Source organism: Escherichia sp. E.sYA108 (genome assembly GCF_011754335.1).
Classification (GTDB): Bacteria; Pseudomonadota; Gammaproteobacteria; order Enterobacterales; family Enterobacteriaceae; genus Escherichia; species Escherichia coli.
On sequence record NZ_JAAQVZ010000001.1, the window covers coordinates 807,403 to 1,730,148 of the forward strand.

The 922,746-nt window shown below is 50.8% G+C and carries 815 protein-coding genes, 20 tRNA genes, 3 rRNA genes, 2 other RNA genes, 32 pseudogenes and 2 other annotated features (2 of these 874 cut by a window edge); of the genes and pseudogenes, 486 read left to right on the forward strand and 386 right to left on the reverse strand.

What is annotated here, in order from left to right; genetic code table 11:
* The 7 genes from HBM92_RS03890 to HBM92_RS03920 form a co-directional block, all read left to right on the forward strand.
* Positions 1 to 432, forward strand: the 3' portion of a protein-coding gene (locus HBM92_RS03890; protein WP_000124284.1) for an ABC transporter permease. The gene continues 345 nt to the left of window position 1, outside the view; 432 of the gene's 777 nt are visible here — the last part of the coding sequence; the start codon falls outside the window, past its left edge; it ends in the stop codon at positions 430 to 432.
* Entirely contained in the window at positions 429 to 1,100 is a 672-nt protein-coding gene (locus HBM92_RS03895; RefSeq protein WP_000590253.1) for an ABC transporter ATP-binding protein, read from the forward strand. The genes HBM92_RS03890 and HBM92_RS03895 overlap by 4 nt, the downstream gene beginning before the upstream one ends.
* Positions 1,101 to 1,111: 11 nt before the next feature.
* A complete protein-coding gene (locus HBM92_RS03900; RefSeq protein WP_001233350.1) occupies positions 1,112 to 1,507 on the forward strand; it encodes a pantoate--beta-alanine ligase in 396 nt (131 codons plus the stop codon).
* A 15-nt stretch (positions 1,508 to 1,522) separates the two neighbouring features.
* Positions 1,523 to 2,758 (forward strand): tetratricopeptide repeat protein, encoded by a 1,236-nt coding sequence (locus HBM92_RS03905; RefSeq protein WP_000668515.1) that lies wholly within the window; start codon positions 1,523 to 1,525, stop codon positions 2,756 to 2,758.
* Between the two features lie 53 nt (positions 2,759 to 2,811).
* Positions 2,812 to 6,612 (forward strand): CDP-glycerol glycerophosphotransferase family protein, encoded by a 3,801-nt coding sequence (locus tag HBM92_RS03910; RefSeq protein WP_000927647.1) that lies wholly within the window; start codon positions 2,812 to 2,814, stop codon positions 6,610 to 6,612.
* Positions 6,613 to 6,714: 102 nt separating this feature from the next.
* Complete coding sequence (locus tag HBM92_RS03915) at positions 6,715 to 7,743, forward strand: XcbB/CpsF family capsular polysaccharide biosynthesis protein (protein WP_001044673.1); 1,029 nt, start codon at positions 6,715 to 6,717, stop codon at positions 7,741 to 7,743.
* A gap of 5 nt (positions 7,744 to 7,748) precedes the next feature.
* On the forward strand, positions 7,749 to 8,744 hold the full coding sequence (locus HBM92_RS03920) for a hypothetical protein (RefSeq protein ID WP_001208051.1): 996 nt from the start codon (positions 7,749 to 7,751) through the stop codon (positions 8,742 to 8,744).
* A 161-nt stretch (positions 8,745 to 8,905) separates the two neighbouring features.
* Here the strand turns inward: HBM92_RS03920 and HBM92_RS03925 are convergent, their stop codons facing one another.
* From HBM92_RS03925 to HBM92_RS04075, 31 genes and pseudogenes are all read right to left on the reverse strand, one after another.
* The gene (locus tag HBM92_RS03925) at positions 8,906 to 10,144 is read right to left on the reverse strand and encodes a capsule biosynthesis protein (protein WP_001161824.1); all 1,239 of its coding nucleotides are present in this window, start codon (positions 10,142 to 10,144) and stop codon (positions 8,906 to 8,908) included.
* A 34-nt stretch (positions 10,145 to 10,178) separates the two neighbouring features.
* Positions 10,179 to 12,206 carry a capsular polysaccharide biosynthesis protein gene (locus HBM92_RS03930; protein WP_000579529.1) on the reverse strand — a complete coding sequence of 676 codons (2,028 nt, stop codon included), beginning with the start codon at positions 12,204 to 12,206 and terminating at the stop codon, positions 10,179 to 10,181.
* Positions 12,203 to 12,943 carry a 3-deoxy-manno-octulosonate cytidylyltransferase gene (gene kdsB, locus HBM92_RS03935; RefSeq protein WP_001327873.1) on the reverse strand — a complete coding sequence of 247 codons (741 nt, stop codon included), beginning with the start codon at positions 12,941 to 12,943 and terminating at the stop codon, positions 12,203 to 12,205. The genes HBM92_RS03930 and kdsB overlap by 4 nt, the downstream gene beginning before the upstream one ends.
* Positions 12,944 to 12,952: 9 nt before the next feature.
* On the reverse strand, positions 12,953 to 14,629 hold the full coding sequence (locus tag HBM92_RS03940; RefSeq protein ID WP_001327874.1) for a polysaccharide biosynthesis/export family protein: 1,677 nt from the start codon (positions 14,627 to 14,629) through the stop codon (positions 12,953 to 12,955).
* Positions 14,630 to 14,652: 23 nt separating this feature from the next.
* Positions 14,653 to 15,801: a capsule polysaccharide export inner-membrane protein KpsE gene (locus tag HBM92_RS03945; RefSeq protein ID WP_000905920.1), complete on the reverse strand. Its 1,149-nt coding sequence runs from the start codon at positions 15,799 to 15,801 to the stop codon at positions 14,653 to 14,655.
* 71 nt (positions 15,802 to 15,872) lie between these two features.
* Positions 15,873 to 16,856 (reverse strand): SIS domain-containing protein, encoded by a 984-nt coding sequence (locus tag HBM92_RS03950; protein ID WP_001327875.1) that lies wholly within the window; start codon positions 16,854 to 16,856, stop codon positions 15,873 to 15,875.
* An 810-nt stretch (positions 16,857 to 17,666) separates the two neighbouring features.
* Positions 17,667 to 17,849, reverse strand: a pseudogene (locus HBM92_RS03955) (IS110 family transposase); the annotation flags it as partial.
* 404 nt (positions 17,850 to 18,253) lie between these two features.
* A pseudogene (locus tag HBM92_RS03960) lies at positions 18,254 to 19,188 on the reverse strand (nucleotidyl transferase AbiEii/AbiGii toxin family protein).
* Positions 19,181 to 19,576, reverse strand: a complete 396-nt coding sequence (locus HBM92_RS03965; RefSeq protein WP_000208383.1) for a DUF6088 family protein — start codon at positions 19,574 to 19,576, stop codon at positions 19,181 to 19,183. Before HBM92_RS03965 ends, HBM92_RS03960 begins: the two are co-directional and overlap by 8 nt.
* A gap of 68 nt (positions 19,577 to 19,644) precedes the next feature.
* Positions 19,645 to 20,490, reverse strand: coding sequence for a DUF4942 domain-containing protein (locus tag HBM92_RS03970; protein ID WP_001280441.1), 846 nt, complete (start codon positions 20,488 to 20,490; stop codon positions 19,645 to 19,647).
* 283 nt (positions 20,491 to 20,773) lie between these two features.
* Complete coding sequence (locus HBM92_RS03975; RefSeq protein ID WP_000875213.1) at positions 20,774 to 21,793, reverse strand: IS110 family transposase; 1,020 nt, start codon at positions 21,791 to 21,793, stop codon at positions 20,774 to 20,776.
* A 213-nt stretch (positions 21,794 to 22,006) separates the two neighbouring features.
* Positions 22,007 to 22,204, reverse strand: a complete 198-nt coding sequence (locus tag HBM92_RS03980) for a DUF957 domain-containing protein (protein WP_000839260.1) — start codon at positions 22,202 to 22,204, stop codon at positions 22,007 to 22,009.
* A gap of 16 nt (positions 22,205 to 22,220) precedes the next feature.
* The gene (locus HBM92_RS03985; protein WP_000761701.1) at positions 22,221 to 22,709 is read right to left on the reverse strand and encodes a DUF5983 family protein; all 489 of its coding nucleotides are present in this window, start codon (positions 22,707 to 22,709) and stop codon (positions 22,221 to 22,223) included.
* Positions 22,706 to 23,083: a TA system toxin CbtA family protein gene (locus HBM92_RS03990; RefSeq protein ID WP_000854688.1), complete on the reverse strand. Its 378-nt coding sequence runs from the start codon at positions 23,081 to 23,083 to the stop codon at positions 22,706 to 22,708. The genes HBM92_RS03985 and HBM92_RS03990 overlap by 4 nt, the downstream gene beginning before the upstream one ends.
* Before the next feature lie 76 nt (positions 23,084 to 23,159).
* The gene (locus HBM92_RS03995; protein WP_001285596.1) at positions 23,160 to 23,540 is read right to left on the reverse strand and encodes a type IV toxin-antitoxin system YeeU family antitoxin; all 381 of its coding nucleotides are present in this window, start codon (positions 23,538 to 23,540) and stop codon (positions 23,160 to 23,162) included.
* A gap of 49 nt (positions 23,541 to 23,589) precedes the next feature.
* A complete protein-coding gene (locus HBM92_RS04000) occupies positions 23,590 to 24,234 on the reverse strand; it encodes a hypothetical protein (protein ID WP_000094917.1) in 645 nt (214 codons plus the stop codon).
* 18 nt (positions 24,235 to 24,252) lie between these two features.
* Positions 24,253 to 24,474: a DUF987 domain-containing protein gene (locus tag HBM92_RS04005; RefSeq protein ID WP_000692329.1), complete on the reverse strand. Its 222-nt coding sequence runs from the start codon at positions 24,472 to 24,474 to the stop codon at positions 24,253 to 24,255.
* A 62-nt stretch (positions 24,475 to 24,536) separates the two neighbouring features.
* On the reverse strand, positions 24,537 to 25,013 hold the full coding sequence (locus HBM92_RS04010) for a RadC family protein (RefSeq protein WP_001186726.1): 477 nt from the start codon (positions 25,011 to 25,013) through the stop codon (positions 24,537 to 24,539).
* 15 nt (positions 25,014 to 25,028) lie between these two features.
* Entirely contained in the window at positions 25,029 to 25,514 is a 486-nt protein-coding gene (locus HBM92_RS04015) for an antirestriction protein (RefSeq protein ID WP_000849564.1), read from the reverse strand.
* Between the two features lie 54 nt (positions 25,515 to 25,568).
* Entirely contained in the window at positions 25,569 to 26,390 is an 822-nt protein-coding gene (locus HBM92_RS04020; RefSeq protein ID WP_166726888.1) for a DUF932 domain-containing protein, read from the reverse strand.
* A 100-nt stretch (positions 26,391 to 26,490) separates the two neighbouring features.
* The gene (locus tag HBM92_RS04025) at positions 26,491 to 26,724 is read right to left on the reverse strand and encodes a DUF905 family protein (protein ID WP_001119727.1); all 234 of its coding nucleotides are present in this window, start codon (positions 26,722 to 26,724) and stop codon (positions 26,491 to 26,493) included.
* 78 nt (positions 26,725 to 26,802) lie between these two features.
* Positions 26,803 to 27,258 carry an IrmA family protein gene (locus HBM92_RS04030; RefSeq protein ID WP_000581502.1) on the reverse strand — a complete coding sequence of 152 codons (456 nt, stop codon included), beginning with the start codon at positions 27,256 to 27,258 and terminating at the stop codon, positions 26,803 to 26,805.
* A gap of 75 nt (positions 27,259 to 27,333) precedes the next feature.
* Entirely contained in the window at positions 27,334 to 29,850 is a 2,517-nt protein-coding gene (locus HBM92_RS04035; RefSeq protein ID WP_001328678.1) for a hypothetical protein, read from the reverse strand.
* A 128-nt stretch (positions 29,851 to 29,978) separates the two neighbouring features.
* Positions 29,979 to 31,545 (reverse strand): annotated as a pseudogene (tnpC, locus tag HBM92_RS04040) (IS66 family transposase).
* Between the two features lie 19 nt (positions 31,546 to 31,564).
* On the reverse strand, positions 31,565 to 31,912 hold the full coding sequence (tnpB, locus tag HBM92_RS04045) for an IS66 family insertion sequence element accessory protein TnpB (protein ID WP_000624622.1): 348 nt from the start codon (positions 31,910 to 31,912) through the stop codon (positions 31,565 to 31,567).
* Entirely contained in the window at positions 31,912 to 32,589 is a 678-nt protein-coding gene (tnpA, locus tag HBM92_RS04050) for an IS66-like element accessory protein TnpA (protein ID WP_001339397.1), read from the reverse strand. The genes tnpB (HBM92_RS04045) and tnpA (HBM92_RS04050) overlap by 1 nt, the downstream gene beginning before the upstream one ends.
* 362 nt (positions 32,590 to 32,951) lie before the next feature.
* Positions 32,952 to 34,553 carry an IS66-like element ISEc49 family transposase gene (locus tag HBM92_RS04055; RefSeq protein WP_001546148.1) on the reverse strand — a complete coding sequence of 534 codons (1,602 nt, stop codon included), beginning with the start codon at positions 34,551 to 34,553 and terminating at the stop codon, positions 32,952 to 32,954.
* A gap of 6 nt (positions 34,554 to 34,559) precedes the next feature.
* Positions 34,560 to 34,952: an IS66 family insertion sequence element accessory protein TnpB gene (gene tnpB, locus HBM92_RS04060; RefSeq protein WP_000950648.1), complete on the reverse strand. Its 393-nt coding sequence runs from the start codon at positions 34,950 to 34,952 to the stop codon at positions 34,560 to 34,562.
* On the reverse strand, positions 34,939 to 35,268 hold the full coding sequence (tnpA, locus tag HBM92_RS04065; protein WP_000042910.1) for an IS66 family insertion sequence element accessory protein TnpA: 330 nt from the start codon (positions 35,266 to 35,268) through the stop codon (positions 34,939 to 34,941). Before tnpA (HBM92_RS04065) ends, tnpB (HBM92_RS04060) begins: the two co-directional genes overlap by 14 nt.
* A gap of 178 nt (positions 35,269 to 35,446) precedes the next feature.
* Positions 35,447 to 38,569 carry an autotransporter adhesin Ag43 gene (gene agn43 / locus HBM92_RS04070; RefSeq protein ID WP_000820369.1) on the reverse strand — a complete coding sequence of 1,041 codons (3,123 nt, stop codon included), beginning with the start codon at positions 38,567 to 38,569 and terminating at the stop codon, positions 35,447 to 35,449.
* Between the two features lie 333 nt (positions 38,570 to 38,902).
* Positions 38,903 to 39,775, reverse strand: a complete 873-nt coding sequence (locus HBM92_RS04075) for a GTPase family protein (RefSeq protein ID WP_001069668.1) — start codon at positions 39,773 to 39,775, stop codon at positions 38,903 to 38,905.
* A 1,331-nt stretch (positions 39,776 to 41,106) separates the two neighbouring features.
* Here HBM92_RS04075 and HBM92_RS04080 point away from each other — a divergent pair.
* Positions 41,107 to 42,597 (forward strand): YfjI family protein, encoded by a 1,491-nt coding sequence (locus tag HBM92_RS04080; RefSeq protein WP_001296390.1) that lies wholly within the window; start codon positions 41,107 to 41,109, stop codon positions 42,595 to 42,597.
* 120 nt (positions 42,598 to 42,717) lie between these two features.
* Here HBM92_RS04080 and HBM92_RS04085 read toward each other — a convergent pair whose 3' ends face one another.
* Both HBM92_RS04085 and HBM92_RS04090 read right to left on the reverse strand, forming a co-directional pair.
* The gene (locus tag HBM92_RS04085) at positions 42,718 to 43,290 is read right to left on the reverse strand and encodes a hypothetical protein (protein WP_001296389.1); all 573 of its coding nucleotides are present in this window, start codon (positions 43,288 to 43,290) and stop codon (positions 42,718 to 42,720) included.
* A gap of 85 nt (positions 43,291 to 43,375) precedes the next feature.
* The gene (locus tag HBM92_RS04090; RefSeq protein ID WP_000211312.1) at positions 43,376 to 43,582 is read right to left on the reverse strand and encodes a helix-turn-helix transcriptional regulator; all 207 of its coding nucleotides are present in this window, start codon (positions 43,580 to 43,582) and stop codon (positions 43,376 to 43,378) included.
* 867 nt (positions 43,583 to 44,449) lie between these two features.
* On the opposite strand from HBM92_RS04090, the gene hha reads away from it, so the two are divergent.
* Positions 44,450 to 44,674, forward strand: coding sequence for a hemolysin expression modulator Hha (gene hha, locus HBM92_RS04095; protein WP_001164058.1), 225 nt, complete (start codon positions 44,450 to 44,452; stop codon positions 44,672 to 44,674).
* Positions 44,675 to 45,005: 331 nt separating this feature from the next.
* On the opposite strand, the gene HBM92_RS25225 is transcribed toward hha, so the two are convergent.
* A complete protein-coding gene (locus tag HBM92_RS25225) occupies positions 45,006 to 45,203 on the reverse strand; it encodes a hypothetical protein (protein WP_001547002.1) in 198 nt (65 codons plus the stop codon).
* Positions 45,204 to 45,402: 199 nt separating this feature from the next.
* On the opposite strand from HBM92_RS25225, the gene HBM92_RS04100 reads away from it, so the two are divergent.
* The 3 genes and pseudogenes from HBM92_RS04100 to HBM92_RS04110 form a co-directional block, all read left to right on the forward strand.
* Positions 45,403 to 45,972 (forward strand): inovirus Gp2 family protein, encoded by a 570-nt coding sequence (locus tag HBM92_RS04100; protein WP_000221523.1) that lies wholly within the window; start codon positions 45,403 to 45,405, stop codon positions 45,970 to 45,972.
* Between the two features lie 165 nt (positions 45,973 to 46,137).
* Positions 46,138 to 46,557, forward strand: a complete 420-nt coding sequence (locus tag HBM92_RS04105) for a putative zinc ribbon protein (RefSeq protein ID WP_001423036.1) — start codon at positions 46,138 to 46,140, stop codon at positions 46,555 to 46,557.
* A pseudogene (locus HBM92_RS04110) lies at positions 46,517 to 46,702 on the forward strand (putative zinc ribbon protein); the annotation flags it as partial. The gene HBM92_RS04105 and the pseudogene HBM92_RS04110, both read left to right, overlap by 41 nt.
* A gap of 38 nt (positions 46,703 to 46,740) precedes the next feature.
* Here the strand turns inward: HBM92_RS04110 and tnpC (HBM92_RS04115) are convergent.
* From tnpC (HBM92_RS04115) to HBM92_RS04135, 5 genes and pseudogenes are all read right to left on the reverse strand, one after another.
* On the reverse strand, positions 46,741 to 48,279 hold the full coding sequence (gene tnpC / locus HBM92_RS04115) for an IS66 family transposase (RefSeq protein WP_000998080.1): 1,539 nt from the start codon (positions 48,277 to 48,279) through the stop codon (positions 46,741 to 46,743).
* Positions 48,279 to 49,376 (reverse strand): annotated as a pseudogene (gene tnpC, locus HBM92_RS04120) (IS66 family transposase); the annotation flags it as partial. The gene tnpC (HBM92_RS04115) and the pseudogene tnpC (HBM92_RS04120), both read right to left, overlap by 1 nt.
* A 30-nt stretch (positions 49,377 to 49,406) precedes the next feature.
* Positions 49,407 to 49,757 carry an IS66 family insertion sequence element accessory protein TnpB gene (tnpB, locus tag HBM92_RS04125; protein ID WP_000624646.1) on the reverse strand — a complete coding sequence of 117 codons (351 nt, stop codon included), beginning with the start codon at positions 49,755 to 49,757 and terminating at the stop codon, positions 49,407 to 49,409.
* Entirely contained in the window at positions 49,754 to 50,179 is a 426-nt protein-coding gene (gene tnpA, locus HBM92_RS04130; RefSeq protein WP_000435655.1) for an IS66-like element accessory protein TnpA, read from the reverse strand. Before tnpA (HBM92_RS04130) ends, tnpB (HBM92_RS04125) begins: the two co-directional genes overlap by 4 nt.
* Positions 50,180 to 50,324: 145 nt before the next feature.
* Positions 50,325 to 50,723, reverse strand: a pseudogene (locus HBM92_RS04135) (transposase domain-containing protein); the annotation flags it as partial.
* Between the two features lie 117 nt (positions 50,724 to 50,840).
* Between HBM92_RS04135 and HBM92_RS04140 the strand changes: the two are divergent.
* The 7 genes from HBM92_RS04140 to HBM92_RS04170 are packed head-to-tail and all read left to right on the forward strand — an operon-like array spanning position 50,841 to position 57,885.
* Positions 50,841 to 51,758, forward strand: coding sequence for an N-acetylneuraminate lyase (locus HBM92_RS04140; RefSeq protein ID WP_001149834.1), 918 nt, complete (start codon positions 50,841 to 50,843; stop codon positions 51,756 to 51,758).
* A gap of 33 nt (positions 51,759 to 51,791) precedes the next feature.
* Positions 51,792 to 52,667: an N-acetylmannosamine kinase gene (locus tag HBM92_RS04145; protein WP_000629094.1), complete on the forward strand. Its 876-nt coding sequence runs from the start codon at positions 51,792 to 51,794 to the stop codon at positions 52,665 to 52,667.
* A gap of 48 nt (positions 52,668 to 52,715) precedes the next feature.
* A complete protein-coding gene (locus HBM92_RS04150; protein ID WP_000376547.1) occupies positions 52,716 to 54,188 on the forward strand; it encodes an MFS transporter in 1,473 nt (490 codons plus the stop codon).
* 24 nt (positions 54,189 to 54,212) lie between these two features.
* Positions 54,213 to 55,022 carry an alpha/beta hydrolase gene (locus HBM92_RS04155; RefSeq protein ID WP_000582244.1) on the forward strand — a complete coding sequence of 270 codons (810 nt, stop codon included), beginning with the start codon at positions 54,213 to 54,215 and terminating at the stop codon, positions 55,020 to 55,022.
* A 45-nt stretch (positions 55,023 to 55,067) separates the two neighbouring features.
* Entirely contained in the window at positions 55,068 to 55,778 is a 711-nt protein-coding gene (locus HBM92_RS04160) for an oligogalacturonate-specific porin KdgM family protein (protein WP_001296386.1), read from the forward strand.
* 12 nt (positions 55,779 to 55,790) lie between these two features.
* Entirely contained in the window at positions 55,791 to 56,900 is a 1,110-nt protein-coding gene (locus HBM92_RS04165; RefSeq protein WP_000865296.1) for an N-acetylneuraminate epimerase, read from the forward strand.
* Between the two features lie 49 nt (positions 56,901 to 56,949).
* Positions 56,950 to 57,885: an alpha/beta hydrolase gene (locus HBM92_RS04170; protein WP_001328061.1), complete on the forward strand. Its 936-nt coding sequence runs from the start codon at positions 56,950 to 56,952 to the stop codon at positions 57,883 to 57,885.
* Between the two features lie 35 nt (positions 57,886 to 57,920).
* Here the strand turns inward: HBM92_RS04170 and nanR are convergent, their stop codons facing one another.
* A complete protein-coding gene (gene nanR, locus HBM92_RS04175; protein WP_001282578.1) occupies positions 57,921 to 58,655 on the reverse strand; it encodes a transcriptional regulator NanR in 735 nt (244 codons plus the stop codon).
* Between the two features lie 99 nt (positions 58,656 to 58,754).
* Here nanR and HBM92_RS04180 point away from each other — a divergent pair, with 99 nt between their 5' ends.
* Positions 58,755 to 59,741, forward strand: a complete 987-nt coding sequence (locus tag HBM92_RS04180; RefSeq protein WP_000274668.1) for a sialate O-acetylesterase — start codon at positions 58,755 to 58,757, stop codon at positions 59,739 to 59,741.
* Between the two features lie 158 nt (positions 59,742 to 59,899).
* Here the strand turns inward: HBM92_RS04180 and HBM92_RS04185 are convergent, their stop codons facing one another.
* Positions 59,900 to 61,093 carry an MFS transporter gene (locus HBM92_RS04185; protein WP_000074482.1) on the reverse strand — a complete coding sequence of 398 codons (1,194 nt, stop codon included), beginning with the start codon at positions 61,091 to 61,093 and terminating at the stop codon, positions 59,900 to 59,902.
* Between the two features lie 135 nt (positions 61,094 to 61,228).
* Between HBM92_RS04185 and iucA the strand changes: the two genes are divergently transcribed.
* The 5 genes from iucA to iutA are packed head-to-tail and all read left to right on the forward strand — an operon-like array spanning position 61,229 to position 69,178.
* Positions 61,229 to 62,953, forward strand: coding sequence for an aerobactin synthase IucA (iucA, locus tag HBM92_RS04190; RefSeq protein ID WP_001299620.1), 1,725 nt, complete (start codon positions 61,229 to 61,231; stop codon positions 62,951 to 62,953).
* A complete protein-coding gene (gene iucB / locus HBM92_RS04195) occupies positions 62,954 to 63,901 on the forward strand; it encodes a N(6)-hydroxylysine O-acetyltransferase IucB (protein WP_001287497.1) in 948 nt (315 codons plus the stop codon). It abuts the gene before it with no gap.
* Positions 63,901 to 65,643, forward strand: coding sequence for an NIS family aerobactin synthetase IucC (iucC, locus tag HBM92_RS04200; protein ID WP_001015709.1), 1,743 nt, complete (start codon positions 63,901 to 63,903; stop codon positions 65,641 to 65,643). Before iucB ends, iucC begins: the two co-directional genes overlap by 1 nt.
* On the forward strand, positions 65,640 to 66,977 hold the full coding sequence (gene iucD / locus HBM92_RS04205; protein WP_000750139.1) for an NADPH-dependent L-lysine N(6)-monooxygenase IucD: 1,338 nt from the start codon (positions 65,640 to 65,642) through the stop codon (positions 66,975 to 66,977). Before iucC ends, iucD begins: the two co-directional genes overlap by 4 nt.
* 5 nt (positions 66,978 to 66,982) lie before the next feature.
* Entirely contained in the window at positions 66,983 to 69,178 is a 2,196-nt protein-coding gene (gene iutA / locus HBM92_RS04210; RefSeq protein WP_016265865.1) for a ferric aerobactin receptor IutA, read from the forward strand.
* A gap of 550 nt (positions 69,179 to 69,728) precedes the next feature.
* On the opposite strand, the gene HBM92_RS04215 is transcribed toward iutA, so the two are convergent.
* The gene (locus HBM92_RS04215; RefSeq protein ID WP_011076574.1) at positions 69,729 to 69,872 is read right to left on the reverse strand and encodes a hypothetical protein; all 144 of its coding nucleotides are present in this window, start codon (positions 69,870 to 69,872) and stop codon (positions 69,729 to 69,731) included.
* Positions 69,873 to 70,121: 249 nt separating this feature from the next.
* On the opposite strand from HBM92_RS04215, the gene sat reads away from it, so the two are divergent.
* The 5 genes and pseudogenes from sat (at position 70,122) to HBM92_RS04240 (ending at position 77,399) form a co-directional block, all read left to right on the forward strand.
* Positions 70,122 to 74,009 carry a serine protease autotransporter toxin Sat gene (gene sat / locus HBM92_RS04220; RefSeq protein ID WP_001034089.1) on the forward strand — a complete coding sequence of 1,296 codons (3,888 nt, stop codon included), beginning with the start codon at positions 70,122 to 70,124 and terminating at the stop codon, positions 74,007 to 74,009.
* Positions 74,010 to 74,055: 46 nt separating this feature from the next.
* A complete protein-coding gene (locus HBM92_RS04225; protein WP_000291745.1) occupies positions 74,056 to 74,637 on the forward strand; it encodes a hypothetical protein in 582 nt (193 codons plus the stop codon).
* Positions 74,638 to 74,974: 337 nt separating this feature from the next.
* Positions 74,975 to 75,409: a transposase gene (locus tag HBM92_RS04230; protein ID WP_001309734.1), complete on the forward strand. Its 435-nt coding sequence runs from the start codon at positions 74,975 to 74,977 to the stop codon at positions 75,407 to 75,409.
* The gene (tnpB, locus tag HBM92_RS04235) at positions 75,406 to 75,756 is read left to right on the forward strand and encodes an IS66 family insertion sequence element accessory protein TnpB (protein ID WP_000624688.1); all 351 of its coding nucleotides are present in this window, start codon (positions 75,406 to 75,408) and stop codon (positions 75,754 to 75,756) included. Before HBM92_RS04230 ends, tnpB (HBM92_RS04235) begins: the two co-directional genes overlap by 4 nt.
* A gap of 30 nt (positions 75,757 to 75,786) precedes the next feature.
* A pseudogene (locus tag HBM92_RS04240) lies at positions 75,787 to 77,399 on the forward strand (IS66-like element ISEc43 family transposase).
* Between the two features lie 30 nt (positions 77,400 to 77,429).
* Here HBM92_RS04240 and HBM92_RS04245 read toward each other — a convergent pair.
* A pseudogene (locus HBM92_RS04245) lies at positions 77,430 to 77,686 on the reverse strand (transposase); the annotation flags it as partial.
* A gap of 91 nt (positions 77,687 to 77,777) precedes the next feature.
* Between HBM92_RS04245 and HBM92_RS04250 the strand changes: the two are divergent.
* A pseudogene (locus HBM92_RS04250) lies at positions 77,778 to 79,005 on the forward strand (IS3 family transposase).
* A 378-nt stretch (positions 79,006 to 79,383) separates the two neighbouring features.
* Here the strand turns inward: HBM92_RS04250 and HBM92_RS25645 are convergent.
* Entirely contained in the window at positions 79,384 to 79,566 is a 183-nt protein-coding gene (locus HBM92_RS25645) for a hypothetical protein (RefSeq protein WP_000922606.1), read from the reverse strand.
* Between HBM92_RS25645 and iha the strand changes: the two genes are divergently transcribed.
* Positions 79,505 to 81,595 carry a bifunctional siderophore receptor/adhesin Iha gene (gene iha / locus HBM92_RS04255; protein ID WP_001223352.1) on the forward strand — a complete coding sequence of 697 codons (2,091 nt, stop codon included), beginning with the start codon at positions 79,505 to 79,507 and terminating at the stop codon, positions 81,593 to 81,595. The two genes, HBM92_RS25645 and iha, sit on opposite strands and share 62 nt — an antisense overlap.
* A 217-nt stretch (positions 81,596 to 81,812) precedes the next feature.
* Here the strand turns inward: iha and HBM92_RS25770 are convergent.
* Positions 81,813 to 81,963: pseudogene (locus tag HBM92_RS25770) on the reverse strand (transposase domain-containing protein); the annotation flags it as partial.
* Positions 81,964 to 82,456: 493 nt separating this feature from the next.
* Between HBM92_RS25770 and HBM92_RS04265 the strand changes: the two are divergent.
* The 5 genes and pseudogenes from HBM92_RS04265 to HBM92_RS25055 form a co-directional block, all read left to right on the forward strand.
* Positions 82,457 to 82,699, forward strand: coding sequence for a hypothetical protein (locus HBM92_RS04265; RefSeq protein ID WP_001363144.1), 243 nt, complete (start codon positions 82,457 to 82,459; stop codon positions 82,697 to 82,699).
* Positions 82,700 to 82,989: 290 nt separating this feature from the next.
* Positions 82,990 to 83,358, forward strand: coding sequence for a hypothetical protein (locus tag HBM92_RS04270; protein ID WP_001443103.1), 369 nt, complete (start codon positions 82,990 to 82,992; stop codon positions 83,356 to 83,358).
* A gap of 3 nt (positions 83,359 to 83,361) precedes the next feature.
* Positions 83,362 to 83,577: a hypothetical protein gene (locus tag HBM92_RS04275; protein ID WP_000266543.1), complete on the forward strand. Its 216-nt coding sequence runs from the start codon at positions 83,362 to 83,364 to the stop codon at positions 83,575 to 83,577.
* Positions 83,574 to 83,846 carry a hypothetical protein gene (locus HBM92_RS25650; RefSeq protein ID WP_001309731.1) on the forward strand — a complete coding sequence of 91 codons (273 nt, stop codon included), beginning with the start codon at positions 83,574 to 83,576 and terminating at the stop codon, positions 83,844 to 83,846. The genes HBM92_RS04275 and HBM92_RS25650 overlap by 4 nt, the downstream gene beginning before the upstream one ends.
* Before the next feature lie 57 nt (positions 83,847 to 83,903).
* A pseudogene (locus tag HBM92_RS25055) lies at positions 83,904 to 83,984 on the forward strand (helicase); the annotation flags it as partial.
* 145 nt (positions 83,985 to 84,129) lie between these two features.
* Here the strand turns inward: HBM92_RS25055 and HBM92_RS04280 are convergent.
* The 3 genes from HBM92_RS04280 to HBM92_RS04290 are packed head-to-tail and all read right to left on the reverse strand — an operon-like array spanning position 84,130 to position 85,460.
* On the reverse strand, positions 84,130 to 84,558 hold the full coding sequence (locus HBM92_RS04280) for a DUF417 family protein (protein WP_001322949.1): 429 nt from the start codon (positions 84,556 to 84,558) through the stop codon (positions 84,130 to 84,132).
* Between the two features lie 39 nt (positions 84,559 to 84,597).
* Positions 84,598 to 85,158, reverse strand: a complete 561-nt coding sequence (locus HBM92_RS04285) for a TetR/AcrR family transcriptional regulator (RefSeq protein WP_000109148.1) — start codon at positions 85,156 to 85,158, stop codon at positions 84,598 to 84,600.
* Between the two features lie 41 nt (positions 85,159 to 85,199).
* The gene (locus tag HBM92_RS04290; protein WP_001110186.1) at positions 85,200 to 85,460 is read right to left on the reverse strand and encodes a DUF1471 domain-containing protein; all 261 of its coding nucleotides are present in this window, start codon (positions 85,458 to 85,460) and stop codon (positions 85,200 to 85,202) included.
* 548 nt (positions 85,461 to 86,008) lie between these two features.
* Here HBM92_RS04290 and HBM92_RS04295 point away from each other — a divergent pair.
* From HBM92_RS04295 to HBM92_RS04305, 3 pseudogenes are all read left to right on the forward strand, one after another.
* A pseudogene (locus HBM92_RS04295) lies at positions 86,009 to 86,750 on the forward strand (ISL3 family transposase); the annotation flags it as partial.
* A 526-nt stretch (positions 86,751 to 87,276) separates the two neighbouring features.
* A pseudogene (locus tag HBM92_RS04300) lies at positions 87,277 to 87,399 on the forward strand (hypothetical protein); the annotation flags it as partial.
* Between the two features lie 90 nt (positions 87,400 to 87,489).
* Positions 87,490 to 88,702: pseudogene (locus HBM92_RS04305) on the forward strand (IS3 family transposase).
* Positions 87,771 to 87,887, forward strand: a sequence feature (AL1L pseudoknot). Its footprint overlaps the pseudogene before it by 117 nt.
* A 563-nt stretch (positions 88,703 to 89,265) precedes the next feature.
* On the opposite strand, the gene papI reads toward HBM92_RS04305, so the two are convergent.
* Positions 89,266 to 89,499, reverse strand: coding sequence for a major pilus subunit operon transcriptional regulator PapI (gene papI / locus HBM92_RS04310; protein ID WP_000006206.1), 234 nt, complete (start codon positions 89,497 to 89,499; stop codon positions 89,266 to 89,268).
* A 404-nt stretch (positions 89,500 to 89,903) separates the two neighbouring features.
* On the opposite strand from papI, the gene HBM92_RS04315 reads away from it, so the two are divergent.
* From HBM92_RS04315 to papX, 11 genes are all read left to right on the forward strand, one after another.
* Positions 89,904 to 90,218, forward strand: a complete 315-nt coding sequence (locus tag HBM92_RS04315; protein WP_000930062.1) for an adhesin biosynthesis transcription regulatory family protein — start codon at positions 89,904 to 89,906, stop codon at positions 90,216 to 90,218.
* A 206-nt stretch (positions 90,219 to 90,424) separates the two neighbouring features.
* Entirely contained in the window at positions 90,425 to 90,991 is a 567-nt protein-coding gene (locus HBM92_RS04320; RefSeq protein ID WP_000597756.1) for a fimbrial protein, read from the forward strand.
* Between the two features lie 69 nt (positions 90,992 to 91,060).
* Positions 91,061 to 91,648, forward strand: a complete 588-nt coding sequence (gene papH / locus HBM92_RS04325) for a P fimbrial minor subunit PapH (RefSeq protein ID WP_001239363.1) — start codon at positions 91,061 to 91,063, stop codon at positions 91,646 to 91,648.
* Positions 91,649 to 91,706: 58 nt separating this feature from the next.
* Positions 91,707 to 94,217 (forward strand): P fimbrial usher protein PapC, encoded by a 2,511-nt coding sequence (gene papC / locus HBM92_RS04330; protein ID WP_000654940.1) that lies wholly within the window; start codon positions 91,707 to 91,709, stop codon positions 94,215 to 94,217.
* Positions 94,218 to 94,302: 85 nt separating this feature from the next.
* The gene (locus HBM92_RS04335; protein WP_001546263.1) at positions 94,303 to 95,022 is read left to right on the forward strand and encodes a molecular chaperone; all 720 of its coding nucleotides are present in this window, start codon (positions 94,303 to 94,305) and stop codon (positions 95,020 to 95,022) included.
* 36 nt (positions 95,023 to 95,058) lie between these two features.
* Positions 95,059 to 95,640, forward strand: coding sequence for a pilus-assembly fibrillin subunit (locus HBM92_RS04340; protein ID WP_000261303.1), 582 nt, complete (start codon positions 95,059 to 95,061; stop codon positions 95,638 to 95,640).
* A gap of 9 nt (positions 95,641 to 95,649) precedes the next feature.
* Entirely contained in the window at positions 95,650 to 96,186 is a 537-nt protein-coding gene (locus tag HBM92_RS04345; protein WP_000597714.1) for a fimbrial protein, read from the forward strand.
* A gap of 26 nt (positions 96,187 to 96,212) precedes the next feature.
* Entirely contained in the window at positions 96,213 to 96,740 is a 528-nt protein-coding gene (locus HBM92_RS04350; protein WP_000723795.1) for a fimbrial protein, read from the forward strand.
* A 74-nt stretch (positions 96,741 to 96,814) separates the two neighbouring features.
* A complete protein-coding gene (gene papF, locus HBM92_RS04355) occupies positions 96,815 to 97,315 on the forward strand; it encodes a P fimbrial tip protein PapF (protein ID WP_000113350.1) in 501 nt (166 codons plus the stop codon).
* A gap of 43 nt (positions 97,316 to 97,358) precedes the next feature.
* A complete protein-coding gene (gene papG-II, locus HBM92_RS04360) occupies positions 97,359 to 98,369 on the forward strand; it encodes a P fimbria tip G-adhesin PapG-II (protein WP_000758681.1) in 1,011 nt (336 codons plus the stop codon).
* A 262-nt stretch (positions 98,370 to 98,631) separates the two neighbouring features.
* Positions 98,632 to 99,183 (forward strand): HTH-type transcriptional regulator PapX, encoded by a 552-nt coding sequence (gene papX / locus HBM92_RS04365; protein WP_001298062.1) that lies wholly within the window; start codon positions 98,632 to 98,634, stop codon positions 99,181 to 99,183.
* Between the two features lie 103 nt (positions 99,184 to 99,286).
* On the opposite strand, the pseudogene HBM92_RS04370 reads toward papX, so the two are convergent.
* The 5 genes and pseudogenes from HBM92_RS04370 to tnpA (HBM92_RS04390) form a co-directional block, all read right to left on the reverse strand.
* A pseudogene (locus HBM92_RS04370) lies at positions 99,287 to 99,436 on the reverse strand (transposase domain-containing protein); the annotation flags it as partial.
* 96 nt (positions 99,437 to 99,532) lie between these two features.
* A pseudogene (locus tag HBM92_RS04375) lies at positions 99,533 to 99,676 on the reverse strand (transposase domain-containing protein); the annotation flags it as partial.
* A pseudogene (locus HBM92_RS04380) lies at positions 99,675 to 99,998 on the reverse strand (transposase domain-containing protein); the annotation flags it as partial. The pseudogenes HBM92_RS04380 and HBM92_RS04375, both read right to left, overlap by 2 nt.
* A 49-nt stretch (positions 99,999 to 100,047) precedes the next feature.
* Complete coding sequence (gene tnpB, locus HBM92_RS04385; protein WP_000612591.1) at positions 100,048 to 100,395, reverse strand: IS66 family insertion sequence element accessory protein TnpB; 348 nt, start codon at positions 100,393 to 100,395, stop codon at positions 100,048 to 100,050.
* Positions 100,392 to 100,772: an IS66-like element accessory protein TnpA gene (tnpA, locus tag HBM92_RS04390; RefSeq protein WP_001171554.1), complete on the reverse strand. Its 381-nt coding sequence runs from the start codon at positions 100,770 to 100,772 to the stop codon at positions 100,392 to 100,394. The genes tnpB (HBM92_RS04385) and tnpA (HBM92_RS04390) overlap by 4 nt, the downstream gene beginning before the upstream one ends.
* A gap of 102 nt (positions 100,773 to 100,874) precedes the next feature.
* Here tnpA (HBM92_RS04390) and HBM92_RS04395 point away from each other — a divergent pair.
* Positions 100,875 to 102,031 (forward strand): IS3-like element IS600 family transposase gene (locus HBM92_RS04395; protein ID WP_085962335.1). Its coding sequence is split into 2 segments (ribosomal slippage): positions 100,875 to 101,124 and positions 101,124 to 102,031, totalling 1,158 coding nucleotides; the frame shifts between segments, so codons are not numbered across the junction.
* 311 nt (positions 102,032 to 102,342) lie between these two features.
* Here HBM92_RS04395 and hlyD read toward each other — a convergent pair.
* From hlyD to HBM92_RS04430, 7 genes and pseudogenes are all read right to left on the reverse strand, one after another.
* Complete coding sequence (gene hlyD / locus HBM92_RS04400) at positions 102,343 to 103,779, reverse strand: alpha-hemolysin T1SS ABC transporter subunit HlyD (RefSeq protein WP_000860472.1); 1,437 nt, start codon at positions 103,777 to 103,779, stop codon at positions 102,343 to 102,345.
* An 18-nt stretch (positions 103,780 to 103,797) separates the two neighbouring features.
* Positions 103,798 to 105,921 carry a type I secretion system permease/ATPase gene (locus HBM92_RS04405; RefSeq protein ID WP_000376545.1) on the reverse strand — a complete coding sequence of 708 codons (2,124 nt, stop codon included), beginning with the start codon at positions 105,919 to 105,921 and terminating at the stop codon, positions 103,798 to 103,800.
* 70 nt (positions 105,922 to 105,991) lie between these two features.
* Positions 105,992 to 109,066 carry an RTX toxin hemolysin HlyA gene (gene hlyA, locus HBM92_RS04410; protein ID WP_001142374.1) on the reverse strand — a complete coding sequence of 1,025 codons (3,075 nt, stop codon included), beginning with the start codon at positions 109,064 to 109,066 and terminating at the stop codon, positions 105,992 to 105,994.
* Positions 109,067 to 109,077: 11 nt separating this feature from the next.
* Positions 109,078 to 109,590, reverse strand: coding sequence for an alpha-hemolysin-activating lysine-acyltransferase HlyC (hlyC, locus tag HBM92_RS04415; RefSeq protein WP_001546261.1), 513 nt, complete (start codon positions 109,588 to 109,590; stop codon positions 109,078 to 109,080).
* Between the two features lie 1,182 nt (positions 109,591 to 110,772).
* Complete coding sequence (locus HBM92_RS04420; protein ID WP_000789528.1) at positions 110,773 to 111,015, reverse strand: hypothetical protein; 243 nt, start codon at positions 111,013 to 111,015, stop codon at positions 110,773 to 110,775.
* Between the two features lie 54 nt (positions 111,016 to 111,069).
* Positions 111,070 to 111,813: a molybdopterin-dependent oxidoreductase gene (locus tag HBM92_RS04425; protein ID WP_000726551.1), complete on the reverse strand. Its 744-nt coding sequence runs from the start codon at positions 111,811 to 111,813 to the stop codon at positions 111,070 to 111,072.
* Positions 111,813 to 112,411 (reverse strand): annotated as a pseudogene (locus tag HBM92_RS04430) (cytochrome b/b6 domain-containing protein). Before HBM92_RS04430 ends, HBM92_RS04425 begins: the two are co-directional and overlap by 1 nt.
* Before the next feature lie 140 nt (positions 112,412 to 112,551).
* On the opposite strand from HBM92_RS04430, the gene HBM92_RS04435 reads away from it, so the two are divergent.
* Complete coding sequence (locus HBM92_RS04435) at positions 112,552 to 113,271, forward strand: response regulator transcription factor (RefSeq protein ID WP_001066996.1); 720 nt, start codon at positions 112,552 to 112,554, stop codon at positions 113,269 to 113,271.
* Positions 113,272 to 114,744 carry a sensor histidine kinase gene (locus tag HBM92_RS04440; protein WP_000995840.1) on the forward strand — a complete coding sequence of 491 codons (1,473 nt, stop codon included), beginning with the start codon at positions 113,272 to 113,274 and terminating at the stop codon, positions 114,742 to 114,744.
* A 79-nt stretch (positions 114,745 to 114,823) separates the two neighbouring features.
* On the opposite strand, the pseudogene HBM92_RS04445 reads toward HBM92_RS04440, so the two are convergent.
* The 4 genes and pseudogenes from HBM92_RS04445 to tnpA (HBM92_RS04460) form a co-directional block, all read right to left on the reverse strand.
* A pseudogene (locus HBM92_RS04445) lies at positions 114,824 to 115,056 on the reverse strand (integrase core domain-containing protein); the annotation flags it as partial.
* Positions 115,057 to 115,153: 97 nt separating this feature from the next.
* Positions 115,154 to 116,692: pseudogene (locus HBM92_RS04450) on the reverse strand (IS66-like element ISEc22 family transposase).
* 48 nt (positions 116,693 to 116,740) lie between these two features.
* Positions 116,741 to 117,088 (reverse strand): IS66 family insertion sequence element accessory protein TnpB, encoded by a 348-nt coding sequence (gene tnpB / locus HBM92_RS04455; RefSeq protein WP_000612626.1) that lies wholly within the window; start codon positions 117,086 to 117,088, stop codon positions 116,741 to 116,743.
* Entirely contained in the window at positions 117,085 to 117,489 is a 405-nt protein-coding gene (gene tnpA / locus HBM92_RS04460; protein ID WP_000839179.1) for an IS66-like element accessory protein TnpA, read from the reverse strand. Before tnpA (HBM92_RS04460) ends, tnpB (HBM92_RS04455) begins: the two co-directional genes overlap by 4 nt.
* A gap of 82 nt (positions 117,490 to 117,571) precedes the next feature.
* Here tnpA (HBM92_RS04460) and HBM92_RS04465 point away from each other — a divergent pair.
* Positions 117,572 to 118,552: pseudogene (locus HBM92_RS04465) on the forward strand (phosphoethanolamine transferase); the annotation flags it as partial.
* On the opposite strand, the gene HBM92_RS25655 reads toward HBM92_RS04465, so the two are convergent.
* The 5 genes from HBM92_RS25655 to HBM92_RS04485 all read right to left on the reverse strand — a co-directional run bounded on the left by HBM92_RS25655 (position 118,539) and on the right by HBM92_RS04485 (position 122,562).
* Positions 118,539 to 118,769: a hypothetical protein gene (locus tag HBM92_RS25655; protein WP_071526271.1), complete on the reverse strand. Its 231-nt coding sequence runs from the start codon at positions 118,767 to 118,769 to the stop codon at positions 118,539 to 118,541. The pseudogene HBM92_RS04465 and the gene HBM92_RS25655 sit on opposite strands and share 14 nt — an antisense overlap.
* Positions 118,770 to 118,911: 142 nt before the next feature.
* On the reverse strand, positions 118,912 to 119,955 hold the full coding sequence (locus HBM92_RS04470) for a hypothetical protein (protein WP_000147014.1): 1,044 nt from the start codon (positions 119,953 to 119,955) through the stop codon (positions 118,912 to 118,914).
* 255 nt (positions 119,956 to 120,210) lie between these two features.
* Positions 120,211 to 121,476 carry a tyrosine-type recombinase/integrase gene (locus HBM92_RS04475; protein WP_001218754.1) on the reverse strand — a complete coding sequence of 422 codons (1,266 nt, stop codon included), beginning with the start codon at positions 121,474 to 121,476 and terminating at the stop codon, positions 120,211 to 120,213.
* A gap of 197 nt (positions 121,477 to 121,673) precedes the next feature.
* A tRNA-Phe gene (locus HBM92_RS04480) sits at positions 121,674 to 121,749 on the reverse strand.
* Positions 121,750 to 121,854: 105 nt separating this feature from the next.
* On the reverse strand, positions 121,855 to 122,562 hold the full coding sequence (locus HBM92_RS04485) for a DUF554 domain-containing protein (protein ID WP_000234491.1): 708 nt from the start codon (positions 122,560 to 122,562) through the stop codon (positions 121,855 to 121,857).
* Between the two features lie 152 nt (positions 122,563 to 122,714).
* Between HBM92_RS04485 and HBM92_RS25240 the strand changes: the two genes are divergently transcribed.
* Both HBM92_RS25240 and speC read left to right on the forward strand, forming a co-directional pair.
* Positions 122,715 to 122,798, forward strand: a complete 84-nt coding sequence (locus HBM92_RS25240; RefSeq protein ID WP_212734243.1) for a hypothetical protein — start codon at positions 122,715 to 122,717, stop codon at positions 122,796 to 122,798.
* Positions 122,799 to 122,960: 162 nt separating this feature from the next.
* Positions 122,961 to 125,096, forward strand: a complete 2,136-nt coding sequence (gene speC, locus HBM92_RS04490; protein ID WP_000839820.1) for an ornithine decarboxylase — start codon at positions 122,961 to 122,963, stop codon at positions 125,094 to 125,096.
* 48 nt (positions 125,097 to 125,144) lie between these two features.
* Here speC and nupG read toward each other — a convergent pair whose 3' ends face one another.
* From nupG to mutY, 4 genes are all read right to left on the reverse strand, one after another.
* Positions 125,145 to 126,401: a nucleoside permease NupG gene (gene nupG, locus HBM92_RS04495; RefSeq protein WP_001298251.1), complete on the reverse strand. Its 1,257-nt coding sequence runs from the start codon at positions 126,399 to 126,401 to the stop codon at positions 125,145 to 125,147.
* A gap of 201 nt (positions 126,402 to 126,602) precedes the next feature.
* Positions 126,603 to 127,682, reverse strand: a complete 1,080-nt coding sequence (gene mltC, locus HBM92_RS04500) for a membrane-bound lytic murein transglycosylase MltC (protein WP_000760323.1) — start codon at positions 127,680 to 127,682, stop codon at positions 126,603 to 126,605.
* Positions 127,683 to 127,746: 64 nt separating this feature from the next.
* Positions 127,747 to 128,022: an oxidative damage protection protein gene (locus HBM92_RS04505; RefSeq protein ID WP_000091699.1), complete on the reverse strand. Its 276-nt coding sequence runs from the start codon at positions 128,020 to 128,022 to the stop codon at positions 127,747 to 127,749.
* Positions 128,023 to 128,049: 27 nt separating this feature from the next.
* Positions 128,050 to 129,102, reverse strand: coding sequence for an A/G-specific adenine glycosylase (mutY, locus tag HBM92_RS04510; protein ID WP_001305316.1), 1,053 nt, complete (start codon positions 129,100 to 129,102; stop codon positions 128,050 to 128,052).
* A gap of 160 nt (positions 129,103 to 129,262) precedes the next feature.
* On the opposite strand from mutY, the gene trmB reads away from it, so the two are divergent.
* The 5 genes from trmB to HBM92_RS04535 all read left to right on the forward strand — a co-directional run bounded on the left by trmB (position 129,263) and on the right by HBM92_RS04535 (position 133,557).
* A complete protein-coding gene (trmB, locus tag HBM92_RS04515) occupies positions 129,263 to 129,982 on the forward strand; it encodes a tRNA (guanosine(46)-N7)-methyltransferase TrmB (protein WP_000786915.1) in 720 nt (239 codons plus the stop codon).
* A complete protein-coding gene (locus HBM92_RS04520; protein WP_001107565.1) occupies positions 129,982 to 130,308 on the forward strand; it encodes a YggL family protein in 327 nt (108 codons plus the stop codon). The genes trmB and HBM92_RS04520 overlap by 1 nt, the downstream gene beginning before the upstream one ends.
* A gap of 183 nt (positions 130,309 to 130,491) precedes the next feature.
* Positions 130,492 to 131,211 carry a DUF2884 domain-containing protein gene (locus HBM92_RS04525; protein WP_000984796.1) on the forward strand — a complete coding sequence of 240 codons (720 nt, stop codon included), beginning with the start codon at positions 130,492 to 130,494 and terminating at the stop codon, positions 131,209 to 131,211.
* 175 nt (positions 131,212 to 131,386) lie between these two features.
* Positions 131,387 to 132,433, forward strand: coding sequence for an L-asparaginase 2 (gene ansB / locus HBM92_RS04530; RefSeq protein ID WP_000394106.1), 1,047 nt, complete (start codon positions 131,387 to 131,389; stop codon positions 132,431 to 132,433).
* 116 nt (positions 132,434 to 132,549) lie between these two features.
* Positions 132,550 to 133,557: a DUF1202 family protein gene (locus HBM92_RS04535; RefSeq protein WP_000745192.1), complete on the forward strand. Its 1,008-nt coding sequence runs from the start codon at positions 132,550 to 132,552 to the stop codon at positions 133,555 to 133,557.
* Between the two features lie 68 nt (positions 133,558 to 133,625).
* Here the strand turns inward: HBM92_RS04535 and hemW are convergent, their stop codons facing one another.
* From hemW to yggS, 5 genes are read right to left on the reverse strand one after another with little or no spacing between them, the layout of a single operon-like run.
* The gene (hemW, locus tag HBM92_RS04540) at positions 133,626 to 134,762 is read right to left on the reverse strand and encodes a radical SAM family heme chaperone HemW (RefSeq protein WP_000239974.1); all 1,137 of its coding nucleotides are present in this window, start codon (positions 134,760 to 134,762) and stop codon (positions 133,626 to 133,628) included.
* Entirely contained in the window at positions 134,755 to 135,348 is a 594-nt protein-coding gene (locus HBM92_RS04545; RefSeq protein ID WP_001174738.1) for an XTP/dITP diphosphatase, read from the reverse strand. Before HBM92_RS04545 ends, hemW begins: the two co-directional genes overlap by 8 nt.
* Positions 135,349 to 135,355: 7 nt before the next feature.
* Positions 135,356 to 135,646 (reverse strand): DUF167 family protein YggU, encoded by a 291-nt coding sequence (gene yggU, locus HBM92_RS04550; protein WP_001277222.1) that lies wholly within the window; start codon positions 135,644 to 135,646, stop codon positions 135,356 to 135,358.
* Positions 135,643 to 136,209, reverse strand: coding sequence for an osmotic shock tolerance protein YggT (gene yggT, locus HBM92_RS04555; RefSeq protein ID WP_001094831.1), 567 nt, complete (start codon positions 136,207 to 136,209; stop codon positions 135,643 to 135,645). The genes yggU and yggT overlap by 4 nt, the downstream gene beginning before the upstream one ends.
* A gap of 17 nt (positions 136,210 to 136,226) precedes the next feature.
* The gene (gene yggS / locus HBM92_RS04560) at positions 136,227 to 136,931 is read right to left on the reverse strand and encodes a pyridoxal phosphate homeostasis protein (RefSeq protein WP_000997795.1); all 705 of its coding nucleotides are present in this window, start codon (positions 136,929 to 136,931) and stop codon (positions 136,227 to 136,229) included.
* Positions 136,932 to 136,948: 17 nt separating this feature from the next.
* Between yggS and HBM92_RS04565 the strand changes: the two genes are divergently transcribed.
* Positions 136,949 to 137,929: a PilT/PilU family type 4a pilus ATPase gene (locus tag HBM92_RS04565; protein WP_001443100.1), complete on the forward strand. Its 981-nt coding sequence runs from the start codon at positions 136,949 to 136,951 to the stop codon at positions 137,927 to 137,929.
* 173 nt (positions 137,930 to 138,102) lie between these two features.
* On the opposite strand, the gene ruvX is transcribed toward HBM92_RS04565, so the two are convergent.
* The 8 genes from ruvX to metK form a co-directional block, all read right to left on the reverse strand.
* Positions 138,103 to 138,519, reverse strand: a complete 417-nt coding sequence (gene ruvX / locus HBM92_RS04570) for a Holliday junction resolvase RuvX (protein ID WP_000017105.1) — start codon at positions 138,517 to 138,519, stop codon at positions 138,103 to 138,105.
* Positions 138,519 to 139,082: a YqgE/AlgH family protein gene (locus HBM92_RS04575; protein WP_001053178.1), complete on the reverse strand. Its 564-nt coding sequence runs from the start codon at positions 139,080 to 139,082 to the stop codon at positions 138,519 to 138,521. The genes ruvX and HBM92_RS04575 overlap by 1 nt, the downstream gene beginning before the upstream one ends.
* Positions 139,083 to 139,190: 108 nt before the next feature.
* Positions 139,191 to 140,141 (reverse strand): glutathione synthase, encoded by a 951-nt coding sequence (gene gshB / locus HBM92_RS04580; protein WP_000593259.1) that lies wholly within the window; start codon positions 140,139 to 140,141, stop codon positions 139,191 to 139,193.
* A 12-nt stretch (positions 140,142 to 140,153) separates the two neighbouring features.
* On the reverse strand, positions 140,154 to 140,885 hold the full coding sequence (gene rsmE, locus HBM92_RS04585) for a 16S rRNA (uracil(1498)-N(3))-methyltransferase (RefSeq protein WP_001222509.1): 732 nt from the start codon (positions 140,883 to 140,885) through the stop codon (positions 140,154 to 140,156).
* Positions 140,886 to 140,964: 79 nt separating this feature from the next.
* Positions 140,965 to 141,672: a deoxyribonuclease I gene (gene endA, locus HBM92_RS04590; RefSeq protein WP_001327408.1), complete on the reverse strand. Its 708-nt coding sequence runs from the start codon at positions 141,670 to 141,672 to the stop codon at positions 140,965 to 140,967.
* A gap of 94 nt (positions 141,673 to 141,766) precedes the next feature.
* Entirely contained in the window at positions 141,767 to 142,264 is a 498-nt protein-coding gene (locus HBM92_RS04595; protein WP_000858396.1) for a SprT family zinc-dependent metalloprotease, read from the reverse strand.
* A 76-nt stretch (positions 142,265 to 142,340) separates the two neighbouring features.
* Entirely contained in the window at positions 142,341 to 143,735 is a 1,395-nt protein-coding gene (galP, locus tag HBM92_RS04600; RefSeq protein WP_001112301.1) for a galactose/proton symporter, read from the reverse strand.
* A 436-nt stretch (positions 143,736 to 144,171) separates the two neighbouring features.
* Positions 144,172 to 145,326, reverse strand: coding sequence for a methionine adenosyltransferase (gene metK, locus HBM92_RS04605; RefSeq protein ID WP_001062128.1), 1,155 nt, complete (start codon positions 145,324 to 145,326; stop codon positions 144,172 to 144,174).
* Positions 145,327 to 145,381: 55 nt separating this feature from the next.
* On the opposite strand from metK, the gene yqgD reads away from it, so the two are divergent.
* From yqgD to speB, 6 genes are all read left to right on the forward strand, one after another.
* Positions 145,382 to 145,633, forward strand: coding sequence for a protein YqgD (gene yqgD / locus HBM92_RS25575; RefSeq protein ID WP_001305310.1), 252 nt, complete (start codon positions 145,382 to 145,384; stop codon positions 145,631 to 145,633).
* Positions 145,634 to 145,743: 110 nt separating this feature from the next.
* Entirely contained in the window at positions 145,744 to 145,887 is a 144-nt protein-coding gene (yqgG, locus tag HBM92_RS25580) for a protein YqgG (RefSeq protein ID WP_001297404.1), read from the forward strand.
* A gap of 93 nt (positions 145,888 to 145,980) precedes the next feature.
* The gene (yqgB, locus tag HBM92_RS04615) at positions 145,981 to 146,112 is read left to right on the forward strand and encodes an acid stress response protein YqgB (protein WP_001297406.1); all 132 of its coding nucleotides are present in this window, start codon (positions 145,981 to 145,983) and stop codon (positions 146,110 to 146,112) included.
* An 8-nt stretch (positions 146,113 to 146,120) separates the two neighbouring features.
* Positions 146,121 to 148,097: a biosynthetic arginine decarboxylase gene (gene speA / locus HBM92_RS04620; RefSeq protein WP_001295380.1), complete on the forward strand. Its 1,977-nt coding sequence runs from the start codon at positions 146,121 to 146,123 to the stop codon at positions 148,095 to 148,097.
* A gap of 145 nt (positions 148,098 to 148,242) precedes the next feature.
* The gene (locus tag HBM92_RS04625; protein ID WP_000758886.1) at positions 148,243 to 148,974 is read left to right on the forward strand and encodes a hypothetical protein; all 732 of its coding nucleotides are present in this window, start codon (positions 148,243 to 148,245) and stop codon (positions 148,972 to 148,974) included.
* Positions 148,975 to 149,109: 135 nt separating this feature from the next.
* A complete protein-coding gene (gene speB / locus HBM92_RS04630) occupies positions 149,110 to 150,030 on the forward strand; it encodes an agmatinase (protein ID WP_000105562.1) in 921 nt (306 codons plus the stop codon).
* Positions 150,031 to 150,233: 203 nt separating this feature from the next.
* Here the strand turns inward: speB and loiP are convergent, their stop codons facing one another.
* A complete protein-coding gene (gene loiP / locus HBM92_RS04635) occupies positions 150,234 to 150,992 on the reverse strand; it encodes a metalloprotease LoiP (RefSeq protein ID WP_001327406.1) in 759 nt (252 codons plus the stop codon).
* Positions 150,993 to 151,269: 277 nt separating this feature from the next.
* Between loiP and tkt (HBM92_RS04640) the strand changes: the two genes are divergently transcribed.
* A complete protein-coding gene (tkt, locus tag HBM92_RS04640) occupies positions 151,270 to 153,261 on the forward strand; it encodes a transketolase (RefSeq protein WP_000098601.1) in 1,992 nt (663 codons plus the stop codon).
* A 218-nt stretch (positions 153,262 to 153,479) separates the two neighbouring features.
* On the opposite strand, the gene HBM92_RS04645 is transcribed toward tkt (HBM92_RS04640), so the two are convergent.
* Positions 153,480 to 154,388, reverse strand: coding sequence for a prohibitin family protein (locus HBM92_RS04645; protein ID WP_000646942.1), 909 nt, complete (start codon positions 154,386 to 154,388; stop codon positions 153,480 to 153,482).
* Between the two features lie 376 nt (positions 154,389 to 154,764).
* Between HBM92_RS04645 and cmtB the strand changes: the two genes are divergently transcribed.
* The 7 genes and pseudogenes from cmtB (at position 154,765) to HBM92_RS04675 (ending at position 159,469) form a co-directional block, all read left to right on the forward strand.
* The gene (gene cmtB / locus HBM92_RS04650; protein WP_001236690.1) at positions 154,765 to 155,208 is read left to right on the forward strand and encodes a PTS mannitol transporter subunit IIA; all 444 of its coding nucleotides are present in this window, start codon (positions 154,765 to 154,767) and stop codon (positions 155,206 to 155,208) included.
* Between the two features lie 27 nt (positions 155,209 to 155,235).
* On the forward strand, positions 155,236 to 156,624 hold the full coding sequence (cmtA, locus tag HBM92_RS04655; protein ID WP_000428786.1) for a PTS mannitol transporter subunit IICB: 1,389 nt from the start codon (positions 155,236 to 155,238) through the stop codon (positions 156,622 to 156,624).
* 14 nt (positions 156,625 to 156,638) lie between these two features.
* Entirely contained in the window at positions 156,639 to 157,916 is a 1,278-nt protein-coding gene (locus HBM92_RS04660) for a zinc-binding dehydrogenase (protein WP_000853182.1), read from the forward strand.
* Positions 157,913 to 158,086 (forward strand): annotated as a pseudogene (locus tag HBM92_RS25775) (fructose-bisphosphatase class II); the annotation flags it as partial. The gene HBM92_RS04660 and the pseudogene HBM92_RS25775, both read left to right, overlap by 4 nt.
* Positions 158,087 to 158,129: 43 nt before the next feature.
* Positions 158,130 to 158,228, forward strand: coding sequence for a hypothetical protein (locus tag HBM92_RS25780; protein ID WP_250146959.1), 99 nt, complete (start codon positions 158,130 to 158,132; stop codon positions 158,226 to 158,228).
* Positions 158,229 to 158,249: 21 nt separating this feature from the next.
* Positions 158,250 to 158,759 (forward strand): fumarase E, encoded by a 510-nt coding sequence (gene fumE / locus HBM92_RS04670; RefSeq protein ID WP_000224168.1) that lies wholly within the window; start codon positions 158,250 to 158,252, stop codon positions 158,757 to 158,759.
* Positions 158,756 to 159,469, forward strand: a complete 714-nt coding sequence (locus tag HBM92_RS04675) for a nucleoside/nucleotide kinase family protein (RefSeq protein WP_000687741.1) — start codon at positions 158,756 to 158,758, stop codon at positions 159,467 to 159,469. Before fumE ends, HBM92_RS04675 begins: the two co-directional genes overlap by 4 nt.
* On the opposite strand, the gene HBM92_RS04680 is transcribed toward HBM92_RS04675, so the two are convergent.
* The 5 genes from HBM92_RS04680 to HBM92_RS04700 are packed head-to-tail and all read right to left on the reverse strand — an operon-like array spanning position 159,441 to position 162,514.
* The gene (locus tag HBM92_RS04680) at positions 159,441 to 160,118 is read right to left on the reverse strand and encodes an ABC transporter ATP-binding protein (protein ID WP_001546257.1); all 678 of its coding nucleotides are present in this window, start codon (positions 160,116 to 160,118) and stop codon (positions 159,441 to 159,443) included. The genes HBM92_RS04675 and HBM92_RS04680 overlap by 29 nt on opposite strands.
* Positions 160,112 to 160,786, reverse strand: a complete 675-nt coding sequence (locus HBM92_RS04685; protein WP_001443098.1) for an ABC transporter ATP-binding protein — start codon at positions 160,784 to 160,786, stop codon at positions 160,112 to 160,114. The genes HBM92_RS04680 and HBM92_RS04685 overlap by 7 nt, the downstream gene beginning before the upstream one ends.
* Positions 160,774 to 161,481, reverse strand: a complete 708-nt coding sequence (locus tag HBM92_RS04690; protein ID WP_000553240.1) for an energy-coupling factor transporter transmembrane component T — start codon at positions 161,479 to 161,481, stop codon at positions 160,774 to 160,776. Before HBM92_RS04690 ends, HBM92_RS04685 begins: the two co-directional genes overlap by 13 nt.
* Positions 161,482 to 162,060: an ECF transporter S component gene (locus HBM92_RS04695; RefSeq protein WP_000113909.1), complete on the reverse strand. Its 579-nt coding sequence runs from the start codon at positions 162,058 to 162,060 to the stop codon at positions 161,482 to 161,484.
* 22 nt (positions 162,061 to 162,082) lie between these two features.
* Positions 162,083 to 162,514: a PPC domain-containing DNA-binding protein gene (locus HBM92_RS04700; protein WP_000988710.1), complete on the reverse strand. Its 432-nt coding sequence runs from the start codon at positions 162,512 to 162,514 to the stop codon at positions 162,083 to 162,085.
* Positions 162,515 to 162,885: 371 nt separating this feature from the next.
* On the opposite strand from HBM92_RS04700, the gene epd reads away from it, so the two are divergent.
* From epd to srsR, 7 genes are all read left to right on the forward strand, one after another.
* On the forward strand, positions 162,886 to 163,905 hold the full coding sequence (gene epd / locus HBM92_RS04705; RefSeq protein ID WP_000218483.1) for an erythrose-4-phosphate dehydrogenase: 1,020 nt from the start codon (positions 162,886 to 162,888) through the stop codon (positions 163,903 to 163,905).
* 49 nt (positions 163,906 to 163,954) lie between these two features.
* Positions 163,955 to 165,118 carry a phosphoglycerate kinase gene (gene pgk / locus HBM92_RS04710; RefSeq protein ID WP_000111269.1) on the forward strand — a complete coding sequence of 388 codons (1,164 nt, stop codon included), beginning with the start codon at positions 163,955 to 163,957 and terminating at the stop codon, positions 165,116 to 165,118.
* Positions 165,119 to 165,332: 214 nt separating this feature from the next.
* A complete protein-coding gene (fbaA, locus tag HBM92_RS04715; protein WP_000034375.1) occupies positions 165,333 to 166,412 on the forward strand; it encodes a class II fructose-bisphosphate aldolase in 1,080 nt (359 codons plus the stop codon).
* 190 nt (positions 166,413 to 166,602) lie between these two features.
* Positions 166,603 to 167,463 carry a small-conductance mechanosensitive channel MscS gene (gene mscS, locus HBM92_RS04720; protein WP_000389811.1) on the forward strand — a complete coding sequence of 287 codons (861 nt, stop codon included), beginning with the start codon at positions 166,603 to 166,605 and terminating at the stop codon, positions 167,461 to 167,463.
* A 138-nt stretch (positions 167,464 to 167,601) separates the two neighbouring features.
* Positions 167,602 to 168,237: an arginine exporter ArgO gene (gene argO / locus HBM92_RS04725; RefSeq protein WP_000493346.1), complete on the forward strand. Its 636-nt coding sequence runs from the start codon at positions 167,602 to 167,604 to the stop codon at positions 168,235 to 168,237.
* A gap of 92 nt (positions 168,238 to 168,329) precedes the next feature.
* Positions 168,330 to 169,070, forward strand: coding sequence for an oxidative stress defense protein (locus tag HBM92_RS04730; RefSeq protein ID WP_000669831.1), 741 nt, complete (start codon positions 168,330 to 168,332; stop codon positions 169,068 to 169,070).
* A 157-nt stretch (positions 169,071 to 169,227) separates the two neighbouring features.
* On the forward strand, positions 169,228 to 170,124 hold the full coding sequence (gene srsR / locus HBM92_RS04735; RefSeq protein WP_000350820.1) for a LysR family transcriptional regulator SrsR: 897 nt from the start codon (positions 169,228 to 169,230) through the stop codon (positions 170,122 to 170,124).
* On the opposite strand, the pseudogene HBM92_RS25785 reads toward srsR, so the two are convergent.
* From HBM92_RS25785 to argP, 3 genes and pseudogenes are all read right to left on the reverse strand, one after another.
* A pseudogene (locus HBM92_RS25785) lies at positions 170,121 to 170,273 on the reverse strand (acetyl-CoA hydrolase); the annotation flags it as partial. The gene srsR and the pseudogene HBM92_RS25785 sit on opposite strands and share 4 nt — an antisense overlap.
* Positions 170,250 to 171,176: pseudogene (locus tag HBM92_RS04740) on the reverse strand (methylmalonyl-CoA mutase family protein); the annotation flags it as partial. The pseudogenes HBM92_RS25785 and HBM92_RS04740, both read right to left, overlap by 24 nt.
* 202 nt (positions 171,177 to 171,378) lie before the next feature.
* Positions 171,379 to 172,272, reverse strand: coding sequence for a DNA-binding transcriptional regulator ArgP (gene argP / locus HBM92_RS04745; protein WP_000828351.1), 894 nt, complete (start codon positions 172,270 to 172,272; stop codon positions 171,379 to 171,381).
* 140 nt (positions 172,273 to 172,412) lie between these two features.
* Between argP and HBM92_RS04750 the strand changes: the two genes are divergently transcribed.
* The 4 genes from HBM92_RS04750 (at position 172,413) to ibsC (ending at position 175,134) form a co-directional block, all read left to right on the forward strand.
* Positions 172,413 to 172,643 carry a LysR substrate-binding domain-containing protein gene (locus tag HBM92_RS04750; RefSeq protein ID WP_000545308.1) on the forward strand — a complete coding sequence of 77 codons (231 nt, stop codon included), beginning with the start codon at positions 172,413 to 172,415 and terminating at the stop codon, positions 172,641 to 172,643.
* A gap of 55 nt (positions 172,644 to 172,698) precedes the next feature.
* Entirely contained in the window at positions 172,699 to 173,358 is a 660-nt protein-coding gene (gene rpiA, locus HBM92_RS04755; protein WP_000189743.1) for a ribose-5-phosphate isomerase RpiA, read from the forward strand.
* A 255-nt stretch (positions 173,359 to 173,613) separates the two neighbouring features.
* Positions 173,614 to 174,846, forward strand: a complete 1,233-nt coding sequence (serA, locus tag HBM92_RS04760) for a phosphoglycerate dehydrogenase (protein WP_001151604.1) — start codon at positions 173,614 to 173,616, stop codon at positions 174,844 to 174,846.
* Between the two features lie 228 nt (positions 174,847 to 175,074).
* The gene (gene ibsC, locus HBM92_RS04765) at positions 175,075 to 175,134 is read left to right on the forward strand and encodes a type I toxin-antitoxin system toxin IbsC (protein WP_071525914.1); all 60 of its coding nucleotides are present in this window, start codon (positions 175,075 to 175,077) and stop codon (positions 175,132 to 175,134) included.
* Between the two features lie 101 nt (positions 175,135 to 175,235).
* On the opposite strand, the gene HBM92_RS04770 is transcribed toward ibsC, so the two are convergent.
* The 3 genes from HBM92_RS04770 to zapA all read right to left on the reverse strand — a co-directional run bounded on the left by HBM92_RS04770 (position 175,236) and on the right by zapA (position 176,413).
* On the reverse strand, positions 175,236 to 175,838 hold the full coding sequence (locus HBM92_RS04770; RefSeq protein WP_000192752.1) for a 5-formyltetrahydrofolate cyclo-ligase: 603 nt from the start codon (positions 175,836 to 175,838) through the stop codon (positions 175,236 to 175,238).
* Between the two features lie 20 nt (positions 175,839 to 175,858).
* Positions 175,859 to 176,042, reverse strand: a non-coding RNA gene (gene ssrS, locus HBM92_RS04775) — 6S RNA.
* 41 nt (positions 176,043 to 176,083) lie between these two features.
* A complete protein-coding gene (gene zapA, locus HBM92_RS04780) occupies positions 176,084 to 176,413 on the reverse strand; it encodes a cell division protein ZapA (protein ID WP_001276008.1) in 330 nt (109 codons plus the stop codon).
* A gap of 167 nt (positions 176,414 to 176,580) precedes the next feature.
* On the opposite strand from zapA, the gene ygfB reads away from it, so the two are divergent.
* From ygfB to ubiI, 4 genes are read left to right on the forward strand one after another with little or no spacing between them, the layout of a single operon-like run.
* Entirely contained in the window at positions 176,581 to 177,159 is a 579-nt protein-coding gene (gene ygfB, locus HBM92_RS04785) for a UPF0149 family protein YgfB (protein ID WP_001295378.1), read from the forward strand.
* Positions 177,160 to 177,184: 25 nt separating this feature from the next.
* Positions 177,185 to 178,510, forward strand: a complete 1,326-nt coding sequence (gene pepP, locus HBM92_RS04790) for a Xaa-Pro aminopeptidase (protein WP_001280386.1) — start codon at positions 177,185 to 177,187, stop codon at positions 178,508 to 178,510.
* Positions 178,507 to 179,685, forward strand: coding sequence for a 2-octaprenyl-6-methoxyphenyl hydroxylase (gene ubiH / locus HBM92_RS04795; protein WP_000111240.1), 1,179 nt, complete (start codon positions 178,507 to 178,509; stop codon positions 179,683 to 179,685). Before pepP ends, ubiH begins: the two co-directional genes overlap by 4 nt.
* Positions 179,686 to 179,707: 22 nt before the next feature.
* On the forward strand, positions 179,708 to 180,910 hold the full coding sequence (ubiI, locus tag HBM92_RS04800) for an FAD-dependent 2-octaprenylphenol hydroxylase (protein WP_001192170.1): 1,203 nt from the start codon (positions 179,708 to 179,710) through the stop codon (positions 180,908 to 180,910).
* Between the two features lie 73 nt (positions 180,911 to 180,983).
* Here ubiI and HBM92_RS04805 read toward each other — a convergent pair whose 3' ends face one another.
* Positions 180,984 to 181,067, reverse strand: coding sequence for a hypothetical protein (locus HBM92_RS04805; protein ID WP_122083101.1), 84 nt, complete (start codon positions 181,065 to 181,067; stop codon positions 180,984 to 180,986).
* A gap of 290 nt (positions 181,068 to 181,357) precedes the next feature.
* Between HBM92_RS04805 and gcvT the strand changes: the two genes are divergently transcribed.
* The 3 genes from gcvT (at position 181,358) to gcvP (ending at position 185,856) form a co-directional block, all read left to right on the forward strand.
* Complete coding sequence (gene gcvT / locus HBM92_RS04810) at positions 181,358 to 182,452, forward strand: glycine cleavage system aminomethyltransferase GcvT (RefSeq protein WP_000068690.1); 1,095 nt, start codon at positions 181,358 to 181,360, stop codon at positions 182,450 to 182,452.
* Between the two features lie 23 nt (positions 182,453 to 182,475).
* Positions 182,476 to 182,865 carry a glycine cleavage system protein GcvH gene (gcvH, locus tag HBM92_RS04815; protein ID WP_001305302.1) on the forward strand — a complete coding sequence of 130 codons (390 nt, stop codon included), beginning with the start codon at positions 182,476 to 182,478 and terminating at the stop codon, positions 182,863 to 182,865.
* A 117-nt stretch (positions 182,866 to 182,982) separates the two neighbouring features.
* Positions 182,983 to 185,856 carry an aminomethyl-transferring glycine dehydrogenase gene (gene gcvP, locus HBM92_RS04820; RefSeq protein ID WP_000195037.1) on the forward strand — a complete coding sequence of 958 codons (2,874 nt, stop codon included), beginning with the start codon at positions 182,983 to 182,985 and terminating at the stop codon, positions 185,854 to 185,856.
* Between the two features lie 165 nt (positions 185,857 to 186,021).
* Here the strand turns inward: gcvP and bglA are convergent, their stop codons facing one another.
* Positions 186,022 to 187,455: a 6-phospho-beta-glucosidase BglA gene (gene bglA, locus HBM92_RS04825; protein ID WP_001350137.1), complete on the reverse strand. Its 1,434-nt coding sequence runs from the start codon at positions 187,453 to 187,455 to the stop codon at positions 186,022 to 186,024.
* A 44-nt stretch (positions 187,456 to 187,499) separates the two neighbouring features.
* Here bglA and yqfB point away from each other — a divergent pair, with 44 nt between their 5' ends.
* Positions 187,500 to 187,811 carry a N(4)-acetylcytidine aminohydrolase gene (gene yqfB, locus HBM92_RS04830; protein WP_001182956.1) on the forward strand — a complete coding sequence of 104 codons (312 nt, stop codon included), beginning with the start codon at positions 187,500 to 187,502 and terminating at the stop codon, positions 187,809 to 187,811.
* A 163-nt stretch (positions 187,812 to 187,974) separates the two neighbouring features.
* Positions 187,975 to 188,634, forward strand: coding sequence for a PAQR family membrane homeostasis protein TrhA (trhA, locus tag HBM92_RS04835; RefSeq protein WP_000250274.1), 660 nt, complete (start codon positions 187,975 to 187,977; stop codon positions 188,632 to 188,634).
* A 76-nt stretch (positions 188,635 to 188,710) separates the two neighbouring features.
* Here the strand turns inward: trhA and ygfZ are convergent, their stop codons facing one another.
* Positions 188,711 to 189,691: a tRNA-modifying protein YgfZ gene (gene ygfZ, locus HBM92_RS04840; RefSeq protein WP_000886079.1), complete on the reverse strand. Its 981-nt coding sequence runs from the start codon at positions 189,689 to 189,691 to the stop codon at positions 188,711 to 188,713.
* Positions 189,692 to 189,933: 242 nt separating this feature from the next.
* Here ygfZ and sdhE point away from each other — a divergent pair, with 242 nt between their 5' ends.
* Complete coding sequence (sdhE, locus tag HBM92_RS04845) at positions 189,934 to 190,200, forward strand: FAD assembly factor SdhE (protein ID WP_000354046.1); 267 nt, start codon at positions 189,934 to 189,936, stop codon at positions 190,198 to 190,200.
* Positions 190,181 to 190,588 (forward strand): protein YgfX, encoded by a 408-nt coding sequence (locus tag HBM92_RS04850; protein ID WP_000244781.1) that lies wholly within the window; start codon positions 190,181 to 190,183, stop codon positions 190,586 to 190,588. Before sdhE ends, HBM92_RS04850 begins: the two co-directional genes overlap by 20 nt.
* 39 nt (positions 190,589 to 190,627) lie before the next feature.
* Here the strand turns inward: HBM92_RS04850 and fldB are convergent, their stop codons facing one another.
* Positions 190,628 to 191,149 (reverse strand): flavodoxin FldB, encoded by a 522-nt coding sequence (gene fldB / locus HBM92_RS04855; RefSeq protein ID WP_001055874.1) that lies wholly within the window; start codon positions 191,147 to 191,149, stop codon positions 190,628 to 190,630.
* Between the two features lie 111 nt (positions 191,150 to 191,260).
* On the opposite strand from fldB, the gene xerD reads away from it, so the two are divergent.
* The 5 genes from xerD to lysS all read left to right on the forward strand — a co-directional run bounded on the left by xerD (position 191,261) and on the right by lysS (position 197,347).
* The gene (gene xerD / locus HBM92_RS04860) at positions 191,261 to 192,157 is read left to right on the forward strand and encodes a site-specific tyrosine recombinase XerD (RefSeq protein WP_000806638.1); all 897 of its coding nucleotides are present in this window, start codon (positions 191,261 to 191,263) and stop codon (positions 192,155 to 192,157) included.
* Positions 192,158 to 192,181: 24 nt separating this feature from the next.
* Positions 192,182 to 192,892, forward strand: coding sequence for a bifunctional protein-disulfide isomerase/oxidoreductase DsbC (gene dsbC, locus HBM92_RS04865; protein WP_000715230.1), 711 nt, complete (start codon positions 192,182 to 192,184; stop codon positions 192,890 to 192,892).
* A 5-nt stretch (positions 192,893 to 192,897) separates the two neighbouring features.
* Complete coding sequence (gene recJ / locus HBM92_RS04870) at positions 192,898 to 194,631, forward strand: single-stranded-DNA-specific exonuclease RecJ (RefSeq protein WP_000813189.1); 1,734 nt, start codon at positions 192,898 to 192,900, stop codon at positions 194,629 to 194,631.
* A gap of 90 nt (positions 194,632 to 194,721) precedes the next feature.
* A protein-coding gene (prfB, locus tag HBM92_RS04875) for a peptide chain release factor 2 (RefSeq protein ID WP_001701073.1) occupies positions 194,722 to 195,820 on the forward strand; the annotation gives its coding sequence in 2 pieces (ribosomal slippage) (positions 194,722 to 194,796 and positions 194,798 to 195,820; 1,098 coding nt in all).
* A gap of 9 nt (positions 195,821 to 195,829) precedes the next feature.
* The gene (gene lysS, locus HBM92_RS04880) at positions 195,830 to 197,347 is read left to right on the forward strand and encodes a lysine--tRNA ligase (RefSeq protein WP_000003071.1); all 1,518 of its coding nucleotides are present in this window, start codon (positions 195,830 to 195,832) and stop codon (positions 197,345 to 197,347) included.
* 42 nt (positions 197,348 to 197,389) lie between these two features.
* Here lysS and idi read toward each other — a convergent pair whose 3' ends face one another.
* Positions 197,390 to 197,938 (reverse strand): isopentenyl-diphosphate Delta-isomerase, encoded by a 549-nt coding sequence (gene idi, locus HBM92_RS04885; RefSeq protein WP_001192799.1) that lies wholly within the window; start codon positions 197,936 to 197,938, stop codon positions 197,390 to 197,392.
* Positions 197,939 to 197,992: 54 nt separating this feature from the next.
* On the opposite strand from idi, the gene HBM92_RS04890 reads away from it, so the two are divergent.
* A complete protein-coding gene (locus HBM92_RS04890) occupies positions 197,993 to 198,064 on the forward strand; it encodes a protein YqfH (protein ID WP_120795390.1) in 72 nt (23 codons plus the stop codon).
* Here HBM92_RS04890 and yqfG read toward each other — a convergent pair.
* Together yqfG and uacT are read right to left on the reverse strand one after the other, a co-directional pair.
* Positions 198,061 to 198,186, reverse strand: a complete 126-nt coding sequence (gene yqfG / locus HBM92_RS04895; RefSeq protein WP_001050745.1) for a protein YqfG — start codon at positions 198,184 to 198,186, stop codon at positions 198,061 to 198,063. The two genes, HBM92_RS04890 and yqfG, sit on opposite strands and share 4 nt — an antisense overlap.
* Before the next feature lies 1 nt (position 198,187).
* Positions 198,188 to 199,636: a urate/proton symporter UacT gene (uacT, locus tag HBM92_RS04900; protein WP_001363024.1), complete on the reverse strand. Its 1,449-nt coding sequence runs from the start codon at positions 199,634 to 199,636 to the stop codon at positions 198,188 to 198,190.
* 435 nt (positions 199,637 to 200,071) lie between these two features.
* On the opposite strand from uacT, the gene ygfT reads away from it, so the two are divergent.
* Positions 200,072 to 201,991 carry a formate-dependent uric acid utilization protein YgfT gene (ygfT, locus tag HBM92_RS04905; RefSeq protein WP_001363023.1) on the forward strand — a complete coding sequence of 640 codons (1,920 nt, stop codon included), beginning with the start codon at positions 200,072 to 200,074 and terminating at the stop codon, positions 201,989 to 201,991.
* Positions 201,991 to 202,479 carry a 4Fe-4S dicluster domain-containing protein gene (locus HBM92_RS04910; RefSeq protein ID WP_000838415.1) on the forward strand — a complete coding sequence of 163 codons (489 nt, stop codon included), beginning with the start codon at positions 201,991 to 201,993 and terminating at the stop codon, positions 202,477 to 202,479. The genes ygfT and HBM92_RS04910 overlap by 1 nt, the downstream gene beginning before the upstream one ends.
* A gap of 35 nt (positions 202,480 to 202,514) precedes the next feature.
* Here the strand turns inward: HBM92_RS04910 and ghxQ are convergent, their stop codons facing one another.
* From ghxQ to mocA, 8 genes are all read right to left on the reverse strand, one after another.
* Positions 202,515 to 203,882, reverse strand: coding sequence for a guanine/hypoxanthine transporter GhxQ (gene ghxQ, locus HBM92_RS04915; protein WP_000012167.1), 1,368 nt, complete (start codon positions 203,880 to 203,882; stop codon positions 202,515 to 202,517).
* A gap of 35 nt (positions 203,883 to 203,917) precedes the next feature.
* Positions 203,918 to 205,234 (reverse strand): guanine deaminase, encoded by a 1,317-nt coding sequence (guaD, locus tag HBM92_RS04920; RefSeq protein WP_000012245.1) that lies wholly within the window; start codon positions 205,232 to 205,234, stop codon positions 203,918 to 203,920.
* 17 nt (positions 205,235 to 205,251) lie between these two features.
* Positions 205,252 to 206,652, reverse strand: coding sequence for a xanthine/proton symporter XanQ (gene xanQ / locus HBM92_RS04925; RefSeq protein WP_001280192.1), 1,401 nt, complete (start codon positions 206,650 to 206,652; stop codon positions 205,252 to 205,254).
* Between the two features lie 164 nt (positions 206,653 to 206,816).
* The gene (locus HBM92_RS04930; RefSeq protein WP_000583654.1) at positions 206,817 to 209,687 is read right to left on the reverse strand and encodes a molybdopterin-dependent oxidoreductase Mo/Fe-S-binding subunit; all 2,871 of its coding nucleotides are present in this window, start codon (positions 209,685 to 209,687) and stop codon (positions 206,817 to 206,819) included.
* The gene (ygfM, locus tag HBM92_RS04935) at positions 209,684 to 210,463 is read right to left on the reverse strand and encodes a molybdopterin-dependent oxidoreductase FAD-binding subunit (protein ID WP_000572452.1); all 780 of its coding nucleotides are present in this window, start codon (positions 210,461 to 210,463) and stop codon (positions 209,684 to 209,686) included. Before ygfM ends, HBM92_RS04930 begins: the two co-directional genes overlap by 4 nt.
* Before the next feature lie 50 nt (positions 210,464 to 210,513).
* Positions 210,514 to 211,842: a putative aminohydrolase SsnA gene (ssnA, locus tag HBM92_RS04940; protein WP_000906282.1), complete on the reverse strand. Its 1,329-nt coding sequence runs from the start codon at positions 211,840 to 211,842 to the stop codon at positions 210,514 to 210,516.
* Positions 211,843 to 211,844: 2 nt separating this feature from the next.
* The gene (gene ygfK, locus HBM92_RS04945) at positions 211,845 to 214,943 is read right to left on the reverse strand and encodes a putative selenate reductase subunit YgfK (RefSeq protein WP_000502378.1); all 3,099 of its coding nucleotides are present in this window, start codon (positions 214,941 to 214,943) and stop codon (positions 211,845 to 211,847) included.
* Positions 214,944 to 215,264: 321 nt separating this feature from the next.
* Positions 215,265 to 215,843 (reverse strand): molybdenum cofactor cytidylyltransferase, encoded by a 579-nt coding sequence (gene mocA / locus HBM92_RS04950; protein ID WP_001272860.1) that lies wholly within the window; start codon positions 215,841 to 215,843, stop codon positions 215,265 to 215,267.
* A 103-nt stretch (positions 215,844 to 215,946) separates the two neighbouring features.
* On the opposite strand from mocA, the gene yqeC reads away from it, so the two are divergent.
* Both yqeC and yqeB read left to right on the forward strand, forming a co-directional pair.
* Positions 215,947 to 216,717, forward strand: coding sequence for a selenium cofactor biosynthesis protein YqeC (gene yqeC / locus HBM92_RS04955; RefSeq protein ID WP_000835686.1), 771 nt, complete (start codon positions 215,947 to 215,949; stop codon positions 216,715 to 216,717).
* Between the two features lie 47 nt (positions 216,718 to 216,764).
* Positions 216,765 to 218,390 (forward strand): selenium-dependent molybdenum cofactor biosynthesis protein YqeB, encoded by a 1,626-nt coding sequence (gene yqeB, locus HBM92_RS04960; RefSeq protein ID WP_001020385.1) that lies wholly within the window; start codon positions 216,765 to 216,767, stop codon positions 218,388 to 218,390.
* 40 nt (positions 218,391 to 218,430) lie between these two features.
* Here yqeB and arcC read toward each other — a convergent pair whose 3' ends face one another.
* Genes arcC through ygeW form a run of 5 tightly spaced genes read right to left on the reverse strand, consistent with a single transcriptional unit; the run spans position 218,431 to position 224,560 of the window.
* Positions 218,431 to 219,363 (reverse strand): carbamate kinase, encoded by a 933-nt coding sequence (gene arcC, locus HBM92_RS04965; RefSeq protein WP_000037984.1) that lies wholly within the window; start codon positions 219,361 to 219,363, stop codon positions 218,431 to 218,433.
* A gap of 47 nt (positions 219,364 to 219,410) precedes the next feature.
* Positions 219,411 to 220,796 (reverse strand): D-phenylhydantoinase, encoded by a 1,386-nt coding sequence (gene hyuA, locus HBM92_RS04970; RefSeq protein WP_001264434.1) that lies wholly within the window; start codon positions 220,794 to 220,796, stop codon positions 219,411 to 219,413.
* Positions 220,797 to 220,849: 53 nt separating this feature from the next.
* Positions 220,850 to 222,061, reverse strand: a complete 1,212-nt coding sequence (locus tag HBM92_RS04975; RefSeq protein ID WP_001107125.1) for a YgeY family selenium metabolism-linked hydrolase — start codon at positions 222,059 to 222,061, stop codon at positions 220,850 to 220,852.
* A gap of 57 nt (positions 222,062 to 222,118) precedes the next feature.
* Positions 222,119 to 223,315 (reverse strand): diaminopropionate ammonia-lyase, encoded by a 1,197-nt coding sequence (gene dpaL / locus HBM92_RS04980; protein WP_000110493.1) that lies wholly within the window; start codon positions 223,313 to 223,315, stop codon positions 222,119 to 222,121.
* 57 nt (positions 223,316 to 223,372) lie between these two features.
* Positions 223,373 to 224,560, reverse strand: coding sequence for a knotted carbamoyltransferase YgeW (gene ygeW, locus HBM92_RS04985; protein WP_000859787.1), 1,188 nt, complete (start codon positions 224,558 to 224,560; stop codon positions 223,373 to 223,375).
* Between the two features lie 478 nt (positions 224,561 to 225,038).
* Between ygeW and HBM92_RS04990 the strand changes: the two genes are divergently transcribed.
* A complete protein-coding gene (locus tag HBM92_RS04990; RefSeq protein WP_000417824.1) occupies positions 225,039 to 226,817 on the forward strand; it encodes a sigma-54 interaction domain-containing protein in 1,779 nt (592 codons plus the stop codon).
* 39 nt (positions 226,818 to 226,856) lie between these two features.
* Here HBM92_RS04990 and xdhC read toward each other — a convergent pair whose 3' ends face one another.
* Genes xdhC through xdhA form a run of 3 tightly spaced genes read right to left on the reverse strand, consistent with a single transcriptional unit; the run spans position 226,857 to position 230,519 of the window.
* Positions 226,857 to 227,336, reverse strand: a complete 480-nt coding sequence (xdhC, locus tag HBM92_RS04995; RefSeq protein ID WP_001016597.1) for a xanthine dehydrogenase iron sulfur-binding subunit XdhC — start codon at positions 227,334 to 227,336, stop codon at positions 226,857 to 226,859.
* Positions 227,333 to 228,211, reverse strand: a complete 879-nt coding sequence (xdhB, locus tag HBM92_RS05000; protein WP_000459216.1) for a xanthine dehydrogenase FAD-binding subunit XdhB — start codon at positions 228,209 to 228,211, stop codon at positions 227,333 to 227,335. Before xdhB ends, xdhC begins: the two co-directional genes overlap by 4 nt.
* A 10-nt stretch (positions 228,212 to 228,221) precedes the next feature.
* Positions 228,222 to 230,519 (reverse strand): xanthine dehydrogenase molybdenum-binding subunit XdhA, encoded by a 2,298-nt coding sequence (gene xdhA / locus HBM92_RS05005; RefSeq protein ID WP_000388086.1) that lies wholly within the window; start codon positions 230,517 to 230,519, stop codon positions 228,222 to 228,224.
* A 413-nt stretch (positions 230,520 to 230,932) separates the two neighbouring features.
* Here xdhA and actS point away from each other — a divergent pair, with 413 nt between their 5' ends.
* Positions 230,933 to 231,688 (forward strand): amidase activator ActS, encoded by a 756-nt coding sequence (gene actS, locus HBM92_RS05010; protein WP_001272558.1) that lies wholly within the window; start codon positions 230,933 to 230,935, stop codon positions 231,686 to 231,688.
* A gap of 78 nt (positions 231,689 to 231,766) precedes the next feature.
* A tRNA-Gly gene (locus HBM92_RS05015) sits at positions 231,767 to 231,840 on the forward strand.
* Positions 231,841 to 232,156: 316 nt separating this feature from the next.
* On the opposite strand, the gene HBM92_RS05020 is transcribed toward HBM92_RS05015, so the two are convergent.
* Positions 232,157 to 233,386: an amino acid permease gene (locus HBM92_RS05020; protein WP_000065950.1), complete on the reverse strand. Its 1,230-nt coding sequence runs from the start codon at positions 233,384 to 233,386 to the stop codon at positions 232,157 to 232,159.
* A gap of 254 nt (positions 233,387 to 233,640) precedes the next feature.
* Between HBM92_RS05020 and HBM92_RS05025 the strand changes: the two genes are divergently transcribed.
* From HBM92_RS05025 to ygeA, 5 genes are all read left to right on the forward strand, one after another.
* Positions 233,641 to 234,822 carry an acetyl-CoA C-acetyltransferase gene (locus tag HBM92_RS05025; protein WP_000656011.1) on the forward strand — a complete coding sequence of 394 codons (1,182 nt, stop codon included), beginning with the start codon at positions 233,641 to 233,643 and terminating at the stop codon, positions 234,820 to 234,822.
* Positions 234,823 to 235,108: 286 nt separating this feature from the next.
* Positions 235,109 to 235,945, forward strand: a complete 837-nt coding sequence (gene kduI / locus HBM92_RS05030; RefSeq protein ID WP_000383248.1) for a 5-dehydro-4-deoxy-D-glucuronate isomerase — start codon at positions 235,109 to 235,111, stop codon at positions 235,943 to 235,945.
* 29 nt (positions 235,946 to 235,974) lie between these two features.
* Positions 235,975 to 236,736 carry a 2-dehydro-3-deoxy-D-gluconate 5-dehydrogenase KduD gene (kduD, locus tag HBM92_RS05035; RefSeq protein ID WP_000602503.1) on the forward strand — a complete coding sequence of 254 codons (762 nt, stop codon included), beginning with the start codon at positions 235,975 to 235,977 and terminating at the stop codon, positions 236,734 to 236,736.
* Positions 236,737 to 237,050: 314 nt separating this feature from the next.
* A complete protein-coding gene (gene araE, locus HBM92_RS05040) occupies positions 237,051 to 238,469 on the forward strand; it encodes an arabinose-proton symporter AraE (protein ID WP_000256426.1) in 1,419 nt (472 codons plus the stop codon).
* 128 nt (positions 238,470 to 238,597) lie between these two features.
* Positions 238,598 to 239,290 (forward strand): amino acid racemase, encoded by a 693-nt coding sequence (gene ygeA, locus HBM92_RS05045; protein WP_000848654.1) that lies wholly within the window; start codon positions 238,598 to 238,600, stop codon positions 239,288 to 239,290.
* Here the strand turns inward: ygeA and lysR are convergent.
* Complete coding sequence (gene lysR, locus HBM92_RS05050; RefSeq protein WP_000741812.1) at positions 239,277 to 240,212, reverse strand: DNA-binding transcriptional regulator LysR; 936 nt, start codon at positions 240,210 to 240,212, stop codon at positions 239,277 to 239,279. The two genes, ygeA and lysR, sit on opposite strands and share 14 nt — an antisense overlap.
* Before the next feature lie 121 nt (positions 240,213 to 240,333).
* Here lysR and lysA point away from each other — a divergent pair, with 121 nt between their 5' ends.
* On the forward strand, positions 240,334 to 241,596 hold the full coding sequence (lysA, locus tag HBM92_RS05055; protein WP_001120722.1) for a diaminopimelate decarboxylase: 1,263 nt from the start codon (positions 240,334 to 240,336) through the stop codon (positions 241,594 to 241,596).
* A gap of 6 nt (positions 241,597 to 241,602) precedes the next feature.
* Here the strand turns inward: lysA and galR are convergent, their stop codons facing one another.
* Complete coding sequence (galR, locus tag HBM92_RS05060; protein ID WP_000201041.1) at positions 241,603 to 242,634, reverse strand: HTH-type transcriptional regulator GalR; 1,032 nt, start codon at positions 242,632 to 242,634, stop codon at positions 241,603 to 241,605.
* A gap of 585 nt (positions 242,635 to 243,219) precedes the next feature.
* Here galR and aas point away from each other — a divergent pair.
* Both aas and lplT read left to right on the forward strand, forming a co-directional pair.
* A complete protein-coding gene (gene aas / locus HBM92_RS05065) occupies positions 243,220 to 245,379 on the forward strand; it encodes a bifunctional acyl-ACP--phospholipid O-acyltransferase/long-chain-fatty-acid--ACP ligase (protein WP_000899022.1) in 2,160 nt (719 codons plus the stop codon).
* Positions 245,372 to 246,565: a lysophospholipid transporter LplT gene (gene lplT / locus HBM92_RS05070; RefSeq protein WP_000004599.1), complete on the forward strand. Its 1,194-nt coding sequence runs from the start codon at positions 245,372 to 245,374 to the stop codon at positions 246,563 to 246,565. The genes aas and lplT overlap by 8 nt, the downstream gene beginning before the upstream one ends.
* Positions 246,566 to 246,596: 31 nt before the next feature.
* On the opposite strand, the gene HBM92_RS05075 is transcribed toward lplT, so the two are convergent.
* The 4 genes from HBM92_RS05075 to mutH all read right to left on the reverse strand — a co-directional run bounded on the left by HBM92_RS05075 (position 246,597) and on the right by mutH (position 249,572).
* On the reverse strand, positions 246,597 to 247,637 hold the full coding sequence (locus HBM92_RS05075) for an NADP(H)-dependent aldo-keto reductase (RefSeq protein ID WP_001199299.1): 1,041 nt from the start codon (positions 247,635 to 247,637) through the stop codon (positions 246,597 to 246,599).
* A 107-nt stretch (positions 247,638 to 247,744) separates the two neighbouring features.
* Positions 247,745 to 247,963 (reverse strand): lipoprotein YgdR, encoded by a 219-nt coding sequence (gene ygdR / locus HBM92_RS05080; RefSeq protein ID WP_000758655.1) that lies wholly within the window; start codon positions 247,961 to 247,963, stop codon positions 247,745 to 247,747.
* A 137-nt stretch (positions 247,964 to 248,100) separates the two neighbouring features.
* Positions 248,101 to 248,814, reverse strand: coding sequence for a TerC family protein (locus HBM92_RS05085; RefSeq protein WP_000895624.1), 714 nt, complete (start codon positions 248,812 to 248,814; stop codon positions 248,101 to 248,103).
* Between the two features lie 68 nt (positions 248,815 to 248,882).
* A complete protein-coding gene (gene mutH / locus HBM92_RS05090; RefSeq protein ID WP_000082183.1) occupies positions 248,883 to 249,572 on the reverse strand; it encodes a DNA mismatch repair endonuclease MutH in 690 nt (229 codons plus the stop codon).
* Between the two features lie 185 nt (positions 249,573 to 249,757).
* Between mutH and ygdT the strand changes: the two genes are divergently transcribed.
* The 13 genes from ygdT (at position 249,758) to recD (ending at position 268,600) form a co-directional block, all read left to right on the forward strand.
* Positions 249,758 to 249,904: a protein YgdT gene (gene ygdT, locus HBM92_RS25585; RefSeq protein ID WP_000953278.1), complete on the forward strand. Its 147-nt coding sequence runs from the start codon at positions 249,758 to 249,760 to the stop codon at positions 249,902 to 249,904.
* A gap of 352 nt (positions 249,905 to 250,256) precedes the next feature.
* Complete coding sequence (gene rppH / locus HBM92_RS05095) at positions 250,257 to 250,787, forward strand: RNA pyrophosphohydrolase (protein ID WP_000564489.1); 531 nt, start codon at positions 250,257 to 250,259, stop codon at positions 250,785 to 250,787.
* Positions 250,788 to 250,799: 12 nt separating this feature from the next.
* Positions 250,800 to 253,046: a phosphoenolpyruvate--protein phosphotransferase gene (gene ptsP / locus HBM92_RS05100; protein ID WP_000957911.1), complete on the forward strand. Its 2,247-nt coding sequence runs from the start codon at positions 250,800 to 250,802 to the stop codon at positions 253,044 to 253,046.
* Positions 253,047 to 253,196: 150 nt separating this feature from the next.
* Positions 253,197 to 254,072: a prolipoprotein diacylglyceryl transferase gene (gene lgt / locus HBM92_RS05105; RefSeq protein WP_000204658.1), complete on the forward strand. Its 876-nt coding sequence runs from the start codon at positions 253,197 to 253,199 to the stop codon at positions 254,070 to 254,072.
* 6 nt (positions 254,073 to 254,078) lie between these two features.
* Positions 254,079 to 254,873 (forward strand): thymidylate synthase, encoded by a 795-nt coding sequence (gene thyA, locus HBM92_RS05110; RefSeq protein ID WP_000816232.1) that lies wholly within the window; start codon positions 254,079 to 254,081, stop codon positions 254,871 to 254,873.
* Between the two features lie 184 nt (positions 254,874 to 255,057).
* A complete protein-coding gene (locus tag HBM92_RS05115) occupies positions 255,058 to 255,528 on the forward strand; it encodes a prepilin peptidase-dependent protein (RefSeq protein WP_000857041.1) in 471 nt (156 codons plus the stop codon).
* Entirely contained in the window at positions 255,519 to 256,082 is a 564-nt protein-coding gene (locus HBM92_RS05120) for a prepilin peptidase-dependent protein (RefSeq protein ID WP_001144301.1), read from the forward strand. The genes HBM92_RS05115 and HBM92_RS05120 overlap by 10 nt, the downstream gene beginning before the upstream one ends.
* Positions 256,079 to 256,486 (forward strand): DUF2509 family protein, encoded by a 408-nt coding sequence (locus HBM92_RS05125; protein ID WP_001078371.1) that lies wholly within the window; start codon positions 256,079 to 256,081, stop codon positions 256,484 to 256,486. The genes HBM92_RS05120 and HBM92_RS05125 overlap by 4 nt, the downstream gene beginning before the upstream one ends.
* Positions 256,471 to 256,794, forward strand: coding sequence for a prepilin-type N-terminal cleavage/methylation domain-containing protein (locus tag HBM92_RS05130; RefSeq protein ID WP_001276486.1), 324 nt, complete (start codon positions 256,471 to 256,473; stop codon positions 256,792 to 256,794). The genes HBM92_RS05125 and HBM92_RS05130 overlap by 16 nt, the downstream gene beginning before the upstream one ends.
* Before the next feature lie 12 nt (positions 256,795 to 256,806).
* Positions 256,807 to 260,175 (forward strand): exodeoxyribonuclease V subunit gamma, encoded by a 3,369-nt coding sequence (gene recC, locus HBM92_RS05135; RefSeq protein WP_000946903.1) that lies wholly within the window; start codon positions 256,807 to 256,809, stop codon positions 260,173 to 260,175.
* 175 nt (positions 260,176 to 260,350) lie between these two features.
* Complete coding sequence (gene ptrA / locus HBM92_RS05140; protein ID WP_001138109.1) at positions 260,351 to 263,239, forward strand: pitrilysin; 2,889 nt, start codon at positions 260,351 to 260,353, stop codon at positions 263,237 to 263,239.
* A complete protein-coding gene (gene recB, locus HBM92_RS05145; RefSeq protein ID WP_001305291.1) occupies positions 263,232 to 266,774 on the forward strand; it encodes an exodeoxyribonuclease V subunit beta in 3,543 nt (1,180 codons plus the stop codon). Before ptrA ends, recB begins: the two co-directional genes overlap by 8 nt.
* Entirely contained in the window at positions 266,774 to 268,600 is a 1,827-nt protein-coding gene (gene recD / locus HBM92_RS05150; RefSeq protein ID WP_000775939.1) for an exodeoxyribonuclease V subunit alpha, read from the forward strand. Before recB ends, recD begins: the two co-directional genes overlap by 1 nt.
* A gap of 61 nt (positions 268,601 to 268,661) precedes the next feature.
* On the opposite strand, the gene argA is transcribed toward recD, so the two are convergent.
* Positions 268,662 to 269,993, reverse strand: a complete 1,332-nt coding sequence (gene argA / locus HBM92_RS05155; protein WP_000237947.1) for an amino-acid N-acetyltransferase — start codon at positions 269,991 to 269,993, stop codon at positions 268,662 to 268,664.
* Between the two features lie 231 nt (positions 269,994 to 270,224).
* Here argA and amiC point away from each other — a divergent pair, with 231 nt between their 5' ends.
* From amiC to HBM92_RS05185, 6 genes are all read left to right on the forward strand, one after another.
* Positions 270,225 to 271,478, forward strand: a complete 1,254-nt coding sequence (gene amiC, locus HBM92_RS05160) for an N-acetylmuramoyl-L-alanine amidase AmiC (protein WP_000016907.1) — start codon at positions 270,225 to 270,227, stop codon at positions 271,476 to 271,478.
* 257 nt (positions 271,479 to 271,735) lie between these two features.
* Positions 271,736 to 272,560, forward strand: a complete 825-nt coding sequence (locus HBM92_RS05165) for a PRD domain-containing protein (protein WP_001529383.1) — start codon at positions 271,736 to 271,738, stop codon at positions 272,558 to 272,560.
* A gap of 31 nt (positions 272,561 to 272,591) precedes the next feature.
* Positions 272,592 to 274,172: a PTS transporter subunit EIIC gene (locus HBM92_RS05170; protein ID WP_000810557.1), complete on the forward strand. Its 1,581-nt coding sequence runs from the start codon at positions 272,592 to 272,594 to the stop codon at positions 274,170 to 274,172.
* Positions 274,172 to 275,347, forward strand: a complete 1,176-nt coding sequence (locus HBM92_RS05175) for a MalY/PatB family protein (RefSeq protein WP_000382413.1) — start codon at positions 274,172 to 274,174, stop codon at positions 275,345 to 275,347. The genes HBM92_RS05170 and HBM92_RS05175 overlap by 1 nt, the downstream gene beginning before the upstream one ends.
* A gap of 2 nt (positions 275,348 to 275,349) precedes the next feature.
* Positions 275,350 to 275,946 carry an SIS domain-containing protein gene (locus HBM92_RS05180; RefSeq protein ID WP_001066223.1) on the forward strand — a complete coding sequence of 199 codons (597 nt, stop codon included), beginning with the start codon at positions 275,350 to 275,352 and terminating at the stop codon, positions 275,944 to 275,946.
* Positions 275,947 to 276,017: 71 nt separating this feature from the next.
* Positions 276,018 to 276,965 carry a phosphoglycerate dehydrogenase gene (locus tag HBM92_RS05185; RefSeq protein ID WP_001305290.1) on the forward strand — a complete coding sequence of 316 codons (948 nt, stop codon included), beginning with the start codon at positions 276,018 to 276,020 and terminating at the stop codon, positions 276,963 to 276,965.
* A gap of 299 nt (positions 276,966 to 277,264) precedes the next feature.
* On the opposite strand, the gene HBM92_RS05190 is transcribed toward HBM92_RS05185, so the two are convergent.
* The 24 genes and pseudogenes from HBM92_RS05190 to HBM92_RS05305 form a co-directional block, all read right to left on the reverse strand.
* Positions 277,265 to 278,641 carry a VasL domain-containing protein gene (locus HBM92_RS05190; protein WP_000157817.1) on the reverse strand — a complete coding sequence of 459 codons (1,377 nt, stop codon included), beginning with the start codon at positions 278,639 to 278,641 and terminating at the stop codon, positions 277,265 to 277,267.
* Positions 278,641 to 279,069 (reverse strand): type VI secretion system baseplate subunit TssE, encoded by a 429-nt coding sequence (tssE, locus tag HBM92_RS05195; protein ID WP_000106967.1) that lies wholly within the window; start codon positions 279,067 to 279,069, stop codon positions 278,641 to 278,643. The genes HBM92_RS05190 and tssE overlap by 1 nt, the downstream gene beginning before the upstream one ends.
* 3 nt (positions 279,070 to 279,072) lie before the next feature.
* Positions 279,073 to 279,609, reverse strand: a complete 537-nt coding sequence (gene tssJ / locus HBM92_RS05200) for a type VI secretion system lipoprotein TssJ (protein WP_000484008.1) — start codon at positions 279,607 to 279,609, stop codon at positions 279,073 to 279,075.
* Positions 279,590 to 280,669, reverse strand: coding sequence for a type VI secretion system baseplate subunit TssG (tssG, locus tag HBM92_RS05205; protein WP_000373314.1), 1,080 nt, complete (start codon positions 280,667 to 280,669; stop codon positions 279,590 to 279,592). The genes tssJ and tssG overlap by 20 nt, the downstream gene beginning before the upstream one ends.
* Complete coding sequence (gene tssF / locus HBM92_RS05210; protein WP_000342476.1) at positions 280,633 to 282,393, reverse strand: type VI secretion system baseplate subunit TssF; 1,761 nt, start codon at positions 282,391 to 282,393, stop codon at positions 280,633 to 280,635. The genes tssG and tssF overlap by 37 nt, the downstream gene beginning before the upstream one ends.
* Before the next feature lie 33 nt (positions 282,394 to 282,426).
* A complete protein-coding gene (gene tssA, locus HBM92_RS05215) occupies positions 282,427 to 284,037 on the reverse strand; it encodes a type VI secretion system protein TssA (RefSeq protein ID WP_001443097.1) in 1,611 nt (536 codons plus the stop codon).
* Entirely contained in the window at positions 284,030 to 287,368 is a 3,339-nt protein-coding gene (locus HBM92_RS05220) for an ImcF-related family protein (protein ID WP_000832727.1), read from the reverse strand. The genes tssA and HBM92_RS05220 overlap by 8 nt, the downstream gene beginning before the upstream one ends.
* A gap of 6 nt (positions 287,369 to 287,374) precedes the next feature.
* A complete protein-coding gene (locus HBM92_RS05225) occupies positions 287,375 to 288,178 on the reverse strand; it encodes a hypothetical protein (RefSeq protein ID WP_001443096.1) in 804 nt (267 codons plus the stop codon).
* Between the two features lie 93 nt (positions 288,179 to 288,271).
* Positions 288,272 to 289,441 (reverse strand): annotated as a pseudogene (locus tag HBM92_RS05230) (IS3-like element ISEc52 family transposase).
* Between the two features lie 56 nt (positions 289,442 to 289,497).
* Entirely contained in the window at positions 289,498 to 290,061 is a 564-nt protein-coding gene (locus tag HBM92_RS05235) for a hypothetical protein (RefSeq protein ID WP_000539871.1), read from the reverse strand.
* Positions 290,061 to 290,321, reverse strand: a complete 261-nt coding sequence (locus HBM92_RS05240; protein WP_001443095.1) for a PAAR domain-containing protein — start codon at positions 290,319 to 290,321, stop codon at positions 290,061 to 290,063. Before HBM92_RS05240 ends, HBM92_RS05235 begins: the two co-directional genes overlap by 1 nt.
* Before the next feature lie 21 nt (positions 290,322 to 290,342).
* Entirely contained in the window at positions 290,343 to 292,319 is a 1,977-nt protein-coding gene (locus HBM92_RS05245) for a hypothetical protein (protein WP_000106189.1), read from the reverse strand.
* Complete coding sequence (locus HBM92_RS05250; protein ID WP_000910915.1) at positions 292,316 to 293,140, reverse strand: hypothetical protein; 825 nt, start codon at positions 293,138 to 293,140, stop codon at positions 292,316 to 292,318. The genes HBM92_RS05245 and HBM92_RS05250 overlap by 4 nt, the downstream gene beginning before the upstream one ends.
* Positions 293,141 to 293,154: 14 nt before the next feature.
* Complete coding sequence (locus HBM92_RS05255; protein WP_001443094.1) at positions 293,155 to 295,617, reverse strand: type VI secretion system Vgr family protein; 2,463 nt, start codon at positions 295,615 to 295,617, stop codon at positions 293,155 to 293,157.
* Positions 295,618 to 295,628: 11 nt separating this feature from the next.
* On the reverse strand, positions 295,629 to 298,265 hold the full coding sequence (gene tssH / locus HBM92_RS05260) for a type VI secretion system ATPase TssH (RefSeq protein WP_000147339.1): 2,637 nt from the start codon (positions 298,263 to 298,265) through the stop codon (positions 295,629 to 295,631).
* 191 nt (positions 298,266 to 298,456) lie between these two features.
* On the reverse strand, positions 298,457 to 298,948 hold the full coding sequence (locus HBM92_RS05265) for an Hcp family type VI secretion system effector (RefSeq protein WP_000997068.1): 492 nt from the start codon (positions 298,946 to 298,948) through the stop codon (positions 298,457 to 298,459).
* Between the two features lie 57 nt (positions 298,949 to 299,005).
* Positions 299,006 to 300,658, reverse strand: a complete 1,653-nt coding sequence (locus HBM92_RS05270) for an OmpA family protein (RefSeq protein WP_001246526.1) — start codon at positions 300,656 to 300,658, stop codon at positions 299,006 to 299,008.
* Positions 300,659 to 300,670: 12 nt separating this feature from the next.
* Positions 300,671 to 301,336, reverse strand: coding sequence for a type VI secretion system protein TssL, short form (gene tssL / locus HBM92_RS05275; protein ID WP_000712315.1), 666 nt, complete (start codon positions 301,334 to 301,336; stop codon positions 300,671 to 300,673).
* Positions 301,333 to 302,670 carry a type VI secretion system baseplate subunit TssK gene (gene tssK, locus HBM92_RS05280; protein WP_000686689.1) on the reverse strand — a complete coding sequence of 446 codons (1,338 nt, stop codon included), beginning with the start codon at positions 302,668 to 302,670 and terminating at the stop codon, positions 301,333 to 301,335. Before tssK ends, tssL begins: the two co-directional genes overlap by 4 nt.
* Before the next feature lie 19 nt (positions 302,671 to 302,689).
* The gene (gene tssC / locus HBM92_RS05285) at positions 302,690 to 304,228 is read right to left on the reverse strand and encodes a type VI secretion system contractile sheath large subunit (protein WP_001350147.1); all 1,539 of its coding nucleotides are present in this window, start codon (positions 304,226 to 304,228) and stop codon (positions 302,690 to 302,692) included.
* A 58-nt stretch (positions 304,229 to 304,286) separates the two neighbouring features.
* On the reverse strand, positions 304,287 to 304,787 hold the full coding sequence (gene tssB / locus HBM92_RS05290; protein WP_001443093.1) for a type VI secretion system contractile sheath small subunit: 501 nt from the start codon (positions 304,785 to 304,787) through the stop codon (positions 304,287 to 304,289).
* 635 nt (positions 304,788 to 305,422) lie between these two features.
* Positions 305,423 to 305,499: transfer RNA gene (locus tag HBM92_RS05295), tRNA-Met, on the reverse strand.
* Positions 305,500 to 305,532: 33 nt separating this feature from the next.
* Positions 305,533 to 305,609 (reverse strand) — tRNA-Met (locus HBM92_RS05300).
* 33 nt (positions 305,610 to 305,642) lie between these two features.
* Positions 305,643 to 305,719 (reverse strand) — tRNA-Met (locus HBM92_RS05305).
* A gap of 208 nt (positions 305,720 to 305,927) precedes the next feature.
* Between HBM92_RS05305 and mltA the strand changes: the two genes are divergently transcribed.
* A complete protein-coding gene (gene mltA, locus HBM92_RS05310) occupies positions 305,928 to 307,025 on the forward strand; it encodes a murein transglycosylase A (RefSeq protein ID WP_000678650.1) in 1,098 nt (365 codons plus the stop codon).
* A 76-nt stretch (positions 307,026 to 307,101) separates the two neighbouring features.
* A complete protein-coding gene (gene tcdA, locus HBM92_RS05315; RefSeq protein ID WP_000117711.1) occupies positions 307,102 to 307,908 on the forward strand; it encodes a tRNA cyclic N6-threonylcarbamoyladenosine(37) synthase TcdA in 807 nt (268 codons plus the stop codon).
* Between the two features lie 50 nt (positions 307,909 to 307,958).
* On the opposite strand, the gene csdE is transcribed toward tcdA, so the two are convergent.
* Together csdE and csdA are read right to left on the reverse strand one after the other, a co-directional pair.
* Complete coding sequence (gene csdE, locus HBM92_RS05320) at positions 307,959 to 308,402, reverse strand: cysteine desulfurase sulfur acceptor subunit CsdE (protein WP_000184272.1); 444 nt, start codon at positions 308,400 to 308,402, stop codon at positions 307,959 to 307,961.
* Entirely contained in the window at positions 308,402 to 309,607 is a 1,206-nt protein-coding gene (csdA, locus tag HBM92_RS05325; protein WP_001327299.1) for a cysteine desulfurase CsdA, read from the reverse strand. The genes csdE and csdA overlap by 1 nt, the downstream gene beginning before the upstream one ends.
* A gap of 191 nt (positions 309,608 to 309,798) precedes the next feature.
* On the opposite strand from csdA, the gene HBM92_RS05330 reads away from it, so the two are divergent.
* From HBM92_RS05330 to rlmM, 4 genes are all read left to right on the forward strand, one after another.
* Positions 309,799 to 310,026 carry a YgdI/YgdR family lipoprotein gene (locus HBM92_RS05330; RefSeq protein WP_000750398.1) on the forward strand — a complete coding sequence of 76 codons (228 nt, stop codon included), beginning with the start codon at positions 309,799 to 309,801 and terminating at the stop codon, positions 310,024 to 310,026.
* A gap of 350 nt (positions 310,027 to 310,376) precedes the next feature.
* On the forward strand, positions 310,377 to 311,294 hold the full coding sequence (gene gcvA, locus HBM92_RS05335; RefSeq protein WP_000044401.1) for a glycine cleavage system transcriptional regulator GcvA: 918 nt from the start codon (positions 310,377 to 310,379) through the stop codon (positions 311,292 to 311,294).
* 18 nt (positions 311,295 to 311,312) lie between these two features.
* The gene (locus HBM92_RS05340; protein WP_000203905.1) at positions 311,313 to 311,708 is read left to right on the forward strand and encodes a DUF423 domain-containing protein; all 396 of its coding nucleotides are present in this window, start codon (positions 311,313 to 311,315) and stop codon (positions 311,706 to 311,708) included.
* The gene (gene rlmM / locus HBM92_RS05345) at positions 311,701 to 312,801 is read left to right on the forward strand and encodes a 23S rRNA (cytidine(2498)-2'-O)-methyltransferase RlmM (RefSeq protein ID WP_001045530.1); all 1,101 of its coding nucleotides are present in this window, start codon (positions 311,701 to 311,703) and stop codon (positions 312,799 to 312,801) included. The genes HBM92_RS05340 and rlmM overlap by 8 nt, the downstream gene beginning before the upstream one ends.
* Positions 312,802 to 312,844: 43 nt before the next feature.
* Here the strand turns inward: rlmM and fucR are convergent, their stop codons facing one another.
* From fucR to fucP, 5 genes are all read right to left on the reverse strand, one after another.
* A complete protein-coding gene (gene fucR, locus HBM92_RS05350; protein ID WP_001305284.1) occupies positions 312,845 to 313,576 on the reverse strand; it encodes an L-fucose operon activator in 732 nt (243 codons plus the stop codon).
* A 57-nt stretch (positions 313,577 to 313,633) separates the two neighbouring features.
* Complete coding sequence (fucU, locus tag HBM92_RS05355) at positions 313,634 to 314,056, reverse strand: L-fucose mutarotase (RefSeq protein WP_000920840.1); 423 nt, start codon at positions 314,054 to 314,056, stop codon at positions 313,634 to 313,636.
* A 1-nt stretch (position 314,057) separates the two neighbouring features.
* Positions 314,058 to 315,476, reverse strand: a complete 1,419-nt coding sequence (gene fucK / locus HBM92_RS05360) for an L-fuculokinase (protein WP_000808349.1) — start codon at positions 315,474 to 315,476, stop codon at positions 314,058 to 314,060.
* Positions 315,477 to 315,584: 108 nt separating this feature from the next.
* Positions 315,585 to 317,360 (reverse strand): L-fucose isomerase, encoded by a 1,776-nt coding sequence (gene fucI, locus HBM92_RS05365; RefSeq protein WP_000724179.1) that lies wholly within the window; start codon positions 317,358 to 317,360, stop codon positions 315,585 to 315,587.
* Between the two features lie 32 nt (positions 317,361 to 317,392).
* Complete coding sequence (fucP, locus tag HBM92_RS05370; protein ID WP_000528587.1) at positions 317,393 to 318,709, reverse strand: L-fucose:H+ symporter permease; 1,317 nt, start codon at positions 318,707 to 318,709, stop codon at positions 317,393 to 317,395.
* A gap of 546 nt (positions 318,710 to 319,255) precedes the next feature.
* Here fucP and fucA point away from each other — a divergent pair.
* Both fucA and fucO read left to right on the forward strand, forming a co-directional pair.
* Positions 319,256 to 319,903, forward strand: a complete 648-nt coding sequence (fucA, locus tag HBM92_RS05375) for an L-fuculose-phosphate aldolase (RefSeq protein WP_000440772.1) — start codon at positions 319,256 to 319,258, stop codon at positions 319,901 to 319,903.
* 27 nt (positions 319,904 to 319,930) lie between these two features.
* Complete coding sequence (gene fucO, locus HBM92_RS05380; protein ID WP_001350150.1) at positions 319,931 to 321,079, forward strand: lactaldehyde reductase; 1,149 nt, start codon at positions 319,931 to 319,933, stop codon at positions 321,077 to 321,079.
* A gap of 104 nt (positions 321,080 to 321,183) precedes the next feature.
* Here the strand turns inward: fucO and xni are convergent, their stop codons facing one another.
* The 5 genes from xni to queF form a co-directional block, all read right to left on the reverse strand.
* Positions 321,184 to 321,939, reverse strand: a complete 756-nt coding sequence (gene xni, locus HBM92_RS05385; RefSeq protein ID WP_001296330.1) for a flap endonuclease Xni — start codon at positions 321,937 to 321,939, stop codon at positions 321,184 to 321,186.
* A 111-nt stretch (positions 321,940 to 322,050) separates the two neighbouring features.
* Positions 322,051 to 323,418 (reverse strand): L-serine ammonia-lyase II, encoded by a 1,368-nt coding sequence (gene sdaB, locus HBM92_RS05390; protein WP_000626404.1) that lies wholly within the window; start codon positions 323,416 to 323,418, stop codon positions 322,051 to 322,053.
* Positions 323,419 to 323,475: 57 nt separating this feature from the next.
* Positions 323,476 to 324,765: an HAAAP family serine/threonine permease SdaC gene (sdaC, locus tag HBM92_RS05395; protein ID WP_000450473.1), complete on the reverse strand. Its 1,290-nt coding sequence runs from the start codon at positions 324,763 to 324,765 to the stop codon at positions 323,476 to 323,478.
* A gap of 556 nt (positions 324,766 to 325,321) precedes the next feature.
* Positions 325,322 to 326,686, reverse strand: coding sequence for a nucleotide 5'-monophosphate nucleosidase PpnN (ppnN, locus tag HBM92_RS05400; protein ID WP_000627995.1), 1,365 nt, complete (start codon positions 326,684 to 326,686; stop codon positions 325,322 to 325,324).
* A 111-nt stretch (positions 326,687 to 326,797) separates the two neighbouring features.
* Positions 326,798 to 327,646, reverse strand: a complete 849-nt coding sequence (gene queF, locus HBM92_RS05405) for an NADPH-dependent 7-cyano-7-deazaguanine reductase QueF (protein WP_000100429.1) — start codon at positions 327,644 to 327,646, stop codon at positions 326,798 to 326,800.
* 67 nt (positions 327,647 to 327,713) lie between these two features.
* Between queF and syd the strand changes: the two genes are divergently transcribed.
* The 7 genes from syd to gudD all read left to right on the forward strand — a co-directional run bounded on the left by syd (position 327,714) and on the right by gudD (position 334,947).
* Positions 327,714 to 328,259, forward strand: a complete 546-nt coding sequence (gene syd, locus HBM92_RS05410; RefSeq protein WP_000342431.1) for a SecY-interacting protein — start codon at positions 327,714 to 327,716, stop codon at positions 328,257 to 328,259.
* 621 nt (positions 328,260 to 328,880) lie between these two features.
* The gene (locus HBM92_RS05415; RefSeq protein ID WP_000206983.1) at positions 328,881 to 329,210 is read left to right on the forward strand and encodes a YqcC family protein; all 330 of its coding nucleotides are present in this window, start codon (positions 328,881 to 328,883) and stop codon (positions 329,208 to 329,210) included.
* Positions 329,210 to 329,992 carry a tRNA pseudouridine(65) synthase TruC gene (truC, locus tag HBM92_RS05420; protein WP_000889999.1) on the forward strand — a complete coding sequence of 261 codons (783 nt, stop codon included), beginning with the start codon at positions 329,210 to 329,212 and terminating at the stop codon, positions 329,990 to 329,992. Before HBM92_RS05415 ends, truC begins: the two co-directional genes overlap by 1 nt.
* 17 nt (positions 329,993 to 330,009) lie before the next feature.
* Complete coding sequence (locus tag HBM92_RS05425) at positions 330,010 to 330,459, forward strand: flavodoxin (protein ID WP_000807752.1); 450 nt, start codon at positions 330,010 to 330,012, stop codon at positions 330,457 to 330,459.
* A 432-nt stretch (positions 330,460 to 330,891) separates the two neighbouring features.
* Positions 330,892 to 332,244, forward strand: a complete 1,353-nt coding sequence (gudP, locus tag HBM92_RS05430; RefSeq protein WP_000097098.1) for a galactarate/glucarate/glycerate transporter GudP — start codon at positions 330,892 to 330,894, stop codon at positions 332,242 to 332,244.
* A 1-nt stretch (position 332,245) separates the two neighbouring features.
* A complete protein-coding gene (locus tag HBM92_RS05435) occupies positions 332,246 to 333,586 on the forward strand; it encodes an enolase C-terminal domain-like protein (protein ID WP_000211810.1) in 1,341 nt (446 codons plus the stop codon).
* A 20-nt stretch (positions 333,587 to 333,606) separates the two neighbouring features.
* Positions 333,607 to 334,947 carry a glucarate dehydratase gene (gene gudD / locus HBM92_RS05440; RefSeq protein WP_000098258.1) on the forward strand — a complete coding sequence of 447 codons (1,341 nt, stop codon included), beginning with the start codon at positions 333,607 to 333,609 and terminating at the stop codon, positions 334,945 to 334,947.
* A 230-nt stretch (positions 334,948 to 335,177) separates the two neighbouring features.
* Here the strand turns inward: gudD and barA are convergent, their stop codons facing one another.
* Positions 335,178 to 337,934 (reverse strand): two-component sensor histidine kinase BarA, encoded by a 2,757-nt coding sequence (barA, locus tag HBM92_RS05445; RefSeq protein WP_000186450.1) that lies wholly within the window; start codon positions 337,932 to 337,934, stop codon positions 335,178 to 335,180.
* A gap of 56 nt (positions 337,935 to 337,990) precedes the next feature.
* On the opposite strand from barA, the gene rlmD reads away from it, so the two are divergent.
* From rlmD to eno, 5 genes are all read left to right on the forward strand, one after another.
* Entirely contained in the window at positions 337,991 to 339,292 is a 1,302-nt protein-coding gene (rlmD, locus tag HBM92_RS05450; protein ID WP_000046817.1) for a 23S rRNA (uracil(1939)-C(5))-methyltransferase RlmD, read from the forward strand.
* A gap of 47 nt (positions 339,293 to 339,339) precedes the next feature.
* Positions 339,340 to 341,574, forward strand: coding sequence for a GTP diphosphokinase (relA, locus tag HBM92_RS05455; protein WP_000226815.1), 2,235 nt, complete (start codon positions 339,340 to 339,342; stop codon positions 341,572 to 341,574).
* Between the two features lie 95 nt (positions 341,575 to 341,669).
* Complete coding sequence (gene mazG / locus HBM92_RS05460; RefSeq protein WP_001071640.1) at positions 341,670 to 342,461, forward strand: nucleoside triphosphate pyrophosphohydrolase; 792 nt, start codon at positions 341,670 to 341,672, stop codon at positions 342,459 to 342,461.
* Positions 342,462 to 342,688: 227 nt separating this feature from the next.
* Positions 342,689 to 344,326 carry a glutamine hydrolyzing CTP synthase gene (gene pyrG, locus HBM92_RS05465; RefSeq protein WP_000210878.1) on the forward strand — a complete coding sequence of 546 codons (1,638 nt, stop codon included), beginning with the start codon at positions 342,689 to 342,691 and terminating at the stop codon, positions 344,324 to 344,326.
* A gap of 87 nt (positions 344,327 to 344,413) precedes the next feature.
* Complete coding sequence (eno, locus tag HBM92_RS05470) at positions 344,414 to 345,712, forward strand: phosphopyruvate hydratase (protein WP_000036723.1); 1,299 nt, start codon at positions 344,414 to 344,416, stop codon at positions 345,710 to 345,712.
* Positions 345,713 to 345,771: 59 nt separating this feature from the next.
* Here the strand turns inward: eno and HBM92_RS05475 are convergent, their stop codons facing one another.
* The 4 genes and pseudogenes from HBM92_RS05475 to HBM92_RS05490 form a co-directional block, all read right to left on the reverse strand.
* Complete coding sequence (locus tag HBM92_RS05475) at positions 345,772 to 346,644, reverse strand: TPM domain-containing protein (protein ID WP_001443092.1); 873 nt, start codon at positions 346,642 to 346,644, stop codon at positions 345,772 to 345,774.
* Between the two features lie 5 nt (positions 346,645 to 346,649).
* Complete coding sequence (locus HBM92_RS05480; protein ID WP_001217981.1) at positions 346,650 to 347,804, reverse strand: TPM domain-containing protein; 1,155 nt, start codon at positions 347,802 to 347,804, stop codon at positions 346,650 to 346,652.
* A 236-nt stretch (positions 347,805 to 348,040) separates the two neighbouring features.
* Positions 348,041 to 348,712, reverse strand: a pseudogene (locus HBM92_RS05485) (TPM domain-containing protein); the annotation flags it as partial.
* Between the two features lie 13 nt (positions 348,713 to 348,725).
* On the reverse strand, positions 348,726 to 349,328 hold the full coding sequence (locus tag HBM92_RS05490; protein ID WP_000488376.1) for a LemA family protein: 603 nt from the start codon (positions 349,326 to 349,328) through the stop codon (positions 348,726 to 348,728).
* A gap of 172 nt (positions 349,329 to 349,500) precedes the next feature.
* Here HBM92_RS05490 and queE point away from each other — a divergent pair, with 172 nt between their 5' ends.
* The gene (gene queE / locus HBM92_RS05495; RefSeq protein ID WP_001199974.1) at positions 349,501 to 350,172 is read left to right on the forward strand and encodes a 7-carboxy-7-deazaguanine synthase QueE; all 672 of its coding nucleotides are present in this window, start codon (positions 349,501 to 349,503) and stop codon (positions 350,170 to 350,172) included.
* A 473-nt stretch (positions 350,173 to 350,645) separates the two neighbouring features.
* Here queE and HBM92_RS05500 read toward each other — a convergent pair whose 3' ends face one another.
* Positions 350,646 to 352,124, reverse strand: coding sequence for an FGGY-family carbohydrate kinase (locus HBM92_RS05500; protein WP_000039746.1), 1,479 nt, complete (start codon positions 352,122 to 352,124; stop codon positions 350,646 to 350,648).
* 26 nt (positions 352,125 to 352,150) lie between these two features.
* Complete coding sequence (locus HBM92_RS05505; RefSeq protein ID WP_001164538.1) at positions 352,151 to 353,428, reverse strand: MFS transporter; 1,278 nt, start codon at positions 353,426 to 353,428, stop codon at positions 352,151 to 352,153.
* Between the two features lie 318 nt (positions 353,429 to 353,746).
* On the opposite strand from HBM92_RS05505, the gene HBM92_RS05510 reads away from it, so the two are divergent.
* The 5 genes from HBM92_RS05510 to HBM92_RS05530 all read left to right on the forward strand — a co-directional run bounded on the left by HBM92_RS05510 (position 353,747) and on the right by HBM92_RS05530 (position 359,098).
* Positions 353,747 to 354,532 carry an SDR family oxidoreductase gene (locus tag HBM92_RS05510; RefSeq protein WP_000021342.1) on the forward strand — a complete coding sequence of 262 codons (786 nt, stop codon included), beginning with the start codon at positions 353,747 to 353,749 and terminating at the stop codon, positions 354,530 to 354,532.
* A 69-nt stretch (positions 354,533 to 354,601) separates the two neighbouring features.
* Positions 354,602 to 356,056, forward strand: a complete 1,455-nt coding sequence (locus tag HBM92_RS05515) for an FAD-binding oxidoreductase (RefSeq protein ID WP_000059424.1) — start codon at positions 354,602 to 354,604, stop codon at positions 356,054 to 356,056.
* A gap of 21 nt (positions 356,057 to 356,077) precedes the next feature.
* Entirely contained in the window at positions 356,078 to 357,487 is a 1,410-nt protein-coding gene (locus HBM92_RS05520; RefSeq protein WP_000147679.1) for an MFS transporter, read from the forward strand.
* A complete protein-coding gene (locus tag HBM92_RS05525) occupies positions 357,465 to 358,241 on the forward strand; it encodes an electron transfer flavoprotein subunit beta/FixA family protein (protein ID WP_001305277.1) in 777 nt (258 codons plus the stop codon). Before HBM92_RS05520 ends, HBM92_RS05525 begins: the two co-directional genes overlap by 23 nt.
* Positions 358,238 to 359,098 (forward strand): electron transfer flavoprotein subunit alpha/FixB family protein, encoded by an 861-nt coding sequence (locus HBM92_RS05530; RefSeq protein WP_001443090.1) that lies wholly within the window; start codon positions 358,238 to 358,240, stop codon positions 359,096 to 359,098. The genes HBM92_RS05525 and HBM92_RS05530 overlap by 4 nt, the downstream gene beginning before the upstream one ends.
* A gap of 147 nt (positions 359,099 to 359,245) precedes the next feature.
* Here the strand turns inward: HBM92_RS05530 and HBM92_RS05535 are convergent, their stop codons facing one another.
* The 4 genes from HBM92_RS05535 to queD form a co-directional block, all read right to left on the reverse strand.
* Complete coding sequence (locus HBM92_RS05535) at positions 359,246 to 359,821, reverse strand: glycerol-3-phosphate responsive antiterminator (protein ID WP_000054625.1); 576 nt, start codon at positions 359,819 to 359,821, stop codon at positions 359,246 to 359,248.
* A gap of 16 nt (positions 359,822 to 359,837) precedes the next feature.
* The gene (locus HBM92_RS05540) at positions 359,838 to 360,098 is read right to left on the reverse strand and encodes a ferredoxin family protein (protein ID WP_000109509.1); all 261 of its coding nucleotides are present in this window, start codon (positions 360,096 to 360,098) and stop codon (positions 359,838 to 359,840) included.
* A complete protein-coding gene (locus tag HBM92_RS05545; RefSeq protein ID WP_001305275.1) occupies positions 360,089 to 361,360 on the reverse strand; it encodes an FAD-dependent oxidoreductase in 1,272 nt (423 codons plus the stop codon). Before HBM92_RS05545 ends, HBM92_RS05540 begins: the two co-directional genes overlap by 10 nt.
* Before the next feature lie 77 nt (positions 361,361 to 361,437).
* On the reverse strand, positions 361,438 to 361,800 hold the full coding sequence (queD, locus tag HBM92_RS05550; protein WP_000108301.1) for a 6-carboxytetrahydropterin synthase QueD: 363 nt from the start codon (positions 361,798 to 361,800) through the stop codon (positions 361,438 to 361,440).
* 318 nt (positions 361,801 to 362,118) lie between these two features.
* Between queD and cysJ the strand changes: the two genes are divergently transcribed.
* The 4 genes from cysJ to HBM92_RS05570 all read left to right on the forward strand — a co-directional run bounded on the left by cysJ (position 362,119) and on the right by HBM92_RS05570 (position 366,855).
* Positions 362,119 to 363,918 (forward strand): NADPH-dependent assimilatory sulfite reductase flavoprotein subunit, encoded by a 1,800-nt coding sequence (gene cysJ, locus HBM92_RS05555; protein ID WP_000211900.1) that lies wholly within the window; start codon positions 362,119 to 362,121, stop codon positions 363,916 to 363,918.
* Positions 363,918 to 365,630: an assimilatory sulfite reductase (NADPH) hemoprotein subunit gene (gene cysI / locus HBM92_RS05560; protein WP_001290711.1), complete on the forward strand. Its 1,713-nt coding sequence runs from the start codon at positions 363,918 to 363,920 to the stop codon at positions 365,628 to 365,630. The genes cysJ and cysI overlap by 1 nt, the downstream gene beginning before the upstream one ends.
* Positions 365,631 to 365,703: 73 nt before the next feature.
* Positions 365,704 to 366,438, forward strand: coding sequence for a phosphoadenosine phosphosulfate reductase (gene cysH, locus HBM92_RS05565; RefSeq protein WP_000039862.1), 735 nt, complete (start codon positions 365,704 to 365,706; stop codon positions 366,436 to 366,438).
* Between the two features lie 264 nt (positions 366,439 to 366,702).
* The gene (locus HBM92_RS05570; protein ID WP_000956458.1) at positions 366,703 to 366,855 is read left to right on the forward strand and encodes a Hok/Gef family protein; all 153 of its coding nucleotides are present in this window, start codon (positions 366,703 to 366,705) and stop codon (positions 366,853 to 366,855) included.
* Between the two features lie 124 nt (positions 366,856 to 366,979).
* Here HBM92_RS05570 and iap read toward each other — a convergent pair whose 3' ends face one another.
* Positions 366,980 to 368,017 carry an alkaline phosphatase isozyme conversion aminopeptidase gene (gene iap / locus HBM92_RS05575; RefSeq protein ID WP_000490420.1) on the reverse strand — a complete coding sequence of 346 codons (1,038 nt, stop codon included), beginning with the start codon at positions 368,015 to 368,017 and terminating at the stop codon, positions 366,980 to 366,982.
* A 251-nt stretch (positions 368,018 to 368,268) separates the two neighbouring features.
* Here iap and cysD point away from each other — a divergent pair, with 251 nt between their 5' ends.
* From cysD to rpoS, 12 genes and pseudogenes are all read left to right on the forward strand, one after another.
* Positions 368,269 to 369,177: a sulfate adenylyltransferase subunit CysD gene (gene cysD, locus HBM92_RS05580; protein WP_000372397.1), complete on the forward strand. Its 909-nt coding sequence runs from the start codon at positions 368,269 to 368,271 to the stop codon at positions 369,175 to 369,177.
* 1 nt (position 369,178) lies between these two features.
* The gene (gene cysN, locus HBM92_RS05585) at positions 369,179 to 370,606 is read left to right on the forward strand and encodes a sulfate adenylyltransferase subunit CysN (RefSeq protein ID WP_001090357.1); all 1,428 of its coding nucleotides are present in this window, start codon (positions 369,179 to 369,181) and stop codon (positions 370,604 to 370,606) included.
* On the forward strand, positions 370,606 to 371,211 hold the full coding sequence (cysC, locus tag HBM92_RS05590; RefSeq protein WP_001173653.1) for an adenylyl-sulfate kinase: 606 nt from the start codon (positions 370,606 to 370,608) through the stop codon (positions 371,209 to 371,211). The genes cysN and cysC overlap by 1 nt, the downstream gene beginning before the upstream one ends.
* Before the next feature lie 49 nt (positions 371,212 to 371,260).
* On the forward strand, positions 371,261 to 371,584 hold the full coding sequence (locus HBM92_RS05595) for a DUF3561 family protein (protein WP_001246113.1): 324 nt from the start codon (positions 371,261 to 371,263) through the stop codon (positions 371,582 to 371,584).
* A 192-nt stretch (positions 371,585 to 371,776) separates the two neighbouring features.
* Positions 371,777 to 372,088 (forward strand): cell division protein FtsB, encoded by a 312-nt coding sequence (gene ftsB / locus HBM92_RS05600; protein ID WP_000517479.1) that lies wholly within the window; start codon positions 371,777 to 371,779, stop codon positions 372,086 to 372,088.
* Between the two features lie 18 nt (positions 372,089 to 372,106).
* Positions 372,107 to 372,817 carry a 2-C-methyl-D-erythritol 4-phosphate cytidylyltransferase gene (ispD, locus tag HBM92_RS05605; RefSeq protein WP_000246149.1) on the forward strand — a complete coding sequence of 237 codons (711 nt, stop codon included), beginning with the start codon at positions 372,107 to 372,109 and terminating at the stop codon, positions 372,815 to 372,817.
* Complete coding sequence (gene ispF, locus HBM92_RS05610; RefSeq protein ID WP_001219237.1) at positions 372,817 to 373,296, forward strand: 2-C-methyl-D-erythritol 2,4-cyclodiphosphate synthase; 480 nt, start codon at positions 372,817 to 372,819, stop codon at positions 373,294 to 373,296. Before ispD ends, ispF begins: the two co-directional genes overlap by 1 nt.
* Positions 373,293 to 374,342 carry a tRNA pseudouridine(13) synthase TruD gene (gene truD, locus HBM92_RS05615; RefSeq protein ID WP_000568929.1) on the forward strand — a complete coding sequence of 350 codons (1,050 nt, stop codon included), beginning with the start codon at positions 373,293 to 373,295 and terminating at the stop codon, positions 374,340 to 374,342. The genes ispF and truD overlap by 4 nt, the downstream gene beginning before the upstream one ends.
* Entirely contained in the window at positions 374,323 to 375,084 is a 762-nt protein-coding gene (gene surE / locus HBM92_RS05620) for a 5'/3'-nucleotidase SurE (protein ID WP_001295182.1), read from the forward strand. The genes truD and surE overlap by 20 nt, the downstream gene beginning before the upstream one ends.
* The gene (pcm, locus tag HBM92_RS05625; RefSeq protein ID WP_000254701.1) at positions 375,078 to 375,704 is read left to right on the forward strand and encodes a protein-L-isoaspartate O-methyltransferase; all 627 of its coding nucleotides are present in this window, start codon (positions 375,078 to 375,080) and stop codon (positions 375,702 to 375,704) included. Before surE ends, pcm begins: the two co-directional genes overlap by 7 nt.
* 184 nt (positions 375,705 to 375,888) lie before the next feature.
* Positions 375,889 to 376,983: a murein hydrolase activator NlpD gene (nlpD, locus tag HBM92_RS05630; protein WP_306163061.1), complete on the forward strand. Its 1,095-nt coding sequence runs from the start codon at positions 375,889 to 375,891 to the stop codon at positions 376,981 to 376,983.
* Between the two features lie 62 nt (positions 376,984 to 377,045).
* Positions 377,046 to 378,037: pseudogene (rpoS, locus tag HBM92_RS05635) on the forward strand (RNA polymerase sigma factor RpoS).
* A gap of 177 nt (positions 378,038 to 378,214) precedes the next feature.
* On the opposite strand, the gene HBM92_RS05640 reads toward rpoS, so the two are convergent.
* Positions 378,215 to 378,766: a flavodoxin family protein gene (locus HBM92_RS05640; RefSeq protein WP_001179443.1), complete on the reverse strand. Its 552-nt coding sequence runs from the start codon at positions 378,764 to 378,766 to the stop codon at positions 378,215 to 378,217.
* Positions 378,767 to 378,990: 224 nt separating this feature from the next.
* On the opposite strand from HBM92_RS05640, the gene HBM92_RS05645 reads away from it, so the two are divergent.
* On the forward strand, positions 378,991 to 380,034 hold the full coding sequence (locus tag HBM92_RS05645; protein WP_001161573.1) for an MBL fold metallo-hydrolase: 1,044 nt from the start codon (positions 378,991 to 378,993) through the stop codon (positions 380,032 to 380,034).
* A 142-nt stretch (positions 380,035 to 380,176) separates the two neighbouring features.
* Here HBM92_RS05645 and HBM92_RS05650 read toward each other — a convergent pair whose 3' ends face one another.
* The 5 genes from HBM92_RS05650 to ltnD all read right to left on the reverse strand — a co-directional run bounded on the left by HBM92_RS05650 (position 380,177) and on the right by ltnD (position 385,213).
* Positions 380,177 to 381,541 (reverse strand): GntP family transporter, encoded by a 1,365-nt coding sequence (locus tag HBM92_RS05650; protein WP_000104433.1) that lies wholly within the window; start codon positions 381,539 to 381,541, stop codon positions 380,177 to 380,179.
* Positions 381,542 to 381,629: 88 nt separating this feature from the next.
* Complete coding sequence (locus HBM92_RS05655; RefSeq protein ID WP_001136915.1) at positions 381,630 to 382,406, reverse strand: HPr family phosphocarrier protein; 777 nt, start codon at positions 382,404 to 382,406, stop codon at positions 381,630 to 381,632.
* Between the two features lie 4 nt (positions 382,407 to 382,410).
* Complete coding sequence (locus tag HBM92_RS05660) at positions 382,411 to 383,049, reverse strand: aldolase (RefSeq protein WP_001279001.1); 639 nt, start codon at positions 383,047 to 383,049, stop codon at positions 382,411 to 382,413.
* A complete protein-coding gene (otnK, locus tag HBM92_RS05665) occupies positions 383,046 to 384,308 on the reverse strand; it encodes a 3-oxo-tetronate kinase (RefSeq protein ID WP_000590418.1) in 1,263 nt (420 codons plus the stop codon). Before otnK ends, HBM92_RS05660 begins: the two co-directional genes overlap by 4 nt.
* A complete protein-coding gene (gene ltnD / locus HBM92_RS05670) occupies positions 384,305 to 385,213 on the reverse strand; it encodes an L-threonate dehydrogenase (protein ID WP_000847998.1) in 909 nt (302 codons plus the stop codon). The genes otnK and ltnD overlap by 4 nt, the downstream gene beginning before the upstream one ends.
* A gap of 195 nt (positions 385,214 to 385,408) precedes the next feature.
* Between ltnD and ygbI the strand changes: the two genes are divergently transcribed.
* Entirely contained in the window at positions 385,409 to 386,176 is a 768-nt protein-coding gene (ygbI, locus tag HBM92_RS05675) for a DNA-binding transcriptional repressor YgbI (protein ID WP_001298167.1), read from the forward strand.
* A gap of 50 nt (positions 386,177 to 386,226) precedes the next feature.
* On the opposite strand, the gene pphB is transcribed toward ygbI, so the two are convergent.
* Together pphB and mutS are read right to left on the reverse strand one after the other, a co-directional pair.
* Positions 386,227 to 386,883 (reverse strand): protein-serine/threonine phosphatase, encoded by a 657-nt coding sequence (pphB, locus tag HBM92_RS05680; protein ID WP_001141289.1) that lies wholly within the window; start codon positions 386,881 to 386,883, stop codon positions 386,227 to 386,229.
* Between the two features lie 105 nt (positions 386,884 to 386,988).
* Positions 386,989 to 389,550, reverse strand: a complete 2,562-nt coding sequence (gene mutS / locus HBM92_RS05685) for a DNA mismatch repair protein MutS (RefSeq protein ID WP_000103863.1) — start codon at positions 389,548 to 389,550, stop codon at positions 386,989 to 386,991.
* 285 nt (positions 389,551 to 389,835) lie between these two features.
* Between mutS and HBM92_RS05690 the strand changes: the two genes are divergently transcribed.
* Positions 389,836 to 390,180 carry a nitrous oxide-stimulated promoter family protein gene (locus HBM92_RS05690; RefSeq protein WP_000015480.1) on the forward strand — a complete coding sequence of 115 codons (345 nt, stop codon included), beginning with the start codon at positions 389,836 to 389,838 and terminating at the stop codon, positions 390,178 to 390,180.
* Positions 390,181 to 390,218: 38 nt separating this feature from the next.
* On the opposite strand, the gene HBM92_RS05695 is transcribed toward HBM92_RS05690, so the two are convergent.
* The 7 genes from HBM92_RS05695 to hypA form a co-directional block, all read right to left on the reverse strand.
* A complete protein-coding gene (locus HBM92_RS05695; RefSeq protein ID WP_000301062.1) occupies positions 390,219 to 390,647 on the reverse strand; it encodes a molybdopterin-binding protein in 429 nt (142 codons plus the stop codon).
* A gap of 44 nt (positions 390,648 to 390,691) precedes the next feature.
* Complete coding sequence (gene flhA / locus HBM92_RS05700; protein ID WP_000122674.1) at positions 390,692 to 392,770, reverse strand: formate hydrogenlyase transcriptional activator FlhA; 2,079 nt, start codon at positions 392,768 to 392,770, stop codon at positions 390,692 to 390,694.
* 73 nt (positions 392,771 to 392,843) lie between these two features.
* On the reverse strand, positions 392,844 to 393,854 hold the full coding sequence (hypE, locus tag HBM92_RS05705; RefSeq protein WP_001059947.1) for a hydrogenase maturation carbamoyl dehydratase HypE: 1,011 nt from the start codon (positions 393,852 to 393,854) through the stop codon (positions 392,844 to 392,846).
* A complete protein-coding gene (hypD, locus tag HBM92_RS05710) occupies positions 393,851 to 394,972 on the reverse strand; it encodes a hydrogenase formation protein HypD (RefSeq protein ID WP_001212984.1) in 1,122 nt (373 codons plus the stop codon). Before hypD ends, hypE begins: the two co-directional genes overlap by 4 nt.
* Positions 394,972 to 395,244 carry a hydrogenase 3 maturation protein HypC gene (gene hypC, locus HBM92_RS05715; protein WP_000334881.1) on the reverse strand — a complete coding sequence of 91 codons (273 nt, stop codon included), beginning with the start codon at positions 395,242 to 395,244 and terminating at the stop codon, positions 394,972 to 394,974. The genes hypD and hypC overlap by 1 nt, the downstream gene beginning before the upstream one ends.
* Positions 395,235 to 396,107 (reverse strand): hydrogenase nickel incorporation protein HypB, encoded by an 873-nt coding sequence (gene hypB, locus HBM92_RS05720; protein ID WP_000337665.1) that lies wholly within the window; start codon positions 396,105 to 396,107, stop codon positions 395,235 to 395,237. The genes hypC and hypB overlap by 10 nt, the downstream gene beginning before the upstream one ends.
* Before the next feature lie 3 nt (positions 396,108 to 396,110).
* On the reverse strand, positions 396,111 to 396,461 hold the full coding sequence (hypA, locus tag HBM92_RS05725) for a hydrogenase maturation nickel metallochaperone HypA (protein WP_001442018.1): 351 nt from the start codon (positions 396,459 to 396,461) through the stop codon (positions 396,111 to 396,113).
* Positions 396,462 to 396,672: 211 nt separating this feature from the next.
* Here hypA and hycA point away from each other — a divergent pair, with 211 nt between their 5' ends.
* The 12 genes from hycA to HBM92_RS05785 all read left to right on the forward strand — a co-directional run bounded on the left by hycA (position 396,673) and on the right by HBM92_RS05785 (position 406,223).
* Positions 396,673 to 397,134, forward strand: coding sequence for a formate hydrogenlyase regulator HycA (gene hycA, locus HBM92_RS05730; protein WP_000158058.1), 462 nt, complete (start codon positions 396,673 to 396,675; stop codon positions 397,132 to 397,134).
* A 124-nt stretch (positions 397,135 to 397,258) separates the two neighbouring features.
* Positions 397,259 to 397,870, forward strand: coding sequence for a formate hydrogenlyase subunit HycB (hycB, locus tag HBM92_RS05735; RefSeq protein WP_001079186.1), 612 nt, complete (start codon positions 397,259 to 397,261; stop codon positions 397,868 to 397,870).
* The gene (gene hycC / locus HBM92_RS05740) at positions 397,867 to 399,693 is read left to right on the forward strand and encodes a formate hydrogenlyase subunit 3 (protein WP_001274399.1); all 1,827 of its coding nucleotides are present in this window, start codon (positions 397,867 to 397,869) and stop codon (positions 399,691 to 399,693) included. Before hycB ends, hycC begins: the two co-directional genes overlap by 4 nt.
* 2 nt (positions 399,694 to 399,695) lie before the next feature.
* A complete protein-coding gene (gene hycD / locus HBM92_RS05745) occupies positions 399,696 to 400,619 on the forward strand; it encodes a formate hydrogenlyase subunit HycD (RefSeq protein ID WP_000115226.1) in 924 nt (307 codons plus the stop codon).
* Between the two features lie 17 nt (positions 400,620 to 400,636).
* On the forward strand, positions 400,637 to 402,346 hold the full coding sequence (gene hycE / locus HBM92_RS05750) for a formate hydrogenlyase subunit HycE (RefSeq protein ID WP_001288134.1): 1,710 nt from the start codon (positions 400,637 to 400,639) through the stop codon (positions 402,344 to 402,346).
* 9 nt (positions 402,347 to 402,355) lie between these two features.
* Positions 402,356 to 402,898 carry a formate hydrogenlyase subunit HycF gene (hycF, locus tag HBM92_RS05755; RefSeq protein WP_000493797.1) on the forward strand — a complete coding sequence of 181 codons (543 nt, stop codon included), beginning with the start codon at positions 402,356 to 402,358 and terminating at the stop codon, positions 402,896 to 402,898.
* Positions 402,898 to 403,665 carry a formate hydrogenlyase subunit HycG gene (hycG, locus tag HBM92_RS05760; protein ID WP_000067399.1) on the forward strand — a complete coding sequence of 256 codons (768 nt, stop codon included), beginning with the start codon at positions 402,898 to 402,900 and terminating at the stop codon, positions 403,663 to 403,665. The genes hycF and hycG overlap by 1 nt, the downstream gene beginning before the upstream one ends.
* The gene (gene hycH / locus HBM92_RS05765) at positions 403,662 to 404,072 is read left to right on the forward strand and encodes a formate hydrogenlyase assembly protein HycH (RefSeq protein ID WP_001291918.1); all 411 of its coding nucleotides are present in this window, start codon (positions 403,662 to 403,664) and stop codon (positions 404,070 to 404,072) included. Before hycG ends, hycH begins: the two co-directional genes overlap by 4 nt.
* Positions 404,065 to 404,535, forward strand: a complete 471-nt coding sequence (gene hycI / locus HBM92_RS05770; protein ID WP_000132956.1) for a hydrogenase maturation peptidase HycI — start codon at positions 404,065 to 404,067, stop codon at positions 404,533 to 404,535. Before hycH ends, hycI begins: the two co-directional genes overlap by 8 nt.
* A 42-nt stretch (positions 404,536 to 404,577) precedes the next feature.
* Entirely contained in the window at positions 404,578 to 405,333 is a 756-nt protein-coding gene (locus tag HBM92_RS05775; RefSeq protein ID WP_001305268.1) for a hypothetical protein, read from the forward strand.
* A 162-nt stretch (positions 405,334 to 405,495) separates the two neighbouring features.
* Positions 405,496 to 405,807, forward strand: coding sequence for a type II toxin-antitoxin system HigB family toxin (locus HBM92_RS05780; protein ID WP_000547555.1), 312 nt, complete (start codon positions 405,496 to 405,498; stop codon positions 405,805 to 405,807).
* Positions 405,804 to 406,223, forward strand: coding sequence for a type II toxin-antitoxin system HigA family antitoxin (locus HBM92_RS05785; protein WP_000126293.1), 420 nt, complete (start codon positions 405,804 to 405,806; stop codon positions 406,221 to 406,223). Before HBM92_RS05780 ends, HBM92_RS05785 begins: the two co-directional genes overlap by 4 nt.
* A gap of 91 nt (positions 406,224 to 406,314) precedes the next feature.
* Here the strand turns inward: HBM92_RS05785 and HBM92_RS05790 are convergent, their stop codons facing one another.
* Positions 406,315 to 406,743 (reverse strand): hypothetical protein, encoded by a 429-nt coding sequence (locus HBM92_RS05790; protein ID WP_000536064.1) that lies wholly within the window; start codon positions 406,741 to 406,743, stop codon positions 406,315 to 406,317.
* A gap of 384 nt (positions 406,744 to 407,127) precedes the next feature.
* On the opposite strand from HBM92_RS05790, the gene hydN reads away from it, so the two are divergent.
* Together hydN and hypF are read left to right on the forward strand one after the other, a co-directional pair.
* Complete coding sequence (gene hydN / locus HBM92_RS05795) at positions 407,128 to 407,655, forward strand: electron transport protein HydN (protein ID WP_001078777.1); 528 nt, start codon at positions 407,128 to 407,130, stop codon at positions 407,653 to 407,655.
* A gap of 152 nt (positions 407,656 to 407,807) precedes the next feature.
* Positions 407,808 to 410,060 (forward strand): carbamoyltransferase HypF, encoded by a 2,253-nt coding sequence (gene hypF, locus HBM92_RS05800; RefSeq protein ID WP_001107659.1) that lies wholly within the window; start codon positions 407,808 to 407,810, stop codon positions 410,058 to 410,060.
* Between the two features lie 223 nt (positions 410,061 to 410,283).
* Here hypF and norW read toward each other — a convergent pair whose 3' ends face one another.
* Entirely contained in the window at positions 410,284 to 411,417 is a 1,134-nt protein-coding gene (norW, locus tag HBM92_RS05805; RefSeq protein ID WP_000064718.1) for an NADH:flavorubredoxin reductase NorW, read from the reverse strand.
* Positions 411,414 to 412,853, reverse strand: coding sequence for an anaerobic nitric oxide reductase flavorubredoxin (gene norV / locus HBM92_RS05810; protein WP_000029616.1), 1,440 nt, complete (start codon positions 412,851 to 412,853; stop codon positions 411,414 to 411,416). Before norV ends, norW begins: the two co-directional genes overlap by 4 nt.
* 186 nt (positions 412,854 to 413,039) lie before the next feature.
* Between norV and norR the strand changes: the two genes are divergently transcribed.
* Complete coding sequence (gene norR, locus HBM92_RS05815) at positions 413,040 to 414,554, forward strand: nitric oxide reductase transcriptional regulator NorR (protein ID WP_000010762.1); 1,515 nt, start codon at positions 413,040 to 413,042, stop codon at positions 414,552 to 414,554.
* Here the strand turns inward: norR and gutQ are convergent.
* From gutQ to srlA, 7 genes are all read right to left on the reverse strand, one after another.
* On the reverse strand, positions 414,551 to 415,516 hold the full coding sequence (gutQ, locus tag HBM92_RS05820) for an arabinose-5-phosphate isomerase GutQ (protein WP_001287404.1): 966 nt from the start codon (positions 415,514 to 415,516) through the stop codon (positions 414,551 to 414,553). The two genes, norR and gutQ, sit on opposite strands and share 4 nt — an antisense overlap.
* On the reverse strand, positions 415,509 to 416,282 hold the full coding sequence (gene srlR / locus HBM92_RS05825; protein WP_000804544.1) for a glucitol operon DNA-binding transcriptional repressor SrlR: 774 nt from the start codon (positions 416,280 to 416,282) through the stop codon (positions 415,509 to 415,511). The genes gutQ and srlR overlap by 8 nt, the downstream gene beginning before the upstream one ends.
* A gap of 66 nt (positions 416,283 to 416,348) precedes the next feature.
* Positions 416,349 to 416,708, reverse strand: coding sequence for a transcriptional regulator GutM (gene gutM / locus HBM92_RS05830; RefSeq protein WP_000252912.1), 360 nt, complete (start codon positions 416,706 to 416,708; stop codon positions 416,349 to 416,351).
* Between the two features lie 105 nt (positions 416,709 to 416,813).
* Entirely contained in the window at positions 416,814 to 417,593 is a 780-nt protein-coding gene (gene srlD / locus HBM92_RS05835) for a sorbitol-6-phosphate dehydrogenase (protein ID WP_001077354.1), read from the reverse strand.
* Positions 417,594 to 417,596: 3 nt separating this feature from the next.
* Positions 417,597 to 417,968, reverse strand: coding sequence for a PTS glucitol/sorbitol transporter subunit IIA (gene srlB / locus HBM92_RS05840; protein ID WP_000216207.1), 372 nt, complete (start codon positions 417,966 to 417,968; stop codon positions 417,597 to 417,599).
* Positions 417,969 to 417,978: 10 nt separating this feature from the next.
* Complete coding sequence (srlE, locus tag HBM92_RS05845) at positions 417,979 to 418,938, reverse strand: PTS glucitol/sorbitol transporter subunit IIB (protein ID WP_000196937.1); 960 nt, start codon at positions 418,936 to 418,938, stop codon at positions 417,979 to 417,981.
* Positions 418,935 to 419,498, reverse strand: a complete 564-nt coding sequence (gene srlA, locus HBM92_RS05850) for a PTS glucitol/sorbitol transporter subunit IIC (protein ID WP_000573324.1) — start codon at positions 419,496 to 419,498, stop codon at positions 418,935 to 418,937. Before srlA ends, srlE begins: the two co-directional genes overlap by 4 nt.
* Positions 419,499 to 419,754: 256 nt before the next feature.
* Between srlA and mltB the strand changes: the two genes are divergently transcribed.
* The 16 genes from mltB (at position 419,755) to luxS (ending at position 430,983) form a co-directional block, all read left to right on the forward strand.
* Complete coding sequence (mltB, locus tag HBM92_RS05855) at positions 419,755 to 420,840, forward strand: lytic murein transglycosylase B (RefSeq protein ID WP_001305264.1); 1,086 nt, start codon at positions 419,755 to 419,757, stop codon at positions 420,838 to 420,840.
* A gap of 144 nt (positions 420,841 to 420,984) precedes the next feature.
* Positions 420,985 to 421,482, forward strand: coding sequence for a nicotinamide-nucleotide amidase (gene pncC, locus HBM92_RS05860; RefSeq protein WP_000132231.1), 498 nt, complete (start codon positions 420,985 to 420,987; stop codon positions 421,480 to 421,482).
* A gap of 79 nt (positions 421,483 to 421,561) precedes the next feature.
* Positions 421,562 to 422,623, forward strand: coding sequence for a recombinase RecA (recA, locus tag HBM92_RS05865; RefSeq protein WP_000963143.1), 1,062 nt, complete (start codon positions 421,562 to 421,564; stop codon positions 422,621 to 422,623).
* 68 nt (positions 422,624 to 422,691) lie between these two features.
* The gene (gene recX, locus HBM92_RS05870; RefSeq protein WP_000140506.1) at positions 422,692 to 423,192 is read left to right on the forward strand and encodes a recombination regulator RecX; all 501 of its coding nucleotides are present in this window, start codon (positions 422,692 to 422,694) and stop codon (positions 423,190 to 423,192) included.
* Between the two features lie 128 nt (positions 423,193 to 423,320).
* The gene (gene alaS / locus HBM92_RS05875) at positions 423,321 to 425,951 is read left to right on the forward strand and encodes an alanine--tRNA ligase (RefSeq protein ID WP_000047170.1); all 2,631 of its coding nucleotides are present in this window, start codon (positions 423,321 to 423,323) and stop codon (positions 425,949 to 425,951) included.
* 234 nt (positions 425,952 to 426,185) lie between these two features.
* Positions 426,186 to 426,371 carry a carbon storage regulator CsrA gene (gene csrA, locus HBM92_RS05880; protein WP_000906486.1) on the forward strand — a complete coding sequence of 62 codons (186 nt, stop codon included), beginning with the start codon at positions 426,186 to 426,188 and terminating at the stop codon, positions 426,369 to 426,371.
* Positions 426,372 to 426,686: 315 nt separating this feature from the next.
* Positions 426,687 to 426,779 (forward strand) — tRNA-Ser (locus HBM92_RS05885).
* A gap of 3 nt (positions 426,780 to 426,782) precedes the next feature.
* A tRNA-Arg gene (locus HBM92_RS05890) sits at positions 426,783 to 426,859 on the forward strand.
* 64 nt (positions 426,860 to 426,923) lie between these two features.
* Positions 426,924 to 427,000, forward strand: a tRNA-Arg gene (locus HBM92_RS05895).
* A gap of 62 nt (positions 427,001 to 427,062) precedes the next feature.
* Positions 427,063 to 427,139 (forward strand) — tRNA-Arg (locus HBM92_RS05900).
* 62 nt (positions 427,140 to 427,201) lie between these two features.
* Positions 427,202 to 427,278: transfer RNA gene (locus tag HBM92_RS05905), tRNA-Arg, on the forward strand.
* A gap of 62 nt (positions 427,279 to 427,340) precedes the next feature.
* Positions 427,341 to 427,417: transfer RNA gene (locus tag HBM92_RS05910), tRNA-Arg, on the forward strand.
* 280 nt (positions 427,418 to 427,697) lie between these two features.
* Positions 427,698 to 428,264, forward strand: coding sequence for a fructose-1-phosphate/6-phosphogluconate phosphatase (gene yqaB, locus HBM92_RS05915; RefSeq protein WP_000273309.1), 567 nt, complete (start codon positions 427,698 to 427,700; stop codon positions 428,262 to 428,264).
* On the forward strand, positions 428,261 to 428,689 hold the full coding sequence (locus tag HBM92_RS05920) for a YqaA family protein (RefSeq protein ID WP_001287462.1): 429 nt from the start codon (positions 428,261 to 428,263) through the stop codon (positions 428,687 to 428,689). The genes yqaB and HBM92_RS05920 overlap by 4 nt, the downstream gene beginning before the upstream one ends.
* A 72-nt stretch (positions 428,690 to 428,761) precedes the next feature.
* The gene (gshA, locus tag HBM92_RS05925) at positions 428,762 to 430,318 is read left to right on the forward strand and encodes a glutamate--cysteine ligase (protein ID WP_000611804.1); all 1,557 of its coding nucleotides are present in this window, start codon (positions 428,762 to 428,764) and stop codon (positions 430,316 to 430,318) included.
* Between the two features lie 149 nt (positions 430,319 to 430,467).
* A complete protein-coding gene (gene luxS, locus HBM92_RS05930; protein WP_001130208.1) occupies positions 430,468 to 430,983 on the forward strand; it encodes an S-ribosylhomocysteine lyase in 516 nt (171 codons plus the stop codon).
* 48 nt (positions 430,984 to 431,031) lie between these two features.
* Here luxS and HBM92_RS05935 read toward each other — a convergent pair whose 3' ends face one another.
* From HBM92_RS05935 to HBM92_RS06015, 16 genes and pseudogenes are all read right to left on the reverse strand, one after another.
* Positions 431,032 to 432,144: an ATP-binding protein gene (locus HBM92_RS05935; RefSeq protein WP_000638135.1), complete on the reverse strand. Its 1,113-nt coding sequence runs from the start codon at positions 432,142 to 432,144 to the stop codon at positions 431,032 to 431,034.
* Positions 432,141 to 432,838: pseudogene (locus HBM92_RS05940) on the reverse strand (RNA ligase family protein). The gene HBM92_RS05935 and the pseudogene HBM92_RS05940 overlap by 4 nt, the downstream one beginning before the upstream one ends.
* 257 nt (positions 432,839 to 433,095) lie before the next feature.
* Positions 433,096 to 434,634, reverse strand: coding sequence for a multidrug efflux MFS transporter permease subunit EmrB (emrB, locus tag HBM92_RS05945; protein ID WP_001305258.1), 1,539 nt, complete (start codon positions 434,632 to 434,634; stop codon positions 433,096 to 433,098).
* 16 nt (positions 434,635 to 434,650) lie between these two features.
* Positions 434,651 to 435,823: a multidrug efflux MFS transporter periplasmic adaptor subunit EmrA gene (gene emrA / locus HBM92_RS05950; RefSeq protein ID WP_001295175.1), complete on the reverse strand. Its 1,173-nt coding sequence runs from the start codon at positions 435,821 to 435,823 to the stop codon at positions 434,651 to 434,653.
* A 126-nt stretch (positions 435,824 to 435,949) separates the two neighbouring features.
* Positions 435,950 to 436,480 (reverse strand): multidrug efflux transporter EmrAB transcriptional repressor EmrR, encoded by a 531-nt coding sequence (gene emrR, locus HBM92_RS05955; protein WP_000378442.1) that lies wholly within the window; start codon positions 436,478 to 436,480, stop codon positions 435,950 to 435,952.
* A gap of 90 nt (positions 436,481 to 436,570) precedes the next feature.
* Entirely contained in the window at positions 436,571 to 436,906 is a 336-nt protein-coding gene (gene ygaH, locus HBM92_RS05965; protein WP_000119749.1) for an L-valine transporter subunit YgaH, read from the reverse strand.
* A complete protein-coding gene (ygaZ, locus tag HBM92_RS05970; protein ID WP_000445658.1) occupies positions 436,896 to 437,633 on the reverse strand; it encodes an L-valine exporter subunit YgaZ in 738 nt (245 codons plus the stop codon). Before ygaZ ends, ygaH begins: the two co-directional genes overlap by 11 nt.
* Before the next feature lie 123 nt (positions 437,634 to 437,756).
* Positions 437,757 to 438,941 (reverse strand): MFS transporter, encoded by a 1,185-nt coding sequence (locus HBM92_RS05975; RefSeq protein ID WP_000165691.1) that lies wholly within the window; start codon positions 438,939 to 438,941, stop codon positions 437,757 to 437,759.
* Positions 438,942 to 439,132: 191 nt separating this feature from the next.
* Entirely contained in the window at positions 439,133 to 440,125 is a 993-nt protein-coding gene (gene proX / locus HBM92_RS05980) for a glycine betaine/L-proline ABC transporter substrate-binding protein ProX (protein ID WP_001216531.1), read from the reverse strand.
* A gap of 56 nt (positions 440,126 to 440,181) precedes the next feature.
* Entirely contained in the window at positions 440,182 to 441,246 is a 1,065-nt protein-coding gene (proW, locus tag HBM92_RS05985) for a glycine betaine/L-proline ABC transporter permease ProW (protein WP_000774965.1), read from the reverse strand.
* On the reverse strand, positions 441,239 to 442,441 hold the full coding sequence (gene proV, locus HBM92_RS05990; protein ID WP_000985490.1) for a glycine betaine/L-proline ABC transporter ATP-binding protein ProV: 1,203 nt from the start codon (positions 442,439 to 442,441) through the stop codon (positions 441,239 to 441,241). The genes proW and proV overlap by 8 nt, the downstream gene beginning before the upstream one ends.
* Before the next feature lie 356 nt (positions 442,442 to 442,797).
* Positions 442,798 to 443,757, reverse strand: a complete 960-nt coding sequence (gene nrdF, locus HBM92_RS05995) for a class 1b ribonucleoside-diphosphate reductase subunit beta (protein ID WP_000777928.1) — start codon at positions 443,755 to 443,757, stop codon at positions 442,798 to 442,800.
* 9 nt (positions 443,758 to 443,766) lie between these two features.
* Positions 443,767 to 445,911, reverse strand: coding sequence for a class 1b ribonucleoside-diphosphate reductase subunit alpha (gene nrdE, locus HBM92_RS06000; RefSeq protein WP_000246575.1), 2,145 nt, complete (start codon positions 445,909 to 445,911; stop codon positions 443,767 to 443,769).
* Positions 445,884 to 446,294 carry a class Ib ribonucleoside-diphosphate reductase assembly flavoprotein NrdI gene (gene nrdI, locus HBM92_RS06005; RefSeq protein ID WP_000080947.1) on the reverse strand — a complete coding sequence of 137 codons (411 nt, stop codon included), beginning with the start codon at positions 446,292 to 446,294 and terminating at the stop codon, positions 445,884 to 445,886. Before nrdI ends, nrdE begins: the two co-directional genes overlap by 28 nt.
* On the reverse strand, positions 446,291 to 446,536 hold the full coding sequence (gene nrdH, locus HBM92_RS06010; protein ID WP_001223227.1) for a glutaredoxin-like protein NrdH: 246 nt from the start codon (positions 446,534 to 446,536) through the stop codon (positions 446,291 to 446,293). The genes nrdI and nrdH overlap by 4 nt, the downstream gene beginning before the upstream one ends.
* 207 nt (positions 446,537 to 446,743) lie before the next feature.
* A complete protein-coding gene (locus HBM92_RS06015) occupies positions 446,744 to 447,175 on the reverse strand; it encodes a carboxymuconolactone decarboxylase family protein (RefSeq protein WP_000209797.1) in 432 nt (143 codons plus the stop codon).
* An 87-nt stretch (positions 447,176 to 447,262) separates the two neighbouring features.
* On the opposite strand from HBM92_RS06015, the gene HBM92_RS06020 reads away from it, so the two are divergent.
* Positions 447,263 to 448,597 carry a PLP-dependent aminotransferase family protein gene (locus HBM92_RS06020; protein ID WP_001138438.1) on the forward strand — a complete coding sequence of 445 codons (1,335 nt, stop codon included), beginning with the start codon at positions 447,263 to 447,265 and terminating at the stop codon, positions 448,595 to 448,597.
* Positions 448,598 to 448,653: 56 nt separating this feature from the next.
* Here the strand turns inward: HBM92_RS06020 and HBM92_RS06025 are convergent, their stop codons facing one another.
* Positions 448,654 to 448,983 carry a DUF883 domain-containing protein gene (locus HBM92_RS06025; RefSeq protein WP_001295174.1) on the reverse strand — a complete coding sequence of 110 codons (330 nt, stop codon included), beginning with the start codon at positions 448,981 to 448,983 and terminating at the stop codon, positions 448,654 to 448,656.
* A 151-nt stretch (positions 448,984 to 449,134) separates the two neighbouring features.
* Here HBM92_RS06025 and HBM92_RS06030 point away from each other — a divergent pair, with 151 nt between their 5' ends.
* A complete protein-coding gene (locus HBM92_RS06030; RefSeq protein ID WP_000281320.1) occupies positions 449,135 to 449,479 on the forward strand; it encodes a DUF2002 family protein in 345 nt (114 codons plus the stop codon).
* A gap of 36 nt (positions 449,480 to 449,515) precedes the next feature.
* Here the strand turns inward: HBM92_RS06030 and alaE are convergent, their stop codons facing one another.
* Positions 449,516 to 449,965 carry an L-alanine exporter AlaE gene (alaE, locus tag HBM92_RS06035; protein ID WP_000492656.1) on the reverse strand — a complete coding sequence of 150 codons (450 nt, stop codon included), beginning with the start codon at positions 449,963 to 449,965 and terminating at the stop codon, positions 449,516 to 449,518.
* Positions 449,966 to 450,631: 666 nt separating this feature from the next.
* On the opposite strand from alaE, the gene stpA reads away from it, so the two are divergent.
* Positions 450,632 to 451,036, forward strand: a complete 405-nt coding sequence (stpA, locus tag HBM92_RS06040) for a DNA-binding protein StpA (RefSeq protein ID WP_000115381.1) — start codon at positions 450,632 to 450,634, stop codon at positions 451,034 to 451,036.
* 46 nt (positions 451,037 to 451,082) lie between these two features.
* Here stpA and ygaP read toward each other — a convergent pair whose 3' ends face one another.
* Both ygaP and HBM92_RS06050 read right to left on the reverse strand, forming a co-directional pair.
* Complete coding sequence (gene ygaP / locus HBM92_RS06045; protein WP_001229462.1) at positions 451,083 to 451,607, reverse strand: thiosulfate sulfurtransferase YgaP; 525 nt, start codon at positions 451,605 to 451,607, stop codon at positions 451,083 to 451,085.
* A gap of 9 nt (positions 451,608 to 451,616) precedes the next feature.
* Complete coding sequence (locus HBM92_RS06050; protein ID WP_000137289.1) at positions 451,617 to 451,916, reverse strand: ArsR/SmtB family transcription factor; 300 nt, start codon at positions 451,914 to 451,916, stop codon at positions 451,617 to 451,619.
* Between the two features lie 182 nt (positions 451,917 to 452,098).
* Here HBM92_RS06050 and HBM92_RS06055 point away from each other — a divergent pair, with 182 nt between their 5' ends.
* Positions 452,099 to 452,257, forward strand: coding sequence for a YqaE/Pmp3 family membrane protein (locus HBM92_RS06055; RefSeq protein ID WP_000508177.1), 159 nt, complete (start codon positions 452,099 to 452,101; stop codon positions 452,255 to 452,257).
* A gap of 83 nt (positions 452,258 to 452,340) precedes the next feature.
* On the forward strand, positions 452,341 to 452,790 hold the full coding sequence (kbp, locus tag HBM92_RS06060) for a potassium binding protein Kbp (protein WP_000522415.1): 450 nt from the start codon (positions 452,341 to 452,343) through the stop codon (positions 452,788 to 452,790).
* Here the strand turns inward: kbp and csiR are convergent, their stop codons facing one another.
* The 8 genes from csiR to smpB all read right to left on the reverse strand — a co-directional run bounded on the left by csiR (position 452,791) and on the right by smpB (position 461,883).
* Positions 452,791 to 453,453, reverse strand: coding sequence for a DNA-binding transcriptional regulator CsiR (csiR, locus tag HBM92_RS06065; RefSeq protein ID WP_000156817.1), 663 nt, complete (start codon positions 453,451 to 453,453; stop codon positions 452,791 to 452,793).
* A 20-nt stretch (positions 453,454 to 453,473) separates the two neighbouring features.
* Positions 453,474 to 454,874 (reverse strand): GABA permease, encoded by a 1,401-nt coding sequence (gene gabP, locus HBM92_RS06070; protein ID WP_001305253.1) that lies wholly within the window; start codon positions 454,872 to 454,874, stop codon positions 453,474 to 453,476.
* Positions 454,875 to 455,110: 236 nt separating this feature from the next.
* Positions 455,111 to 456,391, reverse strand: coding sequence for a 4-aminobutyrate--2-oxoglutarate transaminase (gene gabT, locus HBM92_RS06075; RefSeq protein WP_001305252.1), 1,281 nt, complete (start codon positions 456,389 to 456,391; stop codon positions 455,111 to 455,113).
* A gap of 13 nt (positions 456,392 to 456,404) precedes the next feature.
* Positions 456,405 to 457,853 carry an NADP-dependent succinate-semialdehyde dehydrogenase gene (gene gabD, locus HBM92_RS06080; protein ID WP_000772886.1) on the reverse strand — a complete coding sequence of 483 codons (1,449 nt, stop codon included), beginning with the start codon at positions 457,851 to 457,853 and terminating at the stop codon, positions 456,405 to 456,407.
* A 22-nt stretch (positions 457,854 to 457,875) separates the two neighbouring features.
* The gene (gene lhgO, locus HBM92_RS06085; protein ID WP_000271960.1) at positions 457,876 to 459,144 is read right to left on the reverse strand and encodes an L-2-hydroxyglutarate oxidase; all 1,269 of its coding nucleotides are present in this window, start codon (positions 459,142 to 459,144) and stop codon (positions 457,876 to 457,878) included.
* Between the two features lie 19 nt (positions 459,145 to 459,163).
* Positions 459,164 to 460,141 carry a glutarate dioxygenase GlaH gene (gene glaH / locus HBM92_RS06090; protein ID WP_000993109.1) on the reverse strand — a complete coding sequence of 326 codons (978 nt, stop codon included), beginning with the start codon at positions 460,139 to 460,141 and terminating at the stop codon, positions 459,164 to 459,166.
* Between the two features lie 682 nt (positions 460,142 to 460,823).
* Positions 460,824 to 461,186, reverse strand: a transfer-messenger RNA (tmRNA) gene (gene ssrA, locus HBM92_RS06095).
* A gap of 214 nt (positions 461,187 to 461,400) precedes the next feature.
* Positions 461,401 to 461,883 (reverse strand): SsrA-binding protein SmpB, encoded by a 483-nt coding sequence (gene smpB / locus HBM92_RS06100; RefSeq protein ID WP_000162574.1) that lies wholly within the window; start codon positions 461,881 to 461,883, stop codon positions 461,401 to 461,403.
* Between the two features lie 170 nt (positions 461,884 to 462,053).
* Here smpB and ratA point away from each other — a divergent pair, with 170 nt between their 5' ends.
* Together ratA and HBM92_RS06110 are read left to right on the forward strand one after the other, a co-directional pair.
* Positions 462,054 to 462,491, forward strand: a complete 438-nt coding sequence (ratA, locus tag HBM92_RS06105) for a type II toxin-antitoxin system toxin RatA (RefSeq protein WP_001339419.1) — start codon at positions 462,054 to 462,056, stop codon at positions 462,489 to 462,491.
* Complete coding sequence (locus tag HBM92_RS06110; protein WP_001117834.1) at positions 462,481 to 462,771, forward strand: RnfH family protein; 291 nt, start codon at positions 462,481 to 462,483, stop codon at positions 462,769 to 462,771. Before ratA ends, HBM92_RS06110 begins: the two co-directional genes overlap by 11 nt.
* A 61-nt stretch (positions 462,772 to 462,832) precedes the next feature.
* Here HBM92_RS06110 and bamE read toward each other — a convergent pair whose 3' ends face one another.
* From bamE to nadK, 3 genes are all read right to left on the reverse strand, one after another.
* Positions 462,833 to 463,174, reverse strand: coding sequence for an outer membrane protein assembly factor BamE (gene bamE, locus HBM92_RS06115; RefSeq protein WP_001203437.1), 342 nt, complete (start codon positions 463,172 to 463,174; stop codon positions 462,833 to 462,835).
* A gap of 148 nt (positions 463,175 to 463,322) precedes the next feature.
* The gene (recN, locus tag HBM92_RS06120; RefSeq protein WP_000880938.1) at positions 463,323 to 464,984 is read right to left on the reverse strand and encodes a DNA repair protein RecN; all 1,662 of its coding nucleotides are present in this window, start codon (positions 464,982 to 464,984) and stop codon (positions 463,323 to 463,325) included.
* An 85-nt stretch (positions 464,985 to 465,069) separates the two neighbouring features.
* Complete coding sequence (nadK, locus tag HBM92_RS06125; RefSeq protein ID WP_001059176.1) at positions 465,070 to 465,948, reverse strand: NAD(+) kinase; 879 nt, start codon at positions 465,946 to 465,948, stop codon at positions 465,070 to 465,072.
* A 122-nt stretch (positions 465,949 to 466,070) separates the two neighbouring features.
* Between nadK and grpE the strand changes: the two genes are divergently transcribed.
* Complete coding sequence (grpE, locus tag HBM92_RS06130; RefSeq protein ID WP_001296310.1) at positions 466,071 to 466,664, forward strand: nucleotide exchange factor GrpE; 594 nt, start codon at positions 466,071 to 466,073, stop codon at positions 466,662 to 466,664.
* Positions 466,665 to 466,718: 54 nt separating this feature from the next.
* Here grpE and HBM92_RS06135 read toward each other — a convergent pair whose 3' ends face one another.
* Positions 466,719 to 468,005, reverse strand: coding sequence for an HlyC/CorC family transporter (locus tag HBM92_RS06135; RefSeq protein ID WP_032140825.1), 1,287 nt, complete (start codon positions 468,003 to 468,005; stop codon positions 466,719 to 466,721).
* 20 nt (positions 468,006 to 468,025) lie between these two features.
* A complete protein-coding gene (locus HBM92_RS06140) occupies positions 468,026 to 468,817 on the reverse strand; it encodes an inner membrane protein YpjD (RefSeq protein ID WP_001338897.1) in 792 nt (263 codons plus the stop codon).
* Positions 468,818 to 468,983: 166 nt separating this feature from the next.
* Here HBM92_RS06140 and ffh point away from each other — a divergent pair, with 166 nt between their 5' ends.
* The 5 genes from ffh (at position 468,984) to rplS (ending at position 472,484) form a co-directional block, all read left to right on the forward strand.
* Positions 468,984 to 470,345 carry a signal recognition particle protein gene (gene ffh / locus HBM92_RS06145; RefSeq protein WP_000460035.1) on the forward strand — a complete coding sequence of 454 codons (1,362 nt, stop codon included), beginning with the start codon at positions 468,984 to 468,986 and terminating at the stop codon, positions 470,343 to 470,345.
* Between the two features lie 136 nt (positions 470,346 to 470,481).
* Complete coding sequence (gene rpsP, locus HBM92_RS06150) at positions 470,482 to 470,730, forward strand: 30S ribosomal protein S16 (RefSeq protein ID WP_000256450.1); 249 nt, start codon at positions 470,482 to 470,484, stop codon at positions 470,728 to 470,730.
* An 18-nt stretch (positions 470,731 to 470,748) separates the two neighbouring features.
* Complete coding sequence (rimM, locus tag HBM92_RS06155; RefSeq protein ID WP_000043335.1) at positions 470,749 to 471,297, forward strand: ribosome maturation factor RimM; 549 nt, start codon at positions 470,749 to 470,751, stop codon at positions 471,295 to 471,297.
* Between the two features lie 30 nt (positions 471,298 to 471,327).
* Complete coding sequence (trmD, locus tag HBM92_RS06160) at positions 471,328 to 472,095, forward strand: tRNA (guanosine(37)-N1)-methyltransferase TrmD (RefSeq protein WP_000264777.1); 768 nt, start codon at positions 471,328 to 471,330, stop codon at positions 472,093 to 472,095.
* A gap of 41 nt (positions 472,096 to 472,136) precedes the next feature.
* Positions 472,137 to 472,484, forward strand: coding sequence for a 50S ribosomal protein L19 (gene rplS / locus HBM92_RS06165; RefSeq protein ID WP_000065253.1), 348 nt, complete (start codon positions 472,137 to 472,139; stop codon positions 472,482 to 472,484).
* Between the two features lie 76 nt (positions 472,485 to 472,560).
* On the opposite strand, the gene HBM92_RS06170 is transcribed toward rplS, so the two are convergent.
* The 4 genes from HBM92_RS06170 to HBM92_RS06185 all read right to left on the reverse strand — a co-directional run bounded on the left by HBM92_RS06170 (position 472,561) and on the right by HBM92_RS06185 (position 475,305).
* Complete coding sequence (locus HBM92_RS06170) at positions 472,561 to 473,043, reverse strand: OmpA family protein (protein ID WP_000589793.1); 483 nt, start codon at positions 473,041 to 473,043, stop codon at positions 472,561 to 472,563.
* Between the two features lie 15 nt (positions 473,044 to 473,058).
* Complete coding sequence (gene dgcN, locus HBM92_RS06175; RefSeq protein WP_000969016.1) at positions 473,059 to 474,285, reverse strand: diguanylate cyclase DgcN; 1,227 nt, start codon at positions 474,283 to 474,285, stop codon at positions 473,059 to 473,061.
* Entirely contained in the window at positions 474,275 to 474,793 is a 519-nt protein-coding gene (locus HBM92_RS06180) for a YfiR family protein (protein ID WP_001212400.1), read from the reverse strand. Before HBM92_RS06180 ends, dgcN begins: the two co-directional genes overlap by 11 nt.
* A 146-nt stretch (positions 474,794 to 474,939) precedes the next feature.
* Positions 474,940 to 475,305 carry a DUF2799 domain-containing protein gene (locus HBM92_RS06185; protein WP_001298694.1) on the reverse strand — a complete coding sequence of 122 codons (366 nt, stop codon included), beginning with the start codon at positions 475,303 to 475,305 and terminating at the stop codon, positions 474,940 to 474,942.
* Positions 475,306 to 475,514: 209 nt separating this feature from the next.
* On the opposite strand from HBM92_RS06185, the gene aroF reads away from it, so the two are divergent.
* Positions 475,515 to 476,585 (forward strand): 3-deoxy-7-phosphoheptulonate synthase AroF, encoded by a 1,071-nt coding sequence (aroF, locus tag HBM92_RS06190; RefSeq protein ID WP_001168045.1) that lies wholly within the window; start codon positions 475,515 to 475,517, stop codon positions 476,583 to 476,585.
* A gap of 10 nt (positions 476,586 to 476,595) precedes the next feature.
* Positions 476,596 to 477,717 (forward strand): bifunctional chorismate mutase/prephenate dehydrogenase, encoded by a 1,122-nt coding sequence (gene tyrA / locus HBM92_RS06195; protein ID WP_000225230.1) that lies wholly within the window; start codon positions 476,596 to 476,598, stop codon positions 477,715 to 477,717.
* 42 nt (positions 477,718 to 477,759) lie between these two features.
* On the opposite strand, the gene pheA is transcribed toward tyrA, so the two are convergent.
* The 4 genes from pheA to bamD form a co-directional block, all read right to left on the reverse strand.
* Positions 477,760 to 478,920 carry a bifunctional chorismate mutase/prephenate dehydratase gene (pheA, locus tag HBM92_RS06200; RefSeq protein ID WP_000200106.1) on the reverse strand — a complete coding sequence of 387 codons (1,161 nt, stop codon included), beginning with the start codon at positions 478,918 to 478,920 and terminating at the stop codon, positions 477,760 to 477,762.
* Between the two features lie 21 nt (positions 478,921 to 478,941).
* Positions 478,942 to 479,067: a sequence feature (Phe leader region), on the reverse strand.
* Positions 479,019 to 479,066 (reverse strand): pheA operon leader peptide PheL, encoded by a 48-nt coding sequence (pheL, locus tag HBM92_RS06205; RefSeq protein WP_001386991.1) that lies wholly within the window; start codon positions 479,064 to 479,066, stop codon positions 479,019 to 479,021. (Overlaps the previous feature by 48 nt.)
* Before the next feature lie 102 nt (positions 479,068 to 479,169).
* Positions 479,170 to 479,511, reverse strand: a complete 342-nt coding sequence (gene raiA, locus HBM92_RS06210) for a ribosome-associated translation inhibitor RaiA (protein ID WP_000178456.1) — start codon at positions 479,509 to 479,511, stop codon at positions 479,170 to 479,172.
* Between the two features lie 269 nt (positions 479,512 to 479,780).
* A complete protein-coding gene (gene bamD / locus HBM92_RS06215) occupies positions 479,781 to 480,518 on the reverse strand; it encodes an outer membrane protein assembly factor BamD (RefSeq protein ID WP_000197686.1) in 738 nt (245 codons plus the stop codon).
* A 134-nt stretch (positions 480,519 to 480,652) separates the two neighbouring features.
* Here bamD and rluD point away from each other — a divergent pair, with 134 nt between their 5' ends.
* The 8 genes from rluD (at position 480,653) to kgtP (ending at position 492,137) form a co-directional block, all read left to right on the forward strand.
* Positions 480,653 to 481,633 carry a 23S rRNA pseudouridine(1911/1915/1917) synthase RluD gene (gene rluD, locus HBM92_RS06220; protein WP_000079112.1) on the forward strand — a complete coding sequence of 327 codons (981 nt, stop codon included), beginning with the start codon at positions 480,653 to 480,655 and terminating at the stop codon, positions 481,631 to 481,633.
* Complete coding sequence (gene yfiH / locus HBM92_RS06225; RefSeq protein WP_000040136.1) at positions 481,630 to 482,361, forward strand: purine nucleoside phosphorylase YfiH; 732 nt, start codon at positions 481,630 to 481,632, stop codon at positions 482,359 to 482,361. The genes rluD and yfiH overlap by 4 nt, the downstream gene beginning before the upstream one ends.
* 129 nt (positions 482,362 to 482,490) lie before the next feature.
* The gene (gene clpB / locus HBM92_RS06230; RefSeq protein WP_001235102.1) at positions 482,491 to 485,064 is read left to right on the forward strand and encodes an ATP-dependent chaperone ClpB; all 2,574 of its coding nucleotides are present in this window, start codon (positions 482,491 to 482,493) and stop codon (positions 485,062 to 485,064) included.
* A 440-nt stretch (positions 485,065 to 485,504) separates the two neighbouring features.
* Positions 485,505 to 487,046: ribosomal RNA gene (locus tag HBM92_RS06235) — 16S ribosomal RNA — on the forward strand.
* Positions 487,047 to 487,131: 85 nt separating this feature from the next.
* Positions 487,132 to 487,207 (forward strand) — tRNA-Glu (locus HBM92_RS06240).
* Between the two features lie 193 nt (positions 487,208 to 487,400).
* Positions 487,401 to 490,304, forward strand: a 23S ribosomal RNA gene (locus HBM92_RS06245).
* A gap of 95 nt (positions 490,305 to 490,399) precedes the next feature.
* Positions 490,400 to 490,515: ribosomal RNA gene (rrf, locus tag HBM92_RS06250) — 5S ribosomal RNA — on the forward strand.
* The 16S, 23S and 5S rRNA genes sit together here with 1 tRNA gene alongside, the layout of an rRNA operon.
* A gap of 323 nt (positions 490,516 to 490,838) precedes the next feature.
* Positions 490,839 to 492,137 carry an alpha-ketoglutarate permease gene (gene kgtP / locus HBM92_RS06255; protein ID WP_001443088.1) on the forward strand — a complete coding sequence of 433 codons (1,299 nt, stop codon included), beginning with the start codon at positions 490,839 to 490,841 and terminating at the stop codon, positions 492,135 to 492,137.
* On the opposite strand, the gene HBM92_RS06260 is transcribed toward kgtP, so the two are convergent.
* The 5 genes from HBM92_RS06260 to trxC all read right to left on the reverse strand — a co-directional run bounded on the left by HBM92_RS06260 (position 492,134) and on the right by trxC (position 497,850).
* A complete protein-coding gene (locus HBM92_RS06260; RefSeq protein WP_001370843.1) occupies positions 492,134 to 492,457 on the reverse strand; it encodes a YfiM family lipoprotein in 324 nt (107 codons plus the stop codon). The genes kgtP and HBM92_RS06260 overlap by 4 nt on opposite strands.
* 45 nt (positions 492,458 to 492,502) lie before the next feature.
* On the reverse strand, positions 492,503 to 493,858 hold the full coding sequence (gene pssA, locus HBM92_RS06265; RefSeq protein ID WP_001305244.1) for a CDP-diacylglycerol--serine O-phosphatidyltransferase: 1,356 nt from the start codon (positions 493,856 to 493,858) through the stop codon (positions 492,503 to 492,505).
* Between the two features lie 113 nt (positions 493,859 to 493,971).
* Entirely contained in the window at positions 493,972 to 496,632 is a 2,661-nt protein-coding gene (gene patZ, locus HBM92_RS06270) for a peptidyl-lysine N-acetyltransferase PatZ (protein ID WP_000083021.1), read from the reverse strand.
* A gap of 31 nt (positions 496,633 to 496,663) precedes the next feature.
* Positions 496,664 to 497,362, reverse strand: coding sequence for a tRNA-uridine aminocarboxypropyltransferase (gene tapT / locus HBM92_RS06275; protein WP_001298618.1), 699 nt, complete (start codon positions 497,360 to 497,362; stop codon positions 496,664 to 496,666).
* A gap of 68 nt (positions 497,363 to 497,430) precedes the next feature.
* The gene (trxC, locus tag HBM92_RS06280) at positions 497,431 to 497,850 is read right to left on the reverse strand and encodes a thioredoxin TrxC (protein WP_001098726.1); all 420 of its coding nucleotides are present in this window, start codon (positions 497,848 to 497,850) and stop codon (positions 497,431 to 497,433) included.
* A gap of 206 nt (positions 497,851 to 498,056) precedes the next feature.
* Between trxC and HBM92_RS06285 the strand changes: the two genes are divergently transcribed.
* Positions 498,057 to 499,094, forward strand: a complete 1,038-nt coding sequence (locus tag HBM92_RS06285) for a tRNA/rRNA methyltransferase (RefSeq protein WP_000997423.1) — start codon at positions 498,057 to 498,059, stop codon at positions 499,092 to 499,094.
* Between the two features lie 47 nt (positions 499,095 to 499,141).
* Here the strand turns inward: HBM92_RS06285 and ung are convergent, their stop codons facing one another.
* Positions 499,142 to 499,831 carry a uracil-DNA glycosylase gene (gene ung, locus HBM92_RS06290; protein ID WP_001262723.1) on the reverse strand — a complete coding sequence of 230 codons (690 nt, stop codon included), beginning with the start codon at positions 499,829 to 499,831 and terminating at the stop codon, positions 499,142 to 499,144.
* 304 nt (positions 499,832 to 500,135) lie between these two features.
* On the opposite strand from ung, the gene grcA reads away from it, so the two are divergent.
* Positions 500,136 to 500,519 (forward strand): autonomous glycyl radical cofactor GrcA, encoded by a 384-nt coding sequence (gene grcA / locus HBM92_RS06295; RefSeq protein WP_000627804.1) that lies wholly within the window; start codon positions 500,136 to 500,138, stop codon positions 500,517 to 500,519.
* Positions 500,520 to 500,574: 55 nt separating this feature from the next.
* On the opposite strand, the gene eamB is transcribed toward grcA, so the two are convergent.
* Complete coding sequence (eamB, locus tag HBM92_RS06300) at positions 500,575 to 501,162, reverse strand: cysteine/O-acetylserine transporter (RefSeq protein ID WP_000189209.1); 588 nt, start codon at positions 501,160 to 501,162, stop codon at positions 500,575 to 500,577.
* 102 nt (positions 501,163 to 501,264) lie between these two features.
* Between eamB and HBM92_RS06305 the strand changes: the two genes are divergently transcribed.
* Positions 501,265 to 502,146 (forward strand): LysR family transcriptional regulator, encoded by an 882-nt coding sequence (locus HBM92_RS06305; RefSeq protein ID WP_001298616.1) that lies wholly within the window; start codon positions 501,265 to 501,267, stop codon positions 502,144 to 502,146.
* Between the two features lie 32 nt (positions 502,147 to 502,178).
* Here the strand turns inward: HBM92_RS06305 and srmB are convergent, their stop codons facing one another.
* The gene (gene srmB, locus HBM92_RS06310) at positions 502,179 to 503,513 is read right to left on the reverse strand and encodes an ATP-dependent RNA helicase SrmB (protein WP_000219193.1); all 1,335 of its coding nucleotides are present in this window, start codon (positions 503,511 to 503,513) and stop codon (positions 502,179 to 502,181) included.
* Positions 503,514 to 503,644: 131 nt separating this feature from the next.
* Here srmB and trmN point away from each other — a divergent pair, with 131 nt between their 5' ends.
* Positions 503,645 to 504,382, forward strand: coding sequence for a tRNA(1)(Val) (adenine(37)-N(6))-methyltransferase TrmN (trmN, locus tag HBM92_RS06315; RefSeq protein WP_001443086.1), 738 nt, complete (start codon positions 503,645 to 503,647; stop codon positions 504,380 to 504,382).
* On the opposite strand, the gene nadB is transcribed toward trmN, so the two are convergent.
* Complete coding sequence (gene nadB / locus HBM92_RS06320) at positions 504,367 to 505,989, reverse strand: L-aspartate oxidase (protein WP_001094473.1); 1,623 nt, start codon at positions 505,987 to 505,989, stop codon at positions 504,367 to 504,369. The genes trmN and nadB overlap by 16 nt on opposite strands.
* A 255-nt stretch (positions 505,990 to 506,244) precedes the next feature.
* Between nadB and rseD the strand changes: the two genes are divergently transcribed.
* From rseD to shoB, 13 genes are all read left to right on the forward strand, one after another.
* Positions 506,245 to 506,400: a rpoE leader peptide RseD gene (gene rseD / locus HBM92_RS06325; protein ID WP_001303621.1), complete on the forward strand. Its 156-nt coding sequence runs from the start codon at positions 506,245 to 506,247 to the stop codon at positions 506,398 to 506,400.
* Positions 506,397 to 506,972: an RNA polymerase sigma factor RpoE gene (gene rpoE / locus HBM92_RS06330; RefSeq protein ID WP_001295364.1), complete on the forward strand. Its 576-nt coding sequence runs from the start codon at positions 506,397 to 506,399 to the stop codon at positions 506,970 to 506,972. Before rseD ends, rpoE begins: the two co-directional genes overlap by 4 nt.
* A gap of 32 nt (positions 506,973 to 507,004) precedes the next feature.
* Positions 507,005 to 507,655, forward strand: coding sequence for an anti-sigma-E factor RseA (gene rseA / locus HBM92_RS06335; protein ID WP_001168459.1), 651 nt, complete (start codon positions 507,005 to 507,007; stop codon positions 507,653 to 507,655).
* Positions 507,655 to 508,611 carry a sigma-E factor regulatory protein RseB gene (gene rseB / locus HBM92_RS06340; RefSeq protein WP_000812048.1) on the forward strand — a complete coding sequence of 319 codons (957 nt, stop codon included), beginning with the start codon at positions 507,655 to 507,657 and terminating at the stop codon, positions 508,609 to 508,611. Before rseA ends, rseB begins: the two co-directional genes overlap by 1 nt.
* Positions 508,608 to 509,087 carry a SoxR-reducing system protein RseC gene (rseC, locus tag HBM92_RS06345; RefSeq protein ID WP_000589066.1) on the forward strand — a complete coding sequence of 160 codons (480 nt, stop codon included), beginning with the start codon at positions 508,608 to 508,610 and terminating at the stop codon, positions 509,085 to 509,087. The genes rseB and rseC overlap by 4 nt, the downstream gene beginning before the upstream one ends.
* Positions 509,088 to 509,284: 197 nt before the next feature.
* Positions 509,285 to 511,084 carry a translation elongation factor 4 gene (gene lepA / locus HBM92_RS06350; RefSeq protein ID WP_000790168.1) on the forward strand — a complete coding sequence of 600 codons (1,800 nt, stop codon included), beginning with the start codon at positions 509,285 to 509,287 and terminating at the stop codon, positions 511,082 to 511,084.
* Positions 511,085 to 511,099: 15 nt separating this feature from the next.
* Positions 511,100 to 512,074: a signal peptidase I gene (gene lepB / locus HBM92_RS06355; RefSeq protein WP_000002542.1), complete on the forward strand. Its 975-nt coding sequence runs from the start codon at positions 511,100 to 511,102 to the stop codon at positions 512,072 to 512,074.
* 271 nt (positions 512,075 to 512,345) lie between these two features.
* A complete protein-coding gene (rnc, locus tag HBM92_RS06360) occupies positions 512,346 to 513,026 on the forward strand; it encodes a ribonuclease III (protein WP_001068343.1) in 681 nt (226 codons plus the stop codon).
* Positions 513,023 to 513,928, forward strand: a complete 906-nt coding sequence (era, locus tag HBM92_RS06365; RefSeq protein ID WP_000020737.1) for a GTPase Era — start codon at positions 513,023 to 513,025, stop codon at positions 513,926 to 513,928. The genes rnc and era overlap by 4 nt, the downstream gene beginning before the upstream one ends.
* 11 nt (positions 513,929 to 513,939) lie before the next feature.
* Positions 513,940 to 514,668, forward strand: coding sequence for a DNA repair protein RecO (gene recO / locus HBM92_RS06370; protein WP_000399404.1), 729 nt, complete (start codon positions 513,940 to 513,942; stop codon positions 514,666 to 514,668).
* Between the two features lie 11 nt (positions 514,669 to 514,679).
* Complete coding sequence (gene pdxJ, locus HBM92_RS06375; RefSeq protein ID WP_001350303.1) at positions 514,680 to 515,411, forward strand: pyridoxine 5'-phosphate synthase; 732 nt, start codon at positions 514,680 to 514,682, stop codon at positions 515,409 to 515,411.
* A complete protein-coding gene (acpS, locus tag HBM92_RS06380) occupies positions 515,411 to 515,791 on the forward strand; it encodes a holo-ACP synthase (RefSeq protein ID WP_000986038.1) in 381 nt (126 codons plus the stop codon). Before pdxJ ends, acpS begins: the two co-directional genes overlap by 1 nt.
* 420 nt (positions 515,792 to 516,211) lie before the next feature.
* On the forward strand, positions 516,212 to 516,292 hold the full coding sequence (shoB, locus tag HBM92_RS06385; RefSeq protein ID WP_000128777.1) for a type I toxin-antitoxin system toxin ShoB: 81 nt from the start codon (positions 516,212 to 516,214) through the stop codon (positions 516,290 to 516,292).
* Positions 516,293 to 516,485: 193 nt separating this feature from the next.
* Here shoB and yfhL read toward each other — a convergent pair whose 3' ends face one another.
* The gene (yfhL, locus tag HBM92_RS06390) at positions 516,486 to 516,746 is read right to left on the reverse strand and encodes a 4Fe-4S dicluster ferredoxin YfhL (RefSeq protein ID WP_001196297.1); all 261 of its coding nucleotides are present in this window, start codon (positions 516,744 to 516,746) and stop codon (positions 516,486 to 516,488) included.
* 55 nt (positions 516,747 to 516,801) lie between these two features.
* The gene (locus HBM92_RS06395; RefSeq protein WP_001296301.1) at positions 516,802 to 517,650 is read right to left on the reverse strand and encodes a MurR/RpiR family transcriptional regulator; all 849 of its coding nucleotides are present in this window, start codon (positions 517,648 to 517,650) and stop codon (positions 516,802 to 516,804) included.
* A gap of 208 nt (positions 517,651 to 517,858) precedes the next feature.
* Here HBM92_RS06395 and yfhb point away from each other — a divergent pair, with 208 nt between their 5' ends.
* Both yfhb and tadA read left to right on the forward strand, forming a co-directional pair.
* The gene (gene yfhb, locus HBM92_RS06400) at positions 517,859 to 518,494 is read left to right on the forward strand and encodes a phosphatidylglycerophosphatase C (RefSeq protein WP_000190646.1); all 636 of its coding nucleotides are present in this window, start codon (positions 517,859 to 517,861) and stop codon (positions 518,492 to 518,494) included.
* A gap of 57 nt (positions 518,495 to 518,551) precedes the next feature.
* The gene (tadA, locus tag HBM92_RS06405) at positions 518,552 to 519,055 is read left to right on the forward strand and encodes a tRNA adenosine(34) deaminase TadA (RefSeq protein WP_001301544.1); all 504 of its coding nucleotides are present in this window, start codon (positions 518,552 to 518,554) and stop codon (positions 519,053 to 519,055) included.
* On the opposite strand, the gene mltF is transcribed toward tadA, so the two are convergent.
* Complete coding sequence (gene mltF / locus HBM92_RS06410; RefSeq protein WP_000734201.1) at positions 519,052 to 520,608, reverse strand: membrane-bound lytic murein transglycosylase MltF; 1,557 nt, start codon at positions 520,606 to 520,608, stop codon at positions 519,052 to 519,054. The two genes, tadA and mltF, sit on opposite strands and share 4 nt — an antisense overlap.
* Positions 520,609 to 520,865: 257 nt before the next feature.
* Between mltF and purL the strand changes: the two genes are divergently transcribed.
* The 5 genes from purL (at position 520,866) to glnB (ending at position 529,357) form a co-directional block, all read left to right on the forward strand.
* Positions 520,866 to 524,753, forward strand: coding sequence for a phosphoribosylformylglycinamidine synthase (gene purL / locus HBM92_RS06415; RefSeq protein ID WP_000970080.1), 3,888 nt, complete (start codon positions 520,866 to 520,868; stop codon positions 524,751 to 524,753).
* Between the two features lie 575 nt (positions 524,754 to 525,328).
* Positions 525,329 to 526,756, forward strand: a complete 1,428-nt coding sequence (gene qseE / locus HBM92_RS06420) for a two component system sensor histidine kinase QseE/GlrK (RefSeq protein WP_001297612.1) — start codon at positions 525,329 to 525,331, stop codon at positions 526,754 to 526,756.
* 164 nt (positions 526,757 to 526,920) lie between these two features.
* A complete protein-coding gene (qseG, locus tag HBM92_RS06425; protein WP_001215879.1) occupies positions 526,921 to 527,634 on the forward strand; it encodes a two-component system QseEF-associated lipoprotein QseG in 714 nt (237 codons plus the stop codon).
* Positions 527,624 to 528,958, forward strand: coding sequence for a two-component system response regulator GlrR (glrR, locus tag HBM92_RS06430; protein ID WP_001305238.1), 1,335 nt, complete (start codon positions 527,624 to 527,626; stop codon positions 528,956 to 528,958). The genes qseG and glrR overlap by 11 nt, the downstream gene beginning before the upstream one ends.
* A 60-nt stretch (positions 528,959 to 529,018) precedes the next feature.
* Positions 529,019 to 529,357, forward strand: a complete 339-nt coding sequence (glnB, locus tag HBM92_RS06435; RefSeq protein ID WP_000717694.1) for a nitrogen regulatory protein P-II — start codon at positions 529,019 to 529,021, stop codon at positions 529,355 to 529,357.
* Positions 529,358 to 529,401: 44 nt separating this feature from the next.
* On the opposite strand, the gene hmpA is transcribed toward glnB, so the two are convergent.
* Positions 529,402 to 530,592, reverse strand: a complete 1,191-nt coding sequence (gene hmpA, locus HBM92_RS06440; RefSeq protein ID WP_000883112.1) for an NO-inducible flavohemoprotein — start codon at positions 530,590 to 530,592, stop codon at positions 529,402 to 529,404.
* A 328-nt stretch (positions 530,593 to 530,920) separates the two neighbouring features.
* Here hmpA and glyA point away from each other — a divergent pair, with 328 nt between their 5' ends.
* Positions 530,921 to 532,174 (forward strand): serine hydroxymethyltransferase, encoded by a 1,254-nt coding sequence (gene glyA / locus HBM92_RS06445; protein WP_000919159.1) that lies wholly within the window; start codon positions 530,921 to 530,923, stop codon positions 532,172 to 532,174.
* A gap of 63 nt (positions 532,175 to 532,237) precedes the next feature.
* On the opposite strand, the gene HBM92_RS06450 is transcribed toward glyA, so the two are convergent.
* On the reverse strand, positions 532,238 to 533,431 hold the full coding sequence (locus tag HBM92_RS06450; RefSeq protein WP_001305236.1) for an ROK family protein: 1,194 nt from the start codon (positions 533,429 to 533,431) through the stop codon (positions 532,238 to 532,240).
* Between the two features lie 117 nt (positions 533,432 to 533,548).
* Here HBM92_RS06450 and HBM92_RS06455 point away from each other — a divergent pair, with 117 nt between their 5' ends.
* The 6 genes from HBM92_RS06455 (at position 533,549) to HBM92_RS06480 (ending at position 542,478) form a co-directional block, all read left to right on the forward strand.
* A complete protein-coding gene (locus HBM92_RS06455) occupies positions 533,549 to 536,830 on the forward strand; it encodes a DUF5107 domain-containing protein (RefSeq protein WP_001305235.1) in 3,282 nt (1,093 codons plus the stop codon).
* 96 nt (positions 536,831 to 536,926) lie between these two features.
* Positions 536,927 to 537,910 (forward strand): substrate-binding domain-containing protein, encoded by a 984-nt coding sequence (locus HBM92_RS06460; protein WP_001124926.1) that lies wholly within the window; start codon positions 536,927 to 536,929, stop codon positions 537,908 to 537,910.
* A gap of 22 nt (positions 537,911 to 537,932) precedes the next feature.
* A complete protein-coding gene (locus HBM92_RS06465) occupies positions 537,933 to 539,444 on the forward strand; it encodes a sugar ABC transporter ATP-binding protein (protein ID WP_000493487.1) in 1,512 nt (503 codons plus the stop codon).
* Between the two features lie 24 nt (positions 539,445 to 539,468).
* Positions 539,469 to 540,467 carry an ABC transporter permease gene (locus HBM92_RS06470; RefSeq protein WP_001276658.1) on the forward strand — a complete coding sequence of 333 codons (999 nt, stop codon included), beginning with the start codon at positions 539,469 to 539,471 and terminating at the stop codon, positions 540,465 to 540,467.
* Positions 540,468 to 540,499: 32 nt separating this feature from the next.
* Positions 540,500 to 541,594 carry a zinc-dependent alcohol dehydrogenase family protein gene (locus tag HBM92_RS06475; protein WP_000700780.1) on the forward strand — a complete coding sequence of 365 codons (1,095 nt, stop codon included), beginning with the start codon at positions 540,500 to 540,502 and terminating at the stop codon, positions 541,592 to 541,594.
* An 11-nt stretch (positions 541,595 to 541,605) separates the two neighbouring features.
* Positions 541,606 to 542,478 (forward strand): aldose 1-epimerase, encoded by an 873-nt coding sequence (locus tag HBM92_RS06480; RefSeq protein WP_000158498.1) that lies wholly within the window; start codon positions 541,606 to 541,608, stop codon positions 542,476 to 542,478.
* Between the two features lie 159 nt (positions 542,479 to 542,637).
* Here HBM92_RS06480 and HBM92_RS06485 read toward each other — a convergent pair whose 3' ends face one another.
* Complete coding sequence (locus tag HBM92_RS06485) at positions 542,638 to 543,060, reverse strand: DoxX family protein (RefSeq protein ID WP_001305234.1); 423 nt, start codon at positions 543,058 to 543,060, stop codon at positions 542,638 to 542,640.
* A 368-nt stretch (positions 543,061 to 543,428) separates the two neighbouring features.
* Between HBM92_RS06485 and HBM92_RS06490 the strand changes: the two genes are divergently transcribed.
* Positions 543,429 to 544,568 carry a 3-phenylpropionate MFS transporter gene (locus HBM92_RS06490; protein ID WP_000244187.1) on the forward strand — a complete coding sequence of 380 codons (1,140 nt, stop codon included), beginning with the start codon at positions 543,429 to 543,431 and terminating at the stop codon, positions 544,566 to 544,568.
* On the opposite strand, the gene csiE is transcribed toward HBM92_RS06490, so the two are convergent.
* The 3 genes from csiE to suhB all read right to left on the reverse strand — a co-directional run bounded on the left by csiE (position 544,560) and on the right by suhB (position 547,833).
* Entirely contained in the window at positions 544,560 to 545,840 is a 1,281-nt protein-coding gene (gene csiE, locus HBM92_RS06495; protein ID WP_000983019.1) for a stationary phase inducible protein CsiE, read from the reverse strand. The genes HBM92_RS06490 and csiE overlap by 9 nt on opposite strands.
* A gap of 190 nt (positions 545,841 to 546,030) precedes the next feature.
* Positions 546,031 to 546,885, reverse strand: a complete 855-nt coding sequence (locus HBM92_RS06500) for an alpha/beta hydrolase (protein WP_001443085.1) — start codon at positions 546,883 to 546,885, stop codon at positions 546,031 to 546,033.
* 144 nt (positions 546,886 to 547,029) lie between these two features.
* Positions 547,030 to 547,833, reverse strand: a complete 804-nt coding sequence (suhB, locus tag HBM92_RS06505; protein ID WP_000553451.1) for an inositol-1-monophosphatase — start codon at positions 547,831 to 547,833, stop codon at positions 547,030 to 547,032.
* Positions 547,834 to 547,951: 118 nt separating this feature from the next.
* Between suhB and trmJ the strand changes: the two genes are divergently transcribed.
* The 11 genes from trmJ to sseB all read left to right on the forward strand — a co-directional run bounded on the left by trmJ (position 547,952) and on the right by sseB (position 556,819).
* A complete protein-coding gene (trmJ, locus tag HBM92_RS06510; protein ID WP_000940019.1) occupies positions 547,952 to 548,692 on the forward strand; it encodes a tRNA (cytosine(32)/uridine(32)-2'-O)-methyltransferase TrmJ in 741 nt (246 codons plus the stop codon).
* A gap of 270 nt (positions 548,693 to 548,962) precedes the next feature.
* Positions 548,963 to 549,451 carry a Fe-S cluster assembly transcriptional regulator IscR gene (gene iscR / locus HBM92_RS06515; RefSeq protein WP_001241357.1) on the forward strand — a complete coding sequence of 163 codons (489 nt, stop codon included), beginning with the start codon at positions 548,963 to 548,965 and terminating at the stop codon, positions 549,449 to 549,451.
* A 111-nt stretch (positions 549,452 to 549,562) separates the two neighbouring features.
* The gene (gene iscS / locus HBM92_RS06520; RefSeq protein ID WP_001295373.1) at positions 549,563 to 550,777 is read left to right on the forward strand and encodes a cysteine desulfurase; all 1,215 of its coding nucleotides are present in this window, start codon (positions 549,563 to 549,565) and stop codon (positions 550,775 to 550,777) included.
* Positions 550,778 to 550,804: 27 nt separating this feature from the next.
* On the forward strand, positions 550,805 to 551,191 hold the full coding sequence (iscU, locus tag HBM92_RS06525; protein WP_000331707.1) for a Fe-S cluster assembly scaffold IscU: 387 nt from the start codon (positions 550,805 to 550,807) through the stop codon (positions 551,189 to 551,191).
* Positions 551,192 to 551,207: 16 nt separating this feature from the next.
* Complete coding sequence (iscA, locus tag HBM92_RS06530) at positions 551,208 to 551,531, forward strand: iron-sulfur cluster assembly protein IscA (RefSeq protein ID WP_000028953.1); 324 nt, start codon at positions 551,208 to 551,210, stop codon at positions 551,529 to 551,531.
* 95 nt (positions 551,532 to 551,626) lie between these two features.
* Positions 551,627 to 552,142, forward strand: coding sequence for a co-chaperone HscB (hscB, locus tag HBM92_RS06535; RefSeq protein ID WP_000384413.1), 516 nt, complete (start codon positions 551,627 to 551,629; stop codon positions 552,140 to 552,142).
* A gap of 16 nt (positions 552,143 to 552,158) precedes the next feature.
* Positions 552,159 to 554,009 (forward strand): Fe-S protein assembly chaperone HscA, encoded by a 1,851-nt coding sequence (gene hscA, locus HBM92_RS06540; RefSeq protein ID WP_001196608.1) that lies wholly within the window; start codon positions 552,159 to 552,161, stop codon positions 554,007 to 554,009.
* 1 nt (position 554,010) lies between these two features.
* Positions 554,011 to 554,346, forward strand: coding sequence for an ISC system 2Fe-2S type ferredoxin (gene fdx / locus HBM92_RS06545; protein ID WP_001124472.1), 336 nt, complete (start codon positions 554,011 to 554,013; stop codon positions 554,344 to 554,346).
* Between the two features lie 11 nt (positions 554,347 to 554,357).
* Complete coding sequence (gene iscX / locus HBM92_RS06550) at positions 554,358 to 554,558, forward strand: Fe-S cluster assembly protein IscX (RefSeq protein WP_000523612.1); 201 nt, start codon at positions 554,358 to 554,360, stop codon at positions 554,556 to 554,558.
* 58 nt (positions 554,559 to 554,616) lie between these two features.
* On the forward strand, positions 554,617 to 555,900 hold the full coding sequence (pepB, locus tag HBM92_RS06555; protein ID WP_000133524.1) for an aminopeptidase PepB: 1,284 nt from the start codon (positions 554,617 to 554,619) through the stop codon (positions 555,898 to 555,900).
* Positions 555,901 to 556,042: 142 nt separating this feature from the next.
* A complete protein-coding gene (gene sseB, locus HBM92_RS06560) occupies positions 556,043 to 556,819 on the forward strand; it encodes an enhanced serine sensitivity protein SseB (protein WP_001537828.1) in 777 nt (258 codons plus the stop codon).
* Between the two features lie 31 nt (positions 556,820 to 556,850).
* Here sseB and timP read toward each other — a convergent pair whose 3' ends face one another.
* Both timP and sseA read right to left on the reverse strand, forming a co-directional pair.
* Positions 556,851 to 556,976 (reverse strand): small toxic inner membrane protein TimP, encoded by a 126-nt coding sequence (gene timP / locus HBM92_RS25255; protein WP_001704358.1) that lies wholly within the window; start codon positions 556,974 to 556,976, stop codon positions 556,851 to 556,853.
* A gap of 339 nt (positions 556,977 to 557,315) precedes the next feature.
* Positions 557,316 to 558,161 carry a 3-mercaptopyruvate sulfurtransferase gene (gene sseA / locus HBM92_RS06565; protein ID WP_000108624.1) on the reverse strand — a complete coding sequence of 282 codons (846 nt, stop codon included), beginning with the start codon at positions 558,159 to 558,161 and terminating at the stop codon, positions 557,316 to 557,318.
* Positions 558,162 to 558,367: 206 nt separating this feature from the next.
* Between sseA and yfhM the strand changes: the two genes are divergently transcribed.
* The 14 genes from yfhM (at position 558,368) to HBM92_RS06635 (ending at position 586,633) form a co-directional block, all read left to right on the forward strand.
* Positions 558,368 to 563,329, forward strand: a complete 4,962-nt coding sequence (gene yfhM / locus HBM92_RS06570) for an alpha2-macroglobulin (protein WP_000736376.1) — start codon at positions 558,368 to 558,370, stop codon at positions 563,327 to 563,329.
* Positions 563,330 to 565,642: a peptidoglycan glycosyltransferase PbpC gene (gene pbpC, locus HBM92_RS06575; RefSeq protein ID WP_001137639.1), complete on the forward strand. Its 2,313-nt coding sequence runs from the start codon at positions 563,330 to 563,332 to the stop codon at positions 565,640 to 565,642. It abuts the gene before it with no gap.
* 148 nt (positions 565,643 to 565,790) lie between these two features.
* Entirely contained in the window at positions 565,791 to 566,222 is a 432-nt protein-coding gene (gene ndk / locus HBM92_RS06580; RefSeq protein WP_000963841.1) for a nucleoside-diphosphate kinase, read from the forward strand.
* Between the two features lie 149 nt (positions 566,223 to 566,371).
* Positions 566,372 to 567,526 (forward strand): bifunctional tRNA (adenosine(37)-C2)-methyltransferase TrmG/ribosomal RNA large subunit methyltransferase RlmN, encoded by a 1,155-nt coding sequence (locus HBM92_RS06585; protein WP_000003323.1) that lies wholly within the window; start codon positions 566,372 to 566,374, stop codon positions 567,524 to 567,526.
* Positions 567,527 to 567,810: 284 nt separating this feature from the next.
* Entirely contained in the window at positions 567,811 to 568,818 is a 1,008-nt protein-coding gene (gene rodZ, locus HBM92_RS06590) for a cytoskeleton protein RodZ (protein ID WP_001090835.1), read from the forward strand.
* Positions 568,819 to 568,844: 26 nt separating this feature from the next.
* The gene (gene ispG, locus HBM92_RS06595; RefSeq protein WP_000551807.1) at positions 568,845 to 569,963 is read left to right on the forward strand and encodes a flavodoxin-dependent (E)-4-hydroxy-3-methylbut-2-enyl-diphosphate synthase; all 1,119 of its coding nucleotides are present in this window, start codon (positions 568,845 to 568,847) and stop codon (positions 569,961 to 569,963) included.
* A gap of 110 nt (positions 569,964 to 570,073) precedes the next feature.
* Complete coding sequence (gene hisS, locus HBM92_RS06600) at positions 570,074 to 571,348, forward strand: histidine--tRNA ligase (protein ID WP_001107167.1); 1,275 nt, start codon at positions 570,074 to 570,076, stop codon at positions 571,346 to 571,348.
* A gap of 17 nt (positions 571,349 to 571,365) precedes the next feature.
* Positions 571,366 to 571,986 carry an ancillary SecYEG translocon subunit YfgM gene (yfgM, locus tag HBM92_RS06605; RefSeq protein ID WP_000409203.1) on the forward strand — a complete coding sequence of 207 codons (621 nt, stop codon included), beginning with the start codon at positions 571,366 to 571,368 and terminating at the stop codon, positions 571,984 to 571,986.
* A gap of 10 nt (positions 571,987 to 571,996) precedes the next feature.
* Positions 571,997 to 573,175 carry an outer membrane protein assembly factor BamB gene (gene bamB, locus HBM92_RS06610; RefSeq protein ID WP_001177034.1) on the forward strand — a complete coding sequence of 393 codons (1,179 nt, stop codon included), beginning with the start codon at positions 571,997 to 571,999 and terminating at the stop codon, positions 573,173 to 573,175.
* Positions 573,176 to 573,292: 117 nt separating this feature from the next.
* The gene (der, locus tag HBM92_RS06615; RefSeq protein WP_001296291.1) at positions 573,293 to 574,765 is read left to right on the forward strand and encodes a ribosome biogenesis GTPase Der; all 1,473 of its coding nucleotides are present in this window, start codon (positions 573,293 to 573,295) and stop codon (positions 574,763 to 574,765) included.
* A 62-nt stretch (positions 574,766 to 574,827) separates the two neighbouring features.
* Positions 574,828 to 575,043 carry a zinc ribbon domain-containing protein gene (locus HBM92_RS06620; protein ID WP_001196894.1) on the forward strand — a complete coding sequence of 72 codons (216 nt, stop codon included), beginning with the start codon at positions 574,828 to 574,830 and terminating at the stop codon, positions 575,041 to 575,043.
* A 208-nt stretch (positions 575,044 to 575,251) separates the two neighbouring features.
* Positions 575,252 to 577,429 carry an intimin-like inverse autotransporter SinH gene (gene sinH / locus HBM92_RS06625; RefSeq protein WP_001305226.1) on the forward strand — a complete coding sequence of 726 codons (2,178 nt, stop codon included), beginning with the start codon at positions 575,252 to 575,254 and terminating at the stop codon, positions 577,427 to 577,429.
* Positions 577,430 to 577,483: 54 nt separating this feature from the next.
* Complete coding sequence (locus tag HBM92_RS06630; RefSeq protein ID WP_000806616.1) at positions 577,484 to 578,461, forward strand: SinI family autotransporter-associated protein; 978 nt, start codon at positions 577,484 to 577,486, stop codon at positions 578,459 to 578,461.
* 120 nt (positions 578,462 to 578,581) lie between these two features.
* Entirely contained in the window at positions 578,582 to 586,633 is an 8,052-nt protein-coding gene (locus tag HBM92_RS06635) for an adhesion domain-containing protein (RefSeq protein WP_000059885.1), read from the forward strand.
* A 68-nt stretch (positions 586,634 to 586,701) separates the two neighbouring features.
* On the opposite strand, the gene xseA is transcribed toward HBM92_RS06635, so the two are convergent.
* A complete protein-coding gene (gene xseA, locus HBM92_RS06640) occupies positions 586,702 to 588,078 on the reverse strand; it encodes an exodeoxyribonuclease VII large subunit (RefSeq protein WP_000937949.1) in 1,377 nt (458 codons plus the stop codon).
* Between the two features lie 161 nt (positions 588,079 to 588,239).
* Between xseA and guaB the strand changes: the two genes are divergently transcribed.
* Together guaB and guaA are read left to right on the forward strand one after the other, a co-directional pair.
* Positions 588,240 to 589,706: an IMP dehydrogenase gene (guaB, locus tag HBM92_RS06645; RefSeq protein WP_001296289.1), complete on the forward strand. Its 1,467-nt coding sequence runs from the start codon at positions 588,240 to 588,242 to the stop codon at positions 589,704 to 589,706.
* Between the two features lie 68 nt (positions 589,707 to 589,774).
* On the forward strand, positions 589,775 to 591,352 hold the full coding sequence (gene guaA / locus HBM92_RS06650) for a glutamine-hydrolyzing GMP synthase (RefSeq protein ID WP_000138282.1): 1,578 nt from the start codon (positions 589,775 to 589,777) through the stop codon (positions 591,350 to 591,352).
* Positions 591,353 to 591,445: 93 nt separating this feature from the next.
* Here the strand turns inward: guaA and HBM92_RS06655 are convergent, their stop codons facing one another.
* The 3 genes from HBM92_RS06655 to HBM92_RS06665 all read right to left on the reverse strand — a co-directional run bounded on the left by HBM92_RS06655 (position 591,446) and on the right by HBM92_RS06665 (position 593,021).
* On the reverse strand, positions 591,446 to 591,985 hold the full coding sequence (locus HBM92_RS06655; RefSeq protein ID WP_000755178.1) for a DUF5384 family protein: 540 nt from the start codon (positions 591,983 to 591,985) through the stop codon (positions 591,446 to 591,448).
* Positions 591,986 to 592,000: 15 nt separating this feature from the next.
* A complete protein-coding gene (locus HBM92_RS06660; protein ID WP_000976952.1) occupies positions 592,001 to 592,519 on the reverse strand; it encodes a glycine zipper 2TM domain-containing protein in 519 nt (172 codons plus the stop codon).
* A 310-nt stretch (positions 592,520 to 592,829) separates the two neighbouring features.
* The gene (locus HBM92_RS06665; RefSeq protein ID WP_000076001.1) at positions 592,830 to 593,021 is read right to left on the reverse strand and encodes a YfgG family protein; all 192 of its coding nucleotides are present in this window, start codon (positions 593,019 to 593,021) and stop codon (positions 592,830 to 592,832) included.
* Between the two features lie 17 nt (positions 593,022 to 593,038).
* Between HBM92_RS06665 and HBM92_RS06670 the strand changes: the two genes are divergently transcribed.
* Both HBM92_RS06670 and pdeF read left to right on the forward strand, forming a co-directional pair.
* Entirely contained in the window at positions 593,039 to 593,191 is a 153-nt protein-coding gene (locus HBM92_RS06670) for a hypothetical protein (RefSeq protein ID WP_000017553.1), read from the forward strand.
* Positions 593,192 to 593,372: 181 nt separating this feature from the next.
* Positions 593,373 to 595,616: a cyclic-guanylate-specific phosphodiesterase PdeF gene (gene pdeF, locus HBM92_RS06675; protein ID WP_000772715.1), complete on the forward strand. Its 2,244-nt coding sequence runs from the start codon at positions 593,373 to 593,375 to the stop codon at positions 595,614 to 595,616.
* Between the two features lie 38 nt (positions 595,617 to 595,654).
* Here pdeF and ppx read toward each other — a convergent pair whose 3' ends face one another.
* The 4 genes from ppx to purM form a co-directional block, all read right to left on the reverse strand.
* A complete protein-coding gene (gene ppx, locus HBM92_RS06680; protein WP_001121348.1) occupies positions 595,655 to 597,196 on the reverse strand; it encodes an exopolyphosphatase in 1,542 nt (513 codons plus the stop codon).
* Between the two features lie 4 nt (positions 597,197 to 597,200).
* Positions 597,201 to 599,267 carry a polyphosphate kinase 1 gene (ppk1, locus tag HBM92_RS06685; RefSeq protein ID WP_001296288.1) on the reverse strand — a complete coding sequence of 689 codons (2,067 nt, stop codon included), beginning with the start codon at positions 599,265 to 599,267 and terminating at the stop codon, positions 597,201 to 597,203.
* 171 nt (positions 599,268 to 599,438) lie between these two features.
* Positions 599,439 to 600,077 (reverse strand): phosphoribosylglycinamide formyltransferase, encoded by a 639-nt coding sequence (gene purN / locus HBM92_RS06690; RefSeq protein WP_001028626.1) that lies wholly within the window; start codon positions 600,075 to 600,077, stop codon positions 599,439 to 599,441.
* Positions 600,077 to 601,114: a phosphoribosylformylglycinamidine cyclo-ligase gene (purM, locus tag HBM92_RS06695; protein WP_001295474.1), complete on the reverse strand. Its 1,038-nt coding sequence runs from the start codon at positions 601,112 to 601,114 to the stop codon at positions 600,077 to 600,079. The genes purN and purM overlap by 1 nt, the downstream gene beginning before the upstream one ends.
* 324 nt (positions 601,115 to 601,438) lie before the next feature.
* Here purM and upp point away from each other — a divergent pair, with 324 nt between their 5' ends.
* The 3 genes from upp to HBM92_RS06710 all read left to right on the forward strand — a co-directional run bounded on the left by upp (position 601,439) and on the right by HBM92_RS06710 (position 604,236).
* Positions 601,439 to 602,065 (forward strand): uracil phosphoribosyltransferase, encoded by a 627-nt coding sequence (gene upp / locus HBM92_RS06700; RefSeq protein WP_001295473.1) that lies wholly within the window; start codon positions 601,439 to 601,441, stop codon positions 602,063 to 602,065.
* An 85-nt stretch (positions 602,066 to 602,150) separates the two neighbouring features.
* Positions 602,151 to 603,440 carry a uracil permease gene (gene uraA, locus HBM92_RS06705; RefSeq protein ID WP_000198327.1) on the forward strand — a complete coding sequence of 430 codons (1,290 nt, stop codon included), beginning with the start codon at positions 602,151 to 602,153 and terminating at the stop codon, positions 603,438 to 603,440.
* A 94-nt stretch (positions 603,441 to 603,534) separates the two neighbouring features.
* Entirely contained in the window at positions 603,535 to 604,236 is a 702-nt protein-coding gene (locus HBM92_RS06710; RefSeq protein ID WP_001307333.1) for a DnaA inactivator Hda, read from the forward strand.
* Between the two features lie 137 nt (positions 604,237 to 604,373).
* Here HBM92_RS06710 and arsC read toward each other — a convergent pair whose 3' ends face one another.
* Together arsC and bepA are read right to left on the reverse strand one after the other, a co-directional pair.
* A complete protein-coding gene (gene arsC / locus HBM92_RS06715; RefSeq protein WP_000166454.1) occupies positions 604,374 to 604,733 on the reverse strand; it encodes an arsenate reductase (glutaredoxin) in 360 nt (119 codons plus the stop codon).
* A 20-nt stretch (positions 604,734 to 604,753) separates the two neighbouring features.
* Complete coding sequence (gene bepA, locus HBM92_RS06720; RefSeq protein ID WP_000489658.1) at positions 604,754 to 606,217, reverse strand: beta-barrel assembly-enhancing protease; 1,464 nt, start codon at positions 606,215 to 606,217, stop codon at positions 604,754 to 604,756.
* A gap of 212 nt (positions 606,218 to 606,429) precedes the next feature.
* Here bepA and HBM92_RS06725 point away from each other — a divergent pair, with 212 nt between their 5' ends.
* Positions 606,430 to 607,491: an AI-2E family transporter gene (locus tag HBM92_RS06725; RefSeq protein WP_000892031.1), complete on the forward strand. Its 1,062-nt coding sequence runs from the start codon at positions 606,430 to 606,432 to the stop codon at positions 607,489 to 607,491.
* Between the two features lie 98 nt (positions 607,492 to 607,589).
* Here HBM92_RS06725 and bcp read toward each other — a convergent pair whose 3' ends face one another.
* Entirely contained in the window at positions 607,590 to 608,060 is a 471-nt protein-coding gene (gene bcp, locus HBM92_RS06730; RefSeq protein ID WP_001068682.1) for a thioredoxin-dependent thiol peroxidase, read from the reverse strand.
* On the reverse strand, positions 608,060 to 608,632 hold the full coding sequence (locus tag HBM92_RS06735) for a glycine cleavage system transcriptional repressor (RefSeq protein WP_000176192.1): 573 nt from the start codon (positions 608,630 to 608,632) through the stop codon (positions 608,060 to 608,062). Before HBM92_RS06735 ends, bcp begins: the two co-directional genes overlap by 1 nt.
* A 145-nt stretch (positions 608,633 to 608,777) precedes the next feature.
* On the opposite strand from HBM92_RS06735, the gene dapA reads away from it, so the two are divergent.
* The 6 genes from dapA (at position 608,778) to ypfH (ending at position 615,466) form a co-directional block, all read left to right on the forward strand.
* Complete coding sequence (gene dapA / locus HBM92_RS06740) at positions 608,778 to 609,656, forward strand: 4-hydroxy-tetrahydrodipicolinate synthase (protein ID WP_001295469.1); 879 nt, start codon at positions 608,778 to 608,780, stop codon at positions 609,654 to 609,656.
* A gap of 16 nt (positions 609,657 to 609,672) precedes the next feature.
* On the forward strand, positions 609,673 to 610,707 hold the full coding sequence (gene bamC / locus HBM92_RS06745; protein WP_001296286.1) for an outer membrane protein assembly factor BamC: 1,035 nt from the start codon (positions 609,673 to 609,675) through the stop codon (positions 610,705 to 610,707).
* A gap of 212 nt (positions 610,708 to 610,919) precedes the next feature.
* Positions 610,920 to 611,633, forward strand: coding sequence for a phosphoribosylaminoimidazolesuccinocarboxamide synthase (purC, locus tag HBM92_RS06750; RefSeq protein WP_001295467.1), 714 nt, complete (start codon positions 610,920 to 610,922; stop codon positions 611,631 to 611,633).
* Positions 611,634 to 611,800: 167 nt separating this feature from the next.
* A complete protein-coding gene (locus HBM92_RS06755) occupies positions 611,801 to 612,664 on the forward strand; it encodes a neutral zinc metallopeptidase (RefSeq protein WP_001267498.1) in 864 nt (287 codons plus the stop codon).
* Positions 612,665 to 612,678: 14 nt separating this feature from the next.
* Complete coding sequence (tmcA, locus tag HBM92_RS06760; RefSeq protein ID WP_000829302.1) at positions 612,679 to 614,694, forward strand: tRNA cytosine(34) acetyltransferase TmcA; 2,016 nt, start codon at positions 612,679 to 612,681, stop codon at positions 614,692 to 614,694.
* 73 nt (positions 614,695 to 614,767) lie between these two features.
* Positions 614,768 to 615,466 (forward strand): esterase, encoded by a 699-nt coding sequence (gene ypfH / locus HBM92_RS06765; protein ID WP_000679819.1) that lies wholly within the window; start codon positions 614,768 to 614,770, stop codon positions 615,464 to 615,466.
* An 80-nt stretch (positions 615,467 to 615,546) separates the two neighbouring features.
* On the opposite strand, the gene HBM92_RS06770 is transcribed toward ypfH, so the two are convergent.
* The 3 genes from HBM92_RS06770 to HBM92_RS06780 are packed head-to-tail and all read right to left on the reverse strand — an operon-like array spanning position 615,547 to position 617,262.
* Positions 615,547 to 615,747 (reverse strand): YpfN family protein, encoded by a 201-nt coding sequence (locus tag HBM92_RS06770; protein WP_000383836.1) that lies wholly within the window; start codon positions 615,745 to 615,747, stop codon positions 615,547 to 615,549.
* A 27-nt stretch (positions 615,748 to 615,774) separates the two neighbouring features.
* Positions 615,775 to 616,902: a succinyl-diaminopimelate desuccinylase gene (dapE, locus tag HBM92_RS06775; RefSeq protein WP_001277797.1), complete on the reverse strand. Its 1,128-nt coding sequence runs from the start codon at positions 616,900 to 616,902 to the stop codon at positions 615,775 to 615,777.
* A 3-nt stretch (positions 616,903 to 616,905) separates the two neighbouring features.
* Positions 616,906 to 617,262: an ArsC family reductase gene (locus tag HBM92_RS06780; RefSeq protein WP_000258233.1), complete on the reverse strand. Its 357-nt coding sequence runs from the start codon at positions 617,260 to 617,262 to the stop codon at positions 616,906 to 616,908.
* Positions 617,263 to 617,642: 380 nt separating this feature from the next.
* Here HBM92_RS06780 and ypfM point away from each other — a divergent pair, with 380 nt between their 5' ends.
* Entirely contained in the window at positions 617,643 to 617,702 is a 60-nt protein-coding gene (gene ypfM, locus HBM92_RS06785; protein ID WP_001386977.1) for a protein YpfM, read from the forward strand.
* Positions 617,703 to 617,800: 98 nt separating this feature from the next.
* On the opposite strand, the gene acrD is transcribed toward ypfM, so the two are convergent.
* Together acrD and narQ are read right to left on the reverse strand one after the other, a co-directional pair.
* Entirely contained in the window at positions 617,801 to 620,914 is a 3,114-nt protein-coding gene (acrD, locus tag HBM92_RS06790; RefSeq protein WP_001273166.1) for a multidrug efflux RND transporter permease AcrD, read from the reverse strand.
* A 163-nt stretch (positions 620,915 to 621,077) separates the two neighbouring features.
* Complete coding sequence (narQ, locus tag HBM92_RS06795; RefSeq protein WP_001296285.1) at positions 621,078 to 622,778, reverse strand: nitrate/nitrite two-component system sensor histidine kinase NarQ; 1,701 nt, start codon at positions 622,776 to 622,778, stop codon at positions 621,078 to 621,080.
* A 205-nt stretch (positions 622,779 to 622,983) separates the two neighbouring features.
* Here narQ and aegA point away from each other — a divergent pair, with 205 nt between their 5' ends.
* From aegA to HBM92_RS06810, 3 genes are all read left to right on the forward strand, one after another.
* Complete coding sequence (gene aegA / locus HBM92_RS06800; protein WP_001078897.1) at positions 622,984 to 624,963, forward strand: formate-dependent uric acid utilization protein AegA; 1,980 nt, start codon at positions 622,984 to 622,986, stop codon at positions 624,961 to 624,963.
* Positions 624,964 to 625,030: 67 nt separating this feature from the next.
* Positions 625,031 to 625,606, forward strand: coding sequence for a GDP-mannose pyrophosphatase NudK (gene nudK, locus HBM92_RS06805; RefSeq protein WP_001296284.1), 576 nt, complete (start codon positions 625,031 to 625,033; stop codon positions 625,604 to 625,606).
* A 125-nt stretch (positions 625,607 to 625,731) separates the two neighbouring features.
* Positions 625,732 to 626,775 (forward strand): DUF1176 domain-containing protein, encoded by a 1,044-nt coding sequence (locus HBM92_RS06810; RefSeq protein WP_001270554.1) that lies wholly within the window; start codon positions 625,732 to 625,734, stop codon positions 626,773 to 626,775.
* Positions 626,776 to 626,877: 102 nt separating this feature from the next.
* Here HBM92_RS06810 and tkt (HBM92_RS06815) read toward each other — a convergent pair whose 3' ends face one another.
* Together tkt (HBM92_RS06815) and tal are read right to left on the reverse strand one after the other, a co-directional pair.
* Positions 626,878 to 628,881, reverse strand: a complete 2,004-nt coding sequence (gene tkt / locus HBM92_RS06815) for a transketolase (protein ID WP_000087285.1) — start codon at positions 628,879 to 628,881, stop codon at positions 626,878 to 626,880.
* 19 nt (positions 628,882 to 628,900) lie between these two features.
* On the reverse strand, positions 628,901 to 629,851 hold the full coding sequence (gene tal, locus HBM92_RS06820; RefSeq protein ID WP_001003709.1) for a transaldolase: 951 nt from the start codon (positions 629,849 to 629,851) through the stop codon (positions 628,901 to 628,903).
* A 288-nt stretch (positions 629,852 to 630,139) separates the two neighbouring features.
* Between tal and maeB the strand changes: the two genes are divergently transcribed.
* The 18 genes from maeB (at position 630,140) to eutR (ending at position 647,597) form a co-directional block, all read left to right on the forward strand.
* Positions 630,140 to 632,419 (forward strand): NADP-dependent oxaloacetate-decarboxylating malate dehydrogenase, encoded by a 2,280-nt coding sequence (gene maeB / locus HBM92_RS06825; protein WP_000342651.1) that lies wholly within the window; start codon positions 630,140 to 630,142, stop codon positions 632,417 to 632,419.
* A gap of 292 nt (positions 632,420 to 632,711) precedes the next feature.
* Positions 632,712 to 633,047: an ethanolamine utilization microcompartment protein EutS gene (gene eutS, locus HBM92_RS06830; protein WP_000356956.1), complete on the forward strand. Its 336-nt coding sequence runs from the start codon at positions 632,712 to 632,714 to the stop codon at positions 633,045 to 633,047.
* Positions 633,048 to 633,059: 12 nt separating this feature from the next.
* A complete protein-coding gene (gene eutP / locus HBM92_RS06835; protein WP_000820789.1) occupies positions 633,060 to 633,539 on the forward strand; it encodes an ethanolamine utilization acetate kinase EutP in 480 nt (159 codons plus the stop codon).
* Positions 633,514 to 634,215, forward strand: a complete 702-nt coding sequence (gene eutQ / locus HBM92_RS06840) for an ethanolamine utilization acetate kinase EutQ (protein WP_000733937.1) — start codon at positions 633,514 to 633,516, stop codon at positions 634,213 to 634,215. The genes eutP and eutQ overlap by 26 nt, the downstream gene beginning before the upstream one ends.
* On the forward strand, positions 634,212 to 635,015 hold the full coding sequence (gene eutT / locus HBM92_RS06845) for an ethanolamine utilization cob(I)yrinic acid a,c-diamide adenosyltransferase EutT (protein WP_000651298.1): 804 nt from the start codon (positions 634,212 to 634,214) through the stop codon (positions 635,013 to 635,015). The genes eutQ and eutT overlap by 4 nt, the downstream gene beginning before the upstream one ends.
* Positions 635,012 to 636,028, forward strand: a complete 1,017-nt coding sequence (gene pta / locus HBM92_RS06850) for a phosphate acetyltransferase (protein ID WP_000584522.1) — start codon at positions 635,012 to 635,014, stop codon at positions 636,026 to 636,028. The genes eutT and pta (HBM92_RS06850) overlap by 4 nt, the downstream gene beginning before the upstream one ends.
* 38 nt (positions 636,029 to 636,066) lie before the next feature.
* The gene (gene eutM / locus HBM92_RS06855) at positions 636,067 to 636,360 is read left to right on the forward strand and encodes an ethanolamine utilization microcompartment protein EutM (protein WP_000387713.1); all 294 of its coding nucleotides are present in this window, start codon (positions 636,067 to 636,069) and stop codon (positions 636,358 to 636,360) included.
* A gap of 106 nt (positions 636,361 to 636,466) precedes the next feature.
* The gene (gene eutN, locus HBM92_RS06860; RefSeq protein WP_000762196.1) at positions 636,467 to 636,754 is read left to right on the forward strand and encodes an ethanolamine utilization microcompartment protein EutN; all 288 of its coding nucleotides are present in this window, start codon (positions 636,467 to 636,469) and stop codon (positions 636,752 to 636,754) included.
* An 11-nt stretch (positions 636,755 to 636,765) separates the two neighbouring features.
* On the forward strand, positions 636,766 to 638,169 hold the full coding sequence (locus HBM92_RS06865; RefSeq protein ID WP_001075697.1) for an aldehyde dehydrogenase family protein: 1,404 nt from the start codon (positions 636,766 to 636,768) through the stop codon (positions 638,167 to 638,169).
* Positions 638,170 to 638,179: 10 nt separating this feature from the next.
* Entirely contained in the window at positions 638,180 to 639,016 is an 837-nt protein-coding gene (eutJ, locus tag HBM92_RS06870) for an ethanolamine utilization protein EutJ (RefSeq protein ID WP_000929720.1), read from the forward strand.
* Entirely contained in the window at positions 639,006 to 640,193 is a 1,188-nt protein-coding gene (gene eutG, locus HBM92_RS06875) for an ethanolamine utilization ethanol dehydrogenase EutG (protein ID WP_001305216.1), read from the forward strand. The genes eutJ and eutG overlap by 11 nt, the downstream gene beginning before the upstream one ends.
* 216 nt (positions 640,194 to 640,409) lie before the next feature.
* Complete coding sequence (gene eutH, locus HBM92_RS06880) at positions 640,410 to 641,636, forward strand: ethanolamine utilization protein EutH (RefSeq protein ID WP_000512347.1); 1,227 nt, start codon at positions 640,410 to 640,412, stop codon at positions 641,634 to 641,636.
* The gene (gene eutA, locus HBM92_RS06885; RefSeq protein WP_001097489.1) at positions 641,633 to 643,036 is read left to right on the forward strand and encodes an ethanolamine ammonia-lyase reactivating factor EutA; all 1,404 of its coding nucleotides are present in this window, start codon (positions 641,633 to 641,635) and stop codon (positions 643,034 to 643,036) included. Before eutH ends, eutA begins: the two co-directional genes overlap by 4 nt.
* Before the next feature lie 11 nt (positions 643,037 to 643,047).
* Positions 643,048 to 644,409 carry an ethanolamine ammonia-lyase subunit alpha gene (eutB, locus tag HBM92_RS06890; RefSeq protein WP_000769942.1) on the forward strand — a complete coding sequence of 454 codons (1,362 nt, stop codon included), beginning with the start codon at positions 643,048 to 643,050 and terminating at the stop codon, positions 644,407 to 644,409.
* A 20-nt stretch (positions 644,410 to 644,429) separates the two neighbouring features.
* A complete protein-coding gene (eutC, locus tag HBM92_RS06895; RefSeq protein ID WP_000372364.1) occupies positions 644,430 to 645,317 on the forward strand; it encodes an ethanolamine ammonia-lyase subunit beta in 888 nt (295 codons plus the stop codon).
* 9 nt (positions 645,318 to 645,326) lie between these two features.
* On the forward strand, positions 645,327 to 645,986 hold the full coding sequence (gene eutL / locus HBM92_RS06900) for an ethanolamine utilization microcompartment protein EutL (protein ID WP_001111047.1): 660 nt from the start codon (positions 645,327 to 645,329) through the stop codon (positions 645,984 to 645,986).
* Positions 645,987 to 645,998: 12 nt separating this feature from the next.
* A complete protein-coding gene (eutK, locus tag HBM92_RS06905; RefSeq protein WP_001305215.1) occupies positions 645,999 to 646,499 on the forward strand; it encodes an ethanolamine utilization microcompartment protein EutK in 501 nt (166 codons plus the stop codon).
* A gap of 45 nt (positions 646,500 to 646,544) precedes the next feature.
* On the forward strand, positions 646,545 to 647,597 hold the full coding sequence (eutR, locus tag HBM92_RS06910) for an HTH-type transcriptional regulator EutR (RefSeq protein ID WP_000753705.1): 1,053 nt from the start codon (positions 646,545 to 646,547) through the stop codon (positions 647,595 to 647,597).
* Positions 647,598 to 647,602: 5 nt separating this feature from the next.
* On the opposite strand, the gene hemF is transcribed toward eutR, so the two are convergent.
* Complete coding sequence (gene hemF, locus HBM92_RS06915) at positions 647,603 to 648,502, reverse strand: oxygen-dependent coproporphyrinogen oxidase (RefSeq protein ID WP_001298446.1); 900 nt, start codon at positions 648,500 to 648,502, stop codon at positions 647,603 to 647,605.
* A gap of 3 nt (positions 648,503 to 648,505) precedes the next feature.
* The gene (gene amiA / locus HBM92_RS06920; protein ID WP_000102907.1) at positions 648,506 to 649,375 is read right to left on the reverse strand and encodes an N-acetylmuramoyl-L-alanine amidase AmiA; all 870 of its coding nucleotides are present in this window, start codon (positions 649,373 to 649,375) and stop codon (positions 648,506 to 648,508) included.
* A 213-nt stretch (positions 649,376 to 649,588) separates the two neighbouring features.
* Here amiA and HBM92_RS06925 point away from each other — a divergent pair, with 213 nt between their 5' ends.
* From HBM92_RS06925 to yfeX, 4 genes are all read left to right on the forward strand, one after another.
* Positions 649,589 to 650,014 carry a GNAT family acetyltransferase gene (locus HBM92_RS06925; protein ID WP_000406000.1) on the forward strand — a complete coding sequence of 142 codons (426 nt, stop codon included), beginning with the start codon at positions 649,589 to 649,591 and terminating at the stop codon, positions 650,012 to 650,014.
* Positions 650,001 to 650,450 (forward strand): DUF2919 domain-containing protein, encoded by a 450-nt coding sequence (locus HBM92_RS06930; RefSeq protein ID WP_001296281.1) that lies wholly within the window; start codon positions 650,001 to 650,003, stop codon positions 650,448 to 650,450. Before HBM92_RS06925 ends, HBM92_RS06930 begins: the two co-directional genes overlap by 14 nt.
* A 60-nt stretch (positions 650,451 to 650,510) precedes the next feature.
* Complete coding sequence (locus tag HBM92_RS06935; protein ID WP_000838948.1) at positions 650,511 to 651,086, forward strand: RpoE-regulated lipoprotein; 576 nt, start codon at positions 650,511 to 650,513, stop codon at positions 651,084 to 651,086.
* A 95-nt stretch (positions 651,087 to 651,181) separates the two neighbouring features.
* Complete coding sequence (gene yfeX, locus HBM92_RS06940; protein WP_001305214.1) at positions 651,182 to 652,081, forward strand: porphyrinogen peroxidase; 900 nt, start codon at positions 651,182 to 651,184, stop codon at positions 652,079 to 652,081.
* An 88-nt stretch (positions 652,082 to 652,169) separates the two neighbouring features.
* Here the strand turns inward: yfeX and HBM92_RS25260 are convergent.
* From HBM92_RS25260 to murQ, 3 genes and pseudogenes are all read right to left on the reverse strand, one after another.
* Positions 652,170 to 652,256 (reverse strand): annotated as a pseudogene (locus HBM92_RS25260) (hypothetical protein); the annotation flags it as partial.
* A 2-nt stretch (positions 652,257 to 652,258) separates the two neighbouring features.
* A complete protein-coding gene (murP, locus tag HBM92_RS06945; RefSeq protein WP_001040461.1) occupies positions 652,259 to 653,683 on the reverse strand; it encodes a PTS N-acetylmuramic acid transporter subunit IIBC in 1,425 nt (474 codons plus the stop codon).
* Positions 653,684 to 653,686: 3 nt separating this feature from the next.
* On the reverse strand, positions 653,687 to 654,583 hold the full coding sequence (murQ, locus tag HBM92_RS06950; protein ID WP_001175629.1) for an N-acetylmuramic acid 6-phosphate etherase: 897 nt from the start codon (positions 654,581 to 654,583) through the stop codon (positions 653,687 to 653,689).
* 279 nt (positions 654,584 to 654,862) lie between these two features.
* On the opposite strand from murQ, the gene ucpA reads away from it, so the two are divergent.
* The 6 genes from ucpA to cysM all read left to right on the forward strand — a co-directional run bounded on the left by ucpA (position 654,863) and on the right by cysM (position 660,669).
* Entirely contained in the window at positions 654,863 to 655,654 is a 792-nt protein-coding gene (gene ucpA, locus HBM92_RS06955) for an SDR family oxidoreductase UcpA (RefSeq protein WP_000517443.1), read from the forward strand.
* A 157-nt stretch (positions 655,655 to 655,811) separates the two neighbouring features.
* The gene (cysP, locus tag HBM92_RS06960; protein WP_000290263.1) at positions 655,812 to 656,828 is read left to right on the forward strand and encodes a thiosulfate/sulfate ABC transporter substrate-binding protein CysP; all 1,017 of its coding nucleotides are present in this window, start codon (positions 655,812 to 655,814) and stop codon (positions 656,826 to 656,828) included.
* Positions 656,828 to 657,661: a sulfate/thiosulfate ABC transporter permease CysT gene (cysT, locus tag HBM92_RS06965; RefSeq protein ID WP_000458409.1), complete on the forward strand. Its 834-nt coding sequence runs from the start codon at positions 656,828 to 656,830 to the stop codon at positions 657,659 to 657,661. The genes cysP and cysT overlap by 1 nt, the downstream gene beginning before the upstream one ends.
* Positions 657,661 to 658,536, forward strand: a complete 876-nt coding sequence (gene cysW, locus HBM92_RS06970; RefSeq protein WP_000852686.1) for a sulfate/thiosulfate ABC transporter permease CysW — start codon at positions 657,661 to 657,663, stop codon at positions 658,534 to 658,536. Before cysT ends, cysW begins: the two co-directional genes overlap by 1 nt.
* Positions 658,526 to 659,623 carry a sulfate/thiosulfate ABC transporter ATP-binding protein CysA gene (cysA, locus tag HBM92_RS06975; RefSeq protein WP_000021034.1) on the forward strand — a complete coding sequence of 366 codons (1,098 nt, stop codon included), beginning with the start codon at positions 658,526 to 658,528 and terminating at the stop codon, positions 659,621 to 659,623. Before cysW ends, cysA begins: the two co-directional genes overlap by 11 nt.
* 134 nt (positions 659,624 to 659,757) lie before the next feature.
* Positions 659,758 to 660,669: a cysteine synthase B gene (cysM, locus tag HBM92_RS06980; RefSeq protein ID WP_000105467.1), complete on the forward strand. Its 912-nt coding sequence runs from the start codon at positions 659,758 to 659,760 to the stop codon at positions 660,667 to 660,669.
* Positions 660,670 to 660,671: 2 nt separating this feature from the next.
* Here the strand turns inward: cysM and HBM92_RS06985 are convergent, their stop codons facing one another.
* Entirely contained in the window at positions 660,672 to 661,040 is a 369-nt protein-coding gene (locus tag HBM92_RS06985) for a YfeK family protein (protein WP_000719965.1), read from the reverse strand.
* Between the two features lie 104 nt (positions 661,041 to 661,144).
* Between HBM92_RS06985 and pdxK the strand changes: the two genes are divergently transcribed.
* Entirely contained in the window at positions 661,145 to 661,996 is an 852-nt protein-coding gene (gene pdxK, locus HBM92_RS06990) for a pyridoxine/pyridoxal/pyridoxamine kinase (protein WP_000096640.1), read from the forward strand.
* Positions 661,997 to 662,038: 42 nt separating this feature from the next.
* Here pdxK and crr read toward each other — a convergent pair whose 3' ends face one another.
* The 5 genes from crr to cysZ all read right to left on the reverse strand — a co-directional run bounded on the left by crr (position 662,039) and on the right by cysZ (position 666,919).
* A complete protein-coding gene (gene crr, locus HBM92_RS06995; protein ID WP_000522247.1) occupies positions 662,039 to 662,548 on the reverse strand; it encodes a PTS glucose transporter subunit IIA in 510 nt (169 codons plus the stop codon).
* Positions 662,549 to 662,588: 40 nt separating this feature from the next.
* Positions 662,589 to 664,316, reverse strand: coding sequence for a phosphoenolpyruvate-protein phosphotransferase PtsI (ptsI, locus tag HBM92_RS07000; RefSeq protein WP_000623142.1), 1,728 nt, complete (start codon positions 664,314 to 664,316; stop codon positions 662,589 to 662,591).
* Positions 664,317 to 664,360: 44 nt separating this feature from the next.
* Positions 664,361 to 664,618: a phosphocarrier protein Hpr gene (ptsH, locus tag HBM92_RS07005; protein WP_000487600.1), complete on the reverse strand. Its 258-nt coding sequence runs from the start codon at positions 664,616 to 664,618 to the stop codon at positions 664,361 to 664,363.
* A gap of 383 nt (positions 664,619 to 665,001) precedes the next feature.
* Positions 665,002 to 665,973 (reverse strand): cysteine synthase A, encoded by a 972-nt coding sequence (gene cysK / locus HBM92_RS07010; RefSeq protein ID WP_000034402.1) that lies wholly within the window; start codon positions 665,971 to 665,973, stop codon positions 665,002 to 665,004.
* Positions 665,974 to 666,157: 184 nt separating this feature from the next.
* Entirely contained in the window at positions 666,158 to 666,919 is a 762-nt protein-coding gene (gene cysZ / locus HBM92_RS07015) for a sulfate transporter CysZ (protein ID WP_000254826.1), read from the reverse strand.
* Between the two features lie 229 nt (positions 666,920 to 667,148).
* Between cysZ and zipA the strand changes: the two genes are divergently transcribed.
* The 3 genes from zipA to HBM92_RS07030 all read left to right on the forward strand — a co-directional run bounded on the left by zipA (position 667,149) and on the right by HBM92_RS07030 (position 670,453).
* Positions 667,149 to 668,147 carry a cell division protein ZipA gene (gene zipA, locus HBM92_RS07020; RefSeq protein WP_001305210.1) on the forward strand — a complete coding sequence of 333 codons (999 nt, stop codon included), beginning with the start codon at positions 667,149 to 667,151 and terminating at the stop codon, positions 668,145 to 668,147.
* Positions 668,148 to 668,217: 70 nt separating this feature from the next.
* Positions 668,218 to 670,233 (forward strand): NAD-dependent DNA ligase LigA, encoded by a 2,016-nt coding sequence (ligA, locus tag HBM92_RS07025; RefSeq protein ID WP_000443690.1) that lies wholly within the window; start codon positions 668,218 to 668,220, stop codon positions 670,231 to 670,233.
* 1 nt (position 670,234) lies between these two features.
* Positions 670,235 to 670,453, forward strand: coding sequence for a DUF3820 family protein (locus tag HBM92_RS07030; protein ID WP_000410198.1), 219 nt, complete (start codon positions 670,235 to 670,237; stop codon positions 670,451 to 670,453).
* On the opposite strand, the gene HBM92_RS07035 is transcribed toward HBM92_RS07030, so the two are convergent.
* A complete protein-coding gene (locus HBM92_RS07035; protein ID WP_000765604.1) occupies positions 670,450 to 671,448 on the reverse strand; it encodes a bile acid:sodium symporter family protein in 999 nt (332 codons plus the stop codon). The genes HBM92_RS07030 and HBM92_RS07035 overlap by 4 nt on opposite strands.
* 89 nt (positions 671,449 to 671,537) lie before the next feature.
* Between HBM92_RS07035 and HBM92_RS07040 the strand changes: the two genes are divergently transcribed.
* Entirely contained in the window at positions 671,538 to 672,464 is a 927-nt protein-coding gene (locus tag HBM92_RS07040) for a LysR family transcriptional regulator (protein WP_001109796.1), read from the forward strand.
* 38 nt (positions 672,465 to 672,502) lie between these two features.
* Here the strand turns inward: HBM92_RS07040 and HBM92_RS07045 are convergent, their stop codons facing one another.
* Positions 672,503 to 673,267, reverse strand: coding sequence for an outer membrane protein OmpK (locus HBM92_RS07045; RefSeq protein WP_000716367.1), 765 nt, complete (start codon positions 673,265 to 673,267; stop codon positions 672,503 to 672,505).
* A gap of 247 nt (positions 673,268 to 673,514) precedes the next feature.
* On the opposite strand from HBM92_RS07045, the gene xapA reads away from it, so the two are divergent.
* Genes xapA through xapR form a run of 4 tightly spaced genes read left to right on the forward strand, consistent with a single transcriptional unit; the run spans position 673,515 to position 676,801 of the window.
* Entirely contained in the window at positions 673,515 to 674,348 is an 834-nt protein-coding gene (xapA, locus tag HBM92_RS07050) for a xanthosine phosphorylase (RefSeq protein ID WP_000283878.1), read from the forward strand.
* A 60-nt stretch (positions 674,349 to 674,408) separates the two neighbouring features.
* Positions 674,409 to 675,665 (forward strand): xanthosine/proton symporter XapB, encoded by a 1,257-nt coding sequence (gene xapB / locus HBM92_RS07055; RefSeq protein ID WP_000020390.1) that lies wholly within the window; start codon positions 674,409 to 674,411, stop codon positions 675,663 to 675,665.
* A 52-nt stretch (positions 675,666 to 675,717) separates the two neighbouring features.
* Entirely contained in the window at positions 675,718 to 675,876 is a 159-nt protein-coding gene (locus HBM92_RS07060; RefSeq protein ID WP_000651751.1) for a DUF1427 family protein, read from the forward strand.
* Between the two features lie 40 nt (positions 675,877 to 675,916).
* A complete protein-coding gene (gene xapR / locus HBM92_RS07065) occupies positions 675,917 to 676,801 on the forward strand; it encodes a DNA-binding transcriptional regulator XapR (RefSeq protein WP_001443084.1) in 885 nt (294 codons plus the stop codon).
* Positions 676,802 to 676,911: 110 nt separating this feature from the next.
* Here xapR and HBM92_RS07070 read toward each other — a convergent pair.
* From HBM92_RS07070 to HBM92_RS07085, 4 genes are all read right to left on the reverse strand, one after another.
* Positions 676,912 to 676,987, reverse strand: a tRNA-Lys gene (locus HBM92_RS07070).
* 4 nt (positions 676,988 to 676,991) lie between these two features.
* Positions 676,992 to 677,067 (reverse strand) — tRNA-Val (locus HBM92_RS07075).
* Positions 677,068 to 677,113: 46 nt separating this feature from the next.
* Positions 677,114 to 677,189 (reverse strand) — tRNA-Val (locus HBM92_RS07080).
* A gap of 43 nt (positions 677,190 to 677,232) precedes the next feature.
* Positions 677,233 to 677,308 (reverse strand) — tRNA-Val (locus HBM92_RS07085).
* A 258-nt stretch (positions 677,309 to 677,566) separates the two neighbouring features.
* Between HBM92_RS07085 and gltX the strand changes: the two genes are divergently transcribed.
* Positions 677,567 to 678,982, forward strand: coding sequence for a glutamate--tRNA ligase (gltX, locus tag HBM92_RS07090; RefSeq protein ID WP_000695662.1), 1,416 nt, complete (start codon positions 677,567 to 677,569; stop codon positions 678,980 to 678,982).
* A 50-nt stretch (positions 678,983 to 679,032) separates the two neighbouring features.
* On the opposite strand, the gene HBM92_RS07095 is transcribed toward gltX, so the two are convergent.
* The gene (locus HBM92_RS07095) at positions 679,033 to 679,425 is read right to left on the reverse strand and encodes a MerR family transcriptional regulator (protein ID WP_000826499.1); all 393 of its coding nucleotides are present in this window, start codon (positions 679,423 to 679,425) and stop codon (positions 679,033 to 679,035) included.
* A 1-nt stretch (position 679,426) separates the two neighbouring features.
* A complete protein-coding gene (locus HBM92_RS07100; RefSeq protein ID WP_000472021.1) occupies positions 679,427 to 679,786 on the reverse strand; it encodes a YfeC-like transcriptional regulator in 360 nt (119 codons plus the stop codon).
* A 220-nt stretch (positions 679,787 to 680,006) separates the two neighbouring features.
* On the opposite strand from HBM92_RS07100, the gene HBM92_RS07105 reads away from it, so the two are divergent.
* From HBM92_RS07105 to HBM92_RS07115, 3 genes are all read left to right on the forward strand, one after another.
* Positions 680,007 to 680,082, forward strand: a tRNA-Ala gene (locus HBM92_RS07105).
* 39 nt (positions 680,083 to 680,121) lie between these two features.
* Positions 680,122 to 680,197, forward strand: a tRNA-Ala gene (locus HBM92_RS07110).
* Positions 680,198 to 680,403: 206 nt separating this feature from the next.
* Complete coding sequence (locus HBM92_RS07115; RefSeq protein ID WP_001298577.1) at positions 680,404 to 682,593, forward strand: sensor domain-containing phosphodiesterase; 2,190 nt, start codon at positions 680,404 to 680,406, stop codon at positions 682,591 to 682,593.
* 48 nt (positions 682,594 to 682,641) lie between these two features.
* Here the strand turns inward: HBM92_RS07115 and nupC are convergent, their stop codons facing one another.
* Positions 682,642 to 683,844: a nucleoside permease NupC gene (gene nupC, locus HBM92_RS07120; RefSeq protein ID WP_000376337.1), complete on the reverse strand. Its 1,203-nt coding sequence runs from the start codon at positions 683,842 to 683,844 to the stop codon at positions 682,642 to 682,644.
* A gap of 335 nt (positions 683,845 to 684,179) precedes the next feature.
* On the opposite strand from nupC, the gene HBM92_RS07125 reads away from it, so the two are divergent.
* Complete coding sequence (locus tag HBM92_RS07125; protein ID WP_000186369.1) at positions 684,180 to 685,418, forward strand: Nramp family divalent metal transporter; 1,239 nt, start codon at positions 684,180 to 684,182, stop codon at positions 685,416 to 685,418.
* Positions 685,419 to 685,558: 140 nt separating this feature from the next.
* On the opposite strand, the gene ypeC is transcribed toward HBM92_RS07125, so the two are convergent.
* Together ypeC and HBM92_RS07135 are read right to left on the reverse strand one after the other, a co-directional pair.
* Positions 685,559 to 685,885, reverse strand: a complete 327-nt coding sequence (gene ypeC / locus HBM92_RS07130) for a DUF2502 domain-containing protein YpeC (protein WP_000490069.1) — start codon at positions 685,883 to 685,885, stop codon at positions 685,559 to 685,561.
* 114 nt (positions 685,886 to 685,999) lie between these two features.
* Positions 686,000 to 687,256: an ion channel protein gene (locus tag HBM92_RS07135; RefSeq protein WP_000903092.1), complete on the reverse strand. Its 1,257-nt coding sequence runs from the start codon at positions 687,254 to 687,256 to the stop codon at positions 686,000 to 686,002.
* Between the two features lie 203 nt (positions 687,257 to 687,459).
* Between HBM92_RS07135 and glk the strand changes: the two genes are divergently transcribed.
* The 6 genes from glk to ptsP (HBM92_RS07165) all read left to right on the forward strand — a co-directional run bounded on the left by glk (position 687,460) and on the right by ptsP (HBM92_RS07165) (position 694,897).
* Entirely contained in the window at positions 687,460 to 688,425 is a 966-nt protein-coding gene (glk, locus tag HBM92_RS07140) for a glucokinase (RefSeq protein ID WP_000170355.1), read from the forward strand.
* A gap of 218 nt (positions 688,426 to 688,643) precedes the next feature.
* Positions 688,644 to 688,970, forward strand: a complete 327-nt coding sequence (locus HBM92_RS07145; RefSeq protein ID WP_000038456.1) for a PTS fructose transporter subunit IIB — start codon at positions 688,644 to 688,646, stop codon at positions 688,968 to 688,970.
* 21 nt (positions 688,971 to 688,991) lie between these two features.
* Complete coding sequence (locus HBM92_RS07150; protein WP_000985305.1) at positions 688,992 to 690,239, forward strand: PTS fructose transporter subunit IIC; 1,248 nt, start codon at positions 688,992 to 688,994, stop codon at positions 690,237 to 690,239.
* A gap of 15 nt (positions 690,240 to 690,254) precedes the next feature.
* Positions 690,255 to 691,340, forward strand: coding sequence for an aminopeptidase (gene ypdF, locus HBM92_RS07155; RefSeq protein ID WP_000173256.1), 1,086 nt, complete (start codon positions 690,255 to 690,257; stop codon positions 691,338 to 691,340).
* Positions 691,340 to 692,377 (forward strand): aminopeptidase, encoded by a 1,038-nt coding sequence (gene ypdE, locus HBM92_RS07160; protein ID WP_000366000.1) that lies wholly within the window; start codon positions 691,340 to 691,342, stop codon positions 692,375 to 692,377. Before ypdF ends, ypdE begins: the two co-directional genes overlap by 1 nt.
* A gap of 24 nt (positions 692,378 to 692,401) precedes the next feature.
* Positions 692,402 to 694,897 carry a phosphoenolpyruvate--protein phosphotransferase gene (gene ptsP / locus HBM92_RS07165; protein WP_000955876.1) on the forward strand — a complete coding sequence of 832 codons (2,496 nt, stop codon included), beginning with the start codon at positions 692,402 to 692,404 and terminating at the stop codon, positions 694,895 to 694,897.
* Positions 694,898 to 694,899: 2 nt separating this feature from the next.
* On the opposite strand, the gene HBM92_RS07170 is transcribed toward ptsP (HBM92_RS07165), so the two are convergent.
* Genes HBM92_RS07170 through ypdA form a run of 3 tightly spaced genes read right to left on the reverse strand, consistent with a single transcriptional unit; the run spans position 694,900 to position 698,219 of the window.
* On the reverse strand, positions 694,900 to 695,757 hold the full coding sequence (locus HBM92_RS07170; RefSeq protein WP_000646857.1) for an AraC family transcriptional regulator: 858 nt from the start codon (positions 695,755 to 695,757) through the stop codon (positions 694,900 to 694,902).
* Positions 695,758 to 695,769: 12 nt separating this feature from the next.
* On the reverse strand, positions 695,770 to 696,507 hold the full coding sequence (gene ypdB, locus HBM92_RS07175) for a two-component system response regulator YpdB (RefSeq protein WP_001350316.1): 738 nt from the start codon (positions 696,505 to 696,507) through the stop codon (positions 695,770 to 695,772).
* A 14-nt stretch (positions 696,508 to 696,521) separates the two neighbouring features.
* The gene (gene ypdA, locus HBM92_RS07180) at positions 696,522 to 698,219 is read right to left on the reverse strand and encodes a two-component system sensor histidine kinase YpdA (RefSeq protein ID WP_000544377.1); all 1,698 of its coding nucleotides are present in this window, start codon (positions 698,217 to 698,219) and stop codon (positions 696,522 to 696,524) included.
* Positions 698,220 to 698,595: 376 nt separating this feature from the next.
* On the opposite strand from ypdA, the gene alaC reads away from it, so the two are divergent.
* Positions 698,596 to 699,834, forward strand: coding sequence for an alanine transaminase (gene alaC / locus HBM92_RS07185; RefSeq protein ID WP_000785920.1), 1,239 nt, complete (start codon positions 698,596 to 698,598; stop codon positions 699,832 to 699,834).
* A 64-nt stretch (positions 699,835 to 699,898) separates the two neighbouring features.
* Here alaC and ypdK read toward each other — a convergent pair whose 3' ends face one another.
* Positions 699,899 to 699,970: a membrane protein YpdK gene (gene ypdK, locus HBM92_RS07190; protein WP_010723117.1), complete on the reverse strand. Its 72-nt coding sequence runs from the start codon at positions 699,968 to 699,970 to the stop codon at positions 699,899 to 699,901.
* A gap of 355 nt (positions 699,971 to 700,325) precedes the next feature.
* On the reverse strand, positions 700,326 to 701,246 hold the full coding sequence (gene lpxP / locus HBM92_RS07195) for a kdo(2)-lipid IV(A) palmitoleoyltransferase (RefSeq protein WP_000484022.1): 921 nt from the start codon (positions 701,244 to 701,246) through the stop codon (positions 700,326 to 700,328).
* 352 nt (positions 701,247 to 701,598) lie between these two features.
* Here lpxP and HBM92_RS07200 point away from each other — a divergent pair, with 352 nt between their 5' ends.
* Positions 701,599 to 701,841: a YfdY family protein gene (locus tag HBM92_RS07200; protein ID WP_000639875.1), complete on the forward strand. Its 243-nt coding sequence runs from the start codon at positions 701,599 to 701,601 to the stop codon at positions 701,839 to 701,841.
* A 76-nt stretch (positions 701,842 to 701,917) separates the two neighbouring features.
* Here the strand turns inward: HBM92_RS07200 and ypdI are convergent, their stop codons facing one another.
* A complete protein-coding gene (gene ypdI / locus HBM92_RS07205; protein ID WP_000867654.1) occupies positions 701,918 to 702,193 on the reverse strand; it encodes a colanic acid biosynthesis lipoprotein YpdI in 276 nt (91 codons plus the stop codon).
* 294 nt (positions 702,194 to 702,487) lie between these two features.
* Between ypdI and HBM92_RS07210 the strand changes: the two genes are divergently transcribed.
* From HBM92_RS07210 to yfdE, 5 genes are all read left to right on the forward strand, one after another.
* Positions 702,488 to 703,120 (forward strand): YfdX family protein, encoded by a 633-nt coding sequence (locus HBM92_RS07210; protein ID WP_000825598.1) that lies wholly within the window; start codon positions 702,488 to 702,490, stop codon positions 703,118 to 703,120.
* A 511-nt stretch (positions 703,121 to 703,631) separates the two neighbouring features.
* A complete protein-coding gene (frc, locus tag HBM92_RS07215) occupies positions 703,632 to 704,882 on the forward strand; it encodes a formyl-CoA transferase (RefSeq protein WP_000106774.1) in 1,251 nt (416 codons plus the stop codon).
* Between the two features lie 53 nt (positions 704,883 to 704,935).
* Entirely contained in the window at positions 704,936 to 706,630 is a 1,695-nt protein-coding gene (oxc, locus tag HBM92_RS07220; RefSeq protein WP_001283506.1) for an oxalyl-CoA decarboxylase, read from the forward strand.
* A 69-nt stretch (positions 706,631 to 706,699) separates the two neighbouring features.
* The gene (gene yfdV, locus HBM92_RS07225; protein ID WP_000955028.1) at positions 706,700 to 707,644 is read left to right on the forward strand and encodes a transporter YfdV; all 945 of its coding nucleotides are present in this window, start codon (positions 706,700 to 706,702) and stop codon (positions 707,642 to 707,644) included.
* A 73-nt stretch (positions 707,645 to 707,717) separates the two neighbouring features.
* Positions 707,718 to 708,863, forward strand: coding sequence for a CoA:oxalate CoA-transferase (gene yfdE, locus HBM92_RS07230; protein ID WP_001296273.1), 1,146 nt, complete (start codon positions 707,718 to 707,720; stop codon positions 708,861 to 708,863).
* Between the two features lie 55 nt (positions 708,864 to 708,918).
* On the opposite strand, the gene evgS is transcribed toward yfdE, so the two are convergent.
* Positions 708,919 to 712,512 (reverse strand): acid-sensing system histidine kinase EvgS, encoded by a 3,594-nt coding sequence (gene evgS, locus HBM92_RS07235; protein WP_001305203.1) that lies wholly within the window; start codon positions 712,510 to 712,512, stop codon positions 708,919 to 708,921.
* A gap of 4 nt (positions 712,513 to 712,516) precedes the next feature.
* Positions 712,517 to 713,131 (reverse strand): acid-sensing system DNA-binding response regulator EvgA, encoded by a 615-nt coding sequence (evgA, locus tag HBM92_RS07240; RefSeq protein ID WP_000991370.1) that lies wholly within the window; start codon positions 713,129 to 713,131, stop codon positions 712,517 to 712,519.
* A gap of 415 nt (positions 713,132 to 713,546) precedes the next feature.
* On the opposite strand from evgA, the gene emrK reads away from it, so the two are divergent.
* Positions 713,547 to 714,710, forward strand: coding sequence for a multidrug efflux MFS transporter periplasmic adaptor subunit EmrK (gene emrK, locus HBM92_RS07245; protein ID WP_000435156.1), 1,164 nt, complete (start codon positions 713,547 to 713,549; stop codon positions 714,708 to 714,710).
* A complete protein-coding gene (gene emrY / locus HBM92_RS07250) occupies positions 714,710 to 716,248 on the forward strand; it encodes a multidrug efflux MFS transporter permease subunit EmrY (protein ID WP_001018723.1) in 1,539 nt (512 codons plus the stop codon). The genes emrK and emrY overlap by 1 nt, the downstream gene beginning before the upstream one ends.
* Positions 716,249 to 716,355: 107 nt before the next feature.
* On the opposite strand, the gene dsdA is transcribed toward emrY, so the two are convergent.
* Positions 716,356 to 717,684, reverse strand: coding sequence for a D-serine ammonia-lyase (dsdA, locus tag HBM92_RS07255; protein WP_000426391.1), 1,329 nt, complete (start codon positions 717,682 to 717,684; stop codon positions 716,356 to 716,358).
* A 17-nt stretch (positions 717,685 to 717,701) separates the two neighbouring features.
* Complete coding sequence (gene dsdX / locus HBM92_RS07260; protein WP_000556042.1) at positions 717,702 to 719,039, reverse strand: D-serine transporter DsdX; 1,338 nt, start codon at positions 719,037 to 719,039, stop codon at positions 717,702 to 717,704.
* 217 nt (positions 719,040 to 719,256) lie between these two features.
* Between dsdX and dsdC the strand changes: the two genes are divergently transcribed.
* The gene (gene dsdC, locus HBM92_RS07265; protein ID WP_001327519.1) at positions 719,257 to 720,204 is read left to right on the forward strand and encodes a DNA-binding transcriptional regulator DsdC; all 948 of its coding nucleotides are present in this window, start codon (positions 719,257 to 719,259) and stop codon (positions 720,202 to 720,204) included.
* A 394-nt stretch (positions 720,205 to 720,598) separates the two neighbouring features.
* Here dsdC and ipuB read toward each other — a convergent pair whose 3' ends face one another.
* The gene (gene ipuB / locus HBM92_RS07270; RefSeq protein WP_001224626.1) at positions 720,599 to 721,168 is read right to left on the reverse strand and encodes a tyrosine-type DNA invertase IpuB; all 570 of its coding nucleotides are present in this window, start codon (positions 721,166 to 721,168) and stop codon (positions 720,599 to 720,601) included.
* Positions 721,169 to 721,915: 747 nt separating this feature from the next.
* Here ipuB and ipuA point away from each other — a divergent pair.
* From ipuA to HBM92_RS07290, 4 genes are all read left to right on the forward strand, one after another.
* Entirely contained in the window at positions 721,916 to 722,545 is a 630-nt protein-coding gene (ipuA, locus tag HBM92_RS07275) for a tyrosine-type DNA invertase IpuA (RefSeq protein WP_001181152.1), read from the forward strand.
* 317 nt (positions 722,546 to 722,862) lie between these two features.
* Positions 722,863 to 723,483 carry a helix-turn-helix transcriptional regulator gene (locus HBM92_RS07280; RefSeq protein WP_000243056.1) on the forward strand — a complete coding sequence of 207 codons (621 nt, stop codon included), beginning with the start codon at positions 722,863 to 722,865 and terminating at the stop codon, positions 723,481 to 723,483.
* Positions 723,484 to 723,507: 24 nt separating this feature from the next.
* Positions 723,508 to 731,457 carry a phase-variable autotransporter adhesin UpaE gene (locus tag HBM92_RS07285; RefSeq protein WP_001537816.1) on the forward strand — a complete coding sequence of 2,650 codons (7,950 nt, stop codon included), beginning with the start codon at positions 723,508 to 723,510 and terminating at the stop codon, positions 731,455 to 731,457.
* Between the two features lie 47 nt (positions 731,458 to 731,504).
* Positions 731,505 to 732,035 carry an OmpH family outer membrane protein gene (locus tag HBM92_RS07290; protein ID WP_000100043.1) on the forward strand — a complete coding sequence of 177 codons (531 nt, stop codon included), beginning with the start codon at positions 731,505 to 731,507 and terminating at the stop codon, positions 732,033 to 732,035.
* A gap of 437 nt (positions 732,036 to 732,472) precedes the next feature.
* On the opposite strand, the gene HBM92_RS07295 is transcribed toward HBM92_RS07290, so the two are convergent.
* Positions 732,473 to 732,547, reverse strand: a tRNA-Arg gene (locus HBM92_RS07295).
* Positions 732,548 to 732,622: 75 nt separating this feature from the next.
* A complete protein-coding gene (locus HBM92_RS07300) occupies positions 732,623 to 733,555 on the reverse strand; it encodes a formate/nitrite transporter family protein (RefSeq protein WP_000368121.1) in 933 nt (310 codons plus the stop codon).
* A 293-nt stretch (positions 733,556 to 733,848) separates the two neighbouring features.
* Here HBM92_RS07300 and mlaA point away from each other — a divergent pair, with 293 nt between their 5' ends.
* The gene (gene mlaA, locus HBM92_RS07305) at positions 733,849 to 734,604 is read left to right on the forward strand and encodes a phospholipid-binding lipoprotein MlaA (protein WP_000776774.1); all 756 of its coding nucleotides are present in this window, start codon (positions 733,849 to 733,851) and stop codon (positions 734,602 to 734,604) included.
* A gap of 61 nt (positions 734,605 to 734,665) precedes the next feature.
* Here mlaA and fadL read toward each other — a convergent pair whose 3' ends face one another.
* Positions 734,666 to 736,006 (reverse strand): long-chain fatty acid transporter FadL, encoded by a 1,341-nt coding sequence (gene fadL, locus HBM92_RS07310; protein WP_001350318.1) that lies wholly within the window; start codon positions 736,004 to 736,006, stop codon positions 734,666 to 734,668.
* Positions 736,007 to 736,377: 371 nt separating this feature from the next.
* Between fadL and HBM92_RS07315 the strand changes: the two genes are divergently transcribed.
* The 11 genes from HBM92_RS07315 to HBM92_RS07365 all read left to right on the forward strand — a co-directional run bounded on the left by HBM92_RS07315 (position 736,378) and on the right by HBM92_RS07365 (position 747,997).
* Positions 736,378 to 736,662, forward strand: a complete 285-nt coding sequence (locus tag HBM92_RS07315; RefSeq protein ID WP_001296261.1) for a YfcZ/YiiS family protein — start codon at positions 736,378 to 736,380, stop codon at positions 736,660 to 736,662.
* A 179-nt stretch (positions 736,663 to 736,841) separates the two neighbouring features.
* Entirely contained in the window at positions 736,842 to 738,152 is a 1,311-nt protein-coding gene (fadI, locus tag HBM92_RS07320) for an acetyl-CoA C-acyltransferase FadI (protein ID WP_000531944.1), read from the forward strand.
* Complete coding sequence (fadJ, locus tag HBM92_RS07325) at positions 738,152 to 740,296, forward strand: fatty acid oxidation complex subunit alpha FadJ (protein ID WP_000425031.1); 2,145 nt, start codon at positions 738,152 to 738,154, stop codon at positions 740,294 to 740,296. Before fadI ends, fadJ begins: the two co-directional genes overlap by 1 nt.
* 202 nt (positions 740,297 to 740,498) lie before the next feature.
* Entirely contained in the window at positions 740,499 to 740,984 is a 486-nt protein-coding gene (gene sixA, locus HBM92_RS07330) for a phosphohistidine phosphatase SixA (RefSeq protein WP_001195816.1), read from the forward strand.
* A gap of 566 nt (positions 740,985 to 741,550) precedes the next feature.
* Positions 741,551 to 742,117: a fimbrial protein gene (locus HBM92_RS07335; protein ID WP_000032640.1), complete on the forward strand. Its 567-nt coding sequence runs from the start codon at positions 741,551 to 741,553 to the stop codon at positions 742,115 to 742,117.
* Between the two features lie 80 nt (positions 742,118 to 742,197).
* Positions 742,198 to 744,846 (forward strand): fimbrial biogenesis outer membrane usher protein, encoded by a 2,649-nt coding sequence (locus tag HBM92_RS07340; RefSeq protein ID WP_001305198.1) that lies wholly within the window; start codon positions 742,198 to 742,200, stop codon positions 744,844 to 744,846.
* A gap of 19 nt (positions 744,847 to 744,865) precedes the next feature.
* Positions 744,866 to 745,618: a fimbria/pilus periplasmic chaperone gene (locus tag HBM92_RS07345; RefSeq protein ID WP_000120669.1), complete on the forward strand. Its 753-nt coding sequence runs from the start codon at positions 744,866 to 744,868 to the stop codon at positions 745,616 to 745,618.
* Positions 745,619 to 745,634: 16 nt separating this feature from the next.
* Positions 745,635 to 746,138 (forward strand): fimbrial protein, encoded by a 504-nt coding sequence (locus HBM92_RS07350; protein ID WP_000642894.1) that lies wholly within the window; start codon positions 745,635 to 745,637, stop codon positions 746,136 to 746,138.
* Entirely contained in the window at positions 746,135 to 746,614 is a 480-nt protein-coding gene (locus HBM92_RS07355; RefSeq protein WP_000824841.1) for a fimbrial protein, read from the forward strand. Before HBM92_RS07350 ends, HBM92_RS07355 begins: the two co-directional genes overlap by 4 nt.
* Positions 746,611 to 747,138, forward strand: coding sequence for a fimbrial protein (locus HBM92_RS07360; RefSeq protein WP_001050120.1), 528 nt, complete (start codon positions 746,611 to 746,613; stop codon positions 747,136 to 747,138). Before HBM92_RS07355 ends, HBM92_RS07360 begins: the two co-directional genes overlap by 4 nt.
* Position 747,139: 1 nt before the next feature.
* Complete coding sequence (locus HBM92_RS07365) at positions 747,140 to 747,997, forward strand: StfH/YfcO family fimbrial adhesin (RefSeq protein WP_000753501.1); 858 nt, start codon at positions 747,140 to 747,142, stop codon at positions 747,995 to 747,997.
* Positions 747,998 to 748,316: 319 nt separating this feature from the next.
* Here HBM92_RS07365 and smrB read toward each other — a convergent pair whose 3' ends face one another.
* Positions 748,317 to 748,868, reverse strand: coding sequence for an endonuclease SmrB (smrB, locus tag HBM92_RS07370; RefSeq protein ID WP_000730806.1), 552 nt, complete (start codon positions 748,866 to 748,868; stop codon positions 748,317 to 748,319).
* Positions 748,869 to 749,033: 165 nt separating this feature from the next.
* On the opposite strand from smrB, the gene prmB reads away from it, so the two are divergent.
* The 6 genes from prmB to HBM92_RS07400 are packed head-to-tail and all read left to right on the forward strand — an operon-like array spanning position 749,034 to position 753,583.
* The gene (prmB, locus tag HBM92_RS07375) at positions 749,034 to 749,966 is read left to right on the forward strand and encodes a 50S ribosomal protein L3 N(5)-glutamine methyltransferase (protein WP_001305196.1); all 933 of its coding nucleotides are present in this window, start codon (positions 749,034 to 749,036) and stop codon (positions 749,964 to 749,966) included.
* A gap of 34 nt (positions 749,967 to 750,000) precedes the next feature.
* A complete protein-coding gene (gene aroC / locus HBM92_RS07380) occupies positions 750,001 to 751,086 on the forward strand; it encodes a chorismate synthase (RefSeq protein WP_001297933.1) in 1,086 nt (361 codons plus the stop codon).
* 3 nt (positions 751,087 to 751,089) lie between these two features.
* Positions 751,090 to 751,914 carry a penicillin-insensitive murein endopeptidase gene (mepA, locus tag HBM92_RS07385; RefSeq protein ID WP_001043802.1) on the forward strand — a complete coding sequence of 275 codons (825 nt, stop codon included), beginning with the start codon at positions 751,090 to 751,092 and terminating at the stop codon, positions 751,912 to 751,914.
* The gene (locus HBM92_RS07390; protein ID WP_000447361.1) at positions 751,914 to 752,723 is read left to right on the forward strand and encodes a sulfite exporter TauE/SafE family protein; all 810 of its coding nucleotides are present in this window, start codon (positions 751,914 to 751,916) and stop codon (positions 752,721 to 752,723) included. Before mepA ends, HBM92_RS07390 begins: the two co-directional genes overlap by 1 nt.
* Complete coding sequence (gene epmC / locus HBM92_RS07395) at positions 752,723 to 753,271, forward strand: elongation factor P hydroxylase (RefSeq protein WP_001089230.1); 549 nt, start codon at positions 752,723 to 752,725, stop codon at positions 753,269 to 753,271. Before HBM92_RS07390 ends, epmC begins: the two co-directional genes overlap by 1 nt.
* Positions 753,272 to 753,304: 33 nt before the next feature.
* Positions 753,305 to 753,583: a YfcL family protein gene (locus tag HBM92_RS07400; RefSeq protein WP_000559761.1), complete on the forward strand. Its 279-nt coding sequence runs from the start codon at positions 753,305 to 753,307 to the stop codon at positions 753,581 to 753,583.
* 120 nt (positions 753,584 to 753,703) lie between these two features.
* On the opposite strand, the gene mnmC is transcribed toward HBM92_RS07400, so the two are convergent.
* Positions 753,704 to 755,710, reverse strand: a complete 2,007-nt coding sequence (mnmC, locus tag HBM92_RS07405) for a bifunctional tRNA (5-methylaminomethyl-2-thiouridine)(34)-methyltransferase MnmD/FAD-dependent 5-carboxymethylaminomethyl-2-thiouridine(34) oxidoreductase MnmC (RefSeq protein WP_000683752.1) — start codon at positions 755,708 to 755,710, stop codon at positions 753,704 to 753,706.
* Between the two features lie 158 nt (positions 755,711 to 755,868).
* Between mnmC and fabB the strand changes: the two genes are divergently transcribed.
* Together fabB and HBM92_RS07415 are read left to right on the forward strand one after the other, a co-directional pair.
* Positions 755,869 to 757,089 carry a beta-ketoacyl-ACP synthase I gene (gene fabB / locus HBM92_RS07410; RefSeq protein ID WP_000817178.1) on the forward strand — a complete coding sequence of 407 codons (1,221 nt, stop codon included), beginning with the start codon at positions 755,869 to 755,871 and terminating at the stop codon, positions 757,087 to 757,089.
* Between the two features lie 264 nt (positions 757,090 to 757,353).
* Positions 757,354 to 758,532 carry an MFS transporter gene (locus HBM92_RS07415; protein WP_000127769.1) on the forward strand — a complete coding sequence of 393 codons (1,179 nt, stop codon included), beginning with the start codon at positions 757,354 to 757,356 and terminating at the stop codon, positions 758,530 to 758,532.
* Here the strand turns inward: HBM92_RS07415 and flk are convergent.
* Complete coding sequence (gene flk / locus HBM92_RS07420; RefSeq protein ID WP_000615818.1) at positions 758,529 to 759,524, reverse strand: flagella biosynthesis regulator Flk; 996 nt, start codon at positions 759,522 to 759,524, stop codon at positions 758,529 to 758,531. The two genes, HBM92_RS07415 and flk, sit on opposite strands and share 4 nt — an antisense overlap.
* Positions 759,525 to 759,622: 98 nt before the next feature.
* On the opposite strand from flk, the gene pdxB reads away from it, so the two are divergent.
* The 15 genes and pseudogenes from pdxB to hisP all read left to right on the forward strand — a co-directional run bounded on the left by pdxB (position 759,623) and on the right by hisP (position 774,011).
* The gene (gene pdxB, locus HBM92_RS07425) at positions 759,623 to 760,759 is read left to right on the forward strand and encodes a 4-phosphoerythronate dehydrogenase PdxB (RefSeq protein ID WP_000699135.1); all 1,137 of its coding nucleotides are present in this window, start codon (positions 759,623 to 759,625) and stop codon (positions 760,757 to 760,759) included.
* 65 nt (positions 760,760 to 760,824) lie between these two features.
* On the forward strand, positions 760,825 to 761,838 hold the full coding sequence (locus tag HBM92_RS07430) for an aspartate-semialdehyde dehydrogenase (RefSeq protein ID WP_001289179.1): 1,014 nt from the start codon (positions 760,825 to 760,827) through the stop codon (positions 761,836 to 761,838).
* Complete coding sequence (gene truA, locus HBM92_RS07435; protein WP_001283590.1) at positions 761,838 to 762,650, forward strand: tRNA pseudouridine(38-40) synthase TruA; 813 nt, start codon at positions 761,838 to 761,840, stop codon at positions 762,648 to 762,650. The genes HBM92_RS07430 and truA overlap by 1 nt, the downstream gene beginning before the upstream one ends.
* 82 nt (positions 762,651 to 762,732) lie before the next feature.
* A complete protein-coding gene (locus tag HBM92_RS07440) occupies positions 762,733 to 763,392 on the forward strand; it encodes a DedA family protein (RefSeq protein ID WP_000364337.1) in 660 nt (219 codons plus the stop codon).
* Positions 763,393 to 763,547: 155 nt separating this feature from the next.
* Entirely contained in the window at positions 763,548 to 764,462 is a 915-nt protein-coding gene (gene accD / locus HBM92_RS07445; protein WP_000118404.1) for an acetyl-CoA carboxylase, carboxyltransferase subunit beta, read from the forward strand.
* 69 nt (positions 764,463 to 764,531) lie between these two features.
* Positions 764,532 to 765,800 carry a bifunctional tetrahydrofolate synthase/dihydrofolate synthase gene (gene folC, locus HBM92_RS07450; RefSeq protein ID WP_000584549.1) on the forward strand — a complete coding sequence of 423 codons (1,269 nt, stop codon included), beginning with the start codon at positions 764,532 to 764,534 and terminating at the stop codon, positions 765,798 to 765,800.
* A complete protein-coding gene (gene dedD, locus HBM92_RS07455; protein WP_000146989.1) occupies positions 765,790 to 766,452 on the forward strand; it encodes a cell division protein DedD in 663 nt (220 codons plus the stop codon). The genes folC and dedD overlap by 11 nt, the downstream gene beginning before the upstream one ends.
* A gap of 531 nt (positions 766,453 to 766,983) precedes the next feature.
* The gene (gene cvpA, locus HBM92_RS07460) at positions 766,984 to 767,472 is read left to right on the forward strand and encodes a colicin V production protein (protein ID WP_000262113.1); all 489 of its coding nucleotides are present in this window, start codon (positions 766,984 to 766,986) and stop codon (positions 767,470 to 767,472) included.
* 36 nt (positions 767,473 to 767,508) lie between these two features.
* Positions 767,509 to 769,026, forward strand: a complete 1,518-nt coding sequence (gene purF, locus HBM92_RS07465) for an amidophosphoribosyltransferase (protein ID WP_000334221.1) — start codon at positions 767,509 to 767,511, stop codon at positions 769,024 to 769,026.
* 94 nt (positions 769,027 to 769,120) lie between these two features.
* A complete protein-coding gene (ubiX, locus tag HBM92_RS07470; RefSeq protein ID WP_000825699.1) occupies positions 769,121 to 769,690 on the forward strand; it encodes a flavin prenyltransferase UbiX in 570 nt (189 codons plus the stop codon).
* A 265-nt stretch (positions 769,691 to 769,955) separates the two neighbouring features.
* Positions 769,956 to 770,738: pseudogene (gene argT, locus HBM92_RS07475) on the forward strand (lysine/arginine/ornithine ABC transporter substrate-binding protein ArgT).
* 220 nt (positions 770,739 to 770,958) lie between these two features.
* Positions 770,959 to 771,741, forward strand: a complete 783-nt coding sequence (gene hisJ / locus HBM92_RS07480; RefSeq protein WP_000737621.1) for a histidine ABC transporter substrate-binding protein HisJ — start codon at positions 770,959 to 770,961, stop codon at positions 771,739 to 771,741.
* Positions 771,742 to 771,830: 89 nt separating this feature from the next.
* Positions 771,831 to 772,517: a histidine ABC transporter permease HisQ gene (gene hisQ / locus HBM92_RS07485; RefSeq protein WP_000965518.1), complete on the forward strand. Its 687-nt coding sequence runs from the start codon at positions 771,831 to 771,833 to the stop codon at positions 772,515 to 772,517.
* Positions 772,514 to 773,230: an ABC transporter permease gene (locus HBM92_RS07490; protein WP_000569958.1), complete on the forward strand. Its 717-nt coding sequence runs from the start codon at positions 772,514 to 772,516 to the stop codon at positions 773,228 to 773,230. The genes hisQ and HBM92_RS07490 overlap by 4 nt, the downstream gene beginning before the upstream one ends.
* Positions 773,231 to 773,237: 7 nt before the next feature.
* Positions 773,238 to 774,011: a histidine ABC transporter ATP-binding protein HisP gene (gene hisP / locus HBM92_RS07495; RefSeq protein ID WP_001293612.1), complete on the forward strand. Its 774-nt coding sequence runs from the start codon at positions 773,238 to 773,240 to the stop codon at positions 774,009 to 774,011.
* A gap of 158 nt (positions 774,012 to 774,169) precedes the next feature.
* Here the strand turns inward: hisP and HBM92_RS07500 are convergent, their stop codons facing one another.
* From HBM92_RS07500 to yfcG, 3 genes are read right to left on the reverse strand one after another with little or no spacing between them, the layout of a single operon-like run.
* Positions 774,170 to 775,063, reverse strand: a complete 894-nt coding sequence (locus HBM92_RS07500; RefSeq protein WP_001028318.1) for a TIGR01777 family oxidoreductase — start codon at positions 775,061 to 775,063, stop codon at positions 774,170 to 774,172.
* 20 nt (positions 775,064 to 775,083) lie between these two features.
* Entirely contained in the window at positions 775,084 to 775,446 is a 363-nt protein-coding gene (folX, locus tag HBM92_RS07505; protein WP_000068457.1) for a dihydroneopterin triphosphate 2'-epimerase, read from the reverse strand.
* Between the two features lie 56 nt (positions 775,447 to 775,502).
* Complete coding sequence (gene yfcG / locus HBM92_RS07510) at positions 775,503 to 776,150, reverse strand: GSH-dependent disulfide bond oxidoreductase (RefSeq protein ID WP_000566505.1); 648 nt, start codon at positions 776,148 to 776,150, stop codon at positions 775,503 to 775,505.
* A 135-nt stretch (positions 776,151 to 776,285) separates the two neighbouring features.
* Here yfcG and yfcF point away from each other — a divergent pair, with 135 nt between their 5' ends.
* From yfcF to yfcD, 3 genes are read left to right on the forward strand one after another with little or no spacing between them, the layout of a single operon-like run.
* Positions 776,286 to 776,930: a glutathione transferase gene (yfcF, locus tag HBM92_RS07515; RefSeq protein WP_000042428.1), complete on the forward strand. Its 645-nt coding sequence runs from the start codon at positions 776,286 to 776,288 to the stop codon at positions 776,928 to 776,930.
* A 55-nt stretch (positions 776,931 to 776,985) separates the two neighbouring features.
* On the forward strand, positions 776,986 to 777,537 hold the full coding sequence (gene yfcE, locus HBM92_RS07520; protein WP_000772452.1) for a phosphodiesterase: 552 nt from the start codon (positions 776,986 to 776,988) through the stop codon (positions 777,535 to 777,537).
* 57 nt (positions 777,538 to 777,594) lie between these two features.
* A complete protein-coding gene (yfcD, locus tag HBM92_RS07525) occupies positions 777,595 to 778,137 on the forward strand; it encodes an NUDIX hydrolase YfcD (protein ID WP_000437935.1) in 543 nt (180 codons plus the stop codon).
* Positions 778,138 to 778,169: 32 nt separating this feature from the next.
* On the opposite strand, the gene yfcC is transcribed toward yfcD, so the two are convergent.
* The 3 genes from yfcC to ackA all read right to left on the reverse strand — a co-directional run bounded on the left by yfcC (position 778,170) and on the right by ackA (position 783,301).
* Complete coding sequence (gene yfcC, locus HBM92_RS07530) at positions 778,170 to 779,690, reverse strand: putative basic amino acid antiporter YfcC (RefSeq protein WP_001274489.1); 1,521 nt, start codon at positions 779,688 to 779,690, stop codon at positions 778,170 to 778,172.
* Between the two features lie 189 nt (positions 779,691 to 779,879).
* Positions 779,880 to 782,024, reverse strand: a complete 2,145-nt coding sequence (gene pta, locus HBM92_RS07535) for a phosphate acetyltransferase (RefSeq protein ID WP_000086709.1) — start codon at positions 782,022 to 782,024, stop codon at positions 779,880 to 779,882.
* A gap of 74 nt (positions 782,025 to 782,098) precedes the next feature.
* Positions 782,099 to 783,301 carry an acetate kinase gene (gene ackA / locus HBM92_RS07540; RefSeq protein ID WP_000095707.1) on the reverse strand — a complete coding sequence of 401 codons (1,203 nt, stop codon included), beginning with the start codon at positions 783,299 to 783,301 and terminating at the stop codon, positions 782,099 to 782,101.
* Between the two features lie 337 nt (positions 783,302 to 783,638).
* On the opposite strand from ackA, the gene yfbV reads away from it, so the two are divergent.
* The 4 genes from yfbV to HBM92_RS07560 all read left to right on the forward strand — a co-directional run bounded on the left by yfbV (position 783,639) and on the right by HBM92_RS07560 (position 787,250).
* Positions 783,639 to 784,094: a terminus macrodomain insulation protein YfbV gene (gene yfbV / locus HBM92_RS07545; RefSeq protein WP_000106615.1), complete on the forward strand. Its 456-nt coding sequence runs from the start codon at positions 783,639 to 783,641 to the stop codon at positions 784,092 to 784,094.
* Positions 784,095 to 784,175: 81 nt separating this feature from the next.
* Entirely contained in the window at positions 784,176 to 784,670 is a 495-nt protein-coding gene (locus HBM92_RS07550) for a YfbU family protein (RefSeq protein ID WP_000426124.1), read from the forward strand.
* Between the two features lie 10 nt (positions 784,671 to 784,680).
* Entirely contained in the window at positions 784,681 to 785,331 is a 651-nt protein-coding gene (hxpA, locus tag HBM92_RS07555; RefSeq protein WP_001203415.1) for a hexitol phosphatase HxpA, read from the forward strand.
* 86 nt (positions 785,332 to 785,417) lie between these two features.
* Positions 785,418 to 787,250: an SLC13 family permease gene (locus tag HBM92_RS07560; protein ID WP_001012895.1), complete on the forward strand. Its 1,833-nt coding sequence runs from the start codon at positions 785,418 to 785,420 to the stop codon at positions 787,248 to 787,250.
* A 58-nt stretch (positions 787,251 to 787,308) separates the two neighbouring features.
* Here HBM92_RS07560 and yfbR read toward each other — a convergent pair whose 3' ends face one another.
* The gene (gene yfbR / locus HBM92_RS07565; RefSeq protein ID WP_000813854.1) at positions 787,309 to 787,908 is read right to left on the reverse strand and encodes a 5'-deoxynucleotidase; all 600 of its coding nucleotides are present in this window, start codon (positions 787,906 to 787,908) and stop codon (positions 787,309 to 787,311) included.
* 83 nt (positions 787,909 to 787,991) lie between these two features.
* The gene (gene alaA / locus HBM92_RS07570; RefSeq protein ID WP_000074527.1) at positions 787,992 to 789,209 is read right to left on the reverse strand and encodes an alanine transaminase AlaA; all 1,218 of its coding nucleotides are present in this window, start codon (positions 789,207 to 789,209) and stop codon (positions 787,992 to 787,994) included.
* 919 nt (positions 789,210 to 790,128) lie between these two features.
* Here alaA and lrhA point away from each other — a divergent pair.
* The 14 genes from lrhA to nuoN all read left to right on the forward strand — a co-directional run bounded on the left by lrhA (position 790,129) and on the right by nuoN (position 806,721).
* Positions 790,129 to 791,067, forward strand: coding sequence for a transcriptional regulator LrhA (gene lrhA, locus HBM92_RS07575; RefSeq protein ID WP_000622292.1), 939 nt, complete (start codon positions 790,129 to 790,131; stop codon positions 791,065 to 791,067).
* 629 nt (positions 791,068 to 791,696) lie between these two features.
* Positions 791,697 to 792,140, forward strand: a complete 444-nt coding sequence (gene nuoA, locus HBM92_RS07580; RefSeq protein ID WP_000062997.1) for an NADH-quinone oxidoreductase subunit NuoA — start codon at positions 791,697 to 791,699, stop codon at positions 792,138 to 792,140.
* 15 nt (positions 792,141 to 792,155) lie between these two features.
* Entirely contained in the window at positions 792,156 to 792,818 is a 663-nt protein-coding gene (gene nuoB, locus HBM92_RS07585) for an NADH-quinone oxidoreductase subunit NuoB (protein ID WP_000386733.1), read from the forward strand.
* Between the two features lie 93 nt (positions 792,819 to 792,911).
* Positions 792,912 to 794,714: an NADH-quinone oxidoreductase subunit C/D gene (nuoC, locus tag HBM92_RS07590; protein ID WP_000247881.1), complete on the forward strand. Its 1,803-nt coding sequence runs from the start codon at positions 792,912 to 792,914 to the stop codon at positions 794,712 to 794,714.
* Between the two features lie 2 nt (positions 794,715 to 794,716).
* On the forward strand, positions 794,717 to 795,217 hold the full coding sequence (gene nuoE, locus HBM92_RS07595) for an NADH-quinone oxidoreductase subunit NuoE (protein WP_000545042.1): 501 nt from the start codon (positions 794,717 to 794,719) through the stop codon (positions 795,215 to 795,217).
* On the forward strand, positions 795,214 to 796,551 hold the full coding sequence (gene nuoF, locus HBM92_RS07600) for an NADH-quinone oxidoreductase subunit NuoF (protein WP_000789507.1): 1,338 nt from the start codon (positions 795,214 to 795,216) through the stop codon (positions 796,549 to 796,551). The genes nuoE and nuoF overlap by 4 nt, the downstream gene beginning before the upstream one ends.
* Before the next feature lie 52 nt (positions 796,552 to 796,603).
* The gene (gene nuoG, locus HBM92_RS07605) at positions 796,604 to 799,330 is read left to right on the forward strand and encodes an NADH-quinone oxidoreductase subunit NuoG (RefSeq protein ID WP_001443083.1); all 2,727 of its coding nucleotides are present in this window, start codon (positions 796,604 to 796,606) and stop codon (positions 799,328 to 799,330) included.
* A complete protein-coding gene (nuoH, locus tag HBM92_RS07610; RefSeq protein WP_000118512.1) occupies positions 799,327 to 800,304 on the forward strand; it encodes an NADH-quinone oxidoreductase subunit NuoH in 978 nt (325 codons plus the stop codon). The genes nuoG and nuoH overlap by 4 nt, the downstream gene beginning before the upstream one ends.
* 14 nt (positions 800,305 to 800,318) lie before the next feature.
* A complete protein-coding gene (gene nuoI / locus HBM92_RS07615; RefSeq protein WP_000172749.1) occupies positions 800,319 to 800,861 on the forward strand; it encodes an NADH-quinone oxidoreductase subunit NuoI in 543 nt (180 codons plus the stop codon).
* Positions 800,862 to 800,872: 11 nt separating this feature from the next.
* Positions 800,873 to 801,427, forward strand: a complete 555-nt coding sequence (gene nuoJ, locus HBM92_RS07620; protein WP_000393511.1) for an NADH-quinone oxidoreductase subunit J — start codon at positions 800,873 to 800,875, stop codon at positions 801,425 to 801,427.
* Entirely contained in the window at positions 801,424 to 801,726 is a 303-nt protein-coding gene (gene nuoK / locus HBM92_RS07625) for an NADH-quinone oxidoreductase subunit NuoK (RefSeq protein ID WP_000612644.1), read from the forward strand. Before nuoJ ends, nuoK begins: the two co-directional genes overlap by 4 nt.
* Positions 801,723 to 803,564, forward strand: coding sequence for an NADH-quinone oxidoreductase subunit L (nuoL, locus tag HBM92_RS07630; protein ID WP_001056618.1), 1,842 nt, complete (start codon positions 801,723 to 801,725; stop codon positions 803,562 to 803,564). The genes nuoK and nuoL overlap by 4 nt, the downstream gene beginning before the upstream one ends.
* A 163-nt stretch (positions 803,565 to 803,727) precedes the next feature.
* Entirely contained in the window at positions 803,728 to 805,257 is a 1,530-nt protein-coding gene (gene nuoM, locus HBM92_RS07635) for an NADH-quinone oxidoreductase subunit M (protein WP_000926460.1), read from the forward strand.
* A 6-nt stretch (positions 805,258 to 805,263) separates the two neighbouring features.
* Positions 805,264 to 806,721 carry an NADH-quinone oxidoreductase subunit NuoN gene (gene nuoN / locus HBM92_RS07640; RefSeq protein WP_000156712.1) on the forward strand — a complete coding sequence of 486 codons (1,458 nt, stop codon included), beginning with the start codon at positions 805,264 to 805,266 and terminating at the stop codon, positions 806,719 to 806,721.
* 66 nt (positions 806,722 to 806,787) lie between these two features.
* Here nuoN and HBM92_RS07645 read toward each other — a convergent pair whose 3' ends face one another.
* Positions 806,788 to 807,291, reverse strand: coding sequence for a YfbM family protein (locus HBM92_RS07645; protein WP_000525373.1), 504 nt, complete (start codon positions 807,289 to 807,291; stop codon positions 806,788 to 806,790).
* Positions 807,292 to 807,393: 102 nt separating this feature from the next.
* Positions 807,394 to 808,356 (reverse strand): M28 family metallopeptidase, encoded by a 963-nt coding sequence (locus tag HBM92_RS07650; protein ID WP_032140951.1) that lies wholly within the window; start codon positions 808,354 to 808,356, stop codon positions 807,394 to 807,396.
* 147 nt (positions 808,357 to 808,503) lie between these two features.
* On the opposite strand from HBM92_RS07650, the gene HBM92_RS07655 reads away from it, so the two are divergent.
* Positions 808,504 to 810,246: a vWA domain-containing protein gene (locus tag HBM92_RS07655; protein WP_001244797.1), complete on the forward strand. Its 1,743-nt coding sequence runs from the start codon at positions 808,504 to 808,506 to the stop codon at positions 810,244 to 810,246.
* Positions 810,247 to 810,366: 120 nt separating this feature from the next.
* On the opposite strand, the gene rbn is transcribed toward HBM92_RS07655, so the two are convergent.
* Positions 810,367 to 811,284 (reverse strand): ribonuclease BN, encoded by a 918-nt coding sequence (gene rbn / locus HBM92_RS07660; protein WP_000420115.1) that lies wholly within the window; start codon positions 811,282 to 811,284, stop codon positions 810,367 to 810,369.
* 64 nt (positions 811,285 to 811,348) lie between these two features.
* On the opposite strand from rbn, the gene HBM92_RS07665 reads away from it, so the two are divergent.
* The 9 genes from HBM92_RS07665 (at position 811,349) to pmrD (ending at position 819,620) form a co-directional block, all read left to right on the forward strand.
* Positions 811,349 to 811,810, forward strand: coding sequence for a GNAT family N-acetyltransferase (locus HBM92_RS07665; RefSeq protein WP_000568142.1), 462 nt, complete (start codon positions 811,349 to 811,351; stop codon positions 811,808 to 811,810).
* 54 nt (positions 811,811 to 811,864) lie between these two features.
* Positions 811,865 to 812,170 carry a stress response protein ElaB gene (elaB, locus tag HBM92_RS07670; protein ID WP_000070621.1) on the forward strand — a complete coding sequence of 102 codons (306 nt, stop codon included), beginning with the start codon at positions 811,865 to 811,867 and terminating at the stop codon, positions 812,168 to 812,170.
* A gap of 78 nt (positions 812,171 to 812,248) precedes the next feature.
* Positions 812,249 to 813,544: an isochorismate synthase MenF gene (gene menF / locus HBM92_RS07675; RefSeq protein ID WP_001191383.1), complete on the forward strand. Its 1,296-nt coding sequence runs from the start codon at positions 812,249 to 812,251 to the stop codon at positions 813,542 to 813,544.
* Between the two features lie 88 nt (positions 813,545 to 813,632).
* Positions 813,633 to 815,303 carry a 2-succinyl-5-enolpyruvyl-6-hydroxy-3-cyclohexene-1-carboxylic-acid synthase gene (gene menD, locus HBM92_RS07680; RefSeq protein WP_000116370.1) on the forward strand — a complete coding sequence of 557 codons (1,671 nt, stop codon included), beginning with the start codon at positions 813,633 to 813,635 and terminating at the stop codon, positions 815,301 to 815,303.
* The gene (gene menH / locus HBM92_RS07685; protein WP_000600525.1) at positions 815,300 to 816,058 is read left to right on the forward strand and encodes a 2-succinyl-6-hydroxy-2,4-cyclohexadiene-1-carboxylate synthase; all 759 of its coding nucleotides are present in this window, start codon (positions 815,300 to 815,302) and stop codon (positions 816,056 to 816,058) included. Before menD ends, menH begins: the two co-directional genes overlap by 4 nt.
* A 14-nt stretch (positions 816,059 to 816,072) precedes the next feature.
* Positions 816,073 to 816,930, forward strand: coding sequence for a 1,4-dihydroxy-2-naphthoyl-CoA synthase (menB, locus tag HBM92_RS07690; protein ID WP_000639996.1), 858 nt, complete (start codon positions 816,073 to 816,075; stop codon positions 816,928 to 816,930).
* Positions 816,930 to 817,892, forward strand: coding sequence for an o-succinylbenzoate synthase (gene menC / locus HBM92_RS07695; protein ID WP_001255606.1), 963 nt, complete (start codon positions 816,930 to 816,932; stop codon positions 817,890 to 817,892). The genes menB and menC overlap by 1 nt, the downstream gene beginning before the upstream one ends.
* On the forward strand, positions 817,889 to 819,244 hold the full coding sequence (menE, locus tag HBM92_RS07700) for an o-succinylbenzoate--CoA ligase (protein ID WP_000577595.1): 1,356 nt from the start codon (positions 817,889 to 817,891) through the stop codon (positions 819,242 to 819,244). The genes menC and menE overlap by 4 nt, the downstream gene beginning before the upstream one ends.
* 109 nt (positions 819,245 to 819,353) lie before the next feature.
* Positions 819,354 to 819,620: a signal transduction protein PmrD gene (gene pmrD / locus HBM92_RS07705; protein ID WP_001297897.1), complete on the forward strand. Its 267-nt coding sequence runs from the start codon at positions 819,354 to 819,356 to the stop codon at positions 819,618 to 819,620.
* On the opposite strand, the gene arnF is transcribed toward pmrD, so the two are convergent.
* From arnF to arnB, 7 genes are read right to left on the reverse strand one after another with little or no spacing between them, the layout of a single operon-like run.
* Positions 819,614 to 820,000 carry a 4-amino-4-deoxy-L-arabinose-phosphoundecaprenol flippase subunit ArnF gene (arnF, locus tag HBM92_RS07710; RefSeq protein WP_000523864.1) on the reverse strand — a complete coding sequence of 129 codons (387 nt, stop codon included), beginning with the start codon at positions 819,998 to 820,000 and terminating at the stop codon, positions 819,614 to 819,616. The two genes, pmrD and arnF, sit on opposite strands and share 7 nt — an antisense overlap.
* On the reverse strand, positions 820,000 to 820,335 hold the full coding sequence (gene arnE / locus HBM92_RS07715; RefSeq protein WP_000638018.1) for a 4-amino-4-deoxy-L-arabinose-phosphoundecaprenol flippase subunit ArnE: 336 nt from the start codon (positions 820,333 to 820,335) through the stop codon (positions 820,000 to 820,002). The genes arnF and arnE overlap by 1 nt, the downstream gene beginning before the upstream one ends.
* A complete protein-coding gene (arnT, locus tag HBM92_RS07720; RefSeq protein WP_000844038.1) occupies positions 820,332 to 821,984 on the reverse strand; it encodes a lipid IV(A) 4-amino-4-deoxy-L-arabinosyltransferase in 1,653 nt (550 codons plus the stop codon). The genes arnE and arnT overlap by 4 nt, the downstream gene beginning before the upstream one ends.
* Positions 821,984 to 822,874 carry a 4-deoxy-4-formamido-L-arabinose-phosphoundecaprenol deformylase gene (arnD, locus tag HBM92_RS07725; RefSeq protein ID WP_000169712.1) on the reverse strand — a complete coding sequence of 297 codons (891 nt, stop codon included), beginning with the start codon at positions 822,872 to 822,874 and terminating at the stop codon, positions 821,984 to 821,986. Before arnD ends, arnT begins: the two co-directional genes overlap by 1 nt.
* Positions 822,871 to 824,853 (reverse strand): bifunctional UDP-4-amino-4-deoxy-L-arabinose formyltransferase/UDP-glucuronic acid oxidase ArnA, encoded by a 1,983-nt coding sequence (gene arnA, locus HBM92_RS07730; protein WP_000860296.1) that lies wholly within the window; start codon positions 824,851 to 824,853, stop codon positions 822,871 to 822,873. The genes arnD and arnA overlap by 4 nt, the downstream gene beginning before the upstream one ends.
* Complete coding sequence (gene arnC, locus HBM92_RS07735) at positions 824,853 to 825,821, reverse strand: undecaprenyl-phosphate 4-deoxy-4-formamido-L-arabinose transferase (protein ID WP_000461633.1); 969 nt, start codon at positions 825,819 to 825,821, stop codon at positions 824,853 to 824,855. The genes arnA and arnC overlap by 1 nt, the downstream gene beginning before the upstream one ends.
* Positions 825,822 to 825,824: 3 nt before the next feature.
* Positions 825,825 to 826,964 carry a UDP-4-amino-4-deoxy-L-arabinose aminotransferase gene (gene arnB / locus HBM92_RS07740; RefSeq protein ID WP_011076488.1) on the reverse strand — a complete coding sequence of 380 codons (1,140 nt, stop codon included), beginning with the start codon at positions 826,962 to 826,964 and terminating at the stop codon, positions 825,825 to 825,827.
* Between the two features lie 307 nt (positions 826,965 to 827,271).
* Here arnB and ais point away from each other — a divergent pair, with 307 nt between their 5' ends.
* A complete protein-coding gene (gene ais, locus HBM92_RS07745) occupies positions 827,272 to 827,874 on the forward strand; it encodes a lipopolysaccharide core heptose(II)-phosphate phosphatase Ais (protein ID WP_000879110.1) in 603 nt (200 codons plus the stop codon).
* A 38-nt stretch (positions 827,875 to 827,912) separates the two neighbouring features.
* Here ais and nudI read toward each other — a convergent pair whose 3' ends face one another.
* A complete protein-coding gene (nudI, locus tag HBM92_RS07750) occupies positions 827,913 to 828,338 on the reverse strand; it encodes a nucleoside triphosphatase NudI (protein ID WP_001249883.1) in 426 nt (141 codons plus the stop codon).
* Between the two features lie 278 nt (positions 828,339 to 828,616).
* Between nudI and HBM92_RS07755 the strand changes: the two genes are divergently transcribed.
* The 6 genes from HBM92_RS07755 to yfaU all read left to right on the forward strand — a co-directional run bounded on the left by HBM92_RS07755 (position 828,617) and on the right by yfaU (position 834,850).
* Positions 828,617 to 829,159, forward strand: a complete 543-nt coding sequence (locus tag HBM92_RS07755) for a YfaZ family outer membrane protein (protein ID WP_001296251.1) — start codon at positions 828,617 to 828,619, stop codon at positions 829,157 to 829,159.
* A 99-nt stretch (positions 829,160 to 829,258) separates the two neighbouring features.
* On the forward strand, positions 829,259 to 830,461 hold the full coding sequence (locus HBM92_RS07760; RefSeq protein WP_000921605.1) for a nicotinamide mononucleotide deamidase-related protein YfaY: 1,203 nt from the start codon (positions 829,259 to 829,261) through the stop codon (positions 830,459 to 830,461).
* 219 nt (positions 830,462 to 830,680) lie between these two features.
* Entirely contained in the window at positions 830,681 to 831,463 is a 783-nt protein-coding gene (locus HBM92_RS07765) for an IclR family transcriptional regulator (protein WP_000894191.1), read from the forward strand.
* 14 nt (positions 831,464 to 831,477) lie between these two features.
* Positions 831,478 to 832,683, forward strand: coding sequence for an L-rhamnonate dehydratase (gene rhmD / locus HBM92_RS07770; protein ID WP_001529341.1), 1,206 nt, complete (start codon positions 831,478 to 831,480; stop codon positions 832,681 to 832,683).
* A gap of 56 nt (positions 832,684 to 832,739) precedes the next feature.
* A complete protein-coding gene (locus HBM92_RS07775; protein ID WP_001297939.1) occupies positions 832,740 to 834,029 on the forward strand; it encodes an MFS transporter in 1,290 nt (429 codons plus the stop codon).
* 17 nt (positions 834,030 to 834,046) lie between these two features.
* A complete protein-coding gene (gene yfaU / locus HBM92_RS07780) occupies positions 834,047 to 834,850 on the forward strand; it encodes a 2-keto-3-deoxy-L-rhamnonate aldolase (protein ID WP_000992976.1) in 804 nt (267 codons plus the stop codon).
* 40 nt (positions 834,851 to 834,890) lie between these two features.
* Here the strand turns inward: yfaU and HBM92_RS07785 are convergent, their stop codons facing one another.
* The 4 genes from HBM92_RS07785 to glpA form a co-directional block, all read right to left on the reverse strand.
* Entirely contained in the window at positions 834,891 to 835,817 is a 927-nt protein-coding gene (locus HBM92_RS07785; protein WP_000140607.1) for an ISNCY family transposase, read from the reverse strand.
* A 192-nt stretch (positions 835,818 to 836,009) separates the two neighbouring features.
* A complete protein-coding gene (gene glpC / locus HBM92_RS07790) occupies positions 836,010 to 837,200 on the reverse strand; it encodes an anaerobic glycerol-3-phosphate dehydrogenase subunit GlpC (RefSeq protein WP_001000377.1) in 1,191 nt (396 codons plus the stop codon).
* Complete coding sequence (gene glpB, locus HBM92_RS07795; protein ID WP_001209933.1) at positions 837,197 to 838,456, reverse strand: glycerol-3-phosphate dehydrogenase subunit GlpB; 1,260 nt, start codon at positions 838,454 to 838,456, stop codon at positions 837,197 to 837,199. Before glpB ends, glpC begins: the two co-directional genes overlap by 4 nt.
* Entirely contained in the window at positions 838,446 to 840,074 is a 1,629-nt protein-coding gene (glpA, locus tag HBM92_RS07800) for an anaerobic glycerol-3-phosphate dehydrogenase subunit A (RefSeq protein ID WP_000857226.1), read from the reverse strand. The genes glpB and glpA overlap by 11 nt, the downstream gene beginning before the upstream one ends.
* Positions 840,075 to 840,346: 272 nt before the next feature.
* Between glpA and glpT the strand changes: the two genes are divergently transcribed.
* The 3 genes from glpT (at position 840,347) to inaA (ending at position 843,639) form a co-directional block, all read left to right on the forward strand.
* Complete coding sequence (gene glpT, locus HBM92_RS07805) at positions 840,347 to 841,705, forward strand: glycerol-3-phosphate transporter (RefSeq protein WP_000948732.1); 1,359 nt, start codon at positions 840,347 to 840,349, stop codon at positions 841,703 to 841,705.
* A gap of 4 nt (positions 841,706 to 841,709) precedes the next feature.
* Positions 841,710 to 842,786: a glycerophosphodiester phosphodiesterase gene (gene glpQ / locus HBM92_RS07810; protein ID WP_000779093.1), complete on the forward strand. Its 1,077-nt coding sequence runs from the start codon at positions 841,710 to 841,712 to the stop codon at positions 842,784 to 842,786.
* Positions 842,787 to 842,988: 202 nt separating this feature from the next.
* Positions 842,989 to 843,639 (forward strand): lipopolysaccharide kinase InaA, encoded by a 651-nt coding sequence (gene inaA, locus HBM92_RS07815; RefSeq protein ID WP_000301034.1) that lies wholly within the window; start codon positions 842,989 to 842,991, stop codon positions 843,637 to 843,639.
* A 53-nt stretch (positions 843,640 to 843,692) separates the two neighbouring features.
* On the opposite strand, the gene yfaE is transcribed toward inaA, so the two are convergent.
* The 3 genes from yfaE to nrdA all read right to left on the reverse strand — a co-directional run bounded on the left by yfaE (position 843,693) and on the right by nrdA (position 847,552).
* Complete coding sequence (yfaE, locus tag HBM92_RS07820) at positions 843,693 to 843,947, reverse strand: ferredoxin-like diferric-tyrosyl radical cofactor maintenance protein YfaE (RefSeq protein WP_000135040.1); 255 nt, start codon at positions 843,945 to 843,947, stop codon at positions 843,693 to 843,695.
* A complete protein-coding gene (gene nrdB / locus HBM92_RS07825; protein ID WP_000332036.1) occupies positions 843,947 to 845,077 on the reverse strand; it encodes a class Ia ribonucleoside-diphosphate reductase subunit beta in 1,131 nt (376 codons plus the stop codon). The genes yfaE and nrdB overlap by 1 nt, the downstream gene beginning before the upstream one ends.
* A 189-nt stretch (positions 845,078 to 845,266) precedes the next feature.
* Positions 845,267 to 847,552: a class 1a ribonucleoside-diphosphate reductase subunit alpha gene (nrdA, locus tag HBM92_RS07830; protein WP_001075170.1), complete on the reverse strand. Its 2,286-nt coding sequence runs from the start codon at positions 847,550 to 847,552 to the stop codon at positions 845,267 to 845,269.
* A 682-nt stretch (positions 847,553 to 848,234) separates the two neighbouring features.
* On the opposite strand from nrdA, the gene yfaL reads away from it, so the two are divergent.
* Positions 848,235 to 851,993, forward strand: coding sequence for an AIDA-I family autotransporter adhesin YfaL/EhaC (gene yfaL, locus HBM92_RS07835; RefSeq protein WP_016265893.1), 3,759 nt, complete (start codon positions 848,235 to 848,237; stop codon positions 851,991 to 851,993).
* A 139-nt stretch (positions 851,994 to 852,132) separates the two neighbouring features.
* Here yfaL and ubiG read toward each other — a convergent pair whose 3' ends face one another.
* Positions 852,133 to 852,855: a bifunctional 2-polyprenyl-6-hydroxyphenol methylase/3-demethylubiquinol 3-O-methyltransferase UbiG gene (ubiG, locus tag HBM92_RS07840; RefSeq protein WP_000990760.1), complete on the reverse strand. Its 723-nt coding sequence runs from the start codon at positions 852,853 to 852,855 to the stop codon at positions 852,133 to 852,135.
* Between the two features lie 146 nt (positions 852,856 to 853,001).
* On the opposite strand from ubiG, the gene gyrA reads away from it, so the two are divergent.
* From gyrA to HBM92_RS07870, 6 genes are all read left to right on the forward strand, one after another.
* Complete coding sequence (gene gyrA / locus HBM92_RS07845) at positions 853,002 to 855,629, forward strand: DNA topoisomerase (ATP-hydrolyzing) subunit A (RefSeq protein WP_001281253.1); 2,628 nt, start codon at positions 853,002 to 853,004, stop codon at positions 855,627 to 855,629.
* A gap of 148 nt (positions 855,630 to 855,777) precedes the next feature.
* Positions 855,778 to 857,466, forward strand: coding sequence for a DUF2138 domain-containing protein (locus HBM92_RS07850; RefSeq protein WP_000012318.1), 1,689 nt, complete (start codon positions 855,778 to 855,780; stop codon positions 857,464 to 857,466).
* On the forward strand, positions 857,463 to 858,086 hold the full coding sequence (locus HBM92_RS07855; protein WP_001297934.1) for a DUF1175 domain-containing protein: 624 nt from the start codon (positions 857,463 to 857,465) through the stop codon (positions 858,084 to 858,086). The genes HBM92_RS07850 and HBM92_RS07855 overlap by 4 nt, the downstream gene beginning before the upstream one ends.
* A 23-nt stretch (positions 858,087 to 858,109) precedes the next feature.
* The gene (locus HBM92_RS07860) at positions 858,110 to 862,624 is read left to right on the forward strand and encodes an alpha-2-macroglobulin family protein (protein ID WP_000536596.1); all 4,515 of its coding nucleotides are present in this window, start codon (positions 858,110 to 858,112) and stop codon (positions 862,622 to 862,624) included.
* The gene (locus HBM92_RS07865; RefSeq protein WP_001104503.1) at positions 862,625 to 864,274 is read left to right on the forward strand and encodes a YfaQ family protein; all 1,650 of its coding nucleotides are present in this window, start codon (positions 862,625 to 862,627) and stop codon (positions 864,272 to 864,274) included.
* 4 nt (positions 864,275 to 864,278) lie between these two features.
* Complete coding sequence (locus HBM92_RS07870; RefSeq protein ID WP_001225880.1) at positions 864,279 to 865,055, forward strand: YfaP family protein; 777 nt, start codon at positions 864,279 to 864,281, stop codon at positions 865,053 to 865,055.
* Positions 865,056 to 865,128: 73 nt separating this feature from the next.
* Here the strand turns inward: HBM92_RS07870 and atoB are convergent, their stop codons facing one another.
* From atoB to atoS, 6 genes are all read right to left on the reverse strand, one after another.
* Positions 865,129 to 866,313 carry an acetyl-CoA acetyltransferase gene (atoB, locus tag HBM92_RS07875; RefSeq protein WP_000786563.1) on the reverse strand — a complete coding sequence of 395 codons (1,185 nt, stop codon included), beginning with the start codon at positions 866,311 to 866,313 and terminating at the stop codon, positions 865,129 to 865,131.
* 30 nt (positions 866,314 to 866,343) lie between these two features.
* Entirely contained in the window at positions 866,344 to 867,666 is a 1,323-nt protein-coding gene (locus HBM92_RS07880) for a TIGR00366 family protein (protein WP_000580278.1), read from the reverse strand.
* Positions 867,663 to 868,313 (reverse strand): acetate CoA-transferase subunit beta, encoded by a 651-nt coding sequence (atoA, locus tag HBM92_RS07885; RefSeq protein WP_000339055.1) that lies wholly within the window; start codon positions 868,311 to 868,313, stop codon positions 867,663 to 867,665. The genes HBM92_RS07880 and atoA overlap by 4 nt, the downstream gene beginning before the upstream one ends.
* Positions 868,313 to 868,975, reverse strand: a complete 663-nt coding sequence (gene atoD, locus HBM92_RS07890; RefSeq protein ID WP_000850538.1) for an acetate CoA-transferase subunit alpha — start codon at positions 868,973 to 868,975, stop codon at positions 868,313 to 868,315. Before atoD ends, atoA begins: the two co-directional genes overlap by 1 nt.
* Before the next feature lie 195 nt (positions 868,976 to 869,170).
* Complete coding sequence (gene atoC / locus HBM92_RS07895) at positions 869,171 to 870,556, reverse strand: acetoacetate metabolism transcriptional regulator AtoC (RefSeq protein WP_000125281.1); 1,386 nt, start codon at positions 870,554 to 870,556, stop codon at positions 869,171 to 869,173.
* Positions 870,553 to 872,379, reverse strand: a complete 1,827-nt coding sequence (atoS, locus tag HBM92_RS07900) for a two-component system sensor histidine kinase AtoS (RefSeq protein ID WP_001443081.1) — start codon at positions 872,377 to 872,379, stop codon at positions 870,553 to 870,555. Before atoS ends, atoC begins: the two co-directional genes overlap by 4 nt.
* Positions 872,380 to 872,545: 166 nt before the next feature.
* Between atoS and rcsC the strand changes: the two genes are divergently transcribed.
* Positions 872,546 to 875,395, forward strand: coding sequence for a two-component system sensor histidine kinase RcsC (rcsC, locus tag HBM92_RS07905; RefSeq protein WP_000876055.1), 2,850 nt, complete (start codon positions 872,546 to 872,548; stop codon positions 875,393 to 875,395).
* Between the two features lie 85 nt (positions 875,396 to 875,480).
* On the opposite strand, the gene rcsB is transcribed toward rcsC, so the two are convergent.
* Positions 875,481 to 876,131, reverse strand: coding sequence for a response regulator transcription factor RcsB (rcsB, locus tag HBM92_RS07910; protein ID WP_001061917.1), 651 nt, complete (start codon positions 876,129 to 876,131; stop codon positions 875,481 to 875,483).
* Positions 876,132 to 876,147: 16 nt separating this feature from the next.
* Positions 876,148 to 878,820, reverse strand: a complete 2,673-nt coding sequence (rcsD, locus tag HBM92_RS07915) for a phosphotransferase RcsD (RefSeq protein ID WP_001249136.1) — start codon at positions 878,818 to 878,820, stop codon at positions 876,148 to 876,150.
* 738 nt (positions 878,821 to 879,558) lie between these two features.
* On the opposite strand from rcsD, the gene ompC reads away from it, so the two are divergent.
* The 6 genes from ompC to mqo all read left to right on the forward strand — a co-directional run bounded on the left by ompC (position 879,559) and on the right by mqo (position 887,224).
* The gene (ompC, locus tag HBM92_RS07920) at positions 879,559 to 880,686 is read left to right on the forward strand and encodes a porin OmpC (protein ID WP_000865543.1); all 1,128 of its coding nucleotides are present in this window, start codon (positions 879,559 to 879,561) and stop codon (positions 880,684 to 880,686) included.
* Positions 880,687 to 880,797: 111 nt separating this feature from the next.
* On the forward strand, positions 880,798 to 881,853 hold the full coding sequence (apbE, locus tag HBM92_RS07925) for an FAD:protein FMN transferase ApbE (RefSeq protein ID WP_000406090.1): 1,056 nt from the start codon (positions 880,798 to 880,800) through the stop codon (positions 881,851 to 881,853).
* A 73-nt stretch (positions 881,854 to 881,926) separates the two neighbouring features.
* Positions 881,927 to 882,991 carry a bifunctional DNA-binding transcriptional regulator/O6-methylguanine-DNA methyltransferase Ada gene (gene ada, locus HBM92_RS07930; protein WP_000786345.1) on the forward strand — a complete coding sequence of 355 codons (1,065 nt, stop codon included), beginning with the start codon at positions 881,927 to 881,929 and terminating at the stop codon, positions 882,989 to 882,991.
* Positions 882,991 to 883,641 carry a DNA oxidative demethylase AlkB gene (alkB, locus tag HBM92_RS07935; RefSeq protein WP_000884933.1) on the forward strand — a complete coding sequence of 217 codons (651 nt, stop codon included), beginning with the start codon at positions 882,991 to 882,993 and terminating at the stop codon, positions 883,639 to 883,641. Before ada ends, alkB begins: the two co-directional genes overlap by 1 nt.
* Before the next feature lie 75 nt (positions 883,642 to 883,716).
* Positions 883,717 to 885,360 carry a microcin J25 efflux ABC transporter YojI gene (yojI, locus tag HBM92_RS07940; RefSeq protein ID WP_000422211.1) on the forward strand — a complete coding sequence of 548 codons (1,644 nt, stop codon included), beginning with the start codon at positions 883,717 to 883,719 and terminating at the stop codon, positions 885,358 to 885,360.
* Between the two features lie 217 nt (positions 885,361 to 885,577).
* The gene (mqo, locus tag HBM92_RS07945; RefSeq protein ID WP_000758067.1) at positions 885,578 to 887,224 is read left to right on the forward strand and encodes a malate dehydrogenase (quinone); all 1,647 of its coding nucleotides are present in this window, start codon (positions 885,578 to 885,580) and stop codon (positions 887,222 to 887,224) included.
* 149 nt (positions 887,225 to 887,373) lie between these two features.
* Here the strand turns inward: mqo and eco are convergent, their stop codons facing one another.
* Together eco and HBM92_RS25590 are read right to left on the reverse strand one after the other, a co-directional pair.
* Positions 887,374 to 887,883 carry a serine protease inhibitor ecotin gene (gene eco, locus HBM92_RS07950; protein ID WP_000712252.1) on the reverse strand — a complete coding sequence of 170 codons (510 nt, stop codon included), beginning with the start codon at positions 887,881 to 887,883 and terminating at the stop codon, positions 887,374 to 887,376.
* Between the two features lie 113 nt (positions 887,884 to 887,996).
* A complete protein-coding gene (locus HBM92_RS25590) occupies positions 887,997 to 888,161 on the reverse strand; it encodes a hypothetical protein (protein ID WP_001296243.1) in 165 nt (54 codons plus the stop codon).
* Between the two features lie 108 nt (positions 888,162 to 888,269).
* Between HBM92_RS25590 and napF the strand changes: the two genes are divergently transcribed.
* From napF to ccmH, 15 genes are read left to right on the forward strand one after another with little or no spacing between them, the layout of a single operon-like run.
* Positions 888,270 to 888,764 (forward strand): ferredoxin-type protein NapF, encoded by a 495-nt coding sequence (napF, locus tag HBM92_RS07955; protein WP_000686723.1) that lies wholly within the window; start codon positions 888,270 to 888,272, stop codon positions 888,762 to 888,764.
* Entirely contained in the window at positions 888,754 to 889,017 is a 264-nt protein-coding gene (napD, locus tag HBM92_RS07960) for a chaperone NapD (protein WP_000557384.1), read from the forward strand. The genes napF and napD overlap by 11 nt, the downstream gene beginning before the upstream one ends.
* Positions 889,014 to 891,500: a periplasmic nitrate reductase subunit alpha gene (gene napA, locus HBM92_RS07965; RefSeq protein WP_000778032.1), complete on the forward strand. Its 2,487-nt coding sequence runs from the start codon at positions 889,014 to 889,016 to the stop codon at positions 891,498 to 891,500. The genes napD and napA overlap by 4 nt, the downstream gene beginning before the upstream one ends.
* 6 nt (positions 891,501 to 891,506) lie before the next feature.
* Entirely contained in the window at positions 891,507 to 892,202 is a 696-nt protein-coding gene (gene napG / locus HBM92_RS07970; RefSeq protein WP_000091291.1) for a ferredoxin-type protein NapG, read from the forward strand.
* The gene (gene napH, locus HBM92_RS07975; protein WP_000013513.1) at positions 892,189 to 893,052 is read left to right on the forward strand and encodes a quinol dehydrogenase ferredoxin subunit NapH; all 864 of its coding nucleotides are present in this window, start codon (positions 892,189 to 892,191) and stop codon (positions 893,050 to 893,052) included. The genes napG and napH overlap by 14 nt, the downstream gene beginning before the upstream one ends.
* The gene (napB, locus tag HBM92_RS07980) at positions 893,049 to 893,498 is read left to right on the forward strand and encodes a nitrate reductase cytochrome c-type subunit (protein WP_000835177.1); all 450 of its coding nucleotides are present in this window, start codon (positions 893,049 to 893,051) and stop codon (positions 893,496 to 893,498) included. The genes napH and napB overlap by 4 nt, the downstream gene beginning before the upstream one ends.
* 9 nt (positions 893,499 to 893,507) lie before the next feature.
* Positions 893,508 to 894,110 carry a cytochrome c-type protein NapC gene (gene napC, locus HBM92_RS07985; RefSeq protein WP_000528376.1) on the forward strand — a complete coding sequence of 201 codons (603 nt, stop codon included), beginning with the start codon at positions 893,508 to 893,510 and terminating at the stop codon, positions 894,108 to 894,110.
* A 12-nt stretch (positions 894,111 to 894,122) separates the two neighbouring features.
* Positions 894,123 to 894,746, forward strand: a complete 624-nt coding sequence (gene ccmA, locus HBM92_RS07990) for a cytochrome c biogenesis heme-transporting ATPase CcmA (protein ID WP_000525567.1) — start codon at positions 894,123 to 894,125, stop codon at positions 894,744 to 894,746.
* Positions 894,743 to 895,405, forward strand: a complete 663-nt coding sequence (ccmB, locus tag HBM92_RS07995; protein ID WP_000971730.1) for a heme exporter protein CcmB — start codon at positions 894,743 to 894,745, stop codon at positions 895,403 to 895,405. Before ccmA ends, ccmB begins: the two co-directional genes overlap by 4 nt.
* Positions 895,406 to 895,446: 41 nt before the next feature.
* Positions 895,447 to 896,184, forward strand: coding sequence for a heme exporter protein CcmC (gene ccmC / locus HBM92_RS08000; RefSeq protein WP_001295447.1), 738 nt, complete (start codon positions 895,447 to 895,449; stop codon positions 896,182 to 896,184).
* Positions 896,181 to 896,390, forward strand: a complete 210-nt coding sequence (gene ccmD, locus HBM92_RS08005) for a heme exporter protein CcmD (RefSeq protein WP_000186540.1) — start codon at positions 896,181 to 896,183, stop codon at positions 896,388 to 896,390. The genes ccmC and ccmD overlap by 4 nt, the downstream gene beginning before the upstream one ends.
* On the forward strand, positions 896,387 to 896,866 hold the full coding sequence (ccmE, locus tag HBM92_RS08010; protein ID WP_001026418.1) for a cytochrome c maturation protein CcmE: 480 nt from the start codon (positions 896,387 to 896,389) through the stop codon (positions 896,864 to 896,866). Before ccmD ends, ccmE begins: the two co-directional genes overlap by 4 nt.
* The gene (ccmF, locus tag HBM92_RS08015; RefSeq protein WP_000982445.1) at positions 896,863 to 898,806 is read left to right on the forward strand and encodes a cytochrome c-type biogenesis heme lyase CcmF; all 1,944 of its coding nucleotides are present in this window, start codon (positions 896,863 to 896,865) and stop codon (positions 898,804 to 898,806) included. The genes ccmE and ccmF overlap by 4 nt, the downstream gene beginning before the upstream one ends.
* Positions 898,803 to 899,360, forward strand: a complete 558-nt coding sequence (gene dsbE, locus HBM92_RS08020; protein ID WP_000824439.1) for a thiol:disulfide interchange protein DsbE — start codon at positions 898,803 to 898,805, stop codon at positions 899,358 to 899,360. The genes ccmF and dsbE overlap by 4 nt, the downstream gene beginning before the upstream one ends.
* Positions 899,357 to 900,409: a cytochrome c-type biogenesis thiol:disulfide oxidoreductase CcmH gene (gene ccmH, locus HBM92_RS08025; RefSeq protein WP_001211554.1), complete on the forward strand. Its 1,053-nt coding sequence runs from the start codon at positions 899,357 to 899,359 to the stop codon at positions 900,407 to 900,409. Before dsbE ends, ccmH begins: the two co-directional genes overlap by 4 nt.
* 34 nt (positions 900,410 to 900,443) lie before the next feature.
* On the opposite strand, the gene narP is transcribed toward ccmH, so the two are convergent.
* Complete coding sequence (narP, locus tag HBM92_RS08030; protein WP_001113641.1) at positions 900,444 to 901,091, reverse strand: nitrate/nitrite response regulator protein NarP; 648 nt, start codon at positions 901,089 to 901,091, stop codon at positions 900,444 to 900,446.
* A 319-nt stretch (positions 901,092 to 901,410) separates the two neighbouring features.
* On the opposite strand from narP, the pseudogene HBM92_RS25060 reads away from it, so the two are divergent.
* Positions 901,411 to 902,319, forward strand: a pseudogene (locus tag HBM92_RS25060) (autotransporter outer membrane beta-barrel domain-containing protein); the annotation flags it as partial.
* Positions 902,320 to 903,029: 710 nt separating this feature from the next.
* On the opposite strand, the gene HBM92_RS08045 reads toward HBM92_RS25060, so the two are convergent.
* The 15 genes from HBM92_RS08045 to HBM92_RS25265 form a co-directional block, all read right to left on the reverse strand.
* Positions 903,030 to 903,311: a hypothetical protein gene (locus tag HBM92_RS08045; protein WP_000133395.1), complete on the reverse strand. Its 282-nt coding sequence runs from the start codon at positions 903,309 to 903,311 to the stop codon at positions 903,030 to 903,032.
* A 256-nt stretch (positions 903,312 to 903,567) separates the two neighbouring features.
* A complete protein-coding gene (locus HBM92_RS08050) occupies positions 903,568 to 904,110 on the reverse strand; it encodes a terminase small subunit (RefSeq protein WP_000835278.1) in 543 nt (180 codons plus the stop codon).
* 205 nt (positions 904,111 to 904,315) lie between these two features.
* A complete protein-coding gene (locus tag HBM92_RS08055) occupies positions 904,316 to 904,729 on the reverse strand; it encodes a hypothetical protein (RefSeq protein ID WP_000224590.1) in 414 nt (137 codons plus the stop codon).
* 12 nt (positions 904,730 to 904,741) lie between these two features.
* The gene (locus HBM92_RS08060) at positions 904,742 to 905,077 is read right to left on the reverse strand and encodes a head decoration protein (RefSeq protein ID WP_000380881.1); all 336 of its coding nucleotides are present in this window, start codon (positions 905,075 to 905,077) and stop codon (positions 904,742 to 904,744) included.
* 11 nt (positions 905,078 to 905,088) lie between these two features.
* On the reverse strand, positions 905,089 to 906,144 hold the full coding sequence (locus tag HBM92_RS08065) for a major capsid protein (protein WP_000268555.1): 1,056 nt from the start codon (positions 906,142 to 906,144) through the stop codon (positions 905,089 to 905,091).
* Positions 906,144 to 906,350 (reverse strand): hypothetical protein, encoded by a 207-nt coding sequence (locus HBM92_RS08070; RefSeq protein ID WP_000796961.1) that lies wholly within the window; start codon positions 906,348 to 906,350, stop codon positions 906,144 to 906,146. The genes HBM92_RS08065 and HBM92_RS08070 overlap by 1 nt, the downstream gene beginning before the upstream one ends.
* 415 nt (positions 906,351 to 906,765) lie before the next feature.
* Positions 906,766 to 907,188, reverse strand: coding sequence for a single-stranded DNA-binding protein (locus HBM92_RS08075; protein ID WP_000126681.1), 423 nt, complete (start codon positions 907,186 to 907,188; stop codon positions 906,766 to 906,768).
* Positions 907,185 to 907,463 carry a hypothetical protein gene (locus HBM92_RS08080; RefSeq protein ID WP_000557477.1) on the reverse strand — a complete coding sequence of 93 codons (279 nt, stop codon included), beginning with the start codon at positions 907,461 to 907,463 and terminating at the stop codon, positions 907,185 to 907,187. Before HBM92_RS08080 ends, HBM92_RS08075 begins: the two co-directional genes overlap by 4 nt.
* A gap of 287 nt (positions 907,464 to 907,750) precedes the next feature.
* Entirely contained in the window at positions 907,751 to 909,505 is a 1,755-nt protein-coding gene (locus tag HBM92_RS08085) for a phage/plasmid primase, P4 family (protein WP_000761839.1), read from the reverse strand.
* Entirely contained in the window at positions 909,502 to 909,801 is a 300-nt protein-coding gene (locus HBM92_RS08090; protein WP_000770163.1) for a DUF4222 domain-containing protein, read from the reverse strand. Before HBM92_RS08090 ends, HBM92_RS08085 begins: the two co-directional genes overlap by 4 nt.
* A 5-nt stretch (positions 909,802 to 909,806) precedes the next feature.
* On the reverse strand, positions 909,807 to 910,040 hold the full coding sequence (locus HBM92_RS08095; protein ID WP_001204964.1) for a hypothetical protein: 234 nt from the start codon (positions 910,038 to 910,040) through the stop codon (positions 909,807 to 909,809).
* 1 nt (position 910,041) lies between these two features.
* On the reverse strand, positions 910,042 to 910,263 hold the full coding sequence (locus tag HBM92_RS08100) for a hypothetical protein (protein WP_001204077.1): 222 nt from the start codon (positions 910,261 to 910,263) through the stop codon (positions 910,042 to 910,044).
* Positions 910,256 to 910,477: a hypothetical protein gene (locus HBM92_RS08105; RefSeq protein WP_001372127.1), complete on the reverse strand. Its 222-nt coding sequence runs from the start codon at positions 910,475 to 910,477 to the stop codon at positions 910,256 to 910,258. Before HBM92_RS08105 ends, HBM92_RS08100 begins: the two co-directional genes overlap by 8 nt.
* Positions 910,467 to 910,697 carry a hypothetical protein gene (locus tag HBM92_RS08110; RefSeq protein WP_000076671.1) on the reverse strand — a complete coding sequence of 77 codons (231 nt, stop codon included), beginning with the start codon at positions 910,695 to 910,697 and terminating at the stop codon, positions 910,467 to 910,469. Before HBM92_RS08110 ends, HBM92_RS08105 begins: the two co-directional genes overlap by 11 nt.
* Positions 910,694 to 910,894: a host cell division inhibitor Icd-like protein gene (locus tag HBM92_RS25265; RefSeq protein ID WP_001247058.1), complete on the reverse strand. Its 201-nt coding sequence runs from the start codon at positions 910,892 to 910,894 to the stop codon at positions 910,694 to 910,696. The genes HBM92_RS08110 and HBM92_RS25265 overlap by 4 nt, the downstream gene beginning before the upstream one ends.
* Before the next feature lie 196 nt (positions 910,895 to 911,090).
* Here HBM92_RS25265 and HBM92_RS25270 point away from each other — a divergent pair, with 196 nt between their 5' ends.
* The gene (locus tag HBM92_RS25270) at positions 911,091 to 911,396 is read left to right on the forward strand and encodes a YlcI/YnfO family protein (protein WP_000190563.1); all 306 of its coding nucleotides are present in this window, start codon (positions 911,091 to 911,093) and stop codon (positions 911,394 to 911,396) included.
* Here HBM92_RS25270 and HBM92_RS25275 read toward each other — a convergent pair.
* The 7 genes and pseudogenes from HBM92_RS25275 to HBM92_RS08140 form a co-directional block, all read right to left on the reverse strand.
* Positions 911,282 to 911,761, reverse strand: a pseudogene (locus HBM92_RS25275) (icd-like protein); the annotation flags it as partial. The gene HBM92_RS25270 and the pseudogene HBM92_RS25275 overlap by 115 nt on opposite strands.
* 14 nt (positions 911,762 to 911,775) lie before the next feature.
* Entirely contained in the window at positions 911,776 to 911,982 is a 207-nt protein-coding gene (locus HBM92_RS08120) for a helix-turn-helix transcriptional regulator (RefSeq protein ID WP_000387478.1), read from the reverse strand.
* Between the two features lie 166 nt (positions 911,983 to 912,148).
* Positions 912,149 to 912,379, reverse strand: a complete 231-nt coding sequence (locus tag HBM92_RS25660) for a hypothetical protein (protein WP_001171357.1) — start codon at positions 912,377 to 912,379, stop codon at positions 912,149 to 912,151.
* Positions 912,380 to 912,477: 98 nt separating this feature from the next.
* Positions 912,478 to 913,719: an integrase domain-containing protein gene (locus tag HBM92_RS08125; RefSeq protein ID WP_000101718.1), complete on the reverse strand. Its 1,242-nt coding sequence runs from the start codon at positions 913,717 to 913,719 to the stop codon at positions 912,478 to 912,480.
* Positions 913,720 to 913,936: 217 nt separating this feature from the next.
* Positions 913,937 to 914,013, reverse strand: a tRNA-Pro gene (locus HBM92_RS08130).
* 74 nt (positions 914,014 to 914,087) lie between these two features.
* Complete coding sequence (yejM, locus tag HBM92_RS08135) at positions 914,088 to 915,848, reverse strand: LPS biosynthesis-modulating metalloenzyme YejM (RefSeq protein WP_000256203.1); 1,761 nt, start codon at positions 915,846 to 915,848, stop codon at positions 914,088 to 914,090.
* 19 nt (positions 915,849 to 915,867) lie between these two features.
* A complete protein-coding gene (locus HBM92_RS08140; protein ID WP_001135667.1) occupies positions 915,868 to 916,095 on the reverse strand; it encodes a YejL family protein in 228 nt (75 codons plus the stop codon).
* Positions 916,096 to 916,276: 181 nt separating this feature from the next.
* On the opposite strand from HBM92_RS08140, the gene yejK reads away from it, so the two are divergent.
* Positions 916,277 to 917,284, forward strand: a complete 1,008-nt coding sequence (yejK, locus tag HBM92_RS08145; RefSeq protein WP_000050789.1) for a nucleoid-associated protein YejK — start codon at positions 916,277 to 916,279, stop codon at positions 917,282 to 917,284.
* A gap of 138 nt (positions 917,285 to 917,422) precedes the next feature.
* Here the strand turns inward: yejK and rplY are convergent, their stop codons facing one another.
* Together rplY and HBM92_RS08155 are read right to left on the reverse strand one after the other, a co-directional pair.
* Positions 917,423 to 917,707 carry a 50S ribosomal protein L25 gene (gene rplY / locus HBM92_RS08150; RefSeq protein ID WP_000494186.1) on the reverse strand — a complete coding sequence of 95 codons (285 nt, stop codon included), beginning with the start codon at positions 917,705 to 917,707 and terminating at the stop codon, positions 917,423 to 917,425.
* Positions 917,708 to 917,831: 124 nt separating this feature from the next.
* Positions 917,832 to 919,592, reverse strand: coding sequence for a DEAD/DEAH box helicase (locus HBM92_RS08155; RefSeq protein ID WP_000578103.1), 1,761 nt, complete (start codon positions 919,590 to 919,592; stop codon positions 917,832 to 917,834).
* Positions 919,593 to 919,741: 149 nt separating this feature from the next.
* On the opposite strand from HBM92_RS08155, the gene rsuA reads away from it, so the two are divergent.
* The 3 genes from rsuA to HBM92_RS08170 all read left to right on the forward strand — a co-directional run bounded on the left by rsuA (position 919,742) and on the right by HBM92_RS08170 (position 922,333).
* Positions 919,742 to 920,437 carry a 16S rRNA pseudouridine(516) synthase RsuA gene (gene rsuA / locus HBM92_RS08160; protein ID WP_001234850.1) on the forward strand — a complete coding sequence of 232 codons (696 nt, stop codon included), beginning with the start codon at positions 919,742 to 919,744 and terminating at the stop codon, positions 920,435 to 920,437.
* Positions 920,438 to 920,464: 27 nt separating this feature from the next.
* Positions 920,465 to 921,655 (forward strand): multidrug efflux MFS transporter Bcr, encoded by a 1,191-nt coding sequence (gene bcr / locus HBM92_RS08165; RefSeq protein ID WP_000213368.1) that lies wholly within the window; start codon positions 920,465 to 920,467, stop codon positions 921,653 to 921,655.
* A gap of 333 nt (positions 921,656 to 921,988) precedes the next feature.
* Entirely contained in the window at positions 921,989 to 922,333 is a 345-nt protein-coding gene (locus HBM92_RS08170) for a YejG family protein (RefSeq protein ID WP_000202798.1), read from the forward strand.
* 3 nt (positions 922,334 to 922,336) lie between these two features.
* On the opposite strand, the gene yejF is transcribed toward HBM92_RS08170, so the two are convergent.
* Positions 922,337 to 922,746, reverse strand: partial view of a microcin C ABC transporter ATP-binding protein YejF gene (yejF, locus tag HBM92_RS08175; protein WP_000194892.1) — the 3' end only. Its footprint extends 1,180 nt past the window's final position; 410 of the gene's 1,590 nt are visible here — the last part of the coding sequence; its start codon lies beyond the right edge, outside the window; its stop codon occupies positions 922,337 to 922,339.

The following is a 922,746-nucleotide window of genomic DNA, read 5'->3' on the forward strand; positions in this document are numbered from 1 at the left end:
ATTTACGTTTCTGTTTATATTCTGCTTATGCTCATTGTCAGGATGGCAGGCGAATATTTCGAGATAACAAATTTTTTACAACTTGTGGCTACCTGGAGTCTGCTGATCATTCTTTCATGCAGCGTCGGCTTAATATTCATGGTCGTTGGTAAAACCTTCCCCGAAATGCAAAAGGTTCTGCCGATACTTCTTAAGCCCCTTTATTTCATCTCCTGCATCATGTTCCCTCTGCACTCAATTCCAAAGCAATACTGGTCATATCTACTCTGGAACCCACTAGTGCATGTCGTGGAGTTAAGCCGTGAGGCCGTTATGCCTGGCTATATTAGCGAAGGTGTGAGTCTGAACTACCTGGCAATGTTCACATTGATAACTCTGTTCATTGGTCTGGCGTTATATCGAACTCGTGAGGAGGCAATGCTGACATCATGATTAAGATTGAGAATTTGACGAAGTCATATCGCACGCCAACGGGTCGACATTATGTGTTTAAGGATTTAAACCTCGAAATCCCTTCAGGAAAAAGTGTTGCCTTTATTGGTCGTAATGGTGCGGGTAAATCAACGTTACTGAGAATGATTGGTGGCATTGACCGCCCCGACAGTGGAAAGATCATCACTAATAAAACAATATCATGGCCAGTCGGCCTTGCAGGTGGATTTCAGGGAAGTTTAACCGGACGCGAAAACGTAAAATTTGTTGCGCGGTTATACGCGAAGCAAGAAGAACTGAAAGAGAAAATTGAGTTTGTTGAAGAATTTGCCGAACTTGGCAAGTACTTCGATATGCCGATTAAAACTTACTCATCAGGTATGCGATCGCGTTTAGGCTTTGGTTTAAGCATGGCATTTAAGTTTGATTATTATATCGTCGATGAAGTAACGGCGGTCGGTGATGCCAGGTTTAAAGAAAAATGCGCTCAATTGTTTAAAGAAAGGCATAAAGAATCTAGCTTTTTAATGGTTTCACATAGTTTGAATTCATTGAAAGAGTTTTGTGATGTGGCGCTATTCATACCTAGAGATCATCAGACTTGTCTTTATCAGAATATTAATGACGCAATTAAGTTATATCAAAATGATGAAAATTTGAACATTTAGTGGAGCTAAAAATGCGTAAAGTTATCACCTTTGGTACATTTGATGTATTACATATAGGTCATATAAATATCTTAAAAAGGGCAAAAAAAATGGGGGACTATCTAATAGTTGGCGTCTCATCCGATTATTTGAATTTCTCAAAAAAACAGAGGTATCCTGTTTATCCGGAAACTGAGCGTCTTGAAATAATTAGGTCCTTAAAATTTGTAGATGAAGTTTTTATTGAAGAGTCATTGGAATTAAAGGGCGAGTATATTAAAAAATTTAAGGCAGATATCTTAGTGATGGGAGATGATTGGCTAGGGCGATTTGATGAATATAAGGAATTATGTGAAGTATCATATCTGCCAAGAACTGTTGGTATTTCAACGACAGAACTAATTTCTCAAATCAAAAGATATGGTTAATTTTGGAGAGGGATTTTGAAATTTCATTCAGAGATAAAAAACTCTATAAAAAATGCGAAGAAATTCAAAGGTATTTTATTTGTTAATATAATATCTTATCTGCTGCTAACAATTGCGATAAGAAAAGGTCATTCGAAAGAGATTTTAAAATTTAAGTGGTTGATTTTACTTTTTGGCGGGAGTGTCGCTAAATATTTTGTTGCTAGGGCTTCATTTCTTAATGGTGATTATATATTTGCTAAGAAATTATATCAAGAGATAATTAAGGTAAACCCAATACATACTGATAGCTATTATGGGTTGGCTGATGTTTATAGACTAACCGGAAATAAATTAGAAGCGAAGGATGTACTCATTCAAGTTTTTAATTTTTCTGATCGTTTGAAAACTTGGCTATTATTGGCGAACTTGGTTGATACAAAAAAAGATTATGATGAATTATTGAATCATTGGGAAAGGGAATGTTCTTATAGGAATATACTTAAGTATCATTATGATGTGAACGATTACCTTATAATTGCTGCGTTAAGGGCTAAACTATATGAAGAAGCATTAAATCGGGTTAAAGTATTGTTGGGAAGTATAAATTCTGAGGCTTTTATCTTACCAAAAACTAGCAATAAAAACTTTTCTGTTAATGCTGCTAAAATTGCATTATTAGGTCTAAAAAAAATATTGGATGCTAATAAAATACAGTTTTTTTTAGTTAGCGGAACATTACTTGGTTGTATTCGTGATAAAAAATTACTAAAACATGACAAAGATATTGATATAGGAGTATGGAGCGAAACAAATCTATCCGTATTATCAACGAAAATTGCTTGCTCTGGCTTGTTTGATATTGCACCTATGCGCTCACCGTATACGTTGAGAATAAAACATGTTAATGGTGTGGCAATCGACATATTTTTTCATTATCGAGATCATGACAGCTATTGGCATGCGGGTTCAAAGCTGAGATGGAACAATACTCCATTTAATTTGATTTCTTATGGTTTTCTTGGGAACGTGTTTTTAATACCAGAAAATTATGATTTATATTTGACTGAGAATTATGGAAACTGGATGCAAGAAAAAATGAAATTTGACTCTGCATTCGATACACCCAATCATGAAATAGTTAATATGTATGAATTAAAAATACACGCGTATAAAAAGCTAATAATAAACATGAAAATTGGTAGTGTTGAAGGCGTTAGATATTATGAAGATAAATTAAATGAACTTGGGTGTATTATATCTAAGCCTTGAGGTCTATATAACTGAATATATTAAATATTAAAAAATAATCATGGGGACATAGTATGTTGTTAACTAAGTTAGCTAAAAAAATATGCCAATCCAAAGAATATATTAACGGAATTTCTCTATACAAAAAAAAAGAATGGGAGAAGGCATTATTGTTCTTTGAGAAATCAATCATAAAAAAAACAAAACATGCGGAGAGCTATTTTAAAGCAGGAATATGCAATCTTAAATTGCATAGATATGAAGAGGCATTTAAATATATAAGTAAAGCATTAGAATTGGAACCCTCAAATATACAGTGGAAAGAACAACTCGAACAGTGTGCAAGGCATCTTGATAAGTTAAATAATCATATGGTGAGCAAATCATCTACTGAAGAAGATTTATTAAGGGAAAAACTTAATACAGACTTTAATAATCCAAAATTACACGATAGACTTGCTGAGGTTCTTCATAAAAAAGGGCGTTGGTGGCAGGAAGTTGATACGCTGAAAAACGCAATAAAATTAGATCCTTCAATACCTGAACGTTATTTCAAACTTGGCACCGCATTAGAAAAGATGGGGCGTTTTAATGAGGCTAGTATATATTATAAAAAAGGACTTGAATTTAATAAAAAACATGATGCTATTTGGTATTATGCACTCGGATATTCGCTTGAATCTGATGAAACAAACAATGTAGAAAATGTCCGTAGTTCTAAAATAGCATATGCGACAGCTATATCGTTAGACAAAAAATTAAATAGTAATAAATTTGGAATAGGAGCATTTCATCAATATAAGGGACGCTGGGCTAAGGCTATTGATGCGTATGAAAAACATACATCCATAAATCCATTATGTGCAGAGCTATATTATAGGCTCGGATTATCTTATGATAGATGTTATCAATGGGATAAAGCCGCAGAGAATTATCGCAAGGCATTATCACTCGATGAAAATCATCCTTATTGGCATTATAGGCTAGGGTTTGTTTTAGAGAGAAGTCAAAAGTATCTTGATGCTGCTGTTGCTTATCAATTTGCAGCACAAAGCAATATCAAACATATCTCGATTTGGTACTATAGATCTGGGTACGCATATGCTAAGGCTAATAAATACAGGCAATCCTGTGAAATGTATATAAAAGCATATGACTCTTCTCAGGAAATTTATGCATCACAAATAAAAGTTATTGATAACAATGATACCCATTTAAACTCTTACAGAAAAAAACTTAAATATGAAAGCAGGATTAATACTTTAGAGTCAGCAATTTCTAATTCATGCATAAATTATGGATTATGGTATGAATTAGGTAAAACATATGAATCTTCATGTAATTGGAATGATGCTGTCATTGCATATCATGAAGGTATTATGAGAAACAATACATATACCAAAGACTATTATTATAGAATCGGATATTCATTATTCCGCGATGGGAATTATCAACAGGCATGTAATTTTTTTCGTAAAATAGAGATTTTTGGAACACCGTATGGGGCTCCTGATGATATTCTAACAAAAAATTTAACTTTTAGGAGGAATGCTACATACACTGAATTTTATGAAACATTATCAATTGAAAAAAACACTATACTTTATGAAAGCTTTCATGGTGCAAGTATTTCTTGTAACCCATATGCATTATTTTTAGATATTATTGATGATCAACGATTTGATAATTTCAGACATATTTGGGTTATCAATAATGAAAAAAAAATCCCTGAGCAGCTAAAAAATAAAAAAAATGTATATTTTGTTTCAAGGCAAAGTGATTTATACATGCAATGTTTGGCATCATGTGAATTTTTGATAAATAATGTTAGTTTTCCTGAGTATTTTATAAGAAAGAAAGGGCAGCGATATTTAAATACTTGGCATGGAACTCCTATAAAATTTCTTGGAAAAGATATTAAAGATGAATTTTTAGCACATAAAAATGTGGCTAGAAATTTCCTTCACACAACACATTTACTTAGTCCTAATACACACACAACTAATATTTTATTAGATAGGTATGATATATCTAATATATTTAGTGGGGAAATTAAAGAGTTAGGTTATCCTCGCATTGACCGGACTATTAATCTTAGCTCTGAACGGAAGGAATATATACGTAGGAAAATTAATGCGAACGTTTACGATAAAGTAGTCTTGTATGCTCCAACTTGGAGAGGAATACATGGAAAGGCAACTTTAGATATAGAAAAACTAAAGAACGATCTTGAAAAGTTGGCTGACCAGGATTGTCATATCGTTTTCCGTGGTCATCATATGATCGAAAAATTAGTAAGTGAGCAGAATATTTCTGGTATAACAATTGTTCCTTCTGAGATTGACACGAATGAGTTACTAGGGGCGATTGATATTCTTATCACAGATTATTCAAGTATTGCTTTCGATTTTTTTGTAATGAATAGACCAGTAATTTACTATGCGTATGATATTGAGCAATATAATAATGAGAGAGGGTTGTATTTTCCTCTAAATGAATTACCTGGAACCGTTTGTTTTAATGATGTAGAGTTACTTAACACGTTAAGTGGATATCTTCGTAATGAAATATATTTCGATGCATCTAAAGGTATTGATAAGTTTTGTAAAAATGATGATGGAAGTGTATGTGGAAAAGTAATTGAATGGTTCTTCTTTGAAGAAAAATCCATATTGCTTAATAAAAACAAAAATAAAAATATACTTTTTTATATTGGTCCATTTATTCCAAATGGTATATTGTCATCATGGCTAAATCTTATATCGGTAATTGATCGTGATAAATATAATATTTCTTTGGTTGTTGACCCAAAATCAATTCATGGTTTTCAAGAACGGTTCGAGCAGTTTAAGAGAGTCTCTCCAGATATTCAAGTCATTGGAACTTGTGGAAACATGCTTTATAATATTGAAGAGAAATGGCTTAATGATAAATTAAATAATCAATTCACCCTGGCAAGTAAGGAAATGTATGATATTCTTGATCATGCTTACCAACGAGAGTTTTTAAGGCTCTTTGGCTATAGTCATATTGATCATCTAATCCATTTTGAAGGTTATAATCAATCTTGGGTTATCCGGTTTGCTAATGCTCCGAAAGATACAGTTAGAAATAAAATAATATTTCAACATAATGATAAGTTGAGCGAGTGGAGAGAAAGATTTCCATATCTTAGAGTTGTTTTTGATTTTTATAAATCTTACAATAAAATTGTTTCTGTTTCTGAAAAAACGATGGAGTTGAACAGAGATAACTTAAGCGAATTTTTTAATATTGAGCATGATAAGTTTATTTATTGTGATAATGTTCAGAATCCAGATGAGGTGATTAAAAAATCTGATGATATTGATACAAGTGGATTTATTTTTGAAAATGATAAAATCTACTTTATAACTTTGGGCAGACTTTCAGTCGAAAAAGATCAACAAAAGTTGATTAATGCCTTTTGCAGATTACAAAAATTATATCCTAATATTGAGTTATTAATTCTTGGAGACGGCCCCCTCAAGATTGATTTACAACGCCAGATTATAACTTTAGGACTTGAAAAATCCGTACATCTTCTGGGACGCATATCAAATCCTTTTCCACTGCTAAAGAGAGCTGACTGTTTTGTCCTCTCTTCAAATCATGAAGGGCAACCTATGGTTCTTTTCGAAGCAATGATTCTAGATAAACCTATAATATCAACTGACATTACTGGTTCTAGAAGTGCTCTTGAAGGGCGTTCTGGTGTATTAGTTGAAAATAGTGTAGACGGTCTCTTCAACGGAATGCGGGACTTTATCTTGGGAAGGTTGGAGTTTAAACATTTTGACATTGAATCTTATCAAAAAAATGCTTTGTCGATGTTTTATGAAAAATGCCTTCATTAAAGCATTAATCTATATCATGATCGTCAAGAACCATTGATTGATTTGTAAGGAGGTATACCTCCTTACAAATTAAAGTAAATTTAGTTAAGTTAATAAATAATTATGAATAAGACAGTTTTACATATTAACAGTAATATAACCACAGATGAAATTAGTTTATTGTTGCAGGCATCCAAGTATAAATATATTCATTTTGAAATAATTGGGAAAGGTGATTCATGTAAAAATTTAATTGAGTTTTCATATCATGATTATAATTTAAAAAAACAATTAATTGCTTTAACTAATGCTGGTTTTATGTCGTACGTTCATCGTGGAAATGTAACTTCATTGGTTCACTTTGATGAGATAAAAAACCTCTGGATTCCAGTAAAAGAAAAAAAGTTTTCTATTAATTCTGATGGGATTGTATATACGTTACAACGGGCTGCATGCAAAATAAATGAAAAGCTACTGATTGTTTTCTCTCAGATGCCAATTGAACCATATTCTGCAAGCTTGTACAGATATTTTGCAAAAAACTTTTCTACAATTGATAAATATATTGGAAAAAATGTTTCTATATTAAGAGTGGCTGATATCGGAGGAATTACTGGCTCATTTTACTTAAATACAAATGCATTACCAACCAATGCTGATAAAATTAAAAGCCTTATATTAGAAGTTATTGAACAATGTCAAATAAAATCAGATGATGTCGTACTTTATGGATGCTCAAAAGGAGGTACGGCAGCCGTTTATCATGGATTAACTAATAATTATAAAATAGTAGCGGTGGATCCTATATTAAATGATGAACATTATATAAATAATAAAAATGATCTACATTTAATAGAGGGAGTTTTTCCTCAGCCAAAGGAAGAGTTATTCAAAAAAGTCATTGATGACTATTTAATAAACTATAAGGGGAATATGTCTTATTTTATTGTTTCACAAAATTCGGAACAGTACAAATATATTATGGATATTATAAATCCAATCATCACTTATTCAACAGTTGCAAATAGCATCAATGATAAAATTAAAAGCCATCCTGATGTTGGGCCACAATCAATTCATATGATTGTAGCAATGATTAATATGGCTCTTTCTGGAATAAAACTATCTAACGGCATCTATGATTTTGTTTAAATAATATGGCTTTAAGATTAAATTCTGTTTTTATACTTGCGGTGATTTGCAGTATCCAAATTTGTAGCGCTGCTATTTTAAGTAAAAGCTATTCACATAATGATATTCATATCACTCTGCCATTATTATTTAATGAGTACGATGATGTACTCAGTCAGTATGACGGGGCAAAATATTTATACCCTAGTTCATTTGCTCTTGATGATGATAATAATATTTATATTCAGTATATTTTTGAGCCAAAACAAAAGGATAATATATTAGTTTGTTATAATAAAAAAGGAAATTACCTTGGGTACTATAAGATACCAAGTGGTGGGCGAGGCGGGGCTGGCGAAGGTTTGGCTATTATACAAGACTATAATGGGTTTAATGTTGTATATGTCGTTTCGAATACGGGAACCTTGCAAAGATATAATATGGTGAGTAGCTTGTATGGTGACAGATTATTTAAGGAAAGAGATTTTTCAATTAATGCTTTTAACCAATTTTCGATGAGTCAAGACTATTGGCTTATTGAAGGTTATGAAAGCGAAAGAAGTATAAAGTATAGTAGAAATAGACTTGAACTATATTCAGTAAGTGGAGATTTATTAAGAGTAATTTATTTACAGAATAATTATTCTGGATATATTGTATCAGATGCGAGTCCTGATGCAAAGAATTATAATAAAAGACAAGGGATAGCTTTAGGTGATGGTTTTTTTGTTGCTAGTTATGGTGCCTTTTACTATTCCAAAATGGAAAGTACTTATAATACATATCAAGGCATTAGAGTTTTTGATTTTTCCGGAAAGCTTTTATCTGAAAAAATTTTCCATCCAAATGAAATGATGAATGTTCTCAAAAAAATGGGCTTAACAGTTTCTAGAATTGAAAATGAGGGAGTGATAGTCAAGAATAATACTATTTACAGTATGTATATTTATAGTGATAGATACCATCATAAAACCTCCAGAAGTGAAGGGATCATTATTCTACTGGATGAATTTACTCAATAAGAAATCAGACGAGTTTTCATTATATAAAAGTGATATGTTTATATGGTAAAATAATTATATGAACTAAATATATAGGAATATATTTTTATGAGTCATATAGTTATAAAAATAAGGATTCTTGAAGGTAATGCTTTTATTCTACGTTGATAATTTAGAATAAATTATGATATTGACTTTGATCCAAACAAAAAATCTTTATTCATACCCAATGCATTCTCAAATTTTACTCCTCCATAATAACCCCCATTAACCTGCGTCTTCACCAATAAATACCCCCGAAACTTCTTAAACAGTTTCATGTCCGGTTTAAAATCGGCCTGCCAGAACTGGTGCAAATGCCCTTGATACGTCAAGCCTTTGATGTCGTACAGGGCATTGCCCATCACTTTGAGTGGTTTGTTATGAATCAGCGCAGAGATCCCCGCCGTACTGTTAATCGTCACTACCGCTTTTGCATGGCGTAATAATTCCGGCATCGGGAGATCGTGCACATAAATGACTCGCTCATCTAAGCCATATTCCTTACTCAATCGCTTAATTAATGGTCGATAGAGTCTGTGACCACGATCCATCGGATGATGTTTGATCACCAAATAACTTTCTTTCGGCGCTTTACGTGAAAATGAGTACATGACTTCATTAATATAGTCACGCACATCGTTATAATTACTGTGGTTACGAATCTGGCTATCGTTATACACCTGCAAAACGGCAAGATAATAACGCTGATCCAGCTCATTCATTAACCTCGGCAATACCTTGCGCTGTGTTACCTTGTAAAGTTGCTTGCGCCAGTACGCACGAACCCAGCAACGTGCTTCATACCAGGGGGAAAATGATTTGTGGTGGCGGTAGCGAGGGAACTCATGACGGTAATGCCAGCCCATCAGGTAATACCACATCGCATGGCCAATGCGTTTCATCGTTGAAGGTTTTAAGTTCTCAACGTGCGGCGCAGGCATATCTGGCAACTTACGATAAAAATCCGGATCGCGCGGTAGCGAGGAATATGCGTTCACTCCGCCTTCTTCAACGGTTATAAATTGCGGGCGTAAATATCCTTCCTCAAATGCCAGAAAGCGGATCCCTTTCGACTTTGCCCAGCGTTTTGCTTCTTTGTGCAATGGGCGGCAGTCACCAAAGCAGAGGATGGTATCAAAGTCATATTGCCGGTGGAGAGCCCGTAACCATCCGGGAAACTCTTTCGGCGTTTGGTAGTAAGCCAGGTATTGTCGATGGCGGCAGTAAAAACGATCCCCGCCGTTGAAGACAACATTCACAGCGTTACGGCCTAATGACTCTAACCATTCGGCGACGTCATTGAAAAAAGGTCCCATCGGTCCCTGCAATAGCAGATATTTTTTACCCGATAATAAAATGGTTAGTGCGTTGCCTTGCATAAATAATCTGTGTAATAGTCAACTATGAAATTGTTTAGCCAAATCTGACCTTGCAGAACATAATTAATTTGCGGTAATAGCGTATTACCCGCCCCGCTTTTTTTCGGGTAATAAACATCGGCTTACGCGGCGTCTGGATTAAATATTCCGCAGCTTCCTCAACCGTAATAGGCTGTAGCCGTGTTGGGTGAATATATGTTGGGTAAACAATCAACGCCTGATAGATCAAGTCTGCTATCGTTAATCTGCGCTCGCGGCGCGGGCAATGATGTTCATCAACGGTTAAACCCCAACCGGCATAGAAGGGCAGGCCGTAACAATGAACTTGCTTGCCATGTAATAACGCTTCAAACCCGGACAATGATGTCATGGTGTGCACTTCATCTGCGCGCTGGATGCATTGAATAATATCTGCGTCCAGTGCCTGATAATCAGCGAGTTCAGCAATTAGTTCTGTCGGAATATTGCCCTTGCGATTCCCCACCAGTACATCCGGGTGCGGTTTATAAATAATGTAAGCGTGCGGATTGCGCTCGCGTACTGTGCGTAATAACTCAAGGTTGCTCTTAATCGACACAGTGCCTGTTTTAATTGAGGCATCGTCTTCTACCTGACCCGGCACCAGGATGATTTTTTTATCTTTGGCCTCGGCAGGCAGAGAGAAATCGGCCCCCAGGTTGTATTTGCTCAGTTTGCTTTCAACCAGTCGCTGGCGTAATTTTTCAGCTCGCATCTGCTGCGCCAGCGTTAACTGGCTGTGATTAAGCAGGACTTCCAGGTCGCTGGGGCGCGTGGCGTCATAGTAGATCCCGCGTTTATCCAGTACCAACGATAGCGGCGGCAAAAGGTCAGAGCCAAGTCCGGATGAACGCAGAAAACCATCTTCCATTCGCCATAACGGCAGTGATTTTTGTTGCGCTTCGGCTAGCCATTGCTGTTCTCCCTTTACACCCCATACCACGCAAGCCGTCGCCGCAGTACAACGGCGTGAATAACTCAGTCTGTTTGTTGCGGTACACAAGAAAGGTTTCAGGATTGCCGACTTCCACAGCGTTAAGCCTGGCGCCCATAAATAGCCATTACGCTGTTGCTGATGGTTGCGCTGTAATTGCAGCCATTGCAGTACGGTAAACAGATCGCTTGCGGCCCCCGTGAGCGGGTCGATATAGCGACAGTAACGCAGGTATGCAGCGGCAAAAAGTTCTTCCAGCGTGGCAGAACCGCGTCGGGCAGATAACAAAGCGGACTGCGGATGGCGATCGTCGGTTAAGCCCCAGCCTGCATACCAGGGCTGGCCGAAACATGTTACTGGTTTTCCTGCCAGCAAGGCTTCAAAGCCGTATTGGGATGTCACGACGTAAACCCGGGAAACGTGTCGCAATAGCGACTGCGGGCTGACATTCTCGGCAATCAAACGTACTCGTTGCGTGGCACGCAGATCAGCGAAATAACCTGTTTTCTTTCCTTCCAGGACATCCGGATGCACCTTCACCCAAATTTCGGCTTGAGGATTTTCCTCCATCGCAGCTTCCAGCATGGCAGCAAACTCATGCGGGCCAGCATTGCCATACGTCACGGACATGTCATTAAATGTCTGATCGACAACCAGAACGATGTCTGCACGTTCTGACTCATCAGCCACAAATGCAGGCGCCAGGTTATATTTCGACAAATCCCCGGTCACGATGGTGTGCATCGCTTCTCTGGCCTGATCAGCCAATGCCGCATTTCCGGCTTTATCCTGTACCAGTTTCTCCAGCGCCGAAGGCTTGCTGGCATCGTAGTAAATGCCACAATCATCCACCACCAGAGAAAGCGGCGGCTCGCCATTGACGCCAAGATCCAGCGAACGCACAAATCCATCTTCCAGACGAATGACGGGTTTTCCCGCTGCTTTGGCGATGGCGACTGGTTTCGCCGCGCTGGGACGATGTCCCCACACGGCGATAGCATCGACGTTTTGCGGAACAGGGCGCAGCAGAGAAAGTTTCTGGCATGGTTGCGCCAGAAATTTCTCCAGATGCGGAATACGCCAGATGCCAGGCGAGTAAATGCCAATCATGCGTTTTCAGCCAGTTCCTGTGCCCTCAGGGCGCGCACTTTTTCCAGGCATGCTGGGGTGTCGACGCCCGGACCGGTTGCGGCAATCTCAAACGTGCGAATGTTGATCCCCGCGTTCATTAACCGTAGCTGCTCCAGTGATTCTGCCTGCTCTGGCATGGACTCCGGTAACTGGCTGTAGTTTTGCAGCACATCGCGACGATAAGCGTAAATACCAACGTGTTTCAGGTAGCGCGCTTTTTCAGCATTACGCGGATAGGGAATCGGCGAACGGCTAAAATAAAGCGCATCCTGGCGGGTATTTACCACCACTTTTACCGTGCTTGGCTCGGTCGCTTCTTCGGCAGAAATCGCGTGGCATAGCGTTGCCACTGGCAACGCGGGGTCATCACGCATTCCTTGTAACAGCGTTCCTACATCCCGTGGGCGAATCATTGGTTCGTCGCCCTGCAGGTTAATGTTGATATCTGCCTCGACTTTATGCATCACCTCGACCAGCCGATCGGTGCCGGATTCATGATCGTTGCGCGTCATGATGGATTTCCCGCCAAATGCCTGCACGGCCTTTTCAACACGCTGATCGTCTGTTGCCACCCAAACTTCCGCAACGCCCACCACCTGTAACGCACGCTCGTAAACATGCTGGATCATCGGTTTACCAACAATATCGAGCAGTGGCTTACCCGGCAGGCGCGATGAGCCATAACGAGCCGGGATGACAATAACAGCTTTGCTCATTTCAACTCCTTACAAAGACAGAATCACTTTTGCACCCACCGCCAGCTGATAGAGGATGGTGGAAATACCACGGGTAACTTCAATATTTTTCGATTCATATTTCGGCAGAACCATAATCTCATCGCCCGGTTTGAGTGAATCCACATCTTCTGCGTTGACGGCTGCACCGTTCTGACGAATGACGATAATTCTGGCGTTACCCGATTTTTGCGTCAGGCCACCACATTTCTCGATGTAATCCTCGGTGGTCATACCCTTCTGCCAGCTCACCGCGTTCGGGAACAGCACTTCGCCATGAACCATAACCAGCGATGTTTTCTCCGGAATATTGATGACGTCGCCATCTTCAAGCAGAACAGAATCAATATTGGATTCGTTGAGGATCACTTCACCTTTCGGAACCACGGTGCGTGCTTTCGCCACAAAGCGGCTGATCAGTTGTGCTTCCTGCATTCGCAGGCTGGCTTCTTCTTTGGTGGATGACTGGGCAGAAAGTGATGCTTCCTCCAGCTTTTGCAGCGAGAGATTCAGCATCTCTTTCTGACGCTGAGCCACTGATGGGCGATAAAGCTGAACTGCGTTCATCTGCGACATGCTGTTCGGGCGGACTTTTTCCAGAACTGCACGCATAGTGGAACCATAAGGCAGTACCATGGCATGTTCACCGGAGTGTGCGCCTTCAACCCGCACCTGAATGGTGCCAGCATAGCGGTCAGTGCTCACGATTAAGGTATCGCCGTTCTGCAACATACGGCCTGGCGCAGAACTGATCGGATAGTATTCGCTGCGTTTTTGCAGCCCCTGTTTACGCATAATCGTAATGTGAGTCGCGCCAGGCTTAGGGCGCGCCCAGCTCAACGCTTCCGTTACGGGAATGCTGCTTTCGCGGAACTCAAAGTCGTAGCTGTTAAAGACATCGCCCTGAACGCTGAAAGTATGCTGACGCGGCCCGACGATGATGGTGTCACCATCGGCGAACTGCGAAAGCCCCAGTTTGCCGTTCAGCAGGAAGTCGTACAGGTTAACGTTGGAGCGCACGCGGTTACCGCGCTTGACCACAATATCAACGTAACTTCCGCGCTCTGGATCAACGCCGCCAGCCTTGATCAGATAATTGAGTAACGAATCAGACGTCACACCGCCATACAGACCAGGATTACGCACAAATCCGGTCACGTACACTTTTACTGGCTGCGCCTGTAATAAGGAGGCGTAGACGTTGACGTTGGACTGGTATACTTCCTTCACTTTGGATGTGACCAGGGCATTTAGCTGACTATTACTGACGCCAGCAACTTTCACCGGACCAACGTTCGGCAGGAAAATATTACCTTTGGGATCAACCTGTAACGCACCATCAAAGGTGAACGCACCCCACAAGCGAACCTGAATGCTATCACCCGGATTCAGAATATAGTCAGGGTTGAATCCTACCGTCGCACCGCTATCCGCGCTGGTGCCGTTGAAAAGTTGAGCACCAAACATACGGCTCATTACCACCGGCGGTGCGGGCGGCGGGGTATTGTCGAAGCCGCTCATGTTTTGCGTATCCGACTTCTGTCCGTTCAGAATACCGGTAAGCGGCGCGGCTCCTGTCAGGTTTGGGTCAGCGTTAATATCAATGACCGCGCTGGCCTGCGCCGCGTGACAGGCGGCAATCAGTAAAATTGATTTAAATAATTTCATCACAAACTCATTCAGCGACAGCGTTAGTCTCGGTGATCTTCAATAACAGCCAGCAACAGTTTCAGGGTGCCGAACAGTAAGCAGCACACCAGTAACCAGCAGGCGATCAAATAAGGGATATTTGGAAAAGACGATTCCTGCGGCAACTGTGGCGAACTGATCACTGACAGCACCTTGAGCTTACGAGCCGCTTCTACACGGGTCTTTTCAATGGAGGTCAGGGTCAGTTTGTACAGCTCGGTGTTGAACTCTACTTTTGATTTGATTTCTTCAAAATCCACTGCCATACGGTTTAGCTTGTCACCCTGTGGCGCAGTGATTTTGCTTTTTTCTTCGTCAATTTGTGCCTGCAATGACTGAATCGCATTACGCGCACTCACAACTTGCGGGGCGTCCTCACGCAGATACGTCAGCAAGTTCCGCAGGTCCGCTTCCATCTGGATCTTCTGGCCCATCAGCGTATTCACTAACGTGCTCGCCGCCTGTGCCTGTGCCTGTGGATCCAGAACGTTGTTGTTGTCCTGATAAGAGAGCAATTCCGCTTTGCTGGCGTCCAGACGCTGGCGTGCCTTTTCCATCTCCGTTTCTGCAAAGGCAAGCTGGTCACGCGCGATGCGATGTGACATCTCATTGATAAAGCGCTCTGACTCTTTCAGCACGGTTTGGTTAAACTTAAGCGCAAACTCCGGGCTAAAGCCCTGCGTCTGAATATTCAGTAATCCGGTTTTATCGTCATACGAGACGTTGATACGGTCCTTGTAGTACTTCAGGAAGCCTTCTGCGGTTTCATCCTTGCTAAGATGATTAAGAAAATCGAGCCCGCTGTGGCTAAACGCTTCACGAAAATTTAGTTGCTTATCCAGCGCCGCCAGCATATCCGGCGAGTTGATGTACTCTTTCAGATACAACGCATCTTCTGCGGAACTGGGGTTAGAGGCACCCAGAAGCAGACCAAAATTCAGGCTGCCGCTGTTTAAATCATCCGAGCGTTTAATGGCGACTTTCGACTCGCTCATATAGCGAGGCTGGCTGAAGATAGCCAGATAGATCAGCAGCACCGCCATCGGTGCCAGAATGATGATTTTTGCCAGGTGCTTTTGGATATCTGCCAGTGAGATGGCAGACAGACGAGCACGCATCCAGGATACGGCAGACTTCACTTTTATCAACATGTAACGATTATCAAAGTTTCAGTGGGGCGCAAACTCAATGAGAGACTAACCTCTCGAACCCCGTTGCTTAATTAGTCGAAAATGCGCACAAGGCCAGTGACTTTATTTGCCTTGTTGGTCACCAATAACGTTGAGACGCGGTGCTTTTGCATTTTTTCTTCCGCTTCAATGATCATGGTGTCTTCCGGTAGCGTCAGCGGTTCACGTGTCATCATCTGCGCAGCCGTAGCGGATGTCAGAGAACCCTCTTTTTCCATAAAACGACGCAGGTCACCGTCGGTGATAATGCCCGCTAGCCCACCTTCTGCGTCTTCTACCATCACCATTCCCTGGCATCCGCTGGTGATACGTTGAATCACGGTTTTAAATGACGCATCCAGCTGTACCGCAGGAACATCATGCTGCATGACATCAGCAACGCGGGTCAGCAGGCGACGACCTAATGAACCGCCCGGGTGATAGCGCGCAAAATCATTCGGCATAAATTTGCGTTGGTGGATCATGGCAATCGCCAGCGCATCGCCGATCGCCATCGTCAGCGTGGTAGACGTTGTTGGTGCAAGATTATTCGGGCAGGTTTCATTCGCCATGTGGAGTTCCAACACGGCATCAGCATTTTTCGCCAGCGTGGAATTTCCATTATTGGTAATGGCGATAATTCGATTGCCGAAATTTTTCAGTGAAGGAACTAGCTTGAGGATTTCATCCGTTTCACCGCTGGCAGAAATAAGGATCAGAAGATCGTAAGGCGTAATCATGCCCAGATCGCCATGGAAAGCTTCTGCAGGATGAATAAAGAAACTAGGCGTACCCGTAGAGGCCAGCGTCGCTGATATTTTACGACCGACATGCCCTGATTTACCCATTCCCGAAAGAATAACGTGCCCTTTACAGTTCATTATCAAATTAAGGACACGCTGGTACTGCCCGGAATCCAGTTGTTTAGACAAGTTTTGTAATGCTGCGCTTTGTTCTGCCAGAGTCTGGCGAACAGAGGTAATTAGATATGGATCGATAGTACTGCTCTGGTCATCAGGTAAATGTCTTTCAGACATATCAGCTCCTTTGCACGGAAATAATGCCACAGTCACAACAAACCTGAACCCACTATAATTTATTTATGCTAAATCAATGGGTTGTAACAAAATTTTTAATGAATATAAAACCATGGTCAGTCCATGCTTATATGCAGGACTTATCACCTTCTTATTAAGTCGCAATGTCTCATGGAGGTGCGAAGACGCTGCAATATTACAGGCGAGAAAGGGAACCAAATTTTGCCCACCTATTTAACACACTCCTACATTATGAACAAGGAATTTAGGATTTTTATCATTTATTAAAATGTTTCCTACTTGACTATTAATGCCAAAAACAATTTATCAATTGATTATTTCCTTGTAAAAAAAGAACGTATGACTATGTTATTAATAAATAAAATACGCAAATAATGGTGATGTTGTTTTGTGATTAATTATTTAAGTGATTCATAATAAACAGGTTGACAATTTCTATGTAAAGAAGAGGAAAATAATAAAATTTTAGCGGTGACTATTGAGTGATATGATAGTTGTGGTGTTGATTATTTCTGGTAATGAATGCGGAATTAAATCTGGCCGGATTGTATTTTTGCTATATCTATTTTTCAGGAGATTATTATTAAATAGAAAAATAACAATGGTGATTATCTCCGGTTGAGCTGGAGTCACGTATGCCAGCGAGTGCTTTCTTCCGGGCCTTCCTTCACTTCAGAGAAAGAGCCTATGGAAAAGAGGCAATCATCAGGCTCTTTTTGAGTCATATGCGCCGATAATCAACTGTCTTGAACGTAAAAATTATGGAGCAACATGATGCTACGATTCATTTCACTCTTCGTTCTTTCTGAGCATTGCGTTCAGGATGGTCAGCAATTTACGCATACAGTCAACCAGCGCCACTTTTTTGGTTTTTCCGGGTGCTGGCAGATGCATGTAAAACGCCTCTTTCACCGGATTAAACCAGGTTACCACAAGCGCTGCCATGTGCAGGGCTGCTCTTGCCTCCGTACGCGCACTGGCGTCGTTCGGCCAGCAGATATGTGTGGGATAACAGGGATGTTATGTGAACTGAACTGTGTTTTGCTAGCGGGGGATGTTTATTGATGATTCGGGAGTGTTTAAGACCTGATGGCGTTATGCACCCAAGTTTATTTTATATAAAGATCCAAAAGCAAAAACCCGCCTTGTGGGCGGGTTCTTAAGAATTAGTGGTGCCCGGAATCGGAATGAAACTGATTGTATAACAAATTGTTTTATATAGATTATTTTGTATTTGTTGTTTTTGAGGCCACCAATGAGGCCCCCATGTGCAATTCGAATTCTTTTGACGCTATAATCCCTCTTTTTTGTGCTTTGCTGTAATCATTTGGTCTGGTTCGATATGCTGAATTGTGGAATCGTACTTAACGCGTTTGTTAGCTGGTCAGAACACTTAGCGCTGTTTGTCTGAAACTGGAATAGGCTTCTTCCCAGTTAATCTGTGTATTACCAAATACCATCGGTTTAACAAATCGTTGAAAGCGCAATTTGTGTACAGGATAATCCCGGAGTGCATCCAGCCCTTTCTTAAGTTCATCAACTGGTGAGCTACAAAATTGTGGGTACTGGTTACCATAGCGTGAATACATATCTGAACAAAATTTTTCAATACAGGAACATTCACACCTTTTTCCCTGACAATGCAGTAGTTGTCGTAAATGTGACGTACCAGAAACTCATCATCCTGTTGTTCGGGATTACGAAGATGTGCTGCTGTTCTTCGCATCATGGAGATGAGCTTTTCAGCCTGAGTGGATAAAATGGTGGCACAGGGGAATGCTGTTACAGGTGTACCTTTACCCGTTAACTCCGTGACAAGGGAATAAATATCTCTGCTTTCCGGATGTTCCAGCAGAGTGCTTTCCATCAACTCCAGCTTAATAAATGGACGAAGACAGGGGACTTGTGCAAATGTCTGGGGATAACGTACCGAGATTTCGTTATAACGATACTCATCACGTGTTATACGGGCGTTTTCATTATCCAAGCTGAAAATGTCAGAATTATGAATAACATCCGTGATTATTTGCACGATTTCCTTGCGAATTTTTCTTCTCTTGTCTCTGCCATTTTGCATAAAGTTCTCTGTTGGCACGAGCTTTATATCAATATCTTCTGACATTCTGTTTAGCGAGATACCTGCTTTTGATAATGCGGTACCTCCTGCAAACACGAGAGTATGTGTTTCTGGTTTTATTTCTTTTAATAATCTTAAAAGATCAACCACAAAATAATCTTTTTCGACGATAGCGACAGATTCAATATCCAGTGCATCGGCAACGTCAGGAAATAATGATGTTAATTCAGGCATTGATTTTACTTTTCCCTACTATTAACACTCTTTTAAATCGAGAAGGTGTTTTTATCCCCAGAGATACAGGAATTTGTGTGGACTGACCTTTATTGTAGCATTCCGTTGCTCCTGCCAGACGGTATCTGATATTCAGGCGCTCCAGGGCCTCTGTAATTACTGCAGCAGAGCCCCCAGGCGCTGCGGGCATGATTTTCCCAGTGATGATGTTACGACGGGCTTTGGTGTAAACACCATAGCCCACTTTCATCAACTTACCTTCGTTTACCAGTGTACGAAGAGCTCTGCCAACCTGATCATAGCCAGCGATATCCCTGAAATCATCCCGGGTGAACACATAACGTTTTGAACGGTTCAGTCGGGACTGAATACGGTCTTTTGTAGTCATGTTTCCTCCGAAAAATTTTCACAATGATAGCAAAAATATGACATGTTTAATAGCGGGGCAAGGCCACATTACCTGTCTGCTAATACATTTGGATAGTGCCTGGCAATTATGTCATTTAGCCTGTCAACCAGTTCTGGTTTCCTGAACGTGATGTGTGCGGAGCCCTTCTTAAAGTATCTGATGCTGAACATTTCGTCTTCATAGCGCTCTTTACCCTGAACGGACTGGATGTGACCATCCAGACGAATAGTGATGTTTTCCCGGTTGTCGGGAATCGGTTTGTCGCTGAACAGATGTAGCATTCTTTCCAGATCGGCGAGTCGGTCAGTCTGTTGTCCGGTGATAAGATGAAATCTCCACCGGTCCCATCTCACCAGATTGTTGATAATGATTTTACTTCCAAATTTACAGGGAGAGTTGGTTTTATAATTCCAGCTCAGTCCCCTGAAGACGTTGATCACTCCCCGCTCAAACACCTCATCCTTGTTCTGGTGCAGTTGTTTAAATGTGCTCAGAATGTTCGCTTCGCTGATTTCCGGAAAATTATCGTACTCCAGTGACCGGTACCATGTATCACGGGCCTGCGCATCCATTAAGGAAAGCATCCTGGAACGTTGCATCAGGTCACGCCAGATTTCACGGTCAAGGTTGCGGGTGATGGCTTTCATTGCCGTTTCAGGTTTCTCCATGAGCCAGCAGCCGCAGCGAAAATCCTGTTTCATGGCCCAGTCCCGGGTGGTTTTACCTCCAATGCTTTCCGTCAGAACTGAGATTTCAGCCAGTTGCCGGATAAGTGTGTCGATTTGCAGCAGTGTACTTTTTCGTACAGCCAGAATGTGGTGGATACTGGTTGAGCAGATAACTTCCGTATGCCCGTTGACCACTTCCGGACGGGAGGCTGTGATATCAGACATAATCGATATTTATATGAACGCATCCCGTTTGCAAAGGCATCCATTGTTCTGACATCGACGGTAGGTTGCAGCTTTATATCCGGCTTTATTGCAGCCCGGAAGCTGCGAGCCCCTATGTAATTCGCCGACTCACGCCTCATTTCCTCTGCGGGCTTTAGGCCCAATCGATTATCCAGGTTTAGTGAGTCACGGTCTTACCTGTCTTTGTCATCACGCTGGCTGCCAGAGCAACCTTTCTGCATTCACCCTTTTGTAAAGAGTTTATGTTTATCGGTATCAGCGATTAATCAGGCCTGATACTGACATGATTTTTGTCGTATTTACGTCCGTGAGCGGCTATTGCCCACACCGTTCGCGCCAGCTTGTTTGCCATTGCGACGATTGCCACGCTGGCCGGACGACGCTTTTTCAGTTCGGTTATCCATGGACCAGGTTCTTTGGTCAGTAATGCTGCCGCCCTTGCACCATGAATAAACAGGGTTCGCAGATATTTATCACCACGTTTGCTTATTCCCAGCAGGCGGATTTTTCCTCCTGAGCCTGTCTGTCTGGGCACCAGACCGATAAACGCGGCGAATTCCCGTCCCGACTTAAAGGCGGAGGCGTCTCCCATCGTGGCAACGGCAGCGGTGGCGATTAACGGCCCCACGCCTGGGATGTTCAGTAACCGCTGACAGGTTTCATTCTGTCTGGCTATCGCCTGCAACTGCTTCTCAATGTGGTCAAGATGTTCATCAAGTTCAGTAATTCGCTGATATTGTTCATCCAGCATGTTTATCAGGTAGAGCGGTAGCCGCTCCTTCAGACGCTCCAGGGCTTCCGGCACCTCCTTCGCCAAAGCAGCACGCCCCTTGTGCGTCGTTTCACCAAATTCCAGCAAGAGACTGTGAAGCGCGTTTATCTGTGCTGTCCTGAACTTCACCAGTTGCTGGCGCATTCGGTGTAACCCCAGCGTGGCCTGTTGCTCCTCGCTTTTAACGGCGACGGATTTTACCGGCTGCTGAACCGCCAGCCAGATGGCTCGGGCGTCCATCACATCGTTTTTATTTCCCATCACGAATGCTTTGACGAACCGGCCTTTGAGTAATCTGACCTTATGTCCCAGTTTCTGAAGCTCACGCGCCCAGTGATGAGAACCCCCACAGGCCTCCATGCCGATAAGGCAGGGTTCACGGTTGCTGAAATATTCAAGGAATTTCTCACGCTTAACCTGCTTATCGATAATCTCTCCGGTATGTTCATCAACGAAATGCACCTGCATAAGATGTTTTGCAATATCAACGCCGACAGGGATATATTTCATGGTGTGGATCCTCCAGTCTGTTGGGAGCGAAACGCATCCCGTTGGGCACGATGATGCCGGAAATCTGCGGGGATCCACACTCATCTACTTAATCCCCGAGCGGCTCATTTCATAATGTTGGGATGCGTTCATTACATTTCCTTTTTGCAGATAAATGAAAACGCCAGCCCTGTTCAGGCTGGCGTCAGTGGAATAAAGTCTGGTGAGTAAGACTCACCTGTTCTGTTGCAGAAGCTGCTGTTGGCGCAGGGTACGGATATCTTCCCTGGCCTGTTTAATGCAGGGCAGCAGTGCTGCTGAATCCGTTTTATCCTCATCGTTGTCGAAGATAATCCCTGATTCGCAGTCAATATTGTCCTGCAGCCACGCAATCAGAATATCCAGCGCTGTTTCCGTGGTTAATGATTTCATGTTGTGAATTTCCGGGTTACCAGTCGAAAGTGGGTAAATCCGGCAGGCATTCAGCGCTGGCATCCAGATGAATGAGACTGACGCCATAACGTCGGGTAAGTGTGACAACCAGACGGCGGAACGTTTTTGACAGCCCCAGGCGTTTAAGCCGCAGAACCGGGTATGACCACGCATCGGTACGTAACAGATATCCGCTACCTGTAAAATGAATCCATTCTGATTCGCCGGTGTCATTCGTCTGATGCGACAGCGAGTACAGCCAGGCGTTGTCTGTTTCCGTGATATGCGCGGTACTACAGCGTATACCGCTCAGGGCAGCAGAGGGGGGGGTGCTGTCTGTTGAGGTCCGGTCAGATTCATCAACAACACGAAGGGAGTAGCCATTATCGCAGACCACGTTAATCAGTTCGGCAAGCTCAACACCATCGACGTCAACGACAATTCGCCCCATGTTCAGTGCCTGTACGTTAACGCTGTCAGCTTCCAGCGTCAGGGCCAGTTTCATCGTTTTGCCTCCGGATGCTTGCCCTGGGTAATGTTATTTACCATTCTGTAATTGTTCCGGGTCATCAGGCCGGTCGCCCTGCGAGCCCGGAGAATATCAATGCTGTTGATTAACTGCGACGGGGCTCCTGCGCTGAATCCCGGCTGGTCGGTACGTACCAGCGCGTATTTTTCAACGAGAAAGTTCACCGCGTCACACAGTGAAATCCCTGCCTCAATATGCTGCTCAATCACACGTTCATCAGCGAACGGTGTGTCATTCAGCGTGAGGCCATAGTGCTGGTCCAGCAGTTGGGTGAGCAGTGTCTGCCAGATGGTGACGGGAGACGGGCAGCGCGATGCCGCCCGTACGTGTGTGTCGGGTAATGTTTTCATACTGAAGATTTTCCTGATATGCAGATATAAGAAATGGAAAAGTGGCGTGGAGAAAGCACCAGGCCGGAGCAGAAGACTATTCCGGAGGGTTACTTTCCGTTTCGGTCGCAGGATAAACAGCCAGATAAACGTAACCACAGGACCCGAGGGTGTCGGCATCGCAGGTCAGCCCTTTCGCATACAGCGTGACGGTATGCTGATGGCGGGGATTCAGTTCACCGCTGGTGAGCATGAGTTCCAGTTGTTTCATCAGCAGTGGAAAAGCCTGGTCCAGATGGTATGCATCCGCATTGCTGAACCGGCCCCTGATACCGGCGCGGTCGGCAAGGTAATGCAACCGGTTACCCTCCTGCACCAGACGGGCGCCAAAACAAGGTGTCACGGCGCAGGGCAGCCCCCACCAGGGGAGGTCTTTGTTGTCGTCGGGAAGCGTTGTTCCGGGGAGTGTGTCCGACATGATAAAATCCTCACAGAAAATCGGTGAATGATAGTTTAACGATGACGGGTCAGCCGGCGCGCAGACCGGCTTCGGTGAAGGTATATTCGTTGATGAGAAGGGCCTCATCCACAGCGGTGTCTGAGGTCAGCCAGTCGTACTTGTTTTCCAGCTGGCGGTACAGCCAGAAGGCCAGGTCGCGCAGGGCTTCGCTGACAGCGGCTTCCGCATCGGTTGTCATTGCCTGACCAGTCGGACTGTTCCGGGTAACAGTGATATCCATGCTGTACGGATGGCAGTAACGTCCCCGGTGACTGATTTCAGCCTGAAGCTGCCAGAAGTTACGTTTCTGCACCGCCTGCAGGGTATCAGCAATACGATGAAGCTCACGCTCCTGCGGTGCATGCTCCCTGATTCTCCGGGCTGTTGCAGACTGCCAGTGCCAGCGTCCTTCAAAACAGGCTCCGTCCCCCTGGCTGCAGAATCCGCTGAACCAGATGCACGGCTCTTCCATAAACCTGCCATTGCTGAGCCGGAAAACGCGCTGGCGGAGGTCAATCCCGAAAATGCCACAGACCTCCCTGAAGTCTTCATACACGTTTTCATACCAGTTGCTGTCAGCATGATGCTGACGGTACCAGTCGCGGGCTTTTCCCCGTGCCGGGCAGGAAAGTTCATCCAGCGTATACACTGTGATGGTGATAATGCTGCTCATCAGAATGCCTTTACTGACTCAGTTCAGAGTGACGCTCATCAGCCGGACATACGGGCCAAAACTGTCCTTACGACGTTCAGCAAACACGGCCAGCACACCGGGAATATCCTGCACTTCACGACCGGTATACGCTTCAGTGCTGCCGTGCCAGCGGTATTTGCCGGTACAGAACGGGAAAAGACGGGATGTCGGATGTTGTTGGTGAATACGCATGGCTTCACCACGAGTGATAATTTTCATAATGGGATACCTCTGAAGACAGAAGATAAAAGTGAAAACAGGTGTGATGTGGTTGTGACGGGTTAAAGCAGACCATGTTCGGCAAAGGAGAAAACCTGGTTGCCACCGACTATCAGATGGTCCGGCACCCGGATATCCACCAGGCCCAGTGCCTGTACCAGACGTTCGGTGATAAGCCGGTCTGCCTTACTGGGTGTGACTTCACCGGACGGGTGATTGTGCGCCAGCACCACGGCAGCGGCATTGTGGTACAGGGCGCGTTTAATCACTTCCCGGGGATGGACTTCCGTGCGGTTGATGGTGCCGGTGAAGAGGGTTTCACCGGCAATCAGCTGATTCTGGTTATTCAGATACAGCACCCGGAACTCTTCACGCTCCAGTCCCGCCATGTTCAGAATCAGCCATTCCCGTGCCGCACGGGTGGAGGTGAAGGCCACGCCGGGTTCATGAAGATGGCGGTCCAGGGTTTTCAGAGCCCGCAGAATGAGACTGCGCTCGCCGGGCGTCATTTCTCCGGGCAGAAAGGAAAGCTGCTGCATTGTCCCTGCCTCCATTCAGTCGATGATGCGCATAATGGCGCTGCATTCCGGATGCTGCAGGGCGTAATCCCGCAGCCGGTAATAATGGACCGTCATGGCATAACACTCCGTACGACAGGCGTGATGACTGTACGTCATCAGACAGGCAGCAATGCCAGCGGCTTCCGGGCTCATTTCAGCGTGGTTGCCGTTCATGGCATTGAACAGTACCCATGTTTCGTCATCATCGTCATCCGGTTCGGGGGCCATAAATGCCCCGCCGTTGTTCAGGGTGTACAGATTCCAGATACCACCGCAGTAGTCTTCGCACAGACGGTCCATCCAGCCGAAAACACGGGGCTCCAGGGCCACCCACTGTGGAATGAGGCCAAAATGCTGCGGCCAGAAGCTGATGCGCTGTTCATCAGGGACTATGGTGGCAACCAACTGAGGCTGGTCATTCCCTGATGCAGCGGTTACGGAAACAGAAGATGTGGTGGAATTATGTGAAATGGTTTTCATGAAATGACTCCTTAAAGGACAAATAAATGCGTGGTTTTCAGGGTAATGGCTGAATCAGCGCAGGCTCTCCAGCAGGGTTTCCGCCATCACCCACAATGCGCGGTTGAGCTTAATGTCAGTGTCAATGCTGTGAATGGCACGGGTATGGATACGTTTTCCTTTAGCGCTGCGACCTGAAATTCCGCCTTTCAGCATATTCTCCTGAATGGTCTGATAAGCACTCCACAGGTCCTTACCGTAATCCTCCCGGCGTCGTGGCGTCAGAATGTCGGCGGTGGTGACGGGCTGATGTTCGTCACCATAACGGTAAGTCAGTGCCGCCTGTGCCAGCGCCTGGCGTGCCGGTGGCGGCAGAATCAGCGACTGTATGGCATCACGCTTTTCCTCAATCCGGTCAAACACGCCCACTACCTCGTAAGCCCCTTCAATGACTCTGTCCACCACATTTCCCCGGTGCGGAACACGCACTTCCCCCAGAGACTGACCACAGACGCACCCGTTCTGGCAGACGAACCTGAAGTAACCCGGCAGCATCTGGTAGCTGGAGGTACCGTCATGAGAGTTGAGCAGAATAATTTCAGGGACATGTTCTCCGTTTATCTCTCCGGCCCGCCGCAGACGCAGCATGTGTTTTGTGTATCCCCGGCGGCCCGGGTCGCGCACACGGGTCTGGCAGGCGAAGAATGGCTGAAAGCCTTCCCGCTGCAGGCTTTCCAGTACGGTGATGGTGGGGATGTACGTATAGTTCTGGCTTCGGGACGTGTGTTTCTCTTCCCCGAAAATCCCCGGCACATGGTGCATCAGCTCTTCATGTGTCAGTGGACGGTCACGACGTATCTGGTTTGCAGTATAACCAAAACGACTGGCTAATCGCATACTTTGCTCCTTATCGGTGGTTAAGATTTACTGGTGCAATAAATGAAAAAAGCCGCGTCTCCCGGAGAAGACGCGGCCTGATGGATGAAATCAATGAGGTTTATTGTCTGAGAAGCCCTCCACTGGCGAGCCACGCATTAAGCTGTTTTCCGGCATCAGCTTCAGAGTTCCGGCAGCGCCAGCGTCGCTGACCTTCCGCGTTGCGGATAACCCGACGGAAATGCATTCCCGGGTCATCCTGGATAAACACATTGCGGTAAGCGGTTATGACAGCAACCGCCTGCCCGTATGAGAAAGATCCTTCAGCCAGGACATACTCTGTGTAACCCGGCATATCTGTTTTCTCCTGATAAATAAAAAGCCTCTGCCACGCGTTGTGACAGAGGCTGAAGCATGAAACTGACTTCAGGGATCAGTTAACGTTTTTTCCGGAAACGGTAATCAGCAGTGGATGGTAGTCCTGGGGATCGAAAACCGATAACGGCAGACTGACACGATGGCCGTTACTTTCTTCAGTTGCTTTAATGATTTCGGTTGTGGCGACATTTTCCACGCACTCCGTTTCCAGAAATGCGTCTGTGGTTCGCGTGGCATTACTGTCACCAAAGGCTTCCGTTTCCATTTTTCTGGTCACCAGCGTCTGACCATATTTGTCTTTGAGTTGCAGAGTGATGGTGAGGGGGCCAAATCCTTCATCGTTTCCGCCATTATCCAGCCGGAACTGGTAAGCACAAATATTTCCCGGGAGCCATATCGTATCTGTATTGCGTATACTGATGTAACGTTGATCCTGTGCCCGGAGTGGGGCAGACCACGTTAACCCCAGAATGAAGGCGGTAATCATGCAGGTTTTGAACAGGTGAATCATGGTATTTACCTCTCTGAGTCATGACGATGACACTGACAAATCAGGTGATAAAACGTAAAAGGCGCAGAATAGCCGTTATGCCGGTAACTCCGGGGGTAATGTTTCTTCCAGTCGGTTAACCATATTGCCGAGATGGGATGCATCATATTCCATGACGGGGCGTTGCCTGATGATACTGACCACCAGTGGTTTGATTAACATGTTGGTCGCGGCCCGTTGTTGTATACCGGCGGCGAAAATGATCTCCAGAGCATTCTGATCGATAACACGGGCCAGATTCGCGTTCAGATTTTCAATCTCATGTCCGGTCTGCAGGAAACTGCCGGCAAGCCATGTCATCTGCTCCTGAATCATTGCCAGAATTTTGACGCGATCTTCTTCAACCAGCGCTCCGGCAATTTTTCCTGATACAGCGGAGGCAATCATTCCCCCCAGAACACCGCCAACCACACGCCCTGTCAGTGCACCAAATGGTCCCAGTGGACTGAACAATATCCCGCCCGCCACTGACCTGACAGCACCACCTGCCACACAGGAAGATGCCACGGCAAGATTCCTGATGAACTGCGCACCGGAGATCCGTCCCCGCAACATTTTGATCATGTCAGGGCCGGTTGTGACAGCTACCAGTGCCAGAGATGTCACCAGCGAACCCTTCATCACTTTGTTCAGGGCACTGATATTTCCTGCACCGGTCCCCTTCTGAAGCGCCTGCCGGACAGTCGGGCTGGCCGTCGAAAAATCAATATGCTTCAGCATACCCTGAACAACACTGAGCCGGTGAAGTTGCTGGGTTGTGACGTAGACAGCCAGTGTGCGGGTGAAGGTTTTTCCTGCCTGGACAGCAGCTGTCTGCAGGGCAGCATCGCGATCGCCGGTGCTGAGCCAGAAGACCGATGCCGTCAGGGCAAAACTGATCCCTCCGGCCGCCAGACTGACAACCGACCCCTCGGCAATATCATAAGTGACCGATTCGATGGTCCCGAACCGGGTGATATTACGGGCCTGGGTATAAGTCAGATGTCCCCGACGAATCAGCCGGGACGCTTCTTCGGGATCGGTTACACCGGGTACTTTACCTTCGCGGATCTTATTCTTCATGGTTTCCACAGCGCCGGCATACTGATCACGGGGGACTTCCAGTTGCATGGGACCATGATTTCCCATGTAACGATACTGTCCGTTCTGTCCGTCGAATGCCGCACCGACGCTACGGGCTGCAGTTGAACAATATTTCGTCTGGATTTCTGTTCCGCTGACCAGTCTGTCTGCTCCATTTCTGGCATTATTATCACCGAGGATCCGTGCGTTTTTCAGACGGACTCTGTCGACAATATGGTTTCCCCGTTCAGCGGCAAACCCATGTCCCTGCCCTCCGGAAGCAAACATTTTCTCATTTGTACTCCAGGTTTCCGGCAGTTTCATGAGAATCAGACCATTCGCCGTTGCATCGGAAATAAAACCGGTGTGAGAACGTTCATAAATGTCCTGACACAGTGTTTCTGTTTCGCGACAAAGAGAGGAGCAGTACCATTCCGGATCCGGCTTATGATTTTCCGGGGCATGATGTACTTCTGTCAGCCCGCAGGAGGCACAGATACGAAGCTCATCCACGTGGTGGAATGATACAAAACGGCGGCCTTCTGAAAAGGGGTACCAGTCACCGCCGTCCAGGCAACGATCGAGAAAATCGTCATTCGCTTCCGGTGATAAATTCAGGCGGTTCCGGAAGAGGGTTTTCAGTTCATCAGGGGTAAATGACAGGCTCTCTCTCAGCTTTTCGTTGAAACCCGCCATGTTTCTTTCATACCAGGCATTGTCCAGTAGCCAGTTTCCGTCTGCCAGTTCAAATTCCCTCAGCTCTCCCCGGGAAATCCGTTGAGAAATGAGCGTCAGCCAGATGCGCTCCGTCAGTGAGTCAGGAAGGCTGTAATCGTTTTGCAAACTGGTCAGCCACGATTTACTGTTGAGCACCGGTTGTTCTTCCAGTGTCTGGCGGATGGCACAGGTCAGTTTTTTCAGCGCCTGGATCTGGCTGGCCGCCCATAGCAGCGTCACTAATGCAGCCAGCCAGTACAACAACCCGCCCCACCACATCAGTGACGGTGAAATATCGTACTGTAACGCGATCAATGGTGCGCATGCAGAACACGCCATAAGGCAAAAGGCAGTATAAAAACAGCAGTAATACCCGTTAATTTCCTTGCTGATATCTTCTGGTGTGATCCCGTTCTGCTGAATGTTTTTGATCTGCAGGGGAACAGCCAGCAGACCACCGGCGAGAGCGGTGGTCAGAATAAATTTCACAGAGTCAAAGGTGTGAGCCTCCAGCGCGATATGTTTACCATCAAGTCCCCACATGAAGCTGATGATCATTCCGGCAATCGTCAGAAATACGCCTGCCAGCCAGCGAATATGGAACAACCGGGTTATGCGTTCGGTGATATAGCCAGCCAGTAAGGCCGGGCCGAACAGACACAGCAATATGAGCCCTGCCAGCGCAGACGCCGTGCTGATTAATGCTCTGAACAAAAGGCGAAGAATGGCAAATCCTGCGATCAGCAGGATCAGCGCGCCGACTATCTGTAACATAGTCACTCCGTGATGAATATCATGTTATTGTTAATGCGTAAGCTTCCGGGGAACTCATATTGACGCGTTTTTCAGGCGCGCGTCATCGGCGGCGCATAGTAAGCGACTCGTCAGAACCGTATTGATATTTACTGAGAGCTCAGATCAACTTTCCAGGGCAACAGATCGCGTACCCGGTTTGCCGGCCAGTCCTGGATATGTTCAATGACGTAACGCAGCCACTTTTCTGGCTCCACATTGTTCAGACGGCATGTGCCGATCAGCGAGTACAACACCGCCGCATGTTCACCACCGCTGTCGGAACCCGCGAACATCCAGTTTTTCCGGCCTACGGCCACTCCCCGTAAGGCGTTCTCTGCGATGTTGTTGTCGATTTCCACCCAGCCATTACTGCAGTACACGTTCAGTGCATCCCACTGTTTCAGCAGGTATGCGAACGCTTTTGCCGTATCTGAGTGACGCGACAGTGTTTTCATCTGTTGCTGTATCCAGTCATACAGTGACTGCATCAGTGGCGCGGCTCTGGCTTTTCTTGCCGCCAGACGCTGTTCTGCTGAACAGCCCCGGACCTCTGCCTCGATGGCATACAGTTCACCGATACGCTGCAGGGCTTCCGTGGTGATGTAGGTGGGCGCTCTTGCATGCACATCGTGGATTTTTCTCCGGGCATGAGCCATACACGCGGCTTCCGTTATTCTGCCGGATTCGTATAAGGTAACCACCGTAAGCATCGGCCTGAAGCACACCGCTGTAACCGGCCAGGTGATTTTGTGGATGGATACCTTTCCGGTCCGGACTGTACGCGAACCAGACCGCCGGGGGCATCTGTGAACCGGCGTTACGGTCATCACGGACGTAGACCCACAGCCGGGCTGTCCGGGTTTTACCGCTGCCCGGCTCCTGGACCGGGACGGGGATATCATCAGCATGGACTTTACCGGGCATCAGCACATACTGGCGCAGGACGTCATACAGCGGCTCCAGCAGTTCAGCAACAGCACCTGTCCAGCGCCCCAGTGTGGCACGGCTCAGCTCCACTCCCTGACGACGGTATATTTCTGACTGGCGGTATAACGGCAGATGGTCTGCATATTTCCCGGTGACAACATGGGCCAGAAGCCCCGCTCCGGCATAACTGCGTGCAATGGGTTTTGAAGGTACTGGTGCCTGCACGATATGGTCGCACCGGCAACAGGCCTGTTTCGGACGTTGTGTTTCGATAACCTTAAAGGCGCTGCTGATAAGCTCCAGTTGCTCTGACACATCACATCCCAGAGAACTGAGTTCACCACCACAGGCAGGACAGCATTCCTCTTCCGGCCGGATAACCCGGGTTTCACGGGGAAGTGAGGCCGGTAACGGTTTACGGGCTGAAGACTGGCGCAGGGCGGATGGCAGTACCGGGTCATATTGCTCACCCAGCGTTTCCGCCATTTCTTCCTGAAGTGCGCTGATTCGCTCCTGTGCTTCCTGTATCTGCCGTTCGGTTTTTGCACGAAGTTTTTCTGAGCTTTTACCGAACTGCATACGTTGCAGTTTCGCAACCAGCGCCTTCAGCCGGTTGATTTCGGAAGCATAAGCCGCCACCCGCTGTGAGAGCAGGCGGTTGTATTCAGCCATCTGGCGGATGGTGTCCTGTTGCGTCTGCAACAGTGCCCGCAGGCGGGCGTTCTCATGAGCAAGTGAGGTGTCCATATCCTCACTTTACAACGGGTTATATGCGGATTCCAGCGCGTTCCGTTCGTTTCGGGTGCTTCCAGTTGATACCTTCAAGAAGCATGGATAACTGAGCCGGAGTAAGGTGCACCTTGCCGTCACGGGTGACTGGCCAGACGAAGCGGCCCCGCTCCAGGCGTTTGGTGAAGAGGCACAGTCCGTCACTGTCAGCCCACAACACTTTTATCTGGTCACCCCGGCGTCCGCGGAAGATGAACAGGTGTCCGGAGAACGGGTCATCCTTCAGGACGTTCTGAACTTTTGATGCCAGGCCGTTAAAGCCATTTCGCATATCGGTGATACCTGCAACCAGCCAGATACGCGAACCTGCAGGGAGAGATATCATCAGTGGCTGCTCCCTTTTATTTCGCGGATAAGTGTCTGTAATAACGCCGGCGTCAGTTTACCTTTAAGCCTGAGAGTTCCGGCCGGCAGAACCAGCTCACAACACAGACTGTCGGACGGTGTATTTATCTGCTCTGGTTCCTGTGCGGGGGCCGGGATTTTATTATCCGGCTCCGGCGTTAACGTCACGGGAAGCAGTGCCGGCATATTTTTTCCGGAAGGCAGCAGGCCACCTTTCCGGTATTGATGGCGCCAGTTGAAGAGCAGGTTATCGTTGATTCCGTTTTCCCGGGCGATCTGCGCCACACAGGCTCCGGGCTGCAGTGACTGCTCCACTAAGGCGATTTTAAACTCATAAGGGAAGTTGGGCCGCCGGGGACGTTTTTTTACCACGGGGGCTTCGGATATAACGGTGCTTTCAGGACGTACGACTGGTACCGTGGAAAATTGTCCGTAAAGGCAGGCATCAAGTTCCTGCTCCGACATGCCTGCGGGCAAAGGCCACGAAAGGCCAGCTCTCCGAAAGCGCACGAACATACTACAAACTGTTGATTTTGGTACACCCAGGCGACGCCCGGCCACAACCCGGGGTAAATGTTCTTCAAAGTGAAGACGTAAAGCTTCAGTGATCCAGGTCCGGTGTTTCATACGATAGTGTCCATTAAAAATGATGGACATTATTTTTGTAGAGCCGGAGGAAACAGACCAGACGGTCTAAATGAGCCGGTTACGGCGCATACGAACGATCGTGGTTTGATAACGGTTGATTTATTTTGTTGCACAGGGGCGATCGCCAGGCAGGTACCGGAGGCGGGCTCTGAAGTACTGAGTAGGGTGATCGCGTCAGGCCGCGAAGTACTGACTCGGGGATTAATAGCAGGTGATGATGTACTGACCCGGGAATGACTCCGGGCTGATTCAGGTTCTTATTCGCTGTCAGCCCGCGTGGTTGCTGGTCTGGCTCATTTCCTGCCGTCAGGAGTTCAACTCCCGACTGCAGGTTATGGCCCGGTGCACGAACACCTGACGGCAGGTATCACTCACCCGGAGAAGGTAAATCCCTCAAGAGGCAGCAACTCTGCCAGTCGCTCCTCCGGCCACTCCGGCAGACGCATCAGGACGTCTGTCAACCAGGCATGCGGCTCCAGACCGTTGCGTTTCGCGGTTTCCAGCAAGCTCATTATTTGCGCGGCGCGTTCTCCCGCCATCTGCGAACCGGCGAACAGCCACGATTTTCTGCCCAGAACCACGTTTTTGATGGCCCGTTCACACACATTATTATCCAGCGGCACCGCACCATCTTCCAGGAAGCGGCTCAGTTCCACGCGATGAGACAGCGCATAGGCAATGGCTTTGTGTAATGCCCTTCCCGGAGAACATTGCGGTTCCTGCTCTTCAAGCCATGACCACAGTTCTTCCAGTATCGGACGGGCATAACGCTGTCGCCACTGGCGGATTTTTTCCACGGGGCGGCTACTGATCTTCTTCTCAAGACGGTACAACCCCGCGATTTTCTTCACGGCTATGGCAGCCCGTGGATCTTTACTGATTTTATACAGGTCGGCGAAGCCCCTGCGGGCATGGGCCCAGCATCCGGCCAGCGTGATCTCCGGCACTTTGTTTGCCAGAGTCCGGTAAGCTTTATGTCCGTCGACAACCAGCGTCCCGCCCCAGCCCTGAAGCCAGTTTTCAGGATACTCATGGCTACGTCCGGTCCGGCAGTCGAAGCACACAACTGACGGTCCCGTCCTTTCTCCACTGACGTATGCCCACAGATAACCGGAGCAGGATTTACCGCCTTTCTTCGTGTTCAGGATCTTCAGGGTAGTCTCATCTGCATGCACCACCGGACGGTTTATCAACTCGCGATGGAGTAACGCCGCCAGGGGAGATAATGCGGCACCCGCCGCGCCAACCATGTCAGCCATCGAACTGACGGGCAGCCCGACATCTGAACGGGCAAAGACCTGTTGCTGGCGATACAGAGGCAGGTGGTCACCGTATTTATTGATGATCACCTGTGCGATGACTGATGGCTCAACGGCACTTTTCGGGAGGATATGTGCCGGCATTTCACCGCTGAACACCTTCTGGCAACAGGGACAACTGTATTGTGGACGGACATAACGGTTCACCACAAAGTGAGCGGGAATATACTCCAGCTTTTCACTCACCGCATCGCGGATATAGTGCAGCGGCTCGTCACATTCAGGGCAATGGTCAGTGTCCGGCTGGATAATTTTTTCCACCCGTGGAAGATGAACCGGTAAGGGTTTGCGTATCGGGCGTGAACGGGACGCTTTTTCGTCTTCTTCAGGGGATTGCGGGAGCAGTTTATCCAGATGTGCGGTAAGCGCGGCGATATCGGCATCAACATCCTCTTCGAACAGGGAGCGTTGCATACCAGCCAGCGTTCCACATTTTTTTCCGAAGCGCTGTTGACGAACCAGTTTCAGCATTTCTTCCAGAAGCTGGATGCGCCGGCTTTTCTCCAGTAATTCCCGCTCTTTTTCGGCATTCTCCGACATGACTTCTTGTACCATGGCAAGTGCCATAGCACGCAGTTTTTCGATGTCATTCGTGGTGTTGAGAGCGGAGATATCCATACAGGGGAGTATACCACTCCAGATACGGATATTCATTATTTTTCACTGAGTTAGCAGTGTATTTTGCGTGTTTTCAGGGCGCAGTTCAGGTTCATTCTGCCAGACCCATTTCGTCAGGTCATGTCCCTTAACCTGCTGCCAGTCAACACCGGCAATCAGCCAGTTAAACTCGTCGGGAGTGAGGTGCCAGGCAGCGTCATTTGCACGTGGCCAGCGGAAGCTGCCTTTGTGCAGACGGCGGGTACACAACCACACCCCGTGTTTATCCCACCGGAGAACTTTGATACGCGAACGGGCTTTGTTAACAAAGACGAAGGCGGCTCCCTCATGCCATGTCGACCGGAGTTCATCCTGTATATACTGCGTCAGTGAGTCGATGCCCCGGCGCATGTCAACAGGTTTAATTGCGATGAAGACATTATCAGGACTGAGCATATTTGAGTGCCCTGAAGACATCGGTAAGTTGTGACGGCTGACAGCACATCCGTACTCCACCGGGAAGGAAGAGCGTGACTGGCTCATTCGTGACGGGCTGTGGTACATCAGCATGCAGTGGTGGCGCAATATGAACGGGAAGAACGGTCGGTTCATTTGCCCGGCGTTCAGCTTTTGCGACATCCTGCGGCCATTCGCGAAGTGATGTGAAGGGAATATCGTTGAGTTCACAGTATTGCTGACGTGTAAGACCACTGGCGCGCCAGGCAGCAACGTGCTGCCTTTTCTGTTCAATGGTCCATCGGGGTTTTGACATCGATTATCTCCGGTAAGTTGGTGAATGGATGTCGGTAATACTAACTGACCGAAGATCCCTGTGAAGATGACTTCCCCGTAACGACACGTTAATGCCAGCGAATGTGGCGTTGAAGATCCGTTGCGCCGGTCCGGGTCCCGGTCATGATGACCGGGACCACAGAGAGGCGATGGTTCTGTCAGAAGGTCACATTCAGTGTGGCCTGACCGTTATACCCTTCAGCGCTGCTGCCGCTGACGCTGTGGGCATAACCGGCCTGAACGCCCAGGGTGATATTTTCCCGGACACGGGCTTCCAGTCCGGCCTGCAGGTCCAGTGATGTGCCATTCTGTGAGGGAGAGAACGTCATCCCGCTGCCTGCAGTGGAGGTCCCCACACGCATATCACCCCGGGAGCTGAAGGTGCGGATAACGGAAGGCTGTACCCACCAGTTCACCGGCAGTTCACGCACACTGTGTTTTGCACTGTCACGCAGGGGGGCACGGGATGAGGTGCCTTCACCAAAGGTCATATCGTTGTGGCTGCCCAGACGGAAACCGGCACGCACATGTTGTGCACTGCCATGCCCGAACTTCACATAACCGGCGTTGTCCTTACCGTCATCCAGCGAAAGCCCCTGCCAGGTGTACTGCAGCCGTGGCTCCAGCATCAGGTTGTCAGTGATACTGAAGGGCAGACCGGTTTCCAGTGAGCCCAGCCAGCCCCGGCCCCGTGCGCGGAAGTCGTTATTGCCCGATGACGCTTTCATACTGTGGCGGGTTCCCTGTGCCACTATGTCAGCCCACAGGCCGGAGGAGGTGTGTGTCAGGTTCATATATCCGCCCAGGCTGCCGGCATCATCCCGGACCGTGCCGGCACGGGAGCCGTCATCATCCTTAACATCAACGGAAGAATGGCCTGCAGCACCATATATCCCTGCGGTCACAGACATACCGGCAACATCTGTTCTCAGCAGGTCACCCTCCAGGCGGACGAAGCCATAGCTGCCGCTGCTTTCCGGCGTGGCCCCACGGGCAATACCGCCGTTGTTATCGTGACCGAGATGGCCGCCCTGAATGCTGAGACGGACGCTGTTATTTTCACCGTTTACACCGGTCTGATGGCTGCGTGAGCCTGCCAGAATCCGGTCATAGTCCATTGCCTGTGTCAGCATGGAGGCATACAGGGGGACTTCTGCACGATAAGCATTTTCACTGCGCAGATACCAGCTCTCATCACTGTCCCGGTTGAGGGAGTAGTTAAAGGCCCCGGCCTGCAGCCTGTTCCCCTGGACAAAGGCCCCTTCCTCCGTGGTGGCACCGTTAATGGCTTCCACCACCTGAATACCCTTACCGCTGGTCGCCAGCCCCGACGCACTGTTGCCGGCGTTCACCAGGTTCAGGATGGTTTTTCCGGTTGCCCTGCCGCCGTCAATGACCAGTCTGTCAGCATTGTTCTGTGCCATATCCGGGCGTACACGCAGGCTGATGGTGCCATTCTGCCCGTTCAGGTTTTTCACTTTCAGAGTCGCCGGCACAAATGTCCCTGTGCGTGAGGAGGTGAAATGAATCTGTCCGGCATGGCTGAGGTCATCCACCACCGACTGCACCGTGGCGTTATCGGGGATATTCCAGGTGGCATCGGAGGCGAGAGTGACATTCGTGGGGTCAATGGCACCGTTCAGCACAGTGCTGCCGGTCAGCTTCAGGGCTGTACCGCGCTGAGCAATGACATCCGTGGTGACGGTACTGTCGTTCAGCGTCAGCGTGCCTTCATTCAGGTTGACGGCTTTCTGGGTGAGTGTGGTGTTGCTGACAGTGAGTGTGCCACTTCCTGATTTTTCCACGCTGCCGTTACCGGTGAGAGAGCCTCCCTGCAGGAGTGCATCGCCTTCACGGATGGTCAGGGTATCGTTGTTCACCGTCTTCCCGGAAAGGGTAAGTATGGCGCCGTTATTCAGCGTGGTGGTGCCCGCCAGTGTGCCGCCCCTGGCGGTGAACAGTCCGCCATTTACCGTGGTATCCGTGGCCGTATCACCGGCGTTCAGCGTGAATGAACTGCCTTTTTCCAGCATCAGGGCATCCGCCTGACCGCCTCCGATACTGAATGCCTTTCCGTCGCTCCGGGTACCACTGACAGCGGCACCGGAATCGGCCAGCAGTACACCGCCATTCCCCATGGATACGGTGGTGGCGGCACCACCGTTGCGGATATCCAGCGTTCCGCCATCATCCACACGGGTATTAGTGGCTGTGTGTCCGCTCAGCACATCCAGACGTCCGCCATTTTCCAGTACGACATTATCAGCCTTACCCGCCACAACGGAGAATGCTCCCAGGCGGTTTGTGCCGGTGACGGTTGCAGCTGTACTGGTAACCAGTGCACCGCCCGTGTTCTGGGTGACATCAGACGCTTTACCGCCGGCATTCACCTGCAGCTTTCCTTTCTGGTTGATGGTGGTATGCGCGGCAGTTCCTCCTTCCTTAATCACCTGCCAGCCATCACGGTTTATCAGCGTCTCTGTTGCCGTGCCACCGTTGTGTACATACTGGTTACCCCCCTCCAGTCGGGTGTTATGTGCCTCTCCGTGTACCGTCTGGTCACCACCGGCGTAAATGAGGGTGTCCCGTGCCATCCCCGAAGACCAGATAACCTGCCGGCCATTTTTATTGATGGTGGTGGATTCAGCCGTCCCTCCGACCATCTGACCGCTGGACACATTTTCAGACTCCGGACCACCTTCTGCACCGGTGTTGACGATGGTTCCGGTTGCCAGTCCGCCATGTTTTATGGTCTGGTAACCATCCTGGTTAATAATTGTACCGGCAGCTTTCCCTCCCCCGTGTACCCACTGCTCACCTCTGTTATCCAGCGTGGTGTTCACCGCCAGTCCGTTAAGGCTCTGCCCTCCGCCATCACGAATAACCGTATCACTGGCAGTTCCTCCTGCCTGCACAATCTGACGACCATTTGCGGTGACAGTGGTGTTTCTGCCTGTGCCACCCGCTTTTATCCATTGCCCGCCGGTGTTTTCGTCACTGTCCGGCCCCAGCTCAAGCCCGGTACTGACAGTCACGCCATTAGCTGTTCCGGATACAAACTGGTTGTCATGGTTTACCAGTGTTCCGCCATTCACTGTTTCACCCGGGTGCACAACGATGTCAGCAGACAGCACCGGGAGTGGCGTGACCGCGGCAAGAGACAGTGCAACCGCCACACCGCCACGTTTACCCCGTGCGCGGGCCAGTTCGGAGGCAACCACGAAAGCGCCCGTAATGTGATTCCATACCAGCCTGTAGCAGGTATTCAGATGTCGTTTCATCAGCATTTCCTTAATCAGAGTGAGGGTGAATAAAAAAGCCGGTATCCACAGATGTGGATACCGGCAGGTAAAGGGTTACAGTGCCGGAGGTCCGGCTGACGGAAGTTTCTGACGTGTGGCTCTGTTGTTCCCTGAATCTCATGTCTGTGTGTATCTGCGCACGTTGCTAACAGGAGTTATTATTAGCATAACGATCGATATTAACGATCGGTAAAATAGGTATTGATCGTTTTATTCTATTATCAAGCTATTGCACGGACAAGAGAGACAGTAACGAAAACAGCGCTTTTGTGAGCAGACTCAGAGGCAGGGAGGACATCATCCACAACAGGTTCAGAAGAAGATCCAGTTCCATACCGCGCGGGCAACAGAGACCACTGTGTCACGGACGGCACGCAGAACCGTGCGTGCAACAGAGGCAACACAGACGCTCTCCGCTGTGTCAAATATCCGGTCCACCGCACCGGTAAACTGCTCACGGGCCTGAGCGCGGACAGATTCCGTGCGCAGCTCGTCCTGCAGGCGGGTCATCAGGGGACTGGCGGCATGGTCGGGAAGCGCTGTCATGAGCGCACTGACCAGCGTATCCACTTCCCAGCCGGTGCGGGCCGATACGGCCACAACCGGATGTACAGGCCGGAACAGACGGAATACCGCCTCCGTTTTTTCGCGAATGTTCTGTGCCTGTGCGGGAGAGGGCTGAATGCCGGCCATATCCCATTCATGGCAGGGCTCCGTTTTGTCGGCCTGTGTCACCACAAACAGCACCTGCTGATGTCCGCACTGCAGGATGTGTCGCCAGAAATACTCATCCACAGACAGGGCCCGGTCATCGGCTTTAATCAGCCACAGCACCAGGTCCAGTTCAGGCAGAATGTCACGGTACAGGGCTTCATACTCTGCATCCCTGTCCCGGCTCTCGCCCACCCCGGGCAGGTCAGTGATAACCATGCTGTAACCGTGACCACTCAGACGGAAGCGCTGCACTTCCCGGGTGCCGGCGTGAACATCACTGACCGGTGTGACCTCCCCCTGAAACAGGGCATTACAGAGTGAAGATTTACCGGCCCCGCTTTTACCCATAATGCCAATCACGGGCTCGTGACGGGTGAGTTTGCGCAGATGTTCCAGGATGTGACGGGAAAGCGAGTAAGGCAGGGAGGAGAGCGGTTTTTCAATTGCCTCAATGGCATCAGACGGATTCATACATGTATTCCCGGTGAAAAAAGACAAAACCCCGCACACCGGAAAGGTGGCGGGGGATCCACGGAGATAATATCTGTCTGAAATTGTTTGGAATCGATGGGGATGTTGAGTATTAACATGAAGGAGGGCAGGAGTTATCCGTTATTGGGTGATATCCTTCCATGAAAATACGCGGTTATTGTTAAACAGCAGGCTGATTACTCCGTAAAGGAGAAAAATATTCATCTTGCAGCCTGATTATCAGGTGTGTTTATGTTTACTGAGGTGAGTATTTTTCAGTATATTGTCGGGGCAGTCAGTGGGAGATATTAAATTTACGTTTAGAGTTATCTTGCTTCTGCTGTGTATTTTTATAAGAGTGCGCACGTAATGATATCTGTTGATACCATGTTGTTAAGTGTTTCCCTTCCGGGTCATGCGTACTTGCAAAATGGCATCTGAATCGATCACGGTTTGGCCAAACCGTGATCGAATAGAGAGGAATACGCACGTAATGATTAAATGCTTTTGTTACACCATTCTTCCGGCATGAATATTTATCCAGTTCCCTTTTTTATTTGTGTAGTGATACTGTCGGAATAGCGTTCAGTAATGTGAAGTGTCCTGTAAAAAAACTTTAATAAATGTGTCATCCTGGTCAGGAAATATCTGCTGAGATATTATTAGTTGGTGGTGTTTTTACTGAGTAATAGCTGGCTTTTAATTCCTGAACTGAAATACTGTCGCTCGTCAGGGTTTAATTAAAACTGGATGATGATGTGAAAATGAAGGCTGGTTTTTGTGTTTGTCGAAGAAGTGTTATTTTAATCCATTCTCATCATTGGCTGGCGATTATACAGAAGTATTTGAAGAAAAAATGTTGCATTTTATCTGTGTCAGCAGGGAGGAAGTATTTTATTGATGTATCAGTATTAAATGGTTTTTGTTATTTATAAAAATGTCATCCTGTCCATAGAATATTGTACTCAGCATTCAGTGCAGGAACTGTCATCTTCTTTATTTTATTCTTCTTCAGGAGGGCAGTTTTCTGAAAGCGTTACTCCGGGGAAACTGTTTATGTTTATTCCCGGCAGGAAACCCGTACCTGCAATACCCTGGATGATGCTTTTTGCTGGTACGTTGTTGTGTGAAAATTAATCAACACGTGTGTTCCGGAGAGCGCCCGTAGACGCACAGATTCATTCTAACATTCTTTAGCGACAAAATACCGAATGGTTATTATTTAATCTGAAAATCGACAGAAATTTTTATCCTGTATTGATTCTGCTGCTATTTTTGCTATTAGTAGCAATAGTTGCGGTACTTTATGTTCTGTGTGTTGTGAGGTCATTATGCCATACTTTCAGTATCCTGATGAGTTTCCCCTGAGCTCGCTGCCTCCACTCATTCGTGATGCCGTTATTGAAGCTCAGCAAATCACGCAGGCTCCCCTGGGGCTTGTGGCAGCATCTGCCCTGGGCGCTGTTTCACTTGTCTGCCAGAATCTGATTGATGTCTGCAGACTGAATACACTGCGGGGGCCGGTTTCTCTTTTCTTACTGACGCTTGCTGAGTCCGGAGAACGAAAAACCGCAGTGGACAAATTATTAATGGAGCCCCTGTACCAGCAGGAGATGCTGTTATATTCCAGACACAAAAATGAACTGACGACATGGAAAAATAAGGAAGAGCTTTTAAAGGCGCAGAAAAAAGCATTGTTGTCAAAACTGAATAAAGAACTCCGCAAAGGCGCGGATGAGTCAGAAACGCTCAGACAACTGGAAGCGCTTCAGAAAAACAGAGGGGAAAAACCTGTAAGATATAAATTCATTTTTAATGATGCCACGACAGCAGCAATTAAAGATCAGCTTTGTGGTCAGTGGCGTTCAGTGGGTATCATGTCTGATGAAGCCGGTATAATATTTGATGGGTATACCCTGTCTGAGCTGCCTTTTATTAACAAAATGTGGGATGGCTCCGTATTGTCGGTGGACAGAAAGAATGAACCCGAACAGATGATTGAAAATGCCAGAATGACATTATCCCTCATGGTACAACCCGGTCTTTTTGACCGATATATGGAGCGAAAAGGTTCTGTTGCCAGGGACAGTGGTTTTCTTGCCCGTTGTCTAATCAGTAAACCTGCCACCACGCAGGGGAAACGCTTTATTAACGGAGCTGTGACCCCGGGAGGATCATTAACGGCATTTCATGAACGATTAATGGAACTGGCCAGAGGCAGTATTGAAAAATCCAGTAAGGATGAACGTTATTGTCTGCATTTTTCTCCTGAAGCGCAAAAAATATTTATTGATCACTATAATGTTCTGGAGCAGGATTTGTCTCCTTCCGGACCCTTAAGCCAGTTTCGGGGGCATGTTTCAAAAAAAACAGAAAACATTGCGAGAATTGCTGCGTTATTGCAGTATTTCAGTCAGGGTGAAGGGAAAATCTCTGCCGATATCATGACGTCTGCTGTCGTAATAAGTTCGTGGTACACAGATGAATATAAAAAATTATTTGCGTTACCTGATGAATCTGAACTGCAGCTGCAGGACGCCCGGGAGCTGCTCGACTGGCTCATTGAGGAGTGCCGCGGAGAATGCCCGCCCCGTGTCAGGAAAAATTATATTCTCCAGTGTGGCCCGGGCCGGTTCCGGAACAGGAAAAAGCTGAACGTCCTGCTGAACATTCTTGCATCTCAACTCAGGCTCTCTGTCGTGCAGGAAGGAAAAACCACCTATGTCCTGCTTTCCGAAATAAACAATATCACGCTGCCTGAACTGAATGCGTGCTACAGCCAGAAACTGATAAGATGGCATGAGCAATCCTTTGGCTTATAATGTTCCCTGTTGCTGAGACGGATTATTCAGTGGTGGTATCGCAGTATGCCCGTCACCCCCGCTTCTGCATGAGGGTGACGGAGGAAAAGTAAGTGTGCGGAGGCCCGGGAGCGTTATGAATCAACAGGCGTATAACAGGTACTCGTCAATCATCAGTTCCAGCTCGCGCTTTTCCCGTTTGCGCGCCACAGCCCAGTTTTCAAGCTCTGCATGTGATTTATGCTTTAACTCTTCAGTCCAGGGCTGCATGGAGTGGGCACACATCAGATCATACCAGCACAGCCATATCAGCGTGTGGTAGAGATCACGATCGTCGAAACGCCGGAGCAGGCTGTTCAGCCTGTTTGCCAGCCGGTTTTCACCCAGACGATGTAGCTCACTGAGTAAAACGCCGCCCAGATTAAAATGTGTAAGCAGCATGATTTCATGGGTCTGAATGCTGGTCATTAACCCTTCCTGAATGGCAGGAATGAACGGTGGTGTTCCCGGGTTGACGACCTGATAGAGTCCCTGTGGTGCCACTGAGATGATGGTGCCTTTTTCTGGCAGAAAAAAGTGGGCCAGGGTCAGGCGGTGATAACCATGAAGATGCGGAGCCCCCATTCCATGAGCGACGATAAGCCTCGTCACGTTTGTCATCCATTTCTGATGCTGGATGAGCAGCAGCTCACACCGGTTTTCAAGTTTTTGCATAATATTCTCTCCTTTAGCGCGCAGCAAAATGCCTCCGGGGGCCGGATCATGCCTTTGCTGCGGTTGAACGGATAACGGTCAGGAATTACGGACGGGACTGTGCAATACGCGCCTGCAGCCAGGCTTCCACTTCACTTTTCAGCCATCGGGAACTGCGGCCCAGCTTGATGGGGGCCGGAAAGGCCCCATCCCTGATGAGTTTGTAAAACCACTTATCGGTCAGGCCAGTCAGTTGAGTGATAAACGCCATGTCGACCATCTGGTCATCCATCAGTGAAACTGGGGTGGTCATGAGAATGTTCCTCCGGATGTTGTTAATCTCAACCGGCGTTGGTGATGAAAACAACGCACCACCTTCACCGGCATAACAACCGGGGAGAAACGTAAAAAATAATCGGGAATGTGACCGTCAGGAGATAAACGGGGGGATTGCGGTGGCTGAGCCGTACCGGTATGTCGGGTGGTTGTTGCGAAACGATGCTTCCGCACGCGCACGCGATAAAGGAGGGAGGACTTTCGTGAGACAAGGGGAAAACTAGCGTTCTGATAATTGCAGAGTTGTTTTTGAAGGCGGTTGTGGTATATCAGCCTGTGACCTGTGGGCAGGCGACAGTTATCACTGGTGGGATAAGACTGTCTGATTGGTATTATAAATATATAAGAGAGATCAAACACATGAGTTCATATATGTGAAATAAATCTGTGAGTGTGATCAGCAGACCAGTCTACCCAGTAGCAACAGATTGCGTTGTACTCACAGGGTTATCCCTGATAACTGGCGTATAACCTGCGTACATAAAACGTACCTGCAATGCACCTGAACAGAGTGCATTAAGCATCCGCCTGAGCGGTAAACGTATCCGATCTGGTGAGTGACAGTCTGAGAGCATTCTCAGTAATCGCCCCCTTGTATCCTGGAAATTGGTTAAGAGCGATTAGATTTGGCAAGGTGTATGCATCCAGCAGCTTAACACCTCAGCTAACTGGCTGGTTACCTTCAGGTTGTCGCAATGGCATCGGACATCCGGTGTCGGATAACTAAACGTAGCGTTAAGGCGATATTGCTGAGAGACCGGTTAAGTGGTGGCACGGGAGTAATGAGTTTGGGGAGGGTACCAGAATGCCAGTCAGGTGCGGTATGCTGGCAGTATCACGTTGATTGCAGCATAAAGTAACGAGAGACGAATGGAAGTTAAAACCAGAGCAGTTCCGTCGTTGTTCATCCCGGGAGACGCTGGAAAAAGTGATTACCCGCACACGTTATAAACTTACCCCTGCGGAGCTGGAAGCCTTTAACTCTGCGGTCGATCACCGGCTGGCAGAACTGACAATGAACAAACTTTACGATCGCGTGCCGGCTTCCGTCTGGAAATATGTCACCTGAATCTTGAATCCGCGCTACGATGACTCTGGTGTTATCTGTGCACCGGAAGATCGGGAACATTAAGCAGTATAACGGCAACAAAGAATTCGAAATCAAAAGGGAATGGTGTACAGAGGGGCAGGCGTTCAGGCATTACCGGCCTGTATCTTCTGAAGGGGACTCGTATTTGTCGGGGCTGAGTATTCCGCTCGATTCGATCACGGATTGGAAGAAACCTGACTGTGATTGATTCAGGTACCATTTTGCAGGGATCCGGTGCGTTACTGTCTGGCACAACAAACGCAGCGGGTCGCTCTGCCCCGCCGACTCCTGATAATCCCTCCCCTGTAACCTACTGCAACAGTACAAATACACTGACGCCTGAAACGGTAACCAGAATCAGCACCAGCAGTAACGTCAGTAAACAGAGCAGACGATCGGTCTTCCGGTAATAACCGAAGGGGTCGACAGCGCCACAATACGGGCAACAAACTGTATTATGAGTAATTGCGTTACCACAGTCCCTGCACTTCTTTTTGCGTATCACGATAGCTCCCTCGCCACGCCTTATCCGTAACCGGTTTTTTACATTAAAAAAAACAACGCCGGGAATTCAATCGTCAGTCCGGAGACGACCGTTCGGGTTATCACAGAGTGCCTGAGACAGTGTCCTGCCGGAGGTCACTTCAGGGACTCTGCGTATTTTTTACGACGTGGCTATTCCGTATGAACCATACGGAGATTTAACCATGACCTACAAATACAACCCCTTCTGGCAGCAACGTATTCGTGAGACGGTGCGGCACGCACTGAATGTTCATCCCCGCCTGACGGCATTGCGGGTTGACCTGCGTTTCCCGGATGTACCGGCAGCAACGGACGCAGCTGTGATATCCCGCTTCATCAATGCCCTGAAAGCCCGAATCGACGCTTACCAGAAACGTAAGCATCGGGAAGGTAAACGCGTGCATCCCACAACCCTGCATTACGTCTGGGCCCGGGAGTTTGGGGAGTGCAAAGGTAAAAAACACTATCACCTGATGCTGCTGGTCAACCGGGATACCTGGTGTCGTGCCGGCGATTACCGCGCTCCGGGATCACTGGCCGGGATGATTAAACAGGCGTGGTGCAGTGCCCTGGGAGTGGATGCCGGACGTTATGACACGCTGGCACATTTTCCGGTCAGGCCGGCGGTGTGGCTGGAACGCGATGATGACACCGGCTTTCAGCAGGTGCTGGAGCGTGCTGACTATCTGGCGAAGGAGAGTACCAAAGCTTACGGCACCGGTGAGCGCAACTTTGGCTGCAGTCGTGGCTGAGCCCGACAGACGACTTATCTGACTTCAGTGTGATGACGTGTTCACAGCGACCACACTGATTTTCCCTTCTGAGACTGAACTGAAAACCGCCATTCACACCTGACCACGCTGCCCGTACCGGGACGGCTGTTGCCTGCGTGTCGTCTGGCGGTAAGGAACCACACTATGTACGCAAAATCTTTTCTCGCACTTGATGGCAACGGACGTCTGACCGGTGCCCGTACCGCACAGACCGCACCTTATGCTTACTACACCTGCCACCTTTGCGGCAGTGCACTCAGATACCACCCGCAGCACGACACGGAACGTCCCTGGTTTGAACACACTGACGACGGGCTGACGGAGCACGCGCAGCAATGTCCTTATGTCAGGCCGGAACGCAGAGAAATACGGTTGATTAAACGTCTGCAGCAATTCGTCCCGGATGCCTTACCCGTGGTACGTAAAGCCAGCTGGTACTGCAGGCAATGTCACCACGATTATTATGGGGAGCAGTACTGCACACACTGCCAGACCGGGCGCTTCAGTGAGGACGGGGAGCAGAATGAACGGTATAAAAACGGGGCTGGGGATCACGCCGGGTGAGCACATTATCAGTGCCGACTCTGCGCTCAGCAGAAATATCCGGCATTGTTTCTGCCTTTCCTGTCATGGCCGGTTGATTCTGCAGACAGATGCTCAGGGGGCGTGGTTTGAGCATGATTTACATGCCCTGAGTGAGCAACAGAAGGGTAAGCGTGCAGCAAGAACCGTATTGACGGGGATGTGTTATTCAGTCGGCAGTGCTACGCGCCAGGGGAGCAGTTCGCCGACCCGGTTTATCGGCCAGTCGGCTATGACGTCAAGGACATAGCGGAGGTAGCTTTCTGGCTCCACTCCGTTCAGTTTGCACGTCCCGATCAGGCTGTACAGCAGCGCTCCCCGCTCTCCTCCATGATCCGAACCGAAGAACAGGTAGTTTTTGCGGCCCAGACTGACCATCCGCAACGCATTTTCAGCGATGTTATTGTCCGCCTCAGCCCAGCCATCATCTGCATAGTACGTCAGCGCCGGCCACTGGTTCAGGGCGTATGCGAACGCTTTCGCCAGTTCTGAGTGTCGCGACAGGGTTTTCATCTTTTCACGCAGCCAGCTTTCCAGGGATTTCAGCAGCGGTTTCGTTTTCAACTGACGTTCGGCAAGGCGCTGCTCCGCCGTCATTCCCCTTATCTCTGCCTCGATGGCGTACAGTTCGCCGATCCGTTTCAGCGCTTCCTCCGTCAGGGCTGACGGGGTGCGAACGTGCACATCGTGGATTTTACGGCGGGCGTGAGCCCAACAGGCGGCTTCCGTTATCCGGCCATCCCGGTACAGCTCGTTGAACCCGGCGTATGCATCCGCCTGCAGTACACCACTGAACCCCGCAAGATGGGTCTGCGGATGGATGCCTTTTCTGTCCGGGCTGTAAGCGAACCACACCGCCGGCGCCAGCGTTGACCCGGCGTTACGGTCGTCACGAACGCAGGTCCATAACCGCCCGGTCTTCGTTTTCTTATTGCCTGGCAACAGCACCGGGACAGGCGTGTCATCAGCATGGAGCTTACCGTCAGTCAGCACATAGCCATGAAGCGCCTCTTCCAGCGGAGACAGCTGCCGGCAGCATGCATCCACCCAGCCCGACAGCAGTGAACGGCTCAGCTCCACACCTTGCCGGCCGTATATTTCTGACTGGCGATACAGCGGGGTGTGCTCTGCATACTTCGAGGTCAGCACGCGGGCCAGCAGCCCCGGTCCGGCGATACCCCGCTCGATGGGCCGCGAAGGTGCAGGTGCCTGCACGATGGCATCGCACTGAGTACAGGCATGTTTTTCCCGTACCGTCCGGATAACCCGGAAGGCGCTACGCATCAACTCCAGCTGTTCGGCGGTATCCTCGCCCAGATAGCTCAGTGAACCGCCGCAGTTCGGGCAGCACGGCGCCGCAGGCAACAGTCGCTTTTCGTCACGGGGTAGTGATTCAGGGAACGGCTTACGGGTGCGGGTCTGACGCAACGGACGCTGTACTGCCGGGTCATACACCCTACCAGTCAGCGTATCGCTCTCTTTCTGAAGCCGGTTCAGATCGGCTTCCATTTGTGCGATACGGCGGGAGACTTTTTCGGAACGACTGCCGAAGTTCATCCGGCGGAGTTTATCCAGCTGCGCCTGCAGATGGTCTATTTCGCGCTCCCGGTTGCTCAGCTTTTCCTGCAGGGCGTGGATCAGCGCTTCCTGTTCGGCCAGGCGCTGTTTCAGCAGGAAAATGTCGTCAGAAGAGATGTCGTTCATACATCGTGTATTTTTCGCCGGGCATGGACCCAGCACGCAACTTCTGTCTGTGCACCACCTTCACGTTTGGCACTGAACAGCCGATCGTAACCGCTGAATGCATCCGCCTGCAGGATACCCCGGAAGGGACGAAGGTGTTGTACCGGATGTTTTCCCTGCCTGTCTGGTGAGTAGGCGAACCAGACCGCCGGTGGCTCTGATGAGCCCGCATTCCGGTCATCCCGGACATACGTCCAGATGCGTCCTGTTTTTGCCTTTTTTCTGCCCGGTGTCAGCACTTTTACCGGTGTGTCGTCAGTGTGAACCTTGCGGGTGTTCATCACGTAACGGTACAGGGCATCATTCAGCGGAGTCATTAACTGGCAGCACGCGTCAACCCAGTTGGAGATTAATGCACGGCTCAGTTCGGCACCCTGTCGGGCAAAGATTTCACTCTGACGATACAGTGGCAGGTGTTCGCAGTATTTTCCCGTTAACACGCGGGCAAGTAATCCGGAGCCCGCGATGCCGCGCGCTATCGGGCGGGACGGCGCTGGCGCTTCAACTATACAGTCACATTTTGTACAGGCTTTTTTTACCCGAACAGTGCGGATCACTTTCAGGGCGCTACTCACCAGTTCCAGCTGCTCAGCACTGACTTCACCCAGATAATCCAGCTCACTGCCACACTCCGGGCAACAACTTTCTTCAGGCTCCAGGCGGTGTATTTCACGGGGAAGATGTGCTGGTAACGGACGACGATGACGTGACTGTCGCAACTGGCGGGGAACCTGCGGGTCATCCTCACGCCCACTGTAACGATCGCTTTCCTGTTCGCGTTGTTTCAGTTGGGCCTCAGCCTGTTCAACCTCACGCTGCAGTTTTTCAGAACGGGTACCGAACAGCATCCGGCGCAGTTTTTCTATCTGGGCCCTCAGATATTCTATTTCCCGCTCCTCCTCTTCGATCTTTTCTTCGGCACGTGCCAGTGCAGAGCGCAGGAAGGCCTCCGTCTCTTCAACCAGACTCAGTTGCAGATCTCTCTGACGGAGGGCTTCAGCCTGCTCAGAGAGCAGCCTTTCCAGCTCAGTGATACGAATGAGGTATTTCCGACTCATGACCGTTTTTATAATCCGGCCATGACATTTTTACAACATTGTCAGTGCGTTAAGACGGGATGTTTTTGGCTGACGCCAGTCTAGCTTATCGAGGAGCATTGCCAGCTGCGAGCGGGTAATGGATACCTTACCGTCACGCACCGCAGGCCAGATAAACAGGCCTTCCTCCAGGCGTTTGGTGAACAGGCACAGACCATCAGCATCAGCCCAGAGGATTTTAATCATGTCACTCCGTCGGCCACGGAAGATGAACAGGTGACCGGAGAAGGGGTTCTCATCCAGCACATGTTGTACCTGTTCACCCAGACCGTTGAAGGATTTACGCATATCAGTAACGCCGGCAACCAGCGAGATTCGAGTGTCTGATGGGAGCGAGATCATCGCCCCCTCCCGGTCAGTTCACGGATCAACACCGTGAGCAGCTCTGGTGAAGGATTTTCCAGCGTCATGTTACCGTGGCGGAACTCAACTTTACAGGAACTGGCACTGACTGTGCTTTGTGAAGGAGTGGATAAAAGCGGAGTAAGAGCCGCCATAGGCTCTTTCTGCTCATCAGGCGTTATCTCAACAGGTAATAATTCAACGCCAGCGTCAGAAGAGGTTGTTACCGGAAGACGCCGCGATATACGCCCTTCGTTCTGCCAGAGCCTGAGCCATTTGAACAGGAGGTTATCATTGATATCGTGTTCCCTGGCAATACGGGCAACAGAGGCTCCTAGTTGTGAAGCCAGTTTAACCATTTGAAGTTTAAACTCATTTGAAAATGTTCTGCGGGGTTCTGCGGATAATATTTTCTGTTCCATAACAGGTGTCCACTAGTTGATGAAAAGGTGGGCACCTACGTTACCAATACTGGCTTAATGGCTACATACGGCGGTCAGTTTACGCTTACCATGTATCTGGCGAGTGAAGCTTTATGTCGTGTTCTGGCGTGTCCTGTGTTAGTTAGAACACGCCATCGATGGTCAGCAGGTTCATATTGCACCAGAGCGGATACAGCGTGGTGTTATGTCAGGGCTGCGCTGTTTACGTGAACACGTGGCGTACGGCCCCGCTTCCTGGCCGCTGCTGGGCATGGATCACGGCGCGACAAAGGGGCGACTACCTGGCAGCATGTGTCCAGCCGGTTCACAATCTGGTGAAGGTTCCTTACGCTCATGGGCCATACTGATAATTCACCAGGCCATCATTTCCAGAGGAAGACGCCGTTTGCGTAGCGTGACAGTGTCGGACTCTTCAGGGCTGTGGGTAATCAGTTCCGGGGCAAGATAGTCGCAGAGGGTTACGCAGAGAATAGTAACTGGACACTGGATCGATCAACCGATCCTTAACTGAGCGGCATGACAGCTTTCTGATGGTTTTTTTTTGATAATCTTCACATTGTGCTTCTTTTCTGTTGGATAATCTTTGTACTTGATGGTGTACTAGGTATCCCATTATGCAGTTAAGTGAAGGTGATTAAAAATGCAATGTGAATTTAAAGGGGTCATATCAGCATTACCCACTCCTTATGACCAATCCCAGCAAATCGATATGGAGAGTCTTCGAAAACTGATCCGTTTTAATATCGAACAAAATATTAAGGGATTGTATGTTGGAGGCTCTACTGGAGAAGCATTTCTTCAGAATGTTGCAGAGCGAGAAAAAATTCTTGAAACAGTAGCCGATGAATCAGATGGAAGACTGACACTTATAGCGCATGTGGGCGGCATCAGTACGGCAGAAAGCGAGGTACTTGCAAAAGCTGCAAAAAAATACGGATATCATGCTATATCTGCTGTTACTCCATTTTATTATCCTTTTTCATTTGAAGAGCATTGTATCCATTACAGGAAGATTATTGATTCTGCAGATGGACTTCCGATGGTAGTTTATAATATACCGGCTCTTAGCGGAGTGCGTTTTTCTTTAGATCAGATAAATGAGCTTGTCACAATACCCAGGGTTTGTGCATTAAAACAGACATCCGGTGATTTATTCCAGATGGAACAAATCAAAAGGAATCATCCAGAGCTTGTGTTATATAATGGTTACGATGAAATATTTGCATCAGGGTTAATTGCAGGTGCAGATGGGGGAATCGGTAGTACATATAATATAATGGGGTGGCGTTATCTTGAAATATTTGAAGCAGTCAAAAACAATGATGTGATTAAGGCGAAGGAAATGCAAGTAGCCTGTAACCAGGTTATTGACACTCTTATTCAGAGTGGTGTCCTGGCAGGTATAAAAACTCTTCTTTACTATATGGGGATTATAAATACTCCTGTATGCAGAAGTCCTTTTTCTCCGGTAAAGGAAAAGAATCTGGATGTATTATCAAAACTTGCAGAGCGACTGTTCGAAGAACATGACAGAAACAAAAAAATGAAAATAATCTGAATAATTGCAAGATTGTTATATAGGTGAAAATGAATGATAACACTGGCTGTTGATATAGGAGGAACGAAAATTTCAGCGGCGTTGATATCTGATGACGGTTCATTTTTGCTGAAAAAACAGATATCAACACCTCATGAAAGATGTCCTGACGAAATGACAGGGGCTTTACGTCTACTGGTTTCTGAAATGAAGGGAACAGCGGAGCGATTTGCAGTAGCATCAACAGGGATTATTAATAATGGAGTATTGACAGCTCTGAATCCAGACAATCTTGGAGGGCTGAAAGAGTATCCTCTGAAAAATATAATGGAAGATATAACTGGTTTAAATGGAAGTGTGATAAATGATGCCCAGGCAGCCGCATGGGCAGAATATACAGTTTTGCCGAAAGAAATTTGTGATATGGTTTTTATAACCGTTTCTACGGGGGTTGGAGGGGGAATTGTAGTTAACAGAAAATTATTAACAGGTGTTTCTGGATTAGCCGGACATGTTGGGCATATATTGTCCGGAGTAACGGATACAGAATGTGGATGTGGTCGTCGGGGATGCGTTGAAGCGGTTTCATCTGGTCGGGCCATCATGGGGGCAGCAAAAAATAAACTTGCAGGATATAGCACCAAATATATTTTTGAATTAGCGAGACAGGGATATAAGGAAGCAGAATTTTTGACAGAGCGTTCTGCCAGTACTATTGCTGAATTAATAGTAAGTTTAAAATTACTGCTTGATTGTCAGGTTGTTGTTGTCGGAGGAAGTGTTGGACTTGCTGATGGGTATGTTCAGAAAGTGTCGAAACATCTTTCCATATATTCTGAAATTTGTAATGTAATGCTGTTTCCGGCATATTTCAGAAGTGACTCTGGTCTTATTGGTGCAACTCTTTGGGACCGGGATTGTATTACTTAAAGTAATACTCCAGTGTATTATAAATCCGCTATTATTGTGAGGTTTAATATGGACTCCTGTATTCAGAAAAAGCAGGTTTGGTATAAGCATCTTTCACCCAGACAGTGGAAGATATTCGGTGCGGCATGGACAGGTTATTTACTTGATGGTTTTGATTTCGTTCTGATATCTCTGGTTCTTACAGAGGTTCAGCATGAATTCGGCTTGACGACAATAGAAGCGGCAAGCCTTATTTCCGCTGCTTTTATTTCTCGATGGTTTGGGGGGCTTGCTATTGGCGCTTTATCGGACAAGATGGGGCGCAGGATGGCAATGGTTTTAAGTATAGTGCTATTCTCTCTCGGAACCCTTGCCTGTGGTCTGGCTCCTGGATATGCAGTGATGTTTATTGCTCGCATTGTTATTGGGCTTGGTATGGCAGGTGAATATGGCTCAAGTGTAACATATGTTATCGAAAGCTGGCCTGTTCATCTCAGAAACAAGGCAAGTGGTTTTTTAATTTCTGGATTTTCTATTGGGGGAGGTTTAGCTGCACAGGTTTATAGCATTGTAGTACCACTATGGGGCTGGCGTTCTCTTTTCTTTGTCGGCATGCTTCCAATATTATTTGCTTTTTATCTTCGCAAGAATCTTCCGGAGTCTGATGACTGGCAAAAAAGGCAACAAGAGAATAAACCCGTCAGAACAATGGTGGATATTCTGTACAGAGAAAAGAATAAATACATAAATATTCTTCTGTCTTGTATTGCATTTGCATGTCTATATGTTTGTTTTTCAGGCGTCACTGCAAACGCTGCTTTAATCACAGTTATGGCATTGTGCTGTGCGGCTGTTTTTATCAGTTTTATATATCAGGGTATGGGGAAAAGATGGCCAACAGGCATTATGTTGATGCTTGTGGTTATGTTCTGTTTCCTCTACGGATGGCCACTGCAGGCTTTTCTTCCTACATGGCTTAAGGTTGATATGCAGTATTCACCAGAAACTGTTGCTCTCATATTTATGCTGGCAGGTTTTGGCTCTGCAGCTGGAAGTTGTATAGGTGGTTTTATGGGGGACTGGCTTGGAACCCGAAAAGCATATGTTATATCACTTCTTATCGGTCAGCTTGTTATTATCCCCGTTTTTCTTGTGGACCGGGACTATGTATGGTTACTTGGCCTTCTAATCTTTACTCAGCAGGTTTTTGGTCAGGGGATTGGTGCTCTGGTGCCGAAAATAATCAGTGGTTATTTTAATGTGGAGCAGCGTGCGGCAGGACTGGGGTTTATTTATAATGTAGGTTCACTTGGTGGAGCATGTGCGCCTATTCTTGGTGCAGTTGTTGCGTCTCATACAAGTCTTGGTACAGCAATGTGTTCTCTTGCTTTTATCTTAACATTTGTTGTTCTTGTCCTTATTGGTTTTGATATGCCATCACGTGTACAGAGATGGATCCATCCAGAAGCTGCGCTTGAATATGATACTGTCGATGGAAAACCTTTTTATGGAGCAAGAAAAAAGAATGTTGCAGAAGAATAACGGATGCTATCAGGGAATAAAAAAATGATTCATTACAGGGAGAATATATATTCTCTTGATAATTATGAGCGTTATATAACTGACAGTTCGCTATTTGAGAATACTGGCGATGGCATAATATATACAGGTATTGTGCCCCTTATTACAGTTGTTGAGCCTGTTGTATCTAATCAACATAGTGTGCTGATTATACCTGGAGGTGGATACAGGAGGATTGTTTATGAAAGAGAGGGACTTGATGTTGGCAGATGGATAGCAGGTCAGGGATATACGGCATTTATTCTTTCTTACAGAATGCCCTCCGTTAATGGTTATTATTCCTTTGCAGATGCGAAGAATGCCCTGAACTTTATTTCTTACTGGGCCGGAATGTCGGAGAGAACATTTAAGAGTGTTGGATGTATGGGGTTTTCGGCAGGTGGTCATCTTGCTGGATATATTACTCATCTCCATTATGAGGAAGAGACTTCTGTGCGTCCTGACTGGATGGCTCTGATATATCCAGTTATATCTCTTGACAGGAGTATTGCTCATCAGGGATGCCGGAAACGTCTTCTGGATGCAGGTGAAAGTGAATATTCAGCCAGTCTTGAAAATAGTGTTACAGAGTATATGCCACCAGTCTTTATTGTGCATGCAACAGATGATAAGGATGTTCCAGTTATTCATTCTCTGAGATATTTTAACTCTATTCGGGATAAGGGACATCATGCAGAAGCTCATTTTTTTGATAAGGGAGGTCATGGATTTGGTGTATCCGGAAAAAATGGATATCCGATAGAAAAATGGCAAAGCCTGCTTCTGGAATGGCTTGCGGAACATAAGTTTTATTGAGAAATCAAATTACAAGTGATAAATATATTTAATGATGAGGCATTTATGAAAAAATATTATCCACTATTAACTGTAATTCTTCTTGGTTTACCTTTGTGCTCTCAGGCATTAACTCTTAATCTACGTGGGGGATACAGAAGCGCCAGTCACGCTTATGAAACGTTGATTCAGGTTAGTCAGGGGTGGAATAATGGTTGGTGGGCAAGTTTTGAGTCAAACACCTGGAATACAATTCACAACAATGAAAATGAATTGTTTGCACTCAATTATAATAAAATAGATATAAATAAAACATATAAAATAGATGACAAATGGGCTCTAATCCCAGGGATTCAGACACAATGGATGTCAGCAGGAAGTCAGTATAACCCTTATCTGAAAATTTCGTATCAGGCAACGCCAGATCTTAATCTGGCCTTACGCTATCGCTATGACTGGAAAGCTTTCCGACAGACGGATTTAGATGGCAACAGGGCGCGTAATGATCAGCATCAGTTTGATGGTTATGTGACATACAAAATTAATGATTCATGGTTGTTTGCATGGCAGACCACGGTATATACGAAGGTTAATAATTTCAAATATGGGAATCATAAAAAAACAGCAACTGAAAATGCATTTGTTCTGCAATATAAAATGTCACCGGTGTTCACCCCATATATAGAATATGATTACTTGGATAAACAAGGGGTGTATAAGGGGAAAGATAATAAACATGAAAATAGTTACCGTGTCGGTGTTCTGATTAATTTTTAAAAGGTGATTACAATGAAAGTGAAAAACTTTATATATCTTCCCTTCTGCTTGTTTATTGGAACGTCGGTAGCCGGAGCTTTACCGGAAATTCCTGAACCATTTAAATATGGTGTAGGAGGGATCGAGAATGGTAAAATATATATAGGACTGGGAAGTCTGGGAAATAACTGGTATATGATAGATACAAACCAGAGTGAAAAAAAATGGACTAAGATAGCGCAATGGCCGACAGTTCCCAGAGAGCAGGCAACAGCTACTATTATTGATGGTAAGATCTATGTATTTGGAGGAATTGGAAAAGATACAAGTGGAGTCATAACCTTACAAAAAGATGTCTATTCCTATGATATTGCTAAAGATAAATGGGAAAAATTGATGACCCGTCCCCCTGTATCTCTTGCCGGTCATGTTTCTTTTATCCATAATGGTCATGCGGTATCTACTGGTGGTGTAAATGAGAATATTTTTAATGGATACTTTTCAGATGTCGAGTTATCAAAAGGGAATTCCGCGCTGACAGAGAAAGTCAACAGGGATTATTTTAGTAAACCTGCTGATGATTATTTTTTAAATAATCATATAATTTCTTATGACCCGTCAAAAAACCAGTGGAAGAACCTGGGAACGACTCCATTTCCGGGAACTGCTGGTTCATCGGTGATTTTTGCAGAACAGCAAATTTATATACTGGGAGGGGAGAGAAAACCGGGGCTTCGTTCTGTTAGATCCTGGACGGGGGAGCTTTCGCATGATCGAATTAAATGGTCTGAACTTCCACCAGTAGCTTCACCCGAGGGGGTGTCAGGAGCATATGCCTCTGTTATTGATGGAAATATCTTTCTGGCCGGTGGTGCATATTTCCCGGGAGCGGCAGAAAAGTATAGCAATGGTGAATACTGGTCTCATAAAGGACTGGATAAAGCCTATTCAAAAGAGATATATCAGCTAATAAAAAATGACTGGAAAAAAGTTGGTTCTTTGCCGGAAGGACTTGCTTATGGTGTAAGCCTGCCCTGGCAGGGGGGGATGCTCATTCTGGGGGGGGAGAAAAAAGATGGTAAAGCTGTTTCAGATGTTATTTATCTGAAAAAAAATGACAAACAAATAAAGATTGTTAAATAACTGTAATGCAGGTGACTGTATTAGTTGTTCAGTCACCTGAGTTATTTTAATGGGGTTTATAATGAATAAAGATAGATCTTTAAATGAAATGATGTTAAGCTTGTTTAATAAATCAACTATTGTTGACTTGTCAAGTGAGACAATATCTGAGAGTAAATCTCTTTCAGGCCGTATTTATCAGGATCCTGAACATAACGGGGAATTTGAACTTGATCGTGTATTGACAGATATTTATGCTCCTCAGTTAATTATTTTTTTACCAGATAAACCAAATGGAACAGGAATATTGATTATTCCCGGGGGGGGCTACCAGGCTGTTATGTTAGATAAGGAAGGTACAGCTCTTGCTCCAGAGTTTTTATCTCAGGGCTATACATTATTTGTTCTTAGTTACAGATTACCATCGCCAGTTGAGGGAGAAAATATAAACAAAACTTTTATTGATGCAATATCTGCAATGCTTTATATTCGTAAGAATGCTGATAAATGGCATCTACAGCGTCATCGTATTGGTGTATTAGGATTTTCTGCTGGGGGGCATATCGCCTCAACGTTTGTGAATCAGATTTGTGATTTCAAACGTTCTTCTGACAGTAAAGAACAAGAGATTTTCGCTATTCCCGATTTTGTCGGGTTAATTTATCCTGTAATATCAATGAAAGATGATGTGACACATCCAGGCTCCAGGAAGCAATTACTGGGGGACAATAGTACCTCAGAAAATATAATACAATATAGTGCGGATCTTAATGTCACATCATGTTTTCCTCCTGTGTTTTTACTCCATTGTTGTGATGATGATCTTGTGTCAATTGAAAACAGTCTGCTCATGTACCGTGGCCTAATAGAGAAAGGTGTTTCTGCTGAAATGCATCTCTATGAGAAAGGAGGGCATGGTTTTAGTATTCAGTGGGCCACAGATCTTCCTGTTGGAGGATGGATAAAACTGTTTATGGACTGGATGTATTCTCATGGATTTAAATAATATTTATGGTGACTACCTGGTGAAGCGTCGAGTAACTATGATGCTTCAATTCGTTTATAAAGGTGATTATACATTAGCTGTTCAGCTTTATCACAATCATGCTCTTTTATGGCCGTAAGTATTTCAATATGCTGCTGATGGGTTTTTTTGTTATTTTCATATGTCATTTTATTCTTTTCCAGAGGTTTGGCCATTATCAGCCATTCAGAAAATGCTGAGTGTATTGTTTTTAATACTTTATTGTCAGGTATATCAGCAAGTATACTATGAAATTCAATATCATATTGAGCATACACTTCGGGGGTTCTCAGTGAGTTATGATGGATACTGAGCACCTTCTCAAGCCTGTGAATATCCTCAGGCGTTGCATTTTTTGCTGCATATCTTACAAGGTTGGTTTCAAAAAAGATGCGTAGTCTTTCAAAATCCTTGATGCCATCAGCTGTAGATAAAAAATCTTTAACAATGCCTGATAACCCATTAATGATGGTTTCTGGTGATGGACGGCAGACACTGGCTTTTTCTCCCTTGTTATACCGGATTAGCCCTTTATGTCTGAGAGATGATAAAGCCTCTCTGACAGATGGTCTTCCAACGCCAAAGAATGCCATAAGTTCACGTTCAGAAGGCAGGTATTCACCTTCCCTTATCTCCTCCTGGCGGATCATTCTTTCAAGCTCTTCGGCAACGATTTCTGAAAGTTTTTTTGTAACAATGGGCTTTCTGGTCGTTGTTAGCCCGGGTAACACGGTTTTTTTGTTGTCGGACATATATTGATTTATATGGATTAGAGCAAATGAGTTTTTAATTTAACACTTTCTTTTAATAATGAAAATATTTAATTAAATCTATTATGTAAAGGGGGAATGATGTATCATCATGATTTTAATGAAAAAATAGGTTTCTGGTATGTGATAGCCCTCGCAGGACAGTCTAATGGTATGGCCTACGGTGAAGGTATTCCCCTGCCAGATACACTCGACAAACCCGAGTCCCGTGTAAAACAACTGGCTCGTCGAAAAACAATCACACCAGGAGGAAAAGAGTGTAAATTCAATGAGATTATTCCGGCAGATCACTGCCTGCATGATGTTCAGGATATGAGTGGATATCACCATCCGGCTGCTGATTTGCATAAAGGGGAATATGGTTGTGTCGGACAGGGATTGCATATAGCTAAAAAGTTACTGCCATACATACCTGAGCAAGCAGGGATATTACTGGTTCCTTGTTGCAGAGGAGGTGCCGCCTTTACTGTTGGAGCTGAAGGTATGTATGTACCTGATACAGGGGCAACAGCTGATGCAATGCGGTGGGGCACCGGAACAGCACTCTATGAGGACTTAGTAGCCCGGGTTAAGGTAGCTCTGGAATATAACAGAAAGAATAAACTGCTATCTGTCTGCTGGATGCAGGGGGAGTTTGATCTTATGTCACCAGATTATGAAAAGCATCCTGACTTGTTTTATCAGATGGTAACTTCTTTCAGGTCTGAGTTATCTGAATACTCATCTCAGTGTGTTGGTAATTCGTCAGAAAGAGTTCCATGGTTGTGTGGTGATACAACCTGGTACTGGAAGGAATCTTATCAAAAAGAATATGATTTTATATATGGACATTACAGACAACGGACTGATGATGAAATACATTTTCTCAGCTTTCAGGATAGTAACCGACATGAATTAACTAATGAGCCAGAAGAAGATGCCGATGATTTATCTGTCGGGTATCTGGGGTCATCATGGAGGACAGAATTAAGCTGGACAACGTCACAGAGAAGTACACATTTTAATTCAATGGCCAGAAGGGGAGTTATTGCTGAATGTTATGCGCAAAAAATAAGAAATTATTTGTAAACAAGTTCAGGATATATCTACAGCTCTGACATGATTCTCTGAGAGACATGACGGAGTGGCGGGGGCAGCAAGCCAGAACACTGCCTGACATGCTTTCATCAGACGCAGGTCCTCTCTCATATCCTCTGATTTACTCCAGTAAGGTGATGATCATATCTTTATTTGATAGTACGGTAATGCCAGATAAATACAGACACAATGGTAAATAATATAGTTGCAAATAATGCTGCCATAATCAGCGCGATTGCGACACCTGTTTTCGATACCAGCGGCACCAGCAAAGCGCACAGTCCATAGCCAAGTGTGTGACTGGTAGCGAGCCAGCCCGCGCCTGCGCCATCAGCCAGCTTATCATTCAGTAGAAGTTGATAAGCGGGTGTTGCCAGAGCTGCTCCAAATGACAGCACTGCACAGCCCGGGTAAAACAACCATAGCTGTTCGGAGAGCATGATAGCCAGACCACCACTCATCAACACTCCGGCACTCAGGAGCAGGGCCACCGGAGTCAGGCGCTGCGGACGGAGTACCCCGAACTGCGCGATAAGCGCAGCTACTGCGGACAGACCCAACAGCCAGGCCACCTGTTGGCTAATGGCGGTGGTATCCGTGGCGAACTGGCGAGTAAGGGCAGGCGAAAGTCCAAGCTGCATCATGCTCACCGCCGCAGCCAGTAATATTGCGCAAAGCAGATAAGGCAGACAATCCCGCTTCAGACTGACGCTCTTGTACTCCGGTGTGGGCTGTGGTGGTGTGCCGGGCAACCGCAGCAGCATCAGCAGCGCCAGCACTGGGGCTGCCATCAGCAGCCCCAGTGGCGCCAGAGGATGAATGGCCAGCATTGCTGCCGCGCACAGCGGCCCGAATAGCCTGCCGCAACTCAGGCCGGAGCTGATGGTTGCCAGAGCGGCCATGCGATTCCCTTCTCCTGCTCTCTGCAATGCCCAGACCTGACAGGCTGGCACCATTGCCGACACGGTCAGCCCGTAGGCGATCCGGGCGATGATTAATATTCCCAGTCCCACCGCTGTTGTTATGGCGCTGGTAGCCATCAGCACGCTTCCCAGCCCTAGCAGGGTAAAGCTTATGCCATATCCTCCCAGAGCCCACAACACCACAGGTTTACTGCCAGTACGGGAAATTTGCTTTCCCCACCACGGGGACGATGGCAGAAACAGCATTGAGCCAAGCATCAGCAGGGCAGCCCATACAGACAGACTCAGATTTGTCTGTATGACCAGAACAGGGAGCACAACCAGCAGACCGTTCTGCCCGATACCGAGAAGCCCGGCACTGAACGCAAGTGGCCAGCAGGACAGTGGTTTTTGGGGCGTATCTTCGATCCCAGGTGACATTTTAATGTTTCAACTCCATGTATTAATTGTGTTTATTTGTAAAATTAATTTATCTGACAATAACATTTCTTATTGATAATGAGAATCATTATTGACATAATTGTTATTATTTTACTGTGTGGGAGCTGTTTGACTATGACCCTGCCCTCTGAAAAACCAGCCACAGATGTGGCTGCGCAGTGCTTCCTGAATGCACTGATTCGTGAAACCACAGACTGGAAACTGACAGAATACCCGCCAGACGAATTGATCATCCCGCTGGATGAGCAGAAATCGCTCCATTTCAGAGTGGCTTATTTCTCCCCAACCCAGCATCACCGCTTTGCATTTCCTGCACGTCTGGTCACGGCATCAGGCAGTTATCCTGTCGACTTTACCACTCTCTCCCGGCTTATTATTGATAAGCTACGGCATCAACTGTTTCTGCCCGTTCCCCTCTGCGAAACTTTCCACCAGCGCGTGCTGGAAAGCCACGCCCATACGCAACAGGCAATTGATGCCCGTCATGACTGGACCGCCCTGCGTGAAAAAGCGTTGAATTTTGGCGAAGCTGAGCAGGCGCTGCTGACAGGACACGCTTTCCACCCTGCGCCTAAGTCTCATGAACCGTTTAACCGGCGGGAGGCTGAACGCTACCTGCCTGATATGGCACCCCACTTCCCACTGCGGTGGTTTTCGGTGGATAAAACGCAAATCGCCGGTGAAAGTTTGCATCTCAACCTTCAACAGCGGCTGACGCGATTTGCCGCAGAGAATGCGCCTCAGTTACTCAACGAATTAAGTGACAACCAATGGCTGTTCCCGTTGCACCCGTGGCAGGGGGAATATCTTTTGCAGCAGGGGTGGTGCCAGGCACTTGTTGCTAAAGGGCTGATTAAAGACTTAGGTGAGGCCGGCACGTCGTGGCTGCCGACCACCTCTTCCCGTTCCCTCTACTGTGCCACCAGCCGCGATATGATCAAGTTCTCCCTGAGCGTACGGCTGACCAACTCCATCCGTACTCTGTCCGTGAAAGAAGTGAAGCGTGGGATGCGCCTGGCACGCCTGGCTCAAACCGACGGCTGGCAGATGCTACAGGTCCGCTTCCCGACTTTCCGGGTAATGCAGGAGGATGGCTGGGCCGGGCTGCTCGATCTTAACGGCAACATCATGCAGGAAAGTCTGTTTGCCCTGCGTGAAAATCTGCTGGTGGATCAGCCGAAAAGCCAGACCAACGTACTGGTCTCCCTGACTCAGGCCGCACCTGATGGCGGTGATTCGCTGCTGGTTTCGGCGGTAAAACGCCTGAGCGATCGCCTCGGTATCACTGTGCAACAGGCCGCCCATGCATGGGTCGATGCATACTGTCAGCAAGTGCTAAAGCCGCTGTTTACGGCTGAAGCGGATTACGGCCTGGTGCTGCTGGCGCATCAGCAAAATATTCTTGTCCAGATGCTTGGGGATCTGCCGGTCGGATTTATTTACCGTGACTGTCAGGGCAGCGCTTTTATGCCTCACGCGACAGACTGGCTCGATTCTATTGGCGAGGCGCAGGCGGAAAATATTTTCACCCATGAGCAGTTGCTGCGCTATTTCCCTTATTACCTGCTGGTTAACTCCACTTTTGCTGTGACCGCTGCGCTGGGGGCTGCCGGGCTGGACAGCGAATCGAATCTGATGGCTCGTGTACGAGCATCGCTGGCTGAAGTGCGTGATCAGGTGACTCATAAAACCTGTCTCAACTACGTGCTGGAAAGTCCGTACTGGAACGTAAAAGGTAACTTTTTCTGTTATCTGAACGATCATAACGAGAACACCATTGTTGACCCTTCGGTGATCTATTTCGATTTCGCTAACCCGCTGCAGGCTCAGGAGGTCTGAATGTCTGAGGCAAACATTATTCACAGCAGATATGGACTGCGCTGTGAAAAACTCGACAAGCCCCTGAATCTTGGCTGGGGACTGGACAATAGCGCGGTGTTGCACTGTCCCGGGGAGCTGCCGACAGGGTGGCTGTGCGATGCGCTGGATCAGATATTTATCGCCGCACCACAACTGTCAGCAGTGGCTCTCCCCTGGGCCGAATGGTGTGAGGAGCCACAGGCGCTGACGCTTTTTGGGCAGGTAAAAAGCGACATTATCCATCGTACCGCCTTCTGGCAGTTACCGTTATGGTTGAGTTCACCGGCAAACCGGGCCTCCGGTGAAATGGTTTTTGATGCAGAGCGTGAGATTTATTTCCCGCAGCGCCCACCCCGTCCGCAGGGTGAGGTTTACCGCCGTTACGACCCACGTATTCGCAGGATGCTGAGTTTCCGCATTGCCGATCCCGTTTCTGATGCAGAACGTTTCACCCGCTGGATGAATGATCCGCGCGTTGAGTATTTCTGGGAGCAAAGTGGCTCACTGGAGGTACAGACCGCCTATCTGGAGCGCCAGCTCACCGGTAAACATGCATTCCCGCTGATTGGGTGCTTCGACGATCGGCCATTCAGCTATTTTGAAATCTACTGGGCGGCGGAAGACCGCATTGGTCGTCACTATTCGTGGCAGCCCTTTGACCGTGGCCTGCATCTGCTGGTTGGTGAACAGCAATGGCGCGGGGCCCACTATGTGCAAAGCTGGCTGCGCGGGCTGACACATTACCTGCTGCTGGATGAGCCCCGTACGCAGCGCACAGTACTGGAGCCACGCACCGATAACCAGCGCCTGTTCCGCCATCTTGAGCCTGCGGGATACCGGACAATTAAAGAGTTCGACTTCCCACATAAGCGCTCGCGCATGGTGATGGCGGATCGTCATCACTTCTTCACGGAGGTCGGTCTGTAATGAATCACAAGGACTGGGATTTTGTTAACCGTCGGCTGGTGGCAAAAATGTTGTCTGAGATGGAGTATGAGCAGGTTTTCCACGCGGAATCTCAGGGCGATGACCACTACTGCATTAACCTGCCGGGAGCACAATGGCGCTTTATCGCTGAACGTGGTATCTGGGGCTGGCTGTGGATTGATGCCCAAACGTTGCGCTGCACGGACGAACCAGTACTGGCGCAGACGCTGCTGATGCAGCTAAAGCCGGTGCTGTCAATGAGTGATGCCACTGTTGCAGAGCATATGCAGGATTTGTATGCCACGCTACTGGGCGACCTGCAACTGCTGAAGGCCCGTCGCGGACTGAGTGCCAGTGACCTGATTAATCTTGATGCCGATCGTCTGCAATGCCTGCTGAGCGGTCATCCTAAATTCGTTTTTAATAAAGGTCGCCGTGGCTGGGGCAAAGAGGCGCTGGAACGATATGCGCCAGAGTATGCCAACACCTTCAGACTGCACTGGCTGGCGGTAAAACGTGAACATATGATCTGGCGCTGCGACAACGATCTGGATATTCAGCAGTTGTTGACTGCCGCAATGGATCCGCAGGAGTTTACACGCTTCAGTCAGGTCTGGCAGGAAAACGGGCTGGATCACAACTGGCTGCCGCTGCCGGTACATCCGTGGCAGTGGCAGCAAAAAATCGCCACCGACTTCATCGCTGATTTTGCCGAAGGCAGGATGGTGTCTCTCGGCGAGTTTGGCGACCAGTGGCTCGCCCAGCAGTCGCTGCGTACCCTGACCAACGCCAGCCGCCGGGGAGGGCTGGATATCAAGCTGCCGCTGACCATCTACAACACCTCATGCTACCGGGGGATCCCTGGCAGATATATCGCTGCCGGACCACTGGCTTCACGCTGGCTGCAACAGGTTTTTGCGACCGACGCCACCCTGGTGCAAAGCGGCGCAGTGATCCTTGGTGAACCGGCTGCAGGCTATGTGTCCCATGAAGGCTATGCCGCGCTTGCCCGGGCTCCCTATCGCTACCAGGAAATGCTTGGTGTTATCTGGCGGGAGAATCCGTGCCGCTGGCTGAAACCGGATGAAAGTCCGGTTCTGATGGCAACACTGATGGAGTGCGACGAAAACAATCAGCCGCTGGCAGGCGCATATATCGACCGCTCCGGACTGGACGCTGAAACCTGGCTTACGCAATTGTTCCGGGTGGTTGTGGTTCCGCTGTATCACCTGCTTTGCCGCTACGGTGTCGCGCTTATTGCACACGGACAAAATATAACGCTCGCCATGAAAGAGGGGGTACCACAGCGTGTTCTGCTGAAAGACTTCCAGGGCGATATGCGGCTGGTGAAAGAAGCGTTTCCCGAAATGGACTCTTTGCCTCAGGAGGTGCGTGATGTCACATCCCGTCTGAGTGCGGACTACTTAATCCATGATTTGCAGACGGGTCACTTCGTGACAGTACTGCGTTTTATTTCGCCACTGATGGTTCGTCTTGGCGTACCTGAAAGGCGATTTTATCAACTGCTGGCAGCAGTGTTGAGTGATTACATGAACAAACATCCACAAATGTCAGAGCGTTTTGCGCTTTTCTCACTCTTCAGGCCACAAATCATTCGCGTGGTGCTGAACCCGGTAAAACTGACCTGGCCGGACCAGGATGGCGGCAGTCGCATGCTGCCGAATTACCTTGAGAATCTGCAAAATCCGCTGTGGCTGGTAACTCAGGAATATGAATCATGAAAAAAAGTGTCGATTTTATTGGTGTCGGGACAGGGCCATTTAATCTCAGTATTGCTGCATTGTCACATCAGATCGAAGAACTGAACTGTCTCTTCTTTGACGAACATCCTCATTTTTCCTGGCATCCGGGTATGCTGGTACCGGATTGTCATATGCAGACTGTCTTTCTGAAAGATCTGGTCAGTGCAGTTGCACCTACAAATCCCTACAGCTTTGTTAACTATCTGGTGAAGCACAAAAAGTTCTATCGCTTCCTTACAAGCAGACTACGTACAGTATCCCGTGAAGAGTTTTCTGACTATCTCCGCTGGGCTGCTGAAGATATGAATAACCTGTATTTCAGTCATACCGTTGAAAATATTGATTTCGACAAAAAAAGTCGATTGTTTCTGGTTCAGACCAGTCGGGGAGAATATTTTGCCCGCAATATCTGCCTTGGTACAGGAAAACAACCTTATTTACCACCCTGTGTGAAGCATGTGACACAATCCTGTTTCCATGCCAGTGAAATGAATCTTCGTCGGCCGGACCTGAGTGGAAAACGGATAACTGTGGTTGGTGGAGGACAGAGTGGTGCAGACCTGTTCCTTAATGCATTACGCGGGGAATGGGGAGAAGCGGCGGAAATAAACTGGGTCTCACGGCGTAATAATTTTAACGCACTGGATGAGGCTGCTTTTGCTGATGAGTATTTTACACCTGAATATATTTCAGGCTTCTCCGGACTGAAGGAAGATATTCGCCATCAGTTACTGGATGAGCAGAAAATGACATCGGATGGCATCACTGCCGATTCTTTACTGACCATTTATCGTGAGTTGTACCACCGTTTTGAAGTTCTGAGAAAACCAAGAAATATCCGTCTGCTACCCAGCCGCTCGGTAACAACTCTGGAAAGTAGTGGTCCGGGCTGGAAGTTATTGATGGAACATCATCTGGATCGGGGCAGAGAGAGCCTGGAAAGTGATGTGGTGATTTTCGCCACAGGTTACCGTTCTGCATTGCCACAAATACTTCCCTCACTGATGCCCTTGATCACCATGCACGATAAGAACACCTTTAAAGTGCGTGATGACTTCACTCTGGAATGGAGTGGCCCGAAAGAAAATAACATCTTTGCGGTCAACGCCAGCATGCAAACTCATGGCATCGCCGAACCCCAGCTCAGCCTGATGGCCTGGAGATCTGCACGTATTCTTAATCGCGTACTGGGGCGTGATTTATTCGATCTCAGTATGCCGCCCGCACTGATTCAGTGGCGCAGCGGCAGCCGGAAAAAACCGCAGCCGGAGGCTGCTGCTTTAACTCACTATACAACAAATATTCAGGAATAACGATGATGCGCAAAAAGTATATGCCCCGGGCTCTTGGTCCGCTGCTTCTTGTCGTGCTGTCACCAGCTGTCGCCCAGCAAAACGATGATAATGAGATCATAGTGTCTGCCAGCCGCAGCAATCGAACTGTAGCGGAGATGGCGCAAACCACCTGGGTTATCGAAAATGCCGAACTGGAGCAGCAGATTCAGGGCGGTAAAGAGCTGAAAGACGCACTGGCTCAGTTAATCCCCGGCCTTGATGTCAGCAGCCAGAGCCGAACCAACTACGGTATGAACATGCGTGGCCGCCCGCTGGTTGTCCTGATTGACGGTGTGCGCCTCAACTCTTCACGTTCCGACAGCCGACAACTGGACTCTGTCGATCCTTTTAATATCGACCATATTGAAGTGATCTCCGGCGCGACGGCCCTGTACGGTGGCGGGAGTACCGGAGGGTTGATCAACATCGTGACCAAAAAAGGCCAGCCGGAAACCATGATGGAGTTTGAGGCTGGCACAAAAAGTGGCTTTAACAGCAGTAAAGATCACGATGAGCGCATTGCCGGTGCTGTCTCCGGCGGAAATGACCATATCTCCGGACGTCTTTCCGTGGCATATCAGAAATTTGGCGGCTGGTTTGACGGTAACGGCGATGCCACCCTGCTTGATAACACCCAGACCGGCCTGCAGCACTCCAATCGGCTGGACATCATGGGAACCGGTACGCTGAACATCGATGAATCCCGGCAGCTTCAACTGATAACGCAGTACTATAAAAGTCAGGGGGACGACAATTACGGGCTTAATCTCGGGAAAGGCTTTTCCGCCATCAGCGGGAGCAGCACACCATACGTCAGTAAGGGGCTGAATTCTGACCGCATTCCCGGCACTGAGCGGCATTTGATCAGCCTGCAGTACTCTGACAGTGATTTCCTGAGACAGGAACTGGTCGGTCAGGTTTACTACCGCGATGAGTCGTTGCGGTTCTACCCGTTCCCGACGGTAAATGCGAATAAACAGGCGACGGCTTTCTCCTCGTCACAGCAGGATACCGACCAGTACGGCATGAAACTGACTCTGAACAGCCAACTTATGGACGGCTGGCAAATCACCTGGGGGCTGGATGCTGAGCATGAGCGCTTTACCTCCAACCAGATGTTCTTCGATCTGGCTCAGGCAAGTGCTTCCGGAGGGCTGAACAACCATAAGATTTACACCACCGGGCGCTATCCGTCATATGACATCACCAATCTGGCGGCCTTCCTGCAATCCAGCTATGACATTAATGATATTTTTACCGTTAGCGGTGGCGTACGCTATCAGTATACTGAGAACAGGGTAGATGATTTCATCGACTACACGCAGCAACAGAAGATTGCTGCCGGGAAGGCGATATCTGCCGACGCCATTCCTGGTGGTTCGGTAGATTACGATAACTTTCTGTTCAATGCTGGTCTGCTGATGCACATCACCGAACGTCAGCAGGCATGGTTCAATTTTTCCCAGGGGGTGGCATTGCCGGATCCGGGGAAATATTATGGTCGCGGCATCTATGGTGCAGCAGTGAACGGCCATCTTCCCCTGACAAAGAGCGTGAACGTCAGCGACAGTAAGCTGGAAGGCGTGAAAGTCGATTCTTATGAACTGGGCTGGCGCTTTACCGGTGACAACCTGCGGACTCAAATCGCGGCATATTACTCGCTTTCCAATAAGAGCGTGGAAAGGAATAAAGATCTGACCATCAGTGTGAAGGACGACAGGCGCCGTATTTACGGCGTGGAAGGTGCGGTGGACTACCTGATCCCGGATACTGACTGGAGTACCGGTGTGAACTTCAATGTGCTGAAAACCGAGTCGAAAGTGAACGGTCAATGGCAAAAATATGACGTGAAGGAATCAAGTCCATCGAAAGCGACAGCTTACATTAACTGGGCGCCGGAACCGTGGAGTCTGCGTGTACAGAGCACCACTTCTTTCGACGTAAGCGATGCAGAGGGTAACGATATTAATGGTTACACTACCGTCGATTTTATCAGTAGTTGGCAGCTTCCGGTGGGAACACTCAGCTTCAGCGTTGAGAACCTCTTCGACCGTGACTATACCACTGTCTGGGGACAGCGTGCACCTCTGTACTACAGCCCGGGTTACGGCCCTGCTTCACTGTACGACTACAAAGGCCGGGGCCGAACCTTTGGTCTGAACTACTCAGTGCTGTTCTGACGTGGATGCTTTTGCAACAAGGGTATGCTGTAAACAACATGGTCCTTGGTGGCCATGTTGTTTACAGCCAGTATAATATACAGCCTTAACAAGATATTCCGTCTCCGGAATGGACTGTTCACCACTGAATAACATTATGTCTGTTTTATGGATCTTTGACTGAAATTTATCGCATATCCTCATTTCATTGTCCGTCTGAAAACTAACCTTACAAGTAAGCGTCGTCTCAGCACCGTCTGGCAGATCCTGAAATTCCTGAGAGGATGATCTGCGCCCAATATCCTGAGTCGGAACTTTGCTGCAATGAAGGCCAACGAAAAATGGGGGAGTATGTTATAGAGTACTTGCTACAGGGTAAAAAGAGGTACCTGTCGCTGGTTCTCCGTTCAGTTTAACCGGGAGATTTTCTCCTGCGCCTGTCATAAAGTCCGGTAATGGAGATTGTTAATACGATGGTGCACGATGCATTGTCAGTGCCCGGCCCGGAGGATGCCCCGTAGCTACATACGGATCAGGGTTGGCAATATCGAATGGCAGGCTATAGGCAAAGTTAAAGCCCCATGGAGTAGCACAAAATATGCCGCACAAAGGAAACGGTCTGAATAACGCAGCGATGGAGAACTTCTTCGGCACACTGCAAAATCGCATCGTGGTCGATCGCTAATTCGTCGTGAATCACTGAACGATGTTCCATGCGAACAGATATTCGATCATATCGAAATATTAAACATTACCCCTCCCCACATTGGGCAAAAAAAAACAAAAAACGATCAATTAACGATCAATTAGTATTGATTCACATAATCTCTCATCATTAATGAGAACATTGTCACATATTTACAATATAGAACTGTTACTTTTAGCAAGCTGTTAGTAACCAACCGTTACTAATAATTTTAATTCTTAATACTTTGTTCATTCAATAAATGAGTTGAGAGAATATATGAATAAAATATACTCCCTTAAATATAGTGCTGCCACTGGCGGACTCATTGCTGTTTCTGAATTAGCGAAAAGAGTTTCTGGTAAAACAAACCGAAAACTTGTAGCAACAATGTTGTCTCTGGCTGTTGCCGGTACAGTAAATGCAGCAAATATTGATATATCAAATGTATGGGCGAGAGACTATCTTGATCTTGCACAAAATAAAGGTATTTTCCAGCCCGGAGCAACAGACGTAACAATCACTTTAAAAAACGGAGATAAATTCTCTTTCCATAATCTCTCAATTCCGGATTTTTCTGGTGCAGCAGCGAGTGGCGCAGCTACCGCAATAGGAGGTTCTTATAGTGTTACTGTTGCACATAACAAAAAGAACCCTCAGGCCGCAGAAACCCAGGTTTACGCTCAGTCTTCTTACAGGGTTGTTGACAGAAGAAATTCCAATGATTTTGAGATTCAGAGGTTAAATAAATTTGTTGTGGAAACAGTAGGTGCCACCCCGGCAGAGACCAACCCTACAACATATTCTGATGCATTAGAACGCTACGGTATAGTCACTTCTGACGGTTCAAAAAAAATCATAGGTTTTCGTGCTGGCTCTGGAGGAACATCATTTATTAATGGTGAATCCAAAATCTCAACAAATTCAGCATATAGCCATGATCTGTTAAGTGCTAGTCTATTTGAGGTCACCCAATGGGACTCATACGGCATGATGATTTATAAAAATGATAAAACATTTCGTAATCTTGAAATATTCGGAGACAGCGGCTCTGGAGCATACTTATATGATAACAAACTAGAAAAATGGGTATTAGTCGGAACAACCCATGGTATTGCCAGCGTTAATGGTGACCAACTGACATGGATAACAAAATACAATGATAAACTGGTTAGTGAGTTAAAAGATACCTATAGTCATAAAATAAATCTGAATGGCAATAATGTAACCATTAAAAACACAGATATAACATTACACCAAAACAATGCAGATACCACTGGTACTCAAGAAAAAATAACTAAAGACAAAGATATTGTGTTCACAAATGGGGGAGATGTCCTGTTTAAGGATAATTTGGATTTTGGTAGCGGTGGTATTATCTTTGACGAAGGCCATGAATATAACATAAACGGTCAGGGATTTACATTTAAAGGAGCAGGAATTGATATCGGAAAAGAAAGCATTGTAAACTGGAATGCATTGTATTCCAGTGATGATGTTTTACACAAAATAGGCCCCGGTACTCTGAATGTTCAAAAAAAACAGGGGGCAAATATAAAGATAGGTGAAGGAAATGTTATTCTTAATGAAGAAGGAACATTTAACAATATATACCTTGCAAGCGGAAATGGTAAGGTAATACTAAATAAAGATAATTCCCTTGGCAATGATCAATATGCGGGGATATTTTTTACTAAACGTGGTGGTACGCTAGATTTAAATGGACACAATCAGACTTTTACTAGAATTGCCGCCACTGACGATGGAACAACAATAACTAACTCAGATACAACGAAAGAAGCCGTTCTGGCAATCAATAACGAAGACTCCTACATATATCATGGGAACATAAATGGCAATATAAAACTAACGCACAATATTAATTCTCAGGATAAGAAAACTAATGCAAAATTAATTCTGGATGGTAGTGTCAACACAAAAAATGATGTTGAAGTCAGTAATGCCAGTCTTACCATGCAAGGCCATGCAACAGAGCATGCAATATTCAGAAGCTCAGCGAATCATTGCTCCCTGGTATTTCTTTGTGGAACGGACTGGGTCACCGTTTTGAAAGAAACAGAGAGTTCATATAATAAAAAATTCAATTCTGATTACAAAAGTAATAATCAGCAGACCTCATTTGATCAGCCTGACTGGAAAACCGGGGTGTTTAAATTTGATACATTACACCTGAACAATGCTGACTTTTCAATATCACGCAATGCCAATGTTGAAGGAAATATATCAGCAAATAAATCAGCTATCACAATCGGCGATAAAAATGTTTACATTGATAATCTTGCAGGGAAAAATATTACTAATAATGGTTTTGACTTCAAACAAACTATCAGTACTAATCTATCCATAGGAGAAACTAAATTTACAGGTGGCATCACTGCACATAACAGCCAAATAGCCATAGGTGATCAAGCTGTAGTTACACTTAATGGTGCAACCTTTCTGGATAATACTCCTATAAGTATAGATAAAGGAGCAAAAGTTATAGCACAAAATTCCATGTTCACAACAAAAGGTATTGATATCTCCGGTGAACTGACTATGATGGGAATCCCTGAACAGAATAGTAAAACTGTAACGCCGGGTCTCCACTACGCTGCTGATGGATTCAGGCTGAGTGGTGGAAATGCAAATTTCATTGCCAGAAATATGGCATCTGTCACCGGAAATATTTATGCTGATGATGCAGCAACCATTACTCTGGGACAGCCTGAAACTGAAACACCGACTATATCGTCTGCTTATCAGGCATGGGCAGAGACTCTTTTGTATGGCTTTGATACCGCTTATCGAGGCGCAATAACAGCCCCCAAAGCTACAGTTAGCATGAATAATGCGATCTGGCATCTAAATAGCCAGTCATCAATTAATCGTCTAGAAACAAAAGACAGTATGGTGCGTTTTACTGGTGATAATGGGAAGTTTACAACCCTTACAGTGAACAACCTTACTATAGATGACAGTGCATTTGTGCTGCGTGCAAATCTGGCCCAAGCAGATCAGCTTGTTGTCAATAAATCGTTGTCTGGTAAAAACAACCTTCTGTTAGTCGACTTCATTGAGAAAAATGGAAACAGCAACGGACTGAATATCGATCTGGTCAGCGCACCAAAAGGAACTGCAGTAGATGTCTTTAAAGCTACGACTCGGAGTATTGGCTTCAGTGATGTAACACCGGTTATCGAGCAAAAGAACGATACAGACAAAGCAACATGGACTCTGATCGGCTATAAATCTGTGGCCAACGCCGATGCGGCTAAAAAGGCAACATTACTGATGTCAGGCGGCTATAAAGCCTTCCTTGCTGAGGTCAACAACCTTAACAAACGTATGGGTGATCTGCGTGACATTAACGGTGAGTCCGGTGCATGGGCCCGAATCATTAGCGGAACCGGGTCTGCCGGCGGTGGATTCAGTGACAACTACACCCACGTTCAGGTCGGTGCGGATAACAAACATGAACTCGATGGCCTTGACCTCTTCACCGGGGTGACCATGACCTATACCGACAGCCATGCAGGCAGTGATGCCTTCAGTGGTGAAACGAAGTCTGTGGGTGCCGGTCTCTATGCCTCTGCCATGTTTGAGTCCGGAGCATATATCGACCTCATCGGTAAGTACGTTCACCATGACAACGAGTATACCGCAACTTTCGCCGGCCTTGGCACCAGAGACTACAGCTCCCACTCCTGGTATGCCGGTGCGGAAGTCGGTTACCGTTACCATGTAACTGACTCTGCATGGATTGAGCCGCAGGCGGAACTTGTTTACGGTGCTGTATCCGGGAAACAGTTCTCCTGGAAGGACCAGGGAATGAACCTCACCATGAAGGATAAGGACTTTAATCCGCTGATTGGGCGTACCGGTGTTGATGTGGGTAAATCCTTCTCCGGTAAGGACTGGAAAGTCACAGCCCGCGCCGGCCTTGGCTACCAGTTTGACCTGTTTGCCAACGGTGAAACCGTACTGCGTGATGCGTCCGGTGAGAAACGTATCAAAGGTGAAAAAGACGGTCGTATGCTCATGAATGTTGGTCTCAACGCCGAAATTCGCGATAATCTTCGCTTCGGTCTTGAGTTTGAGAAATCGGCATTTGGTAAATACAACGTGGATAACGCGATCAACGCCAACTTCCGTTACTCTTTCTGATAACAGCCCGGGCCGCGTTTGCGGCCCTTCTTCTACCGGAGAGAATATGTATTACCCTGTGACAGACTATATCGCTCTTGCTCTCATTATTAGCTTTCTTTTTCTGACATTATTTATCTGCCTGTTATGCCTTAAACATGAGCGAATAAAAAAAGAAACTATCAGGCAAAAAAATGCACATATTCTGGATCATGGCTGGAATGCAACTGAGTTCTCATGGTTCCGATACGGACAGTATAACGAAACGGGTATTTACATCTCGATCGAGAAGACCATTATCATTACAATCACCGTTTCTGGTGGGTGCTTTAAAAAAGAATACAGCATTGTCTCCCACATGCTGGTCACTGACACCATAACAGAGGCCACCCTGTACGAAAACGGGCTGTATACGCGCCACATCAGACTCAGTCGCCCAGTATCTGACAGCAAATACCCCTTGCCTCCCGGATCTCAGCTCATTAAAAATATGACCTTACGACTGCGCCTGCAGGATCAGCAGGAAGAAACATCCGTGACATTATTTCAGGGAAAAATGAGTACCGACGGAAATAACTATTCCATCATCAAAGGTAAAGTAAGCTCAGTACTTCTGTTATTAAAAATGCTGCAGATTAATCACGCCTGATCTCTGTCCCGGTATTTTAGCCCGAGGTATATTCTGAAATATCATTCATCATGACCGGCGTTTATACAAACGCCGGTCATTCGCTAACAGCTTCACCGTTCCTTCCCCCATCCAGGTTCCGCATGAGCGTGTTGTAATGTTCATAAGCGTATTATCAGGATTGTCGTAAGCGTAAACTGACCGCCGTATGTAGCCATTAAGCCAGTATTGGTAACGTAGGTGCCCACCTTTTCATCAACTAGTGGACACCTGGTAAGCGTAAAGCCAATGCCGTCTGTAACACCTGCTCCTTGCAGACTAAATTAGAGCTCCTTCTAAATTAGACGGAGTTCTATTGATGGATAAACCTACAGACTGGCGCTCCGGAACCCGCCGGATATTTTCTAATGAATTTAAACTTCATATGGTTGAACTGGCTTCGAAACCAAATGCCAATGTTGCACAACTGGCCCGGGAACATGGCGTTGATAACAACCTGATTTTTAAATGGCTACGCCTCTGGCAAAGAGAAGGACGTATTTCTCGTAGAATGCCTCCAACTATTGTAGGCCCTACAGTATCACAATCTTTTCCGGCCTCTCCGACTCTGGTTCCAGTGGAACTTATCGACACCCCGCGCTGTGCTACAGATGCTCCTGCTCCGGAGGCATTATCAGTTGCTTGTGCAGCTTCCTGCCATGTGGAATTCCATTACGGTAAAATGATGCTGGAAAATCCTTCACCAGAGCTGCTCACGGTGTTGATCCGTGAGCTGACCGGGAGGGGACGATGATTTCACTCCCATCAGGTACCCGTATCTGGCTCGTTGCCGGCGTTACTGATATGCGTAAATCCTTCAACGGTCTGGGGGAGCAGATACAGCATGTGCTGGATGATAACCCCTTCTCCGGTCACCTGTTTATCTTCCGTGGCCGACGGGGAGACACGATTAAAATCCTGTGGGCTGATGCTGATGGTCTGTGCCTGTTCACCAAACGCCTTGAGGAAGGTCAGTTTATCTGGCCTGCGGTGCGTGACGGTAAGATATCCATTACCCGCTCGCAACTGGCAATGCTCCTCGATAAGCTGGACTGGCGTCAGCCAAAAACATCCCGCCTTAACGCACTGACAATGTTGTAAAAAACTCCTGACCGCATTATAAAAACGGCCATGAGTCAGAAATACCTCATTCGCATCGCTGAGCTGGAAAGGCTGCTCTCTGAGCAGGCTGAAGCCCTCCGTCAGAAAGACCAGCAACTGAGTCTGGTTGAAGAGACGGAGGCCTTCCTGCGCTCTGCACTGGCACGTGCCGAAGAAAAGATCGAAGAAGATGAACGGGAAATAGAGCATCTGCGGGCTCAGATAGAAAAACTGCGCCGGATGCTGTTCGGAACCCGTTCTGAAAAACTGCGTCGTGAGGTTGAACAGGCTGAAGCCCTGCTGAAACAACGCGAGCAGGAAAGCGATCGTTACAGTGGGCGTGAGGATGACCCGCTGGTTCCCCGCCAGTTGCGACAGTCACGCCATCGTCGTCCGTTACCGGCATATCTCCCCCGTGAAATATACCGCCTGGAGCCTGAAGAAAGCTGTTGCCCGGAGTGTGGCGGTGAGCTGGATTATCTGGGGGAAGTCAGCGCAGAACAACTGGAACTGGTGAGCAGCGCCCTGAAAGTGATCCGCACAGAACGGGTAAAAAAAGCCTGTACAAAATGTGACTGCATCGTTGAAGCACCGGCACCATCCCGTCCGATAGAGCGTGGTATCGCGGGCCCGGGGTTACTTGCCCGCGTGTTAACGGGAAAATACTGCGAACACCTGCCACTGTATCGTCAGAGTGAAATCTTTGCCCGCCAGGGTGTCGAACTGAGCCGTGCCTTACTCTCCAACTGGGTTGATGCGTGCTGCCAGTTAATGACTCCGCTGAATGATGCCCTGTACAGTTATGTGATGAACACCCGCAAGGTTCACACTGATGACACACCAGTAAAAGTACTGGCACCGGGCAGGAAGAAGGCGAAAACAGGATATATCTGGACGTATGTCCGGGATGACCGGAATGCCGGTTCGCCAGAACCTCCGGCGGTCTGGTTCGCCTACTCACCGGACCATCAGGGTAAACATCCGGAGCAACACCTTCGTCCCTTCCGGGGTATCCTGCAGGCAGATGCGTTCGCAGGTTACGATCGGCTGTTCAGTGCCGAACGTGAAGGCGGCGCGTTGACGGAAGCAGGATGCTGGGCTCATGCGCGGCGCAAAATCCACGATGTATATATCAGTACTAAAAGCGCGACGGCGGAAGAAGCACTGAAACTAATCGGCGAACTGTACGCCATTGAGCACGAAATACGCGGGTTGCCGGTGTCTGAACGCCTGGCGGTCAGGCAAATGCAGAGTAAACCGCTACTGACTTCCCTGTATAAGCTGATGCAGGAGAAAGAACACACGTTATCGAAAAAATGCCGTCTGAGAGATGCGTTCCGGTATATCAGGAAGCACTGGGTTGCGTTGTGCAACTTCTGTGATGACGGTCTGGCGGAGGCGGACAATAACACAGCGGAAAGAGCGCTTCGTGCAGTCTGTCTCGGAAAGAAAAATTCGTGTTCTTCGGTAGCGATCACGGCGGCGAGCGTGGTGCACTGTTGTACGGGCTGATCGGCACCTGCCGGTTGAATGGTATCGATCCGGAAGCGTATCTGCGCCATATCCTGAGCGTACTGCCGGAATGGCCTTCCAACCGAGTTGACGAACTCCTGCCATGGAACGTAGTACTCACTAATAAATAAGCGTCAATACGGTGCTCCGTTGACGCTTACACGCACCTGCTTTTCCAGCTCACGAATACATTGCTGCTCTGATGTGAATGGTGCTGCAGAAGGCGTGATCTCCTGACGTTCCCGTCTGAGCTGACATACCCATGCCTCCAGAGTAGAGAAACCAACATTCATAGCTTCAGTAGCTTCCCGGTATGAGTAACCTTTATCAACGATAAGTTGGGCGCATTCCAGATTAAACTCAGGAGAGAAGGTACGCTTTGTTTTCTTGTTGTTTTATGTTGTGGTGAGAATATCACTAGACTGGCCCCCTGAATCTCCAGACAACCAGTATCACTTAAATAAGTGATAGTCTTAATACTAGTTTTTAGACTAGTCATTGGAGAACAGATGATTGATGTCTTAGGACCGGAGAAACGCAGACGGCGTACCACACAGGAAAAGATCGCTATTGTTCAGCAGAGCTTTGAACCGGGAATGACGGTCTCCCTTGTTGCCCGGCAACATGGTGTGGCAGCCAGCCAGTTATTTCTCTGGCGCAAGCAATACCAGGAGGGAAGTCTTAGTGCTGTGGCCGCAGGAGAACAGGTCGTTCCTGCCTCTGAACTTGCTGCTGCCATGAAGCAGATTAAAGAACTCCAGCGCCTGCTCGGTAAAAAACGATGGAAAATGAACTCCTTAAAGAAGCCGTTGAATATGGGCGTGCAAAAAAGTGGATAGCGCACGTGCCCTTATTGCCCGGGGATGGGGAGTAAGCTTAGTCAGCCGTTGTCTCCGGGTGTCGCGTGCGCAGTTGCACGTCATTCTCAGACGAACCGATGACTGGATGGATGGCCGCCGCAGTCGTCACACTGATGATACGGATGTGCTTCTCCGTATATACCATGTTATCGGAGAGCTGCCCACGTATGGTTATCGTCGGGTATGGGCGCTGCTTCGCAGACAGGCCGAACTTGATGGTATGCCTGCGATCAATGCCAAACGTGTTTACCGGATCATGCGCCAGAATGCGCTGTTGCTTGAGCGAAAAACCGCTGTACCGCCATCGAAACGGGCACATACTGGCAAAGTGGCCGTGAAAGAAAGCAATCAGCGATGGTGCTCTGACGGGTTCGAGTTCCGCTGTGATAACGGAGAAAAACTGCGAGTCACGTTCGCGCTGGACTGCTGTGACCGTGAGGCACTGCACTGGGCGGTCACTACGGGCGGCTTCGACAGTGAAACAGTACAGGACGTCATGCTGGGAGCGGTGGAACGCCGCTTCGGCAACGAGCTTCCGGCGTCTCCAGTAGAGTGGCTGACGGATAATGGTTCATGCTACCGGGCTAATGAAACACGCCAGTTCGCCCGGATGTTGGGACTTGAACCGAAGAACACGGCGGTGCGGAGTCCGGAGAGTAACGGCATAGCAGAGAGCTTCGTGAAAACGATAAAGCGTGACTACATAAGTATCATACCCAAACCAGACGGGTTAACGGCAGCAAAGAACCTTGCAGAGGCGTTCGAGCATTATAACGAATGGCATCCGCATAGTGCGTTGGGTTATCGCTCGCCACGGGAATATCTGCGGCAGCGGGCCTGTAATGGGTTAAGTGATAACAGATGTCTGGAAATATAGGGGCAAATCCATTGTCAGCGCCAACAATGTGGGCTGACATGATAAAGCTGTCTAGGAAATCGTTCGCCTCCTCAGCGGACAATCCAAATGGTGATTGTCTCTGTTAAACGTTTATTTTGAAGGTCGACTGAATAAGGTGATGACGCTGTAGAATTTTTCACGTGCCACAGAATTTTGAACGCTTTCTCTTACAATATTTCAATGTTTCTATCAGTATTCGCCGGAAGAAGTCATCGACCAAATCATCCCAGTCGTCTCGCACCACTGACCATTCATGGTTGACATGTGGTGGAAATCCGCTTCTACAGTAACCATTTTTTATTCGCAAAACCGAACACGCCATACGGATAGCTGTTAACTGGCATGCCGAGGCAGTCGTTATTTATATTTAGTTTTGTCAATAATCTTTATTTTTTGTAAAAGGTAAATATAAATTATTCTCATTATTGTTTGTATTTGTGTATTGTCTTGCCGGTTAACATGATCGGAGATTAGTAATATGCGAATAACCACTCTGGCTTCCGTAGTCATTCCCTGTCTCGGATTTTCAGCCAGCAGCATAGCTGCTGCAGAGGATGTGATGATTGTCTCGGCATCCGGCTATGAGAAAAAGCTGACTAACGCAGCCGCCAGTGTTTCTGTGATTAGCCAGGAGGAATTGCAGTCCAGCCAGTACCACGATCTGGCGGAGGCTCTGAGATCAGTAGAGGGTGTGGATGTTGAAAGTGGTACGGGTAAAACCGGTGGGCTGGAAATCAGCATCCGAGGAATGCCAGCCAGTTACACGCTGATACTGATTGATGGTGTTCGTCAGGGCGGAAGCAGTGACGTGACTCCCAACGGTTTTTCTGCCATGAATACCGGGTTCATGCCCCCTCTGGCCGCCATTGAGCGTATTGAGGTTATCAGGGGGCCGATGTCCACACTGTATGGCTCTGATGCGATGGGCGGTGTGGTGAATATCATTACCAGAAAGAATGCAGACAAATGGCTCTCTTCCGTCAATGCAGGGCTGAATCTGCAGGAAAGCAACAAATGGGGTAACAGCAGCCAGTTTAATTTCTGGAGCAGTGGTCCCCTTGTGGATGATTCTGTCAGCCTGCAGGTACGCGGTAGCACACAACAGCGTCAGGGCTCATCGGTCACATCACTGAGCGATACAGCAGCCACGCGTATTCCTTATCCCACGGAGTCACAGAATTATAATCTTGGTGCACGTCTTGACTGGAAGGCGTCGGAGCAGGATGTGCTCTGGTTTGATATGGATACCACCCGGCAGCGTTATGATAACCGGGATGGGCAACTGGGGAGTCTGACGGGGGGATATGACCGGACCCTGCGCTATGAGCGAAACAAAATTTCAGCTGGCTATGATCATACTTTCACCTTCGGAACATGGAAATCGTATCTGAACTGGAACGAGACAGAAAATAAAGGTCGTGAGCTCGTACGCAGTGTACTGAAGCGCGACAAATGGGGGCTTGCCGGTCAGCCGCGGGAGCTTAAGGAATCGAACCTTATCCTGAATTCATTACTGCTTACCCCTCTGGGAGAATCTCATCTGGTTACGGTGGGGGGCGAGTTTCAGAGCTCGTCCATGAAAGACGGAGTTGTCCTTGCCAGCACAGGTGAAACTTTCCGGCAGAAAAGCTGGTCGGTATTTGCTGAGGATGAGTGGCATCTCACGGATGCACTTGCGCTGACTGCGGGCAGCCGCTATGAACATCATGAGCAATTCGGGGGACACTTCAGTCCGCGTGCATATCTGGTCTGGGATGTGGCAGATGCCTGGACGCTGAAAGGCGGTGTGACCACGGGATATAAGGCACCCAGAATGGGGCAGCTACATAAAGGGATTAGTGGTGTATCCGGGCAGGGAAAAACAAATCTACTTGGTAACCCCAACCTGAAGCCGGAAGAGAGCGTCAGTTATGAGGCTGGGGTGTATTACGATAACCCCGCCGGTCTGAATGCCAATGTCACAGGTTTTATGACTGACTTCTCCAACAAGATTGTCTCTTATTCCATAAATGATAACACCAATAGCTATGTAAACAGCGGAAAGGCCCGGTTGCATGGTGTGGAATTTGCCGGCACATTGCCGCTGTGGTCAGAGGATGTCACGCTGTCACTGAATTACACCTGGACCCGAAGTGAACAACGTGATGGTGATAACAAAGGTGCGCCGCTGAGTTATACCCCTGAACACATGGTGAATGCGAAACTGAACTGGCAGATCACCGAAGAGGTGGCATCATGGCTGGGTGCCCGTTATCGCGGGAAAACACCACGTTTCACCCAGAATTATTCGTCACTGAGCGCTGTACAGAAGAAAGTGTATGATGAGAAAGGAGAATACCTGAAAGCCTGGACGGTGGTGGATGCAGGTCTGTCGTGGAAGATGACGGATGCCCTGACGCTGAATGCTGCGGTGAATAACCTGCTCAACAAGGATTACAGTGACGTGAGCCTGTACAGTGCCGGTAAGAGTACGCTGTATGCCGGTGATTACTTCCAGACGGGATCATCAACAACAGGATATGTGATACCTGAGCGAAATTACTGGATGTCGCTGAACTATCAGTTCTGATAATAACAAAACGCTATCACTGACGGTAGAATACGTTGCCACTGCAACTCCTGGCGGAACAGTGGCAACGTATTAGGTTAAGTGCATTTCCGATCCGCTAATGAGATTTCGTTACCAACAACTAATATCGTCACAGGAAATGCACGGATTATTTTTAACTTATCATTTACATACTTGTCCAGAGTGTAAGCGCACCGTGAAGGACGTGGGGTAAAAATTAGTTTACAGAGAGAGTGACGTTCCAGGGCAACAACTCTTTCATGCGGTTGGCAGGCCAGGTGTTGATTACACTGATCACGTGGCGTAGCCACGTTTCCGGCTCGATTCCGTTAAGTTTTGCAGCTACCGATCAGGCTGTACATCACTGCCGCACTATCGCTCGTCATCTCAAAGTCCGGTCTCGTCAGCAGGAAGGTATCATTCTCTCCCGCCATTTTTCCGGGGGCCCGGTCAGATAAGTCCCTTTGTCTATCGCTGACTCCTGGCTCATAACCCGGTTAGCAGAATGCAGGGTCACCACCTCGCCACGACCGAATCCGGATAAGTCAATTGCACCTTCTCAATCGCCATTTTGTCACAATTAAGTTTGATAAAGCAGGTCACCTCTGCACTGAATCTGCTCCAGTGCCTCATTGGTCTCCGTCCACCCCTTTAAACTGCCGGATAAGACTGCTGCACAGCGCCTTCCCCGGAATCAAATCACTTTCCCTGTCCGCCACAATCCGCTTCATGCCACCTCGTATTTTGTTTCAGAGACCGGAATCTGCCAGAAAGTGACTACGCGTGCACATATCGGTTTTCTGGGTTACATGCATCGTGTTATTTTCTGAAATGCAAAATAATAAAAAACAAGGACACATCATGAAGGATGAAATACACAGTACCAGCATTAACCCGGATGTTGTTGAGCAGTTTCTGGCCCTTATGAACACACATTGTAAATCCTCAGAAGAGGCACTCGCCATGCTGAGTACGCTTTGTTACAACCTGATGATGACATGCGGTATCCATTCCATGGACAGCCAGATGCTCAATGGGCATGGGATATCCATGCAACTTCAGGGGATTGATATTGCCGAAAGGCCAGGCAAGAATATTCACTAACCTGAACAGGGCCTGAAAACGCTGTCTTTTCAGGCCTCTGCAGGCAAAAACTGATGACAACAAAATTTCTGCGTTTGTACCCCACCGATGAAAAAGACAAAAACTCACACCGGGCTTCTAGCCAGTAAAGATAAAACCCGACGTGTCAGCCTCTACGAAACGCCAACGGCATGGTGTATCAGGGGGCAGGAGTGCTACAGCAAAAGTACAGGACGCCGCTGTGGCAGCCACGACAGTCTGAGCAGACTGCGCCTGGACAGCATTAAGCCTGTTGAATGAGTGGTGGCACCATGAAAGATAACAACACAACCGCCACCCCAGAAGCCTGGAAAATGCGTTTTCTGGCCAACGGGACATCCGGCACATGGTTTTACACTGAAGACATTGCAGTCACTGACGCGTGGCTTCGCGCGCACCCGGATGATGTGGAGGTTATCCCTCTCTGCCGGATACAGCCCCGCCAGTATTCCCATGAACAACATATTGAAGAACTCCGCGCAGCCCTGGCCCGGATGCTGCATATGCATCATATGATGCTGGAAACCACGCATTACAGGGAAAACATCACCGATGCCCGTTGTATCCGTGAAATGCATGAAGCTCCATTACAGGCGCTCAATATTCTGGCCAGATACCCGCATAAAAAGGACGAGGTGTGACGCATGTGGCTACTGATTTTCTGGCTTTCATCTCCCTTTAATGTCTCTTCCGGTGATGCCCGGCAGCCCACACTGGCGGTGCACAGCCAGGCATTTCATACCGAACGGGCCTGTCGCGATGCATTGCGCGCCATTAAAAAGGAGAATGTTGGCGAATTTTCTCTGCGGGGCGTTTGTGTTTCTGACGGAAATACGAAGGAGGAGGCTGAGAGCTCATGACGGATATTACTGACAGACATACACTTCGCCGTATGTCCTGGTCGGAACTCTTCACGGCAGCACAGGAAGCGGAATTTCAGCGTGATTACGAGCGTGCCAGAATAGTGTGGTCATTCGCCTTACATGTTGCAACAACCACGATTAACAAAAATCTGGCCATAGCTCATATTCGACGCTGCGATACTTTGTTGCATAAATCAAAAACAGTACCCGGAAACAACACGGGGGGCCGGTCAGTGTGCCTGAGACCCCAACATCCCCGGAGATGACTGACATTCCGGACTGACGCAGTTGTTGCATATCTGTGGCAATACGTTGTATCCAGCCAAGTTGCGTTATTTCGTCGGTTGTTTCGTGGGCGTAGTGATGTATGGGGCCTTCGATGGGAAAGTAAAACTAGCGGAAAATAAAAGTACTCGCCTGCCTACGGACCTTTTTACTCAGGGTATTTTTGTTTTCCATAACGTTGCGTATTAACATGAAGGAGAACGAGGGGGATTAGGTAATCTCTTTCCATGAAAATACGCAAACGTTCATCACCGAAGTGAAAAATCAGTTTTTGATATTTAAATGATTTTTCAAATCATATTTCAGCAGGACACTACCAGCACCTAACAGCAGCACATCTTTGATGACAAAACTGTCAACTTTTCCCAGTTGTGGTAACAGACTTAGTGTGACTAAACCTGTAACAATAACGATAATATCTCCCAGTATGCCAGCAGCAGGCCTGAAGAAGCCGATACTCAGTGCTAGAAAAGTGATAGTTTCCACTATGCCGAGGAAATAGCTCCCCCCATGAACACCAAACATAATGTACAGGATATTCAGCCACGTGGGAGAAATCAGGGGCTTGAGGGCCATCACTTCAAAATCAAACCATTTATAGGTCCCGAAGAGCATAAATATTATAATAACAGACAGGCGAAGAATAACTATGTCATAATCTGATTTAATGTAAACATTAATAAATTTTTTCATTTCATTCTCCGGGTGGAAAATTATATGCACTAAAAAGGATTAAGTACGGGTATCAAGCATTTTAATTAAAGCGTTAACGGTTCCTGAATAGGTATCATGTGGTGGAAGTCGATTTAACATCAGTGCCCCCTTTAGTGTAGAACAGACTATAACGGCGAGCTCATCCGGAAGAAGAACTGTTTTGAACTCTCCACTATTCTGCCCGGAGGTGATAATATCTTTAATCATCTGTATCTCCTGATGTGCCAGTTGACTTACAGCCTCCTGTAATTCAGGAGAAAACTGATGGCTGTCGGATAGCATGGCATAAATACCGCACATTTCCCCTCTTTCAGCACAACCAGCAAATGCATCAAGATATGTCCTGAGACGTTGTACACCAGAAGAAACATTATGGAGAGTTATATTAAGTCTATCAAATACTTCTGTTTTGTATTGGCAGTAGGCTATACCAAGATCAGTTTTCCTCGGGAAATGGTGATGAATACTGGCTTTTCTGATACCAATTTCTTTTTCCAGATCTGCGTAACTGAACCCCAAAAATCCGCGTTGCTGGATCAGAGTATCCGTTATGCGAAGTATATTCTCATAAGTAGACACGGCTTTACCTGTTATGTATTAAAGGGACTATTATACATATTTTAACGATAGATAATGGCAGTTCCATCAAGTTTATTTTTTCCTCCCAATGAAGTGATTCGGAAATGAGAACCTCCTGCCTGCTCCGCTTTGTCTTTAAGCGCAGTTGCCACCTCTTCTGGTGTATATAGATTACCAACAGAAATATAGTCTGACGGCATCAAACCAACAACGTCCTGACGATTAATTTCATCTGCAGCAGTTGCGTAGCCTGTCAGAATGAGACCAAGGGCGACAATGGTAGTGCAGATAACATAATTCATGAGCAGTTTCTCTTTATGTTTGCGATACTACACATGCTACCTTCTGATTGGTAGGCTTGCAAGATGGATTTATTTAAAATAAGAGGGATGATTTGTATCAAATTGTTTTGTATTTTTGTGTTTTGTATCACTGAGGTGAAGTTGTAAGATCTGGCCCTCTGCGAGGTTGGCTCTGTCGAAAGGAACAGGTGACGAGAGTTAACATCGTTGCCTTGGCTGCATGGGGGATATGTAGCTACCCCCTGATATTTCCGCCACGGAAGCCAATATGAACAACAATAACAATACGCCTCGTTTCCAGTATGCTTCATGTCGGATATTTTGTAAGCGCTATGTACTTCCCGGGACGCTTATCTTTTAGCCGTAGCTGGTAGTGCAATAAAAGCCTGGCAGCAATCCAGGCCTCTACGTTCTAAGAATCAACTGTCAGTGCAGAGGAATGCGCACGACGCTCTCGTTGTTATTGGCTTTTGCCGTCGCACCGTCGTTTTTCACGGTGACAAACAGCGCGTGCGCTTTGCTATCCGTCTTATATCACTGGTGCTGACAATGTGGATGAGGTCGCCTTTAAAAAAGGCCATCGTTATATAACGGTGATCTCCGATCGCGATGGTCGTGCGCTGGCCTTAACGGACGATTGTGGCACAGAGAGCCTCGCCGGCTATCTTCGCACGCTTACTGACGAGCAGTTGCTGGCTATCAAAACGCTCTCAATGGACATGAATGCAGGCTATATAAGAGCAGCGCGTATCCACTTACCCTGTGCGGTTGAGAAAATCGCCTTCGACCGCTTCCATGTAGCAAAGCAACTTGGCGAAGTGGTTGATAAAACCCGTTAGAATGAACATCCGCACCTCCCTGTTGAAAGTTGGCGTCAGGCAAAGGGGGCCCGCTTCCTGTGGCAGTACAGCGATAAATGGATGACCAAATCCAGGCAGGAAAAGCTGATATGGCTGCGTGCACAGATGAAGCTGACAAGCCAGTGCTGGGCGCTGAAAGAGCTGGCAAAGGATATCTGGAACAGGCCATGGAGTGAGGAAAGACGTAATGACTGGGAGAGATGGCTGGCTCTGGCGGCCAACAGTGACGTTCCTATGATGAAAAACGCCGCGAAAACGATAGGAAAAAGGCTTTACGGGATCCTGAATGCCATGTGTCTCAAACGGAAACGCGGAGGCGCTTAACAGTAAGATCAGGCTACTGAGGATAAAAGCCAGGGGATACCGAAATCGGGAGCGCTTTAAGCTGGGCGTGATGTTCCACTACGGGAAACTGAATATGGCGTTCTGAGCCTTCCCATCATGATCAGGGAAAACCCATGTATCATCAGGTTATTATGTGAGCTGGTAAATCAGATTTTGCATGGACTGAAATCATGCTGTTATTTAGGGATAAAGAACCGGCTTTTTGTCCCGCCCCCTCGCCATTAATGAGAAAAAGAATGGAATGCTCCCTCTGAGGAGAAGGGCAGTAGAAAAAAGAACCCGCCAGCAAAAATATTGGGGATGAACAGCTTTCGCTACTCAGATTGCTGGCGGGTATAGTTCCTCATGAAATAAAAATACTACGTAGTCTTTTTAATGCAAATGATAATCATTGTCAATTGTTTGTGCGTGTTTTCTTCATACATGATTGGTAGTAAAGGTGATTCAGGCTATCAGTTTTTGCTGATGATCTTTTTATCTATAGAAAACATCAGCCAAGCTGGTTGGTTCAGTAACGCTTTCATCTTTGAGCATTTTATAAAAAATTCTTGAATTGTTAAAATAGATTAAAGTCTGGTAACAGCAAAAGTTAAACGAGAAATCAAAAGGAGGTCCCAAATCTGAAAATGAAGCATCTGCGTGATGATGTTGCAGCGGGACGTCGTCGGCTGTATATCAGAGCAATCTGTCCATCCCTGCGTGAAGCCCCGTTACTTTATTCGTACCCCTTATAATGGGGTGTTAGCCAGCCAGACCCGGCATGATTACTGTGAACCGCCCCGGGAATCCTGGAGACTAAACTCCCTGAGAAAGAGGTAAACAGGATGACTAAAAATACACGTTTTTCCCCCGAAGTCCGTCAACGGGCAGTTCGTATGGTTCTGGAAAGTCAGGACGAATATGACTCACAAAGGGCGGCAATTTGTTCCATTGCTCCAAAGACTGGCTGTACGCCAGAGACTCTGCGTGTCTGGATTCGCCAGCATGAGCGGGATACCGGGGGCGGTGATGGTGGGCTCACCACCGCTGAACGTCAGCGTCTGAAAGAGCTGGAACGTGAAAATCGTGAACTGCGCCGCAGTAACGATATCCTTCGCCAGGCTTCCGCTTATTTTGCGAAGGCGGAGTTCGACCGCCTCTGGAAAAAATAATGCCACTGCTGGATAAGCTGCGTGAGCAGTACGGGGTCGGACCGGTATGCAGTGAACTGCATATTGCCCCGTCAACGTATTACCATTGTCAGCAGCAGAGACATCATCCTGATAAACGCAGTGCCCGTGCGCAGCGCGATGACTGGCTGAAGAAAGAGATACAGCGCGTATACGATGAAAATCATCAGGTGTACGGTGTGCGTAAAGTCTGGCGTCAGTTGTTACGGGAAGGAATCAGGGTGGCCAGATGTACAGTGGCGCGCCTCATGGCGGTTATGGGACTTGCCGGTGTTCTCCGGGGTAAAAAGGTCCGCACTACGTCAGCCGGAAAACCGTTGCTGCAGGTGACCGCGTAAACCGTCAGTTCGTGGCAGAACGTCCTGACCAGCTGTGGGTGGCTGATTTTAATTACGTCAGCACATGGCAGGGCTTCGTCTATGTGGCGTTCATCATTGATGTGTTTGCCGGATACATCGTGGGGTGGTGGGTCTCATCGTCTATGGAAACGACATTCATGCTGGATGCGCTGGAGCAGGCGTTGTGGGCCCGCCGTCCGTCCGGCACCATCCATCACAGCGATAAAGGCTCTCAGTATGTGTCACTGGCCTATATGGAGCGATTAAAAGAAGCAAAACTGCTGGCATCAACAGGGAGTACAGGCGACTCGTATGACAACGCGATGGCGGAGAGCATCAATGGTCTTTACAAAGCGGAGGTAATACACCGTAAGATCTGGAAAAACCGTGCAGAAGTGGAACTGGCCACACTCACGTGGGTGGACTGGTATAACAATCGACGATTGCTGGGAAGGCTGGGCCATACTCCTCCGGCAGAAGCAGAAAAAGCTTATTATGCTTCCATCGGAAACAATGATCTGGCAGCCTGAGTTCACAGATAAAACACTCTCCAGGAAACCCGGGGCGGTTCAGTAATATCTGATCGTAACGGACGGACGCTGGAATTAACCGATGACCGCAGCACAGAGAGTAGGGGATGCGGACAGTCAAAGATCGTGGAGTTGGATTTTATAAATCTGTCTCCAGTAGTAGATGAACTGAATACAAAGTTGCCAGAGAGTGGTCTGTCAGGCAGGGAATCAGAAACCGGATATTATTGACTGGTACATTGTGTCGGGCTGTGTACGTTCTCCCCGGACAGACAGTCTCAGTTCGTAGAATCTATAAATTACTGCTACTGATGCTGCCGGGGAAAGGTGTAACGAAAAAGCAGCCTCCGTTACCGGACAGCAAGAAGGCTGAATGAAGTTTATGGCGTTTGTATTTTGTAATGTCTGGCCATGCAGTAAATCCAGACAGGTTTTTATTATCATGTGAAGTATTCTGCCATAAAATACTAAATTTCTATTTTGTGATGAATGCTGCAAAATTGAATCTGTACTCTGATGTAACTTTTATCTGTTTCAGTGAAGCATGCCCACAGATTGAGTTATTAAGTTGTGGAAGAACAGCTCTGCCCCGCCTGCTTCTCTCCTTTCAGAAACCAGTATGTTGCCATGCCCCGTCTTAATGGTGAGCGCTGAACCATACCTGCTTTTTCCAGTAATAACAGGTAATAGCGGGCCTGGTAATCCGTTACCGCCAGCGCCTCTGCAATTTCTGCCGTTTTCCCTCCATCATGCCTGTTCAGAAATTCCAGTATTTCATTCTTCATATATTCACTCATCTCACTGTAACAAAGTTTCTTCGAATAATAAAAATCATGCTCTCTGTTATCAACGGAAAGGTATTTTTATTCTCTATGTTTGCTTTATTTGTTCAATTTAGTGAATTTGCTTTTTATTGGCTTTATTTGATGTGTATCACATTTTGCGTTTTATTTTTCTGTGAAAAGAAAGTCCGTAAAAATGCATTTAGACGATCTTTTATGCTGTAAATTCAATTCACCATAATGTTTTTATCTGAGCACATTCTTATTGTTAGTGTTTTGTTCTAGTTTGATTTTGTTTTGTGGGTTAAAAGATCGTTTAAATCAATATTTACAACATAAAAAACTAAATTTAACTTATTGCGTGAAGAGTATTTCCGGGCCGGAAGCATATATCCAGGGGCCCGACAGAAGGGGGAAACATGGCGCATCATGAAGTCATCAGTCGGTCAGGAAATGCGTTTTTGCTGAATATACGCGAGAGCGTACTGTTGCCCGGGTCTATGTCTGAAATGCATTTTTTTTTACTGATAGGTATTTCGTCTATTCACAGTGACAGGGTCATTCTGGCTATGAAGGACTATCTGGTAGGTGGGCACTCCCGTAAGGAGGTCTGCGAGAAATACCAGATGAATAATGGGTATTTCAGTACAACACTGGGGAGACTTATACGGCTGAATGCTCTTGCAGCAAGGCTTGCACCTTATTATACAGATGAGTCCTCGGCATTTGACTAAATTATGGCATTCCGGAGTTTCTGGAAGATAAAAAAAGAAGCCCTTATCAGAAAGCAGACAGGTTATATCAGTATTCTGTCGATAAATAACCTGCCCTGAAATACGAGAATATTATTTGTATTGATCTGGTTATTAAAGGTAATCGGGTCATTTTAAATTGCCAGATATCTCTGGTGTGTTCAGTAATGAAAAAGAGGTTGTTATTTATGATTAAGTCGGTTATTGCCGGTGCGGTAGCTATGGCAGTGGTGTCTTTTGGTGCATATGCTGCTCCAACTATTCCTCAGGGGCAGGGTAAAGTAACTTTTAACGGAACTGTAGTAGATGCACCATGTGGTATTGATGCTCAGTCTGCTGATCAATCTATTGATTTTGGACAAGTATCAAAATTATTTCTGGAGAATGATGGGGAAAGTCAACCCAAATCTTTTGATATTAAACTTATAAATTGTGATATTACAAACTTTAAAAAAGCTGCTGGCGGTGGTGGGGCGAAGACTGGCACAGTATCTCTGACTTTTTCGGGTGTCCCAAGTGGTCCGCAGAGTGACATGTTACAGACCGTCGGTGCAACAAATACAGCTATTGTTGTCACCGATCCACATGGAAAACGCGTAAAATTTGATGGTGCGACAGCAACAGGTGTTTCCTATTTAGTTGATGGTGATAACACAATTCATTTTACTGCTGCCGTCAGAAAAGATGGTAGTGGCAACCCTGTAACAGAAGGTGCTTTCTCAGCAGTTGCGAATTTCAACCTGACTTATCAGTAACAGTAATACGATAATCTGGTCCGGTAAACAGCGGAAATATTCCGCTGTTTATTTCTCAGGGTATTTATCATGAGACTGCGATTCTCTGTTCCACTTTTCTTTTTTTGCTGTGTGTTTGTTCATGGTGTTTTTGCCGGTCCGTTTCCTCCGCCCGGCATGTCCCTTCCTGAATACTGGGGAGAAGAACACGTATGGTGGGACGGCAGGGCTGCTTTTCATGGTGAGGTTGTCAGACCTGCCTGTACTCTGGCGATGGAAGACGCCTGGCAGATTATCGATATGGGGGAAACCCCGGTTCGGGATTTACAGAATGGTTTTTCCGGACCTGAAAGAAAATTCAGCCTCCGGCTCAGGAACTGTGAATTTAACAGTCAGGGTGGGAACCTTTTCTCTGATTCCCGGATAAGGGTGACTTTCGATGGCGTCCGGGGTGAAACGCCGGATAAGTTTAATTTATCCGGTCAGGCAAAAGGCATTAATCTGCAGATAGCTGATGCCAGGGGAAATATTGCCCGGGCAGGGAAAGTAATGCCTGCAATACCATTGACGGGTAATGAAGAAGCGCTGGATTACACCCTCAGAATTGTGCGAAACGGAAAAAAACTTGAAGCCGGAAATTATTTTGCCGTGCTGGGATTCCGGGTCGATTATGAGTGAGTCACTCCGGTGAGATGTCCGGTTATTTATCTTTTTTGTGAATCTGGTGATGCGTGGAATGAAAGACAGAATACCTTTTGCAGTCAACAATATTACCTGTGTGATATTGTTGTCTCTGTTTTGTAACGCAGCCAGTGCCGTTGAGTTTAATACAGATGTACTTGACGCGGCGGACAAGAAAAATATTGACTTCACCCGTTTTTCAGAAGCCGGTTATGTTCTGCCGGGGCAATATCTTCTGGATGTGATTGTTAACGGGCAAAGTATTTCTCCCGCATCGTTACAGATTTCATTTGTTGAACCTCAGTCGTCAGGAGATAAGGCAGAAAAAAAATTGCCACAGGCCTGCCTGACATCAGATATGGTCAGACTGATGGGGTTAACAGCAGAATCTCTGGATAAAGTTGTTTACTGGCATGATGGTCAGTGTGCGGATTTTCATGGGTTGCCGGGAGTGGATATTCGTCCTGATACCGGAGCGGGCGTATTACGCATCAATATGCCGCAGGCCTGGCTTGAGTATTCTGATGCCACCTGGCTGCCTCCCTCACGCTGGGACGACGGCATTCCCGGACTGATGCTGGATTATAACCTCAACGGGACGGTTTCCCGTAATTATCAGGGAGGAGACTCTCATCAGTTCAGTTATAACGGGACTGTGGGGGGGAATCTGGGGCCCTGGCGCCTGCGGGCTGACTATCAGGGAAGCCAGGAGCAGAGCCGCTACAACGGGGAAAAAACGACAAACAGAAATTTCACATGGAGTCGCTTTTATCTGTTCCGTGCCATTCCCCGGTGGCGGGCAAACCTGACGCTGGGCGAGAATAATATCAACTCAGATATATTCCGGTCATGGAGTTATACGGGAGCCAGCCTGGAAAGCGATGACCGGATGCTGCCGCCCAGACTGCGAGGCTATGCACCGCAGATTACCGGGATTGCGGAGACTAATGCCCGTGTTGTGGTGTCGCAGCAGGGACGGGTGCTGTACGACTCGATGGTCCCCGCAGGGCCATTCAGTATTCAGGACCTGGACAGTTCAGTTCGCGGACGTCTTGATGTTGAGGTTATTGAACAGAACGGACGGAAGAAAACCTTTCAGGTCGATACGGCCTCGGTTCCTTATCTGACGCGTCCGGGACAGGTCCGGTATAAACTTGTCTCCGGTCGTTCCCGCGGATACGGGCATGAGACCGAAGGGCCTGTATTTGCGACCGGAGAGGCGTCCTGGGGGCTCAGTAACCAGTGGTCGCTGTATGGCGGGGCTGTGCTTGCCGGTGATTATAATGCACTGGCAGCCGGTGCCGGCTGGGACCTGGGTGTGCCGGGGACCCTTTCCGCTGATATCACGCAGTCAGTAGCCCGTATTGAGGGAGAGAGAACGTTTCAGGGAAAATCCTGGCGTCTTAGCTACTCCAAACGGTTTGATAATGCGGATGCCGACATTACGTTCGCCGGGTATCGTTTCTCAGAGCGAAACTATATGACCATGGAGCAGTACCTGAACGCCCGCTACCGTAATGATTACAGCAGTCGGGAAAAAGAGATGTATACCGTTACGCTGAATAAAAACGTGGCGGACTGGAACACCTCTTTTAACCTGCAGTACAGCCGTCAGACATACTGGGACATACGGAAAACGGACTATTATACGGTGAGCGTCAACCGCTACTTTAATGTTTTCGGACTGCAGGGTGTGGCGGTTGGATTGTCAGCCTCAAGGTCTAAATATCTGGGGCGTGATAACGATTCTGCTTACCTGCGTATATCCGTGCCGCTGGGGACGGGGACTGCGAGCTACAGTGGCAGTATGAGTAATGACCGTTATGTGAATATGGCCGGCTACACTGACACGTTCAATGACGGTCTGGACAGCTACAGCCTGAACGCCGGCCTTAACAGTGGCGGTGGACTGACATCGCAACGTCAGATTAATGCCTATTACAGTCATCGTAGTCCGCTGGCAAATTTGTCCGCGAATATTGCATCCCTGCAGAAAGGATATACGTCTTTCGGCGTCAGTGCTTCCGGTGGGGCAACAATTACCGGAAAAGGTGCGGCGTTACATGCAGGGGGAATGTCCGGTGGAACACGTCTTCTTGTTGACACGGATGGTGTGGGAGGTGTACCGGTTGATGGCGGGCAGGTGGTGACAAATCGCTGGGGAACGGGCGTGGTGACTGACATCAGCAGTTATTACCGGAATACAACCTCTGTTGACCTGAAGCGCTTACCGGATGATGTGGAAGCAACCCGTTCTGTTGTGGAATCGGCGCTGACAGAAGGTGCCATTGGTTACCGGAAATTCAGCGTGCTTAAAGGGAAACGTCTGTTTGCAATACTGCGTCTTGCTGATGGCTCTCAGCCCCCGTTTGGTGCCAGTGTAACCAGTGAAAAAGGCCGGGAGCTGGGCATGGTGGCCGACGAAGGCCTTGCCTGGCTGAGTGGCGTGACGCCGGGGGAAACCCTGTCGGTAAACTGGGATGGAAAAATACAGTGTCAGGTAAATGTACCGGAGACAGCAATATCTGACCAGCAGTTATTGCTTCCCTGTACGCCTCAGAAATAAATGAAAGTCCGGAATATTAACGGCTGATGAATGCGGTTATGCCATTTTCCGGACCAGGTGAAATTACAGAATGTGGAAATTAAGTATGATTCGAAAAAAGATTCTGATGGCTGCCATCCCCCTGTTTGTTATATCCGGGGCAGACGCTGCTGTTTCGCTGGACAGAACCCGCGCGGTGTTTGACGGGAGTGAGAAGTCAATGACGCTTGATATCTCCAATGATAACAAACAACTGCCCTATCTTGCTCAGGCATGGATAGAAAATGAAAATCAGGAAAAAATTATTGCAGGGCCGGTTATTGCCACCCCTCCGGTTCAGCGCCTTGAGCCGGGTGCGAAAAGCATGGTCAGGCTGAGTACCACACCGGATATCAGTAAACTTCCTCAGGACAGGGAATCACTGTTTTATTTTAATCTCCGGGAAATACCGCCGAGGAGTGAAAAGGCCAATGTACTGCAGATAGCCTTACAGACCAAAATAAAGCTTTTTTATCGCCCGGCAGCAATTAAAACCAGACCAAATGAAGTATGGCAGGACCAGTTAATTCTGAACAAAGTCAGCGATGGGTATCGTATTGAAAACCCGACCCCCTATTATGTCACTGTTATTGGTCTGGGAGGAAGTGAAAAGCAGGCAGAGGAAGGTGAGTTTGAAACCGTGATGCTGTCTCCCCGTTCAGAGCAGACAGTAAAATCGGCAAATTATAATACCCCTTATCTGTCTTATATTAACGACTATGGTGGTCGCCCGGTACTGTCGTTTATCTGTAATGGCAGCCGTTGCTCTGTGAAAAAAGAGAAATAATGTACCGCAATAACGGTTAAATGCGGGTGGGATATTATGGTTGTGAATAAAACAACAGCAGTACTGTATCTTATTGCACTGTCGCTGAGTGGTTTCATCCATACTTTCCTGCGGGCTGAAGAGCGGGGTATATACGATGACGTCTTTACTGCAGATGAGTTGCATCATTACCGGATAAATGAACGGGGGGGACGCACCGGAAGCCTGGCAGTCAGTGGTGCACTGCTGTCCTCACCCTGCACGCTGGTGAGTAATGAGGTGCCGTTAAGCCTCCGGCCGGAAAATCACTCTGCGTCAGCCGGAGCACCTCTGATGCTGAGGCTGGCAGGATGTGGGGACGGTGGTGCACTTCAGCCCGGAAAACGGGGCGTTGCGATGACAGTCTCCGGCTCACTGGTAACCGGTCCCGGAACCGGAAGTGCTTTACTTCCTGACCGTAAGCTATCCGGCTGTGACCATCTTGTTATACATGATGGTGATACCTTTTTACTGTGCCGGCCTGACCGGCGGCAGGAGGAGATGCTGGCCGCCTGGAGGAAAAGGGCGACACAGGAGGGTGAGTATTCTGATGCCAGGAGCAATCCGGCCATGCTGCGTCTGAGCATAAAATATGAGTAAGGGAATGTGATGATAAAAAGCACAGGCGCTCTTTTACTGTTTGCCGCACTGTCTGCCGGACAGGCAATAGCCTCAGATGTGGCATTCAGGGGTAATCTGCTTGACAGACCCTGCCATGTGTCCGGTGACAGTCTGAATAAACATGTCGTCTTCAAAACCCGGGCGTCCAGGGATTTCTGGTATCCGCCCGGACGTTCGCCGACAGAGTCGTTTGTCATCAGGCTGGAAAACTGCCATGCAACAGCAGTTGGCAAAATTGTGACCCTGACCTTTAAGGGAACGGAAGAGGCGGCCCTCCCGGGCCATCTGAAGGTAACCGGAGTGAATTCCGGCCGGTTAGGCATTGCACTGCTGGACACCGATGGCAGCAGTCTGCTGAAACCCGGCGCTTCCCATAACAAAGGCCAGGGGGAAAAGGTTACCGGAAACAGTCTTGAGCTTCCTTTCGGCGCGTATGTTGTGGCAACGCCGGAAGCCCTGCGGACGAAGAGTGTGGTACCCGGTGATTATGAAGCAACAGCCACGTTTGAATTGACATATCGTTAGAAAAAATTTTGTACAGGATATTTCAGATGAAAAAGATAAGAGGTTTGTGTCTTCCGGTAATACTGGGGGCAGTGTTAATGTCTCAGCATGCACATGCAGCTGATAATCTGACCTTTAAAGGAAAACTGATTATTCCAGCCTGTACTGTAACAAAGGCAGAGGTTGACTGGGGAAATGTAGAGATTCAGACCCTGAGTCAAAATGGAAATCACGAAAAAGAGTTTACTGTGAATATGCAGTGTCCTTATAATCTGGGAACAATGAAGGTTACGATAACAGCCACGAATACTCAGAATAACAATTCTATACTGGTGCCTAATACATCAACTACGACAGGTAATGGATTGCTTATCTATCTTTACAACAGAAATCAAAATGGTTCTATTGGTTCACCTATAGTTTTTAATTCGCCATTTACCCCTGGCTATATTAAAGAGGTGGGGGCGACCAGAAATATTTCTCTCTATGCAAAACTTGGATATAAAGGAAATATGCAGAACTTGCAGGCAGGGGCATTCGCTGCAACAGCAACGCTGGTTGCATCATATTCGTAATGCTATCAGTTAAAATACGCCGATTTTATATCTCATAAAATAAAATATTTTCTGTACCGCTCTCCGGAGGGGGAATGGCTCGTTTATCATTATTTATATCGTTGCTTCTGACATCGGTCGCTGTACTGGCTGATGTGCAGATTAACATCAGGGGAAATGTTTATATCCCCCCATGCACCATTAATAACGGGCAGAATATTGTTGTTGATTTTGGGAATATTAATCCTGAGCACGTGGACAACTCACGTGGTGAAATCACAAAAACCATAAGCATATCCTGTACGTATAAGAGTGGCTCACCCTGGATAAAGGTCACAGGTAATGCAATGGCTGGGCAGACTAATGTACTGGCAACAAATATAGCCAATTTTGGTATAGCGTTGTATCAGGGAAAAGGAATGTCAACACCTCTTACATTAGGTAATGGTTCAGGAAATGGTTACAGAGTGACAGCAGGTCTGGACACAGCACGTTCAACGTTCACCTTTACTTCAGTGCCCTTTCGTAATGGCAGCAGGACACTGAATGGCGGGGATTTCCGGACCACGGCCAGTATGAGCATGATTTATAACTGAGTCATACCTAAATGAATAACTGTAATTACGGAAGTGATTTCTGATGAAAAAATGGTTCCCAGCTTTGTTATTTTCCTTGTGTGTGTCTGGTGAGTCCTCTGCATGGAATAATATTGTCTTTTACTCCCTTGGAGACGTTAACTCTTATCAGGGAGGGAATGTGGTGATTACTCAAAGGCCACAATTTATAACTTCGTGGCGCCCGGGCATTGCTACGGTAACCTGGAATCAGTGTAATGGTCCTGGGTTTGCTGATGGTTCCTGGGCTTACTACAGGGAGTATATTGCGTGGGTAGTATTCCCCAAAAAGGTTATGACCAAAAATGGATATCCCTTATTTATTGAGGTTCATAATAAAGGTAGCTGGAGTGAGGAGAATACTGGTGACAATGACAGCTATTTTTTTCTCAAGGGGTATAAGTGGGATGAGCGGGCCTTTGATACAGCTAATTTGTGTCAGAAACCAGGAGAAAAAACCCGTCTGACTGAGAAATTTGACGATATTATTTTTAAAGTCGCCCTACCTGCAGATCTTCCTTTAGGGGATTATTCTGTTACAATTCCATACACTTCCGGCATGCAGCGTCATTTCGCGAGTTACTTGGGGGCCCGTTTTAAAATCCCATACAATGTGGCCAAAACCCTCCCAAGAGAGAATGAAATGTTATTCTTATTTAAGAATATCGGCGGATGCCGTCCTTCTGCACAGTCTCTGGAAATAAAGCATGGTGATCTGTCTATTAATAGCGCTAATAATCATTATGCGGCTCAGACTCTTTCTGTGTCTTGCGATGTGCCTGCAAATATTCGTTTTATGCTGTTAAGAAATACAACTCCGACATACAGCCATGGTAAGAAATTTTCGGTTGGTCTGGGGCATGGCTGGGACTCCATTGTTTCGGTTAACGGGGTGGACACAGGAGAGACAACGATGAGATGGTACAAAGCAGGTACACAAAACCTGACCATCGGCAGTCGCCTCTATGGTGAATCTTCAAAGATACAACCAGGAGTACTATCTGGTTCAGCAACGCTGCTCATGATATTGCCATAAATGGTTTATCCGGAGCCGGATAGAGTGTTGTGGATATCTGGGATGCCCCGGGAAGTCACCTTTCAGACGGGCGGAGGGCTGGTGAATGATCCGCGATTACTGAGCAGTATGGATAATCCTTTTTCACAGACTTGTCAGCAGCCAGCATTTATGTTCTTTTATCTGAGGGAATTTATCTGTCTGCTGTGTAGGAATATCTCAGTTATACAGAAATCAGGCAGGAATAAATTGTAGTGGAAAGTCGATGTTTACCGGATGACTGATGCGCGCTTGTACACAGACAGTGTGTTTCAGTAATATGGAGAATAATGAAATGAATAACACAGACACATTAGAAAAAATAATCAGACACCAAAAAAACAAAGACCCCGCATATCCCTTTCGGGAGCATTTGTTGATGCAACTCTGTATTCGCACAAATAAAAGAATGCAGGATAATATATCTGAATTTCTGGGGGTGTATGGAATAAATCACTCAGTATATATGGTTCTCACCACATTATTCGCAGCGGAGAGTCATTGTCTGTCACCTTCAGAGATAAGCCAGAAACTTCAGTTTACCAGAACTAATATTACCCGCATTACAGATTTTTTAGAAAAAGCCGGATATGTAAAAAGGATGGATAGCAGGGAGGATCGCCGTGCTAAAAAAATCAGTCTGACATCTGAAGGTATGTTTTTTATTCAGAGGCTCACTCTTGCACAAAGCATGTATCTGAAAGAAATCTGGGGTTATCTGACCCATGATGAACAGGAACTGTTTGAAGTCATTAATAAAAAATTACTGGCGCATCTTGATGATGTCAGCTCATAAAGCGTGAAATGCCTGAGTATGCCGGATAGCTTCAGGCAAAAGAATAATGATTCTTGCAGATGTGTTGTAAGCGTACAGCGAGGGCCGTATTGACGGGGATGTGTTATTCAGCTGGCAGTGCTATGCGCCACGGAAGCAGTTCGCTGACCCGGTTGACCGGCCAGTCTGCTATGACGCCAGGCACATGGCGAAGGTAGCTTTCTGGATCCACGTCATTCAGTTTGCACGTCCCGATCAGGCTGTACAGTAGTGAGGTAGCCTGAGTTTAACGGACACTCCTTCCTGAAATAGAATGGCATCAGAAGGAGCTAAGTAAGCGTGCAGCAAGAACCGTATTGACGGGGATGTGTTATTCAGTCGGCAGTGCTACGCGCCAGGGGAGCAGTTCGCCGACCCGGTTTATCGGCCAGTCGGCTATGACGTCAAGGACATAGCGGAGGTAGCTTTCTGGCTCCACTCCGTTCAGTTTGCACGTCCCGATCAGGCTGTACACGGGGTAGTGATTCAGGGAACGGCTTACGGGTGCGGGTCTGACGCAACGGACGCTGTACTGCCGGGTCATACACCCTACCAGTCAGCGTATCGCTCTCTTTCTGAAGCCGGTTCAGATCGGCTTCCATTTGTGCGATACGGCGGGAGACTTTTTCGGAACGACTGCCGAAGTTCATCCGGCGGAGTTTATCCAGCTGCGCCTGCAGATGGTCTATTTCGCGCTCCCGGTTGCTCAGCTTTTCCTGCAGGGCGTGGATCAGCGCTTCCTGTTCGGCCAGGCGCTGTTTCAGCAGGAAGATGTCGTCAGAAGAGATGTCGTTCATAAGCCCGTATTTTACCGGGCTTATTCTGTGACAACCAGGATAAAGAGATTTACAGCATGGTCAGGGAGGTCAGCAGCCGCTTAGGCTGTCGCCAGTCGATACCTTCCAGCAGCATCGCCAGCTGCGCCTGTGTAAGGAACACTTTGCCATCACGGGCTGACGGCCAGGCGAAGCGCCCACGCTCCAGCCGTTTGGTCAGGAGGCACAGTCCGTCACCGGTGGACCACAGCAGTTTAACCTGACTGCCGCTGCGGCCCCGGAAAATGAAAACATGGCCGGACATGGGATCGTCTTTCAGCGCCGTCTGTACTTTCGCAGCCAGGCCGTTGAAGCCATTTCTCATATCGGTGATACCGGCAACCAGCCAAATTTTGGTCCCGGAAGGTAACGGGATCATCGCTTCAGTTCCTGTATCAGCAGAGTCAGGAGCTTTTCGCTGACATTGCCATTGAAGCGGAGCGTCCCGTGCCGGAACGTTACCTCACAGCTGATACTGAGGGTTTCCGGGTCCTCTGCGAGCGATTCTGGCTGTTCGGCAGCTGCATCGAGAGTCACAGGAAGTAGCTGGGGGCTCTCTGAAGAAGGTAATAGCAGCTTTCCCTCGCGCCATTGTTGTCGCCATTTGAACAACAGATTGGCGTTAATGCCATTTTCAAGAGCAAGTTTTGAGATGGATATCCCGGGTTCACAGGAGGCAGCAACGAGCTGCTGTTTAAATTCGGGAGGATAATTAGGGCAGCCTTTTCGCCTGCCGGGAGTCACATTTTTCTGCATATCTGACACTTTGGTTCCCACTACTTATTTGGTGGACACCACTTTGTCTAATTTGTCAGATTCTGACCAGACGGTTCAGGCTGTACGCTTACAGAGCTAATAATGAGCAGAAAAAACCAACGTTACTCTAAAGAGTTCAAAGCCGAAGCTGTCAGAACGGTTCTTGAAAATCAACTTTCGATCAGCGAAGGCGCTTCCCGATTATCTCTTCCTGAAGGCACTTTAGGACAATGGGTTACCGCCGCCAGAAAAGGGCTCGGTACTCCTGGTTCCCGCACGGTGGCTGAACTGGAATCTGAAATTCTGCAACTGCGTAAGGCGTTAAATGAAGCTCGCCTTGAGCGAGATATATTAAAAAAAGCAACAGCGTATTTTGCACAGGAGTCGCTGAAAAATACGCGTTAATCGAACAATGGCGACAACAATTTCCCATTGAAGCGATGTGTCAGGTATTTGGTGTATCCAGGAGCGGTTATTACAACTGGGTACAGCATGAACCCTCAGACAGAAAACAAAGTGATGAGCGGCTAAAACTGGAGATTAAGGTGGCACATATCCGCACTCGCGAAACATATGGAACCCGGCGGCTCCAGACGGAGCTGGCAGAGAATGGCATCATCGTTGGTCGTGACCGACTGGCACGTCTTCGTAAGGAGCTAAGGCTACGCTGTAAGCAGAAACGCAAGTTCAGAGCGACTACGAACTCGAACCACAATCTGCCAGTTGCGCCAAATCTGCTGAACCAGACGTTCGCTCCTACAGCACCAAATCAGGTCTGGGTGGCGGACCTGACGTATGTTGCCACACAGGAGGGATGGTTGTACCTCGCTGGCATCAAAGATGTTTATACGTGCGAAATTGTCGGCTACGCCATGGGAGAGCGCATGACAAAAGAGCTGACAGGTAAAGCCCTGTTTATGGCGCTCAGGAGCCAGCGCCCACCTGCCGGGCTAATCCACCACTCTGATCGAGGTTCACAGTACTGCGCATACGATTACCGGGTCATACAGGAGCAGTTTGGTCTGAAAACATCAATGTCGCGTAAAGGTAACTGTTACGACAACGCTCCGATGGAAAGCTTCTGGGGAACGCTGAAAAATGAGAGCCTGAGCCACTATCGTTTTAATAACCGGGATGAAGCCATCTCAGTAATACGGGAATACATTGAGATTTTCTACAATCGTCAGCGTCGTCACTCTCGTCTGGGGAATATCTCCCCGGCAACCTTCAGGGAAAAATATCATCAGATGGCTGCTTAAAAAAAGAACAAATGGTAGTATCCGCTATTGCCAGTACACCTCACTCCCCTGACTCCACCTCACAGCGGATTGTGTATTTTTAAACAATCACAGTCTTCTCATATACTTTCCATTCTGAAGCTTACCTCTTCCTCTGTGATAAGCTTCCGTCGCGGGATGTGTTATACGCCCTGTAAGACAGTTATAAAGGACATCAATGCCATAGTTAATGACTACCGAATTCCAGTGGATAGTCAGTACTGGTTTGCCACAAAACAGTGCAGTCACACATGACAGGAGAAGATATGAGCCGGATACCGCGGCTCTGAGACTTAACGCTCATGTAAACTTTCTGTTACAGACTCTTCCAGAGGACTAAGAAGATAGCTGATTACGCTTCGCATTCCAGTCTTTATTTCTGCAGTGACAGCCATACCCGAGCTTAATGGAATGTGCTTATTCCCGGTTGACAAATCATTCTCTTCAACAGAAACAATGACATTAAAAACGAGTCCCAGTTTCTGGTCTTCTATTGCATCTAAATTTATATTTTTCACCTTACCCACCAGATAACCATATCGGGTGTAAGGAAAGGCCTCCACTTTAATGATGGCATTCTGCCCGACGTTAATAAAACCAATATCTTTATTTTGTACCAGAGCAGTAACCTCCAGCGTGTCATCTTCCGGAACGATGACCATCAGTGTTTCCGCTGTTGTAACAACCCCACCTTCAGTATGAACCTTCAGTTGCTGAACTTTTCCCGAAACAGGGGCCCTGATTACTGAAGCCTGTTGACGCTCTTCATTTTTCTCTAACTCCAGAGTTAATAACTCAATGTTGTCTGTTGTTTGTCTTAGCTTGTCTAAAATTTCATTTTTAAAAAGCTGCGTGACAAGCTGATATTCTTCTTTTGCAGACAATATCTCACTCTCAATTTGCTCCAGTTGCGATTTATAAACCCGTAATTCATTTGCTGCCTCGACATATTTATTCTCCTGCTCAAGTACAGCATGTTTTGCAATTGCCTGTTTATGCAATAAACTCCTGAAATCATCCAGACGGCTTTTTTCAACTCTCGATAAATTTTCATAACGGTTTATACGGGCAAGTATTGTTAATCGCTCTGCTCTTTTCTTATCCAGATTCAGTTCTTTTTGATACTTCTGATTTTGCCATGTGGAAAACTGTTCTTTTATCAAAGAAGTTAAACGCAGTACTTCCTCTTCAGATACATTCTGAAAATAAGGCTCATCAGGAAGCTTCAGTTCAGGTAGTTTATTTAATTCAATTGACCTGCTCAGAATTTGATACCGAGTTTGTTCCAGCCTGGTCTGTAACAGTGATGACTGTGTTTTTAACGTATCAGCTTCAGCTCCCAGTGCTGTAAGCTTTAATAACACATCCCCTTTCCGGACTGACTCTCCTTCTTTTACGATAATTTCTTTAACTATTGAGTTTTCAATAGGTTTAATTTCTTTGCTGCGCCCACTTAGTGTTAATTTCCCATTTGCAGTGGCAACAATTTCCACCTGACCTAAAACAGATAAAATGACAGCAATAACCAGAAACCCCATAATAAAATAAGCAACCAGACGCGGCCGTCTGGATACCGGCGTTTCAATTAATTCCAGATGAGCGGGTAAGAATTCATTTTCGTCCTTTTCACGTACCGGAGTATCTAATTGCTTCCGGATTTTCCATGTTTCACTCCAGACAAGTTTATAGCGCAACAGGAACTCGCTGAACCCCATTAACCATGTTTTCATATTCTTCTGTTCTTTCTGTTAGTCTGACTGTAACTGATATAAGTAACTGTATAAACTTTCCGGTTCAGAAAGCAGTTCCTTATGTTTACCCTGTTCAACAATTTTCCCTTTTTCCATGACAATAATGCGGTCTGCATTTTTTACTGTAGACAGACGATGAGCAATGATTATAACCGTTCTGCCCTTACATATTTTGTGCATATTGCGCATGATGATATGCTCCGACTCATAATCCAGAGCACTGGTTGCTTCATCAAAAATAAGTATTTTAGGGTTGTTCACCAGCGCCCTTGCAATTGCGATGCGTTGACGTTGACCTCCGGATAATCCTGCCCCCTGTTCCCCGACAATGGTGTTATACCCCTCACGCAATTCAGAAATAAAATCATGAGCGCCTGCTAATTTCGCTGCATAAATAACTTTTTCGACGGACATACCAGGATTAGCCAGTGAGATATTATCAATAATACTGCGATTAAGCAGCACATTGTCCTGCAACACAACCCCCACCTGACGACGTAACCAGTTAGGATCGGCCAACGCAAGATCATGTCCATCAATTAAGACCTGGCCATTTTCAGGAATATAAAAACGTTGAATTAATTTAGTTAATGTGCTTTTTCCTGAACCAGAACGTCCGACAATACCAATAACCTCCCCCTGCTTAATACTGAGATTGATATTATCTAAAATAACCGGAGAGTCAGGCTTATAGCGAAACCGGATATTACGAAAAGTGATATTACCATTAATTTCCGGTAATGCCAGTTTCCCATGATAACTTTCAGTTGGAGAGTTAAGCACATCACCAAGGCGGGTAACTGATATACCAACCTGCTGGAAATCCTGCCAGATTTGTGCAAGGCGAATAACCGGTGCAACAATCTGACCAGCAAGCATATTAAAAGCAATTAACTGACCAATACTTAAATCCCCGGAAATAACCAGGTGTGCTCCCAACCACAGGTTGATGATCATAACAGTCTTTTGTATTAACTGTATTCCTTGTTGACCAATGGTGGCTAATACTGTCACTTTAAAGCCTGCAGCAACATATCCTGCCAATTGTTTGTCCCATATGTTCGTCATCTGAGGTGAGACTGCCATAGCTTTTATAGTGTTAATCGCCGTGACTGATTCCACCAGGAAAGATTGATTATCCGCATTCCGTGAAAACTTATCATCAAGGCGACGTCGCAAAATGGGGCTAATAAAAACAGACCATGCAGCATAACAGGGCAGCGAAAATAAGATCACCAGAGTAAGCTTTGGGCTGTAATACCACATTACCGCAAAAAATATGAATGAAAATAATAAGTCCAGAACAGATGTTAATGCCTGTCCTGTCAGAAAATTACGGATCTGGTCTAATTCTCTTACCCTGGCAACAGTATCACCAACACGACGACTCTCAAAATAAGAGATCGGTAGCGCCAGTAAATGCCGGAAGAGTTTGGCACCCAACTCAACATCAATCCGACTTGTACTATGTGCAAAAATGTAAGTTCTTAAACCGCTGAGTATAATCTCAAACACCACCACAACAGATAATGCGACAGTAATAACATTAAGGGTTGAAAACCCCCTGTGTACTAATACTTTGTCCATAACCACCTGAAAAAAAAGGGGGGTTATTAATGCAAATAATTGTAAAAAAACAGATACAACAAGGGTTTCAATAAATATTTTTCTGTATTTTATAATGGCAGGGATAAACCAGGTAAAGTCAAATTTTGCCAGTTTCCCGGTAACAGAAGAACGGGAAGCAATAAGAATAATATGCCCCTGATATAACGCCTCAAACTCAGACTGTTCGAGAACACGGGGATTTCGTTGCTCCAGATCAAAAATAAGATATCTGTTTGCTTCTTTACTGACTTTAGTCAGAATAAAATGACGTCCATCCTCTCTCCAGACTAATGCGGGCAAAGAAATAAAGTTTAATCGGTCAATTGTTTTTTTTACCTGTTTTACCTTTAGTTCTAAAGATTTCGCAGCAAGCAACCATGACGTTAATCCCAGACCAGTCCCGTCTGTGTCAAATCTATGTTTAATTTCTTCCGGGTTAACAGAGACGTTATGGTATTGGGCTAAAATCTCCAGGGCGTATAACCCATAATCAATTTTATGACAAGAATCCATTATGACTCCAAAAAAATAGCAATCTTATGTGGCACAGCCCAGTAAGATTGCTATTATTTAAATTAATAAATTATGCTGATGCTGTCAAAGTTATTGAGTTCCGTCCATATGAAAAATCACTGGCATTACCGGACAACTGCAATAAAGAAGCTGCAGCTCTTTCCTCTTTAACATCAAAATTACCTGCAGCTGAAATGATTTTGCTGATTTCATTAATTAATGGATTAAGATTATCCTGACTTCCATAGGCTAATGCATCATTCCCATACACATAACTTGCCTTATTATTACTCTGTTGATACTCAAGTGCCTTTTTAAGGGAATCTGGTGTGATTACCCTGCCGTCTTTATCAAAAATCTGCTCTATCTGGTGATTAGAGATATCACCTGACTCTTTTTCAAACCAGTTCCTGAATGTAATACCATTTTTATGACCAATGGAAAGAACATTACCTTCAGCTTTATACATGATGAGGTCATTATCTTCTCGCCTGAAGGCCACATCCCGGAAATCAATATCAGCCAAACTGAGTTTATCGTCTTTCCCCCCATCATCGTCAATAATATGATGGCCATATCCTGAAAGATAACGATAAATATCATTACCATATCCACCTTTCAGAAGATCATTCCCTTCTCCGCCATCAAGCAGATCTGCTCCCTCACTGCCGTACAACTTGTCATTACCTTTTCCACCGGATAATACATTTTTAGCAAGAGAATTCCCCTGAACCTGAAGCTCATCATCTCCGTCACCGCCGTTAAGGTAATTATTACCTGTCCCCCCAATTAACTTATCATTGCCATCACCGCCATAGAGCTGGTCATCCCCGTTTCCGCCCCTCAGCGTATCATTACCTTTATCACCATATAAGCGGTCATTCCCATCATTTCCTTCTATATGGTCATCACCATCCGCGCCATGGAAGATATCAGTAAATTTACTGCCAAAAAACTTGTCGGCACGCGTGGTCCCAATAAGTTCTTCCACGGAATATAAGTTATCAGTCTCTGTTAAATTTTTACCATTGATATGAGTGAATTCATAACTCCGATATTGCGTTTTTTCAGTTCTTTTTCCAACTGAAACCTCCTGCTCCTTCACAACTTCCTGTAAAATCTTAACATCACCACCAAGTACACGTGTTACCGTGTAATTACCCGCTTCGGTTGCTTTTGTGCCATCAATGGTCAGATAACCGGTGTCTGTTTTATCATAATAAACAACATCATGTCCTTTACCTGCGTAGATATTGGCTGAGCCGGCAGATAAAAAGACCTTATCATCCCCGTCTCCCAGGTGTGACTCAATACGAATTTCCCGATACTGGTTATTACCGACTGATGCATGCTGAATCAGGTTAGAGTAATCATATACAGACCCCTTGTCCTGAACCCCCTTCACCGTCCATTTATCAACACCCTTGACTAATAACTCGGTAATATATTCATATTTTCCGGACTGCCTCCTTTCACGAATTTCCTCACCGGGAGTTAACAATGGCGTAACAAATTTCAATAACGTAGAAGATTTGCTGTCAGAAAGGTCAATATTTCCTTTCAATGGGTCAAAGACTTGCTTCTGGAATTCATCCGGTTTTTTCTCCAGACGTTTTCCTTCTTCATAATAGTCAATATAACTTTTACCACTGAGTGTTTTGTCTCCATTTCTGGTGACACCCGCTAACTCACCTATCAGCGTATCCCAATGTTGCTGGGTAATGAGGACTGATCTTTCAACAGAATACTCTTTATTATACTGAGATAATATTTTAAAGTTATCTTCTAAAAATGCAGCATGGCGGGCATCATATCCATTTTCAAAGTAATTTTTGCCGTGTTTTTTCTCCCATTCAGCAATAACATCGGCCATTTTACTGGCGACATGTTCAAACATTGCCTGTTTTGAAGCCTCAAGGATGCCTGAAATTATCCCCGTAACAGCCCCTACCAGCGCGCTTACCGGTGCACCAACCAGAGATGTCGTTGCAGCAGCACTAATACCTGAAGATACTGAAGCCAGAACAGTGCTTATCGTTGTTAACGATGCATCAATAGCTCCTGTTTCTTTGTGAAAAGCAGCAAGTAAACTGTCACCATCGTATCCAAGTTTTTTGAATCGTTGTGAATACTCCTCTATTTTATTGGCACGTTTAAACTTATCGGCAATGGACAGGAATGAGAGGGGACTAATTGCTAATGTCACTACAGAAGCAATTAAACCGGCAGCAGCAGCAGATGTAGATAATCCCTGTGCAGCGCGCTGTGCGATAATATATTGAGAAATACCTTTTCCAACATTACCCAGTACTTTCGTTGTTAATTCAACACCTGCTGCAGCTTTAGTTCCGGTATCTGCATCTGCATTGCTCAGAATGAAGCTTGCTGAAATCGCAGATAAAATACCCGATACAGTATCTAACCCTGCACCGATATTATCAAGGTTAGGTAAATTCTGTAACTTATTACCAACACCGTTCAGGTGCTTTGTATTGGATAATACACTTCCCAGCTTATTGAGTTGTTGAGAAAATGAGTTAACATTATTATTAATGCTGGCAGCTGTGTCCACGAGTTGGTTGATTAGCTCAATACTCGCTTTTGCCAGTTCAGAAGAACTGACATTGCTACCAGATTTTTGTCTCTTTATCAGTTCGTCTATTTTCATTGAGGAAAGTGCAGTACCCAGAAAATTTTGAAACGTTGACAGTACACTGCCTGCCTTTCCTAAGTTATCACCTATATTTTCAGCACTGCCGCCTAATTTATTACCCGCTTTTTGATACTTTTGCAGTAATTTGTCTAATTGTGGTGCAAAGATAGTCACTCCCCGTTCGGTGAGGCCAATGAGTTTCTCTGCTGTGCCGAATACCTGTTTAGTAATCGCCGTGCCATTCTTTTCATCATACTGGACTTCAATTCCCAGTTCATCTGCCGTCCTGACAAGGTCATTAAGGCTTGAACCCTGTCCTTTATAATCTTTAGGGATAAGTAAAATGAGTCTGTTTCCCGCATTGCGGGTTTGCTCTGCTGCTTTTTTTAATGCATCTTTCGTGCTTTGTCCTGCTGAGTGCAATTTATTTGCAGAGGATTGCTTTGCAGACTGTAGTGTGCTTTTAATTTGTGCAGTGGTTATTGTTGGCATTTAATTATCTCTTAACCTGTTAATGAAAAATTGAAATCTGTCTTGTTTTTTACTTCAGTTATTAACTCGTGGTAATATTGTTTAAAAATTTTATTCGCTAACTGTTTATCAATTTTACCTCCGTGAAATTCTGATACTTTACCAACATGAGTTTTGGGATCCACCCTGATGGCTCGGAATAGTTCATCAGGGAATTTTTTTCGCATATATTTGTACAGGGCACCGTTATCCCCGAAAGGAGCAATCCAGTCAATGAACCATTTACGATCACCTGAAGTCCAGTCTTCTGCGACTAATGAGGTAACATCATTAAGATATTTAATTTCATTTTCTAAACTTAAATTAGCCCAACTACAATATGCAACAGGGTAATTATCCCGGGTTAATAAAGCATATTGGTTAGCCCGTATTGCAGGTAATACATTTATTGCAAACAAAGAGACTGGCCAGTTTCTGTGTAATGGGGAACTGGCCCAGAGCCAGGATACATGCCCAAGAACCTCTAATGGATTGTTCATATTCATAATAAGCTCACTATAAATTAAATTATATTCTTGAATAAGTAAACGGAGTCTGTGAGAGAACGATATTAATCCTTTAAATATGTTTCTTGCATTTAGTTTCATAACGCACATTAACATAAAAAAAGCATTCATTGCGGTGGCAGGTAAAAAAAAGCAAACCAAAATGCTTACATATGCTTATTTTTATGCGTAATTTATATAAACCATGCTATTGTATTCTCTTCAATATGCACATTCTAAAGAACTGTTATCTTTTTCTTTATCATACATCTAAGATGTATAGTTGCTTATATATATAACTTCCTTACCCAGTACCAATCAGCTGCCGAATGATGACCTGTGAGTTGTCATGTGAACCTCTCTTCTTTTTCTACCCCTGTCAGATAAGGGGTTGAATTAATCAGGTCATACCAGTCAATGCGCTTCTTCTGACTTCGGATAATGATTCAAAGTGTATCTCATACAGTACGATCCCAGCACGCAAAAGAAGGCGACTCTATTGGCGGGTGCGCAAGTATACTCTAAAATATGAGGCAAAATTATATCATACACACAAAAATGCTGTAGCCATGATTTAATTCCATCCGACTTCGACCGTGTCTCATATTGTATTTTGAATAAGCATGCTACCGCCCTTCCGGAAATTACCCGTATCAACCGGGACCAGAATCCTGTGTAACAAATCAATTCAACCAGAGACGATTTTAACTCTGAGCACTATAGAATAATGATCTACAAATGTTCAATATGGTGGGTATATCTATTACCGTATCGAAACAGGTTAGCGCATTACACCATAAGACATAGTAAAAACGAGTTTATTTGAAATATATTACTTAAATCAGTATAAAACTCCAGAAAAAAAATAACAAAAAGAAATACATTTAATTAGCGCGGTAATAATTTTCAGGTTATTAAATTTATAACATGGAGAATTTTAACGAAAACTGACTGAAACAAATCAGACCAGTTAACCAGTCAGTCGGTTTTATGATTTCACTCACTATACTTTGTTTCATAAGGATTTCAGGATCTGCCAGACTGCGCAGAAATGATGCTTACGAATACACAGTAAAGGCAATGTCATTTCCGATACAGAGCCTGACATTGCCATAATGAGCTATTTATCTGAAAAACGACAGAATATGATGTTTTATCGTAACGTAATTTTAAGTTCTCAACTTATTGAGACATATTGTCTTTTTTACCCATGTGGTCATTTTTCATCCCATCCGTTTTGCTCATGTGTTCTTTCTCCATTTTCTCTTTATCCATTGCATTTTTGCACATACCATCCTTGCACATTTTATCATGCGCGCTGGACATGCTGCCTTTTACTTCATGTGTTTTATCCATTGTGTCTGCAGCCTGAGCATTGAACATGAACAGCGCGGATAGTACAGTTACAGAAATAATATTTTTCATGGTTCCTCCTCATTTTTAACAATTGTATCAACAACCACCAAACCAGTTATAACCCTAGTCTTCCCAGTACCCCCCCGGAAAATGATTAGTGACCTCTATAACCTGAACATGCTTGGGGTTTTTATATCCCAGCTTAGTAGGGATACGTATCTTTATGGGATAGCCATATTCTTTTGGCAATACCCTGTTATTCCATGTCAATGTCAGCAATGTTTGTGAATGTAGTGCTGTCGCCATATCAATACTGGTGTAGTAACCATCGACGCAACGAAAACTGACGTATTTTGCCCGCATATCGGCACCAATCAGCGTCAGGAAATGCCGGAATGGTATCCCTCCCCATTTTCCTATTGCACTCCATCCTTCAACACAGATATGACGGGTTATCTGACTCACATGCTGCATGTTATACAATTCAGACAAAAACCAGTTACGGTTATCACGTACCAGCCCCCGTATTTCCAATTTATAATCCTGGCCATCAATTACTGGGATCTCTTCTTCTCCATAGAAGGCATTAAAAGGGAATGGAGTGGTAATGTCCTCTGGAAGATATTCTGGTGCCACACTGTTTTTGCTGAACAGAAAACTTTGAATCCGGTCATTAAATCTGGATATACGGAACAATGCTTTTTCAATATCATCATTATTGCTTATATCACAGCCAGTCAGCATCATAATTCCCCCAAGCGTCAGTCCCTGTTGGAGTAAACGACGTCTGTCCGGCGCAAGGATTTTTTCTGCATCTTTCACCACGTAATGGGCATCACTGTCAGACAAAAAATGTTTTTTCTTCATTAGTGACCCCGTATCATAGATAACAATGCACGCGGAACCAATAACACCATAACCAGGTGAATAATAATAAACAGTACCATAATGTTCATGCACAGAAAGTGGATATAACGCACTGTATCATAACCACCGAATAGTATAGTCAGAAGGGAAAACTGAACGGGTTTCCATAAAACCAGACCAGACAATAGCAGAGCAGCGCCATCTAAAATAACAGAATATAGGCGACTTTTTGCACCATATTGTATTCCTGCATATTCGTATGATGCAGCTTTCCATACAGTGCCTGCGTAAGGGATTCTTTCAGTGAGGTCCATGACAGCGGGAAAAACTTGCTCCGGAAACGTCCGCTACAAATTCCCAGAGTAAGATAGATCGTGGCATTAATCAGCAGAATCCACATCAGGGCGAAGTGCCACAGTAACGCACCACCAAGCCAGCCACCGAGAGTTAATGCTGCCGGATAGTTAAAAGAAAACAAAGGAGAAGCATTATAAATGCGCCATCCACTACATATCATGCCTGCGACAGTAACAGCATTAATCCGGTGGCAACAGCGTAACCACAGAGGATGTATTTGTTTTAACGGTAATGGCTGCATTATGTGATCTCTGTCTGTAAACTAAGTATATTATGGAAAGGAATGTTCATCACATCCTCACAAGAGTTTAAAAAAAATGTGATAATTCATCGTCAAATGCTGGGGTAAAATTCAGATAAAGAATATGTGGATAACTTTTGATGAATAACGTAAAAAAAATACTGCTGATGGAAGATGATTATGATATTGCAGCTCTGTTGCGGCTTAATCTGCAGGATGAAGGGTATCAGATAGTTCATGAAGCGGATGGCGCCAGAGCTCGTTTATTACTAGACAAGCAGACCTGGGATGCCGTAATACTTGATCTTATGCTGCCTAATGTTAATGGGCTGGAGATTTGCCGTTATATCCGTCAGATGACCCGTTATCTGCCTGTGATTATCATCAGTGCCCGTACCAGCGAAACCCACCGCGTCCTGGGACTGGAAATGGGGGCTGATGACTATCTACCGAAACCCTTTTCCATTCCGGAGCTGATTGCCCGCATCAAAGCGTTGTTTCGTCGTCAGGAAGCCATGGGGCAAAATATTCTCCTGGCAGGTGGACTGATTTGCTGTCACGATCTGTGCATCAATCCATTTTCACGTGAAGTTCATTTGCATAATAAACAGGTTGATCTTACCCCACGCGAGTTTGATCTGCTGCTCTGGTTTGCACGTCATCCTGGCGAAGTTTTTTCCCGTCTTTCACTGCTGGATAATGTCTGGGGGTATCAGCATGAAGGATATGAGCATACAGTCAACACGCATATCAACCGTCTTCGTGCCAAAATTGAACAGGATGCAGCAGAGCCAAAGATGATCCAGACCGTCTGGGGAAAAGGGTATAGGTTTTCAGTTGACAATGCAGGAATGCGATAAATGAATTGTAGCCTGACATTAAGCCAGAGGTTAAGCCTAGTATTTACAGTCGTTTTGCTGTTTTGCGCAGCAGTGACATGTGGCGTTCATATTTACAGCAGTAATCTGTATGGCAATGCAATGGTACAGCGTTTATCTGCAGGGCTGGCGCAACAGATTGTCATCACGGAGCCTCTGCTGGATAATCGTGGGCAGGTGAATCACCGGACATTAAAGAGTCTGTTTGAGCGTCTGATGACGCTTAATCCCAGTGTGGAGCTGTATATTGTCTCGCCGGAAGGTCGGCTGCTTGTGGAGGCCGCCCCTCTAGGTCATATCAAACGTCGGTATATCAATATAGCGCCCTTGAAAAAATTTCTCTCCGGTGCTGTCTGGCCCGTATATGGTGATGATCCCCGAAGTGTAAATAAGAAAAAAGTTTTCAGTACCGCACCGCTTTACCTGAGGGATGATCTGAAAGGATATCTGTATATTATTTTACAGGGAGAGGAACTTAATGCTCTTACTGATGCAGCCTGGACAAAGGCACTATGGAATGCACTGTACTGGTCGCTGTTTCTGGTAGTGATATGTGGTCTGCTGTCGGGTATGCTGGTCTGGTACTGGGTAACCCGTCCCATACAGCAACTAACTGAAAATGTCAGCGGGATAGAGCAGGACAGTATTAGTGCCATTAAACAACTGGCAATTCAGCGCCCTGCCACCCCCCCTAGCAACGAGGTCGAGATATTACACAATGCCTTCATTGAACTGGCCCGTAAAATATCCTGTCAGTGGGATCAACTTTCAGAAAGTGATCAACAGCGCCGTGAATTTATTGCCAATATCTCCCATGATTTACGGACGCCATTAACATCACTTCTGGGATATCTGGAAACCCTGTCAATGAAGTCGGATTCGCTATCATCAGAGGACTGTCATAAATATCTGACAACAGCTCTCCGGCAGGGACACAAGGTGAGGCATCTATCCTGTCAGCTTTTTGAGCTGGCACGTCTTGAGCATGGTGCTATAAAACCTCAACTGGAGCAATTTTCTGTCTGTGAACTTATTCAGGATGTAGCTCAAAAATTTGAGCTCAGCATAGAAACCCGTCGATTGCAACTAAGAATTATGATGTCACATTCCCTGCCTCTTATCAGGGCAGATATTTCAATGATAGAGCGTGTGATAACAAATTTACTGGATAATGCTGTACGCCACACACCTCCGGAAGGCTCGATCAGGCTGAAAGTCTGGCAGGAAGATAATCGGTTGCACGTCGAAGTGGCTGACAGCGGCCCTGGACTAACTGAAGATATGCGAACTCATCTTTTCCGGCGGGCATCAGTGTTATGTCATGAACCGTCAGAAGAGCCCCGGGGAGGACTGGGATTGCTGATTGTACGCAGGATGCTGGTACTACACGGTGGTGATATCAGGTTGACTGATTCAACGACTGGAGCCTGCTTTCGTTTTTTTCTTCCATTATAACATCAGGCGGCATATTTTGGGGTGGTTATGTGTATCTGCCTTTGTAAAAGGGATACAAGTTCTGTAGTGGAGCACAAAATCAGGACACCGGGATAACCTGTTTCCACTTTTCTTCATGTAAGCAAGGCGGTAAACCATCGTTGTTCGTGTGAGGTCGATAAACGTTATAATATAACAACCATTAATCCACTGGTTTATATCGCGTACCGCATGGCTAAAATCACCATAACCACCTTTCGGAAGCCATTCACTTTTCAGGCTGCGAAAGACTCTTTCCATCGGCGAATTATCCAAGCAATTCCCTCTGCGACTGTAAGCGTCAACGGAGCACCGTATTGACGCTTATTTATTGGTGAGTACTACGTTCCATGGGTAAGCGTGCAGCAAAAACCGTATTGACAGGGATGTGTTATTCAGTCGGCAGTGCTACGCGCCAGGGGAGCAGTTCGCCGACCCGGTTTATCGGCCAGTCGGCTATGACGTCAAGGACATAGCGGAGGTAGCTTTCTGGCTCCACTCCGTTCAGTTTGCACGTCCCGATCAGGCTGTACAGCAGCGCTCCCCGCTCTCCTCCATGATCCGAACCGAAGAACAGGTAGTTTTTGCGGCCCAGACTGACCATCCGCAACGCATTTTCAGCGATGTTATTGTCCGCCTCAGCCCAGCCATCATCTGCATAGTACGTCAGCGCCGGCCACTGGTTCAGGGCGTATGCGAACGCTTTCGCCAGTTCTGAGTGTCGCGACAGGGTTTTCATCTTTTCACGCAGCCAGCTTTCCAGGGATTTCAGCAGCGGTTTCGTTTTCAACTGACGTTCGGCAAGGCGCTGCTCCGCCGTCATTCCCCTTATCTCTGCCTCGATGGCGTACAGTTCGCCGATCCGTTTCAGCGCTTCCTCCGTCAGGGCTGACGGGGTGCGAACGTGCACATCGTGGATTTTACGGCGGGCGTGAGCCCAACAGGCGGCTTCCGTTATCCGGCCATCCCGGTACAGCTCGTTGAACCCGGCGTATGCATCCGCCTGCAGTACACCACTGAACCCCGCAAGATGGGTCTGCGGATGGATGCCTTTTCTGTCCGGGCTGTAAGCGAACCACACCGCCGGCGCCAGCGTTGACCCGGCGTTACGGTCGTCACGAACGCAGGTCCATAACCGCCCGGTCTTCGTTTTCTTATTGCCTGGCAACAGCACCGGGACAGGCGTGTCATCAGCATGGAGCTTACCGTCAGTCAGCACATAGCCATGAAGCGCCTCTTCCAGCGGAGACAGCTGCCGGCAGCATGCATCCACCCAGCCCGACAGCAGTGAACGGCTCAGCTCCACACCTTGCCGGCCGTATATTTCTGACTGGCGATACAGCGGGGTGTGCTCTGCATACTTCGAGGTCAGCACGCGGGCCAGCAGCCCCGGTCCGGCGATACCCCGCTCGATGGGCCGTGAAGGCGCGGGGGCCTGCACGATGGCATCGCACTGAGTACAGGCATGCTTTTCACGTACCGTCCGGATAACCCGGAAGGCGCTGCGCATCAGCTCCAGCTGTTAGGCGGCATCCTCACCCAGATAGCTCAGCGAGCCTCCACATTCCGGGCAGCATGACGCTGCCGGCAGCAGCCGTTTTTCATCGCGGGGGAGTGATTCGGGGAACGGTTTGCGGGTGCGGGTTTGACGCAGCGGGCGCTGCACGGCCGGGTCGTCAACCCGACCGGTAAGGGTATCACTTTCTTTCTGAAGTGCCTTCAGGTCAGCTTCCATCTGTGCGATACGACGGGAGACTTTTTCGGAGCAGCTGCCGACGTTCATCCGGCGCAGCTTATCCAGCTGTGCCTGCAGATGGTCTATTTCGCGTTCACGCTCGTTCAGCTTTTCCAGCAGGGCACGGTTCAGCGCCTCCTGTTCGGCAAGGAGACGTTTCAGTGCATTGATATCGTCAGGAAGTGAGCTGCTCATACCGGGTATATTACCAGGCTCATTCAGCGTCGACCAGGATAAAGAGGCTTACAACATAGTCAGGGACGTAAGCAGTCTTTTAGGCTGCCGCCAGTCGATACCTTCCAGCAGCATCGCCAGCTGTGCCGGTGTGAGGAACACTTTGCCATCCCGGGCTGACGGCCAGGCGAAGCGGCCGCGCTCCAGCCGTTTGGTCAGCAGACACAGTCCATCGCCGGTAGACCAGAGGAGCTTTACCTGACTGCCATTACGCCCACGGAAGATAAAAACGTGACCTGACATCGGATCGTCTTTCAGCGTCGTCTGCACCTTTGCCGCCAGGCCGTTGAAGCCGTTTCTCATATCGGTGATGCCAGCGACCAGCCAGATCTTTGTCCCTGATGGTAATGGGATCAACGTTTGAGCTCCCGTATCAGCAGGTTCAGGATATTTTCGCTGATGGCACCATTCAGACGGAGTGATCCGTGCCGGAACGTCACTTCACAGCTGATATTGAGTGATTCAGGTGTCGCAGCAGCTACAGGTTGTGACCGGGGGGAGGTTGTAGGGACAACATCTTCGGCATCAAGTGTTATCGGGAGCAGCTCAGGCACGTTGTTTTCTGTTGTTGAAGGAGGACGTAGTTTTCCTTCGCGCCAGTACTGGCGCCACTTGAACAGCAAATTATCGTTGATCCCATGCTCACGAGCGAGTTGCGCTACGGAGATCTCTGGTCGATGCGAGAGTTCAACCATTTTGATTTTGAACTCAACGGGATAATTAGGGCTTTTTTTACGCACTGCGGTTAATGATTTCATGGATAGCGTCCACCATATTTGGTGTCCACTATTCTTTCAGGAATTTCAGGATCTGCCAGACGGTGCTGAGACGACGCTTACGAATCAGCACGGGGCTGACAACTGGAAAATCCTGCCGGGTGTACCGTTGTATGACACGATTGTTATCGTCACTGGTGAGAGTGTGCGCAGGGATTATATGTCGGTATATGGCTATCCCGTGCCAACCACACCGTGGCTGAATACTGCTCCCGGTTTATTTATTGACGGCTATACATCGGCAGCAGCCAGTACTGTGCCTTCCCTGAGCCGGACACTGATTTATGACTATGAGCAGAACCCTGATTCCGGCAACAACGTGGTGGCGCTGGCAGCAAAAGCAGGATACAGCACATGGTGGATATCCAATCAGGGAAAACTGGGAGAGCATGACACACGCATCTCTGTTATTGCTTCTGATGCGGAGCATACCGTTTTCCTCAAGAAAGGCAGCTTCGCTTCCCGTAAAACGGATGACATGTTGTTGTTACAGGAAACAGAACGTGCACTGGCGGATAAATCCTCTCCGAAGGTGATTTTCCTGCACATGATTGGCTCTCATCCGAATCCGTGTGACCGGCTTAACTCCTGGCCGAATCATTACCTGGGGCAGTATCCCCGAAAAATTGCCTGTTACCTCGCCAGCATCAGTAAACTGGATAACTTTCTCGGTCAGCTTGATGGTATCCTTCGCCGGCATTCCCGTCATTTCGCCATGCTTTACTTTTCTGACTATGGGATGTCGGTCAGCGATAGTGCTAATCCTGTTCATCATGATGGCCATATACAAGGAGGCTACAGCGTTCCCCTGATTATTACCGCCAGTGACATCACGTCTCATCAGTCCGTCAGCAGAAAAATCAGTGCCCGTCATTTCGCAGGTATTTTTCAGTGGCTGACCGGCATTCGTACTGAAAATATACCGCCATTCAATCTGCTGACAGACGAAGATAATGAACCCGTTATGGTTTTTAACGGAGAGAGGAATGTACTGGCAGACAGTCTGAAACCACAGCCTCTGATTCTTCCGGTCAGGGGAAAATAAGCGTAATGTTCATCACCAGATTATGTACGATGAGTTTTCCACTGTTTATAGCAATTATCTTGCTAATAACCAGACAGGAGTAACCAGACCAACCGAAAACACCGGGAAGGTGATTACCCGCTAGCAGAGGAAATCCGGTTTTTTTTGATGTCAGCCATAACGTGTTTGACAATAAAGCATCATGAAAGGGTGTTAATGAGTCCATGGGATAATTCATAAAAATAATTTACTGTGTTATCCTTTTCAAAAGAAATATTCAGAAGATACCCCCTGGCTGACAACCAGGGGAAGGGGGCATTAACAGTGTTATTATTGGTGGATAAATTATTACTTGTGTGCAGGATACACTAATGCAATATCTACTGATACTGTATGCCAGTATGTTTCATGCCTGCCGCTGAAAACGGCAATATCCAGGGCCAGACATATTCACCATTCATATTTCTGCATTTCTGTACAATTTTCTCAGAAAGCGTCTCATCAATTCTTTCACGCAACTTCTCCTGCTGTCTTAAAATACTTTCGCATATTTCGAAATCATCTTCCTGCATCAGCATTTCGGCGCATTTAATGATTTCTGCCCGTTCATGCAGCACAGAGGAATGATTATAGAGCCAGTTTACAAACAGCAATGCTTCCGGATATTGCCCCCATAACGGGTGGTATGTGGCATAATAATCTTCGGCAGTATCCGGACCGCCTGAAAAGTTATGCCATACAGCAAGTGGAAATGGATGCAGATTTCCGCACAGTATTTCTGCGATGTAAGTATTTGCCGCAAAGCCGCGACGAAATGCAGTTGCAGCTTTTACCAGTTCCCCATTAAGAAAATGCAGAAGGCCGAGTTCATACCAGTAAGGTGAAAATTCATCTGCATGTTCCTGCAGTATATGGCGTGCCTGTTCATGAGCGCCAGTGCGTAACAGTTCCGGTCCCAGTAGCCAGCGTGCACCATGATTATCTTCGGGATTGTAATCCAGTATTTTTTCAATGAGCATGATGGCATCCTGATGACGCTGTAAATGTGCATTTGCCAGGATTGCCGCATAGAGGGCACGAAGAAAAGGTCGGTTGTCAGGATGTATCCAGATGATTCTGCCACTGAAACCTTCAGGGATAAGACGATTGCCAACTGCCAGCCCTTTAAGGGCTGCATTCAGCGCCTTACGCGGGGCATTCTGCTCCAGAAATACGTATGCCAGGTAAGCGTGTACATCAATAAAGTCATTCTCCTGTCGGGCAAGGCGCCTGAGTTTGTTGATGTAACTTGTTTCGCTGATTTCATCCGCATCGTATGCATCAATCAGTTCTTCAAACTCATCCAGCAACGAGCCAAACCAGGTTTCCGGAAATATGAAACAGCCCTGGTTATCGTTCACTGCAAAGCGTAATTTGCCAGTCATATTCTGAACCTGTAAAAAAGGATGGACCATAACCTGCAGGCTATAAAAATTGTGATGCCTGGCATCGGTGTCCTTTTATTGTCCGGGATTAACGTTGCCCATGATAATACAGTGAATTCTGTTCTGTGGTAAGACGTTGAGTTATTGAATGAGAACCTCAGCCTGGCTGATGGTTCCGCCGGCATAAAAAAGAAATTGATTGAGGCGGGTGCTCTTCCCCTTAAGAGGAAGAGCATGTGTGTAAATGGCGTTCAGTCACCTTTTTAGTGGATTGTTAACTTTTGCATATTCAAACGGACTGATACACTCCTCCCTGTTTGCATCCAGAAAATCTGCCCACCATTGCAGTATAAGCCGACGTTCTTCCAGATGTTCTGCTTTATGAATATACGCGGCACGTACTCCGTTGCGCTCCTGATGACTCATCTGACGTTCAACCGCATCTCTTGACCATAAGCCGGATTCAATCAATGCACTGCACGCCATCGCCCGGAATCCATGGCCACAGACTTCCTTGGTTGTGTCATACCCCATCACTCTGAGGGCCTTATTTACGGTATTTTCACTGATTGGTTTACGTGGGTCGTGTGCTCCCGTAAAGATCAGACCATTTTCACCTGCCCATGTCTGAAGTTCTGCCAGTATGGCTACAGCCTGTTGGCTGAGTGGCACAAGATGTGGTGTTCGCATCTTGGAGCCCCGGTGTGAGAATTTTACGCCTGGCAGAGGTTTGCGTTCGGCTGGAATAGTCCACATGGCATTGTCAATATCAATTTCAGACCAGCGGGCATATCTGAGTTCACTGGAGCGAATAAAAACCAGTAAATTCAGCATAACAGCAAGCCGGGTGACAGGCTGACCTTTATAACTGTTAATACGCGACAGAAGTTCAGGCAGACGTGAAAGATCAAGAGCGGGGCGATGCTGTCGTTTTACAGAGGTCAATGCGCCAGCCATATCCAGAGCAGGATTATATCTGATGATGCCAGACTGTACGGCATAACGCATTACAGCAGATATTCTTTGCTGCAGACGACTGGCGATTTCATAAATTTGTTTAGCTTCTGCAGCACGAACAGGGATAAGCAGGTCCGGGGTATTGAGTGTTGTGATGTTCCGGTTGCCGATAAAGGGGAAAACGTGTGTTTCGAGGCTTTTGAGTACCTTATCGCTGTGTGATTGTGCCCATTGTTTATTACTGGCATGCCAGCGTCGTGCAATATGTTCAAAAGAGAGTTGTAAATCAGGGACTACTTTTTTAGCTCTTTTCTGTTCGCAAGGGTCAATCCCCTCCGAAATCAGTTTTCGGGCCTCATCCCGTTTTGTACGAGCTTCGGAGAGAGAAACCTCCGGGTATACACCAAGTGCCAGAGTTTTCTCCTTACCCAGAATGCGATAACGGAGACGCCAGTAACGGGAACCATTAGGATGTACCAGCAGGAACATGCCAGCCCCGTCAGTGAGTTTATAAGCCTTGTCAGTGTGCTTTGCAGCCCGGATTTTTGCGTCAGTCAGTGCCATAGTTCAGCCTTCTGAATGCGTTAAAGAGGGTACAAATTCTGTCGAACTGGGGTATACCCGCAATTATACCCACACAATGGGGTTGATGTGGGGGGAGTCTGGTTGAGTTCGGTAGAATTGATTTGGCGGCAGGACGCTTAAATCGTGGCGTCCTGAAACGAAAAACGGACCTCCGTGGAGGTCCGTTTATATGAATTTGGTGCCCGGACTCGGAATCGAACCAAGGACACGGGGATTTTCAATCCCCTGCTCTACCGACTGAGCTATCCGGGCAACGGGGCGCATTAAACCTGATTCGCCTCGTCTCGTCAATCAAATTTCTTCAATTTAGTGCAGACTGCACAATCTATCATCACTTTGCCGCTATTGCACGCATTGTCAGGCAAACCAGGCGGTCCAGGCGGCGGAAAGCGGCATTGCCAGAAGGAGTGCTGGAAGCATGTTGACCACCGGGAACATTTTAATGCCACAGATGCGTAATCCGGTTGCCAGCAGCAATAAACCGCCTACGGCGCTGAAGTCTGCCATCATCGACGGTGTGGTCAGCGGTAATATCAGCGCGGCAGCCCACGCCAGCGTTAACTGGATGATCAGTAATGGAATGCTAATCACCGACACCGCAATACCCAGCGAGCAGGCGAAGATCATCGCCGTAAAGAAATCAAGAAATGACTTGGCGATTAAAATACTTGGATCGCCGGTCATCCCTTCGTTCATCGCCCCGAAGATTCCGGTGCCGCTGGCGCAAAACAGGACAATAATCGCGACAAAATTCTGAATAAAAGATTCATGCGCTGGCTTCTTACGCGAGTGGTGAAACAGATTATGCGCTTTGGCGACCACTGTATTGACGCCTTTTTCCAGCAGACAAATTTCGCCGATTAATGCTCCGAGTAAGGTTGCTAAAACCATCGCCGGAAGGTTGGCGCATTTCACCACCAGTAAAATACCAATCCCCAGCGATGCCAGACCAAAAATTGATGTCATGGAGACGCGGATACGTTCCGGTAAGCGTTGGCTAAGGAGTGCGCCGAAAACGCCACCCAGTAAGACTGCACTTGCGTTGATAAAAGGGCCGATGACCACAAGAGTTCCTGTTAGCTGTATTGTTTGATTTTCTTATTATGAACTTTTGGCGCCATCGATGGCTTGTTTGTTCGCAAAGTCCTGGCTTGCACGCTTTAGCGAAAGGTGCCATGATTGCGCGAATTTTCTCCTCTCTGTACGGAGTTTGCCCGATGCACGCCACCTCCTTACATTCTCTCGCTTATCGCCGTTTCGCGCGAAACTCTTCTCTTTTTATGCTACTGCTCATGCGGTGAAGTTAACGTACGCTCACTGCAGGACAACAGTAAAATCAGAGCGTTTCTGCTTTTACTGATGTCTGGTGGTCGGAGCTGGTGACCAGTTTGACCCATATCTCATGGGGCAGGGTTTTCCACCTTGTCCGGTATTCTTACTTCCCCTAAACGGGTTTTGCGCTTATGAAATCAATGAATATTGCCGCCAGTAGTGAACTGGTATCCCGACTTTCTACTCATCGCCGCGTGGTGGCGTTGGGAGATACTGATTTTACGGACGTCGCGGCAGTCGTCATTACCGTTGCGGATAGTCGCAGTGGCATTCTTGCGTTGCTTAAGCGCACCGGTTTTCATCTACCGGTGTTTTTGTATTCCGAACATGCTGTTGAATTACCTGCGGGCGTTACGGCGGTAATCAACGGCAACGAGCAGCAGTGGCTGGAGCTGGAATCCGCAGCCTGTCAGTATGAAGAGAATTTGCTGCCACCGTTTTATGACACGCTGACGCAGTACGTTGAGATGGGTAATAGCACCTTTGCTTGCCCTGGACATCAACATGGTGCGTTCTTTAAAAAGCATCCTGCCGGACGCCATTTTTACGATTTCTTTGGCGAGAACATCTTTCGCGCCGATATGTGTAACGCTGACGTAAAATTGGGCGATCTGCTTATTCATGAAGGATCGGCGAAAGATGCGCAGAAATTTGCAGCCAAAGTCTTTCATGCCGATAAAACCTATTTTGTGCTGAACGGCACATCGGCAGCGAATAAAGTGGTGACGAATGCGCTGTTAACGCGTGGCGATCTGGTGCTCTTCGACCGTAACAACCATAAGTCGAATCATCACGGCGCGTTGATTCAGGCGGGGGCGACGCCGGTCTATCTGGAAGCTTCACGTAACCCGTTTGGTTTCATTGGCGGTATTGATGCGCACTGTTTTAATGAAGAGTATCTGCGCCAGCAAATTCGCGACGTTGCGCCAGAAAAAGCCGACCTGCCGCGCCCGTTTCGCCTGGCGATTATTCAGCTGGGAACCTATGACGGCACTGTCTATAACGCCCGTCAGGTGATCGATACCGTTGGGCATCTGTGTGATTACATTCTGTTTGATTCCGCGTGGGTCGGTTACGAACAGTTTAACCCGATGATGGCGGATATCTCGCCGCTGCTGTTAGAACTTAACGAAAACGATCCGGGGATCTTTGTGACCCAGTCGGTGCACAAACAGCAGGCGGGATTCTCACAGACGTCGCAGATCCATAAAAAAGATAACCATATCCGTGGACAGGCGCGTTTTTGCCCGCATAAGCGGTTGAATAATGCCTTTATGCTCCATGCTTCTACCAGCCCGTTCTATCCGCTGTTCGCCGCCCTGGACGTTAACGCCAAAATTCATGAAGGGGAGAGTGGGCGTCGGCTGTGGGCTGAGTGCGTTGAGTTGGGTATTGAGTCGCGCAAGGCTATTCTTGCGCGCTGTAAGCTGTTCCGCCCGTTTATCCCGCCCGTTGTTGATGGCAAATTGTGGCAGGATTATCCGACGTCAGTGTTAGCCAGCGACCGCCGTTTTTTCAGTTTTGAGCCGGGGGCGAAGTGGCACGGCTTTGAAGGATATGCCGCGGATCAGTATTTTGTTGATCCGTGCAAGCTGTTACTCACCACGCCGGGTATCGATGCCGAAACCGGCGAATATAGCGATTTTGGCGTTCCAGCGACGATTCTGGCGCACTATCTGCGTGAGAACGGCATTGTGCCGGAGAAGTGCGATCTCAACTCCATTCTGTTCTTATTAACTCCGGCGGAAAGCCACGAGAAGCTGGCACAACTGGTGGCGATGCTGGCGCAGTTTGAACAGCATATTGAGGATGACTCGCCGCTGGCTGAGGTGTTGCCGAGCGTTTATAACAAATATCCGGTGCGCTATCGCGACTACACCCTGCGTCAGTTGTGTCAGGAGATGCACGATCTGTATGTCAGTTTCGACGTCAAAGACCTACAAAAAGCGATGTTCCGCCAGCAGAGTTTCCCGTCAGTGGTGATGAATCCCCAGGATGCGCATAGCGCTTATATTCGCGGTGAAGTGGAGTTGGTGCGGATTCGTGATGCCGAAGGGCGAATTGCGGCAGAAGGAGCGTTGCCTTATCCACCTGGCGTGCTTTGCGTGGTACCCGGGGAAGTCTGGGGTGGGGCGGTTCAACGTTATTTCCTTGCGCTGGAAGAAGGCGTGAATTTGTTGCCGGGATTTTCGCCGGAGTTGCAAGGTGTCTATAGCGAAACCGATGCGAATGGCATGAAACGGTTGTACGGTTATGTGTTGAAGTAAGAATAAAAAAACGGGTCACCTTCTGGCGACCCGTTTTTCTTTGCGTAATTAGTGGCTAACCGTCTGTGTACCTGTCGGGACACGAACGTGTTTATATTTGAACATCGCCATGAACGCGAAGGCCAGAACCACGGAGTAACCTGCGAAAATCAGCCATACGGTCTGCCAGTCGGTAATGCCGTTTTGGGTGTACATCTCAACCACTTTACCGCTCACGATGCCGCCGAGGATACAGCCGAAGCCGTTGGTCATCATCAGGAACATCCCCTGCGCGCTGGCGCGAATTGCCGGGCTAACTTCTTTTTCGACAAACACCGAACCAGAGATGTTGAAGAAGTCGAATGCGCAACCGTAAACGATCATCGACAGTACCAGCAGTACAGTACCGAACGGAGTCGGGTCGCCGTAAGCAAACAGAGCAAAACGCAGGATCCACGCCACAATACTGATCATCATTACGTTCTTAATACCGTAGCGGCTTAAGAAGAACGGGATGGTCAGAATGAACAGGGTTTCAGAGATCTGCGAAATCGACATGATGATTGACGCATGCTGCACGATGAAGCTGCTGGCAAACATCGGATCTTTGTCGAAGCTGTGCAGGAAGGTATTACCGAACATGTTGGTAATCTGCAGTTCCGCGCCCAGCAGCATTGAGAAGATGAAGAAGATTGCCATACGCTTGTTTTTAAACAGCGCGAATGCATCGAGGCCCAGCAGGGTTGTCCAGCTCTGATTCGCTTGCTGTTTAGCAACCGGAATATGCGGCAGAGTCAGGGTAAACAGAACCAGAATGGCGGAAAGCGCTGCGCCAATATACAGCTGCATGTGGCTTAATTCGAAGCCGGACAGGCTCACCACCCACATTGCCATGATAAAGCCGATGGTGCCCCAGATACGGATTGGCGGGAAGTCAGTAACGATATCCATCCCGGCATTTTGCAGGCGATAGTAAGAGATGGTGTTGATTAACCCAAGCGTTGGCATATAAGCAAACGAGTTAATCAATATCACAAGGAACATCGCCTCCGGCGTAGTGACCTCTGCCGCCATGAACAGCGTGATAGCGCCAATGGTGTGGCAAATGGCATAGACCCATTTCGCACTTAACCATTTGTCGGCCACAATCCCCAGCAGCGCAGGCATAAAGACCGCGGCGATACCCAGTGAGCTATAAACTGCGCCGATAGAAGCACCGTCAAACTTCAGGGTAACAAACATATAGGAGCCGAGGGTCGTCAGCCAACTTCCCCACAGACAGAACTGCAGAAAAGAGAGGATTTTCAGCTGCAGCTTAAGATTCATGTTAATTTCCTCACATCGTGATGCGGATGAGTGTTTGAAAAAGCACATTTGACCGTGCGAGATGATGCGATTCTATCAACTTCGCGGACTGGTTTTTTGTTACCTGTGGCAAATAATTGCAAACATTCCCAATTTGCAAAACGAAATTGTGATGTAGATAACATTTTTACCCCTGAGCATCGTCAGGGGCGGTTAGTGGAATTATCGGCGGCGGTAAGATTTTTGCGCGGTATTCACTTTATAAAGATAACGGCGAGATTCCGCAGAGGGATGGCGGGTCGTCAGCGTCTGATAAACATCGCCCGGCGTCATGGTGTTAATAATATTGGCAGCCTGAATCTTATCATTCGAAAAGACTCGCAGCACGCTGCCTGCGCCGCCGTTATAGGCGGTGATGACGGCATAACGCCGCGATGTTGGGTTATCAATTCCGCCGAGATAAACGTTGTTCAGCATCGCCAGATACGCGGTGCCGGTATCAATATTGCTGGCAGGATCAAACAAGAAACTGCGGCTCGGCGTGCCGGATTTCCCCTGCGAGCGGAACACATCTTTCCCGGCAGTATGTTGTACCACCTGCATTAATCCCAGCGCATCGGAACGGCTGACCGCATACGGGTTAAAGGAAGATTCAGTCTGCATAATTGCCAGAATCAGCGACTCATCAACGCCATATTTGCGTGACGCCTGGCGGACCATACCGAGATATTTGTGCGCACGTTTATCAAGGTGGTTCGGCACCATGTTAATGGTGACGCTGTAGATGATACGCAGCCCGTTGCTGCGGCTCTTCAGGCGGTTTTTCAGCAGATAATCCGCGAAGTTGCTCGCGCGACCTTCCCAGCGAATCGGCTGCCCGGTGTTGTCCACCACCTGACCGTAAAGGAAAGGTTCTTTCGAAATCGTAATATCATCAACGTCGGAATAGAGATCGACCGAACTCGGATCGTCCCCCATCAGCAACGTTTTGATTATTGCCCGGCGCAAATGCGCGGCAGGTTCTGTCCCGGCGATGGTTTCGATAGTAATCGTACCGTCATCGAAGTTGATGTGGCTGCGGGTCTGATATTGATCGGTGTATTTCACGTAGTCCTTAGGACCGGCGATCACCACCTCTTTGAAGCCCCAGATGTTCTCAATATTGTGGGCAAATTGCCCCATCAGAATATCAAAACCGTTGGTATCTTTGACCCAGGCTTCGTTATAGGTATCGCCTTTTTTGGTCGTCGAACAGGAGATGAGCAACGGCGCAATCAAAGCCAGCGCGAGATATTTTTTCATCATTCCGGGTGCGTGTTGTGTTTGTTTTTATGCAAGTTGCCGGAGGCGTGCTCCGGCACTGTTTTTATTTTTTATCTTCCGGCGTAAAGCCCTCGATATGCACCTCTTTACCCTCGAACAGGAAGTTGACCATCTCCTGCTCCAGCAGCTTGCGGTGCTCGGCATTCATCATGTTGAGTTTCTTTTCATTAATCAGCATGGTTTGTTTGTGCTGCCACTGCGCCCAGGCTTCTTTGGAGATCTCGTTATAGATGCGTTTTCCCAGTTCGCCGGGGTACAGCTGAAAATCCTGACCTTCTGCTTCACGTTGCAGGAAAGTACAAAAAATCGTTCTGCTCATAAATCATCCTCTTTATCGACTCACGCGCTAAACCGGCGCGCCAGTGCGTAACTGCTGTAACAAACGCTCCACGGGAGCCGCCAGGCCAACTGACGGCGGTTGCGCTAAGTTATACCAGAGCGCATTGTCTTCATCCATGCAGCCGGTGAATGACGACACGGGAAGCCACATAGGCACAATATCTAAGTGGAAATGGCTGAAGGTATGCCGAAACGCGGTCAGCTGCGTCAGGTTATCGGCAGAAATCTGTCGTTGCGCCAGCCACTGCCGCAAACTTTCTTCATCGGCAAACTGCGGGAAACAGTATAAACCGCCCCACAATCCGCTCGGCGGACGCTGCGCCAGCAATACTTCATCTTCGTGCTGTAACAGCAAAAAGTAGCCGGTGCGCTCTGGCAGCGTCTGTTTCGGTTTTTTGCCCGGATAAAGCGACCAGCTATTGTTGGCGGCGGCAATACATCCGTTTTGTAGCGGACAGAGCGAGCATTTCGGCTTAGAGCGCGTACAAATCATCGCGCCCAAATCCATCATCGCCTGGTTAAACCGTTCCACGCCAACCGCGGGCGTCACCTGCTCGCTCAAACTCCATAGTTTATTCTCGACCTCTTTTTTCCCGGGCCAGCCGCTTACAGCATAGCAGCGCGCCAGCACGCGTTTGACGTTACCGTCGAGAATCGGAAAGTGCTTACCCAGAGAAAGCGAGAGAATCGCGCCTGCGGTGGAACGCCCGACGCCCGGCAGTACTGCAACTTCCTCAAAGGTTTCCGGGAATTTACCGCCGTGTAAGGCCGCCACTTGTTGTGCCGCTTTATGCAGATTGCGCGCTCGGGCGTAATAGCCAAGCCCGGTCCACAAGTGGAGAACTTCGTCGAGCGGCGCATTGGCGAGATCGGTCACCGTTGGGAAGCGCACCATAAAGCGTTCAAAATAGGGGATAACGGTCGCAACCTGAGTTTGTTGCAACATCACTTCTGAGAGCCATACTTTGTAGGGCGTCTTGTCAATTTGCCAGGGCAGCGTTTTCCGCCCGTATTTATCGTACCAGTCCAGAACCTGGGCTGAAAATTGCGACGCTTGCATGGTCACCGAATTCACTGTTGTTGGGGGCAAGATTGCAGCACAGCGACGGCAGGGTGTAAACCGGAACTTTCCGCAGCCACGGCCTTATCATGCTTGCATCCGGCAACTAACTTTGGATAATGCCCGTTTTCAGAACACTTTCACAAGCGACTAAATCTTTATGAAAAACGACGTCATCTCACCGGAATTTGATGAAAACGGCCGCCCGCTGCGCCGTATCCGTAGTTTTGTGCGCCGCCAGGGGCGACTGACCAAAGGCCAGGAACATGCGCTGGAAAACTACTGGCCGGTGATGGGCGTTGAGTTCAGCGAAGATATGCTGGATTTCCCTGCGCTTTTTGGCCGTGAAGCGCCGGTGACGCTTGAGATTGGTTTTGGCATGGGCGCGTCGTTGGTGGCAATGGCTAAAGATCGCCCCGAGCAGGACTTCCTCGGCATTGAAGTGCATTCACCGGGCGTTGGTGCGTGCCTGTCTTCTGCGCATGAAGAGGGCTTAAGCAACCTGCGCGTGATGTGTCACGATGCGGTTGAAGTGCTGCATAAAATGATTCCTGACAATTCATTGCGCATGGTGCAGCTCTTTTTCCCTGACCCGTGGCACAAAGCGCGCCATAATAAACGCCGTATCGTTCAGGTGCCGTTTGCCGAGCTGGTAAAAAGCAAACTGCAGCTGGGGGGCATATTCCATATGGCGACCGACTGGGAACCTTATGCGGAACATATGCTTGAAGTGATGTCTTCTATTGACGGTTATAAAAACCTGTCAGAGAGCAATGATTACGTACCGCGTCCGGCATCACGTCCGGTGACGAAATTTGAACAACGTGGTCATCGTCTTGGTCACGGAGTATGGGACTTAATGTTCGAGAGGGTGAAATAATGGCAAAGAACCGTAGCCGTCGTCTGCGTAAAAAAATGCACATCGACGAATTCCAGGAATTAGGATTTTCGGTGGCATGGCGATTCCCGGAAGGTACATCGGAAGAACAGATTGATAAAACCGTTGATGACTTTATTAACGAGGTTATCGAACCGAACAAACTGGCCTTTGACGGCAGCGGTTATCTGGCCTGGGAAGGTCTGATCTGCATGCAGGAAATCGGCAAATGCACCGAAGAACATCAGGCGATTGTGCGTAAGTGGCTGGAAGAACGCAAACTGGAAGAGGTACGCACCAGCGAACTTTTCGACGTTTGGTGGGACTAAGAAAGCATACGGGCGATGACAAATGCAAAACTGCCTGATGTGCTACGCTTATCAGGCCTACAAAGATGCACGATCGAGTAGGCCGGATAAGGCGTTTACGCCGCATCCGGCATGGAAAACGCGCACTTTGTTATCAATCTGGGGCCAGCAAATGCTGGCCTGATTTGTTCTTGAGGGAAGACTATGATGCGCAAAATGCTGCTGGCGGCAGCACTTTCAGTGACGGCAATGACCGCTCACGCCGACTACCAGTGCAGCGTCACGCCGCGTGACGATGTGATTGTCAGCCCGCAAACCGTGCAGGTGAAGGGCGAAAACGGCAATCTGGTGATCACGCCAGACGGCAACGTGATGTATAACGGTAAGCAATATTCCCTGAATGCCGCCCAGCGCGAGCAGGCGAAGGATTATCAGGCTGAACTACGTAGCACCCTGCCGTGGATTGATGAAGGCGCGAAAAGCCGCGTCGAGAAAGCTCGTATTGCGCTGGATAAAATTATCGTTCAGGAGATGGGCGAAAGCAGCAAAATGCGCAGCCGTCTGACCAAACTTGATGCGCAGCTGAAAGAGCAGATGAACCGCATTATCGAAACGCGCAGCGATGGCCTGACGTTTCACTATAAAGCCATTGATCAGGTTCGTGCCGAAGGCCAGCAATTAGTGAATCAGGCAATGGGCGGAATTTTACAGGACAGCATTAATGAAATGGGCGCGAAAGCGGTGCTGAAAAGCGGCGGTAACCCATTACAGAACGTGCTGGGAAGCCTGGGCGGCCTGCAATCCTCAATCCAAACCGAGTGGAAAAAGCAGGAAAAAGATTTCCAGCAGTTTGGCAAAGATGTTTGTAGCCGCGTTGTGACTCTGGAAGATAGCCGCAAAGCCCTGGTCGGGAATTTAAAATAATCCTCTATTTTAAGACGGCATAATACTTTTTTATGCCGTTTAATTCTTCGTTTTGTTACCTGCCTCTAACTTTGTAGATCTCCAAAATATATTCACGTTGTAAATTGTTTAACGTCAAATTTCCCATGCAAAGCTAAGGGATAATGCGTAGCGTTCACGTAACTGGAGGAATGAAATGGAGTTTTTCAAAAAGACGGCACTTGCCGCACTGGTTATGGGTTTTAGTGGTGCAGCATTGGCATTACCCAATATCACCATTTTAGCAACCGGCGGGACCATTGCCGGTGGTGGTGACTCCGCAACCAAATCTAACTACACAGCGGGTAAAGTTGGCGTAGAAAATCTGGTTAATGCGGTGCCGCAACTGAAGGACATTGCGAACGTTAAAGGCGAGCAGGTAGTGAATATTGGCTCCCAGGACATGAACGATGATGTCTGGCTGACACTGGCGAAAAAAATTAACACCGACTGCGATAAAACTGACGGCTTCGTCATTACCCACGGTACCGACACGATGGAAGAAACCGCTTACTTCCTCGACCTGACGGTGAAATGCGACAAACCGGTGGTGATGGTCGGTGCAATGCGCCCGTCCACGTCTATGAGCGCAGACGGTCCATTCAACCTGTATAACGCGGTAGTGACCGCAGCTGATAAAGCCTCCGCTAATCGTGGCGTACTGGTAGTGATGAACGACACCGTGCTTGATGGCCGTGATGTCACCAAAACCAACACCACCGATGTAGCGACCTTCAAGTCTGTTAACTACGGTCCTCTGGGTTACATTCACAACGGTAAGATTGACTACCAACGTACCCCGGCACGTAAGCACACCAGCGACACGCCGTTCGATGTCTCTAAGCTGAATGAACTGCCGAAAGTCGGCATTGTTTATAACTACGCTAACGCATCCGATCTTCCGGCTAAAGCACTGGTAGATGCGGGCTATGATGGCATCGTTAGCGCTGGCGTGGGTAACGGCAACCTGTATAAAACCGTATTTGACACCCTTGCAACCGCTGCGAAAAACGGCACTGCAGTAGTGCGTTCTTCCCGCGTACCGACGGGCGCTACCACTCAGGATGCCGAAGTGGATGATGCGAAATACGGCTTCGTCGCCTCCGGCATGTTGAACCCGCAAAAAGCGCGCGTTCTGCTGCAACTGGCTCTGACGCAAACTAAAGATCCGCAGCAGATCCAGCAGATCTTCAATCAGTACTAATCACTTCGCCCCGGTATCGTGCCGGGGCTTATTCACTTCAGACTCACGTCCATTGCCAATTTTTATTACCCTAATGATAATCACCGGAATAAATTATTCCGCGCGAGGGTTTTCGGGTGAAAAAGCAATGGATTGTTGGTACGGCGCTGTTTATGTTGATGACTGGTAATGTCTGGGCAGATGGTGAACCGCCAACTGAAAATATCTTAAAAGATCAATTCAAAAAGCAGTATCACGGCATTCTCAAGCTTGATGTCATCACCTTAAAAAATCTTGATGCTAAGGGTAATCAGGCCACCTGGTCAGCGGAAGGCGATGTCTCTTCCAGTGACGATCTCTATACCTGGGTCGGTCAGTTGGCAGATTACGAGCTGCTCGAACAGACCTGGACGAAAGATAAACCGGTGAAATTCTCGGCGATGTTAACCAGTAAAGGAACGCCCGCGTCTGGCTGGTCGGTGAACTTTTACTCTTTTCAGGCGGCAGCCAGCGATCGTGGGCGGGTGGTTGACGATATCAAAACGAATAATAAATATCTGATCGTGAATAGCGAAGATTTCAATTATCGCTTTAGTCAGCTTGAGTCTGCGTTGAATAACCAGAATAACTCGATTCCTGCACTGAAAAAGGATGTAAAAGCGCTTGATAAGCAAATGGTGGCGGCGCAGAAAGCAGCGGATGCATATTGGGGAAAAGATGCAAACGGTAAGCAAATGACCCGCGAAGACGCCTTTAAAAAAATTCACCAACAGCGTGATGATTTTAATAAACAGAACGATAGTGAGGCGTTCGCGGTTAAATATGACAAAGAGGTTTATCAACCGGCGATTGCGGCATGTCATAAACAGAGTGAAGAGTGTTATGAAGTGCCAATTCAGCAGAAACGAGATTTTGATATCAACGAACAACGGCGACAGACTTTTCTGCAATCACAAAAACTTAGCCGTAAATTGCAGGATGACTGGATAACGCTCGAGAAAGGGCAATATCCGTTAACGATGAAAGTTTCAGAAATAAACAGTAAAAAAGTCGCGATTTTGATGAAAATTGACGATATCAACCAGGCTAATGAACGCTGGAAAAAAGATACCGAACAACTGCGGCGCAATGGGGTGATTAAGTAATTTTTGCGATGACGCATGAGTTGTTGCCGGATGCTGCGTACACGCACGCCGCATCCGGCAATACAAATTTACTCCGCCAGAAAAAGCTCCAGCAACGAATTTAAAAACAACTTCCCATGTTCCGTTATCTGCCAGTAATCTGCACATTCTGTGAGATAACCCTGAGCGATAGCCTCTTCTAACTGTGGGCGAATAACTTCTTCAGAAAGGCCAGTATACTGGCTAAACTCCACGCGCGGCGCGGCTTCCAGCAGACGGAAGCGATTCATAAAGAACTCAAACGGTTTATCTGCAGCTTCGACATCACGCTGGCTTTCCAGATATCTTCCCTGCATAAAACCACGCGGATGACGCGTTTTGGTGGTACGCAGAATGCGCCCATCCGGGAAGGTCACTTTGCCGTGCGCGCCGCAGCCAATACCAATGTAGTCACCAAAGCGCCAGTAGTTGAGATTGTGCTGGCACTGATAACCGGGTTTGGAGTAAGCGGAAGTTTCATATTGCTGATAACCCGCTGCGGTTAATAACTGATGCCCCTGTTCGAATATATCCCACAACGCATCGTCGTCCGGCAGCACCGGTGGGCGAGAGCCAAACAGCGTATTAGGTTCGATGGTCAGTTGATACCAGGAAAGATGCGGCGGATTCAGTTCAATAGCCTGGCGCAGATCGCCTAGCGCCTCTTCCAGTGATTGATCCGGCAGCCCATGCATCAAATCAAGGTTAAAGCTACGTAACCCTAAACCGCTCGCCAGCTTCGCAGCTCGTTTCGCTTCTTGCGGGCCATGAATGCGCCCAAGTCGTTTCAGCTTTTCTTCGCTAAAACTCTGCACACCAATAGAGATGCGGTTCACACCAGCACGCTGATAATCGACAAAGCGATCGGCTTCAACCGTACCAGGGTTCGCTTCCATCGTAATTTCTGCATCCGCTGTCAGCGGCAAACGCGCACGCACGCCGTCCAGCAGCGTTTGCATCGCCGGGCCGGAAAGCAGGCTCGGCGTACCACCGCCAATAAAGATTGTCTGCACTTCACGGCCCTGAGCGTAAGCCACATCGTTGTCCAGATCGTTAAGCAGATGCTGAACATAATCGTCGTGCGGCACTTCTCCTTTCAACGCGTGAGAGTTGAAATCGCAGTACGGGCATTTCTGCACGCACCACGGGATGTGAATGTAGAGACTCAGCGGCGGTAATTTAACCATTACGTAAAGCGTCCAGCAGCAGTTTCAACGCCTGACCACGGTGGGAAATGGCGCTCTTTTCTTCGCGGGTCAGTTCGGCAGCGGTTTTCCCTTCGGAAGGTACGAAGAAGATTGGATCATAACCAAAGCCACCAGTGCCCGCTGGTTCACGAGTAATCACGCCTGGCCAGCTACCGTGGCATACCAGCGGAGTGGGATCTTCCGCGTGACGCAGATATACCAGCACGCAGTGGAAACGCGCCTGACGTTGGTCGTCCGGTACGTCTTTCATTGTTTCCAGCAGTTTTTGCAGATTCTTTTGATCGGTCGCGTCTTCACCGGAATAACGCGCGGAGTAAATACCCGGCGCGCCACCCAGCGCATCTACCGCCAGACCGGAGTCGTCGGCAATTGCCGGTAAACCGGTCACTTTTGCCGCATGGCGCGCTTTCAGAATCGCGTTTTCGATAAAGGTCAGGCCGGTTTCTTCAGCGGAATCTACGCCGAGGTCTGTTTGGGCCACGATATCAAGACCGAAGTCGCTAAGCAGCGACGCCAGCTCACGCACTTTACCGGCATTGCCGGTTGCGAGGACAACTTTTTGCATAGGATACCTAATTAATTAACGCCGCGATTTCTGGCGGGATTTGTTGCGGATTAATGATTTTAATTTGTTTGTGGCGGCCAAGTTCGCCTTTTTCAATCACCACCTGGCTTTTGGCAACCCGGAATTGCTTACCGAGAAACTTCACCAGATGGCTGTTGGCCTGGCCGTCAACCGGCGGCGCGGTAATGGCGACTTTTACCTCGTCGCCATGTAAACCGACAATAGAATCACGGCTGGCTTTCGGCTGAATATAGAGCCGTAAAACCAGACCGTCATCATTAACTGTTACGGCACTCATAACGCCATCCACAGCCCCGGCAGCAGCATATTTCCGGTCGCCTGCAAGACTTCTGCGACACCCATATTGATGACATACAGCAGCAGAACGAGGATCATCGGCGAGAAATCAATCCCACCCATTGCCGGTAGCAAGCGGCGAATCGGGCGCAGCAGCGGATCGGCCAGCTGAATCAGCACGTATTCAATCGGGCTACGACCCTGGCTTACCCAGCTCATAATCGCCATCACCAGCAGGACCCAGAAAATCAGCAGGCCGATGGTTTTCAGCAGAATCAATAAACCGGCAATCCAAATGATTGGCAGGAAGGTCACCACTTTAAACAGCACGATGGCTTTAATGAAACTGAGAATATAGGCAACCAGCAGCGAGGCGCTATCAATGGGGCCCATTGCCGGAATAACGCGGCGCAGTGGCCCGATAATCGGCTGCGTTACCTTCACTACAAACTGTGAGAAGGGGTTGTAAAAATCACAATGAGCCCACTGCATCCAGATGCGTAATAACAGCACCATGGTATACAGCTCAATGACCGTTGAAAGCAGGAAAGTCAACGTATTCATGGCGTTCCTTTAATTCCTTATTTTTTAGAGTAATCACGCGCACCAAAAATTGCAGTGCCGATACGAACCATCGTGCTACCTGCCGCAATGGCGGCTTCCATATCGTCCGACATTCCCAGAGAGAGCGTGTCGATATGCGGGTAGCGCGTTTTCAGTCCGGCAAATGCTACAGCCATTTGGCGTGCAACTTCAAACTGCCTTACATATTCTGACTCAGGCGCAGGGATTGCCATCAGCCCGCGCAGACGTAAACGCGGTAGTTCAGCGACCGCAGCTGCCAGCTCGTCCAGTTCAGCCAGTTGAATCCCGGACTTACTGTTTTCATCACTAATGTTAATTTGAATCAGTACGTTAAGAGGGGGAAGTTCTGCCGGGCGCTGGTCGTTCAGGCGGGTAGCGATGCGCAAACGGTCGATGGTATGACACCAGTCGAAATGCTCTGCCACCAGGCGGCTTTTATTAGACTGCAACGGGCCAATAAAATGCCATTCTAATCCTGTTACGCCCAGTTCCTGAAAGTGGCGAATTTTATCTACCCCTTCCTGAACGTAGTTTTCACCAAATTGACGCTGCCCGGCATCAATGGCTTCTGCGATGGCGCTCGCAGGTTTTGTTTTACTGACTGCAAGCAGCGTAATTTCTTCTGGAGAACGGCCGCAACGCGTTGCAGCCGCTGAGATTTTGTCCCGGACCTGTGCCAGGTTATGCGCAATATCGTTCATTTTCCGAGGATCTTAGTATGAATATGGAAGAAATTGTGGCCCTTAGTGTAAAGCATAACGTCTCGGATCTACACCTGTGCAGCGCCTGGCCCGCACGATGGCGCATACGCGGCAGAATGGAAGCTGCGCCGTTTGATGCGCCGGACGTCGAAGAGCTACTGCGGGAGTGGCTGGATGACGATCAGCGGGCAATATTGCTGGAGAATGGTCAGCTGGATTTTGCTGTGTCGCTGGCGGAAAACCAGCGATTGCGCGGCAGTGCGTTCGCACAACGGCAAGGTATTTCTCTGGCGTTACGGCTGTTACCTTCGCACTGCCCGCAGCTCGAACAGCTTGGCGCACCACCGGTATTGCCGGAATTACTCAAGAGCGAGAATGGCCTGATTCTGGTGACGGGGGCGACGGGGAGCGGCAAATCTACCACGCTGGCGGCGATGGTTGGCTATCTCAATCAACATGCCGATGCGCATATTCTGACGCTGGAAGATCCTGTGGAATATCTCTATACCAGTCAGCGATGTTTGATCCAGCAGCGGGAGATTGGTTTGCACTGTATGACTTTCACATCGGGATTGCGGGCTGCATTGCGGGAAGATCCTGATGTGATTTTGCTCGGAGAGCTGCGTGATAGCGAGACAATCCGTCTGGCGCTGACGGCGGCAGAAACCGGGCATCTGGTGCTGGCGACATTACACACGCGCGGCGCAGCGCAGGCAGTTGAGCGACTGGTGGATTCATTTCCTGCGCAGGAAAAAGATCCCGTGCGTAATCAACTGGCAGGTAGTTTACGGGCAGTGTTGTCACAAAAACTGGAAGTGGATAAACAGGAAGGACGCGTGGCGCTGTTTGAATTACTGATTAACACACCCGCGGTGGGGAATTTGATTCGTGAAGGGAAAACCCACCAGTTACCGCATGTTATTCAAACCGGGCAGCAGGTGGGGATGATAACGTTTCAGCAGAGTTATCAGCAGCGGGTGAAAGAAGGGCGCTTGTGACGTTGCTGTGTCTGATACGAATTGTAAATATGCCCGATGCGCAAGCTTATCGGGCCTACAAGGGAAGCGTAACTTTGAATTCGCACTCACTGTAGGTTGGATAAGGCGTTTACGCCGCATCCAACATGAAACAACGAGCACATTGTCAGAAATCTGTGCGCTAGTAAATCGCCTTAATATTCCTGCTCGAAATAGCTTTCGAGAATAATAACCGCAGAGGCAGAGTCGACTTTGCCTTTGTTGAGCGCCCGATAGCCGCCCTGTTCAAACAGACCGGAACGTGCCTCCACGGTGCTAAGACGCTCGTCATGGAGCTTTACTTCAACACCGAAACGACCATGAATACGGTTGGCAAATTTACGCGCTCTGGCGGTTAACGGCTGTTCGGTGCCGTCCATATTCAGCGGCAAACCGACGATGATTTCGTCCGGCTGCCACTCTTTCAGTAAACGCTCGATAATGTTCCAGTCCGGCGTACCGTCCTGCGCTTTAATTGCAGGCAAAGGGCGAGCGGTGCCGGTAATGCGTTGGCCGACCGCTACGCCAATGCTTTTGGTGCCGAAGTCGAAGGCGAGTAAGGTTCCACTCATCAGGCGTGTCCTGCCACACCAGGCATGGTGAGAATATCCACACCAATCAGTTTTGCCGCCTCGCGCCAGCGGTCGGCAATCGGCGTTTTGAACAGAATATTCAGATCTGCCGGGGCCGTTAGCCACGCGTTATCGAGAATTTCTTGTTCCAGTTGACCTTTCTCCCAGGAGGCATAACCCAGAGCCACCAATACGTCAGACGGTTGTTTATCGGTGCCGAGCGTTTCCAGCACATCGCGGGAAGTGGTCATCACTGTGTTGTCTGAAATGCGAATGCTGGAAGCAAAATTGGAGGGCGGAGTATGCAAAATAAACCCGCGATCTTCAGCCAGCGGACCGCCGAGCATAACCGGTTTATCCAGACGGATTGATTCATCACGCGGCTCCGGCGTGATCTTCAGCTTTTCCAGAATCCCTTCAATTTTGAGATTTTCCAGCGGCTTGTTGACGATGATCCCCATTGCACCATTGGTATTATGTTCGCAAATGTAGACCACGGAACGACGGAAAATCGGATCCTGGAGAGCAGGCATGGCAATAAGAAAGTGATGCTGTAAATTCATTGTCAGAGGTTCTGTTTCCTGGTTCAAAAAAGCAACAGCGCCCAGTATGCGTGGAAAGAAGGGCGCTGTCACTCAGAGTCTCAACGAGATCCTTCTCGCTAAGGTGGGTTACTGCTGCTGTAAACGTGCTTCGATGGCATCCATTAACATTCCGGTGATCGACACCGGAAACTCTGCTTCAATCTCACGAATACAGGTTGGGCTGGTGACGTTAATTTCAGTCAGACGGTCGCCGATGATATCCAGACCAACAAAAATCAGCCCTTTTTCTTTCAGCGTCGGCCCGATCTGACGGGCGATTTTCCAGTCACTTTCCGTCAGCGGACGAGGTTCACCGCGACCACCGGCAGCCAGATTGCCACGGGTTTCGCCCCCCTGCGGAATACGCGCCAGGCAGTACGGTACCGGCTCGCCATCTACCACCAGCACGCGTTTGTCGCCATCTTTAATGGCTGGCAGGTAATTTTGCGCCATGCAGTAGCGAGTGCCATGCTCAGTCAGGGTTTCGGCAATCACGCCGAGGTTTGGATCGCCTTCTTTCACGCGGAAAATCGACGCGCCGCCCATACCGTCCAGCGGCTTAAGAATGATGTCGCTGTGTTTTTCCCAGAAAGCTTTTAGCTGCGCTTTATTGCGTGTGACCAGCGTTTCTGGTGTTAAGTCAGAGAACCAGGCAGTGAACAGTTTTTCGTTACAATCGCGCAGGCTCTGCGGCTTGTTAACGATCAGCGTCCCTTTATCTTCGGCACGTTCCAGAATATAGGTCGCGTAGATAAACTCGGTATCAAACGGCGGGTCTTTACGCATCAGGATCACATCGAGATCGGCCAGCGGCAGATCCTGCTCACCCGTGAACTCGTACCATTTATCGTAGTTCTGTTCGACGCTCAAAGTACGGGTACGAGCGCGAGCCTCACCATTGATCAAATAGAGATCGGCCATCTCCATATAGTGAAGTTCGTAACCACGACGCTGTGCTTCCAGCAACATAGCGAAACTGGAATCTTTCTTGATGTTGATGTTTGCGATGGGGTCCATCACGATGCCGAGCTTGATCATTATTCTTCTCCGTTAGCCCAAATCGCCAAAACGCACTTGTAGCGCGGTAATGGCGGTGAGCGCAGTTGTCTCAGTACGCAAAACGCGAGGTCCCAACAGGATATCAGTAAATTGATAGCGGGCAGTCATGGCAATTTCATCTGCCGATAAACCGCCTTCCGGGCCAATCAGCAGGCGGACGCGTTCGACCGGTAACGGCAACGTATTGATGCTGTTACTGGCGCGCGGGTGAAGATTCAGTTTCAGTCCTTCATCCTGCTCTGCACACCAGGCTTCCAGATCCATCGCTGGACGGATTTCCGGCACCCGGTTACGGCCACACTGCTCACAGGCAGCAATTGCAATCTTCTGCCACTGCTGGAGCTTCTTGTTCAGACGTTCACTATCCAGTTTAACGCCGCAGCGCTCAGAAAAAAGTGGCGTAATGAGGCTTACACCGAGTTCGATCGATTTCTGGATAGTAAATTCCATTTTTTCACCACGCGACATCACCTGACCGAGGTGAATATGCAGCGGAGATTCGCGATCGTCGATCTGGCCTTCCAGCACCTTCACTTCCACGCTTTTTTTGCTGGCGCTGGTAATTTCGGCGTCAAAGACCTGGTTGCTGCCGTCAAACAATTGCAGCGCCTGTCCCGGCCCCATACGCAGTACGCGCCCGATATGGTTGGCGGCATCTTCGCAAAGCGCGATGTGAGAATGGCTGGTCAGTGGTTCAGGATGATAAATGCGGGGGATACGCATAGTTAAAAATCCGCGTCGTCTCCCCACGCGGTTGTACGCGTGGGGTAGGGGTTAACAAAAAGAATCCCGCTAGTGTAGGTTAGCTCTTTCGCGCCTGGCAAGCGCGTTGCACATACGGGTTATGATTGCCCTGCACCTTCGCGATGCGTTCATCACGCTCGCACTCCCAGTCGGTAACTGGATACATCTTGTCCCATGCGTTGAACAGCTGCGTTTGCTGACGAGAGAGTGTCAGGTTGTATTGGTCACGCATATAGAAGTAGGTGCGCGCAATGGCACCGCGTGCACGCGCTGGTGGCTCGGCAACTTTTTCTTTGAAATCGACCTTCATGGCGCATTGACCGTACTGGCCTTCACCGCCATTCCACTGGCTGTACATAAAGTTGCCGCGATCGCCATTCACCTCACCGACTGACGGCTGCAGGTTATGCATATCGCTTTCCATCTTGCGATAGACCGGATCTTTGGCGCAATTTTTACGTCCACCGTCCTGCCAGCACTGGCGCTGGTGACCGAATTGCCAGGCAGGAACGACGTGTTCCCACTCTACGCGGCTGGCACGGTTTTCATTTTTTCGCACCTGATAGCCGCACGATTGCAGATCAACAACGCCTTTTTTGCCCTGCCAGTTAATTTTACATCCGCAATAAAACGTACCGGGCGCGTCAGCGTGGACTTTTACCGCCGCGGCTTTCGCTTGAGAAAAACTATTGATACCTTCGGCCAATGCCGGGCCGGAAAATGCTGTGCTCAGTACCACCGCAGCAATAGACAAATAACGGTACATCACTTACTCCGTGTTAAAACGAGCCAGCAACGTAGCGAAAGTTGTTTTGGTATGCAATCAGCCAGATCAGGAAAGTTCCTGATAGTTCAGGTGGTTATTTCGCAACCAGCTGTTCGCCGCAGTGAACACAGCGATAGACGGCTTCGCCACGAACTACGCGATTATGACGGCGTACGGTAAGCTGATGCTCCTGGCACTTGCAGCGGTAGGGGAAGGTGTTGCGGCGCACGGATTGCAGTTCGAACTGATGCGTACGACGGGCGGGAACGCCCAGCACGCTTTCCATCATCCACTTCCACTCTTTGCCATGTGGCGCTACGCGCCCGAAATGTTTCCATACCAGCAAATGTGCCAGTTCGTGTGGCACTACCTCTTCAATAAAGGCTTCACTGTTTTCCAACAGCAAAACGGGATTGAGGCGAATTTCATAGCTTTCCAGCCAGGCTGTTCCGGCAGAGGTTCCGCGCTGGGTGTAAGAGAGTTTTGGCTCCGGGTAGTTACGCCCGAGCTTCAGGTTGGCCTGGGCGAGTTTTTCCCGCAGGCGACGCATAACGGCCTGTTGGATGGCGATAGGGAGACGGGATGTTTTCATAGCGGCAGAGGATAGAGCGAAGAAAAGATGACTGCAAGAGGTGGCTTCCTCCATGATGGGAGGAAGCCTGAGGAGATTAATCGTGAGCGCCGATTTCGCGCAGTTTACGACCTTTCATCAGATTACGTTCAATATGTTCCAGCGAAACGTGTTTGGTTTCCGGTACCAGCCACAATGTCAGCAGGATAAACAGTACGTTCAGAGCAGCATACACCCAGAAGGTGTTGGCGTTACCCAGCGTGTTGAGCATGGTCAGGAACGTTGCGCCAACGATCATGTTGGCAATCCAGTTGGTGGCAGTGGAGCAGGTGATGCCAAAATCGCGGCCTTTCAGCGGCTGAATTTCGGAGCACAGTACCCAAATCAGCGGACCGGCACTCATGGCAAAACCGACAATAAACATCAGCAGCATGGCGATGGCGAAATACTGCGCCGACGGAGAGTGGATACCGATATGCATCATTGTACCGAGTACGCCCATACCAGCAGCCATCACCAGGAAGCCCAGCGTTAGCGTTGGTTTACGTCCCCAGCGGTCAACAAGGCCGATTGCGATAAAGGTGGCAAGTACGTTGGTCAGGCCGACAATCACTGTCCCCCACATTTGCTCGGTGGTGTTGGTATAACCCGCCAGTTCGAAGATTTTCGGCGCGTAATACATGATGACGTTCATCCCGGTGAATTGCTGCATTACCTGCAATAGTACGCCAAGGAACACCGCGCGGCGGAAGTTGCTATTCTCTTTAAACAGCGCCCAGCCACTCTGTTTAACCTGCAAACTTTCACGGATTTCATCCAGTTCGCGTTTCGCTTCCGCGCTGGTGTCACGCAGGCGTAGTAGCACGCGTTCGGCATCAACAAAACGGCGTTTGGCGGCAAACCAACGTGGGCTGTCTGGCAGGAAGAAGACACCAATCAGCAGCAAAATTGCCGGGATGATAATCACACCCAGCATCCAGCGCCATGCACCGGTGTAGCTGAAGGCGGTATCAGAAAGATAAGCGCCGAGGATCCCGATAGTGATCATCAACTGATACATCGAGATCATACTGCCGCGAATTTTTTCCGGCGCAATTTCTGACAGGTACAGTGGTGCGGTATAAGAGGCCACACCCACCGCCAGCCCCAGCAGAACGCGGGAAAGAATCAGTACTTCAACGTTTGGCGCAGCCGCAGAGAACAGTGAACCGGCAACAAACAGGATTGCGCCGATCATCAGGCTCTTTTTGCGCCCGAGTTTAAAGGAGAGCCAGCCGCTGCCCACCGCACCGACTGCCGCACCGAACATCATGGAGCTTACGACCCATTCTTGCGTGTGCGAAGTAATCTGGAATTCATCTGCAATAAACGGCAGTGCGCCAGCAATTACACCGATATCCAGGCCAAAGAGTAATCCCGCCAGAGCGGCAAGGAAGCAGACGAAAAACGTCATTGCCTTGTTTGACCGCCCCTGTTTTTTAGCGTCAGGCATAATGCCCTCCAATATGGTTATTTTTTATTGTGAATTAAGATAGGTGAGTACGACGTAAAAAGATGTGAAGCAAATCACATCAGTGTAATCGCTTACACTAACATTTATCTTAGTTATGATTTAAGTGCATGAAAATAATTGAGTTATATCATCATAGATTAAAGGCTGTTATCTGCAATTAAGACTTTACTGAAAAAAAATGTAACAACTGTGAAGGCTAAATAATAATATGAAAATATTACAAATATTTGGCTGGCGTGGTTGGTGTAATCGGTTTCAGTAGTGATGATAATTTGCGGTAAAACGTGTTGAGGAAGAATGATGTTATTGTGCGGGCGGTTTTTTTGCCGGATGCGGCGTGAATGCCTGTCCACCGCGGTGAGGTAAAAGAAAAAGGCCAGCGCGAGGCTGGCCTTTGAAAGCAGGTGAAGAAAGATTACTTCAGACCGGCAGCATCACGCAGCAGCTGCGCTTTGTCGGTTTTTTCCCACGGGAAATGTTCACGACCAAAGTGACCGTATGCTGCGGTTTCTTTGTAGATCGGGTGCAGCAGATCCAGCATCTGAATCAGACCGTATGGGCGCAGGTCGAAGAATTCACGTACCAGCAGAGTCAGTTGTTCAGAAGGCACTTTCTCAGTACCGAAAGTTTCTACCATGATGGAAGTCGGTTCAGCCACGCCGATTGCGTAGGAAACCTGAATTTCACAACGATCGGCCAGGCCAGCAGCAACAATGTTTTTCGCGACATAACGTGCTGCGTAGGCTGCGGAACGGTCCACTTTTGATGGATCTTTACCGGAGAACGCACCGCCACCATGACGCGCCATGCCGCCGTAGGTATCAACGATGATTTTACGACCAGTCAGACCGCAGTCACCCATTGGGCCACCGATAACGAAACGACCGGTCGGGTTGATGAAGAATTTGGTGGCAGAAGTCAGCCATTCAGCGGGCAGAATCGGCTTGATGATCTCTTCCATTACCGCTTCTTGCAGCGATTTCTGGTCGATCTCTTCAGAGTGCTGAGTGGAAAGCACGACAGCATCAATGCCAACGATTTTGCCGTCGTCATACTGGAAAGTCACCTGGCTTTTCGCGTCCGGGCGCAGCCACGGCAGAGTGCCGTTTTTACGCACTTCAGCCTGACGCTGTACCAGACGGTGTGCATAAGTGATAGGTGCTGGCATCAGCACGTCGGTTTCATTAGTTGCGTAGCCAAACATCAGACCCTGGTCGCCCGCGCCCTGTTCCAGCGGATCGGCACGGTCAACGCCCTGGTTGATGTCAGGAGACTGTTTACCGATGGCGCTCAGAACCGCACAGGAGTTAGCGTCAAAGCCCATGTCGGAATGTACATAGCCAATTTCGCGAACGGTGTTACGGGTGATCTCTTCGATGTCTACCCAGGCGCTGGTGGTGATTTCGCCGCCAACTAAAACCATGCCGGTTTTTACGTAGGTTTCGCAAGCAACGCGTGCTTTCGGATCCTGTTCGAGGATCGCGTCTAAAACGGCATCAGAGATTTGGTCAGCAATTTTGTCAGGATGCCCTTCAGAGACGGACTCGGACGTAAAAAGGTGTTTTGCCATATTTAATATCACCTAAAGAGAATTTGGTTAGCTCAAACTGTTGTGTGGATTTTCTGTGGTAGCGGATCCTACCACGACTCTGCAGGTTAAAAACACTGGCAGTCTGAGTGTTAATCGGTATGGATGGATTAACATCTGGATGGCTATTTTAGGTCAGTTCTTCACCCAATTTCCACTTTTTTTTGAATCGTGTCTCATTCTGTTAAAAACGTGGCTGGAAATTTTTCCTGACAATGCTGGCATTCTGCGTATTTATCTTTTGCAATTTTCTGCCATTGTGGGGTATAAAACGCGGCGCGCGGCTTAAATAAAAAGCACACGACGTTTCTTTCGTGTTGCCACTTCCAGCCGGGTTGAAAACAGAGTTTTGGCTTGTGGGTTCGTCTTAACAGGCGGCCGTGGAGGTGATACGAAATAATGAACCGTTGTCTGCTGCTTAACCTGTCTCACCGTTCTGGTGAAGATTCGTTCCCCGCACTCTGCATCTCTGCTTTGCATACCTGCCGATGTTATACCCATCTCGGCGCTTCTCAGGATTCAAGAGCTGGTTACAGCTACTGAGGACTGAACAAGGGCGCTCTTGTAAAAACAAGAGTTTTCTCGTGGTTTCGCCGAACTGTCACACTTACGTTCGGTTATGTGCTTAATAATGTTATGAAAAAGAAACCGGTTGCGCAGTTGGAGCGTCAGCATTCACTGCTGGAAAATCCATGTGCTTATGGGTTGTTATCGCAGTTCCAGGCTGCGATAGTCGTTAACTGTTTTACACTTAATAAAATAATTTGAGGTTCGCTATGTCTGACGACATGTCTATGGGTTTGCCTTCGTCAGCGGGCGAACACGGTGTACTACGCTCCATGCAGGAGGTTGCAATGAGCTCCCAGGAAGCCAGCAAGATGCTGCGTACTTACAATATTGCCTGGTGGGGCAATAACTACTATGACGTTAACGAGCTGGGCCACATCAGCGTGTGCCCGGACCCGGACGTCCCGGAAGCTCGCGTCGATCTCGCGCAGTTAGTGAAAACTCGCGAAGCACAGGGTCAGCGTCTGCCTGCACTGTTCTGTTTCCCACAGATCCTGCAGCACCGTTTGCGTTCCATTAACGCCGCGTTCAAACGAGCGCGGGAATCCTACGGCTATAACGGCGATTACTTCCTCGTTTATCCGATCAAAGTTAACCAGCACCGCCGCGTGATTGAGTCCCTGATTCATTCGGGCGAACCGCTGGGCCTGGAAGCCGGTTCCAAAGCTGAGTTGATGGCGGTGCTGGCACATGCTGGCATGACCCGTAGCGTCATCGTCTGCAACGGTTATAAGGACCGCGAATATATCCGCCTGGCATTAATTGGCGAGAAGATGGGCCACAAGGTCTATCTGGTCATTGAGAAGATGTCAGAAATTGCCATTGTGCTGGATGAAGCAGAACGTCTGAATGTCGTTCCTCGTCTGGGCGTGCGTGCACGTCTGGCGTCGCAAGGCTCGGGTAAATGGCAGTCCTCCGGCGGGGAAAAATCGAAGTTTGGCCTGGCGGCGACTCAAGTACTGCAACTGGTTGAAACGCTGCGTGAAGCCGGGCGTCTCGACAGCCTGCAACTGCTGCACTTCCACCTCGGTTCGCAGATGGCGAATATTCGCGATATCGCGACAGGCGTTCGTGAATCCGCGCGTTTCTATGTGGAACTGCACAAGCTGGGCGTCAATATTCAGTGCTTCGACGTCGGCGGCGGTCTGGGCGTGGACTATGAAGGCACCCGTTCTCAGTCTGACTGCTCCGTAAACTACGGCCTCAATGAATACGCCAACAACATCATCTGGGCGATTGGTGATGCGTGTGAAGAAAATGGTCTGCCACATCCGACGGTAATCACCGAATCGGGTCGTGCGGTGACTGCGCATCACACCGTGCTGGTGTCGAATATCATCGGCGTGGAACGTAACGAATACACGGTGCCGACCGCGCCTGCAGAAGACGCACCGCGCGCCCTGCAAAGCATGTGGGAAACCTGGCAGGAAATGCACGAACCGGGAACTCGCCGTTCTCTGCGTGAATGGTTACACGACAGCCAGATGGATCTGCACGACATTCATATCGGCTACTCTTCCGGCACCTTTAGCCTGCAAGAACGCGCATGGGCTGAGCAGCTTTATTTGAGCATGTGCCATGAAGTGCAAAAGCAGCTGGATCCGCAAAACCGTGCTCATCGTCCGATTATCGACGAGCTGCAGGAACGTATGGCGGACAAAATGTACGTCAACTTCTCGCTGTTCCAGTCGATGCCGGATGCGTGGGGGATCGACCAGTTGTTCCCGGTTCTGCCGCTGGAAGGGCTGGATCAAGTGCCGGAACGCCGCGCTGTGCTGCTGGATATTACCTGTGACTCAGACGGTGCTATCGACCACTATATTGATGGTGACGGTATTGCCACGACAATGCCTATGCCGGAGTACGATCCGGAGAATCCGCCGATGCTCGGTTTCTTTATGGTCGGCGCATATCAGGAGATCCTCGGCAACATGCACAACCTGTTCGGTGATACCGAAGCGGTTGACGTGTTCGTCTTCCCTGATGGTAGCGTAGAGGTAGAACTGTCTGACGAAGGCGATACCGTGGCGGACATGCTGCAATATGTGCAGCTCGATCCGAAAACGCTGTTAACCCAGTTCCGCGATCAGGTGAAGAAAACCGATCTTGATGCTGAACTGCAACAACAGTTCCTGGAAGAGTTCGAGGCAGGTTTGTACGGTTATACCTATCTTGAAGATGAATAATTAAGATTATTCTGCTGGCGGGGCGATTTATTTACGTAAATCGGCCCGCTTTCTTTTTATATATTCTTAAAAATAATTTAGCTGCTTTTCTTATTAAATAATCTCCCTACAATCGCTGCATTAATTAAATGCAGAGGGAACGGTTATGAAAAAATGGAAAGTACGTAGCGCGTTGATAGCATTAGCCGTGCTGCTGGCCGGTTGTTCCAGTAATGCGCAGTATAATAGCAGTGCATCGGGTAATGTCGGCACCGCCTGGGGTGGGGATGTGCACTCAACGGTTCAGGGCGTATCTGCTGAACGAGCCTGGCGCGATCCGGCAGAGATGATCGTTATTAGTTATTCGACTAATGTTCCTCCCGGCTACGACCGCGTTTATAGCATTCGTATTAACGAACTGGAATATGCTATTCGCGATGGTAATTTTAAATCTCTACCAATTACGCGGGTTTATGATTCATCCAATAATGAACCACGCTATATTGTCCATGCCAGAGTCGGAATGAATTATCAATTATATGTCCGTAATTACAGTCGTAACACCAACTACGAGATCGTTGCTACGGTTGATGGCCTGGATGTTCTGAATGGTAAACAAGGTTCGCTGAATAACAACGGTTATATTGTGAATGCCGGAGATTCGTTAGCGATTAAAGGATTCCGCAAAGATAAACATACCGAAGCGGCTTTTCAGTTCGCCAACGTTGCTGATTCCTACGCAGCCAATTCGGCGCAAGGCGATGTGCGTAATACCGGTGTAATCGGCTTTGCCGCCTTTGAATTACAAGGCCCGGCGAAAAACGCGCTGCCGCCGTGCTCTGGACAAGCCTTTCCGGCAGATAACAATGGCTATGCGCCGCCACCGTGTCGGAAATAGCAACCTCGCTTGATGCCTCGCCCATTTAAGGCGATAATTAGCACAAACTTGTGTTTCGCAAATCCAACCCTTCCTCGTCGGGCCTAACGACGCGGAAGGGTTTTTTTATATCGACTTTGTAATAGGAGTCCATCCATGAGCACCTTAGGTCATCAATACGATAACTCACTGGTTTCCAACGCCTTTGGTTTTTTACGCCTGCCGATGAACTTCCAGCCGTATGACAGCGATGCTGACTGGGTGATTACTGGCGTGCCGTTCGATATGGCCACTTCTGGCCGTGCGGGGGGGCGCCACGGTCCGGCAGCGATCCGTCAGGTTTCGACGAATCTGGCCTGGGAACACAATCGCTTCCCGTGGAATTTCGACATGCGTGAGCGCCTGAACGTCGTGGACTGCGGCGATCTGGTATATGCCTTCGGAGATGCCCGTGAGATGAGCGAGAAGCTGCAGGCGCACGCCGAGAAGCTGCTGGCTGCCGGTAAGCGTATGCTCTCCTTCGGTGGTGACCACTTTGTGACGCTGCCACTGCTGCGCGCTCATGCGAAGCATTTCGGCAAAATGGCGTTGGTACACTTTGATGCCCACACCGATACCTATGCGAACGGTTGTGAATTTGACCACGGCACCATGTTCTATACCGCGCCGAAAGAAGGTCTGATCGACCCGAATCATTCTGTGCAGATTGGTATTCGTACCGAGTTTGATAAAGACAACGGCTTTACCGTGCTGGACGCCTGCCAGGTGAACGATCGCAGCGTGGATGACATTATCGCCCAGGTGAAACAGATTGTGGGTGATATGCCGGTTTACCTGACCTTTGATATCGACTGCCTGGATCCTGCTTTTGCACCAGGCACCGGTACGCCGGTAATTGGCGGCCTGACCTCCGATCGCGCCATTAAACTGGTACGCGGCTTGAAAGATCTCAACATCGTTGGGATGGACGTAGTGGAGGTGGCTCCGGCATACGATCAGTCGGAAATCACCGCTCTGGCTGCGGCGACGCTGGCGCTGGAGATGCTGTATATCCAGGCGGCGAAAAAGGGCGAGTAAGCGCCAGATAAGAGGCGCGCGGGTGATGTGCCATTAATGTCGGATGCGGCGTGAACGCCTTATCCGACCTACACTCGGCACCCGTAGGCCGGATAAGATACGCCAGCATCGCATCCGGCAATGCGCACGGAGTAACAAATGTGCCATTCTTGTCAGATGCGGCGTGAACGCCTTATCCGACCTACGTTCGGCACTACCTGGCTTTACTTAACTCCATCCGCGCTCATACGATCGCGAATATGCTGGGCGCGTTCGGCGGATGCAGGATGGTCGTCAAACATTGAGCTTTGGCGGCCTTCTTCTAGTTTCGCCAGTTTTTCAAAGCTGGTGGCAAGACCTGCCGGGCTGATACCGCGTTGGCGCAGCAAATCGTAGGAGTAATCATCGGCCTCTGATTCCTGACGTTGGGTAAATTGCGAATTGACTAGCTTTTCGCCCAGGTCTCCCAGTTGTGATTGTGACAAACTGCCGACAATTCCGCCTGCAGAGGCCGCCGCAACGCGAATTGCGTTTGTACCAAGTGCTACCTGCATTCCTTTCTTCACATGGCCTAATGCCACGTGCCCCATTTCGTGACCGAGCACCGCTTCGACTTCGTTATCCGTCATCATATCCATCAGCCCGCTATAGACGCGGATACAGCCGTTAGCCATTGCAAAGGCGTTCACATCCTTCGCCATATACACTTTGTAATTCACCGGCTGACCGTTGATGTTATCGCCTAACGCGCGAGAAATTGTCGTCAGACGTCTAGCATATTCGCTATTGGCTGGCGCAATCGTCGCTTTGCTGTCCATCTCCTGGCATGCCTGATCGCTCAGTTTTTTCACCTGCGCATCACTCAAACTGTAAGCCTGAAAAGCTTCCGCTCCTGATGAGAGCAGTCCACTGGAGTCCATATTCTGGCAACCGGTCAGCACCGTAGCCACGCTCATTGCTACCAATAAGGCGCGAATTTTCATGTTTTCTCTTCCGCACAAGGTCAGGATTATTCTAAAAATGCGCCGTTTGCAGGTGAATCGACGCTCAGTCTCAGTATAAGGAAAAGCGCAGCGGACGGGCGAGTGGATTGCGCAACATGCGAGCATGATCCAGAGATTTCTGAAGCGGCAAAAGGATGTTCCATGTACATGACGAGCGGCTTGCGGTAAATTGTTGGCAAATTTTCCGGCGTAGCCCAAAACGCGCTGTCGTCAAGTCGTTAAGGGCGTGCCCTTCATCATCCGATCTGGAGTCAAAATGTCCTCACGTAAAGAGCTTGCCAATGCTATTCGTGCGCTGAGCATGGACGCAGTACAGAAAGCCAAATCCGGTCACCCGGGTGCCCCTATGGGTATGGCTGACATTGCCGAAGTCCTGTGGCGTGATTTCCTGAAACACAACCCGCAGAATCCGTCCTGGGCTGACCGTGACCGCTTCGTGCTGTCCAACGGCCACGGCTCCATGCTGATCTACAGCCTGCTGCACCTCACCGGTTACGATCTGCCGATGGAAGAACTGAAAAACTTCCGTCAGCTGCACTCTAAAACTCCGGGTCACCCGGAAGTGGGTTACACCGCAGGTGTAGAAACCACCACCGGTCCGCTGGGTCAGGGTATTGCCAACGCAGTCGGTATGGCGATTGCAGAAAAAACGCTGGCGGCGCAGTTTAACCGTCCGGGCCACGACATCGTCGACCACTACACCTACGCCTTCATGGGCGACGGCTGCATGATGGAAGGCATCTCCCACGAAGTTTGCTCTCTGGCGGGTACGCTGAAGCTGGGTAAACTGATTGCGTTCTACGATGACAACGGTATTTCTATCGATGGTCACGTTGAAGGCTGGTTTACCGACGACACCGCAATGCGTTTCGAAGCTTACGGCTGGCACGTTATTCGCGATATCGACGGTCATGACGCGGCATCCATCAAACGCGCAGTAGAAGAAGCGCGCGCAGTGACTGACAAACCGTCCCTGCTGATGTGCAAAACCATCATCGGTTTCGGTTCCCCGAACAAAGCCGGTACCCACGACTCCCACGGTGCGCCGCTGGGCGACGCTGAAATTGCCCTGACCCGCGAACAGCTGGGCTGGAAATACGCGCCGTTCGAAATCCCGTCTGAAATCTATGCTCAGTGGGATGCGAAAGAAGCAGGCCAGGCGAAAGAATCCGCATGGAACGAGAAATTCGCTGCTTACGCGAAAGCTTATCCGCAGGAAGCCGCTGAATTTACCCGCCGTATGAAAGGCGAAATGCCGTCTGACTTCGACGCCAAAGCGAAAGAGTTCATCGCTAAACTTCAGGCTAATCCGGCGAAGATCGCCAGCCGTAAAGCGTCTCAGAATGCTATCGAAGCGTTCGGGCCGCTGTTGCCGGAATTCCTCGGCGGTTCTGCAGACCTGGCGCCGTCTAACCTGACCCTGTGGTCTGGTTCTAAAGCAATCAACGAAGATGCTGCGGGTAACTACATCCACTACGGTGTACGTGAATTCGGTATGACTGCGATTGCCAACGGTATCTCCCTGCACGGTGGTTTCCTGCCGTATACCTCAACCTTCCTGATGTTCGTGGAATACGCACGTAATGCCGTACGTATGGCTGCGCTGATGAAACAGCGTCAGGTGATGGTTTACACCCACGACTCCATCGGTCTGGGCGAAGATGGCCCGACTCACCAGCCGGTAGAACAGATCGCTTCTCTGCGCGTGACCCCGAACATGTCTACATGGCGTCCGTGTGACCAGGTTGAATCCGCAGTAGCGTGGAAATACGGCGTTGAGCGTCAGGACGGCCCGACTGCGCTTATCCTCTCCCGTCAGAACCTGGCGCAGCAGGAACGTACTGAAGAGCAGCTGGCAAACATCGCGCGCGGTGGTTATGTGCTGAAAGACTGTGCTGGTCAGCCGGAACTGATCTTCATCGCGACCGGTTCTGAAGTTGAACTGGCTGTTGCCGCCTACGAAAAACTGACTGCCGAAGGCGTGAAAGCGCGCGTGGTTTCCATGCCGTCTACCGACGCATTCGACAAGCAGGACGCGGCTTATCGTGAATCCGTACTGCCGAAAGCGGTTACCGCTCGTGTTGCGGTGGAAGCTGGCATTGCTGACTACTGGTACAAGTATGTTGGCCTGAACGGTGCTATCGTCGGCATGACCACCTTCGGTGAATCTGCTCCGGCAGAGCAGCTGTTTGAAGAGTTCGGCTTCACCGTTGACAACGTTGTTGCGAAAGCAAAAGCGCTGCTGTAATCGGTAAGATGCTTTGTGAGAAGGGCCGCAAATGCGGCCCTTCAGATTGTTGGCAAAGTGCGCGTTGTTTATGCCGGATGCGGCGTGAACGCCTTATCCGTCCTACAAGATTTTGCAAATTCAACATATTGCAGGAAGTATGTAGGCCTGATAAGCGTAGCGCATCAGGCAGTTTTGTCTTTGCTATCAGTCTCAAGGGCCGCGAAAGCGGCCCTTTTTTACTTAGTAGAGATAAACGGAACTGTGCTGCCGGGGATCATGGTATCGGGCAGTTTACCGTCCCAACGCTCAGCAGTGGTGAGGGCAACAAGTCCGGGATTCTCCCGCAGAGCTTCACCGCGCAGGCGGATAGCTTCTGCTTCAGCCGCACTTTTTAAACGAATAGTTTCAGCCTCTGCCGCGCCTCTTACGCGAATAGTTTCCGCTTCTGCTTTGGCTGCCGCTAGTTTACTGTCTGCTTCCGCCTGGGCCTGAGTTACCGCTATTTGCGCCTGGATTTTCTCCGTTTCCAGATTTTGCTTACGCGTGGCAATGGCGACTTCTGCTTTCATTCGGTCTTCAATCGACTTTTCATAAGCGTCAGAAAAATCAATATTTTCAATCTGGACCCCGTCAATTACCACTGGCCCAACAACGGCTTTGCGCATGGCATTTTGCAGATCCTGAACCAGTTTTGTACGATCCTGTACGGCGCTGATGGCGGTATATTGTCCGAAAACGTTCTCCAGTTGAGTTGGCAACTGACGGACAATCAGACGATCTTTTAATGCTTCAATGGTGTTGTAGGTGGTATAAACCGCGCCTGCTTCTGAAGGTTTAATGTGGAAGCTGACTGATACTGTCATTTGTGCCGGTTGCTGGTCGCGGCTGTAGGCCTGTAATCCCTGATAGACCACAGCCTGATTACGCGTGGAAATTTTCTCTACGCTTTCCATAAAAGGGATCTTAAAACCCAGCCCCGGCTCGGCAACTTTTACGATTTTTCCGTAGCGCAGCAAAATGCCGCGTTCACCTTCATTAACGGTGTAATACGAGAGAAATGGCAGCACAACCACGGCAAGCACGCCAATGGCGATAGCAAGAGATTTTTGTGGGCGAAATGAGGTTAATGAAACAGGTGCTTTCATATGAATCTTCCTTGAGTAAAGTGGGGAATATGTCACATGAGGTGATGAGAAAACAGACAACAGCCGATAATTCAGAATTTATAAAGGGGATGAGCGAAAAAATAATAAACGTAATAAGTATGTTTTCGAACATTCAATAAGAAAATAGAGATGTGTATCACAAATATAGTGATGAATAATTTGTTGATTTTGTAGTTTACTTAACAGATTTATAATTGACTTTTTAAAATCTTATTTCATGTTGTTGTTATTTAATATTTTGTTATTTTTGCTCGTGGAGTTTCTCCTTTCATGTGTCCAATTGCTTTCGTTAATTTGTACGCGTATTTTATTTTTACCGCCGGACTGTACCCTAAAAATAAAATAAGGATAATTTATGCGGCTTATTGATTATTTTCCAGAGCCATCAATCTCAGTTATACATTCAGCAAAAGATTGGCAGGAAGCTATCGATTTCTCGATGGTATCATTGCTGGATAAAAACTATATCAGCGAGAATTACATTCAGGCAATTAAAGGTTCCACCATCAGCAATGGTCCTTATTATATTCTCGCACCAGGCGTGGCAATGCCTCATGCGCGACCGGAATGTGGAGCGCTTAAAACCGGGATGTCTTTGACGTTACTTAAACAAGGCGTTTATTTTCCGGGGAATGACGAACCGATTAAATTACTCATCGGACTTTCTGCTGCCGATGCCGATTCGCACATTGGTGCTATTCAGGCGTTAAGTGAATTACTGTGCGAAGAAGAAATACTCGAACAACTCTTAACCGCATCATCAGAAAAACAATTAGCGGACATTATCAGCCGCGGATAATTACTCTCTCCTCTACAGGATAATATTATGGAAAACAAGTCTGCTCGTGCAAAGGTCCAGGCTTTTGGGGGATTTTTGACTGCAATGGTCATCCCCAATATCGGTGCTTTTATTGCCTGGGGATTTATAACGGCATTATTTATTCCCACCGGTTGGCTGCCGAATGAACATTTCGCCAAAATTGTTGGTCCGATGATTACCTATTTATTGCCCGTGATGATTGGTTCTACCGGTGGTCATCTGGTCGGCGGTAAACGCGGCGCGGTCATGGGCGGAATTGGTACGATTGGTGTGATCGTCGGCGCTGAAATCCCGATGTTCCTTGGCTCGATGATTATGGGGCCGCTCGGTGGTCTGGTGATTAAATATATCGACAAGTCGCTGGAAAAACGCATACCTGCTGGCTTTGAGATGGTTATCAATAACTTCTCATTAGGTATCGCGGGGATGCTCCTTTGTCTGCTGGGTTTTGAAGTTATCGGCCCGGCGGTGTTAATTGCTAATACTTTCGTCAAAGAGTGTATTGAGGCGCTGGTACATGCGGGTTATCTACCTTTGCTGTCAGTCATCAATGAACCGGCGAAAGTGCTTTTCCTTAATAATGCGATCGATCAGGGCGTCTATTATCCGCTGGGAATGCAACAGGCTTCGGTTAACGGTAAATCCATCTTCTTCATGGTGGCCTCCAATCCAGGTCCTGGTCTGGGGCTGCTGCTGGCGTTTACCTTGTTTGGTAAAGGGATGAGTAAACGTTCTGCGCCCGGGGCGATGATTATTCACTTCCTCGGTGGGATCCACGAACTGTATTTCCCGTATGTGCTGATGAAGCCGCTGACCATTATTGCCATGATTGCGGGCGGTATGTCTGGCACCTGGATGTTTAACTTACTGGACGGTGGTCTGGTGGCTGGCCCAAGTCCGGGGTCTATCTTTGCTTACCTGGCACTGACGCCGAAAGGCTCGTTCCTGGCGACAATTGCCGGTGTTACGGTAGGTACCCTGGTGTCCTTTGCTATTACTTCGCTGATACTGAAGATGGAAAAAACGGTGGAAACGAAGAGCGAAGATGAGTTTGCTCAGTCAGCCAATGCGGTTAAGGCGATGAAACAAGAAGGTGCATTCTCGTTAAGCCGTGTTAAGCGTATTGCCTTTGTTTGCGATGCAGGGATGGGCTCCAGTGCGATGGGCGCAACCACCTTCCGTAAACGCCTGGAAAAAGCGGGGCTGGCAATAGAAGTAAAACATTACGCCATAGAAAACGTGCCTGCGGATGCGGATATCGTCGTTACTCACGCCAGTCTGGAAGGGCGCGTGAAACGTGTGACGGATAAACCACTGATATTGATTAATAACTATATTGGCGATCCAAAACTCGACACTTTATTTAATCAATTAACCGCTGAACATAAACACTGATTACAGAGGTAAAAATGAAAACCAAAGTTGCTGCTATTTATGGCAAGCGGGATGTCCGTCTGCGCGAATTTGAGCTGCCAGAAATTACCGATAATGAACTGTTAGTGAATGTAATTTCTGACAGCGTTTGTTTATCCACCTGGAAAGCGGCGTTACTCGGTAGTGAACATAAACGCGTCCCCGACGATTTAGAAAATCATCCGGTCATTACCGGGCATGAATGTGCCGGGGTTATTGTCGAAGTGGGTAAAAATCTCACTGGCAAATATAAAAAAGGCCAGCGTTTTGTATTGCAACCGGCGATGGGGTTACCAGGCGGATATTCAGCGGGCTACAGCTACGAATATTTTGGCGGTAACGCCACCTATATGATTATTCCCGAAATCGCCATTAACCTGGGCTGCGTATTACCGTATCACGGCTCTTATTTTGCTGCGGCCTCGCTGGCGGAACCGATGTGCTGCATTATTGGCGCTTATCATGCCAATTATCACACCACGCAATATGTTTATGAGCATCGCATGGGCGTCAAACCTGGTGGCAATATTGCGCTACTGGCGTGTGCAGGCCCGATGGGAATTGGCGCTATTGATTACGCCATTAACGGCGGCATACAACCGGCGCGGGTGGTGGTAGTCGATATCGACGACAAACGCCTGACGCAGGTACAAAAGCTGCTGCCGGTGGAACTGGCGGCCAGTAAAGGCATTGAGCTGGTGTATATGAATACCAAAGGGATGAGCGATCCGGTCCAGACGCTGCGGGCACTGACGGATGATGCCGGATTTGATGACGTATTTGTCTATGCAGCGGTGCCTTCAGTCGTCGAGATGGCTGATGAATTACTGGCTGAAGATGGCTGCCTGAACTTCTTTGCCGGTCCGACGGATAAAAACTTCAAAGTGCCGTTTAATTTCTACAACGTCCATTACAACAGTACGCACATTGTCGGCACGTCCGGCGGTTCCACGGACGACATGAAAGAGGCGATTGCCCTTAGCGCCACGGGGCAGTTACAGCCGTCGTTTATGGTGACCCATATCGGTGGCCTGGATGCGGTGCCAGAAACCGTGCTCAATCTGCCGGATATCCCTGGCGGTAAAAAACTCATTTATAACGGCGTGACCATGCCGCTGAGCGCCATTGCCGATTTTGCCGAAAAAGGCAAAACCGATCCGCTGTTTAAAGAGCTGGCGCGGCTGGTTGAGGAAACGCACGGCATCTGGAATGAACAGGCCGAGAAATATCTGCTGGCACAATTTGGCGTTGATATTGGGGAGGCCGCGCAATGATGTCCCTGGCGTGGCCATTATTTCGCGTTACGGAACAGGCAGCGTTGGCTGCCTGGCCGCAAACCGGCTGTGGCGACAAAAATAAAATTGATGGCCTTGCGGTCACCGCGATGCGCCAGGCATTAAACGACGTTGCTTTTCGTGGGCGAGTGGTTATCGGCGAGGGGGAACGATATCCTCTTTAGCGCTACGGGCGTGACGGGCGGCGAGTTGGTGAACGGTATCCAACAGACGGCGAATGGGGTGCGGACGCAGACATTACTGATCGGCGGCGCGGACCAAACGTGTAATATAATAGACTCCCTGCATTGATGGTGATCTATCGGAAGACCAATGGCGACGCTGACAGAAGATGATGTGCTTGAGCAACTGAATGCACAGGACAATTTATTTTCATTTATGAAAACTGCGCATTCTATTTTGCTCCAGGGGATACGCCAGTTTCTGCCGTCGCTGTTTGTCGATAACGATGAAGAGATCGTCGAATATGCAGTGAAGCCGTTACTCGCCCAAAGCGGCCCGCTTGACGATATTGATGTTGCGCTGCGTTTGATTTATGCGCTGGGGAAAATGGATAAATGGCTGTACGCCGATATCACGCATTTTTCCCAGTTTTGGCATTACCTGAACGAACAGGATGAAACGCCCAGATTTGCTGATGACATAACCTGGGATTTTATCAGCAACGTCAATAGCATAACCCGCAATGCGACGCTCTATGACGCGTTGAAAGCGATGAAGTTCGCCGATTTCGCCGTCTGGTCAGAGGCGCGTTTTAGCGGGATGGTCAAAACGGCGCTGACGCTGGCAGTAACGACCACCTTAAAGGAATTAACGCCGTGAAAATCGAACTGACGGTGAATGGACTAAAGGTACAGGCGCAGTACTCTGATGATGAAATTGAAAATGTACATAAACCATTGCTGCGTATGCTGGCGGCCTTACAGACAGTAAATCCGCAGCGGCGTACGGTGGTTTTTCTTTGCGCTCCGCCGGGGACGGGTAAATCTACCCTAACCACCTTCTGGGAATATCTCGCGCAACAAGACCCGGAACTGCCCGCTATTCAGACGCTGCCGATGGATGGTTTTCACCATTACAATAGCTGGCTGGATGCGCATCAATTGCGCCCCTTCAAAGGCGCACCAGAGACATTCAACGTTGCGAAACTGGCGGAAAATCTGTGCCGGGTTGTGGAAGGGGATTGTACGTGGCCGCAGTACGATCGACAAAAGCATGATCCTGTTGAAGATGCGTTGGACGTTACCGCACCACTCGTCATCGTCGAAGGAAACTGGTTGTTGCTGGACGACGAGAAGTGGTGCCAGCTTGCGCAATTTTGTGATTTCTCGATCTTTATCAAAGCTCCCGCATCTGCGTTGCGGGAGCGTCTGGTGGGGCGCAAGCTGGCGGGAGGGTTATCGCTGGCAGACGCAGAAGCCTTTTATGACCGTACCGACGGGCCGAATGTTCGCCGGGTGCTGGAAGAGAGTCTGCCTGCAAATTTGACCTTAATGATGACCGCTACGGGTGAATATCGTCTGATGGATTAACGTTCCTGATTACACCATCTTCCAGTCGCACCACACGAGAGAAATGACGCCGGGTAAATGCGGCGTCATGACTGATTGCTACGACGCTGGTGCCTCGCTGGCGGCACTTTTCCAGCCAGCTTTCAAACACGCTCAACCAATTTTCGTCAAAATCCCGACTCGGCTCGTCCAGTAGCAATAGTGGCGGAGAGAGTGCTTCCAGGCAGGCGACGGCGACCATCCGTCGCTGCGCACTATGCAGATCTAACGGATGCGCGCTGGCAGTGTCTGCTAACTGACAGCATTGCAGGGCAGCATTGGTACGTTGAGTGATTTCATCCGCCGGGCATTTTTGCAGTATCAAACCAAATGCGATTTCGTCAGCAACGGTGCTGTGAAAAAGCTGATTTTCCGCTTCCTGAAACAGTACGCCAATCTTTGCCGCGCGCTGGCGGTTTTTCAGGCTTTTCATCGCTTGTTGTTGCAGCATAACCGTACCGGATGTGGGCGTAAGAAGACCTGCCATTACTCGTAACAGCGTCGATTTCCCTGCGCCATTATCGCCGGTCAGCGCCAGCCATTCACCTTGTTTGAGTTGCAGAGAAATGTCGCAAAGGCAATCCGTTGCCGCGCCAGGCCAGCGATAAGATATCTGATTTAACGTTAACATGGCTTGAGCGCTCTGTTTTGCAATTGCCACGCTTGCTGGCAGTAGTTCAGGAAAGGTGTACGATGACGTTCAAAAAGAATAATCAGCGAACCACGTTCAAGCGACCAGTGTTGTAAGCGCTGCAACAGCATTTCGCAGGCCTGCGGCGTCAGGCGGCTAAAGGCTTCATCAAGAATTAAGAGCTTTGGCTGCATCGCGATGGCGCAGGCGATGACCACACGCTGTGTCTCTCCACCGGAGAGTGTTGCCGGGTGACGATGGCGCAACGGCTGGCACTCGGTCAGAGTCAGAGCGGCATCAATCCGCGCCATAATCTCTTTTTCAGCAAGACACAGATTTTCTGGCCCAAAGGCAACTTCTTCTTCCACGCTAAAGGTACAGCCGGAGAGCTGCAAATAGGGCGATTGCTGAACGAGCTGGATGGTGGCGGATTGTTCATTAAGCGGGATATGCCCAATGGGCGTACCGAGAAGCGTCCCCGTGCCGGTTATCTCTCCTGGCAGAAAGTCCGGATACCAGCCTGCCATCAGTTGCGCCAGCGTACTTTTGCCACTGCCGTTGTCACCAAAGATGGCGACCATCCCCGGTTTGACATAGTGAAAGTCATAACAGAACGGAGGATGCGTTGAGTGTGTCGGGCAATAGCGAAACAGTTCTAACGTAACCATATCCACGCTCCGAATTCAGCCAGCATTAGCAATATCATGGCGTAACGTGCTACGCGTTGTAGGGTGCTATCGGCTGGTGCCCATAACGTAGTGCGCCTATTGTTGATTCGAAATGCCCGCATATCCAGCGCCGCACCACGGACAGCAAGATCGTTTAGCGCATTGTGTGTTAGCGGAATAATTAACGCGGGCATCGCACGTAAACGCTGATACCAGCCCTCATCCAGCGGCACGCCGCGGGCGCGCTGCGCTTCATGAATAATCGCCAATTGCCGTTTTAACTGCTCAACGACCAATAACGGCCCGGCAAACAGATAAGCGACGCCCGGCGGCAGGCGAGAAGCAAACAAAGCGCGGATAAAACGTTGCACGGGGACGTACTGCATCCACAACTGTGAGGTTGAAACAATCGCCAGAATCCGCAACCAGAGCGTAATAGCATGCGCCCACCGTTCTGGAGAGCGTGGCGTGCCGCTTAGCCATTCTGTCAGCCAGCCACCGTGTACCAACCACAGTCCAGCCCCCAGCGAGAACATCAGCCAGACGACATATTTTGCCCGCCGCCGCGTGGCCTTTAGCGCAATAAGGCAGAAAAAGGTCGCCGCGCTATAGACTGGCAATATTGTCTGTGTGGGCAGGATAAGCGTGGTGCAGGCCGCCAGCGCCCACAGCGTTAAGGATGTAAACGGATGCATTTAGCGCACGGCAGCCATTGCCGGGAAATGGCGCGTGGTGCGAATCGGCAGCTGACGCAGTAAAAGCCAGACAATCACCGCTGTAAGAATTTTATCGACCAGGTTCGCGCCTATCACCGTAATCGCCACCGACTCCACCAGGTTTTGCCCCATCGAGTGCATCCAGGTAACGAACAAATCGGCTCCGCTTCCTGTCACGCCGCCGAACAGCGCAGTACGCAGCGGTACAGCGACGACCGTTACCGCAAGCGTAATAATCACGCCGCTAACAACGACTTTTGGCAGGGTGCGAAACCAACCCGCTCGCGCCAGCCAACCGGCGACCAGGCCGATGACCATCGCGACGGGCGCAAATGCGGCGGCGATCGGGTCGGTCAGCAATCCCCAGAGTAAATTGGTCAGTAAGCCGGTCAGCATCCCGATCACCGGACCAAGCAGTACTGCGCTAATAAGTGTGCCGACGGAGTCGAGAAATATAGGTAATTTGACCATGCTGGCCAGTTGCCCGCCGATCATATTGATGGCGATAGATATAACGATCAACACCAGCGCCTGACTGGAAAAGTGGCGACGCGCCATAAGAAAACCTCTCTGAAAATAGTTAGTTAACGGGGGAAATATGCAACTCGTCGTAACCAGAAAGCGCGCAAGACTGGCGGCTAAACGCCAGTTCCTCAAGGCAGCCGATCACCAGTTCAAGCGTGGTCCGCACGGTACAGCCGGGCATCATATGACCGCCAAGCATCGTGCCGTGTGGATCGGAAACGCAGAGATGAAGATGTTCACCACTCTGTTCCAGCGTGCCGTTCAATGCGATGACTTCGAACTTACCGCTTAGCAGGGCAGTGTTTTCTTGCCCGGCATAGCGTAAGGCGACGTCAGTCAGACTGCCGGTACAACCTGCAATCCACGCGGCGTGGAGTTGTTGTTGCTGCGCGAAGGCGCGTAATTGGGAGAGAACTTCCTGCCCGGGGAGCAGGCGCAGCGCGTAAAAACGTGCGGAGGAAGAATATGGGTAGGGCAATGTCATCATTGGAGTACTCCGAAACTCGGACGTATTGCGGATAATATCGACGCTGCATCAGTCATATTCTGATATAAGTCAGGGTTTGTGACGGCACAACGAAAAGATTTTGCTACGCTTATTCGTGATTCTGCAAAGTGGAATAAATTCCACAGGGGCGGGGCTGAAAACGTGACGTAAGTCAGATAATTGTCTTCTTTGACTGGACAATCATTCCTTTTATTCCACGTTTCGCTTATCCTAGCTGAAGCGTTTCAGTCGATTAAATGTTCGACAATTAACCAATCAGTCGCAGTTTGCGACAGGTAAGGTTTCCCCGAACGATTTGCTGGATTACTCTGTCTGGCAAATTTGCTCAGGGAAAACCTTGCAGGAGATCTATGACCGTACGCGTAGCGATAAATGGCTTCGGTCGCATCGGGCGTAATGTGGTTCGTGCTTTGTATGAATCCGGACGCCGTGCGGAAATTACCGTGGTGGCAATCAACGAACTGGCGGATGCTGCGGGCATGGCGCATTTGTTGAAATATGACACCAGCCATGGCCGTTTTGCATGGGAAGTACGACAGGAACGCGATCAACTTTTTGTTGGTGATGACGCCATCCGTGTATTGCATGAACGTTCACTGCAATCGCTCCCCTGGCGTGAACTTGGCGTTGATGTAGTCCTCGACTGCACCGGCGTATATGGCTCCCGCGAGCATGGTGAAGCACACATTGCCGCCGGGGCTAAAAAAGTGCTCTTTTCACATCCTGGCAGTAACGATCTCGACACGACCGTTGTTTATGGCGTCAATCAGGATCAACTTCGTGCGGAACACCGCATCGTTTCTAACGCTTCCTGTACCACGAATTGCATAATTCCCGTCATCAAATTGTTAGATGATGCGTACGGTATTGAGTCCGGCACTGTGACCACAATTCACTCCGCCATGCACGATCAACAGGTTATTGATGCATACCATCCTGACCTGCGTCGCACTCGGGCAGCCAGTCAGTCGATCATTCCGGTCGATACTAAACTGGCCGCCGGTATCACACGATTTTTTCCGCAATTTAACGATCGCTTTGAGGCGATTGCGGTACGTGTGCCAACCATAAATGTGACGGCAATCGATTTAAGCGTGACGGTGAAGAAACCTGTAAAAGCCAATGAAGTCAACCTGTTGCTGCAAAAAGCAGCACAAGGTGCATTTCATGGTATAGTTGACTATACGGAATTGCCGTTGGTCTCTGTAGATTTTAACCACGATCCGCACAGTGCCATTGTCGATGGCACTCAAACCCGGGTCAGTGGCGCACACCTGATCAAAACGTTGGTCTGGTGCGATAACGAATGGGGCTTTGCTAACCGAATGCTCGACACGACGTTAGCTATGGCTACTGTTGCTTTCAGGTAAGACGCAAGCAGCGTCTGCAAAACTTTTAGAATCAACGAGAGGATTCACCATGTCTGTAATTAAGATGACCGATCTGGATCTTGCTGGGAAACGTGTATTTATCCGTGCGGATCTGAACGTACCAGTAAAAGACGGGAAAGTAACCAGCGACGCGCGTATCCGTGCTTCTCTGCCGACCATCGAACTGGCCCTGAAACAAGGCGCAAAAGTGATGGTAACTTCCCACCTGGGTCGTCCTACCGAAGGCGAGTACAACGAAGAATTCTCTCTGCTGCCGGTTGTTAACTACCTGAAAGACAAACTGTCTAACCCGGTTCGTCTGGTTAAAGATTACCTCGACGGCGTTGACGTTGCTGAAGGTGAACTGGTTGTTCTGGAAAACGTTCGCTTCAACAAAGGCGAGAAGAAAGATGACGAAACTCTGTCCAAAAAATACGCTGCACTGTGTGACGTGTTCGTAATGGACGCATTCGGTACTGCTCACCGCGCGCAGGCTTCTACTCACGGTATCGGTAAATTCGCTGACGTTGCGTGCGCAGGCCCGCTGCTGGCAGCTGAACTGGACGCGCTGGGTAAAGCACTGAAAGAACCTGCTCGCCCGATGGTGGCTATCGTTGGTGGTTCTAAAGTATCTACCAAACTGACCGTTCTGGACTCCCTGTCTAAAATCGCTGACCAGCTGATCGTTGGCGGTGGTATCGCTAACACCTTTATCGCGGCACAAGGCCACGATGTGGGTAAATCCCTGTACGAAGCTGACTTGGTTGACGAAGCTAAACGTCTGCTGACCACCTGCAACATCCCGGTTCCGTCTGATGTTCGCGTAGCAACCGAGTTCTCTGAAACTGCACCGGCTACCCTAAAATCTGTTAACGATGTGAAAGCTGACGAGCAGATCCTGGATATCGGTGATGCTTCCGCTCAGGAACTGGCTGAAATCCTGAAGAATGCGAAAACCATTCTGTGGAACGGTCCGGTTGGCGTGTTCGAATTCCCGAACTTCCGCAAAGGTACTGAAATCGTGGCTAACGCTATCGCAGACAGCGAAGCGTTCTCCATCGCTGGCGGCGGCGACACTCTGGCAGCAATCGACCTGTTCGGCATTGCTGACAAAATCTCCTACATCTCCACTGGCGGCGGCGCATTCCTCGAATTCGTGGAAGGTAAAGTACTGCCTGCAGTAGCGATGCTCGAAGAGCGCGCTAAGAAGTAAAAAATCACAGGGCAGGGAAACCTGCCCTTGTTTCAGCGCGCTTTTAGAGCACGCACTTTTTCATACTCTAAATAATTCGAGTTGCAGGAAGGCGACAAGAGAGTGAATCCCCAGGAGCTTACATAAGTAAGTGATTGGGGTGAGCGAACGTAGACGCAGCACATGCAACTTGAAGTATGACGAGTATAAGGCCCGACGATACAGGACAAGAGACATGTCTAAGATTTTTGATTTCGTAAAACCTGGCGTAATCACTGGTGATGACGTACAGAAAGTTTTCCAGGTAGCAAAAGAAAACAACTTCGCACTGCCAGCAGTAAACTGCGTCGGTACTGACTCCATCAACGCCGTACTGGAAACCGCAGCTAAAGTTAAAGCGCCGGTTATCGTTCAGTTCTCCAACGGTGGTGCTTCTTTTATCGCTGGTAAAGGCGTGAAATCTGACGTTCCGCAGGGCGCTGCTATCCTGGGTGCGATCTCTGGTGCGCATCACGTTCACCAGATGGCTGAACACTACGGTGTTCCGGTGATCCTGCATACTGACCACTGCGCGAAAAAACTGCTGCCGTGGATCGACGGTCTGCTGGACGCGGGTGAAAAACACTTCGCTGCTACCGGTAAGCCGCTGTTCTCTTCTCACATGATTGACCTGTCTGAAGAATCTCTGCAAGAGAACATTGAAATCTGCTCTAAATACCTGGAGCGCATGTCCAAAATCGGCATGACTCTGGAAATCGAACTGGGTTGCACCGGTGGTGAAGAAGACGGCGTGGACAACAGCCACATGGACGCTTCTGCACTGTACACCCAGCCGGAAGACGTTGATTACGCATACACCGAGCTGAGCAAAATCAGCCCGCGTTTCACCATCGCTGCGTCCTTCGGTAACGTACACGGTGTTTACAAGCCGGGTAACGTGGTTCTGACTCCGACCATCCTGCGCGACTCTCAGGAATATGTTTCTAAGAAACACAACCTGCCGCACAACAGCCTGAACTTCGTCTTCCACGGTGGTTCCGGTTCTACTGCTCAGGAAATCAAAGACTCCGTAAGCTACGGCGTAGTGAAAATGAACATCGATACCGATACCCAATGGGCAACCTGGGAAGGTGTTCTGAACTACTACAAAGAAAACGAAGCTTACCTGCAAGGCCAGCTGGGCAACCCGAAAGGCGAAGATCAGCCGAACAAGAAATACTACGATCCGCGCGTATGGCTGCGTGCCGGTCAGACTTCGATGATCGCTCGTCTGGAAAAAGCATTCCAGGAACTGAACGCGATCGACGTTCTGTAAGATATTCCTTTCTGCTTATCTCAAGGCCCGCTCTGCGGGTCTTTTTTTCGCCAAAAGCAAGGTGATACAGATGAGAAATCTGTGATCTATTTGGCAGAATTATGCTTTATTGTTTACCCTTGTCAGACTGCCCGTCATAAGGCGGCGGAGTGTATTTCTCCATTTTGAGTCAGTTGAAAAGGAATATTGAATGGAAGATTTGAATGTTGTCGATAGCATAAACGGCGCGGGAAGCTGGCTGGTGGCTAACCAGGCGCTGCTGCTAAGTTATGCAGTAAACATCGTGGCGGCACTCGCGATCATCATCGTTGGTTTGATTATCGCGCGGATGATTTCCAACGCGGTGAATCGCCTGATGATCTCCCGTAAAATCGATGCCACTGTTGCTGATTTTCTTTCTGCATTAGTCCGTTACGGAATTATCGCCTTTACGCTAATCGCAGCACTGGGACGCGTGGGCGTACAAACAGCGTCAGTCATTGCTGTACTCGGTGCCGCAGGTTTAGCTGTTGGTCTGGCTTTGCAGGGGTCACTGTCTAACCTGGCCGCTGGCGTGTTACTTGTCATGTTCCGCCCGTTCCGTGCCGGAGAATATGTTGACCTCGGCGGCGTAGCCGGTACTGTGCTGAGTGTGCAGATTTTCTCCACCACCATGCGTACTGCAGACGGTAAAATTATCGTTATTCCGAACGGTAAAATTATTGCCGGGAATATTATTAACTTCTCCCGCGAGCCAGCTCGCCGTAACGAATTTATTATTGGCGTGGCGTATGATTCCGATATCGATCAGGTTAAGCAGATCCTGACCGATATTATCCAGTCTGAAGATCGCATTTTGAAAGATCGCGAAATGACTGTGCGTCTGAACGAACTTGGCGCATCGTCGATTAATTTCGTGGTCCGCGTCTGGAGCAACAGCGGCGATCTGCAAAACGTGTACTGGGATGTGCTGGAGCGTATTAAACGTGAATTTGATGCCGCCGGTATCAGCTTCCCGTACCCGCAAATGGATGTGAACTTTAAGCGGGTGAAAGAAGACAAAGCTGCGTAATCAACGCTGAGGCCAGATAATACTCTCTGGCCTCTCTCTTATTAGTTTTTCTGATTGCCAATTAATATTATCAATTTCCGCTAATAACAATCCCGCGATATAGTCTCTGCATCAGATACTTAATTCGGAATATCCAACGTGTTTTCTTATTATTTTCAAGGTCTTGCACTTGGGGCGGCTATGATCCTACCGCTCGGTCCACAAAATGCTTTTGTGATGAATCAGGGCATTCGTCGTCAGTACCACATTATGATTGCCTTACTTTGTGCTATCAGCGATTTGGTCCTGATTTGTGCGGGGATTTTTGGTGGCAGCGCGTTATTGATGCAGTCGCCGTGGTTGCTGGCGCTGGTCACCTGGGGCGGCGTAGCCTTCTTGCTGTGGTATGGTTTTGGCGCTTTTAAAACAGCAATGAGCAGTAACATTGAGTTAGCCAGTGCCGAAGTTCTGAAACAAGGCAGATGGAAAATTATCGCCACCATGTTGGCAGTGACCTGGCTGAATCCGCATGTTTACCTGGATACTTTTGTTGTGCTGGGCAGCCTTGGCGGGCAACTTGATGTGGAACCAAAACGTTGGTTTGCGCTCGGAACAATTAGCGCCTCTTTCCTGTGGTTCTTTGGTCTGGCTATTCTCGCAGCCTGGCTGGCACCGCGCCTGCGCACGGCAAAATCACAGCGCATTATCAATCTGGTAGTGGGATGTGTTATGTGGTTTATTGCCTTGCAGCTGGCGAGAGACGGTATTGCTCATGCACAAGCCTTGTTCAGTTAGGCGCTATCTGATGGAAAAATAAAACAGAGGCGCTAAGCTTGCCTCCAGAGGTCCTGAATTTTGGGCAAGTCAATTAACACGGAGAGACTAACGTGAAGTTCAAAGTTATCGCCCTGGCGGCATTAATGGGTATTAGCGGGATGGCAGCGCAGGCTAACGAATTGCCGGATGGACCGCATATTGTCACCTCCGGTACGGCAAGCGTGGATGCGGTGCCAGACATTGCCACTCTTGCGATTGAAGTTAACGTGGCCGCGAAGGATGCCGCTACTGCCAAGAAACAGGCGGATGAGCGCGTCGCACAATACATTTCCTTCCTTGAACTCAATCAGATCGCGAAAAAAGATATCAGCTCAGCGAACTTACGCACCCAGCCAGATTATGATTATCAGGATGGTAAAAGTATCCTGAAAGGCTACCGTGCTGTGAGAACGGTGGAAGTCACGCTCCGTCAGTTAGACAAACTGAATTCCTTGCTGGATGGCGCGCTGAAGGCGGGACTTAACGAAATTCGTTCTGTGTCGCTGGGCGTGGCGCAGCCGGATGCCTATAAAGACAAAGCGCGTAAGGCAGCGATTGATAACGCGATTCATCAGGCGCAGGAACTGGCGAACGGCTTTCATCGTAAACTGGGGCCGGTATATAGCGTGCGCTACCATGTTTCCAACTATCAGCCCAGCCCAATGGTGCGGATGATGAAAGCCGATGCCGCGCCGGTGTCCGCCCAGGAAACTTACGAGCAGGCCGCTATTCAGTTTGATGATCAGGTCGATGTAATCTTCCAGTTAGAACCTGTGGATCAACCACCCGCTAAAACACCTGCTGCACATTAATACTTGTAGCCCGACGTATTCGTCGGGCTAATGCCTTTACCCGATATTGCCTCCTTTTTCTGTAAAACCATGACGTAATCACCTATCTTTGCTCGCGGTTTCATCAAGGATAGGCTGACTGAAACGGTTAAGCGGACAAGGATGCGGGAGAGGGGGGATGGACATTTTTATTTCGAAAAAGATGCGCAATTTCATTTTATTAGCGCAAACCAATAATATTGCCCGGGCGGCAGAAAAAATCCATATGACGGCTTCGCGATTTGGCAAAAGCATTGCCGCGCTGGAAGAACAAATTGGCTATACGCTATTTACCCGCAAAGATAATAATATCAGCCTCAATAAAGCCGGACAGGAACTGTATCAAAAACTGTTCCCGGTTTATCAACGACTTTCTGCGATTGATAATGAAATCCATAACTCAGGACGTCGTTCACGAGACATTGTGATAGGCATAGATAATACTTATCCGACCATTATTTTTGATCAGTTGATTAGTCTCGGAGATAAGTACGAAGGCGTGACCGCCCAGCCAGTTGAGTTCAGCGCAAATGGCGTTATCGATAATCTTTTTGACCGTCAGTTAGATTTTATAATCTCCCCACAGCATGTATCTGCACGAGTTCAGGAACTGGAAAACCTGACTATCAGTGAACTACCGCCGCTGCGATTGGGCTTTCTCGTTTCTCGCCGTTATGAAGAGCGACAAGAGCAAGAGCTGCTTCAGGAGCTGCCCTGGCTACAAATGCGCTTTCAAAACCGGGCTAACTTCGAAGCAATGATTGATGCGAATATGCGTCCTTGTGGGATCAATCCAACCATTATTTATCGTCCCTATAGTTTTATGGCCAAAATCAGCGACGTGGAGCGGGGACATTTTCTGACGGTGATCCCGCATTTTGCCTGGCGACTGGTGAATCCGGCAACGCTGAAATATTTTGATGCGCCGCACAGGCCGATGTATATGCAGGAATATCTTTATTCAATCAGAAATCATCGTTATACCGCCACGATGCTTCAGCATATTGCTGAAGATCGTGACGGGACAAACCATTAACCCAGCATCGATCCGGTTGCAATTAAATTACGGTGTAAGTCGAAGACGTGGCTAAGATCGTGGTGAATATGTCCGCCGGACGCATTTTCCAGATAGCGATGCAGATAATCCCGACACATAGGATGTGCACAATGATCAATGGTGGTGCGGATAACGTTGTTATACGGATCCTGTGCGCCAAATCCACTGACCGCTTCGCTCCATAAATAACGTGCCGCACGCAACATGGCGGCGTTCATAAACAGATCCATGCCAATGCCGAAGAAAAACGACAGGCGAGGGACGAAGCCATCAATTTTCAGCCCGGCGGAGATTGCTGCTTTGATGTACTCAATCCTATCGGCGAGCGTAAATGCTACCTGCTGCACGCAGTTGGCACCCGCTTCACCCATGTGGTAACTGCTGATACTGATGGTATTAAATCGCGGCATGTTGCCGGAACACCAGGCGATGATGTCTGCGATAATACGCATTGACGGTTTTGGCGGGTAAATATAGGTATTGCGGCAGAGGTACTCTTTGAGGATATCGTTCTGAATGGTGCCGGTCAGTTTATCGGATGTAACACCTTGCTCTTCTGCGGCGACGATATAAAACGCCAGTACTGGTAGCACTGCGCCATTCATGGTCATCGAAACCGACATTTTATCCAGCGGGATCTGGTCGAACAGGACTTTCATATCTTCCCCGGTGTCGATAGCGACGCCCGCTTTGCCGACGTCGCCCGCCACGCGTGGGTTATCGGAGTCGTAGCCTCGGTGGGCGGCCAGGTTACGGCGATAAAAAGCGTTGGACTCTTTTGCTGTCGAGAAACCAGCATACTGACGGATGGTCCACGGTTGGGCGGTATACATAGTGGCACGCGGGCCACGAACGTAGGGTGGTAAACCGGGAAGGGTACCCGTCACTTCCAGATTATCGAGATCGGCTTCGGTATACAGCGGCTTGATGGCGATCCCTTCCGCGGTTTGCTGAACCAGCGAGTCGACAGTTTTCTCCCGACGGCTCAATTCCTTGTTGGCAAGCTGTTGCCACTCCTGCACGTTAGACATTATTTGCTCCGTAAAACGCAATCAAAATGAGGGTATTTGCGCTTACGGTGAGCTTTTTACGTGGGTTTGTCTCCAGCAAAAAAATGCATTCAGACGTCGTTTTTTGCCGCCTGAGATTTGTCTATTTTGTAATGTGATTCAAGGAATACAAAAAGAAGTGAGGATAACGCCTGATATGTGCTATCAGGCATTATTTGATGGATTAATCCTGACGAAGAACTTTGTGACCATAATCGAGCAACGCATCAGTGACTTTACGCATCATGCGGCTTTCAGGAGCAAAGCGGTGCCAGTAGAGCATCCGGCGTTGGAATAGCCCTGGCGTTAAGTCAATCAGTTCGCCGCTGGCCAGCTCTTTCTCGATTTGCAGGTGCGGGATCATACAGCAGGTGGTGCCCTGACGAGCAAGTTGCACGAACGCTTCCGAAGAATTAACGATATGGCAGGGTACGCTGCCAGGAGGCAGATCGAAATTTTGCTGCAAAAAGGCCTGGTGCATATCGTCAAGATGGTCAAACGCGACCACTGGCGCTTTCAGTAATGCCGAACGCGTTACGCCGTTAGGGAAATATTTTTCGGCAAACGGTTTTGAGCTGACGAACAGATAGTCGAGCGCACCGAGTTTATCGACAAGACAACTCGGCAGCGCCTGATGTTGAATACTCACTGCGCCGACCACTTCGCCGCGACGCAGACGTTCCTGAGTGCGGGTTTCATCTTCTACCTGCAAGTTGAGGCGGATGGGCGAATCAGCCAACACAGGAGCCAGTGCCGGAAGCAACCACGTCGCCAGACTGTCGGCGTTGACCGCCAGTGAAAGCAGCAGCGGAGTCGAACCGGTTTGTTCATCGCCCAGCCACTCTTCTTCCAGCAGCTCCACCTGGCGTAGTAGCGCCAACAGTTTTTGCCCTTGTTCCGTCGGGCGCGGCGGTACGGTACGCACTAACAGCGGCTGCCCGAACATATTTTCCAGTTGCTTAATGCGCTGTGAGACGGCTGATTGTGTAATGCACAGCTTTTGTGCCGCGCGCTCAAATCCTCGTTCACGTATCACCGCATCCAGTGCCTGTAATGTTCTGTAGTCCGGGCGTTTCATTGCTGTTGTCTGCTCCTGGTAAATGCTTTTTCCTGCACTATGACACAATTTTGTGTCGGGTTGCATATACCGAAGCCGTTGGCGGGTAACATTTGTATCAGTGGTTAACGCGCAGCTTAAAAGATCAGGGATTTGCGCTAATGCATTTCGCTCAGCGAGTTCGCGCCCTGGTTGTGTTGAATGGCGTGGCGTTATTGCCTCAGTTTGCCTGTAAACAGGGGCTTGCGAACGGGGAACTGGTGCGCCTGTTTGCACCGTGGAGCGGCATCCCCAGACCGTTGTATGCTTTATTTGCGGGGCGAAAGGGGATGCCCGCCATTGCGCGATATTTTATGGATGAGTTAACCACGCGGCTTGCCAACGGGGTCTGAATCACTTTTTTTGTATATAATGCGTGTGAAATTTCATACCACAGGCGAAACGATCATGACGCAGGATGAATTGAAAAAAGCAGTAGGATGGGCGGCACTTCAGTATGTTCAGCCCGGCACCATTGTTGGTGTAGGTACAGGTTCCACCGCCGCACACTTTATTGACGCACTCGGTACAATGAAAGGCCAGATTGAAGGGGCCGTTTCCAGTTCAGATGCTTCCACTGAAAAACTGAAAAGCCTCGGCATTCACGTTTTTGATCTCAACGAAGTCGACAGCCTTGGCATCTACGTTGATGGCGCAGATGAAATCAACGGCCACATGCAAATGATCAAAGGCGGCGGCGCGGCGCTGACCCGTGAAAAAATCATTGCTTCGGTTGCGGAAAAATTTATCTGTATTGCAGACGCTTCCAAGCAGGTTGATATTCTGGGCAAATTCCCGCTGCCAGTAGAAGTTATCCCGATGGCACGTAGTGCAGTGGCGCGCCAGCTGGTGAAACTGGGCGGTCGTCCGGAATACCGTCAGGGCGTAGTGACCGATAACGGCAACGTGATCCTCGACGTCCACGGCATGGAAATCCTTGACCCGATAGCGATGGAAAACGCCATAAATGCGATTCCTGGTGTGGTGACTGTTGGTTTGTTTGCTAACCGTGGCGCGGACGTTGCGCTGATTGGCACACCTGACGGTGTCAAAACTATTGTGAAATGATCTGACGGGGGAACCTCCCCCGTTAAAAAAATTCTCTTCATTAAATTTGGTGACATGTGTCACGTTTTTACCTGGCAATTGTCGATTGCTCTAAATAAATCTTCTAAACCAGCATATTCATCCAAGAAATACTTTTGCGTGATATTTCCTCAACATCGCGACGCAAACGTTCATATTGCCGCAATATTATTTTTTGATATGTTGAAAGGCGGATGCAAATCCGCACACAACATTTCAAAAGACAGGATTGGGTAAATGGCAAAGGTATCGCTGGAGAAAGACAAGATTAAGTTTCTGCTGGTAGAAGGCGTGCACCAAAAGGCGCTGGAAAGCCTTCGTGCAGCTGGTTACACCAACATCGAATTTCACAAAGGCGCGCTGGATGATGAACAATTAAAAGAATCCATCCGCGATGCCCACTTCATCGGCCTGCGATCCCGTACCCATCTGACTGAAGACGTGATCAACGCCGCAGAAAAACTGGTCGCTATTGGCTGTTTCTGTATCGGAACAAATCAGGTTGATCTGGATGCGGCGGCAAAGCGCGGGATCCCGGTATTTAACGCACCGTTCTCAAATACGCGCTCTGTTGCGGAGCTGGTGATTGGCGAACTGCTGCTGCTATTGCGCGGCGTGCCAGAAGCCAATGCTAAAGCGCATCGTGGCGTGTGGAACAAACTGGCGGCGGGTTCTTTTGAAGCGCGCGGCAAAAAGCTGGGTATCATCGGCTACGGTCATATTGGTACGCAATTGGGCATTCTGGCTGAATCGCTGGGAATGTATGTTTACTTTTATGATATTGAAAACAAACTGCCGCTGGGCAACGCCACTCAGGTACAGCATCTTTCTGACCTGCTGAATATGAGCGATGTGGTGAGTCTGCATGTACCAGAGAATCCGTCCACCAAAAATATGATGGGCGCGAAAGAGATTTCGCTAATGAAGCCCGGCTCGCTGCTGATTAATGCTTCGCGCGGTACTGTGGTGGATATTCCAGCGCTGTGTGACGCGCTGGCGAGCAAACATCTGGCGGGGGCGGCAATCGACGTATTCCCGACGGAACCGGCGACCAATAGCGATCCATTTACCTCTCCGCTGTGTGAATTCGACAATGTCCTTCTGACGCCACACATTGGCGGTTCGACTCAGGAAGCGCAGGAGAATATCGGCTTGGAAGTTGCGGGTAAATTGATCAAGTATTCTGACAATGGCTCAACGCTCTCTGCGGTGAACTTCCCGGAAGTCTCGCTGCCACTGCACGGTGGGCGTCGTCTGATGCACATCCACGAAAACCGTCCGGGCGTGCTAACTGCGCTCAACAAAATTTTTGCCGAGCAGGGCGTCAACATCGCCGCGCAATATCTACAAACTTCCGCCCAGATGGGTTATGTAGTTATTGATATTGAAGCCGACGAAGACGTTGCCGAAAAAGCGCTGCAGGCAATGAAAGCTATTCCGGGTACCATTCGCGCCCGTCTGCTGTACTAATTCCCCTTCTCTGAAAATTAACGGGCAGGTCACTGACTTGCCCGTTTTTTTATCCCTTCTCCACACCGTTGCCGCATTGCGCATTCTACTTTGCGAGTCTGCTCCAGAAAATAAATCAAAGTCAGATCAATGCGTTGTGTTTATTTAATGGGGATTTACGATGGCAGGGCAGCATGGGGCTGTAACGGTAAAGCCCTCACCGAAGCGAGGGCTTGAAGGAGAAGGGTTATGATGCGACTTGTCATCATACTGATTGTACTGTTACTCATAAGTTTCCCAGCTTATTAACAGTCAGTCACAGGGGAGGAACAATCCTCCCTTACCCTTACTCACTAAATTAGGTCAAAGAATCAACGATGTCAATCAGGGCGATGCGGGATGTATCGCCCTTACCATTCCCAGACTTTCGACGGTGTAACCACCGCAGGCAGTGGAATATCCCATTTCTCCACTGGGAGTTTTTCTACTAACTGGCAATCATGCGCATAACCCACCGGTTGCATTTTATAGTGCTGCCAGTTTTGTAAGGTCCGATCATAAAAACCACCGCCCATTCCCAAGCGTTGACCGTATTCATCAAAAGCCACCAGCGGCGTGATCAATACATCTAACCGGGAAAGGGGAAGCACATCGCGCACGTCCAGTTTTGGCTCGTGGATCTTCAACCTGTTCATCACCAGTTCGCTTTGCGGATGGTAATTCAGGAACAGCAAGTTACCGGCACTAAAGGGATGCAAAACTGGAAGATATACGCGCTTACCGGCGCGCCAGAGTTGTTCTATGAGTGGCTGGGTGTCGAGTTCGCCATCAAAAGAGAGGAATACAGCGACCGTATGCGCCATCACCACTGGGGGATACGTCATCATCCGGGTAGCGGCTTGTTGACCCATTTCCTGCTGTTGTTCCGGCGTTAACGTACGACGACGTTGCCGAATCATTTTGCGGATTTCTTGTCGGGATAATGTCAGTGGGAGTTCTGGTAGTTGCGTCATGGCTGGTGCCAGGTAAGAAGGGAATCTCCGAGATGCCGCCGCAGGCTGTAACCCTTGAACCCTTGGTTCAAGGTGAATGTGTCGTCGCAGTTTTAAGGCTTCTCGGACGGACCGAGCATGCTCACCAACCGCGGAGCGCCACATTCTTGTGGTATGAAATATCGGCTCAGGGGACTGGCCCGCTTGCGAACATCTCAGAGAAATTTTGTCTTCACGGTTACTCTACCACAGTAAACCGAAAAGTGTCATTCAAAGTTTTGGTTAGTTTTTTCGGTGATGCGACCTTGTTCAAGTAACGCTTGTTCTATGGTCTGCTGCAGCATCCGAATACGCTGTTCCATACTTGCTGCGTAGTCACGAGTCTTCGCTTTTTCTTGCGCTAACTCATAGCTGATATTCAATGCGGCAATGAAGACCAACTGTTCAGTATTTGTGACTCTAGTGCGTTCTTTCAGATCTTGCAACCGTTGGTTCAGATCGTCCGCTGCCTGATTCAACGCATCCCTTTGGTCAGGCGGGCAGTTCACACGCAGTGAACGGCCAAAAATTTGGATATCGACGGGTTGTGCAGACATGCCACCTTCCTGCTGATTGACTGCGCTGCCTTCGTCTTTAGACCCATGGTCTGCGAAGGGGCGACACTATAGCTACCCTGATGAGAAGAGACAAGCCCTTTTCTGGTCCACCAGGGCCCAAAGTGGTAGCATATCATGAATATTCCTCCCTTTGACGACGAATGCTTATGTCTATACAGAACGAAATGCCTGGTTACAACGAAATGAACCAGTATCTGAACCAACAAGGGACGGGTCTGACCCCTGCTGAGATGCATGGTTTAATCAGTGGGATGATATGTGGCGGTAACGATGACAGCTCATGGCTGCCGCTACTTCACGACCTGACGAACGAAGGCATGGCTTTCGGTCATGAGCTGGCACAGGCACTGCGCAAAATGCACTCTGCCACCAGCGATGCCCTGCAGGATGACGGCTTCCTTTTTCAGCTTTATCTGCCTGATGGCGATGATGTCAGCGTTTTCGATCGGGCTGATGCGCTGGCTGGTTGGGTCAATCACTTCCTGCTTGGTCTTGGCGTTACGCAACCGAAGCTGGACAAAGTGACCGGCGAAACCGGTGAAGCCATCGACGATCTGCGTAACATCGCGCAGTTGGGTTACGACGAAGACGAAGATCAGGAAGAGCTTGAAATGTCGCTTGAAGAGATCATCGAGTACGTCCGTGTTGCCGCGCTGTTATGCCACGACACCTTTACTCATCCGCAACCGACCGCGCCAGAAGTACAAAAACCGACTCTACACTAAAAACAAAAAATGTAAGGAGAGTGTTATGAGTGATATATCCCGGCAAGAGTTTCAGCGTCGCCGTCAGGCCCTGGTAGAGCAAATGCAACCCGGCAGCGCCGCGCTGATTTTTGCTGCACCAGAAGTAACACGTAGCGCCGACAGCGAATACCCCTATCGTCAGAACAGTGACTTCTGGTACTTCACCGGCTTTAACGAACCGGAAGCGGTGCTGGTGCTGATTAAAAGCGATGACACTCATAACCACAGCGTTTTGTTTAACCGCGTTCGCGACCTGACGGCAGAGATCTGGTTTGGTCGTCGCTTAGGCCAGGATGCCGCGCCAGAGAAACTGGGCGTTGACCGCGCACTGGCATTCAGCGAAATCAATCAGCAACTTTATCAACTACTTAATGGTCTGGATGTGGTTTACCACGCCCAGGGCGAATATGCATATGCTGATGAAATCGTGAACAGCGCGCTTGAGAAACTGCGTAAAGGTTCGCGGCAAAATCTCACCGCACCGGCAACGATGATCGACTGGCGTCCTGTTGTTCATGAAATGCGCCTGTTCAAATCACCAGAAGAGATTGCCGTACTTCGCCGCGCGGGTGAAATCACCGCACTGGCGCATACACGGGCGATGGAAAAATGCCGTCCGGGGATGTTCGAGTACCATCTGGAAGGCGAAATTCACCACGAATTTAACCGCCACGGTGCGCGTTACCCTTCCTATAACACCATTGTTGGCAGCGGTGAAAACGGCTGCATTTTGCACTACACCGAAAACGAGTGTGAACTGCGTGACGGTGACCTGGTGTTGATTGACGCGGGTTGTGAATACAAAGGTTACGCTGGCGACATTACCCGCACCTTCCCGGTCAACGGCAAATTCACTCAGGCTCAGCGTGAAATCTATGACATTGTGCTGGAGTCTCTTGAAACCAGCCTGCGTCTGTATCGTCCGGGAACTTCCATTCAGGAAGTCACTGGTGAAGTGGTGCGCATCATGGTTAGCGGTCTGGTAAAACTCGGTATCCTGAAAGGTGATGTTGATGAACTGATCGCTCAGAACGCCCATCGTCCTTTCTTTATGCATGGCCTTAGCCACTGGTTAGGACTGGATGTTCATGACGTTGGTGTTTATGGTCAGGATCGCTCGCGTATTCTGGAACCGGGTATGGTTCTGACCGTAGAACCAGGGCTGTATATTGCGCCGGATGCAGAAGTGCCAGAACAGTATCGCGGTATCGGCATTCGTATTGAAGACGACATTGTGATTACCGAAACCGGTAATGAAAACCTCACCGCCAGCGTGGTGAAAAAGCCGGAAGAAATCGAAGCGTTGATGGCAGCTGCGAGAAAGCAATGAGCGTAATCATCGTCGGTGGCGGCATGGCGGGCACGACGCTGGCGCTGGCTATTTCCCGGTTAAGTCACGGGGCGCTGCCAGTACATTTGATTGAAGCGACCGCGCCAGAGTCACATGCGCATCCGGGCTTTGATGGACGAGCTATTGCGCTGGCGGCGGGTACCTGTCAGCAACTGGCGCGCATCGGCGTCTGGCAATCTCTGGCTGATTGCGCAACTGCCATCACCACAGTGCATGTCAGCGATCGTGGTCACGCTGGATTTGTCACCCTCGCCGCAGAAGATTACCAACTGGCGGCGCTGGGGCAGGTTGTCGAATTGCACAATGTCGGGCAACGGCTGTTTGCATTGCTGCGCAAAGCACCTGGTGTAACGCTGCATTGCCCTGATCGCGTGGCTAACGTTGCCCGTACTCAGAGCCACGTTGAAGTGACGCTGGAGAGTGGTGAGACGCTGACGGGCCGCGTGCTGGTAGCCGCTGATGGCACCCATTCAGCGTTAGCCACCGTGTGCGGCGTTGACTGGCAGCAGGATCCTTACGAACAACTGGCTGTGATTGCGAACGTTGCGACTTCCGTTGCGCATGAAGGGCGCGCTTTTGAACGCTTTACGCAACATGGCCCGCTGGCGATGTTGCCGATGTCTGACGGACGCTGTTCGCTGGTCTGGTGTCATCCACTGGAACGGCGCGAAGAGGTGCTGTCGTGGAGCGACGAGAAGTTTTGCCGTGAACTCCAGTCGGCCTTTGGCTGGCGACTTGGGAAAATTACTCATGCCGGTAAACGCAGTGCTTATCCGCTAGCGCTAACCCGCGCCGCCAAACCTATTACCCATCGTACCGTGCTGGTGGGCAATGCGGCGCAAACTCTGCATCCCATCGCCGGGCAAGGATTTAACCTCGGTATGCGTGATGTCATGAGCCTTGCGGAAACCCTGACTCAGGCGCAGGAACGCGGAGAAGACATGGGTGATTACGGCGTATTGTGCCGTTATCAGCAGCGTCGACAGAGCGATCGCGAAGCAACCATCGGCGTCACGGACAGCCTTGTACATCTTTTTGCCAACCGTTGGACGCCGCTGGTTGTCGGGCGCAACATCGGGCTGATGACGATGGAATTATTTACCCCAGCACGCGATGTGCTGGCGCAGCGCACTCTTGGTTGGGTGGCGCGTTGAAGGCGGTTTTAAGGAATAAACAATGCAAAGTGTTGATGTAGCCATTGTTGGCGGCGGCATGGTCGGGCTGGCGGTTGCCTGCGGCTTACAGGGTAGCGGCTTACGCGTTGCCGTACTGGAGCAGCGCGTACCGGAACCTCTGGCGGCGGATGCACCACCACAACTGCGCGTTTCGGCTATCAATGCCGCCAGCGAAAAATTACTGACTCGTCTTGGCGTCTGGCAGGACATTCTCTCTCGTAGGGCCAGTTGCTATCACGGTATGGAAGTGTGGGACAAAGACAGTTTTGGTCACATCTCGTTTGACGATCAAAGCATGGGCTATAACCATCTTGGGCATATCGTTGAAAACTCAGTGATTCACTACGCGCTGTGGAACAAAGCGCAGCAGTCGTCAGATATCACTCTGTTGGCCCCCGCAGAATTACAGCAGGTCGCCTGGGGAGAAAATGAAACCTTCCTGACGTTGAAAGATGGCAGCATGTTAACGGCGCGTCTGGTGATTGGCGCAGACGGCGCTAATTCCTGGTTGCGCAACAAAGCCGATATTCCGCTGACTTTCTGGGATTATCAGCATCACGCGCTGGTGGCGACCATTCGCACGGAAGAACCGCATGATGCGGTGGCGCGGCAGGTTTTCCATGGCGAAGGCATTCTGGCCTTTTTACCGCTTAGCGATCCGTATCTTTGCTCGATTGTCTGGTCACTGTCGCCAGAGGAAGCGCTGCGGATGCAGCAGGCTAGTGAAGACGAATTTAATCGCGCGTTAAATATCGCTTTTGATAATCGCCTGGGCTTATGCAAGGTTGAAAGTGAGCGCCTGGTGTTCCCGCTAACGGGGCGTTATGCGCGCCAGTTTGCCGCGCACCGTCTGGCGCTGGTGGGCGACGCCGCGCATACCATTCACCCGTTGGCGGGGCAGGGGGTAAATCTCGGCTTTATGGATGCTGCAGAGCTGATTGCTGAACTGAAACGGTTGCATCGTCAGGGTAAAGACATCGGGCAGTACATTTACCTGCGTCGCTATGAGCGTAGCCGCAAGCACAGCGCGGCGCTGATGCTGGCTGGTATGCAGGGATTCCGCGATCTGTTTTCCGGGGCTAATCCGGCGAAAAAATTGCTGCGTGATATTGGTCTGAAACTGGCTGATACGCTTCCTGGCGTTAAGCCACAACTTATTCGTCAGGCAATGGGATTAAACGATTTGCCTGAATGGCTGCGTTAAATATTTCTCTTCTGCTGTTTATTTGATACCCATCACACTTTCATCTCCCGGTTTTTTCGCCGGGAGATTTTCCTCATTTGAAATAAACTAATTTCACCTGCGATTTCGCATTATATTTTCTAATGCCACGAATTTTTGATTTAGTGTTTTTTGACATTTTTTTAGTTCTTAATGTTGTCTTATTCAAATTAACTTTCTCATCTATTTATCTTTATATAGAGATTTGTTCATTTTTTGGTTTTTTATTCTGTTACGATTTTGGCGTTTTTTAACCATAAGCTAATGTGATGATCAATTTAACCTTATGGTTAACAGTCTGTTTCGGTGGTAAGTTCAGGCAAAAGAGAACGATTGCGTTGGGGACCGGGAGTGGCTCCGATGCTGGGTTTCGTGGTGATAATTTCACCATGAAAAAGTTGTCAGCCCCGCTTATTCAATGAGGACAAGATGGCACAACAGACTCCTTTGTATGAACAACACACGCTTTGCGGCGCTCGCATGGTGGATTTCCACGGCTGGATGATGCCGCTGCATTACGGTTCGCAAATCGACGAACATCATGCGGTACGTACCGATGCCGGAATGTTTGATGTGTCACATATGACCATCGTCGATCTTCACGGCAGCCGCACCCGGGAGTTTCTACGTTATCTGCTGGCGAACGATGTGGCGAAGCTCACCAAAAGCGGCAAAGCCCTTTACTCGGGGATGTTGAATGCCTCTGGCGGTGTGATAGATGATCTCATCGTCTACTACTTTACTGAAGATTTCTTCCGCCTCGTTGTTAACTCCGCCACCCGCGAAAAAGACCTCTCCTGGATTACCCAACACGCTGAACCTTTCGGCATCGAAATTACTGTTCGTGATGACCTTTCCATGATCGCCGTACAAGGGCCGAATGCGCAGGCAAAAGCTGCCACACTGTTTAATGACGCCCAGCGTCAGGCGGTGGAAGGGATGAAACCGTTCTTTGGCGTGCAGGCGGGCGATCTGTTTATTGCCACCACCGGTTACACCGGTGAAGCGGGCTACGAAATTGCGCTGCCCAATGAAAAAGCGGCCGATTTCTGGCGCGCGCTGGTGGAAGCGGGCGTTAAGCCATGTGGCCTGGGCGCGCGTGACACGCTGCGTCTGGAAGCGGGCATGAATTTGTATAGCCAGGAGATGGACGAAACTATTTCTCCTTTAGCCGCCAATATGGGCTGGACTATCGCCTGGGAACCGGCAGATCGTGACTTTATCGGTCGTGAAGCTCTGGAAGCGCAGCGTGAACATGGCACAGAAAAACTGGTTGGTCTGGTGATGACCGAAAAAGGCGTGCTGCGTAATGAACTGCCGGTACGTTTTACTGATGCGCAGGGCAACCAGCATGAAGGCATTATCACCAGCGGTACTTTCTCCCCAACGCTGGGTTATAGCATTGCGCTGGCGCGCGTGCCGGAAGGTATTGGTGAAACGGCGATTGTGCAAATTCGCAACCGTGAAATGCCGGTTAAAGTGACGAAACCTGTTTTTGTGCGTAACGGCAAAGCCGTCGCGTGATTTACTTTTTTGGAGATTGATTGATGAGCAACATACCAGCAGAACTGAAATACAGCAAAGAACACGAATGGTTGCGTAAAGAAGCCGACGGCACTTACACCGTTGGCATCACCGAACACGCTCAGGAGCTGTTAGGCGATATGGTGTTTGTTGACCTACCGGAAGTGGGCGCAACGGTTAGCGCGGGCGATGACTGCGCGGTTGCCGAATCGGTAAAAGCGGCGTCAGATATTTATGCGCCAGTAAGCGGTGAAATCGTGGCGGTAAACGATGCACTGAGCGATTCTCCGGAACTGGTGAACAGCGAACCGTATGCAGGCGGCTGGATTTTCAAAATCAAAGCCAGCGATGAAAGCGAACTGGAATCACTGCTGGATGCAACCGCATACGAAGCATTGTTAGAAGACGAGTAACGGCTTTATTCCTCTTCTGCGGGAGAGGATCAGGGTGAGGAAATTTACGCCTCACCCTCACTCTCTTCGCAAGGAGAGAGGTTCACAATTCACTGCACGTTTCAGGAACCATCGCTCATGACACAGACGTTAAGCCAGCTTGAAAACAGCGGCGCTTTTATTGAACGCCATATCGGACCGGACGCCGCGCAACAGCAAGAAATGCTGAATGCCGTTGGTGCACAATCGTTAAACGCGCTGACCGGCCAGATTGTGCCGAAAGATATTCAGCTTGCGACACCACCGCAGGTTGGCGCACCGGCGACCGAATACGCCGCACTGGCAGAACTCAAGGCTATTGCCAGTCGCAATAAACGCTTCACGTCTTACATCGGCATGGGTTACACCGCCGTGCAGCTACCGCCGGTTATCCTGCGTAACATGCTGGAAAATCCGGGCTGGTATACCGCGTATACTCCGTATCAACCTGAAGTCTCCCAGGGCCGCCTTGAAGCACTACTCAACTTCCAGCAGGTAACGCTGGATTTGACCGGGCTGGATATGGCTTCGGCTTCTCTTCTGGATGAGGCCACCGCTGCCGCCGAAGCAATGGCGATGGCGAAACGCGTCAGTAAACTGAAAAATGCCAACCGCTTCTTTGTTGCTTCTGACGTTCATCCGCAAACGCTGGATGTGGTCCGTACTCGTGCCGAAACCTTTGGTTTTGAAGTGATTGTCGATGACGCGCAAAAAGTGCTCGACCATCAGGACGTCTTCGGCGTGCTGTTACAGCAGGTCGGCACTACTGGTGAAATTCACGACTACACCGCGCTTATCAGCGAACTGAAATCACGCAAAATCGTGGTCAGCGTTGCCGCCGATATTATGGCGCTGGTGCTGTTAACTGCGCCGGGTAAACAGGGCGCGGATATTGTTTTTGGTTCGGCGCAACGCTTTGGCGTACCGATGGGCTATGGTGGCCCACACGCGGCATTCTTTGCGGCGAAAGACGAATACAAACGCTCAATGCCGGGCCGTATTATCGGTGTATCGAAAGATGCAGCTGGCAACACCGCTCTGCGCATGGCGATGCAGACTCGCGAGCAACATATTCGTCGTGAGAAAGCGAACTCCAACATTTGTACTTCCCAGGTACTGCTGGCAAACATTGCCAGCCTGTATGCCGTTTATCACGGTCCGGTTGGCCTGAAACGTATCGCTAATCGCATCCACCGTCTGACCGATATCCTGGCGGCGGGCCTGCAACAAAAAGGTCTGAAGCTGCGCCATGCGCACTATTTCGATACTTTGTGTGTGGAAGTGGCCGACAAAGCGGGCGTGCTGGCGCGTGCCGAAGCGGCTGAAATCAACCTGCGTAGCGATATTCTGAACGCGGTTGGGATCACCCTTGATGAAACAACCACGCGCGAAAACGTGATGCAGCTTTTCAGCGTGCTGTTGGGCGATAACCACGGGCTGGACATCGACACACTGGACAAAGACGTGGCTCACGACAGTCGCTCTATTCAGGCTGCGATGCTGCGCGACGACGAAATCCTCACCCATCCGGTGTTTAATCGCTACCACAGCGAAACCGAAATGATGCGCTATATGCACTCGCTGGAGCGTAAAGATCTGGCGCTGAATCAGGCGATGATCCCGCTGGGTTCCTGCACCATGAAACTGAACGCCGCCGCCGAGATGATCCCGATCACCTGGCCGGAATTTGCCGAACTGCACCCGTTCTGCCCGCCAGAACAGGCTGAAGGTTATCAGCAGATGATCGCGCAGCTGGCTGACTGGCTGGTGAAACTGACCGGTTACGACGCCGTTTGTATGCAGCCGAACTCTGGCGCACAGGGCGAATACGCGGGCCTGCTGGCGATTCGTCATTATCATGAAAGCCGCAACGAAGGGCATCGCGATATCTGCCTGATCCCGGCTTCTGCGCACGGCACTAACCCGGCTTCCGCGCATATGTCAGGAATGCAGGTGGTGGTTGTTGCGTGTGATAAAAACGGCAACATCGATCTGACTGATCTGCGCGCGAAAGCGGAACAGGCGGGCGATAACCTCTCCTGTATCATGGTGACCTATCCTTCTACCCACGGCGTGTATGAAGAAACGATCCGTGAAGTGTGTGAAGTCGTGCATCAGTTCGGCGGTCAGGTTTACCTTGATGGCGCGAACATGAACGCTCAGGTTGGCATCACCTCGCCGGGCTTTATTGGTGCGGACGTTTCCCACCTTAACCTGCATAAAACTTTCTGCATTCCGCATGGCGGTGGTGGTCCGGGTATGGGACCGATCGGTGTGAAAGCGCATCTGGCTCCGTTTGTACCGGGTCATAGCGTGGTGCAAATCGAAGGCATGTTAACCCGTCAGGGCGCGGTTTCTGCGGCACCGTTCGGTAGTGCCTCTATCCTGCCAATCAGCTGGATGTACATCCGCATGATGGGCGCAGAAGGGCTGAAAAAAGCAAGCCAGGTGGCAATTCTTAACGCCAACTATATTGCCAGCCGTCTGCAGGATGCCTTCCCGGTGCTGTATACCGGTCGCGACGGTCGCGTGGCGCACGAATGTATTCTCGATATTCGCCCGCTGAAAGAAGAAACCGGCATCAGCGAGCTGGATATTGCCAAGCGCCTGATCGACTACGGTTTCCACGCGCCGACCATGTCGTTCCCGGTGGCGGGTACGCTGATGGTTGAACCGACTGAATCTGAAAGCAAAGTGGAACTGGATCGCTTTATCGATGCGATGCTGGCTATCCGCGCAGAAATTGATCAGGTGAAAGCCGGTGTCTGGCCGCTGGAAGATAACCCGCTGGTGAATGCGCCGCACATTCAAAGCGAACTGGTCGCCGAGTGGGCGCATCCGTACAGCCGTGAAGTTGCAGTATTCCCGGCAGGTGTGGCAGACAAATACTGGCCGACCGTGAAACGTCTGGATGATGTTTACGGCGACCGTAACCTGTTCTGCTCCTGCGTACCGATTAGCGAATACCAGTAATTTACTGATTCGACTATCTTATAAAGGCGCTTCGGCGCCTTTTTCGCTTGTTAATAAAGTGCGCTTTGTGTGTTTCGGCTGAGGCGTAATATAAAATATTGCGAGCTCAATATATTAAAAGAGTGCCAGGCCTGATGAGCGGAGCACATCAGGCACATCGGCTAATTACAGATTCTCGCCGTTGCTGGCAATCACCTCTTTGTACCAGTTAAAGCTCTTCTTACGTGAACGCGACATATCGCCAGTACCGTCGTCATGTTTATTCACATAGATAAAGCCGTAGCGTTTGCTGTACTGCCCGGTGGTGAACGACACACAGTCGATGCAGCCCCACGGCGTGTAGCCCATCAGGTCCACGCCATCGTAAGTCACCGCTTTTTTCATCTCTTCAATATGGGCACGCAGGTAATCAATGCGGTAATCGTCATTGATGCTGCCATCATCTTCCACTTTGTCGTAAGCGCCAAAACCGTTTTCGACAATAAACAGCGGCTTCTGGTAACGCTCATACAGCTCGCAAAGTGCGTAGCGCAGACCAACCGGATCAATCTGCCAGCCCCAGTCAGACGCTTTAACATACGGATTCGGTACGCTGCCTTCGAAACCAGAAATCGCATCGCCGGTGCCACCTTCGGCCTTCACCGCGTTGGTCATGTAATAGCTGAAGCCGAGATAATCGCAGGTGCCTTCGCGCAGTACATCCAGATCGCCGTCTTCCATTTTGATGTTAAATCCGCGGCGTTCCCACTCGTTCAACACATAGGACGGGTAATAGCCACGCAACTGCACATCGGTAAAGACGTAACGTTCGCGCATCGACTCCTGGGCAAACATCACATCGTCCGGGTTACAGGAGTAAGGATAGAGCGGCACCATCGCCAGCATACAACCGACTTTCATCTCCGGGTTGATGCGATGCGCGGCTTTCACCGCCAGGGCGCTGGCGACAAACTGGTGATGCAGCACCTGATACATGGTCTCTTCCGGGTTTTCATGTTCGGTATACACCACGCCGGAGCAGCAGTAACCGAACAGCGGTGCACGCCAGTTACGCTGGTTGTTAATTTCGTTGAAGGTCATCCAGTATTTGACTTTGTGCTTATAGCGTTCGAATACCACTTCCGCGAAACGGACAAAGAAATCAACCACTTTACGGTTGGTCCAGCTACCGTATTGCTGCACCAGATGCAGCGGCATTTCAAAGTGGGAGAGGGTGATCACCGGTTCGATGTTGTATTTCAGCAGTTCATCGATCATATCATCGTAGAACTTCAGCCCTTCTTCGTTTGGCTGAGCTTCATCGCCTTTTGGAAAAATGCGCGTCCAGGCGATGGAAGTACGAAAACATTTGAAGCCCATTTCGGCAAATAGCTTGATGTCCTCCTTGTAGTGACCATAAAAATCAACGGCTTCATGGTTTGGATAGTATTTGCCAGGCACAACTTCTTTGGTGATTTCGCGCGGCACGCCGTGTGCGCCACCGGTCAAAACGTCACAAATGCTCGGCCCTTTGCCGCCTTTGTTCCAGCCGCCTTCGACCTGATGAGCGGCAACTGCGCCGCCCCATAAGAAATCTTTCGGTAAGGTGAGTTTTTTCACTATCATAGGCTCCAGATGAGTCAATTCTTACAGGAAATATTACCATGCAGCCAAACGACATCACTTTTTTTCAACGTTTCCAGGATGACATTCTGGCTGGGCGTAAAACCATCACCATCCGCGACGAGTCTGAATCGCACTTCAAAACGGGTGATGTGCTTCGTGTCGGACGTTTTGAAGATGACGGTTATTTTTGCACGATTGAAGTCACCGCAACCTCAACCGTAACGCTGGATACGCTGACGGAAAAACATGCAGAGCAGGAAAATATGACCCTGACTGAACTGAAAAAGGTCATTGCCGACATCTATCCCGACCAGACACAGTTTTATGTGATTGAATTTAAATGTCTTTAAATTGAACTCACGCCTGTTAGTTGAAATTTTGCATTTAATTTCATGATTTTTCGGAGATTAATCTCAAATCAGAATTTATTTTAGCTAACAGGTGTTCACTGGAACTATTCTCAGTTACGCTGGAGAGGTATACATGTGCGTGTACGTTTTTCCGGAGTAAGTTATGGTTCAGAAGCCCCTCATTAAGCAGGGATATTCGCTGGCAGAGGAAATTGCCAACAGCGTCAGTCACGGCATTGGGCTGGTGTTTGGTATCGTTGGGCTGGTGTTGCTACTGGTTCAGGCGGTGGATCTCAATGCCAGCGCCACGGCGATAACCAGTTACAGCCTCTATGGCGGCAGTATGATCCTGCTGTTCCTCGCTTCGACGCTCTATCACGCCATTCCCCATCAACGGGCAAAAATGTGGCTGAAGAAATTTGACCACTGTGCCATTTATCTGTTGATTGCCGGAACCTACACGCCGTTTTTGCTGGTGGGGCTGGATTCTCCGTTAGCGCGCGGGTTGATGATTGTTATCTGGAGCCTGGCATTGCTGGGTATTCTGTTTAAACTGACCATCGCGCACCGATTCAAAATTTTATCTCTGGTGACCTATCTAGCGATGGGCTGGCTGTCGCTGGTGGTAATTTATGAAATGGCAGTTAAGCTCGCGGCGGGCAGCGTTACCTTACTGGCGGTAGGCGGTGTGGTTTATTCGCTCGGGGTGATTTTCTACGTCTGCAAGCGCATTCCATACAATCATGCCATCTGGCACGGCTTTGTGCTCGGCGGTAGTGTGTGCCACTTTCTGGCGATCTATTTGTATATTGGGCAGGCGTAATTGGCGTGCCTTTGTAGGCCTGAAAAGACACACCAGTGTCGCATCAGGCGATAAATGCCTGATGCGATACAGAGATTTACTCTTCCAGCGAATATGGCAGTGGCTCGATACGCAATGTATTCGCATCGTCACGCACGCGGAAGATGCTGTCCGGTTCCATATCGTTATTCATGACAACCTGCACCACAACCTGACCATCTTCCAGTTTGACCGTAGCCAGCACCGTACCGGTACGACGCCAGTTCTCGCCCATTTTCAGCTCTAAGTCTTCACCAGCTTCCGGCAGTCGGCTGGCGCTACCCTTCAGCAACCAGAGCGCGCGTTTGTTGGCACCACGGAATTTTGCTCGCGCCACCATCTCTTGTCCGGTATAGCAGCCTTTCTTAAAGCTGATACCGCCCAGCGCCTGGAGGTTGGTCGCCTGGGGGATAAACTGCCCGCTGTTGGCGGCATCAATCACCGGAAAACCCGCTTCAATGTTTAATGCCAGCCACTGTTGGCTATTGTTCAGTTCCGCTTCACCGCGCAGTTTATCGGTCAGCATATTGGCAGTAGCTTCATCGGTTACGATCAGGAAACGTTCTGCCGGGTGTTCAAACCATAGCAACGTGGTCGCGCCTTCTTTGACTACCTGTTTTTCTCTCGAAGGTAGTTCACTAAAGAGATTTGCCAACGCGGCGCGCGCCTGAAAACCGGCAACACCAAGCAGCACACGCTCGTCGTCTGGCGCGATGGTCACTTTAGAGAACACCGCATATTTTTTCAGTTCAGTCAGCTGCGGTTCACGCACGCTGCGCCGTTCAATCCATGCAAAGCCATCGCCGTCGCGGAACAGACGTAAATTGCTCCACATTTTACCTTTGGCGTCGCAATGGGCGGCGAGCAGGTGCTGATCTTCAGTCATCTGGCTGACATCTGCTGTCACCTGGCCTTGCATATATTTTTCGCTGTCCGCGCCAGTAATAGTGGCAAGCGCCCAGTCATCAAGCGTCATCAGCGTCAGTGGCAAACGGGCAGAAGCCGTAGGCTGACGGGGAGGAAAAGGTGTAAAAGCCATAATAGAGTCCTGAGTTGCTTAACGGCGTATTAATAACTAATGGTAAAAGAGCTATGAGGCAATGCAAGTGCTTTCACTACGCGATCTGTGCCTTCTGCGAGGCGACTTCCAAAAAAATGAAGCCCTTGAATTGTTGTGAATTAATTTCGCGATCGCGATTGTGTTTACTGATATTCCCGTAAAAGAAGTCGAAAAACACGTTACAATAGCCGGGTACTGGATTTTCGTGAGACAGGAAGAAGATGGACATTAACAACAAAGCCCGCATTCATTGGGCATGCCGCCGTGGTATGCGCGAACTCGATATTTCAATCATGCCGTTTTTCGAACATGAGTACGACAGCTTAAGCGATGACGAAAAACGCATCTTTATTCGTTTGCTGGAATGTGACGATCCGGACCTGTTTAACTGGCTGATGAATCACGGTAAACCGGCCGATGCAGAACTGGAAATGATGGTCCGACTCATCCAGACACGGAACCGGGAACGTGGTCCTGTGGCAATCTGATTTGCGCGTCTCCTGGCGCGCACAGTGGCTTTCCTTGCTGATTCATGGGCTGGTTGCCGCTGTTATTTTACTCATGCCCTGGCCGCTCAGTTACACCCCGTTATGGATGGTGTTACTTTCGCTGGTGGTGTTTGATTGCGTTCGCAGCCAGCGGCGCATTAATGCTCGCCAGGGGGAAATTCGCTTGTTGATGGACGGGCGTTTGCGTTGGCAAGGGCAGGAGTGGAGCATCGTCAAAGCGCCGTGGATGATTAAGAGCGGCATGATGCTGCGTTTACGTTCTGACAGCGGAAAACGGCAACATTTATGGCTGGCAGCTGACAGCATGGACGAAGCCGAATGGCGGGATTTACGGCGGATATTGTTACAACAAGAGACGCAAAGATAAAGATGACGGCAAAGCATATGTGCTAAGCCGTCAGTGACATCAGGCGTAATGCTCTGCCATTTCGTTGAGGATTTGCTCGCACCAGCTCTGAATACGCTCGTCGCTAAGGTCATACTGGTTAGTTTCATCCAGCGCCAGACCCACGAACAGTTGCCCGTCAGCAATCACCGGTTTCGGGCTGGTAAATTCATATCCTTCCGTTGGCCAGTAGCCGACGAACTTCACGCCTTTGGTCGAGAGTTTGTCATGCAGCATACCGAGCGCATCGAGGAACCACTCGCCGTATCCCAGTTGATCGCCAAGCCCATACAGCGCAACAATTTTACCTTCGAGGTTCAGGTCGTCGAGCTGATCCCAGACGGCTTCCCAGTCTTCCTGGATTTCGCCAAAATCCCAGGTCGGGATACCCAGAATGAGCACATCGTACTGCTCCATTAATTTCGGGGAGTCGTCCTTGAGGTTATGTAAGGTCACCAGTTCTGGGCCGATAATATCGCGGATTTTTTCTGCCGCCATTTCGGTGTAACAGGTGCTGGAACCGTAAAAAAGACCCATATTCATAACGTAAGCTTCTCGATTCTGCTGTGGCTTTTGCGGCTAGTGTATCAGAATCGCTTTAGTCACGGCACAATAAGGCATAATGGATCAAATGAGTGACCATAAGGGGCGCAAGTGAAACAGGATCTGGCACGCATCGAGCAGTTTCTTGATGCTCTGTGGCTGGAAAAAAATCTGGCTGAAAATACGTTGAACGCTTACCGTCGCGATCTGTCAATGATGGTGGAGTGGTTGCATCACCGCGGGTTGACGCTGGCGACGGCGCAAAGTGACGATTTGCAGGCATTACTGGCAGAACGGCTGGAGGGCGGATATAAAGCCACCAGCTCAGCGCGTTTGCTGAGTGCAGTGCGCCGATTGTTCCAGTATCTTTATCGCGAAAAGTTTCGTGAAGATGATCCCAGTGCGCATCTCGCTTCACCGAAATTGCCCCAGCGTTTGCCAAAAGATTTAAGCGAAGCGCAGGTCGAACGTTTATTACAGGCACCATTAATTGATCAGCCACTGGAGCTACGCGATAAAGCCATGCTTGAAGTGTTGTATGCTACCGGACTGCGTGTCTCTGAACTGGTCGGGCTGACAATGAGTGATATCAGCCTGCGTCAGGGCGTGGTGCGGGTCATTGGTAAAGGCAACAAAGAGCGCCTGGTGCCGTTAGGTGAAGAGGCGGTTTACTGGCTGGAAACCTATCTGGAACATGGGCGTCCGTGGCTGTTGAATGGTGTGTCAATTGACGTGTTGTTTCCCAGCCAGCGTGCGCAGCAGATGACGCGACAGACCTTCTGGCACCGCATTAAACATTATGCCGTGCTGGCGGGTATCGACAGCGAAAAGCTGTCACCGCATGTGTTGCGTCACGCTTTTGCCACTCACTTATTAAATCATGGTGCGGATTTGCGCGTGGTGCAGATGCTACTGGGCCACAGCGATCTCTCCACCACGCAAATTTATACGCATGTCGCTACCGAGCGTCTGCGGCAACTTCATCAACAGCATCACCCGCGGGCGTGATGTCTGAAAAGAACAGGAAAATTTATGAAGAAAGGTTTTATGTTATTTACCTTGTTGGCAGCGTTTTCAGGCTTTGTTCAGGCTGATGACGCGGCAATTCAACAAACGTTAGCCAAAATGGGCATCAAAAGCAGCGATATTCAGCCCGCGCCCGTAGCTGGCATGAAGACAGTTCTGACTAACAGCGGTGTGTTGTACATCACCGATGATGGTAAACATATCATTCAGGGGCCAATGTATGACGTTAGTGGCACGGCTCCGGTCAATGTCACCAATAAGATGCTGTTAAAGCAGTTGAATGCGCTTGAAAAAGAGATGATCGTTTATAAAGCGCCGCAGGAAAAACACGTCATCACCGTGTTTACTGATATTACCTGTGGTTACTGCCACAAACTGCATGAGCAAATGGCAGACTATAACGCGCTGGGGATCACCGTGCGTTATCTTGCTTTCCCGCGCCAGGGGCTGGACAGCGATGCAGAGAAAGAAATGAAAGCTATCTGGTGTGCGAAAGATAAAAACAAAGCGTTTGATGATGTGATGGCAGGTAAAAGCGTCGCACCAGCCAGCTGCGACGTGGATATTGCCGACCATTACGCACTTGGCGTCCAGCTTGGCGTTAGCGGTACTCCGGCAGTTGTGCTGAGCAATGGCACACTTGTTCCGGGTTACCAGCCGCCGAAAGACATGAAAGAATTCCTCGACGAACACCAAAAAATGACCAGCGGTAAATAATTCGCGTGAAACAACAGATACAACTTCGTCGCCGAGAAGTCGATGAAACGGCCGACTTGCCCGCTGAATTGCCTCCCTTGCTGCGCCGTTTATATGCCAGCCGGGGTGTGCGTAGCGCGCAGGAACTGGAACGCAGTGTTAAAGGCATGCTGCCCTGGCAGCAACTGAGCGGCGTCGAAAAGGCCGTTGAGATCCTTTACAACGCTTTTCGCGAAGGAACGCGGATTATTGTGGTCGGTGATTTCGACGCCGACGGTGCGACCAGCACGGCTCTAAGCGTGCTGGCGATGCGCTCGCTTGGTTGCAGCAATATCGACTACCTGGTTCCAAACCGTTTCGAAGACGGTTACGGCTTAAGCCCGGAAGTAGTCGATCAGGCTCATGCCCGTGGCGCGCAGTTAATTGTCACGGTGGATAACGGTATTTCCTCCCATGCGGGGGTTGAACACGCTCGTTCGTTGGGCATTCCGGTTATTGTTACCGATCACCATTTGCCAGGCGACACATTACCCGCAGCGGAAGCGATCATTAACCCTAACTTGCGCGACTGTAATTTCCCGTCGAAATCACTGGCAGGCGTGGGTGTGGCGTTTTATCTGATGCTGGCGCTGCGCACCTTTTTGCGCGATCAGGGCTGGTTTGATGAGCGCGGCATCGCAATTCCTAATCTGGCAGAACTGCTGGATCTGGTAGCGTTGGGGACAGTGGCGGACGTCGTGCCGCTGGACGCTAATAATCGCATTCTGACCTGGCAGGGGATGAGTCGCATCCGTGCCGGAAAGTGCCGTCCGGGGATTAAAGCGCTGCTGGAAGTGGCCAATCGCGATCCACAAAAACTCGCCGCCAGCGATTTAGGTTTTGCGCTGGGGCCACGTCTCAATGCTGCCGGGCGACTGGACGATATGTCCGTTGGCGTGGCGCTGTTGTTGTGTGACAACATTGGCGAAGCGCGTGTGCTGGCGAATGAACTCGATGCACTAAACCAAACACGTAAAGAGATCGAACAGGGAATGCAGGTTGAAGCGCTCACTCTGTGCGAGAAGCTGGAACGTAGCCGCGACACGCTGCCAGGTGGGCTGGCAATGTATCACCCTGAATGGCATCAGGGCGTTGTTGGCATTCTGGCATCGCGTATCAAAGAGCGTTTTCACCGTCCGGTTATCGCCTTTGCGCCTGCGGGCGACGGTACGCTGAAAGGTTCCGGTCGCTCCATTCAGGGGCTGCATATGCGCGATGCGCTGGAGCGGCTAGACACGCTTTACCCCGGCATGATGCTCAAGTTTGGCGGCCATGCGATGGCGGCAGGATTGTCGCTGGAAGAGGATAAATTCGAACTCTTTCAGCAACGCTTTGGCGAACTGGTTACCGAGTGGTTAGATCCTTCTTTATTGCAAGGGGAAGTGGTATCAGACGGCCCATTAAGTGCGGCAGAGATGACCATGGAAGTGGCGCAGCTGTTGCGTGATGCTGGCCCGTGGGGGCAGATGTTCCCGGAACCGTTGTTTGACGGTCATTTCCGTCTGTTGCAACAGCGGCTGGTGGGCGAGCGTCATTTGAAGGTGATGGTCGAACCGGTCGGCGGCGGTCCACTGCTGGACGGGATTGCTTTTAATGTCGATACCGCCCTCTGGCCGGATAACGGTGTGCGCGAAGTGCAACTGGCTTACAAGCTCGATATCAACGAGTTTCGCGGCAACCGCAGCCTGCAAATTATCATCGACAATATCTGGCCAATTTAGCGTCATCTTCTCTATAAAAAAGAGCGTGGATTGGGTACAATCCCGCTCTTATCACCGCATTTTGACTAGCTCAATAAAAGAAATCAGACCATGTTTGAAATTAATCCGGTAAATAATCGCATTCAGGACCTCACGGAACGCTCCGACGTTCTTAGGGGGTATCTTTGACTACGACGCCAAGAAAGAGCGTCTGGAAGAAGTAAACGCCGAGCTGGAACAGCCGGATGTCTGGAACGAACCCGAACGCGCACAGGCGCTGGGTAAAGAGCGTTCCTCCCTCGAAGCCGTTGTCGACACCCTCGACCAAATGAAACAGGGGCTGGAAGATGTTTCTGGTCTGCTGGAACTGGCTGTAGAAGCTGACGACGAAGAAACCTTTAACGAAGCCGTTGCTGAACTCGACGCCCTGGAAGAAAAACTGGCGCAGCTTGAGTTCCGCCGTATGTTCTCTGGCGAATATGACAGCGCCGACTGCTACCTCGATATTCAGGCGGGGTCTGGCGGTACGGAAGCACAGGACTGGGCGAGCATGCTTGAGCGTATGTATCTGCGCTGGGCAGAATCGCGTGGTTTCAAAACTGAAATTATCGAAGAGTCGGAAGGTGAAGTGGCGGGTATTAAATCCGTAACGATCAAAATCTCCGGCGATTACGCTTACGGCTGGCTGCGTACAGAAACTGGCGTTCACCGCCTGGTGCGTAAGAGCCCGTTTGACTCCGGCGGTCGTCGCCACACGTCGTTCAGCTCCGCGTTTGTTTACCCGGAAGTTGATGACGATATCGATATCGAAATCAATCCGGCGGATCTGCGCATTGACGTTTATCGCGCGTCCGGCGCGGGCGGTCAGCACGTTAACCGTACCGAATCTGCGGTGCGTATTACTCACATCCCGACCGGGATCGTGACTCAGTGCCAGAACGACCGTTCCCAGCACAAGAACAAAGACCAGGCCATGAAGCAGATGAAAGCGAAGCTTTATGAACTGGAGATGCAGAAGAAAAATGCCGAGAAACAGGCGATGGAAGACAATAAATCCGACATCGGCTGGGGCAGCCAGATTCGTTCTTATGTCCTTGATGACTCCCGCATTAAAGATCTGCGTACCGGGGTAGAAACCCGCAACACGCAGGCCGTGCTGGACGGCAGCCTGGATCAATTTATCGAAGCAAGTTTGAAAGCAGGGTTATGAGGAACCAACATGTCTGAACAACACGCACAGGGCGCTGACGCGGTAGTCGATCTTAACAATGAACTGAAAACGCGTCGTGAGAAGCTGGCGAACCTGCGTGAGCAGGGGATTGCCTTCCCGAACGATTTCCGTCGCGATCATACCTCTGACCAATTGCACGCAGAATTCGACGGTAAAGAGAACGAAGAACTGGAAGCGCTGAACATCGAAGTCGCCGTTGCTGGCCGCATGATGACCCGTCGTATTATGGGTAAAGCGTCTTTCGTTACCCTGCAGGACGTTGGCGGTCGCATTCAGTTGTACGTTGCCCGTGACGATCTGCCGGAAGGCGTTTACAACGAGCAGTTCAAAAAATGGGACCTCGGCGATATCCTCGGCGCGAAAGGTAAACTGTTCAAAACCAAAACCGGCGAACTGTCTATCCACTGTACCGAGCTGCGTCTGCTGACCAAAGCACTGCGTCCGCTGCCGGATAAATTCCACGGCTTGCAGGATCAGGAAGCGCGCTATCGTCAGCGTTATCTGGATCTCATCTCTAACGATGAATCCCGCAACACCTTTAAAGTGCGCTCGCAGATCCTCTCTGGTATTCGCCAGTTCATGGTGAACCGCGGCTTTATGGAAGTTGAAACGCCGATGATGCAGGTGATCCCTGGCGGTGCCGCTGCGCGTCCGTTTATCACTCACCATAACGCGCTGGATCTCGACATGTACCTGCGTATCGCGCCGGAACTGTACCTCAAGCGTCTGGTGGTCGGTGGCTTCGAGCGTGTATTCGAAATCAACCGTAACTTCCGTAACGAAGGTATTTCCGTACGTCATAACCCAGAGTTCACCATGATGGAACTCTATATGGCTTACGCAGATTACAAAGATCTTATCGAGCTGACCGAATCGCTGTTCCGTACTCTGGCACAGGATATTCTCGGTAAGACGGAAGTGACCTACGGCGACGTAACGCTGGACTTCGGTAAACCGTTCGAAAAACTGACCATGCGTGAAGCGATCAAGAAATATCGCCCGGAAACTGACATGGCGGATCTGGACAACTTCGACTCTGCGAAAGCGATTGCTGAATCTATCGGCATCCACGTTGAGAAAAGCTGGGGTCTGGGCCGTATCGTTACCGAGATCTTCGAAGAAGTGGCAGAAGCACATCTGATCCAGCCGACCTTCATTACTGAATATCCGGCAGAAGTTTCTCCTCTGGCGCGTCGTAACGACGTTAACCCGGAAATCACAGACCGCTTTGAGTTCTTCATTGGTGGGCGTGAAATCGGTAACGGCTTTAGCGAACTGAATGACGCGGAAGATCAGGCGCAGCGCTTCCTGGATCAGGTTGCCGCGAAAGATGCAGGTGACGACGAAGCGATGTTCTACGACGAAGATTATGTCACCGCACTGGAACATGGCTTACCACCGACAGCCGGTCTGGGAATTGGTATCGACCGTATGGTAATGCTGTTCACCAACAGCCATACCATCCGCGACGTTATTCTGTTCCCGGCGATGCGTCCGGTGAAATAAGCATTACGTTATGCTCACAACCCCGGCAAATGTCGGGGTTTTTTATTTAAGCTGGGTAAATGCAGATAATCGTTTTCTGGCTTCGCGATTTGTCGCCTGCATCACCATCCACGGACTGAATGCCCACGGCGTGGCATCAATACCGCGTAATACATCTGCTAAATCACACCATTGATAATCCATCACTTCATCATCGTTGATCTGTAACGCACTGGTGGTGCGTGCGGCAAATACCGGACACACTTCATTTTCCACAATGCCATTCGGATCGGTGGCGCGATAGCGAAAGTCAGGATAGATAGATTCAGGAGGCGTAATTTCTACGCCAAGCTCATAACGGCAACGGCGGATCACCGCCTCTTCGTTGCTTTCTCCCAGTTGTGGGTGCCCACAAACCGAGTTAGTCCACACGCCAGGCCATGCTTTTTTGCTAAGGGCGCGGCGGGTAACTAATAATTGCCCTTTGGCATTAAACAGCCAACTGGAAAACGCGAGATGTAAGAGGGTGTCTGCCGTGTGTGCGGCATACTTTTCCAGCGTACCCGTGGGAACTCCCTGTGCATTCAATAAAATGACGTGTTCCGTTTGCATAATTTCTCACATGTAATTCTGATCACTCATCATTATAGATAATAGAAGAGTGAAATGATTAACCAAGTGAGCGTTTATCGACAACCGCCCGTTTTGAGCGGATGTCGACAGGTAAAAACCATTTAAAAAAGCAGCATCATATATTTGAAGCGACTTTCAATGGCCATTGCAACACAATCAGAAATGACAGGAATAGAGAGAGTAAAAAGCAACAGCAGACTGAATATAGCGCGCATTAAAAGATTCATATTATTCTCCATGCTCATTTTTCTTCAGCTTGCGCATCAGAAGCCACATACGTACTGTCCTGACTTTTAAATCTTTATCAGAGACGGATTCCTTCACCAGGTCAGCATGATGCTGGTAGCCATTAAAGAAGACGTTCAGCACAACGGCGCTAAGGGTTGCGAGCATAATGCCGCTATGCAGCAACGGTTGCAGTACGGCCGGTAACTTAGAAAAGAAATCGTGAGAGAGCGTTGGCGTCATGCCAACACCGAGACTGATCGCCACAATATAGAGGTTGTAACGGTTAGTGGTGTAGTTACAGCGCGACAGAATTCGAATCCCTGTCGCCAGTACCATGCCGAACATCACCAGCCCCGCGCCGCCCAGCACAAATTGCGGAATCGAGGCCACCAGCACCGCCATTTTGGGCACCATGCCGAACAGGATCAAAATGATACCGGAAGCAATGCACACCCAGCGGCTATGAACGCGCGTCACGCTAACCAGGCCAACGTTTTGAGAAAATGACGTGTGGGGGAAGCTGTTAAACGTTCCGCCTATCATTGTCCCTACACCATCGACACGCAGCCCGCGAATAATATCGTGTGAAGAGAGTTTACGACCGACTATTTCACCCAGTGCCAGGAACATCCCCATCGACTCGATAAACACGATGATTAACACGGCAGTCATGGTCAGAATGGAAACGGGATCGAAAATCGGCATACCAAATGACATCGGCGTGACAATCGCAAACCATGAAGCATCATGTAGCCCGGATAAATTGACTTCATTCATCATCCACGAAAGTAAAAAGCCAAATACAATCCCCAGTAATACGGCGACGTTGGACATAAATCCTTTCGCATAGCGAGTAATGAGCAAGATAAAAATTAAGACGGCAAAGGAGATACCTAAATAAACGGGATTACCATATTGCGGATTCCCTTTACCTCCGGCGGCCCAGTCAATACCCACCTGAATGATGCTAAGCCCGATAGAAGTAATCACCACACCGGTAACCAGTGGCGGGAATAAAGGCATCAAGCGACCGATAAGTGGCGCTAATAATGTGGTGATAAAACCCGCGGCGATAGTGGCACCGAATATCCCCAGCAGGCCGATATCCGGGTTCATACCAATAGCTATCATTGGTGTTACAGCGGCGAAGGTCACCGACATAATCACCGGCAGGCGGATCCCCATAAAGCGGCCGATACCGATACATTGCAATAATGTGACGATCCCGCAGCAAAAGAGATCCGAGCTAATGAGCATCGCAATAGCTTCTTTTGATAGGCCGAGTCGGTCACCAATCATAAGAGGAACAGCGACTGCACCTGCGTACATGACAAGGACGTGTTGCAGACCGAGTATGATCAGCTTTCCTGGTGATAATATGCGGTCAACCTCATCAGTTGGGCGGTCTTGCCCAGAAGATGAGGGAAGTTGGGAATCTATGGCGCTCATCAGTGTTTCTCCTTTCGCCCGCCAGAGTAAAAAGCAACCGTTTATGTTCATGAAACTGTCTAAACACATGCTCGTGGAGTGCCAGTTTTTGCGAGGAAGGGGAGTTAGAGACAGGAATTGCGGAGGCAATCACATAATCGTGGTTAAACCACGAAAATGAGAAGAGAACCTGACAATGGAATTATCTGTAATTTTCTCATATTGATATTTCATTAATCATTCTGGCATGTCGCACTCTCGCATTTAATCGTTTTTATCTGGATAGCATTCTTTTGATCGGCAATGTTGAAATAATGAAAGCGGCATAGATTGAGGGGCAATAATTTGAACTCAGTTGCAAAATTATAATTAAAACGGTCATGCTACCTAATATATGCCCGTTTATTGCATCGCGAAATTTGAGAAGACATAACTCATTAAATGAAAGGGATGCAAATGAATAAGTTTATCGCTGCTGAAGCTGCGGAATGTATAGGCTGCCATGCTTGTGAAATTGCCTGTGCGGTGGCACATAATCAAGAAAACTGGCCGCTGAGTCACAGTGACTTTCGACCGCGTATCCACGTTGTAGGGAAAGGCCAGGCTGCGAATCCGGTGGCCTGCCATCACTGCAACAATGCCCCTTGCGTTACGGCTTGTCCGGTTAATGCTCTGACTTTCCAGTCCGATAGCGTACAACTGGACGAGCAAAAATGTATTGGTTGTAAAAGATGCGCAATCGCTTGCCCCTTTGGCGTCGTTGAGATGGTCGATACGATTGCACAGAAATGCGACCTTTGTAACCAGCGCAGTTCCGGCACGCAAGCCTGTATTGACGTCTGCCCAACACAGGCGTTACGGCTGATGGACGATAAAGGGTTGCAGCAGATAAAGGTGGCCCGCCAGCGCAAAACGGCAGCAGGAAAAGCGTCATCAGACGCTCAGCCATCTCGCAGTGCAGCGTTGCTCCCCGTTAACTCGCGTAAAGGCGCAGATAAAATTTCAGCGAGTGAACGGAAAACCCACTTTGGCGAAATCTATTGCGGGCTGGATCCACAACAAGCGACTTATGAGAGTGACCGCTGTGTTTATTGTGCCGAAAAAGCTAACTGCAACTGGCATTGTCCGCTGCATAACGCTATTCCGGATTACATCCGTCTGGTACAGGAAGGAAAGATTATTGAAGCGGCAGAACTTTGCCACCAGACCAGTTCCTTACCCGAAATCTGCGGCAGGGTATGTCCACAGGACCGTCTTTGTGAAGGTGCATGTACTTTGAAAGATCACTCTGGCGCAGTCTCTATCGGTAATCTGGAACGCTACATCACCGATACTGCGCTGGCGATGGGCTGGCGTCCCGATGTCAGCAAAGTTGTTCCCCGTAGCGAAAAAGTGGCGGTGATTGGCGCTGGACCTGCAGGATTAGGGTGTGCTGATATTCTGGCGCGCGCGGGAGTTCAGGTTGATGTCTTTGATCGCCATCCAGAAATTGGCGGTATGCTGACTTTTGGCATTCCTCCTTTCAAACTCGATAAAACGGTATTAAGCCAGCGGCGAGAGATATTCACCGCAATGGGAATCGATTTCCATCTCAACTGTGAAATTGGCCGCGATATCTCTTTCAACGAATTAACGGCGGAATATGATGCTGTTTTCCTCGGCGTGGGGACTTACGGGATGATGCGAGCAGATCTGCCGCATGAAGATGCGCCTGGTGTCATTCAGGCGTTACCGTTCCTGACCGCCCATACCCGCCAGCTCATGGGATTGCCGGAGTCTGCAGAGTATCCGCTGACGGATGTGGAAGGTAAGCGAGTTGTGGTATTGGGCGGTGGCGATACGACAATGGATTGTTTGCGGACTTCCATCCGCCTTAATGCTGCCAGCGTGACCTGTGCGTATCGTCGTGATGAAGTCAGTATGCCGGGTTCGCGCAAAGAGGTGGTCAATGCCCGCGAGGAAGGTGTTGAGTTTCAGTTCAATGTTCAGCCGCAATATATCGCTTGTGATGAAGATGGACGCTTAACGGCGGTGGGCCTGATTCGTACCGCTATGGGTGAGCCGGGGCCGGATGGCCGCCGTCGTCCTCGTCCGGTTGCGGGTTCAGAGTTTGAATTGCCCGCCGATGTTCTCATTATGGCCTTTGGTTTCCAGGCACATACCATGCCGTGGTTGCAGGGCAGCGGAATTAAACTCGATAAATGGGGCCTGATTCAAACCGGCGACGTCGGGTATTTACCCACCCAGACGCATCTGAAAAAAGTCTTTGCTGGTGGTGATGCAGTTCATGGCGCAGATCTGGTTGTCACTGCAATGGCCGCAGGAAGGCAGGCGGCGCGCGATATGTTAACTCTGTTTGATACGAAGGCATCGTGATGAAATCGTTAATTATCGTTAATCCGGCTGACTGTATTGGCTGCCGTACTTGTGAAGTGGCCTGTGTGGTCGCTCACCCTTCAGAACAGGAGTTGAATGCCGATATCTTTTTACCCCGGCTGAAGGTACAACGGCTGGATAGCATCAGTGCGCCGGTGATGTGCCATCAGTGTGAAAACGCCCCTTGTGTTGGCGCTTGTCCCGTGGGGGCGCTGACGATGGGCGAGCAGGTGGTGCAGGCAAATTCTGCCCGTTGTATTGGCTGTCAGAGTTGCGTCAGTGCGTGCCCGTTTGGAATGATCACCATTCAGTCATTGCCGGGGGATACCCGGCAACAAATCGTGAAATGCGATCTCTGTGAACAGCGGGAAGAGGGGCCAGCCTGCGTTGAATCTTGCCCGACACAGGCGCTGCAGTTGCTGACTGAAAGAGAACTCAGGCGAGTCCGCCAGCAGCGTATTGTTGCCAGCAGTGAGAATCCTCTGTGAAAGAAATCTCCGCGCTGAAAGGCGCGGAGAATCTATTAGATTGCCCAACCACCCGCGTAAAACGCGACCAGTGCGGCAGTAATGATCACCGTACCAATATTCAGCTTTTGCCATTCGCGCGCAAAGACGCGACCCACCACCAGTGTTACAAAGCCCAGCATAATACCGGTAACGATATTACAAGTCAGAACGATGAACACGGCACACACCAGGCCAGCCATTGCGTCAATAAAATCGTTGAAATCCAGCTTCGAGACGTTGCTTAACATCAGCAAACCCACGTACATCAGTGCGGGAGCTGTGGCATAACCGGGGATCAGAAACGATAACGGTGATAAAAACAGAATCATCAGGAACAACACACCAACCACGGTTGCGGTTAAACCGGTTTTCCCCCCGGCGGCGGTTCCTGCCGCTGATTCGATATAAACCGCCGCGGGCGCTGCGCCCACCAGGCCGGAGAATATTGAACTTACTGAGTCACTGGTCAGGGCTTTGCCGCCGTTGATGATCTGGTTGTCTTTATCCAACAAATTCGCCTGACCGGCGACGGCACGGATGGTGCCAGTGGCGTCGAACACTGCGGTCATCACCAATGCCAGTACACTCGGAAGTACAGTTGGCTGGAGTGCGCCCATAATATCGAGGCTGAAAATCAGAGACTTACCATCTTCGCCAGTCAGGCTTGGCATCGCCACCAGACCGTGGTACTTCACCGCTGGGTCAAAGATTAAGCCGATGATCGAAATTGCAATAATCACCAACAAGATCCCGCCGGGTACGCGGCACTTTTCCAGACCGAAGATGACCGCCAGCCCCAGTAAGCTCATCATCACCGGGAAGGAGGTAAAGGCACCGAGCGCCACTGGCAAGCCTTCAATCGGGTTTTTGATAACCATTCCCACACCGTTAGCAGCAATCAGCAGCAGAAACAGGCCGATACCGATACCTGTACCGTGAGCGATCCCCATCGGCAAATTACGTAAGATCCAGGTACGCACACCGGTTACGGAAATAGCGGTGAAGATGACGCCCATCAGAAAGACTGCGCCCAGTGCGACAGGAACGCTAATTTGTTGCCCGAGTACCAGACTGAATGCGGTAAACGCCGTCAAGGAAATAGCGCAACCAATCGCCATTGGCAAATTGGCCCATAACCCCATCAGCAACGAGCCGAAGCCCGCGACCAGACAGGTGGCAACAAACACAGCTGCGGGAGGAAAACCTGCTTTGCCCAGCATTCCCGGAACGACGATAACGGAATAAACCATGGCCAGAAAGGTCGTTAAGCCAGCCAGTACTTCCTGACGAACGGTACTGCCACGAGCGGTAATTTTAAAATAATTATCCAGCGCGCCCTGTGGCTTTGGTGCGTCCGGTGTTTGTAGGATGTCTCCAGACATAATGATGTCCTCACGAGGATGTTAAAGTTTTATTATTAGTTGCGTTCGTACACCAGACGACCATCAACGTAGGTGCGGTAGATCGAACGGTCATCGCCCAACGTCATCATCACGAACAATTTGTCGACTAAAGAAACAGAGTTGTCATAGCGCAGCTGCTGTAGCGGAGTGGCAGTGGGTTCCATCACCACGAAATCAGCCTCTTTGCCAGGTAAAAAGTTGCCAATCAAATCGTCAAGGCCCAGAGATTTCGCTCCGCCGAGCGTGGCCAGGTAAAACGCTTCATATGCCGAGAGGCGATAGCCTTGTAATTGCAATACCTTGTAGGCTTCGTTCAGCGTTTGCAGCATGTTAAAAGTTGTTCCGGCACCGATATCTGTTCCCATGCCCACTTTGACTTTCTTCTGCCATGCTTTTTTCAAGTTGAATAAGCCGCTGCCGAGGTAAAGGTTGGAGGTCGGACAGAAAGCAATGCTGGATTTGGTTTCGCTGAGACGATCCCACTCTTTTTCTTCGAGATGGACGCAGTGAGCAAAGACACAATTTTTACCGGTCAGGCCGTACTGATGGTAAACATCAAGATAACCATCATGGTCAGGATAAAGCAATTTCACCCAGGCAATTTCATCTTTGTTTTCACAGAGATGGGTATGTACCCATGTATCCGGATATTCTTCTTTCAGGCGTTGCGCCATCGCCATCTGTTCAGGAGATGAGGTAGGGGCGAAGCGTGGCGTAATCGCATACAACAGACGACCATTTTTGTGCCAGCGTTCAATCAGTTCTTTGCTTTGGTGATAGCTGCTTTCGGCAGTGTCGAGCAGATAATCCGGTGCGTTTCGGTCCATCATCACTTTACCGGCAATCATACGCATATTGATATGACTGGCGGCTTCAAACAGCGCATCAACGGATTGTGGATGAACAGTGCCAAACACCAGCGCCGTGGTGGTTCCGTTACGTAAAAGCTGCTTGATGAAGAACGCCGACATCTCGCGGGCGTACTCTAAATCCTCATAACGACGTTCAGTAGGGAAGGTGTGTTTATTCAACCACTCCAGCAATTGTTCACCATAGGCCCCCACCATTTCACTTTGCGGATAATGGATATGTGTATCGACAAAGCCCGGTACTATCAGTTTGCCGCGATAGTCGCGCACGCGAATGGTGTCAGGAATTTGATGCTTTCCGTCTTCCCATTCGCCAAACCATTCCACTTTTCCCTGTTTAATGAGTAATAAACCATCCTCAATAAACCGCAGCGCAGAGGCAATTTCTTCCGGGTTATCGACCGTACGGGTGACATCAATAAAACTGCCTCGTACCGCTTTTAACGTGTGTTCTCCTGACATCATTGACTCCTTTACTGTTAATCCATCTCTTCCGCTGAGGTAATACCAGGCAGAACGTTTTCCTGTCGGTAGCCACCAGGGAGGATAATATTTAATAAAATCGCAGTTAACCCGCCAGCACAAATAGGGTTTTCAACTAATACATAAATAGAGGCTGGCAATATTTTAAAAATTTCGGGATCGTAGGAGACGCCAAGCCCTAAACCTAAAGACGTGGCGACAATAAGTGTTTCTCGGCGCTTTAAACCGTTGGTGATGATGATGCGAATCCCTGCGATGGCAATCATGGAAAACATCAACGTCATTGCGCCTCCCAGAACTGCTGAGGGAATGGTCGTGAAGAAGCCGCCAATCATCGGAAATAAGCCGAGGATAACCAGCATTACCGCGATGGTTCGCCCGACATAACGTGAAGCGACGCCAGTCATCTGAATAACCCCATTATTTTGCGCAAACGTGGTTAATGGTAATGAACCGACAGCGGAGGCGATAACAGAAACCAGACCATCTGCCAGCACGCCGCCTTTCAGTCGGGACTGATACTCTTCCCCCTGAATGGGACGGCGGGAAACCATTGCCGTGGCGGTGATATCGCCGACAGCTTCCAGCACGCTAAGCAGATAAATCGTGCCAACCACCAGGAACTGATGGAAGCTAAAACTAAAGCCGTATTTGAACGGATGCGGGATGGTGATTAACGGCAAATTGCGCATACTGCTGAAATCCACCATGCCCAGGCATAACGATGCGATATAGCCGACACATAGCCCAATGGCGATCCCTCCCATGCGTAGCAACGGACTGCGACAGCAGTTAAAGCCGATCACCACAATCAAAACCAATAAACCAACGCCGAGATGTTCGTAATTGCCGAACGTACCGCTGCTTTTGGCTGCAAATCCTCCACCAAAATCAATAATGCCGACTTTAATCAGGCTTAAGCCGATCATCAGCACCACAATGCCGCTGACGGTAGGCGTAATAACCCGACGTAAATAGGGCAGGATAAAAGAAGAGCCGACAACCAGAAATGCGCCAACGAAAGAGACGCCGAGGAGCGACGACATGATTAACTCTTCGTGAAAACCGTCGCTTTTCATGCTGCTACCCAGCGCAATCATGACCGTAACAAATGAAAAATTGACTGACTGAATTGAAAGTAAACCAGAACCGACGATGCCGTAGCGGTTTACTTGTAACCAGGTACCAATACCAGAGGCGATCATCGCCATAGAAACAAGATAGGCAGTTGTTTCAGCGGAAAGCTGTAAGGCCGCACCCACGATTAACGCGGGGGTTACCATCGGAACGAAAATTGCCAACAGATGGGTAATGGCACCTACGAGAGCCTGATGAAAGGGAGGGCGATCCTCCAGTTCAAATATAAGGTCAGAACCTGCATGGTTTATATCAGACATCCCTTCACTCCTTTTAAAGTAAATTTGATCATCTGAATTAGTAAAATAAATTCCCACGAATTTGGGGCGCAGGACGCCTTGAGAACGGCTTATCTCATTTTCGCAGTCACTATTTAGTCATCGTTCAAACAGAGAAACAGGCCGCCGAAGCGGCCATTTATTACTTATATTTTTTCCAGCGCGGTGAGTATTTTCTCCGGTGTGAAATGCCATTCGCGTAACCAGATGCCGCAGGCATCGTGAATTGCGGTAGCAATCGCCGGAGCGGCGCCATTTACACCGATTTCCGAGATCGATTTCGCCCCGAATGGGCCGACTTTATCGTCGCTCGGCACCAGCACAGCGCGGAAATCACGCGGAATGTCACCAATTTTCGGTGCGCCGTAACTGCGTAAATCACGCGTTAACGGGTGACCTTCGGCGTCATAAATGATCTCTTCGCTCATACTGTGGCCGATAGCACGCAGGGTGGCACCGTAGATTTGTCCCAGCGCTAACTCTGGATTGACCGGTGTACCGCAGTCCAGCAAGGCGTAGAATTTATCCAGGCGGATTTCACCCGTACGCGTGTTGACGGCAACTTCAGCGAAGTTTGCGCCATACGGGAAGGCGAAATCAGGCGTGATATAACTGCCAGTTCCCACCAGTGAACCAAAGCCGGTGCCGGTTTCGCCTTTATGGGCTATCTCTCCGAAACTAACTTCGCCTTTCTTGCCGCGAACGACGCCCGGCGTTGCTAGTTGAACATCTGCCACTGGCTCACCCAACATTTGCGCGCCGTGGAACAGGATTTTCTCCCGCAGATTTTCCGCTGCCAAACGCGCAGCGTTACCCGAGAAGCAAGTACCGGACGAGGCATATGCGCCTTTATCAAACAACGCATGATCGGTATCACCGGAGATAACATGCACGTCCTGCGGGGGGCAGTGCAGCACTTCTGCTGCCAGTTTCGTCACCACAGTATCCAAACCAGTACCAATATCCGCACCGCCAGAATGAACGATAAAGGTACCGTCTGATTCCAGTTTGATCATGCAGTTAGCCTGATCGATATCCGGGATACCCGATTTCTGCATGATAATGGCGACGCCACGACCGATGTGCCAGTCACCGTTTTGTGGTTTTGGTGAAGACCATTGGATCATCTCGCGACCCTGACGCAGGATCTCTTCCAGTGCGCAGCTGGCGGCGGAAGGAACGGAGGTCGGCGCTTTACCTTCACCGATTGCACCGAGAATTTTCAGCTCTTGCCCTTCGTGTACCCGGTTACGTTCGATAATTTCCAGTTGGTCGATCTGTAACTGTTCAGCCAGTTCCGCTAACGCCATGGTGATAGCGAAGTTACCTTTCGGTGCGCCATAACCCTGATAAGCACCATTTGGGCAAATGTTGCTGTAGTAGGTGGTGACCTGGAAATCGACGTTATCGCATGGATATAACGGCAGCGACAGCGCCGGTCCGTTACACGGTACGGTGAGTGAGTGGTTACCGTAAGGACCCGTGTTGGCGCGGAAATCCATCTTCACTGCCGTCAGGCGACCATCTTTTTTCGCGCCCAGTTTGACGGTGACTTTCGCTACGTGACGAGAGGTGTTAGCAATAAACTCTTCTTCACGGGTGTAGCGGAAAAGTACCGGACGCCCGGTTACGCAAGTTGCCCAAGCGCACACTTCTTCCAGCAGGATGTCCTGTTTAGAGCCAAAACCGCCGCCTACACGTTCTTTAATGACATGAACTTTATGTTGTTTCATGCCCACGAGGCGCGCGACCTGGCGGCGTAAGTGCCATGGTACCTGGGTGGAGGCGTGGATCACCAGACGATCGCCGTCCATACGGGTAAAGCAGATATGTGTTTCAGTCGGGCACTGCTGCGCCTGCGTTGAGTTATAGGTTCGCTCAATGATCACATCGGCATCGGCAAAGCCTTTGTCCATATCGCCAATATGACCATGAATACTGGCAGCGATATTTTTGCGTGGGCGAGAACCGATCGGGAAGTTGATGATCATATGCTCGCCGCGCTGGGCTGCATGGCTGTTATCATCTTCCAGAGTATCTGGCGCACCAGCAACATACACCACCGGTTCATCGTGCACGACAGGCGCATCTTCCGCCATTGCCTCGTCAATCGACATTACCGGCTTAAGCACTTCATATTCAACGTCGATGAGCTTCAGTGCTTCGAGCGCAATGTCTTCACTTTCGGCTACTACCGCAGCAACGCGATCGCCGACGTGACGCATTTTCTTGCCGAACATACGGCGGTCAAGCGGTGATGGTTCCGGTGCGCTCTGACCACCCGGGGTATAGTAAATATCCGGGCAATTCAGGTGAGTAATAACGTGAACGACGCCCGGTAAGGCTTCAGCTTTGCTGACATCCAGATGAGTAATCAGTGCGTGAGCGTGTGGGCTACGTAACATTTTAATGACGCAGGCGTCAGCCGTTACGCGATCTTCAACATAGCAGGGTTTCGCCTGCACCATTTTCGCGGCATCAGTTTTAGGATAATGCTTGCCAATGACTTCAAGGTCGTCACGGAAAGTCGGAGCGATATCAATGGTGGCCTGCGGATTATTTTTACGTGCAACCGCCAGTTCAATGACCTGATAGTATTGCTGCCAGCCTGCATCGCGGCTAAACAGACCTGAGAGCGCGTCGTCGATCTCTTCGCGGGTAGGTGCGTCGATGCGATCGAGAAGATCGGTGATAATCAGAGCCGCAGCTGGATCGTTATAACCAGACTGCACCACGCCAACATCAACCATGGCCTGTTGAACCAGACTTAACTCATTCCATTTGCCCAGAGATTCTGCGGTACGAATATCTGCCTTCTCTAACTGTGCGGCGATAAGCAAGGACGCGTTAACGATATTACCGTTAAAGATAATCGCGTCAGAACCGGCAAACCCGAATCCATCATCGCTGTTGCGTACAGAGTGCATTCCCATGTTAAACAACAGCTTTTGCACGTTTTCGCCTGGATTAACGGTTAGCTCCTGAGGCGCGCCATTTAAAGTAAAGTGGATGATCATACGGCTTCCTCCCCAGCCTGTTGGCAGTCGGCATACAGGTCGGCTACCAGAACTCCCGTGATATAGCGTTTATAGGCCACGCTGCCCCGCAAATCTTCCTGCGGGAAAATGGCGTTGGCGACAGCCTGTTCAAGTGCATTGCCTTCCAGATTTTGTTTTTCGACATCGTGCAGACGCAGTGCTTTACTGGCGACGCCATCCAGCGCAATTCGCATACCGTCGTGGTCTGTCATTGCAACGGCTGCCGTCACGACGGTTAAACCTGCCTGAGAACGGCTAATTTTGCGGGTCGCACAGGTACGATACGGATCTTTAATGATAATTTCGGTTAACAGGCGATCGCATGGGCAGGCCAGGTAGTCCTCGATTGACAGCGTTTCGCCGTTGCCAAAAACCAGTTCAGCATCCAGTGCCAGCAGGACGGGAAGCAGCACCGACTCTTCCTGCCGGGCGGCGATTTCACCACCAATGGTCGACTGATTACGAACATGGCGTGAGTAAACAAAACCGAGAGCTTCACGCAGTGCTGCAGGAATAAATCGTGCATCACGCAGTGACTGCAAGCGAGACATTGCGCCAATTCGTAGTGCACCGTTATCCCAGTCAATCCAGTCCAGCTCCAGATCCTGCAAGGAAATGGCAATCTTTTTATCGGTACGGGTTGGTGTAGCGTTGAGTTTGCTGCCCCCGGCGAACCAGACGGCTTCATCCTGGTAGCGGCGCTTCAGTTCCAGCGCTTGTTCGACAGAGTCGGGTCTGAAAAATTGTTCAATCATCGTCTTTCCTTAATTTCCCCTCTTCTCTGAAAGAAGAGGGGAGCTGTTATTTATGCCAGCGCATCCATCCGACGCCACATACTGGCAGCGGCTTTTCTGGCTTGCGCATAAATGGAATCGCAATCGAAGTTAAACTGACGGTCTTCATAGACCATCACACCATTGACCATCACGCTGTGAACGCTGCCTGAGCCCATACCGAAAGCGATATGCCCGGCGATATTGTCTGCCAGCAGCGGCGTTGGCGAGTTGTAATCGCAAATGGTTAAATCGGCTTTGTAACCGGCTTCCAGAAGCCCAAATTTCGCGCCAAAGTTGCGGCTCATCAGTTCGTTGCCGTTAGCCAGTGCTTTGGCAAAACTGTCAGGCCACAGCGGGCCACCCGCATCGCGATGTTTAAAGAAGGCAAATTTCATCTCTTCAAACATGTCCGAACCAATGCCGTCCGTTCCCAACGCCAGATTGCGGATGTCGCTAAGGTGATGGTTGTAGCCGACATGGTTGTTCATGTTTGAACGGGCGTTATGCACCAGGAACGCATCGCGCTGATTGAGTAGGGCGATGTCATCTTTCGACAAGTACAGCCCATGAGCGACCAGCGTTTTGCTGTCGATGAGATCGAATTGCGCCAGTCGTGCCAGCAGGTCTTTGCCGTACCAATGGTGACTGTAGGAAACGTCGTAAAGGTCTTCCGCAGCGTGAATATGCAAACCACGACCTGTGCTTTTCACGGCTTCACGCAGCATCTCCAGACCGGCATCCGGTACGGTAAACGGCGCGTGAGCGCCGATATGTGCTTCCACCAGATACGGCTCGGTTGCTGCTTTCTTCGCCTCATCAATCTGACGGGCGAAGCGGATGTTTTCTTCTACACCTTCCTGCAACTCTTTGATGCCGCTGTTACGGTCAGTAGTTTCAAAACAGGTCATCGCGCGCAGGCCAACTTTTAAAAATGCGTCGCGCAATGTGGAGAGCGACCCGCCGATATAGGCTGGAGAGGCATGGTGATCGATAACCGATGTACATCCGCTCTTAATCGCTTCCAGGGAACAAATCAGTCCGCTGTAATAGAGCGACTCTTCATCAAGGGCGCGATCGAGCCGCCACCAGAGATTTTTCAGCGTTGAGATGAAATCCGGGCAGGGGGCGATGTTTGCCATAATTCCGCGGGAAAGCCCCGAGTAAAAATGGTTATGCGAGCAGACAATTCCCGGCATCACAATCCGACCATGCATCTCTTTGTAGCTGGCATCGGGGTAGCGTTGCGTCAGGGCATCGCCGATAGCGACAATCACATCATTTTCGATGGCGATATCAACGCCTTCCTGCACTTTCGCCGGGTGTAACTGCACTGCGGTGACATTCTTCAGAATCAACATGATTACACCTCCACGCGGCCCAGCAGATAATGATGATGCTGGTGGACATGGCTGATGATACGGCACATATCGTTCAGCTCCGGTGGTACGTTGTTGAACTGACCTTCGCTGTCGATGTTTAACACCCAGCTTTGGTTATTCAGACGTACGCGTACCCGGCAATCTTCCACAAGGAAGCCTGGGTTGCTGCTGTTATCAAAGTCTTGCGACAGGCTGAAGACGGTGATTTTGTCTTTGTACGGTTTACCGTTCCACGGGCAGAATTGGGCGCAGTTGCCACATTCGTTACAGTAAGCGTCGAGGTGCAGCGTCTGGAAACGGTTCTGGAAGCCTGGGACCGTAATGGATACGTTGGCGCGGTTCGGGCAGACATCCACACACTTGCTGCAAACGTAGTTACATTCAAGGCAGCGAGCGGCTTCCTGCGCGACAAACGCATCACGATCGTCACTGTTCACCAGAGTGACAGAGATATCGCCTTTACGTTGATAGATTTCCGCCGGATTGACGTTATTCCAGTATTTATCGTTCTGGTGGGAACGGATATTTTCCCGACTCAGGATGGCATCGGTCGCCCGACGCGCGGTTCCGACAGCAGCGACAATGGAGGATGGTCCGCGCTGTACGTCGCCGATCATAAAGACGTCACTCAGACGCGTTTCGCCATTATGGTCGACGTCTGGCCAGCCGTTTTTGTCCAGCGGCACGCCCATCGCATTCAGGGCTTCAGTATCCTGCTGTTCACCAATGGCGGTGATCAGGCTGTCTACATGCAGTGTTACTGTTTCGTTGGTTTCAACCGGACGGCGACGACCTTTCTCATCAGGTTCGCCAAGCGACATAACGCGCAAGGTTAAGGTGCCATCAGCATCGAAACGTTCCGGATTATTCAGGAAACGGAACTCCACGCCGTCGTGCAACGCTTCTTCATACTCTTCGCGCCATGCTGGCATCTCTTGCAGTGAACGACGGTAAACGACCGTTGCTTTTTCTACGCCTGGAACGCGTAACGCCGCACGAGCGCAGTCCATTGCGGTGTTACCCGCCCCGACAACGACCACATGTTTGCCCAGCTTGAGTGTGGTGCCCTTGTTGTATTCACGCAGGAAGGGGAGTGATTTCCAGACATTTTGGTTGTCGCCCGCCAGTTTCACACCGCTATTTTTATCGGTACCGGTGGCAATCAGAACATAGTGGAAGCCCTGATTTTTTAACTGTTCAACGGTCAAATCGGGTGAGCAACCGTACTCAAATTTCACGCCGTGATCGGCAACAAAATCGATATCGTGCTGAATTAACTCTGCAGGAATACGGAACTGAGGAATGATATTTTTCACCACGCCGCCCGCATTGGCTTCGCGTTCAAACAGCGTAACCGGATGGCCCGCTCTGGCAAGGAAGTAACCTGCGGCCAGACCCGCCGGACCTGCACCAATCACGGCAACCGGATGGCGTGAACCAGAACCGGCTGGTTTGTGCCAGCGTTGCTTATATTCCTCCCAACCTTTTTCCAGCGCGACTTTTTTCAGTTCGCGGATATTCAGCGCACTGTCGTAATCCAGGCGGGTACAGTTGTATTGGCACTGGTGATCGCAAATATGACCGGTAATGGCGGGCAGGGCGTTGCGTTGATAGATGAGTTCCAGCGCGTCGGCATAGCGGTGTTCGCCAAGCAGACGGATGTATTCCGGAATATCTTGCTTGATAGCGCAGGCAGTAACACAGGGGGCAACGTAGCAATCGGTCAGCGGCAGGTCTTCAGCCACTTCAATACGCTCTTCTGGCTTCCAGTGTTTCTGGGTGTATTCCATGGTTAACGCGTCTGCTGCCAGTCTGTTCAGTCGTTCGACGTCAACATGGTCAAGTCCCCAGGCGTCGGAGCCTTCCAGCTCGCGCATGCAGGCACTTAAGCGCAGATAGCCGCCAGGTTTCAGCAGGTCGGTTGCCATAGTAATAGGGCGAATACCAGTATCAAAAATATCGCGGATAGTCAGCTGACTGGCACCACCGGAATAAGAAATGGGCAGTTTGCCGTCAAAGGCGCGAGAGAGAACTGCTGCAACGTTGATGGAGAGCGGGAACAGCGCACGGCCTGACATATACATCTCTTCACCAGGCAGTGCGCCTTTGTTATTAATGGTGCCGAGAGTGTTAGTCAGTTTTACGCCAAAGCCGAGTGATTTTTCTTTTGCCAGTGCCATCAGGCGTTCCAGCATTTCCAGCGCTTGCGTCAGCTTGAGGTCGTGATCAAATGACTCTTCTTTTAAGCCGATGTAACCGAAACCGCAGACATCGAGGATCTCACGAACACGCGCGTACCCCAGTAAGGTCGGGTTGAGTTTCACAAAGGTGTTGAGCCCTTTTTCTTCCAGCATGTAGCGGCAAATGGCTTCGATTTCATGCGGAGGACAGCCGTGCATGGTGGAGAGGGTAACCCCTTGTACCATGCTGGTGGGGATGCGAGCGGGTAAGGCTTGCAAGCTTTCGCGTTTTTCCTGCAATCCGTGGCGGGCTAAAAATGCCTCATTCTGGAGTAGCTTATTAAGTGCATCGCGGTATTGAGCGAATTTCGGATGGTCAGATGCGTCCATCATATTGTCGATGAACTGCTGCATCGGCGGTTGCTTAATACCTTCGAGGTTGTAACCGACGCTCATATTAAAGATGAACGATTTACCGGAATCAGAAGGCTGGAACATCGCTTCGAGAAGGTGCAGGGCAAACCAGGCTTTGAGGTATTCATCCCAGGCTTTAAGCAGGGTAAATTCGGTAGACCATTCGGTGTTAAAGCACTCGTCTTCGGCATCGATACAGGGCTTTTCCAGCTCCAGGCGGTCAAGAATTTGGACGGTTTTTAGTTCGATGAAGCGTCCGCCAGTCAGCCAGGAGGTGACGATGTTTTGCGCAAGTTGCGTGTGCGGGCCAGCGGCAGGGCCGACGGGAGTGGCACAGGTTTCACCGAAGACGCTAACAGTTTTACCTTTTACGGGTGAGTAAAACTGTTGCTCGGGAATACCAAAGATTGAGCGTTGTTGTTGGTATTCATCAAATATGCGCGTCAAAAGTTCCTCAAACGGAATGGGACGCATAATATCCCCCATAACCCTCTCCTTAGCTTATACAGATATCATTGAGTGACCGGTGTTGAGAAATCCGGTGGTTTAGGGGGATAGAGCAACAATCGCACCACTCTTGCCAGGTTTGGCGGGAAATATAAAAAAATGTGAGGCGGCTCGAAACTTAATGGCTTTTTGTGAATGAACTCACAGGTGCCAAATGAGAATTAAAATCACTCCTGAAAATTATTATTGCCAGCCCATTTATCACTTTTTCTCTTTTCTCAAAATCAGTGATTCCTTATCATTATGATAAAGAGTGCTGGAGGGATTAGATATTTGAACGCAATCGTTTAGCTACGTTTTCTAAATTTCAGTATACCTTTTCTTCGCTGTAATAAAGTCGTCCGGAGTATCAATATCTAAAATTATTTCTGCATTTTCTATTTCGACGGAATAATGTTCTCCCATAAGGAGTGCCTGACGCATATTGGTGACATTGGGTCGCTGGATTGCCTGCATCAGGCATGGTTTTGACACTAAAATCGGATGGCCGGGGATGCCATTATGGAGTGGCAGTATTGCGCCATCATTTCGTAACGACCAGATTTTTCTAAAAATATCGATGGTGAGGGTTGGCATATCTCCGTGGGTGAGAAAACAATGTTCTGTTTGCACCGCGGGTACTGCGGCCTTTACTGATGTCAGTAAACCCTGCGCATAATCTGGGTTGTGGATAATAGTGATATTGCTCTGGTTCGCATAACGTTCGTGCAGTTCATTACCACGATAGCCGGTGACTAAAATAATTCGGCTACAAAACTGCAACGCATTTTTGATACTTGTATCAAGAATTGTTCCCTGTTGCCAGGGTAACATCATTTTCCATTGCCCCATTCTTGATGATAATCCTGCGGCGGTAATTATACAGTCGATGGCTGACATAGTGATTCCATTATTTACAGGAGCTAATAACGCCTGATAATTGCGTTACTTCCTGATGGATTACGTTGAGGGTAATTTATCCCAGAGAGGTCCATAAAGACGCGTGAAAAGTATAATTGACCCATCGGCATTATTCATTGATTTAGGCGCGCAGAAACGTCCCACTGTGATTTCTATTGTTGGTGCTGGGGGGAAAACCAGCTTGCTTTTTTGGCTGGCAGAACTGTTCCAGGCGAGTGGCAGGCGTGTATTAATCACTACGACGACACATATGTTTATGCCAACATCTCACTGGCCCGTGGTTTTCTGTCGTGATCCCGCCATGCTTCCTCATGCGTCTTTTATATCCCCCATTTCATTTTGTTTTCACTGCTGGAAAGCGAACCAGGGAAAAGTGCAGGGATTTACGCCAGAAGCGATTGATGCACTGGTACAACGACCAGAGTGTGACGTAATTCTCATTGAGGCAGATGGCTCGCGTGGAATGCCGTTAAAAGCGCCTGATGAGCACGAACCTTGCATACCTAAAAGCAGTTGCTGCGTGATTGCTGTGATGGGAGGACATATTTTGGGTGCGAAAGTGAGCACAGAAAATGTCCATCGCTGGTCGCAGTTTGCTGATATTACTGGGTTAACACCTGATGCACCCTTGCAACTGAGCGATCTCGTTGCGCTGGTTCGCCACCCTCAGGGGGCGTTTAAAAACGTACCGCAAGGTTGTCGGCGAGTCTGGTTCATTAACCGTTTTTCTCAATGTGAGAATGCGATTGCGCAAAGCGAGCTCCTTCAACCGCTGCAACAACACAACGTAGAGGCAATCTGGCTGGGCGATATACAAGAACATCCTGCAATCGCGCGCAGATTTGTGAATTAGCGGCCCGGGTATTCCGGGTTACTGAAAGGATATCCATTGAGGTTGGTATGAATATTTTCACAGAGGCTGCAAAACTCGAAGAGCAAAATTGTCCGTTTGCGATGGCGCAAATTGTTGATAGCCGAGGCTCAACCCCCCGCCATTCTGCACAAATGTTAGTGCGCGCCGATGGTTCTATCGTCGGTACAATTGGTGGCGGAATGGTTGAACGGAAGGTGATTGAAGAGTCGCTTCAGGCATTGCAGGAACGTAAGCCGCGATTATTCCATGGACGTATGGCTCGTAACGGTGCGGATGCTGTCGGGTCAGATTGTGGAGGTGCAATGTCAGTATTTATCAGCGTCCATGGTATGCGTCCACGTCTGGTGTTGATTGGTGCGGGGCATGTCAACCGGGCGATAGCCCAGAGTGCGGCGCTATTAGGATTTGATATCGCCGTTGCTGATATTTATCGCGAAAGCCTCAATCCTGAACTATTCCCACCATCAACCACGCTTCTCCATGCTGAGTCGTTTGGTGCGGCAGTGGAAGCACTGGATATTCGCCCTGATAATTTTGTCCTGATTGCCACGAATAATCAGGATCGTGAAGCCCTCGACAAACTCATTGAACAACCCATTGCATGGCTGGGGTTGCTGGCAAGTCGCCGCAAGGTTCAGCTTTTCCTGCGCCAATTGCGTGAGAAAGGCGTGGCTGAAGAACATATTGCCCGTTTACATGCGCCCGTTGGTTACAACATAGGTGCGGAAACGCCGCAGGAGATCGCCATTAGCGTGCTGGCAGAAATATTACAGGTGAAAAATAACGCGCCGGGTGGGTTGATGATGAAGCCTTCTCATCCTTCCGGACACCAGCTGGTGGTGATTCGCGGTGCGGGGGATATCGCCAGTGGTGTAGCGCTACGTCTGTATCATGCGGGTTTTAAAGTGATCATGTTGGAAGTGGAAAAACCGACAGTGATTCGTTGTACCGTGGCGTTTGCCCAGGCCGTGTTCGATGGCGAAATGACGGTCGAAGGCGTCACCGCCCGCCTGGCAACCAGCTCTGCGGAAGCGATGAAACTTACCGAACGCGGATTTATCCCTGTGATGGTAGATCCCACCTGTTCATTGCTTGATGAACTGAAACCGCTTTGCGTGGTGGACGCTATTCTGGCGAAACAGAATTTGGGAACGCGGGCAGATATGGCACCAGTAACAATCGCGCTTGGGCCGGGCTTTACTGCAGGGAAGGATTGTCATGCGGTAATTGAAACAAATCGCGGGCACTGGCTCGGTCAGGTGATTTACTCAGGTTGTGCGCAGGAGAATACCGGTGTTCCCGGCAATATTATGGGGCATACCACCCGACGAGTGATCCGTGCTCCTGTTGCAGGCATTATGCGATCCAACGTGAAATTAGGCGATCTGGTGAAAGAGGGCGATGTCATTGCCTGGATTGGTGAGCATGAAATTAAAGCACCGTTGACGGGGATGGTGCGTGGCTTGTTGAACGACGGACTGGCCGTGGTCGGTGGTTTTAAAATTGGTGATATCGATCCTCGTGGTGAAACGGCTGATTTCACCAGCGTTTCTGATAAAGCCCGGGCGATTGGCGGCGGCGTACTTGAGGCGTTAATGATGTTGATGCATCAGGGCGTTAAAGCGACAAAAGAAGTGCTGGAAGTGGCTTAAATGAAAATGGCCGGATGGTATTACCCATCCGGCCTTTAAATTACTGACAAATCACCGTTCCGGTTTTGCCTTCAATCCCTTCTTTCGCTTTGCTCAATACGGTAATCAGTGCTTCACGACCTGCGCGAGAGCGAGCAAACGAGGCGGCAGCTTCCACTTTAGGCAGCATAGAACCTTTCGCAAAATGACCTTCTTCGATAAAGCGTTCAGCATCACTTAACGACAGGCGATCGAGCCACTGTTCATTCTCTTTTCCGAAGTTAATGGCCACTTTTTCTACCGCAGTCAGAATGATCAGCATATCGGCATCGATCATTTCTGCTAAACGGGCGCTGGCCCAGTCTTTATCGATAACCGCGCTGGCACCACGCAGATGGTTACCTTCACGAATAACAGGGATACCACCACCGCCAACGGTGATCACCACCTGTCCGGCATCTACCAGAGCTTTAACCGTTTCTTTTTCAATGATATCAACCGGTTTTGGCGAAGCAACGACACGACGATAGCCGCGACCCGCATCTTCTTTCAGAGTGTAACCCTGTTTTGTCAGTAGCTCTGCTTCTTGCTCGGTAAAGAACGAACCGATCGGCTTGGTCGGGTTGAGGAATGCCGGATCGTTAGCATCGACTTCGACCTGGGTAACCAGCGTTGCTACAGGTTTATTAATGCCACGAGAAAGCAGTTCTTCTCTTAAGGCGTTTTGTAGATCGTAACCAATATAACCCTGGCTTAAGGCAACACAGACAGACATCGGCAGCATTGGCGAGTGCGCTTCAGTTTTTGCTGCAGCTTCAAAGGCCTGGTTAATCATGCCCACCTGTGGCCCGTTGCCATGAGTGACGATGACCTCATGTCCCTGGGCAATTAAATCAACAATTGCCTGAGAAGTAATTTTTACCGCTTTCATTTGCCCAGCCAGGTCATCGCCCAGCGCATTCCCGCCCAGGGCGAGAACAATTTTCTTACTCATTTTTCCTCACTCATCATTCTTGATTGTGTATAGATCCCTGGCAGTGGTTAGAGCACGGGAGGGACAAACGGTTTGCGTCGCAGGAAACGACCTCGCCCGGCTTTGCCTGTAAAGGTGCCGTCGCAGAAAATCGTTTCACCACGGGATAAGGTTCTGACAATCGCGCCCTGACAGGTAAACCCCTCCCATGGCGAGTAGTCAGCGTTGTCGTGGAGATGGCGATGCTGAATTTGTTGGCTCTGACGTGGGTCTATAATCACCACGTCGCCATCGGAACCGGGCGCTAATAATCCTTTTTGCGGCCACAGGCCAAACAACCTGGCGGGCATTGCACTGGTTAACTCAACAAAACGCTCCGGTGAGATACGTCCCGTCATCACGCCACTGGAGAACAGCAGTTGCATGCGGTTCTCCACACCGGGTAAGCCATTTGGGCAGCGGCTGAAATCGCCTTTAGAAATTTGCAGGCGTTGAGCCATCGAGAAGGTGCAGTGATCGGTTGCCACCACGTCAATCGCACCATCGCTGATGCCACACCACAGTTTGTCCTGCTCGCGTACGTTACGCAGCGGTGGGCTAAGAATGAACTTCATGCCATCTTCTGTATCGTAACTGCGTTCGTCCAACAGGAGATATTGTGGGCAGGTTTCAACCCAGACTGGCTGGTGATTCGCACGGGCAAGACGCAGATAATCCAGACCTAAGCCGTTAGACAGGTGCACGATATAGAGCGGGGCGTTACCGGCAATTTGTGCCAGGTTAATCATGCGGGCGATGGCTTCCGCTTCGCATTCCAGAGGTCGACTCAAGGCATGATAACGCGGCGCGGTTAACCCTGCGGCGATAAACTCCGCCCGCTTGCTGGCGATAGCTGCGTCATTTTCCGGGTGTACGGTGGTCAGCGCGCCGGACTCATGCAAGCGGCGTAATGCCTGCAACACTTCATCATCGTTGAGTTTATATTGATAGGTTAAATAGAGTTTAAAACTGCTCAGTCCTTCCTCAACCATCATCGGAATTTCGTCGAGGATAGCGTGATTAATATGTTGAATGACACCGTGAAAGCTGTAGTCGATGACTGCTTTGTGGGCGGCATAACCGCGATAAACTTCCAGTTGATGGCGTAACCGGCAGCCATTTGGGCCAAATCCCATATGGTCAATAATGGTTGTTGTACCGCCACACGCAGCAGCGCGGGTACCGGTAAAAAAATCATCACAACTGCGCGCGATGCCGACATCAATATTGAAATGCGTATGGACATCCACGCCGCCAGGGAAAACGTAACAGCCAGAGGCATCAATTTCTTCGCAAGGGAGTTGCGGCGAAATATCGGTACCCAACTGGCGAACAATCCCGCTTTCAATCAGCAAATCCTGCTTCGCCTGTCCATCTGCATTAACAACAATGCCGTTTTTTATCAATACGCGCATAGCAAACTCCAAAAACCCTCCGGTAAACCGGAGGGGGAATAAGTGAAGAGTAATTATTCGGTTGCCAGCCAGCTTAATGGGATTGCAGCGTACATAGCGGCACAAGTTACCAGGTGAGATTTCCAGGTTTTTTCGTTTGGCGCGTGCGCTTCAGGTTCTTTACCAGGGCCAAAACCGATGACCGGAATGCCGTGGCGACCCATGATGGATACGCCGTTAGTTGAGAAGGTCCACTTATCAACGACAGGCGCTTTACCAAACAGCCCTTCATAAGCATTCACCAGTGCTTTAACGGTGAAGTGATCTTCTTCCACTTTCCAGGTCGGGAAGTAGCATTCGGTTGGGTAAACCAGGCCAGTCCAGGACGGGCGGTCGTAGTTGTACATAGAAACAACCGCGTTAGCTTTCTGTACTGCAGGTAGAGCGCGGATCTCGTCCAGCGCGCCTTCCCAGGTTTCGCCCCAGGTCAGACGACGGTCGATTGAAACTGCGCAGCTGTCTGCTACAGCGCAACGACTTGGGGAGGTGAAGAAGATTTCAGAAACAGTCAGCGTACCTTTGCCGAGGAATTCGTCATAGCCCAGACGTTGAGACAGTTCCTGTAATTCGCCAAGAATTGGACCCATTTTGAAAATGGCGTTATCACCACGTTCTGGTGCCGAACCGTGGCAGCTAACACCCTGAACATCAATGCGAATTTCCATACGACCGCGTTGACCACGGTATACCTGGCAGTCGGTTGGTTCGGTACTGACCACAAATTCCGGGCGAATGCCGGATTGTTCAATAATGTATTGCCAGCACAGACCGTCGCAGTCTTCTTCCTGCACAGTACCGGTGACCAGCAGGGTATATTCATCTTCCAGACCGAGATCTTTAATGATTTTTCCGGCATATACCATAGACGCCATGCCGCCTTCCTGGTCGGAAGTACCACGACCACCGATCAGCTCGTCGGTTTCCATGCCTTCATACGGATCGAAGTCCCAGTTTTTGATGTTGCCAATGCCGACTGTATCGATATGAGCGTCCATTGCCACCAGACGCGGGCCGTGGCCGATATAACCGAGAACGTTGCCCATTGGGTCGATTTCAACTTTATCGAAGCCGACTTTTTCCATCTCTTCTTTAATACGATGTACTACGCGTTTCTCGTCGCAGCTTTCACTGGGAATAGCAACCATATCGCGCAGGAAGCGAGTCATGTCTGCCTGGTAATCTTTTGCTTTTTCAAGAATCAGTTTGAATGGAATATTCTTAGCCATTATTTTTCTCCAGATTTTTTACTCCCCGTTTTGCAGGGAGCAGTTCCAATAGGGTGATTAAGGTGCTACAGCGTGTTTGCCTTCCCAGACAACTTCGCGGTAGTGCTTCACGTCGGTGTCGCCTTCAGTGCTGATAACCAGCACCACGGCATCTTTGTTCAGCGCCAGTTTTTCCATCAGGCTTTGACGTTGCGGGTGATAATGAACCGCTGCGAGAACGCCCAAACCGACAGCGCCGGATTCACCGGAGATGATGCGCGGGTCGTTGCCATACGGATTACCCAGCACGCGCATACCTAATGCGGCAACGCTGTCCTGGCAGGAGATGAATTGGGTGGCGCAGTTACGTAGGATTTCCCAGCCCAGTGGGTTAGGTTCGCCGCAGGCCAGGCCCGCCATGATGGTGGCCATATCACCGCCAACGTTGACGATGTCGCCTTTGACGCCGGAGCGATAAATACAGTCAGCTTTGTCAGGTTCAACAATAATGCTGTGCAGATTTTGCGGGCTATAGACGTCGACCAGATAACCCAGCACACCACCGGCCATTGCACCGACACCGGCTTGTAGCAGAACGTGTGTCGGGGTGACGCCCATTTCACGCATTTGCTCGACGGCTTCATCCGCCAGTGTTGCGTAGCCTTGCATGATCCAGGTTGGGATTTTGGTGTAGCCTTCCCATGCCGTGTCCTGTACCACTTCCCAGCCGTGCTGCTGCGCGTGTTGCATGGTCAGGCGAACGGTATCGTCATAGTTCATATCCGTGACGATGCACTCGGCACCGAGGTTTAGAATGGCGTCAACGCGTTCCTGAGCAGAACCTTTCGGCATGTAAATCACCGCATTCTGTCCGAGTTGCTGTGCTGCCCATGCCACACCGCGCCCGTGGTTGCCGTCGGTGGTAGTCGCGAAAGTCATTTTTTCGCCGATGGCATTTTTCAGGTGCTCAAATGACAGCGTTTCGATATCAAGATGATATTTTTCACACAATAATTGAGCGATGGCGTACGCACCGCCGAGCATTTTGAAGGCGTTCAGACCGAATCGTTTTGATTCGTCTTTGACGAGAATTTTCTTTACACCAAACAGGTTTGCGAGATCGTCCAGCGCACAAAGCGGTGTTGGGCGATAACCAGCAATTTTCTGGTGGAACTGGCGTGCCAGTTTTGCCTGGCTTTGCGAAAAAAGCGGTGATGTTTCGCCGTTGAAAAATTTGTTATCGGCGATATCAATCTTCAATGAGAAAACGGACATATCCTATCCTTTTGGCCTCTGGAAATAGAGGGCCGACCAGCTGATCGGCCCGAGGGGTTATTTCACGCGTTCTTGCGCTTCTTTCAGCAGTTGCTCGAGCAGTGCACCTGGTTTGGCGTATTTACGGGACAGGATCATCGCGGCGATGATATAAGGCTTCCAGCTGGCTTCTTTGTAGGTAGCGATACGGTATTTTTCGAATACGCCTTCAGTCACTTCACCTTCTTTGCAGGATACGCCGCTGATATCAGCTGGCAGGCAGTGCATGTACAGGGCTTCGCCATCACGGGTCAGTTCCATCATCTCTTCAGTACAATGCCAGTCTTTGTGTTGCGCGTTCTGTGCCAGACACTGTTTTTCCAGTGCTTTTAAGCCTTCGTGATCGTTCGCACGCAGCAATTCAGTACGCTCTTCCATCACTTTGTAAGGTGCCCATGACTTCGGATAAACGATGTCTGCGTCTTTGAAGGCTTCTTCCATGCTGGTGACCTGACGGAAGCTACCACCGGAGGCTTTAGCATTGTTTTTAGCAACCTCAACGACATCCGGGATCAGGTCGTATCCTTCCGGATGGGCCAGGGTGACATCCATACCGAAGCGGGTCATCAGACCTATGATGCCTTGTGGTACAGAGAGCGGTTTGCCATAGCTTGGAGAGTAGGCCCAGGTCATGGCGATTTTTTTGCCTTTCAGGTTTTCCAGCGAACCAAAGTGTTCACGTAACCATGCCAGATCAGCCATTGATTGAGTCGGGTGGTCAATATCGCATTGCAGGTTCACTAAAGCCGGACGCTGCGGCAGCACACCCTGCTTGTAACCGTCATCAAGTGCAGCGCCAACTTCACGCATATAGGCGTTGCCTGCGCCCAGATACATATCGTCGCGAATACCGATAGCGTCAGCGCAGAAGGAGATCATATTGGCGGTTTCACGCACGGTTTCGCCGTGAGCGATTTGTGATTTACCTTCGTCAAGATCTTGTTGTGCAAGGCCGAGCAGGTTAAGCGCGGAAGCATAAGAGAAGCGGGTACGGGTGGAGTTGTCGCGGAAGACGGAAATACCTAATCCACTATTAAAGACTTTGGTTGAGATGTTTTCAGCACGCAGTGCTTTTAACGCGGCGGCAACGTCCAGTACTTGTTTCAGTTCGTCTGGCGTCTGTTCCCACGTTAACAAAAAATCTTTTTCATGCAGGTGAGAGGTCAGCGAATTGATATCCTTAATCAGCTCATTAACAGTTTTCATCATAAAGTCCCGATAGTGGAATGACAGGCAAAGTGGTTTATTTCACTGTGACGTGCCAAAGTGATTGGTGTTTTCACAGCTATACCTGGGACTAACAATAAGTGTGCCAGAATTATCCACGCGGCTGCGAAAGGCTAATTTGACGGATAATGTGTGGGGTTGATCACATATTGATGCCAGTTTCCGGTTGTTTTTAAAATACGAAAACGTTTGGCTTTTTTTATCACGTTATTTATTTGCTGCTAAGTATCAGAAATAAGATAAAGAGGCAGGCTATCTCTCTTCAGTTTGATAAACTTGCCGCTGTAATTCTCATATTGATATAGAAATGTGATATCTCTTCCATAATTTTATTAGAAAGTGATAAAAATCTTATGTTTTTATCAAAGCCAATTTCGCCTGAGTTAATATCATCATGATCTGTGAACCATCAACGTCTTCAATGATCGACTTTTAAGTAAGTCTGGAAGGTAAAGCTATGGAGCTTGCGACTACGCAGTCAGTATTGATGCAAATTCAACCGACAATTCAGCGTTTTGCCAGAATGCTTGCCAGCGTTTTGCAGCTTGAGGTTGAGATCGTTGATGAAAACTTGTGTCGCGTCGCCGGAACGGGCGCGTATGGGAAGTTTCTTGGCCGCCAGTTGAGCGGCAACTCACGCCTGCTCCGCCACGTCCTGGAAACGAAAACTGAAAAAGTTGTGACACAGTCTCGCTTCGATCCCCTTTGTGAAGGTTGCGATAGTAAAGAAAATTGCCGCGAAAAAGCATTTCTGGGTACGCCTGTCATTTTACAGGAACGTTGTGTTGGGGTGATAAGTTTGATTGCCGTTACCCACGAGCAACAAGAACATATCAGTGATAATTTACGCGAATTTTCCGATTACGTTCGCCATATATCCACCATTTTTGTTTCTAAACTTCTGGAGGATCAGGGACCAGGAGATAACATCAGTAAAATATTCGCGACCATGATCGATAATATGGATCAGGGCGTGTTAGTGGTTGATGCTGATAATCGGGTTCAGTTTGTTAATCAGACAGCTTTAAAAACACTCGGTGTTGTACAAAATAATATTATTGGAAAACCTGTTCGTTTCAGACCATTAACATTTGAGAGTAATTTTACCCATGGTCATATGCAACATATTGTTTCGTGGGATGATAAAAGTGAATTAATCATTGGTCAGTTGCATAACATCCAGGGCCGACAACTATTTTTAATGGCGTTTCACCAATCGCATACCAGTTTTTCTGTAGCAAATGCATCTGATGAACCGCATATTGAACAATTGGTTGGCGAGTGCCGTGTTATGCGGCAATTAAAACGACTCATTAGCCGTATTGCACCCAGCCCATCCAGCGTTATGGTGGTTGGTGAAAGCGGCACGGGTAAAGAAGTCGTCGCCCGTGCAATCCATAAGTTGAGCGGAAGACGGAATAAACCCTTTATTGCTATCAACTGTGCCGCGATTCCGGAACAGCTTCTGGAGAGCGAACTGTTCGGTTATGTTAAAGGCGCATTTACTGGCGCTTCTGCCAACGGTAAAACAGGGTTGATTCAGGCGGCGAATACGGGCACGCTGTTTCTCGATGAAATTGGTGATATGCCATTAATGTTGCAGGCTAAATTACTGCGCGCTATTGAGGCGCGTGAAATTCTGCCGATTGGTGCCAGTAGCCCAATACAAGTCGACATCCGCATCATTTCTGCAACTAATCAGAATTTGGCCCAGTTCATTGCCGAAGGTAAATTCCGCGAAGATCTCTTCTACCGACTTAATGTTATCCCGATAACTCTTCCACCGCTGCGTGAACGTCAGGAAGATATTGAATTACTGGTGCATTACTTTTTACATCTGCATACCCGTCGTCTGGGATCGGTTTATCCTGGCATTGCTCCTGATGTCGTCGAAATATTGCGTAAGCATCGTTGGCCCGGAAACCTGCGCGAGTTAAGCAATTTGATGGAATATCTGGTTAACGTTGTTCCTTCAGGTGAAGTTATCGACAGCACGCTATTGCCGCCAAATCTGCTGAATAATGGCACAACGGAGCAAAGTGATGTAACAGAGGTCAGTGAGGCGCACCTGTCACTCGATGATGCGGGCGGCACGGCGCTGGAGGAGATGGAAAAGCAAATGATCCGCGAGGCGCTTTCACGTCATAACAGCAAGAAGGAAGTTGCTGATGAACTGGGCATCGGCATTGCTACGCTCTATCGCAAGATTAAGAAATATGAGTTGTTAAACACATAACCTCTGAGAATCCGGCCTGAATTCAGGCCGGATATCCTTTTACTTCGTTTTCTCGCAATCCAGAACTGTATTTACAATCATCTGATACCCCGTGCAGCGACAAAGATTTCCCGCCAGTCCACGACGAATTTCCGTAATGGTTAATGGTTTTTCGCGTGGTTTTGCCAGCATCGCCGTGGTAGCCATAATCAGGCCCGGCGTACAAAACCCGCATTGCACTGCACCAGATTTCGCATAAGCCAGTTGGACATGAGAAAGTTTACCGCCTTTCGCTTCACCTTCCAGCGTGCGGATCTCTTTTCCTTCAGCCCAGGTCGCAAGGAATAAGCAACTGTCTATCGCAGTGCCGTCGACCAGCACCGTACAGGCACCGCATTCGCCTACGCAGCAACCTTGTTTGACACTAAGAAGCCCTTGTTCTCGGAGTAGTTCCGAAAGCGGCATTCCTGGCGCGGCGTGAAGCTGAAAAGGCATCCCGTTAATGGTGCATTCGATGGTAATTGTTTCGCTGTGATTCATTGCAATTTTCCCCCCGCCGCGGCGACGGCTTCGCTAATCACTTTTTTGGTCATCGTCTGGATGAGATGCAGACGAAACTCTTTACTGGCCCGCCATGAAGAACGCGGGGCGACATCTTGCAGGACTGATTCGCTGATGGCTTCCAGCGTTTGCAGGTTTAATGGCGCATTTTGTGCAGTCTGTTCGGCATGTTGGCAGCGAATCGGCGTTGGCGCGGCAACACCAAATGCCAGGCGTAATTCGCTGAAATTGCCGTTATCCAGTCGGCAATGTGCGGCGCAGCCAATTGTTGAAATATCCATTGCGTCGCGCATGGCATATTTAAAATGCGCGCTGCCCGCGTGTTCTTTCGGCTGTGGCGGAAAATGAAAGGCGACAAGGATTTCGTCATGCTCAAGAGACACTTTGCCCGGCCCGGTGTGAAAGCCATTAATCGGGACGAAACGAACACCGCGTGGGGAGTGGAGCTCCAGTTTCGCGTCATAAATTAGCGTTGGCGTGGCAGAATCTGCGCTGGTGGCACCGTTGCAAATATTTCCGCCGTAGGTGGCGACATTACGGATCTGCGGCCCGGCGATTGATGCAGCCGCAGCACATAACGCCGGGAGATTGCGTTGGATTACGGGATCTTCAATGAGCTGAGTAAATGTTGTCGCAGAGCCGATTCGCAGCGCGCCATCTTCCGCCTGTGTTATTCCCTGAAGCTCTGCCAGATTGTGGATATCAACAATATGGCGATAGCGGTCATTGTGATGGTGAAGCTGTATCAGTACGTCAGTGCCACCGGCAAGCAATTTGGCCTGCGGATTGTCAGCCAGCAGGGTGATGGCATCGGCAAGGGTGGTTGCGCGATGGTAAGAAGCAAAATCAAACATGATGTTATCCTCAAATCAATCCTGCCAGATGGAATTCTTCATATAATCGTTTTGGCGTTAGCGGCAGTGTATTGATTGCAACACCGGTAGCCATCTTCACCGCGTTACGAATAGCAGCGGCTACAGGAATTATGGGGGGCTCACCCAGTGACTTATGTCCGTATGCTGATTGCGGCTCATTGATTTCGACGAACGCGCTTTCCAGTTGTGGCAGATCCGGCATGGTCGGCATTTTGTAATCCAGCAGATTGGGGTTACGGACCACGCCGCTTTTCGCATCGATGATCATCTCTTCAAATAGCGCCCAGCCAATGCCCATTCCCATTCCGCCGTGTACCTGACCTTCTGCCAGCAGCGGATTAAGAATATGGCCCGAATCATGAACGTTGAGGATGCGGTTGATGGTGACTTTGCACAGTGCAATATCGACCGTCAGATCAACAAAGGTACAGCCAAACGCCGGTGGGTTAGTGGTGGTTTTGATGGAGCTTTCGGCAGAGAGCTGCCCGCCGCGTTCAGGGTGGTAGAAAGCGTCCATCGCCAAATCTTTTAACGACATTAACGGTTCTTCCGGTCTTTCAATCAGCACGATATGGCCTTTTATCAGGGTCAGATTCATCGCTGACTGATGTAGCATGACTGCGGCGTGAGCGATGATTTTCTCTTTTAATAACAGTGCTGCACTGCGCAGCGCAGGCGCGGCAACATAGCTCTGACGTGAGGCAAATGCGCCGGGGTCGAATGGTGTAACGTCGGTATCTTGGGTTGAAATAACGTGAACATCGCTGACCGGAACTCCCACGGTTTCTGCCACCATTTGCGAGAACACGGTGTCGGCACCCTGGCCGATTTCCGTCGCGCCGCTTTGCACGTTGATGGTTCCATCCTGATTCATCAACAGGCGCGCGCCTGCTATTTCTACGCCGACAGGCCAGGTGTTAGAGGTGTAGCTAAAACAGGCGACGCCAACGCCACGACGTAAATTGCCTTGCTGGTTCTGGCACTCTGCACGGCGTTTTTCCCATTCAAAGATTTTCCGGCCTTTTTCAAGACACTCCGGCAACCCTGCGCTGTAAATACGTTTTCCCGTGAGCGGATTAGCATCTCCTTCGCGGGCGGCGTTGCGTAAACGAATTTCAACAGGATCAATACCTAACGCTGTCGCGGCATCATCAAGCATAGACTCAACGGCAAATACGACTTGTGGCGCGCCATAACCACGCATCGCACCAGCCGAGGGGAGGTTGGTATAGCAGGTCTTTGAACTGTAAGCGTAGGCACAACGAGGATAAAGGTAAGCGACTTTATTCCCCCCAGCAGAAGCAATGGAGTGCCCGTGAGATGCATAAGCGCCGGTGTTAGACAGAACATCCAGACTATAACCTTTCAATGTTCCGTCGCGGTTCACGCCCATTTGCCCGTCAATAGTAAAAGCGTGGCGGGTACGGGTTGCGAGGAAACACTCTTCACGGCTAAGGGAAACTTTCACCGGAATGCCGCCAAGTTTGCTGGTCAGGAATGCCGCCATTGGCTCTTCCAGTACATCCTGTTTATTACCAAAACCGCCACCGATAAACGGTTTGATGACTCGTACGCATGACCAGGGAATATCCAGCGCCTGACCAACCACGCGGCGAACAATGTGCGGGATCTGGGTGCTGGAAACGATGGTAATTCGCGAGTCATCCTCCATCCATGCCAGCGATGTCACGCTTTCCATATGACAATGTTGAATAACGGGAGTCTGATAGTGCCCCTGTACCTGGTAGTCGGCGGCATCGATTGTTTGTTGGACATTACCCGTCGACATCGTGCTTTGTTTCAGTAAATTGCCACCGTTATGGATTGGTGCAGCGTCTTCTGCCAGCGCCGCTTCTGGCGAGGTGATAACGGGTAATTCTTGCCACTCAATGCTGACCAATTGCGCCGCTTTTTCTGCCGTGAGTTCATCGCGGGCCACGACGATGGCAACGGCGTCACCATGATGACGAACATGACGCGTTAGCAGGGCACGATCGGCGGTATCGCGCTTGTTTTCGTCAAGTGTCCAGGCATGCCCTGCCGTGGCGAATGGGATTTCTGGCACATCTTCCCAGGTAAAAATCGCCAGGACGCCCGGCAAACTCCTGGCTTGTTCATCATTAATATTTACAGCATAACCATGTGCGATAGGGCTACGTACATATTTCGCGTAACACATGCCCGCCATAATATAATCGTCAGTATATCGTGCCCGCCCGGTGACCTTAGCAATGGCATCGACGCGCATGCATGATTCACCCGTAGCGGTTGCTTCCCGCGCTTCCATAGAAATCCCCTCGGTTTGAACATTTGGTTCTTATGGCAAAGATTTAGTCTTAGCAGGCAAGAATTACGCCAGAAACGACTATATGCGTGAGGGGAGGAAGGAAGTGTGATGACGTTAAAAAAACACAGATATGATACGAAACAGGACTCTGAATAGGGACAGTGATACGTATCAATATGAGTGGCGATAAAATCAATGTGATAAATTAGGATTATTACGCATCAAGGTGGGAAATAGGGTAAAAGTCAGGAACTTCGATACCACTACAGCAAATATTTTGCTGATGATACTTCCCTTTGCCAAATGAAATTAACCTCTTTCTCTATTACATCGTTTTTCCAGAAGCAAGAGATTGGGTATCAAGAGGCTGGCTGCTATGATATGGCGTCTTGTTTTTTAAGCGAGGAAAGATTTTGAGTGCGGGACGCCTGAATAAAAAATCTCTGGGTATCGTGATGTTGTTATCGGTTGGACTGCTTTTGGCGGGCTGTTCGGGTAGCAAATCATCCGATACAGGAACGTATTCCGGCTCCGTTTACACCGTGAAACGGGGGGATACGCTATATCGTATTTCGCGCACCACGGGAACCAGCGTAAAAGAACTGGCGCGACTGAACGGCATTTCCCCCCCTTACACCATTGAAGTAGGTCAGAAACTAAAACTGGGTGGGGCGAAAAGTAGCAGTAGTACACGTAAATCAACCGCCAAATCAACGACCAAAACCGCATCGGTTACACCGTCATCAGCGGTACCGAAATCTTCCTGGCCGCCAGTAGGGCAACGTTGTTGGTTATGGCCAACGACAGGGAAAGTTATCATGCCGTATTCGACAGCAGATGGCGGCAATAAAGGGATTGATATCTCAGCTCCACGGGGTACACCTATTTACGCCGCGGGTGCAGGAAAGGTGGTGTATGTGGGCAACCAGCTGCGTGGCTACGGTAATCTCATCATGATTAAACACAGTGAAGATTACATTACGGCTTACGCTCATAATGACACGATGCTGGTAAATAATGGGCAAAGCGTGAAGGCTGGGCAAAAAATCGCTACCATGGGGAGCACTGATGCGGCATCTGTTCGCTTGCATTTCCAGATTCGTTACCGTGCAACGGCAATTGATCCGCTACGTTACTTGCCGCCTCAGGGCAGCAAGCCAAAATGCTGATGGCGAATTAATCAGCAGTCAGCAGCGTGATACTTGCTAAGGAGAGCGTAAGGTTTATAATGCCTTACGCATCTCGAAGCGGGCGTAGTTCAATGGTAGAACGAGAGCTTCCCAAGCTCTATACGAGGGTTCGATTCCCTTCGCCCGCTCCAATTTATCTTCACATCATCTGCCTGCCATTTTTGTTGTATCTGATTTTCTATATTATCTTAATTCAAGCGCTTCAGACTTTTCGCAATCGCCGTAATACTTCCCCATTTTTTTGTAAATAAAAAGCGTTTACGCAATGCAATCGTCATGTATCTTAAATAGTCTTATTTAAGATGTTCAGAACTCTTTGTGTGTTTAACTGGCTGATAATTATATAATATTACGAGAGAAGTGATAGAGCGGAATAATAACAAATGAACATTATGAAAACTGGGATGGTTCAAAATTGAAGCAATTTTGAACCATCCACAACGGATATTAGCTAAAGAACATTACCGATACGCACAGGATACCCACGATCAGGGTAATCAGATTTCCGATGGAACGCCAGGGTTTAAGCGCCGGGATGAGATACGTTGACAGCGTAGGCATGATGAAAAGTATCATGGCAATGAGCGGGCCGCTGATCGCGTAAATCATCGAAATCGCGTTCGGGTTAATGCAACAAACAATGAAGGTAATCAGCGATACCAACATAATTGATAGTGCGCGGTTAAATGCACGACTTTTCTTTACACCAACCTGCTGTAATGTTGTTTTGACGACCTCTGTGGCACCTTCAATAACGCCAAAGTACGTACCCAGGAATGATTTCGACATCGCAACTACTGCGACAATAATCCCGGAAATTGACAACCATGCTGGGGCGTTCGGCAGCATAGAAAGCGCCGATAAAATGGTAACCCCTTCTTCTTTAGCCGCTTCAATATACGAAGGTGGAATAGAAAGCAGGCAGCTAAAGACAAAGAACAATACACTTATGCAGATGATGAGATAAGCGACTTTCATAATTTTTTTGCATTTATCCATAGCATGTTCGCCATATTTTTCACGTCTGTCTATGGCAAACGTAGAAATAATGGGCGTATGGCTAAAAGCGAAAACCATCACGGGAATCGATATCCATATCTGGTGAAGGGTATTCTGATTGAACTCTACCTGGGTTGTTAATAGATCAGGTTGCCAACTACCGACCAGGTAAATAGAAAGAAATAAGAAATAGGCAATCAATGGGAATACCAAAAATCCCATTACCCGAATGGTTGCATGGCGTCCCATCAGAAAAATGAGATTCAGGATTAATACAACCCCCAGACTCACCAACATACGGATGCGAAGATCAATAACCATATGCTTTGCCAGCTGTTCCGTAAGTGAGTTGGTAATTGCCACTGCATATATCAACACGACGACAAAAAAGGCGATGAAGTACAGCGTGGTAATCAGATTACCAATCTTCTTGCCATAGTAGTGTGTTACCGCGCCCGTTATCCCTTCACCTGCTGATGTTTTCGATGAGAGGATGAACTGGCATAAGGCTTTATGTGGCCAATATGTTAAAGGCCAGGCGACCAGAGCAGTAATAAACAGGACCACAGCCCCCGCCGAACCTAACTGAATAGGAAGGAAGAGCGTGCCTGCACCAACGGCTGTGCCGTAGAGCGCGAAACTCCACAGAGTTTCTTCTTTTGACCAAATATTAGACATTATCTGAACGTATCATCTACAAATTAAACAAAATGGAGGGCAATTTACCATAAACCAGGTTAAGTATGGGAGATTAACGCCCTATCTACCTCTCTATTGGTGAGTTAGTGGTTGCAAACCTTACGTGCCAGTTATGTCTCTGACTACTACTCAGGCGTATTTCCTTTGTGATAATAGTCACTTTTTTTAAACAATTAAGATAACTGTAATTAACAATCATTTACTATTGCACTGTTAATTGGTGCGAGGTTGTGATGAAAGACGTTGTGATTGTCGGGGCGTTACGGACACCTATCGGCTGCTTTCGTGGTGCGTTAGCGGGTCATTCCGCCGTGGAACTTGGCAGCCTGGTCGTCAAAGCGTTAATAGAACGTACCGGCGTTCCTGCATATGCGGTGGATGAAGTGATTCTTGGTCAGGTGTTGACTGCAGGGGCAGGGCAGAATCCGGCAAGACAATCGGCTATTAAAGGTGGTCTTCCTAATAGCGTTTCTGCAATCACTATTAATGACGTTTGTGGTTCCGGGCTTAAAGCACTGCATCTGGCTACTCAGGCGATACAGTGTGGCGAGGCTGATATTGTCATCGCCGGTGGCCAGGAAAACATGAGCCGCGCACCACATGTTCTGACTGATAGCCGCACCGGCGCACAGCTTGGCAATAGCCAGTTGGTTGATAGTCTTGTGCATGATGGGTTGTGGGATGCCTTCAATGATTATCATATTGGTGTCACCGCCGAAAATCTGGCTCGCGAATATGGCATCAGCCGTCAGTTGCAGGATGCTTACGCACTTAGCTCGCAACAAAAAGCGCGAGCGGCGATTGACGCCGGACGATTTAAAGATGAGATCGTCCCGGTAATAACCCAAAGTAACGGACAGACGTTGGTTGTTGATACCGATGAACAGCCACGCACTGACACCAGCGCAGAAGCCTTAGCCCGTTTAAATCCTTCATTTGATAGTCTCGGTTCTGTGACAGCGGGTAATGCATCATCCATAAACGATGGGGCAGCTGCAGTAATGATGATGAGCGAAGCCAAAGCACGAGCGTTGAATTTACCCGTGCTGGCCCGCATCCGCGCATTTGCCAGCGTTGGTGTGGATCCGGCATTGATGGGAATTGCGCCGGTGTATGCGACCCGTCGTTGCCTGGAGCGTGTTGGCTGGCAGTTGGCTGATGTCGATCTTATCGAGGCTAATGAAGCGTTTGCTGCACAGGCGCTTTCGGTTGGCAAGATGCTTGAATGGGATGAGCGTCGGGTCAATGTCAATGGTGGTGCGATCGCACTCGGTCATCCGATAGGCGCTTCCGGTTGCCGAATCCTGGTTTCTCTTGTTCATGAAATGGTGAAACGTAATGCCCGCAAAGGACTGGCAACGCTTTGTATCGGCGGGGGCCAGGGTGTGGCATTGACCATTGAACGTGACGAGTAGCTCTGCATTTCCTCCTTACCGATAAATATCTGCCGTCATTAATCTGTTGAATAATGATGGCTGGTGAGTCGACATACCTTTTCAGGGCTCCCTGATTTTTCCATTCTCATGACATATTCGTGATCGACACTGCACTTTTTTTAATCCTTAACTTGAAAATGAAACATTGTTTTATTTTTAATTGAAAACCCTATCCCATGGGCATATCATCCCCTCATAGAGAAAACGAAACAGTGTTTTATTATTGTTTTCTATTTTCACGCTTCACTGATTATCGGAGGTTGATGTGGACGTAAGACAGAGCATCCACAGTGCGCACGCAAAAACGCTGGATACCCAGGGGCTGCGCAATGAATTTTTGGTTGAAAAGGTATTTGTCGCCGATGAGTACACCATGGTTTACAGCCACATTGACCGTATTATTGTTGGCGGCATTATGCCGGTAACTAAAACGGTTTCCGTTGGCGGGGAAGTTGGTAAACAACTCGGCGTAAGCTATTTCCTTGAACGTCGCGAGTTAGGTGTTATCAATATTGGCGGTGCCGGTACGATTACTGTCGATGGTCAATGCTATGAAATCGGTCACCGCGACGCCCTGTATGTTGGTAAAGGTGCAAAAGAAGTTGTCTTTGCCAGTATTGATACCGCCACTCCGGCGAAGTTTTATTACAATTGCGCACCCGCGCATACGACGTATCCCACCAAAAAAGTCACACCGGACGAAGTATCTCCAGTCACGTTAGGCGATAACCTCACCAGTAACCGTCGCACGATTAACAAATATTTTGTCCCGGATGTGCTGGAAACCTGCCAATTGAGTATGGGGCTGACGGAGCTGGCTCCAGGTAACTTGTGGAACACCATGCCGTGTCACACCCACGAGCGCCGGATGGAAGTTTATTTCTATTTCAATATGGATGATGACGCCTGCGTTTTCCACATGATGGGGCAACCGCAAGAAACGCGTCACATTGTGATGCATAACGAGCAGGCGGTGATCTCCCCGAGCTGGTCGATCCATTCCGGCGTCGGAACCAAAGCTTATACCTTTATCTGGGGCATGGTCGGTGAAAACCAGGTTTTTGATGATATGGACCATGTGGCCGTTAAAGATTTGCGCTAGTTGTGGGCATAAACGAATAAGGTATTGTTATGATTTTAAATGCATTTTCTCTCGAAGGTAAAGTTGCGGTCGTCACTGGTTGTGATACTGGGCTGGGCCAGGGGATGGCGTTGGGGCTGGCGCAAGCGGGCTGTGACATTGTTGGCATTAACATCGTTGAACCGACTGAAACCATCAAGCAGGTCACGGCGCAGGGGCGTCGTTTTTTAAGCCTGACCGCCGATCTGCGAAAGATTGATGGCATTCCTGGACTGCTGGATCGCGCGGTAGCGGAGTTTGGTCATATTGATATCCTGGTGAATAACGCCGGATTGATTCGCCGCGAAGACGCTCTCGAGTTCAGCGAAACAGACTGGGACGATGTCATGAACCTGAATATCAAGAGCGTATTCTTCATGTCTCAGGCAGCGGCGAAACACTTTATCGCGCAAGGCAATGGCGGCAAGATTATCAATATCGCGTCAATGCTCTCCTTCCAGGGCGGGATCCGTGTGCCTTCTTATACCGCATCAAAAAGCGGCGTGATGGGTGTGACGCGATTGATGGCGAACGAATGGGCTAAACACAACATTAATGTTAATGCGATAGCTCCGGGTTACATGGCGACCAACAATACCCAACAACTGCGGGCAGATGAACAACGTAGCGCGGAAATTCTCGACCGCATTCCGGCTGGCCGTTGGGGACTGCCGAGTGACCTGATGGGGCCGGTAGTGTTTCTTGCCTCCAGCGCTTCAGATTATGTAAATGGTTATACCATTGCTGTGGATGGCGGTTGGCTGGCGCGTTAATTCATTCCTCTTACTTTTATGACCCTGCCGCATGGCAGGGTTTTTTATATCTGTAGATCATCATAATCCATATCATGGTTATGAAATAATCCATATCAATTATCAATTAATGAACTTTATGAATTTTATCTGCTTTAAAATTATGTGGTTAATAATAATCTCAATAATTCAACTTAATTTGAAAATTGGAATATCCATCACATAACGACATGTCGCAGCAATTTAATCCATATTTATGCTATTTCCGACCTGACACCTGTGTGAGTTGTTCACGTATTTTTTCACTATGTCTTACTCTCTGCTGGCAGGAAAAAATGGTTACTATCAATACGGAATCTGCTTTAACGCCACGTCCTCTGCGGGATACGCGGCGTATGAATATGTTTGTTTCGGTAGCTGCTGCGGTCGCAGGATTGTTATTTGGTCTTGATATCGGCGTAATCGCCGGAGCGTTGCCGTTCATTACCGATCACTTTGTGCTGACCAGCCGTTTGCAGGAATGGGTGGTCAGTAGCATGATGCTCGGCGCAGCAATTGGTGCGCTGTTTAATGGGTGGCTGTCGTTCCGCCTGGGGCGTAAATACAGCCTGATGGCGGGGGCCATCCTGTTTGTACTCGGTTCGATAGGGTCCGCTTTTGCGACCAGCGTAGAGATGTTAATCGCCGCTCGTGTGGTGTTGGGCATTGCTGTTGGGATCGCGTCTTACACCGCTCCTCTATATCTTTCTGAAATGGCAAGTGAAAACGTTCGCGGTAAGATGATCAGCATGTACCAGTTGATGGTCACACTCGGCATCGTGCTGGCGTTTTTATCCGATACAGCGTTCAGTTATAGCGGTAACTGGCGCGCAATGTTGGGGGTTCTTGCTTTACCAGCAGTCCTGCTGATTATTCTGGTGGTCTTCCTGCCAAATAGCCCGCGCTGGCTGGCGGAAAAGGGGCGTCATATTGAGGCGGAAGAAGTGTTGCGTATGCTGCGCGATACGTCGGAAAAAGCGCGAGAAGAACTCAACGAAATTCGTGAAAGCCTGAAGTTAAAACAGGGCGGTTGGGCACTGTTTAAGATCAACCGTAACGTCCGTCGTGCTGTATTTCTCGGTATGTTGTTGCAGGCGATGCAGCAGTTTACCGGTATGAACATCATCATGTACTACGCGCCACGTATCTTCAAAATGGCGGGCTTTACGACCACAGAACAACAGATGATTGCGACTCTGGTCGTGGGGCTGACCTTTATGTTCGCTACCTTCATTGCGGTCTTTACGGTAGATAAAGCAGGGCGTAAGCCGGCTCTGAAAATTGGTTTCAGCGTGATGGCGTTAGGCACTCTGGTGCTGGGTTACTGCCTGATGCAGTTTGATAACGGTACGGCTTCCAGTGGCTTGTCCTGGCTCTCTGTTGGCATGACGATGATGTGTATTGCCGGTTATGCGATGAGCGCCGCGCCAGTGGTGTGGATCTTGTGCTCTGAAATTCAGCCGCTGAAATGCCGCGATTTTGGCATCACCTGCTCAACGACGACAAACTGGGTGTCGAATATGATTATCGGCGCGACCTTCCTGACACTGCTTGATAGCATTGGCGCTGCCGGTACGTTCTGGCTCTACACTGCGCTGAACATTGCGTTTGTGGGCATCACTTTCTGGCTCATTCCGGAAACCAAAAATGTCACGCTGGAACATATCGAGCGCAAACTGATGGCAGGCGAAAAGTTGAGAAATATCGGCGTCTGATTTCACGGGCCGGATGTGCTGTACATCCGGCCCTTTTTTCGTTAATAGAGATTGGGCACCTGGCCGTTGAGGCGTTTGTCTCGTTCCTTATTCAGCCTTGTTGCGGTAACACACATCAGGAGAGAGGAATGAAAACAATTGGTTTGCTGGGAGGAATGAGCTGGGAATCCACTATTCCTTACTATCGTCTGATAAATGAAGGCATTAAACAGCGGCTTGGTGGGCTTCACTCTGCGCAAGTGCTGCTACATAGCGTCGATTTTCATGAAATAGAAGAGTGCCAGCGTCGCGGTGAGTGGGACAAAACCGGGGATATTCTGGCTGAGGCGGCGCTTGGCTTACAGCGGGCGGGCGCAGAAGGTATTGTGTTATGCACCAATACGATGCATAAAGTGGCGGATGCCATTGAGTCTCGTTGCTCTCTGCCTTTCTTACACATAGCGGATGCCACTGGACGTGCAATTACCGGGGCAGGAATGACTCGTGTGGCGCTGCTGGGTACACGTTACACCATGGAACAGGATTTTTATCGCGGGCGGCTGACGGAACAATTTTCCATCAACTGTCTTATTCCTGAAGCGGATGAACGGGCGAAAATTAATCAGATTATTTTTGAAGAACTGTGTCTGGGGCAATTTACCGAAGCGTCACGCGCTTATTATGCGCAAGTGATTGCTCGCCTTGCAGAACAGGGCGCACAGGGCGTCATTTTTGGCTGCACAGAAATTGGTTTACTGGTGCCAGAAGAGCGCAGTGTTCTGCCTGTGTTTGATACCGCGGCGATCCATGCCGAGGATGCTGTCGCTTTTATGCTGTCGTAGCTGACGACAAAATAGCGTCAAGAGAAGTGACCAGTTTCGGTAATCCCGCTTGTAAATGCTCACTAAACGCCTGCACCAGCGCTGATGACGGGCGGTGCAGGGGGCGGATCAGGCTGACGGTGAATGGAACCGCAATGCTGAACCGCCGCACCACTAAACCGCTTGCCGCATAATCCAGTGCGGTGAGCGGGTTAACCACCGAAACGCCTACCCCCGCCCGTACCATTGCGCAGACTGACGCGGCGCTGTGGGTTTCTACGATCATGCGTCGTTTAACCTGATTCTCAGTAAACAATTGATCCAGCAACTGGCGATAGCTGTCAGTACGGGAAAGGCTGATGTAGTTCTCACTGTGAAAATCATCCGGCGTTAATACCTTTTTTACCGCCAGCGGATGGCCCGGAGGTAACACACACACTTCATCTAAAGAGAGTAATTCGGTACGTTCTGTTCCCGCAGGCGTATGGAGCGTTTCAGTGAGTCCTAAATCATGACGCTGGGCCGAGAGCCACTCTTCAAGTAGCGGTGATTCCTGGGGCACGATATTTAAGCTGACATCGGGATAACGTGCCAGAAAGGGTTGCAGGAGCTGCGGTAAAAAAGATTGCGAAAAGACCGGCAGGCAGGCAATAGACAGTTCTCCCTGGCGAAACTCGCGCAGACTTTCTGCGGCACTGACAATGCGATCCAGTCCGTACCAGGATCGTTGCACTTCTTCAAACAGACGCAGTCCTTGCACGGTAGGATGTAATCGTCCACGTATGCGCTCAAACAATTTCAGCCCGATCACCTTCTCAAAGCGCGCCAGTTCGCGGCTGACGGTTGGCTGTGAGGTGTGTAGCAGGTGTGCCGCCTCAGTCAGGCTTCCGGCGGTCATTACCGCATGAAAAATTTCAATATGACGTAAGTTAACTGCGGCCATTAGCGCTCTCTCGCAATCCGGTAATCCATATCATTTTTGCATAGACTCGACATAAATCGATATTTTTTATTCTTTTTATGATGTGGCGTAATCATAAAAAAGCACTTATCTGGAGTTTGTTATGCCACATTCACTGTTCAGCACTGATACCGATCTCACCGCCGAAAATCTGCTGCGTTTGCCCGCAGAATTTGGCTGCCCGGTGTGGGTCTACGATGCGCAAATTATTCGTCGGCAGATTGCAGCGCTGAAACAGTTTGATGTGGTGCGCTTTGCACAGAAAGCCTGTTCCAATATTCATATTTTGCGCTTAATGCGTGAGCAGGGCGTAAAAGTGGATTCCGTCTCGTTAGGCGAAATAGAGCGTGCACTGGCGGCGGGTTACAATCCGCAAACGCACCCCGATGATATTGTTTTTACGGCAGATGTTATCGATCAGGCGACGCTTGAACGCGTCAGTGAATTGCAAATTCCGGTGAATGCGGGTTCTGTTGATATGCTCGACCAACTGGGTCAGGTTTCTCCAGGGCATCGGGTATGGCTGCGTGTTAATCCGGGGTTTGGTCACGGGCATAGCCAAAAAACCAATACCGGTGGCGAAAACAGCAAGCACGGTATCTGGTACACCGATCTGCCCGCCGCACTGGACGTGATACAACGTCATCATCTACAGCTGGTCGGCATTCACATGCACATTGGTTCTGGCGTCGATTATGCCCATCTGGAACAGGTATGTGGTGCTATGGTGCGTCAGGTCCTCGAGTTCGGTCAGGATTTACAGGCTATTTCTGCGGGCGGTGGGCTTTCTATTCCTTATCAACAGGGTGAAGAGGCGGTTGATACCGAACATTATTATGGTCTGTGGAATGCCGCGCGTGAGCAAATCGCCCGCCATTTGGGCCATCCTGTGAAACTGGAAATTGAACCGGGTCGCTTTCTGGTAGCGCAGGCTGGCGTATTAATTACTCAAGTGCGGAGCGTCAAACAAATGGGTAGCCGCCACTTTGTGCTGGTTGATGCCGGGTTCAACGATCTGATGCGCCCGGCAATGTACGGTAGTTACCACCATATCAGTGCCCTGGCAGCTGAGGGTCGTTCTCTGGAACACGCGCCAACGGTGGAAACCGTCGTCGCCGGGCCGTTATGTGAATCGGGCGATGTCTTTACCCAGCAGGAAGGGGGAAATGTCGAAACCCGCGCCTTGCCGGAAGTGAAGGCGGGTGATTATCTGGTACTGCATGATACAGGGGCATATGGCGCATCAATGTCATCCAACTACAACAGCCGTCCGCTGTTACCAGAAGTTCTGTTTGATAATGGTCAGGCGCGGTTGATTCGCCGTCGCCAGACCATTGAAGAATTACTGGCGCTGGAATTGCTTTAACTGCGGTTAGTCGCTGGTTGCATGATGACTTGCCTCCAGCGACGGAGTTGACACTGAATGGCGACGTACCAGCGTCGGACTAAAGACATTAGTGATTTCCGGGAGAGGGCGATTATCCGCCAGCGCCAAAGCCAGTTCGGCAGCCTGCGTCGCCATCGTCACGATTGGGTAACGCACGGTGGTCAGGCGCGGACGCACATAGCGTGACACCAGCACATCATCAAAGCCAATTAACGAAATCTCACCCGGTACATCAATACCATTATCATTGAGCACGCCCATCGCGCCCGCCGCCATTGAATCGTTATAACAGGCTACCGCAGTGAAATTTCTGCCTCGTCCCAAAAGCTCGGTCATTGCCTGTTCGCCGCCGCTTTCGTCTGGTTCGCCAAATGTCACCAGCCGGTCATTGGCCGGAATACCACTTTCAGCAAGGGCATCGTAATACCCTTGCAGACGATCTTCGGCGTCAGAAATAGAGTGGTTAGAGCACAGATAACCAATGCGGGTATGACCTTGCTGAATTAAATGACGCGTTGCCAGCCAGGCACCGTAACGATCGTCCAGAGCAATACAACGGTTTTCAAAGCCAGGCAGGATACGGTTGATCAGCACCATACCGGGCATTTGTTTCATTAATGAGGCTAAATCGGCATCCGGGATCATTTTGGCATGGACAACCAGCGCAGCACAGCGATGGCGGATCAGTTGCTCAATGGCCTGACGCTCTTTTTGTTCGTTGTGGTAACCGTTGCCAATCAATAAAAAATTACCAGTGTGATAAGCCACCTGTTCGACCGCTTTCACCATTGCGCCGAAAAACGGATCGGAAACATCACCAACGACCAGACCGATCGTTTCAGTGGTCTGCTGCGCCAGCGCACGGGCGTTGGCGTTCGGGTGATAGCTAAGAGACTCCATTGCACTATGCACAGCAAGCCGGGAAGCTTCGCTGGCTTTGGGTGAATTATTAATGACGCGGGAAACGGTGGCGACTGAAACGCCTGCCAGTCGGGCTACATCCTTTATGGTCGCCATGAAAATACCTTAGTGGGTAAACGCTTACATTCTTTCAGTGTTACGGAAAACGCCCGTTGGTTCAAGGGGTGACATGTTTTCATCGTGGGAATGTGAGCCAAACGCAAATAAGTAAGACAAAAAAAGAGATTGCAAACCTTTGGTTACACTTTGCGAAACGCTGTTGCGATTGACCGCTGGTGGCGTTTGGCTTCAGGTTGCTAAAGTGGTGATCCCAGAGGTATTGATAGGTGAAGTCAACTTCGGGTTGAGCACATGAATTACACCAGCCTGCGCAGATGCGCAGGTTTTTTTTTGCCGGTCATCAATCTGTAACAGTAACCGACAATTTACACACCTCGTTGCATTTCCCTTCATTCCTTTGCGTTTTCTCGCTGGCGAAGAGTCGTCGTGCAGACCACAATCAAGATCCCAGAGGTATTGATTGGTGAGATTATTCGGTACGCTCTTCGTACCCTGTCTCTTGCACCAACCTGCGCGGATGCGCAGGTTTTTTTTCGCACCTAATTTACTGTCGCTCGCGTTCTTTATCTCGTGTAATCTCCCTCCATTCGCTTTTACTGAATCAGAGCAAAGGGAGTTGGAATGCTTTTTAGCTTTTTTCGAAATTTGTGCCGTGTTTTGTATCGCGTTCGCGTTACGGGTGACACCAAGGCACTGAAGGGCGAGCGCGTTCTAATTACGCCTAATCACGTCTCTTTTATTGATGGCATACTGCTGGCATTGTTTTTACCCGTACGTCCGGTATTTGCCGTTTACACCTCAATAAGCCAACAGTGGTATATGCGTTGGCTGAAATCATTTATCGACTTTGTTCCTCTCGACCCGACGCAACCTATGGCGATTAAACATCTGGTACGTCTGGTGGAACAGGGCCGACCAGTGGTGATTTTCCCTGAAGGACGCATCACCACCACTGGCTCGCTGATGAAAATCTACGATGGCGCGGGATTTGTCGCGGCGAAGTCTGGTGCAACGGTTATTCCTGTGCGTATTGAAGGGGCGGAACTTACGCACTTCAGCCGCCTGAAAGGTCTGGTTAAACGTCGCTTGTTCCCGCAAATTACTCTGCATATTTTGCCACCAACGCAGGTGGAGATGCCGGATGCGCCGCGTGCCCGTGACCGTCGCAAAATCGCTGGCGAAATGCTGCATCAAATAATGATGGAAGCGCGTATGGCGGTGCGCCCGCGTGAAACGCTGTACGAATCTTTACTGAGTGCAATGTACCGCTTCGGAGCCGGGAAGAAATGTGTCGAAGACGTCAACTTTACCCCAGACTCCTATCGCAAATTGCTTACGAAAACGCTGTTTGTTGGACGCATCCTTGAAAAATACAGTGTTGAAGGCGAACGCATCGGCTTAATGCTGCCCAATGCAGGCATCAGTGCTGCAGTGATTTTTGGGGCCATCGCCCGTCGCCGCATTCCCGCAATGATGAACTACACCGCCGGGGTAAAAGGGTTGACCAGTGCTATTACGGCGGCTGAAATCAAAACCATTTTCACTTCCCGTCAGTTTCTCGATAAAGGCAAACTCTGGCATCTGCCGGAGCAACTTACTCAGGTACGCTGGGTCTATCTGGAAGATTTAAAAGCAGATGTCACCACTGCCGACAAAGTGTGGATTTTCGCTCATTTGCTGATGCCGCGTCTGGCACAGTTAAAACAGCAGCCGGAAGAAGAGGCGCTGATCCTCTTTACCTCCGGTTCTGAAGGCCATCCGAAAGGCGTCGTCCATAGCCATAAAAGCATTCTGGCGAACGTCGAGCAGATTAAAACGATTGCCGACTTCACCACCAACGATCGCTTTATGTCGGCGTTACCGCTGTTTCACTCCTTTGGGCTGACGGTAGGCCTGTTTACGCCACTGCTCACAGGTGCAGAAGTGTTCCTTTATCCAAGCCCGCTGCATTACCGCATTGTGCCGGAGTTGGTGTATGACCGCAGTTGCACCGTGTTGTTCGGTACCTCGACTTTCCTCGGTCACTACGCGCGTTTCGCCAACCCGTATGACTTCTATCGTCTACGCTATGTGGTGGCAGGCGCAGAAAAACTACAAGAAAGTACCAAACAGCTTTGGCAGGATAAATTTGGCCTGCGCATCCTTGAAGGCTACGGTGTGACCGAGTGCGCGCCTGTCGTTTCTATCAACGTACCGATGGCGGCGAAACCCGGTACGGTAGGGCGTATTCTACCAGGTATGGACGCGCGCCTGTTGTCAGTTCCTGGTATCGAAGAGGGCGGACGCCTGCAACTGAAAGGGCCGAACATAATGAACGGCTATCTGCGGGTGGAGAAGCCTGGTGTACTGGAAGTGCCCACCGCCGAGAATGTTCGCGGCGAAATGGAGCGCGGCTGGTATGACACTGGCGATATCGTGCGTTTTGATGAGCAGGGCTTTGTGCAGATTCAGGGCCGCGCAAAACGCTTTGCCAAAATTGCAGGCGAAATGGTGTCGCTGGAAATGGTGGAACAACTGGCACTTGGTGTTTCGCCAGATAAAGTCCATGCCACTGCGATTAAGAGCGATGCCAGCAAAGGCGAGGCACTGGTGCTTTTCACCACAGATAACGAACTGACGCGCGATAAGTTACAACAGTATGCCCGCGAGCACGGCGTGCCGGAGCTTGCTGTACCGCGCGATATTCGCTATCTGAAACAGATGCCATTACTTGGCAGCGGCAAACCTGACTTTGTCACGTTGAAAAGCTGGGTAGACGAAGCGGAACAACACGATGAGTGAGTCAGTGCACACTAACACTTCGTTGTGGTCGAAGGGGATGAAAGCGGTTATCGTGGCGCAGTTTCTCTCTGCGTTTGGCGATAATGCGCTGCTGTTTGCCACTCTGGCGTTACTGAAAGCGCAGTTCTATCCGGAGTGGAGCCAGCCCATCCTGCAAATGGTGTTTGTAGGTGCTTACATTCTTTTTGCGCCGTTTGTCGGGCAGGTGGCGGATAGCTTCGCCAAAGGCCGGGTGATGATGTTTGCCAACGGCCTGAAGCTACTGGGCGCAGCCAGTATCTGCTTTGGTATCAATCCGTTTCTCGGCTATACGTTGGTGGGTGTTGGTGCTGCAGCCTATTCACCGGCGAAATACGGTATTCTCGGCGAATTAACCACGGGTAGTAAGTTAGTAAAAGCTAACGGTTTAATGGAAGCGTCTACCATAGCGGCGATTTTGCTCGGTTCCGTAGCTGGTGGTGTTCTGGCTGACTGGCATATTCTGGTTGCCCTGGCCGCATGCGCACTGGCCTACGGTGGCGCGGTCGTTGCCAATATCTACATTCCCAAACTGGCGGCGGCGCGTCCGGGGCAGTCCTGGAATCTCATCAGCATGACCCGCAGTTTCCTGAATGCCTGCACCTCGCTATGGCGCAATGGTGAAACGCGTTTTTCGCTGGTGGGCACCAGTTTATTCTGGGGAGCAGGTGTCACGCTGCGTTTCCTGTTGGTGCTGTGGGTACCGGTGGCGCTGGGTATTACCGATAACGCTACGCCGACCTATCTCAACGCGATGGTAGCGATTGGTATCGTGGTTGGCGCAGGTGCGGCAGCGAAGCTGGTTACGCTGGAAACCGTGTCACGCTGTATGCCAGCCGGGATTTTGATTGGCGTGGTGGTACTGATTTTCTCCCTGCAACACGAGCTGCTGCCAGCCTATGCTTTGTTGATGCTGATTGGCGTGCTGGGGGGCTTTTTTGTCGTTCCGCTCAATGCGTTGCTACAGGAGCGGGGTAAAAAAAGCGTCGGGGCGGGGAATGCGATTGCAGTACAAAACCTTGGCGAAAACAGCGCCATGTTGTTGATGCTGGGCATTTACTCGCTGGCGGTAATGGTAGGCATCCCGGTCGTGCCCATTGGCATTGGCTTCGGTGCGCTGTTTGCGCTGGCAATAACGGCGCTGTGGATCTGGCAGCGCCGTCATTAATATTTAACGCCGGTTTTAACCGGCGTTAATCTTATGGTGCAGGATACGTATAAACCTGATGCACCGCTTCAATTTCAGCTAATACGTCTTCGCTCAACTCCAGATGCAAACTTTCGACGTTAGTTTTCAGCTGCTCCATCGTGGTTGCGCCCAGCAGAGTGCTGGCAACAAACGGTTGACGGCGTACAAATGCGAGCGCCATCTGAGCAGGGTCCAGGCCATGACGTCTGGCGATATCAACATACGCCGCGACGGCTTTTTGCGTTTGCTCACCGCTATAGCGGGTGAACCGACTAAAGAGCGTATTACGTGCGCCAGCGGGTTTTGCACCATTGAGATATTTCCCGGTCAGTGTGCCGAAACCCAGGCACGAATAGGCCAGCAGTTCGACCCCTTCATACTGGCTGACTTCTGCCAGACCTACTTCAAAACTGCGGTTTAACAGGCTGTAGGGGTTCTGAATGGTGACAATACGCGGCAGATCGTGTTTGTCCGCCAGATGCAGGTAGCGCATTACGCCAAATGCAGTTTCGTTCGACACGCCGATATAACGAATTTTTCCCGCGCGTTGGTACTCTGCCAGTGCGTCCAGCGTATCCAGCAGCGAAACCGCAGGCGCAGAATCTGTCCAGCTATAACCGAGTTTGCCGAAGCAGTTGGTTGGGCGCTGCGGCCAGTGCACCTGATAGAGATCGAGGTAATCAGTCTGCAGACGCTTGAGGCTGTCATGCAGCGCTTCGCGGATATTCTTCCGATCCAGCGCCTGATCCGGGCGGATGCCTTTGTCATTATTGCGCGACGGTCCGCTCACTTTGGAGGCGATAATTAACTTTTCGCGGCTGCCATGTTTCGCCAGCCAGTTGCCGACGTAGGTTTCGGTTAGCCCTTGAGTTTCGGGGCGCGGAGGTACTGGGTACATTTCGGCAACGTCGATAAGGTTAATGCCCTGAGCGACGGCATAGTCGAGTTGTGCGTGGGCGTCGGCTTCGCTGTTCTGTTCACCAAACGTCATCGTGCCAAGCCCCAGCGTGCTGACTTCCAGCGAACTGTGGGGTATACGGTGATATTGCATAGCCGTTTCCTTTTTATAATCACGACATAAGGAATATAAAAATGGCAGAGGGAAGGGAAAAGGGAAAGAGAAAAATCTTAAGGCCAGCCGGATGCTGACCTTATTTGTTAACGTTCAATAATTTGCGAAACATCATCACGGTTAATTTGCATCGCGTTACCTTGCTGATCGTGATAACTCACCAGCCCGGTATCATCATCAATTTCAGGTTTTCCATCGGTCAAAATCATACGGCCATCTTTGGTCGCCATGACGTAATCACTGGAACACCCGGAAACAGCAAACGCCAGTCCGACTGCAGAAATTATTACTGCCCATTTTTTCATCCGGTTATCCTCATTTGGCCCACCTATGATAATAGTCTGTTTATAAACCGACGTTATATATCTTGAAAGCAGGAAAATCTTAAACTGTGAGGGTAACAGGAGTGAGTACGCCCTCCCGCAGGAGAGCGTACGGAGTATCAGAGCGGATTCTTTTTGTTGCGAATCAGGTTGAGGCTTTCAACCGCAATAGAGAAGAACATCGCGAAGTAGATGTAACCTTTCGGTACGTGGATGTCGAAACTTTCCAGAATCAGGGTAAAGCCCACCAGAATCAGGAAAGAGAGCGCCAGCATTTTTACCGAAGGATGGCGCTCGACAAAATCACCAATCGAGCGCGCGGCGAACATCATCACGCCTACGGCAATCACCACGGCAGCCATCATAATAAACAGGTGATCTGACAGACCCACAGCGGTAATCACCGAGTCGAGGCTGAAGATAATATCCAGCAGCATAATCTGCACGATAGCGCCGAGGAATGATGAAACGCGTGTTTTCAGCCCTTCTTCTTCACCTTCGATGGATTCGTGGATTTCCTTGCTGGCTTTCCAGATAAGGAACAAGCCACCCAGAAGCAGGATCAAATCACGGGCGGAAATTTCCTGACTGAATATTGTAAAAAGCGGATTCGTCAGGCGCGTAACCCAGGCGATGGATGCCAGCAGCGCCAGACGCATAACCATGGCTCCCGCCAACCCCAGACGGCGCGCATGAGCACGTTGTGCTGTGGGAAGCTTTGCCACCACCAGAGAAAGGAAAATAATATTGTCGATCCCAAGAACGATCTCCAGCAGCGTCAGTGTACCGAGCGCAAGCCAGGCGTTAGGATCGGTTATCCATGCAAATAACATCTAAAAAGCCCTGCCAAAAAAATGAAGCGGTAATTATATGCCCGGAAAGCAGCAGGTCAAAGCGATGGCTACTGGATCAGAAAATGACGGGCCAGTAGCGCACTGGTGAAATTCTTCTTCAAATAAAATCCGCGCGGCAGCGTCAGAATCCGTTCGCCCCGGGCACCAATAGCTTCGGTCAGCGCTTTCGCATTCGCTGCTTTCGGTCGTATCTGTAAATATTCCCCGTGACGAGCGGTGATCCGCTCAATCTGACCGAGAACAATCATATCCATTAATTCTTCCCAGTCTTCGCGTAGCTGCCGGTCTTCCTCTTCATTCGGGCTCCACAGCAACGGTGATCCTACGCGACGCTTTGCCAGCGGGATGCTGCGCTCGCCTTCAACCGGTATCCACAGCACGCGTTTGAGCTTGTGGCGCACGTGGCTGGTTTCCCAGGTCACCCCGCTATTGCCCGTTAACGGGGCAACACAAACGAATGTTGTTTCCAGTGGACGACCAAGACTATCCACAGGGATAGTTTTAAGTTCCACGCCCAGAGCAGCAAAATCTTGCTCAGGTTTACTCCCTGCGCTGGCACCTAGCCAGATCTCCAGTAACACGCCAATCCAGCCCTTATCGCGTTTTAAATTCTCCGGCGTAACCAGCCCGGCAAGTGCCGCCAGTTCTCCCAATGTATAACCAGAAAGTTGTTGTGCTTGCGCTAACAATTGTTCTTCAGTTTCGGGAGGAGAGAGCAGTGGGCGAGGTTGGGACATGTCATGATACCTTGGTTAAAAAACAAACAGCAATTATGTGCTGAATATTCGCAGTGTAACTTTTTCCACATGCGTTGTTCAATTCTCTGATTTATATTGCTTTTTAGGTTGCCGGTAAACGAGTTGCGCAACACTGCAACGGGTTTTCCAAATCTGGTCACTGAAAATAAACAGGATCTTACACCATGTTATCCACAGAAAGCTGGGATAACTGTGAAAAACCTCCACTACTGTTTCCATTTACAGCCTTGACGTGCGACGAAACTCCAGTTTTTAGTGGTTCAGTGCTTAACTTAGTGGCACATTCTGTGGATAAATACGGCATTGGTTGATCTTTCGCCAACACGTAAATGAGAGGTGTGACCTGGGTCACGAATTACTCTTTTTTATTACTCAAATCACATGTAATGCATTGACTGATAATGAATATTTTAAAATCTCTGTATCTGTCTTATTCAGAATGCTCCGGGTTTTCCCGTAGTAATTCCGTAGTTCTTCACAACTCTATCCACAGAAAAGGTGAATAAAAACGGCTATCCACCCCTTCCTCTGTTTATAACTCTGCACATAACTGTGAGTTATTCAATTGTTATTAGTGTGTAATGCCCTGCAGAGAGTGGTTTACCGTCTTCCTGGAGTATGAAACAATCATTCGTATATAAAGCTTTATTTTGAGGTAGTCCGGTGATTGATGACGATGGCTACCGCCCAAACGTAGGTATCGTGATTTGTAATCGCCAGGGGCAGGTAATGTGGGCCCGGCGATTTGGTCAGCACTCCTGGCAATTTCCGCAAGGCGGAATCAACCCCGGAGAATCCGCAGAGCAGGCGATGTACCGTGAATTGTTTGAAGAAGTAGGATTAAGCCGCAAAGACGTTCGAATCCTTGCTTCAACGCGTAACTGGTTGCGCTACAAATTACCGAAACGTTTGGTGCGTTGGGACACGAAGCCGGTTTGTATCGGCCAAAAACAAAAATGGTTTCTCTTGCAGCTGGTGAGCGGCGATGCAGAAATCAATATGCAAACCAGCAGTACACCAGAGTTTGACGGCTGGCGATGGGTAAGTTACTGGTATCCAGTCAGACAGGTGGTGTCATTTAAACGTGATGTCTACCGTAGGGTAATGAAAGAGTTCGCGAGTGTGGTGATGTCACTGCAGGAAAATACGCCAAAACCACAAAACGCATCTGCTTATCGACGTAAAAGAGGTTAAGTCACGCCAATTATGCTCACTCGCCTGCGCGAAATAGTCGAAAAGGTAGCCAGCGCACCACGCCTGAATGAGGCGTTAAATATTCTGGTTACCGACATCTGTCTTGCGATGGATACCGAGGTCTGTTCGGTCTACCTGGCCGATCATGATCGACGTTGTTACTACCTGATGGCGACCCGGGGACTGAAAAAACCACGCGGTCGCACTGTAACGCTCGCGTTTGATGAAGGGATCGTCGGCCTGGTTGGCAGGCTGGCGGAACCGATAAACCTTGCAGATGCGCAAAAGCACCCCAGCTTCAAATACATCCCCTCCGTAAAAGAAGAACGTTTCCGCGCGTTTTTAGGCGTACCAATTATTCAACGTCGCCAGTTGCTTGGTGTACTGGTGGTACAGCAACGAGAGTTGCGCCAGTATGACGAAAGTGAAGAATCCTTCCTGGTGACGCTTGCCACCCAGATGGCAGCTATTCTTTCTCAGTCGCAGTTGACTGCCTTGTTTGGGCAATATCGCCAGACGCGAATCCGTGCATTACCGGCAGCACCTGGTGTGGCGATTGCCGAAGGCTGGCAGGATGCCACGTTACCTTTAATGGAACAGGTGTATCAGGCATCAACGCTGGATCCGGCTCTGGAACGCGAACGACTGACCGGGGCGTTGGAAGAGGCGGCTAACGAGTTTCGCCGCTATAGCAAACGCTTTGCTGCCGGTGCACAAAAAGAAACGGCGGCTATTTTCGATCTTTACTCACACCTGCTTTCGGATACCCGGCTGCGTCGCGAATTGTTTGCCGAGGTTGATAAAGGCTCGGTGGCAGAGTGGGCGGTAAAAACGGTCATTGAAAAATTTGCCGAACAGTTTGCCGCGCTAAGCGATAACTATCTCAAAGAGCGGGCTGGCGATTTACGTGCGCTGGGTCAGCGATTGCTGTTTCATCTTGATGACGCTAATCAAGGGCCGAACGCCTGGCCGGAACGTTTCATTCTGGTGGCAGATGAACTGTCAGCGACAACGCTTGCTGAGCTGCCCCAGGATCGCTTAGTCGGTGTTGTCGTGCGCGATGGCGCTGCCAACTCCCATGCTGCGATCATGGTACGTGCGCTGGGGATACCTACCGTGATGGGCGCGGATATTCAGCCTTCGGTACTGCATCGTCGGACGCTGATCGTCGATGGTTATCGCGGTGAATTGCTGGTCGATCCGGAGCCGGTACTGCTGCAAGAATATCAGCGGCTAATTAGTGAAGAGATTGAGCTTAGCCGTCTGGCGGAAGATGACGTCAATTTACCCGCCCAGTTAAAAAGCGGCGAGCGCATTAAAGTTATGCTCAATGCCGGTTTAAGCCCGGAACATGAAGAAAAACTGGGCAGCCGTATTGATGGCATAGGACTTTATCGCACTGAAATCCCATTCATGCTGCAAAGTGGTTTTCCGTCGGAAGAAGAACAGGTGGCGCAGTATCAGGGGATGCTGCAAATGTTCAATGATAAACCCGTCACCTTGCGTACGCTGGATGTCGGAGCAGATAAGCAGCTGCCTTACATGCCGATCAGCGAAGAGAATCCATGCCTGGGTTGGCGTGGGATTCGCATTACGCTCGATCAGCCGGAGATCTTCTTGATCCAGGTGCGGGCGATGCTGCGTGCTAATGCCGCTACGGGCAACCTGAATATTCTGTTGCCGATGGTCACAAGCCTCGATGAAGTTGACGAAGCACGCCGCCTGATTGAACGTGCCGGACGTGAAGTCGAGGAGATGATCGGTTACGAAATTCCCAAACCACGTATCGGCATCATGCTGGAAGTGCCGTCAATGGTATTTATGCTGCCGCATCTGGCAAAGCGGGTCGATTTCATCTCTGTTGGCACCAACGATCTGACGCAATACATCCTGGCCGTTGATCGCAACAATACCCGGGTGGCGAACATTTATGACAGTCTTCATCCTGCAATGTTACGAGCTCTGGCGATGATCGCCCGGGAAGCGGAAATACATGGAATCGATCTCCGTTTGTGCGGTGAAATGGCGGGCGATCCCATGTGCGTGGCAATCCTCATTGGGCTTGGGTATCGCCATCTGTCTATGAACGGACGTTCTGTAGCGCGCGTAAAATACCTGCTGCGGCGCATTGATTTTGCTGAAGCAGAAAATCTTGCGCAGCGTAGTCTGGAAGCGCAACTGGCGACCGAAGTTCGCCATCAGGTTGCTGCCTTTATGGAGCGTCGCGGCATGGGCGGGCTGATTCGCGGGGGGTTATAGCGCGGATCATATACATATCTTTTAACGGTATCCGGCAACCAGCCAGGTCCCCTTGTGCTATTATTCGCACCTTTGGAGCGCCTGAAACCTGCGGCGCGCATTTCAATCGCTGTTCTCTTTCAGCGAAATAACAAGAACTTGTGGTGACAGATGACCAGTAGCTATCTGCATTTTCCGGAGTTTGATCCGGTCATTTTCTCAATAGGACCCGTGGCGCTTCACTGGTACGGCCTGATGTATCTGGTGGGTTTCATTTTTGCAATGTGGCTGGCAACACGACGGGCGAATCGTCCGGGCAGTGGCTGGACCAAAAATGAAGTTGAAAACTTACTCTATGCGGGCTTCCTCGGCGTCTTCCTCGGTGGACGTATTGGTTATGTTCTGTTCTACAATTTCCCGCAGTTTATGGCCGATCCGCTGTATCTTTTCCGTGTCTGGGACGGCGGCATGTCCTTCCACGGAGGCCTGATTGGCGTTATCGTGGTGATGATTATCTTCGCCCGCCGTACTAAACGTTCCTTCTTCCAGGTCTCTGATTTTATTGCCCCACTCATTCCGTTTGGTCTTGGTGCTGGGCGCCTGGGCAACTTTATTAACGGTGAATTGTGGGGCCGCGTTGACCCGAACTTCCCGTTTGCCATGCTGTTCCCTGGCTCCCGTACAGAAGATATTTTGCTGCTGCAAACCAACCCGCAGTGGCAATCCATTTTCGACACTTACGGTGTGCTGCCGCGCCACCCATCACAGCTTTACGAGCTGCTGCTGGAAGGTGTGGTGCTGTTTATTATCCTCAACCTGTATATTCGTAAACCGCGCCCAATGGGAGCTGTCTCAGGCTTGTTCCTGATTGGTTACGGCGCGTTTCGCATCATTGTTGAGTTTTTCCGCCAGCCCGACGCGCAGTTTACTGGTGCCTGGGTGCAGTACATCAGCATGGGGCAAATTCTTTCCATCCCGATGATTGTCGCGGGTGTGATCATGATGGTCTGGGCATATCGTCGCAGCCCACAGCAACACGTTTCCTGAGGAACCATGAAACAGTATTTAGAACTGATGCAAAAAGTGCTCGACGAAGGCACACAGAAAAACGACCGTACCGGAACCGGAACGCTTTCCATTTTTGGTCATCAGATGCGTTTTAACCTGCAGGATGGATTCCCGCTGGTGACAACTAAACGTTGCCACCTGCGTTCCATCATCCACGAACTGCTGTGGTTCCTGCAGGGCGACACTAACATTGCTTATCTACACGAAAACAATGTCACCATCTGGGACGAATGGGCCGATGAAAACGGCGACCTCGGGCCAGTGTATGGTAAACAGTGGCGCGCCTGGCCAACGCCGGATGGTCGTCATATTGACCAGATCACTACTGTACTGAACCAGCTGAAAAACGACCCGGATTCCCGTCGCATTATTGTTTCAGCGTGGAACGTAGGCGAACTGGATAAAATGGCGCTGGCACCGTGCCATGCATTCTTCCAGTTCTATGTGGCAGACGGCAAACTCTCTTGCCAGCTTTATCAGCGCTCCTGTGACGTCTTCCTCGGCCTGCCGTTCAACATTGCCAGCTACGCGTTACTGGTGCATATGATGGCGCAGCAGTGCGATCTGGAAGTGGGTGATTTTGTCTGGACCGGTGGCGACACGCATCTCTACAGCAACCATATGGATCAAACTCATCTGCAATTAAGCCGCGAACCGCGTCCGCTGCCGAAGTTGATTATCAAACGTAAACCCGAATCCATCTTCGACTACCGTTTCGAAGACTTTGAGATTGAAGGATACGATCCACATCCGGGCATTAAAGCGCCGGTGGCTATCTAATTACGAAACATCCTGCCAGAGCCGACGCCAGTGTGCGTCGGTTTTTTTTGCCCTCCGTTAAATTCTTCGAGACACCTTCCCGAAATTTTGCAACGTCCTGCAACGGCGTAAATAGTCCGGAAGATGCGCCGAAGAAATAGAAACTGGCCCTCGTCTTTTTTTCTCCTCGCTCCATACTGCCGGCATGAAAACACAACGTGGTTATACGCTGATTGAAACGCTGGTCGCGATGCTGATTCTGGTCATGCTAAGCGCAAGTGGGCTCTATGGCTGGCAATACTGGCAGCAGTCGCAACGGCTTTGGCAAACCGCCAGCCAGGCGCGGGACTATTTGCTCTATTTACGTGAAGATGCCAACTGGCATAACCGCGACCACAGTATCAGTCTTATCAGGGAGGGGACGTTATGGTGCCTTGTGAGTTCCGTTGCTGGGGCGAATACCTGTCATGGCAGTTCACCATTGGTCTTTGTGCCGCGCTGGCCCGAAGTCGAAATGAGCGACCTGACACCTTCGCTTGCTTTCTTTGGCCTGCGCAATACCGCATGGGCCGGGCATATTCGCTTCAAAAACTCAACGGGCGAGTGGTGGCTGGTGGTTTCGCCGTGGGGAAGACTCCGGCTTTGTCAGCAAGGAGAAACAGAAGGATGCCTGTAAAAGAGCAAGGTTTTTCTCTGCTGGAAGTGTTGATTGCTATGGCGATCAGTAGCGTATTGTTGCTGGGGGCTGCACGCTTTCTGCCTGCGTTACAGCGTGAAAGTTTAACGAACACCCGTAAGCTGGCGCTGGAAGATGAAATCTGGCTGCGGGTATTTACCGTCGCGAAGCATCTCCAGAGGGCGGGTTATTGCCATGGCAGCTGTACGGGCGAAGGGCTGGAAATTGTCGGACAGGGTGACTGTATCATTGTGCAGTGGGATGCGAACAGTAATGGTATCTGGGATCGCGAACCGGTAAAAGAGTCCGACCAGATTGGATTTCGTCTGAAGGAGCATGTGCTGGAAACGCTACGCGGTGCGACATCCTGTGAAGGTAAGGGCTGGGATAAAGTCACTAATCCGGATGCCATCATTATCGACACTTTTCAGGTCGTACGTCAGGATGTCAGCGGCTTCTCGCCGGTGTTGACGGTTAATATGCACGCTGCCAGCAAGGCTGATCCGCAAACCGTGGTGGATGCCAGCTATAGCGTGACAGGATCCAACCTGTGAACCGCGAAAAGGGTGTTTCGTCACTGGCTCTGGTCCTGATGCTGCTGATTTTGGGTAGCTTGCTATTGCAAGGAATGAGTCAGCAGGATCGCAGTTTTGCTTCTCGCGTGAGCATGGAAAGTCAGTCATTGCGCCGCCAGGCCATCGTTCAGTCGGCGCTGGAGTGGGGAAAAATGCACTCCTGGCAGACGCTGCCCGCAGTTCAGTGCTTACTGTATGCTGCCACCGGTGCCCGGGTTTGTCTGCGTTTACTGGCAGATAATGAAGCCTTATTGATTGCTGGTTATGAAGGCGTTTCGTTGTGGCGAACAGGCGAAGTCATCGATGGAAACATTGTTTTTTCGCCACGCGGCTGGAGCGATTTTTGTCCGCTGAAAGAGAGGGCGTTATGTCAGCTTCCCTGAGGAATCAACAAGGCTTTAGTCTGCCGGAGGTAATGTTGGCGATGGTGTTGATGGTGATGATTGTCACTGCGTTATCGGGTTTCCAGCGAACATTAATGAACAGTCTTGCCAGCAGAAACCAGTACCAACAGCTCTGGCGGCATGGCTGGCAGCAAACGCAACTGCGCGCGATTTCGCCACCTGCTAACTGGCAGGTCAACCGAATGCAGACATCGCAGGCGGGATGTGTCAGCATCAGCGTTACGCTAGTTTCACCCGGGGGCAGAGAAGGCGAGATGACCCGCCTGCATTGCCCGAATCGTCAGTAGTCAGGAGCCGCTATGTTAAGGGTCTACCATTCCAATCGTCTGGACGTGCTGGAAGCGTTGATGGAGTTTATTGTCGAACGCGAACGACTGGACGATCCTTTCGAACCAGAGATGATTCTGGTGCAAAGTACTGGTATGGCACAGTGGCTGCAAATGACCCTGTCGCAAAAGTTTGGTATTGCGGCAAACATTGATTTTCCGCTGCCAGCGAGCTTTATCTGGGATATGTTCGTCCGGGTATTACCGGAGATCCCCAAAGAGAGCGCCTTTAACAAACAGAGCATGAGCTGGAAACTGATGACTCTGCTGCCGCAACTGTTGGAGCGCGAAGACTTTACCCTGTTGCGGCATTATCTGACTGACGATAGTGACAAGCGAAAACTGTTCCAGCTTTCTTCAAAAGCGGCGGACCTGTTTGACCAGTATCTGGTCTATCGTCCGGACTGGCTGGCACAGTGGGAAACAGGACATCTGGTAGAAGGGTTGGGAGAAGCACAGGCCTGGCAAGCGCCGTTGTGGAAGGCGTTGGTGGAATATACCGACGAACTTGGGCAACCGCGCTGGCACCGCGCCAATCTCTATCAGCGCTTTATCGAAACGCTGGAGTCCGCGACGACCTGCCCGCCGGGGTTACCTTCGCGCGTCTTTATATGCGGTATTTCCGCGTTACCGCCTGTTTATCTCCAGGCGCTACAGGCGCTGGGTAAACATATTGAAATCCATCTCCTGTTTACCAACCCCTGCCGTTATTACTGGGGCGACATTAAAGATCCTGCTTATCTGGCGAAACTACTGACTCGCCAGCGCCGACACAGTTTTGAAGATCGCGAATTACCGCTATTTCGCGACAGCGAAAATGCCGGGCAGCTCTTTAACAGCGATGGTGAACAGGATGTCGGCAACCCGCTGCTGGCTTCATGGGGCAAGCTTGGGCGCGACTACATTTATCTCCTTTCTGACCTGGAGAGCAGCCAGGAGCTGGACGCTTTTGTCGATGTGACGCCAGATAACCTGCTGCATAATATTCAGTCTGACATTCTGGAACTGGAAAACCGCGCCGTTGCTGGTGTGAACATCGAAGAGTTTTCCCGTAGCGATAACAAACGCCCGCTTGATCCACTGGATAGCAGTATCACCTTCCACGTTTGCCATAGCCCGCAGCGTGAAGTTGAAGTTTTACACGATCGCCTGCTGGCGATGCTGGAGGAAGACCCGACACTTACTCCGCGCGACATCATCGTGATGGTGGCTGATATCGACAGCTACAGTCCGTTTATTCAGGCTGTGTTTGGTAGCGCACCTGCGGATCGTTACCTGCCTTACGCCATTTCCGACCGTCGGGCGCGGCAGTCGCATCCTGTACTTGAAGCGTTTATCAGCCTGTTATCGCTGCCAGACAGCCGCTTTGTGTCGGAAGACGTGCTGGCATTACTGGATGTGCCGGTGCTGGCAGCGCGGTTTGACATCACCGAAGAAGGGCTGCGTTATTTACGTCAGTGGGTCAACGAATCCGGAATTCGTTGGGGGATAGATGACGACAACGTTCGCGAGCTGGAACTTCCCGCTACCGGTCAACACACCTGGCGGTTTGGCCTGACGCGCATGTTGCTGGGCTACGCGATGGAGAGCGCGCAGGGCGAGTGGCAATCGGTTCTACCTTATGATGAATCGAGCGGCTTAATTGCAGAACTGGTGGGGCATCTGGCTTCACTGCTAATGCAGCTAAATATCTGGCGTCGCGGGCTGGCGCAGGAGCGTCCGCTGGAAGAGTGGTTGCCGGTTTGTCGCGATATGCTCAACGCCTTTTTCCTGCCGGATGCGGAAACCGAAGCGGCGATGACGCTGATCGAACAACAATGGCAGGCGATTATCGCCGAAGGTTTAGGTGCGCAGTATGGCGACGCGGTGCCGCTGTCACTATTGCGTGATGAACTGGCACTGCGCCTGGATCAAGAACGTATCAGCCAGCGTTTTCTCGCCGGACCGGTTAACATTTGTACTCTGATGCCAATGCGTTCAATTCCGTTCAAAGTGGTTTGCCTGCTGGGAATGAACGACGGCGTTTATCCACGTCAGCTTGCGCCATTGGGCTTTGATCTGATGAGCCAGAAACCGAAGCGTGGCGACCGTAGCCGTCGCGATGACGACCGCTATCTGTTCCTGGAAGCGTTAATTTCCGCGCAGCAAAAACTCTATATCAGCTATATCGGGCGTTCCATTCAGGATAACAGTGAACGTTTCCCGTCGGTACTGGTGCAGGAACTGATTGACTACATCGGGCAAAGCCATTATCTACCGGGCGATGAAGCGCTCAACTGTGATGAAAGCGAGGCAAGGGTAAAAGCGCATCTTACTTGCCTCCATACCCGAATGCCGTTTGATCCACAAAACTACCAGCCAGGCGAACGACAAAGCTATGCTCGTGAATGGCTACCTGCGGCCAGCCAGGCTGGTAAAGCACATTCTGAATTTGTTCAGCCGCTGCCATTTACCTTACCGGAAACCGTGCCGCTGGAAACGCTACAACGATTCTGGGCACATCCGGTGCGGGCATTTTTCCAGATGCGTTTGCAGGTGAACTTCCGTACCGAAGACAGCGAAATCCCCGACACCGAACCTTTTATTCTTGAAGGGCTTAGTCGTTATCAAATCAACCAGCAGTTATTAAATGTACTGGTTGAGCAGGATGATGCCGAACGCTTGTTCCGCCGATTCCGGGCGGCAGGTGATTTGCCGTATGGTGCCTTTGGTGAAATTTTCTGGGAAACGCAGTGTCAGGAGATGCAGCAACTTGCCGACAGAGTCATTGCCTGTCGCCAGCCAGGGCAGAGTATGGAGATTGATCTCGCCTGCAACGGTGTGCAGATAACTGGCTGGTTGCCGCAGGTGCAGCCGGATGGCCTGTTGCGCTGGCGTCCCTCTTTATTAAGTGTGGCGCAGGGAATGCAACTTTGGCTGGAACACCTTGTCTACTGTGCCAGCGGTGGTAATGGTGAAAGTCGCCTTTTTCTACGCAAAGACGGCGAGTGGCGTTTTCCGCCGCTTGCAGCCGAACAGGCTTTACATTACCTCTCACAGCTGATTGAAGGGTATCGTGAAGGAATGTCCGCGCCATTGCTGGTGTTACCTGAAAGTGGCGGCGCGTGGCTAAAAACCTGTTATGACGCGCAAAACGATGCCATGCTGGATGACGATTCCACGTTGCAAAAAGCCCGTACGAAATTCCTTCAGGCTTACGAAGGCAACATGATGGTGCGTGGCGAAGGTGATGATATCTGGTATCAACGGCTCTGGCGGCAATTAACACCAGAGACAATGGAGGCTATCGTTGAACAGTCGCAACGTTTCCTGTTACCGCTGTTTCGCTTTAATCAGTCATGAGTATTGTATAAAAATTGCGCAATCTATCCGCTTACTTTATGATGCGCACCAGTCACGGACTGATGGTTATATAGACATAGGCTGACTCGTGCAGCACAAGATTAAATTCTGGCAGATGATTTGCGTTAACGTGTTGAATCTGGCCAGAAAATAAAGTTGATTATGAGGTCCGTGAATGCCCCGCAGCATCTGGTTCAAAGCATTATTGTTGTTTGTTGCCCTCTGGGCACCCTTAAGTCAGGCAGAAACGGGATGGCAGCCGATTCAGGAAACCATCCGTAAAAGTGATAAAGATAACCGCCAGTATCAGGCTATACGTCTGGATAACGGTATGGTGGTCTTACTGGTTTCTGATCCGCAGGCAGTTAAATCGCTCTCGGCGCTGGTGGTGCCCGTTGGGTCGCTGGAAGATCCTGAGGCGTACCAGGGGCTGGCACATTACCTTGAACATATGAGTCTGATGGGGTCGAAAAAGTACCCGCAGGCTGACAGTCTGGCCGAATATCTCAAAATGCACGGCGGCAGTCACAATGCCAGCACGGCACCGTATCGCACGGCTTTCTATCTGGAAGTTGAGAACGATGCCTTACCCGGTGCGGTAGACCGCCTGGCCGATGCTATTGCAGAACCCTTGCTCGACAAGAAATACGCCGAACGTGAGCGTAATGCAGTGAATGCCGAATTAACCATGGCGCGTACGCGTGACGGGATGCGCATGGCACAGGTCAGCGCAGAAACCATTAACCCGGCACACCCCGGTTCAAAGTTTTCTGGTGGTAACCTCGAAACTTTAAGCGACAAACCAGGTAATCCGGTACAGCAGGCGCTGAAAGATTTCCACGAGAAGTACTATTCCGCCAATCTGATGAAGGCGGTTATTTACAGCAATAAACCGTTGCCGGAGTTGGCGAAAATGGCGGCGGACACCTTTGGTCGCGTGCCGAACAAAGAGAGCAAAAAACCGGAAATCACCGTGCCGGTAGTCACCGACGCGCAAAAGGGCATTATCATTCATTACGTCCCGGCGTTGCCGCGTAAAGTTCTGCGCGTTGAGTTTCGCATCGATAACAATTCAGCGAAGTTCCGTAGTAAAACGGATGAATTGATTACCTATCTGATTGGTAATCGCAGCCCTGGTACACTTTCTGACTGGCTGCAAAAGCAGGGATTAGTTGAGGGTATTAGCGCCAATTCCGATCCTATCGTCAACGGCAACAGCGGCGTATTAGCGATCTCTGCGTCTTTAACCGATAAAGGTCTGGCGAATCGCGATCAGGTTGTGGCGGCCATTTTTAGCTATCTCAATCTGTTACGTGAAAAAGGGATCGATAAACAATACTTCGATGAACTGGCGAATGTGCTGGATATCGACTTCCGTTATCCGTCAATCACCCGTGATATGGATTACGTCGAATGGCTGGCTGATACCATGATTCGCGTTCCTGTTGAGCATACACTGGATGCAGTCAATATTGCCGATCGGTACGATGCTAAAGCAGTAAAAGAACGTCTGGCGATGATGACGCCGCAGAATGCGCGTATCTGGTATATCAGCCCGAAAGAGCCGCACAATAAAACGGCTTATTTTGTCGATGCGCCGTATCAAGTCGATAAAATCAGCGAACAAACTTTCGCGGACTGGCAGAAAAAAGCCGCCAATATTGCGCTCTCCTTACCGGAGCTTAACCCCTATATTCCTGACGATTTCTCGCTGATTAAGTCAGAGAAGAAATACGACCATCCAGAGTTGATTGTTGATGAGTCGAATCTGCGCGTGGTGTATGCGCCAAGCCGTTATTTTGCCAGTGAGCCCAAAGCTGATGTCAGCCTGATTTTGCGTAATCCGAAAGCCATGGACAGCGCCCGCAATCAGGTGATGTTTGCGCTCAATGATTATCTCGCAGGGCTGGCGCTTGATCAGTTAAGCAACCAGGCGTCGGTTGGTGGCATAAGTTTTTCCACCAATGCTAACAACGGCCTTATGGTTAATGCCAATGGTTACACTCAGCGCCTGCCGCAGCTGTTCCAGGCTCTGCTGGAGGGCTACTTTAGCTATACCGCTACGGAAGATCAGCTTGAGCAGGCGAAGTCCTGGTATAACCAGATGATGGATTCCGCAGAAAAGGGCAAAGCGTTTGAGCAGGCGATTATGCCCGCGCAGATGCTCTCGCAAGTGCCGTACTTCTCGCGAGATGAACGGCGCAAAATTTTGCCCTCCATTACGTTGAAAGAGGTGCTGGCCTATCGCGACGCCTTAAAATCAGGGGCTAGACCAGAGTTTATGGTTATCGGCAACATGACTGAAGCCCAGGCAACAACGCTGGCACGCCATGTGCAAAAACAGTTGGGCGCTGATGGTTCAGAGTGGTGTCGTAACAAAGATGTCGTGGTCGATAAAAAACAATCCGTCATCTTTGAAAAAGCTGGTAACAGCACCGACTCCGCACTGGCAGCGATATTTGTACCGACTGGCTACGATGAATACACCAGCTCAGCCTATAGCTCTCTGTTGGGGCAGATCGTACAGCCGTGGTTCTACAATCAGTTGCGTACCGAAGAACAGTTGGGCTATGCCGTGTTTGCGTTTCCAATGAGCGTGGGGCGTCAGTGGGGCATGGGCTTCCTTTTGCAAAGCAATGATAAACAGCCTTCATTCTTGTGGGAGCGTTACAAGGCGTTTTTCCCAACCGCAGAGGCAAAATTGCGGACGATGAAGCCAGAAGAGTTTGCGCAAATCCAGCAGGCGGTAATAACCCAGATGCTGCAGGCACCGCAAACGCTCGGCGAAGAAGCATCGAAGTTAAGTAAAGATTTCGATCGCGGCAATATGCGCTTCGATTCGCGTGATAAAATCGTGGCCCAGATAAAACTGCTGACGCCGCAAAAACTTGCTGATTTCTTCCATCAGGCGGTGGTCGAGCCGCAAGGTATGGCTATTCTGTCGCAGATTTCCGGCAGCCAGAACGGGAAAGCCGAATATGTGCATCCTGAAGGCTGGAAAGTGTGGGAGAACGTCAGCGCGTTGCAGCAAACAATGCCCCTGATGAGTGAAAAGAATGAGTGATGTCGCCGAGACACTAGATCCTTTGCGCTTGCCCTTACAGGGTGAGCGCCTGATTGAAGCCTCTGCCGGCACAGGCAAAACCTTTACGATTGCAGCGCTCTATTTGCGCCTGTTACTTGGGCTAGGCGGTTCCGCCGCCTTTCCCCGCCCGCTGACCGTTGAAGAACTGCTGGTGGTCACCTTTACCGAGGCTGCCACGGCAGAATTGCGCGGTCGTATCCGTAGCAATATTCACGAGTTGCGTATCGCCTGCCTGCGTGAAACCACTGACAATCCGCTGTATGCACGTCTGCTGGAAGAGATCGACGATAAAGCGCAAGCCGCGCAGTGGTTGTTGTTAGCCGAACGGCAGATGGATGAAGCGGCAGTCTTTACTATTCACGGTTTTTGCCAGCGCATGCTCAACCTGAATGCCTTTGAATCCGGCATGCTGTTTGAGCAGCAGCTGATTGAAGATGAGTCTCTGCTACGCTACCAGGCCTGCGCCGATTTCTGGCGTCGCCACTGCTACCCGCTGACGCGTGAAATTGCCCAGGTGGTCTTTGAAACCTGGAAAGGGCCGCAGGCGTTGCTGCGCGATATTAATCGTTATCTGCAAGGCGAAGCACCGGTTATCAAAGCACCGCCGCCCGATGATGAAACGCTGGCTTCCCGCCACGCGCAAATTGTGGCGCGTATTGATACGGTAAAACAGCAGTGGCGCGACGCAGTGGGTGAACTGGATGCGCTGATCGAATCTTCTGGTATTGATCGACGCAAGTTTAACCGTAGCAATCAGGCTAAATGGATCGACAAGATCAGCGCCTGGGCAGAAGAAGAGACCAACAGTTATCAGTTGCCAGAGTCGCTGGAAAAATTCTCTCAGCGTTTCTTAGAAGATCGCACGAAAGCCGGGGGGGAAACCCCGCGACATCCACTGTTTGAGGCGATCGATCAACTGCTTGCAGAACCATTGTCGATCCGCGATCTGGTGATCACTCGCGCATTGGCTGAGATCCGCGAAACAGTAGCGCGTGAAAAACGCCGCCGTGGCGAATTGGGTTTTGATGACATGTTAAGTCGGCTCGATTCCGCGCTGCGTAGTGAAAGCGGCGAGGTATTGGCAGCGGCGATCCGTACGCGATTCCCGGTGGCAATGATCGATGAATTTCAGGATACCGACCCCCAACAGTATCGAATTTTTCGCCGTATCTGGCACCATCAGCCGGAAACCGCATTGTTGCTGATTGGCGACCCGAAACAGGCCATATATGCATTCCGGGGTGCGGATATCTTCACTTATATGAAGGCGCGTAGCGAAGTTCATGCTCACTACACCTTAGATACCAACTGGCGTTCCGCACCGGGAATGGTGAACAGCGTTAACAAACTTTTCAGCCAGACTGATGACGCGTTCATGTTTCGTGAAATACCGTTTATTCCTGTGAAATCTGCCGGCAAAAATCAGGCGTTACGTTTTGTATTTAAAGGTGAAACGCAGCCTGCGATGAAAATGTGGCTGATGGAAGGCGAAAGCTGCGGCGTTGGCGACTATCAAAGTACCATGGCGCAGGTATGTGCTGCGCAAATCCGCGACTGGCTACAAGCCGGGCAGCGCGGGGAAGCGTTGCTGATGAACGGCGATGATGCACGTCCGGTACGTGCTTCGGACATCAGTGTGCTGGTGCGCAGCCGCCAGGAGGCCGCCCAGGTGCGCGATGCCTTAACGTTGCTGGAAATCCCTTCCGTTTACCTTTCGAACCGCGACAGTGTTTTTGAAACTCTGGAAGCACAGGAGATGCTTTGGCTGTTGCAGGCGGTGATGACACCCGAACGTGAGAACACCCTGCGCAGTGCGCTGGCAACGTCAATGATGGGGCTGAATGCGCTGGATATTGAAACGCTGAATAATGACGAACATGCGTGGGATGCGGTAGTCGAAGAGTTCGATGGTTATCGGCAAATCTGGCGCAAACGTGGCGTTATGCCGATGCTGCGGGCGCTGATGTCGGCGCGTAACATTGCTGAAAACTTGCTGGCAACGGCAGGCGGTGAGCGGCGTCTTACCGATATCTTGCATATCAGCGAACTGCTACAAGAAGCCGGAACGCAGCTGGAAAGTGAACATGCGCTGGTACGCTGGTTATCGCAACATATCCTCGAGCCAGACAGTAATGCCTCCAGCCAACAAATGCGCCTCGAAAGTGATAAACATCTGGTGCAGATTGTCACGATCCACAAATCAAAAGGGCTGGAATATCCGCTGGTCTGGTTGCCATTTATTACCAATTTCCGCGTCCAGGATCAGGCGTTCTATCACGATCGCCACTCGTTTGAGGCCGTTCTGGATCTTAATGCTGCGCCAGAAAGCGTCGACCTCGCGGAGGCCGAACGTCTGGCGGAAGATCTGCGTTTACTTTACGTGGCGCTGACGCGTTCGGTTTGGCATTGCAGTCTCGGCGTTGCACCGCTGGTGCGCCGTCGTGGCGATAAAAAAAGTGACACCGACGTCCACCAAAGTGCGCTTGGGCGTTTGCTGCAAAAAGGGGAACCACAAGATGCGGCAGGGCTTCGCACCTGTATTGAAGCGTTATGCGATGATGATATTGCCTGGCAAACGGCACAAACTGGTGATAACCAGCCCTGGCAGGTTAATGATGTTTTAACTGCAGAACTGAATGCGAGGACGCTACAACGATTGCCCGGCGATAACTGGCGTGTCACCAGCTACTCCGGTTTGCAGCAGCGTGGTCACGGTATCGCTCAGGATCTGATGCCACGGCTGGATGTTGATGCCGCAGGCGTGGTCAGCGTCGTTGAAGAACCGACGTTAACACCGCATCAGTTCCCGCGCGGTGCGTCACCAGGGACATTCTTGCACAGTTTGTTTGAAGACCTCGATTTTACCCAGCCGGTTGACCCGAACTGGGTACAGGAAAAACTGGAACTCGGCGGCTTTGAATCGCAGTGGGAACCAGTGTTGACCGAGTGGATCACGGCTGTCCTCCAGGCACCTCTCAATGAAACGGGTGTTAGCCTGAATCAGCTTTCCGATCGCGATAAACAGGTGGAGATGGAGTTTTACCTGCCGATTAGTGAACCGCTTATCGCCAGCCAGCTTGATGCACTAATTCGCCAGTTTGACCCGCTATCCGCTGGCTGCCCGCCGCTGGAGTTCATGCAGGTACGCGGCATGTTAAAAGGCTTTATCGACCTGGTATTCCGCCACGAAGGGCGTTATTACCTGCTCGACTATAAATCCAACTGGCTGGGTGAAGACAGTTCGGCTTACACCCAACAGGCTATGGCAGCGGCAATGCAGGCGCACCGCTATGATCTGCAATATCAGCTTTATACCCTGGCGCTGCACCGTTATCTGCGCCATCGCATTGCTGATTACGACTATGAGCGCCACTTTGGCGGCGTTATTTATCTGTTCCTGCGTGGTGTTGATAAAGAACATCCGCAACAGGGGATTTACACAACCCGACCCAATGCCGGGTTGATTGCCCTGATGGATGAGATGTTTGCCGGTATGACCCTGGAGGAGGCGTAATGAAATTGCAAAAGCAATTACTGGAAGCTGTGGAGCACAAACAGCTACGCCCACTGGACGTGCAGTTTGCCCTGACCGTGGCGGGAGATGAACATCCTGCCGTCACCCTCGCGGCGGCACTATTAAGTCATGATGCCGGAGAGGGACACGTTTGTTTGCCGCTTTCACGACTGGAAAATAACGAGGCATCGCATCCGCTGTTGGCGACCTGTGTCAGTGAAATCGGTGAGCTACAAAATTGGGAAGAATGCTTGCTGGCTTCACAAGCGGTCAGCCGGGGAGATGAACCAACGCCGATGATCCTCTGTGGCGATCGTCTTTATTTGAATCGCATGTGGTGTAACGAGCGCACAGTGGCACGCTTTTTCAACGAAGTGAATCATGCCATTGAGGTTGATGAAGCTCTACTGGCGCAAACCCTGGACAAACTTTTTCCAGTAAGCGATGAAATTAACTGGCAAAAAGTTGCGGCGGCAGTGGCGCTGACGCGGCGGATCTCGGTGATTTCCGGCGGCCCTGGCACCGGTAAAACGACCACCGTAGCGAAGTTGCTGGCAGCGTTAATTCAAATGGCCGACGGCGAACGCTGCCGTATCCGTCTGGCTGCACCAACGGGTAAAGCTGCCGCGCGCTTAACCGAATCTCTCGGCAAGGCTTTGCGACAATTACCGCTGACCGATGAACAAAAGAAACGCATTCCGGAAGATGCCAGCACTTTGCACCGATTGCTGGGTGCGCAGCCGGGTAGCCAGCGTTTACGTCATCATGCCGGTAACCCGCTGCATCTTGATGTGCTGGTGGTAGATGAAGCGTCAATGATCGATCTTCCTATGATGTCGAGACTGATCGACGCCTTGCCCGATCATGCGCGAGTGATCTTTCTCGGCGATCGTGATCAACTGGCCTCGGTTGAGGCTGGGGCTGTGCTGGGCGATATCTGCGCTTATGCCAACGCGGGCTTTACCGCCGAGCGTGCCGGGCAGTTGAGCCGCCTGACGGGAAGCCACGTTCCAGCAGGAACTGGCACAGAAGCGGCATCTTTGCGCGACAGCCTCTGCCTGCTGCAAAAAAGCTATCGTTTCGGCAGCGATTCTGGCATTGGTCAGTTAGCTGCGGCGATTAACCGTGGTGATAAAACGGCAGTGAAAACCGTTTTTCAGCAGGATTTTACTGATATCGAAAAACGGCTTTTACAGAGTGGCGAAGATTATATTGCGATGCTTGAGGAAGCTCTTGCGGGTTACGGGCGTTATCTGGATCTGCTGCAAGCGCGTGCCGAGCCGGATTTAATCATTCAGGCGTTCAATGAGTACCAGCTTTTGTGCGCCCTGCGGGAAGGGCCGTTTGGCGTGGCTGGACTGAATGAGCGAATTGAGCAGTTTATGCAACAGAAGCGCAAAATTCATCGTAATCCGCACTCTCGTTGGTACGAAGGTCGACCGGTGATGATTGCCCGTAATGACAGCGCGCTTGGGTTGTTTAATGGCGATATCGGTATTGCGCTGGATCGCGGGCAGGGGACGCGCGTCTGGTTTGCGATGCCGGACGGCAATATTAAGTCTGTGCAACCGAGTCGCCTGCCAGAGCACGAAACGACGTGGGCGATGACGGTACATAAATCGCAGGGATCGGAGTTCGACCATGCGGCGTTGATTTTACCGAGTCAACGCACGCCGGTAGTAACGCGAGAGCTGGTTTACACCGCAGTGACCCGCGCGCGTCGCCGTCTGTCGCTGTATGCCGATGAGCGCATTTTAAGTGCGGCAATTGCCACGCGCACCGAGCGGCGCAGTGGTCTGGCGGCGTTGTTTAGTTCGCGGGAATAAACGTAATTGCCGGATGCGACGCACGAGTGTTACGCCTGCCGCATCCGGCGATTTTCATCGCTTAACCCAAATCCGCCATCAACACTTTGGATTTACGCTGGTAGTTGTACAACTGCTTTTTGCTCTCGGGCAGTAAATCAATATCCACTGGGGTAAATCCACGTTCCTGGAACCAGTGAATACTGCGCGTGGTCAGCACAAACAATTTGCTTAAGCCGCTCTGCTTCGCCTGAGCGGCAATGCGTTCCAGCAGAACCTCGCCCCGTGATGAACTGCGGTAATCCGGGTGAACTGCCACACAGGCCATTTCCCCAATCTTCTCTTCCGGGAACGGATAGAGCGCTGCGCAGGCAATAGTCGTATTATCGCGCTGAATAATGGTGAATTTGTCGATTTCCATCTCCAGCTGCTCGCGAGAACGGCGCACCAGAATACCTTGCTGCTCCAGCGGGCGAATCAACTCCAGAATACCGCCGATATCGTTGATTGTTGCGCGACGAATCTGCTCGGCGCTTTCCATCACAATCTGCGTACCGATACCGTCGCGTGAGAACAACTCTTGCAACAGCGCGCCATCTTCCTGATAACTGATTAAATGACAGCGACGCACGCCGCTGCGGCAGGCTTTCACTGCGCCACGCAAAAAGCGCACCGTACCGGAGTTGTAATCGCCTTTCTCTTCCTGGGCTTCTACCCGCGCTTGCGCTTCGTTAGGGAAAAGTTCGGAGACAATATCACCGTCGTCATTAGTGACGCCCTGGGAAGAGCAAAAACCAATCATTTTTTCAGCTTTCAGTTTGATGGCCAGTTGAGTGGCAATCTCTTCCGAGGTCAGATTAAAGCTCTCGCCAGTGACCGAAACAGCGACCGGCCCCATTAGCACTATTGCACCGCTGTCCAGTTGACGATGGATCGCGTCTTCATCAATCCGCCGGATACGCCCGCTATGACAGTAATCCACGCCGTCATCGACGCCCAGCGGCTGGGCAATAATAAAATTACCACTGACGACGTTGATATGCGCGCCCTGCAGCGGTGTGTTATTGAGACTCATCGACAGGCGAGCAGTAATATCCAGTTGCAATGTTCCCGCTGCCTGCTTCACCAGTTCCAGTGTTTTGGCGTCGGTCACACGTATATTCTTGTGATACAGCGGTTCGTGGTGATGTGCAGCCAGATTTGCGTCGATCTGCGGACGTGCGCCATAGACCACCACCAGACGGATGCCGAGGCTGTGCAACAACCCGATATCATTAACGATACTGGAGAAATTCTCATGCTCAATGGCTTCACCGCCGAGCATGATGACAAACGTTTTTCCCCGGTGGGTATTGATATAGGGAACCGAATGGCGGAATCCCTCGACCAGCTCGGTTTTACGTTCCTTTACCACGGTACACCTCTTTGCATGATTATTCGAAATTATTGTATTTTTATTCTGTTTTTTTGCAGGGTGCAAGTGTAAATTTTATGCGGGAGCGAGTTTTTTATCAGTAATACCGTGAATATAAAAAGAATGTTTACCGTTTTATAGATGACAGATTATGCGTCTTTCGCTAAAGTTTCCGGTCAAATTGGTCGTTTACTTGTTACACAGCTTAGATTTCTTTTGCTCGGGAGAGGCATGTCAGGATCCAACACTGCAATCAGCCGTCGTCGTTTACTGCAAGGCGCGGGTGCCATGTGGCTATTGAGCGTAAGTCAGGTCAGCCTGGCTGCGGTCAGCCAGGTCGTGGCGGTGCGCGTCTGGCCTGCGTCCAGCTACACCCGCGTGACGGTAGAATCAAATCGTCAGCTGAAATATAAGCAGTTCGCGTTGAGTAATCCTGAACGCGTGGTGGTGGATATCGAAGATGTAAACCTGAACTCGGTGCTCAAGGGGATGGCTGCGCAAATCCGCGCTGACGACCCGTTCATCAAGTCGGCGCGCGTCGGGCAATTTGACCCGCAAACCGTACGTATGGTTTTTGAATTAAAGCAAAACGTAAAACCGCAGCTGTTTGCCCTTGCGCCGGTCGCCGGGTTTAAAGAGCGTCTGGTGATGGACCTCTATCCGGCCAATGCACAGGATATGCAGGACCCGCTGCTGGCGCTGCTGGAGGATTACAACAAAGGCGACCTCGAAAAGCAGGTGCCGCCAGCACAAAGTGGTCCACAACCGGGTAAAGCTGGGCGGGATCGTCCGATTGTCATTATGCTTGACCCTGGCCACGGTGGCGAAGACTCCGGTGCGGTGGGGAAATACAAAACGCGCGAAAAAGACGTGGTATTGCAAATAGCTCGCCGTCTGCGCTCTCTGATCGAGAAAGAGGGCAATATGAAGGTGTACATGACGCGCAATGAAGACATCTTCATTCCGTTGCAAGTGCGCGTAGCAAAAGCCCAGAAACAGCGCGCTGACTTGTTTGTTTCTATCCATGCCGACGCCTTTACCAGTCGCCAGCCGAGCGGTTCCTCGGTGTTTGCGCTCTCAACCAAAGGCGCAACCAGTACTGCGGCAAAATATCTGGCACAAACCCAGAACGCCTCGGACTTGATTGGTGGCGTAAGCAAAAGCGGTGACCGCTATGTCGACCACACCATGTTCGATATGGTGCAGTCGCTGACCATTGCCGACAGCCTTAAGTTTGGTAAAGCGGTGCTGAATAAGCTCGGTAAAATCAACAAGCTGCATAAAAATCAAGTTGAACAGGCTGGGTTTGCCGTACTAAAGGCACCAGATATTCCCTCCATTCTGGTCGAAACGGCGTTTATCAGTAACGTTGAGGAAGAGCGTAAACTGAAAACGGCGACTTTCCAGCAGGAAGTTGCGGAGTCTATTCTTGCGGGAATTAAAGCGTATTTTGCCGATGGGGCGACGCTGGCGAGAAGGGGATAATGTTTTTATTTATTCAATGAATTTATATTTCGTTGAATAGATAACATTTACCTGAATATTAGACGCTGGTTTTGTGACTGATGTCGGATATTTGAATGTCGGCTTGAAAAATAAGCCGACCATCTCTTTAATTAAGCACAATTCCGTGTAATGTATACGCATTAGTTAATCATCTTGTAACTGTTAAATCAGGCAAGGCAATGTTTGAAGTAGTTATTACTTCTGACGTGCCTTGCCTTTTTTTTTGGAGCCATGGAATGATCATCGAAAAAGTCATGAACAATAATTGTGTGCAGGCATCGATGAATGGACAGGAGGTTATCATTTCTGGGCCTGGCGTCGGTTACAACAAAAAATATGGAATGTTGGTCCCTGAGCATCCGGCTAACCGGATTTTTTATGTCAGAAATGAACAAAAAAACAAACTCTATAAATTGATTGAACATGTAGATATTGAGTATGTGTTTGTTGCCGAAAAAATAGTGCAATATGCGGAGAAAAATCTCGAAAAAAATCTCAATCCATCGCTACTATTGATTCTTGCGGATCACATTTCGAATGCAATATCCCGAGTCGTTTCAGGTATACAAATTAATAATGTTTTCCTTGATGAAATCAAAGCGTTGTACAAAGCAGAGTATGCGATAAGTCGCGATGCATTAACTATCATTAATGAGCAATTCAGCGTTCAACTTCCTGATGATGAGATTGGTTTTATAGCATTGCATATTTTAAATAATTATGAAAATTCAGTTGATTATGAATCAGTACGGATTATTGAGTTGTCGCAAATAATCACGGAGCTTATTGAAGTTGTTTATAACAGAAAGGTGGACAGAAGTTCATTTAACTATTCCAGATTTATGATGCACCTTAAATATTTTTCAAGTCGCGTGTTATGCAATGAAAAAATAAAACAGAAAGATATTGGTGATATCTATGAACAGTTTCTTGAAAAGGACATCCTGTTACAGCGCGCAATTCATGAAATTGAACGGTATCTGTATGCCACTTTTAAATATGAATTAATTTTAGAAGAAAAACTATATCTCTCTATTCGTACCAAAGTATTAATGGACTAATTATATATAACATTTATATGAGATAACCCACATGAAACAAAAGAAAGCCTGGAGTTTTTTTCAGAGCCTGGGGAAGGCATTTATGTATCCCATTGCTCTGCTAAGTGTATGTGGCATGATGCTAGGGCTGGGAAGTGGTTTAGCCAGTGATGATATGGCAAAGTTAATTCCATTTCTGGCTATTCCAATAATTAAAACCATACTTGATTTCATTGTTAGTCTTGGTTTGTTTGCCTTTGTTAATTTACCTGTATTGTTTGCGATAGCGATTCCCTTAGGATTATTAAAAGATAAAGAGGATAAAGCCTATGGTGCTTTTTCTGGCTTAATTGGTTTTATGGCGATGCATCTGGGAACGAACTTTTATCTTAAACAGCACGACTTATTGGTCGTTGCTGACCAAATGTCGACACATGGGCAAACCATCATTCTGGGGATCCAGTCCTACAATACCAGCGTGTTGGGGGGAATTGTTGCTGGGTTATTAGTCGCCAGCATGTATAAAAAGATCGTTAATTTACGCATTCCTGAATCGTTAGGTTTTTATAGCGGCCCACGTCTGGTGCCTATCATTACACTGATTGTGATGAGTGGATTTGGTCTGATCATTCCTTTTATCTGGCCGCCGTTTTTCAATCTTTTCATGCTCATTGGACACTGGATTTCAACTTCCGGTCCTGTTGGTTATTTCTTCTATGCAGTTGCCGAACGCGTGACGATTCCTTTTGGCTTAAACCATCTGGTGACGTCAGTTTTCCGCTTTACGCCAATCGGCGGTTCGGCTGTGATTGGTGGCGAAGAATATTACGGCACCCTGAACATGTTTATGGCATACGTCAAAGAGAATGCGGTCATTCCGCTGGATTTGGCGGGGAAAATGGAGCAGGGCAAACTGATGATTCAGTATGGTCTGGCTGGTGCCGCGCTGGCGATGTATCGCACTGCTCATGCTCAAAACAGAAAGGCTATCAAAGCATTGCTTATTTCCGGGGTGCTTACGGTGATTATTGGCGGCGTCAGCGAACCGATTGAGTTTCTGTTCTTATTTGTCAGTCCACTGCTGTTTGTCTTCCATGCCTTTATGAATGGATTCGCTAACATGGTTCTGCCATATATGGGCGTGAAGATGGGATTTACTGGCGATCTGATTCAATTTATTAGCTTTGGCGTATTGCGTGGCACAAGAACAGGTTGGCCGATCGCGGTGTGTGTCGAAGTGGCCTATTTCTTCATTTATTACTTTGTGTTCCGTTGGACTATTCTCAAATTTAACCTGATGACGGTAGGCCGTGAAGAGTCCAGTCCTGTCACGCTGAACGCTCATGAGGATACGGCTATAGCGGATATCCCAACTCCTGATAAATCAGAGCTGCAAGCGGCGGAGCAGATGGTTAAGGCACTTGGTGGTAAAGAGAATATTAAGTCACTGGATAATTGCGTAACTCGTTTACGTTTAACAATCGCAGATATGGGATTGCTTGACGAGGCTGCAATAAAAAGAGCCGGCGGAATTGCGGTTGTTAAACTTGATCAAAATACCCTACAAGTCATTATCGGCACTAAAGTCATCGCCCTGCGTCGGGATATGGATAACTATATGGGGATATACTGATGGATGTTTTTAATACTCCTGTTTCCCGCAAAGGAACATATTGTACCCAATGGGACTTTTGCGAGGACAGATTTGGTGTAAAAGATGTACTACCATTCTCTATTTCAGATATGGATCTTCCGATACCAGACGCTATCACCAGAGCATTAAAAAAACGCCTGGAACACCCGATTTTAGGGTACAGTCGTTGGCAACATGGTGAATATCTGAATGCGATAGTAAACTGGTATTATCAACAATATCAAACAGATATTAAACCTGAATGGATAACCTATAGCCCCAGTGTGATGTACTCTATTGCAAAAGCAATAGAGTTATTGACATCGCATGGTGATAATATTCTCGTTTTTACACCTGTCTATAATGCATTTTTTGATGTAATTAAACATAGCGAGCGAAATATTCTGACAGCCTCTTTGATTATAAAAAATGAGGGGGGCTACGCTATCAACTGGCAAGATTTTGATCTTAAGATTAAAAGCGCAAAGATGGTGTTATTATGTAATCCTCATAACCCGACAGGAACAGTCTGGTCGGAAGAAGAACTGCATAAAATCGCTGCAAGCTGTACAAGGCATAATGTCTGGTTATGTTCAGATGAAATCCATAGTGATTTTGTTTTTAATCGTAGCTTTACATCCGCGCTTAAAATAAAAAAAGAAAAAGTAGTAGTATTTAACTCGATATCGAAAACATTTAATGTTCCTGCACTAACAGGATCGTATATGATTTCAACTGACGATAATTTTAATCATAAGTTCAGAACGATATCGAGGTATCGCGATTTTGTAAACTCCCCATCAGTACTGAATATAATTGCAACTATTATTGCCTATAACGAATGTGAGGGATGGTTAAAGTCATTAAAGGCACATATTGCCTCTAACATTCAATTCACCCAGCAGTATCTGAATGAAAATATTCCAGAATTGATCGTAAGGCCAGCTGATGGTTGCTATTTTTCCTGGATAGATTGTTCTGCTATTGGTTATCCTTTTGATGAATTCTACAGTCGATTAATTCATGAAGGCAAAGTGGGCATTATGGCGGGGCATGTCTATGGAACGGAGGGGGAGGGCTACCTTCGTCTGAACCTGGCCTGCGGTCGAGAAAAATTATATATGGGGCTTACGCGTCTTGTGAGTGTAATTAAAAATATTAATCAGGGAGAATAAAAATGAATAACACGGATCTTATCCATCTCATTAAACATTTTATGCATAACGAACTTAAAGCAGTAGAAGAGGTTATTGATTCCCCACTTTCTGAATTCGCTAATTTAATTAAAGTATTACAATCTTGTCAGGGAAAAGTTGTTTTTATTGGTGTTGGTAAGTCCGGTATTATTGCCAGAAAACTCGCAGCAACTTTTGCCAGTACCGGAACTCCCTCGTTTTTTGTTCACGGTACGGAAGCGGTACACGGCGACCTTGGAATGGTGGCGAAAGACGATGTTGTTATTCTTATTTCAAACAGTGGTGAGACGGCGGAAATCCTGGCGACACTGCCTAGTTTGAAAAAAATGGGTAATTATTTGATCTCTTTTACCCGCAGTCATCACTCATCGCTTGCGATAAGTTGTGATTTATCTGTTGAAATCCCCGTCAAAAGTGAGGCGGATAATTTAGGTTTAGCACCGTCATGCTCGTCGACTGTTGTTCTGGTTGTTGGTGATGCGGTGGCGCTTGCACTCTCTGAATTGAAAAAATTTACTCGTGCTGATTTCGGCTTATATCATCCAGGAGGTGCACTCGGCATTAAAGCAAATTCATAATTTCAAAATATAAATACAGTAACCGGTCACGCCATCTTTTGGGGTGGCGTTCTTTGAAGTGAGTGTCCGCTATGAAAAATGTTCTGGTCACCGTCCCCAGCTTTTCAGCACGCTGTGTTTCCGCCAGCAAGTTGCTAAGAGAGAATAATTTTAATCTTATTATTAAGAATAATATGGAGCATCTGCTTAAATCAGAATCCACTGCATTACGAGAATCTATTTGCGCGGTCATCGCCGGAAAAGATGGTTATCAGGCGGACACGCTATCATTGCTGCCTGGTGTGAGAATAATATCGAGATTCGGGACGGGGATAGACAATATTGATCTTCGTGCGGCACAGCAATCCGGTATTGTTGTCAATAATGCGGTTGGGATTAATTCAAATGCGGTTGCGGAATTTATCATTGGACTTATCTTCGCGAGCATGAGAAATATCCCTGGCAGCTATCATGCGATGCAAAATGGCTACTGGGGTGAGTCGCATGGCTGTGAATTACAAGGGAAACGGATTGGCCTGGTTGGCTACGGTAATATAGGTAAAACTCTGGCGAAAAGGTTATCCGGTTTTGATGTTGAGCTTTTAGCTTTTGACAAACAACCCGACTATCAGGTTGCTGACAAAGCTGGAGTTCAGTTTGTATCAATTGAAGATATCTTTATGCAGTCGCATGTCATCATTGTTCTTTTGCCTTTTTCTTCTGGGCTGGAGAACTTCATTAGTCATAAATATTTGTCGATGATGCGCAATGGTGCTCTGCTCATCAATGTCGCAAGGGGAAAGTTGCTGGATGAGGGCGCTTTACTTCAGGTGATTGAAGAACGAAATGTGTTTGCGGCGCTGGATGTGTTTAGCTCTGAACCGTTGGCGCAATTTAGCCCACTGCTACATGCCAAAAATATCATTACAACGCCGCATATCGCGGCCGCCACCGTTGAGTCATACCAGCAAACCGGGATACACGTTGCCCAGTCGATAATTGATTACTTCGCAGGAAGGGAGATAAAAAACGTGTTGTGAGTTCAGCGAACAAAGATTTTAAATACAAAAAAACCGCAATTTGTAGAACACATTGCGGTTTGTCAGCATTCTAATAAATTGGTTGCGGGGGCCACAGTCAAGAGGTTAATCCAATCTTTTGAAACTTAAGGTATTCACTGTTCCCGAACCCAAGCTATCTACCGAAATATACACTCATTATCTGATGTGAATCAACGAGTAGATCGAATGGCCTGTTCCTCTCTTTTTTTGTACACAGAGACTCCTTTAAAAAATGGCAAGGTCACATATCCCTTATTGGTACATAAATCCCCCGATGTTTACTGACTTTGTTCCACCTTCGTATCCAGTAAAATGACATAGCGATTCAACAACTGATTTAACCGGGTATCAATTTGCGTCAACAGCGTTGGCGAAACCTCTCCGGTCTGTTTTTGCTCTTCCAGTTGCCGAAGCAGTTCTTCCAGCGGCGGCTCCTTTAACGACTGCCGGATGCCGTACACCGCCGTTTTTAGTTCCGAACCGGTCAGATATCTCCCCTTACGTTCATCCAGTGCATCCAGCTGCGCCGACAGGCGCTGTAGCTGGCTCTGCGCCTGAGCATAGCCATTCAGTGCCTCAGCAGACAGGGCGCTCAGCTCCCGCTGTTTGCGCCACTGCGCGTTCAGCGCCCTGACCTGAGGATTATCCGGCCACAGGGCATCAAGCTGGCGTAGCTGGCGATATCCCTGCTCCAGTGGCCAGCGGGCAGGCAATTTGTTTAACTGCTCCAGTTGCATCTGACTTGCCGCAATTGTTCTGTCCTGAGCCAGCAGCGCCTTATCCTTTACATCCAGCTTTGCCAGTTCGCCGCTCTCCAGCGACAGCGGCAACGGCATGACAGACAGTTGTATTCGCTGGATTAGCGCGTCCGGCTGATTAAGCTGCGACCAGCCCCATAATCCTGTTCCGCCGAGACCGGCCATCACAACCATTCCGGCCATAAATATCGGCCATGTCCGCTGCCGGGAGATTTCAGGGGATGGAACGGGTGGACTGGCATCCTTATCGTTTTGCTGAACGGATCTGGTTGCAAAAACCGGCTGTGGACTTTCCTCTGACTTTTTCGGTTGATTCATTTCCCGGCGGGGTAATTCAGGGGGAGTGATAGTGGTTTCCGCTCCCTGAGGCGCCAGCCGTTCCAGACGCAATGCGGTATTGCGAAACTGCCCGGCCAGTAGATCCAGTTTCGTCATATGCCACAGTTCACACTGTTGCAGCGTGGTTTCGATGGCGGAAAGATGCTGTACACAACGGTAGATCTGCGGCAGATCCTGATACTGAATATCCAGCGTTCTCAGTGCCTGCTGCATTTTTTCTGTGACCCAGCTGAGCAGTGATATTCTGGAATGTACCTGTACCGGCCAGAAGTCAGCCCAGCGCTGGAGCAGTATATCCAGTGAACCGAGTCCGTCTGCCATCCCTGCCAGCCCCTGCCGTCTGGTTATCGCCAGTACGTAACAGACCAGCGTCTGTAGTTCCACGCCATTTTGCCGGAACAGCGCGAGGCAGAGTTTTTCCACCTGACGCCAGTCCACATCCGGTCGGGCCGGGTGAGTCAGTTTACTCATTTCAGCCTGCAGTTCACCGGATTCCTTATAAGTACAGGGATCGCCGCCCATGACGAACTGGCTGATAAAATTCGCGTTACTTGCCATCAGTACGCCCGCTCCTGTTGTTTGAGATGACGCAGAACAATTCGTCCTTCCGGAGAAAATACGCCATCAAAGCGTATCCAGCCGGTATCGGGAAGCTGCGCGTGGATCAGGTAATTAAGATGCCCCGGACGGGGCTGGGGGAGTAATTCCACCTGTATCTGACTCAGGCGTGGTTCATAACGCAGCAGTGTTTCTTCAATCTGACGCATCAGGCCATGAATACCCGCAGCCATCCCCTGATGGATCAGACTGAGATCCGGCAGACCGTAATCCGGCAAATGCGCCAGCGTGCCTGCCCGGCAGTTGATAATGCGTTGCATATTGTCCATCACGGAAAGGATAAGCTGATCCCGCTCGCTGATCTGTTCCAGCGGTAACTCGCCGCTGAAACTGAACGTCAGCATTTCATATAAGGAAGGTGTCGACATCGGTTATTTATCCTTGAGAGGCAGCAGTCGCAGGTCGCTTCTCATCAGTTCAATCGAGCGCGGCTTGTCGGCCTCCAGTTCGTCCCTTTTGATCACCAGACGCCAGCTGTCGCTTTTTTCATCAGGGTGATAAAACTGCCCAATAATGGCGACAAACTGCGTCTCTTTATCCAGCGGCACATTCAGGGATGCCGTGCCTTCCGGTTTTACCCAGACGGTGTGTTTTGCCAGTACGTCCTTCTCCAGCGTCTTCTCTTCCTGCATAAACAGGGTGTCGTAATCCGCCTTGTCAAAATCTTCGCGGGTTTTCAGTTGCCAGACATGCACCATCGTGGAAAGCGGCGTATCTTCCGCATCCGTATTCAGGGCGCTGCGGGAGAAGAAATCGAGATGCAGTATTTTGATTTGTTTGTAGAAAACGGCTGAGGCCACGCTTTTCGATTCATCCACCACTTTCTGAATCAGGCCGCAGCCACTCAGAACAACCGTCAGCATCGCCATACAGAGCAACGCCGGACGTTTAAAACGAATAGGAAACATGAGTCATACTCTCCCTGTTACGAATGGAAAAAGCGGGTATTAATCCCTGATAACGCCCCAGACTGACCGTCACTGTTCCGGTCGCGGGCGCGGCAAAGGAGGCGCGAAGGATGCCGGTACGGCTAATCTGTACACGCTGTTTTCCCAGCCGGGCAGCAGGCAACAGGCTGACGGGCAGCGTCAGTTGCAGACGGGCCTGACAGCGCCAGCCCAGATAAACGCGCAGCAGCACCAGCAAATCGCTGTGCAGTTGCCCGTCGGGCAGCCAGCCACGTGCTTCTGCGGCATCTTCGGTATACAGTTTCAGCAGCAACTGGCTGTTGGCGTCGGTACCGGTACGCCCCAGCAGCGTTCGCGTTTTCAGGCTGATGCGTGAATTTTTTGACAGACCCGCAGGGGCCGGGAGAATTACAGGCTGCGGATCGTGAGGCACCACCGTCGCTTTGGTCAGCGGGGCAAGCAGCCCTACCAGTGCCGTGACGCCTTCCGCCGTGCGCGTCGGCAGGCGCATCACGCTGAGCAGGGCCAGAAAACGGGATACCGGCGTGGCGATATGGTTCTCGCTGCCGGGAATACCCAGCCCGATGAGTCCCAGCAGACAACGGGAAATGTCATCCACGGCACCTGCTTCAAACGACGCCGGGTAGTTATATTTGCGCCAGATGCGGTAGTACTGAGTAATAAAGCGATGGTTAAAAATATCGAGAAACGCCATCACTGCGTCATGTCCGTCATGACGCTGGGTAATGTAGTCCAGATAGGCGGTGGGCAGCGGCGAATCCACGCCGTACAGGCCGAGAAAGGTGGTGCGCACCGTGGGGGGCGCGTCGGGATTGCCCGCGTCACGTTCAACGTTTTTTAACTCGCTGACCGGAAAGCCCATACCGGGATGAGGACGAAAGCGCACCGCATCGGTGGCGGGGCTGTCGGTACTGCCCAGCGGCGCGTTCTGCTGGCTCTGTTCCAGCAACTGGCAAAAACGGTAAAAATTGATCCGCGCAATATCCGGGGCCAGCCGGTCGGTCAGCCCGGTACGCGCTGGCTGTGATGCTCTGTCCATTGCAGGCACTTTCCTGTGGGTTGCAGAATTAAGGTCAGTTGAGTGAATAAGTGGATATCGGCATACAGTGCGAAAAAGCGGTGCAGCAGTTCACCAAACAGCGTGATATCACCTTCTCCGGCAAAGCCGTTACTGTCCAGCGTCACCTGAATATCCACGCCACGCAGCAGAAAGCCTCTTTCAAAACGCTGTATCAGGCTGTGCTGAACGTCGACAATCGCCTCCAGACGACGGCGGTTCATCTCGCTTTCGGTCCAGTCGTACAGTGCCAGCGTGCCGCGCAGAATTTCGGCGTTATCCATCATCGATAAAAAGTTAGAACCAAGGTGACTGAGCACCCGCCAGTGGAAGCGGTCACGCGCAGGGGGATAGCAGGGCTGCGTCGGAGCGCACAGGTTGCGCACCCGCAGGACGTTCTGTGAGGCATGAACTGGCGTATCGAGCAGCGTGCTCTGTAAAGCCTTACGGGGAAGCTGCCCGTTAGTACCGGTCAGGCTTAAAGAGAGCGTTTCATCCTCCAGCATCCGGTCAGTATCAAATGCATCGCCGCCCAGAATCAGCCAGGTGTCATGCAGGCCGGAAGGGCCGCGCTTTACCCGCGTGTGGTAATAGCGTTCCGGCGCATCGTGGCGCAGCATCCCGCCCCGGTGACGAAAGCTGGAGAAGGGGACATACGCCTGACTGCCGGTATGGCGCGAAGAAATAATGTTGTCGACGGAATAAATCTCGGTATGCCCGTCCTGAATGCGCATCGGGCGCAGCAGAAATTCGTTTTCCAGCGGCGAAAGGTGTAACGGATCGGCTTCGAGCGGGAACAGGTTGATGACCGGCACGCAGTGCAGGCGGAGATTGTCGGTATTAAACGGCAAATCATGAGGCCAGTTTTCCGCCAGCACCACGTCAATCTCAAAGCCGGTTATCCTTTCCGGCCAGATGACGTTCTCCAGCCCGTTCAGCGCCACAAACATAAACTTCTCACGGAAGGTGAAATATTCCAGCAACAACTGGTAGCCGCTGAACGCTGACTCACCTTTCGGCCACAGTCGGTCATCGTCATCAAAACCCATCGGGGAAAAGTGCGCGTCCAGCACACGGCGTTCCTGCCCCGGCAGACGCAGCCAGAACTGCTGCGTGCCAAGCGTTAAAGCCCGGTGCAACGCACAGGCTACCGGGCTGTCGGCATTGAGATAGAGCGGCAGGCGGGATAAATCGATCTGCGACCAGTCACCAACCAGCGGGCCGCACGCAAAGCGCAGACGGATAACCGAGCGTCCGTCCGGTTCATATTGCAATGACACGTCCGGCAACGCCAGCGGATGCAGCGTGATATCACGCGTGGCACTGTAGACGCAGCGGGTTCTGCGTTCGCCGATGGGACGGGATAGCACCTGAAACTCTTTCAGCGTTTCGCTCTGCTTCATCTGCCGGTGATCTGTCGACAGTTCAACCACGGAAAGTGACGGGATGGTTCGCAGGTAGTGGGGCCACAGCAGGCTGACCAGCCCTTCAGTCAGTTCCGGCAGATCGTCGTCCAGCTTTTCGCGCAGGCGGCCCATTAAAAAAGCGAAGCCCTCGAACAGGCGCTCCACATAGGGATCGCGTGCGCCGGGTTTATCAAGATTAAGCATCGCAGCACGGTCGGGGTAAGCCTGCGCAAATTCTTTACCCGCTTCACGCAGGTAGCGCATTTCGGCTTCATAGTAGCGTTGGGTCAGGTCGTCCATCAAAGTCCTTTAATCTGAAATACAAATAAGAAATCAGTCCTTATGCTGCGTATCACACAGTACCGCTGTCCGCGCCGGATCGATTGCCACCAGCGAACCCAGCAGAGCGTCCATTTTCCGGGCAAGCGCCGCCTTGTCCGCGTGGCGATGTGCCCGCAGGCGCAGCAGTTTCAGTTGCCGGGCTTTTACTTCAAACAGCAGTTCTGGCTCCCACTGCGTCAGCGTTATTCCCTGTGCGGCGGTATCCAGTTCTTCCAGCAGCAGGAGCGCCATCTCGTTTTTACCGTACTGTTCCGCCACCCGTGCCATCAGCAGCCGCAATAACAGGCGCTGTCGTGCCGTGGTGATGCCCGGACGGGTCTGTATCCAGCCCAGCGCCGCTTCCACGCCCTGACTGTCTGCCATCGCCAGTGCTTCCGGCTCCAGCGCCAGTACGTCATTTGTGGCGTCGTCTGTCGGTACAGCGGCTTTCCCCGCAAGCCATGCGCCGTCTTCCCGCATCATGACCTGCTGCGCTATCCAGTTGCGCGTCACCTCGTCGGCGAACGGTGTGCCGTCGTTCCATGCCAGATTTTCCAGCCCTGGCAGGCGTTCCAGCAGTAACGCCAGGTCCTGACGGATAACGGCTGTCCACCTGTCCCACGGTACGCCCGCCTTAGTCAGCGCCTGATGCAGATACCACTGAATGTCCAGCCAGAAATGACTGACGCCGGTGCTGAACATCAGGTCGGCCTGCTCCAGCAGTTCCGTCCAGTTCTGCTGGGCATACAGCCGCTTAAGCTGGTTGCGTGACTCGGTGCGCGGCGGGGCCAGCCGGGTTTTGCCGTCCACGTCCGGCGGCAGTTCATGCACCGTATCCCAGCGCAGGGTTTTCATCAGCCGGTGCGCCGAAAGCCAGCCCTGCGGCTGTTCGTTCAGATAACGGGCCAGCACTTTCGCCTGGTCGAGCAGGTCACGTCCGGAGGTGATGGTCTGTACCTGCGGCGCATCCACCGGGGATGACGGTGCCGGAACGCCGCTGCTGTTCTGCGGCACCACCGCGTTCATTCCGCCCGACTGTGCCAGACGCGATTCCAGCGCGTTAATCAGCGGCATCAGGGAGGGGGAATGCTGGTCTTCGGGCCACGCGGCGAAGGAAACCGTCAGCAGATTCAGGGCGGCAACAATGTTCGCAAAATCCTCTTTTGCCACTTCCGGGTAGCGGGCAAGGCTGTCGAGCATCTTTTCCCCCGCCAGCCACTCCAGCGCCATTTTCCGGCTGGCCGGGCGCGAGGGCAGCAGTTGCGTACCGAAGCGTTCCACCAGTCCGGTCAGCAGCGCCAGTCCTTCCGCCAGTCCGCGCTCACCGTCGCGGTGCAGTCGCGCCCAGATGTAGTAAGTGGCGATGCGCACGTCTTTTGCCTGCGTCAGCAGCAGGGATTCGGCAAGCTGGCAGATGAGGTCCGTATCCGCGCCGGAAAGTTTGTTCATCTCGTCGCGGATACGCAGAAAATCGTCGTGGTAGCCGGGGTCTTCCCCGACCGGCGTATCTGCCGTCACCGGCAGCAGCCATGTCTGCCACAGCGCCGCCTGTGTTCGCGCCACATCCAGTGCATCCCGGTCGGCAAAACAGCTACGGGTCAGCTTTTGCAACAGTTCACTCATCGGCGTCTTCCCCATACTCTTCCACATCCTTCATACTTTTTCCGGTCAGAAACACCTGTCCCGGCAGGCGGAAGTTTTTCAGCTCCAGCAGCGCCAGCGGCCCTTTACCCTGTTCAACCCGTAGCAGGTAATTCAGCGGCAGGCCGTCCTGCGCTTTCCACACCACCTTAAAGGTGCTGCTGTCCACCGGCGTCACCTGCGCCTGTTCCAGCAGGCGAATAAGACTCCAGCTTCCCCGGTAATCCGCCAGTATGCGCTCCATCGCCTGTGTGCTGGTCCAGCTTAGCGATGCGCCGGGTTGCCACTGTTCATCCGGCCAGTTAAAACGCTGCCAGCGTTCTTTCTGGTTGAAATATTCCAGCTCCTGCCCGTCAATCACCAGATGCGTCTTCATCACGTCACGCGCCGGTTTTGCCCGCAGTTCAAAATGTATCCCGGCATCGCCGCTGGCAAAGGCGGTATCGGCCACGTCGCGCAGGCGGTTCAGGGCGCGGATAAAGTCCGGATTGACCGTCAGCCCCTGCGTGTTCATGGCGTCAGCCACCCAGTAGCGGCCCTCTCGTTTCAGCACGCCGGAAAGGTTGGCGGCGATAAACAGGTTGATGCGCCCGTCATCGCGCAGGTACTGCGCCAGCAGGGGGAGGGAGGCATCGTTCTGTGAGGCTTTGAACGGATAGCGGCCAGCGAAGTCCTGATTCCAGTGGCTGACAATCGCCCGCTGCCACTGGCGGTTCAGGCTGTCCGCCGCAGGCGTCAGCACCTGCCGCCACGACTGCTCTACCGGGCGAACGAACAGCGCCTGACCGAAGCCACTCCATTCTTCGCCCAGACTGGCGGCGATTAACCGTCCGTAGTCGCGGGTGTCGGTGAGGTCAACGGTTTTACCCTGTAAGACCGTCTGCGCCAGTTGTTGGGTCATCTCCTGCGGGTCGGGGGCGTTGGTCACCTGTTGCAGTTTGAGGCGCACGCGGGTGACGCGGGTGAGGTAGGTCTGTAGACTCAGCTGGCTGTCGCCGCCTCCGGCCTTATCGCCCAGCAAACGCAGCAGCGGCGTGAAGGTTTTATCCAGCGGCCCGACAGGCACGTCGTCACCTTCACGGGATTGCTGCGGCGTTTTCTCCTTGCCGTTAAACAGTTCCTGTGCCGATTTCGCCAGCGAGTCTGACAGACCACGGTTTTCCCTGCCTGTCGCCGCCTGCCACGCGAGGGTGTCCGTCAGCGCAATCAGTGGCGACTGACGGGCATCGGCCATCAGTGTCAGCTGGTCGAGAATGCCGGAGAGCGAGTCTTCCTTTTTCCAGTGAATGCTGTTGAGAAACGCCAGCCAGCTTCCGGCAAAGTCGGTAAAGTAGCGTGAGGTGAGACGGTTACGCAGCGTATCCGGCGAGATATCCGCAGAGGTATCCTGCTGGCGGTCGCTGAGTACCCAGTCGATTTCCTCGCGCCGCGCCGTCACCACCTGCTCGATGGCTTCCCTGACCTGTCCTTCCCACGCCTGACGGGTGAACATCCCCGGCACCGTCTGTTCCGTACTGAAAAGAGATTCGGTGAGGGTATCCCCGGTCATGTCCGCCAGCGTCATATCGGCGTAGTTGCGGGACACCTGTTGCAGCACGTTCTGGTAGAGGGTGTTTTCGGCATTACGCACACCAATCTGGCGCAGCAGGATTTTACGCACTGCGCCGGTCAGTTCCGGTGGCGGCGATGTTTTCCACTGCGGGTGTTCCGGCAGGTTCGCCGTCCAGAAGGTCAGCAGTGACGGCAACACGCTCTGCCGCACACCTTCCGGGATATTCTCGTAGCGCAGACCGTCCGCCATCAGCGTGGTACTGAAAAAGGCAGCGTCGGCCTTTTCCGGGCGGGAAGTCATCAGCAATGCCTTAAGCTGCTTATAGCGTTGTTCACCGGTGGCGGTACGCTGAGGACTGTTGGGCGGCAGGGCGACAAAGGCGTTCAGTTGCTGTTGCAGATGGTCAACGGCCACGTCGCGCACCAGCCGGTTTGCCGCCTGCGCATAGCCGGGAAAAGCGGCGGCGAGCAGTTGTTGGTTACGTTCAAGGCCAAAACGCTGATACCACGGCGCACCTTCGCGGATACGATATTGCAGGCGTTCCAGTTCGCCCTGCAGGGTATGCAGCGCCACCAGTTGTTCTGCCAGCGGCAGGCGGGTATCAAGCGCACGTGCCGTCTGGATACCGGTTTCCTGAACAAGAGCGCGGTTGGCGAAGAACGAGGTCGTCATTCCGGCCCCCCATATCACCAGCACGCAGACAGCGGACATCAGTGCGGTACGCAGCCACGGAAAACCCACCGTGCGCCCGCGCGCGTTATCACCCGTCACGCCCGCCCAGACCGGTGACGGCAGCCACGCATGAGGTGCGGCCTCCGGCACGGCGGCAAGCGGCGGGCTGAACATCAGGCCGCGCAGGCGCAGGGAAGAAAATGCGCCGCCTGCCAGCAGCGGTTTCAGGACGGTCTGCCAGTGAGCAATACCCCGCTCTGCAAGGGTATGAGCCAGACGCAGCAGAAAATCATGGCGGTTATCGGTCAGTAGCTGCGACATGCCCTGTTCCGTCAGCGGCAGGGTTTGTGCTTCCAGCATTACAGCCAGTTGTTCCGGGGTACAGCGTTCCGGCAGCAGGCAGCCGACGCTTTGCAGGGGGCGTCCGGTCTGATAATCACCGTCGTCACAGACCTGCCACAAATAGAGTGGAGCCTGAAAACCGAGTCGCTTACCGCCGTTTATCAGTCCGCGCCAGCCTTTGTCGAGTTGCGCTGTCTGGCGGCTCTGTTCTTCTGTCAGCGCCCAGATGATGCCGTCCAGCGGACGGCTGCGGCGCAGTTTTTTTAAGGCGGTCAGCAGTGTGACATCAGGCTCCGCTGTTGGCCTGCCGCCATATATCAGCACCGTGTGGTCGCCTTCCAGCCAGTGTTGCCCGGTCAGCCCCGGCGCGATGGCTTCTGCCTGTTCAGGCTCGCCGGTCACCAGCAGCAGGCGGACTTTACGCCGCCAGAACGGACCGTAGCGGTCGCGTAAATATATCGTCAGCAGTGATGCATAGTTCGGCTGCTCCGTATTTATTTCCTTTATATCAGTCGGTTGAGCGTATAGTGATATCGTCGAGGCTTCGTTCTGCCGGAAAGAAAAGAGGAAAAATATGCACATACTTAGCAAACAGATCACAATCGCTGTTATCAACAGACGAAGCCAGACAGCATGCTCATCCTGTGCTGATATCAGCGGTGTGGTCTGAGCCAGAACAAACAAAATGAGCAACAACACAACAAGGAGCAGTAACCCCACACCCAAAAGACGCACAACTCTTTTCATAACAAATTATTCCTTCTGGGCGCGAACGATAGCCTGTATAAAGCGAGGGTATTGCAGATGAGCAACAGCGCTTCGTAAACCAAAGACGATGCCTGGCAATGTCACTATCATCAGCAACAGTGTCATGGCTACGCCTGCCCAGGAAAACAGCCATTCCTGGCTGTACCGCCCGATAAACCAGAGCACCAGTATATTGAGCATAACCGCCAGCATTAGGGAACCTGCGGGATAAGGAGATGAGGTTGTATCAAGGTATTCCTGATTAATCGCCGGATAGCCGTTGCCCGTCACCACAGCACTGGCCTGTTTATTTCTGACCTGTAACAACCAGTGACTTCCCGGCCCGTATCTGACCATCTCTGCGGCGGTTGCCACCATCAGCCAACCGGCAGGAGGCCCGTAAGCGGCGATAACTTTATCCACATCAATAATTCCGCCAGTGGCGATATCGTTATGCAGGGATAACGGAAGGTCGTTCACCACACGGCCCAGAGCCTGTTGTGATGCCTGTGTCAGACCACTGTGCCAGACCAGATATCTGGCATTCACTGGCTGTTGCGCCATATCCCGCAGTTCAGTCAACTCACGGGAGATCGCATCAATGTTTAGTGGCATCGGGCGAAACACCCGCACCGTATCCCGCCGTATAGAAACTTTCAGTAACTCGGGCGGCAACAGTAACAATGCGCTGGCGAATTCCGGCAGGTTTTCCTCCGGCTGGCGGTAGTGCAACGCCAAAACAAGAACAGGGTTATCAATATCAAATAAGTGGTTATTCTCATCACTGAGAGGAAGGGGAGTGGGTGACATATGGATGTCCAGTATCCAGGGTAATTCATCCTCTTTCCATAAACGAATAAGGGTTGTTCGCTCACGCTCTTTATCCGATGCAGAGTGAAGTGGTCAACAAAAACTGGCCACCGAGTTAGAGTTTTTTCCAGTATCGATTTTCCGATTCGTTTGGTGGTAACCCACCATTATATTCGTGCGGTCTTAGTGCGCTGTAATATCCAACGATATAGTCCGTTATTGCGTGAGCTGCATCGCTGAAGCTTACATAGCCCGTCGCCGGCACCCATTCGTTCTTCAGACTCCTGAAGAAGCGCTCCATTGGGCTGTTATCCCAGCAGTTTCCACGCCGACTCATACTCTGCCTGATCCGGTATCTCCACAGTAACTGCCGGAACTGCCTGCTCGTATAATGACTGCCTTGATCGCTGTGGAACATCACCCCGACGGGCTTACCACGGGTTTCCCATGCCATTTCCAGTGCTTTCATGGTAAGCCTGCTGTCCGGCGAGAACGACATGGCCCAGCCCACTGGTTTTCTTGCGAACAGGTCGAGAACAACGGCGAGGTACGCCCAGCGCTTACCCGTCCAGATATAGGTCACATCACCGCACCACACCTGATTTGGCTCGGTCACGGCGAACTGCCGTTCAAGGTAGTTAGGGATAGCAACATGTTCATGACCACCACGTTTATACCGGTAAGTCGGCTGCTGACAGCTGACCAGCCCCAGCTCTTTCATGAGTCTGCCAGCAAGCCAGCGCCCCATCTGGTAGCCTCTCTGGGTTGCCATTGTGGCGATGCTTCTTGCTCCGGCAGAGCCGTGGCTGATGCCATGCAGTTCAAGTACCTGGCTGCGTAATACAGCCCGTCTGCCGTCTGGCTTTTCAGGACGGTTTTTCCAGTATTTGTAGCTGCTGCGATGGACCCCGAACACATGGCAGAGAGTGGCCACAGGATAACGCGCCCTGAGTTTCCCGATTATCGAGAACTGTTCAGGGAGTCTGACATCAAGAGCGCGGTAGCCTTTTTTAATATTTCATTTTCCATTTCAATACGTTGTAGCTTTTTCCTGAGCTCACGGATTTCAATTTGTTCCGGGGTAATAGGGGAGGCTTTTGGTGTTTTTCCCTGCCGCTCATCACGTAATTGTTTCACCCATCGCGTCATTGTGGAAAGGCCGACATCCATAGCGCTGGCTGCATCTGCCACGGTGTAATTCTGGTCAACGACCAGTTGAGCGGATTCGCGTTTAAACTCTGCGCTGAAATTTCTTTTTTTCATTATGGCACCTGTGTTGTTCTGAGGTGAGCATATCACCTCTGTTCAGGTGGCCAAATTCAGTAAACCACTTCAGAGGTTTCAATCAGTACAGTCATCTGACCGGAAGGATAATGCTGAATAAGAGAAGCTTTAATCTGGTTTATCAGTAACTGGCAAAGTTGCTCAAAACGCGCAATACCGGGTATCAGCGGCTCCTCTGCCAATAATGTTAAAGGAGGATCATTATTATTATCTTCATAAGAAGTACCTGCGAGGCGAGGAAGCAGTTGCGTGTCTGAGGTCAGCAGAACATGGCAGGCTAAGTAGCGGTGCTGATGTGCTCGCTGCTGCCAGACAAGGAGTGCGCTGTGCCGCCGACTATTCCAGCACCAGACGTAATATGCCTGAAACTCCCACCACAACAAATAGCCGGTTAGGGCTGTCATCACTCCAGCCATCATCCTGCCTGTCAAGGGCAACCAGTAACCGCTGGCGAGGGCGGGGAGTCCGTCCGCAGGGGAATGCAGTATCCCATATGTGAGCGCGACAAATGCCCCGGCAAACAGAATAAAAAGGCATACCCAAGGAGACCAGCGCTGCACGTCTTTGCTGGTGGGAATTTTCGGTTTTGACCACCCCATCAGCCTATCTCCACATCCGGCAGACTGGCATACACCACCGAGCCGCAGGCGCTTTTACAGCCATGCACAACAATCCCACGTCCACCCTCCTCATAACTGGTATCACACTCCACAATTGGGTTAGTACCATGCTTCGGGCAAGTGACGGTATCATTCAGCAGTGCAGCCTTTTTTCCCTGAATATCAAAGGTTGAAGAGGCCGAAGAGACTTTGCCACCGTGAGAAGTTGCGTCATTGAGTACTACCACATTTTTTCCCATATCACTTTCCATGTATTTGTTTCACACATTACGTAACCGGGCCTTTTCTTCTGCCTTTCTCTGTTCAGCATCTTCGGCGACATCCTGTTTTATCGCAGGCGGTATTGGCGGAACAGTCAGCTTGCCACTAAAGTAATAGTCATCGCTTTCCAGCCAGTCAGCCTGACGACGAAGCTCTTCCAGACCCGCTTTGTCCCACGAATGCCAGCAGTAACCGATGGGTAAATCATAGGCCACCACCCGGCTCATAAATCGCTCATCCGATGGCAGGGTACTGTGATCTGTTGGACGCTGAACATAGGTTCTTACCTCCTCCAGCATCTCTTCTTGTGACTGCTTTTCATACTTTACCCTGTCCTCTTTCGACCCCGGCCCTGACTGGTAGTATCCCGAGTCTTTTTTCGGCACCATCTTCCGGTCAAAATAGCCATACAGTGAAATGTAATAACGATAGTCGGTATCGACAGGTTTTTTCGTCTCTGGGTTAATCTGCCCGTAAGCATATCCTGCTCCGCCGCTTTGCTTTTCGTCACGGGCATAGTCTTGATCAAAATTCTTTAGTTCTTCAGCTGTCAGCGGTTCCGGCACCTGCGGCGCGTTAATAGTTAATGTCTGCCCGCTGTCCGGATCCGGCCACGTTGCCCTCTGTAACAGCGTTGTTGTGCTGTCCCAGAAGGGTTTGCCATCACCCAAATTACTGAAATGGGTCTGTGCGGTCGGCGTACCGCCGCAGGGTGTATTGCGCCCAAGTATACGAACATAAAGCGTATCTCCAGCCTGTTTAAATAAGGTATGTGGTGTGCCATCTTTAGTATCCGGCAGCCCCTGCCAGCCAATACTGCGCAGGGGGGAAGACCCCATAACTCGGTCATGGGGATTACAATAAATCCACGTCGTTCCATGGTTGTCCCGCTCCGGTAGTCCGTTATGTGTTTTACCTTCCGGGATCCATGAATTACCGTCGCTGCTCATGCCTGCCAGCAGATTGTCGCAGCCCTGTTGCTTCAGCCGCGTTTTGTTTTCCGCTACCTTTTTGACAATATCGGCAAACGTCGCCGATCTGGCCTTACGGCTGATAATTTCCTTTATCGGGTAGGAAATATAGGTGGTAGGTTCATTCTCCAGCGCATAGGGGGAGTTCATCACAAACAGCGCATCCGGCGCTTCGATGGCTGCCGCCGCCAGCGCAATCATTGTTCCTTGACTGTGTGACAGCACCGTAACGGTGTCTTCCGGATGCTGGTTGCGAATGGTTTTAATTAATTTGGCCAGACGACCAGCCGCATGAGCGTAATAGTGTCTTGGTGGGGCGTCGCTTAGTAGCCTGTCACGTTCGCCGTTCAGTACCTGAGTACTGAACGGAAGCGGAACCCCCAGCAGGGATGGATTGTTATTAAACCCGGTTTTACTCCACAGGCTGACCAGTTGGTTGCAGCCATTCTGGAACGGACCGCCGCCCCAAAACCAAGGGCCTTTGGCTTTACGCGATTCCGGGGGAAGGTCATAATAGTTGTCCCCCTTTTTATTTTTTAGCGGAATGGCGTATGTATCGGTTTCATTATCCGCCGCACGATAGCCCCAGTAAAAACGAATAACCGGGGAACGACCGTCACCACCTTTTGTTATTTTTCTGGGGCCTGAAACCCATTTCTTTTGGGAACCCTCTATTTCGTAGGTATGTTCCCAACCACCCTCACTTTTATCGCTGTTGACAAAGAAACCTCCTTCATAGTTGTTTTCCTTAAGACCATGCTCACCTTCAAGCCCCAGGCGCTGATTGAGTCCGGCGCATAACGACCTCTCAGCATAATCGTACCATTCGCCTTCAGAATTAACGCCGTGAACAAAAATAATTAAGCCGGGTAACTGGAGCGGTGGTTGAACTTCCGCACGGACTTTGACATTTTTATGAGAGGTCATTGAATAGGCAAAAGGAGTACCATTATCCGTAAGATGAACATCGACCTTTCGGGTTGGCTCTGATTTATTGGTACTCATTGAATTTTACTCTCTGAAGGTTGAACTGGCTCCAGCGTCCTGTCACACTGCATTTCCATAACGTTGTTTTTGGGATAAAAACGTGACAGGTCGATTTTATAAAAACCGGTGGAGGGTACCTCTTCTCCGGGACGGAACAATTCATAAGCATCTTCTGAACGCACAACACCAGAGCTATCTTCAGTACTGAGAATCCATCTAAGTATCACCGGACTAAATCTGCCCTGTCCCCCCCGATATCTAAGCAGGTAGAAGCCGTCATTCATCACCAGCATGTCATAATCCCTCGTGGCACCGGTCGGATTCTGGGTATAACTGCCGTATGGCACACCACTGCGTCTTTTTCCACCATCGGTAGTGACAATGACCGCATTCATACAGCCTTTATTCGACCCCATACAGGAAGCGTGTCTGGTATTTAACGTGGCAGGAAAGGCCAGAAAATCATCACGCGTTGATAACCAGAATAAGCGGCCTTTAAATAAATACCCTGAAGCGTCTAATATTTTAACATGAATGTTTTTTGCTTTATTATTATAAAACGTCTGCCCGTTCTCGCAGTGGGTATAATTTTCTAGCGTGAAATAGCGGTTGTCATCAATGCGAAATATCACCTGCGGCGGACCATAAACCGGTGGTGGCACATTGAGGTCTTTCGTGTCGGCTTTTTTTGTTGCTCCCGGTTCGCGCAGGATCCCTGCCCCAAATGCCGCCCCTTCGGATATAGACTCCTGGCCTCTGGAAATACAGCCACTGAGGGGCAGTGACGCCCCAGCCAGAGTCAATAAACTGCACGTAAATATCATCCATTCTTTCAACATATTTCCCCCTGAAATCATTTTTTCAGAATAATTTTTAGGTCATCAGATGCTTTTGACGCAACAAGAGAGGAATACCCCATTGCATCGGTTATCCCGGCAATAACACTCCCATCTGGCATGTGTATTTCATATTTTTGATTTGCTATCGGCTTACCTGATGCTGGATTCGAAATAATGAAATTTTCATCGAAACTTTCAGGCTCAAACGACTTCATCACGCCCTGCATACTACCGGAGCCTGCTTTCTTAATACCGGCATTTTTAACCAATAGTTTTCCCGGACCGCCAATCTCCACATTGCCACTTTTAATTTTGATATAGCCCCCGCCACAAATCAGTGTTAACTCATCCTGCGCTGTCACCACCAGCTTTTTACCACTCGATATATAGGTGTCCTGTGTTGACCAGGTGGTCAGATTTCCCCCCTGCGCCTGAATATCAATATCGTTATGTGAGCTAAAGAGCTTTGCTCCCGCACGGCTATACAAGCTGAGCTGTTTTCCTGCTGCCAGCGTAAAGTCTTTCTGTACGCCAATATCCAGTTGCTTACCTGCTGTCAGAGTCAGATTATCGCTGGCAGACAACTGCATATCCTCACCGCTGACAAGCGCCACGCCCTTAGGTGCGCTACCCAGTAGCACTTCCTGCTGTAACTGCTCAATTTTTTGCTGCAACAGCGTCTGCTGACGACTCACATCTGCCGCCAGTGCCTGAGCCTGTTGCGCACTGGCAGCCAGAGATTCCATTGTCACCAACGCTGCAGAAAGGCGAGCCAGAGCTGGCTGCATCTCCAGCACCTGACCCTGCGCCTTATCCTGCGCATCAGCGCTGATAAAAATCCCTTTCTTCGCCCGCACCGCGCCCCACAGATCGGTACGCAGTTCAAAGCCTTCGCCACGCTGTTCTTTCCCGGCATCAACAAGATGGCCGAGGTTTAGCTGGCTCTTGCCGCCATATTCGGTACTGACCTTGATATGCTCCTTCCCGCGCTCGTCATCCAGCCGGATTTTGTTGTTGGCCGGGATACGCAGCACGTTGCGCTTGTAGTTCTGAATGGTCACATGGTCGGTGTGCGCCGAGTCGTGTTTTACCCCGGCGATATACGGCCTGTCCGGGTTGCCTTCCTCAAAGGCGATGCTGACCTCCGTTCCCGCCAGCAGCGGCAGGTGCAGGCCGTAGGTGTCTCCCGCATACGGGCGCGACTGGCGTACCCACAGGCTTTCATAACCCGGTTTCCACGTATCGCGGTCAAAGTCAAGGTTGACTCGGTAGCGCCCGTCCTTGTCGATATGGGCATAGATATCGTTCTTCACCGTGCTGGTGACCCGCGCCGGGAGCGTTCCGGCCATGACCGGGCGGGGGATTAGCGCCGGACGGTAGCCGTAGCGTTCTGAGTACGGTATCGCCGTGAACGTCAGCTCATAGCTGCGGTCACGCGCCGCGCTGGTCGTCACGCCGGTAATCAGCACGCCCTTGCGGAACACCGCAGGCGCGTCGTCGCCCTGAACTTTTATCTCCAGCCCCGGCATCAGCAGTGAACTGGTGCTCTGGCCTTTGAGAATGGCCTGTTCATTCAGGTAGCGTTCGTGACGGATACGGGCATAAAACGCGCCGCTTTCCGCTGCCTCTTTATCGCCTTGTTGCAGGAAGTTGTCGGCATAGTGGTAGGCTTCGCCGTAAGTGGTGTTATCGCCCCCGGTGGCGTCATGCTGGCCTGTGGTCATTTCCGCCGTGGCTTCACGGTAGTTGTAGTCCCGCGTGGAGACACTTTTTTCCACCACGCTGTACGCGGTGTTCAGCCCCCATACGGCTTCCGTTTCACCATCAAACAGCCCAGAAGGATGGCGAAGCGGCAGCGTCAGCCCGCGCTCGTAGCCGCTCTGGTCGTCGTAAAATTCGATAACTTCGATTTTCAACCGGGCGTCGGTGGCAAAGCGGAACCAGATACCCACCTCTGACAGCAGGCGTGAAACAAACGTCAGGTCGTCCTCACCGTACTGCATCACCTGTTCGCGGGCCGGGTATTCGCTTTTGAGGTTAAACACGAAGTCCTGACCGCGCATCTGGTGCCGCTCGCGCAGGATTTTTTCGACGATTTGCGGCACCGTCTGGTTCTGGTAGATGGCGTTCTGGCGGCTGCGGGTAAGCAGCGCCATACGGGGTTCAAGGCGCACTTCGTAACGGGCTTCGTCCTGTGACGATGAGAGATGTTTAAAGCCGGTAATGACGCCGTGCAGGGTGCGCAGGGCAGTCTGTACCGGCATTCCCTGTACCGGCGGTGCCGTCAGGCTGAATGCGCCATCCTGCATCAGCACCGACTCCGGCGCGATGGCTTTATCGCTGCTGGTAAACTGAATGTCGTAGCGGAACGGGGTACTCAGTTGCTCGCGGCCTTCAAAGGTCAGCACATCCACCGGACTTTGCAGGCCGCGAATTTTGAGCTTGTGGTGTGCGTGGTCGAAGAACTGTACGTTCATAAGAGCCTCCATTATTTCTCATCAAATTCCAGCACAATCCCGTCTTCATCATCCCAGTCAAGCCGCAGTCGGGCAGGCTTATGATGCACGGCCTGCTGCGCCAGCAACTGCTGGCTTAAGACCGGCAGGATTTGCTGGTTCAGCAGGCTGTCGATATTACGCGCACCGGTGTCCGGCAGCAGGCAGGCGGCGGTCAGGGCGTCGTACAGGCTGTTACTGATTTCCGTTTCCAGCCCATAGTGCTGGTGAAGACGGCGGGCCACCTGCGCCAGTTTCATTTCCACAATGGCGCGCATCGCCTCCTGTCCCAGCGGGCGGTAAATCACCGTCTGAAAACGCGCCATCAGTGCTGGCTGGAAGTGCTCGCGCAGCAGGGGATACAGCAGTTCATGCAGGTCTGCGTCCGTGGCGTCCGGTTTTTCCTCCAGCAGTTGCATGATGTGGTCGCTGCCCAGATTAGCCGTCATCAGAATCACGGTGTTGCGGAAGTCAATTTCCCGGCCTTCGCCGTCGCGCATAAAGCCCCGGTCAAATACCTGATAGAACAGGTTCATTACGTCGCGGTGCGCCTTTTCCACTTCGTCGAGCAGCACCACGCTGTAAGGGCGTTTGCGAACGGCTTCGGTGAGTACGCCACCCTGACCGTAGCCAACGTAGCCCGGAGGAGACCCCTTAAGCTGGGAGACGGTATGCGGCTCCTGATATTCGGAGAGGTTGATGGTGATAAGGGATTTTTCACCGCCAAACAGAGTGTCGGCCAGTGTGAGCGCAGTTTCGGTTTTACCGGTGCCGCTGGGGCCGGTCAGCAGGAATACCCCCTGCGGGCCGTTCTCCGGCGTGAGGCCGGTCTTAGCCGCCCGCAGCCGCTGTGCGATGGCGCAGAGCGCCGGGCTTTGCCCGACAACGCGGTTTTCAAGACTCTGTTCCATACTGAGCAGGTCGCTCTGCTCGTCCTTGAGCAGGGAAGATAGCGGGATGCCGGTCCAGTCCGCCACCACCGTGGCGACGGCGCGGGCGTCCACATCCAGCGCCAGCAGCGGTGCAAAGCCCTGATGCGTTCGCAGTTGCTGTTGCAGTTCAGTGCTGTCTGTCCCTTCCTGACGCAACGTCATAATCTGCTGCGCCAGTGCCTTTTCCTGCTGATACTGCGCTTCCAGATGCCCGGCTTCTGCCTGTAGCTCATCACGCAAATCGGTCAGTTCCGCCAGCCGCTCCGGGCTGGCTTCGGGATAAAATACGCTGTCCTGCTCAATCGCTTCCCGCTCAATATCCAGTGCCGCCAGTCGCACATGAAGCTGCGTCAACGGTTCCGGCAGGGTGTCAAGGCTCATGCGGACTCTTGCCCCGGCGGTATCCAGCAAATCAACCGCCTTGTCCGGCAACTGGCGTCCGGTCAGATAGCGGCGCGACAGGCGCACGGCGGTCTGAATGGCGCTGTCCAGCATATGTACGCCGTGGTGCTGCGCATAGCGGGCTTTCAGCCCCCTGAGCATCAGGCAGGCGGTGTCATCATCCGGCTCGTCAACCTTAACCATCTGGAAGCGGCGCTCCAGCGCGGCGTCGCGCTCAAAATACTGTTTGTATTCGCTCCACGTGGTCGCCGCGATGGTGCGCAGTTCGCCCCTTGCCAGTGCCGGTTTCAGCAGGTTCGCCGCATCCGCGCCGCCTGCCTGATTACCCGCACCGATAATGGTATGGGCTTCATCAATAAACAGCAGTACCGGCTCCGGTGATTTCTGCACTGCATCGATGACATTTTTCAGCCGCTGTTCAAATTCACCTTTAACGCCCGCGCCAGCCTGTAACAGACCGAGGTCCAGTGTGCGGATATGCACCGTTTTCAGGCTGTCCGGCACGTTGCCTTCGGTGATACGCAGCGCCAGCCCTTCCACCAGCGCGGTTTTGCCCACCCCCGGTTCTCCCACCAGAATCGGGTTGTTTTTGCGGCGACGGGAGAGGATATCGACCATCTGGCGAATTTCCGTGTCGCGCCCGAATACCGGGTCGATTCGCCCGCTGCGGGCTTTTTCCGTCACGTCTTCGGTAAAGCGGTTAAGCACCGCCAGCAGGGCGTCATCCTGTTTCTCCGTCAGCGTTTTTGCCGGTGCGTCCGCCGTTGCCGTCTCCGGCAGTGCAGAGGTCAGCGGTTCGGTGACCTGTGGCTGACGTGCCGGACATTCATCCGACTGCGCATCCAGCAGGGGACGCAGCCGCTCAAGCTGCACGCGGCTCAGACTCAGCAATACCCACAGGTCATTACAGGCGGGCAGCATCGGTTTTTCTGTCAGCGCCATCAGCAGATGCTGGCTGCGGATTTGTGGATCGTCGCCTTCCAGTGACGCTATCAGCCACGCCTGTCGGATAAGCGCTGCCAGCGGTTCAGAAAGTTGAGGACGTTCGCGGACCGGGCGGGGTAAGGTGTCCAGATGTGCCAGCAGAGACTGCCAGAGCGTGTCGATATCCCATTCATAGCGGCGGGCAATCACCGTGATATCGCCTTCTCCCTGCTCCAGCAGTTTCAGCAGCCAGTGTTCAATGGTTATTTCCGCATGGGCGCGGGTCTGACACAGTGAGGCGGCAGCGTCCAGCGCCCGTGCACAGTATGGGTTAAGGCGACGCAGCAGCGCGGCGGGGTGATTTCCTGTCATAGAAGGGTTTCCTTATCGTGTTCTGTATTCCTGCGATCCGCGTTCAGGCACGCTACCGCCCATAGCCGTTACCTCACTCAGGCCCATCAGGTATCACCAGATTGTGGGTATGCTTTGCTCAGTACCGGTGCCTGCGGCACTGGACAAAGCACACAACAAAAAGGCAGACAGTTTCCTGTCTGCCGCAGTTATCAGGCGGAAGGACGCTCATTCCACGAGTCGGAATGAATGATGTTGCCGTCTTTGTAAGTCCAGGTGATTTTCTCGTAGCGGAACTCAATACGTTCCAGGTGGTTATGCTTCTCTCTGGAAGGATCCTTGATGTCGTGCATAAGCGGAGCGACTCTGACCAGCTTGACGTTATCAAGCGTGATGTTGAAGTACTCCACTTCCTGACCGGCATCGTTGATGCGGTAAAACTTAAATTCTGCCGTTTTCAGGGTCTGTCCGGTGGTCACAGCTTTGTAGAGATACGGGCTGGACGCATCGATTTCTTTGGTAAACGTAAAAGGCTTGTGAGTACGGGTACCGGTCAGTTTGCCGGTGTTATTGTCGGTCGGGATGTACACATCGTGATCCAGCGCCACCACTTCGATGCTACCTTCGCGCCCCTGAACGTCCACGGAACCTTTGATATCCGCGCCGCCGTCATCTTTCAGCCAGAGATAAGCAGGAATAGCCATGAGAATTACTCTCCTTGTTAGTGTGATTGAAGCACCGCCTTCTTCCGGCGGTATGTTTTATTTCACGTCCTGACAGGCGTCAGAACGCGGAACAAGACTGATTTCGACACGCCGGTTGACTGCCCGGCCCTGTGGCGTGTCGTTGGTCGCCGCAGGCTGGCTCTCGCCCAGTCCCTGTACGGCAAAACAGGTGGCCGGGATGTCGCTGGTCTGCAGCATCCAGTTGCGCACCGCTTCGGCACGCCGCAGCGATAACTGCTGATTGCTTTTTTCATCGCCGGTGGCATCGGTATATCCGGCCACGAGGATCAGCCAGCCCGGTTTTGCCCGGATGTTCACCAGTGCGTCCACCAGCACTTTTGTCGAGCCGTCTTTCAGGCGGGCCTGTCCGACGTCAAACAGCGACATACTGTCAAGACGCACGGTCTGAACCTGAAGCGAAGCCGTCACCTCCATTTTTTGTTCAGGCGGACGCCAGTCGCGAATGGCGCGTAATACCGGCTGGCGGATGCGTTCGCCGGGGTATAACCCCAGACCGAGGCGCAGTGGTTCTCCTTCCCGGTAATACCCATCGAGCATGGTCGCATCGTCTTTCAGCACCGACAGGTGACGGGCTTTGGTGATAAATTCCTCCACCGGGACGGCATAAAACCGGTGCAGATCGTCACCGACCTGCCGTAATAACTGGCGATTTGCCGTGGCTGACAGGCACAGCGCGGCGATACCCGCCACGGTGGTGACGCCCAGCATGGTCACGCAGGCTCGTCGCAGCGGGGTAAAGCCCGACTGACGCGGCAACTGCCGTAACAGGGCATCCGGGAATGGCAGCGCATCGTCTGTGCCGGTGTCCGCGATATCCGGCGTCAGGCCGGTTCTGGCGGTGATCCACAACTGCCACAGGTTGTTATCCACCGCAGGCAACGAGGGGACCAGCCCCACGGTCATCGCCAGTGGTGGACATTTCGCCTCCGGGCCGTTCAGTGCCGTCAGCACATTAAGATTCAGCCACTGCATCAGGCTTTCAGCTTTCAGCAGGTAACAGAGTCGCTGACTGCGCTCCTGTACGCCGGATTGTGCAATCCACTGCGCGGGCATGGTGGTCTCTGTGGATGTTGCTACCTGAACTTCGCCGCCGGTACAGATAAACCACGGTGAACTCGCTCTTTCCGGCAACGGCGAGCCGGACAGCCCGCTCCAGAGAAGCCAGGGGACGTTTACGCCTGCCCGACGACGCACCGTCGCCATACTGTGGGCGAACCGTCGCAGCCGTCCGGCCAGAACCGCCACATCCCGGTGTATGCCGGGCATGATGGTATACGCCACGGCAAGCTGCGATGCCCACGCCGGGCGAAGGGTCAGCAATCGCTCCACCTGCGCCACAAGCTGTTCTTCATCAGGAACATGCAGATACAGCCCTTCTGAAACCTGGCGGACCGGGCTGTCAGTGGACAGGTGCGCCGACAGACCGCCACAGACCAGCACTACCGGCTGTCGGTAGGTTTCCGGCGGCAGCGATGACAACCCGGCATCGCCGGTCATCTCCGTCCACGCCTGCCTGCGCCGATAAATCAACAACGCGGCAACCGCCAGAACGATAGCCGCCGCACCGGCCCATCTCAGCACGCCAGACGGACTGATAAACACTGACCACAGCACCAGCAGTAACACCATTCCCCACAGCACGATGGCCTGTTTCAGCGTGTTCCTCACTCACGACTCCCTTTAACGCAGGCTTTGCGGCAGCAGTTCATCCACCAGTACATTCAGCCAGTGGTGTAGCCCCCACCAGACGCCCGCCAGTAGCAGCGCCAGTGTTACCAGCCAGAAAAATGGCGAATGCAGCAAAGGGTGCTGACGGGTGGATAACGGCACGTTCAGTACCGCCGTTTCCGGCAGCACACCAAATGGCGCGACCTGCCCGTTGAGCGTCGAAATAAGCTGGTCGCGCTCCGGGGCTGCCGGATCCTGATAACGCCCGCGAAATCCCAGCAGCAGGACACGGTGAAAGCAGGTCAGCACGGCCTGCGCGGGGGCGGGTTCCTGTAGCACCTGCTTCATCCGCTCGTACAGCAGCTCACCGGCCTGCAGGGTGTTGAAGAAATGCGACTGGAGTGGATCCTTCATCCAGATGGTCTGACCGTCGTCCATGCCGCTACGGCTCAGGACCGTTTCGTCCAGCAGGGCGCACTGCGCGTAAGTTATGTGCTCCACGTTCTCCCGACTGAATCCGGCATCTTTCAGACGTTCGCGGACCAGTTCCACCTGCCGCTGGCAGTGGCGATACAGCTCCATACCGTGACGCACGGTGGTTCCCTGACGCAGTTCCACCACCGTCAGAAACGTGTCGCGCAGCAGCGCGTCGATATTGATATCCGTCTCTTTTTTCATGTGCGCAGCACCGCAAACAGTTCAGGTTTCAGGTCGCCCATTGTTCCCGGCGCATAAATCATGCAGCACCCGGACTCCAGCATCGATTTAGCCGCGTCACTGTGCATATCCAGCGCAAAATACTGGTTCTCCAGCCGCAGTGGCAGCGCTGCCGGAACTGAGGTAAGCGGCACCAGTGGAACACCATTCAGCGCCACATTGATAAGCAGCGTGACGTCATCAGGCGCACCGATTTTGCAGACCAGCGGTAGCTGGTGCAGTACCTGATGCGCAGGCAGAGAGGAACGAACGGACAGGTAAAAGTCGGCCTCTTCCCGCAGGCGCGGATCGTGCAGGTCTGCTTTCCAGCGGTTGCCCGGCAGGGACGCCAGATCCAGCGCGATCACCCGTGACGGCAGGCTGGCTTCCAGCAGTTCGCTGAGCAGGGAGAAAAGTGGCGGAAAGACGATGGACGGCGATTCGTGGACATAGGGCGGAACGGCGCTGACGTTATGTTCAAGGGAAAACGTCAGCAGCGCACCGGCAAGCCTCGCCAGCTCCCGCCAGACCAGTTCGGGATGAACCGCCGGGTAGCGCAGGAAATCACTCAGTACCGGCTCGGCGGAGTTCAGCGCGTTAAGCAGCCAGAACAGGGAGACATCGGCGACGGCGAAGTCCGCCATACGCTGGTTGCTTTCCCGGCGCATCGCCATCAGGCGCTGACATTTGGCCCGTAGCTGCAACAGCAGCGTGTCCAGACGCTGTACCAGCCCGTCATGGGCGTTAAACGCCAGTAACGGCGGAATATAGCTCTCATCCTGTGTCCAGTTGCCCTGAACATCCCGCACCAGACGCGCCAGTGGGCAGGTGATGTAATCCTGATTGTTATCATGAGCAAAGCGCAGGGACAGCGCATGACGCTCAACGGCCATATCTTCACTGTCACTGCCGTAGATATCCTGCACCTTTTGCCATTCCTGACGATAGCGCAGCGGTCTTTCAGTCTGCTCACCCTGACCGAGATTACCGCCGTTACCATGTGCAAGCGGCAGCGCCAGCAGGACAATCGCGCTGTCGTTCTTCAGCGCGCGCAGATCGCAGGCGAGCGGCAGAACGTCACTCACGTCTGAATCGATCAGCGTACCATCAGCAAAACGCAGGCGTACTGCCTGCGTTTTCAGCTTTCCGAGCGCCAGGGCATCCCGGTCAAAGAGCACGTTTGCGATCCCCCACGGATGGCGAATACAAAGCTGCGCAATGCTGTCATTGCTGAACGCTTCCCAGCGGGCCTGCTGCTGAAACTGCTGAGAAGACAGGAATGTCCCCTCAGCCCACAGTGGTCGACAAATTTTCATACATCACACCACCGCCCGATCAGGCTTTTGCTTTTGGCATCTGGGAAACCAGAGAAAGGTTGACGTCCATCCCTTCGATCTGGAAATGCGGCACGGCAAAGAGTCTGACGCGGAAAAAGCCCGGATTGTCCTCTATGTCCTCGACGATAACTTTCCCGTCGCGCAGTGGATGCGAAGCCTGAAGTTCATCGCCCGGATCGGTCATTTCCGTCACCAGCGTGCGGATCCAGGTGTTAAGCTCCAGTTCCAGCACGCGGCGGTCTTTGGTGGTGCCGATATTCTCGCGCTGAATAATTTTCAGGTAGTGAGCAATGCGGGACAGCAGGAAGATATAGGGCAAACGGGCGTTGATACGGCTGTTGGCGGTGGCGTCAGCGGTATCATACAGCGCCGGTTTCTGGGCGGAGTTTGCCGAGAAAAAGCAGGCGTAATCGCGGTTTTTGTAATAAGAGAGTGGAATAAAGCCAAGGTTGGCGAACTCAAACTCGCGGGTTTCCGGGATCATCACTTCGGACGGAATTTTGACCTGATTGCCGGTGCCGAGATCGTAAAGATGGATCGGCAGATCGGCCACTGCGCCGCCCGCCTGTGGGCCACGGATCTGCACGCACCAGCCATTATTCACAAAGCTCTTCACCATATTGGCGGCAAAGGCGAACGAGGCGTTTGTCCACAGGTATTTTTCGTGATCCGGGCCTTTGACTTCTTCCACATAGTTAAAGCTGCGTACCGGCACCGTGTCCGGCCCATAGGGCAGACGGCCCAGCACGCGCGGCATCACTAATCCCACATAGCGGCTGTCATCCGTATCGCGGAACGACTTCCATTTAATATATTCTGCGCGGTCAAAGTAGTTGCCGATATCTTTAATCGCGGCGACTTCTTCCATCGAATTTTTAAGGAAGAATTTCGGTCCGACAGAACCGATAAAAGGCATATGGGAAGCGGCAGACACTCTGGAAATATTACGCAGCAGGGCAATATCCTGCGGGCTGTTATCAAATTCATAGCTGGATATTAATGAGGCTACAGGTTCGCCACCCGGCGTATCGTACTCCTGAATGTATGTATGGCGATATAAACCACTCTGAATGATTTCCGGTGAATCATCAAAATCCTGACGCAGATGCTCTTTGCTGATATCCAGCAATTCAATTCTGACATTTTTGCGAAAATCAGTGCGCTGTACGACGAACCATGTACCACGCCACAGCGACTCGACTTTCTGGAATTCAGGGTGGTGCATGACCGCATCAAGCTGTTTACTGATTTTCTGATCCAGATCGTCGATATGAAAATCCAGCAGGCTCTTGTCGAGCTTAACCACGTCCTCGCCTGATTTCGCCAGACAGGAAAGCAGAACGTGAATCGCCGCCGTCACGCGCTCATCGGGTGAGGCATCGGCCAGCGTTTCGCTGTTTTGCCATAAATCGATTTCCTGAATGGAAGACACCGGGGTTAAATTAATTTTATCGAACAGGGACTGATAAACGCCGCCGGACTCAGTGGTGGTGAGTGTTGCAGTTTCAGAGGTGGCATGTTCTTGTTGTACAGACATCAGCATTTCCTTTTCAGTGATCCTTTCTTCTCCGGTTTAACCTGAATACGCGTTCGGGTTAAACGTTCTCCTGCGGCGCAATTTTCGCCAGTTCATCACGCAGTTCTGAACTGAGCGTCGGGTCTTTCAGGATATTTTCCAGTTCACGGCGAAACGTTGCGTTATCCAGCAGATTGGATTTCAGGTCACGTAGTAAATTGCGCATAGCGAGTAATACACGAAGTTGCGGAATATTTTTTGCTACCTGTTCGGGTTCAAAATCCTTCAGGCTTTTAAATTCAAGCGCGATATTTTGTTCATTACCGTTTCCGTTTAGCGTATCTTCTACTGTTAAATTAACCGCAGGCGAAAACTCAGCCATGACGCTGTTGAAGTTGTTTTTATTGATATCAACCTTGTCCCGTTCGGACAGCGGACGTTGCTCTTTTCCGTTACTGTAATCGCCTACGGCAAGAAGCTTGAGGGGGAGTTCAACTTTCTTTTTAGCATTGCCTGTATGCAGATCAAGCTTGATATTTACACGAGCGGCGGGAACTTCATTCTGGAAACTGTCGGCCATATCCTTTTCCTCATCATCCACTTTTTCTGATGGTTATTGACATAATTATATTCAGGGGATTATCGGATGATTTAAATAAAAAGCAATGATGAGGAAAATATACAAATGAATAATGTATTTTTCAGGGGAATAGATACAGTTGTATCATTTTAGATATTGTTTGGCCTCTTGATTATTTTTCGGAAGAGGGCGGCATTATCTGGTGAGAGAATTTGGCATGAAACTTAAAATAATAACAGGATAAGCTTCACAAATTTGCACTTTTAAGAAATTGGGTAGTATGAGAGCCTATTAAGATATTCATTAAACTTATTGTCCGGGCTTTCACAAAAAATTATTAATTTTTCTACTAATTAAAAAGTTGTGTGCTTTTTGTACAATGATTATATAAGCGTTGCGCCCTGTTGTGATATTGAAATGTTAACATAACCAAAATAAATTGATTTATAGAATATATAAATGAAATTCATTAATGGGGTATATGTTTAATATATAAATAAGATGGATGGCTTTGATGGAGGGATATTAACGGTTTACTCATTGTCTCAGGCTTCACTGAAACGGGTAAGGAAGCGTAAAAACGAAAAAACCGCAAGCCAATAGCAGCTTTGCGGTTTGTCAGCATTCTAATAAATTGGTTGCGGGGGCCGGATTTGAACCGACGACCTTCGGGTTATGAGCCCGACGAGCTACCAGGCTGCTCCACCCCGCGTCACCGTACTGCTTTATTTCATCAAATTTTGATTGGTTGCGGGGGCCGGATTTGAACCGACGACCTTCGGGTTATGAGCCCGACGAGCTACCATGCTGCTCCACCCCGCGTCACCGTACTGCTTTACTTCATCAAATTTTAATTGGTTGCGGGGGCCGGATTTGAACCGACGACCTTCGGGTTATGAGCCCGACGAGCTACCATGCTGCTCCACCCCGCGTCCGTGGATGCGCACTATACTCTGCTCGCGTTTTCATGCAACCTTTTTTTTACCCCGATCACGGATTCGGCATGATTTTGAACAAAAACAAATCACTAAAGCCTATTTTTTGTGCAAAATTTGCGTCAGGGAGAGGCTGCTCATTTCATTAAACGCGGTGGTTTGTTATCTTCGTTGCGCCTTATTTTTTAACCTGAAGAAGAGAACAATGAAAGGACGTTGGGTAAAGTACCTTCTTATGGGCACGGTTGTGGCAATGCTTGCCGCCTGCTCTTCCAAACCAACCGATCGCGGACAGCAATATAAAGACGGGAAATTTACCCAGCCTTTCTCTCTGGTGAACCAGCCAGATGCCGTTGGCGCGCCGATTAATGCCGGTGATTTTGCCGAGCAAATTAACCATATCCGTAATTCGTCACCGCGTCTGTATGGCAACCAGAGTAATGTTTATAACGCGGTGCAAGAGTGGCTGCGCGCAGGCGGTGATACCCGCAATATGCGCCAGTTCGGCATTGATGCCTGGCAGATGGAAGGTGTCGACAACTATGGTAACGTGCAGTTTACAGGCTATTACACGCCGGTAATTCAGGCGCGCCATACCCGTCAGGGCGAGTTCCAGTATCCGATTTACCGTATGCCGCCAAAACGTGGTCGTCTGCCGTCTCGTGCGGAGATCTACGCAGGAGCTCTGAGTGATAAATATATTCTCGCTTACAGTAACTCCCTGATGGATAACTTCATTATGGATGTGCAGGGTAGCGGGTATATCGACTTTGGTGATGGCAGTCCGCTTAACTTTTTCAGCTATGCAGGGAAAAACGGTCATGCCTATCGCAGCATTGGTAAGGTGTTGATCGACCGTGGCGAAGTGAAAAAAGAAGATATGTCGATGCAGGCGATTCGTCACTGGGGCGAAACACACAGTGAAGCTGAGGTTCGCGAGCTGCTGGAACAGAACCCGTCTTTCGTCTTCTTTAAACCGCAATCTTTTGCACCGGTGAAAGGGGCAAGTGCGGTGCCGCTGGTTGGCCGTGCTTCTGTTGCCTCCGATCGTTCAATTATTCCGCCAGGTACTACCTTGCTGGCAGAAGTGCCGCTGCTGGATAATAACGGCAAATTTAACGGTCAGTACGAATTGCGTCTGATGGTGGCGCTGGATGTCGGTGGCGCAATCAAAGGCCAACACTTCGATATCTATCAAGGGATCGGGCCGGAAGCCGGACACCGCGCTGGTTGGTACAACCACTATGGACGTGTCTGGGTGCTGAAAACCGCCCCGGGCGCAGGTAACGTCTTTAGCGGCTGATGTGATATTCTGTATGCCGTTTTTACGGATATGACAGGGTGAGGGGTAACCTCACCCTTTTTAATTCTGAGGTGCTATGTCTGTGGTAATTAGTGATGCATGGCGTCAGCGTTTTGGTGGCACAGCGCGTCTGTATGGTGAAAAAGCATTGCAACTGTTTGCTGACGCGCATATTTGTGTGGTTGGTATCGGTGGTGTCGGTTCCTGGGCGGCGGAAGCGCTAGCGCGCACGGGGATTGGCGCAATCACGCTTATCGATATGGATGATGTGTGCGTCACCAATACCAATCGGCAAATTCACGCTCTGCGCGATAACGTCGGGCTGGCAAAAGCGGAAGTCATGGCGGAGCGTATTCGCCAGATTAACCCGGAGTGCCGTGTAATGGTGGTGGATGACTTCGTGACGCCGGATAACGTAGCGCAATATATGAATGCCGGTTATTCGTACGTGATTGATGCTATTGATAGTGTACGGCCCAAAGCGGCGCTGATTGCTTATTGTCGGCGCAATAAAATCCCGCTGGTCACGACCGGTGGCGCTGGTGGGCAGATTGACCCGACGCAGATTCAGGTTACCGATCTGGCGAAAACGATTCAGGACCCGTTGGCGGCGAAGTTGCGCGAGCGCCTGAAAAGCGATTTTGGCGTAGTGAAAAACAGTAAAGGTAAGCTCGGCGTGGATTGCGTGTTCTCTACCGAAGCGCTGGTGTACCCGCAGTCAGACGGCACCGTCTGTGCGATGAAAGCCACGGCGGAAGGGCCAAAGCGGATGGATTGTGCCTCAGGATTTGGCGCGGCGACGATGGTGACCGCCACTTTTGGCTTTGTTGCGGTTTCTCATGCGCTGAAGAAGATGATGGCGAAAGCGGCGCGTCAGGGGTAAACAATCAGGTCGGATGCGACGCGAACGTCTTATCCGACCTGGTTCTGTGCTTAAACCTGCTTCGCCGCAGCGATAATCGCCTCGCTTAACGCATTCAACCCCTGGCTGCGTGAGGCGCTAAGTTGCGCACGTAATCCCAGCTCATCAAACAATGCCAGCGGCGACTGTGCCTGCAATTCGGCGGCGGTTTTCCCCTCAACGGCAGTCAACAACACCGCCAACAGGCCGCGCACAATGCGCCCTTCGCTGTCGCCAAAGAAATGCATCTTGCCGTTTTCAGCCACGGTATATCCCAGCCAGACGCGGTTTTCGCATCCGGCAATCTCTTTAGCCTGCGCTTTTAACTCCTCTGGCAAAGCCGGAAGCTGTTTTCCCAGCATGATCAACTGGCGATATTTATCTTCCCATTGCGTCAACGGTGCGAAGGTATTGCGTAACGTTTCTGCGGTTACGGTTGTGCCGAACGGATGTCCGGCGAATTGCGGGTTTGTCATTAATCCACCAATAATTCCAGCGCGCGGTCAACGGCATTCACCAGCGCATCCACATCACTCTTTGTATTATATGGCGCAAATGAGGCGCGCAGTGTGCCGGTTACGCCTAATTCTGCCAGTAGCGGCTGAGCGCAATGCTGCCCGGCGCGCAGGGCAATACCGTACTCCGCCAGCAGTGTCACCATATCGCTGTGATGAACACCCGCAAAATCAAAGGCCAGCAGGCTGGAATCCTGGCAGCGGAATGAACGAAAGCCTGGACGTTTCGCCAGCGCTTCTTCTGCAAGCGTTGCTAAGCTACGGCTCCAGCTTTCGGCCTGGTTGATATCGTAATCTGTCAGCCATTCCAGCGCCGCGCTTAATCCTATGACGCCAGCGACATTTGGCGTTCCTGCTTCCAGTTTCCACGGCGCAGATTGAGTCGTGAAGCCTTCAAAACTCACTTCGTGAACCATTTTGCCGCCGCCCAGCCAGGGCGACATCGCTTCCAGCAGTTCTGGTTTGCCATACAGCACGCCGATGCCTGTCGGGCCATACAGTTTGTGACCTGAAAAAGCATAGAAATCAATATCCAGTTGCTGAACATCCGCGGGGAAATGCACCGCCCCCTGAGCACCATCAACCATAACCACCATCCCGGCTGAATGAGCAAAAGTAATCGCTCTCGCCAGATCCGGGCAACCGCCAGTGACGTTCGACATCTGGCACAACGCCAGAATCCGACTACGGGGAGTAATCAGTTCTGGCAACAAATCGACATTCGGCAGTCGCTGCGCATTAAGCGGCAATTTCACCACTTTGGCCCCCGTTTGTTGGGCGACCATCAGCCAGGGGACGAGGTTGGCGTGGTGTTCTGCCACACTGACAATAATTTCATCGCCCGGTTGCAGACGCGGACGGGCATAGCATTGCGCCACCATGTTGATGGATTCAGTGGTGCCGCGCGTCCAGACGATATTTTTGTCATCCGATGCATTCAGTAATTGTGCCACTTTTTCCCGCGCAGCTTCGTAACGCGCGGTCAGGCGTTGGGCTTCGGCAAACTGGCTGCGATGGACGTTTCCGGCGCTCAGGCTATAAAACTGTCGGGTGGCTTCAACCACGGCTTCAGGTTTAAGCGCGGTCGCGGCGCTGTCGAGATAGACGCCCGCATCCTGTAGCGCGGGAAACTGGGCGCGAAACTGCGCGGGATTAAAAACGTTCATGGTACTCCTCGGCTTGATGCACCGATCGTGACGCAAAATTCACTTTGATACAAGGAGAGTGCTAACCATCAGAATTATCTGGATATCCTGGCGAAGCCGCGTCAGTAACATATGCTGAATAGTGTTAGGCGTTAATTTTAGCCTGTTAATCAATACTATTAAGATTTATTAATCGCTTTAAGGAGAAGATGATGAAAAAGACTGCCGCAATTATTTCTGCCTGTATGCTGACTTTTGCCCTGAGCGCCTGTTCCGGTTCGAACTATGTGATGCACACCAATGACGGACGTACCATCGTCTCTGACGGCAAACCACAGACTGATAACGATACCGGTATGATTTCGTATAAAGACGCTAATGGCAACAAACAGCAGATCAACCGTACCGACGTGAAAGAGATGGTCGAACTGGATCAGTAATTCGCGATCGCAAGGTAAAAAAAAGCACCGCAATTAGGCGGTGCTACATTAATCACTATGGACAGACAGGGTAAATGTACAGGAAGTGAAAAAAGGTAGCTTTGCTACCATGGTCTGAATCGCAGACCAATTGCAAACACAACAACACAACATCACAACCGTAAGCCAAAAGTTCACCAGAACACGCATTCCGATAAAACTTTTCGTTCCGGCTCAGGAAGTGCCGCCACTATAGGTATTTGCTGGTAGAAGCTCAACGGACAATTTATAATGGCTCAGATTAAAAAAACTAATAGGTTACATAGTGTAATCTAATTGTTAAATTCATTTAACATCAAAGTTTAAAAGCCATGTCTAAACGATTACCACCGCTAAATGCCTTACGAGTTTTTGATGCCGCAGCACGCCATTTAAGTTTCACTCGCGCAGCAGAAGAGCTTTTTGTGACCCAGGCCGCAGTAAGTCATCAAATCAAGTCTCTTGAGGATTTTCTGGGGCTAAAACTGTTCCGCCGCCGTAATCGTTCACTCCTGCTGACCGAGGAAGGGCAAAGCTATTTCCTCGATATCAAAGAGATATTTTCGCAATTAACCGAAGCGACGCGTAAACTCCAGGCCCGTAGCGCTAAGGGGGCGTTGACGGTCAGTTTACTCCCCAGTTTCGCCATTCATTGGTTGGTTCCGCGACTTTCCAGCTTTAATTCAGCTTATCCGGGAATTGACGTTCGAATCCAGGCGGTTGATCGTCAGGAAGATAAGCTGGCGGATGATGTTGATGTGGCGATATTTTATGGTCGGGGCAACTGGCCGGGGCTACGGGTGGAAAAACTGTACGCCGAATATTTATTGCCGGTGTGCTCGCCGCTACTGCTGACTGGCGAAAAACCCTTGAAGACCCCGGAAGATCTGGCTAAACATACGTTATTACATGATGCGTCACGCCGTGACTGGCAGACATATACCCGACAGTTGGGGTTAAATCATATCAACGTTCAGCAAGGGCCAATTTTTAGCCATAGCGCCATGGTGCTGCAAGCGGCTATCCACGGGCAGGGAGTGGCGCTGGCAAATAACGTGATGGCGCAATCTGAAATCGAGGCCGGACGTCTTGTTTGCCCGTTTAATGATGTTCTGGTCAGTAAAAACGCTTTTTATCTGGTTTGTCATGACAGCCAGGCAGAACTGGGTAAAATAGCCGCCTTTCGCCAATGGATCCTGGCGAAAGCCGCTGCTGAACAAGAAAAATTCCGCTTTCGTTATGAACAATAATTTACGTAGGGTACGACCATGACCAGCCGTTTTATGCTGATTTTCGCCGCCATTAGCGGCTTCATTTTTGTAGCTCTGGGCGCTTTTGGCGCGCATGTGTTAAGTAAAACCATGGGGGCCGTTGAGATGGGCTGGATCCAGACCGGCCTCGAATACCAGGCGTTTCATACGCTGGCGATCTTAGGTCTGGCGGTGGCAATGCAGCGTCGCATCAGTATCTGGTTTTACTGGAGTAGCGTTTTCCTCGCGTTAGGCACGGTGCTGTTCAGCGGCAGCCTTTATTGCCTGGCGCTGTCCCATCTGCGTTTGTGGGCGTTTGTCACACCGGTTGGCGGCGTGAGCTTCCTTGCGGGCTGGGCGTTAATGTTAGTTGGTGCTATCCGTTTAAAGCGCAAGGGCGTAAGTCATGAATAAGGTTGTATTGCTGTGCCGTCCGGGCTTTGAAAAAGAGTGCGCCGCAGAAATTACCGATAAAGCCGGCCAGCGGGAAATTTTCGGTTTTGCCCGCGTGAAAGAGAATGCGGGTTATGTCATTTATGAATGTTATCAACCTGATGATGGCGATAAGTTAATCCGTGAGCTGCCGTTCAGTTCATTAATTTTTGCCCGCCAGTGGTTTGTAGTGGGGGAACTCCTGCAGCATTTGCCGCCAGAAGATCGTATTACCCCCATTGTCGGCATGTTACAGGGCGTAGTAGAGAAGGGCGGTGAACTGCGTGTTGAAGTTGCCGATACCAACGAAAGCAAAGAGTTGCTGAAATTCTGCCGTAAATTCACCGTGCCGCTACGCGCTGCCTTGCGTGATGCGGGGGTGCTGGCGAACTATGAAACGCCGAAGCGTCCGGTTGTGCATGTATTCTTTATTGCACCAGGCTGTTGCTATACTGGTTACTCATACAGCAGCAATAATTCGCCGTTCTATATGGGCATTCCGCGCCTGAAATTTCCGGCAGATGCGCCGAGTCGTTCCACGCTCAAACTGGAAGAGGCATTTCATGTGTTTATTCCCGCGGATGAGTGGGATGAACGCCTGGCGAACGGGATGTGGGCGGTGGATTTAGGTGCTTGCCCAGGCGGCTGGACCTACCAACTGGTGAAGCGCAACATGTGGGTTTATTCCGTCGACAACGGCCCGATGGCGCAAAGTCTGATGGATACCGGGCAGGTGACGTGGCTGCGGGAAGACGGTTTCAAATTCCGTCCGACACGCAGCAATATCTCCTGGATGGTATGCGATATGGTTGAAAAACCGGCGAAAGTTGCGGCATTAATGGCGCAGTGGCTGGTTAATGGCTGGTGCCGTGAAACTATCTTCAATCTCAAACTGCCGATGAAAAAACGCTACGAAGAAGTGTCACACAATCTGGCGTATATTCAGGCACAGCTTGATGAACATGGCATAAATGCTCAGATTCAGGCGCGGCAGTTGTATCACGATCGCGAAGAAGTGACGGTGCACGTCCGCCGTATCTGGGCTGCGGTGGGTGGTCGTCGCGACGAGCGATAACAGGTAAGGCCGGGGCGTCGTCTCCGGCCTGCTACCCTTTCCGTCAGGCTGTTACCAAAGAAGTTGTAACCTGGCGCTCATCAGAAATAATGTGCGTTACCTCATCCAGATGCCCGATGCGGGCTTCCCCTGAACGATTAAATTTACTTTTATCAATCAATAACAACGATTGCGCGGCACGTTTTAATAACATTGATTTGTAATCAGCGTTGATGGCATTGGAGTCCCACAGTGCGCCGCTGCTATCGATCCCTTCACAAGAAAAAATAAACAGATCGATTTCCAGCGATTTAAGTTGGGAAATCAGCGAGGGATTGACGTAACAGCCATATTTGCGCTCAAGTGTGCCGCCGGAACTGATCAGTTTAATGCGTTCGCGTTTACCGAGTTCATGGCAAATCGGATGGCTATTGGTGAAGACCTGGATGTTGATGTCAGGCAACTGGCGTGCCAGATACCAGCAGGTTGAACTGGCGTCTAAGGCTATCACCATCCCTTCTTCAATCCACGCGAGCGCCTCGCGCGCGATATCTGCTTTATGCGCATAATGGCTTTTCAGCCGGATGTGAAAGGGATCGCCACTGTCTTGATTTTGACGGTGGATATATTTAGCGCGCCCATGATTGCGCAGAATTTTACCCTGCGTCTGTAATTCATTGAGATCGCGACGAATGGTTTCTTTACTGACCTTTAGCTGTTCAGAGAGAGCTTCCGTGGTCAGGCTGGTATGGTTCAGCAGCAGGTCGACTATCGCTTGCTGGCGTGCCGCTTTCATATTTTTCACCCCATCATTCGATAACCGCCCGCGTCATGCGGGCGTACCGGTATGAGATTACGGTGTTACCCCTTTTTTTAAAAGAATATTCCCGTACTTCGCTCGTTCGCCTGTGATAACGATCGCAAAGGCTTTTTGCGCCCGTTCATAAAACGCAAAACGATTGATGCGGATGATGTCAGGACAGGGGGCTTGTAGTGAAAGCGCATTACGATAACGTCGTTCTACTTCAGGATCGAGAGTGTCACCTTCTACCGCCGCCATCATCACCAGCGGTGGTGCATAACTGTCCAGCTCAAATAACGGGATAATCGCCTGGAGCAAGTCGCTCACCAACAGGCCATCAGCGCGGATCACCTGCGGTCCCATCGAATGGGCGGGAAAGTGAGCATCGGAAAAAATAATTTCATCTCCATGCCCCATCTCTGCCAGCACTTTCAATAGTTCGGGAGAAATTAACGGCGAAATTGTTTTCAGCATTTCACACCTCCTCTATAAATTCAGGTTCAGTTTGCGGGTAGAAATAACGGTACTGATAATGAATCTGTGCACGGGCTTCTTCCGGGCTGTTAAATTCCCCTACGCCATACCAACCAAACAGCGCAGCTCCTGCGACGGTCGTTTCGGCATCGTCGAGAACTTTTACCGGAATATCAAGCATATTGGCTTTAATCTGATTCCACAATGTGTTGCGACTTCCTCCGCCGACTAACAATAATTCAGAGGCTTTAAAGTGCCCGATTTTTTCCAGCATCTGTAGATTGCGCTGTAATTGCGTGGTTAACCCTTCCAGCGCCGCGCGATAGAAATGCCCCCGCGTGGTATTAAGCGTTACGCCTTGCCAGCCAGCGTTCTGGCACGACAATAAATCACACTGCATTTTCACTCCATCTGCGCCAGGCGCGATCAGGCGAGCTTCTTCAATCAATATTTGCCAGGGAGTTTCAGCCGTCCAGAACAGTTTTCTCACCCATTCCAGCACGCCGGATGCCAGCCATTGCATACCTGGGTTATACAACCCTGCCTGGCTATCCAGTTCGCAGGTAGAACCGGCGTACTGACTTAACAGCGAAGTATCAACCTGGGCGCTGCGGACCATTAAAATTTCCCATGTACCGGAAGAGAGCACGGGTTCATTTTGTTCGGCACCAGCGCCAAAAAGGGCGAACTGGGTATCGTGACCTGCGGAAATCACCGGTATGCCAACGGGTAAGCCGAGCATTGCTGCGGCGCTGTTCTGTAGCGTACCAATCTGTTCACCCGCTTCCACCAGACGAGGGAAGAGTCGGCGTGGAATACCGGTGGCTTGTAAAATTTGCGGACTGAAATCGCGTTGCTGGATATCCAGCATCTGGCTGGTTCCGGCCATCGTAATATCAGTAGTGAATTCGCCGGTTAAACGGTGGTTAATCAGCGACGAAATAAAGAGCCAGGCGTGCGCGCGTTCCAGCAGTTGTGGATGATTTTCTTTCAACCACACCAACTTATATAACGTATTGAAACTAAAGGCTCCGACTCCAGAAATAGCCTGCAACTGCTGTGCGGAGATCAACCGTTCAATATGGTCCATTACCGCGGCTGTTCGCGGACATTTCCAGCTAATGATCGGATAGAGCAGATTGCCTTGCTTATCTAGCAGAGCGCCATCCACACCAAAGGTGGTGACGGCGATACCGCGGATGTGGCAATCAGTCAGTTCACTATTGATTTGCCGACAGCAATCAGCAAAGCGTTGCAAAATGGCGTCTAAAGACCACTGGTGCCAGGTGTTGTTTTCCATCGCGATATCGCTGGCATTAGGCGTTGAGGCGCGGGCAACAATTTTTCCCTGCCGATTAACCGCGATGGCCCTGACATTGGTCGCGCCACAGTCGAGTACCAGGATAACTTCTTGTTTCATAATCGCTCCTGCAATATAGCCGGATAACATTGCTTATCCGGCTAACCACTCTTGCTTGTTCAGGCCCGGTAGCCGGAGCGACCGGGCATCACATCAGGGAGTCATGTATTAACGCTTGTACAACGGGCCGTAGTTCTGGCAAGCGCGGTAATCCTGGCCTTCAATATCCATGCCGTGCGCGGCCCAGGCAGAAGGACGATACACTTTGGTCTCTTCAACGTTGTGCATACATACCGGGATACGCAGCATGGAGGCAAGAGTGATAAAGTCTGCGCCAACGTGGCCGATGGTCAGAACCCCGTGGTTAGCGCCCCAGTTCGCCATTACCGAGTACACATCCGTAAACGGCCCTTTACCGGTGAGGCGCGGTGCAAACCAGGTGGTTGGCCAGGTTGAGTTGGTGCGTTTGTTGAGGATGTCATGCACATCCTTCGGCAATTCCACGCTCCAGCCTTCCGCGATTTGCAGTACCGGTCCCAGGCCTTTGATGATGTTGACACGAGTCATGGTGAACGGGACGCCGCCTTCGGTAAGGAAGCGGGAAGAGTAACCGCCGCCACGGAAGTATTCGTGGATCGCCGGGCACCATTCGGTAGCGGCGAGGCAAGCGTCAGCCTCTTGCTGAGAGATTTCCCAGTGCGGCTTCATCGTCGGGTTACCTTCGCTGTCGCGTTGTTTACAGGAACCGTCCAGCGCAGCAGAACCGGAGTTGATCAAATGGATGATGCCGTGTTCTGCCAGTCCATCCAGTTTATGCCCCGTTACACGCTCAATTGCTTCTGGTGACCAGTAGGTACGCACATCGGCAAATACCTGAGCGGTGCCGGTGAGCTGGTGACCCATTAGCATTGCCACGCCGTTAAGACTGTCGTTTTCGGTCGCCACGACAAACGGTTTGCGCACGCCATTCCAGTCAAATGAACTGTTGAGGATCGCTTCGGCGGTGTCGCCATTGGGATATTGATCGGTCCAGTGACGTTGCCCCTGGAAGCCCGCAGCGATGGCGTTGTAGCCAAGTGATTCTTCCACGCGGCCAATATCGGCCAGTTTGCTGTTGCCTTGCATCATGTCGCGGATACACATCGCCATCAGTAAACTTTCGCGCAGAACTGCGCGGCTTTGCTCGGCATTTCGTTGATACTGTTTGTTATTTTCATCTTCGCCATAGCGGAAGTTTTTATCAGCCCAGGCCAGCGCCATTTCCAGTTCGGCTTCGTCGTAAATCTTCTGATCGATACGGCGACGCAGTTCGGTCATATCCACCGCCTGGACTTTCATTCCCAGCCAGGATTCAAAGAAGTTGTGATCAACAATAGAACCGGCGATACCCATCGAAACGCCGCCCAGCGACAGATAGCTTTTACCTTTCATGCTGGCGACTGCTAAACCGGCGCGGGCAAAGCGCAGCAGTTTTTCTTCAACATCGGCAGGAATCGATGTGTCATCGGCATCCTGAACGTCATGACCGTAAATGGAGAATGCCGGGATGCCTTTCTGGCTGTGAGCTGCCAGAGCCGCTGCCAGGTAAACAGCGCCGGGACGTTCAGTGCCGTTAAAGCCCCAAATGGCTTTCGGGCGGGTTGGATCCATATCGATGGTTTCACTGCCATAGCACCAGCAAGGGGTTACCGTAATGGTGAGGCCTACATTCTGACTGCTGAATTTTTCTTCGCAAGCAGCGGCTTCAGCCATACCCGCGATACAGGTATCGGAAATGACACACTCGACGGTAGCTCCGCAGGCATGGCGCAGTTTCTCGGTCAGCAGTGCAGCCGTGGCTTTCGCCATATTCATTGTTTGTTCTTCAAGCGACTCACGAACACCCATGCGACGACCGTCAATAACCGGGCGGATACCAATTTTCGGTAAGCTGATTTTTTTCATTACTGATTCCTCACTTTATTCGGAAAATATGTTCAGTTAGTTGCCGTTTGAGAACGGAAACGGGCAAAGATAAAGATGACTGCGAAGCAGAGTGCCGGGATCAGTTCGGCAGTGGGGATGTTGCCCGCTGCGTCACTGACAAACCCCATGACCGGAGTGACAATACCGCCGCCAATAATGGTCATAACGATGAAGGACGAACCGTATTTGGTGTCCTGGCCGAGATTCTTAATGCCCAGAGAGAAGATTGTTGGGTACTGAATCGACATAAAGGCACTGCATAAAGTCAGGGCTATTAAACCCACATGACCGCCAGCGAAGGCTGAGATCAGGCACAGTGCCATAGCGATTAATGCGTAGGCTGCCAGGACTTTGTGTGGTGCGAAGCGACTGATGAGCCAGGTACCGGTGAAACGACCAATAAAGAAGCACACCATGGTTCCGGTTAAATAGTTAGCGGCAAAGCCTGCTGTCATACCTGGAATTTCTTCTACAGCGTAGCGAATCAAATAGCTCCAGCAGGCTGTTTGTGCGCCGACGTAGCAGAATTGCGCTAATACTGCCCAGCGCCAGTGGCGAATACGCGCCAGGCGAGAAAGCGATGCGGAGAACGATCCTTGTTTGGCGTCACTGTGATTATCACTCTGCAATGCCGGGAATTTCGTCAGCATGATCAGCAGGGCGACCAGTAACACGATAGCCACGATGATCATATAAGGTGTCTGTACCGATAATACCAGGCTGTGTTTATACGCACTCAATTGCTCTGGAGACATTTTATCGAGAACGTCTTGCGATTGATGTGGCACGTTAGACAAAATAAGACTTTGCCCAAAGACAACCGCGATAATTGCGCCAAATGAGTTAAATGTTTGCGCAAGATTTAAGCGGAAGTGACCACTGCTTTCCGGCCCTAATACCGTAACAAAAGGGTTTGCGGCAGTTTCCAGACAACCTAATCCGGCTGCAATAATAAATAGGCCAACTAAAAACAAGGTGTAGTTCATTATTTCTGCGGCGGGCCAGAATAATGCAGCGCCGAAAGCATATAAAAACAATCCGGTAATAATCCCTGCTTTATAACTGAGTTTTTTCATCAATATCCCGGCAGGGATTGGGATAATGAAATAACCAAAGTAAAAGGCCGATTGGATCAGGCCAGCCTGGAAATTTGTCAGCGTAAAAGCCTGCTGGAATTGAGGCAATAAAATGTCGTTAAGGTTATTGGCTACCGCCCAAAGAAAAAACAGTGAGCACAGCAGCGCGAATGGAATAATGTAACTTCTGCTTTGCCCTGCATCTTTATCTACCGCACGGTAACTCTGCGTTTGTATTGATGTGTTTCCCATAGCATCCTCTTAGGTTCAGAAGCTTAAGCACGTAATCGGTTATGTTTTCAAAAGTGCAAAACCAGCGAGTTCGGGCTTCATATCAGTGAATATTTGCCTGTCTGAAATGAACTCATGGATTCATTTTCAAATAAAAAACGCTCTGTAATATGACGGCGGTCACACTTATTAGCCGGAAGGTGACTTTATGTGACTACCATCACTTTAATAATCGAAATTTCATGCCCGTTTCAGAAAATAAATCATAAAAAACACAAACCAGATGACCGTATTAATTGTTTGTGCCGAAAACGGGCATTCCTGGCAGGGAGGAGTAGAAAAATGACCGTTTTGATAAATATTTTTAAGAGCGGTCATTTTTAATGGAGTTATAAAAAGAGAACTTGCAGTTATTTACTGTGATTAGTTGAACCAGGTCACAAAATATAAGCTTGTGAATTTCTTTCTGGTTAATCAGGAAGAAGATGGTGGGTAATTAAACGGCTAATTCAATAGTGTGAAAGGAACAACATTATTGCCCTGTTTTGAATCAGAGAGAGGTAGCTAATGGAACGAAATAAACTTGCTCGTCAGATTATTGACACTTGCCTGGAAATGACTCGCCTGGGGCTGAACCAGGGGACAGCGGGTAACGTCAGTGTACGTTATCAGGATGGGATGCTGATTACGCCTACAGGTATTCCATATGAAAAACTGACGGAGTCGCATATTGTCTTTATTGATGGCAACGGCAAACATGAGGAAGGAAAACTCCCCTCAAGCGAGTGGCGTTTCCATATGGCGGCCTATCAAAGCAGACCGGATGCCAACGCGGTTGTTCACAATCATGCCGTTCATTGTACGGCAGTTTCCATTCTTAACCGACCGATCCCCGCGATTCACTACATGATTGCGGCGGCTGGCGGTAATTCTATTCCTTGCGCGCCTTATGCGACCTTTGGAACACGCGAACTTTCTGAACATGTTGCGCTGGCTCTCAAAAATCGTAAGGCAACTTTGTTACAACATCATGGGCTTATCGCTTGTGAGGCGAATCTGGAGAAAGCGTTATGGCTGGCGCATGAAGTTGAAGTGCTGGCACAACTTTACCTGACGACCCTGGCGATTACGGACCCGGTGCCAGTGCTGAGCGATGAAGAGATTGCCGTAGTGCTGGAGAAATTCAAAACCTACGGGTTACGGATTGAAGAGTAATTTCGTAAAGCAACAAGGAGAAGGATGATGGCTAACAGAATGATTCTGAACGAAACGGCATGGTTTGGTCGGGGGGCTGTTGGGTCTTTAACCGATGAGGTGAAACGCCGTGGTTATCAGAAGGCGCTGATCGTCACCGATAAAACGCTGGTGCAATGCGGCGTGGTGGCGAAAGTGATCGATAAGATGGATGCGGCAGGACTGGCATGGGCGATTTACGACGGCGTAGTACCTAACCCAACAATTACTGTCGTCAAAGAAGGGCTCGATGTATTCCAGAATAGCGGCGCGGATTACCTGATCGCTATTGGTGGTGGTTCTCCACAGGATACGTGTAAAGCGATTGGCATTATCAGCAACAACCCGGAGTTTGCCGATGTGCGTAGCCTGGAAGGGCTTTCCCCGACCAATAAACCCAGTGTACCGATTCTGGCAATCCCCACCACAGCAGGCACTGCGGCAGAAGTGACCATTAACTACGTGATCACTGACGAAGAGAAACGGCGCAAGTTTGTTTGCGTTGATCCGCATGATATCCCGCAGGTGGCGTTTATTGACGCTGACATGATGGATGGTATGCCTCCAGCGCTGAAAGCCGCGACGGGTGTCGATGCGCTCACTCATGCTATTGAGGGGTATATTACCCGTGGCGCGTGGGCGCTAACCGATGCGCTGCACATTAAAGCGATTGAAATCATTGCTGGGGCGCTGCGAGGATCGGTTGCTGGTGATAAGGATGCCGGAGAAGAAATGGCGCTCGGGCAGTATGTTGCGGGTATGGGATTCTCGAATGTTGGGTTAGGGTTGGTGCATGGTATGGCGCATCCACTGGGCGCGTTTTACAACACGCCACACGGTGTTGCAAATGCCATCCTGTTACCGCATGTCATGCGCTATAACGCTGACTTTACCGGTGAGAAGTACCGCGATATCGCGCGCGTTATGGGCGTGAAAGTGGAAGGTATGAGCCTGGAAGAGGCGCGTAATGCCGCTGTTGAAGCGGTGTTTGCTCTCAACCGTGATGTCGGTATTCCGCCACATTTACGTGATGTTGGTGTACGCAAGGAAGACATTCCGGCACTGGCGCAGGCGGCACTGGATGATGTTTGTACCGGTGGCAACCCGCGTGAAGCAACGCTTGAGGATATTGTAGAGCTTTACCATACCGCCTGGTAAATGCGCTGATGTGATAATGCCGGATGCGACGCTAGCCGCGTCTTATCCGGCATATAAGTGCATTAAATTCAATGTGTTGATAATCGTTTGCATCCGGCACGCCGTTACCTTACCAACCGCAATTGCTGTAAATTGCCGTCGATATGCAAATCGGTTTGTAAGCGGGCAATATCGCGGCACAGAAACGCCATCTCTTTATGGGTTTCTAATTTTTTGCGCCACTTTTCGGCAACCGCATCCAGATTCTCATATATCCCTTCCAGACTCTGAAACTCGACCAGTAGCTGTGTGGCGCTTTTTGGTCCGATCCCTGCAACACCCGGTACCTTTGAACTGCTGATCCCCGCAAGCCCCCAGTAATCGGGCAACTGCTGCGGTTGAACGCCAAATTCTTTATCGATAAATGGCGCATCCAGCCAACGTTTCTGGAAGTAATCACGAATACGTAATGTCGGTGAAAGTAACTGACAGTAGCCTTTATCTGTCGAAACAATCGTTGCCTGATGCCCGGCCTGTGTCACTTTGACCGCCAGCGTGGCGGCTAAGTCATCGGCTTCGTTGCCGCTGGCGGACCAGCACGGGACGCCGCGTTGCTCAAAGGCGGCGCGTAATGCAGGCATCTCGTTGTGCAACTCTTCCGGCATTGGCGGTCGACCCGCTTTGTAATCTGGTAAACGCTGATGACGCCAGCCGCTACTGCGGTTTTCATCATCAAAAACGGCGACCGCGTGGGTTGGCTGGCTGTGCATAATGAGCTGATCGAGCGCGTGCTGGCAGGTTTCGACACAGGGCGAACCCTGAACGGCATGAATGCGACGAATAAGATTCAGTGCATCGACAATAAGCAAATGAACAGCCACGATAACCCCCTTAAAGATCAGGCGATAAGGGTAACATTCGATGCCAGAACAGGCTATGGCTGGATGAGAAATCGGGAAGAGGCCTCGCAAAAAGAGGCCTCTGGAGAGCGATTAATCGCAGGCAACGATTTTCATTGCCAGGCCGCCGCGAGACGTTTCACGGTACTTGGCGTTCATATCTTTACCTGTTTCGTACATGGTTTCGATAACTTTGTCGAGGCAGACGCGTGGCTCGCTGGTACGGCGCAGCGCCATACGTGCAGCGTTTACTGCTTTCACTGCCGCAATGGCGTTACGCTCGATGCACGGCACCTGTACCTGCCCGGCGACCGGGTCACACGTCAGACCGAGGTTGTGCTCCATGGCGATTTCCGCCGCGATGCATACCTGCGCTGGGCTTGCGCCTAACAGTTCTGCCAGACCAGCTGCCGCCATTGAGCACGCCACGCCGACTTCACCCTGGCAGCCGACTTCGGCACCAGAAATCGAGGCGTTCATCTTATAAAGAGAACCAATGGCGCTGGCTACCAGCAGGTAACGAGCCAGTGAGTTAGCGTTCACTTCGCGGATAAACTTGTCGTAGTACGCCAGCACGGCCGGAATAATCCCGCACGCACCGTTAGTCGGCGCAGTCACCACGCGACCGCCAGCAGCATTCTCTTCGTTCACTGCCAGTGCAAACATGTTGATCCAGTCAACAACCGCCATCGGGTCAGTGGTGGTTTTATCCTGGCTGACCAGCATCCGGCGTAGTGCCGCAGCACGGCGTGGAACGCGCAGTTTGCCAGGTAACACGCCTTCGGTAGAAATACCGCGCTCAATACCGCCACGCATGACTTCCCAGACGTTCGCCAGGTGCTGTTCCAGCTCTTCTTTGCTGTGCAGCGCCAGCTCGTTTTTCATCATCAGGCCAGAGAGTGACAGCCCGGTTTCCTGACAATGTTTTTGCAGATCGGCTGCTGAACTGTACGGATAAGGAACTTCAACCGGTGCGCTATCCTGCTGACCAAAATGTTCTTCATCAACAATAAAGCCACCGCCGATAGAGTAATAAGTCTGGCTGTAAACGACTTTATCGCCCGCCAGCGCGGTAATGCGCATACCGTTTTCATGCAGAGAAAGGTTGTCGGCATGGAAGTTCATGCACTGATCAACCGGGAACTCCACTTCATGCTGACCGTTTGCCAGCATCAGGCGACCATGAGTATTCACATCCTGAATAAAACCAGGGATGGAATCGATATCCACGGTATCCGGCAGGTTACCCGCCAGACCCATAATTATGGCGATATCTGTGTGGTGGCCTTTACCGGTCAGAGAGAGCGAGCCGTACACGTCAACCACCACGCGGGTCACGTCTTTAAGCAGGTTACGGGCAATCAGATCGTCGGTAAATTGTTTACCCGCTTTCATTGGTCCAACGGTATGAGAACTGGAAGGGCCAATGCCGATTTTGAAAATATCGAATACGCTAATCATAGGAAATACATCGCGTTAAAACGGAGGAAGCGCCGCCCGAAAGCGGCGCGAAAGGACTTAGCTGAACAGAGAGTAGAAGATTGCGGAGATTGCAATCAGACCCATCACGACAACGAATACGTTGCTGATGTGACCGCTGTATTTACGCATTGCCGGTACTTTCTGAATTGCGTACATCGGCATCAGGAACAGGATCATCGCGATGATTGGGCCGCCCAGGGTTTCAATCATACCCAGGATGCTCGGGTTCAGGGTGGCAACAATCCAGGTCGTTACCAGCATGAACAGCGCAGTGATACGGTTCAGCTTGTTGATTTCGATAGACTTACCTTTACCACGCAGAGATTTAATCACCATACCGTTGAAGCCTTCACGTGCGCCCAGGTAGTGGCCGAGGAAGGATTTGGTGATAGCGATAATCGCGATAATCGGAGCCATCCACGCGATGATCGGCGCGTTAAAGTGGTTAGCCAGGTAAGACAGAATCGAGATGTTCTGCTCTTTAGCCGCAGCCAGGTCTGCCGGAGTCAGGCTCAGTACGCAGCTGAAGACGAAGAACATTACGGTCAGCACCATCATGATGTGTGCGAATGCCAGGATCTTCGAGCATTTCTGTTCTGCCATATCGCCGTACTCTTCACGCTTCGCAACGGCGAAAGAAGAGATGATCGGAGAGTGGTTGAACGAGAACACCATTACCGGAATTGCCAGCCACAGTGTCATCCACAGACCGTTTCCGGTTGCAGATGCAGTGTCCAGAGACAGCGTTTCCAGTGCTGCGCCGTTCCACTGCGGGATCAAGTACAGAGCCAGCAGCATCAGTACGCCAACAAACGGGAATACCAGAATACTCATCGCCTTAACGATCATTTGCTCACCGAAGCGAACGATGGTCATCATACCCACGATCAGGATCAGCGACAGAATCGCACGCGGCGGTGGCGTCATACCCAGCTGGTGAGACATGAAGCTTTCAACTGTATTGGTGATTGCCACGCTATAAACCAGCAGGATCGGGTAGATAGCGAAGAAGTAGAGCAGGGTAATCAGTTTACCTGCGCCAATACCAAAGTGTTCTTCTACAACCTCGGTGATGTCTTCGCCCGGGTTTTTACCAGACAGTACGAAGCGAGTCAGGCCGCGGTGAGCAAAAAACGTCATCGGGAACGCAAGGATAGCCATGATGATCAGCGGGATCATACCGCCAACACCAGCGTTGATTGGCAGGAACAGCACGCCCGCGCCGATTGCCGTGCCGTAAAGGCCCAGCATCCACATGGTGTCTGTCTTGCGCCAGGCACTACGAGAGTCTTTCGACGCAATCGTGCTGGTTTGAGTCGTTTCCATCTATTTCTCCTGGAGGAATGCAAATAATTCAGCTTTTAGCCAGTTCAGCCCGGGAAGGTGCCTGACCGTAAAAATGAAATCTGTCTATCGGCGATGGCTTAATCATTTTCCACCGTAATAATTTGAGGGCGGAAAGATACACACAAGTTATGTATCTATCAGTGATCTTGATCCCAAATACAATAATCTACTTGGAAGATAGATAATCCCAACGCTTTACTCTGTAAATCAAAAGTAAAAGAGAATTTAAGGGCAATATTTACCCATTAAACGACATCTGACTTCTTACGGGGCGCGCAATATATGTAGGTTGAACTGAAAAAATCAATACTTTTAGTTAATCATGGCGATAATTTCTTTTTCATGGCGATAAAATGTGGTTTATGAAAATAGGGAAACGTTTGCGTTTCAACATAAATTGTATGACATATTAACTGTGGTGATATTTGTCGCGTGAGGGTGGTAGGAAACATTCATATAACAAATGAAATGAGTTGATGAGTAAGTGACCAAAAACGAGAAAACCCGGCAACAAACGTCACCGGGGGAGGGGAGATTACGTGCAGATTTCGTAGCAAGGGATGTAGGCTGAGCCTGGCAACTTCATACGATGCTGGGCAACAAAACCCTGTAGCAGGTCGTCCATACGACGCATAATTTCTTTATCGCCGTTGATTTTGTAAGGACCAAACTCTTCAATGGCGCGAATACCGACTTCTTTTACATTACCCGCCACAATACCGGAGAACGCACGGCGCAGGTCGGCAGCCAGCACTTCAACGGGTTGATCCGGGTAAAGCTTCAGATTAGCCATATTCTCGTGAGACGGCTCAAACGGCATTTGCAAATCTGGCGCAATGCGCATTGACCAGTTAAAGCTGTAAGCGTCACCAGTGTCGCGGCGATTTTCTTTCACCAGCGGCATCGATTTTTTCATCTGACGAGCGACTTCAGCGGCGTCATCAATGATGATGCGGTAATGGCGGCGCGCGTTTTCACCCAGCGTATGCACGACAAACTCGTCCAGTACGCGGAAGTAGTCGGCGCTCTCTTTCGGGCCGGTGAGGATCAATGGTAAAACCTGATCTTTGTTGGCCGGGTTCATTAAAATTCCCAGCAAATACAGCAACTCTTCTGCTGTACCCACACCGCCAGGGAAGATAATGATACCGTGAGCGATACGGACAAACGCTTCCAGACGTTTTTCGATATCTGGCATGATGATCAATTCGTTGACCAGCGGGTTAGGCGGTTCAGCGGCGATAATCGACGGCTCTGTCATACCAATAAAGCGACTGTCTTTGTAACGCTGCTGCGCGTGTCCGACCGCAGCACCTTTCATCGGAGCTTCCATCGCTCCCGGACCACAGCCGGTGCAGATATTCAGCTCACGCAGGCCCAGCTGGTTCCCGACGCGACGGGCATACAAATACTCGTTTTCGTTAATTGAGTGACCGCCCCAGCAGACCACCATATTTGGCGCTTCACCGACATGCAGCGCGCGAGCGTTACGCAAGATGGAAAAGACCAGGTTAGTGATGTGGACGGAGTTGTCGAGATTCAGGTTGGGAAAACGAACGGTGTTATGAATTTGCCCATAAACGAAGAGAATGTCACGCAGAACCGCGAACAAGTTGGCCTGCAAAGCGCGAATAATTCGCCCATCGACAAAAGCCTCTTCCGGGGGATTTATCAGTTCCAGCTTTACGCCGCGTTCACGGCGCAGGACGTTAATATCGAAATTTTCAAAACGAGACAGCAATTCTTTGCTGTTATCGGTCAAACTACCGGAGTTCAGTACGGCAAGTGAACAGTTGCGAAACAGTTGATAGAGGTCGCTGCTGGCGGTGCGTTTAAGCATATCCACTTCCAGCTGCGACAACATATCCATGGAGCCAAGCGGGCTAATATGTGTAATCAAGAAAAACTCCTTATGGGACGAATATCGTCATTCCCTTTGATTACAATAGCCCTGCCTGCTGACCTTTCACAACCTTCTGCGTGAATCCAGCACGCAAAATTGAGAAAAAATTTATTGCCGAACCAGTCTTGTGGTCGATGGGACAAAATCGTTATTACTGCGCCACGGGTTAATGTCCAGACCGCCACGACGGGTATAACGTGCGTAAACGCTCAATTTTTCTGGCTGGCAGAAGCGTAACAGGTCATTAAAGATGCGTTCCACGCACTGTTCGTGGAACTCGTTGTGATGACGGAAAGAGACCAGGTAACGCAGCAGTTTTTCTCTGTCAATTTGGCGTCCACGATACTGAATTTGGATCGAACCCCAATCTGGTTGATGGGTGATCAGGCAGTTTGATTTCAGCAGGTGGCTGACAAGCGTCTCTTCCACTACTTTTTCACCGCTGGTGGCATTCTCCAGATAGTCAGTAGTGAATTCATAGTTATCGATAGTGATATCCTGGTCATCAATGCAGGTGCCATTGAAATGACCTATCGGCTGGCCTTCCAGTTCATCAAGACGATATAACGCCACGCTAACCTTACCCTGGGCGCAAGTGCTTAAGTCGCGCTCCAGCGTCTGGCGCACCTCATCCCAGTTATTAAAACGCGTCTGGTTAAAACTGTTGAGATAGAGCTTAAAACTCTTCGACTCAATCAGATTTACGCTGGTGTAATCAAGTTCAACATGACCGACAGCGACCTGCGGCAAACCTTTCGCATTCAGCCAGGAAAGTTCATACAGCGTCCAGATATCCGTACCGTGAAAAGGCAGGTTATCCGCTTTCAGACCCAGCGGGTCGCGATTCAGGCTGCGTGGAACGCCTTGCAGTAGGCTGGCGTCATAGGTATCCCGGTAATCGGTTGATTTTCCAAGAGTCAGGCCCGCAAGTGCCTGATGGTTTGCATAAGAAGACATGTTTCACCGTCATAAACCAGATAAACTAAACGACAAGTGTATCTGGTTTAAGTGAAGAGAGAAATTAGTGGACGATTTGACCGCACAAGCCCTGAAAGATTTTACTGCACGCTACTGCGATGCGTGGCATGAAGAGCATAAAAGCTGGCCGTTAAGTGAGGAACTGTACGGCGTTCCTTCACCGTGCATTATTTCAACTACCGAAGATGCCGTATACTGGCAACCCCAGCCGTTTACCGGGGAACAAAATGTAAACGCGGTTGAACGCGCTTTTGATATTGTGATACAACCCACGATTCATACCTTTTATACGACTCAGTTTGCCGGGGATATGCACGCGCAGTTTGGCGATATCAAACTGACATTGCTGCAAACCTGGAGTGAAGACGACTTCCGTCGGGTGCAGGAAAATCTGATTGGTCATCTGGTGACTCAGAAAAGGCTAAAACTGCCGCCCACGCTATTTATCGCGACGCTGGAAGAAGAGTTAGAGGTCATCTCGGTGTGTAATCTCTCCGGTGAAGTGTGCAAAGAGACGCTAGGAACACGTAAACGGACGCATTTAGCCTCAAATCTTGCGGAATTCCTTAATCAACTTAAGCCTCTTCTGTAATCCAAATACCCCATCTGGTTGTGAGAGATCTCTTACAGACTCTGTAGGAGATCGCCAGGAAATAAGCGAATACTTAAAAAGATAAGAATCGTTATTCTCATTTAAAAACAACATGTTGCTTGTTAATTCTTAACTTTCATATGAAATTTTCCTTAAGGCATTGTCTGTAAGCGCCTTGTAAGACTTCGAGAAAAAGACGATTCTATCTTCGTCGACAGGGAGTCAGACAACGAAGTGAACATCAGGATGATGACACTTCTGAAGGACACACCAGGATGGTGTTTCAGGGAAAGGCTTCTGGATGAAGCGAAGAGGATGACGCAGGACGCGTTAAAGGACACCTCCAGGATGGAGAATGAGAACCGGTCAGGATGATTCGGTGGGTCAGGAAGGCCAGGAACACTTCAGGATGAAGTATCACATCGGGGTGGTGTGAGCAGGAAGCAATAGTTCAGGATGAACGATTGGCCGCAAGGCCAGAGGAAAAGTTGTCAAGGATGAGCAGGGAGCAACAAAAGTAGCCGGAATGCTGCGAAACGAACCGGGAGCACTGTGAATACAGTGCTCCCTTTTTTTATTCCTGCTATTCTTCGCGGCAGTTTTTCTTATTGAGGTTGCTTTATGACCACTCATGACCGCGTTCGTCTCCAGTTGCAGGCGCTTGAAGCGTTACTGCGTGAACATCAGCACTGGCGAAACGATGAACCCCTGCCGCATCAATTTAACAGTACTCAACCGTTCTTTATGGACACCATGGAACCACTGGAGTGGTTGCAGTGGGTGCTGATCCCGCGAATGCACGATTTGTTAGATAACAACCAGCCGTTACCGGGCGCTTTTGCTGTTGCGCCCTATTATGAAATGGCGCTGGCGACTGATCATCCGCAACGCGCGCTTATTTTGGCTGAGCTGGAGAAACTGGATGCTCTTTTTGCGGATGATGCGAGCTAATGCTGGAAATACTCTATCAGGATGAATGGCTGGTTGCGGTAAATAAACCCTCCGGCTGGCTGGTTCACCGCAGCTGGCTGGATCGCGACGAGAAAGTAGTGGTCATGCAAACCGTGCGTGACCAGATAGGCCAGCATGTTTTTACTGCTCATCGTCTGGACCGACCAACTTCTGGTGTGTTGTTGATGGGATTATCCAGCGAAGCCGGACGGCTGCTGGCACAACAGTTTGAACAGCACCAAATCCAGAAACGTTACCATGCGATTGTGCGTGGCTGGTTGATGGAAGAAGCGGTGCTGGATTATCCACTGGTGGAAGAACTGGACAAAATCGCTGATAAATTTGCCCGCGAAGATAAAGGCCCGCAGCCAGCAGTGACGCATTATCGCGGTCTGGCGACCGTAGAAATGCCGGTAGCGACCGGACGTTACCCGACCACGCGCTACGGCCTGGTGGAACTGGAGCCGAAAACTGGACGCAAGCACCAGCTTCGTCGCCATCTTGCCCATTTGCGGCACCCGATTATTGGCGACAGCAAACATGGTGATTTACGCCAGAATCGCAGCGGCGCTGAGCATTTTGGCCTTCAGCGGTTAATGCTGCATGCCAGTCAGTTGTCATTGACGCATCCTTTTACTGGCGAGCCGCTGGCTATTCACGCGGGCCTGGACGACACCTGGATGCAGGCATTATCACAATTTGGCTGGCGCGGTCTGCTTCCTGAAAATGAAAGGGTTGAGTTCAGTGCGCCATCGGGTCAGGATGGAGAGATAAGTTCCTAATCCAGGGAGAAAACGGTATGGCGGAAATTGGTATTTTTGTCGGCACCATGTACGGGAATTCACTGTTAGTGGCCGAAGAAGCGGAAGCGATTCTGACCGCGCAGGGCCACAAAGCAACGGTATTTGAAGATCCTGAATTAAGCGACTGGCTGCCCTATCAGGATAAGTATGTTCTGGTGGTTACGTCCACGACCGGGCAGGGCGACCTTCCTGATAGCATTGTGCCACTCTTTCAGGGAATCAAAGATAGTCTGGGCTTCCAGCCGAATCTGCGTTATGGCGTGATTGCGCTCGGCGACAGTAGTTATGTGAATTTCTGCAATGGCGGCAAACAGTTCGATGCCTTGTTGCAGGAACAGAGCGCTCAGCGGGTTGGCGAAATGCTGTTGATTGACGCCAGTGAGAACCCGGAACCGGAAACGGAATCAAATCCGTGGGTTGAACATTGGGGCACGATGTTGTCCTGATATGTTCAGCGAGCGGTAAATGCCGTTTTAGCGGTGCTGAATCGAATCTTTTCAGGCAAATGCCAGTAAAAACTGCTTCATAGCGCGGATTTTTACTGGCGTTTGCCTGGAGTCAAGCGATCCATTTCATACTCTTCTTTATTTCTTCGTTTTAACCCTTCCTTTCTTGTTCTTGTTTTCATTTCCGTGAAGTGGATTCCACCGTCCAGGGCTAATGCCAAAATCGGGCCTCATTGAACGCATTAATGTTGTGTTGTTGCACGGTGAGCCGCTATGGCGCGCTTTTTATACTGCTATTGCCAGATATAAACACGCGCCGTATTCGGCGAACGACCTATAAAAACGGCAAAAACACCCTACGTCACCTCTGATTTCCTGCGATGTCGCAGTCCAGAGTGAGCGTGGCTAACGCGAATTTTCAGGAGTGCAACAATGAGTTCTTTAAGTCAGGCTGCGAGCAGTGTGGAAAAACGCACGAATGCTCGTTACTGGATAGTGGTGATGTTGTTTATCGTCACATCCTTCAACTACGGCGACCGCGCTACGCTTTCTATTGCCGGTTCGGAAATGGCCAAAGATATCGGCCTTGATCCCGTGGGAATGGGCTATGTGTTCTCTGCCTTCTCATGGGCGTATGTTATCGGGCAGATCCCTGGTGGCTGGTTGCTGGATCGTTTTGGTTCAAAACGCGTCTACTTCTGGTCGATCTTTATCTGGTCGATGTTTACCTTGCTGCAAGGCTTCGTCGATATCTTTAGTGGATTCGGCATTATCGTTGCCCTGTTTACACTGCGCTTCCTGGTCGGGCTTGCTGAAGCGCCCTCTTTCCCTGGCAACAGCCGCATTGTTGCGGCCTGGTTTCCGGCGCAGGAAAGGGGAACGGCGGTGTCGATTTTTAACTCCGCCCAATACTTCGCAACGGTTATCTTCGCGCCGATTATGGGCTGGTTGACTCATGAAGTGGGCTGGTCACACGTCTTCTTCTTTATGGGCGGTCTGGGCATTGTCATCAGCTTTATCTGGTTGAAAGTCATCCACGAGCCAAATCAACATCCGGGCGTAAATCAGAAAGAGCTGGAGTACATCGCCACGGGTGGCGCGCTGATCAATATGGATCAGCAAAACACCAAAGTTAAAGTGCCGTTCAGCGTGAAGTGGGGGCAGATCAAACAGCTGCTCGGGTCACGGATGATGATCGGCGTTTATATCGGTCAGTACTGTATCAACGCCCTGACTTACTTTTTTATTACCTGGTTCCCGGTTTATCTGGTGCAGGCGCGCGGGATGTCGATTCTGAAAGCAGGCTTTGTGGCTTCTGTTCCGGCGGTTTGCGGTTTTATCGGCGGTGTGTTGGGGGGGATTATTTCCGACTGGCTGATGCGTCGCACGGGTTCACTGAACATTGCGCGTAAAACACCGATCGTGATGGGCATGTTGCTGTCGATGGTGATGGTGTTCTGCAACTACGTCAACGTTGAGTGGATGATCATCGGCTTTATGGCGCTGGCCTTCTTCGGTAAGGGGATCGGTGCGCTGGGTTGGGCTGTAATGGCTGATACTGCGCCAAAAGAGATCAGCGGTCTTTCCGGTGGCCTGTTTAACATGTTTGGTAACATTTCTGGCATCGTCACGCCAATCGCAATTGGTTATATCGTTGGCACGACTGGCTCCTTTAATGGGGCGCTGATTTATGTTGGTGTTCATGCCTTAATCGCGGTACTCAGCTACCTGGTGCTGGTGGGCGATATCAAGCGTATTGAGCTGAAACCTGTCGCGGGGCAATAAGATGACGACACAATCCAGTCCTGTTATTACTGATATGAAAGTCATTCCGGTCGCCGGACATGACAGCATGTTGCTTAATATTGGTGGTGCACATAACGCATATTTCACCCGCAATATTGTGGTACTCACCGATAATGCCGGGTATACCGGCATTGGTGAAGCGCCGGGCGGAGAGGTGATTTATCAAACACTGGTCAAGGCTATTCCGATGGTGCTGGGCCAGGAAGTTGCGCGCCTGAATAAAGTGGTTCAGCAGGTGCATAAAGGTAATCAGGCAGCCGATTTTGATACCTTCGGCAAAGGTGCCTGGACTTTTGAATTGCGCGTTAATGCCGTGGCGGCGCTGGAAGCCGCCTTGCTTGACCTGTTAGGTCAGGCGCTGAATGTTCCGGTCTGCGAACTGTTAGGGCCAGGCAAGCAACGTGATGCTATTACCGTTCTCGGTTATCTGTTTTATATCGGTGATCGGACCAAAACCGATCTTCCTTATCTGGAAAATACGCCGGGCAACCATGAGTGGTATCAGTTGCGGCATCAGAAAGCGATGAACAGCGAAGCCGTTGTGCGTCTGGCGGAAGCCTCACAGGATCGCTATGGCTTTAAAGATTTCAAACTTAAGGGTGGCGTGTTACCTGGCGAGCAAGAAATCGACACTGTCCGTACATTGAAGAAACGCTTCCCTGATGCGCGGATTACCGTTGATCCCAATGGTGCCTGGCTGCTTGATGAAGCCATTTCTCTGTGCAAAGGGCTAAATGATGTTCTTACCTATGCGGAAGACCCGTGCGGCGCTGAGCAGGGTTTCTCCGGTCGTGAAGTGATGGCGGAGTTTCGACGGGCGACCGGCTTGCCCGTCGCGACCAACATGATCGCCACCAACTGGCGCGAAATGGGTCATGCGGTGATGCTCAATGCGGTAGATATTCCACTTGCCGATCCGCACTTCTGGACGCTTTCCGGTGCAGTCCGCGTGGCGCAACTTTGCGACGACTGGGGGCTGACCTGGGGCTGCCATTCTAATAACCACTTTGATATCTCTCTGGCGATGTTTACCCATGTGGGCGCGGCGGCACCGGGTAATCCTACCGCTATCGATACCCACTGGATTTGGCAGGAGGGCGATTGTCGTCTGACCAAAAATCCGCTGGAGATTAAAAACGGAAAAATTGCCGTTCCTGATGCGCCCGGTCTGGGCGTGGAACTGGACTGGGAACAGGTACAAAAGGCACATGAGGCCTATAAACGTCTGCCTGGCGGTGCGCGTAACGACGCAGGCCCGATGCAGTACCTGATCCCCGGCTGGACCTTTGACCGTAAACGTCCCGTTTTCGGCCGTCATTGATTCTGAAAAAGGACATAAATATGAGTTCTCAATTTACGACGCCTGTTGTTACTGAAATGCAGGTCATCCCGGTGGCGGGTCATGACAGTATGCTGATGAATCTGAGTGGTGCACATGCACCGTTCTTCACGCGTAATATTGTGATTATCAAAGATAATTCCGGTCACACTGGCGTAGGGGAAATTCCCGGCGGCGAGAAAATCCGTAAAACGCTGGAAGATGCGATTCCGCTGGTGGTGGGTAAAACGCTGGGTGAATACAAAAACGTTCTGACGCTGGTGCGTAATACTTTTGCCGATCGTGATGCCGGTGGGCGCGGTTTGCAGACATTTGATTTGCGTACCACTATTCATGTAGTTACCGGGATAGAAGCGGCAATGCTGGATCTGCTGGGGCAGCATCTGGGGGTAAACGTGGCATCGCTGCTGGGCGATGGTCAACAGCGTAGCGAAGTCGAAATGCTCGGTTATCTGTTCTTCGTCGGTAATCGCAAAGCTACACCGCTGCCGTATCAAAGCCAGCCGGATGACTCATGCGACTGGTATCGCCTGCGTCATGAAGAAGCGATGACGCCGGATGCGGTGGTGCGCCTGGCGGAAGCGGCGTATGAAAAATATGGCTTCAACGATTTCAAACTGAAAGGCGGTGTACTGGCCGGGGAAGAAGAAGCCGAATCTATTGTGGCACTGGCGCAACGTTTCCCGCAGGCGCGTATTACGCTCGATCCTAACGGTGCCTGGTCGCTGAACGAAGCGATTAAAATCGGTACATACCTGAAAGGTTCGCTGGCTTATGCAGAAGATCCGTGTGGTGCGGAGCAAGGTTTCTCCGGGCGTGAAGTGATGGCAGAGTTCCGTCGCGCAACTGGCCTGCCGACCGCAACCAATATGATCGCCACCGACTGGCGGCAGATGGGCCATACGCTCTCGTTGCAATCCGTTGATATCCCGCTTGCGGATCCGCATTTCTGGACGATGCAAGGTTCGGTACGTGTGGCGCAAATGTGTCATGAATTTGGCCTGACCTGGGGTTCACACTCCAACAACCACTTCGATATTTCCCTGGCGATGTTTACCCATGTTGCCGCTGCCGCACCGGGTAAAATCACCGCGATTGATACGCACTGGATCTGGCAGGAAGGTAATCAGCGCCTGACCAAAGAACCGTTAGAGATCAAAGGCGGTCTGGTTCAGGTGCCAGAAAAACCGGGGCTGGGTGTAGAAATCGATATGGATCAAGTGATGAAAGCGCACGAGCTGTATCAGAAACACGGGCTTGGCGCGCGTGACGATGCGATGGGAATGCAGTACCTGATCCCCGGCTGGACGTTCGATAACAAGCGTCCGTGCATGGTGCGTTAAGACAGAAAACCAAAACCGGCTCTATCTGGAGCCGGTTTGAGACTGATGCCAAACGCAAAATTGCCTGTTGCGCTACGTATCAGGGCTACATCATTTTTTAATTCATTGAATTTAATTGGTTTTGCAGGCCGGATAAGGCGTTAACGCCGCATCCGGCATAAACACAGGCACTTGTCACCAATCTGAAACCAGCGTCATAAAAATCCGGTTGCTACTCGACAAGACGTCCATTACCCGAGAATTTTGCTGGCTTCGCGCGCTACATTATCCATCTCGTCCAACAGTTCCAGCAGCTCCGGCTCTAAATCTTCTTCTTTAGTACCGCTACGTAGCTGTTGTTCGATCAGTTGGCAGAGATTCTTCATACGCGGTACACCGCTATAGCCGCAACTGCCATGCAGTTTATGAATCAAATCAACCAGGCCTTCCGGGTTTTCTCCAACCAGCTGTTCCTCAACTTTGTTGCGAACTTCAGGCAGGAAATCGAGTAACATTTGCAGCATATCGCGCGCTAAATCGGTTTTTCCTGCTGCCTGGCGTAGTGCCAGTTGCCAGTCGAGGGTCGCATTCGGGTTGACCACAATTTCGTTGACTTCGGGCGTCACGACGCGAGAGGAAATACCGCTGCCAGGCTTGTAGCGCAACAGCAAATTATGCAATCGCTCTTCTTCGATCGGTTTGGCCAGATAATCACTCATCCCCGCGCCAAGCAGTTTCTCTTTTTGCCCGGCCATCGCATGCGCCGTTACCGCGATAACCGGCGTTTGCTGCTGATGCGGGAGCTGGTGGATGAGCTCACATGCCCGAATGCCGTCCATGTCCGGCATTTGAATATCCATTAAGATTAAATCGAACGGCATCTGTTTCGCCCGTTCAACCGCCTGATGCCCGCTATCGCAAAGTTCCACATGTTGCACCATATCTTCCAGCAATGCGCCGATAAGTTTCAGGTTAGCGGGGTTGTCATCAACCGCCATGACTGTCATTGCCAGCTTACTTTCATCGGTTACAGGCAAAAGCGTGTTTTGTTTGTGATGACAAAATTCTGTCAGGGCAGGCAACAGGCGCGTAGGTGTTAATGGTTTCAGCAGACACGCGCCGATACCATCTTGCTTAAGTTTTTCAGCATTGACTTGTGCATGGCAAGGAAGTGCCAGCATCAGGAAATCGGTCATCGATACTGCTTTCGCTAATCGCTCATGTTGCATTGTTAGCGGCTCGCGGAAGGTCACCGCTATGCCTAATAACATCATGTCGTAATGCGCGGGAGGCAGCGCGGAGAACGTTGGGCTATAAACCACTTCCAGCGGCGTTTCACTTAAAATATCCAGCGTGCATTGTGCTGCTGCGGAGTTTGGTTCGACATAGGCCAGGCGCTTACCAGCGAGGCACTGGGTGGATGGCCCTTCGATAATAATGTTCGGGTTCAGATCGAGATTAATGTGGAACCAGAAAGTTGAACCGCGATTCGGCTGGCTATGGAACGAAATATCGCCGCCCATTTCATTAACCAGTTTTTGTGTAATCACCAGCCCCAGCCCGGTGCCACCATGACGGCGGGAAATACTGGCATCAGCCTGTCTGAAGGCCTGGAATAAGCGCGATTGATCGCGTTCAGGAATACCAATGCCGGTATCCCGAATCTGCACTTCAATTTGCACTTTGGTATTACTCAGCGCACGTTTTTCTACCAGAATATCAATGTTGCCATTCTCGGTGAATTTAATTGCATTCCCTACCAGGTTAGTGATGATTTGCTGTAATCGTAGTGGGTCGCCGATCACGTTATCAGGCACGTCGCTTTTAATATTGAGCGTCAGTTCCAGCCCTTTATCGTGAGAAGAATGTGCCAGCAGGGTAACGACTTCATCCAGCGTGCTGCGTAGTGGGAATGGAATACTTTCCAGAATCAGCTTACCGGCTTCCAGTTTCGAGAAGTCGAGAACATCATTAATAATTGCCAGCAAATTATTTGCCGAACGTTCAATCGTATTCAGGTGATCGCGCTGCGTTGGTGTTAATTCTGTTTTCAGCGTCAGGCGGGTAAAGCCAATAACACCATTCAGTGGTGTACGCAGCTCGTGTGACATATTTGCCAGAAACTCGGATTTAATACGCGCCGCTTCCTGGGCGCGCTTTTTCGCCAGATCCAACTCAACGTTCTGAATCTCCATTTGCTCCAGCGTCTCACGCAGATCGGACGTCGCCTGGTCGATATTGTGTTGCATCTCTTCGTGATAAGCCGCCAGCGACATTGCCATCGAGTTGATACCGTTTTTCAGCATATCCAGCTCGCCGAGCATAAATCCTTCCACCCGGCTGTCGAGTTGCCCGCGACGGATGCGGTCGACGGTATTCACCATGTTGCGAATCGGACCGGTTACATCGCGCATTAAGCGCCAGCCAAAAATAAGCGCAATACCGATACAAAACAGCATCATCACGCTGGAAATAAAGATCTCTTTATATTGCTGCAAGCGAACCGATTTAAGATCCAGCTCCAGCGCAATATATCCCAGCATATTTTGACTATTTTTGGCATCGCTACTGGGCGATTCGTCGGGGGAGTAACTTTCAGAAATAATCGGCGTGCGGAGGATCATTATATCGCCGTCACGAGTGACAGTGAGCTGGCGAGGAAACGGCACGTTGCTGCCGAGCTGCATTGATGAGGGATCAAGATGAAAATTGGAGGTGACAAAGAGTCGGTTATTTTCATCATAAACCGAAATCGCGCGAACAATATCAGAATGGCGACGATGCAGTACGCTTATTAACTGACCGATAGATTCGCGATTTTGCAGACTCATGCCATATTCAGTAGAAACTGCAAGCGGCTCAATAATGCTGGCACCGGCATCTTCCAGTTGACGCTGCAAGTCGTTATAGCGATGCACGACGAAAAAGATACTCAGCAATAAACCAATAAGGACGGTCGGTGCCAGGATCAGAATCATCATGCGTGCGCGCAGGCTGTAGTTGGTCATGGAGTTCCGTTATGGGACAATTAAGGTCACACTGTTAAATTGAGAAAGTCTCGCCAATGGCGCAATTCTACTCTGCAAAACGACGCACGACGACGCGTCAGATCATAACCGTTTCAGTCAACGACCTCGACTCTTTTGGTCAGGGTGTGGCGCGACATAACGGCAAAACATTATTTATCCCCGGATTATTGCCGCAGGAAAACGCGGAAGTTACTGTTACTGAAGATAAAAAACAGTATGCCCGCGCTAAAGTCGTACGCCGGTTAAGCGATAGCCCGGAACGCGAAACGCCACGCTGTCCTCATTTTGGCGTATGCGGCGGCTGTCAGCAACAACACGCCAGTGTGGATTTACAGCAGCGAAGCAAAAGTGCGGCACTCGCCCGATTAATGAAACACGAAGTCTCTGAAGTGATCGCCGATGTTCCCTGGGGCTATCGCCGTCGCGCGCGTTTAAGTCTGAACTACTTACCGAAAACACAGCAACTTCAGATGGGGTTTCGCAAAGCGGGCTCCAGTGACATTGTCGACGTGAAACAATGCCCCATTTTAGTGCCCCAACTTGAAGCATTGCTGCCCAAAGTCAGGGCATGCCTGGGCAGCTTACAAGCTATGCGCCATCTTGGTCATGTTGAACTGGTACAGGCAACCAGCGGCACGCTAATGATTTTGCGCCATACCGCACCGCTAAGTTCGGCAGATCGCGAAAAACTGGAATGCTTTTCGCATTCTGAAGGCCTGGATCTGTATCTCGCCCCCGATAGTGAGATACTCGAAACCGTCTCTGGTGAGATGCCCTGGTATGACTCAAATGGGTTGCGCTTAACTTTTAGCCCGCGCGATTTTATTCAGGTCAATGCGGGTGTGAACCAGAAAATGGTAGCGCGTGCGTTGGAATGGCTGGATGTGGAACCTGAAGATCGCGTACTGGATCTGTTCTGCGGTATGGGCAACTTTACACTGCCATTGGCGACACAAGCTGCCAGTGTGGTGGGTGTAGAAGGTGTTCCGGCGCTGGTGGAAAAAGGCCAGCAGAATGCGCGTCTTAATGGCTTACAGAATGTGACGTTTTATCACGAAAATCTTGAAGAAGATGTCACAAAGCAGCCGTGGGCGAAAAACGGCTTCGATAAAGTGTTGTTGGACCCGGCGCGAGCAGGTGCCGCAGGTGTTATGCAGCAAATTATAAAACTGGAACCTATTCGTATAGTTTATGTATCCTGTAACCCTGCAACGCTGGCTCGGGATAGCGAAGCGTTATTAAAAGCAGGATATACCATTGCGCGACTGGCGATGCTGGATATGTTCCCACACACGGGACATCTGGAATCGATGGTACTTTTCTCGCGCGTTAAATAGTTACGATTTGCCGATTTCGGCAGGTCTGGTCCCTAAAGGAGAGGACGATGGTTGCGGTAAGAAGTGCACATATCAATAAGGCTGGTGAATTTGATCCGGAAAAATGGATCGCAAGTCTGGGTATTACCAGCCAGAAGTCGTGTGAGTGCTTAGCCGAAACCTGGGCGTATTGTCTGCAACAGACGCAGGGGCATCCGGATGCCAGTCTGTTATTGTGGCGTGGTGTTGAGATGGTGGAGATCCTCTCGACATTAAGTATGGACATTGACACGCTGCGGGCGGCGCTGCTGTTCCCTCTGGCTGATGCCAACGTAGTCAGCGAAGATGTGCTGCGTGAGAGCGTCGGTAAGTCGGTCGTTAACCTTATTCACGGCGTGCGTGATATGGCGGCGATCCGCCAGCTGAAAGCGACGCACACTGATTCTGTTTCCTCCGAACAGGTCGATAACGTTCGCCGGATGTTATTGGCGATGGTCGATGATTTTCGCTGCGTGGTCATCAAACTGGCGGAGCGTATTGCTCACCTGCGCGAAGTAAAAGATGCGCCGGAAGATGAACGCGTACTGGCGGCAAAAGAGTGCACCAATATCTACGCGCCGTTGGCGAACCGTCTTGGGATTGGGCAACTGAAATGGGAGCTGGAAGATTACTGCTTCCGTTATCTGCACCCGACCGAATACAAACGCATCGCAAAACTGCTGCATGAACGCCGTCTCGACCGCGAACACTATATCGAAGAGTTTGTCGGCCATCTGCGCGCTGAGATGAAAGCTGAAGGTGTTAAAGCTGAAGTGTATGGTCGACCGAAACACATCTACAGCATCTGGCGCAAAATGCAGAAAAAGAACCTCGCCTTCGATGAGCTGTTTGATGTGCGTGCGGTACGTATTGTCGCCGAGCGTTTACAGGATTGTTATGCCGCACTGGGGATAGTGCACACTCACTATCGCCACCTGCCGGATGAGTTTGACGATTACGTCGCTAACCCGAAACCAAACGGTTATCAGTCCATTCATACCGTGGTTCTGGGGCCGGGTGGCAAAACCGTTGAGATCCAAATCCGCACCAAACAGATGCATGAAGATGCAGAGTTGGGTGTTGCTGCGCACTGGAAATATAAAGAGGGCGCGGCTGCTGGCGGCGCACGTTCGGGACATGAAGACCGGATTGCCTGGCTGCGTAAACTGATTGCGTGGCAGGAAGAGATGGCTGATTCCGGCGAAATGCTCGACGAAGTACGTAGTCAGGTCTTTGACGACCGAGTGTACGTCTTTACGCCGAAAGGTGATGTCGTTGATTTGCCTGCGGGATCAACGCCGCTGGACTTCGCTTACCACATCCACAGTGATGTCGGACACCGCTGCATCGGGGCAAAAATTGGCGGGCGCATTGTGCCGTTCACCTACCAGCTGCAGATGGGCGACCAGATTGAAATTATCACCCAGAAACAGCCGAACCCCAGCCGTGACTGGTTAAACCCAAACCTCGGTTACGTCACAACCAGCCGTGGGCGTTCGAAAATTCACGCCTGGTTCCGTAAACAGGACCGTGACAAAAACATTCTGGCTGGGCGGCAAATCCTTGACGACGAGCTGGAACATCTGGGGATCAGCCTGAAAGAAGCAGAAAAACATCTGCTGCCGCGTTACAACTTCAATGATGTCGACGAGTTGCTGGCGGCGATTGGTGGCGGGGATATCCGTCTCAATCAGATGGTGAACTTCCTGCAATCGCAATTTAATAAGCCGAGTGCCGAAGAGCAGGACGCCGCCGCGCTGAAGCAACTTCAGCAAAAAAGCTACACGCCGCAAAACCGCAGTAAAGATAACGGTCGTGTGGTGGTTGAAGGTGTCGGTAACCTGATGCACCACATCGCGCGCTGCTGTCAGCCTATTCCTGGTGATGAAATAGTTGGTTTCATTACTCAGGGACGCGGTATTTCAGTACACCGCGCCGATTGCGAACAACTGGCGGAACTGCGCTCCCATGCGCCAGAACGCATTGTTGACGCGGTATGGGGTGAGAGCTACTCCGCCGGATATTCGCTGGTGGTCCGCGTGGTGGCTAATGATCGTAGTGGGTTGTTACGTGATATCACGACCATTCTCGCCAACGAGAAGGTGAACGTGCTTGGCGTTGCCAGCCGTAGCGACACCAAACAGCAACTGGCGACCATCGACATGACCATTGAGATTTACAACCTGCAAGTGCTGGGCCGCGTGCTGGGTAAACTCAACCAGGTACCGGATGTTATCGACGCGCGTCGGTTGCACGGGAGTTAATCTTACATAGCTGGATATGGCGTCAGCCGTATCCAGCGATATCTTTTACTCGAAGGTATTACATCTGACGGACCCGCAATTTTCAGGACAATTCAATGAATCAAATCGACCGTTTGCTCACCATCATGCAGCGCCTGCGCGACCCGGAAAACGGCTGCCCGTGGGATAAAGAGCAGACATTTGCCACCATTGCGCCTTACACCCTTGAAGAAACCTACGAGGTGCTGGACGCCATCGCCCGTGAAGATTTTGACGATCTGCGCGGTGAACTGGGCGATCTGCTGTTCCAGGTGGTGTTTTACGCACAAATGGCTCAGGAAGAAGGGCGCTTTGACTTTAATGATATTTGCGCTGCTATTAGCGATAAATTAGAGCGTCGCCATCCGCATGTTTTTGCTGACAGTTCTGCCGAAAATAGTAGTGAAGTGCTTGCCCGTTGGGAGCAAATCAAAACCGAAGAGCGCGCGCAGAAAGCGCAGCATTCGGCGCTGGACGATATTCCTCGTAGTTTACCGGCTTTAATGCGTGCGCAAAAAATCCAGAAACGTTGCGCCAACGTTGGTTTCGACTGGACGACGCTTGATCCGGTAGTCGATAAAGTCTACGAAGAGATCGACGAGGTGATGTACGAGGCGCGGCAGGCTGTTGTCGACCAGGCTAAACTGGAGGAGGAAATGGGTGACCTGCTGTTTGCCACGGTCAATCTGGCTCGTCATTTAGGGACAAAAGCGGAAATCGCATTGCAAAAAGCGAACGAAAAATTCGAGCGTCGTTTTCGCGAAGTGGAGCGTATTGTTGCCGCGCGTGGACTGGAAATGACAGGTGTTGACCTCGAAACAATGGAAGAAGTCTGGCAACAGGTAAAACGGCAGGAAATTGATCTCTAAGGGAATTACGCGGTCAAGCGCGATTTGTGTCATTTTTTAAATGACAAGCGCTTGATTTGCGTCAAAAACATTTACCCCAAAGGGGCTATTTTCTCACTCCTGATTTCAATAGTGCGCTGGCGAAGAGGAGGGATAATGAAAGTTTGTGGCACAGGTCATGTTCGGGTATACTGCTTTCCCGTCCTGGTTATTCCATCGTCTTTTCAACCTAACTTCTCAGGTTCAGCATGACAACGAACTATATTTTTGTGACCGGCGGGGTCGTATCCTCTCTGGGTAAAGGCATTGCCGCAGCCTCCCTCGCAGCCATTCTTGAAGCCCGTGGCCTCAATGTGACCATCATGAAACTGGATCCGTACATCAACGTCGATCCAGGTACTATGAGCCCAATCCAACACGGGGAAGTGTTCGTTACTGAAGACGGCGCTGAAACCGACCTGGACCTGGGGCACTACGAGCGTTTCATTCGTACCAAAATGAGCCGCCGCAACAACTTCACCACGGGTCGTATCTACTCTGACGTTCTGCGTAAAGAACGCCGCGGTGACTATCTCGGCGCAACCGTACAGGTTATTCCGCACATCACTAACGCTATCAAAGAGCGCGTGCTGGAAGGCGGCGAAGGTCATGACGTAGTACTGGTCGAAATCGGCGGTACTGTAGGTGATATCGAATCCCTGCCGTTCCTCGAAGCGATTCGCCAGATGGCTGTTGAAATTGGCCGTGAGCACACCCTGTTTATGCACCTGACGCTGGTGCCGTACATGGCAGCGTCTGGTGAAGTCAAAACCAAACCGACTCAGCACTCTGTAAAAGAGCTGCTTTCAATCGGTATCCAGCCTGATATCCTGATTTGTCGTTCAGATCGCGCCGTTCCGGCGAACGAACGTGCGAAGATTGCATTGTTCTGTAATGTTCCAGAAAAAGCGGTTATTTCTCTGAAAGACGTCGATTCCATCTATAAAATTCCGGGCCTGTTGAAATCTCAGGGGCTGGACGATTATATTTGTAAACGATTCAGCTTAAACTGCCCGGAAGCGAATCTGTCCGAATGGGAACAGGTTATCTTCGAAGAAGCGAATCCGGTAAGTGAAGTCACCATTGGTATGGTCGGCAAATACATTGAGCTGCCGGATGCATACAAATCCGTGATCGAAGCACTGAAACACGGTGGGCTGAAGAATCGTGTCAGCGTCAACATCAAACTGATCGATTCACAAGATGTTGAAACGCGCGGCGTTGAAATCCTTAAAGGTCTGGACGCAATCCTCGTACCTGGCGGTTTCGGCTATCGTGGCGTAGAAGGCATGATTACGACCGCGCGTTTTGCGCGTGAGAACAATATTCCTTATCTGGGCATTTGCCTGGGTATGCAGGTGGCGTTAATTGATTACGCTCGCCATGTTGCCAACATGGAGAACGCCAACTCTACGGAATTTGTGCCAGACTGTAAGTACCCGGTTGTGGCGCTGATTACCGAGTGGCGCGATGAAAACGGCAACGTTGAAGTTCGTAGCGAGAAGAGCGATCTCGGCGGTACCATGCGTCTCGGCGCACAGCAGTGCCAGTTGGTTGACGATAGCCTGGTTCGCCAGCTGTACAATGCGCCGACAATTGTTGAGCGTCATCGTCACCGTTACGAAGTCAACAACATGCTGTTGAAACAGATTGAAGATGCAGGTCTGCGCGTTGCGGGCCGTTCCGGGGATGATCAGTTGGTCGAGATCATCGAAGTTCCGAATCATCCGTGGTTCGTGGCTTGCCAGTTCCATCCGGAGTTTACTTCTACTCCACGTGATGGTCACCCGCTGTTTGCAGGCTTTGTGAAAGCCGCCAGCGAGTTCCAGAAACGTCAGGCGAAGTAAGTAAAAAAGTTAGAACGGCAACGCGTACCCTGGGTACGCGTTGTTTGTCTGGAGTTTCAGTTTAACTAGTGACTTGAGGAAAACCTAATGTCCAAAATCGTAAAAATCATCGGTCGTGAAATCATCGACTCCCGTGGTAACCCGACTGTTGAAGCCGAAGTACATCTGGAGGGTGGTTTCGTCGGTATGGCAGCTGCTCCGTCAGGTGCTTCTACTGGTTCCCGTGAAGCTCTGGAACTGCGCGATGGCGACAAATCCCGTTTCCTGGGTAAAGGCGTAACCAAAGCTGTTGCTGCGGTAAACGGCCCGATCGCTCAGGCGCTGATTGGCAAAGATGCTAAAGATCAGGCTGGCATTGACAAGATCATGATCGACCTGGACGGCACCGAAAACAAATCCAAATTCGGCGCGAACGCAATCCTGGCTGTATCTCTGGCTAACGCCAAAGCTGCTGCAGCTGCTAAAGGTATGCCGCTGTACGAGCACATCGCTGAACTGAACGGCACTCCGGGCAAATACTCTATGCCGGTTCCGATGATGAACATCATCAACGGTGGTGAGCACGCTGACAACAACGTTGATATCCAGGAATTCATGATTCAGCCGGTTGGCGCGAAAACTGTGAAAGAAGCCATCCGCATGGGTTCTGAAGTTTTCCATCACCTGGCAAAAGTTCTGAAAGCGAAAGGCATGAACACTGCTGTTGGTGACGAAGGTGGCTATGCGCCGAACCTGGGTTCCAACGCTGAAGCTCTGGCTGTTATCGCTGAAGCTGTTAAAGCTGCTGGCTATGAACTGGGCAAAGACATCACTCTGGCGATGGACTGCGCAGCTTCTGAATTCTACAAAGACGGTAAATACGTTCTGGCTGGCGAAGGCAACAAAGCATTCACCTCTGAAGAATTCACTCACTTCCTGGAAGAACTGACCAAACAGTACCCGATCGTTTCCATCGAAGACGGTCTGGACGAATCTGACTGGGACGGTTTCGCATACCAGACCAAAGTTCTGGGCGACAAAATCCAGCTGGTTGGTGACGACCTGTTCGTAACCAACACCAAGATCCTGAAAGAAGGTATCGAAAAAGGCATCGCTAACTCCATCCTGATCAAATTCAACCAGATCGGTTCTCTGACCGAAACCCTGGCTGCTATTAAGATGGCGAAAGACGCTGGCTACACTGCAGTTATCTCTCACCGTTCTGGTGAAACTGAAGATGCTACCATCGCTGACCTGGCTGTTGGTACTGCTGCAGGCCAGATCAAAACGGGTTCCATGAGCCGTTCTGACCGTGTTGCTAAATACAACCAGCTGATTCGTATCGAAGAAGCTCTGGGCGAAAAAGCACCGTACAACGGTCGTAAAGAGATCAAAGGCCAGGCATAAGTCTGACTTTATCTGATTTAAAAATGCCAGCCTTCGGGCTGGCATTTTTTATGGCTGAGTTACCAGCGGCCAGACGCGCCGCCACCGCCAGAAGAACCGCCACCTCCGCTAAATCCGCCGCCACTTGAGCCGCCACCAGAACCGCCGCTGTCTGAATGATAACTTCTACCTGATGCTTTTTTCTGTGGGACACATAACCAGGTAAAGACCATAATGATGGTGAAAGCAAAAAAGAAGGAAAATACAGCAATGGAAAAAGTTTGATCGGAGAACAGGAATAAATCTATAAGATAGACTGTTGAAATACAAACACTGCTTTTAAATGCCCGACAAAAATTATTGCCTTGATGAAAAAACCAGAAAGGGAAGAACATCACTGCAAATACCCAAAAAATAGCAAAGTAGTAATGATCACTGGAAGACGCTGATTCACTTTCTGAAGGATTAGACGAATATTGGTGTTGTGAAGTGAGTTGGTTATTCAAAGCGATTATAGCTAACTCTAATCCCTTAGCTAATTTTTGTTTTTTAAAGGCGGGTATCATGATGCTACGGATGATATTGCCAGCCAGAGCATCGGTTACCTTTTCTTCCAGCCCATAACCTACCTGGATGCGGACAGTACGATCCGACCAGGCAACAATGATCAGTATCCCATCATTACGTTTGGCATCTCCTAAACGCCAATTGTCAAAAACCCTTGTAGCATATTGTTCAATGGAATCGTCTCCGATGGACGGCACTACTAATACAGCGACCTGCGCCCGTGTTTTATGTGTAATATCCTGCAGTTGCTGTGTCAGTGATTGTTGTTCAGAAGTGCTTAACGTACCAGTAATATCGGTCACCTGTTGGCGCAGTTCCGGCACAGCAATTTGCTGGGCAAGCCCAGGAAGGCACCACAAAGTGAATAGAATAAAGATTAAGCGCATTACGATCACCAACGGCCGGATGAACCGCCGCCTCCTGAAGAACCGCCACCACCGCGGAAAGAATTTCTCGACGAAGAGCGAGAATGAGCATGAGCATTACGATTCCCCGTTTTCCTGTTGCTTTTTTCTCCTGACCCCAGCTTAAGATTGCCAGTAAATTTGGCCACAATGATCAGCAGAACGATGCCAGCAATGGTTATTGGGCCGATAAAATGATCAATTAACCCAATAATTGTTGAGATGAATGCAATATCTTTATTACTGGCGAACACCAGGCACCATCCCACAATAATTATCAGCATCACGACAAACAATGAATTTCGTCCTGATTCACGAAATTGCGGAGTCTTCTTTTGTTTTTTCACTTTAGCGTTTTTATTTTTTGGGGCCAGCATCATAGGAAATACGCGGCACATATTAAAAACTACTGCGAGACGCTGCCAGCAGATTGCTGCGAAAAATAAACTAAAACAAACGACCGACACCCGCCGAATGATGACATCGTCCTGAAAGCAGAAAAACCAGACCGTAGGTGTAATCATTGATATCATCCATATGCCAGGTCCTGGACGGCTGGTAAATCGCCAGAGGACAATGATGGCAACGATCATCAGCACTGTCCAGGCAAGGCATGGCAGCGAAAGTTGCGGATTAGCAAACAGATGATTGGCTAAAGCATCCAAAGGGCTAAGGTTCGCTTTGATATGGGTAAACTGTGCGATGCTTTCAATTCCGCCCGTTAATCCAGCAAAGAGATTGTTTTTTTCGAATTCTGGCTGCATATGGTAACGAACAATTTGCGCAGCTTGTTCCGGCGGCAACATCTGTTCCAGTCCATGTCCAATCTTCATTGACGCCAGCCCTTCCGGCCAAACGACGAGAATTAAGATACCTTCGCCATATCGCTTCTCTCCAACGGGTTTCCAGTGATATACCCCGTATCTCTGCGAGGCTGCAAGTTTAATGTTTTTGCCCCCTGTTGTCGGCGTAACCAACACGGCCACCTGGAAGTGGTTTTGCTGCTCGAGAGTCTGTAATTGTTGATTTAAAGCACTTTGTTCTTCTGTCGTTAATGTCCCGGTTAAGTCAGTCACTGAAGGCAATCGTTCAGCGAATACCTGAAAACCGCATAGCATCAGAAGTAAGAGAAAAATACGCATATCAATTCCTTTTGTTACCAGCGCCCGGAAGCGCCACCGCCACCAGATGAACCGCCACCACCGCTAAAATTGTCATTGTCGAATGAAGAGGATGACGATGATGAATAGTGGGAGGAAGAATTGCTTCTTGTATGGCGTGATGGCTGGTTGGCATCACGCATCGAATCCCGAACCTTTTTGCCGAAGGGGGTAAAAGCGATGGCAACTGCCAGAAACGGTGTGGCGAAGCAGAGTAATGTTGTGAGTACTCCCCAGCTTCCGCTGAAACCTGCTATAGGTAAAACAAAGGCCAGTACAATGGCTGCGAAGCAAATTACTCCCAACGTTTTGATATATCCTCTGGCAGAAATAAACGTCAGTATTATCGCCCAGACTAATAAAGCCCACCAACCGCTAAAGGGCAAAGGGTGATCGGTCGGTGTTATCGTTGCTGAATTATTCCCCGTCAGGCGACTTTCAATATCGTTGATCCCCTTTTGTAAACCACCAGCCAGGTCGCCTTTTTTAAATGCCGGAATAATACTGTTGCGAATAATTTTCCCGGACTGTGCATCCGTAATAATACCTTCCAGCCCGTAACCGATTTCAATACGCACGGTATGATCCTGCCAGGCGACTAACAGTAGAACGCCATCATCACGGTCTTTATCACCCGGTTTCCAGCTATCGAATACCCGCGTTGCGTACTGCTCGATGGTTTCATCGCCTGTTGTATCAACCACTAACACGACCAACTGTGCGTGGTTTTTTTGCGTCAGGGCTTTAATCTGGTTGGTCAGGGTGTTTACTTCGCTGTTTGTTAATGTGCCGGTTAAGTCATTCACATACCTGGGTGATTCAGGTACTGGAATTTGTGTAGCAAACACAGATGAACAGAAGAAAGCTATAAGGAAGATAAAATTTCGCATAGAACGTCCCCGCTTAATGAGCATTAGCATTCTGGCTAAAATCTATTGTTGGGGCTTTACTTACTGCGGTGACATCATCCGGCAAATAATTTTTCTTTGGTGTGTAATCCATGACCTTTGCGGTTAATACAGCGGGGAATTTGCGGATAGTGACATTATATTGTTCAATGGCTTTAATATATCTTCCTCGCGCAACGGCAATTCTATTTTCACTTCCTTCGAGCTGTACCATTAAGTTTTGATAGAGCTCTTGAGCCTTTAACTGAGGGTAACGCTCACTAATAATCGTTAACTGCCCGAGAGTGCGAGTCACCTGCGCCTGCGCCTGTTGCCAGGCTTGTAATTTTTGTTCATCTCCCGGAGTTTTCTGAAGATCGCTACTGGCGCGATTAGCCTGACTACGTGCCAATGTTACGGCTTCTAGTACCTCTTGTTCATGGCTGGAGTAACCTTTAATACTAGCGACAAGATTAGGAATAAGATCGGTGCGACGTTGATATTGATTTAATACTTCTGACCAGGAGGCATTAACCTGTTCATCATAGGTTTGAATATCGTTATAACCGCAACCTGATAAATTGAAAATAAATATAAACGCGATGAATATTCTAAACATGTTTAAATCCCTTTCATTTAATCCTTGAAAACATAATACGCCGCTTCATTTTATTCTTAATGATCTGAGCCAATTTTTGCATCAAACCTGCCTGTAACAGAATGTTAATAAGACATGATTGTTGTGGCAGGATCTGCAATAATTAACAATTATCCACTTCACAGAGAATGCTATGCAGTACCCGATTAACGAGATGTTCCAGACCCTGCAAGGTGAGGGTTACTTTACCGGCGTCCCCGCCATTTTTATTCGTTTACAGGGATGTCCGGTTGGCTGTGCCTGGTGCGACACCAAACACACCTGGGAAAAGCTTGAGGATCGGGAAGTCTCCCTTTTCAGCATTCTGGCGAAGACCAAAGAGAGTGATAAGTGGGGGGCGGCGAGCAGTGAAGATTTGCTGGCTGTCATTGGCCGTCAGGGATACACCGCGCGTCATGTGGTGATTACGGGTGGTGAGCCTTGCATTCATGATTTGCTGCCACTGACTGACCTGCTCGAAAAGAACGGTTTTAGCTGCCAGATCGAAACCAGTGGTACTCATGAAGTACGCTGCACACCGAATACCTGGGTTACCGTATCACCAAAGCTAAATATGCGCGGTGGCTATGAAGTGTTGTCACAAGCCCTGGAGCGAGCCAACGAAATCAAACACCCAGTAGGACGCGTACGTGATATTGAAGCACTGGATGAATTGCTGGCGACGCTGACCGATGATAAACCGCGAGTCATTGCACTTCAGCCAATTAGCCAGAAGGAAGATGCTACGCGTTTATGTATCGATACCTGCATTGCGCGCAACTGGCGTTTGTCGATGCAGACACATAAATATTTGAATATTGCCTGATTAAACATTTATAAGCGTTATAAATGGGTGGAATCTGTAAAGACTTCTACTCATTTATATTCTTTGTCGTCTCTGAAAAACCTCCATTTTGCCCATTCTGGACTAATCATTATCATTCTCTACAAATTCTGTGGCGTTAATTTTTCGCTGGAGTGAAAATTATTGCGGTAAAGTTTGGTAGATTTTAGTTTGAATAGAGTCATTGTAAATATTTATCTTTTTAATCAATGGATTAAGTGCTCTTTAACATAATGGATGTGTTGTTTGTGTGATACTGTAAAGTTGGTAGATTGTGACTGTCTTAAAAAATAATTAATTAATAATAGGTTATGTTTAGAGAGTTCCCCGCACCAGCGGGGATAAACCGAACGGCGCGGCCCACCAGCAAAAACCGGATATGAGTTCCCCGCGTCAGCGGGGATAACCATTCAGGTATGTTCAGGCCGGACAGTTTCCCGCCCGGCCTTCCTCACTTACGCATTCGACCAGCTCTGGATCGAATCCGCATTCCCCAATTCCCCATGCATCACTTCATACGATTTTTTCAGGATCACATCAGTATGTTTGGTTAGGTCTTTGAAAATGCCTTTATTCATCGCGTCGTAGCGTTTGGCATTGCTCTCAATCGGTATGAAGATATCTTTCACGCGAACCATTTTATCGACAGCCGTTGTGTAATCCGGGTATAGCCCCAGACCTACCGCCGTATTGATCGCAGCCCCCAGACTTGCACAACCGTTAATGGCGTTTCGGCGTGCCGGAAGGTTGAACACGTCGGCAAAAATCTGCATAAACAGATCGCTGTTCGAACCGCCGCCAGTAATGATCACATGCTTTGCAAAGTGATTCATTTCATGACACATATTGTCGTAATTATTCTTCAGCGTCAGCGCCACGCTTTCCAGTATCGAACGATATATCCATGCGTAATCCATACTGGAATCAAAGCCGATCATAATTCCGCGTTTGTACGGTTCCCACGGATTGGTCAGCCAGTCCAGCACCGTCATCAGCCCATTACAACCAGGTGGCACGCAAGACGCTTTTTTGTTGAGCAAATCTTCCGGTGAAAGATCCTGTGCTTTGGCATCCTGAATTAACGACTCGCCTAACATGTCGCGCAGCCAGCTCACCGTCCACATGCCTTTGCGAATACCGTAACCTTCATACAGCAATGTTTGCGGAATAGAAGACATAATCGGCCAGTACGCGACCGGATCTTTCGGCAGTGCTTTGCCGTTCATCATCAACGCGATATAGGTGCCAAGAGAAATTACCGCCGTTTCATCATCCAGTAACCCGGCTCCCAGAGCTTCTACCGGTTTATCACTGGTGGTACAAACAACCGGCAGCCCAGCCGGGAAATGTGTCGCCAGCGCAGCTTGTGGTGTGATATGCCCAAGAATGGTGCCCGGCATTTGCACGTCAAAAAGCATCTGGCGGGGGATATTAAACTTTTCCATTACCGCGGCATCTTCGCTCCATGCCCAGGTCTTATAATTCACCGGCCACTGACCAAAATAGTTGGCGATATTATCTTTAAATTCGCCGGTTAAGCGATGTGTCAGATAACCCGAAAAAGAGGTGACATAGGCCACGTCAGGATTAGTGTGTTCGTAAGGGCGTGTAACGCGTGCATCCTGCCAGCTAATCAACGGCGCGGCTGGCGTACCATCGGCTTTCAATAACGCACGGCAGCAACGGATTGAGCCCAGGCCAATGCCGACAATATCTTCTTTATTTCCGGCAAACTGGCTCATCAAATCGTGACTGGCAAAACATAGTGATGCCCATAAATCGTCGTCAGGATGTTCTGCGGTATCGGCATCTGGCGTGTGCATCGGCTGCAATAAGCCTTTGCCTTCGCAAACCACATTACCTTCCAGATCGTACATCACCACTTTTGTGCTCTGACTTCCGCCATCAATCCCTATGATGTATTTTTTCGACATGATTTTTCTCCTGTAATTTTCCTGGCTTACTTGCTGCTAGCCATTGCGGGGGCGCTATCAGCAGTACGAATTTTTTGGAACAGCAAAAAGGTAAAGATGATCACCATGCCAAGCGCCGCCATGCCCATTAGCCACATGTTGCGGTAGGCTTCTGCAGCGGGCAGGGTGTCTTGCCAGTAGCCGATAATCGGGTAAACGAAGACATCCGGCAGGAATCCAATCACCGAACAAATACCTACCGTGGTGCCCATAATGTAAGACGGTGTTCTCGCTTCGCCAGGGCAGGCCCAATACAGCCCGCGTGAGGCGTAACAGGTGAATCCCAGTAATAAAATCAGGCCAATCCCCATCGCGACCGATTGCGGGTTAGAGTTCGTGACGAGCAGGGCTGTCAATGCCAGCAAACCGATGATGGAAAGGATTTGGACCACGCGGGTAGGGGATTTCACTTTGCTGTAGGTGGTGATAATGCCGCCAAGTGGGCCGCATAACGCGCGGAAGATTTTGTTGATCACAATCCCCATGTAGCTCGCCGCCACCAGTGACATGCCGTACATTTCGGTCAGATAGTTGGTGGAGTAACTCAGAATGGCGTAGATGGTGAAGACACCAAAAATCACCATGCTGCAATACCAGGTGGTGCTGATGCGCAAAACGGCCAGGATGTCGCTAAGCTGGAATGACTGTTTTTCTTCGTTATTGGCACTGCGCAGATTGTTGTTATCGCTAACAAAAAACCAACACAAAATGCCCAGCAGAATGTAAACCACACTATAGATAATAATGACCGTTTTCAGGCTGGCGCTGTCATCCGGTGCAAAGCGAGAAAAGACCCACATGGTAAACACCGCCAGCGACATTACACCGACGCCGCGCAGCCCTTCCATCCAGCCCATAATTTTCCCTTGCTCGCTATGATCGCCCAGCAACGATGCGGCTTTAATCGACACCGACCACAGCATTAAAATCGTCGTTATCGCAAAGGCGACCTGAATACAGAGCATTACCCACAGTGGTGGATATGTTGCCATTATCAGGCCCAGTAATCCGGTAATGATCATCGCGGAAGTAATCATTTTGCGGTGTGAAAATTTATCGGCAATAACGCCGCTGGGGGCATAAAGAATAATAGCCGCAATACCAAAGGTACTCATTATTAAACCTATCTCGGTATTGCTGAATCCCATAAATTTTGCCATGGGAATTTGATAAATATAACGTAAATAAGCCAGGTCGAAACTAACGCCGCCGCTAAAACTAATTATCGCGAGGGTTATCCAACGGCGATATGAGTTGTGTTGCATATCGTATTCCCATTTGTAATAGACAAAAAAAAGAGAAAAGTAAGCCGCCCTTTCAGGTGGATTACTTTTCTCAGGTCTCTAGTAATTGCAATAAGAAATAACATGGAAAGCAGAGGTGTTGTGTGAGAGTAATCACGCTTCTGCTTTTTTAAATTATTTGACAATACTAACATCACACTGTGATTACGATCACATTAGCAGTTATGTCCTTATGCTAAAAATTATCTCCAGTTACCAGAGATAATGAGAAAGGTAACTTCCCTCTCGCGGGGGAAGTTACCTTTCTTTTTTTTTGCCTTACGGAAATTGGAGCTAACTATGTCAATCGAATCTCTCAATGCGTTCTCAATGGATTTTTTCTCCCTGAAAGGTAAAACAGCAATTGTTACCGGCGGGAATAGCGGTTTAGGCCAGGCATTTGCCATGGCGTTGGCCAAAGCTGGCGCAAATGTCTTTATTCCTAGTTTCGTCAAAGATAACGGCGAAACTAAGGAAATGATTGAAAAACAGGGTGTCGAAGTTGATTTTATGCAGGTGGATATCACCGCAGAAGGCGCGCCGCAGAAGATTATCGCTGCCTGCTGTGAGCGCTTCGGTACCGTAGATATTCTGGTTAACAATGCCGGTATTTGTAAGCTGAATAAGGTGCTGGACTTTGGTCGTGCCGACTGGGACCCGATGATTGACGTGAACCTGACCGCCGCATTCGAGTTAAGCTACGAAGCGGCAAAAATTATGATCCCGCAGAAAAGCGGTAAAATCATTAATATCTGTTCATTGTTCTCTTACTTAGGTGGTCAATGGTCACCTGCTTATTCTGCCACTAAACATGCTCTTGCCGGATTCACCAAAGCCTATTGCGATGAATTAGGCCAATATAATATTCAGGTGAATGGTATTGCTCCTGGTTATTATGCAACCGATATTACGCTGGCGACCCGTAGTAATCCAGAAACTAACCAGCGTGTTCTTGATCATATTCCGGCAAACCGTTGGGGTGATACTCAGGATTTAATGGGTGCAGCTGTATTCCTCGCAAGTCCGGCATCGAATTATGTCAACGGACATTTATTAGTGGTTGATGGCGGTTATTTAGTGCGCTAATTCATAACGGTGGTTTCTGTTTTCTCTTATTAATAACTATTCCATTTTTATTATCAGGAAGGAATTACTATGTCTTTATCTCGCGTAGCGATTGTCGACCAGCTAAAGGAAATTGTTGGTGCAGATCGCGTAATTACCGATGAAACGGTATTAAAGAAAAACAGTATTGACCGTTTTCGTAAATTTCCGGATATTCATGGAATTTATACTTTGCCGATTCCGGCAGCGGTCGTAAAACTCGGTTCTACAGAACAAGTATCCCGTGTGCTGAATTTTATGAATGCGCACAAAATTAACGGTGTGCCACGTACCGGTGCTTCCGCCACCGAAGGTGGGCTGGAAACCGTTGTGGAAAACTCGGTGGTGCTCGACGGCTCCGCCATGAATCAAATCATTAATATTGATATTGAGAATATGCAGGCCACGGCGCAATGTGGCGTTCCGCTGGAGGTGCTGGAAAACGCGTTGCGTGAAAAAGGTTACACCACGGGGCATTCTCCGCAGTCAAAGCCGCTGGCGCAGATGGGCGGCCTGGTGGCGACCCGCAGTATCGGGCAGTTTTCCACACTCTACGGCGCAATCGAGGATATGGTCGTTGGTCTGGAAGCGGTGCTGGCAGATGGCACCGTCACACGCATTAAAAACGTGCCACGTCGCGCGGCTGGCCCGGACATTCGTCATATCATCATCGGCAACGAAGGTGCACTGTGCTATATCACTGAAGTCACAGTGAAAATCTTCAAATTTACGCCGGAAAACAATCTCTTCTACGGCTATATCCTGGAAGAGATGAAAACCGGCTTCAACATCCTGCGTGAAATCATGGTGGAAGGGTATCGTCCGTCGATTGCTCGTTTGTATGATGCTGAAGATGGCACCCAACACTTCACCCATTTTGCCGACGGTAAATGTGTACTGATCTTTATGGCTGAAGGTAACTCTCGCATTGCGAAGGCGACGGGCGAAGGGATTGCGGAAATCGTTGCCCGTTACCCGCAATGCCAGCGCGTGGACAGCAAGCTGATCGAAACCTGGTTTAACAACCTGAACTGGGGACCGGATAAAGTGGCTGCCGAACGTGTGCAGATCCTCAAAACCGGCAACATGGGCTTTACCACCGAAGTGTCCGGCTGCTGGAGCTGCATTCACGAAATCTACGAAAGCGTTATTAACCGTATTCGTACCGAGTTCCCGCACGCCGACGACATCACCATGCTGGGCGGTCACTCCTCTCATAGCTATCAGAACGGCACCAACATGTACTTCGTCTACGACTACAACGTCGTTGACTGTAAGCCGGAAGAGGAAATCGACAAGTACCACAATCCGCTCAACAAAATCATCTGCGAAGAAACCATTCGTCTCGGCGGTTCGATGGTGCACCACCACGGTATCGGTAAACATCGCGTTCACTGGAGCAAACTGGAACACGGCAGCGCGTGGGCGTTGCTGGAAGGGCTGAAAAAGCAGTTCGATCCTAATGACATTATGAACACGGGTACTATCTATCCGATTGAAAAATAATGTGTCAGGCAGCGTTCCGCGATGACGGGGCGTTGCCTTTTCGGCTTCTCAGGCGAGAAGCCGTTCTTATTACCGGACAATGAAGGGGTAAAGATGAACACTTCACCGGTGCGAATGGATGATTTACCGCTTAACCGTTTTCACTGTCGAATTGCTGCGCTCACTTTCGGCGCACACCTGACCGACGGTTATGTCCTCGGCGTTATTGGTTACGCCATTATTCAGCTTACGCCCGCCATGCAACTGACGCCGTTTATGGCGGGAATGATCGGCGGCTCGGCGTTACTTGGTTTGTTTCTTGGCAGCCTGGTTTTGGGGTGGATCTCCGACCATATCGGGCGGCAAAAAATCTTCACCTTCAGTTTTATGCTGATTACGCTCGCTTCGTTCTTGCAATTTTTTGCCACCACGCCAGAGCATCTTATTGGATTGCGCATTTTGATCGGCATTGGTCTGGGAGGCGATTACTCAGTCGGTCACACCTTGCTGGCTGAATTTTCCCCGCGCCGCCATCGCGGTATTTTGCTGGGCGCATTCAGTGTGGTGTGGACCGTAGGCTATGTGCTGGCAAGTATTGCCGGACATCACTTTATTTCCGAAAGCCCGGAGGCCTGGCGCTGGCTGCTGGCATCAGCAGCGTTACCAGCCTTGCTGATTACGCTGCTACGTTGGGGCACGCCGGAATCGCCACGCTGGCTACTGCGCCAGGGGCGTTTTGCAGAAGCTCACGCTATCGTTCATCGCTATTTTGGCCCGCATGTTTTACTGGGCGATGAAGTGGCAACGGCGACCCATAAACACATCAAAACCTTGTTCTCTTCGCGCTACTGGCGGCGCACGGCGTTTAACAGCGTCTTCTTTGTCTGCCTCGTAATCCCATGGTTTGTGATTTATACCTGGCTGCCGACCATCGCCCAAACTATTGGTCTGGAAGATGCGCTGACTGCCAGCCTGATGCTTAATGCGTTGTTAATTGTTGGCGCGTTATTAGGGTTAGTGTTGACCCACTTGTTAGCGCATCGCAGATTTTTACTGGGAAGTTTTTTGCTGCTAACGGCAACGCTGGTAGTAATGGCCTGTTTGCCTTCCGGCAGTTCATTAACGCTGCTGCTTTTTGTTCTCTTCAGCACCACCATTTCGGCAGTCAGTAATCTGGTGGGCATTTTGCCTGCGGAAAGTTTTCCTACTGACATTCGCTCGCTGGGCGTCGGTTTTGCCACCGCCATGAGTCGGTTGGGGGCGGCGGTAAGTACTGGCCTGCTGCCGTGGGTGCTGGCGCAGTGGGGAATGCAAGCCACCTTATTGCTCCTGGCGGCAGTGTTGTTGGTTGGTTTTGTTGTGACCTGGCTATGGGCACCAGAAACCAAAGCACTCCCGCTGGTGGCGGCGGGAAATGTAGGAGGTGCGAATGAACATTCTGTTAGCGTTTAAAGCCGAACCGGATGCCGGAATGCTGGCGGAAAAAGAGTGGCAGGCGGCTCAGGGTAATAGCGGACCGGATGTTTCGCTTCTGCGAAGTTTACTCGGTGCTGATGAACAGGCTGCCGCCGCGCTGCTGTTGGCGCAGAGAAAAAACGGTACGTCGATGTCTTTAACCGCGTTGAGCATGGGGGATGAACGGGCGTTGCACTGGCTGCGCTATCTCATGGCTCTTGGGTTTGAGGACGCTGTATTGCTGGAGACGGCGGCAGATCTGCGCTTTGCGCCGGAATTTGTCGCTCGCCATATTGCCGAATGGCAGTACCAGAATCCGCTGGAGCTGATAATTACTGGCTGCCAAAGCAGCGAAGGGCAGAATGGGCAAACGCCATTTTTGCTGGCGGAAATGCTGGGCTGGCCCTGCTTCACCCAGGTGGAGCGTTTCACTCTCGACGCGCCGTTTATCACCCTCGAACAGCGTACTGAAAACGGGCTGCGCTGTTGCCGGGTTCGCTTGCCTGCGGTGATTGCCGTGCGTCAGTGCGGTGAAGTGGCCTTGCCAGTACCGGGAATGCGTCAGCGAATGGCGGCGGGGAAAGCAGAAATTATCCGTAAAACTGTTGCTGCCGAAATGCCAGCGATGCAGTGTCTGCAACTGGCAAGAGCAGAGCAACGACGCGGAGCGACGCTGATTGATGGGCAAACGGTAGCAGAAAAAGCGCAAAAGCTATGGCAGTACTATTTATGCCAAAGGATGCAGCCATGAATATCGTACTTGTGACAATAAATCAGGACCATGCCGCAATAGCGAGCTGGCTGGCGGCGCAGGATTTCAGCGGTTGTACCCTGGCACACTGGCAAATAGAACCACAGCCGATGATTGCGGAACAGGTGCTGGATGCGCTGGTGGAACAGTGGCAACGAACGCCTGCGGAGGTTGTCCTCTTTCCTCCGGGCGCGTTTGGCGATGAACTGGCTACCCGACTGGCCTGGCGTGTACATGGCGCCAGTATCTGCCAGGTGATTTCATTCGATATATCAACCGCAAGCGTGCGCAAATCTCACTGGGGAAATGCGCTAACGGCGACGTTGCAAACAGAAAAACGCCCGCTATGCCTTTCGCTGGCACGTCAGGCGGGAGCAGATAAAAACGCCACGTTGCCCTCTGGGATGCAGCAACTGAACATTGTCCCCGGCGCGCTTCCAGACTGGCTTATCAGCGTCGAAAATCTGAAAAATGTTACCCGTGACCCATTAGCTGAGGCCAGACGGGTGCTGGTGGTGGGGCAGGGCGGAGAGGCAGATAACCAGGAAATCGCTATGCTGGCAGAAAAGATGGGAGTCGAAGTGGGCTACAGTCGGGCACGAGTGATGAACGGTGGCGTTGATGCCGAAAAAGTGATTGGTATTTCCGGACATCTGCTGGCACCTGAGGTGTGTATTGTTGTTGGCGCTTCCGGCGCAGCAGCGTTAATGGCGGGCGTACGCAATAGCAAGTTTGTGGTGGCGATTAATCATGACGCCAGCGCGGCGGTATTTTCACAGGCAGATGTTGGCGTGGTTGATGACTGGAAAGCGGTGCTGGAGGCACTGGTGACAACCATTCACGCAGATTGCCAATAACGTGCTGCCGGATGATCCTGCCTACGGTTCTGGGCTGGGGACTTGTAAGCCTGATAAGACGCGTCAAGCGTCGCATCAGGCGCTGAATGTCGGATGTGGCGTGCAGCCTACAAATCACACCAAATTCAACTTGTTACGATTATCCCGTCAAAGCAATTTTTTCGCTAACGTCCAGACCCCAGTATTCGTGGTGGAAAGCGCCACAACACCCGCGTTAATCGCATTACGCGCATCTTCTTCATCGCACACCAGCCCGCCAGCAATCAGCGGTTGGCGGATTTTCTCCGTCACCCAGCCCAGCACTTTAGGCATGCAGCCTGGCAGGATCTCAATACAATCCGGATTCGATTGCGCAACTTGCTTATCAATGTTGTGAAACGAAATCGAATCAACAATAAACAGTCGATGAATACAGAAAAAACCTTCCGCTCTTGCTGCTTTCAGCATTGAGGCTTTGGTACTGATAATTCCGTCCGCCTCGGTTACCAGTTTCAAAAACTGAATCACCACTTCTTTATTTGACGCGCCTTCCAGCAAATCAACATGAATAAAAGCATATTTCCCGGCGTTCTTAATCTTTTTAACGATATTACTAATGGTGCAGATATTGCCGTACAACACGGAAATAAACTGGCATTCAGAGTCGATTGCCAGTTGCAGGCTGGCATTATCTTTAACGGCAGCAATCACCGGATTCTGGCGGAGCAGGTGTAAGAGGGACATAAATTATCCTTGTTATTTATCCAAAGCGGTAGGTGATGCCGAATCCGGAAGGCGGATAGCGCCACTGTTGTAGTGTTGATTCGTCGCACAGCAAACGGCAGGTGCCACACTCCAGGCAGCCGTGATAATCAACGCGTAAGTCACCTTCAGGTGTGAGCGAAAAAAGACCAGCCGGACAGGCGTTAATCAACCGTTGTGCCGTCTGGCGCTCAACGGAGTCAGCTGGAACAATGTGCGGCGCATCGGCAGCGCGCCAGAGATTACGGGCTACAGACATCGTAGACTCCTGATAACATCGCCCGTCAGATGCCACAAGCCGTGACGACGTAAATGACGCCAGAGCAACTGGCGCAGCGGTGGAACAGGTGTATTCCCCTGATCCCATAAATCACGGGAAATATCCTGCATTAACCCAGGCCACACTCGATACCAGCCAGGGCGTTGCAAAAGCGCCGGAACATGCTGATAACGCTGTAGAACATCCCACAGCAGGCTGCGCTCTACGTTGTGATGATAAAGCGGAAACAGATTTTGCGGCTCGCGGTGCTGGCAGGCGCTTATCAGCGTTTGTGCCGCCGCCTGCGCGCCAGTTAGCGCCATATCCATACCGCGCACGGAAATTCCGGTATTGACGCAACTGCGCAACGCATCGCCCACCAGCAGCCAGCCGTTACCGGCGTATTGCACCGGCATACTGCGCAGGCCACCTTCTGGCACCAGATGCGCACCATACTCCAGTGATTCCGTGTTTTTGATAAGCGGGCGCACTGCCGGATGCGTTTTAAAGCGAGTCAGCAGCTCGCTTGCCGGAACACGACTTTGCGTAAGGGAGGAGAGCGGGCAAACAATCCCTAACGAGAGCGTTTGTTGATTAGTATAAAGAAATGCGCCGCCGGGTAAGTCATCACAGATCCCGCCGCTGAACAGCAACGCTGCGCCTTCGTTATTCTCCAGATGAAAACGTTCTTCAATAGCGGATGGTTCCAGCGCCAGCGCTTCTTTGATCCCCAATGCCATCGCTTCGCCAGCAGGACGAGTCACTAACCCGTGGCGTTCCGCCAGGACGCTGTTGGCACCTTCTGCCAGCACCACATAACGGGCGCGAAGAATATCGTCACCACAAATGACACCACACACCCTGCCGTTTTCTTCATACAGTGCATCTACCGTCGCACCGGGGATGCATTCGACACCTTCTTTTTCGGCTTCGGCAACCAGCCACGGATCGAATCGTGCACGTAATACACTCCAGGATTCACCGCCGGGCTGTAAGCTGGAAAACGTCGTTGCGCCATCTGGCGTTAACAGAGAAAGACTTTCGTGAGTGATGCGTCGTTCAAGGGGCGCGGTCAGGTGAAATTGCGGGAGGAGTTCCGCGAGCGCATGGGTGTATAGCCGCCCGCCGGAAAGATTTTTGCTGCCGGGAATCTCCGCTCGTTCCAGTAACAAAACGGATAAACCCGCTCGCGCGCAGCGTAACGCGCAAGCGGTGCCAGCAATTCCGGCACCGATAATAATAATGTCGCAGTCGTCTTCCATGTCATGCCCCAGATATCCAGAACACAACACCCTAACATAGCGTTACTTAAGGGAAATTGACCGCCGACACACTCTTATCATTCGCCGCGATAGATACAACCTGCGGTGCAGGTTTCTTTTACCATCACCGCACTTAACAGCGGCACAACGGGTTTAACCTGATCCCAAATCCATTTTGCTAAAACTTCGCTGGTTGGGTTTTCCAGACCTGGAATATCATTGAGATAATGGTGATCGAGGCGCTCATAAGTTGGTTTAAACGCCGCTTTCAGTTCAGCGAAATCGATAATCCAGCCCGTATGCGGATCGACTTCCCCGGTAATTTCCAGTCGCACCATAAAGGAATGCCCGTGCAGGCGACCACATTTATGCCCTTGTGGGACGTGCGGCAAGCGGTGAGCGGCTTCGAAGGTGAAATCTTTAAATAACGTGGTGGACATCATAATTTCTCTACATGACGATAAAACCGCCGTAGAGTACCGGAAAGGCTGTTTTTTCGCATTATCTAAAACGACTTTGTTGCGCAAAATCGCTGATTTATCTTATTGATGGGCAATATTCATTTGTTTTTCATTGGGTTGGTTAATCTATTTTGTTGTTAAAGACTATTGCTAAAACAGGTTAGTCGATTTGGTTATTAGTTATCGCTATCCCGTCTTTAATCCACACCGTTCACCCCGTTAACCTTACCTTCTCTTCTGTTTTATGGGCGCTGACAGGGCGCAGAAACAGCTTTGCTTACTGGAACATAACGACGCATGACGACACAGGTCCCACCTTCCGCGTTGCTTCCGTTGAACCCGGAGCAACTGGCACGCCTTCAGGCGGCCACGACCGATTTAACTCCTACCCAGCTTGCCTGGGTTTCTGGCTATTTCTGGGGCGTGCTCAACCAGCAGCCTGCTGCGCTTGCAGCGACGCCAGCGCCCGCCGCAGAAATGCCGGGTATAACTATTATCTCCGCCTCGCAAACCGGCAATGCGCGCCGGGTTGCTGAAGCATTACGCGATGATTTATTAGCGGCAAAACTGAACGTTAAGCTGGTGAACGCGGGTGACTATAAATTCAAACAAATCGCCAGCGAAAAACTGCTTATCGTGGTGACGTCAACGCAAGGGGAAGGGGAACCGCCGGAAGAAGCCGTCGCGCTGCATAAGTTCCTGTTCTCCAAAAAAGCGCCAAAGCTGGAAAACACCGCGTTTGCCGTGTTTAGCCTCGGCGATAGCTCTTATGAATTTTTCTGCCAGTCCGGGAAAGATTTTGACAGTAAGCTGGCGGAACTGGGCGGTGAACGCCTGCTAGACCGTGTCGATGCCGATGTTGAATACCAGGCTGCTGCCAGCGAGTGGCGCGCCCGCGTGGTTGATGCGCTTAAATCGCGTGCGCCTGTCGCGGCGCCTTCGCAATCCGTCGCTACTGGCGCGGTAAATGAAATCCACACCAGCCCGTATAGCAAAGACGCGCCGCTGGCGGCCAGCCTTTCGGTTAACCAGAAAATTACCGGGCGTAACTCTGAAAAAGACGTTCGTCACATTGAAATTGACTTAGGTGACTCTGGCCTGCGTTACCAGCCGGGTGACGCGCTGGGCGTCTGGTATCAGAACGATCCGGCACTGGTGAAAGAACTTGTCGAACTGCTGTGGCTGAAAGGCGATGAACCTGTCACCGTCGAGGGCAAAACGTTGCCTCTGAACGAAGCGCTACAGTGGCACTTCGAACTGACCGTCAACACCGCCAACATTGTTGAGAACTATGCCACGCTTACCCGCAGCGAAACGCTGCTGCCGCTGGTGGGCGATAAAGCGAAATTACAGCATTACGCCGCGACGACGCCGATTGTCGACATGGTGCGTTTCTCTCCGGCGCAACTGGATGCCGAAGCGCTGATTAATCTGCTGCGCCCGCTGACCCCGCGCCTGTATTCCATCGCCTCCTCGCAGGCGGAAGTCGAGAACGAAGTGCACGTTACCGTTGGTGTGGTGCGTTACGACGTGGAAGGCCGTGCCCGTGCCGGTGGTGCCTCCAGCTTCCTCGCAGATCGTGTGGAAGAAGAGGGTGAAGTCCGCGTCTTTATCGAACATAACGACAACTTCCGCCTGCCAACCAATCCGGAAACCCCGGTGATCATGATTGGCCCTGGCACCGGCATCGCGCCGTTCCGTGCCTTTATGCAGCAGCGTGCTGCCGACGAAGCGCCGGGTAAAAACTGGCTATTCTTTGGCAACCCACACTTTACGGAAGATTTCCTCTACCAGGTGGAATGGCAGCGTTACGTCAAAGAAGGCGTGCTGACGCGCATCGATCTCGCCTGGTCGCGCGATCAAAAAGAAAAAATTTACGTACAAGACAAACTGCGCGAACAGGGCGCAGAGCTGTGGCGCTGGATCAATGACGGTGCCCACATTTATGTCTGCGGCGACGCTAATCGCATGGCGAAAGACGTTGAGCAGGCACTTCTGGAAGTGATTGCCGAATTTGGTGGCATGGACACCGAAGCGGCGGATGAATTTTTAAGTGAGCTGCGCGTAGAGCGCCGTTATCAGCGAGATGTCTACTAATGAGCGAAAAACATCCAGGACCTTTAGTGGTCGAAGGAAAACTGACAGACGCCGAGCGCATGAAGCTTGAAAGCAACTACCTGCGCGGCACCATTGCGGAAGATTTAAACGACGGTCTGACCGGCGGCTTTAAGGGTGATAACTTCCTGCTGATCCGCTTCCACGGCATGTATCAGCAGGATGACCGCGACATCCGCGCCGAACGTGCTGAACAGAAGCTGGAACCACGTCACGCGATGCTGCTTCGCTGTCGTCTGCCGGGTGGGGTGATTACCACTAAACAGTGGCAGGCGATCGACAAATTTGCCGGTGAAAACACCATCTATGGCAGCATTCGCCTGACCAACCGCCAGACGTTTCAGTTCCACGGCATTCTGAAAAAGAACGTCAAACCGGTGCACCAGATGCTGCACTCGGTCGGTCTTGATGCGCTGGCGACCGCCAACGACATGAACCGTAACGTACTCTGCACCTCGAACCCTTACGAGTCGCAGCTGCACGCGGAAGCATATGAATGGGCGAAGAAAATTTCTGAACATCTGCTGCCTCGTACCCGCGCGTATGCGGAGATCTGGCTCGATCAGGAAAAAGTCGCCACTACTGATGAAGAGCCGATCCTTGGTCAGACCTACCTGCCGCGTAAGTTCAAAACCACGGTAGTGATCCCGCCGCAGAACGATATCGATCTGCACGCCAACGACATGAACTTCGTGGCGATCGCCGAAAACGGCAAGCTGGTGGGCTTTAACCTGCTGGTGGGCGGTGGGCTTTCCATCGAACACGGCAACAAGAAAACCTACGCCCGCACGGCGAGTGAGTTTGGCTATCTGCCGCTGGAGCATACGCTGGCGGTGGCGGAAGCCGTCGTGACAACTCAGCGTGACTGGGGTAACCGAACCGATCGTAAAAATGCCAAAACCAAATACACGCTGGAGCGCGTGGGGGTTGAGACGTTTAAAGCGGAAGTTGAACGTCGCGCGGGGATCAAATTCGAGCCGATTCGTCCGTATGAGTTCACCGGACGCGGCGATCGTATTGGCTGGGTTAAGGGCATTGATGATAACTGGCACCTGACGCTGTTTATCGAAAATGGTCGCATCCTTGATTATCCGGGGCGTCCGCTGAAAACCGGCCTGCTGGAGATCGCGAAGATCCACAAAGGTGATTTCCGCATTACGGCGAACCAGAATCTGATCATCGCCGGAGTGCCGGAAAGCGAGAAAGCGAAGATCGAGAAGATCGCCAAAGAGAGCGGGTTAATGAATGCCGTCACGCCGCAGCGTGAAAACTCAATGGCCTGCGTGTCATTCCCGACTTGCCCGCTGGCGATGGCGGAAGCGGAGCGTTTCCTGCCGTCTTTTATCGACAACATCGATAATTTAATGGCGAAACATGGTGTCAGCGATGAGCATATCGTGATGCGTGTAACAGGCTGCCCGAACGGTTGTGGTCGCGCGATGCTGGCGGAAGTGGGCCTGGTGGGTAAAGCGCCGGGGCGCTACAACCTGCATCTTGGCGGCAACCGTATGGGGACACGTATCCCACGGATGTATAAAGAAAACATCACCGAGCCGGAAATCCTGGCGTCGCTTGATGAACTGATAGGGCGCTGGGCGAAAGAGCGCGAAGCGGGTGAAGGCTTCGGCGACTTTACGGTGCGTGCGGGCATCATTCGCCCGGTGCTCGATCCGGCGCGCGATTTATGGGATTAACCATCAGCCCGGTCTTGTTGGCCTGATAAGATGTGTAAGCGTTGCATCAGGCAAGGCAAACAGTGAGGAACTTATGTCCAAACTCGATCTAAACGCCCTGAACGAACTGCCAAAGGTAGACCGGATTCTGGCGCTGGCGGAAACTAACGCCCAACTGGAAAAACTGGACGCTGAAGGCCGCGTAGCCTGGGCGCTGGATAATCTGCCCGGTGAATATGTACTTTCTTCCAGCTTTGGCATTCAGGCGGCGGTGAGTCTGCATCTGGTGAATCAGATTCGCCCGGATATTCCAGTGATCCTCACCGATACCGGCTATCTGTTCCCGGAAACCTACCGCTTTATTGACGAGTTAACGGACAAACTCAAGCTCAACCTGAAAGTGTACCGTGCTACCGAAAGCGCCGCCTGGCAGGAAGCACGCTACGGCAAACTGTGGGAGCAGGGCGTTGAAGGCATTGAAAAGTACAATGACATCAACAAAGTCGAACCGATGAACCGGGCGCTGAAAGAACTGAATGCGCAAACCTGGTTTGCTGGCCTGCGCCGTGAACAATCCGGCAGTCGCGCCAATTTACCGGTGCTGGCAATTCAGCGTGGCGTATTTAAAGTGCTGCCGATTATCGACTGGGATAACCGAACTATTTATCAGTACCTGCAAAAACATGGCCTGAAATATCACCCATTATGGGATGAAGGATATTTATCGGTGGGCGATACCCATACAACCCGTAAATGGGAACCCGGCATGGCGGAAGAAGAAACGCGTTTCTTTGGCTTAAAAAGGGAATGTGGATTACACGAAGGGTAAATATTGCCGGATAAATTAAACGCCTCTGTCAGAAATGATGGGGGCGTTTTTATTTTGCGAGCAGCATTCCGGCATTTAAACGAGAACGTCGCAGGGAGAATTAACAGGTATAGAATGGCATTGGGTGCTTGAGGCTGTCTGGCGTTAAGCATTCGCGAGGTTCCAGATGGACAAAAGCCCCAGGCGATATTTCTATCAACCTGAGGCCTACGTTCGAACCTAAGCAATTCGGATGTTAGTCTCTTCTTTGCAGGGAGGCAAGACATGCTGACAAAATATGCCCTTGTGGCAATCATCGTACTGTGTTGTACAGTACTGGGATTCACGTTGATGGTAGGCGACTCGTTGTGTGAGTTGAGTATCAGAGAACGTGGTATGGAGTTTAAGGCAGTTCTCGCTTACGAATCGAAGAAGTAGCCACCACGCGGGGTAAAACCCCGCGTACTGAATTGTGATGGTTTGGTCTCCTGCACCCTTTTTTATACTCTGTTTCTGGTGGCATTGATTTCCTGCAGGCAAGGGAGTAATCATTTCAAACCCATTAAGATGCCTTCGCCAGCTCCTTCACCAACGGTAGCATTATCCGCATAACATCACGGCAGCGACGTTCTATTCTTCCAGGAAGTGCCTTATCAATATGCTGTTGATTATCCAGTCTTACGTCATGCCAGCTATTTCCCGCAGGGAATGCGGCTGTTTTTGCGCGTTGCTGATAACCATCCTTATTGCCAAGATTCCAGTTAGTCGCTTCCACCGAAAGTACAGCAATACCGGCTTTGTCGAATATTTCTGCGTCATTACAACACCCGGTGCCTTTCGGATAGTTTTTATTCAAACCTGGATTTGTGGTGGCGGCAATTCCATGGCTGCGGGCAATTGCCAGCGCCCGGTCGCGCGTTAATTTCCTTACTGCTTCAGGTGTGTTTACGCCACTGTTGAAATACAGCTTATCGCCAACAATTAAGTTATCGAGATTAATCACCAGCAGCGTATTTTTCTTTTCGGTGTCACTCATCCGCTTGAGTAAATTCTCAGCGCCTAATTTTCCTTCCTCTTCGCCGCTGGTCGCCACAAATCGAATACCATACTCGGTAGGCGTATTTTTCAGGTGTTCAGCCAGTTCCAGCATGACACCTAAACCTGCGGCGTTATCATCCATTCCTTGTAACGTTAGCCCGCCGAGATTGGCATCGGCGTCAGCATCGCTCAGCGGGGCGTAAGTATCCAGATGCGCCATAATGATGATCTGCTGCGGCGCTTTGCCTTCATGAGCGGCAATCACCGTACTTCCCGTCACGTTATGCCAGCTCTTGCGATTATCGCGGGCGGTATAAATATACCGACTATTAAATGTCCGAATATCACTGCGATAACCCATTTGCTGAAACTGTTGACGAATATAATCGGCAGATAACATTTCTGCAGGAGTTCCGGTCATGCGTCCCGGAAAGAAAGTAGCAATATGTCGTGCCTGGGTATTAGCAAAATCGCCAGGTTTAGGTGACGAGGCGTGTACGGGGAGAATAAAGCATACGCCGAGCGCCAGGGCAGCGGTACGGTGGCGCAATGCGGAAAACATAGTGAGTCCTTAAATACCATGCAAATTTTTTTACCGCCATAGTATGAAACTGCCGCTGCGCTAAAACAATTTCAAATCTTCCTAAACGCCCGAAATCCGGTGCCTTAAGCACTTTTTGATATTAGCTTTGCCAAATCGTTATTCCGTTAAGGAACTACTCATTCTAATTGGTAATTTCATTCGTTCTCTTACGCTCCCTATAGTCGAAACATCTGATGGCAAGAAAATAGCGGTATTGCAAAGGAACGGTTATGGATCAAAAACGACTTACCCACCTGCGGCAACTGGAGGCGGAAAGCATCCACATTATTCGCGAGGTGGCTGCAGAATTCTCAAATCCGGTGATGCTCTACTCTATCGGTAAAGATTCCAGCGTCATGCTGCATCTGGCGCGCAAGGCGTTTTATCCAGGTACGCTGCCTTTCCCGTTGCTGCATGTCGATACCGGCTGGAAATTCCGCGAGATGTATGAGTTCCGCGATCGTACGGCGAAAGCCTACGGCTGCGAGCTGCTGGTGCATAAAAACCCGGAAGGCGTGGCGATGGGGATTAATCCATTCGTACACGGCAGCGCGAAACATACCGATATTATGAAAACTGAAGGCCTGAAACAGGCGCTGAACAAATACGGTTTTGATGCCGCCTTCGGTGGTGCGCGCCGTGACGAAGAGAAATCCCGCGCTAAAGAGCGAATCTACTCTTTCCGTGACCGCTTCCATCGCTGGGATCCGAAAAATCAGCGCCCGGAGCTGTGGCACAACTACAACGGGCAAATTAACAAAGGCGAAAGCATCCGCGTCTTCCCGCTCTCAAACTGGACCGAGCAGGATATCTGGCAATACATCTGGCTGGAAAATATCGACATTGTTCCGCTGTATCTCGCTGCGGAACGTCCGGTTCTGGAACGCGACGGTATGCTGATGATGATTGATGACAACCGTATCAACCTGCAATCGGGCGAAGTGATTAAAAAACGGATGGTGCGTTTCCGCACACTGGGCTGTTGGCCGCTGACCGGCGCGGTGGAGTCAAATGCGCAAACACTGCCGGAGATCATCGAAGAGATGCTGGTTTCCACCACCAGTGAACGTCAGGGCCGCGTAATTGACCGCGACCAGGCGGGGTCTATGGAGCTGAAAAAACGTCAGGGGTATTTTTAAGATGAACACCGCACTTGCACAACAAATCGCCAATGAAGGCGGCGTCGAAGCCTGGATGATTGCGCAACAACATAAAAGCCTGCTGCGTTTTCTGACCTGTGGTAGCGTCGATGACGGCAAAAGTACCCTGATTGGTCGCCTGCTGCACGATACCCGCCAAATCTACGAAGATCAGCTCTCATCGCTGCATAACGACAGTAAGCGTCACGGCACCCAGGGCGAAAAGCTGGATCTGGCACTGCTGGTGGACGGCCTGCAAGCTGAGCGCGAACAGGGCATCACTATTGATGTGGCCTACCGCTATTTCTCTACCGAGAAGCGTAAATTTATTATCGCCGACACCCCAGGGCACGAGCAGTACACCCGCAATATGGCGACTGGCGCATCGACATGTGAACTGGCGATCTTACTGATCGATGCCCGTAAAGGCGTGCTCGATCAAACCCGTCGTCACAGTTTTATCTCCACACTGTTGGGGATCAAACATCTGGTCGTGGCGATCAACAAAATGGATCTGGTGGATTACAGTGAAGAGACGTTCACCCGTATTCGTGAAGATTATCTGACTTTTGCCGGGCAGCTGCCGGGTAATCTGGATATCCGCTTTGTGCCGCTCTCCGCACTGGAAGGCGACAACGTGGCTTCGCAAAGTGAAAGTATGCCGTGGTACAGCGGTCCGACACTGCTAGAAGTGCTGGAAACCGTGGAGATCCAGCGAGTGGTGGATGCTCAGCCAATGCGCTTCCCGGTGCAGTACGTTAACCGTCCGAATCTCGATTTTCGTGGCTACGCCGGAACGCTGGCATCCGGTCGTGTGGAAGTCGGGCAACGTGTCAAAGTGCTGCCCTCTGGTGTGGAATCAAACGTCGCGCGGATCGTGACCTTTGATGGCGATCGCGAAGAAGCCTTTGCCGGAGAAGCGATCACCCTGGTGCTGACGGATGAGATCGACATCAGCCGTGGCGATCTGCTGCTGGCGGCAGACGAAGCGTTACCGGCTGTGCAGAGCGCGTCGGTGGATGTGGTATGGATGGCGGAACAGCCGCTTTCCCCGGGCCAGAGTTACGACATCAAAATTGCCGGTAAGAAGACGCGTGCTCGTGTTGATGGCATTCATTATCAGGTTGATATCAATAACCTTACCCAACGCGAAGTTGAAAACCTGCCGCTGAACGGCATCGGCCTGGTAGATCTCACCTTTGACGAGCCACTGGTGTTAGATCGTTATCAGCAAAACCCGGTTACCGGTGGGCTGATTTTTATCGATCGCCTGAGTAATGTGACCGTAGGTGCCGGTATGGTGCACGAACCAGTTAGCCAGGCAACTGCTGCGCCATCTGAATTCAGTGCATTCGAACTGGAATTGAATGCCCTGGTTCGCCGCCATTTCCCGCATTGGGGTGCGCGCGATTTACTGGGAGATAAATAATGGCTCTGCATGACGAAAACGTCGTCTGGCATAGCCACCCAGTAACTCCGCAACAACGCGAACAGCACCACGGTCATCGTGGTGTTGTGCTGTGGTTTACCGGCCTCTCTGGTTCCGGTAAATCAACCGTCGCGGGGGCGCTGGAGGAGGCGTTACATAAACTTGGCGTCAGTACGTATCTGCTGGATGGCGACAACGTTCGCCACGGATTATGCAGCGATCTCGGTTTTAGCGATGCCGACCGTAAAGAGAATATCCGTCGCGTCGGTGAAGTGGCGAATTTGATGGTTGAAGCCGGACTGGTGGTGCTGACCGCATTTATCTCGCCACACCGCGCCGAACGCCAGATGGTTCGCGAACGCGTAGGAGAAGGGCGCTTTATCGAAGTGTTTGTCGATACGCCGCTGGCGATTTGCGAAGCCCGCGATCCAAAAGGTTTATATAAGAAAGCGCGTGCCGGTGAACTGCGCAACTTTACGGGAATAGATTCCGTTTACGAAGCGCCTGAATCGGCAGAAATTCATCTCAATGGTGAACAATTAGTAACAAATTTGGTACAGCAATTATTAGATCTGTTGAGACAGAACGATATTATCAGATCCTGAGACACCACCGGGTTTTCATGCCCGGTTCGTCAAAGTAACAGGATCAGATATGCGTAACAGCCACAACATTACATTAACAAATAACGACAGCCTTACTGAGGTTGAAGACACCACATGGTCGCTGCCTGGCGCTGTGGTTGGTTTTTTATCGTGGCTGTGCGCGTTGGCAATTCCGATGTTGATTTATGGCTCTAACACGCTGCTCTTTTTTATCTACACCTGGCCTTTCTTTCTGGCGCTGATGCCCGTCGCTGTAGTGGTGGGGATTGCACTGCATTCATTGATGGACGGAAAGCTACGCTACAGTATTGTTTTCACTCTGGCGACGGTTGGCATTATGTTTGGTGCACTGTTTATGTGGCTACTGGGTTAATTGTTCTTTCCTCTCTATTCTGTTCATAATTCAATCCGTAACTAATAATGAGATTATGTTCTGCACGCCCTGGGTATACGTAACAATCGACAAATGTGGTACATTTGCCCGCGTTGTCGCGGTATCCCCAACAGAGGATGTAGAGTCGTCTTCGGATGCATGGGATGAAGATGCCGTTTTTCAGGGGGCAGGATGGGTAAACTAACGCTGCTGTTGCTGGCTATTCTGGTCTGGCTACAGTATTCGCTGTGGTTCGGTAAGAACGGTATACATGACTATACTCGCGTCAATAATGATGTGGCGGCACAGCAAGCTACAAACGCGAAACTTAAAGCGCGAAACGATCAGCTTTTTGCCGAAATTGACGATCTCAATGGCGGCCAGGAGGCGCTCGAAGAGCGTGCGCGTAATGAACTCAGCATGACCAGGCCGGGCGAAACGTTTTATCGTCTGGTGCCTGACGCGTCAAAGCGCGCACAGTCTGCGGGGCAAAATAATCGATAAATCAGCCCGGGAATTAACATGGCAACCACTCATTTGGATGTTTGCGCCGTGGTTCCGGCGGCCGGATTTGGCCGCCGAATGCAAACGGAATGTCCTAAGCAATATCTCTCAATCGGTAATCAAACCATTCTTGAACACTCGGTGCATGCGCTGCTGGCGCATCCCAGGGTGAAACGTGTCGTCATTGCCATAAGTCCTGGCGATAGCCGCTTTGCACAACTTCCTCTGGCGAATCATCCACGAATCACGGTTGTTGATGGTGGTGAAGAGCGTGCCGATTCCGTGCTGGCAGGTCTGAAAGCCGCTGGCGACGCGCAGTGGGTATTGGTGCATGACGCCGCTCGTCCTTGTCTGCATCAGGATGACCTCGCGCGATTGTTGGCGTTGAGCGAAACCAGCCGCACGGGAGGGATCCTCGCTGCGCCGGTGCGCGATACGATGAAACGTGCCGAACCGGGCAAAAATGCCATTGCTCATACCGTTGATCGCAACGGCTTATGGCACGCGCTGACGCCGCAATTTTTCCCTCGTGAGCTGTTACATGACTGCCTGACGCGCGCTCTAAATGAAGGCGCTACCATTACCGATGAGGCCTCGGCGCTGGAATATTGCGGTTTTCATCCGCAACTTGTTGAAGGCCGCGCGGATAACATCAAGGTAACGCGCCCGGAGGATTTGGCGCTGGCCGAATTTTACCTCACCCGAACCATCCATCAGGAGAATACATAATGCGAATTGGACACGGTTTTGACGTACACGCCTTTGGCGGTGAAGGCCCAATTATCATTGGTGGCGTACGCATTCCTTACGAAAAAGGGCTGCTGGCGCATTCTGATGGCGACGTGGCGCTCCATGCGTTGACCGATGCATTGCTTGGCGCGGCGGCGCTGGGAGATATAGGCAAGCTGTTCCCGGATACCGATCCGGCATTTAAAGGTGCCGACAGCCGCGAGCTGTTGCGCGAAGCCTGGCGTCGTATTCAGGCGAAAGGTTATGCCCTCGGCAACGTCGATGTCACTATCATCGCTCAGGCACCGAAGATGTTGCCGCACATTCCACAAATGCGCGTGTTTATTGCCGAAGATCTCGGCTGCCATATGGATGATGTTAACGTGAAAGCCACTACTACGGAAAAACTGGGATTTACCGGACGTGGGGAAGGGATTGCCTGTGAAGCGGTGGCGCTACTCATTAAGGCAACAAAATGATTGAGTTTGATAATCTCACTTACCTCCACGGTAAACCGCAAGGCACCGGGCTGCTGAAAGCGAATCCGGAAGACTTTGTGGTGGTGGAAGATTTGGGCTTTGAGCCTGATGGTGAAGGTGAGCATATTCTGGTTAGAATCCTCAAAAACGGTTGCAATACCCGTTTTGTGGCGGATGCACTGGCGAAATTCCTGAAAATTCATGCCCGTGAAGTCAGCTTCGCTGGGCAAAAAGATAAACATGCTGTTACGGAACAGTGGTTATGCGCTCGCGTGCCGGGCAAAGAGATGCCCGATCTGAGCGCCTTTCAACTGGAAGGCTGCCAGGTGCTGGAGTATGCGCGGCACAAGCGCAAGCTGCGTTTAGGGGCGCTGAAAGGTAACGCCTTTACCCTGGTACTACGCGAAGTGAGCAATCGCGATGACGTTGAACAACGTCTGATCGATATTTGCGTAAAAGGTGTACCGAACTACTTCGGTGCCCAACGTTTTGGGATTGGCGGTAGCAACTTGCAGGGTGCGCTGCGCTGGGCGCAAACCAATACTCCGGTGCGCGATCGCAATAAACGTAGTTTTTGGTTGTCGGCAGCCCGCAGTGCGTTGTTTAATCAGATTGTTGCTGAGCGCCTCAAAAAAGCAGACGTTAATCAAGTTGTTGACGGCGATGCGCTACAATTAGCCGGACGTGGTAGCTGGTTTGTCGCAACCACCGAAGAACTGGCGGAATTACAGCGTCGCGTCAACGATAAAGAGCTGATGATAACCGCCGCATTGCCGGGCAGTGGCGAATGGGGAACTCAGCGTGAAGCGCTGGCATTCGAACAAGCAGCTGTCGCCGAAGAAACTGAATTACAAACCTTACTGGTGCGCGAAAAAGTTGAAGCCGCGCGCAGAGCGATGCTGCTGTATCCGCAACAATTAAGCTGGAACTGGTGGGATGACGTCACCGTAGAAATCCGTTTCTGGCTTCCGGCGGGAAGTTTTGCAACCAGCGTTGTCAGGGAACTTATCAACACAACAGGTGATTATGCGCATATTGCTGAGTAATGATGACGGGGTACATGCACCCGGTATACAAACGCTGGCGAAAGCCTTGCGTGAGTTTGCTGACGTTCAGGTGGTCGCCCCCGATCGTAACCGCAGCGGCGCTTCTAATTCTCTGACACTGGAATCCTCCCTGCGCACGTTTACCTTTGAAAATGGTGATATTGCTGTGCAAATGGGAACCCCGACCGATTGCGTCTATCTTGGCGTAAATGCTCTGATGCGCCCGCGCCCGGACATTGTTGTGTCCGGAATTAACGCCGGGCCGAATCTGGGGGATGATGTTATTTATTCCGGTACGGTAGCGGCCGCGATGGAAGGCCGTCATTTAGGTTTTCCGGCGCTTGCCGTCTCGCTTGACGGGCATAAACATTACGACACTGCCGCGGCGGTAACCTGCTCAATTTTGCGCGCACTGTGTAAAGAGCCGCTGCGCACCGGGCGTATTCTTAATATTAACGTTCCGGATTTACCATTGGATCAAATCAAAGGTATTCGCGTGACGCGCTGCGGTACACGACATCCGGCAGATCAGGTGATCCCGCAGCAAGATCCGCGCGGCAATACGCTGTACTGGATTGGCCCGCCGGGCGGTAAATGTGATGCCGGTCCGGGGACCGATTTTGCTGCGGTAGATGAGGGCTATGTTTCCATCACGCCGCTGCATGTGGATTTAACTGCGCATAGCGCGCAAGATGTGGTTTCAGACTGGTTAAACAGCGTGGGAGTTGGCACGCAATGGTAAGCAGACGCGTACAAGCACTTCTGGATCAATTACGTGCGCAAGGTATTCAGGATGAGCTGGTGCTGAATGCACTTGCCGCCGTGCCGCGTGAAAAATTCGTTGATGAAGCGTTTGAACAAAAAGCCTGGGACAATATCGCCTTGCCGATAGGTCAGGGGCAGACAATTTCGCAGCCGTATATGGTGGCGCGAATGACCGAATTACTCGAGCTGACGCCGCAGTCGCGGGTGCTGGAAATTGGCACTGGTTCGGGATATCAAACTGCAATCCTGGCGCATCTTGTCCAACATGTTTGCTCGGTTGAACGGATTAAAGGCTTGCAGTGGCAGGCGCGTCGCCGCCTGAAAAATCTTGATTTACATAATGTTTCAACCCGTCATGGCGATGGATGGCAAGGTTGGCAGGCACGCGCGCCGTTTGACGCTATCATTGTTACGGCGGCACCGCCTGAAATTCCAACTGCGCTAATGACGCAGCTGGACGAAGGCGGGATTCTCGTCTTACCCGTAGGGGAGGAGCACCAGTATTTGAAACGGGTGCGTCGTCGGGGAGGCGAATTTATTATCGATACCGTGGAGGCCGTGCGCTTTGTCCCTTTAGTGAAGGGTGAGCTGGCTTAAAGCGTGAGGAAATACCTGGATTTTTCCTGGTTATTTTGCCGCAGGTCAGCGTATCGTGAACATCTTTTCCAGTGTTCAGTATGGTGCCTTGCACGGTAATTATGTCACTGGTTATTAACCAATTTTTCCTGGGGGATAAATGAGCGCGGGAAGCCCAAAATTCACCGTTCGCCGCATTGCGGCATTGTCACTGGTTTCGCTATGGCTGGCAGGCTGTTCTGACACTTCAAATCCACCGGCACCGGTCAGCTCCGTTAATGGCAATGCGCCCGCAAATACCAATTCTGGTATGTTGATTACGCCGCCGCCGAAAATGGGGACGACGTCTACAGCGCAGCAACCGCAAATTCAGCCGGTACAGCAGCCACAAATTCAGGCTACTCAACAACCGCAAATCCAGCCTATGCAGCCAGTAGCTCAGCAGCCGGTACAGATGGAAAACGGACGAATCGTCTACAACCGTCAGTATGGGAACATTCCGAAAGGCAGTTATAGCGGCAGTACATACACCGTGAAAAAAGGCGACACGCTTTTTTATATCGCCTGGATTACTGGCAACGATTTCCGTGACCTTGCTCAGCGCAACAATATTCAGGCACCATACGCGCTGAACGTCGGTCAGACCTTACAGGTGGGTAATGCTTCCGGTACGCCAATCACAGGCGGAAATGCCATTACCCAGGCCGACGCAGCAGAGCAAGGAGTTGTGATCAAGCCTGCACAAAATTCCACCGTTGCTGTTGCGTCGCAACCGACAATTACGTATTCTGAGTCTTCGGGTGAACAGAGTGCTAACAAAATGTTGCCGAACAACAAGCCAACTGCGACCACGGTCACAGCGCCTGTAACGGTACCAACAGCAAGCACAACCGAGCCGATTGTCAGCAGTACATCAACCAGTACGCCTATCTCCACCTGGCGCTGGCCGACTGAGGGCAAAGTGATCGAAACCTTTGGCGCTTCTGAGGGGGGCAACAAGGGGATTGATATCGCAGGCAGCAAAGGACAGGCAATTATCGCGACCGCGGATGGCCGCGTTGTTTATGCCGGTAACGCGCTGCGCGGCTACGGTAATCTGATTATCATCAAACATAATGATGATTACCTGAGTGCCTACGCCCATAACGACACAATGCTGGTCCGGGAACAACAAGAAGTGAAGGCGGGGCAAAAAATAGCAACCATGGGTAGCACCGGAACCAGTTCAACACGCTTGCATTTTGAAATTCGTTACAAGGGGAAATCCGTAAACCCGCTGCGTTATTTGCCGCAGCGATAAATCGGCGGAACCAGGCTTTTGCTTGAATGTTCCGTCAAGGGATCACGGGTAGGAGCCACCTTATGAGTCAGAATACGCTGAAAGTTCATGATTTAAATGAAGATGCGGAATTTGATGAGAACGGAGTTGAGGTTTTTGACGAAAAGGCCTTAGTAGAAGAGGAACCCAGTGATAACGATTTGGCCGAAGAGGAACTGTTATCGCAGGGAGCCACACAGCGTGTGCTGGACGCGACTCAGCTTTACCTTGGTGAGATTGGTTATTCACCACTGTTAACGGCCGAAGAAGAAGTTTATTTTGCGCGTCGCGCACTGCGTGGAGATGTTGCCTCTCGCCGCCGGATGATCGAGAGTAACTTGCGTCTGGTGGTAAAAATTGCCCGCCGTTATGGCAATCGTGGTCTGGCGTTGCTGGACCTGATCGAAGAGGGCAACCTGGGGCTGATCCGCGCGGTAGAGAAGTTTGACCCGGAACGTGGTTTCCGCTTCTCAACATACGCAACCTGGTGGATTCGCCAGACGATCGAACGGGCGATTATGAACCAAACCCGTACTATTCGTTTGCCGATTCACATCGTAAAGGAGCTGAACGTTTACCTGCGAACCGCACGTGAGTTGTCCCATAAGCTGGACCACGAACCAAGTGCGGAAGAGATCGCAGAGCAACTGGATAAGCCAGTTGATGACGTCAGCCGTATGCTTCGTCTTAACGAGCGCATTACCTCGGTAGACACCCCGCTGGGTGGTGATTCCGAAAAAGCGTTGCTGGACATCCTGGCCGATGAAAAAGAGAATGGTCCGGAAGATACCACGCAAGATGACGATATGAAGCAGAGCATCGTCAAATGGCTGTTCGAGCTGAACGCCAAACAGCGTGAAGTACTGGCACGTCGATTCGGTTTGCTGGGGTACGAAGCGGCAACACTGAAGATGTAGGTCGTGAAATTGGCCTCACCCGTGAACGTGTTCGCCAGATTCAGGTTGAAGGCCTGCGCCGTTTGCGCGAAATCCTGCAAACGCAGGGGCTGAATATCGAAGCGCTGTTCCGTGAGTAAGTAAGCATCTGTCAGAAAGGCCAGTCTCAAGCGAGGCTGGCTTTTTTTCTTTTGGTACATGGTACATGTTGAACTGTTATCGGGTACAGCGTTAAAACTTTATCTGACTGACCAGGGGACGGCACTTTTTAGATGTAGAAGACCGGATAGACGCGTCAGCGTCACATTTGGCAATCATCATTTTAAGCGCACAGTAATTGTCGCCACGCGTTCACCATATTTCACGGCTGTATCCAGATCGCCCGTAGGGATTTGGTCTGCACCCGCATCGGCTGGAGATTGCACCAGCAAACCGACTGAACCGCCCAGATTGTTTACATCTTCCCTGGTTGACGCAAGCACATTGGCAGGAGCCTGACCTAAACTCACCCACAGACCGCCATGCTGTGAAGCCAGCGTTTGCAGATAGATCAGCGTAACTTGTTTATCGCCATTCAGGCTGGCGCTGTTGGTGAAACCCCCGAAGACTTTATCCTGCCATTTACGTGTAAACCACGCTTTGGAACTGGCATCAGCAAATTTCTTGAATTGCCATGGCGCACCGCCCATATAGGTGGGAGCACCGAAGATAATGGCATCGGCTGCGTCCAGTTTTTCCCACTCCTGCTCAGTGATATTTCCTTCGTTATCAATCGAAATTAAATCTGCATGGGCGCCTTGTGCCACTTTTTCAGCAACCAGTTTAGTGTGACCATATCCTGAATAATAAACCACAGCTATGTTTTGCATATAAATATCCTTTTTACTAATGAATGATTTTTTGAGGCAGGTTTTAAAGATGTGGAGTATTATGCCTTGCAGATATTATTTAAACCATCAAATGATGAACATATTTTTTGAATGAGATAAACATAATATTCGAAGAAAAATGAATCTCGTAACGTAGTAATATCTAAAATAACAGTCTGTTCAGAGATGCTATAAATCAACAACACATTAATAAAGGACTACGTATGCAAGGCATTAAAATATATACAATTCTAGCCTCTTCTCTTATATCTGGTAGTATTTTTGCTCAAACGGAAATTTCGACTGCAAATTCGTCTACAGTTAATGCAAGTTATGTTGAACCTTCAGCGGAAAAAATAATATCGCCAAGCGATAAACTCAATAACCTTTTTGAAAGAAATATGTCTCAGCCTTATATTTTACAAAAAATTGGCGAGAGAACTTATTATGTTCAACGCTATTTTTATTCCACTACGTTTTATGTCGGAGACAAAGGGGTTTTGCTGTTTGATGCTCCGGAGGGTCGCGGTAAATATTTATTACAGGCAATTCGTGATGTGACTCCATTACCCGTAACAGCGCTGGTTTATTCTCATTACCATGTGGATCACATTGGCGATAGTCCATTTTGGAACGATGAGGCGAAGAAAGAAGGCGTGAATCTGCGTATTATTGCCAGTAAAGCCACTGCTGAAAAAATGCAATTTATGAACAGTCGCTTACCCGTCGCCACTCAGGTTTTAAGTAAAAAAGATGACCAGTTTAAATTTGAAAAGCAGACCATTGAATTACACCGATTTGTTAAAGCAGGACATACCGACGACCATTCTGTATGGTTGCTAAAACAGGAAAAAGTAGCTCACAGCCCGGATCTCCTGAATCCTGACCAACTGCCGATGATGGGCTTCGCCGTATCGGATACGTTGGTTTACCATGACAGTAATTTGCGTCAGGTTGAAATGCTTGACTGGAAATATTTTATTGGCGGGCATGGTAATATTGGTTCACACGATGATTTTAAATTTCAACGCCAGTTTCTTAATGATCTTCGGGATACGACAATTAAAGTCAGAAAAGAAGAAAGTTTTGGTAAATTTATGAATAAAACGGCAAATAATCATGCTGATTTTGCGCGAGCCCAGCGCGAAGCAATTATTAAGAAAGTAACTGAAGTATTACGTCCGAAATATGGCCATATGTATGGCTACGACGCATCTATGCCTGCTAATATCGAAATGGCAATAAGATTGGTCGGTTCTTATTACTAAGATAAAATCAACTTGCAAGAGACTGTAATTATATTGCAAAGTGAAAATTAACCTCGGTAGCGAGATATTACCGAGGTTAATATTGGCATACATTACACCCTTATCAGGCACTTAAACGATACATCATATCTTATCTGGATTATTAGATGACGAGCCATACGCACCAGGTAATTAAGAATCCGGTAAAACCGAGAATGGTCGTTAACACTGTCCAGGTTTTCAGACCGTCTGCTACCGACAACCCCAGATATTTGGTCACAATCCAGAACCCTGAGTCATTAATATGTGACGCGCCAAGCCCACCAAAGCAGGCTGCCAGCGTCACCAATACGCACTGAATCGGATTTAATCCCATCACCGCTTCTGAGAGTAACCCGCCGGTTGTCAGGATTGCTACGGTTGCTGACCCCTGCGATGCACGCAGCGCCAGTGAAATAATAAATGCGGCTGGTAACAGAGGCAGGTCAATCATTTGTAACATGTTGGCAAGGGCTTTACCGACGCCCGATTCCACCAGCACTTTGCCAAATACCCCTCCAGCACCAGTAACCAAAATCACTACCGCCGCAGTGGGAAGGGCAGAGCCCATAATGTCGCTGGTGTGTTGTAAGCTCCAGCCGCGACGTAAAGCCAATAACCAGAATGCCAGCACCAGCGCAATCATTAGAGCTACCATTGGTGAGCCTATCAACTGTAGCGTACCAAGCAGGGGATGCGAAGGCGGCATCAGTGTTGCAGAAACCGTACCCGCCATGATAATCGCGATAGGAATAACAATTAGCGAGGTGACCAGCGCGACGCCCGGTGGATTTATTTTATCGCTTAATTTTGTCGCGCCTTCCTCACTGGCCGGAGCCAGTTGCATCTGTTCCAGTACCTCGACCGACATCGCATATTGGCGCTTATTGATTATTTTCGCTGCAAAGTAGCCAACAATCCCTACGGGAATAGAAATCGCAATACCGATGATGGTTAGCCAGCCGATGTCTGCGTGGAGTAACCCCGCTGCGGCGACAGGGCCTGGATGCGGCGGTACCGCCACGTGAACAGTGAGCATGATCCCAGCGACAGGCAGGCCAAATTTGAGTGGTGATATTTTGGCAACCTTGGCAAAACCGTAAATGATTGGCGCAAGAATAATAAAGCCGACATCAAAGAAGACGGGAATACCGAGGAAGAACGCTGCCAGAGTCAGCGCAGCGATAGTTCGTTTGTCACCTAACTTGCGACTGAAATAATTAGCCAGTGACTCTGCACCACCAGAGTGTTCGATCATACGCCCCAGCATAGCGCCCAGACCAATAATAATAGTGACGGAACCAAGCACACCGCCCATCCCGGCGATCATCACTTTACCCACTTCGCCCGCCGGTATACCCGCCGCAAGTGCGACTAACAGGCTGACGAGGAGCAGAGCAACGAATGGTTGTACCTTTGCCTTGATGACCAGTAGCAACAGCATGATTACGCCAGCTAACGCAATGCATAACAATGTAATTGTGGACATGGGAAACCCTGTCTGAAAGTTATAGTTAACCTACCCCATCCGTAGATGGGGGGATGTATGGGTACGTTGTAATTAGGGATTGAGCGAATTAGCGCCAGGCGTCAAACCAGCCAAGCCCTTCTTCGGTGAGGCCACGAGGTTTGTATTCACAACCGATCCAGCCCTGATATCCCACTTCATCGAACAGGCGGAACAGCCACGGATAGTTGATTTCTCCATCGTCCGGTTCATGTCGATCAGGTAGTCCGGCAATTTGTACGTGCGCATATTTCCCGGCGTAGTCGCGGATTAAATGTGTCAGGTTGCCATCTACTTTTTGTGCATGGAAAGTATCTAGTTGAATAAACACGTTATCTCGCGCAACCTCTTCAACAATAGCCAGTGCCTGATACTGGCTGGAGAAGAGATAATGAGGCTTAACGCCGGGGCTGAGTGCTTCAACCAATATTCGCTTGCCGTGTGGCGCAAAGCGGTCGGCAGCGTAGCGGAGATTATCAATAAATACTGCCCGGTACCGTTCAGCATCTTCGCCAGCGGGCACGACGCCTGACATCACATGGACTTGTTCACAATTGAGCGCCAATGCATATTCCAGTGCCAGGTCGATGTCTGCGCGTGCTTCGTGCTCACGTCCGGGAAGGGCGGATAATCCCCATTCTCCCGCATTAATATCTCCGGGAGCGGTATTGAACAGCGCCAGCGTCAGGTGGTTTTGCACCAGTTGCTGCTGGATTTGCTGGGGGGAGTAGTCATAGGGAAACAGAAACTCCACAGCATCGAACCCGGCTTTTCGCGCTGCGGCGAAGCGTTCAATAAAAGGCACTTCGGTGAACATCATGGATAAATTAGCTGCAAAACGAGGCATTGCATTAACTCCTTAATTCCGCAATTTCACCTGCGGTCAGATAACGGATCGGGCGGTCACCGAGAATAAAAATCAGCTTTGCCGTTTCCTCCAGCTCTTCCATATTGTTGGCGGCTTCTTGCAGGCTTTCACCGCAAACCACTGGGCCATGATTTGCCAGTAAAAAAGCCTGATTGTCTGCTGCCAGTTCCGCCAGATCCTGTGCGATGCGTTTATCGCCCGGTCGGTAATAGGGCACCAGCGGGACATTACCCATCCGCATCACCACGTATGGTGTGAACGGCCGAATAACGTTATTGCTGTCCAGCCCTTCCAGGCAGGAAAGCGCCGTCGACCACGTACTGTGCAAATGCACTACCGCTTTACAGCGCGGATTGTTGCGATACAGCGCCAGATGAAAGAGCACCTCTTTCGAGGGTTTGTCACCACTTAACCATTCGCCATCCGCGGTGACTTTGGAAAGCCGCTGTGGATCGAGATTGCCCAGGCATGAACCTGTCGGTGTCGCCAGTAAATTCCCGTCAGGTAAAAGCAGCGACAGATTGCCAGCCGAACCAGTTGCATATCCGCGCTGAAAGAATGAACTGGCAATCCGCGTCATCTCCTCTCGCAAAGACTGCTCTACTTTTGCGAAATCGCTCATGATAAAAACTCTCTTTGGGCTCGTGAAAAAAAGGCTTCATCACCGAAGTTGCCAGATTTAAGGGCGAGTGAGACAGGCTTATCCAGTGCGTTTACCCACGGCACGCCGGGGGAAATGGTTGGGCCAATATGAAAACCTTTTATGCCCAGGCTCTGTGTGACTACGCCGGAGGTCTCACCGCCTGCGACAATAAAGCGTGTCACGCCTTCCGCTGCTAACCGCGCCGCTAGTTGAGAAAACAGTGTTTCCACTGCCTGACTGGCTTTTTGTGCACCGTATTGCTGTTGAATTGCTGCCAATGCGTCAGTGCTGGCGGTGGCAAAAACCAGTGGAGCAAGTACACTTTCCTGGCCCAGAACCCACTCTGCCAGCTCGTGTGCATAAGCGGCCAGAGTTTCGGTTGAGAGGCAGCGTGCCACATCAACCTCACGGGCTGGTGCAATTTGACGGTAATGTGCCACCTGGCGGTTGGTCATTTGAGAGCATGAACCGGAGAGCACTACGCTGCGCCCAGCGAGCGGACGCCCTGCTTCGCGAGCCTGGTTACCGTTTTCTTGCGCCCACTGCCGGGCCAGGCCAATGGCCAGACCAGAACCGCCCGTTACCAGTGGGGCATCGCGCAAGGCTTCCCCCTGAATTTCCAGATGGTGTTCGGTCAGCGCATCAAGCACCGCGTAGCGATAGCCCTCTTGCTGTAAGCGAGCCAGCTCCTGACGAACGGCTTTCACACCTTGTTCGAAAACATGTGCTGAAACGACGCCGCAGCGCCCTGTGGATTGCGATTCAACCAGACGGGGAAGATAGCTGTCGGTCATGGGATTTACCGGGTGATGGCGCATCCCGGATTCGGCCAGCAGTTGATTCATTACGAACAAATACCCCTGATAAACCGTACGTCCGTTGACCGGCAGGGCCGGAGAGAAGACCGTAAACGGCGTGTCGAGAGCATCCATTAATGCATCGGTAACCGGGCCGATATTCCCTTTCGCCGTACTGTCGAAAGTAGAGCAGTATTTGAAATAGATCTGTTTGCAACCTTGCTGTTGCAACCAGCTCAGAGCCGCCAGCGATTGCTGTGTGGCTTCAACCACCGGACAGGAGCGCGTTTTCAGGCTGATCACCAGTGCGTCGATTGCTTCCGGCATTTTACCTGTTGGAACACCGTTAATTTGTACCGTTGGTAGACCGTTTTCCACCAGAAAACTGGCGATATCCGTCGCGCCGGTAAAATCATCGGCGATAACGCCAATCTTGATCATGATTTCGCTCCCGGTAGAGTGATGCCAGAGAAAATCTTGATAACTGCGCTATCGTCTTCTTTCCCGTAACCCGCGTTACTGGCGCTGGTGAACATATTCAATGCTGTTGAGGCCAATGGCAGCGGGAAGTGCAGGGCTTTGGCGGTATCGGCAACCAGACCAAGATCCTTAACAAAAATATCGACGGCTGAATGCGGGGTGTAATCGCCATCCACCACATGACGCATCCGGTTTTCGAACATCCATGAATTTCCGGCGGCATTGGTCACGACGTCATACATCACATCCAGCGGGATCCCCGCACGGGCTGCAAGCGCCATCGCTTCGGCTCCGGCAGCAATATGTACGCCCGCTAACAACTGGTGGATAATTTTTACGGTCGAACCCAGTCCCGGTTCTGAACCGATGCGATAAACTTTTCCGGCAACGGCTTCCAGCACGGGTGCCAGTCGTTCAAAGGCAATATCGCTACCGGAGGCCATGACAGTCATTTCACCGTTAGCGGCTTTTACCGCACCACCAGAAACCGGCGCATCCAGCATTTCCAGACCGAATCCAGCCAGAGCGGTAGCAATTTCTTGCGCATCAGCACTGGCGATAGTGGAAGAAACCATTACTGCCGTACCGGGTTTCAGATGTTGTGCAACGCCTTTTTCACCAAACAGCACCTGTTTAACCTGGGTCGCATTGACCACCAGCACCAGCAGAGCGTCCAGTTTTTCGGCAAACGTCGCGGCGTTATCAGAAACTCCGCAAGCACCAGCCTCTTTCAACGTAGCGCAGGCATTGCTGTTCAGGTCTGCGCCCCAGGTAGAAAGACCTGCGCGGACACATGACAGTGCTGCTCCCATTCCCATTGACCCTAAGCCAACGATACCGACATGAAACTCCGATCCCGTTTTCATCTGCTCTCCTTGTTAATTTAAGTGATATTTTGTTTGATGTTGTGAATATAAGCGCGGAAAGATAACGATATGGTGAGCTGATTCACAAAAATTAACATTGCGTGTTATTTTATGTGAACTAAGCGTTAGTTGCGCCGCGCACGTTTCGCAGGCAAATAGCGTAGAATGTCAGCAGGACAAAGGAAGGAGCAAAAGTTGATACCCGTAGAGCGTCGCCAAATCATCCTTGAGATGGTAGCTGAAAAAGGCATTGTTAGTATTGCTGAACTAACGGACAGAATGAATGTGTCACATATGACCATTCGTCGGGATTTACAAAAACTGGAGCAGCAGGGAGCCGTTGTGTTGGTGTCCGGGGGCGTCCAGTCTCCGGGACGCGTGGCACATGAACCTTCTCATCAGGTAAAAACTGCGCTGGCAATGACGCAAAAAGCGGCTATTGGCAAGCTGGCGGCAAGTCTTGTTCAGCCGGGACGTTGTATCTATCTGGATGCGGGAACGACCACGTTAGCGATTGCACAGCATCTGACTCACATGGAGCCACTCACAGTGGTTACTAACGACTTCGTTATTGCGGACTACTTGCTCGACAACAGTAATTGCACAATTATTCACACTGGCGGCGCAGTGTGTCGGGAAAACCGTTCCTGTGTTGGGGAAGCCGCTGCGACCATGCTGCGTAGCCTGATGATTGATCAGGCTTTTATTTCTGCATCGTCATGGAGTGTGCGGGGGATCTCTACGCCAGCAGAAGATAAAGTCACGGTGAAACGGGCGATTGCCAGTGCCAGCCGCCAGCGAGTTTTGGTCTGTGATGCGACGAAATATGGACAGGTGGCGACATGGCTGGCGTTACCATTAAGCGAGTTTGATCAGATCATTACTGACGATGGTCTGCCGGAGAGTGCCAGCCGCGCGCTGGCGAAGCTGGATCTCTCTTTGCTGGTAGCGAAAAATGAATAATGACCTGCAATAACGCCGGGTTACTCATGCTTCACAGAAGAAGCATGAGACTACTTTATTTTATAAAATGACAGCCGCCCGCTTTTCGGCGATCCGGTATCTATATAAATCTGGTTAGCGAACGTCTGAATGTTATCAAACATCATATGACCAAATATAAAGAAGTCGGCGCCGTTTATTTTTTGTAATTCGCTATTAAGTGATTTCTGCACACGATCAACAGGCCAGAGTAATTCGCTCTCCGCTATTTCTTTGCCAAACTGATACTCCTTCCCCGGATAATCTGCATGTGCGATGACATATTTTATGGTGTCGTTAGTGATTTCAATAATATGTGGAAGGTGATGGAATTTCAGCAACAGATCTATTGCCTCTTGTTGCTCTGAATCATTTAAATCGAAAAACCAGTCACCACCGCTGGCAAGCCACATATTTCCATCGCCAGTTTCGAATGCCTCAAGCGCCATCGCTTCGTGGTTGCCTTTAGCCGATGTAAACCAGGGCTGGTTTAACAGGCGCAGCACGTTAAGACTCTCCGGCCCATGATCAATGTTATCGCCGACAGAAATAAGTAAGTCGGTTTCAGGACAAAAAGAGAGTTGATGTAAGCGGGATTGTAATAATTGATAGTCACCATGAATATCACCAACGGCCCATATATGGCGATAGTGATGGGCATTGATTTTTTGATAGCGCGTAGATGGCATGGTTTTACCCTGTAAAATAAGTTTTCCTATTATACAGGGTATTTTTATTTGATTCGTCAGTTGTCGTTAATATTCCCGATAGCAAAAGGCTATCGGGAATTATTATTACACCAGACTCTTCAAGCGATAAATCCACTCCAGCGCCTGACGCGGAGTCAGTGAATCCGGGTCGAGGTTTTCCAGTGCCTCGACCGCAGGCGAAGTTTCTTCCGGTACGGACAGCAAAGACATTTGTGTACCATCCACTTGCGTAGCAGCGGCGTTCGGCGAAATGCTTTCCAGCTCACGCAGTTTTTGCCGTGCGCGCTTAATAACCTCTTTTGGCACACCCGCCAGAGCTGCAACCGCCAGGCCGTAGCTTTTGCTCGCTGCGCCATCCTGCACGCTATGCATAAAGGCAATGGTGTCGCCGTGCTCCAGTGCATCGAGATGCACGTTGGCGACGCCTTCCATTTTCTCCGGTAACTGGGTCAGCTCGAAATAGTGGGTAGCAAACAGCGTCAACGCTTTGATCTTATTTGCCAGATTTTCCGCACATGCCCACGCCAGCGACAGACCATCGTAAGTGGACGTTCCACGCCCGATCTCATCCATCAACACCAGACTGTATTCGGTGGCGTTATGTAAAATATTGGCGGTTTCGGTCATCTCCACCATAAAGGTTGAACGCCCGGAAGCCAGATCATCCGCAGCACCTACGCGGGTAAAGATACGGTCAATCGGGCCAATCTCGACTTTTTGCGCCGGTACGTAGCTGCCGATATACGCCATCAGCGCAATCAACGCGGTCTGGCGCATATAGGTACTTTTACCGCCCATGTTCGGACCGGTAATGATCAACATGCGACGTTGCGGCGACAGGTTTAGCGGGTTAGCGATAAACGGCTCATTCAGTACTTGTTCAACTACCGGATGGCGACCTTCGGTAATGCGAATGCCAGGTTTATCAATAAAGGTCGGGCAGGTGTAGTTCAGGGTATAGGCCCGTTCCGCCAGGTTCACCAGCACGTCGAGTTCCGCCAGCGCGCTCGCGCTCTGTTGCAACGCTTCCAGATGCGGCAACAGCAGGTCGAACAGCTCTTCATAAAGTTGTTTTTCCAGAGCCAGTGCTTTGCCTTTTGAGGTGAGAACTTTATCTTCGTACTCTTTCAGCTCCGGAATAATGTAACGCTCGGCGTTTTTCAGCGTCTGGCGACGCATGTAGTTGATTGGTGCCAGATGGCTTTGCCCACGGCTGATTTGAATGTAGTAGCCGTGCACCGCATTAAAGCCAACTTTCAGCGTGTCCAGGCCGGTACGTTCACGCTCGCGGACCTCCAGACGCTCCAGATAATCGGTCGCGCCGTCAGCCAGCGCGCGCCACTCATCCAGCTCTTCGTTATAGCCCGATGCGATAACACCACCGTCGCGTACCAGCACCGGTGGTGTGTCGATGATTGCTCGCTCCAGCAGATCGCGCAGCTCGGCAAACTCGCCCATCTTCTCACGCAGCGCTTGTACCGGTGCACTATCGACATTTTCTAACTGCGCACGCAACTCTGGCAGTTGCTGGAAAGCGTGACGCATACGGGCCAGATCGCGCGGGCGAGCGGTACGCAACGCCAGACGCGCCAGAATACGTTCCAGGTCGCCCACCTGACGCAGTACCGGCTGTAACTCGGCGGTGAAATCCTGCAATGCGCCAATAGTTTGCTGGCGCTCAAGCAACACGCGGGTATCGCGCACTGGCATATGCAGCCAGCGTTTCAGCATACGACTACCCATCGGCGTTACAGTGCAGTCGAGTACGGAAGCCAGCGTATTTTCCGCACCGCCGGCCAGGTTCTGAGTAATTTCCAGGTTACGACGCGTCGCGGCATCCATAATGATGCTGTCCTGCTGACGTTCCATAGTGATAGAACGAATATGCGGCAGGGTCGTGCGTTGGGTATCTTTCGCATACTGCAACAGACAACCGGCAGCACAAAGTCCGCGTGGTGCGTTCTCCACACCAAAACCGACCAGATCTCGGGTGCCAAATTGCAGGTTCAATTGCTGGCGAGCGGTGTCGATTTCAAACTCCCACAGCGGGCGACGACGCAGGCCGCGGCGACCTTCAATCAGCGACATCTCGGCGAAATCTTCCGCATACAGTAATTCCGCTGGATTCGTACGTTGCAGTTCTGCCGCCATCGTTTCGCGGTCCGCCGGTTCGCTCAGGCGAAAACGACCGGAACTGATATCCAGCGTTGCGTAGCCGAAACCTTTACTGTCCTGCCAGATAGCCGCCAGCAGGTTGTCCTGACGTTCCTGCAACAGCGCTTCATCGCTGATGGTGCCCGGCGTAACGATACGGACAACTTTGCGCTCGACCGGCCCTTTGCTGGTCGCCGGATCGCCAATCTGTTCACAAATAGCAACCGATTCGCCCTGGTTCACCAGTTTGGCGAGGTAGTTTTCCACCGCATGGTAGGGAATCCCCGCCATCGGGATTGGCTCTCCCGCTGAAGCACCGCGTTTGGTCAGTGAAATATCCAGCAGTTGCGACGCCCGTTTTGCGTCGTCATAAAACAGTTCATAAAAGTCGCCCATCCGGTAAAACAGCAGGATCTCGGGATGCTGGGCTTTCAGCTTGAGATACTGCTGCATCATGGGCGTATGGGCGTCGAAATTTTCTATTGTACTCATGGGGTTAAGTCCGGCTCCCTGATGTTAAATGTAGTGTGATGGTTTTTATTTTCGTTGTAATCACATAAGGCGCACATGATACCGGAGTTAATCATTTCAGGGGAAGACGCGAAAGGTGAGTTCTTGATGTCGGTTCCGCGAAAAATGCTGCTTTGCAGCTTTTGCGTGATGACGATGAAACAAGATCGCCAAATTCGTCGGTTGAAGAAACCTCCTCCTTCAGAGACATAGTCCCCTTTAAAATTAAGTTGTAATATAAATGCACCTTAAGAGTATGGAGGCAGCATGTCCGGCAAGCGTATCTCTCGTGAAAAACTGACGATTAAAAAAATGATCGATCTTTATCAAGCGAAATGCCCGCAGGCGTCAGCAGAGCCGGAGCATTACGAGGCGTTGTTTGCTTACGCGAAAAAGCGGCTGGATAAATGTGTGTTCGGCGAAGAGAAACCAGCCTGTAAGCAGTGTCCGGTGCACTGTTACCAGCCTGCAAAGCGTGAAGAGATGAAACAGATTATGCGTTGGGCCGGGCCGAGAATGCTGTGGCGTCATCCGATCTTAACCGTGCGTCATCTCATCGATGACAAGCGTCCGGTGCCGGAGTTGCCAGAAAAATATCGTCCAAAGAAATAAATCTGCCGGAGAGCCATACTCTCCGGCAAATACGGCGCTTACGCTTTGGTGGCAATCAGGATGGCTGATGCTTTGATCAATGCAATAACGCGCGAGCCAGTGGTGAGTTTCATTTCATCCTGACTTTCATTTGTTACCACTGCCACAATTTCAAAACCCGCATCCGTTTTGATATGGACAGTGGCGTTCACTGCGCCTTCGGTGATTGTCGACACGCTGCCAGCAAACTGGTTGCGAGCAGAGAATTTCAGTCCACAGTCTTCCGTTGCCAGCGTGACCCACGGGGCTTTAATCAGGGCAATCGCTTCTTTCCCTTTCGCCAGACCCAGCGCTTGCTGGCTGCTGTGAGTCACAATTGCCACCAGCTTTGCACCACCTGCCAGCGTCAGTTCTACTTCATCATTCACAGCGCCCATTGCTACTGCGCTAACTGTTCCGGTTAATTGATTTCTTGCTGAAACTGCCATACTGCCTCCTTTCATTGAATGTTGATCGAGTATAACCACATCTGTTAAATCAATGCCGATTTATCAATTCCCAGTCGCTTCATCCGTGACAGCAGAGTCGTGCGTTTCAGCCCCAGACGTTGCGCAGCGCCTTTAGGCCCGGCAACCACGCCGTTTGTTTCTTTCAGCACGCGAACAATCAACTGATATTCATCTTCGCCCTCCTGGGCGACAACCGTTGCGGCAGGCGGCGTTTCAGGTTCTGGTAAAGCAATATCTGGCAATGACAGCTGCAGCACGTTGCCGCGTGTTAGCAATACCGCGCGCTCAATGACGTTTTCCAGCTCACGCACGTTGCCCGGCCATTCCATGTTGCTCAGGATGCGCAGCGTCTCGGCAGGAATGCTGTCGATATTGCGCCCCAGACGACGGGCAATTTTGAAGGTAAAGGCTTTCGCCAGCAGCGGAATATCTTCCGGACGCTCGCGTAGTGGCGGCAGGTGGATCGGGAATACGTTCAGGCGGTAATAGAGATCGCTACGGAACTCTCGGTCGGCGACCATTTTTTTCAGATCGCGGTTAGTCGCGGCAATTAAACGTACGTCCGTCTGAATGATTTTGTTGCTGCCGAGACGTTCAAACTCCTGTTCCTGTAATACACGCAGCAACTTCGGCTGTAACTCCAGCGGCATATCGCCCACTTCATCGAGGAATAGTGAGCTTTTATCCGCCAGTTCAAAACGACCAATGCGCTGAGCGCTGGCACCGGTAAAAGCCCCACGCTCATGACCAAATAGATCGCTTTCCAGCAATCCGGCAGGCATCGCCGCGCAGTTCATTTTGACCATACGGCGATTATTACGCCCACTGAGATTATGGATCGCGCGGGCAATCAGCTCTTTACCTGTACCAGTTTCACCGAGGATCAGAACGGTACTGTCACTTTGCGCCACCATTTCCACTTGTTTAAGTACGCTGTACATGGCTTCGCTGCGGCCAATAATCTCGCCAAATTCACTATCAACATTGTTGAGCTGCTCGGTCAGGGCGAGGTTTTCATCAACCAGCCGTTCTTTCAGACGATGAATTTCCTGATAGGCGAGGGCGTTATCGACAGCGATTGCCACACGTTCGGCAATCTGGCGCAGTAAATTCAGATTGGTAGTGGTAAAGACTTTCTCTTCGCATTGCGCCAGTTTTAGCACGCCCAGCATAGTGTCGCCAGACATCAGCGGTAACAGGCACAAGGTTTGAATCTGGTTGCCCCAGGTGTTGAACAACATGCGTTCATAGGGGGCTAAATCGTCCCGCTCGTGGAGATTAATCAACAGCATCTCTTTACTTTTGAAGACGCGTTCGGTGAGGGTTCCGGCTTCATCGACTTCGCTCTGTTCGTGAGCGGGATGCTGTTTATCAAGATAGTGAGTGGAGTAGATGTTGAGTTTGTTTTTACGGTGGCTGCGTAAGACGATGCTGATATCGTCAATGTCGAAGTAGTAGTGGATTTCTTTGGCGACTTCGCTGACCAGTTCGTCCATATCCAGGCGGGAAAGCACCGCGTTAGTGATGGCGACCAGGATGCGGAAGTTATCGCGTTCCCGGCATAACAACTCATAGTCGACATTGTTAACGACGCGGCTCTGGATTTGTTCGGTGACGACAGAAACGATCTGCGTAAATGTTTGCAGACGATTGAACTCTTTTTCGCTCCAGGGGCGATCGTCATAACGAATAAATTCACAGCCACCAAAAATATGCCCTTCCGCCGCCAGTGGCATCAGGCAATAGTGACCAAATTTGGGGTATAGCCCACCTGTGGCCAGCTGCGGCCAGGTTTCACAAAATTCTTCGTAACTGCAATGCAGCGTATCAGGGCGCGACAAAATGCTGCGTACCGGACCGTGTGCCAGAACAGTTTCGTCTTCATATTTAATGGGGGTGTCTTTTTCACGCGATGCGTAATAAGACGCACGTTGAGTCTGCGCTTGCCACAACACAATCGCCGCGTTGTCGGCGAGCGCAGAACGCTTTACCAGTTGCGAAAGAGCCTCACACAGCGAGGCCAGATCGGGCTGCTGCAATAGTGTCCGAGTGATGTCGAACAACCCTTGCTGTCCGAGATCACTCATCGGTGTATATGACATTTTGTTCTTCCAGGAAAGCACCGCAAAGCGGTGCAAAAGGTCATTGACTAACTATAGGAGATTTAGAATTTTATTAGCATATACGCGGAAGCGGTTCGGCGTGCGGTAGATCGAGGGTTCGTTTCACGCCATACAGACCGGCAAGACGAACACCTTTACGTTCTACTACTTCGCCAATCAGCGCCGCATCTTTTCCCAATGGATGGGAATGTAACGCCGCCAGCACTTGCTCTGCTGCGTTGCGTTCAACGGCGATCACCAGTTTGCCTTCGTTGGCAAAGTTAAGGGCGTCCAGTCCCAGCAGTTCGCAAACGCCGCGCACAGCAGGTTTAACCGGCAGTGCCGCTTCTGAAAGTTCAATACCACAACCGCAGGCTGCCGCGAACTCATGAACCACCGCGTTTACACCACCACGGGTGGCATCACGCAGCGCTTTCACGCCGGGAATGTCACGCAGCGTCTGAATAAGCGGCGTCAGCACCGCGCAGTCGCTGACCAGTTCTCCATCCAGCCCTAGTTGCTCACGCAGGTTAAGGATAGTCGCCCCGTGGTCGCCGAGTGTACCGCTAACCAGCAATACATCGCCTGCGGTTAGCGTCTGTGCGCCCCAGTGAATATTCGCCGGAATTGCGCCCATGCCAGCGGTGTTGATAAACAGTTTATCTGCCGCGCCGCGCTGTACCACTTTGGTATCGCCAGTAACGATGGCAATGCCTGCCGCACGGGCGGTTTCTGCCATGCTGGTCACTACGGCTTTCAGTGTCTCCATCGGCAATCCTTCTTCGAGGATAAAGCCACAGGAGAGATAGCGCGGAATTGCGCCACTGACCGCAACGTCATTGGCGGTGCCGCAAATCGCCAGCTTGCCGATATTACCGCCAGGAAAGAACAGCGGGTCAATGACGTAACTGTCGGTGGAGAACGCCAGACGGTCGCCTTCCGCTACCAGCTGTACCAAATCAAGACGGGCCTGATCTTCCTGCTCTGCCAGCCACGGGTTGGCAAAGGCTTCCATAAACAGGCTGTTGATTAATTGCTGCATCGCCTGGCCGCCGCTACCGTGGGCGAGTTGGATATTATTCACGCTTCACTCTCCTGCTGACGATACTGATACCACGCGGCGCACGCTCCTTCGGAGGAAACCATCAGCGCACCAAACGCGGTTTGAGGATTACAGGTGTTACCAAACAGCGGGCATTGATGCGGCTTACATTTGCCCGTCAAGACTTCGCCACAACGCGCACGCGGGTCATCGCAGACCTGCTGCGGTGCCGGGCGGAAATGTGTTTCGGCATCGAATCGTTGATAATCCGGCGTCAGGTGCACGCCAGAAGATTCAATCACGCCTAAGCCGCGCCATTCACTGTCGCCGTTGACACAGAACACATCGGCAATCGCCTGTTGCGCCAGCAGGTTACCGGCATCCGGTACCACCCGACGATACTGATTCTCTACCTTGCTGTGGGCCGCTATTTTCTGCTCCACCAGCATCACCACGCCTTGAAGTAGATCAAGGGGTTCGAAACCAGCGACCACCAGCGGACGATGAAAATCGCTGGCGATAAAATTATAGGCATCAGTGCCGATAACCATACTGACGTGGCCCGGCGCGAGGAACGCGTCGATACCGTTATCTGGCTGTTCCAGCAAACTGCGCAGCGTCGGGATAAGCGTAATGTGCTGGCAGAAGAAGTAAAAATTCTGCACATCGCGGGCTTTCGCCTGTTGCAGAGTGATGGCGGTGGTCGGCATGGTGGTTTCAAAACCTAAGCCGAAGAATACCACTTTACGGGTTGGATTCTCCTGCGCCAGTTTCAACGCATCCATTGGCGAGTAAACGATGCGCACATCGGCACCGCGTGCTTTTGCTTGCAACAGCGACCCCTGTTTCCCTGGTACGCGCATGGCATCGCCAAAGGTACAGAAGATGACTTCCGGATGGCTGGCAATCTCCACGCAGGTGTCGATTCTACCCATTGGCAGTACGCACACCGGGCAACCCGGACCGTGGATAAACTCAACGTTTTCCGGTAGCAACTGGTCGAGGCCGAATTTAAAAATGGCGTGGGTATGACCGCCACACACTTCCATAATCCGCAGAGGGCGTTCGGCGGTGTAAGAGAGATGTGAAGCACGTTCGCGCAGATGCTCAATTAACTGCATTACCTGTTCCGGCGCGCGATATTCATCAACAAAACGCATTATTTTTCCTCGCCATACAACAGCGCGCCGACATCTGGCTCAACGTCAAACATGTTTTGTAAGGCGTCGAGAGTGTCGCGTGCTTCGGCTTCATTAATTACGCTCATGGCAAAGCCAACGTGAACCAGTACCCACTGGCCCACGCGTGGCTGACCGTTTTCATCGCAGCTGCCGACTAACGTTAAATCGACATCGCGCTGAATGCCGCAGACGTCGACTTTCGCCTGGTTGCCGTCAATAGTGCGGATCTGGCCGGGAACGCCTATGCACATCGCTGTGTCTCCAGCCAGTTCAGCCACTGGTCCATCCCTTCGCCGCTGGTGGCGGAAATAAGGATGATTTCAATTTCTGGATTGACTTCACGGGCGCAGGCGATGCACTTCTCAACGTCAAAGTTGAGATACGGCAGCAAGTCAACTTTGTTGAGCAGCATCAGCGAGGCGGCGGCAAACATGTGCGGATATTTCAGCGGTTTGTCTTCACCTTCGGTAACGGAAAGCACCGCCACTTTGTGTTTTTCACCGAGATCGAAGCTGGCCGGGCAAACGAGGTTACCGACGTTTTCGATAAACAGAATACCGTTATCATCCAGTGGCAGGCGCGGCGCGGCGTCGGCAATCATCTGTGCGTCAAGATGGCAGCCTTTACCGGTGTTCACCTGAATCGCTGGTGTGCCGGTAGCGCGAATGCGCGCGGCATCGTTCACGGTTTGCTGGTCGCCTTCAATAACCGCGCACGGAACGCTGTCTTTCAGGCGCATTAAGGTTTCCGTCAGCAGGGTGGTTTTACCGGAACCAGGGCTGGAAACCAGGTTGAGCACCAGTTGCTTGCGGGCAGCAAAGCGCGCGCGGTTGCGTTCAGCCAGACGGTTATTTTTGTCCAGCACGTCAATTTCGACTTCCAGCATCCGACGCTGGCTCATGCCCGGCGCGTGAGTGCCCGCTTCGCCATGACCGTAATGCAGGTCGCCTTCTTCAGTCTGGCTGGGGGTAAATTCAGGCGCTTTAATGCCGGTGATTTTCATCTTCGGGCGTGCCGCCGGGGCAAATGGCGCGCTACGAAACGCGGAATGAGGGTTATGTTCATCACCCTCAATATAGAGGTTGCCTTCACCGCAACCGCATGTTGTACACATCGCTCACTCCTGGTCTATTTCTATCCGCCGAATCTGTAAACCGTCGTCTGCCACAATCTGTAGCATGTCACCATGACACAGTGGACAGCGGCGGACGCGCTGGGTCAGTAGCGTCACATACTGTTGGCATGTTTCACACCAGCATTCGGCCTCTTGTTCTTCGAGGTGCAGTTTACAACCTTCCGCCACGCTGCCGCGGCAAACCAGATCAAAACAAAAGGCAAGAGAGCTGGTTTCGACACAAGAAAATGCGCCAATTTTGAGCCAGACCCCAGTTACGCGTTTTGCGCCGTGTTTTGCGGCCTGCTGTTCGATCAATTCCAGTGCCCGTTGGCAGAGGGTTATTTCGTGCATATCGCCTCCCATTAACTATTGCCAGCTACAAGCAATAATTGTGCCAGTGTTGATTATCCCTGCGGTGAATAATGTCGATGATGTCGAAATGACACGTCGACACGGCGACGAAATTCATCTTTAGCTTAGAAATCGCTTTAATAACAATGAATTAAAAGTTGGCACAGAAAATGCTTAAAGCTGGCATCTCTGTTAAACGGGTAACCTGACAATGACTATTTGGGAAATAAGCGAGAAAGCCGATTACATCGCACAGCGGCATCGTCGCCTACAGGACCAGTGGCACATCTACTGCAATTCGCTGGTTCAGGGGATCACGTTATCGAAAGCGCGCCTGCATCACGCCATGAGCTGCGCGCCGGACAAAGAACTCTGTTTCGTCCTTTTTGAACATTTTCGCATTTACGTCACCCTGGCGGATGGCTTTAACAGCCACACCATCGAGTATTACGTCGAAACAAAAGATGGCGAAGACAAACAGCGGATTGCGCAGGCGCAGTTGAGCATTGACGGCATGATTGATGGCAAGGTCAACATCCGCGATCGCGAACAAGTTTTGGAACACTATCTCGAAAAAATCGCTGGCGTTTACGACAGCTTATATACCGCCATTGAAAACAATGTGCCGGTGAATTTAAGCCAACTGGTAAAGGGACAAAGCCCGGTAGCATGAGCTGAGGCTTTGCCCGTTTTGCAGGCGTTACGCCTGTTTGGGGATGGGCGTGTCGATGAGTGTCGAAAATGACATTTCATCGGCATGTTTTCGTCAAAAATGACAATCACCTGAGGAATGCCTGGTGAATCGTTTTGTAATTGCTGACTCCACGCTCTGTATCGGCTGCCACACTTGTGAGGCTGCCTGTTCAGAGACGCATCGCCAGCACGGCCTGCAATCAATGCCGCGCCTGCGAGTGATGCTAAATGAAAAAGAATCTGCGCCGCAGCTCTGTCATCACTGTGAAGATGCACCCTGCGCGGTGGTCTGCCCGGTTAACGCCATCACTCGTGTTGATGGTGCTGTGCAGTTGAATGAAAGTCTGTGCGTAAGCTGCAAACTGTGTGGTATCGCCTGCCCGTTTGGCGCAATTGAATTTTCCGGCAGCCGTCCGCTGGATATTCCGGCAAACGCCAATACCCCGAAAGCGCCACCGGCACCGCCTGCTCCGGCGCGTGTCAGCACATTGCTTGACTGGGTGCCAGGTATTCGCGCGATCGCCGTCAAATGTGACCTTTGTAGCTTTGATGAACAAGGTCCGGCCTGCGTGCGGATGTGCCCGACTAAAGCCCTGCATCTGGTGGATAACACCGATATCGCCCGCGTCAGCAAACGTAAGCGTGAGCTGACTTTTAACACGGACTTTGGCGATCTCACCTTGTTTCAGCAGGCTCAAAGTGGAGAGGCTAAATGAGCGCAATTTCCCTGATCAATAGCGGCGTGGCGTGGTTTGTCGCCGCCGCTGTTCTGGCATTTCTCTTTTCTTTTCAAAAAGCGCTAAGTGGCTGGATAGCCGGAATTGGCGGCGCGGTGGGTAGCCTGTATACGGCAGCCGCGGGCTTCACTGTGCTGACTGGCGCGGTTGGCGTGAGCGGTGCGCTGTCGCTGGTAAGCTACGATGTGCAAATCTCTCCGCTTAACGCGATTTGGCTGATTACGCTCGGTCTGTGCGGTCTGTTTGTCAGCCTCTACAACATTGACTGGCATCGCCACGCGCAGGTGAAATGCAACGGCTTGCAGATCAATATGTTGATGGCTGCCGCCGTCTGTGCCGTCATCGCCAGCAACCTCGGCATGTTCGTGGTAATGGCCGAAATCATGGCCCTGTGTGCGGTGTTCCTCACCAGCAACAGCAAAGAGGGCAAACTGTGGTTTGCGCTGGGGCGTCTTGGCACTCTGCTGCTGGCGATTGCCTGCTGGCTGCTGTGGCAGCGTTACGGTACGCTGGATCTGCGCCTGCTGGATATGCGTATGCAACAGCTGCCGCTCGGTTCCGATATCTGGCTGCTCGGTGTGATTGGCTTTGGCCTGCTGGCCGGGATTATTCCGCTGCACGGCTGGGTGCCACAGGCACATGCCAACGCCTCTGCGCCAGCTGCCGCGCTGTTTTCCACGGTAGTCATGAAAATTGGCCTGCTGGGCATTTTAACTCTGTCACTACTGGGCGGTAATGCACCGCTGTGGTGGGGGATCGTACTGCTGGTACTCGGCATGATCACCGCATTCGTCGGCGGTCTGTATGCGTTGATGGAACACAATATCCAACGTCTGCTGGCTTACCACACCCTGGAAAATATCGGCATTATCCTGCTGGGGCTGGGCGCTGGCGTAACGGGTATCGCGCTCGAACAACCGGCGCTGATTGCCCTTGGTCTGGTTGGTGGTCTGTACCATCTGATTAACCATAGCCTGTTCAAGAGCGTACTGTTCCTTGGTGCGGGGAGCGTCTGGTTCCGTACCGGTCATCGCGATATCGAAAAACTCGGTGGTATTGGCAAGAAAATGCCGGTTATCTCCATCGCCATGTTAGTCGGGCTGATGGCAATGGCTGCGCTGCCGCCGCTGAACGGTTTTGCCGGGGAATGGGTTATCTATCAATCCTTCTTCAAACTGAGCAATAGTGGCGCGTTTGTTGCCCGTCTGTTCGGGCCGCTGCTCGCCGTGGGTCTGGCAATTACCGGTGCGCTGGCGGTGATGTGTATGGCGAAAGTTTATGGCGTTACTTTCCTCGGCGCGCCGCGTACCAAAGAGGCCGAAAACGCCACCTGTGCGCCGCTCCTGATGAGCGTAAGCGTAGTGGCACTGGCGATTTGCTGCGTAATTGGCGGTGTTGCTGCGCCGTGGCTACTGCCGATGCTCTCTGCTGCTGTACCTCTGCCGCTGGAGCCTGCTAACACCACCGTTTCTCAACCGATGATCACGTTGCTGCTGATTGCCTGCCCGCTGCTGCCGTTCATCATTATGGCGATTTGCAAAGGCGATCGTTTGCCGTCGCGTTCCCGCGGCGCGGCCTGGGTGTGCGGCTACGATCATGAAAAATCAATGGTGATTACCGCTCACGGTTTTGCCATGCCGGTGAAACAGGCGTTTGCGCCGGTGCTGAAACTACGCAAATGGTTGAATCCGGTGTCGCTGGTGCCGGGCTGGCAGTGCGAGGGGAGTGCGTTGCTGTTCCGCCGGATGGCGCTGGTTGAACTGGCGGTGCTGGTGGTGATTATTGTTTCACGAGGAGCCTGAGAATGAGTGTTTTATATCCGTTAATTCAGGCGCTGGTGCTATTTGCCGTTGCGCCGCTGCTCTCCGGTATTACCCGTGTGGCGCGTGCCCGTCTGCATAACCGTCGCGGGCCGGGCGTGTTGCAGGAGTATCGCGACATTATCAAACTGCTGGGGCGTCAGAGCGTTGGCCCGGATGCCTCCGGCTGGGTGTTCCGCCTGACGCCGTATGTGATGGTGGGCGTCATGCTGACTATCGCCACTGCGCTGCCGGTGGTGACCGTCGGTTCTCCGCTGCCGCAACTGGGCGATTTGATCACCTTACTGTATCTCTTCGCCATCGCGCGTTTCTTCTTTGCCATTTCTGGTCTGGATACCGGTAGCCCGTTTACCGCTATCGGCGCGAGCCGTGAAGCGATGCTTGGCGTGTTGGTTGAACCGATGCTGCTGCTTGGTCTGTGGGTCGCCGCACAGGTTGCCGGTTCCACCAACATCAGCAACATCACCGACACCGTTTATCACTGGCCACTGAGCCAGAGCATCCCGCTGGTGCTGGCGCTTTGTGCCTGTGCGTTCGCCACTTTTATCGAAATGGGCAAACTGCCGTTCGACCTGGCGGAAGCCGAGCAGGAGTTGCAGGAAGGTCCGCTCTCTGAGTATAGCGGCAGCGGCTTTGGCGTCATGAAATGGGGCATCAGCCTGAAACAGCTGGTGGTGTTGCAGATGTTCGTCGGGGTGTTTATTCCGTGGGGACAAATGGAAACCTTCACCGTCGGTGGGCTGCTGCTGGCGCTGGTGATTGCCATCGTCAAACTGGTGGTCGGCGTACTGGTTATCGCGCTGTTCGAAAACAGCATGGCCCGTCTGCGTCTTGATATTACTCCGCGCATTACCTGGGCTGGGTTTGGCTTTGCATTTTTAGCGTTCGTCTCCTTGCTGGCGGCGTGATTAAAGAGAGTTTGAGCATGTCTGAAGAAAAATTAGGTCAACATTATCTCGCCGCGCTGAATGAGGCATTTCCTGGCGTCGTGCTGGACCACGCCTGGCAGACCAAAGATCAGCTAACCGTCACCGTGAAGGTGAACTACCTGCCGGAAGTGGTGGAGTTTCTCTACTACAAACAAGGGGGTTGGCTGTCGGTGCTGTTTGGTAACGACGAACGCAAACTGAATGGTCATTACGCCGTTTATTACGTGCTGTCGATGGAGAAGGGCACCAAGTGTTGGGTAACGGTTCGCGTCGAAGTTGACGCCAACAAACCGGAGTATCCTTCCGTGACGCCGCGCGTTCCGGCGGCGGTGTGGGGCGAGCGTGAAGTGCGCGATATGTACGGTTTGATTCCGGTTGGTCTGCCGGATGAACGTCGTCTGGTGCTGCCGGATGACTGGCCGGATGAACTTTATCCTCTGCGTAAAGACAGCATGGATTATCGTCAGCGTCCGGCACCGACTACCGATGCTGAAACCTACGAGTTCATCAACGAACTGGGCGACAAGAAAAACAACGTCGTGCCGATTGGTCCACTGCACGTCACTTCTGACGAACCGGGTCACTTCCGTCTGTTCGTCGATGGTGAAAACATTATCGACGCCGACTACCGCCTGTTCTACGTCCATCGCGGCATGGAAAAACTGGCGGAAACCCGTATGGGTTACAACGAAGTGACCTTCCTCTCTGACCGTGTGTGCGGGATCTGCGGCTTTGCTCACAGCACCGCCTATACCACGTCGGTGGAAAACGCGATGGGTATTCAGGTGCCAGAACGCGCGCAGATGATCCGCGCCATTCTGCTGGAGGTAGAACGCCTGCACTCGCATCTGCTCAATCTCGGCCTGGCCTGTCACTTTACCGGCTTCGACTCCGGCTTTATGCAGTTCTTCCGCGTGCGTGAAACCTCCATGAAAATGGCAGAGATCCTTACCGGTGCACGTAAAACCTACGGCCTGAACCTGATCGGCGGGATTCGTCGCGATCTGCTGAAAGACGACATGATCCAGACCCGCCAGCTGGCACAACAGATGCGTCGTGAAGTGCAGGAGCTGGTGGATGTGCTGCTGAGCACACCGAACATGGAACAACGCACCGTCGGCATTGGTCGTCTGGACCCGGAAATCGCTCGCGACTTCAGTAACGTTGGCCCGATGGTTCGTGCCAGCGGTCACGCCCGTGATACCCGTGCCGATCACCCGTTTGTTGGTTATGGCCTGCTGCCAATGGAAGTCCACAGCGAGCAGGGCTGCGACGTTATTTCCCGTCTGAAAGTGCGTATCAACGAAGTCTATACCGCGCTGAATATGATCGATTACGGTCTGGATAACCTGCCGGGCGGCCCGCTGATGGTGGAAGGCTTTACCTACATTCCGCACCGTTTCGCGCTGGGCTTTGCCGAAGCGCCGCGCGGCGACGATATCCACTGGAGCATGACCGGCGACAACCAGAAGCTGTACCGCTGGCGCTGCCGTGCGGCGACCTACGCGAACTGGCCGACCCTGCGCTACATGCTGCGCGGTAACACCGTTTCCGATGCGCCGTTGATTATCGGTAGCCTGGACCCTTGCTACTCCTGTACCGACCGCATGACCGTGGTCGATGTACGTAAGAAGAAGAGCAAAGTGGTGCCGTACAAAGAACTCGAGCGTTACAGCATTGAGCGTAAAAACTCGCCGCTGAAATAAGGAATCGCCATGTTTACCTTTATCAAAAAAGTCATCAAAACCGGCACGGCGACTTCGTCTTATCCGCTGGAGCCGATTGCGGTTGATAAAAACTTCCGTGGTAAGCCAGAGCAGAACCCGCAGCAGTGCATTGGCTGTGCGGCTTGCGTCAATGCCTGCCCGTCAAACGCCTTAACGGTTGAAACCGACCTCGCCACTGGTGAGCTGGCGTGGCAGTTTGACCTTGGGCGCTGCATCTTCTGTGGGCGCTGCGAAGAAGTCTGCCCGACAGCGGCGATCAAACTGTCGCAAGAATACGAACTGGCGGTGTGGAAGAAAGAAGACTTCCTGCAACAGTCCCGCTTCGCGCTGTGCAACTGCCGCGTCTGCAATCGTCCTTTCGCCGTCCAGAAAGAGATCGACTACGCCATTGCGCTGCTTAAGCACAACGGCGACAGCCGCGCGGAAAACCACCGCGAAAGCTTTGAGACTTGCCCGGAATGTAAGCGCCAGAAATGCCTGGTGCCGTCCGACCGTATTGAACTGACTCGCCATATGAAAGAGGCCATCTGATGAGCAATTTATTAGGCCCCCGTGACGCCAACGGCATTCCGGTCCCGATGACGGTGGATGAATCCATCGCCAGCATGAAGGCGTCGTTACTGAAAAAAATCAAACGTTCTGCCTACGTTTATCGCGTGGACTGCGGCGGCTGTAACGGTTGCGAAATCGAAATTTTCGCCACGCTTTCGCCGCTGTTCGATGCAGAACGCTTCGGCATTAAAGTTGTTCCGTCACCGCGTCATGCGGATATTTTACTGTTTACCGGCGCGGTCACCCGTGCAATGCGATCCCCTGCGCTGCGTGCGTGGCAGTCCGCGCCGGACCCGAAAATCTGTATCTCCTACGGTGCCTGCGGTAACAGCGGCGGGATCTTCCACGATCTCTACTGCGTGTGGGGCGGTACGGATAAAATCGTCCCGGTGGATGTCTACATTCCGGGGTGCCCGCCAACGCCTGCCGCCACGCTGTACGGCTTTGCGATGGCGCTCGGCCTGCTGGAGCAGAAAATTCACGCCCGTGGGCCGGGTGAGCAGGATGAACAACCGGCGGAGATTCTGCATGGCGATATGGTGCAGCCGCTGCGCGTGAAAGTGGATCGCGAAGCACGCCGACTGGCGGGTTATCGTTACGGTCGTCAGATTGCCGATGACTTCCTGACACAGTTAGGGCAGGGCGAAGAACAGGTTGCACGTTGGCTGGAAGCGGAAAACGATCCGCGTCTGAACGAGATTGTCAGCCATCTGAATCATGTTGTTGAAGAGGCGCGTATCCGATGAGTGAAAAGGTGGTGTTCAGTCAACTGAGCCGTAAATTCATTGATGAGAACGATGCTACGCCCGCCGAGGCGCAGCAGGTGGTCTATTACAGCCTGGCGATTGGTCACCACCTTGGGGTTATCGATTGCCTGGAAGCGGCGCTTACCTGCCCGTGGGATGAATATCTGGCATGGATTGCCACTCTGGAGGCGGGCAGCGAAGCCCGCCGCAAAATGGAAGGCGTGCCGAAATATGGTGAGATCGTCATCGACATTAACCATGTGCCGATGCTGGCCAACGCATTCGATAAAGCCCGGGCAGCGCAAACTTCGCAGCAGAAGGAATGGAGTACAATGCTGTTAAGTATGCTGCATGATATTCATCAGGAAAACGCCATCTATTTGATGGTGAGGAGACTGCGTGACTGACGTTTTACTCTGTGTTGGCAATAGCATGATGGGCGATGATGGCGCAGGCCCGCTACTGGCGGAAAAGTGCGCTGCCGCGCCGAAAGGTAACTGGGTAGTGATTGACGGCGGTAGCGCACCGGAAAACGACATTGTCGCTATTCGCGAACTGCGCCCGACACGGCTGCTTATTGTCGACGCCACGGATATGGGGCTAAACCCTGGCGAGATCCGCATCATCGACCCGGCTGACATCGCCGAGATGTTTATGATGACTACCCATAACATGCCGCTGAACTATCTTATCGACCAGTTGAAAGAAGATATTGGCGAAGTGATTTTCCTTGGCATCCAGCCGGATATCGTCGGCTTTTACTACCCGATGACTCAGCAGATTAAAGATGCGGTGGAAACGGTGTATCAGCGGCTGGAAGGCTGGGAAGGAAATGGCGGCTTCGCGCAGTTAGCGGCGGAAGAAGAGTAGTTTTTCAGTAAGGAATTCAGGGAATTGAACATCAGGACAGGGATGTGCGCTTTTTTATTGAGCTTAGTGCTGCCTGCGCAGGCTACCAGCTTTACCGAATATCTACCGATGAGTGACAGCGAATACGCGCAAAAGCGGGCGCTGAAACCTCTCTTAACCCTGCCTTATGATGCCGAGCAAACCTGGCATTTTAGAAAAGTGGGCATTGCAGGCGTAACGCTTGAGAAGATGCCAAATGAAGAGGATTACTGGCGATTAACCGCTAAGGACCGTGCCGGTAAATCCTGGTTTGTGCCTGTGGGTGTGCTGCAAAATATGGCGGGTAATGCGCAATTTTACCGTGCTGACCTCGATCGTAATGGCATTCAGGATTTGGTTATCTGGCGAGGTGTTTCGGGAAACGGGCTGGCGCCTTCCTCGTTTTTGATCCTGATGACCTTTAATCAGCAAGGTCGCCCGTGTGTTTTCCAGGTCGATGGTTTTTACACCGCAAACGAAACTGGCGTTGATGATTTGCTTGATTTACAAGGCAATGGTCACACGCAATTGCTGGATATGCAGTTTGATTCCGGTTACTGGATAACCAGTTTGTATCAGGTAAAAGAGGCCAAATGGCAGCGCGTTCACGGCTGGTTTGGCAAGTTAAGCTACCCCGCACTCACGCGTTTTACCTATACCTCCAACCGTAAACTCGTCATTAAACCTGTCGCCGGACGTAACCCGCAAACGAAAGATCTGGCGCTGACACAGCGTTGTTTAATAAAGGGTGATGTGCTTGATGGGGTGAATCAGAACTGACTTTTTGCAGAGTGGCTATGAGGATTTTTGTAGTAATTATATCGTGCGCAAGTGTTTACATATTGTGAACTTGGATTTGATAAGCTATAGTGTTCCGAACATATAAGGATAGAACTCGCAGATGTGGCTGTTTACTTACTATAAGGAAGTTAAAACTTAAAAATGCACATCATTTCTAAAGCGCCATTTGAAGAGTGTGCGCGCAAATATCCTAACGACGCTCTGGCTCTACACTCATTGTATCGGGTTATTAAGGAAACGGATTTTTCTACGCCAGAAGAAATGCGAACGGCTTTTCCCAACCTCGACAATTTTAAATATCGCAACAAATGGTACGTTCTGGATGTCGGCGGGAACAATCTTAGGGTTATTGCCTACATAAACTTTGTTAATAAGCGGTTCTTTGTGAAGCACATCACGAATCACGCAGAGTATGACAAACTGACACGTTACTACAGAGAGAACAAAGAATGACTGCTAATGCTGCACGCGCTGTTAAAGCAACAAGAGAACTGGTCAATGCAGTCCCCTTTCTGGGAGGCAGTGACTCAGAAGATGATTATCGTGAAGCACTGGAACTGGTCGAATATTTGATTGAAGAAGATGACACCAATCCACTTATCGACTTTCTGGCGAGCCGCATTGCAGAATATGAAAACAACAACGAAAAGTTTGCAGAGTTCGACAAAGCCGTTGCGGCAATGCCTGTTGGTGTGGCGTTACTTCGCACGCTGATTGATCAACATAATCTGACCTATGCAGATTTGAAGAACGAAATCGGCTCTAAATCCCTGGTCAGCCAGATCTTGTCTGGACAACGATCCTTGACGATACCCCACATTAAGGCACTTTCAGCCCGATTTGGCGTTAAGCCGGAATGGTTTCTTTGACTGATGGCAGACGCTAAATCGCCTGATGCGCTACGCCTGTCGGGCTTTGAAAGGGCGCAGATTCTTAATTTTGCGCGCCCTTGTTTGTCATTCAGGCTGTTGTCTTTACTACTCTTAATTTATCAGTAATCTCAATCAGATATGCTTTTGCCTTTTCGCGTGCTCGCCCCTCAAAAAGCATTATCCACTCATGTGTGTCGTCGATTGTTTGTAAACGGCCCTGGAGTTTTTTGCTGAAAATCGACGTGAGCCGATAACTGTCGAGTTGATCAATTTGTTTACTCGATGTGATTTTTTCCCCGGCTGCTTTTTGAATGATAAGTTCGACGAGACCGATAACATTATTATCGTAGAGAAATTCTTCATCTCCCTGAAATCCGAACAAATCTTCATGCTGGCTTAAGCGTTGAACAATTGACTCGGCATCAAAGGTCGAATCATCTTGCAGTTGTTCCTCTACCCAATTAATCAAATCCAGCCCTTCGTCGCTTTCGAGAGCCTCCATTCCCCATGAACCCATTTTGTATCCTTACCTGTTATTTCAGTCGGAATTGTATTATTTAATAAAGGTTCATCGCTAATCTGCGATGAACCTCAAAATACAATCATATGGATAGCTGACAAAGTGGTCATTGTTCACGCCGTATCCGGCACGGTTGCTTCCCTTAAATCCTCCCCGTTACTGGCAATTACTTTTTTATACCACCAGAACGACTTGTCGGAAAAAAGTACCCAGATGTGGACTGGCAACGATAAATACTGTCATCACATGTCATCGTCACTAGTGTCGATGACATCGTTTTTCCTGTAGTACAGAATTTAATTTCCTTAAATAACAGTAAATTAAAAACTGGCATGATTTGTGAATGTATCGGCGCATTAACTGTCATTGCTGGAGAATTTGATGAACCGTTTCATCATTGCTGACGCGAGTAAATGTATTGGTTGCCGTACCTGTGAAGTAGCGTGCGTGGTTTCTCATCAGGAAAATCAGGACTGTGCATCGCTGACCCCGGAAACATTTTTACCGCGTATCCATGTCATTAAAGGTGTGAACATTTCCACGGCGACAGTTTGCCGTCAGTGTGAAGATGCACCGTGCGCTAACGTCTGCCCGAATGGTGCTATCAGCCGTGATAAAGGGTTTGTTCATGTCATGCAGGAACGTTGTATTGGTTGCAAAACCTGCGTTGTGGCTTGCCCGTATGGTGCGATGGAAGTGGTGGTGCGTCCGGTGATTCGCAACAGCGGCGCAGGGCTGAATGTACGGGCTGACAAAGCCGAAGCCAATAAATGCGACCTGTGCAACCATCGTGAAGACGGCCCGGCGTGTATGGCGGCTTGCCCGACCCATGCGCTGATTTGTGTCGATCGTAATAAACTTGAACAACTGAGCGCAGAAAAACGCCGCCGCACGGCGCTGATGTTCTAAAAATCTTACAGAACTGTTCTGGTATCAAAGGAATTCCCGGAAATATTCGTAGAATACGAAGCGGGCGGTATCGCCGACCTGTGACTGCCGGATGCGACGCTGTCGTGTCCGGCAGGGCGGGTTACGCAATTCATGATGGCGGGAATAACTCAATGGCAAAAAACACATCTTGCGGTGTCCAACTGCGTATTCGTGGCAAAGTGCAGGGCGTCGGTTTTCGTCCGTTTGTCTGGCAACTGGCACAGCAATTAAATCTTCACGGCGATGTCTGTAATGACGGCGATGGCGTAGAAGTCCGGCTGCTGGAAGATCCGGAAACGTTTCTTGTTCAATTGCATCAGCACTGCCCGCCACTGGCGCGTATTGATAGCGTCGAGCGTGAGCCGTTTATCTGGTCACAACTGCCCACTGAGTTCACCATCCGCCAGAGCGCGGGTGGCGTCATGAATACGCAAATTGTTCCCGATGCCGCCACTTGCCCTGCTTGCCTTGCCGAAATGAATACCCCAGGCGAACGACGCTGGCGTTATCCGTTTATCAACTGTACCCACTGTGGCCCGCGTTTCACCATTATTCGCGCCATGCCTTACGACCGCCCGTTTACCGTGATGGCGGCGTTTCCGCTGTGTCCGGCTTGTGACAAAGAGTACTGTGACCCGCTCGATCGTCGCTTCCACGCCCAGCCGGTGGCCTGCCCGGAGTGTGGCCCCCATCTTGAATGGGTAAGTCATGGTGAACATGCAGAACAAGAGGCGGCATTACAGGCAGCTATCGCACAGTTAAAAATGGGCAACATTGTCGCCATCAAAGGGATTGGCGGATTTCATCTTGCCTGCGATGCACGTAACAGTAACGCGGTGGCGACACTTCGGGCGCGCAAACATCGCCCGGCGAAACCGCTGGCGGTCATGTTGCCAGTGGCTGACGATTTACCAGACGCTGCGCGCCAGTTGCTTACCACGCCCGCCGCGCCGATTGTGCTGGTGGATAAAAAATATGTACCTGAGCTTTGTGATGATATCGCCCCTGGCCTTAACGAAGTCGGGGTAATGTTGCCTGCGAACCCGCTCCAGCATTTGCTGTTACAGGAACTGCAATGCCCGCTGGTGATGACCTCCGGCAACCTGAGCGGTAAACCACCGGCTATCAGCAACGAACAGGCGCTGGCGGATTTGCAGGGCATTGCCGACGGATTCTTGATACATAACCGCGACATCGTGCAGCGGATGGATGATTCGGTGGTGCGCGAAAGCGGCGAAATGCTGCGCCGTTCGCGGGGGTATGTGCCGGATGCGCTGGCTTTGCCTCCGGGCTTTAAAAATGTTCCGCCTGTGCTGTGTCTCGGTGCGGATCTGAAAAACACCTTCAGCCTGGTGCGCGGCGAACAAGCGGTGTTGAGTCAGCATCTGGGCGATTTAAGTGACGATGGCATCCAGATGCAGTGGCGCGAAGCGTTACGCCTGATGCAAAACATCTACGATTTCACTCCGCAATACGTTGTGCATGACGCGCATCCGGGCTATGTCTCCAGCCAGTGGGCGCGCGAAATGAATCTGCCGACGCAAACGGTACTGCATCATCATGCCCACGCAGCGGCGTGTCTGGCAGAACACCTCTGGCCTCTGGATGGCGGAGATGTCATTGCGTTGACGCTCGACGGTATTGGTATGGGGGAGAACGGCGCTTTATGGGGGGGCGAGTGCCTGCGGGTGAACTATCGTGAATGCCAGCACCTGGGCGGCTTGCCCGCGGTGGCGCTTCCGGGGGGCGATTTGGCTGCGAAGCAGCCGTGGCGAAACCTGCTGGCGCAGTGCCTGCGCTTTGTGCCGGAGTGGCAGAATTACTCTGAAACGGCAAGTGTGCAACAGCAAAACTGGAGCGTGCTGGCGCGGGCTATTGAGCGTGGAATTAACGCGCCGCTGGCATCGTCGTGTGGACGTTTGTTCGATGCCGTAGCGGCGGCGCTGGGCTGTGCGCCAGCCACGTTAAGTTATGAAGGTGAAGCGGCTTGTGCTCTGGAGGCACTCGCAGCTCCGTGCCACAGAGTGACGCATCCGGTGACGATGCCGCTGGTGGACAATCAACTGGATCTCGCCACTTTCTGGCAGCAGTGGCTGAGCTGGCAGGCTCCGGTTAATCAACGCGCGTGGGCGTTTCATGATGCGCTGGCGCAGGGTTTTGCCGCGTTGATGCGTGAGCAGGCCACGATGCGGGGTATCACTACGCTGGTATTTAGCGGCGGAGTTATTCATAACCGTTTGCTGCGTGCACGTCTGGCGCATTATCTCGCTGATTTCACATTGCTCTTTCCACAGAGTTTACCTGCGGGCGATGGCGGGTTGTCTCTGGGGCAGGGGGTTATTGTTGCGGCGCGTTGGTTGGCAGGGGAAGTCCAGAACGGATAAAACGTGCTGCATTTGGACACCATTGCCGGATGCGGCGTAAACGCCTTATCCGGCCTACATATTCATCCCCGCAGGTCGGATAAGACGCGCCAGCGTCGCATCCGACATTTTGGGACAGTGCAGGATGCGACATAAACGTATTATGTGATCAACACATGTGTTCCCTGTAGGTCGGATAAGACGCGTCAGCGCCGCATCCGACATTTGGGGCACTGTAGCTCGCCTACATCGACAACGTTTTCAACAATCCAAATGCCTCTTTCATCCGATCCTCACTGACCACAAAGGCGCGAAGCTGGTCAGCATCGTCAACGCCGCGTGCCACCATTCCCTGGCGTTCGGTATTAATTTGCCAGCGTAAATCCTGACGCTGGGTTTCGCCTGCCAGATGCAGCGGTAATTCCGGCGTTTTGATTTTCACCAGCATCGCCGGGAGTTTCAGCGGCGTGTTATTGCCGAGAAGATTTTTTGCCAGCACCATCGCGCTAAGTTGAATCGGCTGGAGGAACGGCAATACCTGACCGTTAATTTCCGCGCAATCGCCCAGCGCATAAATATCGGCATTACTGGTTTGCAGATAACTATCGACGCAAACGCCGCGATTAATCGTCAGCCCGGCGCGTCGTGCCAGGGCGGTTTCCGGGCGCAGTCCGGTGGCGGCAATTACCGCATCCACTTCGATGCAGCGCTGGCGGTCCAGCGTTGCCAGAATGCCAGAATCTGTTTTTTCTAGTCCCTGCAACTGAGATTTCAACAGCAGATGAACGCCCATCTCCGTCAACCGATGCTGCAAGCGGCTGCTGACTTCCGTTGGCATTAACGACGCCAGAATACTGGCAGCGTTGTCGATTAGCGTGACCGCTTTGCCTGCCCGACAAAAATCCATCGCCAGTTCACTACCAATCAAACCACCGCCGACAATCAACACGCGTCGGGCATCCCGCAGTTGCGTTTCACAGGCGCGATACTCTTGCTGACTATTTAACGTCAGCATTAACTCACGCCCGGGCACTGGCGGGACAAAGGCGCTGGCACCGGTTGCCAGCACTAACTTGTCGTATTGCCACTGATTATTCTGACTTTTCACCACATGGGCTTCGGCATCGATATCCGTTACCCAGGTGTGCGGAAACAGGCGCAGATTAAACTGCTCGGCAAATTCACCTGCCGTCTGGCGGGTAAGGTCGTCGGCACGTTGCCCCTGACTGATAACATGGCTGAGGTCAGGTTTGTTGTACTCATCCATGCTGTCGGCGGCAATCAGGGTTAATGGAATACTGGCGTCCTGTTTGCGAATATTTTTCACCAGTTGGCGGGCGGCGAAGCCCGAACCAATGATCACAATGCCGTTGCTCATTTTGCCTCCGATGCCAGTTCGTCAAAGACGTCTTTGCCGAGAGAGCATTCCGGGCACAGGAAGTTATCCGGGACTTCACTCCACGGCGTTCCTGGCGCAACGTCCTGCATTGGCTCGCCTTTTGCCGGATCGTAAATCCACTGGCAGACGCTGCATTGCATCCGTGGGCCGAGGTCAGCCGTCGTGGCGGCAGAGGTTTCTTCTTTAACCACCGTATTCACCGTGCTCTGCGGCAGCGGCGCGAGCGCCCACTGACGGGCGATTTCGCGACCGTGTTCACGACATAACTCCAGAGCGTCCTGGTCTGGTCGCCATTTGGCTTTCAGGCTAAGCGACATTTCGAAACCCGCATCCTGCAGGCGCGTGGAAAGACGATCCACCGCACCGCCGCTCCAGCCGTGAGAGCCGAAAGCGCTGGCGCGTTTGTTACGGAAGCGTAATCCGGTCATCTCCTCCACCAGCCCGGCGATTTTCGGCATCATCACATTATTCATCGTAGAAGTGCCGACCAGTACGCCTTTTGAGCGGAAGACATTGGTCAGGATTTCGTTTTTATCGCTTCGGGCGACGTTGAAAATTTTCACCGCCACGCGTGGGTCGGTTTCCGCAATCCCTTGGGCGATAGCGTCAGCCATCATGCGGGTGTTATTCGACATGGTGTCGTAGAAAATGGTGATTCTGTCTTCCTGATAATCCGCCGCCCATTTCAGGTACAGCTCGACAATTTGCGTCGGGTTATCGCGCCATACCACGCCGTGAGAGGTCGCTATCATATCGACTGGCAAGTTAAAGCCCAGGATCTCGGTAATTTTCGGCGTTACCAGGCGGCTGAACGGCGTCAGGATATTGGCGTAGTAACGCTGGCACTGCTCGAAAAGCTCAGTCTGATCCACTTCATCGTTGAACAGATGCTCGTCGCAGTAGTGCTGACCGAAAGCATCGTTACTGAACAGCACCGCGTCGCCTGTCAGGTAAGTCATCATGCTGTCCGGCCAGTGCAGCATTGGCGTTTCGACAAAAATGAGCTGTTTGCCGTTGCCGATATCCAGCGTGTCGCCAGTTTTCACCACATTAAAATTCCACTCCGGATGATGGTGATGACCATTTATCGAGTCGATAGCGTTGGCTGTACAGTAGATCGGCGTATCGGGAATTTGCGCCATCAGTTCGGTCAGCGCCCCGGCGTGGTCCTCTTCAGCATGGTTAATTACGATGTAATCGATATCTGCCAGATCGATTTCATTACGCAGGTTCTGCACAAATTCGCGGCTGAATTTATGGTCGACGGTGTCGATCAGCACGTTTTTTTCTTCGCGGATGAGGTAGCTGTTGTAGCTGCTGCCGCGCAGCGTTTTATATTCTGTACCGTGAAAATCACGCACTTCCCAGTCACGTTGACCAACCCAATGAATGTTATTTTTCACCACAATAGACATAGCAACCTCAATTTATTCAGCGTGTTCTAAAAAGATGTCTTGCTGATTGCAGATTGCGTGCCAGTTTTTTATCTAATTGTTTTTACTCTATAAATAAAATTATGCTCATTAATGAGTAGTCAAAATGACTATCAATCAAATGGTCGATATGACAATATCTATAGTCAAATTGACAGTGAGGCAAAGATGAGTTTTTCCGTTGATGTGCTGGCGAATATCGCCATCGAATTGCAGCGTGGGATTGGTCATCAGGATCGTTTTCAACGCCTGATCACCACGCTGCGTCAGGTGCTGGAGTGCGATGCGTCTGCGTTGCTACGTTACGACTCGCGGCAGTTTATTCCGCTTGCCATCGACGGGCTGGCGAAGGATGTACTCGGTAGACGCTTTGCGCTGGAAGGGCATCCACGGCTGGAAGCGATTGCCCGCGCGGGTGATGTGGTGCGCTTTCCCGCAGACAGCGAATTGCCCGATCCTTATGACGGTTTGATTCCAGGGCAGGAGAGTCTGAAGGTTCACGCCTGCGTTGGTTTGCCGTTGTTTGCCGGGCAAAACCTGATCGGTGCCTTGACGCTCGACGGGATGCAGCCCGATCAGTTCGATGTTTTCAGCGACGAAGAGTTACGCCTGATTGCTGCGCTGGCGGCGGGAGCGTTAAGCAATGCGTTACTGATTGAACAACTGGAAAGCCAGAATATGCTGCCAGGCGAAGCCGCGCCGTTTGAAGCGGTGAAACAGACGCAGATGATCGGTCTGTCGCCAGGCATGACGCAATTGAAAAAAGAGATTGAGATTGTGGCGGCATCCGATCTCAACGTTTTAATTAGCGGTGAGACGGGAACCGGTAAGGAGCTGGTGGCGAAAGCGATTCATGAAGCCTCGCCACGGGCGGTGAATCCGCTGGTCTATCTCAACTGTGCCGCACTGCCGGAAAGTGTGGCGGAAAGTGAGTTGTTCGGGCATGTGAAAGGGGCGTTTACTGGTGCTATCAGTAACCGCAGCGGGAAGTTTGAAATGGCGGATAACGGCACGCTGTTTCTCGATGAGATCGGCGAGTTGTCGTTGGCATTGCAGGCCAAGCTGCTGAGGGTGTTGCAGTATGGCGATATTCAACGCGTTGGCGATGACCGCAGTTTGCGGGTCGATGTGCGCGTGCTGGCGGCGACTAACCGTGACTTACGCGAAGAGGTACTGGCAGGGCGATTTCGCGCTGACTTGTTCCACCGCCTGAGCGTGTTTCCACTTTCAGTGCCGCCGCTGCGTGAGCGGGGCGATGATGTCATTCTGCTGGCGGGGTATTTCTGCGAGCAGTGTCGTTTGCGGCTGGGGCTCTCCCGAGTGGTATTAAGTGCCGGAGCGCGAAATTTACTGCAACACTACAATTTTCCGGGGAACGTTCGTGAACTGGAACATGCTATTCATCGGGCGGTAGTGCTGGCGAGAGCAACCCGCAGCGGCGATGAAGTGATTCTTGAGGCGCAACATTTTGCTTTTCCTGAGGTGACGTTGCCGCCGCCAGAAGTGGCGGCGGTGCCCGTTGTTAAGCAAAACCTGCGTGAAGCGACAGAAGCGTTCCAGCGTGAAACCATTCGTCAGGCACTGGCGCAAAATCATCACAACTGGGCCGCCTGTGCGCGGATGCTGGAAACCGACGTCGCCAACCTGCATAGGCTGGCGAAACGTCTGGGGCTGAAGGATTAAATAATCCCGGCCTGATAGAAATCCTGCAGGTTAATTGCGCCGGTGAGTTTGCCGTTTTCATCCACTACCGGTGCGGCGGTGATTTTGCGTTTCATCAGGATTTCTTTGGCGTCGATGGCACGGCTTTGCGATTGCAACGTGGTGCCGCCGACCGTCATCGCTTCATTGACTGGCGTGGTGAGTGCGCCGCCGCCAACCAGCCAGCGACGTAAATCACCGTCGGTAAAGACGCCTTTCACCAGTCGTTGATCATCGCACACTGCCACCAGACCTAAACCGGTGCGGCTAAGTTCCAGCATCGCGTCCATCACGCTGGCGGTTAACGCCACCTGCGGGATGGCATCGTCACGACGCATAAGATGATGCACTTTGTTCAGCAAGCGAGCGCCCAGTGCCCCGGCTGGGTGGGAGCGGGCAAAATCTTCTTCATTAAATCCGCGCGCCTGCATGACCGCCATCGCCAGCGCGTCGCCCATCATCAGGGTATTCACGGTGCTGGAGGTCGGCGCAAGGTGCATCGGGCAGGCTTCGCGCTCTACGGAGATATCCAGCACCGCTTTCGCCGCCAGGCCCAGCGGTGACGTCGGTTTTCCGGTCATTGCCAGCAGCGCGATAGATTTGTCTTCCAGACGCGGAATAATGAGATCCAGTTCCTTCGCGCCACCGGAATAAGAGATAAACAGCATCACATCGCGGCTTTCAATCATCCCCAGATCGCCGTGCAGTGCTTCTGCCGGATGGACAAAAAAAGCCGGTGTGCCGGTGCTGGCAAGCGTTGCGGCGATTTTCTTACCAATGTGGCCCGATTTGCCAATTCCCGAAACCACCACTTTGCCTTCGCAGTGCAGGATGATATTGGCGGCGCGAACGAAATCATCGCCCAGACGTTCCGGTAAATGGCTTGCTTCCTGCAACTCCAGCATTAACGTCTGACGTCCCGCGTTCAGTAGTGCTTCACTCATTGCTCTCTCCGGTTATGATCACGTCGATCCCTTTTTCTTCCAGCGCCTGACGAAACGCTGGATCGATACCTGCGTCGGTAATCAGCTTATCGACGCTTTCAAGACTACAAACCACGTTGGGGCTTTTACGACCAAACTTCGATGAGTCAGCCATCAAAATCACTTCGCGCGCGGCATTACACATCGCCTTACTGACGGTATAGACCTCGTTAAAGGTGGTTACGCCCGCATTGAGATCGATGCCGTCGGTGCCCATAAACAATTTATCGAAGGTGAAATGCTCGAAGGCATTCTCTGCCAGTTGCCCGTGAAATGAGGCCGATTTTTTGCGAAATGTTCCGCCTGGCATCAGGATAGTTTGTTCGTTATCCAGTTCGGATAGCGCATTGACGATGTGCAGGCTGTTGGTCATCACCGTGATGTTATTAAAGCGCGATAGCAGAGGCACCATCTGCAACACGGTACTGCCAGCATCAAGAATTATTGAGTCGCCATCATGAATAAAACCAACGGCAGCTTCTGCAATCAGCTCTTTTTTGTGGGTGTTGATAAGCGTTTTATGATCGATAGGCGGATCGGATTCCTCTTTGTTCAACACCACGCCGCCATAAGTACGAATGACGGTTCCGGCATGTTCCAGAATGACCAGATCTTTGCGAATGGTTGTGCCTGTGGTGTCAAAGTATTGCGCCAATTCTTCAACCGAGCATTTACCCTGCTTTTGTAGATACTCCAGAATGGCGGCCTGACGCTGACGAGGTTTCATGGGCGTGATTACCTGATTTAGGTTTCAAAATGATAACTTCGCAAGCAAGTAACATTCACAACGAAATTATCCACGTTTCAGTTTAAGCGCCAATGATAGAGCATTCTGTGATAGTGGATCATGGGGAAAGATCACATCAGGCTGTAAATCACCCACATGCATGCCGGTAATTGCGGGAATTTTTTGCGGTCGGGCGAAGACGGTCAGTCCTTTCATAAACAAGGTGTCGACGATGCGCTGCTGATCGTCCAGCGCAATAGCGACCACGACCCGCGGTTTAAAGCGCCCGCTGGAACGGCCCACGCCAACCCTCCCTTGCTGGCATAGCGTGTCGAAGGCACGGTTAAAACGAGAAATTTGCCAACCGCCTAAGGCCAGTTGCGCACACCAGGCGATAACGGCGACGGTGATGAGTGCGGATACCATAACTTCTCCGTAATGTAGTGGCGGAAGTCCTGTAGGCCTGATAAGCGTAGCGCATCAGGCATTCTATTAGTCGCGCGGAGATCCTTAAAAGATCTCCGCTGTTGATCAGAACATCACCTGACCGCCGGTGACATTGATCGACTGACCAGTGCAGTACGACGCCTTAGGACTGGCGTAGAACAGCAGCATATTCAGCACATCCTGATAATCGCAGCCGCGTTTGAGCGGTACTTTATCGATGTAATACTGCTCGACTTGCTCCGGTTTGATACCCAGCTTGGTCGCGTATTGTGGCAATAGCGACTGGAACATAGGCGATTTCAGCAGGTTACCGAGCATCAGCGAATGCACCGTAATGCCGTACTCCGCCAGATCCAGCGCCAGTGATTGAGTCAGCCCGACGCCACCAAATTTCGCGGCGCTGTAGCCAGAGTTGTGTTTGCTGCCCACTTTGCCGGATTTCGAGTTGATCTGAATAATGCGACCCTGAATCCCGTCGCGGATCATCAAACGCGAAAATTCACGGGCACACAGGAAATAACCCACCAGATTCACCTGTAGCGAACGGTCAAAATCGCCGAGCTGGAAGTCGCTGATAAAGGCTGCTTTTGCTATTCCGGCGCTGTAGACCAGCAAATCCACGCGACCAAAGATTTCATCTACCCCACGAGAAAGCGCCAGAACGCTTTGCTCGCTGGTGGCGTCAGCACCAAAACCGTACGCTGTTCCTTCACCATATTCGGCGTTAATTTCTTGTGCCACATTTGCGGCTTTGTCGCTCTGAATATCGACAACCGCCACGCGATACCCCTCGGCAGCCAGACCGTGGCACAGGAACGCGCCTAAGGTTTGCCCACCACCGATGACAACGGCAACCTGATTCATTTTTTACTCCTTAACAGATTCAAACTTCAAAACCGATCCCGGCGCGATATCGTCGGGTACAGGGCCTGCCACATGGACAGTGCCCGGAAATTCCGCTTCGCTTAAACCATCGAAGCGCAGGGTGACATGACCCAGTTCGCGAAGGTTGTCTTCCGCCACGCTGCCAACGGCGGTCACCGGATAGCGATGCCGCCCGAGAGAAAATTGCAAACCGGGATGGAGTGCACCTTTCAACTCGCCGTGGCAATGAATGAAGCAATACTCTTCGAGATCCGCAGGCGCGCCTTCACGAAAGGTGATGAGCATCTGGTCGCTGAGGGCGTCAGTGGCACTCGCGCCAATACGGGTGATGGTGGTCTGATAAATAACGGTCATGTTTCAGCCTCTATTGATAGATAAAACCGGAGACAAACCAGGCGATCAGTACAGTTGGCGCGCCGGTTAAAAAGCGGCTCACCAGAACAGAAGGGACACCGACGCGAACCGTGTCCTGACGAGCTTCCGCCAGCGACAAACCGACCGGGATGAAGTCGCAGGCCGCCTGCGCGTTGATGGCAAACAGTGCAGGTAAAGCCAGATGCGGCGGAATATTGCCGAGACCAATCTGCACGCCAATCAATACGCCGATAACCTGTGCGATAACTGCGCCTGGGCCGAGGAAAGGTGAAAGCAGCGGGAAGGAGCAGATGAGCGCCAGCATGACCAGACCCAGTGGATGGCTCGCCAGCGGAGCAAGACCGTGGGCAATCCAGTCACCAAGGCCAGAAGCCATAATGATTCCGATAAGCGCCGAGACGAACGCCATAAACGGCAGAATGGTTTTTAATACAGTGTCGATGGTGTCACGACCAGATTGAAACAACACGGCAACGGCGGAACCCATACCCATTCCCACCTTCGCCAGTAAACCATCGCTTTGTTCGGTGATTTTCTTGCTGGTGTCATAGTCACGGCCCACGGAAGAGGGTTGTGGTGTCGCCTCACTCACTACAGTGATGTTTTCTTCTTTTACGCCAGAGACATAAATATCTTCCACAATGTACTGCGCCAGCGGGCCGGACTTGCCCGTCGAGTGGATATTAATGGTGGGAATACGCCGTTTCGGATAGATGCCGCAGCGTAATGTGCCGCCACAGTCGATTACCGCGACACCAATTTCCGCCTCCGCGGGTTCACCTTCTTTAAATCCGTCGATAGCTTGCCAGCCAGTAAGCTGTGCCAGTTTGTCAACAATCGCAGGCCGGGTACCGGCGGTGATATAGACGATTTTTTTGCCCGGCGTGGCTTCCAGCTCAAGCGGGCCGCCCCAGCCACCCGTTCCTTTTTCGATCCGAATGCGTGTCATGATGTTGCTCCTGCCAGACGAACTTTTTGTTCAAGTTGAATGCCCATCTTTTTCTCGAAAATGGCGGTGGTCAGATCGGTTACCCAGCCGCGGAAGAAGTTGGTGACCAGACCAACCAGCAGATAGCTCACCGCCAGTGGGCCAAGTGGCAGATTCAGTGTTGTCAGACCGCTGGCAATGCCGAGATAAACAAACAGTTCGCCAGGGTTGATATGGGGGAAGAGGCCATTCATTGAGTGGCAGCTATAAGAGGCCGCCGCGTAATAGCTGGGTTTGTACTTTTCCGGCATAAAGCGACCAAGACTTAAGGTCATCGGGTTACAAAAGACAAACGTACCAATGCACGGTAGCAGCAGATAACGGGAAACAGGGTTACCGGCGCAACGTTGAGCAAATCGTTCAATACGATGCTGACCGATAAAATTAATCAATGCGTTCATGATAACCAGCAGGCTAATTAACAGCGGAAGAATGCCGGTTACCATCCCGGTAAACACTTCTCCGCCTTTCTGGAACAGCCCGATGAACCACTCTGCGCCATGAGTAATGGTTTCTATCATTGTTCTCTCCTTCAGGATTTATTGTTTTATTACCAAACGGCAATCTAATCTAATCAGATTGAAAGATTTAAAAGTGTTATTTTGATCGCAAAATGAAAGATAAATATTTTATTTTGAAAGTTTATATAAAGAGGGTAGTGAGGAGAATGAGTTGAGTTATGTAAAGTCCGTATCGGGCAGTGACTACCGCTTCCTTGTGCGGGGCGGGATGCTTTACCATACTTGCCCCTGGTTGAATCTGTTAAATGGACCCCTCATGTTCAAGCGTCGTTATGTAACATTGCTTCCCCTTTTTATGTTGCTTGCCGCCTGTAGCAGCAAGCCAAAACCTACTGAGACTGAAACGACCACCGGAACGCCGTCTGGCGGCTTCCTGCTTGAGCCGCAGCACAATGTGATGCAGATGGGCGGTGACTTCGCCAATAACCCGAATGCCCAGCAGTTCATCGACAAAATGGTGAACAAACACGGTTTCGATCGTCAGCAGTTGCAGGAAATTCTCTCCCAGGCGAAACGTCTGGATTCGGTACTGCGGCTGATGGATAACCAGGCACCAACCACATCGGTGAAACCGCCATCAGGTCCGAACGGCGCATGGCTGCGTTATCGCAAAAAATTTATTACGCCGGACAACGTGCAGAACGGTGTGGTTTTCTGGAATCAGTATGAAGATGCGTTGAATCGCGCGTGGCAGGTGTATGGTGTACCGCCGGAAATTATCGTCGGGATTATCGGCGTTGAAACCCGCTGGGGGCGCGTGATGGGGAAAACTCGCATCCTCGATGCGCTGGCAACGCTGTCATTTAACTACCCACGCCGCGCGGAGTATTTTTCTGGCGAGCTGGAAACCTTCCTGCTGATGGCGCGCGACGAGCAGGACGATCCGCTCAATCTGAAAGGTTCCTTTGCCGGGGCGATGGGCTACGGTCAGTTTATGCCGTCGTCTTACAAACAATATGCGGTAGATTTCAGCGGCGACGGGCATATCAACCTGTGGGATCCGGTTGATGCGATCGGTAGCGTGGCGAATTATTTCAAAGCGCACGGCTGGGTGAAAGGCGATCAGGTCGCGGTAATGGCAAACGGTCAGGCGCCAGGCTTGCCAAATGGCTTCAAAACCAGGTACAGCATTTCGCAGCTTGCCGCGGCAGGTTTAACGCCACAGCAGCCGCTGGGCAACCATCAACAAGCCAGCCTGCTGCGTCTGGATGTTGGCACCGGCTACCAGTACTGGTACGGTCTGCCGAACTTCTACACCATTACCCGTTATAACCACAGCACCCATTACGCAATGGCGGTCTGGCAGTTAGGACAAGCCGTGGCGCTGGCGCGCGTGCAGTAACTATTTGCAAGAGGGGGGCGTGAGCTTCCCTCTGGCTAATCAGCTTTTTTCTGAATCCTCCTCGTAAAATTGCAACGCCAACACCATCTTCCTGACGAAAGTGTTATCTTGTCCGGCATAAATTTTTGACTGACAGAGGTTGTGATGACTGACAGTGAACTGATGCAGTTAAGCGAACAGGTTGGGCAGGCGCTGAAAGCCCGTGGCGCAACCGTAACAACTGCTGAGTCTTGTACCGGCGGTTGGGTAGCGAAAGTGATTACCGATATTGCCGGCAGTTCCGCCTGGTTTGAACGCGGATTTGTCACCTACAGTAACGAAGCAAAAGCGCAAATGATCGGTGTACGCGAAGAGACGCTGGCGCAGCATGGCGCGGTGAGCGAACCTGTCGTGGTGGAAATGGCGATAGGCGCACTGAAAGCGGCTCGTGCTGATTACGCCGTGTCTATTAGTGGTATCGCCGGGCCGGATGGCGGCAGTGAAGAGAAGCCTGTCGGCACCGTCTGGTTTGCTTTTGCCACTGCCCGTGGTGAAGGCATTACCCGGCGGGAATGCTTCAGCGGTGACCGTGATGCGGTGCGTCGTCAGGCTACTGCGTATGCATTGCAGACCTTGTGGCAACAATTTCTACAAAACACTTGATACTGTATGAGCATACAGTATAATTGCTTCAACAGAACATATTGACTATCCGGTATTACCCGGCATGACAGGAGTAAAAATGGCTATCGACGAAAACAAACAGAAAGCGTTGGCGGCAGCACTGGGCCAGATTGAGAAACAATTTGGTAAAGGCTCCATCATGCGCCTGGGTGAAGACCGTTCCATGGATGTGGAAACCATCTCTACCGGTTCGCTTTCACTGGATATCGCGCTTGGGGCAGGTGGTCTGCCGATGGGCCGTATCGTCGAAATCTACGGACCAGAATCTTCCGGTAAAACCACGCTGACGTTGCAGGTGATCGCCGCAGCGCAGCGCGAAGGTAAAACCTGTGCGTTTATCGATGCTGAACACGCGCTGGACCCAATCTACGCACGTAAACTGGGCGTCGATATTGACAACCTGCTGTGCTCCCAGCCGGATACCGGCGAGCAGGCACTGGAAATCTGTGATGCCCTGGCACGTTCTGGCGCAGTAGACGTTATCGTCGTTGACTCCGTGGCGGCACTGACGCCGAAAGCGGAAATCGAAGGCGAAATCGGCGACTCTCACATGGGCCTTGCGGCACGTATGATGAGCCAGGCGATGCGTAAGCTGGCGGGTAACCTGAAGCAGTCCAACACGCTGCTGATCTTCATCAACCAGATCCGTATGAAAATTGGTGTGATGTTCGGTAACCCGGAAACCACTACCGGTGGTAACGCGCTGAAATTCTACGCCTCTGTTCGTCTCGACATCCGTCGTATCGGCGCGGTGAAAGAGGGCGAAAACGTGGTGGGTAGCGAAACCCGCGTGAAAGTGGTGAAGAACAAAATCGCTGCGCCGTTTAAACAGGCTGAATTCCAGATCCTCTACGGCGAAGGTATCAACTTCTACGGCGAGCTGGTTGACCTGGGCGTGAAAGAGAAGCTTATCGAGAAAGCAGGCGCGTGGTACAGCTACAAAGGTGAGAAGATCGGTCAGGGTAAAGCGAATGCGACTGCCTGGCTGAAAGATAACCCGGAAACCGCGAAAGAGATCGAGAAGAAAGTACGTGAGTTGCTGCTGAGCAACCCGAACTCAACGCCGGATTTCTCTGTAGATGACAGCGAAGGCGTAGCAGAAACTAACGAAGATTTTTAATCGTCTTGTTTGATACACAAGGGTCGCATCTGCGGCCCTTTTGCTTTTTTAAGTTGTAAGGATATGCCATGACAGAATCAACATCCCGTCGCCCGGCATATGCTCGCCTGTTGGATCGTGCGGTACGCATTCTGGCGGTGCGCGATCACAGTGAGCAAGAACTGCGACGTAAACTCGCGGCACCGATTATGGGCAAAAATGGCCCGGAAGAGATTGATGCCACGGCAGAAGATTACGAGCGCGTTATTGCCTGGTGCCATGAACATGGCTATCTTGATGACAGCCGATTTGTTGCGCGCTTTATCGCCAGCCGTAGCCGCAAAGGTTATGGACCTGCGCGTATTCGTCAGGAACTGAATCAGAAAGGTATTTCCCGCGAAGCGACAGAAAAAGCGATGCGTGAATGTGACATCGACTGGTGCGCACTGGCGCGCGATCAGGCGACGCGAAAATATGGCGAACCTTTGCCAACTGTCTTTTCAGAAAAAGTTAAGATCCAGCGTTTTCTGCTCTATCGTGGCTATCTGATGGAAGATATCCAGGATATTTGGCGAAATTTTGCCGACTGAACGCATACGGGATTTTACTTCCCAGTCAAGAAAACTTATCTTATTCCCACTTTTCAGTTACCAGCCGGGCGGTTAACGACACGCAACGGCTGGTAGCGATATTTCGTTAGCTTGATTTCAGGATAATTATGAGCAAGAGCACCGCTGAGATCCGTCAGGCGTTTCTCGACTTTTTCCATAGTAAGGGACATCAGGTAGTTGCCAGCAGCTCCCTGGTACCCCATAACGACCCAACTTTGTTGTTTACCAACGCCGGGATGAACCAGTTCAAGGATGTGTTCCTTGGGCTCGACAAGCGTAATTATTCCCGCGCTACCACTTCCCAACGCTGCGTGCGTGCGGGTGGTAAACACAACGACCTGGAAAACGTCGGTTACACCGCGCGTCATCATACCTTCTTCGAAATGCTGGGCAACTTCAGCTTCGGCGACTATTTCAAACACGATGCCATTCAGTTTGCATGGGAACTGCTGACCAGCGAAAAATGGTTTGCCCTGCCGAAAGAGCGTCTGTGGGTTACCGTCTATGAAAGCGACGACGAAGCCTACGAAATCTGGGAAAAAGAAGTAGGGATCCCGCGCGAACGTATTATTCGCATCGGCGATAACAAAGGTGCGCCATACGCATCTGACAACTTCTGGCAGATGGGTGACACTGGTCCGTGCGGCCCGTGCACCGAAATCTTCTACGATCACGGCGACCACATTTGGGGCGGCCCTCCGGGAAGTCCGGAAGAAGACGGCGACCGCTACATTGAGATCTGGAACATCGTCTTCATGCAGTTCAACCGCCAGGCCGATGGCACGATGGAACCGCTGCCGAAACCGTCTGTAGATACCGGTATGGGTCTGGAGCGTATTGCTGCGGTGCTGCAACACGTTAACTCTAACTATGACATCGACCTGTTCCGCACGTTGATCCAGGCGGTAGCGAAAGTCACTGGCGCAACCGATCTGAGCAATAAATCGCTGCGCGTAATCGCTGACCACATTCGTTCTTGTGCGTTCCTGATCGCGGATGGCGTAATGCCGTCCAACGAAAACCGTGGTTATGTACTGCGTCGTATCATTCGTCGCGCAGTGCGTCACGGCAATATGCTCGGCGCGAAAGAAACCTTCTTCTACAAACTGGTTGGTCCGCTGATCGACGTTATGGGCTCTGCGGGTGAAGACCTGAAACGCCAGCAGGCGCAGGTTGAGCAGGTGCTGAAGACTGAAGAAGAGCAGTTTGCCCGTACTCTGGAGCGCGGTCTGGCGCTGCTGGATGAAGAGCTGGCAAAACTTTCTGGTGATACGCTGGATGGTGAAACTGCTTTCCGCCTGTACGACACCTACGGCTTCCCGGTTGACCTGACGGCTGATGTTTGTCGTGAGCGCAACATCAAAGTTGACGAAGCTGGTTTTGAAGCAGCAATGGAAGAGCAGCGTCGTCGTGCGCGCGAAGCCAGCGGCTTTGGTGCCGATTACAACGCAATGATCCGTGTTGACAGTGCATCTGAATTTAAAGGCTATGACCATCTGGAACTGAACGGCAAAGTGACCGCGCTGTTTGTTGATGGTAAAGCGGTTGATGCCATCAATGCAGGCCAGGAAGCTGTGGTCGTGCTGGATCAAACGCCATTCTATGCGGAATCCGGCGGTCAGGTTGGTGATAAAGGCGAACTGAAAGGCGCTAACTTCTCCTTCGCGGTGGAAGATACGCAGAAATACGGCCAGGCGATTGGTCACATCGGTAAACTTGCTGCGGGTTCTCTGAAAGTGGGCGACGCTGTGCAGGCTGATGTTGATGAGGCTCGTCGCGCCCGTATTCGTCTGAATCACTCCGCAACGCACCTGATGCACGCTGCGCTGCGCCAGGTTCTGGGTACTCATGTATCGCAGAAAGGTTCACTGGTTAACGACAAAGTGCTGCGCTTCGACTTCTCACACAACGAAGCGATGAAACCAGAAGAGATTCGTGCGGTCGAAGACCTGGTGAACGCACAGATTCGCCGTAACTTGCCGATCGAAACCAACATCATGGATCTCGAAGCGGCGAAAGCGAAAGGTGCGATGGCGCTGTTTGGCGAGAAGTATGATGAGCGCGTACGCGTGCTGAGCATGGGCGATTTCTCCACCGAGCTGTGTGGCGGTACTCACGCCAGCCGCACTGGTGATATTGGTCTGTTCCGCATCATCTCTGAATCGGGTACTGCTGCAGGCGTTCGTCGTATCGAAGCGGTAACCGGAGAAGGCGCTATCGCCACCGTTCATGCAGACAGCGATCGCTTAAGCGAAGTCGCGCATCTGCTGAAAGGCGATAGCAATAATCTGGCTGATAAAGTGCGTTCAGTACTGGAACGTACGCGTCAGCTGGAAAAAGAGTTACAACAGCTTAAAGAACAAGCTGCCGCACAGGAGAGCGCAAATCTTTCCAGTAAGGCAATTGATGTTAATGGTGTTAAGCTGTTGGTTAGCGAGCTTAGCGGTGTTGAGCCGAAAATGTTGCGTACCATGGTTGACGATTTAAAAAATCAGCTGGGGTCGACAATTATCGTGCTGGCAACGGTAGCCGAAGGTAAGGTTTCTCTGATTGCAGGCGTATCTAAGGACGTCACAGATCGTGTGAAAGCAGGGGAACTGATTGGTATGGTCGCTCAGCAGGTGGGCGGCAAGGGTGGTGGACGTCCTGACATGGCGCAAGCCGGTGGTACGGATGCTGCGGCCTTACCTGCAGCGTTAGCCAGTGTGAAAGGCTGGGTCAGCGCGAAATTGCAATAATATAAGCGTCAGGCAATGCCGTGGACTCGCTTCACGGCATTCGCATTAACGCTATCGACAACGATAAAGTCAGGTTGAAGTTGTGTATATCGGCTAAACTTAGGTTTAACAGAATGTAATGCCATGACTGCTTAGATGTAATGTGTTTGTCATTGCTTACTTTTTGGCGTTATATGATGGATAATGCCGGGATACAGAGAGACCCGACTCTTTTAATCTTTCAAGGAGCAAAGAATGCTGATTCTGACTCGTCGAGTTGGTGAGACCCTCATGATTGGGGATGAGGTCACCGTGACAGTTTTAGGGGTAAAGGGCAACCAGGTACGTATTGGCGTAAATGCCCCGAAGGAAGTTTCTGTTCACCGTGAAGAGATCTACCAGCGTATCCAGGCTGAAAAATCCCAGCAGTCCAGTTACTAATCTTTCCGCGTCTCATCTTTATCGGTGAGACGCACCCTCAAAATTTCTCTTTCACTCCATTGTCTTTTCGCTTTACTCCCGTTCATTCAACTTAAGTCTCCATTTTTTTGCATTACTGCTATCTGTCAGACCTCCGTTTTTCTGTTGATAAAACACTCTTTTTGACGTTTTTACAGACTAATTGAGCGTGAAGTGTGCAAACGATAAAAGTGTGGGAAAAATTGTTTGACTTATAAGTCTCAGAAAGTAATATGTGCGCCACGCAGCGACGATGAGCGATAAACAAGTTCTTCGAAGCACTCGTAAGAGGCGTGTGGTGAGGTGGCCGAGAGGCTGAAGGCGCTCCCCTGCTAAGGGAGTATGCGGTCAAAAGCTGCATCCGGGGTTCGAATCCCCGCCTCACCGCCATTTGCATCCGTAGCTCAGCTGGATAGAGTACTCGGCTACGAACCGAGCGGTCGGAGGTTCGAATCCTCCCGGATGCACCATCTCTTACTTGATACGACTTTAGTGGCGGTATCAAAAAATCTGCAGTAAAGTAAGTTTCCCGATGCATCCGTAGCTCAGCTGGATAGAGTACTCGGCTACGAACCGAGCGGTCGGAGGTTCGAATCCTCCCGGATGCACCATCTCTTACTTGATATGGCTTTAGTAGCGATATCAATATCAGCAGTAAAATAAATTTCCCGATGCATCCGTAGCTCAGCTGGATAGAGTACTCGGCTACGAACCGAGCGGTCGGAGGTTCGAATCCTCCCGGATGCACCATCTCTTACTTGATATGGCTTTAGTAGCGATATCAATATCAGCAGTAAAATAAATTTCCCGATGCATCCGTAGCTCAGCTGGATAGAGTACTCGGCTACGAACCGAGCGGTCGGAGGTTCGAATCCTCCCGGATGCACCATCTCTTACTTGATATGGCTTTAGTAGCGATATCAATATCAGCAGTAAAATAAATTTCCCGATGCATCCGTAGCTCAGCTGGATAGAGTACTCGGCTACGAACCGAGCGGTCGGAGGTTCGAATCCTCCCGGATGCACCATATTCTCCGTAACCTTCAGCAATGAAGGTATCGAAGAGGTAGCGGTATTAACCGCAGGCACCAGGGAGGATAACGTTGCGCCAGCAGCGGCCCGAAGGGCGAGCGCCAGTGAGTCATCCTCCCGGATGCACCATATTCTCCAAAAAATTTCCTTCAAAAATATCTCATTTCTAAATAACTACTTTATCCATTTCCTGAATTTTCTTCTCCTTCGCCATCAGCGACAAAATCAAGCAATTACGCTAAAGTAGCGTCATATTTTTCTACTTGCGAGAAGACCATGTACGAGCGTTATGCAGGTTTAATTTTTGATATGGATGGCACCATCCTGGATACCGAGCCTACGCACCGTAAAGCGTGGCGCGAAGTATTAGGGCACTACGGTCTTCAGTACGATGTTCAGGCGATGATTGCGCTTAATGGCTCGCCCACCTGGCGTATTGCTCAGGCGATTATTGAGCTGAATCAGGCCGATCTCGACCCGCATGCGTTAGCGCGTGAAAAAACAGAAGCAGTAAGAAGTATGCTGCTGGATAGTGTCGAGCCGCTTCCTCTTGTTGAAGTGGTGAAAAGCTGGCATGGTCGTCGCCCAATGGCTGTAGGAACGGGGAGTGAAAGCGCCATCGCTGAGGCATTGCTGGCACACCTGGGATTACGCCGTTATTTTGACGCCGTCGTCGCTGCCGATCACGTCAAACACCATAAACCCGCGCCAGACACATTTTTGTTGTGCGCGCAGCGTATGGGCGTGCAACCGACGCAGTGTGTGGTCTTTGAAGATGCCGATTTCGGTATTCAGGCGGCCCGTGCAGCAGGCATGGACGCCGTGGATGTTCGCTTGCTGTGAGTGAAGCGTTATCGCTTTTCTCGTTGTTTGCCAGTAGTTTTCTCAGCGCTACACTATTACCCGGCAACTCCGAAGTCGTGCTGGTGGCAATGTTGCTTTCCGGAGTGAGTCATCCCTGGGTTTTAGTTTTAACAGCAACAATGGGTAATAGCCTTGGAGGGTTAACTAACGTTATCCTTGGGCGTTTCTTTCCATTGCGTAAAACATCGCGCTGGCAAGAGAAAGCTACCGGCTGGCTGAAACGCTATGGTGCAGTCACGCTATTATTAAGCTGGATGCCCGTGGTTGGCGATTTACTGTGTCTGTTAGCGGGATGGATGCGCATCTCGTGGGGACCGGTAATCTTTTTTTTGTGCCTTGGTAAAGCGTTACGCTATGTTGCAGTTGCAGCAGCTACCGTTCAGGGCATGATGTGGTGGCACTAATTGTAGGCCTGCACATATGGTCACCATTACAGTTATGCTAATTAAAACGATTTTGACAGGCGGGAGGTCAATTTGATCCCGGACGTATCACAGGCGCTGGCCTGGCTGGAAAAACATCCTCAGGCGTTAAAGGGGATACAGCGTGGGCTGGAGCGCGAAACTTTGCGTGTTAATGCTGATGGCACACTGGCAACAACAGGTCATCCTGAAGCATTAGGTTCTGCACTGACCCATAAATGGATTACTACCGATTTTGCGGAAGCATTGCTGGAATTTATTACACCAGTGGATGGTGATATTGAACATATGCTGACCTTTATGCGCGATCTGCATCGCTATACGGCGCGCAATATGGGCGATGAGCGGATGTGGCCGTTAAGTATGCCATGCTACATCGCAGAAGGTCAGGACATCGAACTGGCACAGTACGGCACTTCTAACACCGGTCGCTTTAAAACGCTGTACCGTGAAGGGCTGAAAAATCGCTACGGCGCGCTGATGCAAACCATTTCCGGCGTGCACTATAATTTCTCTTTGCCAATGGCATTCTGGCAAGCGAAGTGCGGTGATATCTCGGGCGCTGATGCCAAAGAGAAAATTTCTGCGGGCTATTTCCGCGTTATCCGCAATTACTATCGTTTCGGTTGGGTCATTCCTTATCTGTTTGGTGCGTCTCCAGCGATTTGTTCTTCTTTCTTGCAAGGAAAACCAACGTCGCTGCCGTTTGAGAAAACCGAGTGCGGTATGTATTACCTGCCGTATGCGACCTCTCTTCGTTTGAGCGATCTCGGCTATACCAATAAATCGCAAAGCAATCTTGGTATCACCTTCAATGATCTCTACGAGTACGTGGCGGGCCTTAAACAGGCAATCAAAACGCCATCGGAAGAGTACGCGAAGATTGGTATTGAGAAAGACGGTAAGCGGCTGCAAATCAACAGCAACGTGCTGCAGATTGAAAACGAACTGTACGCGCCGATTCGTCCAAAACGCGTTACCCGCAGCGGCGAGTCGCCTTCTGATGCGCTGTTACGTGGCGGCATTGAATATATTGAAGTCCGCTCGCTGGACATCAACCCGTTCTCGCCGATTGGTGTAGATGAACAACAGGTGCGATTCCTCGACCTGTTTATGGTCTGGTGTGCGCTGGCTGATGCACCGGAAATGAGCAGTAGCGAACTTGCCTGTACACGCGTTAACTGGAACCGGGTGATCCTCGAAGGTCGCAAACCGGGCCTGACGCTGGGTATCGGCTGCGAAACTGCGCAGTTCCCGTTACCGCAGGTGGGTAAAGATCTGTTCCGCGATCTGAAACGCGTCGCGCAAACGCTGGATAGCATTAACGGCGGCGAAGCGTATCAGAAAGTGTGTGATGAACTGGTCGCCTGCTTCGATAATCCCGATCTGACTTTCTCTGCCCGTATCTTAAGGTCTATGATTGATACTGGTATTGGCGGAACAGGCAAAGCGTTTGCTGAAGCGTACCGTAATCTGCTGCGTGAAGAGCCGCTGGAAATTCTGCGCGAAGAGGATTTTGTAGCCGAGCGCGAGGCGTCTGAACGCCGTCAGCAGGAAATGGAAGCCGCTGATACCGAACCGTTTGCAGTGTGGCTGGAAAAACACGCCTGACAGAAAAGAAAAAGGCCACTCGTGAGTGGCCAAAATTTCATCTCTGAATTCAGGGATGATGATAACAAATGCGCGTCTTTCATATACTCAGACTCGCCTGGGAAGAAAGAGTTCAGAAAATTTTTAAAAAAATTACCGGAGGTGGCTAAATGCCGTTGTTAGATAGCTTCACAGTCGATCATACCCGGATGGAAGCGCCTGCAGTTCGGGTGGCGAAAACAATGAACACCCCGCATGGCGACGCAATCACCGTGTTCGATCTGCGCTTCTGCGTGCCGAACAAAGAAGTGATGCCAGAAAGAGGGATCCATACCCTGGAGCACTTGTTTGCTGGTTTTATGCGTAACCATCTTAACGGTAATGGCGTAGAGATTATCGATATCTCGCCAATGGGCTGCCGCACCGGTTTTTATATGAGTCTGATTGGTACGCCAGATGAGCAGCGTGTCGCTGATGCCTGGAAAGCGGCAATGGAAGACGTGCTGAAAGTGCAGGATCAGAATCAGATCCCGGAACTGAACGTCTACCAGTGTGGCACTTACCAGATGCACTCGTTGCAGGAAGCGCAGGATATTGCGCGTAACATTCTGGAACGTGACGTGCGCATCAACAGCAACGAAGAACTGGCGCTGCCGAAAGAGAAGTTGCAGGAACTGCACATCTAGTCAGTGGAACAAAAGAAGCCGGGCAGGTGACACCACCGCCCGGTTTTTTTACCTTTCAATCACCCGATACTCCACGCTATGTGCTTCATCAGGTTGAGGAACTTCCAGCCTTGAGGCCATCCGCATCACGACCGCTTCAGGAACTGCATACTCGCGTCTGGCATTTTGCTGCTTCCATTGCGCCCATGGCACTTCAAGATAAACGATTTTTACTCGTGCGCCGTAAGCCGTAAACAGGTTGATGAGTTGGCTACTCAGCTGGCGGGTAATGTTCGTTGCATTCCAGATGAACGGCTTTTTCTGGCGTAAAAAAACGCGTGCCTCTTCTTTTGCCTGTTGCACAATACGCCCGGTGGCGGTTTTGTCGTCCGGACTGGCATTGATTCGCCGCCGCATATCATCAAGGCTGATAACGTCCATTCCCTGGCACTGTTCATTGATATAGCGATCTTTGCCCATACCCGGTAAGCCACACAGCAAAATGACCTCAAAAGGTTCAGCCTCCCAGGGAACAAAATCAGGAGAACTTTGCTCATGGGTCAGGTAATGCCAGCGTGCGGAATCAGAAACGAACGGGCGCATTTTTCCCCAGCATTGTTGCTCATGGCAAAACAGCTCGAACAGATCGATGCGTTCCAGCATTGATTGCTGATCCGGGCTTTGGCGACCAAGCAGATCGGCACGAGCAAGCAAAGCGAGCAGACGCGTGTCGATGCGCATTGCAGCCGTGAGCAACAAACGCTCCGGTTCCGGGCGCTCCAGTAACCATAGCGGTAACCCATGCAGACGCACCAGTGCAACAATTTGCTCGCGCAGCACGAACGGCGTTGGGATATCGCGCCATAAAATTTGTCGGGCCGTCAGTTCGCCCCGACGAGCATGACCAGGAGACTGAATACGTCCGTTTTCCTGCACGGTAGTGCTGCGCTTTTCAACATCATGCAATAACGCTGCCGCCCATAAAACTTCCTGCTGTTGAGCGGGGAGTTGCTGGAATTCTGGCAGAGTAATGAGGGCGTTAAGCACCATTTCGGTATGTACGCCGACGTCGCCTTCACCATGATGCTCAGGGTCTTGTGGCGTGTGATGCATCTCCTCAACCCAGCTAAAACGCTGACGTAGCGCCGACCAGCGTTTATCGTCGGTAAGTTGCCAAATCATGACTGTTCTCCATAAACGAACTCATGGGCCATCCGCGCCCGTTGCCAGTGGCGTTTCCAGTGCACAGTGGTTTTGACATGATTTTTGCGCACATACTTGAAGACGTTATGCGAAAAGTCAGCGACAGAAAACGCATCATGATTTCGGCTGACAATGCCTTCCAGCGTACAGGGTTGACAGGTTTGCGTATCCCAGGGATCGAATGTGCCGCGCGCATTGGTCAGCGCCAGAAAATCACGTTGCCAGCTTTTTTCATCATTCCCCGGCTGCGGGCCGGAGATTTCGGGAACGCAGGGGAAATCAAACAGAGCGGCGTAAAACTGCACCTCTTCCCAGCTCAGCCACAGCGAACGGCAAACAGGTAAAAGTCCTGTTCCAGCGCGCGGTATTCAATGGAATGAACGGCGTAGAGATTTTCACCAAACAACTCCAGGTCGCCGAGATCGTTTTTCAGCAGTTGCCAGCGTTGGCGAATTTTATAGGTCCATGCCGACTGCGTAGGCGTGGCATGGGAGCGGGCAAACACGCCGTAGCGGTTAAGGCAGTTATTTTCGCCATCGAGTTTTTCTGTGTGCACCAATTGCGTGATGGCCTGTAAATCCTGCCAGTAATCGGTGTTAATGCGGTCATCGCTGGTGGTGCCTGGAGAGAAGGGGTAATGCCAGGTTCTCCCGTATTTTCGTTGGGTATTCATAATAATCCATTATTTTGTGTGTAATAAATGTACGCCCGCGAGGGTGCGAGTTATGGGGTTAAAATAAAAATGTGAGTATCACCCGCGAAAGCAAGGGCGAAGGAAAAAGAGAATTAACAACCTGAGCGAATGCTCAGAACCGGTTAATGGTGAATGGAAGAGTTTGGGGCGGCGAAAAGATACACCGAATGAGTGTATAAAACAACCGTTTGCAGAATGAGCAAATAAAAAGGGAGCCGCAGCTCCCTTTGGCAACCTTAGTGCGCACCACCTCCGCCGCCACCTGCGCCAAATGGCGGTTTAGCAAACCACACCAGCCCCAGCAGGACGAGGAATATCCCGGCTGACATCCAGAAGATCTCATTGGCGGAAATAATCAGCCCCTGATTGGTTATCTGCTGGGCAATCCAGCCTGATGCCTGCTGTTGCGTCATACCAAGCCCTTCCAGTTGACTGTACATCGCCTGGGCGTTCGGGTTATACGGGTTCACCGATTCGGTCAACTGAGCATGGTGCATCGACTCGCGGTTAGTCCACATCGTCGTCGTTATGGACGTACCGATAGACCCCGCCAGCGTTCGCGTAAAGTTGGAGAGGCTCGACGCCGCCGCCAATCGTTCCGGTGGCAGACCAGACAGCGTAATGGTGGTCAGCGGCATAAAGAAGCAGGCCACCGCGAAGCCCTGGATAAACTGTGGCCAGGCCGACGCGCCAAAATCCATACCCGGTTCAAAGGTATAGGCACGCCAGTAGAAGCAGACGGCATACATAATAAAGCTGAAGGTTACCAGTCGGCGCATATCCAGTTTATGCGCAAAGCGGCCGATAATCGGCGACAGGATCACCGGAATAATCCCTACCGGCGCAGAGGCCAGCCCTGCCCACGTCGCCGTGTAACCGTAGACCTCCTGCAACAACTGCGGCAGCAGAACAATCGCGCCGAAGTAGAGCATATACGCGAGGCTGATACACAAGCAGCCGATGGTGAAGTTGCGCGACTTAAACAACGACAGATCGACTATCGGGTTATCGTCGGTCAGCTCCCAGACAATCAGGAAGCAGATAGCCACCACCGCCACCACGGTGAGGATGATAATTTCCTGTGATGAGAACCAGTCCAGCTCTTTACCGCGGTCGAGCATAATCTGCAGGCTGCCGATACCAATAACCAGCAGTGCCAGCCCCACGGCATCAATCCGCCGCCGTTCGGTGCGGGTTTCACGTCCGCGCAGAGTTTGCAGTGTCATCAACACCACCGCCACGCCAATCGGCACGTTGATGAAGAATATCCAGCCCCAGTGGTAATTATCACTGATATAACCGCCGAGGATCGGGCCGCAAATTGGCGCAACAATCACCGTCATCGACCACAACGCCAGCGCGATAGAACGTTTGGCAGGTGGGTAGTTATTCAGCAATAGACTTTGTGAAAGCGGGATCAGCGGCCCGGCGACAATCCCCTGAATCACGCGGAAGAAGATCAGCATATTCAGGCTGCTGGAGACACCACACGCCCACGACGCAATAGCAAAGGCGATGGTTGACCAGAGGAACAATTTCACTTCCCCGACGCGCTTTGCCAGCCAGCCGGTAAGCGGGATCGAGATGGCATTCGCCACCCCGAAAGAAGTGATCACCCACGTTCCCTGACTGAGTGATGAGCCCAGATTCCCGGCGATAGTGGGGATCGCCACGTTAGCAATGGTGGAGTCCAGCACCTGCATGAATGTCGCCAGTGACAGCGCAATCGTCATAATGACCAGTTGTGCGCCTTCCAGCGGTTTTTGCTGTTGCATCACACGCACCTCTGGATTAGCCAGCGTTAGCTTTTACGATATCGTCGATCAGTTTATTGACAGGTGCCAGGCTGATTTCACGCGCGGTGCTTACCGCGACCGGTGTGGAACGTACTTTATTTGCCAGTACCTGACCGTCACGGTTAGTGGTATTGACACTCACCAGCGTGGATAAACCGATACGCAGCGGGTATTGCTCCAGCTGTTTCTGGTCCAGTTCAATACGCACAGGCAGACGCTGAACGACTTTGATCCAGTTACCGGTGGCGTTTTGCGCCGGAAGCAGTGAGAACGCGCTACCTGTGCCCATATCCAGACCAACCACTTTACCGGTGTATTTCACATCATCGCCGTAAATATCGGTGGTGATGGTGACCGGCTGACCGATACGCATATTGGCAATCTGCGTCTCTTTAAAGTTGGCATCCACCCACATATTGGTGGCTGGAACGACCGCCATCAGCGGCGTCGTTGGGCTAATTTGCGCCCCAGGCTGTACCGCGCGGCGGGAGACATAACCGGTCATCGGACTGACAATACGGGTACGCTCCAGCGCCAGCCAGGCGTTACGTACTTCGGTGGCAGCCTGTTGCACGGCAGGCTGATCTTCCAGTTTCGTCCCCAGAATCATCGCCTGATTGGCATTGTATTGTTGAATAGCGACGTCCAGTTGCGCCTGGGCACTGGTGACGGCGTCGCGGGCGTGTTGCAGCTCTTCGCGACCAATCAGGTTGGCATTGCCCAGCGGCACACGGCGGTTGTAGTCGCTTTGTGCTTTCGCGAGGGCGATTTTTTGCACCTCAATATTCGCCTGCAACTGTTTGCTGTTAATCATCAGCTGGTGGGTTTGGCGAACGCTGGAAGCCAGTGCAGTTTTGGCTTTTTCAAATGCCTGGCGAGCATCTGTCGGGTCGAGAGTGACCAGCACGTCGCCTTCTTTTACAAAATCGGTGTTATCGGCCCAGACTTTCGTCACGCTGCCAGACACCTGAGACATAATTTGAATCTGATTCCCTGCCACGTATGCGTCATCGGTTTCTTCGAAATGACGCAGTACCAAAAACCAATAAATCCCTATCGCTACGGCAATAATTATAAAGAGCAAGGTGAGAAGGAGGAGCAGACGCTTACGTTTGCCGCTCTTCTTTACCGGTTGCTGCGGGGTTTGAGTCTCCGCATTTGCGCTCATATTGTTCTCCACGATCTTCTTAACTCATCGGCTGAGCCGACCTGCTTGCCAAAAAGGCCAGCATGTTGCGATGCTGGCCGGTTATTTTTTCTTTTATAAATCTGGATTTTTGAGCGAGATGACGCGTTAGCTCATCGCTTCGAGAACCACACCGTCCTGTTCCATCTGGTCGAGACGGGAGAGCAATTTGCGGGTGATTTGCTCGAGCTGGTCTTTTTCTGTTGTGCTGAGCGCGGACCAGAGTTGATGCAGGCAGTTATGCTGCGGCGGTAAAACCTCGCGCAAAAACTCGTGACCTTTTTCCGTTAATTGCAGATGCAGGCAGCGGCGATCGTTATCGCTTTCACGACGTTCGATCCAACCGCGTTTTTCCAGTTCATCGGCAATACGCGTCGCGTTGGTACGGGATGATCCAAGAGCACAACTCAATTCAGAAGGCTGAATACTGTGGTTTTCCTGAGACTCCAGCGTAATCAACGCCATAAACAACGTCTCGTTAATCCCCTGAGCCTTCAGCATTTTATTGCGGTTTTCCAGCAGCTTGCTTTGCATATGCATGCAAAGACGGGTCAGAAGGATCTCCTGATAAGGAAAATCTTCGTGGCGGCTGGCGCGAAATTTTAGCATTTGTTCAATGGGCGTAAACGAACTATCCATTTGGGTATGACCTCATTAATTTCAGCCGATATAGTAACGACAGTGACAAATAAAGTAAATGTATTGTTTTAGAAAAATGATTCTTGTGGGTTATATAATCGCCATCACTTTCCAGGCGAGCCCATAGGCCAGCGCACTAAGCAGTGTTGGGATGATAATGCTGCGTGTTTTATAGAAACTGGCACCCAGTACCGCGAAGCCGACCAGTGTGGGCACGAAACGGCGTGTATCGTGCATCACTTCTGGTGCGGTAGAGACAACCAGCAGAGCGCATATCGAGGCGATGCCAATGGTGTCGAGCAAAATACCTACCGCGCCACGTTTGGTTGGGCGGGCATTACCCACACGCAGGCGCAGCGGCAGATAGCGGAAGCAATAATTCGCCGCGCCAACCAGTAACCCAAGCAGCAGAACCTCATAGCTCATCGGGCGCTCCTTGCCAGAATGCCTGGATTAACGCAGTGAGGCAGCCACAGACAATGCCTGCCAGAATGGCGACGGGAATAGAAAATAGCGTTACGCCTGCAAGGGCACCAACTAACGCTGCGGTAACGCAAAGAGATTGTTTGCGCTGGAAAGAGGCGAGCAGGAAACTCATAAAGAGTGCCGGAAGCATAAAACCTAATGCTGCTTCAACGGCGGGATAACCTTGCAGCAAGCCGCTGCCGGAGAATGCCCCTATTACCGTACCAAATACCCACGATGACCATGAACTGAAGGCAATGCCGATCATCCAGTTTTCGCTCCAGCGGCGATTATTGCGTACCAGTTTTGCGGTTGCGGCGGCAAAAACCTCATCCGTCAGGCCAAACGCCCACAGGGCGGTTTTCGATTTTTGCAGACGCTGAATAATACGGCTACGCAGTGACGGGCCATACAAAACATGGCGAACATCCATTGCCATGACGGTCAGTGCAGCAACCCACAAACTACTCCCGGCTGCCAGCATCGCGGTAATGACGAACTGGCTCGCGCCTGCATAAATGATGCAGGAGAAAAAAACGCTTTCGAGAGGAGAGAATCCCAGACGGGTCGCATTCAGACCGAACGCAAAGGCCACCGGAATATAACTAATAACAATCGGTAAACTGTCTTTGCATCCTTCCATGAAGGTCGCCGAACCAGGAGCAGGCTGTGGAGTAGGGCTTTCCATAGAGTGTACGCTTAACGATTGTTAATATTATAAATAGACTGAATGAATATCTTAACCTTATCAGACTGATGGGCTTCTTAACACCCTTATAAGTGTAAAGCCACGAAAACGGTTGCTGATTGCTTAATTTGCGGCTTCCTGACGATGAAAACCTCGCCACCAGACCAGTAAGTTAACCAGGGCAATCGTCGCGCCAGCCAGACACACGCCAGCCCAACTGCCATGTTGCCAGGCTGAGGCTGAAATTAGCGAACCGGCGGCACCGCCAATAAAGTAGCTGGTCATGTAACCTGCGGTCAGGCGATTACGCGCATCAGGGTGTATTCGATAAATTACCGTCTGGTTAGTGATATGCACGCCCTGCACGGTGAGGTCCAGCACCAGGATGCCGATAATCAGCGCCAGTACGGAAGTGTGACCAAACCAGATTGCCAGCCATGAAAGTAACAGCAGCAGCAGACCGAAAGTTGTGGTGTGGTGCGATTTGCCCTTATCGGCAAAACCGCCCGCCGGACGAGCGCCCAACGCTCCGGCAGCTCCCGCAAGCCCAAACAGACCAATTACACCATCGCTGTAGTTAAAAGGTGGAGCGGCAAGCAAAAAGGCCATTGAGGTCCAGAGAATGCTGAAGTTGGCAAAGGTCAGGCAGCCCAGCAACGCGCGGGTGCGCAGGATCTTATTGCTGATAAACATGCTGAAAACGGAACCCAACAACTGTGGGTAGTTGAGGTGGGTTTCTGATTTCATTTGTGGCAGACCACGCCATAATGCCAGCGCCATCAGTGCCATTAACATCGAAGCAACCCAAAAGACGGTGCGCCAGCCGCCGAGATTCGCCAGCAATCCGGCAACGGTCCGTGCGAGTAAGATCCCCAATAGCAGACCGCTCATAATGGTGCCAACCACTTTGCCGCGTTTGTCCGGTGAAGCCAGCGTCGCTGCCAGTGGAACCAGAATTTGTGCCACGACTGAAAATAAACCGGTTAATGCTGTACCGAGGATCATCATCGCCAGCGACTGACTGCTGGCAGTGATTAACATGCCGCCTGCTGCCAGTAAGGTCATCGAGACAATCAGGCGGCGGCGTTCAAACATATCACCGAGGGGAACAAGAAACAGCAGACCTGCGGCATAGCCCAACTGCGCGGCGGTAACAATAAAGCCTGCCGAACTGGCGGAAAGGGAAAAGTTACGCGCGATGGTGTCGAGCAATGGCTGGGCGTAATAGTTACTGGCTACCGCCAGACCGGTGGCGATAGACATCAGCACGATCAGCGCCGGGCTAAGCTCATGATTAGGTTTAGTCATTATTTTTGTTCATCAGGTGATGATTAAGCTGGAAATCAATAATAGCGGATGTTGATGAATATGGGATGAAAGATAGATTGTTGAAATGTGCGGTGTGGTTTGTAGGTATGATAAGACGCGCCAGCGTCGCATCAGGCATTGTGTACAGAGCGGCGGATGAGGCAAAAACGCCTTATCCGCCCGAATAAAAATTACTTCTGCGCTGCCAGCGCTTCATTCACCCAGCCATCGAACTGCTGCTGGTGGGCTTTGATCCAACCATCAACGTGGCCCTGAATATCGCCTTCTGAGGCTTTGCCGTCATGCATAATGGCGTTCTGGGCGTTAATATCTGCCACTGGTAACTGCATAATGGCAAACAGTTTCGCTGCTGCCGGGTTTTTCTCGGCCCAGGCTTTGTTGGCAACGATATGCATGGTACTGACCGGGAAGCCGTAATTCGCGCCATTCGGCAGTTTGGTATCGGCATTTTTATCGCCCGGCAGTGCGGAGAACGGCACCTGCAACCAGACCACATCTTTCCCCGGTTTCAGTTCGTTACTCACCCAGTACGGCGTCCAGGTGTAGTAAAACACCGGCTTACCCTCTTTGTAACGACTGATGGTGTCAGCCATCATCGCTGCGTAGTTCCCCTGATTATGCGTCACGGTATTGGTCAGTCCATACGCGGCAAGCTGGTGGTTGATCGCACCTTCGCAGCCCCAGCCTGGGTTACAGCCGGTTAAATCCGCTTTACCGTCGCCGTTGGTATCGAACAGTTTGGCGATCTTCGGATCTTTAAGTTGCGCGATGTTGGTAATTTTATACTGGTCGGCGGTTTTCTTATCGATCAGGTAACCCTGTGCCGCGCCGTTAACAAATACTCCTTCACGATAAAATTTCTTATCGCCACCGGCAGCTTCGTACATGTTGTCATGCAGTGGCGTCCAGTTCACTGCGGTGAAGGTTGCATCGCCGGAAGCAAGCGAGGTGTAGCCAACGTTGTAATCCACTTCGCTGGGTTTATTGACGGTATAACCTAATTTCTCCAGCGCACGACTGACCAGCAGTGTCTGGAAGGTTTCTTCGGTGATGGTGCTTTGAACTGGATTAACAGTAATGCCTTTGCCCGGCAGGTCGGCAGCAAAAGTTTGTGTAGAGATAAGCGTGGCAAACGCTGTCGCAAAAAGTACGCTATGTCGCATTGTTATTCCTTTTTTTGGCAGGGTGATATGCCCGGCGTCACCGGGCAAGTGCAGAGTTACTTAATGAATGGGCGGGTCAGCAGACCGACAGGGCCAGTGGTGTACCAGCGACGATTGCCGCGACTGCGTGAGTCGCGCCCAACGGCCTGCGTCAGGCGGTCGAGGATAATGGCGAGGATCACAATCCCGACGCCGCCAACGGTGGCAAGCCCCATATCCAGACGACCGATACCGCGAAGTACCATCTGACCCAGCCCGCCGACGGCAATCATCGAGGCGATGACCACCATAGAAAGGGCCAGCATCAGCGTCTGGTTAACGCCCGCCATAATGGTTGGCATCGCCAGCGGTAACTGAACTTTGAACAGCATCTGGCGCGGGCTGGCACCGAATGAGCGCGAGGCTTCAATCAGATCCGCCGGAACCTGGTTAATTCCCAGAATCGTCAGACGGATAATCGGCGGCAGCGCAAAGATGATCGTCACCACCACGCCTGGCACGTTGCCGATACCAAACAGCATGACGATTGGCACCAGATAAACAAACGCGGGCGTGGTCTGCATGGCATCAAGCAGTGGACGAATAATTTTCGCCGCTCGCGGACTTCTCGCCAGCCAGATCCCCAACGGCAAACCTATGACGATACAGAACAGCAGGGCTGTTAACACCAGCGCCAGGGTAACCATTGCCTGTGACCAGGCACCGATTGCGCCGATGGCAATTAGCGAAACCAGCGTCGCCACGCCCATTCCGACCCCGGAAATCTGCCAGGCGATGAGAGCGAAAACGATAATCGCCACCGGCGCGGGCATACCCAGCAGCAATTGCTGGAAACCGTTGAGGATGTAATCAACCGGAACGCGCACGCCCTGAAAGACGGGACGAAAATGGGTAACGACCCAGTCGATCCCTTCAGTGACCCAACTGTCGAGCGGGATCAGCGTTTTATGGAACGGATCGAGAATATTAAAATGCTCGACGTTTGGCGCAGGCGTACTGGTCAGCCAGTCAGCGCCACCGCCGTCGGTTGGTGCAGCCGCCGGTGTACCCCAGGCGTCTGCGGATTGTGCAGCACTGTCCGCCGCTGGCGTGGTATCCCACGGATTATTTTGATCAGCCATTATTTACCCCCTCACGATCTAAAGCGCGCAGCAGCATTCCTTTCGAAATGATGCCGACATACTGTTGGTCCTCGTCGACCACGGGCACCGCACAGGGTGCCTGTCCGACATGAGAGAGCAACTCGCTAAGAGGCGTTTGTGCATCGACCGCTAACGGCGCATCAATCAGCGCCGCATCAAGACCTTGCTGCTGCGTTAACGCGGCTTTAAGCGAATCGATAGACACAGCGCCGACAAACTTATTACCGCGTTCGATGACGTAGCCATATTCGCGATCTTCATCCTGCAATAATTTCAGTGCCGAACGCGGGCCGAAGCCGGGGGTTTTACGAATTAAGCCGTTCGGTGTACGACGGGCAATATCTTTCGCACTGAACACCTGGCTAATATCGACGCCACGGAAGAAGGTTCGGACATAATCATTCGCCGGATTATTAAGAATTTCATCCGGTGTACCAACCTGCACCACTTCACCATTTTGCATAATGGCAATTCGGTCACCAATACGCATAGCTTCATCGAGATCGTGGGAAATAAAGACAATGGTGCGCTGATGTTTCGCCTGTAATTTTACCAGCTCATCCTGCATCTCGGTGCGAATTAATGGATCGAGCGCCGAGAAGGCTTCGTCCATTAATAATATATCCGGATTAATCGCTAACGCGCGGGCTAATCCCACTCGTTGACGCATCCCGCCAGAGAGTTCATCCGGGTAGCTGTGGGCATAATTTTCCAGCCCGACCTGACGCAGTGCATCAAGGGCCTTTTCCCGGCGTTCTTCGGCATTAATTCCGGCCAGTTCCATACCGAACGCAGTATTGTCCAGCACGGTCATATGCGGCATTAAGGCAAAGGACTGGAAGACCATCGCAATCTTTTTTCTGCGCACCTCACGGAGTTCGGCGTCGGATATTTTTGCAATATCCACACCATCAATCAGCACTTGCCCGCGGGTGGGTTCAATCAGGCGATTGAGAAGGCGTACCATTGTGGATTTACCCGAACCGGATAATCCCATGATGACAAATATCTCGCCTTCTTCAATGGCCAGACTGGCGTCTTTTACGCCAAGCGATAGCCCGGTTTTTTCCAGAATTTGTTCTTTTGAAAGTCCTTGTTCGATATATTTGAAAGCTCGCTGTGGATGCTCGCCAAATATTTTATAAAGATTTTTAATTTCTAATTTAATTGCCATGCAATAGAAAGATTCCTGTTATTTGTTTATGTCGATACATTACCCAATGGAAATAGTCACTTTTTTCTACCCTAACATACTGAGAATCTGAGGCAACCCCTGATGGCAAATGTGGCATGAATATTGATGTGAGCAAATCGCCGGAATTTCCCATGATATAAGGGCTGAGAGCAAATCGAGAAAAGTTGATATTTTTTGTCAAAGATAGCGAAAAAACGCCTGAATATTGTGGTTTCAGGCGAATAATGCAACAGAGTGTCAGTGTAGATCACCACAAAATATTTGCGTGATAAAAAGCTATTTGGCGGGAATTATTTCCCTGCTGCGGGTAGTGATATTTTTGAAAAATAACACCCTCAGAAATTCCAGTCCTCATCTTCTGTTTCGACCGCTTTTCCCATCACATATGAAGAGCCTGAACCGGAAAAGAAATCGTGATTTTCATCGGCATTCGGCGAAAGCGCGGCGAGGATTGCCGGATTCACTTCCGCCATTCCTGCGGGAAATAGTGGTTCGTAGCCCAGATTCATCAACGCCTTATTGGCGTTGTAACAGAGAAACGCTGTCACATCGTCAGCCCACGGGGTTTCGGCGTACAGCTCATCGGTGTATTGCAACTCGTTGTCATAGAGTTCCAGCAACAAATCGAAGGCGAAACTCTTCAATTCTTCACGTCGTGCCTGGGAGATCTTTTCCAGGTTTTTCTGATATTTATAGCCGATGTAGTAACCGTGGACTGCTTCATCCCGGATAATCAGACGGATCAGGTCTGCGGTATTGGTTAGCTTTCCGCGGCTGGAAAAATACATCGGCAGCCAGAAACCGGAATAGAACAAAAAAGATTCAAGAAACACACTGGCGATTTTCTTTTTCAGCGGATCATCACCGCGATAATGTTGCTGAATAATCTGTGCTTTTCGCTGCAACGGCGCGTTTTCTTCACTCCAGGCGTAGGCGGCATCGACATCTTTGGTCTGGCACAGCGTCGAGAAAATTGAACTGTAAGAGCGGGCATGAACCGCTTCCATAAAGCTGATATTTGATAATATCGCCTCTTCATGGGGGGTGAGTGCATCGGGCATCAGCGAGGGCGCGCCGATAACATTTTGCAGCGTGTCGAGCAGCGTCAGGCCAGTAAAAACGCGCATTGTTAGTTGTTGTTCTACGACACTTAATGTCTGCCATGCAGGAATATCGTTCGACAGTGGCACCTTTTCTGGTAGCCAGAAATTGCTGGTCAGGCGATTCCACACCTCCAGATCTTTATCGTCAGATATCTTGTTCCAGTTGATGGCGCTGATACGTGAGAGTTTCATAGATATTCCTTAAAGTGCACAGGAGACGCAGCCTTCAATTTCAGTGCCTTCCAGCGCCATCTGACGCAGGCGAATGTAATAGAGCGTTTTGATACCCTTGCGCCAGGCGTAAATCTGCGCTTTGTTGATATCGCGAGTGGTGGCGGTATCGGGGAAAAACAGCGTCAGCGACAGCCCCTGATCGACATGGCGAGTCGCTTCCGCGTAGGTGTCGATGATCTTTTCTGCGCCGATTTCGTAAGCGTCCTGATACAGCGCCAGATTTTCGTTAGTCATAAACGGGGCAGGGTAGTAAACGCGTCCTGTTTTGCCCTCTTTGCGTATCTCTACTTTCGCCACAATCGGATGAATACTCGACGTAGCATAGTTGATATAAGAGATAGAACCGGTTGGCGGCACCGCCTGAAGATTCTGGTTGTAAATGCCGTAGCGCATCACGTCGTCGCGCAGCTGCGCCCACATCTCACGGGTAGGTAACGTAATACCGCTACGGGTAAACAGTTCGCCAACTTTCGCAGTTTTCGGCTGCCAGTTCCCTTGCAGATATTGGCTGAAATATTCACCACTGGCATAGCGTGACTGTTTGAACCCGGCGAAGGTTTCACCGCGTTCGCGCGCCAGCAACATCGAGGTACGCAGTGCGTGCCAGGTGATGGTATAGAAATAGAGATTGGTGAAATCCAGTGCTTCCGGCGAACCATAAGCGATGCCTTCTCGCGCCAGATAGCCGTGTAAATTCATCTGCCCCAGTCCGATGGCGTGTGAGGCGGCATTTCCGGCTTCGATGGACGGCACGCTGCGGATATGACTCATATCTGACACCGCCGTTAAACCGCGCACGGCAGTCTCTACCGTGCGGGCAAAGTCGGGGGAATCCATGGTGTGGGCAATATTCAACGAACCTAAATTGCAGGAAATATCATGGCCTGTGCGGGCATAGTCGAGATTCTCGTCATACTCTGAGGCGCTGTTAACCTGCAAAATTTCTGAGCAGAGATTGCTCATATTTATGCGCCCGGCGATAGGGTTAGCACGGTTTACCGTGTCTTCATACATGATGTAGGGATAGCCGGACTCAAACTGGATTTCTGCCAGTCGCTGGAAGAAATCACGGGCGTTGATGTATTTTTTGCGGATGCGTTCATCGGTAACCAGTTCGGCATAGTGTTCACTGATGGCGATATCAGCAAACGGCTTGCCATAAACCCGCTCAACGTCATAAGGCGAAAACAGTGCCATCTGCGCATTCTCTTTTGCCAGATGGAAAGTGATATCCGGGATCACCACGCCCAGCGACAGTGTTTTAATGCGGATTTTCTCGTCGGCATTTTCCCGCTTTGTATCGAGAAAACGCAGAATATCGGGATGATGGGCATGTAAATAGACTGCGCCAGCACCCTGACGCGCGCCGAGCTGGTTGGCATAAGAAAATGCGTCTTCCAGCATTTTCATCACCGGAATCACGCCAGAAGATTGATTTTCAATACGTTTAATTGGCGCGCCCGCTTCCCGCAGATTCGACAGCAAAAATGCTACGCCGCCGCCGCGTTTCGACAGTTGTAGTGCGGAATTCACTGCCCGGCCAATCGACTCCATATTGTCTTCAATACGCAGCAGAAAACAGGAAACCAGTTCGCCGCGCTGCTGCTTACCGCAGTTGAGGAATGTTGGCGTGGCTGGCTGAAAGCGTCCTGACAGCATCTCATCAGTGAGCTGCGTCGCCAGTGTTTCATCGCCTTGTGCCAGCGTCAGCGCCACCATCGTGACGCGATCGGCAAAATCTTCCAGATAACGCTTACCGTCGAATGTCTTCAACGTATAGCTGGTGTAAAACTTCCATGCTCCGAGGAATGTCTGGAAACGAAAACCGCTGGCGTGCGCGTGGGCAAACAGCGTAATGACAAAATCGCGAGAGTAGCGATTAAGGACGCTTTCATCATAGTAACCTTCGTTAACCAGCCAGTTCAGGCGCTGCTGCTGGCTACTGAAGGCCACACTGTTCGGACGCACATGCGTCGTCATAAAGGCGTCTACTGCCTGGCGATCTTTATCGAACTGAATGCGACCTGCGCTATCGTAAAGGTTAAGCATCGCATTCAGAGCGTGATAATCCATCGTTTCCTGCGTCAGGCGTTCTGCGGTTGTCGTTGCCAAAATTCGGTTACTCCTTTACGAACGTTTTCGATATCGCTTTGCGTACCCATGAGTTCAAAGCGGTACAGCCACGGCACGCCGCATTTCCGGGCAATCACATCTCCGGCGCGGCCATATGCCTCACCAAAGTTGCGATTACCCGAAGCAATAACGCCGCGCAGCAACGCCCGGTTATGCTCGTCGTTTAAAAAGCGAATGACCTGTCGTGGCACCGCGCCAGCCGTACCGCCGCCGCCGTAAGAGGGCACGATCAGGATGTAAGGCTCGTCTACCTGAATCCGTTCCCGCTCATTGAGCGGGATGCGCACCGCGGGCAGCCCTAAACGTTCGATAAAACGCTGCGTATTTTCGGAGCTGCTGGAAAAGTAGACGAGCTGGCTCATGCACTGGCCGCGTGTGGCGCTGGATGCAGACGATTGATCATGTCCGGGCGGAAACCAGACCAGCTAAGATCGCCTGCAATCACAACCGGCAACTGACGAAAGCCCTGAGCACGCAGCGCTTCTGCCGCTTCAGGAACGCGATCGACATTAATCATTTCAAAATCAAAGCCCCGGTTTTCCATCGCCCGTTTAGTGGCGTGGCACTGAACGCAATCGTTACGAGTGTAAATAGTAATGCGCATGATTCGTATTTCCGTTTAAAATGAAGATACGGCGCGATGATACGCGTCGGGTTGTATCTCTGTTGATACAGAGATACTAGATGTAGTTGAAAAAAGATTCAACCACACAAGATATGGGAATTTTAGATTGATTACGCCACCGATGAATGGCTCAACGGGGTAGGGGATTTTGTGTTTTTTGCCGGGCAAATACCCGGCATCAAGAAGTTACATCCGCATGGAAACGGCCAGACGGTTAAAACAATTCATCAGCCCGATGGCAAACGTTAAGTCGCTGATCTCTGCTGCGCTGAAATGCTCAAGCAAAGGCTGATAAACCTCGTCTTCCGCATGGGTTCTGGCAATTTCGGTTACCGATTCCGCCCATGCCAGCGCCGCCCGCTCGCGTTCATCAAAATGATGGCTTACGCGCCAACCTGCCAGGGCGTCCAGTTTGTGCTGTGGCACGCCGGATTTGCGCAATGCTTTGCTGTGCATCTCCAGACAAAATGCGCAGCCGTTGATTTGCGAGACGCGCAAATAAACTAACTCCATCAACGTGGTATCCAGCGTGCTATTTTCCAGTGCCGTTTTGGCCTGCACTAGTGCGTTATACACTGCCGGGCTAAGTTCGTAGTAAGGCTGACGTAATGTAGTCATACAGTTTCTCCTCTTATTAACGCCCGCAATGTAGCACTATAATGGACTGCTAAAGAGAGCCATAAATTACCTAAAAAAGCAGACCATATGCCGCGCTATCAGGATATCGCCCGTCAGTTAAAAACGGCTATTGAGCAAGGGGAACTGAAACCCGGCGCAAGGCTGCCTTCAAGTCGTACCTGGTCGCAGGAGCTGGGGGTGTCTCGATCCACTGTCGAAAATGCGTATGCTGAGCTGGTGGCGCAAGGATGGCTGATCAGGCGGGGACAGGCTGGCACATTTGTCAGTGAGCGGATATATCCGCAACAATCTACTGTACAAGTTGTAGATTTTGCCGGTGAAAGTCAGCAACCGTTGCCATTTCAAATGGGATTACCCGCACTCGATCTCTTTCCGCGAGAGCTGTGGGCGCGGGTGATGGGGCGTCGCCTTCGTACCCAGACGCGCTTTGATTTGGCGTTAGGCGATGTTTGCGGTGAGGTGGCGTTGCGCGAGGCAATAGTTGATTACTTACGCATTTCACGTGGGATTGATTGTCAGCCAGAGCAGGTCTTTATCACTCACGGTTATGCGGCCTCAATAGCTTTAATTCTGCACGCGCTGGCGAAACCGGGAAACGGGATGTGGATAGAAGATCCCGGCTTTCCACTGATTCGCCCGATTGTCACTCGCCATGATGTGGAAATTTTGCCTGTGCCGGTTGATGACAATGGACTGGATATCACAAGCGGAATACAAAATTATCCTGATGCGCGTTTTGCCCTGATAACACCAGCACACCAAAGTCCGCTGGGTGTGGCGCTCTCTTTAGCGCGCAGGCATCAGATACTGGAATGGGCAGATCGTAGTCAGGCATGGATTATTGAAGATGATTATGACAGTGAGTTTCGCTATCACGGTAAGCCGTTACCGGCGTTAAAAAGTCTCGACGCACCGCAGCGGGTAATTTATGCCGGAACATTCAGCAAAGCGCTATTTCCTGCATTGCGCTGTGCGTGGCTGGTGGTGCCGGTGAAGCAAATTGCACAATTCCGCCACCAGGCGTCACTGGCTCCATGTGCGGTACCTGTTCTATGGCAGAACACACTGGCAGACTTTCTTCGCGAGGGGCATTTCTGGCGGCATCTGAAGAAAATGCGTCAGCATTATGCTCAACGTCGGCAATGGATTGAGCAAGCGTTGACGCAGCAAGGATTTCAGGTTGTGCCGCAGAAAGGTGGTATCCAGATGGTGATCAGAATGATAGGCGATGATATTGCCCATGCGCGTAAAGCCAATGCTGCAGGCCTTGCGGTGCAGGCACTTAGCGACTGGCGTATCCGTTCAAGTGGGGAAGGTGGATTACTGCTTTCGTTTACTAATATTGTTAACGAAGGTATGGCGCGACAGGTAGCACAACAATTACGTAAAGCCTTAAGCTAAAAAACCCCGAAGCCAGGCTTCGGGGTCAAAGACGCGTATTTATTATCATTTTTGCACTACGATTTGCGCATGCTTAACAGTGCGCCGATAAAAATACCCACCGCTGCCGCTGTACCCACACTACACCAGGGTCTTTCACGAACAAAAGAATCCGCGCAGCCAACGGCATCGCGCGCGGCTTGCTGGACGCGAGTACGACCATGCATCCGCGCCCTGGTTTCTTTCAGTAGAGCCTGCGCTTTACTACGAGCGGCTTCGGCTTCCCCTTTGGCGTCGCTGCCCCAGGACTTCAATACAGATTCGAGACTGTCAGCTAATTGATTGACATCATTCTGGATATCCTGCACGCCATCATCAACGTCGTTGCGGTTCGGTCGGTTAAACATATGATCCCCCATTAGAATTCGATGTAATTTTCAGTGTAGACCATAATTTTCTTAACTGAGGTTCATCGCGGCTTTATGGACTTTTCTGAAAGCGTTGTGAATGCGCAATCAGGTAAGGTAGGCCCGCGGTTGATAATAACGAGGATCAAATATGTATTTACGACCAGACGAGGTGGCGCGCGTACTTGAAAAAGTCGGTTTTACTGTCGATGTGGTAACCCAGAAAGCGTATGGTTACCGCCGTGGGGAAAATTATGTCTATGTTAATCGCGAAGCGCGAATGGGACGTACCGCCCTGGTGATTCATCCAACATTAAAAGAACGTAGTTCAACACTGGCTGAACCCGCTTCCGATATTAAAACTTGCGATCATTACCAGCAATTTCCGCTCTATTTAGCGGGTGAACGTCATGAGCATTACGGTATCCCGCATGGCTTTAGTTCGCGTGTTGCGCTTGAACGTTATTTGAATGGTTTATTTGGCGAAGCCAGTTAAAGACGCGACTGGCGATGCCAGTCGCGAAAAGAAGGGTCAGGCTTTTACCTGCTGGTAACGGCTGACTTTAAACAGTCGGCGGCAATAATCGAGGAAGTAGCCATAAACCGCCCCCATCAACATCGAAACAACGATGTTTGAACTGACTGCCGCCATAATCTGATGCCAGTCTGCGCCCACCACTAACAAGATCGCCACATACACCGGTGACTGGAACGTCACATAAGCCAGGATATCCGCCAGATTTTTTATCCAGCCCGACGGGCTAACTTTGCGTGCCGCGCGCATAAACAGATCGCGGTACATACCGTATGGCCATGCAATTAAGATGTTCACCGGAATCGCTACTAATCTGGAATAAAAAGACTGTTCGAAGCTCATTCCGGAGAGGAAAACTTCAATACACATGTTCACGACAGAACAGTAAACAACCATCGCGAACGTATCTGCAACTGCATGACGCAAGCGTGACTGCGGTGAGAACATGCTAATGCTCCTTAATAAAAGCGTAATGGGATGTTAATGGAGATGAAAGCAGCGGATCTCATTGCCATCTGCATTTTCGCATAGCGTATATCGCTGGCTATGACTAATCAATTAGTGAAAAATTTTTATTTAATCTGTTTTTGTAGATAAAATATTCCGTAACGGCGCGTTTTTTGTACATTGTGGATTTTTACATGCCGGTATGATTTATTTTTAATTAAATCAATTGGATATGTGTTTACCTTTATTTTCACTCATGAAGGTTTGGGGGGGAGGTAACGCTATAAGCGTAGAGAATTCGGTGTATGTAGTGACCGGGTCATTTTCAGCATTTTTTATGCCAGATAATGTACATTGACAGCAGAAAGCACCAGTGAGTGATGTTTTCTTTTATTCTGTTGAGTTGCATTTTTATTCACTTTGGTTTTGTCAGGCTTGCGGAATTATCGAGCAGAGAGCGCCGCTCTGTTCACCAATAACCGAAATTACTCATCAAAATGGCTAATATATAATCTTGAAATTATTCTGAGAGTTTCAGAAAATAACAGCTGAAATAATCTCGTGCAGGACTGTAAATAGATTAAATTTTGTGGAAATATAATAAGTGATCGCTTACACTACGCGACGAAATACTTTTTTGTTTTGGGTTAAAAGGTTTTCTTTATTATGTCCGTAATGTTACAAAGTTTAAATAACATTCGCACCCTCCGTGCGATGGCTCGCGAATTCTCCATTGACGTTCTTGAAGAAATGCTCGAAAAATTCAGGGTTGTCACTAAAGAAAGACGTGAAGAAGAAGAACAACAGCAGCGTGAACTGGCAGAGCGCCAGGAAAAAATTAGCACCTGGCTGGAGCTGATGAAAGCTGACGGAATTAACCCGGAAGAGTTATTGGGTAATAGCTCTGCTGCGGCACCACGCGCTGGTAAAAAACGCCAGCCGCGTCCGGCGAAATATAAATTCATCGATGTTAACGGTGAAACTAAAACCTGGACCGGTCAGGGCCGTACACCGAAGCCAATCGCTCAGGCGCTGGCAGAAGGTAAATCTCTCGACGATTTCCTGATCTAATTACTGAGGCCGGATGCCGCTGCTATGGCGCGTCCGGCGTCGCTTCTCAAGCTCGTTGGTTCCACGGCATCTTATCTAACAATCTTGCCATTCCACAAAAACCACTAATTCCTGCAAACAGTAACCCAGCACCAACAAAGCCGCTTAATAAGAAGAAAACGCTATTTACGGTATAACCCAGTACAACGCCGATTAATATTAAACCACCCGCGGCGATCTGCACCTGGCGCATTAACGGCAAGGGTTGGGATTTATTTACCGCTACTGGCAATCCTGCTTTTTTCCAGCCATCAATCCCATCTTCGAGTAAAAAGATTTCTGCGGGGGCGGCAATCGCTGCTAATTTATCGGCGTTATTACTGGTGCGTTTACCTGCCTGGCAGTGGAATATAATTTGCTCGCGACGTAATTTAGGCGGAAGACCTGACTGTTCCAGTACGGATAATGGAGCCAGATCTGCTTCAGGAATATGTTCACGAAGATATTCATCAGCATCACGAATATCGATTAACTTTGCGCCGCGTGCGATTAATTCTTGTGCATCATGCGGCGAAATGGTTGTCAAAGCCATAGTGACTCCTTACAGACAATAGACATTTTTCAGGGTGGCGATAATGGCATTTACCGCCTCATTTTTAATGGAATATAGAATGCGTTGGGCATCCCGTTGGCTGTCGATAAGCCCTTCGCCCCGCATACGAGCGAGATGCTGTGATGTCGCAGAGGCACTCAGTCCGGTAATGCGCGTCAGCTCTCCCGCGCTGGTGCCGGGGGAACCGCTAAGCATACACAGAATCAGCAATCGTTTAGGGTGGCTCATTGATTTCAATAAGGCCGCTGCCTGTTCGGCACTGGCCTGTAATTGTGCGAGTTCAGTCATAGTTATTTAAGTATTATCTAAATTAAGTAAACTCTAAACTAAGTGTGCAACATATACCAGCATCAGCAGCGTAAATGAGAGTAAAAGCGTACGCTGAAACTGGCAGGCTCCGCTAAAATTACTACGCTTAAGAGATAAAATCTCTTTTTAAACAATGAGTAATTTTCTTATAGGGAGTACATATGGGTTTCTGGAGAATCGTCATCACCATCATTCTGCCGCCGCTCGGCGTGCTGCTCGGTAAAGGGTTCGGTTGGGCGTTCATTATTAATATTCTGCTGACACTGCTTGGGTATATCCCCGGTTTGATTCACGCGTTCTGGGTGCAAACCCGCGATTAAACCTGTGCTCATCCCCGCGGCGTTAACGCGCCGCGTTCCTCTGCTACACTTTCTGAGTGTTTCCGTTAACGAATGAGGTAGCTATGGGTCTGTTCAATTTTGTGAAAGATGCCGGAGAAAAACTCTGGGACGCGGTTACAGGTCAGCACGATAAAGACGATCAGGCGAAGAAGGTGCAGGAGCATCTGAACAAAACCGGTATACCTGATGCCGATAAAGTGAACATTCAAATTGCCGACGGCAAAGCGACGGTCACTGGTGACGGCTTAAGTCAGGAGGCGAAGGAGAAAATCCTTGTTGCGGTGGGGAATATTTCCGGTATTGCCAGTGTCGATGATCAGGTGAAAACGGCGACACCAGCCACTGCCAGCCAGTTTTATACCGTTAAGTCTGGCGACACTCTGAGTGCCATTTCCAAACAGGTCTACGGTAACGCTAATCTGTACAATAAAATCTTCGAAGCGAATAAACCGATGCTAAAAAGCCCGGATAAAATTTACCCGGGGCAAGTGTTGCGTATTCCTGAAGAGTAGTTAATTGCCAGCCATCGCCTGCTGGATAATGGGAATTGGCGTCAGTAAATGCTGGCGCATTAACTCACTGGCGCGCGCGGTATCTCGCGCCAGTACCGCCGCAGTCAGGGTCTGGTGCTGATCGTGTTTATCTTCCAGCATTTCCACCGAAAGCACTGTTCGCCGCAGCCAGATAAATCGATAACGCGCTGCCAGATCAAACAACCGTTCACGCATTTGCAGCAAATAGTAAGAACCACAGCCCGCCACAATTGCAGTATGAAACGCCTGATGACGCAGATCCCACTCATCAAGCATTTTCTCACTGGCGTCACAGGCCTCAAGCTTACTGAGCAGATGCGCTTTTGCGAGAACGTCTGCCTCCCATTCATCGCCACCGCGGGCAATCGCCAGACTCACCAGCATCGCTTCCATATTGGCGCGGGCGTCGAAAATATCGAGCAGCTCCTGCTCTGACATAGACGCCACCCGATACCCTTTTTGATTCACCACCGTGACCAGTCGTTCTGCCACCAGTTGCGAAAGCGCTTCCCGCAACGGTCCGACGCCAAGTGCATAACGCGATGTCAGCAAACTCATCCGTAATTTTTCATCCGGCTGAAAATTGCCGCGAATAATATCGTTCTTCAGCCAGCGATAGCCATCCAGAGAGGTAATGGTCATGGTGTGACTCCTGAGCATTATCAGCGCGTATTATGAATGGGTGTTTTTTGCCACATTATCAGCTTTTTCCAGCGAGCCATAATTGGCACGGTACAGATAATCCCAATCGCTAATAAGCCGGTGGAGATCACTTCTAACTGTTGCGCCGGGCGGAATAGCATCACTACCAACACAAAGGTAATAAAGCCGATGACCAGCCAGGTGAGCCACGGATAAAGCCACATCCGCAGGCGAATTTCGCTTCCTTCTGCTCGCAGAATTTTGCGCATCCGCAATTGTGAAACGGCGATGACTAAATAAACCAGCAGGGCGATAGCGCCGGAGCTGTCGATCAGAAATTTAAACACCTTCGCAGGCGCGTAATAGTTCACCACCACCGTTAAGAATGCCGCGCCGGTGGAGAGTAACACCGCCACGTACGGGGTTTTACTGCGGTTGATTTTACCCATTACCGCGGGAGCATCACCGCGACGGCTTAAGGAGTAGAGCATCCTGGAAGCGGTATACAGCGCCGAGTTCAGGCAGCTGGTTACGGAAAGTAATATCACGCAGTCCATGATTAATTTCGCATGAGGAATATTGAGCAATTCCAGAACCGAGCGATAAGAACCAACGGCTTTCAGCCCTGGCATATTCCACGGGATTAATGCCACAACGACAAAAATAGAACACAAATAGAAAATAGAGATACGCCAGATAACCGAGTTGGTGGCGCGGACAATATGTTTTTCCGGCGTGTCGGATTCCGCGGCGGCAATGGTGACAATTTCTGCGCCCATAAACGAGAACATGGTGATCAACATCGCGCTTAATACCGCACCGAAGCCGTTGGGCATAAAGCCGCCGCTATCCCACAATCTTGAAATACCGCTCACGTCGGCATACGGGTAAAAACCGCTAATTGCGACGGCACCAAGGAAAATAAAGGCCAGGATAGCGATGACTTTACACAGCGCCAGCCAGAACTCAAATTCGCCGTAGTTTTTAACGCTTAATAAATTACTGCCGGTTAAGGCGAGGGTAATGACGAGGGAAAATAACCAGATGGGAATGCCTGGAACCCACGAGTGCAGGATCATGGCGGCGATGTTGGCTTCAAGTGGGATAACCAGTACCCAAAACCACCAGTACAACCAGCCGATGGTATAGCCCGCCCAGCGGCCAATGGCTTTATCGGCATAGGTGGAAAATGAACCGGTATCGGGCGTGGCAACCGCCATTTCCGCCAACATCCGCATAATCATAACCACCAGTAATCCGGCGAACAGATAGGCCAGTAATACCGCCGGGCCCGCTTCGGCGATGGCGACGCTGGAACCGACAAACAGACTTGCGCCGATAACACCGGCAATAGACAACATGGTGACGTGGCGTGACTTCAGCCCGCCGCCTAACTCATGTGGTTGCGATGATTGCCCCATCCTGAATCCTCTCGAAAGTGTGTCACTTGGGAGAGCGCCCCGACATTTCCCGCGTCGGGTCACGCGTTTAATTGTTATTGGTTCTTTTTGCCGGAGAGCGGCTCCGCCTTATCCGGCCGACATAGATTTATTCCTGTTCACGTACAGATTGTCGGATGCGGCGTAAACGCCTTATCCGACCTGGATTCTCGTAGTCCGGACAAGACGCGCAGCGTCGCCTCCGGCATGGTGCGGTACTACTGCTTCGCCTCAGCAAAACACTGGCTGATGATTTCCAGACCCTGACGGATCTGAGCGTCTTCAATGGTGAGCGGTACAAGGATGCGCAGCACGTTGTAATACGGGCCGCAGGAGAGAAGAATCAGACCCTTATCGCGGGCGCGTGCCACGATCTCGGCGGTGAGTTTTACGTCCGGTTTGCTGTGTTCGCCATCTTCAAACAGCTCGATGGCGATCATCGCCCCCAGCCCGCGTACGTCGCCGATCTCCGGGTGTTTTTCGGCGATCGCCAGCAATCCGTCTTTCAGCTTCTGCCCCAGAACGTTGGCTTTTTGCAGCAGATTTTCCTGCTCGAACACCTTCAACACTTCCAGCGCCGCTACGCAGGCAATCGGGTTACCGGCATAGGTGCCACCCAGTCCGCCCGGTGCGACGGCGTCCATCACTTCCGCGCGCCCGGTGACGCCCGCCAGCGGGAAACCGCCTGCGATCGATTTCGCAAAGGTGGTGAGATCTGGTGCCACGCCCATTTGCTCCATCGCAAACAGCGTGCCGGTACGCCCTGCGCCGCTCTGCACTTCATCGGCAATCAGCATGATCCCATGCTCGTCACACAGCGCGCGTAAACGCTGCATAAAGGCTGGCGTCGCGGCGTAGAAACCGCCTTCGCCCTGAACGGGCTCAATCACGATGGCGGCGATATCTTCCGGCGCGGCGTCATTTTTGAAGATCCGGTGGATGCTGGCGATAGCGTCATCCTCGCTTATGCCGTGCAGCGGGCAAGGATAAAGCGCGCGATAAACATGACCCGGCATCAGCCCCATGCCCGCAGAGTACGGATTCACCTTGCCGGTCAGCGCCAGCGTGTAATGCGTGCGCCCGTGATACGCACCGCTAAAGGCGATGGTCCCGCTACGTTTGGTGGCGGCGCGGGCGATTTTCACCGCATTTTCCACCGCTTCGGAACCGGTCGTAACCAGCAGAGTTTTCTTGGCAAAATCGCCCGGCACCTTCTGATTCATAATCTCGCACAGTTCAAGATACGGCTCGTAAGCCAGCACCTGGAAGCAGGTGTGCGACAGTTTTTTCAACTGCGCTTCCACCGCCGCAACCACTTTCGGATGCAGGTGCCCGGTATTGAGCACCGCAATCCCGCCCGCGAAATCAAGATACTCACGGCCTTCAACGTCCCACACCCGGCAGTTTTCCGCGCGGTCAGCGAAAATCGGGTGAATTTGCCCAACGCCACGGGGAATCGCCTGACTGCGGCGCTGCATTAACTCTTTATTGCTGCTCATTCGCATTCTCCAGTTAAAGACCGATGCACATATATTTGATTTCTAAGTAATCTTCGATGCCATACTTCGAACCTTCACGACCCAGACCCGAGGCTTTAATGCCGCCAAACGGGGCCACTTCATTGGAAATAATGCCGGTGTTGATGCCGATGATGCCGTACTCCAGTGCTTCGCCCACGCGGAAGACGCGGCTTAAATCACGGGCGTAGAAATAGGCTGCAAGGCCAAATTCGGTGTCATTGGCTTGCGCAATCACATCGGCTTCATCTTTAAAACGGAACAGCGGGGCGAGGGGGCCAAACGTCTCTTCTTTCGACACTTTGGCGTTAGCCGGAACGTCCACCAGAATGGTCGGCTGGAAGAAGTTACCGCCGCGTTCATGTGCTTTACCGCCGCAAACCACGCGCGCGCCTTTCTCCAGCGCATCGGCAATATGCTCTTCCACTTTTGCTACCGCTTTTTCATCGATCAGCGGCCCGATGGTGACGCCTTTCTCCAGCCCGTTGCCGATGTGCAGTTTGCTCACCGCCTGCTGCAATTTTTCGGCAAAGCGGTCATACACGCCGTTCTGCACATACAGGCGGTTGGCGCAGACGCAGGTTTGCCCGGCGTTACGGAATTTCGAGGCCAGCGCGCCTTCCACGGCTTTATCGAGATCGGCATCGTCAAAGACAATAAACGGTGCGTTGCCGCCCAGCTCCAGCGACACTTTTTTGATGTCTTTCGCGCACTGTTCCATTAACTGACGGCCAATTTCGGTCGAGCCGGTAAACGACAGCTTGCGCACCAGCGGGTTGCTGGTCAGTTCGTTACCGACCGCGCCCGCCGAACCGGTGACTACGTTAAACACGCCAGCCGGAACGCCCGCGCGAATCGCCAGTTCTGCCAGCGCCAGCGCAGAGAACGGCGTCTGACTGGCGGGCTTCAGCACCATCGTGCAGCCTGCCGCCAGTGCCGGACCGGCTTTACGGGTAATCATCGCCGCCGGGAAGTTCCACGGCGTGATAGCCGCGGTGACGCCAATCGGCTGCTTGATAACAATCAGGCGTTTATCGGCCTGATGACCGGGAATGGTGTCGCCATAAATACGTTTGCCTTCTTCTGCAAACCACTCAATAAATGAGGCGGCGTAGCTGATTTCGCCTTTCGCTTCAGCCAGTGGTTTGCCCTGTTCGAGGGTCATCAGGCGCGCTAAATCGTCCTGATGCTCCATCATTAAATTGAACCAGTTGCGCAGAATGTTGGCGCGTTCTTTGGCAGTGAGCGCACGCCAGACGGGCAGGGCGCGGTTGGCGGCGTCGATAGCGGCGCGGGTTTCATCAGCGCCCATTTTCGGCACGCTACCCAGCTTGTCGCCGTTCGCCGGATTGGTGACGTCGATGACCTCGCCATTGTTGGCGTCCAGCCATTCCCCGTTAATCAACGCCTGCTGGCGGAATAAGTTACTGTCGTTAAGTTTCATCGCTACATCCTGTTTTCAAAGGTTATTGATTAAATGCGGCGTGTAAGGCATCCACACTACGTGCCGCTCGCAGCGTGCGTCCGGGGTTACTCTGGCTTGCCAACAGCGTTTGTACCTTGCTGACAATATGCGCACCAATAGGAATTGCTGATGTCGCTGCCGGGGAGGGCGCATTACAGGTGTGGATCGTGCGCGGGGTGGTGACAAACAGAAAATCGTCAATCAGCTTGCCGTCCGGCGATACCGCCTGCGCCCGCACACCGGCGGGCCAGGGCTGGAGATCGCTTAACGAAAGCCGGGGACAATACTTTTGCACCAGCCGCAGATAGCCGCTTTTGCACAGCGAGTTTTTCATCTCGCCCAGTCCTGAGCGTAGATGGTTTTGCAGCACCCGGCGAATCCCCGACGAGCCCAAAATTTCCAGCGTGTCGCTAAATGAGAAGTCGCGCTTACGATAGCCTTCGCGTTTGAAAGCCAGCACCGCGTTTGGCCCGACGGTCACACTGCCGTCGATCATGCGGGTGAGATGCACGCCCAAAAACGGCATTGCCGGGTCGGGAATGGGGTAAATCAGGTGGTTAACAATCTGGTTATGCTCCGGCGCAAGGCGGAAATACTCGCCGCGGAACGGGCAGATAATAAAGCCCGGTTCGAGGCCGAGCATTTTCACCAGCCGGTCAGCCATCAGCCCGGAACAGCTAATCAGCGTCGATGCTTCATATTCACCGCCCTGACGGGTACATATCACCACGCCGTTTTTATGCTCACTGAGGGCGCTGACTTCGGCGTTATAGATAATCTCACCGCCTCTGGCCTGAAAAATTTTTGCCATTGCCGCCGTCACTTCGCGGTAGCTGACAATGCCGCTGGACGGCACAAAAATACCGCCCAGCCCGGTGATATTTGGTTCGCGCTCGCGCAGTTCCTCGGCGTTTAACCACTCGCGATCGATTCCGTTCGCCGCCGTGCGTTCCCACAACGCGCGCATCCGTTCCATTTCGAGTTCAGAGGTGGCGACCAGCATCTTGCCGCAGTTGTCATAGCGAATGCCGTTTTGATCGCAAAAGGCTTTGGTGGCGCGGTTTCCCGCCAGGCAGAACTGCGCCTTCAGGCTGCCGGGCGTGTAATAGACCCCAGCATGGATCACGCCGCTGTTGTGGCCCGTCTGGTGACAGGCCGGGCCGGACTCTTTTTCCAGCAACGCAATGCGGGCATCCGGATAAACATCAATCAGTTGCATGGCGGTCGACATGCCGATGATGCCGCCGCCAATAATCACAAAATCATACATCCGCTCAATTCCTTTGCGCTTACTGATGCGTCTGGTAGTGGTGAGTGGCGTAAGCGAAATAGCCACGCTGACGCATCAGTTCACGGCGCAGATCCGGGTGCGGAGTAAAGCGGTCGCGACCGTGCAGCCAGAACAGGTTGTTAATCAACAGGAATTTGCCAACGGGAACGGGTACAGAAAGAATGCCTTTACTGGTTTCAATGGCATCGGAAAGCTCGCTCAACCACACGCCTTCTTCGAAGTCTTTCGGCTGGACAAACTGGTCGATATAGCGCATCACCGGGCGGCCCTGCTGATCGACATCGAACACCGGATGGAAGACATCTTTGCTGACGTTTTTGCTCGGCGGCGCGGCAAAGCGCATCGGACGGCGCGCCAGCGGATGGCGGAAAAAGTGGTCCAGATGTTCCCAGTCATCGAGATGCAGCAGCAGCGAGTTACCGCCCTGCATGTTCTGCTCGTCGATTTTCATCATCAGCACGTAATCAGTGATCTCTTCCACGTAGGTGCCGTCGTTGTGCAACTCCATCACGCGGTGTGGCTGACGCAGATAGCTGTCTGAGTTATCAACATTTTTCACCACGAAACGCGCGTAATACTGACCGCTCATCGCATCGAAATTGGAGCGACCAATCAGATGCGCCACCGCCGTCGCCAGCTTCACCATCTCATCCGCCTGCGCGACATCATCGATACCCACCGCATTGATCAACAGCGCACCTTCAGCGCGGTTTAACAGGGTCTTCAACAGCAGCGGTTGCAGCTGATTCGCACACAGATCGTCGAGAATTTTGCCTACCCGAAAACGCAGAAACGATTTGTACTCCAGCGCCTGCACGGGCCACTCGGCAACCTGTTCGAGAAACTGTTTGGTCGTCTGTTCGGTGAAGGTGAGTTCCAGCAGACGCGGGGATTGCGCCGACGGGATGAGAGTGAATCCGCTATAGTCCTGGCCTGAATCGACAGCGTTATTTTGTACGGCGGTCAGTGCATTCATCAGAAGCGATCCTCTTATGAGATGTAGGGTGACATGGCGATGCTCATTTCGTAGCCATAATCTAAAAATATCTACATTTCTGAAAAATGCGCATAAAAGTTACATATTGTTTTCTTATTGTGATCAAAAACAACAAATTAATAACAAATAATGTGAGGGATAAGAATTGGGTTGAAAGGAAATGAATAATTAAAACAATATATTAAGTGTGCTTATACTCTTTTTCGAACTGGTGGCATTTGTTTAAATGCTATTTAAACTGCTTTTTCAGAGTTCAACTTACTGAGTTCCGTGTCGACTAATGTGAGTAAGATCAATCGCATCCAACCTATGTTACTTGATGGAATCGATAACAATATTAATGAATATACAGATTCCAGGAAGGCTGGCTATGGGGGCAAATTATTCTCTTTCTGGCAACGGGTAAATAACAGTGACCATTTGTCGAGAAGCTGATACTGAGCTGAGGGATACTGTATATGTCTGGACTGTAATTGGATGAATTCTATTCAGGGCGGGTCAGGACCAATAAAAAAGCCCGCATCAGCGGGCTTTAATGTCATAGGGAGTCGCGACTCCGTTGCGTATCCTTTTTTGTCTCCTCACCGTCTGGTCGGTGTCCTGCTGAGACTTATAACTTCCTGTTTTTGTTGGTGTAGTCCTTACACCGTCCAATCATGATTGGTGGAGCTGGCGGGAGTTGAACCCGCGTCCGAAATTCCTACATCCTCGGTACTACATGCTTAGTCAGTCTTTACATTCGCTTGCCAGCTGCGGACGGACACGCCACTAACAAACTAGCCTGATTAAGTTTTAACGCTTCAACCCCAGGCAGGGCTTCCACGCGATCTCTTTTGGGTTTGACCTCTCTTGATCCCCGTCCTAAGAGCGGAGGCTAGGGAGAGAGGGCTCTAAGCAGATTATTAAGCTGCTAAAGCGTAGTTTTCGTCGTTTGCGACTATTTTTTGCGGCTTTTTACGAGGCCAACCGCCCCTCGGCATGCACCTTGGGTTTCGCAAATCCCGTCGAATCCAGAATCAGCCCCAATGTGTAACGGTAAGTATACCAGATTTATGAGCAGCATGACTAGCCCAAAAGGCGTTATCATCCTGGAATTAGCGCCTGCATAGTATGATTTTTTTTCGATTAAGCAATGGGATGGCTACATCTGTGTCAGATTTGACAGTCGATAAGATGTTCATTCGCGCCACCGGATAGGGAGGCGCGGTGAGGATTTGATTAGTATCGCTTATATAGGTTTAACGGTGGGCATTTTTCATGATACGCGCTTTATCCACCTGCCATTCGCGTTCTTTGATATCTGAACGTTTATCGTGCTGTTTCTTACCTTTGGCGACGCCGATTTTCACTTTGCACCAGGCATTTTTCCAGTACAGGGAGAGCGCCACTACGGTATAGCCTTCTCGATTGACGCGACCGTACAATGAGTCCAGTTCGCGCTGGTTGAGAAGTAACTTGCGGGTACGGGTAGGATCGCACACCACATGCGTGGAGGCCACAGCCATTGGCGTGATGTTAGCGCCAAACAGAAATGCCTCTCCGTCGCGCAGAAGGACATAGCTGTCGCTGATATTGGCTTTTCCTGCGCGCAGGGATTTAACCTCCCAGCCTTGCAGGGCAAGTCCCGCTTCGAACTCTTCTTCGATAAAGTATTCGTGACGGGCGCGCTTGTTAAGCGCGATGGTCGCTGAACCAGGTTTATGTGCTTTTTTCTTCGTCATAAGCGTCGTGAATCATCGGTAATCTGAAATCGAAAACACCCCATATCAATCCTGCGGGGGACAAGGCTCTATCTTAGCATGAACCCGATGTTACCCAGCGCCGGGATAGCGTTTTTTTTACAGCAGGATAAATGATATTATTTGTTGGATTTTTGTTGATGGAAATTGTTATGCCTCAGATTAGTCGGACCGCACTGGTGCCCTACAGCGCGGAGCAAATGTATCAGTTAGTGAATGACGTTCAGTCTTATCCTCAGTTTTTGCCGGGTTGTACCGGAAGTCGGATTCTGGAGTCCACTCCTGGGCAGATGACTGCTGCGGTAGATGTGTCTAAGGCTGGGATCAGCAAAACGTTTACAACCCGCAACCAGTTGACCAGTAATCAAAGTATTCTCATGAGTCTGGTTGATGGACCGTTTAAGAAATTGATCGGCGGTTGGAAGTTTACGCCGTTGAGCCAGGACGCGTGCCGTATTGAGTTTCATCTCGACTTTGAGTTTACCAATAAGTTGATTGAACTCGCCTTTGGTCGTGTGTTTAAAGAGCTGGCAGCTAATATGGTGCAGGCTTTTACTGTTCGTGCAAAAGAGGTCTACAGTGCCAGGTAAAATTGCCGTTGAGGTGGCTTATGCGCTACCTGAGAAGCAGTACCTGCAGCGCGTGACGTTGCAGGAGGGCGCGACGGTTGAAGAAGCTATTCGCGCCAGTGGTTTGCTGGAATTGCGTACCGATATCGATTTAACTAAAAACAAAGTCGGCATTTACAGCCGTCCGGCAAAACTCAGCGATATTGTGCATGATGGCGATCGGGTGGAGATTTATCGTCCTCTCATTGCCGATCCGAAAGAGCTTCGCAGGCAACGAGCAGAAAAATCAGCGAATAAATAACAGACAGAAAAAAGGTGCTCATTGAGCACCTTTTTTAACGTCTTTGAGAGCAACTTTATTATTAGTTACCACTCAGCGCAGGTTTGTTATCAATGTTGGTCAACACACCGCTACTGTTAAAGGTCAGCGTCAGCGTTTGCTGCGTTACACCTTCATGACCAGGTTGCTGGCGGAAGACATAGAACCAGGTATTTGTACCAAATGGATCGGACATCAGCGGTGTACCCAATGCGTACGCAACTTGTTGTTGCGTCATGCCAACACGTATTTTGGATACGTCGTTAGCGGTCAGATAGTTCCCCTGGTTGATGTCAGGACGGTAAACCACTCGCTCCAGAGTGGAACAGCCTGCGGTCAACATCAATAGTACTGCTGCTGCAGCAGTCAGCGTTTTACAGCGCATAGTGATTTGATTCCTTTTCGGGCCCGAGCAGTACGTGGCTCATCTGTAATATGCCGATGATAATAGACCTTTCATCACTTTAAAACCTTTTGCTTTCCGGTCTTACGGCGTTTTGCTGTTTACTCTGACCGTGAAGCAGGAAAAAAGTTTACGCCGCAAGCAGTTCTTTCGCATTCGCCAGTGTGTTACGTGTGACTTCACTGCCACCAAGCAGGCGCGCCAACTCTTGTAACCGCGCTTTTTTATCCAGGGATTGCATATGCGTTTCTGTCATCGCACCATCGGTTTCTTTGCTGACAAAATAGTGTTGATGACCACATCCCGCGACTTGTGGCAGGTGGGTAACACACATCACCTGAGTTGATTCGCCAAGTTGACGTAGCAGTTTGCCGACAACTGCCGCTGTTGGGCCGCTAATCCCTACATCCACTTCATCAAAAATCAGTGCCGGGGTTTCCATTTTACGCGCGGTAATGACCTGGATTGCCAATGCGATGCGGGACAACTCACCACCGGATGCGACTTTGGCAATAGGCTGCATTGGCTGACCTGGGTTGGTGGTTACCCGAAACTCAATACGATCAGCGCCGTCAGCGCCCAGGTGATGCTCGTCAAATTTAACATCGATCGTAAACTGCCCATGTGGCATAGAGAGTGCATGCATACTATCGGTGATCAGCTGTGCCAACTCATTTGCATAATGCTGGCGTTGCTGGTGTAACGCGCGCGCCGTTTCCAGTGCCTGCTGATGATGTTTCGTTACCGCCAGCGCGAGCGTTTCTTGTGAGTCGGCCTGATCGTCCAGTTGCTGCTGTTCTTCCAGTAGCGACTGGTAATACTGTGGCAATGCCTCAGGGCTGACGTGATGTTTACGTGCCAGCGAAATCTGTTTTGAGATGCGCTGTTCAAGTTCAAACAGTCGGTTGGGATCGAGATCCAGACGATCGCAGTAGTGGCGTAGTTCATCACTGGCTTCAGCAATCTGGATGGTAGCCTCTTCCAGCATATCAAGTACGCCGGACAGTTTGCTGTCCATGCCAATCAATTCGCTCACCAGTTGTTTAGCCGTGTAAAGTTGACTTTGCAGATTTGCGTCTTCACCGTCAGCCATTAATGCCAATGCATTCTGGCTGGTGGTCAGCAATTGACCGCTGTTCGCCAGACGTTTGTACTCTTCGTCGATTTGCTCAAACTCTCCAGGCTGCGGATTAAATTCGTTAAGTTCTTTTAATTGGTATTGCAGCAGCTCCGCACGGGCGGCGCGTTCCTGACTTAACTGCTGATGATGCGCGAGGTCACGGCAGCTTTGATGCCACAACTGATAACGTGCGGTCATTTCCTGGAGCTGAGAGGTTTCATTGGCATAGCCATCAAGCAGGAATTTTTGGTGCTCGGGTTTGGTGAGTAACTGATGAGCGTGCTGACCATGGATCTGAATCAGCAACTGACCCAGTTCGCGCAGTTGTGACAGAGGAACAGCTGTACCGTTGATGAAACCACGGGAGCGACCATCGCTGCTGATTACGCGACGAAGCAAACATTCATGCCCGTCTTCAAGCTGGTTTTCTTCCAGCCAACGCAGGGCCGCTGGCGTATCTTTCAGAGAAAAACGGGCGCACAGGTCGGCACGAGCAGCGCCGGTACGCACCATGTCGGCTTCAGCGCGACCACCGAGACAAAGGCCGAGGGCATCTATTGCAATAGATTTACCCGCGCCGGTCTCGCCAGTTATTACGGTCATGCCGCTATGAAAATCAATCTCAAGCTCACGAACGATAGCAAAGTTGCTGATGGTCAGTTGTGCCAACATAGTTGTTTTCCTGTATGAAAAACCATTACTGTTATTGTGTACAGTATAAACTGGTTTTATATACAGTAAAGAGGCTGGCGTAAAATTAGAATAATTTTTTTGACCAGCCGAGCTTGGTGCTTAATGTATTGAAATAACTGTAATCTTTCGGATGAATCAGATTCAGATGGTAATCACAGCGACGAATCAGGACATCTTCACCTTCCTGAATCGGAAGTGCTATCTGGCTGTCGCAACTGATTTCCAGGTCGTTACGGCGATGCGAAAAACGCAGACGGATCGTGCTGCTGCTGTTTATGACCAGTGGTCGTGCTGACAACGTATGCGGGAACATGGGCACCAGGGTAATCGCATCCAGAGAGGGTGTCAGAATAGGACCGCCCGCAGAGAGGGAATATGCGGTGGAGCCTGTTGGCGTCGAAATAATCAGTCCATCGGAACGCTGCGAAAACGCAAAGATCTCGTCGATATACACTTCGAACTCAATCATATGCGCTACTTTGCCAGGATGAAGTACCACTTCGTTAATCGCCGTGCTGATGCGTTTCTGGCAATCTTGCTGACAGACTTGCGCTTCCAGCAAAAAACGTTTCTCGCTGATGTAGTGGCCTTCCAGCACATCGGCTAATTGTTGCTGGGCGTTATCGGGATCAAGGTCAGTCAGGAAACCCAGGTTGCCACGGTTGATTCCAATAACTTTAATATCGTAGCGGGCGAGCGTGCGCGCCGCGCCCAGCATATTACCGTCGCCGCCAACGACAACCGCGAGATCAGCCTGTTGCCCAATCTCCGCGAGCGTGCCAGTTTTCACATTCTTCAGTTGCAGTTCGTGAGCGATTTGTTGCTCAACGATGACCTCGTAACCTTTTGTGCACAGCCAGCGGTAGAGCATTTCATGTGTTGTCAGTGCAGTGGGGTGCCGTGGGTGTCCCACAATGCCAATACACTTGAAATGATTATTCATTTTTCCGAGGTCCTTGTTGCGAAGATTGATGACAATGTGAGTGCTTCCCTTGAAACCCTGAAACTGATCCCCATAATAAGCGAAGTTAGCGAGATGAATGCGAAAAAAACGCGGAGAAATTCATGAGTAGTAAAGAACAGAAAACGCCTGAGGGGCAAGCCCCGGAAGAAATTATCATGGATCAGCACGAAGAGATTGAGGCAGTTGAGCCAGAAGCTTCTGCTGAGCAGGTGGATCCGCGCGATGAAAAAATTGCGAATCTCGAAGCTCAGCTGGCTGAAGCCCAGACCCGTGAACGTGACGGCATTTTGCGCGTAAAAGCCGAAATGGAAAACCTGCGTCGTCGTACTGAACTGGATATCGAAAAAGCCCACAAATTCGCGCTGGAGAAATTCATCAACGAATTGCTGCCGGTGATTGATAGCCTGGATCGTGCGCTGGAAGTGGCTGATAAAGCTAACCCGGATATGTCCGCGATGGTTGAAGGTATTGAGCTGACGCTGAAGTCGATGCTGGATGTTGTGCGTAAGTTTGGCGTTGAAGTGATCGCCGAAACCAACGTCCCACTGGACCCAAATGTGCATCAGGCCATCGCAATGGTGGAATCTGATGACGTTGCGCCAGGTAACGTACTGGGCATTATGCAGAAAGGTTATACGCTGAACGGTCGTACGATTCGTGCGGCGATGGTGACTGTAGCGAAAGCAAAAGCTTAATTTCTGCTTTCGTAATAAATCACGGCCCAGCATGCGAATGCCGGGCCGTTTTCGTTACTCCGCCACACTCTCGCGCAGCGGTTTTACAGGAAAAACTTTTACCTGCTTAATCATATTGTCCTGTACGTCGAGAATATCGATATCGTACTCGCCTATACGCACGCGGGTGCCTGCTACCGGGATCTCCTCCAGCGCTTCCAGAATGACGCCGTTAACAGTACGAGCATCATCTTCCGGTAGATGCCAGTTAAAGGCTTTGTTAATTTCTCGCACGTTGGCAGTGCCATCAATAATCACCGAACCGTCGTTTTGCGGCGTGACCTCTTCGGCAAGTGTTGGCGACATCGACGTGGTGAAATCGCCGACAATCTCTTCGAGAATATCTTCGACCGTCACCAGTCCCTGAATGTCTCCATACTCGTTGACGACCAGTCCGACTTTCTTTTTGTTGCGCTGAAACTTCACCAACTGTGTGCTGAGCGGCGTACCCTCCGGGACAAAATAGATCTCGTCCGCGGCGCGTAGCATGGTTTCTTTGGTGAACTCTTTTTTCTCCGACATGAGTCGCCAGGCTTCACGCACACGCAGCATACTGATGGCGTCGTCCAGCGAATCACGGTAGAGCACGATGCGCCCGTGAGGTGAGTGGGAGAGTTGGCGCAGAATCGATTTCCAGTCATCGTTGATATCAATACCGATAATTTCACTGCGCGGCACCATGATGTCATCGACGGTCATCTTTTCCAGATCGAGCACCGACAGCAGCATATCCTGATTGCGACGGGAAATTTGTGAGCGTGATTCGTGCACGATGGTGCGCAACTCTTCTTTACTCAAAGAGCCGCTGACTACGATATCGGTTTTAATACCCATCATACGCATCAAAATTCGGGTGATGGCATTTAGTAACCAGACTAGCGGCATCATCAGGACTTGTAGCGGCGCCAGTAGAAAACTACTCGGATAGGCGACTTTTTCCGGGTACAGTGCGGCAATGGTTTTCGGCAATACTTCAGCAAAAACCAGCACTACGAAGGTCAGCACGCCAGTCGCAATTGCCACGCCAGCATCGCCATACAAGCGCATCCCGACAATAGTGCCGAGTGCGGAAGCAAGGATATTGACCAGATTATTGCCGATTAACACCAGGCTTATCAGGCGGTCTGGCTTGCGCAGTAATTTTTCGACGCGTTTTGCCGAGCGATTACCTTGCTTCGCCATGTGTCTCAGGCGATAGCGGTTGAGTGTCATCATTCCAGTTTCTGAACCGGAAAAATAGGCTGAAATGACCACCATGATGATCAGAATAATGATCAACGTAGTAGTAGAAATGTGTTCCAGGGGAAACTCCTTTTCTGGGGTTAGCTGATTAACTGCTGGACAATTCGGCTGCCGAAGTAGGCCAGTGTCAGAATGACTGCACCCGCAACGTTAAACCAGACGACGCGGCGTCCACGCCATCCTTCATGATAATGTCCCCACAGCAGCACAATATAGACAAACCACGCCACGATAGAGAGCACGGCCTTGTCGATATTTTCCATGCTAAATAAGTTGTGCATGTAGAACAGGCCAGTGCAAAGAGTGAGCGTTAGCAGCACCACGCCAATCTGCGTGATATGGAACATTTTACGCTCGATACTCATCAATGGAGGCATTTCCTGGTTAAACGCCAGCTTCTTGTTCTTCAGTTGGTAATCAATCCACGCCAGTTGCAGCGCGTACAGGGCAGCGATAATTAGCGTGGCATAGGAAAAAAGCGATAAGCCAATGTGCACCAGCATCCCCGGCGTTGCTTCCAGATGGGTGATGTATTCATTGGGCATGAAGGTCGCCAGCGCCAGGTTGATAAGCGCAAAGGCATAGACAATGGGTAGCAACAACCAGCCACGATTGCGAGAAGCCACAATGGTCATTACCGTACAGATCATCAAACTGACCAATGAACCAACGTTCAGCAGGCTGAGGTTTTGTCCGCTATCACCGTCGGGCAGGATGCGGGCTTCCAGAGCGATTGCGTGGCAGACCAGCGCGATGACCGCAGAAATAATAGCCATGCGCCGCCAGCCGCCGTTTTTTTGCAGCAGACCGGGAACAATCAGCGCAAGACTGACGGAGTAGGCGACAAGCGCGAGCAGAGCAAAAACGGGCATAGTAATGTCGACAGTTTGAGCAATAAGAAAGAGAAGCAGTATAGCGTCAGGTGAACGCTGCTCCAACCGTTGCATAACAACAAAGACGCCTTCATGTTATACTGCGGCAAAATACTGATGATGTGTCGCGATTGCGGCCAACCGTTTCCACCCCAGGCGAGAGACAATGTTTGATAATTTAACCGATCGTTTGTCGCGCACGCTGCGCAATATCAGTGGCCGTGGACGCCTCACTGAAGACAACGTAAAAGATACGCTGCGCGAAGTGCGCATGGCGCTGCTGGAGGCGGACGTCGCTCTGCCGGTAGTGCGTGAGTTTATCAATCGCGTAAAAGAGAAAGCGGTTGGTCATGAAGTTAATAAGAGCCTGACGCCGGGGCAGGAGTTCGTCAAAATTGTCCGTAACGAACTGGTTGCGGCGATGGGCGAAGAGAACCAGACCCTGAACCTGGCTGCGCAACCGCCTGCGGTCGTGCTGATGGCGGGCCTGCAAGGTGCCGGTAAAACAACCAGCGTTGGTAAACTCGGTAAGTTCCTGCGCGAGAAGCACAAGAAGAAAGTGCTGGTGGTTTCTGCCGACGTCTATCGCCCGGCGGCAATCAAACAGCTTGAGACGCTGGCAGAGCAGGTGGGCGTTGATTTCTTCCCTTCTGATGTTGGTCAGAAGCCGGTAGATATCGTTAACGCGGCGCTGAAAGAAGCCAAACTGAAATTCTACGACGTGCTGCTGGTGGATACTGCCGGTCGTCTGCACGTTGACGAAGCGATGATGGACGAGATCAAACAAGTCCATGCGTCGATTAATCCGGTTGAAACCCTGTTTGTGGTCGATGCCATGACCGGTCAGGATGCGGCCAATACGGCAAAAGCATTCAATGAAGCGTTACCGCTTACCGGTGTAGTGTTGACCAAAGTGGACGGCGATGCCCGCGGCGGTGCGGCGCTCTCTATTCGTCACATCACTGGCAAACCGATCAAGTTCCTCGGTGTTGGCGAGAAAACCGAGGCGCTGGAGCCATTCCATCCGGACCGTATTGCCTCCCGTATTCTCGGCATGGGCGACGTACTGTCACTGATCGAAGATATCGAAAGCAAGGTTGACCGCGCGCAGGCAGAGAAATTAGCCAGCAAGCTGAAAAAAGGCGACGGCTTCGATCTCAACGACTTTCTTGAGCAGCTGCGCCAGATGAAAAATATGGGCGGCATGGCTAGCCTGATGGGCAAGCTACCGGGCATGGGGCAGATCCCGGATAACGTCAAGTCACAGATGGACGATAAAGTGCTGGTGCGTATGGAAGCCATCATCAACTCGATGACGATGAAAGAGCGCGCTAAGCCAGAAATCATCAAAGGTTCGCGTAAGCGTCGTATCGCTGCCGGTTGCGGTATGCAGGTGCAGGACGTTAACCGTCTTCTGAAACAGTTCGACGACATGCAGCGCATGATGAAGAAAATGAAGAAGGGCGGGATGGCGAAGATGATGAGAAGCATGAAAGGGATGATGCCGCCGGGATTTCCTGGTCGCTAAATGACCTTATGCGACAGAGTTATTAACTGCTGATTGCATTTTCTCCAGAAATCAGTAAAATTTTCGGGCTTTTAATATGACACCGGACTCCGTTCCTCGATGGGGTCCGGTTGTTTTATTCACACAAGAGGATGTTATGGTAACTATTCGTTTAGCACGTCACGGCGCTAAAAAGCGTCCGTTCTACCAGGTTGTTGTCGCTGACAGCCGTAATGCACGCAACGGTCGCTTCATCGAGCGCGTTGGTTTCTTCAACCCAATCGCTAGCGAAAAAGAAGAAGGCACTCGCCTGGATCTGGATCGCATCGCTCACTGGGTTGGCCAGGGCGCAACTATTTCTGATCGCGTTGCTGCGCTGATCAAAGAAGTAAACAAAGCAGCTTAATCTGTCACGGTGGTCATGATGAGCAAACAACTCACCGCGCAAGCACCTGTTGATCCCATCGTTTTGGGAAAAATGGGGTCGTCTTACGGTATTCGTGGGTGGCTCAGAGTGTTTTCTTCCACCGAAGACGCCGAAAGCATTTTTGACTATCAGCCCTGGTTTATCCAGAAGGCGGGTCAGTGGCAGCAAGTCCAGCTGGAAAGCTGGAAGCACCACAATCAGGACATGATCATCAAGCTGAAAGGCGTTGACGATCGTGATGCGGCGAACCTGCTGACGAATTGTGAAATTGTCGTGGATTCATCGCAGTTGCCTCAGCTTGAAGAGGGGGACTACTACTGGAAAGACCTGATGGGCTGCCAGGTAGTAACCACTGAAGGCTACGATCTCGGTAAAGTCGTAGATATGATGGAAACCGGATCTAATGACGTTCTCGTCATTAAGGCAAACCTGAAAGATGCGTTTGGTATCAAGGAACGTCTCGTACCGTTCCTCGATGGGCAGGTTATCAAGAAAGTCGATCTCACTACACGTTCAATCGAAGTAGATTGGGATCCTGGTTTTTAAACCACCGGATAAACGGTAAAAGACGGCGCTATGTGGATTGGCATAATTAGCCTGTTTCCTGAAATGTTCCGCGCAATTACCGATTACGGGGTAACTGGCCGGGCAGTTAAAAATGGCCTGCTGAGCATCCAGAGCTGGAGTCCTCGCGACTTCACGCATGACCGGCACCGTACCGTGGACGATCGTCCTTACGGCGGCGGACCGGGGATGTTAATGATGGTGCAACCCTTGCGGGACGCCATTCATGCAGCAAAAGCCGCGGCGGGCGAAGGCGCAAAGGTGATTTATCTGTCACCACAGGGACGCAAGCTTGATCAAGCGGGCGTCAGCGAACTGGCAACGAATCAAAAATTGATTCTGGTGTGTGGTCGCTACGAAGGTATAGATGAGCGCGTGATCCAAACCGAAATTGACGAAGAATGGTCAATCGGCGATTACGTTCTCAGTGGTGGTGAGTTACCAGCAATGACGCTGATTGACTCCGTTTCCCGGTTTATTCCGGGAGTACTGGGACATGAAGCCTCGGCAACGGAAGATTCCTTTGCTGAAGGATTGCTGGATTGCCCGCACTATACGCGGCCTGAGGTGTTAGAAGGGATGGAAGTTCCGCCAGTGTTACTGTCGGGCAACCATGCCGAGATACGTCGCTGGCGTTTGAAACAGTCGCTGGGCCGTACCTGGCTTAGAAGACCTGAACTTCTGGAAAACCTGGCTCTGACTGAAGAGCAAGCAAGGTTGCTGGCGGAGTTCAAAACGGAACACGCACAACAGCAACATAAACATGATGGGATGGCGTAAGCCCCCGAGATATCAGTTTACCCAGGATAAGAGATTAAATTATGAGCAACATTATTAAGCAACTTGAACAAGAGCAGATGAAGCAGGACGTACCTTCCTTCCGTCCGGGTGATACCGTGGAAGTGAAAGTATGGGTTGTTGAAGGTTCCAAAAAACGTCTGCAGGCATTCGAGGGCGTGGTTATCGCTATTCGTAACCGCGGTCTGCACTCTGCATTCACTGTTCGTAAAATTTCCAACGGCGAAGGCGTTGAGCGTGTCTTCCAGACTCACTCTCCGGTAGTTGACAGCATTTCTGTCAAACGTCGTGGTGCTGTTCGTAAAGCTAAACTGTACTACCTGCGTGAGCGTACTGGTAAGGCTGCTCGTATCAAAGAGCGTCTTAACTAAGATTTCGCTTAAGCGACATCCTGTTAAGAAGGGCTGGCCAATTGGCTGGCCCTTTTTTTGTCTGTTTGCTCGTGTTTTAAGGGGTTGTAATCACCACTGCGACGCGGCGGTTCTCGGCGCGGCCCTGGGCGGTCTTGTTACTGGCTATGGGATATTTTTTTCCTAAACCCTGAGTGGTGAGATTGCTGCGCGGAATTTGTCCACCCATAGCCCATGCATCGGCCACGACATTCGCCCGTTTCAATGATAAGACTTCGTTGTAACTGTCTTCACCATAGTTGTCGGTGTGTCCATCCATACGGGCATGTGTTAGCCCTGTCGAGGCCAATTTGGCTGCCATGGTTTGGATCTGTTGCTGGCTTTCCGGGAGCAATTTGTAGTCATTTTTTGCAAACAGAATGGCATCTGATAAGCCCAGCGACCAGTCGCCGGCGGATTCAGTAAATCCATAAGATTGCATAGCGGCGACTTGCTCAGGAGTAAACTTTCCCTGAGGGGACTGGCAGCCAGTAAGTATTAGCGAGGTGAAAATCAGGGGTGCTAGCAGGTGCTTTATCATATCGATATATCCTTGTTATCTCACCAGCTTTTCGGCACGCTGGTGTTTGGCCTGATACATATTGTGATCGGCAAGCTCTTGTAAATTTTCCGCAGAGGCGTGCTCAATAGTCATCGCGTAACCAATGCTTAATGTCATGGTAGTCTGATGGCCATTATGAAGATCAAACGGGAGATTAAAAATTTGTGTCAGTGCTGAGCATATCTGCTGCACTTCAGATTCCGACTGTACATCATAGAGCACCATAGCGAATTCATCGCCGCCCAGGCGGTATGCTTTATGTCGCAGCCCGCCAAATTCAGCTAACCGTTTTGCTATTTCAATCAAGACTCTATCGCCCGTCGCATGACCCCAGGTATCATTGATATATTTGAAATTATCGCCATCAAGAAATAGTAACGCCGACGTTTTTCGGGCATCGGAATTGTTCATCAACGTGTTGATGCCGCTACGAAACGCTGCGCGGTTAGCCAGCCCGGTTAATGGGTCATGTAGCGCGGTACGTAGAAGCTGCGCATTTTTGGCCTGTAAACGAAGCTGCCACTCTTCCATTTCATCCAGCAGACTGTTGAAGTCGAGAGCGAAGCGGTGAAACTCAGCGATACGTTCTTCCGAAACTCGTCGGGAAAAATTGCGGTTAGAACGCACATCATGTACGACATCGGTGATATTTTTCAGCGCTTCCACCAGGCCATTGTGCAAATGGCGGGTGAGGGTAATTGCGATGCCTGATGCCAGCAGAATACAACCGGTCAGGACAGCGAGCGAAAACCAGATAAAATGGCTGATTGAACTGTCGCGAGCAGTTAAGCGTACTTCGCCAATAGTTTCACCATTGTGGCGAATCGGCTGAATGATGGGGGCAGGGAAGAGCCAGTGGCTTATGAAATTGCTGAAAGTATCGCCTGGTTCCTTATGGGTGTAATGCCAGGATGCCAGAATATTTTGCTGCTTATCACGCACTTCTGCAGTTGAAAATTGGCCTTGCTGGCCCAGCGCTGCCAGTGTTTCAGTTGCTGCAGGGCCATCGGCAAAAACGACAGCTGCTTCCAGACTGTAAGTCATTGTTGCTGCTGTCAGTGCCAGGTTTTTTTGCGCGTACTGTTTCAGGGTCAGCACTGACGTCACGGAAAGCAGCAGCCAGATCAGCATCATAGTGATAAATATGCTGGTCATACTGATGTTGCGTAATGCTCTTTTAAACGTGGGGCGCTTATTAAGAGAATTATCGTTATCCATCATTTTTCTTCCGTGCGAGCATTAAGACATCCGGGTTGACTTTTACACCGCTACGCGATAAGGCATCCAGGTTTACGGCAAATCTGACGTCATTATTGTGGATGATCAGACAAAAGGCGCTACCAATAATGCACTCGGTATTTTGTTCGGCAATTAATAATAACGCCTTTGACGGATATTGTTCGGTTAATTCCATCTGGAATGTCGGTGACTCGTTGCCAAAATAAAAACCATTGCAGCCTGAAATTATCGCCTCTTGTTGAGTATGAATGATGACAGGCAGATAAGGTAAAGATGTGGCAGCATTTTCTTGTAAGGCGGTACTAAAACGTGAAGATGAAAAGATACATAACTTTGGTGGCCCTGATAGCCCAGGCCAGCGGGTGTAACTGACAATACCGGAAACCATCATACGCACGTTTTTCGCAACGTCAGAAGGTTCCTGAGCGAGTATTGGTGCTCCCGTCAGCAGGAGAATCAGCAGTAAGAACAGTCGGTGAGAAAAACGCATTCAGGGATCCTCACCATCTTCGCTCGAAATGCATCGATATTTTTTCAGAATGCTCATTAAAATATCATCCTTTCATGCGGTCGTCATCAATGTGAGAAATAAAACATAATGAGTAAAATCTCATGCTTAATTGATTTGGGGGGTAATTAATTTAATCGTATTGTGCTGGCATTTTCATCAGCCCCTTTTCGCCATACTTCATGCAGTTGGCTGGTATTTTCAACATTATTGCAGCTGGCAGGAAAGCTTTTACCAGAAAGTCCCCGGGCATAAGTAAAATCGGTCTGGCAAGTTTTCTTTTGCCCTTCGGCATATCCTTTAAGGTATAGACCGCGATCCGCCTGTGAATCGCTAAATGCATCGTCATCTTTAATGGCGCTGCCCGATATCGCATCTTCCATACCAACATCATACCAGTCGGTGCTGGTCAAGGTTGGCGCGTGAGTATAAGGATCAATCTGACATCCGCTAACCAGTAAAGCCAACAAGGGGGCGATAAATTTTTTCATCATTTTTTTCTCCTTTTTCAAAGCATAGCGGATTGTTTTTAAAGCTGGTGTAAATTTATTTATACAGAAATAAGGGGAAAAAGCGCGAATAAATTGCTTGTGTAAAGAAATATGTACGAAATATGGATTGAAAACTTTACTTTATGTGTTATCGTTACGTCATCCTCGCTGAGGATCAACTATCGCAAACGAGCATAAACAGGATCGCCATCATGCAGAAAGACGCGCTGAATAACGTACATATTACCGACGAACAGGTTTTAATGACTCCGGAACAACTGAAGGCCGCTTTTCCATTAAGCCTGCAACAAGAAGCCCAGATTGCTGACTCGCGTAAAACCATTTCAGATATTATCGCCGGGCGCGATCCTCGTCTGCTGGTAGTATGTGGTCCTTGTTCCATTCATGATCCGGAAACTGCTCTGGAATATGCTCGTCGATTTAAAGCCCTTGCCGCAGAGGTCAGCGATAGCCTCTATCTGGTAATGCGCGTCTATTTTGAAAAACCCCGTACCACTGTCGGCTGGAAAGGGTTAATTAACGATCCCCATATGGATGGCTCTTTTGATGTAGAAGCCGGGCTGCAGATCGCGCGTAAATTGCTGCTTGAGCTGGTGAATATGGGACTGCCACTGGCGACGGAAGCGTTAGATCCGAATAGCCCGCAATACCTGGGCGATCTGTTTAGCTGGTCAGCAATTGGTGCTCGTACAACGGAATCGCAAACTCACCGTGAAATGGCCTCCGGGCTTTCCATGCCGGTTGGTTTTAAAAACGGCACCGATGGCAGTCTGGCAACGGCAATTAACGCTATGCGTGCCGCCGCCCAGCCGCACCGTTTTGTTGGCATTAACCAGGCAGGGCAGGTTGCGTTGCTACAAACTCAGGGGAATCCGGACGGGCATGTGATCCTGCGCGGTGGTAAAGCGCCAAACTATAGCCCTGCGGATGTTGCGCAATGTGAAAAAGAGATGGAACAGGCGGGACTGCGCCCGTCTCTGATGGTAGATTGCAGCCACGGTAATTCCAATAAAGATTATCGCCGTCAGCCTGCGGTGGCAGAATCCGTGGTTGCTCAAATCAAAGATGGCAATCGCTCAATTATTGGTCTGATGATCGAAAGTAATATCCACGAGGGCAATCAGTCTTCCGAGCAACCGCGCAGTGAAATGAAATACGGTGTATCCGTAACCGATGCCTGCATTAGCTGGGAAATGACCGATGCCTTGCTGCGTGAAATTCATCAGGATCTGAACGGGCAGCTGACGGCTCGCGTGGCTTAAGAGGTTTATTATGGTTGCTGAATTGACCGCATTACGCGATCAAATTGATGAAGTCGATAAAGCGCTGCTGAATTTATTAGCGAAGCGTCTGGAACTGGTTGCTGAAGTGGGCGAGGTGAAAAGCCGCTTTGGACTGCCTATTTATGTTCCGGAGCGCGAGGCATCTATGTTGGCCTCGCGTCGTGCAGAGGCGGAAGCTCTGGGTGTACCGCCAGATCTGATTGAGGATGTTTTGCGTCGGGTGATGCGTGAATCTTACTCCAGTGAAAACGACAAAGGATTTAAAACGCTTTGTCCGTCACTGCGCCCGGTGGTTATCGTCGGTGGTGGCGGTCAGATGGGACGTCTGTTCGAGAAGATGCTGACACTCTCGGGTTATCAGGTGCGGATTCTGGAGCAACATGACTGGGATCGAGCGGCTGATATTGTTTCCGATGCCGGAATGGTGATTGTTAGTGTGCCCATCCACGTTACTGAGCAAGTTATCGGCAAATTACCGCCTTTACCGAAAGATTGTATTCTGGTTGATCTGGCATCGGTGAAAAATGGACCATTACAGGCCATGCTGGCGGCGCACGATGGCCCGGTGCTGGGGTTACACCCGATGTTCGGCCCGGACAGCGGTAGCCTGGCAAAGCAAGTTGTGGTCTGGTGTGATGGACGTAAGCCGGAAGCATACCAATGGTTTCTGGAGCAAATTCAGGTCTGGGGCGCTCGGTTGCATCGTATTAGCGCTGTCGAGCACGATCAGAATATGGCGTTTATTCAGGCTCTGCGCCACTTTGCTACTTTTGCTTATGGGCTGCACCTGGCAGAAGAAAATGTTCAGCTTGAGCAACTACTGGCGCTCTCTTCGCCGATTTACCGCCTTGAGCTGGCGATGGTCGGGCGACTGTTTGCTCAGGATCCGCAGCTTTATGCCGACATTATTATGTCGTCAGAGCGTAATCTGGCGTTAATCAAACGTTACTATAAGCGTTTCGGCGAGGCGATTGAGCTGCTGGAGCAGGGCGATAAGCAGGCGTTTATTGACAGTTTCCGCAAGGTGGAGCACTGGTTCGGCGATTACGCACAGCGTTTTCAGAGTGAAAGCCGCGTGTTATTGCGTCAGGCGAATGACAATCGCCAGTAATAATCCAGTGCCGGATGATTCACATCATCCGGCACTTTTTCATCAGGTTGGATCAACAGGCACTACGTTCTCACTTGGGTAACAGCCCAATACCTTCATCGAACGGGTGATTTCCCCTAACTCTTTCAATGCTTTTTGCATTTCCGCTGATTCAAGATTGGCCTGAATATCCAGATAAAACATCTCTTCCCACGGATTACCGTGAATCGGACGTGATTCCAGACGGGTCATAATCAGACTGTGATTGCGCAGTACCAGCAACGCTTCAACCAGTGCACCAGCTTGTTGTCCGGTCGCCATTAACAACGTCGTTTTCGCCGGAACCTGGTCAGAAACGTTAATGGCTTTACGTGCCAACACCACAAATCGGGTGAAGTTTTGTCGCTGATTCGCTTCAATACGCTCCAGTACCTGCAAACCGTACAAAGTGCCGCCAGCTTCGCTTCCCAACGCAGCAACATGCGGTGATTTTGCCTGTGCAACCTTTTCCATTGCCGCAGACGTACTTTCGGTATATTCAATCTTCCAGTGCGGATAACGATTAAGGAATTTGCTGCATTGCTGGAATGGCTGCGGATGGCTGTAGACCGTATTGATGGCGGATAAATCAGTAGTGCCGGAGACCAACAAACAATGATCGATAGTTAACGTCATCTCGCCAACAATCGACAAACTGGTATGTTGCAGCAGATCGTAAACGTCGTTTATGGCACCGGAGCTGGTATTTTCAATCGGTACGACGGCATAGTCGGCCTGGCCGGTTTCCACCTGATTAAAAATATCGGCAAATTTGGCGCAGCCACTTTCAATGAATTGCTCAAAGTGACGAGCAGCATACTGGCGCGCCGCAAGATGGGAATAAGAACCTTTGGGGCCGAGAAAAGCGATGCGTGCTGAGTGCGGATTAATTTTATTGAGATGTTGCTGGAGCAAAGCCTGCTGAGTTAATACGGAATCTTCAATGATGAGCTGGAACAGGCGAGTAATGTAATGGGCGTCCAGATGGTGCGCTTTACCGAGCGTAATTAATCTTTCCAGCAAATCGCGTTCACGATCAATATCACGTACCGGGCGATGCGAGAGCAGTTTGGCTTTTCCCACCTCGACGGCCAGTTCGCGTCGCTCTGCCAGTAATGCTAATAATTTTTCATCCAGCGCGCTGATTTTCTCTCGCAGCGCCAGTAACGGGTTTTCCGATGTCATAGTGTTGCCTTTTTGTTATCAATAAAAAAGGCCCCCCGATTTGGGAGGCCTTATTGTTCGTCTTCGCATTCTGTTTCACACGACGAAACGCCTCCCATTCAGGGGAAGGTAAAAAAGAATGCGAAGAAAAACGGTGTGTGTTTCATGTTTGTTTCCTTAAGTGACTTTAGTACAGTACCCGTACTGTTTTCACGCTGTCAACAAAAAACGCGCCCGAAGGCGCGTTGGCGATACACTCAATATAAAGGACTACTCTTCTTCAACTTCTTCGACGAAGTTGGCGTCTTTCACCGATGTTGCGGCACGACGTGCTTCGCCTTTGTGCTGCAGTTTATTGAGCTGCCGTTCCAGCTTGTTGATCAATTCGTTAATTGCGGTGTACATATCTTCATGTTTACCACTGGCAACCAGAACGCCGTTAGGTGTATTGATTGTGGCGTCAGCAACAAACCCTTGTGGCTCTTTGGACAGAATGATATGTGGATTAATCAGATGTGTTTGCCATTTTTCCAGTTTGGCGAGACGGTCTGCGACATGTTGGCGGATGGCCGGAGTAATTTCCATTTGTTTGCTGGTAATGTTCATTGTCATAAATTTTACCTCTTGTCTTCCCGTCTTGGTGAATTCAGCATAACGTTCCTGATGTCAAAATGTGTGATGGAAATCTCATAATTTTGTCACTTTTTGTCAACGAATCTTTTTTGTGAGAAATCGCAGGAAGAGGTGTTTTTTTACTTGAGGAATATCTCAAAGCGAGCCATATTTGATGAGATCGATAGTGACTAAATCGCTTCAGTTTCACAACTAACAGAATAAAAAAACGGCAGCTCAAGGCTGCCGTTTTGTGTTTCAGGTTTCTGTTATGTATTGCTGCTGTTTGCGGCGATGATTTTCGCTACTTTTTCAGCTTGCGCATTCATCTGCATCTGACGGTATGCATTTTCCATCAGCGGCAGCGCATCACGCGTAGCCTGGGTATCCGGATAGTCGCGCAACATGCCTTCTACGCGGTTAACGACAGCAACCCATGCACCACGTTCTGTATAATACTCGGCCACGGAGTATTCATATTTCGCCAGACGATCTTTCAGGAATACCAGACGTTTGGTGGCATCGGTGGTGTACTGACTGTTCGGATAGCCGCGCACCAGTTTGGAAAAGTCACTAAACGCAGCTCGTGCATGTTGAGGATCGCGATCGCTACGGTCAACGCCAAAGAACCCTTGCAGCGCACTGTCATCCAGCGCCATATTGGTCAGGCCACGCATGTACATGACATAATCGATATTCGGATGGGTCGGGTTAAGGCGAATAAAACGATCGATGGCAGCCTGTGCTAACGGCAAATCGGCGTTTTTATAGTAGGCGTAGATGAGATCCAGCTGCACCTGCTGCGAATACGGACCAAACGGATAGCGATTATCTAACGCTTCCAGTTGCGTTATTGCCTGTCTCCAGTTACCGTCCTGCAGCTTTTGTTGTGCAGTCGCGTAAATTTCATTTGGCGGATTATCAGGTACTTCTTCCTTTGACCCCGAGCAACCCGCCAAAAACAGGCTTAGTGTGGCGGCTGCCACCAGATATTTCATGCGCGTCATGACGTTTTGACTTTCCTCAAAATGTAATACGGGAGATTCTCTGTTCCTGCTCCCGGTTAAGACCAGCTACAATAGCACACTATATTAAACGGCAAAGCCGTAAAACCCCAACGATAAACGAAGAAGCAGTATATATGGCACAACGAGTACAGCTCACTGCAACGGTGTCCGAAAACCAACTCGGTCAACGCTTAGATCAGGCTTTGGCCGAAATGTTCCCGGATTATTCACGTTCGCGAATAAAAGAATGGATCCTCGACCAGCGCGTGCTGGTTAACGGCAAAGTGTGTGATAAGCCGAAAGAAAAAGTATTGGGTGGCGAGCAGGTGGCCATCAACGCTGAGATTGAAGAAGAAGCGCGTTTTGAACCGCAGGATATCCCGCTGGATATCGTCTATGAAGATGAAGATATCATCGTCATTAATAAACCACGCGACCTGGTGGTACATCCTGGCGCGGGTAACCCGGATGGTACGGTACTGAATGCGTTGCTTCATTACTATCCGCCCATTGCCGATGTACCGCGTGCGGGCATCGTCCATCGTCTGGATAAAGACACCACCGGCCTGATGGTTGTGGCAAAAACCGTTCCGGCTCAGACGCGTTTAGTCGAATCTTTGCAACGGCGTGAAATTACTCGTGAGTATGAAGCGGTGGCAATTGGTCATATGACCGCTGGCGGTACAGTAGATGAACCAATCAGCCGCCACCCGACCAAACGTACTCACATGGCGGTGCATCCGATGGGTAAACCGGCGGTCACACACTATCGCATCATGGAACACTTCCGTGTGCACACGCGTCTGCGGTTGCGTCTGGAAACTGGACGTACGCACCAGATCCGCGTGCATATGGCCCATATCACTCATCCGCTGGTGGGCGATCCGGTTTATGGTGGCCGTCCGCGTCCGCCAAAAGGTGCTTCGGAAGCGTTTATCTCCACGCTGCGTAAGTTTGACCGCCAGGCGCTTCATGCAACCATGCTGCGTCTTTATCACCCGATCTCCGGTATCGAAATGGAATGGCATGCGCCTATTCCACAAGATATGGTGGAGCTGATTGAGGTGATGCGCGCCGATTTCGAAGAGCATAAGGATGAAGTGGACTGGTTATGAGTAAGCTGATTGTCCCGCAGTGGCCGCTGCCAAAAGGTGTTGCGGCCTGTAGCTCTACCCGTATCGGCGGCGTGAGCTTGCCGCCTTACGACTCTCTCAACCTTGGCGCTCATTGTGGTGATAACCCGGATCACGTTGAGGAGAATCGCAAGCGACTTTTTGCTGCGGGCAATTTGCCTTCTAAACCGGTCTGGCTTGAGCAGGTACACGGCAAAGATGTGCTTAAGCTTACTGGTGAACCTTATGCCTCAAAACGAGCAGATGCCTCTTATAGCAATACGCCCGGCACGGTTTGCGCAGTGATGACTGCCGATTGCCTCCCTGTGCTGTTTTGCAATCGAGCGGGAACGGAAGTCGCCGCCGCTCATGCTGGCTGGCGTGGACTGTGCGCAGGCGTGCTGGAAGAGACGGTTTCCTGTTTTGCTGATAATCCGGAAAATATTCTCGCCTGGTTAGGGCCGGCAATTGGTCCACGCGCGTTTGAAGTGGGGGCGGAGGTTCGCGAGGCGTTTATGGCAGTAGACGCCAAAGCGAGTACAGCTTTCATTCAGCATGGTGATAAGTATCTGGCGGATATTTATCAGCTTGCCCGGCAGCGTCTGGCGAGCGTTGGTGTTGAACAAATTTTCGGCGGCGACCGTTGTACATATACGGAAAATGAGACTTTCTTCTCTTATCGTCGCGACAAGACCACCGGTCGTATGGCAAGTTTCATTTGGCTGATATAACCTAAAGAATCAAGACGATCCGGTACGCGTGATTTTCTTTTCACATTAATCTGGTCAATAACCTTGAATAATTGAGGGATGACCTCATTTAATCTCCAGTAGCAACTTTGATCCGTTATGGGAGGAGTTATGCGTCTGGATCGTCTTACTAATAAATTCCAGCTTGCTCTTGCCGATGCCCAATCACTTGCACTCGGGCACGACAACCAATTCATCGAACCACTTCATTTAATGAGCGCCCTGCTGAATCAGGAAGGGGGTTCGGTTAGTCCTTTATTAACATCCGCTGGCATAAATGCTGGCCAGTTGCGCACAGATATAAATCAGGCATTAAATCGTTTACCGCAGGTTGAAGGTACTGGTGGTGATGTCCAGCCATCACAGGATCTGGTGCGCGTTCTTAATCTTTGCGACAAGCTGGCGCAAAAACGTGGTGATAACTTTATCTCGTCAGAACTGTTCGTTCTGGCGGCACTTGAGTCTCGCGGCACGCTGGCCGACATCCTGAAAGCAGCAGGGGCGACCACCGCCAACATTACTCAAGCGATTGAACAAATGCGTGGAGGTGAAAGCGTGAACGATCAAGGTGCTGAAGACCAACGTCAGGCTTTGAAAAAATATACCATCGACCTTACCGAACGAGCCGAACAAGGCAAACTCGATCCGGTGATTGGTCGTGATGAAGAAATTCGCCGTACCATTCAGGTGCTGCAACGTCGTACTAAAAATAACCCGGTATTGATTGGTGAACCCGGCGTCGGTAAAACTGCCATCGTTGAAGGTCTGGCGCAGCGTATTATCAACGGCGAAGTGCCCGAAGGGTTGAAAGGCCGCCGCGTACTGGCGCTGGATATGGGCGCGCTGGTGGCTGGGGCGAAATATCGCGGTGAGTTTGAAGAACGTTTAAAAGGCGTACTTAACGATCTTGCTAAACAGGAAGGCAACGTCATCCTGTTTATCGACGAATTACATACCATGGTCGGCGCGGGTAAAGCCGATGGCGCAATGGACGCCGGAAACATGCTGAAACCTGCACTGGCGCGTGGTGAATTGCACTGCGTAGGTGCCACGACGCTTGACGAATATCGCCAGTACATCGAAAAAGATGCTGCGCTGGAACGTCGTTTCCAGAAAGTGTTTGTTGCCGAGCCTTCTGTTGAAGATACCATTGCTATTCTGCGTGGCCTGAAAGAACGTTACGAGCTGCACCACCATGTGCAAATTACTGACCCGGCAATTGTTGCAGCAGCGACGTTGTCTCATCGCTACATTGCTGACCGTCAGCTGCCGGATAAAGCCATCGACCTGATCGATGAAGCAGCATCCAGCATTCGTATGCAGATTGACTCAAAACCAGAAGAACTCGACCGACTCGATCGTCGTATCATCCAGCTCAAACTGGAACAACAGGCGTTAATGAAAGAGTCTGATGAAGCCAGTAAAAAACGCCTGGATATGCTCAACGAAGAACTGAGCGACAAAGAACGTCAGTACTCCGAGTTAGAAGAAGAGTGGAAAGCAGAGAAAGCCTCGCTTTCTGGTACGCAGACCATTAAAGCGGAACTGGAACAGGCGAAAATCGCTATTGAACAGGCTCGCCGTGTGGGTGACCTGGCGCGGATGTCTGAACTGCAATACGGCAAAATCCCGGAACTGGAAAAGCAACTGGAAGCCGCAACGCAGCTCGAAGGCAAAACTATGCGTCTGTTGCGTAATAAAGTGACCGATGCCGAAATTGCTGAAGTGCTGGCGCGTTGGACGGGAATTCCGGTTTCTCGCATGATGGAAAGCGAGCGCGAAAAACTGCTGCGTATGGAGCAAGAACTGCACCATCGCGTTATTGGTCAGAACGAAGCGGTTGATGCGGTATCTAACGCTATTCGTCGTAGCCGTGCGGGGCTGGCGGATCCAAATCGCCCGATTGGTTCATTCCTGTTCCTCGGCCCAACGGGTGTGGGGAAAACAGAGCTTTGTAAGGCGCTGGCGAACTTTATGTTTGATAGCGACGAGGCGATGGTCCGTATCGATATGTCCGAGTTTATGGAGAAACACTCGGTGTCTCGTCTGGTTGGTGCGCCTCCGGGATATGTTGGTTATGAAGAAGGTGGCTATCTGACCGAAGCGGTGCGTCGTCGCCCGTATTCCGTCATCCTGCTGGATGAAGTGGAAAAAGCGCATCCGGATGTCTTCAACATTCTGTTGCAGGTACTGGATGATGGGCGTCTGACTGACGGGCAGGGGAGAACGGTCGACTTCCGTAATACGGTCGTCATTATGACCTCTAACCTCGGTTCCGATCTGATTCAGGAACGTTTTGGTGAACTGGATTATGCGCACATGAAAGAGCTGGTGCTCGGTGTGGTAAGCCATAACTTCCGTCCGGAATTCATTAACCGTATCGATGAAGTCGTCGTCTTCCATCCGCTGGGTGAACAACACATTGCGTCGATTGCGCAGATTCAGTTGAAACGTCTGTACAAACGTCTGGAAGAACGTGGTTATGAAATCCACATTTCTGACGAGGCGCTGAAACTGCTGAGCGAGAACGGTTACGATCCGGTCTATGGTGCACGTCCTCTGAAACGTGCTATCCAGCAGCAGATCGAAAACCCGCTGGCACAGCAAATACTGTCTGGTGAATTGGTTCCGGGTAAAGTTATTCGCCTGGAAGTTAATGAAGACCGGATCGTCGCCGTCCAGTAATGATAAAACGAGCCTTCGGGGCTCGTTTTTGTCTATAAGTTAGACGGAAAAGACTATATTAAAGATGTTTTGCCTGAAAAATGAGCGAACAATAAAGTTTTTATATTTTTTGCTTGTCAGGCCGGAATAACTCCCTATAATGCGCCACCACTGACACGGAACAACGGCAAACACGCCGCCGGGTCAGCGGGGTTCTCCTGAGAACTTCGGCAGGGAAAGCAAAATAAATGCTTGACTCTGTGGCGGGAAAGCGTATTATGCACACCCCGCGCCGCTGAGAAAAAGCGAAGCGGCACTGCTCTTTAACAATTTATCAGACAATCTGTGTGGGCACTCGAAGATACGGATTCTTGACGTCGCAAGACGAAAAATGAATACCAAGTCTCAGGAGTGAACACGTAATTCATTACGAAGTTTAATTCTTTGAGCATCAAACTTTTAAATTGAAGAGTTTGATCATGGCTCAGATTGAACGCTGGCGGCAGGCCTAACACATGCAAGTCGAACGGTAACAGGAAGCAGCTTGCTGCTTTGCTGACGAGTGGCGGACGGGTGAGTAATGTCTGGGAAACTGCCTGATGGAGGGGGATAACTACTGGAAACGGTAGCTAATACCGCATAACGTCGCAAGACCAAAGAGGGGGACCTTCGGGCCTCTTGCCATCGGATGTGCCCAGATGGGATTAGCTAGTAGGTGGGGTAAAGGCTCACCTAGGCGACGATCCCTAGCTGGTCTGAGAGGATGACCAGCCACACTGGAACTGAGACACGGTCCAGACTCCTACGGGAGGCAGCAGTGGGGAATATTGCACAATGGGCGCAAGCCTGATGCAGCCATGCCGCGTGTATGAAGAAGGCCTTCGGGTTGTAAAGTACTTTCAGCGGGGAGGAAGGGAGTAAAGTTAATACCTTTGCTCATTGACGTTACCCGCAGAAGAAGCACCGGCTAACTCCGTGCCAGCAGCCGCGGTAATACGGAGGGTGCAAGCGTTAATCGGAATTACTGGGCGTAAAGCGCACGCAGGCGGTTTGTTAAGTCAGATGTGAAATCCCCGGGCTCAACCTGGGAACTGCATCTGATACTGGCAAGCTTGAGTCTCGTAGAGGGGGGTAGAATTCCAGGTGTAGCGGTGAAATGCGTAGAGATCTGGAGGAATACCGGTGGCGAAGGCGGCCCCCTGGACGAAGACTGACGCTCAGGTGCGAAAGCGTGGGGAGCAAACAGGATTAGATACCCTGGTAGTCCACGCCGTAAACGATGTCGACTTGGAGGTTGTGCCCTTGAGGCGTGGCTTCCGGAGCTAACGCGTTAAGTCGACCGCCTGGGGAGTACGGCCGCAAGGTTAAAACTCAAATGAATTGACGGGGGCCCGCACAAGCGGTGGAGCATGTGGTTTAATTCGATGCAACGCGAAGAACCTTACCTGGTCTTGACATCCACGGAAGTTTTCAGAGATGAGAATGTGCCTTCGGGAACCGTGAGACAGGTGCTGCATGGCTGTCGTCAGCTCGTGTTGTGAAATGTTGGGTTAAGTCCCGCAACGAGCGCAACCCTTATCCTTTGTTGCCAGCGGTCCGGCCGGGAACTCAAAGGAGACTGCCAGTGATAAACTGGAGGAAGGTGGGGATGACGTCAAGTCATCATGGCCCTTACGACCAGGGCTACACACGTGCTACAATGGCGCATACAAAGAGAAGCGACCTCGCGAGAGCAAGCGGACCTCATAAAGTGCGTCGTAGTCCGGATTGGAGTCTGCAACTCGACTCCATGAAGTCGGAATCGCTAGTAATCGTGGATCAGAATGCCACGGTGAATACGTTCCCGGGCCTTGTACACACCGCCCGTCACACCATGGGAGTGGGTTGCAAAAGAAGTAGGTAGCTTAACCTTCGGGAGGGCGCTTACCACTTTGTGATTCATGACTGGGGTGAAGTCGTAACAAGGTAACCGTAGGGGAACCTGCGGTTGGATCACCTCCTTACCTTAAAGAAGCGTACTTTGCAGTGCTCACACAGATTGTCTGATAGAAAGTGAAAAGCAAGGCGTCTTGCGAAGCAGACTGACACGTCCCCTTCGTCTAGAGGCCCAGGACACCGCCCTTTCACGGCGGTAACAGGGGTTCGAATCCCCTAGGGGACGCCACTTGCTGGTTTGTGAGTGAAAGTCACCTGCCTTAATATCTCAAAACTCATCTTCGGGTGATGTTTGAGATATTTGCTCTTTAAAAATCTGGATCAAGCTGAAAATTGAAACACTGAACAACGAGAGTTGTTCGTGAGTCTCTCAAATTTTCGCAACACGATGATGAATCGCAAGAAACATCTTCGGGTTGTGAGGTTAAGCGACTAAGCGTACACGGTGGATGCCCTGGCAGTCAGAGGCGATGAAGGACGTGCTAATCTGCGATAAGCGTCGGTGAGGTGATATGAACCGTTATAACCGGCGATTTCCGAATGGGGAAACCCAGTGTGTTTCGACACACTATCATTAACTGAATCCATAGGTTAATGAGGCGAACCGGGGGAACTGAAACATCTAAGTACCCCGAGGAAAAGAAATCAACCGAGATTCCCCCAGTAGCGGCGAGCGAACGGGGAGGAGCCCAGAGCCTGAATCAGTGTGTGTGTTAGTGGAAGCGTCTGGAAAGGCGTGCGATACAGGGTGACAGCCCCGTACACAAAAATGCACATATTGTGAGCTCGATGAGTAGGGCGGGACACGTGGTATCCTGTCTGAATATGGGGGGACCATCCTCCAAGGCTAAATACTCCTGACTGACCGATAGTGAACCAGTACCGTGAGGGAAAGGCGAAAAGAACCCCGGCGAGGGGAGTGAAAAAGAACCTGAAACCGTGTACGTACAAGCAGTGGGAGCCTCTTAATGGGGTGACTGCGTACCTTTTGTATAATGGGTCAGCGACTTATATTCTGTAGCAAGGTTAACCGAATAGGGGAGCCGAAGGGAAACCGAGTCTTAACTGGGCGTTAAGTTGCAGGGTATAGACCCGAAACCCGGTGATCTAGCCATGGGCAGGTTGAAGGTTGGGTAACACTAACTGGAGGACCGAACCGACTAATGTTGAAAAATTAGCGGATGACTTGTGGCTGGGGGTGAAAGGCCAATCAAACCGGGAGATAGCTGGTTCTCCCCGAAAGCTATTTAGGTAGCGCCTCGTGAATTCATCTCCGGGGGTAGAGCACTGTTTCGGCAAGGGGGTCATCCCGACTTACCAACCCGATGCAAACTGCGAATACCGGAGAATGTTATCACGGGAGACACACGGCGGGTGCTAACGTCCGTCGTGAAGAGGGAAACAACCCAGACCGCCAGCTAAGGTCCCAAAGTCATGGTTAAGTGGGAAACGATGTGGGAAGGCCCAGACAGCCAGGATGTTGGCTTAGAAGCAGCCATCATTTAAAGAAAGCGTAATAGCTCACTGGTCGAGTCGGCCTGCGCGGAAGATGTAACGGGGCTAAACCATGCACCGAAGCTGCGGCAGCGACACTATGTGTTGTTGGGTAGGGGAGCGTTCTGTAAGCCTGTGAAGGTGGCCTGTGAGGGTTGCTGGAGGTATCAGAAGTGCGAATGCTGACATAAGTAACGATAAAGCGGGTGAAAAGCCCGCTCGCCGGAAGACCAAGGGTTCCTGTCCAACGTTAATCGGGGCAGGGTGAGTCGACCCCTAAGGCGAGGCCGAAAGGCGTAGTCGATGGGAAACAGGTTAATATTCCTGTACTTGGTGTTACTGCGAAGGGGGGACGGAGAAGGCTATGTTGGCCGGGCGACGGTTGTCCCGGTTTAAGCGTGTAGGCTGGTTTTCCAGGCAAATCCGGAAAACCAAGGCTGAGGCGTGATGACGAGGCACTACGGTGCTGAAGCGACAAATGCCCTGCTTCCAGGAAAAGCCTCTAAGCATCAGGTAACATCAAATCGTACCCAAAACCGACACAGGTGGTCAGGTAGAGAATACCAAGGCGCTTGAGAGAACTCGGGTGAAGGAACTAGGCAAAATGGTGCCGTAACTTCGGGAGAAGGCACGCTGATATGTAGGTGAAGCGACTTGCTCGTGGAGCTGAAATCAGTCGAAGATACCAGCTGGCTGCAACTGTTTATTAAAAACACAGCACTGTGCAAACACGAAAGTGGACGTATACGGTGTGACGCCTGCCCGGTGCCGGAAGGTTAATTGATGGGGTTAGCGGTAACGCGAAGCTCTTGATCGAAGCCCCGGTAAACGGCGGCCGTAACTATAACGGTCCTAAGGTAGCGAAATTCCTTGTCGGGTAAGTTCCGACCTGCACGAATGGCGTAATGATGGCCAGGCTGTCTCCACCCGAGACTCAGTGAAATTGAACTCGCTGTGAAGATGCAGTGTACCCGCGGCAAGACGGAAAGACCCCGTGAACCTTTACTATAGCTTGACACTGAACATTGAGCCTTGATGTGTAGGATAGGTGGGAGGCTTTGAAGTGTGGACGCCAGTCTGCATGGAGCCGACCTTGAAATACCACCCTTTAATGTTTGATGTTCTAACGTTGGCCCGTAATCCGGGTTGCGGACAGTGTCTGGTGGGTAGTTTGACTGGGGCGGTCTCCTCCTAAAGAGTAACGGAGGAGCACGAAGGTTGGCTAATCCTGGTCGGACATCAGGAGGTTAGTGCAATGGCATAAGCCAGCTTGACTGCGAGCGTGACGGCGCGAGCAGGTGCGAAAGCAGGTCATAGTGATCCGGTGGTTCTGAATGGAAGGGCCATCGCTCAACGGATAAAAGGTACTCCGGGGATAACAGGCTGATACCGCCCAAGAGTTCATATCGACGGCGGTGTTTGGCACCTCGATGTCGGCTCATCACATCCTGGGGCTGAAGTAGGTCCCAAGGGTATGGCTGTTCGCCATTTAAAGTGGTACGCGAGCTGGGTTTAGAACGTCGTGAGACAGTTCGGTCCCTATCTGCCGTGGGCGCTGGAGAACTGAGGGGGGCTGCTCCTAGTACGAGAGGACCGGAGTGGACGCATCACTGGTGTTCGGGTTGTCATGCCAATGGCACTGCCCGGTAGCTAAATGCGGAAGAGATAAGTGCTGAAAGCATCTAAGCACGAAACTTGCCCCGAGATGAGTTCTCCCTGACTCCTTGAGGGTCCTGAAGGAACGTTGAAGACGACGACGTTGATAGGCCGGGTGTGTAAGCGCAGCGATGCGTTGAGCTAACCGGTACTAATGAACCGTGAGGCTTAACCTTACAACGCCGAAGATGTTTTGGCGGATGAGAGAAGATTTTCAGCCTGATACAGATTAGATTAACCGGCGACAAGCGGGTTAATGAAACAGAATTTGCCTGGCGGCCTTAGCGCGGTGGTCCCACCTGACCCCATGCCGAACTCAGAAGTGAAACGCCGTAGCGCCGATGGTAGTGTGGGGTCTCCCCATGCGAGAGTAGGGAACTGCCAGGCATCAAATTAAGCGAAAGGCCCAGTCGGAAGACTGGGCTTTTTTGCGTTGGTGCGGAATAAATGCCGGATGCGACGCTGGCGCGTCTTATACTCCCACATAAGCCAGATTCAACAGCGAATACGTCTTCCCCAAATTGCCCACTTCCATACTTCCTCCTTACCAGAAATCTATCCTTAAGCTCCTTAATAACCATTTTCCTGCTAACTAAATTCATGGTTAAGGTTGCATAATGATATGCAACAAATGTATAACATTTTTCTTACCAAAAAATAAACAAAAGCGACCGACAAAAGCATTGGATTACGGCAGGAGACATAATGGCATGGCTGAAAGTACTGTAACGGCAGACAGCAAACTGACAAGTAGTGATACTCGTCGCCGCATTTGGGCAATTGTTGGGGCCTCTTCAGGTAATCTGGTCGAGTGGTTCGATTTCTATGTCTACTCGTTCTGTTCACTCTACTTCGCCCACATCTTCTTCCCTTCCGGGAACACGACGACTCAACTACTGCAAACAGCAGGTGTTTTTGCTGCAGGATTTCTGATGCGCCCAATAGGCGGTTGGCTGTTTGGCCGCATAGCCGATAAACATGGTCGCAAAAAATCGATGCTGTTATCGGTGTGTATGATGTGTTTCGGCTCACTGGTTATCGCCTGTTTGCCAGGCTACGAAACAATCGGTACCTGGGCTCCGGCATTATTGCTTCTCGCGCGTTTATTCCAGGGATTATCCGTTGGCGGAGAATATGGCACCAGCGCCACCTATATGAGTGAAGTTGCCGTTGAAGGGCGCAAAGGTTTTTACGCATCATTTCAGTATGTGACGTTGATCGGCGGGCAACTGCTAGCTCTACTGGTTGTCGTGGTTTTACAACACACCATGGAAGACGCTGTACTCAGAGAGTGGGGATGGCGTATTCCTTTCGCGTTAGGGGCTGTGTTAGCTGTTGTGGCGTTGTGGTTACGTCGTCAGTTAGATGAAACTTCACAACAAGAAACACGCGCTTTAAAAGAAGCTGGATCTCTGAAAGGATTATGGCGCAATCGCCGTGCATTCATCATGGTTCTCGGTTTTACCGCTGCGGGCTCCCTTTGTTTCTATACCTTCACCACTTATATGCAGAAGTATCTGGTAAATACTGCGGGAATGCATGCCAACGTGGCGAGTGGCATTATGACTGCCGCATTGTTTGTATTCATGCTTATTCAACCACTTATTGGCGCGCTGTCGGATAAGATTGGTCGCCGTACCTCAATGTTATGTTTCGGTTCTCTGGCAACCATTTTTACCGTTCCTATTCTCTCAGCATTGCAGAACGTTTCCTCGCCTTATGCCGCTTTTGGTCTGGTGATGTGCGCCCTGCTGATAGTGAGTTTTTATACTTCAATCAGTGGAATACTGAAGGCTGAGATGTTCCCGGCACAGGTTCGCGCATTAGGCGTTGGTCTGTCATATGCGGTCGCCAATGCTATATTTGGTGGGTCGGCGGAGTACGTAGCGTTGTCGCTGAAATCAATAGGAATGGAAACAGCCTTCTTCTGGTATGTGACCTTGATGGCCGTGGTGGCGTTTCTGGTTTCACTAACATTGCACCGTAAAGGAAAAGGGATGCGGCTTTAGTGACGGGTCAGTTGCCAGACGGTATAGCCGGTGCTTGCACCGGCGATATCCCAGGCAAAATCCTTCCAGCTCCAGCCGCTCCCCTCAGGGCGGCTATCCCAAAGCTCTTTTGACGCCCCCAGACTGACAGAGAACATCAATCCAAACATGGCACTGCGATCCCGGCTCATCCCCTGATGCTGTGAATATTCATTTCCGGCGGCGGAAAGCATCGCCGAGGCGATAAAGTGTTGAGCTTTATCCTGCCCGCTCCAGCTATCGTTAGCCATATGGCTGCATCCAGAAAGTAACAATAGCGAACAGACAAAAAGAATACGCAAAACGTGGCCTCCAAAAAACAAACCCCGTACAGGACGGGGTTGTGATTACAGGATGCGGCTAATTAATCGGTCGATGCGGATACGGCGCAAACGGCGGATGAGTTTACGAACCTTCACCGGATAATCGGCAATACTTTGCAGATCGCGGTAGTGCTTAACGATGGTGGTATGCTCGCGGATCAGATCCAGTTCTTTCTCTCGCTGTGGCGCAAGCTCCAGTTGCGGATCGTGGATCAAAATGGCGTTTTCCAGATCCAGACGCCAGGCGCGCGGGTTCAGGTTATTACCGGTGATCAACATCCACTTATCATCAACCCACATCCCTTTCAGGTGATAGGTGTTGTCGTCATCTTTCCATAACCGAACTACTAACTGGTCAGTGTTGACGTAATACTGTAAACGACTCAGGAAACGACGCAGATTGATCTCATAGAGATAAGGCAATGCGCCAATTATCTTGAAAGGTTCATCTTCCGGAATGTAGAAGTCATTCGCGGTTTTATCACCAACAATAATTTCGACCTTTTTCCCTTCGCGCAGCAACTGGATAATATTGCGCACAAGGATTGCTGGTAGGTTGAAGTAAGGTGTGCAGATGGTTAGTTTCTGCTCGGCACAAGGCATAAGATGGAAAATAGTCTTGTTCAACAGACTCGATTTCCCCAGCCCCACTAGCGGCGTTACGGAAAGCTGATCGTTGTCGGCATCGCCCTGGAAATGATAAGCGGCATCACGCAGCTCCTGGCGGAACAGACGAATATCGTTCTTGATTTCCGGGCTTTTTGGCCGATTAACATCATCCAGACGATTAACGCCGCGGCCATTCATAATATTCTGTGTAACCCATTCAAACATAATGTCTGACATCTTACGGTTACGGATCAGATGATAACGGTCGTAGCGATATTTATCGTGCTGATGCAGGTAAACATCGTTCAGGCTGGCACCGCTATAAAGTACGCTATCGTCGATGATAAAGCCTTTAAAGTGCAGAACACCAAGGGCTTCACGGGTATTGATTGGAACGCCATAAACCGGAACATCTACGCCCGGATTTTCCTGCGCCATGCGGCAGTACCAGTCAGCGTTAGTGTTAGATGCCGCAGCGCCAATGCGTCCACGTTGTGCACGATGCCAGTCGACCAGCACCCGCACATCCAGTTCCGGACGCTGCCTTTTAGCCTCATACAACGCGTTCAGAATGCCTTTGCCACCGTCATCCTGTTCGAGATACAGGGCGACAATGCAAATGCGCTGCTTCGCGCTGGCTATTTTTTCCAGCAGCGTCTCCCGGAAGTCGGCGGGAGCGTAAAAGAAATCGACATCATCAACTGATTGAGAAATCTTGGGTAGTTGGGCAAGGTGTTGTTGATGTTTATTACGCTTAAATTTTGACAACATCACAGTGCATTTCTTCTCTGTTCATTGAAGGGTCCTCTGTGCAATGCAGACGACATAAGCGGGCAATAATAACACCAGTCCCGATTAAGTGGTCAACATTTCCAGTACCTTACTCATGATTCCTCGCGCTGGGCAAGATTTAGCGTAAGCCCAACGATCCCCTCTTCGAGCTGGATATCAACGTTAAACCCGAGCTTGCGGGCCAGCGCCACCATGCCACGATTGTTTGGCATCGTAATACCATTCAGACGTTGTAGTCCGTGATCTCGCGTATAGGTAATCAACTTTTCCATTAAGCGTCGACCTAAGCCTAACCCTTTGAGATCCGAGCGAACCAGCACGGCAAATTCGGCATCGATGTTATCAGGGTCGGAGATCGCACGTGTGACGCCGAGGATCTCTTCCGTTTGATCAATTCGTCGTACCGCTACAAATGCCATTTCCCGATCGTAGTCGATCTGCGTCATGTTGGCTAAATCTTCATGGGTAAATTCGTTGATCTCGCTAAAGTAGCGGTAATAAAGATCTTCTTTGGTGACTCGCGAAATGAATTGCTGAAGCTGTGGCTCATCTTCTGGCAAAATCGGGCGGAACAAGCAGCGTTCACCGTTTTTCAATTCTACCCATTCTTCCAGCTGATGCGGATAAGGGCGCACAGCCAGCCGGCTCTCGTTATCACCTTCAAACGGCGCGATATCCAGCGTGACATCCAGCGCGGTAAATTCACTGCCAGAAGCCAGCAAAGGATGAATATCCAGACGCTGAATTTCCGGGCAATCGACAATCAAGTTGGAAACCTGCACCAGAAGCTGGCTCAAGCCTGCAACATCCAATGGGCGTAGCGCACTGCGTGCACGAATCTTTTTACTTTTGATCCCCTGAATAACCAGATAGCGGGCCAGGTTCATGTTCAGCGGCGGCAGTGCGACGACGGCTTGATCTTCAGGACGCCACTCCACACCGCCTTCACCCAGCATGATTAACGGCCCGAAAACCGGATCGTGCTCAACCACAACCCGCAACTCCTGAGCGCCAGCACGGTTAGCCATACTTTGCACCAACAGGCCGTGGACCCGCGCCTGCGGCCAGGCCATTTTTACGCGATCGAAAATAGCGTTTGCCGCTTGCTGGACTTCATTGGCTGTACGTAGGTAGAGCATGACGCCCTGAACTTCCGATTTATGTGGAATATCCGGCGAGCGCAATTTCAGTGCCACCGGATAGCCAATCTGTTTGGCAATATGTACCGCTTCGGTGCTATCACTGGCAATCCAGGTAGGGAGAGTATTCATACCATACGCTTGCAGGATGGGCTGAACTTCATGGGTATCGAGCGACGTAGCCCCTTCGGCAATCGCATGTTGCAACAGAAGATGCGCTTCTGCGGTATTGGAAGTCAGATTGCTGGGCAACGCCGGCGTTTCGCGTAGTTGCTTCTGATTACGCCGGTACTCGACCATATGCATAAAAGCAGTGATGGTTCCTTCCGGAGTACGGTAGGTCGGCAGCCCGGCTTCGCTGAATAAACGTCGTGCCTCTTGCGAGGAGTGCTCGCCGCACCAGTTCGTCAGCAAAGAGACATATTTGCTGCGGGGATGATGCTTTACCGCTTCAATTAATACTTGCGCGCTTTCTGTTGCGGGAGCAGCGGCGCTGGGCGAATGAATAACCATCAGCGCATCAAAATCCTGGCTGTGGAGCAGAATGTCCAGCGTTTTGACATAATGCTCGCTGCTGGCGTCATCGCGCAGATCGAGCGGGTTAGAGATTGCCACATGCCCTGGCAGTGCATCGCGCAGTTTCTGGCAGGTTTCTTCGCTTAGCGTTGCCAGCTTGCCATTGCGTGACCATAAGGCATCCAGCGCCAGCGCGGCAGGCGCAGCACCGTTGCTGATAATCATCAACCGGTCGCCACGCAGCGGGCGCATATGGCTAAGGGTTTCCACCGCCGAAAACAGTTCGTGGGTGTCCTGTACCCGCAACAAACCGGCACGCTGAATAGCTGCATCCCACGCCGGATCCATTCCTGCCGTGGTGTTCAACAGACGTTGAGCCGCCGGGCTACGTCCGCTTTTAATCACCAGAATCGGTTTATTACGTGAGGCGCTACGGGCCGCCGAAACAAAACGTCGCGCATCACTTAATTGTTCGAGATAGAGCAGGATGGCGCTGGTTTTACTGTCGCGCGCCAAATAGTCGAGCAATTCATCAACGTCGATATCCAGGCTGTCGCCGAGCGCAATAAAGTAGGAAAAGCCCATCTCACGCTGTTGCGCCCAGTCGAGGATGGTGTTGGAGACAGCAGCCGATTGCGAAATAAACGCCAGCTTGCCGCGTTTAATCGGCACAGGTGAAAAGCTGGCATTCAGACCTTGCCAGGGAGCCAGTAAGCCCAGACTGTTTGGTCCTAGCAGGCGCATGTTATGGCGCAGGGCGCAGGCGCGGAGATCTTCGTGTTGCGATGCCGGGGCGGAAAGAATAATGCAGGTTTTACAGCCTTTCTCGCCGAGCTCTTCCAGAAGAGCAAGATTACGGCTGGCATTGGTACATAAAACCGCAAGGTCGGGTGTAAAGGGCAAGCGGGCAATACCCGGCCAGGCCAACACACCCAACACCGCTTTCCAGGCTGGCGTCACCGGGAGTACCGGTCCGTTAAAGCCTCCCGCCAGCAGGTTACGCATCATCAGGTAACCTGCGCGATTGGGTTTCATCGATGCGCCAATTACCGCAATCGATTTTGGTCGCAGTAGTGCTTCCAGTCCTCGCTGACTCATACCGGTCTCCCGCAGAAGTGACCGAATGATTTTAAACGCTTTCTAACTGTTCTGCTGTGATGCTTCCCGGATGTTGCGTTTTTCCTGCCAGATAGCGTGTTTTAAAGCGGGTAAAATGCTCGCCTAACCCTGTCGCCGCCCTGGTATCGCCGGCCATATCTAACAGTGCGATGGCTACCTCGGCAGTACAATATTGGCCTTCAGCCTGGGCTTCACGCAGGCGATAGGCAGAAAGCCGAGAAAGATCGACGGAAATGACGGGAAGATTATCCAGATACGGACTTTTACGAAACATCTTGCGAGCTTCTGGCCAGGTACCATCGAGCATGATAAATAGCGGAGGCTTACCGGCAGGTGGTGTGAAGATCACTTCCCGTTGCTCATCAGCATACGAAGCGGGAAAGACCACCATTGGCTGATAGTCCGGGTTTTGCACCAGATCCAGCAAATCTTGCGAGGGTTCGGTACGCGACCATTGAAACGCAACGGTATCAGGCAAAATATCAGCAATCAGACGCCCGGTATTACTGGGCTTCATTGGCTCGGTGTCGAACATCAGCAAACAGAAGCGACTTTTTGCTTGTGCTGGGGTAATTGTCGAACAGAGACATAATTTCTCTGGCAAAAGACAGCGTTGGCAGCGACGAACGCGATTACCGCGGGCAAGAAAAGGACGTGTTGCACGCGCAATACGCTCGGCGCGTAACTGGAGAACAGCGTTTTCGGTCATAAGGGAGCGTCGAAAAAACGCCATTGTCGCAGAGGAGAAAACGGGGCACAAGATGCGCCCCGGTAAGATTAAAGAGATTCATTCAGCCAGCTATCGAACGGCGCTTTCGGCACTGCGCCATTAAGCATGTCGACAACCTGACCATTTTTGAAAATCATGATCGTCGGAATACTGCGAATACCAAAGCGGCTGCTCAATTCACGTTCAGCTTCGGTATTCACTTTCACAAAGCGCACTTTACCGCTACGCTCTTGCGCGACATCTTCAAAAATTGGTGCGAAATTACGGCAGGGGCCGCACCACGGTGCCCAGAAGTCGATCACCACAGGTAGATCATCTTTCAGCAATTTGTCGAGCGTTTCACCGGTCGCATTAATCACCTCTCCGTCAAACAAGTCGTGACCGCAGCGTCCGCATTTTGCCGCATCTTCGATCCGATCGTCGGGAATGCGATTGATGGCCTGACAATGGGTACAAACGGTATTCATAACTAACCTCGGGATGAGTAAGGAGACTTATCGGCAACGACGCCGGTATGTTTCTAATATGTTACATATTATCGGGGACATTGTTCCAGACAACAATCTGTTTTATTCAATGGGTATGATAGACACAGGCTTTGGAACGAAATCATGGCGAACCGCGCGGACTTCGGGTAATCTGCGCGCTTCGCGCAGCGCTGGTGGAGAAAAGCATGAACGATGAAATGAAAGGTAAAAGCGGCAAGGTCAAAGTGATGTATGTCCGCAGTGATGATGATTCTGATAAACGTACCCACAACCCGCGTACCGGGAAAGGGGGCGGGCGTCCAGGAAAATCTCGTACTGACGGTGGCCGTCGCCCCGCCCGCGATGACAAACAGAGTCAGCACCGTGACCGCAAGTGGGAAGATTCGCCGTGGCGCACGGTTTCCCGCGCGCCGGGTGATGAGACGCCGGAAAAGGCCGATCACGGTGGCATCAGTGGTAAAAGTTTTATTGATCCGGAAGTTTTGCGTCGTCAGCGTGCGGAAGAAACCCGCGTCTACGGCGAAAACGCCTGTCAGGCACTGTTCCAGAGCCGTCCGGAAGCGATTGTTCGCGCCTGGTTTATCCAGAGCGTAACGCCACGTTTTAAAGGAGCCTTGCGCTGGATGGCGGCAAACCGCAAAGCGTACCATGTGGTGGATGAAGCGGAACTGACAAAAGCGTCAGGCACGGAACATCACGGCGGCGTTTGCTTCCTGATCAAAAAGCGTAACGGTACAACCGTGCAGCAGTGGGTAAGCCAGGCAGGCGCGCAGGATTGTGTACTGGCCCTGGAAAACGAATCTAACCCGCATAACCTGGGCGGCATGATGCGTAGCTGTGCGCACTTCGGCGTGAAAGGTGTTGTGGTGCAGGATGCAGCACTGCTGGAGTCTGGGGCGGCTATCCGTACCGCAGAAGGCGGCGCAGAGCACGTTCAGCCGATTACTGGCGACAACATTGTTAACGTGCTGGATGATTTCCGTCAGGCGGGTTACACCGTAGTGACAACTTCCAGCGAGCAGGGTAAACCGCTGTTCAAAACCAGTCTGCCAGCGAAAATGGTACTGGTGCTGGGTCAGGAATATGAAGGGTTACCGGATGCCGCACGCGATCCGAACGATCTGCGCGTGAAGATTGATGGTACTGGCAACGTTGCCGGGCTGAATATCTCTGTCGCAACCGGCGTTCTTCTTGGCGAATGGTGGCGTCAGAATAAAGCCTGATAAATCAGCCGGATGGCAACTCTGCCATCCGGCATTTTCCCGCAAATTTACTCACTCTCTGCCGGTAATACTGGCATCCAGTCAATCGGCGTCTCGCCACGTTGTTCCAGCCACTGATTTGCCAGCACAAAATGGTTGCAGCCAAAGAATCCACGATGCGCCGAAAGCGGCGACGGATGCGGTGCTTTCAGTACATGATGGCGTTGCTTATCTATAATCGCCCCTTTCTTTTGCGCATGTGATCCCCACAACAAAAACACCACGCCTTCGCGATGCTGATTTATGAGGCTGATGACTTTATCAGTAAACGTCTCCCAGCCGAGGCTGGCGTGGGAATGCGCCTGACCAGCGCGAACCGTCAAGACAGTATTGAGCAGCAGAACACCCTGACGCGCCCAGCTTTCAAGGTAACCATGATTAGGGCGGGTGAAACCGGGAATAGTATTTTCCAGCTCTTTATACATATTCAGCAGTGACGGTGGTGTCGCAATGCCGGGGCGAACGGAAAATGCCAGACCATGCGCCTGTCCTGGTCCGTGATAAGGATCCTGACCGAGAATCACCACTTTAACGTCACCCAACTCCGTAAAGCGGAACGCGTTAAAGACATCTTTTTGTGGTGGATAGATAGTGACGCCGGACTGCCGCTCGCTGGCGACGGTCTGAAGGGTATTAAGAAAATAGGGTTGCTGCTTCTCTTCAGCCAGCACATCATGCCAGGTTAATTCGTTAGCCATCTCGCTCTCCTGCGAATCTTTAATCCGCCTAGCTTAACTGCTTCTTTCTACAGAACAAAATCATGCTCATTTTATAGACAAAAAGACATGCAAAAAAATGTAAATTGGTAAAATTTCACATCTGCATAAGTTGATGTAAAACAATAAAATCCATTTGTGACCACACTTGATATATGGTTTTTATTGATTTAAATCAAAGAATCAAGGGTGTTTGAGGAGTATATATACACTCAAGCAACAATGGTTTTACCAATTGGCCGCGACAGGCTGAACAAATCAAATAATTTTGCCGGGGAGGCATCACATGATTACAGGTATCCAGATTACTAAAGCCGCTAACGACGATCTGCTGAACTCTTTCTGGTTGCTGGACAGCGAAAAAGGCGAAGCGCGTTGCATCGTTGCGAAAGCAGGTTTTGCAGAAGACGAAGTGGTTGCAGTAAGCAAACTGGGTGACATTGAATACCGTGAAGTTCCAGTAGAAGTGAAACCAGAAGTTCGCGTTGAAGGTGGTCAACACCTGAATGTTAACGTTCTGCGTCGTGAAACGCTGGAAGATGCAGTTAAGCATCCGGAAAAATATCCGCAGCTGACCATCCGTGTATCCGGTTATGCAGTTCGCTTTAACTCTCTGACTCCGGAACAGCAGCGCGACGTTATCGCTCGTACCTTTACTGAAAGCCTGTAAGGCTTAAGTAGCAAGTTACTAAGCGGAAGAGGGCGACCTCTTCCGCTTTTTTTCGTTAATAGAAAATGCGTACCGCGCAATAGACCAGCAACAGGGCAAGCACGATATTTAACTGGCGACCATACTGGCGAAACAATCGCTGAAACAGATGCCCCGCCAGCGCCCAGCACACATTGCCAAACGTCCCAATCATCGCCAGCAAAACGCTGACGCCAACTACCCAGCTTAGCGCCTGTGTTTGCGGCAGAACAAACGTCGACAGTGCCGTAACACCGTACAAAATGATTTTGACGTTCACAAACTGCAAAGCAAAGCTGGCCCAAAAACTGATTGGTTTTGTCTGAAGTCCGTCTTCCTTTGTTGGGCTGGTGGCGATTTTCCACGCCAGCCAGACAATATATGCCGCCCCCGCCCAACTCAAAAGGTGTACCGCTGCCGGGTCAATCACTGCCAGTGAAAATGAAATGCCCGCACACAGTAACATCACAATCAAAAATCCCAGACTCATCCCTGCCAGCACACGGGTACTTTGACGAAATCCATGCGACGTAGCAGAGCTAAGGGCGAGAATATTGTTCGGTCCTGGCGTCATGGCGGTAATCAGGGTGTAAGTCCAAAAAGCACTTAAAAGGGTCGGTGTCACTTGTTATCTCCTCTGTTTTGGTAGACAGTACCCGACACGGAACATTTAAAAAAATGAATGTTTTTACATTCTAAATTCGATATTTTCGATAGGTTTGGGGTTATGGATCTGCGCCGTTTTATTACACTTAAAACCGTGGTGGAAGAGGGTTCCTTTTTGCGAGCTTCGCAAAAATTGTGCTGCACACAATCGACGGTGACTTTTCATATTCAGCAGCTTGAGCAGGAGTTCTCGGTACAATTGTTTGAGAAAATTGGTCGACGAATGTGCCTTACCCGCGAAGGAAAAAAGCTGCTGCCGCACATCTATGAACTTACCCGAGTGATGGATACGCTTCGTGAGGCTGCGAAAAAAGAGTCGGATCCGGACGGGGAACTACGCGTTATTTCAGGCGAAACGTTGCTCTCTTATCGAATGCCGCAGGTGTTGCAGCGTTTTCGGCAACGCGCTCCAAAAGTGCGTTTATCGTTGCAGTCGCTGAACTGTTACGTGATCCGTGATGCGCTACTGAATGATGAGGCCGATGTCGGGGTTTTTTATCGCGTAGGGAATGATGATGCTCTGAACCGACGAGAGTTGGGTGAACAACCGCTGGCGCTGGTGGCTTCACCGCAAATTGCAGATGTCGATTTTACTGAGCCGGGAAGACATAACGCCTGTAGCTTTATTATCAACGAACCACAATGTGTCTTCCGGCAGATATTTGAGAGCACGCTGCGCCAGCGGCGGATCACGGTGGAAAACACCATTGAGCTTATAAGTATCGAAAGCATCAAGCGTTGTGTCGCGGCAAATATCGGAGTCAGTTACCTGCCGCGTTTTGCGGTGGTAAAAGAGTTGGAGTGCGGAGAATTAATTGAATTGCCTTTTGGCGAACAGTCGCAGACCATTACGGCAATGTGCGCTCACCATGCCGGAAAAGCGGTTAGCCCGGCGATGCACACTTTTATTCAGTGTGTTGAAGAGTGTTTTTTGCCGGGATAAAAACAATGCCGGGCTTAAACCCGGCATTGAGATTACTCTTCTGTCGTTTGCGGTGGCACGCCCGTTCCGCTTGGTTTACGGCGCTTACCAATATTTTTGGTGTCGCGATGGCGTTTTTTCACCCGCGGCTTCTCTTTCTCTTTAGCTTTTTTCTTCTCGGCGCGTTTTGCCAGTACTTTCTTCGATGGCTTGCCGGTCTGCTTCTCGCTTGGCGCACGCGTTTTCGGGCGTAACTCGTCAATTACGCGAGCTTTAATTGGTTCTTCAATATAGCGACCAACTTTGCCCAGCAGCAGATGGTCATGGGCTTCCACCAGCGAAATCGCGGTGCCTTTACGACCGGCGCGCGCGGTACGTCCGATACGGTGCAAATAAGTATCGCCACTGCGCGGCATATCGAAGTTAAAGACGTGGCTGACGTCAGGAATGTCGATACCGCGCGCGGCAACATCGGTAGCAACCAGTACGTTTACGCGGCCTTCGGTCAAGCGTTTAATCGCTTCGTTACGCTTGCCTTGTACCATCTCACCTTCGAGATAGCAGTTGTTGATGCCTGCTTCGCGCAGCCAGTTTGCCAGCTCATGCACACGCTCACGCTTACGCACAAACACAATTGAGCGGGTCGCTTCCGGCTGTTTTAACAGATGCACCAGCAACGCGGTTTTATGCTCAAGATCATCGGCGCGGTAATACCACTGATGAATTTTTTTGCGCTCACGGGTAGACGGATTGGCAGAAACTTCCACCGGATCTTCCAACAGACGCTCGGCAAAGTCCTGAATCGCATCGCCTTCCAGCGTTGCCGAAAAGAGCAGGGTCTGTTTACGCCAGCGCGTTTCGCCAGCAATATGTTCGATATCCTGGGCGAAGCCCATATCCAGCATACGGTCTGCTTCGTCGAGGATCAGCGTTTCAACCGCGCGGCAATCGAAGTTCTCTTCTTTTATGTATTGCAGCAGACGTCCGGTCGTGGCGACCACAATGTCCTGGTTTTCGCTGAACACTTCTGCGTGGTTCATATAGGCCACGCCGCCGGTGATGGTGGCAATATCCAGATGCGTATGTTTCGCCAGTTCGCGGGCATGATCGGCCACCTGCATCGCCAGTTCGCGAGTCGGGGTGAGGATCAAAATACGCGGCGGACCGGATTTCTTACGTGGGAAATCGAGCAGGTGCTGCAACGCTGGCAGCAGATACGCCGCCGTTTTACCGGTGCCTGTCGGCGCAGAACCGAGTACATCACGGCCATCGAGCGCAGGCGGAATGGCGGCAGCCTGAATGGCGGTCGGGCGAGTGAAACCTTTATCCTGGAGGGCTTCCAGCAGGCTTTCGTCGAGTTCAAGTTCGGAAAAAGTCGTTACAGTCATGTTCTACCTCTGTGTGGGGCGCTGATTATAGACGTTACGGCTGCAATCTTCATCTGTTTGTATGGATATCGCTTCTCGGGTATTGTTCTCACCCGGTGCTATCGCCGTTTTTCCTGCAAGGTTTTATTTTCATGTCACAGTCTACATCCGTGTTTCGTCGTAATGGATTTACTTTTAAACAGTTTTTTGTTGCTCACGATCGCTGTGCGATGAAAGTGGGAACGGATGGCATTTTGCTGGGCGCATGGGCACCTGTGGCTGGGGTAAAACGTTGCCTTGATATCGGCGCGGGTAGCGGGTTGTTGGCATTAATGCTGGCGCAGCGAACAGATGACAGCGTGATGATTGATGCAGTTGAACTGGAAAGTGAAGCTGCCGCGCAAGCGCAGGAAAATATCAACCAGTCCCCGTGGGCAGAGCGGATTAACGTCCATACGGCGGATATTCTGCAGTGGATCACACTGCAGACAGTACGCTTCGATTTAATCATCAGCAACCCACCTTACTATCAGCAGGGAGTAGAGTGCGCGACACCTCAACGGGAACAGGCTCGCTATACCACTACGCTTGATCACCCATCGTTGCTGACTTGTGCGGCGGAGTGCATTACCGAAGAGGGATTTTTCTGCGTGGTGCTGCCAGAGCAGATTGGTAATGGTTTTACTGAACTGGCATTAAGTATGGGCTGGCATTTACGTTTGCGGACGGATGTGGCGGAAAACGAAGCGCGACTGCCGCATCGGGTGCTGCTGGCATTCTCCCCGCAGGCGGGAGAATGCTTTAGCGATCGCTTAGTCATTCGTGGGCCAGACCAGAACTATTCCGAAGCGTATACGGCGCTGACCCAGGCTTTTTATCTGTTTATGTAATGATTGCCGGCAGAAAGGATCGATGGACCGGAATGCGTGAGCAGTTCCGGATAATCCAGCGTGAAATGCAGGCCACGGCTCTCCTTGCGCATCATCGCACAGCGAACAATCAACTCGGCAACCTGTACCAGATTACGCAGCTCCAGCAAATTATTTGAGACGCGGAAATGGGCGTAATATTCGTCTATTTCTTGTTGGAGCATGGTTATCCGCCGCAGGGCGCGTTCCAGGCGCTTCGTTGTGCGCACAATGCCAACGTAATCCCACATAAACAGACGTAGCTCGTGCCAGTTATGCTGAATTACTACCCGTTCGTCAGGGTTCTCAACGCGGCTTTCATCCCACGGCGGTAACGTACTGACGCCGTGGGCATAAGGTATACGTCTGCTGATATCTTCTGCCGCCGACCAGCCATAGACCAGACACTCCAGCAATGAATTCGAGGCCATGCGGTTAGCGCCGTGTAAGCCGGTATAACTCACTTCGCCAATGGCATACAAACCCTCGACGTCCGTACGCCCATGATCATCAACCATTACACCACCGCAGGTATAATGTGCAGCAGGCACAATCGGCACGGGTTTTTTCGTGAGATCTATCCCCAGCCCGAGCAATTTTTCATAAATCATCGGGAAATGCTGGCGAATAAAATCGGCGGGCTTATGGCTAATATCAAGGAACATACAATCTGCGCCGAGGCGTTTCATTTCATGGTCAATGGCGCGGGCGACAATATCGCGCGGGGCCAGTTCGCCGCGCTCATCAAAATCGGGCATAAAACGCGTGCCATCCGGGCGCTTGAGATAAGCGCCTTCGCCGCGCAGTGCTTCCGTTAACAGGAAATTGCGTGCCTGTGGGTGATACAGCGCGGTAGGGTGGAACTGATTAAATTCGAGATTGGCAATCCGGCAGCCTGCGCGCCACGCCATAGCAATGCCATCGCCAGAAGAAATATCCGGATTGGTGGTGTACTGATAAACTTTTGAAGCACCGCCGGTTGCCAGTACCACTGCTTTTGCGTGGCAGGTTTCAACCGTTTCTTTATTTCGGTTCCATACCCACGCGCCAACAACCCGTCGCGTGCCCGGCAGGCCAATTTTGTCAGAAACAATCAGATCAACCGCGTTGCTGCGCTCCAGCACGCGAATATTCGGATGGTTCTGCGCCTTGCCCACCAGCGTGGTTTCTACTTCTCTACCGGTGGCGTCGGCGGCATGAAGAATACGACGGTGACTATGTCCACCTTCACGAGTCAGATGGTAGCTTTCTTCGCCATTCGGCTGAATGTGGGTATCAAACAACACCCCCTGGTCGATTAGCCATTGCACACAGGATCGTGCATTACTGGCGACAAATTCAACTGCATGGCGATCGCAAATACCAGCCCCGGCAATCAATGTGTCTTCCACATGCGAGTCAATGCTGTCAGTTTCATCAAACACGGCGGCAATACCGCCCTGGGCATAAAATGTTGAACCTTCCGTTACCGGGCCTTTACTTAGAACGATGACCTGATGCTGGTCAGCCAGGCGCAGCGCCAGTGAAAGTCCGGCTGCGCCGCTACCGATAATCAACACGTCACATGAATGTTCAGGGAGAGTATTCATTTTCTTTGTTTAATTTACTAAACACGGTTTGGTCAGCATAACATCATGTTGTGCGAATAAACACCTGCTATTTTAATATTTGTTACAGTGACTAAACACGCTGCCTCAGGGCGGCGAGAAAACGAGAAGTTACTGGCTGGTGGAGGATTAGGTGGTGAAATAAAAAGGCCGTTGGGTTACTCTTCAGGCAGTTAAATGGGCATTTCTACACAGATAATGCGATGTTCAGATTCTGTAGACTTATAATGATAGATAATGATCCGTCTACAGCATGACAAACAAAAACAGATGCGTTACGGAACTTTACAAAAACGAGACACTCTAACCCTTTGCTTGCTCAAATTGCAGCTAATGGAGTGGCGTTTCGATAGCGCGTGGAAATTTGGTTTGGGGAGACTTTACCTCGGATGAGCGAGCAGTTAACGGACCAGGTCCTGGTTGAACGGGTCCAGAAGGGAGATCAGAAAGCCTTTAACTTACTGGTAGTGCGCTATCAGCATAAAGTGGCGAGTCTGGTTTCCCGCTATGTGCCGTCGGGTGATGTTCCCGATGTGGTACAAGAAGCTTTTATTAAAGCCTATCGTGCGCTGGATTCGTTCCGGGGAGATAGCGCTTTTTATACATGGCTGTATCGGATTGCTGTAAATACAGCGAAAAATTACCTGGTTGCTCAGGGGCGTCGTCCACCTTCCAGTGATGTGGATGCCATTGAAGCTGAAAACTTCGAAAGTGGCGGCGCGTTGAAAGAAATTTCGAACCCTGAGAACTTAATGTTGTCAGAAGAACTGAGACAGATAGTTTTCCGAACTATTGAGTCCCTCCCGGAAGATTTACGCATGGCAATAACCTTGCGGGAGCTGGATGGCCTGAGCTATGAAGAGATAGCCGCTATCATGGATTGTCCGGTAGGTACGGTGCGTTCACGTATCTTCCGAGCGAGGGAAGCTATTGATAACAAAGTTCAACCGCTTATCAGGCGTTGACGATAGCGGGATACTGGATAAGGGTATTAGGCATGCAGAAAGAACAACTTTCCGCTTTAATGGATGGCGAAACGCTGGATAGTGAGCTGCTTAACGAACTGGCTCATAACCCAGAAATGCAGAAAACCTGGGAAAGCTATCACTTGATCCGTGACTCAATGCGGGGTGATACTCCCGAGGTGCTCCATTTCGATATCTCTTCACGTGTGATGGCCGCCATTGAAGAAGAGCCAGTACGTCAACCGGCGACATTGATCCCGGAAGCCCAGCCTGCGCCGCATCAATGGCAGAAAATGCCATTCTGGCAGAAAGTACGTCCGTGGGCGGCACAGCTTACCCAAATGGGCGTAGCAGCATGCGTATCGCTTGCAGTTATCGTTGGCGTCCAGCACTATAATGGGCAATCTGAAACGTCCCAGCAGCCCGAAACGCCAGTATTTAATACACTGCCGATGATGGGTAAAGCCAGCCCGGTTAGTCTGGGAGTACCTTCTGAAGCGACCGCAAATAATGGTCAACAGCAGCAGGTACAGGAGCAGCGTCGTCGCATTAATGCAATGTTGCAGGATTACGAACTGCAACGCCGACTCCACTCTGAACAGCTTCAGTTTGAGCAGGCACAAACTCAGCAAGCCGCTGTACAGGTGCCAGGAATTCAAACTTTAGGAACGCAATCGCAGTAATGAAGCAACTTTGGTTTGCCATGTCATTAGTGACAGGTAGCCTGTTATTCTCTGCTAACGCCTCGGCCACTCCCGCGTCCGGGGCGTTATTACAGCAGATGAACCTGGCCAGTCAGTCACTGAATTACGAGCTGTCATTCATCAGCATCAATAAACAGGGTGTTGAGTCTCTGCGTTATCGACATGCACGCCTCGATAACCGTCCGCTTGCACAGCTGTTGCAAATGGATGGCCCGCGCCGGGAAGTGGTACAGCGCGGCAATGAAATCAGCTACTTTGAGCCGGGCCTTGAACCGTTCACGCTTAATGGCGATTACATTGTTGATTCTCTGCCATCGCTCATTTATACCGATTTCAAACGCCTTTCTCCTTACTACGACTTTATCTCCGTGGGACGCACGCGTATTGCTGATCGTCTTTGCGAAGTCATTCGCGTAGTCGCCCGTGATGGCACACGCTACAGCTACATTGTGTGGATGGACACCGAATCGAAATTACCGATGCGGGTTGATCTCCTTGATCGCGATGGTGAAACGCTGGAACAATTTCGCGTGATTGCTTTTAACGTCAATCAGGATATCAGCAGCAGTATGCAGACGCTGGCGAAGGCAAATTTGCCGCCGTTGCTTTCTGTTCCTGTAGGTGAAAAAGCTAAATTCAGCTGGACGCCAACCTGGTTGCCACAGGGTTTTAGCGAAGTTTCCAGTAGTCGACGTCCGCTACCGACGATGGACAACATGCCTATCGAATCACGTCTCTATTCCGACGGATTATTCAGCTTCTCGGTAAACGTTAACCGCGCTACGCCATCGAGCAGCGATCAGATGTTGCGCACCGGACGCAGAACCGTCAGTACAAGCGTACGTGATAACGCCGAAATCACCATTGTCGGTGAACTGCCGCCGCAAACGGCGAAACGCATTGCCGAGAATATTAAGTTCGGGGCAGCGCAATGATCAAAGAGTGGGCTACCGTCGTCTCCTGGCAAAACGGGCAGGCGCTGGTCAGTTGTGATGTTAAAGCCTCATGCAGCAGCTGCGCTTCACGCGCCGGTTGCGGTAGCCGCGTGTTGAATAAACTTGGCCCGCAAACCACGCATACCATTGTCGTACCCTGTGATGAGCCGTTAGTGCCGGGGCAAAAAGTAGAATTAGGAATCGCCGAAGGCAGCCTGCTTAGCTCCGCATTACTGGTTTATATGTCGCCGCTGGTGGGATTATTCCTCATCGCTTCGCTATTTCAGCTACTCTTTGCTTCTGACGTCGCAGCATTATGTGGTGCGATCCTCGGCGGTTTTGGCGGGTTCCTGATTGCGCGCGGCTACTCGCGTAAGTTTGCTGCCCGGGCAGAATGGCAACCGATCATCTTAAGCGTGGCCTTGCCGCCTGGCCTTGTGCGATTTGAAACATCTTCGGAAGACGCGAGCCAGTGATTTCACTGGCTTTGTTGCATTTTGCATAACAAATGCGAGGACGTTTCCAGATACCACAATCCATACGGTATGAACATTTCCTCGCCTCAATGTTGTAGTGTAGAATGCGGCGTTTCTATTAATACAGACGTTAAGCTCAGAACAGCGACTTCTAAAAGCCTGGTTAACCGGGCATTAAGGCACAATAATCATACTTTATGAAGAATATACGTAACTTTTCGATCATAGCTCACATTGACCACGGTAAATCGACGCTGTCTGACCGTATTATCCAGATCTGCGGTGGCCTGTCTGACCGTGAAATGGAGGCGCAGGTTCTCGATTCCATGGATCTTGAGCGTGAGCGTGGCATTACCATCAAAGCGCAAAGCGTGACGCTGGACTACAAAGCGTCTGACGGCGAAACCTATCAGCTTAACTTTATCGACACCCCGGGCCACGTAGACTTCTCCTATGAAGTTTCTCGTTCGCTGGCTGCATGTGAAGGTGCATTGCTGGTGGTCGACGCCGGGCAGGGCGTAGAAGCGCAAACCCTGGCAAACTGCTACACCGCCATGGAAATGGATCTCGAAGTGGTGCCGGTACTGAACAAGATTGACCTGCCGGCAGCTGATCCTGAACGCGTGGCGGAAGAAATTGAAGATATCGTCGGCATCGACGCCACTGACGCGGTGCGCTGTTCAGCGAAAACCGGCGTTGGCGTGCAGGACGTTCTCGAACGTCTGGTGCGCGACATTCCGCCGCCGGAAGGCGATCCGGAAGGCCCGTTACAGGCACTCATTATCGACTCCTGGTTCGACAACTACCTGGGCGTTGTTTCACTTATCCGTATTAAAAACGGCACCCTGCGTAAGGGCGACAAAGTGAAAGTCATGAGTACCGGGCAGACCTATAACGCCGACCGTCTGGGTATTTTTACGCCAAAACAGGTTGACCGCACTGAACTGAAATGTGGCGAAGTAGGCTGGCTGGTATGTGCGATTAAAGATATCCACGGCGCTCCAGTAGGCGATACCTTAACGCTGGCGCGTAATCCGGCAGAAAAGGCGCTGCCTGGCTTTAAGAAAGTCAAACCGCAGGTATACGCCGGTCTGTTCCCGGTAAGTTCCGACGACTATGAAGCCTTCCGTGACGCGCTGGGTAAACTCAGCCTGAACGATGCCTCACTGTTCTATGAGCCGGAAAGCTCAAGCGCGCTGGGCTTTGGTTTCCGCTGCGGCTTCCTCGGTCTGCTGCACATGGAGATCATCCAGGAACGTCTGGAACGTGAATACGATCTGGATCTGATCACCACTGCGCCGACCGTAGTGTATGAAGTTGAAACCACGTCAAGAGAAGTTATCTACGTCGACAGCCCATCCAAGCTGCCAGCGGTAAATAACATCTACGAACTGCGCGAGCCGATTGCAGAATGTCACATGCTGCTGCCGCAGGCATATCTCGGCAACGTTATTACGCTGTGCGTAGAAAAACGCGGCGTGCAGACCAATATGGTTTACCACGGTAATCAGGTGGCGCTGACGTACGAGATCCCGATGGCGGAAGTGGTGCTCGATTTCTTCGATCGCCTGAAATCTACCTCGCGTGGTTATGCGTCTCTGGATTACAACTTCAAACGCTTCCAGGCGTCCGACATGGTACGTGTAGACGTATTAATCAACGGTGAACGTGTTGATGCGCTGGCGTTGATCACCCACCGTGATAATTCGCAAAACCGCGGTCGCGAGCTGGTGGAGAAGATGAAAGATCTAATCCCACGCCAGCAGTTTGATATCGCTATTCAGGCAGCGATTGGTACGCACATCATTGCGCGATCCACCGTGAAACAGCTGCGTAAAAACGTACTGGCTAAATGTTATGGCGGCGATATCAGCCGTAAGAAAAAGCTGCTGCAGAAGCAGAAAGAAGGTAAGAAACGCATGAAGCAGATCGGTAACGTCGAGCTGCCGCAGGAAGCGTTCCTCGCCATTCTGCACGTCGGCAAAGACAACAAATAACCCTTAGGAGTTGGCATGGCGAATATGTTTGCCCTGATTCTGGTGATTGCCACACTGGTGACGGGCATTTTATGGTGCGTGGATAAATTCTTTTTCGCACCTAAACGGCGGGAACGTCAGGCAGCGGCGCAGGCGGCTGCCGGTGACTCACTGGATAAAGCAACGCTGAAAAAGGTTGCGCCGAAGCCTGGCTGGCTGGAAACCGGTGCTTCTGTTTTTCCGGTACTGGCTATCGTATTGATTGTGCGTTCGTTTATTTATGAACCGTTCCAGATCCCGTCAGGTTCGATGATGCCGACTCTGTTAATCGGTGATTTTATTCTGGTAGAGAAGTTTGCTTATGGCATTAAAGATCCTATCTACCAGAAAACGCTGATCGAAACCGGTCATCCGAAACGCGGCGATATCGTGGTCTTTAAATATCCGGAAGATCCAAAGCTTGATTACATCAAGCGCGCGGTGGGTTTGCCGGGCGATAAAGTCACTTATGATCCGGTCTCAAAAGAGCTGACGATTCAACCGGGATGCAGTTCCGGCCAGGCGTGTGAAAACGCGCTACCGGTCACTTACTCCAACGTGGAACCGAGCGATTTCGTTCAGACCTTCTCACGCCGTAATGGTGGGGAAGCGACCAGCGGATTCTTTGAAGTGCCGAAAAACGAAACCAAAGAAAATGGAATTCGTCTTTCCGAGCGTAAAGAGACATTGGGTGATGTGACGCACCGCATTCTGACAGTGCCGATTGCGCAGGACCAGGTGGGGATGTATTACCAGCAGCCAGGGCAACAACTGGCAACCTGGATTGTTCCGCCGGGACAATACTTCATGATGGGCGACAACCGCGACAACAGCGCGGACAGCCGTTACTGGGGTTTTGTGCCTGAAGCGAATCTGGTCGGTCGGGCAACGGCTATCTGGATGAGCTTCGATAAGCAAGAAGGCGAATGGCCGACTGGTGTGCGCTTAAGTCGCATTGGCGGTATCCATTAATAGCCATCTTCGTTCACGTTGTCGCCGTTATGGCGACAACGTGAATTATTTATGAGATAAATCTCCCGTGGCTAACGACATCCCCCGTCGTTGTGTATAGAATATTCCCCCGAAGTTTAAGGTTGGCACCTCCAGGTTGCCACGGCACACGAAACAGCGTTGGTCCCCATATACCGGTAAACTGAAACTGCAGTGAAGCAGTTAGCCGAGCCATGTATATCAGGTCTGTTTCGTGTGCTGAATTGTTGACGCATTTATTTATTGGTATCGCATGAACCCCATCGTAATTAATCGGCTTCAACGGAAGCTGGGCTACACTTTTAATCATCAGGAACTGTTGCAGCAGGCATTAACTCATCGTAGTGCCAGCAGTAAACATAACGAGCGTTTAGAATTTTTAGGTGACTCTATTCTGAGCTACGTTATCGCCAATGCGCTTTATCACCGTTTCCCTCGTGTGGATGAAGGCGATATGAGCCGGATGCGCGCCACGCTGGTCCGTGGTAATACGCTGGCTGAACTGGCGCGCGAATTTGAGTTAGGTGAGTGCTTACGTTTAGGGCCAGGTGAACTTAAAAGCGGTGGATTTCGTCGTGAGTCAATTCTCGCCGACACCGTCGAGGCATTAATTGGTGGCGTATTCCTCGACAGTGATATTCAAACCGTCGAGAAATTAATCCTCAACTGGTATCAAACTCGTCTGGACGAAATTAGCCCAGGCGATAAACAAAAAGATCCGAAAACGCGTCTGCAGGAATATTTGCAGGGTCGCCATCTGCCGCTGCCAACTTATCTGGTAGTCCAGGTACGTGGCGAAGCGCACGATCAGGAATTTACTATCCACTGCCAGGTCAGCGGCCTGAGTGAACCGGTGGTTGGCACAGGTTCAAGCCGTCGTAAGGCTGAGCAGGCTGCCGCCGAACAGGCGTTGAAAAAACTGGAGCTGGAATGAGCATCGATAAAAGTTACTGCGGATTTATTGCTATCGTCGGACGTCCGAACGTTGGCAAATCCACATTGTTGAACAAACTGCTGGGGCAGAAGATCTCCATCACCTCCCGCAAGGCGCAAACAACTCGTCACCGCATTGTGGGGATCCATACTGAAGGCGCGTATCAGGCGATCTACGTTGATACCCCTGGCCTGCATATGGAAGAAAAACGCGCCATTAACCGCCTGATGAACAAAGCGGCGAGCAGCTCTATCGGCGACGTTGAGCTGGTGATTTTTGTCGTAGAAGGCACCCGCTGGACGCCGGACGATGAAATGGTGCTCAACAAGCTGCGTGATGGCAAAGCGCCGGTAATCCTCGCGGTGAACAAAGTGGACAACGTGCAGGAAAAAGCCGATCTGCTGCCACACTTACAGTTCCTGGCAAGCCAGATGAACTTCCTCGATATCGTGCCGATCTCTGCCGAAACCGGGCTGAATGTCGACACTATCGCGGCAATCGTGCGTAAGCATCTGCCTGAAGCGACCCATCACTTCCCGGAAGATTACATCACCGATCGCTCACAGCGTTTTATGGCGTCTGAAATTATCCGCGAAAAACTGATGCGTTTTCTCGGCGCTGAACTGCCGTACTCCGTGACCGTGGAGATCGAACGTTTCGTCTCTAACGAACGCGGCGGTTATGACATCAACGGTTTGATTCTCGTTGAGCGTGAAGGGCAGAAGAAGATGGTCATTGGCAACAAAGGGGCCAAGATCAAAACCATCGGGATTGAAGCGCGTAAAGACATGCAGGAAATGTTCGAAGCGCCTGTTCACCTTGAGCTGTGGGTAAAAGTGAAATCCGGTTGGGCCGACGACGAACGCGCACTGCGCAGTCTCGGTTATGTTGACGATCTTTAAGAGTAACTCCGATGGAAGGCTGGCAGCGCGCATTTGTCCTGCATAGTCGCCCGTGGAGCGAAACCAGCCTGATGCTGGACGTCTTCACGGAGGAATCGGGTCGCGTGCGTCTGGTTGCCAAAGGCGCACGCTCTAAACGCTCTACTCTGAAAGGGGCATTACAGCCTTTCACCCCTCTCTTGCTACGTTTTGGCGGGCGTGGCGAAGTCAAAACGCTGCGCAGTGCTGAAGCTGTCTCGCTGGCGCTGCCATTAAGCGGTATCACGCTTTACAGCGGTCTGTACATCAACGAACTTCTCTCCCGCGTACTGGAATACGAGACGCGCTTCTCTGAACTCTTTTTCGATTACTTGCACTGCATTCAGTCTCTTGCCGGGGTCACTGGTACGCCAGAACCCGCGTTGCGCCGCTTTGAACTGGCACTGCTCGGGCATCTGGGCTATGGCGTCAATTTTACCCATTGTGCGGGTAGCGGCGAGCCGGTAGATGACACCATGACGTATCGTTATCGCGAAGAAAAAGGGTTTATCGCAAGCGTCGTTATCGACAATAAAACGTTCACTGGAAGGCAGTTAAAAGCGTTAAACGCGCGGGAATTTCCTGACGCAGACACACTGCGCGCCGCGAAACGCTTTACCCGCATGGCGCTTAAGCCGTATCTTGGCGGTAAACCATTAAAGAGCAGGGAACTGTTCCGGCAGTTTATGCCTAAGCGAACGGTGAAAACACATTATGAATGATGAGGATTGTCATGGCTGAATTACTGTTAGGCGTCAACATTGACCATATTGCAACGCTGCGTAACGCGCGCGGTACTGCTTACCCGGATCCGGTGCAGGCGGCGTTTATTGCTGAGCAGGCGGGAGCGGACGGCATTACCGTGCATTTACGTGAAGACCGCCGCCACATTACCGACCGCGATGTGTGCATCCTGCGCCAGACGCTGGATACCCGCATGAATCTGGAGATGGCGGTGACCGAAGAGATGCTGGCGATCGCCGTTGAGACGAAGCCACATTTTTGCTGTCTGGTACCGGAAAAGCGTCAGGAAGTAACAACCGAAGGCGGCCTGGACGTCGCAGGGCAGCGTGAAAAAATGCGCGATGCCTGCAAACGTCTGGCAGATGCCGGGATCCAGGTTTCTCTGTTTATCGACGCCGATGAAGATCAGATCAAAGCTGCGGCAGAGGTTGGCGCACCGTTTATCGAGATCCACACCGGTTGCTATGCTGATGCCAAAACTGACGCCGAACAGGCGCAAGAGTTGGCGCGTATCGCCAAAGCCGCGACCTTTGCCACTAGTCTCGGTCTGAAAGTTAACGCCGGACACGGTCTGACCTATCACAACGTGAAAGCCATTGCCGCCATCCCTGAGATGCATGAACTGAATATCGGTCATGCCATTATTGGTCGTGCAGTGATGACCGGACTGAAAGATGCGGTGGCAGAAATGAAACGTCTGATGCTGGAAGCGCGTGGCTAATGGCAATATTAGGTTTAGGTACGGATATTGTAGAGATCGCTCGCATAGAAGCGGTGATCGCCCGATCCGGTGAGCGCCTGGCACGCCGCGTATTAAGCGATAACGAATGGGAAATCTGGAAAACGCACCACCAGCCAGTGCGTTTTCTGGCGAAGCGTTTTGCTGTGAAAGAAGCGGCGGCAAAAGCATTTGGCACAGGGATCCGCAATGGTCTGGCGTTTAATCAGTTTGAAGTATTCAATGATGAGCTCGGCAAACCACGGCTACGGCTATGGGGTGAGGCATTAAAACTGGCGGAAAAGCTCGGCGTTGTAAATATGCATGTAACGCTTGCCGATGAGCGCCACTATGCTTGTGCCACGGTAATTATTGAAAGTTAAAATAATACCGTTCTCTTTATAAAGTAAAACCCCCGAACTGGTAAGGAACGGGGGTTTTACTTTTTAACTTTAATTTTGTGCAGCACACGATTCCAACGAAAATGATTATGGATCAATTTCGTTGACCTGTACAAGCAACTTGCAATCTCTGACATAAAAAACGCGAGCCTTTACGAAGAAATCGACATTGATGAAAAGATTAACGTGACCGCTTTTTGATAAGTACATTAAAATCGGTTTCGTTATTGGCAATTTTGCTGTGCTTTACACCATGCCACTGAATTCCCCCATTGAAACGAGTGGTGTCGTCAAAGCTCTGGTGTGGAGTGCAGCACTCGATTCCAATAACTCGCACGTTCAGTTTTGGGGAGATGTAAGGGCTAATCTGAACGGCTGCATTCCTTGTTTAAGGAAAAACGAATGACTGATTGCCGATACCTGATTAAACGGGTCATCAAAATCATCATTGCTGTTTTACAGCTGCTCCTTTTGTTCTTATAACACAAGGAAACGTACTTAAGGTGCGTCCGGTGAACCAGTCGGACGCGCCTTTAATAACTATAAATAAGTGTCTGGGCAGATACTATATAAATTAACTTAGTGAATGATTATGCTAATGTCATCATTTAAATAAATATAATAGCGTTAAGATTTTCCTATAAAATAATTAACACTCTACTTCCAGAGCAGAATATTAAATTTTATCCGCGTGGTGCATCAGCACAAATTTATCCCACAACTGTTCTTCCGTCTCGACATGTTGCGGATCTTTCACAATAGTATTGGGGATCGGACACACCTTCTGGCAGGTTGGTGTCTCGTAGTGCCCTACGCATTCGGTACACTTATCGCTGTTAATCTCGTAGATATGTTCACCCATCGAAATCGCCTCATTCGGGCATTCGGGTTCACACATATCACAATTGATGCATTTTTTAGTGATTAACAGCGCCATAAGGAAACTCTCAAAACAACACAAACCGGGCGGGCATTATACGCGCATTCTTTACTCAGACCAGTTTTTTCACCAGCGCTTCGCTATGACGAATACGTTCTGGTGCCAGTTCCAGATCCTGCTGAATCAGCGCAATGAACAGCAAATCCGTTAACATTCCCTGCGCGTGACAAGCAGAGATTGAAGCACTGTTTGTCGCTTGTTCTTCGGCAATGGTATACAGGCAATGAGAAGCACGCTGTTGCAGGGCATTGGGAGTAAAGCCGGTAATAGCCAGCACTTTTCCGCCCACTCGCAGCATCTCATCTGCCGCCAGGTTTAACTCGCGTCGTACACCGGTGTAGGAAATGGCTAATAACAGATCGTCAGGGGACGACGCCTGTACTGTAGCGAGTAGCGCATGCATATCGCGCACTGCGGCAGCATTGAAGCCAATCTTCATCAGCTTCCAGGCAAAGTTTTGCGCCACCAGACCCGAAGCGCCAATACCGGTCAGAATTATCCGCCGCGCAGAGCGCAACATTGCCACGCATTCATGCAGTTTCTCTTCACTATTAACGTTTAACGTTGCGTACATAGCGGCAGTATTTTCTTTAATCAGTTTTTCGCCGACCAGCCGTAACGGATCATCACCGCGGATTTGGTTATGAATGGGCACGGAGGGAGATTCCGGCTGGCTTGCCAGCGCTTCACTCAACGCCAACTTTAGTGCCGGAAAACCTTTATAGCCGAGTTTTTGCGCGAACTTCACGACGCTGGACTGACTGACTCCGGCTTCGTTGGCCAGTTGCTGAGAGCTTAAATGGCGCGCCGTATCAGGTTGTAGCAGCAGATAATCCGCCAGTTTTTTATCACTCTGGGCAAGCCCCTGGTAACGCTGACGGATACGAAGTAAGCCGTTCATATCTTTCCTCGCGATGAAATAGTGGCGACAACAGGCAATATGAGACAAACGCGAGTGAATTTTATATTCCATTGCCGCTAATTGCCATGAATTAAAAATTCCAGTTAGCCATGATGCGGTCGATTGTTGCCGGAAAAGTGATGATCTATCTGTTAGGCTATGTAGTAGCGAAAATTAATCAGGATGTTTCAGTCCAGAGGAGTATGGTTTGGCAACTCACGAGCGTCGTGTGGTGTTTTTTGACTTAGATGGAACATTGCATCAGCAGGATATGTTCGGCAGTTTTTTGCGTTATTTACTGCGTCGCCAACCGCTGAATGCGTTACTTGTTCTGCCGTTGTTGCCGATCATAGCCATTGCGTTATTGATAAAAGGTCGTGCGGCACGCTGGCCGATGAGTCTGCTTCTGTGGGGATGCACTTTTGGTCACAATGAAGCGCGTTTGCAGGCGTTGCAGGCCGATTTCGTACGTTGGTTTCGTGACAATGTTACCGCCTTTCCGCTGGTTCAGGAGCGATTAACCACCTACCTGTTAAGTTCCGATGCTGATATCTGGTTGATTACCGGCTCTCCGCAGTCGCTGGTTGAAGCGGTTTATTTCGATACGCCCTGGCTGCCGCGGGTTAATCTTATCGCCAGTCAGATTCAGCGTGGCTATGGTGGTTGGGTATTGACGATGCGTTGTCTGGGACATGAAAAGGTCGCGCAACTGGAGCGCAAAATCGGCACGCCGCTGCGGCTGTACAGTGGCTATAGCGACAGTAATCAGGACAACCCGCTGCTTTATTTCTGTCAGCATCGTTGGCGAGTAACCCCGCGCGGTGAACTCCAGCAACTGGAATAGAGTAAAGCATAGCGGCCGTGTATAATGCGCCGCGCTTTTATAATCGGAGTTTTCTTTTTGTCTGAAGTCGAATTTAGCCACGAATACTGGATGCGTCATGCAATGACGCTGGCGAAGCGTGCCTGGGATGAGCGGGAAGTACCGGTCGGCGCGGTATTAGTGCATAACAATCGTGTTATTGGCGAAGGCTGGAACCGTCCGATTGGTCGACATGATCCCACCGCACATGCAGAAATCATGGCCCTACGGCAGGGCGGTCTGGTGATGCAAAATTATCGTCTGATCGACGCCACGTTGTATGTCACGCTTGAACCCTGTGTAATGTGTGCCGGAGCAATGATCCACAGTCGCATTGGTCGCGTGGTCTTTGGTGCGCGTGACGCGAAAACTGGCGCTGCGGGATCTTTAATGGATGTGCTGCATCATCCGGGTATGAATCACCGGGTGGAAATTACGGAAGGAATACTGGCGGATGAGTGTGCGGCGTTGCTCAGTGACTTCTTTCGCATGCGCCGCCAGGAAATTAAAGCGCAGAAAAAAGCGCAATCCTCGACAGATTAATTTTGTTTCTCTTCACTCCCTTTTCTGGAAAACAGCAGAGAGGGAGAGTGGGTCAAATAGTTTGATGACGACTGGGAAAGAAACGAGAGAAAAGGAAATTTCTCTTTGCCCAACTCCGTAGGTGATACCGCCGGATAATCCTGCGCCAGTTGCATCGCCGCTTCTGTAGCCTGCTTCTCTTTCTCCTGCAGATAACCCACCAGGCTAATCTGATATTTACGAATATTTTCGACATAAGCGTAGGCTTCATGCCCACGAGCGTAGCCGTAAGTCAGCTTGCTGTAATAGGGTTTCTGGCTAAGTAAAGGCAGACGCTGTTTTACGTCAGCCCAACTGTCAGGATTACCTTTGGTTTTTGTCGTCAGGGCGCGGGCATCCAGCATATGCGCATAGCCCATATTGTACGCGGCGAGGGCAAACCAAATCCGTTCGTTCTCCGGCACACTTTCCGGCACTTTACTCATCATATCCTGCAAATAACGCACGCCGCCGCTGATGCTCTGTTCGGCATCGGTACGATCCGTAATGCCGAGGCTTTGCGCGGTGTTTTTGGTTAACATCATCATGCCGCGCACACCCGTCGGTGAAGTGGCCTGAGCATCCCAGTGCGATTCCTGATAAGCAATAGCGGCCAGCAAACGCCAGTCAATTTCTTCGGCGTATTTCTCAAACAGGGGCTTTAACTGCGGCAGTACCGCATCGACGGCGCGTAAAAATGTGCGCGTATCGACGTAATCAAAATCATCGCCATGCCCCAGGTATTTCTCTTCAATGCGTGCCAGTGTACCGTCTTCATTCATTTCGTTGAAGAAGTCGAGCAGGGCGGCGGAAAGGGTATTATCGCCATCTAACGGGCTAAACCAGGTCACCGGTTGTTCATCGGTGATATCGAGCGCTACGGCGAGTTCCGGGTGAACGCGCTGAAACAGGCTGATGGCGACAGAATCAGCAATGGTGTAATCGAGTTTTCCTTCGATGACATCTTCCATTAATTCCACAGAGCCTTTTTTGTCGTCTACCTTCCAGCTTAATTCCGGGAATTTTGTGTCTTTCAGGGTCTGGAGATCGTTAACCACCACGTGACCCGGTGCAACGGTGAGTTGCTCCGCCGTCAGGTTGCCCAGCGTACGTGGGCGATACTGACCGACTTTATAAACCAGTTGTTGTGACACGGAATAATAGGTAGGGCCAGGCTGATAATTTTTTACCCGCTCACTGTTATAGACCAGGCCTGCCGCCAGCAGGTCGGCGTTACCATTATCGAGGTCGTCAAACAGCTGGCTGATATTCTGCCGCACGGTCACTTTCAGTTTTACGCCGAGGTAATCGGCAAACTGTTTCGCCAGTTCGTAATCCAGGCCAAAAGGTTTCCCGTTGATTTCGTTATAAGTCAGGGGGGTATGAATGGTGCTCACACGCAACTCTCCCCGCGCTTGAATGGCGGCGATACGGTTGTCGGCTTTACCAAACCAGGGAATGGATGGCCAGAGAGCGACCGCGAGCAGCAGTGCCAGAATGCCGATGAACAGATAATTAATCTTTAATTTTTTCAATTAGTTAATTCTCTGTGTCGTGCGCGTCCCAGCTTGAAAAAACGTAATAATAGTGAAAGGTTTACTCATAAATGAGCGGCATTTTGCGTAAACCTGCGCCAGATGGCAACTTATTACAGCCATTGGCGGCACGCGTTGCTAATTCACGATGGTGATTTTATTTCCACGCAAACGGTTTCGTCAGCGCATCAGATTCTTTATAATGACGCCCGTTTCCCCCCCTTGGGTACACCGAAAGCTTAGAAGACGAGAGACTTATGATGGAAATTCTGCGTGGTTCGCCTGCATTGTCGGCATTCCGAATCAACAAACTGCTGGCACGTTTTCAGGCTGCCAGGCTCCCGGTTCACAATATTTACGCCGAGTATGTCCATTTTGCTGACCTCAATGCGCCGTTAAACGATGATGAGCACGCACAACTTGAACGCCTGCTGAAATATGGCCCGGCACTCGCCAGCCACGCCCCGCAAGGCAAACTCCTGCTGGTGACCCCGCGTCCTGGCACCATCTCTCCCTGGTCTTCGAAAGCGACCGATATTGCCCATAACTGCGGGCTGCAACAGGTTAACCGCCTTGAGCGCGGCGTTGCTTACTATATAGAAGCCGGTACGCTGACCAATGAACAATGGCAGCAGGTTACCGCTGAACTGCACGACCGCATGATGGAAACGGTCTTTTTTGCTTTAGATGATGCAGAGCAGTTGTTTGCACACCATCAACCGACTCCGGTCACCAGCGTAGATTTGCTGGGGCAGGGCCGTCAGGCGCTAATTGACGCTAACCTGCGTCTTGGCCTGGCACTGGCGGAAGATGAAATTGACTATCTGCAGGATGCGTTCACAAAGCTGGGTCGTAACCCGAACGACATCGAGCTGTATATGTTTGCTCAGGCGAACTCTGAGCACTGCCGCCACAAAATTTTTAACGCCGACTGGATTATCGACGGTGAACAGCAGCCGAAATCGCTGTTCAAGATGATCAAAAACACCTTCGAAACCACGCCAGACCACGTTCTCTCTGCTTATAAAGATAACGCCGCCGTAATGGAAGGTTCTGAAGTGGGCCGCTACTTTGCTGACCACGAAACGGGCCGCTACGATTTCCATCAGGAACCGGCGCATATTCTGATGAAAGTTGAAACTCACAACCACCCGACGGCGATTTCTCCGTGGCCGGGCGCGGCGACCGGTTCCGGCGGTGAAATCCGCGATGAAGGTGCCACCGGACGTGGCGCAAAGCCGAAAGCTGGTCTGGTTGGTTTCTCCGTATCCAACCTGCGAATTCCTGGCTTCGAACAGCCGTGGGAAGAAGATTTCGGTAAACCTGAGCGCATTGTTACCGCGCTGGACATCATGACCGAAGGCCCGCTGGGCGGTGCGGCGTTTAACAACGAATTTGGTCGTCCGGCACTGAACGGCTACTTCCGTACTTATGAAGAAAAAGTGAACAGCCACAATGGCGAAGAGCTGCGCGGTTATCACAAACCGATCATGCTGGCGGGTGGGATCGGCAACATTCGCGCCGATCACGTACAAAAAGGCGAGATCAACGTTGGTGCGAAGCTGGTCGTTCTCGGCGGCCCGGCAATGAACATCGGTCTTGGCGGCGGCGCGGCGTCTTCCATGGCATCTGGTCAGTCTGATGCCGACCTCGACTTTGCTTCCGTACAGCGCGACAACCCGGAGATGGAGCGTCGCTGCCAGGAAGTGATCGACCGTTGCTGGCAGCTTGGTGATGCCAACCCAATCCTGTTTATCCACGACGTTGGCGCAGGCGGTCTTTCTAACGCCATGCCGGAACTGGTGAGCGACGGCGGGCGCGGCGGTAAATTTGAACTGCGCGATATCCTGAGCGACGAACCGGGCATGAGCCCGCTGGAAATCTGGTGTAACGAATCCCAGGAACGCTACGTGCTGGCGGTTGCTGCCGATCAGTTACCGCTGTTTGACGAACTGTGTAAGCGTGAGCGCGCGCCATACGCGGTGATTGGTGAAGCGACCGAAGAACTGCATCTTTCTTTGCACGATCGTCATTTTGATAATCAGCCGATTGATCTACCGCTGGACGTACTGCTTGGCAAAACGCCGAAGATGACCCGCGATGTACAAACGCTGAAAGCGAAAGGCGACGCGCTGGCCCGTGAAGGGATCACCATCGCTGACGCGGTGAAACGCGTGCTGCATCTGCCGACCGTGGCGGAGAAAACTTTCCTGGTGACCATCGGTGACCGCAGCGTAACCGGCATGGTGGCGCGCGATCAGATGGTGGGGCCGTGGCAGGTGCCGGTCGCTAACTGCGCAGTCACTACCGCCAGCCTCGACAGCTACTATGGCGAAGCGATGGCAATTGGCGAACGTGCGCCAGTTGCGCTGCTGGATTTCGCCGCTTCTGCCCGTCTGGCAGTCGGTGAAGCGCTAACCAACATCGCCGCAACACAAATTGGCGATATCAAACGCATTAAACTTTCCGCCAACTGGATGGCGGCGGCAGGCCACCCTGGTGAAGATGCGGGCCTGTATGAAGCCGTTAAAGCTGTGGGCGAAGAACTTTGTCCGGCGCTGGGCCTGACGATACCGGTGGGTAAAGACTCTATGTCGATGAAAACCCGCTGGCAGGAAGGTAACGAAGAGCGCGAAATGACGTCGCCGTTGTCGCTGGTGATTTCCGCATTTGCCCGCGTGGAAGATGTACGTCACACCATTACGCCGCAGCTTTCTACCGAAGATAACGCACTGTTGCTGATTGATTTGGGCAAAGGCAATAACGCGCTGGGCGCAACGGCACTGGCGCAGGTTTATCGTCAGCTTGGCGACAAACCGGCAGATGTACGCGATGTTGCCCAACTGAAAGGCTTCTATGACGCGATTCAGGCGCTGGTTGCACAGCGTAAGCTGCTGGCGTATCACGACCGCTCTGATGGCGGCCTGCTGGTAACGCTGGCGGAAATGGCCTTTGCTGGTCATTGTGGCATTGACGCGGATATCGCCACTCTGGGTGACGATCGCCTGGCTGCATTGTTTAGCGAAGAACTGGGTGCGGTGATTCAGGTTCGAGCCGCTGACCGTGAAGCCGTTGAAGCGGTACTGGCACAGCATGGGCTTGCTGATTGCGTCCATTATGTTGGGCAGGCGGTTTCCGGTGACCGTTTTGTGATTACCGCCAACGGGCAGACTGTATTTAGCGAAAGCCGCACCACGTTGCGTGTCTGGTGGGCAGAAACTACCTGGCAGATGCAGCGTCTGCGTGACAACCCGGAGTGTGCCGATCAGGAACACCAGGCGAAATCAAACGACGCCGATCCGGGCCTGAATGTGAAACTGTCGTTTGATATCAACGAAGATGTGGCAGCACCGTTTATTGCCACTGGCGCGCGCCCGAAAGTTGCCGTACTGCGTGAGCAGGGTGTGAACTCCCATGTTGAAATGGCGGCAGCTTTCCACCGTGCGGGCTTCGATGCTATCGACGTGCATATGAGCGATCTGCTGGCTGGACGCACGGGCCTGGAGGGTTTCCACGTCCTGGTAGCGTGCGGTGGTTTTTCCTACGGTGATGTGCTGGGCGCTGGTGAAGGTTGGGCGAAGTCTATCCTGTTCAATGACCGTGTACGCGATGAGTTTGCAACCTTCTTCCATCGTCCGCAAACGCTGGCGCTGGGGGTATGTAACGGTTGCCAGATGATGTCTAATCTGCGTGAACTGATCCCGGGTAGCGAGTTGTGGCCACGTTTTGTGCGTAACACCTCCGATCGCTTTGAAGCGCGTTTCAGTCTGGTAGAAGTAACCCAAAGCCCGTCGCTGCTGTTGCAGGGGATGGTGGGCTCGCAGATGCCGATTGCTGTCTCTCACGGTGAAGGGCGCGTGGAAGTGCGTGATGCGGCGCATCTGGCGGCACTGGAAAGCAAAGGGCTGGTGGCACTGCGCTATGTCGATAACTTCGGCAAAGTCACTGAAACCTACCCGGCTAACCCGAACGGTTCTCCGAATGGTATTACGGCAGTCACGACTGAAAGTGGTCGAGTCACCATTATGATGCCGCACCCGGAACGTGTTTTCCGTACTGTCAGCAACTCCTGGCATCCGGAAAACTGGGGCGAGGATGGCCCATGGATGCGCATTTTCCGCAATGCACGTAAGCAGTTGGGGTAAGTCGTCAACCCATTGGTATTGCAGCCCGGATGAGGCATTCACGCCGCATCCGGCATTAAGCACCAACCGCTATTATGAGCTCCCAACTTCGGGAGCTTTTTTGTGTCTTTAAATCACGACAATGGGTGGTTTGCCGTGTCGCTTTTTGGTGACACTTAACTCATTGATTTTAATATTATCTAATAAGTTTATCTTAAGTTGTCTCTTTTTAGCGACACAGTGGCTGATTTACATTCAAATAGTGGAGAAGCCATAAACCCCTCAAAGCAGTGTATAATCAGTACGTTACCAAACTATTTTCTTTATTGGCACAGTTACTGCATAATAGTAAGCAGTGGCTCATTCACCGACTTATGTCAGCCCCTTCGGGACGTGCTACATAAAATTCGAATGACGCACAACAAGGTGCCTGCCGTCCAACTTCTGATATCAGCGTAGCTATATCAACCATCGGGCGAAACGTCGAGTTAGGCACCGCCTTATTCCATAACAAAGCCGGGTAATTCCCGGCTTTGTTGTATCTGAACTTCCCCTCGGTTAGCATCAGGCTATTCGCGTCTGACGAGAGTAACGCCTTGAAACGCTGGCCCGTTTTTCCCCGCTCATTACGACAACTGGTAATGCTGGCATTTTTGCTGATTCTGCTGCCCCTGTTGGTGCTGGCATGGCAAGCCTGGCAAAGCCTGAATGCACTTAGCGATCAGGCGGCGCTGGTTAACCGCACTACGCTTATTGATGCCCGGCGCAGTGAAGCGATGACCAACGCGGCACTGGAGATGGAGCGCAGCTATCGTCAGTACTGCGTGCTGGACGACCCTACGCTTGCGAAGGTTTATCAAAGCCAGCGCAAGCGTTACAGCGAAATGCTCGATGCCCACGCAGGCGTGCTGCCGGACGATAAACTCTACCAGGCATTACGTCAGGATTTGAATAATCTGGCTCAACTTCAGTGTAACAACAGCGGTCCCGATGCTGCTGCCGCCGCGCGTCTGGAAGCCTTTGCCAGTGCCAATACCGAAATGGTGCAGGCCACGCGCACAGTGGTGTTCTCTCGTGGGCAGCAACTTCAGCGTGAAATCGCCGAACGTGGGCAATATTTTGGTTGGCAATCGCTGGTGCTATTTCTGGTGAGTCTGGTGATGGTACTGCTTTTCACGAGGATGATTATCGGTCCGGTGAAAAATATCGAGCGCATGATCAACCGGCTGGGGGAAGGGCGTTCTCTGGGCAATAGCGTCTCGTTCAGTGGACCGAGCGAGTTACGCTCGGTTGGGCAACGTATTCTTTGGTTAAGTGAGCGTCTGTCATGGCTGGAATCCCAACGCCATCAATTTTTAAGACATTTATCTCATGAATTAAAAACGCCACTGGCGAGTATGCGCGAGGGCACTGAATTACTGGCTGATCAGGTTGTCGGGCCGCTTACGCCAGAGCAAAAAGAGGTGGTGAGCATTCTTGATAGCAGCAGCCGCAATTTGCAAAAGCTGATCGAACAACTGCTTGATTACAACCGTAAACAGGCGGACAGTGCGGTGGAACTGGAGAATGTTGAGTTAGCACCGCTGGTGGAGACAGTGGTTTCTGCTCATAGCCTGCCCGCACGGGCTAAAATGATGCATACCGACGTTGATCTCAAAGCAACAGCTTGCCTGGCGGAGCCAATGCTGCTGATGAGCGTACTGGATAATCTTTACTCCAATGCGGTGCACTACGGGGCTGAATCCGGTAACATTTGCCTTCGCAGCAGTTTACATGGTGCGCGGGTTTATATTGATGTCATCAATACAGGCACGCCCATTCCGCAAGAGGAACGCGCCATGATCTTCGAACCCTTTTTTCAGGGAAGCCACCAGCGAAAAGGGGCGGTGAAGGGCAGCGGTCTGGGATTAAGCATTGCCAGGGATTGTATTCGCCGTATGCAAGGGGAACTGTATCTGGTCGACGAGAGCGGGCAAGACGTTTGTTTCCGCATTGAATTACCGTCGTCGAAAAACACGAAATAATGCTAACAGCCCATCCCATCAGGCTATTTTATTTGTCAGTTCGGCCCCGGGCAGTGCTCGAAATCTTCACGTACGACATGTACGCTCTGGTTTCTCCGCGCTGTCCATGTCCAAACTGCCTGCAACAATTACGCCCACTGGGATAGGCTTTAAGTCTGGTGAATATGCGACACATTTTTCAACGATTATTGCCCCGACGGCTGTGGCTGGCAGGGCTGCCATGTCTGGCATTGCTGGGTTGCGTGCAGAGTCACAATAAGCCAGCCATTGATACGCCAGCAGAAGAAAAAATTCCGGTTTATCAACTGGCTGACTATCTTTCTACTGAATGTAGCGACATCTGGGCGCTGCAAGGTAAATCAACCGAAACCAATCCGCTTTACTGGCTGCGGGCGATGGATTGTGCTGATCGTTTAATGCCTGCGCAGTCGCGTCAGCAAGCCCGCCAATATGACGACGGCAACTGGCAAAATACCTTTAAACAAGGGATTTTGCTCGCCGACGCCAAAATTACGCCGTATGAGCGCCGCCAGCTGGTCGCGCGCATTGATGCGCTAAGTACCGAGATCCCGGCACAGGTTCGCCCACTGTATCAACTCTGGCGCGACGGTCAGGCGCTGCAACTGCAACTGGCGGAAGAGCGCCAACGCTACAGCAAACTCCAGCAGTCCAGCGACAGCGAGCTGGATACTTTGCGCCAGCAACATCACGTTCTACAACAGCAACTGGAACTCACTACCCGCAAGCTGGAAAACCTGACCGATATTGAACGCCAGCTCTCGACCCGCAAACCGGCTGGAAATTTCTCGCCGGATACGCCGCACGAGAGTGAAAAGCCCGCGCCATCCACCGATGAGGTCACTCCTGATGAGCCATAAACCTGCGCATTTATTACTGGTCGATGATGATCCGGGATTGCTGAAACTGCTTGGCCTGCGCCTGACCAGCGAAGGCTACAGCGTGGTCACGGCGGAAAGTGGCGTTGAAGGATTACGGGTACTGAATCGCGAAAAAGTAGATTTAGTCATCAGCGACCTGCGGATGGATGAAATGGATGGTATGCAGCTATTTGCTGAAATTCAGAAAGTGCAGCCGGGAATGCCAGTAATTATTCTTACCGCGCATGGTTCTATTCCTGATGCCGTTGCTGCAACACAGCAGGGCGTGTTCAGTTTTCTCACCAAGCCTGTCGATAAAGATGCGCTATATCAGGCAATTGACGATGCGCTGGAACAATCCGCGCCAGCCACCGACGAACGTTGGCGCGAGGCGATTGTCACCCGCAGCCCGCTGATGCTGCGCTTGCTGGAACAGGCGCGGCTGGTGGCACAATCAGACGTTAGCGTTTTGATTAACGGCCAGAGCGGCACCGGGAAAGAGATTTTCGCCCAGGCTATCCACAACGCCAGCCCGCGCAACAGCAAGCCATTTATTGCTATTAACTGTGGCGCATTACCCGAGCAATTGCTGGAGTCGGAGCTGTTTGGTCATGCACGTGGCGCGTTTACTGGCGCTGTCAGCAATCGCGAAGGTTTATTCCAGGCGGCGGAAGGCGGTACGCTATTTCTCGATGAGATTGGCGATATGCCCGCACCGTTGCAGGTCAAACTGCTGCGCGTGTTGCAGGAGCGTAAAGTGCGCCCGCTGGGCAGTAACCGCGATATTGATATCGACGTGCGGATTATTTCTGCGACCCACCGCGACCTGCCAAAAGCGATGACGCGCGGGGAATTCCGTGAAGACCTCTATTACCGCCTCAACGTTGTCAGCCTGAAAATTCCGGCCCTGGCGGAGCGCACAGAAGACATTCCGCTACTGGCAAATCACCTGTTGCGCCAGGCGGCAGAGCGACATAAACCGTTTGTCCGCGCGTTCTCCACCGATGCAATGAAACGCCTGATGACTGCGAGCTGGCCGGGCAACGTGCGCCAGTTGGTCAACGTGATTGAACAGTGCGTGGCGCTGACATCATCTCCGGTAATTAGTGATGCGCTGGTGGAGCAGGCGCTGGAGGGCGAAAACACGGCGCTGCCAACCTTTGTTGAGGCGCGTAATCAGTTTGAACTCAACTATTTGCGTAAGCTGCTGCAAATCACCAAAGGCAACGTCACCCACGCGGCGAGAATGGCGGGGCGCAACCGGACAGAATTTTATAAACTGCTTTCCCGACACGAACTGGATGCAAACGATTTCAAGGAATGAATTGGCGTTATGTGTTACGTTTAGCAGATCAAAAGACAGGCGACCTTTTCAAGGAATAGCATGAAAAAGATTGATGCGATTATTAAACCCTTCAAGCTGGACGATGTCCGCGAAGCACTGGCTGAAGTCGGTATTACCGGCATGACGGTCACTGAGGTGAAAGGTTTTGGCCGCCAGAAAGGCCATACCGAGCTGTACCGCGGTGCGGAGTATATGGTGGATTTTCTGCCGAAAGTGAAAATTGAGATTGTCGTACCGGACGACATTGTCGATACCTGTGTCGATACCATTATTCGCACGGCGCAAACCGGCAAAATCGGTGACGGTAAAATCTTCGTCTTCGACGTGGCACGGGTCATTCGTATCCGTACCGGTGAAGAGGATGATGCGGCGATTTAAAACGGGTCAAGGGTTGCCGGATGTTTCCATCCGGCAACATCAAATCACAGCACCTTATGCGGGCCAAAGCATTCGTAATGAATGTTTTCCTGTTTCACGCCCAGATCCACTAACTGTTTCGCGGCAAACTGCATGAAGCCAACCGGGCCGCAGAGATAGAACTGCATTGTCGGATCGCTGAACGCACCTTCCAGTTTGCTCAAATCCATCAGACCTTCGCTATCAAACTGACCTTTAGCGCGATCGGCTTCATTCGGCTGACGATACCAGGTGTGCGCGGTAAAGCGCGGCAGTGACAGCCCCAGTTCCTTAACTTCATCGGCAAAGGCGTGAACATCGCCATTTTCTGCCGCATGGAACCAGTTCACTTGTGCGGTGTGGCCTGCTTTTGCCAGCGTGTCGAGCATTGCCAGCATTGGCGTTTGACCGACACCGGCAGAGATTAACGTCACTGGTGTGTCATCTGCGACAGCCATAAAGAAATCACCTGCCGGAGCGACCAGTTTCACGACATCGCCAACATTGGCGTGATTGTGCAGCCAGTTGGATACCTGCCCACCCTCTTCGCGTTTCACCGCAATACGATAGCCTTTGCCATCCGGTTTGCGAGTCAAAGAGTACTGACGAATTTCCTGATGCGGGAAACCTTCCGGCTTCAGCCAGACGCCGAGATATTGCCCCGGACGGTATTCTGCCACTGCGCCACCGTCGACCGGCTCCAGTTCGAAGCTGGTGATAAGTGCGCTGCGTGGTGTTTTAGCCACAATGCGGAAATCGCGAGTACCTTCCCAACCACCGGCTTTGCTGGCGTTTTCGTTATAGATTTCCGCCTCGCGATTGATAAATACATTAGCCAGGACGCCATAGGCTTTACCCCACGCGTCCAGCACTTCCTGCCCCGGGCTGAACATTTCGTCCAGCGTTGCCAACAGGTGTTCACCGACGATGTTGTACTGTTCCGGTTTGATCTGGAAACTGGTGTGCTTCTGCGCGATTTTTTCTACCGCTGGCAGCAGCGCAGGCAGGTTTTCAATATTGCTGGCGTAGGCGGCAATAGCGTTAAACAGGGCTTCACGTTGATCGCCATTACGCTGGTTACTCATGTTAAAAATTTCTTTGAGTTCTGGGTTATGAGTAAACATACGGTCGTAGAAATGGGCGGTTAACTTTGGTCCCGTTTCCACCAGTAAAGGGATGGTGGCTTTTACTGTAGCGATGGTTTGAGCGTCAAGCATATGGTCTTCCTTTTTTTTGCATCTTAATTGATGTATCTCAAATGCATCTTATAAAAAATAGCCCTGCAATGTAAATGGTTCTTTGGTGTTTTTCAGAAAGAATGTGATGAAGTGAAAAATTTGCATCACAAACCTGAAAAGAAATCCGTTTCCGGTTGCAAGCTCTTTATTCTCCAAAGCCTTGCGTAGCCTGAAGGTAATCGTTTGCGTAAATTCCTTTGTCAAGACCTGTTATCGCACAATGATTCGGTTATACTGTTCGCCGTTGTCCAACAGGACCGCCTATAAAGGCCAAAAATTTTATTGTTAGCTGAGTCAGGAGATGCGGATGTTAAAGCGTGAAATGAACATTGCCGATTATGATGCCGAACTGTGGCAGGCTATGGAGCAGGAAAAAGTACGTCAGGAAGAGCACATCGAACTGATCGCCTCCGAAAACTACACCAGCCCGCGCGTAATGCAGGCGCAGGGTTCTCAGCTGACCAACAAATATGCTGAAGGTTATCCGGGCAAACGCTACTACGGCGGTTGCGAGTATGTTGATATCGTTGAACAACTGGCGATCGATCGTGCGAAAGAACTGTTCGGCGCTGACTACGCTAACGTCCAGCCGCACTCCGGCTCCCAGGCTAACTTTGCGGTCTACACCGCGTTGCTGGAACCAGGCGATACCGTTCTGGGTATGAATCTGGCGCATGGCGGTCACCTGACTCACGGTTCTCCGGTTAACTTCTCCGGTAAACTGTACAACATCGTTCCTTACGGTATCGATGCTACCGGTCATATCGACTACGCCGATCTGGAAAAACAAGCCAAAGAACACAAACCGAAAATGATTATCGGTGGCTTCTCTGCATATTCCGGCGTGGTTGACTGGGCGAAAATGCGTGAAATCGCTGACAGCATCGGTGCTTACCTGTTCGTTGATATGGCGCACGTTGCGGGCCTGGTTGCTGCTGGCGTCTACCCGAACCCGGTTCCTCATGCTCATGTTGTTACTACCACCACTCACAAAACCCTGGCGGGTCCGCGCGGCGGCCTGATCCTGGCGAAAGGTGGTAGCGAAGAGCTGTACAAAAAACTGAACTCTGCCGTTTTCCCTGGTGGTCAGGGCGGTCCGTTGATGCACGTAATCGCCGGTAAAGCGGTTGCTCTGAAAGAAGCAATGGAACCTGAGTTCAAAACTTACCAGCAGCAGGTCGCGAAAAACGCCAAAGCGATGGTAGAAGTGTTCCTCGAACGCGGCTACAAAGTGGTTTCTGGTGGTACTGATAACCACCTGTTCCTGGTTGATCTGGTTGATAAAAACCTGACCGGTAAAGAAGCAGACGCCGCTCTGGGCCGTGCTAACATCACCGTGAACAAAAACAGCGTACCGAACGATCCGAAGAGCCCGTTTGTGACTTCCGGTATTCGTGTAGGTACTCCGGCGATTACCCGTCGTGGCTTTAAAGAAGCCGAAGCGAAAGAACTGGCTGGCTGGATGTGTGACGTGCTGGACAGCATCAATGATGAAGCCGTTATCGAGCGCATCAAAGGTAAAGTTCTCGACATCTGCGCACGTTACCCGGTTTACGCATAAGCGAAACGGTTAATCTGTTGAAAAAAGGCTTCCTTCGGGAAGCCTTTCTACGTTATCGCGCCATCAAATCTGCCGTAACTGCGCCTCAACATACAAATAGCCAATTCCCAGTACCTGTTGTGCGCGGCTTAATTGCCCAAAGCCAATCTGTGTCGCTTTCACGCTCGGTCCTTCGTCGCGGTCGAACGGGTTAAATCCCGTCTGGCGAATAATGGTATTAAGCCAGTTCTCACCAAAGGCACAACTGCGACCGTACAACCAAATCTGATTAATATTGAGGATGTTGAGGAAGTTATACAGACTCAAACCAATGGCGTTGGCACTGTGGTCAACCCAACTGGTGATCCACGGTTCTCCACTCTGCCAGGCAGCGATTAACTGCGCGGTAGTCAATTTTTCAGGATCAAGCTGAGTATTAACCGGTTGTGATTTTAGCCATACCCGCGCCTGTTTTTTTAATGCGCTTAACGAGGCGACGGTTTCCAGGCAGCCATAACGCCCGCAGTCGCAGACGACGCCATCCGGATTAACGATGGTGTGACCAATCTGTCCACTGCCATACAAACTGCCGCGATAAATTTGCTCGTTAATCACGAACGACGAGCCAATGCCGTAATCAACGTTGATTACGCAGAAATCACGCACTTGCGAATTATTTTGCCATTTCTCCGCCAGCGCTAGCATCACGCAGTCATTATCGACCATTACCCGAATGCCCAGCTTCTCTTCCAGCAGGTACTTCACCTCAACCGGTGTTGCCCACGGCGCTTGCGGCATGGTTTGCGACACACCAGTCACCGGATCAACCTGACCGTGGATTGCCAGCGCCAGATTGATGGTGCGGTCCGGCCACAATTTACGGTGGCGATGCCAGCATTTTTCGATTTCGGACAGCAGCGCCTGCGGCGTCGGTGCATCAATCTGTAAATACTCAAATTCACCTTTCGGACTTAAACAGGCGTTAGCGACCTGACACTCAATACTGGTGGGCGTCACGTTCAGGCACAGCGTCCAGTCACCTTCCGGCGCAATCAGCCATGTACCGCTACTATGCCCGCGCGTCTGGCTTTCATCGTCGATATTCACCACCCGTTTTTCGCTTTCCAGTTCCTGCAAAATATTACTGACCGCCGGAATCGAAATTTGCGCCAGCCGGGCCAGCGTTGATTTATTGGCGCGCTTTTGCCGGTACAGCAGTTCCAGAATCACGCATTTGTTATGGTGGCGAATCTGTTGATTATTAATGCAGGCTCTCATCTTCACTAAACCTTGTTTAGTTAATTGCGTGATTATTCCGCGAAAACATTGCCAGATTGTTCAATACACTGCCACAAATCTTTTAATTCAGTATGTCTTGTTAATATTGAGGGCACCATGACTCCAGTAAAAGTGTGGCAAGAGCGCGTTGAGATCCCGACCTATGAAACCGGGCCGCAGGATATACATCCCATGTTCCTGGAAAATCGCGTTTATCAGGGATCGTCCGGCGCGGTTTATCCCTACGGCGTGACCGATACGCTGAGCGAGCAGAAAACCCTGAAATCCTGGCAGTCGGTGTGGCTGGAAAACGACTACATCAAAGTGATGATCCTGCCGGAACTGGGCGGTCGGGTGCATCGCGCATGGGATAAAGTGAAACAGCGCGATTTTGTCTATCACAATGAAGTCATTAAACCGGCGCTGGTGGGGCTGCTGGGGCCGTGGATCTCCGGCGGGATTGAGTTTAACTGGCCGCAACACCATCGCCCGACCACCTTTATGCCCGTCGATTTCACCCTCGAAGCCCATGAAGACGGCGCACAAACCGTGTGGGTCGGCGAAACGGAGCCGATGCACGGTTTACAGGTGATGACAGGTTTCACCCTGCGCCCTGACCGGGCGGCACTGGAAATTGCCAGCCGCGTCTATAACGGCAACGCCACGCCGCGTCATTTCTTGTGGTGGGCCAACCCGGCAGTGAAAGGGGGTGAAGGGCATCAGAGCGTCTTCCCGCCGGATGTAACGGCGGTGTTTGATCACGGCAAACGGGCCGTCTCTGCTTTCCCCATCGCCACCGGCACTTACTACAAAGTGGACTACTCCGCCGGAGTGGACATTTCTCGCTATAAAAATGTGCCCGTTCCAACCTCATATATGGCTGAAAAATCACAGTACGATTTTGTTGGCGCGTGGTGTCACGATGAAGATGGCGGTTTGCTACACGTTGCCAACCACCATATCGCGCCAGGTAAAAAACAGTGGAGCTGGGGACACAGTGAATTTGGCCAGGCGTGGGATAAGAGTCTGACCGACAATAACGGCCCGTATATCGAACTGATGACCGGCATTTTTGCGGATAATCAGCCCGATTTTACCTGGCTTGATGCTTATGAAGAGAAGCGTTTTGAGCAGTATTTCCTGCCTTACCATTCTTTGGGCATGGTGCAAAACGCCTCCCGCGATGCGGTGATAAAACTCCAGCGTAGTGATCGGGGGATTGAGTGGGGGTTGTATGCCATCTCTCCGTTGAACGGATACCGCCTGGCGATCCGCGAAATCGGCAAATGCAACGCGTTACTTGATGATGCCGTGGCACTGATGCCAGCGACCGCCATCCAGGGCGTGTTGCACGGTATCAATCCTGAAAGGCTGACCATTGAGCTCTCCGATGCCGACGGCAATATCATACTGAGTTATCAGGAACATCAGCCGCAAGTGTTGCCGTTGCCGGACGTCGCCAAAGCGCCACTGGCAGCACAAGACATTACCAGTACAGATGAAACCTGGTTTATCGGTCAACATCTGGAGCAATATCATCACGCGAGCCGTTCACCGTTCGATTACTACCTGCGCGGCGTGGCGCTGGATCCGCTGGATTATCGCTGTAATCTGGCGCTGGCAATGCTGGAATATAACCGTGCAGATTTCCCGCAAGCGGTGGTATATGCCAGTCAGGCACTGAAACGCGCACATGCGCTGAACAAAAATCCGCAGTGCGGACAGGCGAGTTTGATTCGCGCCAGTGCTTACGAACGTCAGGGGCAATATCAACAAGCCGAAGAGGATTTCTGGCGTGCGGTCTGGAGCGGCAACAGTAAAGCCGGTGGCTATTATGGTCTGGCACGACTGGCGGCGCGTAATGGTAACTTCGACACTGGTCTGGATTTTTGCCAACAAAGTCTTCGCGCCTGCCCAACCAATCAGGAAGTGCTTTGCCTGCATAACCTGCTACTGGTGTTAAGTGGTCGTCAGGACAACGCGCGTTTGCAGCGCGAGAAACTGCTGCGTGATTATCCGCTGAACGCCACTCTGTGGTGGCTGAACTGGTTCGATGGTCGTAGCGAATCAGCCCTCGCGCAGTGGCGAGGTCTTTGTCAGGGACGCGACGTTAACGCCCTGATGACCGCCGGGCAACTGATTAACTGGGGCATGCCCGCCCTGGCGGCAGAGATGCTGAACGCACTGGACTGTCAGCGCACGCTACCGCTTTACCTGCAAGCCAGTTTGCTACCAAAAGCTGAACGCGGAGAACTGGTCGTAAAAGCTATTGATGCCTTCCCGCAGTTTGTCCGTTTCCCGAATACGCTGGAAGAAGTGGCGGCGCTGGAGAGTATCGAAGAGTGCTGGTTTGCCCGGCATTTACTGGCCTGCTTCTACTACAACAAGCGTAGCTACGGCAAAGCCATTGCCTTATGGCAGCGTTGCGTAGAGATGTCGCCGGAGTTTGCCGACGGCTGGCGCGGGTTGGCGATCCATGCGTGGAATAAGCAGCACGATTATGAGCTGGCCGCGCGTTATCTTGATAATGCTTATCAGCTTGCGCCGCAGGATGCACGTCTGCTTTTCGAACGGGATTTGCTGGATAAGTTAAGCGGTGTCACACCGGAGAAACGACTGGCGCGTCTGGAAAATAATCTGGAAATTGCGCTGAAACGCGACGACATGACCGCAGAACTGCTCAATTTGTGGCATCTCACTGGTCAGGCAGACAAAGCGGCGGACATTCTCGCCACGCGCAAATTCCACCCGTGGGAAGGTGGGGAAGGGAAGGTCACCAGCCAGTTTATCCTCAACCAGTTATTACGCGCCTGGCAGCATCTTGATGCCAGAGAGCCGCAGCAGGCCAGCGAACTGCTTCATGCCGCGCTGCATTATCCGGAGAATTTAAGCGAAGGCCGTTTACCGGGGCAAACTGACAACGACATCTGGTTCTGGCAGGCAGTATGCGCCAACGCGCAGGGCGATGAAACTGAAGCGACGCGTTGTTTACGTCTGGCGGCGACCGGCGATCGCACCATTAACATCCACAGTTATTACAACGATCAGCCGGTTGATTATCTCTTCTGGCAAGGAATGGCGCTGCGACTGCTGGGCGAACAACACACCGCACAGCAACTGTTTAGTGAAATGAAACAGTGGGCACAAGAGATGGCGAAAACCAGTATCGAAGCGGATTTCTTTGCCGTCTCGCAGCCTGACTTGTTGTCGCTGTATGGCGATTTACAACAGCAGCATAAAGAAAAATGCCTGATGGTGGCGATGCTGGCGGCCGCGGGATTAGGGGAGGTTGCGCACTATGAATCTGCTCGCGCTGAATTGATGGCGATTAATCCAGCCTGGCCGAAAGCGGCATTATTCACCACCGTGACGCCTTTTATTTTTAGCTACGTTCACTAAACCCTATTAACTGTAATATTTGAGCGGCACGCGCTGCCGCTCACGCTCAAATAATTAAAATAAGCCGTTGTAAATAAAAACCCTACAGGAGGCACTATGCCTAAAAAAATGACAAGAACCCGTAATTTATTATTAATGGCTACGCTATTGGGTAGCGCACTATTTGCCAGGGCTTCTGATAAAGAAATGACTATTGGCGCAATATACCTTGATACCCAGGGATATTACGCCGGAGTGCGTCAGGGCGTTCAGGATGCGGCAAAAGATTCTTCAGTACAGGTACAGTTAATTGAAACTAACGCCCAGGGTGATATTTCGAAAGAAAGTACCTTTGTTGATACCCTCGTGGCGCGTAATGTCGATGCCATTATTTTGTCAGCTGTTTCTGAAAATGGCAGCAGCCGCACCGTTCGTCGCGCCAGTGAGGCGGGCATTCCAGTGATTTGCTACAACACCTGTATTAATCAAAAGGGTGTCGATAAATATGTCTCGGCATATCTGGTTGGTGACCCGCTGGAATTTGGTAAAAAACTGGGTAACGCTGCCGCCGATTATTTTATTGCCAACAAAATTGACCAGCCGAAAATTGCCGTCATCAATTGCGAAGCCTTTGAAGTTTGTGTGCAACGACGTAAAGGGTTTGAAGAAGTATTAAAAGCCCGCGTTCCCGGCGCGCAAATTGTCGCTAATCAGGAAGGGACTGTTTTAGATAAAGCGATTTCTGTCGGTGAAAAACTGATTATCTCCACGCCGGATCTCAACGCCATTATGGGGGAATCGGGCGGAGCGACACTCGGCGCGGTAAAAGCGGTACGTAATCAAAATCAGGCCGGAAAAATTGCTGTTTTCGGTTCTGATATGACCACTGAAATTGCTCAGGAGCTGGAAAACAACCAGGTGCTGAAAGCGGTGGTGGATATTTCCGGTAAGAAAATGGGCAATGCTGTTTTTACGCAAACATTGAAGGTTATCAATAAACAAGCCGACGGTGAAAAAGTGATTCAGGTGCCAATCGATCTCTATACCAAAACGGAAGACGGTAAACAGTGGCTGGCAACGCACGTTGATGGTCTGCCCTAATCGCTGATTCGCAGAGGTCCCTATGTTCACGGCAACAGAGGCAGTCCCGGTAGCAAAAGTGGTGGCAGGAAATAAGCGTTACCCCGGCGTCGTTGCGCTGGATAACGTTAACTTCACGCTCAATAAAGGCGAAGTTCGCGCGCTGTTAGGCAAAAACGGTGCGGGAAAATCGACCCTCATTCGAATGCTTACCGGTAGCGAACGTCCGGATAGCGGTGATATCTGGATTGGCGAGACGCGACTGGAAGGTGACGAAGCTACGCTGACTCGCCGTGCCGCTGAACTGGGGGTTCGTGCGGTTTATCAGGAGTTAAGTCTGGTGGAAGGGCTGACAGTGGCGGAAAACCTCTGCCTCGGTCAGTGGCCCCGCCGCAACGGCATGATTGATTACCTGCAAATGGCGCAGGACGCCCAACGTTGCTTGCAGGCGTTGGGCGTTGACGTTAGTCCTGAACAACTTGTTTCAACACTAAGCCCGGCGCAAAAGCAACTGGTGGAAATTGCGCGGGTGATGAAGGGCGAGCCGCGCGTGGTCATTCTTGATGAACCCACCAGCTCGCTTGCCAGTGCGGAAGTTGAACTGGTGATCAGCGCGGTGAAAAAGATGTCGGCACTGGGCGTGGCGGTGATTTATGTCAGCCACCGGATGGAAGAAATTCGCCGCATTGCCTCCTGTGCCACCGTTATGCGCGATGGTCAGGTGGCGGGCGATGTGATGCTCAAAAACACCTCTACGCATCATATTGTGTCGCTAATGCTCGGGCGCGATCACGTTGATATTGCGCCGGTTGCCCCTCAGGAAATTGTGGATCAGGCCGTGCTGGAAGTCCGTGCGTTACGCCATAAGCCCAAGCTGGAGGATATCAGTTTTACACTACGTCGTGGCGAAGTGCTCGGCATTGCTGGTCTGCTGGGGGCAGGGCGCAGTGAATTGCTGAAGGCGATTGTTGGGCTGGAGACGTATGAACAGGGCGAAATTGTTATCAACGGCGAGAAAATCACGCGCCCCGATTACGGCGACATGCTGAAACGCGGCATTGGCTATACGCCAGAAAACCGCAAAGAAGCGGGGATCATTCCCTGGTTGGGCGTTGACGAAAATACAGTGCTGACCAATCGGCAAAAAATCAGCGCCAACGGTGTACTGCAATGGTCCACCATCCGCCGCCTGACCGAAGAGGTGATGCAGCGGATGACGGTCAAGGCCGCCAGTAGCGAAACGCCCATCGGCACGCTTTCTGGCGGCAATCAGCAAAAAGTGGTGATCGGTCGTTGGGTCTATGCCGCCAGCCAGATTTTGTTACTCGACGAGCCAACGCGCGGCGTCGATATCGAAGCCAAACAGCAGATTTACCGTATTGTCCGCGAGCTGGCTGCCGAAGGAAAAAGCGTGGTGTTTATCTCCAGTGAAGTGGAGGAGTTGCCGCTGGTGTGTGACCGCATCCTGTTATTACAGCACGGCACGTTCTCGCAGGAGTTTCACTCTCCGGTCAATGTGGATGAGCTGATGTCCGCCATTCTGTCTGTGCACTGATGAATTTTACCGAGGAACCTGAAGATGTCTGCTTCGTCATTACCATTGCCGCAGGGCAAGAGCGTCTCGCTCAAACAATTTGTCAGTCGCCATATTAATGAGATCGGTTTGCTGGTGGTGATTGCCATTCTTTATCTGGTCTTCTCCCTGAATGCGCCTGGCTTTATCTCATTGAATAACCAGATGAACGTGCTGCGCGATGCCGCCACCATTGGGATCGCCGCCTGGGCGATGACGCTGATTATTATCTCCGGTGAAATTGATGTCAGCGTTGGGCCGATGGTGGCTTTTGTTTCAGTGTGCCTGGCGTTTTTGCTGCAATTTGACGTTCCGCTGGCGATTGCTTGTCTGCTGGTGTTGCTGTTAGGTGCGCTGATGGGAACGCTCGCCGGGGTGCTGCGCGGCGTGTTTAGCGTGCCAAGTTTTGTTGCCACGCTGGGTTTATGGAGCGCCCTGCGCGGAATGGGGCTGTTTATGACGAACGCCTTGCCAGTGCCAATTAACGAAAACGAAGTGCTGGATTGGCTGGGCGGACAATTTCTCGGTGTGCCGGTATCCGCGCTGATCATGATGGTGTTATTTGCGCTGTTTGTGTTCATTAGCCGCAAAACTGCCTTCGGGCGCTCGGTTTTTGCTGTTGGCGGTAATGCCACTGCAGCGCAGTTGTGCGGTATTAACGTTCGTCGGGTACGCATTCTTATTTTTACCCTTTCGGGATTATTAGCGGCGGTGACCGGCATTTTGTTGGCGGCCCGCCTCGGTTCCGGTAACGCAGGTGCCGCAAACGGTCTGGAGTTTGACGTCATCGCCGCGGTCGTGGTCGGCGGTACGGCGCTTTCCGGCGGTCGCGGCTCGTTGTTCGGTACGCTGCTTGGCGTACTGGTGATTACGCTAATCGGTAACGGTCTGGTGCTGCTCGGGATTAACTCCTTTTTCCAGCAGGTGGTGCGCGGCGTCATCATCGTGGTGGCGGTGCTGGCGAATATCTTGCTGACCCAGCGTAGCAGTAAAGCGAAACGCTAAACCTTAACGCCCCTGGCGCGGGTGCGGCAGGGATGAAAATTAATCGTATTGTTAATGAGGGATTTATGAAAACGATGCTGGCAGCTTATTTACCAGGAAATTCGACCGTCGATCTGCGGGAAGTTGCGGTGCCGACGCCGGGGATTAACCAGGTACTGATCAAAATGAAATCCTCCGGGATTTGCGGAAGCGATGTCCACTATATCTACCACCAGCACTGCGCTACGGCGGCGGCACCCGATAAACCGTTATACCAGGGATTTATCAACGGTCATGAACCGTGCGGGCAGATTGTGGCGATGGGGCAAGGCTGTCGCCATTTTAAAGAGGGCGACCGCGTGCTGGTGTATCACATTTCTGGCTGTGGTTTTTGCCCGAACTGCCGTCGCGGTTTTCCTATTTCTTGTACTGGCGAAGGAAAAGCGGCTTACGGCTGGCAGCGTGACGGCGGTCATGCCGAATACCTACTGGCGGAAGAAAAAGATCTGATCCTCCTGCCAGACGCGCTGAGTTACGAAGATGGCGCGTTTATCAGTTGCGGTGTTGGTACGGCGTATGAAGGGATTTTGCGCGGCGAGGTTTCCGGTAGCGATAACGTGGTGGTGGTTGGTCTGGGGCCGGTCGGCATGATGGCGATGATGCTGGCGAAAGGTCGCGGTGCAAAACGGATCATCGGCGTTGATATGTTGCCGGAACGTCTGGCGATGGCGAAACAGTTAGGAGTGATGGATCACGGCTATTTAGCGACCACCGAAGGTATGCCGCAGATAATCGCCGAACTCACTCACGGCGGCGCGGATGTTGCGCTTGATTGTTCCGGTAATGCCGCAGGTCGCTTACTGGCACTGCAATCCACCGCTGACTGGGGACGCGTGGTTTACATTGGTGAAACCGGAAAAGTCGAGTTCGAGGTTAGCGCCGACCTGATGCACCATCAACGGCGGATTATCGGCTCCTGGGTGACCAGTCTGTTCCATATGGAAAAATGCGCCCACGATTTAACGGACTGGAAACTGTGGCCGCGTAACGCCATTACCCACCGCTTCTCGCTGGAACAGGCGGGAGATGCTTATGCACTGATGGCAAGCGGCAAATGCGGGAAAGTTGTGATTAATTTCCCGGATTAAGGAGTCTGCGGATGACCATCTATACCCTATCTCACGGGCTGCTAAAGCTGGACGTTTCTGATCAGGGCGGCGTAATCGAAGGCTTCTGGCGCGATACGACGCCGCTGCTACGTCCTGGTAAAAAAAGCGGTGTGGCAACCGATGCCTCTTGTTTTCCGCTGGTACCATTTGCAAACCGGGTGAGCGGCAACCGTTTTGTCTGGCAGGGGCGTGAGTATCAACTGCAACCGAATGTTGAGTGGGATGCGCACTATCTACACGGCGATGGCTGGTTGGGCGAGTGGCAATGTGTCTCGCGCAGCGATGATAGCTTGTGTCTGGTGTATGAACATCTCAGCGGTGTTTATCACTATCGGGTAAGCCAGGCATTTCATTTAACGGCGGATACGCTGACGGTGACGCTCGCTGTCACCAATCAAGGGGCAGAGACGCTGCCATTTGGTACCGGCTGGCATCCTTATTTTCCGTTGTCGCCGCAAACGCGGGTTCAGGCACAGGCGAGCGGTTACTGGCTGGAGCGAGAGCAGTGGCTGGCGGGTGAGTTTTGCGAGCAGCTACCGCAGGAACTGGATTTTAACCAGCTCACGCCGTTGCCGCACCAGTGGGTAAACAATGGTTTTGCCGGATGGAATGGTCAGGCCCGCATCGAGCAGCCGCAGGAGGGTTATGCCATCATCATGGAAACGACGCCACCTGCACCGTGTTATTTCATCTTTGTTTCAGACCCTGCGTTTGATAAAGGATATGCGTTTGATTTCTTCTGTCTGGAACCGATGAGTCATGCGCCGGATGACCATCATCGTCCGGAAGGTGGTGACCTCATTGCGCTTGCACCAGGGGAATCAACAATTTCAGAGATGTCGTTGCGGGTTGCGTTGCTGTAATTTATAAAATGCCGGATGCACAGGCCTACGGGGTAATTTCGATTTTGTAGCACTCGGTGCACGATGCCTGATGCGACGCTTGCTGCGTCTTATCAGGCCTACAATCGGTGTTGGAGCGGTAGGCCGGATAAGGCGTTTACGCCGCATCCGGCATCTTTCCTAACGCCGATCGAGAGAAATCGCCCCCGGCCCGGTAATTGCCAACAGCAGGAATGCGCCAGCGATACTGACATTCTTCCAGAAATTAATCATATTTGGCCCAACCGCATCGCCGGTCATATCCCAGTAATGGTGGCCAATCACCGCCGTACCCAGCGTGTAGAAAATAAACAGCACCGCCAGCGGACGGGTGAAAAAGCCAAGCACGATTAATATCGCGGCGGGCACTTCCATAACTACCGCAATAATCGCTGCCAGCATCGGCATTGGCGCGCCCAGCGAGGCCATATATTGGACCGTACCGCCAAAGCCCATCATTTTGGGAAAACCAAAAATAATGAAAATTAAGACCACGGCGATACGGGCAATTAATAATAAAACGGGGCGGGCAGTGCCAAAATCAAAATAACGTAGTGAGTTCATAACCAATCCCTTTGCAAGATGATGTGATTTAAACGTAATACACACTCTGGTACCTCGCCACGCCCAGGCGTTGAGATATTCGTTTCTGGTATAACGGCATAACGCAGATGGCTGACAATGTGCTTATTGTTTCCTGCCGGATGCGACATGCACGCCTTATCCGTCTCACATGAGTTTGTCAGTTCAATAAATTGCGATTTTCACCTGTTTCATCGTTCTTTTTTACATGTTGTGTTGTGGGCCGCTCTTTTTTGTCATTTCCTGATATGCAGGATAACCGTCAGGAAGCAGGCTCGAATATTCTTATTTTTCAACTTGCACCAACATTCGATTAACCTCAGACTAACGCCTCCTGACGGGAGGGACTCATGGTTTTGCAATCCACGCGCTGGTTGGCGCTCGGCTATTTCACATACTTTTTTAGTTACGGCATTTTTCTACCTTTCTGGAGCGTCTGGCTTAAAGGGATTGGTTTAACGCCAGAAACCATCGGCCTGTTATTGGGGGCGGGTCTGGTTGCCCGTTTCCTCGGGAGTTTGCTCATCGCGCCCCGCGTCAGCGATCCTTCCCGCCTGATTTCCGCCTTGCGCGTGCTGGCACTGCTGACACTTCTCTTTGCTGTCGCCTTCTGGGCGGGGGCGCACGTAGCGTGGCTGATGCTGGTGATGATTGGCTTTAACCTCTTTTTCTCACCGCTGGTACCGTTGACCGATGCACTGGCGAATACGTGGCAAAAGCAGTTCCCGCTTGATTACGGCAAAGTGAGACTGTGGGGCTCGGTGGCGTTTGTCATTGGCTCGGCGCTGACGGGCAAACTGGTCAGTATGTTTGATTATCGGGTGATCCTCGCGCTGTTGACGTTGGGCGTGGCATCCATGCTGCTCGGCTTTCTCATCCGTCCGACGATTCAGCCACAAGGGGCAAGCCGCCAGCAGGAGAGCACCGGCTGGTCTGCGTGGTTGGCGTTGGTTCGCCAGAACTGGCGTTTTCTGGCCTGCGTTTGTTTATTGCAGGGGGCACATGCGGCCTATTACGGTTTTAGCGCCATTTACTGGCAGGCAGCTGGCTACTCGGCCTCGGCGGTGGGGTATTTGTGGTCGCTGGGCGTGGTGGCGGAAGTCATTATCTTTGCGCTGAGTAATAAACTTTTCCGCCGTTGTAGTGCACGCGATATGCTGTTGATCTCGGCGATTTGCGGCGTAGTGCGCTGGGGCATTATGGGAGCAACTACGGCGTTGCCGTGGTTGATAGTGGTGCAAATTCTGCATTGCGGTACCTTCACGGTCTGCCACCTGGCTGCCATGCGCTATATTGCTGCTCGCCAGGGTAGCGAAGTCATCCGTTTACAGGCGGTTTACTCTGCCGTCGCGATGGGCGGCAGTATCGCCATCATGACCGTTTTCGCCGGTTTCCTGTATCAATATCTCGGCCACGGCGTGTTCTGGGTGGTGGCGCTGGTGGCGCTTCCGGCAATGTTTTTGCGCCCGAAAGTTGTTCCCTCATGCTGATTCGAGCATTTTGCGGATCTGCTCCTGTTGATGTGTTGTCAGCGTCAGGTCCGTATAGATCAGCGGTGGTGAAAAGAGCGGTAACGGCATGGTATAAGGAGCAATAATCAGTGCCGCGCCGCGCGGAGCGCCTGTCTGCAAAAATACCTTTACCGACATATGTTTAATGTTGAGCGGCAGTAACGTTAGTTCGCGTAGCTGCTGCTCAATCTGCGCTTCTCGCTCGCTATCATTCCCGGTCAGTAGAATAATCTGTTTCTCATGCAGGTCGTTTTCCTGCATTAGCCAGGCACCAAAAATCACCGCGACCAGACCGCTTTCCTCATCAGAAAGATGGACGCCGTATTCACTTTCAAATCCAGCCAGCGCCGCGCGGGTGGTGCGCACCAGGCGTGGATACAGGCGGGCGAACTCTTCCGGCAGGGTGTTATCAATACCGATGGCAAACAAACTGCGATTTAACGCCTGGGCGAGGTGGGTATAAAGCTGATCGCATAACCCCTGTTCATCATAAAAACGAACATTTCCCAGCTCACGAAAGTGGTTTACCAGACGTTTGATAGACTTACGCAGTTGCCTGTCCCGCTGATGCGCATCCCGCAGTGGATCGGGAACCCGCAACATGGAAAAAAGTAATGCCATAAACAGTGGCTCATCAGGCGGTACAGGCTGGAGCGCCCGACGCTGCCAGTGGCGTCCAATTTCCTGCGCTACCTGAAATTCAAGGCAGGATTCCGCCCAGCGACGTTGGAGCGGATTAAACTGAGGCGTAATTCCAGCGTGGTGTTGCAACAAACAATATTGCAGATACAGACACAGGAAATGAATATCGCGCGTTTCAAAGCGTTTTTGCAGCCGTCGGGAGCAGAGATTCACTAACGCTTGTAGATTGGTATCGTCGTAAAAGTTACGCGCAATTCCGCGCCGCTTCAGTTCACTCTTCAGGGCGGGGGTGAAATGGCTGGTAATAAATGACGGACACAGACGGAAACCACGTCGTAGCCAGTGAAATAAACACAAACGTTGGTTAAGCACTGTACCTTCAACCCGGTAGCTACCGTCATAACCAGTAGTCAGTGTGAGTTGATGATAGCGCAGGATCTCCCGTCCTGTTTCGCTGATATCAAGACTGGCAATATCATCATCCACACCATTAAGCTCGCTGAAAGTTGCCGTGGTGGCGGTCAACCCCGGCTGAAAGAGCGTCAGCAAGATCTGGCAGCGGCGCTGGGGAGCCGAAAGGACAGATGGTGGAGCAAGCGTAGGCATCATCTGTAGATCTCCCATAAGCATAATTGATAAGAATAGCTAAAGTTTGCTCAGGGAAATGGCGAAGGGAATGCTAATCATCAGAAATGTTGGCAAGCGTCACAGAATTTTTCTCATCTTAAACTGTTCTGACCAGTGGATTAGCATGTCTTAAGGTGGTTTTGTGAATGATTATCGTGCTAGCGATCATGGGTTAGTTCTGCGGATTCAATGCGCTAAGGATAAAATCCACCATCTGTTCGCGATAAACATCGCCGTGACGATCGGAAAAAGCATCAATGTGTTCGCCATCCGGGATTAGGATCAACCGTTTTGGTTCTTTTGCCAGGCTATACAACTTTTCACTGTGCTGCCATGGGATAACGTGATCAGCTTTACCGTGAATGAGTAAAAGCGGGATCGGGCTGACGCTGGCGATGTAATTTTCACCGCTGTAACTCTCATCAAGTAAGTAGCCACTGCCGGGGAGCATCTGGTTGGCGATGGTCGCATAAGAGGCAAAGGTGGAGTCGAGGATCACTGCACGTATGCCTTCACGATCACCCTGACCAATAACATCCAGAATATTCGCCCCGCCAATACTCTGCCCGAACAGCACCAGCCGTTGTGGGTTTACATCACTGCGATGGCGCACCACATTGATGGCACTTTGCGTATCGTCCAGCAATCCGGCTTGGGACAGCGTGCCTTTTGATTTACCAAACCCGCGATAATCAAACATAAAAACGTTGAAATTACGCTCGGGTAACCAACTGACCAGCGGCCAGTGGGCGGACATATTTCCGGCATTGCCGTGAGCATGAATGATGGTTGCGATGGCGTTGTCAGCAGGGCCCGTCGAAGAAGGAATAAACCAGCCTTGCAGACGAGTACCGTCCTTAGCCGTAAATTCGACGGATTCCGCCGACCAGGGGTCGGGACCGTATATTTTATCGTCAGGATAATAGAAGAAGTTGATGGCGACGCGCGGCACTAAATAAACGCAGAAGGCAACAACAAAGAGAATAAACAGAATTTTGAGAACGCGTTTGTTCACTGGCAGCGCCATAATCTTTCCTTGCGACTTCTTTATCATCCATTAATCGGGGAAAGATGGTGGGAGAGTGACGAAAGAAAGTAAAGCGGTGAGGAAGTATTTCGGAATAGCGCCTGAAAGGCGAGGGCGGGTGAGTGATATCACCCGCCTGAGTCATTAACGCTTCAGAGCGTCGCTTAACTCGTCACGCATGTTCGCCAGCATGGCTTTAACAACGCGCGGGTTACCAGCAACGATGTTACCGGTCAGCATATAGTTATGACCACCGGTGAAGTCGCTGACGATGCCGCCCGCTTCACGAACCAGCAGCTCGCCTGCCGCGAAATCCCACGGGCGCAGACCGATTTCAAAGAAACCGTCAACGCGACCCGCAGCGACGTAAGCCAGATCCAGCGCCGCAGAACCGGTACGACGGAAGTCTGCACATTCGTTGAACAGTTTGCCGACGATGTTGATGTAGGTAGTGGCGTACTGTTTTGCTTTGAACGGGAAGCCGGTCGCCAGAATAGTACCGTCGAGATCGCGAGCGGTGCTGCCGCGCAGACGGTAGCCGTTCAGCTGTGCGCCCTGACCGCGAGTGGCGGTGAACAGTTCGTTACGCATAGGATCGTATACCACAGCAACTTCGGTGCGGCCTTTGATACGAACGGCGATAGATACCGCGAAGTGCGGCAGACGTTTGATAAAGTTGGTAGTGCCATCCAGTGGATCGATAACCCATTGAACATCCTGATCGGTACCTTCAAGTTCACCGCTTTCTTCGGTGATGATGGTGTGCTGTGGGTAAGATTTACGAATCGTGTCGATAATCACCGCTTCGGCAGCTTTATCTACGTTGGTCACGAAATCGTTACTGCCTTTCTGGCTCGCTTCTACAGCGTCCGGGGTTTCATAGTTTTTGGCAATTAAATTACCCGCCTTGCGCGCTGCGCGCACGGCGATGTTCAGCATCGGATGCATCGGTCTCTCTCACTGGATGTTAAAGAACGGGAAAACGGCGCAGAGTATAGCAGCGAGATCGGCATCTGTCTTCGTTTTATGATAAGATGCGTGAATAATCTTTAGATGAAGAAAGACAATGCTGCAAAATATTCGAATTGTGCTGGTGGAGACGTCACACACCGGCAATATGGGTTCTGTTGCCCGTGCCATGAAAACAATGGGATTAACCAATCTGTGGCTGGTTAATCCACTAGTGAAACCTGACTCCCAGGCGATTGCCCTGGCAGCAGGGGCCAGCGATGTGATTGGTAATGCTCACATCGTCGATACGCTCGACGAAGCGTTAGCCGGTTGTAGTCTGGTGGTGGGCACCAGCGCTCGCTCCCGCACGCTGCCGTGGCCGATGCTCGACCCGCGCGAATGCGGTCTGAAAAGCGTCGCTGAAGCGGCAAATACCCCGGTGGCGCTGGTTTTTGGTCGTGAGCGTGTTGGCTTGACCAATGAAGAGTTGCAGAAATGCCATTATCATGTCGCGATTGCCGCGAACCCGGAATACAGCTCGCTGAACCTGGCGATGGCGGTTCAGGTTATTGCCTATGAAGTGCGTATGGCCTGGCTGGCAACTCAGGAAAATGGCGAGCAGGTCGAGCATGAAGAGACACCGTATCCGCTGGTCGATGATCTGGAGCGTTTTTATGGTCATCTGGAGCAAACGCTGCTGGCAACCGGTTTTATCCGTGAAAACCATCCGGGGCAGGTGATGAATAAATTGCGCCGTCTGTTTACCCGTGCACGCCCGGAAAGCCAGGAATTGAATATCCTGCGCGGGATTCTGGCTTCTATTGAGCAGCAGAATAAAGGTAACAAGGCCGAATAACAGTGGTTGCCTGATGCGATGCTTAACGCGTCTTATCAGGCCTGTAAGTGCACGGAATCTCAGGTTGGATAAGGTGTTCACACCGCATCCGACAACAGGTACAAACGCCACGATAAAAAAATGGCACTGAAGGTTAAATACCCGACTAAATCAGTCAAGTAAATAGTTGACCAATTTACTCGGGAATGTCAGACTTGACCCTGCTATGCAATACCCCCACTTTTACAATAAAAAACCCCGGGCAGGGGCGAGTTTGAGGTGAAGTAAGACATGAGACTGACATCTAAAGGGCGCTATGCCGTGACCGCAATGCTTGACGTTGCGCTCAACTCTGAAGCGGGCCCGGTACCGTTGGCTGATATTTCCGAACGTCAGGGAATTTCCCTTTCTTATCTGGAACAACTGTTTTCCCGTCTGCGTAAAAATGGTCTGGTTTCCAGCGTACGTGGACCAGGCGGTGGTTATCTGTTAGGCAAAGATGCCAGCAGCATCGCCGTTGGCGAAGTGATTAGCGCCGTTGACGAATCTGTAGATGCCACCCGTTGTCAGGGTAAAGGCGGCTGCCAGGGCGGGGATAAATGCCTGACCCACGCGCTGTGGCGTGATTTGAGCGACCGCCTTACCGGTTTTCTCAACAACATTACTTTAGGCGAACTGGTTAATAACCAGGAAGTGCTGGATGTGTCTGGTCGTCAGCATACTCACGACGCGCCACGCACCCGCACACAAGACGCGATCGACGTTAAGTTACGCGCTTAATAAAAAGAATTCAGAATCAGGCCGGAGTGTTTAGCGCTCCGTAAACACGGTCGTACATCCAGCCGGTAGCCTGGTTCCTTGCATTGAGTGATGTACGGAGTTTATAGAGCAATGAAATTACCGATTTATCTCGACTACTCCGCAACCACGCCGGTGGACCCGCGTGTTGCCGAGAAAATGATGCAGTTTATGACGATGGACGGAACCTTTGGTAACCCGGCCTCCCGTTCTCACCGTTTCGGCTGGCAGGCTGAAGAAGCGGTAGATATCGCCCGTAATCAGATTGCCGATCTGGTCGGCGCTGACCCGCGTGAAATCGTCTTTACCTCTGGTGCAACCGAATCTGACAACCTGGCGATCAAAGGTGCAGCCAACTTTTATCAGAAAAAAGGCAAGCACATCATCACCAGTAAAACCGAACATAAAGCGGTACTGGATACCTGCCGTCAGCTGGAGCGCGAAGGTTTTGAAGTCACTTACCTGGCACCGCAGCGTAACGGCATTATCGACCTGAAAGAACTGGAAGCAGCGATGCGTGACGACACCATCCTCGTTTCCATCATGCACGTAAATAACGAAATCGGCGTAGTGCAGGATATCGCAGCTATCGGCGAAATGTGCCGTGCTCGTGGCATTATCTATCACGTTGATGCAACCCAGAGCGTGGGCAAACTGCCTATCGATCTGAGCCAGTTGAAAGTTGACCTGATGTCTTTCTCCGGTCACAAAATCTATGGCCCGAAAGGTATTGGTGCGCTGTATGTGCGTCGTAAACCGCGCGTACGCATCGAAGCGCAAATGCACGGCGGCGGTCACGAGCGCGGTATGCGTTCCGGTACTCTGCCTGTTCACCAGATCGTCGGTATGGGCGAAGCCTATCGCATCGCAAAAGAAGAGATGGCGACCGAGATGGAACGTCTGCGCGGCCTGCGTAACCGTCTGTGGAACGGCATCAAAGATATCGAAGAAGTTTACTTGAACGGTGACCTGGAACACGGTGCGCCGAACATTCTCAACGTCAGCTTCAACTACGTTGAAGGTGAGTCGCTGATTATGGCGCTGAAAGACCTCGCGGTTTCTTCCGGTTCCGCCTGTACGTCAGCAAGCCTCGAACCGTCCTACGTGCTGCGCGCGCTGGGGCTGAACGACGAGCTGGCACATAGCTCTATCCGTTTCTCTTTAGGTCGTTTTACTACTGAAGAAGAGATCGACTACACCATCGAGTTAGTTCGTAAATCCATCGGTCGTCTGCGTGACCTTTCTCCGCTGTGGGAAATGTACAAGCAGGGCGTGGATCTGAACAGCATCGAATGGGCTCATCATTAATCGGTATCGGAATCAGGAGAATTTATAATGGCTTACAGCGAAAAAGTTATCGACCATTACGAGAATCCGCGTAACGTGGGTTCCTTTGACAACAACGACGAGAACGTCGGCAGCGGCATGGTGGGTGCGCCGGCCTGTGGCGACGTGATGAAGTTGCAGATTAAAGTCAACGATGAAGGTATCATTGAAGACGCGCGTTTTAAAACTTACGGCTGCGGTTCTGCTATCGCTTCCAGCTCCCTGGTCACCGAATGGGTGAAAGGGAAGTCTCTCGACGAAGCGCAGGCTATCAAAAACACCGATATTGCTGAAGAACTTGAACTGCCGCCGGTGAAAATTCACTGTTCTATTCTGGCAGAAGACGCGATCAAAGCCGCCATTGCGGACTATAAAAGCAAACGTGAAGCAAAATAAGAGTTGAGGTTTGGTTATGTCGATTACACTGAGCGACAGTGCAGCAGCGCGAGTAAATACCTTTCTGGCTAACCGCGGCAAAGGGTTTGGCCTGCGTCTGGGCGTGAGAACCTCCGGATGTTCAGGTATGGCTTATGTACTGGAATTTGTTGACGAACCGACGCCGGAAGACATCGTGTTTGAAGACAAAGGCGTGAAAGTCGTGGTCGATGGCAAAAGCCTGCAATTTCTGGACGGTACGCAGCTGGACTTCGTCAAAGAAGGCCTTAACGAAGGGTTTAAATTCACCAACCCGAACGTCAAAGATGAGTGTGGTTGCGGCGAAAGCTTCCACGTTTGATGCGCATACCGATAACCCCACCGTGGTCGCCTGCGCGTGGGGTTTGTTTTACCTGATTCGCCGTTATCGCGGCGGATCGCAGCCCTGAGAATGTTATGGATTACTTCACCCTCTTTGGCTTGCCTGCCCGTTATCAACTCGATACCCAGGCGCTGAGCCTGCGTTTTCAGGATCTACAACGTCAGTATCATCCTGATAAATTCGCCAGCGGAAGCCAGGCGGAACAACTCGCCGCCGTACAGCAATCCGCGACCATTAACCAGGCCTGGCAAACGCTGCGTCATCCGTTAATGCGCGCGGAATATTTGCTTTCTTTGCACGGTTTTGATCTCGCCAGCGAGCAGCATACTGTGCGCGACACCGCGTTCCTGATGGAACAGCTGGAACTGCGCGAAGAACTGGACGAGATCGAACAGGCGAAAGATGAAGCGCGGCTGGAAAGCTTTATCAAACGTGTGAAAAAGATGTTTGATACCCGCCATCAGTTGATGGTTGAACAGTTAGACAACGAGACGTGGGACGCGGCGGCGGATACCGTGCGTAAGCTGCGTTTTCTCGATAAACTGCGGAGCAGTGCCGAACAACTCGAAGAAAAACTGCTCGATTTTTAATTTCTGGAAGCTAAACATGGCCTTATTACAAATTAGTGAACCTGGTTTGAGTGCTGCGCCGCATCAGCGTCGCCTGGCGGCCGGTATTGACCTGGGCACAACCAACTCGCTGGTGGCAACAGTGCGCAGCGGTCAGGCCGAAACGTTAGCTGACCATGAAGGCCGTCACCTGCTGCCATCTGTTGTTCACTATCAACAGCAAGGGCATTCGGTGGGTTATGACGCGCGTACTAACGCAGCGCTCGACACCGCCAACACCATTAGTTCTGTTAAACGCCTGATGGGGCGCTCGCTGGCTGATATCCAGCAACGCTATCCGCATCTGCCTTATCAATTCCAGGCCAGCGAAAATGGCCTGCCGATGATTGAAACGGCGGCGGGGCTGCTGAACCCGGTGCGCGTTTCTGCGGACATCCTCAAAGCACTGGCGGCGCGGGCAACTGAAGCCCTGGCAGGCGAGCTGGATGGTGTCGTTATCACCGTTCCAGCGTACTTTGACGATGCCCAGCGTCAGGGCACCAAAGACGCGGCGCGTCTGGCGGGGCTGCATGTTCTGCGCTTACTTAATGAACCGACCGCTGCGGCTATTGCCTACGGGCTGGATTCCGGCCAGGAAGGCGTGATCGCTGTTTATGACCTCGGCGGCGGGACGTTTGATATTTCCATTCTGCGCTTAAGTCGCGGTGTGTTTGAAGTGCTGGCGACCGGCGGTGATTCCGCGCTCGGCGGCGATGATTTCGACCATCTGCTGGCGGATTACATTCGCGAGCAGGCGGGCATTCCTGATCGTAGCGATAACCGCGTTCAGCGTGAACTGCTCGATGCTGCCATTGCGGCCAAAATCGCGCTGAGCGATGCGGACTCCGTGACCGTTAACGTTGCGGGCTGGCAGGGCGAAATCAGCCGTGAACAATTCAATGAACTGATCGCGCCACTGGTAAAACGAACCTTACTGGCTTGTCGTCGCGCGCTGAAAGATGCGGGCGTAGAAGCTGATGAAGTGCTGGAAGTGGTGATGGTGGGCGGTTCTACTCGCGTGCCGCTGGTGCGTGAACGAGTAGGCGAATTTTTCGGTCGTCCACCGCTGACTTCTATCGACCCGGATAAAGTCGTCGCTATTGGCGCGGCGATTCAGGCGGATATTCTGGTGGGTAACAAGCCGGACAGCGAAATGCTGTTGCTGGATGTGATCCCGCTGTCGCTGGGCCTCGAAACGATGGGCGGCCTGGTGGAGAAAGTTATCCCGCGTAATACCACGATTCCGGTGGCCCGCGCCCAGGATTTCACCACCTTTAAAGATGGTCAGACGGCGATGTCTATCCATGTGATGCAGGGTGAGCGCGAACTGGTGCAGGACTGCCGCTCGCTGGCGCGTTTTGCGCTGCGAGGTATTCCGGCGCTACCGGCTGGCGGTGCGCATATTCGCGTGACGTTCCAGGTCGATGCCGACGGTCTTTTGAGCGTGACGGCGATGGAGAAATCCACCGGCGTTGAGGCGTCTATTCAGGTCAAACCGTCTTATGGCCTGACCGATAGCGAAATCGCCTCGATGATCAAAGACTCAATGAGCTATGCCGAGCAGGACGTAAAAGCCCGAATGCTGGCAGAACAAAAAGTAGAAGCGGCGCGTGTGCTGGAAAGTCTGCACGGTGCGCTGGCTGCTGATGCCGCGCTGTTAAGCGCCGCAGAACGTCAGGCTATCGACGATGCTGCCGCTCACCTGAGTGAAGTGGCGCAGGGCGATGATGTTGACGCCATCGAACAAGCGATTAAAAACGTAGACAAACAAACCCAGGATTTCGCCGCTCGCCGCATGGACCAGTCGGTTCGTCGTGCGCTGAAAGGCCATTCCGTGGACGAGGTTTAATATGCCAAAGATTGTTATTTTGCCTCATCAGGATCTCTGCCCTGATGGCGCTGTTCTGGAAGCGAATAGCGGTGAAACCATTCTCGACGTTGCGCTGCGTAACGGTATCGAGATTGAACACGCCTGTGAAAAATCCTGTGCTTGCACCACCTGCCACTGCATCGTTCGTGAAGGTTTTGACTCGCTGCCGGAAAGTACAGAGCAGGAAGACGACATGCTGGACAAAGCCTGGGGACTGGAGCCGGAAAGCCGTTTAAGCTGCCAGGCGCGCGTTACCGACGAAGATTTAGTGGTCGAAATCCCGCGTTACACTATCAACCATGCGCGTGAGCATTAACAGAGGTTAGTATGGGACTTAAGTGGACCGATAGCCGCGAAATTGGCGAAGCACTGTACGATGCGTATCCTGATATTGATCCGAAAACGGTTCGATTCACCGATATGCATCAGTGGATTTGCGCTCTGGAAGATTTCGACGACGACCCGCAGGCATCGAACGAGAAAATCCTCGAAGCGATTTTGTTGGTCTGGCTGGACGAAGCCGAGTGAATGAACGGGCTGCCTGGGGGTAGCCCGTTTTGCTGTTAAACGAATAAGGATAACTAAAATGACAGAAGCGATGAAGATTACCCTCTCTCCCCAACCTGCCGACGCACGTTGGGGAGAAAAAGCGACTTACAGCATTAATAATGATGGCATTACCCTGCATTTGAACGGGGCAGACGATCTGGGGTTGATCCAGCGTGCGGCGCGCAAGATTGACGGTCTGGGCATCAAGCATGTTCAGTTAAGCGGTGAAGGCTGGGATGCGGATCGCTGCTGGGCATTCTGGCAAGGTTACAAAGCCCCGAAAGGCATACGTAAAGTGGAGTGGCCGGATCTGGACGATGCCCAGCGTCAGGAACTGGATAACCGCCTGATGATCATCGACTGGGTGCGTGACACCATCAACGCACCGGCAGAAGAGCTGGGGCCATCGCAACTGGCACAGCGTGCTGTTGATCTGATCAGCAACGTCGCAGGGGATCGTGTGACTTACCGGATCACCAAAGGCGAAGATCTGCGTGAGCAAGGTTATATGGGGCTGCACACGGTCGGGCGCGGTTCAGAACGTTCTCCGGTATTGCTGGCGCTGGATTACAACCCAACTGGCGATAAAGAAGCGCCAGTGTACGCGTGCCTAGTTGGTAAAGGCATCACTTTTGATTCCGGCGGCTACAGCATCAAACAGACCGCGTTTATGGACTCGATGAAGTCGGATATGGGCGGTGCGGCAACGGTTACCGGGGCGCTGGCATTTGCCATTACGCGCGGACTGAACAAGCGCGTGAAGCTGTTCCTCTGTTGTGCGGATAACCTGATCAGCGGCAATGCGTTCAAGCTGGGCGATATCATCACCTATCGCAACGGTAAAAAAGTTGAAGTGATGAACACTGATGCCGAAGGGCGTCTGGTGCTGGCCGATGGCCTGATTGATGCCAGTGCGCAGAAACCGGAACTGATCATTGATGCGGCGACCCTCACCGGGGCGGCGAAAACCGCGCTGGGTAATGATTATCACGCGCTGTTCAGTTTTGACGATGCGCTTGCCGGTCGCTTGTTGGCGAGTGCCGCGCAGGAGAATGAACCGTTCTGGCGTCTGCCGCTGGCGGAGTTCCACCGCAACCAATTGCCGTCTAACTTTGCCGAACTGAACAACACCGGAAGCGCGGCGTATCCGGCAGGCGCGAGCACAGCGGCGGGCTTCCTGTCGCACTTTGTTGAGAACTATCAGCAAGGTTGGCTGCATATCGACTGCTCGGCGACTTACCGTAAAGCGCCGGTTGAACAGTGGTCTGCGGGTGCTACGGGACTTGGTGTGCGCACGATTGCTAATCTGTTAACGGCGTAAACTAATATGCCGGATGCGGCGTAAATGCCTTATCCGGCCTACAAAGTATTGCAAATTCAATATATTGCGGTTCCCTTGTAGGCCTGATAAGCGTAGCGCATCAGGCACTTACGCCCCGAACGTTGAATGAATTATGGTTCTTATGTCCGAAACAAAAAACGAACTTGAAGACCTGCTGGAAAAAGCAGCAACCGAACCGGCGCACCGCCCGGCCTTTTTCCGTACTCTACTGGAATCCACCGTCTGGGTGCCTGGTACGGCGGCGCAGGGCGAGGCAGTAGTTGAAGATAGCGCGCTTGATTTACAGCACTGGGAAAAAGAAGACGGCACCAGCGTCATTCCTTTTTTTACCTCGTTAGAAGCACTTCAACAGGTGGTTGAAGACGAACAGGCATTTGTCGTAATGCCCGTTCGCACATTGTTTGAGATGACCCTTGGCGAAACGCTCTTCCTTAATGCCAAACTGCCAACCGGTAAAGAGTTTATGCCGCGTGAAATCAGTTTGTTGATTGGTGAAGAAGGGAATTCGCTGAGTAGCCAGGAAGTACTGGAAGGCGGTGAATCGCTGATATTATCGGAAGTCGCAGAGCCGCCAGTACAAATGATTGATTCACTCACCACCTTATTTAAAACCATTAAGCCAGTGAAGCGTGCTTTTATTTGTTTAATTAAAGAGAGCGAAGAGGCACAGCCTAATTTACTTATTGGCATTGAAGCCGATGGTGATATCGAAGAAATTATTCAGGCGGCGGGAAGTGTAGCGACCGATACATTACCTGGCGATGAACCAATCGATATTTGTCAGGTGAAAAAAGGGGAAAAAGGAATTAGCCACTTTATTACCGAACATATTGCGCCATTCTATGAACGTCGCTGGGGTGGTTTTTTGCGTGACTTTAAACAGAACCGGATAATCTAAAATATGCCGCCCCAAAGGGCGGCATTCGGGCTTACTTGCTGCTCTGAAGTTTGTTAACCACCAGTAAATTGTTGCCGGAGAAACTCCGGTTATTATTTACCTCGGTTAACAGCGCACCAGAAACAATAAGTACGATACAAAAGCACCGTATCTTCATTGTGCGGTCCATGCGAAGACCGCATCACGACAGCACCACTGGCGATATTGCCGCGATAGCAAGCGCTGTGAAACACCTGCATTTACGGCCATGGAACATCCTTTCCTTAAGCCAGCGCCCGTTTGCGAGACGGCGGAAAGGGCCGGTGTCGATAATACGCTAAATAAACAATGATTACTCTCTTTCGCTTGACAAAAAGAGAGTTACTGGCGAGTATTGCTTTGCTGTGAAGCACCTGCGTTGCTCATGCAACACAAGCCAATCTGCTGGAAAGGCCGCGAACCAGACCAGCAATAAAAAACCGCCAAATTCGGCGGTTTTTTATTGCCTGTTAAAAGCTTATTTCTCTGGCTCAACCGGTAAATCTGCTCGTGCGCCCCATTCACTCCATGCGCCGTCGTACAGTTTCACGTTTGGCACATCCAGCGTCGCGAGTGCCAACAAAACCACGGCTGCTGTTACACCAGAGCCGCAGCTGACGATAATCGGTTTGTCATAGCTGACGCCGCGACCAAAAAATATCGCATCCAGTTCATCGGTCGTTTTTAGTTCGCCTTCGCGCACCAGTTCCGTCCACGGAACGTTCAATGCACCGGGAATATGTCCGCGACGTAAACCTGGGCGAGGTTCATCAACTTCTGCGTTAAAACGTGCAGCCGGGCGGGCATCGATAATTTGCGCCGTATTTTCATGGCTTGCCAATAACACATCGGTTACTTTCACCACGGCTTCAGGATTAAACGCGGCGTTAAACTCTCCTTCCGGCAGCTCTACTGCACCTTCTTCTAATAGCAGATCATCACGCTGCCAGCCTGCAAGTCCACCACCCAGAATCGACACTTTCTCTACACCAAAGGTGCGCAGCATCCACCATGCTCGTGGGGCTGAGAAAAGATTACCTTCGTCATAGACAATCAGGTGCTTATCCTGGTTAACGCCTAATTCACGCATCGCCACAGCGAACGTTTCCGGGCGCGGCAGCATGTGCGGAAGCGGGGAAGTGTGATCAGAAAGCGCTTCGATATCAAAAAACACTGCGCCGGGAATATGTCCATTCAGATACTCCTGAGCAACGTTACGATCTTCCTGTCCAGGCGACGCCATGCGGGCATCGATAATCTGAATTTCCGGGTCATCAATATGTTCGGCGAGCCAGTCGGCTCCTACAAACCATGTCGTGGACATAGGCATCTCCATTTTTGCCGGGGTTAGGCTAAATTGTCGGATGTTTAGTGAAAAGCGACAAGCAAAAGAGGCTGATTTGGCTGTCTGAGCCACAATTCTCACTAAAATTCGGATTGTATGGGCGTGATACTGAATTACATAACGTAAATTCTCACGCATAATAATTATTCGACGTTGCTAACGGGCCATTGTGGCAGGGATGAAAAATGAAAAAGTTACGCGTAGCCTCCTGCATGCTAATGCTGGCGCTGGCAGGGTGCGACAACAACGATAACGCGCCAACAGCGGTGAAAAAAGATGCGCCTTCTGAAGTTACTAAAGCGGCCTCTTCAGAAAACGTGAGTTCAGCAAAGCTTTCCGCGCCGGAGCGACAAAAACTGGCCCAACAGAGTGCCGGTAAGGCGCTGACATTGCTGGATCTCTCTGAAGTTCAACTCGATGGCGCAGCCACGCTGGTGCTGACGTTCTCCATCCCTCTCGACCCGGATCAGGATTTCTCACGCGTTATTCATGTCGTCGATAAAAAAAGCGGCAAAGTGGATGGTGCCTGGGAGCTGTCAGATAATCTTAAAGAGCTGCGTTTACGCCACCTCGAACCGAAACGTGATTTGATCGTCACTATTGGCAAGGAGGTCAAAGCGCTCAATAACGCAACCTTTAGTAAAGATGACGAAAAAACTATAACTACCCGCGATATCCAACCCAGCGTCGGTTTTGCCAGTCGTGGTTCGTTGCTTCCTGGTAAGGTCGTTGAAGGGCTGCCGGTAATGGCGCTTAACGTTAACAATGTCGATGTTAACTTCTTCCGTGTGAAACCAGAATCACTGCCCGCTTTCATTAGCCAGTGGGAATACCGCAATTCGCTGGCGAACTGGCAGTCAGATAAACTGCTGCAGATGGCGGATCTGGTCTACACCGGACGGTTTGATCTCAATCCTGCGCGTAACACCCGTGAAAAATTATTGCTGCCGCTGGGCGATATCAAACCGCTTCAGCAGGCGGGCGTGTATCTGGCTGTGATGAATCAGGCTGGACGTTACGATTACAGTAATCCCGCGACGCTGTTTACGTTAAGTGATATTGGCGTTTCAGCTCACCGTTATCACAATCGTCTGGATATCTTTACCCAAAGTCTGGAAAACGGCGCGGCCCAGCAAGGAATTGAAGTCTCTTTATTAAATGAGAAAGGGCAGACTCTGACTCAGGCAAGCAGTGACGCTCAGGGGCATGTGCAGCTGGAAAATGATAAAAACGCGGCATTACTGCTGGCGCGTAAAAACGGTCAGACAACGCTGCTCGATTTAAAACTCCCGGCGCTGGACTTAGCGGAATTTAACATTGCTGGCGCGCCGGGCTATAGCAAACAGTTTTTCATGTTTGGCCCGCGCGATCTTTATCGCCCGGGTGAAACGGTCATCCTCAATGGTTTGCTGCGTGATGCAGACGGTAAAGCATTGCCCGATCAACCCATCAAGTTAGACGTGATTAAACCCGACGGGCAGGTACTCAGGAGCGTCGTTAGTCAGCCGGAGAATGGCCTCTACCACTTTACCTGGCCACTCGATAGCAATGCGGCAACCGGTATGTGGCATATTCGCGCTAACACGGGCGATAACCAGTATCGGATGTGGGATTTCCACGTCGAAGATTTTATGCCAGAGCGTATGGCGCTGAATCTGACCGGTGAGAAAACCCCGCTAACGCCGAAAGATGAAGTGAAATTCTCCGTGGTGGGGTACTACCTGTATGGCGCACCTGCTAATGGTAATACTTTGCAAGGGCAACTTTTCCTGCGCCCACTGCGTGAAGCTGTGTCAGCCTTACCTGGTTTTGAATTCGGCGATATAGCTGCCGAAAATCTTTCCCGCACGCTGGATGAAGTTCAGTTGACGCTGGATGATAAAGGGCGCGGCGAAGTTTCTACAGAAAGCCAGTGGAAGGAAACACATTCCCCATTACAGGTTATTTTCCAGGGTAGTTTGCTGGAATCGGGCGGTCGCCCGGTGACGCGCCGTGCTGAGCAGGCTATCTGGCCTGCTGATGCATTGCCAGGGATCCGTCCGCAGTTCGCCTCGAAATCGGTTTACGATTATCGCACCGACAGCACGGTGAAACAGCCCATTGTTGATGAAGGTAGTAACGCCGCTTTTGACATCGTTTATAGCGATGCGCAAGGCGTGAAAAAAGCCGTGTCGAGCTTGCAGGTGCGCCTGATTCGCGAACGCCGCGATTACTACTGGAACTGGTCGGAATATGAAGGCTGGCAGTCACAGTTTGATCAAAAAGATCTGATCGAAAATGAACAAACTCTGGATCTGAAAGCGGACGAAACCGGTAAGGTCAGTTTCCCGGTAGAGTGGGGCGCTTATCGTCTGGAAGTTAAAGCGCCGAATGAAGCGGTCAGTAGTGTGCGTTTCTGGGCTGGTTATAGCTGGCAGGATAACAGCGACGGGGGTGGTGCAGTGCGACCCGACCGTGTCACGCTGAAACTGGATAAAGCCAGCTATCGCCCTGGCGATACCATTAAGTTGCATATTGCCGCGCCAACGGCGGGTAAAGGTTATGCGATGGTCGAGTCCAGTGAAGGGCCGCTGTGGTGGCAAGAGATTGATGTTCCGGCTCAAGGGCTGGATCTGACGATTCCGGTCGATAAAACCTGGAATCGTCATGATCTGTATTTAAGTACGCTGGTGGTACGTCCTGGCGATAAATCTCGCTCCGCGACGCCAAAACGCGCGGTTGGGGTGTTGCATCTGCCGCTTGGTGATGAAAACCGTCGCCTCGATCTGGCGCTGGAAACCCCTACCAAAATGCGCCCCAATCAGCCATTAACCGTGAAAATTAAAGCCAGCAATAAAAATGGTGAGATGCCAAAACAGGTGAATGTGCTGGTGTCTGCGGTTGATAGCGGTGTGCTGAATATTACTGATTACGTCACGCCAGATCCGTGGCAGGCGTTCTTTGGTCAGAAACGCTATGGCGCAGACATTTACGATATTTACGGTCAGGTCATTGAAGGTCAGGGGCGTCTGGCAGCTCTGCGTTTTGGTGGCGATGGTGATGAGCTGAAACGTGGTGGTAAACCGCCGGTCAATCACGTCAATATTGTCGCGCAGCAGGCGCTGCCGGTAACGCTCAATGAACAGGGCGAAGGCTCGGTTACACTGCCAATTGGCGATTTTAACGGTGAATTGCGCGTCATGGCGCAAGCCTGGACGGCAGATGACTTCGGAAGCAACGAAAGCAAAGTGATTGTTGCCGCACCGGTGATTGCTGAACTGAACATGCCACGCTTTATGGCGAGTGGCGATACCTCGCGCCTGACGCTGGATATCACTAATCTTACCGATAAACCGCAAAAACTTAATGTTGCTCTGACCGCCAGTGGCTTGCTTGAACTGGTGAGTAATTCCCCCGCACCTGTTGAATTAGCGCCAGGGGTGCGTACTACGCTGTTTATCCCGGTGCGTGCATTGCCGGGTTATGGCGATGGAGACATTCAGGCCACCATTAGCGGGTTAGCGTTACCCGGGGAAACCGTTGCCGATCAGCATAAGCAGTGGAAAATCGGCGTCCGTCCAGCATTCCCGGCACAAACGGTCAATTACGGTACGGCGTTACAGCCTGGTGAAACCTGGGCGCTCCCGGCTGATGGATTGCAAAACTTCTCGCCTGTTACGCTGGAAGGGCAATTGTTGTTGAGTGGCAAACCACCGCTGAACATCGCACGTTATATCAAAGAGTTAAAAGCGTATCCGTACGGCTGTCTCGAGCAAACCGCCAGCGGCCTGTTCCCGTCACTTTATACCAATGCAGCCCAACTGCAGGCGTTGGGCATCAAAGGCGACAGTGATGAGAAACGCCGTGCATCGGTCGATATCGGCATTTCCCGTTTGCTGCAAATGCAACGTGATAACGGCGGCTTTGCGTTGTGGGATAAAAACGGTGACGAAGAGTACTGGCTGACGGCTTACGTGATGGATTTCCTGGTCCGCGCAGGCGAACAGGGTTACAGCGTGCCGACAGACGCCATTAACCGGGGTAATGAGCGTCTGCTGCGCTATTTACAAGATCCGGGCATGATGTCGATCCCGTACGCTGATAATCTCAAAGCCAGTAAATTCGCCGTACAGTCTTACGCTGCGCTGGTGTTGGCCCGTCAGCAAAAAGCACCACTGGGTGCGCTGCGTGAAATCTGGGAGCATCGTGCAGATGCCGCTTCTGGTTTACCGCTGCTGCAACTTGGCGTTGCGCTGAAAATCATGGGTGATGCGACGCGTGGTGAAGAAGCGATTGCGCTGGCGCTGAAAACGCCGCGTAATAGTGATGAGCGGATATGGCTGGGTGATTACGGTAGTCCACTGCGAGACAGCGCGTTGATGCTCTCATTGCTGGAAGAGAACAAACTGCTACCCGATGAGCAGTACTCCCTGTTAAACACACTTTCGCAGCAGGCGTTCGGTGAACGCTGGCTATCGACGCAGGAAAGTAACGCGTTGTTCCTGGCTGCCCGTACTCTTCAGGATTTACCGGGCAAATGGCAGGCGCAAACCACTTTCTCTGCTGAGCCGTTGACAGGCGAGAAAGCGCAAACCAGCAATCTGAATAGCGATCAACTTGCCACCTTGCAGGTGACCAACAGTGGCGATCAGCCGTTATGGCTGCGTGTGGATGCCAGCGGTTATCCGCAATCCGCACCTTTACCGGCGAGCAATGTGCTGCAAATTGAGCGTCATATTCTGGGTACTGACGGTAAGAGCAAATCGCTGGACTCGTTACGTAGCGGCGATCTGGTGCTGGTGTGGTTGCAGGTTAAAGCCAGTAACAGTGTACCGGATGCGTTAGTCGTGGATCTGTTGCCTGCGGGGCTGGAACTGGAAAACCAGAATCTGGCGAACGGCAGCGCCAGCCTGGAGCAAAGTGGTGGTGAAGTGCAGAACTTGCTGAACCAGATGCAGCAGGCGAGCATTAAGCACATAGAGTTCCGTGACGATCGCTTTGTGGCGGCGGTTGCCGTTGATGAATATCAACCGGTAACGCTGGTGTATCTGGCGCGGGCGGTGACGCCGGGAACGTATCAGGTGCCGCAGCCTATGGTGGAATCAATGTATGTTCCTCAATGGCGGGCGACTGGTGCGGCTGACGATCTGTTGATAGTCAGACCGTAAATGCCTCGCCTGTTAACCAAACGCGGCTGCTGGATAATGCTGGCAGCCGCGCCTTTTATCATCATTCTGGCAGCATGGGCAGCAGATAAACTCTGGCCTCTGCCATTGCAAGAAGTGAATCCTGCACGCGTGGTGGTGGCGCAGGATGGTACGCCACTCTGGCGTTTCGCCGATGCTGACGGCATCTGGCGTTATCCAGTAACAATCGAAGATGTTTCTCCACGTTACCTTGAAGCGCTGATCAATTATGAAGATCGCTGGTTCTGGAAGCATCCGGGGGTGAATCCGTTCTCGGTGGCGCGTGCAGCCTGGCAAGATCTCACGTCGGGTCGGGTCATTTCCGGCGGCAGCACGCTCACCATGCAGGTGGCGCGCCTGCTTGATCCTCACCCCAAAACGTTTGGCGGCAAAATTCGCCAGCTCTGGCGCGCGTTGCAACTGGAATGGCATCTGTCTAAACGTGAAATTCTGACCTTGTATCTTAACCGTGCCCCGTTTGGCGGTACGTTGCAGGGGATTGGTGCGGCAAGTTGGGCTTACCTCGGGAAATCGCCTGCGAATTTAAGCTATTCCGAGGCGGCAATGCTGGCGGTGTTGCCGCAAGCGCCCAGCCGTCTTCGCCCGGATCGTTGGCCGGAGCGTGCCGAAGCCGCGCGTAATAAAGTGCTCGAACGGATGGCCGTGCAAGGTGTGTGGTCCCGTGAGCGGGTAAAAGAGTCAAGGGAAGAACCCATCTGGCTGGCACCCCGACAAATGCCGCAACTGGCACCGCTGTTTTCGCGCATGATGCTCGGTAAAAGCAAAAGCGACAAAATCGTTACTACGCTGGATGCCGGTCTTCAACGACGTCTGGAAGAACTGGCGCAAAACTGGAAAGGACGATTGCCACCGCGCAGCTCACTGGCGATGATCGTGGTTGATCATACCGATATGCGTGTTCGCGGCTGGGTGGGATCGGTTGATCTCAACGATGATTCACGCTTTGGTCATGTTGATATGGTCAATGCGATCCGATCGCCAGGATCGGTGCTCAAACCGTTTGTTTATGGTCTGGCGCTGGATGAAGGCTTGATCCACCCGGCATCGCTGTTGCAAGACGTCCCCAGACGCACCGGTGATTACCGACCTGGCAACTTTGACAGCGGTTTTCATGGCCCGATCAGCATGAGTGAGGCGCTGGTGCGATCGCTGAACTTACCTGCTGTGCAGGTGCTGGAAGCCTATGGACCGAAACGGTTTGCGGCAAAGTTACGCAATGTTGGATTGCCGTTATATTTGCCCAACGGTGCTGCACCGAATCTTTCGCTCATTCTCGGCGGCGCTGGCGCAAAACTGGAAGATATGGCGGCAGCGTATACCGCGTTTGCTCGCCACGGCAAGGCAGGTAAATTGCGCTTACAGCCTGACGATCCGCTGCTTGAACGGCCTTTAATGTCGTCGGGGGCTGCGTGGATCATTCGCCGGATTATGGCTGATGAAGCGCAACCCTTGCCGGATGGTGCCTTGCCGCGCGTCGCCCCACTGGCATGGAAAACGGGCACCAGCTATGGCTATCGTGATGCCTGGGCGATTGGGGTTAACGCTCGCTATGTCATTGGGATCTGGACTGGCAGACCGGACGGCACGCCCGTTGTTGGTCAGTTTGGCTTTGCCAGTGCCGTACCGCTGTTGAATCAGGTTAATAATATCTTACTGTCGCGCAGTGTGAATTTGCCGGAAGACCCACGTCCTGACTCTGTAAGTCGTGGCGTTATCTGCTGGCCGGGCGGACAGTCTTTGCCGGAAGGTGACGGTAACTGTCGCCGCCGCCTGGCAACCTGGCTGCTGGACGGGAGCCAGCCGCCAACTCTATTACTGCCGGAGCAGGAAGGCATTAATGGCATTCGTTTCCCCATCTGGCTGGATGAAAACGGCAAACGTGTTGCCGCTGATTGCCCTCAGGCGCGACAAGAAATGATAAATGTCTGGCCGCTACCGCTGGAACCCTGGCTGCCCGCATCAGAACGTCGCGCTGTGCGCTTGCCACCGGCCTCGACAATTTGCCCGCCATACGGTCACGATGCACAACTCCCGCTGCAGCTAACAGGTGTGCGCGATGGCGCGATTATTAAACGTTTACCGGGCGCAGCGGCAGCGACTTTGCCGTTGCAATCAAGTGGAGGAGCAGGTGAACGCTGGTGGTTTCTGAACGGCGAACCGTTAACTGAACGTGGGCGCAACGTGACCCTGCATTTGACGGATAAAGGCGATTATCAATTGCTGGTGATGGATGACGTGGGGCAAATAGCGACAGTGAAATTTGTCATGCAATAGTCTATTTTGTCCCTGATTGTTGCTTAAACTGGGTTTATTTTAAAAAAATGTTACCTTCATCAATAGTCAACGGCTCTGTTGCTCATTATAATCCGCGCCATCTCGTACGCTGGTACAGACAACAACAGAACAATTTACAGAGGTAAAAATGGCTATTGAACGTACTTTTTCCATCATCAAACCGAACGCGGTAGCAAAAAACGTGATTGGTAGTATCTTTGCGCGCTTTGAAGCTGCAGGGTTCAAAATTGTCGGCACCAAAATGCTGCACCTGACCGTTGAACAGGCTCGTGGCTTTTATGCTGAACACGATGGAAAACCGTTCTTTGATGGTCTGGTTGAATTCATGACTTCTGGCCCGATCGTTGTTTCCGTGCTGGAAGGTGAAAATGCTGTTCAGCGTCACCGCGATCTGCTGGGCGCGACCAATCCGGCAAACGCACTGGCCGGTACTCTGCGTGCTGATTACGCTGACAGCCTGACCGAAAATGGTACCCACGGTTCTGATTCCGTCGAGTCTGCCGCTCGCGAAATCGCTTATTTCTTCGGCGAAGGCGAAGTGTGCCCGCGCACCCGTTAATAATTTCGTAAATGCCGCGTGCAAACGTGGCATCCGTGCGCCAGAATTTGTACAATGCAGCGCCCCCGGACGAGCAGCCGCTCACCGGGGCGTTTCTTTTTTCAACCCTCCAGGGGCCATAACGTGTAATAACGAGGCCGGAATAGCATATGTCTGAACAATTAGTCACACCTGAAAACGTCACCACGAAAGATGGAAAAATCAACCTGCTGGATCTCAACCGTCAGCAGATGCGGGAGTTTTTTAAAGATTTAGGTGAAAAACCCTTCCGCGCCGATCAGGTGATGAAGTGGATGTATCACTATTGCTGCGACAACTTTGATGAGATGACCGACATCAACAAAGTGTTGCGCGGCAAGCTGAAAGAGGTGGCGGAAATCCGCGCACCGGAAGTGGTTGAAGAACAGCGTTCATCTGACGGCACCATTAAATGGGCAATTGCCGTTGGCGATCAGCGCGTTGAAACGGTGTATATCCCGGAAGACGACCGTGCCACGCTCTGCGTCTCTTCGCAGGTGGGGTGTGCGCTGGAGTGTAAATTCTGTTCCACCGCCCAGCAGGGCTTTAACCGCAACCTGCGGGTATCGGAAATTATCGGCCAGGTGTGGCGTGCGGCGAAAATTGTCGGCGCAGCAAAAGTCACCGGTCAGCGCCCAATCACTAACGTCGTGATGATGGGTATGGGCGAGCCGCTGCTCAACCTGAACAACGTCGTTCCGGCGATGGAAATCATGCTTGATGATTTCGGTTTTGGCCTGTCAAAACGTCGCGTCACGCTTTCCACTTCCGGTGTGGTTCCGGCGCTGGATAAACTGGGCGATATGATCGACGTTGCGCTGGCTATCTCCCTGCACGCGCCGAACGACGAAATTCGTGACGAAATTGTGCCGATCAACAAAAAGTACAATATCGAAACGTTCCTTGCTGCGGTGCGCCGTTATCTGGGGAAATCCAACGCCAATCAGGGCCGAGTCACTATTGAATACGTGATGCTTGACCACGTTAACGACGGCACTGAACACGCGCACCAACTGGCGGAGCTACTGAAAGATACGCCGTGTAAGATCAACCTGATCCCGTGGAACCCGTTCCCTGGCGCGCCGTATGGACGCAGTTCGAACAGCCGTATCGACCGTTTCTCAAAAGTGCTGATGAGCTACGGTTTCACCACTATTGTGCGTAAAACTCGTGGTGATGATATTGATGCTGCCTGTGGTCAGTTGGCGGGCGATGTTATCGACCGTACGAAACGTACCCTGCGTAAACGGATGCAGGGTGAAGCCATCGATATTAAAGCGGTCTGATAGCCATTACGCCACGGTTACTTTATGTACCGTGGCGTAATCTTTTATGAATGAAGTATTAAGTTGCAATTGTCTGGTCAATATTAACGGTGCGTTTTTGCTGACTTTAAGGCAGTATGTAACGATGCAACAGTAAGTTAGCCTTAGTGAATGTGGGCTTTGTCACGAGCACACAGACGGTCTTATACTGTATGATAACGGTTAACTTAACGGATGTTTCGCGGTGTGGGTGAGCATGATGGTTCACCGGCATCTCAATTCTCATTTAAACGTACCTGCAGCGAATGAATACTGAAGCCACGCACGACCAAAATGAAGCACTTACTACCGGCGCTCGCCTGCGTAATGCTCGCGAACAACTAGGACTTAGTCAACAGGCCGTTGCCGAGCGACTTTGCCTGAAGGTTTCCACGGTACGCGACATTGAAGAAGATAAGGCACCTGCCGATCTTGCTTCAACATTCCTGCGCGGATATATCCGCTCTTATGCGCGTCTGGTACATATTCCAGAAGAAGAACTGCTGCCAGGGCTGGAAAAGCAGGCTCCACTACGGGCTGCAAAAGTTGCGCCGATGCAGAGTTTTTCCCTCGGTAAACGCCGCAAAAAACGTGACGGCTGGCTGATGACCTTCACCTGGCTGGTGTTGTTTGTGGTTATTGGTCTGAGCGGTGCCTGGTGGTGGCAAGACCACAAAGCTCAGCAGGAAGAGATCACCACTATGGCCGATCAATCTTCTGCGGAACTGAATAATAATCAAAGCCAGAGTGTACCGTTAGATACGTCGACAACCACAGATCAGGCTATGGCGACCACGCCGACATCACCTGTGGATACCACCGCAACCAACACGCAAACACCTGCCGTAACTGCGCCAGCACCAGCTGTTGATCCGCAACAGAATGCGGTTGTTCCACCTTCGCAGGCAAATGTTGATACCGCTGCGACTCCGGCACCAGCGGCAACAACAACACCAGATGGCGCTGCGCCGTTGCCAACCGATCAGGCTGGCGTGACCACGCCGGCGGTTGACCCGAATGCGCTGGTGATGAACTTTACTGCCGATTGCTGGCTGGAAGTCACCGATGCTACCGGTAAAAAACTGTTTAGCGGTATGCAGCGTAAAGACGGTAATTTGAACTTAACCGGGCAGGCACCGTACAAACTGAAAATTGGTGCGCCAGCCGCAGTACAGATCCAGTATCAAGGGAAACCTGTCGATCTGAGTCGTTTTATCAGAACTAACCAGGTTGCGCGTCTGACCCTCAATGCCGAACAATCACCGGCGCAGTAACAGACGGGTAACGCGGGAGATTTTTCATGCATAACCAGGCTCCAATTCAACGTAGAAAATCAACACGTATTTACGTTGGGAATGTGCCGATTGGCGATGGTGCTCCCATCGCCGTACAGTCCATGACCAATACGCGTACGACAGACGTCGAAGCAACGGTCAATCAAATCAAGGCGCTGGAACGTGTTGGCGCTGATATCGTCCGTGTCTCCGTACCGACGATGGACGCGGCAGAAGCGTTCAAACTCATCAAACAGCAGGTTAACGTGCCGCTGGTGGCTGACATCCACTTCGACTATCGCATTGCGCTGAAAGTAGCGGAATACGGCGTCGATTGTCTGCGTATTAACCCTGGCAATATCGGTAATGAAGAGCGTATTCGCATGGTGGTTGACTGTGCGCGCGATAAAAACATTCCGATCCGTATTGGCGTTAATGCCGGATCGTTGGAAAAAGATCTGCAAGAAAAGTATGGCGAACCGACGCCGCAGGCGTTGCTGGAATCTGCCATGCGTCATGTTGATCATCTCGATCGCCTGAACTTCGATCAGTTCAAAGTCAGCGTGAAAGCGTCTGACGTCTTCCTCGCTGTTGAGTCTTATCGTTTGCTGGCAAAACAAATCGATCAGCCGCTGCATCTGGGGATCACCGAAGCCGGTGGTGCGCGTAGCGGGGCAGTAAAATCCGCTATTGGTTTAGGTCTGCTGCTGTCTGAAGGCATCGGCGACACGCTGCGCGTATCGCTGGCGGCCGATCCGGTCGAAGAGATCAAAGTCGGTTTCGATATTTTGAAATCGCTGCGCATCCGTTCGCGCGGGATCAACTTCATCGCCTGCCCGACCTGTTCGCGTCAGGAATTTGATGTTATCGGTACGGTTAACGCGCTGGAGCAACGCCTGGAAGATATCATCACTCCGATGGACGTTTCGATTATCGGCTGCGTGGTGAATGGCCCAGGTGAGGCGCTGGTTTCTACACTCGGCGTCACTGGCGGCAACAAGAAAAGCGGCCTCTATGAAGATGGCGTGCGCAAAGACCGTCTGGACAACAACGATATGATCGATCAGCTGGAAGCGCGCATTCGTGCGAAAGCCAGTCAGCTGGACGAAGCGCGTCGAATTGACGTTCAGCAGGTTGAAAAATAATAACGTGATGGGAAGCGCCTCGCTTCCCGTGTATGATTGAACCCGCATGGCTCCCGAAACATTGAGGGAAGCGTTGAGGGTTCATTTTTATATTCAGAAAGAGAATAAACGTGGCAAAAAACATTCAAGCCATTCGCGGCATGAACGATTACCTGCCTGGCGAAACGGCCATCTGGCAGCGCATTGAAGGCACACTGAAAAACGTGCTCGGCAGCTACGGTTACAGTGAAATCCGCTTGCCGATTGTAGAGCAGACCCCGCTATTCAAACGTGCGATTGGTGAAGTCACCGACGTGGTTGAAAAAGAGATGTACACCTTTGAGGATCGCAATGGCGACAGCCTGACTCTGCGCCCTGAAGGGACGGCGGGCTGTGTACGCGCCGGCATCGAGCATGGTCTTCTGTACAATCAGGAACAGCGTCTGTGGTATATCGGGCCTATGTTCCGTCACGAGCGTCCGCAGAAAGGGCGTTATCGTCAGTTCCATCAGTTGGGCTGCGAAGTTTTCGGTCTGCAAGGTCCGGATATCGACGCCGAACTGATTATGCTCACTGCCCGCTGGTGGCGCGCGCTGGGTATTTCCGAGCACGTAACTCTTGAGCTGAACTCTATCGGTTCGCTGGAAGCTCGTGCGAATTACCGCGATGCGCTGGTGGCATTCCTTGAGCAGCATAAAGAAAAGCTGGACGAAGACTGCAAACGCCGCATGTACACTAACCCGTTGCGCGTACTGGATTCAAAAAATCCGGAAGTGCAGGCGCTTCTCAACGACGCTCCGGCATTAGGCGATTATCTGGACGAGGAATCTCGTGAGCACTTTGCCGGTCTGTGCAAACTGCTTGAGAGCGCGGGGATCGCTTACACCGTAAACCAGCGTCTGGTGCGCGGTCTGGATTACTATAACCGTACCGTTTTCGAGTGGGTGACTAACAGCCTCGGTTCCCAGGGCACCGTGTGTGCAGGTGGTCGTTATGACGGTCTGGTGGAACAACTGGGTGGTCGTGCAACACCGGCAGTCGGTTTTGCGATGGGCCTCGAACGTCTTGTATTGTTAGTTCAGGCCGTTAATCCGGAATTTAAAGCCGATCCTGTTGTCGATATATACCTGGTGGCTTCAGGTGCTGACACACAATCTGCGGCTATGGCATTAGCAGAGCGTCTGCGTGATGAATTACCGGGCGTGAAACTGATGACCAACCACGGCGGCGGCAACTTTAAGAAACAGTTTGCCCGTGCTGATAAATGGGGTGCCCGCGTTGCTGTGGTGCTGGGTGAGTCTGAAGTGGCTAACGGCACAGCAGTAGTGAAGGATTTGCGCTCTGGTGAGCAAACTGCAGTTGCGCAGGATAGCGTAGCCGCGCATTTGCGCACGTTACTGGGTTAAGGAAGGAGAAGGACAGCGTGGAAATTTACGAGAACGAAAACGACCAGGTTGAAGCGGTTAAACGCTTTTTTGCTGAAAATGGCAAAGCACTGGCTGTTGGGGTGATTTTGGGCGTTGGCGCACTGATTGGCTGGCGCTACTGGAACAGCCATCAGGTTGATTCTGCACGCTCCGCTTCTCTTGCCTATCAAAATGCGGTTACCGCAGTGAGCGAAGGCAAACCGGATAGCATCCCAGCGGCGGAAAAATTTGCTGCTGAAAATAAAAATACTTATGGTGCGCTGGCTTCTTTGGAACTTGCGCAGCAATTTGTTGACAAAAATGAACTAGAGAAAGCTGCCGCCCAGTTACAACAGGGGCTGGCAGACACGAGCGATGAAAATCTCAAAGCCGTGATAAATCTGCGTCTTGCTCGCGTTCAGGTACAGCTCAAGCAGGCTGATGCCGCGCTAAAAACCCTTGATGCTATCAAAGGTGAAGGGTGGGCTGCCATTGTTGCCGACCTGCGTGGTGAAGCATTGCTGAGCAAAGGTGATAAGCAAGGTGCGCGTAGTGCATGGGAAGCAGGCGTGAAAAGCGATGTTACCCCGGCACTGAGCGAAATGATGCAGATGAAAATTAATAATTTGTCCATCTGAGAGGGACCCGATGCAATTGCGTAAATTACTGCTGCCAGGACTGCTTTCCGTTACCCTTTTAAGCGGCTGTTCGCTGTTTAACAGCGAAGAAGATGTGGTAAAGATGTCCCCATTGCCAACCGTTGAAAACCAGTTTACGCCGACTACTGCGTGGAGCACTTCCGTTGGTAGCGGCATTGGCAACTTCTATTCCAATCTTCATCCGGCACTGGCGGACAACGTTGTCTATGCAGCGGACCGCGCTGGTTTAGTAAAAGCGCTGAATGCGGATGACGGCAAAGAAATCTGGTCTGTCAACCTGGCCGAGAAAGATGGCTGGTTCTCTAAAGATCCTGCATTACTTTCTGGCGGCGTGACCGTGTCTGGTGGGCATGTCTACATTGGCACCGAAAAGGCGCAGGTTTACGCGCTGAATACCAGCGATGGTACTGTGGCATGGCAAACTAAAGTCGCGGGTGAAGCACTTTCGCGCCCGGTGGTCAGCGACGGTCTGGTGTTAATCCACACCAGTAACGGTCAGTTACAAGCGCTGAACGAAGCTGACGGCGCTGTCAAATGGACAGTTAACCTCGATATGCCTTCGCTCTCTTTGCGTGGCGAGTCTGCGCCGGCAACGGCTTTTGGTGCGGCCGTCGTGGGTGGCGATAATGGTCGCGTCAGCGCAGTGCTGATGGAACAGGGCCAGATGATTTGGCAGCAGCGTATTTCCCAGGCGACCGGTTCTACCGAAATTGACCGTCTGAGCGATGTTGACACGACTCCCGTCGTTGTTAACGGTGTTGTTTTCGCGCTGGCCTATAATGGTAACCTGACGGCGCTTGATCTGCGCAGTGGTCAGATTATGTGGAAACGCGAACTGGGTTCGGTGAATGATTTCATCGTCGACGGCAATCGCATCTATCTGGTCGATCAAAATGACCGGGTGATGGCGTTGACCATTGATGGCGGCGTTACGCTGTGGACACAAAGCGATCTGCTGCATCGCCTGCTGACTTCTCCGGTGCTGTATAATGGCAACCTGGTGGTAGGCGACAGTGAAGGTTATCTGCACTGGATTAACGTCGAAGATGGTCGTTTCGTTGCCCAGCAAAAAGTTGATAGTTCCGGTTTCCAGACTGAACCGGTTGCTGCTGACGGCAAACTGCTGATCCAGGCAAAAGACGGAACCGTGTACTCTATTACACGTTAATCGTCTCTGTCGTTCACTTTGAAAACGGCTCCTGGACAGGGGCCGTTTTCCTGTTTTTAACAACGACACGAATATAGCGTGCGTTGTCTGATGATTTATAAAAATGAGGCTTTAAACATGGTACCTGTGGTCGCGCTTGTCGGGCGCCCTAACGTAGGAAAATCCACGTTATTTAACCGTCTAACTCGCACCCGAGATGCGCTGGTTGCGGATTTCCCGGGTCTGACTCGTGACCGTAAGTACGGTCGTGCGGAAATTGAAGGCCGTGAGTTTATCTGCATTGATACCGGCGGGATTGATGGCACAGAAGACGGTGTAGAAACCCGCATGGCGGAACAGTCGCTGCTGGCGATTGAAGAAGCGGACGTCGTACTGTTTATGGTGGATGCGCGCGCGGGCCTGATGCCGGCGGATGAAGCGATTGCTAAACATCTGCGCTCCCGTGAAAAACCGACCTTCCTGGTGGCAAACAAAACTGACGGTCTGGATCCCGATCAGGCCGTGGTTGATTTCTACGCGCTTGGTTTAGGTGAAATCTACCCGATCGCCGCGTCTCACGGTCGTGGCGTATTAAGTCTGCTGGAGCACGTGCTGCTGCCGTGGATGGAAGATCTCGCACCGCAAGAAGAAGTCGACGAAGACGCCGAATACTGGGCGCAATTTGAAGCGGAAGAGAACGGCGAAGAAGAAGAGGAAGACGACTTCGACCCGCAAAGTTTGCCGATCAAACTGGCGATTGTGGGTCGTCCGAACGTAGGTAAGTCTACACTCACTAACCGTATTCTTGGTGAAGAGCGCGTTGTTGTTTACGACATGCCTGGCACGACGCGTGACAGTATCTACATTCCAATGGAACGCGACGGACGTGAGTATGTGCTCATTGACACCGCTGGCGTACGTAAACGCGGCAAAATCACCGATGCGGTAGAGAAATTCTCGGTAATCAAAACGTTGCAGGCCATTGAAGATGCCAACGTGGTGATGTTGGTGATTGATGCGCGTGAAGGTATTTCCGATCAGGATCTCTCCTTGCTGGGCTTTATTCTCAATAGTGGGCGCTCACTTGTGATTGTAGTGAACAAGTGGGACGGCCTGAGCCAGGAAGTGAAAGAGCAGGTGAAAGAGACGCTGGACTTCCGTCTGGGCTTTATCGATTTTGCTCGTGTGCACTTTATCTCTGCCTTGCACGGCAGTGGTGTTGGTAACTTGTTTGAATCAGTACGTGAAGCGTATGACAGCTCCACCCGTCGTGTGGGGACCTCTATGCTGACGCGCATCATGACGATGGCTGTTGAAGATCACCAACCACCGCTGGTACGCGGTCGTCGTGTGAAGCTGAAATACGCCCACGCCGGGGGTTATAACCCGCCGATTGTGGTGATTCACGGCAATCAGGTGAAAGACCTGCCTGATTCCTACAAGCGTTACCTGATGAACTACTTCCGCAAATCGCTGGACGTAATGGGATCGCCGATTCGTATTCAGTTCAAAGAAGGGGAAAACCCGTATGCGAACAAGCGTAACACCCTGACGCCAACCCAGATGCGTAAACGTAAGCGTCTGATGAAGCATATCAAGAAAAGTAAGTAATCACTTATCTGGTTTCCCTTTCCACACGGAGAGGGAAGCCGAATAACACGCGAGGAGTATTTATGGCACTCAACTGTCCAACCTGCAAAACCCCTCTCGAACGCAATGGCGAGACTGCTCACTGTGCAACTTGCGACAAAGACTTTACCGTCCAGGCACTTTGCCCTGAGTGTCATCAGGCGTTACAAGTGTTAAAAGCTTGTGGTGCTGTGGATTATTTCTGCCAACATGGGCACGGTTTAATATCTAAAAAACGCGTTGAATTTATTATTGCTTAATATCATGTGAATGTATTGTTTTATCATTTATATTTAATATATGAATGATAAACAATCTGTTATTAGTGGAATAACTAATGTATTTGAGTGAAATCACTAATTTAAATAATTAAGAATATATTTACTCTTTATGACATGCCTTTCTGAATAATCAGGGATACAATATTAAAGCTTATTTTTGACTGTATCATTGTCACAGGGAAAGTGCATGCTGCGATGGAAACGCTGTATTATTCTAACATTTATCTCTGGTGCTGCTTTCGCGGCGCCAGAGATAAATGTTAAGCAAAACGAATCGTTACCTGATTTAGGTAGCCAGGCAGCACAACAGGATGAACAAACCAACAAGGGTAAATCGCTGAAAGAGCGCGGAGCCGATTACGTCATCAACTCCGCCACGCAAGGGTTTGAAAACTTGACCCCTGAGGCGCTGGAATCTCAGGCCAGAAGCTATCTGCAAAGTCAAATCACCTCAACCGCACAATCTTATATTGAAGACACACTCTCTCCCTACGGTAAGGTCCGTTTGAACCTCTCCATTGGTCAGGGCGGCGATCTGGATGGCAGTTCCATCGATTATTTTGTTCCCTGGTACGATAATCAAACCACTGTTTATTTCAGCCAATTTTCTGCGCAACGAAAAGAAGATCGTACGATCGGGAATATTGGCCTTGGGGTAAGGTATAATTTTGATAAATATCTATTGGGTGGAAATATATTTTATGATTATGACTTTACCCGTGGACATCGCCGTTTAGGTTTAGGCGCCGAAGCCTGGACGGATTATTTAAAATTCTCAGGCAACTATTATCACCCACTTTCTGACTGGAAAGACTCTGAAGATTTCGACTTTTATGAAGAACGCCCTGCGCGCGGTTGGGATATTCGTGCCGAAGTCTGGTTACCTTCTTATCCGCAACTGGGGGGCAAAATTGTCTTCGAGCAATATTACGGCGATGAAGTCGCCCTTTTTGGTACGGATAATTTGGAGAAAGATCCCTACGCGGTAACGCTTGGACTGAATTATCAACCAGTGCCGTTACTGACAGTTGGGACGGACTATAAAGCGGGGACCGGAGATAACAGTGATGTCAGCATTAATGCCACTCTTAATTATCAGTTCGGCGTTCCGCTAAAAGATCAATTGGATAGCGATAAAGTGAAAGCGGCGCACTCGCTGATGGGCAGCCGTCTTGATTTCGTTGAGCGTAATAACTTTATTGTTCTGGAATACAAAGAAAAAGATCCGCTTGATGTCACCCTGTGGTTGAAAGCGGATGCCACCAACGAGCACCCTGAGTGCGTCATTAAGGACACTCCCGAAGCGGCCGTCGGTCTGGAAAAATGTAAGTGGACCATTAACGCACTCATTAATCATCATTACAAAATCGTTGCGGCCTCCTGGCAGGCGAAAAACAATGCCGCCCGCACGCTGGTGATGCCGGTTATCAAAGAGAATACTCTGACAGAGGGTAACAATAACCACTGGAACCTGGTGCTGCCTGCCTGGCAGTACAGTTCCGATCAAGCCGAACAAGAAAAACTCAATACCTGGCGAGTACGTCTGGCGCTGGAAGATGAAAAGGGCAACCGACAGAACTCTGGCGTGGTGGAAATCACCGTTCAGCAGGACCGTAAAATAGAGTTGATTGTTAATAACATCGCGAACGTGCCAGAAGAGAACAACCACAGCCACGAAGCCAGCGCACAGGCAGATGGCGTTGATGGTGTAGTGATGGATCTCGATGTAACCGACAGCTTTGGCGATAACACCGACCGCAACGGCGATGCGTTGCCGGAAGATAACCTTACGCCTCAGCTTTACGACGCGCAGGACAAACGAGTGACGTTAACCAACAAGCCCTGCTCGACCGATAACCCCTGCGTTTTTATTGCCAAACAAGATAAAGAAAAGGGCACTGTCACCCTCTCCAGTACCTTACCTGGCACCTATCGCTGGAAAGCAAAAGCCGCGCCCTACGATGACAGTAACTATGTGGATGTCACTTTCCTCGGGGCAGAAATTGGTGGGCTAAATGCTTTTATCTATCGTGTGGGGGCGGCTAAACCCAGCAACCTGATAGGTAAAGATAAAGAACCGTTGCCGCTCAACAACATTTATCGATTTGTTTTATGGCGCGACAACAATAAAGACGGTGTCTTCCAGCAGGTCGAAAAACTGACTGACGAAGAGATGGTGCAGTACGACTACAAGTGGGAATTTACCGGCAAGAGCATCAATGGTGAAGTGGGTGCACAGGCGAACACTTCCAATGAGGACATTGTGATTCCGGCCACTAACCGTGAAGCGGCGCAAACCTATGGCGCACAAGCGGGAGATGGCTTGCAGGGATACGGTTTACGCGTGCTGTATACCAAAAAATAAGATTGGCGTAAGGCCAGTCGGCCAGTCGCTGAAGGTTCATTAAGGAGAGCATCAATGAAGCAGGATAAAAGACGCGGTCTGACCCGGATCGCATTAGCGCTGGCACTGGCAGGTTATTGTGTGGCACCTGTGGCGCTGGCTGAAGACAGCGCCTGGGTCGACAGCGGTGAAACCAATATTTTCCAGGGGACCATTCCGTGGCTCTATTCGGAAGGGGGAAGTGCTACGACAGATGCCGACCGTGTAACGTTGACTTCTGATCTAAAAGGCGCTCGCCCGCAAGGCAGTGAAACGGACAAGCGTCTTTACTCGGGTGATAAATTAACCGTAAGTTGGGAAATTGGTGATACCGAAGGCGACGTGGATCTTGGTGGATTGGGCGATAACGCGAAAACTATCGATACTATCCGCTGGATGAGCTACAAGGATGCGCAGGGGGGGGATCCAAAAGAGCTGGCAACGAAGGTGACCAGTTACACTCTTACCGATGCCGACCGTGGTCGCTATATCGGTATTGAAATTACGCCAACCACGCAGACCGGTACGCCAAACGTCGGGACTGCGCTGCATCTTTATGACGTTTCTACTGCCAGCGGCGGCGGAAGCGACAGCGATAACGTTGCACCGGGGCCGGTGGTTAACCAGAACCTGAAAGTCGCCATCTTTGTTGATGGTACCAGTATCAACCTTATCAACGGTAGCACACCAATCGAACTTGGCAAAACCTACGTGGCCAAACTGTACTCGGATGAGAACAAAAATGGCAAGTTTGATGCGGGTACCGATGCTGACGTCACCGCCAATTATGACTTCCGTTGGGTACTTTCTGGCAGCAGCCAACAGCTTGGCACTTCGGGTGGCATCGTTAACTCAAGCTTCGATAATAACAATTTGGTCATCCCTGCGACCAACGACGAAGCCAGAACCAACCTTAACGGCCCTGCGCGCGATGGAAAAGAGGCACTTTCCATCCCGACCAACGGCGACGGGGTACAGGGTTACAAACTTCACATTATTTACAAACACAAATAACGCGTACTCAGCAGCATTCCCGCAAGGGAATGCTGTTTCCGCATATTTTGCTTAATCCCGGATTAAGCAAAATATGTTGATGCGACAAGCGTCCGTTTAACAACCGGTGGAGTTTCTGTCATGTCCCTGACCCTGAATAAAATCCTTGTGTTATGCGCATTGCTGATAAGCGCAATGCTGCCTGGGTGGTCATGGGCAGAATCTGCATGGCAAGACTCTTCAGATACGGTCGGCGAATTTAACGGTACCGTGCCCACCGCCGACAGCGCCAGCATACCCGTCTACCAGGGCAGTGTCTTTCTGGATCCTACAAAGACGCATGAGGTAGCGTTTACCGCTAAACCGAGTGAATTCAACGCGGATGTTAGCGTCTCTAAATTGCTCGTCACCAACCCGCAAGACAGAGAAGGCGATATCATTGCCACCCCACGTTGGGAAAACCAAACGCCACCGGCTGTATCTTTAGTTTGGGCGGATGCCGCCACGCCGGACACCTTACTGGACCCACAGCCAGTCGCAGATCGCTCGTTTTGTGCACAGGGACTTGCCGGGCGTTCGCTGGTCGCCTGGGCGCAGCCTGATCCCCAGCAGACCATGCCGCTGTTATATTTACTCACCTCGACGGGCTATCCCTATGAAAGTGTTCTGACGCTCGCCGATCAGAAAGTGACGCTGAAGATTGCGCCCGCGCAGGGTGACCTTATTTCCGTCAGCGCTGCGGGCTATGACGAATCCTCAGGTGCGGCGAAAATGACGGTTGGGGGCAGTATCACGTTAACGGTCACCACCAAAGATTGCGTCGGTAATGTTGTGGGGAATATTCCTTTTGTTATCAAACGCAAAGATGCTGAAAACCGCCAGGGTGTGGTGAACAATACTGCGCCTGTAAAACTGGGCACGACCGAATTAACCACCACCGCGACGGAATATCGTGGTACTACCGATGCGAATGGTGTTGCCACGGTTACGGTCACCCAGGCCAACGGCCCTGGTGTAAAAACGCCGTTGGTCGCGAGCCTCGCGGGTATTGCTCAGGCCAGTGAAACGGCAGTGATCTTTACCGTCCTCACCAGCCCGGATGTTCCGCAGGCTACAATGTGGGGTCATATGCCCGATACGCTGAAGGCCCGTGATTACACTTTTAGTCGACCAAAACTGGCGGCGGAAGTCGATAATGAAGGCGGTACGGTTAACGATCACAATGAAACCTGGTCCACCTTTACCTGGAGCGGCGCGGATAAACATTGCGACATTTTGCCCGGAATGCGTCAGTTCGGTGCGCTGGCGACGGTGGTGCCAACGTCAGTGCAGGATGTGGCTGGTTGGCCGATGCAGGGTAATTTCTACTGGTCATCACTGGCGGGGATGAGCGGCCAGCACCATGCGGCGGATGTTTCGAACCGCAGCGAAGCGCAAAAACCGGACGATACGACGTTTATTGTGAGCTGTGTCGATAAAGAAGCGCCCGATGTTGAACCGAAGCTGGTACTGACGCCGGGCAGCTATGATTCGACGATAAAAGCGATGAAAGTAAAGGTGGGGGAAGAGGCTTCTTTACGTCTGACGATTACCGATAGCAAGAACAACGATCAGCCGCTGGCTTACTACTACTTTTCGCTGCATCTGGATGACGGCATTAACCGTAAGAATCAAACTGACGCCGCGTGGGAGACGCATCCGGTACAAATTGATGGCGGCAGTAACGTTCGCAAAGTTGACGCCCATACCTATGAAGGGATCACTGATGCTAACGGAGAGGCCACTCTGACGCTGACCCAGCCAGGCGGCGTGGGGGTGAAAACTCACATCACCGCGAGAATGCGCAGTGATTTTACTGCCTCGGATGAGAAAGACGTTATTTTTACGGTGATCACCAGCCCCGATACCGACAAAGCGCGGATGTGGGGCCATATGTTGGGCATTATTGAAGCGAACAATATCTTTAAACGCCCACGGCTGGCGGATGAAACCGACAACGAACTGGGATCGGTGCGGGAAAATAACGAAGACTGGGCGCTGTTTGATCAGAATAGCAGTATGCAGGCTGAGTGTGGTTTAGGTCATATTCCGAGCCAAAGTTCATTGCACAGTTTGTTTGCCGCTCATCCAGCCAATGCCATCGGCACCGAATATGGCTGGCCAACGTTGCAAAAAGCGTATCTTAGTGCGGTGGAAGAGACGTCGCACGCGTCGGTAAACCTGGCCACGGGCAACATCGACACCTATTCCGGCTTTAAGCAAAACTATCTCTCTTGTTCGGGCAATGAGATGGTCGCCAAGATTGCCGCGACCACCGATCGTGATGTTTCCGCAGGCAGCAGAGCGCAGGCCAAAGTGGGTGACACGATCACCATGACGGTACGCACCTTTAATGCCTTGAATAATGCACCCGTGCCGTATACCGCGTTCACCATCACTAAAGATATGGGGAAAAATCGTCAGGGGCAGACTACAGGTTTTGATGATCCAACCCGCGGCGCAATCGAGATGAATGGCACACTCTACGGAACATCGCAACCGTCTTTAGTCTATGCCGGTACTACGGATGCGCAGGGTTTTGCGACTGTGGAAATTAAGCAATCGCAAGGTGTGGGCTTATCGACGCCGCTAAATATTGTGCCTGTGAACTCCTATATTCCCAATACTGTTAATTACAATGTGATTTTCACTACGCTCACCAGTCCGGATGCGGTTGGCGCGCAGATGTGGGGGCATATGGATGAGACGATTACCGTCGATGCTTTAACCTTTGCCCGACCCCGACTGGCTGCGGAAGTGTTCAGTCCGGACGGCACATTAACGGAAAATAACGAAGTCTGGTCGCGAGTCAGCCAGGCCAACGCCTCCAGCACCAGTAAAGGTGGCTGTGGCGCCAATATGCTCCCACGCCGTTCTCAGCTTAGCGCGCTCTATGATGCCAATAACGGTAACGGTGTACAGACAGTACACGGCTGGCCAACGCAGCGTCAGCCCTACTGGAGCAGTTCGCCCGCAGATCAGGTACCGCATTATTACACCATAGCCCTCAACGATGGGGCGCGGACCGTTGGCGGTAGCACGGCGGTTTATGTCAGTTGCCTGACGACGGCTAACAATCCTGCCAGCAGCATTACGCTGGAAGTGGTAGATCCGGCGCAGTGGAACGCGGCTGCAAATGCGGCGAAGCTGAAAAAAGGCGAAACGCTACAGGTAAAGGTGACGGTAAAAGATGCGCAGGGCAATCCATTGGGTGATATACCCTTTACCCTGAAACGTGGCGATGGTTATACCCGCTCAGAGGAAAAACACGTTGCTGGTAGCAGTGATGCGCTGGTTGCGCCGGTTGTGGTCAATGGTGGCCTGGCGGACGAAACTTCGCTTAATAATACCGCTGCAGCATACAGCGCCATGACCGGCAGCGACGGAACTAAAATTCTCACTATTACCCGCCCGGATACCCATGGCACGAAAACGTCGCTGACCGCTAGGCTCTATTCAGATACAACGAAAAAAGCGACCCTCGATACCATTTTTACCGTTGTAACCAGTCCGGACAGCGATAAGGCGAAAATGTGGGGGCATATGCCTGAAACAGTGACGGCTGCAGATGGAGCGGTCTTTAAACGCCCATTATTGTTGAAAGAGTTATCCAGTACGTCGGGTCGAACAGCGATTGCGGAAGATAATGAAGACTGGGCGCAATTTACCCAAGCTCAGGCTATAAGCACATCCTCTAATGGTTGTGGTAGTGAATATGTTCCCTCTCAGGCCGGGCTGGAGTCATTGTATGAAGCCAACCGCGGAAATGCGATGAAAACGGTTCAGGGCTGGCCCGTCGCCTCAAGTTACCTTTCCAGCACGACAGGTAGTAGTAGCCTGGAACAGCGTGACTTCAAGGCCGTCAATCTCAGTTCAGGCACCAGTTCGATAATTCCATCTGCCACAAAAGAACTGCTTACCTGCCAGACGACGCCGATTGTTAAGGCAAGCCAAATCGTTCTTGAAGCTGCAGACCTCACAAAATTTGACCGTATGAATAATGTTGTCAAAGTGAAAAAGGGTGAAGAAGCCGTATTACGAGTGACCACTAAAGATGCGCAGGGTAAGCCTGTGGGAAATACCGCATTTACCCTCAAACGAAACACCAGCGTGAACAGGGCCAATGTGTCAACTACGACGTCGATTGCTTCACTGGCGGTAACGGATGCCTGGGGAAATACTCAAAATGATTTTCTTTCAACGACCCTGGTTATTTATGGCGTGACGGGGGCTGATGGCACCACCACTTTCACATTGAAGCAAGACCAGACTACCGGGCTAAAAACAGAACTCACGGCAGCGTTGGATTCCTCCAGCAGCACTAAATCGACGCTTCCCGTTGTCTTTACGGTGCTTACCAGCCCGGATTCGCCAAAAGCCAAATTCTGGGGGCATATGGCTGAAACGGCGACAGGCGATGACGGTCTTATTTATCGAAGGCCTTTGCTGAGGGACGAGAATAGTGCTACCACCAGTATCGGTACCCTGGTGGAAGAGGGGGAGGCCTGGTCTACGTTCCCGTCGGGCCAGGCTAACGATACCTCGATAAATGGTTGTGGCGCGGAGTATGTTCCAACTGACAATGAACTTAGGGCCATTTATGCGCACCAGGGGAGTAGCGCATTACATGATGCTATTGGCTGGCCAGTGTCGAGGTTCTATATCTCGAATACCGTTGCAGATACGTTCACTCAAACCTTTACGTATGATGTCGTTTCGCTGAAGACAGGAGATGAAACGCAGATGCCCTCATCTGGTGGTGCATTACTGAGCTGCCGGACCACGCCTGTCGCCGTTGCCAGTCAGATCATTGTTGAGGCGAATGATACGGCGCAATTTGTCAAAGTTGACGACACCTTGAGTGCGTTGAAAGTGAAAAAAGGCGAAGACGCGGTGATTCGCGTGGTGACTAAAAATGCGCAGGGAAATAGCGTGCCCAATGTCCCCTTTATTCTCAGACGTGAAGGCTCGAAGAACCGTCAAAATGCCGAGATGATAAATAAGTCGATTACGGTAATTAACGCGGCAGGCGCTTCTGCGAGGATGAATAGTTCTTCAAGCCTGCTTTATGGGGTGACTGGCGCGGACGGGACTACCTCCTTTACGGTAAAACAAGATGATTCTATGGGCCTGGTAACCAATATGTACGCCCAGTTGTATCAGCTGACGATAGAATCCAACAAATTACCGGTCATGTTTACCGTCATAACCAGCCCGGATACGCCACTGGCAAGTTACTGGGGGCATATGCCTGAAACGTTTACTACCCGGTCGGGAATTGCCTTTAAGCGGCCATTGCTTACTGCCGAGCATCCAGCGGGGCAGTCAACCATGGCTAATAATGAATCATGGCTTTCTTTGAATACGGCAGCAAAAAATGATGTCAGCAAATCAGACTGCGGCGAACCTTATCAACCGTTATTAAGCGAATTTCAAGAGTTATACAGTGAACATCCTAATGGTGCGATAGGGACCGATTTAGGCCTTCCGCTGACTAACACCTGGTGGGCTTACGATAAAATTGCCTACGCGAACGTCTGGTACGATCAGTCTATTAATTTATCGAATGGATCAAGCTCCAGGGCATTATCAAACACCGTGGCATTTGTGTCCTGTCTGGTAAACCCTCATGCAGTGGCAGCTTCTATAGAGATGACCTCCACGGCACTGGATGCGGAGAAAACGGCCAGCAACGATGGTCGCCCTAGTGCAACGGCGGCGAAAGGTACGGCGATCCGGATGACGGTGATTGTGCGGGATAGCGGAGGAAATCTGTTGCCAGGCGCAAACTTTAATCTCATACGCGGGACTGCGTTGGATCGTGCAAAAAACAGGCTAGATTCTACGTATGATGATCTTACTATCGTGCCGGTCACCCCTGCCGGAGTAAACATGTCACTCTATAATAATGGGGCACAGGCACTTCTGACGACAGGAAGTGATGGTAAAGCGACTTTTGATGTGACGCAAAACGAGACTTATGGGCTGGCAACTCCGCTCACTGCAACATTGATGCGCGACACCACAAAAAGTGCCACGATGGATGTTATTTTCACTGTGATAACCAGTCCGAACTCACCGAAAGCAAAATACTGGGGTCATATGCCCGACACGTTTACCAGTAGGGCGGGGGTGACCTTTAAACGACCGCTACTGGCAGCAGAAGCGACCTTGGGGTCCTCGGTAAGTAATAATAATGAGTCGTGGTCATACCTTTTTTATACCAATAAAGTTACGCCGGATTGCCCGGTTGAGTATCAGCCGCGTCTCAATGAGTTACAGGGGCTATATAATGATCATCCAGGCGGGACAATACTGACAGATTTGGGGTTGCCTATAACTGCCGGAAGTGGAAATTGGTGGACTTATGAAATGAGCACCACTGACGCGTTGACGTGGTATTACGGCGTCATTAATTTGAAAACGGGACAATCGACGACGACTATTAATGGATACGCTTTAATGCTCTGTCTGACGCAGCCACATTCGGCACCAGCAAGCCTTACGCTGTCATCGACTGCCTATGATGAGGGCCGAACTGCCAGCAATGGTGGTACCCCCACGTCATCTGTGAAAAAAGGTGAGATGCTTCCCATCGTGGTGACGATCAAAGATGCCAATGGTAATCCTGTTGGCGGCGAAGGTGTTACGCTCAAGCGCGTGCAGGCGAAAAGCCGTTCAGGGATCTCTGTATCCTCCAATACCGTAGATGATCTCATTTTAGATGAAGTCACCCCGACATCGGCGCGTATCTCCTTCAACCAGAATACGTCGGCATGGAGCGGCTTCACCGGCAGTGATGGCACGATAACGTTCAACGTTACCCAAAATAACACCGTTGGTCTGGTAACGCCGTTTACAGCTTCATTGGCGCGAAATCCGCAGGTTACGGCTAATCAGGACCTGATATTCACGGTAGTGACCAGCCCGGATTCTGCGAAGGCTAACTACTGGGGGCATATGCCAGCAACCTTGACGGCAGTGAATGGTGCGGTATTTGAACGCCCGAAATTGTGGAGTGAACTGACATCGACTTCTGGCGTCGGCAAGATCAATAACAATAATGAAGACTGGCCGTACTTTACCCCAACACAGAAATCAGATGCGAGTGTGAGCCCTTGTGAAGTAGCAAGGCAGCCACTATTCAATGATTTAAGTTCGTTGTCTGCGCGTTATCCGAATAACACGTTTGTCACTGAAACTGGCTGGCCTGCGTATTACACCTGGTGGGCAGAGGATAAATCCGCCGATGGTAAAGACCAGTCGGTTGATTTGAGAAATGGCACGCTGTATACGGGTTCAACAAAATCATTTCAGCCTTGCCTGGCTAACGCGCGTTCAACGGTTTCCAGCGTCACACTTACCTCAACAGCGTTTGATGCAGCCACTCAGGCGGCGAAAGTGAAAAAAGGCGAAGCCATGTCCGTTACCGTGACGGTGAAAGACAGCGCCGGGAATACGGTGCCGAATGTTGAATTTACTTTGAAACGTGGTGAGGCATCGCCGCGTAACGCTGGGGCAACGTTGTATGGCAATGTAGTGGCGATGGACGATCTCGTCGTTCAGCCGTTATCAGGTTCGGCTGTTACGCTGAGTGAAAGCGGTAATACCATTAGTGGCATGACAGGCGCGGATGGGACGGCAAGTTTTTCGCTCCGCCAGGATAATACCCCTGGTTATAAAACGCCACTGACGGTTACTCTGGCTAATTACGCTTCCGCGACAGACACGCTGGACGCTATTTTTACGGTACCAACCAGCCCAAATGTTTCCTCGGCGCACTTTTGGGGACATATGGCAGACACGGTAGTGGTGAATAGTAAATCGCTACATCGACCGTTGTTAACGACGGAATTGCCGTCCGGGGCTAATCCCGTATCCTCACCGATTATTAACTACGAAAACTGGGCTTCTGCACATATCATTGATGCCAGTAAATGGGATATCGCAAGGCAGTGTGGCAGCATAGAAAATGCACCGACATACAATGAATTAGAGTTGTTGCATACTGTTTTTAATTCACTGGGATGGCCGTCTTCACCCAGTTTTCCTTATTTGTCCTCTCAACAGTGTGGGATGGACGAAGGTACTGGAGCACAGGATTGTAGTATCACGCTAATAAATAAACCGGGTCTGGTGACCTGCTTCCAGTAACCAGCATGGCGGATCTGGCGTAGCCTGGGAGTTATTGCCGGATGCGATGCTGGCGCCTCTTATCCGGTCTACGGATTAGACGTTTTTTTACGTGATTTGCGGGTTTTTGTTACGGCGCTGACTTCACTAATCACCACACCATCTCCCAGTCGTGTGGTCAGTGTCTCACCCACTTTCACTTGCTTAACCTGTTTTAACACCGCGCCATCAGCGGCGCTGGTGACGCTATAACCGCGCGCCAGCGTTGACAGTGGGCTTACGGCTTCGAGGTGTGTTACTGCATTACCGAAACGTTCACGCGTGGCGCTAAGCTGTGCGCGCAGGGTTTCTGCTAAACGATATTCCAGTTGCTGAATGCGCGTTTGCGCGCGATGAATACGCGACTGCGGATTTTGCTGGACGAGTTGCCGTGTTAATCGCTGCTGTTGCTGACCCGCGCGTTTAAGCTGATTCTCCAGCGCAAAGCTCATCCGCTTTTGCAGACGTTCGAGCATAGTTTGCTGGCGTGCCAGCCGGAGCTGCGGATGCTGTTGCTGTAATCGGTGATGGATCTGCGTAAAGCGCCGCGTGCGATTGGCGAGATAATAGTCCATCGCCATCTCCAGCCGTTGACGGGTCGATTGCACCTGACGTAGCAATTCTTGCTGATTACGGCTCACCACTTCAGCGGCGGCTGACGGCGTTGGCGCACGTAGATCAGCAACAAAGTCAGCAATTGTCACATCGGTTTCATGCCCGACGGCGCTGACTATCGGAATGCGACTGGCAAAAATCGCCCGCGCCACACGCTCATCATTAAAACTCCATAAATCTTCCAGCGAACCACCGCCACGGCCAACGATCAACACGTCACACTCGTTGCGCTTATTCGCCAGTTCAATGGCACGAACGATTTGCCCCGGCGCATCATCCCCCTGTACGGCGGTGGAGTAGATGATCACCGGCAGAGAAGGATCGCGACGTTTTAACACATGCAAAATATCATGTAGCGCAGCACCGGTTTTTGAGGTGATCACACCAACGCAATGCGCAGGGGAGGGGAGTGATTTTTTGTATTGCAGCTCGAACAAACCTTCAGCCTGCAACTTCGCTTTAAGCTGTTCGTACTTCTGTTGCAGCAATCCTTCACCGGCCGGCTGCATACTTTCGACGATAATTTGATAATCGCCGCGCGGCTCGTAGAGTGTAATATTGGCGCGAACTAAAACCTGTTGCCCGTGCTGTGGGCGGAAGGTGACCCGGCGGTTGCTGTTGCGGAACATCGCACAGCGCACCTGCGCGGTATCGTCTTTAAGCGTAAAGTACCAGTGACCGGAGGCTGGTTGTGTAAAATTAGAGATTTCGCCGCTGATCCACACCTGCCCCATCTCATGCTCAAGCAGCAGACGAACCGTTTGATTCAGGCGGCTAACGGTAAAAATTGCAGGGGATTGAGAAGGTAACATGTGAGCGAGATCAAATTCTAAATCAGCAGGTTATTCAGTCGATAGTAACCCGCCCTCCGGGGATAGCAAGCATTTTTTGCAAAAAGGGGTAGATGCAATCGGTTACGCTCTGTATAATGCCGCGGCAATATTTATTAACCACTCTGGTCGAGATATTGCCCATGCTACGTATCGCTAAAGAAGCTCTGACGTTTGACGACGTTCTCCTCGTTCCTGCTCATTCTACCGTTCTGCCGAATACTGCTGACCTCAGCACTCAGCTGACGAAAACTATTCGTCTGAATATCCCTATGCTTTCCGCAGCAATGGATACCGTAACGGAAGCGCGCCTGGCTATTGCTCTGGCTCAGGAAGGCGGTATCGGCTTTATCCACAAAAACATGTCCATTGAACGCCAGGCAGAAGAAGTTCGCCGTGTGAAAAAACACGAATCTGGCGTGGTAACCGATCCGCAGACCGTACTGCCAACCACGACGCTGCGTGAAGTGAAAGAACTGACCGAGCGTAACGGCTTTGCTGGCTACCCGGTTGTTACCGAAGAAAACGAACTGGTCGGCATTATCACCGGTCGTGACGTGCGTTTTGTGACCGACTTGAGCCAGCCGGTTAGCGTTTACATGACGCCGAAAGAGCGTCTGGTAACCGTGCGTGAAGGCGAAGCCCGTGAAGTGGTGCTGGCAAAAATGCACGAAAAACGCGTTGAAAAAGCGCTGGTGGTTGATGATGAATTCCACCTGATCGGCATGATCACTGTGAAGGACTTCCAGAAAGCGGAACGTAAACCGAACGCGTGTAAAGACGAACAAGGCCGTCTGCGTGTAGGTGCAGCGGTTGGCGCGGGCGCTGGTAACGAAGAGCGTGTTGATGCGCTGGTTGCCGCAGGCGTTGACGTTCTGCTGATCGACTCCTCTCACGGTCACTCTGAAGGTGTTCTGCAGCGTATCCGTGAAACTCGCGCTAAATATCCTGACCTGCAAATCATCGGCGGCAACGTGGCAACTGCTGCAGGTGCCCGCGCGCTGGCAGAAGCCGGTTGCAGTGCCGTTAAAGTGGGTATCGGCCCTGGTTCTATCTGTACGACGCGTATCGTGACTGGTGTCGGTGTTCCGCAGATCACCGCCGTTGCTGATGCAGTAGAAGCCCTGGAAGGTACCGGCATTCCGGTTATCGCTGACGGCGGTATCCGTTTCTCAGGCGATATCGCTAAAGCTATCGCCGCTGGCGCAAGCGCGGTGATGGTAGGTTCCATGCTGGCAGGTACTGAAGAATCTCCGGGTGAAATCGAACTCTACCAGGGCCGTTCTTACAAATCTTACCGTGGTATGGGTTCCCTGGGCGCGATGTCCAAAGGTTCTTCTGACCGTTACTTCCAGAGCGACAACGCTGCCGACAAACTGGTGCCGGAAGGTATCGAAGGCCGCGTAGCCTATAAAGGTCGCCTGAAAGAGATCATTCACCAGCAGATGGGCGGCCTGCGCTCCTGTATGGGCCTGACCGGCTGTGGTACTATCGACGAACTGCGTACTAAAGCGGAGTTTGTACGTATCAGCGGTGCGGGCATTCAGGAAAGCCACGTTCACGACGTGACCATTACTAAAGAGTCCCCGAACTACCGTCTGGGCTCCTGATTCTCTTCGCCCGACTTCATGTCGGGCGATTTATATTATCTGTTTCACTTGCCTCGGAATAAGCGTCAATGACGGAAAACATTCATAAGCATCGCATCCTCATTCTGGACTTCGGTTCTCAGTACACTCAACTAGTTGCGCGCCGCGTGCGTGAGCTGGGTGTTTACTGCGAACTGTGGGCGTGGGATGTGACAGAAGCACAAATTCGTGACTTCAATCCAAGCGGCATTATTCTTTCCGGCGGCCCGGAAAGCACCACCGAAGAAAACAGCCCGCGTGCGCCGCAGTATGTCTTTGAAGCAGGCGTACCGGTATTCGGCGTTTGCTATGGCATGCAGACCATGGCAATGCAGTTGGGCGGTCACGTTGAAGCCTCTAACGAACGTGAATTTGGCTACGCGCAGGTTGAAGTCGTAAACGACAGCGCACTGGTTCGCGGTATCGAAGATGCGCTGACCGCAGATGGTAAACCGCTGCTGGACGTCTGGATGAGCCACGGCGATAAAGTTACCGCTATCCCGTCCGACTTCGTCACCGTAGCCAGCACCGAAAGCTGCCCGTTTGCCATCATGGCCAACGAAGAAAAACGCTTCTATGGCGTACAGTTCCACCCGGAAGTGACTCACACCCGCCAGGGTATGCGCATGCTGGAGCGTTTTGTGCGTGATATCTGCCAGTGTGAAGCCCTGTGGACGCCAGCGAAAATTATCGACGACGCTGTAGCCCGCATCCGCGAGCAAGTGGGCGACGATAAAGTCATCCTCGGCCTCTCTGGTGGCGTGGATTCCTCCGTTACCGCAATGCTGTTGCACCGCGCTATCGGTAAAAACCTGACTTGCGTATTCGTCGACAACGGCCTGCTGCGTCTCAACGAAGCAGAGCAGGTTCTGGATATGTTTGGCGATCACTTTGGTCTGAACATTGTTCACGTACCGGCAGAAGATCGCTTCTTGTCAGCGCTGGCTGGCGAAAACGATCCGGAAGCAAAACGTAAAATTATCGGTCGCGTTTTCGTTGAAGTATTCGATGAAGAAGCGCTGAAACTGGAAGACGTGAAGTGGCTGGCGCAGGGCACCATCTACCCTGACGTTATCGAATCTGCTGCTTCTGCAACCGGTAAAGCACACGTCATCAAATCTCACCACAACGTGGGTGGCCTGCCGAAAGAGATGAAGATGGGCCTGGTTGAACCGCTGAAAGAGCTGTTCAAAGACGAAGTGCGTAAGATTGGTCTGGAGCTGGGCCTACCGTATGACATGTTGTACCGTCACCCGTTCCCGGGACCAGGCCTTGGCGTTCGTGTTCTGGGAGAAGTGAAGAAAGAGTATTGTGACCTGCTGCGCCGTGCTGACGCCATCTTCATTGAAGAACTGCGTAAAGCGGACCTGTACGACAAAGTCAGCCAGGCGTTCACCGTCTTCCTGCCAGTACGTTCCGTTGGCGTAATGGGCGATGGTCGTAAGTATGACTGGGTTGTCTCTCTGCGTGCTGTCGAAACCATCGACTTTATGACCGCACACTGGGCACATCTGCCGTACGACTTCCTCGGCCGCGTTTCCAACCGTATTATCAATGAAGTGAACGGTATTTCCCGCGTGGTGTATGACATCAGCGGCAAGCCGCCAGCGACTATTGAGTGGGAATGATTTGAACCCTGTACTATGAATGAACAAAACCCTCTGTTACTACAGAGGGTTTTTTATACTCACGAATCATAGGCTTGAAGTTACTGACATCGCTTAGTTAAACCAGCTGTCCGATTTGTTCTCTTCTGCTTTACCCACGCTTTTCATCAGATCGCGACCGCCTTCAGTCATATTTCTGTTTGCGTCAGCTTCAGATTGCACCACATCGGTTTGCGCAGCTTTGTGCTTCAGTTCCTGATCGATAAATTCGTTTTCGCGCTTAACGCGGGCTTCTTCTTTCGCCAGCGCCAGTTTTTGCTTCTGAATCTCTAAGCTACGTAGCTCATCTTCATAACTTTGATCGCGTTTTTTGTCCGCAGTGGCTTCGGCGTCCAGTTTATCCTGACGAGCTTTCTTATTCGCTGCTGCCGTTGCCGCTCTTTTATTAGCCGCGGCCTGGGCGTTTGCGCGACGTTGCTTCTCTTGCTGGATTTCCCTGTTGCGCTCCGCGACCCATTCGTCATGCTGCCTTTGCTCTTCATTTTTACCTTGCTGTTCCGCTTCTGCGACAGCCGAGAGTTGATCCTGCAATGATGAGGCGATAGCCGGATAGCTTAAGGAGGCTAAGATGGCGCAAAGAAAAACTTTCTTCATGACTCCTCCTGATTATTAGCTCTTTTCAGGACATTTGGTATTTGGCTGAATACGCGTTTCGTTATACGTCGTGGTAATAACAACGGCTAAACCTGTCGTAAACTGGCACTCTTTACCCACCTGGGTGGAGGTATACACTTTGGTGCCTTCCTTATATGTTAAAGAAACACCTTCCACTAAGGTTTTATCATTCACCATAGAACCCGCTGCTGCGCCAACAGCTCCGCCGCCAACTGCACCTGCTGTCGTTCCGGAATTGCTGCCAGACCCGACGTTGTGGCCGATAACACCGCCAGCGACAGCGCCAATAAGCGCGCCGAAGGCTTGTGCGTTCCGTTTATTTTGGGCGTTGTCTACGGCAACTTTTGCGGGAAGAATGGAAATAATATTAACGGTTTTAGTTTCTTGTTTGGTATTCAGTTGATCGGTTTGATAAACATCGGCGGCATGATCATCAGCATTTGACTGGCATCCTGCCAGAGTAAATGACGCTAACATTGCCACAGGCAGAAGACATTTTTTTAATTTCATCACTATTCCTTGTTATACACATTACGAAAAATAAGACATTTAAGATCATCAAAAGAGGAAAGTAAATGTATTGCGTATAAAGGAATAGATTAAATTTATTAAAATTCATATGGGAAATAATTTATAAAAATACATCATCACAACATATGTATTAATGATGTATTTATTTCGCAGCCGAACAGGATGAACTTCAGTCAGAACAAAGACGTAAAATTTAAGATGAAAGAATATCTGCCGCTTTGATAATCTCAAAGAGCAAAAGCATCCGACAGCGAGGTGCCGTTATGTTCTGTGAGAGTGGAGAAGGTAACCGCTAACGTTGTACCGGTGATTCGACGGAGAGTGTGGATTGCTGAGCTTCTTTTTTGCTCTGATGGTGCTGCCAGGCACCGACGGACGAGTAGATAAAACGGCCAAAGAAGAAGATAAAGCTGATGAGCAGTACGATACGGGTCATGCGACTGTTAAATCGGTGTCGTTTTCGCATACTGGTTGCCTGACTCACAAAAGGTTCCTTGAAGTATGTCCCACGCCGTGGACGGTACTTACATTAAGGCACAACAGGACAAAATGGTCAATTCTTCGTTATGTAAAAAAGCGTCAGTGGATACATATTTTAATGTTATGGAAGTTAATTTAATTATTTACAATGATGATGTAATAATGATGAGTTAACATGATAAACGTAATAATTCATTAATCAGGGTTATTTTGTTTGATATATATCAATTGGAACTTTCATATGACACTTAGAATCATTGCTCTCTATAGTGATGAATAATCATCATTCGAAGTCAGGTGGGATGCCTGTCTGAATACACCTCCTTCAGGATGTGGGGGATTCTGCTGAGCATCTATGAAACTGAATGCAACTTATATAAAAATACGTGATAAATGGTGGGGGCTTCCGCTGTTCCTGCCTTCTTTAATCTTGCCCATTTTCGCCCACATTAATACTTTCGCGCATATTTCTTCCGGTGAAGTTTTTCTCTTTTATCTGCCACTGGCACTGATGATCAGCATGATGATGTTTTTCAGCTGGGCGGCATTGCCAGGGATCGCCTTAGGGATTTTTGTCCGCAAATATGCAGAGCTGGGTTTTTACGAAACGCTCTCATTAACGGCTAATTTTATTATCATTATCATTCTCTGTTGGGGCGGTTACAGGGTTTTTACTCCCCGGCGTAACAACGTTTCACATGGTGATAGCCGTTTAATTTCCCAGCGACTATTCTGGCAGATTGTGTTTCCTGCAACGCTGTTTCTGATACTTTTCCAGTTTGCTGCGTTTGTTGGATTACTGGCGAGCAGAGAAAATCTGGTCGGCGTCATGCCCTTTAACCTCGGGACCTTAATCAATTATCAGGCCTTGCTGGTGGGTAATCTGATTGGTGTCCCGCTGTGCTACTTCATCATTCGGGTGGTGCGAAATCCGTTTTATTTACGTAGCTATTATTCGCAATTAAAACAGCAGGTTGATGCCAAGGTTACCAAAAAAGAGTTCGCAATCTGGCTACTGGCATTAGGTGCTTTATTGTTGCTGTTATGCATGCCGTTAAATGAAAAAAGCACGATTTTTAGCACCAATTACACCTTGTCATTATTGCTGCCCCTGATGATGTGGGGAGCGATGCGCTATGGTTATAAGCTGATTTCATTGCTCTGGGCGGTCGTGTTGATGATCAGCATCCACAGCTATCAAAATTACATTCCCATTTATCCTGGCTATACCACGCAGCTGACCATAACCTCCTCCAGTTATCTGGTATTCTCTTTTATTGTCAATTATATGGCTGTACTGGCAACCCGTCAGCGAGCGGTAGTCAGACGCATTCAGCGGCTTGCGTATGTGGACCCGGTGGTTCATCTGCCAAATGTTCGCGCCCTGAATCGCGCGTTACGTGATGCCCCCTGGTCTGCGCTTTGTTATTTACGCATCCCTGGCATGGAAATGCTGGTTAAGAATTATGGCATCATGCTGCGGATTCAATACAAGCAAAAACTTTCTCACTGGCTGTCACCATTGTTGGAACCGGGTGAAGATGTTTATCAGCTTTCGGGTAACGATCTCGCGCTGCGGCTGAATACAGAATCGCACCAGGAGCGCATTACCGCACTGGATAGCCATCTTAAGCAATTTCGTTTCTTTTGGGATGGAATGCCGATGCAACCGCAGATTGGCGTCAGTTACTGCTATGTGCGCTCGCCAGTGAATCATATCTACCTGCTGCTGGGAGAGCTAAATACAGTGGCCGAACTTTCTATCGTGACCAACGCCCCGGAAAATATGCAGCGTCGCGGAGCAATGTATTTGCAACGCGAATTGAAAGATAAAGTCGCGATGATGAATCGGCTACAGCGGGCGCTGGAACACAACCATTTTTTCCTGATGGCCCAGCCGATTACCGGTATGCGTGGTGATGTCTACCATGAAATTCTTCTGCGCATGAAAGGTGAGAATGATGAACTGATCAGCCCCGATAGCTTCTTACCGGTCGCGCACGAATTTGGTTTATCGTCGAGTATCGACATGTGGGTCATTGAGCATACGCTGCAATTTATGGCTGAAAACAGAGCGAAGATGCCCGCTCACCGTTTTGCTATTAATCTGTCTCCAACCTCGGTATGTCAGGCTCGTTTTCCTGTTGAAGTCAGTCAGCTGCTGGCTAAATATCAGATTGAAGCGTGGCAACTTATTTTTGAAGTCACCGAAAGTAATGCTCTGACCAATGTTAAGCAGGCGCAAATCACCTTGCAGCATCTTCAGGAATTAGGCTGCCAGATTGCGATTGATGATTTCGGCACTGGCTACGCCAGCTATGCGCGGCTTAAAAATGTGAATGCCGATCTGCTTAAAATTGACGGCAGTTTTATCCGCAATATTGTGTCAAATAGTCTGGATTATCAGATAGTGGCGTCGATTTGCCACCTGGCGCGAATGAAGAAAATGCGGGTAGTGGCAGAGTACGTTGAAAACGAAGAGATCCGCGAGGCGGTGCTCTCTTTGGGGATCGATTATATGCAGGGTTATCTTATTGGTAAGCCGCAACCGTTAATTGATACGCTGAATGAAATCGAACCCATTCGCGAAAGTGCCTGAATAATGCGGGCCGACATTTCTCGTCGGCCCGCAAAGCATTAAGCGGCGATTTCTGGTGTACTTTCTTCTTCAATTTTCAACCGCCAGCCAGCCACGCCTTCCCAGTATTCTTGCTCCTTTTCCAGATCAAGCAGTACCAGCGCATTCTGACTAAACCAGTCATGCGGGAAACGCAGTGTCCAGTGACTGTCATCAGTAATCAGCGTCAATGTTGGCGGTGTGGTGGTTGCCTGACGTTGATTATTGAGTAATACGCCAAGGCGCAATAGCTGAATCAGTGGCAGGAACTGTTTCTTCTTAAACAAGGTAAAGCGCGGCAGATCGTCGAGTTTAATCGCTTTACGGTGATAGCGCACCAGTGTCGCCATCATCAACTGCTGTTCCTGATTAAAACCCGGCAAGTCGCTGTTTTGCAGAATATAAGCGGAGTGGCGATGCAAACCGCTGTGGTTGATATTCAACCCGACCTCATGCAGCATGGCGGCCCATCGCAGTAGCGCCTCCAGTTGTGGATGCGCCAGCTTCGGTTGCTGTTCCCGCCACTGTTCGTACATTTGCATAGTGGTATCCAGCACCCGTCGGGCCTGTTCGCTGTCGATGTGATACTGGTTGGCGAGGCTGCTGGCAGTGCGACTACGCACATCCTGATGACGGAAACGTCCTTCCATTTCATACAGTACGCCTTCGCGTAACGCCCCGTCAGAAAGGCGCAGTTCACGGATGGCTAAAGCATCAAACACACCGCATAAAATCGCCAGTCCAGGAACGAAGACTGTTTTCCGCTCTTCGGAAAGACCTGGTAAACTCAGCGATGCGAAATTACGGTGCCGTAAAACTTCTTTTACCAGTTTTTCCAGACGTTCCGGGGTAATTATCCCGTCTTTCTCGCCCATTTCCATTAACACTTCATGGGCGGCTTTTATGGTACCGGAAGCGCCCATTGCCACGTTCCAGCCCTGAATTCGAAATTGCCAGGTTAACGTTTCCAGTTTTTGTGCTGCCGCCATGCGAGCGCGCTGAAAATTCTCTTTATTGATGACCCCGCCAGGGAAATAAAGCTGGGCAAAGCTGACACAACCCATCCGGCGGCTATCAACGAGAATCGGTTCGAAATTTTCACCAATCACCAGTTCTGTAGAACCGCCGCCAATATCAATAACCAGTTTGCGACCTTTTTCCGGTTGGGTATGTTCCACGCCCATAAAAATCAGACGGGCTTCTTCATTACCGGAAATAATTTCGATCGGGTAGGGAATGACTTTTTCCGCGCGTTTCAGAAAGTCAGTGGCGTTCAGCGCCTGACGCAGCGTATGGGTACCAACTATACAGACGCTGGCAGGAGAAAACCCTTGTAGCCTTTCGGCAAATAGCGACAGACAGTTCAAACCGCGCGTCATTGCCTCTTCACTCAACATATTATCTGGCCCCAGGCCGTCCGCCAGATGCACCCGCTGTTTCAGGCGGCCAATAATCTGCATGGCACCATCTACCACACGGGCTATGACCATGTGAAAACTGTTTGAACCAAGATCGACCGCAGCAAACTCCTGCGGACGAGGGGATTTATCGTGTATTGGCATAGGGTTATTCAGATTGTTCGAGTGATTTGATGTAGTCGTAAATCGCCAACTGCGCCCGTACTTTGCGGCGATTGCCGCGGGGAACGTAGCGATTACTGAGTTCTTTATCGATATAACGTGCTTTGACTGTATCGCTGAATAATATGTCGATGATGTCCAGCACCCGCTGCTTCAGGCGCGGATCGAGCAGCGGCGTCGCCACTTCAATACGATAATCAATATTGCGCGTCATCCAGTCGGCGGAAGAAAGGTAGACCTTTTTATCGCCGCCATTTTCAAAAATATAAACCCGGTCATGTTCAAGGTAACGGTCAACAATACTGATGGCACGAATGTTGTCGCTAATGCCTTCCAGATTGGGGATCAGCGAACACATGCCGCGAACCAGCAGATTAACCGGTACGCCGGAGCTGGAGGCCGCATACAGACGATCAACCAGGCCTTTATCGACAAGGTTATTTAGCTTCAGGGTGATACCGCTGGGCAGCCCTTGCTGCGCGTTGGCGATTTCGCGGTCCACCATTTCATACAACAGGCGGCGGGAGTTTTGCGGCGACACCATTAAATAATCAAATGTCACCGGACGGTATGGGTTTTCAATAAAGTTGAACACCCGCCGTACTTCGTTGGTTATGCGCGCATCGGCGGTCAGCAACGAATAGTCAGTATAAAGACGCGCGGTTTTTTCGTTAAAGTTCCCGGTCCCGATGTGTGCGTAACGCACCACTTCACCGTTTTCTTTACGTGAAATCAGGAACAGTTTGGCGTGAATTTTCAGCCCCGGCGCAGAGAAGATAACGTGCACGCCTGCTTCGGTCAGGCGCTTCGCCCAGTGAATGTTGGCTTCTTCGTCGAAACGCGCCTGTAACTCAACCACCACGGTGACTTTCTTACCGTTGTGTGCGGCGTGGATCATCGAGTCGATGATGCGTGAATCTTTCGCCACGCGGTAAATGTTAATTTTAATCGCCAGTACGCTCGGGTCGAACGAAGCCTGACGCAGCAGTTCCAGTACATGCTCAAAGGTATGATAAGGATAATAGAGCAACACATCGCGTTCGCGAATAGCATCAAAACCATTGCGGAACTGGGCTTTATCAAACCAAATGTGGCGTAAACGCGGCAGTGGTTTGTTCACCAGATTGGCTTTGCCGACATTGGGGAAATTAATAAAGTCTTTAAAATTATGATAACGACCACCAGGGACGATGGAGTCGTAGCGGGAAATAGTCAGTTTTTCGCGTAACACTTCAACCAGCGCATTGGGCATATCGCGCTGATAAACAAAACGCACCGGCTCAGCAGTTAAACGCTGCTTGAGACTGGAAGACATCAACTCCATCAGGCTGGCTTCCATCTCATGCACTAAATCGTATTCGGCATCGCGGGTCATCTTCATTGAATAGGCATTCAGCGCGTCATAATCAAAGAAGCCTTTGAAAATATCATCAAGGCAGTAACGCAGAATGTTATCCAGAAGAATCATCGGCTTGCGTCGACGCGGCGCTTCTGGCGGTAAATTCACAAAGCGCGGCACTTTATCTGATGGGATCTCCAGCAGCGCGTAACGGATGGTATCGCCACGGATAATTTCCACCGCCAGATAGGTGTAATCATCTTTCAGGAACTGCACTAAATCAGTGTCAGGATTGATTAAAATCGGCGTAATGTGCTGACGCAGATACTGCTTAAAATAATGACGCAGCCAGTTTTGTTGATTGACGGAGAGCTGGCGTTCATTAATCAGGAAGATCTGGTTGCGCGCCATCTCCAGCAACAACTCGTTGTAGAGGCCGTCGAATTCCTGATCGGCTTTCAGCACCCGGGACTGAATTTTGCCCAGTAAATGGCGGGAATGAGAGTTGGAGCCTTGTTCTTCGCTAATAATGATGCGTCGCTTCAGTTCAGCGAAGCGGACTTTATAGAACTCATCAAGGTTATTGGAATAGATCCCCAGGAAACGCATCCTTTCAATCAGCGGGTTAGATTTGTCCGCCGCTTCCTGAAGCACGCGTTCATTGAACGATAACCAACTGAGCTCTTTTTCGATGTATAGCTTTTCCTGACCCATTACCACTTTTACTCCGTTTTATTCACGGGACACTGCCTGGATATTATGGCGAGCAATATTGGCAGATGTCCAACTATGCCAGAAAAGGGGGAAAAAAACTGCTGGAGCTTGCGATTTACAGGTGAATTGAAAAACGCCAGCGGCAGAGCTGGCGCTTTAACTACGGGGGCATTACTCGTCGGCAGCGTAGCCCTGCGGCGGCAGACGTTGACCATCCAGCCACGCGGCGTTTTCGTGCATTTTCAGACGACCATCGGCAAACCAGCTAATCACCAGTGGATAAATAGCGTGTTCCTGGGTTTGCACGCGGGCGGTGATGTCATCTTCCGTATCACCAGCAAATACCGGGACTTTCGCCTGTAAAATAACCGGGCCACCGTCCAGTTCATCGGTGACGAAATGCACCGATGTACCGTGCTCCTCATCGCCATTTTCCAGCGCCTGACGATGGGTGTGTAATCCGGGATATTTCGGCAGCAGAGAAGGGTGAATGTTCAGCAAACGCCCGGCATAATGGGAGACAAACGCCGGGCTGAGAATGCGCATAAAACCAGCCAGCACGACCACATCGGGTGCGTACATGTCGATTTCATGAATCAACTCTCGGTCATAGGCTTCACGACTGTCAAACGCGCTGGTGATGAGCGTATGTGTTGCAATACCCGCCTGGCGGGCGCGTTCAAGGCCGAACGCGTCGGCCTTATTGCTGAAAACTGCCCGTACGGTGCCTTTAATTTTGTTGGTTTTGCAGGCGTCAATAATTGCCTGCAAATTACTTCCGTTGCCGGAAATAAGCACCACAATATTCATTATTCGATAACCACGCGTTGTTCGGAATCAGAGGCTTTGATGATACCGATTTTCCACGCGTTTTCACCGTTGGCATTGAGCAGGGCGAGGGCTTTGTCCACTTCCGGAGCAGGAAGGGCAATAATCATCCCGACGCCGCAGTTGAAGGTGCGATACATTTCATGGCGCTCAACGTTACCTGCCGTTTGCAGCCAGTTGAACACTTCCGGCCACTGCCAGGAAGATTCATCAATCACTGCCTGGGTATTATCTGGCAATACGCGCGGAATGTTTTCCCAGAAGCCGCCGCCGGTCAGGTGCGCAATGGCATGCACATCGACCTTTTCAATCAACTCCAGCACTGACTTCACGTAAATGCGGGTCGGTGCCAGCAGATGATCGGCTAATGGCTTACCATCAAGTTCGGTGGTTTGCGGATCACAACCGCTGACTTCAAGAATTTTGCGCACCAGCGAATAGCCGTTCGAGTGCGGACCGCTGGAGCCGAGTGCAATCAGCACATCGCCGTCGCTGACTTTAGATCCGTCAATGATTTCTGATTTTTCTACCACGCCAACGCAGAAACCAGCGACATCGTAATCTTCACCGTGATACATCCCCGGCATTTCTGCCGTTTCGCCACCCACCAGTGAACAGCCCGATTGCAGACAACCTTCCGCGATGCCGCTGATCACCGCTGAAGCGGTATCAACATCCAGTTTTCCGGTTGCGTAATAGTCGAGGAAAAACAGCGGTTCCGCACCTTGCACCACCAGGTCATTAACGCACATGGCGACCAGATCAATACCAATGGTGTCGTGACGTTTTAAGTCCATCGCCAGACGCAGCTTGGTACCTACGCCGTCAGTGCCGGAAACCAGCACAGGTTCACGATATTTTTGCGGCAATGCACACAGCGCACCGAAGCCGCCCAGACCGCCCATCACTTCCGGACGACGCGTTTTCTTCACTACGCCTTTGATTCTTCCAACCAGAGCATTACCCGCGTCAATATCAACACCGGCATCTTTGTAGCTAAGAGAGGTTTTATCGGTCACTGCTTGGGTCCCCACGCGTTACTTGCGGTAGAAAAATAAAATTCGCCGCAATTCTAACAGGGAAAGCAAACGTTTGCGAGACTGCTTTACACAACCTTTTTGCACGTCTTTTCCCCAGGCGCGCGGCGAAAGAATACTTGTACCAGGGCAAAGGATCGTTTTCGGATGGAATAATCTTCTTTCATAACCATTTGAATATAAAATAACTTTATCTAAAACCGTTATCGTTTTGACTAAAGTCAACGAAAATAATATTGCCGCCTTGAAGAAAGGAGGTATAATCCGTCGATTTTTTTTGTGGCTGCCCCTCAAAGGAGAAAGAGTATGAAGATCGTGGAAGTCAAACACCCACTCGTCAAACACAAGCTGGGACTGATGCGTGAGCAAGATATCAGCACCAAGCGCTTTCGCGAACTCGCTTCCGAAGTGGGTAGCCTGCTGACTTACGAAGCGACCGCCGACCTCGAAACGGAAAAAGTCACTATCGAAGGCTGGAACGGCCCGGTAGAAATCGACCAGATCAAAGGTAAGAAAATTACCGTTGTGCCAATTCTGCGTGCGGGTCTTGGGATGATGGACGGTGTGCTGGAAAACGTTCCGAGTGCGCGCATCAGTGTCGTCGGTATGTACCGTAATGAAGAAACGCTGGAGCCGGTACCGTACTTCCAGAAACTGGTTTCTAACATCGATGAGCGTATGGCGCTGATCGTTGACCCAATGCTGGCAACCGGTGGTTCCGTTATCGCGACCATCGACCTGCTGAAAAAAGCGGGCTGCAGCAGCATCAAAGTTCTGGTGCTGGTAGCTGCACCAGAAGGTATCGCTGCGCTGGAAAAAGCGCACCCGGACGTCGAACTGTATACTGCATCGATTGACCAGGGACTGAACGAGCACGGATACATTATTCCGGGCCTCGGCGATGCCGGTGACAAAATCTTTGGTACGAAATAAAGAATAAAAATAATTAAAGCCGACTTTAAGAGTCGGCTTTTTTTTGAGTAAAGCGCCTATAACACATAATACAGAGGATAATACTATGACGCGCCGTGCTATCGGGGTGAGTGAAAGACCGCCACTTTTACAGACAATCCCGCTTAGTTTGCAACATTTGTTCGCCATGTTTGGTGCAACCGTCCTGGTGCCCGTCTTATTTCATATTAACCCGGCGACTGTACTGTTATTTAACGGTATAGGAACACTGCTGTATCTCTTCATCTGTAAAGGGAAAATTCCGGCTTATCTTGGTTCCAGCTTTGCCTTTATTTCACCGGTATTGTTACTGTTGCCGTTAGGGTATGAAGTCGCGCTGGGCGGCTTTATTATGTGCGGCGTGCTGTTCTGCCTGGTTTCTTTTATCGTGAAGAAAGCGGGGACCGGCTGGCTGGACGTGCTGTTTCCACCTGCGGCAATGGGCGCAATCGTTGCCGTCATCGGTCTGGAGCTGGCGGGCGTAGCTGCCGGTATGGCGGGTTTACTCCCGGCTGAAGGGCAAACGCCAGACTCCAAAACCATCATCATCTCTATTACCACCCTGGCGGTCACGGTTTTAGGTTCCGTGCTGTTTCGTGGTTTCCTGGCAATTATCCCGATTTTAATTGGCGTGCTGGTGGGGTACGCGCTCTCTTTCGCAATGGGAATTGTCGATACCACGCCGATTATTAATGCTCACTGGTTTGCGCTGCCGACCCTCTATACGCCGCGCTTCGAGTGGTTTGCCATTCTGACTATTCTGCCAGCGGCGTTAGTGGTTATTGCCGAACACGTAGGGCACCTGGTCGTAACGGCTAATATCGTCAAAAAAGATCTGCTGCGCGATCCAGGTCTGCACCGTTCGATGTTTGCTAACGGCTTGTCGACCGTGATCTCCGGCTTCTTTGGCTCCACGCCAAACACCACATACGGAGAAAACATTGGCGTGATGGCGATCACCCGTGTTTACAGTACCTGGGTTATCGGCGGTGCGGCGATTTTCGCTATCCTGCTTTCCTGCGTCGGTAAACTGGCTGCTGCTATCCAGATGATTCCATTGCCGGTGATGGGCGGCGTTTCGCTGCTGCTTTACGGTGTCATCGGTGCTTCCGGTATTCGTGTGTTGATCGAATCGAAAGTGGATTACAACAAAGCACAGAACCTGATCCTGACTTCCGTTATTTTGATCATCGGCGTCAGTGGCGCGAAGGTAAACATTGGCGCGGCGGAGCTGAAAGGTATGGCGCTGGCGACCATCGTCGGTATCGGCTTAAGTTTGATCTTCAAACTGATTAGTATGCTGCGCCCTGAAGAAGTGGTGCTGGACGCAGAAGACGCGGATATAACAGACAAATAATGTACCGACCGGGCAGTGTTGCTGCCCGGTTCAAACATCATGGGATTCTGTGGTAAACTTCTCGCGATTTTGTGAAATCCTGGTTGAGGTATCTCTGAACACACCGGCACAGCTCTCTTTGCCACTTTATCTTCCTGACGACGAAACCTTTGCAAGTTTCTGGCCGGGGGATAACTCCTCTTTACTGGCCGCGCTGCAAAACGTGCTGCGTCAGGAACATAGCGGTTACATCTATCTCTGGGCACGCGAAGGCGCGGGGCGCAGCCATCTGCTGCACGCGGCTTGCGCGGAATTGTCGCAGCGTGGCGATGCGGTGGGCTATGTCCCGCTGGATAAACGTACCTGGTTTGTTCCGGAAGTGCTCGACGGTATGGAGCATTTGTCGCTGGTCTGTATTGACAACATTGAGTGTATTGCCGGCGATGAGTTGTGGGAGATGGCGATTTTCGATCTCTACAATCGAATTCTGGAATCGGGCAAAACACGGTTGTTGATCACCGGCGATCGTCCACCGCGGCAGTTGAATCTGGGATTACCGGATCTCGCGTCGCGTCTCGACTGGGGGCAGATCTACAAATTGCAGCCACTTTCTGATGAAGATAAGTTGCAGGCGCTACAGTTACGCGCGCGTTTGCGTGGTTTTGAACTGCCGGAAGATGTGGGGCGTTTCTTGCTGAAGCGGCTCGACAGAGAAATGCGCACGTTGTTTATGACGCTGGATCAGCTGGATCGTGCGTCGATTACCGCGCAACGCAAGCTGACCATTCCGTTTGTGAAAGAAATTCTGAAGTTGTAGATAAGGTGTTTATTGTCGGATGCGGCGCGAACGCCTTATCCGACCTACGCGAAGTTAATCCATAGTATTCGTAGGCCGGATAAGACGCGGCAAGCGTCGCATCCGGCAATGTGCTTCAACTAGCGATGGAGCACATCTTAACCCACGATTTCCAGTACCTGCTCCGGTGGACGACCAATCCGCGCTTTGCCATTCGCGACCACAATCGGGCGTTCCATTAGCTTCGGATTCTCTACCATCGCCTGAATCAGCACCTCTTCGCTAAGCGAACTGTCAGCCAGGTTCAGTTCTTTATAAAGATCCTCTTTTTGGCGCATCAATTCACGAGCGCTATTCATCCCCAGCATTTTCAGCAAATCACGCAGCGTTGCCGCATCGGCGGGTGTCTCAAGGTAGAGCACCACTTCTGGCTCCACGCCGTTTTCTTTCAGCAGGTTCAGCGTTTCCCGGCTCTTTGAACAGCGTGGGTTATGGTAGATTTTTACCTGTTTGGTCATTGTTCTTCCTTTAATGCGAATTACATCTTGGTATAAGGCTTAAAGCGTTCCTGCAGCTGGCGCAACTGGTCGATGCGCGCATCGTAACGCGCTTGTTGCAGGCTGCCTAATTTCACCTGCGAACTGGCGCTACTCAACAAGGAAATAGCCTGATCGAGTCGCCCGGCGAGCGCATAACCTTCTGCTCGCGCAGCCAGTTCCTGATCGCGGTTATTTAGTGCGGCTTCCGCCTGTGCCAGTAAATCCCAGCCGTTGCTGTCATCTTTATTGTTAAAAGTGTAGCGATTCAGAATATTGGCCGCTTCCTGTGGTTGCCCCCCTTGCAGATAAGCGTTCGCCAGGTTGAGCTGCAACACCGGATTGGTGCGCAAATCGCGGGCATTTTTCAGGCGATTGATAGCGTCATTGGCTTTGTTTTGCCCAAGATCGATATCGGTAGCCAGATCGAGATACCATGCGTTGCCAGGTTCTGCCGCCAGTAACGGTTGCAGCGTTTTACGCGCCTCGTCGTATTTATTGGCTTCCATCGCCTGTAAAGCACGACCATATTGCGCCGCTCGTTGCTGACGAACGTTTCCTTTCGCCCATTCATCCAGCAAATCACTGGTGAGTTGGTTACGCCCTGAATTGTACATCCCCAGTGTGCGCACTTTTGCCAGATAGAAATCTTCTGACGATTGCACCACTATCGGGCGCATCTGATTGGCACGGTTACGGGCATCAGCCAGACGGCTTTCCGGTAGTGGGTGAGTGAGCAGAATTTCTGGCGGGCGCGAAGAGTAACGCGCCTGATCGAGTAATTTTTCGAGGAAGGTCGGCATCGCCTGCGGATCGAATCCCGAGCGTTGCAGCACCTGAATACCAATGCGGTCCGCTTCCTGTTCATTTTGCTGGGTGAAACTGATCATCCCCTGGCGCGTTCCCGCCAGTGTACCGGTCAGCGCCGCCATCCCCGCCTGCGGACTGGCCATCGCCAGTAAAATAGAACCTAACGCGCCGACCCAGGTCAGCGGCGCGCTGCGCTGCTGATCTTCCATCGCTCGCGCCAGGTGACGTTGGGTGACGTGGGAGATTTCGTGCGCCATAACTGAAGCCAGTTGACTTTCGTTATCGGAATAACGGAACAGGGCAGAGTGCAGCACCACGTTGCCGCCAAAGAAAGCAAAGGCGTTAATTTCGTCGTTGTTGATCAGAAAGAAATGAAACGGTGTCTTAACCGAATTGGCATGCGAAACCAGACGCATTCCTAGCGAATTAATGTATTGCGTTAACAGCGGATCATTAATTAACGGCGCGCTGCCGCGTAACTGGCGGACATAATAGTCGCCCATCTGCATTTCCTGACCAATGGAAAGTGTGCTTCCTGCGGAGGTTCCCATATCCGGCAAGGTGTCTGCGCTGTCGGCAAACGCCGGGGCTACCTGACCAATGGTCATAGCAGCAATGAGGGTTGCAACCAGGTTTTTTTTCAACTGCCTGAACATAACCTCTATCCTGTATTTCTGGAGATAGTCATTTGACCGATACTGTGAAATATCGTTCCCACCGCGCCGCCTTTGAGTGTAACGGCGAAGATTAGCCCACTCAAATGACTTTTCAGTTTCCTGAATCCGTCATAAAAAGCGAAGTCTTTTTTGTGACATTTCGATACAATTGCGGATCGCAATCCCGCTCTTGAGGTTCAGGGAAGGTCTGTATGCTCGAAATGTTGATGCAATGGTATCGCCGCCGTTTTAGCGACCCGGAAGCGATTGCCTTGCTGGTTATTTTGGTTGCTGGTTTTGGCATTATCTTTTTCTTTAGCGGCCTACTCGCGCCGTTGCTGGTGGCTATTGTTCTGGCCTATTTGCTGGAATGGCCGACTGTCCGCCTGCAGTCTATTGGCTGTTCCCGCCCTTGGGCGACATCTATCGTGCTGATCCTGTTTGTGGGCATCCTGCTACTGATGGCGTTCGTGGTACTGCCTATCGCCTGGCAGCAGGGCATCTACTTAATCCGCGATATGCCAGGGATGCTTAATAAACTTTCTGATTTTGCTGCCACGTTACCGCGCCGCTATCCGGCATTAATGGATGCGGGGATTATTGATGCAATGGCTGAAAATATGCGTAGCCGGATGCTCAGTATGGGGGACTCGGTGGTGAAAATTTCCCTCGCCTCGTTGGTCGGTTTGCTGACCATTGCCGTCTATCTGGTGCTGGTACCATTGATGGTCTTCTTCCTGCTGAAAGACAAAGAGCAGATGCTGAACGCCGTTCGCCGGGTGCTGCCGCGCAACCGTGGACTGGCAGGACAGGTGTGGAAGGAGATGAATCAACAAATCACCAACTATATCCGCGGCAAAGTGCTGGAGATGATCGTGGTAGGGATCGCCACCTGGCTGGGGTTCTTGCTCTTTGGGCTGAATTATTCGCTGCTGCTGGCGGTGCTGGTCGGCTTCTCGGTACTTATTCCGTACATTGGCGCATTTGTGGTGACCATTCCGGTGGTTGGCGTGGCGCTATTCCAGTTTGGTGCTGGCACGGAATTCTGGAGCTGCTTCGCGGTGTATCTGATTATTCAGGCGCTGGACGGCAACCTGTTAGTACCGGTGTTGTTTTCCGAAGCGGTTAACCTGCATCCTCTGGTGATTATTTTATCGGTGGTGATCTTCGGTGGTTTGTGGGGATTCTGGGGCGTATTCTTCGCTATTCCATTGGCGACGCTGATCAAAGCCGTGATTCACGCCTGGCCTGATGGGCAAATCGCGCAAGACTGACCTTCAGCGAAAAAATTTGAAACGAGTGTTGCAGGGCAGTGAGAAGATTTGAGATGTGCTGGCCGCAAGCGCAGCCAGCACGGAATGGAGCAAAGTAATCAGGCGTGTTCTTTCAGCCAGTTCAGCACAACGTCGTGGTGATTGCTGGTTTTGAAATCGTCAAAAACATGTTCGATTTTGCCATCAGCGTCAATCAGGAAGCTGATGCGATGAATACCATCGTAGGTTTTGCCCATGAAGGACTTTTCACCCCAGACGCCGAATTGTTCGCACACCTGGTGGTCCTCATCAGACAGGAGCGTAAAGTTAAGCAGCTCTTTTTCCGCAAAACGGGAGAGTTTTTCGGGTTTATCGGTGCTGATACCCAGCACATCAACGCCCGCTTTTTTCAACTCATCCATGTTATCGCGTAAGCCGCAGGCCTGTACGGTACAGCCGGGGGTCATGGCTTTCGGGTAGAAATAAACCAGAACACGCTGTCCCTGGAAGTCGGTCAAATTAACTTGTTCTCCGTCTTGATCCGGCAAGCTAAATTTCGGTGCGATATCACCGGCTTTCAGTGGATTCATTACTTAACTCCATCCTGTTCATCATGTTGGGAATAATTGACGACGTTAATACTGCCTTGTGCATTGAGTTCTGTACATAGGGCTTTGAACGCTTGCTCAATATTTGCTGCGTCCGCAGATGCGGGGCTGTGGGCAGTTATCTGAATATGCAACTGCGCAGCCCTTTCATTTTCAGCAGGTTGCGTGCGCGACACCAGCTCCGCAATGTTCATATGATGCGTGTCGAAAAGTGCTGTGAAGCGTTCAATTAAATGCGGGGAGTCTGCCACATCGACCTGAACCCAGACAGATGCTGGCATTGGCGGACGCGGACGCGCCGTCGTGCGCTTCATCACGATTAAAAGATCCAGCTCGGCACCTTTCAACGGTAACGTTGATTCAATCAGAGTAATGGCATTCCATGAACCGGAAAGCAGCATGATAAACGTGAACTCTTCTCCCAGCATCGCCAGGCGACTGTCTTCAATATTACAGCCGCAACTACTGACATGACGGGTGATGGTGTTCACTATTCCAGGGCGATCGGCACCCAACGCAGTGATCACCAGATAATGTTGCGATGACAGTGTCAAACTGGTTATTCCTTCAAGGGGTGAGTTGTTCTTAAGGAAAGCATAAAAAAAACATGCATACAACAATCAGAACGGTTCTGTCTGCTTGCTTTTAATGCCATACCAAACGTACCATTGAGACACTTGTTTGCACAGAGGATGGCCCATGTTCACGGGAAGTATTGTCGCGATTGTTACTCCGATGGATGAAAAAGGTAATGTCTGTCGGGCTAGCTTGAAAAAACTGATTGATTATCATGTCGCCAGCGGTACTTCGGCGATCGTTTCTGTTGGCACCACTGGCGAGTCCGCTACCTTAAATCATGACGAACATGCTGATGTGGTGATGATGACGCTGGAGCTGGCTGACGGGCGCATTCCGGTGATTGCCGGGACCGGTGCTAACGCTACTGCGGAAGCCATTAGCCTGACGCAGCGCTTCAATGACAGCGGTATCGTCGGCTGCCTGACGGTAACCCCTTACTACAATCGTCCGTCGCAAGAAGGTTTGTATCAGCATTTCAAAGCCATCGCTGAACATACTGACCTGCCGCAAATTCTGTATAATGTGCCGTCCCGTACTGGCTGCGATCTGCTCCCGGAAACGGTGGGCCGTCTGGCGAAAGTAAAAAATATTATCGGAATCAAAGAGGCAACAGGGAACTTAACGCGTGTAAACCAGATCAAAGAGCTGGTTTCAGATGATTTTGTTCTGCTGAGCGGCGATGATGCGAGCGCGCTGGACTTCATGCAATTAGGCGGTCATGGGGTTATTTCCGTTACGGCTAACGTCGCAGCGCGTGATATGGCCCAGATGTGCAAACTGGCAGCAGAAGGGCATTTTGCCGAGGCACGCGTTATTAATCAGCGTCTGATGCCATTACACAACAAACTATTTGTCGAACCCAATCCAATCCCGGTGAAATGGGCATGTAAGGAACTGGGTCTTGTGGCGACCGATACGCTGCGCCTGCCAATGACACCAATCACCGACAGTGGTCGTGAGACGGTCAGAGCGGCGCTTAAGCATGCCGGTTTGCTGTAAAGTTTAGGGAGATTTGATGGCTTACTCTGTTCAAAAGTCGCGCCTGGCAAAGGTTGCGGGTGTTTCGCTTGTTTTATTACTCGCTGCCTGTAGTTCTGACTCACGCTATAAGCGTCAGGTCAGTGGTGATGAAGCCTACCTGGAAGCGGCACCGCTTGCGGAGCTTCATGCCCCGGCTGGAATGATCTTGCCGGTGACCTCCGGCGATTATGCAATCCCGGTGACCAACGGTAGTGGTGCCGTCGGTAAGGCGCTGGACATTCGTCCACCAGCCCAGCCGCTGGCACTGGTTTCTGGCGCGCGTACCCAGTTCACGGGCGATACCGCTTCATTGCTGGTGGAAAATGGTCGTGGCAATACTCTGTGGCCGCAGGTGGTTAGCGTGCTGCAGGCGAAAAACTACACCATCACCCAACGTGATGATGCTGGTCAGACACTGACCACCGATTGGGTACAATGGAACCGTCTGGACGAAGACGAGCAGTATCGTGGTCGTTATCAAATCTCTGTTAAGCCGCAGGGTTATCAGCAGGCGGTTACGGTTAAACTGCTGAACCTGGAACAGGCGGGCAAACCGGTTGCAGACGCGGCTTCCATGCAGCGTTACAGCACGGAGATGATGAACGTTATTTCCGCCGGTCTGGATAAATCTGCCACTGACGCCGCGAACGCTGCGCAAAACCGTGCCTCCACCACTATGGACGTACAAAGTGCAGCTGATGACACCGGTTTACCAATGCTGGTCGTACGCGGGCCGTTCAATGTGGTTTGGCAACGTCTGCCAGCTGCGCTGGAAAAAGTGGGCATGAAAGTGACCGACAGCACCCGTTCGCAGGGCAACATGGCCGTAACTTATAAGCCGCTGTCTGACAGCGAATGGCACGAACTGGGCGCGAGCGATCCAGGTCTGGCATCCGGTGACTATAAACTGCAGGTTGGCGATTTAGATAACCGCAGCAGCCTACAGTTCATCGATCCGAAAGGTCATACTCTGACTCAGAGTCAGAACGACGCGCTGGTAGCTGTCTTCCAGGCTGCGTTTAGCAAGTAAAAATACAGGGCTGGAGTCATCCGGCCCTTTTTTCTGATATGATACGCAAACGTGTGCGTCGACAGAAAAACGCGATTTTAGCGGTAATTCGCACGAAATTTGTTTGTCGGACGTAGGTCGGATAAGGCGTTCACGCCGCATCCGATAAAACATCCGGCACACCAGACAGCAAAAGATTTTAAAACGTTAATTCACACCCAGGAGTGATAAAGATGCAAAAGCAAGCTGAGTTGTATCGTGGTAAAGCGAAAACCGTATACAGCACGGAAAACCCGGACCTGTTGGTGCTCGAATTCCGCAATGATACGTCAGCAGGGGATGGCGCGCGCATTGAGCAGTTTGATCGCAAAGGTATGGTGAACAACAAGTTCAACTACTTCATTATGAGCAAACTGGCTGAAGCGGGTATCCCGACTCAAATGGAGCGTCTGCTCTCCGATACCGAATGTCTGGTGAAAAAGCTGGATATGGTGCCGGTTGAGTGTGTCGTGCGTAACCGTGCTGCTGGCTCTCTGGTGAAACGTCTTGGAATCGAAGAAGGTATTGAGCTGAACCCGCCACTGTTCGATCTGTTCCTGAAAAACGACGCCATGCACGATCCGATGGTCAACGAATCTTACTGCGAAACCTTTGGCTGGGTGAGCAAAGAGAACCTGGCGCGTATGAAAGAGCTGACCTACAAAGCGAACGACGTGCTGAAAAAACTGTTCGATGATGCTGGTCTGATTCTGGTCGACTTCAAGCTGGAGTTTGGTCTGTACAAAGGTGAAGTGGTACTGGGCGATGAGTTCTCCCCGGACGGCAGCCGCCTGTGGGACAAAGAAACGCTGGAGAAAATGGACAAAGACCGTTTCCGCCAGAGCCTCGGTGGCCTGATCGAAGCCTATGAAGCCGTTGCCCGCCGCCTGGGTGTACAGCTGGACTGATTTTTCTATTCATCATCTTGCCGTGCTGCTGGCACGGCAAGACAACCGCTCTCATAAGATGAGTATTGAACGCTCATTCCTCCGCCATTTCATCCCGCTTTCCTGTGGTAATCTTCCTCTGATCCACCTACGATCATTTCTATAATGAATATAATGTTGAGGTATCTATGCGTTGGCAAGGGCGACGTGAAAGTGACAATGTTGAAGACAGGCGCAATAGCTCCGGCGGTCCGTCAATGGGCGGTCCCGGTTTTCGCCTGCCAAGCGGTAAAGGCGGGCTGATTTTACTGATAGTCGTGCTGGTTGCAGGCTACTATGGCGTTGATTTAACCGGGTTGATGACCGGACAGCCGGTTTCCCAACAGCAATCAACGCGGTCAATTAGCCCTAATGAAGACGAAGCCGCAAAATTCACCTCGGTGATTCTGGCAACCACGGAAGACACCTGGGGACAGCAATTCGAGAAGATGGGTAAAACCTATCAGCAACCGAAGCTGGTCATGTACCGTGGAATGACGCGTACCGGCTGCGGGGCGGGCCAGTCCATAATGGGGCCATTCTATTGCCCGGCGGATGGCACAGTTTATATCGATCTCTCCTTCTATGATGACATGAAAGACAAACTTGGCGCGGATGGCGATTTTGCCCAGGGGTACGTTATCGCTCATGAAGTCGGTCATCATGTGCAGAAACTGTTAGGCATCGAGCCGAAAGTTCGTCAACTGCAACAAAACGCGACGCAGGCGGAAGTAAACCGCTTATCTGTGCGTATGGAACTCCAGGCCGACTGTTTTGCCGGTGTCTGGGGGCATAGTATGCAGCAGCAAGGTGTTCTGGAAACCGGCGATCTGGAAGAGGCGCTGAACGCGGCGCAGGCCATCGGCGATGACCGTTTACAACAGCAAAGTCAGGGGCGAGTAGTACCAGACAGTTTCACTCATGGCACTTCTCAGCAACGCTACAGCTGGTTTAAACGTGGTTTCGACAGCGGCGATCCGGCACAATGCAATACTTTTGGTAAAAGCATTTAACTTCCGGGGCAGGGATGGCTGAACTGACTGCGCTTCACACATTAACAGCGCAAATGAAACTTGAAGGGATCCGCCGCTTGCTGGTGTTGAGCGGGGAAGAGCGTTGGTGTTTTGATCATGCGCTTAAGTTGCGTGATGCCTTACCTGGCGACTGGCTGTGGATTTCGCCGCAGCCAGATGCTGAAAACCACTGTTCTCCCTCGGCACTACAAACTTTACTTGGGCGCGAGTTCCGGCATGCGGTATTCGACGCCCGCTACGGCTTTGATGCCGCTGCCTTTGCGGCACTTAGCGGAACGTTGAAAGCGGGAAGCTGGCTGGTGTTGTTACTCCCTGTATGGGATGAGTGGGAAAACCAACCTGATGCCGACTCGCTGCGCTGGAGTGATTGCCCTGACCCTATTGCGACGCCGCATTTTGTCCTGCACCTCAAACGTGTACTTACGGCGAATAACGACGCTATCCTCTGGCGGCAAAACCAGCCGTTCTCGTTGGCGCATTTTACTCCCCGTACTGACTGGCACCCCGCTACCGGCGCACCACAACCAGAACAACAGCAACTCTTACAGCAGTTACTGACCATGCCGCCGGGCGTGGCAGCGGTAACTGCTGCGCGTGGGCGCGGTAAGTCGGCGTTGGCAGGGCAACTCATTTCTCGTATTGCGGGCAGTGCGATTGTCACCGCGCCCGCAAAAGCGGCAACGGATGTACTGGCACAATTTGCGGGCGAGAAGTTTCGCTTTATTGCACCGGATGCCTTGTTAGCCAGCGATGAGCAAGCCGATTGGCTGGTGGTCGATGAAGCCGCAGCTATACCTGCGCCGTTGTTGCATCAACTGGTATCGCGTTTTCCTCGAACGTTGTTAACCACTACGGTGCAGGGCTACGAAGGCACCGGACGTGGTTTTTTGCTGAAATTTTGCGCTCGCTTTCCGCATTTACACCGTTTTGAACTACAACAGCCGATCCGTTGGGCGCAGGGATGCCCGCTGGAAAAAATGGTTAGTGAGGCACTGGTGTTTGACGATGAAAACTTCACCCATACACCACAAGGCAATATCGTTATTTCCGCATTTGAACAGACGTTATGGCGAAGCGAGCCAGAAACGCCGTTAAAGGTTTATCAATTATTGTCTGGTGCGCACTACCGGACTTCGCCGCTGGATTTACGCCGCATGATGGATGCACCAGGTCAACATTTTTTACAGGCGGCTGGCGAAAACGAGATTGCCGGAGCGCTGTGTCTGGTGGATGAGGGTGGATTATCTCAAGAACTCAGTCAGGCGGTATGGGCGGGTTATCGTCGTCCACGGGGCAATCTGGTGGCTCAATCGCTGGCGGCGCACGGCAGCAATCCACTGGCGGCGACATTGCGCGGACGGCGGGTTAGCCGGATAGCAGTTCATCCGGCTCGTCAGCGGGAAGGCACAGGGCGACAGCTTATTGCTGGTGCTTTGCAATATATTCATGACCTCGACTATCTTTCGGTGAGTTTTGGTTACACCGAGGAGTTATGGCGTTTCTGGCAACGCTGCGGTTTTGTGCTGGTGCGAATGGGTAATCATCGTGAAGCCAGCAGCGGTTGCTATACGGCGATGGCGCTGTTACCGATGAGTGATGCGGGTAAACAACTGGCTGAACGTGAGCATTACCGTTTACGTCGCGATGCGCAAGCTCTCGCGCAGTGGAATGGCGAAATGCTTCCTGTTGATCCACTAAACGATGCCGTCCTTTCTGACGACGACTGGCTTGAACTGGCCGGTTTTGCTTTCACTCATCGTCCGCTATTAACATCGTTAGGTTGCTTATTGCGTTTGCTACAAACCAGCGAACTGGCATTACCGGCGCTGCGTGGGCGTTTACAGAAAAACGCCAGTGACGCGCAGTTATGTACCACACTTAAACTTTCAGGCCGTAAGCTGTTACTGGTTCGCCAGCGGGAAGAGGCCGCGCAGGCGCTATTCGCACTTGATGATGTTCGCACTGAGCGTCTGCGCGATCGCATAACGCAATGGCAATTTTTTCACTGACTCCTTCAATTTTCTCCCATGGTCATTGTGAGTCAGCGGCGTAAAATTAATGACATCAGTTAAGGAGTTCGCCATGAAACATGACCATTTTGTTGTTCAAAGCCCGGATAAACCAGCACAACAGTTGTTACTGCTTTTCCACGGTGTCGGGGATAACCCGGTGGCAATGGGGGAAATAGGTAGCTGGTTTGCGCCGCTGTTTCCTGATGCGCTGGTGGTGAGTGTCGGTGGCGCGGAGCCGAGCGGTAATCCGGCGGGGCGTCAGTGGTTTTCGGTGCAGGGTATTACGGAAGATAATCGCCAGGCGCGTGTGGATGCCATCATGCCGACGTTTATTGAAACGGTGCGCTACTGGCAGAAACAGAGCGGAGTAGGGGCTAACGCCACGGCGCTAATCGGTTTCTCTCAAGGCGCGATTATGGCGCTGGAGAGCATTAAAGCCGAACCGGGCCTTGCCTCACGCGTCATTGCCTTTAACGGACGCTATGCGAGCCTGCCGGAAACTGCGTCTACAGCCACAACAATTCACTTGATTCATGGCGGTGAAGATCCGGTTATCGATCTGGCGCATGCGGTTGCGGCGCAGGAAGCGTTAATCAGTGCCGGTGGCGATGTGACGCTGGATATCGTGGAGGATTTAGGCCATGCGATCGACAATCGCAGTATGCAATTAGCCCTGGATCACTTGCGTTATACCATTCCGAAACATTATTTCGACGAAGCGCTAAGTGGCGGTAAGCCTGGCGATGATGATGTGATTGAAATGATGTAATAATAGCCGGGTAGGCCTGATAAGACTGTATCAGGCATCATGGCCGGATGCGGCGTTAACGCCTTATCCGGCCACTTAGCTTACTTCTTCGGTTGATCCTTTTTCGGCCAGTCGTCGTCATCGTCCCACTTATCGTTGAAATCACGATGCGGGGGAAGCTCCGGCTTGTTGGCGAGAAATTTCTTATGGTCGACGCGCTTGAGATCTTTAATCACGTTCAGCAGGACGCCTACCAAAAAGACAATCACCAGAATCCACCAATATTTAGCCAGCCAGTCCATGCTTATTTCCTCTTGCAGAACCACTCATCAGGCGACGAGCTGTTCCATGATACGTTGATACATACGGGCAAGTAGCTGCAGGTCGGCAGCGTTCACACATTCATTAATTTTATGAATCGTGGCATTGACCGGCCCGAGTTCCACCACCTGCGCCCCCATGCGGGCAATAAAGCGCCCGTCGGACGTTCCGCCTGTGGTCAGTAGCTGCGGTTTAATTTCATTATAGTGCTCAACCGCGTTAACGACCGCATCCACCAGTTTACCGCGCGCGGTCAAAAATGGCTGCCCGGAAAGCCACCAATCCACCGTATAGCGCAGTTGATGTTTTTCAAGCAGGGCAAGCACCTGCGCTTTGATCATCTCATCCGTCAGTTCGGTGCTAAAGCGGAAGTTAAACTGCACAAACAGTTCACCTGGAATAACGTTGTTACTGCCCGTTCCCGCCTGAATATTGGCAATCTGCATACTGGTCGCCGGGAAGAATTCATTACCCTGATCCCACTCAATAGCCACTAATTCATTAATGAAAGGTGCTGCGCGATGTACCGGATTGTCAGCCAGATGTGGGTAGGCAACATGCCCCTGAACGCCATGAATGGTAAGGTTGCAGGTTAACGATCCGCGACGACCATTTTTCACCACATCACCTACCACTTCGATACTCGACGGTTCGCCAACCAGGCAGTAATCGAGACGCTCATTACGTGCCATTAACGCTTCGACGACTTTTACCGTACCATTGTGTGCACTGGCTTCTTCATCAGAGGTGATCAGAAATGCCAGTCGCCCCGTATGGTTGGGATGTTGTGCGACAAAACGTTCTGCAGCTACCACCATCGCCGCCAGCGAGCCTTTCATATCTGCCGCACCGCGCCCGAATAACATGCCGTCACGAATGGTTGGTTCAAACGGCGGATTGATCCAACGGTCGGCGTCGCCAGGCGGCACCACGTCGGTATGCCCGGCAAAGGCTAACGTTTCACCCTGCCCACGCCATGCCCAAAAATTCTGCGTGTCGGCAAAGTCCATGCGTTCAACGGTAAAACCGATCGCCTGCAAACGTTCAATCAACAAAGCCTGGCATCCTGCGTCATCAGGACTCAGGGAAGGGCGGCGAATAAGCTGTTGTGTCAGCTCAATAACCGGGCACGACATAGACTACACCTCATGGAAAAATTGCTGATAACTGGATTCACTGAAACCCAGCAGCATAGGCTTACCAGGCGCGCAGAGCAATGGACGTTTGATAATTGCAGGCATTTCAGTCATTAATGTCGCCGCAGAGGCCGCATCGGTGATTTTATTGCGGGTGATTTCGTCCAGTTTACGCCAGGTTGTACCACGGGTGTTGAGTAACGCTTCCCAGCCTAATTCGTTGATAAAACCGTTCAATAATTCGTTGTCCAATCCATCGACTCGGTAATCATGAAAACGATAGTCGATGTTATTGGCTTCCAGCCAACGGCGAGCCTTTTTAATGGTGTCACAATTTTTGATGCCGTAAAGTGTAACCATAATGAATCCTTTTTCGATTTATGAGAATAAATACTCATTTAAAGGTGAAAACATTTTGCCTGCAAATGATTATCAGGAAATATAACATTATCGAAGTATTCAAATTAACAACTATTAAATAACATTAAACATTTTTAACGTAAACATTAAGAATATTCATCTTGTTATCTGTCTGTATTTTAACCAGAATTAAATCAGTATTAGATGCCGTATGAATATCTCGAAATGTTGCGGTGTATCACATACAAATCATCACCGCAGGACCATAGTATTTACATAAGGTTTGTCCCCCGGAGGTAGTCATCGCAGCAATCGAGTAAATTAGCTTCACCACGGTATATTGTTTCCGTAGAATACCCATAATTATAAGAGAGGTTGTTATGATTGAACGTGAACTGGGGAACTGGAAAGACTTTATCGAAGTTATGCTTCGTAAGTAATTCCTGAGACAAAGTACAAACAGCAAGAACCTGCTGAGCAGGTTCTTAATCGGAAAGTTGAAAAGGGCGACACATTGGCATGTCGCCTTTTTTATTGCTTATTCCGGGCGCGGCTTCAGCGGGAAGCGGCGGCGCACCAGCACAAAGAACAGCGGCACGAAGTAAATAGCCAGAATAGTGGCCGAAATCATCCCGCCCATTACGCCAGTACCCACCGCATGCTGACCACCGGAACCGGCACCTGTGCTGGTTGCCATTGGCAATACGCCGAAGATAAATGCCAGCGAGGTCATCAGAATCGGGCGTAAACGCTGACGGCAGGCGTGGAGCGTCGCTTCAAACAGGTCGTGGCCTTTTTGGTTCATCTCGTTAGCAAACTCGACGATCAGGATAGCGTTTTTCGCCGATAAACCAATGACCGTTAACAGACCCACCTGGAAGTAAACATCGTTTTCCAGCCCGCGCATCCAGGTTGCCAGCAGCGCGCCGATAACCCCCAGCGGCACGACCAGCATTACCGAGAACGGCACCGACCAGCTTTCATACAATGCCGCCAGACACAGGAATACCACCAGCAAGGAAATGGCGTACAGCGCCGGAGCCTGCGCGCCGGAAAGCCGCTCCTGATACGACATCGCCGTCCACTCCAGACCAAAGCCGTTTGGCAGCTGCTTCACTAACGATTCCATAATATCCATCGCCGTACCGGTACTGACCCCCGGTGCGGCTTCCCCAACAATCTCAACCGCAGAATAACCGTTATAGCGTTCCAGACGCGGCGAGCCTGTCTCCCAGCGTGAGGTCGCGAAAGCAGAGAAGGGCACCATGCCGCCATCTTTATTTCGGACATACCAGAGATTGATGTCATCTGGCAGCATGCGATACGGCGCAGCTGCCTGCACATAGACTTTCTTCACGCGACCGCGATCCATAAAGTCATTCACATAGCTCGAACCCCACGCGGTTTGCAGCGTGTCGTTAATATCGTCGATAGCAACGCCCAGCGCCTGAGCTTTACGCTGATCGATATCAATCTGCAACTGCGGACTGTCGTCGAGGCCGTTATGGCGTACACGGGTTAACTCCGGATTTTCCGCCGCCAGCGCCAGCAACTGGTTTCGTGCTGCCATCAGCGCATCGTGACCTGCCCCAGCGTGGTCCTGCAACTCCATATCAAAACCCGCAGAACTACCAAGACCGCTAATTGCTGGCGGGCTGCTGGCGATAACGCGAGCTTCTTTAATCTTGTTAAACGCCTTCGTTGCACGCTCGATAATGGCAAACGAGGTGCCGGTCTTACTGTCGCGTTCGCTCCAGTCTTTCAGGCGGATAAACATTCGCGCCACGTTTTGCCCGTTACCCCCAGGGCCAGAACCCACGGTGGCAAACACCGACATGATGTTGTCTTTTTCATGGGTGAAGTAATATTTCTCGATTTGCTCAACGACTTTCAGGGTCTGTTGCTGGGTTGAACCGCTGGGCAACTGTACCGAGGTAGTAAACATGCCACGGTCTTCCAGCGGTAAGAACGACGTCGGCAAACGCAGGAACAGGAACACCATGCCGCCAAGCAGCAGGACATAAATCACAATCCAGCGCAGGCTACGGTGGAGAATTTTCGCCACCCCTTTTTCGTAGCGTTCGGAGTTGCGGTTAAACATCTGGTTAAACCAGGCAAAAAAGCCTTTTTGCCCGTGATGCTCACCTTTTTTCAGTGGCTTAAGTAGCGTGGCACACAGAGCCGGAGTGAGGATCATCGCTACCAGTACTGACAGCACCATCGCCGCAACAATGGTAATAGAGAACTGGCGATAGATGGCCCCGGTGGTGCCGCCGAAGAAGGTCATTGGCACAAATACCGCCGAAAGCACCATCGCAATCCCGACCAGTGCGCCCTGGATTTGCCCCATCGATTTACGTGTGGCTTCGCGAGGAGTGAGTCCTTCCTCACTCATAATACGTTCGACGTTTTCCACCACCACGATGGCGTCATCTACCAACAGGCCGATAGCCAGCACCATCGCGAACATGGTTAAGGTGTTGACGCTATAGCCGAAGGCATAAAGCACCGAGAAGGTTCCCATCAACACCACCGGCACGGCGATAGTGGGTATCAGCGTGGCGCGGAAGTTTTGCAGGAACAGATACATAACGAGGAAAACCAGGGCGATAGCTTCCAGCAGCGTTTTCACCACGTCTTCAATGGAGGCTTTTACAAAAGAGGTGGTTTCATACGCCACCTTGTATTCCAGTCCGTGTGGAAAATACTGCGCCAGCTCGTCGAGACGATTGAGCACCAGCTCCGCTGTCGCCATTTCGTTCGCGCCGGAGGCCAGTTTTACCCCCAGCCCGGAGGCTGGCTTACCATTGAAGCGGCTAAGATAATCGTATTTCTCCGCCCCCATTTCGACGGTGGCGACATCGCCCAGCCTTACCTCTGAGCCGTCCTGATTCACCCGCAAGGTGATATCGCGGAACTGTTCTGGTGTTTGCAGCAGTGACTGGGCGTTAATGGTGGCGTTGAGCGCCTGCTTATCGACGGAAGGCGTACCACCAAGTTGCCCAACCGCAATCTGCGCGTTCTGTGATTCAATGGCATCGGTGACATCTTTAGCCGTCATCTGGAAACTGTTGAGTTTCGCCGGGTCCAGCCAGATACGCATGGAATATTGCGAACCATAGGCATCGATATCCCCGACGCCATTCACGCGGCTTAACGGGTCCTGAATATTACTGGCAACATAATCGGCAATATCCTGTTTATCCATCGAACCATCGGTAGAGACGAAGGCAATGGTCAGAATGTTTGTATCGCCGGTTTTACGCACCGTCACGCCCTGATTTTGCACCGCCTGCGGTAACTTTCGCATGGCTGATTGTAGCTGGTTTTGTACTTGCTGCACGGCTTCGTCCGGATCGGTGCCTGCTTTAAAACTTAACGTGACAGATGCCTGACCGGTGCCGCTGCTCTGAGATGACATATACATCAGATTATCGAGGCCCGTCATATTTTGCTCGATAACCTGGGTCACGGTGTTTTCCAGCGTCTGGGCCGATGCGCCGGGATAGTTAGCGGTCACTCGCACATTCGGTGGCGCGAGATCGGGGTATTGTTCAACGGGCAATGAAAAAATCGCCAGGGTACCTGTCAGACACAACAGGATTGCCAGCACCCAGGCAAAAATGGGGCGATCAATAAAGAAATTCGCCATTAAAAGAGGACCTCGTGTTTCTGCGTATCGTTGTAGGCTTGGCTTGCTTCACTGTAGCGGCAAGGTACGAGCCAATCGTGGAGAAAAAAAGGAGTTAATGTAAATTATCATGCCCTTTTATACTGAACCTTAAGTGCCACTATTCTTTGGTCAATAAGAGGCATTACATCAGCTGACTTTCCTCACCCTCCGCAGAGCGAAAGCTAATACTCACTAACGTGCCGCCGCCGGAAGGTTGTGAAAAAGTCAGCGTCCCACCCAATCTTTCCGCGCGTTCGCGCATGATATTCAGACCATAATGGCCTTCGGGTTCTTTCGGTTCACCGATGCCAATCCCGTTGTCGCGAATATAGACTGTGTGATTGCCATCCGGCGCGGTGACGCAGCTAACGGCGATTTCGCTGGCGTTGGCGTGCTTCATCGCATTCAGCACCGCTTCGCGAATAATTTGCAACAAATGCACCTGCATTTGCGCATCCAGCGCCAGGGTTGGCAGACGGCAGTCGAGGGTCAGTTTGGCGCTGGTTTGATTTTGTAACGTATCCAGCATTTCCCTCAACGCGGAGGGGAGATCCGCCTGCTGCAGCGTCAGGCGGAAAGTAGTCAACAGCTCGCGTAACTGCCGATAAGCATCATTCAACGCCTGGGAAAAATCGGCCATGATACTTTGTGCGGTGGCGTTATCTTCCGGTATCGAACGCTTCAGTAACGTCAACTGGATACGTAAGTAAGAAAGTACCTGAGCCAGCGAGTCGTGCAATTCGCGGGCGATGGTCGCACGTTCTTCCATCAACAATAACTGCTGAAAATGCTTCTGCGCCTGATTAAAGTACAAACCGCGTCCCAGCATCGACGAAACGCTGTTAAGCAGCGGTTCTGATGATGAAACGTGACTATTTTGCCAGTGCAGTTCGCCGTAAACCGTCTCTTGCATTGTCACCGGTAAAATCTGCATCGGCAATTCCGGGTTTGGCTGCCCTTCGCTAATCCGCCAGTTGTCACCGACATTTAACTCCAGATATTCAGCCGCTTCATTGTCGCGAACAATCTGCAAAATATGGCGGAAACAATGCACATCAATCTGGCTGGTGTTTAGCGCCTGCGAACACTGATACAACACCTCCAGACGACGCTTGGCCTCGTGGAGATCGCGGGTCTTTTCTTCTACTGACGCCTCCAGCGAACGGTACAATTTATGCAGCTCGCTCGACATCTGGTTAAAGGTTTTTGCAAGCAGGCCAAGCTCATTCGGCAGGCTGGTATCCAGCGGCGGCGAGTCGAACTGCCCGTGTTCAATACGCTGACTGGCGGTAACCAGCTGATTCAGCGGGGCAACCACCTGATGGCGTATGCGGCGCAAAGTAAAAAAGACCAGCGTGAAAATACCGATGCCGCCAGCCAGGGAAATTGCCACCACCAGCAGCATTTTGCGTTCAGCGTAGTGCTGTAAAGCCAGCACGAACAGGTCTATCTGATTAACATAATTATTAATATTGGCCTGATACCACGGCAAGTCGCCCTTGCTGAGCCGATTATTCATCTCCAGCCAGTTGGCATTCAGATGCGCATAGCGGGTTTTTACTGCCTCTGGCACATACCAGACGTTGAGATTGGTTAATACCGGTGAATGCAGTGCCTGCTGAAATAACTGACGATGTGCATTGAGTTGTGGACTGCCACTTTGCAAGTCGTAGCCCAGGCGGTAACTCTGCATACGCAGCGATCCGGCAATATTGATAGCCTCAGCGTCGCGTAAACTGCTCGCCAGCGTTAGCAGAGCGATACCCGTGGAAAGAATCGACAGCAGCACAATGTAAAAAAAGGCCCGGGCCAGACTGGCCGAGACGGGTCGTTTAACAATCACACGCGTCTTCTCCACAAAAAATCATTAATGTTCCAGTTCGCTGAAACGAAATTTAGTCAGTGATGGGATTATTTGATCTGCCACAGTTTATAGCGAAATAGTTACTTATTCTGGGCACATGAACATTGCCGATTCCCCTGTAAGTCGGGTAATAACAACACTCATATAAAGAATAAGGTTTTTACAACCAAAAAAGAAGGTCGTTATGAATCGTTTTATTATGGCCAACAGTCAGCAATGTCTGGGTTGTCATGCTTGTGAAATCGCCTGTGTCATGGCTCACAATGACGAGCAACATGTCCTGAGCCAACACCATTTTCATCCCCGAATTACGGTTATCAAACATCAGCAGCAACGTAGTGCAGTGACCTGTCACCATTGTGAAGATGCGCCCTGCGCCCGTAGCTGCCCTAATGGCGCAATCAGCCACGTTGATGACAGCATTCAGGTCAATCAGCAAAAGTGTATTGGCTGTAAATCCTGCGTGGTGGCCTGTCCATTTGGTACGATGCAAATCGTTCTGACACCCGTTGCGGTAGGAAAAGTAAAAGCCACGGCGCATAAATGCGACCTTTGTGCAGGGCGCGAAAACGGTCCTGCCTGTGTCGAAAATTGCCCGGCGGACGCGCTGCAACTGGTCACTGACGCCGCACTCTCCGGCATGGCGAAATCCCGCCGCTTGCGCACCGCACGTCAGGAACATCAACCGTGGCATGCCAGTACCGCGGCGCAAGAAATGCCGGTAATGAGTAAAGTCGAGCAAATGCAGGCAACGCCCGCGCGTGGCGAGCCAGATAAACTGGCGATTGAAGCGCGCAAAACCGGTTTTGATGAAATTTATCTGCCATTCCGTGCCGATCAGGCACAACGGGAAGCCTCGCGCTGCCTTAAGTGCGGCGAGCACAGCGTTTGTGAATGGACCTGCCCGCTGCATAACCATATACCGCAGTGGATTGAACTGGTGAAAGCCGGAAACATCGACGCCGCCGTCGAGCTTTCTCACCAGACCAACACCCTGCCGGAAATTACCGGACGCGTTTGCCCGCAAGACCGTTTGTGTGAAGGTGCCTGTACTATTCGCGATGAGCACGGCGCAGTAACTATCGGTAACATTGAACGCTACATTTCAGATCAGGCGTTGGCGAAAGGTTGGCGTCCTGACTTAAGCCATGTCACCAAAGTGGACAAGCGGGTGGCGATTATCGGTGCGGGTCCGGCAGGGCTGGCCTGTGCAGATGTTCTCACCCGCAATGGCGTGGCGGTGACGGTGTACGATCGCCATCCAGAAATCGGTGGCTTGCTCACTTTCGGCATTCCTTCTTTCAAACTGGATAAATCCCTGCTGGCACGCCGTCGGGAAATCTTCAGCGCGATGGGGATTCACTTCGAACTCAATTGTGAAGTGGGTAAAGATGTCTCTTTGAATTCGCTTTTGGAACAATACGACGCGGTCTTCGTTGGCGTAGGCACTTACCGTTCCATGAAAGCGGGTTTACCCAATGAAGATGCGCCGGGCGTTTATGACGCGCTGCCGTTCCTCATCGCCAATACTAAACAGGTGATGGGACTCGAAGAGCTACCGGAAGAGCCGTTTATCAATACTGCCGGACTTAACGTCGTGGTACTGGGCGGCGGCGACACCGCGATGGACTGTGTGCGTACTGCGCTGCGCCACGGCGCGAGTAACGTCACCTGCGCTTATCGTCGTGATGAAGCTAACATGCCAGGCTCGAAGAAAGAGGTGAAGAACGCCCGTGAAGAGGGGGCCAACTTCGAATTTAACGTCCAGCCGGTGGCGCTTGAACTGAATGAACAAGGTCACGTCTGCAGGATTCGTTTCCTGCGCACGCGTCTTGGCGAGCCGGACGCCCAGGGACGTCGGCGTCCAGTGCCGGTGGAAGGCAGTGAATTTGTCATGCCAGCCGATGCGGTGATTATGGCGTTTGGCTTCAATCCGCACGGGATGCCGTGGCTGGAGTCGCACGGTGTAACGGTAGACAAATGGGGCCGCATCATCGCGGATGTGGAAAGCCAGTACCGTTACCAGACCACGAATCCGAAAATCTTCGCCGGTGGTGACGCCGTGCGTGGTGCGGATCTGGTGGTTACCGCAATGGCAGAAGGACGTCATGCGGCACAGGGGATCATTGACTGGCTGGGCGTAAAATCAGTCAAATCTCACTGATAGCCTGCGCAGACAAACCCGACTTCACAGCGTAAGATAATTGTTCATTTCGCGCTGTGGAGTCGGTATGACGCAACAAATCACCCTCGTTAAAGACAAAATTCTCTCCGATAACTATTTCACCCTGCACAACATTACTTACGATCTCACGCGCAAAGATGGCGAAGTTATCCGCCATAAACGTGAAGTTTACGATCGCGGTAATGGTGCGACGATCCTCCTGTACAACGCGAAGAAAAAGACCGTGGTTCTGATTCGCCAGTTCCGCGTCGCTACCTGGGTTAATGGCAATGAAAGCGGGCAACTGATTGAAACCTGCGCCGGGCTGCTGGATAACGACGAACCGGAAGTGTGCATTCGCAAGGAAGCGATTGAAGAGACGGGCTATGAAGTTGGCGAAGTCCGCAAATTATTTGAACTGTATATGTCGCCAGGCGGTGTGACTGAGCTAATCCACTTTTTTATCGCCGAATACAGTGACAGCCAGCGCGCTAACGCCGGTGGTGGTGTCGAAGATGAAGATATTGAAGTGCTTGAGCTGCCGTTCAGCCAGGCGCTGGAGATGATTAAAACCGGCGAGATACGTGACGGTAAGACGGTGTTATTGCTTAACTATTTGCAAATGTCACATTTAATGGACTGAAAAATAACAATAATATTTCGTTGTTTATTATTGGCTCAATCCGACAAATCCGATTGAGCCGCGCTACCTGCGCAACGAAGATACGACTTGTGCTGTTTGTTTGAACTTCTGGGGTCGTACCGTCCATGCGATATCGCATTTTCCTTCTCTTTTTTTTCGTTTTGTTGCCGATGTCTTTGGTGTGGGCGGCACCAGCGCAACGGGCGTTTTCCGACTGGCAGGTCACCTGTAATAATCAAAATTTCTGTGTAGCGCGCAATACGGGCGATCATAATGGACTGGTGATGACCCTGAGCCGCAGCGCCGGGGCGCATACCGATGCCGTTTTACGTATTGAGCGCGGCGGGTTGAAGTCGCCGGATGCGTCAGAAGGGGAGATAGCGCCACGGCTGCTGTTAGATGGTGAGCCGTTGGCGTTAAGTGGTGACAAGTGGCGGATTTCACCATGGTTATTAGTAACCGATGATACGGCAACCATCACCGCGTTTTTGCAGATGATTCAGGAAGGGAGGGCGATCACCTTACGCGACGGCAATCAGACTATTTCTCTGAGTGGCTTAAAAGCGGCGTTGTTGTTTATTGATGCCCAGCAAAAGCGCGTTGGCAGTGAGACCGCGTGGATAAAGAAAGGGGACGAACCGCCGCTCAGCGTACCGCCAGCGCCTGCGCTGAAAGAGGTCGTGGTGGTTAACCCAACGCCGACGCCACTCTCACGCGAAGAACGTAACGATTTGCTGGATTATGGAAACTGGCGGATGAATGGTCTGCGCTGTTCGCTTGATCCGTTACGTCGTGAGGTGAATGTCACTGCGCTGACCGATGATAAAGCGCTGATGATGATTAGCTGTGAGGCTGGGGCCTATAACACCATTGATTTGGCATGGATTGTGTCGCGTAAAAAGCCGCTGGCCTCGCGCCCGGTACGGTTGCGTTTGCCGTTCAACAACGGTCAGGAGACCAATGAACTGGAACTGATGAACGCAACATTCGATGAAAAATCGCGTGAACTGGTGACCTTAGCAAAAGGGCGCGGATTAAGCGATTGTGGCATTCAGGCGCGCTGGCGCTTTGACGGTCAGCGTTTTCGCCTGGTGCGTTACGCCGCAGAACCCACCTGCGATAACTGGCATGGGCCAGACGCCTGGCCCACGTTGTGGATCACCCGTTAAACAAAATCCCAGATGCGCCCCTAAAAAGCGCACGGACCGTCCCCTCGCCCCTCTGGGGAGAGGGTTAGGGTGAGGGGAACATACAGCATCCGGCGATCACCATCAGGCACCTTTCACTCCCAGTACCTTATGCGCTTTTGCCACAATATTCTCGGCGGTAAAGCCAAAGAACGGGAACAGCTTATCCGCCGGAGCTGATTCCCCATAACCTGTCATCCCGACAATTGCCCCTTTCAGGCCAACATATTTGTACCAGTAATCGGCAATACCCGCTTCTACTGCCACGCGGGCAGAAACATTTGAAGGCAGTACCGACTCCCGATATTTCTCATCCTGGGCATCGAAAATATCGGTCGAGGGCAGGGAAACTACGCGAACATTGCGACCTTCTCCCGCTAATTTCTCTGCCGCTTGCAGGGTGATTTCCATCTCTGAACCGGTGGCAATCAGAATAATATCTGGCTTACCGCCGCTGTCTTTCAGCACATAACCGCCACGAGCAATCTCTTTAACCTGATCCGGTGTTCGTTCTACCTGTGCCAGATTCTGCCTTGAGAGGATCAGTGCTGTCGGTCCGTTGTGGCGCTCAACCGCCAGCTTCCAGCCAACCGCCGCTTCCACCTGATCGCACGGTCGCCAGGTGCTGAAATTTGGCGTTAAGCGCAGACTAGCCAGTTGCTCAACAGCCTGGTGCGTCGGACCATCTTCGCCCAGACCAATTGAGTCGTGGGTATAAACCATAATCTGCCGCGCTTTCATCAGTGCCGCCATCCGCGCGGCGTTACGGGCGTATTCAACAAACATCAGGAACGTCGCGGTATACGGCACAAAGCCGCCGTGGTGCGCGATGCCGTTGGCGATAGCGGTCATACCAAATTCACGCACCCCGTAGTGAATGTAGTTGCCCGCCGGATCTTCCTTCAGCGAAACAGAACCTTTCCAGATGGTCAGGTTGCTGGGAGCCAGATCCGCCGAACCGCCGAGCAACTCAGGCAGCATCGGCCCGTAAGCGTTAAGCGTATTTTGCGAAGCCTTACGGGTAGCGATTTTCGCCGGATTCGCCTGCAACTCATTGATATATTTCTGAGTCGTTTTCTCCCAGTCCTTCGGCAAACCGCCGCTCATCCGACGGGTAAACTCTTCTGCCAGTTGCGGATGAGCCTTTTTATAGGCGGCAAACTTCTCATTCCAGCTCTGCTGCGCTTTTTCGCCTTTTTCACGGGCATCCCAGGCGTGATAAATCTCTTTAGGGATCTCAAATGGCGGATGGTGCCAGCCCAGTTTTTGCCGTGCCAGAGCTACTTCTTCTTCCCCCAGCGGTGCGCCGTGCGCCTCTTCCTTACCTGCTTTATTCGGCGAACCAAAGCCAATCACCGTACGGCAGATAATCAGCGACGGCTTATCTTTCACGCTTTGCGCTTCAAGGATCGCTTCCTTCACCGCCTGCGGATCGTGGCCGTCGATTTCATGGATCACATGCCAGTGATAGGCTTCAAAACGTTTTGCCGTATCGTCGGTAAACCAGCCTTCGGTTTCACCGTCGATGGAAATACCGTTGTGATCGTAAAAACCAATCAGCTTGCCCAGCCCCAGCGTGCCCGCCAGCGAACAGACTTCGTGAGAGATACCTTCCATCAGGCAGCCGTCGCCCATAAACACATAGGTGAAGTGATCGACAATTTCATGATCCGGCTGATTAAATTGCGCCGCCAGCGTACGCTCTGCTATCGCCAGCCCGACGGCGTTCGCCAAACCTTGTCCAAGAGGACCGGTGGTGGTTTCAACACCTGGCGTATAGCCGATTTCCGGGTGACCAGGGGTTTTCGAATGCAACTGACGGAAGTTCTTCAGTTCTTCCAGTGGCAGGTCGTAACCGGTCAGATGCAGCAAACTGTAGAGCAGCATCGACGCGTGACCGTTGGAAAGAATAAAGCGGTCACGGTCATACCAGGTTGGGTCGGTGGGGTTATGTTTAAGAAAATCGTTCCACAGCACTTCGGCAATATCAGCCATGCCCATCGGCGCGCCGGGATGACCAGAATTGGCTTTTTGTACCGCATCCATACTGAGTGCACGAATCGCATTGGCAAGGTCTTTTCGGGACATATAACACTCCGTGGCTGGTTTATAGTTTGGCGGCAAGAAGATCTTCCAGTTTGCGTTGATCAACGGCGAACAGACGAATGCCTTCAGACAGTTTTTCTACCGCCATCGCATCCTGATTGTGCTCCCAACGGAACTCCGCTTCGCTCATGGGAGCTGGGCGTGGGAACGTCTGAGAAGGTGGGATTAATTTACGTACCACTGGCGAAACTTTTTCCTGTAGCTCCTTCAGCAAATTCGGTGCGATAGTCAGTCGGTCGCAGCCGGTTAAGGCGAGGATTTGTTCGGTGCGACGGAAGCTCGCGCCCATCACAATGGTTTCATAGTGGTGTTGCTTATAGTAGTCGTAGATATTGCGTACTGATTTAACGCCTGGATCTTCTTCCACCACATACGGGTCCATCGGCTTGCGTGCCTGATACCAGTCATAAATACGCCCGACAAACGGCGAAATCAGAAAAACGCCTGCTTCTGCACAGGCCCGCGCCTGTGCAAAAGAAAACAGCAGCGTCAGGTTGCAGTTGATACCTTCTTTTTCCAGCTCTTCTGCCGCGCGAATTCCTTCCCAGGTCGAAGCCAGCTTGATCAGAATGCGCGATTTCTCAACGCCTTGTTGCTGATACAAGTCCACCAGATGGCGCGCCTTCTCAATACTCTTTTCTTTATCAAAAGAGAGGCGTGCATCAACTTCTGTTGACACGCGACCGGGTACGATTTTGAGAATTTCAGCACCGAAATTGACCGCCAGTTTGTCACACGCTGCGACCACCTGTTGTTCCTGGGTCTTGCCATTTTTTTTACCCCAGGCGATAGCATCGTCTATTAAATGCTCATATTGTGATAATCCGGCAGCCTTGAGTAACAGCGAAGGATTGGTGGTGGCATCCTGGGGATGATAATGGCGAATGGACTCAATATCGCCGCTGTCTGCCACGACAGTGGTGAACTGTTTGATGCCGTCTAACTCGTTCATAGGAAATACTCCTTGAAAAGTAAAGTGTTAGATGAGTGCGTTAATTCACACTTCTGAGAAATTTCGCTAAACGCATCAAAAAAGCATAGCAGACAGGCATGGTATTGCTGGATTAAGCAGGTAACATCAGTGTTATATGATTATTACCAAAACATTATATTAATGGTGAGAGTTTGGACTTGCTCAAAGTCTGTAGACTCCGGCAGGGTAATAATGTGCGCCACGTTGTGGACAGGGGCTGTTGCCCACACACTTTATTTGTGAACGTTACGTGAAAGGAACAACCAAATGGATGACCAGTTAAAACAAAGTGCACTTGATTTCCATGAATTTCCAGTTCCAGGGAAAATCCAGGTTTCTCCAACCAAGCCTCTGGCAACGCAGCGCGATCTGGCGCTGGCCTACTCACCAGGCGTTGCCGCACCTTGTCTTGAAATCGAAAAAGACCCGTTAAAAGCCTACAAATATACCGCGCGCGGTAACCTGGTAGCGGTGATCTCTAACGGTACGGCGGTGCTGGGGTTAGGCAACATTGGCGCGCTGGCAGGCAAACCGGTGATGGAAGGCAAGGGCGTTCTGTTTAAGAAATTCGCCGGGATTGATGTATTTGACATTGAAGTTGATGAACTCGACCCGGACAAATTTATTGAAGTCGTCGCTGCGCTCGAACCGACCTTCGGCGGCATCAACCTCGAAGACATTAAAGCGCCAGAATGTTTCTATATTGAACAGAAACTGCGCGAGCGGATGAATATTCCGGTATTCCACGACGATCAGCACGGCACGGCAATTATCAGCACTGCCGCCATCCTCAACGGCTTGCGCGTGGTGGAGAAAAACATCTCCGACGTGCGGATGGTGGTTTCTGGCGCGGGTGCCGCAGCAATCGCCTGTATGAACCTGCTGGTAGCGCTGGGTCTGCAAAAACATAACATCGTGGTTTGCGATTCAAAAGGCGTTATCTATCAGGGCCGTGAGCCAAACATGGCGGAAACCAAAGCCGCATACGCGGTGGTGGATGACGGTAAACGTACCCTCGATGATGTGATTGAAGGCGCGGATATTTTCCTCGGCTGTTCCGGCCCGAAAGTGCTGACCCAGGAAATGGTGAAGAAAATGGCCCGTGCGCCAATGATCCTGGCGCTGGCGAACCCGGAACCGGAAATTCTGCCGCCGCTGGCGAAAGAAGTGCGTCCGGATGCCATCATCTGTACCGGCCGTTCCGACTACCCGAACCAGGTGAACAACGTCCTTTGCTTCCCGTTTATCTTCCGTGGCGCGCTGGACGTTGGCGCAACCGCCATCAACGAAGAGATGAAACTGGCGGCAGTACGCGCGATTGCAGAACTGGCCCATGCGGAACAGAGTGAAGTGGTGGCTTCAGCGTATGGCGATCAGGATCTGAGCTTTGGTCCGGAATACATCATTCCAAAACCGTTTGATCCGCGCTTGATCGTTAAGATCGCTCCTGCGGTGGCGAAAGCGGCGATGGAGTCGGGCGTGGCGACGCGTCCGATTGCTGATTTCGACGTCTACATCGACAAGCTGACAGAGTTCGTTTACAAAACTAACCTGTTTATGAAGCCGATTTTCTCCCAGGCTCGCAAAGCGCCGAAGCGCGTAGTTCTGCCGGAAGGGGAAGAGGCGCGCGTTCTGCATGCCACTCAGGAACTGGTAACGCTGGGACTGGCGAAACCGATCCTTATTGGTCGTCCGAACGTGATCGAAATGCGCATTCAGAAACTGGGCTTGCAGATCAAGTCGGGCGTTGATTTTGAGATCGTCAATAACGAATCCGATCCGCGCTTTAAAGAGTACTGGACCGAATACTTCCAGATCATGAAGCGTCGCGGTGTCACTCAGGAGCAGGCGCAGCGTGCGCTGATCAGTAACCCGACAGTGATCGGCGCGATCATGGTTCAGCGTGGCGAAGCCGATGCAATGATTTGCGGTACGGTGGGCGATTATCATGAACACTTTAGCGTGGTGAAAAATGTCTTTGGTTATCGTGATGGCGTTCACACCGCAGGTGCAATGAACGCGCTGCTGTTGCCGAGTGGTAACACCTTTATTGCCGATACCTACGTCAATGATGAGCCTGATGCAGAAGAGCTGGCGGAGATCACCTTGATGGCGGCAGAAACTGTTCGTCGTTTTGGTATTGAGCCGCGTGTGGCTCTGTTGTCGCACTCCAACTTTGGTTCTTCTGACTGCCCGTCGTCGAGCAAAATGCGTCAGGCGCTGGAACTGGTCAGGGAACGTGCGCCAGAACTGATGATTGATGGTGAAATGCACGGCGATGCAGCGCTGGTGGAAGCGATTCGCAACGACCGTATGCCGGACAGCCCTTTGAAAGGTTCCGCTAATATTCTGGTGATGCCGAACATGGAAGCTGCCCGCATTAGTTACAACTTACTGCGCGTTTCCAGCTCGGAAGGTGTGACTGTCGGCCCGGTGCTGATGGGGGTGGCGAAACCGGTTCACGTGTTAACGCCGATCGCATCGGTACGTCGTATCGTCAACATGGTGGCGCTGGCCGTGGTTGAAGCGCAAACCCAACCGCTGTAATTCTTTTTTAACTCTCACGCTTACCCTGAATATTCAGGGTAAGCGGTTTAGCTGCAATATATTAGTAAAGTTTATTACTGAGTTTGCGAATAATAAAAAAATCAGTATATAAAATATTTCGATATTATTTTATTTATATTCATGCGTTGCATATGAAAGTTTATGCACCACAGCAAATATCTCTCCATTCTTAGTGATCTACCTCACCTTTTAAACGCGCTTGCCGAATTTTGTTATTTACTCTGACGAAAAATTGTCACGATACACGAAAGTTTTTCACAGGCGGCGACTCATGGATAAAGAACGCATCATTCAGGAATTTGTGCCCGGTAAACAGGTCACACTGGCGCATCTCATCGCGCATCCCGGCGAGGAACTGGCGAAGAAAATCGGCGTTCCGGATGCGGGCGCAATCGGCATTATGACGCTAACTCCCGGAGAAACGGCGATGATCGCCGGTGATTTAGCGTTGAAAGCCGCCGATGTGCATATCGGTTTTCTCGATCGTTTTAGTGGCGCGCTGGTGATTTATGGCTCGGTGGGCGCAGTAGAAGAAGCGTTATCACAAACCGTCAGTGGTTTAGGACGCTTATTAAATTATACGCTTTGTGAAATGACCAAAAGTTAATACGAGGCATTCATGAAACGAATTGCGTTTGTGGGGACCGTCGGGGCAGGAAAAACAACGTTATTTAATGCGTTGCAGGGGAATTATACCCTCGCAAGAAAAACACAGGCCGTGGAATTTAATGATAATGGCGATATTGATACGCCGGGTGAATATTTTAGCCATCCCCGCTGGTATCACGCCTTAATTACCACGCTACAGGATGTGGACATGCTGATCTATGTCCACGGCGCGAATGACCCGGAAAGTCGGTTGCCTGCCGGGTTGCTGGATATTGGCGTCAGCAAACGGCAAATCGCCGTCATCAGTAAAACGGACATGCCAGATGCTGACGTCGCCGCAACGCGAAAGTTATTGCTTGAGACGGGCTTCGAAGAGCCGATTTTCGAGCTAAACAGCCACGACCCGCAAAGCGTGCAGCAACTGGTGGATTATCTGGCATCTCTCACCAAACAGGAGGAAGCAGGTGAAAAAACTCATCACAGCGAATGATATTCGTGAAGCACACGCGCGCGGCAAACTGGCAATGTCCGTGGTTCTGCGCGCCAGCATTATTACCCCGGAAGCCCGTGAAGTGGCTGATCTGTTGGGTTTTACCATCACCGAATGTGATGAATCGATCCCGGTAACGGCGTCTGTTCCCGCCAGCGCATCAGCCGATAAAACCGAAAGCCAGCGCATCCGTGAAACCATTATCGCCCAACTGCCGGAAGGTCAGTTTACCGAAAGCCTGGTCGCGCAGCTGATGGAAAAAGTGATGAAGGAAAAACAGTCGCTGGAACAGGGTGCACTGCAGCCGAGCTTTAAATCGGTGACCGGCAAAGGCGGCATCAAAGTTATTGATGGCAGCAGCGTCAAGTTTGGTCGTTTCGACGGCGCACAACCGCACTGCGTAGGCTTGACTGATCTCGTGACCGGAGACGACGGCAGCAGTATGGCCGCTGGTTTCATGCAGTGGGAGAACGCCTTCTTTCCGTGGACCCTGAACTACGACGAAATCGACATGGTGCTGGAAGGGGAGCTGCATGTTCGCCATGAAGGCGAAACTATGATCGCCAAAGCGGGCGATGTGATGTTTATCCCGAAAGGCTCCAGCATCGAATTTGGTACGACATCCAGCGTGAAATTCCTGTATGTCGCCTGGCCGGCTAACTGGCAATCCCTATGAAAGATTTCATCACCGAAGCATGGCTAAGAGCGAACCATACGCTCAGCGAAGGCGCAGAGATCCATCTCCCTGCGGACAGTCGCCTGACGCCCTCTGCCCGGGAGTTACTGGAAAGCCGCCATCTGCGCATCAAGTTTATTGACGAGCAGGGCCGCCTGTTTGTTGACGATGAACAGCAGCAGCCGCAGCCCGTTCACGGGCTGACCAGTAGCGATGAACATCCGCAGGCGTGCTGCGAACTGTGCCGCCAGCCGGTAGCAAAAAAGCCGGATACGCTGACTCACCTGTCGGCGGAAAAAATGGTCGCCAAAAGCGATCCGCGTCTGGGTTTTCGCGCTGTTCTCGACAGCACCATTGCGCTGGCAGTGTGGCTGCAAATTGAACTGGCGGAACCGTGGCAGCCGTGGCTGGCGGATATCCGTTCGCGTCTTGGCAACATTATGCGTGCCGATGCGCTGGGGGAACCGTTGGGCTGTCAGGCGATTGTCGGGCTTTCTGACGAAGATCTGCATCGGCTTTCTCACCAGCCGCTGCGTTATCTCGACCACGATCATCTGGTGCCGGAAGCCAGCCACGGGCGCGATGCGGCGTTGCTGAATCTGTTACGCACCAAAGTGCGGGAAACCGAAACCGTAGCGGCGCAGGTCTTTATCACCCGCAGCTTTGAAGTATTACGCCCGGACATTTTGCAGGCGCTGAACCGCCTTTCCAGCACGGTCTACGTGATGATGATCCTGAGCGTAACGAAGCAGCCGCTAACGGTGAAGCAGATCCAACAACGACTGGGGGAAACGCAATGATTATTAAACGTTGTCGTGAACTGGCGTTGCGAGCGCCCGCCAGAGTAGTTTTTCCGGATGCGTTAGATCAACGTGTGCTGAAAGCTGCGCAATATTTACATCAACAAGGTCTGGCAACGCCCATTCTGGTCGCCAATCCGTTTGAACTTCGTCAGTTTGCGCTCAGTCACGGCGTGGCGATGGACGGGCTACAGGTGATAGATCCGCATGGCAACCTCGCAATGCGGGAAGAATTTGCTCATCGCTGGCTGGCCCGCGCGGGCGAAAAAACGCCGCCGGATGCGCTGGAAAAACTTACCGATCCGCTGATGTTCGCCGCCGCAATGGTCAGCGCCGGTAAAGCGGATGTCTGTATCGCGGGCAACCTCTCTTCCACGGCGAATGTGCTGCGTGCCGGATTACGCATTATCGGCTTGCAGCCAGGCTGTAAAACGCTCTCATCCATTTTCCTGATGCTGCCACAGTACAGCGGTCCGGCGTTGGGCTTTGCCGATTGCAGCGTGGTGCCGCAGCCGACGGCGGCACAACTGGCGGATATCGCGCTTGCCAGCGCCGAAACCTGGCGCGCCATCACCGGAGAAGAACCGCGCGTGGCGATGCTGTCGTTTTCCAGTAACGGTAGTGCCCGTCACCCCTGCGTTGCCAACGTCCAGCAGGCGACAGAAATCGTCCGTGAGCGCGCACCAAAGCTGGTTGTCGATGGCGAGTTGCAGTTTGACGCCGCCTTCGTGCCGGAAGTGGCGGCGCAAAAAGCGCCTGCCAGCCCGTTACAGGGCAAAGCTAATGTGATGGTTTTTCCGTCGCTGGAAGCCGGAAATATTGGCTACAAAATCGCACAACGACTTGGCGGATATCGTGCCGTCGGGCCATTGATACAAGGACTTGCCGCGCCGATGCACGATCTCTCTCGTGGTTGTAGCGTGCAGGAAATTATCGAACTGGCGCTGGTGGCAGCTGTGCCGCGTCAGACAGAAGTGAACCGCGAAAGCAGTTTACAAACACTGGTTGAATGAACGGTCCCGTTCTGGACCCTGATAAAGAGGAAAGCACAATGGAAGCATTAGGAATGATCGAAACCCGGGGCCTGGTTGCACTGATTGAGGCTTCTGACGCGATGGTTAAAGCTGCGCGCGTCAAGCTGGTTGGTGTTAAGCAGATTGGCGGCGGCCTGTGTACTGCCATGGTTCGTGGTGATGTTGCAGCCTGTAAAGCCGCGACCGATGCAGGTGCCGCAGCGGCACAGCGTATCGGCGAGCTGGTATCTGTACACGTTATCCCGCGTCCGCACGGCGACCTGGAAGAAGTCTTCCCGATCGGCCTGAAAGGCGATAGCAGCAACCTGTAATCACCCTGTGTGACGTCGATTCGGGCGTCACGCTCTCTCCTTTTTCATTTTACCTTCCGCGGAGGGTAGGGGGAGCTTTTACCTGAAATACGCCACGGAGGCGGGTATGAAACTGGCAGTCGTCACTGGACAAATTGTTTGTACCGTACGCCATCACGGACTGGCGCATGACAAATTGCTGATGGTGGAAATGATTGATCCACAAGGTAATCCTGACGGGCAATGCGCCGTCGCCATCGACAATATTGGCGCGGGAACCGGGGAGTGGGTGTTACTGGTGAGTGGCAGTTCCGCCCGCCAGGCGCATAAAAGCGAAACGTCACCGGTCGATCTGTGCGTGATTGGCATCGTCGATGAGGTGGTGTCTGGCGGTCAGGTCATTTTCCACAAATAAGGCAGAACATCATGAATCAACAGGATATTGAACAGGTGGTGAAAGCGGTACTGCTGAAAATGCAAAGCAGTGACACGCCGCCCGCCGCCGTTCATGAGATGGGCGTTTTCGCGTCCCTGGATGACGCCGTTGCGGCAGCCAAAGTCGCCCAGCAAGGGTTAAAAAGCGTGGCAATGCGCCAGTTAGCCATTGCTGCCATTCGTGAAGCAGGCGAAAAACACGCCAGAGATTTAGCGGAACTTGCCGTCAGTGAAACCGGCATGGGGCGCGTTGAAGATAAATTTGCCAAAAACGTCGCTCAGGCGCGCGGCACACCAGGCGTTGAGTGCCTCTCTCCGCAAGTGCTGACTGGCGACAACGGCCTGACCCTAATTGAAAACGCACCCTGGGGCGTGGTGGCTTCGGTGACGCCTTCCACTAACCCGGCGGCAACCGTAATTAACAACGCCATCAGCCTGATTGCCGCGGGCAACAGCGTCATTTTTGCCCCGCATCCGGCGGCGAAAAAAGTCTCCCAGCGGGCGATCACGCTGCTCAACCAGGCGATTGTTGCCGCAGGCGGGCCGGAAAACTTACTGGTTACCGTAGCAAATCCGGATATCGAAACCGCGCAACGCTTATTCAAGTTTCCGGGTATCGGCCTGCTGGTGGTGACCGGCGGCGAAGCGGTAGTGGAAGCGGCGCGCAAACACACCAATAAACGCCTGATTGCGGCAGGTGCCGGTAACCCGCCGGTAGTGGTGGATGAAACCGCCGACCTCGCCCGTGCTGCTCAGTCCATCGTCAAAGGCGCTTCTTTCGATAACAACATCATTTGTGCCGACGAAAAGGTACTGATTGTTGTTGATAGCGTAGCCGATGAACTGATGCGTCTGATGGAAGGCCAGCATGCGGTGAAACTGACCGCAGAGCAGGCGCAGCAACTGCAATCGGTGTTGCTGAAAAATATCGACGAGCGCGGAAAAGGCACCGTCAGCCGTGACTGGGTTGGTCGCGATGCGGCGAAAATCGCGGCGGCAATCGGCCTGAACGTCCCGTCAGAAACGCGACTGCTGTTTGTAGAAACCACCGCAGAACATCCGTTTGCCGTGACCGAACTGATGATGCCGGTGCTGCCCGTCGTGCGCGTCGCCAACGTGGCGGATGCCATTGCGCTGGCGGTGAAACTGGAAGGCGGTTGCCACCACACGGCGGCAATGCACTCGCGCAATATCGAAAACATGAACCAGATGGCGAACGCCATTGATACCAGCATTTTCGTTAAGAACGGACCGTGTATTGCCGGGCTGGGGCTGGGCGGGGAAGGCTGGACCACGATGACCATCACCACGCCAACCGGTGAAGGGGTAACCAGCGCGCGGACGTTTGTCCGTCTGCGTCGCTGTGTATTAGTCGATGCGTTTCGCATTGTTTAAGGAGTAACCGATGGCGCACGATGAACAATGGCTCACCCCACGTCTGCAAACGGCGGCAACGCTGTGTAACCAGACGCCTGCCGCGACGGAATCTCCGCTGTGGCTGGGGGTGGATCTGGGCACTTGCGATGTGGTGTCGATGGTTGTCGACCGCGACGGTCAGCCGGTGGCGGTATGCCTCGACTGGGCTGATGTGGTCCGCGACGGCATCGTCTGGGATTTCTTCGGTGCGGTCACCATTGTTCGACGCCATCTCGACACCCTCGAGCAGCAATTCGGTCGCCGTTTTAGCCATGCGGCGACCTCTTTTCCTCCAGGTACGGACCCGCGTATTTCCATCAACGTGCTGGAGTCTGCCGGACTGGAAGTGAGCCATGTGCTGGATGAGCCAACCGCAGTCGCGGATCTGCTGCAACTGGACAACGCCGGTGTAGTGGATATCGGCGGTGGCACTACTGGTATTGCCATCGTGAAAAAGGGCAAGGTGACGTACTCGGCGGATGAAGCCACCGGCGGACATCACATCTCTCTGACTCTCGCCGGAAATCGCCGTATTTCGCTGGAAGAGGCAGAGCAGTACAAACGCGGTCACGGTGACGAGATTTGGCCCGCGGTGAAACCGGTGTACGAAAAAATGGCGGACATTGTGGCCCGGCATATTGAAGGGCAGGGCATTACGGATTTATGGCTGGCGGGCGGTTCCTGTATGCAACCGGGCGTAGCTGCGCTGTTTTGCAAACAATTTCCGGCGTTACAGGTGCATTTACCGCAGCACAGTTTGTTTATGACCCCGCTGGCAATCGCCAGTAGTGGGCGAGAGAAAGCGGAGGGGATCTATGCAAAGTGAATTGCAAACGGCGCTTTTTCAGGCGTTCGATACCCTGAATCTGCAACGGGTAAAAACATTTAGCGTTCCACCGGTGACGCTTTGCGGTCCGGGCGCGGTGAGCAGTTGTGGGCAGCAAGCGCAAACGCGTGGGTTGAAACATCTGTTCGTGATGGCAGACAGCTTTTTGCATCAGGCAGGGATGACCGCCGGGCTGACACGTAGCCTGGCCGTTAAAGGTATCGCCATGACGCTCTGGCCATGTCCGGTGGGCGAACCGTGCATCACCGACGTGTGTGCAGCCGTGGCGCAGTTGCGTGAATCAGGTTGTGACGGGGTGATCGCGTTTGGCGGCGGCTCGGTGCTGGATGCGGCGAAAGCCGTTGCGTTGCTGGTGACGAACCCCGATAGCACGCTGGCAGAAATGTCAGAAACCAGCGTCCTGCAACCGCGCCTGCCGTTGATTGCCATTCCAACGACCGCCGGAACCGGCTCTGAAACGACTAACGTGACGGTGATTATCGATGCGGTAAGCGGGCGCAAACAGGTGTTAGCCCATGCCTCGCTGATGCCGGATGTCGCGATTCTCGACGCTGCGCTGACCGAAGGCGTGCCGTCGCATGTCACGGCGATGACTGGCATTGATGCGTTAACCCATGCCATTGAAGCGTACAGCGCGCTGAACGCTACACCGTTTACCGACAGCCTGGCGATTGGTGCCATTGCGATGATTGGCAAATCACTGCCGAAAGCGGTGGGCTACGGCCATGACCTTGCCGCGCGCGAGAGCATGTTGCTGGCTTCATGTATGGCGGGAATGGCGTTTTCCAGCGCCGGGCTTGGGTTATGCCACGCGATGGCGCATCAGCCAGGGGCGGCGCTGCATATTCCGCACGGTCTGGCGAACGCCATGTTGTTGCCAACGGTGATGGAATTTAACCGGATGGTTTGTCGTGATCGGTTTAGTCAGATTGGTCGGGCGCTGCGAACTAAAAAATCCGACGATCGTGACGCTATTAACGCGGTAAGTGAGCTGATTGCTGAAGTTGGGATTGGTAAACGACTGGGCGATGTTGGTGCGACATCTGCGCATTACGGCGCATGGGCGCAGGCCGCGCTGGAAGATATTTGTCTGCGCAGTAACCCGCGTACCGCCAGCCTGGAGCAGATTGTCGGCCTGTACGCAGCGGCGCAATAAATGCCGGATGCGACGCTTGCCGCGTCTTATCCGGCCTACGGGATTGCACATGTAGGGCGGATAAGGCGTTCACGCCGCATCCGCCAGTGGCGCGGTGCAATTGCCGGATGCGACGCTTGCCGCGTCTTATCTGGCCTACGGGATTGCACATGTAGGGCGGATAAGGCGTTCACGCCGCATCCGCCAATAAATAACAACTAACAGGGAGTAAAGGCGATGGGAATTAACGAAATCATCATGTACATCATGATGTTCTTTATGCTGATAGCTGCCGTAGACAGGATCCTGTCGCAGTTCGGCGGTTCTGCTCGTTTCCTCGGTAAGTTCGGCAAAAGTATCGAAGGGGCCGGCGGCCAGTTTGAAGAAGGCTTTATGGCAATGGGCGCTCTGGGCCTGGCGATGGTCGGTATGACCGCGCTGGCACCGGTACTGGCCCACGTACTCGGGCCGGTGATTATCCCGGTTTACGAAATGCTCGGCGCAAACCCGTCAATGTTCGCCGGAACACTGCTGGCGTGCGATATGGGCGGCTTCTTCCTCGCCAAAGAGCTGGCGGGCGGTGACGTAGCAGCGTGGCTATACTCTGGGTTAATCCTCGGGTCGATGATGGGGCCAACGATTGTGTTTTCCATTCCAGTGGCGCTCGGCATTATCGAACCTTCTGACCGTCGTTATCTGGCGCTCGGCGTGCTGGCGGGCATAGTGACCATTCCGATTGGCTGTATCGCTGGTGGTCTGGTAGCGATGTACTCCGGTGTGCAGATCAACGGCCAGCCTGTTGAATTCACCTTTGCGCTGATCCTGATGAACATGATCCCGGTACTTATCGTTGCGGTGCTGGTGGCGCTGGGGCTGAAATTCATCCCGGAAAAAATGATCAACGGCTTCCAGATCTTCGCCAAATTCCTCGTTGCATTGATCACCCTCGGTCTTGCCGCTGCGGTAGTGAAATTCCTCCTTGGCTGGGAACTGATCCCGGGTCTTGATCCTATCTTTATGGCCCCTGGCGATAAACCCGGTGAAGTGATGCGCGCCATTGAAGTTATCGGCTCGATCTCCTGCGTTCTGTTAGGGGCGTATCCAATGGTACTGCTGCTGACTCGCTGGTTTGAAAAACCGCTGATGAGCGTCGGTAAGGTGCTGAATATGAACAATATCGCGGCAGCCGGCATGGTGGCAACGCTTGCCAACAACATTCCGATGTTTGGCATGATGAAGCAGATGGATACCCGCGGCAAAGTCATCAACTGCGCCTTCGCCGTTTCCGCTGCTTTCGCCCTGGGCGACCATTTAGGCTTCGCCGCTGCCAACATGAACGCCATGATCTTCCCGATGATTGTCGGCAAATTGATCGGCGGCGTAACGGCAATTGGCGTGGCGATGATGCTGGTGCCAAAAGAAGACGCGACCGCGGCTAAAACTGAAGCGGAGGCGCAATCGTGAACACTCGCCAGCTACTGAGCGTCGGTATCGATATCGGCACCACCACCACCCAGGTGATCTTCTCCCACCTGGAGCTGGTTAACCGTGCGGCGGTGTCGCAGGTGCCGCGCTACGAATTCATCAAACGCGAAATTAGCTGGCAAAGCCCGGTGTTCTTTACCCCTGTCGATAAACAGGGTGGTTTAAAAGAAGCGGAACTGAAAACCTTAATCCTCGAGCAATATCAGGCTGCGGGCATTGCGCCGGAAAGCGTTGATTCTGGTGCCATCATTATCACCGGTGAAAGCGCAAAAACCCGCAACGCTCGCCCGGCGGTGATGGCGCTCTCCCGGTCGCTGGGCGATTTTGTCGTCGCCAGCGCCGGGCCGCATCTTGAATCCGTGATCGCCGGACACGGTGCCGGGGCGCAAACCCTTTCTGAACAACGGCTGTGTCGGGTACTGAATATCGATATCGGCGGTGGCACCGCGAACTACGCCCTGTTCGATGCCGGAAAAATCAGCGGCACTGCCTGCCTCAACGTCGGCGGTCGCCTGCTGGAAACCGACAGCCAGGGGCGCGTGGTTTACGCTCATAAACCGGGGCAGATGATTGTGGATGAGTGCTTCGGTGCCGGTACTGACGCCCGTTCGCTGACCGGCGGGCAGCTGGTGCAGGTTACCCGCCGGATGGCAGAGCTGATTGTCGAAGTGATTGACGGAACGCTCTCGCCGCTCGCGCAGGCATTGATGCAAACCGATTTGCTGCCCGCAGGTGTTACGCCCGAAATCATTACGCTTTCTGGCGGGGTAGGCGAATGTTATCGCCACCAGCCCGCCGACCCGTTCTGTTTTGCCGATATAGGCCCGCTTCTGGCAACGGCGCTGCATGACCATCCGCGTCTGCGTGAGATGAACGTGCAGTTTCCGGCGCAAACCGTGCGCGCCACGGTGATTGGCGCGGGTGCTCATACCCTTTCGCTCTCTGGCAGCACAATCTGGCTGGAGGGCGTACAACTGCCGCTGCGCAATTTGCCGGTGGCGATCCCGATTGATGAAACGGATCTGGTCAGTGCCTGGCAACAGGCGCTGATTCAACTGGATCTTTGCCCCAAAACTGACGCGTACGTGCTGGCGCTTCCCGCCTCGCTGCCTGTGCGTTACGCCGCGGTACTGACGGTCATCAACGCGCTGGTCGATTTCGTCGCGCGTTTTCCGAATCCGCATCCCCTGCTGGTGGTGGCCGGGCAGGACTTTGGTAAAGCTCTGGGCATGTTGTTGCGCCCACAGCTACAACAACTCCCGTTGGCAGTCATTGACGAAGTGATTGTCCGCGCGGGGGACTATATCGACATTGGTACGCCTCTTTTTGGCGGATCGGTTGTGCCGGTGACGGTGAAATCACTCGCATTTCCTTCCTGAGGGAACGACTTATGAAACTAAAGACCACATTGTTCGGCAATGTATATCAGTTTAAGGATGTAAAAGAGGTGCTGGCTAAAGCCAACGAACTGCGTTCGGGGGATGTGCTGGCGGGCGTTGCTGCGGCAAGTTCACAGGAGCGCGTGGCGGCAAAGCAGGTGTTGTCGGAAATGACCGTAGCGGACATCCGCAATAATCCGGTGATTGCCTATGAAGATGACTGCGTGACGCGGCTGATTCAGGACGACGTTAACGAAACGGCCTATAACCAGATTAAAAACTGGAGCATCAGCGAACTGCGTGAGTATGTGCTGAGCGATGAAATCAGCGTGGACGACATTGCCTTTACCCGCAAAGGGCTGACCTCGGAAGTGGTGGCGGCGGTAGCGAAGATTTGCTCCAACGCGGACCTGATCTACGGCGCGAAGAAAATGCCGGTGATCAAAAAGGCCAATACCACCATCGGTATTCCGGGCACCTTTAGCGCCCGTTTGCAGCCGAACGATACCCGTGACGACGTGCAAAGTATCGCCGCGCAAATCTACGAAGGGCTTTCCTTTGGGGTGGGCGATGCGGTGATTGGCGTTAACCCGGTGACTGACGACGTGGAAAACTTAAGCCGCGTGTTGGATACCATCTATGGCGTGATCGACAAATTCAACATCCCAACTCAGGGCTGCGTACTGGCGCACGTCACCACCCAGATCGAAGCGATCCGTCGTGGCGCACCAGGCGGGCTGATTTTCCAGAGTATCTGCGGCAGCGAAAAAGGGCTGAAAGAGTTTGGCGTAGAGCTGGCGATGCTCGATGAAGCACGCGCAGTGGGCGCGGAGTTCAACCGTATCGCCGGGGAAAACTGTCTCTACTTCGAAACCGGACAAGGCTCGGCGCTATCCGCTGGCGCTAACTTCGGCGCAGACCAGGTGACGATGGAAGCGCGTAACTATGGGCTGGCGCGTCATTACGATCCGTTTATCGTCAACACCGTGGTCGGTTTTATTGGGCCGGAGTATCTCTACAACGACCGCCAGATTATCCGTGCGGGCTTAGAAGATCACTTTATGGGCAAGCTGAGCGGCATCTCTATGGGCTGTGACTGCTGCTACACCAACCACGCTGACGCTGACCAGAACCTCAACGAAAACCTGATGATCCTGCTCGCCACCGCAGGCTGCAACTACATCATGGGGATGCCGCTGGGTGATGACATCATGCTCAACTATCAGACCACCGCATTCCACGACACTGCCACTGTGCGTCAGTTACTGAATCTGCGTCCGTCACCGGAGTTTGAACGCTGGCTGGAAAGCATGGGCATTATGGCAAACGGTCGCCTGACCAAACGGGCGGGCGATCCGTCACTGTTCTTCTGATGACGCGGAGATAACACATCATGGATCAAAAACAGATTGAAGAAATTGTACGCAGTGTGATGGCGTCAATGGGACAAACGGCCCCCGCGCCGTCAGAAGCAAAGTGCGCCACCACCAACTGTGCGGCACCGGTGACCTCGGAAAGCTGCGCGCTGGATTTAGGTTCTGCGGAAGCAAAAGCGTGGATTGGTGTGGAAAACCCACATCGCGCGGACGTATTAACAGAACTGCGTCGCAGCACCGTGGCCCGCGTTTGTACCGGTCGTGCCGGTCCGCGTCCGCGCACCCAGGCGTTGCTGCGTTTCCTGGCCGATCACTCTCGTTCGAAAGATACCGTTCTGAAAGAAGTACCGGAAGAGTGGGTGAAAGCGCAGGGCTTGCTGGAAGTCCGCTCCGAAATCAGCGACAAAAATCTCTACCTGACTCGTCCGGATATGGGCCGCCGCCTGTGTGCAGAAGCTGTTGAAGCGCTGAAAGCACAGTGTGTTGCTAATCCGGACGTGCAGGTCGTTATTTCTGATGGCCTGTCAACTGATGCGATCACCGTGAACTACGAAGAGATCCTGCCGCCGCTGATGGCGGGCCTGAAGCAAGCCGGGCTGAAAGTCGGTACGCCATTCTTTGTACGTTATGGTCGCGTGAAGATTGAAGATCAGATCGGTGAGATCCTAGGCGCGAAAGTAGTGATCCTGCTGGTGGGCGAACGTCCGGGGTTGGGGCAGTCAGAAAGCCTCTCCTGCTACGCCGTTTACTCGCCGCGTATGGCGACCACCGTTGAGGCCGATCGCACCTGTATCTCTAATATTCACCAGGGCGGCACGCCGCCGGTTGAAGCCGCAGCCGTCATTGTGGATTTGGCGAAACGTATGCTGGAGCAGAAAGCATCCGGCATCAACATGACCCGATAAGGAGGCATCATGCCAGCTTTAGATTTGATTCGACCGTCGGTAACCGCCATGCGGGTGATTGCCTCCGTTAACGCCGAATTTGCACGTGAACTGAAATTGCCGCCGCATATTCGTAGCCTCGGGCTGATTTCTGCTGATTCAGATGACGTCACCTACATTGCGGCTGACGAAGCGACCAAGCAGGCGATGGTCGAAGTGGTATATGGTCGCTCGCTGTATGCGGGCGCTGCACACGGCCCGTCACCGACTGCCGGTGAGGTGCTGATTATGCTTGGTGGACCAAACCCGGCGGAAGTGCGTGCTGGTCTGGATGCGATGGTTGCAAATATTGAAAATGGCGCTGCTTTCCAGTGGGCTAATGACGCAGAAAACACAGCCTTCCTGGCACATGTAGTTTCGCGTACCGGTTCTTATCTCTCATCAACCGCCGGGATCACGCTTGGCGATCCGATGGCGTATCTGGTGGCACCGCCGCTGGAAGCGACCTACGGCATTGATGCAGCGTTGAAATCTGCCGACGTGCAGCTGGTGACCTATGTCCCGCCACCGTCTGAAACCAACTACTCGGCAGCATTTTTAACCGGTAGCCAGGCCGCGTGTAAAGCAGCCTGTAACGCCTTTACCGATGCAGTGCTGGAAATCGCGCGTAATCCAATCCAGCGTGCGTAACGGAGGTTGCCGATGATCAATGCACTGGGATTGCTGGAAGTGGACGGCATGGTCGCCGCGATAGATGCAGCTGATGCCATGCTCAAAGCAGCTAACGTTCGTCTGCTCAGTCACGAAGTGCTTGACCCTGGTCGCCTAACGCTGGTGGTGGAAGGCGATCTGGCGGCGTGTCGTGCGGCGCTGGACGCAGGTTGTGCTGCCGCGATGCGTACCGGGCGTGTCATCAGCCGTAAGGAGATCGGTCGGCCAGACGATGACACCCAGTGGCTGCTTACTGGCTTTAACCGCCAGCCGAAGCAACCCGTAAAGGAACCCGACGCGCCAGTTATCGTCGCGGAATCTGCTGACGAGTTGTTGGCGCTGTTAACATCAGTACGTCAGGGAATGACGGCAGGAGAAGTGGCTGCCCACTTTGGCTGGCCGCTGGAAAAAGCCAGAAATGCGCTCGAACAGCTCTTTTCTGCCGGGACGTTACGTAAACGCAGTAGTCGTTACCGTCTCAAGCCCCATTAACCTGTCGGAGGTGCCGGGTGTCCTACAACACCCGGCATTAACATCATGAAAAAGACCCGTACAGCCAATTTGCACCATCTTTATCATGAACCCTTACCCGAAAACCTGAAGCTCACGCCGAAGGTCGAAGTGGATAATGTTCATCAACGACAGACAACGGACGTCTATGAACATGCTTTGACAATTACCGCCTGGCAGCAGATTTACGATCAGCTGCATCCGGGCAAGTTTCATGGTGAATTTACGGAAATTCTACTCGATGATATTCAGGTTTTTCGTGAATACACTGGTCTGGCGCTGCGTCAGTCGTGCCTGGTCTGGCCGAACTCGTTCTGGTTTGGCATTCCGGCGACGCGCGGTGAGCAGGGATTTATCGGTTCGCAATGTCTGGGAAGTGCAGAAATTGCGACGCGCCCTGGTGGAACCGAGTTTGAATTAAGTACGCCGGACGATTACACGATCCTTGGCGTAGTGCTTTCTGAAGATGTCATCACTCGTCAGGCTAACTTTTTGCATAATCCGGATCGGGTATTACATATGCTGCGTAGCCAGTCGGCGCTGGAAGTGAAAGAGCAGCATAAAGCCGCGCTGTGGGGCTTTGTCCAACAGGCGCTGGCGACGTTTTGCGAGAACCCGGAAAATCTCCATCAGCCTGCAGTGCGAAAAGTGCTGGGGGATAATTTGCTAATGGCGATGGGGGCGATGCTGGAAGAAGCGCAGCCGATGATGACGGCGGAAAGCATCAGTCATCAGAGTTACCGTCGATTGCTTTCCCGCGCCCGTGAATATGTGCTGGAAAACATGTCCGAACCGGTGACGGTGCTGGACTTGTGTAATCAACTGCATGTCAGCCGCCGCACGCTACAAAACGCGTTTCACGCCATTTTGGGCATTGGTCCGAACGCGTGGCTGAAACGTATTCGCCTGAACGCCGTGCGCCGCGAACTCATAAGTCCGTGGTCACAAAGCACAACGGTAAAAGACGCCGCCATGCAGTGGGGATTCTGGCATCTTGGGCAATTTGCCACGGATTATCAGCAACTGTTTGCCGAGAAGCCGTCACTGACGCTGCATCAGCGGATGCGGGAGTGGGGGTGAGGGAGTTACACCCAATCCCTGACCTTAATAAACTCACTTAAAGCCGCTTCCGGGCTGCCATCTTTTGGCTGATAATCATACTCCCAGCGTACCAGTGGCGGCATTGACATCAGGATCGACTCGGTGCGCCCGCCAGTTTGCAGGCCAAACAGCGTGCCGCGATCCCAGACCAGATTGAACTCGACATAACGACCGCGACGGTAGAGCTGAAAATTGCGCTCGCGCTCGCCGTAGGCCATCGCTTTTCGTCGCTCTACAATTGGTAAATAAGCGTCGGTGTAGCCTTTGCCTACCGCCTGCATAAAGGCAAAACAGTGGTCGAAATCTGGCGTGTTCAGATCATCAAAGAACAGCCCGCCAATGCCGCGCTGTTCGTTACGATGTTTGAGGTAGAAGTATTCGTCGCACCACTTTTTGTAACGCGGATAAACGTCTTCGCCAAATGGCAGGCACAGGTCACGGGCGGTGCGGTGCCAGTGAATGGCGTCTTCTTCAAAACCATAGAAAGGGGTTAAATCGAAGCCGCCGCCAAACCACCAGACGGGCTCTGCACCCGGCTTTTCGGCAATAAAAAAGCGCACATTCGCGTGGCTGGTGGGGACATACGGATTATGCGGATGCACTACCAGTGAAACGCCCATCGCCTCGAAACTGCGCCCGGCAAGTTCCGGACGATGAGCGGTGGCGGAAGCAGGCATCGCCTCACCGTGGACATGTGAAAAGTTGACGCCTGCCTGTTCGAAAACACCACCATTACGCAAAACCCGACTACGCCCGCCGCCGCCAGCTTCGCGCTGCCAGCTATCTTCGACAAATTCTGCGCCATCGACGGCGCTCAACTGCTGACAAATCGTATCCTGAAGGTTGAGCAGAAACTGTTTAACCTGGTGTGCGTCGGGTTTCATCACTTACCGCTTTCTCGAGTGTGCTTTCTGGTTGTCAAACCAGTGGAAATAACTGATCACGCCTTCGGCAATCGCTGTGGCGATTTTCTGGCGAAACGCTGCAGTGCCTAACAGCCGCTCTTCTTCCGGGTTGGTGATAAACGAGGTTTCCACCAGCACCGACGGAACCGACGGCGATTTCAACACCACAAACGCGGCTTGTTCGGTATTGCGGCTGTGCAGTTTATGCACCGGCTTAATCTTTTTCAGAATATGCGAGCCGAGCGTCAGGCTGTTTTTAATAGTATCGGTTTGCACCAGATCAAACAGCACTTGCTGCAATAGGTGATCCTTGTCAGTCGCTTTTTTACCGGCAACTTCATCGGCGCGGTTTTCGCGTTCAGACAGGTATTTCGCCATTGCGCTACTTGCCCCACGGTTAGAGAGGGCAAATACCGAAGCACCGGCAGCTTTCGGGTTGGTAAAACCGTCGGCGTGAATTGACATAAACAGGTCTGCGCCGTGTTTATGGGCGATTTCCACGCGATCGTACAGTGGGATAAACGTATCGCCAGAACGCGTTAAACGCGCATCAATGCCATGATTACGCAATATGGAACGGACATTCTTGGCAATTGCCAGCACCACATGTTTTTCTTTCGAACCGTTGCGTCCGATCGCTCCGGTATCAATCCCGCCGTGGCCTGGATCGAGAACAACGACACGTTTGCCACCAGATTTTTTTGCTTTCGGCTTGCTGTGTCCGTTACTGGTTTTTAACGGTTCTTCTTTGGCGATGGCTTGCGACATTCCTGATAACGTCAGGGCAGCCAAACCGGCTTTCAGCACCTGGCGGCGCGAAGTGAGTGTTTTTAGTGGTTTAAAAGTGCTCATACGGCCTGAGTTGTAATAATAAAGTTCCAGATGTTATATCGTATCGCGTAATCCGTTACGACGGTTTGCTGTTGAGAATTGTTTTACTTTTCATTTCAATAGTTGACAACTCCCCATTATGCCACTTTTTCAACCGATTTTCGTCAGATATTGGCTAATTCGACCGTTCACGCCATAATCAGCCTTTTAACCCGCAAAAAGGTAACGAATACCATGGAGATACGCGTATTTCGCCAGGAAGATTTCGAAGAGGTCATCACCCTTTGGGAGCGTTGCGACTTGCTGCGTCCGTGGAACGATCCGGAAATGGACATTGAGCGTAAGATGAACCATGACGTCAGTTTGTTTCTGGTCGCTGAGGTGAACGGTGAAGTGGTCGGAACGGTGATGGGCGGTTATGACGGGCATCGCGGGTCTGCTTATTATCTTGGCGTGCATCCCGAGTTTCGTGGGCGTGGGATTGCTAATGCGTTGCTTAATCGGCTGGAGAAAAAGCTGATTGCTCGCGGCTGTCCGAAAATTCAGATCAACGTGCCGGAAGATAACGACATGGTGCTCGGAATGTATGAACGCCTGGGATATGAACACGCCGACGTGCTGAGTCTGGGTAAGCGTTTGATTGAAGATGAAGAGTACTGAGTTTCATCCTGTCCATTATGATGCGCACGGTCGCCTGCGTTTACCCTTGCTCTTCTGGCTTGTGCTATTGCTTCAGGCGCGAACCTGGGTGCTGTTTGTCATTGCCGGAGCGTCGCGCGAGCAGGGTACTGCGCTGCTAAATCTGTTTTATCCCGATCACGATAATTTCTGGCTGGGGTTGATTCCCGGTATTCCGGCGGTGCTGGCATTTTTGCTGAGTGGTCGGCGGGCTTCATTTCCCCGTATCTGGCATGTGCTCTATTTTCTGTTGCTGTTGGCGCAAGTGGTTTTACTTTGTTGGCAACCGTGGCTGTGGCTGAACGGTGAATCCGTTAGCGGTATCGGTCTGGCGCTGGTAGTGGCGGATATCGTGGCGTTAATCTGGCTGCTGACCAATCGACGTTTACGCGCTTGTTTTAATGAAGAAAAAGAATAACGGCACTTTTTGGTGAATTTGCACTCCAATCAACGTTATTGAATAACCAAAGGAAGTGACATGAAATCGCTGCGTTTAATGTTATGCGCTATGCCGTTGATGCTGACCGGCTGTTCCACGATGTCGTCAGTTAACTGGTCGGCCGCTAACCCGTGGAACTGGTTTGGATCATCCACCAAAGTGAGCGAGCAGGGCGTGGGTGAATTAACGGCGTCCACACCACTGCAAGAACAAGCCATTGCTGATGCGCTTGATGGCGATTATCGCCTGCGCAGCGGAATGAAAACCGCGAACGGCAACGTGGTGCGCTTTTTTGAAGTGATGAAAGGCGACAACGTGGCGATGGTGATTAACGGCGATCAAGGCACGATCAGCCGCATTGATGTGCTGGATAGCGATATTCCTGCTGACACCGGTGTTAAAATCGGTACACCGTTTAGTGACCTTTACAGCAAAGCATTTGGCAATTGCCAAAAGGCCGACAGTGATGATAATCGTGCCGTCGAATGTAAAGCCGAAGGCAGTCAACATATTAGCTACCAGTTCAGCGGGGAATGGAGTGGTCCTGAAGGGTTAATGCCTTCGGACGATACCCTGAAAAACTGGAAAGTCAGTAAAATTATCTGGCGGCGTTAATTTGCGTCTGAACAAACCGCCGCCGCGAAAAAACACGTAAAATAGCGCCCAACAATGCCACGGATTGCGTGGCATTATTATTTTCAGGAGGAACAATGTCTCAGGTTCAGAGTGGCATTTTGCCAGAACATTGCCGCGCGGCGATTTGGATCGAAGCCAACGTGAAAGGGGAAGTTGACGCCCTGCGTGCGGCCAGTAAAACATTTGCCGACAAACTGGCAACTTTTGAAGCGAAATTCCCGGACGCGCATCTTGGTGCGGTGGTTGCCTTTGGTAACAATACCTGGCGCACTCTGAGCGGCGGCGTTGGGGCTGAAGAGCTGAAAGATTTTCCGGGCTACGGTAAAGGTCTTGCACCGACGACCCAGTTCGATGTGTTGATCCACATTCTTTCTCTGCGTCACGACGTGAACTTCTCTGTCGCTCAGGCGGCGATGGAAGCCTTTGGTGACTGCATTGAAGTGAAAGAAGAGATCCACGGCTTCCGTTGGGTTGAAGAGCGTGACCTGAGCGGCTTTGTTGACGGTACAGAAAACCCGGCGGGTGAAGAGACGCGCCGCGAAGTGGCTGTTATCAAAGACGGCGTGGATGCGGGCGGCAGCTATGTGTTTGTGCAGCGTTGGGAGCACAACCTGAAGCAGCTCAATCGGATGAGCGTTCACGATCAAGAGATGATGATCGGGCGCACCAAAGAGGCCAACGAAGAGATTGACGGCGACGAACGTCCGGAAACCTCTCACCTGACCCGCGTTGATCTGAAAGAAGATGGCAAAGGGCTGAAGATTGTTCGTCAGAGCCTGCCGTACGGCACCGCCAGTGGCACTCACGGTCTGTACTTCTGCGCCTACTGCGCGCGTCTGCATAACATTGAGCAGCAATTGCTGAGCATGTTTGGCGATACTGATGGTAAGCGTGATGCGATGTTGCGTTTCACCAAACCGGTCACTGGCGGCTATTACTTCGCACCGTCGCTGGACAAGCTGATGGCGCTGTAAGCGTTTCTGATTCATTGATTAAAGGCCAGCCAGTAACACAACTGACTGGCCTTTTTATTACTGCTTTAACGCCGCATACACTTGATCAACTACTTTCTGTCAGAACAGGGTATTTTGCGGCGCTGACGCTACAGCTAATAGCCAGCAGAGAAAGATAGAGCATTGTCCGTTTCATAATCAGTCCAGATTGACGTTACGGCAGCCAAAGAGTGTGGTGAAAATAAACCCACTAACCCATGCCACCAGAATACCGCCAGCGTAAACCGCCATTGCCGGAAGGATGCCTTGCGCGGAAGTCATCAGCGGCAGCGCCACCAGACCAGACGGCCCGAAGGCGCTGTTTAAGCCCATCGGCAGACCCCACCAGGCTATCAGGCCGATAAACAAACCGCCCGCCGCGCCGCCTAAACAGGCGGTAACAAACGGTTTCATGCGGGGCAGGGTGACACCGTAAATCAGCGGTTCGCCAACGCCAAGCAGACCGGGAATAATCGCCCCGCGGACCTGACTGCGTAATGCACTGTGCGGTTGCGCCCGCCAGTAGAGCGCCAGCGCCGCGCCCACCTGGCCTGCGCCTGCCATTGAAAGGATGGGAAATAAGCTGTTGAATCCCTGGCTGTCCATTAACGCCAGATAAACAGGAATAAAGCCCTGATGCACGCCAAATACCACGGCGATCAGGAACAGCCCGGCTAAAACCGCACAACCGAGCGGATTACTGTTCAGGTGCATAAACAGCCACGACATGCCTTCAAACAGCCAGCCGCCCAGCGGCATAATGATCAGGTACGCAAGCGTAGCGGTGATCAGCAGGGTGATTAATGAGGTCAACAGCATGTCGAGGTCGTCCGGCATAAAGCGGCGCACCATGCATTCGATGCGGGCGCAGGCCCACGCGGCGATCAACACGCCGATAATATTGCCGCGCGGATCGATGGGCAGACCAAAGAAATCGTGAAATCCGGCGTAGTAACCCGTGGTTGCAGTTGGGTTATAACCAAGCAAAAAGAGCGCAGCGATAATTGCGCCATTTACGCCCGTGCCACCAAATGCCTGGGCCGCGTTATAGCCCACCAGAATGACCAGGAAGGTGAACAGGCCTTTGCTGAACACCTTCATAAAATTCAGCGCATCGGGTAGCGTGCCCTGAGCATCTGCCGTAACGTGCATCACCGTGGCAATTAACGTCGCTATCCCCAGCAGCAGACCGGCGGCAATAAAACCGGGGATCAGCGGCGTGAAGATGGTGGCGAATTTGGCGAGAAATTGTTGCACGCCGGAAGTTTGTCTGGCTTTTAACTGGCGTTTATTCTGGGCGGCGATTTCTGCGGCATCCTGTACCGGTGCCTCGCCCAGCAGCTCGCTCATGGCTTTTGCGGCACGATGCGCTTTGCCTGGCCCAAAAACCACCTGCACCTGATCGCTGGTCAAAATGACGCCCTTCACGCCTTCCAGCGTTTTGATATCGGGATCAACCAATGAACTGTCATGTACACCCAGACGCAGGCGCGTCATACAGTTACCACAACTGGCGATATTTCCCGGTCCGCCGACCCGGGTAAGAATGGTGTTCAGAAGTTCACTGCTGATCTCTTTAGCCATGGGTTATTCCTTTTCCAGAGCCTTGCGAATAAAACCGCCGTGTTGATCCAGGCATTTTTTAGCTTCATCGGCATCGAGATTTTTCAGTACCATCACAATGGCCGTTTTACAGTTGCGCTCGCAAGCAATTAACGCCGCTTCCGCTTGTTCGGCATTACATCCGGTAGCGTTTTTGACGATATTGACCTGGCGCACATGCAGTTTTTCGTTGGTGGCGACCACATCGACCATCAGGTTGCCGAACACTTTGCCGGATTTAATCATCAGCCCGGTGGAGAGCATGTTGAGCACCAGTTTCTGCGCCGTGCCTGCTTTCATTCGCGAAGAACCGGTAACAACTTCGGCACCAACTACCGGCGTAATAGCAAACTCTGCGGTGGATGAAACGGCACTCCCCGGATTACAGGAAATGCCCACTGTACGGCAGCCGAGTTGGCGCGCGTATTCCAGCCCGGCAATCACATACGGCGTGCGTCCGCTGGCCGCAATACCAACCACCACATCCTGCGCGGTTAAGCCGATATTTTTCAGATCATTAACACCACCTTCCCGGCTATCTTCTGCGCCTTCCACCGCGTGCTGAATGGCATATTCGCCGCCAGCAATCAAACCAACTACCAGGCCCGGTTTCACGCCGTAGGTCGGCGGACATTCGCTGGCATCCAGAATCCCCAGACGACCGGATGTTCCCGCACCGAGATAAATCAGACGGCCGCCGCCGCTTACCTGGGTGTGGATAACATCGATCGCCGCGGCGATATCCGGCAGTACGCGCTCAACGGCGAGTGGTACGGTTTTATCTTCATCGTTGATAATCCGGCACATTTCCAGCGTTGATACGCGGTCAATTTCAGCTGAGGCGGCGTTCGAGCCTTCGGTAATCATCTTTTCAAGTTGCATCGGTGGTGACCTTAATATTTGCGATCAAATAATTGCAGATAAATGGGATCATATATCCCGATTTGATAGACACAAAGGAATCATTAAGTCCGAATATTACTCATGTGATGTCACTGAAAATGATTGCGCGCTGACGTAACGCTTGAGGTGCTGCATAAAGCAGCGACTAAATTGAGATTTTCCTTAATTAGTGAGCTGATCCGCAGCAATATTTTGTTTATCCTGTATTTTCAGAGGGAATGGAGTGTAACGCTCTGTATTAACAAGGAGAGCATTAAAATGGGTAAACTCACGGGCAAGACAGCACTGATTACGGGCGCATTGCAGGGAATTGGCGAAGGAATTGCCAGAACTTTTGCGCGTCATGGCGCAAACCTAATCTTGCTGGATATCTCCCCTGAGATCGAAAAGCTGGCGGACGAACTGTGTGGCCGTGGTCATCGCTGTACGGCGGTTGTCGCCGATGTGCGTGACCCGGCGTCGGTAGCCGCAGCTATTAAGCGCGCTAAGGAAAAAGAAGGGCGCATTGATATTCTGGTGAATAACGCAGGCGTTTGTCGTCTGGGCAGTTTCCTTGATATGAGCGATGAAGATCGCGATTTCCATATTGATATCAATATAAAAGGCGTATGGAACGTCACGAAGGCGGTGCTGCCGGAGATGATTGCCCGCAAAGATGGCCGGATTGTGATGATGTCTTCAGTCACTGGCGATATGGTGGCAGACCCGGGCGAAACGGCGTACGCCTTAACGAAAGCGGCGATTGTTGGCCTGACTAAATCGCTGGCGGTGGAGTACGCGCAGTCTGGTATTCGCGTTAACGCCATCTGCCCTGGATACGTTCGCACGCCAATGGCGGAAAGCATTGCCCGCCAGTCGAACCCGGAAGATCCAGAATCGGTGCTGACTGAAATGGCGAAAGCAATCCCGATGCGTCGCCTCGCCGATCCGCTGGAAGTCGGCGAACTGGCGGCCTTCCTCGCATCGGATGAATCCAGCTATTTAACCGGTACACAGAATGTGATTGATGGCGGCAGCACACTGCCGGAGACGGTTAGCGTCGGCATCTGATTCACCTCTGTTTCCTCCCTGCATTTGTGGGGAGGATTTCGTCTTATTCCCTTTTCAACTTCCAAATCACCAAACGGTATATAAAACCGTTACTCCTTTCACGTCCGTTATAAATATGATGGCTATTAGAAAGTCATTAAATTTATAAGGGTGCGCAATGGCCGTTAACTTACTGAAAAAGAACTCACTCGTGCTGGTTGCTTCTCTGCTACTGGCGGGCCATGTACAGGCAACGGAACTGCTGAACAGTTCTTATGACGTCTCCCGCGAGCTGTTTGCCGCCCTGAACCCGCCGTTTGAGCAACAATGGGCAAAAGATAACGGTGGCGACAAACTGACGATTAAACAATCTCATGCCGGATCATCAAAACAGGCGCTGGCAATTTTGCAGGGTTTAAAAGCCGACGTTGTCACTTATAACCAGGTGACCGACGTACAAATCCTGCACGATAAAGGCAAGCTGATCCCAGCGGACTGGCAGTCGCGCCTGCCGAATAATAGCTCGCCGTTCTACTCCACCATGGGCTTCCTGGTGCGTAAGGGCAACCCGAAGAATATCCACGACTGGAACGACCTGGTACGCTCTGACGTGAAGCTGATTTTCCCGAACCCGAAAACGTCGGGTAACGCGCGTTATACCTACCTTGCGGCATGGGGCGCAGCGGACAAAGCCGACGGTGGTGATAAAGCCAAAACCGAACAGTTTATGACCCAGTTCCTGAAAAACGTTGAAGTGTTCGATACTGGCGGTCGTGGCGCGACCACCACTTTTGCCGAGCGCGGCCTGGGCGATGTGCTGATCAGCTTCGAGTCGGAAGTGAACAACATCCGTAAACAGTATGAAGCGCAGGGCTTTGAAGTGGTGATTCCGAAAACCAACATTCTGGCGGAATTCCCGGTGGCGTGGGTCGATAAAAATGTGCAGGCCAACGGTACGGAAAAAGCAGCAAAAGCTTACCTGAACTGGCTCTATAGCCCGCAGGCGCAAACCATCATCACCGACTATTACTACCGCGTAAATAACCCGGAAGTCATGGGCAAACTGAAAGATAAATTCCCGCAGACCGAGCTGTTCCGCGTGGAAGATAAATTTGGCTCCTGGCCGGAAGTGATGAAAACCCACTTCACCAGCGGCGGCGAGTTAGACAAGCTGTTAGCGGCGGGGCGTAAGTAATGTTTGCCGTTTCTTCAAGACGCGTGCTGCCGGGCTTTACCTTAAGCCTCGGCACCAGTCTGCTGTTTGTGTGCCTGATTTTGCTGCTGCCGCTCTCCGCGCTGGTGATGCAACTGGCCCAGATGAGCTGGGCGCAGTACTGGGAGGTGATCACCAACCCGCAGGTGGTCGCAGCCTATAAAGTGACGCTGCTGTCGGCGTTTGTGGCATCGATTTTTAACGGCGTTTTCGGTCTGCTGATGGCGTGGATCTTAACCCGCTATCGCTTTCCGGGTCGCACGCTGCTTGATGCGCTGATGGATTTACCCTTTGCGCTGCCAACGGCAGTCGCCGGTTTAACGCTGGCCTCGCTCTTTTCCGTGAACGGTTTTTACGGTGAATGGCTGGCGAAGTTTGATATCAAAGTCACCTATACCTGGCTGGGGATTGCGGTGGCGATGGCCTTTACCAGCATTCCGTTTGTGGTGCGCACCGTGCAGCCGGTGCTGGAAGAGTTAGGCCCGGAATATGAAGAGGCGGCAGAAACGCTCGGCGCAACACGCTGGCAGAGTTTTCGCAAAGTGGTGCAGCCGGAACTATCTCCGGCGCTGGTGGCGGGTGTGGCGCTGTCGTTTACCCGCAGCCTCGGTGAGTTTGGCGCGGTGATTTTTATCGCCGGGAATATCGCCTGGAAAACAGAAGTGACGTCGCTGATGATCTTTGTTCGCTTACAGGAGTTTGATTACCCGGCGGCGAGCGCGATTGCCTCGGTGATCCTCGCGGCATCGCTGCTGTTGCTGTTCTCAATTAACACTCTGCAAAGTCGCTTTGGTCGGCGTGTGGTAGGTCATTAATGGCGGAAGTGACACAATTGAAGCGTTATGACGCGCGCCCGATTAACTGGGGCAAATGGTTTCTGATTGGCATCGGGATGCTGGTATCGGCGTTCATCCTGCTGGTACCGATGATTTATATCTTCGTACAGGCGTTCAGCAAAGGACTGATGCCGGTGTTACAAAATCTGGCCGATCCGGACATGCTGCACGCCATCTGGCTGACGGTGATGATCGCGTTGATTGCCGTACCGGTAAACCTGGTGTTCGGTATTCTGCTGGCCTGGCTGGTGACGCGCTTTAACTTCCCCGGACGCCAGCTATTGCTGACGCTGCTGGACATTCCGTTTGCCGTGTCGCCGGTGGTTGCTGGTCTGGTGTATCTGCTGTTCTACGGCTCTAACGGCCCGCTGGGCGGCTGGCTGGATGAACATAATCTGCAAATTATGTTCTCCTGGCCGGGTATGGTGCTGGTCACCATCTTCGTGACGTGTCCGTTTGTGGTGCGCGAGCTGGTGCCGGTAATGTTAAGTCAGGGCAGCCAGGAAGACGAAGCGGCGATTTTGCTTGGCGCGTCCGGCTGGCAGATGTTCCGTCGCGTCACGCTGCCGAACATCCGCTGGGCGCTGCTTTACGGCGTGGTGCTGACCAACGCCCGCGCGATTGGCGAGTTTGGCGCGGTGTCGGTGGTTTCTGGCTCGATTCGCGGCGAAACACTTTCGCTGCCGTTACAGATTGAATTGCTGGAGCAGGACTACAACACCGTTGGCTCCTTTACCGCCGCGGCGCTGTTGACGCTGATGGCGATTATCACCCTGTTTTTAAAGAGTATGTTGCAGTGGCGCCTGGAGAACCAGGAAAAACGCGCGCAGCAGGAGGAACATCATGAGCATTGAGATTGCCAATATTAAGAAGTCGTTTGGTCGCACCCAGGTGCTGAACGATATCTCACTGGATATTCCTTCTGGTCAGATGGTCGCGTTGCTGGGGCCGTCCGGTTCCGGAAAAACCACGCTGCTGCGCATTATTGCCGGGCTGGAGCATCAAACCAGCGGGCATATTCGCTTCCACGGTACCGACGTGAGCCGTCTGCACGCGCGGGACCGTAAAGTCGGTTTCGTGTTCCAGCATTACGCGCTGTTTCGCCATATGACGGTGTTTGACAATATCGCTTTTGGCCTGACGGTGTTGCCACGGCGTGAACGCCCGAATGCGGCGGCGATCAAAGCGAAAGTGACAAAATTGCTGGAGATGGTGCAGCTCGCGCATCTGGCGGATCGTTATCCGGCGCAGCTTTCCGGCGGCCAGAAACAGCGTGTGGCGCTTGCACGCGCGCTGGCTGTGGAACCGCAAATTTTGCTGCTTGATGAACCGTTTGGCGCGCTGGATGCGCAGGTGCGTAAAGAGCTGCGTCGCTGGCTGCGTCAACTGCATGAAGAACTGAAATTCACCAGCGTGTTCGTGACCCACGACCAGGAAGAGGCGACCGAAGTAGCCGATCGTGTAGTGGTGATGAGTCAGGGCAATATTGAACAAGCTGACGCACCGGATCAGGTATGGCGTGAACCGGCGACTCGTTTTGTGCTGGAGTTTATGGGCGAGGTAAACCGCCTGCAGGGAACCATTCGCGGCGGGCAGTTCCACGTTGGCGCACATCGCTGGCCGCTGGGATACACCCCCGCGTATCAGGGGCCGGTGGATCTCTTCCTGCGCCCGTGGGAAGTGGATATCAGCCGCCGTACCAGCCTCGATTCGCCGCTACCCGTACAGGTACTGGAAGCCAGCCCGAAAGGTCACTACACCCAATTAGTGGTGCAGCCGCTGGGGTGGTACAACGAACCGCTGACGGTCGTGATGCATGGCGACGATGCCCCGCAGCGTGGCGATCGTTTATACGTTGGTCTGCAACATGCGCGGCTGTATAACGGCGATGAGCGTATTGAAACCCGCGATGAGGAACTTGCTCTCGCACAAAGCGCCTGATAGGTTGAGTGAATGTTAAACGCCCGGAGGCGCTTCCCGCGATCCGGGCTTTTTAATGGCAAGGTTTTGTAACCTGTAGGTCTGATAAGACGCGTAAGCGTCGCATCAGGCAACACCACGTATGGACAGAGATCGTGAGTACATTAGAACAAACAATAGGCAATACGCCTCTGGTGAAGTTGCAGCGAATGGCGCCGGATAACGGCAGTGAAGTGTGGTTAAAACTGGAAGGCAATAACCCGGCGGGATCGGTAAAAGACCGTGCGGCGCTTTCGATGATTGTCGAGGCGGAAAAGCGCGGCGAGATTAAACCGGGTGATGTGCTGATCGAAGCCACCAGTGGTAACACCGGCATTGCGCTGGCAATGATTGCGGCGCTTAAAGGCTATCGCATGAAATTGCTGATGCCCGACAACATGAGCCAGGAACGCCGTGCGGCGATGCGTGCCTACGGTGCAGAACTGATTCTGGTCACCAAAGAACAGGGCATGGAAGGCGCACGCGATCTGGCGCTTGAAATGGCGAATCGCGGCGAAGGAAAGTTGCTCGATCAGTTCAATAATCCCGATAACCCTTACGCCCATTACACCACTACCGGGCCAGAAATCTGGCAGCAAACTGGCGGGCGTATTACCCATTTTGTCTCCAGCATGGGAACAACCGGCACTATCACCGGCGTGTCACGCTTTATGCGCGAACAATCCAAACCGGTGACCATTGTTGGCCTGCAGCCGGAAGAAGGCAGCAGTATTCCCGGCATTCGCCGCTGGCCTGCGGAATATCTGCCGGGGATTTTCAATGCTTCTCTGGTGGATGAGGTGCTGGATATTCATCAGCGCGATGCGGAAAACACCATGCGCGAACTGGCAGTGCGGGAAGGGATTTTCTGCGGCGTAAGCTCCGGCGGCGCGGTTGCCGGAGCACTGCGGGTGGCAAAAGCTAACCCTGGCGCGGTGGTGGTGGCGATCATCTGCGATCGTGGCGATCGCTACCTTTCTACCGGGGTGTTTGGGGAAGAGCATTTTAGCCAGGGGGCGGGGATTTAAGATTATTGCGCAGGCACCGTTTTATCCGTCTGCGCAATTAACGCATGTAAAAAAGGCTGTGCGTTCTCATCGCTCTTACCGGGCATCTTCACGATATACGGCTTCCCGGTAATCGATGACGACGAGGCCACCTTGTCAATAAACTGCTCGGCTGTATCAATGCGATTACGGGTATTGCCCAGCTTCAGGCGCAGATGAGAAACCGCTTCATCGCAGGTATGTTCATCACCGTTGCGCACAAATATCAAATCCTTTTTCTGTGCTAATCCCTCCAGCATGGCGTTGATACGGGCTTCTTCATGGGCCGTTAACTTCGCATAAGCGGGGAGTGTCATTAGCAGCGTAACGACCAGACAAATGATTTTCTTCACTGAATTACCTTATCCTTGTTTTGTAATAGCCGATTTGACTGCCAGAATCAGGTAAAGTTTCGGCTGGAATACGATGAGGATCATCGGCAAGGAGAAAAAATTAAATGAGTAGTTTGTTGTTGTTTAACGATAAGAGCAGGGCACTGCAGGCGGATATCGTTGCCGTGCAGTCGCAGGTAGTGTACGGCAGCGTAGGCAACAGCATTGCGGTGCCTGCTATCAAACAGAACGGCCTGAATGTCTTTGCCGTGCCGACGGTATTGCTGAGCAATACGCCGCATTATGACACTTTCTACGGTGGTGCGATTCCGGATGAATGGTTTAGCGGTTATTTGCGTGCGCTTCAGGAGCGTGATGCGCTGCGCCAACTTCGTGCTGTAACCACGGGCTATATGGGAACGGCATCGCAAATCAAAATCCTTGCCGAGTGGCTGACTGCGCTACGCAAAGACCATCCTGACCTATTGATCATGGTCGATCCGGTGATTGGCGATATTGATAGCGGAATTTATGTCAAACCTGACCTTCCCGAGGCGTATCGACAATATTTACTGCCGCTGGCACAGGGAATTACCCCCAATATCTTTGAGCTGGAAATCCTGACCGGTAAAGATTGCCGCGATCTCGACAGTGCCATTGCTGCCGCAAAAAGTCTGCTTTCAGACACATTAAAGTGGGTGGTGATTACCAGCGCCTCCGGCAATGAAGAAAATCAGGAGATGCAGGTGGTGGTGGTCAGTGCCGACAGCGTGAATGTCATTTCCCATTCCCGGGTTAAAACTGACCTGAAAGGGACTGGCGACCTGTTTTGTGCTCAGCTTATCAGTGGTTTGCTGAAAGGGAAGGCGTTAACCGATGCGGTACACCGCGCGGGGTTGCGCGTACTGGAAGTGATGCGCTATACCCAGCAGCATGAGAGCGATGAATTGATTTTGCCGCCTCTGGCTGAAGCATAAAAAAATGGCGCCGATGGGCGCCATTTTTCACTGCGGCAAGAATTACTTCTTGATGCGGATAACCGGGGTTTCACCCACGGTTACGCTACCGGACAGTTTGATCAGTTCTTTGATTTCGTCCATGTTGGAGATAACAACCGGAGTCAGGGTTGACTTGGCTTTCTCTTCCAGCAGCGGCAGATCAAATTCAATGACAGTATCACCAACTTTCACGCGCTGACCTTCTTCAGCAATACGCTTGAAGCCTTCGCCTTTCAGTTCAACGGTGTCGATACCGAAGTGGACGAACAGCTCAACGCCGCTATCAGATTCGATAGAGAACGCGTGGTTGGTTTCAAAGATTTTACCAATGGTGCCGTCTACAGGCGCGACCATTTTGTTACCCGTTGGTTTGATAGCAATGCCATCACCAACGATTTTTTCCGCAAAAACGACATCCGGCACGTCTTCGATATTGACGATCTCGCCAGAGAGCGGAGCAATGATCTCAATAGTTCCGGTATCCTTCTTGTCGTCGGAAACCAGAGATTTCAGTTTATCGAACAAACCCATGATCTTCTCCTAAGCAGTAAATTGGGCCGCATCTCGTGGATTAGCAGATTGTTTTTTCTTCAATGAACTTGTTAACCAGCGTCATTAACTCGTCCGTTGTCGGTTGAGCAAGAGCCTGCTCTGCTAACACCTTCGCATCTTCGAAGTTCGTGTTACGGATAATCTTCTTAATGCGCGGGATAGAAATGGCGCTCATAGAGAATTCGTCCAGACCCATCCCCAGCAACAGAAGTGTAGCACGTTCATCGCCAGCAAGCTCACCACACATGCCAGTCCATTTGCCTTCAGCATGAGAAGCATCAATAACTTGCTTGATCAAGTTCAGCACGGACGGTGACATTGGCTGGTAAAGGTGTGAAATCATATCATTACCACGGTCAACTGCCAGAGTGTACTGCGTTAAATCATTGGTGCCGATACTAAAGAAATCAACTTCTTTGGCTAAATGACGTGCAATTGTTGCGGCAGCCGGTGTTTCCACCATTACGCCGATTTCAATTGACTCGTCAAACGCTTTACCTTCGTCGCGCAGTTCCTGTTTGTAGATTTCGATCTCTTTGCGCAGTGCACGCACTTCTTCAACAGAGATGATCATCGGGAACATGATGCGCAATTTACCGAAAGCAGAGGCACGCAGGATAGCGCGGAGCTGATCGCGCAGGATCTCTTTACGATCCATCGCGATACGGATAGCGCGCCAGCCGAGGAACGGGTTCTCTTCTTTCGGGAAGTTCATGTATGGCAGCTCTTTGTCGCCGCCGATGTCCATGGTACGAACGATAACCGCCTGAGAGCCACACGCTTCAGCCACTGCTTTGTAAGCAGCAAACTGTTCTTCTTCAGTGGGCAGCGTGTCGCGGTCCATGAACAGGAACTCAGTACGATACAGACCAACGCCTTCAGCGCCGTTACGCTCTGCACCTTCAACGTCACGAACCGTACCAATGTTAGCGCACACTTCTACCTGGTGACCGTCCAGCGTAATAGCTGGCAGATCTTTCAGTTTAGCAAGCTCTGCTTTTTCAGAAGCCACTTGCTCCTGAACAGCGCGCATTTTATCAATAACTTCGTTGGTTGGATTGACGTAAACCTGATTATTTACGGCATCCAGAATCAGATAGTCGTCATTTTTCACCTGAGAGGTGACGCTACCGGTACCCACGATAGCAGGCAGTTCCAGAGAACGCGCCATGATAGAGGTGTGGGAAGTACGGCCACCCGCGTCGGTGATGAAACCCAGCACCTTCTTCAGGTTCAGCTGTGCGGTTTCGGACGGCGTCAGGTCAGCGGCAACCAGAATGACTTCATCCTGAATGGCGCTCAGGTCGATAATCTTCAGGCCCAGGATGTTGCGCAGCAGGCGCTTACCGATATCACGTACGTCAGCCGCACGTTCTTTCAGGTATTCATCATCCAGCTCTTCCAGGGCAGAAGCCTGACCTTCGATAACTTCATGAGCAGCTGCGTCAGCTGTCATGTGCTTATCTTTAATCAGGGCTATGATTTCCTGCTCCAGCTCCTCATCTTCGAGCAGCATAATATGCCCTTCAAAGATGGCTTCTTTTTCTTCACCGAACGTTTCACCAGCTTTCGTTTTGATCGTTTCCAGCTGGGCTGATGCCTTGGCACGACCGCTCAGAAAACGTTCAACTTCCTGATCAACCTGGTCGGCAGAAATTTTTTTCCGGTCAATGACAATTTCGTCTTCTTTCAGAAGCAGAGCTTTACCGAAAGCGATACCCGGGGATGCTAAAATGCCTGAAATCATAACCCTACCTTACTTGTGACTGATTTTTAAAAGAACCCGGGAAATTACTCGAGTTCCGCCATCAGTTTAACCAGATGTTCAACCGCTTTCTGCTCGTCTTCGCCTTCTGCGGAGATAGTCACAACGGTACCTTGAGTCAGGCCCAGAGTCTGCAGTTTAAACAGGCTTTTCGCGCTGGCGCTTTTGCCGTTGGAAGTCACAGTAATTTCAGAAGTGAAGCCCTTAGCTTCTTTTACAAACTGGGCAGCAGGGCGGGTGTGCAGACCGTTCGGAGCGGTAATGGTAACTTCTTGCTGGAACATTGTATTTCCCCAACTTATAGGTTTAGTGTTGTGGAACTAAAGTCTAGCCTGGCGGTTCGACTTTAGCCTGTATTGTTAGCGCCAGTTTTTAACAGACGCGACGCACGAAGAGCGTAATACAGTCCATTGCTGGCGGGTGTTGACCGCTGACGTTTCGTACGTCATTAAACATTATGCCGCTAAAGGAAGAATTGAACCAAATCATAAAATCGATTCAGCTTTGGCTTTTCCTGTAACGATTAATTTCGCGCATCAAAATAATTAGTCTGGTTAAATACCAGTTCCGACAGGCTGAATCAATGCCAGGAGGGGCGAAAGTTTGAAGCAGGCCACAAAAAAGCACCTAAAAAGGTGCTTTTTTACGCATTTTTTACAAGCTGGCATTACTGTTGCAGTTCTTTCTCAGTGAAAAGATCGGCAAACAATGCAGTGCTTAAATAACGCTCACCCGATGACGGCAGAATAACCACAATATTCTTATTGGTAAAGCTTTCATCTTCTTGTAGTTTCAACGCCGCAGCAACAGCTGCTCCAGAAGAGATACCAGCAAGAATGCCTTCTTCTTCCATCAGACGACGTGCGGTAGAAATGGCTTCTTCATTGGTGATGCCAATGACTTTGTCGACCAGCTTGAGATCAAGGTTAGCCGGGATAAAACCAGCGCCAATACCCTGAATTTTATGCGGACCAGGTTTAATCTCTTCACCTGCCAGCGCCTGGGCGATAACTGGAGAATCGGTTGGCTCAACGGCGACAGAGATAAGATCGGTCTTGCCTTTGGTGCCTTTAATGTAGCGGCTGACGCCAGTCAGCGTACCGCCAGTCCCAACGCCAGCAATAAATACATCAACCTGACCGTCGGTATCTTCCCAGATCTCCGGACCGGTGGTTTTTTCATGAATTTCAGGGTTTGCCGGATTGCTGAATTGTTGCAGCAGCAGGTATTTCTCTGGATTGCTGGCGACAATTTCTTCTGCTTTTTGGATTGCGCCTTTCATGCCTTTAGCACCTTCGGTCAGCACCAGGTTTGCACCTAACGCTTTCAGCAGCTTGCGGCGTTCAATACTCATGGTTTCTGGCATGGTCAGGGTAAGTTTGTAACCGCGAGCGGCAGCTACATAGGCCAGTGCAATCCCGGTATTACCGCTGGTTGGTTCAACCAGTTCAACGCCTGGTTTCAGCACGCCGCGCTTTTCGGCATCCCAAATCATGTTGGCACCGATACGGCACTTAACGCTGAAGCTGGGGTTACGAGATTCCACCTTCGCCAGAATGCGTCCGTTACCGATGCGATTCAGGCGAACCAGCGGCGTGTGACCGATAGTCAGCGAGTTATCTTCAAAAATCTTACTCATGGCCTGTCCTTAACTGTATGAAATTGGGATACAACAGGTAGCATACCCGCTCAGAGAATATGCGGAAGTAAGGATTTAGCATATCTATATGCAGAAGGGAAATAATGACATGCAAGATGGAATAAGGGGCGGCATAAGCCACCCCTGTTTCACACAAACGGTTTACAAAATAACCTGTAGATTGTTACCGCCACATGGCGTGTTTATCGCGATAGCAATCGACCCACATCGCCGTCGCGCCACAAACGGCAACGGGCATAATGAACAGATTAAGCAGCGGGATCATCGTAAACAGGCTGGTTAAAGCACCAAACTGCATATTGGTGATTTTGCGTGTGCGCAGGGCGGTGCGCATCTCTTTAAACGGCACTTTGTGGTTATCGAAGGGGTAATCACAATACTGGATGGCTAACATCCAGGCGCTAAACAGGAACCACAGTACCGGCGCGACGGTTTGCCCAATGCCAGGGATGAAGTAAAGAATTAGCAATACAATTGCGCGCGGCAGATACCAGGCAAATTTTTGCCATTCGCGTTTCATGATTCGCGGCACATCTTTCATGATACCGAAAATTCCGGTATCTGGCGGTGTAGCGCCAGTCAGTCTTGCTTCCAGTTGTTCAGCCAATAAACCGTTGAACGGAGCAGCAATCCAGTTAGCAATCGTTGAGAAGAAATAGCCAAACACTAACAGCACAGAGATGACAGCCAGGGGCCACAACAGATAGCTCAGCCATTGTAACCAGTCCGGAACATAACTCATGAGCGTCGGGATCCAGACATCGAGTTGCGTAAAGAGCCACCAGAATGCGCCCCCCATCAACAAAATATTGACCAGCAGCGGTAAAATAACGAAACGCCGAATCCCAGGTTGCAAGACGAGCTTCCAGCCTTGCGCAAAATAGTAAAAACCGCTGCGTGGGGCAGATGTGAATGATGAAACCATAATCAGGATGAGCTCCTTTTGACCAATCCCAGGAAAATTCTGCGTATTTTACCGGGTAATTGCGCAATGGACAGTTAGGATATGTTCGAAAAAACAGCAAAAAGCACGATTTCATCTATCTTTGTGCTGTGAAAGTTAATAGTGCACTTGCACTTGAGGTAATCGGCAAATACTCTTAGTGAGTAAATGTTTGCCGTGGTGGCAAGGTGTTAGAACAACAGAGAATATAATGATGCAGGATTTGCGTCTGATATTAATCATTGTTGGCGCGATCGCCATAATCGCTTTACTGGTACATGGTTTCTGGACCAGCCGTAAAGAACGATCTTCTATGTTCCGCGATCGGCCATTAAAACGAATGAAGTCAAAACGTGACGACGATTCTTATGACGAGGATGTCGAAGATGATGAGGGCGTTGGTGAGGTTCGTGTTCACCGCGTGAATCATGCCCCGGCTAACGCCCAGGAGCATGAGGCTGCTCGTCCGTCGCCGCAACACCAGTACCAACCGCCTTATGCGTCTGCGCAGCCGCGTCAACCGGTCCAGCAGCCGCCTGAAGCGCAGGTACCGCCGCAACATGCTCCGCGTCCAACGCAGCCGGTGCAGCAACCTGTGCAGCAGCCTGCCTATCAGCCGCAGCCTGAACAGCCGTTGCAGCAGCCTGTTTCGCCACAGGTCGCGTCAGCGCCGCAGCCAGTGCATTCAGCACCGCAACCAGCACAACAGGCTTTCCAGCCTGCAGAGCCTGTAGCGGCACCACAGCCTGAGCCTGTAGCGGAACCGGCTCCAGTTATGGATAAACCGAAGCGCAAAGAAGCGGTGATTATCATGAACGTCGCGGCGCATCACGGTAGCGAGCTAAACGGTGAACTGCTTCTTAACAGCATTCAACAAGCGGGCTTCATTTTTGGCGATATGAACATTTACCATCGTCATCTTAGCCCGGATGGCAGCGGCCCGGCGTTATTCAGCCTGGCGAATATGGTGAAACCGGGAACCTTTGATCCTGAAATGAAGGATTTCACTACTCCGGGTGTCACTATCTTTATGCAGGTACCGTCTTACGGTGACGAGCTGCAGAACTTTAAGCTGATGCTGCAATCTGCGCAGCATATTGCCGATGAAGTGGGCGGTGTAGTGCTTGACGATCAGCGCCGTATGATGACTCCGCAGAAATTGCGCGAGTACCAGGACATCATCCGCGAAGTCAAAGACGCCAACGCCTGATACACTTAAGGCAAATTAACTCCTCTTCGAACCCCCGCTTGTCGGGGGTTTTTAGCATTGATGGTGCGATATGGAATCAATCGAACAACAACTGACAGAACTGCGAACGACGCTTCGCCATCATGAATATCTTTATCATGTGATGGATGCGCCGGAAATTCCCGACGCTGAATACGACAGGCTGATGCGCGAACTGCGCGAGCTGGAAACCAAACATCCAGAACTGATTACGCCTGATTCGCCTACCCAACGTGTAGGTGCAGCGCCGCTGGCGGCTTTCAGCCAGATCCGCCATGAAGTGCCAATGCTGTCGCTGGATAACGTTTTTGATGAAGAAAGCTTTCTTGCTTTCAACAAACGTGTGCAGGACCGTCTGAAAAGCAACGAGAAAGTCACCTGGTGCTGTGAGCTGAAGCTGGATGGTCTTGCCGTCAGTATTCTGTATGAAAATGGCGTTTTAGTCAGTGCCGCGACGCGTGGCGATGGCACCACCGGGGAAGATATTACGTCTAATGTGCGTACTATTCGCGCCATTCCGCTGAAGCTACACGGAGAGAATATCCCGGCGCGTCTGGAAGTGCGTGGTGAAGTGTTCCTGCCGCAGGCGGGGTTCGAAAAGATTAACGAAGATGCGCGACGCACGGGCGGGAAAGTGTTTGCTAACCCACGTAATGCGGCAGCTGGTTCACTGCGTCAGCTTGATCCGCGTATTACAGCGAAGCGACCGCTCACTTTCTTCTGCTACGGCGTCGGTGTTCTGGAAGGTGGCGAGCTGCCGGATACTCATCTTGGCCGTTTACTGCAATTTAAAAAGTGGGGTTTGCCGGTCAGCGATCGGGTAACGCTTTGTGAATCGGCGGAAGAAGTGCTGGCGTTCTACCACAAAGTAGAAGAAGACCGTCCGACGCTGGGCTTTGATATCGACGGCGTGGTGATTAAGGTCAACTCACTGGCACAGCAGGAGCAGCTTGGCTTTGTCGCGCGTGCCCCGCGCTGGGCGGTAGCGTTTAAATTCCCGGCGCAGGAACAGATGACCTTTGTGCGTGACGTCGAGTTTCAGGTTGGGCGTACTGGCGCGATTACGCCTGTTGCGCGTCTGGAACCTGTCCATGTTGCTGGCGTGTTGGTGAGTAACGCTACACTGCATAATGCTGACGAAATCGAACGTCTTGGTTTACGCATTGGCGATAAAGTGGTGATTCGCCGCGCAGGCGATGTGATCCCGCAGGTGGTTAACGTCGTGCTTTCTGAACGCCCGGAAGATACCCGTGAGGTTGTATTCCCGACGCATTGTCCGGTATGTGGTTCTGACGTCGAGCGTGTGGAAGGTGAAGCGGTTGCCCGCTGTACCGGTGGCCTGATTTGCGGTGCGCAGCGTAAAGAGTCTCTGAAACACTTTGTTTCCCGCCGTGCGATGGATGTTGACGGAATGGGCGACAAAATCATCGATCAACTGGTTGAAAAAGAATATGTCCACACTCCGGCGGATCTGTTCAAACTCACCGCAGGCAAACTGACCGGACTGGAGCGTATGGGGCCGAAATCGGCACAAAACGTGGTTAACGCGCTGGAAAAAGCGAAAGAAACCACCTTTGCCCGCTTCCTCTATGCACTTGGCATCCGTGAAGTCGGCGAGGCTACCGCAGCAGGTCTGGCGGCATATTTCGGCACGCTGGAAGCGCTGGAAGCCGCGTCGATTGAAGAGCTGCAAAAGGTGCCTGATGTTGGAATTGTCGTTGCCTCCCACGTTCACAACTTCTTTGCCGAAGAAAGCAACCGCAATGTCATCAGCGAGCTGTTGGCGGAAGGTGTTCACTGGCCTGAGCCGATCGTTATCAATGCGGAAGAGATTGACAGTCCGTTTGCTGGTAAAACCGTGGTGCTTACGGGCAGCTTAAGCCAGATGTCGCGTGATGACGCTAAAGCTCGACTGGTCGAACTGGGGGCGAAAGTCGCGGGCAGCGTGTCGAAGAAAACCGATCTGGTGATAGCGGGTGAAGCTGCAGGATCTAAACTGGCGAAGGCGCAGGAACTGGGCATTGAAGTCATCGACGAAACGGAAATGCTGCGTTTGCTGGGTAGCTGAGATGGAAAAAGAGCAGCTGATTGAAATAGCCAATACGATAATGCCGTTTGGCAAGTACAAAGGGCGTCGCTTAATCGACCTGCCGGAGGAGTATCTGCTGTGGTTTGCCCGCAAAGATGAGTTCCCTGCAGGGAAGCTCGGTGAGCTAATGCAAATCACGCTGCTGATTAAAAACGAGGGGCTGACGCAACTGGTCCAGCCCCTGAAGCGTCCGCTTTAAGCTTTATCGGCGCTGCTTTCCTGCTGCGCCTGTAACTGTTCGGTCTGGCGTTTGTATCGACGCGCCAGCACCGCACAGACCATCAATTGGATCTGATGGAAAATCATCAGGGGCAGCACCATCATACCGATCACCGATGTGGGGAACAGAATGTTTGCCATCGGGATGCCATTTGCCAGACTCTTTTTCGAACCACAAAAGACGATAGTAATTTCATCTGCCTTATTGAAGCCCAGTCGGCGTGCCATAAAGACGTTAACTACAATCACGATAGCCAGAAGAACGCAACTGACCACCACGATAAACAGCAATGATCCCCAGCCAACTTTGTGCCAGATACCGTTAACGACGGCTTCGCTGAATGCCGTATAAACCACCAACAGAATGGACGTCTGGTCAGTTTTCGCAATCCATTTTTTATTACGCGACACCCAGTCACCAATCCACGGCCGGGAAAGATGCCCCAACACAAATGGCAGCAACAGTTGCAGCATAATTTTACCGACCTGCTCAAGGCTGCCCCCTGCACCGTGAACATTCATCACCAGACCAACCAGCAATGGTGAAAGGAAAATCCCCAGCAGGCTGGATGCTGACGCAGAACAAACCGCCGCCGCGACGTTACCGCCCGCCATTGACGTGAAGGCGATTGCAGACTGCACGGTCGCGGGGAGAATGCACAAGTAGAGAAAACCGGAGTAGAGCATCGGGTCGACATTTACCGGTTTCCACCAGGCAAACAGCACGCCCAGAATCGGAAACAGCACGAAGGTGCTGCACATTACCCACAAATGCAGTCGCCAGTGACCACCGCCAGCAATAATTGCCTCACGCGACAACTTCGCGCCGTGCATAAAGAACAGCAGAGCAATCGCTGCAGTGGTCAGATTTTCAAAGAAGGGGACGAAATCGCCTCTGGCCGGAAAGAAAGATGCCAGCAACACCACCGTGATCAGGGTTAAGGTGAAAGGATCGAGGATACGAAAAAGTTTCATAAAGACTCCAGATGATCGATGGTTCTATTGTGCTTCTTCCAGTTTGAGAAATAAAATTGATTTATTGCATCCATTCATGAAAAAAACAGATGAATTATTCTTTAAAGCAATTAAAGGTTTTCGTCACAGTAGCGCAGGAGAAAAGTTTTAGTCGTGCAGGAGAGCGTATCGGCCTGAGCCAGTCGGCAGTGAGTCACAGTGTGAAGGAGCTGGAAAATCATACTGGTGTTCGCCTGCTGGACAGAACCACGCGTGAAGTGGTGCTTACAGATGCAGGGCAGCAGTTGGCTTTGCGTCTTGAGCGACTGCTGGATGAACTTAACAGCACGTTGCGCGATACCGGGCGTATGGGGCAACAACTGAGCGGAAAAGTTCGGGTCGCTGCCAGCCAGACCATTTCCGCGCATCTTATTCCGCAATGCATTGCTGAAAGCCATCGCCGCTATCCAGATATTCAGTTTGTCCTGCACGATCGTCCGCAGCAGTGGGTGATGGAAAGTATTCGCCAGGGAGATGTCGATTTTGGCATCGTCATCGATCCAGGCCCAGTGGGCGATCTGCAATGTGAAGCGATTCTTTCCGAGCCTTTCTTTCTGCTTTGCCATCGCGATAGCGCTTTGGCCGTGGAAGATTATGTCCCCTGGCAGGCATTACAGGGAGCGAAATTGGTGTTGCAGGATTACGCGTCAGGCAGCCGACCGCTGATTGACGCAGCGCTGGCGCGCAACGGTATTCAGGCGAATATTGTGCAGGAGATTGGTCATCCGGCGACGCTGTTCCCGATGGTAGCCGCAGGCATCGGCATCAGTATTCTTCCCGCACTGGCGCTACCATTGCCTGAAGGTAGCCCACTGGTGGTAAAGCGCATTACGCCAGTGGTTGAACGCCAGTTGATGCTGGTGCGCAGGAAGAACCGTTCACTTTCCACCGCCGCACAAGCGTTATGGGACGTAGTACGAGACCAGGGCAATGCGCTAATGGCTGGGCGGGAAGGGGATCCGTTGTATCAGATATAGAGTGAATTCATACTGCCGGGAGCTCCGGCAGTAATCAATCAGAAATTAAATTTGATGGAGTAGATTATCGCATCCTGGTAAAAATCTTCGCCCAGTTTGTCATCCGCATAACGATACTGAATCCCTGTGGTGATGTGTGAAGTTGCATTCCACCAAAGTGCGACGGCACCGTTCAGACCTTCTTTGCCGCCATTACCTGCCGCGTAGGTGGCATCACGATCAAACTCGTACTCGTTCCAGTTGGTGAGGGTGAATTTCTCACTGCCCAGCATAAAGCTGTAACCTGCAACCCAACCGGCGACATAACCGTTATCGCCGGTATAATAGGTTTGGTCTGTATAGCGTTTTGCAAAGAACGGTTTGAACCACCAACCGCTGCCGGTGAAATTGTAGCCGATCCCGTAAAGGAACATATCGTCATGGAAATTCACACGATTCGCAGAACCGTAGGTGCCATACGCATGCAAGTAGAGATTAAATCCGGTGTCACCCAGGTAAATACGGTTGGTATTTTTAAATGTATAACGCTGCTCGCTACCCGGTTTATCATGACGATCATTATAAAAGTTTTCCCAGTCGAAGAACCCGTACATTTCTCCCCAACTAAAGTTAGCGCCGCCTTCCAGTTCCAGATATCCAAAATCATCTTTGTGTGATTTGGTCGACGATTTCTCAGTGGTTCTGCTAGTCCAGTCAAGATAATGAATACCTATATCAGCAAAACCGCCTTTAAATTCTGCATGGGATACTGCTGGTATCGCCAATACAGAAGAGAGTGTCAGAGTAAAAAGATGTTTTTTCATAGCATAATTCCCTATGCCGATCGTTATTAGTTGATTGCTTAATAAAAGGTTGATTAAAAGCGGCATATTGTTAATGCAAGGGAAAGGAGAGTACCAATACAGTTTTTTCAGCCTATTAATAGTGAAAAAATATAAATATATCGATATCGAATAACTATCGGATACATGAAAAAAGTGTATTGGTATGAGGTAGGGCAATCTCGTTATAAAAAGGCGTTAGATTCCACCCTACAAAAAAAGGATATATATGTATCAGGCTCAGTTTTCTCATAACCCACTGTATTGCGTAGATATTATCAAGACTTATAAACCTGATTTCACGCCACGAGTGGCCTTTATTTTAGGTTCCGGGCTGGGCGCGCTGGCCGATCAGATTGAGAACGCGGTCGCAATTTCCTACGAAAAGCTGCCTGGGTTCCCGGTAAGTACCGTACACGGTCATGCGGGTGAGCTGGTGCTGGGTTATCTCCAGGGGGTGCCAGTGGCGTGTATGAAAGGTCGCGGACATTTCTACGAAGGTCGTGGGATGACCATCATGACGGATGCAATCCGTACCTTTAAGTTGCTGGGCTGCGAGTTGCTGTTCTGCACCAATGCGGCTGGCTCACTGCGCCCTGAAGTGGGGGCCGGCAGTCTGGTCGCATTGAAAGATCACATCAACACCATGCCGGGAACGCCGATGGTGGGTCTTAATGATGAACGTTTTGGTGAGCGCTTCTTCTCGCTGGCGAATGCCTACGATGCGGAATACCGCGCACTGTTACAAAAAGTGGCGAAAGAAGAGGGGTTCCCTCTGACGGAGGGCGTGTTCGTCTCATATCCGGGGCCGAATTTCGAGACTGCGGCGGAAATTCGCATGATGCAAATTATTGGTGGGGATGTTGTTGGTATGTCTGTGGTGCCTGAGGTTATTTCAGCTCGCCATTGCGAACTTAAAGTCGTTGCGGTCTCTGCGATTACCAACATGGCGGAAGGTCTGAGTGACGTGAAGCTTTCTCATGCCCAAACGCTGGCAGCAGCGGAACTCTCAAAGCAAAACTTTATTAATCTTATTTGCGGCTTTCTGCGCAAAATTGCCTGAGTAAAACAACAATAAACGGCCTCACTGAGTGAGGCCATATGATGCGACAAGGAAACGATTATGAGCATCGCTTTGCGCTTAAAGGTAATGTCCTTTTTGCAATATTTTATCTGGGGGAGCTGGCTGGTTACCCTCGGTTCTTACATGATTAATACCCTTCATTTTACCGGCGCAAATGTCGGTATGGTCTATAGCTCCAAAGGGATTGCTGCGATTATTATGCCTGGCATTATGGGGATTATCGCGGATAAATGGCTGCGTGCGGAACGTGCATACATGCTGTGTCACCTGGTGTGTGCGGGCGTACTTTTTTATGCGGCATCCGTAACTGATCCGGATATGATGTTTTGGGTGATGTTAGTCAATGCGATGGCGTTTATGCCGACTATTGCGTTATCGAACAGCGTCTCTTATTCCTGTCTTGCCCAGGCAGGGCTTGACCCGGTGACCGCTTTCCCGCCCATTCGCGTTTTTGGTACGGTGGGGTTCATTGTCGCCATGTGGGCAGTAAGCCTGCTGCATCTGGAATTGAGTAGTCTGCAACTGTATATCGCGTCCGGTGCGTCATTGCTGCTGTCGGCTTATGCGTTGACTTTGCCGAAGATTCCGGTTGCGGAGAAAAAAGCGACTACATCGCTTGCCAGCAAGCTGGGTCTGGATGCCTTCGTGCTGTTTAAAAATCCACGCATGGCTATCTTTTTCCTCTTCGCCATGATGCTGGGTGCGGTGCTGCAAATTACCAACGTTTTTGGCAACCCGTTCCTGCATGATTTCGCCCGTAATCCTGAGTTTGCTGATAGCTTCGTGGTGAAATACCCGTCCATTTTACTGTCAGTTTCACAGATGGCTGAAGTCGGTTTCATTCTGACGATACCGTTCTTTTTGAAGCGTTTCGGTATTAAAACCGTCATGCTGATGAGTATGGTGGCGTGGACGCTGCGCTTTGGCTTCTTTGCCTATGGCGATCCATCACCAACCGGGTTTATTTTGCTGTTGCTGTCGATGATTGTTTACGGTTGTGCATTCGATTTCTTCAATATTTCTGGTTCGGTCTTTGTCGAACAGGAAGTTGATTCCAGCATTCGTGCCAGCGCCCAGGGCCTTTTTATGACGATGGTAAATGGCGTCGGCGCATGGGTTGGCTCGATTCTGAGCGGTATGGCAGTGGATTACTTCTCGGTGGATGGCGTAAAAGACTGGCATACCATTTGGCTGATGTTTGCAGGGTATGCTCTTTTCCTCGCAGTGATATTTTTCTTTGGGTTTAAATATAACCATGACCCTGAAAAGATAACGCATCGTTCAGTTACACATTAAAAGGATTCGCAGCTCTGTTCCTTGGGGCTGCTTTTATGATAAAGGTTAATTAGTGAAAGATATTTTATTTTCTTCTGGCGTTGGTTTTGGCATTGGTGCTTTGTTTACAATCGTGCGATTACCTATTCCTGTTCCAAATGTATTGCCGGGTATATTATCCATCGTGTTTATGTATATCGGATATCTGGTGGTGAAATACTTTATGCCATGATAATTTAATACGATGTATTTTTTATATGGAGCACTTAATTATGGAACGCGTATATAGAACAGATCTTAAGTTGCTCCGTTATTTTCTTGCCGTAGCGGAAGAGTTGCATTTTGGTCGCGCAGCAGCGCGTTTAAATATGTCTCAGCCTCCGCTCAGTATTCATATTAAAGAGCTGGAAAATCAACTCGGTACGCAGCTTTTTATTCGCCATTCGCGCAGCGTCGTACTGACACACGCGGGCAAAATCTTGATGGAAGAATCGCGTCGATTGCTGGTGAATGCAAATAATATATTGGCTCGGGTTGAACAAATAGGTCGGGGAGAAGCAGGGCGGATTGAACTCGGGGTTGTGGGAACGGCAATGTGGGGACGGATGCGCCCGGTTATGCGGCGATTCCTTAGAGAAAATCCTAACGTTGAAGTTCTGTTTCGCGAAAAGATGCCAGCGATGCAAATGGCCTTGCTGGAACGCCGCGAACTTGATGCCGGGATCTGGCGAATGGCGACAGAACCACCGACTGGTTTTACCAGCTTACGGTTGCATGAATCGGCGTTTCTGGTGGCGATGCCTGAAGAGCATCATCTCTCATCATTTTCCACCGTCCCGCTGGAAGCGCTACGTGACGAGTATTTCGTTACAATGCCGCCCGTGTACACTGACTGGGATTTTTTGCAGCGAGTTTGCCAGCAGGTGGGATTTTCACCGGTTGTTATTCGCGAAGTTAATGAACCGCAAACGGTACTCGCCATAGTCAGTATGGGTATTGGTATCACATTGATAGCGGACAGCTACGCGCAGATGAACTGGCCCGGTGTCATATTCCGTCCGCTCAAAGAACGCATCCCGGCAGACTTATATATTGTTTATGAAACGCAGCAGGTGACGCCCGCGCTGGTTAAACTGCTGGCGGCGTTGGCGCAGTAGATGAGAGGCACGGGAACTGCCGGACATAGTTGGTCTGATAAGCGAAGCGCATCAGGCAATTTCGCAAATTGCAGATAGCAAAAAAGCGCCTTTAGGGCGCTTTTTTACATTGGTGGGTCGTGCAGGATTCGAACCTGCGACCAATTGATTAAAAGTCAACTGCTCTACCAACTGAGCTAACGACCCGAAGTGGTGGGTGATGACGGGATCGAACCGCCGACCCCCTCCTTGTAAGGGAGGTGCTCTCCCAGCTGAGCTAATCACCCACTTCGGTACTTCACATTTTTACAAGAAATCTAGCTGGCGAGAAAGTGGTGGGTGATGACGGGATCGAACCGCCGACCCCCTCCTTGTAAGGGAGGTGCTCTCCCAGCTGAGCTAATCACCCACTTCTCAATTTCTTGCTACACGGCGGAGACTACATAAGTAGTTGGTGGGTGATGACGGGATCGAACCGCCGACCCCCTCCTTGTAAGGGAGGTGCTCTCCCAGCTGAGCTAATCACCCCCGCTGTGTGGAGTCGCATTATAGGGAGAGTTCAAAATGAGTCAACGCATTTTCTAAAGAAATTGTTCGTTCGTCGTAAATTTAAGCAAGATGATCGCAAAACAGACCGTGTTGCGCAATTTGTCAACGAAAACAATAATGCGTAAGGTTGCAACCCGAACTACATTGAGGAATCAGGCGGGAGTGATAGAATATCGCCCACTCAATTTTTCCAGGATTTGCCGGTTGTCGGCATCTTTCTAAACGTAAGGCCATTTCATGAAAATCAAAACTCGCTTCGCGCCAAGCCCAACAGGCTATCTGCACGTTGGCGGCGCGCGTACTGCTCTTTACTCCTGGCTTTTTGCACGTAACCACGGCGGTGAGTTCGTGCTGCGTATTGAAGACACCGATCTTGAGCGTTCCACGCCGGAAGCTATCGAAGCCATTATGGATGGCATGAACTGGCTGAGCCTGGAGTGGGATGAAGGTCCGTACTACCAGACCAAACGTTTTGATCGCTACAACGCGGTGATCGATCAGATGCTGGAAGAGGGCACAGCTTATAAATGCTATTGCTCTAAAGAGCGCCTGGAAGCGCTGCGCGAAGAGCAAATGGCGAAAGGTGAGAAGCCGCGTTATGACGGTCGCTGCCGCCACAGTCATGAGCATCACGCTGATGATGAGCCGTGTGTCGTACGTTTTGCTAACCCGCAGGAAGGTTCTGTTGTTTTTGACGATCAGATCCGTGGTCCGATCGAGTTCAGCAACCAGGAGCTGGATGATCTGATTATCCGCCGTACCGATGGTTCCCCAACCTATAACTTCTGTGTGGTTGTCGATGACTGGGATATGGAAATCACCCACGTTATCCGTGGCGAAGACCATATCAACAACACACCGCGCCAGATTAACATTCTTAAGGCTCTGAAAGCGCCGGTACCGGTTTACGCGCACGTTTCTATGATCAACGGCGATGACGGTAAAAAACTGTCCAAACGTCACGGGGCGGTCAGCGTAATGCAGTATCGTGATGATGGTTATCTGCCAGAAGCACTGCTGAACTATCTGGTGCGTCTGGGCTGGTCCCACGGCGATCAGGAAATCTTCACTCGTGAAGAGATGATTAAATACTTCACTCTGAATGCCGTCAGCAAATCTGCCAGTGCGTTCAACACCGACAAGCTGCTGTGGCTGAACCATCACTACATTAACGCGTTGCCGCCGGAGTATGTTGCTACTCACTTACAGTGGCACATTGAGCAGGAAAATATCGATACCCGTAACGGCCCGCAGCTGGCTGATCTGGTGAAACTGCTGGGCGAACGCTGCAAGACGCTGAAAGAGATGGCACAGAGCTGCCGTTATTTCTACGAAGATTTTGCTGAGTTCGATGCCGACGCCGCGAAAAAACATCTGCGTCCGGTAGCGCGTCAGCCGCTGGAAGTAGTTCGTGACAAACTGACTGCGATTACTGACTGGACCGCTGAAAACGTTCATCACGCTATTCAGGCGACGGCGGATGAGCTGGAAGTGGGTATGGGTAAAGTTGGTATGCCGCTGCGTGTCGCCGTAACCGGTGCGGGGCAGTCTCCGGCGCTGGATGTTACCGTTCACGCAATCGGTAAGACCCGCAGTATCGAGCGTATCAACAAAGCGCTGGCTTTTATTGCTGAACGCGAAAATCAGCAGTAATTAGCGCATAAAAGATAAACGGCAGGAGAGATACCCCTGCCGTTTTTTATTTATGCTGATTCATCTATGTCGAGACGAGCAAGAAAATTACGAATTCCTTCGCGTGACAAAAATTGCGCAACTTTTTCTTGCTCACTGTGAGTCATGTTGTCTATTGCGCTGATGATTTGCCGATAAGCAGGAGTGCGAATACCCGGTGCGTATTCGGCAAGGGGTTCTTCGGCTTCCAGAAGCATCGGTGTGTTATGGAAGGCTGGCGTGTTCTGAATAAACTCGCAAACTTGCGTATCGACCAGAATAAGTCTGGCACGACCGCCTTTCACGCCGGGAAATTTTTCCGTTTTCCAGCCTTTTTCTCTGATCCAACGGTTAACAGTTTGTTTAGCCACGCCGAGGCATTCAGCCAGTTCTTCGGTGGTCATTTTATTGCGTAATCTTTTCATATTATTTGCTATCGCGAATCCCTAAGCGTTGTAACAATCCGATAATCCCTTCCCGCAGAAGCAAGGATGTAAACTGTTTTTGTTCAACTGGCGTCATCTCTTTCGCCAGTGTCACCAGCAACACTTCAAGCGGCGCATCACCAGAAAGGGCTGGCGCTTCTCCCTGACCTTCTGGACGTTCAGCATTGCGAATATATTCACGAACCTGTTCATTGACGTGAACCAGTCGAGCTTTGCCACCCTGGACGCCTGGTTTTGGTGACGTTGTCCAGCCTTCCTTGCGTACCCATTTATTAATGGTCTGGCGGCTATAGCCGGTCAGTCTGGCAAGTTCATCTGGCGTCATCCTCTCCTTGAACATAACAATTCCCTGAATGTATGTGGGTCTATTAGTAGTTCATTTTATAACACCACTTTACAGGAAACCGTGACATGAATAACTACTGAATGCGAGCGGTTTTCCAAAATTGTTCATTTGCCTGATTTTTCAGCGATTGAAACTACACGTGGCAATTTGCCGTTGACACATTCGGGCGGAATTCATATGATGCCGCCCGTCAACTCGACAAGCTTTACGTGATGGGGCTATAGCTCAGCTGGGAGAGCGCTTGCATGGCATGCAAGAGGTCAGCGGTTCGATCCCGCTTAGCTCCACCAAATTTTGCACCCAGCAAATTTGGTACGTAAACGACTCGTGGGGCTATAGCTCAGCTGGGAGAGCGCTTGCATGGCATGCAAGAGGTCAGCGGTTCGATCCCGCTTAGCTCCACCAAATTTCAAACCCTCGCTGCAAAGCGGGGGTTTTTTGTCTCTGCCTTTTGCCGCTTTTGTAATACAGTCTATATCCTGGCAGTGCCGTGTGGTGAATGCATCACTGACTGAAAAAACAGCAACAGGCTGGCCCCTGTTTGCTTCGCGATGCGAATAAACTTATTATTTGTGTGCCTGAAAACCCCGATCAGTGAGAGTAGTGTACTCATGTTTGTGGAGCATAACCTGATAAAAAATATCAAGATATTCACACTAGCGTTTACGCTCACCGTGGTACTTATTCAGCTATCCCGTTTAATTTCGCCACTTGCTGTTATCCATTCCAATTATATCTTTCTGGCGTGGATGCCACTGTGCGTAATGCTGTCAATCTTGTTTATCTTTGGCTGGCGTGGTGTCGTTCCCATTTTATGCGGGATGTTTTGCACCAATCTGTGGAACCTGCATCTCTCTTTTTTACAGACCGCCGTCATGATCGGCAGCCAGGCGTTTGCAGTCCTGTGTGCCTGTGCAATATTACGCTGGCAATTGGGGACGCGTTGGCGTTATGGATTGACCAGCCGATACGTCTGGCAACGTCTGTTCTGGCTTGGTTTGGTGGCGCCGATTGGCATCAAATGCAGCATGTATCTTGTGGGAAATTTCTTTGATTTTCCGCTAAAGATATCTACCTTTTTCGGCGATGCGGATGCCATTTTCACGGTCGTTGATTTGCTAAGCCTTTTCACCGCAGTGCTGATTTACAACATGCTTTTTTACTATCTCACCCGCATGATTGTAAGTCCCCACTTTGCACAGATATTGTGGCGTAGGGATATCGCTCCGTCGTTGAGCAAAGAGAAACGCGCATTTACCTTAAGCTGGCTGGCAGCTCTTAGCGTGCTGCTACTTCTGATGTGCACACCGTATGAAAATGACTTTATTGCCGGTTACCTGGTACCTGTTTTCTTTATCATCTTTACCCTCGGTGTCGGTAAGATTCGCTATCCGTTTTTAAATCTCACCTGGGCTGTTTCAACGCTTTGCCTTCTGAATTACAACCAGAACTTTTTGCAAGGGGTACTAACCGAATATTCGCTGGCATTTATTCTCGCAGTACTGATTTCCTTTAGTGTTTGCCTGCTCTATATGGTGCGTATTTATCATCGTAGTGAATGGCTTAACCGCCGCTGGCATTTGCAGGCGCTGACCGATCCGTTAACGCTTCTACCCAACTTTCGTGCGTTGGAGCAAGCGCCGGAGCAAGAGGCGGGCAAGAGTTTTTGCTGCCTGCGCATTGATAATCTTGAGTTTATGAGTCGTCATTACGGCTTAATAATGCGCGTTCACTGTATCCGCTCAATTTACCGTACGCTGCTGCCGTTGATGCAGGAAAACGAAAAGTTGTATCAATTGCCGGGTAGTGAACTGCTGTTAGTGCTGAGCGGGCCGGAAACGGAAGGGCGACTCCAGCATATGGTTAACATCCTGAATAGTCGGCAAATTCACTGGAACAATACCGGGCTGGATATGGGCTATGGTGCTGCCTGGGGGCGTTTTGATGGAAATCAGGAAACCCTGCAACCCTTGTTGGGGCAGTTAAGCTGGCTGGCGGAGCAATCCTGCGCACATCATCATGTGCTGGCGCTGGATAGCAGAGAGGAGATGGTTTCCGGGCAAACCACTAAACAGGTGCTATTGCTGAATACCATTCGCACGGCGTTAGATCAGGGTGATTTGCTGCTCTACGCCCAGCCAATTCGCAACAAAGAGGGTGAAGGTTATGATGAGATCCTCGCGCGACTGAAGTATGACGGCGGCATTATGACCCCGGATAAGTTTCTGCCCCTTATTGCTCAGTTTAACCTTAGCGCGCGTTTTGATTTGCAAGTGCTGGAATCCTTGTTGAAGTGGCTGGCAACACACCCTTGCGACAAAAAAGGTCCACGCTTTTCAGTCAATTTAATGCCGCTCACGCTGCTGCAAAAGAATATTGCCGGGCGGATTATTCGTCTGTTTAAGCGTTATTACATCTCCCCGCAGGCGGTCATTCTTGAGATCACCGAGGAGCAGGCGTTTTCTAACGCAGAAAGCAGCATGTACAACATCGAGCAGCTGCATAAGTTTGGTTTCCGGATTGCAATTGATGACTTTGGCACCGGATATGCCAACTACGAACGGTTAAAGCGTTTGCAGGCTGATATCATCAAAATTGATGGCGTCTTTGTGAAAGATATCGTCACGAACACGCTGGATGCGATGATTGTGAGATCAATTACCGATCTGGCGAAAGCGAAGTCATTGAGTGTGGTCGCGGAGTTTGTCGAGACGCCACAGCAGCAGGCGCTATTGCATAAACTTGGGGTGCAATATCTGCAAGGATATTTAATTGGTCGTCCGCAGCCATTAGCTGATTAACAGGCGTAAAAAAGCCGGGGAATTACCCCGGCTTTTTTATGTATGGTCTTACAGCACCAGTGCTGCGATTGACGCAGACAGCACACTCACCAGGGTAGAGCCGTAAACCAGTTTCAGACCGAAGCGAGAAACCACGTTACCTTGCTCTTCATTCAGGCCTTTAACCGCACCCGCGATAATCCCGATTGAAGAGAAGTTAGCGAAGGAAACCAGGAACACAGAGATGATGCCTTCCGCACGCGGAGAGAGCGTGGAAGCAATTTTCTGCAGATCCATCATCGCAACGAACTCGTTGGAAACCAGTTTGGTCGCCATGATACTGCCCACTTGCAGTGCTTCACTGGAAGGAACACCCATCACCCATGCAATCGGATAGAAGATGTAACCCAGGATGCCCTGGAAGGAGATGCTGTAGCCAAACCAGCCAGTCACGGTAGCAAACAGAGCGTTCAGTGCAGCGATCAGGGCGATAAAGCCGATCAGCATCGCGGCAACGATAATGGCAACTTTGAAACCTGCCAGAATGTATTCACCCAGCATTTCGAAGAAGCTCTGACCTTCGTGCAGGTTGGACATCTGAATGTTTTCTTCACTGGCATCAACACGGTAAGGGTTGATCAGCGACAGCACGATAAAGGTGCTGAACATGTTCAGTACCAGCGCCGCAACGACGTATTTCGGCTCCAGCATGGTCATATATGCACCAACGATGGACATCGACACGGTGGACATCGCCGTTGCTGCCATGGTGTACATACGATTGCGGGAGATTTTGCCGAGGATATCTTTATAGGCAATAAAGTTTTCAGACTGACCCAGAATCAGGGAGCTGACGGCGTTAAAGGATTCCAGTTTGCCCATGCCGTTGACTTTGGAGAGCAGGAAACCAATTGCGCGGATAATCACCGGCAATACGCGAATATGCTGGAGAATACCGATCAGCGCAGAGATAAAGACGATTGGGCACAGCACTTTCAGGAAGAAGAATGCCAGGCCTTGATCATTCATGCTACCAAAGACGAAGTTAGTCCCTTCGTTGGCAAAACCGAGCAGTTTTTCGAACATTTCGGAGAAGCCTTTCACGAAGCCCAGACCAACGTCGGAGTTCAGGAAGAACCACGCCAGTAACACTTCGATAACAAGCAGTTGAATAACATAACGGATACGAATTTTTTTGCGGTCGCTGCTTACCAGCAGTGCGAGAATCGCAACAACGGCAAGTGCCAGTACAAAATGAAGGACGCGGTCCATATTTGCTCCAAATATGAGGCAGGTTAAATTTCCGTGCACATTCTATGTAACATGGTTAAGGAAAACGAGATCTGACACACACTATAATGACGTCCTGTGACAAGCTTCAAAAATAGTGATCTGTCATACATTTCTGCTATGTTGTGTATGGAAGCGGAAGGTTATGTAAATGTGCTAATATTAAACATAACCATAACATTCGAGTCATCTATCTTTTCGTAGTCATAATCCTGGTCTATCAGAGAAATCATCACAACCCATTTAAATGAATTTGATAATCATTCTCATTTAACGTAGCATGAAACATAGCAAAGGCTATGTTTTAGAGGCACAAGATGACGAACTATCGCGTTGAGAGTAGCAGCGGACGGGCGGCGCGCAAGATGAGGCTCGCATTAATGGGACCTGCGTTCATTGCGGCGATTGGTTATATCGATCCCGGTAACTTTGCGACCAATATTCAGGCGGGTGCCAGCTTCGGCTATCAGTTATTGTGGGTTGTCGTTTGGGCTAACCTGATGGCGATGCTGATTCAAATCCTCTCGGCCAAACTGGGGATTGCCACCGGTAAAAATCTGGCGGAGCAGATTCGCGATCACTACCCGCGCCCCGTCGTGTGGTTCTATTGGGTTCAGGCAGAAATTATTGCGATGGCAACCGACCTGGCGGAATTTATTGGTGCGGCGATCGGTTTTAAACTCATTCTTGGTGTTTCGTTGTTGCAGGGCGCGGTGCTGACGGGGATCGCGACTTTCCTGATTTTAATGCTGCAACGTCGCGGGCAAAAACCGCTGGAGAAAGTGATTGGCGGGTTACTGTTGTTTGTTGCCGCGGCTTACATTGTCGAGTTGATTTTCTCCCAGCCTAACCTGGCGCAGCTGGGTAAAGGAATGGTAATCCCGAGTTTACCTACTTCGGAGGCGGTCTTCCTGGCAGCGGGCGTGTTAGGGGCGACGATTATGCCGCATGTGATTTATTTGCACTCTTCGCTCACTCAGCATTTACATGGCGGTTCGCGTCAACAACGTTATTCCGCCACCAAATGGGATGTGGCTATCGCCATGACGATTGCCGGTTTTGTCAATCTGGCGATGATGGCTACAGCTGCGGCGGCGTTCCACTTTTCTGGTCATACTGGTGTTGCCGATCTTGATGAGGCTTATCTGACGCTGCAACCGCTGTTAAGCCATGCTGCGGCAACGGTCTTTGGATTAAGCCTGGTTGCTGCCGGACTGTCTTCAACGGTGGTGGGGACGCTGGCGGGGCAGGTAGTGATGCAGGGCTTCATTCGCTTTCATATCCCGCTGTGGGTGCGTCGTACAGTCACCATGCTGCCGTCATTTATCGTCATTCTGATGGGATTAGATCCGACACGGATTCTGGTTATGAGTCAGGTGCTGTTAAGTTTTGGTATCGCCCTGGCGCTGGTTCCACTGTTGATTTTCACCAGTGACAGCAAGTTGATGGGCGATCTGGTGAACAGTAAACGCGTAAAACAGACAGGCTGGGTGATTGTGGTGCTGGTAGTGGCGCTGAATATCTGGTTACTGGTAGGAACGGCACTGGGATTGTAGTTGAATGAGCGTCGCATTTGGCACCATTGGCGGATGCGGCGTAAATGCTTTATCCGCCCTACGCGTTAAAGAGCTGGTTTGTAGGCCTGATAAGACGCGCTAGCGTCGCATCAGGCATTTTGCTCCATTGGCGAATGTGTTTAATGGCGGTGTCCATGTCCGCGGCCTTTTCCACGATGATCGTCACGATCGCGCCAGCCTTCACGATAGCCACGTTCATACGCTTTACGCTTATCCCAGCCACGATGGTAGCCATTATCATGATGCCACCAGCGGTTTTTACGCCATTCATAATTGCGGTGCCAGTAGTCACGGTCGCGCCAGTGACCACCGTCCCAGTAATTACCGTAATGATCGCGATCGCCAATTTGTAATTTGATTGATGGCAGTAGGGTGATTTCACCTGCGTTTGCCGCAAGCGGGGTAAATGCCATCAGGGCGGCCGCCAGAAACAGTGACCTGAACATTGTTATTCTCCTTCACGATCGAAGCCGTCAGCGGCCTGTTAACGCAATATTACGGGGAGGTAAAGCGCCGTATCATCGCCATAACTCTTAAATCATAAAGGAGAGCATTTTTTGCTAAACGTTATCGTGGGGTGGCTGTTGCTTCTGACGATTGACCATCATCATCGGCTTACCTGCTAATAACAGCCATGCCGGGAGCATGACGATACAGAGCAGCGGTAGCAATGTGGTATTGGGTACAACGACTGCCGCCATAAAAAGACTTAACCAGCCATCGCGTGTTACCACCAGCACGATGCCGAGTATAGCGCAGGAAACGGTTATTGCCGCTGGAACGGCGGGAACGTGCTCATGAAGCATCAACCCTAATGCCACGCCGACAAACACTGCCGGGAAGATTCGCCCACCGCGAAAGCCACTGGCGGCAGCAACGACCAGGGCGGCAAGTTTTATCACCGCCAGCAAAAAGTAATCGCTGGTGCTGAAAGCCTGATTTGCCACCATCTGCTGCATCTCATCCAGCCCTTTAAACAGCGAAACCGGTCCACCAATAACCCCCAGAATACCGAGAATAAATCCGCCAATACCCAGCACGAACACCGGATTTTTCATTTGATGCATCATCGCGTGCAACCGTGGTAAGCACCATACGGCGACCATCCCTGCTGCGATGGCAATCGCCGCGACAATTGCACCGCTGAGAATATCGGTCATTTCCATCTGTCCGTAATGCGCAATGGGCAGTGAAAAATGAGGATGGAAAAATAATCCGGTAGTAAGTGCACCAGCTGCTGCCGCCATTAACGGCGCAAAGAGACGATCCCATAGCGGAACTTCATTACTGCCATTTAAGGTTTGCGAAAATATCAATGCCGCCGCAACAGGTGTGCCAAACAGCGCGCCGATGGTTCCGGCAGAGGCTAAAATAGTCCACTCCATTCGGTTGACGCGCGGTAACAGACGAGCGCCAATGGCGACGGCAAGGGCGATATTGACGGTTATGATCGGATGTTCCGGCCCCAGGCTGACGCCGCCAGCAAGACCGAGAATTAATGCTACGATAAGTCCTGGTAGCGCAGAGGGCGGAATCGGTGCGCCGATAAGCGGTTCACAGGCGGGATCTGGTCCGGCATGACCCTGGCTGAAACGGATAACCAACCCCACCGCAATACCCGTTAGCGTTAATACACCGATGATCCAGAGAGGTGAATCCTGGGCTATCCCCAGAGTTCCCGGCAGTCGTTGCCAGAGCAAATTCTGTAATACCGAGGCGATTTTCATCACCATAATCAGAATAAGACTGGACGCAATCCCAATTGCCACGGCGGGGAGCGATAATAACAACATGGTTCTGGCTCGCGGATGGAGCATGTTCTATTCCTTATGCGGGGTCAGATACTTAGTTTGCCCAGCTTGCAAAAAGGCATCGCTGCAATTGGTGCTGAAACGATAAAGTAATTGTGTGACCCAGATCGATATTTACAGGGAGCCTGCCTTTCCGGCGTTGTTGTTATGCCCCCAGGTATTTACAGTGTGAGAAAGAATTATTTTGACTTTAGCGGAGCAGTTGAAGAATGACAAAGTATGCATTAGTCGGTGATGTGGGCGGCACCAACGCACGTCTTGCTCTGTGTGATATTGCCAGTGGTGAAATCTCGCAGGCTAAGACCTATTCAGGGCTTGATTACCCCAGCCTCGAAGCGGTCATTCGCGTTTATCTTGAAGAACATAAGGTCGAGGTGAAAGACGGCTGTATTGCCATCGCTTGCCCAATTACCGGTGACTGGGTGGCAATGACCAACCATACCTGGGCGTTCTCAATTGCCGAAATGAAAAAGAATCTCGGTTTTAGCCATCTGGAAATTATTAACGATTTTACTGCTGTATCGATGGCGATCCCGATGCTGAAAAAAGAGCATCTGATTCAGTTTGGTGGCGCAGAACCGGTAGAAGGTAAGCCTATTGCGGTTTACGGTGCCGGAACAGGGCTTGGGGTTGCGCATCTGGTCCATGTCGATAAGCGTTGGGTAAGCTTGCCAGGAGAAGGCGGTCACGTTGATTTTGCGCCGAATAGTGAAGAAGAGGGCATTATCCTCGAAATATTGCGTGCGGAAATTGGTCATGTTTCGGCGGAACGCGTGCTTTCTGGCCCTGGACTGGTGAATTTGTATCGCGCAATTGTTAAAGCCGACAACCGCCTGCCAGAAAATCTCAAGCCAAAAGATATTACCGAACGCGCGCTGGCTGACAGCTGCACCGATTGCCGCCGCGCGTTGTCGCTGTTTTGCGTCATTATGGGCCGTTTTGGCGGCAATCTGGCGCTCAATCTCGGGACATTTGGCGGCGTGTTTATTGCGGGTGGTATCGTGCCGCGCTTCCTTGAGTTCTTCAAAGCCTCTGGTTTCCGCGCCGCATTTGAAGATAAAGGGCGCTTTAAAGAATATGTCCATGATATTCCGGTGTATCTCATCGTCCATGACAATCCGGGCCTTCTCGGTTCCGGTGCACATTTACGCCAGACCTTAGGTCACATTCTCTAAATCCTTCCTGTTATATCGGGAGGTAACTCTCCCGATAATCTTTTAAATCATACAGTTAATTAAATTTTCTTTGTGTCCCCCTCACAAGGCCGACCTGCGTCACACTTCCGTACAGCGGGATTAATTCTCCAGTAAATGCATTATTTGTCTGGTAACGGCGATTTGTTTTGCACGTTCATAATTTCACTCGTCAACTATCACTGAACGAGGAATTAACGATGAGTAAGAAACTGATTGCCTTATGTGCCTGCCCAATGGGCCTGGCTCACACTTTTATGGCCGCTCAGGCGCTGGAAGAAGCGGCGGTAGAAGCCGGTTATGAAGTGAAAATTGAAACCCAGGGCGCGGACGGTATCCAGAATCGCCTGACGGCGCAGGATATCGCCGAAGCGACCATCATCATCCACTCCGTGGCAGTTACCCCGGAAGATAACGAACGTTTCGAATCACGCGACGTTTATGAAATCACTTTGCAGGACGCAATTAAAAACGCTGCGGGAATCATCAAAGAAATCGAAGAGATGATTGCCTCTGAACAACAGTAATATTCGACAGGGATAATTGTTATGGCCATTAAAAAACGCAGTGCAACCGTTGTGCATGGCGCATCCGGTGCGGCAGCGGCAGTTAAGAATCCGCAGGCCTCTAAATCCAGCTTCTGGGGTGAACTCCCGCAGCATGTGATGTCAGGGATTTCACGCATGGTGCCGACCTTAATTATGGGCGGTGTGATCCTCGCTTTCAGTCAGCTGATTGCTTATAGCTGGCTTAAAATTCCTGCTGATATCGGCATCATGGATGCTCTTAATAGCGGGAAATTCTCCGGTTTCGACCTCTCCTTACTTAAATTTGCCTGGCTGTCGCAGTCCTTCGGCGGCGTGTTGTTTGGTTTTGCCATTCCGATGTTTGCTGCTTTTGTGGCGAACTCTATCGGTGGCAAACTGGCGTTCCCGGCTGGTTTTATCGGCGGCTTGATGTCTACCCAGCCGACGCAACTGCTGAACTTCGATCCCAGCACGATGCAATGGGCGACCTCTTCGCCGGTGCCGTCCACCTTCATTGGTGCGCTGATTATTTCTATCGTTGCCGGTTACCTTGTGAAATGGATGAACCAGAAAATCCAGTTACCGGATTTCCTGTTAGCGTTCAAAACCACATTTTTGCTACCGATTCTTTCCGCCATTTTTGTCATGCTGGCGATGTACTACGTCATCACCCCCTTTGGTGGCTGGATCAACGGCGGTATCCGTACCGTGCTGACCGCTGCAGGTGAGAAGGGCGCGCTGATGTACGCAATGGGGATCGCCGCGGCGACAGCAATCGACCTTGGTGGCCCGATCAACAAAGCGGCAGGTTTCGTTGCCTTCAGCTTTACCACTGACCACGTATTACCGGTCACTGCACGTTCTATCGCTATCGTTATTCCGCCGATTGGTCTGGGTCTGGCGACCATTATCGATCGTCGCTTAACTGGCAAACGCTTGTTCAACGCCCAGCTTTATCCGCAGGGTAAAACCGCGATGTTCCTGGCGTTTATGGGGATCAGTGAGGGTGCGATTCCGTTTGCACTGGAAAGCCCTATCACCGCCATTCCGTCGTATATGGTCGGCGCGATTGTCGGCTCAACCGCCGCTGTCTGGCTGGGCGCAGTGCAATGGTTCCCGGAGTCCGCTATCTGGGCGTGGCCGCTGGTCACTAATCTGGGTGTCTATATGGCGGGGATCGCGCTGGGAGCAATCATTACTGCGCTGATGGTGGTGTTCTTGCGTCTGATGATGTTCCGCAAAGGTAAATTGTTAATCGAGAGCCTGTAAGAAGGAAAAATCCAGATGACATTACTCGCTTCGCTGCGCGACTGGCTTAAGGCACAACAACTGGATGCGGTGCTTCTCTCCTCACGGCAGAACAAACAGCCGCATCTGGGGATCTCCACCGGATCAGGCTATGTGGTGATTAGCCGTGAAAGTGCGCACATTCTGGTGGATTCGCGCTATTACGCGGATGTTGAAGCCCGCACGCAAGGTTACCAGCTGCATTTGCTCGACGCGATGCACACGCTTGCCACCATCGTCAGACAAATCATTGCCGATGAGCAGTTGCAAACGCTCGGTTTTGAAGGCCAGCAGGTGAGTTGGGAAACCGCGCACCGCTGGCAGTCCGAACTCAATGCGAAACTGGTTAGCGCCACGCCGGATGTGCTGCGGCAAATCAAAACGCCAGAAGAGGTGGAGAAAATCCGCCTTGCCTGCGGGATTGCCGATCGTGGCGCAGAGCATATTCGCCGCTTTATTCAGGCGGGGATGAGCGAATGCGAGATAGCCGCTGAACTGGAGTGGTTTATGCGCCGGCAGGGCGCAGAAAAAGCCTCTTTCGATACCATTGTCGCCAGTGGCTGGCGTGGGGCGCTGCCGCACGGTAAAGCCAGCGACAAGATTGTTGCAGCGGGCGAGTTTGTCACTCTCGATTTCGGTGCGCTCTATCAGGGCTACTGCTCTGATATGACGCGCACCTTGCTGGTGAATGGCGAAGGGGTGAGCGCCGAATCTCACCCGCTGTTTAACGTCTATCAGATTGTCCTGCAGGCACAGCTCGCGGCAATCTCTGTAATTCGCCCCGGCGTGCGCTGCCAGCAGGTTGACGATGCCGCGCGCCGCGTGATTACCGAGGCCGGTTATGGCAAGTTTTTCGGCCATAACACCGGTCATGCTATCGGTATTGAAGTCCATGAAGAACCGCGTTTTTCACCGCGGGACACCACGACGCTACAGCCAGGTATGTTACTGACCGTGGAGCCAGGGATTTATTTTCCAGGGCAAGGGGGCGTGCGCATTGAAGATGTCGTGCTGGTCACCCCGCAAGGCGCAGAAGTGCTCTACGCCATGCCGAAAACAGTGTTGCTCACGGGAGAGGCATAATGGATTTATCGCTCTTAAAAGCGTTGAGCGAGGCAGATGCGATCGCCTCCTCGGAACAGGAAGTACGGCAGATCCTGCTGGATGAAGCGGATCGCCAGCAAAAAGAGGTCCGTTTTGACGGCCTGGGATCGGTGCTGATCCGACTCAATGAGTCGACAGGTCCGAAGGTGATGATCTGTGCGCATATGGACGAAGTGGGATTTATGGTGCGCAGCATCTCCCGCGAAGGGGCGATCGATGTGTTGCCGGTTGGCAATGTACGCATGGCTGCCCGCCAGCTTCAGTCGGTGCGTATCACTACCCGTGAAGAGTGCAAAATTCCAGGCCTGCTTGACGGCGACCGGCAGGGGAATGACGTCAGCGCCATGCGCGTGGACATTGGCGCGCGCTCCTGTGACGAAGTGATGCAGGCGGGAATTCGTCCAGGCGATCGCGTCACCTTCGATACCACTTTTCAGGTTCTCCCTCACCAGCGAGTGATGGGGAAAGCCTTTGATGACCGCCTCGGTTGCTATCTGCTGGTGACGTTACTGCGTGAGCTGCACGACGCCGAACTGCCTGCGGAAGTGTGGCTGGTGGCAAGTTCCAGCGAAGAGGTGGGATTACGCGGCGGGCAAACTGCCACCCGCGCGGTGTCGCCGGATGTCGCCATTGTGCTTGATACTGCCTGCTGGGCGAAAAACTTTGATTATGGCGCAGCTAACCATCGCCAGATTGGTAACGGGCCGATGCTGGTGTTAAGCGACAAGTCACTGATTGCGCCGCCAAAACTTACCGCGTGGATCGAAACCGTGGCGGCAGAAATTGGCGTACCGTTGCAGTCAGATATGTTCAGCAACGGCGGAACGGACGGCGGGGCGGTGCATTTAACCGGCACTGGCGTACCCACAGTGGTGATGGGGCCTGCAACCCGCCACGGACATTGCGCCGCATCGATTGCCGACTGCCGTGACATTTTGCAGATGGAGCAACTTTTATCTGCCCTTATTCAACGTCTTACGCGTGAGACGGTTGTTCAACTGACGGATTTCAGATGATCTCCTGATTAACCCGGAGCGGTTATGTTAACGATTCAATTTCTCTGTCCTTTGCCTAACGGTCTACATGCTCGTCCGGCGTGGGAACTTAAAGAGCAGTGCAGCCAGTGGCAAAGCGAAATCACTTTTATTAACCATCGCCAGAACGCAAAGGCCGATGCGAAAAGCTCGCTGGCGCTGATTGGCACTGGCACTTTATTTAATGACAGTTGCAGCCTGAACATTAGCGGTAGCGATGAAGAGCAGGCGCGGCGAGTGCTGGAAGAGTATATCCAGGTGCGCTTTATCGACAGCGATAGCGTCCAGCCGACGCTGGCAGAACTGACGGCGCATCCGCTGCCGCGTTCATTAAGCCGCCTGAACCCGGATTTACTGTACGGCAACGTGCTGGCAAGCGGCGTTGGCGTGGGTACACTGACCCTGTTACAGAGCGACAGCCTCGACAGTTATCGGGTGATCCCTGCGAGTGCGCAAGATTCCACCCTACTGGAGCACAGTCTGGCAACGCTTGCCGAGCAACTGAACCAGCAATTGCGTGAGCGTGACGGCGAAAGCAAAACTATCCTCAGCGCCCATTTGTCGCTGATTCAGGATGATGAATTTGCAGGCAATATCCGTCACCTGATGGCAGAACAGCATCAGGGGCTGGGGGCGGCGATCATCAGCAATATGGAGCAGATTTGTGCCAAACTTTCTGCTTCTGCCAGCGATTATCTGCGCGAGCGGGTCAGCGACATTCGCGATATCAGCGAACAGTTGCTGCATATCACCTGGCCGGAACTAAAACCGCGCAATAATCTGGTGCTTGAAAAACCGACCATTCTGGTGGCTGAAGATTTAACCCCAAGCCAGTTTTTGAGCCTCGATTTAAAAAATCTTGCGGGCATGATTCTGGAGAAAACCGGGCGCACCTCGCATACCCTGATTCTGGCCCGCGCTTCGGCGATCCCGGTACTGAGCGGCCTGCCGCTGGATGCGATTGCCCGTTATGCCGGGCAACCTGCAGTGCTTGATGCCCAGTGCGGCGTACTGGCAATTAATCCCAACGATGCGGTGAGCGGTTATTACCAGGTGGCGCAGACGCTGGCGGATAAACGCCAAAAACAACAGGCGCAAGCTGCCGCGCAGCTGGCCTATTCCCGTGATAAAAAGCGTATTGATATTGCGGCGAATATTGGCACAGCTCTGGAAGCCCCAGGCGCGTTTGCCAACGGCGCGGAAGGCGTTGGGCTGTTTCGTACCGAAATGCTCTATATGGATCGCGACAGCGCGCCGGACGAGCAGGAACAGTTTGAAGCGTACCAGCAGGTGCTACTGGCGGCGGGCGACAAGCCGATTATCTTCCGCACGATGGACATCGGTGGCGATAAAAGCATTCCTTACCTCAACATTCCCCAGGAAGAGAACCCGTTCCTCGGCTATCGCGCGGTACGTATTTACCCGGAATTTGCTGGCCTGTTCCGCACTCAATTGCGGGCGATTTTGCGCGCTGCCAGTTTCGGCAACGCCCAGTTGATGATCCCAATGGTCCACAGTCTCGATCAGATCTTATGGGTGAAGGGTGAGCTCCAAAAAGCGATCGTTGAGCTTAAGCGCGATGGCCTGCGTCATGCAGAGACGATTACGCTGGGTATCATGGTGGAAGTGCCGTCGGTGTGCTACATCATCGACCACTTCTGCGATGAGGTCGATTTCTTCAGTATCGGTTCTAACGATATGACCCAGTATCTGTATGCAGTCGATCGTAATAACCCGCGCGTATCGCCGCTGTATAACCCGATTACGCCATCGTTCCTGCGCATGTTGCAGCAGATTGTTACCGCTGCGCATCAGCGCGGCAAATGGGTAGGTATTTGCGGTGAACTGGGCGGTGAAAGTCGTTATCTGCCGCTACTGCTAGGGCTGGGCCTGGATGAGCTAAGCATGAGTAGCCCGCGTATTCCGGCAGTGAAAAGCCAGCTTCGTCAACTGGATAGCGAGGCGTGTCGGGAACTGGCGCGTCAGGCGTGCGAGTGCCGCAGCGCGCAGGAAATTGAAGCGTTACTTACCGCGTTTACGCCGGAAGAAGACGTTCGCCCACTGCTGGCACTAGAGAATATCTTTGTTGATCAGTCCTTTAGTAATAAAGAGCAGGCGATCCAGTTCCTGTGCGGTAACCTCGGTGTTAACGGGCGTACTGAACATCCGTTCGAGCTGGAAGAAGATGTCTGGCAGCGGGAAGAGATTGTTACTACTGGCGTTGGTTTTGGCGTGGCGATCCCGCACACCAAATCACAGTGGATCCGTCATTCCAGTATCAGCATTGCCCGGTTGGTGAAACCGGTTGACTGGCAGTCAGAAATGGGCGAAGTCGAACTGGTGATCATGCTGACGCTGGGCGCTAACGAAGGGATGAATCATGTGAAAGTCTTCTCGCAGCTGGCGCGTAAACTGGTGAATAAAAACTTCCGCCAGTCGCTGTTTGCCGCGCAAGATGCACAAAGTATTCTGACGCTGCTGGAAACGGAATTAACCTTCTGAAGTTAGCCCTGAAAACGTGCGCTATACTCTCCCGGCGTCAGACCAAACTGACGCCGGAAAACGCGACAAAAATAGTCGCTATCCGGAAACCCGCAACGCTGCGCCACTTCATGAATCGACAGATGATATTTTTGCAAAATCATCCTCGCTTTTGCCATTCGTACCCAACGCACATATTCGATAAAACGCATTGTTCCATGCTGAGCAAACAGTTTTGACAGATGATTTGGCGTGATATTAAAAAACTGCGCCACGCTCTCGCGGGTGAGCGGCTGGGCATAATTATCCTGAATCCAGTTACAAATGCTGTGATAGAGAAAATCGCCGCGCGGTTGCGAATTGCCCGGCGGCATATTCACCACGTTACGGCAAAGATGCAGCAAACTTAACACCAGCGGCTGAATGATATTCTGCTCCAGTGGCGAACGGCTAAGATGGGTGAGGGCGGTAAGCATCGCTTCACCTTCACCGCGTTGCAGGCTGGGAAGCTGGATCTGGCGAGCAGGATGTAACAACGACGTGGTGCGGCTATCGTAAAACGATAACCCAAGCCAGGTCGGTGCGAACACCAGGCTTAACAGCATCACCGGTTTGTTGTTGACCGGTAAATTAGCCGCGCGTGCTGGAATAAACAGCATTTCTCCTTCCACCATACGTTGCTGCTTTGCTTCCAGCAGATTGCCGTATTCGCCGCGTAGCACGATATCCAGACGGGGAAAATCAATACATAAACTGCCCACTGGCAATGAGGCGGGCTGGCTGGCAAACCAGACGCGCCCAAGGAGTTGCGGGTTAAGCACCAGGCCGCTGAACAGATCGGCGAAAAATTGTTGATCGGCGGGCAAGCCTGGTGCTTTCATGAAAGTTCCCGATTACAGATGCATTAACTGGCGGAATTCTTTAACTTTGCTGCGGCTGACCGGCACTTCAAAATCCAGATCTTTCAGCCGCAGAATGTAGGTGTTATTAAACCACGGTTCGATTTCGCGTATTTTGTTCAGATTGACACAAAATGAGCGATGGCAGCGGAAAAAATGCGACGGCGGCAGCTTGCTGAAAAACTCGGTAATGTTCATCGGCATTACGTAGGATTCACGCCGCGTATAGACAAAGGTCATTTTCTCGTGCGCTTCGGCGTAATAGATATCGTTAATTGGCGTGACGATGATTCGCTCATCTTTCACCAGATTAATGGTGTCATTCTCACGCGTTACCGTCGCGGCAGGTGTCGTACTGCTGGTCTGCTGTTGTTGCCAGGCTGCTTCCAGTTTTTGCAGCATCCCGGTAATGCGTGACTCCTGATACGGTTTGAGAATGTAGTCAAACGCTTCCAGTTCAAATGCTTCCACCGCATGTTCTTTCCACGCGGTGATGAATACAATAAACGGTTTATGGGCGAACTGGCTGATGTTTTGCGCCAGCAACACACCGTCCAGCGACGGAATATTGATATCCAGAAAAATGGCGTCGACGCGGTTATGCTGCAAAAACTTCAACACGTCCAGACCGTCGTCAAAGGTGCCGACAATCTCCATCTGGCTGTGCTCTTTAATTAACCAGCTCAGTTCCTGTTGTGCCAGGAATTCGTCTTCAACAATGATGACTTTCACAATATCACTCCGGCTCAAAGCAATAAGGTAGCCTGTGAGGCGACTGGGGTGCGTTGGTTAGGAATGTAAAACGCAATTTCCGTTCCTGGTTCCAGGCGGCGGATATGCAGCCCCTCGCCATACAATAACTTCACGCGATGATGGACATTCAGCAGGCCAATTTTATTGCCCGGCATTTCGTTCGCTTCGACCCGCTCAATCACCTTTGGATCGATGCCGTGCCCGGTATCTCGCACCGCAATACGTACCCGATTACCGCACTCTGCAACGCTGATGGTGACAACGCCTTTACCTTTGCAAGGCTGGATACCGTGGACAATGGCGTTTTCCACCAACGGCTGGATCAGCAGGCTGGGAATGCAGCAATTCACCTCTTCATCAATATCATAGATAACCGTCAGCTTGTCGCCAAAGCGGGCCTGCTCAATGGCAATATAGTCTTTAATTTGATACAGCTCTTTTTTGATATCGATTTGCTCATCATCTTTTAATTCAATGTTATAGCGCAGATAACGCGACAGATTAAAGATCAGCTGGCGAGCAGTATCCGGATTCAGGCGGATTGACGATGAAATAGCGTTCAAAGCGTTAAACAGGAAATGGGGATTAATTTTGCTTTGCAGGGCGCGAAGCTCTGCCTTATTTGCCATTTCACGCAGCTGCTCGGCGCGTGACACCTCCAGTTGCGTGGAGATGATTTGTGACAGACCGACCGCCATTTCCTGTAATGACGAGGTTATCTGATGCGCGTGGCAGTAGTAAATTTTCAGCGTTCCGGTCACAACGCCTTTCTCCCACAATGGGATCACCAGCATGGAATGAATCTCTGGTGTGCGGTGGGCTTCATCATTGTTTTTAATGATGATTTTTCCGTAATTCATCGCCTGTCGGGTAGTCGGGCTAATGAAGTCATCGCCATTCTGATAGTTGTGTTCACCCACGCCGACATAGGCCAGCACATGATCAGTATTAGTCATCGCCACCGCATCGGCGTGAATATCATCGCGAATAATTTCACAAACTTTGCGTAATGACTCGCTATTGACATGGCGAAACAGCGGTAGCGTTTTGTTGGCGATATCCAGCGCCAGCTTGGCCTGCCGCGCGGCGCTGGCCTCTTTTTCGCCCTCAACGCTTTGCACCAGCAGCACAATAAAGCCGATACAGACGCTACCGAGGATCATTGGAATCCCGATTTTAGAGACGATATCGATCCCCAATGCGGTAGTTGGTGCCCAGACAATCACCAGAATCATGGTCAACGTTTCACACAACATGCCGCCGAGAATACCGACGCGCCAGCGCTGTGCTTTGGGGATTTTCAGGTTGATCCAGCCCGATATACAACCCGCCAGAATGCTGGTGATAAAGCAGGGGATCGCCGTCACGCCGCCGATGTCAATTAAATAACGGTGAATACCCGCAATCACGCCGGTAATGATGCCCACCCACGGGCCAAACAGAATTCCGCCTGACATCACCGCGATAATACGTACGTTCACCAGCGAGCCTTCTACGGGAACGCCGGACCAGGTGCTGAACAGGGCGAACAGCGAGAAAATGGCGGTAACGGCGAGCAGCTCTTTCGGTGAGTGTGCCGACTTGTGCAACAGTTCGCGAAACAGGCGGATACGGATGAGAAAAAACAGGCAGATAAGCATTAACGCTGCCCGATCGAAGACCGCCAGCAGCATGTTGAATATTTCGTGCACGGGTGACTCTGAATAAGGATTAAACCTCTATGATAGGTAACCTGAAGGCTGATGACCAGCAGGCCGTTTTTGAGGAAAAACCACAATTTTAAAAGGGGATTGAAAGATAAATGGTGTATTAGCAATGCATCTCTTGATAATGCACATCTGGTTGGTAAATTTATTGAAATTATAATGTTAATAAAATGAATGGTAATTTTCTTGTTAGCGTAGATAAATTTCCTGTTTTTGAAGTGGAGTTCCTCATTTAAAGCCATTGATAAAAATGTTCTAAAACGCTGGACAGACAGAAATTAATCAGGCTATTTTCAAAACAGCCACCATCGTGGCAGCGTCGCTCGGACGGTCCGGGCGCTAACGTTAATCTGAGGAAATTATGGCTGACACTCGCCCTGAACGTCGCTTTACGCGCATTGATCGTCTCCCGCCCTACGTTTTTAACATTACCGCTGAACTGAAAATGGCTGCGCGTCGGCGCGGCGAAGATATTATCGATTTCAGTATGGGTAACCCGGACGGTGCGACTCCGCCGCATATCGTCGAAAAATTATGTACGGTGGCCCAGCGCCCGGACACGCATGGTTACTCCACTTCACGCGGCATTCCGCGGTTACGTCGCGCCATTTCCCGCTGGTATCAGGATCGCTACGACGTTGAAATCGACCCGGAATCAGAAGCCATCGTCACTATTGGTTCGAAAGAGGGCCTGGCGCATCTGATGCTGGCGACGCTGGATCATGGTGACACAGTGCTGGTGCCGAATCCAAGCTACCCCATTCATATTTACGGCGCGGTGATTGCCGGGGCGCAGGTACGCTCAGTGCCGCTGGTGGAAGGTGTCGATTTCTTCAACGAACTGGAGCGCGCCATTCGTGAAAGTTATCCGAAACCGAAGATGATGATCCTCGGCTTCCCGTCAAACCCAACCGCGCAATGCGTGGAACTGGAATTCTTTGAGAAGGTTGTGGCGCTGGCGAAACGCTACGATGTGCTGGTGGTCCACGACCTGGCCTATGCCGATATCGTCTACGATGGCTGGAAAGCGCCGTCAATCATGCAGGTGCCAGGTGCACGCGACATGGCGGTCGAGTTCTTTACGCTGTCGAAAAGCTACAACATGGCGGGCTGGCGTATCGGCTTTATGGTCGGTAACAAAACGCTGGTCAGCGCGTTGGCACGTATTAAAAGCTATCACGATTACGGCACCTTTACGCCGTTGCAGGTGGCGGCTATTGCGGCGCTGGAGGGCGATCAACAGTGCGTGCGCGATATTGCCGAACAGTACAAACGCCGCCGTGATGTGCTGGTGAAAGGGCTGCATGAAGCGGGCTGGATGGTCGAAATGCCGAAGGCTTCGATGTATGTCTGGGCGAAAATCCCGGAACCGTATGCTGCCATGGGCTCGCTGGAATTTGCCAAGAAATTGCTTAACGAAGCGAAGGTCTGTGTCTCTCCAGGGATTGGCTTTGGCGACTACGGCGATACGCATGTGCGCTTTGCACTGATTGAAAACCGCGACCGTATTCGTCAGGCGATTCGTGGGATTAAAGCGATGTTCCGTGCCGACGGTTTACTACCTGCCAGCAGCAAACATATTCACGAAAACGCGGAATAAACACCATCGTCAGAAATGCAAACAGGAGCCAGATGGCTCCTGTTTTTCATTGCACAGTTTGCTTTTAGATCATCAGGGCAAAAGTACCGGCCCAAACGATGACCATAAAAGAAATGCCCATAAAGAAATATTTCACTTTACATCTCTCCGCGTAACTACTGTTACGCCTGAATGACTTTATTACACCTGATACAGTGAGTTGACACCGGGCAAAACGACCTTAAACGTCCTGTATTTTACCGTGGGCATCATCCCAGAATTCTGAGCTAAACTGCTCGAGACGGCGCTAATGTACGCCTAAAACTGAAACGAGACAAGAGGCATTTTCTTATTTACTTTTAGTAACTTACAGGTGTCTCATATCGGCGACAGTTTAATTTCTGACGGTAATAATTAGATATTCAGCGAAGGAAAAAACCTTAAGAAAAAAGCCATAAAAACCATGAGGTTATTATGGCTGATTTGAGGAGGGAAAGAGTGAGAGCCGTTTGTTAAATGTATAACGACGATTCACCCACCGGGCGCGTTTTAAAGCGACGGTGGATCCAGAGGTACTGCTCCGGTGCGCGCATGATCTCTTTCTCGATAATCTTGTTCATATAGGCAGCGGCTTGATTTTCATCTGTCGGGTAGCCTTCCATCTCTGGGGTGATGTACAAACGATATCCGCTGTAATCCGCTTTTCTTACCATCGTTACGGTCAACATGGCTGCGCCAGAGAGACGAGAGAGGACATAGGTGCCATTGGTTGTGGCGACATTTTCCACCGCAAAGAACGGCGCGAAGGAGCTGCCTTTACGACCATAATCCTGATCGGGAGCAAACCATACCGCTTCACCTTTCTTCAGTGCACTGACAATGCCGCGCAGATTATTTCTGCCGATCATCGCTTTGTTAGAGCGCATGCGACCACGGGTCTGCACCCATTCCATCAGCTGATTATTATGCGGGCGATAGGTGGCCATCATTGGTTGGCAAAGTCCCATCACCCGACCGCCCAGTTCCAGCGACATAAAATGGACGCCGACAACCATTACGCCGCGATTTTGCATTTGTGCGCGTTTAAGGTTATCCAGCCCTTCCACATCAAACCATTTACGTACGCGACTGTCGGGCCAGAACCACGCCATGCCGGTTTCTACCAGCGCCATGCCGAGTGAACGAAAGTTTTCGGCAATCATCTTCTCGCGCTCTTTCGCAGAATGCTGCGGGAAACAAAGTTCCAGGTTTTTACGGGCGATAGATTCACGACGTTTCAGGAATGGTCGCGCCATTGTGCCGATACGCGTGCCGAGAAAGCAGAGAACAGGATAAGGAAGCTGTACCCAAAGCCAGAGTACACCAAGCCCAAACCACGTGAGCCAGTAGCGAGGATGCAGAAACTCGCGGGAAAATTTGCATTTTGGAAACATAGTTACCTTCTGTAGATACGAATTGTTGTATCGCAGAAGATTCCATGTCGACAGCGGTACACTCAATTGATTAGGCCATCATGTACGACAATGGTTCCTGTAAAGAGTGTAAAGACTAGTCAGGACATAACCACGAGGAGCATGAATGCGGTATCTGTACTTTATCACTCGCTGACTGCTTTCAGCTACTGATTATTAATCGTGCAAAGTAAATATTTTTCCGTACACAACAGTCTTGCATTTAACATGCTGTTTTCATTGATGCTTAGCAAAAATTGCCAGAGGTTAAGGATTGTCTTACTATTAAAGTGACTGAAGTTACAGGTTTTTTAGCGCGGCAGGAGGTTGAGCTATGATTTATTTATGGATGTTTCTCGCCCTGTGTATTGTCTGCGTAAGCGGATACATCGGTCAGGTACTGAACATGGTATCGGCGATCTCTTCTTTCTTCGGCATGGTGATCCTCGCTGCACTCATTTATTACTTCACCATGTGGTTAACTGGCGGTAATGAACTGGTGACGGGGATATTTATGTTTCTTGCCCCGGCTTGTGGCTTGATGATTCGCTTTATGGTGGGGTATGGCAGGCGATAGTGGGTCAGGATGGCTCATTTGGGCAGGTGTTCACATCAGCATCAGACATGATTGTTCACCTGCCAGGTGACAGACGCTATCGCAAAGGATGAATGAGATAATTCGCCTTTGTCGGATAAGTAGGCGTGATGTCTTCTGTGAGGTTTAATGGTGGTGCATCTTCTCTCATCTTAAACAAAATCGCCTGTGATGGCTGAAGTTTTGTAGAATGCGTTGTCGTCATCACTGACGTTTTTTCTGTCTCTTTATAGCTCGCCTCACTACCACCACCAGAAATAGAAAATGCAAAAACATTGCATGCCATAATAGAGACAAATAAAAATAAGCTAAAAAGCATTAAGTTTACTTTCATAGAAAATATCCTGAAAATGGTTCACTGAAAACCTACGATGTTATGGCTGTATTTATATTTAATTAATCAGTATTTACATCGATATAATAAATGACATATCTTTGTGGTATATAAGAATAGTTCTCTGCGACAGGAAGCAGATTCCTACAACTGTAAGACTAAAAGCGGCTTTGCGATAATAACTACAGTTGTAAGATAACCCTTTCAAAATGTCCGTTGCTCTCTGATTTCTCATTTCATTCTCACCCAATATGATGGCGGCGTTTTCTAAAACTGTTAAAGAATGAGGTAAGTATGAAACGTTTAATTATGGCTACGATGGTCACAGCAATTCTGGCATCTTCAACTGTATGGGCTGCTGATAATGCACCGGTAGCGGCACAACAGCAAACTCAGCAAGTTAAGCAAACCCAGAAAACGGCAGCAGCAGAGCGTATCTCTGAACAAGGTTTATATGCGATGCGTGACGTGCAGGTAGCGCGCCTGGCTCTGTTTCATGGCGATCCGGAAAAGGCAAAAGAACTGACCAATGAAGCTTCCGCTTTGCTGTCAGATGATAGTACCGAATGGGCAAAGTTCGCTAAGCCAGGTAAAAAGACCAACGTCAATGATGACCAATATATTGTCATTAATGCATCTGTCGGAATTTCTGAAAGTTATGTAGCGACACCCGAAAAAGAAGCCGCGATAAAAATTGCCAACGAAAAAATGGCGAAAGGGGATAAAAAGGGTGCAATGGAAGAGCTTCGCCTGGCCGGTGTTGGTGTAATGGAAAACCAATATTTGATGCCGCTTAAACAGACTCGTAATGCACTTGCTGATGCGCAGAAACTGCTTGATAAAAAGCAATACTACGAGGCAAACCTGGCGCTTAAAGGTGCGGAAGATGGAATCATCGTTGATAGCGAAGCACTGTTTGTGAACTAAACCTGACAGGCAATATATTGAGGTAAAGGATTTAACTCCCTCCAGTCGACAATTTTTTATGACCACAATACGACAGGTTGTGGTCATAAAATTATTTGGCGCTCGCGGTTCTATAAACTCGCATTTTATCTTCCTCAAAGTAAACCGCAATAATCCCATATTATCACAAATCATTTATTATGTTATATTTTATGGTACGCTTTAAATAGTGTAATCATAACCTTACTTGTAAATCACTGACACTTCTTACAGTTGTAAGAATAACATCACAAATGTCGCGGCTCTCTCTGATTACCGCGAACCAATATTTATTATATTCTTCTTTTCGTCCTCACTACTTACCATGCAGAAAGGAATTGGAAGTAGCGATGAAATGATTTTCAGCACTTGATACAGGAATTTAAAAATATCGAGTGCAGCTACGACGATATTTTGCAGATTATTTATAGAGGCGTTATGCCTTAAATAAACGCTAAATTAACACATATTTAATTAACTAATAGGTATTGCTATGTCAACTCCACTTCAAGGAATTAAAGTTCTCGATTTCACCGGTGTGCAATCTGGCCCATCTTGTACTCAAATGCTGGCCTGGTTTGGCGCTGACGTCATTAAAATTGAACGTCCCAGCGTTGGTGACGTAACGCGCCACCAGCTGCGAGATATTCCTGATATCGATGCGCTTTACTTCACCATGCTTAACAGTAACAAACGTTCTATTGAATTAAATACCAAAACAGCGGAAGGCAAAGAGGTAATGGAAAAGCTGATCCGCGAAGCTGATATCTTAGTCGAGAACTTTCATCCAGGGGCCATTGATCATATGGGCTTCACCTGGGAGCATATTCAAGAAATCAATCCACGTCTGATTTTTGGTTCGATCAAAGGGTTTGATGAGTGTTCGCCTTATGTGAATGTAAAAGCCTATGAAAACGTTGCTCAGGCAGCGGGTGGCGCGGCATCTACTACAGGTTTTTGGGACGGTCCGCCGCTGGTAAGCGCTGCAGCGTTGGGTGACAGCAACACCGGAATGCATTTGCTGATCGGTTTACTTGCTGCTTTGCTGCATCGCGAAAAAACGGGGCGTGGGCAACGAGTCACCATGTCAATGCAGGATGCCGTGTTGAACCTTTGCCGCGTGAAATTACGCGACCAGCAGCGTCTCGATAAGTTGGGGTATCTGGAAGAATACCCGCAGTATCCGAATGGCACATTTGGTGATGCAGTTCCCCGCGGTGGTAATGCGGGTGGTGGCGGTCAGCCTGGCTGGATCCTGAAATGTAAAGGCTGGGAAACCGATCCTAACGCCTATATTTATTTCACTATTCAGGAGCAAAACTGGGAAAACACCTGTAAAGCCATCGGCAAACCAGAATGGATTACCGATCCGGCATACAGTACAGCCCATGCCCGACAGCCACATATTTTCGATATTTTTGCTGAAATCGAAAAATACACTGTCACTATTGATAAACATGAAGCGGTGGCCTATTTGACTCAGTTTGATATTCCTTGTGCACCGGTTTTAAGTATGAAAGAAATTTCACTTGATCCCTCTTTGCGCCAAAGTGGCAGTGTTGTCGAAGTGGAACAACCGTTGCGTGGAAAATATCTGACAGTTGGTTGTCCAATGAAATTCTCTGCCTTTACGCCGGATATTAAAGCTGCGCCGCTATTAGGTGAACATACCGCTGCTGTATTGCAGGAGCTGGGTTATAGCGACGATGAAATTGCTGCAATGAAGCAAAACCACGCCATCTGATATTAACGGGGGCTTCTGGCTCCCAATTTATAAAAATTTCGAGGTTATTAATCATGTCAGATCAACTTCAAATGACAGATGGTATGCATATCATCGTTGAAGCATTAAAACAGAATAATATTGACACTATTTATGGTGTTGTAGGTATTCCTGTGACGGATATGGCGCGCCATGCCCAGGCGGAAGGCATTCGTTATATTGGTTTTCGTCATGAGCAGTCGGCAGGCTATGCCGCTGCAGCAAGCGGTTTTCTTACCCAAAAACCAGGGATCTGCCTGACAGTGTCTGCGCCAGGATTCCTCAACGGTTTGACCGCATTGGCCAATGCAACGGTAAATGGTTTTCCGATGATCATGATTAGCGGCTCCAGCGACCGCGCGATCGTCGACCTACAGCAAGGTGATTATGAAGAGCTGGACCAAATGAATGCGGCAAAACCGTATGCCAAAGCAGCATTTCGCGTTAATCAGCCGCAGGATCTTGGCATTGCATTGGCACGCGCTATCCGGGTCTCAGTATCGGGTCGTCCTGGCGGTGTTTATCTTGATTTGCCAGCAAATGTCCTGGCCGCGACGATGGAAAAAGACGAAGCGTTAACCACGATTGTTAAAGTTGAAAATCCGTCGCCAGCATTATTGCCATGCCCGAAGTCAGTCACTAGCGCAATTTCGCTTTTAGCAAAAGCTGAACGACCATTAATTATTCTTGGCAAAGGCGCGGCGTATTCACAATCTGATGAACAGCTTCGTGAATTTATTGAAAGTGCCCAGATTCCATTCCTGCCAATGTCTATGGCGAAAGGGATCCTCGAAGATACGCATCCACTTTCTGCGGCAGCTGCGCGTTCGTTTGCCCTGGCAAATGCTGACGTTGTCATGCTTGTTGGTGCACGACTGAATTGGTTACTGGCACACGGTAAAAAAGGATGGGCGGCAGATACACAGTTTATTCAACTGGATATTGAACCGCAGGAAATTGACAGCAACCGCCCCATTGCTGTGCCAGTCGTTGGCGATATTGCATCCAGTATGCAAGGTATGCTGGCAGAATTGAAACAAAACACATTCACGACTCCACTGGTGTGGCGCGATATTTTAAATATCCACAAGCAGCAAAATGCACAAAAAATGCATGAAAAGTTAAGTACAGATACCCAACCATTAAATTACTTTAATGCATTGGGTGCCGTGCGCGATGTTTTGCGCGAGAACCAGGATATTTATTTAGTTAATGAAGGGGCAAATACCCTGGATAATGCACGAAATATTATTGATATGTATAAACCACGTCGTCGTCTGGATTGTGGCACCTGGGGTGTCATGGGCATCGGTATGGGCTATGCCATCGGTGCTAGCGTGACCTCTGGTTCTCCGGTTGTCGCCATTGAAGGTGATAGTGCTTTTGGTTTCAGTGGGATGGAGATTGAAACGATTTGTCGATATAACCTGCCGGTGACGATCGTTATTTTTAATAATGGCGGCATCTACAGAGGAGACGGTGTTGACCTCAGCGGCGCTGGTGCACCATCGCCAACGGATCTGTTGCACCATGCAAGGTATGACAAATTAATGGATGCGTTTCGTGGCGTTGGCTATAACGTCACCACGACAGATGAACTTCGTCATGCTTTAACCACCGGAATTCAGTCGCGCAAACCGACCATTATTAATGTGGTCATCGACCCAGCAGCAGGAACTGAAAGTGGCCATATTACCAAACTTAACCCAAAACAAGTCGCTGGTAATTAAATACTGACATCGTCTCCTCTTGCCAACTTATTATGCGATGGTAAGGGGACCCTTATCGGAAATACTATTATGCTAACATTTTTTATTGGCGATTTATTGCCTATTATCGTAATCATGCTGTTGGGTTATTTTAGCGGCAGACGAGAAACTTTTTCAGAGGATCAAGCTCGGGCATTTAATAAACTGGTATTAAACTACGCTCTTCCTGCGGCTCTATTTGTTTCTATTACCCGGGCAAACAGGGAAATGATTTTTGCGGACACTCGCCTGACCCTTGTATCACTTGTGGTTATTGTCGGATGTTTCTTTTTCTCCTGGTTCGGTTGCTACAAATTTTTTAAACGTACCCATGCAGAAGCAGCAGTATGTGCATTAATTGCAGGTTCACCTACCATTGGATTCCTGGGGTTTGCAGTTCTCGATCCTATTTATGGTGATTCCGTATCAACAGGTTTAGTGGTAGCAATTATTTCTATTATTGTTAACGCAATTACTATTCCTATTGGTCTGTATTTGCTGAATCCTTCCTCAGGAGCGGATGGTAAGAAGAATAGTAATCTGAGCGCATTAATTTCTGCGGCAAAGGAGCCAGTAGTATGGGCACCTGTTCTGGCAACGATCCTGGTGTTGGTTGGGGTAAAAATTCCGGCAGCATGGGACCCAACCTTTAATCTGATTGCGAAGGCTAACTCAGGGGTGGCGGTATTCGCTGCGGGGTTGACTCTGGCTGCACATAAATTCGAGTTCAGTGCCGAAATTGCTTATAACACCTTCCTGAAGCTGATTCTGATGCCACTGGCGCTGCTTCTCGTAGGTATGGCATGTCATTTGAATAGCGAACATTTGCAGATGATGGTACTGGCAGGCGCATTACCGCCGGCATTCTCCGGAATCATTATTGCCAGCCGGTTTAATGTCTACACCCGCACTGGTACAGCGTCATTGGCTGTGAGCGTACTGGGTTTTGTCGTCACGGCTCCTTTGTGGATTTATGTCAGTCGACTGGTTTCATAATTAATCATGTTATTGATTTTACATAAATGCCGAAGTGTCTTTTCACCTTCGGCTTTTTTCAAGGCATAAGCAAATGACAAATAATGAATGCAAAGGGCCGTTTGAAGGCTTATTAGTTATCGATATGACGCATGTCCTTAATGGGCCTTTCGGAACTCAACTTCTTTGTAATATGGGTGCAAGGGTAATTAAAGTTGAGCCGCCGGGTCATGGTGATGATACCCGCACATTTGGTCCCTATGTGGATGGACAGTCGCTCTATTACAGTTTTATTAATCATGGAAAAGAGAGTGTGGTTCTTGATTTAAAGAATGATCACGATAAAAGTATATTTATAAATATGCTTAAACAAGCTGATGTATTAGCTGAGAATTTTCGCCCAGGTACAATGGAAAAACTCGGGTTTTCATGGGAAAGGTTACAAGAAATCAACCCGCGCCTTATATATGCTTCATCGTCAGGTTTCGGACATACCGGTCCGCTAAAAGATGCTCCTGCCTACGATACCATCATTCAGGCAATGAGCGGGATAATGATGGAAACAGGATACCCTGATGCTCCGCCAGTGCGCGTTGGTACCTCTCTTGCGGATCTCTGTGGCGGTGTTTATTTATTCAGTGGAATAGTGAGTGCACTTTATGGCCGCGAAAAGAGCCAGAGAGGGGCGCATGTCGATATAGCGATGTTTGATGCCACTCTGAGTTTTCTGGAGCATGGACTGATGGCATATATCGCGACTGGGAAGTCACCACAACGCCTGGGAAATCGCCATCCCTACATGGCACCTTTTGATGTTTTCGATACTCAGGATAAGCCGATTACGATTTGTTGTGGTAATGACAAGCTTTTTTCTGCGTTATGCCAGGCACTGGAGCTTACGGAACTGGTTAATGATCCCCGATTTAGCAGCAATATTTTACGCGTACATAACCAGGCTATTCTTAAAGAATATATTGAGCGGACGTTAAAAACGCAGGTAGCTGAAGTTTGGTTAGCCAGAATACATGAAGTTGGTGTGCCCGTCGCGCCGTTATTAAGTGTGGCTGAGGCCATTAATTTACCACAAACTCAGGCGAGAAATATGTTGATTGAAGCCGGGGGAATAATGATGCCGGGTAATCCGATAAAAATCAGCGGCTGCGCGGACCCGCATGTTATGCCGGGAGCGGCAACGCTCGACCAGCATGGGGAACAAATTCGCCAGGAGTTCTCATCATAAATGTAAGATGTGCTGGTAAATAGCTCCCACATTTGAACATTGTGGGAGCCGCTATTTAGTCATTTTGCTGACAGAAAACAGTAATCTCCTGGTCCAGCTCTGCAATGTGTTCTTTTACAGAGTTCAGCAACTGAAGAATTTCAGGCTTACTGTCATCTGAAACAGGTGTTATTTCTAACTGGTGGCTAATATTAATCAACTTTTGCAAATTCAGGATGTTAGCCGCACCGTGGATGCGATGAATACACTGATGGAAAGTTCTGTTATCGCCAGCTTCTAGTGCATGAAACGCAGCGGGTAGATCTTTATGCGTTTCATGCTGGAAAGTCATGAGAATCTCCTGCATCAGTTGTAGATCATTCGCCGTATTATTCTTCAGGGCCTCGATATCAAGGTGGCGATACTGAGGTGCAATATGCGCAACCTGGTGTAACTGACTTAAATGTGTTTTCAGTACATCCAGAGTCAACGGTTTGAACAAACATAAGTTCATGCCGCAATTTAACCCTTTTTCACGTTCGTTAGCCTGTGCGTTGGCTGTAAGCCCCCAGATGGGTAAGGAAGAATTTTGCTCACGGAGTTTGCGAGTCAACTCAAAACCATCCATATTCGGCATATTAACGTCAGTAATAAGCAGATCATAATGTTGCATACTGACTTTGTGTAGCGCTTGCACACCATCAGTGGCTTCATCAACATCATATCCTAATAGATTTAGCTGGCGTTTGAGTAATAGCCTATTGGTCGGATGATCATCCGCGATTAATATGCTCAACTTTTCAGGTAGTGTTATAGGTTGTTCTGCTTTTGCCTCGACAGCCGCCACTTGTTGGGTAATTTCTACCGGGATTGTGATCGTAAATATCGTTCCTATGCCTGGATGACTTTCTAATGACAAATCGCCCTGCATGTTTTTAATTAATTCTTTGCAGATCATTAAGCCTAAACCAGAACCTGTTTGCTGACGACCTGCACTTGTTTGGCTATAGCGTTTAAACAGTTGTTGTTGTTCTTCCTGCGATAATCCACTTCCAGAATCCATAATCGTCATTTTGATAACAGCGTGGTTGTCATCAATGTGACCCAGGGAGGTCGTAATTTTTACTGCCCCCTCGGTAGTAAATTTGAGAGCATTACTCAGTAAATTAGATAAGACCTGCTTAAATGCCTGAGGGTCGATCTTAACCAGGTAGCGTTCAGGAAGCGTACTGCTGCAACTTAATGCGATCGATTTGCTTGCAGCAATCGCAGCGAAAGAGTGACAAGTGTTCTGGACTAAAGTAGGGATATCGACCCATTGTGGTTGAAGTTGATAGTTACCCGATTCAATTTTGTCGACATCAAGGATTTCACCAATTAAGCCGAGGAGTGATTGTCCGGTGGCGTAGGCAAGTGAAATCGCCTCCACCCGTTGTTCCTTGCTAAGACCAGAACCCGACAGTAGTTCCAGGAAGCCCATAATGGAGCTTATTGGTGTTCTTATTTCGTGACTCATTGTTGCCAGAAACTGGCTTTTTGCGACAGTTGCATTGATCGCTTTATTTCTCTCTACTTCGAGTGCATGAATTAAATCACGCGTCTCGGTAATATCTTGCCAACCACAAATATAAACAGCATGTTCGCTTGCTGGCAGATTACATAAGGTATGCCAGTGATTAATGCATCTTTTCTCGATGCCATTATCAATTTCAAATACCTGTGTGTATATTGTTCGGTTTTCTTTCGTTTCTGCTGTGACTTCATGCGTATTAGAAAAAACATCTTTAAAGGGGGATTCACTATTTTCTAATGGTAACATTGCATTTTTATAGTAATCAGCAGTGAAATAATGTTCAAATGCACTATTGTGACTAATGACATTACCTTGCCAGTTTACAACATAAGTTGGATTCGGTAAGGAATCCGAGAGCGCTTTCCGGAATGATATTTGGTTTTCTAAATCACCCTGAATAACTTTACGACGACGAACTGAGCGTAACAGGTAGAATCCCCATAAAAGGCTACTGCCAACTAATAAAACGGATAATGTCGTAACAATATAAAATTGCTCGCTATAGAGGTCCCATGTGTCAATGGTCACATTGGGCATTTTAATCCATTTTTCGGTCAGGCGCAGAACTTCGCTTGGGGGAATTGCATTCAGTGCTTTATTAATAATATCCTTAAGTTCCGGTTCTCCGCGAGGAAAAGCAAACGAAAGTGATGCATTCTGAACGCCGGGAATAAGAAAATGATAAAGTTCATTAGGATAGTAATGGTCGATCATGTAACGCGAATTTAACTGTGTCGCGACCAGAGCATCAAGTTCACCTTCCTTGACCTTGTGAAATGCAGCGCTGGCGTTATCGACTTTTATCCACTCTACCTCCGGATACATCTCTTTTAATTGCGAATGAAGCTCATAATAATATGGAATGGCAACTTTCATTCCTTTTTTTAATGTTTGTTCACTGTCAGGCGCTTTTTGCATGACAAAAACGTAAGGCGTTGTTATGAAGACTTCAGCAAATGAAACATTATTTTCTCGATCTTCACTATAAATAGCGGCGGGCAATATATCCCATCCACCGGGGTTAAGCTGTGTCCCAGCATGAATATTATGTGAAACGGTGATCGGAGAAAAATTTAAACCTGTTTGCAAGGTAATAATATTAAGAATATCACCCATCACGCCCCGAACTGAGCCAGTTTCATCTGTCATAGAATAGGGTGGCGAGTAAGGATTTTCCAGCACCTTTAAATCGGGATGCTGCTTAATCCACTGTTTTTCATGTTCAGTGAGTTCTAATGGTTTGTTCAGAAAGGCCAGGTTTCCTGTATCAAGCCAATTTTGTGATACTTCATAGCGAACTTCATTTGTTAAAGCATCAACAAATCGATTGAGTACTTCATTAAGAACGATTGAATCTTTTCTGGTTAATAAAAAGTTATATTGACGCGGTGAGTTATAATACTTCACTACATTTAAGGAGTGAGTAAAATAACGGGAAATCATACTGCTGGTAATGATGTTACTACCAATAAAGTAATCATTCTGTCCGGCTGAGACGGATGCTAATGCCTGATATAAATTTGTAAAAGAGATAATTGTTGCTTTTGGAAATGATTGATGAATTACCTCGTCTGGGGGATAATTTGCTACTCGAGCAATATTTACTGGTTTTGATGAGGTAAGCGGTCGCATTGAATCGTGAAGGGTAGTGACCAGCGCCGGAAAGGTAATTATCAGAGGATTAGTTGCAGCAATGTCATCATTAAGAGGCGGCGAAGCAACTAAATGTGATAACACTATATCAACTTCACCGTCTTCCAGCGCGTCCATTGCTTTTTGATGATCTGCGTATTCCCGGAGTGTTAATTTGATATTTAACGCTCTTTTTAAAAGATTTAAATAATCAGCATTAATACCACGAATCCGTTGCTGCGAATCGGTATGCAACAACGTAGCTGTTTGGGACTTGTGTACTGCAATCACAAGATTTTTTTTGCTCGCGAGCCAACGTAATTCCTTGTTGCTCAGACGTAGTGGATCAAGTGTGACACGGTTGTTACTACTGATGCCACGATATTCGATGTAATCTCCGTCTGCGAAGCTTATGGTCGACCAAAGACCACAACAGAGAAGAAAAATATAGGGTAAAAACTTCATGTGGTTAGCCGATTTTGTTACGTTGTGCGAATGTGTAAAGATCCATCAGTGATTTGCATTCTAATTTTTCCATCAAGCGACTTTTATAAGTGCTGACAGTTTTGTTGCTGATGAACATTTTTTCAGCAATGTCATTATTATCCTTGCCATCAAGAATATACCGCATGACACTAATTTCTTGTTTTGATAAGGAGTCGAGTTTTTGCTGGTCGGACGTTAAACTTCCAACAAACCGGTTGAGAGAGAAGGGGAAATAGCAGTAGCCATTTTTTGCAGCTTCAATAGCCGCAATGATATTGTTCATGCCTTCTTTTTTACTCACGAAACCATTAGCGCCAGCATCAGCACAATGTTTCCCGTAAAAATGGTCATTTTTAGCGGAGACAATAATAATAATTCCGCTATATTGGCGCTTTCTCAGCGTTTCTAACACCTGGATACCGTTAACTCCGGGGATATCGACATCAATGATGACGATATCAGGCTTAAGTGTTTCCACCCGCTGAACGGCGCTTCCGCCTTCAGTCAACTCTGCTAAGATTTCAATATCGTTTTTGATCAATAAATTACGAATTGCTGCGATAGCAAGAGGATGGTCATCAATAATTATTGCGTTCATAGATTATTCCCTTTGCAATGAAGCATTTCCCTTCTCCTTGTAGTAATACAGACATAAGGTATCATCTCATTTTCTCAATAAAAATAAGAAAATTTGAGCTTCCTTTAAGATAATTCGACAAGTATACCATATAAATAGTCGGCATAAATAAAATGTCAACAATAAAATCAGGGATGATACCGATGATTTATAGTTTCAAATGAGCACTATAAGTTTTCTCACTAATCCTACAGGCGTAAGAATTGTATTGCAAAAGCCGCGGTTTAGTCCTCTGTTGTTTTTTTTGCACTTCATTTAAATTAGCCCTCCAACGTTCCCGGGATAATGTGCAAAACATGCACTGTGTTTGATATGAGGAATGAATACTCTTTTCATTCAATTCATAAATTTCATCTATGCGAAATGAGAGATAATAGTGGAACAGATTAATTCAAATAAAAAACATTCTGACAGAAGAAAATATTTTGCTTTGTTAGCGGTAGTTTTATTTATTGCGTTTTCAGGTGCCTATGCCTATTGGTCAATGGAATTAAAAGACATGATTAGTACAGATGACGCCTATGTCACGGGAAATGCAGATCCAATTTCTGCACAAGTCTCAGGCAGTGTCACTGTCGTTAATCATAAAGATACGAACTACGTTCGACAAGGTGACATTTTAGTTTCACTGGATAAAACTGATGCCACTATCGCACTCAATAAAGCTAAAAATAATCTGGCAAATATTGTTCGGCAAACGAATAAACTATACTTACAGGATAAACAATACAGTGCCGAAGTCGCTTCAGCACGTATTCAGTATCAACAATCTTTAGAAGATTATAACCGTCGTGTGCCTTTAGCGAAGCAAGGGGTTATTTCAAAAGAAGCGCTGGAGCATACCAAAGATACGTTAATAAGTAGCAAAGCGGCATTGAATGCTGCTATCCAGGCTTATAAAGCGAATAAAGCTTTAGTAATGAACACACCATTAAACCGTCAGCCACAAGTCATTGAAGCTGCAGATGCAACCAAAGAAGCCTGGTTGGCGCTTAAACGTACGGATATTAAGAGTCCGGTTACCGGTTATATTGCCCAGAGAAGTGTTCAGGTCGGCGAAACAGTGAGTCCCGGACAATCGTTAATGGCTGTCGTACCGGCGCGTCAAATGTGGGTTAATGCCAACTTTAAAGAAACACAACTCACGGATGTACGGATTGGTCAATCGGTCAATATTATCAGCGATCTTTATGGTGAAAATGTTGTGTTTCATGGTCGGGTGACAGGGATCAATATGGGAACCGGCAATGCGTTCTCCTTATTACCTGCACAAAATGCGACAGGGAACTGGATCAAAATCGTTCAGCGTGTACCGGTTGAAGTTTCTCTGGATCCAAAAGAACTCATGGAACACCCTTTGCGCATTGGTTTATCGATGACTGCAACTATTGATACGAAGAATGAAGACATTGCCGAGATGCCCGATCTGGCTTCAACCGTGACGTCCATGCCTGCTTATACCAGTAAGGCTTTAGTTATCGATACCAGTCCGATAGAAAAAGAAATTAGCAACATTATTTCGCATAATGGACAACTTTAATGGCAATCACTAAATCAACTCCTGCACCATTAACCGGTGGGACGTTATGGTGCGTCACTATTGCATTGTCATTAGCGACGTTTATGCAAATGTTGGATTCCACTATTTCTAACGTCGCAATACCGACAATATCTGGCTTTCTGGGAGCATCAACAGACGAAGGCACCTGGGTTATCACCTCGTTTGGCGTAGCAAATGCCATTGCGATCCCTGTTACCGGCAGGCTGGCACAAAGAATAGGCGAATTAAGGTTATTTTTACTTTCAGTAACCTTTTTTTCGCTGTCTTCATTAATGTGTAGTTTATCGACCAATCTAGATGTGCTGATATTTTTTAGAGTCGTTCAGGGGTTAATGGCGGGGCCGTTAATTCCACTGTCACAGAGTTTATTATTAAGGAATTATCCACCAGAAAAAAGAACATTTGCTCTGGCATTATGGTCAATGACCGTGATTATCGCTCCGATATGTGGGCCGATATTGGGCGGCTATATTTGCGATAACTTTAGCTGGGGTTGGATATTTTTAATCAATGTCCCTATGGGGATTATCGTCCTGACATTATGCTTAACCTTACTTAAAGGAAGAGAAACTGAGACTTCACCGGTCAAAATGAATCTACCAGGACTGACCCTGTTAGTGCTCGGTGTTGGTGGCTTGCAAATTATGCTTGATAAAGGGCGCGATCTGGATTGGTTCAACTCGAGTACAATAATACTACTAACAGTAGTATCAGTTATTTCTCTGATCTCTTTAGTCATTTGGGAGTCGACCTCAGAGAATCCGATTCTTGACCTCAGTTTGTTTAAGTCCCGTAATTTCACCATTGGTATTGTGAGTATCACATGCGCGTATTTATTTTACTCTGGAGCGATAGTTCTTATGCCGCAGTTACTCCAGGAAACGATGGGGTATAATGCGATATGGGCCGGACTTGCCTATGCGCCCATCGGTATCATGCCGCTATTAATATCACCTTTGATAGGACGTTATGGCAACAAAATTGATATGCGGTTGTTGGTGACATTTAGTTTTTTGATGTATGCGGTTTGCTATTACTGGCGTTCTGTGACATTTATGCCAACGATTGATTTTACAGGCATCATTTTGCCACAGTTTTTTCAGGGATTCGCCGTTGCCTGTTTCTTTTTACCCTTAACAACGATTTCGTTTTCAGGCTTGCCAGATAATAAATTTGCCAATGCCTCGAGTATGAGTAATTTTTTTCGCACCTTGTCAGGATCAGTTGGTACGTCGTTGACAATGACACTGTGGGGACGCCGCGAATCGTTACACCATAGTCAGTTGACAGCAACCATCGATCAATTTAACCCCGTGTTTAATTCATCGTCACAAATTATGGATAAATACTATGGTTCGCTTTCAGGAGTTCTTAATGAAATTAATAATGAAATAACTCAGCAGTCACTTTCTATTTCTGCAAATGAGATTTTCCGTATGGCGGCTATTGCTTTTATCTTACTTACGGTTTTGGTTTGGTTTGCGAAACCGCCGTTTACAGCGAAAGGCGTTGGGTGATGGAAAAAGAGGAGGCTATAGCAGGTAAAACGGCAGAATCTTAAGTCTGCGTCATCGGCAGCATCGCTCACCCAGGGAAAGGATGGCGATGCTGCGTTGAAACGTTATTAACGGCCTTTTGCCAGATATTGATTCATCTCTTCTTCCGGCACCATTCCACCTCCCGTCGCCCACACCAGATGAGTGGCATTACGCAGTTGTTCGGCGCTGAAACCGTGCATCTGTTGGTAACTTACTGATGCGCACACGCGCTGAGACCCGGCCATACCCGCCAGTGCCGATGGTTCAAGACGAATACCTTCTTCCTGCGCCAGCCAGCCAAGCATGTCATACATGGTTTGATCGCTAAGGGTATAGAAACCATCCAGCAGACGCTCCATTGCCCGCCCGACAAAGCCCGATGCGCGACCAACTGCAAGGCCATCGGCAGCGGTAAGGTTGTCGATGCCAATATCCTGAACAGAAATCTGATCGTGTAATCCGGTATGGACGCCTAATAACATACACGGGGAGTGTGTTGGTTCGGCAAAAAAGCAGTGAACATGATCGCCAAACGCCAGTTTAAGTCCGAATGCGACGCCACCAGGACCACCGCCAACACCACACGGCAGATAGACAAACAGAGGGTTATCAGCATCGACGATGCGACCTTGCTGAGCAAATTGCGCCTTAAGACGCTGGCCTGCGACGGAATATCCAAGGAACAACGTGCGGGAATTTTCGTCATCAATAAAGAAACAGTTCGGGTCAGACTGCGCGGCTTTACGTCCTTCCTCGACGGCAACACCATAATCTTGCTCGTATTCCACGACAGTAACGCCATGACTGCGCAGTTTCGCTTTTTTCCAGGCGCGGGCATCAGCAGACATATGCACCGTTACTTTAAAGCCGATGCGGGCGCTCATAATACCAATTGATAACCCCAGATTTCCGGTTGATCCCACAGCAATACTGTATTGGCTAAAGAACTGTTTAAACTCCGGGGAAAGCAGTTTGCTGTAATCATCCTCAAGTGTCAGCAAACCCGCTTCCAGAGCCAGTTTTTCAGCATGGGCCAGGACTTCATAAATCCCGCCACGTGCTTTTATGGAGCCGGAAATCGGCAAATGGCTGTCTTTTTTTAGTAGCAATTGCCCGGCGATCGGTTGTTGATATTCCTTTTCCAGCCGTTTTTGCATAGCAGGAATAGCAACCAGTTCTGATTCAATAATCCCCCCCGCGGCAGCCGTTTCAGGAAATGCTTTTGCCAGATACGGCGCAAAACGAGACAGGCGCGCATGGGCGTCCTGAACATCCTGTTCGGTCAGGCCAACATAAGGTAAACCTTCTGCCAATGAGGTCGTGCCAGGATTAAACCAGGTGGTTTCTTTAAGAGCAACCAGATCCTCTACCAACGGATACTGGGCGATGAGCGAATTCATTTTAGCGTTTTCCATAGTACGTCTCTTTGCGCTTAGATGATAAATGACAGCAGGAATGTGCCCGCCAGAGCGATGACTGAAGCGATAAATGTCGCTGTCGTATAGTATTTAAATGTTTCATTGAGCGTAGCGCCGCAATATTGCTTCACCAGCCAGAAAAGTGAGTCCGTAACGATCGTGCAGCCAATCGCACCGGAACCGATAGCAATCGCAATAATTTCCGGGCTGATGTCGGGATACAGCGGCAGCATGGGTGCAACAATTGCCGTTGCCCCCATCATTGCCACCGTAGCGGAGCCCACTGCAGCATGCAGAATAAGTGCCACCAACCAGGCCAGAAGAATCGGGTGCATATGCATATTGGAGAGAATAACTGCCAGCGTATCAGCGAGACTGCTGCTTTTTAAAATGGCGTTGAATGCGCCTCCGGCCCCGATAATCAGCAAAATATTAGCAATAGAACCGAAACCATTTTCCGTATGTGTGAGCATCGTCCCCATGCTCATATGCTGACGTATACCCAACACATAATAGGCGACAAACACGGCGATAAACGTGGCAGTGATAGGGTTGCCAATAAACTCAAGCAAGGTATACAAACCACTCTCACGTGCCATATTCAATTCGGCAATCGTTTTAACCAACATCAGCGCAATGGGTAGCAGTACGGTGAATAACGTTGCGCCTAATGACGGTAGTGTTTTTTCATCGCGAACTTTGAGATCGGCAAACTCTGTGGGTACAGGTTTAAAGGGCAGTCGTTGACCCAGAAATTTAAGGAAAAGTGGGCCACCGATCAGTGATGCCATCAGCCCAACCAGCAAACCGTAGACGATCACCGAACCGATATCTGCGCCCAGCTTATTGGCAACATATAAAGCAGCCGGATGTGGGGGAACCACGCAGTGCACTGCCATCAATGCGGTACACAGCGGAATGGCCAGCTTTAACAATGAGGTATTGGTTTTTTTGGCAATTGAAAAAGCCAGAGGAATCAATAGCACGACGCCCACTTCAACAAACAGCGTGATGCCGCAAATCAGGCCAACCAGCACCATAATGACATCAGCTGAAAGCCACCGGCAGCGTTGAAGTGTCAGACCAATTCTTTCTGCGGCCCCGGATACTTCCATCATTTTTCCCAGTATCGTGCCAAGGCCGATAACCGCAGCGAGGAACCCCAGCGTTCCGCCAATTCCACTTTCAATAGCATTTACCATATCCAGTGGCCCCATGCCCATCATCGTTCCCACGAAGAAGCTGGCCAGCAACAGCGCCAGAAACGGGTGGAATTTGAACTTCACGATGGTCAGTACAATTAACACGATGCTGATAAGCAGCGTGCTCACAACCCAGATTTGAGAGTGCATATCTCACCTTCCCCTGTGATTAACCTGATGATATTGGACAAAAAAACAACGCAGGCTGACAAACGATAAAATTTGCCTTTCACATGAGCTAAATTGCATCAAGGGAGTGATTTACATCTAAAAATGAAGGTGAATTGAGATATGGTTCACTTTAGCTCACCTTACAGCTGAAATTTTGCCGCTATTTTTTTACACTTAAGAGAAAAATGAGGTGATTATGGAACCCCTTCGTGAAATAAGAAATCGACTGCTTAACGGCTGGCAACTATCAAAACTGCATACTTTTGAAGTGGCTGCCAGGCATCAGTCCTTCGCTCTCGCGGCAGAGGAATTGTCGCTGAGCCCCAGTGCGGTAAGTCACCGTATCAATCAGCTGGAAGAAGAATTAGGTATTCAGTTGTTTGTTCGTTCCCATCGCAAAGTGGAATTAACGCACGAGGGGAAACGTGTTTATTGGGCGCTAAAATCGTCGCTGGATACCCTGAATCAGGAAATTCTGGATATCAAAAATCAGGAGTTATCGGGAACGTTAACGCTGTATTCCCGGCCCTCTATCGCCCAATGCTGGTTGGTGCCCGCATTAGGTGACTTTACACGCCGATATCCGTCTATTTCGCTCACCGTGCTCACTGGTAATGACAATGTCAATTTGCAACGTGCCGGAATCGATTTGGCGATCTACTTTGATGATGCGCCGTCAGCGCAATTGGCTCATCACTTTCTGATGGATGAAGAAATCTTGCCAGTTTGCAGCCCGGAGTACGCTCAAAGACATGATTTAACCAACACGGTAATTAACCTGCGTCACTGTACGTTGCTCCATGACAGACAGGCATGGAGCAACGACTCCGGTACGGATGAATGGCATAGTTGGGCGCAACATTATGCGGTTAATTTGCCAACATCTTCTGGAATTGGCTTTGATCGCTCTGATTTAGCCGTTATCGCCGCGATGAATCATATTGGGGTGGCGATGGGAAGGAAACGTATGGTACAAAAAAGGCTTGCCAGTGGTGAGCTCGTCGCGCCGTTTGGCGATATGACGGTGAAATGCCATCAGCATTATTACATCACCACATTACCGGGCAGGCAGTGGCCAAAAATTGAGGCATTTATTACTTGGTTAAGAGAACAGGTAAGTCAATATGAATGTTATACCTTATAATACATTAAATCATCTGGTTCCTAAATAACCTTATTATGCACTGTAAGTGTATGTTGGCTTTATAAATTGCAATTTTTATATGGGAATTGTTTTGTCAATAGTTACGAAAAGGATAAATAAAATAACCACTTCTTCTTGGCGTCGAATATTGGAGAGCGATAATTTATAGTAAACTAGATTACCAGAGAAAAGATAAGTGGCAATATATTTGCTGGTGGCATTTTTATTAAATATTATATGTGTTGGTTTGTGACTTTAAAAAAATTAATTTTTTAATAAAAAGGTGATTTATTTCTCATTTTGATTAATATTGAGATCCATTATGATTATCAGTTGTATGTCATAAAAATGAGGGGCTAAAAGCCTCAATGAATTGAGGCCTTTAGAACAGGGGTTATATCTTCTTTATATCTAACACATCACCCTCCCATACTCGTTTAAATCTTGCTGCATTACTGGCTGTATATAATACCGTATGATGTATATTTCTGTGCCCTAAATAATCTTGTATTAGTCTGGTGTCTAACCCTTGATTAGCTAAAGCATACCCACAACCATGCCTAAGCATGTGAGGATGAATATTAATATTCATATTGTGACTATATTTCTTACACATCTTATACACATATTGTCTCGAGATTTTATTTCCTTGACAAGAAAGAAACAAAGAGTCTTCAAAAGGTTTTTTTACTATGTTATCACGTAGTGCTAGCCATTTTTTTAATAACAGAACAGTTTCTTTTTGCAGGGGATGTACTGTGGATAATCCATTTTTTAAACGCTTGATATATATTGCTGACTCTGAAAAGTCAATGTCGCTAATCTTTAGTGCAATAAGCTCGCTTACCCTAAGACCATGTACATATGCCATTTGTAACATGGCTTTATCTCTAATTTCATTTTTTGAACCGTTGATGGCTTCAAAAAATAACAACCATTCACTATGAGTAATAAATTTGCGCATAATATTATCGGTTATATTAATTAAGTTAAAAAATAAACTATAAATACCAGAGCCTGGTATTATTGCTTGTTTTTATAAGCAAATAATGAGCTGGGGTTTAAATTATGCCACTAAATGGATATTCATCAATACCCCGCCAGAGAGATAGTTGCCCAGGGGGTATAGATCATTATTAGTCAACCAATGAGCATAAATAAGCGAAAGGAGGTGTGTATTGTGAATGGTAATTCAATGCCATGCTGGTGGTTTTTTTGTGGTGAAAATATTTGTACCTTTTTGTTTACGGATGAAAAATAAACAGCCATATTATTTTGGTTAATTGTTGTGTTAGTTTTAACACTTGGTGATGTTTTTTGTTATAGTGCATTAATTTTTAAATAAAAAAATCCATACATTCATGGATGTAATATATACAAGATACAATGTTAATTTTAGATAAAATATTAATTGCATTGGATACTTTTTAAATATGCCGATGTTGAGCTTAATTTTATGAGGGAATGCTATTTCGGGTTGTAGGACTTTTTTATAATCATCTTATAGGGCTCTTTATATTTACAAGAGAGTTTTGAACGATAGTTACATAACGAAGGTTGTTTATATGCGTTTACAAGCGATTAATTAGATTAGGTGAATTTTAATAAATTAATCTATAATCATACAGCAACTATATGAATTATATTATTGACTAAATGTAATTCTTTCATCATAGTTGACATGGCTATTTCATATAAATAGAGGTGATTTATGCAAAACAGAAAATTTTTAACGCATCATGAAATTAATTTACTACTTCAATCTGTAAAACAAAAGAGTTGCTCTTCACGCGATGTTTGCATGATTTTATTGGCTTATTTTCATGGTCTGCGTGTTAGTGAGCTCTTATCTCTGCAGTTGTCGGATTTAGAACTAACTACAGAAAAAATATATATTCAACGGATAAAAAATGGATTCAGTACAGTCCATCCACTTCAAAAGGAAGAGGTGATTGCAATAACAAACTGGCTGAATGAAAGGAATTCATTAAATGTTAAACATTTCAATGATAACCCGTGGTTATTTGTTTCCCGAACAGGAAAACCATTATCGAGACAACGATTTTATAACATAGTTTCTGCTGCGGGTAAAAATGCAGGTTTAAATATTAAAGTTCATCCACATATGTTACGCCATGCATGTGGTTATTCACTAGCAGATAATGGTGTGGATACCCGTCTTATTCAGGACTATCTCGGGCATCGTAATATCAGGCATACGGTAATTTATACTGCTTCTAATTCAATGAGATTTGAAAAAATGTGGGGGATAGGTGATGCAAAAAAGCAACATTTTGACCCAAAATGTAAACCCAATCTTTGTTTAGAAATTCTCGTATAGAAAAACATTTTTTTCTATAAAAAACATTAAATTTACTGATTTAGATCAATGTGCGGCGTCAATCTACACATAAAGAGGTAGGTTTGTCTTCTTTTTAATCTCTGGCGTATAAAGCCAAAATGTAAATAACAATCAAAATTATATTCTGAATTAAAATAAATACGCAGGTTTTTTACCTGCGTTTTGTGCTATTTGTAGTTAATTAAATTGATGTTGTCAAAATGGGTCATTTTGTAAACCTGTGCCTCAAGGTTTGTCTCCCCCCGGTGTGCAAAGCAAAAGGAAATTGGGAAAGGGGATAACAGGAAATTGATTGCATGGTTTTGATTACGACTACAAAAAATACTTTTATAATTCAAGCAATTAAGAGTATGCGTTGGCGGGGTTTTTCGTACGTGAAAGTCATCGCTGTGGACGACTATTCTTCTCTGATTCGTGATTTTGGCACATCTTGCTTTCGGGATGAGCAATCGTTGTTGTTACCTGTATTCCCTGATAATGATTCTACTACCTGTATACGCTCACTGTATTTCATTCACCAATGGCTAAAAAGCCAGCCTGTCAATATTCCGTGCCTGGCATGGGGGGATAATGGTGTAGTTAGTAATAAAGGCATACCTTTCATACCGTGGAAATTAACAGCAGAGCAATTTTGTTTCTATATAGATAAATTTATCAATGGCTGGAGGTGCAAAAAAAATATTCGCGCGAATCATAAAGTTTCTTTTTTAGAACGACAATTATCCCCGAGGGAGAAAAGTATCTTTATATATACCAAGGAAGGAAAAGATATTGCATGGATCTCGAACACCTTGGGTATATCCAGTAAGACTGTGTGGACGCATCGTCGTAGAGCTATGGATAAACTCGGGGTAAAACGTTTACATCAATTTATAAATATTCCGTGTTCCCTTATTAGTGAAAATATTCAATTATAATGTGCGTTCAAGAGTATTAGTGTTATGAATAAAGTATATAAAGTCATTTGGAACCATACAACCCAAAAATGGGATGTTGTTTCAGAATTGACGAGTTGTAGAAAAAAATGTAAATCAACTCGCTTAGGAATTGCTTTATCAGCAATGGTTCTGGGGGGCGCTATTGCAATTAATTGCAATAACGCAATGGCAGATGTCATATTGTCACCAGACTGGCGTCCGGGTACGAATAACTCGGGTGTTGGGGCTGCAACAGTAAGTGGTAAAACCGAATACATCACTGGTCCAAATGTCGTCCAGTCTGGTGGGTCAGGTCTTATCTGGATGACTGTAGAACAGGCAATTTTAAATGGCTACACCACTGGAGATAATTTATCCGGATTGATTTACGTCAATACCGGAGAAAAAACAAAAACCATTACAGTGAAGGATGAGGTTACTGGCGCTTCTCAAACACTTCAAGTGTTTGATACTGACTCTTTCTCACAACGCGATGCGGGGACTGGGGGAAATGAAACCATTCCTGGTTTTAGTGGCACTGCGGATTTTTTCAATGCGACACGTTTTGTAACAGCCAATAATGGCGGTACAGCTATTTTGGATGTGGGTTCACCAGCAATCGGTAATTTTTTTAAAAATACACAGCTTGCTGTAGCTGATGGAGAAGGTTCCTCTGTTGTATGGAACTCGGTCAATGATTTTTATTTTCAGCCTGGTGCAACCATGCAGGGGGGCGGCGTTACTCAAAAAATCATTGACTCAATGAAATATGCTGGAACAATTACTGATTGGGCGGGAAAAGTACACCATATTAACTCTCTTGATGATTTAAAGCAATATAATCAATATTTGATAAAGTCACTAGAGGACAAAACGCTTTCTTATAAGCAGTATGATGCTGAATTTAATAAGGCCCTTATTGTCACCAAGCATAATTACAATGTGGATATGACCGCTGGGGGACGTATAGACTCAACTCCTTACAAAGAAAATGTAGGGCTGCTTGCTGTTCTCCATGCAACCAATAACGCACGAGCAATATTAGGTAAAACGGGTAAATTAACTGGAGTTCTTCCTGCCTATGGGAATGGAGGAGGGATCGTTGCAACTAATGGTGGGACCGGTGTTAATGAAGGGGTCATTGATGCCATTGGTACTGAAATGATTGCCTATCAAGACAGTACCATTGTTAACGATGGTACACTTTTTGTTTGGGATAATAATGATAAATATGCTCTCCAGGCAGAGGGGATGGTTGCCGGTAGTAATGGTTCTTCAGCCATTAATAATGGTGTTATTAATATTCGCCCATTTAAAAATGCTTTCGCTCCAGAGGGGATTAACACCGCAATTGTTGTTAGTAATGGGGGCATGGCAACAAATAAAGGCACAATAAATATTACTGCCGATGCATCAACTAATGATAATAATGGCAAAACACGAGGTGTAAATGTTGGAGCTGGAGGCTCTTTTATTAACTCGGCCTTCGGGAGCATCAATGTAGGTATTGCGGAGGATAAAACTGCGACTCATTCGGCTGTGGGTTCTGTTGCGATTGAAGTACAAAATGGTGCAAACAAAGTCGTTAATGAAGGTACTATTTTTTTGGGCAGGGGGGCTCAGGGGAACTACGGAATCCTGGCAAAGGATGCCGGGACTGTTGATGTGGTAAATAAAGGGACTATCACTATTGACGGTCATGACAGTGATGCACCTGCACTGAATGTTGGCATGCTGGCAAATAATAGCTCCGGGATGAAAAACTCCGGGATTATCAATGTTAATGGTCTGAACAGCACCGGGCTACAGGTAATCAATGCAGGACAGTTGAATTCTGACGGTACGATAAATGTTGGCGGCAAGGGTATCAGTAGTGGTTTCCGTAACTATGGTGCCTGGGTGGAAGGTGCCGGAAGCAATGTTAATGTATCCGGAAAAATCAGTCTTGCCGGTACGGGGGCTGTGGGGGTTTTTGCTAAAGATGGCGGCAGTCTGACCCTGTCAGGCAATGGTGCAGTGCTATTTGGCAGCAGCGATCAGATAGGCTTTTATGTCTATGGAAAGGACTCTGCCATTCATAATACCGGAAGCGGTGTTATGGATGTGTCCACTGAAAACTCAACATTATTCCGTATTGCCAGTGGTGCGACATTCCAGGGAACTGCAGATGCTTCTTCTGCACTTACGGCGTCTGGTAAGAACTCTTATGCACTTATTGCCACGGGGAAATCGGATGGCGGTGTGGCCTCGACAGTAACGTCTGGAGGAATGACCATCAACCTGACGGGTGAGGGGGCTACAGCGACTTTAATTGAAGGGGGAGCGCAGGGCACAATTGAAAGTAATGCCATTATCAATATGGATAATGCCAGTGCGATAGCCGGTATTGCGGATGGCAATGGCTATGATATTTCCGGCAAACTCATTAATCCGAAGGACAAGACCACACTATTAACGGCGGGGGCTCAGTTAAGTTCCACCCAGGATAAAGTGACCGGGTATATCGCCCGTAATGGGGCCACTCTAAATAATACCGGTAATATCATCTTTACTGGAAAGAATACAGTGGGCGTCCGGGTTGAGGAGGGGGCTGTTGGTACCAACAGCGGAAATATTACAGTTCAGGATGGTGGTGTGGGACTAATTGCTAATGCCACACAAGATGTTACAACGATTAATAACTCGGGAAATCTCGTTCTCAAGGGAGGAGATAATGCTAACCGTACAACGGGTATAAAAGCATCTGGTACAACAACAACGGTTAATATGACCGCGGGTACTATATCTTTGCAGGGACAGGGGGCGATTGGCGTTGAGGCCAGCAATAAAGGGACTGTTAACCTTGATGGTTCGGCAGTACCGAACTTTGCTGCTGACGGCTCTGGTATTACCGATCAGATTGCTTTTCGTATTATCGGAGATGGTGCAACCATTAAGACGAATATTGCACCGGGAACTCTGCTGGATGCCAGTGGGGAACGTTCTGTACTTTTCCGTATTGAAGATGGGGCAAAACAGGCCGGCTCTCTGCTGATGAAAACCTCCGGGACAGGCAGCCGTGGTATCTGGGCCACAGGGAAAGGGAGCAATGTCCTGGCTGATGCTGGCAGTGATTTCCAGATCCTGGGCGCTCAGGCTCAGGGATTATATGTAACTGGTGGTGCGACAGCGACGCTGAAACAGGGGGCATCAGTTAACCTTGTAGGGGATGGCGCTGTTGTCGCGGAAGTTGACGGAAATGAATACGCTCTGGATGGCAGTATTACACAAACGAATACTGGCTCGGTTATTACCAATGAGGCAGATATCTCTTCGCCGCTGAATAATGCCAAGGGCTTTATTACGCGTAATCAGGGACTGTTGATTAACAACGGCAACATTGATTTCACTACCGGTACAGATAATATCGGCGTCTGGGTTGATAACGGCCGCTTTGAAAATACAGGAAGCCGTATTGCGGTCAATGGCGTTGCATTATTTGTTGAAGGTGCACAGTCTCAGATTACCAGCACAGGAGGGGATATCGTCGCTGTGGATGGTGAGGCTGCCATTAAGCTGGGGGCGGGCGCGTCACTGAACCTGGCAGGGAGTGGCTTGGGTACGATCGAAGGTCAGAAAAATGCGCATGGCATCCTGCTGGATACAGGGGCTGTGGGGCTGGTTATTGATGGTGCGAAAATCAATGTTAATGCTGCAGGTGCGGTCGGTCACGGGATTGAGAACCGCGCAGAAATTGAAGGCATTCAGTTAACCAATACGACTGAAATTAATGTGGCTGATGGCATTGGTGTACGTACTTCTGCCTCCCTGGCCAAGACCAACAGCGGCACTATTAATGTAGACGGCAGTGGAATTGCACTGGCGTTCCAGAAAGCTGACGGAAGTGAAACCGATAATAACCTGGATATGTCTGACTCCGCTGGATTGGTCATTAACCTGAAGGGTACGGACGGCACGGGTATTTTCGCCAACACTAAAGATGGTGCTGTCGTGAAGAGTGGTGCAAGTGTCAATGTTATACAGGCCGATGGCGGTTCCGCTCTGGTGGTTAACAATGCAGCCAGTGAAGTGGTTCAGAGCGGTAATCTCATCTCTGCTTCTCTGAGTCATGCCGTAGTGGATGCTTCAAAAGCACAATCCTTTACCAATAAAGGTCAGATTAAAGCTGCGTCCACCACCGGGACTGCAATGGCGTTTGATGACGCCGTGAATACCACCGTACTGAATGACAGCGGTGCTGAAATTCAGGGGGTTGTGGCTCTGAACGGCGGTGATAACACATTCACCAATAAAGGCAGTATTACCGGAACCGTCAGTGCGAAAGAGGGTAACAATACATTTTTATTTGATGATGGCAGCACACTGACAGGAGAAGTGACTGCAGGAAATGGCAATAATAATGTAACACTCAATGGTAAGACTCATGTTGATCAGGTTACTGCCGGTACCGGGAAGAACACCTTCACCATTAAAGGTGAAGGGGCAACCTGGAACCTGCTGGATGGCGGGCAGGGAGATTCTGATTCCCTGATTTTTGATAACGCCATTCATACGCTGGATTCTGTTGTAAAACTACAGAATTTCGAACATGTCGGGCTGAAGAACAGTTCACTTGTCACTCTGAAGGAAGCTCTTGTGCTGACCGATGGGGGGAACGGTCCGGGTTCCGTCGATATTGAATCGGGCAGCGAACTGGCCATTATTCCCGCAGTTGCAGGCAACTTTACCTTTGATCCACTGTTAACAGGCAAAGGAACACTGTCTGCCCGTCTTGATGCCGACACATCTGCTTTTGAATTCAGCCATAACGTCGGGGATCAATTTGCCGGAACTCTGAAGCTGGGTACTAGTAGCTTTGCTCTGGAAGGGCTGAATACGAGCGGGTTAACCCATGCAATGCTGATGTCTGAAACCGGGAATATCACAACGGTTGGCTCCGGTGTTCAGCAGATTGGCGGTCTTGGGTTCAATGGCGGAACGCTGATTTTTGGTTCCGTTATGCCGGGCGATACCATTGCCAGCAACAGTATTGAAACCTCTGCTGCAGGTACGCTGGATATCCGGGGGAAAGGCACAATTCAGGTCACCATGCCAGATGAAGTGATTAATGATATTCCGGCTGTTGATACCCGTAAGAATTTGCTGGAGCAGGATGATGCGCAGACCCTGGTCACGCTGGTGAATGCAGCGGGTACCGTCACCGGTACTGGCGGGCAACTGCAACTGGTGGATGAAAACGGGCAGGCTATTTCTCACAGTCAGACGTTTGATGTCACTCAGGGCGGTGAAGTTGTAGCTCAGGGAAATTATGACTATAAGCTGCTGGGAAGCTCCGACGGTATTAAAGGTGACGGACTGTACATAGGCTATGGGCTGAAGTCGCTGGATTTACAGGGAACCGGTGATAAAGCGCTGGTGCTGACACCGAGAGCGAATGCCCAGGGACTGCAGACAGATCTTGGCGCACAGTTAACGGGGGCAGGGGATCTGGCCATCGAAGCTGCGGGGCAGGTTGTCACACTGTCTAACGGCGGTAATAACTACACCGGGGATACGCTGGTGCGCAGCGGCACATTACAGATGGCAAATGATAATGTACTTGGCGCAACAGGTAATCTGAACGTCGCCAGCAATGCCGTCTTCAGAACAAACGGATACAGCCAGACTGTCGGTGCACTGCAGACAGAAACGGGAGCGCACATTCAGCTTGATAGCGGTAGTGTACTAACGGTCAGCGGCACGCAGCGTCAGCCGGGGGATGATAATGGTGGCATCATTGAAAACAACGTGCTGTCCGGTGAGGGAACGCTGGCTGTCACGGGCAGCAATCTGACGGTACATGGCACCAATATCGGGTTTACCGGTAATGCCAGCCTTACCCAGGGGGCGCTGGTTGAAATGAACGGCGCACAGGGGCTGGGAAGCCAGGGCTCCATCAGCTTTGAAAGCCTTAATGATCGCCTGGCGATTGATATCGCCGACGGTAGCGGAGTCAGCAGTAACCTGAGTAAATCGCTTTCCGGAGAAGGTTCAGTGGGTATACTGAACACCACTGATCTGACGCTTTCCGGGGATAACAGTAATTTCAGCGGTGAATTCCGTGTGCAGAAAGATGCTGCTCTGCGGGCTTCAGATGAAAAACACCTGGGCACCGGGCTGATTGACAGTGATGGTGTCACCTGGCTTACCGCCAGTGGAAACTGGTTACTGAAGAATGATATTACTGGCTCCGGCGCTCTGGTGAAACAGGGGGCGGGTAATCTGATCATTAATCATGAGCTGACTTATACCGGTGATACCACGGTTGAGAGTGGCGTTCTGATTGTCGGTGATGATTCAGTCACCCGTGCCGCTGGCGCGACGTTGTCAGGATCCAAAAACATTCATGTTCTTAATGGCGGCACACTGAGTGGGCTGGGGACCGTTTCGGGTCAGGTTAATAACCAGGGAACACTGGCATCACTGAATGCTCTCTCAGGTTATGAAACGGCAGAGGTGGGCAATTTTACCGTTGGCTCACTGACCAATACCGGCGTCATTCGTCTGGCCGGTGGTAAGACAGGAAATACCCTGACCGTAAATGGCGATTACACCGGTGGCGGTACGTTAATTATCAATACCGTGCTGGGGGATGATACTTCTACCACTGACAAACTGATTGTCACGGGTAACACCTCCGGTGATACCGGCGTGGTGGTGAATAATGTCCGGGGCCAGGGGGCTCAGACCGCTGACGGCATTGAGATTGTGCATGTCGGTGGGCAGTCTGACGGTAACTTCAGACTGCAGAACCGTGCGGTGGCAGGGGCGTGGGAATATTTCCTGCATAAAGGTAATGCGGGTGGTACTGACGGTAACTGGTATCTGCGTTCTGAATTGCCGCCAGAACCACAACCGCAGCCGCAGCCACAACCGCAGCCGCAGCCACAACCGCAGCCGCAGCCACAACCGCAGCCACAGCCACACCCCACGCCGGATAAACCTGTACAGAAGGTCTATCGTCCGGAAGCGGGCTCTTATATTGCGAACATAGCGGCAGCCAACACGCTGTTCAACATCAGAATGCACGATCGTGAGGGGGAAACTTACTATACCGATGTGTTTACTGGTGAGAAGAAAGCAACAAGTATGTGGATGCGTCATATCGGCGGTCATAATCGCTGGAAGGACAGCAGTTCACAGCTGAATACGCAAAGTAACCGTTATGTTGTGCAACTGGGTGGCAGCATTGCGCAATGGACTGACGGTCAGGACCGTCTGCAACAGGGGATTATGGCCGGTTATGGAAATGAGAAGAGTTCCACGACATCCTCGCTTTCGGGATATAAATCTAAAGGTGCGATCAATGGATACAGCACCGGTTTATACGGAACGTGGCAGCAGAATGACGGTAATGACAACGGGGCTTATGTCGATACCTGGATCCAGTACGGATGGTTTAATAATACCGTTAATGGTGAAAAACTGGCTGCGGAGTCCTGGAAATCCCGTGGATTTACCGGTTCAGTGGAAGCGGGTTATACCTTTAAAGCCGGCGAATTTACCGGTAGCCAGGGTAGTCACTATGACTGGTATATTCAGCCGCAGTCCCAGATCACGTGGATGAATGTAAGAGCCAGTGAGCATACGGAGAAGAATGGCACGAAAGTTCAGCTCAGCGGAGACGGTAATATCCAGAGTCGTCTGGGCGTCAGAACTTACCTGAAAGGTAAGAGTGCGTCTGATGATAATAAGGCGCATCAGTTTGAGCCATTTGTGGAAGTTAACTGGATCCATAATACACGGAGCTGGGGTGTCAAAATGGATAATACGGCACTCAGTCAGGACGGAGCTACAAATATTGCTGAAGTCAAAACGGGTGTTCAGGGTAAATTGTCAGATAACCTGAATGTCTGGGGCAATGTTGGTGTTCAGGCTGGCGATAAAGGGTACAGTGATGCCCAGGCAATGCTGGGTATTAAATATATATTCTAATCACACAGTGGCAGGAGGGGACCTCCTGCCACCTCAGGGTTGTCATAATGAGTTCTGTAATGAAATTTTCTGTTGTTAATGCAGTAGTGCTGCTGTTGCTGATTGTACTTACTGGTGTTTTTTATATGAAAAAGTCAAAAGAAATTGCAGTTGTTAATATCGATGCTATTTATAATCAGTCTGCCGCCGGAGACATGGTCAGAAAGCATCTGAATGAGGTTAAGAGTATTCTTGAAAAAGGCTATGAGGATGCGCAAAAAGCATTCGCAGATAACGCGAATAAAGAGGCGCTGCTTCTTGATGCCAGACAAAAACTGGAGCGACAATGTGTTATTGAGGAAAATAGCGCAAAAATGGTGTTATCCCGTGCGATAGATAATGCCATAGGTACATGGAGAAAAGACAATCCTAAAAATATTGCTGTATTGTCTTCAGGTGTTGTGCTTGCGCATAACGAGTCAGCTGATATCACCAAAGAAGTCATGGCTCTGGTTGAAAAAGAAAATCTGGTTTTTAATCAGTTACCCAAAGTGGAAGTGCACAATAAGAATGAAGAGAAACCAGAACAAAGTAAGTAATCACTAGATTCTGACGATTTCCAGAAGGGAGATTCAGCAGGCCAGCATCTGTAATCATTCAGATTTGCTGGCTTGCTGCTAAATATGGTTGCTAAGAAAAATAGCAGGCCAGTAATTTATTCAGATTACTGAATATAATAATTTTTCAGGAACGGTTATGCTGAAGGTAGTATGTTTAATCGACACAATTATTTGCTGTGTCTAATATGAGGTGACATTTTTATGGTCACTGACCAGCAAGACTGACCCGTATTGATTAGCCTGATTATTGGCAACTTATTGGGGTAGTCATTTTGACATCGAATGGGGGAGGTTTCCAGTTAAGTTCACGAATGCATGATGATTTGCGTTCACATATCGAAGTACTGGTTGACTATACTAAGGATTTTAAGATAACTCACTGATTGTAAGTGGGTTATTGCGAGGGGGATGATAGATGGTGTCCCCTGCAGGAATCGAACCTGCAATTAGCCCTTAGGAGGGGCTCGTTATATCCATTTAACTAAGAGGACAATGCGGCATGAGTATACCCGCTAATGGACTACGGGGTAAGTACACAGCCGCTCGATTGCTTAAACCCTCGCCATTTATGCCGGGTTTTTATCATTTTTCTTAATGTTTTCCGCACGTTCTGCTTTTTGACGTGCTTCTACTTTGCGCTTGTTGCTCATGTCGTTACGAATCTGTGCATGACTCATTAACGCGAAGATAAAGGTGCCGCCGCAGATGTTCCCCGCTAAAGTAGGTAGTGCGAAGGGCCAGATGAAATCGCTCCAGTGCAGCGTGCCGTTAAACACCAGATAGAGGATTTCAACAGAACCGACAACGATGTGGGTGGTGTCACCCAGGGCAATAAGCCAGGTCATCAATATAATCACCACAATCTTTGCCGCACCCGCTGCAGGAAACATCCATACCATAGTGGCGATCAGCCAGCCGGAAATGATCGCGTTGGCAAACATCTCGCTGGGGGTGTTCTTCATCACATCCATGCCGATTTTGACAAATGCATCGCGAGTTTCTTCATTGAAGATAGGCATATATTCAAATGCCCACGCAGCAATACCTGTCCCGATAATATTACCCAGCAGCACGATGCCCCATAACCGCATAAGTAAGCCGACGTTGCTCATTGTCGGTTTTTGCATGACGGGTAGTACCGCAGTTACGGTGTTTTCGGTAAATAATTGCTGGCGGGCCATTATGACGATAATAAAACCAAAGGTATAACCGAGATTCTCCAGCAAGAAGCTGCCCGGCACGCCTTCCAGTTCGACATGAAATATCCCTTTTGCCAGTAGCGAAGCGCCCATCGACAGGCCCGCCGCAATGGCTGACCACAGTAGCGCCATTGCGTCGCGTTCCAGCTCTTTTTCACCATCCTGGCGGATATGCTCATGAATTGCCATCGCCCGGGAGGGGAGTCGGTCTTCATCTATTTCTATTTTTTTACCGCGCTCTTTTTCTTCGCTCTCAACTTCAATTTCGTCGCTGTGTTGATCAATTTTGTCGTTGTCCATGGTCTCTTCTCTTGAATTAGCACGTATAGCTAAAGCGTAGCGGCTTTTTTGCTCGCAACTGGCGGGAGTTACTCTGAAAATGTAGAAAAGGCCGCGTTTGCCTTTTTCTGTTTCTATAGAATCAAGTAGCCTACAGGGCGGCGATTACCAGGCTATGATCAAATCAGCAAATCAGGGCGTCTGGACATCAGTTGACGTGCTGTTACAATCGCCCACACCTAAACAGGCGGATACGGTATCGTTCCGTCATGGATGGCAAACTGCATAAGCCATAAAAAAACAGGGAGACATTTATGAAGCTTCGCCTGTCGGCGCTTGCTCTGGGAACTACGCTTCTGGTGGGGTGTGCGAGTTCCGGTACAGATCAGCAAGGGCGTTCTGACCCGTTAGAAGGGTTTAACCGCACTATGTACAACTTCAACTTCAATGTATTAGACCCGTATATTGTTCGACCGGTCGCTGTCGCCTGGCGTGATTATGTTCCGCAACCTGCGCGTAACGGTTTGAGCAACTTTACCGGCAACCTTGAAGAACCTGCGGTGATGGTTAACTACTTCTTGCAGGGCGACCCTTATCAGGGGATGGTCCACTTTACCCGCTTTTTCCTGAATACCATTTTGGGAATGGGCGGCTTTATTGATGTTGCAGGGATGGCGAACCCGAAACTGCAACGGACTGAACCTCACCGCTTCGGTAGTACGCTTGGTCATTATGGTGTGGGTTATGGGCCGTACGTTCAGTTACCGTTCTACGGTAGCTTCACGCTGCGTGATGACGGTGGTGATATGGCGGATAGTCTTTACCCGGTTCTTTCCTGGCTGACCTGGCCGATGTCTGTGGGTAAATGGACGCTTGAAGGGATAGAAACTCGTGCGCAGTTGTTGGATTCCGACGGTCTGCTGCGTCAGTCCTCCGATCCTTATATTATGGTGCGTGAAGCGTACTTCCAGCGTCATGATTTCATCGCTAATGGCGGTGAACTCAAACCGCAGGAAAATCCGAACGCGCAAGCGATTCAGGATGATTTAAAAGATATCGATTCTGAATAAGAAACAAACAAAAAAGGTGAGTCGCAAAACTCACCTTTTTTCTTATTAAGCTAACGCGTTATCAGAACGCGTAGTTAAAGTTAGTACCGAACAGCCAGGCTTTACCTTCAGACTCGAAGGAATAAGCTGCCGCTCCTTCACCTTCGGTGAATTTCACTTTCTGACCATGCATATAAGATGCGCCAACATCAATGGATGCATCTTCATTAAATGCGTAGGTTAACCCAGCACTTAACCACAAACGATCCTGGTCAGGAATGGAAATAGAACGTTTATCTGCCGGAACCGGGCTGTCGTCATAAGCGATACCGGTACGGAAGGTCCAGTTTTTATCATAATAGTAGGTTGTACCCAACGCGATACGATACGCGTCCCGGAATCCTTCATCTTTATAGAACAGAGTCTGACCACTATCGCCTTTCGCTTTCAATTCCTGGAACTGGCTCCAACTGGTATAGGCCATGCTGTAGTGAATTGCCCACTGCGGCGCAACACGGTTATAACCAGAAATCTCCCACATCTCAGGCAGGTTCAGCGTTAAGGATCCATTTTGGGTTGCCCCCATCGTGCCATACGGTAAGCCCATGTTACCCAAAATATTGTTCAGATTTGGGTTAATGGAGCTTTTGTAATCCCCATCGAAGTCGATTTTAACTTCTGAACGATATGTCAGCCCCCAACGGTTATCTTTATCCAGTTCATAAAGAATACCCGCGTTCCAGCCAAAGCCCCATTCGTCACCTTTCAAATGAGCAATTTGAGAGTCCGGAGTATTAATACCATTGGTTAATGAAGCGGGTACACCCTGGGCAATCAACTGTTGAGACAACAATGGCCCCAGCGAACCGGCGTAACGCTCAATTTTTGCCTTGGCATAAACTGCATCAAAACCAAGACCAAAACTCCAGCTATTGTTAAGGCGATAAGCCCCGCTAAGGTTAAGGTTGATTGTTTGCAGATCGGTTTTACCGCCATAGATACCAGCAGCGTAGTTGTCGGTAAATTCCGTAGCCAGGCCATAGTTGGAAGTTATTGACGCTCCCCAACCAAACTGATCGTTAATAGGCGCAACAAAGTGCAGGTTAGGTACCCATGCTGTCGGTGCGATATTTTTAGCATTTGCACTCTGACCGGTTAAATCAGAATGTCCGGTAATATCTACATCCGGATCAATATAAACCGCACCCGCAGAAAATGTCGGGCGGTCAAACATGGTAATCAATGCGGGGTTACGGCTAACGTTACCTGCATCATCGGCAATTGCACCTTCCCCTGAATAAGCCCGGCCCAGGCCAGAGGAAGAAAATTCGTTTAACTGAAAGCCTGCCGACCAGGCCTGGGTGGAGATAAGTGCCACTGCGACTGCGAGAGCAGACTTTGTAAACAGGGTTTTCTGGCTCATGACCATAACCTCAATGATTTATTTTTATACAAACTATGTTACGTGCTGTAACAGGAGCGCGAAGTGTAGGGTCTGAGGTACATCTTAGAAATCAGACCAGTGGCGAGAGTATAGGTCGGACCAGCTGGAATGTTGCAAGTATGTTTCTATCTTTTTTCAGATATGATCTAAGAAACGCGATCCAGCTGGCAAAATTGGGAGGTGGCGCACTCATGGATTCGGGTGAATTTTGTTTTAGATCATTTTTAAGTGTGATTTCGGTCACTTATCCGATTTTGCAGAATTAACAACTGGAGCAGCACTTTCCGGAAGCGTAAAATATCCACAACGTTTATCTGGCACCTTGGGTGCACATACAGAGGAAATCAACGATGAGTAAATGTAGTGCTGATGAAACCCCGGTTTGCTGCTGTATGGATGTTGGCACCATTATGGACAACTCCGACTGCACCGCGTCTTACAGCCGTGTGTTTGCAAACCGCGCAGAAGCAGAACAAACGCTGGCGGCGCTGACTGAAAAAGCCCGTAGCGTGGAATCCGAACCGTGCAAAATCACCCCGACTTTCACTGAAGAGTCTGACGGTGTGCGCCTGGATATCGATTTCACTTTTGCCTGCGAAGCTGAAATGCTGATCTTCCAGCTGGGTCTGCGTTAATTCCTCTCGGGTACGTATGCCCCTGTCAGTTGCTGGCAGGGGTGTTTTCTTTTCTTTCTCCTGTCTTCACTGTGTCATAGCTCCCACTTTCCTTTTTCTCCGCTTGGCTAAATGTAAAAAAATGGTTAAGACTATGATCAGGTCAGACCACTTTATTTATTTTTTTACAGGGGAGTGTTATGGGTCAGGTTTTACCGCTGGTTACCCGCCAGGGCGATCGTATCGCCATCGTTAGCGGGTTACGTACGCCTTTTGCCCGCCAGGCGACGGCTTTTCATGGCATTCCTGCTGTTGATTTGGGGAAGATGGTGGTAGGCGAACTGCTGGCACGCAGCGAGATCCCCGCTGAAGTGATTGAACAACTGGTCTTTGGTCAGGTCGTACAAATGCCGGAAGCCCCCAACATTGCGCGTGAAATTGTTCTCGGTACTGGAATGAATGTGCATACAGATGCTTACAGCGTCAGCCGCGCTTGCGCTACCAGTTTCCAGGCGGTTGCAAACGTCGCAGAAAGCCTGATGGCGGGAACTATTCGCGCGGGGATTGCCGGTGGGGCAGATTCCTCTTCCGTATTGCCAATTGGCGTCAGTAAAAAACTGGCGCGCGTACTGGTTGATGTCAACAAAGCCCGCACAATGAGCCAGCGCCTGAAACTCTTCTCTCGCCTGCGTTTACGCGACTTAATGCCCGTACCGCCTGCGGTAGCAGAGTATTCTACCGGCTTGCGGATGGGGGACACCGCAGAGCAAATGGCGAAAACCTACGGCATCACCCGAGAACAGCAAGATGCACTGGCGCACCGTTCGCATCAGCGTGCTGCTCAGGCGTGGTCAGACGGTAAACTCAAAGAAGAGGTGATGACTGCCTTTATCCCTCCTTATAAACAACCGCTTGCCGAAGACAACAATATTCGCGGTAATTCCTCGCTTGCTGATTACGCAAAGTTGCGTCCGGCGTTTGATCGTAAACACGGGACGGTAACGGCAGCAAACAGTACGCCGCTGACCGATGGCGCAGCGGCGGTGATCCTGATGACCGAATCGCGGGCGAAAGAATTAGGGCTGGTACCGCTGGGGTATCTGCGCAGTTACGCATTTACTGCGATAGATGTCTGGCAGGACATGTTGCTCGGTCCGGCCTGGTCAACGCCGCTGGCACTGGAACGTGCCGGTTTGACAATGAGCGATCTGACATTGATCGATATGCACGAAGCCTTTGCAGCTCAGACACTGGCGAATATTCAGTTGCTGGGTAGTGAACGTTTTGCTCGTGATGTACTGGGGCGTGCACATGCCACTGGCGAAGTGGACGATAGCAAATTTAACGTGCTTGGCGGTTCGATTGCTTACGGGCATCCCTTCGCGGCGACCGGCGCGCGAATGATTACCCAGACATTGCATGAACTTCGCCGTCGCGGCGGTGGATTTGGATTAGTGACCGCCTGTGCTGCGGGTGGGCTTGGCGCGGCAATAGTTGTGGAGGCGGAATAATGGAAATGGCATCAGCGTTTACCCTTAATGTCCGTCTGGACAACATTGCTGTTATCACCATCGACGTACCGGGTGAGAAAATGAATACCCTGAAGGCGGAGTTTGCCTCGCAGGTGCGCGCCATTATTAAACAACTCCGCGAAAATAAAGATCTGCGCGGTGTGGTGTTTATCTCCGCGAAACCGGACAACTTTATCGCTGGTGCAGACATCAATATGATCGCCAACTGCAAAACGGCGCAAGAAGCGGAAGCACTGGCGCGGCAGGGTCAACAGTTAATGGCGGAGATTCATGCTTTGCCCGTTCCGGTTATCGCGGCTATTCATGGCGCTTGCCTGGGCGGCGGGCTGGAGCTGGCGCTGGCGTGCCACGGTCGCGTGTGTACTGATGATCCTAAAACGGTACTCGGTTTGCCTGAAGTACAACTTGGATTGTTACCCGGTTCAGGCGGCACCCAGCGTTTACCGCGCCTGATAGGTGTCAGCACAGCATTAGAGATGATCCTCACCGGAAAACAACTTCGGGCGAAACAGGCATTAAAGCTGGGGCTGGTGGATGACGTTGTTCCGCACTCCATTTTGCTGGAAGCCGCTGTTGAGCTGGCAAAGCAGGATCGTCCATCTTCACGCCCTCTACCTGTACGCGAGCGTATTCTGGCGGGGCCGTTAGGTCGTGCGCTGCTGTTCAAAATGGTCGGCAAGAAAACAGAGCAAAAAACTCAGGGTAACTATCCAGCGACGAAACGCATTCTTGACGTTATTGAAACCGGTTTAGCGCAGGGGACCAGCAGTGGCTATGACGCCGAAGCTCGGGCGTTTGGTGAACTGGCGATGACGCCGCAATCACAGGCGCTGCGCAATATCTTTTTTGCCAGTACGGAAGTGAAAAAAGATCCCGGCAGTGATGCGCCGCCTGCGCCATTAAACAGCGTGGGGATTCTAGGTGGTGGCTTGATGGGCGGCGGTATTGCTTATGTCACTGCTTGTAAAGCGGGGCTTCCGGTCAGAATTAAAGATATCAACCCGCAGGGCATAAATCATGCATTGAAGTACAGCTGGGATCAGTTGGAGGGCAAAGTTCGCCGTCGTCATCTCAAAGCCAGCGAACGTGACAAACAGCTGGCATTAATCTCCGGAACGACGGACTATCGCGGCTTTGCCCATCGCGATCTGATTATTGAAGCGGTGTTTGAAAATCTCGAATTAAAACAACAGATGGTGGCGGAAGTGGAGCAAAATTGCGCCGCTCATACCATCTTTGCTTCGAATACGTCATCTTTACCGATTGCCGATATCGCCGCTCACGCCGCGCGACCTGAGCAAGTTATTGGCCTGCATTTCTTCAGTCCGGTGGAAAAAATGCCGCTGGTGGAGATTATTCCTCATGCGGGGACATCGGCGCAAACCATCGCTACCACAGTAAAACTGGCGAAAAAACAGGGCAAAACGCCCATTGTCGTGCGTGACAAAGCCGGGTTTTACGTCAATCGCATTTTAGCGCCTTACATTAATGAAGCTATCCGCATGTTGACCGAAGGTGAACGGGTAGAGCACATTGATGCCGCGCTGGTGAAATTTGGTTTTCCGGTAGGCCCAATCCAACTTTTGGATGAGGTAGGAATCGACACCGGGACTAAAATTATTCCTGTACTGGAAGCCGCTTATGGAGAACGTTTTAGCGCGCCTGCAAATGTTGTTTCTTCAATTTTGAACGACGATCGCAAAGGCAGAAAAAATGGCCGGGGTTTCTATCTTTATGGTCAGAAAGGGCGTAAAAGCAAAAAACAGGTCGATCCCGCCATTTACCCGCTCATTGGCGCACAAGGGCAGGGGCGACTCTCCGCACCGCAGGTTGCTGAACGGTGTGTGATGTTGATGCTGAATGAAGCAGTACGTTGTCTGGACGAGCAGGTTATCCGTAGCGTGCGTGACGGGGATATAGGCGCGGTATTTGGCATTGGTTTTCCGCTATTTCTCGGTGGACCGTTCCGCTATATCGATTCTCTCGGCGCAGGCGAAGTGGTTGCAATAATGCAACGACTGGCCACGCAGTATGGTTCCCGTTTTACCCCTTGCGAGCGTTTAGTCGAGATGAGCAAGCGTGGGGAAAGTTTTTGGAAAACAACTGCAACTGACCTGCAATAAGAAGGTCAAAGCTATATGAATCCGCGCTGAATGGCGGAGTGTTGCTCAAAATGTAAACGCATATTGACTATACTTACGCCATTGAGGTAAAAAACAGCGTTTCATTCGGTGAATGGATAAGGCACAATGCCGGCCACCGTTTTCTTTCTCTGGTTTCAGATGAAAGAAAACGGGCGAATCTGGTTAACAAAAGCGGTGCAATATGCAAGTTTTTATCATGCGTCACGGCGACGCAGCCCTCGATGCCGCCAGTGATTCGGTTCGTCCTCTGACTACTAACGGTTGTGACGAATCTCGCCTGATGGCGAACTGGCTGAAAGGTCAAAAAGTGGAAATCGAACGCGTTCTGGTGAGCCCGTTCCTGCGAGCCGAGCAAACACTGGAAGAAGTAGGGGATTGTCTGAACCTGCCTTCCAGTGCAGAAGTTCTGCCGGAGTTAACGCCCTGCGGCGATGTTGGTCTGGTCGGCGCCTATTTGCAGGCGTTGACCAATGAAGGTGTTGCTTCGGTACTGGTAATCTCTCACTTACCGTTAGTCGGGTATCTGGTTGCCGAGTTATGTCCGGGCGAAACGCCGCCTATGTTTACCACTTCAGCGATTGCCAGCGTAACGCTTGATGAAAGCGGAAAAGGCCAATTCAACTGGCAAATGAGCCCTTGTAATTTGAAGATGGCAAAAGCAATTTAAGCAATCAATGCCCGGTTACGTGCGCGTACACCGGGCAGTTTCTCCGTCATACAATCATTCTTTTTCTTGTCTAAATGTTGTTAATATTTAACAACTCTCGATAGTTATTATATTTTCCCATTATTGAATCCCGTAATAAAATAAAGAAGATAATGGTTTTGTGTCTTGAATATATATTTATTGATTTAATTAATATTAAATTTTAGCAATAAATAATGGTAAGGTCATTATAATTTTTTTAGTGTGCTTTATAAGCAATTCATTTTTGTTGATTATAATGGTTTGTTTTTTTGTTGATAATTCGCATGTTTTTTTGTTGGAAAGTGGTGAAAGTATTTTGTAGATGTATTAATTAATAAAATCTACATAAAGTGTTTAAGTATTACTAAATTGAGTTTTTTTATAGATAAGACCAACATACAGACACACCAGAGAATACTTGTTTACATTCTATGATTATATTGGAGTGTATATGTTCAATGGCTAACTATAAATATCGGGCATAATATATATTAATTTTATGTCAGGTGATTATATTATAACTCTTAATGATTTAAGGACAAATAATGAGTAAGTTTGCCAAAACAGCCATTGCTGCGGCGATGGTCATGGGCGCAGTTGTTTCCAGTTCTGCTTTTGCAGCAGGCAACAACGGTACCGCGCGCTTCTACGGCACCATTGAAGACTCCCCGTGCTCTATCGTTCCAGACGATCACAAACTGGAAGTCGATATGGGTGACATCGGTGCGGCTAAACTGACCGGCGGTGGCACTACCACACCGAAAGATTTCCAGATCCGTTTACAGGATTGCGTGTTTACCACTGAAACAAACATGGAGACCACGTTCACCGGTACTAACTACGCGGGGCCAGCCAACACGGATAACTATGCGTTATTCAATGTTGACAGCGGTGTTGCCATGAACCACGTGAGCCTGGTAATCGGCGATACCCATGGCAAAGGTTATAAAGTGGGCGAAAAGATTGTTCAGCCAATCGTGATGGATACTTCAACCAGCAAGGGTAAAGACAAGCAAACGCTGAACTTTAAAGCCTGGCTGGTGGGTGAAACCGATGCGCCGGATCTCGGCCAGTTCGAAACCCTGACCACATTCCAGATTACTTATCTCTGATGTGACAACCCCACAGCGTTCTGCTGTGGGGTTATTCAACACGCAACAGATTTACGACTGTTTCACAAACGGATATGTGTATGCCTAATCACTCAAATTTTCGGCTGCGGGGAATCGCCTGCTATATTGCGCTGGCAATCTCTGGTGGGTCAGTCAATGCATGGGCTGATGATTCAATTCAATTTGACCCCCGTTTCCTTGAGTTAAAGGGCGATACGAAAATTGATCTCGGTAAGTTTTCAAAAAAAGGGTATGTCGACGCGGGTAAATATAATTTACGTGTATTTATAAATAAACAACCCCTTTCTGATGAATACGACATTAACTGGTACGTCTCTGAAAACGATCCAACAAAAAACTATGCCTGCCTGACACCTGAGTTAGTGGCGGCGCTGGGGCTGAAAGAAGGGATAGCAAAAAGCCTGCAGTGGACGCACAACGATGAATGCCTTAAACCAGGTCAATTAGACGGGATGGAAGTCGAGAATGATTTAAGCCAGTCGGCGTTGCTGCTGACAGTGCCACAGGCTTACCTCGAATATACCAGCAGCGACTGGGACCCTCCCTCACGCTGGGACGACGGTATTCCTGGCCTGATTGCCGACTACAGCCTCAATGCGCAAACTCGCCATCAGGAGCAGGGGGGCGAGGACTCACATGATATCAGCGGCAACGGTACCGTTGGGGCGAACCTGGGGGCATGGCGTTTCCGTGCAGACTGGCAAAGTGATTATCAGCACACCCGCAGCAACGATGACGACGATGACAGCAGTAACAGTACAACGAGCAAAAACTGGGACTGGAGCCGTTATTACGCCTGGCGGGCCTTACCCTCTTTAAAAGCGAAGCTGTCGCTGGGGGAAGATTATCTCAATTCCGATATTTTCGACGGCTTTAACTATATCGGCAGCAGCGTCAGCACCGATGACCAGATGCTGCCGCCCAACCTGCGCGGCTATGCACCGGATGTTTCCGGCGTGGCGCACAGCAGTGCAAAAGTCACCATTAGCCAGATGGGCCGGGTACTTTACGAAACCCAGGTTCCCGCCGGGCCATTCCGCATTCAGGATATCGGCGACTCCGTCTCCGGCACACTGCACGTCCGCGTTGAAGAACAGAATGGTCAGGTGCAGGAATATGACGTTACGACCGCATCTATGCCATTCCTCACGCGCCAGGGGCAGGTGCGTTACAAAGTGATGATGGGGCGTCCGGAAGACTGGAACCACAAGACCGAAGGCGGCTTTTTCTCCGGCGGAGAAGCGTCATGGGGGGTGGCAGATGGCTGGTCGCTCTACGGTGGTGCGCTGGCAGATAAACACTATCAGTCGGCGGCGATGGGGGTGGGGCGCGACCTCGCACAGTTTGGCGCGCTGGCGTTCGATGTGACTCACTCGCACGTCAACCTGGATCATGACAGCGCATACGGCAAAGGAAAACTGGACGGCAACTCCTTTCGCGTGAGCTATGCCAAAGACTTTGACGAACTCAACAGCCGCGTCACCTTTGCAGGCTACCGTTTCTCCGAAAAGAACTTCATGACCATGAGCGAGTATCTGGACGCGAACCAGTCGGACATGGCGCGGACCGGTAACGACAAAGAGATGTATACGATCACCTATAACCAGAACTTTGCCGCTGCGGGTGTTTCGATCTATCTCAACTACTCCCATCGTACTTACTGGGATCGCCCGGAACAGACAAACTATAACCTGATGTTTTCCCACTATTTTAATATGGGGAGCATTCGCAACATGAGCATCTCGGTGACCGGCTATCGCTACGAATATGACGATAATGCGGATAAGGGGATGTACCTCAGTATGAGCATTCCGTGGAGCGACAGCAGCACCGTGACCTACAACGGTTCCTACGGCAGCGGGTCGGACAGCAGCCAGGTCGGTTACTTTAAGCGCGTCGATGACGCAACGCACTACCAGGTTAACGTTGGCACCAGCGAGCAGCACGGCAGCGCGGATGGTTATCTGAGCCACGACGGTTCGCTGGCGAAGGTTGATCTCAGCGCCAACTACCATGAAGGGGAATACCGTTCGGCGGGGATCGCCTTACAGGGCGGGGCAACGCTGACCGCGCATGGTGGGGCGCTGCACCGTACCCAGAACATGGGCGGCACGCGCCTGCTGATTGACGCCGACGGGATTGCCAACGTGCCGGTCGAAAGCAACGGCGCGCCGGTGTACACCAATATGTTTGGCAAGGCGGTGGTCGCCGATATTAACAACTACTATCGCAATCAGGCGTATATCGATTTAAACAACTTGCCGGAAGATGCGGAAGCCACCCAGTCGGTGGTGCAGGCGACTCTGACGGAAGGCGCAATCGGCTATCGTAAATTCAAAGTGATCAGCGGGCAAAAAGCGATGGCGGTACTGCGGTTGCGTGACGGTAGCTACCCGCCGTTTGGCGCGGAAGTGAAAAACGACGAGCAGCAGCAGGTTGGCATTGTGGATGATGAAGGCAATGTCTATCTGGCGGGGGTCAATGCGGACGAGCATATGATGGTGTTCTGGGAAGGCAGCGCACAATGCGAGATCGTATTGCCGAAGCCGCTACCTGCCGATTTGTTCAGCGGTCTGTTGTTGCCGTGTGAACAAAAGGGAACGGCAGCCCCTGATTCTTCAGCGCCAGAAATTAAGCCTGTTATTCAGGACCAGACGCGGCAAGTCACACCAACGGAAGCGCCGACGTCAATTTCAGCAACTCAATAATCTGATTAAGGAACGATCAATGTCTTATAAATTATCCTGTCCAATGCTCGTCAGCACAGCGCTGATGGCACTGCTTACCACCGCCAGCCTGACGGCGCATGCATCGGTCACCCCGGATCGCACCCGTCTGGTGTTTAACGAAAGCGATAAATCGATCAGCGTGACGTTGCGTAACAACAACGAAAAGCTGCCTTACCTGGCGCAAAGCTGGCTGGAAGACGAGAAGGGCAACAAAATCACTTCGCCGCTGGCAGTACTGCCGCCGGTGCAGCGTATTGACGCTATGATGAACGGCCAGGTGAAGATTCAGGCGCTGCCGGACATTCACACACTGCCGTCCGACCGAGAAAGCCTGTTCTACTACAACGTGCGTGAGATCCCGCCAAAGTCCGGGAAAGCCAACACCCTGCAAATTGCGCTGCAAACGCGCATCAAGCTGTTCTGGCGACCAAAGGCGCTGGAGAAGATTGACATGAGAAGACCGTGGCAGTTTAAGGTCACACTCACGCGCAGTGGCCAGGACTATACCGTCAATAACCCGACGCCGTACCACGTCATCATCAGCGATGCCAGCACACAGAAGAAAGGGCTGACTGCCGCCGGGTTTAAACCGCTGGTGATGCCACCGAAAACGTCACAACCGTTAAAGGCAAAAATGGCGAGCGCCCCGGTGCTGACCTATATCAACGACTACGGCGCGCGCATGCCGCTGATCTTCCGTTGTGAAGGGAACACCTGCAAGGTGGATGAAGATCAAAGCAGCAAAGGTTGATAACGGGAGAAGCAACATGAAAGCGTTCTTTCTGACCGGATCTGCCGCGCTATTGCTGGCCTGTGGCGTGACCGTTTTCCCGGCAATGGCGGGCGGCAAAATCGTCAATCTGACGTTGCGCGTGCTGGTGGATGGACCGCCGCCCTGTTCGGTAAAGGGAAGCGCGGTGGAGTTCGGCAATGTGATTATTAAAAGCATTGATGGTGCCAACTACCGTCAGGCAGTGGGCTACACCCTGAACTGCTCAAACAGTGTCAGCGACGACCTGCAAATGCAGCTTCAGGCCACCACCACGACCATCAACGGCGAAACGGTGCTGAGTACTGGAATCAGCGGTTTTGGCATTCGTATTCAGAATGCCGCTGACCATTCGCTGGTGGCAGTGGGTAACAGTAGCTGGCTGCCGTTCAACATCAATACTCAGCCAGACTTCGAAGCCGTTCCGGTGAAGCAGAGCGGTGTGGAACTGATGGCATCGGAGTTTAATGCGACCATGACCATGGTGGTGGACTACCAATGAAACGACTCGCATGGTGCTTAATTTACGGTTTTGCTGGCCTGGCGCAGGCCGCGATTAACGACGTTACTTTTCACGGCACGCTGGTTTCGCCACCCGCCTGTACTATCAGCGATGGTAAGACGATCGAAGTTGAGTTTCGCAACGTCATTATCGACAACATTAACGGCGATAATTTCCGTCAGGATGTGCCTTACACCATCACATGTGACCCCGATGTGCGCGACGACGCCTGGGAGATGAGCCTGACCTGGACGGGCAGCCAAACCCCTTATGATGATTCCGCCATTGAAACGGACGTTAGCGGCCTGGGGATTGAGCTACAGCAAAACGGCCAGCCGTTTAAGCTGGGAACACCGTTGAAAATTGACCCGTCAACGCCGCCAACGCTGCAAGCTGTGCCGGTGAAAGCCAATGATGCGGCGCTCAGCGACGGAACCTTTTCTGCCTACGCAACATTACAGGTGGATTACCAATGAACCTAAAACGGATATCTCACTGCGCGGCTGTACTGGCGACGGTGCTGCTGACGCCCCATGTTCAGGCGGCTGACAACCTGCATTTCTACGGCAATTTACTCAGCAAGTCCTGCACGTTAGTCGTTCAGGGCGAGTCGCTGGCGGAGGTGCATTTTCCCACCGTTAGCCGTAAAGACCTGATGGTGACCGGGCAGTCTGCGCGGGTGCCAGTGGTGTTTCAGCTCAAAGATTGCAAAGGGCCAGCTCAGTATGAAGTCCGGGTGACGCTGACCGGTACAGAAGACAGTGAACAGCCGGGCTTTCTGGCGCTGGATGTATCTTCGGCGGCGCAAGGTGTCGGAATTGGCATGGAAAAAACCGATGGAACACCGGTGCCGATTAACAATACCAGCGGCGCGACCTTTGTGCTGAGTAACGGCAATAACAATCTGAATTTTAATGCCTGGCTCCAGGCGAAAAGCGGGCGGGAAGTGACGATGGGTGAGTTTACCGCCTCCTTAACCGCAACGTTTGAGTACATATAAGATGAAAAAAACTAACTTGCTGTTTCGTCTTTTGATCCTGATGGTTTTTATGCTCGGTAGTCGGGCCGGGATGGGGCAGACATTTCGTAATGTGTATATCTACTATGCTACGTTTGGCTGGAATAGTCAGGTCGAACTGTATCTTGATGTTGCTGAGGTTTCGAGTGTTTACTACGGTACCTATTATCAAAGTAATTATGTTATGACGCTTGGCAACTTACCCAATCGCACATGGACAGGAACGGGCAGTTCTCCTGCGCCGACGATTACGGTAAAAGATGGGACAATTGTAAATAATTCATTTTGTCCGGGCATGGAGGCACTGGAAGCCAAAGACAGCCGCTGGGAATGTCTCAAGCTGCCTCTGGATATTACCGTCGATGGTGATGTGGGAGGCTGCCCGTGGTTAGTGAGTATCAGAGCCACCAGCCAGGTTGTGGTCGGTTCTGTTGATAAAGATATCTATTATGGACCAAATGCAACCGTGTCCGTGTGCCCAACCGTGTCAGTTACGCCGTATGATGTTTCGTGGGATGAAAACTATATCAATAAAACGAAAACACTGTCTTTGCAATCGACGGGGGGTGTGATTGAAAAAACGCTTTCAACCTATCTGATGAAAGACGGCAAACTATGTGATGGCTCGCAAATGAATGAAGAGGGCGCTTACTGTCGCTGGGTTGCGCAAATGATCACGTTTTCATCATCAGGCTGTGATAATGCTAATGTTACGGTGGCGCCAAACAGGCATCCCATCACTGACAAGCAACTGCACGACATGGTGGTGCGTGTCGATACCAGCAGCCGCCAGCCGATTGATTCCACCTGCCGCTTCCAGTACACGCTCAACGAGCTGTAGCGTATACACCACACAACGGGGCCATCAGGCCCCGTTGTCCGTTATGTCATGCGGTCATCCAGTTTTTTAGAATATTCGCCATCACGGGAGCGAAAGGTGCCAGATAACCGTCGACGAGGGTGAGTAATTCGTCGATAAGCGCTTGCAGCAGGTCGTCATCCTCAAGCCCCTCTGAAGGGTCAATGCCATTAGCCCACAGAAGGCTGTCGGAAAGCTGCTTACGTTTTTCAATTAATGCCCGATTATTACGTTCATTATCGCCAGGGTTGAGACGCCAGTATCCAAGGCTAAATGGCCCGACTCATCCACCTTTTAATATTCAGGGTAATTCCGGCGGCAACCACTCTTCCACTTCAATCAGCACCAACAACGCCGCATCGCCACCATACTCTTTTGGTGCCTGGTGAAATGCCATCACATGCGGATGTTGCGCCAGCCACAGTGGCGTTTGCTGCTTCAAAATATGCTTACCATGACCATGCATCACACAGGCGCAAAACACATGTTCACGGCGGCAGGCGGCAATCAACGCCCCCAGTTCCTGTTTGGCTTGTAGCTGCGTCAGACCGTGTAAATCAAGAAACAACTCCGGGGAATAATCGCCACGGCGTAACTTCTTCGCCTCAAAATGGCTGACATCCGGGCGAACATATTTGACCGGACCTTCGGTATTCAATAATGGCTGAAATTCGTCCGAAAAATAGTGGCTGGCATCGGCCTGTTCCTGAATCAACCGCTTTACTGGCACTTCGCTGATTTTTTTACGCTGCGGTCGGTGGACAATCGTGTCCTGCTTAATCTTGCGAGTCCCCGCCATCAACTGGCGAAACAGCGCCTGGTCCTCCTCGCTAAGTGTTGTTTTCTTTTTCATTTATCTTTCTCTATTTCTAATTTTCCTACAGTTTACCCGACTCGTAGCACAATCGATCGTTTTAAACGTATTTTTCCTCACTCACCGCGCGTGAATGCTGATTTATCGTCATCTTCATGGCAAACTAGCCGCCGAAATTATTGCGATCATGCCCTGGAGGAATACGTGGATAAAATTTTCGTTGATGAAGCAGTAAATGAGCTGCAAACCATTCAGGACATGTTGCGCTGGTCGGTGAGCCGCTTCAGCGCGGCGAATATCTGGTACGGCCACGGCACCGATAACCCGTGGGATGAAGCCGTGCAACTGGTGTTGCCTTCGCTCTACCTGCCGCTGGATATTCCGGAAGACATGCGCACCGCGCGTCTGACCTCCAGCGAAAAACACCGTATTGTTGAGCGCGTGATCCGCCGCGTCAACGAACGCATTCCGGTGGCTTACCTGACCAACAGAGCCTGGTTCTGCGGTCATGAATTTTACGTCGATGAACGCGTGCTGGTGCCGCGCTCGCCGATTGGTGAACTGATCAACAATAAATTTGCCGGACTCATCAGTAAGCAACCGCAGCACATTTTAGATATGTGTACCGGTAGCGGCTGCATCGCCATTGCCTGTGCTTATGCCTTCCCGGAAGCGGAAGTCGACGCGGTGGACATCTCTCCAGACGCGCTGGCGGTTGCTGAACAGAACATCGAAGAACACGGTTTGATCCACAACGTCATTCCGATTCGTTCCGACTTGTTCCGTGACTTGCCGAAAGTGCAGTACGACCTGATCGTCACCAACCCGCCGTACGTCGATGCGGAAGATATGTCCGACCTGCCAAACGAATACCGCCACGAGCCGGAACTCGGTCTGGCATCTGGCACCGACGGCCTGAAACTGACGCGTCGCATTCTCGGTAACGCGGCAGATTACCTCGCTGATGATGGTGTGCTGATTTGTGAAGTGGGCAACAGCATGGTACATCTTATGGAACAATATCCGGATGTTCCGTTCACATGGCTGGAGTTTGATAACGGCGGCGATGGTGTGTTTATGCTCACCAAAGAGCAGCTGCTGGCGGCCCGTGAACATTTCGCGATTTATAAAGATTAAGTAAACACGCAAACACAACAATAACGGAGCCGTGATGGCTGGAAACACAATTGGACAACTCTTTCGCGTAACCACCTTCGGCGAATCGCACGGGCTGGCGCTCGGCTGCATCGTCGATGGTGTTCCGCCAGGCATTCCGCTTACGGAAGCGGACCTGCAACATGACCTTGATCGTCGTCGCCCTGGGACATCGCGCTATACCACCCAGCGTCGTGAGCCGGATCAGGTCAAAATTCTCTCCGGTGTTTTTGAAGGTGTTACTACTGGCACCAGCATTGGCTTGTTGATCGAAAATACCGACCAGCGTTCTCAGGATTACAGCGCAATTAAAGATGTCTTCCGTCCAGGCCATGCCGATTACACTTACGAACAAAAATACGGCCTGCGTGATTATCGCGGCGGTGGACGTTCTTCCGCCCGTGAAACCGCTATGCGCGTGGCGGCAGGGGCGATTGCCAAAAAATATCTCGCCGAGAAATTTGGCATTGAGATTCGCGGTTGCCTGACCCAGATGGGCGACATTCCACTGGAAATCAAAGACTGGTCTCAGGTCGAGCAAAATCCATTCTTCTGCCCGGACCCGGACAAAATCGACGCGTTAGATGAACTGATGCGCGCGCTGAAAAAAGAAGGCGACTCTATTGGTGCGAAAGTCACCGTCGTTGCCAGTGGCGTACCCGCCGGACTTGGCGAGCCGGTCTTTGACCGCCTGGATGCCGACATCGCCCATGCGCTAATGAGCATCAACGCGGTGAAAGGCGTGGAAATTGGTGATGGTTTTGACGTGGTAGCGCTGCGTGGCAGCCAGAACCGCGACGAAATCACCAAAGACGGTTTCCAGAGCAACCATGCGGGCGGCATTCTTGGTGGTATCAGCAGCGGGCAGCAAATCATTGCCCATATGGCGCTGAAGCCAACCTCCAGCATTACCGTGCCGGGGCGCACTATTAACCGCTTTGGCGAAGAAGTTGAGATGATCACCAAAGGCCGTCACGATCCTTGTGTTGGGATCCGCGCGGTGCCGATCGCGGAAGCGATGCTGGCGATCGTTTTAATGGATCACCTGTTACGGCAACGGGCGCAAAATGCCGATGTGAAGACTGATATTCCACGCTGGTAAAAAATGAACAAAACCGCGATTGCGCTGCTGGCCCTGCTTGCCAGTAGCGCCAGCCTGGCAGCGACGCCGTGGCAAAAAATAACCCAACCTGTGCCGGGTAGCGCACAATCGATAGGCAGTTTTTCTAATGGCTGTATCGTCGGTGCTGACACGTTGCCGATACAGTCCGAACATTATCAGGTCATGCGTACCGATCAGCGTCGCTATTTCGGTCACCCAGACCTGGTGATGTTTATCCAGCGTCTGAGTCGCCAGGTGAGCAATCTGGGCATGGGTACGGTGCTGATTGGCGATATGGGGATGCCTGCTGGTGGTCGTTTCAACGGCGGTCACGCCAGCCACCAGACCGGACTGGATGTCGATATCTTCCTGCAACTGCCGAAAACACGCTGGACCTCCGCGCAGCTCTTGCGCCCGCAAGCGTTAGATTTAGTTTCCCGCGACGGTAAACACGTTGTCCCCGCGCTGTGGAAGCCAGAAATTTTCAGCTTGATCAAACTCGCCGCCCAGGACAAAGACGTCACGCGCATTTTTGTTAATCCGGCGATTAAACAACAACTTTGCCTTGATGCGGGCACCGATCGCGACTGGTTGCGCAAAGTGCGACCCTGGTTCCAGCATCGCGCGCATATGCATGTACGATTACGTTGTCCTGCCGATAGTCTGGAGTGTGAGGATCAACCTTTACCGCCACCAGGCGATGGTTGCGGGGCAGAACTGCAAAGCTGGTTTGAACCTCCAAAACCGGGAACAACAAAGCCTGAGAAGAAGACACCGCCTCCGTTGCCGCCTTCCTGCCAGGCGCTACTGGATGAGCACGTGATCTAATGGAAACGTTTAATAGCCTGTTTATGGTTTCCCCGCTGCTGCTGGGAGTTCTCTTTTTTGTCGCCATGCTGGCGGGGTTTATCGACTCGATTGCCGGTGGCGGTGGGTTACTCACCATTCCGGCATTGATGGCGGCGGGGATGTCTCCCGCTAACGCGCTGGCAACCAATAAACTGCAAGCCTGCGGTGGCTCTATTTCCGCCACTATCTACTTTATTCGCCGTAAAGTGGTTAGTTTAAGCGATCAAAAACTCAATATCGCCATGACCTTTGTCGGCTCAATGAGCGGCGCGCTACTGGTGCAGTATGTTCAGGCCGATGTCTTACGGCAGATTTTACCGATCCTCGTAATTTGTATCGGTCTTTATTTCTTACTGATGCCAAAGCTGGGTGAAGAAGATCGCCAGCGCCGGATGTACGGTTTACCCTTCGCGTTAATTGCAGGTGGTTGCGTCGGTTTTTACGATGGATTTTTTGGCCCGGCTGCCGGATCGTTTTACGCGCTGGCCTTCGTTACGCTGTGCGGATTCAACCTCGCCAAAGCCACTGCTCACGCCAAATTACTTAACGCAACGTCAAACATTGGCGGTTTGCTGCTGTTTATTCTCGGTGGCAAAGTGATTTGGGCGACAGGATTTGTGATGTTGGTAGGACAGTTCCTCGGCGCGCGCATGGGGTCAAGACTGGTGTTGAGCAAAGGACAAAAGCTGATCCGCCCGATGATCGTTATCGTCTCGGCGGTGATGAGTGCCAAATTACTTTATGATAGCCACGGACAGGAGATCCTCCACTGGTTGGGGATGAACTAATGAACAGTACACACCACTATGAGCAGTTGATTGAGATTTTTAATAGCTGCTTTGCCGATGAATTTAATACCCGTCTGATTAAAGGCGACGACGAACCGATCTATCTTCCTGCTGATGCGGAAGTACCGTATAACAGAATCGTCTTCGCTCATGGCTTTTATGCCAGCGCCATCCACGAGATTTCGCACTGGTGTATTGCCGGGAAAGCGCGCCGTGACCTGGTTGATTTCGGTTACTGGTATTGCCCGGACGGACGCGATGCCCAGACGCAAAGTCAGTTTGAAGATGTTGAAGTGAAGCCGCAGGCGCTGGACTGGTTGTTCTGCGTGGCGGCGGGATATCCGTTTAATGTTAGCTGCGACAATCTGGAAGGGGATTTCGAACCGGACCGCGTGGTGTTTCAACGGCGGGTACATGCGCAGGTGATGGATTATCTGGCAAACGGCATTCCCGAACGTCCGGCACGCTTCATTAAAGCACTACAAAATTATTATCACACGCCGGAACTTACGGCGGAACAGTTCCCGTGGCCGGAAGCGCTCAACTGAAGCCAGCGCCACGTTTTACAATGAGGAAAGAAGATGATCGCGGAGTTTGAATCACGCATTCTGGCATTAATCGACGGTATGGTTGACCATGCCAGTGATGATGAGTTGTTTGCCAGTGGGTATTTGCGTGGCCACCTGACATTAGCCATCGCAGAACTGGAAAGTGGTGACGACCACTCCGCTCAGGCGGTACATACAACCGTTAGCCAGAGTCTGGAAAAAGCCATTGGCGCGGGTGAATTGTCACCGCGTGACCAGGCGCTGGTTACCGATATGTGGGAACACCTGTTTCAGCAGGCCTCACAGCAGTAAGTTGTGACGTCTGGAGCACCATGCCTGATGCGACGCTTATCGCGTCTTATCAGGCCTACAGGTAACGCGTAGGTCGGATAAGGCGTTTACGCCGCATCCGACAAACAATGCCAAAGCAGATTACCCCGCCTTAACCGCTTTACCTTTCAACAACTTCCGCACCCATAACCTATTCGGATTTAACGCCGCCAGCGTACTGGCATCCATCGGAATCGGTTCTTCACTCATCTGTGCTGCCAGAATCTCGGCACACAGCGGGGCAGAACACAAACCGCGCGAACCTAAAGCAGCAAACATAAAGAGATCGTCATAAACCGGCGCGCTTACCGCTTCATCTTTCTTCTCCGCCAGCGACGCATATTCCACGAGTGTAGCGTCATAATCAGGCACGTTGCCTACCATTGGCAGATGATCGCGAGTGGCACAACGCACACCGCAGCGCGCCTCTTTACCACTGACATCAACCTCTTTTGCCCACTGTACCTGCGGGAAACAATCAATCAACCGCTGGCGATTCTGCTGCTGATCTTCATCACTGTACGCCGTCTCTTCGCTACCACGATGATAACTGGCACCAATACAATGATGCTGATTCGCCGGATTTTGCGGCGTGAGATAACCGTCATAGCACAGCACTTGCTTCAGTTTCGCCAGCTCCGGCGTTGTCGGAATATGGCTGACCTGCCCGGCAACCGAATATACTGGCAGAGATGATGTTTGGCTGAAACCGCTGATTTGATGCCCATTCGCCAGTACCACCACACTATGCGTCGCGTGCTGATCACCTGCAAAATTCAACAACCAACCGTCATCCTTACGGGATAAATCCTGTAACTGATGTTGATAATGAATCTGCAAACCCTGCTGTTGCGCCAGTTCCAGCACATTACGGGTCAGTTCTGCCGGACACAGCCAGCCACCTTGCGGATAAGTAATACCGCTGCAATTTGTCGCAACGCCCGTAATTTGTTCAACCGCATTTGCCTCAACGGCTACAGCCAGTTCTGCGGGTAAATCCATCGACAACATCTGTGCGATTTTATGCTGGCTTTTCTCATCCCAGCCTAACTGCGTGACGCCGCACCAGTCATGATCAAATTTAACGGGCAATAAATCGTAAAACCGACGAGCAAAAGTAAACGCATTAGAGAAAAAACGGTTTAGCGCTTCATCGTGTTTACTTAAAAGCGGATACAGCGCCCCCTGGCGATTGCCGGAAGCACCCAGCGCGGGGGCTTCATCCGCGCAATAAAGCGTTACCTGCCAGCCGCGACGCAATAGCGCCAGTGACAACAACGCGCTGGCAATACCGCCTCCAATAATTGCCGCTTCCTGTTTGTTGCTGCCCATACGGTTAAACCACGGCGTGGAGCAGGGGAAGGGTAATGTCTGTTCCATCACCCCACAAAGCATTTCCCGTTTGCGCCCAAAGCCCTTACGTTTTTGCATAGTGAATCCGGCTTCCTGCAAACCGCGGCGGACAAAACCGGCAGACGTAAAGGTCGCCAGCGTGCTGCCCGGACGCGCCAGTCGCGCCATGGCGTTAAACAGATTTTGTGTCCACATATCCGGGTTTTTCGCTGGCGCAAAGCCGTCCAGAAACCAGGCATCTACTTTTTGATTTAGCGAATCGTCCAGTTGGCTGGTCAGTTCGTTTATATCGCCAAACCATAAATCCAGCGTCACGTGGCCTTCATCGAGCAATAAACGATGGCAACCGGGCAAGGGCAAAGGCCACTGCGCCTGAAGCTGTTCCGCCCACGGGGCCAGCTCCGGCCAGTGTTGATGCGCCAGCGCTAAATCCGCACGGGTGAGGGGAAATTTCTCAAAACTAATGAAATGTAAGCGTTGTAATTGCGCTTGCGGATGTGCTTCGCGAAACTGATCAAATGCCTGCCATAGCGTCAGGAAGTTTAATCCGGTGCCGAAGCCGCTCTCTGCTACCACAAACAGAGGATGTGGATGTTCAGGAAAACGTGCCTCTAGATGGTTACCCCCGAGAAAAACATAACGCGTCTCTTCCAGTCCGTTATCGTTGGAAAAATAGACATCGTCAAAATCTCGGGAAACAGGTGTACCCTCAGCATTAAATTCGAGGTTGGCAGGTTGTATGGAGTAGTGTTTCACGTAAGTTACTCGTCTTACAGGCGGTGGCTCGATCTTAGCGATGTGTGTCAGGCTGCGCAAATTTCTCTATTAATTGGCTGATCGGACTTGTTCGGCGTACAAGTGTACGCTATTGTGCATTCGAAACTTACTCTATGTGCGACTTACAGAGGTATTGAATGAAACGTGCAGTGATTACTGGCCTGGGCATTGTTTCCAGCATCGGTAATAACCAGCAGGAAGTCCTGGCATCTCTGCGTGAAGGACGTTCAGGGATCACTTTCTCTCAGGAGCTGAAGGATTCCGGCATGCGTAGCCACGTCTGGGGCAACGTAAAACTGGATACCACTGGCCTCATTGACCGCAAAGTTGTGCGCTTTATGAGCGACGCATCCATTTATGCATTCCTTTCTATGGAGCAGGCAATTGCAGATGCTGGCCTCTCCCCGGAAGCTTACCAGAATAACCCGCGCGTTGGCCTGATTGCAGGTTCCGGCGGCGGCTCCCCGCGTTTCCAGGTTTTCGGCGCTGACGCAATGCGCGGCCCGCGCGGCCTGAAAGCGGTTGGCCCGTATGTGGTCACCAAAGCGATGGCATCCGGCGTTTCTGCCTGCCTCGCCACGCCGTTTAAAATTCACGGCGTTAACTACTCCATCAGCTCCGCGTGTGCGACTTCCGCACACTGTATCGGTAACGCAGTAGAGCAGATCCAACTGGGCAAACAGGACATCGTGTTTGCTGGCGGCGGCGAAGAGCTGTGCTGGGAAATGGCTTGCGAATTCGACGCGATGGGGGCGCTGTCTACTAAATACAACGACACCCCGGAAAAAGCCTCCCGTACTTACGACGCTCACCGTGACGGTTTCGTTATCGCTGGCGGTGGCGGTATGGTAGTGGTTGAAGAGCTGGAACACGCGCTGGCGCGTGGTGCTCACATCTATGCTGAAATCGTTGGCTACGGCGCAACCTCTGATGGCGCAGACATGGTTGCTCCGTCTGGCGAAGGTGCAGTGCGCTGCATGAAGATGGCGATGCACGGTGTTGATACCCCAATCGACTACCTGAACTCTCATGGTACTTCGACTCCGGTTGGCGACGTGAAAGAACTGGCAGCTATCCGTGAAGTGTTCGGCGATAAGAGCCCGGCGATTTCTGCAACCAAAGCAATGACCGGTCACTCACTGGGCGCTGCTGGCGTACAGGAAGCTATCTACTCTCTGCTGATGCTGGAACACGGTTTTATCGCCCCGAGCATCAACATTGAAGAGCTGGACGAGCAGGCTGCGGGTCTGAACATCGTGACCGAAACGACCGATCGCGAACTGACCACAGTTATGTCTAACAGCTTCGGCTTCGGCGGCACTAACGCCACGCTGGTAATGCGCAAGCTGAAAGATTAATTCGGAGTAGGTCGGATAAGACGCGCCAGCGCCGTATCCGACGTTACGCGCCAATGCGGCCTCCGGCACTAACGCAAAAGGGAACCCGATGGTTCCCTTTTTCACATCATTGACAATCGCCGCCAGTTCCAGGCAAACTTCCCGCTTTGTCGATTTCCTTCAGAAAAGACGTACGCGTTAAATCCTGCCAACGCACCGTAACCCTGAAATCAGAGAGATGAGACGGGGATACTCCTCGCCTTGCGCTGCATTCTGGAGTAATGCATGACTGCTGTAAGCCAAACCGAAACACGATCTTCTGCCAATTTTTCGCTCTTTCGCATCGCTTTTGCGGTTTTTCTCACCTACATGACCGTAGGTTTACCGTTGCCGGTTATCCCGCTGTTTGTTCATCATGAACTGGGCTATGGCAACACTATGGTCGGCATTGCCGTCGGGATTCAGTTTCTGGCTACGGTGCTGACGCGTGGTTACGCCGGGCGACTGGCCGATCAATATGGCGCAAAACGTTCGGCGCTTCAGGGGATGTTAGCTTGTGGTCTGGCGGGGGGCGCGTTGCTGCTGGCGGCGATTTTGCCCGTCCCCGCACCGTTCAAATTTGCTCTGTTGGTCGTCGGGCGTTTGATTCTTGGCTTTGGTGAAAGCCAGTTACTGACGGGCGCTCTGACCTGGGGATTAGGCATCGTTGGGCCAAAACATTCCGGCAAAGTGATGTCATGGAACGGAATGGCTATTTACGGTGCCCTCGCTGTTGGTGCGCCGCTTGGCCTGTTGATTCATAGCCATTACGGTTTTGCCGCACTGGCGCTCACCACAATGGCATTACCCTTACTGGCGTGGGCCTGTAACGGCACAGTGCGCAAAGTACCGGCCCTGGCGGGGGAACGTCCATCGCTGTGGAGCGTTGTCGGGCTTATCTGGAAACCAGGGTTAGGTCTGGCACTACAAGGCGTTGGTTTTGCGGTTATCGGGACTTTCGTTTCGCTCTACTTTGCCAGCAAAGGATGGGCGATGGCGGGCTTTACTCTTACCGCGTTTGGCGGCGCATTTGTCGTGATGCGCGTCATGTTTGGCTGGATGCCGGACCGTTTTGGCGGCGTGAAAGTGGCGATCGTCTCTCTGCTTGTAGAAACCGTGGGCTTGTTGCTGCTCTGGCAAGCACCAGGGGCGTGGGTCGCATTAGCGGGCGCGGCGTTAACTGGAGCCGGATGTTCGCTTATCTTTCCTGCGCTGGGCGTGGAGGTGGTTAAACGCGTCCCCTCACACGTTCGCGGCACCGCACTGGGTGGTTACGCCGCGTTTCAGGATATCGCCCTCGGCGTCTCCGGGCCGCTTGCGGGAATGCTGGCGACCACGTTTGGTTACTCTTCGGTATTTCTTGCCGGGGCGATCTCTGCGGTGCTGGGAATTATTGTCACGATACTGTCGTTTCGTCGGGGTTAACGAACCAGCCAGACCAGCATCAGGATAATCGCGACTAACAGTATCCACAGCGCGGGACGCGTTGCCATATTTTGCAACGTGTCCATCATCGGTGGAAAAGGATTAAGCAGCGGTTGCATATCACGCGGTTCAATCCCTTTAACCCGCCGTTGATAAAGCTGGTTAAGAATATCCTCGGCCTGGGAAGAAGAAAGCGATGATTGCGCAGAAAGGCCATATTTTTGTTGGATATATGTCGATAACGCCGCCAGTTCACTGGCATCTAAAGGTTGTTTTAGCGCCATCTGTAGTGATTCCAGTGTCGGCGTATTTTGCTGGCTTAGCGTCTGACGCGCCTGTAGCCAGGTCACCAGATGGTTAAACAGTTTCGCTGGAATTAACTCGCCATCTTTCACCCCGGAAAGTTCCAGCATCGATTGCCAGATCTGTTTGCTGGGTTCCCCCGTTGCTGCCGCAAGTTTGGTCACCAGCTGTTTGAGCGCATTGTGCTCCGCCGGTAATAAAGGACGGTCGGTCGCCTCGCGCTGCTGTGGTTGCGGAATAACCATCTTCCCTTCCTGCAACAGGGTGAGAATGGTTTTTAATTGCTCCGGTGAGAGCTGATTCAGCGGCGTCTGACCAAAGTTATGACGGATATAATCCGTGACCGCCTGACGATTATTCCCCAGACGTAAATACTCCCCTAATTGCGCTAAAAGCTGGCGGGCAGAATGGCTTTTCTGCGCGGCCAACAGACGTTGCGCCAGATTATGCTCAGCGGCAGGGAAGTGACGCGAAAGCAGCGGTGAATCTCCCGACAGACCAATATCGTGCCTGATACCCGCCCACAGTTCTGCTCTTTGTTGTTGCGTCAGTGAGGTCACTTTCGTCATTAAGCTTTCCAGCGAAGTACGTTGCTGACTGGATAAAGGCTGATTGCCCGCGCCAGACGGCAGGTTATCTCCCTGACCTGGTGGTTGCCCAGGAGGAGGGCCGGAAATAGGTTGTATCATTACGTATCCTTATACCTGAAATCTTCGCAAGTATGCCTGGCCGCGAGATTATGGCACACTTGTCTGGTTAACTCTCGTCTCATACAGGTAACACAAACGTGAAAATCCTTGTTGATGAAAATATGCCTTATGCCCGCGACTTATTTAGCCGTTTGGGTGAGGTGACCGCGGTTCCCGGGCGTCCAATTCCCGTCGCTCAACTGGCAGACGCGGATGCGCTTATGGTGCGTTCGGTCACGAAAGTGAATGAATCTTTGCTGGCAGGAAAACCCATTAAATTTGTTGGCACTGCCACCGCGGGGACCGACCATGTCGATGAAGCATGGTTAAAGCAGGCGGGAATTGGTTTTTCCGCTGCACCTGGCTGTAATGCGATTGCGGTAGTGGAATATGTTTTCTCCTCCCTGCTGATGCTTGCCGAACGCGATGGATTTTCACTGCACGAGCGTACCGTGGGGATCGTTGGCGTTGGTAACGTTGGTCGTCGTTTACAGGCGCGACTGGAAGCTTTAGGGATCAAAACCTTACTTTGCGATCCGCCCCGCGCCGACCGTGGGGATGAGGGGGATTTCCGCTCGCTGGATGAATTAGTCCAGCATGCGGATATTCTGACTTTCCATACGCCACTCTTTAAAGATGGTCCGTACAAAACGCTGCATCTGGCGGATGAAAAACTGATCCGCAGCCTGAAACCGGGAGCGATCCTGATTAACGCCTGCCGTGGCGCAGTCGTCGATAATACCGCCCTGCTGACCTGCCTGAACGAAGGCCAGAAGTTAAGCGTAGTGCTGGATGTCTGGGAAGGCGAACCGGAACTTAACGTGGAATTGCTGAAAAAAGTGGATATCGGCACGCCGCATATCGCAGGCTATACCCTGGAAGGTAAAGCACGCGGTACTACGCAAGTGTTTGAAGCTTATAGCAAGTTTATTGGGCATGAACAGCACGTTGCGCTGGATACATTACTGCCCGCGCCAGAGTTTGGTCGCATTACGCTGCATGGCCCGCTCGATCAACCGACGCTGAAAAGGCTGGTGCATTTGGTGTATGATGTGCGCCGCGATGACGCACCGCTGCGTAAAGTCGCCGGGATACCGGGTGAGTTCGATAAACTGCGCAAAAACTATCTTGAGCGCCGTGAATGGTCATCTCTGTATGTGATTTGTGATGACGCCAGTGCGGCATCATTGCTGTGTAAACTGGGTTTTAACGCCGTTCATCATCCGGCACGTTAATCTCTTCTTCATGCTCTCTGCTGTAACATTGGCAGGGAGCTTTGCTATTTCTGGAGTAAACCACCATGTCTGAAGGCTGGAACATTGCCGTCCTGGGCGCAACTGGCGCTGTGGGCGAAGCCCTGCTTGAAACGCTGGCTGAACGTCAGTTCCCGGTTGGGGAAATTTATGCACTGGCACGTAACGAAAGCGCAGGCGAACAACTGCGCTTTGGTGGTAAGACAATCACCGTGCAGGATGCCGCTGAATTCGACTGGACGCAGGCGCAGCTGGCGTTTTTTGTCGCAGGCAAAGAAGCTACCGCTACCTGGGTTGAAGAAGCAACCAACTCAGGTTGTCTGGTGATCGACAGCAGCGGATTGTTTGCTCTCGAACCCGACGTACCGCTGGTGGTGCCGGAAGTAAACCCGTTTGTACTGACCGATTACCGCAACCGGAATGTCATCGCCGTACCAGACAGTCTGACCAGCCAGCTGCTGGCGGCACTGAAACCGCTAATTGATCAGGGCGGTTTATCACGTATCAGCGTTACCAGCCTGATTTCAGCCTCCGCCCAGGGCAAAAAAGCGGTCGATGCGTTAGCGGGGCAGAGTGCTAAATTACTCAATGGCATTCCGATTGACGAAGAAGATTTCTTCGGGCGTCAGCTGGCGTTCAACATGCTGCCGTTACTGCCGGATAGCGAAGGTAGCGTGCGTGAAGAACGTCGTATCGTTGACGAAGTACGCAAAATCCTGCAGGACGAAGGGCTGATGATTTCGGCAAGCGTCGTCCAGGCACCGGTATTCTACGGTCATGCCCAGATGGTCAACTTTGAAGCACTGCGTCCGCTGGCGGCAGAAGAAGCGCGTGATGCGTTTGCTCAGGGCGAAGATATTGTGCTCTCTGAAGAGAACGAATTCCCGACTCAGGTAGGAGATGCTTCTGGTACGCCGCATCTTTCCGTTGGCTGCATACGTAATGACTACGGTATGCCGGAGCAAGTTCAGTTCTGGTCGGTGGCCGATAACGTTCGCTTTGGCGGCGCGCTGATGGCAGTAAAAATCGCCGAGAAACTGGTGCAGGAGTATCTGTACTAATGTCCGACCAGCAACAACCGCCAGTTTATAAAATTGCGCTGGGCATTGAGTACGACGGCAGTAAGTATTACGGCTGGCAACGGCAGAACGAAGTCCGCAGTGTGCAGGAGAAGCTGGAAAAGGCGCTCTCCCAGGTGGCGAACGAACCGATCACCGTCTTCTGCGCCGGGCGTACTGACGCAGGGGTACACGGCACCGGGCAGGTTGTGCATTTCGAAACGACCGCGCAGCGCAAAGACGCTGCGTGGACGTTGGGCGTAAATGCGAATTTACCTGGTGACATCGCCGTGCGTTGGGTTAAAGCTGTACCTGATGATTTTCATGCCCGATTTAGCGCCACGGCTCGCCGTTATCGCTACATCATCTACAATCATCGGCTGCGCCCGGCGGTATTGAGTAAAGGGGTAACCCATTTTTACGAACCGCTGGACGCTGAACGGATGCATCGGGCTGCGCAATGCTTGCTGGGCGAGAATGATTTCACCTCGTTCCGTGCGGTGCAGTGCCAGTCCCGGACCCCGTGGCGCAACGTTATGCATATTAATGTCACGCGTCACGGTCCTTATGTGGTGGTAGATATCAAAGCGAATGCCTTTGTACATCATATGGTCAGGAATATTGTCGGCAGCCTGATGGAAGTCGGTGCCCACAACCAGCCGGAGAGCTGGATAGCAGAGTTGCTGGCGGCAAAGGACAGAACGCTGGCGGCAGCAACGGCAAAAGCGGAAGGGCTATATCTGGTCGCGGTGGATTACCCTGACCGATATGATCTTCCAAAACCGCCAATGGGCCCGCTATTTCTGGCGGACTAACGAGAATAATGCTCGGAACATTTCAGGCTGTAGCCAACGTAGTTACAGCCTGATAGATGACGAGTACAAGGCATAGGCAAATATGGACCTGATTTATTTCCTCATCGATTTTATCCTGCACATTGACGTGCATCTGGCAGAGCTGGTCGCGGAGTACGGCGTCTGGGTTTATGCCATTTTGTTCTTAATTTTGTTCTGTGAAACCGGTCTGGTGGTAACGCCGTTTTTACCGGGTGATTCATTGCTGTTTGTTGCCGGAGCGTTGGCATCACTGGAGACCAACGATCTCAACGTCCATATGATGGTGGTGCTGATGCTGATCGCCGCGATTGTGGGTGACGCGGTCAATTACACTATCGGGCGGTTGTTCGGTGAAAAGTTATTCAGTAATCCCAATTCGAAAATTTTCCGTCGCAGTTATCTCGACAAAACCCATCAGTTTTATGAGAAACATGGCGGCAAAACGATTATTCTCGCCCGTTTTGTGCCGATCGTCAGAACGTTCGCCCCGTTTGTTGCGGGAATGGGCCACATGTCGTACCGTCATTTCGCCGCTTATAACGTGATTGGCGCACTGTTGTGGGTACTGCTTTTTACCTACGCAGGCTATTTCTTCGGCACGCTCCCCTTCATTCAGAGCAACCTTAAACTGATGATTGTTGGCATTATTTTTGTTTCAATATTGCCAGGTGTTTTCGAATTTATTCGCCACAAACGCGCTGCGGCACGCGCCGCAAAATAAAAAGTAACTCTGCGGTTCGACCACTTTTTTATCCAAAGTTTCGGGCTGTTATGTTTTAATGTGCAACATTCATGGTCTGTTGGGGGCAAAAATGGCATTATGCGTCCCCAAAGATAAAACTGGCATCGAACCAGGTTCAGACAGAAAGGTCCCTAATGAGCTGGATTGAACGAATTAAAAGCAACATTACTCCCACCCGCAAGGCGAGCATTCCTGAAGGGGTGTGGACTAAGTGTGATAGCTGCGGTCAGGTTTTATACCGCGCTGAGCTGGAACGTAATCTTGAGGTCTGTCCGAAGTGTGACCATCACATGCGTATGACAGCGCGTAATCGCCTGCATAGCCTGTTAGATGAAGGAAGCCTTGTGGAGCTGGGTAGCGAGCTTGAGCCGAAAGATGTGCTGAAGTTTCGTGACTCCAAGAAGTATAAAGACCGTCTGGCATCTGCGCAGAAAGAAACCGGCGAAAAAGATGCGCTGGTGGTGATGAAAGGCACTCTGTATGGAATGCCGGTTGTCGCTGCGGCATTCGAGTTCGCCTTTATGGGCGGTTCCATGGGGTCTGTGGTAGGTGCGCGTTTCGTGCGTGCCGTTGAGCAGGCGCTGGAAGATAACTGCCCACTGATCTGCTTCTCCGCCTCTGGTGGCGCACGTATGCAGGAAGCACTGATGTCGCTGATGCAGATGGCGAAAACCTCTGCGGCACTGGCAAAAATGCAGGAGCGCGGCTTGCCGTACATCTCCGTGCTGACCGACCCGACCATGGGCGGTGTTTCTGCAAGTTTCGCCATGCTGGGCGATCTCAACATCGCTGAACCGAAAGCGTTAATTGGCTTTGCCGGTCCGCGAGTTATCGAACAGACCGTTCGCGAAAAACTGCCGCCAGGATTCCAGCGCAGTGAATTCCTGATCGAGAAGGGCGCGATCGACATGATCGTCCGTCGTCCGGAAATGCGCCTGAAACTGGCGAGCATTCTGGCGAAGTTGATGAATCTGCCAGCGCCGAATCCTGAAGCGCCGCGTGAAGGCGTAGTGGTGCCACCGGTACCGGATCAGGAACCTGAGGCCTGATAACTGATAAGGGCAGGGCCACTGGCTCTGCCCTTTTGCTATTCTCACCGTAACGAATCAGCGGATACCATGATTATCAAACGCACTCCTCAAGCCGCGTCGCCTCTGGCTTCGTGGCTTTCTTATCTGGAAAACCTGCACAGTAAAACTATCGATCTCGGCCTTGAGCGCGTGAGCCAGGTCGCGGCGCGTCTTGGCATTCTGAAACCAGCGCCATTTGTGTTTACCGTTGCGGGTACGAATGGCAAGGGCACCACCTGCCGTACGCTGGAGTCGATTCTGATGGCGGCAGGGTACAAAGTGGGCGTCTACAGTTCGCCGCATCTGGTGCGTTATACCGAGCGCGTACGTGTGCAGGGTCAGGAATTGCCGGAATCGGCCCACACCGCTTCTTTTGCGGAGATTGAATCGGCACGCGGTGATATTTCCCTGACCTATTTCGAGTACGGTACGCTCTCGGCGTTGTGGCTGTTCAAGCAGGCACAACTTGACGTAGTGATTCTGGAAGTAGGGCTGGGCGGTCGTCTGGACGCAACCAATATTGTCGATGCCGATGTCGCGGTAGTAACCAGTATTGCGCTGGATCATACCGACTGGCTGGGGCCAGATCGCGAAAGTATTGGTCGCGAGAAAGCAGGTATCTTTCGCAGCGAAAAACCGGCAATTGTCGGTGAGCCGGAAATGCCTTCTACCATTGCTGATGTGGCGCAGGAAAAAGGTGCACTGCTACAACGTCGGGGCGTTGAGTGGAACTATTCCGTCACCGATCATGACTGGACGTTTAGCGATGCTCACGGCACGCTGGAAAATCTGCCGTTGCCGCTTGTCCCGCAACCGAATGCCGCAACGGCGCTGGCGGCACTGCGTGCCAGCGGGCTGGAGGTCAGTGAAAATGCCATTCGCGACGGGATTGCCAGCGCAATTTTGCCGGGACGTTTCCAGATTGTGAGCGAGTCGCCACGCGTTATTTTTGATGTCGCGCATAATCCACATGCGGCGGAATATCTCACCGGGCGTATGAAAGCGCTACCGAAAAACGGGCGCGTGCTGGCGGTTATCGGTATGCTACATGATAAAGATATTGCCGGAACTCTGGCCTGGTTGAAAAGCGTGGTTGATGACTGGTATTGTGCGCCACTGGAAGGGCCGCGCGGTGCCACGGCAGAACAACTGCTTGAGCATTTGGGTAACGGCAAATCATTTGATAGCGTTGCGCAGGCATGGGATGCCGCAATGGCGGACGCTAAAGCGGAAGACACCGTGCTGGTGTGTGGTTCGTTCCACACGGTCGCACATGTCATGGAAGTGATTGACGCGAGGAGAAGCGGTGGCAAGTAAGTTTCAGAATCGGTTAGTGGGTACGATCGTGCTGGTGGCGCTGGGGGTGATTGTACTTCCAGGGCTGCTGGACGGGCAGAAAAAGCATTATCAGGATGAGTTCGCTGCTATCCCGCTGGTGCCGAAAGCGGGCGATCGCGATGAGCCTGATATGATGCCAGCCGCCACCCAGGCGTTGCCGACGCAGCCGCCGGAAGGCGCAGCGGAAGAGGTACGGGCAGGTGATGCCGCAGCACCGTCGCTCGATCCGGCCACTATTGCAGCCAATAACACCGAGTTTGAACCGGAACCTGCACCGGTCGCCCCACCGAAGCCGAAACCGGTGGAGCCGCTTAAGCCAAAGGTTGAAGCACCACCTGCGCCGAAGCCAGAACCGAAGCCGGTTGTGGAAGAAAAAGCAGCGCCAACGGGTAAAGCTTATGTTGTGCAACTGGGCGCGCTGAAAAATGCCGATAAAGTGAATGAGATTGTCGGTAAGTTGCGCGGTGCCGGTTATCGGGTTTATACGTCGCCATCCACGCCAGTGCAGGGTAAAATTACCCGTATTCTGGTTGGGCCGGATGCTTCCAAAGAGAAGCTGAAAGGATCGCTGGGTGAGCTCAAGCAGCTTTCTGGCTTAAGTGGCGTGGTAATGGGCTATACACCGAATTAATACGGTCTTGCCTGATGCGACGCTGGCGCATCTTATCAGGCCTGTGCAGGGGTAGAGCCGTAGGTCGGATAAGGCGTTCACGCCGCATCCGACAGCCGTTGCCTGATGCGACGCCAGCGCGTCTTATCAGGCCTACGCAGGGGTAGAACAGTAGGTCGGATAAGGCGTTCACGCTGCATCCGACAGCCGTTGCCTGATGCGACGCTAGCGCGTCTTATCAGGCCTACGCAGGAGTAGAACCGTAGGTCGGATAAGGCGTTCACGCTGCATCCGACAGCCGTTGCCTGATGTGACGCCAGCGCGTCTTATCAGGCCTGTGCTGGAGCAGAACTGTAGGTCGGATAAGGCGTTCATGCGGCATCCGACACGCATTGCCCGATGCCGCAAAGGCATAAAAAGTCGATGGCGTTGAATATTTTTTCAGCGCCATTTTTATTGATGCGCGGGAAGGAAATCCCTACGCAAACGTTTTCTTTTTCTGTTAGAATGCGCCCCGAACAGGATGACAGGGCGTAAAATCGTGGGACACATATGGTCTGGATTGATTACGCCATAATCGCGGTGATTGCTTTTTCCTCTCTGGTTAGCCTGATCCGCGGCTTTGTTCGTGAAGCGTTATCGCTGGTGACATGGGGTTGTGCTTTCTTTGTTGCCAGTCATTACTACACTTACCTGTCAGTCTGGTTTACGGGCTTTGAAGACGAACTGGTTCGAAATGGGATTGCCATCGCGGTACTGTTTATCGCTACCCTGATCGTTGGTGCTATCGTGAACTTCGTGATAGGCCAGTTGGTAGAGAAAACGGGGTTGTCAGGCACCGATCGGGTGCTGGGCGTCTGTTTCGGTGCGTTGCGCGGTGTGTTGATTGTTGCCGCCATTCTCTTCTTTCTCGACTCCTTTACCGGGGTGTCGAAAAGCGAAGACTGGAGCAAATCACAGCTGATCCCGCAGTTCAGTTTTATCATCAGATGGTTTTTTGATTATCTGCAAAGCTCGTCAAGTTTCTTGCCCAGAGCGTAAGTGCTCTGAGATGTGGCTTAACGAGGAAAAAGACGTATGTGCGGTATTGTCGGTATCGCCGGTGTTATGCCGGTTAACCAGTCGATTTATGATGCCTTAACGGTGCTTCAGCATCGCGGTCAGGATGCCGCCGGCATCATCACCATAGATGCCAATAACTGCTTCCGTTTGCGTAAAGCGAACGGGCTGGTGAGCGATGTATTTGAAGCTCGCCATATGCAGCGTTTGCAGGGCAATATGGGCATTGGTCATGTGCGTTACCCCACGGCTGGCAGCTCCAGCGCCTCTGAAGCGCAGCCGTTTTACGTTAACTCTCCGTATGGCATTACGCTTGCCCACAACGGCAATCTGACCAACGCTCACGAGTTGCGTAAAAAACTGTTTGAAGAAAAACGCCGCCACATCAACACCACTTCCGACTCGGAAATTCTGCTCAATATTTTCGCAAGCGAACTGGACAACTTCCGCCATTACCCGCTGGAAGCCGACAACATTTTCGCCGCCATCGCTGCTACAAACCGCTTAATCCGCGGCGCGTATGCCTGTGTGGCGATGATCATCGGCCACGGTATGGTTGCTTTCCGCGATCCTAACGGGATTCGTCCGCTGGTACTGGGAAAACGTGATATTGACGAGAACCGCACAGAATATATGGTCGCTTCCGAAAGCGTTGCGCTCGATACGCTGGGCTTTGATTTCCTGCGTGACGTCGCGCCGGGCGAAGCGATTTACATCACTGAAGAAGGACAGTTGTTTACCCGTCAATGTGCTGACAATCCGGTCAGCAATCCGTGCCTGTTTGAGTATGTATACTTTGCCCGCCCGGACTCGTTCATCGACAAAATTTCCGTTTACAGCGCGCGCGTGAATATGGGCACCAAACTGGGCGAAAAAATTGCCCGCGAATGGGAAGATCTGGATATCGACGTGGTGATCCCTATTCCGGAAACCTCGTGTGATATCGCGCTGGAAATTGCGCGTATTCTGGGCAAACCGTACCGCCAGGGCTTCGTTAAAAACCGTTATGTTGGCCGCACCTTCATCATGCCGGGTCAGCAGCTGCGTCGTAAGTCCGTGCGCCGTAAACTGAACGCCAACCGCGCCGAGTTCCGCGATAAAAACGTCCTGCTGGTCGACGACTCTATCGTCCGTGGCACCACTTCTGAGCAGATTATCGAGATGGCACGCGAAGCCGGAGCGAAGAAAGTGTACCTCGCTTCTGCGGCACCGGAAATTCGCTTCCCGAACGTTTACGGTATCGATATGCCGAGCGCCACGGAACTGATCGCTCACGGTCGCGAAGTAGATGAAATTCGCCAGATCATCGGTGCTGACGGGTTGATTTTCCAGGATCTGAACGATCTGATCGAAGCCGTTCGCGCTGAAAACCCGGATATCCAGCAGTTTGAATGCTCGGTGTTCAACGGCGTCTACGTCACCAAAGACGTTGATCAGGGCTACCTCGATTTCCTTGATACTTTACGTAATGACGACGCCAAAGCAGTGCAACGTCAGAACGAAGTGGAAAATCTCGAAATGCATAACGAAGGATGATGCCTTCACTCAGGGTGCCGGTCTGGCACCCTGACTTGCAACTCCCGCCGAAATCCTGCAAAGTCTGCCTGCAAGTCTGACAGGGCAACTATTTATGAAACGACTCATTGTAGGCATCAGCGGTGCCAGCGGCGCGATTTATGGCGTGCGTTTATTACAGGTTCTGCGCGATGTCACAGATATCGAAACGCATCTGGTAATGAGCCAGGCGGCGCGCCAGACCTTATCCCTCGAAACGGATTTTTCCCTGCGCGAAGTGCAGGCGTTAGCTGATGTGACACACGATGCGCGCGATATTGCTGCCAGCATTTCTTCCGGTTCTTTCCAGACGTTGGGGATGGTGATTTTACCCTGTTCAATCAAAACCCTGTCCGGCATTGTCCATAGCTATACTGATGGCTTACTGACCCGTGCGGCAGATGTGGTGCTGAAAGAACGTCGCCCGTTGGTGCTCTGCGTGCGTGAAACGCCACTGCACTTAGGCCATCTGCGTTTAATGACTCAGGCGGCAGAAATCGGTGCGGTGATTATGCCTCCCGTTCCGGCGTTTTATCATCGCCCACAATCCCTTGATGATGCGATAAATCAGACGGTTAATCGTGTTCTTGACCAGTTTGCGGTAACCCTTCCTGAAGATCTCTTTGCCCGCTGGCAGGGCGCATAACTCCGCTGTTGCCCTGTTTCAGGGCAATTTTGCAACCGCGATCAAATCCTCGACATTTTGTTTCTGCCATTCAATCGAAACGCTGCGATTCAACCGCTATACCTGCTATCTTCAACTTTAGGACAATAATGCAACGTCTTATTAACATATTTAACGTTGAATGTTACTGCTGTCGTCAAGATGGCATAAGACCTGCATGAAAGAGCCTGCAAACACACAACACAATACACAACATAAAAAAGCCATTTTCACTTGAGGGTTATGTATGAAGAAGTCGATTCTCGCTCTGTCTTTGTTAGTCGGTCTCTCCGCAGCGGCTTCCAGCTATGCGGCGCTACCGGAGACGGTACGTATCGGAACCGATACCACCTATGCGCCGTTCTCGTCGAAAGATGCTAAAGGTGATTTTGTTGGCTTTGATATCGATCTCGGTAACGAGATGTGCAAACGGATGCAGGTGAAATGTACCTAGGTTGCCAGCGACTTTGACGCGCTGATCCCCTCACTGAAAGCGAAAAAAATCGACGCCATTATTTCGTCGCTCTCCATTACCGATAAACGTCAGCAGGAGATTGCTTTCTCCGACAAGTTGTACGCCGCAGATTCTCGTTTGATTGCCGCCAAAGGTTCACCGATTCAGCCAACGCTGGATTCACTGAAAGGTAAACATGTTGGTGTGCTGCAGGGATCAACCCAGGAAGCATACGCTAACGAGACCTGGCGTAGCAAAGGCGTGGATGTGGTGGCCTATGCCAACCAGGATTTAGTCTATTCCGATCTGGCTGCAGGACGTCTGGATGCTGCGTTACAAGATGAAGTTGCTGCCAGCGAAGGTTTCCTTAAGCAACCCGCCGGTAAAGATTTCGCCTTTGCAGGCCCATCAGTGAAAGACAAAAAATACTTCGGTGACGGCACCGGTGTAGGGCTGCGTAAAGATGATGCTGAACTGACGGCTGCGTTTAATAAGGCGCTTGGCGAGCTGCGTCAGGACGGTACCTACGACAAGATGGCGAAAAAGTATTTCGACTTTAATGTCTACGGTGACTGATACGTCGCAGGGAAGCTGTACCTGATGGAATGATCATCATGGTGCACGCCAGGTTTGTTGCACTATCGTGGTGCATTGAAATGCATACTTAAGCATTTTTAATGAAAAATAATACGTCTAGCGGGGCGGGATATTTTGCCTTGATGGTCAATTTTATGGCACGATAAGTGTAACAAACCTGTAAATATTCCCGATAAAAAGACTGTCAGTTGAGGACATTATGAAAAAACTGGTGCTATCGCTCTCTCTGGTTCTGGCCTTCTCCAGCGCAACTGCGGCATTTGCTGCGATTCCGCAAAACATCCGCATCGGTACCGATCCGACCTATGCGCCATTTGAATCAAAAAATTCACAAGGTGAACTGGTTGGCTTCGATATCGATCTGGCGAAGGAGTTGTGCAAACGCATCAATACGCAATGTACGTTTGTCGAAAACCCACTGGATGCGTTAATCCCGTCCTTAAAAGCGAAGAAGATTGACGCCATCATGTCATCGCTTTCCATTACGGAAAAACGTCAGCAAGAAATAGCCTTCACCGACAAACTGTACGCTGCCGATTCTCGTCTGGTGGTGGCGAAAAATTCCGACATTCAGCCGACAGTCGAATCGCTGAAAGGCAAACGGGTAGGCGTATTGCAGGGCACCACCCAGGAGACGTTCGGTAACGAACACTGGGCACCAAAAGGCATTGAAATCGTTTCTTATCAGGGGCAGGACAATATTTATTCTGACCTGACTGCCGGACGTATTGATGCCGCGTTCCAGGATGAGGTCGCAGCCAGCGAAGGTTTCCTCAAACAACCCGTCGGTAAAGATTACAAATTCGGTGGCCCGTCTGTTAAAGATGAAAAACTGTTTGGCGTAGGGACCGGCATGGGCCTGCGTAAAGAAGATAACGAACTGCGCGAGGCACTGAACAAAGCCTTTGCCGAAATGCGCGCTGACGGTACTTACGAGAAATTAGCGAAAAAGTACTTCGATTTTGATGTTTATGGTGGTTAATCGCCATCGGTGAAAGAAAGCCCGCTCCCTTCGGGTATCCGGAGGGAGACAAGAGGCGGTAATTCACCACACACGACAGGACAGGCAGCATGTTGTATGGGTTTTCAGGTGTTATTTTACAGGGTGCGCTCGTCACGCTGGAGCTGGCTATCAGCTCTGTAGTGCTCGCTGTAATCATCGGTTTAATTGGCGCTGGCGGTAAGCTCTCACAAAATCGGCTTTCGGGCCTTATTTTCGAAGGGTACACCACGCTGATTCGAGGCGTGCCGGATTTAGTATTGATGCTGCTGATTTTCTACGGTTTGCAGATTGCGCTAAACACGGTGACGGAGGCGATGGGCGTCGGGCAGATTGATATTGATCCGATGGTCGCAGGTATTATCACTCTCGGTTTTATCTACGGTGCTTATTTTACCGAAACGTTTCGTGGCGCGTTTATGGCAGTGCCGAAAGGACATATAGAGGCGGCGACGGCGTTCGGTTTTACTCGTGGGCAAGTGTTTCGGCGGATCATGTTTCCGGCGATGATGCGTTACGCCCTGCCAGGCATTGGCAACAACTGGCAGGTGATCCTCAAATCTACCGCACTGGTTTCGTTACTCGGCCTGGAAGATGTGGTCAAAGCCACGCAACTGGCAGGCAAAAGTACCTGGGAACCGTTCTATTTCGCTATCGTCTGTGGCGTGATTTATCTTGTTTTCACCACCGTTTCCAATGGTGTGCTGCTGTTCCTTGAGCGCCGCTACTCCGTGGGTGTGAAGAGGGCTGACCTGTGATCGAAATCTTACATGAATACTGGAAACCACTGCTGTGGACTGACGGTTATCGCTTTACTGGCGTGGCGATCACCCTGTGGCTGCTGATTTTGTCGGTAGTGATAGGCGGAGTTCTGGCGCTGTTTCTGGCGATTGGTCGCGTCTCAAGTAATAAATACATCCAGTTTCCAATCTGGTTATTTACCTATATTTTTCGCGGTACGCCGCTGTATGTTCAGTTGCTGGTGTTCTATTCCGGCATGTACACGCTGGAGATTGTTAAGGGAACCGAGTTCCTTAACGCCTTTTTTCGCAGTGGTCTGAACTGTACCGTGCTGGCGCTGACGCTTAACACCTGCGCTTACACTACCGAGATTTTTGCCGGGGCAATCCGTTCAGTGCCGCATGGGGAAATTGAAGCCGCCAGAGCCTATGGCTTCTCGACCTTTAAAATGTATCGCTGCATTATTTTGCCTTCTGCGCTGCGTATTGCGTTACCGGCGTACAGCAACGAAGTGATCCTGATGCTGCACTCTACTGCGCTGGCATTTACTGCCACGGTGCCGGATCTGCTGAAAATTGCCCGCGATATTAACGCCGCCACATATCAACCTTTTACCGCTTTCGGCATTGCCGCGGTGCTCTATTTAATCATCTCTTATGTCCTGATCAGCCTCTTTCGTAGAGCTGAAAAACGCTGGTTGCAGCATGTGAAACCTTCTTCAACGCACTGAGAATACGATGTCCGAGAATAAATTAAACGTTATCGATTTGCACAAACGCTACGGCGAACACGAAGTGCTGAAAGGGGTCTCATTGCAAGCGAATGCCGGAGATGTCATAAGCATCATCGGATCGTCGGGATCGGGTAAAAGTACCTTTCTGCGCTGCATTAACTTCCTCGAAAAACCGAGCGAAGGATCGATCGTGGTCAATGGCCAGACGATCAATCTGGTGCGCGATAAAGACGGTCAACTCAAAGTCGCCGATAAAAATCAGCTGCGCTTATTGCGCACACGCCTGACGATGGTATTCCAGCACTTCAATCTCTGGAGCCATATGACGGTGCTGGAAAACGTCATGGAAGCGCCGATTCAGGTGTTGGGCCTGAGCAAGCAGGAAGCGCGCGAGCGGGCGGTGAAATATCTGGCAAAAGTCGGGATAGACGAACGTGCGCAGGGGAAATACCCGGTACACCTGTCCGGTGGTCAGCAACAGCGTGTTTCTATCGCGCGGGCGCTAGCGATGGAACCGGAAGTTTTACTGTTTGATGAACCTACTTCAGCGCTCGATCCTGAACTGGTAGGCGAAGTGTTGCGTATTATGCAGCAACTGGCAGAAGAGGGGAAAACCATGGTGGTAGTGACTCACGAAATGGGCTTTGCTCGTCATGTTTCTACTCACGTCATTTTCCTCCATCAGGGGAAAATAGAAGAAGAAGGGGCGCCGGAGCAGTTATTCGGTAACCCGCAAAGCCCTCGTCTGCAACAGTTCCTTAAAGGTTCGCTGAAATAATTTCCTCTCCGGTGGTTAACGCTGCCGGAGTATTTCATGGGGAATTTGCGAGTCCGCTTCCGCTGAAATGTAAAAGTTGCAGTCCGCTAAAAATAGTTCTGAATTATCTATATTTATTCATCAGCGTTTCCGCTGGTGGATGTTTGCAGTAAACCACATCAGCGAACGACATCCGCCAGCGCCTCTTCTAAATCGTACCAGCGAAACGCAAAACCCGCTTCTTCCAGCTTTTTTGGCAGCGTGCGTTGACCGCCTAATACCAGAACTGAAGATTCGCCCATTAACAACCGAATGGCGGTCGCAGGGACGCGCAAAATGGCCGGGCGATGCAGCGCATGACCCAGTGCATGGGCAAATTGTTCATTGCGCACCGGGTAGGGCGAAACCATATTAAATGGCCCGCGCAGCTCTTTATCCAGCAGCCAGAGAATACCGTTGACCATATCATCAATATGAATCCAGGCCAGATACTGCCGACCAGAGCCAATCGGCCCGCCCAGGCCAAAACGAAATGGCGGCAGCATTTTACCGAGAATACCGCCATCCGGTGCCAGCACTACGCCGGTACGCAGCAGGCACACTCGCGTTTTGTCACTTTGTGCCCGGCAGGCAATTTCTTCCCAGCGGGCGCAGAGTTTATGGGTAAATTCGTTATGCGGCGGTTCCTCTTCGGTAACCACCACTTCACCTAAGTCGCCATAATAGCCCGTTGCCGAGCCGGAAATGAGTACCGACGGCGGCGTGTCGCTGGCATTAATCAAATCGACCAGTTTTTGCGTGATATTCCAGCGGCTTTGGCAGAGACGCTCTTTTTGCTCGTGAGTCCAGCGTTTATCAGCAATCGGCTCTCCGGCCAGGTTGATTACCGCATCAACGCCGTTGAGGTTACTTTGATCGGCAAGCCCTTGCCATAGTGTCACCCGAGGGCCGAGAACAGAACTGGCTTTCTGCGGGTTACGCGTCATTACCGTGATTTGATGGCCCAGCTCCAGCAAACGTGGAATCAAATGGCGACCAATTAATCCCGTCCCTCCGGTGATCACTATGTTCATGCAGCCTCCCGATATGGCGGTTAACGCTGCCAGCTTAAGGTCATGGATACCGAATCGGCGTAGCGCAGCGCGTGCAGTTTATCGATCTCCACTTCAGCATACGTCACCCAGTGATGTTCACGTGCGATATCGAGCACATCCTGAGTTAATTTTTCCAGCAAAGAGAAACGGTTATTCTCTACATGCTGAATAATGTTTTTCGTTACGGTGCGATAATTCAGCGCATCGTTGATATCTTCGCTAGTGCGCGCTTTATCGGCGGGGTAGTGGATAGTCACATTGATAACAATATCCTGACGGTTGTTAATTTCTTCTTCCTTAATTCCGATAAACGTACGCAAACGAAGGTTCTTTATACGAATAATAGCGGCAGGTTGTGCCATTGCAGGTTCTCCGTTGTTTTACTTAGGATGAAATAATACACGAGAACCTGTTTCTGTTAACTATCCGAACGCTCATCACCGTGTTGTGCTTTTAGCAGTGCCTGCCCGGTGGCAGGGCGCGAACGGATCCGCTCATGCCAGTTCTTGACTGCCGGATACATTGCGAGGTCAATTCGCTGGCGAGTCCAGGCATTAACCCACGGCCAGCAGGCAATATCCGCAATGCTGTAGTTCTCGCCTCCCAGCCAGGGCGAATTTTCCAGCCGCTTGTTCAGTACATGGTACAGACGCTGAGTTTCAACCTGATAACGTTCAATAGCGTAAGGAATGGTTTGGGGGGTTGCGTGATTAAAATGATGATTTTGCCCAAGCATCGGCCCCAGTCCGCCTACCTGCCAGAATAACCACTGTAATGTGACGGCGCGTTCACGCGTTTCATGACTCAAGAAGAGTCCCGTTTTCTCAGCCAGATACAACAAAATGGCACCAGACTCAAAGAGGCTTAGCGGTTCGCCGCCATCGGCTGGAGAATGATCAACAATTGCCGGAATTTTGTTGTTAGGCGAAATGCGCAAAAATTCCGGGCGAAACTGACCTCCTTTCCCCAGGTCTACCTTTATTAAGCGATAATCCAGCCCTGCTTCTTCGAGAAACAGCGTAATTTTGTGACCATTGGGTGTCGGGGCGAAATAGAGATCGATCATTGCAGCTCCGGTTGTCTAATCATCTGAACACCACAAGTATAGAAAGCGCGGCGACTTGCGTGAGTATTCGTCACGTGACAGTGACAAAAAGGCTCTATAGTTTGATAGCAAGCCCCCTTTATTGCCGAGGACATAATGAGTAAACCCGCTATCACGCTTTGGTCAGATGCCCATTTTTTCTCCCCTTATGTGTTATCCGCCTGGGTGGCGTTGCAGGAGAAAGGCCTGTCGTTTCATATCAAGACCATCGACCTCGACAGCGGTGAACATTTGCAGCCGGCGTGGCAAGGTTACGGTCAGACACGCCGTGTGCCGTTATTACAGATCGATGATTTTGAGTTGAGTGAATCTTCTGCCATTGCGGAGTATCTGGAAGATCGATTTGCGCCACCGACCTGGGAACGTATTTATCCGCTTGATTTAGAAAATCGTGCGCGTGCACGACAGATTCAGGCTTGGTTGCGCAGCGATCTGATGCCCATCCGCGAAGAACGCCCGGCGGATGTTGTCTTTGCGGGGGCGAAAAAAGCGCCACTAACGGCCGAGGGAAAAGCCAGTGCAGAGAAATTGTTCGCGATGGCAGAACATTTGTTAGCACTGGGTCAGCCGAATTTATTTGGTGAATGGTGCATTGCTGATACTGATCTGGCGCTAATGATTAACCGCCTGGTACTACATGGCGATGAGGTGCCGGAACGCCTGGTGGATTATGCGACATTCCAGTGGCAGCGAGCGTCTGTCCAGCGTTTTATTGCACTTTCGGCGAAGCAATCTGGCTGATAGCAACGACAGAATCCAGTATCATAGCTTACGTTTTTTCGACGAGGAGTGAGTGATGAAACTGATGTTTGCATCGGACATTCATGGGTCGTTACCGGCGACGGAACGTGTTCTGGAGTTGTTTGCCCAAAGCGGTGCCCAGTGGCTGGTGATCCTTGGCGACGTGTTGAATCATGGCCCGCGTAATGCTTTACCGGAGGGTTACGCGCCAGCCAAAGTCGCTGAACGGCTTAATGAAGTGGCACATAAGGTTATCGCTGTGCGCGGCAACTGCGACAGCGAAGTGGATCAAATGCTGCTGCATTTCCCGATAACCGCGCCGTGGCAACAGGTATTACTGGAAAAACAACGTCTGTTTTTGACGCATGGTCATCTTTTTGGCCCGGAAAATCTACCTGCTTTAAACCAGAACGATGTGCTGGTGTACGGTCATACCCATCTGCCAGTGGCAGAACAGCGGGGGGAGATTTTCCACTTCAACCCCGGCTCGGTGAGTATTCCGAAAGGCGGTAATCCGGCGAGTTATGGCATGCTGGATAATGACGTACTTAGTGTAATCGCACTCAATGATCAAAGTATCATTGCGCAGGTCGCGATTAATCCGTAATTTACCCACAACTCAAAATGCGCCGTAAGAGCGCCAGAAAAAGAAGGTTTCCTGATAATGGAACAGCGTCGTTTGGCAAGTACTGAATGGGTGGATATTGTCAATGAAGAGAACGAAGTCATTGCACAAGCCAGCCGGGAACAAATGCGGGCACAGTGTCTGCGTCATCGTGCAACTTATATCGTCGTGCATGATGGCATGGGCAAAATTCTGGTCCAGCGTCGTACCGAGACAAAAGACTTTTTACCCGGCATGTTAGATGCGACCGCAGGCGGTGTAGTCCAGGCCGATGAGCAACTGCTGGAATCCGCGCGTCGCGAAGCGGAAGAAGAGTTGGGCATTGCCGGGGTCCCCTTTGCTGAGCACGGGCAGTTCTATTTCGAAGATAAAAATTGCCGTGTCTGGGGCGCGTTGTTCAGCTGCGTCTCTCACGGTCCCTTCGCTCTACAGGAAGATGAAGTCAGTGAAGTTTGCTGGCTGACGCCGGAAGAAATCACCGCACGCTGCGATGAGTTCACTCCAGACTCGCTGAAAGCGCTGGCGTTGTGGATGAAGCGCAATGCCAAAAATGAAGCCGTAGAGACTGAAACGGCAGAATGAAAAAAGAGCCGCAATTGCGGCTCTTAACATTTTTAGTGGTAGCCCATCAACTGAGCGCCGATCACCACGACGCTGGACATAATAAACAGCAGTCCAAGCAGGGTCGCACCCACCTTCAGCCAGTTACGGAAGTCCACCCGGCAAACACCGAGCGTCGCCATTAACGAAGCTGAGGTTGGGTAAATGATGTGGCTGAAGCCATCACCAAACTGGAACGCCAGCACGGTAACCTGACGGTTAACACCGACCAGATCGCCAAGCGGTGCCAGTAACGGCATGGTTAACGCCGCCTGACCAGAACCGGACGTCACGAAGAAATTAAATACCGCCTGGAAGAGCAACATAAACCAGGCCGCGACCGCGTTATCCAGACCGCTAATGGCATTGGCAATGCTGTTGAGGATGGTATTTAACACGCTGGCATCACCCGCTTCACCATTACCGACCAGCAGCAAAATCCCTTTGGCGAAACCTACCAGCAGGGCAGGGGCGATCATCATTCGCGCCCCTTCGGTGAAGGATGAAGCCATGGTATTAACCGTCATGCCGTTAAGGCGGAAAACAACGCCGATGATGCCAATCACCAGACCCATGGTGAAGAACTGGCTGGCAATTTCAGGAATAAACCAGGCATTAACGATCACGCCCCAAATAACCCAGACCATTACGGCGGTCAGGACAATCAATACCAGCCAGTCACCAAAGGTAAACGGACGTTGTTCAACATCCGCCTGCTTTTCACGAAAGAAGCGGTCGGACTCATGCACGCGTGACAGAAGAGGATTCTTTTTCACTCGTGAGGCGTACACCATGGTAAAGATCAGGCCAATCAGAGTGGCGATAACCCACACCACGATGCGCAACCCGGAGCCAGAAAGCACCGGAACGCCGGCAATACCCTGAGCAACAACCACACAAAACGGGTTCATCCACGAACTGGCAAAACCGATTTGCGTGGCAATATAGGTCACAAGGACGGTGGTAATACTGTCATAGCCCAGCCGGACCATTAGCGGTGCGATGATAATGGCAAAGGCGACGGCCTCTTCTCCCATACCAAATATTGCGCCGCCAAGTGAAAACAGAATAAACAGCGCAGGAATAAAGAGAATTTCATTTCCGCGGGTATGGCGAATAAGCGCCAGGATACCGTTATCAATGGTTCCTGTACGCATCACAATGCCAAACGCGCCGCCAATCACCAGCATAAACATGATGATGCCAACGGCTGTCCCGTATTTCGATCCTGAGGTTAACCCTTCAAACGGGAAGTTCATCAGACCCGGGCGTTCATCGCCCGTCGTGAACAGCTGTACGCGGTGATACTCAGGTTCGCCTGCTTCATTAGTCAGAATGCGAAATGAGTGTGGATCTACGACTTTGCGTGTTTTTGTTTGACCATCAACCTGATACTGCACTTCCTGACTGTCAAACATGCCCACCGGAACTACCCAGGTGGCAAGGCTGGTTAAAATGGCAACAAAAAAGATAATCACCAACGTATCGGGCATTGCCCATCTTCTTGTTGGTTTAGATTCAGTGATTGCGGACATAGCGCAAATATTCCCTTGCACAAAACAAAGTGGTAAGTATGCAAAGTGAGATGGCGCAATTCATTGATGCAGCGCAGTTAAGCAAGATAATCAGAAAGGATTAATGCAAATTAAGAGAATAAAAAACCGGAAATAGTGACTATTTCCGGTTCAGATATCCGCAGCGCAAAGCTGCGGATGATGACGAGATTACTGCTGCTGTGCAGACTGAATCGCAGTCAGCGCGATGGTGTAGACGATATCATCAACCAGTGCGCCACGGGACAGGTCGTTAACCGGCTTGCGCATACCCTGCAGCATCGGTCCGATAGAGATCAGGTCAGCAGAACGCTGTACCGCTTTGTAGGTGGTGTTACCGGTGTTCAGATCCGGGAAGATGAACACGGTAGCGCGACCTGCAACCGGAGAGTTCGGTGCTTTGGATTTCGCAACGTCAGCCATTACCGCAGCGTCGTACTGCAGCGGACCGTCGATCATCAGATCAGGACGTTTTTCCTGCGCCAGACGAGTTGCTTCGCGAACTTTTTCTACGTCGCTACCAGCACCAGAAGTACCGGTGGAGTAGGAGAGCATAGCAACGCGCGGTTCGATACCGAAGGCCGCAGCGGAATCAGCGGACTGAATCGCGATTTCTGCCAGCTGTTCTGCGGTCGGATCCGGGTTGATCGCACAGTCACCGTAAACGTAAACCTGTTCCGGCAACAGCATGAAGAACACGGAAGATACCAGGGAGCTGCCCGGTGCAGTTTTGATCAGCTGCAGCGGCGGACGGATGGTGTTTGCGGTGGTGTGAACAGCACCGGAAACCAGACCATCAACTTCATCTTGTTCCAGCATCAGCGTACCGAGAACCACGTTGTCTTCCAGCTGTTCGCGGGCAACGGTTTCGGTCATGCCTTTGTTCTTACGCAGTTCGACCAGACGACCAACATAGTTTTCGCGAACCACTTCTGGATCAACGATTTCAATGCCTGCACCCAGTTCTACACCCTGAGAGGCTGCAACACGGTTGATCTCTGCCGGATTACCCAGCAGTACGCAAGTTGCGATACCACGTTCAGCACAGATAGCGGCTGCTTTAACGGTACGCGGTTCGTCACCTTCCGGCAGAACGATACGTTTGCCCGCTTTGCGCGCAAGTTCAGTCAGCTGATAACGGAACGCTGGCGGAGACAGACGACGGCTGCGCTCAGAAGTGGCAGTCAGAGAATCGATCCAGTCAGCGTTGATGTAGTTAGCCACGTATTCCTGAACTTTTTCGATACGCTCATGATCGTCAACCGGAACTTCCAGGTTGAAGCTCTGCAGGCTAAGAGAAGTCTGCCAGGTGTTGGTGTTCACCATAAATACCGGCAGGCCAGTAGCGAAAGCACGTTCGCACAGTTTAGAAATGCGCGCGTCCATTTCGTAGCCGCCAGTCAGCAGCAGGGCACCGATTTCTACGCCGTTCATGGCAGCCAGGCAAGCGGCAACCAGCACGTCAGGGCGGTCTGCGGAAGTCACCAGCAGAGAACCGGCACGGAAGTGCTCCAGCATGTGCGGAATGCTGCGTGCGCAGAAAGTGACGGATTTAACGCGGCGAGTATTGATGTCGCCTTCGTTGATGATGGTCGCATTCAGGTGGCGAGCCATATCGATCGCACGAGTCGCGATCAGGTCAAAGCTCCACGGCACAGCGCCGAGAACCGGCAGCGGGCTGGATTCTTGCAGCTTCGCCGGATCAACGTTGTTCACTTTTGCTTTGGTGGAGTCGTCAAAAATCTCGGACAGATCCGGACGGGTACGACCCTGCTCATCAACCGGAGCGTTCAGTTTGTTAACGATAACGCCGGTAATATTGGTGTTTTTTGCACCGCCGAAGCTGTTGCGAGTCAGTTCGATACGCTCTTTCAACTGTTCCGGAGTATCAGTGCCCTGAGACATAACGAAGACGATTTCTGCGTTCAGCGTTTTGGCGATTTCGTAGTTCAGAGACTGGGCAAACTGGTGCTTACGTGTCGGGACCAGACCTTCCACCAGAACGACTTCAGCGTCTTTGGTGTTAGCGTGGTAGTTCGCGATGATCTCTTCCATCAGCACATCTTTCTGATTGCTGGAAAGCAGACCTTCAACGTAGCTCATTTTCAGCGGTTCAGCGGCCGTCGTGGTGGAAGAGTTCGCACGCACGATAGTCGTAGTCTGATCGGGCGCATCGCCACCGGTACGCGGCTGAGCGATAGGTTTGAAAACGCTCAGACGAACGCCTTTGCGTTCCATTGCACGGATCACGCCAAGGCTGACGCTGGTCAGACCGACGCTGGTTCCGGTAGGGATCAGCATAATAATACGGGACACGGTTTATCCTCTTTCGTTACCGCCGATTTGGCGGGTTACAAAACAGCACCGCCAGCTGAGCTGGCGGTGTGAAATCAGGCAGTCAGGCGGCTCGCGTCTTGCGCGATAACCAGTTCTTCGTTGGTTGGGATAACCACCGCAGGACGGGTACCTTCTTTGTTGATGAAACCAGATTTGCCGAAACGTGCAGCCAGGTTGCGTTCATGATCAACTTCAAAGCCCAGCACGCCCAGTTTGCCCAGAGACAGTTCACGAACCATCGCGGCATTTTCACCGATACCACCGGTGAATACAACAGCGTCCAGACGACCATCCATCAGCGCAGTGTAGGCACCGATGTATTTGGCCAGGCGGTGGCAGTAAACGTCCATTGCGCGCTTCGCGTCTTCTTTCGTCGCGTAGTTGTCTTCAACATAGCGGCAGTCGCTGGTCACTTCGGTCAGACCCAGCAGGCCAGACTCTTTGGTTAGCAGTTTGTTGATTGCGTCAACGCTCATGCCCAGGGTGTCGTGCAGGTGGAAGATGATCGCCGGATCGATATCACCAGAACGGGTACCCATGACCAGACCTTCCAGCGGGGTCAGGCCCATAGAGGTGTCAACGCATTTACCGTTGCGGATAGCAGAAACGGAACCACCGTTGCCCAGGTGGCAGGTGATGATGTTCAGTTCTTCTACCGGTTTGTTCAGCATTTTTGCCGCTTCCTGGGTTACATAGAAGTGGCTGGTGCCGTGCGCGCCGTAACGACGGATGCCGTGCTCTTTGTACAGGTTGTACGGCAGGGCGTAGAGGTAAGACTCTTCCGGCATAGTCTGGTGGAACGCGGTGTCAAATACAGCAACGTTTTTGTCTTTCAGCTGTGGGAAAGATTTCAGAGCTTCTTCGATACCGATCAGGTGAGCCGGGTTGTGCAGCGGTGCAAAAGAAGCTGCATCTTTGATACCCTGAATAACAGACTCATCGATCACTACGGAGCTGGTATACTTTTCGCCGCCGTGTACGATACGGTGACCGATAGCAGTCAGCTGCGCAGACAGTTCTGGTTTTTGTGCCAGAATAGTATTAACGATAAAGTTGAGCGCTTCGCTGTGAGCGGCGCCTGCACCTAAAGCCGCTTCCTGTTTATTGCCGTCCATTTTCCATTTGATACGTGCTTCGGGCAGGTGGAAACATTCGGCTAAACCAGAAAGGTACTCTTCACCATTTACTGCATCGATGATGGCAAATTTCAGTGAAGAACTACCGCAGTTCAGAACCAGTACTAACTTACTCGACATGGAAGTACCTATAATTGATACGTGGCTAAAAAAACGTCAGGGAGCCATAGAGCGTAGCGCATGATGACACCGACATTTATGATTAACATCATGCACTGCAAATTTTTTTTGCATGATGGAAGAAATATCTTGAGTCTATGCCATTTTGCGTAATTTTCAGCCAATGGCATAATGTATATGAATTTGACGACTCAATGAATATGTACTACTTAGGCCTTCAGGCTGCTAAAGGATACCTGATAGTGGGTATGGAAGACAAAATGTTTTGAACGTTGTCCCGCTGAGTTGTGAATTTGCACAAATTTTTGAATCTTTATATGTGAAGTTGAGGTGAAGCATGTCAACGCCGGATAATCGTTCTGTTAATTTTTTTAGCTTGTTTTGCCGGGGACAGCATTACTCAAAGACGTGGCCGCTGGAAAAACGCCTTGCCCCAGTCTTTGTCGAAAATCGCGTTATCAAGATGACGCGTTATGCGATCCGTTTTATGCCGCCGATCGCCGTATTTACTCTCTGCTGGCAGATTGCCCTGGGCGGTCAGCTTGGGCCGGCAGTTGCCACTGCGCTGTTCGCCTTAAGTTTACCCATGCAGGGATTGTGGTGGCTGGGCAAGCGTTCTGTAACGCCATTACCTCCTGCAATCCTCAACTGGTTTTATGAAGTTCGCGGTAAATTGCAGGAGTCTGGACAGGTGTTGGCACCCGTTGAAGGCAAGCCTGATTACCAGGCATTAGCTGACACGCTTAAGCGTGCCTTCAAACAACTGGATAAAACTTTCCTTGATGATTTGTAATTGACCCCTGATTACGCATATAAAAGAAGGCATACTCAGCCTTCTTTTTTTCACCGTAGTAGAGTGATACAGGAGTCAATAATGGAAATGACCAACGCGCAACGTCTTATTTTGTCTAACCAGTACAAGATGATGACTATGCTCGATCCGGCAAATGCTGAACGTTACCGTCGCCTGCAAACAATCATTGAGCGTGGTTATGGATTACAGATGCGTGAACTGGATCGCGAGTTTGGCGAGCTGAAAGAAGAAACCTGCCGCACTATCATCGACATTATGGAGATGTATCATGCGTTGCATGTTTCCTGGTCTAATTTGCAGGACCAGCAATCCATCGATGAACGTCGTGTCACCTTCCTCGGCTTTGACGCTGCCACTGAAGCACGTTACCTCGGTTATGTCCGCTTTATGGTTAATGTGGAAGGGCGCTATACCCATTTTGACGCTGGAACTCACGGTTTTAACGCCCAGACGCCAATGTGGGAAAAATATCAGCGCATGCTTAATGTCTGGCATGCCTGCCCGCGCCAGTACCATTTGAGCGCCAACGAAATTAATCAAATTATTAACGCCTGAGGAGGCCCGCGTGCGGTGCAAAGGTTTTCTGTTTGATCTTGATGGAACGCTGGTGGATTCCCTGCCTGCGGTAGAACGGGCGTGGAGCAACTGGGCCAGACGTCATGGGTTATCGCCGGAAGAGGTGCTGGCTTTCATTCACGGTAAACAGGCGATCACCTCTCTGCGCCATTTTATGGCGGGCAAATCCGAGGCAGACATTGCCGCCGAGTTTACGCGTCTGGAGCACATCGAGGCCACGGAAACCGAAGGTATTACCGCGCTTCCGGGGGCAATCGCCTTACTCAATCATTTGAATAAAGCAGGTATTCCGTGGGCTATTGTGACTTCTGGCTCCATGCCGGTAGCGCGAGCGCGTCATAAAATAGCGGGGCTTCCCGCGCCAGAGGTGTTTGTAACCGCTGAGCGGGTGAAGCGCGGAAAACCAGAACCTGATGCGTATCTGTTAGGCGCGCAGCTGCTGGGCCTTGCGCCGCAGGAGTGTGTTGTGGTGGAAGATGCTCCCGCTGGCGTGCTTTCAGGTCTGGCGGCGGGTTGCCATGTTATTGCGGTTAATGCCCCGGCAGATACCCCGCGCCTGAATGAAGTCGATTTAGTCCTCCACAGTCTGGAGCAAATTACTGTGACCAAACAGCCAAATGGCGATGTTATTATTCAGTGAAACACCTGATCATGATTTAGCCCCGTCTCGTCGGGGCTTTTTTATGGCAGAATCAAGTTATCCCCCTCAATTAACAAGGATAAGTTGTGAACGGTGAATTGATTTGGGTTCTTTCATTACTGGCCGTTGCCATCGTCTTGTTTGCGACGGGCAGAGTGCGTATGGATGCGGTCGCTTTGTTTGTTATTGTCGCGTTTGCATTAAGCGGAACGCTGACGGTCCCCGAAGTATTTTCCGGCTTTTCCGATCCTAACGTTGTCCTGATTGCCGCCTTGTTTATTATTGGCGATGGTTTGGTCCGTACCGGTGTTGCCACTGTAATGGGGACATGGCTGGTCAAAGTGGCGGGCAACAGTGAAATCAAAATGTTGGTTTTGTTGATGCTGACCGTCGCGGGGCTTGGCGCGTTTATGAGTTCAACCGGCGTTGTCGCTATCTTTATTCCCGTGGTGTTAAGCGTTGCCATGCGTATGCAAACGTCGCCGTCGCGCCTGATGATGCCGTTAAGTTTTGCCGGGCTGATAAGCGGCATGATGACGCTGGTGGCGACGCCGCCGAACCTGGTAGTCAACAGTGAATTGCTGCGTGAAGGCTATCATGGTTTTAGTTTCTTTAGCGTAACACCTATTGGCCTGGTCGTGCTGGTGCTGGGTATTTTGTATATGTTAGTGATGCGTTTCATGCTGAAAGGGGATACCCAGACCCCGCAGCGCGAAGGCTGGACGCGCCGAACCTTTCGCGATCTTATCCGTGAATATCGACTGACCGGGCGTGCGCGACGTCTGGCTATTCGCCCCGGATCGCCAATGATTGGTCAACGACTGGACGATCTCAAATTACGTGAACGTTATGGTGCTAACGTCATCGGTGTTGAACGCTGGCGGCGTTTTCGTCGCGTTATCGTGAACGTTAATGGGGTTTCTGAATTTCGCGCGCGTGACGTTTTGCTTATTGATATGTCTGCGGCTGATGTCGATCTCCGGCAATTTTGTAGTGAGCAATTGCTGGAGCCGATGGTACTGCGCGGCGAGTATTTTTCTGACCAGGCTCTTGATGTGGGCATGGCAGAGATTTCATTAATTCCTGAGTCAGAACTTATTGGTAAATCGGTGCGCGAAATTGGTTTTCGTACCCGCTACGGATTGAATGTAGTGGGGCTAAAGCGCAATGGCGTGGCGCTGGAAGGTTCGCTGGCGGATGAGCCTCTGCTGCTGGGCGATATCATCCTGGTTGTGGGTAACTGGAAACTGATCGGTATGCTGGCCAAACAGGGCCGCGACTTCGTAGCGCTGAACTTACCGGAAGAGGTGAGTGAAGCATCGCCCGCGCACAGCCAGGCACCCCATGCGATTTTCTGTCTGGTGCTAATGGTGGCGTTAATGCTGACCGATGAAATTCCTAATCCTGTTGCCGCTATTATCGCCTGCCTGCTGATGGGGAAATTCCGCTGTATAGATGCTGAAAGCGCCTATAAATCCATTCACTGGCCGAGCATTATTTTGATCGTTGGGATGATGCCATTTGCTGTGGCATTACAGAAAACGGGAGGTGTCGCGCTGGCGGTGAAAGGGCTGATGGACATTGGCGGCGGTTACGGGCCACATATGATGCTGGGTTGTTTGTTTGTCTTGTCGGCGGTTATTGGGCTATTTATTTCTAATACCGCGACGGCGGTGTTGATGGCTCCGATTGCGCTGGCTGCTGCCAAAACGATGGGGGTGTCGCCTTATCCATTTGCGATGGTCGTGGCGATGGCAGCATCCGCCGCCTTTATGACACCGATATCTTCACCTGTTAACACACTGGTTTTAGGTCCGGGGAATTACAGCTTCAGTGACTTTGTTAAGTTGGGGGTACCGTTCACCATTATCGTGATGGCGGTTTGTGTGGTGATGATCCCGATGCTGTTTCCGTTTTGACAAGAGCCTGATGTCGCATCCGGTGCTTATTGCCTGATGCGACGCAGACTCCGACTGCTTACAGCGGTGAATCCTGGCTAATCTCATCGAGCGAAAGATGGAAGCTGGGAACAAATACTTCCATGAAGTAGTCCATCTCCTGGCTGCGGCGCGCTTCAAGCGTCGCTTCCAGTCGCGTTTTTGCCAGCAAGAATTCATTATTTCCGGCCGCAAGTTCTTCCAGGCATTTCAGATATGCACACAGTGCATCTGCCTGTTTCACCAGCGATTTTTCTTCATCGCTATATGCATGCTCGTCAATTAACGGCGCAAAGATATCCTGCAGCTCTTCCGGAACCATATCGACCAGTTTTTGCTGAGCGATTTTTTCAATAGCCTTGTATTCCTGAGCGATTTGCGAATTGAAGTATTTCACCGGAGTAGGGAGATCTCCGGTGAGCACTTCTGAAGCATCGTGGTACATCGCCAGTAAAGCGATACGTTCGGCGTTGACATTACCGCCAAATTTACGATTTTTGATAGCTGCCAGCGCATGGGCGACCATCGCTACCTGCAAACTGTGTTCGGACACATTTTCCGTCCGCACGTTGCGCATTAGCGGCCAGCGGTTAATGAGTTTCAGGCGGGAGAGATGGGCAAAAAAATGGCTCTGTTTCATAGTGACCTTACGTATGATGACATCATCAGGTCATTGTGGCGGGATAACACTGCCGGATGCAATCTCCGGCAGTGAAATTAAGATTACAGCTGATGATAACCAGAAAGGAAACGCGCGAACTTGCTCAAAGACAGCTCGATATCATCGACACGCGGTAGCGTGACAATGCGGAAGTGATCCGGCCACGGCCAGTTGAATGCCGTCCCTTGCACCAACAAGACTTTTTCCTGCAACAGGAAATCCAGCACCATTTTCTGATCGTCGTGAATGTTAAAGCGTTTGGCGTCGATTTTCGGGAACATATACAGCGCACCACGAGGTTTCACGCAGGAAACGCCCGGAATATCGTTGATCAATTCCCACGCGCGGTTACGCTGCTCATAAAGACGACCGCCAGGGGTAATAAATTCACTGATGCTCTGATAACCACCCAGTGCGGTCTGAATGGCGTGTTGCGCAGGAACGTTAGCACACAGGCGCATTGAAGCCAGCATTTCCAGACCTTCGATGTAACCTTTGGCGTGTTTTTTCGGCCCGTTCAACACCATCCACCCCTGACGGAAGCCTGCAACGCGGTACGTTTTCGACAGTCCGTTAAAGGTAATGGTCAGCAGGTCAGGTGCCAGCGGCGCAATGGAGTGATGCTCAGCGTCGTCGTAGAGAATTTTGTCATAAATTTCATCGGCGAAGATAATGAGATTATGCTGACGTGCAATCTCCACAATCTCCATTAAAAGCTCTTTGGAATATACCGCGCCGGTTGGGTTATTTGGGTTGATAATAACGATCCCACGCGTACGAGGCGTAATTTTAGCGCGAATATCATCGAGGTCCGGGAACCAGTCAGAGGATTCATCGCAAAGATAATGCACCGCTTTACCGCTGGAGAGCGAAACCGCTGCGGTCCATAGTGGGTAATCAGGTGCAGGAACCAACATTTCGTCCCCGCTGTTCAGCAATGCCTGCATTGCCTGAACGATAAGCTCCGATACACCATTGCCGATGTAAATATCTTCCACGGTAACATCACGCATGCCACGAGCCTGGTAGTGCTGCATGATGGCTTTACGCGCGGAGTAAAGACCTTTGGAATCGCAATACCCTTGAGCGGTAGGCAGGTTGCGTATCACGTCAACGAGAATTTCATCTGGCGCGTCAAAACCGAACGGGGCAGGGTTGCCGATGTTCAGTTTCAGTACCTTGTTACCTTCTTCTTCCAGGCGTTTTGCTTCTTTCAGCACCGGACCACGGATGTCATAACAGACATTCTCTAATTTGCTGGATTTTTCAATGGGGGACATGAATCTTGACCTTTTTTGCTGTTATCGCCACTCCCTGCCGTGGAAGTCAGCTTAGAACAATGTACTCCCCCAGGACGGTGTTTTGAAGGTCTGCAGAATAAGATTTTGCCAGAGGGGAAGGCTCGATTGTGCTGTTAATAACTTAATAATGGCAAAATAATGAGGCGCATATGCTTAATAAGTAATGTTATGTAGTGAATTGTTCTGATTCTTAATTGTAAGTGTGGTTTTTTTATCTGTAAGATAATTGTGTGAAAATGCCTCGTTTAAGAATTCACTACTGAATCGCGATGATGATATTTCCGCATTACGGAGAGTTTAACAGCGTGATGATTTCCGAGGTGTCACAATGGGGGCAAGGCGTGAAACTATTGTTAAGCGGAATTAATGAATGGGGATGATGCTAATTAATTATTATTTAATATTCAAAAAGGTTTTGTTGTGCTTATTAATAATAGAAGATTACTTTGCCTAACATAACATAACTTTGCATCAGATAATTCGCAATGACCCTTATAAATAAAAGGTTTTTGGGGTAAAATGCTTGCATAAATGACGGATCCCTGCTCTTGATGCCGCCTCACCATTGCTGTTTGTACGTGTTCGCGTATGACCAGCGATGCTGTACGAGAGTGGAACAAGGACTCACATTTACATTTATACAAACACGCGCATGTCATAAATAGAAAAGAGTGAGTAACTTAATAGATATGCGATCCCTGAAGATATATTCTGTGATCTACTTCAGGCATTATAACGGAACAATGTGAGTCACTTTTTTAGTGCAACTCATATGCATTTTTACTTTCGTCCGGGTTCCGGATGAAACTGCCAGGGAGGCACATTACAAATGGAATTGCTTGTTTGTGTGTGCACAGCATTAACCAGCTCAGTATGAGCCGCCAGTAAGTGATAATATATGATAAGTGCAAATCGTCCGATAATTAACCTCGACCTCGATCTGCTGAGAACATTTGTTGCTGTTGCCGATCTGAACACTTTTGCTGCCGCAGCTGCCGCTGTGTGTCGTACTCAGTCCGCCGTAAGTCAGCAAATGCAGCGTCTGGAACAACTCGTTGGGAAAGAACTGTTCGCTCGTCACGGTCGCAACAAACTGTTAACTGAACATGGCATTCAACTTCTTGGTTACGCCAGGAAAATCCTGCGTTTTAATGATGAGGCCTGCTCATCATTAATGTTCAGTAATCTTCAGGGCGTGTTAACTATCGGTGCTTCAGATGAATCTGCCGATACGATCTTACCTTTCCTGTTAAATCGCGTGAGTTCGGTTTATCCGAAACTAGCGCTGGATGTCCGCGTTAAACGTAATGCCTACATGGCAGAAATGCTGGAATCCCAGGAAGTGGATTTGATGGTAACCACCCATCGTCCTTCTACCTTTAAGGCATTGAACCTGCGTACCTCGCCAACACACTGGTACTGCGCAGCGGAATACGTATTGCAAAAAGGTGAGCCGATCCCTCTTGTGTTGCTGGATGATCCAAGTCCGTTTCGCGATATGGTGCTGGCGACGCTTAATAAAGCAGATATTCCCTGGCGACTGGCTTATGTCGCCTCGACGCTTCCGGCCGTTCGTGCGGCAGTGAAAGCCGGTCTTGGCGTGACGGCAAGGCCGGTCGAGATGATGAGTCCGGAACTGCGTGTGCTGAGTGGAGTAGATGGCTTACCGCCGCTACCTGATACCGAATATTTGCTGTGCTATGACCCGTCCAGTAATAATGAGCTGGCCCAGGTGATCTATCAGGCGATGGAGAGCTACCATAATCCGTGGCAATACAGCCCAATGTCTGCTCCGGAAGGAGATGACTCATTGTTGATTGAAAGGGATATCGAGTAATCGACGGACGATAGATAATTCCTGAGACAATAGTGTAAAAACGAACCGCTGGGTTTATTTTAAACCCCAGCGGCTTTTTTTTAGTAAAAAGCTTTCCTCGTATCGTGCAGAACGTACAAAACTGTTCATTTTTCAATCACCAGAGATTCACGCCCCGTACGCACAAATAATCACCTGAAAAAAATCTCCTGCTACAATAATGTTAAAAAATACGTGAATTTGTTGCTGCATTTTTGTTATAGAATGACAAAAGCGTGTCACAGATCAAGAAAATACTCTCTTTTGGGGGGAGGAATCGACACAAATTCCTGTCAAAATAGACCCGTATTTTTTCCATTGCTTCACAACGGACACGATTCAACAACATCTAATTTTCCTGGAGTCGTCAATGATCTGGGGAGAAAGGGCGCCAAATGCAAATGTTGTTGTCATTGTGTAAATCAGTGTGAAGAAACCTTTGTTAAAGTTGACAAAAGGTTATAGAAAGGAGTAAAAGACCACATCAATTAGCTGTATAAAATAGTTTCTGCAGTTATTGTAAGGTTTTTTTTATTCCTCCCCATGAATCGATGTGGCGTCCATCTGCCGTAAAGAGCAGAGAATCAGGCGCTACTTTTGATGAGTAAGCAATGAGTATGTCAACATCCACTGAAGTCATCGCTCATCACTGGGCATTCGCTATCTTTCTTATCGTTGCCATTGGCCTGTGTTGCCTGATGCTGGTAGGCGGTTGGTTTTTAGGCGGTCGCGCACGCGCGAGGTCAAAAAACGTTCCGTTTGAATCCGGTATCGACTCGGTCGGCTCCGCCCGCTTACGCCTGTCCGCCAAGTTTTATCTGGTGGCCATGTTCTTCGTTATCTTCGACGTTGAAGCGCTGTATCTGTTCGCATGGTCAACCTCTATCCGCGAAAGCGGCTGGGTAGGCTTTGTGGAAGCTGCAATTTTTATTTTTGTGTTACTGGCAGGTCTGGTTTATCTGGTGCGTATTGGCGCGCTGGACTGGACGCCCGCGCGTTCACGCCGCGAGCGTATGAACCCGGAAACGAACAGTATCGCTAATCGTCAACGCTAACCGCGAGGCATTAAGATGGATTATACGCTCACCCGCATAGATCCCAACGGTGAGAACGACCGTTACCCCCTGCAAAAGCAGGAGATCGTAACCGACCCTCTGGAGCAAGAAGTTAACAAAAACGTGTTTATGGGCAAGCTCAATGACATGGTTAACTGGGGTCGTAAAAACTCAATTTGGCCGTATAACTTCGGTCTTTCCTGCTGTTACGTTGAGATGGTGACTTCGTTTACCGCGGTGCATGACGTGGCGCGTTTTGGCGCTGAAGTATTGCGTGCTTCGCCGCGTCAGGCTGACCTGATGGTGGTTGCAGGAACCTGCTTTACCAAAATGGCACCGGTTATTCAGCGTCTGTATGACCAGATGCTGGAACCCAAATGGGTTATCTCAATGGGTGCCTGTGCCAACTCCGGCGGTATGTACGATATTTATTCCGTTGTGCAGGGCGTCGATAAATTCATCCCGGTTGATGTGTATATCCCGGGCTGCCCGCCGCGTCCTGAAGCGTACATGCAGGCACTGATGCTGTTGCAGGAATCTATCGGTAAAGAACGTCGTCCGCTCTCCTGGGTGGTTGGCGATCAGGGCGTTTATCGCGCCAATATGCAATCAGAGCGCGAACGCAAGCGCGGTGAACGCATTGCCGTAACCAACCTGCGTACACCTGACGAGATTTAATTTGCGCCTGTCGGCAAAGGGAATTTTCTTCGCTTATTCCTAAATCTATTTCGCGAAGCTTACTGCGCCGACAGTCACCACGGACCATTTGCAATGGTGAACAATATGACCGACTTAACCGCGCAAGAACCCGCCTGGCAGACCCGCGATCATCTTGATGATCCGGTGATTGGCGAACTGCGCAACCGTTTTGGGCCGGATGCCTTTACTGTTCAGGCGACTCGCACCGGGGTTCCCGTTGTGTGGATCAAGCGTGAACAATTACTGGAAGTGGGCGATTTCTTAAAGAAACTGCCGAAACCTTACGTCATGCTGTTTGACTTACACGGCATGGACGAACGTCTGCGCACACACCGCGAAGGGTTACCTGCCGCGGATTTTTCCGTTTTCTACCATCTGATTTCTATCGATCGTAACCGCGACATCATGCTGAAGGTGGCGCTGGCAGAAAACGACCTGCACGTACCGACCTTTACCAAATTATTCCCGAACGCTAACTGGTATGAGCGTGAAACCTGGGATCTATTTGGCATTACATTCGACGGTCACCCGAACCTGCGCCGCATCATGATGCCGCAAACCTGGAAAGGTCACCCGCTGCGTAAAGATTACCCGGCGCGCGCTACCGAATTCTCGCCGTTTGAGCTGACCAAAGCCAAACAGGATCTGGAGATGGAAGCCCTGACCTTCAAACCGGAAGAGTGGGGGATGAAGCGCGGCACCGAAAATGAGGACTTCATGTTCCTCAACCTCGGTCCGAACCACCCGTCTGCGCACGGTGCTTTCCGTATCGTTTTGCAGCTTGATGGCGAAGAGATTGTCGACTGCGTACCAGACATCGGTTACCACCACCGTGGCGCAGAGAAAATGGGCGAACGCCAGTCCTGGCACAGCTACATTCCGTATACCGACCGTATCGAATACCTCGGCGGCTGCGTTAACGAAATGCCTTATGTGCTGGCGGTAGAGAAACTGGCTGGGATCACCGTGCCGGATCGCGTTAACGTCATTCGCGTAATGCTCTCCGAACTGTTCCGCATCAACAGTCACCTGCTGTATATCTCCACCTTTATTCAGGACGTCGGCGCGATGACGCCAGTGTTCTTCGCCTTTACCGATCGTCAGAAAATTTACGATCTGGTGGAAGCAATCACTGGTTTTCGTATGCACCCGGCGTGGTTCCGTATTGGCGGCGTAGCGCACGACCTGCCGCGCGGCTGGGATCGCCTGCTGCGTGAGTTCCTCGACTGGATGCCGAAACGTCTGGCGTCTTACGAGAAAGCGGCGCTGCAAAACACCATTCTGAAAGGTCGTTCCCAGGGCGTTGCCGCTTACGGCGCGAAAGAGGCGCTGGAGTGGGGCACCACCGGCGCGGGCCTGCGTGCCACCGGGATCGACTTCGACGTGCGTAAGGCGCGTCCTTATTCTGGCTATGAAAACTTCGACTTCGAAATTCCGGTGGGCGGTGGTGTTTCTGACTGCTACACCCGCGTAATGCTGAAAGTAGAAGAGTTGCGCCAGAGTCTGCGTATTCTTGAGCAGTGCCTCAACAACATGCCGGAAGGCCCGTTCAAAGCGGATCACCCGCTGACCACGCCGCCGCCGAAAGAGCGCACGCTGCAACATATCGAAACCCTGATCACCCACTTCCTGCAAGTGTCGTGGGGTCCGGTGATGCCTGCCAATGAATCCTTCCAGATGGTTGAGGCGACCAAGGGGATCAACAGTTACTACCTGACCAGCGACGGCAGCACCATGAGTTATCGCACCCGTATCCGTACGCCGAGTTATGCGCATTTGCAGCAAATTCCGGCGGCGATCCGCGGCAGCCTGGTGTCTGACCTGATTGTTTATCTGGGCAGTATCGATTTTGTTATGTCAGATGTGGACCGCTAATTATGCACGAGAATCAACAACCACAAACCGAGGCTTTTGAGCTGAGTGCGGCAGAGCGTGAAGCGATTGAGCACGAGATGCACCACTACGAAGACCCGCGTGCGGCGTCCATTGAAGCGCTGAAAATCGTTCAGAAGCAGCGTGGCTGGGTGCCGGATGGCGCGATCCACGCGATCGCCGATGTGCTGGGTATTCCGGCGAGCGACGTCGAAGGCGTGGCAACGTTTTATAGCCAGATCTTCCGTCAGCCAGTAGGCCGCCATGTGATCCGTTATTGCGACAGCGTGGTCTGTCACATCAACGGTTACCAGGGTATTCAGGCGGCGCTGGAGAAAAAACTGAACATCAAACCAGGGCAAACGACATTTGACGGTCGCTTCACGCTGCTGCCAACTTGCTGCCTGGGGAACTGTGATAAAGGGCCAAACATGATGATCGATGAGGACACTCACGCGCATCTGACCCCGGAAGCGATCCCTGAACTGCTGGAGCGGTATAAATGAAAAACATTATCCGTACTCCCGAAACGCATCCGCTGACCTGGCGTCTGCGCGATGACAAACAGCCAGTGTGGCTGGACGAATATCGCAGCAAAAACGGTTACGAAGGCGCGCGTAAGGCGCTGACCGGGTTGTCTCCGGACGAAATCGTTAATCAGGTAAAAGACTCTGGTCTGAAAGGGCGCGGTGGCGCAGGCTTCTCGACTGGCCTGAAGTGGAGCCTGATGCCGAAAGACGAATCCATGAATATCCGTTACCTACTGTGTAACGCCGATGAAATGGAGCCGGGCACCTATAAAGACCGTCTGCTGATGGAGCAACTGCCGCACCTGCTGGTGGAAGGCATGCTCATCTCCGCGTTTGCGCTGAAAGCTTACCGTGGCTATATCTTCCTGCGCGGCGAATATATCGAAGCGGCAGTGAATCTGCGTCGTGCCATTGCCGAAGCCACCGAAGCGGGTCTGCTTGGCAAAAACATTATGGGAACAGGTTTCGATTTCGAACTGTTCGTCCATACCGGGGCAGGGCGCTACATCTGCGGTGAAGAAACAGCGTTAATCAACTCCCTGGAAGGGCGTCGCGCTAACCCACGCTCGAAACCGCCCTTCCCGGCAACCTCCGGTGCATGGGGTAAACCAACCTGCGTTAACAACGTCGAAACCCTGTGTAACGTTCCGGCGATCCTCGCTAACGGCGTGGAGTGGTATCAGAACATCTCGAAAAGTAAAGATGCTGGCACCAAGCTGATGGGCTTCTCCGGTCGGGTGAAAAATCCGGGTCTGTGGGAACTGCCGTTCGGCACCACCGCACGCGAGATCCTCGAAGACTACGCCGGTGGTATGCGTGACGGTCTGAAATTCAAAGCCTGGCAGCCAGGCGGCGCGGGGACTGACTTCCTGACCGAAGCGCACCTTGACCTGCCGATGGAATTCGAAAGTATCGGTAAAGCGGGAAGCCGTCTGGGTACGGCGCTGGCGATGGCGGTTGACCACGAGATCAACATGGTGTCGCTGGTGCGTAACCTGGAAGAGTTTTTCGCCCGTGAGTCCTGCGGCTGGTGTACGCCATGCCGCGACGGTCTGCCGTGGAGCGTGAAAATTCTGCGTGCGCTGGAGCGTGGCGAAGGCCAGCCGGGCGATATCGAAACACTTGAGCAACTGTGTCGATTCTTAGGCCCGGGTAAAACTTTCTGTGCCCACGCACCTGGTGCAGTGGAGCCGTTACAGAGCGCCATCAAATATTTCCGCGAAGAATTTGAGGCGGGAATCAAACAGCCGTTCAGCAATACCCATTTGATTAATGGGATTCAGCCGAACCTGCTGAAAGAGCGCTGGTAACCGAATTTCGATTAACGCTCAGTCTCTGACTGAGAAAACTGGAAGCATGCTAATGGCTACAATTCATGTAGACGGCAAAGAATACGAGGTCAACGGAGCGGACAACCTGCTGGAAGCTTGTCTGTCTCTGGGCCTTGATATTCCTTACTTTTGCTGGCATCCGGCGCTGGGAAGCGTCGGTGCTTGCCGCCAGTGTGCGGTGAAGCAATACCAAAACGCGGAAGACACGCGTGGTCGCCTGGTGATGTCCTGTATGACACCGGCTTCCGATGGCACCTTTATTTCCATTGACGACGAAGAAGCGAAACAGTTCCGTGAAAGTGTGGTCGAGTGGTTAATGACCAACCACCCGCACGACTGTCCAGTATGTGAAGAAGGCGGTAACTGCCATCTTCAGGATATGACCGTGATGACCGGACACAGCTTCCGTCGCTACCGTTTCACTAAACGTACCCACCGTAATCAGGATTTGGGGCCATTCATCTCTCACGAAATGAACCGCTGCATCGCCTGCTACCGCTGTGTGCGTTACTACAAAGATTACGCTGACGGTACGGACCTGGGCGTTTACGGTGCGCACGACAACGTCTACTTCGGTCGCCCGGAAGACGGCACGCTGGAAAGCGAATTTTCCGGTAACCTGGTCGAAATTTGCCCGACCGGCGTATTCACCGACAAAACGCACTCCGAGCGTTACAACCGTAAATGGGATATGCAGTTTGCGCCGAGCATCTGCCAGCAATGTTCCATCGGCTGTAACATCAGCCCCGGCGAGCGTTATGGCGAACTGCGTCGTATCGAAAACCGTTACAACGGTACGGTAAACCACTACTTCCTCTGCGACCGTGGTCGTTTCGGTTACGGTTACGTCAACCTGAAAGATCGTCCGCGTCAGCCAGTACAGCGTCGTGGCGATGATTTCATTACCCTCAACGCCGAACAGGCAATGCAGGGCGCAGCAGATATTCTGCGTCAGTCGAAGAAAGTCATCGGTATTGGTTCTCCGCGTGCCAGCGTGGAAAGCAACTTTGCGCTGCGTGAGCTGGTGGGCGAAGAAAACTTCTATACCGGTATCGCTCACGGTGAGCAGGAACGTCTGCAACTGGCGCTGAAAGTACTGCGTGAAGGCGGCATTTATACGCCGGCACTGCGCGAAATCGAATCTTACGATGCGGTACTGGTGCTGGGCGAAGACGTTACCCAGACCGGCGCGCGCGTTGCGCTGGCGGTGCGCCAGGCGGTAAAAGGTAAAGCGCGCGAAATGGCGGCAGCACAGAAAGTGGCTGACTGGCAGATTGCGGCAATCCTCAACATCGGTCAACGTGCGAAGCATCCGCTGTTTGTTACCAACGTTGATGACACCCGTCTGGATGATATCGCGGCGTGGACTTACCGCGCACCGGTTGAAGATCAGGCGCGTTTAGGTTTTGCCATCGCTCATGCGCTGGATAACTCTGCACCAGCGGTTGACGGTATTGAACCTGAGCTGCAAAGCAAAATCGACGTCATCGTGCAGGCACTGGCTGGTGCGAAGAAACCGTTGATTATCTCCGGGACGAACGCTGGTAGCGCTGAAGTGATTCAGGCTGCGGCTAACGTGGCGAAAGCCCTGAAAGGTCGCGGCGCTGACGTCGGTATCACCATGATTGCCCGTTCCGTCAACAGCATGGGGCTGGGCATTATGGGCGGTGGATCGCTTGAAGAAGCGTTAACCGAACTGGAAACCGGACGCGCCGACGCGGTGGTGGTGCTGGAAAACGATCTGCATCGTCACGCTTCCGCTACCCGCGTGAATGCTGCGCTGGCTAAAGCGCCGCTGGTGATGGTGGTTGACCATCAACGCACAGCGATTATGGAAAACGCTCATCTGGTGCTTTCTGCTGCCAGCTTTGCTGAAAGCGACGGTACGGTGATCAACAACGAAGGCCGCGCCCAACGTTTCTTCCAGGTTTACGATCCGGCTTATTACGACAGCCAAACTGTCATGCTGGAAAGCTGGCGCTGGCTGCACTCGCTGCATAGCACCCTGCTGAGCCGTGAAGTGGACTGGACGCAGCTCGACCACGTGATTGACGCTGTTGTGGCGAAAATCCCGGAACTGGCAGGTATCAAAGATGCTGCGCCGGATGCGACATTCCGTATTCGTGGGCAGAAACTGGCCCGTGAACCGCATCGCTATAGTGGTCGTACCGCCATGCGCGCCAATATCAGCGTTCATGAGCCGCGTCAGCCGCAGGATATTGACACCATGTTTACCTTCTCGATGGAAGGTAACAACCAGCCGACCGCGCACCGTTCGCAAGTGCCGTTTGCCTGGGCGCCAGGCTGGAACTCCCCGCAGGCGTGGAACAAATTCCAGGACGAAGTGGGCGGCAAACTGCGTTTTGGCGATCCGGGCGTGCGTCTGTTTGAAACCAGCGAAAACAGTCTGGATTACTTCACCAGCGTACCGGCACGCTTCCAGCCGCAGGACGGGAAATGGCGTATCGCGCCGTACTACCACCTGTTTGGCAGCGATGAATTGTCACAGCGTGCTCCGGTCTTCCAGAGCCGTATGCCGCAGCCGTACATCAAACTCAACCCAGCGGATGCCGCGAAGTTGGGGGTGAACGCAGGTACACGCGTCTCCTTTAGTTACGATGGCAACATGGTCACGCTGCCGGTTGAAATCTCCGAAGGGCTGACGGCAGGGCAGGTGGGCTTGCCGATGGGTATGTCCGGCATTGCTCCGGTGCTGGCTGGCGCGCATCTTGAGGATCTCAAGGAGGCACAACAATGAGTTGGATATCACCGGAACTGATTGAGATCTTGCTGACCGTCCTTAAAGCGGTGGTGATCCTGCTGGTGGTAGTCACCTGTGGGGCATTCATGAGCTTTGGCGAACGTCGCCTGCTGGGTCTGTTCCAGAACCGTTATGGACCTAACCGTGTTGGCTGGGGCGGTTCGCTCCAGCTGGTTGCGGACATGATCAAAATGTTCTTTAAAGAAGACTGGATCCCGAAATTCTCGGATCGCGTCATCTTTACCCTGGCACCGATGATTGCCTTTACCTCGCTGCTGCTGGCCTTTGCAATTGTGCCAGTCAGTCCGGGTTGGGTGGTTGCCGACCTGAACATCGGGATTTTGTTCTTCCTGATGATGGCAGGTCTGGCGGTTTACGCGGTGCTGTTTGCGGGCTGGTCAAGTAACAACAAATACTCGCTGCTGGGTGCGATGCGTGCTTCTGCGCAGACCCTGAGCTACGAAGTGTTCCTCGGGCTTTCCCTGATGGGCGTGGTGGCGCAGGCCGGTTCATTCAACATGACCGACATCGTCAACAGCCAGGCGCATGTGTGGAACGTCATCCCGCAATTCTTTGGTTTTATTACCTTTGCCATCGCGGGCGTGGCGGTGTGTCACCGTCACCCGTTTGACCAGCCGGAAGCCGAGCAGGAACTGGCGGATGGTTACCACATTGAATATTCCGGTATGAAGTTCGGTCTGTTCTTCGTGGGCGAATACATCGGGATTGTGACCATCTCTGCACTGATGGTGACGCTGTTCTTCGGTGGCTGGCAAGGCCCGTTGTTACCGCCATTCATCTGGTTCGCGCTGAAAACCGCGTTCTTTATGATGATGTTCATTTTGATTCGTGCGTCGTTACCGCGTCCGCGTTATGACCAGGTAATGTCCTTCGGCTGGAAAATCTGCCTGCCGCTGACGCTGATCAACTTGCTGGTAACGGCGGCTGTCATTCTCTGGCAGGCGCAATAAGGGGCAATAAGACCATGACCTTAAAAGAATTGTTAGTAGGTTTCGGCACCCAGGTTCGTAGTATCTGGATGATCGGCCTGCACGCGTTCGCCAAACGCGAAACGCGAATGTACCCGGAAGAGCCGGTCTATCTGCCGCCCCGTTATCGTGGTCGTATCGTTCTGACCCGCGATCCGGACGGCGAAGAGCGTTGCGTAGCCTGTAACCTCTGCGCGGTAGCCTGCCCGGTCGGCTGTATCTCGCTGCAAAAAGCAGAAACCAAAGACGGTCGCTGGTATCCGGAATTTTTCCGCATCAACTTCTCACGCTGCATTTTCTGTGGTCTGTGCGAAGAAGCCTGTCCGACCACGGCGATTCAGTTAACCCCGGATTTCGAAATGGGGGAATACAAGCGCCAGGATCTGGTTTACGAGAAAGAGGATCTGCTGATCTCCGGTCCGGGCAAATACCCGGAATATAACTTCTACCGGATGGCAGGTATGGCAATCGACGGCAAAGATAAGGGCGAAGCAGAGAACGAAGCCAAGCCTATCGACGTCAAGAGCCTGTTACCGTAAGGAGAGGGGCAATGGAGTTCGCTTTTTATATCTGTGGCCTGATAGCCATACTTGCGACCTTGCGAGTGATCACCCATACCAATCCGGTACACGCACTGCTGTACCTGATTATTTCGCTGCTGGCGATTTCCGGGGTGTTCTTCTCGCTGGGCGCTTACTTCGCCGGTGCGCTGGAAATTATCGTCTACGCGGGTGCCATTATGGTGCTGTTCGTGTTTGTGGTGATGATGCTCAACCTGGGCGGTTCGGAAATCGAACAGGAACGCCAGTGGCTGAAACCGCAGGTGTGGATTGGTCCGGCAATTTTGTCAGCCATCATGCTGGTGGTGATTGTTTACGCCATTCTCGGTGTTAACGATCAAGGTATCGACGGTACGCCAATCAGTGCTAAAGCAGTGGGTATTACGCTGTTCGGGCCTTACGTACTGGCGGTGGAACTGGCTTCTATGCTGCTGCTCGCGGGTCTGGTTGTGGCCTTCCACGTCGGTCGTGAAGAGCGTGCGGGTGAAGTGCTGAGCAATCGTAAAGACGACAGCGCGAAAAGAAAAACGGAGGAGCACGCATGATCCCCTTACAACATGGACTGATCCTCGCGGCAATCTTATTCGTTCTTGGCTTAACCGGTCTGGTTATCCGTCGCAATCTGCTGTTTATGCTGATTGGTCTGGAAATCATGATTAACGCCTCTGCGCTGGCCTTTGTGGTCGCCGGAAGCTACTGGGGCCAGACCGACGGTCAGGTGATGTACATTCTCGCCATCAGCCTCGCGGCGGCGGAAGCGAGTATCGGCCTTGCGCTGCTGCTGCAACTTCACCGTCGTCGCCAGAACCTGAACATCGATTCAGTAAGTGAGATGCGCGGATGAACATGCTTGCCTTAACCATTATTTTGCCATTGATTGGCTTCGTCCTGCTGGCGTTCTCCCGTGGGCGCTGGTCTGAAAACGTCTCGGCGATCGTCGGCGTTGGCTCTGTGGGCCTGGCGGCGCTGGTAACTGCCTTTATCGGCGTTGACTTCTTCGCTAACGGTGAGCAGGCATACAGCCAGCCGCTGTGGACGTGGATGTCGGTAGGCGACTTTAACATCGGTTTTAACCTGGTGCTGGACGGCCTGTCGCTGACCATGCTCTCGGTGGTCACTGGTGTGGGTTTCCTTATTCACATGTACGCCTCCTGGTATATGCGCGGTGAAGAGGGCTACTCTCGCTTCTTCGCTTACACCAACCTGTTCATCGCCAGCATGGTAGTTCTGGTGCTTGCCGACAACCTGCTGCTGATGTACCTCGGCTGGGAAGGCGTGGGCCTGTGCTCCTATCTGCTGATCGGTTTCTATTACACCGATCCGAAGAATGGCGCAGCGGCAATGAAAGCGTTCGTCGTGACCCGTGTGGGTGACGTCTTCCTCGCTTTCGCGCTGTTCATTCTTTACAACGAACTGGGCACCCTGAACTTCCGCGAAATGGTGGAACTGGCACCAGCGCACTTTGCTGACGGCAATAACATGCTGATGTGGGCGACGCTGATGCTGCTGGGCGGTGCGGTCGGTAAATCTGCTCAGTTGCCGTTGCAGACATGGCTTGCCGACGCGATGGCGGGCCCGACGCCTGTCTCCGCGCTGATCCACGCCGCAACAATGGTAACCGCGGGTGTCTACCTGATCGCCCGTACCCACGGCCTGTTCCTGATGACGCCGGAAGTTCTGCATCTGGTGGGCATTGTTGGGGCGGTTACGCTGCTGCTGGCCGGTTTTGCGGCGCTGGTACAGACCGACATCAAACGTGTTCTCGCTTACTCTACCATGAGCCAGATTGGCTACATGTTCCTCGCGCTTGGCGTGCAGGCATGGGATGCGGCGATTTTCCACTTGATGACCCACGCGTTCTTTAAAGCGCTGCTGTTCCTGGCATCCGGTTCCGTCATTCTGGCCTGCCATCACGAACAGAACATCTTTAAGATGGGTGGTCTGCGTAAATCTATTCCGCTGGTTTATCTCTGCTTCCTGGTGGGCGGCGCAGCACTGTCGGCACTGCCGCTGGTCACTGCGGGCTTCTTCAGTAAGGATGAGATCCTCGCGGGTGCGATGGCGAATGGACATATCAATCTGATGGTGGCAGGTCTGGTCGGTGCATTTATGACCTCGCTTTACACCTTCCGTATGATTTTCATCGTCTTCCACGGAAAAGAACAAATTCACGCTCACGCCGTGAAAGGGGTAACTCACAGCCTGCCGCTGATTGTGCTGCTGATCCTTTCCACCTTCGTTGGCGCACTGATTGTACCGCCGCTGCAGGGCGTGCTTCCGCAAACGACGGAGCTGGCGCACGGCAGCATGTTGACCCTGGAAATTACCTCTGGCGTGGTCGCGGTGGTCGGCATTCTGCTGGCTGCCTGGCTATGGCTGGGTAAACGTACTCTGGTGACCTCCATCGCCAACAGTGCGCCGGGCCGTCTGCTGGGTACCTGGTGGTACAACGCCTGGGGCTTTGACTGGCTGTACGACAAAGTGTTCGTCAAGCCGTTCCTGGGTATTGCCTGGTTGCTGAAACGCGATCCGCTGAACTCAATGATGAACATCCCGGCTGTCCTTTCCCGCTTTGCAGGTAAAGGTCTGCTGTTAAGCGAGAACGGTTATCTGCGCTGGTATGTGGCATCCATGAGCATCGGTGCGGTCGTGGTGCTGGCACTGTTGATGGTACTGCGTTGAGTTAAGGATTGTGGGATTGCCCCTGGGCATATAAGAACGTAGGTCGGATAAGCCGTCTTCGCGGCGCATCCGACACTACCCCCAGTCCGAAGAGAATTTTCTGTCGTGAGAATTCGTTGAAAATCCGGTCCTGACGGGACTTTTACAAGGAATAAAGATCGCCATGTTACTACCCTGGCTAATATTAATTCCCTTTATCGGCGGCTTCCTGTGCTGGCAGACCGAACGCTTTGGCGTCAAGGTGCCGCGCTGGATCGCGCTGGTAACCATGGGATTGACGCTGGCGCTGTCGCTGCAACTGTGGTTGCAGGGCGGTTATTCACTGACGCAATCCGCCGGAATTCCGCAGTGGCAGTCTGAATTCGACATGCCGTGGATCCCGCGTTTTGGTATCTCTATTCATCTCGCCATTGACGGTCTGTCGTTGCTGATGGTCGTGCTGACCGGTCTGCTCGGTGTGCTGGCGGTACTCTGTTCGTGGAAAGAGATCGAAAAATATCAGGGCTTCTTCCACCTCAACCTGATGTGGATCCTGGGCGGCGTTATCGGCGTGTTCCTTGCCATCGACATGTTCCTGTTCTTCTTCTTCTGGGAAATGATGCTGGTGCCGATGTACTTCCTGATCGCACTGTGGGGGCATAAAGCCTCTGACGGTAAAACGCGTATCACGGCGGCAACCAAGTTCTTCATTTACACCCAGGCGAGTGGTCTGGTGATGTTGATCGCCATCCTGGCGCTGGTTTTCGTTCACTACAATGCGACCGGCGTCTGGACCTTCAACTATGAAGAGCTGCTGAATACGCCGATGTCTAACGGCGTGGAATACCTGTTGATGCTGGGCTTCTTCATCGCCTTCGCAGTGAAAATGCCGGTGGTTCCGCTGCATGGCTGGTTACCGGATGCGCACTCCCAGGCACCGACCGCCGGTTCCGTTGACCTCGCGGGGATCTTGCTGAAAACCGCCGCTTACGGTCTGTTGCGTTTCTCCTTGCCGCTGTTCCCGAACGCGTCGGCAGAGTTTGCGCCAATCGCCATGTGGCTGGGTGTTATCGGCATCTTCTATGGTGCGTGGATGGCCTTCGCCCAGACCGATATCAAACGTCTGATCGCCTACACCTCGGTTTCCCACATGGGCTTCGTGCTGATTGCTATCTACACCGGCAGCCAGTTGGCCTACCAGGGCGCGGTAATCCAGATGATTGCGCACGGCTTGTCGGCGGCGGGTCTGTTTATTCTTTGTGGTCAGCTTTATGAACGTATCCATACCCGCGACATGCGCATGATGGGCGGTCTGTGGAGCAAAATGAAATGGCTGCCAGCACTGTCGCTGTTCTTTGCGGTGGCAACGCTTGGGATGCCTGGCACCGGTAACTTCGTCGGCGAATTTATGATTCTGTTCGGCAGCTTCCAGGTTGTCCCGGTGATTACCGTTATCTCTACCTTTGGGCTGGTCTTTGCATCTGTTTATTCGCTGGCGATGCTGCATCGCGCTTACTTCGGCAAAGCGAAAAGCCAGATTGCCAGCCAGGAACTGCCAGGGATGTCGCTGCGTGAGCTGTTTATGATCCTGTTGCTGGTGGTGCTGCTGGTACTGCTGGGCTTCTATCCGCAGCCGATTCTGGATACCTCGCACTCCGCGATTGGCAATATCCAGCAGTGGTTTGTTAATTCCGTTACTACTACAAGGCCGTAAATCGCCATGACAATAACTCCACAAAACCTGATCGCACTGCTACCGTTGCTGATCGTCGGCTTGACGGTGGTGGTTGTGATGCTCTCCATTGCGTGGCGACGCAATCATTTCCTCAACGCTACGCTCTCGGTTATTGGGCTTAACGCGGCGCTGGTTTCGCTCTGGTTTGTCGGCCAGGCGGGCGCTATGGACGTTACGCCGCTGATGCGCGTTGATGGTTTCGCCATGCTTTACACCGGGCTGGTATTGTTGGCGAGCCTCGCCACCTGTACTTTCGCCTACCCGTGGCTTGAAGGCTATAACGACAACAAGGACGAGTTCTACCTGTTGGTGTTAATTGCCGCGCTGGGCGGGATCCTGCTGGCGAATGCCAACCATCTGGCGTCTCTGTTCCTCGGTATCGAACTGATCTCTTTGCCGCTGTTTGGCCTGGTCGGTTACGCTTTCCGCCAGAAACGTTCGCTGGAAGCCAGTATCAAATACACCATCCTTTCTGCCGCAGCGTCTTCTTTCCTGCTGTTCGGTATGGCGCTGGTGTATGCGCAGTCTGGCGACCTGTCGTTTGTCGCACTGGGTAAAAACCTCGGCGACGGTATGCTCAACGAGCCGCTGTTGCTGGCAGGTTTTGGCCTGATGATTGTTGGCCTCGGTTTCAAACTCTCTCTGGTGCCGTTCCACCTGTGGACGCCAGACGTATACCAGGGCGCGCCTGCGCCGGTTTCCACTTTCCTGGCGACGGCGAGCAAAATCGCTATCTTCGGCGTGGTGATGCGTTTGTTCCTTTACGCACCGGTGGGTGACAGTGAAGCGATTCGCGTAGTGCTGGCGATTATCGCCTTTGCCTCCATCATCTTCGGTAACCTGATGGCGCTGAGCCAGACCAATATCAAACGTCTGCTCGGTTACTCATCTATCTCTCACCTCGGCTATCTGCTGGTGGCGCTGATTGCGCTGCAAACCGGCGAGATGTCGATGGAAGCGGTAGGGGTTTACCTGGTCGGTTATCTGTTCAGCAGCCTCGGCGCGTTCGGCGTGGTCAGCCTGATGTCCAGCCCGTATCGTGGCCCGGATGCTGATTCCCTGTTCTCTTACCGCGGTCTGTTCTGGCATCGTCCGATCCTCGCGGCAGTGATGACGGTGATGATGCTTTCACTGGCTGGTATCCCAATGACGCTGGGCTTTATCGGTAAGTTCTACGTGCTGGCGGTCGGTGTCCAGGCACACTTGTGGTGGCTGGTGGGTGCCGTGGTTGTTGGTTCGGCAATCGGCCTTTACTACTACCTGCGCGTGGCGGTGAGCTTATACCTGCACGCTCCGGAACAACCGGGTCGCGATGCACCATCAAACTGGCAGTACAGCGCAGGCGGTATCGTGGTGCTGATCTCTGCACTGTTGGTACTGGTGCTGGGTGTATGGCCACAACCGCTGATTAGCATTGTGCGGTTAGCAATGCCGCTGATGTAAACAGTCAGTTTGTAAGTCAGAAAGCCGCCGACATGTTCGGCGGTTTTTTTTGGTGCCCTGACACCATCACCCAACAATAACCGTCAGCGCATGATTCCCTTGTCGCAGCATACGTCGATACGCGCTAATCAGCTTTTCCATATCAAGCATGATCGAAGCAAAGAGTTGCCCCTCTAACTCTTCTGAAAAGGTTACTCCCGGATAAATCTCCATTTCATTGAGTCGCTTAATGGAAAACTGTTTACGCAGCTCACTTCGATCCAGTGATTCCAGTCGGTCGATTGTCGCGGCTAACTCCTGATTCCAGGTCAATCCCAGGAAGCCATCTATGCCATCTTCTAGGCTGTGTTCACCAAGCACGGCGCGACTCAGCGGGTCATTCTTCGCTGGATCGAACGCAGAGGTGCCTGTCAGCCCAAAGTGTAAAAAATCCCAGCGTTTATCAATATCCAGTCGGCGTAATCCTGAAAGCGTGTCATGTATATTATCCATCAAAGGTTTTTTAGTAGACTCAAGCAGTTGGTTAATCTTTTCTGAGTCAATTTCTGCAAAATAGCCAATCATTCCCATTTATTTTTCCTCCGTTGAATTTCATGTTTCGCATCTTAAAACAGACGAAAGAAAATAAAATGCGCATGTTGCTTTTTCTGGATCCGCCTCGAGAAATTTTTATTATTTACTGTTGTATAACAAGGTTGTAACTCCATCCACTACCTGAGCCATTTTCTGATAATTTAATCTGTCTGCGATATCACCGGGCAAGTGGTATTGTTTATTACGATAAAAAGCGGTGTCAGTAATCATTACGGCGGGAATATCGTGTTGCCAATAATTAAGGTGATCAGAGAAATCAATACCGGGAATAAAACCTGGGGCATTCATAGAATAAACAGATAAATCCCGGGATGACAACAATGCCGCTTTTACCTGACGAACGGCGTTGATATCCTGCATTCTGCCGACCACGGCAATAAAGTCTCCCCGATCGGGATAAAGCCAGGACATTGCCGGGTAAGGGTAATCCTGGCTACCAGGCGTAGAGTCGTAATAACCAATCATCTCCAGCGCTATCATTAATTTCACTGGACGCTCAAGCGAAGCTGCATGTACCGCGCTCCCCATTTCATCGCTACGAAAGAAGGGCGGTTCTTCCGACGCATAGGCGACCAGTTGGACGCCAATCCCTGGAGTCTGCTGCTGTAACAAACGTGCCAGTTCGAGTAATCCTGCCACGCCGCTGGCGTTATCATCCGCGCCCGGCGTATAGGTCAATTGATCGTTTTCATAACTACTGACAGAGTCATAGTGCGCACCAATAATAATCAGCGGTCCATCGGCAGGACCATAATTAGCAACAATGTTTTTGTAGGGGCCACCCGTAATGGGGACATCCTGCGCGGTAACTCTGGCACCGTTACTGATAAAGACCTCTTTTATATACTCTGCGGACCTATTCAGATTATCAATATTGTCGGCGCTACGTGGATGCACTGTTTGTGTAAGATAACGAACTGTTTTTTCTAATTGCTCAGGACTTGCGTGTCGGGGCGTTGGCGGTAATGCATTCACCCAGGGTTGGTAAAAAATAATCAGAGGGAGTGAAAACAGAAATAATATAATAAAAGCAAAATTTATTTTTTTTCATATGCAAATTATTAATGGGTTGCGTTGTTGAATCATTATTTGTTATGGGTTTCGATATTGTATTTTATTAAGATTAGCAGGATTATACAAAGAGTGTATTTTATGTCGGGGCCCTGAATTTATTTAAAAGGATTTTATATGCGAAATAAAAATATAATCATGTTGCTTATAAGTAGTTTGATTTTGTCAGGATGTGGGCCGGAACCTGAGGATAAGAAAAGTCAGCAACAACAATCTACTACACCCACTGACCAGCAAGTGCTTGCCGCGCAACAAGCGGCAACAAAAGTGGCTGAGCAAAGCGCCGCCAAAGCCGCTGCAGACGCGAAAGCCTTAGCCCAGCAAGAAGTGCAACAATATTCAGACAAACAGGCTTTGCTGGGGCGATTGCAGGCGGCTCCAAAATATCAACATGCAGCCAGAGAAAAAGCAGCCTCCCAAATCGCAAATCCAGGAACCGCTCGCTACCAGCAGTTCGATGATAATCCGGTTAAGCAGGTAGCGCAAAACCCGTTGGCGACGTTTAGCCTTGACGTCGATACCGGCAGTTATGCGAATGTGCGGCGTTTCCTTAATCAAGGGCTGTTACCTCCGCCAGACGCTGTGCGGGTGGAGGAGATAGTCAATTATTTCCCGTCTGACTGGGATATCAAAGACAAACAATCTATTCCGGCCTCTAAGCCAATACCTTTCGCTATGCGCTACGAATTGGCACCTGCACCCTGGAATGAACAGCGAACATTGCTGAAAGTTGATATCCTGGCGAAAGATCGCAAAAGTGAAGAGTTACCCGCTTCTAATCTGGTCTTTCTTATCGACACGTCTGGTTCAATGATTTCTGATGAACGTTTGCCACTTATCCAGTCTTCGTTGAAATTATTGGTCAAAGAACTTCGTGAGCAGGATAACATTGCCATCGTGACCTACGCTGGCGACTCTCGTATTGCGTTGCCTTCTATCTCCGGTAGTCACAAGGCGGAAATTAATGCTGCAATTGATTCGCTGGATGCAGAAGGCAGTACCAATGGCGGTGCCGGGCTGGAGATGGCTTATCAGCAGGCAGCGAAGGGGTTTATTAAAGGTGGTATCAATCGCATTTTATTGGCCACTGACGGTGACTTTAACGTTGGCATTGACGATCCAAAATCGATTGAATCAATGGTCAAAAAACAGCGTGAGTCCGGTGTTACTCTGTCGACGCTTGGCGTGGGGGATAGCAATTATAACGAGGCAATGATGGTAAGAATTGCCGATGTTGGTAACGGCAACTATAGCTACATTGATACCCTCTCAGAGGCGCAGAAAGTGTTGAACAGTGAAATGCGGCAGACGTTGATTACCGTAGCAAAAGATGTCAAAGCGCAAATTGAGTTTAACCCCGCGTGGGTAACGGAATACCGTCAGATAGGTTATGAAAAGCGCCAACTTAGGGCAGAGGATTTTAATAACGACAACGTTGATGCGGGTGATATTGGCGCAGGTAAACATATAACATTTTTATTTGAATTAACGCTGAAAGGGCAAAAAGCATCAATTGATAAGTTACGCTATGCCCCGGATAACAAATCAGCGAAATCGGACAAAACAAAAGAACTTGCCTGGTTAAAGATTCGTTGGAAATCCCCACAGGGAAAAGAAAGTCAGTTAGTTGAATTCCCGTTGGCATTCGCAATAAAGGCACCTTCAGAAGATATGCGTTTTCGCGCAGCAGTGGCTGCATATGGGCAAAAGTTACGCGGTTCTGAATACCTGAATAATACCTCCTGGCAGCAGATCAAACAGTGGGCTCAGAAGGCAAAAGGGGAAGATCCACAGGGTTACAGAGCGGAATTTATTCGCCTGATTGGACTGGCGAAAGATCTGGACAATTCACAAAACTAAAAATGATAATTCTGTTTGCCTGATATCGACATCAAACGTATCCGGCAAACAGATGAAAAAATGTCAAATAAATGCGTTGGTATCGTTAAATTAATCTGCTAACTAACCACCGCTTTCGACTTAAATGCTAAACACCGCGAAATCATTCGCCAGTTCAGTCGCCGGGAAAATTGACCGACATTCACGTAACAGGTGCTGACAACCTTTGTCATCATAGCGCGAGCTGACGTGGGTAATGATTAGCTTACCGACTCCAGCCTCACGGGCTAGTGCCGCCGCCTGGCGTGTAGAACTATGGCCGCGACTGTTGGCTTTGGCCTCCATCGCCATATCCAGAGTCGCTTCGTGAACCATTACGTCGACGCCTTTAGCCAGCTCCAGCGCGGCATCGCAGGGGCCGGTATCGCCGAAAATAGCGAGCGCTTTACCCGGCACTGGAACGGCTAAGTAATCTGCGCCATTAATCTGCCTTCCATCATCCAGCATGATTGTTTTGCCCGCTTTTAATTCCTGAAACAGCGGGCCAGGCGGCACGCCAGCAGCTTTTAATGCCTGGGCATTTAATGCACCTGGTTTATCATGTTCTTCAATACGATAACCATAACATTCCAGTGGGTGTTCCATCGGATAAGCGGTCACTTTGCGCAGGCCATCATCGAAAATTTCGCCAGCACCAATTTCGACAATTTCCAGCGGATAATCGGTCCATGAGCCGCTAATCCGCAGCGCGGTCTCCACAAATTCACGGATACCGTGCGGACCATAAATCGTTAAGGGTTGGATAATGCCTGACATAGAACGACTGCACAGTAAGCCGGGTAAACCAAAGAGATGATCGCCATGAAGGTGACTGATAAAAATCTTGTCCAGTTTTCCAGGGTTAAAGGCGGTATGCAGTAGCTGATGCTGGGTGCCTTCACCGCAGTCAAATAACCAAAGTCCGCTCTGGGTCGGATGTTGCAGGTTAAGCAATATTGCCGTGACATTACGCGTACGGGTTGGCACACCGGCTGAAGTACCTAAAAAAATTAATTCCATGAGTTCATCACGCTGCTGAAAATATTCCGGCTAGTATAAAGCAAACAGCACAAAGGAGCCTTCCATGATCGACTGGCAAGATCTGCATCATTCTGATTTATCCGTTTCTCAGCTTTATGCCTTATTACAACTGCGTTGTGCGGTATTTGTAGTGGAACAAAACTGTCCTTACCAGGATATCGATGGTGACGATCTGGAGGGAGAAAATCGCCACATTCTCGGTTGGCATAACGGGACACTGGTGGCGTATGCGAGGATTCTGAAAAGTGACGACGAACTGCAACCCGTTGTGATTGGTCGGGTGATTGTCAGCGAAGCCTTACGCGGTGAAAAAATCGGTCAGCAATTGATGAGTAAGGCGCTGGAATCGTGTACTCGCCGCTGGCCGGAGAAGCCGATTTATCTGGGGGCGCAGGCGCATTTACAAAACTTTTATGGGCAATTTGGTTTCATCCCTGTGACCGATATTTATGAAGAAGATGGTATCCCACACATTGGGATGGCACGCGAGGTAATTCAGGCGTAATCAATAACCCTTGTCTATAGTTAGTGACAGGTTTTACACAAATGGAGAACGAGAATGTCTAATCAGTTTGGTGATACACGTATTGATGATGACCTGACGCTGCTTAGTGAAACACTGGAAGAGGTGCTCCGCTCCTCTGGCGATCCCGCCGATCAGAAATATGTTGAGCTGAAAGCGCGTGCAGAAAAAGCGCTGGATGATGTGAAAAAACGGGTTAGCCAGGCTTCAGACAGTTATTACTATCGGGCGAAGCAGGCTGTTTATCGTGCTGATGACTACGTCCACGAAAAACCCTGGCAAGGAATTGGTGTGGGTGCGGCCGTTGGGCTGGTTCTAGGACTGTTGCTGGCACGCCGTTAAAACCTCCCTACACCGGGGTACTGCATTTTTTTTGTCGTACCCCGTATAATGTGAGGCTTTTAACAGGGAGAGGTCCGCGTGCAATCACTTACTACGGCGCTGGAAAATCTACTGCGCCATTTGTCGCAAGAGATTCCGGCGACACCCGGCATTCGGGTTATCGATATTCCTTTCCCTCTCAAAGACGCTTTTGATGCCTTGAGCTGGCTGGCCAGTCAGCAAACGTACCCGCAATTCTACTGGCAACAACGTAATGGTGATGAAGAAGCTGCCGTCCTGGGTGCGATAACCCGTTTTACGTCGTTGGACCAGGCACAACGGTTTCTTCGCCAGCACCCGGAACACGCCGACTTACGCATCTGGGGGTTGAATGCGTTTGACCCGTCGCAGGGCAATTTACTTTTACCACGCCTGGAATGGCGACGTTGTGGCGGTAAAGCCACGCTGCGGCTGACGCTATTCAGCGAAAGCTCCCTTCAGCACGATGCAATCAAGGCAAAAGAATTTATCGCCACACTGGTGAGTATCAAGCCCTTGCCTGGATTACATTTTACCACCACGCGAGAACAACACTGGCCGGACAAAACGGGCTGGACGCAATTAATCGAACTGGCAACGAAAACCATCGCCGAAGGCGAGCTCGACAAAGTTGTGCTTGCTCGGGCAACCGACCTGCATTTCGCAAGTCCGGTCAATGCGGCAGCGATGATGGCTGCCAGTCGTCGGCTCAATCTGAATTGCTACCATTTTTACATGGCCTTTGATGGCGAAAATGCTTTTCTTGGTTCTTCACCGGAACGGTTATGGCGGCGGCGTGACAAAGCGCTGCGTACCGAAGCGCTGGCGGGAACGGTAGCAAATCATCCTGATGATAAGCAGGCGCAGCAGTTAGGTGAGTGGCTGATGGCGGATGATAAAAACCAGCGCGAGAACATGTTGGTGGTGGAAGATATCTGCCAACGATTGCAGGCCGATACCCAAACGCTGGATGTTTTACCGCCGCAGGTACTGCGTCTACGTAAAGTACAGCATCTTCGCCGCTGTATCTGGACTTCACTCAACAAAGCGGATGATGTGATCTGTTTACATCAGTTGCAGCCAACGGCAGCAGTTGCTGGCTTACCGCGCGATCTGGCGCGACAGTTTATCGCCCGTCACGAACCGTTCACTCGAGAATGGTACGCCGGTTCTGCGGGCTATCTCTCATTACAGCAAAGTGAATTCTGCGTTTCCCTGCGCTCAGCAAAAATCAGCGGCAATATCGTGCGGCTATATGCTGGCGCAGGCATTGTCCGTGGTTCCGACCCCGAGCAAGAGTGGCAGGAAATCGACAACAAAGCGGCAGGGCTGCGTACTTTATTACAAATGGAATAGTAATGAGTCGCATCATTACCGATTCATATCAATAATCTATTTTTGTAGCTCCTTATACTTAGCCGCAATATTGATACCGGACAAACTCATGTCAGTAAGCGCATTTAACCGACGCTGGGCGGCGGTCATTCTGGAAGCATTAACGCGTCACGGCGTCAGACACATCTGTATCGCCCCTGGCTCGCGTTCTACACCGTTAACGTTAGCGGCGGCGGAGAATTCCGCATTTATTCATCATACCCATTTCGATGAGCGTGGACTGGGGCATCTGGCACTGGGGCTGGCGAAAGTCAGCAAGCAGCCGGTGGCGGTGATTGTGACCTCCGGCACGGCGGTAGCAAATCTCTATCCGGCACTGATTGAAGCTGGGTTAACCGGAGAAAAACTGATCCTGTTAACCGCCGATCGCCCGCCGGAGCTGATTGACTGCGGCGCGAATCAGGCGATTCGTCAGCCGGGAATGTTCGCCTCTCACCCCACGCACAGTATTTCACTGCCGCGCCCGACCCAGGATATCCCCGCACGTTGGCTGGTTTCTACCATCGACCACGCTCTCGGTACGCTTCATGCTGGTGGAGTCCATATCAACTGCCCGTTTGCTGAACCGCTGTATGGCGAAATGGACGACACCGGGATTAGCTGGCAACAGCGGCTGGGCGACTGGTGGCAGGACGACAAACCGTGGCTGCGTGAAGCGCCTCGTCGGGAAAGTGAAAAACAGCGTGACTGGTTCTTCTGGCGACAAAAGCGCGGCGTGGTGGTTGCCGGGCGCATGAGTGCGGAAGAGGGCAAAAAAGTTGCACTGTGGGCGCAAACTCTTGGCTGGCCGCTGATTGGCGACGTGCTGTCGCAAACCGGACAGCCGCTGCCGTGTGCCGATCTCTGGTTAGGCAATGCCAAAGCGACCAGCGAACTGCAACAGGCACAAATAGTGGTGCAACTGGGAAGCAGCCTGACGGGGAAACGACTCCTCCAATGGCAGGCAAGCTGTGAACCAGAAGAGTACTGGATTGTTGATGACATTGAAGGGCGACTTGATCCGGCACACCATCGCGGACGTCGCTTAATTGCCAATATTGCCGACTGGCTGGAGCTGCATCCGGCAGAAAAACGCCAGCCCTGGTGCGTTGAAATCCCGCGCCTGGCGGAACAGGCAATGCAGGCGGTTATTGCCCGTCGCGATGCGTTTGGCGAAGCGCAACTGGCGCATCGCATCAGCGACTACTTGCCTGAACAGGGGCAATTGTTTGTCGGTAACAGCCTGGTGGTGCGTCTGATTGATGCGCTTTCGCAACTTCCGGCAGGTTACCCGGTGTACAGCAACCGTGGTGCCAGCGGTATCGACGGGCTGCTCTCGACTGCCGCCGGCGTTCAGCGGGCAAGCGGCAAACCGACGCTGGCGATTGTGGGCGATCTCTCCGCACTTTACGATCTCAACGCGCTGGCGTTATTGCGCCAGGTTTCCGCACCGCTGGTATTAATTGTGGTGAACAACAACGGCGGGCAAATTTTTTCGCTGTTGCCAACGCCGAAAAGCGAGCGCGAGCGTTTCTATCTGATGCCGCAAAACGTCCATTTTGAGCACGCCGCCGCGATGTTCGAGCTGAAATATCATCGTCCGCAAAACTGGCAGGAACTTGAAACGACACTAGTCGATGCCTGGCGTACGCCGACCACCACGGTGATTGAAATGGTGGTTAACGACACCGATGGTGCGCAAACGCTCCAGCAACTTCTGGCGCAGGTAAGCCATTTATGATCCTGCACGCGCAGGCAAAACACGGCAAACCAGGTTTACCCTGGTTGGTGTTTTTGCACGGTTTTTCTGGCGATTGCCATGAATGGCAAGAAGTGGGCGAGGCGTTTGCCGACTACTCGCGGTTGTATGTTGATCTCCCAGGTCACGGTGGTTCAGCGACGATCAGCGTCGATGGATTTGATGATGTCACCGGCTTATTGTGTAAAACGCTGGTTAGTTACAACATCCTTAACTTCTGGCTGGTGGGGTACTCGCTTGGCGGACGGGTGGCGATGATGGCGGCTTGCCAGGAGCTGGCGGGGCTTTGTGGAGTTGTTGTCGAAGGCGGGCATCCTGGATTGCAAAATGCTGAACAACGCGCGGAACGTCAGCGTTCCGATCGCCAATGGGCGCAGCGTTTTCGTACAGAACCGTTAACGGCGGTATTTGCCGATTGGTATCAACAGCCTGTTTTTGCCTCGCTCAATGACGATCAACGCCGGGAGCTGGTGGCGCTGCGCAGCAACAATAATGGCGCAACCCTTGCCGCCATGCTGGAGGCGACTTCTCTCGCCGTCCAGCCCGATTTACGTGCTAACCTTAGCGCCCGCACATTTGCGTTTTATTATTTATGTGGTGAACGTGACAGCAAATTCCGCGCTCTGGCGGCGGAACTGGCTGCCGACTGCCATGTCATTCCTCGCGCCGGACATAACGCGCACCGGGAAAATCCCGCTGGCGTAATCGCAAGTCTGGCGCAGATCTTGCGTTTCTGACTAAAGGACACAATATGATTTATCCTGATGAAGCAATGCTTTACGCACCGGTTGAATGGCACGACTGCTCCGAAGGTTTTGAGGACATTCGTTATGAAAAATCCACCGACGGTATCGCAAAAATCACCATTAATCGTCCGCAGGTGCGCAATGCCTTCCGTCCTCTGACGGTAAAAGAGATGATCCAGGCGCTGGCGGATGCGCGTTATGACGACAACATCGGCGTGATCATTCTGACTGGTGCAGGCGATAAAGCGTTCTGCTCCGGTGGTGACCAGAAAGTACGTGGTGATTACGGCGGCTATAAAGATGATTCCGGCGTACATCACCTGAACGTGCTGGACTTCCAGCGTCAGATCCGTACCTGTCCAAAACCGGTTGTCGCGATGGTGGCTGGCTACTCCATCGGTGGCGGTCACGTCCTGCACATGATGTGCGACCTGACTATCGCGGCTGATAATGCCATCTTCGGTCAGACTGGCCCGAAAGTCGGTTCCTTCGACGGCGGCTGGGGCGCTTCCTACATGGCTCGCATCGTTGGACAGAAAAAAGCGCGTGAAATCTGGTTCCTGTGCCGTCAGTACGACGCGAAACAGGCGCTGGATATGGGTCTGGTGAACACCGTTGTACCGCTGGCGGATCTGGAAAAAGAAACCGTCCGTTGGTGCCGCGAAATGTTGCAAAACAGCCCGATGGCGCTGCGCTGCCTGAAAGCTGCACTGAACGCCGACTGTGACGGGCAGGCGGGGCTGCAGGAGCTGGCGGGCAACGCCACCATGCTGTTCTATATGACGGAAGAAGGTCAGGAAGGTCGCAACGCTTTCAACCAGAAACGTCAGCCTGATTTCAGCAAATTTAAACGGAATCCGTAATGCGTAGCGCGCAGGTATACCGCTGGCAGATCCCCATGGACGCGGGGGTGGTTCTGCGCGACAGGCGGTTAAAAACCCGCGACGGGCTGTATGTTTGCCTGCGTGAGGGCGAGCGCGAAGGGTGGGGGGAGATCTCCCCACTGCCGGGCTTCAGTCAGGAAACCTGGGAAGAGGCGCAAAGTGTGCTGCTTGCCTGGGTAAATAACTGGCTGGCAGGCGATTGCGAATTACCGCAGATGCCTTCCGTTGCCTTTGGCGTAAGTTGTGCATTGGCGGAGCTGGCAGATACGCTCCCGCAGGCGGCCAATTACCGTGCGGCACCGCTGTGTAATGGCGATCCTGACGATCTGATCCTCAAACTTGCCGATATGCCTGGCGAGAAAGTGGCGAAGGTCAAAGTGGGATTGTACGAAGCCGTGCGCGACGGCATGGTGGTGAATCTGTTGCTGGAGGCAATTCCTGATCTGCATTTGCGTCTTGACGCGAACCGCGCCTGGACACCGCTGAAAGGCCAGCAGTTTGCCAAATACGTTAACCCGGATTATCGCCACCGCATCGCGTTTCTCGAAGAGCCGTGCAAAACCCGCGATGATTCGCGTGCGTTTGCCCGTGAAACCGGCATTGCCATTGCCTGGGATGAAAGCTTGCGCGAGCCGGATTTTGCCTTTGTAGCTGAAGAGGGCGTGCGCGCGGTAGTTATCAAACCCACGCTCACGGGCAGCCTGGATAAAGTACGCGAGCAAGTGCAGGCGGCGCATGCGCTGGGGCTGACGGCGGTGATCAGTTCTTCCATTGAGTCGAGCTTAGGTCTAACGCAACTGGCGCGGATTGCTGCCTGGTTAACGCCAGACACCATTCCGGGACTGGACACGCTGGATCTGATGCAGGCGCAGCAGGTTCGTCGCTGGCCGGGGAGCCTGCTGCCGTTAGTGGACGTTGATGCACTGGAGCAGCTGTTATGATCTTCTCTGACTGGCCGTGGCGTCACTGGCGGCAAGTGCGGGGAGAAGCCATCGCCTTACGTCTCAATGACGAGCAACTCAACTGGCGCGAGCTTTGTGCTCGCGTCGATGAATTAGCCTCCAGCTTTGCGGTGCAGGGTGTGGTTGAGGGCAGCGGCGTGATGTTGCGGGCGTGGAATACGCCGCAAACGCTGCTGGCCTGGCTGGCGTTACTGCAATGCGGGGCGCGGGTGTTGCCCGTGAACCCTCAGCTGCCGCAACCGCTGCTTGAGGAATTGCTGCCCAATCTTACGCTGCAATTTGCGCTGGTGCCGGAAGGGGAAAACACGTTTCCGGCGTTAGCGTCGCTGCACATTCAGCTGGTTGAAGGCGCACATGCCGCGGCGTGGCAGCCGACGCGTCTGTGCTCAATGACGTTAACCTCTGGTTCCACTGGCTTGCCGAAAGCCGCTGTTCATACTTATCAGGCTCATCTTGCCAGCGCCGAAGGGGTGTTATCGCTGATTCCTTTTGGTGATCACGATGACTGGTTGCTCTCTTTACCGCTGTTTCACGTCTCCGGTCAGGGAATTATGTGGCGCTGGTTATACGCTGGTGCGCGGATGACGGTGCGTGATAAACAGCCATTGGAGCAAATGCTGGCAGGTTGTACTCACGCTTCACTGGTGCCAACACAACTCTGGCGTTTGCTGGTTAACCGTAGTTCCGTTTCCCTGAAAGCGGTTTTACTTGGCGGCGCGGCTATCCCGGTCGAGTTGACGGAACAGGCGCGCGAGCAGGGGATTCGGTGCTTTTGCGGCTATGGTCTGACCGAGTTTGCCTCCACGGTGTGTGCGAAAGAAGCCGACGGTCTGGCAGACGTTGGTTCGCCGCTGCCGGGTCGGGAAGTGAAAATCGTTAATGATGAAGTGTGGCTGCGGGCTGCCAGTATGGCAGAAGGTTACTGGCGTAATGGGCAACGGGTTCCACTGGTTAATGACGAAGGCTGGTACGCCACGCGCGATCGCGGTGAGATGTATAATGGCAAGTTGACCATTGTCGGACGTTTAGACAATCTATTCTTCAGTGGCGGTGAGGGTATTCAGCCGGAAGAAGTCGAGCGCGTTATTGCTGCACATCCTGCGGTTTTGCAGGTGTTTATCGTTCCCGTTGCCGACAAGGAGTTTGGTCATCGGCCGGTAGCGGTGGTGGAGTATGACCAGCAAAGCGTTGATCTTGACGAATGGGTGAAAGATAAGCTGGCTCGTTTTCAACAACCGGTGCGCTGGCTGACTCTGCCGCCGGAGCTGAAAAACGGCGGTATTAAAATTTCACGTCAGGCGCTAAAAGAGTGGGTGAAACGCCAGCAATAATTAACCCTCCGTTTCACTTCTCATTTCTGCCATTCCATTGCCGTTGATAAAGAGTTTATCTGTTAATCTGTAAATTGATGTGAAAACTCTTAGCAAACAGGATAATGCAATGGAATGGCTGGTCAAAAAATCGTGCTGCAATAAACAAGATAACAGACATGTAATTATGCTCTGCGATGCTGGCGGCGCGATAAAAATGATCGCCGAAGTGAAGAGTGACTTCGCCGTGAAAGTGGGGGATTTACTCTCGCCTTTGCAGAATGCGCTTTACTGTATTAATCGTGAAAAGCTGCACACGGTGAAAGTCCTTTCTGCAAGCTGTTATAGCCCCGATGAGTGGGAACGGCAGTGTAAAGCGGCAGGGAAAACTCAGTAACGTTGTTTTGTTGTGGGCAGGAAAATCAGCATCAACCCGCTCATAATACAGGCTACTCCCAGTAGTGCTTTCAGCGAAAAAGTCCCTTCCCAGCCGGGAAGTACCATTGAAGCAATCCATACCAGCACATAACTCATACTGAGCAAGGCATAGGCTTTGCTTAGCGCAAGTTTATGTAGTGTTTTATACCAACAAAAAACGGAAAGCAGATAACCCAGCAGCCCGAGCAACAGTATCCGGGCATCCAGGCCAAAAGCTAACAGCGCCGCGATAAAATCCCATAAGTGCGTCATTGGCGGCAGATGACTCGCCGCAAAACCCAGGCTTAATTGCGCAGCGGAGGCGATAATGACGCTGAATAATCCCCACATCAGGCCCACTACACCGTACTCCCGAGGATCACAATGCCGCCAATAATGAACGCCACCCCACACCAGTGACGCAGCGATACCGGCTCGTGCCACAGTTTTACTGCAGCCAGCGTTACCCAGACAAAATTCAGACTTAACATCGGGTAGGCAATGCCTACCGGTACGTTCTGCAAGACCAGCAGCCAGAGCACCATTGCAAGGCCAAGACAAGCCAGCGCCAGTCCCAGCCACAGCACGATATGTTTGCGCCGTTTGTTTACCGTCGCAAAGCAGGTTGCCTGTTTCTGACACAACTGCCCGGCAACGCTAAGCAAGCTGGCAAAGACTAATGTTAACCAGATCATTTGGGCCGATACTGAATTAGCACCAGACGCTCCTGACGATCGATGACATCTGCGGGCGGAATGGCGAGACTATTGATATCTTCATCGCGGTCAACCGAAAGCACGAGTGTAATAATCCCCTCCTGACGATGTTGATTAAGCCAGTTTGCGAACTCATCACCGCTGACAAATCTCCCTTTTGCATCCGGATAATTAAGGCCATATTTCAACTCACCTGTCTGGCGATACATGATGATGTCATCGCGTTGCAGGCTCCATGCCAGACCTGCGGCAACACCGACGCTATCAGTAAGAATATAGCGGCTTGGCTGAAGTGATTCTTGTGTCATCTCGACAAAAAATTGCGGATGTTTTCCTTCCATGACTCTGTCAGGAATTGAAAATCCTACCAGCAACGCCAGCCCCAGCGGGCAAAGCGCGGCAAAAGGCCAGGTCTTTTCGACGTTTGTTAAGGTGTACCAGCCGAAAAATGCCCATAGCGAAAAAATAGACCAGGCACAAAAGACTTTATAGCTCTCGAAGGTTTGCCACACCGGTGTGTTCATTGGTCCCCAGGGGGAGACCACAAATGTGGCAATAATGCCAGTGACGCCAAAAGCGATATTAATCCAGCCATTAATCCGCAACGCCAGAGGATTATTTTTTGCAGCCAGCAATGCGTAATGCGCCATCAGCATTGCCAGAGGTGCAAAGCAGGAAAGAATATAGGTGGGCAATTTGCCTTTAGCGACGGAGAAAAACAGCAGCGGCATTATCGTCCAGCTCAACAAATAGACGGTTGCGGAATGCTTGCGGTTTTTCCAGCCAGCGTACAGTGCACCGGGGAGTAATCCCAGCCACGGCAGGCTACCGGCAATGACGACCGGCAAGTAGTACCAGAACGGAGCTCTATGTTGGGCATCATCCAGTGCAAAGCGTTGAATATGCTCAACCCAGAAAAAATAATGCCAGAAGTCAGGCTCCCGCTGCGCTATCGCCAGTCCCCAGGGGAGAACCGTCAGTACGCAACTGATAACCGCCAGCCAGCCGTAAATAAAGAGATCTTTCCAGCGTTTTTGCGTTGCTACCCATGGCAGCACGCTTAATACCGGCACGGCAAGGGCGAGAAAACCTTTGGTCATCACCCCCATGCCGCAGGTGATTCCCAGCAGTAAAAATCCTGCGCTTTTGCCTTTCCACGTCTGTGCCTGCATTGCCAGCCAGAAGCTGCACATTCCCGCCACCAGCCAGAAGGCAATAAACGGATCGAGCACGGCATAAGTGCCGATGGCATAGACAATAAACAATGAGAGATAAATTACTGTGGCGAGTAAAGCCAGACGTTTATCGCGCCATAAGCGCAGAGTAAACCAGGTCACCAGCGCGGCAGTTAACAGGGTCGCAAAGATAACGCCTGCCCGCACACCAAAGTTATTCGCGCCAAATAGCCATTGCCCAATGCTGTTAATCCAGTATCCGGCAATGGGTTTTTCGAAATAACGTAGCCCTAACAGATGGGGAACAATCCAGTCGCCGGATGCCAGCATTTCCCGACTGATTTCCGCATAACGCGTTTCATCTGGTTGCCAGAGCAGACGCGTGCTGATCGGTAACAGGTAATAGCAGGCAATAAATGCGAAGAGGCCGATAAGGTAACGTACCGATTTCATCAGTGACTACCCGCAATTTGTTGGCAACCCAGCCAGCCTTCACGTCCGGCAATATTTCCGCGAACAACTTGTCCGAGCGGCAACGTCCCTGATAACAGTTCGCTTAAAGGGCAAAATGTCACGCCTTCCTGAGCTGCGCGTTTCAGGAGATCCACAAAATTATGCTGATAAGCGCAGCCTTCAACTTCGGCATGAATGGTATAAACCGGCGTGCCTTTATCTCGCTGGATGCGGTTGAGTAACCAACCGTTAAAATCTTCTGCTTTCACATCCCGACCAATCACTTCATCCCAGGTGGGTAAGGTCACCGGAATTTGCGCAGTGCCAGGGGTTCCTGATTCGAGCAATGGACGAAACGGCATCGCCCCACGACAATCGCTGTTGTAGCGCAAATGGAACGCTTCTTTTGCTTCGATCACCTGTTGGTCAGCACGCCAGCCAGCAGCGGCAGAACAGGTTACCGGTTGACCGATAATCTCTTCCAGGGTGCGAAGGCCGCGTGCAATATCGTCGATCATTGTTTGCCGATCCCAATTACCGCTATGGGCTTGCCAGGCATGGTGATCCCAGGCGTGCAGGCCGACTTCGTGATGTTTAGCCGCTTCACGAATGATATCGGCATTGGCATGACCAATCTCTTTACCTGGCCAGGCCGTACCTGCCAGTAAAATATCCCAGCCATAAAGCGATGCCGCGTTTGAGCGCAGCATCTTCCACAAAAACTGTGGCTTCACCAGTCGCCAGAGATGGCGGCCCATATTGTCCGGGCCGACGCTGAAAAAAATGCTGGCCTGAATATTATGCTTACTCAAGATTTCCAGCAGACGCGGCACGCCTTCACGGGTGCCACGAAAGGTATCGACATCAATGCGTAAGCCGACTTTGGTCATGATGGTTTATCCGTAAGATCAACGGTGCGCAGGAAGAAATCCAGCGTTTCGTCGATGGTTTCCTGCATATCAATTTTCGGTTCCCAGTCCAGGCAGCGGCGGGCATTGCGGATGCTCGGTTTACGATGCTCTACGTCCTGATATCCTTTGCCATAGTAGCTGCTACTTTCGACAACACGAAAGCCCGCAAACGGTGGGAAGTAATGGCGCAGCGGATGTTTTTCGAAGCTCGCCAGCAGCATCTCACCCAGTTCTTCAATGCTCGCTTCGTTCTCAGGATTGCCAATGTTGATAATTTCGCCATCGCAGCGATTTCCCGCATTTTCGATAATGCGGTATAACGCCTCGATACCATCGCGAATATCAGTAAAGCAGCGTTTTTGTTTTCCGCCATCAATCAGCTTAATCGGTGAACCTTCTACCAGATTGAGAATGAGTTGCGTAATAGCGCGGGAGCTGCCAATTCGCGCTGCATTAAGGTTATCCAGTCGTGGCCCCATCCAGTTAAACGGGCGGAAGAGGGTGAACTGTAAACCTTCTTTTTCGCCATAGGCCCAGATCACTCGATCAAGTAATTGTTTAGACACCGAATAAATCCAGCGTGGTTTATTCACCGGGCCGACGATTAAATTAGAATGGTCCTCATCGAAGTATTTATCGCTACACATCCCATAAACTTCTGAAGTCGACGGGAAGATGATTCGCTTACGGTACTTCACGCAGTAGCGGATAATGCGCAGATTCTCTTCGAAATCGAGTTCAAATACGCGCAGCGGGTTGCGGGTATATTCAATCGGCGTGGCTATCGCCACCAGCGGCAACACGACATCACATTTTTTGACGTGATACTCAATCCATTCGGAATGAATACTGATATCGCCTTCGACAAAGTGAAAATGCGGATGATTCATAAAACGGCTTATCGCATCGCTGCCAATATCCAGACCGTAAACTTCATAATGATCTTCGCGCAGCAGGCGTTCTGTCAGATGGTTGCCAATAAAGCCATTCACCCCGAGGATGAGTACCCGGGTACGGCGTCGGGCGGCACAGGCAGGCTGGCTATTCAAGCGTGAACCTTGCACCAGGCCCAGCGTCTGCGCTAATTGCGAGCCCTGCATAGTAATGCCGTCGCCCGCCTGTCCAGTGACGATTTCCAGCGCGCCATCGCCACAGGCAATCAGCAGTGGTGCAACAGAAATCACGCTCCCCGGCTGTGCTTTGCTGGCATGAGGATGAACACGCGACGACCAGACGGTGAATTTCTGATTGCCAACATAGCTGAAGGCACCCGGCCACGGATCGGCAACGGCACGCACCATGTTGTGCAGTACGGATGCCGACTTATGCCATTCGAGGAAACTGTCATCCGGCGTTCTGCGACCAAAACAGGTGGCTTCGTTTTCGCGCTGGGCGATTTCCAGAATATTACCGTGTTTAATGGCGGGTAATGTCTGTTCCAGTAGCTGGCGCGCGGCATGGCACAATTTATGATGCAGCGTAATGGCGATATCGTCTGGCGCAATGGCAACGCGCAGTTGTGCCACAATGGCCCCGGCATCGGCACGTTTCACCATTCGGTGCAATGTAACGCCAGTTTCCGTTTCACCGTTCACCAGCACCCAGTTCAGCGGCGCGCGACCACGATATTTTGGTAACAGCGAACCATGCAGATTAAATGCACCTCTCGGAGCGAGCTGCAAAATCTCATCGCAAATAAGATGGCGATAATAAAAAGAGAAAATCACCTCTGGTGATAGTTGGGCAATGCGTTCCACCCACAACGGATGATTAACGTTATCCGGCGCATAAACTGGAATGCCTCTTTCCGCTGCCAGTCGGGCAACCGAACCATAAAAGGCTTTTTCACCGGGATTATCAGTATGGGTAAAAATGGCGCTAATTTCGTAACCGGCAGCCAGCAGGGCTTCAATACCGAGGCATCCCATATCGTGGTAGGCAAAAACGACGGTTTTCATTATTCATTTTCCTTGCTGGATGGACGGATAACTTGCTGAACAAAATAGCGGGGGCGGGCGCGGACATCGGTGTAGATCCTGCCGATATATTCACCGAGCAATCCCATGCCGATAAACTGAGCGCCAATAAAAGTAAACAGCACGGCAAATAGCATAAAGACGCCTTCTGCCGCCCATTGGGGTCCGAAGGTCAGGCGTAAAATCACCAGCAGCACCGCAATGCTAAAACCGCCAATCGCAATAATGCTGCCGAGCAGACTCAGCATACGTAGCGGCGTTGTGGTAAGACAGGTCACCAGGTCGTACATCAAATTAATCAGGCGCATAAAGCTGTATTTGGATTCACCAAACTCACGCTCGGCATGGTGCACTGGAATTTCAATGGCACGGCGGGCGAAGATATTCGCCAGAATCGGGATAAAGGTGCTGCGTTCATGGCAGTGCAACATCGCATCGACAATATGACGGCGATAGGCGCGCAGCATACAACCATAGTCACCCATCGCTTTGCCTGTGGTGCGCTGAATAAGCCGGTTAATCATCTTTGAAGCGGTTTTACGAAACCAGCTGTCCTGGCGGTTCTGGCGTACAGTCCCTACCACGTCGTAACCTTCATCGGCTTTTGCCACCAGACGGGGGATTTCCTCTGGCGGATTCTGGAGATCGGCATCGAGGGTAATAATTAAGTCGCCGGTGACGTGACTGAATCCCGCCATAATCGCTGAATGTTGCCCGTAATTGCGGTTAAGCAAGATAGACACAATATGGCTGCCCTCCGCTTGTGAGGCTTCGACCAGCATATGCGCGGAATTATCGCTACTGCCGTCATCAATCAGCAGGATTTCATACTCTTTCCCCAGTGATTCACAGGCTGCGGTGGTGCGCCTGATTAATTCCGGTAAGCTTTCCTGCTCGTTATAAACGGGAATAACCACCGAGACTTTCTTAACAGGGTGGATTTCAAACATGGCTCATTGTCCTGCGAGTTGCTGAAGGGCTGTGATGACGCGGTCGGCATCGGCGGTGGTCATATCCGGGAACAGCGGCAACGAACAGATGCGTTCGCTATTCCATTCGGTATTCGGTAACGACAGCGTGGGAAAACGCTCGCGATAATATTTTTGTGTGTGAGCGGCGCGGAAATGTAACCCGGTACCAATGCCTCTTTCTTTTAACGCTTCCATCAACGCATCGCGACTGATACCACAACGTTGTTCATCGACACGAATAATAAACAGATGCCAGGCATGAACGTGCGGCCAGGCGGGAAGGCTTAATGGCTGAAAGGGGAGAGCTGCCAGTGCTTGCTGATATTGCTGGGCAATTTCGCGCCGACGGGTGTTGAGGTGCTCTAATTTGACTAACTGTGTCAGGGCAATCGCGGCGTTAATATCGGTCAGATTGTACTTATAGCCCGGCGTTAAGACTTCAGCCTGCGGTGCACGGCCCCAGGTATGTCTGTCATAGGCATCGACACCCAGACCGTGAAATTTCAGCATCCGCAGCTGGCGGGCAAGATTTTCATTATCAGTAACAATCAGGCCACCTTCCGCACAGGTAATATTTTTGATGGCGTGAAACGAAAAAATAGCAGTACCTTTTGCGCCAATATGTCGCCCTTTGTAATACGTACCGACGGCATGGGCAGCATCTTCGATAACTGCGATGCCGTAACGTTCGCCAATGGCGCGAATGGCGTCAATATCTGCTGGCGCACCGGCATAATGCACCGGAATGATGGCTTTAGTGCGTGGCGTAATGGCTGCTTCGATCGCTTCAGGCGTGACCATCAGCGTATCGCGGTCGACATCCACCATTACCGGCGTTGCACCCAGCAAGGAAATCATATTGAGGGTTGAAACCCAGGTCAGGGAAGGCGTAATCACTTCATCGCCCTTGCCAATTTCCAACGCCATTAGCGTGATATGCATTCCGGCGGTGGCTGAACTGACCGCGATGGCATGCTGATTTCCCGTCAACTGGCAAAAAGCTTGTTCAAGCGCCTGATTCTTCGGACCGGTTGTGATCCAACCGGATTCGAGAACCTCTTTAACTGCAGCGAGTTCCTCTACGCCCATTGCTGGTCGCGAAAAAGGCAAAAATCCTGACATTTTTTTTCCATCCGTCATTGAATACCTGTCCACTTATATTTGCTATAAAGAGTGTTGTGTATATTTTGCCATTTGGAGCAAAATTTTAAGGATAGAATATTAACTTAACCTTAAGAAACTAATATTAGACGTAAATATTGAAATTTTTATATTTTTTCTTATTTAGACTTTGCATTTGGCAAAATTTTGAGGCATTTTGCCGGCATCATAGGATTTTTAATATTACACCAACTGCTAATTATCGCCAGAAAAGTCGCTCAATTTCACGGTAATTGTCTGGTTGCGCTTGTCTACAGGTGGAGTTTACGTGTTAGCTTTTTGCCGATCTTCGTTGAAGTCAAAAAAATATTTCATCATTTTACTGGCGCTCGCTGCGATTGCCGGACTGGGTACTCATGCCGCCTGGAGTAGCAATGGTTTGCCACGCATCGACAATAAAACACTGGCCAGACTGGCACAGCAGCACCCGGTTGTCGTTTTGTTTCGCCATGCTGAACGTTGCGATCGTTCAACCAATCAATGCTTGTCAGATAAAACAGGTATTACGGTCAAAGGTACCCAGGATGCCCGTGAACTGGGCAACGCTTTTAGTGCTGATATCCCTGATTTTGATCTCTATTCCAGTAATACCGTCCGGACTATTCAGTCGGCGACCTGGTTTTCGGCGGGTAAAAAGCTGACGGTAGATAAACGATTTCTTCAATGCGGTAATGAGATTTATAGTGCAATTAAAGACTTACAACGCAAAGCACCTGATAAAAATATCGTTATTTTTACCCATAATCATTGCCTGACATATATTGCTAAAGATAAGCGTGATGCGACATTTAAACCTGATTATCTGGATGGTTTAGTCATGCATGTGGAAAAAGGCAAAGTTTATCTGGATGGGGAATTCGTTAACCACTAAATTTTCAATCTGACAGCCAGTGATGGCTGTCATCATTGTTAAAGAAGACCTTTCAAACGTAACGTTTTTCGGGTGGCAACATTCAAATCATAATGCACCAGATCTTCAGGTTTTACCCACGCGTAGTCCTGAAACTCTTCGTTTATTTTCACATCTCGGTTGGCAGAAACGCAGTCAAAAATCAGGTAAATCATATAAATCTCTTCCTTGCGACCATCTGCATACGTCTTGGTGCGAATATCATCGCTGAAGGTCCACGGCGTGATTTCTGTCAAAAGCAGCTGTTCTCCCAGTTCTTCGCGAATTTCGCGGCGTAGTGCCTCTTCAATTCGTTCGCCAGGCTCCACGCCGCCACCCGAAAGCGCCCATTGACCGGGGAAAACGCCGCGATCGTCGGCCATTTTACACAGCAAATAAGCACCATCATTTTGAATCAAAGGGCATACAATAGTCCGTTGTCGCACAGGGGTATTCCTTATAAATAAAAAGAAACCATGAGAATACGGTAACTCAGAAATATGTGAAAGTGACAGTAATCTCTTTTGCGATGATAACTACATTTATTATTATTTTTGTGTGTATCGATAAAGTGTGTTTATTTTTTCGGCGTTTAATTATTTAAGAAGTATTTAGTTACAATAAGTGACTAGATCCCTTTTTTCGCTCATTGAATCCTCTGCGCCAGGCAGTACAATCCCGCAGCTTTGGGAATTTTAATTAATTGCTTGTGGGAAAGGGGATAATGAAAAAAATTGCGCTAGCAGGTCTGGCCGGAATGCTGTTGGTTTCTGCATCGGTCAATGCAATGAGCATCAGCGGCCAGGCGGGTAAAGAATACACCAATATTGGTGTCGGTTTTGGGACTGAATCGACGGGCCTGGCGTTAAGCGGTAACTGGACACATAACGACGACGACGGTGATGCCGCGGGCGTGGGGCTGGGGTTGAATCTGCCTCTCGGACCATTAATGGCGACCGTTGGCGGAAAAGGCGTTTACACCAACCCGAACGATGGTGATGAAGGTTATGCAGCGGCAGTTGGCGGTGGTTTGCAGTGGCAAATTGGTGACAGCTTCCGCTTGTTTGGTGAGTATTACTACTCTCCGGATTCGCTCTCCAGCGGAATTAAAAGTTATGAAGAAGCGAATGCTGGCGCGCGTTACACCATTATGCGTCCAGTCAGCATTGAGGCTGGCTACCGTTACCTGAACCTGGCAGGTAAAAATGGCAATCGTGATAACGCCATTGCTGATGGTCCGTATGTTGGGGTAAATGCCAGCTTCTGACGCCTTCCGGCGCGGCGTTCTGTCGCGCCATTCAGTTTCTTACTACGCCCTGTCTCCCTTTGCGTTATAGTGATTCGATAACAAAAGCAGGAGATAACCATGTTAAAAGTGGAAATGTTATCCACCGGGGATGAAGTGTTACACGGGCAAATCGTTGACACTAACGCTGCCTGGCTGGCCGATTTTTTCTTTCATCAGGGGCTGCCATTATCTCGCCGCAATACGGTGGGGGATAATCTTGATGACTTAGTCACCATTCTTCGCGAACGTAGTCAGCACGCCGATGTGCTGATCGTTAACGGCGGGCTGGGACCGACCAGTGATGATTTAAGCGCACTCGCCGCTGCGACAGCAAAAGGTGAAGGCCTGGTGCTGCATGAAGCCTGGCTCAAAGAGATGGAACGCTATTTCCATGAACGGGGACGAGTAATGGCACCGAGCAACCGTAAACAAGCGGAGCTGCCTGCCAGTGCTGAATTTATCAATAACCCGGTAGGCACTGCCTGTGGTTTTGCCATACAGCTTAATCGTTGCCTGATGTTCTTTACCCCCGGCGTACCGTCAGAATTTAAGGTGATGGTCGAGCACGAAATCCTGCCGCGCCTGCGCGAGCGTTTTTCTTTACCACAGCCGCCGGTTTGCCTGCGTTTGACTACCTTTGGTCGTTCGGAAAGCGATCTGGCACAAAGCCTGGACACTCTACAACTGCCGCCGGGCGTAACAATGGGCTATCGCTCCTCAATGCCGATTATCGAACTGAAACTCACCGGACCGGCAAGCGAGGAACAGGCGATGGAAAAACTGTGGCTGGACGTTAAACGTGTTGCCGGACAGAGCGTGATTTTCGAAGGCACCGAAGGACTGCCCGCGCAGATCAGTCGCGAATTGCAGAGCCGCCAGTTCAGCCTGACGCTGAGCGAGCAATTCACCGGTGGTTTATTGGCTTTGCAACTTTCTCGCGCAGATGCTCCATTGCTGGCGTGTGAAGTGGTTCCTTCACAGGAGGAAACCCTGGCGCAAACTGCGCACTGGATTACAGAACGGCGGGCGAACCATTTTGCTGGGTTGGCACTGGCTGTTTCTGGTCTGGAAGATGAGCATCTCAACTTTGCACTAGCCACGCCAGACGGCACTTTCGCTTTGCGTGTACATTTCAGTGCCACACGCTACAGTCTGGCTATTCGCCAGGAAGTCTGCGCAATGATGGCGCTTAATATGCTACGCCGTTGGTTAAACGGCCAGGACATCGCCAGCGAGCATGGCTGGATTGAGGTTGTTGAGTCCATGACCTTATCTGTCTGATTCCGCCACTCTGTGCCGGTTTACTGCACCGGCACATTCCCCCTCCGGCAAAATTTGTCCAACCTGTTGTACTCAATAAGAAAAAATCCGTGCGCTGATTCACAAATTTGTGCGTAATTTCTCCAGTCCGCTGGACGAGAAACGGGATTTGATGCGCTTCACAATTTTACTCCCCCTGAGCAACGAGACTGATTCCAGTATCTAAGACTGGAGTCCAGTATGTTGGAATCAAGCAAAGTTCCCGCCCTGACACGGGCTATTGATATTCTCAATTTGATTGCCCGGATTGGCCCCTGTAGTGCTGCGACGATCATTGACACATTGGGGATCCCTAAAAGCACAGCCTATTTGCTGCTTAATGAACTCAGGCGTCAGCGTTTTCTTAGCCTTGATCACCAGGAAAATTTTTGTTTGTGGACCAGGCTGGTGGAGCTTTCCGGTCATGCGTTAAGCAAGATGGATCTCCGGGAACTGGCTCGACCGCGTTTGACGCAACTGATGGATACCACCGGGCTGTTATGTCACCTGGGGATTATTGATAACGGCAGCGCTTATTACATTTTGAAAGTGGAGTCATCAGCCACTATCAGCGTGCGTTCCCATGAAGGAAAAAGCCTTTCGCTTTATCGCTCCGGAATAGGTAAATGCCTGCTTGCCTGGCAACCTGAAGCTGTACAGAAAAGTATTATCGAAGAGCTGGTCTGGGAGCAGATGACACCCACCACCATTACCCATCCACAACGGCTCTACGAGGAACTGGCGCGTATTCGCCGTCAGGGCTGGAGCTATGACAACGGCGAAGATTATGCCGATGTCCGTTGTGTCGCTGCGCCGGTGTTTAACGCCAATAACGAGCTTACCGCTGCGATTTCGGTGGTCGGTACCCGCTTACAAATCAATGAAGAATACCGTGATTATCTGGCGGGCAAGGCTATTGCCTGCGCCAGGGATATTTCACGTTTGTTGGGATGGAAAAGTCCCTTTGACTTACAGGCCTCATAACAATGGAGAACATCATGACCCTACCAAAAATCAAACAGGTTCGCGCCTGGTTTACTGGCGGTGCGACAGCAGAAAAAGGCGCTGGCGGCGGTGATTATCACGACCAGGGGGCGAATCACTGGATTGATGATCATATTGCCACCCCGATGAGTAAATACCGCGATTACGAGCAGTCACGCCAGTCATTTGGCATTAACGTTCTTGGCACGTTGATTGTTGAAGTTGAAGCAGAAAACGGCCAGACCGGATTCGCTGTTTCGACAGCCGGTGAAATGGGCTGTTTTATTGTCGAAAAACATCTTAACCGTTTCATTGAGGGTAAATGCGTCAGTGATATCAAACTGATCCACGATCAAATGCTCAATGCCACCCTGTATTACTCCGGCTCTGGTGGCCTGGTGATGAATACGATTTCCTGTGTCGATCTGGCTCTGTGGGATCTGTTCGGCAAAGTGGTCGGGCTTCCGGTTTATAAACTTTTAGGTGGTGCAGTTCGTGATGAAATTCAGTTCTACGCCACAGGTGCGCGTCCGGATCTGGCAAAAGAGATGGGCTTTATCGGTGGCAAAATGCCGACGCACTGGGGGCCACATGATGGTGATGCGGGGATCCGCAAAGATGCCGCTATGGTCGCGGATATGCGTGAAAAATGCGGTGAGGATTTCTGGTTAATGCTCGACTGCTGGATGAGTCAGGACGTGAACTATGCCATCAAACTGGCCCACGCTTGCGCGCCCTATAACCTGAAATGGATCGAAGAGTGCCTGCCGCCACAGCAGTATGAAGGTTATCGCGAACTGAAACACAACGCACCAGCGGGGATGATGGTCACCAGCGGTGAGCACCACGGCACACTGCAATCTTTCCGTACGCTTTCAGAAACCGGTATCGACATTATGCAGCCGGATGTTGGCTGGTGCGGTGGCTTAACCACGCTGGTGGAAATTGCCGCAATCGCCAAATCAAGGGGGCAACTGGTGGTGCCACACGGTTCGTCTGTTTACTCCCACCATGCGGTGATCACCTTCACCAATACGCCATTCAGCGAATTCCTGATGACCAGCCCGGATTGTTCAACGATGCGTCCGCAATTTGATCCGATTCTGCTTAATGAGCCAGTACCGGTGAATGGTCGTATTCATAAATCAGTGCTTGATAAACCCGGTTTCGGCGTCGAACTCAATCGTGACTGCAATTTGAAACGCCCCTACAGCCACTAATCACTCCGGGCGTTGCTGTGACAACGGTAACGCCCACATATTCTAAGGAGCTTTTTATGAGCACCGCTTTGCTTGACGCCGTGGTGAAGAAAAACCGCGCGCGTTTAATTCCGTTTATGTTGGCGCTGTATGTGCTGGCGTTTCTCGACCGTTCGAATATTGGTTTTGCCAAACAGACCTACCAGATTGATACCGGGCTGAGTAATGAAGCTTATGCGCTGGGAGCAGGCATTTTCTTTGTGGTATACGCGTTTCTGGGGGTTCCGGCGAATCTTTTGATGCGCAAACTGGGGGCCAGAACCTGGATTGGTACGACAACACTGCTGTGGGGATTTCTTTCGGCTGCCATGGCATGGGCCGATACTGAAGCGAAATTTCTGATCGTTCGCACTCTGCTTGGTGCTGCGGAGGCCGGTTTTTTCCCTGGTATGATTTATCTCACTTCGCAATGGTTTCCGCAGCGTAATCGCGCCAGCATTATGGGGCTGTTCTATATGGGCGCACCGCTGGCGTTAACACTGGGATCACCGCTTTCCGGCGCGCTGCTGGAGATGCATGGATTTATGGGGCATCCCGGCTGGTTCTGGATGTTTGTGATTGAAGGATTGCTGGCAGTCGGCGCTGGGGTATTCACATTCTTTTGGCTTGATGACACACCGGAGCAGGCACGTTTTCTGAGTAAACAAGAAAAAACGTTACTTATCAATCAACTGGCAAGTGAAGAACAACAGAAAGTGACTTCGCGACTGAGCGATGCGTTGCGTAATGGGCGAGTCTGGCAACTGGCGATTATCTACCTGACCATTCAGGTGGCGGTTTACGGATTAATTTTCTTCCTGCCGACCCAGGTTGCTGCATTGCTGGGGACAAAAGTGGGCTTTACGGCGTCGGTGGTCACCGCCATTCCGTGGGTTGCGGCCTTGTTTGGGACCTGGCTTATTCCGCGCTACTCCGATAAAACCGGCGAACGGCGTAATGTCGCAGCGCTGACATTACTGGCGGCGGGCATTGGTATTGGTCTGTCCGGGCTGCTTTCTCCAGTACTGGCGATCGTAGCACTGTGTGTTGCAGCCATCGGGTTTATTGCCGTGCAACCGGTGTTCTGGACGATGCCGACACAGCTTCTTTCCGGTACGGCGCTGGCTGCGGGGATTGGTTTTATAAACCTGTTTGGTGCAGTGGGCGGGTTTATTGCCCCGATCCTGCGCGTGAAAGCAGAAACGTTATTTTCCAGCGATGCGGCGGGATTACTGACGCTGGCAGCGGTGGCGGTCATCGGTTCGCTGATTATTTTCACTCTGCGTGTAAATCGCACTGTTGCGCAGACCGACGTGGCACATCATTAAATAGTTTAAGGAACACGATGAACGCATTATTAACCAATCCCTTTAAAGAACGTTTACGCAAGGGCGAAGTGCAAATTGGTCTGTGGTTAAGCTCAACGACTGCCTATATGGCAGAAATTGCCGCCACTTCCGGTTATGACTGGTTGCTGATTGACGGGGAGCATGCGCCAAACACCATTCAGGATCTTTATCACCAGCTACAGGCGGTAGCGCCCTATGCCAGCCACCCCGTGATCCGTCCGGTGGAAGGCAGTAAGCCGCTGATTAAACAAGTCCTGGATATTGGCGCGCAAACTCTACTGATCCCGATGGTCGATACTGCCGATCAGGCACGTCAGGTGGTGTCTGCCACGCGCTATCCTCCCTACGGTGAGCGTGGTGTTGGGGCCAGTGTGGCACGGGCTGCACGCTGGGGACGCATTGAGAATTACATGGCGCAAGTCAACGATTCGCTTTGTCTGTTGGTGCAGGTGGAAAGTAAAACGGCACTGGATAACCTGGACGAAATCCTCGATGTTGAAGGGATTGATGGCGTGTTTATTGGACCTGCGGATCTTTCTGCGTCGTTGGGCTACCCGGATAACGCCGGGCACCCGGAAGTGCAGCGAATTATTGAAACCAGCATTCGGCGGATCCGTGCTGCGGGTAAAGCGGCTGGTTTTCTGGCTGTGGCTCCTGATATGGCGCAGCAATGCCTGGCGTGGGGAGCGAACTTTGTCGCTGTTGGCGTTGACACGATGCTCTACAGCGATGCCCTGGATCAACGACTGGCGATGTTTAAATCAGGCAAAAATGGGCCACGCGTAAAAGGTAGTTATTGATATCAAAGGCCCATGGGGATCGGCTGTGGGCCTGTGTTAATTAGTGGTTATTCGCTGCCAGATCGGCTTCGCTTAGCTGAGTGGCCGCGAGCACCTGGTCACGATCAATGCCCTGCTCCAGCATGCGCAAAGCAATTTTAATGGCTTGTTCATGCATGCCTTCCTGCAAACCTTCTAATTTACCTTCCTGCCAGCCAATTTGATGTCCTTCCTGCCGTAGCCGTTCAGCAATAGTCATTAATCTCTCCTTTTGTAGTGGTGAACGTTCGGCAATCTCCTGAATAAAGCGGGTGAAACGGGAGGTATCGCCGCATTGCAGCAGATAATTAAACAGTGTTTGTAGCTGACTGTCATTAGTGAAGCCTCTAACCAAAAGCGTGGTGATCCTGTCGACCATACCGATTAAATCGCGGTCGCGAATATGCTTTTGAATCAGTTCCAGCAGAGCTATACGCCGATGTTGCATGATCTCATCGTCAGGTACGATGGTGATATCCACCAACGGAAAAGCTTCGGTGTACAACTGCCGGGCAAGTTGCGGATCGTCAAACTCATCCAGCCAGTTGAGTGAGTACGGGTAGGGCGAGGCTTCGCCATGATAAAACAGCAATGGCACCACCAGCGGAACTCTGTCATAGCCTTTATCCAGGTGACGCTGCATGGCGGCAGTGGCATAGCGCATTAGCCGAAAAGCCATATTCTTTTCTGCAGAGCTTTGATGTTCAATCACGCAGTAGATATAGCCGTCACCCTCGCTGGTTTCCACGGACCACAAAACATCCGAGTAGTAAGCGCGTAAACTTTTTTCAATAAAACTGGTGGGTTCCAGGCGTAAGGTTTGCAGGTTGCAAAGCTTGCGCAGCGGCTCTGGTAGATGTATTTCCAGAAAATCCCGTGCGGTTTCGGGTGTGAACATAAAGGTTTTAAACACCGCATCATGCGGGGAGGAGGTTGTTGATTCGGTCATGGTTGTCCGTCACCTGATATTTATGATGACGCGACATTACGGTTATCCCAGGCCTTTGACATCTGCCAGTTTCAGCCTTTGCGAGACGTTTTCAGAGGAATTTTCACTGCGTTGCAACGCATACATTGGGCACGGAATCGTGTACGCAAAAATGCCCGGTAACAACATGCTTACCGGGCATCAGAAAGGAGTTTAAGCCAGCGCCTGTGCCAGCAGCGTAATCGGATGTTCGCAGCGAAGACTTGTGGACATCTCAATCTGCCATTTGCAGGTTTCGCAGTCGGTGACCACCAGATCTGCGCCGCTCTCTTCTATCTGGCGGAACAGTGGTGCGCCGATGGCTTGTGAAGTGGGGTAGTTCTCTTTTTTGAAACCGTAAGTTCCCGCAATACCGCAGCACTGGGAATCCAGCACCGTTAACTCAAGCCCCGGGATTTTACGCAACAGCTCCAGGGTGTAGAGCGTCCAGCCCATTTTTTCCATATGGCACGGAGTGTGATAAACCACTTTCAGCGGCAGCGGTTTCAGCGGTAACGTTTTGCCTTCGTCCAGCTTGCGCCACAGCCAGCGGGTCGCCAGTTCGATATGATCGCGCAAGCCTTTGTTGTCGACATTCAGCACTTCCGGGTATTCGTCGCGCAGGGCAAATGTACACGTTGAGGAGGTGGCAATCACCGGAATGCCTTTTACTCCCACAGCTTCGCGGATCGACTCTACATTCGTAATTGCCTGTTTGCGTGCTTTATCGGTAAAACCGTTGGCGATCAGCGGTACGCCGCAGCATTTTTCTTTGCTGAGCAGTTGTACACCGGTACCCATCGCGTTGAGCACTTTAATTAAATCTTTGCCTAGCTGCGGATGGTTGTAGTTAACGAAGCAGCCGTGAAAGAAAGCGACCTGGTCTTTATACTGCGCTTGCTGAGCCGCCACACTGCGATACCAGCGACGGAACGTACCGAAGGAGTATTTCGGTAGCGTGCGACGGTGGTCGATTTTTAACGCCGCATCAAGCAACTGCCGCACCGGTTTCAGCGAGGTAGCAGTGTTGACGATGGGGGCGAACGGCGTGGAAACGCTACCCATCAGGTCGGTATGACTCAACACAAAATTACGCAGCGACGGGCGTGTGGTGTCATATTTCGCCCGCGCGCGCTGGATAATATCGCCAATCTTCACATCGGACGGGCAGGCGACTTCACAACGTTTGCAGTTGATGCAATATTTCAGCGCCTCGTCATACAGTGCACCATCTTTTAAACGCAGACGCTCGCCATCCGGCCCGGCTTGTTTTGGCCCCGGATAACCCGGATTCACCCGGCTCACCGGGCAGGCGGTGGTGCAGACGGTGCACTTAATGCAGTTTTCGAAGCTGGTGTCATTCATTGTTGGCCTCCTGCGCGTTGGGCAATCTGTTGAGCGACATGTAAAGCACTGACGGCACAAACACCGCCGCCGCATCCCTGGGCGATGGGATCAAATCCGCCCAGCACCGAACCGATGGCAAACAGGTTCTCAATGGTTTGCCCCGCCTGCGACGGGCGTAGCGCCTCATCAGTGGTTACACCGAACTGCTGCCACGGCTGCGGCGCAAAAAAATCGCCCTTATACCATTCACCCCGCGTAGCGGTTTGTAGCACATCAAGGCCGAGAATCGGCTCGCGAATGCCGTCACGTTCTGCCACCAGTCCGCCGCTAAAGAAACTGCCGCTCGCAAGCACCACAAATCGTGGGCGCAGCGGGATATCGGCGTGATTGCGCGTCCAGATTTCATTCACCACGCCATTTTTACAGGTCACTTTTTTCACTTCATCGCCCGGCATCCACACACCGCCCTGACGCACAAACTGACGCTGCAACTGGTTTTGCAGACGTATCCCCAGCACTGAAGGTGGTAGTGTTGGCAGAAGCATCAGTGAACAAGGTAGTTTTTCATTCAGCCAACGCCACAGTTTGTCATCGGCCAGGCCGAAACAGGCGGGCATCAGGATCATTTCACAGGTATTGGCGACAGGGATTAGCGCATCAATTATCAGCGGCCAGTTTTCTTCGTTATCAAGGAAACGGGCGATATTCACCGCGCGAAACTCGGTGGCGTTATTGCGCAGGACATCCAGTTCCGGCAGTTCTATTTCTGCGGTTTCAACGGCAAGGTCGAGTTCGCGCAACGAAGCCGCCGCAAGATGCGCCTGAAAATCCATCAGGCCGCTAATTCCCACCACGCATATTTTCTTCGCGGGCAGCGGCCAGACAGGGACTTCTGGCGAACTTAGCCAGGTTGAGCGCAGAGTGCCAAGCGGTGTAATCCGCTGGTGAGCCAGCTCTACGCTGCCCTGCAATTGCGCACCGCTTTCAGCGATTAATGCCTGCGCCTGGCAAGCGAGATCGAGCACGCGTTGTGGCCCGAGAAGAGTGTAAGGATGGGCAGGTGCCTGCTGACGCAAAGATTCCAGTCCACTGTGAATGTCTGTCACCGGTTGACCATCCGGCAGATGGCTCAGCAAATCCAGCGATCCAGATGAGAAATGCAGCGCGCTTTGACCACGAGTGACAATGGCACAGCGCAGGCCGTGTTTTTGCAGTTGCAGGCCACAGAGTAATCCGGCGAGGCCGCCGCCCATAATGACAGTATCAAAGCGCATCTTTCTGCTCCTTCTCCAGACCACACAATCCCTGATAAACCCAGCGGGTAAATTCGCTTTCGCGCAGTGCATCTCCCCAGGCGATGGGTTGCACGCCTTTCCAGCGTTCGTTTAGGAAGGTGGAAAGTTGCTCGATAGATTGCGCGGACGTCGTGACGTTAAAACGTTGCAGCAGTCCGGCAGCGCGGCAGGCGCAGAGTTCGCCCTGGCAGGTGCCCATCCCCACACGGGTACGACGGCGTAAATCCAGCAGGCTATTAACGTTTAAATTTTCTACCGCGTACTGCACTTCACCCGCAGTTACCGCTTCGCACTCACATACCAGGCTACGGTGCAGACGGCCTTCGCTCAGCCAGGCAGGCGTGCGATCGCCATGACGATAAACCGCAGAACCGCGCAGCGGGGCAGGCAGGGAGATGACTTTACGCAAGGTAGCTTCAGCGGGTTCCTGTGAACCAGGAAGTGCCAGATCGGCGGTCGTACAGGGGCGCGTGTTGCCCAGTTTGCGGCATACGGCGTCGGTAGCCCATTCCGCCATCAGCCGATAGGTCATCAGTTTGCCACCGGTGATGGTGATAAACCCGTCCAGACCATCGCGTTCAGCATGGTCGAGCAGCACGATGCCACGGCTGACGTTACGCCCGCTCGGATCGTCATCGCTGGCAACCAGCGGGCGTACGCCAGAGTAGGCCCGCAAAATGCGCGTTTTCGCCATCACGGGGGCCAGTTTTTCCCCTTCACGCAGCAGAATATCAACTTCTTCTGCCGTCACTCGATTATCGTCAATCTCGTTGTAATCAATACGTAAAGAGGTGGTGCCAATCAGCGAAATGGTATCGCCAGGCACCAGAATATCGGCGTCGGAAGGTTTGCGGCAGCGGTTGATCACATGCTGATTAATGCGGTGATCCATGATCAGCAGCGATCCTTTCGCCGGGAACATGCGAATGCGCAGATCGGCATATTCGGCAATGTGTTGCCCCCAGATCCCGGCGGCATTAACTACGACAGGCGCATGAAGTGCCTGAATTTCGCCGGTGAGATGGTTACGTACACGAACACCGCACACCGTCGCGCCTTCACGAATCAGCCCCGTGACTTCATGAGCGGTAAGGATAACGGCACCGTGTTCTTTGGCATCCAGCATGTTTGCTGCTGTCAGACGAAATGGATCAACGGTGCCATCCGGAACTTTCACCGCGCCAATCAGTGCCGGGTTAACGGCAGGTTCGATAATGCGCGCTTGCTGCGGCTCAATGGCTTCTGCGTTGATCCCTGCTTCTTCGCAGGCGCGGATAAAAGTGGCCTGGAAGGAGAGGTCATCTTCCGGCAGGGTGATAAACAGGCCGTTGGTTGGTTCTACGCAGTGACGTGCAATGCGTTTCAGGATCTGGTTTTCACTAATACATTCGCGGGCCGATTCCGCATCGGTTACCGCATAGCGCGCACCGCTGTGCAGCAGGCCGTGGTTACGCCCGGTGGCACCGGTTGCGATGTCGTGGCGCTCAACCAAAATCACGCGCAGCCCGCGCAGGGCACAGTCGCGGGCAATCCCGGCTCCCGTTGCGCCACCGCCAATGATAATCACGTCACTTGATTGCGAGTCGCGAGTTTTCATTGTTATCCCTCTGAAGTTCGTTTTTTACCATTTAGCCATAGTAAAAACATGAATTGTTTGATTTCGCGCATATTCGCTCATAATTCGAAAGTGAAACGTGATTTCATGCGTCATTCTGAACATTTCAACCATCGTATTTAATAATGTGTGCGGTAATTCACATTTAATTTATGAATGTTTTCTTAACATCGCGGCAACTCAAGAAACGGCAGGTTCTCCCACGGAATCAGGCTGTTAATCATAAATAAGACCACGGGCCACGGAGGCTATCAATGTTGAGTATTTTTAAACCAGCGCCACACAAAGCGCGCTTACCTGCCGCGGAGATCGATCCGACTTATCGTCGATTGCGCTGGCAAATTTTCCTGGGGATATTCTTTGGCTATGCTGCTTACTATTTGGTTCGTAAGAACTTTGCGCTCGCTATGCCTTATCTGGTTGAGCAGGGATTCTCACGCGGTGATTTAGGTTTTGCCCTTTCGGGGATCTCGATTGCTTATGGATTTTCGAAATTCATCATGGGTTCGGTATCGGATCGCTCGAATCCGCGCGTTTTCCTGCCCGCAGGTTTGATTCTGGCGGCGGCAGTGATGTTGTTTATGGGCTTTGTGCCATGGGCGACGTCGAGCATTGCGGTGATGTTTGTACTGTTGTTCCTCTGCGGTTGGTTCCAGGGGATGGGGTGGCCGCCGTGTGGTCGTACTATGGTGCACTGGTGGTCGCAGAAAGAACGTGGCGGCATTGTGTCAGTGTGGAACTGTGCGCACAACGTCGGTGGTGGTATTCCGCCGCTGCTGTTCCTGCTGGGGATGGCCTGGTTCAATGACTGGCACGCGGCGCTCTATATGCCCGCTTTCTGCGCCATTCTGGTGGCACTGTTCGCCTTTGCGATGATGCGCGATACCCCGCAATCCTGTGGCCTGCCGCCGATCGAAGAGTACAAAAATGATTATCCGGACGACTATAACGAAAAAGCGGAACAGGAGCTGACCGCGAAGCAGATCTTCATGCAGTACGTGCTGCCGAACAAACTGCTGTGGTACATCGCCATTGCCAACGTGTTCGTTTATCTGCTGCGTTACGGCATCCTCGACTGGTCACCGACTTATCTGAAAGAGGTTAAGCATTTCGCGCTGGATAAATCCTCCTGGGCCTACTTCCTTTATGAATATGCAGGTATTCCGGGCACCCTGCTGTGCGGCTGGATGTCGGATAAAGTCTTTCGTGGTAACCGTGGGGCAACCGGCGTCTTCTTTATGACACTGGTGACCATCGCGACTATCGTTTACTGGATGAACCCGGCAGGTAACCCAACCGTCGATATGATTTGTATGATTGTTATCGGCTTCCTGATCTATGGCCCTGTGATGCTGATCGGTCTACATGCGCTGGAACTGGCACCGAAAAAAGCGGCAGGTACGGCAGCGGGTTTTACCGGGCTGTTTGGTTACCTCGGCGGTTCGGTGGCGGCGAGCGCGATTGTTGGCTACACCGTGGACTTCTTCGGCTGGGATGGCGGCTTTATGGTAATGATTGGCGGCAGCATTCTGGCGGTTATCTTGTTGATTGTTGTGATGATTGGCGAAAAACGTCGCCATGAACAATTACTGCAAAAACGCAACGGAGGCTAATGGCATGAAATTGACGCTGAAAAACCTTAGCATGGCGATCATGATGAGCACTATAGTCATGGGAAGCAGTGCAATGGCGGCGGACAGCAACGAAAAAATAGTCATCGCCCATCGCGGTGCCAGTGGATATTTGCCGGAGCATACGCTGCCAGCAAAAGCGATGGCGTATGCGCAGGGAGCGGATTATCTGGAACAGGATTTGGTGATGACCAAAGACGACCATCTGGTTGTTCTGCATGACCATTATCTCGATCGTGTTACTGATGTTGCCGATCGTTTCCCGGATCGAGCGCGCAAAGACGGTCGTTACTACGCGATAGATTTCACGCTGGATGAAATTAAGTCGCTGAAATTTACCGAAGGTTTCGATATTGAAAACGGTAAAAAAGTGCAGACTTATCCGGGGCGTTTCCCAATGGGTAAATCTGACTTCCGGGTGCACACCTTTGAAGAAGAGATTGAATTTGTTCAGGGGTTAAACCACTCTACCGGGAAAAATATCGGTATCTATCCAGAAATTAAAGCGCCGTGGTTCCATCATCAGGAAGGGAAGGATATTGCGGCAAAAACGCTGGAAGTGCTGAAGAAATATGGTTACACCGGTAAGGACGACAAAGTTTATTTGCAATGTTTTGATGCTGATGAGCTGAAGCGTATTAAGAATGTGCTGGAACCCAAAATGGGTATGGATCTCAATCTGGTACAGCTGATTGCCTATACCGACTGGAATGAAACGCAGCAGAAACAGCCGGACGGAAGCTGGGTTAATTACAATTACGACTGGATGTTTAAGCCGGGGGCTATGAAACAGGTGGCGGAATATGCTGATGGTATTGGTCCGGATTACCATATGTTGATTGAGGAGACATCGCAGCCGGGTAATATCAAACTCACTGGCATGGTGCAAGATGCTCAGCAGAATAAACTGGTAGTGCATCCTTATACCGTGCGGTCAGATAAACTGCCTGAATACACTACTGATGTGAATCAGTTATATGATGCTCTGTATAACAAAGCGGGTGTAAACGGGCTATTTACTGATTTCCCTGATAAGGCAGTAAAATTCCTTAATAAAGAGTAAATTAACTACCGGATGGCACTTATGTGCTATCCGATACCACTCTTCATTAAAGTCTGTGGGTTATCCTTAATTGCAATTATTTTGAGCGAGATGACTTGTTCCCGGCATAAGATACTCGTCAATACAACACGTATTATTAAGATTTTCCTCAGCTAAACATCTATAGTCATTGTCGTTAATAAAAAACGACAGGCGATAGGGTATGGCAGTTTCAGCAAAGCACGACGAATTTAATCACTGGTGGGCAACAGAGGGCGACTGGGTTGAAGAGCCTAACTATCGCCGTAATGGTATGAGCGGGGTGCAATGCGTCGAGCGCAACGGCAAAAAGCTGTATGTAAAGCGCATGACGCATCATCTGTTTCATTCTGTACGTTACCCGTTCGGCCGACCAACGATTGTCCGTGAGGTTGCGGTAATTAAAGAACTGGAACGGGCCGGTGTCATCGTGCCGAAGATCGTTTTTGGTGAAGCGGTGAAAGTTGAGGGTGAATGGCGCGCGTTGCTGGTGACTGAAGATATGGCGGGGTTCATCAGCATTGCTGACTGGTATGCCCGGCATGCAGTATCGCCTTATTCTGACGAAGTACGGCAAGCCATGTTGAAAGCAGTGGCGCTGGCGTTTAAGAAAATGCATAGCGTTAATCGTCAGCATGGCTGTTGTTATGTTCGCCATATCTATGTGAAAACAGAAGGTAAGGCAGAAGCTGGATTTCTTGACCTGGAGAAAAGTCGTCGCCGCTTGCGTCGTGATAAAGCGATTAATCATGACTTCCGCCAGCTGGAAAAATATCTGGAGCCGATCCCCAAAGCGGACTGGGAGCAGGTGAAAGCATATTACTACGCTATGTAATCGTTGTAGGCCAGATAAGACGTATAAGCGTCGTATCTGGCGTTAAAACCAATTCACATCTCGATTTCAATATCGCCTTTTGCCCGGCAACAACAGGGCAAAATTTCCCCCGGCTGAATAAAAGCTAACGGTTCGGCAATCCAGTCCACCTGGCCTGCGACCAGTCGGGTGCGACAGGAGCCGCAGTAACCTTCGCGGCACTGGTACTCAACCGCCACATTGTGGGATTCCAGCGCCGCCAGAAGGGAAGGGTGTTCATCCTGGCACAGCAGTTGTGTGCCAGTAATGCGCAGGGTAACGCGGGCCATCAGAGCTGGAAGTTACTCAAATCGTCGGTGTCCACTTCCGCGTCAATCTGCCCGACCAGATAAGAACTGACTTCCACTTCCTGCGGAGCAACCTGCACGTTATCAGACACCAGCCAGGTGTTGATCCACGGGATCGGGTTGGAGCGCGTCTGGAACGGCAGATCCAAACCGACTGCCTGCATACGGATATTGGTGATGTATTCAACGTACTGGCAGAGGATGTCTTTATTCAGACCAATCATCGAACCATCACGGAACAGATAATCCGCCCAGTCTTTCTCTTGCTGTGCCGCCTGGACAAACAGGTCATAGCACTCCTGCTTACATTCTTCGGCAATTTCCGCCATCTCCGGATCATCCGCGCCGCTGCGCAGCAGATTCAGCATATGCTGGGTGCCGGTCAGGTGCAGGGCTTCGTCGCGGGCAATCAGGCGAATAATTTTGGCGTTACCTTCCATCAGCTCACGTTCAGCGAATGCGAAAGAGCAGGCAAAGCTGACGTAGAAACGGATCGCTTCCAGCGCGTTAACGCTCATCAGGCAGAGATACAGTTTTTTCTTCAGCTCGCGCAGGCTAACGGTTACGGTTTTACCGTTAACGGTGTGGGTGCCTTCGCCCAGCAGATGCCAGTAGCTGGTCATTTCGATCAGTTCATCGTAATAGCTGGAGATCCCTTCCGCACGTTTCTGGATCTGCTCGTTGGTGACGATATCGTCAAAGACAACTGACGGATCGTTAACGATATTACGGATGATATGGGTATAGGAGCGGGAATGAATCGTTTCTGAGAACGCCCAGGTTTCTACCCAGGTTTCCAGTTCCGGGATCGAGATCAGCGGCAGCAGTGCCACGTTCGGACTGCGACCCTGAATGGAATCCAGCAGCGTCTGATATTTCAGGTTGCTGATAAAGATGTGTTTTTCGTGTTCAGGCAGTGCCTGGTAATCGATACGGTCGCGGGAGACGTCAACTTCTTCCGGACGCCAGAAGAAAGAGAGCTGCTTTTCGATCAGCTTTTCGAAGATGTCATATTTTTGCTGATCGTAGCGAGCCACGTTGACCGGCTGACCAAAGAACATTGGTTCTTTGAGCTGATCATTTTTCGTCTGTGAAAAGGTGGTATATGCCATGAATGTGTCCTGTTAGGAGTTTTATGCCGGATGCGCTTCGCTTATCCGGCCTACAAACCGCATCGTAGGCTGGGTAGGGCGTTCATGCCGCATCTGGGCATCCAGTGCCGGATGCGCTTCGCTTATCCGGCCTACAAATTGGACCCGTAGGCCGGGTAGGGCGCTCACGCCGCATCCGGCATCACAATATCAGATCTTACATGCGCCGCTTTCGCAGCCATCGTCCTGGATTGACGGCACCAGATCGTCCTGCGCGTCTTCTGCGCCGTCACGGGTGTTCTGATAATACAGCGTTTTGACCCCGAATTTGTAGGCAGTGAGCAGGTCTTTCAGCAACTGCTGCATCGGCACTTTTCCTGACGGGAAACGTGACGGATCGTAGTTGGTGTTAGCAGAGATCGACTGATCGATAAATTTCTGCATGATACCCACCAGTTGCAGGTAGCCATCGTTACCCGGCATTTCCCACAGCAGCTCATAGGCGTCGTGCAGATGCTCGTAGTCCGGCACCACCTGGCGCAGAATACCGTCTTTCGACGCTTTGATGCTGACGTAACCGCGCGGCGGTTCAATACCGTTAGTGGCGTTAGAGATCTGCGAAGAAGTCTCGGACGGCATCAGGGCAGAAAGCGTGGAGTTACGCAGGCCGTGCGTTTTGATTGACTCACGCAGTGCTTCCCAGTCGTAATGCAGCGGCTCATTAGCGATGGCATCCAGATCTTTCTTATAGGTATCGATCGGCAGGATCCCTTTCGCGTAAGTGGTTTCGTTAAACCACGGGCACGCGCCTTGCTCTTTCGCCAGCTCATTAGATGCTTTCAGCAGGTAATACTGAATGGCTTCGAAGGTTTTATGCGTCAGGTTGTTGGCGCTGCCGTCGGAGTAGCGTTTACCGTGCTTCGCCAGGTAGTAAGCGAAGTTGATCACACCAATACCCAGCGTACGACGACCCATCGCTCCACGTTTGGCGGCCGGGATCGGGTAATCCTGATAATCCAGCAGCGCGTCGAGTGCGCGTACTGCCAGAATTGCCAGCTCTTCCAGTTCATCCAGGCTGTTAATTGCGCCCAGGTTGAAAGCAGACAGCGTACACAGCGCGATTTCACCGTTCTCGTCGTTGACGTCGTTCAGCGGTTTGGTCGGCAGGGCGATTTCCAGGCACAGGTTAGACTGGCGCACTGGCGCGATGGCCGGATCAAACGGGCTATGGGTATTGCAGTGGTCAACGTTCTGAATATAGATACGACCGGTAGACGCACGTTCCTGCATCATCAGCGAGAACAGCTCAACGGCTTTCACACGTTGCTTGCGGATGCTGTCGTCTTTCTCATATTTGGTATACAGGCGTTCAAACTCTTCCTGATCGGCGAAGAACGCGTCATACAGCCCCGGTACGTCGGACGGGCTGAACAGAGTGATATCTTCACCTTTCAGCAGACGGGTATACATCAGTTTGTTGATTTGAACCCCGTAGTCCATATGACGCACGCGGTTGCCTTCCACACCACGGTTGTTTTTCAACACCAGCAGGCTTTCCACTTCCAGATGCCACATCGGGTAGAACAGCGTTGCCGCACCGCCGCGCACACCGCCCTGAGAGCAGGATTTCACCGCTGTCTGGAAATGTTTGTAGAACGGAATACAACCGGTATGGAACGCTTCGCCACCGCGAATCGGGCTACCCAGCGCACGAATACGCCCGGCGTTAATGCCGATCCCGGCACGCTGGGAAACGTATTTAACAATCGCGCTGGAGGTGGCGTTGATGGAATCCAGGCTGTCGCCGCACTCAATCAGCACGCAGGAGCTGAACTGACGAGTCGGGGTACGCACGCCGGACATGATTGGCGTCGGCAGCGAAATTTTAAATGTGGAAACCGCGTCGTAAAAACGCTTCACGTATTGCAGGCGCGTTTCACGCGGGTAGTTCGAGAACAGGCACGCGGCAACCAGAATATAAAGGAACTGGGCGCTTTCGTAGATTTCGCCGGTCACGCGGTTCTGTACCAGATATTTGCCTTCCAGCTGCTTAACGGCAGCATAAGAGAAGGTCATATCACGGTCGTGATCGATAAACGTGTCCATCTGCTTGAACTCTTCTTCCGTGTAGTCTTCCAGCAGATGATTATCGTATTTGCCCATCTCGACCATTTTCACCACATGGTCGTACAGCGCAGGCGGCTCAAACTGACCGTAGGCTTTTTTACGCAGGTGGAAGATCGCCAGACGTGCGGCGAGATACTGATAATCCGGCGCATCACGGGAGATCAGGTCTGCGGCAGCCTTGATAATGGTTTCGTGGATGTCAGAGGTCTTGATACCGTCATAAAACTGAATGTGGGAGCGCAGCTCGACCTGGGAAATCGAAACGTTATGCAGTCCTTCTGCCGCCCAATCCAGAACGCGATGGATTTTGTCGAGATTGATGCGCTCTGTGCTACCGTCGCGCTTTGTCACCAGCAGATTCTGATTCATGTATGTCGTACCTGTTTTTCAATAGCTTCATGCAGACTACCTGTAGTGAGGGAAGCTGCTAAGAACACTATATATAGGGGGTATGTTTGGGATTCACTGCAAGATAGTGTGAAACTGGCCCTCTTGCAAGTGCATAACTTTGTGGATAACTCAGGAAGGAAAAAGTGGCTTCCGCGCACCTTAGGTCAGACAAGGTGTCCGGGAAAGTCAATGGGAAGAGAAAAATTTGTTAAAAATAACCGTTCGGTGAATTCTTGAACGGTAAAATAGGATAGGTAAATTGATATAGATGGTTTATTAATCTTGTTGCTAATGATTGCCAAAATTGATCTAGGCACAAGTCGTCACATAATCTGATGTATCAGTTGTGGTCAATATATAAGCGAGTGTAAGCGATTGTTGAGTCGGAAATGGTTGTTTTATATTCGGTTATTGTTAAATACTAAGCCAATTTGTTACTTTTGTATTTATTATAAGAATATTATTTATTGCTTTAATTCAGTTTAAATATAACCGATTTACCTTAAAGTTATTAATTTGAATTGTGATGCATCTAAATTAATTATCAGATAATAACAAAATAGTTATTACATCAGGGGCAGAATTTACAAAAGAAAAATACCCTATATCGCATAATGCGATTAAATACGCCATCATTATAGAAAATGATGGTTAGATGAATATGCGGATTATCTCTCTACGCAAGGAGTATTTATCTTTACTCCCGTCAATGATTGCATCTCTTTTCTCTGCTAACGGTGCCGCAGCGGTCATTGATTCATGCCAGGGATATGATATCAAAGCGAACTGTCAGGCGAGCAGGCAAAGCCTTTCAGGCAATATGCAGGACTGGAGCATCGCGGATGGGCAATGGTTGATTTTTTCGGGTATGGCCAATAATGCCAGCGGTGGCGCAGTATTTTTGCAGCACAGTGCTGAATTTACGATATCACCACAAAATGAAACAGGGATGACCCTGTTTGCTGATAACTCGGTTAGTGGCGAATATAATAATGGTGGGGCTATCTTTGCTAAAGAAAACTCAACGATAAATCTTGCGAATGTTATTTTCGACAGTAATGTTGCAGGAGGCTATGGCGGGGCAATCTATTCTGCCGGTACCAATGATACCGGTGCCGCCGATTTACGTGTCACTAACGCCGTATTTCACAATAACATCGCTAATGACGGCAAAGGCGGTGCAATTTATACCATCAATAATGACGTCTATTTAAGTGATGATGCTTTTAATAATAACCAGGCATATACATCAACAAGTTATAGTGATGGGGATGGCGGCGCCATTGATGTTACGGATAATAGTACGGATAACACACATCTTTCAGGAAAAACGATAATTAATAATACCTCCTTTACCAATAACTATGCAGAAGGTTATGGCGGCGCAATTTATACCAGCAGCACCACATCCCCGTATCTTATTGATATTTCTGTTGATGATAATTATGACCAAAACAATGGTGTGATGATTGATGAAAATAACAGCGCCTCGGGATATGACCATTCGGCGACGGCAGCGGCGGGGGGCTTTATGTATATCGGTCATAGTGTGGCTGAATTTAACATTGCCGCCGATAAAACGCTGGTAATAGGCAATACCAGCAACGATGGCGCGATTGATTCTCTTGCCGGAACGGGAGTCATCGTGAAAGAGGGAGCGGGAGAGTTAGTCCTCAATGCCGACAATAATGCGTTTACCGGCGAGATGAGTATCCAGAATGGCGAGGTGACGTTGGGGCGCAGCGATGAGTTAATGAATGTCGGCGACACGCACTGTCAGAGCGATCCGCAGGATTGCTTTGGTTTGATGGTCGGCAGCACTGTTCATTCTGAGTATCAGGCAGAACTGAATGTTGGCAATACACAACAAACGTTTGTGCACTCATTAACCGGTTTTGCTAATGGCATTTTGAATATCGACGCAGGCGGCAATGTTACAGTAAACCAGGGCGGTTTTTCCGGCTCGATTCAGGGTGAAGGACAGTTGACGGTAGCGCAAGATGGCAGCTATCTCCTGACAGGGGCGCAGTCGATGGCATTAACCGGCGATATTGTGGTGGAAGATAACGCCGTATTGTCGCTGGCGGGGAATCAGGCCGATTTACGGGCAATGCAGAGCGATCCGCAATCGATCGTGCTAAATGGCGGAGTATTGGATCTCTCTGATTTCACCACCTGGGATGGCGATAGCTCATACAATGACGGTCTGCAAATCAGCGGCAGCGGGGGGACAGTGATTGGCAGTAATGATGTCGTTGATATCAGCAGTGGCGATGATTTACATATTGGCGGCAGCGATGCCAGCCAGAATGGCGTTTATGTCGTCATTAATGCGGGGGATCAGCGCGTAACGCTGGCGAATAACAACGGTTATCTCGGTAATACGCAAATCGCCTCCGGTACGCTTGAAGTCAGCGATAATTCGCAATTGGGGGACACAAGTTACAACCGTTCAGTGATCTTCACAGATCCCCAACAACACAGTGAAATGGATGTGACGACTGATGTTGACACTCGCTCGGCTACAACAGGTCAGGGCAGGAATATTGAAATGCGCGCTGATGGCGAAATACACGTTGAGGATGGCGTAGATACGCAATGGGGCGGGTTGATGGCGGATAGTACCGGGCAACAACTGGATAGCGTAAGCACGTTGACTAAAAGTGGCGGCGGTACGCTGGAGTTGACTGCCAGCGGCACTGCGACGTCTGCGGTACGTGTGGAGGACGGAACGCTAAAAGGTGAAGCGGAGAATATTATTCCTTATGTTTCTTCACTGTGGGTGGGGGAAGACGGTGTTTTTGAAACCGGGCAAAATCAGGATATTCGTTCAATCGATGCCACCTCTGGCGGCGATATCGACATAACCGATGGTACTGTGTTGCGATTGACGCAGCAGGATACGAACCAGGCGCTGGATGCCTCGCTGTTTAGCGGCGACGGTACGCTGGTGAATGCCACCGATGGCGTGACGCTGGCAGGTGAGCTTAATACCAACCTTGAAACTGACAGCCTGACTTATCTTTCCGACGTGACGGTTAATGGCAATCTGACCAATACGTCCGGTGCGATTAGCCTGCAAAATGGCGTCGCTGGCGACACGCTGACGGTAAATGGTGATTATACCGGCGGCGGTACGCTACTGCTCGATAGCGAATTAAACGGCGATGACTCAGCAAGTGACCAACTGGTATTGAACGGTAATACTGCTGGCAACACGGCCGTGGTAATTAACCCCATTACGGGTATTGGTGAGCCGACATCTACAGGTATTAAAGTAGTTGATTTCGCAGCTGATCCCGCGCAGTTTCAAAACAATGCGCAGTTCAGTCTGACAGGAAGCGGCTACGTCAATATGGGGGCGTATGACTACACGCTGGTGGAAGATAACAACGACTGGTATCTGCGATCACAAGAAGTCAATCCGACGCCGCCGCCTGATCCGGACCCGACTCCAGATCCTGATCCCACGCCGGATCCCGACCCAACCCCCGACCCGGAACCTACACCTGCCTACCAGCCGGTGTTGAATGCCAAAGTTGGTGGATATTTTAATAACCTGCGGGCGGCAAATCAGGCATTTGTGATGGAGCGACGCGATCACGCTGGTGGCGATGGTCAGACGCTGAATTTACGCGTTATCGGCGGGCGTTATCATTACACGGCGGTAGGGCAGTTGGCTCAGCATGAAGACACTTCTACGGTGCAGCTTAGCGGCAACCTGTTTAGCGGGCACTGGGGTGATGATGGCGAGTGGATGCTTGGGATTGTTGGTGGCTACAGCGATAACCAGGGCGACAGCCGCTCGAATATGACCGGAACTCGCGCCGATAACCAGAACCACGGTTATGCCGTTGGGCTGACCTCAAGCTGGTATCAGCACGGTAATCAGAAGCAGGGGGCCTGGTTGGATAGCTGGCTGCAATATGCGTGGTTTAACAATGATGTTTCCGAACAAGACGATGGCGTGGATCATTACCACTCGTCGGGGATTATCGCCTCGCTGGAAGCCGGGTATCAATGGTTACCGGGGCGTGGTGTGGTGATTGAACCGCAGGCGCAGGTGATTTATCAGGGCGTGCAGCAGGATGATTTTACCGCCGCTAACCATGCGCGCGTGTCACAATCGCAGGGTGATGATATTCAGACGCGGCTGGGTTTACACAGCGAATGGCGTACTGCTGTTAGTGTCACGCCAACGTTAGATCTGAATTATTATCACGATCCCCATGCGACGGAAATTGAAGAAGATGGCAGCACTATCAGTGACGATGCGGCGAAGCAACGGGGTGAAATAAAAGTGGGAATAACGGGCAATATCAGTCAGCGAGTTTCGCTGCGCGGCAGCGTGGCGTGGCAGAAAGGGAGTGATGATTTTGCCCAGACGGCAGGGTTTTTGTCGATGACAGTGAAATGGTAATCGCTGTCTGACCGGCACTGTTGCCGGATGCGGCGTAAACGCCTTATCTGGCCTACGGGGAGCATTTGTAGGCCTGATAAGACGCGGCAAGCGTCGCATCAGGCTTGGCGCGGTTGCCGGATGAATCCAAACAACAACCTCACTTATTCTGCGTATGCAGCATATAGTTCACATCCACGCCGGGGCCGAGCTTAAAGGTGTTAGTGATAGGGTTGTAATGCAGCCCGGTCATATGCCGTTCTTTAAGACTGGTCTGAACCACCCAGCCCAGCAATTCTGCCGGTTTAATAAACTTCTTCACATCATGTGTACCTTTAGGCACCATGCGCAAAATATATTCCGCACCAACCACCGCCATCAGCCATGACTTGCCGTTGCGGTTAAGCGTCGAGAAAAAGACATCGCCGCCCGGTTTCACCAGTTGCGCACAGGCTCTGACCACTGACTGAGGATCGGGGACGTGCTCCAGCATCTCCATACAGGTCACCACGTCATACTGTCCGGCATGTTTTGCCGCGTGCTCTTCCACGGTTTCCTGCACGTAATCCACCTGAATGCCGCTTTCCAGTGCGTGCAGTTTTGCCACCTGCAATGGCTCAAAGCCCATATCCAGACCGGTCACCGTCGCGCCCTCCCGCGCCATACTCTCGGCCAGAATGCCGCCGCCACAACCGACATCGAGCACCTTTTTGCCAAATAAACCGCCAGCACGCTCGGCAATATAGCCCAGACGCAGCGGGTTAATGCGGTGCAGCGGTTTGAACTCACCTTCAAGATCCCACCAGTGGGAGGCGACGGCTTCAAATTTAGCGATCTCTTCGTGGTCTACGTTGTGGTTTACCGGCGATTTTTCGGCATTCATTGGCACTTCTACTCCGTAATTGGCAAGACAAACGAGTATATCAGGCATTGGATGTGAATAAAGCGTATAGGTTTACCTCAAACTGCGCGGCTGTGTTATAATTTGCGACCTTTGAATCCGGGATACAGTAGAGGGATAGCGGTTAGATGAGCGACCTTGCGAGAGAAATTACACCGGTCAACATTGAGGAAGAGCTGAAGAGCTCCTATCTGGATTATGCGATGTCGGTCATTGTTGGCCGTGCGCTGCCAGATGTCCGAGATGGCCTGAAGCCGGTACACCGTCGCGTACTTTACGCCATGAACGTACTAGGCAATGACTGGAACAAAGCCTATAAAAAATCTGCCCGTGTCGTTGGTGACGTAATCGGTAAATACCATCCCCATGGTGACTCGGCGGTTTATGACACGATCGTCCGTATGGCGCAGCCATTCTCGCTGCGTTACATGCTGGTAGACGGTCAGGGTAACTTCGGTTCCATCGACGGCGACTCTGCGGCGGCAATGCGTTATACGGAAATCCGTCTGGCGAAAATTGCCCATGAACTGATGGCCGATCTCGAAAAAGAGACGGTCGATTTCGTTGATAACTATGACGGTACGGAAAAAATTCCGGACGTCATGCCAACCAAAATTCCTAACCTGCTGGTGAACGGTTCTTCCGGTATCGCCGTAGGTATGGCAACCAACATCCCGCCGCACAACCTGACGGAAGTCATCAACGGTTGTCTGGCGTATATCGATGATGAAGACATCAGCATTGAAGGGCTGATGGAACACATCCCGGGGCCAGACTTCCCGACGGCGGCAATCATTAACGGTCGTCGCGGTATTGAAGAAGCTTACCGTACCGGTCGCGGCAAGGTATATATCCGCGCCCGTGCCGAAGTAGAAGTTGACGCCAAAACCGGACGTGAAACCATTATCGTCCACGAAATTCCTTATCAGGTGAACAAAGCGCGCCTGATCGAGAAGATTGCGGAACTGGTAAAAGAAAAACGCGTGGAAGGCATCAGCGCGCTGCGTGACGAGTCTGACAAAGACGGTATGCGCATCGTGATTGAAGTGAAACGCGATGCGGTCGGTGAAGTTGTGCTCAACAACCTCTACTCCCAGACCCAGTTGCAGGTTTCTTTCGGTATCAACATGGTGGCATTGCACCATGGTCAGCCGAAGATCATGAACCTGAAAGACATCATCGCGGCGTTTGTTCGTCACCGCCGTGAAGTAGTGACCCGTCGTACTATTTTCGAACTGCGTAAAGCTCGCGATCGTGCTCATATCCTTGAAGCATTAGCCGTGGCGCTGGCGAACATCGACCCGATCATCGAACTGATCCGTCATGCGCCGACGCCTGCAGAAGCGAAAACCGCGCTGGTTGCAAATCCGTGGCAGCTGGGCAACGTTGCTGCGATGCTGGAACGTGCGGGCGACGATGCTGCGCGTCCGGAATGGCTGGAGCCAGAGTTCGGCGTGCGTGATGGTCTGTACTACCTGACCGAACAGCAAGCTCAGGCGATTCTGGATCTGCGTCTGCAGAAACTGACCGGCCTTGAGCACGAAAAACTGCTCGACGAATACAAAGAGCTGCTGGATCAGATTGCGGAACTGTTGCGTATTCTTGGTAGCGCCGATCGTCTGATGGAAGTGATCCGTGAAGAGCTGGAGTTGGTTCGTGAACAGTTCGGTGACAAACGTCGTACCGAAATCACCGCTAACAGCGCCGACATCAACCTGGAAGATCTGATCACCCAGGAAGATGTGGTGGTCACGCTTTCTCACCAGGGTTACGTGAAGTATCAGCCGCTTTCTGAATACGAAGCGCAGCGTCGTGGCGGGAAAGGTAAATCTGCCGCACGTATTAAAGAAGAAGACTTTATCGACCGACTGCTGGTGGCGAACACTCACGACCATATTCTGTGCTTCTCCAGCCGTGGCCGCGTCTATTCGATGAAGGTCTACCAGTTGCCGGAAGCCACTCGTGGCGCGCGCGGTCGTCCGATCGTCAACCTGCTGCCGCTGGAACAGGACGAACGTATCACCGCGATCCTGCCGGTGACCGAGTTTGAAGAAGGCGTGAAAGTCTTCATGGCGACCGCTAACGGTACTGTGAAGAAAACCGTCCTCACCGAGTTCAACCGTCTGCGTACCGCCGGTAAAGTGGCGATCAAACTGGTTGAAGGCGATGAGCTGATCGGCGTTGACCTGACCAGCGGCGAAGACGAAGTAATGCTGTTCTCCGCTGAAGGTAAAGTGGTGCGCTTTAAAGAGTCTTCTGTCCGTGCGATGGGCTGCAACACCACCGGTGTTCGTGGTATTCGTTTAGGCGAAGGCGATAAAGTCGTCTCTCTGATCGTGCCTCGTGGCGATGGCGCAATCCTCACCGCAACGCAGAACGGTTATGGTAAACGTACCGCAGTGGCGGAATACCCAACCAAGTCGCGTGCGACGAAAGGGGTTATCTCCATCAAGGTTACCGAACGTAACGGTTTAGTGGTTGGCGCGGTGCAGGTAGATGACTGCGACCAGATCATGATGATCACCGATGCCGGTACGCTGGTACGTACTCGCGTTTCGGAAATCAGCATCGTAGGCCGTAACACCCAGGGCGTAATCCTTATCCGTACTTCGGAAGATGAAAACGTGGTGGGTCTGCAACGTGTTGCTGAACCGGTTGACGAGGAAGATCTGGATACCATCGACGGCAGTGCCGCGGAAGGGGACGATGAAATCGCTCCGGAAGTGGACGTTGACGACGAGCCAGAAGAAGAATAATTTCATCGCTTCATGCCAAAAGGGAGCCATCTCCCTTTTTTGAATTGAAAAGTCCAGGCTGTAAAGTCTGGGCTTTTGTCGTATTAGGGCGCGGTAAAGTTTGGCTGTGCCCGTAAAAAATGGCTGGCTATACACAAGGAATGTGGCAATGAGTGGTGAAAAAAAGGCGAAAGGCTGGCGGTTTTATGGCCTTGTTGGTTTTGGGGCAATAGCGCTGCTATCCGCTGGCGTATGGGCGTTGCAATATGCTGGCAGTGGGCCAAAAAAAACGTTGTCGCCACTGGTGGTGCACAACAATCTGCAAATCGATCTCAATGAGCCGGACCTCTTTCTCGACAGCGACTCTCTGAGCCAGCTTCCCAAAGATCTCCTTACCATTCCGTTTCTCCACGATGTTCTGAGCGAAGATTTCGTTTTCTATTATCAGAATCATGCCGATCGTCTGGGCATTGAAGGCAGCATTCGCCGCATTGTCTATGAACACGATCTCACGCTGAAAGATAAGCTCTTTTCGTCACTCTTAGACCAGCCCGCGCAGGCGGCACTGTGGCATGATAAACAAGGTCATCTTTCACATTATATGGTGCTTATCCAGCGCAGTGGTTTAAGCAAACTGCTGGAGCCATTGTTGTTTGCCGCTACCAGCGACAGCCAGTTAAGCAAGACGGAAATCAGTAGCATCAAGATAAATAGTGAAACTATTCCTGTTTATCAGTTGCGCTATAACGGCAATAACGTCCTGATGTTTGCGACTTATCAGGACAAAATATTGGCGTTTTCCAGTTCGGATATGCTGTTTAAAGATGACCAACAGGATACCGAAGCTACGGCGATCGCAAGTGATTTGTTGAGTGGTAAAAAACGCTGGGAAACCCGCTTTGGCCTGGAAGCGCGTACTGCCGAAAAAACGCCAGTACGCCAGCGCATCGTAGTCAGCGCCAGGTTGCTGGGGTTTGGCTACCAGCGATTAATGCCTTCTTTTGCTGGCGTGCGCTTCGAAATGGGTAACGACGGCTGGCATAGCTTTGTGGCGTTAAATGATGAATCCGCCAGCGTAGATGCCAGTTTCGATTTTACGCCGGTATGGAACAGTATGCCTGCCGGAGCCAGCTTCTGTGTGGCGGTGCCGTATTCACACGGTATTGCCGAAGAGATGCTTTCGCACATCAGCCAGGAAAACGACAAGCTGAATGGGGCGTTAGACGGTGGCGCCGGGCGGTGCTGGTATGAAGACTCAAAATTACAAACCCCGCTATTTGTTGGTCAGTTTGATGGCACTGCCGAACAGGCGCAATTGCCAGGGAAACTGTTTACGCAAAATATTGGTGCGCACGAAAGCAAAGCGCCAGAAGGTGTTTTGCCGGTAAGCCAGACTCAGCAGGGCGAAGCGCAAATCTGGCGTCGCGAAGTGAGTTCCCGATACGGTCAGTATCCGAAAGCGCAGGCGGCGCAACCCGATCAATTAATGTCGGATTATTTTTTCCGCGTGTCGCTGGCGATGCAAAACAAAACGCTGCTTTTCTCCCTCGATGACACGCTGGTTAATAACGCCCTGCAAGCACTGAATAAAACCCGCCCGGCAATGGTGGATGTAATACCCACTGATGGCATCGTTCCGCTCTATATCAATCCACAAGGAATGGCGAAACTGCTGCGTAACGAAACGCTGACCAGTCTGCCGAAGAATCTCGAACCGGTTTTTTATAACGCCGCACAAACTTTATTAATGCCGAAGCTGGACGCTTTATCTCAACAACCGCGTTATGTCATGAAGCTGGCCCAGATGGAACCCGGTGCCGCCTGGCAGTGGCTACCCATAACCTGGCAACCGCTATGAGACACGGGCTGCTGGTGCTGATTTGCTGGCTGTATTGTGTTGTTGCCCATAGTGAAATGCTAAATGTCGAACAATCCGGGCTGTTTCGCGCGTGGTTTGTGCGCATTGCACAGGAACAGCTCCGCCAGGGGCCAAGCCCACGCTGGTATCAACAGGATTGCGCGGGCCTGGTGCGATTTGCGGCGAACGAGGCGCTGAAAGTTCACGACAGTAAATGGCTAAAAAGTAACGGTTTATCTAACCAGTATTTGCCGCCAGAGATGACGCTAACACCTGAACAGCGTCAACTGGCGCAAAACTGGAATCAGGGGAATGGGAAAACCGGCCCCTATGTGACCGCGATTAATTTGATTCAGTACAACAGCCAGTTTATTGGCCAGGACATAAACCAGGCACTGCCTGGCGATATGATTTTTTTCGATCAGGGCGATGCCCAGCACTTAATGGTCTGGATGGGGCGTTACATCATCTACCACACCGGAAGCGCCACGAAAACTGACAACGGAATGCGCGCAGTCAGTCTGCAACAACTTATGACATGGAAGGACACCCGATGGATACCCAACGATTCCAATCCCAATTTCATTGGCATTTATCGTTTAAATTTTCTGGCGCGATAGCAGCGTGCTTGTCCCTGTCTCTTGTGGGAACAGGGCTTGCTAATGCTGATGATTCGCTTCCTTCCAGTAACTATGTGCCGCCCGCCGGGGGAACATTCTTTTTGCTCGCTGACAGCAGTTTTAGCAGCAGTGAAGAGGCGAAAGTGCGACTGGAAGCGCCGGGGCGTGATTATCGGCGCTATCAGATGGAAGAGTACGGCGGCGTGGACGTTCGCCTGTATCGTATTCCTGACCCGATGGCATTTTTGCGCCAGCAGAAAAACCTGCATCGCATTGTGGTGCAACCGCAATATCTGGGCGACGGACTGAACAATACGCTGACCTGGCTGTGGGATAACTGGTACGGCAAATCTCGCCGCGTGATGCAGCGTACTTTCTCTTCTCAGTCACGGCAGAATGTGACTCAGGCGTTACCCGAATTACAGCTCGGCAATGCCATTATTAAGCCTTCCCGTTATGTACAGAACAACCAGTTTTCACCGCTGAAAAAATATCCACTAGTGGAACAGTTCCGTTACCCACTATGGCAGGCTAAACCGGTCGAGCCGCAACAAGGGGTAAAACTGGAAGGCGCATCCAGCAATTTCATTTCGCCGCAGCCGGGCAACATCTATATTCCTCTCGGCAAACAAGAGCCGGGACTGTACCTCGTCGAGGCGATAGTGGGTGGGTATCGGGCGACGACGGTGGTGTTTGTTTCCGATACAGTGGCGCTTAGCAAAGTGTCAGGTAACGAGCTTCTGGTGTGGACCGCGGGGAAAAAACAGGGTGAAGCGAAGACCGGCTCAGAGATCTTGTGGACTGACGGTCTTGGCGTGATGACCCGCGGTGTGACCGATGGCAGCGGTACCTTGCAGTTACAACATATATCGCCAGAACGTTCATATATTCTGGGTAAGGATGCTGAAGGCGGCGTTTTTGTCTCCGAGAACTTTTTCTACGAAAGCGAAATCTACAACACCCGCTTGTATATCTTTACCGATCGCCCGCTATATCGCGCAGGCGATCGTGTCGATGTTAAAGTGATGGGCCGCGAGTTCCACGATCCGTTGCATTCATCCCCCATCGTCAGCGCACCGGCGAAGCTTTCGGTGCTGGACGCCAACGGCAGTCTGTTGCAAACCGTCAATGTCACGCTGGATGCGCGTAATGGCGGGCAGGGGAGTTTCCGCCTGCCAGAAAATGCCGTCGCCGGAGGTTATGAGTTACGTCTTGCTTACCGCAAACAGGTCTATAGCAGCAGTTTTCGCGTGGCAAACTACATCAAACCCCATTTTGAGATTGGTTTAGCTCTCGATAAAAAAGAGTTCAAAACTGGCGAAGCGGTCAGCGGCAAACTGCAACTGCTCTACCCGGATGGCGAGCCGGTAAAAAATGCCCGCGTGCAGTTAAGTTTGCGCGCTCAGCAATTATCAATGGTTGGTAACGATTTGCGTTATGCAGGACGTTTCCCGGTGTCGCTGGAAGGCAGTGAAACGGTTTCCGACGATAATGGTCATGTGGCGTTGAATCTCCCCGCCGCCGATAAACCGAGCCGTTATTTGTTAACCGTCTCCGCCAGTGACGGCGCGGCGTATCGAGTTACCACCACCAAAGAGATCCTCATTGAACGTGGCCTGGCGCATTACTCTTTAAGTACCGCCGCACAATACAGTAATAGCGGCGAGCTGGTTGTGTTCCGTTATGCCGCGCTGGAATCTTCAAAACAGGTTCCTGTTACGTATGAATGGTTGCGTCTCGAAGACCGCACGAGCCACAGCGGAGAGCTACCGTCAGGCGGCAAATCCTTTACCGTCAATTTCGCTAAACCTGGCAACTACAATCTGACATTACGCGATAAAGACGGCTTAATTCTCGCCGGGTTAAGCCATGCAGTCAGCGGTAAGGGCAGCACGTCGCATACTGGTACGGTAGATATCGTGGCAGATAAAACGCTGTACCAGCCTGGCGAAACCGCGAAGATGCTGATTACCTTCCCGGAGCCAATTGATGAAGCATTATTGACGCTGGAACGCGATCGCGTGGAACAGCAGTCGCTGCTATCGCATCCGGCAAACTGGCTAACGCTACAACGTTTAAACGATACCCAGTATGAAGCCCGCGTACCGGTGAGCAATTCCTTTGCGCCTAACATCACTTTTTCGGTGCTGTATACCCGTAACGGTCAGTACAGTTTTCAGAACGCCGGGATTAAAGTTGCCGTTCCCCAGCTGGATATCCGGGTGAAAACGGACAAAACCCATTACCAGCCTGGTGAACTGGTCAATGTCGAATTAACCTCGTCGCTGAAAGGTAAACCTGTTTCTGCGCAGTTAACGGTAGGTGTGGTCGATGAAATGATCTACGCGCTGCAACCGGAAATCGCGCCGAATATCGGCAAATTTTTCTATCCGCTGGGGCGTAACAATGTGCGTACCAGCTCCAGCCTGTCATTTATCAGCTACGATCAGGCGCTCTCCAGCGAGCCGGTTGCGCCTGGCGCGACTAACCGCAGCGAGCGGCGAGTAAAAATGCTTGAACGTCCACGGCGTGAAGAGGTGGATACCGCGGCCTGGATGCCGTCACTCACAACCGATAAACAAGGCAAAGCGTATTTCACGTTCCTGATGCCTGATTCGTTAACCCGCTGGCGCATCACCGCGCGTGGGATGAACGGCGACGGGCTGGTCGGGCAGGGGCGTGCTTATCTGCGTTCGGAAAAAAGTCTCTACATGAAATGGAGTATGCCAACGGTGTATCGCATGGGCGACAAACCGGCGGCAGGACTGTTTATCTTCAGTCAGCAGGATAACGAACCGGTGGCGCTGGTGACTAAATTTGCAGGTGCTGAGATGCGCCAGACGCTGACGCTGCACAAAGGGGCGAATTATATTTCGCTGACGCAGAATATTCAGCAATCTGGCTTGTTAAGTGCAGAACTGCAACAAAATGGGCAAGTACAGGACAGCATTAGCACAAAACTGTCTTTTGTGGATAACAGCTGGCCCGTTGAACAACAGAAAAACGTCATGCTCGGCGGTGGCGATAATGCGCTGACGTTGCCCGAGCAGGCGAGCAATATCCGGCTACAAAGTAGCGAAACGCCGCAGGAGATTTTCCGTAACAATCTTGATGCATTAGTCGATGAACCGTGGGGTGGCGTGATCAACACCGGTAGCCGTCTGATCCCGCTCAGTCTCGCCTGGCGTTCGCTTGCCGATCATCAAAGTGCCGCCGCTAACGACATTCGTCAGATGATTCAGGATAACCGTCTGCGGCTGATGCAACTGGCGGGGCCCGGAGTGCGCTTTACCTGGTGGGGTGAAGATGGCAATGGCGACGCCTTCCTCACGGCATGGGCATGGTACGCCGACTGGCAGGCCAGCCAGGCGCTCGGCGTAACGCAGCAACCGGAATACTGGCAACATATGCTCGACAGTTATGCCGAGCAGGCGGACAACATGCCGTTATTGCATCGGGCGCTGGTGCTGGCGTGGGCACAGGAGATGAATCTGCCGTGCAAAACGTTGTTGAAAGGGTTGGATGAAGCTATCGCCCGGCGCGGAACTAAAACTGAAGATTTCTCTGAGGAAGACACCAGCGATATCAATGACAGCCTGATCCTCGATACACCTGAATCTCCACTGGCAGATGCGGTGGCAAACGTCTTAACCATGACGTTGCTGAAAAAAGCGCAGTTGAAGTCCACTGTGATGCCACAGGTTCAGCAATATGCGTGGGATAAAGCAGCAAACAGCAACCAACCGCTGGCGCACACGGTTGTGCTGCTCAATAGTGGAGGCGACGCTACCCAGGCGGCCGCTATTTTAAGTGGTTTAACCGCTGAGCAATCCACCATTGAGCGCGCGTTGGCCATGAACTGGCTGGCGAAATATATGGCGACAATGCCTCCAGTTGTGTTGCCTGCGCCTGCGGGCGCATGGGCCAAACATAAGTTAACCGGAGGAGGCGAATACTGGCGTTGGGTTGGTCAGGGCGTGCCGGACATTCTCTCTTTTGGTGATGAATTGTCGCCGCAAAATGTGCAGGTCCGCTGGCGTGAACCGGCAAAAACGGCTCAACAAAGTAACATTCCGGTGACCGTTGAACGCCAGTTGTATCGGCTTATCCCCGGTGAAGAAGAGATGAGCTTTACTCTGCAGCCGGTGACCAGCAATGAGATTGACAGCGATGCGCTGTATCTCGATGAAATTATGCTTACCAGCGAGCAGGATGCAGTTCTGCGCTATGGTCAGGTGGAAGTACCGCTCCCGCCGGGAGCCGACGTTGAGCGGACAACGTGGGGCATTTCGGTCAATAAACCTAACGCTGGAAAACAGCAGGGGCAATTGCTGGAAAAAGCGCGTAATGAAATGGGCGAACTGGCCTATATGTTGCCGGTGAAAGAACTGACGGGAACGGTCACTTTCCGCCATTTGCTGCGCTTCTCGCAAAAAGGGCAATTCGTTCTGCCTCCTGCTCGTTATGTGCGTTCCTATGCACCTGCACAGCAAAGTGTTGCGCCAGGGAGTGAATGGACCGGGATGCAGGTGAAATAAGTGAACTGGCGCAGAATCGTCTGGCTATTGGCGTTGGTTACTCTGCCAACGCTTGCGGAGGAGACGCCGTTACAACTGGCGCTGCGGGGCGCGCAACACGATCAACTGTATCAGCTGTCGTCATCAGGCGTGACCAAAGTCTCGGCATTACCTGACACGCTCACCACGCCATTAGGGAGTTTGTGGAAACTGTATGTTTACGCCTGGCTGGAGGATACCCATCAACCGGAGCAGCCCTACCAGTGTCGCGGAAACTCCCCGGAAGAGGTTTATTGTTGTCAGGCTGGGGAGAGCATAACGCGCGATACCGCGCTGGTACGCTCCTGTGGACTCTATTTTGCGCCGCAGCGGTTGCATATTGGCGCAGATGTGTGGGGGCAATACTGGCAACAGCGTCAGGCACCTGCGTGGTTAGCGTCTCTTACTACGCTGAAGCCAGAAACCTCGGTAACGGTTAAATCGCTGCTTGATTCTTTAGCGACGTTACCCGCGCAAAACAAAGCTCAGGAAGTCTTACTGGATGTGGTGCTGGACGAGGCGAAAATCGATGTCGCATCCATGCTCGGTAGTCGGGTACGGGTGAAAACCTGGAGCTGGTTTGCCGATGATAAGCAGGAAATCCGTCAGGGTGGTTTTGCTGGCTGGTTAACCGATGGTACACCGCTGTGGGCTACTGGCAGTGGCACCAGCAAAACGGTACTAACCCGTTATGCGACGGTGCTTAATCGGGTTTTGCCAGTGCCGACGCAAGTTGCCAGTGGGCAATGTGTGCTGGTGGATCTGTTTGCTCGTTATCCGCTGAAGAAAGTTACTGAGGAAAAGAGTACGACGGCATTCAAACCAGGCGTGCTCAATGGGCGCTATCGTGTGACGTTTGCCAATGGTAACCACATGACATTTGTCAGCCACGGTGAGACAACGTTACTGACGGTAAAGGGCAAACTGAAATTGCAGTCGCATCTCGATCGTGAAGAGTACGTTGCCAGAGTTCTGGATCGCGAGGCGAAAAGTACGCCCCCTGAGGCAGCGAAAGCTATGACCGTGGCGATTCGCACTTTCTTACAGCAAAACGCCAATCGGGAAGGCGATTGCCTGACCATCCCTGACAGCAGCGCCACACAGCGTGTTTCGGCTTCGCCAGCTACCACGGGGGCGCGAACGATGACCGCCTGGACGCAGGATCTCATCTATGCGGGCGATCCGGTTCATTATCATGGCAGCCGGGTTACCGAAGGGACGCTTTCCTGGCGGCACGCTACTGCCCAGGCGGGGCAGGGAGAGCGTTATGATCAGATACTTGCGTTTGCTTATCCCGACAACAACCTTAGCCGCTGGGGAGCGCCACGCTCAACCTGCCAGTTATTACCCAAAGCGAAAGCCTGGCTGGCGAAAAAAATGCCGCAGTGGCGGCGTATATTACAAGGTGAGACGGGATACAACGAACCAGACGTGTTTGCGGTCTGTCGTTTAGTCTCAGGTTTCCCCTATACCGATCGGCAGCAGAAACGGCTGTTTATTCGTAACTTCTTTACGCTTCAGGATCGGCTGGATTTAACCCATGAGTATCTGCACCTGGCCTTTGATGGTTATCCCACCGGGCTTGATGAGAACTATATCGAAACGCTGACCCGACAATTATTAATGGACTAATGCTATGCGAAAGATTTTTCTTCCGTTGTTACTGGTGGCGCTTTCGCCTGTCGCTCACAGTGAAGGTGTGCAGGAAGTCGAGATTGATGCACCGCTCTCTGGCTGGCATCCGGCAGAGGGTGAAGATGCCAGTTTTTCACAAACGATCAATTACCCGGCGTCGTCCGTCAACATGGCAGATGATCAAAATATCTCAGCGCAGATCCGCGGCAAAATAAAGAATTATGCTGCGGCGGGTAAAGTTCAGCAGGGCCGGCTGGTGGTCAACGGTGCCAGTATGCCGCAGAGAATTGAATCAGATGGTTCTTTTGCACGCCCTTATATTTTCACTGAAGGCAGCAACAGCGTGCAGGTCATCAGCCCAGATGGGCAAAGCCGACAAAAAATGCAGTTTTACTCAACGCCGGGTGCTGGGGCGATTCGCGCACGTTTACGGCTGGTTCTCTCGTGGGATACGGACAATACCGACCTCGATCTTCATGTCGTTACGCCTGACGGTGAATATGCCTGGTACGGTAACACCGTGCTGAAAAACAGTGGTGCACTGGATATGGATGTCACGACAGGGTACGGCCCCGAGATTTTCGCCATGCCAGCGCCAGTTCACGGCCGTTATCAGGTGTATATCAACTACTATGGCGGACGCAGCGAAACGGAATTAACTACGGCCCAACTGACGCTGATCACCGATGAAGGGTCGGTCAATGAGAAACAGGAAACTTTTATTGTACCGATGCGTAATGCTGGCGAACTGACGCTGGTGAAAAGTTTTGACTGGTGATTAATGAGGTTATCTTTACTGTCAATGTTCAAGAAAACGCCCGATGACTTTCGCTATCGGGCGTTTTTACATGTTAATTCAATCGTTCAATCACCATCGCAATTCCCTGGCCGCCACCAATGCACAGTGTTGCCAGCCCCAGCGTTTTATCGCGTGCCTGCATTGCATGTAATAGTGTGACCAGAATACGAGCACCACTGGCACCGATAGGATGCCCCAGCGCGATGGCCCCGCCGTTGACATTCACTTTCTCAGGCTCAAAGCCCAGGGTTTTCCCAACGGCAAGGAACTGTGCAGCAAATGCTTCATTAGCCTCAATGAGATCAATATCCGCCAGTTGCAGCCCCGCCAGTTGTAACGCTTTTTGCGTGGCAGGTACTGGCCCCATACCCATCAATGCGGGGGGCACGCCACCGCTGGCATAACTTTTAATGCGAGCCAGGGGGGTAAGGCCTGCTGCCAGCGCCGAAGATTCTTCCATAATCACCAGAGCGGCAGCACCGTCGTTAATGCCAGACGCGTTCCCGGCGGTGACTGTTCCTGCTTTATCGAAGGCCGGGCGCAATGCGCCTAACGCTTCAGCCGTAGAATCCGCTTTCGGGAATTCGTCTTGACTGAAGACGAAGGTTTTCTTCCGAGTGACAACATTTACCGGGACGATTTCGGCTGTAAAAGCACCGGACTCAATTGCGGCTGCCGCTTTACGCTGTGAATGTAGCGCCAGTTCATCCTGCATTTCACGGGTAATTCCGTACTCTTTAGCCACGTTTTCGGCGGTAATCCCCATATGATAACCATGGGTGGCGCACATCAGACCATCGCGCAGGATTACGTCATAAACCTGTCCGTCTCCAAGACGATAACCAGAGCGTGCTTTTGCATCGAGTAAGTAGGGCGCTAAACTCATATTTTCCATACCCCCCGCCACAATGCTCTGCGCCTGACCTGCCTGAATTGCCTGGGCGGCAAGCGCCACACTTTTAAGACCCGAACCACACACTTTATTGACCGTGAATCCGCACACTGTTTCGGCCAGTCCGCTTTTTAACAGTGCCTGACGCGCCGGATTTTGCCCCAGCCCGGCTTGTAGCACGTTACCCATAATCACTTCATCAACGTGTAGTGAATCGATTTTTGCACGTTCAATGGCGGCTTTAATTACTGTCGCCCCCAGGTCGATGGTGCTGGTGGAAGCGAGTGAACCGTTAAAACTACCGATAGCAGTACGTACCGCACTGACGATGACACAATTTTTCATTTTATATTCCTTCTGTCTGTAGGGTTGCCGTCAGAACAGCGTTAAACCAATGACGAAAATGACGCCGGAGAAGAGCAGGGCAGTGATGCAATAGCCCATGATGTCGCGGACACCGAGTCCGGCGATTGCCAGTGCTGGCAGCGCCCAGAACGGTTGTGCCATGTTCATCCATTGCTCGCCGTAGGCGATCGCCATTACCGATTTACCGAGATCAGCGCCCAGCGCCTGGGCTGCGGGCATCACGAACGGCCCCTGAATAACCCAGTGCCCGCCGCCAGACGGAACGGCGAAGTTAATCAGTGCAGAACTAAAAAAGGTCATGACCGGGAAGGTGTCTTTGTTCGCAACATTGATGAAGAATTCGGTAATGAGTCCGCCCAGACCGGAGTGCTCCATCATCAGTTGGATCCCCGCGTAGAAGGGGAATTGCACCAGAATACCGGCGGTACTGCGTGCTGCCGCGCTGATAGCACGCATATAAGCCATTGGCGTTTTATGTAGCAGCAGACCCGCAATCATAAACATCAGGTTGACGGTATTGATGGTGATGTTGAAGCCATGTTCGCTGAAGTACATCGCCAGGTAAGCGATACCGAGTGCGCCGATGATCAACGTCAGAATACGGCTTTCTTCCAGTCGCTCGGACGGTGGAGCATCTTTCGGTAGTTGCTTTTGAAAATCAGCCTCTTCCATGAGTAGTTTCGGATCGATACTCACCACGTCAGACGGTTTTGGCATCATCATGCGGGTGATAAATGGCATCACCACAATCAACGCCACAGTGATGAAAATATTAAAACCACTGAACAGAGTATCGCCCACCGGGATCAGCCCGGCGATATGCTCAACCGGGTTGCCCGGTGTTGCAGCCAACAGAGGCATTGAGCCAGAGAAACCGCCACCCCAGGTGAGAAAACCAATGTAGGCGCAGGCAATGAGCAACGGATAATCAGAACCGGGTACTCGCCGGGCGACTTCACGGGCGAACATTGCACCGACAACCAAACCAAATCCCCAGTTGATGACACAAGCAACTGAACCGAAGAAAGTAACCAGCATGACGCCCTGTACGGGCGTCTTTGCGGCGGAGGCGGCAGTACGCAGCAAACTTTTCACCGGCGCGGAGCTGGCAAGGGCATGACCGGTAACGATGATAAGCGCCATCTGCATACCAAACGCCAGCAAGTTCCAGAAACCGTCACCCCACATTTTCACCATGCTGATCGGCGTTTGTGGTGTTAACCAAAGCGCGATCACGAATGTTAGCAATGTCAGCAACATGGCAAAGATCAGTGGATCGGGAAGCCACCGGCTGACAAAACGCGTCATAAAACGCGATATGCGACCAATCATAAATCACCCCGTTGCGTATTCAGATCGGCAGCGACTTCAAACCGAGCTTCTGTTTTGGCACGCACGGTGGCTAAATCACACCCGTCGGCAATTTCGGTGAGCCACATTTTGCCGTCAATAAAACGAAAGACAGCCAGTTCAGTAACCAGCATATGCACCGCATGTTGCGCAGTGAGTGGCATGGTGCAGCGGCGCAAAATTTTTGCTGAACCATCTTTGGCGCAATGTTCCATGGCGATGATCACTTTGCGCGACCCGGTCACCAGATCCATCGCGCCACCCATACCGGGCACCATTTTCCCAGGCACTACCCAGTTCGCGAGGTTTGCTTCTTCGTCTACTTGCAAACCGCCGAGCACGCAGGCATCAATATGACCGCCACGGATTAGCGCAAATGACATGGCGCTATCAAACATGGCTGCACCGGGTAAAATGCCGCACGGTTGTCCGCCAGCGTTCACCAGATCGGGATGCGCTGTTGTGACCGGGCCTAAACCGAGGAAGCCGTTTTCCGATTGCAGAGTGATATGAATACCCTCCGGTAAATAATTGGCGACCATTGTGGGTAAACCGATTCCTAAGTTAACGATGTCACCATCACGAAGCTCTTGCGCCACACGGCGCGCAATACGTTGTTTCGCATCCATTATTTGCTCTCCTGTGAAACGATGATGTGGTCGATAACGGCACCAGGTGTGACAATATGGTCAGGTTGCAGCTCGCCGGTTTCGACCAGTTCATCCGGCTCTACCAGCGTGATATCAGCCGCAAGGGCTATCAGGGGGTTAAAGTTGCGGGCGCTAAGGTGATAGGTCAGGTTGCCAAGTGTGTCGCAACGATGAGCGCGAATTAGCGCCAGGTCGGCGCGCAGCGGGCGTTCGAGCAGCCAGGTTTTACCGTCGAGTGTCAGTGTCTGTTTGCCTTCCTCTACGACGGTGCCGACACCAGTTGGGGTGAGAAAACCACCAAGTCCAGCTCCACCACAGCGAATTTGCTCGATTAGCGTACCTTGCGGCACCAGAACGACGTCCATCTCACCAGATATCATGCGCCGACCTGTTTCCGGGTTGGTGCCGATATGTGAAGCAATCACTTTGCGGACTCGACCATTGACGATGAGCGGACCGATGCCGGTATCAACAAACGCGGTATCATTGGCTATCAATGTCAGGTCGCGAACACCAGATTCCAGTAATGCTTCAACCAGGCGGGATGGAGTGCCAATCCCCATAAATCCGCCCACCATGATGGTCATGCCGTCACGAAAGAAGCCGGTGGCGTCTTGTAATGTCATCAATTTTGTTTTCATTTTTTATCCCTCTTGCATACACCGTTGTGGGTACAGTCAGGGAATAGCAAGGGGAGTGCCAGAATGAGATTATTGAATGTTGTTATTTAACTAATTGAATAGAAAAGGATAAATTAGATGGGGATTCATAAGGAGAATGAGCGGCTATGCAGAAAATTGCGCACTGTGCAAATTTCTGCATAGCAAGTTTTGGCGTTATACATCCGCCGGATCGATACCGTATTCCTGGAGTTTATACATCAATGCACGGCGACTGATGCCCAGCATTAAAGCAGTGCGGGTTCGGTTTCCTTCTTGTTGTTCCAGCACTTCCATAATGATGCGTTTTTCGACGCGTTTAATTTCCTCTTTTAAATTACGCTCACCGACAGGGGCTGTTTTTGCTTCACCAGCATTACAGACTGGCTGACGAATCTGCGGCGGAAGATCCTCAGAAAAAATGATCGGGCCTGAATTCATCACGACGGCGCGTTCAATAACGTTGGAAAGCTCTCGAATATTTCCCGGCCATGACCAGGCGGTAAGCAGTGACATTGCCATCGGATCGATGTCGATAATATCGCGCTGATTCTCACTACTGAATTTTTGCAAAAAGTGATTAGCTAACAGGGAAATATCTTCCCGGCGATCGCGCAGAGGCGGCAGTATTAAATGAATAACGTTAAGGCGATAAAAGAGATCTTCACGGAAGGTGCCTTCTTTCACCATTGCCTGCAAGTCGCGGTTGGTGGCAGCAATGATGCGGATATCAACTTTTATGGTCTGATGGCCGCCAATCCGTTCAAATTCCCGTTCCTGCAGAATGCGTAGTAATTTGGCTTGCAGTACCAGCGGCATTTCGCCAATTTCGTCGAGGAGCAGAGTACCTTCGTTGGCACGTTCAAATAATCCCTGACGCAAGGTTTGTGCACCAGTAAATGCACCTTTTTCATGACCAAACAGTTCACTTTCGAGCAACGATTCCGGCAGTGCCGCGCAGTTGACTTTAATGAACGGCCCCTTTGCCCGCCGCGAATTGTAGTGAATCGCTCTGGCAATCAACTCTTTCCCGGTGCCGCTTTCACCGCTAATCAAGACGCTGGCCTGAGAAAGGGCAATTTTGGCGGTGTCTTTGCAGATGTCCATCATCGCCGGGCTGTTGGTGAGAATGTGCCCCCATTGCCAGCTGGTGCTCAGTGCCTGGTGCAGATGACGGATCTCTTTTTTCATTGACTGGAGTTGTAAAGCGCGCTGAACGATTAAATTCAACTCATCGAGATCAAACGGTTTGATAACATAGTCGAAGGCTCCGCAGCGTAGTGCTTCGACGGCGGTTTCCACTTCAGCATAGGCCGTCATCAGAATAACGGGTGTCCGGGTCTCATGGCTGCGCATCTCCTTTAGTGCCTTGATGCCGTCCATCTCTGGCATGCGGATATCCATCAACACCACGTCAGGGTGAATATCGGCAAACAGGTGTAATGCTGTGCGCCCGTTGTTCGCACAATGTGTTTCGAATCCTTGTAGTGCAAAAGCGGTGCTCAGCATACGGCGAACATTATCTTCATCATCCACAATAAGGATGCGATTAATAGCAGTCATACAGTCTGATTTCCCTGCGGGTTGATCGGTAAAATAAGCGTGAAGGTTGCGCCGTAGCCCGGCAAACTGGCGACGCGAATATCACCCTGATGGGCATTAATGATGCGTTGACTTAACGCCAGACCAAGCCCGGTTCCTGAGGCTTTGGTAGTGAAAAAGGGATCGAAGATCTTTTTTTGCAGCGAGAGATCAATGCCACTGCCGTTGTCCTCTATCGAAATGGCCTGTTGCGAGTCGCTATACTGCCAGGTTCGAATACGAATTTTCCCTCGTGCACTGATAGCCTGGACGGCATTGATCAGGATATTCAGTAGTACCTGTTTGAGCAGTTCACGATCGGCGTTAATCGGGCTTAATTCATTATCCAGTTCGCTTATGAAGTCGACCCGCGCTTGTACGCCGGCGGTTTGTACCAGTACCAGAGTTTCTTCAACCAATGCATTGAGGCTGACTTGTTGCCATTGACTGTGGCGTGGGCGTGAAAATTCGAGCAATTGCTGAATAACTTTGTTAATTGAATCGATTTCTTTGAGTACTACGGACAGATATTCCTGATGTATTGGGTCACGGGTTTGTTGGCGCAAGATCTGTACATAACCACGAATAGCCGTTAACGGATTACGTACTTCATGCGCCACGCCAGCCATCAGCTCACCCAGTGTGGCGAGGCGTTCTGCTTGCGCCATGCGGCGCTGGGTTTCTTTGCGGGCAGTTAAATCAGAGAAAATCACCAAAGCACCTATCATTTCACCGTGCGTGTTATGAATACGACTGGTCGTGACACTGAGTTCAATGGTGCGGTCACGGCCTGGAAAACTGATCTCCAACGCTACATGTTCGGTGCCATGTTCCAGCGTATCCAGTACGGGACTGTAGAACTGAGTATTGTCGAACAACATGGAGTAAGGCTGCCCTACCAGTTCATGACGTTGATAGCCAGTGATGACTTCTGCTGCTGGGTTCATGGTGGTTACATCACCCTGGCGGTCAATGGCAATGACGCCATCGGCAGCGTTTTCAATAATCAGATCGTTAAGTGTTCGCGTTTCACGCAGTGCCTGGGCGAGGTTGTTAACACTCTGACTGATTTGCCCCATTTCACCGGGCAATTGTGGTAATCGAGTGGGAATATTTTGAGCCAGAGTCGAGAGGCCATCGGTGATGATATCTATATTGGCGCTCAGGCGACGGGAGAAAAGGACAATCAACAGCAGGCTTATCAGCAAACCGGCGGTGAGCACAATGATAATCCTCGCATCCATTTTCCAGGCCTGGCGACGAATATCTTCGGTTAATTCATTGGCCCAGATATAGCCGAGGATTTCACCATTACGCTCAATGGGAATCATTGAATTCAAAATATCGCCGCGCACCTGCCTGCCTGAATAAACCAAAGGGGTATTTGTACGCATGACTTCGCGACCAGGGTGATCTGCGGCAATGGTAACGCCCACATTATTCTGATATAGCGCTGAAGGCGCGTAGGTGATTATCGCATCCAGCGTTTTGTTGTAATAACCAGCGCCGATGCCAGGGAAGGCGTGAGTGATATTTTCGGTAATGGGGGCAAGTTCTGCATTTAATGCGCGGATACGCTCCTCACGCGGTAAGTCGATGTAGAGATCGTAGCGATTGCCTAGCGCCTGATTAAGCAGGTTGACCACGGCAGAAAGTTTTTTCTCTTTTTCAGATAAGACTGCTGAACGTCCTTCCGTTTCTACGATATAACCAATAGTAAGCGTTGGGACAATGACCATCAGGATTGCCATCAGGATCATTTGATTGCGTAAGCGGCGTGGATAAATCCACTTCATATAATGCATGCTGAAATCCACTAGTCTTGTCCGGTATATGACGATTATCAGAGGTTAAGGTGATGATTTCTCGGCGGTGTATCATATTCCAGAGAAGAGAGAACATTGCGGTAACACGCTTTTACCGCTACCTTAACCACACTCCATCGGTCACCTGAGGCGGAGCTTCGCCCCTTTGAAATACCTTGCTTCTTTTCGTACAACCCTGAAAGCCTCGCGCTACATGTTCAGAGCATTGGCGTTAGTGCTCTGGCTGTTGATTGCTTTTTCATCCGTTTTTTACATCGTTAATGCGTTACATCAGCGAGAATCGGAAATTCGTCAGGAATTTAATCTGAGTTCCGATCAGGCTCAGCGCTTTATTCAACGCACCTCTGATGTGATGAAAGAGCTGAAGTACATAGCTGAAAATCGCTTATCGGCAGAAAACGGTGTGCTTTCCCCGCGTGGACGAGAAACGCAGACGGATGTGCCTGCGTTTGAACCGCTGTTTGCTGACTCTGATTGTTCCGCAATGAGTAACACCTGGCGAGGTTCTCTGGAGTCATTGGCGTGGTTTATGCGCTACTGGCGCGATAATTTTTCTGCGGCTTACGATCTAAACCGGGTATTTTTAATCGGCAGCGATAACCTCTGCATGGCCAATTTCGGTCTGCGTGATATGCCAGTGGAACGCGATACCGCGCTAAAAGCTTTGCATGAACGCATTAATAAATATCGAAATGCACCACAAGATGATAGTGGCAGTAACCTCTACTGGATCAGCGAAGGTCCGCGCCCTGGCGTCGGGTATTTTTACGCCTTGACGCCAGTTTATCTGGCGAACCGGTTGCAGGCGCTTTTGGGTGTCGAGCAAACCATCCGGATGGAGAACTTTTTCTTACCTGGTACGTTGCCGATGGGGGTTACCATTCTTGATGAAAATGGTCATACCCTGATTTCGCTTACCGGACCAGAAAGCAAAATTAAGGGCGATCCTCGCTGGATGCAGGAACGCTCCTGGTTTGGCTATACGGAAGGGTTCCGGGAACTGGTGCTGAAGAAAAATCTGCCACCCTCATCGCTAAGCATCGTTTATTCAGTGCCAGTTGATAAGGTGCTGGAACGCATTCGCATGTTGATCCTTAACGCAATTTTGCTGAATGTGCTTGCCGGAGCTGCATTGTTTACTCTCGCGCGGATGTACGAGCGGCGTATTTTCATTCCGGCGGAAAGCGACGCCCTGCGACTGGAAGAACATGAGCAATTTAATCGCAAGATTGTCGCCTCCGCGCCAGTGGGTATCTGCATTTTGCGTACCGCTGATGGCGTCAATATTTTAAGTAACGAACTGGCGCATACCTATCTCAATATGCTTACGCATGAGGACCGCCAACGGCTGACACAAATTATCTGTGGGCAGCAGGTCAATTTTGTTGATGTCCTGACCAGCAACAATACCAATCTGCAAATCAGCTTCGTCCATTCGCGCTATCGTAATGAAAACGTGGCCATTTGTGTGCTGGTGGATGTTTCTTCGCGCGTGAAGATGGAAGAGTCGTTGCAGGAGATGGCACAAGCAGCGGAACAGGCGAGCCAGTCAAAATCGATGTTCCTGGCCACCGTCAGTCATGAGCTGCGAACGCCGCTGTATGGCATTATCGGTAACCTGGATCTGTTGCAAACCAAAGAGTTACCGAAAGGCGTCGATCGTCTGGTGACGGCAATGAACAACTCTTCCAGCCTGTTGTTGAAAATTATCAGCGATATTCTCGATTTCTCGAAAATTGAATCAGAACAGTTGAAGATCGAACCGCGTGAGTTTTCACCGCGTGAAGTGATGAACCACATCACCGCCAACTATTTACCGCTGGTGGTACGCAAGCAGTTAGGCTTGTACTGCTTTATTGAACCGGATGTGCCAGTGGCCTTAAATGGCGACCCGATGCGTTTACAACAGGTCATCTCTAACCTGCTGAGTAACGCCATAAAATTCACCGATACCGGCTGTATAGTTTTGCATGTTCGCGCTGATGGCGATTATCTCTCTATCCGTGTTCGCGATACCGGCGTGGGGATTCCGGCAAAAGAAGTGGTGCGTTTGTTTGATCCCTTCTTCCAGGTCGGAACGGGCGTACAGCGTAACTTCCAGGGGACTGGTCTGGGTCTGGCGATTTGTGAAAAACTGATCAGCATGATGGACGGCGACATCTCGGTAGATTCAGAACCGGGAATGGGCAGCCAGTTTACCGTGCGTATTCCGTTGTATGGCGCTCAGTACCCGCAGAAAAAAGGTGTGGAAGGGTTGAGTGGTAAACGCTGCTGGCTGGCGGTCCGCAATGCGTCGCTCTGTCAGTTCCTGGAAACCAGTTTGCAGCGCAGCGGCATCGTCGTTACAACATACGAAGGGCAGGAACCGACTCCCGAAGATGTGTTAATTACTGACGAGGTAGTGAACAAAAAATGGCAGGGCAGAGCGGTAGTGACCTTCTGTCGTCGCCATATTGGTATTCCGCTGGAGAAAGCGCCAGGGGAGTGGGTACACAGTGTGGCTGCTCCGCATGAGCTACCGGCATTGTTGGCGCGTATTTATTTGATCGAGATGGAGAGCGACGATCCTGCTAACGCTCTGCCGTCGACGGACAAAGCGGTCAGCGATAATGACGATATGATGATTCTGGTCGTGGATGATCATCCGATTAACCGGCGTCTGCTGGCAGATCAGTTGGGATCGTTGGGCTATCAATGTAAAACCGCGAATGATGGCGTCGATGCGCTTAATGTACTTAACAAGAATCATATTGATATCGTGCTTAGCGACGTCAATATGCCAAATATGGATGGTTACCGCTTGACGCAACGCATTCGTCAGTTGGGACTGACGTTGCCGGTAATCGGAGTAACTGCTAATGCGTTGGCTGAAGAGAAGCAGCGGTGTCTGGAGTCCGGTATGGACAGCTGCCTGTCGAAGCCGGTAACGCTGGATGTGATAAAACAGACGCTGACGGTATATGCCGAGAGGGTCAGGAAATCGCGGGAATCGTAGGACGGATAAGGCGTTTACGCCGCATCCGGCAATCCGTGCAAATGCCAGATAAGACACTGACGCGTCTTATCTGGCCTACAGGTGATTAGTCTTTATCTGCCGGACTTAACGTCACAGAAGAGAGATAATTCAGCAGAGCAATATCGTTCTCGACACCCAGCTTCATCATCGCAGATTTCTTCTGGCTACTGATGGTTTTAATACTGCGGTTCAGCTTTTTAGCGATCTCGGTCACCAGGAAGCCTTCCGCAAACAGGCGCAGAACTTCACTCTCTTTTGGCGAGAGACGCTTGTCACCGTAACCACCAGCACTGATTTTTTCCAACAGGCGAGAAACGCTTTCCGGGGTAAATTTCTTCCCTTTCTGCAGCGCGGCGAGAGCCTTCGGCAAATCGGTCGGTGCACCTTGTTTCAGCACGATCCCTTCGATATCCAGATCCAATACCGCACTAAGAATCGCCGGGTTGTTGTTCATGGTCAGAACAATGATCGACAGGCTTGGGAAATGGCGCTTGATGTACTTGATTAAGGTAATGCCATCGCCGTACTTATCGCCAGGCATGGAGAGATCGGTAATCAACACATGTGCATCCAGTTTCGGCAAGTTGTTGATCAGTGCTGTAGAGTCTTCAAATTCGCCGACAACATTCACCCACTCAATTTGCTCAAGTGATTTGCGAATACCGAACAAGACTATCGGATGGTCATCGGCAATAATTACGTTCATATTGTTCATGTAATAGGCTACCTTGCTACAGCAAGCTCTTGACATAACTGTCAATGTCGCTGATGTATTTTTCTATTCCTGGAACATCCTTCTCACGAATCAGATGTTCCAGCGTTTCACATAACTGCTTGCCGGGTACCAGATTTAGCATGGCAAATACGCCTTTAAGACGATGAGCCGTTTGGGCTAACGCAGCAAAGTCACTGGTTGCTGCTTCAGTATATAGCCTCTTAACATCATCCGGTACTGTGTCTACAAAGAGCGCATAATAGCCGCTGGCATGGAGTTGCGCATTTTCATCTCCGCCCAGAGGCGATTCTGTCACCTCTTCCTGCGCCAGTTGCACTTCAATTAATTGTAAGACCGCTTCCTGCATAGCGTTGCTCATATTGAAATTGACGCACAATTGACCAGGCCCAATTTCCCGTACGCCAGACTCATCATCGCTTAAAAGCAAGCCAGAGGCAGTAAGATTAGACGGATTATCCGTTAAAAAGATATCATAATCTTGACTAATTAATCTTTCATCGGGTGTGATACAGGTTGCACCCCAATTTTCTAACTGGCGAGTGACAATATTCCGAATTTCTGCCGAAGTAACATCCACCATTACGCAGACATCATCCAGTAATCGCTCTTCTTCCTCTTCAACTTCCGGGTCAGCTGCGAGCATTTTGATATGCACAGAGTAGCGTGTACCAAGCCCATCCCGCGTTTTGATGTTTAAATGACCGCCCAGTTTACGCGCCAGTTGATCGCTCAGCCAGAATGCCAGCGGGTCCGCCTTGCCATAGCGATCGTTTTGGGTCTGGTTGATAAACGGGAAGTGCAAATTATCCATTTCATGAATGCTTACGCCTTCTCCAGTGTCCAGAATGCGGAACGTCAGGCGGTCTTCGGAGGACTCATCCTGATCAACCTCAAGGGTGATTTTTCCCAATTGCGTTGAGGTCACGGCATATTGCATCAGTAGCAGCAAAATACGTCGTAAGGCATCGCGATCGCCGCGGCGCATATCGTGTGCTTTCAGATGATTGTTAATCAGCAGTTGCAGACCTTTACGCTTGATGGCAGGCAACACTGAAGGCACAACTTCATCAATTAAATCCTGCACGGAGAACAGCTCCGTCTCACTTTTCCAGCTATCGTCCGCAAGCATGTTCGCTAACTGTATTTCATCGACCAGCCGCACCAGCACATCTGCCTGATTCGCCAGTTGTTTGCCTTCCGGGGCGTTGAGTTTAGCCGCGCTCTCCGCCAGGGACTGTGCGGGTTCTTTCAGCGCATCGCCAATGTTTTTCATAAAGGTCATCCGCCCCTGCTGGTTTTTCTCATACAGACGCTGCGCCTGCTTGAGTTTCTTGTTTACCAGCACTTCGCGATCCTGATCGCGAATAATGAAAATTTGTGTGCGCGGCGCAACCTGGCTGCGAAACATGCGGATCTCATACAGCTCGTTATTGATCGTCGCCTGAATAATCCCCTGATGCTGTTCCGCCATGGTGGTGATGTTTTGCAGATTCAAATGCGGCAGCAAATGATCGGCAATTTTGTTACTTATGACTGTGCGGTTCGATTCCTGATCGTGAACCAGCAGGCCGAGCGGCAGCAGTGAGACTATCTCTTCATTAATTGCCCGTAAAATGCGCAATTCGTTATTGACCGCCGTGCTGGGGACGCTTTCTGTACTGCGGCTGGAGAAATGGCGGAATGTGGTATAGCCAAATAACGCCAGCGCCAGCAAACCGATGTTCAGCAGCAGTGGCAGCAGAATGTTTTGCAACGTATCCAGCAGTAAGGTGCCGTAAGGAACCTGCCAGACCAGGCGCATATCGGTAGAGTTGAGTGCCGAGGAGATTTCAATCTTCGTACTGTTAAAGTGGATACTGACGCTATCCGTCCCTTCTTTCTCATTTTCATTGTTTCCCGTTGCCGTCGCGTCTGGCTCAAGGCGGAAACTGTCCAGCGGCATACCCGGTGGGATCAAATCATTAATCGGCAGATCAAAAGCCACGACCGTTGCCAGATGTCCCGGCTGGTTGAACGTGGTACGCAAGGTAAAGTAATGACCGTTCTGCCAGGCCAGGCGGCGCATGTTAGAAAAACTTTCGCGTTCATCGAGGGCGTTGGCCTGTTGCAACATCTCTGCACGACGTGAATCAACAATGTCGCTGACGGTCGATTCTTTAAATCCGGAGGTGAGATCTTTGAGGGGCAGGGTTGAGATCAGCACCAGACTGTTATCCTGACCATTCAGGTAATACATCGACCACGGTACATTTTCTGCGCCCCACAATGTGTCCAGATAGGTGGACATCCGTTGAGTCATCTCAAGCGTTGAGTTGTCGTGAGAGCCAAAGATTAAGGCTTCCGTTTTGCGGCGTGGTTTTTCCAGATAGTAGACATCCTGTTTCAGGCGCGTCTCTTGTAAACCTTCGCCGGAGGAGGGGGAGGTCGTCGCGGCAATGTTGTCGTAGATCTGCCAGGTCACGTAACGCCAGGTATCGACGCGCTTTTGGATTGCGTGGGTAATGTCGACAATCTGGTAACTTTTATCTTTCAGCCAGGCGTTAACGGCGCTTTGTACCATTACACCCATCGTCACCAGTAACACAATGATCAACAGTAAAAAGAAGCGGGTAATGCTCCCCGGTAGGAGTGAAAAGCGGGTCGTGGCCGTTGTCTCTTTCTGACGCATTCGTGTTTATGACCTGTTAAAACTTCGCGAAGTGATAGGGCAGTATAAAGGGTACAGTGTGAAATTCCAGACTCTTACCTGATTGATGATTCTCTATTCTCCAGTGATATTTATCATCCTGCATTGGGTGAAATAGATGTACAAGCGCCATTTTGCTGTACAAATAACCTACAAAAAGCCTAACGATATTAATTGCAAATAAACGAAGATTGCTGGAAATTATGCCTATGTTAATTATTTGTGAAATAGTTAACAGGCGTTATAGTTTTTCTGTGGTAGCACAGAATAATGAAAAGTGTGTAAAGAAGGGTAAAAAAAACCGGATGCGAGGCATCCGGTTGAAATAGGGGTAAACAGACATTCAGAAATGAATGACGGTAATAAATAAAGTTAATGATGATAGCGGAAGATATTCTAGTTGCGAGTGAAGGTTTTGTTTTGACATTCAGTGCTGTCAAATAATTAAGAATAAGTTATTGATTTTAACCTTGAATTATTATTGCTTGATGTTAGGTGCTTATTTCGCCATTCCGCAATAATCTTAAAAAGTTCCCTTGTATTTACATTTTGAAACATCTATAGCGATAAATGAAACATCTTAAAAGTTTTAGTATCATATTCGTGTTGGATTATTCTGCATTTTTGGGGAGAATGGACCTGCCGACTGATTAATGAGGGTTAATCAGTATGCAGTGGCATAAAAAAGCAAATAAAGGCATATAACAGAGGGTTAATAACATGAAAGTTAAAGTACTGTCCCTCCTGGTCCCAGCTCTGCTGGTAGCAGGCGCAGCAAACGCTGCTGAAGTTTACAATAAAGACGGCAACAAATTAGATCTGTACGGTAAAGTAGACGGCCTGCACTATTTCTCTGACGACAAGTCTGTAGATGGCGACCAGACCTACATGCGTCTTGGCTTCAAAGGTGAAACTCAGGTTACTGACCAGCTGACCGGTTACGGCCAGTGGGAATATCAGATCCAGGGCAACGCTCCGGAAAGCGAAAACAACTCCTGGACCCGTGTGGCATTTGCTGGTCTGAAATTCCAGGACATCGGTTCTTTCGACTACGGTCGTAACTACGGCGTTGTTTACGACGTAACTTCCTGGACCGACGTTCTGCCAGAATTCGGTGGCGACACCTACGGTTCTGACAACTTCATGCAGCAGCGTGGTAACGGCTTCGCGACCTACCGTAACACCGACTTCTTCGGTCTGGTTGACGGCCTGAACTTTGCTGTTCAGTACCAGGGCCAGAATGGCAGCGTAAGCGGTGAAAATGATCCGGATTTCACTGGTCATGGCATCACCAACAATGGTCGTAAAGCTCTGCGTCAGAACGGCGACGGTGTCGGCGGATCTATCACTTATGATTACGAAGGCTTCGGCGTTGGTGCTGCAGTTTCCAGCTCCAAACGTACCTGGGATCAGAACAACACTGGCCTGATCGGTACTGGCGACCGTGCTGAAACCTACACTGGTGGTCTGAAATACGACGCTAACAACATCTACCTGGCTGCTCAGTACACCCAGACCTACAACGCAACTCGCGTAGGTTCCCTGGGTTGGGCGAACAAAGCACAGAACTTCGAAGCTGTTGCTCAGTACCAGTTCGACTTTGGTCTGCGTCCGTCTGTAGCATACCTGCAGTCTAAAGGTAAAAACCTGGGTGTCGTTGCTGGTCGTAACTACGACGACGAAGATATCCTGAAATATGTTGATGTTGGTGCTACCTACTACTTCAACAAAAACATGTCCACCTACGTTGACTACAAAATCAACCTGCTGGACGACAACCAGTTCACCCGCGCTGCTGGCATCAACACTGATGACATCGTAGCTCTGGGTCTGGTTTACCAGTTCTAATCTCGATTTATATCGAACAAAGGGCCTGCGGGCCCTTTTTTCATTGTTTTCAGCGTACAAACACAGTTTTTTGGTGTACTCTTGCGACCGTTCGCATGAGGATAATCACGTATGGAAATAAGCTTTACCCGCGTGGCACTGCTGGCTGCCGCGCTCTTCTTTGTTGGTTGCGATCAAAAACCACAACCCGCCAAAACCCACGCTACTGAAGTTACCGTTCTTGAAGGCAAAACCATGGGTACCTTCTGGCGTGCCAGCATCCCGGGCATTGATGCCAAACGCAGTGCCGAACTTAAAGAAAAGATTCAGACCCAGCTGGACGCCGACGATCAGCTGCTTTCGACCTATAAAAAAGATTCCGCGCTGATGCGCTTTAACGACTCGCAAAGTTTGTCGCCGTGGCCGGTAAGTGAAGCGATGGCCGATATCGTCACCACCTCGCTGCGCATTGGCGCAAGGACCGATGGTGCGATGGATATAACCGTCGGGCCGCTGGTGAATCTGTGGGGCTTTGGCCCGGAACAACAGCCGGTTCAAATTCCGAGCCAGGAACAGATCGATGCGATGAAAGCCAAAACCGGCTTACAGCACCTGACGGTCATTAATCAGTCGCATCAGCAATATCTGCAAAAAAACCTGCCGGATTTATATGTCGATCTCTCCACTGTCGGCGAAGGCTATGCGGCGGATCATCTGGCACGCTTGATGGAGCAGGAAGGGATTTCCCGCTATCTGGTGTCGGTGGGCGGCGCGCTGAACAGCCGTGGCATGAACGGTGAAGGCCAGCCGTGGCGGGTAGCGATTCAAAAACCAACCGATAAAGAAAACGCGGTTCAGGCCGTGGTGGATATCAACGGTCATGGCATTAGCACCTCTGGCAGCTACCGTAACTATTACGAACTGGACGGCAAACGCCTTTCCCATGTTATCGATCCGCAAACCGGGCGTCCCATCGAACACAATCTGGTATCCGTGACGGTGATTGCCCCGACGGCGCTGGAAGCCGACGCCTGGGATACTGGCTTAATGGTGCTCGGGCCAGAGAAAGCCAAAGAAGTCGTTCGCCGGGAAGGGCTGGCGGTTTATATGATCACCAAAGAGGGCGATAGCTTTAAAACCTGGATGTCGCCGCAGTTTAAAAGCTTCCTTATCAGCGAAAAAAATTAAAGCGCAAGATTGTTGGTTTTTGCGTGATGGTGACCGGGCAGACTAAAGGCTATCCTTAACCAGGGAGCTGATTATGAAAAACGCCACATGCTTAACTGACGATCAACGCTGGCAATCTGTCTTAGCCCGCGACCCGAATGCCGACGGCGAATTCGTTTTCGCCGTGCGCACCACAGGCATCTTTTGCCGTCCGTCTTGCCGCGCCAGACATGCTTTGCGGGAAAACGTTTCTTTCTATGCCGATGCCAGTGAGGCGCTTGCCGCTGGCTTTCGCCCCTGCAAACGTTGTCAGCCAGACAAAGCCAATCCCCAACAACATCGCCTTGATAAAATCACCCACGCCTGCCGACTGCTGGAACAGGAAACGCCTGTAACGCTGGAATCCTTAGCCGAACAGCTGGCGATGAGTCCGTTCCATTTGCATAGATTGTTTAAAGCGACTACCGGAATGACGCCGAAAGCCTGGCAGCAGGCCTGGCGTGCTCGCCGATTGCGGGAGTCTCTGGCAAAAGGGGAGAGCGTGACTCAGGCGATTCTCAGTGCCGGATTCCCCGACGGCAGCAGTTACTACCGTAAAGCCGATGAAACGCTGGGCATGACGGCTAAACAATTCCGTCACGGTGGCGAAAATCTGGCGGTGCGTTACGCGCTGGCTGATTGTGAGCTGGGCCGTTGCCTGGTGGCAGAAAGCGAGCGGGGGATTTGCGCGATATTGTTGGGCGATGATGATGCGACATTAATCAGCGAGTTGCAGCAGATGTTTCCCGCTGCCGACAACGCGCCTGCCGATCTGACGTTTCAGCAACATGTGCGTGAAGTGATCGCCAGCCTCAATCAACGCGATACGCCGCTGACGTTACCGCTGGATATTCGCGGCACTGCTTTTCAGCAACAAGTCTGGCAGGCACTGCGCACGATACCTTGTGGTGAAACCGTCAGTTATCAGCAACTGGCGAACGCCATCGGCAAACCGAAAGCGGTACGGGCCGTTGCCAGCGCCTGTGCCGCCAACAAGCTCGCTATCGTTATACCTTGTCATCGGGTGGTCCGTGGTGATGGCTCACTTTCCGGTTACCGCTGGGGCGTGTCGCGCAAAGCGCAACTGCTGCGCCGCGAAGTTGAAAATGAGGAGAGGTAATGTTGGATCTGTTTGCCGATGCTGAACCGTGGCAAGAACCACTGGCGGCTGGAGCGGTGATTTTGCACCGTTTTGCTTTTAACGCTGCGGAGCAACTGATCCGCGATATTAATGACGTTGCCAGCCAGTCGCCGTTTCGCCAGATGGTCACTCCAGGCGGATATACCATGTCGGTGGCGATGACCAACTGCGGGCGTCTGGGCTGGACCACCCATCGGCAGGGTTATCTCTATTCGCCCATTGATCCGCAAACAAATAAACCGTGGCCCGCCATGCCGCAGAGTTTTCATAATTTATGTCAACGTGCGGCTACGGCGGCGGGCTATCCAGATTTCCAGCCAGATGCTTGTCTTATCAACCGCTACGCTCCTGGCGCGAAACTGTCGCTGCATCAGGATAAAGACGAACCGGATCTGCGCGCGCCGATTGTTTCTGTTTCTCTGGGCTTACCCGCGATTTTTCAATTTGGCGGCCTGAAACGAAATGATCCGCTAAAAAGATTGTTGCTGGAACATGGCGATGTGGTGGTATGGGGCGGTGAATCGCGGCTGTTTTATCACGGTATTCAACCGTTGAAAGCGGGGTTTCATCCACTCACCACCGACTGCCGCTACAACCTGACATTCCGTCAGGCAGGTAAAAAAGAATAAAAATAAGAATTATTATTGCTGTGCGCGCGAAGATGTTTAAACTGCGGGCTGTAATTCATTGTCCGGGTTTTCTGCATGGAACTTCTTGTACTTGTCTGGCGGCAGTATCGCTGGCCATTTATCAGTGTGATGGCGCTAAGCCTCGCCAGTGCGGCATTAGGCATTGGCTTAATTGCTTTTATCAATCAGCGCCTTATCGAAACGGCGGATACCAGTCTGCTGGTGTTGCCGGAGTTTCTGGGATTATTGTTGCTGTTGATGGCAGTCACTCTCGGATCGCAACTGGCGCTCACCACTTTGGGGCATCACTTCGTTTACCGACTGCGTAGTGAATTTATCAAGCGGATTCTGGATACCCACGTCGAGCGCATTGAACAACTTGGTAGCGCTTCGTTGCTGGCGGGGTTAACCAGCGATGTGCGCAATATCACCATTGCTTTTGTGCGTCTGCCGGAACTGGTGCAGGGGATCATTCTCACTATCGGTTCAGCGGCGTATTTGTGGATGCTGTCGGGCAAAATGTTGCTGGTAACGGCTATCTGGATGGCAGTCACCATCTGGGGCGGTTTTGTGCTGGTGGCGCGGGTGTACAAACATATGGCGACCCTGCGTGAAACCGAAGATAAGCTGTACACGGATTTTCAAACTGTACTCGAAGGGCGCAAAGAGCTGACTCTGAACCGTGAACGCGCCGAGTATGTGTTTAACAACCTCTACATTCCTGATGCGCAAGAGTATCGCCATCATATTATTCGCGCAGACACCTTCCATCTTAGTGCCGTGAACTGGTCAAACATCATGATGCTGGGCGCTATCGGCCTGGTGTTCTGGATGGCGAACAGTCTCGGTTGGGCTGATACCAACGTTGCTGCGACCTATTCGTTGACGCTGTTATTCCTGCGTACGCCGCTGCTTTCGGCGGTTGGCGCATTGCCGACGCTGCTGACGGCGCAGGTGGCGTTTAACAAGCTGAACAAATTCGCGCTCGCGCCTTTCAAAGCAGAGTTTCCGCGCCCGCAGGCTTTTCCCAACTGGCAAACGCTGGAGCTGCGTAACGTGACGTTTGCTTATCAGGATAACGCGTTTTCCGTTGGGCCGATTAACCTCACCATCAAACGTGGTGAACTGCTGTTTCTGATTGGTGGCAACGGTAGTGGAAAATCGACGCTGGCGATGTTGCTGACGGGCTTGTACCAACCACAAAGCGGCGAAATCTTGCTGGATGGCAAACCTGTCAGCGGCGAACAACCGGAAGATTATCGCAAACTGTTTTCGGCAGTGTTTACCGATGTCTGGCTGTTTGATCAACTGCTGGGGCCGGAGGGGCAACCCGCTAACCCGCAACTGGTTGAGAAGTGGCTGGCGCAGCTGAAAATGGCTCATAAGCTTGAGTTAAGCAACGGGCGTATTGTTAACCTGAAGTTATCAAAAGGGCAGAAAAAACGCGTGGCGCTGTTGCTGGCGCTGGCAGAAGAACGCGATATTATCCTGCTGGATGAATGGGCGGCGGATCAGGATCCACACTTCCGTCGTGAGTTTTATCAGGTGCTGCTGCCGCTGATGCAGGAGATGGGTAAAACTATTTTCGCCATCAGTCATGATGATCATTACTTTATCCACGCCGACCGCCTGCTGGAAATGCGCAACGGGCAACTTAGCGAGCTGACAGGCGAAGAGCGCGATGCTGCTTCGCGTGATGCCGTTGCCCGGACGGCATAATATTTCGACGCTGACCTGGCGGACTGCTGCCGCCAGGTCAATATTCTAAAAATACCTTCGTTTCTAATAACCCTATAATTAATCAACGAAATTATAATGTTTCTAAAATTAGAATATAATTTATAAACATTATTTAAATGTTGTTACTTAAGTGTTACCGTTGATGCCGCGCAAATCTCACCTGCAATAAAGCGACTAAAAGTAAGGCATTAACAAGATGAAAAAAGTGACTGCCATGCTCTTCTCGATGGCCGTGGGGCTTAATGCCGTTTCGATGGCGGCAAAAGCGAAAGCGTCCGAGGAGCAGGAAACTGATGTACTGTTGATTGGCGGCGGCATTATGAGCGCCACGTTGGGGACCTATTTACGCGAGCTGGAGCCTGAATGGTCGATGACCATGGTGGAGCGCCTGGAAGGTGTCGCGCAGGAGAGTTCGAACGGCTGGAACAACGCCGGAACCGGGCATTCTGCACTGATGGAACTGAACTACACCCCGCAAAACGCCGATGGCAGCATCAGTATTGAAAAAGCAGTCGCCATTAACGAAGCATTTCAGATTTCGCGCCAGTTCTGGGCGCACCAGGTCGAGCGCGGCGTGCTGCGTACACCGCGTTCATTTATCAATACCGTTCCGCATATGAGCTTTGTCTGGGGCGAGGATAACGTTAATTTCCTGCGAGCCCGTTACGCCGCGTTGCAACAAAGCTCGCTGTTTCGCGGTATGCGTTACTCTGAAGATCACGCGCAGATCAAAGAGTGGGCACCGTTAGTGATGGAAGGGCGCGATCCGCAACAGAAAGTGGCAGCCACGCGTACGGAAATTGGCACTGATGTGAACTATGGCGAGATCACCCGCCAGTTAATTGCTTCCTTGCAGAAGAAATCTAATTTTTCGCTGCAACTCAGCAGCGAAGTCCGCGCCCTAAAGCGTAATGACGATAACACCTGGACCGTTACCGTTGCCGATCTGAAAAATGGCACTGCACAGAACATCCGCGCCAAATTTGTCTTTATCGGCGCGGGCGGTGCGGCGCTGAAGCTGTTACAGGAATCGGGGATTCCGGAAGCGAAAGACTACGCCGGTTTCCCGGTGGGCGGACAGTTCCTTGTTTCGGAAAATCCGGACGTGGTTAATCACCATCTGGCGAAGGTTTACGGTAAAGCATCCGTTGGCGCACCACCGATGTCGGTTCCGCATATCGATACCCGTGTGCTGGACGGTAAACGCGTCGTGTTGTTTGGGCCATTTGCCACCTTCTCAACTAAATTCCTCAAAAACGGTTCATTGTGGGATCTGATGAGTTCCACCACCACCTCTAACGTGATGCCGATGATGCACGTCGGGCTGGATAATTTCGATCTGGTGAAATATCTGGTGAGTCAGGTGATGTTGAGTGAAGAGGATCGTTTTGAAGCGTTGAAAGAGTACTATCCGCAGGCGAAAAAAGAGGACTGGCGTTTGTGGCAAGCGGGGCAGCGCGTGCAGATTATCAAGCGTGATGCCGATAAAGGTGGCGTACTGCGTCTGGGTACTGAAGTCGTCAGTGACCAGCAAGGGACCATTGCCGCGCTCCTGGGGGCATCGCCAGGGGCGTCAACCGCCGCGCCGATTATGTTGAATCTGCTGGAAAAAGTATTTGGCGATCGCGTTTCCAGCCCGCAATGGCAGGCTACGTTGAAAGCGATCGTTCCGTCTTATGGACGCAAGCTGAACGGTGATGTAGCGGCAACAGAACGCGAGTTGCAGTACACCAGCGAAGTGCTGGGGCTGAAATACGACAAGCCGCAGGCAGTAGATAGTACGCCGAAACCGCAGTTGAAACCGCAACTCGTTCAAAAAGAAGTGGCGGATATTGCGTTGTAATGATGTGCCACATCCGGCATGGTTTGCCGGATGTGGCGTATGCTGATAAGACGCTTCAGCGTCGCATCAGGCAACCGGCTCGGGCGTTAGATGTCGGATGCGGCGTAACCGCCTTATTCGGCCTACAGGTTGCAGCACTTCACAGCAGTTTAGCGGACAACCGCGTTGTCAATTTTCTCTTCCGCCTTCCAGACGCGGTACTTCACATCCACATTGTCTGGCGTATACACCACGATCGGCAGCTTGCTGTTGTAACGCAGCATTCCAGCATCGCCCAGATACGCGGTGACAAATTTCTTCTCTTTCTTGCCATCCGGGCAGGCCATCATCGTGGAAACCGGCGAGCTAACTTTATCAAAGACATAATAATCATAGCCCCAGCCTTCCAGCGTTTTGCTTTCCAGCTTCCCGCCGAGACGATGCAAATTGCAGTCGACTTCCAGCGTCTGACCGATTAACAGTTCTACTTTCAGGGTAGATTCATCTTCTTGCGGAGTTAACTGAATCACCTGACGCTTCATGCCTTTTTCAGCTTGTGGATAAGGTGCGATTTTTTCCAGTGGCTGGACGCTTTCTGCCGCCCAGGCGGAAGTGGTGGCGAAAGCGGCAAACAATACTGCAGGTAGAATGGTCTTCATTTTTTTGCTTTCCTTCTTCATTTATAGGTTTTCACCGATGATGTCGCTGAAGGTTAACATATTCATCAGATTTATTAATTTGCTTTATGAATAACTTAAAGAACATTCAGATAATTTTACCTGCTCTTTTAGTGTTAAATTCTGATGAGAAAACAAACCAGCAGAAATATCTCTGGCGAATTAATCGCTATATAAATATGTTTATAACCATTTGAAATGTGAGCAAAAGCCCGTTTTTGCCACGCTTCCCGCCACTCTTTTGATCCTGCTACAGGTTTTACCCCGATCGGGGTATGCATCTTTGACACATCCTTTAATATCTTAGCGGCTATAAAAATGGCTTATTAATTATGCGGTTTATTTGGTCGCTCTCAATTTTCAGAGCGCGTTAATGATGGAAGGTCAATGTGAAGATTGATGCATCCCGTCGGGGCATACTCACTGGTCGCTGGCGCAAAGCCAGTAACGGTATCCGTCCGCCCTGGTCCGGTGATGAATCTCATTTTCTGACCCATTGCACCCGCTGCGACGCCTGTATTAATGCTTGTGAAAACAACATTCTGCAACGCGGCGCGGGTGGCTATCCGAGCGTTAATTTCAAAAATAACGAGTGCAGCTTCTGTTACGCCTGCGCGCAGGCTTGCCCCGAATCGCTATTTTCTCCGCGCCACACCAGGGCCTGGGATTTGCAGTTCACCATTGGGGACGCGTGCCTGGCGTATCAGTCAGTTGAATGCCGCCGCTGTCAGGATAGCTGTGAGCCAATGGCAATTATCTTTCGCCCGACGCTCTCCGGGATCTACCAGCCGCAACTTAATAGCCAACTTTGCAACGGATGTGGAGCATGTGCAGCCAGCTGTCCGGTATCAGCCATAACTGCGGAGTATCTCCATGCACACTAACTGGCAAGTTTGCAGCCTGGTCGTGCAGGCCAAAAGCGAACGAATTTCAGACATCAGCACCCAACTGAACGCCTTTACCGGCTGTGAAGTTGCTGTCAGCGACGCGCCGAGCGGTCAGTTGATTGTGGTGGTGGAAGCAGAAGACAGCGAAACGCTGATCCAAACCATTGAGTCAGTACGCAACGTAGAGGGCGTGCTGGCGGTGTCGCTGGTTTATCACCAGCAGGAAGAGCAAGGTGAGGAAACACCATGAAACTCAGTCGTCGTAGCTTTATGAAAGCTAACGCCGTTGCGGCCGCTGCGGCGGCTGCCGGTTTCAGCGTGCCGGGCGTTGCCCGCGCCGTTGTTGGTCAGCAGGAAGCCATTAAATGGGATAAAGCGCCGTGCCGTTTCTGCGGTACGGGTTGCGGCGTTCTGGTCGGAACGCAGCAGGGGCGTGTGGTGGCCTGTCAGGGCGACCCGGACGCACCGGTTAACCGTGGCCTGAACTGCATTAAGGGCTATTTCCTGCCCAAAATCATGTACGGTAAAGACCGTTTGACGCAGCCGCTGCTGCGTATGAAAAACGGTAAATATGACAAAGAAGGCGAATTTACCCCAATCACCTGGGATCAGGCCTTCGATGTGATGGAAGAGAAATTTAAGACTGCCCTGAAAGAAAAAGGGCCGGAATCGATCGGTATGTTCGGTTCTGGTCAGTGGACTATCTGGGAAGGTTATGCCGCGTCCAAGTTGTTCAAAGCGGGCTTCCGTTCGAACAACATCGACCCGAACGCGCGTCACTGTATGGCGTCGGCAGTAGTTGGCTTTATGCGTACCTTTGGTATGGATGAGCCGATGGGCTGCTACGACGACATCGAGCAGGCTGACGCGTTTGTGCTGTGGGGCGCAAACATGGCGGAGATGCACCCGATCCTCTGGTCGCGCATCACTAACCGTCGTCTCTCTAACCAGAACGTTACCGTGGCGGTGCTTTCTACCTACCAGCATCGTAGCTTCGAGCTGGCGGATAACGGCATCATCTTTACGCCGCAATCTGACCTGGTGATCCTGAACTATATCGCCAACTATATCATTCAAAACAATGCGATAAATCAGGACTTCTTCAGCAAACACGTTAACCTGCGCAAAGGAGCGACGGACATCGGCTACGGTTTACGTCCGACCCATCCGCTGGAAAAAGCAGCGAAGAATCCGGGTTCTGACGCCTCCGAACCGATGAGCTTTGAAGATTACAAAGCCTTCGTTGCTGAATATACGCTGGAAAAAACCGCCGAAATGACCGGCGTGCCGAAAGACCAGTTAGAACAACTGGCGCAGCTGTATGCCGATCCGAACAAGAAAGTCATCTCCTACTGGACGATGGGCTTCAACCAGCATACCCGTGGTGTGTGGGCCAACAACCTGGTCTACAACCTGCACCTGCTGACCGGCAAAATTTCCCAGCCGGGTTGCGGTCCGTTCTCCCTGACCGGGCAGCCTTCCGCGTGTGGTACTGCGCGTGAAGTGGGCACCTTTGCTCACCGTCTGCCTGCGGACATGGTGGTGACTAACGAGAAACATCGTGATATTTGCGAGAAGAAGTGGAATATCCCGAGTGGCACCATTCCGGCGAAAATCGGTCTGCACGCGGTGGCACAAGACCGTGCGCTGAAAGACGGCAAACTGAATGTTTACTGGACCATGTGTACCAATAACATGCAGGCCGGACCGAACATTAATGAAGAGCGTATGCCGGGCTGGCGCGATCCGCGCAACTTTATCATCGTTTCCGATCCGTATCCGACAGTCAGTGCGCTGGCAGCCGACTTGATCCTGCCGACCGCAATGTGGGTAGAGAAAGAGGGCGCTTACGGTAATGCCGAACGCCGTACTCAGTTCTGGCGTCAGCAGGTACAGGCACCGGGTGAAGCAAAATCGGATCTCTGGCAGTTAGTTCAGTTCTCCCGTCGCTTCAAAACTGAAGAAGTGTGGCCGGAAGAGTTGCTGGCGAAGAAACCAGAACTGCGCGGCAAAACGCTGTACGAAGTTCTGTATGCCACTCCGGAAGTGAGCAAATTCCCGGTATCCGAACTGGCGGAAGATCAGCTGAACGATGAATCCCGCGAGCTGGGCTTCTATCTGCAAAAAGGGCTGTTCGAAGAGTACGCATGGTTTGGTCGCGGTCACGGTCACGATCTCGCGCCGTTCGATGATTACCACAAAGCACGCGGTCTGCGCTGGCCGGTGGTGAACGGTAAAGAAACGCAGTGGCGTTACAGCGAAGGTAACGACCCGTACGTGAAAGCGGGCGAAGGCTACAAGTTCTACGGTAAACCGGATGGCAAAGCGGTGATCTTCGCGCTGCCGTTCGAACCTGCGGCGGAAGCACCGGATGAAGAGTACGACCTGTGGCTCTCTACCGGACGCGTCCTGGAGCACTGGCATACCGGCAGTATGACTCGCCGTGTACCGGAACTGCACCGCGCCTTCCCGGAAGCGGTTCTGTTTATTCACCCGCTGGATGCGAAAGCGCGCGATCTGCGCCGTGGCGACAAAGTGAAAGTGGTTTCTCGCCGTGGCGAAGTGATCTCGATTGTCGAAACGCGCGGTCGTAACCGTCCGCCGCAGGGCCTGGTGTACATGCCGTTCTTCGACGCCGCACAGCTGGTTAACAAACTGACGCTGGATGCGACCGATCCGCTCTCGAAAGAGACGGACTTCAAGAAGTGCGCGGTCAAACTGGAGAAGGTGTAAGCCATTATGTCCCGGTCAGCGAAACCTCAAAATGGTCGCCGCCGCTTTCTGCGCGATGTCGTTCGCACAGCAGGCGGGCTGGCTGCCGTGGGTGTGGCGCTGGGGTTACAACAGCAAACCGCACGCGCATCTGGTGTGCGGTTGCGCCCGCCCGGAGCCATAAACGAGAACGCCTTTGCCAGTGCCTGTGTGCGTTGCGGTCAGTGTGTTCAGGCTTGCCCTTACGACACCTTAAAACTGGCGACGCTGGCCTCTGGTCTGTCGGCGGGCACGCCATATTTTGTCGCACGGGATATTCCTTGCGAAATGTGTGAGGACATTCCGTGCGCCAAAGTGTGCCCGAGCGGTGCGCTGGATCGTGAGATCGAATCGATCGACGACGCGCGGATGGGGCTGGCGGTACTGGTGGACCAGGAAAACTGTCTCAACTTTCAGGGGCTGCGCTGCGATGTTTGTTATCGCGAATGCCCGAAAATTGATGAGGCCATCACCCTGGAGCTGGAGCGCAACACGCGAACCGGTAAGCACGCCCGCTTTCTGCCGACGGTTCACAGCGACGCCTGTACCGGCTGCGGTAAGTGCGAAAAAGTGTGCGTGCTGGAACAACCGGCAATCAAGGTGTTACCGCTGTCACTGGCGAAAGGGGAGTTAGGTCACCATTACCGCTTCGGCTGGCTGGAGGGGAACAATGGCAAATCGTAAACGTGACGCCGGGCGCGAGGCGCTGGAGAAAAAAGGCTGGTGGCGCAGTCACCGTTGGTTAGTGTTACGTCGCCTTTGTCAGTTCTTCGTGCTGGGGATGTTTTTGAGCGGTCCGTGGTTTGGTGTGTGGATCTTGCACGGCAACTACAGCAGTAGCCTGTTATTCGACACCGTTCCGCTGACCGATCCGCTGATGACGCTGCAAAGCCTTGCCAGCGGTCATCTGCCTGCCACGGTAGCACTGACTGGTGCGGTAATTATCACCGTGCTCTACGCCCTGGCAGGAAAGCGATTATTTTGCAGCTGGGTCTGCCCGCTGAACCCGATTACCGACTTAGCGAACTGGTTACGCAGGCGCTTTGACCTCAATCAGTCTGCGACGATCCCTCGCCACATTCGCTACGTGCTGTTGGTGGTCATTCTGGTGGGATCGGCCTTAACCGGCACGCTCATCTGGGAATGGATCAACCCCGTTTCCCTGATGGGGCGCAGCCTGGTAATGGGCTTCGGTAGCGGCGCGCTGCTTATTCTCGCGCTGTTTTTATTTGATCTACTGGTCGTTGAACACGGCTGGTGCGGTCACATTTGTCCGGTTGGCGCGCTGTATGGCGTGCTGGGTAGCAAAGGTGTGATTACCGTTGCGGCCAGCGATCGGCAGAAATGTAACCGCTGTATGGATTGTTTTCATGTTTGCCCGGAACCGCATGTGCTACGTGCCCCGGTGCTGGATGAACAAAGCCCGGTGCAGGTCACCAGCCGCGATTGCATGACGTGCGGTCGCTGCGTGGATGTCTGTTCTGAGGATGTATTTACAATAACTACACGATGGAGTTCGGGAGCGAAATCATGAAAAGCCATGACCTGAAGAAAGCGCTGTGTCAATGGACGGCGATGCTGGCCCTGGTGGTGAGCGGCGCGGTTTGGGCGGCTAATGGCGTCGATTTTAGCCAGTCGCCGGAAGTATCCGGGACGCAGGAAGGGGCCATTCGGATGCCAAAAGAGCAGGAACGGATGCCGCTGAACTATGTGAATCAGCCGCCAATGATCCCGCATAGCGTTGAAGGTTATCAGGTAACGACCAATACCAACCGCTGCTTGCAGTGCCACGGTGTCGAAAGCTATCGCACCACTGGCGCGCCGCGCATCAGTCCTACTCACTTTATGGACAGCGACGGCAAAGTGGGCGCGGAAGTGGCTCCGCGTCGTTATTTCTGTCTGCAATGTCACGTACCGCAGGCCGATACCGCGCCAATCGTGGGGAATACCTTTACCCCATCAAAAGGTTACGGGAAATAAGAGGTTATTATGGGAAATTCTGACCGTAAGCCTGGTCTGATTAAGCGCCTGTGGAAATGGTGGCGTACCCCCAGCCGTCTGGCGCTGGGGACGCTGCTGTTGATCGGTTTTGTCGGCGGCATCGTCTTCTGGGGCGGCTTTAACACCGGGATGGAAAAAGCCAATACCGAAGAGTTCTGCATTAGCTGCCACGAAATGCGTAACACGGTGTATCAGGAATACATGGATTCCGTGCACTACAACAACCGTAGCGGCGTCCGTGCGACCTGTCCGGATTGTCACGTTCCGCACGAGTTTGTGCCGAAGATGATACGCAAGCTCAAAGCAAGTAAAGAGCTGTATGGTAAAATTTTTGGCGTTATTGACACGCCGCAGAAATTTGAAGCTCATCGCCTGACGATGGCACAGAATGAGTGGCGGCGCATGAAGGACAATAACTCGCAGGAGTGCCGTAACTGTCACAACTTCGAGTATATGGATACAACCGCCCAGAAATCGGTTGCCGCGAAGATGCATGACCAGGCGGTGAAAGATGGGCAAACCTGTATTGATTGCCATAAAGGGATAGCGCACAAGCTGCCCGATATGCGCGAAGTCGAGCCAGGTTTTTAACAGGGTTATTGCGTGGGTATGCTTGAAGCCAGAGAGTTACTTTGCGAGCGGGATGAACGAACCTTATTTAGTGGCTTGTCATTTACGCTGAACGCAGGAGAGTGGGTACAAATCACCGGTAGCAACGGCGCGGGGAAGACAACGCTTCTCCGTTTGCTGACGGGGTTGTCTCGCCCTGATGCGGGTGACGTTCTCTGGCAAGGGCAGCCTTTGCATCAGGTACGCGACAGCTACCATCAAAACCTGTTATGGATAGGCCATCAGCCGGGGATCAAAACCCGGCTGACGGCGTTAGAAAATCTGCACTTTTATCATCGCGATGGCGATACCGCACAATGTCTGGAAGCCCTGGCGCAGGCCGGGCTTGCCGGATTCGAAGATATTCCGGTAAATCAACTTTCTGCCGGGCAACAACGCCGCGTCGCTTTAGCGCGTCTGTGGCTGACCCGTGCCACGTTATGGATACTCGACGAGCCTTTTACCGCGATTGACGTTAACGGCGTCGATCGTCTGACCCAGCGTATGGCGCAGCATACGGAGCAGGGGGGGATTGTGATTCTGACTACCCACCAGCCGCTCAACGTTGCTGAAAGTAAAATTCGCCGCATTTCACTGACGCAAACGGGGGCCGCATGATGTTCTGGCGCATTTTCCGTCTTGAGCTGCGCGTGGCGTTTCGCCATAGCGCCGAAATCGCCAACCCGCTGTGGTTCTTCCTGATTGTCATTACCCTTTTTCCGCTCAGTATCGGTCCGGAGCCGCAACTGCTGGCGCGTATTGCACCGGGCATTATCTGGGTTGCTGCGTTGCTTTCATCCTTGCTGGCACTCGAGCGACTGTTCCGTGACGATTTGCAGGACGGCAGTCTTGAACAATTGATGTTGTTGCCGTTACCCTTGCCCGCCGTTGTGCTGGCGAAGGTGATGGCGCACTGGATGGTAACCGGTCTGCCGTTACTCATCCTTTCGCCCCTGGTAGCAATGCTACTGGGAATGGATGTTTATGGCTGGCAAGTGATGGCGCTGACGCTGCTGCTGGGAACCCCTACGCTTGGCTTTCTCGGTGCGCCGGGCGTGGCGCTGACAGTGGGACTTAAGCGCGGTGGTGTGCTGCTCAGCATACTGGTGTTACCGCTGACTATCCCATTACTCATCTTTGCCACCGCCGCGATGGACGCGGCTTCTATGCATTTGCCCGTTGATGGGTATCTGGCAATTTTAGGCGCGTTGCTGGCAGGCACCGCGACATTAAGTCCTTTTGCGACGGCGGCAGCGTTACGAATCAGCATTCAATAACGCTGGATTACTGATTTTTGTTCGAGTCTGGTATCGAAACTATGTGGAAAACACTGCATCAACTGGCGATCCCACCACGGCTGTATCAAATCTGTGGCTGGTTTATACCGTGGCTGGCAATTGCCAGTGTGGTCGTGCTTACCGTCGGCTGGATCTGGGGGTTCGGCTTTGCTCCGGCTGATTATCAGCAGGGAAATAGCTACCGCATTATCTACCTGCATGTGCCTGCGGCGATCTGGTCGATGGGCATTTATGCATCAATGGCGGTGGCAGCGTTTATTGGCCTGGTCTGGCAGATGAAAATGGCCAACCTGGCGGTGGCGGCGATGGCCCCCATTGGTGCCGTGTTTACCTTTATTGCCCTGGTTACCGGCTCTGCATGGGGAAAACCGATGTGGGGCACCTGGTGGGTATGGGATGCACGTCTGACTTCTGAACTGGTGCTGCTGTTTCTGTATGTTGGTGTCATTGCCCTGTGGCACGCCTTCGACGACCGTCGTCTGGCTGGCCGTGCGGCAGGTATCCTGGTGCTGATTGGCGTGGTGAATCTGCCGATTATTCATTACTCCGTTGAGTGGTGGAACACCCTGCATCAGGGATCAACGCGGATGCAGCAAAGTATCGATCCGGCGATGCGTTCGCCGCTGCGCTGGTCGATTTTTGGCTTCCTGCTCCTGTCTGCCACGCTGACGCTGATGCGGATGCGTAATTTGATTTTGCTGATGGAAAAACGCCGTCCGTGGGTGAGTGAACTGATACTGAAAAGAGGCCGTAAATGACCCCTGCATTTGCTTCCTGGAATGAATTTTTCGCAATGGGCGGTTACGCCTTTTTTGTCTGGTTGGCGGTGGTGATGACCGTTATTCCGCTGGTGGTTTTGGTCGTGCACTCGGTGATGCAACATCGCGCAATTCTGCGTGGCGTGGCGCAACAGCGGGCGCGTGAGGCGCGTTTACGTGCTGCGCAACAGCAGGAGGCTGCATGAATATTCGCCGTAAAAACCGCTTGTGGATTGCCTGTGCCGTGCTGGCGGGGCTGGCGCTGACTATCGGTCTGGTGCTATATGCGCTGCGCTCGAATATCGATCTCTTTTATACGCCGGGGGAGATTCTCTACGGCAAGCGTGAAACTCAGCAGATGCCGGAAGTCGGTCAGCGTCTGCGCGTTGGCGGGATGGTGATGCCGGGGAGTGTGCAGCGCGATCCCAATTCGCTAAAAGTAACTTTCACCATTTACGACGCTGAAGGTTCAGTAGATGTCTCTTACGAAGGCATTTTGCCGGATCTGTTCCGTGAAGGGCAGGGCGTTGTGGTGCAGGGCGAACTGGAAAAAGGCAATCATATCCTCGCGAAAGAAGTGCTGGCGAAACACGATGAAAACTACACGCCGCCAGAAGTTGAGAAAGCGATGGAAGCTAACCACCGTCGCCCGGCGAGTGTTTATAAGGACCCAGCATCATGATGCCAGAAATTGGTAACGGGCTGCTGTGTCTGGCGCTAGGAATTGCGCTGCTGCTGTCCGTGTATCCGCTATGGGGCGTGGCGCGCGGGGACGCGCGCATGATGGCGTCTTCCCGCTTGTTTGCCTGGCTGCTGTTTATGTCTGTGGCTGGCGCATTTCTGGTGCTGGTCAATGCTTTCGTGGTCAACGACTTTACCGTCACCTATGTTGCCAGCAACTCCAATACCCAGCTTCCGGTGTGGTATCGCGTGGCGGCTACCTGGGGCGCGCATGAAGGCTCGCTCCTGCTGTGGGTGCTACTGATGAGCGGCTGGACCTTTGCGGTAGCGATTTTTAGTCAGCGTATTCCGCTGGATATTGTTGCCCGCGTACTGGCGATAATGGGGATGGTCAGTGTCGGCTTTTTGCTGTTCATTCTCTTTACCTCTAACCCGTTCTCACGCACGCTGCCGAATTTCCCGATTGAAGGGCGTGATCTTAACCCACTGTTGCAGGATCCGGGGCTGATCTTCCATCCGCCTCTGCTTTATATGGGGTACGTGGGTTTCTCGGTGGCGTTTGCTTTTGCCATTGCTTCTTTGCTGAGTGGGCGTCTGGACAGCACTTATGCGCGTTTTACTCGCCCGTGGACGCTGGCAGCGTGGATTTTCCTGACGCTCGGCATTGTGCTCGGTTCCGCATGGGCCTATTACGAACTCGGCTGGGGCGGCTGGTGGTTCTGGGATCCGGTAGAAAACGCCTCGTTTATGCCGTGGCTGGTGGGGACTGCGCTGATGCACTCACTGGCGGTCACTGAACAACGCGCCAGCTTCAAAGCGTGGACATTACTGCTGGCAATCAGTGCCTTCTCGTTGTGTCTGCTGGGGACTTTCCTGGTGCGTTCCGGCGTGCTGGTATCGGTACACGCGTTTGCGTCTGATCCGGCGCGCGGTATGTTTATCCTCGCCTTTATGGTGTTGGTGATTGGCGGTTCGCTGCTGCTGTTTGCCGCGCGTGGACACAAAGTTCGCTCACGCGTAAACAATGCGCTGTGGTCGCGGGAATCTTTGCTGTTAGCGAACAACGTTTTGCTGGTCGCCGCGATGCTGGTGGTGTTGCTGGGGACGTTGCTGCCGCTGGTGCACAAGCAACTGGGACTGGGCAGTATTTCGATTGGCGAACCGTTCTTCAACACCATGTTTACCTGGCTGATGGTGCCGTTTGCGCTACTGCTTGGTGTCGGCCCTCTGGTGCGCTGGGGACGCGATCGCCCACGTAAAATCCGCAATTTGTTGATTATCGCCTTCATCTCTACGCTGGTGCTGTCGCTGCTGTTGCCGTGGCTGTTCGAAAGCAAAGTTGTGGCGATGACGGTGCTCGGCCTGGCAATGGCCTGCTGGATTGCGGTGCTGGCAATTGCGGAAGCTGCGCTGCGTATTTCACGCGGCACGAAAACCACCTTCAGTTATTGGGGGATGGTGGCAGCTCACCTGGGGCTGGCAGTGACAATTGTTGGCATTGCTTTTAGTCAGAACTATAGCGTTGAGCGTGATGTGCGCATGAAGTCCGGCGATAGCGTCGATATTCATGAATATCGCTTCACCTTCCGTGATGTCAAAGAAGTGACTGGTCCAAACTGGCGTGGCGGTGTGGCGACCATCGGCGTAACGCGAGATGGAAAGCCGGAAACAGTGCTGTATGCAGAAAAACGTTATTACAACACTGCCGGGTCGATGATGACCGAAGCGGCGATTGACGGTGGCATCACGCGTGACCTGTACGCGGCGCTCGGTGAAGAGCTGGAAAACGGCGCGTGGGCCGTGCGTCTTTACTACAAACCATTTGTTCGCTGGATTTGGGCGGGCGGGCTGATGATGGCGTTGGGCGGACTGCTGTGTCTGTTTGATCCTCGCTATCGTAAGCGCGTGAACCCGCAGAAAACTGCGCCGGAGGCTGCATGAAGCGCAAGGTATTGTTAATTCCGTTGATTATCTTCCTGGCGATTGCCGCGGCGCTGCTGTGGCAGCTGGCGCGTAATGCCGAAGGGGATGATCCGACCAATCTGGAATCGGCGCTCATTGGCAAGCCAGTGCCGAAGTTTCGCCTCGAATCACTGGACAATCCGGGGCAGTTTTATCAGGCGGATGTGCTGACTCAGGGCAAACCAGTGCTGCTTAACGTCTGGGCGACCTGGTGTCCGACCTGCCGTGCGGAACATCAATATCTGAATCAGCTTTCTGCGCAGGGCATCCGCGTGGTCGGCATGAACTATAAAGACGATCGCCAGAAGGCAATCAGCTGGCTGAAAGAGCTGGGCAATCCTTACGCGCTAAGCCTGTTTGATGGCGACGGCATGTTAGGGCTGGATCTCGGTGTCTATGGCGCGCCAGAAACGTTCCTTATTGACGGCAACGGCATCATTCGCTATCGCCATGCGGGCGATCTCAATCCTCGCGTCTGGGAAGAAGAGATCAAGCCACTGTGGGAGAAATACAGTAAGGAGGCCGCACAATGAGGTTTTTATTGGGCGTGCTGATGCTGATGATCTCCGGCTCAGCGCTGGCGACCATCGACGTGTTGCAGTTTAAAGATGAAGCACAGGAACAACAGTTCCGTCAGCTCACTGAAGAACTGCGCTGCCCGAAATGCCAGAACAACAGCATTGCCGATTCCAACTCGATGATTGCCACCGACCTGCGCCAGAAAGTGTATGAACTGATGCAGGAAGGCAAAAGTAAGAAAGAGATTGTCGATTATATGGTGGCGCGTTACGGCAACTTCGTCACTTACGATCCGCCGTTAACGCCGCTGACCGTGCTGCTGTGGGTGCTGCCAGTAGTGGCTATTGGCATTGGCGGTTGGGTCATATACGCCCGTTCGCGGCGTCGGGTACGCGTGGTGCTGGAAGCGTTTCCAGAACAAAGCGTGCCGGAAGGTAAGCGTGCCGGATATGTTGTTTATCTGCCGGGTATTGTGGTGGCGTTAATTGTGGCTGGCGTCAGCTACTACCAGACTGGCAATTATCAGCAGGTGAAAATCTGGCAGCAGGCCACGGCACAGGCTCCGGCGTTACTGGACAGGGCGCTGGATCCGAAAGCCGATCCGCTCAACGAAGAAGAGATGTCGCGCCTTGCGCTGGGGATGCGTACTCAACTGCAAAAAAATCCGGGAGATATAGAAGGCTGGATTATGTTGGGCCGCGTTGGCATGGCGCTGGGTAACGCCAGTATCGCCACCGATGCATACGCCACTGCGTATCGCCTCGATCCGAAAAACAGCGATGCTGCACTGGGATACGCTGAAGCGTTGACACGTTCATCTGATCCCAACGACAACCGCCTCGGCGGCGAACTGCTGCGCCAGTTGGTGAGAACGGACCATAGCAATATCCGTGTGTTAAGCATGTATGCATTTAATGCCTTTGAGCAGCAACGATTTGGCGAAGCCGTTGCCGCGTGGGAAATGATGTTGAAACTCTTACCTGCCAACGATACTCGCCGTGCGGTGATCGAACGTAGTATCGCGCAGGCGATGCAACATTTGTCGCCGCAGGAGAGTAAATAAAAAGTGGCCCGATGGTGATGCCATCGGGCTATTTTTATTGTGCCCCGCGTTGTTGCAGGAACAGAATGGTGGCCGCCACGCGTGAGCGGACGTTGAGTTTACGCAGCAGATTGCGAATATGGACTTTTACTGTCTGCTCGGAAATATTCAACACCGAGGCAATCTGTTTATTTGACAGCCCCTGTGCCAGCTCGTGCAGAACATCCAGCTCGCGTTCTGTCAGCACGCTGAAGGGGTCTTCTTCCGCGCCAAACATTTCACGTTCACGTAAGTACTGATTGACGCGTTCGCTAAAGACTTTGCTGCCTTTCGCTCCGGCACGAATTGCTTCCAGTAACACTTCCGGGTCGCTGTCTTTCAACAGATAACCGTCTGCGCCTGCGTCTATCAGTGCAAAGACATCGCTGGAGGCATCTGATACGGTCAGGATAATAATTTGCGCGGTAACGCCATCCCTGCGCAAGGCATTGAGGGTATCCAGGCCACTCATGCCTTTCATATTGAGATCCAGCAAGATCACGTCGATATCCAGTCTATTCGCCAGATCGATCGCGCTTGCGCCGTCGCCCGCTTCGGCGACCACTTCAAAGCCAGAATCAAGCTCCAGTAACTGACGAACACCGCGTCGCATAAGTGGATGATCATCCACAATCATCACCTGAAAAGGCGTTGCTTCAGGCATAGTAGTCTCCTGAGGTTTTATTAGAATCATTATGTTTGAGCGTAGCGTTGGTAACGCTACCAGGCGCGTGAATGTTACCCCATTTTATGTATGGACATGTAGTGAAAACTACAACTTTGTCGTTCGCTTTGGCATCATCTTCATTATAAAGACGGAATTTTGCATCAGCTTCTCATCAGGAAAAACAACTAAAAAATCAATCACAATACTTGTGCATTTCTTTAAACAGTTTTTTAAAACTGACTCCGGGTATGGAGCTATGGGTATTTTCTGTCCCCAATGCTTTTAACAGCAATTAATTTCATAGGATGAAAGCTTAATGCACCAATCTGGTTCTGTTTCTCTTTGTCGTTCCGCAATATCTGTTCTGGTGGCTACAGCGTTATATTCGCCCATAGCATTGGCATCAACTGTTGAGTATGGTGAGACAGTTGATGGTGTTGTCCTGGAAAAAGATATCCAGCTGGTTTGTAGGGCCGCCAATAATACGAAAATCAATCCTGGCGGAGAACAGCATATATAAGAATTTGGTGTAAGTAGTAATACTGAAATTAACGGGGGATATCAGTACATTGAAATAAATGGCACCGCAGAATACTCAGTATTAAATGATGGTTATCAAATTGTTCAAATGGGTGGCGCGGTAAACCAGACTACGATCAATAATGGAGTGCTACAGGTTTATGGCGCGGCGAATGATCCCACGATTAAAGGCGGGCGCTTAATTGTTGAAAAAGATGGGATTGCCGTCTTTGCCGTTATAGAAAAGGGAGGGCTACTGGAGGTTAAAGCAACAGGTGATTTCAAAATATTCGTGACGGACACCGGTGCCAGGCCGGCAGCAGGAGATAACCTTACACTGGTAACAACGGGCGCGGTGATGCGGCATTTACGTTGGGCAATGCCGGAGGCGTTGTTGATATCAGTACGTATGAATATACCTTGCTGGATAATGGCAACCATAGCTGGAGTCTCGCAGAGAATCGCGCACAAATGCCCCCTTCAACCACGGATGTGCTGAATATGGCGGCAGCACAACCGCTGGTATTTGATGCAGAACTGGACACCGTGCGTGAGCGTCTTGGTAGCGTAAAGGGCGGCGATGTGGAGTTCGGCAATTAACAGCCGCAACAACGTGACCACTGATGCAGGCGCTGGCTTTGAGCAAACATTGACGGGGCTAACGCTTGGTATCGACAGCCGTTTCTCCCGTGAAGAAAGCAGCACAACTCAGGCGGGTGTAGTCTGGACGTTCTGATAACAGAAAATAAACAGGCCGTGATGTGTCGCTGTCTGTTTATCGAATTAAATGCAGATATAAAAAAACCAACCGCAATAGGTTGGTTTTCTTGGGATTTTTGGTCCACGAGAGTAGTTTAATTGAGCGTGTAACTTCATGATTTAAAATAATGTATATGATTCAACTTTTAAACCGTATAACCAAACGTATAACTAAAATGATTTGCTGAAAAAATGCACAATTCAGGGTCGGATTTTCCCGGATGTTTAATTTATAAAAACGAAGCTGGTGGATGATCTGCGTGGTGATTTCCACCATTCAGAGCAGGGGCGGTCATCATGCCCATGCCATAACAAAAACCCCATATTCGTGGTTTTTCTGTGTTGTGGCTATTCTGCCGTTGCCGTGCTGGTGGATATTTCCGTTATGGGGATCACCATATCGGCATCATGCCCACCAGCCAGCGCAATTTTGCGCTTTGCTTTAAGTTCAGCAAGTTACCGCGCCGGATTACGCCAATGGCTGTTTCCGAAAGAATCAACGGGTTAGGCCTTAATGGGCTGCGTGGTAATTATCAGCATCCAGAATATGACGGGTTATGTTTCCGACCTCCTCAATTTGAGGTTCCCGAAAATATCAACGGGTTAGGCTGGTTTCCCCGATGTTCGCCGCTGGCGAATTTCGAAAATATCAACCAGTTACCGCCGCAACCGCTCCGGCTTCTTCCAGTGGTATGTAATTTTCTCCGTTTCCCGATACAGTGCCACGCGGCGATTGTAGGCCAGCATTTCAAGAACGCGGATCCGTATGTTGCGCATATCCACATCATTAAGCTGGATACCATCACGGCGCATCACCTCAGCAACAACACGCGCATAATTTTCGGCTGTCACGCTGTCCGGCTGCGTGGCCTGTTCGTCAGTCTGCTGGCTGATTCCACCAGCACGGCGGATTAATCCCAGTATTTCGGCTTCTGTCATTGTGCACCCATCGTTCTGATTGTCTGGTGTCGTCGGGTCCTTCCTGGAATTATGGACCCGTTACGGGGCGGCGACCTCGCGGTTTTTATCTGTTTATGAAAATTTTTCTGGAAAAAGCATGTCGGTACTTCTCGAACATAACTATTTGTTTTTAAATAGATACACAATAAAAAGAAACGACACGGTAATCATCTAAAATGGCGATTTATGACGCTTTCATGTCGTTTCTCAGTTTTGTTCAATAATTGCGCGTCTGTTACTCGCCTTTCTTCTGTAGCAACTTTTCCGGTACGTTTCCGGTTGTTTCTTTCAAGTAATCAGCCAGTATCTGTGGGAGGTTGTCGGCAACTCTGGCACTGGCATTACAGGCTTTAACCACTTCCCTTTTAAGCCTATCCAGCATGGCGGGGGTAATCTGTGGGAAGCTCCTTTGCATAGTAAGCGGGAGGCTGTCCATGATTGATGAAATCTGACTCGCCAGCTTTGAAAGCGCGTACAGGCAAAACTCAGTATCAATCACGTCACCGCGATCGCGCTCGTTTTTAAGTTCCTGCGCCTCCGCCTGTGCTGTCAGTAATCTGATCCTGACTCGTAAGAGTTCATCATCATCAATATCGCCTTTGTCGTTTGTAAGCTGGCTAATTGCATTGTTAACCCTATTGTCTATCACGCTGGCAACATCGTAAAACGCCTCACGGCCTTTACGTTCAACGGGAGTCACTCCCCACTTGTCGAACGCTGTCGCACTTACACGGCAGCTTTTCGCCATGTTTTTTTTGTTCATCAGGTGCGATTTCATTAATACACCAACTTAATTACTGCTTCAGGTTGGTGTATTGTTTGCATCTTTCCCTTTTCATTCATAAAGATAGAGCAAACAACAAAACCACCACCACCCCCCTGAAAAAGCTCATAAATAGCGAAAAACCGCGAGGTCGCCGCCCCGTAACGGGCCATAATTCCAGGAAGGACCCGCAAAAAAGCCGGATTTCTCCGGCCTTGTCTCAGATGGTTTTCAGTATGCGATCGATGTCGCCGTCATCGCCTGGGTTTCTGCCATCGTATGCCATGCCAGCTGATACGGTTTGTGGGCTGTGCATGTCCATAAAGTTTTCAAAGGCTGCGGTAAGCTCTGGTGCAACCTTCGGGCGTTCCTGCTCTATGGTCATGTTCAGGATGTTTTTAGCCGTATCAACATCGATACAAGGCACGTTTGCCATTGCACGCAACAGCGGCTGATAGTCTTTATGCTCATGAAGCGCCATAATCGCATCAGCGCGCGGCTTGTCCTGCTCTTCCAGTTTGTTGAGTTGATATACGGCCTCGTAGGTTGATAAACCTCTGTCAGCCATTGCCCGCGCTTCGGCTTTAAATTTACTCGCCAGCGGTAGCGCCATGATGCTTTCATTCGTTGCCATCGTTCCCCCTGCTTATCGGGCCAGCGGCTGAACGGATACGCCAGAACCCGCAAAGGCGGCGCATTTTTTCGCATCGGTGTCGACGCTCTCAGGCCAGTTAACGGCGGCAATATTGAATATCCCCGTCTTGTAACACTGTGCTGATTTCTGCTTTGACGTGTCCACGAGGTACGAAGTCAGATAAACAGCCTTGCCAGATTCCTGACCATCCCACGGCTTAAACTCGCCATTGTCCGCCAGCATCAGCGGGGTAAATTCCTGAATAACGCCAGCATCAGCGGCAAAATGTACCAGCGTCGTGGATACCTGCTGACTGCCTGCAAATAACTCAATGTATGGAGTGTCCATAGAATCCCCCGTTAAGCAATTTTGACGGTAACAAATTTGCGAATATCTGCCGGAACCGGCTGCGGTGCGCTGTGCGTCTGCACGTACTCAATCGCCGGATCGCCGTCCTCAATCCAGTTTTTCGGGTAGTACATGTTTTGCGTTGCGCCTGTTCTTACCGCTTCCTGATCCATAATCGCACCATAGGCCACCAGCCCTTTGTTGTTGGTGTTGCCCAGGACCAGCAAATCAGGATCAAGGAAATATTTTTCTGTGCCGTCGCTGTCAGTGTATTTGCCGGAATAGACGATAAGGGCAATATCGCCCAGATAGCCTTTAAAGCTCACCACTTCGCCCAGGTTTTTACAGGCCAGCTCTGCGGCGGACTCTGAACCACGGGAAAGATCGTACAGCTCACGGAATTTTTTAAAGCTGCGTAACGTTCGCCATACCTCAACGCCCATAATCATGACGTTTGCGGGGCAACCAGCCTGATCGGCGTATAGTTCGATATCATAGATTGGATCGTGGGTTTCTTTGTCCTGCTCTGACCATTTTTTCCCGTCGGCCTGCTCTATGATGTTTTTTTCCGGTATCTTCCAGTCGATTTCATAGCGCTCTATGCCTTCGCCCTCAATGATGTTTTTTCCGGTCGTTACCGCATTTACCGCCAGCCATTCCACGCGCGCTTTTATGGCGTTTATCTGGCGGCGCATATTGCCAGTAATCAGGCGCATACGGCGATAGGTAGGGTCGTTAAGCTGTGCCGGATCTTCTCCAGCCATGCGCATGATGGTTTTCGTTGGATCGATTTCGTGCTTTGGCTTCATGTAGCCAGGTTTAATCGTGCTGGTTTCGTACCCTTTATCGCGCTGAACCTGGCTACCCACCATAGGCGAACAAAACGCCGACATGGTGACTTCTTCAATGTCCAGGGTATCCAGCATGATGTTTTGCGTGTTGAATGTCGCCACGTTCGGGAAAAACAGCGCGGTAAACAGCGGACTAAATTTAAATTCCGCAATATCCTCGCGATTCAGGTACGCGAAAAGCTGGTGTGTGTTAAGTGCCATTGCTTTGACTGCCATTATTCACCCCCATGAGTCTGATTTATGCCCAGCGCCGCGCGTAAATAGGAGCGTACCTGCCAGCCTGTTGACGGCTCAACCATCGCCAGCGGATCAAGTCCTGCCGCAATGCCTGCTTTTACGTTCTGCTGGTGGCGTTCCTTGAGCGCCTTCACGATGTCGGGGCTTATGTACACCGAAACACCGCCTTTTTTCTCTTCAGCCATAGTAAGAAATTCCTCTTTGACTTAAAAAATCATAACTGGATGTTCATCCAGCTCTGATTATAATCATGATTGCATTTTGTGCAATGATGTTGAGTTGCGTTGCAAATTATGAAATGATTATCCCGATCATGTGTGTCAGTGCACCAAAAAGCCTCATATGCAAAAGCCCGATAAGCCACCTCTGACCTTATCGGGCTTTTTTATCTGCCTGCAAAGATGTCGAACGAAAATTAACCACAACCATCATCTTTTTTGCATCAAAACAATTAAAAACAATAAATTACGCTCATGATGATGATGACGATAAAATCACAAAAATGCGCTTTTTTCCGCGCCTCCCGCCCCGTGTTCAGGCCCACCCCGCCAGGAGGACCCGTAAAAAAGCCGGATTGCTCCGGCTTCTGTCACTCGTCGCTTAAAACGGTATGTTATCCCCGTACGGATCATCATTCCCCGCCTGTTGTTTTGCCCTGTTCAGCGCGTCAGTAGCCTGGCCCTGTTGACCTTTTTTGCCGCCCAGTCGCGCCGTTCGCGCACTGATTACACTGTCTGCGATAACCTGCCAGCCCTGCCGCGTTTCTCCGTTCTGCCCAGTCCACTGGCTGATCTGCATGTTACCCGCCACGCTCAGGAGTTCACCCTTGCGGTGCCTTTCCAGTGCTTCGGCCTGTCTGCCAAATGCCAGGACGGATAACCACATCGTCGCCGTTCCGTCATCTGCCTGGCTGCACGGAAGGGGGACCGCCATACGCGCCAGCGTCATCGGTGTGCCCTTGCTGGTCTGTTTTACCTGCGGGTCGTCCACCAGCCGCCCGTAAGCGGCTATCTGTGCTGTCATGATTCCACCTCTCCGGTTTTAACGTTGATGGTTGTTACCTGTTCCGCTTCGGCAATCTCCCGTTCTGTCAGCGTGGCAAAGTTTGCCGCTGCTGTGGTCATGAATGCGCTTATCAGGTCGGGATGTTCCTTCGCGTATCCTTCCCCTACGTGTCGGTCTATCGTTCTGATTGCCACCTTTAAAGCGTGCTCTGTCATGTCTAACGCGCGATATTTCGGTTCTGTTCTGTCTCTGCGTTTTTTGAGTGATTTATTAAATTTCCCTGAAGTGTGCATATTTATTTTTACCCCCTCGTTTAAAAAGTTTTGAGTTGTGCCTCCCCTTGTCTACCTATCTACCTTAGTGGCCCTCATGCCAGTAATGGCGCGGCTTTCAGCGGGGTAGAGTGCTTTTATCCACTATCTACCCCGTGTCTACCTCCCTGTCTGATTCAGGTAAAATCAGGTAGAGAGGGTAGATAGTGGGTAGACAGTAAAAAAAGGCTATCTACCTAACTTAATGCACTGAATTAAATGTATTTTTCTTTACTCAGGTAGACAGGGTAGACAGCCATTGCAACAAATTATAAAAACGCGTCGCAATCGTCTGTTGTTATTGCGTTAGTCTGCGTTACTCCTTTAACTTTCCGCGTAATATATTCATGTCCGTAAACTTTCGCGGCTGGCTTCATAGCCTTGCCAAAGTCATTTACGTTTAGCGGTTTGCTCCTGCCTGCGTACGCCATAAACGCCAGATAGACGCGGTAAAGGCTGTTTCTGGTCGTGTACTTCACTGAATCGCCACCGCCGCCCATCATCAGGCCGCGTGCTTCCTCCAGAAAATTCAGGAACTGGCAAAACTCAATAACCGGATCCGTCTGTTGCTTTATTGCCAGTGCTTCATCACCGTCACGCTGTTCAATGAGTAAAGCCCGTGCCTTTTCAGGGTCGGCAAAGTTCGCCAGCAAGCGGCGGATAATGACAGGGATTTCAGCCGCGATCTTTTCCGGTAGCTCCCTGTCTTTTTCTGCCTCGCTTACGATGTTATCGAACCGGAATATCACCCGACGACGTGCCACACCTCCGGCCCGTTCGGTGAATATCATCGGATTGTTATTGGTTGCCAGCACCACCGCCCTGATTACCGCCGTAAAACGCTTTTCATATTTCGGGTTAATTTCCACGGGGTCGCCGCCCGTGATTTTCTTGATGCCCGTTCCTTCGCCTGTATATTTCGGCTGGTCTGCCAGGACGATAAGACGACTCCCGACAACCTGCGCACGCCCACCAGCATCATCAAGCGATGTCATTTCAGCGCTTACCGTGTTTTGTTTCCCTGCCAGAAGGCTGGCTATGTGTGTGAATGTACTTTTACCGCTCCCGCCGTCTCCGGTGGCCTCAATAAACATCTGCCAGTCGTACCGGTTCGCCATAATCATGTACAGCGCGGCACATATACGCATCATCTTGCGCGGGTCTTTTCCGGCTGCGTGCTCAAGCCATTTATGAAAGTTTGGCGCGTTATCGCGGATGTTCTCCCCTGGTGCTGGTGGCGTGTACTCAATGCCGTTGTGCGTGGTGATCCAGTTCTCCGGCGTGTGCGGGGAAAATTCCCCCGTTTTCAGGTCAAGCGCACCATTGGCGAACGGCAGCAAATCGCCGGACGGCTCGCCCATTGGTTCGGCAATAACTTTTAACGCTTCCACGGCGTTATTGATTACGCGCTTGCTGAAAGTGGCCCTGTGCTCTGAATAGATCGCCACCATTTCGCGGCTAAGTTCCATTGTGCTGACCGGACACCATACCCCGCCGCGCCATACGTGAACGATTTCACTTTCAGGATGTACGCAAACGCCATCAAAGCGATCGGCAAGCAGCTGCGCGCGCTCACTGTCCGCCATCTGCGAAAGTTGCGCCTTTTGCTTTACCGGAAGCTCAATGACCAGACCATCAGAAAGATTCTGGCGCTCACGGGCCAGATATTCGCGCCAGTTCTCCACCTTCTGACCGTGCATACCATCAGGGTAAAAATTTGCATCCTGTACGCCTGCCGCCGCCAGCTTCTGACCAATCGCCTTTATCATTACTGGCGCAAGATATCCGGCCCTGAATATGCGCACGGATTTTCTGCCTTCCGGCACAATTTGCAGCTTATCCAGTTCTGATAACTGCTGCTCCCCAAGCCACACAGGAGGCTCATTATCTCCGGCCATACGCGCATCATGTTCCTGCCATTGTTTCGCGTGTGCCCAGGCATCACTACCCGCAAAAATAATGACTTCTGTTCCTTTGTGTTTTATGCCGCGTGACTGCTGTTTTACGTTCGGTGCCAGTTTCATTTTTTACCCCTGAATCCGTTAATCATGGTTTTCAGCTTCTGGATGTTTGCCCGTGCCCTGGCGTTGCTGGTGGGCACGTTATGCGGCGCGGTCTGTACCAGAGAAAAATCACGCCGGAACTGATAAACAGGCATCACGCAATCATATTCGTAACCTTCACGGCGGTAAGTTACGCACCGTCCCGCCACGCCCTTAATCATTACCGTGCCGCCGTACTGGTCGCGGTAAATATCGCCGCGCGTAAATTTAGGGTGAGTGTTGCCACTGGCAGTTAAGCCAGAATATTTAAGTTTCATTATTTTTATTCTCCGGTGTGCTGTTCTTTATATCTATCGTGCAATAGATCTATTTCTTGCAGTTCCATTATTACAGGCTCAAGAAGCGTTATTAATGCCGTGGCAATTCTTGATTTTTGTTTGTCGCGTTCATTGTCGCCAAGTGTTTCAAGCCATATGCGCAATATTTCCAGCATGTTTTCACTGTGAGAAAGTGCAAGAAATGCGCGGTCTATTGTTTCGTGGTAAATATCACGCATATTAATCCCCGTCCGTCGTTTTTCTTAAAATAACCTCTGTCACGAAATCAGCATAATCGGCGGCGATATTCAGTACATCAAGCCCCGTTGATTTATATTCTCTCGTGGAAAGTAAGAAAAAAGCCGCTCTAATAAGTTCTGGCATTGACGAAAGCGCATCAGCCGCATCATCAGGAACGCCGGAAAATTCCTGTTTCAGGGAATTAAAACGATCATCACGCATAACCCCCCCCATTTTCACAATCAGCAACAAGAATATTTTTAGCGTCATTCAGCGACCGTGTTGCGATGTATCGGATACATTCCAGGGCGAACTGTGTCCGGTCTTTCTGTTCTTCTCCCTGCGCAAGCTCTGCAGTGCATTCAATATCGATAAGCGCGTGCATCAGCGTAGTGAGCGCGGCGGCTGCTGCGTCCGGTGTGGTTTTATTGCACATGTACCCCTCCGCATTTTTTTTCGTTAGAAATAAGCGTTCTTCTTTCCTGTTCATCGCTCAGGAATACGCAGACCTCACCGCTAAGGCGTTTAAGTAAGCCGATGATTGCCCCTGATTCGCTGTCGGTCATCATGCCAGGGTAATCCTCTGCCAGTGCGCAAATAACTTCGATTTGGTGGGCGCGTTCTGCTGCCTGTTGTAGTGTGATTTCCTGGCTCATAAGCCTACCCCCTGACGAATACGGGCAGCAAATACCATCACGCAGCCAGCCGGAGATTGCTGACGCGCTTCCTGTTCGCTGGTGGCCTCGATGGTAATCACGCGCGGTTGTGCCGTGCTCAGGGCGATAAAACGCCAGATGTATTTATTCAGGTTGTACGAGTCCCGCCCTTGCGGGTGTATGGTATAATTTCTCATAGCTGCCTCGATAATCTTGCTATCGTTGGTGGTTAGAAGCCCCGTTACTGCTCCTACAGTGCGGGGTTTCGTCGTTTCTGCACCTTGCATTAACAAGGTGTAAGTAACTTTATTTATAGGTGGCTTACATGTCAATGCTTTTATGTAAGACTTTTTATGTGTATATTGTCTTACACTTTCATTGAGAGGATTACAGATGGCTACAGGTTCAAAAAACGCAAAATCACAATCACTGACAGCTCGGATCCCGCATGATGTTATTGAAGGCATGGAATCCGTAAAACTGGACGGTGAAAGCAACGCCGGATTCATAGTAACCGCCATGCGCGGTGAAATCGCCCGCCGCCAGGCAGAAGGAAGCGGAGAAAACCCCCTGATTTCTTCGCACGATGCACTGGCGCAGGTGGAAAAACTCGGAATCAAAGCCGCCGAGGAGATCGGGCAGCTCGTCACTGTCGCACGTGAAGAACTCCAGCGCCGCAAGACCAAAGAACCAGAGTAATCACCATCAGCGCCGTGGTGTAAGGTATTACGGCGCATTGCTATGCAGGACAACACAATGACCGATAAAGAATTGACCAAAACATTATCACCGGCACGGAAAAGACGGCGCAGAAAGATAGAGCATGAATCAGAAAGATTCGCGCCATGTGCTTTTGCCCTTGAGCAATTCCTTAAAGAATACAGGGAAAAGCGCTCATTGCAGGTATGGCAACGAACTGAACCAGACTGATTGCATTGCCCACCAGCCTGATAGCGGCTATCATCCCCGTGCTTATGTTTGGGATCATATACACATAAGGCGCAGCGGGTTAATTGTTCAGAAAGGCGGCTCCATATCGGGGCCGCTTTTTTCGTGTTTGTCATATCTGTGATACCCGTTAAGCAGCCGTTCCGCGTGCTTCCTGTTCGCGTTCTTTCTGCCAGGCCAACACATCATCCTCATACCATCCGCGACGGCGTAAACCAACGCGAAAACCCTGCGGAAATTCTCCGGCGTTGATCATGCTTTGCAGCGTGCTGTCTGCCTTGATGTGGATAATTTTTTTTACTTCCTGGCGAAAGATAATTTTTCTGATTGCTTCCATCGTGATTTACCTTGTGAATCCGGTGTATTCCGGTGACAAATACGGTAAATCATCGGATATGGGTAAAAACAGTTCCCACCGTTTTTAAACGGTATACACCGTTTTTATATTGATGATTTGAAATGGAATTATAAAAAAAGCGGCATTTCTGCCGCTTCCAGGATTGTTACCGCCATTTTTTGGGCCTGCCTCCGATCTTCATAGATGCCGGACGTACGACCTTATCAATACTTACCGCCAGATTTCTGGAAGCGCCACGGGATACCAGAAAATCTACTACCTGTTTTTTTGATGGGGCCGTCGTTCTGTCCTCCGGATCGTAGGTTGACCAAAATTCATGCTGAACCATCAGGGCCAGTTGCAGCCCGTCGCAATTGCATCTGATATTTTTTTGCATCTTAACGGTTTCATGTTTCACGGCCTTGTCGTTAAATTTGATGCAATTATACGACGGTTTTACATGGTTTTCGTAGTTTTTACTGGTTTTCTGTACAGCTACACGGCTCGGATACCCCTTTTACCACTGGCGAGGGTTACGCCCGTCGCCGCAGCCTCGACAAATTCGCCCCACCAGCGCATCAGCACGATGCGTTTTTCTATGTAGTTGCTCCGGTTGTATGCCCGTCTAACTTCGTTGGTGTCGACGTGGGCAAGTGCCGCCTCTATTACGTCCGGCTCGAATCCTTCCTCGTTCGCTGCTGTGCTGAATATGGCGCGTAATCCATGAGACACCAGCACGCCAGCGAATCCCATACGCCGCAATGCTGCGTTAGCTGTCTGGCTGTTCATCGGCTGCTGTGGGTCTTTCAGACTTGGGAAAACGTAATTGCGGTGGTGGCTGATTGGTTTCATGGCCTCCAGCACCGCCATAGCCTGACCGGAAAGCGGGATAACGTGATCCCTGCGCATCTTCATGCGTCCGGCAGGTATCGTCCATTGCTTCGCGTCCAGGTTGATTTCATCCCACCGCGTTGATGACGCTTCGGCGGGACGGGTTACGGTCAGTAACTGCCATTCAATCAGTAATCTGGTCTGCCGTTCTGTTGCCGATACTGATAAAGCCTGCATAAGCTCCGGCAGCTGTTCGGGGCGGATTGTTGGCATATGTTTTTTTACAGGTGAGGGAAACGCCTTACGCACATTCATAGCCGGATTGGCATCAATCAGCCCACTGTTGGCGGCGTAATCCATTACCTCATTAACGCGCTGTAAAACCCGCTTGAGTGTTTCCAGGTTGCCGCGCTCCTTGATGGGTGTAAGCACTTCAACGAACCTTCGGGCGGTGAGGGTATCTATTGGCGTGTTGCCGATGAACGGGAATACATATTTATCCAGCGAACGCCAGATGTCTTTAATCGTGTTGGGGGCCAGATTCTGGCTGATTTTCACCTGGTACCATGCCGCCGCCACATTTTCGAACGTGTTCCCTTGTCTTCGGGCCTCTGTCTCTCTTTTTTGCCTCTCGTGGTCCTGCGGGTCAGTTCCGGCACTGATTAACGTCCTGTACTCGCTACGGCGTTTTCTGGCATCAGCCAGGGAAACATCTTCAAGCGATCCAAAACTCAGCAATATTCTTTTTTTGTCCGATGGTCGGTAGTAGGAAAATCTCCAGAGTTTTGATCCAGACGGTTTGACCAGGAGAAAAAGCCCTCCGCCGTCCTGCAGGGTGTACTCCTTTTGCGCTGGTCTGGCTGCTTTGATCTGCACTGTGGTTAATGGGTGTGTTTTTCTCGCCATATGTCTATGATTCCACACGAAAAACAGGGTTTTAGTTATACGGCTTTAGTTATACGTCAGCCCGTATAACTAAACGTATAACTAAAAAATCCGGCTGATAGCTTATAAATCCGGTGATGTTCGGTGACTAAAAAACATAAAAAAACCCGCCAATCAAGTGATTAGCGGGTTATCCCTGTCTTATCCGGTGCTTTCCGGTGATATCCGGTGGGCGATTTGGTCGGCACGAGAGGATTTGAACCTCCGACCCCCGACACCCCATGACGGTGCGCTACCAGGCTGCGCTACGTGCCGACTCGTGGCTGCTAATACTACCGTTTTCCACACCGATTGCAAGTAAGATATTTTGCTAACTGATTTATAATTAATCAGTTAGCGATAAAACGCTTCTCGTCTGTCAGTACTTGCAATAACAAACTTAACTGTGGTTTTTCATCTTTCACTCTTTCACCACGTAAGTTGTAAGTGCGGTATTTACCGTTATTGTTCAGCACCAGCGTCTTTTTCGGGGTGGTAATTGCCAGCGTATCGTTATCCGCGGCGGTAACCCAGTAATGGCGGCGTTGAGGGTTGAACAAATCCTGACCTTGCGAATATTCGCTGGCAGGTGTGCTGACATGTAGCAGGCGTTGCATCAGCGTCGTCATCAGATCGGTATGATCAGTCAGCGCATTAATACGCTGCGCCGGGGTGCCTGGCCAGTGAATCACTAATGGCACCTGCAGATGACCGTGGGACCAGTCAAAGGTTTCTTCCTCTTCGCTCAGCGGAATACCCCGCCCGGCAGTGATAATCACCACCGTATTGTCCAGTTTGCCAGAATCACGCAGTGCATTGAGCACGCGGTTGATCTGGTCATCGACATTGCCTGCTGCCCGGCTATATTTCCGTGCAAATGCCTGCTGATTGCTGTCGTCAATGTTTGTGCCATTGAAAGAGACCCACGAGAACCAGCGGTTATCTTCTTGTGCGTAGCGGCCCAGCCAGTTGATCCACTGCGTGGCGGTCTGTTCGTCGGATTGGGTGCGTACACTCGGCATCGAGAAATCTGACAACAATGCCTGACGATACAGCGGGCTGGTAAAGCCATCTGATGAGAATAACCCCAGCTGATAGCCTTGCTGATTAAGCGCAGTAATTAACGCCGCAGGCGTACGAGTCGACAGAATGCCGTCCATATAGCTCGGCGAGATGCCATAGAACAGGCCAAAGATGCCGTTGTCTGTAGTGTTGCCGGAGCTCATATGGCGCGTGAACGAAATATTTTGCTCAGCAAAACCTGCCAGCGCAGGCATCTGCTTCTCGAAGCGTGAGTAGTTCAGGCCATCGACAGTAATCAACAGCACATTCTGCCCGGTGCCCATATCGCGATAGCGCAGTTCGCTTAACGGATACTGAACGGAAACGGCGTCTGGATTGCCTTGCTCAATAAGACGGCGTTGATACTCCTGCGCATCAAGCAGGCCATGCTTCTCAAGAAAACGTCGTGCCGTCATCGGGTACGAAAGCGGCAGGTTAGCGCGCTGCATGGTGATCGGGCGATAGAAGTTGGCATCGGCCCAGATATAAACCACATGCGAGGCGATAAAGGCGATAAATAAGAATGCGGCCAGCGGTCGCGCGAAGCGCCGACGACGCGTCAGGCTGCGCAGCTTTTGCCAGCTCCACGTCGCAAACACCAGTTCAAGCAATAAAATAACCGGCACACTGATGAACATTAGCTGCCAGTCGCGCGCCATCTCATTTTCGTCTGGGTTGATAACCAGCTGCCAGACGATGGGATTAAGATGGAGATGGAAACGAGTAAAGACTTCGCTGTCGATCAGTAATAGCGTCATTCCCGCCGTTGCCAGAATGACGGACAAAAACCTCATCAGCCTCTGGGAGCCGACGATAAAGGTTAGCGGGAAGAGGATCAGCAAGTAGGTGGCGAACACCAGGAAGCTGAAATGACCGATAATGCTTACGTAGGAATAAATGCGACCAGCAAGCGTTGTCGGCCAGTCGGCGATAAACAGGTAACGGCTGCCAATGACGAGCGAAAGCAGAATATTGAACAGTGCAAACCAGTGCCCCCAACTGACCATCTGGGAGACTTTTTCACGGTAGCGCTGACGATGAGTTACCATAACCTGTTATCTGTTTCCCTTAGTGCGCTTTGTCTTCGTTGATAGAGGACTGTAAGGCGCGGGCAAAAGAGTTGGCAATTGCCTGGCGTTGGGCCGGGGCAATGCTGGTGTTGATAAGGTTAGTGACCATGTTGCCTAACACCATCAGGGAAAGGTCGGTCGGAGCCTTATGTTTTTCCAGTACGTTGAGCAGCTCTGCGAGCAATTGTTCAACCTGTTCATCACTGTAGCGGGAAATTTGTGGCATAAATCGAAATCAGTTAGTTGATGAAAGGGCAACATATTACCGTAGCAACGGTTTTTTTTCTGCTTTTTTATGCGTTAAATCATTCTCGTTACGCTGCCTTCTGTAAAATGACCGCCATCTTTTATTGCGTCGCTTAACCGGCGGTGGTTGAATACCGCCCGGTCTTAAAGGAGAGTTTATCATGAGTCTGGATATCAACCAGATTGCTCTGCACCAGCTTATCAAGCGTGATGAGCAGAACCTTGAGCTGGTGTTGCGCGATTCATTGCTGGAACCGACGGAAACCGTCGTTGAGATGGTGGCAGAACTGCATCGGGTCTATAGCGCCAAAAATAAAGCTTACGGCTTGTTTAGCGAAGAGAGTGAACTGGCGCAGACGCTGCGCTTACAGCGTCAGGGCGAAGAGGACTTTCTGGCATTTAGCCGCGCGGCAACCGGTCGCCTGCGTGACGAATTAGCGAAATATCCTTTTGCTGACGGTGGATTCGTGCTGTTTTGCCACTATCGCTATCTGGCGGTGGAGTATCTGCTGGTGGCAGTTCTGAGCAACCTGAGCAGTATGCGTGTTAACGAAAATCTCGACATCAACCCAACCCATTATCTTGATATCAATCATGCGGATATTGTTGCGCGTATCGATTTAACCGAGTGGGAAACCAATCCAGAGTCGACCCGCTATCTCACTTTCCTGAAAGGGCGAGTAGGGCGCAAAGTGGCGGATTTCTTTATGGATTTCCTCGGTGCCAGCGAAGGGTTAAACGCGAAAGCGCAAAACCGTGGGCTGTTGCAAGCGGTCGATGATTTCACTGCCGAAGCACAACTGGATAAAGCAGAGCGACAGAACGTGCGCCAGCAGGTTTATAGCTACTGTAATGAGCAGCTGCAGGCAGGTGAAGAGATTGAACTGGAATCGCTGTCGAAAGAGCTGGCAGGCGTCAGCGAAGTGAGCTTCACGGAGTTTGCGGCTGAAAAAGGCTACGAACTGGAAGAGAGCTTCCCGGCAGACCGTAGCACACTGCGTCAGTTGACGAAGTTTGCCGGTAGCGGCGGTGGCTTGACTATTAACTTTGATGCGATGCTGTTAGGTGAACGCATCTTCTGGGATCCAGCAACCGATACCCTGACCATTAAAGGCACGCCGCCGAACTTGCGCGATCAATTGCAGCGCCGGACGTCTGGCGGCAATTAATCGGTTTTGTGTTCTGAATGCCAGATGCGGCGTGAACGCCTTATCTGGCCTGCAAAAAATAGCAATACCGTAATCAGGCATAATTTGCAGAGACAAAAAACCCCGCCGGAGCGGGGTTTTTTACAACTTATTCAGCAATTAAGCGCGAACGAAGTCGATGTGCAGCAGCTTCGGTTTGTACGGGTGACGCTGTACGTCCTGAGCTTTAACTTTGATTTCTTTACCGTCAACAACGATGGTCAGAACTTCGCTGTAGAATTCAGCTTTAACTTGCATGTTCATGACTTTGTCGTGATCCAGTTCGACAGCCAGCGGCGCTTCTTTGCCACCGTAGATGATTGCCGGGAACTTGTTAGCGGCACGCAGGCGGCGGCTCGCACCCTTACCCTGCTCTTTACGTACTTCTGCGTTGATAGTAAACATTTCTTTCTCTCTTAAATTAATCCTGCTACAGGCGACCCAGCAACAGGTAAGTGATCTGCTTTGCGTATGCAAAAGCGGGCGAGATTCTATACTCAATCGCCTTATACATCAATCAAAACTACCATTAACCGCGTAATTCGTGCGCCCGACGAAAACGACCTTCGTAATCGAACACTTTTTCACGCACTTGCCAGTACTGACCTTTCATGCGGGCGACGACAAAATCCGGGTGTCGCAGTAATGCTTGCTGGGCGAGGATATCGGCGGCGGTGATCCAGCGCAGAGGGATGCCCGGTGTGCGCGTATGCGGGCGGATAAAAAGCTGCTCGAAGGCGGTACGCTGGGCGGGCGTTTGCAGACGGAAACGCTCACTCACATCCGCGCCGTCTTCATCGTAATAGGTGATTTTCAACCATTCGCCTTTCTCGTCGTGTCCATGCTGCAAAGACATGCCGCTACAGCGTAATACCAGCGCGTCTTTCAGTCGTAGCGCCGCTTTTAACATATCATCCGGATCAACCAGTACCGTGTCACATTCGCGGCAGCGGCGAGCGGCAATATCATTTTCTGCGTTACATTGCGGGCAATTTTTAAAACGGAAACGGAAGTCACACTGTTCGCGATGTCCGTCGTCATCTTCAAACCATCCCTGACAGCGACGACCAAAGTGTTCAATCAATGTCCCGTCGGCGGTCGTTTTCCCCCAAAAGGTGTTGGCAAAACCGCAGGCAGGGCAGAAAACCTGTACCGGAACGTTGTCACTTTTGCCTTTCGGTGTACCAACTTCCGGCGCGTAGAGATCGTGAGGGTTACCCGCATAATCAAGAATTAAGCAATCAGTCTTGCCGGGGGCCAGGCGCAGACCGCGCCCGACAATTTGTTGGTAAAGACTCACTGATTCGGTAGGGCGCAGAATGGCGATAAGATCGACGTGCGGGGCGTCAAATCCGGTGGTCAGTACCGCGACGTTGACCAGATAGCGAAAACGCTGGGCTTTAAAATCATCAATTAACACATCGCGCTCAGAGCCGGGTGTGTCGCCAGTAATCAGTGCTGCATCTTCGGCAGGCAGTAATCCCACAATCTCTTTTGCGTGTTCGACCGTCGCGGCGAAAATCATCACCCCTTTGCGCGTTGCAGCAAACTCCATGATTTGGCTGATGATGTGTGGCGTAATGCGTTGCTGTTTTTTCAGCTCGCGGTTGAGATCGGCTTCGCTGAACAGTCCGTTACTCTGTGCCTGCAAGCGGCTGAAATCGTATTGCACGACTGGCATATCCAGCCGTTCTGGCGGCGTCAGATAGCCGTGTTTAATCATATAACGCAGCGGCAGCTCATAAATGCAGTCACGGAAAAGGGCTTTCTCATCGCCGCGTACCATGCCGTGATAATGGAACTGATAAATCCAGCCTTTGCCCAGTCGAAAAGGCGTGGCAGTCAGCCCCAGCAGGCGTAAGTGGGGATTCACTTTGGTCAGGTGAGTGAGGATTTGCTGATACTGGCTCTCTTCATCGTCACCAATACGGTGGCATTCATCGACAATCAACAGCGAAAATTCACCCTGAAAGGCATCAAGATTACGGGTGACCGACTGCACGCTGCCAAATACAACTTTACCGTGGCTCTCTTTGCGCTTTAGCCCGGCGGCAAAAATATCGGCTTCCAGCCCCAGCGCCTGATATTTTTCATGGTTTTGTGCCACCAGTTCTTTAACGTGTGCCAACACCAGCACGCGACCACGCGCCAGCCGCGCCAGTTCCGCTATCACCAGGCTTTTACCTGCACCGGTGGGCAGCACGATTACGGCAGGGGTTTTATGACGACGAAAATGGTTGAGCGTGGCATCCACGGCTTCTTGCTGATATGGGCGGAGTGTAAAAATCATGGTCTCGCGTAGGTAGATTATTCTGCTAATAGTATGCCACGGATCTTTTTCCCTTGAGGGAAGTTATTAGACCGCTATACTGGGCAGACAACAGTTCAGATTTTCGGGTCATTACCCGACCTCCGTTTTTTACAGGCAAAATCACACACATGCGACTTGATAAATTTATCGCACAGCAACTCGGCGTTAGCCGTGCTATTGCCGGGCGTGAAATCCGCGGCAATCGTGTCACCGTCGATGGCGAAATCGTCCGTAATGCAGCGTTCAAACTGCTCCCTGAACATGATGTCGCTTACGATGGCAACCCGCTGGCGCAGCAACACGGTCCACGTTACTTCATGCTCAATAAGCCTCAGGGCTATGTTTGCTCCACGGACGACCCGGATCACCCAACGGTGCTCTATTTTCTTGATGAACCGGTAGCGTGGAAACTGCACGCTGCAGGGCGTCTGGATATCGATACCACCGGTCTGGTACTAATGACAGATGATGGTCAGTGGTCGCACCGCATTACTTCCCCGCGCCATCATTGCGAGAAGACCTATCTGGTAACGCTGGAATCACCCGTAGCTGACGATACGGCAGAGCAATTTGCTAAAGGCGTGCAGCTGCATAACGAAAAAGATCTCACTAAGCCGGCGGTGCTGGAAGTGATTACCCCAACGCAGGTTCGTCTGACCATCAGCGAAGGGCGTTATCATCAGGTGAAACGCATGTTCGCCGCCGTGGGTAACCATGTGGTTGAGCTGCATCGTGAACGTATTGGCGGCATTACGCTGGATGCTGATTTAGCCCCCGGTGAATATCGTCCGTTAACTGAAGAAGAAATTGCCAGCGTCGTCTAACTTTTCAATGACTTTCAGGAGCCCGTTGTGACCACCCGACAGCATTCGTCGTTTGCTATTGTTTTTATCCTTGGCCTGCTGGCCATGTTGATGCCGCTGTCGATTGATATGTATCTGCCTGCGCTACCGGTAATTTCAGCGCAGTTTGGTGTACCGGCGGGCAGTACGCAGATGACCCTGAGTACTTATATTCTGGGCTTTGCGTTGGGGCAGTTAATCTACGGGCCGATGGCAGACAGCTTCGGGCGTAAGCCGGTGGTGCTCGGCGGTACGCTGGTGTTTGCCGCCGCCGCGGTGGCGTGTGCGTTGGCAAACACCATCGATCAGCTGATTGTGATGCGTTTCTTCCACGGGCTGGCTGCGGCTGCGGCCAGCGTGGTTATCAACGCTTTGATGCGTGATATCTACCCGAAAGAAGAGTTCTCGCGAATGATGTCGTTTGTCATGCTGGTGACGACCATTGCACCGCTGATGGCACCGATAGTTGGCGGCTGGGTGCTGGTGTGGCTGAGCTGGCATTACATCTTCTGGATCCTCGCCGTGGCGGCGATTCTGGCTTCGGCAATGATCTTCTTTCTGATCAAAGAAACCTTACCGCCGGAGCGTCGCCAGCCTTTTCACATTCGTACCACTATTGGTAACTTTGCGGCGCTGTTCCGTCATAAGCGTGTCCTGAGTTATATGCTGGCCAGCGGTTTCAGCTTTGCCGGGATGTTCTCATTCTTAAGCGCCGGACCGTTTGTCTACATTGAAATCAACCACGTCGCGCCGGAAAACTTTGGTTATTACTTTGCGCTAAACATTCTTTTTCTGTTCGTGATGACCATCTTTAACAGCCGCTTCGTCCGCCGTATTGGCGCGTTAAATATGTTCCGCTCGGGGTTGTGGATACAGTTTATTATGGCAGCGTGGATGGTCATCAGTGCACTGCTGGGGCTGGGATTCTGGTCGCTGGTGGTTGGCGTTGCGGCGTTTGTGGGCTGCGTGTCGATGGTGTCATCCAATGCGATGGCGGTCATTCTTGATGAGTTTCCCCATATGGCGGGAACGGCATCTTCGCTGGCAGGAACCTTCCGTTTCGGCATAGGGGCAATTGTTGGCGCATTACTTTCTCTTGCGACCTTTAACTCTGCATGGCCGATGATTTGGTCAATTGCATTCTGCGCAACCAGCTCCATTCTCTTCTGTTTGTACGCCAGTCGGCCGAAAAAACGGTGATCTATTGCACAACGAGGAAGCTAAAAGGCTTCCTTTGTTGATGCATGTCAACCACAAATCTATCATTCCCCCGATATATGTTTATTTTATGTAAAATCAATTTATGTAAAAAGTCACATCATTGTAGTTAAAAAGGTTGAGTTAGATCGCAGAAACGGGTACATATAGCCCCGCAAACGTGACCACGCCCGCAGATATTATTTAAATCAGAGCCATAGAGGCCACGCAGGCGAGGCATCAATCTTTACGATCTGTATAAAGACGGATTGTTGATGATGTGTTAAAATTGATGTAAACAAATTGTGAAGTAAAATGTACTTCCGGGGAAAATAAGTGACTTCATTACAACTCTCAATCGTCCATCGACTGCCGCAGAACTATCGCTGGTCTGCTGGTTTCGCAGGTTCGAAGGTTGAACCGATTCCGCAAAATGGACCGTGCGGTGACAACAGCCTGGTGGCGCTTAAATTGCTTAGCCCGGATGGTGATAATGCATGGTCGGTGATGTACAAACTAAGCCAGGCGTTAAGCGACATCGAAGTTCCATGTTCGGTGCTGGAGTGTGAAGGTGAGCCGTGCCTGTTTGTAAATCGCCAGGACGAATTTGCTGCAACATGCCGATTGAAAAATTTTGGTGTGGCAATTGCCGAACCCTTTTCAAACTACAATCCTTTTTAAGCGTCAGCTCAACGCCAGTAGCTGACGCGTATACTCCTGCTGCGGTGCGGCAAACACGCGCGCGCACGGTCCTTGTTCCACTACTTCCCCTTGTCGCAGTACGATAACCTGATGACATAACGCGCGGACAACGTGCAAATCGTGGCTGATAAACAAATAGGCCAGTTGATGCTTTTGTTGCAATGATTTCAATAGCGTCAATATTTGCGCCTGCACCGTTTTGTCGAGTGATGATGTTGGTTCATCAAGAATGATCAGCGAGGGCTTAAGAATTAACGCCCTGGCAATCGCAATACGTTGCCGCTGACCACCAGAGAACTCCGCCGGATAACGGTGGCGTGTTTCAGGATCTAATCCCACTTCATGCATCACGGCTATCACTTGTTGTTCGCGTTGTGCGGCAGAAAGCGTCG

Coding starts and splice junctions, on each gene's coding strand:
- HBM92_RS03895 (WP_000590253.1), top strand. CDS start 429: ATGATTAAGATTGAGAATTTGACGAAGTCATATCGCACGCCAACGGGT.
- HBM92_RS03900 (WP_001233350.1), top strand. CDS start 1,112: ATGCGTAAAGTTATCACCTTTGGTACATTTGATGTATTACATATAGGT.
- HBM92_RS03910 (WP_000927647.1), top strand. CDS start 2,812: ATGTTGTTAACTAAGTTAGCTAAAAAAATATGCCAATCCAAAGAATAT.
- HBM92_RS03915 (WP_001044673.1), top strand. CDS start 6,715: ATGAATAAGACAGTTTTACATATTAACAGTAATATAACCACAGATGAA.
- HBM92_RS03920 (WP_001208051.1), top strand. CDS start 7,749: ATGGCTTTAAGATTAAATTCTGTTTTTATACTTGCGGTGATTTGCAGT.
- HBM92_RS03925 (WP_001161824.1), bottom strand. CDS start 10,144: ATGCAAGGCAACGCACTAACCATTTTATTATCGGGTAAAAAATATCTG.
- HBM92_RS03930 (WP_000579529.1), bottom strand. CDS start 12,206: ATGATTGGCATTTACTCGCCTGGCATCTGGCGTATTCCGCATCTGGAG.
- kdsB (WP_001327873.1), bottom strand. CDS start 12,943: ATGAGCAAAGCTGTTATTGTCATCCCGGCTCGTTATGGCTCATCGCGC.
- HBM92_RS03940 (WP_001327874.1), bottom strand. CDS start 14,629: ATGAAATTATTTAAATCAATTTTACTGATTGCCGCCTGTCACGCGGCG.
- HBM92_RS03945 (WP_000905920.1), bottom strand. CDS start 15,801: ATGTTGATAAAAGTGAAGTCTGCCGTATCCTGGATGCGTGCTCGTCTG.
- HBM92_RS03950 (WP_001327875.1), bottom strand. CDS start 16,856: ATGTCTGAAAGACATTTACCTGATGACCAGAGCAGTACTATCGATCCA.
- HBM92_RS03965 (WP_000208383.1), bottom strand. CDS start 19,576: ATGACTACAAAAGACCGTATTCAGTCCCGACTGAACCGTTCAAAACGT.
- HBM92_RS03970 (WP_001280441.1), bottom strand. CDS start 20,490: ATGTCTGATATCACAGCCTCCCGTCCGGAAGTGGTCAACGGGCATACG.
- HBM92_RS03975 (WP_000875213.1), bottom strand. CDS start 21,793: ATGAAATATATCCCTGTCGGCGTTGATATTGCAAAACATCTTATGCAG.
- HBM92_RS03980 (WP_000839260.1), bottom strand. CDS start 22,204: ATGAAATCATTAACCACGGAAACAGCGCTGGATATTCTGATTGCGTGG.
- HBM92_RS03985 (WP_000761701.1), bottom strand. CDS start 22,709: ATGAAACTGGCCCTGACGCTGGAAGCTGACAGCGTTAACGTACAGGCA.
- HBM92_RS03990 (WP_000854688.1), bottom strand. CDS start 23,083: ATGAAAACATTACCCGACACACACGTACGGGCGGCATCGCGCTGCCCG.
- HBM92_RS03995 (WP_001285596.1), bottom strand. CDS start 23,540: ATGTCGGACACACTCCCCGGAACAACGCTTCCCGACGACAACAAAGAC.
- HBM92_RS04000 (WP_000094917.1), bottom strand. CDS start 24,234: ATGAGCAGCATTATCACCATCACAGTGTATACGCTGGATGAACTTTCC.
- HBM92_RS04005 (WP_000692329.1), bottom strand. CDS start 24,474: ATGAAAATTATCACTCGTGGTGAAGCCATGCGTATTCACCAACAACAT.
- HBM92_RS04010 (WP_001186726.1), bottom strand. CDS start 25,013: ATGCAGCAGCTTTCCTTTCTGCCCGGAGAAATGACGCCCGGCGAGCGC.
- HBM92_RS04015 (WP_000849564.1), bottom strand. CDS start 25,514: ATGAAAACCATTTCACATAATTCCACCACATCTTCTGTTTCCGTAACC.
- HBM92_RS04020 (WP_166726888.1), bottom strand. CDS start 26,390: ATGCGATTAGCCAGTCGTTTTGGTTATACTGCAAACCAGATACGTCGT.
- HBM92_RS04025 (WP_001119727.1), bottom strand. CDS start 26,724: ATGCCGGGTTACACAGAGTATGTCCTGGCTGAAGGATCTTTCTCATAC.
- HBM92_RS04030 (WP_000581502.1), bottom strand. CDS start 27,258: ATGATTCACCTGTTCAAAACCTGCATGATTACCGCCTTCATTCTGGGG.
- HBM92_RS04035 (WP_001328678.1), bottom strand. CDS start 29,850: ATGTTACAGATAGTCGGCGCGCTGATCCTGCTGATCGCAGGATTTGCC.
- tnpB (WP_000624622.1), bottom strand. CDS start 31,912: ATGATATCTCTCCCTGCAGGTTCGCGTATCTGGCTGGTTGCAGGTATC.
- tnpA (WP_001339397.1), bottom strand. CDS start 32,589: ATGTCCATCATTTTTAATGGACACTATCGTATGAAACACCGGACCTGG.
- HBM92_RS04055 (WP_001546148.1), bottom strand. CDS start 34,553: ATGAATATCCGTATCTGGAGTGGTATACTCCCCTGTATGGATATCTCC.
- tnpB (WP_000950648.1), bottom strand. CDS start 34,952: ATGCTCAGTCCTGATAATGTCTTCATCGCAATTAAACCTGTTGACATG.
- tnpA (WP_000042910.1), bottom strand. CDS start 35,268: ATGTCAAAACCCCGATGGACCATTGAACAGAAAAGGCAGCACGTTGCT.
- agn43 (WP_000820369.1), bottom strand. CDS start 38,569: ATGAAACGACATCTGAATACCTGCTACAGGCTGGTATGGAATCACATT.
- HBM92_RS04075 (WP_001069668.1), bottom strand. CDS start 39,775: ATGAATCCGTCTGATGCCATTGAGGCAATTGAAAAACCGCTCTCCTCC.
- HBM92_RS04080 (WP_001296390.1), top strand. CDS start 41,107: ATGCCATACTTTCAGTATCCTGATGAGTTTCCCCTGAGCTCGCTGCCT.
- HBM92_RS04085 (WP_001296389.1), bottom strand. CDS start 43,290: ATGCAAAAACTTGAAAACCGGTGTGAGCTGCTGCTCATCCAGCATCAG.
- HBM92_RS04090 (WP_000211312.1), bottom strand. CDS start 43,582: ATGACCACCCCAGTTTCACTGATGGATGACCAGATGGTCGACATGGCG.
- HBM92_RS04100 (WP_000221523.1), top strand. CDS start 45,403: ATGACCTACAAATACAACCCCTTCTGGCAGCAACGTATTCGTGAGACG.
- HBM92_RS04105 (WP_001423036.1), top strand. CDS start 46,138: ATGTACGCAAAATCTTTTCTCGCACTTGATGGCAACGGACGTCTGACC.
- tnpC (WP_000998080.1), bottom strand. CDS start 48,279: ATGAACGACATCTCTTCTGACGACATTTTCCTGCTGAAACAGCGCCTG.
- tnpB (WP_000624646.1), bottom strand. CDS start 49,757: ATGATCTCGCTCCCATCAGACACTCGAATCTCGCTGGTTGCCGGCGTT.
- tnpA (WP_000435655.1), bottom strand. CDS start 50,179: ATGGAACAGAAAATATTATCCGCAGAACCCCGCAGAACATTTTCAAAT.
- HBM92_RS04140 (WP_001149834.1), top strand. CDS start 50,841: ATGCAATGTGAATTTAAAGGGGTCATATCAGCATTACCCACTCCTTAT.
- HBM92_RS04145 (WP_000629094.1), top strand. CDS start 51,792: ATGATAACACTGGCTGTTGATATAGGAGGAACGAAAATTTCAGCGGCG.
- HBM92_RS04150 (WP_000376547.1), top strand. CDS start 52,716: ATGGACTCCTGTATTCAGAAAAAGCAGGTTTGGTATAAGCATCTTTCA.
- HBM92_RS04155 (WP_000582244.1), top strand. CDS start 54,213: ATGATTCATTACAGGGAGAATATATATTCTCTTGATAATTATGAGCGT.
- HBM92_RS04160 (WP_001296386.1), top strand. CDS start 55,068: ATGAAAAAATATTATCCACTATTAACTGTAATTCTTCTTGGTTTACCT.
- HBM92_RS04165 (WP_000865296.1), top strand. CDS start 55,791: ATGAAAGTGAAAAACTTTATATATCTTCCCTTCTGCTTGTTTATTGGA.
- HBM92_RS04170 (WP_001328061.1), top strand. CDS start 56,950: ATGGGGTTTATAATGAATAAAGATAGATCTTTAAATGAAATGATGTTA.
- nanR (WP_001282578.1), bottom strand. CDS start 58,655: ATGTCCGACAACAAAAAAACCGTGTTACCCGGGCTAACAACGACCAGA.
- HBM92_RS04180 (WP_000274668.1), top strand. CDS start 58,755: ATGTATCATCATGATTTTAATGAAAAAATAGGTTTCTGGTATGTGATA.
- HBM92_RS04185 (WP_000074482.1), bottom strand. CDS start 61,093: ATGTCACCTGGGATCGAAGATACGCCCCAAAAACCACTGTCCTGCTGG.
- iucA (WP_001299620.1), top strand. CDS start 61,229: ATGACCCTGCCCTCTGAAAAACCAGCCACAGATGTGGCTGCGCAGTGC.
- iucB (WP_001287497.1), top strand. CDS start 62,954: ATGTCTGAGGCAAACATTATTCACAGCAGATATGGACTGCGCTGTGAA.
- iucC (WP_001015709.1), top strand. CDS start 63,901: ATGAATCACAAGGACTGGGATTTTGTTAACCGTCGGCTGGTGGCAAAA.
- iucD (WP_000750139.1), top strand. CDS start 65,640: ATGAAAAAAAGTGTCGATTTTATTGGTGTCGGGACAGGGCCATTTAAT.
- iutA (WP_016265865.1), top strand. CDS start 66,983: ATGCGCAAAAAGTATATGCCCCGGGCTCTTGGTCCGCTGCTTCTTGTC.
- HBM92_RS04215 (WP_011076574.1), bottom strand. CDS start 69,872: ATGGAACATCGTTCAGTGATTCACGACGAATTAGCGATCGACCACGAT.
- sat (WP_001034089.1), top strand. CDS start 70,122: ATGAATAAAATATACTCCCTTAAATATAGTGCTGCCACTGGCGGACTC.
- HBM92_RS04225 (WP_000291745.1), top strand. CDS start 74,056: ATGTATTACCCTGTGACAGACTATATCGCTCTTGCTCTCATTATTAGC.
- HBM92_RS04230 (WP_001309734.1), top strand. CDS start 74,975: ATGGATAAACCTACAGACTGGCGCTCCGGAACCCGCCGGATATTTTCT.
- tnpB (WP_000624688.1), top strand. CDS start 75,406: ATGATTTCACTCCCATCAGGTACCCGTATCTGGCTCGTTGCCGGCGTT.
- iha (WP_001223352.1), top strand. CDS start 79,505: ATGCGAATAACCACTCTGGCTTCCGTAGTCATTCCCTGTCTCGGATTT.
- HBM92_RS25645 (WP_000922606.1), bottom strand. CDS start 79,566: ATGCTGCTGGCTGAAAATCCGAGACAGGGAATGACTACGGAAGCCAGA.
- HBM92_RS04265 (WP_001363144.1), top strand. CDS start 82,457: ATGAAGGATGAAATACACAGTACCAGCATTAACCCGGATGTTGTTGAG.
- HBM92_RS04270 (WP_001443103.1), top strand. CDS start 82,990: ATGAAAGATAACAACACAACCGCCACCCCAGAAGCCTGGAAAATGCGT.
- HBM92_RS04275 (WP_000266543.1), top strand. CDS start 83,362: ATGTGGCTACTGATTTTCTGGCTTTCATCTCCCTTTAATGTCTCTTCC.
- HBM92_RS25650 (WP_001309731.1), top strand. CDS start 83,574: ATGACGGATATTACTGACAGACATACACTTCGCCGTATGTCCTGGTCG.
- HBM92_RS04280 (WP_001322949.1), bottom strand. CDS start 84,558: ATGAAAAAATTTATTAATGTTTACATTAAATCAGATTATGACATAGTT.
- HBM92_RS04290 (WP_001110186.1), bottom strand. CDS start 85,460: ATGAATTATGTTATCTGCACTACCATTGTCGCCCTTGGTCTCATTCTG.
- papI (WP_000006206.1), bottom strand. CDS start 89,499: ATGAGTGAATATATGAAGAATGAAATACTGGAATTTCTGAACAGGCAT.
- HBM92_RS04315 (WP_000930062.1), top strand. CDS start 89,904: ATGGCGCATCATGAAGTCATCAGTCGGTCAGGAAATGCGTTTTTGCTG.
- HBM92_RS04320 (WP_000597756.1), top strand. CDS start 90,425: ATGATTAAGTCGGTTATTGCCGGTGCGGTAGCTATGGCAGTGGTGTCT.
- papH (WP_001239363.1), top strand. CDS start 91,061: ATGAGACTGCGATTCTCTGTTCCACTTTTCTTTTTTTGCTGTGTGTTT.
- papC (WP_000654940.1), top strand. CDS start 91,707: ATGAAAGACAGAATACCTTTTGCAGTCAACAATATTACCTGTGTGATA.
- HBM92_RS04335 (WP_001546263.1), top strand. CDS start 94,303: ATGATTCGAAAAAAGATTCTGATGGCTGCCATCCCCCTGTTTGTTATA.
- HBM92_RS04340 (WP_000261303.1), top strand. CDS start 95,059: ATGGTTGTGAATAAAACAACAGCAGTACTGTATCTTATTGCACTGTCG.
- HBM92_RS04345 (WP_000597714.1), top strand. CDS start 95,650: ATGATAAAAAGCACAGGCGCTCTTTTACTGTTTGCCGCACTGTCTGCC.
- HBM92_RS04350 (WP_000723795.1), top strand. CDS start 96,213: ATGAAAAAGATAAGAGGTTTGTGTCTTCCGGTAATACTGGGGGCAGTG.
- papF (WP_000113350.1), top strand. CDS start 96,815: ATGGCTCGTTTATCATTATTTATATCGTTGCTTCTGACATCGGTCGCT.
- papG-II (WP_000758681.1), top strand. CDS start 97,359: ATGAAAAAATGGTTCCCAGCTTTGTTATTTTCCTTGTGTGTGTCTGGT.
- papX (WP_001298062.1), top strand. CDS start 98,632: ATGCGCGCTTGTACACAGACAGTGTGTTTCAGTAATATGGAGAATAAT.
- tnpB (WP_000612591.1), bottom strand. CDS start 100,395: ATGATCCCGTTACCTTCCGGGACCAAAATTTGGCTGGTTGCCGGTATC.
- tnpA (WP_001171554.1), bottom strand. CDS start 100,772: ATGCAGAAAAATGTGACTCCCGGCAGGCGAAAAGGCTGCCCTAATTAT.
- hlyD (WP_000860472.1), bottom strand. CDS start 103,779: ATGAAAACATGGTTAATGGGGTTCAGCGAGTTCCTGTTGCGCTATAAA.
- HBM92_RS04405 (WP_000376545.1), bottom strand. CDS start 105,921: ATGGATTCTTGTCATAAAATTGATTATGGGTTATACGCCCTGGAGATT.
- hlyA (WP_001142374.1), bottom strand. CDS start 109,066: ATGCCAACAATAACCACTGCACAAATTAAAAGCACACTACAGTCTGCA.
- hlyC (WP_001546261.1), bottom strand. CDS start 109,590: ATGAATATGAACAATCCATTAGAGGTTCTTGGGCATGTATCCTGGCTC.
- HBM92_RS04420 (WP_000789528.1), bottom strand. CDS start 111,015: ATGAAAAATATTATTTCTGTAACTGTACTATCCGCGCTGTTCATGTTC.
- HBM92_RS04425 (WP_000726551.1), bottom strand. CDS start 111,813: ATGAAGAAAAAACATTTTTTGTCTGACAGTGATGCCCATTACGTGGTG.
- HBM92_RS04435 (WP_001066996.1), top strand. CDS start 112,552: ATGAATAACGTAAAAAAAATACTGCTGATGGAAGATGATTATGATATT.
- HBM92_RS04440 (WP_000995840.1), top strand. CDS start 113,272: ATGAATTGTAGCCTGACATTAAGCCAGAGGTTAAGCCTAGTATTTACA.
- tnpA (WP_000839179.1), bottom strand. CDS start 117,489: ATGAAATCATTAACCGCAGTGCGTAAAAAAAGCCCTAATTATCCCGTT.
- HBM92_RS25655 (WP_071526271.1), bottom strand. CDS start 118,769: ATGAATTATCCCATGGACTCATTAACACCCTTTCATGATGCTTTATTG.
- HBM92_RS04470 (WP_000147014.1), bottom strand. CDS start 119,955: ATGACTGGCAAATTACGCTTTGCAGTGAACGATAACCAGGGCTGTTTC.
- HBM92_RS04475 (WP_001218754.1), bottom strand. CDS start 121,476: ATGGCACTGACTGACGCAAAAATCCGGGCTGCAAAGCACACTGACAAG.
- HBM92_RS25240 (WP_212734243.1), top strand. CDS start 122,715: ATGCACGCCACCTCCTTACATTCTCTCGCTTATCGCCGTTTCGCGCGA.
- speC (WP_000839820.1), top strand. CDS start 122,961: ATGAAATCAATGAATATTGCCGCCAGTAGTGAACTGGTATCCCGACTT.
- nupG (WP_001298251.1), bottom strand. CDS start 126,401: ATGAATCTTAAGCTGCAGCTGAAAATCCTCTCTTTTCTGCAGTTCTGT.
- mltC (WP_000760323.1), bottom strand. CDS start 127,682: ATGAAAAAATATCTCGCGCTGGCTTTGATTGCGCCGTTGCTCATCTCC.
- HBM92_RS04505 (WP_000091699.1), bottom strand. CDS start 128,022: ATGAGCAGAACGATTTTTTGTACTTTCCTGCAACGTGAAGCAGAAGGT.
- mutY (WP_001305316.1), bottom strand. CDS start 129,102: ATGCAAGCGTCGCAATTTTCAGCCCAGGTTCTGGACTGGTACGATAAA.
- trmB (WP_000786915.1), top strand. CDS start 129,263: ATGAAAAACGACGTCATCTCACCGGAATTTGATGAAAACGGCCGCCCG.
- HBM92_RS04520 (WP_001107565.1), top strand. CDS start 129,982: ATGGCAAAGAACCGTAGCCGTCGTCTGCGTAAAAAAATGCACATCGAC.
- HBM92_RS04525 (WP_000984796.1), top strand. CDS start 130,492: ATGATGCGCAAAATGCTGCTGGCGGCAGCACTTTCAGTGACGGCAATG.
- ansB (WP_000394106.1), top strand. CDS start 131,387: ATGGAGTTTTTCAAAAAGACGGCACTTGCCGCACTGGTTATGGGTTTT.
- hemW (WP_000239974.1), bottom strand. CDS start 134,762: ATGGTTAAATTACCGCCGCTGAGTCTCTACATTCACATCCCGTGGTGC.
- HBM92_RS04545 (WP_001174738.1), bottom strand. CDS start 135,348: ATGCAAAAAGTTGTCCTCGCAACCGGCAATGCCGGTAAAGTGCGTGAG.
- yggU (WP_001277222.1), bottom strand. CDS start 135,646: ATGAGTGCCGTAACAGTTAATGATGACGGTCTGGTTTTACGGCTCTAT.
- yggT (WP_001094831.1), bottom strand. CDS start 136,209: ATGAATACGTTGACTTTCCTGCTTTCAACGGTCATTGAGCTGTATACC.
- yggS (WP_000997795.1), bottom strand. CDS start 136,931: ATGAACGATATTGCGCATAACCTGGCACAGGTCCGGGACAAAATCTCA.
- HBM92_RS04565 (WP_001443100.1), top strand. CDS start 136,949: ATGAATATGGAAGAAATTGTGGCCCTTAGTGTAAAGCATAACGTCTCG.
- ruvX (WP_000017105.1), bottom strand. CDS start 138,519: ATGAGTGGAACCTTACTCGCCTTCGACTTCGGCACCAAAAGCATTGGC.
- HBM92_RS04575 (WP_001053178.1), bottom strand. CDS start 139,082: ATGAATTTACAGCATCACTTTCTTATTGCCATGCCTGCTCTCCAGGAT.
- gshB (WP_000593259.1), bottom strand. CDS start 140,141: ATGATCAAGCTCGGCATCGTGATGGACCCCATCGCAAACATCAACATC.
- rsmE (WP_001222509.1), bottom strand. CDS start 140,885: ATGCGTATCCCCCGCATTTATCATCCTGAACCACTGACCAGCCATTCT.
- endA (WP_001327408.1), bottom strand. CDS start 141,672: ATGTACCGTTATTTGTCTATTGCTGCGGTGGTACTGAGCACAGCATTT.
- HBM92_RS04595 (WP_000858396.1), bottom strand. CDS start 142,264: ATGAAAACATCCCGTCTCCCTATCGCCATCCAACAGGCCGTTATGCGT.
- galP (WP_001112301.1), bottom strand. CDS start 143,735: ATGCCTGACGCTAAAAAACAGGGGCGGTCAAACAAGGCAATGACGTTT.
- metK (WP_001062128.1), bottom strand. CDS start 145,326: ATGGCAAAACACCTTTTTACGTCCGAGTCCGTCTCTGAAGGGCATCCT.
- yqgG (WP_001297404.1), top strand. CDS start 145,744: ATGAACCGTTGTCTGCTGCTTAACCTGTCTCACCGTTCTGGTGAAGAT.
- yqgB (WP_001297406.1), top strand. CDS start 145,981: ATGAAAAAGAAACCGGTTGCGCAGTTGGAGCGTCAGCATTCACTGCTG.
- speA (WP_001295380.1), top strand. CDS start 146,121: ATGTCTGACGACATGTCTATGGGTTTGCCTTCGTCAGCGGGCGAACAC.
- HBM92_RS04625 (WP_000758886.1), top strand. CDS start 148,243: ATGAAAAAATGGAAAGTACGTAGCGCGTTGATAGCATTAGCCGTGCTG.
- speB (WP_000105562.1), top strand. CDS start 149,110: ATGAGCACCTTAGGTCATCAATACGATAACTCACTGGTTTCCAACGCC.
- loiP (WP_001327406.1), bottom strand. CDS start 150,992: ATGAAAATTCGCGCCTTATTGGTAGCAATGAGCGTGGCTACGGTGCTG.
- tkt (WP_000098601.1), top strand. CDS start 151,270: ATGTCCTCACGTAAAGAGCTTGCCAATGCTATTCGTGCGCTGAGCATG.
- HBM92_RS04645 (WP_000646942.1), bottom strand. CDS start 154,388: ATGAAAGCACCTGTTTCATTAACCTCATTTCGCCCACAAAAATCTCTT.
- cmtB (WP_001236690.1), top strand. CDS start 154,765: ATGCGGCTTATTGATTATTTTCCAGAGCCATCAATCTCAGTTATACAT.
- cmtA (WP_000428786.1), top strand. CDS start 155,236: ATGGAAAACAAGTCTGCTCGTGCAAAGGTCCAGGCTTTTGGGGGATTT.
- HBM92_RS04660 (WP_000853182.1), top strand. CDS start 156,639: ATGAAAACCAAAGTTGCTGCTATTTATGGCAAGCGGGATGTCCGTCTG.
- fumE (WP_000224168.1), top strand. CDS start 158,250: ATGGCGACGCTGACAGAAGATGATGTGCTTGAGCAACTGAATGCACAG.
- HBM92_RS04680 (WP_001546257.1), bottom strand. CDS start 160,118: ATGTTAACGTTAAATCAGATATCTTATCGCTGGCCTGGCGCGGCAACG.
- HBM92_RS04685 (WP_001443098.1), bottom strand. CDS start 160,786: ATGGTTACGTTAGAACTGTTTCGCTATTGCCCGACACACTCAACGCAT.
- HBM92_RS04690 (WP_000553240.1), bottom strand. CDS start 161,481: ATGCATCCGTTTACATCCTTAACGCTGTGGGCGCTGGCGGCCTGCACC.
- HBM92_RS04695 (WP_000113909.1), bottom strand. CDS start 162,060: ATGGCGCGTCGCCACTTTTCCAGTCAGGCGCTGGTGTTGATCGTTATA.
- HBM92_RS04700 (WP_000988710.1), bottom strand. CDS start 162,514: ATGATGACATTGCCCTACCCATATTCTTCCTCCGCACGTTTTTACGCG.
- epd (WP_000218483.1), top strand. CDS start 162,886: ATGACCGTACGCGTAGCGATAAATGGCTTCGGTCGCATCGGGCGTAAT.
- pgk (WP_000111269.1), top strand. CDS start 163,955: ATGTCTGTAATTAAGATGACCGATCTGGATCTTGCTGGGAAACGTGTA.
- fbaA (WP_000034375.1), top strand. CDS start 165,333: ATGTCTAAGATTTTTGATTTCGTAAAACCTGGCGTAATCACTGGTGAT.
- mscS (WP_000389811.1), top strand. CDS start 166,603: ATGGAAGATTTGAATGTTGTCGATAGCATAAACGGCGCGGGAAGCTGG.
- srsR (WP_000350820.1), top strand. CDS start 169,228: ATGGACATTTTTATTTCGAAAAAGATGCGCAATTTCATTTTATTAGCG.
- argP (WP_000828351.1), bottom strand. CDS start 172,272: ATGAAACGCCCGGACTACAGAACATTACAGGCACTGGATGCGGTGATA.
- HBM92_RS04750 (WP_000545308.1), top strand. CDS start 172,413: ATGCATTTCGCTCAGCGAGTTCGCGCCCTGGTTGTGTTGAATGGCGTG.
- rpiA (WP_000189743.1), top strand. CDS start 172,699: ATGACGCAGGATGAATTGAAAAAAGCAGTAGGATGGGCGGCACTTCAG.
- serA (WP_001151604.1), top strand. CDS start 173,614: ATGGCAAAGGTATCGCTGGAGAAAGACAAGATTAAGTTTCTGCTGGTA.
- HBM92_RS04770 (WP_000192752.1), bottom strand. CDS start 175,838: ATGACGCAACTACCAGAACTCCCACTGACATTATCCCGACAAGAAATC.
- zapA (WP_001276008.1), bottom strand. CDS start 176,413: ATGTCTGCACAACCCGTCGATATCCAAATTTTTGGCCGTTCACTGCGT.
- ygfB (WP_001295378.1), top strand. CDS start 176,581: ATGTCTATACAGAACGAAATGCCTGGTTACAACGAAATGAACCAGTAT.
- pepP (WP_001280386.1), top strand. CDS start 177,185: ATGAGTGATATATCCCGGCAAGAGTTTCAGCGTCGCCGTCAGGCCCTG.
- ubiH (WP_000111240.1), top strand. CDS start 178,507: ATGAGCGTAATCATCGTCGGTGGCGGCATGGCGGGCACGACGCTGGCG.
- ubiI (WP_001192170.1), top strand. CDS start 179,708: ATGCAAAGTGTTGATGTAGCCATTGTTGGCGGCGGCATGGTCGGGCTG.
- HBM92_RS04805 (WP_122083101.1), bottom strand. CDS start 181,067: ATGTCAAAAAACACTAAATCAAAAATTCGTGGCATTAGAAAATATAAT.
- gcvT (WP_000068690.1), top strand. CDS start 181,358: ATGGCACAACAGACTCCTTTGTATGAACAACACACGCTTTGCGGCGCT.
- gcvH (WP_001305302.1), top strand. CDS start 182,476: ATGAGCAACATACCAGCAGAACTGAAATACAGCAAAGAACACGAATGG.
- gcvP (WP_000195037.1), top strand. CDS start 182,983: ATGACACAGACGTTAAGCCAGCTTGAAAACAGCGGCGCTTTTATTGAA.
- yqfB (WP_001182956.1), top strand. CDS start 187,500: ATGCAGCCAAACGACATCACTTTTTTTCAACGTTTCCAGGATGACATT.
- trhA (WP_000250274.1), top strand. CDS start 187,975: ATGGTTCAGAAGCCCCTCATTAAGCAGGGATATTCGCTGGCAGAGGAA.
- ygfZ (WP_000886079.1), bottom strand. CDS start 189,691: ATGGCTTTTACACCTTTTCCTCCCCGTCAGCCTACGGCTTCTGCCCGT.
- sdhE (WP_000354046.1), top strand. CDS start 189,934: ATGGACATTAACAACAAAGCCCGCATTCATTGGGCATGCCGCCGTGGT.
- fldB (WP_001055874.1), bottom strand. CDS start 191,149: ATGAATATGGGTCTTTTTTACGGTTCCAGCACCTGTTACACCGAAATG.
- dsbC (WP_000715230.1), top strand. CDS start 192,182: ATGAAGAAAGGTTTTATGTTATTTACCTTGTTGGCAGCGTTTTCAGGC.
- lysS (WP_000003071.1), top strand. CDS start 195,830: ATGTCTGAACAACACGCACAGGGCGCTGACGCGGTAGTCGATCTTAAC.
- idi (WP_001192799.1), bottom strand. CDS start 197,938: ATGCAAACGGAACACGTCATTTTATTGAATGCACAGGGAGTTCCCACG.
- yqfG (WP_001050745.1), bottom strand. CDS start 198,186: ATGAATCTTTTAATGCGCGCTATATTCAGTCTGCTGTTGCTTTTTACT.
- uacT (WP_001363024.1), bottom strand. CDS start 199,636: ATGAGCGCCATAGATTCCCAACTTCCCTCATCTTCTGGGCAAGACCGC.
- ygfT (WP_001363023.1), top strand. CDS start 200,072: ATGAATAAGTTTATCGCTGCTGAAGCTGCGGAATGTATAGGCTGCCAT.
- HBM92_RS04910 (WP_000838415.1), top strand. CDS start 201,991: ATGAAATCGTTAATTATCGTTAATCCGGCTGACTGTATTGGCTGCCGT.
- ghxQ (WP_000012167.1), bottom strand. CDS start 203,882: ATGTCTGGAGACATCCTACAAACACCGGACGCACCAAAGCCACAGGGC.
- guaD (WP_000012245.1), bottom strand. CDS start 205,234: ATGTCAGGAGAACACACGTTAAAAGCGGTACGAGGCAGTTTTATTGAT.
- xanQ (WP_001280192.1), bottom strand. CDS start 206,652: ATGTCTGATATAAACCATGCAGGTTCTGACCTTATATTTGAACTGGAG.
- HBM92_RS04930 (WP_000583654.1), bottom strand. CDS start 209,687: ATGATCATCCACTTTACTTTAAATGGCGCGCCTCAGGAGCTAACCGTT.
- ygfM (WP_000572452.1), bottom strand. CDS start 210,463: ATGATTGAACAATTTTTCAGACCCGACTCTGTCGAACAAGCGCTGGAA.
- ssnA (WP_000906282.1), bottom strand. CDS start 211,842: ATGTTGATTCTGAAGAATGTCACCGCAGTGCAGTTACACCCGGCGAAA.
- ygfK (WP_000502378.1), bottom strand. CDS start 214,943: ATGGGGGATATTATGCGTCCCATTCCGTTTGAGGAACTTTTGACGCGC.
- mocA (WP_001272860.1), bottom strand. CDS start 215,843: ATGTCAGCCATCGACTGTATAATTACCGCCGCAGGATTATCATCAAGA.
- yqeB (WP_001020385.1), top strand. CDS start 216,765: ATGAATATTTTCACAGAGGCTGCAAAACTCGAAGAGCAAAATTGTCCG.
- arcC (WP_000037984.1), bottom strand. CDS start 219,363: ATGAGTAAGAAAATTGTTCTCGCCCTGGGCGGGAATGCGCTGGGCGAT.
- hyuA (WP_001264434.1), bottom strand. CDS start 220,796: ATGCGCGTATTGATAAAAAACGGCATTGTTGTTAATGCAGATGGACAG.
- HBM92_RS04975 (WP_001107125.1), bottom strand. CDS start 222,061: ATGGCTAAGAATATTCCATTCAAACTGATTCTTGAAAAAGCAAAAGAT.
- dpaL (WP_000110493.1), bottom strand. CDS start 223,315: ATGTCCGTTTTCTCATTGAAGATTGATATCGCCGATAACAAATTTTTC.
- ygeW (WP_000859787.1), bottom strand. CDS start 224,560: ATGAAAACTGTTAATGAGCTGATTAAGGATATCAATTCGCTGACCTCT.
- HBM92_RS04990 (WP_000417824.1), top strand. CDS start 225,039: ATGGAGCTTGCGACTACGCAGTCAGTATTGATGCAAATTCAACCGACA.
- xdhC (WP_001016597.1), bottom strand. CDS start 227,336: ATGAATCACAGCGAAACAATTACCATCGAATGCACCATTAACGGGATG.
- xdhB (WP_000459216.1), bottom strand. CDS start 228,211: ATGTTTGATTTTGCTTCTTACCATCGCGCAACCACCCTTGCCGATGCC.
- xdhA (WP_000388086.1), bottom strand. CDS start 230,519: ATGGAAGCGCGGGAAGCAACCGCTACGGGTGAATCATGCATGCGCGTC.
- HBM92_RS05020 (WP_000065950.1), bottom strand. CDS start 233,386: ATGTCTAATATTTGGTCAAAAGAAGAAACTCTGTGGAGTTTCGCGCTC.
- HBM92_RS05025 (WP_000656011.1), top strand. CDS start 233,641: ATGAAAGACGTTGTGATTGTCGGGGCGTTACGGACACCTATCGGCTGC.
- kduD (WP_000602503.1), top strand. CDS start 235,975: ATGATTTTAAATGCATTTTCTCTCGAAGGTAAAGTTGCGGTCGTCACT.
- araE (WP_000256426.1), top strand. CDS start 237,051: ATGGTTACTATCAATACGGAATCTGCTTTAACGCCACGTCCTCTGCGG.
- ygeA (WP_000848654.1), top strand. CDS start 238,598: ATGAAAACAATTGGTTTGCTGGGAGGAATGAGCTGGGAATCCACTATT.
- lysR (WP_000741812.1), bottom strand. CDS start 240,212: ATGGCCGCAGTTAACTTACGTCATATTGAAATTTTTCATGCGGTAATG.
- lysA (WP_001120722.1), top strand. CDS start 240,334: ATGCCACATTCACTGTTCAGCACTGATACCGATCTCACCGCCGAAAAT.
- galR (WP_000201041.1), bottom strand. CDS start 242,634: ATGGCGACCATAAAGGATGTAGCCCGACTGGCAGGCGTTTCAGTCGCC.
- aas (WP_000899022.1), top strand. CDS start 243,220: ATGCTTTTTAGCTTTTTTCGAAATTTGTGCCGTGTTTTGTATCGCGTT.
- lplT (WP_000004599.1), top strand. CDS start 245,372: ATGAGTGAGTCAGTGCACACTAACACTTCGTTGTGGTCGAAGGGGATG.
- HBM92_RS05075 (WP_001199299.1), bottom strand. CDS start 247,637: ATGCAATATCACCGTATACCCCACAGTTCGCTGGAAGTCAGCACGCTG.
- ygdR (WP_000758655.1), bottom strand. CDS start 247,963: ATGAAAAAATGGGCAGTAATAATTTCTGCAGTCGGACTGGCGTTTGCT.
- HBM92_RS05085 (WP_000895624.1), bottom strand. CDS start 248,814: ATGTTATTTGCATGGATAACCGATCCTAACGCCTGGCTTGCGCTCGGT.
- mutH (WP_000082183.1), bottom strand. CDS start 249,572: ATGTCCCAACCTCGCCCACTGCTCTCTCCTCCCGAAACTGAAGAACAA.
- ygdT (WP_000953278.1), top strand. CDS start 249,758: ATGTTATCCACAGAAAGCTGGGATAACTGTGAAAAACCTCCACTACTG.
- ptsP (WP_000957911.1), top strand. CDS start 250,800: ATGCTCACTCGCCTGCGCGAAATAGTCGAAAAGGTAGCCAGCGCACCA.
- lgt (WP_000204658.1), top strand. CDS start 253,197: ATGACCAGTAGCTATCTGCATTTTCCGGAGTTTGATCCGGTCATTTTC.
- thyA (WP_000816232.1), top strand. CDS start 254,079: ATGAAACAGTATTTAGAACTGATGCAAAAAGTGCTCGACGAAGGCACA.
- HBM92_RS05115 (WP_000857041.1), top strand. CDS start 255,058: ATGAAAACACAACGTGGTTATACGCTGATTGAAACGCTGGTCGCGATG.
- HBM92_RS05120 (WP_001144301.1), top strand. CDS start 255,519: ATGCCTGTAAAAGAGCAAGGTTTTTCTCTGCTGGAAGTGTTGATTGCT.
- HBM92_RS05130 (WP_001276486.1), top strand. CDS start 256,471: ATGTCAGCTTCCCTGAGGAATCAACAAGGCTTTAGTCTGCCGGAGGTA.
- recC (WP_000946903.1), top strand. CDS start 256,807: ATGTTAAGGGTCTACCATTCCAATCGTCTGGACGTGCTGGAAGCGTTG.
- ptrA (WP_001138109.1), top strand. CDS start 260,351: ATGCCCCGCAGCATCTGGTTCAAAGCATTATTGTTGTTTGTTGCCCTC.
- recB (WP_001305291.1), top strand. CDS start 263,232: ATGAGTGATGTCGCCGAGACACTAGATCCTTTGCGCTTGCCCTTACAG.
- recD (WP_000775939.1), top strand. CDS start 266,774: ATGAAATTGCAAAAGCAATTACTGGAAGCTGTGGAGCACAAACAGCTA.
- amiC (WP_000016907.1), top strand. CDS start 270,225: ATGTCAGGATCCAACACTGCAATCAGCCGTCGTCGTTTACTGCAAGGC.
- HBM92_RS05165 (WP_001529383.1), top strand. CDS start 271,736: ATGATCATCGAAAAAGTCATGAACAATAATTGTGTGCAGGCATCGATG.
- HBM92_RS05170 (WP_000810557.1), top strand. CDS start 272,592: ATGAAACAAAAGAAAGCCTGGAGTTTTTTTCAGAGCCTGGGGAAGGCA.
- HBM92_RS05175 (WP_000382413.1), top strand. CDS start 274,172: ATGGATGTTTTTAATACTCCTGTTTCCCGCAAAGGAACATATTGTACC.
- HBM92_RS05180 (WP_001066223.1), top strand. CDS start 275,350: ATGAATAACACGGATCTTATCCATCTCATTAAACATTTTATGCATAAC.
- HBM92_RS05185 (WP_001305290.1), top strand. CDS start 276,018: ATGAAAAATGTTCTGGTCACCGTCCCCAGCTTTTCAGCACGCTGTGTT.
- HBM92_RS05190 (WP_000157817.1), bottom strand. CDS start 278,641: ATGGCAAGTAACGCGAATTTTATCAGCCAGTTCGTCATGGGCGGCGAT.
- tssE (WP_000106967.1), bottom strand. CDS start 279,069: ATGTCGACACCTTCCTTATATGAAATGCTGACGTTCAGTTTCAGCGGC.
- tssJ (WP_000484008.1), bottom strand. CDS start 279,609: ATGTTTCCTATTCGTTTTAAACGTCCGGCGTTGCTCTGTATGGCGATG.
- tssG (WP_000373314.1), bottom strand. CDS start 280,669: ATGGACAGAGCATCACAGCCAGCGCGTACCGGGCTGACCGACCGGCTG.
- tssF (WP_000342476.1), bottom strand. CDS start 282,393: ATGGACGACCTGACCCAACGCTACTATGAAGCCGAAATGCGCTACCTG.
- tssA (WP_001443097.1), bottom strand. CDS start 284,037: ATGAGTGAACTGTTGCAAAAGCTGACCCGTAGCTGTTTTGCCGACCGG.
- HBM92_RS05220 (WP_000832727.1), bottom strand. CDS start 287,368: ATGAAAAGAGTTGTGCGTCTTTTGGGTGTGGGGTTACTGCTCCTTGTT.
- HBM92_RS05225 (WP_001443096.1), bottom strand. CDS start 288,178: ATGTCACCCACTCCCCTTCCTCTCAGTGATGAGAATAACCACTTATTT.
- HBM92_RS05235 (WP_000539871.1), bottom strand. CDS start 290,061: ATGGGGTGGTCAAAACCGAAAATTCCCACCAGCAAAGACGTGCAGCGC.
- HBM92_RS05240 (WP_001443095.1), bottom strand. CDS start 290,321: ATGGGAAAAAATGTGGTAGTACTCAATGACGCAACTTCTCACGGTGGC.
- HBM92_RS05245 (WP_000106189.1), bottom strand. CDS start 292,319: ATGAGTACCAATAAATCAGAGCCAACCCGAAAGGTCGATGTTCATCTT.
- HBM92_RS05250 (WP_000910915.1), bottom strand. CDS start 293,140: ATGTTGAAAGAATGGATGATATTTACGTGCAGTTTATTGACTCTGGCT.
- HBM92_RS05255 (WP_001443094.1), bottom strand. CDS start 295,617: ATGAACGTACAGTTCTTCGACCACGCACACCACAAGCTCAAAATTCGC.
- tssH (WP_000147339.1), bottom strand. CDS start 298,265: ATGACAGGAAATCACCCCGCCGCGCTGCTGCGTCGCCTTAACCCATAC.
- HBM92_RS05265 (WP_000997068.1), bottom strand. CDS start 298,948: ATGGCTATTCCTGCTTATCTCTGGCTGAAAGATGACGGCGGCGCGGAT.
- tssL (WP_000712315.1), bottom strand. CDS start 301,336: ATGAAAAAAGAGACGGATATCAATATCGACGCGCTGCTGCGCGACACG.
- tssK (WP_000686689.1), bottom strand. CDS start 302,670: ATGAAAATTTGTCGACCACTGTGGGCTGAGGGGACATTCCTGTCTTCT.
- tssC (WP_001350147.1), bottom strand. CDS start 304,228: ATGTCTGTACAACAAGAACATGCCACCTCTGAAACTGCAACACTCACC.
- tssB (WP_001443093.1), bottom strand. CDS start 304,787: ATGGCCGACAGTTTCCAGAATGAAGTTCCCGCCGCTCGTGTAAATATC.
- mltA (WP_000678650.1), top strand. CDS start 305,928: ATGAAAGGACGTTGGGTAAAGTACCTTCTTATGGGCACGGTTGTGGCA.
- tcdA (WP_000117711.1), top strand. CDS start 307,102: ATGTCTGTGGTAATTAGTGATGCATGGCGTCAGCGTTTTGGTGGCACA.
- csdE (WP_000184272.1), bottom strand. CDS start 308,402: ATGACAAACCCGCAATTCGCCGGACATCCGTTCGGCACAACCGTAACC.
- csdA (WP_001327299.1), bottom strand. CDS start 309,607: ATGAACGTTTTTAATCCCGCGCAGTTTCGCGCCCAGTTTCCCGCGCTA.
- HBM92_RS05330 (WP_000750398.1), top strand. CDS start 309,799: ATGAAAAAGACTGCCGCAATTATTTCTGCCTGTATGCTGACTTTTGCC.
- gcvA (WP_000044401.1), top strand. CDS start 310,377: ATGTCTAAACGATTACCACCGCTAAATGCCTTACGAGTTTTTGATGCC.
- HBM92_RS05340 (WP_000203905.1), top strand. CDS start 311,313: ATGACCAGCCGTTTTATGCTGATTTTCGCCGCCATTAGCGGCTTCATT.
- rlmM (WP_001045530.1), top strand. CDS start 311,701: ATGAATAAGGTTGTATTGCTGTGCCGTCCGGGCTTTGAAAAAGAGTGC.
- fucR (WP_001305284.1), bottom strand. CDS start 313,576: ATGAAAGCGGCACGCCAGCAAGCGATAGTCGACCTGCTGCTGAACCAT.
- fucU (WP_000920840.1), bottom strand. CDS start 314,056: ATGCTGAAAACAATTTCGCCGTTAATTTCTCCCGAACTATTGAAAGTG.
- fucK (WP_000808349.1), bottom strand. CDS start 315,476: ATGAAACAAGAAGTTATCCTGGTACTCGACTGTGGCGCGACCAATGTC.
- fucI (WP_000724179.1), bottom strand. CDS start 317,360: ATGAAAAAAATCAGCTTACCGAAAATTGGTATCCGCCCGGTTATTGAC.
- fucP (WP_000528587.1), bottom strand. CDS start 318,709: ATGGGAAACACATCAATACAAACGCAGAGTTACCGTGCGGTAGATAAA.
- fucA (WP_000440772.1), top strand. CDS start 319,256: ATGGAACGAAATAAACTTGCTCGTCAGATTATTGACACTTGCCTGGAA.
- fucO (WP_001350150.1), top strand. CDS start 319,931: ATGGCTAACAGAATGATTCTGAACGAAACGGCATGGTTTGGTCGGGGG.
- sdaB (WP_000626404.1), bottom strand. CDS start 323,418: ATGATTAGCGTATTCGATATTTTCAAAATCGGCATTGGCCCTTCCAGT.
- sdaC (WP_000450473.1), bottom strand. CDS start 324,765: ATGGAAACGACTCAAACCAGCACGATTGCGTCGAAAGACTCTCGTAGT.
- queF (WP_000100429.1), bottom strand. CDS start 327,646: ATGTCTTCTTATGCAAACCATCAGGCACTTGCGGGCCTGACTCTTGGA.
- HBM92_RS05415 (WP_000206983.1), top strand. CDS start 328,881: ATGACCACTCATGACCGCGTTCGTCTCCAGTTGCAGGCGCTTGAAGCG.
- truC (WP_000889999.1), top strand. CDS start 329,210: ATGCTGGAAATACTCTATCAGGATGAATGGCTGGTTGCGGTAAATAAA.
- HBM92_RS05425 (WP_000807752.1), top strand. CDS start 330,010: ATGGCGGAAATTGGTATTTTTGTCGGCACCATGTACGGGAATTCACTG.
- gudP (WP_000097098.1), top strand. CDS start 330,892: ATGAGTTCTTTAAGTCAGGCTGCGAGCAGTGTGGAAAAACGCACGAAT.
- HBM92_RS05435 (WP_000211810.1), top strand. CDS start 332,246: ATGACGACACAATCCAGTCCTGTTATTACTGATATGAAAGTCATTCCG.
- gudD (WP_000098258.1), top strand. CDS start 333,607: ATGAGTTCTCAATTTACGACGCCTGTTGTTACTGAAATGCAGGTCATC.
- barA (WP_000186450.1), bottom strand. CDS start 337,934: ATGACCAACTACAGCCTGCGCGCACGCATGATGATTCTGATCCTGGCA.
- rlmD (WP_000046817.1), top strand. CDS start 337,991: ATGGCGCAATTCTACTCTGCAAAACGACGCACGACGACGCGTCAGATC.
- relA (WP_000226815.1), top strand. CDS start 339,340: ATGGTTGCGGTAAGAAGTGCACATATCAATAAGGCTGGTGAATTTGAT.
- mazG (WP_001071640.1), top strand. CDS start 341,670: ATGAATCAAATCGACCGTTTGCTCACCATCATGCAGCGCCTGCGCGAC.
- pyrG (WP_000210878.1), top strand. CDS start 342,689: ATGACAACGAACTATATTTTTGTGACCGGCGGGGTCGTATCCTCTCTG.
- eno (WP_000036723.1), top strand. CDS start 344,414: ATGTCCAAAATCGTAAAAATCATCGGTCGTGAAATCATCGACTCCCGT.
- HBM92_RS05475 (WP_001443092.1), bottom strand. CDS start 346,644: ATGCGCTTAATCTTTATTCTATTCACTTTGTGGTGCCTTCCTGGGCTT.
- HBM92_RS05480 (WP_001217981.1), bottom strand. CDS start 347,804: ATGCGTATTTTTCTCTTACTTCTGATGCTATGCGGTTTTCAGGTATTC.
- HBM92_RS05490 (WP_000488376.1), bottom strand. CDS start 349,328: ATGTTTAGAATATTCATCGCGTTTATATTTATTTTCAATTTATCAGGT.
- queE (WP_001199974.1), top strand. CDS start 349,501: ATGCAGTACCCGATTAACGAGATGTTCCAGACCCTGCAAGGTGAGGGT.
- HBM92_RS05500 (WP_000039746.1), bottom strand. CDS start 352,124: ATGTCGAAAAAATACATCATAGGGATTGATGGCGGAAGTCAGAGCACA.
- HBM92_RS05505 (WP_001164538.1), bottom strand. CDS start 353,428: ATGCAACACAACTCATATCGCCGTTGGATAACCCTCGCGATAATTAGT.
- HBM92_RS05510 (WP_000021342.1), top strand. CDS start 353,747: ATGTCAATCGAATCTCTCAATGCGTTCTCAATGGATTTTTTCTCCCTG.
- HBM92_RS05515 (WP_000059424.1), top strand. CDS start 354,602: ATGTCTTTATCTCGCGTAGCGATTGTCGACCAGCTAAAGGAAATTGTT.
- HBM92_RS05520 (WP_000147679.1), top strand. CDS start 356,078: ATGACGGGGCGTTGCCTTTTCGGCTTCTCAGGCGAGAAGCCGTTCTTA.
- HBM92_RS05525 (WP_001305277.1), top strand. CDS start 357,465: ATGAACATTCTGTTAGCGTTTAAAGCCGAACCGGATGCCGGAATGCTG.
- HBM92_RS05530 (WP_001443090.1), top strand. CDS start 358,238: ATGAATATCGTACTTGTGACAATAAATCAGGACCATGCCGCAATAGCG.
- HBM92_RS05535 (WP_000054625.1), bottom strand. CDS start 359,821: ATGTCCCTCTTACACCTGCTCCGCCAGAATCCGGTGATTGCTGCCGTT.
- HBM92_RS05540 (WP_000109509.1), bottom strand. CDS start 360,098: ATGTCTGTAGCCCGTAATCTCTGGCGCGCTGCCGATGCGCCGCACATT.
- HBM92_RS05545 (WP_001305275.1), bottom strand. CDS start 361,360: ATGGAAGACGACTGCGACATTATTATTATCGGTGCCGGAATTGCTGGC.
- queD (WP_000108301.1), bottom strand. CDS start 361,800: ATGTCCACCACGTTATTTAAAGATTTCACCTTCGAAGCCGCTCACCGC.
- cysJ (WP_000211900.1), top strand. CDS start 362,119: ATGACGACACAGGTCCCACCTTCCGCGTTGCTTCCGTTGAACCCGGAG.
- cysI (WP_001290711.1), top strand. CDS start 363,918: ATGAGCGAAAAACATCCAGGACCTTTAGTGGTCGAAGGAAAACTGACA.
- cysH (WP_000039862.1), top strand. CDS start 365,704: ATGTCCAAACTCGATCTAAACGCCCTGAACGAACTGCCAAAGGTAGAC.
- HBM92_RS05570 (WP_000956458.1), top strand. CDS start 366,703: ATGCTGACAAAATATGCCCTTGTGGCAATCATCGTACTGTGTTGTACA.
- iap (WP_000490420.1), bottom strand. CDS start 368,017: ATGTTTTCCGCATTGCGCCACCGTACCGCTGCCCTGGCGCTCGGCGTA.
- cysD (WP_000372397.1), top strand. CDS start 368,269: ATGGATCAAAAACGACTTACCCACCTGCGGCAACTGGAGGCGGAAAGC.
- cysN (WP_001090357.1), top strand. CDS start 369,179: ATGAACACCGCACTTGCACAACAAATCGCCAATGAAGGCGGCGTCGAA.
- cysC (WP_001173653.1), top strand. CDS start 370,606: ATGGCTCTGCATGACGAAAACGTCGTCTGGCATAGCCACCCAGTAACT.
- HBM92_RS05595 (WP_001246113.1), top strand. CDS start 371,261: ATGCGTAACAGCCACAACATTACATTAACAAATAACGACAGCCTTACT.
- ftsB (WP_000517479.1), top strand. CDS start 371,777: ATGGGTAAACTAACGCTGCTGTTGCTGGCTATTCTGGTCTGGCTACAG.
- ispD (WP_000246149.1), top strand. CDS start 372,107: ATGGCAACCACTCATTTGGATGTTTGCGCCGTGGTTCCGGCGGCCGGA.
- ispF (WP_001219237.1), top strand. CDS start 372,817: ATGCGAATTGGACACGGTTTTGACGTACACGCCTTTGGCGGTGAAGGC.
- truD (WP_000568929.1), top strand. CDS start 373,293: ATGATTGAGTTTGATAATCTCACTTACCTCCACGGTAAACCGCAAGGC.
- surE (WP_001295182.1), top strand. CDS start 374,323: ATGCGCATATTGCTGAGTAATGATGACGGGGTACATGCACCCGGTATA.
- pcm (WP_000254701.1), top strand. CDS start 375,078: ATGGTAAGCAGACGCGTACAAGCACTTCTGGATCAATTACGTGCGCAA.
- HBM92_RS05640 (WP_001179443.1), bottom strand. CDS start 378,766: ATGCAAAACATAGCTGTGGTTTATTATTCAGGATATGGTCACACTAAA.
- HBM92_RS05645 (WP_001161573.1), top strand. CDS start 378,991: ATGCAAGGCATTAAAATATATACAATTCTAGCCTCTTCTCTTATATCT.
- HBM92_RS05650 (WP_000104433.1), bottom strand. CDS start 381,541: ATGTCCACAATTACATTGTTATGCATTGCGTTAGCTGGCGTAATCATG.
- HBM92_RS05655 (WP_001136915.1), bottom strand. CDS start 382,406: ATGCCTCGTTTTGCAGCTAATTTATCCATGATGTTCACCGAAGTGCCT.
- HBM92_RS05660 (WP_001279001.1), bottom strand. CDS start 383,049: ATGAGCGATTTCGCAAAAGTAGAGCAGTCTTTGCGAGAGGAGATGACG.
- otnK (WP_000590418.1), bottom strand. CDS start 384,308: ATGATCAAGATTGGCGTTATCGCCGATGATTTTACCGGCGCGACGGAT.
- ltnD (WP_000847998.1), bottom strand. CDS start 385,213: ATGAAAACGGGATCGGAGTTTCATGTCGGTATCGTTGGCTTAGGGTCA.
- pphB (WP_001141289.1), bottom strand. CDS start 386,883: ATGCCATCTACGCGCTATCAAAAAATCAATGCCCATCACTATCGCCAT.
- mutS (WP_000103863.1), bottom strand. CDS start 389,550: ATGAGTACAATAGAAAATTTCGACGCCCATACGCCCATGATGCAGCAG.
- HBM92_RS05690 (WP_000015480.1), top strand. CDS start 389,836: ATGTCCGGCAAGCGTATCTCTCGTGAAAAACTGACGATTAAAAAAATG.
- HBM92_RS05695 (WP_000301062.1), bottom strand. CDS start 390,647: ATGGCAGTTTCAGCAAGAAATCAATTAACCGGAACAGTTAGCGCAGTA.
- flhA (WP_000122674.1), bottom strand. CDS start 392,770: ATGTCATATACACCGATGAGTGATCTCGGACAGCAAGGGTTGTTCGAC.
- hypD (WP_001212984.1), bottom strand. CDS start 394,972: ATGCGTTTTGTTGATGAATATCGCGCGCCGGAACAGGTAATGCAGTTA.
- hypC (WP_000334881.1), bottom strand. CDS start 395,244: ATGTGCATAGGCGTTCCCGGCCAGATCCGCACTATTGACGGCAACCAG.
- hypB (WP_000337665.1), bottom strand. CDS start 396,107: ATGTGTACAACATGCGGTTGCGGTGAAGGCAACCTCTATATTGAGGGT.
- hypA (WP_001442018.1), bottom strand. CDS start 396,461: ATGCACGAAATAACCCTCTGCCAACGGGCACTGGAATTGATCGAACAG.
- hycA (WP_000158058.1), top strand. CDS start 396,673: ATGACTATTTGGGAAATAAGCGAGAAAGCCGATTACATCGCACAGCGG.
- hycC (WP_001274399.1), top strand. CDS start 397,867: ATGAGCGCAATTTCCCTGATCAATAGCGGCGTGGCGTGGTTTGTCGCC.
- hycD (WP_000115226.1), top strand. CDS start 399,696: ATGAGTGTTTTATATCCGTTAATTCAGGCGCTGGTGCTATTTGCCGTT.
- hycE (WP_001288134.1), top strand. CDS start 400,637: ATGTCTGAAGAAAAATTAGGTCAACATTATCTCGCCGCGCTGAATGAG.
- hycF (WP_000493797.1), top strand. CDS start 402,356: ATGTTTACCTTTATCAAAAAAGTCATCAAAACCGGCACGGCGACTTCG.
- hycG (WP_000067399.1), top strand. CDS start 402,898: ATGAGCAATTTATTAGGCCCCCGTGACGCCAACGGCATTCCGGTCCCG.
- hycH (WP_001291918.1), top strand. CDS start 403,662: ATGAGTGAAAAGGTGGTGTTCAGTCAACTGAGCCGTAAATTCATTGAT.
- HBM92_RS05775 (WP_001305268.1), top strand. CDS start 404,578: ATGTGCGCTTTTTTATTGAGCTTAGTGCTGCCTGCGCAGGCTACCAGC.
- HBM92_RS05780 (WP_000547555.1), top strand. CDS start 405,496: ATGCACATCATTTCTAAAGCGCCATTTGAAGAGTGTGCGCGCAAATAT.
- HBM92_RS05785 (WP_000126293.1), top strand. CDS start 405,804: ATGACTGCTAATGCTGCACGCGCTGTTAAAGCAACAAGAGAACTGGTC.
- HBM92_RS05790 (WP_000536064.1), bottom strand. CDS start 406,743: ATGGGTTCATGGGGAATGGAGGCTCTCGAAAGCGACGAAGGGCTGGAT.
- hydN (WP_001078777.1), top strand. CDS start 407,128: ATGAACCGTTTCATCATTGCTGACGCGAGTAAATGTATTGGTTGCCGT.
- hypF (WP_001107659.1), top strand. CDS start 407,808: ATGGCAAAAAACACATCTTGCGGTGTCCAACTGCGTATTCGTGGCAAA.
- norW (WP_000064718.1), bottom strand. CDS start 411,417: ATGAGCAACGGCATTGTGATCATTGGTTCGGGCTTCGCCGCCCGCCAA.
- norV (WP_000029616.1), bottom strand. CDS start 412,853: ATGTCTATTGTGGTGAAAAATAACATTCATTGGGTTGGTCAACGTGAC.
- norR (WP_000010762.1), top strand. CDS start 413,040: ATGAGTTTTTCCGTTGATGTGCTGGCGAATATCGCCATCGAATTGCAG.
- gutQ (WP_001287404.1), bottom strand. CDS start 415,516: ATGAGTGAAGCACTACTGAACGCGGGACGTCAGACGTTAATGCTGGAG.
- srlR (WP_000804544.1), bottom strand. CDS start 416,282: ATGAAACCTCGTCAGCGTCAGGCCGCCATTCTGGAGTATCTACAAAAG.
- gutM (WP_000252912.1), bottom strand. CDS start 416,708: ATGGTATCCGCACTCATCACCGTCGCCGTTATCGCCTGGTGTGCGCAA.
- srlD (WP_001077354.1), bottom strand. CDS start 417,593: ATGAATCAGGTTGCCGTTGTCATCGGTGGTGGGCAAACCTTAGGCGCG.
- srlB (WP_000216207.1), bottom strand. CDS start 417,968: ATGACCGTTATTTATCAGACCACCATCACCCGTATTGGCGCGAGTGCC.
- srlE (WP_000196937.1), bottom strand. CDS start 418,938: ATGACACGCATTCGGATCGAAAAAGGAACGGGTGGCTGGGGCGGCCCG.
- srlA (WP_000573324.1), bottom strand. CDS start 419,498: ATGATAGAAACCATTACTCATGGCGCAGAGTGGTTCATCGGGCTGTTC.
- mltB (WP_001305264.1), top strand. CDS start 419,755: ATGTTCAAGCGTCGTTATGTAACATTGCTTCCCCTTTTTATGTTGCTT.
- pncC (WP_000132231.1), top strand. CDS start 420,985: ATGACTGACAGTGAACTGATGCAGTTAAGCGAACAGGTTGGGCAGGCG.
- recA (WP_000963143.1), top strand. CDS start 421,562: ATGGCTATCGACGAAAACAAACAGAAAGCGTTGGCGGCAGCACTGGGC.
- recX (WP_000140506.1), top strand. CDS start 422,692: ATGACAGAATCAACATCCCGTCGCCCGGCATATGCTCGCCTGTTGGAT.
- alaS (WP_000047170.1), top strand. CDS start 423,321: ATGAGCAAGAGCACCGCTGAGATCCGTCAGGCGTTTCTCGACTTTTTC.
- csrA (WP_000906486.1), top strand. CDS start 426,186: ATGCTGATTCTGACTCGTCGAGTTGGTGAGACCCTCATGATTGGGGAT.
- yqaB (WP_000273309.1), top strand. CDS start 427,698: ATGTACGAGCGTTATGCAGGTTTAATTTTTGATATGGATGGCACCATC.
- luxS (WP_001130208.1), top strand. CDS start 430,468: ATGCCGTTGTTAGATAGCTTCACAGTCGATCATACCCGGATGGAAGCG.
- HBM92_RS05935 (WP_000638135.1), bottom strand. CDS start 432,144: ATGATTTGGCAACTTACCGACGATAAACGCTGGTCGGCGCTACGTCAG.
- emrB (WP_001305258.1), bottom strand. CDS start 434,634: ATGCAACAGCAAAAACCGCTGGAAGGCGCACAACTGGTCATTATGACG.
- emrA (WP_001295175.1), bottom strand. CDS start 435,823: ATGAGCGCAAATGCGGAGACTCAAACCCCGCAGCAACCGGTAAAGAAG.
- emrR (WP_000378442.1), bottom strand. CDS start 436,480: ATGGATAGTTCGTTTACGCCCATTGAACAAATGCTAAAATTTCGCGCC.
- ygaH (WP_000119749.1), bottom strand. CDS start 436,906: ATGAGCTATGAGGTTCTGCTGCTTGGGTTACTGGTTGGCGCGGCGAAT.
- ygaZ (WP_000445658.1), bottom strand. CDS start 437,633: ATGGAAAGCCCTACTCCACAGCCTGCTCCTGGTTCGGCGACCTTCATG.
- HBM92_RS05975 (WP_000165691.1), bottom strand. CDS start 438,941: ATGACTAAACCTAATCATGAGCTTAGCCCGGCGCTGATCGTGCTGATG.
- proX (WP_001216531.1), bottom strand. CDS start 440,125: ATGCGACATAGCGTACTTTTTGCGACAGCGTTTGCCACGCTTATCTCT.
- proW (WP_000774965.1), bottom strand. CDS start 441,246: ATGGCTGATCAAAATAATCCGTGGGATACCACGCCAGCGGCGGACAGT.
- proV (WP_000985490.1), bottom strand. CDS start 442,441: ATGGCAATTAAATTAGAAATTAAAAATCTTTATAAAATATTTGGCGAG.
- nrdF (WP_000777928.1), bottom strand. CDS start 443,757: ATGAAACTCTCACGTATCAGCGCCATCAACTGGAACAAGATATCTGAC.
- nrdI (WP_000080947.1), bottom strand. CDS start 446,294: ATGAGCCAGCTCGTCTACTTTTCCAGCAGCTCCGAAAATACGCAGCGT.
- nrdH (WP_001223227.1), bottom strand. CDS start 446,536: ATGCGCATTACTATTTACACTCGTAACGATTGCGTTCAGTGCCACGCC.
- HBM92_RS06015 (WP_000209797.1), bottom strand. CDS start 447,175: ATGACTACATTACGTCAGCCTTACTACGAACTTAGCCCGGCAGTGTAT.
- HBM92_RS06020 (WP_001138438.1), top strand. CDS start 447,263: ATGCCGCGCTATCAGGATATCGCCCGTCAGTTAAAAACGGCTATTGAG.
- HBM92_RS06025 (WP_001295174.1), bottom strand. CDS start 448,983: ATGTTTAACCGACCGAACCGCAACGACGTTGATGATGGCGTGCAGGAT.
- HBM92_RS06030 (WP_000281320.1), top strand. CDS start 449,135: ATGTATTTACGACCAGACGAGGTGGCGCGCGTACTTGAAAAAGTCGGT.
- alaE (WP_000492656.1), bottom strand. CDS start 449,965: ATGTTCTCACCGCAGTCACGCTTGCGTCATGCAGTTGCAGATACGTTC.
- stpA (WP_000115381.1), top strand. CDS start 450,632: ATGTCCGTAATGTTACAAAGTTTAAATAACATTCGCACCCTCCGTGCG.
- ygaP (WP_001229462.1), bottom strand. CDS start 451,607: ATGGCTTTGACAACCATTTCGCCGCATGATGCACAAGAATTAATCGCA.
- HBM92_RS06050 (WP_000137289.1), bottom strand. CDS start 451,916: ATGACTGAACTCGCACAATTACAGGCCAGTGCCGAACAGGCAGCGGCC.
- HBM92_RS06055 (WP_000508177.1), top strand. CDS start 452,099: ATGGGTTTCTGGAGAATCGTCATCACCATCATTCTGCCGCCGCTCGGC.
- kbp (WP_000522415.1), top strand. CDS start 452,341: ATGGGTCTGTTCAATTTTGTGAAAGATGCCGGAGAAAAACTCTGGGAC.
- csiR (WP_000156817.1), bottom strand. CDS start 453,453: ATGACCATTACCTCTCTGGATGGCTATCGCTGGCTGAAGAACGATATT.
- gabP (WP_001305253.1), bottom strand. CDS start 454,874: ATGGGGCAATCATCGCAACCACATGAGTTAGGCGGCGGGCTGAAGTCA.
- gabT (WP_001305252.1), bottom strand. CDS start 456,391: ATGAGCAGCAATAAAGAGTTAATGCAGCGCCGCAGTCAGGCGATTCCC.
- gabD (WP_000772886.1), bottom strand. CDS start 457,853: ATGAAACTTAACGACAGTAACTTATTCCGCCAGCAGGCGTTGATTAAC.
- lhgO (WP_000271960.1), bottom strand. CDS start 459,144: ATGTATGATTTTGTGATTATTGGCGGCGGCATCATCGGCATGTCGACC.
- glaH (WP_000993109.1), bottom strand. CDS start 460,141: ATGAATGCACTGACCGCCGTACAAAATAACGCTGTCGATTCAGGCCAG.
- smpB (WP_000162574.1), bottom strand. CDS start 461,883: ATGACGAAGAAAAAAGCACATAAACCTGGTTCAGCGACCATCGCGCTT.
- ratA (WP_001339419.1), top strand. CDS start 462,054: ATGCCTCAGATTAGTCGGACCGCACTGGTGCCCTACAGCGCGGAGCAA.
- bamE (WP_001203437.1), bottom strand. CDS start 463,174: ATGCGCTGTAAAACGCTGACTGCTGCAGCAGCAGTACTATTGATGTTG.
- recN (WP_000880938.1), bottom strand. CDS start 464,984: ATGTTGGCACAACTGACCATCAGCAACTTTGCTATCGTTCGTGAGCTT.
- nadK (WP_001059176.1), bottom strand. CDS start 465,948: ATGAATAATCATTTCAAGTGTATTGGCATTGTGGGACACCCACGGCAC.
- grpE (WP_001296310.1), top strand. CDS start 466,071: ATGAGTAGTAAAGAACAGAAAACGCCTGAGGGGCAAGCCCCGGAAGAA.
- HBM92_RS06140 (WP_001338897.1), bottom strand. CDS start 468,817: ATGCCCGTTTTTGCTCTGCTCGCGCTTGTCGCCTACTCCGTCAGTCTT.
- ffh (WP_000460035.1), top strand. CDS start 468,984: ATGTTTGATAATTTAACCGATCGTTTGTCGCGCACGCTGCGCAATATC.
- rpsP (WP_000256450.1), top strand. CDS start 470,482: ATGGTAACTATTCGTTTAGCACGTCACGGCGCTAAAAAGCGTCCGTTC.
- rimM (WP_000043335.1), top strand. CDS start 470,749: ATGAGCAAACAACTCACCGCGCAAGCACCTGTTGATCCCATCGTTTTG.
- trmD (WP_000264777.1), top strand. CDS start 471,328: ATGTGGATTGGCATAATTAGCCTGTTTCCTGAAATGTTCCGCGCAATT.
- rplS (WP_000065253.1), top strand. CDS start 472,137: ATGAGCAACATTATTAAGCAACTTGAACAAGAGCAGATGAAGCAGGAC.
- HBM92_RS06170 (WP_000589793.1), bottom strand. CDS start 473,043: ATGATAAAGCACCTGCTAGCACCCCTGATTTTCACCTCGCTAATACTT.
- dgcN (WP_000969016.1), bottom strand. CDS start 474,285: ATGATGGATAACGATAATTCTCTTAATAAGCGCCCCACGTTTAAAAGA.
- HBM92_RS06180 (WP_001212400.1), bottom strand. CDS start 474,793: ATGCGTTTTTCTCACCGACTGTTCTTACTGCTGATTCTCCTGCTGACG.
- HBM92_RS06185 (WP_001298694.1), bottom strand. CDS start 475,305: ATGATGAAAAAATTTATCGCCCCCTTGTTGGCTTTACTGGTTAGCGGA.
- aroF (WP_001168045.1), top strand. CDS start 475,515: ATGCAGAAAGACGCGCTGAATAACGTACATATTACCGACGAACAGGTT.
- tyrA (WP_000225230.1), top strand. CDS start 476,596: ATGGTTGCTGAATTGACCGCATTACGCGATCAAATTGATGAAGTCGAT.
- pheA (WP_000200106.1), bottom strand. CDS start 478,920: ATGACATCGGAAAACCCGTTACTGGCGCTGCGAGAGAAAATCAGCGCG.
- raiA (WP_000178456.1), bottom strand. CDS start 479,511: ATGACAATGAACATTACCAGCAAACAAATGGAAATTACTCCGGCCATC.
- bamD (WP_000197686.1), bottom strand. CDS start 480,518: ATGACGCGCATGAAATATCTGGTGGCAGCCGCCACACTAAGCCTGTTT.
- rluD (WP_000079112.1), top strand. CDS start 480,653: ATGGCACAACGAGTACAGCTCACTGCAACGGTGTCCGAAAACCAACTC.
- yfiH (WP_000040136.1), top strand. CDS start 481,630: ATGAGTAAGCTGATTGTCCCGCAGTGGCCGCTGCCAAAAGGTGTTGCG.
- clpB (WP_001235102.1), top strand. CDS start 482,491: ATGCGTCTGGATCGTCTTACTAATAAATTCCAGCTTGCTCTTGCCGAT.
- kgtP (WP_001443088.1), top strand. CDS start 490,839: ATGGCTGAAAGTACTGTAACGGCAGACAGCAAACTGACAAGTAGTGAT.
- pssA (WP_001305244.1), bottom strand. CDS start 493,858: ATGTTGTCAAAATTTAAGCGTAATAAACATCAACAACACCTTGCCCAA.
- patZ (WP_000083021.1), bottom strand. CDS start 496,632: ATGAGTCAGCGAGGACTGGAAGCACTACTGCGACCAAAATCGATTGCG.
- tapT (WP_001298618.1), bottom strand. CDS start 497,362: ATGACCGAAAACGCTGTTCTCCAGTTACGCGCCGAGCGTATTGCGCGT.
- trxC (WP_001098726.1), bottom strand. CDS start 497,850: ATGAATACCGTTTGTACCCATTGTCAGGCCATCAATCGCATTCCCGAC.
- HBM92_RS06285 (WP_000997423.1), top strand. CDS start 498,057: ATGAACGATGAAATGAAAGGTAAAAGCGGCAAGGTCAAAGTGATGTAT.
- ung (WP_001262723.1), bottom strand. CDS start 499,831: ATGGCTAACGAATTAACCTGGCATGATGTGCTGGCTGAAGAGAAGCAG.
- grcA (WP_000627804.1), top strand. CDS start 500,136: ATGATTACAGGTATCCAGATTACTAAAGCCGCTAACGACGATCTGCTG.
- HBM92_RS06305 (WP_001298616.1), top strand. CDS start 501,265: ATGGATCTGCGCCGTTTTATTACACTTAAAACCGTGGTGGAAGAGGGT.
- srmB (WP_000219193.1), bottom strand. CDS start 503,513: ATGACTGTAACGACTTTTTCCGAACTTGAACTCGACGAAAGCCTGCTG.
- trmN (WP_001443086.1), top strand. CDS start 503,645: ATGTCACAGTCTACATCCGTGTTTCGTCGTAATGGATTTACTTTTAAA.
- nadB (WP_001094473.1), bottom strand. CDS start 505,989: ATGAATACTCTCCCTGAACATTCATGTGACGTGTTGATTATCGGTAGC.
- rseD (WP_001303621.1), top strand. CDS start 506,245: ATGATCCGTCTACAGCATGACAAACAAAAACAGATGCGTTACGGAACT.
- rpoE (WP_001295364.1), top strand. CDS start 506,397: ATGAGCGAGCAGTTAACGGACCAGGTCCTGGTTGAACGGGTCCAGAAG.
- rseA (WP_001168459.1), top strand. CDS start 507,005: ATGCAGAAAGAACAACTTTCCGCTTTAATGGATGGCGAAACGCTGGAT.
- rseB (WP_000812048.1), top strand. CDS start 507,655: ATGAAGCAACTTTGGTTTGCCATGTCATTAGTGACAGGTAGCCTGTTA.
- rseC (WP_000589066.1), top strand. CDS start 508,608: ATGATCAAAGAGTGGGCTACCGTCGTCTCCTGGCAAAACGGGCAGGCG.
- lepA (WP_000790168.1), top strand. CDS start 509,285: ATGAAGAATATACGTAACTTTTCGATCATAGCTCACATTGACCACGGT.
- lepB (WP_000002542.1), top strand. CDS start 511,100: ATGGCGAATATGTTTGCCCTGATTCTGGTGATTGCCACACTGGTGACG.
- rnc (WP_001068343.1), top strand. CDS start 512,346: ATGAACCCCATCGTAATTAATCGGCTTCAACGGAAGCTGGGCTACACT.
- era (WP_000020737.1), top strand. CDS start 513,023: ATGAGCATCGATAAAAGTTACTGCGGATTTATTGCTATCGTCGGACGT.
- recO (WP_000399404.1), top strand. CDS start 513,940: ATGGAAGGCTGGCAGCGCGCATTTGTCCTGCATAGTCGCCCGTGGAGC.
- pdxJ (WP_001350303.1), top strand. CDS start 514,680: ATGGCTGAATTACTGTTAGGCGTCAACATTGACCATATTGCAACGCTG.
- acpS (WP_000986038.1), top strand. CDS start 515,411: ATGGCAATATTAGGTTTAGGTACGGATATTGTAGAGATCGCTCGCATA.
- shoB (WP_000128777.1), top strand. CDS start 516,212: ATGACTGATTGCCGATACCTGATTAAACGGGTCATCAAAATCATCATT.
- yfhL (WP_001196297.1), bottom strand. CDS start 516,746: ATGGCGCTGTTAATCACTAAAAAATGCATCAATTGTGATATGTGTGAA.
- HBM92_RS06395 (WP_001296301.1), bottom strand. CDS start 517,650: ATGAACGGCTTACTTCGTATCCGTCAGCGTTACCAGGGGCTTGCCCAG.
- purL (WP_000970080.1), top strand. CDS start 520,866: ATGATGGAAATTCTGCGTGGTTCGCCTGCATTGTCGGCATTCCGAATC.
- qseG (WP_001215879.1), top strand. CDS start 526,921: ATGCGACACATTTTTCAACGATTATTGCCCCGACGGCTGTGGCTGGCA.
- glrR (WP_001305238.1), top strand. CDS start 527,624: ATGAGCCATAAACCTGCGCATTTATTACTGGTCGATGATGATCCGGGA.
- glnB (WP_000717694.1), top strand. CDS start 529,019: ATGAAAAAGATTGATGCGATTATTAAACCCTTCAAGCTGGACGATGTC.
- hmpA (WP_000883112.1), bottom strand. CDS start 530,592: ATGCTTGACGCTCAAACCATCGCTACAGTAAAAGCCACCATCCCTTTA.
- glyA (WP_000919159.1), top strand. CDS start 530,921: ATGTTAAAGCGTGAAATGAACATTGCCGATTATGATGCCGAACTGTGG.
- HBM92_RS06450 (WP_001305236.1), bottom strand. CDS start 533,431: ATGAGAGCCTGCATTAATAATCAACAGATTCGCCACCATAACAAATGC.
- HBM92_RS06455 (WP_001305235.1), top strand. CDS start 533,549: ATGACTCCAGTAAAAGTGTGGCAAGAGCGCGTTGAGATCCCGACCTAT.
- HBM92_RS06460 (WP_001124926.1), top strand. CDS start 536,927: ATGCCTAAAAAAATGACAAGAACCCGTAATTTATTATTAATGGCTACG.
- HBM92_RS06465 (WP_000493487.1), top strand. CDS start 537,933: ATGTTCACGGCAACAGAGGCAGTCCCGGTAGCAAAAGTGGTGGCAGGA.
- HBM92_RS06470 (WP_001276658.1), top strand. CDS start 539,469: ATGTCTGCTTCGTCATTACCATTGCCGCAGGGCAAGAGCGTCTCGCTC.
- HBM92_RS06475 (WP_000700780.1), top strand. CDS start 540,500: ATGAAAATTAATCGTATTGTTAATGAGGGATTTATGAAAACGATGCTG.
- HBM92_RS06480 (WP_000158498.1), top strand. CDS start 541,606: ATGACCATCTATACCCTATCTCACGGGCTGCTAAAGCTGGACGTTTCT.
- HBM92_RS06485 (WP_001305234.1), bottom strand. CDS start 543,060: ATGAACTCACTACGTTATTTTGATTTTGGCACTGCCCGCCCCGTTTTA.
- HBM92_RS06490 (WP_000244187.1), top strand. CDS start 543,429: ATGGTTTTGCAATCCACGCGCTGGTTGGCGCTCGGCTATTTCACATAC.
- csiE (WP_000983019.1), bottom strand. CDS start 545,840: ATGATGCCTACGCTTGCTCCACCATCTGTCCTTTCGGCTCCCCAGCGC.
- HBM92_RS06500 (WP_001443085.1), bottom strand. CDS start 546,885: ATGGCGCTGCCAGTGAACAAACGCGTTCTCAAAATTCTGTTTATTCTC.
- suhB (WP_000553451.1), bottom strand. CDS start 547,833: ATGCATCCGATGCTGAACATCGCCGTGCGCGCAGCGCGCAAGGCGGGT.
- trmJ (WP_000940019.1), top strand. CDS start 547,952: ATGCTGCAAAATATTCGAATTGTGCTGGTGGAGACGTCACACACCGGC.
- iscR (WP_001241357.1), top strand. CDS start 548,963: ATGAGACTGACATCTAAAGGGCGCTATGCCGTGACCGCAATGCTTGAC.
- iscS (WP_001295373.1), top strand. CDS start 549,563: ATGAAATTACCGATTTATCTCGACTACTCCGCAACCACGCCGGTGGAC.
- iscU (WP_000331707.1), top strand. CDS start 550,805: ATGGCTTACAGCGAAAAAGTTATCGACCATTACGAGAATCCGCGTAAC.
- iscA (WP_000028953.1), top strand. CDS start 551,208: ATGTCGATTACACTGAGCGACAGTGCAGCAGCGCGAGTAAATACCTTT.
- hscB (WP_000384413.1), top strand. CDS start 551,627: ATGGATTACTTCACCCTCTTTGGCTTGCCTGCCCGTTATCAACTCGAT.
- hscA (WP_001196608.1), top strand. CDS start 552,159: ATGGCCTTATTACAAATTAGTGAACCTGGTTTGAGTGCTGCGCCGCAT.
- fdx (WP_001124472.1), top strand. CDS start 554,011: ATGCCAAAGATTGTTATTTTGCCTCATCAGGATCTCTGCCCTGATGGC.
- iscX (WP_000523612.1), top strand. CDS start 554,358: ATGGGACTTAAGTGGACCGATAGCCGCGAAATTGGCGAAGCACTGTAC.
- pepB (WP_000133524.1), top strand. CDS start 554,617: ATGACAGAAGCGATGAAGATTACCCTCTCTCCCCAACCTGCCGACGCA.
- sseB (WP_001537828.1), top strand. CDS start 556,043: ATGTCCGAAACAAAAAACGAACTTGAAGACCTGCTGGAAAAAGCAGCA.
- timP (WP_001704358.1), bottom strand. CDS start 556,976: ATGAAGATACGGTGCTTTTGTATCGTACTTATTGTTTCTGGTGCGCTG.
- sseA (WP_000108624.1), bottom strand. CDS start 558,161: ATGTCCACGACATGGTTTGTAGGAGCCGACTGGCTCGCCGAACATATT.
- yfhM (WP_000736376.1), top strand. CDS start 558,368: ATGAAAAAGTTACGCGTAGCCTCCTGCATGCTAATGCTGGCGCTGGCA.
- pbpC (WP_001137639.1), top strand. CDS start 563,330: ATGCCTCGCCTGTTAACCAAACGCGGCTGCTGGATAATGCTGGCAGCC.
- ndk (WP_000963841.1), top strand. CDS start 565,791: ATGGCTATTGAACGTACTTTTTCCATCATCAAACCGAACGCGGTAGCA.
- HBM92_RS06585 (WP_000003323.1), top strand. CDS start 566,372: ATGTCTGAACAATTAGTCACACCTGAAAACGTCACCACGAAAGATGGA.
- rodZ (WP_001090835.1), top strand. CDS start 567,811: ATGAATACTGAAGCCACGCACGACCAAAATGAAGCACTTACTACCGGC.
- ispG (WP_000551807.1), top strand. CDS start 568,845: ATGCATAACCAGGCTCCAATTCAACGTAGAAAATCAACACGTATTTAC.
- bamB (WP_001177034.1), top strand. CDS start 571,997: ATGCAATTGCGTAAATTACTGCTGCCAGGACTGCTTTCCGTTACCCTT.
- der (WP_001296291.1), top strand. CDS start 573,293: ATGGTACCTGTGGTCGCGCTTGTCGGGCGCCCTAACGTAGGAAAATCC.
- HBM92_RS06620 (WP_001196894.1), top strand. CDS start 574,828: ATGGCACTCAACTGTCCAACCTGCAAAACCCCTCTCGAACGCAATGGC.
- sinH (WP_001305226.1), top strand. CDS start 575,252: ATGCTGCGATGGAAACGCTGTATTATTCTAACATTTATCTCTGGTGCT.
- HBM92_RS06630 (WP_000806616.1), top strand. CDS start 577,484: ATGAAGCAGGATAAAAGACGCGGTCTGACCCGGATCGCATTAGCGCTG.
- HBM92_RS06635 (WP_000059885.1), top strand. CDS start 578,582: ATGTCCCTGACCCTGAATAAAATCCTTGTGTTATGCGCATTGCTGATA.
- xseA (WP_000937949.1), bottom strand. CDS start 588,078: ATGTTACCTTCTCAATCCCCTGCAATTTTTACCGTTAGCCGCCTGAAT.
- guaB (WP_001296289.1), top strand. CDS start 588,240: ATGCTACGTATCGCTAAAGAAGCTCTGACGTTTGACGACGTTCTCCTC.
- guaA (WP_000138282.1), top strand. CDS start 589,775: ATGACGGAAAACATTCATAAGCATCGCATCCTCATTCTGGACTTCGGT.
- HBM92_RS06655 (WP_000755178.1), bottom strand. CDS start 591,985: ATGAAGAAAGTTTTTCTTTGCGCCATCTTAGCCTCCTTAAGCTATCCG.
- HBM92_RS06670 (WP_000017553.1), top strand. CDS start 593,039: ATGTCCCACGCCGTGGACGGTACTTACATTAAGGCACAACAGGACAAA.
- pdeF (WP_000772715.1), top strand. CDS start 593,373: ATGAAACTGAATGCAACTTATATAAAAATACGTGATAAATGGTGGGGG.
- ppx (WP_001121348.1), bottom strand. CDS start 597,196: ATGCCAATACACGATAAATCCCCTCGTCCGCAGGAGTTTGCTGCGGTC.
- ppk1 (WP_001296288.1), bottom strand. CDS start 599,267: ATGGGTCAGGAAAAGCTATACATCGAAAAAGAGCTCAGTTGGTTATCG.
- purN (WP_001028626.1), bottom strand. CDS start 600,077: ATGAATATTGTGGTGCTTATTTCCGGCAACGGAAGTAATTTGCAGGCA.
- upp (WP_001295473.1), top strand. CDS start 601,439: ATGAAGATCGTGGAAGTCAAACACCCACTCGTCAAACACAAGCTGGGA.
- uraA (WP_000198327.1), top strand. CDS start 602,151: ATGACGCGCCGTGCTATCGGGGTGAGTGAAAGACCGCCACTTTTACAG.
- arsC (WP_000166454.1), bottom strand. CDS start 604,733: ATGACCAAACAGGTAAAAATCTACCATAACCCACGCTGTTCAAAGAGC.
- bepA (WP_000489658.1), bottom strand. CDS start 606,217: ATGTTCAGGCAGTTGAAAAAAAACCTGGTTGCAACCCTCATTGCTGCT.
- HBM92_RS06725 (WP_000892031.1), top strand. CDS start 606,430: ATGCTCGAAATGTTGATGCAATGGTATCGCCGCCGTTTTAGCGACCCG.
- bcp (WP_001068682.1), bottom strand. CDS start 608,060: ATGAATCCACTGAAAGCCGGTGATATCGCACCGAAATTTAGCTTGCCG.
- dapA (WP_001295469.1), top strand. CDS start 608,778: ATGTTCACGGGAAGTATTGTCGCGATTGTTACTCCGATGGATGAAAAA.
- bamC (WP_001296286.1), top strand. CDS start 609,673: ATGGCTTACTCTGTTCAAAAGTCGCGCCTGGCAAAGGTTGCGGGTGTT.
- purC (WP_001295467.1), top strand. CDS start 610,920: ATGCAAAAGCAAGCTGAGTTGTATCGTGGTAAAGCGAAAACCGTATAC.
- HBM92_RS06755 (WP_001267498.1), top strand. CDS start 611,801: ATGCGTTGGCAAGGGCGACGTGAAAGTGACAATGTTGAAGACAGGCGC.
- tmcA (WP_000829302.1), top strand. CDS start 612,679: ATGGCTGAACTGACTGCGCTTCACACATTAACAGCGCAAATGAAACTT.
- ypfH (WP_000679819.1), top strand. CDS start 614,768: ATGAAACATGACCATTTTGTTGTTCAAAGCCCGGATAAACCAGCACAA.
- HBM92_RS06770 (WP_000383836.1), bottom strand. CDS start 615,747: ATGGACTGGCTGGCTAAATATTGGTGGATTCTGGTGATTGTCTTTTTG.
- dapE (WP_001277797.1), bottom strand. CDS start 616,902: ATGTCGTGCCCGGTTATTGAGCTGACACAACAGCTTATTCGCCGCCCT.
- HBM92_RS06780 (WP_000258233.1), bottom strand. CDS start 617,262: ATGGTTACACTTTACGGCATCAAAAATTGTGACACCATTAAAAAGGCT.
- acrD (WP_001273166.1), bottom strand. CDS start 620,914: ATGGCGAATTTCTTTATTGATCGCCCCATTTTTGCCTGGGTGCTGGCA.
- aegA (WP_001078897.1), top strand. CDS start 622,984: ATGAATCGTTTTATTATGGCCAACAGTCAGCAATGTCTGGGTTGTCAT.
- nudK (WP_001296284.1), top strand. CDS start 625,031: ATGACGCAACAAATCACCCTCGTTAAAGACAAAATTCTCTCCGATAAC.
- HBM92_RS06810 (WP_001270554.1), top strand. CDS start 625,732: ATGCGATATCGCATTTTCCTTCTCTTTTTTTTCGTTTTGTTGCCGATG.
- tkt (WP_000087285.1), bottom strand. CDS start 628,881: ATGTCCCGAAAAGACCTTGCCAATGCGATTCGTGCACTCAGTATGGAT.
- tal (WP_001003709.1), bottom strand. CDS start 629,851: ATGAACGAGTTAGACGGCATCAAACAGTTCACCACTGTCGTGGCAGAC.
- maeB (WP_000342651.1), top strand. CDS start 630,140: ATGGATGACCAGTTAAAACAAAGTGCACTTGATTTCCATGAATTTCCA.
- eutS (WP_000356956.1), top strand. CDS start 632,712: ATGGATAAAGAACGCATCATTCAGGAATTTGTGCCCGGTAAACAGGTC.
- eutP (WP_000820789.1), top strand. CDS start 633,060: ATGAAACGAATTGCGTTTGTGGGGACCGTCGGGGCAGGAAAAACAACG.
- eutT (WP_000651298.1), top strand. CDS start 634,212: ATGAAAGATTTCATCACCGAAGCATGGCTAAGAGCGAACCATACGCTC.
- pta (WP_000584522.1), top strand. CDS start 635,012: ATGATTATTAAACGTTGTCGTGAACTGGCGTTGCGAGCGCCCGCCAGA.
- eutM (WP_000387713.1), top strand. CDS start 636,067: ATGGAAGCATTAGGAATGATCGAAACCCGGGGCCTGGTTGCACTGATT.
- eutN (WP_000762196.1), top strand. CDS start 636,467: ATGAAACTGGCAGTCGTCACTGGACAAATTGTTTGTACCGTACGCCAT.
- HBM92_RS06865 (WP_001075697.1), top strand. CDS start 636,766: ATGAATCAACAGGATATTGAACAGGTGGTGAAAGCGGTACTGCTGAAA.
- eutJ (WP_000929720.1), top strand. CDS start 638,180: ATGGCGCACGATGAACAATGGCTCACCCCACGTCTGCAAACGGCGGCA.
- eutG (WP_001305216.1), top strand. CDS start 639,006: ATGCAAAGTGAATTGCAAACGGCGCTTTTTCAGGCGTTCGATACCCTG.
- eutH (WP_000512347.1), top strand. CDS start 640,410: ATGGGAATTAACGAAATCATCATGTACATCATGATGTTCTTTATGCTG.
- eutB (WP_000769942.1), top strand. CDS start 643,048: ATGAAACTAAAGACCACATTGTTCGGCAATGTATATCAGTTTAAGGAT.
- eutC (WP_000372364.1), top strand. CDS start 644,430: ATGGATCAAAAACAGATTGAAGAAATTGTACGCAGTGTGATGGCGTCA.
- eutL (WP_001111047.1), top strand. CDS start 645,327: ATGCCAGCTTTAGATTTGATTCGACCGTCGGTAACCGCCATGCGGGTG.
- eutK (WP_001305215.1), top strand. CDS start 645,999: ATGATCAATGCACTGGGATTGCTGGAAGTGGACGGCATGGTCGCCGCG.
- eutR (WP_000753705.1), top strand. CDS start 646,545: ATGAAAAAGACCCGTACAGCCAATTTGCACCATCTTTATCATGAACCC.
- hemF (WP_001298446.1), bottom strand. CDS start 648,502: ATGAAACCCGACGCACACCAGGTTAAACAGTTTCTGCTCAACCTTCAG.
- amiA (WP_000102907.1), bottom strand. CDS start 649,375: ATGAGCACTTTTAAACCACTAAAAACACTCACTTCGCGCCGCCAGGTG.
- HBM92_RS06925 (WP_000406000.1), top strand. CDS start 649,589: ATGGAGATACGCGTATTTCGCCAGGAAGATTTCGAAGAGGTCATCACC.
- HBM92_RS06930 (WP_001296281.1), top strand. CDS start 650,001: ATGAAGAGTACTGAGTTTCATCCTGTCCATTATGATGCGCACGGTCGC.
- HBM92_RS06935 (WP_000838948.1), top strand. CDS start 650,511: ATGAAATCGCTGCGTTTAATGTTATGCGCTATGCCGTTGATGCTGACC.
- yfeX (WP_001305214.1), top strand. CDS start 651,182: ATGTCTCAGGTTCAGAGTGGCATTTTGCCAGAACATTGCCGCGCGGCG.
- murP (WP_001040461.1), bottom strand. CDS start 653,683: ATGGCTAAAGAGATCAGCAGTGAACTTCTGAACACCATTCTTACCCGG.
- murQ (WP_001175629.1), bottom strand. CDS start 654,583: ATGCAACTTGAAAAGATGATTACCGAAGGCTCGAACGCCGCCTCAGCT.
- ucpA (WP_000517443.1), top strand. CDS start 654,863: ATGGGTAAACTCACGGGCAAGACAGCACTGATTACGGGCGCATTGCAG.
- cysP (WP_000290263.1), top strand. CDS start 655,812: ATGGCCGTTAACTTACTGAAAAAGAACTCACTCGTGCTGGTTGCTTCT.
- cysT (WP_000458409.1), top strand. CDS start 656,828: ATGTTTGCCGTTTCTTCAAGACGCGTGCTGCCGGGCTTTACCTTAAGC.
- cysW (WP_000852686.1), top strand. CDS start 657,661: ATGGCGGAAGTGACACAATTGAAGCGTTATGACGCGCGCCCGATTAAC.
- cysA (WP_000021034.1), top strand. CDS start 658,526: ATGAGCATTGAGATTGCCAATATTAAGAAGTCGTTTGGTCGCACCCAG.
- pdxK (WP_000096640.1), top strand. CDS start 661,145: ATGAGTAGTTTGTTGTTGTTTAACGATAAGAGCAGGGCACTGCAGGCG.
- crr (WP_000522247.1), bottom strand. CDS start 662,548: ATGGGTTTGTTCGATAAACTGAAATCTCTGGTTTCCGACGACAAGAAG.
- ptsI (WP_000623142.1), bottom strand. CDS start 664,316: ATGATTTCAGGCATTTTAGCATCCCCGGGTATCGCTTTCGGTAAAGCT.
- ptsH (WP_000487600.1), bottom strand. CDS start 664,618: ATGTTCCAGCAAGAAGTTACCATTACCGCTCCGAACGGTCTGCACACC.
- cysK (WP_000034402.1), bottom strand. CDS start 665,973: ATGAGTAAGATTTTTGAAGATAACTCGCTGACTATCGGTCACACGCCG.
- cysZ (WP_000254826.1), bottom strand. CDS start 666,919: ATGGTTTCATCATTCACATCTGCCCCACGCAGCGGTTTTTACTATTTT.
- zipA (WP_001305210.1), top strand. CDS start 667,149: ATGATGCAGGATTTGCGTCTGATATTAATCATTGTTGGCGCGATCGCC.
- ligA (WP_000443690.1), top strand. CDS start 668,218: ATGGAATCAATCGAACAACAACTGACAGAACTGCGAACGACGCTTCGC.
- HBM92_RS07030 (WP_000410198.1), top strand. CDS start 670,235: ATGGAAAAAGAGCAGCTGATTGAAATAGCCAATACGATAATGCCGTTT.
- HBM92_RS07035 (WP_000765604.1), bottom strand. CDS start 671,448: ATGAAACTTTTTCGTATCCTCGATCCTTTCACCTTAACCCTGATCACG.
- HBM92_RS07040 (WP_001109796.1), top strand. CDS start 671,538: ATGAATTATTCTTTAAAGCAATTAAAGGTTTTCGTCACAGTAGCGCAG.
- HBM92_RS07045 (WP_000716367.1), bottom strand. CDS start 673,267: ATGAAAAAACATCTTTTTACTCTGACACTCTCTTCTGTATTGGCGATA.
- xapA (WP_000283878.1), top strand. CDS start 673,515: ATGTATCAGGCTCAGTTTTCTCATAACCCACTGTATTGCGTAGATATT.
- xapB (WP_000020390.1), top strand. CDS start 674,409: ATGAGCATCGCTTTGCGCTTAAAGGTAATGTCCTTTTTGCAATATTTT.
- xapR (WP_001443084.1), top strand. CDS start 675,917: ATGGAACGCGTATATAGAACAGATCTTAAGTTGCTCCGTTATTTTCTT.
- gltX (WP_000695662.1), top strand. CDS start 677,567: ATGAAAATCAAAACTCGCTTCGCGCCAAGCCCAACAGGCTATCTGCAC.
- HBM92_RS07095 (WP_000826499.1), bottom strand. CDS start 679,425: ATGAAAAGATTACGCAATAAAATGACCACCGAAGAACTGGCTGAATGC.
- HBM92_RS07100 (WP_000472021.1), bottom strand. CDS start 679,786: ATGTTCAAGGAGAGGATGACGCCAGATGAACTTGCCAGACTGACCGGC.
- HBM92_RS07115 (WP_001298577.1), top strand. CDS start 680,404: ATGTTTGTGGAGCATAACCTGATAAAAAATATCAAGATATTCACACTA.
- nupC (WP_000376337.1), bottom strand. CDS start 683,844: ATGGACCGCGTCCTTCATTTTGTACTGGCACTTGCCGTTGTTGCGATT.
- HBM92_RS07125 (WP_000186369.1), top strand. CDS start 684,180: ATGACGAACTATCGCGTTGAGAGTAGCAGCGGACGGGCGGCGCGCAAG.
- ypeC (WP_000490069.1), bottom strand. CDS start 685,885: ATGTTCAGGTCACTGTTTCTGGCGGCCGCCCTGATGGCATTTACCCCG.
- HBM92_RS07135 (WP_000903092.1), bottom strand. CDS start 687,256: ATGCTCCATCCGCGAGCCAGAACCATGTTGTTATTATCGCTCCCCGCC.
- glk (WP_000170355.1), top strand. CDS start 687,460: ATGACAAAGTATGCATTAGTCGGTGATGTGGGCGGCACCAACGCACGT.
- HBM92_RS07145 (WP_000038456.1), top strand. CDS start 688,644: ATGAGTAAGAAACTGATTGCCTTATGTGCCTGCCCAATGGGCCTGGCT.
- HBM92_RS07150 (WP_000985305.1), top strand. CDS start 688,992: ATGGCCATTAAAAAACGCAGTGCAACCGTTGTGCATGGCGCATCCGGT.
- ypdF (WP_000173256.1), top strand. CDS start 690,255: ATGACATTACTCGCTTCGCTGCGCGACTGGCTTAAGGCACAACAACTG.
- ypdE (WP_000366000.1), top strand. CDS start 691,340: ATGGATTTATCGCTCTTAAAAGCGTTGAGCGAGGCAGATGCGATCGCC.
- ptsP (WP_000955876.1), top strand. CDS start 692,402: ATGTTAACGATTCAATTTCTCTGTCCTTTGCCTAACGGTCTACATGCT.
- HBM92_RS07170 (WP_000646857.1), bottom strand. CDS start 695,757: ATGAAAGCACCAGGCTTGCCCGCCGATCAACAATTTTTCGCCGATCTG.
- alaC (WP_000785920.1), top strand. CDS start 698,596: ATGGCTGACACTCGCCCTGAACGTCGCTTTACGCGCATTGATCGTCTC.
- lpxP (WP_000484022.1), bottom strand. CDS start 701,246: ATGTTTCCAAAATGCAAATTTTCCCGCGAGTTTCTGCATCCTCGCTAC.
- HBM92_RS07200 (WP_000639875.1), top strand. CDS start 701,599: ATGATTTATTTATGGATGTTTCTCGCCCTGTGTATTGTCTGCGTAAGC.
- ypdI (WP_000867654.1), bottom strand. CDS start 702,193: ATGAAAGTAAACTTAATGCTTTTTAGCTTATTTTTATTTGTCTCTATT.
- HBM92_RS07210 (WP_000825598.1), top strand. CDS start 702,488: ATGAAACGTTTAATTATGGCTACGATGGTCACAGCAATTCTGGCATCT.
- frc (WP_000106774.1), top strand. CDS start 703,632: ATGTCAACTCCACTTCAAGGAATTAAAGTTCTCGATTTCACCGGTGTG.
- oxc (WP_001283506.1), top strand. CDS start 704,936: ATGTCAGATCAACTTCAAATGACAGATGGTATGCATATCATCGTTGAA.
- yfdV (WP_000955028.1), top strand. CDS start 706,700: ATGCTAACATTTTTTATTGGCGATTTATTGCCTATTATCGTAATCATG.
- yfdE (WP_001296273.1), top strand. CDS start 707,718: ATGACAAATAATGAATGCAAAGGGCCGTTTGAAGGCTTATTAGTTATC.
- evgS (WP_001305203.1), bottom strand. CDS start 712,512: ATGAAGTTTTTACCCTATATTTTTCTTCTCTGTTGTGGTCTTTGGTCG.
- evgA (WP_000991370.1), bottom strand. CDS start 713,131: ATGAACGCAATAATTATTGATGACCATCCTCTTGCTATCGCAGCAATT.
- emrY (WP_001018723.1), top strand. CDS start 714,710: ATGGCAATCACTAAATCAACTCCTGCACCATTAACCGGTGGGACGTTA.
- dsdA (WP_000426391.1), bottom strand. CDS start 717,684: ATGGAAAACGCTAAAATGAATTCGCTCATCGCCCAGTATCCGTTGGTA.
- dsdX (WP_000556042.1), bottom strand. CDS start 719,039: ATGCACTCTCAAATCTGGGTTGTGAGCACGCTGCTTATCAGCATCGTG.
- dsdC (WP_001327519.1), top strand. CDS start 719,257: ATGGAACCCCTTCGTGAAATAAGAAATCGACTGCTTAACGGCTGGCAA.
- ipuB (WP_001224626.1), bottom strand. CDS start 721,168: ATGCGCAAATTTATTACTCATAGTGAATGGTTGTTATTTTTTGAAGCC.
- ipuA (WP_001181152.1), top strand. CDS start 721,916: ATGCAAAACAGAAAATTTTTAACGCATCATGAAATTAATTTACTACTT.
- HBM92_RS07280 (WP_000243056.1), top strand. CDS start 722,863: ATGGTTTTGATTACGACTACAAAAAATACTTTTATAATTCAAGCAATT.
- HBM92_RS07285 (WP_001537816.1), top strand. CDS start 723,508: ATGAATAAAGTATATAAAGTCATTTGGAACCATACAACCCAAAAATGG.
- HBM92_RS07290 (WP_000100043.1), top strand. CDS start 731,505: ATGAGTTCTGTAATGAAATTTTCTGTTGTTAATGCAGTAGTGCTGCTG.
- HBM92_RS07300 (WP_000368121.1), bottom strand. CDS start 733,555: ATGGACAACGACAAAATTGATCAACACAGCGACGAAATTGAAGTTGAG.
- mlaA (WP_000776774.1), top strand. CDS start 733,849: ATGAAGCTTCGCCTGTCGGCGCTTGCTCTGGGAACTACGCTTCTGGTG.
- fadL (WP_001350318.1), bottom strand. CDS start 736,006: ATGAGCCAGAAAACCCTGTTTACAAAGTCTGCTCTCGCAGTCGCAGTG.
- HBM92_RS07315 (WP_001296261.1), top strand. CDS start 736,378: ATGAGTAAATGTAGTGCTGATGAAACCCCGGTTTGCTGCTGTATGGAT.
- fadI (WP_000531944.1), top strand. CDS start 736,842: ATGGGTCAGGTTTTACCGCTGGTTACCCGCCAGGGCGATCGTATCGCC.
- fadJ (WP_000425031.1), top strand. CDS start 738,152: ATGGAAATGGCATCAGCGTTTACCCTTAATGTCCGTCTGGACAACATT.
- sixA (WP_001195816.1), top strand. CDS start 740,499: ATGCAAGTTTTTATCATGCGTCACGGCGACGCAGCCCTCGATGCCGCC.
- HBM92_RS07335 (WP_000032640.1), top strand. CDS start 741,551: ATGAGTAAGTTTGCCAAAACAGCCATTGCTGCGGCGATGGTCATGGGC.
- HBM92_RS07340 (WP_001305198.1), top strand. CDS start 742,198: ATGCCTAATCACTCAAATTTTCGGCTGCGGGGAATCGCCTGCTATATT.
- HBM92_RS07345 (WP_000120669.1), top strand. CDS start 744,866: ATGTCTTATAAATTATCCTGTCCAATGCTCGTCAGCACAGCGCTGATG.
- HBM92_RS07350 (WP_000642894.1), top strand. CDS start 745,635: ATGAAAGCGTTCTTTCTGACCGGATCTGCCGCGCTATTGCTGGCCTGT.
- HBM92_RS07355 (WP_000824841.1), top strand. CDS start 746,135: ATGAAACGACTCGCATGGTGCTTAATTTACGGTTTTGCTGGCCTGGCG.
- HBM92_RS07360 (WP_001050120.1), top strand. CDS start 746,611: ATGAACCTAAAACGGATATCTCACTGCGCGGCTGTACTGGCGACGGTG.
- HBM92_RS07365 (WP_000753501.1), top strand. CDS start 747,140: ATGAAAAAAACTAACTTGCTGTTTCGTCTTTTGATCCTGATGGTTTTT.
- smrB (WP_000730806.1), bottom strand. CDS start 748,868: ATGAAAAAGAAAACAACACTTAGCGAGGAGGACCAGGCGCTGTTTCGC.
- aroC (WP_001297933.1), top strand. CDS start 750,001: ATGGCTGGAAACACAATTGGACAACTCTTTCGCGTAACCACCTTCGGC.
- mepA (WP_001043802.1), top strand. CDS start 751,090: ATGAACAAAACCGCGATTGCGCTGCTGGCCCTGCTTGCCAGTAGCGCC.
- HBM92_RS07390 (WP_000447361.1), top strand. CDS start 751,914: ATGGAAACGTTTAATAGCCTGTTTATGGTTTCCCCGCTGCTGCTGGGA.
- epmC (WP_001089230.1), top strand. CDS start 752,723: ATGAACAGTACACACCACTATGAGCAGTTGATTGAGATTTTTAATAGC.
- HBM92_RS07400 (WP_000559761.1), top strand. CDS start 753,305: ATGATCGCGGAGTTTGAATCACGCATTCTGGCATTAATCGACGGTATG.
- fabB (WP_000817178.1), top strand. CDS start 755,869: ATGAAACGTGCAGTGATTACTGGCCTGGGCATTGTTTCCAGCATCGGT.
- HBM92_RS07415 (WP_000127769.1), top strand. CDS start 757,354: ATGACTGCTGTAAGCCAAACCGAAACACGATCTTCTGCCAATTTTTCG.
- flk (WP_000615818.1), bottom strand. CDS start 759,524: ATGATACAACCTATTTCCGGCCCTCCTCCTGGGCAACCACCAGGTCAG.
- HBM92_RS07430 (WP_001289179.1), top strand. CDS start 760,825: ATGTCTGAAGGCTGGAACATTGCCGTCCTGGGCGCAACTGGCGCTGTG.
- truA (WP_001283590.1), top strand. CDS start 761,838: ATGTCCGACCAGCAACAACCGCCAGTTTATAAAATTGCGCTGGGCATT.
- HBM92_RS07440 (WP_000364337.1), top strand. CDS start 762,733: ATGGACCTGATTTATTTCCTCATCGATTTTATCCTGCACATTGACGTG.
- accD (WP_000118404.1), top strand. CDS start 763,548: ATGAGCTGGATTGAACGAATTAAAAGCAACATTACTCCCACCCGCAAG.
- folC (WP_000584549.1), top strand. CDS start 764,532: ATGATTATCAAACGCACTCCTCAAGCCGCGTCGCCTCTGGCTTCGTGG.
- cvpA (WP_000262113.1), top strand. CDS start 766,984: ATGGTCTGGATTGATTACGCCATAATCGCGGTGATTGCTTTTTCCTCT.
- purF (WP_000334221.1), top strand. CDS start 767,509: ATGTGCGGTATTGTCGGTATCGCCGGTGTTATGCCGGTTAACCAGTCG.
- ubiX (WP_000825699.1), top strand. CDS start 769,121: ATGAAACGACTCATTGTAGGCATCAGCGGTGCCAGCGGCGCGATTTAT.
- hisJ (WP_000737621.1), top strand. CDS start 770,959: ATGAAAAAACTGGTGCTATCGCTCTCTCTGGTTCTGGCCTTCTCCAGC.
- hisQ (WP_000965518.1), top strand. CDS start 771,831: ATGTTGTATGGGTTTTCAGGTGTTATTTTACAGGGTGCGCTCGTCACG.
- hisP (WP_001293612.1), top strand. CDS start 773,238: ATGTCCGAGAATAAATTAAACGTTATCGATTTGCACAAACGCTACGGC.
- HBM92_RS07500 (WP_001028318.1), bottom strand. CDS start 775,063: ATGAACATAGTGATCACCGGAGGGACGGGATTAATTGGTCGCCATTTG.
- folX (WP_000068457.1), bottom strand. CDS start 775,446: ATGGCACAACCTGCCGCTATTATTCGTATAAAGAACCTTCGTTTGCGT.
- yfcG (WP_000566505.1), bottom strand. CDS start 776,150: ATGATCGATCTCTATTTCGCCCCGACACCCAATGGTCACAAAATTACG.
- yfcF (WP_000042428.1), top strand. CDS start 776,286: ATGAGTAAACCCGCTATCACGCTTTGGTCAGATGCCCATTTTTTCTCC.
- yfcE (WP_000772452.1), top strand. CDS start 776,986: ATGAAACTGATGTTTGCATCGGACATTCATGGGTCGTTACCGGCGACG.
- yfcD (WP_000437935.1), top strand. CDS start 777,595: ATGGAACAGCGTCGTTTGGCAAGTACTGAATGGGTGGATATTGTCAAT.
- yfcC (WP_001274489.1), bottom strand. CDS start 779,690: ATGTCCGCAATCACTGAATCTAAACCAACAAGAAGATGGGCAATGCCC.
- ackA (WP_000095707.1), bottom strand. CDS start 783,301: ATGTCGAGTAAGTTAGTACTGGTTCTGAACTGCGGTAGTTCTTCACTG.
- yfbV (WP_000106615.1), top strand. CDS start 783,639: ATGTCAACGCCGGATAATCGTTCTGTTAATTTTTTTAGCTTGTTTTGC.
- HBM92_RS07550 (WP_000426124.1), top strand. CDS start 784,176: ATGGAAATGACCAACGCGCAACGTCTTATTTTGTCTAACCAGTACAAG.
- yfbR (WP_000813854.1), bottom strand. CDS start 787,908: ATGAAACAGAGCCATTTTTTTGCCCATCTCTCCCGCCTGAAACTCATT.
- alaA (WP_000074527.1), bottom strand. CDS start 789,209: ATGTCCCCCATTGAAAAATCCAGCAAATTAGAGAATGTCTGTTATGAC.
- lrhA (WP_000622292.1), top strand. CDS start 790,129: ATGATAAGTGCAAATCGTCCGATAATTAACCTCGACCTCGATCTGCTG.
- nuoA (WP_000062997.1), top strand. CDS start 791,697: ATGAGTATGTCAACATCCACTGAAGTCATCGCTCATCACTGGGCATTC.
- nuoB (WP_000386733.1), top strand. CDS start 792,156: ATGGATTATACGCTCACCCGCATAGATCCCAACGGTGAGAACGACCGT.
- nuoC (WP_000247881.1), top strand. CDS start 792,912: ATGGTGAACAATATGACCGACTTAACCGCGCAAGAACCCGCCTGGCAG.
- nuoE (WP_000545042.1), top strand. CDS start 794,717: ATGCACGAGAATCAACAACCACAAACCGAGGCTTTTGAGCTGAGTGCG.
- nuoF (WP_000789507.1), top strand. CDS start 795,214: ATGAAAAACATTATCCGTACTCCCGAAACGCATCCGCTGACCTGGCGT.
- nuoG (WP_001443083.1), top strand. CDS start 796,604: ATGGCTACAATTCATGTAGACGGCAAAGAATACGAGGTCAACGGAGCG.
- nuoH (WP_000118512.1), top strand. CDS start 799,327: ATGAGTTGGATATCACCGGAACTGATTGAGATCTTGCTGACCGTCCTT.
- nuoI (WP_000172749.1), top strand. CDS start 800,319: ATGACCTTAAAAGAATTGTTAGTAGGTTTCGGCACCCAGGTTCGTAGT.
- nuoJ (WP_000393511.1), top strand. CDS start 800,873: ATGGAGTTCGCTTTTTATATCTGTGGCCTGATAGCCATACTTGCGACC.
- nuoK (WP_000612644.1), top strand. CDS start 801,424: ATGATCCCCTTACAACATGGACTGATCCTCGCGGCAATCTTATTCGTT.
- nuoL (WP_001056618.1), top strand. CDS start 801,723: ATGAACATGCTTGCCTTAACCATTATTTTGCCATTGATTGGCTTCGTC.
- nuoM (WP_000926460.1), top strand. CDS start 803,728: ATGTTACTACCCTGGCTAATATTAATTCCCTTTATCGGCGGCTTCCTG.
- nuoN (WP_000156712.1), top strand. CDS start 805,264: ATGACAATAACTCCACAAAACCTGATCGCACTGCTACCGTTGCTGATC.
- HBM92_RS07645 (WP_000525373.1), bottom strand. CDS start 807,291: ATGGGAATGATTGGCTATTTTGCAGAAATTGACTCAGAAAAGATTAAC.
- HBM92_RS07655 (WP_001244797.1), top strand. CDS start 808,504: ATGCGAAATAAAAATATAATCATGTTGCTTATAAGTAGTTTGATTTTG.
- rbn (WP_000420115.1), bottom strand. CDS start 811,284: ATGGAATTAATTTTTTTAGGTACTTCAGCCGGTGTGCCAACCCGTACG.
- HBM92_RS07665 (WP_000568142.1), top strand. CDS start 811,349: ATGATCGACTGGCAAGATCTGCATCATTCTGATTTATCCGTTTCTCAG.
- elaB (WP_000070621.1), top strand. CDS start 811,865: ATGTCTAATCAGTTTGGTGATACACGTATTGATGATGACCTGACGCTG.
- menD (WP_000116370.1), top strand. CDS start 813,633: ATGTCAGTAAGCGCATTTAACCGACGCTGGGCGGCGGTCATTCTGGAA.
- menH (WP_000600525.1), top strand. CDS start 815,300: ATGATCCTGCACGCGCAGGCAAAACACGGCAAACCAGGTTTACCCTGG.
- menB (WP_000639996.1), top strand. CDS start 816,073: ATGATTTATCCTGATGAAGCAATGCTTTACGCACCGGTTGAATGGCAC.
- menC (WP_001255606.1), top strand. CDS start 816,930: ATGCGTAGCGCGCAGGTATACCGCTGGCAGATCCCCATGGACGCGGGG.
- menE (WP_000577595.1), top strand. CDS start 817,889: ATGATCTTCTCTGACTGGCCGTGGCGTCACTGGCGGCAAGTGCGGGGA.
- pmrD (WP_001297897.1), top strand. CDS start 819,354: ATGGAATGGCTGGTCAAAAAATCGTGCTGCAATAAACAAGATAACAGA.
- arnE (WP_000638018.1), bottom strand. CDS start 820,335: ATGATCTGGTTAACATTAGTCTTTGCCAGCTTGCTTAGCGTTGCCGGG.
- arnT (WP_000844038.1), bottom strand. CDS start 821,984: ATGAAATCGGTACGTTACCTTATCGGCCTCTTCGCATTTATTGCCTGC.
- arnD (WP_000169712.1), bottom strand. CDS start 822,874: ATGACCAAAGTCGGCTTACGCATTGATGTCGATACCTTTCGTGGCACC.
- arnA (WP_000860296.1), bottom strand. CDS start 824,853: ATGAAAACCGTCGTTTTTGCCTACCACGATATGGGATGCCTCGGTATT.
- arnC (WP_000461633.1), bottom strand. CDS start 825,821: ATGTTTGAAATCCACCCTGTTAAGAAAGTCTCGGTGGTTATTCCCGTT.
- arnB (WP_011076488.1), bottom strand. CDS start 826,964: ATGTCAGGATTTTTGCCTTTTTCGCGACCAGCAATGGGCGTAGAGGAA.
- HBM92_RS07755 (WP_001296251.1), top strand. CDS start 828,617: ATGAAAAAAATTGCGCTAGCAGGTCTGGCCGGAATGCTGTTGGTTTCT.
- HBM92_RS07760 (WP_000921605.1), top strand. CDS start 829,259: ATGTTAAAAGTGGAAATGTTATCCACCGGGGATGAAGTGTTACACGGG.
- HBM92_RS07765 (WP_000894191.1), top strand. CDS start 830,681: ATGTTGGAATCAAGCAAAGTTCCCGCCCTGACACGGGCTATTGATATT.
- rhmD (WP_001529341.1), top strand. CDS start 831,478: ATGACCCTACCAAAAATCAAACAGGTTCGCGCCTGGTTTACTGGCGGT.
- HBM92_RS07775 (WP_001297939.1), top strand. CDS start 832,740: ATGAGCACCGCTTTGCTTGACGCCGTGGTGAAGAAAAACCGCGCGCGT.
- yfaU (WP_000992976.1), top strand. CDS start 834,047: ATGAACGCATTATTAACCAATCCCTTTAAAGAACGTTTACGCAAGGGC.
- HBM92_RS07785 (WP_000140607.1), bottom strand. CDS start 835,817: ATGACCGAATCAACAACCTCCTCCCCGCATGATGCGGTGTTTAAAACC.
- glpC (WP_001000377.1), bottom strand. CDS start 837,200: ATGAATGACACCAGCTTCGAAAACTGCATTAAGTGCACCGTCTGCACC.
- glpB (WP_001209933.1), bottom strand. CDS start 838,456: ATGCGCTTTGATACTGTCATTATGGGCGGCGGCCTCGCCGGATTACTC.
- glpA (WP_000857226.1), bottom strand. CDS start 840,074: ATGAAAACTCGCGACTCGCAATCAAGTGACGTGATTATCATTGGCGGT.
- glpT (WP_000948732.1), top strand. CDS start 840,347: ATGTTGAGTATTTTTAAACCAGCGCCACACAAAGCGCGCTTACCTGCC.
- glpQ (WP_000779093.1), top strand. CDS start 841,710: ATGAAATTGACGCTGAAAAACCTTAGCATGGCGATCATGATGAGCACT.
- inaA (WP_000301034.1), top strand. CDS start 842,989: ATGGCAGTTTCAGCAAAGCACGACGAATTTAATCACTGGTGGGCAACA.
- yfaE (WP_000135040.1), bottom strand. CDS start 843,947: ATGGCCCGCGTTACCCTGCGCATTACTGGCACACAACTGCTGTGCCAG.
- nrdB (WP_000332036.1), bottom strand. CDS start 845,077: ATGGCATATACCACCTTTTCACAGACGAAAAATGATCAGCTCAAAGAA.
- nrdA (WP_001075170.1), bottom strand. CDS start 847,552: ATGAATCAGAATCTGCTGGTGACAAAGCGCGACGGTAGCACAGAGCGC.
- yfaL (WP_016265893.1), top strand. CDS start 848,235: ATGCGGATTATCTCTCTACGCAAGGAGTATTTATCTTTACTCCCGTCA.
- ubiG (WP_000990760.1), bottom strand. CDS start 852,855: ATGAATGCCGAAAAATCGCCGGTAAACCACAACGTAGACCACGAAGAG.
- gyrA (WP_001281253.1), top strand. CDS start 853,002: ATGAGCGACCTTGCGAGAGAAATTACACCGGTCAACATTGAGGAAGAG.
- HBM92_RS07850 (WP_000012318.1), top strand. CDS start 855,778: ATGAGTGGTGAAAAAAAGGCGAAAGGCTGGCGGTTTTATGGCCTTGTT.
- HBM92_RS07855 (WP_001297934.1), top strand. CDS start 857,463: ATGAGACACGGGCTGCTGGTGCTGATTTGCTGGCTGTATTGTGTTGTT.
- HBM92_RS07870 (WP_001225880.1), top strand. CDS start 864,279: ATGCGAAAGATTTTTCTTCCGTTGTTACTGGTGGCGCTTTCGCCTGTC.
- atoB (WP_000786563.1), bottom strand. CDS start 866,313: ATGAAAAATTGTGTCATCGTCAGTGCGGTACGTACTGCTATCGGTAGT.
- HBM92_RS07880 (WP_000580278.1), bottom strand. CDS start 867,666: ATGATTGGTCGCATATCGCGTTTTATGACGCGTTTTGTCAGCCGGTGG.
- atoA (WP_000339055.1), bottom strand. CDS start 868,313: ATGGATGCGAAACAACGTATTGCGCGCCGTGTGGCGCAAGAGCTTCGT.
- atoD (WP_000850538.1), bottom strand. CDS start 868,975: ATGAAAACAAAATTGATGACATTACAAGACGCCACCGGCTTCTTTCGT.
- atoC (WP_000125281.1), bottom strand. CDS start 870,556: ATGACTGCTATTAATCGCATCCTTATTGTGGATGATGAAGATAATGTT.
- atoS (WP_001443081.1), bottom strand. CDS start 872,379: ATGCATTATATGAAGTGGATTTATCCACGCCGCTTACGCAATCAAATG.
- rcsB (WP_001061917.1), bottom strand. CDS start 876,131: ATGAACAATATGAACGTAATTATTGCCGATGACCATCCGATAGTCTTG.
- rcsD (WP_001249136.1), bottom strand. CDS start 878,820: ATGCGTCAGAAAGAGACAACGGCCACGACCCGCTTTTCACTCCTACCG.
- ompC (WP_000865543.1), top strand. CDS start 879,559: ATGAAAGTTAAAGTACTGTCCCTCCTGGTCCCAGCTCTGCTGGTAGCA.
- apbE (WP_000406090.1), top strand. CDS start 880,798: ATGGAAATAAGCTTTACCCGCGTGGCACTGCTGGCTGCCGCGCTCTTC.
- ada (WP_000786345.1), top strand. CDS start 881,927: ATGAAAAACGCCACATGCTTAACTGACGATCAACGCTGGCAATCTGTC.
- alkB (WP_000884933.1), top strand. CDS start 882,991: ATGTTGGATCTGTTTGCCGATGCTGAACCGTGGCAAGAACCACTGGCG.
- yojI (WP_000422211.1), top strand. CDS start 883,717: ATGGAACTTCTTGTACTTGTCTGGCGGCAGTATCGCTGGCCATTTATC.
- mqo (WP_000758067.1), top strand. CDS start 885,578: ATGAAAAAAGTGACTGCCATGCTCTTCTCGATGGCCGTGGGGCTTAAT.
- eco (WP_000712252.1), bottom strand. CDS start 887,883: ATGAAGAAGGAAAGCAAAAAAATGAAGACCATTCTACCTGCAGTATTG.
- HBM92_RS25590 (WP_001296243.1), bottom strand. CDS start 888,161: ATGCATACCCCGATCGGGGTAAAACCTGTAGCAGGATCAAAAGAGTGG.
- napD (WP_000557384.1), top strand. CDS start 888,754: ATGCACACTAACTGGCAAGTTTGCAGCCTGGTCGTGCAGGCCAAAAGC.
- napA (WP_000778032.1), top strand. CDS start 889,014: ATGAAACTCAGTCGTCGTAGCTTTATGAAAGCTAACGCCGTTGCGGCC.
- napG (WP_000091291.1), top strand. CDS start 891,507: ATGTCCCGGTCAGCGAAACCTCAAAATGGTCGCCGCCGCTTTCTGCGC.
- napH (WP_000013513.1), top strand. CDS start 892,189: ATGGCAAATCGTAAACGTGACGCCGGGCGCGAGGCGCTGGAGAAAAAA.
- napB (WP_000835177.1), top strand. CDS start 893,049: ATGAAAAGCCATGACCTGAAGAAAGCGCTGTGTCAATGGACGGCGATG.
- napC (WP_000528376.1), top strand. CDS start 893,508: ATGGGAAATTCTGACCGTAAGCCTGGTCTGATTAAGCGCCTGTGGAAA.
- ccmB (WP_000971730.1), top strand. CDS start 894,743: ATGATGTTCTGGCGCATTTTCCGTCTTGAGCTGCGCGTGGCGTTTCGC.
- ccmC (WP_001295447.1), top strand. CDS start 895,447: ATGTGGAAAACACTGCATCAACTGGCGATCCCACCACGGCTGTATCAA.
- ccmD (WP_000186540.1), top strand. CDS start 896,181: ATGACCCCTGCATTTGCTTCCTGGAATGAATTTTTCGCAATGGGCGGT.
- ccmE (WP_001026418.1), top strand. CDS start 896,387: ATGAATATTCGCCGTAAAAACCGCTTGTGGATTGCCTGTGCCGTGCTG.
- ccmF (WP_000982445.1), top strand. CDS start 896,863: ATGATGCCAGAAATTGGTAACGGGCTGCTGTGTCTGGCGCTAGGAATT.
- dsbE (WP_000824439.1), top strand. CDS start 898,803: ATGAAGCGCAAGGTATTGTTAATTCCGTTGATTATCTTCCTGGCGATT.
- ccmH (WP_001211554.1), top strand. CDS start 899,357: ATGAGGTTTTTATTGGGCGTGCTGATGCTGATGATCTCCGGCTCAGCG.
- narP (WP_001113641.1), bottom strand. CDS start 901,091: ATGCCTGAAGCAACGCCTTTTCAGGTGATGATTGTGGATGATCATCCA.
- HBM92_RS08045 (WP_000133395.1), bottom strand. CDS start 903,311: ATGACAGAAGCCGAAATACTGGGATTAATCCGCCGTGCTGGTGGAATC.
- HBM92_RS08050 (WP_000835278.1), bottom strand. CDS start 904,110: ATGAAATCGCACCTGATGAACAAAAAAAACATGGCGAAAAGCTGCCGT.
- HBM92_RS08055 (WP_000224590.1), bottom strand. CDS start 904,729: ATGGCAACGAATGAAAGCATCATGGCGCTACCGCTGGCGAGTAAATTT.
- HBM92_RS08060 (WP_000380881.1), bottom strand. CDS start 905,077: ATGGACACTCCATACATTGAGTTATTTGCAGGCAGTCAGCAGGTATCC.
- HBM92_RS08065 (WP_000268555.1), bottom strand. CDS start 906,144: ATGGCAGTCAAAGCAATGGCACTTAACACACACCAGCTTTTCGCGTAC.
- HBM92_RS08070 (WP_000796961.1), bottom strand. CDS start 906,350: ATGGCTGAAGAGAAAAAAGGCGGTGTTTCGGTGTACATAAGCCCCGAC.
- HBM92_RS08075 (WP_000126681.1), bottom strand. CDS start 907,188: ATGACAGCACAGATAGCCGCTTACGGGCGGCTGGTGGACGACCCGCAG.
- HBM92_RS08080 (WP_000557477.1), bottom strand. CDS start 907,463: ATGCACACTTCAGGGAAATTTAATAAATCACTCAAAAAACGCAGAGAC.
- HBM92_RS08085 (WP_000761839.1), bottom strand. CDS start 909,505: ATGAAACTGGCACCGAACGTAAAACAGCAGTCACGCGGCATAAAACAC.
- HBM92_RS08090 (WP_000770163.1), bottom strand. CDS start 909,801: ATGAAACTTAAATATTCTGGCTTAACTGCCAGTGGCAACACTCACCCT.
- HBM92_RS08095 (WP_001204964.1), bottom strand. CDS start 910,040: ATGCGTGATATTTACCACGAAACAATAGACCGCGCATTTCTTGCACTT.
- HBM92_RS08100 (WP_001204077.1), bottom strand. CDS start 910,263: ATGCGTGATGATCGTTTTAATTCCCTGAAACAGGAATTTTCCGGCGTT.
- HBM92_RS08105 (WP_001372127.1), bottom strand. CDS start 910,477: ATGTGCAATAAAACCACACCGGACGCAGCAGCCGCCGCGCTCACTACG.
- HBM92_RS08110 (WP_000076671.1), bottom strand. CDS start 910,697: ATGAGCCAGGAAATCACACTACAACAGGCAGCAGAACGCGCCCACCAA.
- HBM92_RS25265 (WP_001247058.1), bottom strand. CDS start 910,894: ATGAGAAATTATACCATACACCCGCAAGGGCGGGACTCGTACAACCTG.
- HBM92_RS25270 (WP_000190563.1), top strand. CDS start 911,091: ATGGCTACAGGTTCAAAAAACGCAAAATCACAATCACTGACAGCTCGG.
- HBM92_RS08120 (WP_000387478.1), bottom strand. CDS start 911,982: ATGGAAGCAATCAGAAAAATTATCTTTCGCCAGGAAGTAAAAAAAATT.
- HBM92_RS25660 (WP_001171357.1), bottom strand. CDS start 912,379: ATGCAAAAAAATATCAGATGCAATTGCGACGGGCTGCAACTGGCCCTG.
- HBM92_RS08125 (WP_000101718.1), bottom strand. CDS start 913,719: ATGGCGAGAAAAACACACCCATTAACCACAGTGCAGATCAAAGCAGCC.
- yejM (WP_000256203.1), bottom strand. CDS start 915,848: ATGGTAACTCATCGTCAGCGCTACCGTGAAAAAGTCTCCCAGATGGTC.
- HBM92_RS08140 (WP_001135667.1), bottom strand. CDS start 916,095: ATGCCACAAATTTCCCGCTACAGTGATGAACAGGTTGAACAATTGCTC.
- yejK (WP_000050789.1), top strand. CDS start 916,277: ATGAGTCTGGATATCAACCAGATTGCTCTGCACCAGCTTATCAAGCGT.
- rplY (WP_000494186.1), bottom strand. CDS start 917,707: ATGTTTACTATCAACGCAGAAGTACGTAAAGAGCAGGGTAAGGGTGCG.
- HBM92_RS08155 (WP_000578103.1), bottom strand. CDS start 919,592: ATGATTTTTACACTCCGCCCATATCAGCAAGAAGCCGTGGATGCCACG.
- rsuA (WP_001234850.1), top strand. CDS start 919,742: ATGCGACTTGATAAATTTATCGCACAGCAACTCGGCGTTAGCCGTGCT.